The sequence below is a fragment of the Pseudomonas sp. 29 genome (assembly GCF_002754355.1).
Classification (GTDB): Bacteria; Pseudomonadota; Gammaproteobacteria; order Pseudomonadales; family Pseudomonadaceae; genus Aquipseudomonas; species Aquipseudomonas neuropathica.
This window is the reverse complement of record NZ_PEEY01000001.1, coordinates 5,442,569-6,365,314: the sequence shown is the minus strand read 5'-3', so window position 1 is coordinate 6,365,314 and position 922,746 is coordinate 5,442,569. Positions and strand designations below refer to the sequence as shown.

819 protein-coding genes, 3 tRNA genes, 16 pseudogenes and 3 riboswitches (2 of these 841 only partly in view) are annotated in these 922,746 nt (G+C 59.1%); of the genes and pseudogenes, 435 read left to right on the top strand and 403 right to left on the bottom strand.

Going from position 1 to position 922,746, the window contains the following annotated elements; translation table 11 throughout:
- Positions 1-1,434, bottom strand: the 5' portion of a protein-coding gene (locus CLU80_RS29520; RefSeq protein ID WP_099759255.1) for a type VI secretion system Vgr family protein. It extends 858 nt beyond the left edge of the window; 1,434 of the gene's 2,292 nt are visible here — the first part of the coding sequence; its start codon is at positions 1,432-1,434; its stop codon lies off the left edge, out of view.
- A 374-nt stretch (positions 1,435-1,808) separates the two neighbouring features.
- Between CLU80_RS29520 and CLU80_RS29515 the strand changes: the two genes are divergently transcribed.
- Complete coding sequence (locus CLU80_RS29515) at positions 1,809-3,110, top strand: OprD family porin (protein ID WP_099759254.1); 1,302 nt, start codon at positions 1,809-1,811, stop codon at positions 3,108-3,110.
- 143 nt (positions 3,111-3,253) lie between these two features.
- Here the strand turns inward: CLU80_RS29515 and CLU80_RS29510 are convergent, their stop codons facing one another.
- From CLU80_RS29510 to CLU80_RS29455, 11 genes are all read right to left on the bottom strand, one after another.
- Positions 3,254-3,874 carry a transglycosylase SLT domain-containing protein gene (locus CLU80_RS29510; protein WP_095120893.1) on the bottom strand — a complete coding sequence of 207 codons (621 nt, stop codon included), beginning with the start codon at positions 3,872-3,874 and terminating at the stop codon, positions 3,254-3,256.
- Positions 3,875-3,919: 45 nt separating this feature from the next.
- On the bottom strand, positions 3,920-4,858 hold the full coding sequence (locus CLU80_RS29505) for a carbohydrate kinase family protein (RefSeq protein ID WP_093431227.1): 939 nt from the start codon (positions 4,856-4,858) through the stop codon (positions 3,920-3,922).
- 13 nt (positions 4,859-4,871) lie between these two features.
- Positions 4,872-6,368: a xylulokinase gene (gene xylB, locus CLU80_RS29500; protein ID WP_099759253.1), complete on the bottom strand. Its 1,497-nt coding sequence runs from the start codon at positions 6,366-6,368 to the stop codon at positions 4,872-4,874.
- A gap of 205 nt (positions 6,369-6,573) precedes the next feature.
- On the bottom strand, positions 6,574-8,046 hold the full coding sequence (locus tag CLU80_RS29495) for a mannitol dehydrogenase family protein (RefSeq protein ID WP_099759252.1): 1,473 nt from the start codon (positions 8,044-8,046) through the stop codon (positions 6,574-6,576).
- A gap of 15 nt (positions 8,047-8,061) precedes the next feature.
- A complete protein-coding gene (locus CLU80_RS29490; RefSeq protein WP_099759251.1) occupies positions 8,062-9,165 on the bottom strand; it encodes an ABC transporter ATP-binding protein in 1,104 nt (367 codons plus the stop codon).
- Between the two features lie 165 nt (positions 9,166-9,330).
- Positions 9,331-10,161, bottom strand: coding sequence for a carbohydrate ABC transporter permease (locus tag CLU80_RS29485; RefSeq protein ID WP_034154211.1), 831 nt, complete (start codon positions 10,159-10,161; stop codon positions 9,331-9,333).
- Positions 10,162-10,169: 8 nt separating this feature from the next.
- Positions 10,170-11,096: a carbohydrate ABC transporter permease gene (locus CLU80_RS29480; RefSeq protein WP_099759433.1), complete on the bottom strand. Its 927-nt coding sequence runs from the start codon at positions 11,094-11,096 to the stop codon at positions 10,170-10,172.
- A 154-nt stretch (positions 11,097-11,250) separates the two neighbouring features.
- Positions 11,251-12,561, bottom strand: a complete 1,311-nt coding sequence (locus CLU80_RS29475; RefSeq protein WP_099759250.1) for an ABC transporter substrate-binding protein — start codon at positions 12,559-12,561, stop codon at positions 11,251-11,253.
- Between the two features lie 343 nt (positions 12,562-12,904).
- A complete protein-coding gene (locus CLU80_RS29465) occupies positions 12,905-13,810 on the bottom strand; it encodes an AraC family transcriptional regulator (RefSeq protein WP_099759249.1) in 906 nt (301 codons plus the stop codon).
- A gap of 68 nt (positions 13,811-13,878) precedes the next feature.
- Complete coding sequence (locus tag CLU80_RS29460; protein WP_095050858.1) at positions 13,879-14,763, bottom strand: phosphatidylinositol-specific phospholipase C domain-containing protein; 885 nt, start codon at positions 14,761-14,763, stop codon at positions 13,879-13,881.
- Positions 14,764-14,866: 103 nt separating this feature from the next.
- Entirely contained in the window at positions 14,867-16,192 is a 1,326-nt protein-coding gene (locus tag CLU80_RS29455) for a glycosyltransferase (protein WP_099759248.1), read from the bottom strand.
- 271 nt (positions 16,193-16,463) lie between these two features.
- Between CLU80_RS29455 and CLU80_RS29450 the strand changes: the two genes are divergently transcribed.
- Positions 16,464-18,803 carry a hypothetical protein gene (locus tag CLU80_RS29450; RefSeq protein WP_099759247.1) on the top strand — a complete coding sequence of 780 codons (2,340 nt, stop codon included), beginning with the start codon at positions 16,464-16,466 and terminating at the stop codon, positions 18,801-18,803.
- A 192-nt stretch (positions 18,804-18,995) separates the two neighbouring features.
- On the opposite strand, the gene CLU80_RS29445 is transcribed toward CLU80_RS29450, so the two are convergent.
- Positions 18,996-19,355 carry a response regulator gene (locus CLU80_RS29445; protein WP_093431251.1) on the bottom strand — a complete coding sequence of 120 codons (360 nt, stop codon included), beginning with the start codon at positions 19,353-19,355 and terminating at the stop codon, positions 18,996-18,998.
- Between the two features lie 263 nt (positions 19,356-19,618).
- Between CLU80_RS29445 and CLU80_RS29440 the strand changes: the two genes are divergently transcribed.
- The 5 genes from CLU80_RS29440 to CLU80_RS29420 are packed head-to-tail and all read left to right on the top strand — an operon-like array spanning position 19,619 to position 26,163.
- The gene (locus CLU80_RS29440; RefSeq protein ID WP_099759246.1) at positions 19,619-23,110 is read left to right on the top strand and encodes a response regulator; all 3,492 of its coding nucleotides are present in this window, start codon (positions 19,619-19,621) and stop codon (positions 23,108-23,110) included.
- Complete coding sequence (locus tag CLU80_RS29435; RefSeq protein WP_099759245.1) at positions 23,110-23,943, top strand: CheR family methyltransferase; 834 nt, start codon at positions 23,110-23,112, stop codon at positions 23,941-23,943. Before CLU80_RS29440 ends, CLU80_RS29435 begins: the two co-directional genes overlap by 1 nt.
- Complete coding sequence (locus tag CLU80_RS29430; protein ID WP_099759244.1) at positions 23,940-24,533, top strand: chemotaxis protein CheB; 594 nt, start codon at positions 23,940-23,942, stop codon at positions 24,531-24,533. The genes CLU80_RS29435 and CLU80_RS29430 overlap by 4 nt, the downstream gene beginning before the upstream one ends.
- Positions 24,527-25,741: a hybrid sensor histidine kinase/response regulator gene (locus CLU80_RS29425; protein WP_095050852.1), complete on the top strand. Its 1,215-nt coding sequence runs from the start codon at positions 24,527-24,529 to the stop codon at positions 25,739-25,741. Before CLU80_RS29430 ends, CLU80_RS29425 begins: the two co-directional genes overlap by 7 nt.
- Positions 25,742-25,785: 44 nt before the next feature.
- The gene (locus CLU80_RS29420) at positions 25,786-26,163 is read left to right on the top strand and encodes a response regulator (protein ID WP_003225116.1); all 378 of its coding nucleotides are present in this window, start codon (positions 25,786-25,788) and stop codon (positions 26,161-26,163) included.
- A gap of 115 nt (positions 26,164-26,278) precedes the next feature.
- On the opposite strand, the gene CLU80_RS29415 is transcribed toward CLU80_RS29420, so the two are convergent.
- From CLU80_RS29415 to CLU80_RS29405, 3 genes are all read right to left on the bottom strand, one after another.
- A complete protein-coding gene (locus CLU80_RS29415; protein WP_099759243.1) occupies positions 26,279-27,949 on the bottom strand; it encodes an ATP-binding protein in 1,671 nt (556 codons plus the stop codon).
- A complete protein-coding gene (locus tag CLU80_RS29410; RefSeq protein ID WP_093431272.1) occupies positions 27,946-29,448 on the bottom strand; it encodes an ATPase domain-containing protein in 1,503 nt (500 codons plus the stop codon). Before CLU80_RS29410 ends, CLU80_RS29415 begins: the two co-directional genes overlap by 4 nt.
- Before the next feature lie 131 nt (positions 29,449-29,579).
- The gene (locus CLU80_RS29405; protein WP_093431275.1) at positions 29,580-30,635 is read right to left on the bottom strand and encodes a tetratricopeptide repeat protein; all 1,056 of its coding nucleotides are present in this window, start codon (positions 30,633-30,635) and stop codon (positions 29,580-29,582) included.
- Between the two features lie 170 nt (positions 30,636-30,805).
- On the opposite strand from CLU80_RS29405, the gene CLU80_RS29400 reads away from it, so the two are divergent.
- The 3 genes from CLU80_RS29400 to CLU80_RS29390 are packed head-to-tail and all read left to right on the top strand — an operon-like array spanning position 30,806 to position 34,101.
- Positions 30,806-32,941, top strand: a complete 2,136-nt coding sequence (locus CLU80_RS29400; protein ID WP_099759242.1) for an FUSC family protein — start codon at positions 30,806-30,808, stop codon at positions 32,939-32,941.
- Entirely contained in the window at positions 32,931-33,131 is a 201-nt protein-coding gene (locus tag CLU80_RS29395) for a DUF1656 domain-containing protein (RefSeq protein ID WP_007914938.1), read from the top strand. The genes CLU80_RS29400 and CLU80_RS29395 overlap by 11 nt, the downstream gene beginning before the upstream one ends.
- A 4-nt stretch (positions 33,132-33,135) precedes the next feature.
- On the top strand, positions 33,136-34,101 hold the full coding sequence (locus tag CLU80_RS29390) for an HlyD family secretion protein (protein WP_099759241.1): 966 nt from the start codon (positions 33,136-33,138) through the stop codon (positions 34,099-34,101).
- A 195-nt stretch (positions 34,102-34,296) separates the two neighbouring features.
- Here CLU80_RS29390 and CLU80_RS29385 read toward each other — a convergent pair whose 3' ends face one another.
- From CLU80_RS29385 to CLU80_RS29350, 8 genes are all read right to left on the bottom strand, one after another.
- A complete protein-coding gene (locus tag CLU80_RS29385) occupies positions 34,297-35,718 on the bottom strand; it encodes an efflux transporter outer membrane subunit (RefSeq protein WP_099759240.1) in 1,422 nt (473 codons plus the stop codon).
- Entirely contained in the window at positions 35,715-38,894 is a 3,180-nt protein-coding gene (locus tag CLU80_RS29380; protein ID WP_099759239.1) for an efflux RND transporter permease subunit, read from the bottom strand. The genes CLU80_RS29385 and CLU80_RS29380 overlap by 4 nt, the downstream gene beginning before the upstream one ends.
- Positions 38,895-38,909: 15 nt before the next feature.
- Complete coding sequence (mexE, locus tag CLU80_RS29375) at positions 38,910-40,163, bottom strand: multidrug efflux RND transporter periplasmic adaptor subunit MexE (protein WP_093431287.1); 1,254 nt, start codon at positions 40,161-40,163, stop codon at positions 38,910-38,912.
- Between the two features lie 272 nt (positions 40,164-40,435).
- Positions 40,436-42,175: a dipeptidase gene (locus CLU80_RS29370; RefSeq protein WP_099759238.1), complete on the bottom strand. Its 1,740-nt coding sequence runs from the start codon at positions 42,173-42,175 to the stop codon at positions 40,436-40,438.
- Between the two features lie 242 nt (positions 42,176-42,417).
- Positions 42,418-42,933, bottom strand: coding sequence for a hypothetical protein (locus CLU80_RS29365; protein ID WP_093431292.1), 516 nt, complete (start codon positions 42,931-42,933; stop codon positions 42,418-42,420).
- The gene (locus tag CLU80_RS29360) at positions 42,930-43,664 is read right to left on the bottom strand and encodes an alpha/beta hydrolase family protein (RefSeq protein ID WP_099759237.1); all 735 of its coding nucleotides are present in this window, start codon (positions 43,662-43,664) and stop codon (positions 42,930-42,932) included. Before CLU80_RS29360 ends, CLU80_RS29365 begins: the two co-directional genes overlap by 4 nt.
- A gap of 4 nt (positions 43,665-43,668) precedes the next feature.
- Positions 43,669-44,166, bottom strand: coding sequence for a PAAR domain-containing protein (locus CLU80_RS29355; RefSeq protein WP_099759236.1), 498 nt, complete (start codon positions 44,164-44,166; stop codon positions 43,669-43,671).
- 338 nt (positions 44,167-44,504) lie between these two features.
- On the bottom strand, positions 44,505-45,419 hold the full coding sequence (locus CLU80_RS29350) for a LysR family transcriptional regulator (protein WP_093431295.1): 915 nt from the start codon (positions 45,417-45,419) through the stop codon (positions 44,505-44,507).
- A gap of 270 nt (positions 45,420-45,689) precedes the next feature.
- Here CLU80_RS29350 and CLU80_RS29345 point away from each other — a divergent pair, with 270 nt between their 5' ends.
- The 4 genes from CLU80_RS29345 to pgm all read left to right on the top strand — a co-directional run bounded on the left by CLU80_RS29345 (position 45,690) and on the right by pgm (position 51,925).
- The gene (locus CLU80_RS29345) at positions 45,690-46,712 is read left to right on the top strand and encodes a zinc-dependent alcohol dehydrogenase family protein (RefSeq protein ID WP_016983050.1); all 1,023 of its coding nucleotides are present in this window, start codon (positions 45,690-45,692) and stop codon (positions 46,710-46,712) included.
- Positions 46,713-47,259: 547 nt separating this feature from the next.
- Positions 47,260-48,726, top strand: coding sequence for a hypothetical protein (locus tag CLU80_RS29340; protein WP_099759235.1), 1,467 nt, complete (start codon positions 47,260-47,262; stop codon positions 48,724-48,726).
- Positions 48,727-48,775: 49 nt separating this feature from the next.
- Positions 48,776-50,176 carry an aminotransferase-like domain-containing protein gene (locus tag CLU80_RS29335; RefSeq protein WP_099759234.1) on the top strand — a complete coding sequence of 467 codons (1,401 nt, stop codon included), beginning with the start codon at positions 48,776-48,778 and terminating at the stop codon, positions 50,174-50,176.
- 105 nt (positions 50,177-50,281) lie between these two features.
- Positions 50,282-51,925 carry a phosphoglucomutase (alpha-D-glucose-1,6-bisphosphate-dependent) gene (gene pgm, locus CLU80_RS29330; RefSeq protein ID WP_099759233.1) on the top strand — a complete coding sequence of 548 codons (1,644 nt, stop codon included), beginning with the start codon at positions 50,282-50,284 and terminating at the stop codon, positions 51,923-51,925.
- A gap of 73 nt (positions 51,926-51,998) precedes the next feature.
- Here the strand turns inward: pgm and CLU80_RS29325 are convergent, their stop codons facing one another.
- Positions 51,999-52,694: a pirin family protein gene (locus CLU80_RS29325; protein ID WP_093431306.1), complete on the bottom strand. Its 696-nt coding sequence runs from the start codon at positions 52,692-52,694 to the stop codon at positions 51,999-52,001.
- Between the two features lie 277 nt (positions 52,695-52,971).
- Here CLU80_RS29325 and CLU80_RS29320 point away from each other — a divergent pair, with 277 nt between their 5' ends.
- Positions 52,972-55,446 carry a UvrD-helicase domain-containing protein gene (locus tag CLU80_RS29320; RefSeq protein ID WP_099759232.1) on the top strand — a complete coding sequence of 825 codons (2,475 nt, stop codon included), beginning with the start codon at positions 52,972-52,974 and terminating at the stop codon, positions 55,444-55,446.
- A gap of 49 nt (positions 55,447-55,495) precedes the next feature.
- Here CLU80_RS29320 and CLU80_RS29315 read toward each other — a convergent pair whose 3' ends face one another.
- The gene (locus CLU80_RS29315; protein WP_038367758.1) at positions 55,496-55,768 is read right to left on the bottom strand and encodes a DUF1652 domain-containing protein; all 273 of its coding nucleotides are present in this window, start codon (positions 55,766-55,768) and stop codon (positions 55,496-55,498) included.
- A gap of 263 nt (positions 55,769-56,031) precedes the next feature.
- On the opposite strand from CLU80_RS29315, the gene CLU80_RS29310 reads away from it, so the two are divergent.
- The 14 genes from CLU80_RS29310 to CLU80_RS29240 all read left to right on the top strand — a co-directional run bounded on the left by CLU80_RS29310 (position 56,032) and on the right by CLU80_RS29240 (position 77,860).
- The gene (locus CLU80_RS29310; RefSeq protein WP_099759231.1) at positions 56,032-56,847 is read left to right on the top strand and encodes a helix-turn-helix domain-containing protein; all 816 of its coding nucleotides are present in this window, start codon (positions 56,032-56,034) and stop codon (positions 56,845-56,847) included.
- Positions 56,848-56,899: 52 nt separating this feature from the next.
- The gene (locus tag CLU80_RS29305) at positions 56,900-58,306 is read left to right on the top strand and encodes an NAD(P)/FAD-dependent oxidoreductase (protein ID WP_099759230.1); all 1,407 of its coding nucleotides are present in this window, start codon (positions 56,900-56,902) and stop codon (positions 58,304-58,306) included.
- Between the two features lie 42 nt (positions 58,307-58,348).
- The gene (locus CLU80_RS29300; RefSeq protein WP_093431317.1) at positions 58,349-58,693 is read left to right on the top strand and encodes a cupin domain-containing protein; all 345 of its coding nucleotides are present in this window, start codon (positions 58,349-58,351) and stop codon (positions 58,691-58,693) included.
- A gap of 58 nt (positions 58,694-58,751) precedes the next feature.
- On the top strand, positions 58,752-59,837 hold the full coding sequence (locus CLU80_RS29295; RefSeq protein ID WP_077572997.1) for a polyamine ABC transporter substrate-binding protein: 1,086 nt from the start codon (positions 58,752-58,754) through the stop codon (positions 59,835-59,837).
- Between the two features lie 494 nt (positions 59,838-60,331).
- The gene (locus CLU80_RS29290) at positions 60,332-61,777 is read left to right on the top strand and encodes a serralysin family metalloprotease (protein ID WP_099759229.1); all 1,446 of its coding nucleotides are present in this window, start codon (positions 60,332-60,334) and stop codon (positions 61,775-61,777) included.
- Positions 61,778-61,870: 93 nt separating this feature from the next.
- On the top strand, positions 61,871-62,293 hold the full coding sequence (locus CLU80_RS29285; RefSeq protein WP_175559573.1) for an AprI/Inh family metalloprotease inhibitor: 423 nt from the start codon (positions 61,871-61,873) through the stop codon (positions 62,291-62,293).
- A gap of 209 nt (positions 62,294-62,502) precedes the next feature.
- Positions 62,503-64,278, top strand: coding sequence for a type I secretion system permease/ATPase (locus CLU80_RS29280; RefSeq protein ID WP_099759228.1), 1,776 nt, complete (start codon positions 62,503-62,505; stop codon positions 64,276-64,278).
- The gene (locus CLU80_RS29275) at positions 64,275-65,624 is read left to right on the top strand and encodes an HlyD family type I secretion periplasmic adaptor subunit (protein ID WP_099759227.1); all 1,350 of its coding nucleotides are present in this window, start codon (positions 64,275-64,277) and stop codon (positions 65,622-65,624) included. The genes CLU80_RS29280 and CLU80_RS29275 overlap by 4 nt, the downstream gene beginning before the upstream one ends.
- A 2-nt stretch (positions 65,625-65,626) precedes the next feature.
- Complete coding sequence (locus CLU80_RS29270; RefSeq protein ID WP_093431325.1) at positions 65,627-66,997, top strand: TolC family outer membrane protein; 1,371 nt, start codon at positions 65,627-65,629, stop codon at positions 66,995-66,997.
- Positions 66,998-67,260: 263 nt separating this feature from the next.
- Positions 67,261-70,212: an autotransporter serine peptidase EprS gene (gene eprS / locus CLU80_RS29265; protein WP_099759226.1), complete on the top strand. Its 2,952-nt coding sequence runs from the start codon at positions 67,261-67,263 to the stop codon at positions 70,210-70,212.
- A 160-nt stretch (positions 70,213-70,372) separates the two neighbouring features.
- Positions 70,373-73,450 (top strand): autotransporter serine protease, encoded by a 3,078-nt coding sequence (locus tag CLU80_RS29260; RefSeq protein WP_099759225.1) that lies wholly within the window; start codon positions 70,373-70,375, stop codon positions 73,448-73,450.
- A 55-nt stretch (positions 73,451-73,505) separates the two neighbouring features.
- Positions 73,506-75,194 (top strand): polyurethane esterase, encoded by a 1,689-nt coding sequence (locus CLU80_RS29255; protein WP_099759224.1) that lies wholly within the window; start codon positions 73,506-73,508, stop codon positions 75,192-75,194.
- 196 nt (positions 75,195-75,390) lie between these two features.
- Complete coding sequence (locus tag CLU80_RS29245) at positions 75,391-77,244, top strand: polyurethane esterase (protein ID WP_099759223.1); 1,854 nt, start codon at positions 75,391-75,393, stop codon at positions 77,242-77,244.
- Positions 77,245-77,485: 241 nt separating this feature from the next.
- Complete coding sequence (locus CLU80_RS29240) at positions 77,486-77,860, top strand: hypothetical protein (RefSeq protein ID WP_093431339.1); 375 nt, start codon at positions 77,486-77,488, stop codon at positions 77,858-77,860.
- Between the two features lie 53 nt (positions 77,861-77,913).
- Here CLU80_RS29240 and CLU80_RS29235 read toward each other — a convergent pair whose 3' ends face one another.
- Positions 77,914-78,138, bottom strand: a complete 225-nt coding sequence (locus tag CLU80_RS29235) for a YgdI/YgdR family lipoprotein (RefSeq protein WP_095049074.1) — start codon at positions 78,136-78,138, stop codon at positions 77,914-77,916.
- 194 nt (positions 78,139-78,332) lie between these two features.
- Here CLU80_RS29235 and CLU80_RS29230 point away from each other — a divergent pair, with 194 nt between their 5' ends.
- From CLU80_RS29230 to CLU80_RS29215, 4 genes are read left to right on the top strand one after another with little or no spacing between them, the layout of a single operon-like run.
- Complete coding sequence (locus CLU80_RS29230; RefSeq protein ID WP_099759222.1) at positions 78,333-79,985, top strand: VRR-NUC domain-containing protein; 1,653 nt, start codon at positions 78,333-78,335, stop codon at positions 79,983-79,985.
- Positions 79,982-82,300 carry an ATP-dependent DNA helicase gene (locus tag CLU80_RS29225; protein ID WP_099759221.1) on the top strand — a complete coding sequence of 773 codons (2,319 nt, stop codon included), beginning with the start codon at positions 79,982-79,984 and terminating at the stop codon, positions 82,298-82,300. The genes CLU80_RS29230 and CLU80_RS29225 overlap by 4 nt, the downstream gene beginning before the upstream one ends.
- A gap of 5 nt (positions 82,301-82,305) precedes the next feature.
- Positions 82,306-84,246, top strand: coding sequence for a hybrid sensor histidine kinase/response regulator (locus tag CLU80_RS29220; protein ID WP_099759220.1), 1,941 nt, complete (start codon positions 82,306-82,308; stop codon positions 84,244-84,246).
- A gap of 56 nt (positions 84,247-84,302) precedes the next feature.
- On the top strand, positions 84,303-84,839 hold the full coding sequence (locus CLU80_RS29215; RefSeq protein WP_016983364.1) for a hypothetical protein: 537 nt from the start codon (positions 84,303-84,305) through the stop codon (positions 84,837-84,839).
- Positions 84,840-85,143: 304 nt separating this feature from the next.
- On the opposite strand, the gene CLU80_RS29210 is transcribed toward CLU80_RS29215, so the two are convergent.
- The 4 genes from CLU80_RS29210 to CLU80_RS29195 form a co-directional block, all read right to left on the bottom strand.
- On the bottom strand, positions 85,144-85,440 hold the full coding sequence (locus tag CLU80_RS29210; RefSeq protein ID WP_099759219.1) for a hypothetical protein: 297 nt from the start codon (positions 85,438-85,440) through the stop codon (positions 85,144-85,146).
- Positions 85,441-85,620: 180 nt separating this feature from the next.
- Positions 85,621-86,970 (bottom strand): cation:proton antiporter, encoded by a 1,350-nt coding sequence (locus CLU80_RS29205; RefSeq protein WP_099759218.1) that lies wholly within the window; start codon positions 86,968-86,970, stop codon positions 85,621-85,623.
- Between the two features lie 90 nt (positions 86,971-87,060).
- Positions 87,061-87,918: a glucose 1-dehydrogenase gene (locus tag CLU80_RS29200; protein ID WP_099759217.1), complete on the bottom strand. Its 858-nt coding sequence runs from the start codon at positions 87,916-87,918 to the stop codon at positions 87,061-87,063.
- A gap of 214 nt (positions 87,919-88,132) precedes the next feature.
- Positions 88,133-89,287: a MalY/PatB family protein gene (locus tag CLU80_RS29195; protein ID WP_099759216.1), complete on the bottom strand. Its 1,155-nt coding sequence runs from the start codon at positions 89,285-89,287 to the stop codon at positions 88,133-88,135.
- 319 nt (positions 89,288-89,606) lie between these two features.
- Between CLU80_RS29195 and fdnG the strand changes: the two genes are divergently transcribed.
- The 7 genes from fdnG to CLU80_RS29155 all read left to right on the top strand — a co-directional run bounded on the left by fdnG (position 89,607) and on the right by CLU80_RS29155 (position 98,677).
- Complete coding sequence (gene fdnG, locus CLU80_RS29185; RefSeq protein WP_286079804.1) at positions 89,607-92,672, top strand: formate dehydrogenase-N subunit alpha; 3,066 nt, start codon at positions 89,607-89,609, stop codon at positions 92,670-92,672.
- Positions 92,673-92,686: 14 nt separating this feature from the next.
- Entirely contained in the window at positions 92,687-93,622 is a 936-nt protein-coding gene (fdxH, locus tag CLU80_RS29180) for a formate dehydrogenase subunit beta (RefSeq protein WP_093431371.1), read from the top strand.
- Complete coding sequence (locus CLU80_RS29175) at positions 93,619-94,284, top strand: formate dehydrogenase subunit gamma (protein ID WP_099759214.1); 666 nt, start codon at positions 93,619-93,621, stop codon at positions 94,282-94,284. Before fdxH ends, CLU80_RS29175 begins: the two co-directional genes overlap by 4 nt.
- A gap of 3 nt (positions 94,285-94,287) precedes the next feature.
- Positions 94,288-95,214, top strand: a complete 927-nt coding sequence (fdhE, locus tag CLU80_RS29170) for a formate dehydrogenase accessory protein FdhE (protein WP_099759213.1) — start codon at positions 94,288-94,290, stop codon at positions 95,212-95,214.
- A gap of 45 nt (positions 95,215-95,259) precedes the next feature.
- The gene (gene selA / locus CLU80_RS29165; RefSeq protein WP_286079833.1) at positions 95,260-96,663 is read left to right on the top strand and encodes an L-seryl-tRNA(Sec) selenium transferase; all 1,404 of its coding nucleotides are present in this window, start codon (positions 95,260-95,262) and stop codon (positions 96,661-96,663) included.
- Positions 96,660-98,576: a selenocysteine-specific translation elongation factor gene (selB, locus tag CLU80_RS29160; RefSeq protein ID WP_099759211.1), complete on the top strand. Its 1,917-nt coding sequence runs from the start codon at positions 96,660-96,662 to the stop codon at positions 98,574-98,576. The genes selA and selB overlap by 4 nt, the downstream gene beginning before the upstream one ends.
- A gap of 5 nt (positions 98,577-98,581) precedes the next feature.
- Positions 98,582-98,677: transfer RNA gene (locus CLU80_RS29155), tRNA-Sec, on the top strand.
- A 293-nt stretch (positions 98,678-98,970) separates the two neighbouring features.
- Here the strand turns inward: CLU80_RS29155 and CLU80_RS29150 are convergent.
- The 6 genes from CLU80_RS29150 to CLU80_RS29120 form a co-directional block, all read right to left on the bottom strand.
- On the bottom strand, positions 98,971-99,330 hold the full coding sequence (locus CLU80_RS29150) for a DUF6124 family protein (RefSeq protein WP_093431385.1): 360 nt from the start codon (positions 99,328-99,330) through the stop codon (positions 98,971-98,973).
- Between the two features lie 400 nt (positions 99,331-99,730).
- A complete protein-coding gene (locus CLU80_RS29145; protein WP_099759210.1) occupies positions 99,731-99,985 on the bottom strand; it encodes a type II toxin-antitoxin system ParD family antitoxin in 255 nt (84 codons plus the stop codon).
- Between the two features lie 121 nt (positions 99,986-100,106).
- Positions 100,107-100,466, bottom strand: coding sequence for a DUF6124 family protein (locus tag CLU80_RS29140; protein ID WP_064119605.1), 360 nt, complete (start codon positions 100,464-100,466; stop codon positions 100,107-100,109).
- Positions 100,467-101,012: 546 nt separating this feature from the next.
- Entirely contained in the window at positions 101,013-102,308 is a 1,296-nt protein-coding gene (locus CLU80_RS29135) for an OprD family porin (RefSeq protein WP_099759209.1), read from the bottom strand.
- 294 nt (positions 102,309-102,602) lie between these two features.
- Positions 102,603-104,306 carry an amidase gene (locus tag CLU80_RS29125; protein ID WP_099759208.1) on the bottom strand — a complete coding sequence of 568 codons (1,704 nt, stop codon included), beginning with the start codon at positions 104,304-104,306 and terminating at the stop codon, positions 102,603-102,605.
- Between the two features lie 307 nt (positions 104,307-104,613).
- Positions 104,614-105,996 carry an aspartate aminotransferase family protein gene (locus CLU80_RS29120; RefSeq protein WP_099759207.1) on the bottom strand — a complete coding sequence of 461 codons (1,383 nt, stop codon included), beginning with the start codon at positions 105,994-105,996 and terminating at the stop codon, positions 104,614-104,616.
- 157 nt (positions 105,997-106,153) lie between these two features.
- Here CLU80_RS29120 and CLU80_RS29115 point away from each other — a divergent pair, with 157 nt between their 5' ends.
- The 4 genes from CLU80_RS29115 to CLU80_RS29100 all read left to right on the top strand — a co-directional run bounded on the left by CLU80_RS29115 (position 106,154) and on the right by CLU80_RS29100 (position 109,468).
- Positions 106,154-106,759, top strand: a complete 606-nt coding sequence (locus CLU80_RS29115; RefSeq protein WP_099759206.1) for a TetR/AcrR family transcriptional regulator — start codon at positions 106,154-106,156, stop codon at positions 106,757-106,759.
- A 74-nt stretch (positions 106,760-106,833) separates the two neighbouring features.
- Positions 106,834-107,949: an AI-2E family transporter gene (locus CLU80_RS29110; protein ID WP_099759205.1), complete on the top strand. Its 1,116-nt coding sequence runs from the start codon at positions 106,834-106,836 to the stop codon at positions 107,947-107,949.
- 108 nt (positions 107,950-108,057) lie between these two features.
- Positions 108,058-108,846, top strand: coding sequence for a DUF2092 domain-containing protein (locus CLU80_RS29105; RefSeq protein ID WP_099759204.1), 789 nt, complete (start codon positions 108,058-108,060; stop codon positions 108,844-108,846).
- Between the two features lies 1 nt (position 108,847).
- Complete coding sequence (locus tag CLU80_RS29100; protein ID WP_099759203.1) at positions 108,848-109,468, top strand: hypothetical protein; 621 nt, start codon at positions 108,848-108,850, stop codon at positions 109,466-109,468.
- Here CLU80_RS29100 and CLU80_RS29095 read toward each other — a convergent pair whose 3' ends face one another.
- Positions 109,469-110,062, bottom strand: coding sequence for a DUF502 domain-containing protein (locus tag CLU80_RS29095; protein WP_099759202.1), 594 nt, complete (start codon positions 110,060-110,062; stop codon positions 109,469-109,471). It lies immediately after the preceding gene.
- Between the two features lie 124 nt (positions 110,063-110,186).
- Between CLU80_RS29095 and CLU80_RS29090 the strand changes: the two genes are divergently transcribed.
- The gene (locus CLU80_RS29090; RefSeq protein ID WP_099759201.1) at positions 110,187-110,804 is read left to right on the top strand and encodes a nucleotidyltransferase domain-containing protein; all 618 of its coding nucleotides are present in this window, start codon (positions 110,187-110,189) and stop codon (positions 110,802-110,804) included.
- Here CLU80_RS29090 and CLU80_RS29085 read toward each other — a convergent pair whose 3' ends face one another.
- Positions 110,805-111,467, bottom strand: a complete 663-nt coding sequence (locus CLU80_RS29085) for an NADPH-dependent F420 reductase (RefSeq protein WP_093431421.1) — start codon at positions 111,465-111,467, stop codon at positions 110,805-110,807.
- 117 nt (positions 111,468-111,584) lie between these two features.
- On the opposite strand from CLU80_RS29085, the gene CLU80_RS29080 reads away from it, so the two are divergent.
- Positions 111,585-112,454 (top strand): LysR family transcriptional regulator, encoded by an 870-nt coding sequence (locus CLU80_RS29080; protein WP_286079832.1) that lies wholly within the window; start codon positions 111,585-111,587, stop codon positions 112,452-112,454.
- A gap of 31 nt (positions 112,455-112,485) precedes the next feature.
- Here the strand turns inward: CLU80_RS29080 and proP are convergent, their stop codons facing one another.
- The 3 genes from proP to CLU80_RS29065 all read right to left on the bottom strand — a co-directional run bounded on the left by proP (position 112,486) and on the right by CLU80_RS29065 (position 115,212).
- Complete coding sequence (gene proP, locus CLU80_RS29075; RefSeq protein ID WP_099759199.1) at positions 112,486-113,988, bottom strand: glycine betaine/L-proline transporter ProP; 1,503 nt, start codon at positions 113,986-113,988, stop codon at positions 112,486-112,488.
- A gap of 247 nt (positions 113,989-114,235) precedes the next feature.
- Positions 114,236-114,895 carry a DUF3313 domain-containing protein gene (locus CLU80_RS29070; protein WP_099759198.1) on the bottom strand — a complete coding sequence of 220 codons (660 nt, stop codon included), beginning with the start codon at positions 114,893-114,895 and terminating at the stop codon, positions 114,236-114,238.
- On the bottom strand, positions 114,895-115,212 hold the full coding sequence (locus tag CLU80_RS29065) for a hypothetical protein (RefSeq protein ID WP_034154135.1): 318 nt from the start codon (positions 115,210-115,212) through the stop codon (positions 114,895-114,897). The genes CLU80_RS29070 and CLU80_RS29065 overlap by 1 nt, the downstream gene beginning before the upstream one ends.
- A 162-nt stretch (positions 115,213-115,374) precedes the next feature.
- Here CLU80_RS29065 and CLU80_RS29060 point away from each other — a divergent pair, with 162 nt between their 5' ends.
- The 6 genes from CLU80_RS29060 to CLU80_RS29035 all read left to right on the top strand — a co-directional run bounded on the left by CLU80_RS29060 (position 115,375) and on the right by CLU80_RS29035 (position 121,637).
- A complete protein-coding gene (locus CLU80_RS29060) occupies positions 115,375-116,082 on the top strand; it encodes a response regulator (protein WP_099759197.1) in 708 nt (235 codons plus the stop codon).
- Positions 116,079-117,407: an ATP-binding protein gene (locus CLU80_RS29055; RefSeq protein WP_099759196.1), complete on the top strand. Its 1,329-nt coding sequence runs from the start codon at positions 116,079-116,081 to the stop codon at positions 117,405-117,407. Before CLU80_RS29060 ends, CLU80_RS29055 begins: the two co-directional genes overlap by 4 nt.
- A 56-nt stretch (positions 117,408-117,463) precedes the next feature.
- Positions 117,464-118,753, top strand: a complete 1,290-nt coding sequence (locus CLU80_RS29050) for an NAD(P)/FAD-dependent oxidoreductase (RefSeq protein ID WP_099759195.1) — start codon at positions 117,464-117,466, stop codon at positions 118,751-118,753.
- A 13-nt stretch (positions 118,754-118,766) separates the two neighbouring features.
- A complete protein-coding gene (locus tag CLU80_RS29045) occupies positions 118,767-119,324 on the top strand; it encodes a helix-turn-helix domain-containing protein (RefSeq protein ID WP_093431445.1) in 558 nt (185 codons plus the stop codon).
- 21 nt (positions 119,325-119,345) lie between these two features.
- Entirely contained in the window at positions 119,346-120,692 is a 1,347-nt protein-coding gene (locus tag CLU80_RS29040; RefSeq protein WP_099759194.1) for a glutamine synthetase family protein, read from the top strand.
- Positions 120,693-120,848: 156 nt separating this feature from the next.
- Complete coding sequence (locus CLU80_RS29035; protein ID WP_099759193.1) at positions 120,849-121,637, top strand: hypothetical protein; 789 nt, start codon at positions 120,849-120,851, stop codon at positions 121,635-121,637.
- A gap of 76 nt (positions 121,638-121,713) precedes the next feature.
- On the opposite strand, the gene CLU80_RS29030 is transcribed toward CLU80_RS29035, so the two are convergent.
- Positions 121,714-121,995 (bottom strand): hypothetical protein, encoded by a 282-nt coding sequence (locus CLU80_RS29030; protein WP_099759192.1) that lies wholly within the window; start codon positions 121,993-121,995, stop codon positions 121,714-121,716.
- A gap of 151 nt (positions 121,996-122,146) precedes the next feature.
- On the opposite strand from CLU80_RS29030, the gene CLU80_RS29025 reads away from it, so the two are divergent.
- From CLU80_RS29025 to CLU80_RS29010, 4 genes are all read left to right on the top strand, one after another.
- Positions 122,147-122,443 carry a DUF3144 domain-containing protein gene (locus CLU80_RS29025; RefSeq protein ID WP_099759191.1) on the top strand — a complete coding sequence of 99 codons (297 nt, stop codon included), beginning with the start codon at positions 122,147-122,149 and terminating at the stop codon, positions 122,441-122,443.
- Positions 122,444-122,760: 317 nt separating this feature from the next.
- Positions 122,761-125,085, top strand: a complete 2,325-nt coding sequence (locus CLU80_RS29020) for a hypothetical protein (RefSeq protein WP_099759190.1) — start codon at positions 122,761-122,763, stop codon at positions 125,083-125,085.
- Positions 125,076-126,296, top strand: coding sequence for a hypothetical protein (locus tag CLU80_RS29015; RefSeq protein ID WP_099759189.1), 1,221 nt, complete (start codon positions 125,076-125,078; stop codon positions 126,294-126,296). The genes CLU80_RS29020 and CLU80_RS29015 overlap by 10 nt, the downstream gene beginning before the upstream one ends.
- Before the next feature lie 10 nt (positions 126,297-126,306).
- Positions 126,307-126,960 carry a DUF1266 domain-containing protein gene (locus CLU80_RS29010; RefSeq protein ID WP_099759188.1) on the top strand — a complete coding sequence of 218 codons (654 nt, stop codon included), beginning with the start codon at positions 126,307-126,309 and terminating at the stop codon, positions 126,958-126,960.
- Positions 126,961-127,030: 70 nt separating this feature from the next.
- Here the strand turns inward: CLU80_RS29010 and alaE are convergent, their stop codons facing one another.
- Positions 127,031-127,429: an L-alanine exporter AlaE gene (gene alaE / locus CLU80_RS29005; RefSeq protein WP_286079802.1), complete on the bottom strand. Its 399-nt coding sequence runs from the start codon at positions 127,427-127,429 to the stop codon at positions 127,031-127,033.
- Between the two features lie 38 nt (positions 127,430-127,467).
- On the bottom strand, positions 127,468-128,391 hold the full coding sequence (locus tag CLU80_RS29000) for a LysR family transcriptional regulator (protein ID WP_099759187.1): 924 nt from the start codon (positions 128,389-128,391) through the stop codon (positions 127,468-127,470).
- Positions 128,392-128,569: 178 nt separating this feature from the next.
- Here CLU80_RS29000 and CLU80_RS28995 point away from each other — a divergent pair, with 178 nt between their 5' ends.
- Positions 128,570-129,217: a hydrolase gene (locus CLU80_RS28995; RefSeq protein WP_099759186.1), complete on the top strand. Its 648-nt coding sequence runs from the start codon at positions 128,570-128,572 to the stop codon at positions 129,215-129,217.
- 166 nt (positions 129,218-129,383) lie between these two features.
- Entirely contained in the window at positions 129,384-129,638 is a 255-nt protein-coding gene (locus tag CLU80_RS28990; protein WP_175559574.1) for a hypothetical protein, read from the top strand.
- 63 nt (positions 129,639-129,701) lie between these two features.
- On the opposite strand, the gene CLU80_RS28985 is transcribed toward CLU80_RS28990, so the two are convergent.
- The 3 genes from CLU80_RS28985 to CLU80_RS28975 all read right to left on the bottom strand — a co-directional run bounded on the left by CLU80_RS28985 (position 129,702) and on the right by CLU80_RS28975 (position 134,642).
- Entirely contained in the window at positions 129,702-131,000 is a 1,299-nt protein-coding gene (locus CLU80_RS28985; protein ID WP_099759185.1) for a carbohydrate porin, read from the bottom strand.
- 85 nt (positions 131,001-131,085) lie between these two features.
- A complete protein-coding gene (locus CLU80_RS28980; RefSeq protein ID WP_099759184.1) occupies positions 131,086-133,491 on the bottom strand; it encodes a glucose/quinate/shikimate family membrane-bound PQQ-dependent dehydrogenase in 2,406 nt (801 codons plus the stop codon).
- 263 nt (positions 133,492-133,754) lie between these two features.
- A complete protein-coding gene (locus CLU80_RS28975) occupies positions 133,755-134,642 on the bottom strand; it encodes a LysR family transcriptional regulator (RefSeq protein ID WP_099759183.1) in 888 nt (295 codons plus the stop codon).
- 92 nt (positions 134,643-134,734) lie between these two features.
- Here CLU80_RS28975 and CLU80_RS28970 point away from each other — a divergent pair, with 92 nt between their 5' ends.
- Positions 134,735-135,703, top strand: a complete 969-nt coding sequence (locus tag CLU80_RS28970) for an NAD-dependent epimerase/dehydratase family protein (protein ID WP_099759182.1) — start codon at positions 134,735-134,737, stop codon at positions 135,701-135,703.
- Between the two features lie 26 nt (positions 135,704-135,729).
- Here CLU80_RS28970 and CLU80_RS28965 read toward each other — a convergent pair.
- The 9 genes and pseudogenes from CLU80_RS28965 to CLU80_RS28925 all read right to left on the bottom strand — a co-directional run.
- Positions 135,730-135,843, bottom strand: a pseudogene (locus CLU80_RS28965) (LysR substrate-binding domain-containing protein); the annotation flags it as partial.
- Positions 135,844-135,885: 42 nt separating this feature from the next.
- A complete protein-coding gene (locus CLU80_RS28960) occupies positions 135,886-136,191 on the bottom strand; it encodes a DUF6482 family protein (protein ID WP_093431477.1) in 306 nt (101 codons plus the stop codon).
- Positions 136,192-136,205: 14 nt separating this feature from the next.
- Positions 136,206-136,916 carry an SDR family NAD(P)-dependent oxidoreductase gene (locus CLU80_RS28955; RefSeq protein WP_099759181.1) on the bottom strand — a complete coding sequence of 237 codons (711 nt, stop codon included), beginning with the start codon at positions 136,914-136,916 and terminating at the stop codon, positions 136,206-136,208.
- On the bottom strand, positions 136,913-137,455 hold the full coding sequence (locus CLU80_RS28950) for a DUF3833 domain-containing protein (RefSeq protein WP_093431483.1): 543 nt from the start codon (positions 137,453-137,455) through the stop codon (positions 136,913-136,915). The genes CLU80_RS28955 and CLU80_RS28950 overlap by 4 nt, the downstream gene beginning before the upstream one ends.
- 81 nt (positions 137,456-137,536) lie before the next feature.
- Positions 137,537-138,094: a GTP cyclohydrolase I FolE gene (gene folE / locus CLU80_RS28945; RefSeq protein WP_034154114.1), complete on the bottom strand. Its 558-nt coding sequence runs from the start codon at positions 138,092-138,094 to the stop codon at positions 137,537-137,539.
- 316 nt (positions 138,095-138,410) lie between these two features.
- Positions 138,411-139,313 carry a bestrophin family protein gene (locus CLU80_RS28940; RefSeq protein WP_093431486.1) on the bottom strand — a complete coding sequence of 301 codons (903 nt, stop codon included), beginning with the start codon at positions 139,311-139,313 and terminating at the stop codon, positions 138,411-138,413.
- Positions 139,314-139,429: 116 nt separating this feature from the next.
- On the bottom strand, positions 139,430-140,242 hold the full coding sequence (locus CLU80_RS28935; protein WP_099759180.1) for a DUF1206 domain-containing protein: 813 nt from the start codon (positions 140,240-140,242) through the stop codon (positions 139,430-139,432).
- Between the two features lie 118 nt (positions 140,243-140,360).
- Entirely contained in the window at positions 140,361-141,359 is a 999-nt protein-coding gene (locus CLU80_RS28930; protein WP_099759432.1) for an NADP-dependent oxidoreductase, read from the bottom strand.
- Between the two features lie 107 nt (positions 141,360-141,466).
- Positions 141,467-142,255: an SDR family NAD(P)-dependent oxidoreductase gene (locus tag CLU80_RS28925; RefSeq protein ID WP_034154110.1), complete on the bottom strand. Its 789-nt coding sequence runs from the start codon at positions 142,253-142,255 to the stop codon at positions 141,467-141,469.
- A 223-nt stretch (positions 142,256-142,478) separates the two neighbouring features.
- Between CLU80_RS28925 and CLU80_RS28920 the strand changes: the two genes are divergently transcribed.
- Positions 142,479-143,066 (top strand): TetR/AcrR family transcriptional regulator, encoded by a 588-nt coding sequence (locus CLU80_RS28920; RefSeq protein ID WP_286079801.1) that lies wholly within the window; start codon positions 142,479-142,481, stop codon positions 143,064-143,066.
- Positions 143,067-143,075: 9 nt separating this feature from the next.
- Here CLU80_RS28920 and CLU80_RS28915 read toward each other — a convergent pair whose 3' ends face one another.
- From CLU80_RS28915 to CLU80_RS28895, 5 genes are all read right to left on the bottom strand, one after another.
- Complete coding sequence (locus CLU80_RS28915; RefSeq protein WP_099759178.1) at positions 143,076-144,080, bottom strand: XdhC family protein; 1,005 nt, start codon at positions 144,078-144,080, stop codon at positions 143,076-143,078.
- Positions 144,081-144,092: 12 nt separating this feature from the next.
- Complete coding sequence (locus CLU80_RS28910) at positions 144,093-145,445, bottom strand: c-type cytochrome (protein ID WP_099759177.1); 1,353 nt, start codon at positions 145,443-145,445, stop codon at positions 144,093-144,095.
- A gap of 17 nt (positions 145,446-145,462) precedes the next feature.
- Positions 145,463-147,715: a xanthine dehydrogenase family protein molybdopterin-binding subunit gene (locus tag CLU80_RS28905; RefSeq protein ID WP_099759176.1), complete on the bottom strand. Its 2,253-nt coding sequence runs from the start codon at positions 147,713-147,715 to the stop codon at positions 145,463-145,465.
- On the bottom strand, positions 147,715-148,170 hold the full coding sequence (locus CLU80_RS28900) for a (2Fe-2S)-binding protein (RefSeq protein WP_064118102.1): 456 nt from the start codon (positions 148,168-148,170) through the stop codon (positions 147,715-147,717). Before CLU80_RS28900 ends, CLU80_RS28905 begins: the two co-directional genes overlap by 1 nt.
- 77 nt (positions 148,171-148,247) lie before the next feature.
- Positions 148,248-149,180 (bottom strand): AraC family transcriptional regulator, encoded by a 933-nt coding sequence (locus tag CLU80_RS28895; RefSeq protein WP_093431503.1) that lies wholly within the window; start codon positions 149,178-149,180, stop codon positions 148,248-148,250.
- A 229-nt stretch (positions 149,181-149,409) separates the two neighbouring features.
- On the opposite strand from CLU80_RS28895, the gene CLU80_RS28890 reads away from it, so the two are divergent.
- Positions 149,410-150,654 carry an MFS transporter gene (locus CLU80_RS28890; protein WP_099759431.1) on the top strand — a complete coding sequence of 415 codons (1,245 nt, stop codon included), beginning with the start codon at positions 149,410-149,412 and terminating at the stop codon, positions 150,652-150,654.
- A gap of 16 nt (positions 150,655-150,670) precedes the next feature.
- Here the strand turns inward: CLU80_RS28890 and CLU80_RS28885 are convergent, their stop codons facing one another.
- Both CLU80_RS28885 and CLU80_RS28880 read right to left on the bottom strand, forming a co-directional pair.
- A complete protein-coding gene (locus CLU80_RS28885) occupies positions 150,671-151,132 on the bottom strand; it encodes a hypothetical protein (protein WP_099759175.1) in 462 nt (153 codons plus the stop codon).
- 170 nt (positions 151,133-151,302) lie between these two features.
- A pseudogene (locus CLU80_RS28880) lies at positions 151,303-151,614 on the bottom strand (LysR substrate-binding domain-containing protein); the annotation flags it as partial.
- Here CLU80_RS28880 and CLU80_RS28875 point away from each other — a divergent pair.
- A pseudogene (locus CLU80_RS28875) lies at positions 151,609-151,734 on the top strand (zinc-binding dehydrogenase); the annotation flags it as partial. The pseudogenes CLU80_RS28880 and CLU80_RS28875 sit on opposite strands and share 6 nt — an antisense overlap.
- 123 nt (positions 151,735-151,857) lie before the next feature.
- Here CLU80_RS28875 and CLU80_RS28870 read toward each other — a convergent pair.
- Together CLU80_RS28870 and namA are read right to left on the bottom strand one after the other, a co-directional pair.
- Entirely contained in the window at positions 151,858-152,241 is a 384-nt protein-coding gene (locus CLU80_RS28870) for a nuclear transport factor 2 family protein (RefSeq protein WP_093431509.1), read from the bottom strand.
- Positions 152,242-152,281: 40 nt separating this feature from the next.
- Entirely contained in the window at positions 152,282-153,322 is a 1,041-nt protein-coding gene (gene namA, locus CLU80_RS28865) for an NADPH dehydrogenase NamA (protein ID WP_099759174.1), read from the bottom strand.
- 113 nt (positions 153,323-153,435) lie between these two features.
- On the opposite strand from namA, the gene CLU80_RS28860 reads away from it, so the two are divergent.
- Complete coding sequence (locus tag CLU80_RS28860; RefSeq protein WP_093431515.1) at positions 153,436-153,825, top strand: winged helix-turn-helix transcriptional regulator; 390 nt, start codon at positions 153,436-153,438, stop codon at positions 153,823-153,825.
- A 153-nt stretch (positions 153,826-153,978) separates the two neighbouring features.
- Here the strand turns inward: CLU80_RS28860 and CLU80_RS28855 are convergent, their stop codons facing one another.
- Entirely contained in the window at positions 153,979-154,941 is a 963-nt protein-coding gene (locus tag CLU80_RS28855; RefSeq protein WP_095049007.1) for an AraC family transcriptional regulator ligand-binding domain-containing protein, read from the bottom strand.
- Between the two features lie 67 nt (positions 154,942-155,008).
- Here CLU80_RS28855 and CLU80_RS28850 point away from each other — a divergent pair, with 67 nt between their 5' ends.
- Both CLU80_RS28850 and CLU80_RS28845 read left to right on the top strand, forming a co-directional pair.
- On the top strand, positions 155,009-155,866 hold the full coding sequence (locus CLU80_RS28850; RefSeq protein WP_099759173.1) for a sterol desaturase family protein: 858 nt from the start codon (positions 155,009-155,011) through the stop codon (positions 155,864-155,866).
- Positions 155,863-156,456, top strand: coding sequence for an NADPH-dependent FMN reductase (locus tag CLU80_RS28845; protein ID WP_095126002.1), 594 nt, complete (start codon positions 155,863-155,865; stop codon positions 156,454-156,456). The genes CLU80_RS28850 and CLU80_RS28845 overlap by 4 nt, the downstream gene beginning before the upstream one ends.
- Positions 156,457-156,549: 93 nt before the next feature.
- On the opposite strand, the gene CLU80_RS28840 is transcribed toward CLU80_RS28845, so the two are convergent.
- Positions 156,550-157,452 carry a LysR family transcriptional regulator gene (locus tag CLU80_RS28840; RefSeq protein WP_175559576.1) on the bottom strand — a complete coding sequence of 301 codons (903 nt, stop codon included), beginning with the start codon at positions 157,450-157,452 and terminating at the stop codon, positions 156,550-156,552.
- A gap of 123 nt (positions 157,453-157,575) precedes the next feature.
- On the opposite strand from CLU80_RS28840, the gene CLU80_RS28835 reads away from it, so the two are divergent.
- From CLU80_RS28835 to CLU80_RS28825, 3 genes and pseudogenes are all read left to right on the top strand, one after another.
- The gene (locus CLU80_RS28835) at positions 157,576-159,006 is read left to right on the top strand and encodes an aldehyde dehydrogenase family protein (RefSeq protein WP_099759172.1); all 1,431 of its coding nucleotides are present in this window, start codon (positions 157,576-157,578) and stop codon (positions 159,004-159,006) included.
- A 141-nt stretch (positions 159,007-159,147) separates the two neighbouring features.
- A pseudogene (locus tag CLU80_RS28830) lies at positions 159,148-159,392 on the top strand (hypothetical protein).
- A gap of 44 nt (positions 159,393-159,436) precedes the next feature.
- Positions 159,437-159,766 (top strand): hypothetical protein, encoded by a 330-nt coding sequence (locus tag CLU80_RS28825; protein ID WP_099759171.1) that lies wholly within the window; start codon positions 159,437-159,439, stop codon positions 159,764-159,766.
- Positions 159,767-159,827: 61 nt separating this feature from the next.
- Here CLU80_RS28825 and CLU80_RS28820 read toward each other — a convergent pair whose 3' ends face one another.
- On the bottom strand, positions 159,828-160,733 hold the full coding sequence (locus tag CLU80_RS28820) for a LysR substrate-binding domain-containing protein (protein WP_099759170.1): 906 nt from the start codon (positions 160,731-160,733) through the stop codon (positions 159,828-159,830).
- 94 nt (positions 160,734-160,827) lie between these two features.
- Between CLU80_RS28820 and CLU80_RS28815 the strand changes: the two genes are divergently transcribed.
- The 4 genes from CLU80_RS28815 to CLU80_RS28800 all read left to right on the top strand — a co-directional run bounded on the left by CLU80_RS28815 (position 160,828) and on the right by CLU80_RS28800 (position 167,202).
- Entirely contained in the window at positions 160,828-161,994 is a 1,167-nt protein-coding gene (locus CLU80_RS28815) for an MFS transporter (protein ID WP_099759169.1), read from the top strand.
- A gap of 58 nt (positions 161,995-162,052) precedes the next feature.
- On the top strand, positions 162,053-162,679 hold the full coding sequence (locus CLU80_RS28810; protein WP_099759168.1) for a TetR/AcrR family transcriptional regulator: 627 nt from the start codon (positions 162,053-162,055) through the stop codon (positions 162,677-162,679).
- Between the two features lie 327 nt (positions 162,680-163,006).
- Entirely contained in the window at positions 163,007-164,116 is a 1,110-nt protein-coding gene (locus CLU80_RS28805; RefSeq protein ID WP_099759167.1) for an efflux RND transporter periplasmic adaptor subunit, read from the top strand.
- A complete protein-coding gene (locus CLU80_RS28800) occupies positions 164,113-167,202 on the top strand; it encodes an efflux RND transporter permease subunit (protein ID WP_099759166.1) in 3,090 nt (1,029 codons plus the stop codon). The genes CLU80_RS28805 and CLU80_RS28800 overlap by 4 nt, the downstream gene beginning before the upstream one ends.
- A 51-nt stretch (positions 167,203-167,253) precedes the next feature.
- Here CLU80_RS28800 and CLU80_RS28795 read toward each other — a convergent pair whose 3' ends face one another.
- Complete coding sequence (locus tag CLU80_RS28795; protein WP_099759165.1) at positions 167,254-168,168, bottom strand: LysR family transcriptional regulator; 915 nt, start codon at positions 168,166-168,168, stop codon at positions 167,254-167,256.
- Between the two features lie 214 nt (positions 168,169-168,382).
- Here CLU80_RS28795 and CLU80_RS28790 point away from each other — a divergent pair, with 214 nt between their 5' ends.
- On the top strand, positions 168,383-169,714 hold the full coding sequence (locus CLU80_RS28790) for a nucleobase:cation symporter-2 family protein (protein ID WP_099759164.1): 1,332 nt from the start codon (positions 168,383-168,385) through the stop codon (positions 169,712-169,714).
- Positions 169,715-169,745: 31 nt separating this feature from the next.
- Positions 169,746-170,255, top strand: a complete 510-nt coding sequence (locus tag CLU80_RS28785) for a nucleoside deaminase (RefSeq protein ID WP_008077533.1) — start codon at positions 169,746-169,748, stop codon at positions 170,253-170,255.
- Positions 170,256-170,328: 73 nt separating this feature from the next.
- On the opposite strand, the gene CLU80_RS28780 is transcribed toward CLU80_RS28785, so the two are convergent.
- From CLU80_RS28780 to CLU80_RS28770, 3 genes are all read right to left on the bottom strand, one after another.
- Entirely contained in the window at positions 170,329-172,797 is a 2,469-nt protein-coding gene (locus tag CLU80_RS28780) for a fimbria/pilus outer membrane usher protein (protein WP_502694643.1), read from the bottom strand.
- A gap of 197 nt (positions 172,798-172,994) precedes the next feature.
- Entirely contained in the window at positions 172,995-173,744 is a 750-nt protein-coding gene (locus CLU80_RS28775; protein ID WP_099759162.1) for a fimbrial biogenesis chaperone, read from the bottom strand.
- A gap of 68 nt (positions 173,745-173,812) precedes the next feature.
- Positions 173,813-174,415 (bottom strand): fimbrial protein, encoded by a 603-nt coding sequence (locus CLU80_RS28770; protein ID WP_016986831.1) that lies wholly within the window; start codon positions 174,413-174,415, stop codon positions 173,813-173,815.
- A gap of 324 nt (positions 174,416-174,739) precedes the next feature.
- Here CLU80_RS28770 and CLU80_RS28765 point away from each other — a divergent pair, with 324 nt between their 5' ends.
- From CLU80_RS28765 to CLU80_RS28740, 6 genes are all read left to right on the top strand, one after another.
- Positions 174,740-175,960, top strand: a complete 1,221-nt coding sequence (locus CLU80_RS28765) for an EAL domain-containing response regulator (protein ID WP_099759161.1) — start codon at positions 174,740-174,742, stop codon at positions 175,958-175,960.
- Between the two features lie 174 nt (positions 175,961-176,134).
- On the top strand, positions 176,135-176,842 hold the full coding sequence (locus tag CLU80_RS28760; protein ID WP_099759160.1) for a response regulator transcription factor: 708 nt from the start codon (positions 176,135-176,137) through the stop codon (positions 176,840-176,842).
- A 7-nt stretch (positions 176,843-176,849) separates the two neighbouring features.
- Positions 176,850-180,482, top strand: a complete 3,633-nt coding sequence (locus CLU80_RS28755; protein WP_099759159.1) for a transporter substrate-binding domain-containing protein — start codon at positions 176,850-176,852, stop codon at positions 180,480-180,482.
- Between the two features lie 104 nt (positions 180,483-180,586).
- Positions 180,587-180,970 (top strand): hypothetical protein, encoded by a 384-nt coding sequence (locus CLU80_RS28750; RefSeq protein ID WP_093431571.1) that lies wholly within the window; start codon positions 180,587-180,589, stop codon positions 180,968-180,970.
- A gap of 310 nt (positions 180,971-181,280) precedes the next feature.
- On the top strand, positions 181,281-181,742 hold the full coding sequence (locus tag CLU80_RS28745; RefSeq protein WP_093431574.1) for a hypothetical protein: 462 nt from the start codon (positions 181,281-181,283) through the stop codon (positions 181,740-181,742).
- 115 nt (positions 181,743-181,857) lie between these two features.
- Entirely contained in the window at positions 181,858-183,486 is a 1,629-nt protein-coding gene (locus tag CLU80_RS28740; RefSeq protein ID WP_099759157.1) for a methyl-accepting chemotaxis protein, read from the top strand.
- Between the two features lie 38 nt (positions 183,487-183,524).
- Here the strand turns inward: CLU80_RS28740 and CLU80_RS28735 are convergent, their stop codons facing one another.
- Positions 183,525-184,106, bottom strand: coding sequence for a hypothetical protein (locus CLU80_RS28735; RefSeq protein ID WP_099759156.1), 582 nt, complete (start codon positions 184,104-184,106; stop codon positions 183,525-183,527).
- A 303-nt stretch (positions 184,107-184,409) separates the two neighbouring features.
- Here CLU80_RS28735 and CLU80_RS28730 point away from each other — a divergent pair, with 303 nt between their 5' ends.
- Complete coding sequence (locus tag CLU80_RS28730) at positions 184,410-185,366, top strand: fimbrial protein (protein WP_099759155.1); 957 nt, start codon at positions 184,410-184,412, stop codon at positions 185,364-185,366.
- On the opposite strand, the gene CLU80_RS28725 is transcribed toward CLU80_RS28730, so the two are convergent.
- Positions 185,361-185,723: a response regulator gene (locus tag CLU80_RS28725; RefSeq protein ID WP_093431585.1), complete on the bottom strand. Its 363-nt coding sequence runs from the start codon at positions 185,721-185,723 to the stop codon at positions 185,361-185,363. The two genes, CLU80_RS28730 and CLU80_RS28725, sit on opposite strands and share 6 nt — an antisense overlap.
- Before the next feature lie 23 nt (positions 185,724-185,746).
- A complete protein-coding gene (locus tag CLU80_RS28720) occupies positions 185,747-187,186 on the bottom strand; it encodes an ATPase domain-containing protein (RefSeq protein ID WP_095125984.1) in 1,440 nt (479 codons plus the stop codon).
- A 531-nt stretch (positions 187,187-187,717) separates the two neighbouring features.
- Between CLU80_RS28720 and pstS the strand changes: the two genes are divergently transcribed.
- The 6 genes from pstS to CLU80_RS28690 all read left to right on the top strand — a co-directional run bounded on the left by pstS (position 187,718) and on the right by CLU80_RS28690 (position 192,947).
- Positions 187,718-188,749 carry a phosphate ABC transporter substrate-binding protein PstS gene (pstS, locus tag CLU80_RS28715; protein WP_093431591.1) on the top strand — a complete coding sequence of 344 codons (1,032 nt, stop codon included), beginning with the start codon at positions 187,718-187,720 and terminating at the stop codon, positions 188,747-188,749.
- A 71-nt stretch (positions 188,750-188,820) separates the two neighbouring features.
- A complete protein-coding gene (pstC, locus tag CLU80_RS28710; RefSeq protein WP_093431594.1) occupies positions 188,821-189,786 on the top strand; it encodes a phosphate ABC transporter permease subunit PstC in 966 nt (321 codons plus the stop codon).
- Complete coding sequence (pstA, locus tag CLU80_RS28705) at positions 189,786-190,679, top strand: phosphate ABC transporter permease PstA (RefSeq protein ID WP_093431597.1); 894 nt, start codon at positions 189,786-189,788, stop codon at positions 190,677-190,679. The genes pstC and pstA overlap by 1 nt, the downstream gene beginning before the upstream one ends.
- Before the next feature lie 75 nt (positions 190,680-190,754).
- Positions 190,755-191,516 (top strand): phosphate ABC transporter ATP-binding protein PstB, encoded by a 762-nt coding sequence (gene pstB / locus CLU80_RS28700; protein WP_217827632.1) that lies wholly within the window; start codon positions 190,755-190,757, stop codon positions 191,514-191,516.
- A gap of 100 nt (positions 191,517-191,616) precedes the next feature.
- Entirely contained in the window at positions 191,617-192,315 is a 699-nt protein-coding gene (locus CLU80_RS28695) for a hypothetical protein (protein ID WP_095048981.1), read from the top strand.
- Positions 192,315-192,947: a hypothetical protein gene (locus CLU80_RS28690; protein ID WP_502694637.1), complete on the top strand. Its 633-nt coding sequence runs from the start codon at positions 192,315-192,317 to the stop codon at positions 192,945-192,947. Before CLU80_RS28695 ends, CLU80_RS28690 begins: the two co-directional genes overlap by 1 nt.
- 81 nt (positions 192,948-193,028) lie before the next feature.
- Here the strand turns inward: CLU80_RS28690 and CLU80_RS28685 are convergent, their stop codons facing one another.
- Together CLU80_RS28685 and CLU80_RS28680 are read right to left on the bottom strand one after the other, a co-directional pair.
- Positions 193,029-194,273, bottom strand: a complete 1,245-nt coding sequence (locus CLU80_RS28685; protein WP_099759154.1) for a saccharopine dehydrogenase family protein — start codon at positions 194,271-194,273, stop codon at positions 193,029-193,031.
- 29 nt (positions 194,274-194,302) lie between these two features.
- Entirely contained in the window at positions 194,303-195,400 is a 1,098-nt protein-coding gene (locus tag CLU80_RS28680) for a carboxynorspermidine decarboxylase (RefSeq protein WP_099759153.1), read from the bottom strand.
- 242 nt (positions 195,401-195,642) lie between these two features.
- On the opposite strand from CLU80_RS28680, the gene ppk2 (CLU80_RS28675) reads away from it, so the two are divergent.
- A complete protein-coding gene (gene ppk2 / locus CLU80_RS28675) occupies positions 195,643-196,560 on the top strand; it encodes a polyphosphate kinase 2 (RefSeq protein ID WP_099759152.1) in 918 nt (305 codons plus the stop codon).
- Positions 196,561-196,600: 40 nt separating this feature from the next.
- On the opposite strand, the gene CLU80_RS28670 is transcribed toward ppk2 (CLU80_RS28675), so the two are convergent.
- Positions 196,601-197,728 carry a pyridoxal-phosphate-dependent aminotransferase family protein gene (locus CLU80_RS28670; protein WP_099759151.1) on the bottom strand — a complete coding sequence of 376 codons (1,128 nt, stop codon included), beginning with the start codon at positions 197,726-197,728 and terminating at the stop codon, positions 196,601-196,603.
- Between the two features lie 171 nt (positions 197,729-197,899).
- Between CLU80_RS28670 and CLU80_RS28665 the strand changes: the two genes are divergently transcribed.
- Complete coding sequence (locus CLU80_RS28665; protein ID WP_099759150.1) at positions 197,900-199,015, top strand: aromatic ring-hydroxylating dioxygenase subunit alpha; 1,116 nt, start codon at positions 197,900-197,902, stop codon at positions 199,013-199,015.
- Between the two features lie 42 nt (positions 199,016-199,057).
- Here the strand turns inward: CLU80_RS28665 and CLU80_RS28660 are convergent, their stop codons facing one another.
- The 6 genes from CLU80_RS28660 to CLU80_RS28635 form a co-directional block, all read right to left on the bottom strand.
- Entirely contained in the window at positions 199,058-200,356 is a 1,299-nt protein-coding gene (locus CLU80_RS28660; protein ID WP_099759149.1) for an MFS transporter, read from the bottom strand.
- Between the two features lie 233 nt (positions 200,357-200,589).
- The gene (locus CLU80_RS28655; protein ID WP_099759148.1) at positions 200,590-201,549 is read right to left on the bottom strand and encodes an EamA family transporter; all 960 of its coding nucleotides are present in this window, start codon (positions 201,547-201,549) and stop codon (positions 200,590-200,592) included.
- A gap of 255 nt (positions 201,550-201,804) precedes the next feature.
- Positions 201,805-202,917 (bottom strand): alkene reductase, encoded by a 1,113-nt coding sequence (locus CLU80_RS28650; protein WP_099759147.1) that lies wholly within the window; start codon positions 202,915-202,917, stop codon positions 201,805-201,807.
- 170 nt (positions 202,918-203,087) lie between these two features.
- A complete protein-coding gene (locus CLU80_RS28645) occupies positions 203,088-205,322 on the bottom strand; it encodes a xanthine dehydrogenase family protein molybdopterin-binding subunit (protein WP_099759146.1) in 2,235 nt (744 codons plus the stop codon).
- Entirely contained in the window at positions 205,319-205,792 is a 474-nt protein-coding gene (locus CLU80_RS28640; protein ID WP_093431633.1) for a (2Fe-2S)-binding protein, read from the bottom strand. The genes CLU80_RS28645 and CLU80_RS28640 overlap by 4 nt, the downstream gene beginning before the upstream one ends.
- Complete coding sequence (locus CLU80_RS28635; protein ID WP_353617010.1) at positions 205,789-207,057, bottom strand: c-type cytochrome; 1,269 nt, start codon at positions 207,055-207,057, stop codon at positions 205,789-205,791. Before CLU80_RS28635 ends, CLU80_RS28640 begins: the two co-directional genes overlap by 4 nt.
- Positions 207,058-207,364: 307 nt before the next feature.
- Between CLU80_RS28635 and CLU80_RS28630 the strand changes: the two genes are divergently transcribed.
- On the top strand, positions 207,365-208,564 hold the full coding sequence (locus CLU80_RS28630; RefSeq protein WP_099759144.1) for an MFS transporter: 1,200 nt from the start codon (positions 207,365-207,367) through the stop codon (positions 208,562-208,564).
- A gap of 94 nt (positions 208,565-208,658) precedes the next feature.
- Complete coding sequence (locus tag CLU80_RS28625; RefSeq protein WP_093431642.1) at positions 208,659-209,582, top strand: LysR family transcriptional regulator; 924 nt, start codon at positions 208,659-208,661, stop codon at positions 209,580-209,582.
- Positions 209,583-209,592: 10 nt separating this feature from the next.
- Here the strand turns inward: CLU80_RS28625 and CLU80_RS28620 are convergent, their stop codons facing one another.
- From CLU80_RS28620 to xylA, 4 genes are all read right to left on the bottom strand, one after another.
- Positions 209,593-210,729 carry a sugar ABC transporter permease gene (locus tag CLU80_RS28620; protein ID WP_099759143.1) on the bottom strand — a complete coding sequence of 379 codons (1,137 nt, stop codon included), beginning with the start codon at positions 210,727-210,729 and terminating at the stop codon, positions 209,593-209,595.
- The gene (gene xylG / locus CLU80_RS28615; RefSeq protein ID WP_099759142.1) at positions 210,730-212,286 is read right to left on the bottom strand and encodes a D-xylose ABC transporter ATP-binding protein; all 1,557 of its coding nucleotides are present in this window, start codon (positions 212,284-212,286) and stop codon (positions 210,730-210,732) included.
- 164 nt (positions 212,287-212,450) lie between these two features.
- Positions 212,451-213,452, bottom strand: coding sequence for a D-xylose ABC transporter substrate-binding protein (gene xylF, locus CLU80_RS28610; protein WP_016986083.1), 1,002 nt, complete (start codon positions 213,450-213,452; stop codon positions 212,451-212,453).
- 148 nt (positions 213,453-213,600) lie between these two features.
- Positions 213,601-214,917: a xylose isomerase gene (gene xylA, locus CLU80_RS28605; RefSeq protein WP_099759141.1), complete on the bottom strand. Its 1,317-nt coding sequence runs from the start codon at positions 214,915-214,917 to the stop codon at positions 213,601-213,603.
- 175 nt (positions 214,918-215,092) lie between these two features.
- On the opposite strand from xylA, the gene CLU80_RS28600 reads away from it, so the two are divergent.
- Complete coding sequence (locus tag CLU80_RS28600) at positions 215,093-216,274, top strand: XylR family transcriptional regulator (RefSeq protein ID WP_099759140.1); 1,182 nt, start codon at positions 215,093-215,095, stop codon at positions 216,272-216,274.
- Between the two features lie 57 nt (positions 216,275-216,331).
- Positions 216,332-216,988 (top strand): dTMP kinase, encoded by a 657-nt coding sequence (locus CLU80_RS28595; protein WP_099759139.1) that lies wholly within the window; start codon positions 216,332-216,334, stop codon positions 216,986-216,988.
- A gap of 49 nt (positions 216,989-217,037) precedes the next feature.
- Here CLU80_RS28595 and CLU80_RS28590 read toward each other — a convergent pair.
- Positions 217,038-217,386: pseudogene (locus CLU80_RS28590) on the bottom strand (alpha/beta hydrolase fold domain-containing protein); the annotation flags it as partial.
- 84 nt (positions 217,387-217,470) lie between these two features.
- Here CLU80_RS28590 and CLU80_RS28585 point away from each other — a divergent pair.
- Positions 217,471-218,247 (top strand): SDR family NAD(P)-dependent oxidoreductase, encoded by a 777-nt coding sequence (locus CLU80_RS28585; RefSeq protein ID WP_099759428.1) that lies wholly within the window; start codon positions 217,471-217,473, stop codon positions 218,245-218,247.
- 55 nt (positions 218,248-218,302) lie between these two features.
- On the opposite strand, the pseudogene CLU80_RS28580 reads toward CLU80_RS28585, so the two are convergent.
- The 6 genes and pseudogenes from CLU80_RS28580 to CLU80_RS28555 form a co-directional block, all read right to left on the bottom strand.
- Positions 218,303-219,363 (bottom strand): annotated as a pseudogene (locus tag CLU80_RS28580) (ArsO family NAD(P)H-dependent flavin-containing monooxygenase).
- Positions 219,364-219,591: 228 nt separating this feature from the next.
- Complete coding sequence (locus tag CLU80_RS28575) at positions 219,592-220,107, bottom strand: cupin domain-containing protein (RefSeq protein WP_093432626.1); 516 nt, start codon at positions 220,105-220,107, stop codon at positions 219,592-219,594.
- A gap of 122 nt (positions 220,108-220,229) precedes the next feature.
- Positions 220,230-220,538, bottom strand: a complete 309-nt coding sequence (locus tag CLU80_RS28570) for a MarR family winged helix-turn-helix transcriptional regulator (RefSeq protein WP_502694636.1) — start codon at positions 220,536-220,538, stop codon at positions 220,230-220,232.
- A 184-nt stretch (positions 220,539-220,722) separates the two neighbouring features.
- Positions 220,723-221,631, bottom strand: coding sequence for a LysR family transcriptional regulator (locus CLU80_RS28565; RefSeq protein WP_099759137.1), 909 nt, complete (start codon positions 221,629-221,631; stop codon positions 220,723-220,725).
- 6 nt (positions 221,632-221,637) lie between these two features.
- Positions 221,638-222,840 carry a low temperature requirement protein A gene (locus tag CLU80_RS28560; protein WP_099759136.1) on the bottom strand — a complete coding sequence of 401 codons (1,203 nt, stop codon included), beginning with the start codon at positions 222,838-222,840 and terminating at the stop codon, positions 221,638-221,640.
- A gap of 74 nt (positions 222,841-222,914) precedes the next feature.
- Positions 222,915-223,688, bottom strand: coding sequence for an SDR family oxidoreductase (locus CLU80_RS28555; protein WP_090401062.1), 774 nt, complete (start codon positions 223,686-223,688; stop codon positions 222,915-222,917).
- 769 nt (positions 223,689-224,457) lie between these two features.
- On the opposite strand from CLU80_RS28555, the pseudogene CLU80_RS28545 reads away from it, so the two are divergent.
- The 3 genes and pseudogenes from CLU80_RS28545 (at position 224,458) to CLU80_RS30755 (ending at position 226,818) form a co-directional block, all read left to right on the top strand.
- A pseudogene (locus CLU80_RS28545) lies at positions 224,458-225,887 on the top strand (IS1182 family transposase).
- Positions 225,888-226,151: 264 nt separating this feature from the next.
- Positions 226,152-226,463 (top strand): hypothetical protein, encoded by a 312-nt coding sequence (locus CLU80_RS28540; RefSeq protein ID WP_099759134.1) that lies wholly within the window; start codon positions 226,152-226,154, stop codon positions 226,461-226,463.
- A gap of 103 nt (positions 226,464-226,566) precedes the next feature.
- Positions 226,567-226,818: a hypothetical protein gene (locus CLU80_RS30755; protein ID WP_024012637.1), complete on the top strand. Its 252-nt coding sequence runs from the start codon at positions 226,567-226,569 to the stop codon at positions 226,816-226,818.
- 98 nt (positions 226,819-226,916) lie between these two features.
- On the opposite strand, the gene CLU80_RS28530 is transcribed toward CLU80_RS30755, so the two are convergent.
- The 4 genes from CLU80_RS28530 to CLU80_RS28510 all read right to left on the bottom strand — a co-directional run bounded on the left by CLU80_RS28530 (position 226,917) and on the right by CLU80_RS28510 (position 230,468).
- Positions 226,917-227,285: a hypothetical protein gene (locus CLU80_RS28530; RefSeq protein WP_095135724.1), complete on the bottom strand. Its 369-nt coding sequence runs from the start codon at positions 227,283-227,285 to the stop codon at positions 226,917-226,919.
- A gap of 241 nt (positions 227,286-227,526) precedes the next feature.
- Positions 227,527-227,931, bottom strand: coding sequence for an acyl-CoA thioesterase (locus tag CLU80_RS28525; RefSeq protein WP_099759427.1), 405 nt, complete (start codon positions 227,929-227,931; stop codon positions 227,527-227,529).
- A 128-nt stretch (positions 227,932-228,059) separates the two neighbouring features.
- Positions 228,060-228,809, bottom strand: coding sequence for a hydroxypyruvate isomerase family protein (locus CLU80_RS28520; RefSeq protein ID WP_099759133.1), 750 nt, complete (start codon positions 228,807-228,809; stop codon positions 228,060-228,062).
- 93 nt (positions 228,810-228,902) lie between these two features.
- Positions 228,903-230,468 (bottom strand): carbohydrate porin, encoded by a 1,566-nt coding sequence (locus tag CLU80_RS28510; RefSeq protein ID WP_099759132.1) that lies wholly within the window; start codon positions 230,466-230,468, stop codon positions 228,903-228,905.
- A gap of 168 nt (positions 230,469-230,636) precedes the next feature.
- Between CLU80_RS28510 and CLU80_RS28505 the strand changes: the two genes are divergently transcribed.
- The 6 genes from CLU80_RS28505 (at position 230,637) to CLU80_RS28480 (ending at position 237,474) form a co-directional block, all read left to right on the top strand.
- Entirely contained in the window at positions 230,637-231,911 is a 1,275-nt protein-coding gene (locus CLU80_RS28505; RefSeq protein WP_099759131.1) for an ABC transporter substrate-binding protein, read from the top strand.
- Between the two features lie 21 nt (positions 231,912-231,932).
- The gene (locus CLU80_RS28500) at positions 231,933-232,895 is read left to right on the top strand and encodes a carbohydrate ABC transporter permease (protein WP_093432644.1); all 963 of its coding nucleotides are present in this window, start codon (positions 231,933-231,935) and stop codon (positions 232,893-232,895) included.
- Positions 232,892-233,734 (top strand): carbohydrate ABC transporter permease, encoded by an 843-nt coding sequence (locus CLU80_RS28495; protein ID WP_007910217.1) that lies wholly within the window; start codon positions 232,892-232,894, stop codon positions 233,732-233,734. The genes CLU80_RS28500 and CLU80_RS28495 overlap by 4 nt, the downstream gene beginning before the upstream one ends.
- Before the next feature lie 27 nt (positions 233,735-233,761).
- Positions 233,762-234,907, top strand: a complete 1,146-nt coding sequence (locus CLU80_RS28490) for an ABC transporter ATP-binding protein (protein ID WP_286079800.1) — start codon at positions 233,762-233,764, stop codon at positions 234,905-234,907.
- A gap of 29 nt (positions 234,908-234,936) precedes the next feature.
- Positions 234,937-236,406, top strand: a complete 1,470-nt coding sequence (locus CLU80_RS28485) for a glycoside hydrolase family 32 protein (RefSeq protein WP_099759129.1) — start codon at positions 234,937-234,939, stop codon at positions 236,404-236,406.
- A 75-nt stretch (positions 236,407-236,481) separates the two neighbouring features.
- Positions 236,482-237,474, top strand: coding sequence for a LacI family DNA-binding transcriptional regulator (locus tag CLU80_RS28480; RefSeq protein ID WP_099759128.1), 993 nt, complete (start codon positions 236,482-236,484; stop codon positions 237,472-237,474).
- A gap of 47 nt (positions 237,475-237,521) precedes the next feature.
- Here the strand turns inward: CLU80_RS28480 and CLU80_RS28475 are convergent, their stop codons facing one another.
- From CLU80_RS28475 to CLU80_RS28460, 4 genes are all read right to left on the bottom strand, one after another.
- Positions 237,522-239,921, bottom strand: a complete 2,400-nt coding sequence (locus CLU80_RS28475; RefSeq protein WP_099759127.1) for a TonB-dependent receptor — start codon at positions 239,919-239,921, stop codon at positions 237,522-237,524.
- A 66-nt stretch (positions 239,922-239,987) separates the two neighbouring features.
- Positions 239,988-240,935: a FecR domain-containing protein gene (locus CLU80_RS28470; RefSeq protein WP_099759126.1), complete on the bottom strand. Its 948-nt coding sequence runs from the start codon at positions 240,933-240,935 to the stop codon at positions 239,988-239,990.
- Entirely contained in the window at positions 240,935-241,444 is a 510-nt protein-coding gene (locus tag CLU80_RS28465) for a sigma-70 family RNA polymerase sigma factor (RefSeq protein WP_093432660.1), read from the bottom strand. The genes CLU80_RS28470 and CLU80_RS28465 overlap by 1 nt, the downstream gene beginning before the upstream one ends.
- A gap of 90 nt (positions 241,445-241,534) precedes the next feature.
- The gene (locus CLU80_RS28460) at positions 241,535-242,434 is read right to left on the bottom strand and encodes a helix-turn-helix domain-containing protein (protein WP_099759125.1); all 900 of its coding nucleotides are present in this window, start codon (positions 242,432-242,434) and stop codon (positions 241,535-241,537) included.
- Positions 242,435-242,596: 162 nt separating this feature from the next.
- On the opposite strand from CLU80_RS28460, the gene CLU80_RS28455 reads away from it, so the two are divergent.
- The 5 genes from CLU80_RS28455 to CLU80_RS28435 all read left to right on the top strand — a co-directional run bounded on the left by CLU80_RS28455 (position 242,597) and on the right by CLU80_RS28435 (position 248,892).
- On the top strand, positions 242,597-243,955 hold the full coding sequence (locus CLU80_RS28455) for a glutamine synthetase family protein (protein WP_099759124.1): 1,359 nt from the start codon (positions 242,597-242,599) through the stop codon (positions 243,953-243,955).
- Between the two features lie 157 nt (positions 243,956-244,112).
- Positions 244,113-245,201 (top strand): polyamine ABC transporter substrate-binding protein, encoded by a 1,089-nt coding sequence (locus CLU80_RS28450; protein ID WP_099759123.1) that lies wholly within the window; start codon positions 244,113-244,115, stop codon positions 245,199-245,201.
- The gene (locus tag CLU80_RS28445) at positions 245,198-246,499 is read left to right on the top strand and encodes an NAD(P)/FAD-dependent oxidoreductase (protein ID WP_099759122.1); all 1,302 of its coding nucleotides are present in this window, start codon (positions 245,198-245,200) and stop codon (positions 246,497-246,499) included. The genes CLU80_RS28450 and CLU80_RS28445 overlap by 4 nt, the downstream gene beginning before the upstream one ends.
- 168 nt (positions 246,500-246,667) lie before the next feature.
- The gene (locus CLU80_RS28440) at positions 246,668-248,323 is read left to right on the top strand and encodes a PqiB family protein (protein WP_099759121.1); all 1,656 of its coding nucleotides are present in this window, start codon (positions 246,668-246,670) and stop codon (positions 248,321-248,323) included.
- A 17-nt stretch (positions 248,324-248,340) separates the two neighbouring features.
- Positions 248,341-248,892, top strand: a complete 552-nt coding sequence (locus tag CLU80_RS28435) for a PqiC family protein (RefSeq protein ID WP_099759120.1) — start codon at positions 248,341-248,343, stop codon at positions 248,890-248,892.
- On the opposite strand, the gene CLU80_RS28430 is transcribed toward CLU80_RS28435, so the two are convergent.
- Positions 248,850-250,154 (bottom strand): sensor histidine kinase, encoded by a 1,305-nt coding sequence (locus CLU80_RS28430; RefSeq protein ID WP_099759119.1) that lies wholly within the window; start codon positions 250,152-250,154, stop codon positions 248,850-248,852. The two genes, CLU80_RS28435 and CLU80_RS28430, sit on opposite strands and share 43 nt — an antisense overlap.
- 393 nt (positions 250,155-250,547) lie before the next feature.
- Here CLU80_RS28430 and pmrG point away from each other — a divergent pair, with 393 nt between their 5' ends.
- The 6 genes from pmrG (at position 250,548) to CLU80_RS28400 (ending at position 258,318) form a co-directional block, all read left to right on the top strand.
- Complete coding sequence (gene pmrG / locus CLU80_RS28425) at positions 250,548-251,147, top strand: lipopolysaccharide core heptose(II)-phosphate phosphatase PmrG (RefSeq protein WP_016985302.1); 600 nt, start codon at positions 250,548-250,550, stop codon at positions 251,145-251,147.
- A gap of 63 nt (positions 251,148-251,210) precedes the next feature.
- A complete protein-coding gene (arnT, locus tag CLU80_RS28420) occupies positions 251,211-252,926 on the top strand; it encodes a lipid IV(A) 4-amino-4-deoxy-L-arabinosyltransferase (RefSeq protein WP_099759118.1) in 1,716 nt (571 codons plus the stop codon).
- The gene (locus CLU80_RS28415; protein WP_099759117.1) at positions 252,923-254,440 is read left to right on the top strand and encodes an ArnT family glycosyltransferase; all 1,518 of its coding nucleotides are present in this window, start codon (positions 252,923-252,925) and stop codon (positions 254,438-254,440) included. Before arnT (CLU80_RS28420) ends, CLU80_RS28415 begins: the two co-directional genes overlap by 4 nt.
- A gap of 210 nt (positions 254,441-254,650) precedes the next feature.
- Positions 254,651-255,664: an iron ABC transporter substrate-binding protein gene (locus CLU80_RS28410; protein ID WP_099759116.1), complete on the top strand. Its 1,014-nt coding sequence runs from the start codon at positions 254,651-254,653 to the stop codon at positions 255,662-255,664.
- Entirely contained in the window at positions 255,665-257,263 is a 1,599-nt protein-coding gene (locus CLU80_RS28405) for an ABC transporter permease (protein WP_099759115.1), read from the top strand. It abuts the gene before it with no gap.
- The gene (locus CLU80_RS28400) at positions 257,260-258,318 is read left to right on the top strand and encodes an ABC transporter ATP-binding protein (RefSeq protein WP_099759114.1); all 1,059 of its coding nucleotides are present in this window, start codon (positions 257,260-257,262) and stop codon (positions 258,316-258,318) included. The genes CLU80_RS28405 and CLU80_RS28400 overlap by 4 nt, the downstream gene beginning before the upstream one ends.
- Here CLU80_RS28400 and CLU80_RS28395 read toward each other — a convergent pair whose 3' ends face one another.
- Entirely contained in the window at positions 258,319-259,209 is an 891-nt protein-coding gene (locus tag CLU80_RS28395) for a site-specific integrase (RefSeq protein WP_099759426.1), read from the bottom strand. It abuts the gene before it with no gap.
- Between the two features lie 433 nt (positions 259,210-259,642).
- Here CLU80_RS28395 and arnB point away from each other — a divergent pair, with 433 nt between their 5' ends.
- The 14 genes from arnB to CLU80_RS28325 all read left to right on the top strand — a co-directional run bounded on the left by arnB (position 259,643) and on the right by CLU80_RS28325 (position 275,264).
- Positions 259,643-260,791 (top strand): UDP-4-amino-4-deoxy-L-arabinose aminotransferase, encoded by a 1,149-nt coding sequence (arnB, locus tag CLU80_RS28390; RefSeq protein WP_099759113.1) that lies wholly within the window; start codon positions 259,643-259,645, stop codon positions 260,789-260,791.
- Positions 260,788-261,813, top strand: a complete 1,026-nt coding sequence (gene arnC / locus CLU80_RS28385) for an undecaprenyl-phosphate 4-deoxy-4-formamido-L-arabinose transferase (RefSeq protein WP_099759112.1) — start codon at positions 260,788-260,790, stop codon at positions 261,811-261,813. Before arnB ends, arnC begins: the two co-directional genes overlap by 4 nt.
- Complete coding sequence (arnA, locus tag CLU80_RS28380; RefSeq protein WP_099759111.1) at positions 261,810-263,801, top strand: bifunctional UDP-4-amino-4-deoxy-L-arabinose formyltransferase/UDP-glucuronic acid oxidase ArnA; 1,992 nt, start codon at positions 261,810-261,812, stop codon at positions 263,799-263,801. The genes arnC and arnA overlap by 4 nt, the downstream gene beginning before the upstream one ends.
- Positions 263,801-264,685: a 4-deoxy-4-formamido-L-arabinose-phosphoundecaprenol deformylase gene (gene arnD, locus CLU80_RS28375; RefSeq protein ID WP_099759110.1), complete on the top strand. Its 885-nt coding sequence runs from the start codon at positions 263,801-263,803 to the stop codon at positions 264,683-264,685. The genes arnA and arnD overlap by 1 nt, the downstream gene beginning before the upstream one ends.
- A complete protein-coding gene (gene arnT, locus CLU80_RS28370; RefSeq protein ID WP_099759109.1) occupies positions 264,682-266,334 on the top strand; it encodes a lipid IV(A) 4-amino-4-deoxy-L-arabinosyltransferase in 1,653 nt (550 codons plus the stop codon). The genes arnD and arnT (CLU80_RS28370) overlap by 4 nt, the downstream gene beginning before the upstream one ends.
- Positions 266,331-266,675 (top strand): 4-amino-4-deoxy-L-arabinose-phosphoundecaprenol flippase subunit ArnE, encoded by a 345-nt coding sequence (gene arnE / locus CLU80_RS28365; protein ID WP_099759108.1) that lies wholly within the window; start codon positions 266,331-266,333, stop codon positions 266,673-266,675. The genes arnT (CLU80_RS28370) and arnE overlap by 4 nt, the downstream gene beginning before the upstream one ends.
- Positions 266,672-267,076, top strand: a complete 405-nt coding sequence (gene arnF / locus CLU80_RS28360; RefSeq protein ID WP_016986767.1) for a 4-amino-4-deoxy-L-arabinose-phosphoundecaprenol flippase subunit ArnF — start codon at positions 266,672-266,674, stop codon at positions 267,074-267,076. The genes arnE and arnF overlap by 4 nt, the downstream gene beginning before the upstream one ends.
- Entirely contained in the window at positions 267,073-268,452 is a 1,380-nt protein-coding gene (locus tag CLU80_RS28355) for a UDP-glucose dehydrogenase family protein (protein ID WP_034153972.1), read from the top strand. The genes arnF and CLU80_RS28355 overlap by 4 nt, the downstream gene beginning before the upstream one ends.
- On the top strand, positions 268,449-270,044 hold the full coding sequence (locus CLU80_RS28350; RefSeq protein ID WP_099759107.1) for an ArnT family glycosyltransferase: 1,596 nt from the start codon (positions 268,449-268,451) through the stop codon (positions 270,042-270,044). Before CLU80_RS28355 ends, CLU80_RS28350 begins: the two co-directional genes overlap by 4 nt.
- Before the next feature lie 36 nt (positions 270,045-270,080).
- The gene (locus CLU80_RS28345; RefSeq protein ID WP_099759106.1) at positions 270,081-270,599 is read left to right on the top strand and encodes a GNAT family N-acetyltransferase; all 519 of its coding nucleotides are present in this window, start codon (positions 270,081-270,083) and stop codon (positions 270,597-270,599) included.
- Between the two features lie 200 nt (positions 270,600-270,799).
- A complete protein-coding gene (locus CLU80_RS28340; RefSeq protein ID WP_093432712.1) occupies positions 270,800-271,978 on the top strand; it encodes an MFS transporter in 1,179 nt (392 codons plus the stop codon).
- 157 nt (positions 271,979-272,135) lie between these two features.
- Positions 272,136-272,822: an HPP family protein gene (locus CLU80_RS28335; RefSeq protein ID WP_099759105.1), complete on the top strand. Its 687-nt coding sequence runs from the start codon at positions 272,136-272,138 to the stop codon at positions 272,820-272,822.
- A 180-nt stretch (positions 272,823-273,002) separates the two neighbouring features.
- Entirely contained in the window at positions 273,003-274,109 is a 1,107-nt protein-coding gene (locus tag CLU80_RS28330) for an enoyl-CoA hydratase/isomerase family protein (RefSeq protein WP_099759104.1), read from the top strand.
- A gap of 3 nt (positions 274,110-274,112) precedes the next feature.
- A complete protein-coding gene (locus tag CLU80_RS28325) occupies positions 274,113-275,264 on the top strand; it encodes an acyl-CoA dehydrogenase family protein (protein ID WP_093432721.1) in 1,152 nt (383 codons plus the stop codon).
- Positions 275,265-275,645: 381 nt separating this feature from the next.
- Here CLU80_RS28325 and CLU80_RS28320 read toward each other — a convergent pair whose 3' ends face one another.
- From CLU80_RS28320 to CLU80_RS28295, 6 genes are all read right to left on the bottom strand, one after another.
- Complete coding sequence (locus tag CLU80_RS28320; protein ID WP_093432724.1) at positions 275,646-276,419, bottom strand: enoyl-CoA hydratase; 774 nt, start codon at positions 276,417-276,419, stop codon at positions 275,646-275,648.
- Between the two features lie 16 nt (positions 276,420-276,435).
- Positions 276,436-277,563: an acyl-CoA dehydrogenase gene (locus CLU80_RS28315; RefSeq protein WP_095180012.1), complete on the bottom strand. Its 1,128-nt coding sequence runs from the start codon at positions 277,561-277,563 to the stop codon at positions 276,436-276,438.
- Between the two features lie 142 nt (positions 277,564-277,705).
- Entirely contained in the window at positions 277,706-278,899 is a 1,194-nt protein-coding gene (locus CLU80_RS28310; protein ID WP_099759103.1) for an acetyl-CoA C-acyltransferase, read from the bottom strand.
- Positions 278,900-278,911: 12 nt separating this feature from the next.
- Positions 278,912-279,673 (bottom strand): SDR family NAD(P)-dependent oxidoreductase, encoded by a 762-nt coding sequence (locus CLU80_RS28305; RefSeq protein ID WP_095126290.1) that lies wholly within the window; start codon positions 279,671-279,673, stop codon positions 278,912-278,914.
- Positions 279,674-279,689: 16 nt separating this feature from the next.
- Complete coding sequence (locus tag CLU80_RS28300; protein WP_099759102.1) at positions 279,690-281,354, bottom strand: AMP-binding protein; 1,665 nt, start codon at positions 281,352-281,354, stop codon at positions 279,690-279,692.
- A gap of 266 nt (positions 281,355-281,620) precedes the next feature.
- Positions 281,621-282,637, bottom strand: a complete 1,017-nt coding sequence (locus CLU80_RS28295; protein WP_099759101.1) for an AraC family transcriptional regulator — start codon at positions 282,635-282,637, stop codon at positions 281,621-281,623.
- Between the two features lie 291 nt (positions 282,638-282,928).
- Here CLU80_RS28295 and efeU point away from each other — a divergent pair, with 291 nt between their 5' ends.
- Genes efeU through efeO (CLU80_RS28275) form a run of 4 tightly spaced genes read left to right on the top strand, consistent with a single transcriptional unit; the run spans position 282,929 to position 287,152 of the window.
- On the top strand, positions 282,929-283,774 hold the full coding sequence (gene efeU / locus CLU80_RS28290; RefSeq protein ID WP_099759100.1) for an iron uptake transporter permease EfeU: 846 nt from the start codon (positions 282,929-282,931) through the stop codon (positions 283,772-283,774).
- 8 nt (positions 283,775-283,782) lie between these two features.
- Positions 283,783-284,982 carry an iron uptake system protein EfeO gene (gene efeO, locus CLU80_RS28285; RefSeq protein ID WP_099759099.1) on the top strand — a complete coding sequence of 400 codons (1,200 nt, stop codon included), beginning with the start codon at positions 283,783-283,785 and terminating at the stop codon, positions 284,980-284,982.
- Positions 284,983-285,000: 18 nt separating this feature from the next.
- A complete protein-coding gene (efeB, locus tag CLU80_RS28280; RefSeq protein ID WP_093432742.1) occupies positions 285,001-286,299 on the top strand; it encodes an iron uptake transporter deferrochelatase/peroxidase subunit in 1,299 nt (432 codons plus the stop codon).
- Positions 286,300-286,327: 28 nt separating this feature from the next.
- The gene (gene efeO / locus CLU80_RS28275) at positions 286,328-287,152 is read left to right on the top strand and encodes an iron uptake system protein EfeO (protein WP_099759098.1); all 825 of its coding nucleotides are present in this window, start codon (positions 286,328-286,330) and stop codon (positions 287,150-287,152) included.
- 123 nt (positions 287,153-287,275) lie between these two features.
- Here the strand turns inward: efeO (CLU80_RS28275) and pssA are convergent, their stop codons facing one another.
- On the bottom strand, positions 287,276-288,619 hold the full coding sequence (pssA, locus tag CLU80_RS28270) for a CDP-diacylglycerol--serine O-phosphatidyltransferase (protein ID WP_093432748.1): 1,344 nt from the start codon (positions 288,617-288,619) through the stop codon (positions 287,276-287,278).
- Positions 288,620-288,835: 216 nt separating this feature from the next.
- On the opposite strand from pssA, the gene CLU80_RS28265 reads away from it, so the two are divergent.
- Complete coding sequence (locus CLU80_RS28265; protein WP_007914737.1) at positions 288,836-289,399, top strand: TetR/AcrR family transcriptional regulator; 564 nt, start codon at positions 288,836-288,838, stop codon at positions 289,397-289,399.
- A gap of 54 nt (positions 289,400-289,453) precedes the next feature.
- Positions 289,454-289,933, top strand: coding sequence for a nuclear transport factor 2 family protein (locus tag CLU80_RS28260; RefSeq protein WP_099759097.1), 480 nt, complete (start codon positions 289,454-289,456; stop codon positions 289,931-289,933).
- Between the two features lie 120 nt (positions 289,934-290,053).
- Here the strand turns inward: CLU80_RS28260 and sfnG are convergent, their stop codons facing one another.
- On the bottom strand, positions 290,054-291,136 hold the full coding sequence (gene sfnG, locus CLU80_RS28255) for a dimethylsulfone monooxygenase SfnG (protein ID WP_093432753.1): 1,083 nt from the start codon (positions 291,134-291,136) through the stop codon (positions 290,054-290,056).
- A gap of 356 nt (positions 291,137-291,492) precedes the next feature.
- Between sfnG and CLU80_RS28250 the strand changes: the two genes are divergently transcribed.
- The gene (locus CLU80_RS28250; protein ID WP_099759096.1) at positions 291,493-292,272 is read left to right on the top strand and encodes a TSUP family transporter; all 780 of its coding nucleotides are present in this window, start codon (positions 291,493-291,495) and stop codon (positions 292,270-292,272) included.
- Here the strand turns inward: CLU80_RS28250 and nudC are convergent.
- From nudC to CLU80_RS28230, 4 genes are all read right to left on the bottom strand, one after another.
- Positions 292,240-293,070 carry an NAD(+) diphosphatase gene (nudC, locus tag CLU80_RS28245; protein WP_099759095.1) on the bottom strand — a complete coding sequence of 277 codons (831 nt, stop codon included), beginning with the start codon at positions 293,068-293,070 and terminating at the stop codon, positions 292,240-292,242. The two genes, CLU80_RS28250 and nudC, sit on opposite strands and share 33 nt — an antisense overlap.
- Before the next feature lie 6 nt (positions 293,071-293,076).
- Complete coding sequence (locus CLU80_RS28240) at positions 293,077-293,889, bottom strand: crotonase/enoyl-CoA hydratase family protein (RefSeq protein WP_095048882.1); 813 nt, start codon at positions 293,887-293,889, stop codon at positions 293,077-293,079.
- A gap of 205 nt (positions 293,890-294,094) precedes the next feature.
- Positions 294,095-295,018, bottom strand: coding sequence for a magnesium transporter CorA family protein (locus tag CLU80_RS28235; RefSeq protein ID WP_099759094.1), 924 nt, complete (start codon positions 295,016-295,018; stop codon positions 294,095-294,097).
- A 7-nt stretch (positions 295,019-295,025) separates the two neighbouring features.
- Entirely contained in the window at positions 295,026-296,600 is a 1,575-nt protein-coding gene (locus CLU80_RS28230; protein ID WP_099759093.1) for a RimK family ATP-grasp domain-containing protein, read from the bottom strand.
- 92 nt (positions 296,601-296,692) lie between these two features.
- Here CLU80_RS28230 and CLU80_RS28225 point away from each other — a divergent pair, with 92 nt between their 5' ends.
- Positions 296,693-297,793 carry a peptidase C39 family protein gene (locus CLU80_RS28225; protein WP_099759092.1) on the top strand — a complete coding sequence of 367 codons (1,101 nt, stop codon included), beginning with the start codon at positions 296,693-296,695 and terminating at the stop codon, positions 297,791-297,793.
- Between the two features lie 105 nt (positions 297,794-297,898).
- Here the strand turns inward: CLU80_RS28225 and CLU80_RS28220 are convergent, their stop codons facing one another.
- Both CLU80_RS28220 and CLU80_RS28215 read right to left on the bottom strand, forming a co-directional pair.
- Entirely contained in the window at positions 297,899-299,053 is a 1,155-nt protein-coding gene (locus tag CLU80_RS28220) for a PQQ-dependent sugar dehydrogenase (protein ID WP_099759091.1), read from the bottom strand.
- Positions 299,054-299,105: 52 nt separating this feature from the next.
- Positions 299,106-299,426, bottom strand: a complete 321-nt coding sequence (locus tag CLU80_RS28215; RefSeq protein ID WP_099759090.1) for a hypothetical protein — start codon at positions 299,424-299,426, stop codon at positions 299,106-299,108.
- Positions 299,427-299,615: 189 nt separating this feature from the next.
- Here CLU80_RS28215 and ku point away from each other — a divergent pair, with 189 nt between their 5' ends.
- Complete coding sequence (ku, locus tag CLU80_RS28210; RefSeq protein WP_095048876.1) at positions 299,616-300,482, top strand: non-homologous end joining protein Ku; 867 nt, start codon at positions 299,616-299,618, stop codon at positions 300,480-300,482.
- 116 nt (positions 300,483-300,598) lie between these two features.
- Here ku and lpxO read toward each other — a convergent pair whose 3' ends face one another.
- Entirely contained in the window at positions 300,599-301,498 is a 900-nt protein-coding gene (lpxO, locus tag CLU80_RS28205; RefSeq protein WP_099759425.1) for a lipid A hydroxylase LpxO, read from the bottom strand.
- A 378-nt stretch (positions 301,499-301,876) separates the two neighbouring features.
- Between lpxO and CLU80_RS28200 the strand changes: the two genes are divergently transcribed.
- Together CLU80_RS28200 and CLU80_RS28195 are read left to right on the top strand one after the other, a co-directional pair.
- Positions 301,877-303,463, top strand: coding sequence for an ABC-F family ATPase (locus tag CLU80_RS28200; protein WP_007914779.1), 1,587 nt, complete (start codon positions 301,877-301,879; stop codon positions 303,461-303,463).
- 261 nt (positions 303,464-303,724) lie between these two features.
- Positions 303,725-304,912 (top strand): MFS transporter, encoded by a 1,188-nt coding sequence (locus tag CLU80_RS28195; protein WP_099759089.1) that lies wholly within the window; start codon positions 303,725-303,727, stop codon positions 304,910-304,912.
- A gap of 123 nt (positions 304,913-305,035) precedes the next feature.
- On the opposite strand, the gene CLU80_RS28190 is transcribed toward CLU80_RS28195, so the two are convergent.
- Positions 305,036-306,073, bottom strand: coding sequence for an alpha/beta hydrolase family protein (locus tag CLU80_RS28190; RefSeq protein WP_099759088.1), 1,038 nt, complete (start codon positions 306,071-306,073; stop codon positions 305,036-305,038).
- Between the two features lie 236 nt (positions 306,074-306,309).
- Positions 306,310-306,921: an FMN-dependent NADH-azoreductase gene (locus CLU80_RS28185; protein WP_095048870.1), complete on the bottom strand. Its 612-nt coding sequence runs from the start codon at positions 306,919-306,921 to the stop codon at positions 306,310-306,312.
- A 128-nt stretch (positions 306,922-307,049) separates the two neighbouring features.
- Between CLU80_RS28185 and CLU80_RS28180 the strand changes: the two genes are divergently transcribed.
- Positions 307,050-307,958, top strand: coding sequence for a LysR substrate-binding domain-containing protein (locus CLU80_RS28180; protein ID WP_099759424.1), 909 nt, complete (start codon positions 307,050-307,052; stop codon positions 307,956-307,958).
- Positions 307,955-308,314 carry an MmcQ/YjbR family DNA-binding protein gene (locus CLU80_RS28175; protein ID WP_099759087.1) on the top strand — a complete coding sequence of 120 codons (360 nt, stop codon included), beginning with the start codon at positions 307,955-307,957 and terminating at the stop codon, positions 308,312-308,314. Before CLU80_RS28180 ends, CLU80_RS28175 begins: the two co-directional genes overlap by 4 nt.
- 117 nt (positions 308,315-308,431) lie before the next feature.
- Here CLU80_RS28175 and CLU80_RS28170 read toward each other — a convergent pair whose 3' ends face one another.
- Positions 308,432-308,863 carry a DUF1294 domain-containing protein gene (locus CLU80_RS28170; RefSeq protein ID WP_099759086.1) on the bottom strand — a complete coding sequence of 144 codons (432 nt, stop codon included), beginning with the start codon at positions 308,861-308,863 and terminating at the stop codon, positions 308,432-308,434.
- Positions 308,860-309,690 (bottom strand): undecaprenyl-diphosphate phosphatase, encoded by an 831-nt coding sequence (locus tag CLU80_RS28165; RefSeq protein ID WP_099759085.1) that lies wholly within the window; start codon positions 309,688-309,690, stop codon positions 308,860-308,862. Before CLU80_RS28165 ends, CLU80_RS28170 begins: the two co-directional genes overlap by 4 nt.
- A gap of 304 nt (positions 309,691-309,994) precedes the next feature.
- Between CLU80_RS28165 and CLU80_RS28160 the strand changes: the two genes are divergently transcribed.
- The 10 genes from CLU80_RS28160 (at position 309,995) to fapF (ending at position 318,234) form a co-directional block, all read left to right on the top strand.
- Complete coding sequence (locus tag CLU80_RS28160) at positions 309,995-311,629, top strand: methyl-accepting chemotaxis protein (RefSeq protein ID WP_093432798.1); 1,635 nt, start codon at positions 309,995-309,997, stop codon at positions 311,627-311,629.
- Positions 311,630-311,796: 167 nt separating this feature from the next.
- Positions 311,797-312,360: a nicotinamide riboside transporter PnuC gene (pnuC, locus tag CLU80_RS28155; RefSeq protein ID WP_099759084.1), complete on the top strand. Its 564-nt coding sequence runs from the start codon at positions 311,797-311,799 to the stop codon at positions 312,358-312,360.
- Positions 312,357-312,881, top strand: a complete 525-nt coding sequence (locus tag CLU80_RS28150; RefSeq protein ID WP_099759083.1) for an AAA family ATPase — start codon at positions 312,357-312,359, stop codon at positions 312,879-312,881. Before pnuC ends, CLU80_RS28150 begins: the two co-directional genes overlap by 4 nt.
- A gap of 145 nt (positions 312,882-313,026) precedes the next feature.
- Complete coding sequence (locus CLU80_RS30455; RefSeq protein ID WP_286079797.1) at positions 313,027-313,263, top strand: hypothetical protein; 237 nt, start codon at positions 313,027-313,029, stop codon at positions 313,261-313,263.
- A complete protein-coding gene (gene fapA / locus CLU80_RS28145; protein ID WP_093432807.1) occupies positions 313,239-313,688 on the top strand; it encodes a functional amyloid chaperone FapA in 450 nt (149 codons plus the stop codon). Before CLU80_RS30455 ends, fapA begins: the two co-directional genes overlap by 25 nt.
- Before the next feature lies 1 nt (position 313,689).
- Positions 313,690-314,265 (top strand): fibril amyloid subunit FapB, encoded by a 576-nt coding sequence (gene fapB / locus CLU80_RS28140; protein ID WP_099759082.1) that lies wholly within the window; start codon positions 313,690-313,692, stop codon positions 314,263-314,265.
- A 73-nt stretch (positions 314,266-314,338) separates the two neighbouring features.
- Entirely contained in the window at positions 314,339-315,346 is a 1,008-nt protein-coding gene (gene fapC, locus CLU80_RS28135) for an amyloid-like fimbrin subunit FapC (protein ID WP_093432813.1), read from the top strand.
- Positions 315,347-315,409: 63 nt separating this feature from the next.
- Entirely contained in the window at positions 315,410-316,090 is a 681-nt protein-coding gene (gene fapD / locus CLU80_RS28130; protein ID WP_093432815.1) for a fibril amyloid maturation endopeptidase FapD, read from the top strand.
- 44 nt (positions 316,091-316,134) lie between these two features.
- Positions 316,135-316,881, top strand: coding sequence for a fibril amyloid subunit FapE (gene fapE, locus CLU80_RS28125; RefSeq protein ID WP_099759081.1), 747 nt, complete (start codon positions 316,135-316,137; stop codon positions 316,879-316,881).
- A gap of 45 nt (positions 316,882-316,926) precedes the next feature.
- Entirely contained in the window at positions 316,927-318,234 is a 1,308-nt protein-coding gene (gene fapF / locus CLU80_RS28120) for a fibril amyloid transporter FapF (RefSeq protein ID WP_093432820.1), read from the top strand.
- Between the two features lie 99 nt (positions 318,235-318,333).
- On the opposite strand, the gene CLU80_RS28115 is transcribed toward fapF, so the two are convergent.
- Positions 318,334-319,659 carry a sigma-54 dependent transcriptional regulator gene (locus tag CLU80_RS28115; protein ID WP_016983762.1) on the bottom strand — a complete coding sequence of 442 codons (1,326 nt, stop codon included), beginning with the start codon at positions 319,657-319,659 and terminating at the stop codon, positions 318,334-318,336.
- A gap of 354 nt (positions 319,660-320,013) precedes the next feature.
- Between CLU80_RS28115 and CLU80_RS28110 the strand changes: the two genes are divergently transcribed.
- The 3 genes from CLU80_RS28110 (at position 320,014) to nhaB (ending at position 323,438) form a co-directional block, all read left to right on the top strand.
- Positions 320,014-320,280: a hypothetical protein gene (locus CLU80_RS28110; protein ID WP_095048857.1), complete on the top strand. Its 267-nt coding sequence runs from the start codon at positions 320,014-320,016 to the stop codon at positions 320,278-320,280.
- A gap of 280 nt (positions 320,281-320,560) precedes the next feature.
- Positions 320,561-321,862, top strand: coding sequence for an NHL repeat-containing protein (locus CLU80_RS28105; RefSeq protein WP_095126281.1), 1,302 nt, complete (start codon positions 320,561-320,563; stop codon positions 321,860-321,862).
- A 73-nt stretch (positions 321,863-321,935) separates the two neighbouring features.
- Positions 321,936-323,438, top strand: a complete 1,503-nt coding sequence (gene nhaB / locus CLU80_RS28100) for a sodium/proton antiporter NhaB (RefSeq protein ID WP_093432826.1) — start codon at positions 321,936-321,938, stop codon at positions 323,436-323,438.
- A gap of 124 nt (positions 323,439-323,562) precedes the next feature.
- On the opposite strand, the gene CLU80_RS28090 is transcribed toward nhaB, so the two are convergent.
- Genes CLU80_RS28090 through gnd form a run of 3 tightly spaced genes read right to left on the bottom strand, consistent with a single transcriptional unit; the run spans position 323,563 to position 326,881 of the window.
- Positions 323,563-324,384 (bottom strand): HAD family hydrolase, encoded by an 822-nt coding sequence (locus CLU80_RS28090; protein WP_099759080.1) that lies wholly within the window; start codon positions 324,382-324,384, stop codon positions 323,563-323,565.
- Positions 324,381-325,904, bottom strand: coding sequence for a glucose-6-phosphate dehydrogenase (zwf, locus tag CLU80_RS28085; RefSeq protein ID WP_099759079.1), 1,524 nt, complete (start codon positions 325,902-325,904; stop codon positions 324,381-324,383). Before zwf ends, CLU80_RS28090 begins: the two co-directional genes overlap by 4 nt.
- Positions 325,901-326,881 (bottom strand): phosphogluconate dehydrogenase (NAD(+)-dependent, decarboxylating), encoded by a 981-nt coding sequence (gene gnd, locus CLU80_RS28080; protein ID WP_095048853.1) that lies wholly within the window; start codon positions 326,879-326,881, stop codon positions 325,901-325,903. The genes zwf and gnd overlap by 4 nt, the downstream gene beginning before the upstream one ends.
- 273 nt (positions 326,882-327,154) lie before the next feature.
- Between gnd and CLU80_RS28075 the strand changes: the two genes are divergently transcribed.
- From CLU80_RS28075 to CLU80_RS28050, 6 genes are all read left to right on the top strand, one after another.
- Positions 327,155-327,337 (top strand): DUF6026 family protein, encoded by a 183-nt coding sequence (locus CLU80_RS28075; protein ID WP_007914840.1) that lies wholly within the window; start codon positions 327,155-327,157, stop codon positions 327,335-327,337.
- A 209-nt stretch (positions 327,338-327,546) separates the two neighbouring features.
- Positions 327,547-329,295: a phosphoethanolamine transferase CptA gene (locus CLU80_RS28070; protein ID WP_099759078.1), complete on the top strand. Its 1,749-nt coding sequence runs from the start codon at positions 327,547-327,549 to the stop codon at positions 329,293-329,295.
- 194 nt (positions 329,296-329,489) lie between these two features.
- Positions 329,490-331,919, top strand: coding sequence for an immunoglobulin-like domain-containing protein (locus tag CLU80_RS28065; protein ID WP_099759077.1), 2,430 nt, complete (start codon positions 329,490-329,492; stop codon positions 331,917-331,919).
- Between the two features lie 690 nt (positions 331,920-332,609).
- Entirely contained in the window at positions 332,610-332,894 is a 285-nt protein-coding gene (locus CLU80_RS28060) for a DUF3077 domain-containing protein (RefSeq protein ID WP_099759076.1), read from the top strand.
- Positions 332,891-333,157 (top strand): short-chain dehydrogenase, encoded by a 267-nt coding sequence (locus tag CLU80_RS28055; RefSeq protein WP_099759075.1) that lies wholly within the window; start codon positions 332,891-332,893, stop codon positions 333,155-333,157. Before CLU80_RS28060 ends, CLU80_RS28055 begins: the two co-directional genes overlap by 4 nt.
- Positions 333,158-333,363: 206 nt before the next feature.
- Positions 333,364-333,573: a hypothetical protein gene (locus CLU80_RS28050; protein WP_038363062.1), complete on the top strand. Its 210-nt coding sequence runs from the start codon at positions 333,364-333,366 to the stop codon at positions 333,571-333,573.
- 347 nt (positions 333,574-333,920) lie between these two features.
- On the opposite strand, the gene CLU80_RS28045 is transcribed toward CLU80_RS28050, so the two are convergent.
- The 7 genes from CLU80_RS28045 to CLU80_RS28010 form a co-directional block, all read right to left on the bottom strand.
- Complete coding sequence (locus CLU80_RS28045) at positions 333,921-334,418, bottom strand: GNAT family N-acetyltransferase (protein WP_093432839.1); 498 nt, start codon at positions 334,416-334,418, stop codon at positions 333,921-333,923.
- Positions 334,419-334,539: 121 nt separating this feature from the next.
- Entirely contained in the window at positions 334,540-335,121 is a 582-nt protein-coding gene (locus CLU80_RS28040) for a DinB family protein (protein WP_099759423.1), read from the bottom strand.
- 18 nt (positions 335,122-335,139) lie between these two features.
- Positions 335,140-336,255: a cell division protein ZapE gene (zapE, locus tag CLU80_RS28035; protein WP_099759074.1), complete on the bottom strand. Its 1,116-nt coding sequence runs from the start codon at positions 336,253-336,255 to the stop codon at positions 335,140-335,142.
- A gap of 22 nt (positions 336,256-336,277) precedes the next feature.
- A complete protein-coding gene (locus CLU80_RS28030) occupies positions 336,278-336,619 on the bottom strand; it encodes a nuclear transport factor 2 family protein (RefSeq protein WP_099759073.1) in 342 nt (113 codons plus the stop codon).
- 52 nt (positions 336,620-336,671) lie between these two features.
- A complete protein-coding gene (locus CLU80_RS28025; RefSeq protein ID WP_099759072.1) occupies positions 336,672-337,388 on the bottom strand; it encodes a helix-turn-helix transcriptional regulator in 717 nt (238 codons plus the stop codon).
- A gap of 189 nt (positions 337,389-337,577) precedes the next feature.
- Positions 337,578-338,537, bottom strand: a complete 960-nt coding sequence (gene speB / locus CLU80_RS28015) for an agmatinase (RefSeq protein ID WP_099759071.1) — start codon at positions 338,535-338,537, stop codon at positions 337,578-337,580.
- Between the two features lie 16 nt (positions 338,538-338,553).
- Positions 338,554-339,645 (bottom strand): polyamine ABC transporter substrate-binding protein, encoded by a 1,092-nt coding sequence (locus CLU80_RS28010; RefSeq protein ID WP_099759070.1) that lies wholly within the window; start codon positions 339,643-339,645, stop codon positions 338,554-338,556.
- A 99-nt stretch (positions 339,646-339,744) separates the two neighbouring features.
- Here CLU80_RS28010 and CLU80_RS28005 point away from each other — a divergent pair, with 99 nt between their 5' ends.
- From CLU80_RS28005 to CLU80_RS27990, 4 genes are all read left to right on the top strand, one after another.
- Positions 339,745-340,644, top strand: coding sequence for a LysR family transcriptional regulator (locus CLU80_RS28005; protein ID WP_093432854.1), 900 nt, complete (start codon positions 339,745-339,747; stop codon positions 340,642-340,644).
- Between the two features lie 215 nt (positions 340,645-340,859).
- Positions 340,860-342,326, top strand: coding sequence for a nucleobase:cation symporter-2 family protein (locus tag CLU80_RS28000; protein ID WP_034156004.1), 1,467 nt, complete (start codon positions 340,860-340,862; stop codon positions 342,324-342,326).
- Between the two features lie 67 nt (positions 342,327-342,393).
- Positions 342,394-342,867 carry an LEA/WHy family protein gene (locus tag CLU80_RS27995; RefSeq protein ID WP_093432857.1) on the top strand — a complete coding sequence of 158 codons (474 nt, stop codon included), beginning with the start codon at positions 342,394-342,396 and terminating at the stop codon, positions 342,865-342,867.
- A gap of 53 nt (positions 342,868-342,920) precedes the next feature.
- Positions 342,921-343,472 carry a GNAT family N-acetyltransferase gene (locus CLU80_RS27990; protein ID WP_099759069.1) on the top strand — a complete coding sequence of 184 codons (552 nt, stop codon included), beginning with the start codon at positions 342,921-342,923 and terminating at the stop codon, positions 343,470-343,472.
- A gap of 126 nt (positions 343,473-343,598) precedes the next feature.
- On the opposite strand, the gene CLU80_RS27985 is transcribed toward CLU80_RS27990, so the two are convergent.
- Complete coding sequence (locus CLU80_RS27985) at positions 343,599-344,522, bottom strand: carbon-nitrogen hydrolase family protein (protein ID WP_093432863.1); 924 nt, start codon at positions 344,520-344,522, stop codon at positions 343,599-343,601.
- Positions 344,523-344,606: 84 nt separating this feature from the next.
- Between CLU80_RS27985 and CLU80_RS27980 the strand changes: the two genes are divergently transcribed.
- Positions 344,607-345,515 (top strand): LysR family transcriptional regulator, encoded by a 909-nt coding sequence (locus CLU80_RS27980; protein ID WP_099759068.1) that lies wholly within the window; start codon positions 344,607-344,609, stop codon positions 345,513-345,515.
- Between the two features lie 4 nt (positions 345,516-345,519).
- On the opposite strand, the gene CLU80_RS27975 is transcribed toward CLU80_RS27980, so the two are convergent.
- On the bottom strand, positions 345,520-345,774 hold the full coding sequence (locus CLU80_RS27975) for a hypothetical protein (protein ID WP_007917411.1): 255 nt from the start codon (positions 345,772-345,774) through the stop codon (positions 345,520-345,522).
- 154 nt (positions 345,775-345,928) lie between these two features.
- On the opposite strand from CLU80_RS27975, the gene CLU80_RS27970 reads away from it, so the two are divergent.
- Positions 345,929-346,246, top strand: coding sequence for an ElaB/YgaM/YqjD family protein (locus CLU80_RS27970; RefSeq protein ID WP_007917413.1), 318 nt, complete (start codon positions 345,929-345,931; stop codon positions 346,244-346,246).
- Positions 346,247-346,445: 199 nt separating this feature from the next.
- Here CLU80_RS27970 and CLU80_RS27965 read toward each other — a convergent pair whose 3' ends face one another.
- Entirely contained in the window at positions 346,446-347,486 is a 1,041-nt protein-coding gene (locus CLU80_RS27965; protein WP_099759067.1) for an Ldh family oxidoreductase, read from the bottom strand.
- Positions 347,487-347,714: 228 nt separating this feature from the next.
- Between CLU80_RS27965 and CLU80_RS27960 the strand changes: the two genes are divergently transcribed.
- Entirely contained in the window at positions 347,715-352,580 is a 4,866-nt protein-coding gene (locus CLU80_RS27960; RefSeq protein WP_099759422.1) for a dermonecrotic toxin domain-containing protein, read from the top strand.
- 73 nt (positions 352,581-352,653) lie between these two features.
- Here the strand turns inward: CLU80_RS27960 and CLU80_RS27955 are convergent, their stop codons facing one another.
- On the bottom strand, positions 352,654-352,923 hold the full coding sequence (locus CLU80_RS27955; RefSeq protein ID WP_099759066.1) for a PepSY domain-containing protein: 270 nt from the start codon (positions 352,921-352,923) through the stop codon (positions 352,654-352,656).
- Positions 352,924-353,075: 152 nt separating this feature from the next.
- Here CLU80_RS27955 and CLU80_RS27950 point away from each other — a divergent pair, with 152 nt between their 5' ends.
- Positions 353,076-354,077 (top strand): FecR family protein, encoded by a 1,002-nt coding sequence (locus CLU80_RS27950; RefSeq protein ID WP_099759065.1) that lies wholly within the window; start codon positions 353,076-353,078, stop codon positions 354,075-354,077.
- 56 nt (positions 354,078-354,133) lie between these two features.
- Here the strand turns inward: CLU80_RS27950 and pvdQ are convergent, their stop codons facing one another.
- The gene (gene pvdQ, locus CLU80_RS27945) at positions 354,134-356,479 is read right to left on the bottom strand and encodes a bifunctional acylase PvdQ (RefSeq protein WP_099759064.1); all 2,346 of its coding nucleotides are present in this window, start codon (positions 356,477-356,479) and stop codon (positions 354,134-354,136) included.
- Between the two features lie 1,344 nt (positions 356,480-357,823).
- Here pvdQ and CLU80_RS27940 point away from each other — a divergent pair.
- On the top strand, positions 357,824-358,201 hold the full coding sequence (locus tag CLU80_RS27940) for a fe2+ zn2+ uptake regulation protein (RefSeq protein WP_093432884.1): 378 nt from the start codon (positions 357,824-357,826) through the stop codon (positions 358,199-358,201).
- 18 nt (positions 358,202-358,219) lie between these two features.
- Here the strand turns inward: CLU80_RS27940 and CLU80_RS27935 are convergent, their stop codons facing one another.
- The gene (locus tag CLU80_RS27935; protein WP_038363103.1) at positions 358,220-358,408 is read right to left on the bottom strand and encodes a hypothetical protein; all 189 of its coding nucleotides are present in this window, start codon (positions 358,406-358,408) and stop codon (positions 358,220-358,222) included.
- 158 nt (positions 358,409-358,566) lie between these two features.
- Here CLU80_RS27935 and CLU80_RS30450 point away from each other — a divergent pair, with 158 nt between their 5' ends.
- The 6 genes from CLU80_RS30450 (at position 358,567) to CLU80_RS27910 (ending at position 366,015) form a co-directional block, all read left to right on the top strand.
- On the top strand, positions 358,567-358,707 hold the full coding sequence (locus tag CLU80_RS30450) for a hypothetical protein (RefSeq protein WP_007918111.1): 141 nt from the start codon (positions 358,567-358,569) through the stop codon (positions 358,705-358,707).
- Positions 358,708-358,981: 274 nt separating this feature from the next.
- Entirely contained in the window at positions 358,982-360,229 is a 1,248-nt protein-coding gene (locus CLU80_RS27930; protein WP_099759063.1) for an MdfA family multidrug efflux MFS transporter, read from the top strand.
- Positions 360,230-360,240: 11 nt separating this feature from the next.
- On the top strand, positions 360,241-361,371 hold the full coding sequence (locus tag CLU80_RS27925) for a LuxE/PaaK family acyltransferase (protein WP_099759062.1): 1,131 nt from the start codon (positions 360,241-360,243) through the stop codon (positions 361,369-361,371).
- A gap of 1 nt (position 361,372) precedes the next feature.
- Complete coding sequence (locus tag CLU80_RS27920) at positions 361,373-363,769, top strand: acyl-CoA reductase (RefSeq protein WP_099759061.1); 2,397 nt, start codon at positions 361,373-361,375, stop codon at positions 363,767-363,769.
- A 42-nt stretch (positions 363,770-363,811) separates the two neighbouring features.
- Positions 363,812-365,113 carry a phenylacetate--CoA ligase family protein gene (locus CLU80_RS27915; protein ID WP_099759060.1) on the top strand — a complete coding sequence of 434 codons (1,302 nt, stop codon included), beginning with the start codon at positions 363,812-363,814 and terminating at the stop codon, positions 365,111-365,113.
- Entirely contained in the window at positions 365,101-366,015 is a 915-nt protein-coding gene (locus CLU80_RS27910; protein ID WP_099759059.1) for a GNAT family N-acetyltransferase, read from the top strand. Before CLU80_RS27915 ends, CLU80_RS27910 begins: the two co-directional genes overlap by 13 nt.
- Positions 366,016-366,085: 70 nt before the next feature.
- On the opposite strand, the gene CLU80_RS27905 is transcribed toward CLU80_RS27910, so the two are convergent.
- The gene (locus CLU80_RS27905) at positions 366,086-366,613 is read right to left on the bottom strand and encodes a hypothetical protein (RefSeq protein ID WP_093432901.1); all 528 of its coding nucleotides are present in this window, start codon (positions 366,611-366,613) and stop codon (positions 366,086-366,088) included.
- 381 nt (positions 366,614-366,994) lie between these two features.
- Between CLU80_RS27905 and CLU80_RS30750 the strand changes: the two are divergent.
- The 16 genes and pseudogenes from CLU80_RS30750 to CLU80_RS27825 all read left to right on the top strand — a co-directional run.
- Positions 366,995-368,125, top strand: a pseudogene (locus tag CLU80_RS30750) (HAMP domain-containing protein); the annotation flags it as partial.
- A gap of 333 nt (positions 368,126-368,458) precedes the next feature.
- Positions 368,459-368,986: pseudogene (locus tag CLU80_RS30745) on the top strand (methyl-accepting chemotaxis protein); the annotation flags it as partial.
- Between the two features lie 237 nt (positions 368,987-369,223).
- Positions 369,224-369,670, top strand: coding sequence for a DUF411 domain-containing protein (locus tag CLU80_RS27895; RefSeq protein ID WP_099759057.1), 447 nt, complete (start codon positions 369,224-369,226; stop codon positions 369,668-369,670).
- Positions 369,670-370,104, top strand: coding sequence for a YqaA family protein (locus CLU80_RS27890; protein WP_177413082.1), 435 nt, complete (start codon positions 369,670-369,672; stop codon positions 370,102-370,104). Before CLU80_RS27895 ends, CLU80_RS27890 begins: the two co-directional genes overlap by 1 nt.
- 87 nt (positions 370,105-370,191) lie before the next feature.
- Entirely contained in the window at positions 370,192-371,241 is a 1,050-nt protein-coding gene (locus CLU80_RS27885) for an alpha/beta fold hydrolase (RefSeq protein ID WP_093432913.1), read from the top strand.
- A gap of 13 nt (positions 371,242-371,254) precedes the next feature.
- A complete protein-coding gene (locus CLU80_RS27880) occupies positions 371,255-372,208 on the top strand; it encodes a D-2-hydroxyacid dehydrogenase family protein (protein ID WP_099759055.1) in 954 nt (317 codons plus the stop codon).
- A gap of 620 nt (positions 372,209-372,828) precedes the next feature.
- Positions 372,829-374,415, top strand: coding sequence for a glycogen synthase GlgA (glgA, locus tag CLU80_RS27875; protein WP_099759054.1), 1,587 nt, complete (start codon positions 372,829-372,831; stop codon positions 374,413-374,415).
- An 18-nt stretch (positions 374,416-374,433) separates the two neighbouring features.
- A complete protein-coding gene (gene treZ, locus CLU80_RS27870) occupies positions 374,434-376,236 on the top strand; it encodes a malto-oligosyltrehalose trehalohydrolase (RefSeq protein ID WP_099759053.1) in 1,803 nt (600 codons plus the stop codon).
- The gene (gene malQ, locus CLU80_RS27865; protein ID WP_099759052.1) at positions 376,233-378,311 is read left to right on the top strand and encodes a 4-alpha-glucanotransferase; all 2,079 of its coding nucleotides are present in this window, start codon (positions 376,233-376,235) and stop codon (positions 378,309-378,311) included. The genes treZ and malQ overlap by 4 nt, the downstream gene beginning before the upstream one ends.
- Complete coding sequence (locus CLU80_RS27860) at positions 378,308-381,076, top strand: malto-oligosyltrehalose synthase (protein WP_099759051.1); 2,769 nt, start codon at positions 378,308-378,310, stop codon at positions 381,074-381,076. Before malQ ends, CLU80_RS27860 begins: the two co-directional genes overlap by 4 nt.
- Before the next feature lie 27 nt (positions 381,077-381,103).
- Positions 381,104-381,418, top strand: coding sequence for a DUF2934 domain-containing protein (locus tag CLU80_RS27855; RefSeq protein WP_093432930.1), 315 nt, complete (start codon positions 381,104-381,106; stop codon positions 381,416-381,418).
- Positions 381,419-381,643: 225 nt separating this feature from the next.
- A complete protein-coding gene (gene glgX / locus CLU80_RS27845; RefSeq protein WP_095126261.1) occupies positions 381,644-383,803 on the top strand; it encodes a glycogen debranching protein GlgX in 2,160 nt (719 codons plus the stop codon).
- A gap of 1 nt (position 383,804) precedes the next feature.
- Positions 383,805-384,803 carry an acyl-CoA dehydrogenase family protein gene (locus tag CLU80_RS27840; protein WP_099759050.1) on the top strand — a complete coding sequence of 333 codons (999 nt, stop codon included), beginning with the start codon at positions 383,805-383,807 and terminating at the stop codon, positions 384,801-384,803.
- A complete protein-coding gene (locus tag CLU80_RS27835; RefSeq protein ID WP_099759049.1) occupies positions 384,800-385,558 on the top strand; it encodes a PIG-L deacetylase family protein in 759 nt (252 codons plus the stop codon). Before CLU80_RS27840 ends, CLU80_RS27835 begins: the two co-directional genes overlap by 4 nt.
- Positions 385,555-386,154, top strand: a complete 600-nt coding sequence (locus tag CLU80_RS27830; protein WP_099759048.1) for an SAM-dependent methyltransferase — start codon at positions 385,555-385,557, stop codon at positions 386,152-386,154. The genes CLU80_RS27835 and CLU80_RS27830 overlap by 4 nt, the downstream gene beginning before the upstream one ends.
- Complete coding sequence (locus tag CLU80_RS27825; protein WP_099759047.1) at positions 386,151-386,837, top strand: glycosyltransferase family 2 protein; 687 nt, start codon at positions 386,151-386,153, stop codon at positions 386,835-386,837. The genes CLU80_RS27830 and CLU80_RS27825 overlap by 4 nt, the downstream gene beginning before the upstream one ends.
- A 9-nt stretch (positions 386,838-386,846) precedes the next feature.
- On the opposite strand, the gene CLU80_RS30445 is transcribed toward CLU80_RS27825, so the two are convergent.
- The gene (locus tag CLU80_RS30445; RefSeq protein ID WP_286079796.1) at positions 386,847-386,990 is read right to left on the bottom strand and encodes a hypothetical protein; all 144 of its coding nucleotides are present in this window, start codon (positions 386,988-386,990) and stop codon (positions 386,847-386,849) included.
- A 3-nt stretch (positions 386,991-386,993) separates the two neighbouring features.
- Here CLU80_RS30445 and CLU80_RS27820 point away from each other — a divergent pair, with 3 nt between their 5' ends.
- The 3 genes from CLU80_RS27820 to CLU80_RS27810 all read left to right on the top strand — a co-directional run bounded on the left by CLU80_RS27820 (position 386,994) and on the right by CLU80_RS27810 (position 390,186).
- On the top strand, positions 386,994-387,752 hold the full coding sequence (locus CLU80_RS27820; protein WP_093433571.1) for a PIG-L deacetylase family protein: 759 nt from the start codon (positions 386,994-386,996) through the stop codon (positions 387,750-387,752).
- A gap of 195 nt (positions 387,753-387,947) precedes the next feature.
- A complete protein-coding gene (locus CLU80_RS27815) occupies positions 387,948-388,730 on the top strand; it encodes an endonuclease/exonuclease/phosphatase family protein (protein WP_093432948.1) in 783 nt (260 codons plus the stop codon).
- Between the two features lie 388 nt (positions 388,731-389,118).
- A complete protein-coding gene (locus tag CLU80_RS27810; protein ID WP_099759046.1) occupies positions 389,119-390,186 on the top strand; it encodes an autotransporter domain-containing protein in 1,068 nt (355 codons plus the stop codon).
- A 129-nt stretch (positions 390,187-390,315) separates the two neighbouring features.
- On the opposite strand, the gene glgB is transcribed toward CLU80_RS27810, so the two are convergent.
- The 3 genes from glgB to CLU80_RS27795 all read right to left on the bottom strand — a co-directional run bounded on the left by glgB (position 390,316) and on the right by CLU80_RS27795 (position 398,055).
- A complete protein-coding gene (gene glgB, locus CLU80_RS27805) occupies positions 390,316-392,547 on the bottom strand; it encodes a 1,4-alpha-glucan branching protein GlgB (RefSeq protein WP_093432954.1) in 2,232 nt (743 codons plus the stop codon).
- Positions 392,548-392,549: 2 nt separating this feature from the next.
- Positions 392,550-395,891 (bottom strand): maltose alpha-D-glucosyltransferase, encoded by a 3,342-nt coding sequence (treS, locus tag CLU80_RS27800; protein ID WP_099759045.1) that lies wholly within the window; start codon positions 395,889-395,891, stop codon positions 392,550-392,552.
- 169 nt (positions 395,892-396,060) lie between these two features.
- Positions 396,061-398,055: an alpha-1,4-glucan--maltose-1-phosphate maltosyltransferase gene (locus CLU80_RS27795; RefSeq protein ID WP_099759044.1), complete on the bottom strand. Its 1,995-nt coding sequence runs from the start codon at positions 398,053-398,055 to the stop codon at positions 396,061-396,063.
- Between the two features lie 217 nt (positions 398,056-398,272).
- On the opposite strand from CLU80_RS27795, the gene CLU80_RS30440 reads away from it, so the two are divergent.
- The gene (locus CLU80_RS30440; RefSeq protein WP_286079795.1) at positions 398,273-398,431 is read left to right on the top strand and encodes a hypothetical protein; all 159 of its coding nucleotides are present in this window, start codon (positions 398,273-398,275) and stop codon (positions 398,429-398,431) included.
- Between the two features lie 30 nt (positions 398,432-398,461).
- On the opposite strand, the gene CLU80_RS27790 is transcribed toward CLU80_RS30440, so the two are convergent.
- On the bottom strand, positions 398,462-398,974 hold the full coding sequence (locus CLU80_RS27790) for an MgtC/SapB family protein (RefSeq protein WP_099759043.1): 513 nt from the start codon (positions 398,972-398,974) through the stop codon (positions 398,462-398,464).
- 124 nt (positions 398,975-399,098) lie between these two features.
- Between CLU80_RS27790 and CLU80_RS27785 the strand changes: the two genes are divergently transcribed.
- From CLU80_RS27785 to mapR, 3 genes are all read left to right on the top strand, one after another.
- A complete protein-coding gene (locus CLU80_RS27785) occupies positions 399,099-399,347 on the top strand; it encodes a DUF3203 family protein (RefSeq protein ID WP_093432963.1) in 249 nt (82 codons plus the stop codon).
- A gap of 195 nt (positions 399,348-399,542) precedes the next feature.
- Positions 399,543-400,973: a cytochrome c oxidase accessory protein CcoG gene (gene ccoG, locus CLU80_RS27780; protein WP_099759042.1), complete on the top strand. Its 1,431-nt coding sequence runs from the start codon at positions 399,543-399,545 to the stop codon at positions 400,971-400,973.
- A gap of 273 nt (positions 400,974-401,246) precedes the next feature.
- A complete protein-coding gene (gene mapR, locus CLU80_RS27775) occupies positions 401,247-402,656 on the top strand; it encodes a GntR family transcriptional regulator MpaR (protein WP_099759041.1) in 1,410 nt (469 codons plus the stop codon).
- A gap of 134 nt (positions 402,657-402,790) precedes the next feature.
- Here the strand turns inward: mapR and CLU80_RS27770 are convergent, their stop codons facing one another.
- The 7 genes from CLU80_RS27770 to tpx all read right to left on the bottom strand — a co-directional run bounded on the left by CLU80_RS27770 (position 402,791) and on the right by tpx (position 415,945).
- The gene (locus CLU80_RS27770) at positions 402,791-403,537 is read right to left on the bottom strand and encodes an SDR family oxidoreductase (RefSeq protein ID WP_093432969.1); all 747 of its coding nucleotides are present in this window, start codon (positions 403,535-403,537) and stop codon (positions 402,791-402,793) included.
- A 180-nt stretch (positions 403,538-403,717) separates the two neighbouring features.
- A complete protein-coding gene (locus CLU80_RS27765) occupies positions 403,718-405,799 on the bottom strand; it encodes a putative bifunctional diguanylate cyclase/phosphodiesterase (protein ID WP_099759040.1) in 2,082 nt (693 codons plus the stop codon).
- Positions 405,800-406,141: 342 nt separating this feature from the next.
- Positions 406,142-407,614 carry an efflux transporter outer membrane subunit gene (locus tag CLU80_RS27760; protein ID WP_099759039.1) on the bottom strand — a complete coding sequence of 491 codons (1,473 nt, stop codon included), beginning with the start codon at positions 407,612-407,614 and terminating at the stop codon, positions 406,142-406,144.
- The gene (locus tag CLU80_RS27755; RefSeq protein WP_099759038.1) at positions 407,611-410,718 is read right to left on the bottom strand and encodes an efflux RND transporter permease subunit; all 3,108 of its coding nucleotides are present in this window, start codon (positions 410,716-410,718) and stop codon (positions 407,611-407,613) included. Before CLU80_RS27755 ends, CLU80_RS27760 begins: the two co-directional genes overlap by 4 nt.
- 145 nt (positions 410,719-410,863) lie before the next feature.
- The gene (locus CLU80_RS27750; RefSeq protein WP_099759037.1) at positions 410,864-413,965 is read right to left on the bottom strand and encodes an MdtB/MuxB family multidrug efflux RND transporter permease subunit; all 3,102 of its coding nucleotides are present in this window, start codon (positions 413,963-413,965) and stop codon (positions 410,864-410,866) included.
- Positions 413,962-415,269, bottom strand: a complete 1,308-nt coding sequence (locus CLU80_RS27745; RefSeq protein WP_099759036.1) for an MdtA/MuxA family multidrug efflux RND transporter periplasmic adaptor subunit — start codon at positions 415,267-415,269, stop codon at positions 413,962-413,964. The genes CLU80_RS27750 and CLU80_RS27745 overlap by 4 nt, the downstream gene beginning before the upstream one ends.
- Before the next feature lie 175 nt (positions 415,270-415,444).
- The gene (gene tpx / locus CLU80_RS27740) at positions 415,445-415,945 is read right to left on the bottom strand and encodes a thiol peroxidase (RefSeq protein ID WP_007914372.1); all 501 of its coding nucleotides are present in this window, start codon (positions 415,943-415,945) and stop codon (positions 415,445-415,447) included.
- Positions 415,946-416,288: 343 nt separating this feature from the next.
- Here tpx and CLU80_RS27735 point away from each other — a divergent pair, with 343 nt between their 5' ends.
- Positions 416,289-416,714, top strand: a complete 426-nt coding sequence (locus CLU80_RS27735) for a YciI family protein (RefSeq protein ID WP_099759035.1) — start codon at positions 416,289-416,291, stop codon at positions 416,712-416,714.
- A gap of 441 nt (positions 416,715-417,155) precedes the next feature.
- Here CLU80_RS27735 and CLU80_RS27730 read toward each other — a convergent pair whose 3' ends face one another.
- Complete coding sequence (locus tag CLU80_RS27730) at positions 417,156-417,524, bottom strand: DUF6124 family protein (RefSeq protein ID WP_099759421.1); 369 nt, start codon at positions 417,522-417,524, stop codon at positions 417,156-417,158.
- 646 nt (positions 417,525-418,170) lie between these two features.
- Here CLU80_RS27730 and CLU80_RS27725 point away from each other — a divergent pair.
- Positions 418,171-419,799 carry a J domain-containing protein gene (locus CLU80_RS27725; RefSeq protein WP_099759034.1) on the top strand — a complete coding sequence of 543 codons (1,629 nt, stop codon included), beginning with the start codon at positions 418,171-418,173 and terminating at the stop codon, positions 419,797-419,799.
- A complete protein-coding gene (locus CLU80_RS27720) occupies positions 419,796-420,791 on the top strand; it encodes a DUF3829 domain-containing protein (RefSeq protein WP_099759033.1) in 996 nt (331 codons plus the stop codon). Before CLU80_RS27725 ends, CLU80_RS27720 begins: the two co-directional genes overlap by 4 nt.
- 49 nt (positions 420,792-420,840) lie before the next feature.
- Here the strand turns inward: CLU80_RS27720 and CLU80_RS27715 are convergent, their stop codons facing one another.
- From CLU80_RS27715 to nirA, 4 genes are all read right to left on the bottom strand, one after another.
- Positions 420,841-421,515, bottom strand: a complete 675-nt coding sequence (locus tag CLU80_RS27715; protein ID WP_093433003.1) for a DUF3313 domain-containing protein — start codon at positions 421,513-421,515, stop codon at positions 420,841-420,843.
- Positions 421,516-422,150: 635 nt separating this feature from the next.
- A complete protein-coding gene (locus tag CLU80_RS27710) occupies positions 422,151-423,125 on the bottom strand; it encodes a hypothetical protein (RefSeq protein ID WP_099759032.1) in 975 nt (324 codons plus the stop codon).
- 233 nt (positions 423,126-423,358) lie between these two features.
- Positions 423,359-423,838, bottom strand: coding sequence for a DUF934 domain-containing protein (locus CLU80_RS27705; RefSeq protein WP_099759031.1), 480 nt, complete (start codon positions 423,836-423,838; stop codon positions 423,359-423,361).
- Positions 423,835-425,508 (bottom strand): nitrite reductase NirA, encoded by a 1,674-nt coding sequence (gene nirA, locus CLU80_RS27700; RefSeq protein ID WP_099759030.1) that lies wholly within the window; start codon positions 425,506-425,508, stop codon positions 423,835-423,837. The genes CLU80_RS27705 and nirA overlap by 4 nt, the downstream gene beginning before the upstream one ends.
- A gap of 277 nt (positions 425,509-425,785) precedes the next feature.
- On the opposite strand from nirA, the gene ccoN reads away from it, so the two are divergent.
- The 3 genes from ccoN to CLU80_RS27680 all read left to right on the top strand — a co-directional run bounded on the left by ccoN (position 425,786) and on the right by CLU80_RS27680 (position 428,625).
- Positions 425,786-427,213, top strand: coding sequence for a cytochrome-c oxidase, cbb3-type subunit I (ccoN, locus tag CLU80_RS27690; protein WP_099759420.1), 1,428 nt, complete (start codon positions 425,786-425,788; stop codon positions 427,211-427,213).
- 18 nt (positions 427,214-427,231) lie between these two features.
- Positions 427,232-427,450: a CcoQ/FixQ family Cbb3-type cytochrome c oxidase assembly chaperone gene (locus tag CLU80_RS27685; RefSeq protein WP_093433014.1), complete on the top strand. Its 219-nt coding sequence runs from the start codon at positions 427,232-427,234 to the stop codon at positions 427,448-427,450.
- A gap of 239 nt (positions 427,451-427,689) precedes the next feature.
- Complete coding sequence (locus CLU80_RS27680) at positions 427,690-428,625, top strand: halovibrin HvnC (RefSeq protein WP_093433017.1); 936 nt, start codon at positions 427,690-427,692, stop codon at positions 428,623-428,625.
- A gap of 108 nt (positions 428,626-428,733) precedes the next feature.
- Here CLU80_RS27680 and CLU80_RS27675 read toward each other — a convergent pair whose 3' ends face one another.
- Positions 428,734-429,225, bottom strand: a complete 492-nt coding sequence (locus tag CLU80_RS27675) for a hypothetical protein (protein ID WP_093433020.1) — start codon at positions 429,223-429,225, stop codon at positions 428,734-428,736.
- Positions 429,226-429,435: 210 nt separating this feature from the next.
- Between CLU80_RS27675 and CLU80_RS27670 the strand changes: the two genes are divergently transcribed.
- The 5 genes from CLU80_RS27670 (at position 429,436) to CLU80_RS27650 (ending at position 434,081) form a co-directional block, all read left to right on the top strand.
- Positions 429,436-430,827, top strand: a complete 1,392-nt coding sequence (locus CLU80_RS27670) for a hypothetical protein (RefSeq protein ID WP_286079794.1) — start codon at positions 429,436-429,438, stop codon at positions 430,825-430,827.
- 73 nt (positions 430,828-430,900) lie between these two features.
- Positions 430,901-431,848 (top strand): halovibrin HvnC, encoded by a 948-nt coding sequence (locus tag CLU80_RS27665; protein ID WP_093433023.1) that lies wholly within the window; start codon positions 430,901-430,903, stop codon positions 431,846-431,848.
- A 38-nt stretch (positions 431,849-431,886) separates the two neighbouring features.
- Complete coding sequence (locus CLU80_RS27660; RefSeq protein ID WP_099759029.1) at positions 431,887-432,822, top strand: halovibrin HvnC; 936 nt, start codon at positions 431,887-431,889, stop codon at positions 432,820-432,822.
- Positions 432,819-433,271 (top strand): DUF2599 domain-containing protein, encoded by a 453-nt coding sequence (locus CLU80_RS27655; protein ID WP_099759028.1) that lies wholly within the window; start codon positions 432,819-432,821, stop codon positions 433,269-433,271. The genes CLU80_RS27660 and CLU80_RS27655 overlap by 4 nt, the downstream gene beginning before the upstream one ends.
- A 117-nt stretch (positions 433,272-433,388) precedes the next feature.
- A complete protein-coding gene (locus CLU80_RS27650; protein ID WP_099759027.1) occupies positions 433,389-434,081 on the top strand; it encodes an aspartate/glutamate racemase family protein in 693 nt (230 codons plus the stop codon).
- A 1-nt stretch (position 434,082) separates the two neighbouring features.
- On the opposite strand, the gene CLU80_RS27645 is transcribed toward CLU80_RS27650, so the two are convergent.
- The 15 genes from CLU80_RS27645 to CLU80_RS27570 form a co-directional block, all read right to left on the bottom strand.
- Positions 434,083-434,601 (bottom strand): GNAT family N-acetyltransferase, encoded by a 519-nt coding sequence (locus CLU80_RS27645; protein ID WP_093433034.1) that lies wholly within the window; start codon positions 434,599-434,601, stop codon positions 434,083-434,085.
- Positions 434,602-434,775: 174 nt separating this feature from the next.
- A complete protein-coding gene (locus tag CLU80_RS27640; protein WP_099759026.1) occupies positions 434,776-435,756 on the bottom strand; it encodes a LysR family transcriptional regulator in 981 nt (326 codons plus the stop codon).
- A gap of 157 nt (positions 435,757-435,913) precedes the next feature.
- Positions 435,914-436,861 (bottom strand): peptidylprolyl isomerase, encoded by a 948-nt coding sequence (locus tag CLU80_RS27630; protein ID WP_099759025.1) that lies wholly within the window; start codon positions 436,859-436,861, stop codon positions 435,914-435,916.
- Positions 436,858-437,328 (bottom strand): YbjN domain-containing protein, encoded by a 471-nt coding sequence (locus CLU80_RS27625; RefSeq protein WP_095050701.1) that lies wholly within the window; start codon positions 437,326-437,328, stop codon positions 436,858-436,860. The genes CLU80_RS27630 and CLU80_RS27625 overlap by 4 nt, the downstream gene beginning before the upstream one ends.
- A gap of 17 nt (positions 437,329-437,345) precedes the next feature.
- Positions 437,346-437,975 carry a DNA repair protein gene (locus CLU80_RS27620; protein ID WP_095126576.1) on the bottom strand — a complete coding sequence of 210 codons (630 nt, stop codon included), beginning with the start codon at positions 437,973-437,975 and terminating at the stop codon, positions 437,346-437,348.
- Positions 437,976-437,992: 17 nt separating this feature from the next.
- A complete protein-coding gene (locus tag CLU80_RS27615) occupies positions 437,993-439,690 on the bottom strand; it encodes a putative porin (RefSeq protein WP_099759024.1) in 1,698 nt (565 codons plus the stop codon).
- Between the two features lie 39 nt (positions 439,691-439,729).
- Positions 439,730-440,434, bottom strand: coding sequence for an energy transducer TonB family protein (locus tag CLU80_RS27610; protein ID WP_007915486.1), 705 nt, complete (start codon positions 440,432-440,434; stop codon positions 439,730-439,732).
- A 3-nt stretch (positions 440,435-440,437) separates the two neighbouring features.
- Positions 440,438-440,863, bottom strand: a complete 426-nt coding sequence (locus tag CLU80_RS27605; RefSeq protein ID WP_003201710.1) for an ExbD/TolR family protein — start codon at positions 440,861-440,863, stop codon at positions 440,438-440,440.
- A gap of 11 nt (positions 440,864-440,874) precedes the next feature.
- Complete coding sequence (locus CLU80_RS27600; RefSeq protein WP_099759023.1) at positions 440,875-442,671, bottom strand: DUF2341 domain-containing protein; 1,797 nt, start codon at positions 442,669-442,671, stop codon at positions 440,875-440,877.
- Between the two features lie 14 nt (positions 442,672-442,685).
- Positions 442,686-444,284 carry a ShlB/FhaC/HecB family hemolysin secretion/activation protein gene (locus CLU80_RS27595; RefSeq protein WP_099759022.1) on the bottom strand — a complete coding sequence of 533 codons (1,599 nt, stop codon included), beginning with the start codon at positions 444,282-444,284 and terminating at the stop codon, positions 442,686-442,688.
- 56 nt (positions 444,285-444,340) lie between these two features.
- Complete coding sequence (locus CLU80_RS30740) at positions 444,341-444,952, bottom strand: transposase (protein WP_093433056.1); 612 nt, start codon at positions 444,950-444,952, stop codon at positions 444,341-444,343.
- 389 nt (positions 444,953-445,341) lie between these two features.
- On the bottom strand, positions 445,342-445,773 hold the full coding sequence (locus tag CLU80_RS27585) for a hypothetical protein (protein WP_093433058.1): 432 nt from the start codon (positions 445,771-445,773) through the stop codon (positions 445,342-445,344).
- Positions 445,774-445,932: 159 nt separating this feature from the next.
- A complete protein-coding gene (locus CLU80_RS27580) occupies positions 445,933-447,141 on the bottom strand; it encodes a DSD1 family PLP-dependent enzyme (protein WP_286079831.1) in 1,209 nt (402 codons plus the stop codon).
- Positions 447,142-447,215: 74 nt separating this feature from the next.
- On the bottom strand, positions 447,216-448,544 hold the full coding sequence (locus tag CLU80_RS27575; protein ID WP_286079830.1) for a D-arabinono-1,4-lactone oxidase: 1,329 nt from the start codon (positions 448,542-448,544) through the stop codon (positions 447,216-447,218).
- A gap of 76 nt (positions 448,545-448,620) precedes the next feature.
- A complete protein-coding gene (locus CLU80_RS27570; RefSeq protein ID WP_099759019.1) occupies positions 448,621-448,977 on the bottom strand; it encodes a c-type cytochrome in 357 nt (118 codons plus the stop codon).
- A 241-nt stretch (positions 448,978-449,218) separates the two neighbouring features.
- Here CLU80_RS27570 and CLU80_RS27565 point away from each other — a divergent pair, with 241 nt between their 5' ends.
- From CLU80_RS27565 to CLU80_RS27550, 4 genes are all read left to right on the top strand, one after another.
- The gene (locus tag CLU80_RS27565) at positions 449,219-450,844 is read left to right on the top strand and encodes an NADP-dependent glyceraldehyde-3-phosphate dehydrogenase (protein WP_099759018.1); all 1,626 of its coding nucleotides are present in this window, start codon (positions 449,219-449,221) and stop codon (positions 450,842-450,844) included.
- Positions 450,845-450,974: 130 nt separating this feature from the next.
- Complete coding sequence (locus CLU80_RS27560; RefSeq protein WP_093433068.1) at positions 450,975-451,325, top strand: DUF3302 domain-containing protein; 351 nt, start codon at positions 450,975-450,977, stop codon at positions 451,323-451,325.
- A gap of 5 nt (positions 451,326-451,330) precedes the next feature.
- A complete protein-coding gene (locus CLU80_RS27555) occupies positions 451,331-452,290 on the top strand; it encodes an HlyD family secretion protein (protein WP_093433070.1) in 960 nt (319 codons plus the stop codon).
- A gap of 61 nt (positions 452,291-452,351) precedes the next feature.
- A complete protein-coding gene (locus tag CLU80_RS27550; RefSeq protein ID WP_286079793.1) occupies positions 452,352-453,392 on the top strand; it encodes an FUSC family protein in 1,041 nt (346 codons plus the stop codon).
- 3 nt (positions 453,393-453,395) lie between these two features.
- Here CLU80_RS27550 and CLU80_RS27545 read toward each other — a convergent pair whose 3' ends face one another.
- Positions 453,396-454,289: a DMT family transporter gene (locus tag CLU80_RS27545; protein ID WP_093433072.1), complete on the bottom strand. Its 894-nt coding sequence runs from the start codon at positions 454,287-454,289 to the stop codon at positions 453,396-453,398.
- A 136-nt stretch (positions 454,290-454,425) separates the two neighbouring features.
- Between CLU80_RS27545 and CLU80_RS27540 the strand changes: the two genes are divergently transcribed.
- Positions 454,426-454,863: an Lrp/AsnC family transcriptional regulator gene (locus CLU80_RS27540; RefSeq protein WP_099759017.1), complete on the top strand. Its 438-nt coding sequence runs from the start codon at positions 454,426-454,428 to the stop codon at positions 454,861-454,863.
- Between the two features lie 57 nt (positions 454,864-454,920).
- Positions 454,921-455,238 carry a YceK/YidQ family lipoprotein gene (locus tag CLU80_RS27535; protein WP_093433076.1) on the top strand — a complete coding sequence of 106 codons (318 nt, stop codon included), beginning with the start codon at positions 454,921-454,923 and terminating at the stop codon, positions 455,236-455,238.
- A 43-nt stretch (positions 455,239-455,281) separates the two neighbouring features.
- Here CLU80_RS27535 and CLU80_RS27530 read toward each other — a convergent pair whose 3' ends face one another.
- Together CLU80_RS27530 and CLU80_RS27525 are read right to left on the bottom strand one after the other, a co-directional pair.
- Entirely contained in the window at positions 455,282-456,637 is a 1,356-nt protein-coding gene (locus CLU80_RS27530) for a hypothetical protein (protein WP_099759016.1), read from the bottom strand.
- A 404-nt stretch (positions 456,638-457,041) separates the two neighbouring features.
- Positions 457,042-457,713 (bottom strand): Bax inhibitor-1/YccA family protein, encoded by a 672-nt coding sequence (locus CLU80_RS27525; RefSeq protein ID WP_008081508.1) that lies wholly within the window; start codon positions 457,711-457,713, stop codon positions 457,042-457,044.
- Between the two features lie 122 nt (positions 457,714-457,835).
- Between CLU80_RS27525 and CLU80_RS27520 the strand changes: the two genes are divergently transcribed.
- Positions 457,836-457,923 (top strand) — tRNA-Ser (locus tag CLU80_RS27520).
- A gap of 155 nt (positions 457,924-458,078) precedes the next feature.
- Here the strand turns inward: CLU80_RS27520 and CLU80_RS27515 are convergent.
- Positions 458,079-458,459 (bottom strand): hypothetical protein, encoded by a 381-nt coding sequence (locus CLU80_RS27515; RefSeq protein ID WP_099759015.1) that lies wholly within the window; start codon positions 458,457-458,459, stop codon positions 458,079-458,081.
- A gap of 128 nt (positions 458,460-458,587) precedes the next feature.
- Here CLU80_RS27515 and CLU80_RS27510 point away from each other — a divergent pair.
- From CLU80_RS27510 to CLU80_RS30430, 4 genes and pseudogenes are all read left to right on the top strand, one after another.
- Positions 458,588-458,716 (top strand): annotated as a pseudogene (locus CLU80_RS27510) (ectoine synthase); the annotation flags it as partial.
- Positions 458,717-458,764: 48 nt separating this feature from the next.
- Positions 458,765-459,976, top strand: coding sequence for an MFS transporter (locus tag CLU80_RS27505; RefSeq protein ID WP_099759014.1), 1,212 nt, complete (start codon positions 458,765-458,767; stop codon positions 459,974-459,976).
- Positions 459,951-460,160, top strand: coding sequence for a hypothetical protein (locus CLU80_RS27500; RefSeq protein WP_093433094.1), 210 nt, complete (start codon positions 459,951-459,953; stop codon positions 460,158-460,160). The genes CLU80_RS27505 and CLU80_RS27500 overlap by 26 nt, the downstream gene beginning before the upstream one ends.
- Positions 460,161-460,228: 68 nt before the next feature.
- Positions 460,229-460,399: a hypothetical protein gene (locus tag CLU80_RS30430; protein ID WP_175559594.1), complete on the top strand. Its 171-nt coding sequence runs from the start codon at positions 460,229-460,231 to the stop codon at positions 460,397-460,399.
- Positions 460,400-460,401: 2 nt separating this feature from the next.
- Here the strand turns inward: CLU80_RS30430 and CLU80_RS27495 are convergent, their stop codons facing one another.
- Both CLU80_RS27495 and CLU80_RS27490 read right to left on the bottom strand, forming a co-directional pair.
- A complete protein-coding gene (locus tag CLU80_RS27495) occupies positions 460,402-460,815 on the bottom strand; it encodes a cupin domain-containing protein (RefSeq protein WP_093433097.1) in 414 nt (137 codons plus the stop codon).
- Positions 460,816-460,938: 123 nt separating this feature from the next.
- A complete protein-coding gene (locus tag CLU80_RS27490; RefSeq protein WP_099759013.1) occupies positions 460,939-461,838 on the bottom strand; it encodes a transcriptional regulator GcvA in 900 nt (299 codons plus the stop codon).
- A gap of 107 nt (positions 461,839-461,945) precedes the next feature.
- On the opposite strand from CLU80_RS27490, the gene gstA reads away from it, so the two are divergent.
- The 3 genes from gstA (at position 461,946) to CLU80_RS27475 (ending at position 465,225) form a co-directional block, all read left to right on the top strand.
- Positions 461,946-462,557 (top strand): glutathione transferase GstA, encoded by a 612-nt coding sequence (gene gstA, locus CLU80_RS27485; RefSeq protein WP_099759012.1) that lies wholly within the window; start codon positions 461,946-461,948, stop codon positions 462,555-462,557.
- Positions 462,558-462,643: 86 nt separating this feature from the next.
- Entirely contained in the window at positions 462,644-463,024 is a 381-nt protein-coding gene (locus CLU80_RS27480) for a RidA family protein (RefSeq protein ID WP_099759011.1), read from the top strand.
- Between the two features lie 212 nt (positions 463,025-463,236).
- Entirely contained in the window at positions 463,237-465,225 is a 1,989-nt protein-coding gene (locus CLU80_RS27475) for a peptidase U32 family protein (RefSeq protein ID WP_099759010.1), read from the top strand.
- Between the two features lie 114 nt (positions 465,226-465,339).
- Here the strand turns inward: CLU80_RS27475 and CLU80_RS27470 are convergent.
- Positions 465,340-465,414: transfer RNA gene (locus tag CLU80_RS27470), tRNA-Gln, on the bottom strand.
- A 319-nt stretch (positions 465,415-465,733) separates the two neighbouring features.
- On the opposite strand from CLU80_RS27470, the pseudogene CLU80_RS27465 reads away from it, so the two are divergent.
- Positions 465,734-466,762, top strand: a pseudogene (locus CLU80_RS27465) (alpha/beta fold hydrolase).
- Between the two features lie 204 nt (positions 466,763-466,966).
- Here CLU80_RS27465 and CLU80_RS27460 read toward each other — a convergent pair.
- From CLU80_RS27460 to CLU80_RS27430, 7 genes are all read right to left on the bottom strand, one after another.
- Positions 466,967-467,323 carry a DUF6124 family protein gene (locus CLU80_RS27460; protein ID WP_099759009.1) on the bottom strand — a complete coding sequence of 119 codons (357 nt, stop codon included), beginning with the start codon at positions 467,321-467,323 and terminating at the stop codon, positions 466,967-466,969.
- Positions 467,324-467,442: 119 nt separating this feature from the next.
- Positions 467,443-467,808 carry a DUF6124 family protein gene (locus tag CLU80_RS27455; protein WP_099759008.1) on the bottom strand — a complete coding sequence of 122 codons (366 nt, stop codon included), beginning with the start codon at positions 467,806-467,808 and terminating at the stop codon, positions 467,443-467,445.
- A gap of 599 nt (positions 467,809-468,407) precedes the next feature.
- Positions 468,408-469,433 carry a transcriptional regulator SouR gene (souR, locus tag CLU80_RS27450; protein ID WP_099759007.1) on the bottom strand — a complete coding sequence of 342 codons (1,026 nt, stop codon included), beginning with the start codon at positions 469,431-469,433 and terminating at the stop codon, positions 468,408-468,410.
- A 50-nt stretch (positions 469,434-469,483) separates the two neighbouring features.
- Positions 469,484-470,605 (bottom strand): agmatine deiminase family protein, encoded by a 1,122-nt coding sequence (locus CLU80_RS27445; RefSeq protein WP_099759006.1) that lies wholly within the window; start codon positions 470,603-470,605, stop codon positions 469,484-469,486.
- 48 nt (positions 470,606-470,653) lie between these two features.
- Positions 470,654-471,757: an extracellular solute-binding protein gene (locus tag CLU80_RS27440; RefSeq protein WP_099759005.1), complete on the bottom strand. Its 1,104-nt coding sequence runs from the start codon at positions 471,755-471,757 to the stop codon at positions 470,654-470,656.
- Position 471,758: 1 nt separating this feature from the next.
- Positions 471,759-472,667, bottom strand: a complete 909-nt coding sequence (gene aguB / locus CLU80_RS27435; RefSeq protein WP_099759004.1) for an N-carbamoylputrescine amidase — start codon at positions 472,665-472,667, stop codon at positions 471,759-471,761.
- 4 nt (positions 472,668-472,671) lie between these two features.
- Positions 472,672-473,724, bottom strand: a complete 1,053-nt coding sequence (locus CLU80_RS27430; protein WP_099759003.1) for an agmatine deiminase family protein — start codon at positions 473,722-473,724, stop codon at positions 472,672-472,674.
- A 111-nt stretch (positions 473,725-473,835) separates the two neighbouring features.
- Between CLU80_RS27430 and CLU80_RS27425 the strand changes: the two genes are divergently transcribed.
- The gene (locus CLU80_RS27425) at positions 473,836-474,723 is read left to right on the top strand and encodes a LysR substrate-binding domain-containing protein (RefSeq protein ID WP_099759002.1); all 888 of its coding nucleotides are present in this window, start codon (positions 473,836-473,838) and stop codon (positions 474,721-474,723) included.
- Here CLU80_RS27425 and CLU80_RS27420 read toward each other — a convergent pair.
- Together CLU80_RS27420 and CLU80_RS27415 are read right to left on the bottom strand one after the other, a co-directional pair.
- A complete protein-coding gene (locus tag CLU80_RS27420; RefSeq protein ID WP_286079792.1) occupies positions 474,694-475,848 on the bottom strand; it encodes a radical SAM/SPASM domain-containing protein in 1,155 nt (384 codons plus the stop codon). The two genes, CLU80_RS27425 and CLU80_RS27420, sit on opposite strands and share 30 nt — an antisense overlap.
- A gap of 130 nt (positions 475,849-475,978) precedes the next feature.
- On the bottom strand, positions 475,979-476,872 hold the full coding sequence (locus CLU80_RS27415) for a LysR family transcriptional regulator (protein WP_099759000.1): 894 nt from the start codon (positions 476,870-476,872) through the stop codon (positions 475,979-475,981).
- Positions 476,873-476,987: 115 nt separating this feature from the next.
- Between CLU80_RS27415 and CLU80_RS27410 the strand changes: the two genes are divergently transcribed.
- The 7 genes from CLU80_RS27410 to CLU80_RS27380 all read left to right on the top strand — a co-directional run bounded on the left by CLU80_RS27410 (position 476,988) and on the right by CLU80_RS27380 (position 483,426).
- Positions 476,988-477,380: a RidA family protein gene (locus tag CLU80_RS27410; RefSeq protein ID WP_099758999.1), complete on the top strand. Its 393-nt coding sequence runs from the start codon at positions 476,988-476,990 to the stop codon at positions 477,378-477,380.
- 89 nt (positions 477,381-477,469) lie between these two features.
- Positions 477,470-478,189 (top strand): SDR family NAD(P)-dependent oxidoreductase, encoded by a 720-nt coding sequence (locus CLU80_RS27405; RefSeq protein ID WP_099758998.1) that lies wholly within the window; start codon positions 477,470-477,472, stop codon positions 478,187-478,189.
- Positions 478,190-478,318: 129 nt separating this feature from the next.
- Entirely contained in the window at positions 478,319-479,182 is an 864-nt protein-coding gene (locus tag CLU80_RS27400; RefSeq protein WP_099758997.1) for a putative selenate ABC transporter substrate-binding protein, read from the top strand.
- Positions 479,179-479,976 (top strand): phosphonate ABC transporter ATP-binding protein, encoded by a 798-nt coding sequence (locus tag CLU80_RS27395; protein WP_099758996.1) that lies wholly within the window; start codon positions 479,179-479,181, stop codon positions 479,974-479,976. Before CLU80_RS27400 ends, CLU80_RS27395 begins: the two co-directional genes overlap by 4 nt.
- Complete coding sequence (locus CLU80_RS27390) at positions 479,970-480,794, top strand: PhnE/PtxC family ABC transporter permease (protein ID WP_093433144.1); 825 nt, start codon at positions 479,970-479,972, stop codon at positions 480,792-480,794. Before CLU80_RS27395 ends, CLU80_RS27390 begins: the two co-directional genes overlap by 7 nt.
- Positions 480,791-481,558 (top strand): phosphonate ABC transporter, permease protein PhnE, encoded by a 768-nt coding sequence (gene phnE / locus CLU80_RS27385; RefSeq protein ID WP_099758995.1) that lies wholly within the window; start codon positions 480,791-480,793, stop codon positions 481,556-481,558. The genes CLU80_RS27390 and phnE (CLU80_RS27385) overlap by 4 nt, the downstream gene beginning before the upstream one ends.
- A 188-nt stretch (positions 481,559-481,746) precedes the next feature.
- Complete coding sequence (locus tag CLU80_RS27380; protein ID WP_093433152.1) at positions 481,747-483,426, top strand: MFS transporter; 1,680 nt, start codon at positions 481,747-481,749, stop codon at positions 483,424-483,426.
- A gap of 111 nt (positions 483,427-483,537) precedes the next feature.
- On the opposite strand, the gene CLU80_RS27375 is transcribed toward CLU80_RS27380, so the two are convergent.
- Positions 483,538-483,858: a lysozyme inhibitor LprI family protein gene (locus tag CLU80_RS27375; RefSeq protein ID WP_286079791.1), complete on the bottom strand. Its 321-nt coding sequence runs from the start codon at positions 483,856-483,858 to the stop codon at positions 483,538-483,540.
- A gap of 190 nt (positions 483,859-484,048) precedes the next feature.
- Between CLU80_RS27375 and CLU80_RS27370 the strand changes: the two genes are divergently transcribed.
- Entirely contained in the window at positions 484,049-484,267 is a 219-nt protein-coding gene (locus CLU80_RS27370) for a hypothetical protein (protein ID WP_099758993.1), read from the top strand.
- A 294-nt stretch (positions 484,268-484,561) separates the two neighbouring features.
- Here the strand turns inward: CLU80_RS27370 and CLU80_RS27365 are convergent.
- The 6 genes and pseudogenes from CLU80_RS27365 to CLU80_RS27340 all read right to left on the bottom strand — a co-directional run.
- Positions 484,562-484,769, bottom strand: a pseudogene (locus tag CLU80_RS27365) (DUF1801 domain-containing protein); the annotation flags it as partial.
- Positions 484,770-484,776: 7 nt separating this feature from the next.
- A complete protein-coding gene (locus tag CLU80_RS27360) occupies positions 484,777-486,804 on the bottom strand; it encodes an LTA synthase family protein (RefSeq protein WP_099758992.1) in 2,028 nt (675 codons plus the stop codon).
- Positions 486,805-486,825: 21 nt separating this feature from the next.
- Positions 486,826-487,437 carry a hypothetical protein gene (locus CLU80_RS27355; RefSeq protein ID WP_093433159.1) on the bottom strand — a complete coding sequence of 204 codons (612 nt, stop codon included), beginning with the start codon at positions 487,435-487,437 and terminating at the stop codon, positions 486,826-486,828.
- Positions 487,437-488,732: a sialidase family protein gene (locus CLU80_RS27350; protein ID WP_099758991.1), complete on the bottom strand. Its 1,296-nt coding sequence runs from the start codon at positions 488,730-488,732 to the stop codon at positions 487,437-487,439. The genes CLU80_RS27355 and CLU80_RS27350 overlap by 1 nt, the downstream gene beginning before the upstream one ends.
- 50 nt (positions 488,733-488,782) lie before the next feature.
- Complete coding sequence (locus tag CLU80_RS27345) at positions 488,783-489,328, bottom strand: cytochrome b/b6 domain-containing protein (RefSeq protein ID WP_099758990.1); 546 nt, start codon at positions 489,326-489,328, stop codon at positions 488,783-488,785.
- Entirely contained in the window at positions 489,328-489,594 is a 267-nt protein-coding gene (locus tag CLU80_RS27340; protein ID WP_099758989.1) for a PepSY domain-containing protein, read from the bottom strand. Before CLU80_RS27340 ends, CLU80_RS27345 begins: the two co-directional genes overlap by 1 nt.
- A gap of 170 nt (positions 489,595-489,764) precedes the next feature.
- Between CLU80_RS27340 and CLU80_RS27335 the strand changes: the two genes are divergently transcribed.
- The 3 genes from CLU80_RS27335 (at position 489,765) to mntP (ending at position 492,604) form a co-directional block, all read left to right on the top strand.
- Entirely contained in the window at positions 489,765-490,427 is a 663-nt protein-coding gene (locus tag CLU80_RS27335; protein WP_099758988.1) for a response regulator, read from the top strand.
- A complete protein-coding gene (locus CLU80_RS27330; RefSeq protein ID WP_093433170.1) occupies positions 490,424-491,797 on the top strand; it encodes an ATP-binding protein in 1,374 nt (457 codons plus the stop codon). Before CLU80_RS27335 ends, CLU80_RS27330 begins: the two co-directional genes overlap by 4 nt.
- Positions 491,798-491,860: 63 nt before the next feature.
- Positions 491,861-492,032: riboswitch (yybP-ykoY riboswitch) on the top strand.
- Between the two features lie 8 nt (positions 492,033-492,040).
- The gene (gene mntP / locus CLU80_RS27325) at positions 492,041-492,604 is read left to right on the top strand and encodes a manganese efflux pump MntP (RefSeq protein ID WP_093433172.1); all 564 of its coding nucleotides are present in this window, start codon (positions 492,041-492,043) and stop codon (positions 492,602-492,604) included.
- Between the two features lies 1 nt (position 492,605).
- Here mntP and CLU80_RS27320 read toward each other — a convergent pair whose 3' ends face one another.
- The 3 genes from CLU80_RS27320 to CLU80_RS27310 all read right to left on the bottom strand — a co-directional run bounded on the left by CLU80_RS27320 (position 492,606) and on the right by CLU80_RS27310 (position 495,805).
- Entirely contained in the window at positions 492,606-493,322 is a 717-nt protein-coding gene (locus CLU80_RS27320; protein WP_099758987.1) for a DUF72 domain-containing protein, read from the bottom strand.
- Between the two features lie 148 nt (positions 493,323-493,470).
- Complete coding sequence (locus CLU80_RS27315) at positions 493,471-495,258, bottom strand: thiamine pyrophosphate-requiring protein (RefSeq protein ID WP_099758986.1); 1,788 nt, start codon at positions 495,256-495,258, stop codon at positions 493,471-493,473.
- Positions 495,259-495,529: 271 nt separating this feature from the next.
- Complete coding sequence (locus CLU80_RS27310; RefSeq protein ID WP_099758985.1) at positions 495,530-495,805, bottom strand: DUF2798 domain-containing protein; 276 nt, start codon at positions 495,803-495,805, stop codon at positions 495,530-495,532.
- A gap of 124 nt (positions 495,806-495,929) precedes the next feature.
- Between CLU80_RS27310 and CLU80_RS27305 the strand changes: the two genes are divergently transcribed.
- The 7 genes from CLU80_RS27305 (at position 495,930) to CLU80_RS27275 (ending at position 503,562) form a co-directional block, all read left to right on the top strand.
- A complete protein-coding gene (locus tag CLU80_RS27305) occupies positions 495,930-496,841 on the top strand; it encodes a LysR family transcriptional regulator (RefSeq protein WP_093433180.1) in 912 nt (303 codons plus the stop codon).
- 88 nt (positions 496,842-496,929) lie between these two features.
- Positions 496,930-498,006: an alpha/beta hydrolase family protein gene (locus CLU80_RS27300; protein ID WP_099758984.1), complete on the top strand. Its 1,077-nt coding sequence runs from the start codon at positions 496,930-496,932 to the stop codon at positions 498,004-498,006.
- A gap of 2 nt (positions 498,007-498,008) precedes the next feature.
- Positions 498,009-498,419 carry a GFA family protein gene (locus CLU80_RS27295; RefSeq protein ID WP_099758983.1) on the top strand — a complete coding sequence of 137 codons (411 nt, stop codon included), beginning with the start codon at positions 498,009-498,011 and terminating at the stop codon, positions 498,417-498,419.
- Positions 498,420-498,467: 48 nt separating this feature from the next.
- Complete coding sequence (locus CLU80_RS27290) at positions 498,468-498,851, top strand: hypothetical protein (protein WP_093433186.1); 384 nt, start codon at positions 498,468-498,470, stop codon at positions 498,849-498,851.
- Between the two features lie 106 nt (positions 498,852-498,957).
- Entirely contained in the window at positions 498,958-499,797 is an 840-nt protein-coding gene (gene yghU, locus CLU80_RS27285) for a glutathione-dependent disulfide-bond oxidoreductase (protein ID WP_099758982.1), read from the top strand.
- 256 nt (positions 499,798-500,053) lie between these two features.
- Positions 500,054-502,231, top strand: coding sequence for a TonB-dependent siderophore receptor (locus CLU80_RS27280; RefSeq protein ID WP_099758981.1), 2,178 nt, complete (start codon positions 500,054-500,056; stop codon positions 502,229-502,231).
- 137 nt (positions 502,232-502,368) lie between these two features.
- The gene (locus CLU80_RS27275) at positions 502,369-503,562 is read left to right on the top strand and encodes a GAF domain-containing sensor histidine kinase (RefSeq protein ID WP_099758980.1); all 1,194 of its coding nucleotides are present in this window, start codon (positions 502,369-502,371) and stop codon (positions 503,560-503,562) included.
- Here the strand turns inward: CLU80_RS27275 and CLU80_RS27270 are convergent.
- On the bottom strand, positions 503,559-504,200 hold the full coding sequence (locus tag CLU80_RS27270) for a LysE family translocator (protein WP_093433198.1): 642 nt from the start codon (positions 504,198-504,200) through the stop codon (positions 503,559-503,561). The two genes, CLU80_RS27275 and CLU80_RS27270, sit on opposite strands and share 4 nt — an antisense overlap.
- A gap of 456 nt (positions 504,201-504,656) precedes the next feature.
- Between CLU80_RS27270 and CLU80_RS27265 the strand changes: the two genes are divergently transcribed.
- Positions 504,657-505,840 (top strand): IS3 family transposase gene (locus tag CLU80_RS27265; protein ID WP_286079706.1). Its coding sequence is split into 2 segments (ribosomal slippage): positions 504,657-504,921 and positions 504,921-505,840, totalling 1,185 coding nucleotides; the frame shifts between segments, so codons are not numbered across the junction.
- Between the two features lie 731 nt (positions 505,841-506,571).
- Here CLU80_RS27265 and CLU80_RS27260 read toward each other — a convergent pair.
- Both CLU80_RS27260 and CLU80_RS27255 read right to left on the bottom strand, forming a co-directional pair.
- Positions 506,572-506,913: a hypothetical protein gene (locus CLU80_RS27260; RefSeq protein WP_095126388.1), complete on the bottom strand. Its 342-nt coding sequence runs from the start codon at positions 506,911-506,913 to the stop codon at positions 506,572-506,574.
- 86 nt (positions 506,914-506,999) lie between these two features.
- A complete protein-coding gene (locus tag CLU80_RS27255; protein ID WP_093433203.1) occupies positions 507,000-507,644 on the bottom strand; it encodes an ATPase in 645 nt (214 codons plus the stop codon).
- A 171-nt stretch (positions 507,645-507,815) separates the two neighbouring features.
- On the opposite strand from CLU80_RS27255, the gene CLU80_RS27250 reads away from it, so the two are divergent.
- The 3 genes from CLU80_RS27250 to CLU80_RS27240 all read left to right on the top strand — a co-directional run bounded on the left by CLU80_RS27250 (position 507,816) and on the right by CLU80_RS27240 (position 509,872).
- The gene (locus tag CLU80_RS27250) at positions 507,816-508,064 is read left to right on the top strand and encodes a hypothetical protein (RefSeq protein WP_093433206.1); all 249 of its coding nucleotides are present in this window, start codon (positions 507,816-507,818) and stop codon (positions 508,062-508,064) included.
- Between the two features lie 147 nt (positions 508,065-508,211).
- Positions 508,212-509,369 (top strand): GGDEF domain-containing protein, encoded by a 1,158-nt coding sequence (locus tag CLU80_RS27245; protein WP_099758979.1) that lies wholly within the window; start codon positions 508,212-508,214, stop codon positions 509,367-509,369.
- An 8-nt stretch (positions 509,370-509,377) separates the two neighbouring features.
- Positions 509,378-509,872, top strand: coding sequence for a PaaI family thioesterase (locus tag CLU80_RS27240; protein WP_099758978.1), 495 nt, complete (start codon positions 509,378-509,380; stop codon positions 509,870-509,872).
- Positions 509,873-509,927: 55 nt separating this feature from the next.
- Here the strand turns inward: CLU80_RS27240 and CLU80_RS27235 are convergent, their stop codons facing one another.
- The 6 genes from CLU80_RS27235 to CLU80_RS27210 all read right to left on the bottom strand — a co-directional run bounded on the left by CLU80_RS27235 (position 509,928) and on the right by CLU80_RS27210 (position 521,605).
- Positions 509,928-510,191: a PAAR domain-containing protein gene (locus tag CLU80_RS27235; protein WP_093433215.1), complete on the bottom strand. Its 264-nt coding sequence runs from the start codon at positions 510,189-510,191 to the stop codon at positions 509,928-509,930.
- A 52-nt stretch (positions 510,192-510,243) separates the two neighbouring features.
- The gene (locus CLU80_RS27230) at positions 510,244-510,651 is read right to left on the bottom strand and encodes an Imm1 family immunity protein (protein ID WP_093433218.1); all 408 of its coding nucleotides are present in this window, start codon (positions 510,649-510,651) and stop codon (positions 510,244-510,246) included.
- A gap of 5 nt (positions 510,652-510,656) precedes the next feature.
- Positions 510,657-515,384 (bottom strand): RHS repeat-associated core domain-containing protein, encoded by a 4,728-nt coding sequence (locus CLU80_RS27225; protein WP_099758977.1) that lies wholly within the window; start codon positions 515,382-515,384, stop codon positions 510,657-510,659.
- Positions 515,381-518,305, bottom strand: a complete 2,925-nt coding sequence (locus tag CLU80_RS27220; protein ID WP_099758976.1) for a type VI secretion system Vgr family protein — start codon at positions 518,303-518,305, stop codon at positions 515,381-515,383. Before CLU80_RS27220 ends, CLU80_RS27225 begins: the two co-directional genes overlap by 4 nt.
- Before the next feature lie 126 nt (positions 518,306-518,431).
- On the bottom strand, positions 518,432-518,947 hold the full coding sequence (locus tag CLU80_RS27215; protein ID WP_008084998.1) for an Hcp family type VI secretion system effector: 516 nt from the start codon (positions 518,945-518,947) through the stop codon (positions 518,432-518,434).
- A gap of 453 nt (positions 518,948-519,400) precedes the next feature.
- Positions 519,401-521,605, bottom strand: a complete 2,205-nt coding sequence (locus CLU80_RS27210; RefSeq protein WP_099758975.1) for an OsmC domain/YcaO domain-containing protein — start codon at positions 521,603-521,605, stop codon at positions 519,401-519,403.
- Positions 521,606-521,826: 221 nt separating this feature from the next.
- On the opposite strand from CLU80_RS27210, the gene CLU80_RS27205 reads away from it, so the two are divergent.
- Complete coding sequence (locus CLU80_RS27205; protein WP_099758974.1) at positions 521,827-524,439, top strand: bifunctional diguanylate cyclase/phosphodiesterase; 2,613 nt, start codon at positions 521,827-521,829, stop codon at positions 524,437-524,439.
- Between the two features lie 44 nt (positions 524,440-524,483).
- On the opposite strand, the gene CLU80_RS27200 is transcribed toward CLU80_RS27205, so the two are convergent.
- Both CLU80_RS27200 and ppk2 (CLU80_RS27195) read right to left on the bottom strand, forming a co-directional pair.
- Positions 524,484-524,699 (bottom strand): hypothetical protein, encoded by a 216-nt coding sequence (locus CLU80_RS27200; RefSeq protein ID WP_093433233.1) that lies wholly within the window; start codon positions 524,697-524,699, stop codon positions 524,484-524,486.
- Positions 524,700-524,907: 208 nt separating this feature from the next.
- Positions 524,908-525,723 (bottom strand): polyphosphate kinase 2, encoded by an 816-nt coding sequence (gene ppk2, locus CLU80_RS27195; RefSeq protein WP_095126394.1) that lies wholly within the window; start codon positions 525,721-525,723, stop codon positions 524,908-524,910.
- A gap of 189 nt (positions 525,724-525,912) precedes the next feature.
- Here ppk2 (CLU80_RS27195) and CLU80_RS27190 point away from each other — a divergent pair, with 189 nt between their 5' ends.
- The 3 genes from CLU80_RS27190 to CLU80_RS27180 all read left to right on the top strand — a co-directional run bounded on the left by CLU80_RS27190 (position 525,913) and on the right by CLU80_RS27180 (position 529,456).
- The gene (locus CLU80_RS27190; RefSeq protein ID WP_099758973.1) at positions 525,913-528,039 is read left to right on the top strand and encodes a TonB-dependent receptor family protein; all 2,127 of its coding nucleotides are present in this window, start codon (positions 525,913-525,915) and stop codon (positions 528,037-528,039) included.
- Between the two features lie 59 nt (positions 528,040-528,098).
- On the top strand, positions 528,099-528,890 hold the full coding sequence (gene sseB / locus CLU80_RS27185; RefSeq protein ID WP_099758972.1) for an enhanced serine sensitivity protein SseB: 792 nt from the start codon (positions 528,099-528,101) through the stop codon (positions 528,888-528,890).
- A gap of 104 nt (positions 528,891-528,994) precedes the next feature.
- Positions 528,995-529,456, top strand: coding sequence for a hypothetical protein (locus tag CLU80_RS27180; protein ID WP_093433250.1), 462 nt, complete (start codon positions 528,995-528,997; stop codon positions 529,454-529,456).
- A gap of 93 nt (positions 529,457-529,549) precedes the next feature.
- On the opposite strand, the gene CLU80_RS27175 is transcribed toward CLU80_RS27180, so the two are convergent.
- Positions 529,550-529,813: a hypothetical protein gene (locus tag CLU80_RS27175; RefSeq protein WP_099758971.1), complete on the bottom strand. Its 264-nt coding sequence runs from the start codon at positions 529,811-529,813 to the stop codon at positions 529,550-529,552.
- Positions 529,814-529,847: 34 nt separating this feature from the next.
- Positions 529,848-530,354, bottom strand: coding sequence for a peptide-methionine (S)-S-oxide reductase MsrA (gene msrA / locus CLU80_RS27170; protein WP_099758970.1), 507 nt, complete (start codon positions 530,352-530,354; stop codon positions 529,848-529,850).
- A gap of 93 nt (positions 530,355-530,447) precedes the next feature.
- On the opposite strand from msrA, the gene CLU80_RS27165 reads away from it, so the two are divergent.
- Positions 530,448-530,825 carry a hypothetical protein gene (locus tag CLU80_RS27165; RefSeq protein WP_095049943.1) on the top strand — a complete coding sequence of 126 codons (378 nt, stop codon included), beginning with the start codon at positions 530,448-530,450 and terminating at the stop codon, positions 530,823-530,825.
- A 144-nt stretch (positions 530,826-530,969) separates the two neighbouring features.
- The gene (locus CLU80_RS27160; protein WP_099758969.1) at positions 530,970-531,437 is read left to right on the top strand and encodes a hypothetical protein; all 468 of its coding nucleotides are present in this window, start codon (positions 530,970-530,972) and stop codon (positions 531,435-531,437) included.
- A gap of 53 nt (positions 531,438-531,490) precedes the next feature.
- On the opposite strand, the gene CLU80_RS27155 is transcribed toward CLU80_RS27160, so the two are convergent.
- Positions 531,491-532,708, bottom strand: a complete 1,218-nt coding sequence (locus CLU80_RS27155; protein ID WP_099758968.1) for an MFS transporter — start codon at positions 532,706-532,708, stop codon at positions 531,491-531,493.
- Positions 532,709-532,839: 131 nt separating this feature from the next.
- Here CLU80_RS27155 and CLU80_RS27150 point away from each other — a divergent pair, with 131 nt between their 5' ends.
- Positions 532,840-533,454, top strand: a complete 615-nt coding sequence (locus CLU80_RS27150) for a TetR/AcrR family transcriptional regulator (RefSeq protein WP_099758967.1) — start codon at positions 532,840-532,842, stop codon at positions 533,452-533,454.
- 174 nt (positions 533,455-533,628) lie between these two features.
- Here CLU80_RS27150 and CLU80_RS27145 read toward each other — a convergent pair.
- Positions 533,629-533,938, bottom strand: a pseudogene (locus tag CLU80_RS27145) (avidin-fold protein).
- 230 nt (positions 533,939-534,168) lie between these two features.
- Here CLU80_RS27145 and CLU80_RS27140 point away from each other — a divergent pair.
- The 5 genes from CLU80_RS27140 (at position 534,169) to CLU80_RS27120 (ending at position 540,255) form a co-directional block, all read left to right on the top strand.
- Positions 534,169-535,230 (top strand): fimbrial protein, encoded by a 1,062-nt coding sequence (locus tag CLU80_RS27140; RefSeq protein ID WP_099758966.1) that lies wholly within the window; start codon positions 534,169-534,171, stop codon positions 535,228-535,230.
- A 282-nt stretch (positions 535,231-535,512) separates the two neighbouring features.
- Complete coding sequence (locus CLU80_RS27135; protein ID WP_093433268.1) at positions 535,513-536,061, top strand: fimbrial protein; 549 nt, start codon at positions 535,513-535,515, stop codon at positions 536,059-536,061.
- Between the two features lie 91 nt (positions 536,062-536,152).
- On the top strand, positions 536,153-536,893 hold the full coding sequence (locus CLU80_RS27130; protein WP_099758965.1) for a fimbrial biogenesis chaperone: 741 nt from the start codon (positions 536,153-536,155) through the stop codon (positions 536,891-536,893).
- A gap of 75 nt (positions 536,894-536,968) precedes the next feature.
- On the top strand, positions 536,969-539,473 hold the full coding sequence (locus CLU80_RS27125) for a fimbria/pilus outer membrane usher protein (protein WP_099758964.1): 2,505 nt from the start codon (positions 536,969-536,971) through the stop codon (positions 539,471-539,473).
- Positions 539,474-539,892: 419 nt separating this feature from the next.
- Positions 539,893-540,255 carry a DUF6124 family protein gene (locus CLU80_RS27120; protein ID WP_099758963.1) on the top strand — a complete coding sequence of 121 codons (363 nt, stop codon included), beginning with the start codon at positions 539,893-539,895 and terminating at the stop codon, positions 540,253-540,255.
- A 1,162-nt stretch (positions 540,256-541,417) separates the two neighbouring features.
- On the opposite strand, the gene CLU80_RS27110 is transcribed toward CLU80_RS27120, so the two are convergent.
- Complete coding sequence (locus tag CLU80_RS27110; protein WP_099758962.1) at positions 541,418-542,221, bottom strand: 2OG-Fe(II) oxygenase; 804 nt, start codon at positions 542,219-542,221, stop codon at positions 541,418-541,420.
- A gap of 266 nt (positions 542,222-542,487) precedes the next feature.
- On the opposite strand from CLU80_RS27110, the gene CLU80_RS27105 reads away from it, so the two are divergent.
- Complete coding sequence (locus tag CLU80_RS27105; RefSeq protein ID WP_099758961.1) at positions 542,488-543,459, top strand: AraC family transcriptional regulator; 972 nt, start codon at positions 542,488-542,490, stop codon at positions 543,457-543,459.
- A 353-nt stretch (positions 543,460-543,812) separates the two neighbouring features.
- Here CLU80_RS27105 and CLU80_RS27090 read toward each other — a convergent pair whose 3' ends face one another.
- On the bottom strand, positions 543,813-545,732 hold the full coding sequence (locus CLU80_RS27090; protein WP_099758960.1) for a tyrosine-protein phosphatase: 1,920 nt from the start codon (positions 545,730-545,732) through the stop codon (positions 543,813-543,815).
- Positions 545,733-546,420: 688 nt separating this feature from the next.
- Here CLU80_RS27090 and CLU80_RS27085 point away from each other — a divergent pair.
- On the top strand, positions 546,421-547,929 hold the full coding sequence (locus tag CLU80_RS27085; RefSeq protein WP_286079790.1) for an EAL domain-containing protein: 1,509 nt from the start codon (positions 546,421-546,423) through the stop codon (positions 547,927-547,929).
- Here the strand turns inward: CLU80_RS27085 and CLU80_RS27080 are convergent, their stop codons facing one another.
- Together CLU80_RS27080 and CLU80_RS27075 are read right to left on the bottom strand one after the other, a co-directional pair.
- On the bottom strand, positions 547,930-548,328 hold the full coding sequence (locus CLU80_RS27080; RefSeq protein ID WP_099758958.1) for a hypothetical protein: 399 nt from the start codon (positions 548,326-548,328) through the stop codon (positions 547,930-547,932).
- An 80-nt stretch (positions 548,329-548,408) separates the two neighbouring features.
- Positions 548,409-548,675 carry a DUF6555 family protein gene (locus CLU80_RS27075; protein ID WP_099758957.1) on the bottom strand — a complete coding sequence of 89 codons (267 nt, stop codon included), beginning with the start codon at positions 548,673-548,675 and terminating at the stop codon, positions 548,409-548,411.
- A 142-nt stretch (positions 548,676-548,817) separates the two neighbouring features.
- Between CLU80_RS27075 and tspO the strand changes: the two genes are divergently transcribed.
- Both tspO and CLU80_RS27065 read left to right on the top strand, forming a co-directional pair.
- On the top strand, positions 548,818-549,258 hold the full coding sequence (gene tspO, locus CLU80_RS27070; RefSeq protein ID WP_099758956.1) for a tryptophan-rich sensory protein TspO: 441 nt from the start codon (positions 548,818-548,820) through the stop codon (positions 549,256-549,258).
- Positions 549,258-550,235 carry an alpha/beta hydrolase gene (locus tag CLU80_RS27065; protein WP_099758955.1) on the top strand — a complete coding sequence of 326 codons (978 nt, stop codon included), beginning with the start codon at positions 549,258-549,260 and terminating at the stop codon, positions 550,233-550,235. The genes tspO and CLU80_RS27065 overlap by 1 nt, the downstream gene beginning before the upstream one ends.
- On the opposite strand, the gene mug is transcribed toward CLU80_RS27065, so the two are convergent.
- The gene (gene mug / locus CLU80_RS27060; RefSeq protein ID WP_099758954.1) at positions 550,223-550,738 is read right to left on the bottom strand and encodes a G/U mismatch-specific DNA glycosylase; all 516 of its coding nucleotides are present in this window, start codon (positions 550,736-550,738) and stop codon (positions 550,223-550,225) included. The two genes, CLU80_RS27065 and mug, sit on opposite strands and share 13 nt — an antisense overlap.
- A gap of 8 nt (positions 550,739-550,746) precedes the next feature.
- On the bottom strand, positions 550,747-551,370 hold the full coding sequence (locus CLU80_RS27055; RefSeq protein ID WP_099758953.1) for a TetR/AcrR family transcriptional regulator: 624 nt from the start codon (positions 551,368-551,370) through the stop codon (positions 550,747-550,749).
- A 269-nt stretch (positions 551,371-551,639) separates the two neighbouring features.
- Here CLU80_RS27055 and CLU80_RS27050 point away from each other — a divergent pair, with 269 nt between their 5' ends.
- From CLU80_RS27050 to CLU80_RS27030, 5 genes are all read left to right on the top strand, one after another.
- Positions 551,640-552,770 carry an HlyD family secretion protein gene (locus CLU80_RS27050; protein WP_099758952.1) on the top strand — a complete coding sequence of 377 codons (1,131 nt, stop codon included), beginning with the start codon at positions 551,640-551,642 and terminating at the stop codon, positions 552,768-552,770.
- 6 nt (positions 552,771-552,776) lie between these two features.
- Positions 552,777-554,255 (top strand): DHA2 family efflux MFS transporter permease subunit, encoded by a 1,479-nt coding sequence (locus CLU80_RS27045; protein ID WP_099758951.1) that lies wholly within the window; start codon positions 552,777-552,779, stop codon positions 554,253-554,255.
- A gap of 19 nt (positions 554,256-554,274) precedes the next feature.
- Complete coding sequence (locus tag CLU80_RS27040) at positions 554,275-555,741, top strand: efflux transporter outer membrane subunit (RefSeq protein WP_099758950.1); 1,467 nt, start codon at positions 554,275-554,277, stop codon at positions 555,739-555,741.
- 22 nt (positions 555,742-555,763) lie between these two features.
- Positions 555,764-556,717 carry an aldo/keto reductase gene (locus CLU80_RS27035; RefSeq protein ID WP_099758949.1) on the top strand — a complete coding sequence of 318 codons (954 nt, stop codon included), beginning with the start codon at positions 555,764-555,766 and terminating at the stop codon, positions 556,715-556,717.
- Between the two features lie 373 nt (positions 556,718-557,090).
- Positions 557,091-558,026: a LysR family transcriptional regulator gene (locus tag CLU80_RS27030; RefSeq protein WP_099758948.1), complete on the top strand. Its 936-nt coding sequence runs from the start codon at positions 557,091-557,093 to the stop codon at positions 558,024-558,026.
- Between the two features lie 44 nt (positions 558,027-558,070).
- Here the strand turns inward: CLU80_RS27030 and CLU80_RS27025 are convergent, their stop codons facing one another.
- The gene (locus CLU80_RS27025; protein WP_099758947.1) at positions 558,071-558,328 is read right to left on the bottom strand and encodes a DUF2790 domain-containing protein; all 258 of its coding nucleotides are present in this window, start codon (positions 558,326-558,328) and stop codon (positions 558,071-558,073) included.
- Positions 558,329-558,592: 264 nt separating this feature from the next.
- On the opposite strand from CLU80_RS27025, the gene CLU80_RS27020 reads away from it, so the two are divergent.
- Together CLU80_RS27020 and CLU80_RS27015 are read left to right on the top strand one after the other, a co-directional pair.
- Positions 558,593-559,219, top strand: coding sequence for a DUF3885 domain-containing protein (locus CLU80_RS27020; RefSeq protein WP_099758946.1), 627 nt, complete (start codon positions 558,593-558,595; stop codon positions 559,217-559,219).
- A 77-nt stretch (positions 559,220-559,296) separates the two neighbouring features.
- Positions 559,297-559,707 carry a hypothetical protein gene (locus tag CLU80_RS27015; RefSeq protein WP_093433299.1) on the top strand — a complete coding sequence of 137 codons (411 nt, stop codon included), beginning with the start codon at positions 559,297-559,299 and terminating at the stop codon, positions 559,705-559,707.
- 55 nt (positions 559,708-559,762) lie between these two features.
- Here CLU80_RS27015 and CLU80_RS27010 read toward each other — a convergent pair whose 3' ends face one another.
- A complete protein-coding gene (locus tag CLU80_RS27010; RefSeq protein WP_093433302.1) occupies positions 559,763-559,957 on the bottom strand; it encodes a hypothetical protein in 195 nt (64 codons plus the stop codon).
- A gap of 235 nt (positions 559,958-560,192) precedes the next feature.
- On the opposite strand from CLU80_RS27010, the gene CLU80_RS27005 reads away from it, so the two are divergent.
- The 4 genes from CLU80_RS27005 to CLU80_RS26990 all read left to right on the top strand — a co-directional run bounded on the left by CLU80_RS27005 (position 560,193) and on the right by CLU80_RS26990 (position 563,912).
- The gene (locus CLU80_RS27005) at positions 560,193-562,052 is read left to right on the top strand and encodes an ABC transporter ATP-binding protein (protein WP_099759417.1); all 1,860 of its coding nucleotides are present in this window, start codon (positions 560,193-560,195) and stop codon (positions 562,050-562,052) included.
- 101 nt (positions 562,053-562,153) lie between these two features.
- A complete protein-coding gene (locus CLU80_RS27000; RefSeq protein ID WP_099758945.1) occupies positions 562,154-562,825 on the top strand; it encodes a hypothetical protein in 672 nt (223 codons plus the stop codon).
- Positions 562,826-562,839: 14 nt separating this feature from the next.
- A complete protein-coding gene (locus CLU80_RS26995; protein WP_242207448.1) occupies positions 562,840-563,526 on the top strand; it encodes a tetratricopeptide repeat protein in 687 nt (228 codons plus the stop codon).
- 179 nt (positions 563,527-563,705) lie between these two features.
- On the top strand, positions 563,706-563,912 hold the full coding sequence (locus CLU80_RS26990; protein ID WP_242207447.1) for a hypothetical protein: 207 nt from the start codon (positions 563,706-563,708) through the stop codon (positions 563,910-563,912).
- A gap of 94 nt (positions 563,913-564,006) precedes the next feature.
- On the opposite strand, the gene CLU80_RS26985 is transcribed toward CLU80_RS26990, so the two are convergent.
- The 5 genes from CLU80_RS26985 to CLU80_RS26965 all read right to left on the bottom strand — a co-directional run bounded on the left by CLU80_RS26985 (position 564,007) and on the right by CLU80_RS26965 (position 573,621).
- Positions 564,007-564,420, bottom strand: a complete 414-nt coding sequence (locus CLU80_RS26985) for a PaaI family thioesterase (RefSeq protein ID WP_099758943.1) — start codon at positions 564,418-564,420, stop codon at positions 564,007-564,009.
- Positions 564,421-564,543: 123 nt separating this feature from the next.
- Complete coding sequence (gene gbdR, locus CLU80_RS26980) at positions 564,544-565,644, bottom strand: choline metabolism transcriptional regulator GbdR (RefSeq protein WP_099758942.1); 1,101 nt, start codon at positions 565,642-565,644, stop codon at positions 564,544-564,546.
- 88 nt (positions 565,645-565,732) lie between these two features.
- Positions 565,733-567,133, bottom strand: a complete 1,401-nt coding sequence (gabP, locus tag CLU80_RS26975; protein WP_099758941.1) for a GABA permease — start codon at positions 567,131-567,133, stop codon at positions 565,733-565,735.
- A 299-nt stretch (positions 567,134-567,432) separates the two neighbouring features.
- Positions 567,433-572,901 (bottom strand): trifunctional serine/threonine-protein kinase/ATP-binding protein/sensor histidine kinase, encoded by a 5,469-nt coding sequence (locus CLU80_RS26970; RefSeq protein WP_099758940.1) that lies wholly within the window; start codon positions 572,899-572,901, stop codon positions 567,433-567,435.
- Positions 572,902-572,949: 48 nt separating this feature from the next.
- Entirely contained in the window at positions 572,950-573,621 is a 672-nt protein-coding gene (locus CLU80_RS26965) for a response regulator transcription factor (protein ID WP_099758939.1), read from the bottom strand.
- A gap of 202 nt (positions 573,622-573,823) precedes the next feature.
- Here CLU80_RS26965 and CLU80_RS26960 point away from each other — a divergent pair, with 202 nt between their 5' ends.
- The 5 genes from CLU80_RS26960 to CLU80_RS26940 all read left to right on the top strand — a co-directional run bounded on the left by CLU80_RS26960 (position 573,824) and on the right by CLU80_RS26940 (position 578,364).
- The gene (locus CLU80_RS26960; RefSeq protein WP_093433323.1) at positions 573,824-574,831 is read left to right on the top strand and encodes a GlxA family transcriptional regulator; all 1,008 of its coding nucleotides are present in this window, start codon (positions 573,824-573,826) and stop codon (positions 574,829-574,831) included.
- Between the two features lie 130 nt (positions 574,832-574,961).
- Positions 574,962-575,327: a response regulator transcription factor gene (locus tag CLU80_RS26955; RefSeq protein ID WP_093433326.1), complete on the top strand. Its 366-nt coding sequence runs from the start codon at positions 574,962-574,964 to the stop codon at positions 575,325-575,327.
- Positions 575,328-575,544: 217 nt separating this feature from the next.
- A complete protein-coding gene (locus CLU80_RS26950; RefSeq protein WP_093433598.1) occupies positions 575,545-576,747 on the top strand; it encodes an NAD(P)/FAD-dependent oxidoreductase in 1,203 nt (400 codons plus the stop codon).
- A gap of 54 nt (positions 576,748-576,801) precedes the next feature.
- Positions 576,802-577,731 carry an MBL fold metallo-hydrolase gene (locus CLU80_RS26945; protein ID WP_099758938.1) on the top strand — a complete coding sequence of 310 codons (930 nt, stop codon included), beginning with the start codon at positions 576,802-576,804 and terminating at the stop codon, positions 577,729-577,731.
- Between the two features lie 159 nt (positions 577,732-577,890).
- On the top strand, positions 577,891-578,364 hold the full coding sequence (locus tag CLU80_RS26940) for a short chain dehydrogenase (protein ID WP_099758937.1): 474 nt from the start codon (positions 577,891-577,893) through the stop codon (positions 578,362-578,364).
- A gap of 44 nt (positions 578,365-578,408) precedes the next feature.
- On the opposite strand, the gene CLU80_RS26935 is transcribed toward CLU80_RS26940, so the two are convergent.
- Positions 578,409-578,843 carry an HhH-GDP family DNA glycosylase gene (locus CLU80_RS26935; protein WP_099758936.1) on the bottom strand — a complete coding sequence of 145 codons (435 nt, stop codon included), beginning with the start codon at positions 578,841-578,843 and terminating at the stop codon, positions 578,409-578,411.
- Between the two features lie 195 nt (positions 578,844-579,038).
- Here CLU80_RS26935 and CLU80_RS26930 point away from each other — a divergent pair, with 195 nt between their 5' ends.
- Positions 579,039-579,287: a DUF6555 family protein gene (locus CLU80_RS26930; protein WP_077572547.1), complete on the top strand. Its 249-nt coding sequence runs from the start codon at positions 579,039-579,041 to the stop codon at positions 579,285-579,287.
- A 140-nt stretch (positions 579,288-579,427) separates the two neighbouring features.
- On the opposite strand, the gene CLU80_RS26925 is transcribed toward CLU80_RS26930, so the two are convergent.
- Together CLU80_RS26925 and CLU80_RS26920 are read right to left on the bottom strand one after the other, a co-directional pair.
- Positions 579,428-579,745, bottom strand: a complete 318-nt coding sequence (locus tag CLU80_RS26925) for a DUF7677 family protein (protein ID WP_099758935.1) — start codon at positions 579,743-579,745, stop codon at positions 579,428-579,430.
- Positions 579,746-580,248: 503 nt separating this feature from the next.
- The gene (locus CLU80_RS26920) at positions 580,249-581,256 is read right to left on the bottom strand and encodes a Rossmann-fold NAD(P)-binding domain-containing protein (RefSeq protein WP_099758934.1); all 1,008 of its coding nucleotides are present in this window, start codon (positions 581,254-581,256) and stop codon (positions 580,249-580,251) included.
- Positions 581,257-581,747: 491 nt separating this feature from the next.
- On the opposite strand from CLU80_RS26920, the gene CLU80_RS26915 reads away from it, so the two are divergent.
- Positions 581,748-582,110 (top strand): DUF6124 family protein, encoded by a 363-nt coding sequence (locus CLU80_RS26915; RefSeq protein WP_093433341.1) that lies wholly within the window; start codon positions 581,748-581,750, stop codon positions 582,108-582,110.
- A gap of 132 nt (positions 582,111-582,242) precedes the next feature.
- Here CLU80_RS26915 and CLU80_RS26910 read toward each other — a convergent pair whose 3' ends face one another.
- Both CLU80_RS26910 and CLU80_RS26905 read right to left on the bottom strand, forming a co-directional pair.
- Positions 582,243-586,616 (bottom strand): response regulator, encoded by a 4,374-nt coding sequence (locus CLU80_RS26910; RefSeq protein WP_099758933.1) that lies wholly within the window; start codon positions 586,614-586,616, stop codon positions 582,243-582,245.
- A gap of 43 nt (positions 586,617-586,659) precedes the next feature.
- Entirely contained in the window at positions 586,660-587,817 is a 1,158-nt protein-coding gene (locus CLU80_RS26905; protein WP_099758932.1) for an HD-GYP domain-containing protein, read from the bottom strand.
- 217 nt (positions 587,818-588,034) lie between these two features.
- Here CLU80_RS26905 and CLU80_RS26900 point away from each other — a divergent pair, with 217 nt between their 5' ends.
- The 3 genes from CLU80_RS26900 to CLU80_RS26890 all read left to right on the top strand — a co-directional run bounded on the left by CLU80_RS26900 (position 588,035) and on the right by CLU80_RS26890 (position 590,341).
- Positions 588,035-588,595 (top strand): nucleotidyltransferase family protein, encoded by a 561-nt coding sequence (locus CLU80_RS26900; protein WP_099758931.1) that lies wholly within the window; start codon positions 588,035-588,037, stop codon positions 588,593-588,595.
- 140 nt (positions 588,596-588,735) lie between these two features.
- Positions 588,736-589,737 (top strand): acyltransferase family protein, encoded by a 1,002-nt coding sequence (locus CLU80_RS26895; protein WP_099758930.1) that lies wholly within the window; start codon positions 588,736-588,738, stop codon positions 589,735-589,737.
- A gap of 142 nt (positions 589,738-589,879) precedes the next feature.
- Positions 589,880-590,341: a thiol-disulfide oxidoreductase DCC family protein gene (locus CLU80_RS26890; RefSeq protein ID WP_093433359.1), complete on the top strand. Its 462-nt coding sequence runs from the start codon at positions 589,880-589,882 to the stop codon at positions 590,339-590,341.
- Here the strand turns inward: CLU80_RS26890 and CLU80_RS26885 are convergent.
- The 7 genes from CLU80_RS26885 to CLU80_RS26855 all read right to left on the bottom strand — a co-directional run bounded on the left by CLU80_RS26885 (position 590,325) and on the right by CLU80_RS26855 (position 598,093).
- Entirely contained in the window at positions 590,325-590,816 is a 492-nt protein-coding gene (locus tag CLU80_RS26885) for a DUF2269 family protein (protein WP_099758929.1), read from the bottom strand. The genes CLU80_RS26890 and CLU80_RS26885 overlap by 17 nt on opposite strands.
- A 1-nt stretch (position 590,817) precedes the next feature.
- Positions 590,818-591,945: a saccharopine dehydrogenase family protein gene (locus CLU80_RS26880; RefSeq protein ID WP_099758928.1), complete on the bottom strand. Its 1,128-nt coding sequence runs from the start codon at positions 591,943-591,945 to the stop codon at positions 590,818-590,820.
- Positions 591,946-592,120: 175 nt separating this feature from the next.
- A complete protein-coding gene (gene mdeB, locus CLU80_RS26875; RefSeq protein ID WP_099758927.1) occupies positions 592,121-594,784 on the bottom strand; it encodes an alpha-ketoglutarate dehydrogenase in 2,664 nt (887 codons plus the stop codon).
- 36 nt (positions 594,785-594,820) lie between these two features.
- Entirely contained in the window at positions 594,821-595,129 is a 309-nt protein-coding gene (locus CLU80_RS26870; RefSeq protein ID WP_093433368.1) for a putative quinol monooxygenase, read from the bottom strand.
- 27 nt (positions 595,130-595,156) lie between these two features.
- Positions 595,157-595,810, bottom strand: a complete 654-nt coding sequence (nfsB, locus tag CLU80_RS26865; protein ID WP_099758926.1) for an oxygen-insensitive NAD(P)H nitroreductase — start codon at positions 595,808-595,810, stop codon at positions 595,157-595,159.
- A gap of 54 nt (positions 595,811-595,864) precedes the next feature.
- Positions 595,865-597,037: an L-dopachrome tautomerase-related protein gene (locus CLU80_RS26860; protein ID WP_099758925.1), complete on the bottom strand. Its 1,173-nt coding sequence runs from the start codon at positions 597,035-597,037 to the stop codon at positions 595,865-595,867.
- 48 nt (positions 597,038-597,085) lie between these two features.
- Entirely contained in the window at positions 597,086-598,093 is a 1,008-nt protein-coding gene (locus tag CLU80_RS26855; RefSeq protein WP_099758924.1) for a zinc-binding alcohol dehydrogenase family protein, read from the bottom strand.
- A gap of 110 nt (positions 598,094-598,203) precedes the next feature.
- On the opposite strand from CLU80_RS26855, the gene CLU80_RS26850 reads away from it, so the two are divergent.
- From CLU80_RS26850 to CLU80_RS26810, 9 genes are all read left to right on the top strand, one after another.
- Positions 598,204-599,097: a LysR family transcriptional regulator gene (locus CLU80_RS26850; protein WP_093433378.1), complete on the top strand. Its 894-nt coding sequence runs from the start codon at positions 598,204-598,206 to the stop codon at positions 599,095-599,097.
- A gap of 47 nt (positions 599,098-599,144) precedes the next feature.
- Positions 599,145-599,350: riboswitch (cobalamin riboswitch) on the top strand.
- A 92-nt stretch (positions 599,351-599,442) separates the two neighbouring features.
- On the top strand, positions 599,443-601,380 hold the full coding sequence (locus CLU80_RS26845) for a TonB-dependent receptor plug domain-containing protein (RefSeq protein ID WP_099758923.1): 1,938 nt from the start codon (positions 599,443-599,445) through the stop codon (positions 601,378-601,380).
- Positions 601,380-601,739 (top strand): (2Fe-2S) ferredoxin domain-containing protein, encoded by a 360-nt coding sequence (locus CLU80_RS26840; RefSeq protein WP_099758922.1) that lies wholly within the window; start codon positions 601,380-601,382, stop codon positions 601,737-601,739. Before CLU80_RS26845 ends, CLU80_RS26840 begins: the two co-directional genes overlap by 1 nt.
- Positions 601,736-602,656, top strand: a complete 921-nt coding sequence (locus tag CLU80_RS26835; protein ID WP_099758921.1) for an ABC transporter substrate-binding protein — start codon at positions 601,736-601,738, stop codon at positions 602,654-602,656. Before CLU80_RS26840 ends, CLU80_RS26835 begins: the two co-directional genes overlap by 4 nt.
- Positions 602,657-602,706: 50 nt before the next feature.
- On the top strand, positions 602,707-602,910 hold the full coding sequence (locus tag CLU80_RS26830; protein WP_007916127.1) for a PLD nuclease N-terminal domain-containing protein: 204 nt from the start codon (positions 602,707-602,709) through the stop codon (positions 602,908-602,910).
- Between the two features lie 183 nt (positions 602,911-603,093).
- Positions 603,094-604,155: an NAD(P)/FAD-dependent oxidoreductase gene (locus CLU80_RS26825; RefSeq protein WP_099758920.1), complete on the top strand. Its 1,062-nt coding sequence runs from the start codon at positions 603,094-603,096 to the stop codon at positions 604,153-604,155.
- Positions 604,156-604,219: 64 nt separating this feature from the next.
- The gene (locus CLU80_RS26820; RefSeq protein ID WP_286079789.1) at positions 604,220-604,702 is read left to right on the top strand and encodes a GNAT family N-acetyltransferase; all 483 of its coding nucleotides are present in this window, start codon (positions 604,220-604,222) and stop codon (positions 604,700-604,702) included.
- Between the two features lie 19 nt (positions 604,703-604,721).
- Positions 604,722-605,432 (top strand): phytanoyl-CoA dioxygenase family protein, encoded by a 711-nt coding sequence (locus tag CLU80_RS26815; RefSeq protein WP_099758919.1) that lies wholly within the window; start codon positions 604,722-604,724, stop codon positions 605,430-605,432.
- 36 nt (positions 605,433-605,468) lie between these two features.
- Positions 605,469-607,010 (top strand): methyltransferase regulatory domain-containing protein, encoded by a 1,542-nt coding sequence (locus tag CLU80_RS26810; RefSeq protein WP_093433392.1) that lies wholly within the window; start codon positions 605,469-605,471, stop codon positions 607,008-607,010.
- A 34-nt stretch (positions 607,011-607,044) separates the two neighbouring features.
- On the opposite strand, the gene CLU80_RS26805 is transcribed toward CLU80_RS26810, so the two are convergent.
- Positions 607,045-607,506 (bottom strand): anti-virulence regulator CigR family protein, encoded by a 462-nt coding sequence (locus tag CLU80_RS26805; protein WP_186624220.1) that lies wholly within the window; start codon positions 607,504-607,506, stop codon positions 607,045-607,047.
- A 158-nt stretch (positions 607,507-607,664) separates the two neighbouring features.
- Here CLU80_RS26805 and CLU80_RS26800 point away from each other — a divergent pair, with 158 nt between their 5' ends.
- Both CLU80_RS26800 and CLU80_RS26795 read left to right on the top strand, forming a co-directional pair.
- Positions 607,665-608,573 carry an alpha/beta fold hydrolase gene (locus tag CLU80_RS26800; protein WP_093433401.1) on the top strand — a complete coding sequence of 303 codons (909 nt, stop codon included), beginning with the start codon at positions 607,665-607,667 and terminating at the stop codon, positions 608,571-608,573.
- Between the two features lie 78 nt (positions 608,574-608,651).
- Entirely contained in the window at positions 608,652-608,810 is a 159-nt protein-coding gene (locus tag CLU80_RS26795) for a DUF2986 domain-containing protein (protein WP_093433404.1), read from the top strand.
- A gap of 713 nt (positions 608,811-609,523) precedes the next feature.
- Here the strand turns inward: CLU80_RS26795 and CLU80_RS26780 are convergent.
- The 7 genes from CLU80_RS26780 to CLU80_RS26750 form a co-directional block, all read right to left on the bottom strand.
- On the bottom strand, positions 609,524-610,240 hold the full coding sequence (locus CLU80_RS26780) for a class I SAM-dependent methyltransferase (protein ID WP_093433407.1): 717 nt from the start codon (positions 610,238-610,240) through the stop codon (positions 609,524-609,526).
- A gap of 117 nt (positions 610,241-610,357) precedes the next feature.
- Complete coding sequence (locus CLU80_RS26775) at positions 610,358-610,792, bottom strand: SRPBCC family protein (protein WP_099758917.1); 435 nt, start codon at positions 610,790-610,792, stop codon at positions 610,358-610,360.
- 65 nt (positions 610,793-610,857) lie between these two features.
- Complete coding sequence (locus tag CLU80_RS26770) at positions 610,858-611,244, bottom strand: nuclear transport factor 2 family protein (protein ID WP_095049886.1); 387 nt, start codon at positions 611,242-611,244, stop codon at positions 610,858-610,860.
- An 81-nt stretch (positions 611,245-611,325) separates the two neighbouring features.
- Positions 611,326-612,069, bottom strand: a complete 744-nt coding sequence (locus CLU80_RS26765; protein ID WP_099758916.1) for an SDR family oxidoreductase — start codon at positions 612,067-612,069, stop codon at positions 611,326-611,328.
- 57 nt (positions 612,070-612,126) lie between these two features.
- Positions 612,127-613,230: an alkene reductase gene (locus CLU80_RS26760; RefSeq protein ID WP_099758915.1), complete on the bottom strand. Its 1,104-nt coding sequence runs from the start codon at positions 613,228-613,230 to the stop codon at positions 612,127-612,129.
- 122 nt (positions 613,231-613,352) lie between these two features.
- Complete coding sequence (locus CLU80_RS26755) at positions 613,353-614,609, bottom strand: cation:dicarboxylate symporter family transporter (RefSeq protein WP_099758914.1); 1,257 nt, start codon at positions 614,607-614,609, stop codon at positions 613,353-613,355.
- A 112-nt stretch (positions 614,610-614,721) separates the two neighbouring features.
- Positions 614,722-615,147: a VOC family protein gene (locus CLU80_RS26750; protein ID WP_026000724.1), complete on the bottom strand. Its 426-nt coding sequence runs from the start codon at positions 615,145-615,147 to the stop codon at positions 614,722-614,724.
- Positions 615,148-615,304: 157 nt separating this feature from the next.
- Between CLU80_RS26750 and CLU80_RS26745 the strand changes: the two genes are divergently transcribed.
- The 4 genes from CLU80_RS26745 (at position 615,305) to CLU80_RS26730 (ending at position 619,804) form a co-directional block, all read left to right on the top strand.
- A complete protein-coding gene (locus CLU80_RS26745) occupies positions 615,305-616,183 on the top strand; it encodes a LysR family transcriptional regulator (protein WP_099758913.1) in 879 nt (292 codons plus the stop codon).
- Between the two features lie 136 nt (positions 616,184-616,319).
- Positions 616,320-616,592: a hypothetical protein gene (locus tag CLU80_RS26740; protein ID WP_099758912.1), complete on the top strand. Its 273-nt coding sequence runs from the start codon at positions 616,320-616,322 to the stop codon at positions 616,590-616,592.
- A 168-nt stretch (positions 616,593-616,760) separates the two neighbouring features.
- Positions 616,761-619,145, top strand: coding sequence for a DUF3772 domain-containing protein (locus CLU80_RS26735; protein WP_099758911.1), 2,385 nt, complete (start codon positions 616,761-616,763; stop codon positions 619,143-619,145).
- 197 nt (positions 619,146-619,342) lie between these two features.
- Positions 619,343-619,804 carry a DUF3574 domain-containing protein gene (locus tag CLU80_RS26730; protein WP_093433431.1) on the top strand — a complete coding sequence of 154 codons (462 nt, stop codon included), beginning with the start codon at positions 619,343-619,345 and terminating at the stop codon, positions 619,802-619,804.
- A gap of 227 nt (positions 619,805-620,031) precedes the next feature.
- Here CLU80_RS26730 and CLU80_RS26725 read toward each other — a convergent pair whose 3' ends face one another.
- The 20 genes from CLU80_RS26725 to CLU80_RS26630 form a co-directional block, all read right to left on the bottom strand.
- Positions 620,032-621,432, bottom strand: coding sequence for an APC family permease (locus tag CLU80_RS26725; RefSeq protein ID WP_093433434.1), 1,401 nt, complete (start codon positions 621,430-621,432; stop codon positions 620,032-620,034).
- The gene (locus CLU80_RS26720; RefSeq protein WP_099758910.1) at positions 621,422-623,809 is read right to left on the bottom strand and encodes a TonB-dependent receptor plug domain-containing protein; all 2,388 of its coding nucleotides are present in this window, start codon (positions 623,807-623,809) and stop codon (positions 621,422-621,424) included. The genes CLU80_RS26725 and CLU80_RS26720 overlap by 11 nt, the downstream gene beginning before the upstream one ends.
- 431 nt (positions 623,810-624,240) lie before the next feature.
- The gene (locus tag CLU80_RS26715; protein ID WP_099758909.1) at positions 624,241-624,906 is read right to left on the bottom strand and encodes a sulfite oxidase-like oxidoreductase; all 666 of its coding nucleotides are present in this window, start codon (positions 624,904-624,906) and stop codon (positions 624,241-624,243) included.
- Positions 624,907-625,054: 148 nt separating this feature from the next.
- Positions 625,055-626,110 carry a substrate-binding domain-containing protein gene (locus tag CLU80_RS26710; RefSeq protein ID WP_099758908.1) on the bottom strand — a complete coding sequence of 352 codons (1,056 nt, stop codon included), beginning with the start codon at positions 626,108-626,110 and terminating at the stop codon, positions 625,055-625,057.
- Positions 626,111-626,133: 23 nt separating this feature from the next.
- Positions 626,134-627,159 carry an ABC transporter permease gene (locus CLU80_RS26705; protein WP_093433446.1) on the bottom strand — a complete coding sequence of 342 codons (1,026 nt, stop codon included), beginning with the start codon at positions 627,157-627,159 and terminating at the stop codon, positions 626,134-626,136.
- Complete coding sequence (locus tag CLU80_RS26700) at positions 627,152-628,708, bottom strand: sugar ABC transporter ATP-binding protein (protein ID WP_093433449.1); 1,557 nt, start codon at positions 628,706-628,708, stop codon at positions 627,152-627,154. The genes CLU80_RS26705 and CLU80_RS26700 overlap by 8 nt, the downstream gene beginning before the upstream one ends.
- Positions 628,709-628,716: 8 nt before the next feature.
- Positions 628,717-629,388: a methionine ABC transporter permease gene (locus CLU80_RS26695; RefSeq protein WP_093433452.1), complete on the bottom strand. Its 672-nt coding sequence runs from the start codon at positions 629,386-629,388 to the stop codon at positions 628,717-628,719.
- Entirely contained in the window at positions 629,385-630,185 is an 801-nt protein-coding gene (locus CLU80_RS26690; protein WP_093433455.1) for a methionine ABC transporter ATP-binding protein, read from the bottom strand. Before CLU80_RS26690 ends, CLU80_RS26695 begins: the two co-directional genes overlap by 4 nt.
- On the bottom strand, positions 630,182-630,991 hold the full coding sequence (locus tag CLU80_RS26685; RefSeq protein WP_099758907.1) for a MetQ/NlpA family ABC transporter substrate-binding protein: 810 nt from the start codon (positions 630,989-630,991) through the stop codon (positions 630,182-630,184). The genes CLU80_RS26690 and CLU80_RS26685 overlap by 4 nt, the downstream gene beginning before the upstream one ends.
- 27 nt (positions 630,992-631,018) lie before the next feature.
- Positions 631,019-632,065: an isopenicillin N synthase family dioxygenase gene (locus tag CLU80_RS26680; RefSeq protein ID WP_099758906.1), complete on the bottom strand. Its 1,047-nt coding sequence runs from the start codon at positions 632,063-632,065 to the stop codon at positions 631,019-631,021.
- Positions 632,066-632,569: 504 nt separating this feature from the next.
- Positions 632,570-633,487 (bottom strand): catechol 1,2-dioxygenase, encoded by a 918-nt coding sequence (gene catA, locus CLU80_RS26675; protein WP_099758905.1) that lies wholly within the window; start codon positions 633,485-633,487, stop codon positions 632,570-632,572.
- 172 nt (positions 633,488-633,659) lie between these two features.
- Entirely contained in the window at positions 633,660-633,950 is a 291-nt protein-coding gene (catC, locus tag CLU80_RS26670) for a muconolactone Delta-isomerase (RefSeq protein WP_093433466.1), read from the bottom strand.
- A gap of 15 nt (positions 633,951-633,965) precedes the next feature.
- Positions 633,966-635,087, bottom strand: coding sequence for a muconate cycloisomerase family protein (locus tag CLU80_RS26665; protein ID WP_099758904.1), 1,122 nt, complete (start codon positions 635,085-635,087; stop codon positions 633,966-633,968).
- Between the two features lie 22 nt (positions 635,088-635,109).
- Complete coding sequence (locus CLU80_RS26660) at positions 635,110-635,871, bottom strand: 1,6-dihydroxycyclohexa-2,4-diene-1-carboxylate dehydrogenase (RefSeq protein WP_099758903.1); 762 nt, start codon at positions 635,869-635,871, stop codon at positions 635,110-635,112.
- Between the two features lie 21 nt (positions 635,872-635,892).
- A complete protein-coding gene (gene benC / locus CLU80_RS26655) occupies positions 635,893-636,906 on the bottom strand; it encodes a benzoate 1,2-dioxygenase electron transfer component BenC (RefSeq protein ID WP_099758902.1) in 1,014 nt (337 codons plus the stop codon).
- Positions 636,907-636,926: 20 nt separating this feature from the next.
- Positions 636,927-637,415, bottom strand: coding sequence for a benzoate 1,2-dioxygenase small subunit (benB, locus tag CLU80_RS26650; RefSeq protein ID WP_093433479.1), 489 nt, complete (start codon positions 637,413-637,415; stop codon positions 636,927-636,929).
- Positions 637,415-638,770 carry a benzoate 1,2-dioxygenase large subunit gene (gene benA, locus CLU80_RS26645; RefSeq protein WP_099758901.1) on the bottom strand — a complete coding sequence of 452 codons (1,356 nt, stop codon included), beginning with the start codon at positions 638,768-638,770 and terminating at the stop codon, positions 637,415-637,417. The genes benB and benA overlap by 1 nt, the downstream gene beginning before the upstream one ends.
- A gap of 142 nt (positions 638,771-638,912) precedes the next feature.
- Entirely contained in the window at positions 638,913-639,869 is a 957-nt protein-coding gene (locus CLU80_RS26640) for an AraC family transcriptional regulator (protein ID WP_099758900.1), read from the bottom strand.
- A gap of 882 nt (positions 639,870-640,751) precedes the next feature.
- Positions 640,752-641,675 (bottom strand): bifunctional helix-turn-helix transcriptional regulator/GNAT family N-acetyltransferase, encoded by a 924-nt coding sequence (locus tag CLU80_RS26635; RefSeq protein WP_099758899.1) that lies wholly within the window; start codon positions 641,673-641,675, stop codon positions 640,752-640,754.
- Between the two features lie 67 nt (positions 641,676-641,742).
- Positions 641,743-642,018 carry a hypothetical protein gene (locus tag CLU80_RS26630; protein ID WP_099758898.1) on the bottom strand — a complete coding sequence of 92 codons (276 nt, stop codon included), beginning with the start codon at positions 642,016-642,018 and terminating at the stop codon, positions 641,743-641,745.
- 138 nt (positions 642,019-642,156) lie between these two features.
- Here CLU80_RS26630 and CLU80_RS26625 point away from each other — a divergent pair, with 138 nt between their 5' ends.
- Both CLU80_RS26625 and CLU80_RS26620 read left to right on the top strand, forming a co-directional pair.
- Positions 642,157-642,993, top strand: coding sequence for an AraC family transcriptional regulator (locus CLU80_RS26625; protein ID WP_099758897.1), 837 nt, complete (start codon positions 642,157-642,159; stop codon positions 642,991-642,993).
- 55 nt (positions 642,994-643,048) lie between these two features.
- The gene (locus tag CLU80_RS26620; protein WP_099758896.1) at positions 643,049-643,645 is read left to right on the top strand and encodes a LysE family translocator; all 597 of its coding nucleotides are present in this window, start codon (positions 643,049-643,051) and stop codon (positions 643,643-643,645) included.
- A 48-nt stretch (positions 643,646-643,693) separates the two neighbouring features.
- Here CLU80_RS26620 and CLU80_RS26615 read toward each other — a convergent pair whose 3' ends face one another.
- Positions 643,694-644,611, bottom strand: coding sequence for a LysR family transcriptional regulator (locus tag CLU80_RS26615; protein WP_093433501.1), 918 nt, complete (start codon positions 644,609-644,611; stop codon positions 643,694-643,696).
- Between the two features lie 103 nt (positions 644,612-644,714).
- On the opposite strand from CLU80_RS26615, the gene CLU80_RS26610 reads away from it, so the two are divergent.
- From CLU80_RS26610 to CLU80_RS26590, 3 genes are all read left to right on the top strand, one after another.
- The gene (locus CLU80_RS26610) at positions 644,715-646,457 is read left to right on the top strand and encodes an amidohydrolase (protein WP_099758895.1); all 1,743 of its coding nucleotides are present in this window, start codon (positions 644,715-644,717) and stop codon (positions 646,455-646,457) included.
- A gap of 189 nt (positions 646,458-646,646) precedes the next feature.
- Positions 646,647-647,384, top strand: a complete 738-nt coding sequence (locus CLU80_RS26600) for a TorF family putative porin (RefSeq protein WP_093433507.1) — start codon at positions 646,647-646,649, stop codon at positions 647,382-647,384.
- 222 nt (positions 647,385-647,606) lie between these two features.
- Positions 647,607-649,265, top strand: coding sequence for a phosphoethanolamine transferase (locus tag CLU80_RS26590; RefSeq protein ID WP_099758894.1), 1,659 nt, complete (start codon positions 647,607-647,609; stop codon positions 649,263-649,265).
- Between the two features lie 127 nt (positions 649,266-649,392).
- Here CLU80_RS26590 and CLU80_RS26580 read toward each other — a convergent pair whose 3' ends face one another.
- The 11 genes from CLU80_RS26580 to CLU80_RS26525 form a co-directional block, all read right to left on the bottom strand.
- Complete coding sequence (locus CLU80_RS26580) at positions 649,393-649,671, bottom strand: DUF971 domain-containing protein (protein WP_099758893.1); 279 nt, start codon at positions 649,669-649,671, stop codon at positions 649,393-649,395.
- Complete coding sequence (locus CLU80_RS26575) at positions 649,668-650,630, bottom strand: HEAT repeat domain-containing protein (RefSeq protein ID WP_099758892.1); 963 nt, start codon at positions 650,628-650,630, stop codon at positions 649,668-649,670. The genes CLU80_RS26580 and CLU80_RS26575 overlap by 4 nt, the downstream gene beginning before the upstream one ends.
- Positions 650,627-651,475: an ABC transporter ATP-binding protein gene (locus CLU80_RS26570; protein ID WP_099758891.1), complete on the bottom strand. Its 849-nt coding sequence runs from the start codon at positions 651,473-651,475 to the stop codon at positions 650,627-650,629. The genes CLU80_RS26575 and CLU80_RS26570 overlap by 4 nt, the downstream gene beginning before the upstream one ends.
- On the bottom strand, positions 651,475-652,257 hold the full coding sequence (locus tag CLU80_RS26565) for an ABC transporter permease (RefSeq protein WP_099758890.1): 783 nt from the start codon (positions 652,255-652,257) through the stop codon (positions 651,475-651,477). The genes CLU80_RS26570 and CLU80_RS26565 overlap by 1 nt, the downstream gene beginning before the upstream one ends.
- A gap of 220 nt (positions 652,258-652,477) precedes the next feature.
- Positions 652,478-653,902 carry an ABC transporter substrate-binding protein gene (locus CLU80_RS26560; RefSeq protein WP_286079788.1) on the bottom strand — a complete coding sequence of 475 codons (1,425 nt, stop codon included), beginning with the start codon at positions 653,900-653,902 and terminating at the stop codon, positions 652,478-652,480.
- Positions 653,903-654,178: 276 nt separating this feature from the next.
- Positions 654,179-654,424 (bottom strand): 4Fe-4S dicluster domain-containing protein, encoded by a 246-nt coding sequence (locus tag CLU80_RS26550; RefSeq protein WP_003225615.1) that lies wholly within the window; start codon positions 654,422-654,424, stop codon positions 654,179-654,181.
- A 26-nt stretch (positions 654,425-654,450) separates the two neighbouring features.
- A complete protein-coding gene (locus tag CLU80_RS26545) occupies positions 654,451-656,181 on the bottom strand; it encodes a fumarate reductase/succinate dehydrogenase flavoprotein subunit (RefSeq protein ID WP_099758887.1) in 1,731 nt (576 codons plus the stop codon).
- Positions 656,178-656,930: a GntR family transcriptional regulator gene (locus CLU80_RS26540; protein WP_099758886.1), complete on the bottom strand. Its 753-nt coding sequence runs from the start codon at positions 656,928-656,930 to the stop codon at positions 656,178-656,180. The genes CLU80_RS26545 and CLU80_RS26540 overlap by 4 nt, the downstream gene beginning before the upstream one ends.
- 221 nt (positions 656,931-657,151) lie before the next feature.
- Positions 657,152-658,120, bottom strand: a complete 969-nt coding sequence (locus tag CLU80_RS26535) for a Gfo/Idh/MocA family protein (RefSeq protein WP_099758885.1) — start codon at positions 658,118-658,120, stop codon at positions 657,152-657,154.
- Between the two features lie 10 nt (positions 658,121-658,130).
- Positions 658,131-659,018, bottom strand: a complete 888-nt coding sequence (locus tag CLU80_RS26530; protein ID WP_099758884.1) for a Dyp-type peroxidase — start codon at positions 659,016-659,018, stop codon at positions 658,131-658,133.
- 361 nt (positions 659,019-659,379) lie between these two features.
- Positions 659,380-660,447: an AraC family transcriptional regulator gene (locus CLU80_RS26525; protein ID WP_099758883.1), complete on the bottom strand. Its 1,068-nt coding sequence runs from the start codon at positions 660,445-660,447 to the stop codon at positions 659,380-659,382.
- A 209-nt stretch (positions 660,448-660,656) separates the two neighbouring features.
- Here CLU80_RS26525 and CLU80_RS26520 point away from each other — a divergent pair, with 209 nt between their 5' ends.
- On the top strand, positions 660,657-661,604 hold the full coding sequence (locus CLU80_RS26520; protein WP_099758882.1) for a SphA family protein: 948 nt from the start codon (positions 660,657-660,659) through the stop codon (positions 661,602-661,604).
- A 125-nt stretch (positions 661,605-661,729) separates the two neighbouring features.
- On the opposite strand, the gene CLU80_RS26515 is transcribed toward CLU80_RS26520, so the two are convergent.
- From CLU80_RS26515 to CLU80_RS26460, 11 genes are all read right to left on the bottom strand, one after another.
- Entirely contained in the window at positions 661,730-674,224 is a 12,495-nt protein-coding gene (locus tag CLU80_RS26515) for a filamentous hemagglutinin family protein (RefSeq protein ID WP_099758881.1), read from the bottom strand.
- A gap of 218 nt (positions 674,225-674,442) precedes the next feature.
- Positions 674,443-675,552 (bottom strand): substrate-binding domain-containing protein, encoded by a 1,110-nt coding sequence (locus CLU80_RS26510; protein ID WP_099758880.1) that lies wholly within the window; start codon positions 675,550-675,552, stop codon positions 674,443-674,445.
- A 96-nt stretch (positions 675,553-675,648) separates the two neighbouring features.
- Complete coding sequence (locus tag CLU80_RS26505; protein WP_099758879.1) at positions 675,649-676,758, bottom strand: substrate-binding domain-containing protein; 1,110 nt, start codon at positions 676,756-676,758, stop codon at positions 675,649-675,651.
- A 472-nt stretch (positions 676,759-677,230) separates the two neighbouring features.
- The gene (gene gspF, locus CLU80_RS26495; protein ID WP_099758878.1) at positions 677,231-678,442 is read right to left on the bottom strand and encodes a type II secretion system inner membrane protein GspF; all 1,212 of its coding nucleotides are present in this window, start codon (positions 678,440-678,442) and stop codon (positions 677,231-677,233) included.
- Positions 678,442-679,848 carry a type II secretion system ATPase GspE gene (gene gspE, locus CLU80_RS26490; protein WP_099758877.1) on the bottom strand — a complete coding sequence of 469 codons (1,407 nt, stop codon included), beginning with the start codon at positions 679,846-679,848 and terminating at the stop codon, positions 678,442-678,444. Before gspE ends, gspF begins: the two co-directional genes overlap by 1 nt.
- On the bottom strand, positions 679,845-682,229 hold the full coding sequence (gene gspD, locus CLU80_RS26485) for a type II secretion system secretin GspD (protein ID WP_099758876.1): 2,385 nt from the start codon (positions 682,227-682,229) through the stop codon (positions 679,845-679,847). Before gspD ends, gspE begins: the two co-directional genes overlap by 4 nt.
- A complete protein-coding gene (gene gspM / locus CLU80_RS26480; RefSeq protein WP_099758875.1) occupies positions 682,226-682,771 on the bottom strand; it encodes a type II secretion system protein GspM in 546 nt (181 codons plus the stop codon). Before gspM ends, gspD begins: the two co-directional genes overlap by 4 nt.
- Positions 682,764-683,942 (bottom strand): type II secretion system protein GspL, encoded by a 1,179-nt coding sequence (gene gspL, locus CLU80_RS26475; RefSeq protein ID WP_099758874.1) that lies wholly within the window; start codon positions 683,940-683,942, stop codon positions 682,764-682,766. Before gspL ends, gspM begins: the two co-directional genes overlap by 8 nt.
- A complete protein-coding gene (gene gspK / locus CLU80_RS26470; protein WP_099758873.1) occupies positions 683,939-684,898 on the bottom strand; it encodes a type II secretion system minor pseudopilin GspK in 960 nt (319 codons plus the stop codon). Before gspK ends, gspL begins: the two co-directional genes overlap by 4 nt.
- Positions 684,899-684,906: 8 nt before the next feature.
- Positions 684,907-685,365: a type II secretion system major pseudopilin GspG gene (gene gspG / locus CLU80_RS26465; protein ID WP_016985716.1), complete on the bottom strand. Its 459-nt coding sequence runs from the start codon at positions 685,363-685,365 to the stop codon at positions 684,907-684,909.
- A 142-nt stretch (positions 685,366-685,507) separates the two neighbouring features.
- Positions 685,508-686,425: a hypothetical protein gene (locus CLU80_RS26460; protein WP_147307392.1), complete on the bottom strand. Its 918-nt coding sequence runs from the start codon at positions 686,423-686,425 to the stop codon at positions 685,508-685,510.
- Positions 686,426-686,678: 253 nt separating this feature from the next.
- On the opposite strand from CLU80_RS26460, the gene gspI reads away from it, so the two are divergent.
- Positions 686,679-687,065 carry a type II secretion system minor pseudopilin GspI gene (gene gspI / locus CLU80_RS26455; RefSeq protein WP_099758871.1) on the top strand — a complete coding sequence of 129 codons (387 nt, stop codon included), beginning with the start codon at positions 686,679-686,681 and terminating at the stop codon, positions 687,063-687,065.
- Between the two features lie 318 nt (positions 687,066-687,383).
- Here gspI and CLU80_RS26450 read toward each other — a convergent pair whose 3' ends face one another.
- The gene (locus CLU80_RS26450) at positions 687,384-687,842 is read right to left on the bottom strand and encodes a winged helix-turn-helix transcriptional regulator (protein ID WP_099758870.1); all 459 of its coding nucleotides are present in this window, start codon (positions 687,840-687,842) and stop codon (positions 687,384-687,386) included.
- 96 nt (positions 687,843-687,938) lie between these two features.
- Between CLU80_RS26450 and CLU80_RS26445 the strand changes: the two genes are divergently transcribed.
- Entirely contained in the window at positions 687,939-688,880 is a 942-nt protein-coding gene (locus tag CLU80_RS26445; protein ID WP_099758869.1) for an aromatic alcohol reductase, read from the top strand.
- Between the two features lie 176 nt (positions 688,881-689,056).
- Here the strand turns inward: CLU80_RS26445 and CLU80_RS26440 are convergent, their stop codons facing one another.
- A complete protein-coding gene (locus tag CLU80_RS26440) occupies positions 689,057-689,416 on the bottom strand; it encodes a DUF6124 family protein (protein ID WP_099758868.1) in 360 nt (119 codons plus the stop codon).
- Positions 689,417-690,070: 654 nt separating this feature from the next.
- On the opposite strand from CLU80_RS26440, the gene CLU80_RS26435 reads away from it, so the two are divergent.
- A complete protein-coding gene (locus CLU80_RS26435) occupies positions 690,071-691,801 on the top strand; it encodes a DUF6119 family protein (RefSeq protein ID WP_099758867.1) in 1,731 nt (576 codons plus the stop codon).
- A gap of 51 nt (positions 691,802-691,852) precedes the next feature.
- A complete protein-coding gene (locus tag CLU80_RS26430) occupies positions 691,853-692,974 on the top strand; it encodes a hypothetical protein (protein ID WP_099758866.1) in 1,122 nt (373 codons plus the stop codon).
- 211 nt (positions 692,975-693,185) lie between these two features.
- Here the strand turns inward: CLU80_RS26430 and CLU80_RS26425 are convergent, their stop codons facing one another.
- Positions 693,186-693,617 carry a type II secretion system protein N gene (locus CLU80_RS26425; protein WP_099758865.1) on the bottom strand — a complete coding sequence of 144 codons (432 nt, stop codon included), beginning with the start codon at positions 693,615-693,617 and terminating at the stop codon, positions 693,186-693,188.
- A gap of 120 nt (positions 693,618-693,737) precedes the next feature.
- On the opposite strand from CLU80_RS26425, the gene gspH reads away from it, so the two are divergent.
- Both gspH and CLU80_RS26415 read left to right on the top strand, forming a co-directional pair.
- Positions 693,738-694,184 (top strand): type II secretion system minor pseudopilin GspH, encoded by a 447-nt coding sequence (gene gspH, locus CLU80_RS26420; RefSeq protein WP_038369315.1) that lies wholly within the window; start codon positions 693,738-693,740, stop codon positions 694,182-694,184.
- On the top strand, positions 694,181-694,789 hold the full coding sequence (locus CLU80_RS26415; RefSeq protein ID WP_099758864.1) for a type II secretion system protein GspJ: 609 nt from the start codon (positions 694,181-694,183) through the stop codon (positions 694,787-694,789). Before gspH ends, CLU80_RS26415 begins: the two co-directional genes overlap by 4 nt.
- An 841-nt stretch (positions 694,790-695,630) precedes the next feature.
- Here the strand turns inward: CLU80_RS26415 and CLU80_RS26410 are convergent.
- Genes CLU80_RS26410 through CLU80_RS26400 form a run of 3 tightly spaced genes read right to left on the bottom strand, consistent with a single transcriptional unit; the run spans position 695,631 to position 697,814 of the window.
- Positions 695,631-696,569: a FecR family protein gene (locus CLU80_RS26410; RefSeq protein ID WP_099758863.1), complete on the bottom strand. Its 939-nt coding sequence runs from the start codon at positions 696,567-696,569 to the stop codon at positions 695,631-695,633.
- A gap of 31 nt (positions 696,570-696,600) precedes the next feature.
- Positions 696,601-697,152, bottom strand: coding sequence for an RNA polymerase sigma factor (locus CLU80_RS26405; protein WP_007913935.1), 552 nt, complete (start codon positions 697,150-697,152; stop codon positions 696,601-696,603).
- Positions 697,149-697,814: a secretin and TonB N-terminal domain-containing protein gene (locus CLU80_RS26400; protein WP_099758862.1), complete on the bottom strand. Its 666-nt coding sequence runs from the start codon at positions 697,812-697,814 to the stop codon at positions 697,149-697,151. The genes CLU80_RS26405 and CLU80_RS26400 overlap by 4 nt, the downstream gene beginning before the upstream one ends.
- A 207-nt stretch (positions 697,815-698,021) precedes the next feature.
- Between CLU80_RS26400 and CLU80_RS26395 the strand changes: the two genes are divergently transcribed.
- Positions 698,022-698,336 carry a hypothetical protein gene (locus tag CLU80_RS26395; RefSeq protein WP_099758861.1) on the top strand — a complete coding sequence of 105 codons (315 nt, stop codon included), beginning with the start codon at positions 698,022-698,024 and terminating at the stop codon, positions 698,334-698,336.
- Between the two features lie 19 nt (positions 698,337-698,355).
- Here CLU80_RS26395 and CLU80_RS26390 read toward each other — a convergent pair whose 3' ends face one another.
- On the bottom strand, positions 698,356-698,796 hold the full coding sequence (locus CLU80_RS26390) for a carboxymuconolactone decarboxylase family protein (protein ID WP_099758860.1): 441 nt from the start codon (positions 698,794-698,796) through the stop codon (positions 698,356-698,358).
- 311 nt (positions 698,797-699,107) lie between these two features.
- Between CLU80_RS26390 and pdxR the strand changes: the two genes are divergently transcribed.
- The 4 genes from pdxR (at position 699,108) to CLU80_RS26370 (ending at position 702,532) form a co-directional block, all read left to right on the top strand.
- On the top strand, positions 699,108-700,541 hold the full coding sequence (gene pdxR / locus CLU80_RS26385; RefSeq protein ID WP_099758859.1) for a MocR-like pyridoxine biosynthesis transcription factor PdxR: 1,434 nt from the start codon (positions 699,108-699,110) through the stop codon (positions 700,539-700,541).
- 123 nt (positions 700,542-700,664) lie between these two features.
- On the top strand, positions 700,665-700,958 hold the full coding sequence (locus CLU80_RS26380) for a putative quinol monooxygenase (protein WP_008087993.1): 294 nt from the start codon (positions 700,665-700,667) through the stop codon (positions 700,956-700,958).
- Positions 700,959-701,197: 239 nt separating this feature from the next.
- Positions 701,198-701,602 (top strand): cupin domain-containing protein, encoded by a 405-nt coding sequence (locus tag CLU80_RS26375; protein ID WP_093437923.1) that lies wholly within the window; start codon positions 701,198-701,200, stop codon positions 701,600-701,602.
- 216 nt (positions 701,603-701,818) lie between these two features.
- The gene (locus CLU80_RS26370; protein ID WP_099758858.1) at positions 701,819-702,532 is read left to right on the top strand and encodes an ATPase; all 714 of its coding nucleotides are present in this window, start codon (positions 701,819-701,821) and stop codon (positions 702,530-702,532) included.
- Between the two features lie 166 nt (positions 702,533-702,698).
- Here CLU80_RS26370 and CLU80_RS26365 read toward each other — a convergent pair whose 3' ends face one another.
- Positions 702,699-707,594 (bottom strand): NAD-glutamate dehydrogenase, encoded by a 4,896-nt coding sequence (locus CLU80_RS26365; protein WP_093437914.1) that lies wholly within the window; start codon positions 707,592-707,594, stop codon positions 702,699-702,701.
- A 504-nt stretch (positions 707,595-708,098) separates the two neighbouring features.
- On the opposite strand from CLU80_RS26365, the gene CLU80_RS26360 reads away from it, so the two are divergent.
- The 7 genes from CLU80_RS26360 to CLU80_RS26330 all read left to right on the top strand — a co-directional run bounded on the left by CLU80_RS26360 (position 708,099) and on the right by CLU80_RS26330 (position 715,570).
- Positions 708,099-708,452 (top strand): hypothetical protein, encoded by a 354-nt coding sequence (locus CLU80_RS26360; protein WP_099758857.1) that lies wholly within the window; start codon positions 708,099-708,101, stop codon positions 708,450-708,452.
- A gap of 272 nt (positions 708,453-708,724) precedes the next feature.
- Positions 708,725-709,684, top strand: a complete 960-nt coding sequence (locus tag CLU80_RS26355; protein WP_007913915.1) for an AAA family ATPase — start codon at positions 708,725-708,727, stop codon at positions 709,682-709,684.
- 5 nt (positions 709,685-709,689) lie between these two features.
- The gene (locus CLU80_RS26350; RefSeq protein ID WP_093437905.1) at positions 709,690-710,634 is read left to right on the top strand and encodes a DUF58 domain-containing protein; all 945 of its coding nucleotides are present in this window, start codon (positions 709,690-709,692) and stop codon (positions 710,632-710,634) included.
- Positions 710,631-711,128, top strand: coding sequence for a DUF4381 domain-containing protein (locus CLU80_RS26345; protein WP_038369283.1), 498 nt, complete (start codon positions 710,631-710,633; stop codon positions 711,126-711,128). Before CLU80_RS26350 ends, CLU80_RS26345 begins: the two co-directional genes overlap by 4 nt.
- On the top strand, positions 711,121-712,200 hold the full coding sequence (locus CLU80_RS26340; RefSeq protein WP_093437901.1) for a vWA domain-containing protein: 1,080 nt from the start codon (positions 711,121-711,123) through the stop codon (positions 712,198-712,200). Before CLU80_RS26345 ends, CLU80_RS26340 begins: the two co-directional genes overlap by 8 nt.
- Positions 712,197-713,936 (top strand): tetratricopeptide repeat protein, encoded by a 1,740-nt coding sequence (locus CLU80_RS26335; RefSeq protein ID WP_099758856.1) that lies wholly within the window; start codon positions 712,197-712,199, stop codon positions 713,934-713,936. Before CLU80_RS26340 ends, CLU80_RS26335 begins: the two co-directional genes overlap by 4 nt.
- Complete coding sequence (locus tag CLU80_RS26330; RefSeq protein ID WP_099758855.1) at positions 713,933-715,570, top strand: BatD family protein; 1,638 nt, start codon at positions 713,933-713,935, stop codon at positions 715,568-715,570. Before CLU80_RS26335 ends, CLU80_RS26330 begins: the two co-directional genes overlap by 4 nt.
- A 112-nt stretch (positions 715,571-715,682) precedes the next feature.
- Here the strand turns inward: CLU80_RS26330 and CLU80_RS26325 are convergent, their stop codons facing one another.
- From CLU80_RS26325 to CLU80_RS26305, 5 genes are all read right to left on the bottom strand, one after another.
- Positions 715,683-715,985: a hypothetical protein gene (locus tag CLU80_RS26325; protein WP_099758854.1), complete on the bottom strand. Its 303-nt coding sequence runs from the start codon at positions 715,983-715,985 to the stop codon at positions 715,683-715,685.
- Positions 715,986-716,088: 103 nt separating this feature from the next.
- On the bottom strand, positions 716,089-716,529 hold the full coding sequence (locus CLU80_RS26320) for a hypothetical protein (RefSeq protein ID WP_099758853.1): 441 nt from the start codon (positions 716,527-716,529) through the stop codon (positions 716,089-716,091).
- Positions 716,530-716,650: 121 nt separating this feature from the next.
- Complete coding sequence (locus CLU80_RS26315) at positions 716,651-717,043, bottom strand: hypothetical protein (RefSeq protein WP_093437884.1); 393 nt, start codon at positions 717,041-717,043, stop codon at positions 716,651-716,653.
- Positions 717,044-717,200: 157 nt separating this feature from the next.
- On the bottom strand, positions 717,201-717,665 hold the full coding sequence (locus CLU80_RS26310) for a PM0498 family protein (protein ID WP_099758852.1): 465 nt from the start codon (positions 717,663-717,665) through the stop codon (positions 717,201-717,203).
- Positions 717,666-717,809: 144 nt separating this feature from the next.
- A complete protein-coding gene (locus tag CLU80_RS26305; RefSeq protein WP_099758851.1) occupies positions 717,810-718,307 on the bottom strand; it encodes a hypothetical protein in 498 nt (165 codons plus the stop codon).
- Between the two features lie 270 nt (positions 718,308-718,577).
- Here CLU80_RS26305 and CLU80_RS26300 point away from each other — a divergent pair, with 270 nt between their 5' ends.
- From CLU80_RS26300 to CLU80_RS26290, 3 genes are read left to right on the top strand one after another with little or no spacing between them, the layout of a single operon-like run.
- A complete protein-coding gene (locus tag CLU80_RS26300) occupies positions 718,578-719,822 on the top strand; it encodes an exonuclease SbcCD subunit D C-terminal domain-containing protein (protein ID WP_099758850.1) in 1,245 nt (414 codons plus the stop codon).
- Positions 719,819-723,460 carry an AAA family ATPase gene (locus CLU80_RS26295; protein ID WP_099758849.1) on the top strand — a complete coding sequence of 1,214 codons (3,642 nt, stop codon included), beginning with the start codon at positions 719,819-719,821 and terminating at the stop codon, positions 723,458-723,460. Before CLU80_RS26300 ends, CLU80_RS26295 begins: the two co-directional genes overlap by 4 nt.
- Positions 723,457-724,041: a glutathione S-transferase gene (locus CLU80_RS26290; RefSeq protein WP_099758848.1), complete on the top strand. Its 585-nt coding sequence runs from the start codon at positions 723,457-723,459 to the stop codon at positions 724,039-724,041. The genes CLU80_RS26295 and CLU80_RS26290 overlap by 4 nt, the downstream gene beginning before the upstream one ends.
- Before the next feature lie 137 nt (positions 724,042-724,178).
- On the opposite strand, the gene CLU80_RS26285 is transcribed toward CLU80_RS26290, so the two are convergent.
- From CLU80_RS26285 to CLU80_RS26250, 8 genes are all read right to left on the bottom strand, one after another.
- Positions 724,179-724,436 carry a hypothetical protein gene (locus CLU80_RS26285; protein ID WP_093437845.1) on the bottom strand — a complete coding sequence of 86 codons (258 nt, stop codon included), beginning with the start codon at positions 724,434-724,436 and terminating at the stop codon, positions 724,179-724,181.
- The gene (locus CLU80_RS26280) at positions 724,433-724,645 is read right to left on the bottom strand and encodes a hypothetical protein (protein ID WP_093437841.1); all 213 of its coding nucleotides are present in this window, start codon (positions 724,643-724,645) and stop codon (positions 724,433-724,435) included. The genes CLU80_RS26285 and CLU80_RS26280 overlap by 4 nt, the downstream gene beginning before the upstream one ends.
- A 360-nt stretch (positions 724,646-725,005) precedes the next feature.
- Positions 725,006-725,185 carry a hypothetical protein gene (locus tag CLU80_RS26275; protein WP_007917967.1) on the bottom strand — a complete coding sequence of 60 codons (180 nt, stop codon included), beginning with the start codon at positions 725,183-725,185 and terminating at the stop codon, positions 725,006-725,008.
- Positions 725,186-725,341: 156 nt separating this feature from the next.
- Complete coding sequence (locus tag CLU80_RS26270; RefSeq protein ID WP_099758847.1) at positions 725,342-726,517, bottom strand: lactonase family protein; 1,176 nt, start codon at positions 726,515-726,517, stop codon at positions 725,342-725,344.
- Positions 726,514-726,816 (bottom strand): DUF5629 family protein, encoded by a 303-nt coding sequence (locus CLU80_RS26265; protein ID WP_095050106.1) that lies wholly within the window; start codon positions 726,814-726,816, stop codon positions 726,514-726,516. The genes CLU80_RS26270 and CLU80_RS26265 overlap by 4 nt, the downstream gene beginning before the upstream one ends.
- A gap of 178 nt (positions 726,817-726,994) precedes the next feature.
- On the bottom strand, positions 726,995-728,575 hold the full coding sequence (locus CLU80_RS26260; protein ID WP_099758846.1) for an aldehyde dehydrogenase (NADP(+)): 1,581 nt from the start codon (positions 728,573-728,575) through the stop codon (positions 726,995-726,997).
- A 9-nt stretch (positions 728,576-728,584) separates the two neighbouring features.
- A complete protein-coding gene (araD1, locus tag CLU80_RS26255) occupies positions 728,585-729,577 on the bottom strand; it encodes an AraD1 family protein (RefSeq protein WP_099758845.1) in 993 nt (330 codons plus the stop codon).
- A 144-nt stretch (positions 729,578-729,721) separates the two neighbouring features.
- On the bottom strand, positions 729,722-731,044 hold the full coding sequence (locus tag CLU80_RS26250) for an MFS transporter (protein WP_038368111.1): 1,323 nt from the start codon (positions 731,042-731,044) through the stop codon (positions 729,722-729,724).
- A gap of 193 nt (positions 731,045-731,237) precedes the next feature.
- On the opposite strand from CLU80_RS26250, the gene CLU80_RS26245 reads away from it, so the two are divergent.
- Positions 731,238-732,974, top strand: a complete 1,737-nt coding sequence (locus CLU80_RS26245; protein ID WP_093437804.1) for an IlvD/Edd family dehydratase — start codon at positions 731,238-731,240, stop codon at positions 732,972-732,974.
- Positions 732,975-733,159: 185 nt separating this feature from the next.
- Positions 733,160-733,879, top strand: a complete 720-nt coding sequence (locus CLU80_RS26240; protein WP_007917986.1) for a FadR/GntR family transcriptional regulator — start codon at positions 733,160-733,162, stop codon at positions 733,877-733,879.
- A 294-nt stretch (positions 733,880-734,173) separates the two neighbouring features.
- Here the strand turns inward: CLU80_RS26240 and CLU80_RS26235 are convergent, their stop codons facing one another.
- The 8 genes from CLU80_RS26235 to CLU80_RS26205 are packed head-to-tail and all read right to left on the bottom strand — an operon-like array spanning position 734,174 to position 739,556.
- Positions 734,174-734,536: a Mor transcription activator family protein gene (locus CLU80_RS26235; protein ID WP_016987191.1), complete on the bottom strand. Its 363-nt coding sequence runs from the start codon at positions 734,534-734,536 to the stop codon at positions 734,174-734,176.
- 31 nt (positions 734,537-734,567) lie between these two features.
- A complete protein-coding gene (locus CLU80_RS26230) occupies positions 734,568-734,885 on the bottom strand; it encodes a hypothetical protein (RefSeq protein WP_286079787.1) in 318 nt (105 codons plus the stop codon).
- Position 734,886: 1 nt separating this feature from the next.
- Positions 734,887-736,068 (bottom strand): ExeA family protein, encoded by a 1,182-nt coding sequence (locus tag CLU80_RS26225; RefSeq protein WP_099758843.1) that lies wholly within the window; start codon positions 736,066-736,068, stop codon positions 734,887-734,889.
- Positions 736,068-737,831 carry a DDE-type integrase/transposase/recombinase gene (locus CLU80_RS26220; RefSeq protein WP_099758842.1) on the bottom strand — a complete coding sequence of 588 codons (1,764 nt, stop codon included), beginning with the start codon at positions 737,829-737,831 and terminating at the stop codon, positions 736,068-736,070. Before CLU80_RS26220 ends, CLU80_RS26225 begins: the two co-directional genes overlap by 1 nt.
- The gene (locus CLU80_RS26215) at positions 737,828-738,727 is read right to left on the bottom strand and encodes a hypothetical protein (protein WP_286079786.1); all 900 of its coding nucleotides are present in this window, start codon (positions 738,725-738,727) and stop codon (positions 737,828-737,830) included. The genes CLU80_RS26220 and CLU80_RS26215 overlap by 4 nt, the downstream gene beginning before the upstream one ends.
- A 45-nt stretch (positions 738,728-738,772) precedes the next feature.
- On the bottom strand, positions 738,773-739,075 hold the full coding sequence (locus CLU80_RS26210) for a helix-turn-helix domain-containing protein (protein ID WP_099758840.1): 303 nt from the start codon (positions 739,073-739,075) through the stop codon (positions 738,773-738,775).
- A complete protein-coding gene (locus tag CLU80_RS30420) occupies positions 739,072-739,311 on the bottom strand; it encodes a hypothetical protein (RefSeq protein ID WP_286079785.1) in 240 nt (79 codons plus the stop codon). The genes CLU80_RS26210 and CLU80_RS30420 overlap by 4 nt, the downstream gene beginning before the upstream one ends.
- An 8-nt stretch (positions 739,312-739,319) precedes the next feature.
- Positions 739,320-739,556 (bottom strand): DNA-binding protein, encoded by a 237-nt coding sequence (locus tag CLU80_RS26205; RefSeq protein WP_038361110.1) that lies wholly within the window; start codon positions 739,554-739,556, stop codon positions 739,320-739,322.
- Positions 739,557-739,775: 219 nt separating this feature from the next.
- On the opposite strand from CLU80_RS26205, the gene CLU80_RS26200 reads away from it, so the two are divergent.
- From CLU80_RS26200 to CLU80_RS26075, 25 genes are all read left to right on the top strand, one after another.
- Positions 739,776-740,105 carry a hypothetical protein gene (locus CLU80_RS26200; RefSeq protein WP_286079784.1) on the top strand — a complete coding sequence of 110 codons (330 nt, stop codon included), beginning with the start codon at positions 739,776-739,778 and terminating at the stop codon, positions 740,103-740,105.
- A 17-nt stretch (positions 740,106-740,122) separates the two neighbouring features.
- Positions 740,123-740,536 (top strand): hypothetical protein, encoded by a 414-nt coding sequence (locus CLU80_RS26195; RefSeq protein WP_286079783.1) that lies wholly within the window; start codon positions 740,123-740,125, stop codon positions 740,534-740,536.
- Between the two features lie 78 nt (positions 740,537-740,614).
- Complete coding sequence (locus CLU80_RS26190) at positions 740,615-741,166, top strand: hypothetical protein (protein WP_099758837.1); 552 nt, start codon at positions 740,615-740,617, stop codon at positions 741,164-741,166.
- A gap of 250 nt (positions 741,167-741,416) precedes the next feature.
- A complete protein-coding gene (locus tag CLU80_RS26185) occupies positions 741,417-741,980 on the top strand; it encodes a hypothetical protein (RefSeq protein WP_099758836.1) in 564 nt (187 codons plus the stop codon).
- Positions 741,981-742,130: 150 nt separating this feature from the next.
- Complete coding sequence (locus CLU80_RS26180; protein WP_099758835.1) at positions 742,131-742,436, top strand: DUF2730 family protein; 306 nt, start codon at positions 742,131-742,133, stop codon at positions 742,434-742,436.
- Positions 742,433-742,726 (top strand): VpaChn25_0724 family phage protein, encoded by a 294-nt coding sequence (locus CLU80_RS26175; RefSeq protein ID WP_038369258.1) that lies wholly within the window; start codon positions 742,433-742,435, stop codon positions 742,724-742,726. Before CLU80_RS26180 ends, CLU80_RS26175 begins: the two co-directional genes overlap by 4 nt.
- Positions 742,727-742,728: 2 nt before the next feature.
- Entirely contained in the window at positions 742,729-743,280 is a 552-nt protein-coding gene (locus CLU80_RS26170) for a phage protein Gp27 family protein (RefSeq protein ID WP_099758834.1), read from the top strand.
- Complete coding sequence (locus CLU80_RS26165; protein ID WP_099758833.1) at positions 743,277-744,884, top strand: hypothetical protein; 1,608 nt, start codon at positions 743,277-743,279, stop codon at positions 744,882-744,884. The genes CLU80_RS26170 and CLU80_RS26165 overlap by 4 nt, the downstream gene beginning before the upstream one ends.
- Positions 744,881-746,374, top strand: a complete 1,494-nt coding sequence (locus CLU80_RS26160) for a DUF935 domain-containing protein (RefSeq protein WP_099758832.1) — start codon at positions 744,881-744,883, stop codon at positions 746,372-746,374. The genes CLU80_RS26165 and CLU80_RS26160 overlap by 4 nt, the downstream gene beginning before the upstream one ends.
- Before the next feature lies 1 nt (position 746,375).
- Positions 746,376-747,203, top strand: a complete 828-nt coding sequence (locus CLU80_RS26155; protein ID WP_099758831.1) for a phage head morphogenesis protein — start codon at positions 746,376-746,378, stop codon at positions 747,201-747,203.
- 168 nt (positions 747,204-747,371) lie between these two features.
- Positions 747,372-747,848: a phage virion morphogenesis protein gene (locus tag CLU80_RS26150; protein ID WP_099758830.1), complete on the top strand. Its 477-nt coding sequence runs from the start codon at positions 747,372-747,374 to the stop codon at positions 747,846-747,848.
- 120 nt (positions 747,849-747,968) lie between these two features.
- Positions 747,969-748,727, top strand: a complete 759-nt coding sequence (locus tag CLU80_RS26145) for a hypothetical protein (RefSeq protein WP_099758829.1) — start codon at positions 747,969-747,971, stop codon at positions 748,725-748,727.
- Between the two features lie 367 nt (positions 748,728-749,094).
- On the top strand, positions 749,095-750,666 hold the full coding sequence (locus CLU80_RS30415; RefSeq protein ID WP_286079782.1) for an HNH endonuclease signature motif containing protein: 1,572 nt from the start codon (positions 749,095-749,097) through the stop codon (positions 750,664-750,666).
- A gap of 442 nt (positions 750,667-751,108) precedes the next feature.
- Positions 751,109-752,305: an S-type pyocin domain-containing protein gene (locus CLU80_RS26130; protein WP_099758826.1), complete on the top strand. Its 1,197-nt coding sequence runs from the start codon at positions 751,109-751,111 to the stop codon at positions 752,303-752,305.
- A gap of 18 nt (positions 752,306-752,323) precedes the next feature.
- Positions 752,324-752,662, top strand: a complete 339-nt coding sequence (locus CLU80_RS26125; RefSeq protein WP_099758825.1) for a DUF6572 domain-containing protein — start codon at positions 752,324-752,326, stop codon at positions 752,660-752,662.
- Between the two features lie 85 nt (positions 752,663-752,747).
- Positions 752,748-753,677, top strand: a complete 930-nt coding sequence (locus CLU80_RS26120) for a hypothetical protein (protein ID WP_099758824.1) — start codon at positions 752,748-752,750, stop codon at positions 753,675-753,677.
- A 287-nt stretch (positions 753,678-753,964) separates the two neighbouring features.
- On the top strand, positions 753,965-754,963 hold the full coding sequence (locus tag CLU80_RS26115) for a hypothetical protein (RefSeq protein ID WP_099758823.1): 999 nt from the start codon (positions 753,965-753,967) through the stop codon (positions 754,961-754,963).
- Positions 754,964-755,159: 196 nt separating this feature from the next.
- Positions 755,160-756,041, top strand: coding sequence for a phage protease (locus CLU80_RS26110; RefSeq protein WP_099758822.1), 882 nt, complete (start codon positions 755,160-755,162; stop codon positions 756,039-756,041).
- Between the two features lie 2 nt (positions 756,042-756,043).
- On the top strand, positions 756,044-756,412 hold the full coding sequence (locus CLU80_RS26105) for a head decoration protein (RefSeq protein ID WP_099758821.1): 369 nt from the start codon (positions 756,044-756,046) through the stop codon (positions 756,410-756,412).
- 12 nt (positions 756,413-756,424) lie between these two features.
- The gene (locus CLU80_RS26100) at positions 756,425-757,405 is read left to right on the top strand and encodes a major capsid protein (protein WP_099758820.1); all 981 of its coding nucleotides are present in this window, start codon (positions 756,425-756,427) and stop codon (positions 757,403-757,405) included.
- A gap of 3 nt (positions 757,406-757,408) precedes the next feature.
- Positions 757,409-757,843 carry a gp436 family protein gene (locus tag CLU80_RS26095; protein WP_099758819.1) on the top strand — a complete coding sequence of 145 codons (435 nt, stop codon included), beginning with the start codon at positions 757,409-757,411 and terminating at the stop codon, positions 757,841-757,843.
- Positions 757,840-758,325, top strand: coding sequence for a Gp37 family protein (locus CLU80_RS26090; protein ID WP_099758818.1), 486 nt, complete (start codon positions 757,840-757,842; stop codon positions 758,323-758,325). The genes CLU80_RS26095 and CLU80_RS26090 overlap by 4 nt, the downstream gene beginning before the upstream one ends.
- Positions 758,322-758,555 carry a hypothetical protein gene (locus CLU80_RS26085; RefSeq protein WP_099758817.1) on the top strand — a complete coding sequence of 78 codons (234 nt, stop codon included), beginning with the start codon at positions 758,322-758,324 and terminating at the stop codon, positions 758,553-758,555. The genes CLU80_RS26090 and CLU80_RS26085 overlap by 4 nt, the downstream gene beginning before the upstream one ends.
- Before the next feature lie 3 nt (positions 758,556-758,558).
- On the top strand, positions 758,559-759,980 hold the full coding sequence (locus CLU80_RS26080) for a phage tail sheath subtilisin-like domain-containing protein (protein ID WP_099758816.1): 1,422 nt from the start codon (positions 758,559-758,561) through the stop codon (positions 759,978-759,980).
- The gene (locus CLU80_RS26075; protein WP_099758815.1) at positions 759,981-760,508 is read left to right on the top strand and encodes a phage major tail tube protein; all 528 of its coding nucleotides are present in this window, start codon (positions 759,981-759,983) and stop codon (positions 760,506-760,508) included.
- A gap of 69 nt (positions 760,509-760,577) precedes the next feature.
- On the opposite strand, the gene CLU80_RS26070 is transcribed toward CLU80_RS26075, so the two are convergent.
- Both CLU80_RS26070 and CLU80_RS26065 read right to left on the bottom strand, forming a co-directional pair.
- On the bottom strand, positions 760,578-761,279 hold the full coding sequence (locus CLU80_RS26070; RefSeq protein WP_099758814.1) for a hypothetical protein: 702 nt from the start codon (positions 761,277-761,279) through the stop codon (positions 760,578-760,580).
- Between the two features lie 120 nt (positions 761,280-761,399).
- Complete coding sequence (locus tag CLU80_RS26065; protein WP_099758813.1) at positions 761,400-762,056, bottom strand: hypothetical protein; 657 nt, start codon at positions 762,054-762,056, stop codon at positions 761,400-761,402.
- A gap of 274 nt (positions 762,057-762,330) precedes the next feature.
- Here CLU80_RS26065 and CLU80_RS26060 point away from each other — a divergent pair, with 274 nt between their 5' ends.
- Entirely contained in the window at positions 762,331-762,633 is a 303-nt protein-coding gene (locus CLU80_RS26060; protein ID WP_099758812.1) for a DUF3892 domain-containing protein, read from the top strand.
- Positions 762,634-762,785: 152 nt separating this feature from the next.
- On the opposite strand, the gene CLU80_RS26055 is transcribed toward CLU80_RS26060, so the two are convergent.
- The 3 genes from CLU80_RS26055 to CLU80_RS26045 form a co-directional block, all read right to left on the bottom strand.
- On the bottom strand, positions 762,786-763,697 hold the full coding sequence (locus tag CLU80_RS26055) for a hypothetical protein (RefSeq protein WP_099758811.1): 912 nt from the start codon (positions 763,695-763,697) through the stop codon (positions 762,786-762,788).
- 141 nt (positions 763,698-763,838) lie between these two features.
- Positions 763,839-764,294, bottom strand: coding sequence for a hypothetical protein (locus CLU80_RS26050; protein ID WP_099758810.1), 456 nt, complete (start codon positions 764,292-764,294; stop codon positions 763,839-763,841).
- Positions 764,295-764,306: 12 nt separating this feature from the next.
- Entirely contained in the window at positions 764,307-764,501 is a 195-nt protein-coding gene (locus tag CLU80_RS26045; RefSeq protein WP_099758809.1) for a hypothetical protein, read from the bottom strand.
- Between the two features lie 1,328 nt (positions 764,502-765,829).
- On the opposite strand from CLU80_RS26045, the gene CLU80_RS26040 reads away from it, so the two are divergent.
- Both CLU80_RS26040 and CLU80_RS26035 read left to right on the top strand, forming a co-directional pair.
- Positions 765,830-766,201, top strand: coding sequence for a DUF6124 family protein (locus tag CLU80_RS26040; protein WP_016987152.1), 372 nt, complete (start codon positions 765,830-765,832; stop codon positions 766,199-766,201).
- 121 nt (positions 766,202-766,322) lie between these two features.
- Positions 766,323-766,682, top strand: a complete 360-nt coding sequence (locus tag CLU80_RS26035) for a DUF6124 family protein (RefSeq protein WP_099758808.1) — start codon at positions 766,323-766,325, stop codon at positions 766,680-766,682.
- Between the two features lie 76 nt (positions 766,683-766,758).
- Here the strand turns inward: CLU80_RS26035 and CLU80_RS26030 are convergent, their stop codons facing one another.
- Complete coding sequence (locus CLU80_RS26030) at positions 766,759-767,070, bottom strand: hypothetical protein (protein WP_099758807.1); 312 nt, start codon at positions 767,068-767,070, stop codon at positions 766,759-766,761.
- 162 nt (positions 767,071-767,232) lie between these two features.
- Between CLU80_RS26030 and CLU80_RS26025 the strand changes: the two genes are divergently transcribed.
- Positions 767,233-767,547: a phage tail assembly protein gene (locus CLU80_RS26025; protein ID WP_099758806.1), complete on the top strand. Its 315-nt coding sequence runs from the start codon at positions 767,233-767,235 to the stop codon at positions 767,545-767,547.
- 59 nt (positions 767,548-767,606) lie between these two features.
- Here the strand turns inward: CLU80_RS26025 and CLU80_RS26020 are convergent, their stop codons facing one another.
- A complete protein-coding gene (locus CLU80_RS26020; RefSeq protein ID WP_099758805.1) occupies positions 767,607-767,867 on the bottom strand; it encodes a hypothetical protein in 261 nt (86 codons plus the stop codon).
- An 18-nt stretch (positions 767,868-767,885) separates the two neighbouring features.
- On the opposite strand from CLU80_RS26020, the gene CLU80_RS26015 reads away from it, so the two are divergent.
- From CLU80_RS26015 to CLU80_RS25995, 5 genes are all read left to right on the top strand, one after another.
- The gene (locus CLU80_RS26015; RefSeq protein ID WP_099758804.1) at positions 767,886-770,459 is read left to right on the top strand and encodes a phage tail tape measure protein; all 2,574 of its coding nucleotides are present in this window, start codon (positions 767,886-767,888) and stop codon (positions 770,457-770,459) included.
- Entirely contained in the window at positions 770,459-771,337 is an 879-nt protein-coding gene (locus tag CLU80_RS26010; RefSeq protein WP_099758803.1) for a phage tail protein, read from the top strand. Before CLU80_RS26015 ends, CLU80_RS26010 begins: the two co-directional genes overlap by 1 nt.
- The gene (locus CLU80_RS26005) at positions 771,337-771,543 is read left to right on the top strand and encodes a tail protein X (protein WP_016987145.1); all 207 of its coding nucleotides are present in this window, start codon (positions 771,337-771,339) and stop codon (positions 771,541-771,543) included. Before CLU80_RS26010 ends, CLU80_RS26005 begins: the two co-directional genes overlap by 1 nt.
- A complete protein-coding gene (locus CLU80_RS26000; RefSeq protein ID WP_099758802.1) occupies positions 771,531-772,568 on the top strand; it encodes a phage late control D family protein in 1,038 nt (345 codons plus the stop codon). The genes CLU80_RS26005 and CLU80_RS26000 overlap by 13 nt, the downstream gene beginning before the upstream one ends.
- A gap of 86 nt (positions 772,569-772,654) precedes the next feature.
- Entirely contained in the window at positions 772,655-773,188 is a 534-nt protein-coding gene (locus CLU80_RS25995; protein WP_016987142.1) for a phage baseplate assembly protein V, read from the top strand.
- On the opposite strand, the gene CLU80_RS25990 is transcribed toward CLU80_RS25995, so the two are convergent.
- Positions 773,136-773,924, bottom strand: a complete 789-nt coding sequence (locus CLU80_RS25990; RefSeq protein ID WP_099758801.1) for a hypothetical protein — start codon at positions 773,922-773,924, stop codon at positions 773,136-773,138. The genes CLU80_RS25995 and CLU80_RS25990 overlap by 53 nt on opposite strands.
- A gap of 108 nt (positions 773,925-774,032) precedes the next feature.
- Here CLU80_RS25990 and CLU80_RS25985 point away from each other — a divergent pair, with 108 nt between their 5' ends.
- The 6 genes from CLU80_RS25985 to CLU80_RS25960 all read left to right on the top strand — a co-directional run bounded on the left by CLU80_RS25985 (position 774,033) and on the right by CLU80_RS25960 (position 778,032).
- Positions 774,033-774,410 (top strand): GPW/gp25 family protein, encoded by a 378-nt coding sequence (locus tag CLU80_RS25985; protein ID WP_099758800.1) that lies wholly within the window; start codon positions 774,033-774,035, stop codon positions 774,408-774,410.
- Positions 774,394-775,515 carry a baseplate assembly protein gene (locus CLU80_RS25980; RefSeq protein WP_099758799.1) on the top strand — a complete coding sequence of 374 codons (1,122 nt, stop codon included), beginning with the start codon at positions 774,394-774,396 and terminating at the stop codon, positions 775,513-775,515. The genes CLU80_RS25985 and CLU80_RS25980 overlap by 17 nt, the downstream gene beginning before the upstream one ends.
- A complete protein-coding gene (locus CLU80_RS25975) occupies positions 775,508-776,062 on the top strand; it encodes a phage tail protein I (RefSeq protein ID WP_286079781.1) in 555 nt (184 codons plus the stop codon). Before CLU80_RS25980 ends, CLU80_RS25975 begins: the two co-directional genes overlap by 8 nt.
- Positions 776,062-776,916: a glycine-rich domain-containing protein gene (locus tag CLU80_RS25970; RefSeq protein WP_099758797.1), complete on the top strand. Its 855-nt coding sequence runs from the start codon at positions 776,062-776,064 to the stop codon at positions 776,914-776,916. The genes CLU80_RS25975 and CLU80_RS25970 overlap by 1 nt, the downstream gene beginning before the upstream one ends.
- Before the next feature lie 103 nt (positions 776,917-777,019).
- The gene (locus CLU80_RS25965) at positions 777,020-777,220 is read left to right on the top strand and encodes a Com family DNA-binding transcriptional regulator (protein WP_080587526.1); all 201 of its coding nucleotides are present in this window, start codon (positions 777,020-777,022) and stop codon (positions 777,218-777,220) included.
- Positions 777,181-778,032, top strand: coding sequence for a DNA cytosine methyltransferase (locus CLU80_RS25960; RefSeq protein WP_099758796.1), 852 nt, complete (start codon positions 777,181-777,183; stop codon positions 778,030-778,032). The genes CLU80_RS25965 and CLU80_RS25960 overlap by 40 nt, the downstream gene beginning before the upstream one ends.
- Positions 778,033-778,291: 259 nt before the next feature.
- Here CLU80_RS25960 and CLU80_RS25955 read toward each other — a convergent pair whose 3' ends face one another.
- Together CLU80_RS25955 and CLU80_RS25950 are read right to left on the bottom strand one after the other, a co-directional pair.
- Positions 778,292-780,676, bottom strand: a complete 2,385-nt coding sequence (locus CLU80_RS25955; RefSeq protein ID WP_095050102.1) for an efflux RND transporter permease subunit — start codon at positions 780,674-780,676, stop codon at positions 778,292-778,294.
- On the bottom strand, positions 780,673-781,716 hold the full coding sequence (locus tag CLU80_RS25950; protein WP_093437789.1) for a WD40/YVTN/BNR-like repeat-containing protein: 1,044 nt from the start codon (positions 781,714-781,716) through the stop codon (positions 780,673-780,675). Before CLU80_RS25950 ends, CLU80_RS25955 begins: the two co-directional genes overlap by 4 nt.
- A 449-nt stretch (positions 781,717-782,165) precedes the next feature.
- On the opposite strand from CLU80_RS25950, the gene CLU80_RS25940 reads away from it, so the two are divergent.
- From CLU80_RS25940 to CLU80_RS25905, 7 genes are all read left to right on the top strand, one after another.
- Positions 782,166-782,756: an amino acid synthesis family protein gene (locus tag CLU80_RS25940; RefSeq protein ID WP_007917992.1), complete on the top strand. Its 591-nt coding sequence runs from the start codon at positions 782,166-782,168 to the stop codon at positions 782,754-782,756.
- Between the two features lie 31 nt (positions 782,757-782,787).
- Positions 782,788-783,621 carry an alpha/beta fold hydrolase gene (locus CLU80_RS25935; protein WP_099758795.1) on the top strand — a complete coding sequence of 278 codons (834 nt, stop codon included), beginning with the start codon at positions 782,788-782,790 and terminating at the stop codon, positions 783,619-783,621.
- A complete protein-coding gene (locus CLU80_RS25930) occupies positions 783,618-785,099 on the top strand; it encodes an aldehyde dehydrogenase (protein ID WP_099758794.1) in 1,482 nt (493 codons plus the stop codon). The genes CLU80_RS25935 and CLU80_RS25930 overlap by 4 nt, the downstream gene beginning before the upstream one ends.
- 12 nt (positions 785,100-785,111) lie before the next feature.
- Positions 785,112-785,597 (top strand): flavin reductase family protein, encoded by a 486-nt coding sequence (locus CLU80_RS25925; RefSeq protein ID WP_099758793.1) that lies wholly within the window; start codon positions 785,112-785,114, stop codon positions 785,595-785,597.
- A 133-nt stretch (positions 785,598-785,730) separates the two neighbouring features.
- Positions 785,731-786,120 (top strand): carboxymuconolactone decarboxylase family protein, encoded by a 390-nt coding sequence (locus CLU80_RS25915; protein ID WP_099758792.1) that lies wholly within the window; start codon positions 785,731-785,733, stop codon positions 786,118-786,120.
- Between the two features lie 58 nt (positions 786,121-786,178).
- Positions 786,179-786,931, top strand: coding sequence for a GntR family transcriptional regulator (locus tag CLU80_RS25910; protein ID WP_099758791.1), 753 nt, complete (start codon positions 786,179-786,181; stop codon positions 786,929-786,931).
- Between the two features lies 1 nt (position 786,932).
- Positions 786,933-787,496, top strand: a complete 564-nt coding sequence (locus CLU80_RS25905) for an NUDIX hydrolase (protein WP_099758790.1) — start codon at positions 786,933-786,935, stop codon at positions 787,494-787,496.
- A 123-nt stretch (positions 787,497-787,619) separates the two neighbouring features.
- Here CLU80_RS25905 and CLU80_RS25900 read toward each other — a convergent pair whose 3' ends face one another.
- On the bottom strand, positions 787,620-787,916 hold the full coding sequence (locus tag CLU80_RS25900; RefSeq protein WP_099758789.1) for a DUF1330 domain-containing protein: 297 nt from the start codon (positions 787,914-787,916) through the stop codon (positions 787,620-787,622).
- 68 nt (positions 787,917-787,984) lie between these two features.
- On the opposite strand from CLU80_RS25900, the gene ribBA reads away from it, so the two are divergent.
- From ribBA to CLU80_RS25875, 5 genes are all read left to right on the top strand, one after another.
- Entirely contained in the window at positions 787,985-789,094 is a 1,110-nt protein-coding gene (ribBA, locus tag CLU80_RS25895; protein ID WP_099758788.1) for a bifunctional 3,4-dihydroxy-2-butanone-4-phosphate synthase/GTP cyclohydrolase II, read from the top strand.
- A gap of 467 nt (positions 789,095-789,561) precedes the next feature.
- A complete protein-coding gene (locus tag CLU80_RS25890) occupies positions 789,562-790,587 on the top strand; it encodes an ABC transporter substrate-binding protein (RefSeq protein ID WP_095050093.1) in 1,026 nt (341 codons plus the stop codon).
- Entirely contained in the window at positions 790,584-791,531 is a 948-nt protein-coding gene (locus CLU80_RS25885) for an ABC transporter permease (RefSeq protein WP_166674938.1), read from the top strand. Before CLU80_RS25890 ends, CLU80_RS25885 begins: the two co-directional genes overlap by 4 nt.
- A 6-nt stretch (positions 791,532-791,537) precedes the next feature.
- A complete protein-coding gene (locus CLU80_RS25880; RefSeq protein WP_007918021.1) occupies positions 791,538-792,347 on the top strand; it encodes an ABC transporter permease in 810 nt (269 codons plus the stop codon).
- A 17-nt stretch (positions 792,348-792,364) separates the two neighbouring features.
- A complete protein-coding gene (locus tag CLU80_RS25875) occupies positions 792,365-793,519 on the top strand; it encodes an ABC transporter ATP-binding protein (protein ID WP_099758787.1) in 1,155 nt (384 codons plus the stop codon).
- A gap of 226 nt (positions 793,520-793,745) precedes the next feature.
- Here CLU80_RS25875 and CLU80_RS25870 read toward each other — a convergent pair.
- From CLU80_RS25870 to CLU80_RS25855, 4 genes are all read right to left on the bottom strand, one after another.
- Positions 793,746-794,929, bottom strand: a protein-coding gene (locus CLU80_RS25870) for an IS3 family transposase (protein WP_286079780.1) whose coding sequence is annotated in 2 segments (ribosomal slippage) — positions 793,746-794,665 and positions 794,665-794,929 — 1,185 coding nt in all. Because the reading frame shifts where the segments join, the coding sequence is not laid out codon by codon here.
- Positions 794,930-794,980: 51 nt separating this feature from the next.
- On the bottom strand, positions 794,981-795,772 hold the full coding sequence (gene map / locus CLU80_RS25865; protein ID WP_099758786.1) for a type I methionyl aminopeptidase: 792 nt from the start codon (positions 795,770-795,772) through the stop codon (positions 794,981-794,983).
- Entirely contained in the window at positions 795,769-795,996 is a 228-nt protein-coding gene (locus CLU80_RS25860; RefSeq protein ID WP_007918027.1) for a ParD-like family protein, read from the bottom strand. Before CLU80_RS25860 ends, map begins: the two co-directional genes overlap by 4 nt.
- Positions 795,997-796,060: 64 nt before the next feature.
- A complete protein-coding gene (locus tag CLU80_RS25855) occupies positions 796,061-796,918 on the bottom strand; it encodes a LysR substrate-binding domain-containing protein (protein ID WP_099758785.1) in 858 nt (285 codons plus the stop codon).
- A 109-nt stretch (positions 796,919-797,027) separates the two neighbouring features.
- Here CLU80_RS25855 and phnD point away from each other — a divergent pair, with 109 nt between their 5' ends.
- The 11 genes from phnD (at position 797,028) to CLU80_RS25800 (ending at position 808,363) form a co-directional block, all read left to right on the top strand.
- Complete coding sequence (gene phnD, locus CLU80_RS25850; protein ID WP_099758784.1) at positions 797,028-797,894, top strand: phosphonate ABC transporter substrate-binding protein; 867 nt, start codon at positions 797,028-797,030, stop codon at positions 797,892-797,894.
- The gene (phnC, locus tag CLU80_RS25845; RefSeq protein ID WP_099758783.1) at positions 797,891-798,682 is read left to right on the top strand and encodes a phosphonate ABC transporter ATP-binding protein; all 792 of its coding nucleotides are present in this window, start codon (positions 797,891-797,893) and stop codon (positions 798,680-798,682) included. Before phnD ends, phnC begins: the two co-directional genes overlap by 4 nt.
- A 2-nt stretch (positions 798,683-798,684) precedes the next feature.
- Positions 798,685-799,503 carry a phosphonate ABC transporter, permease protein PhnE gene (gene phnE / locus CLU80_RS25840; RefSeq protein ID WP_099758782.1) on the top strand — a complete coding sequence of 273 codons (819 nt, stop codon included), beginning with the start codon at positions 798,685-798,687 and terminating at the stop codon, positions 799,501-799,503.
- A 110-nt stretch (positions 799,504-799,613) separates the two neighbouring features.
- Positions 799,614-800,705, top strand: coding sequence for an iron-containing alcohol dehydrogenase PsrA (gene psrA / locus CLU80_RS25835; RefSeq protein WP_099758781.1), 1,092 nt, complete (start codon positions 799,614-799,616; stop codon positions 800,703-800,705).
- A gap of 129 nt (positions 800,706-800,834) precedes the next feature.
- Positions 800,835-802,130 carry an MFS transporter gene (locus tag CLU80_RS25830; protein ID WP_093437737.1) on the top strand — a complete coding sequence of 432 codons (1,296 nt, stop codon included), beginning with the start codon at positions 800,835-800,837 and terminating at the stop codon, positions 802,128-802,130.
- Between the two features lie 10 nt (positions 802,131-802,140).
- Positions 802,141-803,010, top strand: coding sequence for a LysR substrate-binding domain-containing protein (locus tag CLU80_RS25825; protein ID WP_099758780.1), 870 nt, complete (start codon positions 802,141-802,143; stop codon positions 803,008-803,010).
- A 74-nt stretch (positions 803,011-803,084) separates the two neighbouring features.
- Entirely contained in the window at positions 803,085-803,912 is an 828-nt protein-coding gene (gene phnX / locus CLU80_RS25820) for a phosphonoacetaldehyde hydrolase (protein ID WP_099758779.1), read from the top strand.
- 347 nt (positions 803,913-804,259) lie between these two features.
- Positions 804,260-805,195, top strand: a complete 936-nt coding sequence (locus tag CLU80_RS25815; protein WP_093437728.1) for a Ppx/GppA family phosphatase — start codon at positions 804,260-804,262, stop codon at positions 805,193-805,195.
- A gap of 42 nt (positions 805,196-805,237) precedes the next feature.
- Positions 805,238-805,431, top strand: a riboswitch (cobalamin riboswitch).
- Between the two features lie 144 nt (positions 805,432-805,575).
- On the top strand, positions 805,576-806,589 hold the full coding sequence (locus CLU80_RS25810; protein ID WP_099758778.1) for an ABC transporter substrate-binding protein: 1,014 nt from the start codon (positions 805,576-805,578) through the stop codon (positions 806,587-806,589).
- A gap of 8 nt (positions 806,590-806,597) precedes the next feature.
- A complete protein-coding gene (locus CLU80_RS25805) occupies positions 806,598-807,602 on the top strand; it encodes a FecCD family ABC transporter permease (RefSeq protein ID WP_175559651.1) in 1,005 nt (334 codons plus the stop codon).
- A complete protein-coding gene (locus tag CLU80_RS25800) occupies positions 807,599-808,363 on the top strand; it encodes an ABC transporter ATP-binding protein (protein ID WP_099758777.1) in 765 nt (254 codons plus the stop codon). Before CLU80_RS25805 ends, CLU80_RS25800 begins: the two co-directional genes overlap by 4 nt.
- On the opposite strand, the gene CLU80_RS25795 is transcribed toward CLU80_RS25800, so the two are convergent.
- The gene (locus CLU80_RS25795; protein ID WP_093437717.1) at positions 808,347-808,853 is read right to left on the bottom strand and encodes a GNAT family N-acetyltransferase; all 507 of its coding nucleotides are present in this window, start codon (positions 808,851-808,853) and stop codon (positions 808,347-808,349) included. The two genes, CLU80_RS25800 and CLU80_RS25795, sit on opposite strands and share 17 nt — an antisense overlap.
- Positions 808,854-809,060: 207 nt before the next feature.
- Positions 809,061-811,349 (bottom strand): 5-methyltetrahydropteroyltriglutamate--homocysteine S-methyltransferase, encoded by a 2,289-nt coding sequence (metE, locus tag CLU80_RS25790; protein WP_099758776.1) that lies wholly within the window; start codon positions 811,347-811,349, stop codon positions 809,061-809,063.
- A 424-nt stretch (positions 811,350-811,773) separates the two neighbouring features.
- Here metE and CLU80_RS25785 point away from each other — a divergent pair, with 424 nt between their 5' ends.
- Positions 811,774-813,150, top strand: coding sequence for a pyridoxal-phosphate dependent enzyme (locus CLU80_RS25785; RefSeq protein WP_093437711.1), 1,377 nt, complete (start codon positions 811,774-811,776; stop codon positions 813,148-813,150).
- Positions 813,147-814,319, top strand: coding sequence for a cystathionine gamma-synthase (locus tag CLU80_RS25780; protein WP_099758775.1), 1,173 nt, complete (start codon positions 813,147-813,149; stop codon positions 814,317-814,319). Before CLU80_RS25785 ends, CLU80_RS25780 begins: the two co-directional genes overlap by 4 nt.
- Positions 814,320-814,888: 569 nt before the next feature.
- Here CLU80_RS25780 and CLU80_RS30410 read toward each other — a convergent pair.
- The gene (locus CLU80_RS30410) at positions 814,889-815,554 is read right to left on the bottom strand and encodes a hypothetical protein (protein ID WP_286079779.1); all 666 of its coding nucleotides are present in this window, start codon (positions 815,552-815,554) and stop codon (positions 814,889-814,891) included.
- 196 nt (positions 815,555-815,750) lie between these two features.
- Here CLU80_RS30410 and CLU80_RS25770 point away from each other — a divergent pair, with 196 nt between their 5' ends.
- Both CLU80_RS25770 and yecR read left to right on the top strand, forming a co-directional pair.
- Positions 815,751-816,065, top strand: coding sequence for a hypothetical protein (locus tag CLU80_RS25770; protein ID WP_099758774.1), 315 nt, complete (start codon positions 815,751-815,753; stop codon positions 816,063-816,065).
- 32 nt (positions 816,066-816,097) lie between these two features.
- A complete protein-coding gene (gene yecR / locus CLU80_RS25765; RefSeq protein WP_007918065.1) occupies positions 816,098-816,406 on the top strand; it encodes a YecR family lipoprotein in 309 nt (102 codons plus the stop codon).
- Positions 816,407-816,491: 85 nt separating this feature from the next.
- On the opposite strand, the gene CLU80_RS25760 is transcribed toward yecR, so the two are convergent.
- A complete protein-coding gene (locus CLU80_RS25760; protein ID WP_099758773.1) occupies positions 816,492-818,120 on the bottom strand; it encodes an ATP-binding response regulator in 1,629 nt (542 codons plus the stop codon).
- Positions 818,121-818,234: 114 nt separating this feature from the next.
- On the opposite strand from CLU80_RS25760, the gene CLU80_RS25755 reads away from it, so the two are divergent.
- Positions 818,235-818,840 carry a LuxR C-terminal-related transcriptional regulator gene (locus tag CLU80_RS25755; protein WP_099758772.1) on the top strand — a complete coding sequence of 202 codons (606 nt, stop codon included), beginning with the start codon at positions 818,235-818,237 and terminating at the stop codon, positions 818,838-818,840.
- A 19-nt stretch (positions 818,841-818,859) separates the two neighbouring features.
- On the opposite strand, the gene CLU80_RS25750 is transcribed toward CLU80_RS25755, so the two are convergent.
- Positions 818,860-819,858 carry a bile acid:sodium symporter family protein gene (locus CLU80_RS25750; protein ID WP_099758771.1) on the bottom strand — a complete coding sequence of 333 codons (999 nt, stop codon included), beginning with the start codon at positions 819,856-819,858 and terminating at the stop codon, positions 818,860-818,862.
- Between the two features lie 84 nt (positions 819,859-819,942).
- Between CLU80_RS25750 and CLU80_RS25745 the strand changes: the two genes are divergently transcribed.
- Positions 819,943-820,731, top strand: coding sequence for an AraC family transcriptional regulator (locus CLU80_RS25745; protein ID WP_099758770.1), 789 nt, complete (start codon positions 819,943-819,945; stop codon positions 820,729-820,731).
- On the opposite strand, the gene CLU80_RS25740 is transcribed toward CLU80_RS25745, so the two are convergent.
- Positions 820,732-821,676 (bottom strand): Dyp-type peroxidase, encoded by a 945-nt coding sequence (locus tag CLU80_RS25740; protein WP_099758769.1) that lies wholly within the window; start codon positions 821,674-821,676, stop codon positions 820,732-820,734. It abuts the gene before it with no gap.
- A gap of 164 nt (positions 821,677-821,840) precedes the next feature.
- On the opposite strand from CLU80_RS25740, the gene CLU80_RS25735 reads away from it, so the two are divergent.
- Positions 821,841-822,815 carry a TerC family protein gene (locus CLU80_RS25735; RefSeq protein WP_099758768.1) on the top strand — a complete coding sequence of 325 codons (975 nt, stop codon included), beginning with the start codon at positions 821,841-821,843 and terminating at the stop codon, positions 822,813-822,815.
- Positions 822,816-822,941: 126 nt separating this feature from the next.
- On the opposite strand, the gene CLU80_RS25725 is transcribed toward CLU80_RS25735, so the two are convergent.
- A complete protein-coding gene (locus CLU80_RS25725; protein ID WP_099758767.1) occupies positions 822,942-824,042 on the bottom strand; it encodes a polyamine ABC transporter substrate-binding protein in 1,101 nt (366 codons plus the stop codon).
- A gap of 249 nt (positions 824,043-824,291) precedes the next feature.
- Positions 824,292-825,698, bottom strand: coding sequence for a purine-cytosine permease family protein (locus tag CLU80_RS25720; RefSeq protein WP_099758766.1), 1,407 nt, complete (start codon positions 825,696-825,698; stop codon positions 824,292-824,294).
- 324 nt (positions 825,699-826,022) lie between these two features.
- Between CLU80_RS25720 and CLU80_RS25715 the strand changes: the two genes are divergently transcribed.
- The gene (locus CLU80_RS25715) at positions 826,023-826,508 is read left to right on the top strand and encodes a flavin reductase family protein (RefSeq protein ID WP_016987069.1); all 486 of its coding nucleotides are present in this window, start codon (positions 826,023-826,025) and stop codon (positions 826,506-826,508) included.
- Positions 826,509-826,660: 152 nt separating this feature from the next.
- Positions 826,661-827,704, top strand: a complete 1,044-nt coding sequence (locus CLU80_RS25710; RefSeq protein ID WP_093437590.1) for an LLM class flavin-dependent oxidoreductase — start codon at positions 826,661-826,663, stop codon at positions 827,702-827,704.
- A gap of 755 nt (positions 827,705-828,459) precedes the next feature.
- On the opposite strand, the gene CLU80_RS25705 is transcribed toward CLU80_RS25710, so the two are convergent.
- The 5 genes from CLU80_RS25705 to CLU80_RS25685 form a co-directional block, all read right to left on the bottom strand.
- Positions 828,460-828,891 carry a hypothetical protein gene (locus tag CLU80_RS25705; protein WP_099758765.1) on the bottom strand — a complete coding sequence of 144 codons (432 nt, stop codon included), beginning with the start codon at positions 828,889-828,891 and terminating at the stop codon, positions 828,460-828,462.
- Positions 828,892-828,983: 92 nt separating this feature from the next.
- Positions 828,984-829,220 carry a hypothetical protein gene (locus tag CLU80_RS25700; protein WP_099759414.1) on the bottom strand — a complete coding sequence of 79 codons (237 nt, stop codon included), beginning with the start codon at positions 829,218-829,220 and terminating at the stop codon, positions 828,984-828,986.
- A 131-nt stretch (positions 829,221-829,351) separates the two neighbouring features.
- Positions 829,352-830,044: a transposase gene (locus CLU80_RS25695; protein ID WP_099758764.1), complete on the bottom strand. Its 693-nt coding sequence runs from the start codon at positions 830,042-830,044 to the stop codon at positions 829,352-829,354.
- A gap of 283 nt (positions 830,045-830,327) precedes the next feature.
- Entirely contained in the window at positions 830,328-830,852 is a 525-nt protein-coding gene (locus CLU80_RS25690) for a hypothetical protein (RefSeq protein ID WP_099758763.1), read from the bottom strand.
- 270 nt (positions 830,853-831,122) lie between these two features.
- Positions 831,123-831,398 (bottom strand): hypothetical protein, encoded by a 276-nt coding sequence (locus tag CLU80_RS25685; RefSeq protein ID WP_099758762.1) that lies wholly within the window; start codon positions 831,396-831,398, stop codon positions 831,123-831,125.
- Positions 831,399-831,557: 159 nt separating this feature from the next.
- Here CLU80_RS25685 and CLU80_RS25680 point away from each other — a divergent pair.
- Positions 831,558-831,692 (top strand): annotated as a pseudogene (locus tag CLU80_RS25680) (LLM class flavin-dependent oxidoreductase); the annotation flags it as partial.
- 56 nt (positions 831,693-831,748) lie between these two features.
- On the opposite strand, the gene CLU80_RS25675 reads toward CLU80_RS25680, so the two are convergent.
- The 5 genes from CLU80_RS25675 to CLU80_RS25655 form a co-directional block, all read right to left on the bottom strand.
- A complete protein-coding gene (locus CLU80_RS25675; protein ID WP_099758761.1) occupies positions 831,749-832,117 on the bottom strand; it encodes a hypothetical protein in 369 nt (122 codons plus the stop codon).
- A gap of 100 nt (positions 832,118-832,217) precedes the next feature.
- Positions 832,218-832,589, bottom strand: a complete 372-nt coding sequence (locus CLU80_RS25670; RefSeq protein ID WP_099758760.1) for a hypothetical protein — start codon at positions 832,587-832,589, stop codon at positions 832,218-832,220.
- Between the two features lie 152 nt (positions 832,590-832,741).
- Entirely contained in the window at positions 832,742-833,182 is a 441-nt protein-coding gene (locus CLU80_RS25665) for a hypothetical protein (RefSeq protein ID WP_099758759.1), read from the bottom strand.
- Positions 833,183-833,361: 179 nt separating this feature from the next.
- Positions 833,362-833,565 (bottom strand): hypothetical protein, encoded by a 204-nt coding sequence (locus CLU80_RS25660; protein WP_099758758.1) that lies wholly within the window; start codon positions 833,563-833,565, stop codon positions 833,362-833,364.
- A 4-nt stretch (positions 833,566-833,569) separates the two neighbouring features.
- On the bottom strand, positions 833,570-833,923 hold the full coding sequence (locus CLU80_RS25655) for a hypothetical protein (protein WP_286079834.1): 354 nt from the start codon (positions 833,921-833,923) through the stop codon (positions 833,570-833,572).
- Here CLU80_RS25655 and CLU80_RS25650 point away from each other — a divergent pair.
- Positions 833,907-834,662 (top strand): annotated as a pseudogene (locus tag CLU80_RS25650) (LLM class flavin-dependent oxidoreductase); the annotation flags it as partial. The gene CLU80_RS25655 and the pseudogene CLU80_RS25650 overlap by 17 nt on opposite strands.
- 56 nt (positions 834,663-834,718) lie before the next feature.
- Here the strand turns inward: CLU80_RS25650 and CLU80_RS25645 are convergent.
- From CLU80_RS25645 to CLU80_RS25565, 18 genes and pseudogenes are all read right to left on the bottom strand, one after another.
- Complete coding sequence (locus tag CLU80_RS25645) at positions 834,719-835,087, bottom strand: hypothetical protein (protein ID WP_099758757.1); 369 nt, start codon at positions 835,085-835,087, stop codon at positions 834,719-834,721.
- Between the two features lie 97 nt (positions 835,088-835,184).
- Positions 835,185-835,598, bottom strand: a complete 414-nt coding sequence (locus CLU80_RS25640) for a hypothetical protein (protein ID WP_099758756.1) — start codon at positions 835,596-835,598, stop codon at positions 835,185-835,187.
- Between the two features lie 159 nt (positions 835,599-835,757).
- The gene (locus CLU80_RS25635) at positions 835,758-835,955 is read right to left on the bottom strand and encodes a hypothetical protein (protein ID WP_099758755.1); all 198 of its coding nucleotides are present in this window, start codon (positions 835,953-835,955) and stop codon (positions 835,758-835,760) included.
- Between the two features lie 11 nt (positions 835,956-835,966).
- Positions 835,967-836,286 (bottom strand): annotated as a pseudogene (locus CLU80_RS30405) (tRNase toxin domain-containing protein).
- Positions 836,287-836,565: 279 nt separating this feature from the next.
- On the bottom strand, positions 836,566-836,967 hold the full coding sequence (locus CLU80_RS25630) for a hypothetical protein (RefSeq protein ID WP_099759413.1): 402 nt from the start codon (positions 836,965-836,967) through the stop codon (positions 836,566-836,568).
- Between the two features lie 194 nt (positions 836,968-837,161).
- Positions 837,162-837,695 carry a hypothetical protein gene (locus CLU80_RS30400; protein ID WP_286079777.1) on the bottom strand — a complete coding sequence of 178 codons (534 nt, stop codon included), beginning with the start codon at positions 837,693-837,695 and terminating at the stop codon, positions 837,162-837,164.
- A gap of 288 nt (positions 837,696-837,983) precedes the next feature.
- Positions 837,984-838,991: a glycosyltransferase family 2 protein gene (locus CLU80_RS25625; protein ID WP_286079776.1), complete on the bottom strand. Its 1,008-nt coding sequence runs from the start codon at positions 838,989-838,991 to the stop codon at positions 837,984-837,986.
- A gap of 491 nt (positions 838,992-839,482) precedes the next feature.
- Entirely contained in the window at positions 839,483-839,944 is a 462-nt protein-coding gene (locus CLU80_RS25615) for an SMI1/KNR4 family protein (RefSeq protein WP_099758753.1), read from the bottom strand.
- A 339-nt stretch (positions 839,945-840,283) separates the two neighbouring features.
- Positions 840,284-840,553: a hypothetical protein gene (locus CLU80_RS25610; RefSeq protein ID WP_099758752.1), complete on the bottom strand. Its 270-nt coding sequence runs from the start codon at positions 840,551-840,553 to the stop codon at positions 840,284-840,286.
- The gene (locus tag CLU80_RS25605) at positions 840,534-840,866 is read right to left on the bottom strand and encodes a hypothetical protein (RefSeq protein ID WP_286079775.1); all 333 of its coding nucleotides are present in this window, start codon (positions 840,864-840,866) and stop codon (positions 840,534-840,536) included. The genes CLU80_RS25610 and CLU80_RS25605 overlap by 20 nt, the downstream gene beginning before the upstream one ends.
- Before the next feature lie 393 nt (positions 840,867-841,259).
- Positions 841,260-841,868, bottom strand: a complete 609-nt coding sequence (locus CLU80_RS25600) for a hypothetical protein (protein WP_099758751.1) — start codon at positions 841,866-841,868, stop codon at positions 841,260-841,262.
- Positions 841,869-842,136: 268 nt separating this feature from the next.
- A complete protein-coding gene (locus CLU80_RS30540) occupies positions 842,137-842,322 on the bottom strand; it encodes a hypothetical protein (protein ID WP_353617013.1) in 186 nt (61 codons plus the stop codon).
- A 458-nt stretch (positions 842,323-842,780) separates the two neighbouring features.
- On the bottom strand, positions 842,781-843,278 hold the full coding sequence (locus CLU80_RS25590) for a contact-dependent growth inhibition system immunity protein (protein ID WP_099758749.1): 498 nt from the start codon (positions 843,276-843,278) through the stop codon (positions 842,781-842,783).
- A complete protein-coding gene (locus CLU80_RS25585; protein ID WP_099758748.1) occupies positions 843,279-854,750 on the bottom strand; it encodes a two-partner secretion domain-containing protein in 11,472 nt (3,823 codons plus the stop codon).
- Positions 854,751-854,774: 24 nt separating this feature from the next.
- Positions 854,775-856,481: a ShlB/FhaC/HecB family hemolysin secretion/activation protein gene (locus tag CLU80_RS25580; RefSeq protein ID WP_099758747.1), complete on the bottom strand. Its 1,707-nt coding sequence runs from the start codon at positions 856,479-856,481 to the stop codon at positions 854,775-854,777.
- A gap of 155 nt (positions 856,482-856,636) precedes the next feature.
- Complete coding sequence (locus CLU80_RS25575) at positions 856,637-857,047, bottom strand: lipocalin-like domain-containing protein (protein WP_095050056.1); 411 nt, start codon at positions 857,045-857,047, stop codon at positions 856,637-856,639.
- A gap of 48 nt (positions 857,048-857,095) precedes the next feature.
- Positions 857,096-857,644, bottom strand: coding sequence for a hypothetical protein (locus CLU80_RS25570; protein ID WP_095050131.1), 549 nt, complete (start codon positions 857,642-857,644; stop codon positions 857,096-857,098).
- Between the two features lie 97 nt (positions 857,645-857,741).
- Positions 857,742-858,191, bottom strand: coding sequence for a winged helix-turn-helix transcriptional regulator (locus CLU80_RS25565; RefSeq protein ID WP_099759412.1), 450 nt, complete (start codon positions 858,189-858,191; stop codon positions 857,742-857,744).
- A 186-nt stretch (positions 858,192-858,377) separates the two neighbouring features.
- Here CLU80_RS25565 and CLU80_RS25560 point away from each other — a divergent pair, with 186 nt between their 5' ends.
- From CLU80_RS25560 to argE, 6 genes are all read left to right on the top strand, one after another.
- The gene (locus tag CLU80_RS25560; RefSeq protein ID WP_099758746.1) at positions 858,378-859,196 is read left to right on the top strand and encodes an alpha/beta fold hydrolase; all 819 of its coding nucleotides are present in this window, start codon (positions 858,378-858,380) and stop codon (positions 859,194-859,196) included.
- A 62-nt stretch (positions 859,197-859,258) separates the two neighbouring features.
- On the top strand, positions 859,259-859,525 hold the full coding sequence (locus CLU80_RS25555) for a FecR/PupR family sigma factor regulator (protein ID WP_099758745.1): 267 nt from the start codon (positions 859,259-859,261) through the stop codon (positions 859,523-859,525).
- 207 nt (positions 859,526-859,732) lie between these two features.
- The gene (locus CLU80_RS25550) at positions 859,733-861,052 is read left to right on the top strand and encodes a flavin-containing monooxygenase (protein WP_099758744.1); all 1,320 of its coding nucleotides are present in this window, start codon (positions 859,733-859,735) and stop codon (positions 861,050-861,052) included.
- A 58-nt stretch (positions 861,053-861,110) separates the two neighbouring features.
- Entirely contained in the window at positions 861,111-861,527 is a 417-nt protein-coding gene (locus tag CLU80_RS25545; protein ID WP_099758743.1) for a RidA family protein, read from the top strand.
- Between the two features lie 120 nt (positions 861,528-861,647).
- A complete protein-coding gene (locus tag CLU80_RS25535) occupies positions 861,648-862,325 on the top strand; it encodes a DUF1028 domain-containing protein (RefSeq protein ID WP_099758741.1) in 678 nt (225 codons plus the stop codon).
- Positions 862,322-863,470, top strand: a complete 1,149-nt coding sequence (gene argE, locus CLU80_RS25530) for an acetylornithine deacetylase (protein ID WP_099758740.1) — start codon at positions 862,322-862,324, stop codon at positions 863,468-863,470. The genes CLU80_RS25535 and argE overlap by 4 nt, the downstream gene beginning before the upstream one ends.
- 18 nt (positions 863,471-863,488) lie before the next feature.
- On the opposite strand, the gene CLU80_RS25525 is transcribed toward argE, so the two are convergent.
- Entirely contained in the window at positions 863,489-864,400 is a 912-nt protein-coding gene (locus CLU80_RS25525) for a LysR family transcriptional regulator (protein WP_099758739.1), read from the bottom strand.
- A gap of 235 nt (positions 864,401-864,635) precedes the next feature.
- Between CLU80_RS25525 and CLU80_RS25520 the strand changes: the two genes are divergently transcribed.
- Positions 864,636-866,051 (top strand): purine-cytosine permease family protein, encoded by a 1,416-nt coding sequence (locus tag CLU80_RS25520; RefSeq protein WP_099758738.1) that lies wholly within the window; start codon positions 864,636-864,638, stop codon positions 866,049-866,051.
- Between the two features lie 100 nt (positions 866,052-866,151).
- Positions 866,152-866,775 (top strand): glutathione S-transferase family protein, encoded by a 624-nt coding sequence (locus tag CLU80_RS25515; RefSeq protein ID WP_099758737.1) that lies wholly within the window; start codon positions 866,152-866,154, stop codon positions 866,773-866,775.
- A 6-nt stretch (positions 866,776-866,781) separates the two neighbouring features.
- Here the strand turns inward: CLU80_RS25515 and CLU80_RS25510 are convergent, their stop codons facing one another.
- The gene (locus CLU80_RS25510) at positions 866,782-867,279 is read right to left on the bottom strand and encodes a winged helix-turn-helix transcriptional regulator (RefSeq protein ID WP_099758736.1); all 498 of its coding nucleotides are present in this window, start codon (positions 867,277-867,279) and stop codon (positions 866,782-866,784) included.
- Positions 867,280-867,377: 98 nt separating this feature from the next.
- On the opposite strand from CLU80_RS25510, the gene CLU80_RS25505 reads away from it, so the two are divergent.
- Together CLU80_RS25505 and CLU80_RS25500 are read left to right on the top strand one after the other, a co-directional pair.
- On the top strand, positions 867,378-868,016 hold the full coding sequence (locus CLU80_RS25505) for a cysteine hydrolase family protein (RefSeq protein WP_099758735.1): 639 nt from the start codon (positions 867,378-867,380) through the stop codon (positions 868,014-868,016).
- Positions 868,013-869,578, top strand: a complete 1,566-nt coding sequence (locus CLU80_RS25500) for an aldehyde dehydrogenase (NADP(+)) (RefSeq protein WP_099758734.1) — start codon at positions 868,013-868,015, stop codon at positions 869,576-869,578. The genes CLU80_RS25505 and CLU80_RS25500 overlap by 4 nt, the downstream gene beginning before the upstream one ends.
- Positions 869,579-869,605: 27 nt before the next feature.
- Here the strand turns inward: CLU80_RS25500 and ptrR are convergent, their stop codons facing one another.
- On the bottom strand, positions 869,606-870,484 hold the full coding sequence (gene ptrR, locus CLU80_RS25495) for a putrescine utilization regulator PtrR (RefSeq protein ID WP_093437993.1): 879 nt from the start codon (positions 870,482-870,484) through the stop codon (positions 869,606-869,608).
- Positions 870,485-870,587: 103 nt separating this feature from the next.
- Between ptrR and CLU80_RS25490 the strand changes: the two genes are divergently transcribed.
- Positions 870,588-871,979: an aldehyde dehydrogenase family protein gene (locus CLU80_RS25490; RefSeq protein WP_099758733.1), complete on the top strand. Its 1,392-nt coding sequence runs from the start codon at positions 870,588-870,590 to the stop codon at positions 871,977-871,979.
- Between the two features lie 248 nt (positions 871,980-872,227).
- Here the strand turns inward: CLU80_RS25490 and CLU80_RS25485 are convergent, their stop codons facing one another.
- Positions 872,228-873,772: an MFS transporter gene (locus CLU80_RS25485; RefSeq protein ID WP_099758732.1), complete on the bottom strand. Its 1,545-nt coding sequence runs from the start codon at positions 873,770-873,772 to the stop codon at positions 872,228-872,230.
- 203 nt (positions 873,773-873,975) lie between these two features.
- On the opposite strand from CLU80_RS25485, the gene CLU80_RS25480 reads away from it, so the two are divergent.
- Positions 873,976-874,866, top strand: coding sequence for a LysR family transcriptional regulator (locus tag CLU80_RS25480; protein WP_099758731.1), 891 nt, complete (start codon positions 873,976-873,978; stop codon positions 874,864-874,866).
- A 4-nt stretch (positions 874,867-874,870) separates the two neighbouring features.
- Here the strand turns inward: CLU80_RS25480 and CLU80_RS25475 are convergent, their stop codons facing one another.
- Positions 874,871-876,037: an acetyltransferase domain-containing protein gene (locus CLU80_RS25475; RefSeq protein WP_099758730.1), complete on the bottom strand. Its 1,167-nt coding sequence runs from the start codon at positions 876,035-876,037 to the stop codon at positions 874,871-874,873.
- A gap of 218 nt (positions 876,038-876,255) precedes the next feature.
- Between CLU80_RS25475 and CLU80_RS25470 the strand changes: the two genes are divergently transcribed.
- On the top strand, positions 876,256-876,852 hold the full coding sequence (locus tag CLU80_RS25470) for a paraquat-inducible protein A (RefSeq protein WP_099758729.1): 597 nt from the start codon (positions 876,256-876,258) through the stop codon (positions 876,850-876,852).
- Positions 876,849-877,538 (top strand): paraquat-inducible protein A, encoded by a 690-nt coding sequence (locus CLU80_RS25465; protein ID WP_095125707.1) that lies wholly within the window; start codon positions 876,849-876,851, stop codon positions 877,536-877,538. Before CLU80_RS25470 ends, CLU80_RS25465 begins: the two co-directional genes overlap by 4 nt.
- Here CLU80_RS25465 and ydiJ read toward each other — a convergent pair.
- Positions 877,471-880,497, bottom strand: coding sequence for a D-2-hydroxyglutarate dehydrogenase YdiJ (ydiJ, locus tag CLU80_RS25460; protein ID WP_099758728.1), 3,027 nt, complete (start codon positions 880,495-880,497; stop codon positions 877,471-877,473). The two genes, CLU80_RS25465 and ydiJ, sit on opposite strands and share 68 nt — an antisense overlap.
- Before the next feature lie 157 nt (positions 880,498-880,654).
- Between ydiJ and CLU80_RS25455 the strand changes: the two genes are divergently transcribed.
- Positions 880,655-881,539 carry a LysR substrate-binding domain-containing protein gene (locus CLU80_RS25455; protein ID WP_099758727.1) on the top strand — a complete coding sequence of 295 codons (885 nt, stop codon included), beginning with the start codon at positions 880,655-880,657 and terminating at the stop codon, positions 881,537-881,539.
- A gap of 111 nt (positions 881,540-881,650) precedes the next feature.
- Here the strand turns inward: CLU80_RS25455 and CLU80_RS25450 are convergent, their stop codons facing one another.
- Positions 881,651-882,925, bottom strand: coding sequence for a glucarate dehydratase family protein (locus CLU80_RS25450; RefSeq protein ID WP_099758726.1), 1,275 nt, complete (start codon positions 882,923-882,925; stop codon positions 881,651-881,653).
- A 30-nt stretch (positions 882,926-882,955) separates the two neighbouring features.
- Positions 882,956-884,323, bottom strand: coding sequence for an MFS transporter (locus CLU80_RS25445; protein WP_093437454.1), 1,368 nt, complete (start codon positions 884,321-884,323; stop codon positions 882,956-882,958).
- Positions 884,324-884,442: 119 nt separating this feature from the next.
- On the opposite strand from CLU80_RS25445, the gene CLU80_RS25440 reads away from it, so the two are divergent.
- Positions 884,443-885,363, top strand: coding sequence for a LysR family transcriptional regulator (locus CLU80_RS25440; RefSeq protein ID WP_099758725.1), 921 nt, complete (start codon positions 884,443-884,445; stop codon positions 885,361-885,363).
- A gap of 118 nt (positions 885,364-885,481) precedes the next feature.
- Here CLU80_RS25440 and CLU80_RS25435 read toward each other — a convergent pair whose 3' ends face one another.
- The 6 genes from CLU80_RS25435 to CLU80_RS25410 all read right to left on the bottom strand — a co-directional run bounded on the left by CLU80_RS25435 (position 885,482) and on the right by CLU80_RS25410 (position 893,179).
- Positions 885,482-886,087 carry a DUF6338 family protein gene (locus tag CLU80_RS25435; protein WP_099758724.1) on the bottom strand — a complete coding sequence of 202 codons (606 nt, stop codon included), beginning with the start codon at positions 886,085-886,087 and terminating at the stop codon, positions 885,482-885,484.
- Positions 886,088-886,189: 102 nt separating this feature from the next.
- Entirely contained in the window at positions 886,190-887,803 is a 1,614-nt protein-coding gene (locus CLU80_RS25430; RefSeq protein WP_099758723.1) for a GMC family oxidoreductase, read from the bottom strand.
- Positions 887,804-887,966: 163 nt separating this feature from the next.
- Positions 887,967-889,184: a mandelate racemase/muconate lactonizing enzyme family protein gene (locus tag CLU80_RS25425; RefSeq protein ID WP_093437436.1), complete on the bottom strand. Its 1,218-nt coding sequence runs from the start codon at positions 889,182-889,184 to the stop codon at positions 887,967-887,969.
- Between the two features lies 1 nt (position 889,185).
- Entirely contained in the window at positions 889,186-890,505 is a 1,320-nt protein-coding gene (locus CLU80_RS25420) for an MFS transporter (protein ID WP_099758722.1), read from the bottom strand.
- Positions 890,506-890,587: 82 nt separating this feature from the next.
- Positions 890,588-892,012 (bottom strand): aldehyde dehydrogenase, encoded by a 1,425-nt coding sequence (aldA, locus tag CLU80_RS25415; protein ID WP_099759411.1) that lies wholly within the window; start codon positions 892,010-892,012, stop codon positions 890,588-890,590.
- Positions 892,013-892,246: 234 nt separating this feature from the next.
- Positions 892,247-893,179 carry a LysR substrate-binding domain-containing protein gene (locus CLU80_RS25410; protein ID WP_099758721.1) on the bottom strand — a complete coding sequence of 311 codons (933 nt, stop codon included), beginning with the start codon at positions 893,177-893,179 and terminating at the stop codon, positions 892,247-892,249.
- A 186-nt stretch (positions 893,180-893,365) separates the two neighbouring features.
- Here CLU80_RS25410 and CLU80_RS25405 point away from each other — a divergent pair, with 186 nt between their 5' ends.
- Entirely contained in the window at positions 893,366-894,544 is a 1,179-nt protein-coding gene (locus CLU80_RS25405; protein ID WP_099758720.1) for a hypothetical protein, read from the top strand.
- Positions 894,545-894,752: 208 nt separating this feature from the next.
- Positions 894,753-895,628 carry a LysR substrate-binding domain-containing protein gene (locus CLU80_RS25400; RefSeq protein ID WP_093437416.1) on the top strand — a complete coding sequence of 292 codons (876 nt, stop codon included), beginning with the start codon at positions 894,753-894,755 and terminating at the stop codon, positions 895,626-895,628.
- 198 nt (positions 895,629-895,826) lie between these two features.
- Here CLU80_RS25400 and CLU80_RS25395 read toward each other — a convergent pair whose 3' ends face one another.
- The 5 genes from CLU80_RS25395 to CLU80_RS25375 form a co-directional block, all read right to left on the bottom strand.
- Positions 895,827-897,191: an MFS transporter gene (locus CLU80_RS25395; RefSeq protein ID WP_099758719.1), complete on the bottom strand. Its 1,365-nt coding sequence runs from the start codon at positions 897,189-897,191 to the stop codon at positions 895,827-895,829.
- A gap of 169 nt (positions 897,192-897,360) precedes the next feature.
- Positions 897,361-898,794: an NAD-dependent succinate-semialdehyde dehydrogenase gene (locus CLU80_RS25390; RefSeq protein WP_099758718.1), complete on the bottom strand. Its 1,434-nt coding sequence runs from the start codon at positions 898,792-898,794 to the stop codon at positions 897,361-897,363.
- The gene (locus tag CLU80_RS25385; protein ID WP_099758717.1) at positions 898,791-899,825 is read right to left on the bottom strand and encodes an aldo/keto reductase; all 1,035 of its coding nucleotides are present in this window, start codon (positions 899,823-899,825) and stop codon (positions 898,791-898,793) included. Before CLU80_RS25385 ends, CLU80_RS25390 begins: the two co-directional genes overlap by 4 nt.
- Positions 899,826-899,835: 10 nt before the next feature.
- Positions 899,836-900,348 carry a formaldehyde-activating enzyme gene (gene fae, locus CLU80_RS25380; protein WP_093437400.1) on the bottom strand — a complete coding sequence of 171 codons (513 nt, stop codon included), beginning with the start codon at positions 900,346-900,348 and terminating at the stop codon, positions 899,836-899,838.
- A 333-nt stretch (positions 900,349-900,681) separates the two neighbouring features.
- Positions 900,682-901,017 carry a hypothetical protein gene (locus CLU80_RS25375; protein ID WP_099758716.1) on the bottom strand — a complete coding sequence of 112 codons (336 nt, stop codon included), beginning with the start codon at positions 901,015-901,017 and terminating at the stop codon, positions 900,682-900,684.
- A 184-nt stretch (positions 901,018-901,201) separates the two neighbouring features.
- Here CLU80_RS25375 and CLU80_RS25370 point away from each other — a divergent pair, with 184 nt between their 5' ends.
- Complete coding sequence (locus CLU80_RS25370) at positions 901,202-901,441, top strand: hypothetical protein (protein ID WP_016983018.1); 240 nt, start codon at positions 901,202-901,204, stop codon at positions 901,439-901,441.
- Between the two features lie 60 nt (positions 901,442-901,501).
- Here the strand turns inward: CLU80_RS25370 and CLU80_RS25365 are convergent, their stop codons facing one another.
- Positions 901,502-901,699 carry a DUF2188 domain-containing protein gene (locus CLU80_RS25365; RefSeq protein WP_099758715.1) on the bottom strand — a complete coding sequence of 66 codons (198 nt, stop codon included), beginning with the start codon at positions 901,697-901,699 and terminating at the stop codon, positions 901,502-901,504.
- A gap of 224 nt (positions 901,700-901,923) precedes the next feature.
- Between CLU80_RS25365 and CLU80_RS25360 the strand changes: the two genes are divergently transcribed.
- A complete protein-coding gene (locus CLU80_RS25360) occupies positions 901,924-902,286 on the top strand; it encodes an NUDIX hydrolase (RefSeq protein ID WP_093437386.1) in 363 nt (120 codons plus the stop codon).
- A 4-nt stretch (positions 902,287-902,290) separates the two neighbouring features.
- Here the strand turns inward: CLU80_RS25360 and CLU80_RS25355 are convergent, their stop codons facing one another.
- The 3 genes from CLU80_RS25355 to CLU80_RS25345 form a co-directional block, all read right to left on the bottom strand.
- A complete protein-coding gene (locus tag CLU80_RS25355) occupies positions 902,291-902,533 on the bottom strand; it encodes a DUF1652 domain-containing protein (protein WP_093437383.1) in 243 nt (80 codons plus the stop codon).
- Positions 902,534-902,642: 109 nt separating this feature from the next.
- Entirely contained in the window at positions 902,643-903,542 is a 900-nt protein-coding gene (locus tag CLU80_RS25350; protein WP_093437378.1) for a polysaccharide deacetylase family protein, read from the bottom strand.
- Positions 903,543-903,673: 131 nt separating this feature from the next.
- On the bottom strand, positions 903,674-904,621 hold the full coding sequence (locus CLU80_RS25345) for an ABC transporter substrate-binding protein (protein ID WP_099758714.1): 948 nt from the start codon (positions 904,619-904,621) through the stop codon (positions 903,674-903,676).
- A 294-nt stretch (positions 904,622-904,915) separates the two neighbouring features.
- Here CLU80_RS25345 and CLU80_RS25340 point away from each other — a divergent pair, with 294 nt between their 5' ends.
- The 4 genes from CLU80_RS25340 (at position 904,916) to CLU80_RS25325 (ending at position 908,116) form a co-directional block, all read left to right on the top strand.
- The gene (locus CLU80_RS25340) at positions 904,916-905,896 is read left to right on the top strand and encodes an aliphatic sulfonate ABC transporter substrate-binding protein (RefSeq protein WP_099758713.1); all 981 of its coding nucleotides are present in this window, start codon (positions 904,916-904,918) and stop codon (positions 905,894-905,896) included.
- 62 nt (positions 905,897-905,958) lie between these two features.
- On the top strand, positions 905,959-906,801 hold the full coding sequence (locus CLU80_RS25335; RefSeq protein WP_099758712.1) for an ABC transporter permease: 843 nt from the start codon (positions 905,959-905,961) through the stop codon (positions 906,799-906,801).
- 29 nt (positions 906,802-906,830) lie between these two features.
- Positions 906,831-907,511, top strand: a complete 681-nt coding sequence (locus tag CLU80_RS25330) for an SOS response-associated peptidase (RefSeq protein ID WP_099758711.1) — start codon at positions 906,831-906,833, stop codon at positions 907,509-907,511.
- A 332-nt stretch (positions 907,512-907,843) separates the two neighbouring features.
- Positions 907,844-908,116: a hypothetical protein gene (locus CLU80_RS25325; RefSeq protein WP_093437355.1), complete on the top strand. Its 273-nt coding sequence runs from the start codon at positions 907,844-907,846 to the stop codon at positions 908,114-908,116.
- A 244-nt stretch (positions 908,117-908,360) separates the two neighbouring features.
- On the opposite strand, the gene CLU80_RS25320 is transcribed toward CLU80_RS25325, so the two are convergent.
- Positions 908,361-908,672, bottom strand: a complete 312-nt coding sequence (locus CLU80_RS25320; RefSeq protein WP_174244501.1) for an AzlD domain-containing protein — start codon at positions 908,670-908,672, stop codon at positions 908,361-908,363.
- Positions 908,672-909,370, bottom strand: a complete 699-nt coding sequence (locus tag CLU80_RS25315) for an AzlC family ABC transporter permease (protein WP_099759410.1) — start codon at positions 909,368-909,370, stop codon at positions 908,672-908,674. Before CLU80_RS25315 ends, CLU80_RS25320 begins: the two co-directional genes overlap by 1 nt.
- A gap of 153 nt (positions 909,371-909,523) precedes the next feature.
- On the opposite strand from CLU80_RS25315, the gene CLU80_RS25310 reads away from it, so the two are divergent.
- Complete coding sequence (locus tag CLU80_RS25310; RefSeq protein WP_093437340.1) at positions 909,524-909,898, top strand: DUF2784 domain-containing protein; 375 nt, start codon at positions 909,524-909,526, stop codon at positions 909,896-909,898.
- On the opposite strand, the gene CLU80_RS25305 is transcribed toward CLU80_RS25310, so the two are convergent.
- Complete coding sequence (locus CLU80_RS25305; protein WP_099758710.1) at positions 909,899-910,423, bottom strand: DUF3087 domain-containing protein; 525 nt, start codon at positions 910,421-910,423, stop codon at positions 909,899-909,901.
- Positions 910,424-910,645: 222 nt separating this feature from the next.
- On the opposite strand from CLU80_RS25305, the gene ppnN reads away from it, so the two are divergent.
- The gene (gene ppnN, locus CLU80_RS25300; protein WP_007910770.1) at positions 910,646-912,019 is read left to right on the top strand and encodes a nucleotide 5'-monophosphate nucleosidase PpnN; all 1,374 of its coding nucleotides are present in this window, start codon (positions 910,646-910,648) and stop codon (positions 912,017-912,019) included.
- A gap of 200 nt (positions 912,020-912,219) precedes the next feature.
- Here ppnN and CLU80_RS25295 read toward each other — a convergent pair whose 3' ends face one another.
- The 3 genes from CLU80_RS25295 to CLU80_RS25285 all read right to left on the bottom strand — a co-directional run bounded on the left by CLU80_RS25295 (position 912,220) and on the right by CLU80_RS25285 (position 914,902).
- Positions 912,220-913,647 carry an FAD/NAD(P)-binding protein gene (locus CLU80_RS25295; protein ID WP_286079774.1) on the bottom strand — a complete coding sequence of 476 codons (1,428 nt, stop codon included), beginning with the start codon at positions 913,645-913,647 and terminating at the stop codon, positions 912,220-912,222.
- Positions 913,648-913,830: 183 nt separating this feature from the next.
- Positions 913,831-914,172 (bottom strand): hypothetical protein, encoded by a 342-nt coding sequence (locus tag CLU80_RS25290; RefSeq protein WP_099758709.1) that lies wholly within the window; start codon positions 914,170-914,172, stop codon positions 913,831-913,833.
- A 166-nt stretch (positions 914,173-914,338) separates the two neighbouring features.
- Positions 914,339-914,902, bottom strand: a complete 564-nt coding sequence (locus CLU80_RS25285; protein ID WP_099758708.1) for a helix-turn-helix domain-containing protein — start codon at positions 914,900-914,902, stop codon at positions 914,339-914,341.
- Between the two features lie 85 nt (positions 914,903-914,987).
- Between CLU80_RS25285 and CLU80_RS25280 the strand changes: the two genes are divergently transcribed.
- The 7 genes from CLU80_RS25280 (at position 914,988) to CLU80_RS25250 (ending at position 922,229) form a co-directional block, all read left to right on the top strand.
- Entirely contained in the window at positions 914,988-915,923 is a 936-nt protein-coding gene (locus tag CLU80_RS25280; protein ID WP_099758707.1) for a DMT family transporter, read from the top strand.
- Positions 915,924-916,171: 248 nt separating this feature from the next.
- The gene (locus tag CLU80_RS25275) at positions 916,172-919,090 is read left to right on the top strand and encodes a monovalent cation/H+ antiporter subunit A (RefSeq protein ID WP_099758706.1); all 2,919 of its coding nucleotides are present in this window, start codon (positions 916,172-916,174) and stop codon (positions 919,088-919,090) included.
- The gene (locus CLU80_RS25270; RefSeq protein ID WP_007910763.1) at positions 919,090-919,434 is read left to right on the top strand and encodes a Na+/H+ antiporter subunit C; all 345 of its coding nucleotides are present in this window, start codon (positions 919,090-919,092) and stop codon (positions 919,432-919,434) included. Before CLU80_RS25275 ends, CLU80_RS25270 begins: the two co-directional genes overlap by 1 nt.
- Positions 919,431-921,110, top strand: coding sequence for a monovalent cation/H+ antiporter subunit D (locus CLU80_RS25265; RefSeq protein WP_099758705.1), 1,680 nt, complete (start codon positions 919,431-919,433; stop codon positions 921,108-921,110). Before CLU80_RS25270 ends, CLU80_RS25265 begins: the two co-directional genes overlap by 4 nt.
- A complete protein-coding gene (locus tag CLU80_RS25260; RefSeq protein WP_099758704.1) occupies positions 921,107-921,595 on the top strand; it encodes a Na+/H+ antiporter subunit E in 489 nt (162 codons plus the stop codon). The genes CLU80_RS25265 and CLU80_RS25260 overlap by 4 nt, the downstream gene beginning before the upstream one ends.
- A complete protein-coding gene (locus CLU80_RS25255) occupies positions 921,592-921,870 on the top strand; it encodes a K+/H+ antiporter subunit F (RefSeq protein ID WP_099758703.1) in 279 nt (92 codons plus the stop codon). The genes CLU80_RS25260 and CLU80_RS25255 overlap by 4 nt, the downstream gene beginning before the upstream one ends.
- Positions 921,867-922,229 carry a Na+/H+ antiporter subunit G gene (locus CLU80_RS25250; RefSeq protein WP_093437301.1) on the top strand — a complete coding sequence of 121 codons (363 nt, stop codon included), beginning with the start codon at positions 921,867-921,869 and terminating at the stop codon, positions 922,227-922,229. Before CLU80_RS25255 ends, CLU80_RS25250 begins: the two co-directional genes overlap by 4 nt.
- 109 nt (positions 922,230-922,338) lie before the next feature.
- Here CLU80_RS25250 and CLU80_RS25245 read toward each other — a convergent pair whose 3' ends face one another.
- Positions 922,339-922,746: the 3' portion of a DUF3995 domain-containing protein gene (locus CLU80_RS25245; RefSeq protein WP_093437296.1), read on the bottom strand. The gene runs 33 nt beyond the window's last position; only the last 408 of its 441 coding nucleotides appear in the window; its start codon lies off the right edge, out of view; the stop codon is at positions 922,339-922,341.

Below are 922,746 nucleotides of genomic sequence, written 5' to 3'. Positions count from 1 at the left end.
GCTCAGGGTTTTGAAGGTGCTGCGGGTTTTGTTTGCCGGCAGGTCGTAGGGGACGACGTTTTCCTTGTGGTACAGGCAACCGGTGACCAATGGCTGGTCGGGATCGCCTTCGAGGAAGGTAACGAGGACTTCCATGCCGATGCGCGGGATGGCGATGCCGCCGTACGCGGCGCCGGCCCAGCCGCTGGCGACGCGCATCCAGCAGGTGGTTTTGTCGTTGGACTGACCGTCGCGATCCCAGTGGAATTGCACTTTGATGCGGCCGTATTGGTCGCAGTGGATTTCTTCGCCTGCGGGGCCGGTGACGACGGCGGTCTGGCTGCCGAGGACTTTTGGTTTCGGGTGTTCAAGGGCAGGGCGGTAGTGCGCGTCCCAAGGGGTGGCGAGGAAGCTGTTGCGGTAGCCCTGGTGGAAATCGCTTTTGTTGTCGGTGACGTCGCTGGTGACGTTTTCGCCGAGGACTTGCGGTTGTTTGCCTTCGTGGAAGACTTCCAGCAGCAGCCACAGGTCATTCCATTCGGCGCGCGGGTGTTCAGCGAGCGTGAGGAAATGGCCGCTGGTGAGGGTCGGTTCGTCACCTTTGCCTTCGGCGAGTTTGTAGTCGCTGCGATGGCGTTCCAGCGCGCGGGTGGAAAGGAACTTGCCGCGCTCGCGGGTGGTGAAACGGCCGGGGTAGTCGTAGTCTTCGAGGTCCGGGGCAAAGGTGCTTTTCGCCGTGCCTTCGGGGAGGATCTGCGGTTTTTCGAAGTCGTAATCGCGGCGGCTGACGCGGGTGGTGCGGGTTTCCAGGCGCAGGTTGAAGCGTTTGATCACCGGTTTGTCGGCGGCCATGCCGGAGTCTTGCTGGTAGCTCACGGCTTTGAGTTTGCGGAACACGGTCTGGTCGTCGCCGAATACCAGTTTGTGGCCGCTGCTGCTGTGCTGGAAGTGAAAGTGGATACCTTCTTCCTCGCACAGGCGCTGGATGAAATGCAGGTCGGATTCGTCGTACTGCACGCAGTACTCACGCTCCGGGTATTCGGCGTTGAGCTGGAAGCTGTAGGCGTCGGCAAGAATGCCGCGATCTTCCAGGACCTGAGCGATGATCTTCGGCACGGTCAATTGCTGGAAAATCTGCTGATCGTGGTTGTGCCGCAGGTAGGCCAGTTGTGGCACCAGGCTGAGGCTGTAACGGGTCAGGGTCTTGCCGGAGTCGCCTTGCTCGATGCGATAGACCAGACCGTGGATCTTGCCTTCGCCGGTCGGGCCGAAGGTCAGGACGCCGGGTTTGTGCAACAGCTCTTCGAGTTTGAGGTCGGGGCGGGCGCTGACGAGTTCGAGGTCGAAACGGAACGGTTCGTTGAGGGCTTCGCGACCGGTGAAGCTGAGGACTTGCAGGTCGGCGTTGGCGCCTTCAAGCGTGAGGGTAATGTGGGTTGCGTTGGCGTCCAGCATGCCTTGAATTCCGTCCATTGAATAAGCAGGTGACGGATGATGGAGGATTCAGCCGCCTCGTTCAAGGCACAAAAGCCGTAGGTCTGGCAGGTTTGCGGTATAGGGAAAACCCTTAGATGAGGTGTTTGGCCCAATGAAACCGGGCATTTGCTGCGAATTGGCGTTCATTGCCGGCAACTTTTCCCACGACCCGGCGTTGAAGAATCCTCAGTCAGATTCAGACTAAAGTCGCCTGTAGAACGTCAAAGCCATCTGCCATCATTGCCGTTCACCCCTGCGTGTTCACTTTCTCCTGGTTCAATCTGACCCGGGACGGGAGCTATTTTTCTGGCTTGTTGCGCGCTTGCGCAAACGCTGCATTGTTGGAGTTTTTCATGCGTCCCCCATTTCCCCTCATCACCCCGCGCCAGTCGTTTGGCTTCGGAGCCTTTGTGCTGTGCGCAGGTTTTACCGCACAGGTTCAGGCCAGCGGATTTCTTGAAGACACCACGGCGAAAATCGAATCGCGCACGGTGTACTTCAACCGCGATTTCCGTGATGGGCACACCACGAACGATCAGGGCGCGTCCAAGCGTGAAGAGTCGGCACAGGGCTTTATTCTCAACCTGCAATCGGGCTACACCGAAGGCACCGTGGGTTTTGGTCTCGATACGCTGGGCATGCTTGGTTTTCAACTCGATTCCAGCCCGGACCGCAGCAACAGCGGCTTGCTGCCTTCCAGCGGCAACGACCCACGCGGCTCGAAAGGCCAGTACGCGAAAATGGGCCTGACCGCCAAGGTCAAGGTTTCGGACACGGTGCTGAAGTACGGCGCACTGCTGCCGGATCTGCCGTTGCTGAAATACAACGACGGTCGTTTGCTGCCGACCATGTTCAACGGCGCCATGCTGACCTCTAAAGAGGTGAAAGACCTGACCTTCATGGCCGCGCGCCTGAACAAGTACACCGCGCGTGATTCCACCGATTCGCAAGACATCCGCGTGCACTGTAAAAACAAGCGCTATGCGTGCAACACCACCGCCGACCATTTCGACATGTACGGCTTCGATTACAAGATCAACGATCGCTTGACCGCGCAGTATCACTACGCCGAACTGGAAGACATTTATCGTCAGCACTTTGTCGGGCTGTTGAGTAATCAACCGTTAGCTGGCGGTGTACTTAAAGCGGATCTGCGCGTGCTTAAAAGTGCCGACAGTGGTGATGCCAAGGCCGGTTCCATCGATAACCGCGCGTTGAGCGGCATGCTGTCGTATGCGCATAGCGGTCACACGTTCAGCGCCGGTTGGCAGCGCATGAACGGCGACAACTCGATGCCGTACCTCGATGGCAGCAACCCGTATCTGGTCAACTACGTGCAGGTCAACGACTTCGCCGCCGCGCAGGAACGTTCGTGGCAACTGCGTTATGACTATGACTTCAAAGCCATTGGCATTAATGGTTTGAGCTTCCTGACGCGCTATGTGAGCGGTGATCACATCAAGGTGTTGGGCAGTGATCAGGAAGGGAAAGAGTGGGAACGCGACAGCGAGTTGAAGTATGTGATTCAGACGGGCACGTTCAAGGATGTGAGTTTGCGTTTGAGGAATGCGACTTACCGTACCAACTATGAGAAGTTTGCTCGGGATGTGGATGAGACACGGTTGATTGTGAGTTATAGCTTTTCGGTGTTGTAGGTCTTGGATGTGTAGTGCTTGATCGGGCGCTATCGCGAGCAGGCTCACTCCTACAATGGATTAATGTTGATCGCAATATCCGCGTCCGCTGAAGATCCCCTGTAGGAGTGAGCCTGCTCGCGATGAGGCCCTTGAAATTGCTGCTACAACCAATGCCAGAACCGGCTCCAGAACCCCCGATTCAAATCCTCTTTGCAGCCGGCATATTGCCGCGCATATACATCCGAACGATTCTGCACTTTGCGCGCCGTTGGCATCAGCCAGGCTTTGCTCGCGTAAGTCTTGTTGCGGAAGCCGCCCCAGCCTTCGTGGTAGTTGAGGTATTGGTTGTAGGCGTCGTACTTGTAGACGCCATTGATCGAATAGGTCTTGTCCATGTACCAGCCGACGAAGTCGATGGCGTCGTCGAAGTCTTCGCGGTCGGCCCAGTTGCGGCCGGTGCTTTTCTGGTAATCGGCCCAGACTTCATCTTTGGCTTGCGCATAACCCGAGGCGGTCGAGACGCGGCCCCACGGGATTACCCAGAGCAAGTATTTGCGCGGAGTCTTGGCGTCGTAGCGGTAGCCGGATTCCTGATACATGATCGCGAAGGGCACCTGAATCGGTACGCCCCAGCGTTTTTGCGTGACTTGCGCAGCGTCGTACCAGTCGCTTTTCTCGCGGAAGATTTCGCAGATGTCTTCCGGCGAGCGGGGCGGCGAGGTGCCGCACCCGCTCAGTAGCGTTGCCAGTGTCAGTAGTCCAAGCGTCTGCCTGTAATTCAAAAGCCGTTATCCCGTCGTGCGCAAAAAGGCCGACAGTCTACGCGCTCAGCTCAATTGGTGACGATAGGGCAAATCCGGACCGGTCTTGCTGCAAGTCAGCGCGGCGGCTTGCACAGCGAACCTGAGCATGGCGTCGATCTGTTCGCGAGCGAGTTGCTGCACGCCTTCAACCGAATCCAGACCGTGCTCGGTCAGCCAGGTGATCAGCGCGGCCTGGAAGGTATCGCCCGCGCCAACGGTATCGGCGATCTTTACCGAGGCTGCCGGCACCGACCAGTTGCCATGCTGGCGGCTGAACACACTGGCGCCGTCGCCACCCCGGGTCAGGAAAACGATCTGGCAGCGATGTTCGAGCCAGCCTTCGATCACCCGTTGTGGGTCCTGTTCGGGGTAGAGCAGGCTCAGATCTTCGTCGCTGACCTTGATCAGATCGGCCAGTGGCACCAGCGTCGCGATGCGCTCGCGCCACAGGTCGATGTTCGGCTGGGGATTGAGGCGTACGTTCGGGTCGAGGGTGATCAGGCGTTTGCCGCTTTCACGCTGTACCAAGGTCAGCAAGGTGTCGCCGATCGGCTGCACCACTAGCGAGAACGAGCCAATGTGCAAGCCGCGCACCTCAGCGCCCAGCTCTGGCAGATGCGCCAGACTCAACTGCCGGTCCGCGCAGCCTTCACCGCGAAAGCTGTAGTGCGGCGAGCCATTGGCACCGACGGCGACCATGGCCAGCGTGGTCGGTGCGGCGAAGTCCACCAGATAGTCCGGGCTTACGCCTTCGTCCTGCAGCACTCGCTGCAAGCGCCGGCCGAGGTAGTCGGTGGACAGTCCGCCGAACAAGGCCGAGTCCACGCCCAGACGGCGCAAACCGACGGCGACGTTGAACGGCGAGCCGCCAGCAATCGCCTTGAAATTCACTTTCGAGGCCAGACCGCTGGCGTCGTCTTCACTGAAAAAATCAAACAGGGCTTCGCCACACACCAAATACATAATTGTTTGCTCTTTATAGGGTTGCGACATGCTGTTGATAGCGTTCATAGGCCTGCTGGAACGCCGCGACGTTGGCGGCAATCGGCAGGGTTTCACTGCTTGAATCGAGTTTCACGCAGCGCTGGCACAGGTCGGCGAGGCTGTCTTCGTGGCCGTTCGACCAGGATTTGCACCACGCCGCTTGAATCGCTGCGCCGAGGGCGGCGGCTTCGCTTTGTTCGGTGCAGATCACCGGGGTGTTCATGATGTCGGCGACGATCTGCCGCCACACCGCGCTTTTCGAACCGCCGCCGATCAGGCAAATGCTGCGGCTTTGTAAACCATTCTGGCGGAGCAAATCCAGCCCGTAGCGCAAACCGAAGGTGGTGCCTTCGACGGCGGCGCGGCACAGATTGGCCTGGGTCAGGTTGTCCAGCGTCAGACCGTGCAGGCTGCCGGTGGCGTGGGGCAGGGCGGGCACCCGTTCGCCGTTGAGGAACGGCAGCATGCTCACGCCGTCAGCGCCGATGGGGGCTTGAGCGACGAGGTCGTTGAACTGCTGCAGATCGAGGTCGAACAGCTCGCGGATCGCGCCGGTGGCGTTGGTCAGGTTCATGGTGCAGATCAGCGGCAACCAGCCACCGCTGGAGGAACAGAACGTCGCGACCGAGGCATCCGGGCTGACTTTCGGCACTTCGGAATAGGCGTACACCGTGCCGGAAGAACCGAGGCTCATGGTGATCGCGCCGGGCTGAATATTGCCGGTGCCGATGGCGCCCATCATGTTGTCGCCGCCGCCGCTGGAGACCACCGCGTCGGGGTTGATGCCGAGGTGTTCGGCAATCGCCGGCAAAATGGTGCCGACAGATTGATGTGCATCGATCAGCTCTGGCAGCGCCGCTTGCAGGCGTCCGCTGGCGTCGATGTCGCGCAGCAGTTGCAAGTCCCATTGGCGGGTGCGCACGTTGAAATAGCCGGTGCCGGAAGCGTCGCCGTATTCACTGCAGGCGCGGCCGGTGAGCCAGAAGTTCAGGTAGTCGTGGGGCAGCAGGATGCGCGCGATGCGCGCGAACACCACGGGGTGTTGTTCTTTGGTCCAGAGCAGTTTCGACACCGTGTAGCCCGGCGCGATGACCACGCCGAGGCGTTCCAGCGAACCTTTTTCACCGCCCAGATGAGTGAGCAGACGGTCGTTTTCGGCGCTGGTTTCGGTGTCGCACCAGAGCTTGGCCGGGCGCAGCACTTCACCTTGATCATCGAGCAGGACCAGGCCGTGTTGCTGACCGGAGACGCCGATGCCGAGGATCGACTGGCCATCGACATTTGCCGCCAGTAATGCCTGGCGGGTAGCGATGGCGAAGGCGTCCAGCCATTGCTGGGTGTCTTGTTCGCGGCGGCCGTTGGCGCCGCTGATCATTGTGTGCGCGGCGGCGCCTTGGCCGAGGACCTGGCCGGTGGCGGCGTCGAGGATGATGGCTTTGCTGCCTTGGGTGCCGCAGTCGATGCCTAGGAACAGTTGTTGTGTTGTCATGTGTGAACCACTCGGGTGTGGTGAAGATCAAGAGCTTACCCCCTCACCCCAACCCTCTCCCCCAAGGGGGCGAGGGGGGAAGGGAGCCGATTGGGGGGCTGTTCAAATCCTGAGTTCGACTCCGGACGTTCAGGTCGATGTAACTTGCACAAACCACTCGGTCAGTTCCCTCTCCCTCCGGGAGAGGGCTAGGGTGAGGGGCTTTTCAATCCAGAATCCGCTGGAGAGTCCGCGTCACACCATCCTCGCGCAAGCTGTTACAGCACCACTCGAACGCCGCCACAAACTCCGCCGAACGCGGAATCGCCGTGCCAAAAATCTCCTCAACCGCCAACAACCGCTGCGTGATTAAAGCATCGTCCGCCACCAACGCCTGACAAAACGCCGCGCGCGGATCAGGAATCGAATAGGTGTCACCATTCTCATCCACCCCCTTCAAATACAACGCCCACGCCGCCACCACCAACGCCGCACGTTTAGTCTCCTGCCCATCAGCAATCAAGCGGTTGATGGTAGGAATAGTGAACTTGGGAAACTTCGACGAGCCGTCCGAACACACTCGCTCCAACTGATCGGCAATCGCCTGATTGGAAAACCGCGCCACCAGCGTGTTTTTGTAATCCGTCAGATCAATGCCGGGCACCGGCGCCAATTGCGGGGTCACGTCCAGATCCATGTAAGCGCGCATATAACGCACGAACAGCGGGTCATTCATGGTCTCGTGAACAAACCGGTAACCCTTCAAAAAGCCCAGATAGGTCAGCGCCAGGTGGCTGCCGTTGAGCAGTTTGATTTTCATCTCTTCGTAGGGCGAAACATCGTCGGTGAACTGCACACCGACCTTTTCCCACGCCGGGCGGCCATTGACGAATTTATCCTCCAGCACCCATTGCACAAACGGCTCGCAGACCACCGGCCAAGCATCGTCGACGCCGTGTTTATCGGCCAGTTGCAGGCGATGCGCGGTGCTGGTCATCGGCGTGATGCGGTCGACCATGGCGTTGGGGAAACTGACGTTGGCGTCGATCCAGCTGCACAGATTGCTGTTACGCAGCGTGGCAAAGGCCAGCAGCGCCTTGCGGGTCACGGCGCCGTTGTGCGGCAGGTTATCGCAGGACATCACGGTAAATGCCGGAATGCCCGCCGCGCGGCGTTTTTCCAGGGCTGCACACAAGAAGCCGAACACGGTTTTCGGGTCCTCTGGGTGGGCCAGGTCGTGTTGAATCTGTGGCAAGTGCGCCATGAACTCGCCGTTGCTGTCGTCGATGCAATAACCGCCCTCGGTGATGGTCAGCGAGACGATGCGGATTTGCGGATCGGCGAGTTTGTCGATCAATGCCTGAGCGCCGTCCTCGGCCAGCAGCATGTCGCGAATCGCGCCGATCACGCGGACTTCGGTGTCGTCGCTGTCGCCGAGTTCGAACAGCGTGAACAGGTAATCCTGCTCCTTGAGATCGTCGCGGGCGCGGCGGTCTTCGGCGCGCAGGCCGACGCCGCAAATCGCCCAGTCGAGCGCTTCGCCGGTGTTCATCAGGGCATCGGTGTAATACGCCTGATGTGCGCGATGGAAGCCGCCGACGCCGATGTGGGCGATGCCCTGGCGAGTGTCGCTGAGGCTGTAGGCCGGTAGTTGTACTTCGGCGGCCAGACGATGGAGATTCTGTTGGTTGAGTTTCATCGGGAATTCTCGAAGTCAGGCCGCAGCGCGCAGCGGACGGGTCAATGCGACACCTTCGGCATCGAATAAATGGCACTGGGCCGCGTCGAGGTGCAGGCTCAGTTGTTCGCCGTAACGGCTGGCCAGATCCCCGCGCACGCGCATGGTCAGGGCTTCGCCAGCGTTGGTGGTGACGTGGCAGAAGGTGTCGCTGCCCAAGCGTTCGCTAACGTCGGCGGTGACTTGCAGGCTGCAATCGCCGGGTTGCGCCAGCTCCAGATGCTCCGGGCGAATACCGAGGGTCACGGCGCTGCCGACACTCAGATTGCCGGCATTATAGGGCAGGGTGATGCGCGTACCGGCGTCCAGCGAGACTTCGCAGCTCTGGCCATCGACGCGGGCGATTTTACCTTTGAGGAAACCCATTTTCGGCGTGCCGAGGAACCCCGCGACGAACAGGTTCGCCGGGTTGTGATACAGGTCCAGTGGCGAGCCGACCTGTTCGATCTTGCCGCCATTGAGTACCACAACCTTGTCGGCCATGGTCATCGCTTCGACCTGATCGTGGGTCACGTAGATCATCGTCGCTTGCAGGTCTTTGTGCAGGCGCAGCAGTTCCAGACGCATCTGCACACGTAGCGCGGCGTCGAGGTTGGACAGCGGTTCGTCAAAGAGGAAGATTTTCGGATTACGCACGATGGCGCGACCGATCGCAACGCGCTGACGCTGGCCACCGGAGAGCTGCTTCGGCTTGCGTTCAAGCATCGGCCCGAGTTCGAGAATCCGCGCCGCTTCGCCGACTTTCTTCTCGACTTCGGCTTTCGGCACGCCGGCCAGATCGAGGGCGAACGACATGTTCTTTTTCACGGTCATGTGCGGGTACAGCGCGTAGGTCTGGAACACCATCGCCAGATCGCGCTTGGCCGGGCTGACTTCGGTGATGTCACGGCCATCGAGTTCGATGGTGCCGTCGCTGACTTCTTCGAGGCCGGCGATCAGCCGCAGCAAGGTGGATTTGCCGCAGCCCGACGGGCCGACGAAGACCACGAATTCCTTGTCGTTCACTTCAAGGTCGATGCCCTTGATGATGGAGAAACCTTCGAAGCCTTTTTGCAGATTCTTGATTTTCAGGTTGGCCATGATGATGGGCCTCCGCAATTTATTATTCAGATGAACCGGATCGGCTTTTCTGTGGGAGCGAGCTTGCTCGCGAAGGGGGCGTGTCAGTCACCATCAGTGTTTGATGACACTCCGCTTTCGCGAGCAAGCTCGCTCCCACAGGGGATAGGGTTGGGTTCGGGATGTTCATTTCACGGCGCCGAACGAGAGGCCGCGTACCAGTTGTTTCTGGCTGATCCAGCCGAAGATCAGGATCGGCGCACACGCCAGGGTCGACACCGCCGACAACTTGGCCCAGAACAAGCCTTCAGGACTCGAGTAAGAAGCGATCAAAGCAGTCAACGGCGCGGCCTTCGACGAGGTCAGGTTCAGCGACCAGAACGCCTCGTTCCAGCACAGAATCAGCGACAGCAGCACGGTCGAAGCGAGGCCACCCTTGGCGATCGGCAGCAGCACGCGAACCATTTCCTGCCACAGCGTGGCGCCGTCGAGGCGGGCGGCTTCGAGGATGTCTTTGGGGATGTCCTTGAAGTAGGTGTAAACCATCCAGACCACAATCGGCAGGTTGATCAGCGTATAGATCACGATCAGCGCGATGCGCGTGTCGAGTAGGCCGAAACTCTTCGCCAGCAGGTAGATCGGCATCAGCACGCCCACCGGCGGCAGCATCTTGGTCGAGAGCATCCACAGCAACGTGCCTTTGGTGCGCTGGGTTTCGTAGAACGCCATCGAGTACGCGGCCGGCACCGCGATCAGCAGACAAAGGGCCGTGGCGCTGAAGGAAATCACCACTGAATTCCAGGCGAAACTGAAGTAATCGCTGCGCTCATTGATGTGCAGGTAGTTCTCCAGCGTCGGCGTGAAGATGAACTGCGGCGGTGTGGCGAACGCGTCGATTTCGGTTTTGAAACTGGTCATCACCATCCAGAAGATCGGGAAGAAAATCACGATCGCGATGGCCCAGGCCAGGGTGCCGAGCAGCAGGCTTTGCAGCCGGCGGGATTGTTGAAGAGTCATGGCAGGCCTCAGGCTTTGTCAGTCAGGTTTTTGCCGATCATCCGCACCAGAATGATCGCGGCGATGTTGGCGATGACCACGGCAATCAAACCGCCCGCCGAGGCCATGCCGACGTCGAACTGCACCAGCGCCTGGTTGTAGATCAGGTAGGCGAGGTTGGTCGAGGCGTAGCCGGGGCCGCCGTTGGTGGTGGTGAAAATCTCGGCGAACACCGACAGCAGGAAGATCGTTTCGATCATCACCACCACCGCAATCGGCCGCGCCAGATGCGGCAGGGTCAGGTGCCAGAAGATCGCGACCGGCCCGGCGCCGTCAAGGCGTGCGGCTTCCTTCTGTTCCTGGTCGAGGGACTGCATGGCCGTCATCAGAATCAGGATCGCGAAGGGCAGCCATTGCCACGAGACAATGATGATGATCGACAGCAGCGGGTAGTGAGCGAGCCAATCCACCGGTTGCGCGCCGAAGAGTTTCCAGATGTAGGCGAGGATCCCCGAGACCGGATGGAAAATCAGGTTCTTCCAGATCAGCGCACCGACCGTGGGCATGATGAAGAACGGCGAAATCAGCATGACCCGGACGATGCCGCGCCCGAGGAATTCACTGGCCTCCAGCAATGCACTGATCAGCACGCCGAAGACCACGCTGATCAGCAACACGCTACCGACCAGCAACAGCGTGTTGGTAGCGCCGGGCATGAAGCCCGAGTCGGTCAGAAAGTAGCTGAAATTCTCCAGCCCGACGAACTGGTTTTCACCGGGGTAGAGCAGGTTGTAGCGGATCATCGAGAAGTAGATGGTCATGCCCAGCGGCACGATCATCCACAGCAGCAACAGGGCCACCGAAGGGCTGACCAGAAACCAGCCGGGATTGCGTACGCGGGCTTTGCGCGCAGGCTGCGACAGGTCGATGTGGGCTTTGGCAGTTGAAGTATTCATGGTGATCACAACCGAGTCATACAGACCTATGAAGATCTAATGCAGGAGTGAGCCTGCTCGCGATGGCGGTGTGTCAGTCACCGTCTGTTTCAGATTGAAAACCGCCATCGCGAGCAGGCTCACTCCTACAAAAGGCAGGAGCGAGCTGTTGCGGTTACTTGGGATAACCGGCGCGCTTCATCTCGCGTTCAGTGGTTTGCTGCGCGGCGGTCAAGGCTTGATCCACCGTGGTCTGGCCGATCAGCGCCGCCGAGAACAGCTTGCCGACCTGGGTGCCCACCGCCTGGAACTCAGGAATGGTCACCAGTTGAATGCCGATGTACGGCACCGGTTTCAGCGTTGGCTTGCTCGGATCAGCCGCTTTCAGCGATTCCAGCGTGACCTTGGCAAACGGCGCGGCGCTCATGTAGGCATCGCTGTAGGTCGAGGCGCGGGTGCCTGGCGGTACGTTGGCGATGCCGTCAGTTTTGGCCACCAACTCGCCGTACTCTTTGGAGGTCGCCCAGGCGCTGAACTCTTTCGCGGCGTCTTTGGCTTTGGAACTGGTCGGAATCGCCAGCGCCCACGAGTACAGCCAGGCCGAGCCTTTGTCAGTCACTTGATGCGGGGCGAAGGTGAAGCCGACATGATCGGCAACCTTGCTCTGGGTCTTGTCGGTGACGAACGAGCCGGCGACGCTGGCATCGACCCAGATCGCGCATTTGCCGCTGTTGAACAGTGCGAGGTTTTCGTTGAAACCGTTGCTGGAAGCGCCCGGCGGGCCGGATTTCTTCATGGTGTCGACGTAGAAATTCAGCGCGTTTTTCCATTCCGGCCCGGTAAATTCAGGCTGCCATTTCTCATCGAACCAGCGCGCGCCATAGGCGTTGGCGACGGTGGTGATCAGCGCCATGTTCTCGCCCCAGCCGGCCTTGCCGCGCAGGCAGATGCCGTACTGTTCCTTGTCCTTTTTCGTGAGCTTTTCGGCGAAACCGGCAATCTCTTCCCAGGTCGGACGCTCGGGCATGGTCAGGCCGGCATCCTTGAACAGGTCGGTGCGGTAATAGGTGATCGAGCTTTCCGCGTAGAACGGCAGGGCGTACAGCGAACCCTTGACCGACAGGCCTTCACGCACCGACGGGAACACATCGTCGAGGGCGTAACTGGCCGGCAGATCCTTCATCGGCTCGAGCCAGCCTTTGGCGCCCCACAGTGCCGCTTCGTACATGCCAATGGTCAACACGTCGAACTGGCCACCCTGGGTGGCGATGTCGGTGGTCAGGCGTTGACGCAGGACGTTTTCTTCGAGCACCACCCAGTTGAGCTTGATGTCCGGATGCTCGGTCTCGAAGGTTTTCGAGAGCTTTTGCATGCGGATCATGTCGCTGTTGTTGACGGTGGCGATGGTCAGGGTCTGGGCGCCAAGGCTGACGCTGCTGAGGGTCATGCAGGTGAGGGCAAGCAGAGTTTTTGCAGTCGGTTGCATCGTGCACTCCTTTTCTGCACCCGGAGGGTTACAGAAGGACAGTTATTGTTTTTGTGTCTTCCTGTGCAGGAAGAATGTGCGCTGATTACAGCCTTCAATCGCAGGACTGACAAATCATCCCTAGCACTTTTATCGATACTTTTTTGCACTGGGTGTTGGCCGGGTGAACGCAGGGAAGGGGGTTACAGCGGGGAGCAGTTAATGAATACGTACAGGTTTCAGAGCATTGCGAGGTCCATTGTGGGAGCGAGCTTGCTCGCGAATGCGTTGTATCAGTTTGCAAATTTGTTGCCTGACACGTCGCTTTCGCGAGCAAGCTCGCTCCCACAGGGGAACTGCATTGTCAGTGATGGTTTTGTTCAGTCAGGCGCTGCACGGCGAGCCGTCGGTAATGCGAGGGCGTCATGCCCTTGAGCTGCTGAAAGCGCCGATTGAAATTGGAAATGTTGTTGAATCCGGACTCGAAACACACGTCTGTCACCGGTTTGTCGCCATCAGCCAGCAATTCGCAAGACTTGCTGATACGCAGCCGATTGACGAACTCGATGAAATTGCGCCCGGTGGCCTGTTTGAATACGCGACTGAAATAGGTCGGCGTCATGCCCAAATGCTCGGCGACTTCTTCCAGCGAAATGTCGCGGGCGTAGTGGCTGAAGATGTAATCGACCGCGCGGTTAGTGCGGTCGATATTGTGTTCATCGGCCAGTTGCGGCGTGGTCGCACCGGACAGCAATTGGAAATCATCGCTCGCCGCGAGCAACTCCATCAGGATGAAGAAGTGCCCGAGGCGGGTGATGCCCTTGCTGTCGGCGATACGCTGCATCAGCGTCATGGCCTGGCGAATGGTGCGCTTGCAGCGAAATTCGATGCCGTACTGCGCGCGCTCCAGCAAGGGCGCCAGGGTTTTCAGTTCGGCGAACACCTGGTGGCCACTCTCGAACAACTCGTCAGTGAAGTTCACCAGCATGTCACGCTTCTCCACGACCTCTTCTTCGGCCACCTGACTGATCCAGTTATGCGGCAGGTTGGGACCGGTGAGAAACAGGGTTTCGGGGTAAAAGTTGCCGATGTAGTCGCCGATGAACACCTTGCCTGAGCTGGCCACGATCAAGTGCAGTTCGTATTCCTTGTGGAAATGCCAGCGCACCAGTGGGCACGGAAAACCGTGCTGGCGGTAGATGATGGACAACCCGTTATGGTCATCCATCAACTCGTACGAGGGGTCGGTCACGCGGGCGGTTCGGGTCATGGCCTAAGTACTTTTTCATGATCGCCAGGCGATCATGCCTCGTTTGCCGTGTGGTGCGCCAGCCTCGTTCAAGCCGGCTGTTGGTGGAGGGGCATTCTGGACTTCTCGATGGCTTTCTCCACATTGGCCTGTTGGCAAAAAAACACCACTTTCGAGTTTTTAATGAAGTCGAAGTTAATGATATTGCACTTTTTTGCCCAGTCTGATTTTACGGGATCAAACCAGTTGTCCAGATTATTGAGAATGCGCAAAGGGCCGCTGGCGATATAACAAGTTGCGCTCAGAGACCAAGGACGCAAGTGGCTGATGGAAGTGCCCATGACTTCTTTTATATAGCCGTGCAACTGGTGGGTGGTCACCAAGGTCTGGTTGATCCATTTATGATTGATTTGTGCCTGGAACCGGCTGTCTCGGGTTTCCCATGTCATCGGCGCGGCAACCAGGACTCGCTGTAGTCGGCTGACTTTTTTAAGTTGGCCTAGTGTCAGGTGGCGGTTTTCGGCAGGAATCATGTGTTGGCCAAAATGCTCGAGCATCAACTGTTTGAATTCAGCGTGGTTGAATTGCGCGTTGCCATTTGTCAATTCGTGGAAGTCAAGAATGATGAACTCATCGAAGCTGCGCTCAAGAAATGCCTTGACGTCGCGGATCAGATCGCCGAGATGGCGCGAAGATGTAAAGCCGTTGTGCTGGAAGCGAAATCTCTCAAGCCCTTGTGCCTGAGCGTCGTACAGCAGGCGTACATCAAGTGCCCGGGAGCCGCGATTGAGTTGCGCATAAAAGGGGATGTCCTGGCATGCCAGCCAGAGGCTCCCGGGAAGCTGAGCGTAGGAGGCTTCCAGGTCGCAGCCTGCATTGTGTGTGCCCGGTAAGGTCAACTCATTGAGAGACAAGTTATCAATCTGTGGTGTGTTGACCATCCATTGATGGGGTTGGAAATCATGAAAGTTCATGGTGTATATCCTGCGTGGATAGTGATTTAAAGTTATATGAGTGCGCGCGCAGGATGTTTATAGAGTCAAGTTCGTATTTGGCCAATCGCTGTTTGAATGCAAGTTATGTAGAGGCCTGGTTTAAGTCTTGGTTTGCTGTGGTGTTGCGGTTTTTTGCTTCAATCCATTGCGCCATATATTGAGTGCTTTTGTGCGCGTGATGGCGCAGCATGCTGCCGGTGAAGTTGTTGTTTCTGAGTGTTTGCAAGTGCTGTTGGCAGTGACGAAGTTTCTCAATAAGTGCCGGTCCGTGTATCGCTTGTTGGTAGCGCTCGGTGAGTAGCTGGGTTCCCGCCAGACAAGCTTCTTGCCAACGCGCCTCGTCCTTGTAAAGCGCCACGGCAGTGTTGGCGAGCTCGATTGCGCTGTTTGAAATGGAACCGGGCCAAGTGTGATCACCCTGCATTGCCTCAGCACCAACCGGCGTCGTGACGCTGGGTGTACCGCACAGCATGGCGTCGACCAGTTTGCCCTTGATCCCGGCACCAAAGCGCAAAGGCGCCAGGCACACCCGCGCAGCAGACATCACCTGCAACGCATCTTCGGCCCAGTTCATGATGTGGAAGCCTTCGCTGGCGTTATGCAGCGCCGTGGCTTTGGGCGGCGTGTAGGCGCCGTAGATATGCAATTGGGCCTGGGGCAACTGTTGGCGAATCAGCGGCCAGATGGTGCTCTTCATCCACAGCACGGCATCCCAGTTGGGCGCATGGCGGAAGTTGCCGATGCTCAAGAAGTTCGCCCGTTCTGCAAATGCTACCGGCTCAGCCGTCGGCGGGTCGATCATCAGCGGGCACCAGTGCAGCAATTGCCGAGGCAAGCCGAACTGCTCGATCAGCAGTTCGATTTCCACTTCGGAGATCATCAGGTTCAGATCGCAACGATACAACGCGGCAATTTCGCGTCTGGCCAGATCGCTCTCGGCCATCAGTTCGAACTCGTCGCGCAGGGCCGGGGCAAATACATCACTGAAATCATTCTGGTCCGGATTGACCTTGAGGCGAGACTTGAGCCGTTGGTGGCGCGCATGCCGCAGACTTTGCAGGTCGGAAGTTTCCAGCACGCGCAGTGCCTGAGGGCATTGTTTTTCAACCCGCCAGCCGAACTGTTCTTCCATCATGAACTGGTCAAACAACACAATGTCCGGCGCCAGTTCACTGATGAAGTGGTCAAAGCTGCTGTTGTTGAGTTCGATGGCCACTTCGCAGATGCCGAGTGCAGCAAGATCTGCTTTGTGCTCGCCGGGGCCGGCCGGGCTGCTGAAGGTAATGTCCCAGCCTTGTTGCAGGAAGGTTTCGAGGATCTGCATGACGTGCCCGCTCGCCGCTGAGGAGCGCGGTTCTGGCCAGACGTATCCGATGACCAGGACTTTGGTGGCGGGAGGCTGAATCATGCGAGTTTTTCCTGTGCAGCAAACGAGGGATGCGATGAAGGCGCAATTAAACCATGGCAGGGGCGGTATTTAACACTGTTATCAATATGCTTGGGCTTTACGGTAAAAATGCAGGTGAGAGGGTTGTTCTGCTATTGATTAATGTAATTGTTGTGCAAGATTTGCTAATGGTTATTAGCTTTATAAGTGTGCGGCAGTATTGATAGTTTCGCTTGCGTCACAGTCGTTGAAAGATGCGGTCCGCGTTTTAGTACTGTGCGCAGGAGACTATATGAACAATCAACTATCCGGGTTTTATGCCGGCTCCGAAGAATCGTTACTGTGGCTGCTGGACCCTTTGGCAGATGCCGATGAGACGCCAGTATTGTCGAGGGCGAGAAACGCCAGTTCGGTCTTGTCGTCAGGGGATGTCGTGGAAGGCGTCAATGTAAAAGAGCTGGCTCAGGAGATACTGCAAGGGTGTGCCGCAGTTATGGATGAGGTGAGTTTTGATCCTGCTCATTTCATTCGCGAGCGTATTGATGAAACTGTATTGGAAATTGTCATTGAAGACGATGTTCGCAAGCGTATTCAGCATGATTCCGCTGTCAGCGTTAAGTATTACGAGTTGGAAGCGCCTAAGCGCAGCGACTCGCTCCAAGGAGAGAAAAAAGCGGTTGTCTGGAAAGAAAAAGCATTCACTCTCGCAGAAATCTGCACTGACTATCACGTGCGTGTTCTCAAAGGACTCTATGGAGTGACCATACAGTGGCCTTCCTATTATCCGCAGAAACTCAGGGAGGTGTTCAATGATGCGGATTATCAAGAGGACTTTAAACAGTATGTAAAAGATAACTTGCGATCGCCTGCGGTTAGCGCATTTGGCCGCTTATTGAAAAAAACAGAGCTGAACAAGTTGGTCGTGGAATTCATCAAGAGTGGTGATCGCTCCCTGGATGATCAAGTCATCGCTTTCGAGTATCTCAAAGGCATGATTCCACCACGCTTGCTTAACTTGCACAGCGATCCTGATTTGAATGTAGATAACGCTGTTTTTATCGGACGAAGCAATCTGGACCGTGGCCTGGTGTTTTTCCTGGGGGAAGACAGTGCGGCCTTCGAGTTTCCCGCCGGACATGATGCCCGTGGGCGTTTTGTTGAAAATAACCAAGACTTCCAGAAGCGCCTGCTCAAGCGCGTGCCGTTACGCGATCAACAGAAACCGTATGTTCGTGATTTCAAATATCGCGGCGCAGAATTTCCCGTGTTCGTCACCCGTGCCAACTATCGGGAATTGGTATTTCGATCCAGTTCGGATATCGGTCAGGATTTGTTCGATCGTCAAATCGCGCGGGCACTTGCCGACATCGATACGCTCGTTTCAACGGAAGCCGAACGCTGGACCGATTTTGCATTGGAGGCGGCCGGTTATCTCCTGCAATGTGTTGCGTTTGCCGCCTCGTTGCCTTACGGCGGAACGGCGGCATTCGCGTCTGCTCCGATTCGCATGCTGATTCCTTTTCTCCTGGGACTCGGGGCTTCCGCGACCGATTTGATTCGTGCAGAGATATCGGATGATCCTTCCGAGACCGAGCGGTTGCGGATCAACGCCGCGATCGGTTTGCTGGCCGAACTTGCAGGCCCGATAGCCGAAAGGCTGATCGGCAAGACATTGTCGCTTGCGCTCAAGAGAGACGTGGGGCGCCGGGTGCTCCAGGCGCTCAAAAACAGCAATCGGCCTTCGGTCTTTCGCCGCTCGGCGACACGGCTGCGTCAACAGTTGGCGAGCACGACAGGAAAAGAGATTCCAGACGCAGCCAAAGGCTTGCTAGTTGCCGGTTATCTCGCCGAGTTGTCAGGCGGCCCGAACGTAGCGCAAAAGCTGGCAACGGAGACGCGGGTCATCCGCTTGTCCGGTCCCGAAAAGGGCTTTGTTTATCAGGGGTTCGTCTTTCGGGGAGACATGCGAGACCCTTCACTCATCTTTCAGAAGGGGTTTACCCAGCGCGCACCGATCAAGCACCTCGATCAGATCAACGGTTTGAAGGGGGGATATGGCGGCGCTCATGACGCACTCAGTCCTGATGGCGCGGGTATTTCCACCTCGGCATTCTATAAAAAGGACGGGGCGGGAGCCTTTGTCTATGGGGGACAGAAAGGTGGATTTACCTATTTCATCGACGCACGGCAAGTGGAAGGCTTTCATTTATACGCCAACACCGAACTGGCTTTTCGCCCCAACTCAGGCTTGAAAACCCTGCCACCGCTGGAGATCAATTATGGCGTTGACCTACCACCGGGTCTGATTCTGGGCGCCTATGACCCGGCCGGCAACTTCATCGCCAATCCCAAAGCGATCAATCGGGCCATTGCGGCGAGTGAAATCAACCCGCTGGCGGGAGCGGGCCGGGATGTGGGCAACAAATTACGTCAGCCATTTGCTGACGGAGAGTTGTTGTCACCCGTCGATTTCGGCAACGAAGCGCTGAACGCGCAGGAAGCGCTTGTGATGGCGGCTCAGTCTGCGTCGGAGGGCATGCGACCTGCGACAGGGAAGGTTGATAGCAGTGATATCAGTGCCTTCCGGGAGCGGCAGAACGCTAAACGAGATCGCTTGAACGCGAGAAACTGACACCTCAGGAAACCTCTGCCAGTTCGCGGTAAAGCATTTTGCCGATGAAAAAATGGCAATCGTGCGCCGGACTGGCATCCATGGGCTCGACAAAAACGAGTGTTGCGGGGGCACTGGCAACGGCTGAGGTAAGCAAATATCAATATGCAGAAGTCGCACAAAGCTATTCCGTGAGCGATACGCTTGATGTACCTATTGAAGAATGCTTTTGACTTTGTCGCGTAATTGATCGATGGAAAATGGCTTGCCGATAACATGCATGTCAGCAGGGGCGTCAATGTTTTCGGCATAACCACTGGCAAACAGAATCGGCAGGGCGGGGCGCAGTTTCCGTGCTTCGTCTGCCAGTTCGCGGCCATCCATGCCAGGCAAACCGACATCGGTCATCATCAGGTCAACCTCTTTGGTGGCGTCCTGGAGAACCTCCAGAGCCTGTTCGCTCCCATCTGCTTCGAGCACCTTGAACTCCAACTCCTCCAGCACATCGACGATCAGCATGCGCACGATGTTGTCGTCTTCTACGACAAGGATGGTGGGGGCGGGGTTAGACATATTAAGGCTCTCGAAAGTCAGTTCAGGGTCGCCGGTCGATCAAAAGTGCCGGGCTCTTTCATCAGTAAGTGGCGCAGTGCCACAAGTTCCCTGCCCGAGACAAAAAAAGCATAGCCGCAGACGGGGCCGCAAGGATAACTGTTCAAGGCTGTAAAGGTGCTGGTGCATGTAGGAATTTGCGGCGAAACGTGTGAGAAAAATGGATCCACGCCGTCGTTTTGGGGCAAACTGCCGGTTTTTCAACAGTTCGACAAGGCTGCCCCATGTCCTCTCCGTCTACGGTTGATGAGCAACGGTTTCGCAAACTCCTGAGTCGCAACATCAGTCTGCCTTTGGGCGTCGGTGTGCTCAGTGCCGTGTTCTTCGTGTCGCTGATCACTTATCTGCTGTCGGTAATCCAGTGGGTGGAGCACACCGACCGGGTGATCAATAACGCCAACGAAGCGGTGAAGCTGACCGTGGACCTTGAAACCGGCATGCGTGGTTTCCTGCTCAGCGGCGACGAGCATTTCCTCGACCCGTACGAAACGGCCAAGCCGCGCATCGCGGTGGCCCTCAATACCTTGCTCGAATTGACTGCCGACAACCCGGTGCAAACCGATCGTCTGCGCCGTCTGCAAGCTTTGCAGGTTGAGTGGTCCGATTACGCCCAGTCGATGATCGATCTGCAGCGCTCCAGTGGCGATTACCGGGGCGCGGTCAAGGCCGGACGCGGCAAACGCCTGACGGACGAGATCCGCAAGCAATTCGAAGACGTTATCGAGACCGAACAGGTCCTGCGCACCACGCGTAATGAAGACGTGCGCCGCACCACGATCTGGAGCATCAGCCTCTATCTGGTGTTCATTGCCGGTATCAGTGGCTTGCTGGCCTATATCGGCCGGCGTGATCTGGTCAACCTGTCGACCAACTACAGCGCCAACCTTGCCGCCCAACAAGCCAGTGCCGAACGTCTGGAGCAGCAGGCGTGGTTGCGCAATGGTCAGACCGAACTGGCCGAGCAGGTGCTGGGGCAACTGACACTGAATTTGCTGGGGCGCAATATTCTGCAATTCTGCGCGCAATACCTCGGCACCGCCGTGGCCGCACTGTATGTGCGTGAAGAACACGGCGGCCTCAAGCGTGTGGCCACTTACGGTTTCTCCCGCGAGCAGGAAGAACAAGATCAGTCGATCTACAGCGGCGAAGGCATTGTTGGCCAAGTGGCGCAGCAGGCGCGGTTGATCCGTCTGGATTCGGTACCGTCGGACTACTTCAAAGTCAGCTCCGGGTTGGGCGAGGGCTTGCCGCACAGTGTGCTGGTGGTGCCGACCAGTGATGACGACCGCGTCAATGGCGTGATCGAACTGGGTTTCCTGCGTCCGCTCTCGGATCGCGATATCGAACTGCTGGAACTGATTGCCGGCAATATCGGCACCTCCATCGAAGCCGCGCGCTACCGTCAGCGTTTGCAGGAAGTGCTGGCGGAAACCCAGCAACTCAACGAAGAGTTGCAGGTGCAGCAGGAAGAGTTGAAAACCGCCAACGAAGAACTGGAAGAGCAGTCGCGGATTCTCAAGGAGTCCCAGGCGCATCTGGAAACCCAGCAAGTCGAACTGGAACAGACCAACGAGCAACTTGCCGAACAAGCGCAGACGCTGGCCGAACAACGCGACGCCATGGATCTGAAAAACACCGAACTCAATCAGGCTCAGGTACAACTCGAAGAGCGCGCCGAAGAGCTTCAACGCTCGAGCAAGTACAAGTCCGAATTCCTTGCCAACATGTCCCACGAACTGCGCACGCCGCTGAACAGTTCGTTGATTCTGGCCAAGTTGCTCGCGGAGAACCCACAGGACAATCTCAGCGCCGAACAGGTCAAGTTTGCCGAGTCGATCTACTCCGCCGGCAACGATCTGCTCAACCTGATCAACGACATTCTGGACATCTCCAAGGTCGAGGCGGGCAAGCTCGAAGTGATTCCGGAGAACACTAGCGTGGCGCGTCTGGCCGATGGCCTGCGCAGCGTGTTCGAACCTTTGGCGGCGGACAAACAGCTGACCTTCAGCGTCGATGTGCAACCTGGAGCACCGGGCATGCTCTACACCGACCGTCAGCGGCTGGAGCAGGTGATCAAGAACCTGCTGTCCAACGCCGTGAAGTTCACCGAGAAGGGCGCGGTCAGCCTGACCGTCGCTGGCCAGCCGGATGATCGGGTCGCGTTCATCGTGCGCGATTCGGGTATCGGCATCGCCGCCGACCAGCAGGAAAGCATTTTCGAAGCCTTCCGCCAGGCCGACGGCACCACCAACCGCAAGTACGGTGGCACCGGTCTGGGCCTGTCGATTTCGCGGGATCTGGCGACCTTGCTTGGCGGTTCGATCAGCGTCAGCAGCACACCGGGGCAGGGCAGTGTGTTCACATTGCTGTTGCCGCAGCAGTTCAACGAGTCCAATGAAGTTGCGTTCACACCGTTGACCTTTACCCCGCCAGCGGCGGTGGCCAGCGCGCCACTGGCGCCGGTTGTTTCGCCGTTGGCGCCGGTGCATATTCCGCGCTTCGCCGATGACCGCAACAAGGCTCCATTCGCCACGCGCTGCATTCTGGTGGTGGAAGACGAGCCGAACTTTGCGCACATCCTCTACGATCTGGCGCATGAACTGGGCTATCAGTGCCTGGTGGCCCATGGCGCGGACGAAGGTTACGACCTCGCCAAAGAGTTCGTGCCGGACGCGATCCTGCTCGACATGCGCCTGCCGGATCACTCCGGCCTCACCGTGCTGCAACGCCTGAAGGAACACGCTGGAACCCGGCACATCCCGGTGCATGTGATTTCCGTCGAGGACCGTGTCGAAGCGGCAATGCACATGGGCGCGATCGGCTATGCGGTCAAACCGACCACCCGCGAAGAGCTCAAGGACGTGTTCGCCCGTCTCGAAGCCAAGCTGACCCAAAAGGTCAAACGCGTGCTGTTGGTCGAGGACGACGATTTGCAGCGCGAAAGCATTGCCCGTCTGATCGGTGACGAAGACATCGAAATCACCGCCGTCGGCCTCGCGCAGGATGCTCTGGAGCTGCTGCGCACGACGATCTACGACTGCATGGTCATCGACCTGAAGTTGCCGGACATGCTCGGCAATGACCTGCTCAAGCGCATGTCCACCGAGGACATCTGCTCGTTCCCGCCGGTTATCGTCTACACCGGGCGCAACCTGACTCGCGATGAAGAGGCCGAACTGCGCAAGTACTCGCGCTCGATCATCATCAAGGGCGCACGTTCGCCAGAGCGCTTGCTGGACGAGGTCACACTCTTTCTGCACAAAGTCGAATCGCAGTTGTCCCATGAACGGCAGAAGATGCTCAAGACCGCGCGCAGCCGCGACAAGGTCTTCGAGGGTCGCAAAGTGCTGTTGGTGGACGACGATGTGCGCAACATTTTCGCCCTCACCAGTGCTCTGGAGACCAAAGGCGCAGTCGTGGTCATCGGCCGTAACGGGCGTGAGGCGATTGAAAGACTCAATGAAGTCGAGGACATCGATCTGGTGTTGATGGACGTGATGATGCCGGAAATGGACGGTTTCGAAGCCACCATTGAAATCCGCAAGGATCCGCGCTGGCGCAAACTGCCGATCATCGCGGTGACGGCCAAGGCCATGAAGGACGATCAGGAGCGCTGCCTGCAGGCAGGCGCCAATGATTACCTGGCCAAGCCCATTGACCTGGATCGCCTGTTCTCGTTGATTCGCGTGTGGTTACCGAAGATGGAACGCATTTAGTGGAACGCAGTACGTCAGCCGAACGAAACAGTGAAATCGAACTGCGCTTGTTGATTGAGGCGATCTACCTCAAGTACAGCTACGATTTTCGCGATTACTCCGGCGCTTCGATCAAGCGCCGGGTGCAGCACGCGCTGAGCCAGTTCGAGTGCGCGACCATTTCGGCATTGCAGGAAAAGGTTCTGCATGACCCGACGGCGTTCATGCAGTTGCTGCAACTGCTGACGATTCCGGTCAGCGAGATGTTTCGTGACCCGTCGCACTTCCTCGCGATCCGCCGGGAAGTGGTGCCGCTGCTGCGCACTTATCCGTCGATCAAGATCTGGATCGCCGGATGCAGCACCGGCGAGGAGGTCTATTCGATGGCGATTCTGTTGCGCGAAGAAGGCCTGCTCGATCGCACGATCATCTATGCCACCGATATCAACCCGCGCTCGCTGGACAAGGCCAAGCAGGGGATTTTCTCAATGGAGAATGTTCGTGCGTACACGGCCAACTATCAGCAGGCTGGTGGCCAGCGCTCGTTTGCCGACTACTACACTGCAGCTTACGGTTACGCGATTTTCGACAAGAGCCTGTGTGAGAACGTGACCTTCGCCGACCACAGTCTGGCGACGGACAGCGTGTTCTCCGAAACTCAATTGATTTCCTGTCGCAACGTACTGATTTACTTCAACAAGAAACTTCAGGACCGCGCCTTTGGTCTGTTTCATGAATCGCTGTGCCACCGCGGCTTTCTAGTGCTGGGCAGCAAGGAAACGCTGGATTTCTCCGGTTACGCGAATCAGTTCGAAGCGCTGGTCAAACAAGAACGGATCTACCGTAAAACATGAATGAGGCTGTGGATTTACCTCGCGTCGAGGCAATAGTGGTCGGAGCTTCCGCCGGTGGCGTCGAGGCGCTGCTGAGCCTGCTCGGACCGCTGCGCCGAGGCTACAGGTTGCCGATCATTGTGGTCCTGCACCTGCCCGAAGAGCGCCGCAGCCAATTGGCCGAGGTCTTCTCCCGGCGTGTGGAGATGCCAGTGCACGAGGCTGCCGACAAACAGGACATCGTTGCCGGCAACGTGTATTTCGCCACGCCCGGTTATCACCTGTCGGTGGAGCAGGATCGCAGCCTCTCGTTGAGCCTGGAGGAGCGCGTGCATTATTCACGGCCATCGATCGACTATCTGTTTGAGTCGGCCGCCGACGCCTACGGTTCTTCCTTGGCCGCTGTACTGCTGACCGGCGCCAATCACGATGGCGCGCGCGGGTTGGCCGAGGTCAAGCGCTGCGGCGGTTTGACCATCGTCCAAGACCCCGAAGACGCGCAAGTCGCCACCATGCCCTTGGCTGCACTGAAGATTCAGCAGCCGGATCATGTCCTACCCATTCACGGCATCGGCCGTCTGCTTGTCGAGCTGGAACGAATCGCATGCTGAGTAATATCCAAGCCAAACTGCTGATCGTCGATGATCTGCCGGAGAACCTGCTGGCGCTCGAAGCGCTGATCAAGCGCGAAGACCGTACCGTCTATAAAGCTCTATCGGCGGATGAAGCGCTGTCGTTGTTGCTGCAACATGAGTTCGCCATGGCCATCCTCGACGTGCAGATGCCGGGCATGAATGGCTTCGAACTCGCCGAGTTGATGCGTGGTACCGAGAAAACCAAGAATATCCCGATCATTTTCGTCAGCGCCGCCGGCCGTGAACTGAATTATGCGTTCAAGGGTTACGAGAGCGGGGCGGTGGACTTTCTGCACAAACCGCTGGATATCCATGCGGTCAAAAGCAAGGTCAATGTCTTCGTCGATCTGTACCGCCAGAGCAAAGCGCTCAAGCAACAGCTCGAAGCCCTGGAGCAGGCCCGTCGCGAGCAGGAAGCGCTGCTGCAACAACTGCAGAACACCCAGCTGGAGCTGGAGCAGGCCGTGCGCATGCGTGATGACTTCATGTCGATCGTTGCCCACGAAGTGCGGACGCCGCTCAACGGCCTGATCCTCGAAACCCAGTTGCGCAAGATGCACTTGGCTCGGGACAACGCTGCGGCGTTTACCCTCGACAAGATGCACGCCATGGTCGACCGCGATGAACGGCAGATCAAAAGCCTGATCCGCCTGATCGAAGACATGCTCGACGTGTCGCGCATTCGCACCGGCAAATTGTCGATCCGACCGAGTCGTTTCGATCTGGTGCAACTGGTCAGCAACCTGCTGCAAAATTTTGCGCAACAGATCGAAGCCGCTGAAACCGAAGTGTCGTTTACCGCGCCAGTACCGGTGGAAGGCCATTGGGACGAGTTCCGCATCGAGCAGGTAGTCACCAATCTGCTGACTAACGCTCTGCGTTACGGCGGTCGCAGTCCGATCCAGGTGCGGGTTTACTGTGAAGGTGATGAAGCGCGGATCGAGGTGCAGGACCGTGGCATCGGCATCAGCCAGGACAACCAGAAGCGTATTTTTCAACAGTTCGAACGGGTTTCCGCCAAGACGGTAGTGGCCGGGCTCGGGCTGGGTCTGTTCATTTCCGAGCAGATCGTCGCCGCCCATGGCGGCTCCATCGTCGTCGAGAGTGAAATCAACGAAGGCGCCCTGTTTCGCGTTTGTCTGCCAATCCAGGAAAACGGCAAATCCGACGCAACCTCTGAGTGACCACACGGTCGTATCAGCAGCTATTGACCGAACAAAGGCTTCCCATGAGCGTAGATGCACAAGATGTAGTACTCGTCGTCGAGGACGAACCGGTTATCTTGATGGTCCTGACGGATTACCTGTCAGGGCAGGGGTATCGCGTGTTGCAGGCCGAAAACGGCGAGCAGGCGTTCGAAATTCTTGCGAGCAAGCCACATCTGGACATGTTGATCACCGATTTCCGCTTGCCCGGCGGGATCTCCGGTGTGCAGATCGCCGAGCCGGCCGTTAAGCTGCGCCCGGACCTTAAAGTGATTTTCATCAGCGGTTATCCGCAGGAAATCCGCGAAACCGGCAGCCCGATCACGCGCAAGGCGCCGATCCTGGAAAAGCCGTTTGACCTGGATGTGTTGCAGGAAAAGATTCAGGAATTGCTCGCCTGATATCTGTGTAGGAGCTGCCGCAGGCTCGGGCCGCGATCGGACGATCTTTTGATCTTTTTTAACGATCAACATCAAAAGATCGTAGCCTGCGGCAGCTCCTGCAGTTTCAGTATTATCAGCTTTTGATCATCTCCCGCACTTTGGCGGTCAGCAGGTCAAACGTGAACGGTTTGGTGATCATCTGCATCCCCGAATCGAGGAACCCGCCACGCACCGCCGCGTGCTCGGCGTATCCGGTGATGAACAGGACCTTCAGACCTGGCCGATATTGTCGACCAACCTCCGCCAGTTGCCGACCGTTCATGCCCGGCAGACCGACATCACTGATCAGCAGATCGATGCGCTGCGTCGAGTTCAGAATCGGCACCGCGCTGTCAGCATCCCAGGCCTCGACAAAGGCATAACCCAACTCACCGAGTACCGCGCAAACCAGCACGCGCACGGCCGGGTCGTCTTCGACGATCAGCACGGTTTCGCCGTCAAGCGCATCCGGCAATTGCGGAATATCGGCGACGGGGCTGGCCAGTTCTTCGCCGCGAAAGCGCGGCAAGTACAGTCTCACTGTGGTGCCTTCATCGATCTCGCTGTCGATCGAGACATGGCCGCGTGACTGCTTGCTGAAACCGTAGATCATCGACAGGCCCAGTCCCGTGCCCTGGCCGATCGGTTTGGTGGTGAAAAACGGATCGAACGCACGGTTGACGACACTTTGAGGCATGCCACTGCCGTTGTCGGTGACACTGAGCATCACGTAATCACCGGGTTCGAGGTTGTTGTAGGCCTCGGTGAATTCGCGCTTGAGCACCTGGTTGCTAGTCTCGACCACCAGTTTGCCGCCGTCGGGCATCGCGTCGCGGGCATTGATCACCAGGTTGAGCAGGGCGCTTTCCAGTTGATTGGGATCCGCCTCCGCAACCCACAGATTGTCGTTGAGGCGCATGTCCAGCTGAATGCTTTCGTTGAGGCTGCGTTGCAGCAACTCGCCCATGGACTGCACCAGGGTGTTCATCTGCACGGCTTTTGAATCGAGCGACTGCCGACGGGAAAATGCCAACAGGCGATGGGTCAGGCCGGCGGCACGGTTGGCCGAAGTCACGCCCAGATCAATCAGGCTGTCGAGGTCATCGGTGCGACCACGGGCCAAACGTCGACGCAACAACTCAAGACTGCCGATGATGCCAGTGAGCATGTTGTTGAAGTCGTGGGCGATACCACCGGTGAGTTGGCCGACCGCTTCCATTTTCTGTGATTGGCGCAGCGCTTCTTCGTTGTGGCGCAGTTGTGCGGTGCGCTCTTCGACCTGTTGCTCAAGGGTTTCCAGAGTCGACTGCAGGCGCCGTTCGCTCTCACTCAGATCGATCAGCCGGTCGCGGGCTTCGTATTGTCGTCGGCGGCCGCGCAATGCGGCGGAAACCATACTGACCAGCGTCGCCGGATGAAACGGTCGCTCAAGGAACGTCACGTTGCCCAGCAGATCGCTGAGGCGTGAGGAGGGGCCCTGTTCCTGACCGCCGTGATGGGTCAACAGCACAATCGGCAGATCCGACCAGGCAGGTTGCTCTTCCAGATACAGGAACAGCGCTTCCAGTTCCGGCCCGCGCAAGGCTTCGGCGGCGACCAGCACCAGGCCGGCACCGATTTCGATTTCCTTGCACAGCGCACCCAGACTTGGCGTGACGACTCCGCCGTAACCCGCCTCGTTGAGGATCATCAGCGCAATCTGGCTGTCGCGACCCACGGGCGCCAGAATCAGCGCCCGTTCGGCCAGCGGCACTTGAACCGTCACAAGCGCTCTTCCTGCAGTAACGGATTACTCGCGCCGAGGTATGTCGGGACACCGCGCAGTACGCCCTGAAAGGCTTCCAGCGGTTCGCCGATGGTCATGCCTTGCGTGGAAATGCGGTATTCACGAATGGTCGATTCGTGGCTGCCGGTGCGTTTCTTGATGATCGAGATCGCGCGGCGGACTTTGCCTAGTGCTTCGAAGTAGCGCAACAGAATCACCGTGTCAGCCAGATAAGTAATGTCGACCGGCGCTTGCATGTCGCCGACCAGACCATGCTGGGCAACCGTCATGAACGTCGCCGCGCCTTTGCGGTTCAGGTACAGCAACAGTTCGTGCATGTGCAGTACCAGCGCGTTTTCTTCCGGCATTGCTGCCTGATAGCCGTTGATGCTGTCGATAACCACGGTTTTGATTTGACCTTCATCGACACAGCGGCGCACGCGGTGGGAGAACTCGCCCGGTGACAGTTCGGCGGCGTCGACCTGTTCGATCAACAGATTGCCGGTCGCCTGCAGGGCCTTGAGGTCGATGCCGATGTTTTTCATGCGCTCGAACAGCAGGCCCAGTTCTTCATCAAAGATAAACAGTGCGGCTTTCTCGCCACGGAGCACGGCAGCGGCGGCGAAGATCATCGAGATCAGCGATTTACCGGTACCGGCAGGGCCGAGAATCAGCGTGCTGGAGCCGGTCTCGATGCCGCCGCCGAGCAGGGCGTCCATTTCCGGGATGCCACTGGACAGTTGCAAACGCGCATAGTCGCCACGATGTTCAGCCGCCACCAGGCGCGGGAACACGTGCACGCCGTCGCCCATGATGGTGAAGTCGTGGAAACCGCCGCGATATTTCTGGCCTCGGTACTTGACCACTCGCACGCGTCGCCGCTCGGCGCCGTAGTTAGGCGTCAGCTCTTCGAGGCGGATCACCCCGTGGGCCACACTGTGCACGGTTTTGTCGAGGGATTCGGTGGTCAGGTCGTCAAGCAGCAGTACCGTGGCGTTGTAGCGCACAAAGTAATGCTTGATGGCCAGAATCTGGCGGCGATAACGCAACGAACTCTGCGCCAGCAAGCGGATCTCCGACAGGCTGTCGAGCACCACACGCGTGGGCTTGAAGCGTTCGACCGCTTCGAAAATCTGCTTGGTGGCTTCGCCCAGTTCCAGGTCGGAGGAATACAGCAGGCTCTGTTGGTGCTCAGCATTGAGCAGGCTTTCCGGGGGCGTCAGCTCGAAGATCTTGATGTTGTCATCCAGCGTCCAGCCGTGGGACGACGCCCCTTGCCTCAGTTCGCGCTCGGTTTCCGAGAGCGTGATGTACAACGAGCGTTCGCCGGCTTTCGCGCCGGCCAAGAGGAAATGCAACGCGACCGTGGTTTTGCCGGTTCCGGGCTCACCCTCCAGCAAAAAAACATGACCGCGAGACAAACCACCGGCCAGGATGTCATCCAGACCCACAATGCCGGTAGCGGCTTTCGCACTGATCAACTCGTTAGAAGTAGACAAAAAATGCCCTCTCATGACTAAGGGAAGCGAGGCCGCCAACTAATTGAGCGGCCTGATTAACTTGACCCTATGGCGTGATGGCAGTTCCGAAATTCCTTGCCGGATGTGTCCAACGAGCGGTCAAAAGTACTTCAGAGGCCTTGCTGTAACTCAGGATCATCCGGGTTCAGCTGCTCCAGTTGCGCCAGCAGGATCTGCACATTCTGCAGTTGTCCGCTTTCCTTCCAGTAATTGATCAGCAAGACCCGCGCCTTGCGGTCGGCGGGGTGGCGCTGGACGATTTCCTGCAATTGCTTCTGCGCCGCTTCCAGTTCTTCGGCGCTGTGCAGGGTGGTGGCGAGGTCGTAGCGATAATCCTTGTTGTCCGGCTCAAGCTCCACGGCTTTGGACAAACCGAGCAGGGCGTATTCGCGCTGATCGTGGTGCAACAGCCAAAGGCCCAAGGCATGTTGCAGATAAGCCGAGTCAGGTTGTGCCTTGAGTTGTTGGCCCAGCAATTGGCGGGCGGCATCGGTTTGGCCCTGGCGATCGAGGACATCGATCTGCATCACCAGCGCCTGCAGATTGCCGGGTTCCATGCGCAGGGTATTCTCAAGCGCGACCTGTGCCTCTTTGAGTTCGGCGTTGTGTAGATGCAGTCGGGCCAGTTGCGCGTAGTTGGCAGCGCTTTCCGGCAGTGCCTTGAGCGTTTGCTCCCAACCGTCGATCGCTTGTTGCAGCGGCGCGAAATACAGCCCCAGCTCATCCGGGGTCAAGCCGAGCAGGGCGTTGATCGCGGCGAAGCGAACAGTTTGATCCTCATCCTCGAGCATTGGCCCGAGCAACAGGCTTCGTTGCCCGCCCGGCACCAGTCCGACCACGCTTTTGATCGCCGCCAGCCGCACGGCGGGGGATTCGTTTTGCAGGTCTGTGTCGGCCAGCTTCAACGCCTGTGGACTCGGGTAGTTAGGCAGCTCGCCATGCAGCCACACGCGGCGCTTGACCGAAATGTCCGGACGGCCCAGTTGCTGATACAACTGACGCGCCGCGCCCGGTTGACCCTTGCGCGCGGCATCCAACGCCTCGCTATAGCCGTGTTTGATCGCATCGGGTATGACCGGCACGGTACTGCGCACGGACAACCACGCGACAATGACGACAAGCACAAGGCCCAGGCTGATAAGCAAGTAGCGGCGAGACTGAGGCATGCAGGTTTCCGAAACAGGCGTTCTTGAGCAGAGCGGCAAGCTTCGGTCAGCTTCGGCCATGAGTCAAACTCTTGCATGCGAATCGCCCTACAAACTGCGTCGACTCAGTTACCCGTCAGTCTTTCGTTGCAGTGTCTACGCTTGCAGAAGTCGCTTCGATGAGTGTGCCCATGCAAGCCCTGTTCAATTACTTCAAGGCCGTTATTCACCCTGGTCAGGCCGTCCTGTTGTTTGCCCTGCGAACCATTGCGGCGGGGTTGCTGACGCTGTATCTGGCGTTTCTGTTCGATCTCGATCAGCCCAAGTGGTCGATCATGGCGGTGGTCATTGTCAGCCAGCCGTTGGCCGGGATGGCGCTGGCACGCAGTTTCGGCCAGGTGATCGGCACGACGCTTGGGGCAGCGGTGGCAGTAGTGATCATGGCGATCTTTCCCCAGGCCCCGCTGCCATTCATTACCACCCTGGCCCTGTGGCTGGCGCTGTGCACGGCCGGCGGCACGTTGCTGCGCTACACCAGCTCGCAAGCGTTTGTGCTCAGTGGTTACACCGCTGTGGTCGTGGCGCTATTGGCAATTCCCGACCAGGACGGCACGTTTCTGTTGGCGGTAACCCGCGTCACGGAAACCTTGCTGGCCGTGGCGTGTGTATGTGTGGTCAGTCTGCTGACGGCGCGGCCGCAAGCGGTGGCCAAGGGGTATTTCGCCAAAGTCGATCAGGTGATCAAACTGGCCGCCAGCCATGCTGCGGCAGTGCTTCGCACGGAGGAAAGCGAAGCGGAGTTCCAGCGCCGGCAAATGCAACTGCTCGGCGAGATCAGCGCCCTTGAAGGCCTGCGGCGGCACTTGTATTTCGATGCGCCGCGCTTGCGCAGCGCCAGCCATCTGGTGCTGCTGTTGGGCAACCAACTGATGCTGCTGACCTCTCGGTTGACCGCATTACGTCATCAGCGCGAACTGCTTACCGAACGCTGGGAAGGCGATCTGCCGCTGGACATCCAGCGCTTGCGCGCCGAAGAGCTGGCGCTGCTTGATCAGTTGGCGGAGCAGGGGCGAGCGCTGCCCGAAGCCGCACGCCAGCACTTCGTCAAGTTGCAACAACAGTTCGAGGCGTTGGCGTATCAGGCCGAGCAGTTGACTGAAAACATGAGCGCCACCTTGCGCTCGCTGGCCTGGGCGCTGCGCTGGGAGCAGGCGCGGCTGCTGCAGCAACTGGAGCAAATCCTTGAACTGAGCGATGCGATTCAGGAAGGGCGTGAGGCCAGTTGTCTTTATCGCGGTCAGGTCAGCCCTCTGCATCTGGATTTCACCCTGGCGTCGATGAATGCGATCCGTGCGTTTACCGCGCTGCTGGTCGCCGGATTGATCTGGATCGAAACCGCGTGGGACGGCGCGCGGGGCGGGATGATTCTGGTCGGAATCCTCTGCTCGCTGATGGCAACGTTCCCGCGCCCGCTGATGGCCGCGCAGAGTTACGCCCGTGGCCTGGGGCTGGCGCTGGTGGTCTCGGCGTTCTATCAATTCATGCTGGTGCCGGCGATCAGTGATTTCGAGCTGCTGGCAATGCTGCTGGCGCCGCTGCTGTATGTGATCGCGATCGGTCTGGCCAGCCCGGCGACGGCAGGCATCGGCATGGGGCTGGGGTTGTCGAGTTTCCTGATGCTCGGTCCGCAGAATGTTGGTACCGGGCAGAACACCGCGATTCAATGGTTCGAATTTGCCGGCGCCTATGTCAGTGCGGCCATGCTTGCCCTGATCGTTTATGCGTGGATTTTCCCGTTTCGCCCGGCGTGGCGCCTTCGCCGTTTGTATAACGAAGCGCGCGAGCAGGTGTATGCGCTGACCAAAGCCCCCGCGACCGATGAGCAACAGTTTGCCTTTGAAAGCCGCATGGTCGATCGCCTGACCAGCATGCTCGGCCTGCTGCCGGCGGTGAACAGCCGGCCCATGCAGCAACTGTATGAAATCAGTCTGGCTTGCGTAGCTCTGGGTGTAGCGATGCATCAATTGAGGCAGCAGGCACACAACAATGCATTGCTGACGGACGCTTTCAATCAGCGTCTGGCTTCGGCCGTGCGCAAGACCGGGCGCTTTGTCGCCGGGCGGCAGGACGTTCAACTGGCGCCATTGTTGGCCACGCTACACACATTGGGCGACGAGCTGGATGAACTGCACGTCGCCAGCCATGAGCATGTGTGGTCGCTGTTTCGTATGCGCGTGGCCCTGCTGATCGTGGTGTCATTCCTGCAGCGCCACGGTGACGCCATCCAGCATTCTGTTCCGGAAGGAGAAGCAGCCCTTGCCCATTGATTTCGAGATTGGCGGTGTCTATCTGCCGCCCATTGCTCAGGCGCTATTGTTGGCCATCCCGATATTCATGCTGCTGGACTGGGGATTGCGGCGTTTGGGCGTGTTGCGTCTGGTCTGGCATGAGGCGCTGTTCGAGGGCGCCTTGTATGCCTGTGTGTGTGCCACGCTGATTTTGCTGATGGGAGCCTGATGCCTTGAAAGTGCTATTCACGCGATTGATCACATTGGCGGTGGTGCTGCTGGCGATCGTCCTCGGCTGGTTCGCCTGGGAACATTACACGCGCGCGCCATGGACTCGCGATGCCCGGGTCAGGGCAGACGTGGTGACGCTGTCGGCGGATGTGTCGGGGCGTATTGTCAGTCTGGCGGTGCAGGACAACCAGCATGTGCAGAAGGGGCAGCTGTTGATGGAGATCGACCCGGCGCGCTACCGCCTGGCGGTAGAGCACTCGCGACGTTCGGTGGAAGTGGCGAAGGCAACGCTGGGGCAGTCGCAAGCGGCCATTGTTGCCAGTGAAGCCTTGCTCAAGCAGCGGCAAAGCGAAGAGCGTCGGCGGCGTACGCTCAAGCAGGGTTTTGCGATTTCCGGGGAGGAGTGGGAGAAGTCCAGTACCGATGTGGCGGTGGCCCAGGCGGATCTGCTGCGCAATCAAGCCAATCTCGGCCTCGCAGAGGCGAACGTGCAGTTGGCGATTGCCGCAATGACCCAGGCCGAACTGGATTTGCAGCGCACCCGCGTCGAGTCCCCAGTCAGCGGTTACGTGACCAACCTCCTGACCCGTGAGGGTGACTATGCGGTGAGCGGCGGTGCTTTGTTGGCGCTGGTCGACAGTGACTCGTTCTACGTCAGTGGTTATTTCGAAGAAACCAAGCTGCCACGAATCGGCGAGGGCGATCGGGTACGCGTGCAATTGATGAGCGGGGAGACGTTCGGCGGCACGGTGCAAAGCATTGCCTTCGCCATTGCCGACCGCGAAAACGCACCGGGCAGCCGGCTGCTGGCCAACATCAACCCGAGTTACACCTGGGTGAAACTGGCGCAACGGGTGCCCGTACGGATCGAGATCGATGGCGACTACACCGGCAAAAATCGCTTGCGTGCGGGTACCACAGCGACCGTCACCGTGCTGGAAAACACCCAATCTGAAGAACACCGTTAACCCTGTGGGAGCGAGCCTGCTCGCGAAAGCAATGGAACAGCCCCGATGGTGTCGCCTGACACACCGCATTCGCGAGCAGGCTCGCTGCCACAAGATTTCATTGATCAAAAATAAAAAAAGCCCCGCGACCGAATGATACGCGGGGCAAAAAAATTGGTTGGTTGCGGCCAACCAAAGGAGCTCTTTAACAATCGATTACTTGCTGGCGACAGTCTCCGGTTGCCAGCCGCCGCCAAGGGCCTTGTAGATCGCGACGATGCCGCGATACAGGTCGACTTCGGCCTGGGCCTGACTGTCTTCGGCGTTCAGACGTTCACGCTGAGCGTCGAGCAGTACGAGGAAGTCCGTGGTGCCTTCGCGATAGCGGATTTCAGCCAGGTCAGCAGCCTTGCGGCTTGATTCACTCTGACGGATCAACGAGATCAGGCGTTGCTGACGCTTGCCGTAATCGCTGAAGGCGTTTTCCGATTCTTCCAGTGCCAGCAGCACTTGTTGCTCGTAAGTCGCCAATGCGCCTTCGGCATCAGCATCGGCGCCACGCAAACGCGCGCGCACGCTGCCAAGGTCGAACGCTGCCCACGTAATGCTCGGGCCGAGTGCCCAGGCGTTGGCCGCCGAGGAACCGATCTGCGAACCACGCCCGGCCGTCCAGCCGAGGAAGCCGCTGAGGCTGACCCGTGGGAACAGATCGGCTTTCGCCACGCCGATACGCGCCGTGGCCGAAGCCAGTTTGCGTTCGGCGCTGAGAATGTCCGGACGACGCTGCAGCAGTTCGCCCGGATCACCAATCGGCAAGGCCTTGGCAATCGCCGGCAAGTCTTTTGGACTCAGATCAACGGTCAGCTTGTCCGGACGCTCACCGAGCAGGGTGGCGATTCGGTTTTTCTGCCGAACCTGTTCAGCCTGCAATTGCGGCACAGTGGCTTCAACGTTGGCCAGACGCGCATCCGCGCGCTCGACATCGAGCTGATCACCGACACCGGCGTCTCGCAGGCTGATGGTGATCTTGCGCGACTCTTCCTGGTTTTTCAGGTTGGCCACGGCGATCTTTTCGCGCAGTTGCGCACCACGCAGTTGACCGTAGGCGTCCACCAGTTCGGCAATCATGGTGACTTGCAGTTGGTACAGATCGGCTTCGGCCGCTTGCTGGTCGGCGTCGCTGGCTTCCAGATTGCGCTGGATGCGACCAAACAGGTCCAGCTCCCAGGCCATGTCCAGACCGAGGTCATAGCGTTCGCTATTGACTCGGTCGGTGGTCTGGCCAGGGATTTGCCCCTTGGCCAGATCACTGCTGGCGCGGCTGGTGATGGTCGGCATCGCATCGTTGCTGGCGTCGTCGCGGATCGCCCGGGCGGCTTTCCAGCGGGCGAACGCCACGCGCAGTTCACGGTTGCCTTGCAGTGATTGGGTCACCAACTGGTTGAGGGTCGGATCGTCGAATTGCTGCCACCAGATGCCTTCGAATTTAGAACGGTCGAAGTTCTTTTGCCCGGCGGCGCCGTCGGTGGCGGCCGTGATATTGGCTGCCTCCGTGGCTGGGGTCTTGTAGTCGGGGCCGACGGCGCAGGCGCTGAGGGCCAGCGCCAGCAGACTCGGCAGGAAGACTTTCAGACTCATTGTTGCGCCTCCAGTTTCAGAGCTTTGGCCGCTTTGCGGGCTTCGCCGCGTTCGACAAAGTTACGGATCAGTACGTAAAACACAGGGGTCAGCAACAGACCGAAGAAGGTCACCCCGAGCATGCCGGAGAACACCGCCACACCCATGGCGTGACGCATCTCGGCACCGGCACCGCTGGAGAACACCAGTGGCACCACACCCATGATGAACGCGAAGGAGGTCATCAGGATCGGCCGCAGACGCAGACGGCAGGCTTCGAGTACCGCCGCGAGCGGATCGAGGCCTTCTTCCTGTTTGTCCTTGGCGAACTCGACGATCAGAATCGCGTTCTTACAGGCAAGTCCCACCAGTACGATCAAGCCGATCTGGGTGAATATGTTGTTGTCACCGCCCGAGATGATCACGCCGGTGATGGCCGACAGCAGGGTCATCGGCACGATCAGGATCACTGCCAGTGGCAGGCTCCAGCTTTCGTATTGAGCGGCGAGCACCAGGAACGCCAGCAGTACGCAGAGCGGGAACACGAACAGCGCGGTGTTGCCGGACAGGATCTGCTGGTAAGTCAGGTCGGTCCACTCGTAGGTCATGCCGTTTGGCAGTTCATCCTTCAGCAGTTTCTCGATGGCTTTCTCGGCCTGGCCGGAGCTGTAGCCCGGGGCAGCCGCGCCGTTGATTTCTGCAGTGATGAAGCCGTTGTAGTGCATCACGCGATCCGGACCCGAGGTGTCGCTGACCTTGATGAAGGTCGCCAGCGGGATCATTTCGCCTTTGTTGTTGCGTACTTTCAGCTGACCGATCTGATCGGATTCGAGGCGGAACTGTTGTTCGGCCTGAACGTTGACCTGATAGGTGCGCCCGAAGCGGTTGAAGTCGTTGGCATACAGCGAACCCAGGTAGATCTGCAGGGTGTCGAAGATGTCGCTGACAGCCACGCCGTGAGTCTTGGCTTTTTCACGGTCGATGGCGGCATCGACCTGAGGCACGTTCACGGTGTAGCTGGTGAACAGCCCGGCCAGTTCCGGCACGCTGTGGCTTTTGTTGATGATGTTCATGGTCTCTTTGTACAGCTCGTCGTAGCCCAGGTTGCCCCGGTCTTCGATTTGCAGGCGGAAACCACCAATGGTGCCCAGACCTTGTACCGGCGGTGGCGGGAAGATCGCCATGTACGCCTCTTGAATGTTCGCGTACTGGCCGTTCAAGGCCCCGGCAATCGCACCGGCGGACATGCTCGGATCTTTACGTTCGTCGAACGGTTTCAGGGTCACGAAGACGATGCCGGCGTTCGGGCTGTTGGTGAAGCCGTTGATCGACAAGCCCGGGAACGCTACGGCGCTTTCCACGCCAGGCTGTTTCAGCGCCAGGTCGGACATGCGCTTGATCACGTCTTCGGTGCGATCCAGGCTAGAAGCGTCCGGCAACTGCGCGAAAGCCACCAGGTATTGCTTGTCCTGGCCGGGTACGAAACCGGTCGGGGTGCTGGAGAAACCGAAGAAGGTCAGCACCATCAAGCCTGCGTACAGCAGCAGGGCGATGCCGCTGCCACGGATAACCCGGCGCACGGTGCCGACATAACCATGGCTGGCACGGTCGAAGAAACGGTTGAACGGACGGAACAACCAGCCACCGAAGATCTTGTCGAGCACTTTGGAGAAGCGGTCTTTCGGTGCGTCATGGCTTTTCAGCAACACAGCGGCCAGTGCTGGCGACAGGGTCAGCGAGTTGAACGCCGAGATCACGGTCGAGATTGCAATGGTCAGTGCGAACTGCTTGTAGAACTGCCCGGTGAGGCCGGAGATAAACGCCGCCGGAATGAACACCGCACACAGCACCAGAGCCGTGGCAACGATCGGGCCGGTCACTTCACGCATGGCGCGCTTGGTGGCTTCGACCGGATTCAATCCGAGCTCGATATTGCGCTCGACGTTCTCCACCACCACGATGGCGTCGTCCACCACGATACCGATCGCCAGTACCAGACCGAACAGCGACAAAGCGTTGAGCGAGAAGCCGAACAGGTGCATCACCGCAAACGTACCGATCAACGACACCGGCACTGCAACCAACGGAATGATCGAGGCACGCCAGGTTTGCAGGAACAGGATCACCACCAGCACCACGAGAATCAGTGCTTCGAAGAGGGTGTGAACCACCGCCTCGATCGAGCCTCGCACGAAGATCGTCGGGTCATAGACGATGCTGTAATCCATGCCTTGCGGGAAGTTTTTCTTCAGCTCGTCCATCTTGCCGCGAACTTCGTTCGAGATGTCGATGGCATTGGAGCCTGGGCGCTGGAAGATCGGAATGGCCACTGCCGGCTGGTTGTCCAGCAACGAACGCAGCGCGTATTGGCTGGAGCCCAGCTCGACGCGAGCGATGTCTTTGAGTCGAGTGATTTCACCGTTGTCGCCTGCGCGAATAATGATGTTCTCGAACTCTTCCTCGCTGACCAGTCGGCCCTGAGTGTTGACCGACAGCTGGAAGCTCTGGGCATTCGGGGCAGGAGGCGCACCGAGTTGACCGGCCGCGACTTGACGGTTCTGTTCACGAATTGCGGTGACCACATCAGTCGCCGTCAGATTGCGCGAAGCGGTCTTGTTCGGGTCAAGCCAGACACGCAGCGAGTAGTCGCCCATACCAAACAACTGCACATCACCAACACCGTTCAGACGAGCCAGCTCATCCTTGATGTTGAGGATTGCGTAGTTGGACAGGTAGAGCATGTCGTAGCGCTTGTCCGGGGAGGTCAAGTGCACAACCATGGTCAGGTCGGGCGACGCTTTGTCGACGGTGATACCGATGCGCGTCACTTCTTCGGGAAGTTTCGGCTCGGTACGGGTCACCCGGTTTTGCACCTGCACCTGCGCATTGTCCAGGTCAGTGCCCAGGGCGAAGGTAATGGTCAGGGTGATCTTGCCGTCGGCGGTCGACTGCGAGGACATGTACAGCATGTTCTCGACGCCGGTGATGGCCTGCTCCAGCGGAGCGGCCACGGTTTCACCGATGACTTTAGGGTTGGCGCCCGGGAAGTTGGCACGTACCACCACGGTAGGAGGCACGACTTCCGGGTATTCGCTGATCGGTAGCTGGAACAGCGAGATTGCACCGGCGATCAGGATCAACAGCGACAGCACCGCTGCGAAGATCGGCCGTGAAATGAAGAATTGGGAAAAATTCATCGGAGTTGTCGTCCCTTAACCGCGTGGGGTCGTAGCGGCCAGCTTCACAACCGAACCAGACGCGCCTTTGGCAGGAGCGACTTTGGGCAGGTTGCTGGCTTCCAGCGCTTGACGTTGTTGAGCGAGTGCCGCGATGGTCTGTTCGCTGGCCATCGGCACCACTTCAGGGGTAACCGGGGAGCCAGGACGAACCCGTTGCAGACCCTTGACGATGATCGTGTCGTCCTTGTTCAGGCCGGTACGGACGATGCGCAGGCCTTCGATCTTCGGACCCAGTTCAACGGCGCGGTACGCGGTTTTGTTGTCCGCATCCATCACCAATACGAACTTCTTGCCCAGGTCAGTGCCGACCGCTTCATCGTTGATCAGCATGGCGTTGTAGGTGCCGCTGCCGACCAGTTTCAGGCGTGCGTACAGGCCCGGGGTGTAGGTGCCATCGCTGTTGTCGAACACCGCGCGACCACGGATGGTGCCGGTTTTCGGGTTGACCTGGTTATCGACGAAGTTCATCTGACCGAGGTGCGGGTTGCCGTCTTCGTTGGACAGGCCCATGTACACCGGGGTGGTCGCGCCGCGCTGACCGTTACGGGCGAGTTGGGTGTATTTGAGGAACACACGCTCGTCGGCGTCGAAGTAGGCATAAACACGGTCGGTGGAAACCACACTGGTCAGCGGCGTGGTGTCGGCGGTCACCAGGTTACCGGCGGTGATCTCGGCACGGCTGACGCGGCCACTGATCGGCGCGGTGACGCGGGTGAAGCTGAGGTTCAGTTTGGCCAGATCCAGTTGCGCTTGCAGGGCACCGACGGCGGCGCGGGCTTCTTGAGCGGCGCTGGTGCGCGAGTCAGCCAGTTCGGCGGAAATGGCGTTGCTGGCACGCAGGCGTTCACCACGACCGGCTTCGTTTTCACTGCGGGTGGCGTTGGCGCGGGATTGGGCGACCAGGGCTTCGAGGCGGCGTACCTCAGCCTGGAATGGACGCGGATCGATCTGGAACAGCAGGTCGCCTTTCTTGACCAGTGCGCCTTCAGTGAAAGCGACGTCATCAATCTGGCCGGAGACCCGTGGACGGATTTCAACGGTTTCCGGCGCTTCGAGGCGCCCGGTGAATTCGTCCCACTCGTTGACCGGTTGCTCGAGCACCTTGGCCACGCTGACTTTCGCAGCGGGCATAGTGGCGGCAGTCTCCGGAGTCTTGCCGCAGGCGCTCATCACCAGTACGGCCAACATGGCCAACGGGAAGCGCAAATGTTTGAGTGACTGTTCCATGGATGCATCCGCCAATGTATTGAAGATGGGCGGATGATGCTCGGCGGGGTGTGATGGCACGAATCGAATGAAGCAAAGGTAACTATCATTCGGAATGATATAAGACCCGAACGAGCCCTCTAGCATGCACCTTTCGTTAGGTGGCTATCAATCTACTTGGTGGCAATTCTCTGTTGCCTGACCTGCAAAAGTCAGGAGCGAGGCTGCGCGGCGGGGATTACGCGGGGATTAAAAATGCCGAACCCGCCATGGCGGCGGGTTCGACAATGCGGTCAGAGTTTCGGCAACTGGCCGATGCGTCCGATCATTTCCGTCACGATCTGCAGATCCAGCTGGAATTGCTCCACAGTCTTGAACTCGCCATCGGTGTGACCGGTGTATTTCACGTTCGGCATGGCCAGACCAAACTGCACACCGTTCGGCAATTCATGCACCGAGGTGGCGCCAGCGGAAGTGCCGAACTCGTGCTTCATACCGAGGTTTTCAGTCGATACCGCCAGCAGCGCCTTGACCCACTCACCTTCAGGGTTGCGGTACATCGGCTCGGCGATCGAGTAATCGAAGGCAACGGCTACATGGCTCTTCTTGCTCCATGCCGCCAGTTTCTCAGCGATTTCAGCTTTGAGCTTCTCCGGCGACTTACCTTTCGGAACGCGCAGGTTGACCGCGAGTTTGAAAGCTTTTTCGTCCATGCCGACGTAGGTCAGCGAGGTCGTCAGCGGTCCCATGAAGGCATCGGAGAAACCGACATTCAACGTGTTGCCCAGGTAATCCAGACCCCAATTGTCGGCAGCGTAACGCGCGGCATCGGTGATGTGGTTGTGCTTGAACGCGACTTTGCCATCAAGGCTATTGATAAAGACCAGCATCCGCGCGACCGGGTTGACCCCGGATTCGGGCTCGGAGGAGTGCGCAGATACGCCAGTCACGGTGAGTTTGACGTCTTTGCCGTCGACCTTGGCGCTCACCTGGAAATCGCCGCCATTGCGCTTGGCAAACTCGTCACCGGCCTTTTGCAGACTGGTGGCCAGTTCCGCAGGCTTGTCGGTTACCAGGGTGGCGACCGACGCCGACGGAATCTGGTTGGTTGCCAGGCCACCGGTCATCGAGATGATTTCCGCGCCTTTGCCTTCACCTTTGCGCTTGGCAAAGTTGGCCATGACGGTGCCGTAGCCTTTCTCGGCAATCACCACCGGGTAGCCGCCGTCCAGCGCCAGGTTGTAGTTTGGCGTCGGGTTGCGTTCGAAGTAGTAAGGGATCGCGTCGCCCGTGGTTTCTTCGGTGGTGTCGACCAGCAACTTGAAGTTGCGCACCAGCGGCAGTTTTTCTTCCTTGATGACTTTCATGGCATACAGCGTGACGACGATACCGTTCTTGTCATCCTCGGTGCCGCGACCGTACATGCGATCGCCGATCAGGGTGATCTTGAACGGGTCGAGGCGAGTGCCATCCTTGAGCACCCAGTTTTCCGGCGTCACCGGCACCACGTCGGCGTGCGCGTGAATACCAACCACTTCATCACCGCTGCCATCGAGGGAAATCTCGTAGACGCGGTTGTCGATGTTGCGGAATTTCAGATTGAACGACTCGGCGAGACTTTTGATCTTCGCGGCGATCTTGATGAATTCCGGGTTGTCGTGCTGCTCAACGCCGTCCTTGCGAAAGGTCGGGATTTCCACCAGTTCGCGCAGGGTTTCAGTGGCGGCAGCGCTGTATTTCGCTCGCGTGTAGAGACCCAGCAGACGATAGATTTCGTTCTGCTGATCGGCGTTTAAAGTCTTGTTATCGAGATAGGCGCCAATCGCCGGACCAATGTTTGCGGTTTTCGCCAGATCGCTCTTGCTCAGGCTGCCGAGGAACTGACGGAAGTCTGTGGCTTTGTCTGCACTGTAAGTCTTGAGAATTTCAGCGCTCTGCTGCGGGGTGATATTGGCTTGCGCGGGCGCCGTGAACACGGCAAGACCGGCCAGCATCAACGTGGTGGCAGCCAGTTTTTTGAAAGGGACATTCATTACGAAGGGCATTCCTTTGCAGGGCAGTGAGTTAGGCGTGTCTCAAGGTTGAGACACATACGCTTACAACCTAACACCGTGTCAGAGCCTTGCGGGAGTCCTGAAAGGGGATGTGTCGCACAAAAATGCAAAAGAGGCGCACAAATGAAAAAGCCCGGGGAAGGTTTCCGGGCTTTTTTATGGGGGCTCACCTGACGACCAGCGCTTCTCCAAATCCTTGCGCCAGGTTCAGCAAAGCGCGGCTATCTGAAGATCTGTTCAATCATGATCCTGGAGGGGATGAATAACGTGTTCGTGTAATAGGCCTCATACCCATAGGCGGTTATGCGAACTTTGCACGGGATCGAAGTTTGCGACGTCAGCAACGGTTTGATGGCGTCGTAGTCATTCAAGTCGCGTTGCGTACCATCCGGATTGGTGTAGTAGAAGATCAGGTCGGAGGAAAACTTGTAATTGGGCCTGGCTTGACCGCTTGCGTTCACTCGCCCTTCGGCTTTTACCGCGATTGAATGCTCGGATGAGAACTCCATGTCGCGATTGAGAGAGCAGATCAGGGTAGGGTTGAGCTGGTTGGAGTTTTCGTAATCATTGAAAGCGTTCTGCAAATCCACAGTGGAGTTGAAGTGGGCCGTGAACAGATTGGCGGGGCCGAGTTCAAACGACGATAGCGTGAGGTCGGCGGGCGGAATGCTGGCCGTTTTTACGCAGCCGGTGCAGAGTAGAACGCCCAGGTAAATGACCGCGCGGAAGCTGTTCATTGGCCGAAAATACCGTTGATTGAGTCAAAAATCAGATCGCAGGCGGACTTCGTCCCTTGCACAGGTTCTATAAACATCCAGTCAGCAGATGCATGGTGCCTATCAATGGTCTTGTTGATGGTCGGACCAGACTCGATCATCCAACGCTCCCCGAATTCTGCGACACCGTCAGATTGGTCAGGTGTACTGGCGTTGGCCCGGATGTTGATCCATGTTTCAGCGACAGGCGTTGGCTCCGAAAAATAGATGTCGGAACCCAGCCATACCAGGAATCCTTCACCCACTGGATCGAGTGTCACCAGATATTTGATGGTGTAACCGGCTTCGGAAAGGATCTGTGACAGATGTGCGCCGGTCCATCCGCCGAGGCTGTGGCCGACGATGTAAACCGGACAGGATTTGCTGGGAATGTTGTCGATGAAGTGAGTCTGGATATCGCCGGAACCCCTTGCATCCTTATAACTTTTAGGGAACCCCGTGTATTTCGCCGGCAGCTTGGCGCTGCCCGCAATTTTGCCGTCGAGCTGTTTTTTTGCGTCGTCGATATTGTGGAACGCGCCTTGAAAATAGTATTTCTCTTGGTCGGCAGCCCCACCAATGAAAAAAACGATCGCCTTCTTTACGGGAACGGGAGCCGTCTTTACCGACTGATCCTTCACGAGTGTTAACGTCGGCGTGACGGCCAGACTCGCGGTATTTCCATTGGGAAGCTGGATTTGCTCTGCCGGCATGTTTTCAATCTTCCAGAAATAGTTTGAAGGTTTCTGCCACGTGTGAACTCACGACGTGAGTGAACCCCAGCGAATCACTGGTGCCGTACTCGAAACTGCCGTCCGCGCGCTGAATCGCGTAGGCATGATTAGGCATGGGCTCACCGGTGCTTTCGTCGATCAATTTGATCTTGTCGCTGAAGTGCACCGGCATCGGCAGCAGACCGCTGAAAGGTGCCGAGACGAAGGTGTCGCCGATGATGACTGTTCCGGAACCGCCCACAACGATGTTGCCGTGTCCGCCCGTGCTGTCGATCGTCGCAGCATTCAAACCATTGATGAAAACGGTCGAGCTGACGCCTCCCGTGATCGGACTGCCACAAGCGGATTTGTCGGTCATCCGGGCGGCAGCAAGCCCGTCAAAGTTCACATTGGGCGAGCCACTGGCAATGGGATTCGTGCCATGTCCCGGAAGAGGGCAGCTAGTGGGGTCCGTGAGGCGTGCAGCAGGTTTTCCTCTCATGCGAAGTTCCGTTTCAAGAGGTCAGATCGGGCAGCCGTGATGAATAGCCGTATCGTAGAACAGCCAGGGCTGTTCGCTGGATCGACAGCCTTGGTGGTCGTAGTAATCGGGAATGGTGAGGATGTGGTGTCAGCTCTGCGAGACATTGACCCCATGTGCATCCGGACGGATGCGAGTGTTCGCCTTCAATCACACCGGTGGTGTTTGAAGAGGCGAGGGGCACAAGCGCTTGCATACGTGAAGTACGCATCAAATTTTACCGTCCCTGGAAATTTCGTTGCGAAGAATGCCGCAAGCTACGCTTGCGTTCAATAATATTCAGAACTGCCAGCGCGGATTCACAGGCTATCTGGATCGCCAAAAAACATCTGAATCCGCGACCGCAACCACCGCTCACCCGGATCATTATCCTGCGATCCACGCCACGCCATATGCAGTTCAAACGTGCGCGTCGGCAACGGCGGATCTTCCGCCCGAACCCCACCAGCCGCCGTCAACGCGTCCGCCGTGTAATCCGGTACGGTCGCCACGATGTCGGTGCCCGCGAGCAACGTACTCAAACCATTGAACTGCGGCACCGCTAGCACCACATGCCGCTTGCGCCCCAGTTTCTCCAGCTCTTCATCAATAAAGCCACTGAGATCGCCAGCAAATGACACCAGCGCATGCGGACGCGCGCAATAGTCGTCCAGGCTCAACGGCCCCGGCACGGTATCGGCGCGCAGCAATTTTGGCGCGCTGCGGCGCAGGACCTTGCGCTTGGCGTTGGCCGGCAGGTCTGTGGTGTAGCTGACGCCAATGGATATCTCGCCGGAGGCCAGCAGGCCCGGCATCAATATGTAATTGACGCGACGGATCACCAGCACGATTCCCGGTGCTTCCGCGCGCAGGCGTTTGAGCAGCATTGGCAGCAGGGCGAATTCGACGTCGTCGGACAGGCCAATGCGAAATACCGAGGTGCTGGTCGCCGGGTCGAATTCGGCCGCACGGCTGACGGCGGTCGAAATCGAATCGAGGGCCGGCGAGAGCAGGGCGAAGATTTCCACCGCTCGGGCGGACGGTTCCATGCTGCGCCCGGTGCGCACAAATAGCGGGTCATCGAACAGGCTGCGCAGGCGCGAAAGGGCCGCACTGATTGCCGGCTGACCGAGAAAGAGCTTTTCTGCCGCCCGGGTCACACTGCGTTCGTGCATCAATGTTTCGAATACGATCAACAGGTTCAGGTCGACACGACGCAGGTCATTACGATTCATCTGGAGTCCTGGCAGAGTCATCAAGCTTGACGAGAGCAGCCATATGAGAACAATGGCCGGCATGAATCTTACGGGGAAAGGCTGGTACTCTGCACCGGAAAATTCAGCTTGAGTGAGACGTTGGCAGCAGTTTTTTCATGGATTTTGCCAATGCCGCCCCTGGTGCGGAATCAATGACAGGCATGTCGACTATTAATAGCCACTGATAGTCTTGGGTCAAAAGCCCAGATAGAGTTCAGGGCATTAGAGGTTACTTTGACGAGGTTTGCGATGTCCCGCACGATCCGTTTTCACAAGTTTGGTCCGGCCGAGGTGCTCAAATGCGAAGAGCATGCGGCCGCTCAGCCAGGTCCTGGCGAAGTGCAGGTGCGTGTCGAGGCGATCGGCATCAGCTGGTATGACACCCTTTGGCGTCAGAATCTGGCCTCATCTCAGGCGCGACTGCCTGCGGGTCTTGGTCACGAGATGGCCGGTGTGATCACCGCTGTCGGCGACGGTGTCGATGATCTGGCAGTGGGTGACAAGGTCGCCAGCTTTCCGGCTGAGAGTGCGAACGACTACCCGGTCTACGGCGAATCGATCGTGCTGCCGCGTACTGCGCTGACCCGTTATCCGGATGTACTCAGCCCGATCGAGGCCAGCGTGCACTACACGCCGCTGCTGATCGCCTACTTTGCCTACGCCGATCTGGCGCGGGTCAAGCCGGGGCAGTTCGCGCTGGTCACTGACGCCAGCCATTGCGCCGGTCCTTCGTTTGTCCAGTTGGGCAAGGCGATGGGCGTACGGGTGATTGCCGCGACCAAGGAGGCCGAGGAGCGCGAGTATTTGCTGTCGCTGGGCGCTGAGAAGGTCATCGTCACCGAAGAGGAAGATCTGTTGATGCGAATCAACAAGATCACCGACAACCGTGGTGTCGACGTGGTGTTCGACGGTCTCGGCGGCCCGCAGATGTCGCTGTTGGGCGATGTGCTGGCGCCACGTGGCAGCCTGGTGTTGTACGGTTTGCAAGGCGGCAACCAGACGCCATTCCCGGCCTGCGCAGCGTTCCAGAAGAACATCCAGTTCTTTGTGCACTGCATCGGCAACTTCACCGGCAAGCCGGAATTGGGCATCACTCAGGATCACGTCGCCTTGCAACGTGCCTTGCGTGACATCAACCAGCTGACCGCTGACCGCGTGCTGCTGCCGCTCAAGACGCGTGTATTTCCGTTCAACGAGTTCGTCGAAGCGCATCGTTACATGGACGAATGCCCATGCCGCGAACGGGTCGCTCTGCAGGTCGAACCGGCGTAAGCCCCTTTAATCAGAGTCCGTGGCCCCACGGACTCTTGTGCGTTTATCCTCCCCTGAAAACCGAGCTCCCTGGCGCTATGCCCGGGTCCGTTCAGCAACTGAACTGGTTTTTGCTCTCTATCTGTATCTTCTAATCACAATATAAGCCCTGATAATTGAATGATTACTTTCATCTCAAGGAATGAGCCATGTCTGTGCATTCAATTTGTCCTGTTCGATATAACGCGTCGAAAACCGTTGATCGCGGCAACTTTTGTTTAATTGTTGTAGGGCTATTCGGAAACTGCTTCTCTTTTTCTTGTGCTCACTTGGCGTGGGACCCTGTGGGAAATTTCCTAGGACTGCGCTCCGAAAAAAATATCCCAGTAATTACAGAGGTTTGAGGCCGTTTTTGAGCGGCGGAAGGCGCTTTGTCAGTTCAAGTGTTTCAAATAACTTCAAACTTGTAAGTGTTAGCATCTGAGCGTCTATTACTTATTGATCAATTGTCGCTGGGCTGATGTGTCAGTCTGCGCGGCATGAAACTTTTTATACCGGGTAAATACCGATGAGCACGATCCATGATCAGGCAATGAACTATGTCTACCAGCAAGTATTGCAACGTTTGCTGAGTTTCTTCTCGCGCGCAGAACGCACGGCGCTGCAACTGCTGATCCAGCGACTGGCAGTGGCCGCCGGCGGCATGGAGAACATCGGTCATTTCAAGGTGCTGGTGAACCAGTCAGGGTCGCGCGACAGTTGTTACACGCTGGCGTTACTGCGGGCGGCGCAGTTGACCATCGCTGGCCGTTCACCCGCGACCTTTCAGTTGCGGGTGGCCAACCTGCGCTGGAACGGCAGCAGCCAGGTGTCCCTGCAAAACATGCATCGCAGCTACAGCGCACTGTTCCTGTATGACGATCCCCGGGTAGAACTGGTGATGGTCGACCACCGCGAGGTATTGCCGTTTGATCACCAGCTACCCATAAGCGAAGCCGGGCGCGAGGCCAACCGTATCAACCTGCTGCTGATCGGGCATCGTCGAACCTGGAACGAACCGCTTGAGCTATGGGATGACGCTTATCTGGCAACTGCCGAGTTCTATGGTCAGGTGGCCCGCTGGAACAATGGCGTCGATGCCATGGTCGGCAGTGAGTCCCCGCGTCGGCAGAGCCACTTCCTCGAAGGGCTGGGGCGTGCCGCGCAGAAGGCTGAGATTGCCGCGCCACCGGTGAGTTCTTGCAGTTTTGAAATGCTGTTTACGCTGCTCGACGGGCTGGGCGGTGATTATTACCGTGAGTTTTATCCCGAAGAGGAGCGGGTGGCGTGGCGTCCGGAGGGTCAATTCGAGGCCTGTCGGCGTACCAGCTTTATCAGTATCAACGACATGATTGTCGGCAAACTCGAAGAGCGCTGGCCTTTGTTGAGTGATTTTCTGGGGTTTCAGGTTGACGATCTGACGCTTTATCAAGGTGATGACGAACACGTAGAGCCTAAGGTGGCTGCACATTTACGAGGTTTGCAGGCGCAACTCATCGAGGAGCGGAACTATGAGGACGGCGTCGGTGATTACCTCAAACGCAGCCTGATAACGATGCGGCAAAAACAGGTCCCTGAACCGGTATGCGAACAGTTGCTGGCCAGCTTCGACAATTTGCAGGAGCCCGGGAATCTGCGCGCCCAGGCGGAAAGCTCTCTGCTGGCCAGTTTTGAACTGAATGAAATCCAGCTGACGTGCCTGTTGTTTTCACCGTTCATTAATGCGGGGGCCGGACTTGAGCGATTTTTGCGTAATTGTCACCCCGGCATGTTGGTGGCATTGCCGGATCTGCACCGGGCGATGCAGGGCCTGCATGCGCCGGAACAGGTGATGAAATGGATGACGGATGTCAGTGGGCTGCCGGTCAGGTTGATTGTGCGTTTGTATGCAATGGGGCCGGTTCGTATGTCTGCGCCGGGAGATTCGGCCGCGCAGAGCCTCGGTGCGGTTGACGCGGCGGCCGAGCCGACCGCTGATCGATCGGCGGAAGGTTGATCGTGAGCCGCTTGCCTGGAGATGAACCCATGCCCACGGATACGGGGTTGTGAAGGGGTCGAGGGAGAATGACTTCGTTTATCAGGCGGTTTATCGATACCTGACGCTGCTGATAGATGAGGCGGGGAACGGTGGGGCGGTGCGCCTGCCCTCACTCCGGCAATTGTCTGACCGGCTCAATGTGTCGATCTCGACCGTCCAGTACGCCTACTCGCTGCTGGAAAAGGAAGGTCGAGTCTATTCAATTGCCAAGTCCGGGTACTACGCGCAAGCGCTGCACATGATGGATTCGCCGGATAGCGGCAGTGATTTGCTGGAAACCGTTTACGTCAATGCCAGGCGCCCGGGCATGTGCGTGCTGAGCGCCGATGAGCCGGCCTCGCTACAGCCGCTGGATAGCCCGTTATTGATGTTGGAGCGGGAATTGCTGCGTCAGTACCCGCGTCAGCCACATGCGTTGGTGCAACCTTGTGGAGAGCTGGAGTTGCGCACGGTGCTGGCCGCCCGCTACACCTCATCCACGGCCAATTACTGGCGTGCGGATGACGTCTATATCGGCGCCGACCTGCGCGGTGTATTGGAAATTCTGATTTCCGTGCTTGAGTTGCGTCGGGCCACCGTGGTCGTCGAATCGCCCTGTGACTGGGTGATCCTGCGTCTGCTGGAGGCCGCCGAAGTACGGGTCATCGAGTTGCCGCTGCTTCCCGGGGGCATGATTGATCTTCAGCGGCTGGAGTCGGTGCTCAAGAGCGAGACGGTGCGTTTGATGCTTTTGTCGTCAGTGTTGAGCATGCCCCGGGGCAGTCTTCTACCGCTGAGCAATCAGCAGGCAGTCGCGCATTTGCTTGGCCGTCATGGTACCTGGGTGCTGGAAAACGATTGTTACAGCGAACTCCATGAAGGCAATGACGCGCAACGGATGCGCGACTGGCTGGACCCCGATCGTTTAGTGGTGTTTTCCACGTTCGAAAAGTTCGTCGGGGCCGAGGCGCCTTTCGGTTATGTGCTGTCGCGTCATTGGCGCAGTGAGTTGCAGCGGCATTTCCTGTTGCGCGCGTTTCGGTTGTCGCCGATTCGCCAGAAAGCCATTGCCAGGTTGTTGGGGGGAGGCCGACTGGATCAGCATTTATTGGTATTGCGGCGAATGCTCAAGGAGCGTCGTACGCAATTGATCGAATTGTTGCGCGAACGTCTTGGCGATGCGATGCAGGTTGTCGAGCCCGAGGGTGGCGCGACCGTGTGGGTACATTCTCTGCGACCAGTGAACATGGCGCAGGTCTTCCAGCGATTGCTCAGGCAGCAGATCGTTATTGCACCTGGCGAGCTATTCAGCCTGCAAAGCCTGCATGCGCACCATCTGCGGTTGAGCCCGCTGAGCCATGGTGACCATGACCTGGCCAGTGTGGTCGGGCTAATCGGTGACGCCTTGCGCCTTGCACCTGCTGACTAACGTTAAAAAACATCGGGAGAGTCCCGGATAGATCCCATCGCACTGCGGTCAAACTGCCAGTAAACTGCGCTCTATTCCTGAACCACTCTATTTCAGAGGTTTTGCATGACACTCAGTCCTTTTGCGGGCAAACCGGCACCGGCAGAATTGTTGGTCGATATCCCGCGACTGGTAACGGCTTACTACGCTGGGCAGCCCGACGCCTCGATTTCCACTCAGCGTGTGGCGTTCGGTACGTCCGGGCACCGGGGCAGCTCGTTCGACTTGAGTTTCAACGAGTGGCACGTTCTGGCCATCAGCCAGGCGATCTGTCTGTACCGCGAAGCCCAAGGGATCACCGGGCCGCTGTTTGTCGGCATCGACACCCACGCACTGTCGACTCCGGCCGGCGCCAGCGCGCTGGAAGTCCTGGCCGCCAACGGTGTGACCGTGATGATTGCCGAAGGTGATGAGTACACGCCGACACCCGCCATTTCCCACGCCATTCTGTGCTACAACCGTGGCCGTACTTCGGGCCTGGCTGACGGCATCGTCATCACGCCGTCGCACAACCCGCCACAAAGCGGTGGCTACAAGTACAACCCAACCAACGGCGGGCCGGCCGATACTCACATCACCAAGTGGATCGAAGCCAAAGCCAATGAATTGCTGGCCAACAAGCTGGCTGGTGTGAAGCGCATCAGCTACGAACAAGCGCTCAAGGCCAGCACCACGCATCGCCACGATTACCTGAACACCTACGTCGCCGACCTGATCAACGTGATCGACTTCGACGCCATCCGTGACGCCAAGCTGCGCCTGGGCGTTGATCCGCTGGGTGGAGCAGGGGTGCGCTACTGGTCGGCGATTGCCGAGCATTACCGCCTCGATCTGCAAGTGGTGAACAAGGAAGTCGACGCGACGTTCCGTTTCATGACCGTCGACTGGGATGGTCAGATTCGCATGGACCCGTCGTCCAGCCACGCGATGCAAGGCCTGATCGGTCTCAAAGAACGTTTCGACGTGGCCTTCGCTTGCGACCCGGATCACGACCGCCACGGTATCGTCACGCCGTCCGGTGGACTGCTTGCGCCGAACAACTATCTGGCCGTATCGATCGATTACCTGTTCCAGAACCGCCCGCAGTGGCGTGCGGATGCCGGCGTGGGTAAAACCGTGGTCAGCAGCGGTCTGATCGATCGCGTGGCCAAGCGCTTGGGGCGTCGTCTGTACGAAGTTCCGGTCGGTTTCAAATGGTTCGCCGACGGCCTGTTCGATGGCTCGCTCGGCTTCGGTGGCGAAGAGAGCGCGGGCGCATCGTTCCTGCGCAAGGACGGTGGCGTGTGGAGCACCGACAAGGACGGTCTGATCCCTGCGTTGCTCGCCGCTGAAATGACCGCACGCACCGGTCGCGATCCGAGCCAGGCCTACAAGGCTTTGACCGATGAGCTGGGCGAGCCGTTCTCGGTACGTGTCGACGCCAAGGCCAATCCGGAGCAGAAAGCGTTGCTGAGCAAGTTGTCGCCTGCACAGGTCACCTCGACCGAACTGGCTGGCGAGAAGATCCAGAGCATTCTCAGCCATGCACCGGGCAACGATCAGGCGATTGGCGGTCTGAAAGTGATGACGGTAAACGGCTGGTTCGCCGCGCGTCCGTCGGGTACTGAAGACATCTACAAGATCTACGCCGAAAGCTTCATCGGTGACGACCACCTCAAGCAACTGGTCGTCGAAGCGCAGGCGCTGGTGGATGGCGCAATCGCCGGCTGATGATGTTGGCGAGCGCATGAAAAAAGGGGCAACCGTGATGGTTGCCCCCTTTTTTTGTCTGCCATTCAAGCCATCAGGCCAGATCCACCAGGACGATTTCGCTGTCCTCAAGGGCCGTAACGCTCAGTACTCGCTCCTGCGCTACCGCCACGCCGTCTCGAGCTTGTGCGCGCAGGCCGTTGACTTCAATCAGGCCAGTGGCCGGCACCAGATAGGCGCGACGGCCTTCATCCAGATGATATTCGGCAGTTTCGCCCGCCTTGAGGTTGGCTGCGACCAATCGCGCATCAGCGCGAATCCGCAGGCTCTGGTCATCGCCGTCCTTGCCGCTGGCCAAGGTGACAAAGCCTTCACGCTGGCCTTTCGGGAACGGTTTGGCCCCCCAGGAGGGCGGTGCGCCGGTTTCCGTTGGCAGGATCCAGATCTGGAAGATCTTGGTGTCCTTGGCTTCCAGGTTGTATTCGCTGTGAGCGATGCCGGTACCCGCGCTCATTACCTGCACGTCGCCAGCTTCGGTGCGGCCCTTGTTGCCCAGGTTGTCCTGGTGAGTGATAGCACCTTCACGAACATACGTGATGATTTCCATGTCGCGATGCGGATGCTGGGGAAAGCCAGTGCCGGCTGCGATCACGTCATCGTTCCACACCCGCAGGTTGCCCCAGCTCATGCGCTGCGGGTCGTAGTACTCGGCGAACGAAAAGTGGTGATGGGCATCCAGCCAGCCGTGATGGGCGCCGCCCAGCGAGCTGAAGGGTCTGAGTTCAAGCATGATCGTCTCCTCAAAAGGTTCGACGCGAGGTGTGAAGGGCGCACCCGACGCGGGACCGGTGGTTTATGACGGCCATCATCTATCAGTCAATAATCGATAAAAAGCGTAAAAAGTGCGGCGTTATAATCGAAATACTCGATAAGAAAATAGTTGTGAAGCATCTCATCCCACCTTCAGTTCATCGCCTAAACCAATGACCTGAAAGCATTTCGCTAGAACTGAGCGGCAAATACAGACACCATAGCCGCAACAGCCTCACACACTGGAGCCCGTCAGCGTGGCGCAACACACCCCCGATCTTCCTCCCGAACTTCGCCCCTTGGCCGAGATGCCATGGTTCAAACGCCTGGCTGCACGCTTCTTCGGCCACGGTTTGACCCGACTGCGCGCGCAGCACCGTGCGTCGTGGTTGCACGGTCAGGCCGATGGTTTCCGCAGTGGCCATACCGCTGGCGTCGAATATGGCTTTAAGGAAGGCAAGCTTGAGGGGCTGGAAGAGGGCCGGCAGGTGCTGCTGATCCGTGACAGTCGCAACACCGAGCATCGCCCGCCCAGCGTCGACAATCATCTGTTCGATGATTGGCGCCTGCCGTTGACGGCCGAGCTGAAAAAACGCATGAAGGCCGATGTTGCCCGTTTGTTGCCTGAGCATGCTCAGCCAAGTACCGCGCAATGGAAGATGATTTTCAGCGAAACCCCGTCAACCTCAGTGGTTGCCGGCGCGGGCGCGGGTAAGTCCACCACGTTGGTTCTGCGTATTCTGTTGCTCAACCACTATCTGGGTTTTGAGCTGGATTCGATGACCGTAGTGACCTTCACCCGCGAGTCGCGCAAGGATTTCATCAACAAACTGATCGAGCTGTTCGCGCTCTGGGGGCACGCGCTGAACCTGCGCCAGGCACGCGAACTGGTGCGTACCTTCCACTCGCGCATTCTGCCGATGGTGCGCAGCTTGCCGGGTTTCGAGCGCTTGCAGGCCTTTGAAAACCTCAGTCATCGAGTTCAGGGTGCTGAGGAGGAGGTCGACAGTAATCCGTTCGACCTGCGCATCAACGATGCGCAACGTCAGCAACTCAACGCCTGCTATCACCGCTTGTTCAACGAGGACGAGCGTTTTCGACATCTGATTCAGCCACTGTCGCGCGCGGGTTTGCAGCTCAAGGAGCTGGAGCGTGATCACCCGGATGTGCAGAAGCGCGTCGCGGTAACGGAGCTGGCATCCCGGCGCGACGAAGAGCTGTGCGACGCCATCGAAGATCTGTGGTTCCGCGCGGGTGCTTGGCCGATCAAGGGCATTGAGCCGAATCGGCAGAGTTTCGATATCAACGGCGCGAAATTTCATTGTCATGGTTACATTCCGAGCCTGGATGCGTGGGTGGTGCTCGGTTTCGATCCGCGGGAAAACCCGCAGGTCAGTCGGCCAAACGCCAAGCTCAGCGTGCGCGCAGAGTGGGCAGTCAAGCGCACCCTGTTTCAAGCTTTCTGTCGTAAGCCTTTGATTTGGCTTGATAGTTATGAGTCATCAAAACGTGTTCTGGCTACTTTGGCAGGCGATGCCAGTGCCGGGCCGGGCTTCGATTACAAGGTCAAGGGTGAGCTGGCTTCCGCGCCATTGCTCGACTGTTTTGTGGCGGCGGCAGGCTTCATCGAGAACCTCGGCCTGGATGTGCCTGACGCGGTCGGTCGCATGAGTTTCGCCAAGGACGACCCGGATCGTTTCTTCTTTGAAGCCTTGAGTCTGTTCTGGCGCGCCTTTGAAGATCATTTGCTCGATCAGAAACCGCCGATCATGACCTACAACCGCATGTTCGCGCTGTTCAGCGAACATTCACCGGAGAACCTCAAGCTGTTGAGCGACGAGTTACTCAGGCCGTTGTCGCACTTGATGATCGACGAATTTCAGGACGTTTCACCACAGATCGTCTCGTGGATTCGCGCAAGTCTGACGGAAATCCGCAGTCGTGGCCCGGCCATGCACGTCGGGCGGGGCGCGCAGCGTTCGTCGTTGCTGTGCGTCGGTGATGACTGGCAGTCGATTTACGGTTGGCGCGGCAGTTCGCCGAGTTATTTCATGGCGTTCGACAAGGAGTTCCCGTCGCCGAGCACTACGCGGGTAATGCTCAGTGATAACTACCGCAGTCACCAGCACATCATTGATGCCGCTGAACATATCGTTCGCGCGGCACCGGCGATCCCGGGCAAAAAAGCCAAGGCCAGCGGCGCACCCAAGCCGTTGCAACCGGTCAATGTGCTGGAGCGCGACGATCAGGGCTTGGGCCAGCGCCTTGCCGAACATTATCGTCAAGGTCACTCAATCTTGATGCTTTATCGAAAAAGCAGCGATAAGTTATTGATAGAAGAGCATATTCAGTCTGTAGTTAATGTTGATTCGAGCTTGCCGTACGAAGCGCGACGCCTGAAGCAGCTGACCTACCACAGCGCCAAAGGCTTGCAGGCTGACGCGGTGTTTCTGCTCGGCGATTGCCAGCATCTGACCAGTTCGCCCTACAAGAATCAGGTCTATCGCATGGCGGGCCTAGGCAAGTCGGGCGACAGCGAGCCCTACGACACGGCGCAAAAAGACGAAATCCTGCGCTTGGCGTATGTCGGCATCACGCGGGCGGTCAGCCATTGCTACTGGTATGTCGAACCGCAGGAAGCGCAAGCGGTGAACATGCCCCGGGCGTCTGACCGGGTGGCCAAGGGCAAGCCGTTCTTCATTGATCACCGCACCGCGAAGCAAACCGCGTGAGCACAAAAAAGCCCGCATCGCTGCGGGCTTTTCGTTTTAAATCATAAGCTTACGCGTAACTCCTGAGAGACTCAGGAGGAACGAACGCTTCCAGTTCGTCCTCCACAGCCTCGATGATTCGCTCGACATCCGCTGCATTCATCACCGTCGCGCACGGGATCCCGGCGATAGCGATCATGGTTTCGCCGCTGGCACGATCGAACAGTCGGGCGATCATACTGCCCGGTGCGTCCATCGTTGCCTCGAAACCCATCGGATGGAAATGCCAGCGCATCAACTGGCATGCGTTGGGAAACGTGACTTTGCTTGACCCTTTATTCATATGTTGCCCGCCTTCTTCATCGAGCGCTTCCGTTTGCTCATGTTAGGTGGGAAGAGCCTTCATTGGCTCAACCGGTGACTGACATTAAAAGTAGCATCCGCATGTGAAATTCCTGTGAGATTCTTCAGTTCATTTTGCGATTGCTTCGCATTTTTTGATGTAAGTCACGGCCTACGCAATCATCGACAAAACGCCACTATGGATTAGTCATTGAAGCCTGTGGCGAACTTGGGCAAGCTCGGTTTTTTTGCGCCGAGCCTTTTATGCACGCCGACGACGACGGCCCTGAACAGACCCAAGCCACGGCTGCAACGGTCATGCGCTATCACCTGAGCTGGAAACACCGCGACCTCGACAGCGTCATGGCGCTGTATCATCCGGACATTCAGTACAACGATTTCTTCCAGAACCGCGTGCTCGGCCTCAACGAGTTACGCGAGTACGTGCGCGTCAGCATGCCGCGAGAATCCGACGAACTGCTTGAGCATTGCGACCGTATTCGCGTCGACGGCAACACCGCTTTCATTCAATACGAAGTGACCTTGCGCGGCGGCGACGGCCTGGTGTCGTTTCGCTCCAGCGAGGCGCTCACGGTCAGGGACGGGCTGATCTGGCGCGTCAACGAATACGCTTCGCTTGTGCGCACGCAAACTGCTGGCAAGGCCTCGTCAAGTCAGCGCCCGGCAGTCAGTCGCCTGGGCTTGTCGCCGCGTCAGTTGAGTTTTATGGCCGAAGACCTGCAGCAGTATTTCGAAAAGCAACAGCCGTATCTTGATCCCGAACTCGATTTGCAGCGGGTGGCGAAGGAGTGCGGGTACAGCCGCAATCAGATTTCCTATCTGCTCAACCAGGTGCTTGGGCAAAGCTTCTATCGCTACGTCAATCAGGCGCGCCTGCAACATCTGCTGCGCTCGCTCGATAGCGCCGCGCCGCCGGTGCGCATCGATGAACTGGCTTTCGCTGCGGGTTTCAATTCGTTATCGGCGTTCTACAGCTGTTTCCGTCAGCACACCGGCCAGTCGCCGAAGGCTTACGCCAAACAAATTTCTTTGCGGGCACGCGCGCAAGACATCCACTGAGTACAGCCACTAGGATCGACGCCATCGAAGAATTTCAGTGGCGGAGTCTTGCATGCCGGCGTGGCGCACTATCAGTTTGTGGATGGACCAACTCGATGAGCCGCTGACCGCGCGGCCCGAGCTTGAGCGAGATCTGGACGTCGACGTGGCGATCATCGGCGCCGGTTACACGGGCCTGTGGACCGCGTACTACCTGAAGAAACTCGCGCCGGGACTCGACATCGCGATTGTCGAAGCACAGACCGCCGGTTTCGGCGCTTCCGGTCGCAATGGCGGCTGGTTGATGGGCAACCTGCTCGGCGAAGATCGGTTATTGGCCGGCCTCTCGCCAGAGCAGCGTCGCGCGTCCTTCGATCTGCTGCACAGCATTCCCGATGAAGTGGAAGTCGTCCTCGAACGCGAAGGCATCGATTGCGATTACCGCAAGGGCGGCGTGCTGTACTGCGCCGCGCGTTATCCGGAACAAGAAGCCTCTCTGCGCGAGTACTTGGGCAAACTGCACGCCCAAGGCCTGACCGATGACGATTATCGTTGGCTCAGCCCCGAGCAACTGGCCCAGCAGATCCGCGTCGCCAAGCCTTATGGCGGGATTTACGCGCCGCACGTGGCGACCATCCACCCGGCGAAACTGGTGCGCGGCCTGGCGCGCACCGTGCAGAACATGGGCGTGAAGATCTACGAAAACAGTCCGGTCACTCACTGGCAGTCTGGCAGCTTGCGCACCGCCAAGGCCAGTGTGCGCAGCCGCTGGATCGTGCCGGCCGTCGAAGGGTATTCAGTGACCTTGCCACCACTGGGCCGCTATCAATTGCCGGTGCAGAGCCTGATTGTCGCCACCGAGCCGTTGTCTGCCGCGACCTGGGATGAAATCGGCCTCAGCCGTGGTCAGGCGTTCAGCGAATTCAGTCGTCAGGTCACTTATGGCCAGCGCAGCGCCGACAATCGGCTGATCTTCGGCGCCCGTGGCGGTTACCAGTTCGCTGGCAAGCTGCGCCATAGCTTTGATCTGACTCGTGATGAAGTCGAGTTGCGCCGTTATCTGTTCGGCGAACTGTTCCCGCAACTGAAAAACGTGCAGATCACCCACGCCTGGGGCGGCAACCTCGGGATGTCCCGGCACTTCAAACCGCACATGCTTTGCGATCGTGCCAACGGCATCGCGTTGTCCGGCGGATATGGCGGGGAGGGCGTCGGCGCGAGCAATCTCGGCGGGCGCACCCTGGCGGACTTGATTCTTGAGCGCGACACCGAACTGACTCAGCAACCGTGGGTGCTTCCGGATGGTGGCATTCATGCGCTGCGCGCGTGGGAGCCGGAGCCATGCCGCTGGTTGGGCTACAACGCGATCATCAAAAGTTTCGTCCACGAAGACCAGACCCTGGCCAACCCGGCGACCGCGCCATGGCGGCGCAAGCTCGCCAGCCAGGTGGCGGGTTTCATGGAAGGCTTCATGCATTGAACGTCGATTTACTTTAAGAAAGCCCAAAAGACAGGTCAGACCATGAGCATTACCCAGTTTAAAAACACCGCAACCCTGCAACTGGATGAGTCCAATCCGGTGGCCGTGCCCCTCGGCGAACCGGTGGCGATTGCTTCGACCACCAGCGTCGAGCGCGATGACGGCGTCGAAACCGGCGTCTGGGAATGCACGCCCGGGCGCTGGCGTCGGCAGATCACCGCGCAGGAGTTCTGCCATTTCATTTCCGGGCGCTGCACGTTCACCCCCGACGGTGGCGGCGAAACCCTGCACATACAAGGTGGCGACGCACTGATGTTGCCAGCCAACACGCTCGGTATCTGGGATATCCAGGAAACCGTGCGCAAGAGCTACGTGCTGATTTTCTGATTGTTTGATCCTTTGATTGCCTGCCAACAAAAAAGAAAACCCACACAGGAATCGATCCATGATCCGCAAGACCCTCGCTCTGGCACCGCTGATGCTCGCCGTTTCCCTTGCTCAGGCAGCGGAAACGGTCAAGGTTTACAACTGGTCCGACTACATCGCGCCGGACACCACCAAGAACTTCGAGAAAGAGACGGGCGTTGGGGTCACCTATGACGTCTACGACAGCAACGAAACCCTCGACGGCAAGTTGATGACCGGCAAATCCGGTTACGACGTGGTGTTTCCGTCCAACCACTTCATGGCCCGGCAGATTCAGGGCGGGGCGCTGAAGAAACTCGACAAGAGTCAGTTGCCGAACTGGAAAAACCTCAATCCGGTGCTGCTCAAAGCGCTGCAGACCAACGACCCGAACAACGAACACGGCTTCCCTTATCTGTGGGGCAGCACTGGCATCGGCTACAACATCGCCAAGGTTAAAGCGGTGCTGGGTGACGATGCGCCCGTGGATTCCTGGGACCTGATCTTCAAGCCCGAGTACATGGAAAAACTGCAGAAGTGCGGTGTGGCGATCCTCGACAACGGCCCGGAATTACTGCCGGCGGCGCTCAACTACCTGGGCCTGCCGCACCACAGCAAAAATCCCGAAGACTATAAAAAAGCTGAAGCACTGCTGATGAAAGTGCGGCCGTACGTCAGCTACTTCCATTCCTCGAAATACACCAGCGACCTGGCCAATGGCGATATCTGCGTGGCGGTCGGTTTCTCTGGCGACATCCTGCAGGCCGAGAACCGCGCCAAGGAAGCCAAGAATGGTGTCGACATCGGCTACAACATTCCCAAGGAAGGCGCAGCCATCTGGTTCGACATGGTCGCCATGCCGGCCGATGCGCCGGACGAGAAGGCCGGTTACGCCTTCATGAACTACCTGCTGCGCCCGGATGTGATGGCCGGCATCAGCAACTACGTGCACTACGCCAATGGTAACGAGCAGGCCGACAGCCTGATCGACCCGGCGATCAAGAACGACACCAAGGTTTACCCGAGCCCGGAGATGATGGGCAAACTGTTCGCGCTGGAGGCGATGCCGTTGAACATTGACCGGATCCGCACGCGGGTGTGGAACAAGATCCGGACTGGTAGCTAATCACCCAGGCATACATAAATCCCTGTGGGAGCGAGCCTGCTCCGGGCGGCGTTCCGACGAAGGCGATCTGTCATTCAACATCAATGTTGTCTGACTCGACGCCTTCGTCGGAACGCCGCCCGGAACAGGCTCGCTCCCACAATGTCTTTCAGCGTTTAAAGGGTTGATATCAATACAATGTCATTGCACTAATAAAGTGCAGCAAAGTGAGACACGGCTAACAAAAAACAACTTACCCATATTTAATATTTAAATAGAAAATCGTCAGACAATTAGGCAAAAGCTCCGCAACTAAAACATTCTTTCGACCTCGCACGCTTTGTTTACGGCAGTTTCCGGAAACAGCTCGATTTGATCTCAAAAAAATCCTTTACGGCAGATTTCAAATTGTGTCAGGTTTCTTACGCCTTCATTGGGCGAGTGATAGGACGATCTCGCCAGAGAGAGTCCTATCGGACAAAAACTGTTCCATTGCTAAACAAGGAAGTGTGTTTATGTCGAAAGTTAAAACGAATGCTATTGATACCGCCGAACAGGCTTTCCAGCTGTCAGCCTTCAGCTCGGCGTACAACCAGATCAATAGCTTCAGCCATCAGTACGACCGCGGTGGCAACCTCACGGTCAATGGCAAACCCTCCTTTTCCGTCGACCAGGCCGCAACCCAGTTGCTGCGCGACGGCGCTGCCTACCAGGACAAGGATGGCAGCGGCAAGATCGAACTCACCTATACGTTCCTGACCTCGGCATCGTCCAGCACGATGAACAAGCACGGGATCACTGGGTTCAGTCAGTTCAGTGCACAACAACAGGCCCAGGCCAAGCTCGCCATGCAATCCTGGGCTGACGTGGCCAACGTGACCTTCACCGAGAAAGCCTCGGGCGGTGACGGCCACATGACCTTCGGTAACTACAGCGGTGGTCAGGATGGCGCTGCAGCGTTCGCCTATCTGCCAGGCACCGGCGCCGGTTATGACGGCACCTCGTGGTACCTGATCAACAGTGGCTACACGCAGAACAAGAATCCGGATCTGAATAACTACGGTCGTCAGACCCTGACTCACGAAATCGGCCACAGCCTGGGCCTCGCTCACCCTGGCGACTACAACGCCGGGAATGGCAACCCGACCTACAACGACGCGTCCTACGGCCAAGACACTCGCGGCTATAGCGTCATGAGCTACTGGAGCGAAAGTAACACCAGTCAGAACTTCAGCAAGGGCGGTGTCGAAGCGTATTCGTCCGGCCCGCTGATGGACGATATCGCTGCTATCCAGAAGCTGTACGGTGCCAACACCACCACCCGTACCGGTGACACCACCTACGGCTTCAACTCCAACACTGGCCGTGATTTCCTCAGCGCTTCGTCGTCGAGTGACAAAGTGGTGTTCTCAGTGTGGGACGCGGGCGGCAAGGATACTCTGGACTTCTCGGGCTTCACCCAGAACCAGAAGATCAACCTCAATGACGCCTCGTTCTCCGACGTTGGCGGCATGGTGGGCAACGTATCCATCGCCAAAGGCGCGATCATCGAGAACGCTATCGGCGGTTCCGGCAACGATCTGCTGATCGGCAACAGTGTGGCCAACGAACTCAAGGGCGGTGCCGGCAACGACATCCTCTGGGGTGGCGGTGGTGCCGACAAGCTGTGGGGCGGCGCCGGTTCCGACACCTTTGTGTTCGCGGCCAGTTCGGACTCCAAGCCAGGTGCAATCGATCAGATCCTCGATTTCGTCAGCGGTCTGGACAAAATCGATCTGACCGGTATCACCAACGGTGCCGGCCTGCACTTCGTCAGTAGCTTCACCGGTTCTGCCGGTGACGCCATCCTGATTTCGTCGGGCGGCAACAGCCTGCTGTCGGTGGACTTCTCCGGGCACGGCGTGGCGGACTTCCAGGTCAGCACCGTTGGCCAGGCAGTCACCAGCGACATCGTGGCGTGATGTAGAAGTGGAAAGCGGCGTGTGATACGCCGCTTTCTCCACTTGCATCGTGTTGCTCGGTAAGCAAGGCTACACGCCGGAGCGAATATTCCTATGATCTGTAAAGCTTTTACCTACAAGGCAATGGCGTGGCTCTCGGCGGCGCTGATCATGATTTCAGGAGAAACCAGCATGGCAAGCAGCCTCAGACTTGAAGAACCTTCAGTATTTGCCGGGCAGTGGCAAGCGACGTTGTCCACCCGAGGTGAGGACCCACAAGCGCAAAAGCAGCAGGACAAACCTTCCAATACCTGCGCCCTGGTATTGAATGTAAACAAGACCTTGGGAGAGGGCGCCGATTGCCTCGGTGCATGGCTTGAGCAAACATCGATCGGCTGGTTTCCCGACCCTGACGGCCTGTCCATCACCGGCAAGGAAGGTTCAAGAATCCAGTTCTTCAGCCGACAACGTGACGGGCTTTATCTGACCACTTTGAAGTCGGGCCTGGTGATTACACTTGAGCGCGCAGCGCAATAGTAATGATGATCCAGTTTTCGACAAGGTTTTAATATAAAGCGCCACAAGCTGGTTATAAGAAACGCCGAACGACAACTGCACCGCTGTTATTTGCGCAAGTTGTTATGAAAGTGTAAGCGGGTACTTGCAAGTCATCTTTCGCAGGTAAGCGGAACATTAATTGAAGCCTCGCCCAAGTGCGGCGGGACCCATCATTTCAGGAAGAATCGATGAAGATGGCGAAGGCCCCAGCCACCGCTCCCTTATTCAAGGCATTGGCTGACTATAAAAGTATTCTGATCAGCGTCGGCTGCTTTACCGCACTGATTAACGTGCTGATGCTGGTGCCCTCCATCTACATGCTCCAGGTCTATGACCGGGTGCTGTCGTCGCAGAACGAAACGACCCTGGCGATGCTGTCGCTGATGGTGGTCGGTTTCTTCGCCTTTATCGGCCTGCTGGAAGTGGTGCGCAGCTTTATCGTGATTCGCATCGGCAGCCAGTTGGAGCGCCGCTTCAACCTGCGCGTCTACCAGGCGGCGTTCGAGCGCAACCTGTTCAAGGGCGAGGGCAACGCTGGGCAATCACTGGGCGATCTGACGCACATTCGTCAATTCGTTACCGGGCCGGCGCTGTTCGCGTTTTTCGATGCGCCATGGTTCCCGGTCTACCTGTTTGTGATTTACCTGTTCAACGTCTGGCTCGGTGTGCTCGCCACAGCAGGCGCACTGCTGCTGATCGGCTTGGCCTGTCTCAACGAATACATGACCAAAAAGCCGCTGGGCGAAGCGGCCGGTTATTCGCAGAAGTCCAGCCAGTTGGCCACCAGCCATTTGCACAATGCCGAAACCATTCAGGCGATGGGCATGCTGGGTTCGCTGCGCAAGCGCTGGTTCCAGGTGCATTCGCGTTTCCTCGGCCTGCAAAACCAGGCCAGTGACACCGGTGCGGTGATCAGCTCGTTGAGCAAAACCCTGCGCCTGTGCCTGCAATCGTTGGTGCTGGGCTTGGGTGCTTTGCTGGTGATCAAGGGTGATATGACCGCCGGGATGATGATCGCCGGTTCGATCCTGATGGGCCGCGTGCTCAGCCCGATCGACCAATTGATCGCGGTGTGGAAGCAGTGGAGCGGGGCGAAGCTGGCTTACCGCCGTCTCGATGCCTTGCTGCAAGCGTTCCCGCCCAGCGACGACGCCATGGCGTTGCCGCCGCCGAAAGGCCAGATCACCTTCGAACAGGTCAGTGCCGGCCCACCGGGGCAACGTGCGGCGACTTTGCAGATGGTCAATTTCAACTTGGGCGCCGGTGAAGTGTTGGGTGTGCTGGGTGCTTCCGGTTCCGGCAAGTCGACGCTGGCCCGTGTGCTGGTCGGGGTCTGGCCTACCCTCGGCGGCACCGTGCGTCTCGATGGCGCGGATATCCATCGCTGGAACCGCGATGACCTTGGCCCGTACATCGGCTACCTGCCGCAAGACATCGAACTGTTCAGTGGCAGCATCGCCGAGAACATCGCCCGTTTCAGCGAGGCCGATCCGCAGAAAGTCGTGGCGGCGGCGCAACAGGCCGGCGTGCACGAAATGATCCTGCGCCTGCCGCAAGGCTACGACACGCAACTGGGCGAGGACGGCAGTGGTTTGTCCGGCGGACAGAAGCAGCGTGTGGCACTGGCGCGTTCGATGTACGGCACGCCGAGTCTAGTGGTGCTGGATGAACCGAACTCCAACCTCGACACCGTCGGCGAAGCCGCATTGGCCAGCGCCATCGCCGCGCTTAAAGCGCAAGGCACCACGGTGGTGCTGGTGACGCACCGTTCTTCGGTACTGGCCCAGGCCGACAAATTGCTGGTCCTCAATGACGGGCGTCTGCAAGCTTTCGGCCCGAGTCAGGACGTGCTCAAGGCGCTCTCCGGCCAGCAAGAACAACAACGGGAAAAACCTGCACAGGCACCGGGCGGGCTCAGCATGAGCCGACAGTATCAGCCCTCGACAAGGAATTCGGGTGTATGAGCAGCGCAAGCATGAACACTGAAAACGAAGCGAGCATGGAACACGCCTACATCACCGAACGCCCGGAGCGCGATGCGAAGTTTTTCGCGCGCATGGGCTGGATTCTGGCGATCGTTGGCGCCGGCAGTTTCTTCACCTGGGCGGCCCTGGCGCCGCTGGATCAAGGTATTCCGGTGCAAGGCACGGTCGTTGTGTCGGGCAAGCGCAAAGCCGTGCAGTCGATGAGCAGCGGCGTGGTCAGCCGGATCCTGGTGCGCGAAGGCGAAATCGTCAAGCAGGGCCAGCCGCTGTTCCGCCTCGATCAAACGCAAGTCGCCGCTGACGTGCAGTCGCTGCAAGCGCAATACCGCATGGCCTGGGCCAGTCTCGCGCGCTGGCAGGCTGAGCGTGACAACCTCAAGCAAGTGACCTTTCCGGCTGAGCTGAGCAATGATCCGGACCCGCGTCTGGCACTGGTACTGGAAGGTCAGCGGCAATTGTTCAGCAGCCGTCGCGAGGCCTACTACCGCGAGCAGGCCGGACTGCGCGCAAGCATCGAAGGCGCCACCGCGCAACTGGCCGGCATGCGCCGCGCCCGCACTGATCTCAATGCTCAGGCCGACTCGCTGCAACAACAGTTGAGCAATCTGCAGCCGCTCGCCGACAACGGCTACATCCCGCGCAACCGCTTGATGGAATACCAGCGGCAACTGTCGCAAGTGCAGCAGCAACTGGCGGAAAACACCGGTGAAAGCGGTCGCGTCGAGCAGGGCATCCTCGAGTCGCGGCTGAAACTGCAACAGCACGCCGAGGAGTATCAGAAGGAGGTCCGTACGCAACTGGCCGACGCGCAGCTGAAAAGCGTGACTCTGTCGGAGCAACTGACTTCGGCCGGTTTCGACCTGCAACACAGCGAAATCATCGCCACTGCCGATGGCGTCGCGGTCAACCTCGGCGTGCACACCGAAGGTGCCGTAGTGCGTCAGGGCGAAACATTGCTGGAGATCGTCCCGCAAGGCACCACGCTGGAAGTGGAAGGGCACTTGCCGATCAACTTGATCGACAAGGTCGGCGCGCATTTGCCGGTGGACATCCTGTTTACCGCGTTCAACCAGAGCAAAACCCCGCGTGTACCGGGCGAAGTCAGCCTGATTTCCGCCGACCAGATGGTCGATGAGAAAACCGGCGTGCCGTACTACGTGTTGCGCAGCAGTGTCAGCGACCACGCCATGGAAAAACTCAACGGTCTGGTGATCAAGCCCGGCATGCCGGCAGAAATGTTCGTGCGTACGGGTGAGCGTTCACTGCTCAACTATCTGTTCAAACCGCTGCTTGACCGGGCCGGCTCTGCGCTGACCGAAGAATAAGGATGTGCGGCTGTATGAATAAGCTTTCCACGCTCGCAGCAGCATTCTTGCTGCTCGCGAGTCACTCGGCAGTGGCGGCCATGGGGCCGTTCGAGATCTACGAACAGGCGTTGCGCAATGACCCGGTGTTCCTCGGCGCGATAAAGGAACGCGATGCCGGCCTGGAAAACCGCGCCATCGGCCGCGCCGGCCTGTTGCCGCGCATCGGTTACACCTACAACAAGGGGCGCAACTCGTCGAAAGCTACGTCTCTCGATGAGCGCGCGCGTAACCGTACCGACGATCGTAACTACAGCAGTTACGGCTCGGCGCTGACCCTGCAACAACCGCTACTCGACTACGAGGCTTATGCCGCGTATCGCAAAGGTGTCGCGCAATCGTTGTTTGCCGACGAGAACTTTCGCGGCAAGAGCCAGGAGTTGCTGGTTCGCGTGCTGGATAACTACACCAAGGCACTGTTCGCGCAGGATCAGATCGACATCGCGCAGGCGAAGAAGAAGGCGTACGAGCAGCAGTTCCAGCAGAACGAACACATGTTCAAGCAGGGCGAGGGCACGCGTACCGACATTCTTGAAGCCGAATCGCGCTATGAGCTGGCGACTGCCGAAGAGATCGAAGCGCGCAACGAGCAGGATGCCGCACTACGGGAACTGGGTGCACTGGTCGGCACGCCGGCGGTGGACATCGGGGATCTGGCGCCGCTCGATCAGAACTTCCAGACCTTCGCGCTGATGCCGGCCAATTACGATACCTGGCATGAAATGGCGGTGAGCAATAACCCGAATCTGGCCTCGCAGCGTCAGGCCGTGGAAGTCGCGCGGTATGAAGTGGAGCGCAATCGTGCCGGGCATTTGCCGAAAGTCAGCGCCTATGCCTCGATGCGCCAGAACGAATCGGAAAGCGGCAACACCTACAACCAGCGCTACGAAACCAACACCATCGGTTTTGAAGTCAGTGTGCCGCTGTATGCCGGTGGCGGGGTGTCGGCGTCGACGCGTCAGGCCAGCCGCACTATGGAGCAGGCGGAGTACGAGCTGGACGGCAAGACGCGTGAGACGTTGATTGAACTGCGGCGTCAGTTCAGCGCTTGTTTGTCCGGGGTGAGCAAATTGCGCGCTTATCAGAAGGCATTGAGCTCGGCGGAAGCGCTGGTGGTGTCGACCAAGCAGAGCATCCTCGGTGGTGAGCGGACCAACCTCGACGCGTTGAACGCCGAGCAGCAGTTGTTCACCACGCGCCGTGATCTGGCGCAGGCGCGGTACGACTATTTGATGGCCTGGACCAAGTTGCATTACTACGCCGGGACCTTGAACGAGCAGGATCTGGCGCGGGTGGATGAGGCATTTGTGGTCGCTCAACAGCCCTCACCCTAACCCTCTCCCAGAGGGAGAGGGGACTGATCCGGGGATATTGCAGAAGTACACCGACCTGAACGAACGGCACCGAATCCAACATCGAGCCGGTTTTTCAGGCTGGTGCGAGACCAGCTGAATCCACAAACGACGCGGTTTTTCAGCTCGATGCATGACACAAGACACCGCCATCAGCTCCCTCTCCTGGGGGAGAGGGCTGGGGTGAGGGGAACAGGCAACACCGCAAAAGAACCTGCATAAAACAATAAAAGTGAGTGGTGAACATGGACGTACGCATCAAGCCAATTTCGGTCGGTACCCTGCTGCTTGTGATTTCCGCAACCCAGGCTCAGGCGCAATATCTCGAAACCGGCCAACCCGGCGATCCCGGCAGTTGGCGCAGCGCCGAATTCCTCCGCGACTGGGGCCTGAGCCGGATGCAGGCCGAGCAAGCCTACGCCGCCGGCATCACCGGTAAAGGCGTGAAAATCGGCGCCCTCGACTCCGGTTTCGATGCCGCCCACCCGGAATTTGCCAGCGACCGCTATCACCCGGTAATGGCCAGCGGCAGCTACATTGACGGTTCACTGTTCAACGTCAATGGCATCCTCAACCCCAACAACGACTCCCACGGCACGCATGTCGTTGGCACCATGGGCGCCTCACGCGACGGTACCGGCATGCACGGCGTGGCGTACAACGCGCAGATCTACGTCGGCAACACCAACAAAAACGACAGCTTCCTCTTCGGCCCCAACCCCGATCCGCGCTATTTCAAGGCGGTATACGACGCCCTCGCCGATGCCGGAGTGCGTGCGATCAACAACAGTTGGGGCAGCCAGCCGCCGGATGTCAGCTACCGGACACTGGCCGATCTGCACGCCGCGTACGCTCAGCACTGGAATAAAGGCACCTGGCTCGACGCGGCAGCGGATGTTTCCCGGCGCGGCGTGATCAACGTATTCAGCGCCGGCAACAGCGGCTATCCGAACGCCAGCGTGCGTTCCGCGCTGCCGTACTTTCAGCCGGATCTGGAAGGCCACTGGCTGGCCGTGTCGGGCCTCGATCAAAGCAATCAGCAAAAGTACAACCAGTGCGGCCTCGCCAAATACTGGTGCATCACCACGCCGGGGGCGAAGATCGACAGCACCATTCCCGGGGGTGATTACGCGATCAAGTCCGGCACCTCGATGTCGGCGCCGCATGCGACCGGGGCACTGGCGCTGGTGATGGAACGCTACCCGTACATGACCAATCAGCAGGCGCTCGAAGTGCTGCTGACTACCGCGACGCAACTGGATGGCTCGGTCACCGCTGCGCCGACCGAGCGGGTCGGCTGGGGCGTGGTCAACCTGAACCGGGCGATGCGCGGGCCAGGGCAATTGCTCGGTGCGTTTGATGCCAACTTGGGGGCAGGGCAGCGCGATGTCTGGAGCAATGACATCTCCGACAAGGCGCTGATTCAGCGGCAGGCGGAAGACCTCGCCGAGCACAGCGCCTGGCAGCAAACCCTGCAAGACAAGGGCTGGCAGAACGGCGTTGCTGCCGGTGCCAGTCAGCAGGATCAGACCGATTACGCGGTCGGCACTGCCCGTGATACGGCAGCGGCGAGCCGGGTGTATCAAGGCAGCCTGATCAAGTCCGGCGGCGGCCAGTTGATCCTCACCGGCGACAACACCTATCGCGGTGCAACCACGGTCAATGGCGGCTTGCTCACGGTCAACGGCTCGCTGACGTCTGTCGTGACGGTGAATGACAGCGGCAGCCTCGGCGGTTCCGGTCGCATCGCCGCGTTGACCGCCAACAGCGGCGGCCGCGTGGCGCCGGGCAACTCCATCGGCACCTTGAATGTCGCTGGCGATGTGAACTTCGCGCCGGGCTCGACCTACGCCGTTGAACTGTCGCCAACCAGCAGCGACCGCGTCGTTGCTGGCGGCACCGCCAACATCAGCGGCGCCACGGTCAGCCTGTCGCTGGAAAACAGCCCGACGCTGCTCAGCACCACCGAGGCGCAAAGCCTGCTCGGTCGCCAGTACGACATCCTGCAAGCGGCCGGCGGCATTCAGGGCCAGTTCGGTGCCGTGCTGCCGAACTACCTGTTTATCGGCGGCAGCCTCGACTACGCCGCCAATGGCATTCAACTCGATATCGAACGTAACGCGACCACCTTCGCCAGTGTCGGGCAAACGCCGAATCAGCGCTCAGTAGCGGCTGCCGTCGAAGGCTTGGGCGCGGGTAACTCGGTGTACGAAAGCCTGTTGCGTTCACCCGATGCGAGTTCCGCACAACAGGCCTTCCAGCAGTTGAGCGGCGAGATCTACCCGGCGTTGAGTTCGATGCTGATCAACGACAGCCGCCAGTTGCGTGACGCAGTAGGCGAGCGTCTGCACGACACAACTGCTGCGCAAAGCAATGGCTGGGTCAAGGCGCTCGGCGCCTGGGGCACGACGGATTCGAGCCAAGACACGGCGGGCTACAACACCTCGATTGGCGGGCTGCTGGCCGGTGTCGACGGCGCGTTGGACGAGCAAACGCGCATCGGTCTGGTCAGCGGTTACAGCGACAGTTCACTGAGCATGGGTTCGGGCACGCATTCCTCGGCCAAGGTCGACAGCTATCACCTTGGCGCGTACGGCGGTCGTGAAATCGGCGCGTGGCGCTTGAGCACCGGCGCGGCCTACAGCTGGCATCGCGCCGATGTGAAGCGTGATCTGCAATACGGCAACGTCAGTGCCAAACAGAAAGCCAAAGTCGATGCGGCGACCACGCAAGTGTTCGGCGAGGCGGCTTATCGCTTGCACCTGCAACCACTGGCGCTGGAGCCATTCGCCAACCTGGCTTACGTGCATCTGGACACTGAAGGTTTGACCGAGAAGGGCGACGCTGCGGCGTTGAAAAGCTCCGGCGATCAACGTGACGCGGTGCTGAGCACCCTCGGTGTGCGAGCGATCAAGACCTTCAATCTTTCGCCCGCGCAATCACTCGACGTGAGTGGCCATCTCGGCTGGCAGCACAGCCTCAGCGACATCGATTCCGAGCAGCATCTGCGCTTCGCCAGCGGTGGCACGCCGTACGCGGTGGAGAGTTCCGCGTTGGTGCGCGATGCCGCACTGGTCGGCGTGCAGGCCAGCCTCGCGCTGAGCCGCGATGTACGGGTGAACCTTGATTACAACGGACAACTGGCCAGTCGCGAAAAGCTGCATGGCGTTGGCTTGAGCCTGAACTGGCAGTTCTAACCCACGCTGATCGTTCCCACGCTCTGCGTGGGAATGCAGCCCGTGACGCTCCGCGTCACTGGACGCAGAGCTTCCCTAGAGGCATTTCCACGCGGAGCGTGGGAACGATCAACAGCTGAAGAGACGGATTTTTCGCAACATCACTAAGGAAGGTCGCTGGATGAATAACAACAATACCCCCGCGCAAACGGGAGGCCGCTTTGCCCTGAAAACCCTCACGCTCGCCGTGCTCTGTGCCATCGGCACCGCCCACGCCGCACCCTACGTGGAGAGCGGTCGTACGGGCGATCCGTCGAGTTGGCGCAGTGCCGAGTTCCAGGCCGATTGGGGCCTGGGCGCGATCGGTGCCGATCACGCCTACGCCGCCGGCTATACCGGCAAAGGCGTGAAACTGGGGATCTTTGATCAGCCGGTGTATGCCGCGCACCCGGAGTTTTCCGGCAGCAATAAAGTCGTCACCCTGGTCACCAGCGGGATTCGCGAATACACCGACCCGTACATCCCGGTCAAAGCCGGCGATGCGTTCCGTTATGACGGTTCGCCCTCGGTCGGTTCCGACGGCAAACTCGGCGCCCACGGCACCCACGTCGGCGGTATCGCCGCCGGCAGTCGCGACGGCGGGCCTATGCACGGCGTGGCGTTCGGTGCACAGATCATCAGCGCCGACAACGGTGATCCGGGCCCGGAAGATGGCATCGTTCGTGGCAACGACGGCGCGGTGTACAAGGCCGGTTGGGACGCACTGATCGCCAGCGGCGCGCGGATCATCAACAACAGCTGGGGCATCGGCATCACTGACCGTTTCGACCTCGGCGGCCGCGATCCGGCGTACCCGCACTTCACCGTCAATGACGCGCAAGTGCAGTTCAACGAGATCCGCACGCTGCTCGGCAGCAAGCCCGGCGGCGCCTACGACGGTGCGATTGCCGCCGCACGCAGCGGCATCGTGACGATCTTCGCGGCCGGCAACGACTACAACCTCAACAACCCGGACGCCATCGCCGGTCTCGGCTATTTCGTTCCGGACATCGCGCCGAACTGGATCACCGTCGCTGCGCTGCAGAAGAACCCGGATCTGGCCAGCGCCAACCCGTACATCATGAGTACGTTCTCTTCGCGTTGCGGCTATACCGCGAGTTTCTGCGTCTCGGCGCCGGGCACAAAGATTTTCAGCTCGATCATCGAAGGCACCAACGCCGACAACCTGACCACCGGCTACAAAAACTACAACGGCACCTCGATGGCCGCGCCGCATGTCGCCGGTTCCATGGCGGTGCTGATGGAGCGCTTCCCGTACATGAGCGGTGATCAGGTCGCCACGGTCTTGCGCACTACGGCCACCGACCTCGGCGCACCGGGCATCGACGCCTTGTACGGCTGGGGCATGATCAACCTGCGCAAAGGCATTGACGGCCCGTCGATGTTCGTCACGGAGCAGGACATTCCAGCGGAATTCCGTATCGACGGCGCTTACGGCTCCGGCCAGTTCGTTGCGAATCTGCCGGGTATCGGCGCGATCATTGATCAAGGCAAACCGACCGAGCGCGTGTGCACTGACATCACCTGCGGCCTCGACACCTGGCGCAACGACATTTCCGGTCACGGCGGGCTGACCAAGCAAGGTATCGGCACGCTGGTGCTGACCGGCAACAACACTTACAGCGGCCCGACCCTGGTCAATCAGGGGCGCCTGGCCATCAACGGTTCGCTGCAATCGGCGGTGACGGTGAATGACGGCGGTATCCTCGGCGGCAATGGCCACATCGGCGCGCTGTCGGTGAACAGCGGCGGTACGGTGGCGCCGGGTAATTCCATCGGCACAATGAATGTGGCCGGTGACGTGACCTTTGCACCGGGTTCGACCTACGCCGTAGAGCTGTCGCCGACCAGCAGCGATCAGATCATCGCCACTGGCAAAGCGGTCATCGAAGGCGCGACGGTGAGCCTGTCGCTGGAAAACAGCCCGACGCTGCTGACCACCAATGAAGTGCAAAGCCTGCTCGGCACGCGCTACAACATCCTGCAAGCGGCCGGCGGTATTGAAGGCCGCTTCGGTCAGGTGTTGCCGGATTACGCCTTTCTCGGCGGCACGCTGGCGTACTCGGCCGATGGCATTCAGTTGGCAGTCGGGCGTAACGACGCTTCGTTCGCCAGCGTCGGTTTGACGCCGAACCAACGTGCGGTCGGTGCGGCGGCTGAGCGTCTGGGCGCTGGTAACGCGCTGTTTGAAACCCTGTTGCTGTCGCCGAATGCGGCGTCGGCGCAGCAAGCCTTCCAGCAGTTGTCCGGCGAAATCCATCCGGCCATTGGCACGATGCTGATCAACGACAGCCGTTACCTGCGTGAAGCCGTTGGCGAACGTCTGCGCGAGCGTGATCTGTTCAACGCTGGCGCACCGACTGACGATCGCAGCAACGCCTGGGTCAAGGTCTTGGGTTCGTGGGGCAAGAGCGATGGCGGGCATGACAATGCCGACTCCAACAGCTCCATTGGCGGCCTGCTGGCCGGTGTTGACGGCTTGATCGCTGAAGATACCCGTCTGGGTTTCGTTACCGGTTATAGCGACAGCTCATTGAGCATGGGCAGCGGCACGCATTCGTCGGCGTCAGTCGACAGCTACCACTTGGGTGCGTACCTGGGCCATCAGATCGATGCGCTGCGTCTGACCGTCGGCGGCGCCTACAGCTGGCACCGTGTCGACGTCAAACGTGACCTGCAGTTCGGGGACGTCAGCGGAAAACAAAAGACCAAGCACGATGCCGCAACCACGCAAGTGTTCACCGAGGCCGCCTATGATCTGGGCCTGCAACCGATGAACCTGGAGCCGTTCGCCAATCTGTCCTATGTGCACCTGAACACCGAAAGCTTCACCGAAAAAGGTGACGCCGCCGCGCTGAAGGGCGGTGAGGACAACCGCGATGTGGTGCTGTCGACCCTCGGCGTGCGCGCCAAGCGCAGCTTCGCCTTGTCGGATCAGCATCAACTTGAGCTGGGTGCGAGCCTCGGCTGGCAGCACAACCTGAGCAGTGTCGACGCTGACAGCCATCTGGCCTTCGCCAACGGCAACAGCGCGTTCACCGTGCAGAGCGTGTCGATGGATCGCGACGCCGCAGTGGTCGGTGTGCGCGCAGGTCTGGCGCTCAATCGCGATGTGCGGGTGAACCTGGATTACAACGGCCTGATCGGTAACAACGAGAAAGACCACGGCGTGGGTCTGACCCTCGACTGGCAGTTCTAAGGCGTTCCGGCAGTTCTGCGGAGCTGCCGGTTTTTGAAGGAAGAGAGAGCACAACATGGGACTGTTCGATTATAAAAATGCCGATGGCAAAGCGTTGTACAGCGACGCCATCGCACTGACGCTGTATGCCTACACGCCGACAGGCAAGCCGTTGCCGGCCACTGCTTGGGCGCCGCTCACGGCAACCGCGCTGGGTTATCAGGGCAAGGTCGGGCCGCAAGGTACGTTCTTCGGCGAGAAGGACGGCTTCACCAGTGCCGAGGCCGAAGTGCTCGGCAAGTATGATGCTGCCGGCAAATTGATTGGCATCGGCGTGGCCTTTCGCGGCACCGGTGGGCTGGGTTACAGCGATACTTTCGGCGACCTGAAAAACAACCTGCTGGCCGCTATCGGGCCGTCGGATTACGCGAGCAATTACGCTAAAAACGCCTTCGATAATCTGCTCAAGGCGGTCGCCGCATTCGCCATTGCCAACGGCATCGCCGCCAAGGATGTGCTGCTCAGCGGTCACAGCCTCGGCGGGCTCGGCGTCAACAGCGTGGCAGAGTTGAGCGCGAGCAACTGGGGCGGCTTCTTCAAGGACGCCAACTACATCACCTTCGCCTCGCCAACTCAGAGCAGCACCGGCAACAATGTGCTGAACATCGGCTTTGAGAACGATCCGGTGTTCCGCGTGCTCGACGGCACCACGTTCAGTAGCGCGTCGATGGGCAAGCACGACAAGCCGCACGATTCGACCACTGACAACATCGTCAACTTCAACGACAACTACGCGTCCACCGCGCAGAACCTGGTGCCGTTCAGCATCGTCAATCCGCTGAACTGGTCGGCCCACAGCTCGCTGGGCTATGCCGATGGCTTGAATCGGGTCATCGACTCGAAGTTCTACAACCTGACGCATAAAGACTCGACGATCATCGTCTCCAATCTGGAAGAAGCTTCTCGCGGCAAGACCTGGGTCGAAGATCTCGGCCGCAGTGGCGAGCCGCACACCGGCAGCACGTTCATCATCGGCACCCAGAGCAGCGACTGGCTCAAGGGCGGCGCGGGCAACGACTTCCTCGAAGGCCTGGGCGGTGATGACCGGTTCCGTGATGACGGCGGCTACAACATCCTGCTCGGTGGCCAGGGCCACAACACCTTCGAACTGCAGAAACCGTTGCAGAACTTCAGCTTCGCCAACGATGGGGACGGCACGCTGTACGTGCGCGACGCCTACGGCGGCATCAGCATGACCCGCGACATCGGCGCGCTGGTGAGCAAGGAGTCGGGTTCGTGGTGGGGCAGCAAGGAAATCACCTGGGGCGTTACGGCCAAAGGTTTGACCAATGGCAACGAACTGACCCAGTACAACAACTCGCTCAGCGGCGATGGCTACGGCAATGCGCTGCACGCCTCGGCTGACGGTGACTGGCTGTTCGGCCTCGGTGGCGACGACAAACTGATCAGCGACAAAGGCCATGTGACCTTCGTCGGTGGCGCCGGTAATGACGTGATGAGCGCAGTGGGTGGCAACAACACCTTCCTGTTCAGCGGTGCGTTCGGTTTTGATGCCATCAACGGTTATCAGGGCAGCGACAAACTGGTGTTCATGGGCGTCGAAGGCGCGGGGCAGGGCTACGACTACAAGCAGCACGCGTCGCAGGCCGGCAACGACACCGTGCTGAAGATTGGCGACTATGCCGTGACCCTGGTCGGGGTGGGAGTGGCTAACCTGTCGGACTCGGCGTTCGTTTTCGCCTAAAAACCTGTAGGAGTGAGCCTGCTCGCGATAGCGGTGTGTCAGATGAAGAAATGCAAACTGACACACTGCTATCGCGAGCAGGCTCACTCCTACATTAAAAGCAACGCGTAGTTTCTGAAATGCTCCGGGGCGTCCCCGTGGGGCGCCCTGGCTGTGAGCTATCTCTAACAATTCCAACAAGAGAGAGGCAATAGCAATGGGTGTGTATGACTACAAGAACTTCGGCACAGCCGATTCCAAGGCGTTGTTCAACGATGCCATGGCGATCACGCTGTATTCCTACCACAACCTCGATAACGGCTTTGCCGCCGGTTATCAGCACAACGGCTTCGGCCTCGGCCTGCCCGCCACGCTGGTCACGGCGTTGCTCGGCGGCACCGATTCGCAAGGGGTGATTCCCGGCATTCCGTGGAACCCCGACTCGGAAAAACTCGCCCTCGACGCGGTGAAAAAGGCCGGCTGGACGCCCATCACCGCCTCGCAACTGGGCTACGACGGCAAAACCGATGCGCGGGGTACCTTCTTCGGCGAGAAGGCCGGTTACACCACCGCCCAAGTGGAAATCCTCGGCAAGTACGACGCCCAGGGCCATCTCACCGAACTCGGCGTTGCCTTTCGCGGCACCAGCGGCCCGCGTGAGAACCTGATCCTCGACTCCATCGGCGACGTGATCAACGACCTGCTCGCCGCCTTCGGTCCCAAGGATTACGCGAAGAATTACGTCGGCGAAGCCTTCGGCAATCTGCTCAATGACGTGGTGGCGTTTGCCAAGGCCAACGGCCTCAGCGGCAAGGACGTTCTCGTCAGTGGCCACAGCCTCGGTGGCCTGGCGGTCAACAGCATGGCCGACCTGAGCGGGGGCAAGTGGGGCGGTTTCTTTGCCGATTCCAACTACATCGCCTACGCCTCGCCAACGCAAAGCAGCACCGACAAGGTGCTCAACGTCGGCTACGAAAACGACCCGGTGTTCCGCGCCCTCGACGGCTCGACCTTCACCGGTGCTTCGATCGGCGTGCACGATGCGCCCAAAGTCTCGGCCACCGACAACATCGTCAGCTTCAACGATCACTACGCCTCGACCGCGTGGAATCTGCTGCCGTACTCGATCCTCAACATTCCCACCTGGATCTCGCACTTGCCGACCGCGTATGGCGACGGCATGAACCGGGTGATCGACTCAAAATTCTACGATCTGACCAGCCGCGACTCGACGATCATCGTCGCCAACCTCTCGGACCCGGCGCGGGCCAACACCTGGGTACAGGACCTCAACCGCAACGCCGAAACCCACAAGGGCAGCACGTTCATCATTGGCAGTGACGCCAACGATCTGATCCAGGGCGGTAGCGGCAACGATTACCTGGAAGGCCGCGCCGGTAATGACACCTTCCGCGACAGCGGTGGCTACAACGTCATCCTCGGCGGGCAGGGCAACAACACCCTCGATCTGCAAAGTGCGGTGAAAAACTTCGACTTCGCCAATGACGGTGCCGGCAATTTGTACGTGCGCGACGCCAACGGCGGGATCAGCATCACCCGCGATATCGGCAGCATTGTCACCAAGGAACCGGGCTTTCTCTGGGGCCTGTTCAAGGACGACGTGATCCACAGCGTCACGGCCAGCGGCTTGAAGGTCGGCAACAACGTCACCGCGTACGAATCCAGCGTCAAAGGCACCAGCGGCGCCGATACGTTGAAGGCGCATGCCGGTGGCGACTGGTTGTTCGGGCTGGACGGCAACGATCACCTGATGGGGGGCCTCGGCAATGACGTGTTTGTCGGCGGCGCGGGTAATGACCTGATGGAATCGGGGGGCGGGGCGGATACGTTCCTGTTCAACGGTGCGTTCGGGCAGGACCGGGTAGTTGGTTTTACCTCCAACGACAAACTGGTGTTTCTCGGTGTGCAGGGTGTGTTGCCGGCGGAGGATTTCCGGGCTCATGCCGCGACTGTCGGGCAGGACACGGTGCTGACGTTTGGCAACGATTCGGTGACGTTGGTCGGGGTGTCGCTGAATAGCCTGAGTGCTGACGGTATTGTGATTGCCTGATGTTGATGGGGCGCCTTTAAGGCCCCCTTCGCGAGCAAGCTCGCTCCCACACTGGATCTGTGTCGTTTACAAATCCCCTGTGGGAGCTAGCCTGCTAGCGATTGGAGTCAACTCGGTTTCAAAAGTGACTCGATGGCCACGGCCTGACTCAAACCCCTGCGAAAACAGGAAATGCGGCCTAAAGCCAGCACGTGCACACACGTTCTATAGCTAGCCGCCATTGGGTACAGGAGATTCAAACGTGAAAGGTTTCAAGGGGTATGTCGGGTTCGTCGCACTGGCGCTGTGTTCGGCCAATGCCTGCGCCGATCTGCCTCAAAGTTCGATTCTGAGCCGTTACGGCGTCACCACCGAGCAACTGCCGAGCCCGCCGAAAACCGAGGCAGTCGAACCGGTCGAAGAGAAGAGCCGCTTTCAGATTCAGCCCGAACAACCGTTCGTGACCCTGCGCCTGGGTGACGGCAAGCAGCCACAAACCACCGGCAATCTGAGCATCGATCGCATGACGCAGCAGGATCTGGATCGTTGTCGGCGTTTGCAGGGCGAAGTGGTCAAGCGGGGTGGCACGTACATGCCGTGCGACGGCAGCCTGCCGGGTATGCCGACTTTCGAATAACACGCGATGATTGTTCCCACGCAGAGCATGGGAACGATCGACGCGAGCGAAACCTAGTCTTCTTCGCGCACAGTGGCCACTTCATCGGCACGGACCTTCACCTTGGCCCCGGAAATATCCTCGAACTCATAGAAGCCGTCCTTGGTTTTGGTCTTCGGCATGTCCTTGGTCAGGTACTGGGTGCCGTTCTGCAGGGTGACCACCGTCGGCGTCGAGCAACCGGCCAGTGCCAGCGCGGCGGCGATGGCGAAAGGGATGCCCAGTGCTTTGATTTTCATACCCACCTCTAAATCCTCATTCGATGTGATGCCGAGCATTGTCGGCCCTCTAACGCGGTTGGTGCCATCCCCGGAGGAAAAGTTCGATAGCCCGGCGAAAAAATGCCATTGATCATTTTCCGTTTGCGCCGGGCGGGGCACAGCTGGTATCTGTACGCATAACCAGTACTCGCTTGCCATGGCCCAGAATCCCCGTGACTGCCAATCCCCTCGACGATCCGTTCTATTACCTTAACAACTTCCGGCAAGTGCTTGATTGGCTTGAGCTTCGTTATGCCGATGTAATGAGCGAACCGGAACACGCGTTCATCCGCGACTTCAAGGCCTTGCCGCGCGCGTCGCAGGGTTTGCTGGTGCGGATGGTGATGCGCAAGGGTGTGCATTTTCGTGCCGGCAAACTCAATTACATTGAAATCGGTGACATCGCCGAGGCCGCGCAGCCCTTGCTGGAGTACGGCTGGATCGACGAACACGCGCCGCTGGTCCTCGCCGAGTTGTTCGATGTGTTGCTCAAGGCCGAGATCCTGCAAGCGTTCGCAGCCTTTATCGAGCAACCCAAGGGCCGCAAGGACGATTGGCTGCCGCTCCTCGCCGAGCAGTTTGCAGAAGCTCGCAGCCTGCGCGACTGGGCGCCGCTGCTCGATGATCGCTTGTTCAGCCTGACCATCATGGACCTGTGCGACCGCTTGCGGCTGATGTTCTTCGGCAACCTGTATCAGGACTGGTCGGAATTCGTCCTCGCCGACCTTGGCATCTTCACTTATGAAAAAGTCGAATTCTGCGCCGACTCGCGGGGCCTGCGCAGTCGCGAAGACGTCGATGCGTGCCTGTTTCTGCACAACTGTCAATTGCGTTTCGAGGCCGGTGAGCCACTGGGCATCATTGTTGCGCAGGTCAGCGCCTTGCACTTCGACAACCCGTGGCTGCAGCGCCGGCGTGGCAAGGTGCTGTTCCAGATCGGCCAGTATTGCGAGCGCATCAGCGAGTTTGCCCTGGCCCTGAGCATTTACCGCGACTGCGCCTATCCCGGCGCCCGTTTACGCATGATCCGCGTGCTGGAGCGCAGCGGCGAATACTCGTTGGCGCTGGAGCTCGCCACGCTGGCGGAGCAGGCGCCGGAAAGCGCTGCCGAGCAGCAAGGCCTGCAACGGATATTGCCAAGGGTGCGGCGCAAACTCGGTGGCCCGCCGCTCAAACGCGTAGCGGCCAGACCGGTCGAGCGGCTGGATCTGCAATTGCCACGCACCGACCCAGCCTTGTCCGTGGAGTTTTACGTGCAGGCGCATCTGCACGATGACGATGGCCCGGTGCATTACGTGGAAAACAGCCTGATCAACTCGCTGTTCGGCTTGTTGTGCTGGCCGGCGATCTTCGCGCCATTGCCCGGGGCATTCTTTCACCCGTTCCAGCGCGGCCCGGTGGACCTGCTCAACGAAGATTTCCAGCAACGCCGCGCCGAGCTGTTCCAGGCGTGCCTGAGCGAACTCGACGACGGCCGCTATGCCGCGACCATTCGCCAGCGCTTTGTCGACAAATGGGGCGTCCAGTCGCCATTCGTATTCTGGGGCGCGGTGAATGAACAATTGCTTGAGCAGGCGTTGGCCTGTCTACCCGCTGAGCACCTTAAACATTGGTTTAACCGTTTGCTGCTCGACATCAAGGCCAACCGCGCCGGCATGCCCGACCTGATCCAGTTCTGGCCGCAGCACAAAACTTACCGAATGATTGAAGTGAAAGGCCCCGGCGATCGCCTGCAGGACAACCAGCTGCGCTGGCTTGAGTTCTGTCACCAACACCAGATGCCGGTGGCCGTGTGTTATGTGCAATGGGCGGAGCAGAGCGCTTGAGTTACAGCATTGCCGTGCGCGCACTCTGTGAGTTCACCGCCAAGGCCGGCGACCTCGACCTGCGCTTCACCCCATCACCCACGGCGCTGGAAGGCATCGCCGGTCACCGCACTGTGGCCTCGCGGTGCAGCGAAAAGTATCAAAGCGAAGTGGCGCTCGAAGGCGAGTTTCTGCAGTTGAAGGTCAAGGGCAGGGCGGACGGCTACGACCCGGCGCAAACCTGCCTGGAAGAAGTTAAAACCTACCGTGGCGACCTGAGTAAGCAACCGGCCAATCACCGCCAGTTGCACTGGGCGCAGGCGAAGATCTACGGCTGGTTGATGTGCCGCAAACTCGAACTTGAGCAGATCAATCTAGCGCTGGTGTATTTCGATATCGTCAGCGAGAAGGAAACCTGCCTGGTCGAGGCCTTCAGCGCCGAAACCCTCAAGGCCTTTTTCGAACAGCAATGCACGCTGTTCCTGCAATGGGCCGAACAGGAAATGGCCCATCGAGAAGCGCGCAATCTGGCCGCGCAGCAACTGGCGTTTCCCCATGCCGATTTTCGTCCCGGTCAACGGCATCTCGCCGAATCGGTGTTCAAGGCCGTCAGCACCGGCCGTTGCCTGATGGCCCAGGCACCGACCGGCATCGGCAAAACCCTCGGCACGCTGTTCCCGATGCTCAAGGCCCTGGCGCCGCAGCAACTGGACAAGGTGTTCTTCCTGACCGCGAAGACACCGGGGCGCAAACTGGCGCTGGATGCCAGTCAGGTGTTGTTCGATCGGTCACCAGCCTTGCCCCTGCGGGTGCTGGAAATGGTCGCCCGCGACAAGGCCTGCGAACATCCGGACAAAGCCTGTCACGGCGAATCCTGCCCGTTGGCCCAGGGCTTTTATGATCGCCTGCCGGCCGCGCGGGAAGCGGCCAGCCGAATCCGCCTGCTCGACCAAGCCGCCATGCGCGAGATCGCCGCGCAACACGCGGTGTGCCCGTATTACCTGAGTCAGGAGATGGCCCGTTGGGTAGACGTGGTGATCGCCGACTACAACTATTACTTCGACTTCAGTGCCATGCTGTTCGGTCTGGCCCAGCTCAATCAATGGAAAGTCGCGGTGCTGGCGGACGAGGCGCACAACCTGGTCGAACGCGGCCGGCAAATGTACAGCGCCAGTCTTGATCAGTTCACCCTCGGCAGCGTGCGCAAAACCGCGCCGGCACCGCTTAAAAGCTCCCTGCAACGGATCAACCGTGAATGGAACGCGCTGCATGCGCCGCAACTGGCGGCGTATCAGGCTTACGACAAGGCCCCGGAAAAACTCCTGCAAGCGATCTCGTTGTGTTGCGCGGCCATTGGCGATTACCTCAATGACCATCCGCAGGGCCTCGACAGCGCCTTGCAGAACTTCTATTTCGACCTGCTGCAATTCGCCCGGGTGGCGGAGCTGTACGACGAGCATTACCTGTTCGACATCAGCAAGCGCGACCTCGACCGCAAAAAGCCGCTGTCGCAGTTATGCCTGCGCAACGTGGTGCCGGCCGCGTTCATTGGCCCGCGCCTGAAAGCGGCGCGCAGCAGCGTGCTGTTTTCCGCGACCCTCAGCCCGCGTCACTATTACGCCGATTTGCTTGGCACGCCCGCCGACACCGTGTGGATCGACGTCGAATCGCCGTTTTGCGCCGAGCAGTTGCAGGTGCAGATCGTCAGTCGCATCTCGACACGTTTCAACCATCGTCAGGCCTCGCTGGAGCCGATCGTCGAATTGATCGCGCGGCAGTTCAGCGAGCGTCCGGGCAACTATCTGGCGTTTTTCAGCAGCTTCGATTATCTGCAACAAGTGGCGTCGTTACTCGCTGAGCGTTACCCGCACATCACCCTGTGGCAGCAATCGCGGGGCATGCTCGAAGGGGCGCGGCAGGCCTTTCTCGATCAGTTCACCGCGCACAGCCAGGGCGTCGGCTTTGCCGTGTTGGGCGGTGCGTTCGGCGAAGGCATCGATTTACCCGGTGCGCGGCTGATCGGCGCGTTCATTGCCACGTTGGGGCTGGCGCAATTCAATCCGGTCAACGAACAACTCAAACACCGCATGGCCGCCATCTTCGGTGCCGGTTACGACTACACCTACCTGTACCCGGGCGTGCAGAAAGTGGTGCAGGCCGCCGGGCGAGTCATCCGCACCCGTGAGGATAGCGGCGTGGTCATGCTGATTGACGATCGCTTTGCCGAGAGCCGGATCAAACAGCTGCTGCCGCGCTGGTGGGCAATCAATCATGAGACGGACGCTTCCCAATTTGCCGGATTACCGCATACTTCTGCTCATGACAATGGCTGGTGAGTGTGATGAGCGAGAAAAACAAGACCGCGGCGATCGAAGAGATGCGTTTTCGTCTGTTGATCGATGCGGTGGTCGACTATGCGATCTACATGATCGATCCCGACGGCATCATCACCAGTTGGAACTCCGGCGCCAAACGCTTCAAGGGCTACGAAGAAGCGGAAATCCTCGGCGAACATTTCTCCCGCTTCTATACCGCTGAGGATCGCGCCGCCGGTCTGCCGCAACGTGCGCTCGATACGGCGATCCGTGAGGGACGTTTCGAAGGCGAGGGCTGGCGGGTGCGCAAGGACGGCACCAATTTCTGGTCGCATGTGGTCATCGATCCGATCATTGATCCCGACGGCAAATTGCTCGGTTTCGCCAAGATCACCCGCGACCTGACCGACCGGAAAATGGCTGAAGAAACCCTCAAGCAAAGCGAGCAGCAGTTCCGCTTGCTGGTGCAGGGCGTCACCGACTACGCGATCTACATGCTCAGCCCCGAAGGCCGGGTCAGCAACTGGAACCAGGGCGCACAGCGGATCAAAGGCTATCTGCCGGAAGAAATTATCGGTCAGCATTTTTCGCTGTTCTATACCCCCGAGGACCGCGAACTCGGCGAGCCGCAACGGGCGCTGGAAATCGCCACCCGCGAGGGCCGTTTCGAGAACAAGAGCTGGCGCATGCGCAAGGACGGCACGCGGTTTCTCGCTCATGTGGTGGTCGATGCGATTCGTGGTGACACCGGCACATTGCTCGGTTTTGCCAAGATCACCCGCGACATCACCGAAGCCCACCAGGCGCAACAGGCGCTGGAGAAAACCCGTGAAGCGCTGTTCCAGGCGCAGAAGATGCAGGCCATCGGTCAGCTCAGCGGTGGCATCGCCCATGACTTCAATAATCTGCTGACGGTGATTCTCGGTAACCTCGAGATTGTGCAAAAGCGCGTGGGCGACGATGCGAAAATCAGCCGCCTGCTGGAAAACGCCACCCAAGGCGCCTTGCGTGGCGTCTCGCTGACCCAGCGCATGCTGGCATTTGCCCGCCGTCAGGAATTGAAGACCGAGTCGGTCGATATCGCGCAATTGGTTCAGGGCATCAGCGGTTTGCTGCGTAGCTCCCTCGGGCCGGGTATCCTTGTCGACACGCGGTTTCCCGACGATCTCGAGCTGGTGCTGGCGGACACCAATCAGTTGGAATTGGCCTTGCTCAATCTGGCGACCAACGCCCGCGACGCCATGCCCGATGGAGGTACGGTGAGCATCAGCGCTGAACCGCAAGTGGTGCTTGAACTGGGGCATTCGGATCTGCCTGCGGGGCGTTACGTCTGCCTCAGCGTAATCGACACCGGGGAGGGCATGGATGAGCACACGCTGGCGTCGGCCAGAGATCCGTTCTTCACCACCAAAGGCTTGGGCAAGGGCACCGGGCTGGGCTTGTCGATGGTCCACGGCTTCATGGAACAACTCGGTGGCCGTTTCATCCTCAAGAGTGCCAAGGCCCAGGGCACCACGGCAGAACTGTGGATTCCGGTGGCCGGCGAGGGTACCGTCAGCAAGTCGCTGCAGCCACACGCCGAGCCCGTGGTGGTACCAAGACTCAGCGTGCTGGTGGTGGATGACGATTCGCTGGTGTTGACCAGCACCAGTCTGCTGCTCGAAGACCTCGGCCATCGGGTGGTCAGTGCGACGTCCGGTGCGCAAGCGCTGGCGTTGTTCGATCAGGGCGAGGTCATCGACCTGATGATCACCGACATGGCCATGCCGAAGATGAGCGGCGCGCAACTGGCCCATGCCGTGCGCGTGCTCAAACCGGATCTGCCGATCATCCTGGCCACCGGCTACGCCGAACGTCTGGAAGGCTTTGCCGCGCAACTGCCACGATTGCCCAAGCCGTTTACGCAGATGAATCTGGTGGCAATCATTGCCCAATCGATGAAACAAGGCGTCGGTCAATCCGTCTGAACTTGCGCGCCAACGGGGACTTCTAAACGTTTTCCCCGCCCCGGAGCGTGCATCTTTTGTCTCGCATACTGACTGAGCCCACCGCTGAAGAAACCCTGACCGAACATGACGCCAAGATGTTTGGCTCACCCAAGGAACGGCTGGATTTCTATCGGCGGGAGATCCAGTACGAAACCAGCATCCTCGCCAACCGTACCGACGCTTATCTGGCGGCGCAGTCGTTTCTGGTGATTGCCTTTGCCTCGTGCATGGCCAACCTCAACCCGGAATGGGGCAAGTTGTTCACGCTGGTGGTGCCACCGTTTCTTGCGCTGCTCGGGCTGCTCAGCTCACTGAACGCCTGGCCGGGGATTCGCGCGGCGTACGACATCATCGACCACTGGCATTTCAAGCAGAGCCACTTGCTGCACAGCGAACCGCTGATGGGCCTGGCGTATGACGAATCGCCGCTGTTCAGCGAGATGGAATCGAGCCACAAGGGCTACCGCAAATCCCTGCTGTTTTCGGTGCGTACGCCGTGGATCTTTGCAACGTTCTGGGTGTTGCTGGGGAGTTATGCGGTGTTTATTCAGGTGACCAATCCGGGCGGGTGATGGGCAAAAATAGAAAAGCCCGGCTTATGTGGCCGGGCTTTTTCATTCGCTTGGATTTTGTGTTGCCATTCAGATCGATCCCCCTCACCCCAACCCTCCCGAAACGTCGGACCGCCCCCAATGGGGGCGAGGGGGAAGGGAGCAGATCTTCGTTGTACTCAAAATCTGCGTTCGACTCGGTATCTCAATGTCGTGGTCAGAATCTGCGTTCGACTCGGTATCTCAGGTCGGCGTACCTCGACCATTCACCTCGGTCAGTTCCCTCTCCCTCTGGGAGAGGGCTAGGGTGAGGGGCTTTTCTGCCTCACTCCACGGTCTCAAGCTCTCGACGCAGCGCCACCGAGTTTTGCGACGACATCGGGATCGGCGGAAAATCCTCGTTCAACACGCACAAATGATCGATCGCATCTTCAAACATCAAATCGGCTTTCTTGCGCAGCGCTCGGTAATGTTCAAATTGCTCGATATCCAGGTGTTCAACGTCGAGCAGCGCATTGGCCGCGCGGTTGAGGGTGTGGGCGTTATCGAACAATTGACGATTGCGTTCCAGAGCCAGTGCTCTGCAAGCCTTGATTTGCGCAGGAGTCGAGCATTCTTTCATGACCGTGACCTTAATCTTCAATGATTCCGTTTCATAGGCGTAGCGCCGCAGGGGAACCGAACCTGCCGGGCCCCGCCGGTCACATCCGGCGAGGGGTTATGCTTGTGACTGCCGGCCATTCATCAGGGATCCATTTTTTTATAGAAAAAAATTCGATCAATTCCCGGTTAAATCCGCAAATCAAAAATCAGTTTTTTGTTTTTTGCGCTGTTCGTAACGGGCGAGGATCGGTTGCGTGCTGATGCCGTGGAGCAAGATGCTCAGCGCCACCACCGACAAGGTCAGATCGGTACACAGGCTGGCCACCGAATCGGTCAGCCCGTGGTTCAAGGCATAAAACAAATAGAACAGGCTGCCGATACCGCGAATGCCAAACCAGCCGATCAACAGCCGTTGCCTTACTTTGAGCAGTGCGCCCCAAGGCATCAGCGCGACGCAGGCCGGGCGGATCAGGCAGAACAGCACGCCGCCCACCAGCAACGCCCGCCAGTCCCAGTGCGCCACCAGCACCACGCCGAGCAGGGTCACTAGAAATACTTCCATGGCGCGCTCGACCAGACTGCCGAACGACAGCATGTCGCCCATCATGATCCCGGCGGCGACCTGGCTGCTTTCCAGCCGTTCGGTGTCGCCGTGCACCGCGTGCTGCGGTTCGACGTTCTGATGGCCGACCACCGGCTGCACCAAGTGCTCGGCGGGCGGTTGCCCGGCGCCGGTGGATTTGACTTCGACCTGACGCAGGCCCAACCCGGCAGCGAACACCGACAGAAAACCATAGCCGCCAATCGCTTCGGCAACGACATACGCCAGGGCAATCAACGACAACGCTAGATAGTCGTTCGGGCTGAGCGTGCTGTCGTCATTGTGAATACGCAGCGACAGGGTCACGCGGCCGATACCTCGGCCCATCCAGTAACCGGTGAGCAGACCTGCGGGCACCGCCCACAACAAACTGCGCAAGACCCAGCCCTGCCACTCGGCGGCAGAGCCATCACCGTGAATCAACAACAAGCCGAGAATCACAAACGGAAAGGCTACCCCGTCATTCAACCCGGCCTCACCCGACAGGCCGAAACGCACGCTGTCGACATCCCGCGCATCATTGACCTGCACCAACGCCGCCAGCACCGGGTCGGTGGGCGCCAGCATCGCGCCGATCAACAACGACGGCCCCCACGGCAAGCGCAAAGCAAAATGCAGCAGCAGGCACACCCCGGCGATGGTCAGCACCATTACGGGGCCGGCGAGGCCGAAGGCGATTCGCCAACGCTTGTCGCGCAGCGGCAGGCGCAATTTCAGGCCGCAGACGAACAGAGAAAACAGCACCGCGACTTCTGTCAGGTGCTCCATCCACAGCGAGGCGTCTTCCAGGGATAGTTTCAGCAGATCAAGGCCACTGGGGCCAATGCCAATTCCCAACAGCAAACAAACCGCCGAGGTGGTCACCGGCATCCAGCGCAGGTATGACGACGTCAGTGCCAGGGTCAGCAGCACGGCGCCGAGTACGGCGACCCACACGATAAAACTCATGATCTGCCGCCCTCAAATGTTTGATGTGACGGCAATCGCACCGTGTTCAATGGGCCTTCAGTTTTACTGTAGGCGTTGGCGAAGGCGTCATCACAGCATCGGTTTGCCACCGGTCACGCCATAGCGCTGGCCGGTGATGTAACTGGCTTCGTCCGAGGCCAGCAACACGTAGATCGGCGCCACTTCCACCGGTTGGCCGGGGCGGCCGAGCGGGGTGTTGCCGCCGAAGTTCTGCACTTCTTCATCGGGCATGGTCGAGACGATCAGCGGCGTCCAGATTGGCCCCGGTGCCACGCAGTTCACGCGGATTTCCTTTGGCCCGAGCATCTGCGCCAGACCGCCGGTGAAATTGGCGATCGCGCCTTTGGTGGTGGCGTAGGCGAGCAGGGTGGGTTTGGGCATGTCCGAGTTGATCGAGCTGGTGTTGATGATCGACGAACCGGCGCGCATGTGTTTTATCGCGGCCTGACACAAGCGGAAGATCGCAGTGATGTTGACGTCGAAGGTCATCACCCATTCCTCGTCGGGGATTTCTTCGAAGTTTTCGTGAGTCATCTGGAACGCGGCGTTGTTGACCAGCACATCGATTCGGCCGAAGCGTTCCACGGTCTTGTCGACCAAGGCCTGGCAATGGGCCTTTTGCGCGATATCGCCCGGCAACAGCAGGCACTGGCGCCCGGCCTGCTCGATCCAGCGCGCGGTTTCCTGGGCGTCTTCGTGTTCATTCAGATAGGCGACCGCAACGTCGGCGCCTTCACGGGCGAAAGCAATGGCCACGGCGCGACCGATACCGCTGTCAGCGCCAGTAATCAGAGCGATCTTGCCGGCCAGTCGTCCGGAGCCGACATAGCTCTGTTCGCCGCAATCGGGATAGGGCTGCATCTTGCCCTGGGCGCCGGGCACGGTTTGGGCTTGTGCGGGGAAGGGTGGTTTTGGATAGTCGGTCATCGCGGGTCTCCGAGGTCTCAAGGCAGGTATGGGTGGTTGACCCGGGGTGTTTGCCGTGAGTTCGATCGGATTTACGCTGCATTTCTGACTTGGAAATGCAAAACGAATGTGGGAGCGAGCTTGCTCGCGAAAGCGGTGGTTCAGTCAACATTGATGTCGGCTGATACTTCGCCTTCGCGAGCAAGCTCGCTCCCACAGGGGATCATCTGAGGTTTCAGGTATTGCGTGTAGTCAGGGCACGCTCCATGCGGGCGATGCCTTCTTCGAGCAGCGAACGCGGGCAGCCGAAGTTCAGACGCACGAACTGCTGGTGTTGATCGCCGAAGTCCAGACCGGCGCTGAGGCCAACCTTGCCCTGCTCAAGGAAGAACTGCTGCGGGTTGTCCAGGTCCAGCGCCGAGCAATCCAGCCACGCCAGATACGTGCCCTGCGGCACATTCATGGTCACGCCCGGCAAGCGGTTGCGCACTGCTTCTACCAGCCAGTCGCGATTGGCTTGCAGGTAGGTTTTCAGCTCGGCCAGCCACGGCCCGCCTTCGCTGTACGCCACGCGAGTGGCTTCCATGCCCAGCGGGTTGACGCTGTCGACCATGCCGCAACGGGCGTGATTGACGCGTTCGCGCAGGGCGGCGTTCTGGATGATCATGAACGAGGTCTTGAGGCCGGCGATGTTGTAGGCCTTGCTCGCCGACATCAGCGTGATGGTGCGCTCGGCGATCTCCGCGCTCAGCGACGCCGTCGGAATGTGTACGCGACCGTCGAAGCACAGCTCAGCGTGGATTTCGTCGGAGATGATCCAGGCGTCCTGCGCCGCGCAGATATCGGCCACGGCTTGCAGCTCGTCACGGCCAAACACCTTGCCGATCGGGTTGTGCGGGTTGCTCAGCAACAGCGCGCCACCGCCGTTCAGCGATTCACGCAACACGTCCAGCGGCGTCAGGTAAGTGCCGTCAGCCTGGGCGACGAACTCCAGTTCAACCTTGTTCAAGCCCCAATGCCCCGGCGCGTGGCGCAGTGGCGGGTAGTTGGGCACTTGCACCACGACGTTCTGCTGTGGCTGCACCAGCGCTTTCAAAGCCATGTTGAAGCCCGACTCGACGCCCGGCAGGAAAATCAGCTCCTGCGGTTTGACCTTCCAGGAAAACTTGTTCCAGAGGTCGGCGACGATGGCTTCGCGCAAGTTGTCCTGCGCAACGCTGTAGCCCACCAGCGGATGCAGCAAGCGTTGTTGCAGCGCCTCGATCACCACCGGCGGCGCGGCGAAATCCATATCAGCGACCCACATCGGCAACACGTCGGCCGAATAACGGCTCCACTTGGTGCTGCCGGTGTTGTGGCGGTCGAATACCTGATCAAAATCGAAAGTCATGCGCGGTCTCGTGAAGGCGGGAATTGTCCTGGGCGCCATTCTAAGCCTTACGCGATCCCTGTGGGAGCGAGCTTGCTCGCGAATGCGTTGGATCAGCCAGCATCGATGTCGAATGACACACCGCTTTCGCGAGTAAGCTCGCTCCCACAGGGTTTGGTGGTCTTCAGTTAAAGAACCGACAAACGGCCGACGGTCGGTTTTCACACAGATCGTGTGGTCATTGTCTACAGTGAAAAAGTCGGCAGACGTTTGCCGCAACCGTGATTGTCCAGATAAAACCCGGCACGAGTACCGGGTTCCACCTGATCAGGAGTGCACGATGGATCTCAGCCGTCGTCAGTTCTTCAAGGTCGCCGGTATCGGCCTTGCAGGCTCTAGCCTGGGCGCGTTGGGCATGGCCCCGACGCCAGCCTTCGCCGAGCAGGTGCGCCACTTCAAGCTTGCCCACACCCATGAAACCCGCAACACCTGCCCGTATTGCTCGGTCGGTTGCGGGTTGATCATGTACAGCCAGGGCGATGCTGCGAAGAACGTCGCGCAAAGCATCATTCACATTGAGGGCGACGCCGACCACCCGGTCAACCGCGGCACCCTCTGCCCGAAAGGCGCAGGCCTTCTCGATTTCATTCACAGCCCCGGCCGTTTGCTCTACCCGCAAACACGCAAGCCCGGCAGCAGCGAATGGACACGAATCAGTTGGGACGAAGCGCTCGACCGCATCGTCGACCTGATGAAAGCCGACCGCGATGCCAATTTCATCGAGAAAAATGCCAACGGGCAAACGGTGAATCGTTGGTTGAGCACCGGTTTTCTCGCGGCGTCGGCGGCGTCCAACGAAGCCGGCTACATCACCCAAAAGGTGATTCGCAGTCTCGGCATGCTGGGGTTCGATAACCAGGCGCGTGTCTGACACGGCCCGACGGTGGCAAGTCTTGCCCCGACGTACGGCCGTGGTGCCATGACCAATACCTGGACCGATATCGCCAACGCGAATCTGATCCTGGTGATGGGCGGCAACGCAGCAGAAGCGCATCCGTGCGGCTTCAAATGGGTAACCGAGGCCAAAGCGCACAACGCTGCGCGGCTGATCGTGGTCGATCCGCGTTTTACCCGGACCGCGTCCGTGGCCGACTATTACGCGCCGATCCGCACCGGCACCGACATCGCCTTCATGGGCGGTTTGATCAATTACCTGCTGACCGAGGACAAGATCCAGCACGAATACGTGCGCAACTACACCGACATGTCGTTCATCGTCAGAGCAGGCTACGGCTTTGAAGACGGGATCTTCAGCGGCTACGACGCGGAGAAACGCAGCTACACCGACAAATCCGGCTGGGGTTACGAGATGGGCGACGACGGTTTCGTCAGAGTCGACCCGACCCTGCAAGACCCGCGCTGCGTCTATCAACTGATGAAGCAGCATTACAGCCGCTACACCATCGACCTCGCCAGCCAGATCTGCGGCATGCCGGTCGATGCCATGCAGAAAATCTGGGAAGAGATCGCCACCTGCTCGACGCCGGGCAAGACCATGACGATTCTCTACGCCCTCGGCTGGACGCAGCACTCGATCGGCGCGCAGATCATTCGCAGCGCGGCGATGGTGCAATTGCTGCTAGGCAATGTCGGCATGCCCGGCGGTGGGGTGAACGCCTTGCGCGGTCACTCGAATATTCAGGGCCTGACCGACCTTGGCTTGCTCTCCAATGCGCTGCCGGGCTACCTGACACTGGGCAGCGACACCGAGCAGGATTACGCCCAGTTCATCCACAAACGCACGCAAGTCCCGCTGCGGCCGGGGCAATTGTCCTATTGGCAGAACTACAGCAAATTCCACGTCAGTCTGATGAAGTCGTGGTACGGCGCCAACGCCACTGCCGAGAACAATTGGTGCTACGACCATTTGCCGAAGCTCGACATCCCCAACTACGACGTGCTGAAAATGTTCGACCTGATGAGTCAGGGCAAGGTCAACGGCTACTTCTGTCAGGGCTTCAACCCGATCGCCGCGTTGCCGGACAAGAACCGCGTGATGGGCGCCTTGGCCAAGCTGAAATGGCTGGTGGTGATGGACCCGCTCGCTACCGAAACCTCGGAGTTCTGGCACAACGTCGGGTCGTACAACGACGTGAAAAGCGCGGAGATCCAGACCGAAGTCATTCGCCTGCCCACCACCTGTTTTGCCGAAGAGGACGGCTCACTGGTCAACAGCAGTCGCTGGCTGCAATGGCACTGGAAAGGCGCCGATGGCCCGGGCGAAGCGCAGACCGACATTCGCATCATGAGCGAACTGTTCCTGCGCCTGCGCAAGCGCTATCAGGCCGAGGGCGGCAAATTCCCTGATCCGCTGCTGAAACTGACGTGGCCGTACAAGATCCCCGACGAGCCTTCGCCGGAAGAGTTGGCCAAGGAAATCAACGGCAGCGCCGTGGCGGATTTCACCGATGCCACGGGGGTGGCGGTCAAAGCCGGCTCGCAACTGGCAGGTTTCGGCTTGCTCAAGGATGACGGCAGCACCGCGTCCGGTTGCTGGATCTTCGCCGGCAGCTGGACCGAGGCCGGCAACCAGATGGCCCGCCGCGACAACGCCGATCCGTACGGCATGCATCAGCATCTCGGCTGGGCGTGGGCCTGGCCGGCCAACCGGCGGATTCTCTACAACCGCGCTTCGGCGGACGTCGCCGGCAAACCGTGGGACCCGAAAAAACGTCTGGTCTGGTGGAACGGCAAGGCCTGGGGCGGCACCGACGTGCCGGACTACAAGGCTGATGTGCCGCCGGAAGCCGGGATGAACCCGTTCATCATGAACCCCGAAGGCGTGGCGCGGTTCTTCGCCGTCGACAAGATGAACGAAGGGCCATTTCCCGAGCACTACGAGCCGTTCGAAACACCGATCGGCATCAACCCGTTGCACCCGCAAAACAAGAAAGCCACCAGCAATCCGGCGGCGCGAATCTTCGATTCGGTCTGGGAAACCCTCGGCGAGGCCAAGGACTTCCCGTACGCCGGCACCAGTTACCGGCTCACCGAGCATTTCCACTTCTGGAGCAAGCATTGCAAGTTGAACGCGATTGCCCAGCCTGAGCAGTTCGTCGAAATCGGCGAAGTGCTGGCGAAAGAGAAGGGCATTGCCGCCGGTGATCGCGTACGGGTCAGTTGCAAGCGCGGCTTTATCGAAGCGGTGGCGGTGGTGACGAAAAGGATCCGGCCGCTGCAGGTCAACGGCCAGATCGTGCATCAGATCGGCATCCCGCTGCATTGGGGGTTCACCGGCCTGACGCGTCACGGTTACCTGACCAACACCCTGGTGCCGTTCCTCGGCGATGGCAATACCCAGACCCCGGAATCCAAGTCATTCCTGGTCAACGTGGAGAAGCTCTGATGGAGAATCTTTAAATGGCCAGCCAAGACATTATTGCCCGCTCGGCCACCACAACCGTGCCGCCGTCGGTGAGGAATCAGGAAGCGGTAGCGAAGCTGATCGACACCACCAAATGCATCGGCTGCAAAGCCTGCCAGGTCGCCTGCTCGGAATGGAACGAACTGCGCGACGAGGTCGGCCACAACCACGGCACCTACGACAACCCGCAAGACCTGAGCGCGGAAACCTGGACGTTGATGCGCTTTACCGAGCACGAAACCGACGCCGGCAACCTCGAATGGCTGATCCGCAAGGACGGCTGCATGCACTGCGCCGAGCCGGGTTGTCTGGCGGCGTGCCCGAGTCCCGGTGCGATCATCAAGCACGCCAACGGCATCGTCGATTTCGATCAGGATCACTGCATCGGTTGTGGCTATTGCATCACCGGTTGCCCGTTCAACATTCCGCGCATTTCGCAGAAGGATCACAAGGCCTACAAGTGCACCTTGTGTTCGGATCGCGTGGCGGTAGGGCTGGAACCGGCCTGTGTGAAAACCTGCCCGACCGGCGCCATCGTCTTCGGCACCAAGGAAGACATGAAGGAACACGCCGCCGAGCGCATCGTCGACCTGAAAAGCCGTGGCTTTGAAAACGCCGGTCTGTATGACCCGGCAGGTGTTGGCGGCACGCACGTGATGTACGTGCTGCACCACGCCGACACGCCGAAAATCTATGCTGGTTTACCGCAAGATCCGGCAATCAGTCCGTTGGTGGGCCTGTGGAAAGGCATCAGTAAACCGCTGGGCCTGCTGGCCATGGGTGCGGCGGTGCTGGCCGGGTTCTTCCATTACGTGCGCATCGGCCCGAATCGCGTCGAAGAAGATGAACATCCGACGCCGCCCGACACCTCGGTGCATGTCGTCGATCCGGCGGTGCACACCTTCGATCCACGCGGGGAGGACCGGCCATGAGCAACAAGACGATCCTGCGTTACACCGCCAACCAGCGCACTAATCACTGGCTGGTGGCGATCCTGTTTTTCATGGCCGGGCTGTCGGGTCTGGCGTTGTTTCATCCGTCGTTGTTCTGGCTGAGCAACCTGTTTGGCGGCGGGCCGTGGACGCGGATTCTGCATCCGTACATGGGCATCGCGATGTTTGTGTTGTTCCTCGGTCTGGTGTTCCGTTTCTGGCGTTCGAATTTCTTTATCGACAACGACTGGAAGTGGATGCGCCGCATTGACCGAGTGTTGGTCAACGATGAAGTAAGCGTGCCACCGGTAGGCAAATACAACGCCGGGCAGAAGTTGCTGTTCTGGACTTTACTCCTGTGCATGCTGGGTTTGCTGTTCACCGGACTGGTGATCTGGCGCGCCTGGTTCAGTGCGTATTTCGGCATTACCGTGATTCGCTGGGCAATGCTCCTGCATGCGCTGGCCGGGTTCATTCTGGTGCTGAGCATCATCATTCACATCTACGCCGGGCTGTGGATCAAGGGTTCGGTGGACGCGATGATGCATGGCTGGGTCAGCCGCGCCTGGGCGAAGAAACACCATGAACTCTGGTATCGCGAGATCACCCGCGATGAGCGCCAACCGGACGTGCCGGAGCGACCGATCACCAAAAAGGGCTGACTTTTGCCAACCATTCTTGAACCTGGGGAAATCGAAGCGGCGGCGAGTTCGCCGCCGTTTCTGCATCTGCCGCCTTCGAACCTGTTTGCTCTGCGGGCTGATCGACTGGAACAACTGGCCGAGGGGCATGCGCTGGCAGAGTACCTGCGACTGATTGCCGGGTTGTGCCGGGTTCAGCAGCAGGTGTTTGATGATCCGCCGCTGACGGCGCCGTTCGATCAGCAACGGATTGAGGCCTGTCAGCAGCATGGTTTGCCGCCGTTTGCGGCGGACACGTTGGTGCGTGAAGAGGGTTGGCAGGCTTATCTCGATGCTTTGTTGCAGCGTTATGCGCCGGTTGAACAGCCTGCTGTCGTCGACGCGGTGGACACTTTGCGCGCCGCCAGTCCCGGCCAATTGCGCGCGTGGGCTGTGGCGTTGGTCAGTGGCCAATATTCGCTGGTGCCGGCGCAACTGGTGCCGTTTCTCGGCGCAGCGCTGCAAGTGGCCTGGAGTCATTGGCTGCTTAGTGCGGCGAATCTGCAACTGAAACCCGGCGACAGCCTCAGCCAATGCCCGGCCTGTGGTTCACCGGCCATGGCCGGGGTAATCCGTCATCGCGGCAAGCACAACGGTTTGCGTTATCTGGTCTGCTCGCTGTGTGCCTGCGAATGGCATGTGGTGCGGGTCAAGTGCGTGTATTGCGAGTCGAGCAAGGGGCTGGATTATCTGAGCCTTGAGGACGATCGCCATGCCGCGAATCAGGCGCCGCTTAGGGCGGAGGTCTGTCCGGGTTGTAACAGTTATCTGAAACTGGTTTATCTGGAAAACGATGCCGATGCGGAGGGGTTGTCGGCGGATCTCGGCAGTTTGCTGCTCGATATGCGTCTGGCGCAGGACGGCTATCAACGTCTGGCGCCTAATCTATTACTGGCCCCCGGAGACGAATGACAGCAGGGTCTACACTCTGGCCGAACGATCTGTCTCCAGGAGTGGCTGATGTCCCTGCGGTTACCTTCCATTGATGGTGTGTTGCGGCACCCGGCGTGTGTGCCTTTGCTTGAGCGTCACGGGCGTGAGTCGCTGCTGGCAAGTTTGCGTCAGTTGCTCGATGAGCTGCGTTCCAGCGTGTTGAACGGGCAATTGTCAGCCGTCGAAATCAGCCCAGAGGTGTTGGCGGGACGCGTCGGTGAACGCCTGGCCCAGCAACAACGCAGCCATGTGCGCCGGGTGTTCAACCTCACCGGCACGGTGCTGCACACCAACCTCGGCCGCGCCTTGTTGCCGGACGAAGCCATCGATGCCGTGCAGATGGCCGCGCGTTATCCGCTCAATCTGGAGTTCGATCTGGCCAGCGGCAAACGCGGTGATCGCGATGACTTGATCGAAGGCCTGATCCGCGAACTGACCGGCGCCGAAGCCGTCACCGTGGTCAACAATAATGCCGCCGCCGTGCTGCTGACGCTCAACAGTCTGGGCGCGCGCAAGGAGGGCATCATTTCCCGTGGCGAGCTGATCGAAATCGGCGGCGCCTTCCGCATCCCCGACATCATGGCCCGCGCCGGCGTGCGCCTGCATGAGGTCGGCACGACCAATCGTACCCACGCCCGCGACTACGAAGCAGCGATCAGCCCTCGTAGTGGTTTGATCATGCGTGTGCATGCGAGCAACTACAGCATCGAAGGTTTTACCGCGCGGGTGCCGACTGCGGAATTGGCCGAGTTGGCCCATCGGCATGGCTTGCCGTTGCTGGAAGATCTGGGCAGCGGCAGCCTGTTGGATCTGACCCGCTGGGGTTTGCCGGCCGAACCCACGGTGCGGCAGGCGCTGCTGGACGGCGCGGACATCGTCACCTTCAGCGGCGACAAACTACTCGGCGGCCCGCAGGCCGGGTTGATCGTCGGGCGCAAAGAACTGATCGCGAAGATCAAGACGAATCCGTTGAAACGCGCGTTGCGGGTGGACAAGTTGACCTTGGCGGCACTGGAGGCGGTGCTCGGGTTGTATCGCGATCCTGATCGCCTCGCTGAGCGTCTGCCGAGCTTGCGTCTGCTCACCCGGCCGCAGGCAGATATCTTTGTTCAGGCCTCGCGCTTGCAGCCCTTGCTGGCTGAAATCTTGGGGTCGGTTTGGCAGGTTAGCGCAGTCGAGGCCTTGGGCATGATCGGCAGCGGCAGCCAACCGGTGGCGCGTTTGCCGAGTGCGGCATTGTGTATGCGCCCGCAAGTCTCCAAGCGTTTGCGCGGGCGTTGCTTGCTGAATCTGGAAGCGGCGTTGCGCGCGTTGCCGATCCCCGTGCTTGGGCGGATTGACGACGATGCCCTGTGGCTGGATCTGCGTCAGCTCGATGATGAGCCAGCGTGGCTCGCGCAATTGTCGCACCTGCAGGTCGACCCGTGATTGTCGGCACGGCAGGGCACATCGACCACGGCAAGACGTCGCTGCTACAAGCGCTGACCGGGCAAACCGGTGACCGCCGCCCGCAGGAGCGCGAGCGTGGCATGACCATCGACCTGGGTTATCTCTACGCCGAACTTGAACCGGGCGCGGGGCTGACCGGGTTTATCGACGTGCCCGGCCACGAGAAATTCACCCACAACATGCTCGCTGGCGCGCAGGGTATCGATCTGGTGTTGCTGGTGATTGCCGCAGACGACGGCGTGATGCCGCAGACCCGCGAGCATCTGGCGATTGTCGAATTGCTCGGCATCCCGCGCGCCGTGGTGGCGATCAGCAAATGCGACCGGGTCGAAGCGGGCAGGTTGGAGGAGGTTCAGCGGCAGGTGCTGGATTTGCTTGAGCCGGGACCGTTTGCCCCCGCGCCGATCTTCACCGTGTCGAGCGTGAGCGGGAAGGGTGTCGATGAGTTGCGCCATGCCTTGCTGCTAACGCAGCGAGAAGTGCAGGAGCACAGTCGCGAAGGTGGTTTTCGTCTGGCCATCGACCGCGCGTTCAGCGTCGCCGGCGCGGGGATTGTGGTTACCGGGACGGCATTGTCGGGGGCGGTGGCCGTCGGCGACAAACTCATCCTCGGGCCTTCGGGCAAATCGGTACGAGTGCGCGGCCTAAATGCGCAGAACCAACCCGCCGAACAGGCCTTCGCCGGGCAACGGGTGGCGTTGAACCTGACCGGCGAACGCCTCGAACTGGCGCAGATCCATCGCGGCCAGTGGCTGCTGAGCGAGTGGCTGAACGCGCCGACGCAACGGGTCGACATCGACTTTCAACTGCTGCCCGGCGAACGCACTTTCGAACACTTTCACCCGGTGCACGTGCACCTCGGCACGCAAGATGTCATCGCGCGGGTGGCCTTGCTCGAAGGTCCGCGCTTGATTCCTGGCGAACGCATGTTCGCGCAACTGCTGATCAATGCGCCGGTGCACGCGGTGAAGGGCGATCGCCTGATCCTGCGCGACCAGAGCGCGCAACGCACCCTCGGTGGCGGCCAGGTGCTCGATCCGTTCGCCCCGGCACGGCAACGCCGCAGCCCGGAACGTCTGGCCCAACTTCGCGCCCTGAACTCTGGCGACAAACTCGAACACGTCTTGCCCGTGCTGCTCAACTACAGCGCCGGTGGCCTCGATCCGCTAAGGCTTGAACGTCAGTTCAATCGCCCGCGCTCAACCTGGGCGTTAGCGGAAAACGTGCGCCTGATCGACACCCGCCAAGGCCCGCTGCTGTTCAACGTGCAGCGCTGGGCGCAACTGAAGTTCACACTGCTGGACCAACTCGCACAGTTCCACGAACTGGAACCCGACCAGATGGGCCCCGATCGCGATCGCTTGCGGCGCTTCAGTGGTCTGGCGCTGGAGCGTTCGACGTTTGTCAGTTTGCTGGATGAATTGCTCGCGGCCGGATCGATACAGGCAAGTGGGCCGTGGCTGCACCTGCCGGATCATCAGGTGCGCCTGAATGCCGAGGATGAAAGTCTCTGGCAGGCATTACAACCGCTGTTCGAAAACGCCGGATTCGACCCGCCGTGGGTACGTGATGTGGCCAACGTCCTGGGGCTGGACGACGCCGTCGTGCGCTTGTTGCTGCGTAAACTGGCGCGTTTGGGTTTGATGCATCAAGTCGTGCGCGACCTGTTCTTGAGTGACGTGCAACTGCGCCAGATGGCGAACGTGCTGCTCAAACTCGCCAGCGAAAATCCGCAGATCCAGGTGACAACCTTCCGCGATGCGCTAGGCTTGGGACGCAAACGCTGTATTCAGTACCTCGAATATTTCGACCGCGTCGGCCTGACCCGACGCCTCGGCGAATCCCGCCAGATCCGCCCCGACAACGCGCTGGCTCAAGCCGACGCACAATGAATTAAGGAAGGCAATCGCGCCCGGTGGCGCGGCCGGGCTTCAAACCCGGTTGGGGACGGCATCCGTTCCCGGGCAGGTTCGACTCCGGCTGCCTTCCGCCAGTTTGCCAAAAGCAAAAGATCGCAGCCTTCGGCAGCCTCTACATAGATCGGTGTAGGAGCTGCCGAAGGCTGCGATCTTTTGCTTCGGAATGCTGGATAAACCTGATCTGGCCTCGTTTAGTCACTTGGGGGTATGTGTTGGCTGTGAGATCGCCCTCGTGAGCAAGCTCGCTCCTACGGGGTCTGCGTGTAAACAAGGTTTGTGATCGAAGTCGATACCCTGTGGGAGCGAGCTTGCTCGCGAAGACGTCAGCAGCCACAAAACCTCACTCAGGGCTTGTCACAGATCCCGGCTACCGTGGTAGTTCCAGATTATCCATCACCCGATTCACCGCCAGCTCGCCGAGCATGATCAGTTGCGCGATCCCCAAAAGCGTCCTGCGCTGCGACGCAGGTACGAGATGGGCGAAGTCATGGGCGATGGTTCTGGCGGAGGCGAGTGTTTCGCTGGCATCAGCCAGTAGTTCCTCGTTTTTGAAGTCTGCGGTGACGGCGTACATCCGGCGGGTTTTACGTGGCGGCGGTGTGGAGCCGGGTGGGCAGAGGTAATGATCGAGGGCGCGTTCGGCGGCGTCGTTGAGTTTTTTGGAATCGAGGGATTCGTAGGGGGACGCGAGGTCTGTTTCGGGTGGGTTGGGTGTTGGTTTTATCATAGTGAAGCTCCTTGATTGCTGGAGCCGCCACATTTCGCTGCGAAACGAAGAGAGGTGGCAGCTGTACGCAGGTTCGCAGACCGGGAATCAAGGAACCCGGCATACCCGAAGGTATCCCGCGCACAGCCGCCATGAAGCATCATTGCCATTAATCTTGATGGCAATGCACTGGAGCGCTGTGCGCCTTGATTGATCCGGGCTGCGAAACCCGACCGCTGATTCGTCAGCGACCGCACCACAATAGAACCCGCCCCCAAGGCGCACAAGCCGGCGGATTCTGGCGTAGCTGTAGGTAATGGCGCAAGGATGTGTAGCCTCTAAGGCGTGTCTGGAGGTGTCTTCTAAACACTCAAGTTTAAAAGGCAAAAAGTCGGGCGAAGTTCTGAACGGAAAACGTGATCTATCCCTGATAACGATGCACTTTCGACATTCTCTTTTTGAATGCCTCGGGATCGAAGGGGCGTGGTGTTCCACTGGACTCACCTTTACGAAGAGCAGCTAGGATGGTTTCCAGCTCGACGCTTCGCTCCTGTTCACGGCGGATCAGTTCGCGAATGTGTTCGCTGCCGTTGGTGTAATGACCGGCTTCGATCTGAGCTTTGGTCCAGTGGTCTCGCTGATCAGTCACAGTGATGTTTTTTCGTACGGTTGCCATGGGCGGGCCTCCGGAGGATGGTCGAATGTGCGCAAAAGCAAAAAGCGGAGAACGTTGTCTGGCCCTGTTTAGCCCTGTGGCGAGAGCGATCGCCCTCGCCACAGGATTGCCGGGGTACTGATCAGCCCGGCAACTCCAGATTATCCATCACCCGATTCACCGCCAGCTCGCCGAGCATGATCAGTTGCGCGATCCCCAACAGCGTCCTGCGCTGCGACGCCGGTATGAGGTGGGCGAAGTCATGGGCGATGGTTCTGGCTGAGGCGAGGGTTTCGCTGGCATCAGCCAGTAGTTCCTCGTTTTTGAAGTCTGCGGTGACGGCGTACATCCGGCGGGTTTTACGGGGCGGCGGGGTGGAGCCGGGTGGGCAGAGGTAATGATCGAGCGCGCGTTCGGCGGCGTCGTTGAGTTTTTTTGAATCGAGGGATTCGTAGGGGGAAGCGAGGTCGGTTTCGGGCGGGTTTGGTGTTGGTTTGATCATGGGTAAAGCCTCTAGAGTATTGAAGCTGCCACTGTTCGCTGCTAACGAAGGAGGTGGCGGCTGTACGCGGGTTAGCAGACCAGGACTCTAGAACCCGGCGCACCGAAGTGCCCCACGCAAAGCCGCCATGACGGCAACGGACTTTGTGCGTCTAGAGATAACCCGGGCTGCTAAACCCGATCACTGATAATCAGCGACGGCACCACAATAGAACCCGCTCCCAAGGCGCACAAGCCGGCGGATTCTGGCGTAGCCGTAGGCAAAGGCGCAAGAATTTGTAGCCTTGAAGGCGTGTCTGGAGGTGTCTTTTAAACGCCTGAGTTTAAAAGGCGATTTGCGCTGACTTCACTGGCCCCTTCGCGAGCAGGCTCGCTCCCACAGGTTCGGCGGTGTAAACACAGCCTGGTGATTGACGCAGAAACCTGTAGGAATGAGCCTGCTCGCGATAACGGTGTATCAGTCAGCATGAATGTTGCTGAAAAGACGCTATTGCGAGCAGGCTCACTCCTACAGGGGAAAGTGTTTCAATTCGGGATGGGCGGTGGGTTAGAAACCCAGTGGGTACTGGATCACCACGTAGATACGGTCAATGTCATCACCGGCCTGCGCCTCGTTGGCCCGGTGTGAAACATGTGACACCTGCACCGACAGATCCTTCGCCGCGCCCGATTGCACGACGTACTTCAAATCGATATCGCGCTCCCAGTGCTTGCCACCATCGCCTTGCTGCGGTTGATAACTGCCGCTGTCAGGATCGAACGGGTTGTAGGCGCCACCCTTGGGCGCGTGGGTGCCGTCGATGTGGCTACCGCTGACGTAGCGGGTCATGAACTTCAGGCCGGGGATGCCGAAGGCGCCGAGGTCGAGGTCGTAGCGCGCTTGCCAGGAGCGTTCGTTGGCGCCGTTGAAATCGGCGTATTTGATCGAGTTGGCGAGGTAGATCGAGTCGCCGCCGACGAAATCGAACGGTGTGTCGCCATTGATCTTTTGCCAGCCGAGCATCACCGCGTGCGGGCCGAAGGCGTATTTGCCGGAGAGGCTGAACGCGGTGTTGTCGATGGCGCCGGCCAGCGCTCGGCCGGTGTCGCGGGTGTGGTAGAGGTTGGCGTCGAGCAGCACGCCGGACTGCTTGAAGTGCAGATTGCCGTAGTACTGATGCCAGGTGTCGCTCAGGTCGGAGGCATACAGCGCGCCGCCCACTGGGCTGTCGGTGAACAGATCGGCGCCGAGAAAACTGATCGCGCCGGCCTCGGTATTGGCGCCGTAGCCGTAGAAATCGCCTTTGCCGGAGGAGCTGTCCTGGTTCTTGAAAGCGGTGAAATGCCCGGCGACCAGATTGATGTGGTCGAACTCGGCGCTGTTGAGCAGAAAACCGGTGGCGTACTCCGGTTGCAGGCGTTTGTCGGAGGTGTCGAACACCGGGGTTTCCACGGTCATTTCACCGAAGGCGAGGGTGGTGCGCGAGGCTTTCAGCTTGAGCGCACCGCCTGCGCTGGAGTAATCGTTTTCGCTGCGGCCATCGCTGTCGACCGGCAGCAGACCGGTCCCGGAATGGCCTCTGCCACCGTCGAGTTTCAGCCCGGCGAAGGCGTGGGCATCGATGCCGAAACCGACCGTTCCGGCGGTGAAACCAGATGAGAAAGTGCCGATAAAGCCTTGAGCCCATTCTTGTTTATAGTTTTTGCCGGAGGGTGAGGGCGAGCGGTAGTCGTTGCTCAGGTAGAAGTTGCGGCTGAGGATTTCGCTTTTGGCATCGTCGAAGAAACCGCTGGCGTGGGCGCTGGTGGTCAGACCGCAGAGCAGCGCGAGGAGGGTGAGGCGTGAAGAGGCGCGGTCGATCATGGTCGGTGGCCAGCGGCAATTAAGATGGCTGGGATGATCGCGGGAATGTAGGGCAGGGGATTGAGCGGATGTGCTGAATTTGCGGGGCTACACAAAACCTGTGGGAGCGAGCTTGCTCGCGAAAGCGGTACATCAGTCAACATTTTTGCCGGCTGATAAACCGCTTTCGCGAGCAAGCTCGCTCCCACAGGGTTCTGGGCTGAATGAGGGTTTTGTGGCGGGAGCAAAAATCTGCGTCAGCGATGGCGGTGTGTCGGGCAACATTTTTGTTGCCTGACACACCTTTTGATCGCGTTACGACAATGGCGGCGTGCGCGGCGGGACCTGGCGTTTGCTGCCGGTTGATTCAAACGCGGCGGCGAAACGCAGCAGGTTCGAGTCGTCGTAGGCGCGGCCAGCGAAGGTCAGGCCGACTGGCATGCCGATGTCGGCCATCACGCCCATCGGCACGGTGACGGTTGGCACGCCGAGGTGGCGGATCGCGAGGTTGCCGTTGGCCACCCAGATGCCGTTGCTCCAGGCGATGTCGGCCGACTCCGGGTTGACGTCCGCGTCTGCCGGGCCGACGTCGGCAACAGTCGGGAACAGCACGGCATCGAGGCCCAGCGTGTCCATCCAGTCTTCGAGGTCGATGCGTCGGGTTTGCTCCAGGCCGCGCAGGCCGTCAGGCACTGTGCTGATTTCATTCCACGGGGTGATGCCGCGCTCGGCCATGCGCACGTACTCATCCATGCCGGCAGCCAGATCGCCTTCACGGTTGGGCAGGGTGCCAGGGTCGTGCGGGAAGATTTTCGGCCCGTCGACGTCGACCAGACGATTGAGTTTCGGATCGCCGTTGGCTTGCAGGAAGTCGTCGAACGCCCATGCGGTCAGGTCCCATAGCTCATGGTGAAGAAACTCTTTCGAGACCAGACCACGGGTGAACACGGTTGGCGCGCCGGGGCGATCGCCTTCGCAGTTGGAGACCAGCGGAAAGTCGGTTTCGATGACTTCGGCACCGGCCGCTTCCAGAGCCTGACGCGCCTGCTTCCACAAGTCGATCACAGAGGCGCGGGTGTTGATGCGCTGGCCGGTCGGGCCACCGATGCCCGGGGCTTCGCTGGTGCCAGCCTCGGGGTCGGCATTGATGAACATGCGCGGCACGGCGAAACGCTTGCCGGCCAGCGCTTTGGCGTCGGCAGCCAGATCGGCGTAGGCGGCGGGGCGCACCTCGTTGATGCTCGGGATCGGCACCCACGGTTGCAGACGCCAGAGGTCGCCACGGGTGTCCGGGTCTTCGGCAACGACGATGTCGAGGACTTCGAGCAGATCGGCCATGGTCCGCGCATAAGGCACGACGACGTCCATGGTCGGCGTCAACGGCCAGTTGCCGCGCACCGAGATCACCCCGCGTGACGGCGTGTAGGCGCACAAACCATTGTTCGACGCCGGGCCACGCCCGCTCGACCAGGTTTCTTCAGCCAGCCCAAACGCGGCAAAACTCGCGGCAGTGGCGGTGCCGGCACCGTTCGACGAACCGGAGGCAAACGGCGCGGTGAGGTAATCAGCGTTGTAAGGGCTTTCGGCGCGACCGTAGACGCCACGTTGCATGCCGCCATTGGCCATCGGCGGCATGTTGGTCTTGCCCAGGCAAATCGCCCCGGCCGCGCGCAGACGTTCAATGGTGAAGGCGTCGCGATAAGCCACCAGATCGGCGAAGGCCGGGCTGCCGGACGCTGCCGTGAGGCCTTTGACCAGATAGCTGTCCTTGGCGGTGTAAGGAATGCCGTCGAGCGGGCCGAGGGTTTTGCCTTCGGCACGACGGGCATCGGACGCCCGGGCTTCGTTCAACGCTTCAGGGTTGCGCACGACCACGGCATTCAGCGCCGTTGGGGTGTCGGCGCCATCGTAGGCATCGATGCGTGCGAGATATGCCTGCACCAGTTCGACTGCGGTGGTCTGGCCGGACTCGAGCGCGGCGCGCAGTTGGGCAATGGAAACTTCGGTGACCTCGATCATGCGCTCACCGCTGTTTGAATTTGGGTGTTTTTCCTGGAATGGGTGTTCATATCGGTTCTCGTTGCACAGCTATAAGCGACAAGGTTAAGACTGGCGCCTATTTAACACCAAGCGGCGTGCGGAGTAATCGACGGGATTGTTGTTTGTTCGACAATGAATCTTCGGCGAGCCCTTCGCGAGCAAGCTCGCTCCCACAGGGATCGCATTTCAAACAGGCATCCAGGCTGCCAAAGTGAAATGCGTTCCAAATGTGGGAGCGAGCTTGCTCGCGAAGGCGTCAGCCCGGCCAACCTATCACTTCAGCCGATCACAGCACCCCGTACTCCCGCGCCGTCCGATCCACCGCAATCCGCGTCTTGTCGACCAGCTCATCCAGCTCCGCGCGCGTGGCCACCAGCGCCGGGGCCATGATCATCCGCCCCAGTGTCGAGCGAATGATCAAGCCTTCCTCAAAGCCAATCGTGCGGCAACGCCAGGCGATATCGTTTTCATTGGCAAAACGCTTGCGCGTCGCTTTGTCCTCAGCAAACTGCAACGCAGCCACCAAACCAACCCCCTGAATCTCACCCACCAACGGATGACTGCCGAACACCTCGCGCAGGCAATTCTGCAGATACGGCCCGGTGTCGGTTTTCACCTGATTCACTACGCCCTCATCGCGCAAGGCCTTGAGGTTGGCAATCGCCACGGCGGCCGCCACCGGGTGGCCGGAATAGGTCAGGCCATGGGCAAACACGCCACCTTTCTCGACCAATGCTTCAGCCATGCGCCGCGACAGAATCAAGCCGCCCATGGGGATGTAACCGGAGGTCAGGCCTTTGGCGATCGACAGCGTGTCCGGCTCAAAACCGAACGTCTGATGGGCGAACCATTCACCGGTGCGGCCAAAACCGCCAATCACTTCATCCGCACACAACAACACATCGTATTGACGGCAGATACGCTGGATTTCCGGCCAGTACGTCGCCGGCGGAATGATCATCCCTCCCGCACCCTGAAACGGTTCTGCGACGAACGCGGCGACCTTGTCGGCGCCTAGCTCAAGAATCTTGTCTTCCAGTTGCCGCGCCGCTTGCAGGCCAAACTCTTCCGGGCTGAGGTTGCCTTCATGGGCGAACCAGTACGGCTCATCAATGTGCGCGACATCGGGAATGGTCCCGCCCATCTCATGCATGAATTTCATCCCGCCCAACGCCGTCGCGGCCAGGGTCGAGCCGTGGTAGCCGTTCCAGCGGCCGATCATGATTTTCTTCTCGGGCTTGCCCATGACCTGCCAGAACTTGCGCACGGTACGGATCAGCACTTCGTTGGCTTCGGAGCCGGAGTTGGTGTAGATCGCGTGGCTGTAGTGCTTGGGCAACAGACTGAAGAGCAGTTCGGACAGCTCGATCACCGCCGGGTGAGTGGTGTGGAAGAACATGTTGTAGTAGGGCAGTTGTTCCAGCTGCGCGGTCGCAGCAGCGGCGAGATCCTTGCGCCCGTAGCCGAGGTTGGTGCACCACAGGCCGGACATGCCATCCAGATAGCGATTGCCGTCGTTATCCCACAACGCCAGGCGATCGCCGCTGACCATCACCCGTGGACCTTCCTCGTTGAGCGCCTTCTGATCAACGAACGCGTGGATGTGGTGAGCGGCGTCAGAGGCTTGGTAATCGCGGGTACTGCGGGTCGAATCGAATTCGGCGGACATGGCGGATCTCCAGAGCAAAGGGTAAGTGGGTGCGTTCGTCACAGCGCTGCACGGGGAAAGTTTTGTCATCTAAAAATATTTTTGTAAAGAAAATATTTGTGGGTAAAAAAAGATAACCGTAGGCTGACCGCCATTGGCAACGATCAACAGAGGCAACATGAGCGGACTCAGAGAACGGCAGAAGGAACAGCGCCGGCAGGTGATTGCCGAGGCGGCGCTCGAGTTGTTCAAGCGCAACGGTTTTGCGGCTACCACGCTGGACCAGATCGCCGTGCAGGCGGGCGTTTCCGCGCCAACGGTGGTGAATTATTTCGGCGGCAAGCAGGAGATTCTGCTGGCCTTGCTCAAGCAACCCGACGAGCAAGCCATGCGCGAGGCGCGGGCCAATCTGGACGAGGACAGTGATCCGCTGGAGGCGCTGTGCGAGTTCGAAGGGCTGATGACTGATTACCAGCTACAAGCGATGCCGGCTTCGTTGTGGCGGGAACTGGCGCCGTTTCTGCTGACCGGTGAGTTGGCTGAGGCGATGAGCCCGTGGAATGCCGCCGTGATCGAAGAGACCAAAGCGCTGCTTCTGCATTTTCAGCAGGCCGGCAAAGTGCGCGAATCGATCGATCTCGACGTGGTGGCGACGCTGTTCAACCAATACGCGAACATGGCGTTCATTCGCCTCGCCACGCAGGAAGTCCCGGATCGGGCCGCGCACGCCTTGCACATGCGCGGGGTTCTGAATCTGTTGTGTCACGGCATGCTGGAGCGCTAAGGCTAAAAGACGATGTGCCGGAAGTGGACTAGGCTCACAGCGGTTCAACGCTGGCCCAATCCAGGAGCGCCGACATGGAAGACCAACCGCTGATCACGTTTCAGAGTTCCAGAGCACTGCTCGACGTGCTCATTCGAGCGGGCCTGATCACCGTTCTGGTGCTGTTCTGCTACGACATTTTCCATCCGTTTCTCAATGTCATGCTGTGGGCGCTGATCCTGGCCGTCACGCTGTATCCGCTGAATCAGGCTCTGGGCGCGAAACTCGGTAATCGCTACGGCTGGGCGGCAATCATTCTGGTGCTGCTGGGCCTGGTGATTCTGATGCTGCCGTTGAGCCTGCTGGGTGCTTCGATCGCCGATTCGATCAAGGGCAGCATGCACACGTTCGAAGCGGGGCAGTTCGAGATACCGCCGCCACCGGCCAGTGTTGAAGGCTGGCCGTTGATTGGCGCGCCGCTGTACGGCATCTGGATGCACGCTTCGCAGGACCTGAGCTGGGCGTTTCAGGAGCTGGCGCCGCACCTCAAGGACTGGAGCAAAGTGGTGTTGCATCAAGCCGCCGGCGTCGGCGCAGGCATCGTGGTGTTTGTGATTGCCTTGATCGTTGCCGGGTTGATCATGCACCACGGCGAGCGCGGCCACCGCACAGCGGTTGCAGTCACCACACGCATTTCCGGGCCGGTGCGCGGCCCGCAGATCGCCGAACTGTGTACGGCAACCATCCGCGCCGTGGCGCAGGGCGTGGTTGGTATCGCCTTTATTCAGATGCTGCTGGTTGGCGTGGCACTGGTGGTCATGGGCGTACCGGCGGCCGGCATTCTTGCCTTGATGGTGTTGCTGCTGGGCATCACCCAATTGCCGGTGTTGCTGATCACGCTGCCCATCGTGATTTATGTCTTCGCCGTGGACGGGGTCAGCGCCAGCACGATTATCTTTGCGGTGTGGATGGCGGTTGCCGGACTTGCCGACAACGTGCTCAAGCCGATGTTGCTGGGACGCGGTGTCGCGGTGCCAATGCCGGTGGTGCTGATTGGCGCACTCGGCGGCATGGTCACCAGCGGCATTATTGGTTTGTTCACCGGGCCGGTGATTCTGGCGGTCGGCTATGAATTGTTCATCGGCTGGGTCTATCAACCGGCCGATATCACGGAGCTTCTGGAGAGCCAGCGCAAAGAAAATCTACCGTGACACTTATCCCTCTCGCTGACGCATTGGCGTACACCTCAGCGGACGTCTAGGCTGGTCAGTCAGTCGCCCTTCGGGCGCAACGCCCACGCAGGGACAGGAGCGGAACCGATGAAAGCCCCAGCCAGTATTGTCTGCCTGATGTTCACACTGGTTCTCGCGCCGGGAGTCCGCGCCGAAGACCCGCCGGCGACGCCCCCTCACGCGGCCACCGATGATGCGCCGTTGATCAACCCGCAAGTGGTCGACAAGCTCATCGATATGGGCGATTACCTGCGCAGCCTGCCGAAATTCCAGGTCGACGCCCAAGTCTCGCGCGACACGGTTCTGGAATCCGGGCAGAAGATCAAGACCGAGTCCGCCAACACCCTGAAAGTGGTCGGCCATGATCGCCTGTATGCGAAAAGCGAAGGCGATGTGCGCACCCGCGAGTTTTTCTATAACGGCAAAAAACTCACCCAGTATTCGCCATACCTGAAGTACTACACCACCGTCGACGCCCCGGCCACGGTGGCGGAAACCCTGCACAAGGTCGAAAACTTCTACGGTGTGCAGGTACCGATGGAGGACCTGTTTCTGTTCGGCAGTGATCAGGCGCAGATCGATGCCTTGAAAGCCGCGTTGTACGTGGGCCCGTCGGTCATCAAGGGCCAGCTCTGCGACCATTTGGCGTTTCGCCAGGAGGGCATCGACTGGCAATTGTGGCTGACCCGCTCCGACAAACCCTTGCCGTGCAAGCTGGTGATCACCACCACCGACGATAAGAGCTTCCCCGAGTACAGCGCGGTGTATCAGTGGAACCTCAAGCCGACCATTCCGGACACGCAGTTCACCTTCAAACCGGGCAAAGGCGATGTGGCGATTGCGTTTAAACAGGCCAGCGATCAGGGAGGGCAGTGATATGAACAAGTCGATGACGTGGAGTTTGTTGTTGTCGCTGGCCACCGCCACGCTGCTGACCGCCGGTTATGTCGCCGAAGCCGATGCCCGGGGGCAACGCGCCCAGGGCCATGCCCGCGCCAACGTCAATCGCGCGCCAGCACCGAACGCGCAACGGGCGCAGCGGATCAATGCGCCGCAGCGCACCAACAATGTCAGTGCCGGTAACCGGGTCAATTCGGGCAATCGGGTCAATTCGGGCAATCGGGTCAATTCGGGTAACCGGGTCAATTCGGGTAACCGGGTCAATGCCGGCAACAACGTTGGTAACCGTACGAACGTCAACAACGGCAACCGAAACGTCAACATCGACAACAGCCGCGATGTCGATATTGATGTCGACGGCCATGGCCGTTATGGCTACGACGATCACTACCATCCGGTGGCGGCCGCAGTGGCGGTAACGGCAACCGTCGCGGCCACTGCGGCGGTGGTAGGGGCGATCTTTACCCCGGCGCAAATGCCCAGCAGTTGTGTGCAGGTGATTCAGTACAACGTCGCCTACATGCAATGCGGCTCGACCTGGTACCAGCCGCAGTATCAGGGCAGTGATGTGACGTATGTGGTGGTCAATGCGCCTTGATCAGGCTTTCGGCACCCACGCTTGCATCTGCGCCAGCATGCCACGGCCGCCACGGCGTAACCCGGTGGCCAGGGTCAGCCACGACAGTTCGGTAACGATCACGTGTGCGGCGGGCACCAACCGCACTTCACCGGCGGTGCCGCCGGCCGGCCCACCGTCCGGCATGAAAATCGTCAGCCAGTCATCCACGCTCTCAACGATCAGGCACAGGCGAAAGCCTTCGCCCTCGGCAATCAGGCCGACCTTGGAACCGTCCTCGTTTTCCAGCCCGGCAAACCGCGCCGTGGTGTCCTTGAACAACTGGTAACCGGGCAGGTTGCTGAGCAGCTTGTTTTCCGTGGCCTCCAGCGCCCGCGCCGCCGCAGACGTGCGTGCCAGCAGCCCGGCGAGAAAACACAGGACGATCAGGCCCAGCAACGCCGCCAGACTCACCAGCGTCACGCCCGCCACGTCATAGCCCTTGAACATCGGCAATAACTTTTCTACCGGCCCGCGCAGCAGGTGGATGGCTTTTTCGATCAGCACGACGATCAACACCAACGGCAGAATGAACAGCAGACCGCCGACCACGGTGGTCTTGATGAACTTGAACATGACGGCTCCTTGAATGACGTGCGATCGGATTCAAGGCTAGCTGATAAAAATCTTGAGCCGGGTGGTGAAAGCGGTTCGAATGGCGCACTCCCGTTATCCATCAATAGAACAACGAGCCTGAGACATGACAACAGCCCGGCCGTTGGTGCCCGATCAAGAGCAATGGCAACCCTGGACACCTGACGAATTGGCCCGACGTCTGAGCGCGGTAAACCGCCCGTGGTGTGTGGTCGGCGGCTGGGCGCTGGACTTGTGGCACGGGCGGCAAACCCGGACTCACAGTGATCTGGAGTTCACGGTGTTGCGGGCGGATTTTGCGTGTTTTCGTCAGGCGCTGAGCGATCTCGACTTCTACGCGGTGAAGGACGGTACGTTCCAGGTTTTGTCAGCGATTTGCTTGCCCGCTGCAGATATTTTTCAGGTCTGGGGATACGACCGCGCCGCGCAGGCTTGGCGCGTGGATGTGATGATCGAACCGGGCACGCCGGACACCTGGGTTTATAAACGCGATCCGTCGATCGTCTGTTCACGCGCCGACATGGTGATGCGCAGCACGGCCGGCATTCCGTATCTGCGACCTGCTGCCGTTCTCTTGTTCAAAGCCAAGCACACGCGCGCCAAAGACCGCAGCGATTTCGCCATGGCTTTACCGCGGATGTCGGTGCAGGAGCGCGTGTGGCTGGTTCGACATTTGACGCTGTTGCACCCGAAGCACGACTGGCTGGACGCTGTTCAGGCTTGATCAGCGCCGCCAACTGCCCAAGGGTAACTCGACCTCGCGCTCGGCAGCAGCCAGCGCTTTCTCCAGCCCGGACTTGTCCAGCGGCGCGCAGTAAGCCGGTTTCGCCCGCTCGAATCGCCAGCTCTCATCGAGGCCTCCGGCGTCGACCGCATCGAAGCCGAGTTCGTCCAGCAAACCCACGACCAATGCCTTGGCGTCAGCGTCATCTGCGGCGACGGGCAGGGCGCGCCGCTCGCTGGAATCATGCGGGCGGCCATCCGTAAGCAAGTCCGCGGCGAGGATGGCATTGAACACCTTGACCACCGTGGCACCGCGCAAATGCTCTGCGAGCAAGCGGCTGGTGGTGCTCTGGAACGTGTCGAGTACGGCGATGTGGCCGTCGCGATCAGGGTAATAGTTGTTGGCGTCGAGCACGGTTTTCCCTTCGAACCAGGCTGGCGGCAGGCTCGGGATGTGTTCGTAGGGAATGGCCAGCAACACCACGTCGGCAAACTGTGTGGCCTGTTCGGCCGTGCCGATCTGGCAGCCGGTGATGCCGGCGAGCACGCTGCTCATGGTCTTCGGGCCGCGTGAGTTACTGAGCATTACTTCGTGCCCGGCGGCGAGGACGATTTGCGCGACGGCGCGCCCGATGAATCCGGCTCCAACGATTCCAATGCGCATGGTGTGTTCCTCTGTCAGGTGGGGAGCCACTATGATGATTCCTGCCCAGATGCAGATAAATTGCACTCTGTTACTTACTTTCGCTAACAGGAGTTTCGAGTGGATCGGCTGACCAGCATGGCGGCTTTCGTGATGGCGGCTGAAGCGGGCTCGTACGCCAGCGCTGCGCAACGCCTCGACATGTCGGCGCAAATGGTCGCCAAACACGTGGCCGCCCTTGAACAGCGGCTGGGTGCGCGGTTGCTCAATCGCACCACGCGCCGGCAGAGCCTGACCGAACTGGGCCAGGCCTACTACGAGCGCTGCAAGCACATCGTCACTGAGGCAGAGGCCGCTGATTCGCTGGCGCAGATCATGAATGACACGCCGCGCGGCAAGCTCAGGATCAGCGCGCCGGTAACCTTCGGTTCGTACAGCCTGATGCCGTTCATGACCGCGTTCTTGCGCGAATTCCCTGAAGTGGAAATTGATCTGCACCTGACCGACCGTGCGGTGGATCTGGTGGAGGAGGGGTTTGAGGTGGCTTTCCGGATCGGCCCGTTGGCCACGGCTAGCCTCACCGCCAGGCCCTTGGCCGCGTATCGCTTGATTGTCTGCGCGGCGCCACGCTATCTGGCGGAACACGGCACACCGCAAGTGCCCACCGATCTGCAACAACATGAGTGCCTGGGTTATGCCTATTGGTCACGGCCTGCCGATCACGAGTGGTCGTTTTTCAACGGTGCGCAGGTCGAGCGCGTGCCGGTGAGCAGTCGCTTGCACGTCAACGAGAGCAAGGCGTTGTTGTCAGCGGCGGTGGATGGTTTCGGGATTGTGCTGGGGCCTGCCGACTTTCTTGAACCGGCATTGCGCAGAGGCGAGTTGGTGAGGTTGTTGGAGGGGTTTGAGGCGCCGAGCAGAGCGATGCATCTGCTGTACACGGCGCATCGGCAGAAGACCGCGAAAGTGCGCCAGTTCATCGATGCCGCGGTCAGCCGATTTGGCTGACCGGGCGATTTGGATGAGTGAATAAAGCGACTCAGTTAATTCGCGGATGCTGCTGCACCAGTTCCTTGCGCTTGGCTTCCAGCGCAGCGATTTCGGCGTCGATGTCTTCGATCTTCTGCTCGATGTTGTCGTGGTGCTCTTGCAGCAGTTCCTTGGCTTCTTCGAGGTCCGAGGCTGCCGGCGCGGCACCGCGCAATGGCTTGTTCGCGGTTTCCTTCATGGTCACCCCGGTGGCCAGACCGATCACGGCGATGACCATCAGGTAATACGCCGGCATGTACAGATTATTGGTGCTCTCGACCAGCCACGCGACCACGGTCGGAGTCAGGCCGGCGATCAATACCGAAACGTTGAACGCCGCCGCCAGCGCGCTGTAGCGAATGTGCGTGGGAAACATCGCCGGCAGGGTAGAGGCCATGACGCCGATAAAGAAGTTCAGCAGCACGGCCAGCATCAGCAGACCGGCGAAGATCAAACCGATCTTGCCGCTGTTGATCAGCATGAACGCCGGGATCGCCAGAATGAACAAGCCGATGCTGCCGACGACGATGAAAGGCTTGCGGCCGATCTTGTCGCTGATGAAGCCAATCGCCGGTTGTACGAAGAGCATGCCGACCATGATCGCGATGATGATCAACACGCCACGGTTTTCGCTGTAGTGCAGATTGTGCGAGAGGTAACTCGGCATATAGGTGAGCAGCATGTAGTAGGTGACGTTGGTCACCGCCACCACGCCAATGCAGGTCATCAGGCTGCGCCAGTGTTTGGTCGCGACCTCTTTGAACGAGACTTTCGGGCCACCGGCGAGGCCTTCACGATCGCCTTTCTCAAGCTTTTCGACGTGCTGCTGGAACGCCGGGGTTTCTTCCAGGGCGTGACGCAAATAGAGGCCGATCATGCCCAGCGGCAAGGCGAGGAAGAACGGCAGACGCCAGCCCCATTCTTCGAACTTGGCTTCGCCCAGCGTGGTGGAGATCAACACCACCACACCGGCACCGAGAACGAAGCCGGCAATCGAGCCGAAATCCAGCCAACTGCCGAGGAAGCCACGCTTGCGGTCCGGCGCGTATTCGGCGACGAAGATCGACGCTCCGGTGTATTCACCGCCCACCGAGAAGCCTTGGGCCATTTTCGCCAGCAACAGCAGGATCGGCGCCCAGATGCCAATCGAGGCATAGGACGGAATCAGGCCAATAGCGAAGGTGCTCAGCGACATGATCACGATGGTCGCGGCGAGGACTTTCTGTCGCCCGTACTTGTCGCCCAAGGCGCCGAAGAACAAGCCGCCCAGCGGCCGAATCAGGAAGGGCACCGAGAACGTCGCCAGCGCGGCGATCATCTGGGTGCCGGGGTCGGCGCCGGGGAAGAACACTTTGCCGAGCACATAGGCGACAAAGCCGTAAACACCAAAGTCGAACCATTCCATGGCATTGCCCAGGGCGGCAGCGGTAATCGCTTTGCGCATCTTGGCGTCGTCGACAATGGTGATGTCGTTCAGGCCGATCGGCTTGACGGTTTTCTTGCGTGATTTCATCCGGGTCTTCTCTTTGCTGATCCATCGTGCCGCGTAGATGCCATCTTTTTGATGGCGCGTACTCTTTGGCTCAGATACATGAGGACACGAAATAATTCACTGCTCGGCGCTTTTTTTCCTGGCACACCGGTGTAGGAGCTGCCGAAGGCTGCGATTGATCGTTCCCACGATCTGCGTGGGAATGCAGCCGGGGACGCTCCGCGTCCCAACAAGATCGCAGCCTTCGGCAGCTCCAGGGGATATGTGTTTACCGGCGGATGGCCGTATACGATTGCCGCAGGTCGCTGGCCCAGCCGTCCAGCACCACTTTGACGTCATCGGCGGTCAACACCTGCTTGTCGTTCTCCAATGGCACGCCGGTGCCTTTGCGCACCACTTCGGCAATCACTTCGCCGGTCGAACCGTCCTCGAACGAAACCTCGGTGGCGACCTGACTGTCCTGATCGCGGATGCCGGTCGCCGTGCTCACACCGGCAGCGACGAGGGTGACGGGCAGCCACTCATAAAAGCGCAAACCCTGAGTGCTGGTCGCCACTTGGGTGATGGCGGGGCGCACCACCAACGTGTTGGGCCCCGGTTGGTTGACCAGATGCATCACCTTGCCCAATTCCAGTCGCAGCGCCGCATCGTAGTAGTCAGTAACCCCGGACAGCGTGCTCAGCGGAATCCGCGACGTCGGCTCGGCACTTGGGTAAAACTGGCTTGGCGCCAGGTAAACCTGGGTATATCGGCCCCGGGCGAGTGCCGGGCTGATCCACGCCAGCACCGGCTGACCGGACGGCGACTGACGTTCAGTCAACACGCTGTAGTCATGCAGAAAGCCGCTGTGCTCGACCTTGTTACTGCTGCAGGCCGACAGGCTCAGGGTGGTGGCGAGGGCCAGCGACAGCGAATGCGTGCGGGTCATTAACGGGTTTCCTTGTGAGGTTGCGTGGCGATGCTGTCCGAGCATTCGATGTGCAACTGGCCGTGGCTCATGATCCATTGGATCAGGTCGGCGGCAGCGATGCTGTGGACGTATTCGACCCAGTGCGCATTGGTCGGGCTGAACTGCTCGAAGTAGCGGCGCAGGACGATGCGGCTCTGATCGCTGGAAACGCTCAGGCACGACTCTTGAAACACGATCGGTGTGTCGGGGCCGAGCGCGGCGGTGCGCTGGCTGAGGATCAAGGGACGATTGCTGTTGTGCCCCTCGGCGCATTGGTTGTCGTTCAATAGCTTCATGCGAACCCCCTGGATTGGAATGGCCGCAGAATGCCCGCGCGGTTTTGCCAGAGAATGTCCGCTTGATGTCTGGCGCGTAGAAATGTTGCTCGATTGAAATAAATGACCCGGGCGGCGAAATGGCTTTAGATTGGCGTTTTTTCGCCGCATGGATCTGTAACTGTGAGCAGACTGCTGTTCGTCGACGACGACGTGGAAATTCTCGCGCTGCTGAAGAAATTCTTCGTGCAGCACGCCTATGAAGTCGACGTCGCGCCGCATGGCGAGGCCATGTGGGCGGCGATCGCGCAGAACCGTCCGGACACGATCATTCTTGATCTGATGATGCCCGGCGAAAGCGGTTTGAGCCTGTGCCAGAAGGTGCATACGCAACTGGGCATTCCGATCATCATGCTCACTGCCATGGCCGAACTGAGTGATCGCATTGTCGGGCTGGAACTGGGCGCGGACGATTACCTGACCAAGCCGTTCGCCCCACAAGAACTGCTCGCTCGCGTACGTGCCTTGCAGCGTCGCGCCGCTGAACAGCGCAACCCGGTCGAGCCTTCGCGCCCGGTGATCGGCTTCGCCGGTTGGCATCTGGACATCACCTGTCGCGAACTGCGCTCGCCGGAAAACGTGATGATTCCGTTATCCGGCGGCGAGTTCGATTTGCTCGTGGTGTTCCTCGATCATCCGCAACGCATTCTGACCCGCGAACAGTTGATCGACCTGACCCACGGCCACGGCCACGACGCTTTCGACCGCAGCATCGATGTGCAAGTCAGTCGCCTGCGGCGCAAGATCGAGCCGGACAGCAAGCGCCCGGACCTGATCCGTACCGTGCGCAACGGCGGTTATCTGTTCACCGCCAAGGTCAGCCGCTCGTGATTCGCCGACTGTGGCGTGGCGACACCCTGCGCCGGCGCATCGCCCTGACCATCATTGCGGCGATGGTCGCGTCGCTGGCGTTGAATGCGCTGTTCGTGCAAGTCGCCGGGATCTGGGCGCGGCCACCGATTGAACGCACCGGTCTGCTCGAGCAGATTGCGGCGACCTCGCGGGTGATCGAAGCCGCCCCGGCCAACCTGCGCCCGCAACTGGCCGCAGCGGCGAGCAGCGCCATGCTGCAAGTGTCGTGGAAAGCACAGCGCGCCGACTTCGATCTGCCCAATGACGGCCTTCGCCTGCCAGCGAGCAGGGTGCCGGTGCTGCAGCAACTGCTGGGCAAAGATCGAAAAATCGAGGTGTTCAGCCCGGGCGACTGGCCGAAAGGCAGTGCCCAGGCGCATTACGCCGCCGTCGTGCAATTGGTCGATGGCAGCTGGTTATCCTTTATCCCGCCGGAGCGCAGTTGGGGTCTGGAATTTGGCGTGCGTATCGTGATCGTCATCGCGTTGGGACTGATTGCCACATTGCTCGTCGCCTGGGTCGCCACCCGGCAACTGGCCAATCCGTTGCAGCGCTTCACGCGTGCCGCGAGAAGATTTGGCACCGACCTGCGCGCACCGCCGATCAAGCTCGAAGGCCCCGACGAAATTCGTCAGGCGATCATTGCCTTCAACACCATGCAGGCGCAGATCCAGCATTTCATTGCCGAGCGTACGCACATGCTCGCGTCGATCTCCCATGACTTACGTGCGCCGCTGACGCGCATGCGCTTGCGCAGCGAATTTATGGAAGACCTCGATCATCAGGGCAAACTGATTCGTGACGTCGATGAGATGCAGTCGATGATCAACGCCGCGCTGGCGTTCTTCCGCGAAGACACCCACCGCGAGCAGACCACAGCATTCGATTTGTCGGAGCTGCTGCAAACCATCGTCGACGATTACCGTGATCAGCAGATCAATGTCGACTTCGGCGGCCCGGCGCATCTGGTGTACGAAGGTCGCCCGCTGGGGATCAAGCGGGTGATCGTCAATCTGCTGGAGAATGCGCTGAAGTATGCGCAGCGTCCGGTCATTGCGTTGAAGCGTGACGAGTATTCGATTCGCATCGAGGTCAGTGACGAAGGCCCCGGCATTCCCGAGGTGGCGTTGGAGCAGGTCTTCGATCCGTTCTTTCGGCTGGAGACTTCGCGCAATCGTGACACCGGCGGTGTGGGTCTGGGTCTTTCCGCCGCGCGAGCCATCGTCCGTGAGCAGGGCGGTGAATTGACGCTGAGCAATCGCAAGAGCGGAGGGCTGATCGCGAAGGTCGAGTTGCCTGTGTGAAATTTCTTCTGTAGATTTTCATGAAATTACAAGAAACAAATTTCATGGGGTCGTGAATGTTTCAGCAATCCAGCCAGCACGTCGACAGCTATTACGCCCACAGTTGCGCCGATATTCTGCGTGATCGAGTGGTGCTGGAAGGCGAACATGACGCCGACGTGGTGGTCATCGGCGCCGGTTTCAGTGGCCTGCACACCGCGTTGCGTCTGGCCTTGGCGGGTAAACGCGTGATCGTGCTGGAGGCCAGTCGCGTGGCGTGGGCGGCCTCGGGGCGTAATGGCGGGCAGGCGATTCTCGGTTGGTCGTGCGATATGCCGCCGCTGGAAGCCGCGCTCGGTTATGAGCGGGCCAGACGGCTTTGGGATGGCATGCGCTGGGCTGCCGACGAATTGCGCGAATTGCCCGGCCGCCATGGTTTCGATTGCGACTATCGCCCCGGGCATTTGTGGACATCGGTGATGCCACGGCGGGTCAGCCTGCTCAGCGAATGGCAACATGAGGCCAGCCATAAGTGGGGCCATGATGGGTTGCAGTTCATTCCTCGTGAACAATTGCCGGAATGGGTGGCCACCGATCGCTATCAGGCCGGGCTTTACGATCCTGAGGGCGCACACCTCAATCCTCTGAAACTGGCCTTGGGCCTGGCGGCCGCCATCGAGCGGGCCGGCGGGCGTATTCATGAACAAAGCAAGGCGCTGAGTTATCAGGAGCAGGGCGACGGCTTTCGGGTCAACACCGAGCGCGGTTTGGTGCGCGCCGATGTGCTGGTGTTGGCCTGCAATGCCTACCTCGATGAACTCGACCCGCAACTGTCCAGTTGCATTCTGCCGGTGGGCACTTATCAGGTCGCCACCGCACCGCTCACCCCTGAGCAGGCCAGCGCGCTGTTGCCGCGCAACGTTTGCGTGACCGACAACCAGTTCGTCCTCGATTACTTCCGCCGCACACCGGACAACCGCTTGTTGTTCGGCGGCGGCTGCACTTACCTGGGCGGTATGCCCAAGGACATCGCGGCGGCAACGCGGCCATTTCTTGAGCGAGTGTTCCCACAGCTCCAGGGTGTCGGCATCGAGTTTGCCTGGGGCGGGCATATCGACCTGACGATCAACCGCACGCCGGACGTTGGCGGCGAGGGTAACCGTTATTGGCTGCAAGGCTACTCGGGGCACGGCGTCCTGCCGACATTGGCTGCCGCACGTGCGGTGTCCCATGCGATCCTCGGCGATAGTGATGAATTGGCGTTGTACCAGGGCCTGAGCAATGGCCGTTTTCCCGGTGGCAAACATTTCGCGGCACCGCTGGAAGCCATCGGCAAGGCCTGGTATCGACTGCGCGACAGCATTTGATGAGACTTTGACCATGAACAAGCAAGAAGAAATCGCCGCGCTGGCGATCCTCATCCACGACCTGCGCAAGCACAAGAAATGGACCCTGAAGGAACTGGCCGACAAGATCGGCCGTTCGGTCGGCTTCCTGTCGCAGGTCGAGCGCGGTTTGTCGCGGCCTACCGTGGCGGACCTGACTGCGATCAGCGAAACCTTCGGCGTGCCGACCACGTATTTCTACAGCCTGCCCAAGCCCAAGGAATTGCCGTGGGTGACGCGCCCGGACGAGCGTCGCACGCTGTATTACGCCAATGGCATCACCGACATTCTGGTATCGCCGCAGATGCGCGCCTCGTTCTCCATGCTCGAAAGTCATCTCGAAGCCGGCGCCAGCAGCGGCGATCGCCATCTGACCGACAGCTCGGAGCAGGGCGGTTACGTCCTCGAAGGCGAACTGACGTTGTGGCTGGGCGACGATGAAGAGCCGGCTACGTTGAAGGCCGGCGACAGCTTTCAGTTCGACAGTCATACCCGCTGCCGCTACGGCAACCTCACCGAGCAGCTCACCCGCGTGCTCTGGGTCTACACCTGATAACCATAAAGGATGAACACGATGGATGCTGTCTGCGCTGACCTGCTCGCCGAAGTACGGGCGTTTCGCCAACGCTACCCCGAGGTGCGTTATGTCGACCTGATTTGCCTGGACATCCCGGGGCATTTTTACGGCAAGCGTTATCCGATAGACATGCTCGAAAAAGTCGCCGCCGGCAGCGTACTGAAGCTGCCGCAGAATTGCGTACTGTTGGGCGTGCAGGGTGGCTTGTTCCCGATTGGCGATTACTGCTTCAACGACGGCGACCCGGATGCCGTGCGCCGTCTGGTGCCGGGCACACTGAAACCGGTGACATGGGAAGCGCAGCTGCTGGGGCAGATGCTGATCACTTCCGACGGCACTGAAAAGCCGATCGAATTCGAACCCCGTGAAGTGCTCGCACAGGTGCTTAAGCGCCTGGCGCGCAAAGGCATTCACCCGGTGGTGGCCTTTGAGCTGGAGTTCTACCTGTTCGATAAAAAGCTGCGCGACGGTCTGCCGCAATTCCCCCGCGACGACCTGACTGACGACGCCGATGATCAACCGAACCTGCACATCGAGCGGCTTTCACGCTTCGCGCCGGTGCTGGATGAAATGGTCGAAGCGACGCGGGCGCAGGGCATCGACGCCACGGTGATTACCGCTGAACTCGGCCCCGGACAGTTTGAAATCAACTTCGGCCATCTCGACGACGGTTTGCGTGCGGCGGATTGGGCGGCGTTGTTCTGCCGCAGCACGCGCGGTGTGGCGCTCAAGCATGGTTATCGCGCCAGTTTCATGGCCAAGCCGTACTTGCAGCATCCGGGCAGCGGTATGCATGTGCATGTCAGTTTGTACGACGCAGCCGGCAATAATCTGTTGGCGGCCAATGAGCAGCAGCCGCTACGCCATGCAGTCGCGGGGTGCCTGGAATTGCTGCCGCACAGCATGCCGATCTTCGCGCCGAACCAGAACTCGATGCGCCGATTGGGCGGCACGGTGAACACCGCGACCAAGGCCAGTTGGGGTTTTGAGGATCGTGATGCGTGTCTGCGGATTCCCGAGTCGGACGCGAAGAATTTGCGGGTTGAATATCGCTTGGCGGGCGCGGACGCCAATCCGTATCTGGTGCTGGCGGCGATACTGGTGGGGCTGGAGCACGGGCTGGAATCGGCTAAAGAACCGATCGCACCGCTGAATGAAGACCGCAGCAGCGGGATTGATTTCCCCAAGGAGATGTTCGAGGCAGTGCGTGCGATGCAGCATCAGCCGCAGTTGCGGGAAGGGTTGGGCGCGGAGTTTGTCGATGTGTATTGCGAGAATAAACGCCAGGATCATTTGGCGTTTATGCAGGAGATCAGTGCGCGGGAGTATCGGTGGTATTTGTGAGTGACGGGATCGTCAACCATTGGCGACGTTGCACTATCAGTCGATCGTTCGTGGACCCATTGCAATCAGTTCTGTATCTTCCAGCGAACCTCAACCTTGCCTCGATAACACCTTTTGGAAGGGATTTCCGGCGTCATTTGCGATAGGAGTCGCGCTATGTTTTCAAAAAACAAACTGATCGGCATTACCGTGATGGTTTTTATCATCACGGTCTGGGCGTTGGTATGGCCGATATCGAAAGCACTTCCTAACGGTGTTTTTAGCGAGCCCGTAGGATCGATCTATAACGGGCTCAATGTTCTGTTTACTGCGCTTGCTTTCGGCGGAGTTATTATCACGTTGCTCTTCCAGGCTGAAGAAGCCAAACATTCAAGGCGTGAGGAAATAGAGCGCTCTATCTTCGATTTATTTCAAACGTTCACCACTCCCGAGTTTCAAAAGGTCAAGAACGGTGCATTTCGTGCGCTGCTCGCCGGCGTCAAAGATGAGTCGTATGCGCGCTTTCTGGCGAGTCGGCTATTCGCCGTTGACCAGTTGGCGTTCCCAGCCTCCGTCATTCCGGTATTGCGCGTGCTCGATGAGTCGAAGCAGAACCTCAATGATACCCAGATAGAGCAAGCGGACCGCGCTGATCGACTGATGCTTGACGACGTACTTAACTTCTTTGCCTTATTGGCACAGCGTAAATCGTCGTCGATGGTCATCAAACACTGTGATTTTGCCTACGATTGGTGGCGGCCGACCTTATGGCTGGTGGCTTTACTGCAGCAGGAACACTTCGAAAAGTCTAAAGAAATACCGGTGTATTGCAGAAATCGCAAGATTTCAGAGACGCTTGTCGTACTCGACGAAATCTATGGGCACACCGCGCTAAATACGCCGAATGAAATACGTCAGTATGTTGATACGCATCCAAAGATCGTGATGTTTCGCAAAGATCTTTAAGGCCTAGGCAGAGAGTGTCTGCTGTTGACCGATTACGTTCCTCTGTGAGGGTCGGAATCGAGCCGAAGTGTACACCTCAAAACTGCAGCTCATTACACATTCGTTGCAAGAATTCGTCGCCGGCTGCGCTTTCAGAAAGCAAATGATGCCCTGACCAGATATCCCAAGCTGCAGCGAGCGTCAGATCCGGGCGCTCGAAGTCTGGATAGATTGTCTGGTCCAGGCCGGCCACGACTGCGCCGACGCGCCGAAAGCCCCAGACATTCACCAATTTGCGCTCCAGCGCCTCCCAGTCGGCATCAGACAAGTCGCCTAATTCAATCATCAGATGGCCATTTGCGGCTTGGAAGGTATTCATGGATTGGCGCCCGGGCGTGGAATATTGCATGGGGAGCACGCAGTGATACAGGCTACTGACGTGCTTGTCAGCACTGTTGGGGCGTAGCGAGCCAAAGCGGGAAGTGTTCCAATTACGCAATTTCCCGACACTGACAGACAGGTAATCAGCAATGACCGATACGACCGATGATGCATTCTACGATCGCGCCGATGCGCATATAAACCTGTCGAACGAGCAGCTGAAAGTGTTCGAAAACCTTGGCAAAGTCAGCGCGTCGATGATGTTCGGCACCACTCGATTCAACGCCTGGGTGAGCGCGCGCGGTTTCAAGTCGGGCGAAGAAATGGCACAGGCTCGCGAAGCGATGCTGAAGTATTTCTGTGAGCAGTACCGGATGATGCTCGAGGATAACCTTGACGACCACATCAACAATTTCAGCCAGTACATGACCGCGAAAAACGTTTGACGGGTAGGGCGGGTCTTCAATCGATGAGGCACAGTCTGATCTCAATGATCCTGATCGAAGGAGCGTTTGCAGTGAGCTGTCAAACCAGTGATATCGTGCCCGTACACTGTTTGCACTCCAATCACTGATTGCGCCCCACCCGCACGCTTGGTTTTTCAAACGCCAACTGGTAGCGTGCGCCACCTCGCTGTATTACCCGATCCTTGTCGTCATTTTGCCGGTCACTGGCAGACGTAGACGAGTCCCCGCTGCCCACTCGAGGGCGCCGACGCAGGATGCATCGGGCGATGCACAGTCATTCGCAAATGGAGTTCACAATGACGCAAAACAGTACCGTGCTGTCCGGCATCCAGCTGGATCAATTGATGGATCGTCTTGAGGTCGAGCATGAGGAGCACGGTGCCGACTATCTGCTGGACCAGTTGCGCGCCCAGCCGCTCAGGGCGGCCTCGCTGGAGTCGATTGGTCGTCTGCACGGGCTGTGGGTCAACGCCGGTGACGTTGACAGGGCCAAAGCGGTATTGGCCGACGACGGACAGGCACTGATCGAGACTACGCCTGACGACGCGCGCAACGAGCTCAAGGTCAATTTGCTGATTTACCAGCTGCGACTGGGCAACTACCTCAAAGACGAGCAGGGCCTGTTGCTGACGCTCGACACCCTCCAGCAATTGACCCATGAGCCCCTGCCGTTCGATATCGAGCAGTACCGGCGTTACCGCATTTTCGATGATCTGCAGCACGCCACCGTCGACGTCGCCCTCAAGGCTATCGAGGTGCGTCACACCTTGGCCCAGGTCAACCCGGCCCGTCACGCCCTGCGGGCCTGGGACGATGCTGATCAGTACCGGCGCCGGGCGCGGGTGCTGGCCAACCATGAACGTGAGGAAGAGGCGCGCGAAGCCGCGCTGGCGGCAATTGCCGCATTGCGCACCGCTGGCGAAGAGCAGGACGTCGACGCTAACGACTGGCTGTGGCTGGGCAATGCGCTGATCGAAATCGTGCCATTGCGTCTGGCGATGTTCGAGCAACCGGTGGTGCGCTTGATCGCCGAATTGTCGCTGCCCCAGCGCCGGGAATGGGAAGTGCGTCTGGCGCGTCTGGCCGCGCGCTCCCTGCAGGCTCAGGGCAATCTGGCCGGCGCATTGGCAATCTGTGAAGTGGCAACCCTGAGCCTGGAATCCAGCGGCGGTGACAACTTCGTTGATTTCCATCTGCCCTGGCTGCTGGAAAGCGGCCAGATCGAAGAGGCCGGGCAACGTGCGTTCATGGAAATCTATGAAATGCGCGGCGAACTGTGGCCGGGCACGGCCTATTGGGTCCACGATCGCCTGCTCGATGCCGAGGATCAGTCCGCGTGGTGGCCGTTGTGCGTGATGCGTGCCTGTGACGATCAAACGGTGCTGGAGCAGTTCCTTTCCGGCCTGCCGTGGCGTGACGAGTCGACACCGTCGCTGGGCCCGTTGCTCGATGCTCTGCATGCTGCGCGCAATGACCTTGAACAAATCGACAACGTCTTCGACCAAGCGCTGGCAGAGGCCGAACGCCGCGCGCCGAACCACCCATGGATTACCCGCCTGATGGCGGTGCGCGAACATCAGGCCGGGCGCATCGACGCCAACACTCAACTGACGATGCTGCGCGAGGCCGTCTCGGCCGGCGCTATGCAGGACAACCGCAGCGTCTTCAGCCTGTTCAGTGCCCACGCCGATGTGCACGGCATTGCCGATGCCCTGCGCCAGCCTTTGCCGCCCATGGCCGCTGGCATGTACTACTACCAGTTCGCGAATGCCCTTGAGGACCTGGTCGAAACGCATGTCGAGGATCTCACGAGCGAGGAGGCCGAGCCGACCTGGTGGCGGCTGCGCGAAGTCCAAAAGCTTGCTTATGAACTCGGCCAGGCCCGTATGGAACAATGCTTCGCCAGCGGCCGCGGACATCGCTTCGATGCCTGCGCGCACCTGTACTCGATGCTGTGCAACAACCTCGCGATCAATTACCGCTGCTACAACGAACAACTCGTTGAGCAGGCTCTTGAGTTGCATACCCGCGGCATCGCCGCCAGCTCGTTCGCCGAACATTATCAGGGCATCCTCCGCAACCGCATCGAGCTGAAGGATAACGAGGGCATCGCCGACGCCGCCGAACAGCTTTGGCACTACGCGGCCGACTACGGCTATAGCCGTCACGATCCAGAAGAATACATACAGGACGTCACCCGTGCCCTGTACTGGCTGGACCGCGAACGCGAGATTCCGGTCTGGCTGGAGCGCATTCTCAAATGGCAGGAAGAGCGCGAAATCAGCGACAAAGAGCTGGAGTATTCGCCGCTGTTCGCACGGATGAAAATTGCCTTTTACCTGTCGTACTGCCTGCCGGAGGCGGCCACCAGCCTGTGGTTGCGTTACGCGCCGCTCATCAACGAAGGCGACGAACCAACCCTGCTGGGCTGTGCCGGTGATGTGCTCAAGGGGCTCGGGCGCAAGGAAGAGGCCGTGGCCTATTACCAGCGCGCGATCCTGCGCAGTGATCCGAACAGCCAGGTGGATCAGGGCAACAATGAAAAGTTTCGCCAGTTCATCGCCGAACTGCAGGCGCCGGAAAAATCGGCCGGCAAGGCCTGGTGGCAGATATGGAAGTGACACCTGCGCAGCGCCAGTCCGGTTACGCCCCGCGCAACGCACTCAATGCCGATCAACTCAAGCGCGGCATTGCCGAGCGCAGTGAGGCTCGCGGAGATGCACCAGAGGTGAGCAAATGGTTGCTCAACCATTTCTATCGTCATCTGGTCGGTAACTTCGAACCTGCGCGGTGCATCCTGACGTTGGAGCAGGCTGTCGAGGCATTGGGCGCCGAGCCGCCGTCCTGGGTGGCCAAACATTTAAGCGACGCCGGCAAAGCTTCGCAGCAGGCGTTCGCGCCGCTGGTCTGGGTCGATCCGCAGCAAGCGCCGCTGCTGGCCGAGGAGACCTTGCTGGTGGAGTTCCTGACCTCGCGTCAGGGCACCGCGCTGGCCGGCAAGCTTGACCGGATCAACTGCCCGCAGGCACTGGCGCTGTGGCAAAAGGAGCATGCGCAGATGGCTGCGCGGGTCGAGCAGGGCTGGTGTCAGAGCCAGCCTGAAGCGTTGCTCACGCGAGTGACCACCGCTGAGCACGTATTGCAGGAGCTGCGGCCCGAGAGTGCTTCGCTGCGTGCGGAAATGGCCTTTGAAAGTTACGTGATGCGCCATTGCCTGGGCCAGTTCGCCGATCGCCGCGCCTTGACCGGCGGCTACGGTGAACGCTACGCCGAAGCGATGGAAGAGCAGCGCATGCGCGTGTTCAGTCTGCGCGACGGCCAAGGCCAGCCGCACATTACTATCAGCCTGATCGTCCAGGACGACGGTACGTTGACTGTCGAGCAGGTCAAGGGCAAGCAGAACCGGCCGCCGGTCGAGCGTTATTACCCGGACCTGCTGCAGTGTCTGAATGCCCTGGACACCGACGAACAGACGCCCGCCGACTGCATCGCCATCGGCATTGTGCGTACCGACGCGGGCTGGCTGCGCATCGAAGAGGTCAACGACCCGACCGCCCAGACTCGGTTGGTGGCCCGCTATCCGCAATTGTACGAGCGCCTCGATGCGCCTTCGGCCATGGTCGAATGGCTGGTGGCCGGGCGTCAGCCGCAGCAGTTCTTGCAGGTGGCCCCGCAAGCGGTATCGGTCAGGTACGCGACCCGGCATATTTTCAGCAAGCGCATTGAGCCTGAGCCGAATGACCCGCAGTACCTGACCGAAGGTGTGCCGTGGCCGGACATGTCCTCGCCGCTGGTGGAGGAAATCCAGGCCTGGCAGGCGCGGGTAAGGTAAGGAAACCGACATGTTTTTGCTTATCACAGTGGTTGTTTCAGGCTGGTTGTTGTGGCGAGCGTTCAGACCTCGCGGCGCCTCATTGTTCAGCCAGCGCAAACACTGGTCGCTGCTGCTGGCCCGGCCCATGGTCGATGCGATGGCCGTCGAGGGTTTCTACTCCCCGGCGTGCGATCACTTCACCGAGCAATCGCAGACGATCCTGCGGGCAGCGTTGCTGCACCAGGCCGGGATCCGCAGCAACAGCAATGACGAGGCGGTGCGGGCGCACTTCAGTGCGACGCTCGATCAGCAGTGGTTTGGCCTCGATTTGCAGGCGCTGACAGCCACCGATGACCCGCGTGCGGCCATGGCTTTTGCCTGCGTGCGGGTGGCGTTTCTGGTCCGGTGTGCGCTGCTGATGCGTTGGCTCGAGCCTGACCTCGCCTGGCGCGTGCTGCTGCTCAATGCGCAGCGGGCGCAGGACTGTTTCGACAGTTGGGAAGATTTCGGCAAGGCCTATCAGTCGGGGCGCAAGCAATGGGTCGCGACGTTTCGCGTCGACTCGCTGGGCGAAGCGTTTGACGAGCCGCAACTGCGTCAGTTGCTGGCGCCCGGTGGTGGGGCTTGGGCTGACGTAACCTGGCGAACGCCAGCAGCGTTGAACCCGGTTCTGGTGAGGTAGCCCCGACTACTCCTTCAATGACATCGGTCTGTCCCCACCCGGCGGCAAACCAAACAGCTTCCGCACGCCGTTAAGAAACGCCCCATAAGGTCGCCCCAGCACGAGCATCATCACCGCCGCGCCAAGCGTGCCACGCAGCAGGCCGGCATCCTGATGCACCACTGAAGCCAATGATCGCGGCATAGATCGGCACCTGAAAACTGACCAGCGCGATGCTGTCCCATAACAACCTCGACACCCGACCCTGACTGGCACGCGTCATCACCCAATCGCGCCAGATACCGTAAGGTCGCGCGACCGGAATCATCAGCACCGCGCCCAGCAGGCGCGCGTGCAGAACCTGATCCCACGTCATGCCGGCAATGAAACGTTCATTGAGGATGCCGGTGATGGTGAAAAACAGGATCAGCGCTGTGGTGTCTGCGATAAATGCAGTCCGACGCGTTGACTGTTGCAGGCGTTGCGGCACCTCACTTCTCCTTTCATGGCTTCGGGACTGATCTTTCCTCAGCTGGACGCCGACACTTCATCGTGCTGTGACAGTGGCTGCACGGCGAGGTGCGGAGATTCGCCGAAGTACTCGATCAGCAGATCCGTGAGCACGCGTATCTTGCGCGCGGGATGCGGGCCCGGCGCGCGGAGGAGGTAGGCGCCGGCCGGGGGCGGTGGATGGTTGGTCATGATCTGCACGAGTGCACCCGAGGCAATGTGTTCGTGGGTGAGACAATCGGGCAGGTAGGCGACGCCGAGGCCGGCAGCCGCGGCTGCAGCGAGGGCCGTGCCGTTGTCAGCCTTGAAGCGTCCTTGCGGGCGAACCGTGATGACCTTGTCAGCCGCCATGAATTGCCAGGCTTCGGTGCCTTGCATGAGCGCCTGATGGGCGTGCAGTTCGTCCGGGGTATCGGGCGCGCCGTGCGCTTTGATGTAGTCGGGGCTTGCGACGAGCTTGGTGTAGACCGGGCCGATACGCCTCGCGATCAAGTTGGAGTCCTGCAGGTAACCCACGCGAATGGCGCAATCATAGCCCTCGGTAATCAGGTCAACGAAGCGATCGCTGTAGCAGGTCTGCATGTGCAATTGAGGATGACGGCGAGCCATTTCCGCCAGCACGGGGGCGAAGTGTGTCGGCCCGAACGACAACGGCACCGCCACGCGCAAGCGACCGCGCAGGGCGCCGGCGGGCAGGATGGTTTCCTTGGCGATGTCGATTTCGCTGCAGACTCGGGCGGCGTAATCGCGAAATGTCGCGCCGGCTTCGGTGAGTGAAGCCCCGCGCGTGGAGCGTGCCAGCAATTGCACGCCGAGTTCCGCTTCAAGCCGCGCCAGCCGGCGGCTGACGATTGATTTCGAAACCCCGAGCCGCAGCGCTGCCTGTGAAATGCCCCCGGCATCGGCCACTTCGACGAAGGTTTGCAGTTCTTCGATATCCATTCTCGCGTTCCCCTTGGCGCGACACAGTTCGCCTCGGGATGCTACTACTGCTGCGAATAGGGGAACAGCACAATGGGTTTTCCAGGCACGGCGTCACTCGCGTGCATTCTGGAACCATTAGCCGCACGGGCTCCGGCCGTTTTACCGACGTGCGTTACCCAGACAAAAGGACCTGCAAATGGCAAGCGAACCCATCCGTAACCCGCACACCGATCAACTCCTGACGCCCGAAAATTCAGCGTTGATCATCATCGACTATCAACCGGTTCAGGTGTCTTCGATCCGCTCGATGCCACGGGATGAACTGGTCTTCAATATCACCAGCGTTGCGAAGGCGGCGCTCAACTACAACCTGCCGATCATCCACTCGACCGTCAATGTCGCGACCGGTCGCAACAAACCGCCGATTCAAGCGTTGCAAGCGGTACTCGGCCATCTGCCCACCTATGACCGCACGTCGATCAACAGTTGGGAGGACACCGGGTTCAAGCAGGCAGTCAAAGCGCTCGGGCGCAAGAAACTGATCATGACCGCGCTGTGGACCGAAGCCTGCCTGACCTTCCCGGTGCTCGACGCCATTCAGGAAGGCTATGAAGTTTACGTGCCGGTCGATGCGGTGGGCGGCACGTCGCTCGCCGCACACGAGGCAGCGTTGCGCCGAATGGAGCAGGCGGGGGCGAAGCTTATCAGCCGGGTACAGATGTACTGCGAACTGCAGCGCGACTGGGCGCGCGAGGTGACCGTGCCAGGCTTTATGGGCGTGTTCGAAAACTTCGACGGTTTCAATGCTGAAAAGGCGCTGGAAGCAGCGGGCAACAAGGCCTGATTCACGAGGTGTTGCTGAAGGTGGCGTGGGCGATAGCCGGCGCTGCCTTCATTTGGCCTGTTTCAACGCTTGAAAATAATCTGAACCGCTGTCGGAGCCGCTCGCCTAATGATTAGCTTGTGGTCAATCGCACAGGCGATGTGTCAATAACGGCACACTCCGAGAGGTGGTCAACGTGGCTAAAGACGAAAAGAAAAGCAAAGACAAAGGTGACGCTTCGAAAGCCAGCAAGGATCTGAAAGACAAAAAGTCATCACCAGAAAAGAAATCAGCGGCAGCTTCGACGCTTTCAAAGTCTTCCGACAAGAAAGACAAGAAGAAAGACGCCGAGCCCAAGAAGTCGGCGAAAAAAGCCGACAGCAAGCCTGAGAAGGCCAAGGATTCGAAGAAGGCTGATAAGCCGGCCAAAAAGAAAAAGTGATCTTGAAGGCAAGAAAAAACCCGGCAATTCGAGCCGGGTTTTTTATTGTCTGCTATTTGGAGATCAGAGCGCCGCTTTGACCTGCAAACCAATCACCAGCGCATTGTCGATGTCCTGCCCGGAAAACGCGCCCGGCTCGATGATGTACTGCATATTTGGACGCAGCGTCAGCCAGGGCGTGGCCTGATAGCCGTAGCCGAGTTCGATCAGTTGCTCGGCGCTGTCCAGGTTCGGGAACGCCGTGCCGTTGTTCAATGCGGCGTCCTGCTGCACATCGCGGCTGCGCGGGTTCGGCACGGCGCGGCCGTAACCGAGAGCAACGGTGTCACGCGGGCGACCTTCGAACGGTTTGTACAGCACCACGCCGGTGCCGTACCACTTGCTGAACGGTGACGCCGCTTCGCTGGCCGCCGAGTATTGGCCGAACGCGTGCAAGCTGCGGCCTTCGGACGTCGACGAACTCCAGACGGCCTGGTCGATCAGCAGATAATGACCGCCGCGACCGGACACTTCTTTGTCGCTGCCGATGCGTTTTACGTCGGAGCTGTCGTAGTAGTAGCCGAGCTTGTATTCGCCGGGCAGGGCGCCCGCGTGTTTGTACACCAGCTCGATCGGCACCACGGTGCCGGTGGTGTGTTTCGGATCAAGGTGCCAGGCGCGGCTGGAGTTGCCGTTGCTCTCGGGGTCGACGTTGAACGCGGCCACGCGCAGTTGCCACGACGACGACAGGTCGTATTTCACCCGCACACCGAGGCGCGCATTGGGGTAGTTGGTCCAGCCGCTGCCGCCGGACATGTTCAGCGGATGGCCGCAGAAACCAGCGTTCATGAAGTTGCACAGAATGCCGCTGTCGAGGCCGCCGAGGTCGTTGCCCATGGCCATGTAGCCGAGTTTCACATTGAGCGCTGGAGTGAACAGCGTGCGCTCGTAACTCAGTTCGGTCAGGCGCGTGTACAGGCCACCGTAGTTTTCTTGAATCGGCAAGCGGTTGCCGACGAGGTCTTCCGAGGCGCTGTTACCGCGTCGGTCGTTGATGGTCAGTTGGACTTTGCCGGCATTGTCGACGCCGTACAACTTGCTCAGATCGAACTGCACGCCGAGCTTGATGTTCTGCGAGTAACGCGCCGAGCGATGCAGGCCGCCGTCGGCGTTGTAGGCGGTTTCACCGCTGTAGTCGCCGGTGAACTTGATGCCTTGCTCATCCATCTGGTGACGCAAGCCACCCCAGTCACCGCTGAGGGTGCTGCGGGTCAATAGATCGGAATCGATGTCGGCCAGCGCGGGGAGAGCGGTGGTGCACGTCAGGCCCAGCAACAGGCCTTTGAACAGGTCGGAACGGGAAAAACCAACAGCCGATAGCATGTAAATCTTCCTGCAAAAAACTTGAGCAATAGGGGGAAAGCAGCGCGGCACCCGAAGGTGCCGCGCTTTACGTGAACACCTTGGTTTACGGCAGGGCGTAAGCCATCACGTAGTCGCCGCGATCGGTCGACTGGCGGGCACCACCGGCGGTGATGACGATGTATTGCTTGCCGGTTTTCGGCGAAACATACGTCATCGGACCACCTTGGCTGCCGACTGGCAGACGTGCTTTCCAGACTTCTTCACCGTTGCCGCTGTTGAACGCGCGCAGGTAGAAGTCCTGGGTGCCGGCGATGAAGATCAAACCACCTTGGCTCGACAGGGTGCCGCCGAGGGTTGGCAGACCAATCTTGATCGGCAGGTGCATGCGGATGCCCAGTGGACCGGTGTCTTCAACGGTACCGACCGGAACCTGCCAGGCGACTTTCTGGGTTTTCATGTCGATCGCGGTCAGTGTGCCGAACGGTGGTGCTTGGCACGGAATGCCGGCTACCGACAGGAAGCGGTTTTTGTTCACCGCGTACGGCGTACCTTTTAACGGCACGGCGCCCATGCCGGTGTTCAGCGCTTCGCCACCGCCAGCGGCCTTGCCCTGGTTCTGCGACGGGATCATCTGAATCCACAGGCCCAGACGCATGTCGTTGACGAAGATGAAACCGTGTACCGGGTCAGTAGAGATACTGCCCCAGTTCATGCCGCCTAGCGAACCCGGGAAACTCAGCGATTTATCGGTGCCCGGCGCGGTGTACAAGCCGTCGTAACGCATGCCTTTGAAGTCGATGCGGCAGAGCAACTGGTCGTAAGGGGTCGCGCCCCACATGTCCGATTCGGTCAGGTGCTGTGCGCCGATTTGCGGCATGCCCAGCGATTTTGGCTGAGTAGGCGAGTACGGTTCGTTCGGGATGTTCGCCGCTTTGACCGGGACTTCTTTAACCTCGGTCAGCGGTTTGCCGGTGGCGCGGTCGAGCACGTAGATCTGCCCGGCCTTGGTGCCGATGACCACGGCCGGTACGGTTTTACCGTCCTTGGTGAAGTCGATCAGGCTCGGCTGCATCGGCAGGTCGAAGTCCCACAGATCGTTGTGCACGGTCTGGAACACCCAGCGTTCTTCACCACTGGTGGCGTCCAGCGCGAGGATCGAAGCGCCGTAGGTGTGATCGAGTTTGCTGCGCTCGACACCATAAATGTCGGTAGACGAGCTGCCCATCGGCAGGAACACGGTGTTGGTCGCCGGGTCGTAGGACATCGGTGCCCAGCTGTTCGGCGTGCTGCGCACATAGGTGCTGCCGTCTGCCGGCGCCTTTTTATCCTGCGGATTGCCCGGGTCGAAGGCCCAGCGCATGGCACCAGTCATCACGTCAAAACCACGGATCACGCCGCCGGGCATGTCGGTCTGCACGTTGTCAGCCACGCGACCGCCAACCACCACGGTGGTTCCGGCCATCAACGGAGCGGACGACAACTGATAGTAGCTGTCCGGGACATCACCCAGACCGGCCTTCAGATCGACCTGGCCATTGTTGCCGAAACCCTGGCAGAACTCGCCAGTGTCAGCATCAACCGCGATCAAACGGGCATCGATGGTGTTGGTCAGCAGACGGCGCTGGCAATTGGCGGCCGGCGCTGGTTTGGCTTCGATGATTTTCGAATTGGCTGGCTGAGCAATGGCAGCGCTGGCGTCGAAGTAGGCCATGCCACGGCAACGCTGCCAAACTTTCGACTGGGCGTTGATCGCGTTCTTCCACAGCTCTTTACCGGTGTCGGCATCCAGCGCGATCAGGTTGTTGTGCGGGGTGCAGATGAACACCTTGTTGCCAACCTGCAGCGGGGTGAGCTGATCTTCAGCGCCGTTGCCATCGCTCTCGGCGACGTCGCCGGTGTGGTAGGTCCACGCGACTTTCAGCTTGTCGACGTTGTTGCGGTTGATCTGGTCCAGCGCGGCGAAGCGGCTGCCACCTTCGGTATTACCGTAGTGCGCCCAGTCCTTCTGCGCCTTGTCCGGCTCGACCGGGGTCAGGCCCGGGCCAGTGCCGGTGGCGGCAACGGTCGGGTGCGCGACGAACATGTTGCCAGCCGCCACAACCACGCCGACCGCCAGCACCGCAGCCACAGCGTAAGCGCCGCGACCTGCAACACTGCCGTTGGCACGCTTGAGCAGAGGATAAACCAGCGCCACGACCAGGCCGATCACGCTGAACATGAACAGGCGCGAGAACACCGGCCAGAACACCAGCCCGGCATCGCTCACTGCCCAAATCGCTGTTCCGACCAGGAACGCGGCAAACAACCAGGCACCGGCTGGCTTGTAGCGCGCGATCAGCAGACCGGAAACGGCCATGACCAAGCCACCCACCAGGAAGTACCACGAGCCTCCCAGGCTGACCAACTTCACGCCGCCCGCAGCCAGCGCCAAGCCGAGCAGGGCGATGACGACGCCCAGCCCGACCAGAATGAATTTTGATATGCCCGAGAGGCGTTGACTCTGCTTCACGTTGAATGTCCCGTTGAAATGAGGAGGGCATTATATAGTTAGGTAACTACCTAGTTAAATCACTAATTCAGTAATAAAGCGTTGTTGGTTCTTCGATAACGCGCCTGAGCCGAAACTGGCAGTCTCATGGGGTTCAGCTGAGCTTTTGAATGTCTGCAAAAAACGCATTTGTGTCAGAAAAAAAGCCGGTTATGACAGCTCTTTCGTTGTGCCGTGTTCAACCTGGCCTTAAAGATCAGCCGACCCACGGCATTAAAACCAGCTTAGCCCACATATAGCTCAAGTCCTGCGAGCAGGGCTTCGAAGGTCACTCTGCAGCGCGGGCTGCTGCGTAAATCTTCGTGCATGGTCAGCCAGGTGGTCAGTCGGGGTTTGAAGGCTTGGGCGAGTACGCGCACCAGTTCGGGGTCACGTTGCGCCACTCGCACCTGGCACACGCCGATGCCCACACCAGCGCGGATCATCGCGAGTTGGGCCAGATCACTGTCAGTGCGCAAGGTGAAGTGTTCGCGCCGCCATTGTGGCAACCAGTGTCTGGCGCTGCGCAGAAAGGGCGTTTCCTGGTCGAACCCGATCAGTGCGTGATCGGTGAGTGCTTCCAGTGTCTGCGGAGTGCCGCGCGCATCGAGGTAGCGACGGTGGGCATGCAGGCCCAGTTCGATGTCGCCGATCCGTCGGGCAATGAGCGAGCCCTGTTCGGGGGCGACCATGCGCACGGCGATATCGGCCTCACGATGCAACAGGTCTTGCACGCGATTGGTCAGCACCAGCTCCACCTTCAGTTCCGGGTAGCGGCTTTGCAGTCCGGCAATCACCGGGGGCAGCACTTCTGCGCCGACCACCTCGCTGGTGCTGATGCGCACCGTTCCTCTGACTGCGCTCCCTTGTGCCTCGGCGGCGCGCAACAGTGCAGCGGCATTGGCGCGCATGGCTTCGGCGAAAGGCTTGAGTGCCAGCGCAGCTTCTGTCGCCAACAGGCCTTGTTGTGACCGAGTAAACAGGCTTACGCCCAGTTGCTGCTCGAGCGTATCGATGTGGCGCCCGACCGTGGGCTGGGCAACACCCAGTGCCCGCGCGGCGGCCGACAATGATCCTTCCTGCAACACGCTCAGGTAGGAGCGGTACAGTTCCCAGCTAATGTTATTGTCCATGCATAAATGTATAGCGGGTCGCCGAAATTAGGCAATTTCATAGAGTGATGAGCGCCTTCAGACTTCTCTCATTCCATCGAGAGGGCGGTAACATGATCACAAGTCGGCGCGTTTTGGTTTTGGGGGCAACCGGTGGCATTGGCGGTGAGGTGGCGCGCAAGTTGCGCGAATCCGGTTGGGAAGTGTGTGCATTGCGTCGCGGTGGCCGTCCGCGAAACCAAGGGTTGGAAGGCATTACTTGGTTCGACGGTGACGCGATGAATCGTCAGCAGGTCATGGCCGCTGCGCAGGGATGCTCGGCCATCGTCCATGCGGTCAATCCGCCGGGGTATCGTGGCTGGGACCAGCAGGTGTTGCCCATGCTCGACAACACCATCGCCGCCGCCATTGCCCAAGGCGCGACGATTGTCCTGCCGGGCACCGTTTACAACTACGGGCCGGATGCCTTTCCACTGCTGCACGAGGATTCGCCCCAACAACCTTTGACCCGCAAAGGCGCCTTGCGAGTGGAACTTGAGCGACGACTGCGCGCCGCCAGCACTCAAGGCTGCCGCGTGATCATTGTGCGCGCCGGCAATTTTTTCGGGCCGGTACCGGGCAATAACTGGTTTTCCCAAGGCTTGATCAAACCGGGCAGGACGGTGGCCCGCGTGCTCCTGCCGAGTGCCAAGGGCATCGGCAACCAGTGGGCCTATTTGCCCGATGTCGCCAACACCATGGTGCAACTGCTGGAGCGTCGCCAGACCCTTGATCCTTTTGCAACCTTTCATATGGCGGGTCATTGGGATGCGGACGGTCGGCAAATGGCCGAAGCCATCCGCCGCGTTGTCGCAAAACGCAGCGGCAAGGCGCCGAAGATCAAAGCCTTCCCGTGGTGGTTGATCAGCGTGCTGTCACCCGTTGTCGAAACCTTTCGCGAAATGCAGGAGATGCGCTACCTGTGGAACGAGCCGGTGCGTTTGAGCGGCGCGCGCTTGCTGGCGACATTGGGTCGTGAGCCGCACACGCCGCTGGATGAGGCTGTCGAAGCAACGCTGGCAGTTCTGGGTTGCCTGGATTGAATGAAGCCGCGCCTGGCGGGAAATGCGCCACGCGCCTGACGGCTCCAGATCAGCTCATACGCCCGGCGTACCAACGGCTTCACGGTATTGGGGCGTATCCACAGATGACAGGTCACGTCAGGCCAGCGTGGGAATCCGTCTGGCCGCCAGCGCTGATTGCGAGTTGAACGACAGTGTCCGACTCATGCCGGCGTGGTGAGCGAAAACGGAATGCGCAGCTCTTCGACAGGCCCTGAATCGCGCCCGCACATTTCGTCGTGCACGCATTGCTGCACCAGTACGCAGGGAAAGGCCGGCACGGTCTGTAGCAAGTCCCGCAGGTGAGTGATCGAGCGCAGGTGCATCGGCTTGGCCGCGTCATCCAGCAAGGTGAACTGGCCGTGATCCAGGCGGATCCGCGCCAGATAAAAACCACCTTCGAGTGACAGCAGCTCCAGTTCGCGTATTTCACTGTTGGCCGCACGTTCGGTGAGGGCTTGCAGGTTCATGCTTCACTCCTTGCCTACCAGGGTAGGCGTTCTCCATCGTAGGCAAAGAAATGGCCGCTGTCGGCCGGCGTCAACTGGTCAATCAAGGTCAGTAACTGTTCAGCGGCAACGTCTGCCGGACGCGCGCTGGAGGCGCCGCGAAAAGGTTGCGACAACCCCGACACCACCGTGCCCGGGTGCAGACTGAGCAAGCGACTCTGCGGGCGCGTGCGTGCCAGTTCGATGGCGGCGGTCTTGATCAGCATGTTCAGCGCAGCCTTGGAAGCGCGGTAGGCGTACCAGCCGCCCAATCGGTTGTCGCCAATGCTTCCGACCTTGGCCGAAAGCATCGCCATCGCTCCCCGAGGATCGAGCAGTGGCAGGAAATGACGCAACACCAATGCCGGTCCCAGCGTGTTCACTTGAAACACGGTTTGCAGCGCCTCCGGCTCGATCGCGCTGAAGCTTTTTTCCGGCTTGATCCCGTCACGATGGAGCAGACCGGCCGCGTGAATGATCAGTTGATACGGCGCTTCGCCTGCCAGTTCGGCGGCGGCGCTGGCAATCGTTTCAGGTCGTTCAAGGTCGAGCGCGGGGAGGGTACGGCGCCCCAGCGCGCGAACGCCGGCACAGCGCGAATCCTGTTTCAGCCGTTGGCAAAAGGCTGTACCGAGGGCGCCACTGGCGCCGATCACCAGCGCGCGATAACCATCGCCAAACGAGGCCAGGGTCAATGCGCGGTTCACTCGCTGACTCCCGCGCCTTGGCGACGGAAGAACAGTGTCACTTGGCCGACCTCTACACCGAACTTGGACATGCTGGTGCGGTTGATCAACGTGTCCTCGTCCATCAAGTACATCCAGTCGTCCATGCTCATTTCGTAAGTCGAGTCGTCGACCGGCAGGTTCAGGCGATAACGCCAGTGCAGCGTATTGCCCGCGACCTGGCCCTCGGCGACACCCACTACGTCAGCCGCGCGACCGCTCCAACGCCCCTGGCCTTCGGGCGTGAGGGTCCAGACGCGACGTTGGCGGGTGCCGTCGCTGTACAGGAAGCGCTCGTCGAGAATCAGGTTGTTACCCTCACGCCGGCTGACGATGTTGACCTCAAAACGTTTGGCCACCTCACCGCTGCGCTTCTGAAACATTCCCCAGGCTTTGACGGGCTGGCTGAAAAAACGCTGCAGGTCCAAGGCCGGTTGTTGCTCGGCATAACGGGCAACATCCACGCTGCCGCAGCTTGCGACGCTGAGTGCCAGTGTCAGTAACAGCAGAAATCGGGTCATTGCCTAACTCCCTGAAACGCACGAGTGAAGAGGGTGAGATTCGAACTGGCGGCTTGTACAGTGACTGTCTCCTGTATAGCTTTATCGCCGCCCGATCAGTTGCAGGAATTCCTGCCGTGTCGTCGAACTGTCCCGAAAAGCACCCAGCATCACGGAGGAGGTCATGACCGAATTCTGCTTCTCAACGCCGCGCATCATCATGCACATGTGCCGGGCTTCAATGACCACCGCGACACCGGCGGCATCGGTGATTTGCTGAATGGCATCGGCAATCTGTCGCGTGAGGTTTTCCTGGATCTGCAGGCGCCGCGCGAACATGTCTACCACCCGCGCGACCTTCGACAGCCCCAGCACCCGGCCGGTGGGGATGTACGCGACATGTGCCTTGCCGATAAAGGGCAGCATGTGGTGCTCGCACAAGGAATACAGCTCGATGTCGCTGACGATCACCATTTCATCGCTCTGCGACTCGAACAGGGCACCGTTGGTGACGTCTTCCAGGCTCATCGTGTAGCCATTGCACAGATACTGCATCGCTTTGGCGGCGCGTTGGGGTGTGTCCAACAGACCTTCGCGCTCGGGGTTTTCACCGACGCCGACGAGAATTTCACGGTAATGGCTGGCTAATAGTGGGTTCATTCAAGGTGCTCGCGGCAGTGCTGTGCGTGGGGCCAATCCATAGCGAAAGAGTTGTACGCGATGAAGTGCTTTGTATAGGTTTTATTGAAGATAGGCTGAAAAAAATCACCTGACAATGAATCGGCAATCTTTTTTATGCAGATGCGAAAACCTCACATCGGAAAATGTGAGACCGCGAGGAGCGGGAAGCAGAGGGGGAATGACGATGAGCGCTCGGGGAAATGTGTGAGCGCGGTGCGATAACAAGCGATGTTGTGCGGCGTTCTGATTGATTCGGGAACCGTCAGACATCCTGACGGTTCCCGATTACTGCACCTCAAACGTTCTCTGCAAGCCTGCGCACGTCACCCAGGGAGTCACGCTGCATCGACTGCAGATTCTTCTCGATGGTTTCGCACAGCGCTTCCATCTGAATCTGATGCTCGCTGTGGCGAAACGGACTTTGCAGGTCGGTGCCGATGCGCTCGATGGCCAGCAGCATAAAGCCCACCACGGTCGACGCCAGCGGCGTGAACCAGCCCAGCGACTCCACCAGACCGACCGGGACGATCAGGCAAAACAGCGAGATAAACAGCCGTGGGAAATACACATAAGGGTAGGGCAGCGGCGTATTGGCAATTCGCTCCATGCCACCCTGGCTGTTGGACAGGTCCACCAGCGTCGATTCCAACCGCGCCAGGCGAATGCTGTCGAGGCGCCCGGCCTTGTATTCCCGCGCGAGCAAAGTCGCCGAGCCGGTGAGGATATCGTTGGCAAAGTTATTGGTGGTGCCGCTGCGGGCGAACTCCTCGGCGGGAATGAACGCGCGGACTTCCTCAGGGCAAGGCTGGCCTTGCAGATGCGCTGCGAGGCAATTCACATAGGCGACGTGGCGGCGTAATAGAGTCGACTTGACCGGATTGACCTCGTTGTCAGCGTCATCCAGCAACGTCAGCACCTGCCGGGCGAAACTGCGCGAGTTGTTGATCATCGCCCCCCACAGCGTCCTTGCTTCCCACCAGCGGTTGTAGGCGCTGCTGTTGCGGAAACTGATCAACACAATCAACGCCGAACCCAATAAAGTCAGGGGCATGAGGGGTAAATTCAGCTTGGTGTTGAGAAACAACATGAAGTCGACAGTGACAGCGATGTCCCAGAGCAAAAGCCAGAACAAGGCCCAGCCGACGTAGCCCAGCGTTTTGATGATCAATCGGTATTTTCTGACGATGGCAGCTTTCAAACGGAAACCTCGTGGCGAGCGGTAAGCGTTAACGCTTTAGCTCGGACGCTGTTTTCGGGACAAAGGTTCGCTCATCGATGCAGCGCCCGGGTGATCATCGGCAAAGACGTTACACGCTATGTGCTCGATACGCCTGGCACATCCATATTGATCTTGCGCCAGCAAGCTTCCGACAGACTGTAGACCGAGAACGCCATCAGCCCCAAGGCTATTACCATCAAGATCAGCCAGCCAGCGGGTAGATTCTGCAGTGCATCGAGCGCTTCTTTCATACCCGGGGGATCCATGGCTTGATAGGTAGAGCCGCTGATTGCCAGCAGCAATGCGATCTCGATAAACACGACGCCGCGCGCGATCAGACCAAACCGCGAGACCGGGCGGACGTAGCGCATGACCTCTTCGTCGGCCTCGAAATACTTCTCGAACGACGCTTTCCAGCCCTTGATGATGTGAGCAATGCCTACACCGAGCGGCACGAGGGCGATCAGGTACACCAGCCAGTTCGAGTGTTCCCAGGACAGAAGATGCGCCAGCCAGTCTTTGGTTTGTCCTGCGGAATTGCCCGAGCTTTTAATCCCGCTGATGAGCAGGCCCAATGCAAAGAACGCCAGAGCACCGTTCACCAGACCTCCCACAAACAGCCCTGTGCGAATCACCAGACCTTTGAGTTTTGTGCCGTGATGATCGACATCACGCGTTGCCTGCAGAACACGCCAGGCGGCAAATGCGAGCAGTCCCGCCACGACAAGTCCAACCAGAAAATAGCCGAATGGCTGAGCCAGCAAGGCTTCCAGACTCTTGTGGCTGTCCTTCGGTTTAGTCGAATCCTGGGCTGCCAGCAACGCAAAGATACCGATGATCAGATAAAGCATTCCTCGAGCGGCATAGCCTCCCCGAGCGAGGAGGACAAGGTTGCGTTGCGCGGACATGGGGGGATTCCTGAGAGGTTATAAGAGAGCAGACCCTTCTTGCCGGGAGGGGTTCTATGACCTGTCGAAGAACGCAGTGAGCTGGTTTCTACGGATAATTCAGCAATAGCCGGAATCTTCACTTGATCAAAACAACGATCTTGCCCTTCGCGCGGCCCTGCTCGACGTAACTCAACGCCTCGGCCGTTGATTCAAAGGGGAACGTTCGATCAATCACCGGTTTGATGATGCCGGCCGCAACCAGCGAGCTGATTTGTTGCAGTTGGGCGCCGTTGGCGCGCATGAACACGAACGCGTAATTGACGTCACGCTTGCGTGCCTTGCGCCGAATAGCGAAGCTCAGCAAGCGCATGACCTGCTGCAAGGGCCAGGACAAACCTTGCTCCTGTGCGAATTGCGCGGTGGGTGGCCCAGAGATGGAAATCAGCTGGCCACCGGGCTTGAGCACCTTGAGTGATTTCTCCAGGACATCGGCGCCGAGGCTGTTCAACACCACGTCGTAGTCGTGCAAGACACTTTCGAAGTTCTGCTGTTTGTAGTCGATCACCACGTCAGCCCCTAGCGCCTTGACCCATTCGACATTCGCGGTGCTGGTGGTTGTGGCGACAAAGGCACCGAGGTGTTTGGCAAGCTGAATGGCGACGGTGCCGACGCCACCGGAGCCGGCGTGAATCAGTACTTTCTGGCCTTTTTTCAGCTGGGCGGTGTCGACCAGCACTTGCCAGGCAGTCAGTGCCACCAAGGGCAGGGAAGCAGCCTGTGCCATGTCGATATTGGCCGGTTTCAGGGCAATCGCATTTTCGTTCACGGCGATCAACTCGGCGAAGGTACCGATTCGTGCTTCCGGCGGGCGGGCGTACACCTCGTCTCCCGGTTTGAAGCGTGTCACTTGCGTGCCGACTTCAGTCACCACGCCTGCCAGATCGTTGCCCAGAATCAATGGAAACGCGTAGGGCAGGATCAACTTGAATTCGCCGGTGCTGATCTTCGAGTCCAGCACGTTGACGCTGCTGGCATGGACCTCGATCAAGACGTCGTGGGGACCCACTGCGGGGGCAGGCGTTTCGCCCATGCGCCCGGGGTGCTTGCCATAGCGATCAATCAAAAAAGCTTTCATCGAGGTGCGGCTCTTGTCGGTGTACGGATGGTAGTCGCTGCGTTGCGGATTCGATGCAGCGCCTTGTGACTGCATCGAATGCGCCGAGCATGCTCGCTAGCTGAAGATCACTCTGGCGTCTGGTAGCGCTGGGCAACCTCAGATTGGCGGATTTGCCCGATCAGGCCCAGCCGTGCGCCCTGCAGGGCATCCCAGCGCTCTGCTTCGTGCAGCGGCGGAATGGTCACTGGTTCGCGACGATCAAAGCCGACGAGCGCAGCATCCACCAGATCACCCACCTCCATGATTTCGCTCAAAGTGTTGATGTCGACGCCGGAGCGATCCCAGATCTCCGTGCGCGTGGCGGCGGGCAGGACGGCTTGCACGTAGACGCCCTGAGGCGACAGTTCCAGGCTCAGACCTTGCGACAGGAACAGCACAAAAGCCTTGGTCGCGCCGTAGACCGTCATGCCGAACTCCGGTGCGAGGCCCACCACCGAACCGATGTTGATGATCGCACCGTCACCGGCCTTGGCCAGGCGTGGAGCGATGGCGCTGGCAAGCCGCACCAGTGCGGTGGTGTTGAGGGCGACCAGTTGCGCCACTTTATCGGTGCTTTGCTCGACGAAATGGCCGGACAGCGCCGCGCCGGCGTTATTGACGAGGACGCCGATACGGGCATCGTCGCGCAGGCGGTTTTCAACGGTGGTCAGATCGCCCGGTTGGGTCAGGTCCGCCGGGATCACATCGACGGCGACGTCGTGTTCGCTGCGCAAGCGCGCAGCCAGTGCATCCAGGCGCGCCTGATCGCGGGCGACCAGTACCAGGTCGTGGCCGCGTTGCGCAAAGCGTTCGGCGTAGACCGCGCCGATGCCGGTGGAGGCGCCAGTGATCAGAACAGTAGGGCGAGTGCTCATGGTTTATCTCTCTTTGAGGGTGTGAGAAACAGAACGCGCTTAGCTTGCGCTGATGCTTGATTCAGTCAGCGACGATTGATGTTGTTCCGTGCCCGTTGATGAAGATCGTTGTTGCGAGCAATTAGGATGATGATCTAAATCTAAACTGTCAACGGTTTTGATTATGGCCAACATCTATGTATCATCGGACGCAGGATTTCCCCGGAAACACGAGGTATTGCACGTGAGAGTGACCAAGGCCCAGGCGCAGGCCAATCGAGAGCACATCGTTGAAACCGCCTCAGAGCTGTTCCGCGAGCGCGGTTTTGACGGCGTCGGCGTGGCGGACCTCATGGCGGCCGCCGGTTTCACCCATGGTGGTTTCTATAAACACTTCGGGTCGAAAGCCGACCTGATGGCCGAAGCTTCGGCGTGCAGTCTGGCCAAATCGCTGACTGGCGCCCAAGCGCTGGATGTTCCGGGCTTTATCAACGTCTATGTGAACAGAGAACATCGCGACGGACGCAGCGACGGTTGCACCATGGCCGCGTTGGGCGGCGACGCGGCGCGTCAGTCGGATGAGGTGAAAGCGACGTTTGCCGAGGGCATTGAGCACACCCTGCAAACCCTGGGCGAGAAATACCCGACAGCGCCGGATGCCGAGGTGGGTGAGGGGCGCAAGAAGATGATTGACCTGCTGTCGCGGGCCGTCGGCGCGATTATCCTGTCGCGTGCCTGCCCGGATGATTCCGCGCTGGCAGACGAGATTCTTGAGGTATGCCGCGCAGAAATGCTCGCTTCGTTGCCGACCGAAAACGCCGTCGCAGAGTAGCAGCGCGGCTCATTCGGCGAGCGCTTTGGCCCTGGCGATGGAAAATGCTTGCGGCAGCTGGGCGCCATTCTTCGCCGCAAGAATCTCGGCCATCACGCTGACGGCGATTTCCGCAGGCGTCTTGCTGCCAATGTACAGACCGATCGGCCCGTGCAGCCGCTCAAGCGACGTCTCGGTTTCACCAAAATGTTCAATCAGGCGTTCTCGGCGCAGTTGGCTGTTGCGCCGCGAGCCGATGGCGCCGATATAGAACGCCGGGCCGTGGAGCGCTTCGAGCAAGGCCAGATCGTCGAGTTTGGGGTCATGACTCAAGGCGACGATGCAGGTGCGCAGATCGACCGCGAAGTCGCGGACCACGTCGTCCGGCATGCCGACAATGCGCTCCACACCGTCTACCGCCCAAGTCTCGATGTACTCGGGACGCGGATCGCACACTGCCACCTTGAAACCGTTGAACAAAGCCATGGTCGCCAGATACTCGGCCAGCGCGCCGGCACCGATCATCAGCATTCGATAGCCCGGCCCCAAGGTGTTGAGCATCTGCGCGCCATCGAAGCTGAACTGTTCCGGCGTTGCGGTAGATTCAACTGTGACCTGACCGGACTCCAGCGTCAGGCGACGGCGAACCAGTTGCCCGGCGTCCAGTTGCGTCAGCAGCTGATCAAGAGACTGCCACGCCGGGTTGAACTCAAGGATCAGTTCAAGCGTGCCGCCACAGGGCAAGCCGAAGCGATGCGCCTCATCGGCACTGACGCCATAACGCACCACTTCTGGCGTGCTGCCACTGAAAGCGCTGCCGCCATGGGCCGTGGTGTAGCGATGGATCAGATCGTCCTCGATGCAGCCGCCAGACACGCTGCCCACCACGCGACCATCGTCACGCAACGCCATCATCGACCCCGTCGGCCGTGGTGAAGAACCCCAGGTGCGCGCCACCGTGGCGAGCAACACACGCTCGCCAGCGGCAAGCCAGTCCCGCGCTGTGCGCAGGACCAGCAAGTCGATGCTTTCCATCAGTGTCTCCTCTTAGCGCATCTGCAGAATGATCGGGCTGCTGCTGGCCGGATCGGTGTGTTCACGCAGTTTGCCCACCGTCTGCGCATCAACCGCAGTGCTTTGGTTGCCCCAGGTGCTGCGCATGAAGGTCAGCACTTCGGCGATCTGCTGATCCGACAACTGCTCGCGGAAGGCCGGCATGCGGTAGGCATCCGGCACGCCGGCCGCCACCACGCGTTGCGAACCATTCAGAGTGATGTTGATCGCCGAGGCGCTTTCCTTGGCCAGTGCAGAAGTCGCGCCGGCCAGCGGCGGCATCCATTCGGACTGGCCCTTGCCGTCCAGACCATGGCAGGAAGCACAGCGCGTCACGTAGGTGTGAGCACCGGGCGAGTCGAGACGTTGCGCCGCCGAAACCGCTTGATACTGCCAAGGCTCGCCATCGCGCTGGCGGTCGCCAGGCAAGGACTTCAGGTAGTGGGCAATCGCGGTCAGATCCTCATCGTTCATGAACTGCGTGGAGTTGTTGAATGCTTCGGTCATCGAGCCGTAGACCACCGCATGTTGGTTGCGACCGGTTTTGAGGAACTGGACGATCTCCGGTTCGCTCCAGCGGCCCAGCCCGGTGTTGTGATCATCACGCAGGCTCGGTGCGTACCAGCCATCGAGCAACGCACCAGCGAGATACGGCTTGCCGGCCTCATCCAGTGCCTTCTCGTTGAACGCCAGGCCGCGCGGCGTATGGCAACTGCCGCAATGTCCGGCGCCTTGAACGAGGTAAGCGCCACGGTTCCACTGTTCATCCTGCGACGGTTTGGCTACGTAGGGCTCGGCGTCGACAAACACGCCATTCCACAGCGCAATCGGCCAGCGCAGGTTCAGCGGAAACGGAATCGCGCTGGGGATGTTCGCCTGTTTCACCGGCGCCACGCCTTTCATGAAGAACGCATACAGCGCACGCACATCATCGTCACTGAGCTTGGCGTAGGACGGATAGGGCATCGCCGGGTACAGACGGCGACGGTCGGGTGCTACGCCGTGGCGCACCGCCCGGTCGAAGTCCGCCAGGCTGTAGTGGCCGATGCCGGTTTCCGTGTCCGGGGTGATATTGGTCGCATGGATTGAGCCCAGCGGCGTGGCCATTTCCAGACCGCCAGCGAACGGCGCGCCGCCCGGCACGCTGTGGCAGGCCACGCAATCGCTGAGCCGGGCGACGTATTCGCCACGCGCGACCAGCGCCGGGTCGATGTCGGCCACGGCGATCTGATGGTTTTCCAGGCGCGAGACGGGCTCGCGGGTGACATACCAGGCCAGCAGGCCTGCCGCGACCAGGCACGGCACTGCCAGCCAGCCAGCGGTTCTTGCGAATCGGCTGTTATTCATGGACGCTCCGGCGCTGATCAAGTGAAGGTGTGTCGGCTCATGGGCAGGCTGCGCACCCGCTGACCGGTTAGCCTTGCCACCGCGTTAGCGACGGCGGGCGCGACCGCAGGGAGCGGCGGTTCACCGATGCCACCCATTTTTTCCCCGCTCTGGACCACACGCACATGGACCCGCGCCATCCGCGCAGGCGGCAGAATCGGATACAAGTCGTAGTTGCGCGCCCGGGGTTTGCCATCCACCCACACGGCTTCTTCCACCAGGGTTTGCGACAGCCCTAGCGCCACGGCGCCATTGACCTGCGCCTCGACAATCGCCGGGTTGACGATGCTGCCCGGGTCAATCGCCTGCCAGATGTCGTGCACCTTGACCTGGCCGTTCTCGATGGACACCTCGGCGATCACCGCCGTCTCGGTACCGAACGGCGAAGCCATGGCCACGCCGCGCGCACGTTTGCTGCCATCCTCGGCGGTAAACGGCCCGCGCTTCCAGCCTCCGGACAGTTCACCCACCGCTTGCAGCAGAGTGGTCAGGCGTTTGTTGTCGCGTAACAGATGCAGGCGCAAATCGAACGGGTCTTTGCCGCCCTTGTCGGCCAGCTCATCGAGGAACGATTCATAGAAGAAGTCGTTCAGCGAGTTGCCCACCGAACGCCAGTAACCGAGCATCGCCGGGCCTTTGACATAGATCTGCGCGATGCGCTTGTTGGCGATTGCGTAGGACTTGCCGGACAAACCTTCAAGCGCCGTCGGATCGAGCTTTTCACCTTGCTTGCCAGCGAGCGCTTCGGTTGGCCCTTCGGTGGCACTGATCGCTTCGATTGCCAGCGGCCAGCCGTCGCTGTCCAGTGCGGCACGGAAATTCACCGCAGCAACGGGACGGAGCACGTCACGCAGGAACTCTTCCTCGCGACTCCAGATCAGTTTGACCGGACGGCCAACCGCTTTCGCCAGCGCGATCGCCTGCGGATAGGGACTGGCCGAATCGTAGAGAAAATGCCGACCGAAGAAGCCACCCAGCAGCGGCGAATGCAAGGTGATGCGTGACGGATCCAGCCCTGTGCGTTTGGCAATGTCGGCGCGGAACATGTCCGGCGCCTGATTCGGCAACCAGACTTCCAGCGAACCGTCCGGGTTGAATCGGGCCAGTGCCGAAGGCGGCTCCAACTGGCCGTGGTTCAGGTATTGGTTGTGGTAAGTGGCGTCAATCCGGGTCTTGGTCTCCTTGAGAATCGCCGCCACGTCGCCTTCGTTTTCATCATCTTTGGCCGGGCTTTTATCTTCAGCGAGGCGCTTGAACCAGGCATCGCTGGAAAAGTCAGCAGGCATCGGCCGCACTTTGCTGTCGGCCGTTGGCTCTTGCCAGTCAACCTGAATCGCCTCGACGGCACGTTTGGCGTGCCACCAGCGCTCGGCGACCACCGCCACGGCACCCGGCAGACGATGCACGGAATGCACGCCTTTCATCGCCTTGACCTGCTCTTCGTTGCGCAGGTTACCCACGGTCATGCCCAGGCGCGGGGCATGTTGCACGGCGGCATGGAGCATGTCGTCGACCTTCAGATCGATGCTGTACAGCGCCTTGCCGGTGGACTTGTCGTAAGCATCGAGGCGCTTCACCGGTTTGCCGATCCAGCGGAACTGGCTCGGATCACGCAGCTTCACGGAGGCCGGATCGGGAACCGGCAGATCCATCGCGCGCTCGGCCAGTTCACCGTAAGCCAGCGAGCGGCCCGACTTGGCGTGCACGACTTTGCCTGGCTCGGTGGTCAATTCACTTACCGGCACGCCAAGTTGCTGCGCGCCCGCCTGCAATAACATGGCGCGGGCGAGGGCGCCGAGGCGGCGCATCACCGGGTAACTCATGCGCACCGACATGCTGCCGCCAGTGATGCGCATGCCGTTTTCCAACACCACATAGGCTTCGCCGGGCGGCGCCGCTTCGACCAGGAAGGTCGCCGGGTCGGCATCCAGTTCTTCACCGACAATCTGCGCCATTGCGGTGAACGTACCTTGCCCGCCTTCCATGAACGGGCAGAGCAGACGCACGCGGTTGTCCGGACGAATCTCGAGAAACGCCGGCACCTGCGTGCCGCGCTCAGCCGTCGCCGTTGCCACGGCAGCTTGCACGCGCGTCGCACCCAGCGGCAGGCCGAAGCCGAGGACCAGTGCGCCGACGGCGGTACCGGTGAGAAAACGTCTACGCGAAACATTGATCGGTTCGTGCAGATCCAGTGCTGAGGCTTGCAGTGAAGGGTCGATTCGAACGTTCATCACGCGTCTCCCTTGCCGGCCAGCTCATGCACGGCGGCATGAATGGCGTTGTACGTTCCGCAGCGGCACAGATTGACCATCGCTGCCTCGATCTGCGCGTCACTCGGTTTAGGGTTTTGTTTGAGCAGCGCAGTGGCGGCCATCACCTGCCCGGACTGACAGTAGCCGCACTGCGCGACCTGCAGATCGACCCAGGTCGAGACCACTCGTTTGCCCACCTCATCGCTTTCGATGGCCTCAATCGTGGTGACCTCGCGGCCGACCACACCGGCCACCGGCGTGACGCACGAGCGCACGACGTTGCCATCCACCAGCACCGAGCAGGCGCCACATTGCGCCAGTCCGCAGCCGTACTTGGTCCCGGTCATGCCCAGATCATCGCGGATCACCCACAGCAAGGGCGTATCGGCGTCGGCATCGACCTGATAGGTCTTCTGGTTGATTCGTAGTTCCATGATTCACCCGCTGATCATCGGTTGACGTGCATTGTTATGAGCGGAGACGCGCGGCGAGGCGCATCACCGGTGTTCGTTCAATTCGCGACGGTGCCGAGCGCTTCTGCCTCGAATGGCTGCCCGCGCAAAAGGGCGATGTCACGACTCGGCGCGGTGCCGAACAGCCGGGCATATTCGCGGCTGAACTGCGACGGACTTTCATAGCCGACCGCAAACGCCGCTCGCGAAACGTCGAGGCGTTCTACCAGCATCAGACGGCGGGCCTCGTTGAGCCGCAGCCATTTCTGGTACTGCAGCGGACTCATGCCGGTGAGCTGGCGGAAATGATGGTGAAAGGTCGGCGCGCTCATCTGCACTCGCGCGGCCAGATCGTCGATGCGCAGGGCATCGGTGTAGTTGACCTTGAGCCAGTCGATGGCCTTGGCGATGCGGTAACCCTGGCCATCGACGGCCGTGATCTGCCGCAGCCGCGCACCTTGGTCGGTGTGCAGCAAGCGATAGTGGATTTCGCGCAGAATCAGCGGCGCCAGCACCGGGATCGCCTCGGGTTCATCGAGCAATGCCAGCAGGCGATCAAGTGCGCCCTCCAGCGCGGACGACAGGCTGCCAATCGCGGCGCCCGTGCCCGTTGCTGGCTGACGCTTGGCCGGCAAGCCACTCTTGGTGATGACTTCGGCGAGCATGCTCACATCCAGTTTCAGCACGAGGCCGACACAAGGCTGTTGGGGACTGGCGAGCATCACTTCGGAGTTGGCGGGCAGGTCCAGCGACGTCACCAGAAACCGTGAAGGGTCATAACTGTAGCCCTCACCACCGACCCACAAGCGCTTTTCGCCGCGACCGACGAGAATCAGGCTGGGTTCGATCATGCACACCACGGGCGGCGCTGGCTGGTCGCGACGAAACAGCGACAGCCCGGGTATGGCTGTGGCGAAGTCACCCGGCGCGCTCACACGCGGGTCGATGTTCAACGCCAAAGGCGATTCCTGGGGCAGAGGGGTAGGGATCATGTCGGGTCACTCCTGTTGACCGAACTCTAATCCGCGCGCGAGACGTTTCCTATCCATCACCCTGCATCCCCAGAGGATCAGGCAAGCATTCAAGAGGAATGCGCTAGGGAAGGGCCGGATTGACCGGGAGAATGTGTCTATCTGTTACAGGGGCAGTGCCCGGATGGGCATCAAACTGCTTGCCCCTGCGCATCACATCCACAAGTTTTTCGCACCACAGGTAGTTCCCATGACGTTTCCTTCTACAGATCCTTCTAAAAGAACAGGCGGCTGGAGCGCCGTGCTGGCCATGTCGCTCGCCGCATTCGCCCTGGTCGCTTCAGAGTTCATGCCGGTCAGCCTGCTGACGCCGATTGCGGCCGACCTGCACATCACCGAAGGCCAGGCCGGGCAGGGGATTTCCGTGTCCGGAGCCTTTGCCTTGATCACCAGCCTGCTGATTGCCTCGGTCGCCGCGCGCGTCGAACGCAAGAGGCTGCTGCTGGGCCTGACCTTGCTGATGATCGTCTCCGGCACGGTCGTCGCGGTCGCGCCGGGCTATCCGTCATTCATGTTCGGACGTGCGCTGATCGGGATCGCGATTGGTGGTTTCTGGTCATTGTCGGCGGCGACCGCAATGCGTCTGGTGAAGCCTGAACAGGTTTCGCGAGCGCTGGCCATCGTCAATGGCGGTAACGCCTTGGCCACGGTGATAGCCGCTCCGGCGGGGAGCTTTCTTGGCTCGCTGATCGGCTGGCGCGGCGCATTCTTCTGTGTGGTTCCGGTCGCAGTGCTGGCCGCCGTGTGGCTGCTGATCAGCCTTCCGTCGTTCAAGGCCGAGCGCCAGGCCGGTAGCGGCAACGTCCTGCGGCTGATGAAGCAATTGCCAGTGGCCTTGGGCATGGTCGCCGTCAGCGTCTTTTTCATGGGCCAGTTCATGCTGTTCACCTATCTGCGGCCCTTTCTTGAAGGCGTGACGGGCGTCAGCGTTTCTACGTTGTCCTTGATGTTGCTGGGGCTGGGACTGGCCGGTTTTATCGGCACCTTTCTGATTGAAAGGTTTATGGGTCGCGGCCTCTACCGCACGTTGACCATCATCCCGCTGATCATGGCGGCCATCGCGCTGGCGTTGGTCAGCTTCGGCAAATCACCGGTACTCACCGCGATGTTGCTCGGACTCTGGGGACTGGTTGCGACGGCCGCGCCGGTTGGCTGGTGGACATGGTTGGCGCAGACGCTTCCGGATGATGCGGAAGCCGGAGGCGGCTTGCTCGTGGCGATTGTTCAACTGGCGATCGCAGGAGGCGCAATCATTGGAGGTCTGGCCTTCGATCTGAGTGGTTACAAAGCCACATTCGAGCTTAGCGCCGCTGTCTTGGTTGTCGCCTCAGTGCTGGCCTGGCTGGCGGGGCGCAATGCCACGGAAGTGCATCTTGTCGAACCGACAGCTCATTCGAGCGCTGTTTCCGGCGCTCCTGAGTCCCGATTTGTCTGATCACGCAGGAAGCTGCTCAGTGCACCAATGACGGTTGGGTCGCGACCGAGACAGTGAAGACCACGACAAACAGCACGACGAGCCCCCAGAACAACACCATGACTGTCAGCATGACGACCTTAAGGCCTTGATAAAGCCTGCGCAGCCAATGGCCTTCGGGTTTTGCGTCTGCGCGGGCTCTGAGTAGGCCTTTCAAATAAAAACCAAGCAGCGCAAGCAGTGCGCCATCTATCGCCAGCGCAGGCAGGCCGGCTAGGGGGAAAATGCTTTCCCAGCGATAGAAAGAAGACCGGCTCAGAAAGACCACATAACAAGTCAGACTGCCGTAGGGCAGTGCTCTCCACCATTTGCCGGCCAGCGCCCCGACCATCAGGCACATGATCACCATGAACGGGCTGAGGAGAATATGGAGCATCCAGTCCAGTACGTTGGGGAAGTAGTCCGGGGAATGGATGCTGCGCCAGAGGTGTTCCAACATTGATCGGGTTCCTGCCGTCCATGAAGTAAGTGCTGCTGCGGTGCTTCCTTGCTGCAGCACGGTATCGGCGTGTTTTCGGGTTACATAAGGGTGTTATGTGAATTGGGTAAGAACCGACGTTCGCGAAGGACCGGTTCCGCCCCTTAACCACCGTTTACACAGCTCGATCGCTAGAGTTCCAGCCAGTCAGAATGAAGCTGCGGAAATCGCTCTTGCAGCCACTCGATAAAGGCTTGAACCTGGGGCGCCAGATGAGTCCGGCTCGGGTATAGCAACGACACCGGGCGAGGGGCTGGCCGATAAGGCTTTAGAATTTCCACCAAACCGCGACTTTCCAAATGCTTGGCCACGGCGATCCCGGGTGCCTGAATTATTCCGAAGCCCGACACGCCACACTGAACGTACGCATTCGACTCGGTGACGGTGATGCCAGCGTCAGGCACAAAGGATCGATCCTGACCTTTCACCGAAAAATGCCAGGGCTCAACGAGCACAAGATCCGTCCCGTGATCGATCAGGTTTATCCATTCGAGACAGCACGAGAAGCTTACGAGCATCTCGCGAGGGGAGCATTTGGAAAGGTTATGATCAAAGTCGCTTAATAACGTAAAGGCGCCAATTTGGCGCCTTTTTTCTCGCTCATCGCAGCAGATTTGCCCGCAGATTCTAATGTCAACGCGTGAGCAGGGAGAGTCGAACACTAAACCGCCGGACGGCACTAGTCATCAAGCTGCTCCATGCGTTTGAAAAATCTTGCTGATCACAGTCCACTTGCCATCAACTTTCAGCAGATGAAAAAAGTCGGTGAAAGAGATGCCTGACATGTCGTTGGCGTCGATGCGAGCACTAGCCGCCGTACCGACGACTTCGACGCGGACGATAGCTGCTGGTGCGTCAGGAGAAGGGCGGAAACCCTTGTCGATCCCGTTGAACAGGATTGAAATTGCGCCGCCCGCCAGCTTACCGTCGCCATCGACGCTGAACATGGTCGCTTGCTCACTGAAAGCCGGCTTCATGATGCTGCTTTTGGCCTGCTTGCAGCCCTCAATGTACTGGTTAAGCACCTCGGTGATGGCTTGGTATTCTTCAACGTAAGTCGGTTTGCTCATGTGCTTGCTCCTGCTTCATAGGATTAGTGCAACAAAGGCATCAGGCTTTGGTATCAAGCCAGACAGATCCATAACGTGTGTAGGCGGTAGGAATCTCGATGATTTCCTTAAGATCATCTGCAGCGGTGCGAACCCAGAATGGGTCTCGGAGCATTTGCCGCCCGACAAACACCAGATCAGCTCGGCCGTTCTGCAAGATTTCTTCAGCCTGACGCCCACTCTGGATCACCCCCACAGCGCCTGTCGCAATATGCAATTCCTTACGCAGTAATTCAGCGGCCGGCACCTGGTAACCCGGGTAGGTCTCGACCTTGACCATCTTGACCCCGCCGGAACTGCAGTCGATCAAGTCAACGCCCTGAGCTTTCATCCAGCGACCATATTCGAGGAACGACTCGGGCGTGTTTCCGCCTTCGGCGTAATCAGAGCTGGAGATGCGAACAAATAGAGGGCGATCCCCCCAATGAGTTTTAACCTCTTCCAGTACCTCGCGCAGGAAGCGATAACGACGCTTGGCATCACCGCCATATTCGTCGTCGCGAGTGTTAGCCAGCGGCGAGAGAAACTCACTTAACAAGTAGCCGTGCGCGGCATGGATCTCAAGCACATCGAAGCCCGCTTCGCTGGCGCGACGTGCGGCATCGCCGTAAAGCTTTACCAGAGCCGGAATCTCATCAGCCGCGAGTTCGCGAGGAACGGGGCTGGTTTGCGTAAATGGAATCGCCGATGGCGCGATGTGAATCAGACCGGGCAGGTCAGCATTGCGCCCCGCATGGCCGATTTGAGCGCCGGCTTTTGCACCAAAGCCGTGAAGCAATTCTGTTAGCGCCTTCAAACCGGCAACGTGCTCATCGCTCCAGATGCCAAGGTCACCGGCTCCAATACGACCGTCAGCCTGAATCGCCAGCGTTTCGGGAAAAATCAGTGCTGCCTGACCCAGGGCACGAGCTCCGTAATGAACGCGGTGCCAGTCAGTCACGAAGCCATCATCCGCCGCCATGTGCATGCACATAGGGGACATGACGACCCGGTTTTTCAGGGTGAGGCCCTTAATTTCATAGGGTGATAACAACAAACTCATCTGTCCGATTCCATAGTGGTGAATATGGAATCCATGCTAACTTTTGCAGCACATTGACGTAAGTACGCACAATTTTGTGCGGTAGGCACACTTTTTATACCAAGGTAATAACAGTGAAAAAATGTAACCCTCAGGATGAAATCGAGGCTTTCGCTTGTCCCGTCGCATTCACTGTCGATGTCATTGGTGGAAAATGGAAATCGCTCATACTTTTTCACCTGATGTCAGGCACGAAGCGCTTCAACGAGCTGCGTCGGCTAATTCCAGATATCACGCAGAGGATGCTGACACTCCAGCTGAGAGAGCTGGAGACTGACGGGGTGATTCATCGCGAAATCTATCGCGAGGTGCCCCCCAAAGTGGAGTATTCGCTTACAGCGTTAGGTGACTCACTCGCGCCATTGGTGAGTGCGATGCGAGAGTGGGGAGCAGTGCATGAACGCACGATCCTGGAACTCAGGCGCTCTGCCGTCTGTGACGACAAGTTGGAATCTCTGGCTTGAATCACGCCGATGTTGAGAGGTGGAGGGGGTGAACAATGCGAAGTTTGATGCCCGCTTGGCGCAGGGTTGAAACTGCACGAGAGAAATCACTCGCGCGTGATGAGGCGAATTTTTGAGGTCGCACTGCCGTTACGAAAAATTCTGGCCGCCACCTTATTTCATGTCACGCCATCGGCTTCGGGCGTGTAGATACGCCGTCAAATCGCTGTAACCTAGTTGAGCTGCAATCTCCGTTAATGACTCTCCCTGCAATTCAAGATGCATTTCCAATTCTGCGCGAATCTGATCGAGCAATTGTCTGAAGGTTGTACCTTGCTCCTCCAGCCGTCTGCGCAAGGTCCTTGGCGTCTGGTGCAGTGACTTCGCCAGATTGTCCAGATTGGGAGTTTCACGTCTCGCTAGAGATCGTCGCGCTCCTTCAGCAACCTTGGCTGACCAACCGCTGAAATTCCGATGCGCGGCGATCCGTCGATCCAGCTCCTGCGTTAATAATTCCAACATGCCGTGATGACGGGTTTGCATTGGCAGGCTCAAGCTTCGAGCATGAAAATAGAAGCAGTTGATCGAGCAATCAAACTCAACACGATCACCAAACCATTCGGTGTATTGCTTGTAATACGACGGACGCGAATGAGTGAACTTTGCCAAAATCGGCTGCACATTGTGTCCTGTACCTCGTCGTAACTGCGCTATGGACATCACCCCGTAGTGTTCGACGACATACCGCGCCAACTCTCCTGGCGCATCAACGTTCAATTCGACTCCGACGCCGTTTTCGTCATTAACCAACCTGACATTGTCTGTGTCCGAGGCAAGAGGTGCGTACCGGGCCCAAAGGTGCATGGCTGACAAAATATCTGGACTGTACAGGCAAAGATAAGCCAAGACATGCCAGTCCTGGGGGGTGAATAGCGCGAACAATTTTAATCCGATCGCCGGATCGATACGTGCCGCTTCGCGCCACAGTTGATCCAGTTCGATCAGGTTGTAATCCGTACTTTTCCGGGCAACCTGGCTATCAAGGAAGCGCTCCAATACCTGGCCCAGCCTGCCGCGATGAAAGCGTTGGGGGGGGCGGTTGGCCGGTTCTAGCTCAATTTTGTCCATTTCGCGCATTGGGAGGACTTGCTCGCAGGTTTCTAATGAAAGGGCATTGCCCGGAAGGGCCTAAATCGAGAGTGCCATGAATACAACAATGCTCGTCAATAACCCCGCTGTGATAGTAGCCGGGATTTTCCTCTCCTTCATTTTACTGGAACTTGCCTGTTCCTCGCTTCGTCAGTCGTCAGGTAGTAAACGTGACGTGCTCATTGAAGTCGTCGGCTCCGGTATATTAGTGATGGTCACATTCCCTTTAGTCATGTGGCTAAGTGGTCTGATATTAAATCACGCCATCCCGGAAATGAAGGGCGCACTGTCCTCTATTCCATGGATCGCAGGATTTGCGTTGTTTCTATTGCTGGATGACATGACCCAATATTGGTGGCATCGCCTGACGCATCGTATTCCTGCTCTTTATGCATTGCATCGCGCACATCATTCCGCGCCCTATATGAGCATTCGCATCGTCTACCGCAACAATAGTTTCTACTATCTCTTGATGCCGGGTATCTGGCTATCAGGTGTGTTGATTTATCTGGGGCTCGCACCCGTTTATTATGTTTATTTGATTATAAAAATGACTGTGATCTTCGCCGCACACAGCAATGTTGCGTGGGACGACAAACTTTATCGCATTCGCGCTTTACGGCCGATCATCTGGGTTCTTGAGCGAACCATTTCCACTCCATCCACTCATTCTGCGCATCACGGTTTGACTGCAGAGGATGGCGTGACTCACTACAAAGGTAATTTCGGTAACCTGTTATTTTTATGGGATGTGTTGTTCGGGACAGCCAAAATTACCCGTAGGCGTCCGCCAGCATACGGTATCGAACACTTGTCACCGATAACCTGGAAAGAAGAATTGTTCTGGCCAATCGTTCGCTCCCATCGCACGGCACCCAAGGTAAGTGAAGCTAAACAGAAGGTCGCACAATGAGTCGTCATATCGTTCTGCTGTCTGGATCGAATAGATCCAACAGTCAATCAATCAAAGTTGCGCATTATCTGCGCGAGCGGTTAGAAGCACTTGAGCTTTGTGACTCAAGCGAACTAATAGATCTGGCGTCGAGTCCGCTACCGCTGTGGCCAGAAGAAGACACTCAGAAAGCCTGGAGTGCCCAGCAATCCACCCTCAAAAAAGCAACAGCATTGATCGTGATTAGCCCAGAGTGGAATGGCATGGCTTGCCCGGCCCTGAAGAACTTCTTTTTGTACGCAGGATTCAGCGAACTAGGACATAAACCCGCGCTTCTAGTTGGCGTTTCGGCTGGACTTGGGGGAGCCTACCCAATTACAGAGTTACGTGCTTCAAGCTATAAAAATAGCCGGATCCTGTATTTGCCTGAGCAACTGATTATTAGAAACGTTGAATCAATGTTTAACAGTGAGTGCCCTTCAGATGAAAATGATATGCGCATCCGCGCACGTACCGATTGGGTTTTGCATGTTCTTTGCCAATACGATGACGCCTTGCGTACGATACGAACTGCAATCAAATATCCTCCTGAGTTCTCGACGGGGATGTGAGATTGTCGCACCTCAATAAGTTTAAAGTGCAACTGTTAAAGCTAAACATTAGTGGCTGCCGGTAAAGGTCAACTATTTCCAACTCAGCCCAGATCAAACCACAGTGGGCCGTAACTCCTGCGCCAGTTCAATCAGTGCGCGCAATCGCGCCGGCACGAAGCGATGGCCCGAGTAGTAGAGCCTCAACCCGCCAAACGACGGGCACCACGGCAGCAACACCGGCACCAGGGCGCCGCTCGCCAGTTCTTCCTGGATGAACCACTCGGAAATGAACCCAATGCCGAGGCCCGACACTACGGCCTGTTTGATGGCCAGCAACTCGTTGGACGCGAAGCACACCGGCAGATCCATCTGCAGTTTTTGGCCATCGCACTCCAATTCCCACTGGTAGAGGCCACCATGGGCCATGCGCATGCCGATGCTCCGGTGGGTGAGCAGATCTCGCGGATGCTCGGGCACGCCTTGGCGTTCGAGGTACTCGGGCGTGGCCACCACAAGCATGCGGATGTCACCTGAGAGTGCCACGGCAATCATGTCTTGCGGCACAGACTCTGCCAGACGAATCCCGGCGTCGAAGCCACCGGCGATGATGTCGACCATGCTTGATTCGCTGACGATGTCGATGCGCACATCGGGATAGCGCTGAGCGTACTGCTTCAATAGCGGATCCAACAGCAGGTAGGCCGCGCCATGCGGTGCATTGATGCGCAATGTGCCGCTGGGTTCATCGGGGCCGGCGCTGGCTTCCTCGCCGGCACTTTTGATCTGTGCCAACGCAGGTGCGATGCGTGCCACATAGCGTTGGCCGATGTCGGTGAGGGCAACGCTGCGCGTGGAGCGATTGAACAGGCGCACTTTCAGGCGAGCTTCCAGGCCGGCCACCGCGCTGCTCACGGCGGTGGTGGACATGCCCAACTCCTGTGCTGCGCCGCGAAAACTGCTGCGGCGCGCCACGGCCAGTACCACTTCCAGCTCGGTCATTGCTGTTCTGTGCATGGATTGTCCTGAATATAAGGATGCTTCATCAGCCAAAGGATGGCTTATCGGAATAATGAACCCTTCTTAGACTCCTTCACAGAGGCTCGATTCAGGCGAGCCGTTTTTGAGCGAGGAGTCGCCATGCAACGCATTGAACATATCTACATCAACGGCGAGTTCGTCCTTCCACACGGTCAGGAATGGTTTGATCTTCATAACCCGAGTACCGAGGAAGTCATCGGCCAGGTTCGGCTGGGCGACGCACTGGACGCACAGCGTGCGATCGCAGCCGCCAAGGTTGCGTTCCCGGCGTGGGCCCGTACCAGCCGGGAGGAGCGCATTGCGGCACTGCACCGCATGCACCGGGCCATGGCGGCAAGGGAGGAGGAGCTGCTGGAAGCCATCCTCGTGGAGTACGGCGCACCTGCGGTTCGCGGGCGCTGGATGGCGACTTATCCGGCCGAGGTGATCGCGCAGGCAATCGATGCACTGGAGGCATTCGATTTCGAGGAACAGGTCGGCATGGCCAGGGTCATTCTGACGCCGGTGGGCGTGACCGGTCTGATCACGCCCTGGAACAGCAATGCAGGCTTCATCTGCAACAAGCTGGCCACCGCGCTGGCAGCAGGCTGCACCGCCGTCATCAAGCCTAGCGAGATGAGCGCATTGCAGACGCAGGTCGTGGTCAGGGCGTTGCACGAAGCGGGGCTGCCACCGGGTGTATTCAACATCGTCAACGGGCGAGGCGATGTGGTCGGTGAGGAAATCGCGCGACATCCCGATGTCGCCAAGATCTCGTTCACGGGCTCGTCCGCTATCGGGCGACACCTGGTAAAAACCGGTGCTGACACCATGAAGCGCGTGACGCTTGAACTCGGCGGCAAGTCGCCCACCGTCGTACTTGACGATGCGGATTTCCAGGCAGTCATGCCGCTGGTGCTGCAAGCCGGATTTCTCAACAGCGGCCAGGCTTGCATCGCAGGCACTCGCATCCTCGTGCCGCGCCGCCGGCTGGCAGAGTTCGAGCGCATTGCGAAGGAGGGCGTCTCACAGATCCGATCGGGCGATCCGCGTAACACCGACACCGACATCGGTCCGATGGTGAGCAAGAAACAATGGGAACGGGTGCAGCGCTACATCCGTACCGGCCAGGAAGAAGGCGCGAGGTTGCTGGCGGGTGGCGAAGGTCGCCCGCAAGGCTTGCATGCCGGATGGTTCGTGAAGCCCACGATCTTCACTGATGCCAACAACCGGATGCGCATCGCGCGTGAGGAAATCTTCGGCCCCGTGCTGACAATCATTCCCTACGAGGATGATGCCGATGCAATCAGCATTGCCAACGATACGGACTATGGGCTGAGCGCCCTGGTGCTGGGAAAAAGCTCGGAACGTTGTATGAACGTCGCTCGTCAGATCGATGCGGGGCGCGTGCTCATCAACACCCTGGCCCACGAACCACGTGCGCCCTTCGGTGGATTCAAGCATTCAGGCCTTGGGCGCGAAATGGGCAGGTGGGGGATGAGCGCGTATTTGGAGCCGAAGGCGTTGATCAGCTCTGCCCCATTGAAATGACTGGGTCAGGTTCCTGTCTGGGGGCACTGGGGGGGAATGGCAATTTAGCGTTCACTGGGCGACTGAAAACGGCCCGAAGCTGCCCTTGATGTCTGTTTGTTGTCGTCATATGTTACGGGCATTCATGGAGGATCCTGGCTGATGGCTCGCGTGGGTTTGATACTGAAACCCGGTTTTGCGGACTGAGAATATGCTTTCCCCGTTTTACGGGATCGACGTCAGGTTTTTTGCTCCTGCTATGGGGCAGTTTCGTTCGCAGGGTGGATTGGCTGTACTGCTCCAGGCACCGCCCCGTCAGCTTCACCTGCGCAGTGTTTGAAGGTGCCGGGCTATCTTCAGAGAGCATTGCTCAGTTCAGGTCAATGTTGGCAGCGGAACATGGATGATCGCGTCGTCCCGGCATGTCGGGCACATTCTCAGGAGATAATTGATGAGCGCTGGCGATGTACCTGTGGGGCAAGTGGTACAAGGCTACGTAACGTTTGTGGGGAGTGAGGGGGCTTGGATTGGAGCGCAGTTCATGAGCTTCAGTTATAGCGCCAATGGGAAGCGGTTTCACAAGTCTCTCAACGAAACCATTGACGCTTGGTCAACTGCAACTCTGCGTAAAGCCTCATACGGGCTGAAGGTAGGCGATCCGGTGTCGGTTTGGTGCTCTCTCAGCGACCCGGGTGTGTGTTGCATCGGCGAAAAACCAGCCGACAAGCCGGCATTGGTGCGTTTGATTGAGTCTCTGGGAGCGATAGGGTATTTAAGTTGATCCACGCTCTCCAGGCCGACATATGTTGAATTCAACATCACGAATATCCGCAAATATCAGCTTACGTCTCGGCTGACATCCGATGATGTTCCACCAAGAAGTCGACGAACAACCGCACCCGCGCCGGCATTGCCGCGCCACCGACGAATACCGCATGAATCGGTTCCTGGTCCCCCGGGTTCCACGCTTCCAGCAGCGCAATCAGTTTGCCGCGCTGCAGATCCTCACTCACGCTGAACTCCCCGATACGGGCAATGCCGGCGCCCATTCGCGCGAATTGCGCCAGCGCTTCACCACTGCTGCATTCGATGTTGCCGCTGACCTTCAGGGCAAACGCTTTGCCATCGCGGATAAATGGCCAGTTGGGTTCGGCACGCTTGAAATTGAAGCGCAGGCAGTTGTGTTGGAGCAGGTCTTCCGGTTCCTGAGGGATGCCGTGGCGTTGCAGATACTTCGGCGATGCCACCACGACCTGGCCGGTGGTGCCGATCCTGCGTGCGGTCAGCGGGCTGTCGGGCAGATGGCCGAAGCGCACCGCGACGTCGGCTTGCCCGCCAAGAATGTCGACCACTTCGTCGCCGAGGTTGAGGTCAACGACGATGTTCGGGTAACGGGCGCTGAAGGCTGCGATCAAGGGAACGATGGCCAGCCGTCCATGGCCAAGGGCGGCACTGACCCGCAGTCGCCCCTTGGGCACGCCTTGATCGGCGATGGCTTCTTCGACTTCATCCATGTCGGCGAGGATTCGTCGGGCGCCGCGCAGGAACGCTTCGCCCTCGGCGGTGAAGGTGATCGCTCGGGTGGTGCGCAACAGCAGGCGGGTGCCAAGCCGTTGCTCGGTGCGCGCGATGATCCGACTGACTGCCGAGGGTGTCAGGCCCAGTGCACGCGCGGCGGCCGACAGGCTGCCTTCCTGCGCAACGGTGGTGAATACGCTCATTTCACCTGATCTGCCGTTGAAATCCACTTGTGCCTCCTACGCAAAGGTGATTGCCAAAAATGCTATCTACCGCCTGAAAAGACGGGATCGTAGCATTGGCGGCATAGATAAGGAGCTTTCCATGCGTATCAATCCACCACTTGTTGCACTCGCCATCGGTGCCTTCGGCATCGGCGTCACAGAATTCGCCCCCATGGGCATGTTGCCGGGTATCGCTGCGGATCTGGGCGTTTCCATTCCCGCTGCCGGTTTGCTGGTCAGTGCTTATGCGCTGGGCGTATTGCTCGGCGCACCGCTGATGACCCTGACCACCGGCAGGATTCCCCGGCGCTATCTACTGATCGGGCTCATGGCAATTTTCACCCTCGGTAATCTGATGTCAGCCCTGGCCACCGATTACTACAGCCTCATGGTCGCCAGGGTGGTCACCTCACTGAACCACGGTGCCTTTTTTGGCGTTGGCTCCGTCGTCGCCGCCACCCTGGTCGCCCCGGAAAAACGAGCCGGGGCGGTTGCGGCGATGTTCATGGGCCTGACCCTGGCGACCATCGGCGGTGTGCCGCTGGCTGCCTGGTTTGGCGAAATGTTTGGTTGGCGGACGGCTTTCTGGGGCATTACCGGCCTCGGCGTGCTGACCATGGCTGCGTTGTGGTTCGCTTTGCCCAACGTGCGGGCGCCGCAAAGCGTCGGTGTCATGGCGGAAATTCGGGTATTGGGGCGCGGCCCGGTGCTCGCCGCGCTGGCCCTGACCGTCGTCGGCTCGAGCGCGATGTTTACCGTCTTCACCTACATCGCACCGATCCTCAGCAGCGAGACCCATGCGTCCACTGCTTACATCACCGCCATGCTGATGCTTTACGGTGTCGGGTTGACGCTGGGCAACATGTGGGGCGGCAAGGCTGCTGACCGCTCGATCGATCGCACCCTGATCGTCTCGCTGAGCGTGCTGATTCTGGTGTTGTTGGCGTTCACCGTACTGATGCGTTGGCCGCTGCCAGCCGCCGTGGCCATCCTGATCTGGGGTATCGCCAGCTTCGCTCTGGTGCCACCGCTACAGATGCGTGTAATGGAAGCGGCCAAGGACGCACCCAATCTGGCCTCGGCGGTGAACATCGGCGCCTTCAACTTCGGCAACGCGATTGGCGCGGCGCTGGGCGGCGCGGTGATCAGCAGCGGGCTGGGTTATCCGGCGATCTCCCTGGCCGGCGCGGCGATGGCGGGCCTGGGGCTGCTGATGGTGTTGGGATTTGCGTGGCGTTCCAGAACGGTTGAAGTCGCCGTGGTGTAACACGTTCAACAATGCTCGGCGAGTTGTCAGTCATTCATAGGGTGAGTAAGCTGCCCCCATGAATCAGCCATCCCTATCTGCCTCCTCGCCGAGCACTCGTGGCCCCGCCGAACACGACATTCGTGACCAGATTGTCGCCGCGGCCAACGAGCATTTCAGCCAATATGGCTACGGTAAAACCACGGTTTCCGACCTGGCCAAGGCCATCGGTTTTTCCAAGGCGTACATCTATAAATTCTTTGATTCCAAGCAGGCGATTGGCGAGGCCATTTGCGGCAACTGCCTGGGCCAAATCGCTGCAGCCGTCGAACAAGCGGTTAACGCAGAAGCGCTTTCAGCCACCGAGCGTTTGCGCAGGCTGGTCAAAACCGTGATCGCCACGGGTGTGGATCTGTTCTTCAACGATCGCAAGCTCTACGACATCGCGGCGTTTTCTGCATCGGAACGCTGGAACAGTGCCCAGGTGTACGAAGCGCAAATCAAGGGCTTTATCTTCGACATTGTGCGTCACGGGCGAGAAGCGGGGGAGTTCGAGCGTAAGACCCCGCTGGATGAGACTGTCGAGGCGATCAATCTGGCGCTGCGACCTTTCGTCAACCCACTGCTGTTGCAACACAATCTGGATCTGATCGAGCAAGCGCCCACGCTGACCACCAATCTCATCCTGCGCAGCCTCATGCCTTGACCCACCGCTGAGCAAAGTTTTCAGGCGATTCGAGTCAAGGCGACATCCCCCCCTTATCAAGTTTCCTGTTCCCTGCACATGAGTGGCGGGCGAGCTATACATTTAACTGGAAGTGACCATTATCAGAATTGGTCATATAAATGAATGGCTATATGCAAGTCTAGATGCCAGGTAACCATAACAATAGCGAGTCGGGCCAGTCAGTCGATGGACAGTCCTATATTGCTGCTGGTCAGGATGCAGTCGTTTCCTGAGATGTGACCATTGACGATTTTGGTCACAGGCCGGAGAATATGATGATCATCCTATTCCTCAGTAAGGGAACCTATGCGCCGGCTCCGACCTTTCCCCATTGCCGCATGCTTGTTGCCTCTTGCCCTGAGCGCCTGTGGCGAGTCTTCCAGCGGTGCAGATCCCCGCACACAGGCGCCGCTGGTCAGATCCGCTGCTGTTCAGGCGTCACCCGATGTCGCTCGTTCTTTCACCGGAGTGGTCGCGGCGCGCGTTCAGGGCGACCTGGGTTTTCGCGTATCGGGCAAGGTGCTCGAACGCTTGGTTGATACAGGACAGGCCGTGAAGCAAGGGCAGCCGCTGATGCGTCTCGACCCGGTCGACCTCGGGCTGCAAGCGCGGGCGCAGCAGGCGGAGGTGATAGCGGCTCGCGCCCGCGCCAAACAGACAGCTGACGACGAGGCTCGTTATCGCAAACTGGTCGGCGTTGGCGCTATTTCGGCATCAGCCTACGATCAGTTCAGAGCCGCCGCAGAGACTGCAAAAGCGCAGCTCAACGCCGCGCAAGCGCAGGCCGACGTGGCCCGCAATGCTTCGGGTTATGCGCTGCTGGTCGCTGATGCGGACGGCGTGGTGGTGGAAACACTCGCCGAACCCGGACAAGTCGTCAGCCCGGGACAACCGGTGGTGCGATTGGCCCGCGCAGGGCAACGCGAAGCCATCGTGCATCTGCCCGAAACCCTGCGCCCGGTTGTCGGCTCCACCGCGCAAGCCAGCCTCTACGGCATGAATTCAGCGGCTGTCACGGCAAAACTGCGGCTGCTTTCGGACTCGGCAGACCGCACAACGCGCACGTTCGAAGCGCGCTATGTGCTCGAAGGGCCACTGGCCAACGCACCGATCGGTGCGACCGTGACCCTCAGCATTGCCGAGGGCGCCACCCAGACACAGGCGTTACAAGTCCCCATCGCCGCCGTTTACGACCCAGGCAAAGGACCCGGTGTGTGGGTGATCGCCGGAACGCCGGCAAAGGTGACCTGGCGAGCGGTTCAGGTGCTGGGGGTGAGCGATGATTCGGCGCGCATCGCCGGCGACCTCACTGCCGGTGAGCAGGTTGTAGCGTTGGGCGCCCATCTACTGCGCGATGGCGAAGAAGTACGATTGCCGCAGCAGAGTGAAGTCAGCGTTGCCGGGAGTCGTCCATGAGCCAGGGGCGATTCAACCTTTCGGCCATCGCCGTGCGCGAGCGGGCGATCACGGTGTTTCTGATTTTCCTGATTGCTGTTGCTGGGACTCTGTCGTTCTTTCAGCTCGGGCGTGCGGAAGATCCACCGTTCACGGTCAAGCAGTTGACCGTGATTACCGCGTGGCCCGGTGCGACGGCGCAAGAGATGCAGGATCAGGTCGCCGAACCCCTTGAAAAGCGCCTGCAAGAACTCAAGTGGTATGACCGCTCGGAAACCTACACCCGCCCTGGACTGGCGTTCACGATGGTGTCGTTGCTCGATAGCACGCCGCCCTCGCAAGTGCAGGAAGAGTTTTATCAAGCACGCAAGAAACTCGACGATGAAGCCATCAGGTTGCCGGCCGGTGTGATCGGGCCGATGGTCAACGATGAATTTTCCGATGTGACCTTTGCGCTGTTCGCCTTGAAAGCCAAAGGCGAGCCACAGCGCTTGCTGGTGCGTGATGCGGAAGCCATGCGCCAGCGTCTGCTGCACGTGCCGGGGGTGAAGAAGGTCAACATCATCGGTGAGCAAGCCGAGCGCATCTACGTTTCGTTTTCCCATGACCGGTTGGCGACCCTCGGCTTGTCGCCGCAGGACATCTTCGCCGCGCTGAACAGTCAGAACGTGCTGACGCCCGCCGGCTCCATCGAAACCAATGGGCCGCAGGTTTTTCTGCGTCTCGACGGCGCCTTCGACAAGGTGCAGAAAATTCGCGACACACCGGTCTTCGTGCAGGGGCGCACACTCAAGCTCTCTGATGTGGCGACGGTTGAACGCGGTTACGAAGATCCGGCCACCTTTGTTGTGCGCAATAACGGTGAAGACGCGCTGCTGCTGGGCGTGGTGATGCGCGAGGGCTGGAACGGTCTGGATCTGGGCAAGGCGCTGGATGCGGAGACCGCGCGGATCAATGCGGAAATGCCATTGGGCATGACCCTCGCCAAAGTCACCGACCAGGCGGTCAATATCGACTCGGCGGTCGGCGAGTTCATGGTCAAGTTTTTTGTCGCGCTGCTGGTGGTCATGCTCGTGTGCTTTCTCAGCATGGGCTGGCGGGTAGGGGTGGTGGTCGCCGCGGCTGTGCCGTTGACCCTGGCGATTGTGTTCGTGGTGATGGCCGCCACTGGCAAGAACTTCGATCGCATTACCCTCGGCTCATTGATCCTTGCGCTCGGGCTGTTGGTCGATGACGCGATCATCGCCATTGAAATGATGGTGGTGAAAATGGAGGAGGGCTACGACCGCATCAAGGCGTCTGCCTATGCCTGGAGCCATACGGCGGCGCCGATGCTGTCCGGTACGCTGGTGACGGCAATCGGCTTTTTGCCCAACGGTTTTGCCCAGTCCACTGCCGGCGAATACACCAGCAACATGTTCTGGATCGTCGGCATCGCATTGATCGCTTCCTGGGTCGTCGCGGTGGCGTTCACCCCGTATCTGGGCGTGAAGTTGTTGCCGGACATCAAGAAGGTCGAAGGTGGCCACGCGGCGATCTACAACACGCCGAATTACAACCGTTTCCGTCGGCTGCTGACCGCGGTGATCGCCCGCAAATGGTTAGTAGCAGGCGCGGTGGTCACGCTGTTTTTCGTCGCCGTGCCAGGCATGGGGCTGGTGAAGAAACAGTTCTTCCCGACCTCTGACCGCCCCGAGGTGATGATCGAGGTGCAAATGCCCTACGGCACCTCGATCGAGCAGACCAGCGCCACGGCCGCCAAGGTCGAAGCCTGGTTGCAAAAGCAGGATGAGGCCAAAATCGTCACGGCCTATATCGGCCAGGGTGCGCCGCGTTTCTTCCTGGCGATGGCGCCAGAATTACCCGACCCTTCGTTTGCGAAAATCGTGGTGCTGACGGACAGTCAGCAAGCACGCGAAACCCTCAAATTCCGGCTGCGCGAAGCAGTTGCCGAAGGACTCGCGCCGGAAGCCCGTGTCAGGGCCACGCAAATTGTGTTCGGTCCTTATTCTCCGTTTCCGGTTGCCTACCGGGTGATGGGCCCTGATCCGGTGAAGCTGCGCGATATCGCCGAGCAGGTCCGGAGCGTGCTGCAAGACAGCCCGATGATGAGAACGGTGAACACTGATTGGGGGCCGCTGACCCCGACCTTGCATTTCAGTCTCGATCAGGACCGTCTGCAGGCAGTGGGGCTGACCTCCAATGCGGTCGCCCAGCAACTGCAGTTTCTGCTGAGCGGAGTGCCGATCACGGCGGTTCGCGAGGATATTCGTTCTGTGCAGGTCGTCGGGCGTGCGGCGGGCAATATCAGGCTCGACCCGGCGCAAATCAAGGGTTTCACTTTGGTCGGCGCGTCGGGACAACGCATCCCGTTATCGCAGATTGGCGAGGTCGATGTGCGCATGGAGGACCCGATTCTGCGCCGCCGTGATCGCACACCCACGATCACTGTGCGTGGCGACATTGCCGAAGGTTTGCAGCCACCGGATGTTTCGAGTGCGATCCTCAAGCAACTGCAGCCGATCATCGAGACACTGCCTTCCGGTTACCGCATCGAGCAGGCGGGGGCTATCGAAGAGTCCGGCAAGGCGGGCAAGGCGATCTTGCCCTTGCTGCCGATCATGATCGCCATGACGTTGCTGATCATCATCGTGCAGGTGCGTTCGATCGCGGCGATGATCATGGTTTTTCTCACATCACCGCTAGGCTTGATTGGCGTGGTGCCGACGCTGCTGATCTTCAATCAGCCGTTTGGCATCAATGCGCTGGTCGGTCTGATTGCGCTGTCGGGGATCCTGATGCGCAATACGCTGATTCTGATCGGGCAGATCCATCACAACACGCTGGAAGGGCTGGACCCGTTCCACGCCGTGGTCGAAGCCACGGTGCAACGTGCACGGCCGGTACTGCTGACGGCAATGGCGGCCATCCTGGCCTTTATCCCCCTGACACACTCGGTGTTCTGGGGGACGCTGGCCTACACCCTGATCGGTGGCACATTCGTCGGCACCATCATGACGCTGGTGTTCCTGCCGGCGATGTATTCCATCTGGTTCAAGATCCGCCCTGAGCAAAAGGCTCAGACTGGAACAGTCAAACTGGCGTAGTAACAACGCCTGCAATCGAGGCCCGCTTTCGCGGGCCTCTTTGTCCCCCCATCAAAGTGTGGTGATCTGTCCGTTGCGGTCCAGTTCATACACCTTGTTGCCCTGCAATTTCTCCTTCAGCCACCGCTCGGCCTTGCCCAGCGGTCGCTGCCGCGCCCACAACAAATCCACACCGATCTGCCAGTCCGTATGCGGATACGCCGAGAGTTGCAGTTCCACCAGCTCACCCTTGGCCAGTTCACGCTGAACAAGCTGGCGGGGCAGGGTGGCCCAACCGAGCCCGGCGCGGACCATTTCCAATAACGCCAGATAGCTCTCCGCTTGCCACAACTGGGTCGAGCGCAGGTATTCGCTGCTTGGCAGTTTGCTTGCGTGGGCGCTGAAGGCCAGGCGGCGATGGACGTGCAGGTCGTCGAAGGTGACGTTGTCGAGTTGCGCCAGTGGATGATCGGGATGGCAGACGTGCAGCATGATCAGTTTGCCCAGTTGCTGGAACGCCAGTTCCTTGGGGTAGCCGGGCTGCGAAAACGCCACGCCGAGTACCGCTTCGCCGCTGCTGACCAGTTCGCTGACGTCGCCATACACCGGATGACGGATGATCAGATCGACAAAGGGGAACGCGGCCTCGAAGGCTTTGAGCACCGGCATGATCGGGCCGTACGGCGTTTCAATTGCCAGTGTCAGGCTGGTTTCGACGTTGTCCGAAAGGCAATCGGCATGGGCTTCGAAGGTCATGCAGCGTTCGAGCACGGCTTCGGCCTGCACCAGCAATTTGTGGCCGCTGGCGGTGAGGGCAGGGCTGCGATTGCTGCGGTCGAACAGGTCGACGCCAAGGTCGGTTTCGAGGTTGGCAATCGCCGCGCTGATGGTCGATTGGGTCTTGCCCAGTTGGCGCCCGGCGGCGGAAAACGATCCGCTTTTGACTACTTGGACGAACATCAACAGTTGATCGAGTGAGAAGCGCAAGCGGTGAACTCCCGGGTCGAAAATAAAGGTTTGGAGCGGCTAACGAATGCCTGATTGTGCCATCGAAAAAAACGATGGTTGCTAATTTGTTTCATCGTAATAAACGTTCAACTATGGCCTCGCGTCAAACGATCTCCGGGGCGGATCTGACCTTCAAGCGCCCCTGAGCATGCCCGCGATCTCAACAGATGCCGCACCTTCAGGAGCGTGTGAAATGACTACACAACGCATTCATCCGGTGGACGAGGTTTTGCCACTGCGACAGTTGTTCACGTTTGGCTTGCAGCATGTGCTGGTGATGTACGCGGGAGCGGTGGCAGTGCCGCTGATTCTCGGCAGTGCGATGGGGCTGACCTCGGCGCAGATCGTTTTACTGATAAACGCCAACCTGTTGACCTCGGGTGTGGCGACGTTGATTCAAACCCTTGGCTTCTGGAAGTTCGGCGCGCGGCTGCCGCTGATTCAGGGCTGCTCGTTCATAGCCCTGGCGCCGATGATCATGATCGGCAAGGAATTCGGCCTCAGTCAGATTTTCGGTGCGGTGATCGCGGCAGGCTTTATCACCATTGCTCTGGCACCGGTGTTCAGCCGCTTGCTGCGGTTTTTTCCGCCGGTGGTGATTGGCAGTCTGATCACCATTATCGGCATCTCGCTGATGCCGGCAGCGGCGATCTGGCTGGGCGGTGGCAATCCCGACTCGGCGGACTTCGGCAATCCCGCGAACTTGTTGCTGGGCCTGGCCACGGTCAGCGTGACGTTGCTGATCTACGCCAAATTCAAGGGTTTCATTGGCAACCTCAGCGTGCTGATTGGCCTGTTCGTCGGCAGCCTGATCGCAGCGGCTTGCGGCATGACTCACTTCGGTCGGGTCAGCGAAGCGGCGTGGTTTGAGCTGAGTGCGCCGATGGCGTTCGGCGCGCCGGAATTCGCGCCGGTGCCGATTCTGATCATGACCCTGGCGATGCTGGTGATCATGGCCGAGACCACCGGCAACTGCCTGGCGATCGGCAAACTGACCGGCAAAGCCACCACGCAACAGACCCTCGGCAACGCGTTTCGCGCCGACGGTTTGTCGACCATGCTGGGTGGCTTGTTCAACAGTTTTCCCTACAACGCTTTCACTCAAAACACCGGTTTGATCGCGCTTTCGAACGTGAAAAGCCGCTTCGTCGTGGCCGCGGCCGGGGCAATCATGGTGCTGATGGGCTTGTTCCCGAAACTCGGCGCGTTGATCGCCGCAGTGCCGACGCCAGTGCTCGGTGGCTGCGCGATCGTGATGTTCGGCATGACCACGGTGGCGGGGATTCAGGAACTGTCACGGGTGCAATTCGAGGGCACTCGCAACGGCATCATCGTCGCCGTATCGGTGAGCGTCGGCGTGCTGCCAATGTCCTTTCCGGCGCTGTTCGAGCACGTCGGCCCGACCCTGAAACTGGTGCTCGACAGCGGGATTTTCCTCGGTGCGATCACCGCCATCGTCCTCAACATCCTGCTCAACAACGATAAAAAATCCACTGAAACCATCGGCGCTGAACTGGCCGACTGACAGTTTGTTTTCCACTGCCCAGGAGTTACCCATGAATCAATTCACTCAGCTCATCCCGGCCGGCGTCAGCGAGCTTGATCTGACGTTGCTGCGCCAGACCATCGCCTTGTCCGAGGCATCGAAGCAACGCGGTCGCCATCCGTTCGCGGCATTGGTCGCCGATCGCAACGGCAAGGTGATTGTCGAAGCGGGGAATAACTCGATGCCGCCCGAAGGCGATCCGACGCAGCACGCCGAGTTGGTGGCGGCCGCCGCAGCGGCAAAACTGCTGTCACCGCAAGAGCTGGAACTGTGCACGCTGTACACCAGCGCCGAACCTTGCTGCATGTGTGCCGGCGCTGTGTATTGGACGGGCATCGGGCGGGTGGTTTACGCCTTGTCGGAGCATGCGTTGCTGGGATTGACCGGTGACCATCCGGAGAACCCGACGTTCTCGCTGCCATGCCGCGAGGTGTTCGCCAAGGGGCAGCGCAAGGTCAGTGTGTTGGGTCCGATGCTGGAGGGCGAGGCGGCTGAGCCGCACAAGGGTTTTTGGTCGTAACAGGGAGCTCCAGAAACGACAAGGCTCTGAATAAATCAGAGCCTTGTCGTTTAAGACTGACGAATTGAACGTGTTATTTCGATGTGTCTACGCTGGTTGAGCAAGAAAGCCTGTAATGCTCATAGTTCAAATCCTTTAGCCTTTCTGGCAGCTTGTAAGGGGCGGGGCAACTCTTGCCCTGCCACTTGATTGTGATGATGCCTTGATCTTTGGTAACAAGCGCTAACGCCTTGCCGGTGGGGTCGGAAAGCGCCAGTTGTTTACCATCGGCGTCCATCAGTACGGCTCCGAATGGGAGGGGTTTGCCCTCGGCATCGTAGAGTTCGAACTGGATCCGTCGACCTTTGCTGCCCTCGAAGCGCGCGAGCACGACTGAACCTCGTCTCGGTACGAGTTGTTGAGTGGCGTTGTCCAACTCGATTTCACCGCCGAGATTGCGTGTATCCAACGTCACCCAGTTCACGCGATAGGGCTGTGCATTTGGAACGACGGCATAGCCGTTGAGGCCGGTTTTTACGCCGGAGTAGCTGCTGACTTCTACCCCTGACATGCCAGGCACTGCCACCAGGGCGAATGTTTCGCCGACGGTCTGGCCCATGTTGATTCCCCCCGCGTGGGCCACGATCGATCCGGCCGCGCTCAGGTTCTGTGATTCATAACCGCTGCCCCGGCTGTAGCCCAATCCCAGATCACCCATCGCTGTGCGGGTACTCAGGCTGAGCGAGCCAGAGCGATCACCTTGCACACTGCGCCCGGTCTGTACGGAATAGTAGGTGTCACTGTCTTCAGTCAGATAACCATTGATCCCGGCTTGCGTACTGGTGCCGGTATTCTGATGATTGCTGGAAATATAGGCGCGAGGTGCGCGAGGTGTCGATCCGAGCGGGAATGAAATCGAAACGCTCAATTGGGTGTCGTGAGTGGTGTCGCCGCGTGTGCCGAATTCCTCGGTTTTACTCAAGCTGATGTTGTAGTTCAGGTCGCGCCAATTGTTGTTGTAACCGGCGGAGAAGCTGCGCGAGCCGCCGCGATCCCAATAGCGCTGATCACTGGCATTCAAGTACAGCGAGCCGTACTGGCGCGCTTCACCCAGGGTCTGGTTGATCGTGAGGTCGGTACGGGTTTTGGCGTTACCTGCGCGCCGCGTAGCGCCGGTGCTGGTGTCCTGAACGTGGTCGGTCAGCGTGCGGTAACCCTCGGTCGAATAACGATAGGCGGCGAGGGTGAAGCTGGTATCGGTGCCCGTGAAGGTCTTTGCATAGAGCGCGCGTACGCTGCTGCCCTGGGTCGTCTTACCGAATGCCTTGCTGGACGATTGTGTGAGGTCCAGCGACATCGCGCCAATCGAAGTGTTCTTCGCCGCACCGACGGAAAGCGCCTTGAAACCATTGCTGGCCTGAATGCCGGCAATGCCTGTCAGGTTGCTGGTCAAACCGTAGGCGAAAGTACCGCCCAGGAAGGCCGGCTTGTCGTAGCCCTCGCTGTTGTTGTTGAATTTGCCGCTCGACAGGCTGTACTTCAATTGACCCTCACGCACCATCGTCGGCAGGGCGGAGAACGCCTGCCGGGTGACCTTGCGCCGACCATCCGCCTCGACAATGGTGATCTCCAGATCGCCATTGGAACCCGATGGATAGATATCACTGATCTCGAACGGCCCCGGCGGCACGTTGGTGGTGTAAAGAATGTAGTTATCCTGGCGGACCTCGATCTTCGCATTGGTTTCAGCCACGCCACGAATGATCGGCGCATAGCCGCGCTCGCTGTCTGCGCGCATGCCCTCATCAGAGGCCACCTTGACGCCTTGATAGCGCACGCTGTCGAACAGGTCTGAGTCGGAAAAGATTTCACCCGCGCTCAGTTGCCCCTTGATCGCCGTGAGGTCGCGCTGGATGAACGTGCGGTTGCTGACAAACCGGTTGGGCCGGCCGGTGGCACTGCTCAGATTGGACTCGTTGCGCAAACGCCAGGCACCGAAGTTGATGCCGTTGCGCAGACCCAGGTTATTTGAGATTTGCGTCGAGTAATCGGTTTTGCTGCGGGAGCTGCTCAACTGATAGTTGATGAACCCGGCGGCCACGCCATCGTCCCAAAGTTCTGGGTCAACATAGCCGCGCATGCCGCGCGCCATCGCGACCTGCGGCACGCTGATATTGAGGCGCAGGCGGTTGGCGTCAAAACTGATACTGGCTTGCTCGATCATCGACGCAAGATCGTAGTGATCGGCCGGCCGTTGCTCGTCAACCAGGCCTTGCTCACGCAGTTTGCGCATGTCTACGCCCAACTGCTGTAACAATTCCAGGGTGATACGTGGCTCGACTTTGCCGTTGAGCGGGTTGGCAGCGAAATCAACGTCGCGACGACCGACCAGCGTGCCGTTGCTGAACACGTCAACGCGATATCGGCCCGGCAGAACGCTGTTGGCATTCAACAAGGGTTGCAGATCGACCGCCGATGAACCTTCAAGAAACAAGGTATTGAAAGCTTCACCCGCTACCGCGGCGGGGGCTTCGGCACCCATGGCGAATCCACAAATGGCCATATTGATGGCAAAGCACAATGGATGCAGGCAGCCCAACGCCGTTTTGTTTTTATGGCGCGCAACGTGATGCTTTACACAACTTGCAGATGTGTGGTGTTGGGAGGAAAACATGCAATTTGCCTTATCAGTCCGTGTTGCTTCAACCGGAGTCCGGAACTCGTAAATAGCTTGTGAATTGGCGGGGTGGGGCGGGGAAGTTACTGGGCGGATGCATCTTTCACGCGCTCGGCATGACTTTCGGTAGCGCTGAGTGGTGCATCGAATCGTTGTTGTGCGCCGTAATCGTTAATGGCTGAAAACGTCAGACGCGGAGAGCCAGGTGGCAACTCTTTCAAGTTGAAGGAACGAACTTCGCCCGGAACGATCATTGTCGAATCAATCACCAACTCTGCTTTTTTTCCTGCAGCGACTTTCAGGTCGGCCAGCGACACATGGTAATTACTCTGGTTTTTTACTTTCAGTACCGACTTGCCAGCTTGCGTGACCAATTGCCATACAAGTTGCACCGGCGCTTGCGCGGCGTCACCGGCCAGTCCGTTCGGGCGAAAAAAAACCTTGATGCGCTGACGCACCGCCAGTTGCAGGGTGTTGACATCGGCAGCACTGGCCTGAGGGATTTCCTGCACGTTCAGCCACACCACCGACTCTTTGTCTGCAGGCATGCCCCGGCCCTCATAGAGAATCCTCAACAGTTGCTGTTGATTGGGTTCGAGTCGGGCCAGCGGTGGAGTCACCGCAAATGGCGGCGCGCTGCCAGCGGTGTCGCCGGCATCCAGCCACGATTGCGCCAGGATGGTTTGCCCGCCGTTGCGCACGGTGACGTTTGCCTCTTTGTGCGCGCCATCGAAAATGATCCGGGTGGAACTCAAGGATATGCTGGCGAATGCCGAGTGCGTCATCAACAACCCGGCAAGCCCCAGACACAGCGGAAAATAGCGACTTAACATAGTTTTCACCGATTGATCTGGTCGGGAAGGACGAGGCACAGCGGCCCCGTCCAGGTATTACGCGCTGCTTATTCGTATTCGAGAACGAACGGCAGAGTGGCGTTACCGGTACCTGCAGTAGCGGTGGTCTTGTCGCCGGTGGTGACGTAAGCGGCTGCGAAGGACAGGGTGCCGTCGCCGCCAGTGGTGCCGTCGCCAGTCAGGCTGGTCTGTACTTTGGCAGTGGCTTCGGAGCTCAGGTCGATCAACTGGCCGTTGCTGTCCAGCAACGCGATACCTACGCCTTTGGCCGCATCAGTACCCTGCAGCTTGAGAACTTTCTTGCCATCAACCAGGCCCGAACCGCCGTTGACGGTTGGTTTGAACAGCATCGACACCTTGGTGCCGGCGTTGCAGTTCACTTTCAGGTTGAAATCGTTGGCAGCCACGCGACCAGCACCCGGGGCAGAATCGGTGCCCATGTCTTTGATCGATACGCTGCCCATGTCCACGGCGATCATCTTGTCGTTACCCGAAGCGCCATCTACCGAGCACGCATCGTTGTTGATGACGCCGGTGAAGCTGATCTGACCGCTGCCGCCCTTGACGGCTTTAGCGGCTTCTTCAGCCAGTGCACCAGTGGAGGCAGCCAGTACGGAAAGAGTGAGTACTGCGAAAGCGAACTTTTTCATGTTTATATCCGAAGTTATTGTGAAATGCTGCATTTGAAATGCCTGGTCATCTTAGGTCGGTGATAGCGATGGGTCTTTGAGATTTGTCTTAAAGCGTGGCAAGTGCGAGTTATTCAGCAATATCGGAAGTGCATGCTTATAATTTCATTCAATTGTATGGCGGACTAAATGAGACAATTCTCAAAGTCGCACGGGCTCTGTCTGGTTAGTATGCGCGGATGCAGAAATTCTCAGTCAATGCAAAGTTTGTGAACGGTCTTTCTGCTTGAAAGATAATCCAGACGTTTTTGCTATTAATGGCTGATAGAAAGAGGTTCCCGGTTTGTGAACACGCTTCGTATATTGGTATTGGAAGATCACGCCTTCCAGCGCACGGCTGCGGTCAGCGCGCTTAATAGTCTGGGTTACAAAAATATCTTTCAGGCGGCTGACGGCAAGGATGCGCTGGCTGTGATCTCCCAGGCAGGGGGCGTGGACGTTGCGTTGTGTGACTTGAGCATGGCCGGGATGGATGGTTTGACCTTTTTGCGCCTGGCGAGAGAGGCCGGATTGATTCGCGCAGTGATCATCTGCAGTTCATTGCCTGAAGACTTGTTGCGCACGGTCGATCGAATTGTCACGTTGCAGGGCCTGGAATTACTCGGCAGTGTCGCCAAGCCCTTGATGGTCGATGTACTGGCGCCATTGCTGGCTCGCTATCGGCCGCACAGCCAGGTCGATGCCAAACTGGCGGAAAGTCATCTCGATCAGCCTACGGAGAACGAAGTGCTCGAAGCGATACGCCGGCAGGAATTTCGCGCGTACTTCCAGCCCAAGTTTCATCTGCGCAGTGGTGAGGTGGATGGCGCCGAGGTGCTGGTGCGCTGGCAAAGCCCCAGTCGCGGGTTACTTTCACCGGGTATGTTCCTGCCCACGATCGAGCGTTGCGGGCTGCTCGACGAAATGTTTTTCAGCCTGCTCACGCAAGGACTGAGTCTGCAGCGTTTTGTGCAGTCCCACGGCAAGCCGTTCAAGCTCGCCTTCAATCTCGACGTCACGCAGATGGCCAACCCGAACCTTGTCGATCGAATCAAGGCACTGTTGCGCATTCACGGCGCCTCGCCAGCCGGGCTCATATTCGAGCTGACGGAAACCGGCCTGCTGCAGATGCCCGAGATCAGCATGGAAAACATGGTGCGTCTGCGCATGCTCGGCTTCAGCCTGGCGATCGATGATTTCGGTGTCGGCTATTCTTCGCTGGAGCGACTGTGTCAGATGCCGTTCAACGAAATCAAACTCGACGCCGGCTTCGTGCAGAATTTCCAGCAGGCTCGCTACAGTGCGGTCATCCACGGTGCCTTGGCCCTGGCGCGCGAGCTGGACATGCGTGTGGTCGCAGAAGGTATTGAAACCGCAGACCAGGTTCATCACCTGGCTCGACTCGGTTGCCAGTGGGGGCAGGGCTTCTTCTATGCTCGACCCATGAATTGGGCGCACCTGGTCGATTGGCGCTTCGAGGGTCAAAAGTCGTCCTGGCGCCGCGCAATAGGTACGTCCGACCTTTGATGCGCGCTCGCGGTCTGACTTTTGGGACAAAGCCCTATTTCGTCGTGTCTTTAAAACAATCATCATGTGCCGAGAAATCAATCAGATGCACCTGAAAGCTTCGGTGATGCCCGGGATCGGCTGCGGTTGCCAAGTGCTGATGATCCTTCAACCCTCCTCATCATGGAGCTGCTCATGCATTGGTCAGTCGTGAATCCGTTACGCGTTGCCATCCTTGATGATCACTCGCTCATACGTCTGGCGATGAAGTCGCGGTTGACGCGCGAAGCCGAGTTCAGTGTCGTGGGTGTGTACGGGAGCAGCGCGCAGTTGCTCGCTGGATTGCGCGAGGTCGACATCGACCTGCTGATACTCGACTACAAGCTGCACGATGGCGAGCTGGACGGGCTTAATCTGATTCGCCTGCTGCGCAAGCAATATCCAGACATGCGCATCCTCGTCTCATCCTCTGAAGAGCGCCCGGCGGTGGTGAACATGGCGATCGGAGCGGGCGTCAGTGGATTCTTCGGCAAGTCCCAGCCAGTCGATGACCTGATCACGGGCATCCGCTGCGCAGCGTCCGGCCAGTTGTACCTGTCGCCGGCAATGGCCTTCGAGCTTGATGTGCTGCCTGCGTCGGTCGATGAGCCTGCTGGTGCCAATGATGACGGCGCGGTGCACAGCGACGATTTTCTGAGCAATCCTTTGCTGTCGCCGAAGGAGAAAGAAGTCTTGCGCTGCTGTCTCGAGGGCATGGGGGTGACGCAGATCGCTTTGAAGTTCTCGCGCAGTCGCAAAACCATCAGTGGGCAAAAACAGGCCGCTTTCAAAAAGCTTGGCATTCGTGGTGATGCAGAGCTGTTCAAGTTGCAGCACAGCCTGACAGCCGACAACCAGGGATAACTCGCTTATGTTTCATCTGTTGCGCGGTGTTTTGCTCGTCAGTGTGCTTTTCGTATTCGGTAGCGGGTCGTTGTGGGCAGCAGAGCCGCGCACTCTGCAGGTGTTCGGTCGATCAGACTGCAAGGAGGTGCAGGTCGATCTGAGCAATGAAGACTGGAGTTGGCTCCGGCAGAAACGCAGCCTCGTATTGGGATCGGCGCTTCCGGATTTCCCGCCCTATGTCATGACCGCCAGCGGTACGCGTTATGAGGGGATTGCCGCCGACATCGCCTGCATTATCGGTCAGGCCCTGCATGTCGAAGTTACCGTCAAGGCATATCCCGACCGTCGCGATGCCATGGCGGCGCTTGAACGTGGCGACATCGACATGTTGGGCAGCTCCAACAGTTTCGAGTTGATCGACGGCCTCGTTACGCTCAGCAAGCCTTATGTCGAAGACGTGCCGGCAATGTTCATGCGCGGCGATGATCGGCGACCGATGCCGGCCAATCTGGCCGGTTTGCGTATTGCGGTTGCCGACGATTACCTGCCATCCAGTCAGCTGCATGGCTTGTATCCCAACGCCGAGTTCGTACTTTTCCCATCGAACGAGTTGGCACTGGCTGCGCTGGCCTTTGGCAAAGTCGATCTGTTTCTGGGCGACACGGTGTCCAGCAACTATCTGATCAACCTCAACTACTTCAACTATGTGCGCCTGCACTCTTTCGTCAAAACGCAAACCAACGGTTTCAGCTTTGCCCTGCGCCGAGGTAATGATCAATTGCTGCGTCTGATCGACTCGGTCATCGAGTCGATGGGAGAGGGCAAGATAGCCGAAATCACCAAACGCTGGTCCGGTGGCGGCGGGGCACTGACCTCCAAACGTATTGATCTGACACCCGGCGAAGCACGCTGGCTTGAGCTGCACCCGGTCGCGCGGTTCGTGATCAATGACGATCAGGCGCCATTTGCGTTCTTTGATGGCGATGGCAACTTTGGCGGAATCGGCGCCGATCTGCTGGAACTGATTCAGCGGCGCACTGGTTTGCAGATCGATGTGAAGCGCACCGACAGCTTTTCCAGCTTGAGCACACGCCTGCTGGATGGCAGCGCCGATATCTCGTTGCTGACGCCAACCGTCTCCCGTGAAGTCGGTATGCGTTTCACCCACCCGTTCCTCGCCAGTCCTTTTGTGATCGTCACCGCCAAGGACGCTGGCGCGCCTTCAAGCCTGCAGGAGCTACGCGGCAAGCGCGTCGCCGTCCCCGAGAGCTCGGCGGAGCGTGAGCTGCTCAAGGATTATCCCGACATTGAAATTGTCGACAACGAGACAGTGCTCGGCGCTCTGGCTGACGTGAAGGATGGGCGAGCAGACGCGATGATTACCACGCTGCACAGTGCGCGCTATTACATCGCTCACATCTACAGCGACAGTTTGCGCATCTCCAACATCGTCGGCATGAACAAAGGTTTCCTCGCCTTCGCCGCCCGACGCGCCGATACCGAACTGGTCAGCATTCTGAACAAGGCTCTGCTGAGCATTCCACCCGACGAGCTGGACGTGATCCTCAACCGTTGGCGTCCCATTGCCGCGTTCTCGGGACTGTCGTGGCGCGATTACAAGGTGTTGATCTATCAAATCAGCGCTGGTGCCTTCTTGATTATCCTCGGATCGCTGGCGTGGAATTTCTATATTCGCCGGCAGATCCGCGAGCGCAGTCGGGCAGAGCGCTTGCTCGGCGATCAGCTGAAGTTCATGGGGGCGCTGATCAACGGCACGCCGCATCCCATTTACGTACGCGATCGGGAAGGTCGGCTTGTCACCTGCAATAACAATTATCTGCAGACGTTTGGCCTTTTGGAAAAAGACGTGATCGGCAAGACCGTGCTCGAAAGCGGCAAGCGCAATCGCCAGGAAGCGTTGCAATTTCACGATGACTATTTGCGCGTCATCGAGCGGGACGAACCTTACGAGGTGGATCGCACACTGCATGTCGGTGATACGCGGCTGATCATTTATCACTGGATCCAGCCTTATCACGACACGACGGGGGAAGTCAGAGGCGTGATCTGCGGCTGGATCGACATCAGCGAACGCCGCGAACTGATCGAGGAGTTGCGTTCGGCGAAAGAGCTGGCCGATGAGTCAAGCCGCGCCAAAACCACGTTCCTCGCGACCATGAGCCACGAGATCCGTACGCCGATGAGCGCCGTGATCGGCATGCTCGAACTCACCCTCAAGCGTGCCGAGCAGGGCCACTTTGATCGACCGGCGATTGAAGTCGCCTACGACTCGGCGAAAGGCCTGCTGGAGCTGATCGGCGATATCCTCGATGTGGTTCGCATCGAGTCTGGGCATGTCAGTCTTTCGCCCAAACGTGCCAACCTGCGCGAACTTGTAGAGTCCGTGGCGCGGGTGTTCGACGGCTTGGCCAGGCAGAAGAGTCTGGTATTGAAGCTCGATATCGACGCCACTGTCGGCTGTGACGTACTGGTTGATCCGATGCGATTCCAGCAGGTGCTCTCGAATCTGGTCGGCAATGCCATCAAGTTTACCGATACCGGGCATGTCAGCGTCTCGATTCGCGGCCAACGCCTTGCTGACGAACGTTTGCAGGTCGATCTCAAAGTCGAGGATACCGGCATCGGCATTTCCAGCGCTGATCTGCAGAACCTGTTCCAGCCGTTTTCGCAAGCCAATCACGGCCCCTCGAACCGGGGCGGCACCGGTCTGGGATTGGCGATTTCACGTTCGTTGTGCGAGTTGATGGGCGGGCGACTGAACATCACCAGTACGCTGGGCAAAGGCACCTGCCTGGAAGTGTCGCTGTTCTTCAATATCCTCAGTCCGCTCGGCGGCAAGGTGCTGCCTGTTTCGGTTGTCCAGGACAAGCCAGTGCCGACGCTGCGGATTCTGGTAGTGGATGACCAGAGCGCCAACCGTCTGCTGCTGACGCAGCAGCTCAGCTTTCTTGGCCAGGCGGTGCGTGATGCTGCCGATGGAGCGCAGGCATTGGCATTGTGGCGTTCGGAGCCGTTCGACATTGTGATCACGGACTGCAACATGCCGGTCATGAACGGCTACGAACTGGCCCGCACTATTCGCCTGGACGAACGCGACAGTGGTGGAGCGCCGTGTATCGTGCTGGGCTTCACAGCCAACGCGCAGCCGGAAGAAAAAGTGAAATGCCGAGAGGCGGGGATGGACGACTGTCTGTTCAAACCGATCAGCCTCAGCACCTTGTCGACCCTGCTTGCCGGCTGGGAAAAGGACGTCGAAACCGAGCCAGTTGAAAGCCCGCCTGCGGTGGGTATCAAGGAGTTGGGGTCGATTCGCGAGCGTCTGACCGAGCTCACCGGAGGCGATCTCGACATGATGAAAGAACTGCTGCGCGAGGCGCTGTCGAGTTGTGAGAAGGATCTGGAGGAGCTGCATTCGCTGATACCCGAAAGCGATCCCGGGTTGTTGGCTGACCTGGCACATCGGATCAAGGGCGCGGCGCGCATTGTCGCCGAGCATCAGGTCATCGAGGCGTGTAACGACCTTGAGGCCGAGTGCGAAGCGCCGGTCATCGATCCACTGGATATCAATCGCAGCGCGTTGAAGCTGGAGCATGCACAGGCTGATCTGATCAAGAAAATCAAACGGGTCGAGCTGTAACCGTATTGGCGCAGGGCTCTGCTGACTGGCCTTGCATTGAAGGGGGACGTTAAAGATCATTTTGCAACGGGCGATACCTTGGTTAATAACCATGGAGTTTCGCGATGATCATTCGACGTCCTTTATTGATTGCCTGTCTCTGCCTGCTGAGTTTTGACACCGTCAGCGCGGCCCAGTCTGCGCCTGTCAGCGGAGTGATTCGCTTCAGCGGACAGATCGTCGAGACAAGTTGCATGGCGAGTGGCGCCAGCCGTGCTTCTGCTTCTGTCGAGCTGCTTGATTGTCCGCAGGCGAGCACTGGTCAGATGTTCTCGGTGACCAACGTCAGTGCGGCAGGGCGGGGTGAGCCGCGCCAGCAAGTGTTCGTGAAGATGATTGCCGATACCCACGAGCAGGAAAAATATTACGACCAGCGTTTGCTGCTCACGGACAACAAGGGCCATCAGATAACGACTGGCAATTACGTCGTGACGCTGACGCTGCCTTGATGGGCTGAGAAAGAATGAGTTTGCGCCCCTTGTTTCAAGGTTACTGACAAAAAGGGGCGTTAATAATGAGAATTGTCTGGTTCGTATACGACCGTCCCGCGCTTCTGGCATTGCGCCGCTCGCCACCGTTGCAAAATCCCTCCCTCCAAAGACTTTGAACCAGGCCGGGCCTCGCTAGCGCGGGCTTGTCATCAAGGTGTGGTTTTCGCTCAGCGATCCCTGCGGTCATTTTGAGACAAGTCTCATATCGGCCAGGTTGGCCCTTTGGTTATTTTCTTGAAAGGAAGAATGGAGCTGCCAAAGGTGTCCGATGTTTCTTGAAAATAACCGAAGTCGATCCTTGCGGATCCTGATCGCCGATAACGACGTGCGTAGAGGTCTGTCGATTGAACAACAGTTCAACAAGCTGGGCTGTCTCAGCGTAGTGAACGTCTGTACTTATCGTGACCTGAGAGTACTGACGTATTACTGCCCCCAACGGCTCAGCCTGGTCGTCGTCAATGCTGAGTTGCTCAACGAGATGGCGATGGATCCGCTCGATTTTTTTGGGGAAAACCCGTTGATTCGTCACCTGCTGATTTTCAACCCCAGTGATGATCATCAGTGGTCGAAGACCGTCTTCAATCCGCATCCGCAACGCTGGATGCGTCTGGTCTCGAAAATCGATCTGCCGCGATTGGCGGATTTTCTGATGCTGGCCGACCCGACGCTCAAGGAGCTGGCGGAGCCGGCCTCATCCGACTCCACGCTTTCTTCGGGCGCAAACCGCTAGCTGTTGCGCCTTCGCGCGGTCATCCGCTTGTGCTTTGAGGTGCTATTGCTCAGCGCCTGCTTTGCTGCCCGCTCGTTTGCCCCATTGTCTTGAATACACTCTAAGGTAAGGCATCATGCTGCTTCGTAAACTCAATCTCGCGCCGCGTTCGGCGCTGTGTTTTGGCTTGTTCTGTCTCATGATTATCGCGATCGGATTGATCGCCTTGCAGCAAGTCGACTTGCTCAATAAGGCGGAGACCTATGTCGAGACGACCATCGTGCCGAGTATCAAGCTACTCGGACAACTGGATCGTGAACTCATCGAAATCAAGGGCAATAACGCCCGCCTGCGCAACCCTATCGAAACACCTGAGCGTAAGGCTCAGGCCTTGATGGACATTCAACAGTCGCGTCAGCTCATCAAAAAACATCAGCGCGCACTCATTGATCTGCTGGCAACTGACGCCGGGCGTGAGGCCTTCGAGGCGTTCGCCAAAGCACAACAAGTCAATGATCAGGCGCAGGACCAATACCTTGAAACCGTGGCAAAAGGGCAGCTTGAAGCGGCTATTGCGCTGTCAAAGAATCAGATGCGTGCCGCCTCGGACGGCGTGCAGGTCGCGCTCAAGAAGCTGATTGCTCTCAACGAAATTGAAGCTTATGAAGCGGGCAAGCAGGCCGACAATGTTTACGAACACACGCTGTTGATCGTCAGTGTGTTCATTGTCATTGCCATCGGTGCTTCCTTGGCCTTGGCAGTGTTGTACACCCGCAGCCTGACGGTGCCGATTGCAGGCTCGCTAAGGGTTGCGGAATGCATCGCCGCCAACGATTTGAGCGAAACCATCGCGCTGGATGGTTCCGATGAGGCGGCGCAGATGCTGTCGTCACTGGCGGCGATGCAAACCAGTTTGCGTGATGCCCTGATCATGATCCGTGACTCGTCCACGCAGTTGGCCGAAACCTCGGAAGTCATGCACGGCGTCACCGAAGATATCTCGCGTATCACTCAGCGTCAGAGCCATGAAATCGAAATGGCCGCCACGGCCGTGACGCAAATGAGTGCAGCGGTGGAACAGGTTGCGGACAACGCCGCATCGACCTCGCAACTGACGTCGGAATCAAGCGCCGCAGCCATCGCCGGTAAAACCCGGGTCAGCGAAACGGTTGCGGCAATCAATCTGATGGTTTCCAGCGTGCATAGCACTTCGGCAGAAGTGCAGGCGCTTTCTACGATGGCGAGCGATATCAGCAGCGTGCTGGACGTGATCCGCGAAGTCGCCGAACAAACCAATCTGCTCGCTTTGAACGCGGCCATCGAAGCAGCGCGGGCGGGGGAGGCGGGCCGTGGCTTTGCCGTGGTTGCTGATGAGGTGAGAGGGCTGGCCCAGCGTACGCAGAAATCGACCGAGGACATCGAGTCCATGGTCAGCTCCATTCAGTCGGGCACCAGTCGGGCGGTTTCTTCCATGAGCCACACCCGCTCTCAGGCCGAAAGAACACTCAAGATGGCCAATATCGCCGGCGAAGTGCTGACCGACATCACTGGCTCTCTGAATCTTATCAATGAACGAAACCTGCTGATGGCGACCGCTGCCGAAGAGCAGGCTCAGGTTGCGCGCGAAGTGGATCGAAGCCTGATCAGCATTCGCGACCTGTCTTGCGAAACCGCAGAAGGCTCTAAACAGACGGCAGTTGCATCGGCGGAGCTCTCGCAGTTAGCGGCGTCGCTGAACAAATTGACCAAGGAATTCAAGCTCTGACTGTGAGCGTAAAGCCCTGGTTGCCAGGGCTTTTTTTATCAGTGCTTGAACGGTGAAGTGAAGTCTTGCACATCGGGTGCAGAATTCTGAGCTGGCGATGCGGTTTGTGCCGTCAGTTGTTCAATGCAGGTGGCGAGTTGTTTTTCATAGCTCTCAAGCACCGCTTCGGCTTCAGCTTCGCGCTCATCACGCAAGCGAAAGAAGTCGTCGCGACTGAGCTGATCCGCTACGAGGCGGATATTTTGCTCGATGATCGCGCACAGAGAATCTTCATCCTCTAGCGCGGTGCTGGTTTGCGTCGCGCGTTGAGTGTTTTCCAGTTCGGTCTTTGCCGTCTCGGCAGCCTTCACTTGTTCCTTCGCGTTAAGCAGATCGGTTTCCAGGGCTTGCTTCTGTTCTGCCAGGCGCTTGAGTTCTGCGCTCATTGACTGGATAGCATCGGCGCGATGGGTGAGTTGGACCTCCTGTTGTTGCACCACAGCCTTCAGTGGAAACAGTTCATTGAGCTGGTAACCGGCGACCACAGTCATGGCGATCAGCGCCAGTGCCAGAATCGTCAGGCAGTAGATGGCGGCGTTGCTCTGGGGTTTTGGACTATTGAGGGTATCGAGGGCTCTCACGGAATCGTTTCTCCTATCAAGAGCGGCCAGTGTAATGGCCGAGTTTCGTTGTGCCTTTAAGACGAGTCTTAAAATCGATGCCCACACGGCGCGCCATACCGAATTATTAAATAGAGCTTCTTATTCAATCGTTCATATAAAGCCATGAGAATTGTCTTGTTCTTGAATAATTAAAGGTTTTGCGTTAGAGCATATTTTTTATTATCGTCCTGCTCCGATTGCGGTAGTTTTCTGTCGAAAATATTCGCGCACTCGTCCCACTATTCAGTTGTTTGCTAGCAAGGCAGCTACAGAGAGAGTGTTATGAAGTTTCTCCATATTTTAATTGTTGGATTCTTGTATTTGCTGCCCTTAAATGCAATGGCGGCAGTTTGCGAGTTTTATCCCAACCATACCATGGGCAATCTCTATATTACCCTTCCGGCCACGATCTCGGTGCCGCGGGATACACCCATTGGCTCGGTTATCTATGAAAGCCCGATCGTGACCATGGGAAGTATCCCCAGTTCGTTCAAGTGCTCTGCGGTACACAATGAAGGTGTGCGCAATTCCAGGGGCGTCACCAATGCAGGCGCGCAGACTTTTCCTCTTGGAAATACCGGGATCGGCTGGCAATGGATTCGACCGCCATCGGGCAAAGTATGGAAAGGCTTTCCTGGGGATAGTGACGTCGCTGGCAATTGGGGATGGAACGGCAGCCAGCACATGTTGCGGCTTATAAAGACGGCAAATCTAACCGGTGGTACGACGATAAACTCAGGCCAACTGGGGAAGTTTGTCGCTGGTGAGATCGAGCCTTTGGCAATGAATGTAACCGGCACGCGGATCGTCTCACAGTCTTGCGAAACCCCCGATGTAAAAGTGGATATGGGTAGCTATACCCTGAGCGATTTTTTCCAGAACGGTGCCTATGGCAAGGATCATCTCTTCTACCTTGGTTTGAAAAACTGTCCTCCTGGAATCAATAACTTCAGGTTCGCCTTTTCGCCCACTGCGGGCAGCCCTGTGTGGGACGCCAATACGGGCGTGGTAAAACTGAACAGTAATTCCACTGCAAAAGGGTTGGCATTGCAGTTGCGCTTCGGTGACAGAACGCAGCTCAAGCTGAATCAGAAGTACATAAGGAAAGCGCCCACAGAGCAAGGCGGGAATGAATTTATAAACTTGCAAGCGCGCTTCGTGCGCATTGAACCTTCCAATGCGCAAATGAAGCCGGGCGATGCAAATGCCGAAATTGCCTTTGTCGTTGAGTATCTATGAGGAGGCCAACAGCTTCTTCACCTCAGCCACAATCACTTCAATGTCGAAAGGCTTGGGCAGCACCACGTCAAACAGATCCGAGCGCTGCATGCCAATGTGCGCCTGCGCGCCACTCATGAGAATGATCGGCAGGTGTTTGACGCAAGGCTGGGCACGCACGGCTTCGGCGAATTCGAGGCCGTCCATGACCGGCATCATGAAGTCCGTGATGATCAGTGCTGGCCGTTCTCTCTCGAGCACTTCGAGCGCTTTCTTGCCATTGCTGGCCGTCACCGTCATGAAGCCTTCATCCTCCAGCGCAAAGCCAAGAATGTCAGCAATCAGATACTCGTCGTCGACTACCAGGATGGTGGTCATGTTATTTCAACCCGCTCGAAGACTTACGATATTGAACCAGGCAATGACTCGGATGAGACGGAAGGTTCATTTCTCAAAGCCTTTTCCAGGAACACATCTTGATCACGGATGACTACCTCGAACCGCGAAGGGTTGTAGGAGCTATCACGTATCTTGAGAATGGAAAGCGTCCTGCGAAGTTCAGCGTGATTTTCAAAGAAACGCATGAGAATCAGGTTGTCGGCAATACTGGACAGGTCGGAATTCGGTGCGCTGACCTCGGAGCCAAACAGATCGCGCATTTCCCAGGAGGCAAAGACCGTGACGCCTCGGGATCGCAGCTCGTTCATCAGAGCACTGAAAAAATCGGTGATGCGTTCCGGTGTGGTTGAAACCCGAGTCATGCCGCTGAGGCTGTCGATGAACAGGCGCTTGATACCTTTTGCATCGACCAGGCTCAGCAGGCGCGCACCGAGGGCGTCGAGCAAGCCCTCGGTGGTCGGCTGCCAGGCAATGCTCAGTGCACCGCTGTGTTCCATTTCTTCAATATTGATGCCCAGCGAACGGCCTTTGAGTCGCAGCCGTTGCGGGCTCTCATAGAAGCCGAAATGCAGGCCCGGCGCTTCGGCCGTCGACTGCGCGAGAAACTTCAGCCCCAGCGTGGTTTTGCCGATCCCGGAAGGTCCCATGACGAGCGTGACGCTGGAGCTGTGCAAGCCGCCACCGAGAATGTCATCCAGCGAAGCGATGCCGCTGGGAATGCGTGTCATGTCTGCGCTGTCGGGGGCGGAAGGGCGTTTGTACAGACTTTCCAGGCGCGGATAGACCACCAAGCCTTTTTCGGTGATTTCACACTCGTGAACACCGGTCAAAGCGCCGCTGCCGCGGGTCTTGCGCAGGTGAATGCGGCGCACCGATCGCGTGCCGAACAGCTCTTCGCCCATTTCGATGACGCCGTCGACCATCGTGTGTTCCGGGCTGCCGTCGTCCAGGCGCGAGCTGGTGAGAAACAGCACGGTGCAACCGGCGAATGCCGCATGGCCTTGCAGTTCGGAGATGAATTTTTTCGTGTCGATCGGTGAGTCGGCCTTGGAGCGGGCGTTGAGCAAACCGTCGACGACCATGACCGTCGCTTTCTGCCGGCTGATTTCGCGCCGCAGCAGTTTCACCACTTCATCGAGGCCTTCGTTTTCCAGCGTATCGAAAGCGCTGACAAACTGTATTTCAGCGCCCACTCGGGATGCGTCGAAAAAACTCATGGTCGACAGAAACTGAAACAGTCGGTCGTGGGACTCGGCCAGCAACGTGGCGACCAGAACGCGACCGCCATTGCGGGCATGATTGAAGCCGAGCTGATTGGCGAGGATGGTCTTGCCGGAACCGGGGCGGCCCTGAACGATGTACGAAGCACCCGCGACCAGGCCACCCTGAAGCAGCGCGTCGAGCCCTTCGATTCCGCTTTGAAGGCGTTTTAGCTTTTCCACTATGCGACCCTGATCTGAAAAAACAGGCTTGTTAAGCCGGATGGTTGAAATGCTAACGCCATTTCCATTTTGGAGCCATGGCGGTGGAGGCAAAGTAGCGTTGGAAAGTGGCGCTTGGCGAATGGCGGCACGCAATCCGGGAATAAGGACAACCCGCGCGCAAGAAGATTCGATTGCCAAATCCCGCGAACGACAAAGGCGGAACAGGCAGGGCTTTGCCTGACTGAGATAACGCAGGCGATGGGATTCGGACTCATGGCGACGGCCAGCGAATTCTCACGCGCCTGCCGCCGCAGCGGGCGAGTAAAAATTCAGATCCACTGTCGCCTGGATGGACACCCATTGCCTTGAGAGTCCTGGAAAGTCATGTGCGTCGGTACTACTGCGCAATAGGTATGTGCGAGGAGGGGGTACGATGAGTAAGGGTAGCAAGGGGTCAAAACGATTGAGGCGGGGTCCTGCCATCCAACGTTCATAAAAACTTAACGAGATTGCTGCAGAGTTAAGGAGCCCCTATAAGGAGTTTCCTTGATGAAACGATTGATCAAGTCTGCTGCGTTCGTTGTGACTGCATCTCTGTTGGCTACCTCAATGTCCTTCGCGGCGGAAAACGTCCGGTTGACAGGCTCCGGAGCCAGTTTTCCGGCACCGATCTACCTCACCTGGTTCAAGGATTTCAGCAAAAAGTCGGCGGGTGTCACTGTGGATTACCAATCCAAGGGCAGCGGTGCGGGTGTACAGGACTTTTTGAATAAAACCGTTGATTTCGCCGCCAGTGACTCTGCGATGAAAGACGAAGACATTGCCAAGGTGGGCGAGGGCGTGCAGTTGCTGCCAATGACGGCGGGTGAAATCGTGCTGGCTTATAACCTGCCGGGCAATCCTAAAGGGCTCAAATTGCCACGCGACGTCTACTCCAACATCTTCCTGGGCAAGATCACGCGCTGGAACGACCCGCAGATCGCCGCAGCCAACCCCGAGTTGAAACTGGCCGATACACCGATCACGGTTGTTGTGCGAGCGGACTCCAGCGGTACCACTGCGGTGTTCACCAAGCACCTGGCGGCCATCAATCCGGAATTCAAGCAGGCGCTGGGTGAGGGCAACACCGTCAACTGGCCGGCCAGCGACAAATTCATCAAATCGCCCAAGAATGACGGTGTGACAGCCACCGTACGCCAGACGCCGGGTGCCATCGGTTACATCGAATACGGCTTTGCCAAACTTGCCAAGGTTGACTTCGCGCAGTTGCAGAACAAGGCCGGTCAGTACGTGGTACCGAACGCGGAAAGCGGCGCCGAGGCACTCGCTGCGGTAAAAATGCCCGAGAGCCTGGTGGCCTGGCTGCCAGATCCGGACGGCGCCAAGTCTTACCCGATCACTTCCTACACCTGGATGATCTTTCGCAAGGACAACGGTAACCCGGCCAAGGCCAAAGCCATGCGCGAGATGGTCGAGTACAGCTTGACCGAAGGGCAGAAAATCGCCGACTCGATGGGTTATATACCTTTGCCACAGTCGGTCGTCGATCAGGTTCGCAAAGCGTCTGCCAACATCCAGTAAGCGCTCGTGAGGCCTCTCTCGGCGCCTGCTTTCAGCGCCGGGAGAGTTTCCCTTCATTCCGGAATTAGCCAATGAACACACCTTTTGTCGTACCGGTTAATCCGGCTTCTGCGTGCCAACCACCGTCCGCAAAGGACTTTCTGGTCGACCGCGTCTTCCGTGCGCTAGCGCAAATAGGCGTGGTGCTGATTCTGGCGCTGGTCTTTGCGCTGATATTCGAAGTAGGGCGCAAGGCCATACCCGGCATTGAGAAGCACGGCCTGGATGTGCTTTTGGGGTCCGTCTGGGATGTCAATCAGGGCAAATACGGCATTCTGCCGGCCATTTGGGGGACGCTCTACAGTGCTTTCATTGCGCTGCTGATCGCCGGTTTTTTCGGTGTCAGCATGGCGATTTTTCTGACCCAGGATTTCCTGCCCGCCAAGCTCGCTGCCGTCTTCCGTACCATCGTCGAGTTGCTGGCAGCCATCCCCAGCGTCGTTTATGGTCTCTGGGGGATCTACGTGGTGATTCCGGCAATTCGGCCGCTGGCGGAGTGGCTGAACAGCGAACTCAGCTGGATACCTTTTTTTGGCACGTCGTTGAGCGGACCTGGACTGCTGCCGGCGGCGCTGGTGCTGGCAATCATGATTCTGCCGACCATTGCTGCCGTGTCGCAGGACGCCCTCACCGGCGTACCGATGAAAACCAAGCAGGCGGCCTACGGCATGGGCACCACCCATTGGGAGGCCATTCTCAAGGTGATGGTGCCATCTGCCGCCACCGGCATCTTTGGTTCCCTCGTCTTGGGGCTGGGCCGCGCGTTAGGTGAAACCATGGCGCTGGCCATGCTGGTAGGCAACGCAAACAACATCTCCCTTTCTCTCTTTGCCCCGGCCAATACGCTGGCGGCCTTGCTGGCGTTGAATTTCCCCGAGGCAGGGCCGAATGAGATTGAAGTGTTGATGTACGCCGCATTGGTCCTGATGTTCATCACGCTACTGGTGAACATCATCGGTTCCATGATCATGGTCTATGCCCAACGTGGTACTAAATAATGACTGACATCACGTCCTCTGAGGCTGCATTTCCTAGCCTGCAGCGCAAGTTTGAAGGTCGCGCGCTGCGCAGCCTGGTGTTGACCATGCTGGTCTGGGGTGGTGCGCTATTGGCCAGCGTGCCATTGATCTCCGTGCTCTACATGCTGATCACTCGCGGCGGCGCACGTCTGAATCTGGAGGTCTTCACCGAACTTCCGCCCACCGGTTTCGAGACGGGTGGTGGCTTCGGCAACGCGATGGCCGGCACTTTCGTCATGGTCGGTATCGCAGCGGCGATCGCGGTGCCGGTCGGCATCATGGCGGCCATCTTTCTGGCGGAACTGGGCCCTGACAGCAAGCTGGCAAACGCCGCGCGCTTTGCCGCCAAGATGCTCACGGGGCTGCCCTCCATTCTGGCCGGGGTGTTCGCCTACGCGCTGGTCGTGATGACCACTGGTACTTACTCGGCGCCGGCCGGTGGCGTGGCACTGGCCGTGCTGATGTTGCCGATCGTCGTGCTGACGGCTGAAGAGTCGATGCGGATGGTGCCCAAGATCATGAAAGATGCCGCCTACGGCATGGGCTGCACCCGTTCACAGGTCATCTGGAAAATCGTCTTGCCGACCGGCATGCCGGCGATCCTCACCGGGGTCATGCTGGCCGTGGCCCGCGCTGCGGGCGAAACCGCCCCTTTGTTGTTCACGGCGTTGTTCAGCAACTACTGGATCTACCACGATGGCAGCCTGGCGGTCATGAATCCGACGGCCTCGCTCGCCGTGCTGATTTACAACTTTTCCGGCATGCCCTTCGACAACCAACTCGAACTGGCATGGGCGGCCTCGCTGGTGCTGGTGATGATCGTACTGGTCGTCAATATTGTCAGCCGTATTTTCGGCAAGCCCAAGTACTGAGAACGGAGCATCTGAACCTTGAACGCATCAAATCTGCAAGTCGCGGCTCCGTTTGTCACTCAGGCGCCAGTGGTCATGGACTGCAAGCTGGACAAGATTTTCTACGGTAACTTCCTGGCCGTGCGTGACAGCCATGTTCCGATCGAAAAAAACAAGATCACCGGTTTCATCGGTCCATCGGGTTGCGGCAAGAGCACCGTGCTGCGCAGCCTCAACCGGATGAACGATCTGGTGAAGGGATTTCGCTTCGAAGGGCACGTGCATTTCCTCGGACAAGACGTTTATGGAAAGGGCGTTGATCCAGTGGTCGTGCGTCGTTATATCGGCATGGTGTTTCAGCAGCCGAATCCGTTCTCGATGAGCATTTTCGACAACGTTGCATTCGGCCTGCGCCTCAATCGCTACAAGGGCGATCTGGGCGACCGCGTGAAGCATGCCTTGCAGGGTGCCGCGCTGTGGGATGAGGTCAAGGACAAGCTCAAGGTCAGCGGCCTGTCCCTCTCCGGTGGTCAGCAGCAACGGCTTTGCATCGCCCGTGCCATTGCGACCGAACCGGAAGTGCTGTTGCTGGACGAGCCGTGCTCGGCACTTGACCCGATCGCGACCCGGCGGGTTGAGGAGTTGATGATCGAGTTGAAGAAGGATTACACCATCGCCCTGGTGACTCACAATATGCAGCAGGCCATCCGCGTCGCTGACACGACCGCTTTTTTCTCGGTTGATATTTCCCAGGGGACGCGCACCGGCTATCTGGTCGAGATGGGGCCGACAACCCAGATATTCGATAAGCCGCGTGAACAAATGACCGAAGACTACATCAGCGGCAAGTTCAGCTAAGCAGCAATTATCCAGTCAAGACGGCAAGCGGCCATGGACAAGGGTGCGGTACTGGCATCCGGCCGTTTGACCCTTTTATCTACCGTTCTCAGGATTGCCAATGTCTGCAACGCGTCGTCTTGATTTGCCCGCGATTGAACGGGTATTGCGAGAGGTTCAGGGCCGTTTCTCCGAACTCAGCAGGCACTTTACCGAGCCTCGCGATCCCTTCACTGACGAAGTGCTGCACAATGTGCTTGAAGGCTATGCGCTGATTGACGACTATGTCGCTCGCGGTGTCGACCTGTTCGACCTTCAGCAACTGAACCTGATGCTGGAGATCAACGCTACCGTCCTCTGTGGCCGGGACCCGGTTCGCCGGCTGGAGTACGCTCAACACCTGGCGGCGACCGAAGAGCACTTCTTCAACAACGTTGAGGGGGGGATAAAGGACCTGTTCAACTGGTATTGCGCGTATCGCAGCGAGTCAGTCTGGAAGCGAGCGGCTGGCGTTTATGTTCGAATCCTCAGCAAACCGCAGTTGTTTATCGAGGGTAATAACCGCAGTGGCTCACTCATCGTCAGCTATTTGCTCATGCGCGCGGGATTACCTCCATTCGTGCTGACGCTGGAAAATGCCGGGGGGTACTTCAATCCGTCCTCGGTCATCCGCAACTCCGCCAAACATGGGGTAAAGGCGTTGTATGAATTGCCCAAAATCAAGAAAAAGTATGCGGCCTTCCTCGAAGGTCAGGCGCCTGAGTCGATGAATTTTTTACTCAAAGACAAGACCTCGCCCGTCTTGCAAGGGGGAGATTGATGAGCGGGCAACCCATTTCCGCCAGGTACCAGGCTTCCGTCAGCCGCGTTTGGCAAGCCATGCTCGGTGCTATCCCCATCAGCGTATTCGCTCGCCAGCGCATACGGGTTTCGTTCGATATCGATGACACGCTGGCCTGCCAGCTGCATCACTGTGCCGTCGAGCAGAGCTGGTTGCCGGCCTGCTTGCATCGTTGGTTCGGTGAGCCACTGCGATGCGGTACGCGCTCATTGACCCGCGAGTTGCGGCGTCAGGGCTGCAGTATCTGGGTTTACACGTCGTCCGGTCGGACCCCGGCCTATATCAGGCGCTGGCTGTTGTTGTATGGCATCCGCGTCGACGGGGTGGTCAACAGTGTGGTGCATAACCAGGCATTGGTGACAAACGGGTTGGCAAACGGTCCGTCGAAATTCCCCCCGGCCTTCGATATCGACTTGCATGTCGATGACTCCGAAGGTGTGCGCTCGGAAGGCCATGATCACGGTTTTCGCGTTGTGGTCGTGCACCCGGAGGATGAACATTGGGCGCAGCGGGTTCTGGATGCCGTCGCTGACGTACAGGCACTGCTCGCCCGGCAACAACAGGGCAGGAGCAGGAATCCGCCGCAACAATGTCCAGAAGCCGTGTCCTGATTTTCAGTGCAGACAAAAACGCCGCTCAATGAGCGGCGTTTTTTGTAGCGGGCAGTGACGCGTCGCAGGTTATTGCGAGCCTCAGGCTACGCTGTTCCAGGGACGATCTCCGTGTTCATCCTTGATGCGGGTCGGCAGGCCCATGACGTCCAGCGCCTTGAGGAACGGCTCAGCCGGCAGTTCCTCGACGTTGGCCATGCGCTGCACATCCCACTCGCCACGGGCGACCAGCAGGGCAGCGGCAACAGGTGGTACGCCGGCGGTATAGGAAATGCCCTGGCTGTCGGTTTCGGCAAAGGCTTCCTCGTGGTCGGCCACGTTGTAGATGAACACTTCGCGCGACTGGCCATCCTTGGTGCCCTTGACCAGGTCACCGATGCAGGTCTTGCCGGTGTAGCCGGGCGCCAGCGAACTCGGATCAGGCAGCACGGCCTTGACCACTTTCAGCGGCACGACTTCCAGGCCTTCGGCGGTCTTGACCGGTTGTTCGGACAGCAGGCCGAGGTTCCTGAGGACCGTGAACACGTTGATGTAGTGCTCGCCGAAACTCATCCAGAAACGTACGTTGGGTACGCCCAGATTCTTCGACAGCGAGTGCACTTCATCGTGACCGGTCAGGTACAGGTTCTGCGAGCCCACGACCGGCAGGTCGTCGGTGCGTTTGACTTCGAACATGGTGTTGCTGGTCCACTGGCTGTTCTGCCAGCTCCACACCTGCCCGGTGAATTCACGGAAATTGATTTCCGGATCGAAATTGGTGGCGAAATATTTGCCGTGGGAACCGGCATTGACGTCAAGAATGTCGATCGAATCAATGCGGTCGAAATACTGTTGTTGTGCCAGAGCTGCATAGGCGTTGACCACACCCGGGTCGAAGCCCACGCCGAGAATGGCGGTGATGTTCTTCTCTTGGCACTCGGCGAGGTGCTTCCACTCATAGTTGCCATACCAGGGCGGGGTTTCGCAGATCTTGCCCGGCTCTTCGTGAATGGCGGTGTCGAGATAAGCGACGCCGGTATCGATGCAGGCACGCAACACCGACATGTTGAGGAACGCGGAGCCGACGTTGATGACGATCTGGGATCCGGTTTCACGGATCAGCGCCTTGGTCGCCTCGACATCCAGGGCATTGAGCGAGAAGGCTTTGATATCGGCGGGTTGTTTGAGGCTACCCTTGGCCTTGACGCTGTCGATGATGGCCTGGCATTTGGAGATGTTGCGCGACGCGATAGCGATACGACCGAGTTCATCGTTATGCTGCGCGCACTTGTGGGCCACCACCTTAGCGACACCTCCTGCACCAATGATAAGAACGTTCTTTTTCAATTGCTTTTTCTCTCCTTTGTCTGTCCGTTTCAAGAAAGGCTGGACAGGTAGTCTTCGTAACCGAATTGGCGAACCACTTCGACGGTACCATCGAGTTGTTTCACCACGATGGATGGCATTTTCAGGCCGTTGAACCAGTTCTTCTTGACCATGGTGTAGCCGGCGGTATCGATGAATGACAGTCGATCGCCAATGGCCAGCGGACGGTCAAACTGGAACTCGCCGAAGATGTCTCCGGCCAGGCACGATTTGCCGCACACCATGTAGGTGTGTTCACCCTCGCTCGGCGCCAGCTTGGCGTTCAGGCGATAGATCAACAGGTCGAGCAAGTGGGCTTCAATGGAGCTGTCCACGACGGCCAGGTGCTTGCCGTTGTAGAGGGTGTCGAGCACGGTGACTTCCAGCGAAGCGCTGTTAGTGATCGCCGCTTCGCCAGGCTCCAGATAGACCTGCACGCCGTACTTTTGCGAGAACGCCTTGAGACGAGCGCAGAACGCATCCAGCGCATAGCCTTCACCGGTGAAGTGAATGCCGCCGCCGAGGCTGACCCAGCTGACTTTGTGCAGCAGCTCACCGAAGCGTTCTTCGATGGTGCAGAGCATTTGGTCGAACAGGCCAAAGTCGCCGTTCTCACAGTTATTGTGGAACATGAAGCCGGAGATCTGGCTGATAACGCCTTCGATCTTCACCGGGTCCCATTCGCCTAGACGGCTGAACGGACGCGCCGGGTCGGCCAGCAGATAATCGGAGCTGCTGACTTGCGGGTTAACGCGCAGGCCACGGACTTTGCCCTCAGAGCGCTCGGCAAAGCGTTGCAGCTGGCTGATGGAGTTGAAGATGATCTTGTCGCAATTGTCGAGCATCTCCTCGATCTCATCGTCGGCCCAGGCCACGCTGTAGGCGTGGGTTTCGCCTTCGAATTTCTGGCGGCCGAGCTTGAGTTCGTACAGCGACGACGACGTGGTGCCGTCCATGTATTGCTGCATCAAGTCGAACACCGACCAGGTCGCGAAGCACTTGAGCGCGAGCAGGGCTTTGGCCCCGGACTGTTCGCGCACATAGGCGATCTTCTGCATGTTGGTCAGCAGTTTCTGTTTGTCGATGAGGTAGTACGGTGTCTTGATCATTTCGAGGCCTCCGGCAAGGCCAGCCAAAAAAGGATGCGCATTGTGCCCGGACTGACCACATATCGAAAGAGCAGAGCGTACGACTGGTTCAGCAAATACCCGCGAAAGGTTGAACGCACGGGACGTCCGGCCGGGATACAACGTCTGCTTCAAGCAATCAGCAATCCCGAGAACCCCGGTAACTGCTCAGTCATAAATCGCCGTCAGTATGGCAGTACCATCCCGTCCCCGAGGTCTTCACCATGCCCTCAGCTCAAGATCAGTTGATACACCGCATTCAGCGCGAGCTGCTCGACCACAGTGACGAGGAGCTGGAGTTGGAGTTGTCCGAAGACGGGCATGACCTGAACACACTGTTCGATGACCACGTTCCGGATGGTATCGAGAAGCACGACCGACGGCTTTATTTCAGCGAGTTGTTTCGCCTGCAGGGTGAACTGGTGAAGTTGCAAAGCTGGGTGGTCAAGACCGGACACAAGGTAGTGATCTTGTTCGAAGGGCGCGATGCCGCTGGCAAGGGAGGGGTAATCAAGCGCATAACCCAGCGGCTCAACCCCCGGGTATGCCGAGTCGCTGCCTTGCCCGCGCCCAACGACCGCGAACGAACCCAATGGTACTTCCAGCGATATGTCTCGCACCTGCCGGCAGCAGGTGAGATCGTGCTATTTGACCGCAGTTGGTACAACCGCGCCGGCGTTGAAAAGGTCATGGGATTTTGCAACGAGTATCAGTACGAAGAGTTTTTCCGGACCGTGCCAGAGTTTGAACGGATGCTCGCCCGTTCCGGCATTCAGTTGATCAAATACTGGTTTTCCATTTCCGACCAAGAACAACACCTGCGCTTCCTTAGTCGCATTCATGACCCCCTCAAGCAGTGGAAACTCAGCCCGATGGACCTGGAGTCACGTCGGCGTTGGGAGGCCTATACCAAGGCCAAGGAAATCATGCTCGAACGCACCCACATTGCCGAAGCACCCTGGTGGGTGGTGCAAGCCGACGACAAGAAAAAAGCCCGACTTAACTGCATCAATCATCTACTCGGCCAAATGCCTTACGAAGAAGTCGAGTTACCGCAGATCGAACTGCCGCAGCGCGTGCGCGAAGAGGACTACTCTCGCAGTCCTACGCCACCGGAACTCATGGTGCCTCAAGTCTATTAAACGGCCGAACCGGGCGGCCCGACGACGGGTTGCCGGGTATCTAAATGACCTCATCCAGCGCCTGCTCAAGCAGGCTGACCGTACGCTCGATATTCTGCAGCTTCTCGAGTCCGAACAGGCCGAGGCGGAAGGTCTGGAAGTCGGCCGGCTCATCGCATTGCAGCGGCACGCCGGCAGCGATCTGCAGGCCGTGCTGGGCAAATTTCTTGCCGTTCTTGATATCGGCATCATCGGTGTAGCTCACCACGACGCCGGGGGCCTGAAAGCCTTCTGCGGCGACGCTTTTGATGCCTTTGCCGGTCAACAGCGCACGCACTCGATCACCCAGCGCCTGTTGTTCATCGCGAACCTTGTCGAACCCATACGCTTGCGTCTCTTTCATCACGTCATTGAACCGCGCGAGGGAATCGCTGGGCATCGTCGCGTGATAGGCATGTCCGCCCTGTTCGTAGGCCTGCATGATCTGCAGCCACTTTTTCAGGTCGCAGGCGAAGCTGCTGCTTTGTGTCTGTTCGATGCGCTCAAGCGCCAAAGCACTGAACATCACCAGAGCGCAGCACGGGGAGGCGCTCCAGCCTTTCTGCGGAGCGCTGATCAGCAGGTCGACTGAGCATTTGTGCATATCCACCCAAATCGTGCCGGAGGCGATGCAGTCCAGCACGAACAGGCCACCCACTGCATGCACGGCGTCGCCGACCGCTCGCAGGTAGTCGTCGGGCAGGAGGATTCCGGATGAGGTTTCAACGTGGGGTGCGAAGACCACCTGCGGTTTCTGCGCCGCGATGGCGGCCAGTACTTCGTCCAGCGGCGGCGGGGCGTAGGCTGCCTGGCGACCCGGCTCTACCGGCCGTGCCTTGAGCACCGTGGTCGCCGCCGGGATATTGCCCATCTCAAGGATCTGGCTCCAGCGATAACTGAACCAGCCATTGCGGATCACCAGGCACTGCTGGCCGGTGGCGAACTGCCGCGCCACCGCTTCCATGCCGAATGTGCCGCTGCCCGGAACCACTGCAACCGCCTCGGCGTGGTAGACCTGTTTTAGGGTCTTGGAAATGTTCTTCATCACGCCTTGGAAGGACTGCGACATGTGGTTGAGCGAGCGGTCAGTGTAGACAACCGAGTACTCGACCAGCCCCTCAGGATCGATACTGGGATAGAGCTTTGACATGGGCGTGCTCCTTCGGCAGAGAGGTAAACATCATTGGCAAGCAAGTGTAGGCAAAGGGCAGGGCAAGGGCACTGGCAAATCACGTTGGCCAAGTGGAGCGCTCTGGTTTAGTTTTGCATTCCAGGGTTTTTCTGACTTGAACTCACCGTACTGACGGATCGCACGCCCCCCATGCTTACAAACCTGTGGTATGTCGTTCTCCCATCGTCACAGTTGACTGATGGACTGATGCCGGTTCGATTGCTCGGACAACCTTTTGTGGCGTTCCGCGATGACGCAGGCGTCGCTCATGTGCTTTCGGATATTTGCGTGCATCGCGGCGGCTCGCTGTCCGCTGGCAGCAAGGTTGGCAACAGCGTGCAGTGTCCCTATCACGGCTGGCGGTTTGGCGCTGATGGTGTGTGCACGCAGATACCGGCGCAGCCCGACCTGCGGATTCCCGCCAAGGCCCGCGTCGATGCGTACCCGACGCTGGAGCGATACGGTTGGATCTGGGCGTTTTTAGGTGATCTGCCAGAATCTGAGCGTCCACCGTTGCCCACGCTCGACTGGATCGACGATCCCGCCATCCGTGTGGTCGCGGGTCACTTTGACTGGCAGGCCAGTTGGGACCGGATTATCGAAAACGGTTTGGACTTCGCGCACGCACCGTTTGTCCATGGTTCAACCTTCGGTGATCCGGATCATCCCGAGATTGAATCGTTCGAGGTCGACAGCGATGCGTGGAGTGGCAGCGCCCAAATGCTCATGCGCAGGCCGGCACGCAAAGGGCTGCTGCGGCGCAAATCCTCCACCGAGTTTGTCAGTGTGGCCACCGTGCCGGGTTTTCATTTGTCCGGTCCTTGCACAACGCTTGAGCTTGAGTTGCCCAACGGCTGGCGGATCTACATCGTCTCGGCGCATGTGCCGATTGACGCCAATCGCACGCGCACCTGGTGGATGATGGGCAGAACGTTCCTGCGCACCCGACTGCTGGATCGCAGGTTCATTGCGAGCAATATCCGTATCTTCGAACAGGATCATGCCGTGCTGAAAAACGTCCGACCAGAGCGTGTGCCGGACTCTTTTCAGCAGGAGGTTTCGTTGAAATCCGATGCGCTGCAGATCGCCTTTCGCAAAGACGTGCAGGCACTGGAGCAGCGCAGCTGGCGCATCGATGAAGAGCGTCTTGCGCGAACGTTCACCGGACGCAAGGCTTGCGCGATACCCAGCCCTGAACGTCGTCAGATTCGCGCTTGGGCGATTGAACCGATTCCGCTCATGGACATCACCCATGAATCTGAATAGAGGTGCGAGCCAGCCTGCGCTTGGTACAGACTGGCGCAACCCTCAGCGCGTCTCACACTGCGGCGAAGGTTCGCCGCTCAACGCATCAACCATTGGCGGATGTTCTTGCACTGCCTGACGCAGATCTTCGGTCACCCGCAACTCCGCACCTGTCGGCGAGAATGTGGCTGCCGCTGCAAACGGCGCGGGATTGGCGGGAACCGGGCGTTTGCCACGGCGCCACAGGAAGAAACTGACCATGCACAGATTGACCAACGCAAAGACCCAGAACAAACCATTGGCACCGAACGAGTTCATCACCGGCGAGATCATCATCGGACTGATCGCCGAGCCCAGTGAGTTGATCAGCAGCAAGCCCTGAATCATCGGCACCAAGGCTTCGGCCGGGGCGCGGTCGGCCGCGTGGCTGACGGCCACCGGGTACAGCGCAAACACGCCGCCACCGAGCAGAAACAACATCACCGCGAGCATCGTCGAGGACAACGGCACCAGGACGATCACCAGCGACAACACCGTGCACGCCACCGTCAGAATCGTCAGCACCTGCAAACGATCCTTGCGATCGGACCAACGCCCGACCGGGTATTGCAGGAGCATCGCGCCGAGGATCGTCCAGGCCATCATGCTGCCGACTTCACCGACATTCAGACCGCTGCGCTGCAAGTACAGCGGCAACAAGGTGTAAATCGCCGCAATAGTCACACCCGAGCCGAAACAGCCGACCAGCCCGGTCGGCGTCACGCCCAGCAGTTGCCGAGGTTTGAGCGGCTCGACCTGATCGAGCAATGGCGACACGCGCGGCAGGATCACGATCGGCAGCACCGACAATGAAGCGAGCATGCCGGCGACCATGAACGGTGCGCTGTCGCTCAACCCGGTGATTTTGCCCAACGTTGCCTGACCAAGCACACCGGCGCCGTACAAGACGATCATGTACAACGCGAGCAAACGCCCGCGAATCTTCGCGTCGCCCGCCAGCAGCAGCCAGCTTTCGATCACCAGAAACACACCGACCGTGGCCCAGCCGTTGATCAGGCGCAGGGCGAACCAGCCCCAGGTGTCATAGAACAAGCCCTGCAGCAGGATGGTCACGGCGATCAGCGAGGCGAAACTGCCGTAGGCGCGGATATGGCCGATGCGCAGAATCAAGCGGTCATTGAATACGGCGCCCAGGGTCAGACCGATGAAGTAGGCCGAGGAAACGATGCCGATCATCGTGGTCGACGCACCGGCAGCGTCCAGTCGAAGGGTGGTCAGCGACGACATGAAACCGTTGCCCAGCGCAACAATGAATAGCCCGAGCAGGGGCGCCAGCGCCATGGCCAGCAAACGCGGAGACATAAAAACCTCTAGAGGACGAACAGCGCAACGTGCGCCGCTGCACATGCGATTGCCAAGCCGAAGTGTGTTGTGGTGCAGGCAGACACCGAAGGGGCTGCAAGAGAACGCGGGATTCTAAGGCTTGTGCAGGATTTGCCAATAGCTGTTTGCTGCGACGTTGGGACGCAGGTGTTGCCACCTATGTTTGTCCTGAGTGGCCGGAGAAAAAACAGCTTTTTGCCATCATCCAAGTGCTAAATTGCTGCTTTAACCTCAGCCTTGACCACTGATTTACGATAAGTCAGCAAAACGATGCCCGTGACCACAATCACTCCGCCGAGAATCTGTCCGTTGCTGAGCATTTGGTCCAGCACAATCCAGCCCATCAGCAGCGTTGCCAATGGCTCGATGTTCATCACCGGCGCATTGCGCGGCATGTCGAGTCGAGGCACGGAAATGAACAAGACGATAAAACCTGTGCCGTACAGCACTACCAAAGTGGCGAGGGCCAGCCATCCGGTCGAGGTGGCGGGCAGGTTCAATCCGCCGGGAAGGGCGCCCGTCAGCCCTGCCAGGTTGACGCTGCTGAACACGATGAAAATCGTCAGCAGACTGCGCACAGAGCCACGTACCTGAGACAGTTTGTGGTCGGTGATCCACAGCGCGCAGGCGAACACGCTGGCGGCGCAGAACGCGAGCGCGACGCCGGTCAGCCATTGCGGATTGACGTCTGTCGTGGTCGAGAGACGCCCGGGGACATCCAGCACAAACACCAGACCCAACAGAATCAAACCCATCAACGTCGCGGTGCGTGCGCTCGGTCGCGGGCCACCCAGTGCCCAGGTGAGCAATGCCAGCAGAATAGGGAATACGTTTGCCACCAACAGGGCCAGCGCCACCGGCACCCGTGCGACAGCGGAATACAGACACAGACTCTGCGCAGTGATCAGCAACCCCAGCAGCAGTTGCCAGCGCCATGCGCCCGCCGGCAAACGCGGGCTTTGTCTTTGCCACAGCACCAGCATGGCGAGCACCAGCAAGGTCCCGCCGGAACGCATCAAAATCGCCAGCAACACACCCGCACCGTCATCAAATGCGACTCGCGCCGCCACATGATTGCCGGCAAACGCACAGCCCATGCACAACAGAATGATCACCGCCAGATAGCGGGGGAAGGGCGGCGGTACGATTTGCGCAGCGGTAGGGCGAGGCATGGCAGATCTCAGGATTATTAGCCGTTCGAACGACTTGGTTTTTATTTAGTTGTCGTACAACTAGCTCGTTTTATCGCATTCGGCGATGTCGGGCAATAGACCTGAAAGCGCACAGCTACGCATATGTTCGGCGTTAACGTGGATTTTTATGTATTTGATTAAGCGCAGAGATCGTATGACCTGGTAGAGCAGGGGCCATCGGCCCCTGCTTCCAGGGATTTACACATTCATGAGAGGCGGGTGGTCTGCTTCTGCTCAGGCATGAAATGGATAATCGATATAGCCACGCTGATCCCCGCCGAAAAAGCTGCCAGGGTCTGGCACGTTGAGTGTCAGGCCATCGTGCAGCCGACGCGGCAAGTCCGGGTTGGCCAGGAACGGACGGCCAAACGCGATGATGTCGGCACGGTCGGCAATCAGCGCCTGTTCGGCAGATTGCGCATCGTAGCCGCCGGCCAGGATCAGCACGCCGTTCCAGGTCTTGCGCAACTGGGCAATGATCGCGTCCCAGCGTGGGTCGAAATTTTCATCTTTGACTGTGCCGACCATCGCTGGCTCGACCAGGTGCAGGTAGGCCAGATTCCATTGGTTGAGCGCTTCGACGAGGTGGCCGAAGGTGGCCTCCGGGGTGTCATCGCCCATGCCCATGAAGCGCCCCATCGGCGTCAGGCGTACGCCGACCCGTTCGGCACCGACTTCTTCAGCGACGGCCGCGACCACTTCCAGCAGAAACCGCGCGCGATTCTCCACGCTGCCGCCATAGGCATCGTCACGCTGGTTGCTGTTGCTGTTAAGAAACTGGTCGAGCAGGTAACCGTTGCCGGCATGAATCTCTACACCGTCCATGCCCGCTTGCAATGCGTTGCGCGCGGCCACGCGGTAGTCCTCGACGATGCCGGCGATTTCCGCGGTTTCCAGCGCGCGTGGCACCGGCACATCACCCCAGACGCCGTTACCGTTTTCGTCGACGATAAACGTCTTGCCAGGCACCGGCAGCGCGCTGGGCGCAACCGGCAGGCCAGCATCGGGTTGAAAGCTGGGGTGGGACACCCGGCCGACGTGCCACAGTTGCATGAAGATCAGCCCGCCGGCCTCATGCACCGCCGCGCTGACGTCACGCCACGCGCGGACCTGCTCGGAGCTGTAGATGCCCGGCGTCCAGGCGTAACCCTGAGCCTGCCGGGAAATTTGCGTGGCCTCGGTGATGATCAGTGCGGCACTGGCCCGTTGGCGGTAGTACTCGGCGTTCATCGGCGTCGGTACATCGCCCGGCTGGCCGGCGCGTGAGCGCGTTAACGGGGCCATCGCCACGCGATGGGCGAGGGTGTAAGGACCGAGTGCGAGGGGTTGGAACAGACGACGGGTCATGGGTAGCTCCAGATTTCAATAAAAGGAATTCAAGCGCGGCAGTGGGGCCGCGAACCAGTGCCGCTAACTTAACCGGGTGTCGTGAGGGTGATAATCGGTGACCGGCGCTACGCTGTTTTGCGCACGGCGCAATGGCGCCCGTGCTCATCAGCGATGAACACGGACGTGGCTCAGGCGGATTGGTTTGAGCGCGTCAGCGGTAGGTTCAGCCAGCGCCGGCCAGTGGCGTTGGCGACGGCGTTGCCAAGGGCGGCGGCCATCGGCCCCTGGACGATTTCAGCGGCGCCAAGGAAGGGTTCTCCCGGCTGGTCGAGCAAATGCACATCGACTTTTTTCGGCAGTTGCGTGAAACGCAGAATCGGATAGCCGCTCCAGTCGTAGCTGCGAATGCCGCCCGCGTCGTAGGCGACTTTTTCGTACAGGGTCCAGCTCGCGGACTGCACGATGCCGCCCTCGACCTGATTGCGCAGGCCATCGGGGCTGACGATCTGGCCAACGTCCACCGCCGTCACCACGTGATCGATGCGGATCTCGCCAGTCTGCGGATGCACTCGAAGTTTCACCGCGATGGCGCAGTAACCCATGATGTTTTTGTAGCGGGCAAAGGCGAAACCGATACCAGCGCCGGGCTCGCTGCTTTTTTGCGGCCAGCCGATCTCGTCACGCACACGTTCCACCACCGCGCGAGCACGTGGGTCGCTGAGATGGGCCAGACGCAAGGCGACCGCGTCGATGCCGGCCCGGATCGCCAGCTCGTCGATACTCGCCTCGATGGCAAAGATGTTGATGTGCGCACCGAGCGAACGCATGGCCGAGGTGCGAAAGGGCATCTCGGTGACGAAGGTCATGTTGATGCGCGTCGAGTTCAACGCGTACAACGGCACCGCGTTGCGATCACCATCGCCCTCAGGCTGAGCGATTGGCACGGATGGCGCCGAGGCAAAAGACCGCGCGAGCAAGCGTGCCGGCAACAGCCGCCCGGCGTTGACGATGCGTTCGTTGTGCGGAGTGGTCCAGAGTTCGTAGGCCCAGTCCTGCAGTCGACCGTGGCTGAGGCCGGCGTCGACTTCGGAGACCATCGCCGAGCTATACGGCTCCCAAAGATTTTCCTGCTCGCGCATCCATTGCACGCGCACCGGCGTCCCGGGCACGCGCAGGGCAATCAATGCTGCATCGGCGGCGGCATCATCGGCGCCGTTGTGGCCGTAACACCCTGAGCCTTCGGTATGAATACAGCGCACCCGTTCAGGCGGCAGACCAAGCATTTCGGCAATCCCGGCGCGCAGCGGGTAAACACCTTGCGTGTGGGTCCAGACGGTAAGCGTGCCGTCCTTGAACCAGGCGACTGCGCAAGACGGGCCGATTGAGCCGTGCATCAGATATTGCTTGGTGACCCGCGCCTGAAAACGCGTGTCGGCCGCGCCGCTTGGCGTGCCGCTGTTGCTGATCGGATAGCGCCGTGAGGGCAGACGTTTGAGCAGACCATGAATCTCAGTCGCCTCGGGAATCGCCTCGCCGCCGCTCCATTGCGTCACCTCGCTGGCACGGCGCATGGCTTTGATCGCTTGCCACTCATCACCGGCGACCACCGCCAGATAGTTGCCATCGCGGATCACCTTGACCACGCCAGCCAGCGCTTCGATGGACGCCGCGTCGAATGCTTGCAACGTGCAGCCCGGACGGGGCGGGCGGATCACCCGCGCATGCAGCATGCCCGGCAGGCGCATGTCCTGGACGAAGGCTGCACCACCGCTGACCTTCGCCGGAATGTCGAGGCGCGGCAACGAATGGCCGATCAGTTTGAAATCAGCGGCGGCCATCGCCGGTGACTGAGCCTTGGCGTATTGGTGCACATCGACATGCTTGACCGCGTCGGCATAACTCATCTGCTGGCCGGCCGGGCCTACGATCACAGCGTCGCGGGTGCTCAGCAGTGCTGCATCAACCTGCCAACTGCGCGCGGCGGCATCGACGAGCATTTCGCGCACCTGCGCGGCGGCGTTATACAACGCGGTACCGCTGTCGAAAATACTGTGGCTGCCGGCGGTGTAGCCTTCGTTGGGCGTCAGCGCGGTGTCGGCGGTGAGCAGGTTGATGGCGGTCGCCGGCACCTGCAAACGCTCGGCGGCGATTTGCAGCAGCGCGGTTTTGACCCCGGTGCCCAATTCAACCTTGCCGGTGTAGACGGTGATGCCGTCGGCGCCGATGCGGATCCAGGCGTCGAGAAACGGGTTGGTGCGCAGGCTTCCGGGCAGGTCGGGCGCGAGGACCACGGTGCCGAGCGTATCGACTTCCGTATCCGCCAACACACGCCGCGCCACCGGCATCAGGGTGAACGCCATCAGCAGAGCACCACCACGCAGGAAGGCGCGTCGGCTCGGGTTCAATTCATTCGACTCACTCATGTCAGGCTCCCGTTGTGCCCGGCCACCTGCTTGATCGCCTCGATGATCCGCAAATGCGTACCGCAGCGGCACAGGTTGCCGGCCATGTGCTCGCGAATGGTCGCCTCATCCGGGTGGCGATTACGCTCAAGCAACGCCTGCGCGCGCATCAGCATGCCGGCAATGCAGTAGCCGCATTGCGCGGCCTGTTTCTCGATGAACGCCGCTTGCAGAGGGCCAGGTTTTACCGCACTGCCGAGGCTTTCCACGGTGCGGATTTTTTTGCCTTCGAGACCGGCGCAGGGCGTCAGGCAGGCGAACACCGGTTGATCATCGACGATCACCGTGCAGGCGCCGCACTGACCGAGACCGCAACCGTATTTGGCGCCGTTGAGGTTCAAGTGATTGCGCAGCGCATACAGCAGCGGCATGTCCGGCTCCAGCTCAAGCGCTTGCGCTGCTCCGTTGACGTTGAGAGTGATCTGGCTCATTTCGTCTCCTGACGTAACGCTTCAATAGTGGAAGAGAGGTCGGCCCACGGTTGATCGGGGCGGGCTTGCTCACGCAGATACGCGGCCAGTGCGCCGAGTTGCGCGTTGTCCAGGCTGGCGGCGAATGCAGGCATCAGCGGACCGGGCGATCCGGCTGTGGCGGGCAAGCCTTCAAGCACGGTTTTGAGGAAGTTGCGCGAGCTGGCCGCTTGCAGCGCCGAGGTGTTTTGCAGGCCCGGGCGACCATCGATGGTGCGCATCGGCGCCGCCGGGCCATGGCAACCGGCGCAGGCGCTGCTGAAGAGCAGGGCGCCGGTCGAGTGGTCTGCCGCTTCGCTGGCAGGCGTCTTTGGCGGCGGTTGCGTCAGTGGGTGCGGGTTTTCCAGGCTGAGCAAATACTCGGCAATCGCCTCGGCTTCACTGGCGGGCAAGCGGGCCAGACTCAAGCTGACCGGACGCATCGGCCCGGCGGGTGTGCCGTGGCCATCAACGATCTCGGCGCGCAGATAGCCGACCAGTTGCGCGCGACTCCACGGGTTGCTGCGTTGCCCCATGCCGACTATCGCCGGCGCGTACCAGCCGTCAACGCTGCCGCCCTGTAGGTATTCCGAGGACTTCTCCGCGCCGATCAGGTTCAGCGGCGAATGGCAGCCGGCGCAATGGCCCGGGCCGTCGACCAGATAACGTCCGCGATTCCACGCCTCGCTACGCCCCGCCAGCGGCGTCAGTGGCTCACCGTGCAGGAACAGCAGGTTCCAGAACGCCACCAACGGACGAATATTCATCGGGAAATTCATCTGGTTGTGCTCGGCCGGCGCGTGCACGGCGGGGCCGCTCATCAAGTAGGCATAGGCGTCGGCGATGTCTGCTGCGCTCATGCGCCGGTAGTGCACGTAGGGGAACGCCGGATAGAGGAAGTGACCATCGCGAGCAATGCCTTGACGCATCGCCCGCTCGAAGGCCGGCAGCGACCATTGGCCGATACCGGTCTCAGCGTCCGGGGTGATGTTGGTGCTGTACAGCGTGCCGAACGGCGTTACCAGCGGCAGCCCGCCGGCCAGATATTCACCGCCGGGGCGGGTATGGCAGACCGCACAATCGCCGGCCTCGACCACCCGCGCGCCGCGTTGCAACTGCGCAGTATCGAACATCGTCGGGCGCTTGATCGGCGCAATTGCCGGGCGCCACATCAGCCAAACGGCGCCGATCAGGCCGAGCACCGCGACGACGGCCACGCTGATCCATAACGTTCTGGACTTCAGCAAGTGGCGGTTCATGAGACGGAGAAAAACGCGGCAGGCAATGGCAGAACGGATGGGATACGGGTCATGACAACGCTCCTTGTAACAGCCGGGGAAGGGCGCCCCTGGGAACGACGGCGCCAAGGGCCAAAGCGTAGAGAAACCGTCATCACGGGAGAATCACCCGCGCGCGCAACAGCGCGTTGCGCGAGAAGCAACGCTTGCGCCGTTGCACCGGACGCATCACTGCGTTGCTCGCCGCGTGGATTCTGCGCGTCGCCACAGGGCCGTAGCCTTGGCAGCACTTTCCTGAACTCAATGAGGTGTCATCATGCTCACGGGTAACCCGGCCGTTGCGGCGAATGCCGAACAGACAACTTCACTGTCCGGCCTGATGGTCGCGTTCCTGGCATTTTGCTGTGGCGCGGTCGTGGCCAATCTTTACTACGCGCAGCCGATCGTCGAACTGATTGCACCGCAGATCGGTCTGTCCAGCGCTAATGCCAGCCTGATCGTTTCGCTGACGCAATTTGGCTACGCGCTGGGCCTGTTACTGCTGGTGCCGCTGGCCGACCTGATGGAAAACCGTCGGCTGGTGGTCGGCTTCACCCTGGCGGCGAGCGTCACATTGCTGTGCGCCGGGCTGACCCATTCACCGTCGATGTTCCTGCTGTTGTCTTTGCTGATCGGTCTGACCTCGGTGGCCGTGCAGATCCTTGTGCCGTTGGCGGCGCACCTGGCGCCCGAGGCCAGTCGTGGCCGCGTCGTCGGCAATATCATGAGCGGTCTGCTGTTGGGGATTCTGTTGTCGCGGCCACTGTCGAGCCTGTTGGTTGAAGTGTTCGGCTGGCGCGGGGTGTTTTACAGCGCGGCGGCCCTGATGGCGGTCATCGCGCTGGTCACTGCGGTGGCGCTGCCGCGTCGGCTGCCGACGCATAAAGCTTCGTATGCTGCATTGATCGGTTCGGTGTTTGCCTTGGCCCGGCGCTATCCGCTGTTGCGTCAGCGCTCGTTGTATCAAGGGCTGCTATTTGCCAGTTTCAGCCTGTTCTGGACCCTCGCGCCGATTGAACTGATGCGTCACCACGGCTTCACTCAGGCACAAGTCGCGATCTTCGCGCTGGTTGGTGCGGTGGGTGCCATTGCGGCGCCGATTGCCGGACGTCTGGCCGATGCCGGGCATGGTCGTCGCGGCACGCTGGTCGCATTGCTGCTGGCGCCGGTTTCGCTGCTGATCGCCGCGCTCCCGGGCAGCGGCTATGTTTGGCTGGTGGTGTGCGCGGTGCTGCTGGATTTCGCCGTGCAATTGAACATGGTGCTCGGCCAGCGTGAGGTGTACGCCCTCGATCCGCACAGCCGTGCGCGCCTGAACGCGGTGTACATGACCAGTATTTTCGTCGGCGGTGCGCTGGGGTCGCTGGTTGCGAGCCCGTTGTACGAGCATTTCGGCTGGAACCTGTCCGCCGTCGCGGTGGCGCTGTTGCCAGCGCTGGCGCTCGGCTTGTTCCTGAGTCGCCAGGCCGATGTCTGAACAACCGGCGAGTGCGGGCAAGCACGGCGGTACAAGACGAGGGGGGAACAGTGATGCACAATCATCCGCGTTCCCTTTCGACCGGACCCCGCTTATGGACAAGTTGCTGGCACTGAAGATGTTTGTGGAAACCGTGCGCTGCGGGGGCTATTCCTCGGCAGCGCGCAAACTCGGGATATCAACGTCGTCAGTGACACGGCAAGTCGCAGGGCTGGAACACGAGTTGGGCGCGAGCCTGCTCAATCGCACCACGCGCAACACCAGCGTGACCGTTGCCGGCCAGACCTATTTCGAAAAAGCCGTGGCGATTCTCGACGCGATTGACGAGGCCGATGCCGTCGTTGCCGATCGTGGCGCCGAAGCGCAGGGCCGTCTGCGTATCAGCGTGCCGGTGGAGTTCGGTCGGCGCCTGATTGCGCCGCACCTGAGCCGCTTGCTTGAGCGGCATCCGGGACTTGAGATCAGTCTGTCGCTGAGCGATCAGGTCAGCGACCTGCTCAGCGAGCAGATTGATGTTTCGGTGCGGCTGGGATCGTCGGTGGTCAGTGAAGACATCGTCAGCAAACGCGTGGGGCAGTTCGAACGCTGGGTGGTGGCCAGTCCGGCGTATCTGGCGCGTAGCGCAGCGCTCTGTCACCCACGGGATTTGCTGGAGCATCAATGCCTGCGTTTCGATTACGGCGCCACCCACCAGCACTGGACTTTTCAGAATGAAGACGCGCCCATCCAGCTCAACGTCCACGGGCGCCTGCAAAGCAATAATGCCGACATCCTGCGCGAAGCCGCCATCGGCGGCGGCGGGGTGACGCTGCTGGCCGACTGGCTGGTACGCGACGACGTGGCAGCCGGCCGGCTGACCCGCTTGCTTGAGCAGTACGAGGTCAATCCCGGCAGCGCCAGCACGTGCATCAACGCGTTGTATTTACCCAATCACCGAGGGTCCAGCCGGATCAATGTGTTTATCGATTTCCTCATGGAAATTCTCAGCCCGGTGGCCGCAACCACGCCCGCAGCGTGACCCCTGCGGCTCAACGGCGCCCGGTCCGCGTACTCACATCCACCCAAACTGCCAGCACCAAAATGCTGCCCTTGACGATCATCTGCCAATAGCTGTCGACGTCAAGCATCGACATGCCGTTGTCCAGACTGGTAATGACCAGCGCGCCGAGGAGGGCGCCGTACACCGTGCCGGAACCGCCGCGCATGGAGGTGCCGCCGATAAAACACGCGGCGATGGCGTCAAGTTCGCCCATGCTCCCGGCCGAGGGCGAACCGGCGGCGAGGCGCGCGGTATTGACCACGCCGGCGAGGGCGCACATCACGCCCATGATTCCGAAGATCCACAGCTTCACCGCCTGCACATTGATCCCGGACAGGCGCGTCGCTTCCATATTGCTGCCCACGGCATAGACGCGCCGCCCGAACACGGTCTGACTGGTGACGTAGCTGAACACGCCCAGCAGAATCAGCAACAGCAGGACCGGCACGGGAATGCCGTCATAGCTGTTCAGCGTCTGCACGAAAGCGGCGAGCACGGCGCCGATCACCAACACGCGGACGACATCACGCACCAACGAATGCGCCGCGAGGCCGTGCAGGGCGCGATTGCGCCGCTGTTTCCAGGTCAGGAACACCGTCAGCGCGAACAGAAAAATGCCCAGGCCAGTGCCGATTGCGTGGGGCAGGTAACCCTGGCCGATGTAGACCAGTTCCGGTGATACCGGTGCGATGGTCGTGCCGCCGGTAATCCCCAGCAGAATCCCGCGAAACGCCAGCATGCCGCCCAGACCGACGATGAACGAGGGGATGCGCAGATAAGCCGCCATGTAACCGTTGGCGAGGCCAATCATCAGCCCGCAGAGGGCAACCAGACTCAGGTTCGCCAGCAGCGGAATGTGATAGACCACATCGAGAATCGCCGCGAGACCCCCGAGCAGACCGAGCAACGAGCCGACCGACAAATCGATCTCGCCGCTGATGATCACCAGCACCATGCCGCAGGCGAGAATGCCGGTGATCGACATTTGCCGCAGCAGATTGGAAAGATTGCGCGGGGTCAGGAATCCGCCCTCGGTCTGCCAGCTGAAGAACAGCCAGATCAGCACCACGGCAAACACCAGCGCGAGCATTTTGTAGCGGGTGAACAGTTGTTTGACCTGATTCATTTACGCGGATTTCCGATCATTATTGTTATGGCTGCCAGGCTGGCTGAGGGCGGCGGCAAGCACCTGTTCCTGGGTGAGTTCATGGTTGATGAAGTCACCACGCAACTGGCCTTCGCCGATCACCAGCACGCGGTCGGAAACACCCAGCACTTCGGCCAGTTCCGACGAGACCATGATGATCGACACGCCGGCAGCGGCCAGCGCGCCCATCAACTTGTAGATTTCGTATTTGGCGCCGACGTCCACACCTCGGGTCGGCTCATCGAGAATCAGCACCCGGGGTTTGGCCAGCAGCATCTTCGCCAGCACGGCTTTTTGCTGATTGCCCCCCGAGAGGCTGGTGATCGGCAGGAACGGGCTGGCGGTCTTGAGGTGCAGGCGCGAGATTTCCCGATCAATGCAGCCCAGTTCGGCTTCGGCATCGATGCGGGTCAGTTTTGAGTAGTTGTCCAGCACGGCGAGGGTGATGTTCTGGCCAACGCCTAGGTCAGGAATAATGCCTTGGCGCTTGCGGTCCTCCGGCACCAGGCACAGGCCGGCACGGATGGACTTGAGCGGCGTGCGCGTGTCGATGGCTTGCCCGTCCAGCCAGACTTCGCCCTCGTGGCGCCCGGGGTAAGCGCCGAACAGCGCGGTCACCAGTTCGGTGCGGCCTGCGCCGACCAGCCCGGCGATACCAAGGATCTCGCCGCGTTTGAGCACGAAGGAAACATCGTCGACCCGTTTGCGCTTGGGGTTGTCGACGTCGTAGCAGGTAATGTGCCGGGCCTCGAAAATCACCTCGCCAATGTCGTGTGGCTCGCTGGGATAGAGGTTGCTCATTTCCCGCCCGACCATCTGGGTGATGATCTGCGCAATGTCCATGTCGGCCATGGCAGTGGTGCCGATGTGTTTGCCGTCGCGGATCACCGAAATGGTGTCGCACACGGCGGCGACTTCATCGAGCTTGTGCGAGATGTAGACGCAGGCCACGCCTTTGGCTTTGAGGTCGCGAATGATGTCCAGCAACACCTCGATTTCCGAACGGCTCAAGGCTGATGAAGGCTCGTCGAGGATCAGCAGGCGGGCCTTCTTGTTCAGGGCCTTGGCGATTTCCACCAGTTGCTGATAGCCGCCGCCGTACTGCGAAACCGGCAGCGATACGTTCATGTCGGGGACTTTCAATTCGCGCATCAGGGCTTCGGCGCGGTGAATCATCGCCGGGTAATTCATGCGTCCGCCGGGCAGTGTCAGCTCGTGGCCCATGAAAATGTTTTCGGCCACCGACAGGTCGGGCACCAGCGTCAGTTCCTGGTGAATGATGACGATGCCGGCAGCTTCCGTTTCACTGATCGATTGCGCTCTGAGTGGTTGCCCGTCCCAGAGGATTTCACCGTCCCAGGTGCCGTGCGGGTAGACCGCCGAAAGGATCTTCATCAGCGTCGACTTGCCGGCGCCATTCTCGCCGCACAGGCCAACGCACTCGCCGGGCCTGACCTTGATGTCGATGCCGTTCAGCGCTTTGACACCGCCGAAGGTTTTGACGATGCCGTTCATTTGCAGCAGATAGTCGGACATGGAGAGGGCTCGTATATCAAAGACTCACACACCACGAAACCTGTGGGAGCGAGCTTGCTCGCGAAAGCGTCAGTTCAGACAATGCTTCGTTGACTGACACAACGCCTTCGCGAGCAGGCTCGCTCCCACAAGGGTTTTCGTATAACCGGGGATTTGTGATGTGATCACTTCCCGGCAATCTGCGCCTTGGTGTAGAAGCCGTCCTGTTCGAGCAGGTCGATGTTGTCCTTGGTCAGCGGGGTTGGCGTGAGCAGGATGGTGTCGACTTTTTTGCTGCCGTTGTCGTACTGCGAGCTGAAGGCGGGTTTTTCGTTGCGCGCCAGTTGTACCGAGAGCTTGGCGGCTTCGCTGGCGATCAGTTTCAATGGTTTGTACACGGTCATGGTTTGCGTGCCGGCGATCACGCGCTTGACTGCGGCAAGGTCGGCGTCCTGCCCGGAAATCGGCACCTTGCCGGCCAGTTGCTGCGCCGCCAGTGCCTGAATGGCGCCGCCGGCCGTGGCGTCGTTGGAGGCGACGATGCCGTCGATTTTGTTGTCGTTGCGGGTCAGGGCGTTTTCAACAATGCTCAACGCTTCGGTCGGGTTCCATTCCTTCACCCACTGCTGGCCGACGATCTTGATATCACCCTTGTCGATGGCCGGTTGCAGCACTTTCATCTGGCCTTCACGGAGGATCTTGGCGTTGTTATCGGTGGGCGCACCACCGAGCAAAAAGTAATTGCCCTTGGGCGCCGCTTTCAGCACGCCGCTGGCCTGCATCTCACCGACCTTTTCGTTATCGAAGGAAATATAGGCGTCGACATCGGCGTTGAGGATCAGGCGATCATAGGACACGACCTTGATCCCGGCCTTCTTCGCTTCGGCCACCGCATTGGTCAGCACCGTGGCGTTGAACGGCACGATGACGATGACATCGACGCCCCGGGAAATCAGGTTTTCGATCTGGGAAATCTGCTTCTGCTCGTTGGCATCCGCCGACTGCACGAAGACCTTGGCGTCCATTTTTTCGGCCGCCGCAACGAAGTAATCACGGTCACGCGACCAGCGTTCTAGGCGCAGATCATCAATGGAGAAACCGATTTTCGGGTGGGCTGCGTCAGCCAGCACCGGCAGCGACAGCAAGGCCAGAGCAGTGGCCAATAACGTGCGTTTTACGTTCTTCATGTGGGGCGTCCTTTTATTGTTGTTGGAAAGACACGGCCTGATGATGAGTATCGGGCTGGTAAAACTGTAGAGAATCCGCAGACGCCGCAGGCACAGAATTGTCGTGCAATTGTCACAGCGTCGAAGCGCCGGCAGATTCTCGTAGCGATCAGCGATAGAGGTAGCGGTTGACGATGTTCTCGAGCATTTCCTGGCGGCCGCTGACGGCTTGCGGGTTCAACTCGTTGGTGAACGCGAGCTCGGCCAACGACTCAAGGTTGAAATCGCCCGCCATCAGCGCCTGCCCGAACGGCTGCTGCCAACCGGCGTAGCGTTGGTCCTTGAGCCGTTGCAGTTCGTCGTTCTGCACCATGGCCGCTGCGCGTTCTAGCGACAGGGCGAGAACGTCCATGGCGCCGACGTGGCCATGGAACAGATCGATCTGATCGAGGCTCTGGCGGCGAACCTTGGAGTCGAAGTTGAAACCGCCATTCTTGAAGCCGCCGGCCTTGAGAATTTCATAGGTGGCCAGGGTCATCTCTTCGACGCTGTTAGGGAATTGGTCGGTGTCCCAGCCGTTTTGCGGATCGCCACGGTTGGCGTCGATGCTGCCGAAAATCCCCAAGGAAACGGCCGTCGCAATTTCGTGATGAAAGCTATGCCCGGCCAGGGTCGCGTGGTTGGCTTCGATGTTGACCTTGATTTCGTGTTCCAGCCCGAACTGCTGAAGAAAGCCGAACACGGTGGCGCTGTCGTAATCGTATTGGTGCTTGGTCGGCTCCTGCGGCTTAGGTTCGATCAGCAGGTCGCCGGTGAAACCGATTTTGTGCTTATGCTCGACCACCATGCGCATAAAGCGGCCCAGTTGTTCGCGCTCCCGTTTCAAGTCCGTGTTGAGCAGGGTTTCGTAGCCTTCGCGGCCGCCCCACAACACGTAGTTGGCGCCTTTCAGGCGATGGGTCGCGTTCATGGCGCTGAACACTTGGGCAGCGGCGCAGGCGAACACTTCCGGATCGGGGTTGCTCGCGGCGCCGGCAGCGAAACGCGGGTTGCTGAAGCAATTGGCGGTGCCCCACAACAGCTTGATCCCGCTTTGTTCCTGATGTCGCTCGAGGTGATCAACCATCTGTGCGAAATGGTTGCGGTACTCCTTCAGTGACTGGCCTTCCGGAGCGACGTCCGTGTCATGGAAGCAGTAATAGTCGATACCCAGTTTGGAGAAGAATTCGAAGGCCGCGGCTGCTTTGCCGATCGCCAATTCCATGGGATCGCCGGCGTGTTGCCAAGGGCGCTTGAACGTCCCCGCACCGAACACATCGGAACCCGGCCAGACGAACGTGTGCCAGTAACAGGCGGCCATGCGCAGGTGTTCGCGCATGGGTTTGCCGAGGATGAGTTTGTCGGCGTCGTAGTGACGGAAGGAGAGGGGGGAATCGCTGTTTGGGCCTTCGTAGCGAATCGGCTCGACATCAGGGAAATACTGCATGGACCTTGTCCTTGTTGTTCTTGGCGGTGTCTCGATACTAGCAACGGCCCCGACCCCGCTGATTATGAAAAGCATCAACACGGGGTGCGATTTTGCGTATTGAGCTTCTTCGGCCAGGCGCCTAGTCTGTGTCAATCGCCTCTGTGACAAGGGGCTCGGGACAAGCATAAAAACAATGAAAACCGTACCGCCTGTTCACCGCATCGCTCTGTTGTTCAACGGCAGCAAGATCTACGACCGTGGCATCATCAGCGGCATCGGCAACTACCTGAGCAGCACTCGGGCCTCCTGGGACCTGTTTCTGGAAGAGGATTTTCTCTGTCGTTTGAAAGGCATCGAGCGCTGGCAGGGTGACGGGATCATCGCCGACTTCGACGATCCGCTGATTGGCGAGGCGTTGGCCGACATTCAGTTGCCGGTGGTGGCAGTAGGGGGCTCGTACGAAGATAAGCGCGCCTATCCGAAAGCGATTCCCTACGTCGCCACCGATAACAACGCACTGATAACGCTGGCCTACACGCACTTGATCGAGGCGGGACTGCAGCGTTTCGCCTGTTTCAGCCTGCCTGAAGCGCAGGCCAATCGCTGGGCGCAAGAGCGCGAAAAAGCCTTCCGCAAATTGATGAAGCGCGATGGTCTGCACGGCGAAATCTATCGCGGCATGGGCACCAGCGCACCGCTGTGGGACAGCGCCGTCGAACAACTGATCGCCTGGCTGCAAAGCCTGCCCAAACCCATCGGCATCATCGCCGTCAGCGACGCCCGCGCGCGCCAGTTGCTGCAAGCCTGTCTGACCGCAGGCATTGCCGTGCCGGAGCAAGTGGCCTTGATTGGCATCGACAACGACCCGCTGACCCGCAGCCTGACCCGCGTGCCGCTGAGTTCAGTCATCCAGGGCACCGAAACCATGGGCCGTACCGCCGCGCAATTACTCCACCAGATGCTGCACGGGATGCCGTCCACCGGTACGCAGATCCTGATCCCGCCGGATGCTGTGAACGTGCAGGTGTCGAGCTTGCACCAACCGTTGGGCAATCCGTACGTGATGCGGGCGCTGCTGTTTATCCGACAATACGCTTGCCAGGGCATCAAAACGGCGCAGGTGGCGGCGTATGTCGGTGTGTCGCGTTCATCACTCGAAGCGCATTTCCGCGCCGAGCGAGGCTGCAGCGTGCATGACGAGATCCTGCGTTTCAAACTGGCAGCCGCCACCAGCGGATTGAAAAATACTGACTCGGTGATCGCCGACGTGGCGCGCAGTTGCGGGTTTAAATCTGCGCAGTATCTGCACACGGTGTTTCGCCGGGAGTTTGGCTGTACCCCGCGGGAGTATCAGCAAGGGGCAGGGATGCGCTGATGGAATACCGGAAATGAGGTTAGAGTGGGCATCAATGTCTTGATTGTTGCGTGAACAATGAATCGTCCGCTGTTCGTTTCTCTGGATGGGCCCAAAGGCACCGGCAAAACCACACTGTTGGAGGCCGTTACGCAAGTACTGAGGGCGGGCAACCAGAAAGTCATCCGGCTTTGCGAGAGAAAAAGCGATCCGTTCAGGGGTGAAACCATGGCCTTGGTCAACACGCTGGCGAGAAATCCTTGCCGGGATCTGGAGTGGGCTGTGTGTCAGCGCCTTGCGGATAGCCGTCGCTGGATCTCCCAGAACGTTCTGACGAAGCAGCCGCTGGACAGCATCATCTTGATCGATCGCTGGTATCCCTCGGATGCCGCGTTTCGCCAAACCATCCCGTTTGCCGAGATTCTTCAATTGAATATGGAGCGAGACGTGCGGGTGCCAGATCTGCATGTCGGCGTCGTCACCGATCCGGATATTTCGTGGGCGAGGGCGGCGACGCGCTCGCGGGGACTGGGCGGCACTGTGATCCAGAAGCACGCCGCACATGTGGCGTGTACGGAAATGTTCGAGCAAGCGGTCAAGGATCACGGCTGGATGTTGTGCCGTAATGAAGGAACGGTTGAGCAGGCGACGATGCTGGTGGTTTCTCGGATCTATGAGGTGCTTGGGTTGAACGTCGAAGTGGATGCCAGGCTTGGCGCTCAGGGTATCGCGTAGACCTTGAAGTTCAGTGGACACGGCCCTGCCAACGCGGTTGCTCTGCGTTTTAGCGCTTAGCGTCGGCCAAGCCAGCCTCGATGAAGCGAACGGAACTCTCCATAGCCTGCTGACCTTCTGGCAGCATGGTGGCGTAGAAGTGCCAGGCGTGGAACATCGCAGGCCATACTTCCAGGTTCACGCGAACTCGGTTATCAGCCAGGTGAGCTGCAAGGCGCATTGCATCTCAACATCAGCTCGTTCTCGCCGATCTGCACCAAGATTGGTGGAAGACCGGTGACGTCCGTGAACACAGGTGAGGCCAGAGGATGATTGGCCAATGTGTCGCCCAGGAATGCTCTGGCGAGGATTTCCAGGACAGGCTTGGAGTTCAGAGGATCCAGACCTTCAAAGCCCGAATCATGCCTTGATGCATAAACATTTCGTCGCGCGGCAGTCGCAAGCCTCGTGTGCTTCGCAAACCTTCAACAGAGGCAACGATGATGAATTCAACCTGGGCAGATCAAGTGGCACTTGTGAGTGGAGCGGGCAGTGAGCTTGGAATCGGTATGGCCATTGCCCATCGCCTTGGCGCTCAAGGGGCCAAGTTGATCGTCACGGCAAGCAGCGCACGCATCAATGAGCGGGTTGCGGAGTTACGTGCCGCCGGCTTCGAAGCAGTGGGTCGACCGGTCGACTTGACTCAGGAAAATCAGGTGAGTGAATTCGTCGCTTGGGCTGAGGCCGTCTGGGGCCGCATCGATATTCTTGTAAATAATGCCGGTATGGCGATGCAAGGGAGTCCAGAACAGTTCTCCGAGTTCACGAGTACGAGCCTCGAAAGCTGGAATCTATCCATCGCTAGAAATCTGACAACTGCGTTTCTGTTAACCCAAGGGGTGTTGCCTGGGATGCGAGCGAGAGGCTATGGCCGCATAGTGAACATCAGCTCAACTACCGGCACGCGGGCCAGTAATCCAGGGGAGGCTGCTTACAGTGCTGCAAAGGCGGGAATGGTAGGAATGAACATGAGTCTAGCCCTTGAGGTGGCTCATCAAGGTATCACGGTGAATTCAGTTGCCCCTGGCTGGATAGCTACAGGGTCGAGCACGCCTGATGAAGTCAAAGCCGCATGTTCTACGCCTCTCGGGAGAGCGGGGCGACCAGACGAAGTGGCCGCAGCCGTTGTATTCCTGGCTTCACCTGAAGCGAGTTACATCACAGGGGAATTGCTCGTGGTGGATGGAGGCAATTGCCTGGTTGAGAACAAAGCGGGTTAAGACATTTTAATTCCTGAGAGGGACCTCAACGTTGCCTGAACTGCGCTGCGCCGACTCACTGCTCCAGCAAAAACCGCTCAATTTCCTCAACGGTACACTGCGCGCCGTTCGGGTCACGCCGATCAGTGTCGCGGAAGCGGCACCAGTCCAGTCGCCATAACCCACCAACCACAAACGCGGTTCCTGAATCGAATGCGTACCTTTGACGGCCACGCGCCCGTCGGCGGAACACACGCCCAGTGATTCCAGATAGCCGAGGGCAGGGCGGAAGCCGGTGCACCAGATCACCGCGTCGACCGGCGTTTGCGAGCCATCAGCCCAAGTCACGCCGGTCTCGGTGAAGCGCAGGAACGGCCGAACCGCGTGCAACACGCCGCGCTCCCGTGCCTCAACGACTGGCGGCACCATCACGATATCGCCCAGGCCGCCAACGGGCTGTTCAATGACGATGCCGGCCAGTTGCGCTTTCCAGCGCTCGGTGGCTCGCTCGAAGAGCACGCGTCCATCAACGTCATCGGCAAGAAACTCTGGCGGCTGCGGAGTAACCCAAGTGGCATCGGCCACTTGCGAGACTTCAGCGAGGATCTGCGCACCGGAGTTGCCACCGCCCACCACCAGGACTTTTTTCCCCGCAAACGGCTTGGCGTTAACGTAATGGGCCGAATGCAATTGCTGACCCGTAAAGGTTTCGCTGCCTGGGTAATGCGGCAGGTAGGGATGACGCCAAGTGCCGGTCGCACTGACCACGGTACGGGCCAGCCAATTGCGACCCTGGGCTTTTACGTTGAGGTGATTGCCCCGACGTTCAATAGCGTTGACCCAGTAGGGCCGTGCGACAGGAAATTGGTAGCGTTGCTCATACTGGCGCAGGTAATCGACTACGTTGTCGCGACTGGGGTAACCGTCAGTGACCGGAGGCATCATCCAACCGGCGATGGAACTCCAGGTCGACGGTGAAAACAGTCGCAGGGAATCCCAGCCATGCCGCCAGGCGCCACCCGGTGCTGCTTCGGCATCGATAATGACAAAGGAACGCCCGGTTCGGCGCAGGAAGTAAGCGACGGCGAGTGCAGACTGGCCACCGCCAATAATCGCAACATCCACTTCGGCAGGCATGGGGAATCCTTGGGTCAGCGAAAGTCAGGTCAAGTTAATCCATTTGAAGCGGACGTTTGTTGATGTTGCTCAATCGGCGGCGTTGTAATGGATATGATTTAACATAATATACATTACACGTAACAAGATGTTTCGAGATTAGCCACGTTGCCCGCGAGATTTCATTCTCCTGCAATGCCCCAAACCGGCTTTCCCTCCAACCTGATTAATCCTCTGAATCTGCATCGCTCAATCCTCATCCCGCGTCAGCTTTTCAATCAATGCTCGATGCTGTGGAAACGCTGTAGTGAGCTTCTGGCGATTCCCCATCTCCATGTCGGCAAAATCAAATCCTGGCGAAACCGCTTCACTGATCAATCCAAATCCGTTTGTCCCGTCCAGCAATCGTGATGCTTTCCAGATGCCGCCCGGTACGTGCAATTGCAAGCGCTGTCCTGCGAGAACATCGTTGCCCATGATGACTGTCTGCAATGAACCGTCCGCATGGATCAGGCTGTATTCGAGTGCGTCGCCCAAGTGGAAATAATGCAGGATGTCAGACTGATTGAAATGAAACTGGCCCACCGGTGATTGCTCGGTCAGCAGATAGTAGATCGACGTCATCAGGTAACGTGGGCCGCCAGCGGTTTCGAGCCAATCGCGATGGTCTGACTGATAGGTTCTACGAAAATAGCCGCCTTCGAGATGAGGCTCGAGATTCAGCGCATTGATCACGTCTTGTGTGCTTGCTTTACGTTGAATCATCGCCCGCCCCCTTGATTTTATGGTGGTTTTTTATAGCTCAACTAAACGACCATTTAGTGTAGTTAAGCGCATATCGAAGACGAATGACGAACTTTCCAGACAAATTTCGATCTTCCGCTGATTCACTCCTCACTCGGGTCATAACTGTTCACATTGGGCACTTGCAGATGCAGGCGGCCAAGCAAGTCGACCAACGTATCGACCTCAGCCGGGGTCAATCCGCTGAGCAGACGCGACTCTCGCTCAAGTGCAACTTTGAGCACGCGGTCATGCAGTTCTTTACCGCTGGCCGTCAATCGCACGGTGTAACGCCGTGCATCCTTGGGATCCAACTGACAAGTGATCCGCCCCGCTGCTTCCAGCGTCTGCAATGAACGACTGACAGCGCTCTTGTCGAGACCGATCGCCTGGCAGATTCGATAATCGGTCAATAGCGGACGTTTACAGGGGGGGAATCTGCCTCTATGCCTTTGAAAACATGCGTCCCGGGCGGCCAAACTTGGCGATAGTGCTCCCGACGGTTACAAGACCTACCCAGTCAAGATCCGCCTCACGCAAATATAAGCCTAGGGCGCTGGATGCGGCGTCCAGGCTTTACCGCCAATCGAAACGGCGTTACTTACTCTGCAGATACGGCGCCATCAAGCCGGCAAACCACTCGATAAATGCACCGAGGCGCCGGGAGCGTTGGCGACGATCCGGATACAGCAAAGACACGGTCATCGACGGCGGCCGGTAAGCGGCCAGCACCTCCACCAGCTCGCCGCTATCCAGTAAATGCTGCACATCGAACAACGGCACCTGAATCAAACCGAGCCCTGTGCAGCACGCGGCGATGTAGCTTTCCGCATTATTGACCACGAGTTGACTGGGCAGTGGAAACGACTGGCGGACGCCGTCGAGACAATATTCCCACTGAGCCTCTTGCCCGCCCGACCCCGCCACATAGCCGACGCATACGTGCCGCTCCTGCAACTGGGCAAGCTCGGTGGGCACGCCAAATTCGGCCAGGTAGGCGGGGCTGGCGCAGTTGATCAGCAACACCTGCCCCAACGGTTTCACTACTAGGCTGCTGCTCTGCGGCGTGCCGAAACGAATCACACAATCGACGCCCTCCTGCACCAGGTCTATCGCCCGGTCGGTGGAACCCAGGCCCAGTTGCAGGCGCGGATAACGCTGGAAAAACTCGGGAAGCGCGGGAATGAGTAGGCGCCGGGCGATACGGCTGGGCACATCGACTTCCAGGCGCCCCATCACCTGCTCTTGATGGGTGTGGAACAGTTGGTCGATCTCATCGATCTCGACCAACACTTGGCGCGCTCGCTGCAGTAACTGGGTGCCGTCGGTGGTCAATGACACCTTGCGCGTGGTGCGGTGCAACAAGCGCGTTCCGGCATTGGCTTCCAATTGTTGAATGGCCGCCGATACTGTGGCACGCGGCAGTTTAAGCAGTCGTGCGGCCTGGATGAAACTGCCGAGCTCAGCCACCTGAACGAAAACGCGGTACTGCTCGATGCGGTCCATGGGTTATCAGTGCTCGACGACGGCGTTAGCCTGTTTCGCTCGAAACCGGCGCACCACCCGCCATTCCACGAAACTGACGATCAACAACACCATGGTGGTCAACGTGCCCACCATCAGCAGGTCGGTCAAAACCGCAATCGGCGCCAGCGCCAGCAATAGCACGATGCCGGCCAGGTGCGATTTGGCGACCACCTGATACACCTCGCGTTTGTACAACAGGCTGGCGAATAGAAAGATCATGGGCCCCAGCAGCAGGGTCACGACGTAGGCCGTGTTCATGTGCTTGTCGGGGTGGGCCATGACCAGATCATTGCCGACGGCCGTGGCAATGATGCCGGCCACCAGCACTGCGTGAATGTAATGAAAGTAAGCGCCGGTGCGCCCAGGGTCCTTGGAGTGGGTAACGCAATGAATGGCGTCTTTGCTCGCCGTGCCGAAGTACAACCACCACATAGCCAGAGTGCCCAGTAAGGTCACCAATAACCCCACCAACACGGGAATATCCCAGTGCTCGGTTTCGGCGAGCACCGCGCCGCTGGCCAGCAGCGTTTCGCCCAGTGCGACAATCACAAACAGCTGGCAACGCTCGGCTAGATGCGCGCCCTCGATGGTCCAGTCACTGGTGCGCGAGCGTCCCAGCCCCGGCAGCGCAAAGCCGAACATGGGCGACACGTACTCACACAGCACCGCGATTAGCCATAGGCCGATACGCCACGGCCCTTCCATAAACGCGCCCGCCAACCAGAACGCCGCGGCAATCACTACCCAGCCGAGCATGCGCTTGAAGTTCGGTGCCAGCGCGTGTTCACCGGGCAAATGCAGCACGATAAAGGCGGTACGGCCTACCTGAATCGCCACATAGGCCAGCGCAAACACTAAGCCCCGCTCGCCAAAGGCTTCAGGAATGCTCGCCGCCATCAGCAAGGCGGGAAACATCAGGGCGAAGATCAGGCCGCGCACCCTCGGGGTTTCCGGGTTAAACCAGTTGGTGACCCAGCAGGTGTATTGCCAGCCAAGCCATACCGCGAACCACAGAATAAGGGTCTCCATCACGCCGACCAGGGTCAGGTGATGGAGCAGGCCGTGGCTGAGTTGGGTCACGGCGAAGACATAGACGAGATCGAACAACAGCTCTTCGAACGTCACCCGCGCATGGTGACCATCACGGTGGCGAAGTAACGGGTGATGTGCAGACTGATCGGCGCTCATAGCAACCCCATGGCCTGGTTTGTCGGGAAAAGTGTTAACGCGACATTGCGGGGTTGCAATCGTTTTTTCGCCCGTTACTTGGTGGTGTAACCGCCGTTGATCAAAATCGTCTGGCCCGTCACCCACCAGCCATCACTCACCAGGTTGCGAATAAACGGCACCACATCCTCGATATCAGTCAGGCCCGTGCGCGAGAACGGCGAAAGCGCGGCGGCGGTCTTATGATAGTTCACCGCATCCTGACCTTCGGCCGGATAGAAAAACGGAGTATCCATCGGGCCAGGGCCCACTGCCGTCACTGAAATACCACGCGCGCCAAGTTCTTTCGCAGCCGCTCTGGTGAACTGCTCCACCGGCGCTTTGCTGCCGGCATACGCCGCGTAGAACGGCGTGAACGCGCCGAGCAACGAGGTGACGATGGTGCAGATCTTGCCGTTGTCGTTGAGGTGCTTACCGGCTTCCTTGAGAAAGAAAAACGCGGTTTTGGAGTTAACCGCCATCATCTCGTCGTACTCAGCTTCGGTGATCTCGGCCATAGGCTTTTTCAACACCTTGCCCACGGTGTTGATCGCAATATCCGGGCGCCCGACTGCGGCCACGGCATCGCTGAACAGCTTTTCCACTGCACCGGCAGTGGTCAGGTCTGCCTGCAACGCCACTGCCTTGGCTCCCAACGCTTCGAGAGCCGCCACGGTGGCGTTGGCATCGCCCTGGCTGGAGGCGCTGTTGTAATGCACCACCACAGCCTTAGCGCCGTGCTGGGCGAGATCGCGAGCGAGCAAGCCGCCGAGATTTTTCACACCGCCGGCGATCAGTACGACCTTGCCGTTGATTGAATGTTTGGACATGACAACGCTCCTGGGCTGGGAAAGGTACGACCCAGTCTAGAGCGGCCGCGGGCAAAGATAAGCACACTGATGCTGGATGCACTGTTCAGTTTTTTCAGCCAATCAGCGTAAAGTTACTTTCCCGACTCTAAACGTCCGCTGTTATCGAGTCAGGTGAATGACCGCATATGGCCCAGAGTGTGTAAAAACGCCAAGGGGTTCACTTTTAGGTTCTTCACCTGCCGGAAATCTATAAGCCTCGTGTCCCCGCACTCATACCGTATTGACGTTAGCAGCTGCGCCGATAGTGCCTCCGGAAACACATACGATGAAGTCGGCCGCTCTTTGGCAGAGGGTGGCGTGCGATGATCGGATTACGAGGGTAAGAGGCATGAGCGAGAGCGGGTCAATGTCGATACGTTCTCCTGATGTGCCGCGAAGCGACAATGTCAGTTCCGTCCATTGGCGATCATCTGAACCTGCGCAGTCACCGTCAGAGTCAACATCACATCCGGTTCCCCATAGATGTTCAGCAATGCAATAAAAGGCCGGCAATGGTCTTTCTGGCGTGATTTGAATGGAATAGCAAGTAGACATGATTTGTTGGCCGCGCCTATCTGTCAGGAGGAGAAAGGGTATCTCGGAGCCTGAGGCTGAGCAATCAGAGTCGCTGCCCCCAGACCTTCTATATATAGGCATCCATTGGTGTCTGCGATTGCCCCGGCGTATGTAGAAACGACTCCGTGATCCCTTGCTATGATTGCTGAGGATTTTATCGCGGGGTTTGCCTATGAAGCGCTTTATCCAAGGTGAACACCGAGGCCAAGGCACCTTACTTCCCGAAAGCCTCGACGACTACGTCAGCGATACCAATCCGGTACGAGTAGTTGACGTTTTCGTCGACGAACTCAACTTGGTCAATCTAGGTTTTGAAGGTGCCATTCCAGCCGATACTGGACGGCCGGCTTACCACCCCGCGATCCTGCTAAAGATCTACATCTACGGCTATCTCAACCGCATTCAGTCGAGCCGGCGGCTGGAGCGAGAGCTCAACGCAACGTCGAGCTGATGTGGTTGACCGGGCGTTTGATGCCGGATTTCAAGACCATCGCCAACTTCCGAAAAGACAACAGCAAGGCTATCCGAGGCGTCTGTCGCCAGTTCGTAGTGCTATGTCAGCAGTTGGGATTATTCGGTGAAAATCTGGTTGCCATTGATGGCAGCAAGTTTAAAGCAGTCAACAACCGCGACCGAAATTTCACCAGCGCCAAACTGAAGCGGCGCATGGAGGAAATCGAATCGAGCATCAACCGTTACCTAACGGCACTTGATACTGCGGATCGGCAAGAGCCCACATCCTCGGGAGCCAAGACGGTGCGGCTGGAAGAGAAAATCGCCAAGCTCAAAGTTCAAATGAAGGAGCTTCAGGCGATTGAAATACGGCTCAACGACTCACCGGATAAACAGGTGTCACTGACCGATCCATATGCGCGTTCAATGATGACGCGAGGTACAGGAATCGTTGGCTACAACGTGCAAACAGCAGTCGATGCTCAGCACCATTTGATCGTTGCTCATGAGGTGACCAATGTCGGTTCCGACCGTGATCAGCTCAGTTCAATGGCCAAGCAGGCGCGCGAGGCCATGGCATCAGATTCGCTTTCGGTGGTGGCCGACCGAGGCTATTTCAAAGGTGAGGAAATCCTGGCTTGTCACAACGCTGATATCACCGCGTATGTGCCCAAGCCAATGACCTCTGGAGCCAAAGCTGATGGGCGTTTTAACAACGATGCCTTTATCTATGACGCGGCGAACAATCACTATGTATGTCCAGCTGGAGAAACGCTGATATGGCGTTTCTCCAGCGTCGAGAAAGGCATGAAGCTGCATCGTTATTGGAGTTCAAAGTGTCAAGGCTGCGCCTTGAAAACACAGTGCACACCGAGCAAGCAACGCCGTATTCGGCGCTGGGAGCATGAGGCGATATTGGAAGAGATGCAGGTCCGGCTGAGCAACGCGCCGGACATGATGCGAGTCCGAAAGCGCACAGTTGAGCATCCCTTCGGGACGCTCAAACAGTGGATGGGTGCCACGCATTTTTTGACGCGAAGGCTGGAAGGCGTCAGTGCAGAAATGAGCTTGAACGTGCTCGCCTACAACATGAAGCGAGTTATGAAAATCCTTGGCACCAGCAGCTTAATGAAGGCGTTGTCAGCCTGAAATGGTTGTCTTTGTTGCCCACCTGGCATCGTAGGGGCTTTATTGAAGCCTCCAAGACCCGAGTGACGACCCGCAGGGCTTACCGCGAGCGACTACATAGCAAAAACCGTCGGTGCTACGTGCCGACATTGCACTGGCCCGTTTTTACACACTCTGGGCCAGAAGCGGACGCCCAAGGCCAACTTTTTTTCAACCCAAAGCAGTCATCATCGTGTTCAAGTATTATTGCGCCGATGCTCGGATTTTTCACAGGTAGGTTGATGTATGGCCAGAAGCGTTAGGCTTCAACAGAAACTTCATTCAAAGTATCTCGTTGAGGTAGCGGGAGAGGTGGTGCTTGATGACTGCCTTGTTGAAAAGCTATGGGCGCTCAACAGAGGTGACAGGTTTGAGTTGAATTCACGCTCCTCCAGTTTTGGACCTGTTCAAAAATACCGCTTGGAATACGTGATAACGAGAGGACCGATTTCTGGACATTGGCTCTACAAAGAATTTGACCCAAAGGAACTGACATTATTTTTTACGGCAAAAGACTTTGCTAGCATTTGCCATGGCTGGACCTTGTTTGACGAGTGACCACTCAGCGTTAGCTTCCTGGGAGGCAGCTCCTGGCCAATAACCGTGATTAAGCAACGAGCGTAATCTTTCGGCCTTCTCGCACAATTGAGGCAAGCAACAGATGACGGAACAGCTTTGCGTTGTATTCATTCCGGCGCTTTCGGTGGCTTTGCAAAGCGCCGAAACGAACAAAGGCTCCCCACTTACAGAGTCCGAGGCACTCAAAATCCGTGATCACGCGACGTGTGTTGCAGTTCCATTCGACGTCGCCCTGGATATGGAGAACGAACGTGGTTTCCGGGACTTAGTTGCCGAAGACTGCTGGAATGAATGGCAGCGACTACGGCTCTCAATGAAGAAATGCCCCCTCTGAATTGAACCAATACTCAGTCATAAGATGCAGTCTTCACCTGCCCATTGCTGCTGAAATGAGAGGCAGCTATTGGCCGATTGACGCCTGTCAGAAGCTTCCTAAAGTTGATCTGTCTCAAGCGCCAGTACCCAGCGGTTGAACGGCGCTGAGCCCGCCAAACCCAGCACGTCAAAGAACACCCATTTCCGAGTCTTTACCGAAAAAGACTGAACGGCTTGTCCGGGGGTAACCCTCTGTGCATTGCTGGTCGATATGACCTCACCAGACGCGCTTCCAATGTAAGGCGAGTTTCTGGGGTCAAGCATACCGACTTGCAACGTCCCGCAAGCGTCCGGAAGGTTCAAAGATAATGTTTCACCCGTTTCCAGGCGGCCCACGAACGTTCCATCAAACAAAATTGCCAGCGGGATAGCGTGGCCATAGGCGCTGTCAAACATTCCTTTCTTGCGCTGAATGGTGATGTCCATGTGTTGTCCTTAAGGTGCTCACTACACAGAGTGTAGTCGCACGCTTACGACGCACTGCGAGCGCGCGCACCGAGGTCTAACGCGCTCTAATTTGGCAGGCAGGTGGAATGACCGCTATTGGCCGATTGCTGCCGGTCACCAAGGCCGCAATCGCCCATAGCTGCCGGTGAGGAACGGTAGATTTTGACCACAACCGGACACTCGACAGCCCCCCGAACGTTTGTTGAGTCCGTCTGATCGTCTATGAAAGAAGCGCTCGCAACGGAGCTGGAATGGGTACAACTTCTTTACTGTCCGGTGAGACACATACGTGTGTGACATTCGCGGTAAATGCCAGCACGTCTTCGCCTATAAACCCCTCAACCAAAAAAGTAAAAGAGTGCTCGCCCAACCTGGCCACGCCAACTTTAATAGTCATTTCGTCATCCCACGTCACCGGAGCCAGCAACTCGATCGACATCGCACGCACCGGCGGCAATATATTAAAACTCATCACCGCTCTAAGCCCCGGCCCCCCTACCCATCTGTCGAGTGCTACACCAATGGCCTCTACAGCAAAATATGAGAATCGCGGGGTGTAAACCACCCCTGCCGGATCACAATCTCCGAACAAAATAGTTCGACTTACAAAAACCGCATCAGGCATTAAATCCCCCCTACCCGCCAGCGTCAGGCCGATGTCGATGAGTTCTTCTCGCTCGGCCATCAAGGGCTTCTGCCTTTGATGGCGGCGATTTTGTCCACATCAGCGACTCAAAGATGTTTGTCTAGCACCTAAGCACTCAGCTGCTTGATCCAGTCAAGACTCGCAACGGTAGAGCCAGAAGGACGGTACTCACAGCCAATCCATCCGGCGTAGCCGCGCTGCTCCAGCGCCGCGAACAAGGCAGCAAAGTCGATATTCCCCGTTCCCGGCTCGTGACGCCCCGGGCAATCGGCAATTTGCACATGCACGGTTCTGTCATAAAACCGCGCCAGCACATCCGCTGCGTCTCCAGTCAAAAGCTGGGCATGGTAAAGATCAAGAATCAGTCCGACACTCGGGAACGTCTCGAGTACCTGCTGCGCCTTGTTGAAGTCGGACATGTAATAGCCGGGCATCGCCTCTGCGCTGATCACTTCGATAAGCGGCCGCAGCCCCTGATCTTCCAAGTACTTCACCGCATATTCCAGGTTGCCCGCGTAGGTTCGCTCAGCGTCATTCTGCGTGGTAACGCCCGACATGATGTGGACATCCGTACACGCCAAGGTCTTTGCGTAGCGGGCGGCCTGGAGCAACCCGTCACGAAACTCCTCTCCCCTGCCCTGTAACGCGGCGATGCCTTTGGTCACGCCAGCCGGGGCGGCGAACTGAATCAACGGCAAACTGAATTGGGCTAGATGGTCGGCAAGCAGACTGGCGTCGAATTCATACGGTGACGGGAACTCAACAGCCCGGAAACCGGCGGCTGCGGCGGCTTCGATGCGTTGCAGAAAAGGCAATTCATTGAATTGGAAACCGAGATGAGCATTGAACTTGAGCATTGGGTAATCATCCATCCTGGGAAGAAACGACATCATTAGCCTGGAGCATCCTTTGCCGCTCCAGCACTGCACTATCGCAAGTGCGTTCAACGATTAAAACCAGGTTTCCATCTGGATACCGTATTGCCACACCCCTCCCGCCTGGAAGTCGGACATGCCAAAGGAGTCATTAGTACTGAACCGGTCCAGATCCGAAGACCAGTTCATGTAGCTGGCGAACACTCGCAACTCCGGACGCGTGAGTAGATCGCCGACGTCGAGTTTGAATGTCGGGGCGACAGTGAATTTCCAGAAGTTACCATCGACCGCATTGCGTTGTAGATAGCCCTTGGGGTCGAGGTTCATGGTTTGCCAGCTCATTTCGTAGGCCATTTCGAAGTTGCTGTTGATTTTGTTGGCCAATCGCACGTTGAGGGTCAGCCAGCGGTAGTCGTCACCTTTAACGTATCTATCCTTGCTCTGTTCGGCCAGCAAGCTGGGCCCGATGCGCCAGTCAGAGGTCAGCGGGGTCTCACCGTAAAGCGCCAGACGCAGCGCGCGGGCGTCGTCGATCAGTTCACCGTCTGAGCCAACGTTCTTGACCTCTGCCCCCAGGCCTTGTCCATAGAGCAGCGCCGTTTTGAAGAACCCTTCTCTGCCGAAAAAGGTTTTCTGGTGATTGGCCAGCATGCTGTGCAAACCGCTATCCGCAGGCGTCAAACCGGCCTTGTTGGTGTGGGTGCCGAAATCGTTTTTCTTGGCGCCGATGGCGTTGTACATCCACTGCCACTGGCCATCCTCGAAGAACTGGTTGGAGGTCAGGATGTAGCTTTCCACATCGGCATTGATACCGCCCTGACTGAAATCCCCGTAGCTACGCCCAATCAACGAGTAATTCGAGCGCCAATGCTTGTTCATCTGCACATCGTAAATTCCACCGCCGGTGCCGGCGAGGTAAACGACGTCGGAGTCCAGCCAGTGGATATCGAAATTATCTCTATCGAAGCGCTTGCCTGCCCACAGCGTAGCGTTCTCGAAGACTGAATTGCCTTTGAATGCAGCGACATGGTCGAGCGTGGCGAACACTTGGCGCACGTTCAGTTTGCTTTCGTCGGCCGTCCAGTCATTGGAGCTTTCCACACCGTCGGCGATGGAGACGGTGAATTTGGAACGGGTACCGTTTTGCGCATAGACCTCTTTCGACAGGTCGATACGCATGTAGGTGTCGTCCTCGTTACCGAGTCGCCCGACTGCCCCGCCCACCGAACCGGCCGGCGTTGTATAAGGGCCGCCACGCCCGCCACCCAGCCCCTCGTCAACCAGCAATCCGGAGCGCGCATAGCCGTTGAAGCTGAACCCATCGGTGAGGTTCGCGGTACTGCCCTCCTTCTCCAGGCTTTGCTGACGGGCTTCGAGTTTTGCCAGTCGGGTGTCCAGAGCAGGTGCCGAAATGGCTGTTGCGTTAGAGGCGACGGGTTGCAAGGGCGGCGGCGCGCGTTTGACCTGCTGCAATTCCCGGGCAAGTGCCTGGGTCTGCTGTTCGGCCGTGGCTGCACGCTTTTCCGCTGCGCTGGCACGCGCCTCAAGTGCTGCCATGCGCTCTTCCAGTGTCGCGGCCTGAGCGGTCGCTGCGGATGTGCCGAGCACACCTGCCAGTAGCCAGCCTGTTGCTTTGTGCATATGAAATCCCTGTTTTGTTTTTATTGTTGGTTGACGCAAACGGCCGTTTTTTACGTGCGTTGCGAGTTGTCGCAATCGACGAAAAAAAGGATGCCTCATCGCAAATACGCTGCTACATTTGGCGATGTTAACGTTAACTTTTCTAAAAACAAAAATAAAGGACGCTCGATGAAACAGCTGAAATCGCTCCTGCCCGTTGCATTGATCACCCTGTCTGCCGCACTGCCATCCGTGTCGAACGCAACCGATCTGACGATCTCTTGCGGTGCCGTGGGTGCGGAGTTGCAACTGTGCAAAGAGGCCGTCGAGACATGGTCGAAACAGACCGGCAACAACGTCGAGGTGGTCTCCACGCCTAACTCGGCAACCGAGAGGTTGTCGTTCTACCAGCAGATCCTCAGTGCGCAGTCCACCGACATCGACATTATTCAAATCGACATGGTGTGGCCGGGGATGCTGGCAAAACACCTGCTGGATCTGCGGGAGGTGCTTCCCGCGAACGCGACCCAAGGCTACTTCCAGGCCCAGGTCGATAACGCCACGGTCAACGACCGGCTGGTGACGATGCCGTGGTTCACCGACTCAGGGCTGCTGTATTACCGCAAGGACTTGCTTGAGAAATACAACAAACAGGTTCCTCAAACGTGGGAGGAAATGACCGCTACCGCCAGGGATGTGCAACAGGCTGAACGCAACGCCGGGAACGCCAATGCCTGGGGTTACATCTTTCAGGGACGTGCCTACGAGGGGCTGACGTGCAATGCGCTGGAGTGGATCAGCAGCCAGCCGCAAGGCGGCCTGATCAATCAACGCGGCGACATCGTGGTCAACAGTCAGGCCTCAAGAGCGGCGTTAACGCTGGCGAAAAGTTGGGTCGGCGACATCTCCCCGCGTGGCGTGCTCAATTACACCGAGGAAGAAGGACGTGGCGTATTCCAGTCGGGCAATGCGCTATTCATGCGTAACTGGCCTTATGTCTGGGCCCTGGTGCAAAGCCAGGACAGTGCCGTAAAGGACAAGGTCGGCGTCGCTCCCCTGCCCCGCGGCGGCGAGACCGGCGAGCATGCCTCCACCCTTGGTGGCTGGGGCCTGGCGGTATCGCGTTACAGCGCTCATCCCAAACTTGCCGCAGAACTGGTGAGCTACCTGACGAGTGCCCAAGAGCAAAAACATCGCGCTCTGACAGGCGGCTATAACCCGGTGATCGAGTCGCTGTATCAAGATCCCGAGTTGCTCGCGGCCATGCCTTATTACGCTCAGCTACACAGCATTCTCAACGCTGGGGTCATGCGCCCCGCCGCCATCACCGCCGATCGTTATCCACGGGTTTCCAATGCCTTCTTCGATCGGGTGCATGGCGTGCTGGCGGGCGAGTTGCCCGTGGATCAGGCACTGGCCGAACTGGAAAGTGAACTCACGCGTATCAAACGCCGGAACTGGTAAGCCACAAGGAAGGAAATCACCATGTCTGTCTCTACGACCCATGCCCCCTTTGACGAGCTTCTGCTCACGAGGGAAACGCCTGTACAACGGCGCCGGGTGCGCGCTGCCTGGCTGTTTCTGACGCCAATGCTGGTCTGCCTGGCCCTGGTGGCCGCGTGGCCGCTGCTGCGCACATTCTGGTTCAGCCTGACCGACGCCAGCCTGGCAGACACCGGTGGCGCAACCTTCATAGGCTTGAGCAATTATCTGTTGTTCAGCGATTCCGGCTGGTCGGGCATCCTCGTCGATCCACAGTGGTGGAATGCGGTGCGCAACACGTTGTATTTCACGGTGGTCTCGGTGGGACTGGAGGTCGTGCTGGGGTTGTTGGTGGCGTTGCTGCTGAACATCAAGTTCACCGGCCGTTCTCTGGTGCGGGCGTTGATTCTGATTCCGTGGGCGATTCCGACGATTGTCTCGGCGAAGATCTGGTCATGGATGCTTAACGACCAGTTCGGCATCATCAATCATCTGATGCTCAGCCTCGGCCTGATTGATGCTCCCCTGGCCTGGACGGCAGATGCCGACCTGTCGATGTGGGCGGTGATCATCGTTGATGTCTGGAAGACCGTGCCTTTCGTCACGCTGCTAATGCTGGCGGCCTTGCAGATGTTGCCGAGCGATTGCTACGAAGCGGCCAGGGTCGATGGCATTCATCCGCTGAAAGTGTTCTGGCGCGTCACCCTGCCACTGTTGATGCCTGCACTGCTGGTGGCGGCGATCTTCCGCATCCTCGACTCCCTGCGGGTATTCGACGTCATCTATGTGCTGACCTCGAATTCGTCGAGCACCATGAGCATGTCGGTGTATGCCCGTCAGCACCTGGTGGAGTTCCAGGACGTCGGTTACGGCAGCGCGGCGTCGACGCTGTTGTTTCTCGTGGTCGCGGTGATCGCCATGCTTTATCTCTACCTCGGACGCCGTCAACTGGAGGTCCGCGCATGAGCCCGCGCCTACTGAAAAAAGCGCTGTTGCGCCTCGGATTCTGGTGCCTGATCGGGGTGTTGCTGCTGTATGCGGTTTTCCCGTTCTACTACGCCATCGTGACATCGCTGAAGCCCTCCAGCGCCTTGTTCGAGGTGAGCTACTGGATCGAAAATCCTGACTTTTCCAATTACGCGGCGGTCCTCCACCAGGCCTCATTCCTGCGAGCAATCGGTAATTCGCTGGTGGTTGCGCTGTGCGTGGTCACATTGGCGCTGTTCCTCAGCCTGACCGCTGCCTATGCCTTGGGCCGGGTCAAATTCCGTGGGCGTGGCACGGTGTTGATGATGGTCCTTGGCGTGTCGATGTTTCCCCAGGTCGCGGTGCTGTCGGGACTGTTCGAAGTGATCCGCGCCCTGGGCCTGTACAACACGTCGTGGGCGTTGATCCTCAGCTACACGATTTTCACCCTGCCCTTCACCGTCTGGGTACTGACCACCTTTATGGGCCAACTGCCCCATGAACTGGAGGAAGCGGCAATCATGGATGGTGCGTCGCCCTGGGTGACGCTGACCCGCGTGCTGTTGCCGCTGCTCTGGCCAGCCCTGGTCACCACTGGCTTGTTGGCCTTCATCGCCGCGTGGAACGAGTTTCTGTTTGCCCTGACGTTCACCCTCACCGACAGCCAACGCACGGTGCCGGTGGCCATTGCCTTGATTTCCGGCGGCAGCCCCCATGAGTTGCCTTGGGGCTTGTTGATGGCCGCGTCGGTGTTGGTCACCGTCCCACTGGTGATTCTGGTGCTGATCTTCCAGCGCCGAATCGTTTCCGGCCTCACTGCCGGCGCGTTAAAGGGTTGATGCCCAATAAAGACAAGGAACCGTATCGTGATGAAATTGAAACTGGACAACGTCAACAAACAATTGGGCGGCGCGCGGATTCTTCGCGACATCAACCTGGAGATCGCTGCGGGTGAATTCGTGGTGTTCGTCGGCCCTTCGGGCTGCGGAAAGTCGACGCTGCTGCGGCTGATCGCCGGACTGGATTCGATCTGCGCCGGTGACCTGCTGATCGACGGGCGCCGGGTCAACGACCTCGAACCGCGCGAACGTGGCGTCGGCATGGTGTTTCAGTCCTATGCGCTGTACCCACACATGAGCGTCTACGACAACATCAGTTTTGGTCTCAAACTGGCCAAAACTGAAAAGAGCAGCTTGCGCGAGCGGGTACTGAAAACTGCGCAAATCCTGCAATTGGACAAACTGCTGCAACGCAAGCCAAAAGAGTTGTCTGGAGGGCAGCGTCAGCGTGTAGCCATGGGCAGAGCCATGGCGCGGGAACCGGACATTTTGTTGTTCGATGAGCCGCTGTCCAACCTGGATGCGTCCTTGCGGGTGCAGATGCGCAACGAAATCGCCCGGCTGCATGCGCGTCTGCGCTCAACCATGATCTACGTCACCCACGATCAGGTTGAAGCGATGACCCTGGCCGACAAAATTGTTGTGCTCAATGGCGGCCACGTCGAGCAGGTCGGCTCACCGCGCGAACTCTACGAGCGCCCTGCCAGCCGCTTTGTCGCCGGTTTTCTCGGTTCGCCGAGAATGAATTTCCTGCCGGCCCGCCTGCATGCGCCGGGCGAAACCAGCCTGGTTGATACTCCGGTTTTGGGGATGACCACCCTGCCCTTCGACAGCTCGAACCTGGCAGCAGATGCCTCGCTGAGCCTGGGCGTTCGCCCGGAACACCTGTCAATCAAAGCGGCGCAGGGCACGGCTGGCATCGTCGTGACCGGGGTCGAATACCTGGGCAGTGAAACCTATGTGCACCTGGATACCGGGCAGGACGAGCCATTGATCTGTCGTTGTGAAGTCAACGCCGGATGGCAGGCAGGCGATCGGGTCGAACTGCAGCCGGACATCGACAAGATCCACCTGTTTGACACCGACGGCTTGGCATTGAAGCGCCACCCGAAAGTCATTGAATCCATGGCGGATGACCTCTCTCTACGCTCAATCCGAGCACACGCCCTATGACCTTGTCTTTGAATACCCCGAGCGACCCCATGTCTTCGACCCTTGACCTTGCGCAGCGCGCACTGGCTGACAGCCAGTCTCGCGTCATTGAGGATTATCGACCCGGTTACCATATTGCCCCGCCGGCAGGCTGGATGAACGACCCGAACGGGGTTGTGTACTTCCGTGGCGAGTATCACGTGTTCTATCAGCATCATCCCTTCGACGCGAAATGGGGGCCGATGTATTGGGGCCATGCCAAGAGTGCCGATCTGGTGCACTGGCAGCACCTGCCCATTGCGCTGGCACCCGGCGATGAGTGCGACCGCGACGGCTGTTTTTCCGGTAGCGCCGTGGTCTGTGGCGATACTCTGGCCCTGATCTATACCGGGCACACCTGGCTGGGCGAAGTGGGTGACGAACGCTTGATCCGTCAAGTGCAGTGCCTGGCAACCAGTACCGATGGCATCCGCTTCGTCAAGCATGGCGCGGTGATCAACAGCGCGCCGCAAGACGCCATCATGCATTTCCGCGACCCCAAGGTCTGGCAGGAAGATGGCTATTGGTACCTGATTGCCGGCGCACGTCTGGGCGACAGACCGCTACTGCCGCTGTACCGGTCCACGGATCTGCGCGTCTGGGAATTCCTCGACTATGTGTCCGGCGGCAGCGAGGGCGATGGCTATATGTGGGAATGCCCGGACCTGTTTCGCCTGAATGGACGCGATGTGCTGCTGTACTCTCCGCAAGGCATGCAAGCCGACGGTTATGACCGGCTCAACAAATACCAGACCGGTTATCGAGTGGGCCAGCTCGACAACCAGTGGCACTTCACCGGCGGGCCTTTTATCGAGCTGGATAACGGCCACGATTTCTATGCAGCGCAAACGCTGTTGGCCGCCGATGGTCGGCGCCTCGTATGGGCATGGCTGGACATGTGGGAAAGCCCGATGCCGAGCCAGGCCCATCACTGGTGCGGCATGCTCGGATTGCCCCGCGAACTTGAACTGCGCGCCGATCGCCTTCGCGTGTATCCGGCACGCGAGCTCAGCGCGCTGCGAATGGCGCCATTGCCGGGTACGCCTTGGTGGGGAGATTCGGGAACTCGCTGGGTACCGCAAGTAAACGGCGACATGCTCGAAATCCATGTGCATCTGGATCTGCTCGGCTGCACTGACGGCCACCTGGGAGTCGCTTTGCGTTGCAGCGACGATGGCCGTGAAGAAACCCTGCTCTATTACGATGCATCACTGCAGCGTCTGGTGCTTGATCGCAGCCGCTCGGATGCGCAAGTCACAGGCCAGCGCAGCGTGGCGATAGACCCGACACAAGAGCGCCTGGAACTGCGCGTGTTTCTTGATCGCTCATCCATCGAGGTATTCGACGAAAACGGCCGCTTCAGCCTCAGCAGTCGCCTCTATCCGCGTTCCGACAGTCTGGGCGTGAAGCTGGTGGCCAGCGGGAGTGGCGGGCGCGTCTCGATTGCCAAGGCATGGCCTCTGGGTTCGGGATGGTCATGAGCGGCGTCATTCGGGTCGCGAGAAGCCCGGGCCCTGTGTCATGATTCTGCGTCAACCTGACCGGCCGCACTTCGCATGACTTCAGTGAAAGACGTTGCACAGCTGGCCGGCGTGTCCCTGATGACGGTGTCTCGAGCGCTCAATAGTCCGGAAAAACTGAGCCCCGAAACCCTTCTACGGGTGCGTCGAGCCATTGATGAACTGCAATTCGTACCCAGCCTGTCAGCGCGCAAGATGCGCGGTGACAACCTCCAGTCGCGAACCATCGGTGTGTTCGCGCTGGACACTGCGACCACGCCCTTCGCGGTCGAGCTGCTGCTGTCCATTGAGCAGACCGCGCAACAGGCCGGTTGGAATGTCTTTATCCTCAACCTGCTAAGCAACCCGCCCACCGACCAGAACATCGATCTGATGCTGTCGCACCGTCCGGACGGCTTGATCGTCAGCGCCATGGGGTTTCGCCAGGTCAGCATTCCCGAGCGCTTGAAGAGCAAGCCTCTGGTGCTCGCCAATTGTCTGGCAGATGACAGCGACCTGGTCAGCTATGTGCCCGACGACGAAATGGGCCAGTATCGCGCCGTACACCACGCGTTGAGCCTCGGTTACAAGCGTCCGCTGTGTATCAATCTGCCGAAACAGAGTCTGGCATGGGGGCTGCGGCAGAAAGGCCTGCAGCGTGCCTGTCAGGCATTCGGACTGGCGCCTGACACGCTCCTGCAATACGACCTTTCCGATCATGATGCCTATGGTGAAACAGCCGCTATCCTCGACCGGCATGTCATTGATGGTCGTCCCAAATTCGATATTTTGATCTGTGGCAACGACCGCATTGCCTTTTGTGCCTATCAGTTGTTGTTGGGGCGTGGCCTGAAAATTCCCGACGATGTCGCCGTCCTCGGCTACGACAACATGATCGGCATTGCCGAGTTGTTCATCCCGCCGCTGACCACCGTGCAACTGCCGTACTACGACATTGGGCGCCAGGCTGCACGGCATCTGATCGAGAACCTGGAGCTTTCGGGAACCCAGCGAGTTGACTGTCCATTGGTGGTCAGGACATCACTGTAAGAGTGGGTCAGCTCGCTGAGAGCACGCTTTTGATTTACCGAGTGGAATCAGAAATCCACCGTCGCTGAAAGCAGATAAGTTCTCGGTGTCGACAACGTCAACCCCGGTTCACTGTCATCCGAAGCGCCTGCCGAACTCCAGTAGCGTTTATCCAGCACGTTCTCGACGTTGGCGCGCAGGGTGATGGTTTTCTCATCGACCTTGAAGGCGTACCGCGTACCCACGTCAAAGCGCTCCCAGGAGTCGATTTCCTTGTTGTTCGACTGATCCAGATACTGCGAGCTGGAATAAATGCCGCGCCCGCTCAACGTCAGGCCCTGCACCGTCGGCACGTCCCACTCGGCGCCGAGATTGACGTTGTATTTCGGCGTGGCCGGCGCGCGATTGCCGTCGAACGTGCCGTTGGTGGTGTGGGTCAGCTCGCTGTCGATGTACATCACGCCGCCGAGCAACCGAAGGCCTTTGAGCGGTTCGCCAAACATGCTCAGCTCCACGCCGTTGTTCTGTCGTTTGCCGTTCGGGCCGAAGACCCGGGTCGTGGCGTTGGTTTCATAGGCGGGTTGCTTGATCCTGAATACTGCTGCCGTTAAAGCATACGAACCGGCGTCGTACTTGGCACCGATCTCGACCTGACGGCTGATAAACGGCGGGAAGATTTCGTCTTCGTTCACTGACGTTGACGGCGCGATCTTGCCCTGGCTCAGGCCTTCCATGTAGTTGGCGTAGAGCGACAGCTTGTCAGTCGCCTTGAACAGAATGCCGCCCGAGGGCGAAACCTTTTCCTCGTCGTAAGCCGTGTCGCCTTTGACGTCATCGCTCCAGTCATCGACTTTCACTCGTTGCCAGCGGGCGCCGAGGGTCAGCAGCAATCGATCATCGAAAAAGCCCAAGGTGTCGGATAACGCCACGCCGCTGAAGCGGTTTTCCGTGTAGACCTTGGCGTCATAGCGCGTCGGCGTGCCGGGTTTCGCGGTTTGCACCGGGTCGTACAGGTTGCTGCGACCGGCCGCGTAACGCGCGCCGCCGTTCTCGAAATCCATATAAAAGTAGCTGGCCGCCAGATTGACTTCATGGCTCACCGGCCCGGTATGGAACCAGTTGCGCACGCCGGCGGTGGCGGTACGGACATTCTCGTCGCGGGTGAAGTCGCGCGGCAGTACGCTGAAATCGCCGGCATCGTTGGTGACGGAAACGGCGTGGCGCAAGAAGTCATGATTACTTTTGCGCGCGCCGACGCCGCCGTACAGCATCACCGAATCATTGACGTCGAACTCGGCGTTGAACGTGCCGAAGGTGTCCTCGGTTTTCGCCTGAGTCCACGGTTGCGCGTAGTTGCGATGCACCTTGTTCGCGCTCGGAACCTTGGCATTGGCCGCGACCTGCACGCGCTCCTGCGGCGCGTCGGTATCGCGTTCGGTGTGGCCGATATCGGTCGAAAGTCGCAAGCGCTCACCGCGAAAATCCAGGCCGAGCACGGCCATGTCGCGGTCGACACTTTGATGATCCCACTCGGTATCACCGGACTGCTTGACGCCGTTGAAACGCAAGCCGAACTGATTGTCCTCACCGAACCGCCGGCCGACATCCACCGCGCCGCCAACCTGATTGTTCGACGCATAGTTGGCCGTCAGCGAGGTGATCGGTTTGTCGGTGGCACGCTTGGGCACCACGTTGATGCCCCCGCCCACGCTACCCCGTGGCGAGATGCCGTTTATGAGTTGGCTCGGGCCTTTGAGAATGTCGACGCGATCGGCCATTTCCATGTCGATCGTGTAAGTCGGCAAAACACCGTAGAGGCCGTTATAGGCCACGTCGCTGTTGAACAGACTGAAACCACGGATGGTGAATTGCTCGTAACGGCCACCGGCCGGGTTGGTCGCGCGCACCGACGGGTCGCTGGCGATCAGATCGCCCAGCGTACGGGCCTGTTGGTTTTTCACCGTCTCGCTGGTGTAGGTGGTCATGCTGAACGGGGTTTCCATGAAGTCTTTCGACCCCAGCAAACCCTGCGAGCCGCGCCGCGCAACCTGGCCTCCGGCAAAGACATCAGCGCCTGTCGAATAGCTCGCACCGAGGATCGAAGTCGGCGCCAGTTGCAGGCTGCCGGCCTCCGCTGCGGGCACCAGGGTGTAAGCGTGCTCACCCAGCGGTTGCAGTTGCAAACCAGAGCCGAGCAACAACCGGGTGAACCCCTCCTCCACGCCAAATTCGCCGGACAAACCATTACTGTTGCGCCCGCTGACCAGCGCCGGATCCACCGACAGATTGACTCCGGCCAACCCGGCAAACCGCGTCAACGCCGCACTCAGGCTGCCGGCCGGTACCTGATAACTGCGCCGGGCGTCTTCGGCCCAACTGGTCTGGATCAACACGGGGCTGGCACTCAGGCTCAGCAAAAGGCTCAACTGCAACAACGGACGCAAACGACTTGGGAATACTGCGGGCATTGGAAGACGCTCTCGATTTGTTCACTTGCCTGGAATGACCAGCGAGGCGAAAAAAAGGGACAGGCTTCAGACGAATTTTTTTCGCGGCGTCAGCGTTACCCAGAAACGCGTGCGCGAATGCACCTCCAACGGCAGGCTCGCCGCCAGCAGGGCCAGCACTTTATCGGTGTCGTCGAGGCGGAAACTGCCGGTGACACGTAGACGCTCAAGTGCCGGCTCCCAGCGCAGAAGCCCCGAGCGATAACGGCTCAACTCGCGAAGAAAGTCCCCCAGCGGCTGGTTTTGCGCCATCAACACACCGTCACGCCAGCCCGGCATTTTTGCGTCGAACAGCGCGACCGGCCCGGCGCCGGAAGCGTGCAGATTGACCTGTTGCCCGGCGCTCAACCAAAGTGCCGGCCCGCGCAACGGCTGCAATTGCACCGAGCCGCTGACCACCGACACGTTGCAGTCACGCTGGTTGAGGCGCACGCAGATTTCGCTGCGGCTGACAACGATCCGACCGTACGGCGCGTTGACCGTCAACGCCTTGCTACCCGGAACGTTGAGCGCCATTTCGCCGCGCACCAACGTCAATTGACGGCTGGCCAGATCGACGTTCACCGCACTGGCGGTGTTCAGTTGCAAGGTGCTGCCGTCGGCCAGCCGTGTTCGCGTGTGCTCTCCGGTGGAAGTCTGCAAATCCGCGCGCCAGACGTCGAGCGGCAACTGGCGACTGATCAGCCACGCCGCAGGCACCAAAGCCGCCAGCCCCAGCACCCTTTTCAATGCTGCCCGCCGCGCCAGATCCGGGCGATCGAGTGTGGCCATGGCCAATTCTGCTGGCAGACTGGAAAAGCGCTGACGCAACGATTGAAGCTTCTGCCAGGCGTTTTCATGGCGGTTATCGCTGTCGCGCCAGTGCTTCAGTCGCACGTGATCGGCTTCACTGGCCTCGCCGGATTCGAGCAATGCCAACCACTGTGCGGCGGCACGGGCTACTTCACGCGCTTCGGTGCTGGGCGCGACACGCATCATAGATCCAACATCAAACAATGCTCGTAAGCCTGCGCCATATAACGTTTTATTGTGCGTTCTGAGACCTGCAAGCGCTCGGCGATTTCGCGGTAACCCAGACCTTCAAGCTGACTCCACAGAAACGCCCGGCGCACAGCTCGGGGCAAACCATCGAGCAGTTCATCCAGCGCTTGCAGGGTTTCCAGCAGCAGCCAACGTTGTTCGGGCGACGGCACGCATTCTTCGGGCAATTGCGCGAGGGCTTCGAGGTAGGCTTTTTCCAGGCTACGGCGGGTGTAGAAGTTGCTCAGCAGGCGTTTGCCCACGGTCAGCAAATACGCGCGCGGTTCACGCATGTCGGCAATCGGCTGAGCGCTGCACAGCACGCGCAAGAACGTGTCCTGGCTCAGGTCCGCCGCATCCCAGGCATTGCCCATGCGCCGGCGCAGCCAGGTTTCCAGCCAGCCTCGGTGATCGCGATACAGTTCGTGCAGGTGCTGCGGCGATGGCGTCGCTGCTTCAGTCATCTCAAGAGTCCTGCGCGAAGTCAGTTTCAAATGAGAGTGATTCTATTTAACTTCGGCGCCGAGACAAAGCCTTTTTAACCGCGACGGCATTCATGAGCGCTTCAAGGTCTCGCTCGGCAACTCCTTGAACAACGCCCGGTAACTGCTGGAAAACCTTCCCAAATGCCAGAACGACCAGTGCATCGCCACCTCGGCCACGGTGGTCTCCGTTGGCCGGCGCTTGAGCAATTCGCGGTGTGCACTGTTCAACCGGCGCAGGCGCAGCCAGTGACTCGGGGTCATCCCGGTGTAGGCCTTGAATGCCTGCTGCAATTGGCGCAACGGCACGCCTGCCACGTGTGACAGCTCAAGCAGATTGACGGTGTCTTCCGGCGAATCCGCCGCCCACTCCCCCACCCGTTTCATGATCATCCGCTCTTCGCTACGCCGCTGTAATCCGCCGCGATCGAGGCTGGTGTGAGCGTTGTCGAGGATGAACAGGCAGTCTTCAAGTAGCTGCTGCGTCAGCGACTCTTTATCAAGCAGATCAATAGTTTGCGACAACTTCGTGAGAGTTGAGCTTAACCAGCGACTGAACAAAGCGTTCTGTCCGCAATTGAGTTGCGTCATGAACAACCCTTCGAGTTTCGCCACATTCAGACCGTGCTGACGGACAAACTCCGGACCGAACACCACGGCGATTTCCTGGTAGTTCTCCGGGGTGATCCAGATGTTGCGGCTCTCTTCATTGAGCAGATACAGCGCGTTGTCGCTGCGATCGAAACAGAACGCCAAAGCACCCGATGGCGCGCTGAAGTTCTGCTCGACGCGGGTGTTCATCTGCTCTTCGTAGACCTCGACACCCTGCAGATCCAGATAGCGGATCTGCCCGGCGAAATGGCCCGGCGACATCTGTTGGTAATGCTGGACCCAGCCCGGTGTGGCGCGGACTTGCTCGGCCACATCGGCGGTGTTGAACGCTTGAACCTGGAGCGAATTGCACGTTGTCATGGGGTGACCTTGCGCACTCTTTTGGTGCGCTTTGGTGCTGCTTAAAGTGGATAGATGGAACTGCAAGGCTCGCCCAAGATAGTCGTCAACGCGCCACAGGGGAAGGGGCGGAAGATGAAACCCGCCCTCCCCGGCGTCTATAAAACCAATAACGAGGTCTTTATGAATGCCCCTTTCGATCAGCTGTTCACGTGGCTGAAAGATCACAAGATTACCGAAGTCGAATGTGTGGTCAGCGACCTGACCGGCATTGCCCGCGGCAAGATCGCACCGACCAACAAGTTCCTGCATGAGCGAGGCATGCGCCTGCCGGAAAGTGTGCTGCTGCAAACGGTAACCGGGGATTTTGTCGACGACGACATCTACTACGACCTGCTCGATCCTGCCGATATCGACATGGTCTGCAAGCCAGTGGCTGACGCGGTCTACGTGATTCCATGGGCGATCGAGCCGACCGCCATCGTCATCCACGACACCTTCGACAAGTTCGGCAACCCGATCGAACTGTCGCCGCGCAACGTGTTGAAGAAAGTCTTGCAGCTGTACACCGACAAAGGCTGGAAGCCGATTGTGGCGCCGGAAATGGAGTTCTACCTGACCCAACGCTGCGAAGACCCGGACTTGCCACTGAAGGCACCGCTCGGCCGCTCGGGCCGTGCTGAAAGCGGTCGTCAGTCGTTCTCCATCGACGCCGCCAACGAATTCGATCCGTTATTCGAAGACGTCTACGACTGGTGCGAACTGCAAGGCCTGGACCTCGACACGCTGATCCACGAAGACGGCCCGGCGCAGATGGAAATCAACTTCCGTCATGGCGACGCACTGGATCTGGCCGACCAGATCACCGTGTTCAAGCGCACCATGCGTGAGGCCGCACTCAAGCACAACGTTGCGGCGACCTTCATGGCCAAGCCGATCGGCGACGAGCCGGGCAGCGCCATGCACATTCACCAGAGCGTGGTAGACATTGCCACGGGCAAACCGATCTTTGCTAACGCTGACGGGCAGATGAGCGAACTGTTTCTGCACTACATCGGCGGTTTGCAGAAATACATCCCGAAAGTGCTGCCGATGTTCGCGCCGAACGTCAACTCGTTCCGCCGCTTCCTGCCGGACACCTCGGCGCCGGTCAACGTCGAATGGGGCGAAGAAAACCGCACCGTCGGCCTGCGTGTGCCAACCTCCAGCCCGGAAGCCATGCGCGTAGAAAACCGTCTGCCGGGCGCCGATGCCAACCCGTACCTGGCAATCGCCGCGAGCCTGCTCTGCGGTTACATCGGCATGGTTGAAGGCATCGAACCGAGCGCTGCGGTCCATGGCCGTGCTTACGAGCGCCGCAACCTGCGCCTGCCGATCACCATCGAGGAAGCGCTGACGCAAATGGAAGAGTGCGAGACCGTTGCGCAGTACCTGGGCGACAAGTTTGTCCGTGGCTACGTCGCGGTGAAACGTGCCGAGCATGAAAACTTCAAGCGCGTGATCAGTTCGTGGGAGCGTGAGTTCCTGATGCTCAGCGTCTGAGCAAAGCCAAAAGATCCCCTGTGTCGATCGTTCCCACGCTCTGCTTGGGAATGCAGCCCGGGACGCTCCGCGTCCCATCCAAAGCCGAACGCGGAGCGTCCGTTGAGGCATTCCCACGCAGAGCGTGGGAACGATCATTATAAGAAGAGGTGTCGAAATGCGTCTGTTGAAATCCGTACTCCCGGTTGCCCTGAGCGTGCTGTTTAGCGCTGTAGCTCACGCCCAGCCGACGGTCAGCGTCTACAACTGGACCGATTACATCGGCGAAACCACCCTCGCCGACTTCCAGAGCAAATCCGGGATCAAGGTGATCTACGACGTTTTCGACTCCAACGAAACCCTCGAAGGCAAACTCCTCGCCGGTCGCACCGGATATGACGTGGTAGTGCCGTCCAACCATTTCCTTGCGCGTCAGGTGAAGGCTGGCGCGTTCCTCAAACTCGACCGTGCGCAACTGCCGAACTTCAAGAACCTCGACCCGAAACTGCTCGAGCTGTTGGAGAAAAACGACCCGGGCAACCAGCATTCGGTGCCGTACCTGTGGGGCACCAATGGCATCGGCTACAACGTCGACAAGGTCAAGCAAGTGCTGGGCATCGACCACATCGATTCCTGGGCCGTGCTGTTCGAACCCGAGAACCTGAAAAAACTCACCCAGTGCGGCGTGTCGATGATGGACTCCGCCGACGAAGTCTTCCCGGCGATGCTCAATTACATGGGCCTGGACCCGCGCAGCGAAAACCCGGAAGACTATAAAAAGGCTGAAGCGAAACTGCTCAGCATCCGTCCGTACATCACCTATTTCCATTCCTCGAAATACGTGTCGGATCTGGCCAACGGTGACATCTGCGTGGCCTTCGGTTACTCCGGCGACGTATTCCAGGCCGCCAACCGCGCCAAGGAAGCCAAGAACGGCGTGAACATCGCTTACGCCATTCCGAAGGAAGGCGCCAACCTCTGGTTTGATCTGTTGGCCATCCCCGCCGATGCGAGCAACACCAAAGAAGCCCACGCCTTCATCAATTACCTGCTCGATCCGCAAGTGATCGCCAAAGTCAGCGCTTCGGTGGGTTACGCCAACCCGAACCCGGCCGCCAAGCAATATATGGATCAGGCGCTGGTCAACAATCCTGAGGTGTATCCGCCTCAAGAAGTCCTCGACAAGCTCTACATCTCTACCACCCCGCCTCAAGCGATCATGCGTCTGATGACTCGGTCCTGGAGCAAAGTGAAGTCGAACAAATGAATCAGTACACCCAGGAACACGCTCGCTCCTACTACGCTGCTTCGGCGCGGGCGACCACACTTTATCCGGTATTGGACGCTGACCTGACCGCCGATGTCTGCGTGATCGGCGGCGGGTTCACCGGGGTCAACACCGCCATCGAGCTGGCTCAGCGCGGATTGTCGGTGGTGTTGATCGAAGCCCGGCGCATCGGCTGGGGCGCCAGCGGGCGCAACGGCGGTCAGTTGATTCGCGGGATCGGTCATGAAGTTGAAGGCTTCGCCAAATATGTCGGCCAGGAAGGCGTGCGTTATTTGCAGCGCGCCGGCATTGATTCGGTGGAACTGGTGCGTCAGCGCATCGGCGACAACGGCATCGAATGTGATCTGCGCTGGGGCTTCTGCGATCTGGCCAATACCCCGGCGCAGTTCGCTGCCTTCAAGGATGAGCTGGTCGACCTCGCCGAACTCGGTTATGCCCACGAAACCCGTCTGATCGGCCCGGAGCAGATCCGCCAGCAAGTGGTGAATTCCGACATCTATGCCGGCGGACTGGTCGACATGGGTTCCGGGCACCTGCACCCGCTGGATCTGGTGCAGGGCGAAGCGCGACTGGCGGCGTCACTCGGCGTGCGAATTTTCGAGCAGAGTGAAGTGCTGGAAATCATCCACGGCCCGACCGTTCAGGTGCGTTGCGCCAAGGGCTCAGTGCGTGCCGGCAGTCTGGTGCTCGGCTGCAACGCGCATCTGGACGACCTCGAACAACAACTCAGTGGCAAAGTCCTGCCCGCCGGCAGTTACATCATCGCCACTGAACCGTTGTCCGAAGAACGCGCCGCGCAACTGATCCCGCACAATCTGGCGGTGTGCGACCAGAAAGTCGGCCTCGATTACTACCGGATCTCGGCGGACCGGCGCCTGCTGTTCGGCGGTGCCTGCCACTATTCCGGGCGTGATCCGGCGGACATCGCCGCTTACATGCGCCCGAAGATGCTCAAGGTCTTCCCGCAACTGGCCGACGTGCGCATCGATTACCAGTGGGGCGGGAAGATTGGCATCACCGCCAACCGCTTTCCGCAGGTCGGCCGGCTCAAACAGCACCCGAACGTGTTCTACGCGCAGGGTTATTCCGGCCATGGCCTGAACGTCACGCACTGGTGCGCGAAACTGCTCGGCGAGGCGATTCATGCCGGTCACAGCCAAGGCATGGACGTGTTCAGCGGCGTGCCGCACATGACCTTCCCCGGAGGCCCGGCCTTGCGTTCGCCACTGCTGGCACTGGGGATGTTCTGGTATCGCCTGCGGGAAATGCTCGGCTGACAGCACAAACCGCGCTGACACGATCTGAGCGTTCCCACGCTCTGCGTGGGAACGATCATCAAGCGCAGGTGAGCTATACACATTTGCTCTATCGCCAAGCACTTCTATATTGATGAGGTGCTTTGGCGTTCCTGACGCTCAGTGCCCAATCAATCGAGGAGGACATGGATGAAGTCGTCAGCCACCGACGAGCCGCGAGCACCAGGCCAAGCCCCAGTCAAAACCCGCCGTTTCAGCATTTCACTCGTCTGGATCGTGCCGATTGTGGCGGTGCTCGTGGGCATCTCGCTGGTGGTGCACAACGTGATGCAGGAAGGGCCGACGATCATCGTCAACTTCAAGACCGGCAGCGGCCTGACGGCCAACAAGACCGAGGTCAAATACCGCAACGTGGTCATCGGTCAGGTGACAGACGTCGAGTTGAGTAACGACCAGAAAAGTGTCGACGCCACCATCAAACTGTCCAAACAGGCGGAAACCTTCACGCGCGAAGACTCACAGTTCTGGGTGGTTCGCCCGCGCATTGGCGCCGGTGGCGTTTCGGGTATCGACACCCTGCTTTCCGGTGACTACATCGGTGCCGACATCGGTCAGGCCGACAACCGCGCCAAACACTTCAAAGGCCTGGAAAATCCGCCGCCGATCACCTACGGCGAACCCGGCAAGCGCTTCATGCTGCATGCGCCGGACCTCGGTTCACTGGACATCGGTTCTCCGGTTTATTACCGCAAGATTCCGGTCGGTCAGGTCGTCACCTACGCCCTCAATCCCGAAGGCAAAGGGGTGGACATCGAGGTGTTCATTCACGCGCCGAACGACGCGTTCGTCACTGAAAATACCCGCTTCTGGAATGCCAGCGGCATCGACATCAATGTCGGTGCCAACGGCTTTGCCGTGAAGACCGAATCGCTGTCGACGATGCTGGTGGGCGGTATTGCGTTCCGCGCTCCGGATTACAGTCCCAACGATGTGGCCGCCGCTGACGACAAGGATTTCGAACTGTTCGCCGACCAGCAGAGTGCCCTCGCGCCGCCGAACGGCAAGGCGCAATACATGGTGCTGCGATTCGACCAGTCGCTGCGCGGACTCAAGGTCGATGCGCCGGTCGAGTTCCTCGGTATGGAAATCGGCCGGGTCGTGGGCATCAACCTGGATTTCGATGCGAAAAAACGCACTTTCCCGCTTAATGTCGGCATCGTCATTTACCCGCAGCGCCTCGGTCAGGCCTACAAAAAGATGCTCACCGAATTCAGGCACGACCCCAACGACGAAGCCGCCGGCATCCGCTTGCTGGGCACCTTCGTCGATAATGGCCTGCGTGCCCAGGCCCGCAGTGGCAACCTGCTGACCGGCCAGTTGTACGTGGCACTGGACTTCTTTCCGAAAGCGGAGAAAGTCGCGTTCGATCCAAGCGCTCGCCCGGTCGTTCTACCGACCGTTCCGGGCAGCCTCGAACAGTTGCAGGAAAAACTCGAAGCGATGGTCGACAAGCTCAACAAACTGCCGGTTGAACGGATTGCCGGTAACCTCGACAGCAATCTGGTCGAGCTGCGCAAAGGCCTGAGCCAGTTCAACGCCAAGACCCTGCCGGGTGTGCAGAGCACTCTCGCCGACGTTAGCAAGACCTTGCAGTCCGCCAGTTCGACCCTGGCCGAAGATTCGCCACAACGCGAGAAACTCACGGAAACCCTCGACGAACTCGGGCGCATGTCGCGCTCGCTGCGTGAGCTGTCGGATTACCTGGGCCGACATCCGGAATCGCTGATTCGCGGTCGTCCCGATAACGCCGCGCCGCTGGATCTGAAAGGGCCACCACGCAATTGAGCACAGGAGCTACCGCAATGGCTTTACCGCTGAAGATCACCGTGCTCGCTGCCGTGTTGCTGTTGGGCGCCTGCCGCAGCGACCCGATCAGCTTTCACACGCTGACCCCGGTGCAACTGAGTAACAAGGGCGGCGGTGCGCAGATTCCGATCGAAGCCCTCAGCGTTCCGCCACAGGTCGACCGCGCGCAAATCGTTATCCGCCAAGGCAACAGCGGCCTGGCGATTCTGGAAACCGATTGGTGGGGCGCGACACTTGCCGATGAGCTGCGCGGCGCACTGAGCGATCAATTGAGCAATACCGGCAGCCAGGGCGCTACCTCGGTACGCATCGAAGTGCAGCGCTTCGATTCGATCCCGGGGCAGTACGCCTTGATCGACGCCAAATGGCGTCTGCGTCCATCAGGGGCGACCGACAGTGGACTGCTGACCTGCCGCTCGACCTTGCAAACACCTTCAGGCCCGAGCATCGATGAGCTGGTGACGGCCCAGCAGAACAACGTCAAACGCCTGGCTGCGGCGATCAGTCAGGCTGCCGGCAATCCGCGCGGCTGCCCGCCCGCGTCCTGAATCAGCGTCACAGTAAAGCGACAGCCATTCGGCTCACGGGTGGTGAGTTTCACCTGCCATTGTTGCTGGCTGCAGATCCGCTGCACCAGTGAAAGCCCCAAGCCGAGCCCTTCGCCGCGCTGTTCGTCACCGCGCACGAAGGGCTGGAACATCGCATGGCGCTGTTCTTCCGGGATACCGATGCCGCTGTCTTCGACCACGAAGCTGTTTTCCTGCAAGGTCAGTCGCACAAAACCGTGGTCGGTGTAATGCCAGGCGTTGCGCAACAGGTTGCCCATCACTGATTGCAGAAAGGTCAAGTTGAAGCGTCCGGCGCCGGCGTGCTGCGGATCGTAGACAAACTCCAGGCCTTTTTCGCGGATCAAGCGGCCCCACACCTCTGTCTGCGCATCGGCAATCTCCTTCAGTGTGCAGGTGGACTGCACGCGGACTTCTTCGGGTTTGCGCGCCAGCATCAGAAAGGTTTCGACCAATTGGCGCATCTCGTGGCTGGCCCGGGCAATCCGGCTGACTTGCGCCGTCGAGCGGGCATCAAGCGACGGATTTGCCAGCAGCAACTCACAGGACGTGCTCAGCACCATCAACGGCGTGCGCAGTTCATGGCTGACATCGCTGGTGAACAGTTTTTCCCGGCTCAAGGTGGCGCGCAGACGTCCCAACGTCTGATCGAACGACAGCGCCAGCTCGCCGACCTCATCAGCGGCGTAATCGGGATGCAACGGCGGCGCCACCTCGATGAGCTGATCGCGGTGGCGAACCTGGCGGGCCAGACGAATCACCGGCGCCATGACCCGTCGCGCCAGCAAGCGGCCCAGAATAATCGCCAGAATCACGCTGAGGATGAACCCGACAATCACCACAATAAACAGCAGATGCTCACGTTGTTCGAGGCTTTCCTGATCGCGCAGCAACACGTATTTGCGCCCGCCAACGGCTTCGACCATGGCGTAGAAAGCGTCACCGTGAAAAGTGATTTCCTGAAAGCCCAAGGGTAGCGCCGCCAGTTGCCGGGTCAGTGCCAACGGCCCCTGGCCGCCCTCGAAAAAAAACAATTCGCCCTTTTCCGGGGCGTGGCTCCAGTGACTGATGTCATCCATTGCCAATAAACGGCGTAGACCTCCGCTTAGCGTGGTGGTGGTCAACTTGCGCTCGACCACGTGCACGGTGGCGACGATCCCCAACGCAAACACACCGGCCACAAGAGCACTCATCAGGGCGAACACGATCACGATCCGTTTTGTCAGGCTTTGCTTGAGATCCATGCGTTCGAACGACTCCTGAGTGTTTATCCGGCTAGCCCGGCGCTATGCCGTTGCGTGACAGCCTGAGCTTCACCGCAACGATGGAGACTTGTTAAGGCCCCTCGACAAACAAAAACAACAATTGAGTTTGTTTATCAAATAGGCGCTTTAGTTTGCCCGCAGTAACTTCTGGCAATTTTTTCACATGTTCTTCACCGCGCCCCGACGACCTTGAACGTAGTGTTCAGCCAGCATTCAAGTAAACAGTCGTAAAGTTGCTCGCTGCCCAAGCCTTGCGTTGCACTGAATGAACTATCCGGCGTTTAAAGAGGCAACATTGTGGCGCAATTATTTCAGTTGAAACATTTATTTCGGTACCGGCGTACGCCGCGCTTTCGGCTATGGGTTGCACTCGTGTGTGTCATCGCACTGGCCATTCTGGTCAGTGGTTTTGTCTGGTGGCCGCGCTCACCGACCGACCTCGATCATGCCGGGCGCAGCACCACCGCTCAATGGGTAAAAGCCTGGCGGGCCGGTGAAGTCGTTGCGCTGGTGCGACACACCGAACGCTGCGATCGTTCGAGCAATACCTGCCTGGGCCCGGCGGATGGCATCACCGAAGTGGGCAGCCGCGCGGCGCAAGCGGTCGGTCAAGGCTTCGTCAGACTGGGCATGCAGCAGGCCGTGGTGTTGAGCAGCCCGCTGACCCGCACGGCGCAAACCGCGCATTACATGTTCGGCCACGACGCCAGCGCCGAAGACTGGCTGGCCACCTGCGGCCCGACACTTCGCGATGACATCGTCGCGCGCAAAGTGGCGCAGCAGAATCTTGTACTGGTCACGCACAGCGGCTGTATCAGTGATTTTGAAAAACAGACCGGTTTTCCTCACGCGATTGCCGCCGAGTATGGCAGTACCTTACTTGTACGAATTGATGACCGGAAACAACTTACAGTGCTGGGCATTATCAATACACCGTTCTGGCAGATATTAGACGTTACACATAAACAATGAAAAAACCGCCACGGCTTCTAGTGTTTTAAGCCAGATACTATTTATTCGCCCCAAGGCTCAGTCATGACGTCCGATACCCCTCCGTTGCGCCACGCTGCCCGTCATTTGATGCAACCTCCCTCGCCGATCGAACGCTGGGCGATCCCTGGGTTGATCCTGGCGTTTGTGCTGTTTTATCTGTTGCCGCTGATGAGCCACGGTTTGTGGATTCCCGACGAAACCCGTTACGGCCAGATCAGCCAGGAAATGCTGCTGAGCGGCAACTGGGTCGCGCCGCATTTCATGGGCATTCGCTATTTCGAGAAACCGATTGCCGGATACTGGATGATCGCCATCGGCCAGGCGATTTTCGGCGACAACCTGTTCGGTGTGCGCATCGCTTCGGCGGTGAGTACGGGCGTCAGCGTCTGGCTCGCCTATCTGTTGGCACGCAGGCTCTGGAACAACCCGCGGATCAGCGCGGCATGTGCCTTGCTGTACATGAGTTTTGGCCTGATCGCCGGTCAGGCAGGCTACGCCAACCTTGATCCGCAGTTCACCTTGTGGGTCAACCTCAGTCTGGTAGCAGTGTGGTTTGCCATCGACAGCACCACCCCCAAGGCCCGTCTCGGCAGTTGGGCATTGCTCGGCGCCGCTTGTGGAATGGGCCTGATGACCAAAGGCTTTCTGGCCCTGCTGCTGCCGGTGCTGATCGCCCTGCCCTACATGATCTGGCAACGCCGTTTCAGCGAACTGCTGCGCTACGGCCCGGTGGCGATACTGGTGGCCGCATTGGTCAGCGTGCCGTGGGCACTGGCGGTACACGTGCGCGAGCCGGACTTCTGGCGGTTTTTCTTCTGGCATGAACACATCCGCCGTTTCGCCGCTGGCGATGATGCCCAGCATGCACGGCCGTGGTGGTTCTATCTGCCGTTGCTGTTTGCTTCGACGTTGCCATGGGCGCTGTTGTTGCCGACGACGCTGATTCGTACCTGGCGTGAAAAACGCGAGGCAAAAACCGCGTTTCTGGCGCTGTGGTTTGTGCTGCCGCTGATCTTTTTCAGTCTGAGCAGCGGCAAGCTGCCGACCTACATCATGCCGTGCCTGTTTCCTCTGGCCCTGCTGATGGGCTACACCGTGGTCAACTGGCTGGAGCAGCGCAACACGCAGGTTCTGCGCCTGAACGGCGTGATCAATACCGTAATGGGCAGCGTTGCCCTGATTGCGCTGATCTACCTGCAAGCGAGCAAGGAACTCTACGAAAACACCGAGATGTTCAGCCTGTCGCTGGTGTATATCGTGCTGATCGGCTGGATCATCGCCAATGCCCTGCAAGTCATGCGGCCGCTGACGATGTGGGCCATGCCGGCGCTCGGCATCGGTCTGCTGATCGCCTTGCTGCCCGCCGCGATGCCGGCGCAAATCGTCGACAGCAAGATGCCCGACCAGTTTATTGCCGAGCATCAACAGGCCTTGAGCGAAGCGTCCTCGCTGTTGAGTAATGACCTTGGCGCCGCGTCGGCCTTGGCCTGGCGTCTGAAGCGGCCGCAAGTCGATCTGTTCAATACCGTCGGTGAACTGAAATACGGCCTCGACGATCCGGCCATGGCTGCCCGCAAGGTCGGTCTGGATGATGTCGGCCAATGGATGACCGAAGCGCGCAAAAAAGGCTCGGTGGCGGTGGTGATGCGCGTCAACAGCACCCAGGAAGCGCAGGAAATCGAGCTGTTGCCAGCTGACGGCAAGCATTACCAGCGCGGCAATCTGCAGATCTACATTTTCGCCAAGCGCCAGCCATGACCGCAACGGCCAAAGAACGCAGGGCGTTATGGATTCTTCTCGCAGCGACTGCGCTGATGTTGCTGCTTGGGCTGGGCAGCCGCGAACTCTGGGGCGCGGAAACCCGCTGGGCCAATATCGCGTTGCAGATGCTGCAAAGCGGTGATTACTTCGACCCGTATCTCAAGGGCGATCCGTACTACGACAAACCATTGCTGTCGTACTGGCTGATCACCGCGACGTCCTGGCTGACCGGAGGCCTGGGGCCGTGGTCATTGCGCTTGTCGTCGGTTATTTCGGCGTGGATCAGCGTATGGCTGGTGTACCTCTTGGGCGAGCAATTGTTTCGCAAAGGCACCGGGCTGATTGCCGGATGGATGTTGGCGACCACATTCTATTTCGTCTTCTGGGCGCGGGTCGCGACGGCCGACATCCTCACCGTTTGCGGTGTTCTCGCGGCGGTGTGGTGGTATTGGCGTGGGCCGGATGACACCCGGCTCTGGCGCTATGGGGTGTTTTTTTGCCTGTTGGCGCTGACATCACTGTTCAAGGGCCTGATCGGTTTCATCCTGCCGGGGCTACTGCTGTTGCCGCATCTGCTGCAAGACGGACGCTGGAAACGCCATCTCAATCGGCGCCTGTGCGCCGCGCTGCTGATCGCCGGGGCGTTCTATGGGGTGCCGTTCCTGCTCTCGCATGTCTACGGATCCCCCGACTACCGGCAAAGCGGTCTGGAACTGGTGTTGCGCGAAAACGTCGTGCGGTTTTTCCAGCCGTTCGACAACATCGGCCCGATCTACACCTATTTGTTGTACTTGCCGGTCTACACCCTGCCGTGGGCGCCGTGCTGGATCATCGCCCTGTGGGGGGCGCTGCGAAACTGGCGAAACATTGAGCCGGACACCCGCTGGCTGATTCAGGGCCTCGGCCTGTTGCTGCTGTTTTTCACCGCCAGCGGCAGCCGACGCAGCTATTACGTGTTGCCTCTGGTGCCGTTCGCGCAACTGCTCGGTGCGTGGTGGATTACCCGCCGGATGGCCGCGCGCAACCTTCAAGGGCGTGGCTTGCACGTCGGCTTTGCGATCGCCACGGCGGTCATGGTCGGCGTGCTCGGTGTGTTGTATCCGTGGACCAACAGCGGAGGCGGCGTGATCCGCTTCGGTGAAACGGTACGCGAACAGGCCAGCCAGCAGGCACCGTTGAGTCAGTGGCGTATGGTCATGATCGAGGTCGACAACAAAGTCCCGATGTACCTGCAAACCGGCGGTGCGCCCTTCTACTACGTGCCGGAAACTGCGGACTTTCCGCGTACCGGCAACAGCGCGGCGTTATTGGCCTGGCTGGAACGCAGCAGCGGTCAGCACTGGGACGCGCAACGCACCATCATTGTTGCCCAGTACCGCATTGGTGATCCGCTGCCACTCGACTACCTGAGCGCCGATCACCGGGTCATCAGCACCACGCCAACCCGCGGCGAACAAGTGTTCCATGGCCGCACCGACCAGAGCGTCGCCTACATCCCCAATCCCTCCTGAATAGCTGACGCGGAATGACGCACGGCAACCGTGCGTCACCGAGTCGCTGCTAATCTGAATGGCAATGACATGTATTAACGGTTTGTTTGACGTTTTTTTCTCATTTGCCTCTCTACATTGCCTGCGGCTGAATATCTGCAAATCATTCGCATTGAAGTCTGCCCGCGAATGCCTGCCCATAACGTCTAAAAAATCAGGAGCGTTACCGTTATGAATCCAAAGGTCCCGTCCTTTCTGAAACGCGCATTGCTGGTCAGCGCCCTGCTCAGTGCCGGTCAGGCGTTTGCCGCTGACAGCGTTGGCCTGCTGGTCTACAACGCCCAGCATGAAAGCCTGACCAAAGCCTGGGTGGCCGGTTTTACTGAAGAGACCGGGATTCCGGTGACGATTCGCAATGGCGATGACACCGAAATGGGCAACCAGATCGTGCAGGAAGGCGCGGCCTCGCCGGCAGACGTGTTCCTCACCGAAAACTCACCGGCGATGGTATTGGTCGACAACGCCAAACTGCTCGCCCCGATTGCACCCGCCACGCAGCAACAAGTGGACGCGGCGTACCGCCCGGCTCATGGCCAATGGATCGGCATCGCCGCGCGTTCGACGGTGTTCGTCTACAACCCGGCGAAACTCGCGGAAAAAGACCTGCCGAAATCCCTGCTCGACCTGGCTAAACCGGAGTGGAAAGGCCGCTGGGCTGCTTCACCCGCTGGTGCGGACTTCCAGGCCATCGTCGCGGCCGTGCTGGAACAGAAAGGCGAAACGGCTACCCTCGACTGGCTCAAAGGCATGAAAGCCAACGCCAGCGTGTACCGCGGCAACAGCGCCGTGCTCAAAGCGGTGAACGCCGGGCAGATCGACAGCGGCGTGATCTACCACTATTACAGCTTCGTCGATCAGTCCAAGACCGGCGAAAACAGCCAGAACACCAAGCTCTACTACTTCAAGCACCAGGATCCGGGCGCGTTTGTCAGCACTTCCGGCGCGGGCGTACTGGCCTCCAGCAAACATCAGGAAGAGGCGCAGAAGTTCGTCAAATACATCACCGGCAAAGAAGGCCAGGAGATTCTCCACAGCGGCACCTCGTTTGAGTACGCGGTCGGCAAAGACGCGCCGTCCAACCCGAAACTGACGCCGTTGAAGGATCTCGACGCGCCTACAGTCGACGCGTCGAAACTCGACAGCAAGAAAGCCGTCGAGCTGATGACCCAGGCGGGAATCCTGTAAGTGCTCCCCGAAACCCTACCCGCGCAGGTAGCAGTGACCGCCTCCGCGAGCCTTAGACTTAAACCCCGCGCCCTCACCGGTCGCGGGGGCTCGTGGGTGGTTGCGCTGGCGATCGGTGTTTCATTACTGTCGCTGCTGCCGATCGCGTTTGTCCTCGGCGTGTCGTGGGCCACCGGTTGGGCAACCATCGAAGCCTTGGTGTTTCGTCCACGGGTGGCGGAACTGCTGATCAACACCGTGTTGCTGGTGTTGATCACCTTGCCGCTGTGCATTCTGCTCGGCACCGCACTGGCATGGCTGACCGAACGCACCGATCTGCCCGGTCGACGCCTATGGTCATTGCTGGCCGTGGCGCCACTGGCGATACCGGCGTTCGTGCATAGCTATGCGTGGGTCAGCCTGATTCCATCGATTCACGGTTTATCGGCCGGCGTGCTGGTGTCGGTAATCGCCTATTTTCCGTTTCTCTACTTGCCGATTGCCGCAACCTTGCGCCGACTTGATCCGGCGATCGAAGACGTCGCCGAATCCCTCGGTCTCAAGCCTTGGGCGGTGTTTTTCCGGGTGGTGTTGCCGCAGTTGCGCCTGGCGATCTGTGGCGGTGCGTTGCTGGTCGGGCTGCATTTGCTGGCCGAATATGGCCTGTACGCGATGATTCGTTTCGACACGTTCACCACGGCGATTTTCGATCAGTTCAAATCGACCTTCAACGGCCCGGCAGCGAACATGCTGGCGGGCGTTCTGGCGTTATGCTGCCTGGCGATGCTCACCGTTGAATCCGCCGCCCGGGGCAAGGCGCGCTATGCGCGCGTGGGTTCCGGCAGTGCCCGCGAACAACGCACGGTTCGGCTCGGTCGTGGCAGCGTGATCCTCGGGCTCGGTCTGCAAGTGCTGACCTGCCTGCTCGCCCTTGGCGTACCGCTGCTGACATTGAGTCGCTGGTTGATCGCCGGTGGCTGGGACGTGTGGGGCGGCGACGAACTGTTGCCTGCGCTGCTGCAAACCCTGTCGTTTGGCGTCGCCGGTGCGCTGTTGACCAGTCTGGCGGCGATTCCGATTGCCTGGCTGTCGATCCGCGCGCCGGGCAAATTGCAGCGTCTGCTCGAAGGCTGCAATTACATCACCAGTTCCCTGCCAGGGATTGTCGTGGCGCTGGCACTGGTCACCGTGACCATCCATTTCGCCCGGCCGATCTACCAGACCACCATCACCGTGCTGCTCGCCTATCTGCTGATGTTCCTGCCACGTGCACTGGTCAGCCTGCGTGCCGGTTTTGCCCAGGCGCCAGTAGAACTGGAGAACATTGCGCAAAGCCTCGGCCGATCACCCCTGCGCGCCTTGTGGCTGATCACCTTGCGCCTCGCGGCACCGGGCGCTGCCGCCGGCGCCGCGCTGGTGTTTCTGGCGATTACCAATGAACTGACCGCGACCTTGCTGCTCGCCCCCAACGGCACCCGTACGCTGGCCACCGGCTTCTGGGCGATGACCAGCGAAATCGATTACGCCGCCGCCGCGCCTTACGCACTGTTGATGGTGCTGCTTTCGCTGCCGCTGACGGCCCTCCTCTATCACCAATCCAGGCGCACCGCTGGCCGATGAACGCACTCGAACTGATCTCCCTGAACAAGTCCTTTGGCGCGCAGAAAGCGCTGGATGACATCTGCCTGTCAGTACCGACCGGCAGCCGCACGGTGATTGTCGGCCCGTCCGGCTCCGGCAAAACCACGCTGTTGCGGATAATTGCCGGGTTTGAATTCCCCGACGCCGGCAGCCTGACCCTCAACGGTCAGGTGCTGGTCGACAGCACCCATGCGGTGCCCGCCTACCAACGGCAGATCGGCTATGTTCCGCAGGACGGCGCGTTGTTTCCGCACATGACCGTCGCCGCCAATATCGGGTTCGGTCTGGCACTGACCGGCGCGGCCAGACACGAGCGGATCAAGGAGCTGATGGACCGCGTCGCGCTGGACGCCAACATGGCCGAGCGTTGGCCCCATGAACTGTCGGGCGGCCAGCAGCAACGGGTGTCCCTCGCTCGGGCCCTCGCGCAGCAGCCACGGCTGATGCTGCTGGATGAACCGTTCTCCGCCCTCGACACCGGCCTGCGCAGCGCCATGCGCAAAATGGTCGCGCGCTTGCTTGAGGACGCCGGCGTCACCACGATTCTGGTGACCCACGATCAGGGCGAAGCGCTGTCCTTTGCCGATCAGTTGGCAGTGATGCGCGGCGGGCGGCTGGTGCAGTCCGGGCATCCGATGGACCTTTACCGCTTTCCCCGCGACGAGCAGACCGCACATTTTCTCGGCGAAGCCGTAGTGATGCCGGCACGGATCGAATCCGGTCTGGCCCACTGCGATCTCGGTCAGGTGCCGGTGAACAGCAACGGTTTCATTGGCGACGCGCAGATCATGCTCAGGCCCGAGCAGTTGCAGTTGTCCGGCGCCGTAGTCGGCACACAAGGCTGCCCCGCCGTGGTCACTGAGCGCGATTTTGCCGGCAACACCTGCACCCTCACCGTCGAACTGCGCTCGCCGATCACTCAGGATCCCGGGCGGTCGCTGCTGGTGCGCAGCTCCGGCATGCACGCGCCGCCTGCTGGCAGCGACGTGCAGTTATCGGTGCTCGGTGCGGCGCATCTGTTCGCCGCGTCCTGATTACAGATCGAAGCGATCCACCGCACGCCGCCGCTCGTTGTCATCACGCACATCGTAGTTGGCGGTGGTCTGGATGTTGCTGTGGTGCGCGAGTTTCTGCGCGATCGACAGATCATGTTCCTCGATGACCCGCGTGATAAACGAGCGACGGAAGTCGTGCGGCATGATCTTCACCCCGACCTGCGTGCCACGCTGACGGGCAATGTAGTAAATCGCGTGTTTGGTGATGCGCTCGCGGGTGATGTGGCTGCCGCGACGGATGCGGTTGAACAGAAAGGCATCGTCGCGCTCGCCTTCCTTGAGCTGCGAGCGCCGCAGTTCCAGCCACGCATCAAGTTTGGCGAATGCCCAGGCCGGCGCGTACTTGATCAGTTGTTTGTTGCCTTTGCCGGTGACGGTCAGGCTGCGCTCAGTGAAGTCGACCTGATTCAAGTCCAGGTCCACCGACTCCGATTTGCGCATGCCGGTGCCGTACAACAACGCAATCACCGCTGCGTCGCGCAGCCCTTGCGGACGCGGATCGGCGGCGCAGACTTCCATCAATTCGTGGATCAAGGTGCGCTTCAAGTTGCGCCCCTGGGACAAGCGCGTGCCGGCAATGGCTTTGACCGAACGCATTTTCAACAAATGATCCTGAGAGATCAGGCTCATGCGCCAGGCTTCATTCATCACACCGCGCACGGCATTCACATAAAGCGAAGAAGTGTTGGGCGCATAGTTGTCTTCGCGCAAAGCGGCGACCAGCGCAACAACATCTTCAGGTTGTAATGCGTGCCAGGGAATATCGTCGACATTCATGTCTTCAAAGCCGAGGCGGTCGGCCGCATCCTGCAAAACATAGCGCATGGTCAGCTGGCTGGAGGGGGCCAGGCGCGCCAGATACAGGGTCATCGGATTGGTTTGGCGGGTTTGCAGCGGTACAACGGACAAGTCAGTCAAACGTAAAGGCCTTGAGTAAAAACAATTCAACACACCAACTAATAACTGCAACATTCCCAGTGTAAGGGGAACACTTCTGTAGGACTTTTCTACTAAAAATGACGATAAGCGGCAGAAGTCTGAACAGTGGCTGTATGGGGTTCAGATAAACGATTCGCCGACCGGTTTTTCATGTTCCTTTCACAAAAACGGGCATAACCTTAATTCCAACAGATCCCGTGTCGGCGCCGTTCAAACTGCCGCGCGAAGCCACAAAAGTCAACCGAACCCCGACGGTAAGTCTTTTCAGCAACTTATTGATGCAAAGGTAATTTTTGCGTCTACGCTGAGATTGGATCCTACCCGGTGAATTGGTTTTCTTCTGATTGTTTGTGATGAGGTGTTCATGAGTCAGGCGTTTCTCCCCTTCTCTCGCCCGAGTATCGGCGATGAAGAAATTGCAGCCGTTGAACAAGTATTGCGTTCCGGCTGGATCACCACCGGACCGAAAAATCAGGCACTCGAAGAACAATTCGCGCAATACGTTGGCTGTCGCCACGCGGTGGCACTTTCGTCCGCCACCGGCGGCATGCACATTACCTTGCTGGCGCTTGGCATTGGCCCGGGTGACGAAGTCATCACCCCGTCGCAGACCTGGGTCTCGACCGCCAACATGATTTCCCTGCTCGGCGCCACGCCGGTGTTCGTCGACGTTGATCGCGACACCTTGATGACCGATGCCGCGCGCATCGAAGCCGCCATCACCCCACGTACCAAAGCAATCATTCCGGTGCATTACGCCGGTGCTGCGTTTGATCTTGATCCGCTGTATGCGCTGGCCGACAAACACGGCATCGCGGTCATCGAAGACGCCGCCCACGCTGCCGGCACCCGTTACAAGGGCCGCCACGTCGGCGCGCAAGGCACGGCGATTTTCTCCTTCCACGCGATCAAGAACATGACCTGTGCCGAAGGCGCGATGTTCGTCACCGACAACGAAGCCCTGGCCAGCCGTGTGCGCATGCTCAAGTTCCATGGTCTGGGTGTCGACGCCTACGATCGCCTGACCGGTGGCCGCAAGCCGCAGGCGCAAGTGATGGAGCCGGGTTTCAAATACAACCTCGCCGACATCAATGCGGCGATTGCCCTGGTGCAACTGGAGCGTCTCGACGCGATCAACGCGCGCCGCACCGAACTGGCCGCCGCCTACCGGCAAAAACTCGAAGGCCTGCCGGTGCAACCACTGGCTTTGCCCGCCTACGCACAAACCCACGCCTGGCACCTGTTCATCCTGCGCATCGACAGCGAGCGCTGCGGCATGGACCGCGAAGCCTTCATGAAAGGGCTGCAGGACCAGGGCATCGGTACCGGTATCCATTTCATCGCCACTCACCTGCACACCTGGTATCGCCAGCGTGACCCCGATCTGTATCTGCCCAACACCGAATGGAACTCGGCGCGGCTGTGCTCGATTCCGTTGTTCCCCGACATGAGCGATCAAGACCTTGATCGCGTGGTCGGTGCCATCGCCACTCTTATGGACAAACGCCCGTGAAACCTTATCCGATCCGCTGTGTGTCGATCGTTATCCCGGTCTACAACGAACAGGACAGCCTGCCGGAACTGCTGCGCCGTACTGAAGCCGCCTGCCAGATGCTGCGTCACGACTTTGAAATCGTCCTCGTCGACGACGGCAGCCGTGACGAGTCCGCCAACCTTCTGGAAGAAGCCGCGACCCGTGAAGACAGCCCGTTCGTGGCGGTCATCCTCAACCGTAACTACGGCCAGCACGCAGCAATCATGGCCGGTTTCGAACAATGCAAAGGTGATGTCGTGATCACCCTCGACGCCGACCTGCAGAACCCGCCGGAAGAAATCCCGCGCTTGGTCGCCGAAGCGGAAAAGGGTTACGACGTGGTCGGCACCGTGCGCGGCAACCGCCAGGATTCGGCCCTGCGCCGCTATCCGTCGAAGCTGATCAACCTCGCCGTGCAACGCTCCACCGGCGTCGCCATGAGCGACTACGGCTGCATGCTCCGCGCTTACCGCCGGACGATCATCGACGCAATGCTCGCCTGCCGTGAACGCAGCACTTTCATCCCGATTCTGGCCAACAGCTTCGCCCGCCACACCACCGAAATCGTCGTGGCCCACGCCGAACGTGAGCACGGCGATTCGAAGTACAGCCCGATGCGCCTGATCAACCTGATGTTCGACCTGGTCACCTGCATGACCACCACGCCGTTGCGCCTGCTGAGCATCGTCGGTTTCACCATGGCCGGGCTTGGATTGCTGTTTGCTTTTGCGTTGATCGTCATGCGTCTGGCCTTCGGTTCCGGCTGGGCCGGTGACGGCATGTTCGTGCTGTTCGCCGTGCTCTTCGTGTTCACCGGTGGCCAGTTCATCGGCATGGGCCTGCTCGGCGAATACCTGGGACGCATGTACAGCGACGTGCGCGCCCGCCCGCGTTTCTTCATTGAAAAAGTCTTGCGCAGCCACGCCGCCGAGCCGGCGCCTGCAGTCACCGTTGATGGTCTCTCCACTACTACTTCTACTACCGGTCAGGTTCTCTCATGAGTGCAAAAACTGTTGTCTTCGCTTATCACGATATTGGTTGCGCCGGCATTCAAGCCTTGCTCGACAGCGGCTACGACATCGCGGCGGTGTTCACTCACGCCGATGACCCGAAAGAGAACGCGTTCTACGGATCGGTTGCGCAACTGTGCGCCAACAAAGGCATCCCGGTGCACGCGCCGGAAGACGTCAACCACCCGTTGTGGATCGAGCGGATTGCCAAGCTCGCCCCTGAGTACATTTTCTCGTTCTACTACCGCAACCTGCTGAGCGAGTCGTTGCTGGCCGTGGCCAAAAAAGGTGCGTTCAACCTGCACGGTTCGCTGCTGCCAAGCTACCGTGGCCGCGCCCCAGCCAACTGGGTACTGGTCAACGGCGAAACCGAAACCGGCGTCACTTTGCACCGCATGGTCAAGCGTGCCGATGCCGGCGCCATCGTTGCTCAGCAACGTGTCGCCATCGAACGCAGCGACACCGCGTTGAGCCTGCACGGCAAATTGCGCGCTGCGGCCAGCGATCTGTTGCGTGACACCCTGCCAGCCATGCTGCAAGGCAAGATCAGCGAAACCCCGCAGGACGAATCGAAAGCCAGCGTATTCGGGCGTCGCACCGCTGCGGACGGCAAACTGGTCTGGGCGAAACCGGCCGAGCAACTGTTCAACCTGGTGCGTGCGGTGACCCAACCGTATCCGGGCGCGTTCTGCGCGGTCGGCGAACACAAACTCATCGTCTGGAGCGCTGAAGTCGTCAAAGGCAACGACGGTCAGGCGCCGGGCCGGGTGATCAGTGTCGACCCGCTGCGCATTGCCTGTGGCGAAGACTCGCTGGTGATCCTCTCCGGCCAGCGCAACGACAACGGCCTGTTCCTCAGTGGCCCACAACTGGCCAACGAACTCGGCCTGGTCGACGGCTCGCTGTTGCGCGGTGCCGAATCCGGCCGTGCGCCACGTCGCACGCGCGTGCTGATCCTCGGCGTCAACGGTTTTATCGGCAATCACTTGTCCGAGCGCCTGCTGCGCGATGACCGCTATGAAGTCTATGGTCTGGATATCGGTTCCGACGCCATCGACCGTCTGCGCAGCCATCCGCACTTCCACTACGTCGAAGGCGACATCAGCATTCACTCCGAGTGGATCGAGTACCACATCAAGAAGTGCGACGTGGTCCTGCCGCTGGTGGCCATCGCCACGCCGATCGAATACACCCGCAACCCGCTGCGTGTGTTCGAACTCGACTTCGAAGAAAACCTGAAACTGGTGCGCTACTGCGTCAAATACAACAAGCGCGTGATCTTCCCGTCGACCTCGGAAGTCTATGGCATGTGCCAGGACAAACACTTCGATGAAGACACTTCCAACCTGGTGGTCGGCCCGATCAACAAGCAGCGCTGGATCTACTCCGTGTCCAAGCAACTGCTGGACCGGGTGATTTGGGCCTACGGCGCCAAGGGCTTGAATTTCACCCTGTTCCGCCCGTTCAACTGGATGGGCCCGCGCCTTGACCGTCTGGATTCGGCCCGCATCGGCAGCTCCCGCGCCATCACCCAGTTGATCCTCAACCTGGTCGAAGGCACACCGATTCGCCTGTTCGACGGTGGCGAGCAAAAACGCTGCTTCACCGACATCGCCGATGGCGTCGAGGCGCTGGCACGGATCATCGATAACGACAACGACGTCTGCAACGGCCAGATCATCAACATCGGCAACCCGGATAACGAAGCCAGCATCCGTCAGTTAGGCGAAGAGCTACTGCGTCAGTTCGAAGCGCACCCGCTGCGTGACAACTTCCCGCCGTTCGCCGGTTTCCGCGACGTGGAAAGCAAGGCGTTCTACGGTGCCGGTTACCAGGATGTTGAGCACCGTAAACCCAGCATTGCCAACGCCAAGCGTCTGCTCGACTGGACGCCGACCGTGGAAATGCGCGAGACCATCGGCAATACGCTCGATTTCTTCTTGCGCGAGGCCATGCTCGAAATCGCGGACAAGAAGTAATGCAGGCAGGACTTCGTATCGACGTCGACACCTACCGCGGCACCCGTGAAGGTGTGCCGCGGCTGCTGGAAATGCTCGATGAGGCGCAGATCAAGGCAACGTTCTTCTTCAGTGTCGGCCCGGACAACATGGGCCGGCATCTGTGGCGCCTGATCCGCCCGCAGTTTCTCTGGAAAATGCTCCGCTCCAATGCTGCCGGCCTGTACGGCTGGGACATTCTGCTCGCCGGCACCGCGTGGCCGGGCAAGCCGATCGGCCGCGATCTCGGGCACCTGATGCGTCAGGCCCGCGACGCCGGTCACGAGGTGGGCCTGCATGCGTGGGATCACCATGGCTGGCAGGCCAATGCCGGGCGCTGGAGCAATGCGCAACTGATCGAGCAGATCCGTCAGGGCGTCGACACTTTGAGCGACATTCTCGGCGAGAAAGTCGAGTGCTCGGCCGCCGCCGGTTGGCGTGCGGACGAACGCGTGATCGAGGCCAAGCAAGCCTTCGGCTTTCGCTACAACAGCGATTGTCGTGGGCAACACCTGTTTCGCCCTTTGCTGGCCGACGGTACGCCGGGCACCCCACAGATTCCGGTGGACCTGCCGACCTTCGACGAAGTCGTCGGCCCCATCGTCGCGGCGCGGGATTTCAACGGTTTCATCCTTGATCACTTTCGCCCGCAACAACTCAACGTCTACACCATTCACGCCGAAGTAGAAGGGATTCTGATGGCTGAGGATTTTCGTCAATTGTTGGCCGATGCGCGCCAACGCAACATCGACTTCAAACCACTGGGCGACTTGCTGCCCGAGTTCTTCAACACCTTGCCCGTGGGTCGCGTGCAACGCGGCGCCCTCGACGGCCGTGAAGGCTGGCTGGGAGTGCAAGGCGCATGATTAAACGCTGGACGCTGCCACTGCTGTTGCTGGGTATTTGCTTGCTGGCCTATCTGCTGCCGCTAGGCACGCACGGTTTGTGGATTCCTGATGAGACCCGTTACGCACAGATCAGCCAGGACATGCTGCTCAGTGGCAACTGGGTGTCGCCGCACTTCATGAGCCTGCGTTATTTCGAGAAGCCGATTGCCGGTTACTGGATGATCGCGCTGGGCCAGGAATTGTTCGGGCAGAACCTGTTCGGCGTGCGCTTTGCGTCGGCGCTGAGCACTGGATTGAGCGTGCTGCTGTGCTATCTGGTCGCTCGGCGCTTGTGGAACGAGCCGCGCAAAAGCTTCGTCTGCGCCCTGCTCTACATGAGTTTCACTATCGTCGCCGGTCAGGCTGGTTACGCCAACCTCGATCCGCAGTTCACCTTTTGGGTCAATCTGAGTCTGGTGGCGCTGTGGTTTGCCGTCGACAGCCACACCAACGGCAAGCGCATGGCGGCCTGGGCTGTGCTGGGCCTGGCCTGTGGCATGGGTTTCATGACCAAAGGCTTTCTCGCCTGGCTGCTGCCGGTGCTGATCGCCCTGCCGTGGATGCTCTGGCAAAAACGCTGGCGTGAGCTGCTGATGTTCGGCCCGGTGGCGATTGCCGTGGCGATCCTCGTCAGCCTGCCGTGGGTGCTCGCAGTGCATGCGCAGGAGCCGGACTACTGGCGGTTCTTCTTCTGGCACGAGCACATCCGCCGCTTTGCCGGTGACGATGCGCAACACGATGCGCCATGGTGGTTCTACCTGCCACTGCTGGTGGCGTTCAGTCTGCCGTGGGTGGGGCTGCTGCCGACCGCGTTCAAACAAGCCTGGCAAAGCCGTGCTCAGCCGAAAGTGGTCTTTGTGCTGCTCTGGCTGGCGATGCCGCTGGGGTTTTTCAGCCTGGCCAACGGCAAACTGCCGACCTACATCCTGCCGTGCCTGCTGCCAGTAGCGTTGTTGCTGGGCAATGCGCTCGCCGACCGTTTGCGCCTGGAGCAAGGACGCGCGCTGAGCATCAATGGCCTGCTCAATCTGGCGCTGGGCATCGTGTTGCTGATCGCGCTGGTTTATCTGCAACTGACCAAACCGGTTTACGACCACGAACTGCACAGCATGGTGCTGGTGTTTATCGCACTGATCGGCTGGATCATCGCCAACCTGCTGCAAGCCTTTCTGCCGCTGCAATGCTGGGCAGCACCGGCACTGGGCAGCCTGTTGCTGATTGCGGTGTTGCCGGCGGCGCTGCCGAAATCGGTGGTCGCCAACAAGATGCCGGATCAGTTCATCAAGCATCACGTCACGGAACTGGCGCAGACCACCCATTTGCTGAGCAACGATCTGGGGGCTGCTTCGGCGCTGGCCTGGCGCCTGAAAACGCCGCAAGTGGCGTTGTACAACACGATAGGCGAACTGAAATATGGCCTTGCCTATCCTGACGGCGTTCAACAGCGGGTTGACACCAAAGACGTGCAACGGTGGATGCGTGAGGCGCGCCGCAGCGGTTCGGTCGGCGTGGTGATGCGCGTCAAGGGGCAGGACGAACTGGACGAAATCGACAAGTTGCCCAAGGACGGCCTCCGTTACGAACAGGGCAACCTGGTGATCATGATCCTGCCCAAGGAGGCGTCATGAGCCTGTTGCTGCTGTTGGTCGCGTGCCTGCTGACCTGCCTCGGCCAGGTGGCGCAGAAGTACGCCGTGGAGAGCTGGCGCGGCGTCGAGTCGGGCTGGGCCGAAAAGCTGCGTACGCCGTGGTTGTGGTTGGCCCTGCTCGCCCTCGGCTCAGGTCTGTTGGTCTGGTTGCTGGTGTTGCAGCGTCTGGAAGTCGGCATCGCCTACCCGATGCTCAGCCTCAACTTCGTGCTGATCACCCTGATTGCGCGCTTCGTCTTCCGTGAACCCATCGACCGCCAGCATTGGTTTGGCGTGGCATTGGTGATCGGTGGCGTGGTTTTGCTGGGGCAACAGTCATGAATCAACGTCGCGGCATCACGTTCGCGCTGGGCAGCGTGTTCCTCGTCAGCGCTGCGCAACTGGGCATGCGCTGGAGCATGACCCGCCTGCCCGTGCCGGAACAATGGCTGCACATCGACAGCCTCGATTGGCGGGCGCTGGCCGTGGTCATTGCGGCGGTTTTTGCCTACGCCCTGTCGATGCTTTGCTGGCTCGCCGCCCTGCGCGATCTGCCGCTGGGCCGGGCTTACTCACTGCTGAGCATCAGCTATGCGCTGGTGTATCTGCTGGCGGCCAGTCTGCCGCTGTTCAACGAATCCTTCAGTTTCACTAAATCACTGGGCGTGGCGCTGGTCATGCTCGGGGTCATCACCATCAACACTCGTCCGGCTCGTGCGCCCGAATTCAGGAGTGCTCCATGAAAATCACAGTATTTGGCAGCGGTTACGTCGGTCTGGTGCAAGCGGCTGTGTTGGCCGAGGTCGGCCATGATGTCGTGTGCATGGACGTCGACCAGAAGAAGGTCGACCTGTTGCGCCAGGGTCATGTCAGCATTTTTGAGCCTGGGCTGGCCAGCCTGGTGCGCGAAGGTCTCGACTCGAAACGCCTGCAATTCACCACTGATGAGCAACTTGCCGTGCAGCACGGTCGAGTCGCGTTTATCGCCGTGGGTACGCCGTCGCGTGAGGATGGCTCGGCGGATCTGCGCTACGTGCTGTCGGTGGGTGACGCGATTGCCCGCCATCGTGAGCAGCCGCTGATTCTGGTGGAAAAATCCACGGTACCGGTGGGCACCGGCGACACCTTGCGCAAGCACATCGAAAAAGCCTTGATCAAAACCGGCCGCCTGCTGCAATTCGATATCGTTTCCAACCCGGAATTCCTCAAGGAAGGCTCGGCCGTTGCTGACTGCCGCCGCCCGGACCGTATCGTCATCGGCTGCGAAGGCGATGAAGTGCGCGACGTAATGCGCGATCTGTACTCGCCTTTCAACCGCAACCATGACCGCATCATGTTCATGGACCTGCGCAGCGCCGAGCTGACCAAGTACGCCGCCAACTGCATGCTGGCGACCAAGATCAGTTTCATCAACCAGATCGCCGAACTCGCCGAACACCTGGGCGCCGACATCGAATCGGTGCGCCAGGGCATCGGCGCCGACACGCGCATCGGTTACCACTTTATCTATCCGGGCTGCGGTTATGGCGGCTCGTGCTTCCCCAAAGACATGCGCGCGTTGATCCACAGCGCCGAAGAAGCGCACTGCTCCAGCGATTTGCTGCAAGCGGTCGAGGCGATCAACCAGCGGCAGAAACACAAGTTGTTCGAGCGCATCAACGCGTTCTACAAGGGTGACCTGCGCGGCAAGACTTTCGCCCTGTGGGGCCTGGCGTTCAAACCCAACACCGATGACATGCGCGATGCGCCAAGCCGTGTCCTGCTCGAAGAACTGTGGGCCGCCGGTGCCAGCGTGCGCGCCTTCGACCCGGAAGCCATGCAGGAAACCCAGAATCTTTATCCGGACGAGTCGAAGCTGATGCTAATGGGCACGCCAGAATCGGTACTGCCCGGCGCCGACGCATTGATCATCTGCACCGAATGGCAGCAGTTCAAGGCGCCGGATTTCGATCTGATCAAACAGCGCCTCAACAGTCCGGTGATCTTCGACGGCCGTAACCTCTACGACGCCGAGCGTCTGGCACGTAACGGTTTCCATTACTTCCCGATGGGCCGTGGCGAATCGCGCAAATTGCCGATCCCGTTGCAACAGTGGCCACACGCGTCCGACGTCGCTTGATCAGCTTATCGCCTGAGATTCGCCGGCAGTCCCTGATCGCAGGGCTGCTGGCGTTTTTAGTGTTCATGGCCGGGGTCTACGGGCAGGCCCCGATCGGTTTCGATTCGCGGTTCGTGTTGTTCGCGCAAGAAATGCTGCGCCATGGGCCGACGGTGTTTCCGACCACCTATGGTCAGCCGTATGCGGATTATTCAGCGGTTTCGACGCTGTTCATCTGGCTGCTGTCGCTGCCGTTCGGCGCGGTGAACGCGTTTACGGCGTGGGCGCCAAGTGCCGTCGCCGGTGCGCTGATCGTGACGCTGATTTATCGACTGCTGGCGCCGTACTCGCGGCGTTGGGCGTTGATCAGTATTGCGTTGCTGATGCTCACCAGCGGTTTCGTCACTGAAGTGCGCGCGGTGTCGCAGGACTTGATGCTCGCGGCGGTGGCCTTCGCGGTGTTCTATCTGGGTTATGCCCATGAGCATTTTGCCGGCAGGCGTCACTGGCCGTTGATCTTCGCGTTGCTGCTGCTCGGCTTCGGCATTCGCGGGCCGATTGGTCTGGTGGTGCCGACCGGCATGCTGTGCAGCTATTACCTGCTCAACCGTGAGTGGTCGCGACTGCTGGTGTTCGGCGTACTGGCTTCGCTGCTGCTCGCGGCCTGCGTCGGCCTGCTGTTGTGGCTGGCGAAACTCAGCGGTGGCCCGGTCTTCTTGCAGGACGTGATCCGCATGCAGTTCATGGGGCGCATGGACGGCAGCGAAGGCGTCAGCGGTTCGCTGTATTACTTCACCAGTTCGTTCGGCAACTACGCGCTGGCCTATCCGCTGGCATTGCTGGTACTGGTGGCGGCCTGGCTGAGCAAACCGCAGCAACGTGGCCCGGCGCTGCGTCTGGTGCAGTACTGCGCGGCGGCGGGACTGATTGTGATGGTCGGCCTGTCGATTCCCCAGGCGAAAAAGGCCCGGTATCTGCTGCCGATGCTGCCGATGGCGGCGATCATTGCGGCGTATCCGTTTCAGGTTGCGCATGGGCGGGTGTTCCGCTATTTGCGCGGCTTGATCATGGGCTTGTGGCTGGTCACGCCGGGCTTGCTGCTGGTGGTTTTGCTGGTCGCTCAACGGCGCTTTCCCGAGCAATTGAGTGACGTGTCCTGGGTGTTGATCGCGCTGGGCCTGCTGCAACTCTTGGCGTTGTCGCGATTGTTGCTCCCACGTTGGCGTGTCGAGGTATTGGCGTTGTCTGCGGTGTTGGCGTTGTGGACGGTGTACGCGGCAGTGTTCGAGCCGGTGGAGCGGCGTTTGTACGACACCCAGGCATTCAGTCACGCGGTGTTTGCCCAGGTTCAACAAAACCCGGCGCCGCTGGTGCTGCACGGCATGGGCAAGGATGCGAAAGCGATCAAGTTCATGGTCAATATCGAGCAGGATCTGCAACCGCAGTTCAGCGACTCGATCCAGCAACTGGAGGCGCTCAAAGGTCCGGCGTGGCTGATGATGGATCGCAGTGATCTGCCATCTCTCAAGGGCACGCCGCTGGAAAGCGCGCAGCCGGTGTTGAGCGGGCGTTTTGATAAAAACGACTATGTATTGCTGTGGCTGAAACCGTAACCTGTCGAGCTTTTGACCGACAGGATTCGCCTCAATATGACCTTCGACGTACGCCGCGCCAGCCCTGCTGACGCGGTTGCCCTCCCCGCGATCGAGCGTTCGGCCGCGCAATTGTTTCGTCTTGAACCGCCGTTGGCGTGGCTGGCTAATGCCGAGGTGCCCGATGCTGGCCAACATCTGCTGGCCATCGAACAGGCGTATGTGTGGGTTGCTGAAAATAGCGATGGGCAACTGACTGGATTTGTTCGTGCTGTAGACATTGATCAGCACATGCACATTGAGGAGCTATCCGTCAGTCAGGCTTTTCAAGGACAAGGCATGGGGCGCGCACTGGTTGCGGCAGTCATTGAACAAGCGCGCGTGATGCAGTTGAACTCAGTGACGCTGACCACCTTCCGCGATCTGCCGTGGAATGCACCGTTTTATCAACGGATGGGATTTGTCGAGTTGACGCCTGCACACACCGACCGCCATTTGCGCGATGCGCTGCAAGCCGAAGTTCTATTCGGCTTTCCCGCAGAGCGCCGCTGCGCGATGCGCCTGCCCCTTTCCTGAAGACCACACAAATCCCCTGTAGGCCTTCGCCTGCTCGCGATTGAGTTGGGTCAGAGAAATCAATGTTGCCTGACACTCCGCTATCGCGAGCAGGCTCACTCCTACAAAGGAAATGCGTTATGGCAGCTTGACCTGTGGTGACTGGCCGGTAAGGATGGCGTACGCCCGCCAGGCATTTGAAATAAGGATATTGACCCTTCGTGGCTACCTACTCGCGCCTCATCCGCCGGTTGATGATCAGTTCGCTGACCGTCGTCATCAGCCGCGCGCTGATCAGCCCGCTACTGACGCTGTTCCTCAGCAACAAGCTCGACCTCAACCCGCAAGACGTCGGCCTGCTGCTGGGGATCGCGGTGTTCAGCGCCACGTTGTTGTCGCTCTATGGCGGCTACATCATTGATCGGCTGGACAAGCGCCAGTTGCTGATCCTGACCATGCTTTCCAGCGGTATCGGTCTGATCCTGCTGACCTTCGCGCAGAATCTGTACCTGGTCACCCTGGTGCTGATCATCAGCGAAACCGCGTCGGCGCTGTTCCTGATCTGCTCCAAAGCCATCCTCAGTGAAAACCTGCCAGTGGGCCAGCGAGTCAAGGCGTTTTCCCTGAACTACACGCTGACCAACATCGGTTACGCCGTCGGCCCGATGATCGGCGTGGTGATTGCCGGCGTTCAGCCGTCAGCGCCGTTTATCGTCGCGGGCGCGATTGCCATCGGGAGCATCTTTCTGCTGCTCGGTGCCACGCGTGAAGTGAACCCGGTCTCGGCAATCGCTGCGCCCCCCAGCTTTCTGAAAACCCTGATCATCCTGAAGAACGACCGCACGATGATCCTGTTTACCTTGGGCTGTCTGCTCAGCACGCTGGTGCACGGGCGTTTCACCCTGTACCTGTCGCAATACCTGCTGGTCACCCACACCCAGCAACAGACGCTGGATACCATGGCCGCCCTCCTTGCCTGCAACGCGATCACAGTGATTGTGTTGCAGTACCAGATCGGCCGATTACTCACCCGCGAGCATCTGCGCCACTGGATTGCCGGCGGCACCGCGTTGTTCATCGTCGGGCTGATCGGCTTCAGTCTGGCTGACAGCCTGGTCGGCTGGTGCGTGGCGATGTTCATCTTCACCTTGGGCGAGATGATCATTTACCCGGCCGACTTTCTGTTTGTCGACACCCTCGCCCCGGAAGAATTGCGCGGTAGCTATTACGGCGCGCAGAACCTGGCCGCGCTTGGCGGTGCGTTCAGTCCGGTCATGTGCGGGTTTCTGCTGATGCACACACCGGCACCGAGCATGTTCTATGCCTTGAGCGCACTGGCGGCTGTGGGCGGCTATTTGTGTTTCGTCAGTGGCCGTCGCGCCGCTTCAATTCAAAATTAATGCACTAAATCTGCATTAATATGAATTTGTCAGCATCGAGTTTGCCCGGCACACTGTGCGCGTTCCTCCCCCAATGTTGGAACACTTCGAGGGCTTTCCGGATATGCCGGACAAGTCCTTTTTTTTGCCTCGAATTTGCTGCAAGGATCGGATTCACATGCTCGCTCGCTGGTTGCCCGCCGCCATCAACACCCGTCCCACCGAATGGAGCCGCGCCGCCATCGGCATGGCGTTGGGCACGTTGTTCAGTGTGTGGTTGTGCGCGCAGGTATTCGGCCATGAGGTCGCCTATCACCTGATCGGCCCGCTGGGCGCATCGGCGGTGTTGCTGTTCGCCGTGTCCTCCGGCGCCCTCGCCCAGCCGTGGTCGATTGTCGGTGGCTATTTATGTGCTGGCGTGGTCGCGTTGCTGGTGGCGCATGTGCTTGGCCGAACCCTTGGCAGCGCCTGTCTGGCGGCGGGTGTGGCGCTGATCCTGATGTGCTGGCTGCGTTGCCTGCATCCGCCCGCTGGCGCGTTGGCCCTGACGCTGGTGCTGGCGGATCCGGCGACCATCGCCATGGACTGGAAAGCCATGGAACCGGTGATGCTCGGCGCGGTGTGCATGCTGCTCAGCGCGCTTGCCTACAACAACCTGACACGGATCCGTTACCCGAAACGCCCGGCAGAACCGGCTCCGGTGCATGGGCCGGTCGACAGTCAGGCGATCACCGCCGAAGACCTGAAACTTGCCTTGGCCGAGATGGAAGCGTTTATCGACGTCACCCCCGAAGACCTCGAACAACTGATCCACGCCAGCGAACTGCACGCCAAACGGCGCAGCATTACCGAAGCATTCCGCTGACCCCGGGTAGGCGCTGCCGCAGGCTGCTCCTACACAGGAACGCGGCGATTCGGGTGATGTAAAAACGCAAACTCCCCCTGCGAATATCCCGGTTGTACAGGGCAAATTTGCACTGTTACGATCGGCTAACGCTCGCGCGCGAGCTTCTCGAATAAAGACAATAAAAGCAGGGAGTTACTGATGACAGCTCAGGCTTCATCCCCGCGGACCCCGTCCATGGATGCCACGCAAAACGAAGTGCTGGCCGAGGTTCGCAATCATATCGGTCACCTGACCCTGAACCGCCCCGCCGGTCTCAATGCCATTACCCTCGACATGGTGCGCTTGCTGCAACGGCAGCTCGACGCCTGGGCGACTGACACCGATGTTCACGCCGTGGTCCTGCGCGGTGCCGGTGAAAAAGCCTTCTGTGCCGGTGGCGACATTCGGTCCCTGTACGACAGTTTCAAAAGCGGCGACACGCTGCACGAAGATTTCTTCGTCGAGGAATACGCCCTCGACCTGACGATTCATCACTACCGCAAACCGGTATTGGCGCTGATGGACGGTTTCGTTCTCGGCGGCGGCATGGGCCTGGTGCAAGGCGCCGATCTGCGTGTGGTCACCGAGAAGAGCCGTCTGGCCATGCCAGAAGTGGCCATCGGTTATTTCCCCGATGTCGGTGGCAGTTATTTCCTGCCGCGCATTCCCGGTGAGCTGGGGATTTATCTGGGGGTCAGCGGTGTGCAGATCCGTGCCGCCGACGCGCTGTATTGCGGCTTGGCCGACTGGTATCTGGACAGCAGCAAACTGGCGCTGCTCGACGAAAGACTCGATCAGATGGAATGGCAGGACACGCCGCTCAAGGCCCTGCAAAACCTGCTGGCCAAACACGCAGTGCAAACCTTGCCCGATGCGCCACTTGAGGCTTTGCGCCCGGCCATCGACCATTTCTTCGCCCTGCCGGACGTACCGAGCATGGTCGAGCAGTTACGCGCAGTGACGGTTGCCAACAGCCACGAATGGGCGACCACCACGGCTGACCTGCTGGAAACCCGCTCGCCGTTGGCCATGGCGGTGACCCTGGAGATGCTGCGTCGCGGCCGCCACTTGAGCCTGGAACAGTGCTTCGCGCTGGAACTGCATCTGGATCGCCAGTGGTTCGCCCGTGGCGACCTGATCGAAGGCGTCCGCGCCCTGCTGATCGATAAAGACAAGACACCTCGCTGGAACCCGCCGACCCTCGCTGCGCTGGACGCAGAGCATGTCGCGAGTTTCTTCCACGGGTTTGCTGAGAGCGGGAGCTGAGCCATGCACGATCTCGAACTGACTGAAGAACAAGTAATGATCCGCGACATGGCCCGGGACTTTGCCCGTGGCGAAATCGCGCCGCACGCGCAGGCGTGGGAAAAGGCTGGCTGGATCGATGACGCGCTCGTCGCGAAGATGGGTGAACTCGGTTTGCTCGGCATGGTGGTACCCGAGGAATGGGGCGGCACCTACGTCGATTACGTCGCCTATGCCTTGGCCGTGGAAGAGATCTCTGCCGGTGATGGCGCAACCGGCGCCTTCATGAGTATCCATAACTCGGTGGGCTGCGGTCCGGTGCTCAATTACGGCAGCGAAGCGCAAAAACAGACCTGGCTGGCAGATCTGGCCAGTGGGCAAACCATCGGCTGCTTCTGCCTGACCGAACCGCAGGCCGGTTCCGAGGCGCACAACCTGCGCACCCGCGCCGAGTTGCGTGACGGCCAGTGGGTGATCAACGGCGCCAAGCAATTTGTCAGTAACGGCAAACGGGCGAAACTGGCAATCGTCTTTGCCGTGACCGATCCGGATCTGGGCAAGAAAGGTATTTCGGCGTTTCTGGTGCCGACCGATACAGCGGGGTTTATCGTTGATCGCACCGAGCACAAAATGGGCATTCGCGCCTCCGACACCTGCGCGGTGACGTTGAACAACTGCAGCATTCCCGAGGCCAATCTGCTCGGTGAACGCGGTAAAGGTCTGGCGATCGCCCTGTCCAACCTTGAAGGTGGTCGCATCGGCATCGCTGCGCAAGCATTGGGCATCGCCCGTGCTGCGTTTGAAGCGGCGCTGGTGTATTCGCGCGATCGCATCCAGTTCGGCAAACCGATCAACGAGCACCAGAGCATCGCCAATCTGTTGGCCGACATGCACATGCAAATCAACGCGGCACGCCTGATGATCCTGCATGCGGCGCGACTGCGCACGGCGGGCAAACCGTGTTTGTCGCAGGCGTCACAGGCCAAACTGTTTGCGTCGGAAATGGCCGAGAAGGTTTGCTCGTCGGCGATTCAGATTCATGGCGGGTATGGGTATCTGGAGGATTATCCGGTCGAGAAGTATTACCGCGATGCGCGGATTACCCAGATCTATGAAGGGTCGAGCGAGATTCAGCGGATGGTGATTGCGCGGGAGCTGAAGAACTATCAGTTGTAACGGTGTTGGCCCCTTTCCCTCACCCCAGCCCTCCCGAAACGTCGGACCGCCCAGAGGGAGAGGGAGCCGACCGAGCTGTCTGGCGCTATGCATCGACCTGAAATACCGAGTCGATTATCGATTGGATAAACCAGGTCGATCAGGGATTCAGTAAGTTCTTTCAGGTCGGCGTACCTCCCAAACATCCCCCAATCAGTCTCCTCTCCCAGAGGCAGAGAGAGCTGACCGAGGTGTCTGGCGTCATGCATCGACCTGGAAGATTGAGTCGATTAAGGATTCGCTAAAGCTCTTCCAGGTCGGCGTAAATCTGAAATATCCCCCAATCAGTCCCCTCTCCCTCCGGGAGAGGGTTAGGGTGAGGGGCTTTTCGCTTTAGACGCATTACTTGCCTTTGAACTCAGCCTCACGCTTGGCAATAAACGCCGCCATCCCTTCCTTCTGATCCTGCGTCGCGAACGCGGCATGGAACACCCGGCGCTCAAAGCGCACGCCCTCAGTCAGATTGACCTCAAAGGCTCGGTTGACACTTTCCTTGACCATCATCGCAATCGGCAACGACTTGCTGGCAATCACCGCAGCAACCTTCAACGCTTCATCCAACAACTCATCGCTCGGCACGATCCGCGCAACGATGCCGCAACGCTCGGCCTCCACCGCATCGATCATGCGTCCGCTCAGGCACATCTCCATGGCTTTCGCCTTGCCGACGGCGCGGGTCAGGCGCTGGGTGCCACCCATGCCGGGCAACACGCCGAGGTTGATTTCCGGCTGACCGAATCTGGCGTTGTCACCGGCCAGAATGAAGTCGCACATCAACGCCAGTTCACAACCACCGCCAAGGGCGAAGCCGTTGACGGCGGCAATGATCGGCTTGCGCCGGTTGGCCACACGATCGCTGTCGCTGAACAGATCGTCCATGTAGATCTGCGGGTAGGTCAGCTCGGCCATTTCCTTGATGTCGGCACCGGCGGCAAAGGCCTTTTTCGAACCTGTGAGGACGATGCAACCGATGTTCGCATCCGCTTCCAGCGCATCCAAGGCCTGGTTCACTTCGCTGACCAGTTGCGCATTCAGGGCATTCAACGCCTGCGGACGGTTAAGGGTGATGAGGCCAACGCGGCCATGGGTTTCCAGCAGAATGGTTTCGTACGTCATGAATCAAAATTCCTTCTTAAAGATTGCGCGAAATAACCATGCGCTGAATATCGCTGGTGCCTTCGTAGATCTGGCACACGCGCACGTCGCGGTAGATGCGCTCCAGCGGGAAGTCGTTGAGGTAACCGTAACCGCCGAGTGTTTGCAACGCCATTGAGCAGACCTTCTCGGCCATCTCCGAGGCGAACAGTTTGGCCATCGACGCCTCGACCAGTGCCGGTTGCCCACTGTCACGCAGGGCCGCCGCGTAATGCACCATCTGCCGGGCGACGGCGATCTGCGTGGCCATGTCGGCGAGGCGGAAAGCTACGGCCTGATGTTCGATGATCGGCTTGCCGAAGGTGTCGCGTTCACGGGCGTAATCACGCGCCGCTTCAAACGCCGCGCGGGCCATGCCCACCGCTTGCGAAGCGATGCCGACGCGACCGCCTTCAAGGTTGGCCAGAGCAATCTTGTAGCCCTCGCCCTCTTCACCCAGGCGGTTGGCCACCGGCACTTTGACGTCTTCAAAGAGGATCTGGCAGGTGTCGGAGGCGTGTTGGCCGAGCTTGTCTTCGACGCGAGCGACTTTATAGCCCGGTGAATCGGTCGGCACGATAAACGCGCTGATACCGCGTTTGCCGGCACTCGGATCGGTCACCGCAAACACAATCACGATCCCGGCGTTTTGCCCGGAGGTGATGAACTGTTTGCAACCGTTCAGCACGTAGTGATCGCCGTCCAGCCGTGCACGGGTTTTCAGGCTGCTGGCGTCGGAACCGGCCTGTGGTTCGGTCAATGCAAAGGCACCGAGCATAGCGCCGCTGGCCAACGGTTTGAGGAAGCGTTCACGCTGATCGTCATTGCCGAACTTGAGGATCGGCACGCAGCCGACCGAGTTGTGCACGCTCATGATCGTCGAACAGGCGCCGTCGCCGGCGGCGATTTCTTCCAGAGCCATGGCGTACGCCAGGTAACCGGTGTCGCAACCGCCCCACTGCTCCGGCACGAGCATGCCGAAGAAGCCCAGTTCGGCCATTTCAGCGATGGCTTCCTTGGGGAAACGGTGCTCGCGATCCCACTCGGCGGCGAACGGCTTCAAGCGTTCCTCGGCAAATTGCCGGGCCATATCACGAATCTGGGTTTGGTCTTCGTTGGGAATCATGGTGAATCCTTAAATGTAAGTCGCACCGCTTTCCCTGTAGGAGTGAGCCTGCTCGCGATAGCGGTGGGTCATATAAATCAGTGGTGACTGACACGACGTCATCGCGAGCAGGCTCACTCCTACAAGGGGATTGGTGTTGGGCTCAGTAGAGGCATTCCACAGCCATGGCCGTGGCTTCGCCGCCGCCGATGCAGATCGCCGCAATACCGCGCTTCTGCTTTCTCTGGCGCAGGGCCGACAGTAGCGTCACCAGAATCCGCGCACCCGACGCACCGATCGGATGACCCAGCGCACAGGCACCCCCATGCACATTCAGCTTGTCATGGGGGATTTCCAGGTGCGTCATCGCCGCCATGCCAACCACGGCAAACGCTTCGTTGACTTCGAACAGATCGACATCACCCAGCGACCAACCGGTTTTCTTGATCAGCTTCTTGATCGCCCCAATCGGCGCCACCGGGAACAGCCCCGGGGTGTCGGCGAACGCAGCGTGGCCATGGATCACCGCCAGCGGTTTCAGCCCGAGTTTCTGTGCCTGCGACTGACGCATCAGCACCAGAGCCGCCGCGCCGTCAGAGATCGAGCTGGAGTTCGCCGCCGTCACCGTGCCGCCTTCGCGGAACGCCGGTTTCAGGGAGGCAATCTTGTCCAGTTTGGCTTTCGGTGGCTGCTCGTCTTGGCTGATCAGCACCTGCTCTTTGCCGACGGTCACGGTCAGCGGAACGATTTCATCCTTGAAGCTGCCATCCTTGATTGCCTGCTGCGCGCGGGTGGTCGAGGCGATGGCAAACGCGTCCTGCGCTTCGCGGCTGAAGTGGTTGGTCTCGGCGCAGTCTTCGGCGAAGGTGCCCATCAAGCGGCCCTTGTCGTAGGCGTCTTCGAGGCCGTCGAGGAACATCGAGTCGAGCACGCGGCCATGACCCATGCGATAACCGGCGCGGGCACGATCCAGCAGATACGGCGAGTTGGACATGCTTTCCATGCCACCGGCGATCACCACATCAGCACTGCCAGCCACCAGCATGTCGTGAGCGAGAATGGTGGTTTCCATGCCCGAGCCGCACATCTTGTTGACCGTGGTGCAGCGGGTCGATTTATCCAGCCCGGCGCCCAGCGCCGCTTGACGTGCAGGCGCCTGACCGAGGCCCGCAGGCAGTACGCAACCGAACAGCACTTCATCGACCGCGTCGCTGGCAACACCGGCACGTTCAACCGCAGCCTTGATCGCAGCAGCACCGAGTTGCGGCGCGGTGAGGCTTTTCAGTTCGCCCTGAAAGCCGCCCATCGGCGTGCGCACGGCGCTGACGATGACAATCGGATCGTTGGAAATAGTCATGACAAATCCTCCTTACTTGGCGGCCATGCGCAAGGCACCGTCGAGACGGATCACCTCGCCGTTGAGCATGCTGTTTTCGATGATATGCCGAACCAGCGCGGCGTACTCGGCAGGCTTGCCCAGACGCGGCGGGAACGGTACGCCGGCGGCCAGCGAATCGCGGACTTCCGGGGTCATGCCGGCCATCATCGGCGTTTCGAAAATGCCCGGGGCGATGGTCATCACGCGGATGCCAAAGCGCGCCAGCTCACGGGCGGCCGGCAGGGTCAGGCTGGCGATCGCGCCTTTCGAAGCGGAATACGCCGCTTGGCCGATCTGGCCGTCGAACGCTGCGACCGAGGCGGTGTTGATGATCACGCCGCGTTCGCCGTCGGCATTGGCCTCGGCTTCGGCGATGGCCGCAGCGGCCAGGCGCAACATATTGAAGCTGCCGATCAGGTTGACGTTGATCACTTGGGCGAAACTGCTCAGTGCATGCGGGCCGTTCTTGCCGAGGATCTTCTCGCCACGGACGATACCGGCGCAGTTGACCAGACCGTTGAGGCTGCCAAAGGCTTTAACGGTGGCCTGCACGGCAGCTTCAGCGGCGGCTTCGTTGCTGATATCGGCAACGACGCTTTGCGCGCCCAGACGCTGCGCCTGTGCGGCGACAGCTTCGGCATTCATGTCCACCAGCATCACTTTGGCGCCGGCACTGACCAGCAATTCAGCGGTGGCGGCACCCAGGCCGGACGCGCCGCCGGTGACGATAAAAACCTTGTTTTCGATCTGCATGACTGTACTTCCTGATTCAAGCTGAAACGTTATGTGCCGCGGCCTCTTGAGCCTTGGCGATTTCCTGGTTGCGCAAGATAAAGCGCTGCAATTTGCCACTTGGGGTCTTGGGCAATTCGCTGACAAATTCGATTTCACGCGGGTATGAGTGTGCGGCCAGACGTTTGCGTACGTGTTGGCGCAATTCTTCGGCCAGCTCCGGCGCGGCGCGGTATTGCGCACTCAGCACGACGAAGGCTTTGACCAGTTCGGTGCGCTCCGGGTCCGGCTTGCCGACGACGGCCGCTTCGACCACTGCCGGGTGCTCAATCAGCGCACTTTCGACATCGAACGGGCCTACGCGGTAGCCCGATGTGGTGATCACGTCATCGCTGCGGCCGACAAAACTGATGCTGCCGTCCGGGTTCCATTCCACGGTGTCACCGCTCAGGTAGTAATCGCCGACGAAAGCCTTGGTCGGCGCGCCTTCGTAACCGCCGAACCAGCACATCGGCGATTGCGGACGGTCGATGGCGAGAATGCCCGGCTGGCCGACACCAAGTTCGTTGTACTGATCGTCGAGCACCACAATGCGATGGCCCGGCGAGGCGAAACCGGCGGCTCCAACGTGCACCGCGTGATCAAGGCCGTGGTGGTTGCACAGGACCATGCCCAGTTCGGTCTGGCCGTAATGGTCGTGGATGACCACGCCGAGGTTGTCGGCGAACCAGCGGATGACTTCCGGGTTCAGCGGTTCGCCGGCGCTGCTGACGATGCGCAACTTGCCCTTGATCGACTTGGCGAATTCGTCGCCACCGGCGATCAGCAAGCGATAAGCGGTGGGCGAACCGGTGAGGTTGGTGATGCCGTACTTGTTGATCACCCGGCAAGTGCTTTCGAGGGTGAACGGCCCATCGTAGAAAGTGATCGGATGGCCCATCGACAATGGCCCGGTGACGCCGAAATAGATGCCGTAGGCCCAACCCGGATCGGCGACGTTCCAGAAGGCGTCTTCGGGACGCAGGTCTACCGCATCGCGGGTGTAACTCTGGAACGCGACGATGGCTTTGAGCGGTACCGACAGCGCTTTCGAAGGGCCGGTGGTGCCGGAGGTGAACATCAGCAGGAACGGGTCTTCGCCGGTCAACAGGACCGGTTCGCAGACATTGGAGTAATTGGCCAGCTCGGCCCAGAAGCTGAAGTCGCCACGGACGATGCCCTGGCCTTTGGCGCCGCCAACGGTCACGAGGGTCGGGCAGTCAGCGACTTCGGCGAGTTTCGGCCGGTTGACCGCATCGGTGACCACGACTTTGGCGCCGGAGCTGTTCAGGCGATGTTCGAGGGCTTTGGGGCCGAAGGCGGTGAACAGCGGTTGATACACGGCGCCGATGCGCCAGGTGGCGAGCACGGTGATGAGCAATTCGATGTTGCGCGGCAGCAGGCCGGCGACCTTGTCGCCCTTCTGCACGCCCTGAGCGAGGAGGAAGTTGGCGAAACGCGCGGCTTTGTCCTGCAGGTCGCTGAAGGTGTACGTCGCACTGGCGCCGTCGCGGCCTTCCCAGAACAGCGCAATGCGCCCGGGCAAGGCATGACGGTCGCAACATTCGACGCAGGCGTTGAGTGCCGCAAGCGTACCGCTGAGCGCGGCATCCACGGTGTGCTGATAGTTGAACTGTGCGGTGGCAGACAAGTAATCGCGCATTGCCAGAATCCCTCTGTTTTTTATTAGGCTGGGAACCGTAAACAACAGGGGGATAGTCGCGCTGTGCGGGGGCTGGGGCAATGGTCAAAGCCATCAATGTGGCTGACTGGTTTGGCCAAGACCGCTACCACACTGATCGTTCCCACGCTCTGCGTGGGAATGCAGCCTCGGACGCTCTGCGTCCGCTCCAGAGCTGGAACGCGGCGCGTCCCTTGAGGCATTCCCACGCGGAGCGTGGGAACGATCAAGCGGCGGAATGTGTTGGGTCAGACAACCTCATTCAGGATCAGTTGGCGATAGTGGCCCGGATTCGACCCCGACCATTTGCGAAACGCCTTGTAGAACGAACTCGCATCGGCAAATCCCAAGCGGCTGGCAATCTCGACAAAACTGATCGAAGGCTCCGCCAGCCAGATAATCGCCAGTTCTTTGCGCACGCTGTCCTTGAGCCCTTGGTAGGTCTGCCCTTCTTCCGCCAAGCGCCGGCGCAACGTCGAAGCCGACATGCACAACTGTTGGGCCAGGGCCTCGGTTTCCGGCCACTGCTCGGCCGGCAACTCCCGCAGATCGTGCTTGATCCGACTGGCAAGGCTTTCCGGGTCGCGGTACTTGACCAGAATGTTGGCCGGGGCGTGGGCGAGAAAGCGTTTCAGTTCTTCGGCGGTGCGCTTGATCGGTAGATCGAGGCAATCGGCAGAGAAGATCATCCGCGTGCGTGGACGCTCGAAACGCAGGTTTTCCGAGAACATCACTCGATAGTCATCGGTGAACGCCGGCGCCGCACAGCGCAGTTCGATCGCCAGAATCGGAATCCGCCGCCCCGCCAGCCAGCAGGCCACACCGTGGACGATCATCCAGTAGGTGAAATAGGTGAAGGCGCGACGCGGTTCGTGGCCATCCTCCAGCAGGACGATCTCCGCCAGACTTTGCTGATGCACCAATTGCGCTGGCATGCGCTCCAGCATCAGCGACAGAAAGCTCAGCCCCGTGTTCAAACCCGCTGCCAGCGTCGGTTGCGCCATCGCGCTGCGACAGAGGAATTCGAGGCTGCCAGACTTGAGCTTGCGCGGGTCCATGCCAAAGAACTCGTCATCCCCGCGTCGGGCCAACAAGCGCCAGAGTTTCGCGTACTGCGAGGCCGGCACCCGGCCGTGTTCGGATTGCAGCAGCAGCGGAGCAATCCCGACCTTGTTCAACACCTCTTCGGTGGCTGCGCCCGGGGCACAACTTTGCAGCAGCGCTTCACGCACCAGTTGCACGGCGATGGTGTCTTTTTCCGACATGGAGCGCGGTAAACCTTGTTGTTTTTGAGTGGTGGGCATCTTACCGCAGGACACGAATTCAACACGAATCCCCTGTAGGAGTGAGCCCGCTCGCGATAGCGTCGTGTCAGTCAACATTGATTTTTCTGAGCCACCGCTTTCGCGAGCAGGCTCACTCCTACAGGGATCTGTGTGAGGCGAAAATTTAGGTTGTTCAGCTTGTGTTCAGGTTTATGCCAATCATTGTCATGTGAGAATGCTTGTCATTATGTTACAACTTGTAACCTCTTCGAATGACTTACTGGACACCGAATGCTCGTTCCCTTCCTGATCATGCTGCGCGAAGGCATTGAAGCCGCGCTGATCGTTGGCATTATCGCCAGCTACCTGCAACAGACTGGCCGTGGGCAATGGATGCCTGCCGTGTGGATCGGCGTATTTCTCGCCGCTGCCCTCGCCCTGCTGGTGGGCGGTGGTCTTGAATTGGTCAGCGCTGAATTCCCGCAAAGGCAGCAGGAGCTGTTCGAAGGCGTGGTCGGGCTGGTGGCCGTAGGCATTCTCAGCTCCATGGTGTTCTGGATGCGCAAGGTCGCGCGCTCGATCAAGCATTCGCTGCAAGCCTCGCTGGATCACGCGCTGACTTCCTCTAAACATCAGGTCATTGCACTGATCGCCATGGTGTTCTTCGCGGTCGCTCGCGAAGGCCTGGAAACGGTGTTCTTCCTGCTCGCCGTGTTCCAGCAGAGCGAAGGCCCCGGCGCGCCGATCGGTGCCCTGCTCGGGCTGATTCTGGCGATCATCGTCGGTTTCCTGATCTACAGCGGCAGCATGCGCCTCAATCTTTCGGCGTTCTTCAAGTGGACCGGCCTGTTCATTCTGGTGGTGGCCGCCGGGATTCTCGCCAACTCGGTGCAGGCGTTGCATGAAGCCGGGTTGTGGAATCACCTGCAAACCGTGCTGTTCGACTTCAGCGCGACGCTGCCGATGGATGGCCCGTTGGGCTCGGTGCTCGCCGGCATGTTCGGTTATCAGGATGCGCCGACTGTCAGCACCCTCGGTGCGTATCTGCTTTATCTGCTGGTGGCGCTGGTGATGTTCTTTTACCCGGCTCCCGCGCCGAAGCCCTCCGCACAATCGTCTTCCGTTTCCAGCCAATAAGGGCATTCATGTCAAAGCCTAATACTCCTCAGGCCTCCCCTCCTCGCGCCTTGCGTTGGGCGGTGGCCGGCTCGGTGGTGGTGATGATCGCCGCCGGTGGTCTGTTTTATTACGCCTCGAAAATGGCTGCGGCCAAGCGTCAGCACAACCACGATGAAGTGGTGGTGAACATTCATCCGGGCAATTGCGAACCCAACGCGCTGACGGTGCCGGCCGGTCGCGCCAGTTTCCGCATCGTCAACCGCTCCGACCGCGCCGTGGAATGGGAAATCCTCGACGGTGTGCTCGTTGTCGAGGAGCGGGAAAACATTGCGCCGGGCCTGAGCCAAGTGATCAACGCCAACCTGCAACCGGGCGATTACGCGATCACCTGCGGCCTGCTGAGCAACCCGCGCGGCACCCTGCACGTGACGCCAACTGCAGCCTCTGATGCTGCGGCCAAAGCCAAGCCGTCGATGGTCGCCTTCGTCGGGCCGCTGTCGGAATTTCGCGTGTACCTGGCCAGCCAGAGCAACGCATTGATCAAAGCCGTGACCGCGCTCGATCAAGCGATTGAAAGCGGCGACCTCAGTCAGGCTCAAGCGCTGTACTTACCGGCCCGCGCGGCTTATCAGCGTCTGGCCCCTGCCGCGCAACGCCTGGCGGAACTGGACAACAGCATCAACGCCCGCGCCGACTACTTCGAAAAGCGCGAACAGGATCCGGCCTTCGTCGGTTTCCACCGCATCGAATACGCACTGTTCCAGCAACGCAATCTCGACCAACTGACGCCCGTTGCCCAGCGCCTGCTCAGCGATGTCACCACGCTCAAACAGCAATTGCTCGCGCAGAGCCTGCCACCGGAGCAACTGGTCAGCATCATCGTGCGCAACCTCAACACCTTGGCCGACGTCCGTGCTGCCAGCGGTGAAGAAGAACGCTACAGCCACAGCGACCTCAACGGTTTCGCTGCCAACGCGCAAACCGCACACAAAGTCGTCGATCTGTTGCGGCCAATGCTGACCAAGTCGGCGGTCGAGCTGTTGCCGAACATCGACCAGGCACTGGCGGACTTCGACAGCGAACTCGATACCTACAAGATCAAGGACGGCTACGCCAGTTACGACGCCATCAGCGGCGAACAACGCAAGCAGATTGCCGACAAAGCCCAGGCCCTGGCCGACGCTCTGGATGGCATCGATCCCGCCCTCGGCCTCTCCGGCCTGTAAGCAGAAGACGATTTGACGATGAAAGATAGCGAACCACTCAACCTGCAACGTCGCCGTGTCCTGATGGGCATGGGCGCCGCCGGTGTCGCCCTCGCCGGGTCGGCCCTGAGCTGTCCGGCCATGGCCGCCGCGCCGGCACAAGTCACCGAAGCACCGAGCAGTGACAAGACCGAAGACCGTCACGATTTCCACGGCATCCACCAGACCGGCATCGTCACCCCGCGCCCGGCGTCGGGCATGCTCGTATCGTTCGACGTGTTGGCCAGTGATCGTGAAGATCTGGAGCGGCTGTTCCGCACCCTCAACGAGCGCATCGCGTTCCTGATGAAGGGCGGCCCGGTGGCGCAGATCGATCCGAAACTGCCGCCGCCGGACTCCGGCATCCTTGGCCCGAATGTAACCCCGGACAACCTGACCATCACTGTTTCGGTCGGCGAGTCGCTGTTCGACGAGCGCTTCGGTCTGGCCGACGCCAAGCCCAAGCGTCTGATGCGCATGGTCGGGTTTCCCAACGATGCGCTGGACGCCGATTGCTGCCACGGTGACCTGAGCCTGCAGTTCTGCTCGAACACCGCCGACACCAACATTCACGCCCTGCGCGATATCGTCAAAAACCTTCCCGACCTGCTGCTGGTGCGCTGGAAGCAGGAAGGCAGCGTACCGCCGCAAGCCCCGGCAAAAGCCGGCGTGCCGGCGCAATCGGCACGTAACTTCCTCGGCTTCCGCGATGGCTCGGCCAACCCCGATTCCAACGACGCTAAAGCCATGGATCGCCTGGTCTGGGTGCAACCGGGCAGTGACGAACCGGCCTGGGCCGCTCACGGCAGCTATCAAGCGGTGCGGATCATCCGCAACTTTGTCGAGCGCTGGGACCGTACGCCATTGCAGGAACAGGAAAGCATCATCGGCCGGGTCAAAACCACTGGCGCGCCGATGGGTGCACAGCATGAGACTGAAGTCCCGGATTACAGCAAAGACCCGGCCGGCAAGCTGACCAAGCTCGACGCGCACATTCGCCTGGCCAACCCGCGCACCGCCGCGAGCCAGGCCAATCTGATCCTGCGCCGGCCGTTCAACTATTCGAATGGCGTGAACAAGAACGGCCAGCTCGACATGGGCCTGCTGTTCATCTGCTACCAGGCCGATCTGGAAAAAGGCTTTATCACCGTGCAGACCCGTCTCAACGGCGAGCCGCTGGAGGAATACCTCAAACCGGTCGGCGGCGGCTATTTCTTTACCCTGCCGGGTGTCACGGGCGACAAGGACTTTATCGGTCGCTCGCTGCTCAACGCCACACAACCGAAAACAGCCGCATAAAACAATCTCGACACTGGAGCCGCCCCCGATGAAAAAGACCCCACTCGCGTTACTGCTGACCCTTGGTTTGCTCAACACCCCGCTGTCGGCATTCGCTGCCACCGCACCGCTGGATCTGGTGGGGCCGGTTTCGGACTACAAGATTTACGTTACCGAGCAATTGGATGAGCTGGGCAGCCACACCCAACAATTCACCGATGCGGTGAAGAAAGGCGACCTGGCTACTGCGCAAAAGCTCTACGCGCCAACCCGCGTTTACTACGAGTCGATCGAGCCGATTGCCGAGCTGTTCAGTGACCTCGATGCGTCCATCGACTCCCGTGTCGACGACCACGAGAAAGGCGTAAAGGCTGACGACTTCACCGGCTTCCACCGCATCGAGTATTCGCTGTTCTCGGAAAAAAGCACCCAGGGCCTTAACGAGTTGGCGGACAAGCTCAACAGCGACGTAAAAGATCTGCAAACCCGCGTCGCCGGCCTGACTTTCCCGCCGGAGAAAGTCGTCGGCGGTGCCGCCGCGCTGCTGGAAGAAGTCGCCGCGACCAAGATCTCCGGCGAAGAAGATCGCTACAGCCACACTGACCTGTATGACTTCCAGGGCAACATCGACGGCGCGAAGAAAATCGTTGATCTGTTCCGTCCGCAGATCGAGCAGCAGGACAAGGCTTTTGCTGCGAAGGTGGACAAGAACTTTGCCACGGTCGACAAGATTCTGGCCAAGTACAAGACCCAGGACGGTGGTTTCGAGACGTATGACAAGGTGAAGGATAACGACCGTAAAGCGCTGGTCGGGCCGGTGAATACACTGGCGGAAGATCTGTCCACGTTGCGTGGCAAGTTGGGGCTGAACTAAGTTTTTTAGCGTCTGTTAAGGCCCTATCGCGAGCAGGCTCACTCCTACAAGGGGAACGCGTTCCAAATGTAGGAGTGAGCCTGCTCGCGATAGCGGTTGTATGACCGCTACAAATTTAAAGCCTTACAAAATCCGGTAGAGCAACCGCTCAATCCGCACCCGACTCACGCGCTTGAGAAACTTGGCCACCCCGGCCGGGTATTCGGGCAGCGTCTCCAGGCTCTGAAAGCTGTCGATCCGTGTGGTATGGCGGAAAATCTCTTCAAGCTCTTTCGCCCGCGGCTCCAGCCATTCCCCTTTCGGGTCATCGATCAACAAGGCGTTTTCCAGATCCAGGCGGAACGCCCGTGGATTGAGGTTGTTGCCGGTCAGCAGCGTATAGCGCTGATCAATCCACATGCCCTTGAGGTGATAGGTGTTGTCGCCGTCACGCCACAGGTGCAGGTTCAACTGCCCGCTGTCGATGTTGCGCTGATGGCGCTTGGCAAAGCGGCGCAGGCTGATTTCGTACAGATACGGCAACGCCGCGATCACCTTGAACGGCTCGCTCGGCGGGATATAAAAGTCGTTGGCGGTCTTGTCGCCGACCACGATATCGATCTTCACGCCACGGGCCAGCGCTCGGTTGATCTCGCGAATCACACCCAACGGCAGGTTGAAGTACGGGGTGCAGATGGTCAGCTGTTTTTGCGCGCTGGCGATCAGTTCGAGAATCGCCCGGTTCAACGGGTTGTTCTTGCCGACGCCGAGCAGCGGGCTGACCGACAGGCCGTCTCTGGCGGTGCTGCCATTGGCGGTGTCGTACGTCGCGTATTTGAGACGGCTGCGCAGATCGCCGATGTCGTTGCGCAGGCTGCGTGTGGTCGGCAGGTTCGGCAGATCGAGGCGATGCACGGCTTTGGATTCGATCAGGCCATGTTTGACCAGGTGATGCATCGAGTCGGCCAGCTCAGCGCTGTGCAGCACGTGATAACGGTCGAAACGGTACTTGTCGAACTTGTGCAGATAAACGTTATTCAGGCTCGCACCGCTGTAGACCACGCAGTCGTCGATCACAAAGCCCTTCAAATGCAGCACACCGAACAACTCGCGGGTCTGCACCGGCACGCCGTACACCGGCACTTCGCTCTGGTGCGTGCGGGTCATTTCCTGATACCACGCCGAATTGCCCGGCTGCTTGCCGGCACCGATCAGCCCGCGCTGGGCGCGCAACCAATCGACGACCACGGCGATCTCCAGCTCGGGGCGCTTGAGCTTGGCGGCGTGCAAGGCATCGAGGATTTCCTGACCGGCTTCGTCTTGCTGCAGATACAGCGCAACGATGTAGATGCGCTGGGTCGCCGTGGCGATTTTCTCCAGCAGGCAACGACGAAACTCGGCGGCGCCGGACAGAATGGTCACGGCCTCGGCGGTCAGCGGAAAGCTGCGCAATTTGGGCAGCAAGGAACGTTTGAAAAGCAACGGCATAGGGCTCGCAATGGGTCGAATCCGAAGAACCCGAGAGCTTACACCATCACATCCTTCGGGTCTTGTTAGTGTCTGTAATGGCCTCTTCGCGAGCAGGCTCGCTCCCACCTTTGAAACGCATTCCCCTGTGGGAGCGCGCCTGCTCGCGAAGACGATTTCACAGTCGACAAAAATACCCGCTTGACCAAGGAGAACAATCGTTCTACTGTTCGCCACATGAACGAAATCACTAGCAATGACACACGCGACATCATTCTGGATGTCACCGAAAAGTTGATCTACAAAAGTGGCATCGCTGCCACCAGCATGGATCTTCTGGTGAAAACCGCCGGCGTCTCCAGAAAAAGCATCTACCGTTACTTTGCCGACAAGGACGCGCTGACCGTCGCCGCCCTGCAACGTCGCGACGTGCGCTGGATGCATTGGTACAGAAGCGCTGTCGATCAGGCCGAAACCCCGGCCGATCGCCTGCTCAACCTGTTTACCGTGCTCAAGAGCTGGTTTGCCTCCGAAGGCTTTCGCGGCTGCGCGTTCATCAACACCAGCGGCGAGACCGGTGACCCGCAAGACCCGGTGCGGCTGGTGGCGAAAGAACACAAACAGAAGCTGCTCGACTACGTGTGCGAGCTGTGTACCGAACATGGCGCCGAGGATCCGCAACTGCTGGCCAAACAGCTGCTGATCCTGATTGATGGCGCCATTACCGTAGCGCTTGTGATGGGTGATCACAGTGCCGCCGATAATGCGCAATGCATGGCGCGAAAGTTATTGGACCTGTAACGCCTTAATAAGCCGGACTTGTTGTTCAATTATTAATTAGATCGGGAGACTGATATGTCTACTGCAGCCCAGGTACGTCCGCCATTGCCGCCCTTCAACCGTGAATCAGCCATCGAGAAAGTTCGCCTGGCCGAGGATGGCTGGAACTCCCGCGACCCGGAACGGGTATCGCTGGCCTACACCCTCGACACCAAATGGCGCAACCGCGCCGAATTCGCCAACAACCGCGAAGAAGCCAAGGCCTTCCTGACCCGTAAATGGGCGAAGGAACTGGATTACCGTTTGATCAAGGAACTCTGGGCTTACTCGGATACCCGCATCGCCGTGCGTTACGCCTATGAATGGCACGATGATTCAGGTAACTGGTTCCGCTCTTACGGCAACGAGAACTGGGAGTTCGATGAGCAGGGCCTGATGTTCCAGCGCTATGCATGCATCAACGACATGCCGATCAAGGAAAGCGAACGCAAGTTCCACTGGCCGCTGGGCAGGCGCCCGGATGGTCATCCGAGCCTGTCTGACCTCGGTCTGTAGATTCACAAAGATCCAATGTGGGAGCGAGCTTGCTCGCGAATGCGGTTTATCAGTAATCACAGTATTTACTGAAAGGACGCCTTCGCGAGCAAGCTCGCTCCCACAGGTTTTGCATAGGGTTCAGGCAACAGCGGCAGTCTTTTCTGCCTCCAGTTCGCGCACCAGCGGCAACACCCGTCGCCCGAAGTATTCGACCTCCTCCTGAAAGTGCAGAAACCCCGCCAGCACCAGATCCACACCCACCGCTTTCAGCGCGACAATCCGCTCGGCAATTTGCAACGGCGTACCAATCAGATTGGTCTTGAAACCATCGTTGTACTGCACCAGATCCTCAAACGTCGATTTCGCCCAGTTGCCCTCACCCTCCGGCGATGCACGGCCTGCCTGTTTCGCCGCATCGCCAAAAGCGTTTACCGCTTCCGGATCGGCCTGATCGATGATCTGCGCAAGTACCGCCCGCGCCTCTTCTTCGGTTTCACGGGCGATGACAAAGGCATTCACGCCGATCTTCACTGAATGATTGTTCGCCGCTGCCTTGGCACGAATATCGTCGACCTGCGCCTTGATCCCCTCAACGCTGTTGCCGTTGGTGAAATACCAGTCCGAAACCCGTGCGGCCATGTCCCGCGCGGCACGGGAACTGCCGCCCTGGAAAATTTCCGGACGACCCAGCGGTTTTGGCTTCAGGCTGTAATTATCGAAGCGGTAGAAATCGCCGCGAAAGGTGAAGTTGTCCTGACTCCACACGCCTCGCAGTGAGCGAATGAACTCCTCGGAACGGCGATAACGCTCGTCGTGCTCCAGCCAATGCTCGCCGATGGCCTGGAATTCACCCTTGAACCAGCCACTGACGATGTTCACCGCGATGCGGCCGTTGGTGAGTTGGTCGATCGTCGCCAGTTGCTTGGCTGCCAACGCCGGTTGCCACGGGCCGGGCAGGATCGCGGCGATCACTTTGAGTTTGCTGGTGGCCGCGAGCAATGCGTGGCTGAACGCCACGGATTCATGCTGGAACTCCGCACCATACCCGGCGGTGAAACGGATCTGCGTCAACGCGTATTCGAACCCGGCGGCCTCGGCGAGCTGCGCCAGTTTGCGGTTGTAGTCGATGCCCCAATCGGTGCGCTGTTCGATCTTGCTGACCACCAGCCCACCGCTGACGTTCGGCACCCAGTAGGCAAATTTTACGGCTTGCTGACTCATTGGCGTGTCCTCGGGACATTTGCGGAGATGGGAGTGGTAGAGCAGCAAGCGTGCCAGGGCTGGAATGCCCGGTTTTGTTGGGCTTCCCGGTTATTCAGATGTTTTTTATAGGGGATTTTGTTGGCTGGGTGTTGAGTGTGCAACAGTAGGTTATGCAGTGGCTGGGAAGCCGCCTTCGCGAGCAAGCTCGCTCCCACAGTGGTTTGTAGTGAATATTGATTTTGTGGACACCGCAAAAACTGTGGGAGCGAGCTTGCTCGCGAAGGCGTCAGACGGGTCGCCGCAACAGTTGGATGCAGGTAACATGACCGCCCTCCCCGCAGCCAGATCTGCGCCCTGCCGAATAAGCCGATTCCATGCCTTTCGAACTCAGCGTTGACCTCACCACCCTCGCCATTCTGGCCTTTGTCGCTTTCATTGCCGGTTTCATCGATGCCATCGCCGGCGGTGGCGGCCTGCTGACCACGCCCGCCCTGCTGACCGCTGGCCTGCCGCCGCATCTGGTGCTCGGCACCAACAAACTCAGTTCGACGTTCGGCTCGGCCACTGCCAGTTTCACCTTCTACAAACGCAAGCTGTTCCACCCGCGTCAGTGGACCCACGCCATCGTCGGCACACTGGTCGGCGCCCTGGCCGGCGCCATCGTCGCGCATTACCTGCCGGCGGAATGGCTGAACAAGATGCTCCCGGTGATTGTGTTTGCCTGCGGCCTGTACCTGTTGTTCGGCGGCACACCGAAAGCGCCGCTGGACAGCGACGCGCCGATCAAAAAGAAATGGCAATTGAGCCAAGGCTTCAGCCTCGGTTTCTATGACGGCGTGGCCGGCCCCGGTACGGGCGCGTTCTGGACAGTGAGCAGCCTGCTGCTCTACCCGATCGATCTGGTCAAGGCTAGCGGCGTGGCGCGCAGCATGAACTTCGTCAGCAACATTGCGGCGCTGTCGGTGTTCGTGTTTTCCGGGCAGGTGGACTGGATCATCGGCCTGAGCATGGGCTTGTCGGTGATGGTCGGCGCGTTCTTTGGCGCGCGCACCGCGATCAGCGGCGGCGCCAAGTTCATTCGCCCGGTGTTCATCACCGTGGTGCTGGGTTTGACCGTGCGCCTAGCCTGGCAGCACTGGTTCAGCGTGGCCTAAGCGTCGCGCCACGTAGACGTCGATCAGGTAACGGGCAATCGACTTTGACGCCGGCAACGGCGGCAAGTCGTGCACGTTGAACCACTGGGCGTCTTCGATCTCGTCTTCCTGACAGACAATCTCGCCACCGGCGTATTCGGCATGGAAGCCGAGCATCATCGAATGCGGGAACGGCCAGCACTGGCTGCCCATGTACTGAATGTTCTGCACCTCGATCTGCACTTCTTCGCGCACTTCACGAATCAGGCAATCCTCGGCCGACTCGCCGGGTTCAGCGAATCCGGCCAGCGTGCTGTAGACCCCGGTGACGAATCGCGGTGAGCGCGCCAACAGAATCTCGTCGCCACGGGTAATCAGTACGATCATGCTCGGTGAAATCCGCGGGTAACTGCGCAGATCGCACGGCTGGCAATACATCGCCCGCTCGCGCGGTACCTGCGTCATCGCCTGGCCGCAATTACCGCAGAAACGATGCTCGCGCGCCCACGTACCGATCTGTGCGGCGTAACCGAGGACTTTGTAGATCGTGTGCTCGCCATCGAGCATGAACGCCCGCAGGCCTTTCCAGTTACAACCCGGCACCTCACTGGCACTGTGCAGTTCCAGCAAGTACACCGGCTCACCGTCGAGATGGCCAATGCCGTGCTCGGCGAGGACCGACAAGTCCTGACGCTTGAGCCATTCCCGGGGGAACAGTGCGCCGTTGTCATCGAACAGAAAGCCTTCCGGGCTGCGCGCCACGGCCCAGCCGCCGGGTTGATCGGTGTCCAGTACTGCTGTGGTCCAGCGAGATGTCATGGTTTCTCAATCCAGAAATTCGGGTTTCTGTTTGCTCATATGGGCGGCCATGGCCACGCGCAAGTCGGTGGATTGCAACATGGCGGCGTTCCAGGTGGCAACGTATTCGAGACCGTCGTCGATACGATGGTCGCGCATGTAGCTGATCATTTCCTTGGTGCCGGTAACCGCGATCGGCGATTTCGAAGCGATCTCGCGAGCGATGTCCAACACGCCTTCGAGCAGCGCGTCCTTGTCGCTGTAGACGCGGTTGACCAGGCCAATGCTGCGCGCCTCGTCAGCGCCGAAAGTGCGACCGGTGTAAGCCAGTTCACGCAGCATGCCGTCACCGATGATCCGTGGCAACCGTTGCAAAGTGCCAACATCGGCGGCCATGCCGATATCGATTTCCTTGATCGAGAATTGTGCGTCTTCAGCGGCGTAACGCATGTCGCAGGCCGCGATCAGGTCAATCGCGCCACCGAGGCAATACCCCTGAATAGCGGCAAGCACCGGTTTGCGGCAGTTGTCGACGGCGTTGAACGAGGCTTGCAGGGTGAGGATCTTGCGGCGCAGCAGGCGCGCGTTGCGGCCGACGTCCTTGCCCAGTTCATTGGCGACGCCGGCGAGCATCATCAGATCAATGCCCGAGGAAAAGTGTTTACCGTTGCCGCTGAGGACCACCACGCGCACTTCGTCGGTGTCGTCGATCCACTGGAATATCTCGACGATCTCGCTCCAGAACGCCGCGTTCATCGCGTTGATCTTTTCCGGGCGATTGATCTGCACATGGGCGATGTTGTCGGCCAGTTCGACACTGAAGGCGGAGTATTGAGTCATGGCAGTGATCCTTTACCGGGCTGAAAATGAGGCCCGAACTATAACAAGGCATCACAGTGGCGGTTCGGCCAAATGCGGGACTGTCCTGAGTTTTACTTTGCCTGTGCCGGCTTCTTCGCGAGCAGGCTCGCTCCCACCCTGTTGAAATGCATTCCCACTGTGGGAGCGAGCCTGCTCGCGAAGACGTCCGATCAGTCACTACAAATCATCTGGCCAAACGCCGCAACCCAAACAACATCCCCCCCGCCCCCATCAGCATCACCGCCAGAAATGCCGGATAGGAAATCCACCACGGCGTCCCTGCCGTCATCATGCTGAACTCCGACATGCCGCCAATACTCGCAATCAGGTTCAACGGCAGAAACACCACGTTGATCAATGTCAGTTTGCGCAGCAGGTTGTTCATGCTGTTGTTCATCAGGTTGCCACGCGCATCGATCAGCCCGGAAAACACCGTCGAGTAGATTTCCGCCTGCTTGTAGCACTGGTTGTTCTCGATGATCAGGTCGTCGATCAGACCAAGCGCTTCACTGGCGAAATGCTGCTTCTCGGCATGGTTGCGCAGGCGCGTGAGGACCGCGCCGTTGCTGTGCAACGCGTTGATGTAATAGATCAGGCTTTCGCTGAGGTTGAACATCTGCACCAGATGCTGGTTTTGCATCGAGGCGTTGAATTTCTGCTGCAGTTCGCGGGCGACCAGTTTGATCACCTTCAAGTGCCCGAGGTAGTGATGGATGTTGTTGAACAGCAAGTCGAGCAACACATCCAGCGGCGTGTTCAACGGCTGGCGGGTACCGAGGCCGTGCAGCGGCGTGTCGTCGGTAGCGATCACCAGCAGTTGCCCGGGCGCGAACAGTAGCCCGCAGGACGACACTTCAAACGCCAGACTGCCACCGCCGGAATAGTTTTCCGGGCGTTTCCATATCAGAAACAAATGGTCGGGATGGAACTCGATGCGCGACACCTCGTCCGGGTCCAGCGCTGACGCCAGTGCATGCTCATCGACCTTGAAATGACTGTGCAGCAAGTCGCGTTCGGCAGCATCGGGGTTGCTGAACAGCATCACCTCGGCATCCAGTCGTTCGACCCGCTGCAGGGCGCCGTGGCTCAGTGCGAAGCTGTTGATCATCGGCGCCTCACCACGCCTGACCGCGACGCTTCAGCTCCAGGCGGCGCACGAACTCCTCCAGCACCAGTGCGTACAGATCGTCGTGCAAATAGGCGTCTTCGATGCCGGCGTCGAGGTTGGGGTTGTCGTTGACTTCGATCACCACCACCTTGTCGCCGGCTTGTTTCAGATCGACGCCGTAGAGGCCGTCGCCGATGAGGTTTGCGGTTTTTACCGCCAGCTCCACCACCGCGCGCGGCGCCTCGTGGATCGCCATGGTCCGGCATTCGCCGTTGACGTCCTGACCCTTGGCTTTGTGATTGTAGATTTGCCAGTGGCCCTTGGACATAAAGTACTGGCAGGCGAAGATCGGTTTGCGATTGAGCACGCCAATGCGCCAATCGTATTCGGTGTAGAAAAACTCCTGCGCCAGCAGCAACACCGAGTGTTCGAACAGTTCGGCGGTCGCCTCCAGCAAAGCCTGCTGGCTTTCGACCTTGATCACGCCACGGGAAAAACAGCCGTCAGGGATCTTCAATACCAGCGGAAAGCCAAGGCGCTCGCCCACACGCTCGAAGTCTTCGGGTCGCTCTTTGTAGAGGATTTCGGTGGCGGGCATGCCCAGTTGATGGCTATTGAGCAAATCAGTCAGGTAGACCTTGTTGGTGCAACGCAGAATCGACGTCGGGTCATCCATCACCACCAATCCTTCACTTTCGGCCTTCTTGGCGAAGCGATAAGTGTGGTTGTCGACGCTGGTGGTTTCACGGATCAGCAAACCGTCGTACTCGGCCAGACGTGCGTAATCCTTGCGTTCAATCAGTTCGACGTCGATGCCCATGCCTTTGCCGACCCGGACGAAATTCGCCAGTGCCTTGGCATTGGACGGCGGCAACGCCTCCTGCGGATCGTGCAATATCGCCAGATCATAGCGTGCCACTTGCGGCGAGCGCGGCACCCGCCAGACTTTACGGCTGAACCCGTCCAGCGCGTTGGCGAACTGATCTTCCTGATCATCGCGCAACTTGTGCAGAGCGCCGGACTTTATACCTTCGATGTGCCAACCATTAGTTCGACGGAACTCAACTAACAATATCGGGCAGGGAAACACTTCAAACAATTGCCGCGCCAGATCCTGTAATGGCTCGATATGTGTCCGACCGAAATACAGGGTCAGGGTAAACCCTTCGGTATCACTGTAGAGATGATGACTGAGGGCATTCTCGAGCGTTTTATCGAGGTCATCCAGCGCCAGGCCATACAGTGATTTTTTCGTCAGTTCACTGATGGTGCGCACGGAGGGAATCACCTTGTGCCCCCGCGCTTCGGCCAGCAACGAGCAGTAGTAGCCATGACCGAGATACTTGTAGCTGCGGCACAGATTGATCACCTGCACACGCTTGCCCGGCTCGCTGTCACAGCTGTGCTCGAGGTATTCCTGCGCCGTCAGGATGTCTTCACTGGGGAAGTATGAAGCCCAGTCTTCCTTGCGCTCGACAATAATCAACACTTGGCTGGATGCCTTAATCGCCGAACTTAAATAAGTTGCCGCCGGCAAACTTTGCTCGGATACTTCGCGCCAATGACCCTGTACCGCTGACATAGAGATTGATCCGTTGGAGAACAAGACCTTTTCTATTAAGCACGAAGTTTTTTGAAAGTCTCGTTTCGTTACGCAACTTTTACGGTGGTCATATGAAGGCTGTTTTTCGTTTGGCGGTAGTTGAAGACTTGCCGGCGCTGCTGGCACTGGAAATGCAATGTTTCACCACAGACCGGCTCACCAGTCGCAGCTTTCAGTGGATGATCACCCGTGCTCACGGGCAGTTGCTGGTGGCGGAGTGCGACGGTCAATTGTTGGGTTATGCGTTGGTGTTGTTTCATCGCGGCACTTCGCTCGCGCGGCTGTATTCCATTGCACTGGCCGTTGAAGCGCGAGGAACCGGTCTGAGCAAGCAACTGCTGCAACGCATCGAAGCGATGGCGCTGGAGCATGATTGTGCCTATCTGCGGCTGGAGGTGCGCATCGACAACCCTGCGGCCATTGCCCTGTATGAACGCAATGGCTACCGGCGCTTTGCACTGATTCACGATTACTACGAAGACCACGCCGACGCGCTGCGCTTGGAGAAACGCATTCTCCAGCACCGCGACTCGCGCAGCATCAAGGTCCCTTACTACCCGCAAACCACCGATTTCACCTGTGGCCCGGCGTGCCTGTTGATGGCCATGGGCGCATTGCAATCGGAACGTTTATTGGAGCGGCGCGAAGAATTGCAGATCTGGCGGGAAGCGACCACGGTGTTCATGACCTCCGGCCACGGCGGGTGCAGTCCGCAGGGATTGGCGTTGGCGGCGTGGCGTCGGGGCTTTCGCGTGCGTATGGCGTTGAGCATGAGCGGGCCGTTATTCCTCGATGGAGTGCGGGATGCGCATAAAAAAGACGTCATGCGCCTGGTACACGAAGAGTTCACGGCGCAATTGCAGGAGACCGATGTCGAGTGTGTGATCGGTGCGTCGCTGGATCTGCCGCGCTTGCTGGATGCCGGCGGGCAGCCGATGGTGTTGATCAGCAGCTATCGACTGACCCGCTCGAAGTCGCCGCATTGGGTGATCGTCACCGATTGCGACGAGGATTTCGTTTACCTGCATGACCCGGATGTCGATCACAGCCAGCATCGCCAAGCCATGGACTGCCAGCATGTGCCGGTGAGTCATGGCGAGTTCGAGAAGATGTGCCGGTTTGGCCGGGGTAAATTGCGTGCGGCGGTGGTGTTGTATTCCCGCGAAACGTAAGCCTCCACATGTAGGAGATGCCGAAGGCTGCGATCTTTTGATTTTGTTGTGAAGATCAAGATCAAAAAATCGCAGCCTGCGGCAGCTCATACAGGGGCCTACCCGTCAAGGTGTCGGCTTCAGGCCAACTTTGTATAGCGAGCCGTTCTCTTCATCCGTCAGCACATACAAATAACCATCCGGCCCTTGCCGCACATCACGAATCCGCTGCTTGAGTTCGCCGAGCAAACGCTCCTCATGCACGACCTTGTCGCCATCGAACTGCAAGCGGATCAGTTCTTGACTCACCAGTGCCCCGATAAACGCATTGTGTTGCCACGGTTTAAAGCGATCGGCATCGTAAAACGTCATGCCGGTAACGCCCGGCGATTTCTCCCACACATGATGCGGCGCGACGGTGCCTTCGGCCGTTTTGCCCTGGGCTTCCGGAATCGGCTGCATCGAGTAATTGATGCCGTGAGTCGCCAGTGGCCAGCCATAGTTCTTGCCGCGTTCGATGATGTTCACTTCGTCGCCACCGCGCGGGCCGTGCTCGTTCTCCCATACCGTGCCAGTCCATGGATTGAGCGCCGCGCCCTGCGGATTGCGCACGCCGTAGGCCCAGATTTCCGGGCGAACGCCGGACTGGCCGACAAAGGGGTTGTCGTCCGGCACCTTGCCGTCGGGGTAGATGCGCACGACCTTGCCTTGCAGCTTGTCGAGATCCTGCGCAGTCGGCCGGTCGTTGTTCTCGCCCAAGGTAATGAACAGATAACCGTCGCGATCAAACACCAGCCGCGAGCCAAAGTGATTGCCGACCGAAAGCTTCGGCTCCTGGCGAAAGATCACTTTGAAATCCTTCAACGTCTTCAGGTCATCCGCAAGCCGCCCGCGCCCTACGGCGGTGCCAGCCTTGTCGCCGGCTCCGCCGCCTTCGGCATAGGACAGATAGACCAGACGATCCTGTTTGAAGTCCGGCGACAGCGCGACATCCAGTAACCCGCCCTGCCCCTTGGCCCAGACCTGCGGTACACCGGAGATCGGCGCCGACAGCGTGCCGTCTGCCGCCACCACGCGCAGATTGCCGGGACGCTCAGTGACCAGCATGCCTTGGCGATCCGGCAGAAACGCCAGCGCCCATGGATGCTCAAGGTCTGCGGTGATGGTCGTGACTTCGAGGGTGCCCTGTTCGCTTTGCAGCTCTTTGGGCGCGGCGGCAAAGGCCGGAGCACTGATCAGCGCACCGGCCCACAGTGTGGCTAGAAGGGTTTTACGCAACATGCACGATTCCTTTTGTTCGTTTCAAGGGCCGACAGAACTTCAGTCCTGCCGCTCAACGATTGCTGTCTCCGCCGCGCGAAGGTGGGTTGGGAATGAACGTGGGGGGTGTGCTCGGCACCGAACGGATCGGCTGGCCGTTGCCAATGCCCCGGTTCTCGACCGTAGGCTGACGCGGCGTTGGTACGGTGTTCGGCCCCCGAATGGGGGGAGCGCTGGGCTGAGTGCCCTGCATGCTGTTCGGATTGGCCCGGCGGATCGGGCTGTTGTAGGGGTTATTGCTGTTACCGGTGGGGGTTTGCGCCAACAGCATGTCGGCATGAACCAGCCCGCCACTGAGGGCAAGGACGACGATGCCAAGCAGAATTCGGTTCATGACGCTGCCTCTCGATGGGCGTGGGATAGAGCCTTCGAGTCCACGCTACGCCGAGGGTTCGGATTTGTTAACCCGTCAGGCTTAAACAACATGTAACACGGCTTGACCAAGTGGCTGGCAACCCGCGCATCCCGGGGAAACTTTCAGCCGTGGCCGCTGGTCATCCGATCATCACTCGGAGAACTCACCATGGCTCGGGCAATCTGGAAAGGCGCAATCAGTTTTGGACTGGTGCACATCCCTGTCGCACTGGTCTCGGCGACCTCGTCGCAGGGCGTGGATTTCGATTGGCTCGACAGCCGCAGCATGGATCCCGTTGGCTATAAACGGGTAAACAAGGTCACCGGCAAAGAAGTTACCAAGGAACACATTGTCAAAGGTGTGGCCTACGAAAAAGGCCGATATGTGGTGCTCAGCGAAGAAGAGATCCGCTCGGCACACCCTGTTTCAACGCAGACCATCGACATATTCTCGTTTGTCGACGCCGATCAGATTCCCCTGCAAAACATCGACACGCCCTACTATCTGGCGCCGGACAAACGCGGTGGCAAGGTCTACGCGTTACTGCGTGAAACCCTGAGCAAAACCAACAAGGTCGCCCTCGCCCGCGTGGTCTTGCATACGCGCCAATACCTCGCGGCGTTAATGCCGCTGGAATCTGCGCTGGTACTGGTGAAACTGCGCTGGCCGCAGGAGGTACGCGGTCTCGATGAGTTGGAACTGGGCAGCGAAGTGACCAAGCCGCAGTTGGCCAAGGGTGAACTGGACATGGCCAAACGGCTGGTGCAGGACATGAGCGCCGACTGGAAGCCCGAAGACTACAAGGATGAATTTGAAGACAAGATCATGGCCCTGGTCGAGAAAAAGGCCCATGAAGGCAAGATCGAGGATGTTGAGACGGTGGGCGGCGAAGAAGAGCGTAAGACGGCCGATGTTATCGACCTGACCGAACTGCTTAAACGCAGCCTGGGCGGGAAAGCGGTGGCGAAGCCGAAAGCGAAAGCAGAGAAAACGGCGAAATCTGCGCCGGCGAAGAAGACCAAGAAGGCTTCCTGATAGTGATTGGTTGCCCTTGAGATCGTCATCGCGAGCAGGCTCACTCCTACAGGGAACGCATTTCAAATGTAGGAGTGAGCCTGCTCGCGATGGCGTCAGCAGCGTTTGTCTTGAATTTAGATCAGAATGAATACCGCGAGCAAACCACCGAAGATCGCCCACTTTTCCATGTAGTAACGCTTGCGATTGCGCTTTTTCAGCTCTTTGCCACGCAGACGAATCTTGTAGATTCGGGTAAACAAGCGGTTGATCCCGCCCGTGCGGTCGCTGGCATCGTTCGGTGCGCCCGCCGCCGACATCACCGTGCGGCTGAACCAGGCGTTGAACGCGGCGGCCCAGCGGTATTTCATCGGCCGTTCAATATCGCAGAACAGGATGATGCGGTTCTTGTCGGTGGTGTTTTCGGCGTAATGAATAAACGTCTCGTCGAACATCACCGCTTCACCATCGCGCCAATGGTAGTTCTCACCGTCGACGTTGATGTAGCAGCCGGCATCGTTCGGCGTGTCCAGGCCCAGGTGATAGCGATAGGAACCAGCATACGGATCGCGGTGACGGACCAGTTTCGAACCCGGGGGCAACTCGGCAAACATCGCGGCCTTGATCGAACCAATGCTCTGCACCAATTCGGTGGTGCGCGGGCACAGCTTCATGGCCGACGGATGGCTCTCGCCGTACCACTTCAGATAAAACCGCTTCCAGCCGCTTTTGAAGAACGAGTTGAAACCGACATCGTCGTACTGGTTGGAGCGCTTGATCTCGCCGGCACGCAGCAGGTTCTGCCCCTCCTCACGGATTTCTTCCCAGTGCGCCTGCAACGGGCTCAAGTCAGGAAACTCGCTAGGGTCCAGGTACGGCTTGTTCGGTTTTTTCGAAAACAGATAAAGGAAGCAGTTGATCGGCGCAAGAAACGTCGAATGGTCGCTCAGTTGTCGACCGAGTTTGTGTCGCACACGCCCACGCAGATGAACGTATGCAATGGAAATGACATAAATAGCAGCAATGATGAGTTTCACGGAAATCGTCACACGTCAGAAGTGAACAAACTGCGCGCCTGGCGGCCTGAGGCCCAGCGTCTCATGCAGTGGTCTGAATACACATGGCTCGTCCTTGGCCCGCGCCGTAACCGGACGCTCGGTGAAAGGTGGCATTTTAGCCACAGTTTGTCGCCAAAGGTGAGCGTTCATCTGTGAAAAACTGTCCCGCGCAGGTGCCAATCGGCGATCGTGGCGTGATCGCCCTATCGTTTAAAGAGCCAGACCAGTACAATCGCCGCCAAACTTTACGCGCCCCCCTTGGTTGATGACGGGACTTCCCCGCTTCAGCGCACTTTGACTCGGGCCAAGCGCTCCAGCCGCACCCTCGCTACTCAGAATGCTTCGCAGGAAAAACTCTTGATCTCTACAGCTAACATCACGATGCAGTTCGGCGCCAAGCCGCTCTTCGAAAACGTTTCGGTCAAATTCGGCGCGGGCAACCGCTACGGTCTGATCGGCGCCAACGGTTGCGGCAAGTCGACCTTCATGAAAATCCTCGGCGGCGACCTCGACCCGTCCGGCGGTCAGGTCATGCTCGAGCCGAACGTACGTCTGGGTAAATTGCGCCAGGACCAGTTCGCCTACGAAGAATTCACCGTGATCGACACCGTGATCATGGGTCACGAAGAGCTGTGGAAGGTCAAGGCCGAGCGCGACCGCATCTACTCGCTGCCGGAAATGAGCGAAGAAGACGGCATGGCCGTGGCCGAGCTGGAAACCGAATTCGCCGAGATGGACGGCTACACTGCCGAATCCCGTGCCGGCGAACTGTTGCTGGGCCTGGGCATCGGCATCGAGCAGCACTTCGGCCCGATGAGCGAAGTCTCGCCAGGCTGGAAACTGCGCGTATTGCTGGCGCAGGCGCTGTTCTCCGATCCGGAAGTGCTGTTGCTCGACGAACCGACCAACCACTTGGACATCAACACCATTCGCTGGCTGGAAAACGTGCTGACCCAGCGCAACAGCCTGATGATCATCATCTCTCACGACCGTCACTTCCTGAACAGCGTGTGCACGCACATGGCTGACCTGGATTACGGCGAGCTGCGTCTGTTCCCGGGCAACTACGACGAGTACATGACCGTGGCGACCCAGTCCCGCGAGCAACTGCTGTCGGACAACGCCAAGAAGAAAGCGCAGATTTCCGAGCTGCAATCGTTCGTCAGCCGCTTCTCGGCCAACGCCTCGAAAGCCAAGCAGGCTACTTCCCGCGCCAAGGCGATCGACAAGATCCAGCTGGCCGAGGTCAAGCCTTCGAGCCGCGTGAGCCCGTTCATCCGCTTCGATCAGAACAAGAAGCTGCACCGCCAGGCGGTCATCGTCGAAAAAATGGCCAAAGGCTTCGACGGCAAACCACTGTTCAAAGACTTCAGCTTCCAGGTTGAAGCCGGCGAGCGCGTGGCGATCATCGGCCCGAACGGTATCGGAAAAACCACCCTGCTGCGCACCCTGGTCAACGAACTGACCCCGGACGCCGGCAGCATCAAGTGGACCGACGCGGCCGAACTGGGCTACTACGCCCAGGATCACGCGCACGACTTCGAAGACGACGTCACGCTGTTCGACTGGATGGGTCAGTGGACTCAGGGCGAACAGATGATTCGCGGCACTTTGGGGCGCATGCTGTTCTCCAACGACGAAATCCTCAAGTCGGTCAAAGTGATTTCCGGTGGTGAGCAAGGTCGCATGCTGTTCGGCAAGCTGATCCTGCAAAAGCCGAACGTGCTGATCATGGACGAACCGACCAACCACTTGGACATGGAATCGATCGAGGCGCTGAACCTGGCGCTGGAAAACTACCCGGGCACGCTGATCTTCGTCAGCCACGACCGTGAGTTCGTATCGTCCCTGGCCACACGCATCATCGAGCTGAGCCCGGATGGCGTGACTGACTTCAGCGGCACCTACGATGACTACCTGCGTAGTCAGGGTGTTGTGTTCTAAAACGCTGCTGCAACCTGAAAAGCCCTGTCCATGTGACGGGGCTTTTTGCATTTCAGGGTGAGGAATTTGCTGGTGCGGCGACCTTCGCGAGCAAGCTCGCTCCCACATTTGAAATACATTCCCCTGTGGGAGCGAGCTTGCTCGCGAAGACGCCAGTAGCTGCGACATCAATCTTTTGGGAAAGTAGTTAGCCTGCTTTCTTTTATCTGACACCCAAGCCATGATGCGAACTCTCCCACCGCCGCCCGCGAACGAGTCCTCATGTCTGCGCAGCAACTGCCACCGCAAAGCTCCATGGCGATCACCCTGCAGATCGTTTCTATCGTGTTCTACACCTTTATTGCGTTCCTCTGCATCGGCCTGCCGATCGCGGTGTTGCCCGGTTATGTGCATGAGCAGCTGGGTTTCAGCGCGGTCATCGCCGGGCTGGTGATTGGCTCGCAATACCTGGCCACCCTGCTCAGCCGGCCAATGGCCGGGCGCATGTCGGACACGGTCGGCACGAAACGGGCGATCATTTATGGCTTGTGGGGGATTGTCCTCAGTGGCTTGCTGACGCTGCTCTCCACCCTGTTGCAGACTTGGCCGCTGACAAGCCTGGTCATTCTGATCATCGGCCGCTTGCTGCTCGGCATCGCGCAGGGCTTGATCGGTGTCGGTACGATCAGTTGGTGCATGGGCCAGGTCGGCGTTGAACACACGGCAAAATCCATCGGCTGGAACGGCATTGCCTCCTATGGGGCGATTGCCATTGGTGCGCCCTTAGGCGTGGTGATGGTCGCTGATTACGGTTTCACCAGCCTCGGCATCGCGCTGGCCGTACTGGCGGCCGGTGCACTGCTGCTGATCCGCAACAAACCGTCGGTGCCGGTGATCCGTGGCGAACGCCTGCCGTTTTGGGCGGTGTTCGGGCGAATCGCCCCGTATGGCGCCAGTCTGACCCTGGCCTCGATCGGTTACGGCACCCTGACCACTTTCATCACGCTGTATTACCTCAACCGTGGCTGGTCCGGCGCGGCGTACTGTCTGACGGTGTTTGGCGTGTGCTTCATCCTGTCACGGCTGATGTTTATTTCAGCGATCAGTCGTTTCGGCGGCTTCAGCTCAGCCATTGCCTGCATGAGCATCGAAACTGTGGGGCTGGTGCTGTTGTGGGTGGCACCGTCCACCGCGTTTGCCCTGATCGGCGCAGGACTCGCGGGGTTTGGCCTGTCGCTGGTGTACCCGGCGCTGGGTGTCGAGGCGATCAAACAGGTGCCCAGCTCGAGTCGTGGTTCCGGGTTGGGGGCTTATGCAGTGTTCTTCGATCTGGCACTGGCGATTGCCGGGCCGTTGATGGGCGCGGTGGCTTTGAATCTGGGGTATTCGTGGATTTTCTTCAGTGCGGCGCTGTTGTCGGTGGTTGGGTTGGGGCTGACCCTACTGCTGCAGCGCCGGGCGATGTCCTGAAGTTCGCCGCGATCCCCTGTAGGTGTGAGCCTGCTCGCGATAGCGGTGTGTCAGTCACCTAATATGTTGAATGGTATGACGCTTTCGCGAGCAGGCTCGCTCCCACAAGGGTTCTGCACCTGACTATTGATCCGCGGTCTGCATGCCGGCCCGGGTCGGTTTACCCAAGGTGTGCGAGAAGAATCGCCCGGCCTCCGAGATCAGGTTGCGATGGATATCTTCGCGATCCACACCATCAGCATCGGTGCACAGCGCCGGCATCGCGCGAATCTGCTCTTCGTTACACGGCGCCATAAATACGAAGTGCCCAGCCCCTGCGAGTAATTTGAAATCCGGTGCCGTCGGCAGTTTGCGCGCCAGCGCGGCCGCATTCTTGTCGAAGGCCACCAGTTTGTCACCATCACCGCTGTAGAGCAGCACCGGCACATGCACATCGGCCAGGGTGTGACGGCCAAACTTCAGGCTCAGCGGCGCCATCAGCAACAGCGCATGAACGCGCGGATCGGCCACCGGTTGCAGATCATCCCGATCAACGATCAACTCACCTTGCGTATTACAGGCATCACGATCGTCCGGGCGCTCTTGGCAATACCGACGCAGGCGATCGAGATCCGGTTGCGCCCCGGACAGGATCAACGCGGTCTCGCCGCCTGCGGAATAACCGATCACCCCGACTTGATCGGCGTTGACGTACGGCGCAAGCATGCGATCGCCCAAGGTCGCGGTGATGGCTTCGGAAATCTGGATCGGCCGCCCGTAGAGGTTGCTCAGGGTGCCGAGTCGGCTGTGGTCTTTGGAATTGTCGCCGGGGTGAATCACCGCCACCACAACAAAGCCTTTGCGCGCCAGCGAGGTCGCCAGGTCGTGCAACGCCAGCGGCGTGCCGGTGTTGCCGTGGGACAGCATCAGCATCGGAAAGCGGCCGATGGCGACTTTGGTGTCTTCGCCAGCTTCGACCGAATAGCCCTCAAGCAGACTCAGGTGTTCACGATCGCTGGAGGGATAAAAGGCGATGGCGCGCATCGGTTGCAGGTCGAGCGGATCGAGGAAGGTCATCTCGTGATAACCGACGCTCCAGATCGGGTGTCGCCCAGGCGCGGCATGCACTGTGTTAAGGCTGCCGAGCAGGCAAATCAGTAACGTTGCACAAAGACGCATCATGGGATGCCCCACCCTGTTGTTACTCAATCGAAAGTTCCGTTGCGTTGCGGGCCTGAAACCCCGGGGATTCGGTGTTCCGGTACGACAATGCACTCAGACGCTGATTGTGTGACTGCATAACCCGGGCCAGATTATGTAACAGTCAGAAACAAAAAACTCCGTATTCGCCCCTTGCGGAACCAGAATACAGAGTTTTTTGGGTGTTACCTGAACATCAGCTGTTCTTTACGCAAGCCTTACGCGGCGGCGAACAGTTGCTCGCTGATCTTCGCTTGTGCAGCGGTCATGGCGTTGTTACGCACTTCGTCGCCATACGCCAGGCCTTCGGCGCGGACGATTTCGATGTCGGTGATGCCGAGGAAGCCCAGTACCAGCTTCAGATATTCTTCGTGAGCGATGCCGCTGGCCTGACCGGCATGAATGCCGCCGGAAGTCGATACGATCACCACTTTCTTGCCACCGCACAGACCTTCAGGGCCGGCTTCGGTGTAACGGAAGGTTTGACCGGCGACTGCAACGCGGTCGATCCACGCCTTGAGTTGGGTCGGCACGGTGAAGTTGTACATCGGAGCCGCGATCACAACCGCGTCGGCGGCGATGAACTCGGCCAGGGTCGAAGCACTCAGTTCGGCTTCGTGCTGTTGTGCGGCGTTACGCAGCTCAGCGGTGGTGCCAGCGGCGACCAGGGTGGTCGACGAGAAGTGGCTGATGGCGTCGGCGGCCAGGTCGCGGTAGGTCACCACGGCGCTTGGCTCGGCAACTTGCCAGGCTTTGACAACTTCGCTGCTCAACTGACGGGAAGCCGAGTTGTCGCCCAGAATGCTCGAATCGATATGCAGCAGTTTCATGTGGAATCTCCTGGAAGGAATCGCCGGTGGCGACGGAATGGAGACAATCCTACGCAAGAAACCAATGGATGATTAGCCGCCTGAAATGCGATAGTTTGTCCCACTGATAGAACAGTCGGATGTCCCTGATGCAAGACCTCAACGATCTCTACTATTTCGCCAAAGTCGTCGAGGCCGGCGGTTTTGCTGCGGCCGGGCGCTTGCTCGGGATTCCCAAATCACGGTTATCGCGGCGCATTGCCGAACTGGAAGAACGCCTTGGCGCACGTTTGCTGCAACGCACCACCCGACAACTCAATCTCACCGCGGTTGGCGAACGTTACTTGCGCCACTGTCAGGCGATGCTTCTCGAAGCAGAAATGGCCGATGAGGCGGTGGCGAGCATGTCCAGCGAACCGCGCGGGCGACTGCGCGTTTCCTGCCCTACAGGTCTGGCCCGGGAAATGTTGCCGTGGGTGATCAGCGATTTCCTCGGCAAATTCCCCCAGGTGCAACTGGAAGTCGTACTGCTCAATCGCCGGGTCGATCTGGTCGGTGAAGGCTTTGATGTCGCGTTGCGCGTGCGTGAGCATGGTGACGAGGATCCGCTGCTGGTGACCCGACGCCTGCGTCAGGCGCAGATGGTCGTGGTGGCCAGCCCGGCGTTTTTACAGGGCAAGTCGATCAACCATCCGCAAGACCTGAAGCATCTGCCCGTACTGGGTGCGCTGGAGGCCGATCGTATGGTGCATGTGCGCCTGCTCGATCAGCAGGGCCACAGTTTCGAACTGAACATGGAGGCTCGCCTGGGCATCGATGATTTTGTCGTACGCAAGGCCTGCGTCCTCGCCGGTCAGGGGTTTACCCTGTTGCCGATGATGTATTGCGAGGCGGAGCTGGAAAACGGCACGCTGGTGCAGATGTTGCCGGAGTGGTCACTGCCCGGCGGCTGGCTGCAAGCGGTGTATCCGCATCGACGCGGGGTGATGCCGGCGGTGCGCGCGTGGATCGATCATCTGGTCGAGTCGTTCAATGCCTGTGGGGAGCGGTTGTTATGAGCAAGGGAAAGATGAACGAAGCCGACGTTGCGGCGTTCTGCCTGGCATTGCCGGGCGCTCGGGAAGATTACAAATGGGGCGGCGTGCGAGTGTTTTCGATTGCCGGCAACAAGATGTTTGCCTTGCAGGGGCTGCGTGGGGATTCGCTGGCGTTCAAGGTCGACAAGGATTTGTTTCTTGGCCATTGCGACCGTCCCGGCATTCATCCGGCGCCCTATCTGGCCCGGGCGCAGTGGATCATCATGCACCCGCCCTACCCGTTGGGCGCCGAGGAGTTGCGCGGGTTGTTGCAACGTTCGCATCAACTGGTGGTGGGCAAGTTGCCGAAAAAGACCCAAATCGGTTTGTTGCTGTAAACCCGATCCCTGTAGGAGTGAGCCTGCTCGCGATAGCGGAGTGTCAGTTGGAATTTCTTTGGCTGACACTCCGCTATCGCGAGCAGGCTCACTCCTACATAGGGAGTTGCGGTGTATTCAGAACAGCGTCAGCAGATTCGAGCCAAGAAACAGCTGGTCGATCCAGAACACCTGGTGCAGCAACACAATCACCCAGAACAGAATCTGAAACGACACCTTGCGCGTCTTGTGCCGGAACACCTGCTGGGCGATTAATGCACCCGGCCAGCCGCCCGCCAGTTCCACGGCATGAAGAATGTTCTCCGGAGTGCGCCAGGCATCGGCGCGCGCCTTGCGCTTGTCGGCCCAGTACATGAAGAACGCCAACACGCTCACAACACCGTAAGCCGTCAGCGGCACCAACGAAATCCCGCGCAACCACATCGACACCGAGCCGAACAGCGGCAGCGCGCAGACGATCAGCAGAACCAGCAGTTTCAGCTTCAGATGCTGGATGTTGTTGCCGCCCGAAGGTCGCCCTTCGGGCCGGCGTGCGCGGGAATCACTCATGGCTTGACCGCCGCCCAATCGATCCAGCCAAACTGCCACGTCGCCAGAATGACCAGACCAAAAACGATCCGATACCAGGCAAATGCCGCATAGCTATGGCTGGCAATGAACTTGAGCAAGCCGCGCACGGCGATCATGGCGAAGATGAACGCGGTGACAAAGCCGATGGCAAACACCGGGAAGTCCGCCGGGACAAACAGATGGCGGTACTTGTAGCCCGAGTAGACCGCCGCACCGACCATGGTCGGCATCGCGAGGAAGAAGGAAAACTCGGTGGCAGTCTTGCGCGACAGACCGAAGAGCAACCCGCCAATGATCGTCGAGCCGGAACGCGAAGTGCCGGGAATCATCGCCAGACACTGAGCGAAACCAACCTTCAAAGCATCTTTCCAAGTGATCTCGTCGACTGTTTCGGCGTGCACTGCATGCTGACGCTTTTCCGCCCACAACATGATGATGCCGCCCACCACCAACGCGGTCGCAACGGTAATCGGATTGAACAGGTATTCGTGGATCAGGTCGGCAAAGATCACGCCCAGCACCACGGCGGGCAGAAACGCGATCAGCAGGTTAGCGGTGAAACGACGGGCACTGGGCTGCGTCGGCAAACCGATGATCACATCGAGAATCTTGCGGCGAAACTCCCAGACCACCGCGAGGATCGCGCCGAGCTGGATGATGATATTGAATGCCATGGCCCGTTCGCCGCCGAAGTTCAGCAAGTCGGCAACGATGATCTGGTGTCCGGTACTGGAAATGGGCAAAAACTCCGTGAGCCCTTCTACAACTCCTAGTATCAGTGCCTGCAAGGCCGTCCAAAGATCCATCAATCCCCCAAAGAGCGATGCGCGTCGGCATGCCCCGATAGTATTTTTTTACGTTCACTGCGATCAGCGTAGCTGGTTATGGCTGTACCGATTCCGCACGCACAGGATCCACACGAAACGGTCAAAATTCCGTGAAATTTCAATTTGGATTCAGGTTTTCACGCGCGGGGCCGAAATCCTAACAGACAAGCCTTATTAGCGCTGCCGCGTTATACGACTTGGGTCGCGTATGCCCGCTCACGAAATCGTGGTTGGATGCTGGCGGTCGTTTATTACAAGAAAAAGAATCCGGAGTGACAGCGTTATGAACAGCTTGCGCAGTGTGTCGATCAGCCGACGCTTGTGGCTCATCTTGATTGTGGCGGTGGTCATGTTGCTGACCTTGGGCGTGTTGATGCTCAAGCAGATCCACGACGATCTCTACCACGCCAAGGCCCAGAAAACCCAGCACGTAGTACAGACCGCCAGCGGCCTGCTGACCTACTACCACGACCTCGAAACCGCCGGCACCCTGAGCAAAGAGGCGGCGCAGAAACAGGCGCTGACGGCGATTCGTGGCCTGCGCTACGACCAGAGCGATTATTTCTGGATCAACGACCTCACGCCCGTGATGGTCATGCACCCGACCAACCCGAAACTCGAAGGCCAGAACCTCTCGGCGATCCGCGATCCGGACGGTTTTGCGGTGTTCAACGAAATGGTCGCCATCGCCAGGTCCAAAGGCGCCGGCATGGTCGACTACCGTTGGCCGAAACCCGGCGCCAGTGAGCCGGTGGCCAAGACCTCCTACGTCAAACTGTTCGAACCGTGGGGCTGGGTGCTCGGCTCCGGGGTTTACGTCGACGACGTGCAGGCGGAATTCCAGGGCCAAGTGATCAAGGCTACGGTCATCGGCCTGGCGATTGCCGTGATCATGGCGCTGCTGGTGATCCTCATCGCGCGCAGCATCGTCCGTCCGCTGCAGGAAACCGTGAACGCCATGGCCAACATCGCCAGCGGTGAAAGCGACCTGACCCGCAGCCTCGATACCCATGGCAAAGATGAAGTCACTGAACTGGCGCATCACTTCAACGCCTTCACCGCCAAGCTGCGCCGGGTGATCGGTGATTTGCAGGTGTCGGCCAGTGCACTGGGTCAGTCGTCCAGCGAACTGGGCAACGACGCCACGCAGGCCCAGCAGCGCAGCCAGCAGCAATCGCAGCAGATGGAACTGGTGGCCACCGCGATCAACGAGGTGACCTATGGCGTGCAGGACGTGGCGAAGAACGCCGAGCACGCCGCCGCCGAAATGCGCGATGCCGAAGCGCAGGCGCAACAGGGCCAGATCAACATCGATGGCAGCTTGCAGCAGATCGACAAACTGTCCGGCACTATCGATCAAGCGGTGGAAGTGATCCGCACCCTCGCCGCCGAAAGTACGCAGATCGGCAGCGTGCTGGAAGTGATTCGCTCGATTGCCGAACAGACCAACCTGCTCGCGCTTAATGCCGCGATTGAAGCGGCGCGGGCCGGTGAGCAAGGTCGCGGATTTGCCGTGGTGGCGGATGAAGTACGCTTGTTGGCGCAACGTACGCAGAAGTCGACGGCGGAAATCCAGTCGATGATCGAGCGTCTGCAGAACCATTCCGAAGCCGCTGTGAAAGTGATCGGCGACAGCAGCAAGGCGTCGCAACTGACCATCGAACAAGCCGGGTTGGCCGGTGCGAGTCTGAATGCGATTGGCCAGGCACTGCGTAATCTCAATGGCCTGAACGCTTCGATTGCCAGCGCCACGTTGCAGCAGGCGCATGTGGTCGAGGACATTAATCAGAACGTCACTCAGGCGGCCGGCCTCTCGCACAGCACGGCGATCGCTGCCGAACAATCGAGTGCGGCCAGCCTGAAACTTGGCCAGTTGAGCGAACAACTCAACACCCTCCTGCGCCAGTTCCGCGTCTGACCCAAAACCTGTGGGAGCGAGCTTGCTCGCGAAAGCGTCAGGTCAGTCAAAGAAGATTTCGACTGCACAGGCCCCTTCGCGAGCAAGCTCGCTCCCACAGGGTTCTTCAGTGTCTGGGCGAATGCAGTACAATCCGCCCCCTCCTCAATTTCCCCCAAGGAACCCCCATGTCCGGGCTTGAACTGTTTGCCGCCGCCCTCGGGGTGATCGCCGTGTGGCTGACGGTCAAACAGAATCCGTGGTGCTGGCCGATCGGTCTGGTCATGGTGCTGCTCTATAGCTGGATCTTCTTTGAAGTGAAGCTGTATTCGGACATGTTGCTACAAGTGATCTACGCCGCGCTGCAAGTCTATGGCTGGTGGCAATGGACCCGCGCCGGGACGATGCATGACGGTCGTGAGGTCACGCGCCTCGATCAACGCTCGGTCCTGATCGGCTTGGGCGTTGGCGCGGTCGGCAGCCTGTTGCTCGGTGCGGCCATGGCTCACTGGACCGACGCCGCGCAACCGTGGCTCGATGCCGCGCTGACCGGTTTCAGCCTGGTCGCGCAACTGTGGATGGCGCAGAAACGCCTGCAATGCTGGGCACTGTGGTTTGTGCTGGATGTGATCTTTGTCGGCTTGTTCATCTATAAGGGGCTGTACCTGACCGCTGCGCTGTACGGGCTGTTCACTCTGCTGGCGATCCAGGGCTTTCGCGAATGGCGTGCTGACCCGGCGTTGCGCACATGAAGGTTGTGGTCCTGACCGGCCCCGAATCCACCGGCAAGAGCTGGCTGGCGGCGGGCCTGCAACAACGCTTTGGCGGCTTGCGGGTGGATGAATACGTGCGTCGGTTTATCGAACTCAATCCCCGCGATACATGCCTGGCCGACATCCCTGATATCGCTCGGGGCCAGTTGCAATGGGAGGATGAGGCTCGGGCGCAACAGCCGTCACTGCTGATTCTCGACACCCATCTGCTGAGCAACATGCTGTGGAGCCAGACGCTGTTTGCTGACTGTCCGGACTGGCTGGAAACCGAGCTGTTGGCACGGCATTACGACCTGCACCTTCTTTTGTCCCCGGAACAGATCGACTGGACCGATGACGGTCAGCGCTGCCAACCGGATCTGGACGAGCGTCTGGCGTTTTACCAAGCCACGCAGAACTGGCTGGAAAACCACCATCAACGCTTTCAGGTCATCGAGGGCAATTGGGCCGAGCGCCAGTCGCAGGCATTTGCCGCCGTCGAGCAACTGCTGGCTGAGTGACCCGGTCAAAGGGTCCCTTTCCCACGCGATTTCCCCTGTTTTGGGGACAAAGTGTCCAATCCTGAAACACTCGCCCGCGTGCAAAGTGCCCGTTTCAGCACGGTTCACAGCTTTGTCATGCCGGTTGTTACGCGGGTGAAACACCTTGGCGCAAACCCTTGTGCCAGAGCTTTATTCAGCCAATAGACAGGTCAACGCCACCCTGCGTGTATCAGCCATGAAACAGGCGGTGTATCAGGCCGGCGCATCTATTTCCCAAGCAATTGAAATTGAAAGATATTTCAAAAGCGGCACAGCTTTCGCTCTCTCCTTCACAACGCTGACTAGGGCCAGCCCACTGAAGAAGGAATTGCAGCCGTGGGGAATATCAAAAAAGGTTTGACCTGCCTTCTGCTGATCGGATCAGCAGCCAGTACGTTCATCAGCTTCAACGTGCAGGCAGAAGGCAATGGCGTGATTGTCCTCAACCGCGATGTTCAGCCTATTCCTATCGGTCGCAGCGGCGGTAAAGACCCCTATCCAACCACAGTCAATGCTAACCCTTCAGCCCGCATCAATCAGGCGATGAGCAGCACTGAGCTCAATGACGGTGAGTTTGCCAGCGTAGCCAGTGGCTCCTCGATCCGCGGCAACATCAGCACACCGACGGCGAATCTGCCTGGCATGAACACCCTGACCAATACCAACGGCCTGCCCGGTATGAGCAGCGGCCACGGCGGCGGCGCCGGCGGTTCCATCTCCAACACCGTCAACCGCGCAATGGGCGCAGGCCTGGCTCCGCTGACCCGCATGGCTGGAGGCCAATAAGATGAATCGCACCCTGCTCCTGCTCGCCCTCTTCGGTTGCGCCAACGCCATGGCCGCCGACCCCAGCTCAGTGAACAACGCGAACATTCAGGACACCGGCATCCAGTACCGCGGCAACTACAACGTCAACCAGGCCGCCGGCGACCAGATGCAACAGACCAACACCAAGGCGATCGCCATTGGCACCTCGGCCAGCGCCACCAGCAATGTTCGCCAAACGATCGACACACCCGCCAATCCTTCGACGAATGCCAGCGCGACCATTGGCGGCAACTCTTTCAGTAATGGCAACGGGATCCTCGGTGTGAACCAGGGCGCCGGTGCCAACAACCAGATGGCCAACGTCACGCGCGTCAGCATCAGTGCTGGCCCGCAGAGCGTTGACGACAGTGCCCTTTCGCAACAGAACGTGGCGCTTTTACCGAGCTCAGGAGCAACTGGTACCTCACCCGGCAGTCGCCAGGTCACGACAAGTGATCAGGCCTTCACCGGCAGCCGCGGGGTAATCCAGGTGAACCAGAGTGCTGGGGTGGGGAACCGTATGGCTAACACCCTGAGCATCCGGGTCGCTGACTGACCCAAACAACAAAAGCAGTGCAATTAGAAAGTACCAACACTTAACCAACTAATAAGCACGATGGAGAAACACCATGAAACCTACAATGGCTCTCAAACCACTGGTTTTCGCACTTGCAGCAGTGATGGCAATCGCAGCACAGGCAGGCGGTCGTGATGACGATCATGGTAACGGGCACGGCAATGGTCATGGCAACCATGAACCAAAAGGGCCTACCCTGGAACAACTTCTGCAAATCGGCGCCGGCGCTGGTGCTGCCGTACTCGACACGCAGAACAGCGATGGCAACCTGGTGGGCAACCAAGGCACCAAAAATGATGCCTCCGTTCGCGACTCCGCCAATGGCACCAACGGCAACGTCGGCATGAACAACACCGCCGGGGATGGCAACCAACAAGACAACGCCGCTGCACTGGCAACTGCCGACGAAAGCTTCATCTTCGGCAGTGCCGTGTCCGTTTCCAGCGCGACTCAGGTCAACAACAACAACGCGGTTGCCAACTACTCGACAACCAACAACGCCAACCTCAACAACGTGGGTAACGGCGGTTCCGGCAACATTGGTGTGAACAACAGTGCCGGCAACTTCAACCAACAGAAAAACAACCTGGCCATTGCTGTATCCGGTGGTCGTGTAGCTAACGCCGCTGCCGCTGCCAACCAAAGCTCCACTGGGTTGACTGTGTCCAACAACGGCACTCAAACCTACAAAACCGATACTCTGAGAGGCACCTTCACCGCTGCCGGCGCATTCGTGGCAGCTGGCAAAGCGACCATCGAAGGCGACAAAGGCCATGGTGGTGGCGGTTATGGCGACAACGACCGTGGTCATGGCGGCAACGGCGGCAGCAAAGATCAGAAAGCGACCTTTGAAGCTGTCGGCATCTTCGGTCTCGCCGGTGTAACCACGCAACAAGTGCTGACCCCTGATGGCTGGAAAAACCCTGTGACCAACAACGCAAGCATCTCCAACGTTGGCAACAACTTCTCCGGCAACGCTGGTTACAACAACGCCGCTGGTGTTGGTAACCAACAAAGCAACTCGCTGTCCATCGCTGCAGGTTGCAAAGCCTGCCTGTAATCGCGATCGAAACGAAAGCCCCGGAAACGGGGCTTTTCCTCAGTCCGCAAAGGCGTATCGATCATGCGTAAGACTGCCCTTTTCGCTCTGCTTTGCCTGTCCGGCCTGACCCAGGCTGCCCAGATGCCAGTCGCTGCCCTCCCAGGCGGCGTACTCGTCTACAAGAATGTGCAAAGCATTCGTGAGCGCAAGTTTTCCGACATTGTCGAACAGAAAACCGATTTCAGCTGCGGCGCTGCTGCACTGGCTACGGTGTTACGCCAGGCCTATTGGCTCGACGTCGATGAGGAGCACATCATCAAAGGCATGCTGGTCAACGCTGACCAGGACCTTGTTCGTACTCAAGGGTTTTCCATGCTGGACATGAAGCGCTACATAGAAAGCATCGGCATGCGCGCCAGGGGTTACAAGATTCCGCCGGAAAAACTCGATGCTGTAACCATCCCGGTGGTGGTACTGATGGAAATTCGCGGCTACAAGCATTTCGTGGTTCTGCAGCGTTCGGACAAGGATTGGGTTTACATCGGAGACCCGGTTCTCGGCCATAAACGCTACAAACATGATGACTTTGTCAAAGGTTGGAACGGCATTGTCTTCGCCATCGTCGGCCCCGGTTATGACAAAACCAATGCATTGCGCAGCCCGCCGACACCGCTGACGGCGAAGAACAAGCTGGATAACTTCAACCCTGTCAGAGATGCTGAATTGATGGACTTCGGGTTCATACAGAGCGACTTCTTTTAATCGCCGATTATAAAGAATGGGGCTGGATGTCCCGGGAGCAGCAAATGAAAACCTCATACTGGCTGGCCGCCGCCTGCCTGGCAGCGAGTGCGTCAGGCTATGCCAATGCAGGATTCAAACCTATAGAAATACAAGACAAGGAGTTGTCCGAACTACGTGGTCGTTATGTCATGCCGGGGCGGATTATCAGCTTCGGCATTGTCATGAGCAGTACCTGGCGCAACGCCAGTGGCGATTTGATCGGGGCTTCGACCTCGATGCAACTTCAGGCTGCAACGGTAAAACCTGAATTCTATGTTCAAACCATCAAGGAACACGGCAACGGCAGCGCCCTTTCTACGGGTACCGGCACAATCACCGGTGGCGCCGGCCTCGACAGCAGCCAGGGCGTAACACAGAGCGTACGCGCTGCGGGTGACAGCAATACCGCCTATAACAACGTTGCCATCAACGTTAAAGAAGCCAGTCAGGCGCCAGCACTGGTGCCCACCCAAGGGCAGGCGCTGATGGCCGGGCAAACCATCGGCGGCAGCAATGCGGCAGGCAGCGTGGCGGTTTCGGCCAACGGTGGCGGCGTACAAATGGCCATTCAGGCCTCCGGCAATCAAGGTACGGCCCTGCAACAGGTCGCTCAAGGCGGCTTGCTGCAGAACACCCGTTTGCTCGGCAGTGCCAACGTGGTCAATAACATGACTCAACTCAACGTCGTCCTGAACAATAACGGCATGAGTGCCGGTGCACTGGATTGCAACCTGACTCAGCTCAGGGCACTACGCAATATTGGATATTGAACTACGCTGAGTCTCGATCATTGGGCTTAAAGGGACGGCTTATTCATGTATCGATCAGTATCACTGCGTGCCGCTGTTTGCTTGAGCACTCTTCTACCTGCAGCGATGCTGCAAGCGGCACCGGACGCCGACGTAGAAGTCCTGAAACAAGAGCTTCTGGAGCTGAAACAACGTTACGAAGTACAACAAAAGGCCCTGGCGGTACTCGAACAACGGGTTCGCCAGGTCGAAGATCAACCGGCGGCGCCACCACCCAAAAGGTTGGCCAAGTCGCCGTCGGATATGAAAGGCAATCCAAAAGTGGCCACCGGGACCGGGGCCGCAGCAGCGTCGGGGGGCGCAGCCGGAGGCAGCGGGGCTTCTTACGGGCAATCGCTGGCAGATGATTCACAACCGGCACAGAGTGTGTCCAACCTGTATGACGAGGCCAGTGGCTTCTTCGGCGGTGGCAAATTCAGCTTCGAAACCGGTATCACCTACTCGCGCTATGACACCCGTCAGTTGATCCTCAACGGCTTTCTGGCCCTCGACTCGATCTTTCTCGGCAACATCAACCTCGACCGGATCAAGGCCGACACCTGGACCCTTGACCTCACGGGCCGCTACAACTTCGACAATCGCTGGCAGTTCGACCTGAACGTGCCGGTGGTCTACCGCGATTCGACTTATCAATCCGGCGGCGGCAACGGCGGAGCGTCCAACGTCACGACCGAGCAGGACGTGACACGCGATCCAACCATTGGCGACGTCAACTTCGGCATCGCCTACAAGTTCCTCGATGAGTCAGCCAACACGCCGGATGCGGTCGTCACCTTGCGCGTCAAGGCGCCAACCGGCAAGGATCCGTTCGGGATCAAGCTGCGCCAGACCGACGCCAACTCCAACCTGTTCGTGCCTGACACCCTGCCCACCGGCAACGGCGTCTGGTCGGTCACGCCGGGGATCTCGCTGGTCAAGACGTTCGACCCGGCGGTGCTGTTCGGCAGCTTGTCCTACACCCACAACCTGGAGGAGTCGTTTGACGACATCAGCTCGACGGTCAACCAGAAAAACCCGGGCAAGGTCAAGATCGGCGACAGCTTCCAGATCGGCGCCGGTATTGCGTTTGCGCTGAACGAGAAGATGAGTATGTCGTTCTCGATGTCTGACCTGGTGCAGCGTAAAAGCAAGCTGAAGCAGGATGGCGGCGATTGGCAATCGGTGGTATCCAGTGACGCCAACGCCGGTTATTTCAACGTCGGCATGACCATTGCGGCCACCGACAACCTGACCATTGTTCCGAACTTGTCGATCGGTTTGACCGACGATGCACCGGACTTTTCCTTCAGCCTGAAATTCCCTTACTACTTCTAGGAAAAAGCAAAAGATCGCAGCCTGCGGCAGCTCCTACAGGGATTACACAAACCCAATGTAGGAACTGCCGCAGGCTGCGATCTTTTGATCTTCAGGTATCTAGCGAATCTGGTGTTTATGCAGCAGGCGATAAAACGTCGGCCGAGACACCCCGAGCACTTTGGCCGCCACACTGAGATTATCGCTGTGCCGGTTCAACACATCACACAACGCCTGGCGTTCGGCGCGGGTCTTGTAATCTTCCAGCGTGCCCATCGGTGTGGCGATCGAGTGCTGACTGATCAAGCCCAGATCCCGGGCCTCGATCTGCCGCCCTTCAGCCAACACCAAACCTCGTCGCACACGGTTGGCCAGTTCACGGACGTTACCCGGCCAGTCATGTTTGCCCATGGCAATCAGCGCGTCTTCGCTGAAGCTACGCGGGCGGCGACCGGTTTCATGGCTGTAGAAGTGGGAAAAGTGGTTGGCCAGCATCGAGAGATCACCATGGCGTTCACGCAACGGCGCGGTGACCACTTGCAGCACGTTGAGCCGGTAATACAGGTCTTCGCGAAAACGTTTCTTCTCGATGGCCGCCTCAAGGTCGACGTGAGTCGCCGCCAGCACACGCACATCCACCGGGATCGGCTGGCTGCCGCCGACGCGTTCGATGTGTTTTTCCTGCAAAAAGCGCAGCAGATTGGCCTGCAGTTCCAGTGGCAGATCACCGATCTCATCGAGAAACAGCGTACCGCCATTGGCTGCCTCAATGCGCCCGACCTTGCGCTGATGCGCACCGGTAAACGCGCCTTTCTCGTGGCCGAACAGCTCGGACTGAATCAAATGTTCGGGAATCGCCCCGCAATTGATCGCCACAAATGGTTTGCTGTGACGTTGGGATTGCCGATGCAGCGTGCGCGCGACCAGTTCTTTGCCGGTACCGCTTTCACCGCGGATCAGCACCGGCGATTCGGTCGGTGCCAGTTTGCTGAGTAACTTGCGCAATTCGCGGATCGGCTTGCTGTCACCGAGCAGTTCATGTTCGGGCTGATCGACGTGAATCGTGCCCTGCCCGCGCAAGCGCGCCATGCCGAATGCCCGGCCAAGGGTGACCTGCACCCGCGACACGTCGAACGGCAAGGTGTGGAAATCGAAAAACCATTCACAGACGAAGTCACCGACGTTCTGTAAACGCAGGACTTCCTGATTGAGCACGGCGATCCATTCAGTGCCGCTGCGACTGATCAGCTCCTTGACCGCCTCGGGGCGTTCAAGATGAAACGGCTGTAATCGCAACAAGCCGACATCACAACTGCGGTCGGCGGCATTTTCCAGGGTGCAACTGTCAACATCCCAACCTACGGCGCGTAATCCGGGCAATAAGCGGTGGCAGTCGTCGCACGGATCGACTACCAATAAACGTCGTAACGCTGGCGCTTCGCTCATGACTGTTCCTTGGCGCCAAATTATTAGAAATGATTGTAAAAACAGTCATTTGGCAGACCCGACTGTAACATTAGCAAGATTTTGACAGCGCCTTGTATCGATTGCTTATAGGTGTACAAGCAAACGCGTTATAAGAAACCAGGTTGTTAGTTAGCTATCGACTAAATTGCTGTTTCAACCTTTCAGTGAGCTTTCAAAAGCTGCCCACAAAGCAACCCCCTGAAAGAAAGTTGAAATTTCTTTGTTTCATGTGTGACCTGCCTACCGGTTCGGTGCATCAGTACAAGTACCAGCCGAACGGTAAGCCCAACCGACGGCACATCATTTGATTGGGCACGACAGAGAGAAAACCCCATGACCGCCCCGCTCCGTATCAACGAAGCTCTTTTGATTGCCAACCACGCGTTCAAACCTTTCCAGTGCGTGGCCTGGGCGCCACAAGACGGCAATGGCGAGCTCAGCCTGACCGTGATCGACCGGACCAACTCGCACATCGGTCGCAAACAGATCCCGAGCAGCGCCTACTCTGATCCGGCGCAACTCGAGCAACTGTTGGAGCAGGCTCGCGCTGAACTCAGCGAAGAAGGTTACAGCCTGCAATCCTGGTCGATGCCACACTAACAGCCGGGCGATGCGGATGACGCTCAGGTCATCCGCCCTACTCTGTTAGTTCCAGTCTTTTTAACTCTCCGTACTTTTACACAACTATTTGCAACTTATTCAGGCGTAACTGCTTGGCCGGCTTGCTATTGGTTCAAAAAGACACTGTTCTGGCACAGTGCGACCGTCCACCTGTTAGTTCTTACAGTTGTACTTCTCCCGGTTCAGGGATTGAATGTTTCGCTCATGCAGTTACCCGCCCGGTTCCCGGTACCAGGTCAACTCGCAAGGAGATGCGTGCATGTCCACTCTGAACACTTTTGCGCTGCCGGCGCTATCGACTTCGTTATTGAGTCGAGCCGGTCAACTCGACAGAACATTTGCCGCTACCGGCGTCGCTCAAGTGTATTTCGCGGGCAGTGTGTCCAGCCTGACCGAGGACATCGCCCTCGATTCGCACGGGCGGGTGCTGGTCGCAGCTAAGGTCGGCGTCGCCACCGGTAGCCGATTCGGCCTGGCACGGATGCTTGCCGATGGCTCGGCCGATCTGACCTTTGGCGATCAAGGCAGCGTGATCGAAACCTTTGCCCCGGGCTTTGAAGCCACGGCCGGTAAAGTCCGGGTACTCCCCGACGGACGCATCCTGCTCGCCGGCCTGCATTATGAAAACGCTCATCGCACCTTGCCGGCTCTGGCCATGTTTGACGCACAGGGCAAGCCGGATCTGCGCTTCGGTGACAACGGTCGTCAGGTAGTGCGCCTGCCCGGCGACTTGTCCATGGGCAGCCGTGATGCCTGGCTACCGCCGGGCGTCCCGGGTGCTGAAGCCTGCGACTTTGTAGTCCAGGACGACGGCCATATTCTGCTGATCGCCAATCACCATTTCGAACTCGCCGACCATGCCGGCATGCTGATTCGCCTCAAGCCCGACGGCAGCCTCGATGAAACCTTCAACGGCCGCGGCTTCGTGATGATTCGCCACTTGCTGCTCAACACCTGGCTCAGCAGCCTGCTGTTGCAAGAGGATGGGCGAATTGTAGTGGCCGGCTCCATCGACTTTCCACAGGAGGGTCTGTTGGCGCGCTACCTGCCCGATGGTCGCCTCGACGAGCGTTTTGCCGTGGACGGATTCATGGCGTTCAAGGCTCACGGGCAAAGCGCTCAGGTCAGTCAGGTCCTGGAATCGGCCGATGCACTGCATTGTTTCGGCAGCAGTCGCGACCCGATCCGTTGCATGGCGTACAGCCTGCACACCAACGGTCGACCGAACCTGCACCATCACGGCGTGCAACCACAGTTGCTGGAAATCGGCCCGAGCGGCTGCCAATGGAGCGCCGCCCAGCGCATGGCGGACGGCCGCATCATCGCGGTCGGTGCAACCATTGGCGGATTCGAAGCAGATTTTATTGTTGCTCGTTACCAGAGGGACGGCGGCCTGGATCACAGCTTCGGTGACGGCAAAGGCTGGCTGCGCACACGTCTGGGGCGCAGTCTAGACACGGCCAACTCGCTGGCGGTGCAAGCGGACAATGCCATCCTCGTCGGCGGTTATTCATTGGATGGCAACTACCGAGCCATGGTGGCGCGTTACCTGAACCATTGAAAAACACGCACTGTACTTGATCTTCCGCAACGCATCCGGCAACTTGCGCGCTTCTAAAGACAAGGAGCAGCCGATGTCCGGTTCAATGGCCCAGGCGTTCGCGCAAAATTTTCTCGGGCACTCGCCACGCTGGTACAAGGCGACCATCGTCGGTTTCCTCATCCTCAACGCCGTCGTGCTGTTCAGCGTCGGCCCGGTCGCGGCCGGCTGGTTGCTGGTGATCGAATTCATCTTCACCCTGGCGATGGCGCTCAAGTGCTATCCGCTGATGCCCGGCGGTTTGTTGTTGATCGAAGCGCTGCTGCTGAAGATGACCACCCCGCAAGCGCTTTACGATGAACTGGTGCACAACTTCCCGGTGATCCTGCTGCTGATGTTCATGGTGGCCGGTATCTACTTCATGAAAGATCTGTTGCTGTTTCTGTTCTCGCGCCTGCTGTTGGGCGTGCGTTCAAAAGCGATACTGGCCTTGCTGTTCTGCTTTCTTTCCGCGTTTCTGTCGGCGTTTCTCGATGCCTTGACGGTGACCGCAGTGATCATCAGTGCGGCGGTCGGTTTCTATTCCGTTTATCACCGTGTCGCGTCGGGCAACGATCCGCGCCAGGACAGTGAGTTTGCTGACGACAGGAACCTGCCGAAACTTCACCATGACGATCTGGAACAATTCCGTGCGTTCCTGCGCAGTCTGTTGATGCACGGCGCGGTCGGTACGGCGCTGGGCGGTGTCTGCACACTGGTGGGCGAACCACAAAACCTGCTGATCGGCCACGAAATGGGTTGGCACTTCGCCGAGTTCTTCCTGAAAGTCGCGCCGGTGTCGATACCGGTGCTGGCAGCGGGTCTGGTCACCTGCGTGTTGCTGGAGAAGCTGCGCTGGTTCGGCTACGGCACACTGCTGCCGGACAATGTTCGCGCCGTGCTGGCCAACTACGCCGCCGAAGACAATGCCGAGCGCACAGCGCGCCAACGCGCAGCCCTGCTGGTGCAAGGCGCGGCGGCACTGATCCTGATCGGCTGCCTGGCCTTTCACATCGCCGAAGTCGGTTTGATCGGCTTGATGGTGATTGTGTTGATCACCGCGTTTACCGGCATCACCGACGAACATCGTCTGGGCAGCGCATTCAAGGACGCCATGCCGTTCACGGCGTTGCTGGTGGTGTTTTTTGCGGTGGTCGCGGTGATTCACGATCAACAGCTGTTTGCGCCGTTGATCGAGTGGGTGCTGGCCCTGCCGGTCGAGCAACAACCGGGCATGCTGTTCATTGCCAACGGCCTGCTCTCGGCGATCAGTGACAACGTGTTTGTCGCCACGATCTACATCACCGAAGTGAAACAGGCGTTCCTCGCCGGCCACATGAGCCGCGAGCATTTCGAGACGCTGGCGATCGCGATCAATACCGGTACCAATCTGCCGAGCGTGGCGACGCCGAATGGTCAGGCTGCATTCCTGTTTCTGCTGACCTCGGCGATTGCACCGCTGGTACGCCTGTCGTACGGGCGGATGGTGTGGATGGCGTTGCCTTACACCTTTGTGATGGGGCTGCTGGGCTGGTACGCGGTGAGCTATTGGCTCTAACCAACACCGCGTAAAAACTGTAGGAGTGAGCCTGCTCGCGATAGCGGTGTGTCAGCCCAGGAAATGGTGACTGATACATTGCTATCGCGAGCAGGCTCACTCCTACATTTGGTTTTGCGTGCTTTCAGCGAGGGAGGATGTATTTCTCGATCGCTTGCGCCACGCCGTCTTCAGTGTTCGGCGCGGTGACCACGTCGGCTTGGCGCTTTACGGCGTCCTCCGCCTGGGCCATGGCTATCGAAAAGCCTGCACAATGGAACATCGCCGGGTCGTTGCCGCCATCGCCGATGGCCGCTGTCTGCGCCAATGGAATACCGAGATGTTCGGCCAGCGTCGCCAGCGCGGTGCCTTTGTTGGCTTCCAGCGCCGTGACGTCGAGATACACCGGTTGCGAACGCGACACTTGCGCCATGCCATTGACCTTGGGCAACAGGCGCGCCTCCAATTCGATCAACAGCTCAGTGTTGTTACTGGTCGCGACGATCTTGTCGATGCGCTCAAGATACGGCTCGAAACTCTCCACCACCACCGGCGGATAACCGAGGCCATGCTGCTCGCGCGGCACCATTGGCCCGTGCGGATCCTTGAGCAGCCAGTCGCCGCCGCTGAACACCCAGATCTCGACTTCCGGCTGATCAGCAAACGTGGCCAGCGCAATCAGCGCGGTGCTGGCCGGCAGGTAATGCGCGACCAAAAGACTGCCGTCAGGATTGACGATAGTGCCGCCGTTGAACGCCGCCGTCGGCAAATCGACACCCAAGGCTTCGATCTGCTGCAACATGGCTTTCGGCGGTCGACCGGTGGCGAGACTGAACAACACGCCGGCCTCACGCAACGAACGCACTGCTTCGATGGTGCGCTGGCTCAGCGTGTGGTCGGGCAGCAGCAGCGTGCCGTCCATGTCACTGAGCAGAAAACGGATAGGTTGTTGCGGAAAGTCACTCATCCGAGGCCATGCCAGACGCGGCCATCGCGAGTCAGCAGGTCTTCAGCAGCCTGCGGGCCGTCCTCACCAGCGGCATAAGTCTGCACGCTCGCATCCTGCTGCCAGGCGTCGAGGAACGGCTGCACGGCACGCCAGCCGTTTTCAATGTTGTCGGCGCGCTGGAATAAAGTCTGATCGCCGGTCAGGCAGTCATAGATCAGGGTTTCGTACCCGGTCGACGGCTGCATCTCGAAAAAGTCTTTGTAGGCAAAACCCAGCTCGATGTTGGCCATGTTCAACGCCGGCCCCGGCCGTTTGGCCAGCAGGTCGAACCACATGCCTTCGTTGGGCTGGATCTGGATGCGCAGGTAAGTCGGCTGTAATTCGTCGACTTCGGTGTCACGGAACTGCGCGTACGGCGCCGGTTTGAAGCAGATGACGATCTCGGTGTCGCGCACGCTCATGCGTTTGCCGGTGCGCAGGTAGAACGGCACGCCGACCCAGCGCCAGTTGTCGATCATCACCTTCAGCGCCACGTAGGTTTCGGTGTTGCTGTCAGGCGAGACGTTGGGCTCCTGGCGATAACCGCTCAGCGGCTTGCCGTCGACCTCACCGGCGCTGTACTGACCGCGCACCGAGTTGGCCCGCGCCTCTTCAGTGGTCCACGGACGAATTGCCCCCACAACCTTGGCTTTCTCGCCGCGCACCGCGTCGGCGCCAAACGCGGCCGGCGGTTCCATGGCGACCATGGCCAGCAACTGGAACAGGTGATTGGGCACCATGTCACGCAGGGCGCCGGTGTGTTCGTAAAAACTGCCACGGGTTTCGACGCCGACGGTTTCAGCGGCGGTGATCTGCACGTGGTCGATGTAGTGATTGTTCCAGAAGGCTTCGAACAGGCTGTTGGAGAACCGGCTGACCAGAATGTTCTGCACGGTTTCCTTGCCCAGATAATGGTCGATCCGATAGATCTGCTTCTCGGACATCACCTTGAGCAAACAGGCGTTCAACGCTTCGGCGGTTTGCAGATCGCAGCCGAACGGCTTCTCGATCACCACCCTTCTGAACGCTTCGGGAGTTTCTTCGAGCAATTTGGCCGCGCCGAGACGGCGCACCACTTCACTGAAGAAACGCGGCGCGGTGGCCAGGTAGAACACCGCATTGCCAGTGCCGCTGTCGGCGATTTTCGCCGCCAGCGCGGAATAAGTGCTGTCGTCCAGGAAGTCGCCCTGGACGTAGCTGATACCTTTGGCGAGCTTGGCCCACAAAGCCGGATCAAGCATCTGATCGCCCTTGCCGACCTTCGCCGCCACTTCGGTGCGGATGAAATCTTCGAGCTTCTGCGCGAAGGCCTCATCGGTAATGGCGTTGTGGTCAACGCCGACGATCCGCAGATTGTCGTCAAGCAAGCCGTCGCGACTGAGGTTGTACAGCGCCGGCATCAGCAAGCGCTTGACCAGGTCACCGTGGGCACCGAACAAAAACAGCGTGGTCGGTGGTGCGGGTTCTGCCTTGGATTTTCTGCGGATCGTATGGGTCATTTCTTCGGTGTCTCCACGTGGCCGCCGAAGCCGAAGCGCTGGGCCGAAAGAATCTTGTCGCCAAAGGTGCCCTGACCGCGCGAGCGGTAGCGCGAGAACAGCGAGTTCGACAGCACCGGTACCGGCACCGCTTGTTCCATGGCCGCTTCGATGGTCCATTGACCTTCACCGCTGTCGGCAACCGAACCGGAGAAGCCGTCGAGCTTCGGATCGCTGGCCAGTGCATCGGCGGTCAGGTCGAGCAACCACGACGACACCACGCTGCCACGGCGCCACACTTCAGCGATGTCGGCCACATTGAGGTCGAAACGCTGATCTTCCGGCAGGCGCTCACTGGACTTGGTCTTGAGGATGTCGAAGCCCTCGGCGAACGCGGCCATCATGCCGTACTCGATACCGTTGTGAATCATCTTCACGAAGTGCCCGGCACCGGCGGGACCGGCGTGGATGTAGCCGTGTTCGGCGCGGTGGTCGTCGGACTTGCGATCCTTGGTGCGCGGGATATCACCCATGCCCGGCGCCAGAGCAGCGAACAGCGGGTCGAGGCGCTGCACGGTTTCGGCGTCACCGCCGATCATCATGCAATAGCCACGCTCCAGGCCCCAGACGCCGCCGGAGGTACCGACGTCGATGTAGTGCAGGCCTTTCTCGGCCAGAGTTTTGGCCCGGCGAATATCATCCTTATAGTTGGTGTTGCCGCCGTCGATGATGGTATCGCCGGCTTCGAGCAAAGTGCTCAGGGTGTTGATGGTGTCTTCGGTCGGCGCGCCGGCCGGCAACATGACCCAGACCGCACGCGGTTTGGCCAGGCCGGCAACCATTGCCGGCAAGTCGGCGACGCCGGTGGAGCCCTCGGCGACCAGGTTCTCGATGAAAGCGGTATTGCGGTCGTAAACAACGGTGGTGTGACCGTTGAGCATCAGACGTCGCGCAATATTGCCGCCCATGCGGCCCAGTCCAATAATCCCGAGTTGCATGTGCTGATGCTCCTTACTACAAATAAATGTGTGTCATTGGTTATAGCCCAACGCGACTGATGGAGGTTAGTCCAGAGCGTTGCGATGAAGTTTCCGGGCATTGTGCCCGATCCAGACTGATAACGCCCCGAATCCTGCCGAAGACACACCGACCATGAAAAATAAAAAAGTTCCATTCACAGGCAAAAGAAATCAAAATCGGCGCCGATAGTAAGTCAGTACCCCAAAGCGGGGACGACCTACAGTTGATGCACGCCATTTGCGAGGTGAGCAATGGGCACAGTACACACAGCAATGCCGCCACAAACCCTGTACGTGACAATCCGTCGCGATGAATTGCGCCAGTTGAAAGACGAACGCGACCAGTTGAAACAGGAGCTGGCGCAGCTGCGCCTGTTGACCCAAGGTGTGCAGCCGCAACCTTTGCCGGTCGTTCAGCGTCACCCCCACGCCTGATCCCCGCCTGTTTCGGGAACGGCCACCGCTGTTCCCGACATGATCCATCGCTGCCCGCCTCTCTATAGAGCAAAGCGGCAACTCACAAACTTTTCACATTCTCTTCGTAATACTCCGCCCCATTCTGGCCGTACCTGCGCGTACGGCCTCCGTTCGTCGGCTTCATGGATGTTCCGGCGGTGGTTGTAACGAGTGAGCTGGAGCGCCGAATGGCATTGTTCAAACGCAGCAAAACGACTGCGACAGGTTTCGACTGGGCCGGTTTTATCTGGCTGTTTGTATTCTTCTGGTACTTCTCGGGTATCACCCAACTGCTGATCCAGCTGACCGGCACCTCCGGCTTCAGCGGATTCCGTCAGGCGTTCTTTATGAGCGCGCTGTGGCTGGCGCCCATGCTGCTCTTCCCCAAACGCACCAAACTGCTCGCTGCCGTGATCGGCGTGGTGTTGTGGGCCTGCTCGATGGCCAGTCTTGGCTATTTCTTCATTTATCAGCAGGAATTCTCGCAAAGCGTCATCTTCATCATGTTCGAGTCGAACATCTCTGAAGCCGGCGAGTACATGACCCAGTACTTTGCCTGGTGGATGGTGGTGGCATTCCTTGCCCATACCGCGTTCGCGTATTTCCTGTGGACCCGCCTGCGCCCGGTGTACATGCCCCGTGGCCGTGCGCTGGTAGCGGCGACGGCGATCGTGATCGCGGTGGTCGGCTACCCACTGGTCAAGCAAACCCTGCGCATGGGCACCTTCGCCCAAGGCTTCGAGAAATTCGAAACCCGTATCGAACCGGCGGTGCCATGGCAGATGGCCGTGGCCTACCACCGTTATCTGGATACCCTTGCCGACATGCAGGGCATGTTGCATAACGTGAGCAAGATCCCGCCGCTGAAAAACCTCAAGGATGCCTCGGCCGACCAGCCGAAGACCCTGGTGCTGGTGATCGGTGAATCGACCAACCGTCAACGCATGAGCCTTTATGGCTATCAGCGCAACACCACGCCGGAACTGGACAAGCTCAAGGATCAACTGGCGATCTTCGATAACGTCGTCACCCCGCGTCCGTATACCATCGAAGCGTTGCAGCAAGTGCTGACCTTCGCTGACGAAGAGCATCCGGATCTGTACCTGTCGACGCCGTCGCTGGTCAGCATGATGAAACAGGCCGGCTACAAGACCTTCTGGATCACCAATCAGCAGACCATGACCAAGCGCAACACCATGCTCACCACGTTCTCCGAACAGGCCGACGAGCAGGTGTACCTGAACAACAACCGCAATCAGAACGCCGCGCAGTACGATGGTGATGTGATCGAGCCGTTCAACAAGGCGTTGGCTGACGCCGCGCCACGCAAGCTGATCGTTGTGCATTTGCTCGGCACGCACATGAGCTATCAGTACCGCTATCCGCCGACGTTCGACAAGTTCCAGGACCGCACCGGCGTGCCAGCCGGCGTGCGTGACGACCAGGTCCCGACCTACAACAGCTACGACAATGCCGTGCTGTACAACGACTTCGTGGTGTCGAGCCTGATCAAGGATTACGCCAAATCCGATCCGAACGGCTTCCTGCTGTACCTCTCGGACCACGGTGAAGACGTGTTCGACTCAGTGGGCCACAAGACTCTGGGCCGCAACGAAAACAAACCGACCGCGCCGATGTACACCATCCCGTTCATGGCCTGGGCGTCGCCGAAGTGGAAAGCCAACCACGACTGGAACTTCGCCGCCGACCTCGATCGCCCGTATAGCAGCTCGCATCTGATCCACACCTGGGCTGACCTGGCCGGTTTGAGCTTCGATGAACTCGATCACAGCAAGAGCCTGGTCAGCGACAGCTTCAAGGCTCGCCCTCTGCTGATCGGCGATCCGTACCAGACCGAGCAGCGTGCGCTGATCGACTTCAGTTTGATGAAGCCGAAGAAACCCGGTACCACCGTCGCGGACGCGGTGGAGCAGTAATACCGAAGGGGCCTGGAAAGGCCCTTTTTTCATGGGCGCAGATACGTATAACCCCAGTTTTTTTTAACCTCCGCTACACCCTACCGTTCGTCGCCACCTGTCAGAGTTGACAGTAGCCAGCCTTCCCCGCCCCGGTGTTTGATCAACCGATCCCGGCCAGAACTCCTTCTGGCCAGCCACTAGGAAGGTGTCCCATGGCAATCACTCGGTCAAGCAACGAGACGCAAGCGCTCTACCCTGCCACAATCGCTTTGGCCACCGACGGTGTCATCAGCGATCAAACGCCACCCGCCGGTGTGCCGGTGCAGGGGGTGCCGCTGGGGATATTCAAGGAGGTGCGTCGCGACAACGGCACGTTCGCTGCGGCGGTCCAGGTGTTGATCGATCCACCGCTGGATCCCGATCAATACGAAGAAATCACCCTCTGGCTCAATAGCGTGCAGATCGGCCTTCCTCAGGAAGTCGGCAATGAAATCATCGCCTTCAATATGTTCCAGTCCGACTTGCGTGACGGGGTTACCAACGTCATCCAGTACAAACTGAAAAGGCATTCCGGCAATCAAGACGAATCCACCGAGTTATGGGCGCTCTATAGCGCGACATTGCCCGGTGGCAATGATGTACCGGGCAGTGGCGAGCACCCGGGTTTGGGCATCAGCCTGCCGGCCGAATGGGGTGATCCGGCGAACATCGACAAGGACAAGATCGACAACAAAGTCCCTCTCACCCTCGCTTATTCGCACATGAAGGCCCACGACGAAGTCACGGTGCAAATCGGCAACGAGCGCTTCAACTTCACGGTAAAACCTGGCGAGGTGGGTGCATCGTTTGTAGCGCTGATCGATCGTGAGCAGTTCGAACTGGTGGGCAGCCAGGACAACTGCCCGTTCTCTTACACCGTGGTTGATCAACTGCTCAACGCTGCGCATAAACGGCGTTGGTCGAAGATTATCCGGGCGAACGTTGATGTTGACGGGGTGACGCTGGGCAAGCCGATTTTGCGGGAGATACTCGACGACTCAGAGGATGTGGCGACAGAAATCGACCTGGGGAAACTGGCCACCAATGATTTGCTGGTGGTTGTCTCAACCCGAAGTGACGCTTTCAATCTGGGCGACAAGATCAAGGCTGAATACATCGCCAGGATAGAAGGACAAACCGTCGCTGACGCGCAGGTGGAAGGCACCGTAGAAACAGATGAAATCGGAGAGAAAAAGCACTGTGTTTTGAACGTGGCCAATGCCAAGGTCATTGCCGGCAGTAGCGTGACGGTGACTTACGCATTGTCCACGGCTAACGGAGATCCGGTGGGCAAGTCCGAAACTGCCACGGCGACAGTTGTTGGCACGCGAGCTGTGCTTAAACCGCCGAAAATCAAAGAAGCCCCCAACGACATTCTTGATCCGATTGCTGCAAAAGACACGCTGACGGCCATCGTGACAGCCTATGACAACATGATCGGAACCCAGGTTCGCGTGACCTGGCATGGCACGCCCGGTCAGGGCAGCGCAACAACGGACCCCGTCGATATCACCGAGCAGGCGGACAAGGATGTTACATTGTCCAGGTCAGTGGTTCCGTTCAATTTGGGCAAACAGGTGAGCGTGACTTACACCGTGATCCGCAATTCAGTACCGCAGGGCTCGGATGAATTGCTTCTTGGCGTGCTTCCGATCACCGATGGCGATCCAAGACTAGGTATGCCATTGATCATCGAAGCTGCAGATAGCGGTAACGGCCCTACGCTCGATATCAGCGCGCTGACCACTAACGCAACGATGCGAGTAAACAGCTACCCTTTCATTGCTCTGGAGCAATATGTCTGGCTGCGTGTGACAGGCACCCTCAACGATACGAACGGCAGCGAGTATGCAAAAACTTTCTGGCAGCCACCGGGTTCGAAAACCAACAGTACGTGGATCAGCCAAGGCTTTCATACCCACACATTCCCGCTCGCCGATTTGAAAAGTTTGAAGAACGGCAGCGACTTAAAAATGGTATTCAAAACAGGGCTGGGAGGTAGTGTGGACGAACGGGAGGCGACGACAATCAAAGAGCGTGTTTATAACGTCAGGACCGCACCCCCTCTCGTCTGGGATGATAGTCCGGTGACACTAACAGTCCATACCGCTTCATTTGAAGGGGCCCGTCCAGACTGGGATATTATCGCAGATACTTATTCACGTCCCTTATACCGGGGAGCCAAAGAAGGAGTTCCTCCTTACACATACAAATCAGCAAATGAAAGCGTCGCCACAGTTGATCGGGTTGGCAATATCAAGGCTGTGGGCAAAGGAAAAACCATTATTACGTTGCAAGACGACGCAGGCGAAACTAAAACTCTTGAAGCCACAGTAATACAAGAACACTACACTCTGTTATATTCCCCTCACCCTGGCACTCAAGAGGACTTTGTTGTGTGGGCAGGGAAAGTTGGCGGGAAATTGCCCCCTCCTTATTTTCTTGATCTTGCTCTCCCCCGCTTGTATCGCCCAAAAAATACCAGTTGGTATCACGTGTCATATCGACGAAATCCCACTACTGAAGAGATGATGAATCCGTATCTTAATATCCAGTTCGTACCTTTTCCAAACATCGCACCATTTCTAGTCGTCAAAGAATAACTGATTACCAAACGGAGCCAGACTATGTCGTCTGTATTTTCATAGAAACTTCCCAGCCCATGGTAAATCCCACACTAACAGTGTGTGAGATTTACCATAGGTTTCGATCTTTTTTGTCGGAGAACTCAAAGGGGCCAGACTAGAATGGCACTTACTTAACAGCTAACCACTTGAGCTGAAAGCAAAAATTGAAGAAGGGCTGGTCTTGGTCTACGGCAATTAAACGAATTAAACGGGGCCAGACCACGTTATCTGCATTTCTGATCGAAGATCGTAGCCTTCAGTAACTCCTAAGCGATTCAGTGTAGGAACTGCTGCAGGCTGCGATCTCTTTTGTCAGAAGGAACCTGACAGATTGTCAAAGCCAGTAGCCTTGCCCCTACAAAGAATTCCTTCAAACTCCGGCAGATTGCAGCGGTTGACTGCCCTGCCCTCACTCCCTATCCTCGCGCCTGTCACGACTCATTCGTGATCGGGTTTGACGGCCTGGACATCCTTACTACGCGCATAGCCTTTCTCTGCTCGTGCACTTGTGTGCCCGCTCATTGCTTATGGTGACTGTGTGTGGGGCATCTTCGGATGCGCCGGGTTTGTGAGGACCGGTCCGTCAACCTGCGCACAGTTGCCACCCATTCGTTTGACGGCGATTCCGTGGCAGCTCTCTTCAATCCTGAAAGAGATACCTCACTTATGACGCAAGCAACCACGATATCCACCCCCTTCGCCCCCTGCGACCACGTCGCCCACCACCTCTTCACCGTCCAACCCGACATCCCCCTCCTCGACGCCCTCGAACACGCCTCCGTCTACCTCAACTGCGCCGAAGCCCTCGCCCATCAAGCCCCGACCGCCACCCGCCCGGAACACAGCGGCTCCCTGCACTGGGCCAGTCAGCAAATGCTAGCCACCGCCCGCGCACTGGTGCTGGCCTCCGTGGCCGGCTTGCACGCCGCGCAGGCCGGAGGTGAGGCATGAGTGCGCACATTTCGATGACCCACAACGAGGACAGCATTCCGGTTTTACTGATCTCCACCGAAGCACCGCTGGATGTCTTGCACAGCAGCGCGGCCAGTCGCTTTCTGGCGGTGACGCAGATGATGGAAAGTCTGGCCAGCCTGGATATCTCGTCGGCCAAGGGTGCCGATGTGCAGCAACTGGCCCATGCGGCGGCGATGTTGTTGCGTGACGGCTGTGACGTGATGGATGTGCTGGGGCGGCAGATTCGCTTGCGGGTCTGAGTCTTGACTGGAAGCTCTGATCCCCGTTCTTCGGGCGCGGCGCACCTTCGTTTGATGTGCGCCGCATCTCTCAGATATCGCCTCGCAACATGCTGCAAAACCTGCGCTGATCGGGCGTTAACTCCGCGTTAATTCAGGCCTCCCAGACTCTCTTCCGAGATCTGCTTCATGGACGAACGGCTCCCACTTGTTCAGTAGGAGGCACCATGAAAATCACTACCGCAATCCTTGCCGGGCTGTTTGCCCTGGGTTCTGCCAGCGTTTTTGCCGAGGGCGGCGCTGAACGTATGCGTTATTACTACGACAATTTCCCGGTTCACCACGCCCAGAGCGAGCAAAAGAGCGACGCCAACGCGAAGGAAATTCGCGTTCCCGCCGATCAGACGGCGCAAGTGACCGAGTCGTATCGCGACTGAGATTGACCGAGCAACCGATGGACCTTCCGTGGCTCCGCTCTGGCCTGGAAGAAGACAGTTTGGCGCCCTGGTTGGGGCGCCTTTTTTATGGGCAATGAGCGGGGTGTTCGACCTTATGCTGTCGCGAGTTCGCAGATGGGGTTGGGTCAGCAAGATCCAACCCCTCACCCCAGCCCTCTCCCCAAAGGGGCGAGGGGGAAAGGGAGCCGATTTTCATGCTTTTCAAAACCTGAGTTCGGCTCGATGTCTCAGGTCGGCGTATCTTGCCCAAACACCTCGGTCAGTCCCCTCTCCCTCTGGGCGGTCCGACGTTTCGGGAGGGTTAGGGTGAGGGGCTTTTCAGGCTTTCAGGCTTGCAGATTCTTGATCCAGAACAGCATACGCCCGTGATCCGGGTCGAACATGCCCGGCGCAAAGCCGAACTTGCTGTAGGCATTCTGCGCCACGGCGTTGCCTTCCAGCACTTCGAGGGTGATTTTGCAGCAACCGCGCTGGCGAGAAATTTCCTCGACTTTCTGCAGCATCTTCTGGCTCAGGCCGAGACCGCGAAACCGGCCCACCACCGCCACGTCATGGACGTTGACCAGCGGCTTGCAGGCAAACGTGGAAAACCCTTCAAAGCAGTTCACCAGTCCCGCCGGTTCACCACCGACGAAGGCCAGCACGCTGAACGCATGCGGGCGCCGGGCCAGTTCTTCGGGCAGCCGACGCAGCAGCTCAGGGTCGAGCGAATGACCGCCGCCCATTGGGTCTTCTGCATAGTGGTTGAGCACGATACCGATGGCCTCGGCGTGCGTTGGATTGCTGTAGCTGGCCTGAAGTACAAGAATTTCTGCGGAATCCATTTCCATCCCCGAACACAAAAGCCCCGGCGCGCAAAGTGCGTACTGAAAGGCTGCCTGACATTAGCGCGGGGGTGATCGGGCGGGCAACCGACAAATGCAAAAGACTTTTGCTGTTTACCCGTCAGTGCCCCCAGATCAACTCTTCGGTCCAGCCCAGTTCGGCAAAGTCCTCGGCGCGTAGACTGCTCTCGCCGACGCAGAAAAACTCATCCAGTTGCGGCGGTTTCACCACGGTATCGCTGAGCATCGCATGCACCTGCCCACGGTGATGAATCTGATGTTCGAACAGGTGCGAAAGCATGCGCAAGCGGCTGTCGTGCTGCGGCTTATCACGGGCAATGGTGACGATGCGCGTCAGATCGGCATCGCGCAGTTGCTCGCAATAGGCGATCAGACGTCGATCAACGTGGGCCTGCTCTTCGCGCAGTTGCGGGCCGTCGGCAAACGGCTCGTCCACGTTGAAAAACACGTAGCAATCGGGGTGCGGTTCAGCTCCGCGCAGCTCGCGCTCCAGTGCATCGACGTAGAACCAGTCGCAGGTGAGGATGTGATTGAGGGTCAGACGAATGCTCGGAAAAAAACTCACCCGAGGCGCCGCCAGATCCGTCGCAGTCAGCTGCGTCCAGGCCTTGGCCAGGCGATGATTGGCCCAGGCATTCTGGTAGGCCATGGTCAGCAAATGATGGGATAACGCTTGGCTCATGTCGGCGCCCTCTTCCATTCAAGCTTCGGCAAAACGCTGTAGCTGCATCTCCTGCAAGCGACTGAGGGTGCGGCGGAACGGAAATTCCAGATAACCCTCGGTGTACAGCGCATCCATGGGTACTTGCGCTTCGATGTACAGCGGCACCTTGCGGTCGTAGCACTCGTCGACCAGCGCAATGAAACGCCGCACGCCGTCGTCGTGAACCGACAATTGCGGCAACTCACGGTCGCCCGCAACTACCCGCTGCGCGCCATCTTCAGTGCCGCGCGCAATGCGCCCTTCGCGTTTCTGTGCGCTGAGATTGGGTACTTCGCTCAACAGAATAGCCGTGTAGCGGTCGCACAGCGCGATGAAATCCATGGCGGCGAACGGCTGCTCGCAGAGATCGGCGTAGCGGCACCACAACACCGTTTCACTGGCCTGCACCACGTTCAACTGGCGATGCCCGACCGCCACCGGTTCGGCGCTGGCTGCTTGGCCGGCGGTCAATGCCTGAAAGACTTCCTCTAGCGCACTCACCGCAGACGTGGCGACAAAGTAGCGTTGCAGACCTGCCCCCGGATGCAAGCGATGATCCTCGGCGCCATTCACCGCAACCACCTGCATATGCGCCTTGATCGCGGCAATCGCCGGCACAAACCGGTCGCGATTGAAGCCATCGGCGTAAAGATCATCCGGCGGCAGATTGGACGTACAGACGATCACCACGCCTTCGTCGAACATCACCTGAAACAACCGACCAAGAATGATCGCGTCACCGATGTCGTTGACGAATAACTCATCGAAACACAGCACCCGCACCTCGACCGCCAGCTCCCTGGCCAGCGCACGCAACGGATCGGCAATCCCGGTCAACTGGAATGAACGCTGATGGACCCAGCCCATGAAGTGATGAAAGTGTTGGCGTCGCGCCGGCACCCGCAGGCTCTGATAGAACTGATCCATCAGCCAGGTCTTGCCGCGCCCGACCGGCCCCCACAAATAAACGCCGCTGACCGAAGCGGCCCCGGCGTGCAGCGCTTCATGGCATTTTTGCAACGCCCAGACCGCGTGTTCCTGGGCTTCATCCTGGATGAAACCCTTGTGTTGAACGGCGTGTTGCCAGGCGCTGAGAGGAGAGTCGAAAGTCATGCGCGGCAGTATGCCACGACGGTTACAGGGAAATATCCAGTCGGGCGATTTTCCCCTGCTCGTTCAAGCGAAACGTGTAGCGCAGTTGCGCCGGGCTGCCGGGGAAAGTTCCGGAAATCAGCCCGTTTACCAGCACTTTGCCGGTGCGCTGCTGCACGTCCAGCACTTCGACCCGTGGCTGATAGCGCTGCCCGGTGTCGTGCATCCATTGCGCGATGGCTTGCGGGCCGACCTGATGTTGGCCCTCGTCGAACACGTTGGCATCCTCGGCAAAAAAACTGGCGACCCTGGAAGTATCGCGTGCGTTGGCCGCATCGATATACGCAGCAATCGCCGGGGCCAGTGCAGAGACGGGATGAGACATGGTTGCAGCTCCTTTTTGTTTGGTTCTGCGCCCATCCTAAAACAGCGTTGCGTCAGTTTTTGTCAGGAGTGAAACGTCCGCTTTCATCCAGTTGCATCTGCTCGCGCCATGTGCGCAACAGATCGCTGCGCCGTCCCGGATAACCCTCGCCCTGGCGGCTGGCTGCGCTGATGCGGTCGGTGCGAAACGTACGATAGGCGCTGCGCAATTCGCACCACGCAACGATGATTCGCACCTCATTGAGGAAGCCCAGCGCCAAGGGCCAGATCAACCGCTGGCTGGCCACCTGTTGCGCGTCGGCGTAATCGATGTGCAGTTTGGCCTGGTCGCGGATGGCATGGCGAAACACGTTCAACGGCACGGCGTTTTGCGGAAAACCATAACCCGGCGGGCCCGCCATCACCGTGGGATTGCGCAGCGCTTCCTGGGCCTGCGGATCGAGCACGGCAGCAATTTTCGCCAGCGCATCCGCTGCGGCTTTGCCGAGGACTTCGTCACCGCGCTGATCGACGTAACGCAAACCGAGGACGATGGCTTCGGTTTCGTCGGCATTGAGCATCAGCGGCGGCAGAAACAAGCCGCTGCGCAACACATAACCGATCCCCGCTTCGCCATGGATCGGCGCGCCGAGGGCGGTCAGTTCCGCGATATCGCGATAAAGCGTGCGCTCGGACACTTCCAGCTCGGCAGCCAGGGTCGCCGCCGTCACCGGGCGCTTCTTGCCACGCAGCACTTGCAGCAAAGTCAAAAGACGAGTGGTACGCGACACGATCGGCGGACTCTGGAGGGAAAAGGTTCCGGAGCTTAGCAGAGGCTGGTGTCAGAAAATGGCAGGAGCCTTGGCTGAAAATGTGGGAGCGAGCTTGCTCGCGAAAGCGGCGGGTCAGTCGCCAACGATGTTGGCTGATCTGACGCCTTCGCGAGCAAGCTCGCTCCCACAGGGGGACGCAGTGTTGCGTCAAATATCGACTTTGTGGCGGGCGGCGTAGAGGCAGAGCATTTCCATCGCCAGTGTGGCAGCGGCCAGTGAGGTGACGTCGGCGTGATCGTAAGCCGGGGCGACTTCCACTACGTCCATCCCGACCAGATTGATGCCGCGTAAACCGCCAAGAATCTCCAGCGCTTGCGCGGTGCTCAAGCCGCCGCACACCGGCGTGCCGGTGCCCGGTGCAAACGCCGGATCGAGGCAATCAATATCGAACGTCAGGTACACCGGGTTATCGCCAACCCGCGCGCGGATGGCTTCGACAATGGCGTCGCAACCACGTCGATGCACCTGCCGCGCATCGAGTACCTGAAACCCCATGTGATCGTCATTGGTCGTGCGCAAGCCGATCTGCACCGAGCTTGCCGGATCCACCAGCCCTTCCCGAGCGGCGTGCCAGAACATGGTGCCATGATCGACCCGTTTGCCCTCTTCGTCCGGCCAGGTGTCGCTGTGCGCATCGAAGTGAATCAGCGACAACGTCCCATGTTTGCGCGCATGGGCCTTGAGCAGCGGGTAGCTGATGAAGTGGTCTCCTCCAAACGTCAGCATCGCGCTGCCAGCGTTGAGAATGCGCTCGGCGTGAGCTTCGATGGTTTGCGGAATGCTGTTTGGCGCGCCGAAATCGAAATCGCAGTCGCCATAATCGATGACCGCCAGATGATCGAACGGGTCAAACGTCCACGGCCAGTGGCGTTCCCAGGCAATCCCGGTGGAAGCGGCGCGAATCCCGCGTGGTCCGAAGCGGGCGCCGGGACGGTTGCTGGTGGCGGTGTCGAACGGCACGCCGCTGACCGCGACATCGACGCCGCGCAAGTCACGGCTGTAGCGCCGACGCATGAAACTGGTAATGCCGGCGTAAGTACTTTCGGCGGCGGTGCCATAGAGGCTGTCGCGGGTCATGGCCTGATCGTTTTGCATGGGCACATCCATCGTGGGGCTCCTGTGGTTATTGATGACTACGGAAAGTGGTCCACAAGCGCGTGCGCTGGCGCATGTCTTTGAGGCTCATGCTGCGATCGGCATACAGCCGCGCGCGAACTTCGCTCGGCGGATAGATGTCGGGATCGTTACGCACGGCCTCATCCACCAACGGCGTGGCGGCCTGGTTGGCGGTGGCAAAAAACAGTGTGTTGGTCAGTTCGGCCACGGAATCGGGGCGCAGCATGAACTCGATGAACGCCCGCGCGGCTTCGGGGTGCGGCGCGTCTTTGGGAATGGCCAGATTGTCCTGCCACACCAGCGTGCCTTCCTTGGGAATGCGGTAGGCCACTTCGTACGGTTTATTGGCCTTGTGCGCCTGATCAGCGGCCATGCTCGCGTCGCCGTTGTAAGTCAGCGCGAGGCACACGTTGCCGCTGGCCAGGTCATTGATCTGCCGGCCGCTGGCGACATAGAGCACCGACGGCTGGAGTTTCTGCAACAACGCCTCGGCGGCGGCCAGGTCGTTTTTGTCGGTGCTGTAGGGATCCTTGCCCAAGTAATGCAGGGCCAGACCGATGACCTCCTGCGGCGAATCGAGGATCGCGATGCCGCAGTCCTTGAGCTTGCTGGCGTTCTCCGGTTTGAACAGCAGATCGAGGCTGTTCAGCGGCACATCAGGCAGCCGCTGCTTCACGGCCTCGACGTTCATGCCCAGACCCAGCGTGCCCCAGGTGTACGGCACGCCATAGCGATTGCCGGGGTCGACAGCGGCCATTTTCTCCAGCAAATCCGGATCAAGATTGGCGTAGCCCTTGAGGCCCTCATGAGGGATTTCCTTCAACGCGCCGGCCGCGAGTCCCCGCGCCAGAACGCTGGACGACGGCACCACCACGTCGTAACCACTGCCGCCGGTGAGCAACTTGGTTTCCAGCACCTCGGAAGTATCGAAGGTGTCGTAACGCACATGAATACCGGTTTCCTGCTCAAACCGTTGCAGGGTTTGCGGTGGCACGTAATCGGCCCAGCTGTAGAGATTGAGTGTCTTGTCCTCGGCCTGAGCCTGAACAGCCACCGACAACAAAAGCGCGGGGAAACACAGCTTGAACACGGGAGCCATGACGAACACCTGACTAGAGGAAGTGGTTGCAGGATGCGCCGTCGGATACATTAGAAAAATTGTCGAATAATTATCCTGACTTTATCCAGGAGTAATGTGATGTTGGGTCAACTCCACGACGTGGATTTGCAACTGTTGCGCCTGTTTGTGCGGGTGGTCGAGTGCGGGGGTTTCAGTGCAGCCCAGGGTGATCTGGGCCTGAGCCAGTCGAGCATCAGCCAGCAAATGGCTAAACTCGAAACTCGCCTCGGCTATCGTCTGTGCAGCCGTGGCAAGGGCGGTTTCAGTGTCACGCCCAAGGGCGAGCAGTTGCTGATCGCGGTGCGCACGCTGTTTGAATCGATTGAAACGTTCCGTCATCAATCCAACGGCGTCGCCGGGCGCTTGATCGGCGAAGTGCGCCTAGGGATTTCCGAGTCGGTCGATCAGTCGGTGCTGCAACGGGTGGCGGCGGCGATCCGGCGTTTTCGCGAGCGTGATGAGTCGGTGCGCATCGAACTGATCAGCGCCATGCCCGGCGAGATGGAGCGGCTGCTGTTGCAACAGCGGTTGGACTTGGCGATCGGCTATTTTTCGCAGGTGCAAAGTGCCTTCGACTATCGCCAGTTGTTCAGCGAAACCCAGCATTTGTACTGCGCTGCCGGCCATCCCTTGTTCACTGATGACGCACCCAGCGATGCCGCGTTGCAGGCCTGCGACCGAGTCGATCACCCCTATCGATTTTTTCGCAGTGACGAGCCGTTTCAGGGCAAGGTCTGCTCGGCGCGCTCGGAACAGGTGGAAGGCACGCTGACCTTCATTTTGTCGGGTAAACACGTGGGGTATCTGCCGGATCACTATGCGCGGAGCTGGCAAGCGAAGGGCCTACTGAAGCCGATCCGTGAGGGCGAGTTGAGTTTCGAAGTCGCCTTTCATCTGGCCCGGCATCGGGCGCAGGTGCCGGGGGATGCGCAAAAAGCTTTTGAAGAGGATTTACTGGGCGCATTCAATCTCGTGTAGGAGCTGCCGCAGGCTCGGGCCGCGATCGGACGATCCTTTGATCTTAAAAGATCGCAGCCTCGTTTCACTCGACAGCTCCTACACGGGCGTTTGCCGTAGCGACCCATAAAACCTGACCTTTCAGGCAGTTATTGCTCGTTGCCCTTACCGCCCTCTTCCGGCATTCTGCGCCTCCATTTTCTGACCCGGCCCCGCCTCGCGGCGCGCAAAACACCATGACCGCCTCTGAAAAAGCCCCGCGCAACAACGACCTGATTTACGGCCTCAACGATCGTCCGCACCTGACCGCCACAGTGTTTGCCGCGCTGCAACACGTGCTGGCCAGCTTCGTCGGCATCATCACCCCGACCCTGATCATGGGCGGCGCCCTCGGTCTGCAAAGTGAAATTCCCTACCTGATCAGCATGGCGCTGTTCGTTTCCGGGCTTGGCACCTTTGTGCAAGCCAAGCGTTTCGGCCCGGTCGGTTCGGGGTTGTTGTGTCTGCAAGGCACCAGTTTTTCCTTTATCAGCGTGATTCTCAGCGCCGGGTTCATGGTCAAGGCGCGCGGTGGCGGCACCGATGAAATCCTCTCGACGATCTTCGGCGTGTGCTTTTTTGCCGCGTTCATTGAGGTGGTGCTGAGCCAGTTCATCGGCAAACTGCGCATGCTGATTACCCCGGTGGTCACCGGCACCATCATCACGCTGATGGGGCTGTCGTTGATCAAAGTGGCGATGACCGACATCGCCGGCGGTTTCGGCGCGCCGGATCTGGGCGCAGCCAGCCATGTGTTTCTGGCGGCGCTGGTGATCGGCACCATCGTTGTGTTGAACCGCGTTGATGTGCCGTTTCTGCGCCTGGGCGCGATTGTCATCGGCCTGACCCTCGGCTACGTAGTCGCATGGCTGATGGGCACCGTGGATTTCGCCTCGATGCCAGAGGTGCCGCTGGTCAGCGTGCCAGTGCCGTTCAAGTACGGTTTCAACTTCGACTGGGTGGCGTTCGTGCCAGTGGCGGTGATTTTCCTTGTGTCGCCGCTGGAGGCTGCGGGTGACCTGACCGCCAACTCGATGATTTCCCGGCAACCGGTCAAAGGCCCGCTGTACATCCGGCGGATCAAGTCCGGCCTGCTCGCCGACGGCCTCAACTCGGCCATGGCCGCCGTGTTCAACAGCATGCCAATGGTGACCTTCGCGCAGAACAACGGCGTGATTCAGCTCACCGGCGTGGCCAGCCGTTACGTGGCCTTCTTCATTGCCGGTCTGCTGGTGCTGCTGGGGCTGTTCCCGATGATCGGCGCGGTGTTGCAACTGATGCCGAAACCGGTACTCGGCGGCGCCGAACTGGTGATGTTCGGCACTGTGGCGGTGGCCGGGATCAAGATCCTCGCCGAAGCCGGCCTGCACCGGCGCAACATGCTGATCGTGGCGATTTCGCTGGGCATGGGCCTGGGTATCGCGGCGGTGCCGGAAGTGTTGCGCGAACTGCCGCAAGCGCTGCGCAACATCTTCGAATCACCGATCACTGTCGGCGCGTTGTGCGCTATCGTGCTGAACATCTTCCTGCCGGAAGAATTCATTGAGCTGGAAGAAGACGATTTCGACCCGGAAGCTTCTATTCTTCAGGTCATGGAAAACCCGGACATGCCGGCCAAAGGTGAACCTGCCCCAGCGGCGGCTGTCGCACAGTTGAACCGCTAACGTCTGGCCTTCAATAGAAAGGGCTGAGCCGGCGACGGTTCAGCCCTTTTTTGTTGAGAGACCGTTTATGCGCCGTTTTCAAGCCGTCATTCTGTCACTGCTTCTGCTGTCCCTCAGCGCCTGTGCGCTATTCCCCAACCGTGATCCGGTGAACATCAACGTAGTCGGCCTCGAACCGTTGCCAAGCCAGGATCTGGAAGTGCGCTTCGCCATCAAGATTCGCGTACAGAACCCCAATGAGACGGCCATCGACTACAACGGCATCGCGCTGGATCTGGAGGTCAACGGTCATTCACTGGCCTCGGGTGTCAGCGATCAGAGCGGTTCGATCCCACGCTTCTCCGAAACCATTGTCAGCGTGCCGGTCAGCATCTCGGCGTTCTCGGTACTGCGCCAGACCTTGGGCCTGAGCCAGACGCAAACCCTCGACAACCTGCCCTATGTGCTGCGCGGCAAGCTCGCCGGCGGCCTGTTTGGCACCATGCGTTTTGTCGACAGCGGCAAGCTCAGCCTGCCCAAGGCCACTGCCGCGACCTGGTAAAAATGCGTTAGCCTGCTTCTTTCCCCAAAGACATTCAGGGAGGCTGCAGGTTTATGGAAGACACACCGACGCTGTACACCGAACGACTGATCCTGCACCCGTTGCAACTGGCCGATGCCGACGCCGTGCAGCAACTGTTTCCCCACTGGGATGTGGTGCGTTATCTGAACGCGGCGGTGCCATGGCCGTATCCCGAAGACGGCGCCCTCACCTATTTGCGCGATGTTGCCTTGCCGGCCGTGGCGGCGGGCAACGAATGGCACTGGTCGATTCGCCGCAAGTCCGCGCCCGAACAGTTGATCGGCAACATCAGCCTGATGGATCAAACTGACAACCACCGTGGATTCTGGCTGACACCGGCGTGGCAAGGTCAGGGCTTTATGACCGAAGCGAGCGCAGCGGTGACCGATTACTGGTTCAACGTACTTCAACGCCCGCTGATGCGCGTGCCGAAAGCGGCGCCGAATGCCGGCTCGCGCAAACTCTCGGAGCGCGCCGGGATGCGCTTGATCCGGACCGATGAAGATGATTTCGTCGGTGGGCGTTTTCCACGAGAAATCTGGGAAATTTCCCGGGAAGAATGGCTGCAACAACACAAAACTTAAGCTTGTAACTAACTCCTGTGGGAGCGAGCTTGCTCGCGAAAGCGGAATATCCGTCAACCAAAATGTTGAATGTGATGACGCATTCGCGAGCAAGCTCGCTCCCACAGGTTCTCAATAAGACTGGGGTTATGTGTTGAATCGCACACCCGGTTTGGCGCGCTCATCCACACTCAACTCAAACACATCCGGCCGCGCGTAGTGCCCGACCACATCGTAGTCATACCGCGCCCGCACCAGTTCATCGGTGTCAATTTGCGCCGTGAGCAACCCCGCCTCGCCCCGCAACGGCCCGGCCAGCACATCGCCCATCGGCCCGACAATCACGCTCCCCCCCGCAATCAACGGGCGATCTGCCGGCCAGTTGGCAATCTCCACGCCCAGTTCATTCGGTGACGCCTGCACCTGACAGGCGCTGACCACAAAGCAACGGCCTTCATGAGCGATGTGGCGCATGCTGACCTGCCACATCTCGCGTTCGTCGACGGTCGGCGCGCACCAGACTTCGATGCCTTTGGCGTACATCGCCGTGCGCAGCAGAGGCATCATGTTTTCCCAGCACACCACCGCGCCGAGCTTGCCAACCTGACTGTCGAACACGGGCAAGGTCGAGCCGTCGCCCTTGCCCCAGATCAGCCGTTCGGTGCCGGTGGGCATCAGTTTGCGGTGTTTGCCGACAAGTCCGGCCTGCGGGTCGAAATACAGCGCCGTGCAATACAACGTGCTGCCAGCCCGTTCAATCACGCCGATCACCAGGTTGGCCCCGGTGCGCGCCGACAGACCGGCCAGCGCTTGCGTTTCGGCACCCGGCACATCGATCGCATTGGCAAAATATCGGGCATAGGCTTCGCGCCCCTCGGGCAGGCGATAACCCAATTGCGTGCCGAAGCCCTCGCCTTTCGGATAACCACCCAACAGCGCTTCCGGCATCACCACCAATGCCGCGCCAGCCTCGATGATCGCGCCCTCCCAACTCAGAATCTGCTCCAGGGTCGCGCTTTTGCCTTCGGGCAAAGCGCCGATTTGCAGCGCAGCAACAATTGATTTGGCCATCGCGATAACTCCATCAGGTTCAGTGGTTGCCGATTCTGCGGCGCCACGCGATCATGAATAAAGCCCCACTCACTGCTGAATGATATGAGCCAAATGAATATCGCCACGGTCGACCTCAACCTGCTGAAAGTCTTGGAAGCCCTGCATGAAGAGTCGAGCGCCAGCCGCGCAGCATTGCGACTGGGGGTGACACAATCGGCGGTCAGTGCGGCGCTGCGCCGCTTGCGCGAGGTCTACGGCGATCAATTGTTCGTGCGTACCGGGCGCGGCCTGGCGCCAACGCTCAAGGCCAATCAATTGAAACCGGTGGTCAGCGAAGCGCTGAACAAGTGCCGGCAAAGCCTGGCGATGGTCGACCCGGCGGCCAACCAGTACGACGGCCGCTCGGTCACCGTAGGACTGTCGGATGATTTCGAAATTGCCTACGGTCGCCGCCTGATCGAGGAAATTGCCCGCAGTGCTCCGAAGTTGCGCCTGATCTTTCGTCAGACCCATAGCCAGATCGTCGCCCGCGCGCTGATGGAGCGCAGCATCGATCTGGCGATTACCGCCGGAGGCTTTGCCGAGCGCTTGCTCAGCCGTCAGGTGTTGGGCGAAGGCGGTTATGCATGTCTGGTCGATCCGGCGAGCCTTGCGCCCGGTCAGCAGCAGATCGATCTTGAGGAGTTTGTCGACCGCGAGCACATCCTGGTGTCGTCCGGCGGCTTTATCGGGATCACCGATGAGGGCTTGGCGACGCTGGGCCTGACTCGACGGGTGTGCGCGTCGACCACGCATTTCGCCGCGCTGCCGTATTTGCTCAAGGGCAGTCGGGCGGTGGCGACGATTCCGACGCATGCCGCCGAAAGTATTGCTGAGCTTAGCGGCCTGGCGCTGCTGCCCTGCCCGCTGAAACTGCCGCGTTATCCGATCGAACTGGGCTGGCGTACCACCACGCAGATCGATCCGGTGGTAGTCAAAGTCCGCGAAGCGATTGCCGCGACGTTCACCTGAAGCGTTACTTGTTCGCGGCCATCAAGCGATTGACTTCACTGCGCACCATGTTGGCGAACTCCGGCGGCGACATGCCGTCCAGTTCTGCGCGGACCCACTCGGCCCATTTGCCTTTGCGCTTGCCGCGCTCGCCGAACAAACGCGCGGCTTCGCCTTTGGCTTTGCCCAGATTGTTCTGCCAGAGTTCGAACAGACGGGATTTCTCGTCTTCCAGCGCAGCGCGCTCTGCGAGTGATTTGTCGGCCAGATTGAAACTCATGGGGAATTATCCTGCTGCGTAAAATGGCGACATCTTACACGCTCGACGGAAATCTCCCGCGCAGGTTTTTATTTCTGACCTAAATTCAGTGCAACTTTTCAGCAAGCGCCACACTCCATTGATCACTGTCCATTCAACTGCAAGGAGTCACCCAATGGCCCGCAAATCCGCCGTGCAAGCCGCCGAAGATCAAATCAAGGATCAGGCCTTCAGCGAACTTCAGGCTCTGATCCAAGAGTCCGACAAACTGCTCAAGAGCAGCGCCTCACTGGTCGGCGAGGAAGCGGAAACGCTGCGCGGACAAATCGCCTTGAAACTGCAACAGGCGCTGGATTCGGTGTCGAGCGTACGTGATCGCACCAAACCGGCGGTTGATGCCACCGAAAGCTACATCGGCGGTCATCCGTGGCAGACCGTGGCGATCTCCGCCGGTTTCGGTCTGGTGGTTGGCTTGCTGCTCGGCCGTCGCTGAGTCAAGGCACACAAAAAAGGCGAACCCACTGGGTTCGCCTTTTTTATGCCTGCGTGTTTTTACCGGCTTTGAACCAGTTCCGGGCTTTCAGAACCTGAGCTCAACTCGATCTTTCACGTCAGCGCACCTCCCCCATTCACCACGGTCAGTCCCCTCTCCCTCGGGGAGAGGGCTAGGGTGAGGGGCTTTTGATCTTTGATCACGCCCCCGCCAGCTCACGCAACTGCGCCAGCGTCTGTGCATCCAGCACGATGCCCTCAGCCAGCGACTTGCTGCGCTGCCAATGCCTGCGATCGCCCGGCAACCGCTTGAGGCCGACACTGTGCATCTGCCGCACCAGCTCACCACTGCGTTCGGCAAAACTCTGCCCGGCGGCTTTGCTCGGGTCGATGACGATCAACAATTGCCCGGTCCACGGCGTTTTCGCCCCGGGATGATTGGCCCAATCGAACTCGAAAGAAAAATTCCCTCCCGTTAATGCAGCCGCCAGCAGCTCAACCATCATCGACAGCGCCGAACCTTTATGCCCACCGAACGGCAGCAACGCCCCGCCCTCGAGAATCGCCTTGGGATCCTGAGTCGGCTGACCAAGGCTGTCCACGCCCATTCCGGCGGGCAACCGCTCGCCTTTGCGCGCAGCGATCTGCACGTCGCCATGGGCGATTGCGCTGGTGGCCAGGTCGAAGACAATCGGCGCGGCGCCGACCCGTGGCGCGGCGAACGCAATCGGATTGGTGCCGAACAGCGGCCGGTCGGCGCCGTGCGGCACCACGCAGGTCATGCTGTTGACCACGCTCAGCGCCACCAGCCCTTCGTCGGCAAATGGCTCGACGTCCGGCCACAACGCGGCGAAATGATGCGAGTTGCGAATCGCCAACACGGCAATCCCGGCGCTACGCGCCTTCTCCACCAGCAACGCCCGGGCGGCGGCCAGTGCCGGTTGGGCGAAACCGTTGCCGGCATCGACACGCACAAAACCGGAAGCGACATCTTCGACTTGCGGCACCGCGTGGCCGTTGACCCAGCCGCTGTTCAGGGTCGAGACATACCCGGGTATGCGGAACACGCCATGGCTGTGGGCACCATCGCGCTCGGCGCCGGCGCAGTTGGCGGCCAGCACTCGGGCGACTTCGGCGGAAGTGCCGTGGCGCAGAAAAATCGTTTCAAGCAGTTGCGTCAGCGCTTCAAGAGACAACGAGGACGAGACAGCAGAGGACACATGATCGTGTGGCGCAGACATCTGAAGCTCCAGAATGATTATTGGAGGGAACAACAGCGTACGGACGACTTGCCCGCCGATTAACCATGCCACAGCTGTCGGCTGTCAACCCTTGTATTGGCGATGACGGGCATTGGCTCATGGCACATTTCAACTCGACGTGTGCGGTAACTATGTACCGCCTGCACAGCGACTTGCGTACCTACTCTTGAACTCCCCGCCCAAGGCGCCCCGTTCAGAGTTCCAATGATGTCCAGCCTCCTGCTATTCCCCGAGATACTCAAATCCCCGGGCCGGCATGCCAGCCTGGGTCCGACCCACGGCCTCAACAGCAAAGATTTCAGCTGGCTCGCGCATGTGCAACTGGCGACCCACGCCCTGCGCAGCGAACAAACCCCACCCATGCTGGCCGAACGCATTCTGCTAAACGCCGACAAGCAACTCGCCATCCCCCTGCCCGGCAGTTTTATTCTCGGCACCGGGCCGGATGACCATGGCGTGTTTTTGTACACACCTTACGACGGTCTGAAAAAATACAGCGATTACCAGACGCTGATGGACGCGCTGCAAACACGCCTCGATAACGCTGGAGAAACCGATGATCTGTTGGCCTTTCTCAGTGTCTTGCTGCGCAAGGAACTGGTAGAGAAACGCGGCATCACCCTCACCCGCGAAACCATCGAAGGTGATGTGTTTGACGATCAAAAAGCGGCGATCAGCCAGTCTCAGGACACCTGCGCCCGCGATGTGCTGGATGAGCTGAAACGTCTGCCGTCGCTCGCCACCTTGCTGGAGAACATTCTCGACGAACTGCTCGAACCGCATTTTGCCGATTTACCGCAGTCGCGCACCCGCGTCGGTTTTTACCTCGACAGCGCCCCGTTGCACGCGGAGATGAGGCAATGGGTCAGTTCGCTGTCATTGAGTGAAGCGCTGCTGCTGCACTTTCGCCGTCAGGGCTGGCCGCGCGGCCACACCGTGGAATTCTCCCACCCGGCCCGCGCAAGCCAGGCGGCTGACCAGACCGCCTGGGCCGATGCGATCAAGTCCGCATCGGAACGACTGACCATGCTGCTGTTTCGACAGCTGGAGGCCTACTGGAATGCCGCTGCATTCGAGGGCTCGCCCAGGCGCACGTACTTCAGCCAGGCGTTAAAGGATCAAATGCGTGCAGATCTGATGCTCAAGCGCGAAGCGGAAATCCTGTCTGCCACTGAATTCGACGCCATGCACAGCGTGATCCGCGAACCGAATGTGGCGTCCCGGCGGCCCAACTTCGAAACCGTGTGCTTGCGCGAGGACACCGCCTACATCGAACTGGCCGGGTCGCTGATGATCAACCATGACAAGGCTTATCTCTACACCCCTACCCAAGGCTTGCAAGTCCTCACCAACTACGCCGATCTCAAACAGACGCTGACCGCCAAACTCAATGCCGCCGGCCATGAAGACGAGCTGTACGGACTGATGAACCTGGAGGAGCGCAATCGCTATCTGGGATTTGCCCACGCGCAAGTGTCCGGGGAAAACATCGGCGGCGACATCATCAGCACGCTGTTTGAAGCAATCCTCACCAAACAACGGCAAAACATTGAATTCGTCTTGCAGCTCTTCCGCCAGAGTGAACGCACCACCGACATCCATGCGCTTTTCGACAAAGCGCTGGATATCCGTTCGATGATTCATGAGCGTCTGCTCAAGCTCGACGTCAACGAGCGCTGGAGTACCCGACCGTTGTTTTCCAGTGCACCGCTGTCGTCACGGGTGCAGACCGACAAGGCCAGGCAACTGGCGATACAGCTTGAACGCGCCGAGGAGAATCTTGGCAGTCACTTCAAGGATCAGCCGACCACCAGCAACGCCGAACAACGCGTGTTTCTCGAAGGTATTCGATGGAAACTGGCACAGGCCTTTGAGGATGGCGTGCGCGCTGAGGCACACATAAGGAATCTCAGCGGTTCCTGGCTGACGGCCGAACGAAAGATTGTCGACGCGGTGTTCGATGCAAAACACGCCAAACGCAGGGATCGTCAGTCGCTCAATGGCTTCCGGCCGGATGCCTGGTCGCTCAGCGTTACCTGCGCAGGCAAAGCCGATGCACTGTCGCTTGCGCATTGCGTACTGTTGACCGAGCGCGGAGGCATGGACGTCGAGCATTCCGGGCGTGCGATCCTGTGGACGCCGGCCATGGGTCTGGAATCGTTCGACGACATCGCCATCGCGCAGAAGCAACTGCAACAGCGCCTGGACGACAATAACCAGTCTCAGACACTGCTGGAAAATCTGTCAACGGCGCACTATCAGCTGGATCAACAATACACACTGGGCCCGTTCCAGTTGATTGAAGGCAACGTGTTGAACGATCGCGTGCAATCGGCCATTGAACACTTCCTGGCCCATTGTGGGGCGTTACGCGTTTGCATCACGGACAAGGATGTACTCGCCAGTTTCCTTACTCGAATAACAAACACCGCCATCGATACCAACTTGCGCCGGGCCATCGACCTGGCCCGGGCTTTCGTCCGCCAGCAGGATTTCCCTGACTGGTTACGCATGGCGCCGGTCACGGAACAACGCACACAACTGGCACTGCTGGATGAAGTGCGGCGCAGCGTTATCGATGGCAAGGATTTTCTCCACGACGTCCCCGCGTTAGCCAGCCATGTGGAGCAGACGCTGAAAACACTGCTCGACGCCCGATTCCCTGGCACCGATCTCAAACCACAGCAGATCCAGATCACCCCGAATCTCACGCTGGCAGGCCCGCCCTGCAACCTGCTCGATTTTGCCTTGCATCACTACAACATCGTGCAGAACACCGGGTTCAAGGTCGCCTCGACCATCGCCAGCGCTTTGCCAGCAACGCTCAATCAGTCTGCGGTTCAGCAACTGCTGCAATCCCTCGACATCACCACCGCCTACACCCGGAAAGTCACCGCGGCGCTCTCATCCGACACTGAGCCGGCACGCACCAGCAAAGCACGTTTCCTTCGTCAGTTGCCCTGGCAGTTGATGCAGCACGCGCACGCCTTGAAGTTGCAACAACAGTTGTCGCAAAGCGGTTTCGACTACGTTTGCCAGGTTCTGGACATGCCCGACGGGGTAGCGCGCGCCACCGTAGAGGGTGCTCACGCCAGTGCTTTCCCGCTGTCATTGATCAAGACCCCCGGTAGCGATTTCGTCGACGCCCTCGGACTTTATGTCATTGGCCCCGGGGCGGGACATACAGGGCCACGCGTGCTCTACGCACCCTACTCGCGGTTCGTATTTCGTGAATTCGAGGACGAAGCGCAATTGATCGAGGCCTTGAATACACCGGGGCATTTTCAGGATCTGATCATCCGGCGCCTGCCTTCCGGGCAACAAGCCGTCTTCAAGAATCTGCTGAACACGACGATTGGCAAGACCAGTGAAATCAAACTTCACCGCACGCCCATCACCGGCAATCTGCTGGAGCATTTGCACAAGGACACGCTCAGCCTTCTACCGCAACTGCTCGCGTGCCAGCCGCAGATCAACGCACAAGCCGATTGGGAAACCGCGAAGTCTCTGTTCAGTCACGGTGTGCGCCTGGTTCCCCATCTCTTGTCGGGGAAAATCGCCTCGTTGTTTTTTCTCTGGAAAAGCTACAACGAGTTCAAGGAGTCCGCCGAAGATCTTCAGGATCATCATTGGGCCAACGCTCTGAAAGGCTTTATCGCCGGGGCGTTATCTCTGTTTAGTCTGGGTCGGCTGTCCTGGGAAACAGAGGCAGAGGCGCAAACAGCTGAATTTGCCTCCGAGACGCAGGCCACTGGAGCAAAGGTTGCCGAAACCGGCGCGAACACCACGGAAAAAACCGCCGCTCGCTGGTCAAAAGTCCCACCGGTTAGCACCTCGCGCGCGAACTTGCAGTCTTATGAAACGACCACCGCACTCGACAGCCTCACACTTGATAGCAATAAACTGGTTTACGGGGATTCATCCAGCACGCACAAATACGCAGCGATTGCCGGCAAGGTTTATCCGGTGATCCAGGCTGAAAAAGCCTGGTACTTGCGCAGAAAAGACGGGGGCCGAGGGCCGGCGCTTGAACAGAAAAACTCACGACTGGTGCTTGCCCACGCCAGTCAGGCCGTGCATCGCTGTCGATCGAGGAGGCCCCTGGCTCTGCAAACCAAAGTGGAGCAGCACTGTTCAATTCTGATGCTGATCCAGGCGCGAGGGATGGCAGAGATCAACCGCCGATACCCCGCCAGAGCCTTCGTGATTCAGCAAGCGGTTACCCGGGCAAGAAACTACGCGTTGTATTGCCTGTATAACTTCGTCGAACATCGCGACAACCTGGGGGGCACTCGTGTGGAAACGGTCCTCAGAGATTTTTTCGACGTGCGACAGATCACGCCGATGCTGCTGAAGAAAATCGAGAAGGTGATCCTGCCGATTTGCCGCGAACTGACGGATCCAAAGGATGACTTGCTCTACACAGAGCGCTTTTTCGCTGGCCTCAATGCGCGCTACGACGATGACACGGTTGCCTTTGTCTTCAAGGAAGACCGGCGAAAAGTCGTGCACTTCACCGAGCATTTTTTCAATCCGAAACTGGATGTCTACACCGCTTTTTTGCCGCCCAGGTTCAATGTTGATTCCCATGCTCGCGCGATCACGCTGCTGCACGAACTGTCGCACCTGATCACCGATAGCGAAGATTTCGTCTCCGTAGAGGCGATGAGTCCATACCCCGACCTTATCGATACCACCACCGCGGACGGGCAACAGCTCAAAACGGGTCTGGACCGTTATCGTAAATCCTTGTCACGCTCCGCTGCGCCCGAACACTTATTCGCGACCAGGAATGAGCAAGGGCTGTGGGTAGATCTGGATAAGTTGCCGGAGCAGGCCGATGTCTACAAAAAAGTCCTCAGTCTGACCAAAACCAGAAACCTTGCAGAGGCACGTAAAGCCTTTCGCAATCCGCTCGCTGATGAAGCGCGCATCGAAGTGCTGATGGCCAACGCCGACTCGATCGCCTTACTCATCAGCGAAATGGGCAGACAACTGGATCCGCCAACGGCGCCGATACCGTTGCCGGCGCCGACTTCAAGCCAGGCGGATTCCGTGCAAGCGTCACCGTGACCACGGGAGAAAAAAATGCGCCGGTCTGAGGCCGGCGCATTTTTTAGGAACACACTGAGTATTTACCGCGTGATCAATCCTTCTGGTCGCGCAAAATAGTGCCCGATGCGCCGTCGATGCGGAACTCGTAAACCACGCCGTCAGCCTTGCGTCCTTCACCTTTCCAGTAGCCGTCGTTGTCGGCTTCGATCTCATAGACTTCGACGTAACCGGCCTTGGTCTTGACGATCTCGATGGCTTTTTCGATGGTGACCCAGCCAGCGCCGGGGCGATCGGCCAACGCTGCGCCAGCACTGAGCAAACCGGCCGTGGCGATCAACGCTGCGAATGTCTTCTTGATCATTTGTTTTCTCCATTTGTGGATAGTGGTCTTGGTCGTCCTGCTTTTTGGGTGTCTGAGGGAAAAATAAGTTCCACTTTGATGGGTAAATGCCATGACGGTTGTTCTCGGTCACTTCCCGACAAGGTTAGAATGGGCGAAATCAGGACGAGTCAATGACCCAAGACACTCTCTCGGAAGCCGAATACGATGCGATCACCGATGCCGCCGCGCATTGGTGCATGCGGGTGCACGCCGATGACTGCACGGACGAAGAACGTCGCGCATTCAAGCAATGGCACGACGCTCATCCCCTGCATGCATTCGAGTACGAGGCCATGCTGGAAGTCTGGGAGGTGGCCGAACATTTGCCACGCCCGCAATCCGTTCCGGTCATGCCGGCCCGTCAGGCACCGCGCTCGTGGCGTCAACTCGTCGTAGCGGCCGGCGTCTGTGCGCTCGCCCTGCCGCTGGCGGCGTACACCGGCTGGAATCTGGGCTGGCTGCCCAACAGCTATCAGCATTTCGCCGCTACCGATACTGTCCGCCAGGTCACGCTGAGTGACGGCAGCCAACTCGAACTGAACCTGAACACTGATCTGACCTTCAGCAATTACAAGGACGAACGCCGCGTCACCCTGAAAAAAGGTGAAGCGTTCTTTACGGTCAGCCACGACATGGCCCACCCGTTTGTCGTCCGCGCAGGCGAAGGCAGGATTCGCGTCACCGGGACGCGTTTCAATGTCTGGATGTATCAGGACCAAGTGCGTGTGAACCTGATCGAAGGTTCGGTGCTGGTCACCAGCAATCGTTCGTTGCCGGGCGATGGTTTGCGCCTCGGCCCGTCGATGCAGGCGCGCTACAAACAGGGCGATTACATGCCCCAGATCAGCCAGACTTACCCTGGTGACACCTCGCTGGCCTGGCGCAATGGCAAACTGGTGCTGGATAACCTCGCGTTGAGCGAAGCGCTGCCACTGATCAACCGCTATCTGAGCAATCCATTGGAGCTGGCGGACAACAGCACCGGTACGATTCGCGTGGGTGGCATCTACAACATCAAAGAGCTGAACAATCTCGCGAACAGCCTGCCCAAGGCGCTGCCGGTCTACCTCACCCGTAACAAGGAAGGTAACCCGGTGATCAACTCGATACCGCAACAACCGCCGAAAAGCTGAAGGCCGCACCCCTTGCAGGATGCGGCCCTCTGGCTCAACGCAATTGACGCTCGGGATTACTGAGCGGCGACCTTCCCCGCTTTGTCCAGAGTCTGGCGCACAGTCTGCACCTGATACTGCGGGTCAGCCTGAATCTGCTGTTCGGTAAACGGCAGGACACTCCACTGTTTCTTCGAGAACGCCTCGGTCTGATCCCGCGAATACTTCGACGCCGGATCGCTCGACAGCGAGAACGCCAGCAGCCCTTGGGCGTGCGGGCCCTTTTCGTCGAAGGTCACGACTTGCAGGTAGCTGGTGCCGCTGACCACTTCGAGTTTGCCGTCTTCACGCGGCACGCTCTGGATAGCGTTGTAGATGCCCAACGTGCCCGGCCCACCGTGAATTGGCGTCTGTTGCCCGCCGCTGCTGACGACCTGGATATCCCCCCAGCGGGTCTGCGGCTTGAGGCCCATTTTTGTGCTCGACTCGACCGATGCCAACATGGCCTCACGCAGTGCCTTGGCCACGGTTGGCTGCTCGATCGCCAGACCGCGCGGCGTGTGTTGCGCATCTTTGGGATCGAACGCGACACGCCAGACATCCGGCGAAGCCTGCAAGGCCTGCATGATGTTGTGGAAATGCATCAGGCCCATACCCGAATCAAGATTGGCGCGGCCATCCCATGCCTTGAGGCTGGTGCAAACCGGCTTCAGCGCTGGCGCATCGACACCGAGGTCAGAAGCACAGAACTTCAACAGATCCGGCACCACCTGAGTCGCCAGGTACACCTGATCGTCCATCACCATTTTCTGCAGATCCTTCACTGCCAGCGGGCCTTTTTTACTCAGCGTGCTCAAGCGATCCAGAGCAAACCGGGAGCGCAAGCCCAGTGGTTGGCCGTCCTGACTGATCAGCGGCGAGAAACCGGTCAGCGGTTGCGCCGGGTTGGCCAGCCACGCCGAGTCGTTGGAGTGCTGAACGAAGTCCTTGCGCAGCAATTGCGGCAATTGGCTGGAAGCATAAATACCCTGCTGCGCCGCTTGCGGATCAATGTCCCATGCGCACGCGCTGTTGGAGCCATCCAGCACGATCATCTGCGTGCCGATACGCGGATCACTGCACTTGGCCAGTTTCTCGGCATTGACGTTCGGCACCACTGACAGGTTCATGTACAGCGTCTGGCCTTTGTCATCCACGGCCAGGGTGTTGACCCACGGAATGCCCTGAATCTTGTGTACCGAATTCTGCAGTTCCTGAAGCGTGGACGCCTGATTCATCGCGTACCACTGGTTCAGCACGCGATCATTGTCGATATTGGCATCGCGCAGGCTGTAGGCGAACTGATTATCCCAGTCGAGCTTGCCCGGCCACTGCACGATCGGGCCAAACTGCGAGCTGTAGACATCACGCGAAACCGGCACCACCTGGCCGTCGGCCTGTTTGACCTGCACGGTCACGGTCTGCTTGTTCAGCGGCAAGGATTGGCCATCGAGCATATAGCGTGTGGAATCCTTTGGATCGAGTTGCAGACGATACAAGGTGAAGTGTTTCGACGAATCGACCGTGTGCGTCCACGCCAGATGCTGATTGAAGCCGATATTGATCATCGGCAAGCCTGGCAAGGCAGCGCCCATGACGTCGAGCTTGCCGGGGATGGTCAGATGCATTTGATAGAAGCGCATGCCACCGACCCACGGGAAATGCGGGTTGGCGAGCAGCATCCCACGCCCGTTGAACGAGCGCTCGCTACCCACCGCGACAGCGTTACTGCCACGGTCTAGAGCGAAGCGTTGCTGACGCGCATCGGCCAACTGATAGGCCTGCACATCGTGTTCGATCACCGCATTCGCCTGCGGCGGCGTAGCCCCGGCCAGCGCCTCGGCGAACTGCCCGACACCACCCTCGACCAGCAGACGGCGGGTCAGCTTCACCAGATCTTGCGGTGCAATTTCACGCACCCACTCGCCCTGACACTGTGGCGGCAAGCCTTGCTGACGGCGCTCGCCCAGATAGCGGTTGTAGCCCGCGGCATAGCCTTCGACCAGATCACGCACCTGCGCAGGTTGCGCCTGCCAGAACGCCTTGACCGCTTCCGGCGTGTTGAGCCAGGTAAAGAACACATCGCTGACACGGTTTTCACGCTGCTCGACGGTGAACTGGTCCGGGCCGAAGTAGCGTGAACGTTGACCATTGACCGTCACGATCTCATTGGCCAGCAGACAGAGGTTGTCCTGCGCATAGGCATACCCGATGCCGAAACCAAGCCCGCGCTCGTCCTGCGCACGAATATGCGGCACACCAAAAGCGGTACGGCGAATATCGGCGCTGACATCCGTGGTCGGACTGAACGCATAGGCCGAACAACTCAGCCCGAAAGCCACGCCGGCCAAGGTCAGTCCCGTTAACTGTCTGGAAATTATCACGCTCGCTCCTGATCGACATGCCAAAGAGCGAACCCGGCGCTGGCACGGATCCGCTCTGGAAACACCCACGCGTCCACGCGCAATGAGCCTGTCCAAGAAACGAAGTCAGAGGAAAAAATTTAGGCTCTCCACGCAATCCCCGAAGCAGAATCAAAAGCCCCTCACCCTAGCCCTCTCCCGGAGGGAGAGGGAACTGACCGAGGTGATTGCCAGAGCTATGACGACGTGAAATACCGAGCCGAACTCAAATCCAGAAGCAGATCAAAAGCCCCTCACCCTGGCCCTCTCCCGGAGGGAGAGGGAACTGATCGAGGTGATTGCCAGAGTTACGCCGACGTGAAATACCGAGCCGAACTCAAATCCAGAAGCAGATCAAAAGCCCCTCACCCTGGCCCTCTCCCGGAGGGAGAGGGAACTGATCGAGGTGATTGCGAGAGCTACGCCGACGTGTAATACCGAGCCGAACGCAAATTCAGAAGCAGATCAAAAGCCCCTCACCCTAGCCCTCTCCCGGAGAAGGAACTGATCGAGGTGACTGCCAGAGCTACGCCGACGTGAAATACCGAGCCGAACGCAAATCCAGAAGCAGATCAAAAGCCCCTCACCCTGGCCCTCTCCCGGAGGGAGAGGGAACTGACCGAGGTGATTGCGGGAAATACACCGACATGAAATACCGAGCCGAACTCAAATCCAGAAGCAGATCAAAAGCCCCTCACCCTGGCCCTCTCCCGGAGGGAGAGGGAACTGACCGAGGTGATTGCGAGAGCTACGCCGACGTGAAATACCGAGCTGCACTCAAATTCGGAAGCAAATCAAAAGCCGCACCCACCCCGCTCTCTTCACCACTCCACAGGATGAGCGTTAGCTCGGCTGCAGCTCTTGATCTTGCCGTGCCGGCCCCTTCGGCAGGCTGAGTGGAGGGATTGATCCGGGGGTGGGAGCGCAGCGACCGTTTGGCGAAGCCAAACACAGCGAGAGGAGGTGCAGCGAAGCAAACCGTAGGCGCTGCCCCCGGATCGATCCCGGAGCGAAGGAACCCCGAGCCCCAGCGAGCGGGCCGAACGCCGGGGCCCAGCCTTTTGCTTACTTTTCGGCGTCTGGAAAAGTGAGTCGCTGTAAGAGCGAAACCGCCAGCCGCAACCCCCAAAAAAACGGATATACACCCAAAACCCAAAGAACCTGGTCGGCCCAAAGGCCGCCAAGGCCAACCCCCAATCACAAGGAAAAGACAAATCCCCGACAAAATTTCTACATTTTTTCTTTCATGATTTGTCGTGCTGATACGTCTTGTTCTAGAGAGCGCAAAAAAACCACCCCGATCAGACTCTGAAAAGGAGTAATCGCATGTACAACTCGCAACTACCAACGGACGGTAGCCAGGCACCCAAAGGAGTTTCCATGAGCCCTCACGCGAGCGATTTCGGGCAACGCGTCGAGCGTCACGGTAACGAACGCATCCGCTTGCTGCTGAAAAGTTTCGGGCTGCGCACCAGCCTGATTCGTCTGAAAGTCATCGACGCCTTACTGGTCGCCGCACAAAGCGAACGGCGCCTGGGCGTTCGCGGTGTCCACAGCCAATTGCTCGACCTCGATATTCCGCTGTCCTTCCTCAGTGTGCGTGAGGTGCTCAAGCGCCTGTGCGCCGAAGGTGTGATCACCTTCAATGACGACAAGAGCTACAGCCTGCATCCACAGGCTGCAGCTGTCCTCAACCACGATTGAAGCGTGCAGCCATCGCCGTCAAGGCTTGACCTTACGGCGCATCACACCGTTGATCACCACCACGATCACCGCCACACCGATGGCGACGAACTGAAACGTCTTCTCCGAAATCATGCCGGCATTTTGCAGCCAGGACAGGCCGAGCATGATGGCCAGGACCGACACGGCGATCAGAATCGAATAAATCAAGCGTTGCTTGTGGGTCATTGCGGCTTCCTGAAACTTTGAAATGTATCCGGTTTGTATCCGTTTGCATGCCATGCACTTACCGTTCTACGGGGATGCGCCGCTGCAATCGGGGTCTCATGTTACAGCCGATGAAGAGTTTTGGCTTCATGACGGCGTAACCATGAGGAATTTTCAAAATGCTGCGTCGAATCACCTGGCTGATTCCCGTTCTTGCCCTGCTGACCCTGAGTGGCTGCATCATCTTCCCCCACGGCGGCTGGCATGACGATCACCACCGTTACTACCAGGGTGGCCCTGGTTATTACCAACATCGCTAGAACAGGATTGTTCGCCCTGCCCGCTTGCCAATGAACAGACCGTGGCAGGAAATCAACAAGTCCGATCAACTTCAAACAAAGCCCGCCCCGTTGCGGGCTTTTCTGTTTTTGCCAAATGCTTCTATAAATCGCTCTAACTCGTGCGCTGCGCAAAACCCGATCACTAAATAAGTTGCAAGCATTTGAAATCTAATGTCGCAGCAAAACAATAGGCCGGGCGCACCTCTGCAACTAGTCTCTGGCAACTTCCTTTCACTCACTAACAGGAACGTTTATGCAGAGAACTCTTATACAGATCCAGCCGCGAAAAGCGCTCGGATTTTGTTTGGTGATCAGCGCGTTTGAACTTCTGACGTATATGGCCAGCGACTTGATCATGCCTGCGATGTTAAGCGTTACCACCGAACTTGATGCCGATGTGCGGCATGTACCGAACGCTTTCAATCTCTATCTGCTTGGCGGTGTCTGCCTGCAATGGCTGATTGGCCCGCTGTCCGATCAATGGGGTCGAAGGCGGGTATTGTTGATCGGCTGCGCGTTATTTGCGGTCGCCTGCGCGGGGGCCTACAGCACCGAAAGCATTGAAGCCTTCAATCTATTGCGACTGCTGCAGGGCATGGGCCTGGGTTTTGTTGTGGCGGTCAGTTATCCGGCCCTCCAGGAAGTGTTCTGTGAAGCGGATGCGGTGCGTTTGATGGCTCTGCTCGGCAATATCGCCCTGCTTTCACCCTTGATGGGGCCGCTGCTGGGCATTCTGCTGTTGCAATGGCTGTCGTGGCGCGAAGTGTTTCTGGGCCTGGGCCTTGCCGCGTCTATGGTCTGGCTGGGGCTATTCGCATGGATGCCGGAAACGGTTGGCGTCGCCCGTCGAGACGGACAGATGCAACCTGCCGTGCGCTTTTCCTGGGAGCAAACCTGCCGACGTTACCGCGCCCTGTTGGGTAATTGCCGATTCCTCGCCGCCAGTTTGGCGCTGGGGCTGATGAGCCTGCCGCTGATCGCCTGGATCGGCCTGGCGCCATTGCTGCTGATCGAGTTGCTCGGGCTGACGCCGCTTGAATATGGCGTCTGGCAAATCCCGATTTTCTCTGCGGTGATTGTCGGCAATCTGATCCTTGACCGGTTGCTGATCACTCACGCCTTGCCGCAACTGATCCGCTTGGCGCTCTGGCCTTTTTGCCTGGGGCTTCTGGCCCTGATCGTCTGCGCACTGGCTGGCGCCGGACTCGGTCCGGTGGTCGCCAGTCTGGCGTTGTACGCAGTCGGATTGGGTATGAGCAATGCCGCGCTGTATCGGTTGGCGCTGTTTGCCAGTGATGACAGCAAAGGTCTGGTATCGGCACTGGTCGGGATGATTTCGATTGCCGTGATGGGCCTCGGCGGCTTGCTGATTGCTGCCATCGGCGGTGGCGCAAGGCTCGAGCTTTTCGCGCTTTGCGCCGCTTTCAGCGGCTTGATGTGTCTCCCTCTGTTGCAGGGTTTGTTGCAACGCACCCCTCCCGACTCCGCCTCTGCTCAGTAAAGGAATATTGAATGCATCACTTCCCCGCCAGCGATGCGCTTTGCGCGTTGCCACACCCCTATTGCCCGGATTCCGTGCCGGTGGGCCTGTTCGATCAGGCCATGACCGAGATCAGTCGGTTTCATTGCCGGCACACCCCCGGCTACGCCCATTGGCTGAACGCCAACGGCCTCGACGAACAGGACCTGGACAGTCTTGATGACTGGGCCCGTCTGCCGCCGATTCTGGCGAACTTCTTCAAACAGCAATTGCTGCTCAGTCCGACCGGAGCGCGCGCCCTGGAACTGACATCGTCCGGCACCAGCGGCCAGAAAAGCCGTATGCGCTATGACCCGCGCAGCCTCGCGGGCGCTCAGTTCATGGTCGAGCGGATCTTCAGCCATTACGGCTGGTACTCACCAGATACGCCTTGCAATTACCTGCTGCTGAGCTACGAACCGCAAGGTGCGATCACCTTGGGAACGTCGTATACCGATCAGTTCCTGTGCCGCTTTGCTCCCGTCAACCGCGTCGCCTACGCGTTACGCAGTAACGGCGACGGCCATCAATTCGATGTGTTCGGCGTCATCACGGCCCTGCAATCGTTCGCCGAAGAAGGCCTGCCCGTGCGCATTTTCGGTTTCCCGGCGTTCCTTTGGCAGACCCTGCAACACATGCAGGCCACAGGCGTGCCCGAGCTGAAACTGCCGGCAGGTTCGCTGGCATTTTTTGGCGGTGGCTGGAAAACCCGGGCCAGCGAGGAAATCCCCAAACAGCAATTGTATGGACGCATCGCCCGGCAACTGGGCATCGAAACCGCACGTTGCCGCGACGGTTACGGTGCGGTCGAGCACGCCGTGCCCTACATCGAATGTGCCCGGCATCATTTTCATGTGCCGGTTTACGCCAAGGCGTACGTGCGCAATCCGCAGGATTTTTCCATCCAGCCCTACGGCCAGCAAGGCTTGCTGGGATTCGTCTCGCCCTACATTTCGTCCAGCCCGGCGCATGCGGTGGTGATGAGCGATCTGGCGACGCTGCACCCTGGCTCAAGTTGCGGCTGCGGCCTCGCCAGCGACTGGTTCGAACTGCATGGCCGTGCGGGCACCACCGCCGGCAGGAGCTGCGCGATGGCCGCCTCCGAATTATTGGGGAGGCACTGACATGTACCTGCTCAACGGAGAGCTTTGCGCCGAAATCGACCTCGACAACGCACTGGCGCAACTGCATCAGACCTTGCCGCACCACCTCAGCACACCGCTGGATAGTGCCGTTGTTCTGACCGCCGCGGGCAACTTTGCGCAGCATCTGCACAGCGCCGAACTGCCGCTGGATGACGAACAACGCCTGGCGCTGATTGACTTCTGTCAGCCTCACGCCCTGCAAACCAAACTTGAACGCGAACTGGGTGATCAGGCCGATTCACTGCGGCGCGTTGATTATCAGCAGTCGCGCTTTGAACGCTGGAGTCCCTTGGGCCTGGTGGTTCACGTCACCCCGGCCAACGCGCCGCTGTTGGCCTGCTGCGCCATGCTCGAAAGCCTGCTGGCCGGCAACCTCAACTGGCTACGCCCCAGCCGCAGCGACCAAGGCCTGACCGCACGCCTGCTGCACGCATTGGTGCAATGCGACCCCAGCGGTCAACTCCGCTATTACGTCGCGGTGTTACCCGTAGCGACGGAGCAGATCGGCCGCTTGTGCAAAATGGCCAATGGCGTATCGGCGTGGGGAGGCGAAACCGCGCTGCAAGCCATCCGCCAACAGTTGCCACCCGGATGCCGCTGGATCGACTGGGGGCACCGCATCAGTTTCGCCTACCTGACGCCAGACGCGGCCTCGCCGCCAGCACTGGACGCGATTGTCGATGAAATCTGCCGACTGGACCAACAAGCTTGCTCCAGCCCGCAATGGTTGCTGGTCGACAGCGACGATCCCGCCGTTGTGCAAGGCATCGGCAGCGCACTGGCCGAGGCATTCGAGCGTCGCGTCGGGCAATGGCCGGCGCTGACTCCGACGGTTCAGGAAGCCAGCGAGATCACCAGCCACACCCTGATGGCGCGTCTGGGCCAGAGCTTTTCCGGTAACACCGGGCAGGTCTGGCGCGCGCCGGGCTGGCGGGTGATCTGGAGCCATGATCAGTCGCTGGCGCCTTCGCCGCTGTTTCGCACGTTGCTGCTCAAACCACTGCCACGGGCGCGACTGACGCAAACACTGCTGCCTTGGCGCAACGTGTTACAGAGTTGCGCGCTGGTCTGCGGTGAAGCGCAGATCAATGAGCTCGCACGCACATTGATTGCAGCGGGCGTCAGCCGAATTACGCCGATCAACGCGATCCACGACGGCTACGACGGCGAGCCCCACGACGGCGTTTACGCACTGCAACGCCTGAGCCGCCGCGTGTCGGTCAGCCTCGCGCCAACGCAGTTGCCCACCCACATGAACCTCGACCAGCCACCTTGCGCACTGACACTGACAGGTCTGCCGATCACCGACAAAGCAGCGTTTATCACGCGACCGACGACAGCGGCGGCGCAGCTGTTTTTCCGCTCCGGCGGCAGCGGCGGCACACCGGCGCTGTCGGGCTTCAGTTACCGCGATTTTCAACGGCAAATGCGCGCGACGGCCGATGGGTTGTTCGCGGCGGGCCTTGATCCGCGCCGCGACAAGGTGATGAACCTGTTCTTCAGTGGCGGCTTGTACGGCGGTTTCTTCAGTTTTGCCAAAGTCCTGGAATTGCTCGGTGCGACGCACCTGCCCATGGGCGCGCCGGCCGACGATGATTACCGTGATATTGCGCAAGTGATCATTGAGCAGCGCGTGACCGTGCTGATCGGCATGCCCAGCACCCTGCATCGACTGTTCCTCAACGAGGGGCCGCGCCTGAGTCGTTATGGGGTGATTGAAAAGGTTTTCCTCGGCGGAGAGCACATCAGCGATCAGTGCCGCGAATTACTGCATCGCTGCGGCGTCGCCAGTATCCGCTCAGCGGTGTACGGCAGTGTCGATGCGGGGCCATTCGGGCATGCCTGCGCCGCCACTGGCGACGGTGTGTTCCATTTGATGGACGCTATCCAGCAGCTGGAAATCGTCGCACTGGAGCAGGACAAGCCGGTCGTTGGCGCTGAAGTCGGCCGTTTGCTGTTCACCTCCAAAGCACGTGAAGGCCAACAGGTGCAGCGCTATGAAGTCGGCGACACCGGCCGCTGGCTGCCCGGCGACTGCCCGTGCGGGCTGAGTTCGCCACGTTTCGAATTGCTGCAACGACACGGCCGACTGCTGCGCATCGGCAGCGACTTCATTTGTCTGAACGAACTCGCCCGGCACCTGCTGGCGCCGTTTCAGTTACACCTCGATCACGCACCCGATGGCCTTGAGCGCCTGCTGATTCACAGCCCTGGCGAACCCGCAGACATTCTCTGCCGACTCGAGGGATACGCGACGCTGGCGACACTCGTGCGCACCGGGCTTCTCACCGTGCAGGCGCAAACCTGCGAGCCGCAACATTTCGACAGAAACAAACACAGCGGAAAGATTCCGCCCGTAATCGACTCGCGCCGTTAACAGCGATCGTCAGCCATGGCCAAAACAATTAACGAGAACACCATGAATACAACAACAGAACTTGGCAAGTTGTTCGCTTTTGCCCGCGAACATTCGGCGTATTACGCCAGACACTTGCAAAACGTCGCGCCGCAGACAAATACCCTGGATGAACTTCCGGTAATCGATCCACAACAATACTGGGCAAGTAGCGAGCACCTGGAACAATGGCCGGTACTGACCTCAACGGTCGAACGCGCCCTGGTATTCAAGACCGGTGGAACAACCAGCGCCGGTAAACTTTCAGTATTTACCCGCGAAGAATGGCAGACACTTGTGCGGGACTTCGGCAGCCATCTCGCCGGTCAACTCAATCCCGGCGACCGGGTGGCGAACCTGTTTTTCGTCGGCGACCTGTATGCCAGTTTCATTTTTATCCACGACGCCCTGGCGCACGAACCGGCGGGTGTTACCGAATACCCGTTTACCGGCGACGTCGACCCTGCGGTGCTGGCCGACTCGATCCGCCAACACCGGATCAATGTGCTGGCCGGCGTGCCCGCGCAATTGCTGGCGTTCGCCGCCGTGCTGGAGCGCCAGGCGCGAACCCTGGCCGAAGTGGAAACAATCCTTTACGGCGGCGAAAGCCTGTTCACCGGACAATTGCAGGCGTTGCACCGGGTGTTTCCCAACGCGCGGATTGCCTCGATCGGTTACGCCAGTGTCGATGCCGGTTTCATCGGCGCCGCAAGTCGCGATTGCGCACTCGGCGAGCACCGGATGCTGGCCAGCCACAGCGTGCTGGAAATCGTCGATGAACACACCGGTGAAGTGATCGAAGAATGCGACCGAACCGGACGACTGCTGATCACCAACCTCACCCGCCGACTGATGCCGCTGATCCGCTACCCCGTGGGTGATCTCGCTTGCTGGCGAGAGCCGGCTACTGCGTCGATGCGCAAGTTCGCCTTGATGGGCCGCAGCACCAGCAGTCAGCGGGTGCGCGTGAGCAGCCTGACTCTGTTGATCGAAGACATTGCCGCAATCGTCGCACGCATCACCGCCAGCGACGACTGGCAACTGGTCATCAGCCAATCGGCCAACGTCGATATCGTGTGCCTGAAATGGCTACCCAACGCGCTGACGGCCGAGACCGCTGACGCCAACACGACCTTGCAGCGTGCACTGATCGAGCAATACCCGCTGATCATGCAACTCTGCGCTGAGCGCTTGATCGAGTTGCAGATTACCCATTGCACACCCGATGAACTCGCTCGCCATCCGCGTTCCGGCAAGCGCCAACGCGTCGTCGATCTGCGTGTCTACGCCACGCCCGGACCGGAGCAACGTCCATGGACAACTTGACGCTGCGCAGTTATCGCCGATCCGACGCCAGGGCGATCAGCCATCTGTTTCGGGAAATCTATGGTGACCACTACGTGCAGCCGCACGTGTATTTGCCGTTGATGATCAATCAGAACCATGGCGAGGGTCGCTGGCATTCGCTGGTGGCGGAATCCGGGAAAAAAATCCTCGGCCACGCCACGTTGTGCAGAAACGCGGGATCGCCTACGGCGGAACTGGCGTTGAGCGTGGTCCATCCGTCAACACGCGGGCAGAACATCGCGACGCAGTTGGGCATGCGGCTGTTGATCCATGCCCAGGCACTCGGTTGTCACGGCGTGACCATCAAACAGGTGACACAGCATCTCTACACCCAACGCATGGCTGACCGACTCGGTTTTTGCAGCACCGGGTTGTTGCTCGACTACGTCCCCTCACCGTTTGGCGAGCCACTGCCGGAGTCCATCGTCATCGGCTACACCCCTGTCGAAGGCTATCGCCGCCCGCTCCCGGCATTGTTCTGGCCGCAAAGCTGTCACGATTTCATGGCGCATTTGTGCGGCGTATACGGAACACAAGACAAAGAAGCGCGTTGGGTGGGAGAACCGATGCAGGTTGAACAATGCTCAGGGCGTTATGACGTGGTGCTGAAAAAACTCGACGCCGGCTTGCTTCAACAGCTACGACGACTGCCCGAACACTGGATGATCTCGATCAGGCTAAGACTGGCAACAGGCTTCGCCAATGCCGTGGATAGCCTGTCGGCAATGGGCTTCGTCTTCACCGGGATTGCCCCGAATGAACGGGGCGCTGGATGGTTGGCTTTGTTTCATCGGGGCTATCGCGCGCGATCGCTGGAGCTGCGCTGCCCACACCTGCAACGACTGCATGATCAGGCTCAACAACGCGTCGCGGCACGCTGAAGCGAGGCGTTGCCGGGTTCTTGCACATCAACCAGCCCGTTCAAGCGTTGAGCGGGCTAAACGGTCAGCCTCAAGCTTTGGCTTTGACACCTTCATCGACCGGCTTCGCGGCGTTGCCTTCACCGTATGTCTTGAGGTTCTGCAGGACATAGATCGCTTTCTTGAACTCGGGAATCAGACTCTGGCCGTAAGCGTTGCCATTGAGGCCATTGTTCTGAATGGCGTCGAGCTGGGTCGCGAAATACTCCAGGGCGTTGAATTTGGCATCGATATCTTTGGTCACGCCAAAACGGTCGAACTTGTCACCGGCGTTCTTCAAGGTAAACGACGTGATCTCGGAGATCAGGCCGCGGCTGCGCAGCATCTCGCTCAGATTTCCCAATTGTTTTACTGAAACATTCGCAGGATCAAAGCCCTTGATGGCCTTGCGCAGGCCCTGCTTGTCCATTTCAGCGGTATTCAGCGCGGTGGGATTGGTACCGACCTTGGTCAGCATCTGCTGCACTTTGATGCTCTGGGCCACTTGTTTTTTCGCGCCGGTGTTACGAACCATAACTCCTGCTTTGCTCTCCCAGCCGCCGACAATACCGATCGTCATGAGAAGACTCCCTGTGAAATGAACAAAAAAATATCCGTGTTGAACGGCAATAATGGCCGCGAGTATCGGCGGGCGAATTGATGGCACCAACCTATTTCTGCACTTTTTTACAATTCTTGTACATTCTCGATACAAAAGCCCAATGGCCCGCGTTCACTGATCCAAAGTTGTCATGACAAGGTAACGAAAATCACTTTTTTGCTTATCGACGCGCGCTGATCAACACCTGTGTATCGATCTCGATACCGGCCGGTCATCGGTATTGCTGCTTTTTAGGACGCGAGTACCTAAAGCTTCCGGGCACCACGACGATACGCTGGAGATACCCGCACTGTTTTATCCCTGCCCCTAATAAGAAACGCTGCTCAAGGACCGGACTCCATGCCCGCATTCCGCACTATTCAGGCTCGCTACACGCTGTTTCTGGTTCTGTTCATCCTGCTGTTGTCGGTGTTGACCGTGGTTGGCATCAGCCAACTGGTCGCCCCGAAACTGCGCCATACCGAAGAACAGGTGGTACTCAACCGCATCGCCGAAGTCGCCGAGCAGATTCAGGGCGAGTTGAACAAAGTGCAGGCGCAACAGCGCAGCATCACCCAGACCATCCCGCTGCTCGACAGCGCCGCCATCGACGCAGTGCTGCCAGGTCTGGTCGATCAGTACGGCGAGCTGAAAGTATTCGGCGGCGGGATCTGGCCTCTGCCGGGGCAACGTGAAGCCGGGCGCAACAAATACAGTACGTTCTGGCACCGCGACGCCTCGGGCAAACTCGCCGTCAACACCTTCTGGAACAGCGACGCGGCGCCCAACTACTACGACCAGAGCTGGTACAAGGGCGGCATGGCCACTCCGCGCGGTCAATGCGCCTGGGCGGCGGCCTATAAAGATGACGCCAGCGCCGAGCCGCGCACCAACTGCGCCATGGCCATCCAGAAAAACGGCAATGCGTGGGGCGTGTCGACCATTGACGTCACCCTTGGCTTCTTTAACGACCTGGTGGCGCGCAAGGAAAAAGACCTTAACGCTGAGATGCTGATTGTTGAAGCCGACGGCAAGGTCATCAGTAACAGCTCGCGCATCAGTGGCCCGATCGTGCTGAAGAACATCAGCGAACTGGCCGGCACGTCGACCTTCGCCAGCCAGGTCAAAGCCGGGTTGCAGAACCGCGATCAGGCGCAGCGCATCGAATTCGATAACAACGGTGAAGCCAGCACTTTCTTCATGCGTCCTATCGAAGGCACGCCGTGGTTCCTCGCCACGGCGCTGCCGACGAAAATGCTCACCGCCCAGCGTGATGACGTCCTCAGCACCTTGAGCCTGTTGCAGATTCCGCTGGTGATCCTGCTGGTGCTGTTGCAGGTCTACGCGATTCGTCAGTTGGTGCAACGCATGAAAGCCTTGAAAGCCAACATCGATTTGCTGTCCAGCGGCGATGCCGACCTGACCCGGCGCATCACCATTCGCGCCGAAGATGAACTCGGCGCCATCGGTCACTCGGTGAACACCTTTATTGCCTACTTGCAAAACATGATCGGCGAAGTCACCCAGGCCACCGGCGCCATGGCCTCCAGCCTGGATAACCTGCAACGCACCTCGGCGCAGACCAGCCAGATTCTGTTGCGTCATGCTTCGGAAACCGATCAGACCGTTACCGCCATCACCGAAATGAGTTCGACGGCAGAAAGCGTTGCGCAGAACGCCGCCGAAACCGCCGCGTTTACCCAGCGCGCCAATGAAAATGCCGACCGTTCGCGGGTGGTGGTGGGCGAAGCGACCAACAGCGTGGTCGCGTTGATCGATGAAGTGGCCAGCGCTACACACAAAGTTGAAAACATGCAGCAGGACGCCCAGCGCATCACCGAAATTCTCGGGGTGATCGGCGCGATTGCCGGGCAGACCAACCTGTTGGCGCTCAACGCGGCCATCGAAGCAGCACGCGCCGGTGAACAGGGCCGTGGTTTTGCCGTGGTTGCCGATGAAGTGCGTGCCCTCGCCGCGCGCACCCAGGCCAGCACCTCGGAAATCAACGAGATGTTGACGCGTCTGACTCAGGGCGTGAGCTCGTCGGTCAGCGCCATGGAAAACACCCAGGCCAGTTGCCAGTCCGCCGCCGACGCGACCGCACGGGTCAACTCCGGTCTGGACGAAATGGCCGGCTCGGTCAGCCACATCAACAGCCTCAGCACCCAGATCGCCACCGCCGCCGAGCAGCAAAGCGCCGTGACCGAAGAGATCAACCGCAGCATGGTGCAGATCCGCCACATGGTCGATGAGCTGGTGCAGAGTGGCAAAGCCAGCGAACTCAACACTCACCAGTTGCTCGAAGCCAACAGCCGGGTGAGCGCGATCATGGGCCGTTTCAAAGTGCGCTGATCCCTCGTACCACAAGGGTTTTCTGCCCAACAGATAACCCTTGTGGGAGCGAGCCTGCTCGCGAAAGCGATCTTTCAGTCCCCGCTTCAGTGTTTGAACTACCGCATTCGCGAGCAGGCTCGCTCCCACAGGTTGGTGCTGCGTTTTGCAACAACTGGAAACATTGCGTTGATGCCCAGCGGCAAAAACCGGTCAAAATGCGTGCTTTCCGATTGTCACCCGAGCCGAGAATCCGTTATGCGAACCCACCTGCGTCTGCTCGCCCTGAGCGCCCTGTTCATCTCCGCAATGGCCCAGGCTGCCGACCTGATTCCGATCGAAGTCCATCGCGATGCCAATTGCGGCTGCTGCAAGAAATGGATCAGCCACCTTGAAGCCAATGGCTTCAAAGTCGAAGATCACGTCGAAAGCGACATGAGCAGCTTCAAGCAGCAACATGGCGTACCGCCGCGTCTGGCCTCGTGCCACACCGCGATCATCAACGGCAAATTCGTCGAAGGCCATGTGCCCGCGGAACAGGTTCTGGCCCTGAGCAAGCGTGACGATCTGCTCGGCGTCGCCGCACCGGGCATGCCAATGGGCTCGCCGGGCATGGAAATGGACGGCATGAGTGATGCTTATCAGGTTATCGGCCTGAAGAAAGACGGGGCTGAAGTGGTCGTGGCGGATTACCCGGCCCATTGATCATCACGGCGTACGGCGGCCTGTTTCTCGCCGCTTTCGGCGCGGCGACCTTGTTGCCGCTGCAATCCGAGGCGTTACTGGTCGGCCTGATCGTCAGCGAGCGTTATTGGCTGTGGGGGCTGCTGGCGGTGGCGACGCTGGGCAACGTACTCGGCTCGCTGGTCAACTGGTGGCTGGGGCGCGGGATCGAGCGCTTTCAGGATCGGCGCTGGTTTCCGGTCAGCGCCGCGCACATGGCGAGGGCGCGCAAACACTATGAGCGCTACGGTCACTGGTCGTTGCTGCTGAGCTGGTTGCCGATCATTGGCGACCCCCTGACGCTGATTGCCGGCGTGATGCGCGAACCGCTAGGGCGCTTTCTGTTGATCGTCACCCTGGCCAAAGGTGCACGTTACGGCGTGCTGGCCCTGCTGACGCTGGGGTGGCTGGGTTGAACGTTCAGGCGCGGGCATTGCCTGTGTTTAACGTCGGCGTAATCCGCTCGTTCCAGCATCGGCCGATTTCAAACGGAGTTTGACCTTATGTCTGTCATGTTTTCCCGTTGGCTGCCTGGCCTGTTTCTTTGCGCCGCCCTGCCCCTGTCGGCGCAGGCTGCGACGTCAAGCGAAGCGACGCCGGAAGGCCCGGCCTATGGCCCGGAACTGCAAGGCTTCGATTATCCCTACACCCTTAAACACTTTGCCTTTCAGTCCCAGGGCAAATCCCTGCAGATGGGTTACATGGACGTCGCCGCTCACGGCAAGGCCAACGGCCGCACTGTGGTGCTGATGCACGGCAAGAATTTTTGCGCAGCCACCTGGGACAGTTCGATCAAGGCCTTGAGCGAATCCGGTTACCGGGTGATCGCACCGGACCAGATCGGCTTCTGCACCTCCAGTAAACCCGACAACTATCAATACAGCTTTCAGCAACTGGCGACCAACACTCAGCAGTTGCTCAAAGCGCTGGGCATTCAAAAAGCCACGCTGCTCGGTCATTCCACCGGCGGCATGCTCGCCACGCGTTATGCCTTGCTGTTCCCCGAGCAGGTCGAGCAACTGGCGCTGGTCAACCCGATCGGCCTGGAAGACTGGAAAGCCCTCGGCGTGCCGTATCGCACCGTGGATCAGTGGTATCAGCGTGAGCTGAAAGTCAGCGCCCAAGGCATCCGTGATTACGAACGCACCACTTACTACGACGGCCGCTGGAAACCGGAATTCGACCGTTGGGTGGACATGCTCGCCGGGCTGAGCAAAGGCCCGGGCAAGACTCAGGTCGCATGGAACTCAGCGCTGATCTACGACATGATTTTCACCCAGCCGGTGTATTACGAGTTCAAAGACCTGAAGATGCCGACCCTGCTGCTGATCGGCACCTCCGACACTACGGCCATCGGCAAGGACCTCGCGCCGCCTGAGGTGAAAGCGAAAATCGGCCATTACGACGTGCTCGGCAAACAAGTGGCCAAGCTGATCCCGCAGTCGACGCTGGTGGAGTTTCCCGGCATGGGCCACGCGCCACAAATGGAAGAGCCGGCACAGTTCCACAAGGCCTTGCTCGGCTGGCTGAATACAACCAATCCCGTTCGTTGATGAGGTAAGGCTGATGGCGGTGCAGATTGCAGTAATCGATGACTGGCAGGACGTGGCCCGCGACGTGGTCGACTGGTCGGTGCTCGATGGCCTCGGTGAGGTGACGTTCGAACACGATTACCCGGCGGACAATGCCACACTGGCCGAGCGACTGGGCCGCTATCAGGTGATCTGCGTGATGCGCGAGCGCACGCGCTTCGATGAGGATTTGCTCAAGCGTTTGCCTCATCTGAAATTGCTGGTCACCGGCGGCATGCGCAACGCAGCACTGGATATGCAAGCGGCCGCCAGGCTGGGGATCAAGGTTTGCGGCACCGACAGTTACAAGCATGCCGCGCCGGAACTGACCTGGGCGCTGATCATGGCGGCGACACGCAATCTGGTGAACGAAGCCAATGCCCTGCGCGCCGGCCATTGGCAGCAAGGGCTGGGCGGCGATCTGCATGGCAAGACCCTCGGGATTTTGGGTCTTGGCAGCATCGGCCAGCGCGTCGCGCAGTTTGGCCAAGTGTTCGGCATGCGGGTGATTGCCTGGAGCGAAAACCTCACCGCCGAACGCGCTGAACAGGCTGGCGTGACGTATGTGAGCAAGCAGGAACTGTTCGAACAGTCCGATGTGTTGTCGGTGCATCTGGTGCTCAGCGAGCGCAGTCGCGGGCTGGTCGATGCGCAGGCACTGGGCTGGATGAAGCCGACGGCCCTGCTGGTCAACACCGCCCGCGGGCCGATTGTCGATGAGGCGGCGCTGATCAAGGCGTTGCAGAAACAGCAGATCGCCGGGGCGGCGCTGGACGTGTTCGAACAGGAACCGCTGCCCGCGATGCACCCGTTTCGAACGCTGGACAATGTACTGGCGACGCCGCATGTCGGGTATGTCAGCCGGCAGAACTATGAGCAGTTCTTTTCGCAGATGATCGAGGATATTCAGGCTTGGGCGGCTGGGGAGCCGGTTCGCCTGTTGAACTGAGAATTCCCATCATTACGCTGGTGTAGCGACCACCGCCTTCGCGAGCAAGCTCGCTCCCACATTGGATCTGTGCCAGGAACACATTTTCTGTCCACTGAAGATCTCCTGTGGGAGCGAGCCTGCTCGCGAAGGGGCACTCACTGTCACCCCATCAACAAACTGCCCGCACCACAACAGTGCAACCGCACTTCCCGCTAGCACAGAATCGTGACCGATCAGTCACCGTTTTCGCCCTCCCTCGCAGAAAAACCTGCACTTCGTCGGTGCGTTTCCCCCTCAAAAGCACGGTCGGCGTGGCTTGCCAACCGATTGTCGAACAATTTACCCATTTGCTCCGCCCCGCTCTAGGATCTGGCCTAGACTGACTTTCGCGGGGTAAAACCGACCGGTCACATCGCGGAAAAAAAGTCGAAACTTTTGCGCGCGGCGGCTGGTCATCTGAAAGACAGGGCCATAGCGACTGGTGCAATCCTTGCAACGGCCCGTTCACCCATTCTGCTTGCGCGTGTTGGGTAGCGTTTGCTCACCGATGCGTGGCGCGTTTGCGCCCGGCCACAGGACTTGGCCATGGACATCGCTTGTTCAAGACAAGAATCAGATCAACGAGACGGGAGATTCATATGATCAGTGCGGCATTGGAAATTCAGGGAGAGCGTGCTCAGCAGGCGGTTGGTGAATCGAGCACCATCAGTGTTCCTGGCAGCCGACAGATCAACATTCCCGGCACCAAAACGCTGACTCCGGTAGCGAGTCAGAACCCCAACAAGAAAAAAGTCTTGTTCGTTACCTCGGAAATCGCCGATCTGGTCAAGACCGGTGGTCTGGGTGACGTCTCCGCTGCCCTGCCCCGGGCCATGGCCCATCTGCACGACGTGCGCGTGTTGATCCCCGGTTACCCGCAGGTGATGCACAGCGAAAACCCGATCCACATCATCGGCGAACTGGGCGGCCACGCAGCGCTGCCGCCGTGCAAGATCGGGCGCATGGACATGCCGGACGGTCTGGTCATCTACGTGCTGATCTGCCCCGAACTCTATGAGCGCGAAGGTTCGCCCTACGGCGCCAATAACGGCCGCGACTGGCCGGATAACCACATTCGCTTCGCCCGCCTCGGTCTGGCCGCCGCCGACATCGCCGCTAACCTCGCGCAAATTCACTGGTGCCCGGATCTGGTGCACGCCCATGACTGGCCGGCCGGTCTCGCGCCTGCCTATATGCACTGGCGCGGGCAGCGTACGCCCACCCTGTTCACCATTCACAACCTCGCCTATCAAGGCGTGACCAGCCTCGGCTCCTGCCCGGAGCTGGGGATTCCAGCCCATGCCCTGCAACAGGAAGGCATGGAGTTCTACGGCAAGATGTCGTTCCTCAAGGCCGGCATGGCGTATTCGAGCCATATCACCACGGTCAGCGCCACTTATGCGCAGGAAATCACCACCCCGGATTTCGGCTGTGGCCTCGACGGCTTTCTCGCCGCCAAGACTCAGCAAGGTTTGCTCAGTGGTATCCCCAACGGCATCGATGAAAGCTGGGATGCGGCCACCGATCCGCACCTGTTTGCACCGTTTGCAATTGGCGACTGGGAAGGCAAAGCGATCAACGCCGCGCACGTGCGTGAGCTGTTCGGCCTCAACGATTCCAGCGGACCGTTGTTCGCTGTGGTGTCGCGACTGGTCTACCAGAAAGGTCTGGACCTGACGATAGCGGTATCCGAATACATCGTGCAGAACGGTGGCCAGATCGCAATCATCGGTCGCGGCGAACCGGAAGAAGAACAAGCCATGCGCGAACTCGCGCTGCGCTTTCCTGGGCAGATCGGTGTGCGCATCGGCTTCAATGAAACCGACGCCCGACGCATGTTCGCCGGCAGCGATTTCCTGCTGATGCCTTCGCGTTACGAGCCTTGCGGTTTGAGTCAGATGTACGCCCAGCGTTTCGGCTCGCTGCCGGTGGCGCGCAATACCGGTGGTCTGGCCGACACCATTGAAAACGGCGTCACCGGTTTCCTCTTCGATGAGTCCACCGCTGAAAGCTATCAAGAGGCCCTGAGCCGCGCGTTCAAGGTATTCGCCTTCCCCGAACTGCTCAACGCCATGCGTTGCCGCGCAATGGCTGCGCCGTTCAACTGGTGCAAAGCGGTTGAACCGTACGCCGAACTCTACGAACAACTGGTCGCCAAGGCGCTGGGTAAAGCTCACCACAAATAACCAGGGAGGTTCACCACGATGCCGTTACGGTCTACTGAAACCTGGCCCCACGGCGCGATCATGCTGGACGCCGAACACACGCAATTTGCGCTATGGGCGCCGGATGCGTTTTACGTGAGTGTCGAACTCGAAAACGGCCAGTCGCTGCCGATGCTGCCTCAGGCAGACGGCTGGTTTGTGATCAAGGCCCGCTGTCCGGCGGGCACCCGCTACCGCTACAACATCGACGGCGAACTGGAGGTGCCCGATCCGGCCTCCCGAGCCCAGGATGGCGACCTCAACCGCCACAGCGTGGTGGTCGATCCTCTGGCTTATCAATGGCGACACACGGCCTGGCACGGTCGGCCATGGAGCGAAGCGGTGATCTACGAGTTGCACGTCGGTGCGCTCGGTGGTTTCGCGGAAGTCGAACAACATCTGGCGCGCCTTGCAGGCCTGGGCATCACCGCCATCGAACTGATGCCGCTGGCGCAGTTCCCTGGCGAACGCAATTGGGGCTACGACGGTGTTTTGCCCTATGCTCCGCAAGCCTCCTACGGCACGCCGGAACAACTCAAACACCTGATCGACAGCGCCCACAGCCACGGTCTGGCGGTAATTCTCGACGTGGTCTACAACCACTTCGGCCCGGACGGCAATTACCTGCACCGTTACGCCAAAGGCTTCTTTCGCGAAGACAAGCACACGCCGTGGGGCGCGGCGATCGATTTTCGTCGCAGCGAAGTGCGCGAGTTCTTCATCGAAAACGCGCTGATGTGGCTGCTCGAATACCGTTTCGACGGCCTGCGCCTCGACGCCGTGCATGCCATTGAGGATCCGGATTTTCTCAGCGAAATGGCCCGACGCATCCGCGCGCAGATCGACCCCAGCCGGCATGTCTGGCTGACCGTGGAAAACGAACTCAACCAGTCGAGCCTGCTGGAATACGACTACGACGCGCAGTGGAACGACGACGGCCATAACGCCCTGCACGTCCTGCTCACTGGCGAAACCGATGCGTATTACGCCGACTACGCCGCACAACCCACCGAACAATTGGCGCGCTGCCTCAGTCAGGGTTTTGTTTTCCAGGGCCACATCACCCGCCATGGCGAACCACGCGGCGAACCCAGCGAACACCTGCCCTCCACGGCGTTCGTGCTGTTCCTGCAAAACCACGATCAGATCGGCAACCGTGCGTTCGGCGAGCGCCTGCATCACCTGGCCGATCCGCGTGCCGTGCAGGCAGCGACCGTGTTGTTACTGCTGTCGCCGATGATTCCGCTGATGTTCATGGGCGATGAGTTCGCCGCCGAGCAGCCGTTCCTGTTTTTCACCAGTCACCACGGTGAACTGGCCAAGTTGGTGCGTGAGGGCCGCCGCAATGAATTCGCCGCGTTCAGTGCCTTCACCGATCCGCACAAACGCGAGCAGATTCCCGACCCTAACGCCGAAAAAACCTTCCACGCCTCACAGCCGAGGTTGATCGGCAATGGCAGCGCGAAACAGCAGGAAACCCTCGCGCTGTACCAGAAGCTGCTGCAATTTCGCCATCAATACATCATCCCCCATCTGTCCGGCACGCAAGCGCTCGGCGCGCATATGCTCGGTTATGGCGCGGTCAGTGCGCGCTGGCGTCTGGGCAATGGCAGCGAGCTGCGAATTGACCTGAACCTCAGCGACACGCCAGTGGTCAACCCTCCACAGACCGAGGCCGTGTGGTTGTTTCAACAGCCATCCAGCGTCGATCTATCGGAATCGGGCGAACTGCCCGCGTATTGCGCGCTTGTCAGCCTCACGGCCGCAACCCCTTTGCAACCTCTGGATGGAGAGCGCCTATGAGCGATGCGCAACTGGAAATACTTGCAAGCCGCGCCGGCCTTGCCGTCGACTGGATCGACGCCAACGGCCGCCCGCAAAAAGTCGCCCCGGCGGTGCTGCGCAATGTTCTGATCGGACTCGGCCACCCCGCCAGCACCGCGCAGGAAATCGACGCCAGCCTGCTGGAACTGCAAGCTGCCCAACAAGACCGCCACTTGCCGCCGCTACTCACTAGCGATGTCGGCGTCGGCCTCGATCTGGGTCGGTATTTCGCCCCGCAAACCCCGTGCGAAATCCACCTTGAAGACGGCTCGCGGCTGAACCTGAAACTCGATTCTGAAGCAGTACTGCCGGGACTGATTCCGGTCGGCTATCAACAGGTGCACATCGGCGATCAATATTTCACCTTGGCCGTGGCCCCGGAGCGCTGCTTCAGTGTCGGCGATGCGGTGGATAATCCGATTCCCCGTGTTTGGGGTCTGAGTGCGCAACTGTATTCGCTGCGCCGCCCCGGCGATGGCGGTTTCGGTGACACCCAAGCGTTGGAGGATCTGGTCCGCGTGGCGGGTGAACGCGGCGCCGATGCGCTGGCAATCAGCCCATTGCACGCGATGTTCAGCGCCGATACCGGGCGCTACAGCCCTTATTCGCCGTCCAGTCGTCTGTTCCTCAATCCCCTGTACGCCGCGCCCGGCGCGATTCTTGGTGAGCGCGCTTTGCGCGATGCGATCGACGCGACCGGCCTCGCCGAGCAGTTTGCGCAACTGGAAGACCTGACCCTGATCGACTGGCCAAGCGCCGCCGACGCCAAGCAAAAACTCCTGCAAGCCTTGTATGAAGGTTTCGTCGCCGGTGACCACCCGCTGAACCCGGACTTCGCCAGTTTCCGCCATGCCGGTGGTGAAGCACTGGAAAACCATTGCCGCTTCGAAGCCATTCAGGAAATGCGCGCCGCCCGTGGTGAAAACCTCGACTGGCGGCAATGGCCGGAACACTGGCACGACCCACGCGGCGCGGCGCTCGAAGCGTTTGCCGAGGAATATGCCGAACGCATCGGCTACTTCGCTTTTTGCCAATGGCTGATCCACCGTTGCCTGGAACGCGCGCAAACCGCTGCACGCGGCGCCGGCATGGGCATTGGCCTGATCGCCGATCTGGCGGTGGGTGCCGATGGCGCCGGTAGCCAGGCCTGGAGTTTCCAGGATGAATTGCTCGCCTCGCTGACCGTGGGTGCGCCGCCGGATATTCTCAATCGCTCGGGCCAAGGCTGGGGCATTTCCGCATTCTCGCCGGAAGGCCTGATTCGCAATGGTTTCCGTGCCTTCATCGACATGCTGCGTGCCAACTTCGCCCACGCCGGTGGTTTGCGCATCGACCATGTCATGGGCCTGCAACGCTTGTGGGTGATCCCCAACGGCGCGGCGCCGGCCGATGGCGCGTACCTGTATTACCCGGTCGATGACTTGCTGCGATTGCTGACCCTCGAATCCCATCGTCACCAGGCCATCGTCCTCGGTGAAGACCTCGGCACGGTGCCCGATGGCCTGCGTGAAAAGCTCATCGCCCGCTCCATGCTCGGCATGCGCGTGCTGCTGTTCGAGCAGGACAACACCTTTTTCAAACCGATTCTCGACTGGCCGGACAACGCCTTGGCGACCACCAGCACCCACGACCTGCCAACGCTCAACGGCTGGTGGCATGGTCGTGATATCGACTGGAACGCGCGCTTGGGCTTTGTCGATGCCAACGGTGAAATCGAATGGCGGCATCACCGCCAGCGTGAGCGCGAAGGCCTGCGCAACGCGTTGAGCCAGGACCCGCAAAACTTTCGCGAGGAATCCCACGAGGCCGATCAAGTGGTCGATGCCGCCGTACGCTTCCTTGGCCACACCCGCGCGCCGTTGGTGCTGTTGCCGCTGGAAGATGCGCTGGGCATCAATGAACAGGCGAATCTGCCCGGCACCATCGACACCCATCCGAACTGGTCACGGCGCTTGCCCGGCACCAGTGAGGCGCTGCTCGATGGCGCGGATGCGGCGCGACGTCTGGAATTACTCGCCTGCGCAAGGCTTCAGGCTGGCGAGCGTGACCAATGAACCAAGCGCTCATCCAGCCCCTGCGCGCGACCTTGCGCCTGCAATTTCATAAAGGTTTCACCCTCGAACACGCGGTGCCATTGGTGCCGTACTTCGCCCGGCTCGGCATCAGCCATATTTATGCCTCGCCGCTGCTCGCAGCGCGGGCCGGTTCGATGCACGGCTACGACGTGGTCGACCCGACCCAGGTCAACCCGGAACTTGGCGGCGAGCCGGCGTTACGGCGCTTGGTTAACACCCTGCGCGAACACAACATGGGCCTGATCCTCGACATCGTTTCCAACCACATGGCGGTCGGTGGCAGCGACAACCCGTGGTGGCTTGATCTGCTGGAATGGGGGCGGCTGAGTCCTTATGGCGAGTTCTTCGACATTCAATGGCATTCGCCGGACCCACTGATGGAAGGCCAGTTGCTGCTGCCGTTCCTCGGCAGCGATTACGGCGTGGCCCTGCAGGAAGGCACGCTGAAACTGCACTTCAATGCGCAGACCGGCAGTTTCCATGTCGAGCACTACGACCATCACTTCCCGGTGTGCCCGAATGATTACCCTGAGCTGCTGAAATCCTCGGATGCGCTGAAGCCGTTGGCCGATCGCTTCGGCGCCCTCAGCTATCAGACCGATGCCCATTCACTGGCGATTCCGCTCAAAGAAGAATTGCGCCAATTGGCGAGTGATCCGTCAATTGCCGAGGCCATCGAAAACAACCTGAAGCATTACGATTCGACCAGCGAAGAAGGCTTCCACAAACTGCATGAGTTGCTCGAACGTCAGAGCTATCGCCTGGCGAGTTGGCGCACGGCGGCTGACGACATCAACTGGCGGCGCTTTTTCGACATCAACGAACTCGGCGGGCTGCGTGTCGAGCGCCCGGCAGTGTTCGAAGCCACCCACGGCAAGATCTTCCAGTTGATTGCCGAAGGGCTGGTCGATGGTTTGCGCATCGACCACATCGACGGTCTCGCCGACCCGCGCGGTTACTGCCGCAAACTGCGCCGCCGGGTTGATCTGCTGGCACCGGGCAGACATTTGCCGATCTACGTCGAGAAAATCCTCGGCGCCGGCGAAACCCTGCACCGCGACTGGGCGGTGGACGGCACCACCGGTTATGAATTCATGAATCAGCTGTCGCTGTTGCAACACGACCCGGACGGCGAATTTGTGCTCGGTGACCTCTGGCAACGGCGCACCGAGCGCCCCGCCGCGTTCATCGAAGAAGCACAACTGGCGCGTCAGCAGATCCTCAACGGCTCGCTCGCCAGCGATTGCGAAAGCGTCGCCCAGGCGCTGCTGCAAGTCGCCCGCGATGACCTGATGACCCGCGACCTGACCCTCGGGGCGATCCGCCGAGTGCTGCAAGCGTTGATCGTGCACTTCCCGGTGTATCGCACGTACATCAGCGCCATGGGCCGCTCCGCGCAGGATGAAAAGTTCTTCCAGCAGGCCATGGACGGCGCGCGACAGAGCCTCGGTGAAGGCGATTGGCCGGTGCTCGACTGCGTTGCCGCATGGCTTGGCGGTACGCCGTGGCGGCGTAAACCGCGCGGGCGTTCGCGCAAGATTCTCAAGCATGCCTGCGTACGCTTTCAGCAACTGACCTCACCGGCAGCGGCCAAAGCCGTGGAAGACACCGCGCTGTATCGCTCCGCTGTGCTGCTGTCGCGCAATGACGTCGGCTACAACACCGAACAGTTCAGCGCTCCGCTCAGCGACTTTCATGCGGTCAATCAACAACGGCTGAGTGAATTTCCCGACAACTTGCTGGCCACCGCGACCCACGATCACAAACGTGGTGAAGACACCCGCGCACGTCTGGCCGTACTCAGTGAGCGCAGCCATTGGTACGCCGAGCAGATCGAGCTGTGGCGCGCCCTCGCCCGCCCGGTGCGGGTGGATGATCAGATGCCATCGAGCGGCGATGAGCTGATTCTCTATCAAGCGTTGCTGGGCAGTTGGCCGCTGCAACTGCGTGACGACGACCAGGCGGGTTTCGCCGACTACGCCAAGCGCATCTGGCAATGGCAGCAGAAAGCCCTGCGTGAAGCCAAGCTGCAAAGCAGTTGGAGCGCACCGAGCGAAAGCTACGAAAACGCCGCGCAAGCGTTCACCGAAAAACTCCTCACCGGTGAGGAAGGCGAACTGCTGCGCGCCGCGCTGAGCAAGACCGTCAACAGCATCGCCGCTGCCGGCGCGCTCAATGGTTTGGCGCAAACCTTGCTGCGCATGACCGTGCCGGGGGTGCCGGACCTGTATCAGGGCAATGAGTTCTGGGACTTCAGCCTGGTCGATCCGGACAACCGCCGGCCGGTGGATTACGCCGCTCGCGAACACGCTTTGCACGAGCCACTGCCAGCTGTGGAGTTGCTGGCGAATTGGCGTGACGGGCGCATCAAGCAAGCCTTGATCGCCCAAGTGCTAAAGCTGCGCGTCGAACATGCCGAGCTGTTTCGCCGGGGCAGCTACCAGGCTCTGGAAGTGCTCGGCAGTCAGGCGCACAACGTGCTCGCGTTTGCCCGTGAGCACGCGGGGAAGCAGGCCATCGTGATCGTGCCGGTCCGTTGCGCGACCCTGCTGGAAAACGGTGCTGTACCTCAGGTCGATGCGCTGCGCTGGGGCGATACGCGGGTGGTTTTACCGTTCGCCGCCTCTGCGACAAACCTGAAGGGACTTTTTTCAAGCAGCGCAGTCACAAAAAACAGGGAGCTGAATATCAGCGACGCGCTGGGGGATGTCCCGGTCAATCTCTTTATCCAACACTTAACGTAAGCATGAGTTCAGTTCAGGAGCATTGCGATGAGTACCGACGATAAACGCATCCGCGAATTCGCCTATCAAATCTGGGAATCGGAAGGTAAGCCCGAGGGGCATGAAGAACGCCACTGGGAAATGGCGCGCAAGCTCGCCGAAGCGGAAGCGCTGGCACCGAAGAAACCGCCGAAAGCCGCCGGCAGCAAACCGGCGGGCAAGACAGCTGAGGCCAAGGCCCCGGCCGCCAAGCCGAAACCACCGGCCAAAGCCAAGCCGGCCAGCGCCGCTAAAGTGGTTCCCCCAGGCGAAAAGCCTGCCGAGAAAAAGCCTCGGGCGCCGAAGAAGCCTTCGGCGATCTGACGCTCACCGGAAATATGAATTGAATGACCGTGTGGCGGGTTCGCTCGCCACCGAGGGCTCACTCGCCCTGAAGAAATACACAAATCCCTTGTGGGAGCGAGCTTGCTCGCGAATGCGATCTGCCATTCAACATTGAAGTCGACTGACATTGCGCTTTCGCGAGCAAGCTCGCTCCCACAGGGGATTGGTGTTAACCGAACCATCCCGATTTTTGCAGGAGCAATCATGACCCGTCCAAAGAATGCCGAGCCCACCGCGCACGCCGAGCCGTCGAGAATCCGTGAAGGCCTGCCCTTCCCGCTCGGTGCGACCTGGGATGGTCTGGGGGTGAACTTTGCTCTGTTTTCCGCCAACGCCACCAAGGTCGAACTGTGCATCTTCGACGATGCCGGCGAAGTCGAACTCGAACGTATCGAACTGCCGGAATACACCGATGAGATCTACCACGGCTACCTGCCCGATGCGCACCCGGGGCTGATCTACGGCTACCGCGTCTACGGACCGTACGACCCGGCCAACGGCCACCGCTTCAACCACAACAAATTGCTCATCGACCCGTACGCCAAGCAGTTGGTCGGCCAACTCAAATGGTCGGAAGCGCTGTTCGGCTACACCATCGGCCACCCCGACGCCGACCTCAGTTTCGATGAACGCGACAGCGCGCCATTTGTACCCAAGTGCAAAGTCATCGACCCGGCGCACACCTGGGGCAATGACCATCGCGTCAGCGTGCCGTGGGACAAGACCATCATTTATGAAACCCACGTGCGCGGCATCAGCATGCGTCACCCTTCGGTACCGGAGAACGTACGCGGCACCTTTGCCGGGCTGATGGTCGACGACGTGCTCGAACACATTCGCAAGCTCGGCGTGTCCACCGTCGAATTGCTGCCGATTCATGCCTTCGTCAATGACCAGCATCTGCTGCACAAAGGCATGACCAATTACTGGGGTTACAACAGCATCGCGTTTTTCGCCCCGGACCCGCGCTACCTGGCCAGCGGCAAGATCGCCGAATTCAAGGAGATGGTCGCGCACCTGCACGAAGCCAACCTCGAAGTGATCCTCGACGTGGTCTATAACCACACCGCCGAGGGCAACGAACAAGGCCCGACCCTGTCGATGCGCGGCATCGACAACGCCTCGTATTACCGCTTGATGCCCGACGACAAGCGCTACTACATCAACGATTCCGGCACCGGCAACACCCTCGACCTGAGCCACCCGTGCGTGCTGCAAATGGTCACCGACTCGCTGCGTTACTGGGCCAGCGAGATGCACGTCGACGGTTTCCGCTTCGACCTGGCGACGATTCTCGGCCGCTATCACGATGGTTTCGACGAGCGTCACAGTTTCCTTGTCGCCTGCCGCCAGGACCCGGTGCTGCGTCAGGTGAAGATGATCGCAGAACCGTGGGACTGCGGCCCCGGCGGCTATCAAGTGGGCAACTTCCCGCCGGGTTGGGTCGAGTGGAATGACAAATTCCGCGACACCGTGCGCGCGTTCTGGAAAGGCGACGACGGCCAGGTTGCCGACTTTGCCAGCCGCATGACCGCTTCCGGCGAGATGTTCAACCAGCGCGGGCGGCGTCCGTACTCCTCGGTGAACTTTATCACCGCCCACGACGGTTTCACCCTCAACGATCTGGTCTCGTACAACGACAAGCACAACGAAGCCAACGACGAAAACAACCAGGACGGCAGCAACAACAACCTGTCGTGGAACCACGGCGTCGAAGGCCCGACCGACGATCCTGAAATCAATGCCCTGCGCCATCGGCAGATGCGCAATTTCTTCGCCACCCTGCTGCTCGCCCAAGGCACGCCGATGATCGTCGCCGGTGATGAGTTCGCCCGCACTCAGGACGGCAACAACAACGCCTATTGCCAGGACAGCGAGATCGGTTGGGTCAACTGGGACCTGAGCGAGGACGGCAAGGCATTGCTGAAATTCGTCAAGCGCCTGATCAAGCTGCGCCTGGCCTATCCGATCCTGCGTCGCGGCCGCTTCCTGGTTGGCGAATACAACGAGGACATCGGCGTCAAGGACATCACCTGGCTGGCGCCGGATGCCACTGAGATGACCACCGAGCATTGGCACGATGCGCACAACCGCTGCCTGGGCATGTTGCTCGACGGCCGCGCGCAGGAAACCGGGATTCGCCGCAAAGGTGCGGATGCGACCTTGCTGCTGGTGGTCAACGCCCATCATGACATCGTCAATTTCACCTTGCCGGAGGTACCGGAAGGCAGTTTCTGGACCTGCATGATCGACACCAATCAGCCGTCGATCCGTGGTCAGGAACGCTTCGATTTCGGCCACGAATACTCGGTCACCGGGCGCTCGCTGCTGCTGTTCGAACTGCAACGTGACGAAGAAGACTGATATGGATCTGCACCGTTATCTGAGCCGACGACCAACGGATTATCCGCACACCGCAGCCCTCGGCGGGTGCCTGCGGGCGCTGGTCGAGGCCGGGCTGGATCGTCTGCCGTTACCGGGCAGTGGCCGCACGCTGGAGCGCTTTCAGCAGTTGGCGGAAGTCGGCGGGCATGACCTGGGTCTGTGCAAACTGTTCGAAGGTCACACCGACGCGCTGGCGATCATTGAACAACTCGGCGGCTCACCTACGCCGGGCAGCACTTGGGGCATGTGGGCAGCGGAGCCACCGCAAGCACGAGTCAAAGCCAGCCCGGCCGGGCACATGGTCGCGCTGCATGGACGCAAGGCATGGTGCTCCGGCGCCGCCGTCCTCAGCCACGCCTTGCTCACCGCCTGGGATGGCGACGATCAGCAGCAACTGGTCGCCGTCGCCCTCGACCAACCGGGCGTCACCGTCACCGAGCAAGGCTGGCAAGCGGTGGGCATGGCGGCTACTGGCAGCGTCGAGGTGCTGTTCGACGGTGCCGAAGCGCAGGCCATTGGCAATCCCGGCGACTATCTGCAACGCCCCGGTTTCTGGCAGGGCGGGATCGGTATTGCCGCGTGCTGGTACGGCGCCGCACGGCAAATCGCCGACGCGTTGCGCAGCCAGTGTGAGCAACGTCCGGAACCGCATGCGTTGGCGCATCTCGGCGCGGTCGACAGCGCTTTACAGGCCGCTGCCGATGTACTGCGTTTCAGCGCCTTGCACATCGATGCGCATCCCGAGGACAACGCCGAACTGCTGGCCCGGCGTGCTCGCGCGGTGGTCGAGCAGTCGGCTGAACAGGTCATGCGTGAAGTCGGCCGCGCCCTCGGTGCCGGGCCGTTTTGCAAAGATCGCCACTTTGCCCGGCTCAGCGCCGATTTGCCGGTGTTTCTGCGCCAGAGCCATGCCGAACGGGGTCTGGCCGCGCTCGGGCAATTGGTGGCCGGGCAATCCGTGGAGGCATGGGCCTTATGAAAACCAATCCGATTGTCGGCCAAGGCACGAGCCTGCACCAATGGCAGGCTTCGCGGCATCTGGCGGAACTGGATAGCATCGACATCCTCAGTCTGGTGCCACCGGGCGCGCGGGCGGTGATTGTCGCGCCGCACCCGGACGACGAAGTGCTCGGTTGCGGCGGTTTGCTGCAATTGCTTGCCGAGGCCGGTCGGCCTTTGCAACTGATGTCCGTCACCGACGGCAGCGCCAGTCATCCCGGTTCCAGTCGCTGGCCGGTGGAACGTCTGAGCGTGGTGCGCCCACAGGAATCCGCCGAAGCGCTGCGCCGACTCGGTCTGCCGATGCATCGCGTGAAGTGGCTGCGCGGCGGCTTCACTGACACTCAGGTCGCGGCGCAGGAAGCGCAGTTGGTCGAGTTCATCGAGCGTCATCTGCGCTCCGACGACGTGCTCTTTACCACGTGGAGCGAGGACGGACATTGCGACCACGAGGCCGTCGGCCGCGCCAGTGCCGAGGCTGCCCGTCGCGTCGGTGCGACTTGCCATGAACTGCCGGTGTGGACCTGGCACTGGGCAACTCCGGAAGACGCCTTCGTACCGTGGCAACGCGCACGCAAGATTCTCCTGACGCCGGCGCAAGTCGCGCGCAAACGCCACGCGGTGCACGCTTTCGCCAGTCAACTGGAAGGCGATCCTGACGCCGGACTCGGTCCGGTACTGGCTCCCTATGTGCTCGATCGCCTGCTGCAACCTTTCGAAGTGGTGTTTCTATGAGTGTCGAAGATCGCTATTTCGACGGATTGTTTGCCGGCAACGATGACCCATGGGCGTTCCGTGAGCGCTGGTATGAGCAGCGCAAACGCGCGATCACCCTCGCCGCCCTGCCGCGTCCGCACTACCGGGCAATCTTCGAACCGGGTTGCGCCAACGGCGAGTTGAGCGCCGAACTGGCCGCGCGTTGCGATCGATTGTTGTGCTGTGACACGGCCAGTGCGGCAGTGACTCTGGCGCGCACGCGGTTGAGCGTGTTCGACCACGCCGAAGTGCGGCAAAAGCGTCTTCCCGGCGACTGGCCGGAGGAAAAATTCGACCTGATCGTATTTAGCGAGATCGGCTACTACCTGGATAGTCAGGATCTGACAGAAGTGATCCGTCGGGCCAGTGATTGCCTGACTGCCGACGGCCAGTTCCTCGCCTGTCACTGGCGTCCGCCCATTGAAGGCTGCCCGCTGAATGCGCGGCAGGTTCACGACCTGATTCACGAAAAACTGCATCTGCCCCGTCTGGTCTTGCATCAGGAAGCGGACTTCATCCTTGAGGTGTGGAGCCGCGAACCGCGCTCGGTGGCGGCACTGGAGGGCTTGCGATGATCGGCATTCTGATCCCGGCGCACAATGAGGAAGACCTGCTCGACGACTGCCTGAGCGCCGCAGTGCGCGCCAGCCGCCACGGTTTGCTGGCCGGTGAAAAGGTTGAGGTGTTGGTGGTGCTCGACAGTTGCACCGACCGCTCGGCGCAGATCGTCAGTCGCTATCCGGTGCTGAGCCTGCACATCGATGCGCGCAACGTCGGTCAGGCCCGGGCGGCCGGCGCGCAGCTATTGCTGGAGCGCGGCGCGCGCTGGATCTCTTGCTCGGACGCCGACAGCCGCGTGGCCGACGACTGGCTGGTGGCGCAACTGGGGTTGGGCGCGGACGCGGTATGCGGTACCGTCACGGTCGAACGCTGGCACGAGTCGTTCGATGAAGCGGCGCAAATCCGCTATCACCGGGATTACCGGGCCTGCGATGGTCATCGGCACATTCACGGCGCTAATCTGGGCATCAGCGCCGACGCCTATCGTTGGGCCGGAGGCTTTAAACCGTTGGCCTGCGACGAAGATGTGCAGTTGGTGCGGGAGCTGGAACGGGACGGTGCCAACATCGCCTGGAGTCATCGCCCGCAAGTGCTGACCAGCGCGCGCTTCGACAGCCGTGCGCGCGGTGGCTTTGGTGACTATCTGCGACAGCTGGCACAGATGGAGCAAAAAAAAGCGGATCAGATTGATCTGTGACGCGACGAACTACGCTTCATGAGCAATACTCTGCTGCGCGGCAATCCAGGGTTCGGAGCGTCGCTGGGCAATCAACCAGCCTTCACGGGTCGGCGGCGTCTGGCAATCACCGCCAAACGCACGACTGAGGGCGAAACAAAACAAGGACGTCACACCATGAAACCGTTAACCCTCAGCGACAGCAGTTCGTCGGCGCAAATCTGGAACAGCGCCCCGCAACTGGACAACATCCCGGTCATCAATACTTTAAGTCTGGTACCCGCCGGCGCCCGCGCCGTGGTCATCGCGCCGCATCCGGGCGATGAAGTGGTCACCTGTGGCGGTTTGCTGCAATTACTCTCCAGCCTCGGTCATCCGTTGCAATTGCTCTCGATCACCGATGGCAGCGCCAGCCACCCGGGTTCGCGGCAATGGTCGGAAAAACGCCTGAGCGTGTTCCGCCCGCAGGAAAGCGTCGAGGCCCTGCGCCGTCTCGGCTTGCCAATGCACAGTCTGAAATGGGTGCGCGGCGGTTTCACTGACAACGCTCTGTGCGAACAGCAAGCGCAAGTGACCGAATTCATCAGCCGCTACCTGCGCCCAGGCGATGTGGTGTTCAGCACCTGGCGCGGCGATGGCAACGACGACCATGAAGCGGTGGGTCGGGCCAGCGCACAGGCAGCGGAACAAGCCGGGGCGACCTTCCACGACGTACCGGTCTGGGCCTGGCACTGGCCCGAGCGCGACCAGCAACTGATCCCTTGGGAACGCGCGCGCAAACTGCGCCTCGACACCTGGACCGTAGCGCGCAAGAGCCACGCCACCCATGCTTACGCCAGTCAGCTCAAGGGTGAGCCGGCGATTGGTATTGCGCCGATGCTGCCGCCGGTGATTCTCGAAAGAATGCGCCTGCCCTACGAAATCGTCTTCGTCTGATATCTGATTCCCTGTGGGAGCGAGCTTGCTCGCGAAGAGGCCGTCACATTCAATACTCGTATCGACTGGACCGACGCCTTCGCGAGCAAGCTCGCTCCCACAGGGTTTGATGTGCAATCGAAATTATCCAGAAGGAACTGCCGCCCCTCGCCATCAGTCGCATGAATAAGCGGCCCGCAATCCAGAGGAGTGAACGTGTCCAGCGATCCCAAGCGTCATGTTATCGACGCGCCCGTCATTCATCGCCTCAGGGTGCTGACGGTCAACACCCACAAGGGTTTTACCGCGCTCAATCGGCGATTCATCCTGCCGGAACTGCGCGAAGCGGTGCGCAGCACCTCGGCCGATCTGGTGTTTCTGCAAGAAGTGGTGGGTGAACACGAACGGCATTCGAACCGTTACAACGAATGGCCGCAAACCTCGCAGTACGAATTTCTCGCCGACAGCATGTGGAGCGATTTCGCCTACGGGCGCAACGCCGTTTACCCTGACGGCCATCACGGTAATGCGCTGCTGTCGAAATACCCGATCCGTGAATACCGCAATCTCGATGTGTCGATCACCGGCCCCGAACGCCGAGGCCTTTTGCACTGTGTGCTCGATGTGCCGGGTCACACCGAAGTCCACGCAATCTGCGTGCACCTGAGTCTGCTCGAAAGCCATCGGCAATTGCAGCTGCAACTGCTCTGTCAGTTGCTTGAATCGCTGCCCGAGGATGCCCCGGTGATCATCGCCGGCGACTTCAACGACTGGCAGTTACAGGGCAACGCCGCCCTCGCCCGTCGCGATTACTTGCACGAAGCCTTCGAGCGCCATCACGGGCGCCCAGCCAAGACGTATCCGGCGCGGTTTCCATTGCTGCGACTGGACCGGATCTACCTGCGCAATGCCAGTAGTCATGACCCGCAGATCCTCGGCAACAAGCCGTGGACGCATCTGTCGGATCATTTGCCATTGGCGGTTGAAGTGCATCTGTAACCGCATTAATGACAGCAATACCCTATGTGGCAGATTGACAACCCTTGTGCCCTTTCAGTGCCGGCAGACCTTCTGTCGGTAACTGAAGCGCTCTGAGCCGGGGCTTTTGTCGGGTTGTTCCATACAAACAACCACTTAGTTATGCGCAGAAAAACAAACGCTTGCAAAGCCTATTTTGCCACTACCGCTCATCGTTCAATTTCTTGACGGCGGCGCGCGACTCTTCTTATCTCTACCTTACTACCCCCGGAATAACTACCGGGGCGAGCCTTAGGACACTCGCGAAATCGAGCGGCCACGGTTCGCCCCGCTCCATTCGGTCGCCCCTCGTTCGGGGTAGGAGAGACGCCACATCGAGATGCCGCATGCGCCTGCAAGGTAGACCTCCATGAGAACTTCAATCACCCCACACGAGATCAAAATCACGTTCTGCACAGTGTCGAGTTCTATCTTGCTGTGCTCATCCATGGAGGCGCAGGCCGGTCCTGCGGCGGATGAAACCACCCTGTGGTACCGCGCGGATGTGCCCGTGATGACGTTGCCCACCACCGTCATCACCCCCGGCCCGCAACGCTTCAGCCCACGGCCCGATCTGCGGGGCACGCGCTTGATTACCGAAGACCTCGCACCGTCGGCCTGGGACGAGTTGTACGGTCGAAACGCCCGCCAGGCGCAAACCGATGTGCTGTCGTCAGGCTTCGCAACACCCGGCAGCGGCGACTTCAAAGGCCCGGCGGTGCTCACCGTGCAAAGCGGCAACCACACCCAGACCCTCGGCCTGATCGGCGGCTTCAACCAGATCCAGGCCAATGGCAATGGCTTGCTCACCAGCCGCGCCTTGGCCGACCCGAACAGCGACACTCTCAACCTGCAAGGCCAAAGCGTCGGCGCTTATTACAGCCTGATCGGCGCCCAGGGCTGGCACGTGGATTTATCGGCCAGCGGTGGCCGGGTCAGCGGTTTCAGTCGCAATGAACAAGGTGCACGCCAGGCTACCGAAGGCAGTGCACTGACCTTGTCGGTAGAAGGCGGTTATCCAATTGGCTTGAGCGACAACTGGGTGGTCGAACCGCAGGCGCAATTGATCAATCAACGCATCACCCTCGACACGCCCTACGCCGGCTCGGGCAATGCGTCCTCCACCGATCTGACGGCCTGGAGCGGCCGCGTCGGTGCCCGTTTGAAAGGCAGTTACGATTTGAATGGTCTGCCAGTCGAACCCTACGTGCGCACCAACCTGTGGCACACCGTTTATACCGGCAGCACGGTGACACTGGATCAGGTCGACAAGATCAGCAGCAGCCGCAAGTCATCGACCGTTGAATTGGGCCTGGGGCTGGTGGCGCGGGTGACGCCTGTGGTGAGTCTGTATGTCAGTGCCGATTACAGCAGTGATGTCGATGACAATGATTTGAACGGGATCATTGGCAGCCTTGGGGTGCGGATGCGTTGGTGATCTTCAGGCTACCGAAGGCCCCTGTGGGAGCGAGCTTGCTCGCGAAAGCGGTGTAACGTTCAACATCATTGTTGATTGACATATCGCCTTCGCGAGCAAGCTCGCTCCCACAGGTTTTGCGGTACCGGATCAGCCCTCTGGCTTAAGGATCAACACCGCCAACGGCGGCAGATTCAGCTCCAGCGACAACGACTGGCCATGACTCGGCACTTCCTCGGTAAACGCCCCGCCACCATTGCCATAGTTGGACCCAGCATAGGTGTCGGCATCGCTGTTGAGCAATTCAGTCCAGCGCCCGGCAAACGGCACACCCACGCGATAGGCCTGACGCGGCACCGGCGTGAAGTTGGCCACCACCAGCACCGGTTTACCCTCCTTGCTCCAGCGCAACCAGGCATAAACGCTGTTGATCGCATCGTCGCCGATCAACCACTGGAAACCCTGCGGCGCGTCGTCCTGATCGTGCAGCGCCGGCTCTTCGCGATACAGCCGATTGAGATCGCCGACCAGTTTCTGCACGCCCTTGTGCTCCGAGTACTGCAGCAGATACCAATCCAGTTGCTGATCGTGATTCCACTCGCGCCACTGGCCAAACTCGCAACCCATGAACAACAGCTTCTTGCCCGGATGGGTCCACATGAAACTCAGATACGCGCGCAGGTTGGCGAATTTTTGCCAGCGATCGCCGGGCATCTTGTCGATCAACGAATGCTTGCCATGCACCACTTCATCGTGGGAGATCGGCAGGATGAAACGCTCGGACCAGGCGTAGACCAGACCAAAACTCAACTCGTTGTGATGATGCGCGCGGTACACCGGATCCTGCTGAATGTAATGCAGCGAATCGTGCATCCAGCCCATATTCCATTTGTAGGCAAAACCGAGACCGCCCTGCTGCGTACTTTGGCTGACACCCGGCCACGCGGTGGATTCTTCGGCGATCACCAGCGCACCCGGTGCTTCCAGTTCGACCACATCATTCAAATGCCGCAAGAAGTCGATGGCCTCCAGATTTTCCCGGCCGCCATGGCGGTTCGGCACCCATTCGCCAGCCTTGCGCGAATAGTCGCGATAGAGCATCGAAGCCACCGCATCGACGCGCAGGCCGTCGACATGGAAATGCTTCAACCAGTGCAACCCCGAAGCGAGCATGTAGCCATGTACTTCGGTGCGGCCGAGGTTGTAGATCAGCGTGTCCCAATCCTGATGAAACCCTTCCAGCGGGTTGCCGTATTCGTACAGCGCGGTGCCGTCGAACTGGGCGAGACCGTGAGTATCGGTAGGGAAATGCGCCGGCACCCAGTCGAGGATCACACCGATCTCGGCCCGGTGGCAGGCGTCGACGAATTCAGCGAACTGCGCCGGCGAGCCGTACCGCGCACTCGGGGCGAATTGCGAGAGCAATTGATAACCCCAGGAGCCACCAAACGGGTGCTCCATGATCGGCATCAGTTCGATGTGGGTGAAACCCAGTTCTTTGACGTAGGGAATCAAGCGTTCGGCGAGTTCCGGCCAGGTGTACTGGCGGGCGACTTCACCGAGATCATCCAGTTCGCACTGCCACGAACCGGCGTGCAGTTCGTAAATCGACAGCGGCGCGGAATGCTTCTGGCGGTCACGGCGGCTGCTCATCCACTCCTGATCCTGCCAATCGATCTGCAGTGGCTCAGCGACTTTCGAGGCGGTGTCTGGCGGCAGACTGGTGGCCAGCGCCATCGGGTCAGCCTTGAGCGGCAGAATGCCGTGGGCGCCAAGAATCTCGTATTTGTACAACTCGCCCGCTTGCAGGCGCGGGATGAACAATTCCCAGACCCCGGACGGATGCCGCAAGCGCATCGGATGGCGGCGGCCGTCCCAGACGTTGAAATCCCCCACTACGGATACGCGCCGGGCATTCGGCGCCCACACGGCAAAACGCACACCGTCGACGCCATCAACGGTTTTCAATTGCGCACCGAGACAGGCGCTGAGGTCACGGTGATTGCCTTCGGCGAACAGATACAAATCCATTTCACCGAGTAACTGGCCAAAGCTATAAGGATCCTCGGCAACCTGTTCGCCGCCGGCCCAGCGCGTGCGCAACTGATACGGCCGCGCCTGATCGAAATGGCCGACAAACAGCCCCGGCGTTTCGGTCTGCTCCAGCGGACCGCGTTCTTCACCGCTGTCCTTGTCCAGCACCACGACACTCAGCGCTCCGGGCAGATAAGCACGAATGAACTGCCCGCCAGCGCCATCGCCGTGCGGGCCGAGAATGGAAAAAGGGTCGTGATGTTCAGCGCGGACCAAGGCATCAATATCTTTCGCCGAGGGCAGCAATGTTTCTTTAAGCGCACCCTGTTCCTTGTTCGAGAAACTCATGACTACTCTCCACCAAGATCGGAAAAGGGTTTAAGCCCCGTCAATAACCCATACAAACCGTGCAACGGCACGGGCAGCCACGTGGGGCGATTTTCGGCTTCATAGGCCACTTCATAGGCCGCCTTCTCCAGGCCGAACAACGCCAGCGCGGCGTCGGCACCTTCAGGATCTTGCCAGGCATGATCAAGACTAGCTGCCGCGCGGCGATATGCCTGAACAAATGCGTCGCGGGCCTCACGCAGATAGCGCTCGGCGACCAGGCGCCGCGCGGTTTCAGACTCGGTGCTGTGGTCAACGTTGTGCACGTTGATGGTCATTGCGGCCGCATAATCGAAGGAGCGCAGCACGCCGCTGACATCCTTGTACGGACTGTGTTTGCCACGCCGCTCGCCCAATGGCCGCGCCGGTTCACCCTCGAAGTCGATCAGGTAGGCATCGCCCTTGATCACCAGCACCTGGCCCAAATGCAGATCGCCGTGGACGCGAATGCGCAAACCGCCGACGGCCTTTTTCGCCAGATCCTGCACGTGCGTGAGGATGGTTTTCTTCTCGTCAATCAGGCGTTTGACCAGTTTCTGATCCGCCGCATTGAGTTCGCCCTGATGCTGCTTGAGCAGTTTCAGCGCGTGTTCGACCTGCGCCACAACATCCTTGCCGGTGGCCTGCATGTCCTTGGCCGTCGACACCTGCGGGGCGAAGTCGGCATTGTCGGTGGGCGCGGCGAGCACCTTGTGCATCTCGCCCAGACGCTGACCGAGCATGCCGGCAAAATCCTTCAGCTCACCGAGGGCGTTGTAATGCTGTTCCTGTTCGGACATGGCATCGGCCAGCTCATCGCGCAGCGCCCGCTCGAGGTTGTTCTGCGTCCATTCCCAGGCGTCGCCCTGATTGCTCAGATAGCCTTGGGCGATCATCAGCAGATTGTCTTCGCCCTTGGCATCGCGGCGAATCACCGAGCCGAGCAGCGGAGAGATATTGGCAAATCCGGCCTCGGTCAGGTAAGCGCTCATCTCCAGTTCCGGGTGTACGCCAGAAGCGACTTTGCGTATCAGCTTAAGCACCAGACTATTGCCGATCACCACCGAACTGTTCGATTGCTCGGCAGACAGATAACGCACTTCCGACTCGGTACCGAGGCCGAGCGTTTCCAGATGCGGCGTCGGTGCGAAGCGGATTTCGCCTTCGCTCGACTCCAGCACGGTGTTGTTCTGCATGCCTTGCAGCACCGCACGAATAAACGTTTCAAGGCTGAACGCGTCAGTAATCAAGCCGACCTGTCGCACTCGGCGTACACGGGACAAGGCCAATTGCTGCGGCAACGCCGGGCCGACCTGATCTTCGGAAATAAAGCCGAACGGCAGTTGATAACGACTGGTCTGCCCGCCGCTGGTGACTTCGATTTCGCTGAGCAGCACCGGATGCTGCGCATCGCCGAAACGCACACCGTACGCCAGATGCACCTTGTCGATGGCCGCGTCCTTGCCGGCGAACCAGCGGCGATTCTGCAGCCAGCTCGGCAGAATGTTTTGCTCCAGCGATGTGCGCGACGGCGCTTCGAGCAATTCTTCCATGCGTTTTTTCAATACCAGCGTGGTGAAGTCCGGCAGGCTTTGCGCCGGTTCCACGTGCCAGCTCGGCATCTGGTTTTCCGCCGCCAGTGCAAACCAGTAGAAACCGTAAGGCGCCAGGGTCAGGAGGAAATTCAACTGGCCAATCGGCGGGAAGGCATTACCGCCGAGCATCTCCACCGGCACCATGCCGACGTAGGCCGACAGGTCCAGCTCCACCGCTTGCGCACTGCGCGAGACGTTGGCCACGCAGAGAATGATTTCGTGTTTGCCATCGGCATCGGTGAATTCGCGCGTGTAAGCCAACACGCGACGGTTGTTCGGCGAGAGCATTTTCAACGTGCCACGGCCGAACGCCTTGGACTGTTTGCGCACAGCGAGCAAGCGTCGGGTCCAGTTGAGCAGCGAATGCGGATCGCCGGACTGGGTTTCGACGTTGACCGACAGATAGCCGTATTGCGGGTCCATGATCGGCGGTAGCACCAGGCTGGCCGGATCGGCACGGGAGAAGCCACCGTTGCGATCGATCGACCACTGCATCGGCGTACGCACACCATCGCGGTCGCCAAGGTAGATGTTGTCGCCCATGCCGATCTCGTCGCCGTAGTACAGGGTCGGCGTGCCCGGCATCGACAGCAGCAGACTGTTGAGCAATTCGATGCGGCGGCGATCGCGTTCCATCAACGGCGCCAGACGACGGCGGATGCCGAGGTTGATCCGCGCCCGACGGTCAGCCGCGTAGTAGTTCCATAGATAGTCACGTTCTTTGTCGGTGACCATCTCCAGCGTCAGCTCATCGTGGTTGCGCAGGAAAATCGCCCATTGGCAGTTGGCGGGAATTTCCGGGGTCTGGCGCAGAATGTCGGTGATCGGGAAACGATCTTCCTGAGCCAGGGCCATGTACATGCGCGGCATCAGCGGGAAGTGAAACGCCATGTGGCATTCATCACCGTTAAGGCCTGCCGCATCGGTGTCACCGAAGTACAGCTGAGTGTCTTCGGGCCATTGGTTGGCCTCAGCGAGCAGCATGCGATCGGGGTAATTGGCGTCGATCTCGGCGCGGATCTGCTTGAGGACGTCGTGGGTTTCCGGCAGGTTTTCGTTATTGGTGCCATCACGCTCGATCAGGTACGGAATCGCGTCGAGGCGCAGGCCGTCGATGCCCATGTCCAGCCAGTAGCGCATCACCGAGAGCACGGCTTTCATCACTTGCGGGTTGTCGAAATTCAGGTCCGGTTGGTGCGAATAGAAACGGTGCCAGAAGTACTGGCCGGCGACCGGGTCCCAGGTCCAGTTGGATTTTTCCGTGTCGAGGAAAATGATTCGCGTGCCGTCGTATTTTTGATCGTCATCCGACCACACGTAAAAGTCCCGCGCCGCCGAGCCGGGCTTGGCCTTGCGCGCACGCTGGAACCACGGGTGCTGGTCGGAGGTGTGGTTGATGACCAGTTCGGTGATCACCCGCAAGCCGCGCTTGTGCGCCTCGGCGATAAAGCGCTTGGCGTCGGCCATGGTCCCGTAATCGCTGTGCACGCCACGGTATTCGGCAATGTCATAGCCATCGTCACGACGTGGCGAGGGATAGAAAGGCAACAACCAGATGGTGTTTACGCCGAGGTCGGCGATGTAATCGAGTTTGGCGATCAGGCCGGGAAAGTCGCCGATCCCGTCGTTGTTGGAGTCGAAAAACGATTTGACGTGAACTTGATAGATCACCGCGTCCTTGTACCAGAGCGGGTCTTTGATAAAGGTGGCTGCCTTGGGTTTCTTCGCCATGTGAAACTCCTGTTCAATTCTTGAAAAGCCGCGAGCCGATCACCTGACTCCAACTCAATGAGCAACCTGTGGGAGCGAGCCTGCTCGCGAATGCGGATTAACATTCAGCAAAAATGTCGCCTGCAAAATTGCTTTCGCGAGCAGGCTCGCTCCCACAGGGGATCTGCGTTCAGGCAGTGATTCGCCAGATGCCGAATGGCTGGTACGCCGGGTCAATGCGCATGAACTGATACTTGCCGTGCCAGTCCCAGCGATGCCCGTTCATCAAGTCTTCGCCATGGGTCGTCGCATCATCGGGCAGGCCCATTTCCCACAGCGGCAGTTCGAAATTCGCTTCCTGCACGTTGTGCGGATCAAGGCTGACCGCGACCAGAATGAAGTTGCTGCCGTCGACACTGCGCTTGCCGAAATACAGAATGTTGTCGTTCCAGGCGTTGTAGACCTTCAGGCCCAGATGCGTGTGCAGCGCCGGGTTCTGCCGGCGGATGCGGTTGAGCTGGGCGATCTCGGCAATGATGTTGCCCGGCGCGGTGAAGTCGCGGACGCGGATCTCGTACTTCTCCGAGTCGAGGTATTCCTCTTTGCCCGGCACCGGCGCCGACTCGCACAGCTCGAACCCCGAATACATGCCCCATAAGCCTGAACCCATGGTCGCCAGCGCCGCACGAATCAGAAATCCTGGACGCCCGGATTCGTGCAGGAATGCCGGGTTGATGTCCGGCGTATTAACGAAGAAATTCGGCCGGTAGCATTCGCGCCACGGCGATTCATTCAGTTCAGTGAAATACGTCGCCAGCTCAGCCTTGCTGTTGCGCCAGGTGAAATAGGTGTAGCTCTGCGTGTAACCGACCTTACCCAGCCGCGCCATCATTGCCGGCGTGGTGAAGGCTTCGGCGAGGAAGATCACTTCCGGGTATAGCGCGCGAACATCGGCGATCAGCCATTGCCAGAACGGCAGTGGTTTGGTGTGCGGATTGTCGACGCGAAAGATCTTCACGCCCTCTTCGACCCAGCCAATAACGATGTCGCGCAACTCGACCCACAGGCTCGGAATCGCGTCCGGCGCATAGAAGTCGACGTTGACGATGTCCTGATATTTCTTCGGCGGATTCTCCGCGTATTTGATCGTGCCGTCCGGGCGCCAGTTGAACCAGCCCGGATGCTGTTTGAGCCACGGGTGATCCTGGGAACACTGAATGGCGAAGTCGAGGGCGATTTCCAGACCGTGATCGGCGGCGGCAGCGACCAGTCGACGGAAGTCCTCGCGAGTGCCGAGTTGCGAGTGAATGGCTTCGTGGCCGCCCTCCTCGCTACCGATGGCATAAGGGCTGCCGGGATCATCGGGGCCGGCGGTCAGGGAATTGTTGCGCCCCTTGCGATGGGCGCGGCCAATCGGGTGGATCGGCGTGAAATAGAGCACGTCGAAGCCCATGTCCTGAATCATCGGCAAACGCGCATGCACGTCATTAAAGGTGCCGTGACGGTGGGGATCGTCGGTGATCGAGCGCGGAAACAGTTCGTACCAACTGGCAAATTCGGCCAGTTCGCGTTCGACATCTACCGGATATTCCGGACTGACGCTCAGGTAGGCGCGGTGATCGGCCTCAGCCATCAACTGCGCACTGCGCGAGTGCAGGAACAGCGCGACCTGCTCGGTTTCGAGCAGCCCGGACAATTCGTGGTGCAACGCGGCGAGGTGTTCGCTGAGCTGACCTTCGCTGCGCTCGGCGGCCTGTTGCACCATGCTCCGGCCTTCCTGCAACTCCAGCGAAACCGGTACGGCGGCGCTGTGTTTTTTCTCCAGTTCATACTGGAAACTGGCGAAGTGATCGATCCACGCCTCGATGCAATAGAGGAAGCGCCCTTGGTGCTCAGGGCGGAACTGGCCTTGCCAGCCATTGTTGCCCTGATCGGCCATGACCTCGCTTTGCCAGGTCTCCTCGCCTTCCTCGCGCCAGCGGATGCGCACCGCGAGTTTGTCGTGACCGTCGGCAAACACCTTGCTGGTGACCGCCACCTCACGGCCGGCAATCGACTTCACGGCGAACTGCCCGCCCTCGAGGGTCGGCATGGTGTTTTCGATGGCAATGCGCGGCAGCAGCAACGCCTGCGACAGCGGCATGTGCGGGTTGTAGCTCAGTTCAGAAGGTCTTTCAGCAGTCATTGAGCATCTCTCCTTAACGCCCCAAGGACGCTCTTGTGCCGGATCAGTGTTCACAACGAAGCACCTGCCCCGAAATGAACTCACTTAGGTTCCGAGCGACCGGCGCCGGGAAAAGTTCAGATGAAATTGCCGTGTCAGAAAAGCGGATCGAATTGCGTGCAGGGTGGTCAATCCACTTAAGCACTTCTCAAGCCATGTGCCACACGGAGGTCATCAGATGAATATCCCGATCCCGGCCGAAACGCCCGATCCGAACATCGACAAACCCACGCTGCCCGAGACCGAGCCGCAACCGATTCCCGAGCAGGAGCCACCCGGCACCACGCCACCGCCTAAAGAAGAACCACCAACGACGATGCCTCCTGTGATCGGCTGAATCCGCTCCTACAGGGATAGTTCGGCGTGGTTACAGGTGATCGTTGTTCTGCTCATCTTTTTCGAACAGACGTACGATCCGTGGCATCACGCTGAAAATCCCCAGCGCCAGAAAAGTACTGAGTAGCGCCGTTGCTTCCCTGCCCAATCCCGCCGCGACCCCAATGGCCGCCGTCATCCACAGCCCGGCAGCCGTGGTCAGGCCTTTGACATGGCCCTCATCACCTTCCTTGTTTTTCAGGATAGTCCCGGCACCGAGAAAGCCGATCCCGGCAATCACCCCTTGCACTACGCGGCTCATCGCATCGGATTCCGCCCCTGATGTCTGCGGCACCAGTACAAACAGCGCAGCCCCCAGCGCCACCAACATATGCGTGCGCACCCCGGCAGCCTTGCCCTTGTGTTCGCGCTCGAATCCGAGAATGCCGCCCAGAATGGCGGCCATCAGCAGGCGCACGGTGATGCGCGTCAATTGCGACGCATCCGCGACGTCGGCGAATTCCGCCTGCAGGGTTTGCCACACTTCATGCCACCACGCGTCCATCGTGCAGTCCTTGTTATTGGCTGGATAGACGATGGACAGCGGCGACCATTAATCAGTTGCGCAGAACCATCGGTGAAGCGTGCGCCCTAACCTTTCAGACTTCCCTGAAAAAAGGACCGCCCTCATGCCCGTTCGAGTCGATGAATCCAACCCCGAACAAAAAGTGTGTTTTTTCACCGTCGAGAATGGCGAAGAAATCCGCATTTGCGACACCTTGGAAGTGCGTACGGACAGCGACAAGGCCATGTCGTTTGTGGAAATAGATGGCCGGCGCGTTTACATCACCGAGGCAGAAGCCGACGAATTGACCGTCGCAGGCGCCAAGGATGGTCGCAAGCACTTGAAGGCTGACGAGAGTGGTTCGGTGATTTGACTGACCTTGATCAACACCCCGCGCAAACGCCTGATATAGGCCTTTGCGCCTTTGTCTGCGGGCTGCTTCAAGTTGTCGCAGGCGTTGCGCAGAATCGCATCTGATCCGCTTTTTATTGAAATAGCTGAGTCTGTTATGCAAACAGATCGACGCTCATAGTGCTCTGGCCTGATGGAGGCTGATGAGCGAATAACCATGAGCGAACAAATCCCCGTCCGAACCGTAGAAGCATCTCCAACTATCAAAAGTGTGCCCGCACGCCCAATGAAGGCGACGGCCAAATCCAGCGACAACCAGATCCACACCCGCAGCTTCACCGGCCTGTTCCGCACCCTGCGCATGAGTGGCGCGGGATTTCTGTTCGTGTTGTTTTTCGGCACCGTGTGGCTGAACTGGGGCGGACGTCAGGCGGTGCTCTGGGATCTTTCCGAAAGCAAATTCCACATCTTTGGCGCGACGTTCTGGCCGCAGGATTTCATTCTGCTGTCGGCGCTGCTGATCATCGCTGCGTTCGGTCTGTTCGCCATCACCGTGTTCGCCGGCCGGGTCTGGTGCGGTTACACCTGCCCGCAAAGTTCGTGGACGTGGATCTTCATGTGGTGCGAGAAGATCACTGAAGGCGAACGCAACCAACGCATCAAACTGCAAGCCGCGCCGTGGAGCCCGAACAAACTGGCGCGACGCGCGGCCAAGCACACCCTGTGGCTGGCGATCAGCGTGCTGACCGGCCTGACCTTCGTCGGTTACTTCACGCCGATCCGGCCACTGGCCGAAGAACTGCTGACCCTGCAAATTGGCGGCGTCAGCCTGTTCTGGGTGCTATTTTTCACCGCCGCCACCTACATCAACGCCGGTTGGCTGCGTGAGGCGGTGTGCATGCACATGTGCCCGTATGCGCGGTTCCAGAGCGTGATGTTCGACAAGGACACCCTGGCGATTTCCTACGACGTGGCCCGTGGCGAAAACCGTGGCCCGCGCAAACGCGACGTGAAACCGCTTGAGGCTGGCCTGGGTGATTGCATCGACTGCCAGTTGTGCGTGCAGGTCTGCCCGACCGGCATCGACATCCGCGACGGCTTGCAGATGGAGTGCATCGGCTGCGCTGCGTGCATCGACGCCTGTGACTCGATCATGGACAAGATGAACTACCCGCGCGGCCTGATCCGCTACAGTTCCGAGCGCGAACTGCAGGGTGGCAAAACCCACCTGCTGCGCCCACGCCTGATCGGTTACACCGTGGTGCTGGTGGCGATGATCGGCGCATTAGCATTAGCGCTGGTCGAGCGGCCGATGGTCTCGCTGGACGTGACCAAGGATCGCGGGTTGTTCCGCGAGAATGGTCAGGGCCAGATTGAAAACATCTATAGCCTCAAAGTCATCAACAAGACCCAACAGCGCCAGGACTACAACCTGAGCCTGGTGGATGGCGACGGCTTCCAGTTGCAGGGCAAGACTGGACTGAGCCTGGCGCCGGGTGAGATTGTCGATGTGCCGGTGTCGGTGGCGATGACCACGGAACGCCCGGCCAGCAGTTCGCAGACCTTGAGTTTCAAGATTGTCGACAGCGATGAGCCTGAGGTTTACAGCGTGGCGAAGAGCAGGTTTGTTGCGCCGATGAATCGCTGAGCCGTTAGAATCTTTTTCCCTCACCCCAGCCCTCTCCCGGAGGGAGAGGGCTGGGGTGTCTGTCGCTATACATCGACCTGACAGACCGAGTCGATTATAGATTCAGCAAAGCACTTTTCAGTGCTGAGTCGATTGTGGATTCAGCAAAGCACTTTCAGGTCGGTGTAGTTCGCAAGCATCCCCCAATCAGTCCCCTCTCCCTCTGGGAGAGGGCTAGGGTGAGGGGCAGTTCTCCTGACACACCTCATCATCAACCAGCACCAAGGCTCCTCGATGAAACGCTACGAAAAATTCGCCGACGACATCGCTGAACTGATCCGCTCCGGCGTCCTTGGCCCCGGCCAGCGCGTGCCCTCGGTGCGTTACGCCAGCCAGACCTACGGGGTCAGCCCGTCCACGGTGTTCCAGGCCTATTACCTGCTCGAACGCCGTGGCCTGATCCGCGCCCGGCCGCGCTCCGGCTATTTCGTCAATACCCACGCGCCGAGCCCGTTCTCGGAGCCGGTGATCAGCAGCCACGTCAACGACTCCACCGAAGTCGACGTCAGCGAACTGGTGTTCTCGGTCCTCGATTCGATCAAGGACCCGAGTACCGTGCCGTTCGGTTCGGCGTTCCCCAGCCCGACCCTGTTCCCGTTGCAGCGCCTGTCGCGATCGCTGGCCAGCGCGGCCCGCGAGATGGACCCGCGCATGGTCGTCACCGACATGTCGCCGGGCAATCCGCAACTGCGCCGGCAGATAGCCCTGCGCTACATGGTCGGCGGCCTGATGCTGCCGATGGAAGAGCTGCTGATCACCAACGGCGCGCTCGAAGCGCTGAACCTGTGCCTGCAAGCCGTCACCGAACCGGGCGATCTGGTGGCCATCGAAGCCCCGGCGTTCTACGCCAGCCTGCAAGTGCTCGAACGGCTGAAACTCAAAGCCGTGGAAATTCCCGTGCACCCGCGCGATGGCATTGACCTCGGCGTACTTGCGCAAACCCTCGAACGCCATCCGGTCAAAGCCTGCTGGTGCATGACCAGTTTCCAGAACCCGATGGGCGCAACCATGCCCGAGGCGAAGAAACAGGAACTGGTCGAACTGCTGCGCCGCCATCAGGTGCCGCTGATCGAAGACGACGTTTACGCCGAACTCTATTACGGCCAACAAGCACCGAAACCGGCCAAGGCGTTCGACAAGGAAGGTCTGGTGATGCACTGCGGTTCATTCGCCAAAAGCCTAGCCCCCGGCTACCGCATCGGCTGGGTTGCCGCCGGACGCTACGCGCAGAAGATCGAAAGACTGAAACTGATGACCTCTCTGTGTGCTTCGATGCCAGCGCAAGCGGCGATTGCTGACTACCTGCAACACGGCGGTTATGACCGGCACCTGCGCAAACTGCGTTACGCACTGGAAGAACAGCAGAGCGCGATGCTCGCGGCGATTGCCCGGTACTTCCCGGCGCAGACGCGGGTCAGCCAACCGGCCGGCGGCTACTTCTTGTGGCTGGAACTGCCACCGCAAATGGATTCGCTGAAGTTGTTTCAGATGGCACTGGCGCAAGGCATCAGCATCGCGCCGGGGCCGATTTTTTCGCCGACGCAGCGGTTCAGGAATTGTATTCGGTTGAACTATGGCAGCCCTTGGACTGAGGATTCGGAAAAGGCCATGGAGACATTGGGGCGGATTGTGCGGTCGTTCTGACAGATTGATGGTGTTTGCCTTGGCCTCTTCGCGAGCAAGCTCGCTCCCACATGGGTTCTGTGTCATTCACACATCCAATGTGGGAGCGAGCTTGCTCGCGAAGGGGGCGGTGCTATCGAAGCAAATCCAAGCGATCAGCGCCCACCACCCAAATCAACAAACGTCCCGGTCGCATAAGAAGCCTTATCCGACAACAACCAGACAATCGCCTCCGCCACTTCATCCGGGCGCCCGCCACGGGCCATAGGAATCGCCGACTCAAGCTTGCTGACCCGATCCGGATCGCCGCTCAAGGCGTGGAAATCGGTATAGATGTAACCCGGGCGCACCGCGTTGACGCGAATCCCCTCGCCCGCCACTTCTTTGGACAAGCCAATGGTGAAGGTGTCGAGCGCACCTTTGGACGCGGCGTAATCGACGTATTCGTTGGGCGAACCGAGACGCGCGGCCACCGACGACACGTTGACGATGCTGCCACCCTGCCCGCCGTGCTTGGGCGACATGCGCAGGATCGCGTGTTTGGCGCAGAGAATCGGCGCCAGGACATTGGTTTTCATGATTTTGAGGATGCGGAATTCGGACATTTCGTCGACCCGCGATTTGTGTCCGACAGTGCCGGCGTTGTTCACCAGCGCGGTGACCCGGCCCAACTCGGTGTCGACCCGATGGAACAATGCGATCACTTCGTCTTCGATGCTGACGTCGGCACGCACGGCGATGGCCTGGGCGCCTAATCCGCGAACTTGCTCCAGTACGCTTTGCGCGGCTTGCTCATCCGACTGATAGTTGATGCAGATCCGATAACCTTGCTCGGCAGCCAACAACGCCGTAGCGGCGCCAATCCCGCGCCCGCCACCGGTGATCACAATGACTTTATCCATGCTGGCCTTTCCCCCAAATGCACACGTAACAGTCGGGGGGAAGAATAACCGCCATTGGCGGGTTTTGCATGAGGTCTGTTGTGTCGGGCCGGACGCCTTCGCGAGCAGGCTCGCTCCCACAGGGGTATGCATTCCAAATGTGGGAGCGAGCTTGCTCGCGAAGAACGATAACGCGGTCGATCAGACCACCGCTGACTGCTCACCCCGCGCAATATCCTGCATGAATTTTTCCGCCGGCATCGGATGCCCGAGCAGATAACCCTGCAACGAATCACAGCCCAGTTCAGTCAGAAACGCCTGCTGCACACCGGTCTCGACACCTTCAGCGACAATGCGCAAACCCAGTGCCTGCCCCAACGCGACAATTGCCGAGACAATCGCCGCATCGTCGCTGTCATGCTCCAGATCGCGCACAAAACCGCGATCAATCTTCAGCTCGTTGGCCGGCAACCGCTTGAGGTACATCAGGCTGGAATAACCGGTGCCGAAATCATCGATCGACAGGTCGACGCCCATGTCCGACAGTTCTTGCAACACCATCATGCTCGCATCGGCATCGCTCATGGCCGTGGTTTCGGTGATTTCCAGAGTCAGGCTGTTGGCCGGCAAGTGGTGCGTGGCCAGCGCCTTGGCCACGCTGCGCACCAGTCCCGTGTGGCAGAACTGCAACGCCGACAGGTTCACCGCGATACGCCAATCGGTGTAACCGAGCACATACCATTCGCGCATCTGGCGACAGGCTTCGTTGAGCACCCAGTCGCCGATCGGGATGATCAGCCCGGATTTCTCGGCCAGGTCAATGAACTTGTCCGGCATCAGCATGCCGTGGATCGGGTGCTCCCAGCGCAACAGCGCTTCAGCCCCGACCGGACGGCCGTTGGCGGCGTCGAACTTGGGTTGGTAATGCAAGCTGAACTGACTGTGTTCCAGCGCCGCGCGCAGGTCCTGCAACAACTGCAACTGCTTGCGCGCGTTGTTGTTCATCGACGCATCGAAAAAGCTGTAACCGTTTTTGCCGCCGCCCTTGGCGTGGTACATCGCCGCGTCGGCGTTCATCAGCAGTTCCTGCGCGGTCTGGCCATTACCCGGGTACAGGGCGATGCCGACGCTGGCGGAGATCTGCAAGTCATGCTCGGCAACGCGGAATGATTGTGCGATCAGACCGACCTGACGCGCCGCCAGTCCCAGCGCATCATTGGGTTCGCTGAGGCGCACCAGTAACACGAATTCATCGCCACCGATCCGCGCCAGCGTGTCGAGGCTGCGCAAGTCTTCACGCAGACGCACGCCGACTTCGCGCAACAACTGATCACCCATGTGATGACCGAACGCATCATTAACCGGTTTGAAGCCGTCCAGATCGATGAACATCAAGGCAAAGCAACCGCCCTGCTCGTTGACCTTTTTCATCGCCTGATTGATCCGGTCGTCGAGCAACATGCGATTCGGCAGGCCGGTCAGGGTGTCGTGCAGGGCCAGTTGCGTGAGTTCACGGTTGGCGACGGTCAACGAATGCGCCAGATCGGCAGTGCGCGCTTCAAGCCGTGCGTCGAGGATCGAGGTGAGCAAGGCAATCGACAGCACCGCCAGCGTGGTGATCAGCACCAGGCTGTCGAGGCCGCTGCCCTTCAAACCGTTGACGGTGGCACCGCAGAAACTGCCGTCTGGAAATTGCGCAGCGGCCATGCCGGTGTAATGCATGCCGACAATGGCGACGCCCATGATGACCGCTGCGCCGCCGCGAATCAGGCGCACATACGGCGAGTGCTGACGCAGGCGAAAGGCAATCCACAGCGCCGCTGCCGATGCGCCGACCGCAATCAGTAATGAAGCGCCGAACAGCGTCGGGTCGTAGTCGATCCCCGGCGTCATGCGCATCGCCGCCATGCCGGTGTAATGCATGGCACTGATCCCGGCACCCATGATCAGCGCACCGAAGGCCAGTTGCAGAACCGGCAGTTTCGGCTGGCTGACCAGCCACAAGGCGAACCCGCAGGACAACACGGCAATCAACAGTGAAAGCGCGGTCAGGGTGATGTCGTAGCCAAGGTCGATCGGCAGTTTGAAGGCGAGCATGCCAATGAAATGCATCGACCAGACGCCGATACCCATGGCAAACGCACCGCCGGCGTTCCAGAAATGCACCGCACGGCCCTTGGCCGTGGCAATGCGACCGGTGAGGTCGAGCGCAGTGTAGGAAGCGAGAATCGCCACGCACAACGAAATAAAAACCAGGGTGGAGGAATAACTACCGATGAGCATGGGATTTCTCGTGGCCACCCAACGCGGACTGCGTCCATTCTCGGTCGGGCAAATGCGGCGATTGTACTGATTACGCAGAAGAACGCACTGACAAAGTAATCAATTGGCCATCAAGCCGATGAAACGTTTGTTTGATCGCTCGACGAGGCTCTGGAATGGGCCTTTCTGCAACTGGCGCGCTTACTGTGGGAGCGAGCTTGCTCGCGAATAGGCGCGTTGATCGTTCCCATGCTCCGCGTGGGAATGCAGCCCGGGACGCTCCGCGTCCCTTCAAAGCCGAACGCGGAGCGTCCGTTGAGGCATTCCCACGCAGAGCGTGGGAACGATCAGTGAAGCCAACCTTCAGCGGGTGTTATCGCTGACATCCAGTTGTCCGTCCCAACCGCCGCCCAGCGCTGCGATGAGTTGCACGCTGGCAATCAAGCGGCTTTGCAGAATATTCAGCACATTGCGCTCATTGCTCAACGCCGTCGCTTGCACCACCACCACATCGATGTAGGCAATCAACCCGGCCTTGTACTGATTTTCCGTCAGGCGCAGGGAGTCGCGGGCCGCATCGAGCGCTTCCTGGCGCACCGCCGCTTCGTCTTCGTACACCTTCAACTGCACCAGATAGTTTTCCACTTCGCGGAAACCGTCGAGCACAGTCTGGCGGTACTTGGCCACGGTCTGGTCGTAGACCGCTTCAGTGCGGTCGACTTCTGCCGAACGAATGCCGCCATCGAAAATCGGCAACGACAGTTTCGGCCCGACCGACCAGAAACGGTTCGGCAGGCTGACCAGGTTCTGCGAGGTACTGCTGCTGTAACCGCCGCTCAGGCTCAGGCTCAGGTCCGGGTAATACGCCGCTTTGGCCACGCCGATATTGGCGTTGGCGGCAATCACCGAACGCTCCGCCGAAGCGATGTCCGGACGCCGCTCAAGCAACTGCGAGGGCAGGCTCAACGGCACCTGCGGCAGCTTTGGAATGGTCTGCACTTCGGCAATGTTGAAATCCGCCGGCGCTTGCCCGGTCAGCACGGCAATCGCATTTTCGAACTGCGCGCGCTGCCAGATCAGGTCGACCAGATCAGCCTGGGTGCTTTTCAGTTGCGTCTGCGCCTGTGCTACCGCATCGCGCCCGGAAACGCCCGCGCGGTACTGGTTCTGGGTCATTTTCAGCGAGCGTTCGTAAGCGGCAACCGTGGCTTCGAGCAGGCGTTTTTGCTGATCGATCACCCGCAGTTGCAGGTAGTTCTGCACCAGCTCCGATTGCTGACTCAGGCGCATGGCCGCCAGATCGGCAAAACTGGCCTGGGCACTGGCCTCATCGGCTTCCAGTCCACGGCGCAATTTGCCCCAGACATCGGCTTCCCAACTGACGCCCAGCTCGGCGTTATAGGTGTCGCGAATGCCACTGGAGGAACTGCTCAGACTCGAACTGCTGCTGCCGGTGCCTTGGCTGGAGCGGGTCTTGCCCAAGCTCAAGTCAACGCTGGGATAGAACGCTCCGCGAGCACTGCGCACCAAGGCCTGAGCCTGGCGGTACTGGGCTTCCGACTGCGCGACGGTCTGGTTGGAATTGTTGAGCTTTTCTATCAACCCGTTGAGTTGCTGATCGCCGTACAACTCCCACCAGGCGCCACGGGCCAGCGAATCGCTCGGGTTGGCCTGGGTCCAGCCCGCGGCTTCCTTGTACTGGGTGATTTCAGCGGTTTGCGGACGTTGATAGTCCGGGCCGACGGCGCAGGCACTGAGCATCGCCACGCACAGTGACAGGCTCAGCAAGCGCGAGCCCCGAACAGTGGCCAGATTGATAAGCGAACGGTCAGTCATAGCGGAGTTTCCAGAGCGGCGTCAGTACGCACGCCACGCCATTTGTTGAAACGATGGCGCAGCTTGTCGAGATAGAGGTAAACCACAGGCGTGGTGTAAAGCGTCAGCACCTGACTGAAGATCAGCCCGCCGATGATGGTGAGGCCCAGCGGCTGGCGCATTTCCGCGCCCTCGGCCCGGCCGAGCAGCAGTGGCAAGGCACCGAGAATCGCCGCCAGCGTAGTCATCAAAATCGGCCGTAGCCGTTGCAGACAGGCGCTGCGGATCGATTCCAGCGGCGACAGGCCCTGATGCCGTTCCAGTTGCAGCGCAAGGTCGATCATCAGAATGGCGTTTTTCTTCACCACGCCAATCAGCAGGAACAGCCCGAGCAGCGAGATCAGGCTGAACTCGCCGCCCAGCGCATAGATCGACAGCAACGCACCGACACCGGCCGACGGCAGGGTCGACAGAATCGTCAGCGGATGGATGTAGCTTTCATACAGCACGCCCAGCACCAGATACACCGCCAGCAACGCGCCGAGAATCATGAACGGCTGGCTCTTCTGCGTCGCGGCGAAGGCATCGGCAGTGCCGGCCATTTTCGCGATGACATCTTCCGGCAGGCCGAGCTTGGCAATCGCCCGCTCGATCGCGGCACTGCCCTGCTCCACCGTCACGCCTTCGGCCATGTCGAAGGAAATGTCTTCAGAGGCAAACTGGCCTTCGTGGCTGACGCGGTCGTCTTCCAGGCTGTTTTCGTAATGAGCGAACGTCGACAGCGGCACCCGCGCACCGTCAGCGGTGATCACCTGCACTTGCTTGAGCGTCACCGGATCCTGGGCGTATTTCGGATTGACCTCCATCACCACCTGATACTGGTTGAGGCTGTCGTAGATCGTCGAGATCTGCCGCTGGCTGTAGGCGTTGTTCAGCACCGCCGTGACCATGTTCATGTCGACACCGAGGCGTTTGGCCTGGTCGCGGTCGACAATCAGCGTCACTTGTTGCGCCCCGGCGCCTTCTCGGGCATCAATGGCGGTCAGTTCGGGCAGGGCTCGCAATGCCGCGACCACTTTCGGAAACCATTTACGCAACTCGCCGAGGTCGGCGCTTTGCAGGATGTAGCTGTATTGCGAACTGGTCTGCTCGCGACCGCCGCCAAATTGCAGATCCTGATCGGCCATCAGCATCAACTGCGCGCCGGGCACTTTAGGCATTTCCTTACGCAGACGCTCGATGACTTTCTGTGCCGACAGCTGCCGCTCCTTGATCGGTTTTAGACGCACAATCATGAACGCGTTGTTGGTGCCGTTGCTGCCGCCGATGAACCCGGCGACGCTTTCCACTGCTTCGTCCTTGAGCACTGCGCGGCGGAAGATTTCCATTTTCGGCTGCATCACGCTGAACGACAGGCCGTCGTCGCCGCGCACAAAACCGATCAACTGGCCGGTGTCCTGCTGCGGCATGAAGGTTTTCGGCACCACCACGTACAGCGCGACGTTGACGCCGACGGTGATCAGCAGGCTGAGCAAGGTCAGGCGCCGGTGACGCAACACCCAATCGAGGCTGGTGGCGTACTTGCCGACCATCCAGTCGTTGGTGCGACGGCTCCAGCGTTGCAGGCGATTTTCCTGCCCCGGCGTGTGCGGCTTGAGCCAACGGGCGCAAAGCATCGGCGTCAACGTCAGCGAAACCACCAGCGATACGACGATGGCCGCCGCCAGGGTGATGGAAAACTCGCGGAACAGGCTTTCGACAATCCCGCCCATGAACAGGATGGACAGGAACACCGCCACCAGCGAGACGTTCATCGACAGCAAGGTGAAACCGACTTCCTTGGCCCCGAGGTACGCGGCCTGCATCGGTTTGACGCCTTCGTCGATGTGCCGGGAGATGTTCTCCAGCACCACAATCGCGTCGTCCACCACCAGACCGGTGGCGAGAATCAGCGCCATCAGCGAGAGGTTGTTCAGCGAGAAACCGTAGAGGTACATCACCGCAAAGGTGCCGACCAGCGACACCGGCACGGCCAGTGTCGGAATCAGCGAGGCGCGGAAGTTACCGAGGAACAGGAATACCACCAGAATCACCAGCGCCACGGCAATCAGCAAGGTCATCTCGGCTTCATGCAGCGTCGCCTTGATCACCGGCGAGCGGTCCATGGCCAGATTCAGTTTTACGCTGGCAGGCAACACCGCTTGCAAGGCCGGCAGTTGCGCCTTGATCTCGTTGACCGTCTCGATGATGTTGGCGCCAGCCTGGCGGTTGATCACCAGCAGCACCGCCGCGTCATCGTTGAAGAAGCCGCTGTTGTAGCGGTCTTCGACGCCGTCACTGACCTTGGCCACGTCCTTGAGGCGCAGCGCGGCGCCGTCGGCGTAGTGGATGATCAGTGACTCGTAATCCTTGGCTTTCTCCAACTGGTCATTGGCCTGGATCTGCCACAAACGCTGGCCGTCCTCGACCGAACCCTTCGGCCGGCGCACGTTGGCATCGGCGATGGTCTTGCGCACATCGTCGAGCGCCACGCCGTACTGGTTCAGCGCCTGTGGTTCGAGCTCGATGCGCACCGCCGGCAGCGAACTGCCGCCGATCTGCACTTCACCGACACCCTGCACTTGCGACAGGCTCTGCGAAAGAATCGTCGAGGCCAGATCGTAAAGCTGGCCTTTTTCCAGCACATCGGAGGTCAGCGACAGCACCATGATTGGCGCCTGCGACGGGTTGACCTTCTTGTAGGTCGGCATACTGCGCATGCCGCTCGGCAGCAGATTGCGCGAAGCGTTGATCGCCGCCTGCACTTCCCGCGCGGCACCGTTGATGTCGCGGTCGAGATCAAATTGCAGAATGACCCGGGTCGAACCCTGACTGGAGCGGCTGCTCATGGTGTTGACGCCGGCAATCGCGCCGAACGAGCGCTCCAGCGGTGTGGCCACGGTGGACGCCATGACCTCCGGGCTCGCGCCGGGCAGACTGGCCTGCACGACGATCACCGGGAAATCCATTTGCGGCAGTGGCGAAACCGGCAGCAGGCCGAAGCTGACACCGCCGAGCAGCATGATCGCCAGGCTCAGCAGCATTGTGGCGACCGGGCGCTTGATGAAAGGGCCGGAGAGGTTCATTGACCACCGTTCCCTGCATCACCACACAATCCTGTGGGAGCGAGCTTGCTCGCGAATTCATTTTGACATTCAACGTAGACGTCGACTGATTGGCCGCTTTCGCGAGCAAGCTCGCTCCCACAAGGGATGTGTGATGCTCGCGAAGTCATACCGACACCTCTTCAGTGTCAGCATTGGTCTTGCCAAAGCGCCGACCGAGGCGGTCGAAATACAGGTAGATCACTGGCGTGGTGAACAGCGTCAGCACCTGACTCACCAGCAGACCACCGACCATCACCAGACCCAGCGGCTGACGCAATTCAGCGCCGGAACCGGTCGCGAGCATCAACGGCACCGCACCAAACAGCGCCGCCAGCGTGGTCATCAGAATCGGCCGGAAGCGCAGCAGCGCGGCCTGATAGATCGCCTGTTCCGGCGCCATGCCTTGCGTGCGTTCAGCATCGAGGGCGAAGTCGATCATCATGATCGCGTTTTTCTTGACGATACCGATCAGCAAGATGATGCCGATGATCGCGATCATGCCCAGATCATTGCCGCTGAGCAGCAACGCCAGCAAGGCACCGACGGCCGCCGACGGCAAGGTCGAGAGAATGGTGATCGGGTGAATGTAGCTCTCGTACAGCACGCCCAGCACGATGTACATGGTCACCACCGCCGCCAGAATCAGCAGCAAGGTGCTCGACAGCGAAGCCTGGAACGCTTCGGCCGCGCCCTGGAACTGGGTCTGCACGCCGACCGGCATGCCGATGTCCTTCTGCACCTGTTCAATGATGTCGACCGCATGCCCCAGCGCCACACCGGGCGCGAGGTTGAACGACATCATTACCGCCGGGAACTGGCCAATATGGGTGATCGCCAGTTGCGCCTGACGCTCCTCGATATGAGCCAGACTCGACAGGCGTACCTGCGCGTCATCGGTGGTCTTGACGTGAATCTGGTCCAGCGCCTGCGGGCCGATCTTCTCTCCGGCCTGGGCTTGCAGCACCACGCGGTACTGGCTGGCCTGGGTGTAAATGGTCGAGATCTGCCGCTGGCCAAAAGCGTCATAGAGCGCATCGGTGATGTTCGCCACCGAAACGCCAAGGCGTGAGGCGGCATCGCGATCGATCACCAGATAGACCTGTAAACCCTTGTCCTGCAAATCACTGGCAACGTCGGTCAATTCCGGCCGTTGGGCCAGCGCTTCGACCAGTCGCCCGCTCCACTGGCTGAGCAGTTCGGAATCCGGCGAGGACATGCTGAACTGATACTGGGTCCGGCTGACACGGTCTTCGATGGTCAGGTCCTGCACCGGCTGCATGAACAGGCGGATGCCGACCAGTTTGTCCAGTTGCGGTTGCAGGCGCGCAATCACTTCAGTGGCGCTTAGATCGCGATCGCCATGGGGCTTGAGGTTGATCAGCAAGCGGCCGCTGTTGAGCGTGGCGTTATCGCCGTCGACACCGATGTAGGACGACAGGCTCTGCACCGCCGGATCTTGCAGAATGATTTTCGCCAGTTGCTGCTGACGCTCGCCCATCGCGGCGAAGGAGATCGACTGCGGCGCTTCGGAAATGCCCTGAATCACCCCGGTGTCCTGCACCGGGAAGAAGCCTTTCGGCACGACCATGTAAAGGAATACGGTCAACGCCAGTGTGCCGATAGCCACCAGCAAGGTCAGCGGCTGATGCTTGAGCACCCAGCGCAGCATCCGACCGTACTCGGCGATCATCCAGTCGATGACAGCGCCGCTGGCACGGTAGAAACGGCCTTGCTCGTGTTCTTCAGGTTCACGCTTGAGCAGACGCGCGCACATCATCGGCGTCAGGGTCAGCGAGACCACCAGCGAAATCAGGATCGCCACGGCCAGGGTGATGGCGAACTCGCGGAACAGCCGCCCGACCACGTCGGCCATGAACAACAGCGGAATCAATACTGCGATCAGCGATAGGGTCAGGGAAATCAGGGTGAAACCAATTTGCTTGGCACCTTTGAGCGCGGCCTGCATCGGGCTGTCGCCCTCTTCGATGAAACGCGCAATGTTCTCGAGCATGACGATGGCGTCGTCGACCACAAAACCGGTGGCAATGGTCAGCGCCATCAAGGTCAGGTTGTTGACCGAGAAGCCGGCCAGATACATCACGCCGAAAGTGCCGATCAGCGACAGAGGCACGGCCACCGACGGAATGATCGTGGCACTGGCGCGCCGCAGGAACAGAAACGTCACCATCACCACCAGGGCGATGGCGATCAGCAATTCGTGTTGCACGTCAGTGACCGAGGCGCGGATGGTCTGCGTGCGATCCGTCAGCACCGTCACTTCGAGGCCGGCAGGCAGGTTGTCGGTGATGCTCGGCAGCAGCGCCTTGATGCGGTCGACCACTTCAATGACGTTGGCACCCGGCTGACGCTGGATGTTCAGCAATACCGCCTGATTCTGGTTGGCCCACGCAGCGAGACGTTCGTTCTCGGCGCCATCGACAATTTCCGCCACGTCCTTGAGCCGCAACGGCGCGCCGTTCTTGTAGGCGAGGATCAGGTTGGCGTAATCCTTGGGCGAGGTCAGTTGGTCGTTGGCGTCGAGCATCGACACCCGCGTCGGGCCGTCAAAGTTGCCCTTCGGCTGGTTGACGTTGGAAGCACTGATCAAGGTGCGCACGTCCGCCAGGTTCAAGCTGTTGGCCGCCAACGCTTCCGGGTTGACCTTGATGCGCACGGCCTGACGCTGGCCGCCGGCAATGCTGACCATGCCGACGCCGCTGATCTGGGCGATTTTCTGCGCCATACGCGTATCGACCAGGTCATTGAGTTTGGGCAGCAGCATGGTTTTCGAGGTAATCGCCAGGGTCAGCACCGGGGTGTCTGCCGGGTTGACCTTGTTGTACACCGGCGGCGCCGGCAAATCGGTGGGCAGCAGATTGGTCGCGGCGTTGATCGCGGCCTGCACCTGCTGCTCGGCGACGTCCATGTTGATGTCGAGGCTGAAGCGCAGGGTCAGCACCGACGCACCGCCGGAACTGGTCGAGGCCATTTGCGTCAGGCCCGGCATCTGCCCGAACTGGCGCTCGAGCGGCGCAGTTACGGCACTGGTCATCACATCCGGGCTGGCGCCGGGATACAAGGTCATGACGCGGATGGTCGGGTAGTCGACCTGGGGCAGCGCCGAAACCGGCAGCAGGCGGTAAGCGATCAAGCCGGCCAGAACAATGGCCAGCATGCTCAGGGTGGTGGCTACCGGTCGGAGGATGAACAGCCGCGAAATGTTCATGCGCCCTTCTTGGCCTTGTCGGTGACAGCAGCGTCAGTCGGGGTGGCAGCAGATTTGCCTTGCAGGTGTTCAGTTGGAGTGGTCGGCACTTGATTGCTGTCGTTGACCACTTCCACTTCGCTGCCTTCCTTGAGGCGGTCGGTGCCTTCCAGCACCACGCGGTCGCCGGCGGCCAGGCCTTCGGTGACCACGGTGTTTTCGCCATCACTGGCGCCGATCTTCAATTGGCGAATGGTGACTTTCCTGTCGCCATCCAGTGCATAGACGAAGGTGCCGTTGGTGCCGAACTGGATGGCCGCCGACGGTGCCAGCACCACGCCTTTCAGCGTGTCAGCGAGCAAGTGAACGTTGACGAACTGGTTGGGGAACAGCGCCTGATCACGGTTATCGTAGCGGGCCTTGAACTTCAAGGTGCCGGTGGCAACGTCGATCTGGTTGTCGAGGCTTTGCAGAACGCCGGTGGCTTGCAGTTTGCTGTCGCCGCGGTCCCACGCCTCGGCCGGAAGTTTGGCGCCGCTGCGATAACGCGCGAGCACGGTTTCGAGGCTGTTTTCCGGCAAGGTGAAAGCGACGCTGATCGGTTGCGTCTGGGTGATCACCGCGAGGGACGTGGTGTCATTGGCGGTGACGAGGTTGCCGACGTCGACCTGGCGCAGGCCGACACGACCGGCAATCGGCGCGCGGATCTTGGTGAATTCGAGATTGAGCTTGGCATCGTTGACCGCGGCCTGATTGGTCTTGACCGTGCCCAGATACTGACCGACCAGCGCTTCGGCGGTGTCCAGCGTCTGTTTGGCAATGCTGTCCTCTTTGTACAAACCGCGATAACGCTCGACGTCGACCTGAGCGTTTTTCAGTTGCGCCTGATTCTGCAGCAACGTGCCTTCGGCTTGTAGCAAGGCGTTCTGATACGGGCGTGGGTCGATCTCGGCCAACAGGTCACCGGCCTTGACCATCTGCCCTTCTTCGAAATTGATCTTGACCAGCTCGCCGCCCACCCGGCTGCGCACATTGATGGTGTTGAGCGCGGTCACCGTGCCCAGCGCCTTGTAGTACAGCGGGAAGTCGCCAGTAACCGCCGGCGCCACGCGCACCGGAATCGGCCCGGTGCCGCCACCGAAGCCCGGCCGCATCATCCCCGAACGCCCGGTGTGCCCGGCCGCAGCTTTGTCGGCGCCCTCTTTGTGGGCTGAACCGGCGGGCCAGAATTTCCAGCACAGGACGGCGATCACCAACAAGACCAGCAGGCTGATCAGCCAGCGACGGGAGTTACGAGGGGACGATTGCATGGAGTCATTAACCATTGGGCGCGTGGGCTTCTTTTACGGGAGGCTGAACGATAAGCACTGGTGGGGAAATAGCAAAGCAGCTTTACCGGCAATTTACCTTCAACTTACGTTTCAAGGTGTGAGGCAAAACACTGATACACAAATGAAAACGGCCTGGACAGGGCCAGGCCGTTAACAATTGTAAAAGCGCTTACTTGAGAACGGACAGCGCCGCTTCGTAGTTAGGCTCTTCAGCGATTTCCTTGACCAGTTCGCTGTGCAGGACGTTGTCGTTTTCGTCCAGCACCACAACGGCGCGAGCGGTCAGGCCTTTCAGCGGGCCGTCAGCGATGGCCACGCCGTAGTTCTCGATGAACTCGGCACCGCGCAGGGTCGACAGGTTTTGTACGTTTTCCAGACCTTCGGCGCCGCAGAAACGCGCTTGCGCGAACGGTAGGTCAGCCGAGATGCACAGCACCACGGTGTTGGCGATGTCGTTGGCCTGAGCGTTGAACTTGCGCACGGAAGTGGCGCAGGTCGGGGTGTCGACGCTTGGGAAGATGTTCAGCACTTTGCGCTTGCCGGCGAAGTCTTTCAGGGTGACGTCGGACAGATTGCCGGCAACCAGAGAAAAGGCTGGCGCCTTGGAACCGGCTTGTGGCAACTGGCCGTTGACTTGAACCGGATTGCCTTTAAGGGTGACTTGAGCCATGACTTGAGTCCTTCTGATGTTTTGATTGGAAAGCATGCAAGAGGCCGAAGTTAACCACGAAATGGTCCGACGACCTATGCCCTGTTTGGAAATTGTTGGGTGCCTGCGCGAAAAATTGTATACAAAACCACAACCATCCCCCTGTAGGAGTGAGCCTGCTCGCGATAGCGGTGTGTCATATACGCAAATGTTGAATGACACATCGCTATCGCGAGCAGGCTCACTCCTACAATTAGATCTGCGGTGTGAAAAATTCTCCGCACTTTTACCAGAGACCCTGTCGATTCAAGTGTGGCCCGTTCGACTAAGCAATGAATCCCACCAAACTCACGGAGTAACCGCCATGCGCTTCATGATCCTTGTCAAAGCCAGCGCCGATTCGGAAGCCGGCATCATGCCCAGCGAAGAGCTGATCACCGCGATGGGCAACTTCAACGAAGAACTGGTCAAGGCCGGCATCCTGATCGATTGCGATGGCCTGCACCCGAGTAGCAAAGGTGCTCGCGTGCATTTCTCCGGTGACAAACGCACGGTCATCGACGGGCCGTTCATCGAAACCAAAGAACTGGTGGCCGGCTACTGGATCTGGGAAGTGAAATCAAAAGAAGAAGCCATCGAATGGGTCAAGCGCTGCCCTAATCCGATGCCGGGCGAGTCTGACATTGAAATCCGTCAGATATTTTCTGCCGAAGACTTCGGCGCTGAGTTCACTCCTGAAGCGCGGGAACAGGAAGAGCGTGTCCGCGAACAGGCCAAGAAAAACGGCTAAACCGGAGATCCTATGTAGGAGCTGCCGAAGGCTGCGATCTTTTGATCTCAAAAAGCAAAGTCAAAAGATCACAGCCTCATTTCATTCGACAGCTACAGAATCGATCACTCGGGCATAGAGCGGATCTTGATCGTTCCCACGCTCTGCGTGGGAATGCCTCAAGGGACGCTCTGCGTTCCAGCTTGCGAATTTGACGCAGAGCGTCAAGGGCTGCATTCCCACGCAGAGCGTGGGAACGATCATTCAACAGAGATCAGTTATTGAGCTCGACGTGATCCTGGGCTTGATTCACCGCGAGTTCACCCAGCATGACGACCTGTGCGATACCCAGTGCAGTGGGAATGCCTCAAGGGACGCTCTGCGTTCCAGCTTGCGAATTTGACGCAGAGCGTCAAGGGCTGCATTCCTTTGCTGCGCGTGGGAACGATCATTCAAGGGAGATCAGTTCTTGAGTTCGACGTGATCCAAGGCTTGATTCACCGCGAGTTCCCCCAACATGACGACCTGTGCGATCCCCAATGCAGTCTTGCGCTGCGAGGTTTCCAGCGAGGCGGCGAAGTTCATCAGCATTTCACTGGCCGAGCCTAGGGTTTCGCTGGCGTTGGCGAGCAGGGATTCAGTGTTGTACCTGGGATTGGCGAGGTACATGGGTTCCGGCTCGTTGGCACTGGACATGATATGGGCGCTGGGGTTGAGGTAGAAATCGAGGGCGCGGTCGGCGGCTTCGTGGAGTTTTTTACTGTCGACTGAGGCGTAGGGGGATGTGGTGTCGGTGTCTGATTCTGGGGGATTGGGTGTTGGCTTTTTCATAGTGTTTTCTCTATCCGAACGGTGGAGCTGGTCCATTCGGCTTCCGGTCGAATGGGTGGCAGCTGTACGCAGGCTGGAAACCCGGGGGACAGAGAAACCCGGACGACCCGAAGGTCCCCCACGCACAGCCGCCATAACTAAGTACGCACCAAAAAAAGGTGCGCAAGCATACGTCATGAACGGTGCTGTTGCGTTCAGTTTTCCCCCGGGGTTTCCAGTCCCGGTCGCTGATTTGGCAGCGACGAACACAGGCTAGAGACCCGACGTCCGACGGACAACCTGAAAACCTTGTGGGAACGTTCCGCAAATTCCAAACAACGTTTAAACATCCCGAATTGAAATACGCATATGTAGTAGCGTCCGAAGGCTCGAGCCGCGATCGGACGAACTTTTGATTTTGCATTTAAAAAACACAATCGAAAGATCCTAACCTCGTGTCACTCGCCAGCTCCTGTCGCCAGTGCGCCGTCCGCTTGCAGGGTCAGTTGGCGGGTGATGCCCGGCATCGACGGCAACCCATACTGCCGCTGGTTTGTCGGCCAATAAGCAACAGCTGAGGACTTTTTCACGCGAAACAGGTAGGGTGCGCAAAATCAAAGTGCCATCACTGGACCGCGTCGCAGGTTTTCATGGAGTTGTACACGCAATGAGTTGCTGGACCGTCCTTGGCCTCACGGCCGACGCCGATACGCGCAGTATCAAACGCCAATACGCCGCCCTGCTCAAACAGACCCGTCCGGACGAAGACGCCGAGGGCTTCCAGCGCCTGCGTGACGCCTACGAGCAAGCCCTGAATTACAAGGAATGGGCGCAGGCCAGCGAGGACCACGGGGCTGATGAAGACGCCTGGGACTTGACCGGTCTGACCGTAGTCGAAGTCGATGCCTTGCAGCAGGCGACCCGCTCGCTGGCCGACACCAGCCTTGCACAATTGCAACAGCGCCATGCCCTCGCCGTTGAAGAGGGTTGCGCGCATATCCTCGAAGAGACCCTGCTGCAGCATTGCATCGAGCACCCGGATACATCGGCGCCGATGGTCGATTGGGCGGTGCAGACGTATCACTGGTTCAGTGCCTGGCAGCGGCTGGAACTGGACGAGGAATCCATCGAACATTTGCTCGATCACCAGCGGGAACGCATGACTAGACCGCTGCGTGATGCCCTCGAACGTGAGGACAGTGCGGCCTTTTTGCAGGCCTACGCACAGTGTGCGCAATACCTCTGGCTCGACGCTGAAGTGCACCGGCAGTGGTTCAACCTGTTCCTCAGTCGATTGCTGCTGGACAGCGAATACTGGTCTTCCGCTATTTTCGAACAGGTCTGCGCGGGCCAGGGCTGGCATTCCGGTCCGGCCAACCGTTGCCCGAAAGATGAATGGAAACGTCTGGTCGCGCGCCATGAAGCTCCGATTTTTATCGCGCAACAGCGTCAACTCGCCGAAGAGCCGCCCGCCACCGCCGAACACCGCGCCGCCCGCCTGCTGCTCGGCACTGGCCCGTTCAACCAGCGTCGCGCATTGGCCCGACGCCTGCGTGAGAAAGATTGGGAGCATTGCCGACATTTGAGTTCGGCGCTGTATGCCAATCATCCGAAGGTCTGCGCAGAGTTGCCGGGGGGCACCGCGTTTTTCTGGCGCGACTGGGAACTGAAACGCGGCGAATGGCCGACCTACGTTGGCGTGGTGCTGGCCTGTCTGATCGGTGCGTTTACTCATTTCATTCCGCTGGGGCTGCGCGTCACCGGGCTGATCAATATCGTCATGACCTCAACAATCGTGTTTGGCGTGATCGCTGCGGGCATCAACTGGCTGACGCACGAACTGGCGCACACCCATTGGCTGCTGGATGACCGCCTCAGCGCACGGTTTTGGCCGGGTTTTGCCAAGGACGCTGCGCCGTTCGGCGTACTGCGCGATCTGATTCCCTGCGCATTGATGGTGGCCGGACTCTGCTGGTTTTTCGGCCCCATCGCCGGCGTCGTCTATGCCGCCACACTGGCCTGCGTGGGTTTGATTCGTCGCCGTCAGGTCAAGCCACACACGTCCTGGGAAAAGACTAACCTGCCGGTGAAAATCGGCCTGACGCTACTCGGCGTTGTCGCCCTGGTGCTGGTGCTGGGTGTGTTCAAAGTGGCCGCCAGCCAAGGCACGGTCAACCGCAATCAGGGTCTGCAACCCTGGGCGGAGCGTTTGTGTAGCCGGTTGCCGGCGAGTTCTTTCGATTGCGGCGCCCCGGCCACCCGCGAGCAGTGGTATCCCGCGGAGGCACGGCCATGACGTCGAGATTCATGTTTGTCAGCGGCGTAGTGGTCGTTCTGGTGGTGATGGGGCTGTCGAGCGCGACCCGACCGTTCCTGAAGCTCGACCTGTGGCTTGATCAGCGCGACTCAGTGGTGACCGCACAGGCCAATGCGTTGAGTCCGATCATTGCATGCGTCAACCGTGTCGATGTGCACTGGCGCAACGCCTACGACAAATTCGAGCGTCCGCGACCAGCAGGTAATGCATTCGATAGTTATCTTGCTGAGGCTCGGGATTTCGACAACACGGATGCGTACACCGTGCAGAACATCCAAAAGGATCTCTGCCTCAGTCATATCAACGAAAAACTCGAACTCTTGGCCTATCAGCCAGTGCTTTCGCAAAAAGTCCGTGACTACGCGCAAGCACTGCAGGGCGCGGCGGTGATCTTTACGCCGGAGCGACTCGACAGAAGTGCGAACTTTTATGCCACGCCGCTCGCCCGGTTGTCACAGGGCTCGGGGCAAATCCAGGCCGCCAGCAATGCCTACATCAACGCATCGACAGCCTTGCGAGAGGAACTGCTGCCACTTGATGTGGCACAGCGCTCCGAGCAGCTCAAGCTGCTGGAAGCGCGGGTGGGCAGGGAGATTCATTGGTCTCTGCTGGCGTACATGATGCAAGCCCGGGAGACATTGGAGCTGCTCGAAGACGGGATGAAACACCGCACCCTGACCCCGCAAGCCGTGGCCGATACCACCGCCGATCTGCAACAGGCGTGGAATCGTCGCGCGCCCTTCATCGCTCTTCGCGAGGGTGGATTTCGAAACAAGGACGATGACGCGCGGGAGCTGTGGCGGCACATCAGTGCGCCAGCGCAAAGCTATCTCGACGCGCTGAACACCCTGCATAAGGACTGGCAGAACCACGCCGAACCGCAACGCTTGAGCGACGATTACTACGCCGTCACCCATGGCTACGACGCCCTACTCAGCCAATACAACCGCCAGGCACGCGCCAATTTCTGAGGGTGTGCACAGGCCGGACGGTCCTCGCGGACAATCCGGCCTCGTGCGCTTACTTGGCTTTCTTGAGCTTCAGATACGACTGACGCAGGTCTGAGGCCCAGCCATCGATGACGGGTTTGACGTCATTGGTGCTCATTGCCTGCGAATCATTTTCCAGTGGCTTGCCGGTGCCTTTGCGCACCACTTGCGCGACGACCTTGTTATTCGCGCCATCGAGGAACACCGCTTCGGTGGCCAGGGTGGTTTCCTGATCGCGAATACCGCTGGCGGTGCTGACCGCAGCGGCGACCAACGCAATCGGAATTACCTCGTAAGCATGCAGGCCTTCGGTGGAGCTGCTCACGGCGGTGATTGCCGCACGCACCACAATCACGCCCGGGCCAGGACCGGTGGCCAACGGCAAGTCTTTGCCGATCTCACGTTTGAGCGCCTGATCGTAGTAGGAAGTGATGCCATTGAGGGTTTGCTGGGAGATTTTCGCGGTCGGTTGCGGTTTCGGGTAGAGCTGAGTCGGCTCGATGTACACACTGGTGAATTTCCTGACGTCGACCTTCGGATCGATCCAGCGCATCACCTCGGCACCGGACGGGGATTTGGCCTCCTTGAGCTGGCTGTAGTCTTTGAGGAATCCTGAGTACTCTTTCGGGTCGACGGTTTTGCTGGAACAACCCACCATTGCGACGGTGGCAATGCACAGAGTGCCCATCATCACTGCTAGCTTCATGCTGTAACTCCTGTCAGAAGGCCGAAAAACTTTGCCCGGGGGAATTACAGGTATAGCTAAAACTTCAGTAATTGCGATTGCACAGCACAATATTCACGCAAGGCTGCGCGGCGGATCACAAGCGTCATTTGAAAGACGTCTAGCATCCGGCAACGCTGCATCGAGCTCTTGGCCATTGGTGAGTTTCAAGAATCCGCTGCATTGGAACAAGCTGAGCCAGAACGCCCGCAAGTGCTGTTGCAGGGGTGGAAGAAGATGAACATGGGGGATCCGGCGCTTAAGTGACCGGCTGGAAATTGTCTTCCCTCACCCTAGCCCTCTCCCAGAGGGAGAGGGGACCGATTGGGGGATATTCAAGAGTTCCGCCGACTTGAGCGATTGCCTTTGAATCCATAATCGACTCGGTCTTTCACGTCAGTGTCGCTCGCCAGACACCTCGGTCAGTCCCCTCTCTCAGAGGTAGATAGAGGGGACCGATTGGGGGAGATTCGAGAGATGCACCGACGTGATCGATTGGCTTGGAATCCATAATCAACTCGGTCTGTCACGTCGGTGTCGCTCGCCAGACACCTCGGTCAGTCCCCTCTCCCTCCGGGAGAGGGTTAGGGTGAGGGGCTTTTCAGGGGTTCACCCCGTTACCAGGACGAAGTCTCACCACTGCGCAAGGCCATCTCCCGCCGATTGTTGATGTGCATCGCCTTGATCAAGGACACCGTGCCCACCAGCAAAATCGCCGCCCCCAACAGGAAGTCGATGTTGTACAGCTGGAAGTCCTGCACCGGCCCGATCAGCAGCACCCGCACGATCGCGGCGCCCAACAGCGTGGCAAGGAAGTCGATCCCCGGTTCATTGCGGTAAAACACCAGCAGTAACGGCAGGCACAACACCAACAGCAGCAACAACACCACCACCTTGAACGAACCTTTGCGCTCGACGCTGAAGGCACATTCGTGCGGCCCGTACGCCTTGTAATCCTCGTCGCGGATCATCGAGGTTTTCTCGTTGATGTAGTCGACGCGGTTGTACTTCTGGATCGGCGTGAAGGTGTTGGACATCTCCATCAACGTGGTGATGTTCTTGAAGCGCAGGTCGATGCGCTCGCTGCCCTTGAGGTAATAGAGCACCGGCTTATAGCCGTAGCGGTAGGTGTCGAACGGGAACTCGGTGACCTGACCCTGTACGCCAATCGGGCGCGGTTCAAGTTCGGCGTAGGCGCTTTTGTTGGTGGCCGACAGGTTGCGGCTCAGCGGCTGCACCTTGACCTGCTCAAGGAAGATCGGCGTGACGCCGTAGGACCATTGCAACGGCTCCAGACGCAGGCGCAGTTCATTGCGAGCGAGGTCGTAGCGGTTGAAGGTGCGTTCGGAAACCACCAGGGAACCACTGAGCATGAACTCGCCGCGCAGGTTATTGGTGACGCGCAAGGTCAACTGGTCCTTGCCCAGCAGCGCTGCTTCCGTAGTCGGTGGTGTGCCACACCACGCGGTGCTTTCGCCGACGCCGCCGAGCTGGCCGTCGCGGTTTTCCTTGAATACATAAAAGTAACTGGCCCACAGCGTCACCATTAACAGCAACGCTGTGAGGCCGAGGATTTTTTTGCCCGGACTCACTGATCAGACTCCCTTCTTCGGTTCCATCGTCCAGCCGAAAACCCGCTGGCGACGGCGACTCTACCAAAAGGCCACCACTCACCCAAGGGAAAATGCCCGAGTCAGGAGGTTTCTAGGGGTTTCCCCGGTGTACTTCGAAGATCAAAAGATCGTCCGAACGCGGCCCGAACCTGCGGCAGCTCCTACCCTTGACCTCATGTAGGAGCTGCCGAAGGCTGCGATCTTTTCAAGCGTCAGCGCCGCCGGAACAACGGACGTGGTTCGATGACTGAGCGCCCATACAACACGCTCATTCCGGCCAATCCTTTCAGCGCATCCTCAGCCGATTTGTCCTCACGCACCGCAAAACTGTCGAACCCGCACTGGCGCATATGGCTGAGCTGATCACGCAACACGTCGCCAATCGCGCGCAACTCCCCTGCCCAGCCGAACCGGCTGCGCAGCAGATAAGCCTGGCTGTAAGCACGCCCGTCGCGAAAGCTCGGAAAATCCAGTGCGATCAGCGGTAAAGAGGCCAGCCACGGCACCAGACTTTCAACCTCATCGTCGGGGCCGAGCCACACCGCATGAGTCGACGGTGATTCCAGCCAATGCATCAGCGGCAATATCAGCAAACCCTCCGGCCTTAGCGTCGATGGTTCGCGCATCAACGTCCACGGATCGTCTGTCACTATCCGCGCCACGCCCTGCTCCAGCCGCAACAGATTGTTCATACCGCCGCCTCCAGCGTCTTCGGATAGACCCGTTCCTTGAACGGCTCCAGGCCGATCCGCGCGATGGTGTCGACGAACAATTCCTCGTGCTCGCGATAGCGCACAAACGTGCGGATGATCCGCTCGATCACCTGTGGCACCTCGGCGGCGCTGAACGACGGGCCGATGACTTTGCCCAGCGCGCTGTTTTTGCCCTGGGCGCCGCCGAGGGTGATCTGATACCACTCGCTGCCGTTCTTATCGACGCCGAGGATGCCGATATTGCCGATGTGGTGGTGGCCGCAGGCGTTCATGCACCCAGAAATATTCAGGCTGATATCACCCAGATCATGCAGGTAATCAAGATTATCGAAACGCGCCTGAATCGCCTGGGCGATCGGGATCGATTTGGCGTTGGCCAGTGCACAGAAATCGCCACCGGGGCAGGCAATGATGTCGGTCAGCAGGCCGACGTTGGCGCTGCCCAGGTCGTGTTTGCACGCCAGTTGCCACAGCGCATAGAGGTCGGTTTTCGGAACATCGGGCAAGACGATGTTCTGCTCATGGGCGATGCGGATCTCGCCAAAACCGAAACGCTGCGACCAGTCGGCGACTACGAGCATCTGCGCGCCGGTGACATCCCCCGGCGGCGCCGCCATGCCCGGTTTGGTCGACAGTACCACGCTGGTGTAGCCCGGCACCTTGTGCGGCTGCACGTTGCGCGCGACCCAACGGGCAAACGCCGGGCTTTCGGCCAAGCGCGTGCCGAAGTCCAGATCGGTGTCGGCCAGGGTGTGATAAACCGGCGGCACGAAGGCGCTGGCGACCCGCTGATATTCGGCTTCGGTCAACTGCGCCGGGCCGTCCTTGAGGTGCCGCCATTCCTCTTCGACTTCCTTGGCAAACGCCTCAATGCCCAGTGCCTTGACCAGAATCTTGATCCGCGCCTTGTACTTGTTGTCACGTCGACCATGGCGGTTGTACACCCGCAGCACGGCCTCGACGTAGGACAGCAAATGCTGCCACGGCAAGCCTTCGCGGATCTGTAAACCGAGAATCGGCGTGCGCCCCAGACCACCGCCGACGATCACTCGCAGAAGCATCTGCCCATCGCGGCCGGGGTAAAGGTAGAGGCCGATGTCGTGCATCATGATTGCCGCGCGATCCTGCTTCGCCGAGCAAATGGCGATCTTGAATTTGCGTGGCAGAAACAGGAATTCCGGGTTGATCGTCGACCACTGCCGCAGAATCTCGGCCAATGGGCGCGGGTCGATCAACTCGTCCGCCGCGACCCCGGCGAACGCCTCGGTGGTGATGTTGCGCACGCAGTTGCCGGAGGTCTGGATCGCATGCATGTTGACCTGCGCCAGACGTTCGAGGATATCCGGCACGTCGCTCAGTTCGATCCAGTTGAACTGCATGTTCTGCCGCGTAGTGAAGTGACCGTAACCACGATCGTAATCGCTGGCGATGCTGGCCAGCGTGCGCATCTGTTCGGCGCTCAAGGTGCCGTAGGGAATCGCCACGCGCAGCATGTAGGCGTGCTTCTGCATGTACAGGCCGTTTTGCAGGCGCAGCGGCAAAAACTCCTCTTCGCTCAACTCCCCGGCCATGAAGCGCTCGACCTGATCGCGAAACTGCGCAACACGCTCGAACACCAGCGCCCGGTCGTAATCATCGTATTGATACATGCCTGCCACCTCATCAGTTATTCCTGTGGGAGCGAGCCTGCTCGCTCCCACAGTTTTCTTCAGAGCACTATGACGAAGCAGCGCAGCACGTTACAGATTCACCTGAACTCATAAAAACCATATCAGGGCGCGGCAGAACGCCGCAGTCAGCCCTTCAATCTGATCCGCACAAATCAAAGATTCCTGAGCCTGTTTTGTTTCTGGTGGGGTTTCTACAGTGCAGCTCATGCCAGACCGGGTGGCCTGGCAAGACTTTGCAACCGTGGATGAACTGACCATGAGCACAGCAACAATCGGACAGGCTTACAACTACAAGGTCGTCCGCCAATTCGTTATCGCGACGGTTTTCTGGGGTGTGGTGGGCATGGCGATGGGCGTGTTCATCGCCTCGCAACTGGTGTGGCCAGAGATGAATCTGGACCTGCCGTGGACCACCTTCGGCCGACTGCGACCGCTGCACACCAGCCTGGTGATTTTCGGTTTCGCCGGCAGCGCGCAATTCGCCGCCAGCTACTACGCAGTGCAGCGCACCTGCCAGGTGCGGCTGTATTCAGACAAACTCGCCGCGTTCACCTTCTGGGGCTGGCAATCGGTGATCGTGATCATGCTGGTCACTCTTCCGCTGGGCTACACCACCACCAAGGAATACGCCGAAATCGAATTCTCCGGCGCGGTGTGGATGGCCGTGGTCTGGGTCGCTTACGCCATCGTGTTTTTCACCACCGTGGTGCAGCGCAAGACCAAACATATCTACGTCGGCAACTGGTTTTTTGGTGCGTTCATCCTGGTGATCGCCATGTTGCACGTGGTCAATCACCTGTCGATTCCGGTGGACTGGTTCAAGTCGTATCCAGTCTATTCCGGCGCCACTGATGCGATGGTGCAGTGGTGGTACGGGCACAACGCAGTGGGTTTCTTCCTGACCACCGGGTTCCTCGGCATGATGTATTACTTCGTGCCGAAACAGGTCAATCGGCCGGTGTATTCGTACCGGTTGTCGATTGTGCATTTCTGGGCGCTGATCACCCTGTACATCTGGGCCGGGCCGCACCATTTGCATTACACCGCGCTGCCGGACTGGGCGCAGTCGCTGGGCATGGCCATGTCACTGATCCTGCTGGCGCCGAGCTGGGGCGGGATGATCAACGGCATGATGACCTTGTCCGGCGCCTGGCATAAGTTGCGCACCGACCCGATCCTGCGATTCCTCGTGCTGTCGCTGGCGTTCTACGGCATGTCGACCTTCGAAGGGCCGATGATGGCGATCAAAACCGTCAACGCCCTCTCCCACTACACCGACTGGACCATCGGCCACGTCCACGCCGGCGCGTTGGGCTGGGTAGCGATGATTACTTTTGGCGCGACCTATCACATGGTGCCCAAAGTGTTTGGCCGCGAGCAGATGTACAGCACGCCGCTGATCAATCTGCACTTCTGGCTGGCGACCATCGGCACGGTGCTCTACATCGCTTCGATGTGGGTCAACGGCATCACCCAGGGCCTGATGTGGCGGGCGATCAACGAGGACGGCACGCTGACCTATTCGTTCGTCGAAGCGCTACAGGCCAGTCATCCGGGGTTTATCGTGCGCTTTGCCGGCGGGGTGTTCTTCCTCACCGGGATGTTGTTGATGGCTTACAACGTGTGGCGCACGGTGCGGGTGGCCGACATTTCACTGGCGCGCAGTGAAGCGCAGATCGCCTGAGGCAGGGAGTCGCGCGTGATGGAGATTTTCTTTGATGTGTTGGGCGTGATGTTTCTTTGGCTGGCGGTGGAGTACTGCTTGCGGCGGGAGACGGCGGACAGTCTGGATGAAGCGAGCATGGTGCCGTTTGCCGATGACCCCGAGGTGGCGCGGCGGGTTGAACTGGCTACCGGGAAAACCGTGAAAGCGGTGGCGCCGGAAGACGCCAAACCAGGCTGGATCAATCTTGAAATGTGAGAGGAATCAGTAGCGGAGGGGCCTCCCCTCCGCTGCCTGCACATTTTGCTCTGACAGTCCGCCTCCGACAAACGGTAGATTTTTCGTATTTTCCCTGTCAGATCTGACAGTAGGCAGGTGGCAGGTTTGTCTTTATGTTGCTAACGAGACGGCACTCATAGCGCATCGTTTTCCAACGTGCTGCCAAACACTGCCACATGACCATCGGTATTGACCAGTCAGAACCAGGGAGCACCAAGATGAGAAACGCCCTCCTTTCATTGCTCCTTGCAACACTATTAGGCTGCTCACCCATCGCCACCCAGTCACCGGTCGAGCAAGGTGTCAGCAATAGTCCAAACGTAGCAATGACAGGTCCGCAAGTGGTCGAGCTATTGAACCAGCTCTACAACTCCAAATTCGTGAACTGCCATGAGTCAGCCAATCAACCGGCTTTTCTCTGTTCCGGGATCATTCTTCGAGTCACGGACAAGCAGCCTGGCGAAACGCATCACGTATGGAACCCAAGCCCAACCTCAGTCAAGAACGGCGGAGTATCGTTTTCCTTCCTCAGGGCAGACTCGAAATTCGGCCGTCTGGCCTGGGGCAAAGGCAATGGATTAATGTTGTACCCCATCTTCGGTGCGCCGCAAGACAAGGTCGATCTGGACGTTTTGTGCTCCTTTCCCATCGATGGCTGGACCTGGAACCGCACCACCCCCTGTGGTCCACACGCCTCTTTTCCAGCGACAAGCCAGCGTTGCCGAAGTGCGGGTGTGACCACCGCCGAGCAATGGAAAAGCGTTTGGGATAACTCGCCCAACAGTCATCACATTCGACAATGTGGCTTCGACGTTTCCGAGGCAACCGGAAGGCCGGCTGCAGCGGCTTTTTACCAATCGGTACGAGCCCGCACAATGTTGAGCCAAGTGTCTGCACATTTCTCCGAACAGAATGAAATCGTGATCAAGACCTGGCCACAGAACCTGCAAAACACCTTGCCTCTGATGGCCTTCTTTTATATCGCCGGGGGGGACAATGCCGGGTTATCTCAAGCCCGAGACAATCAGAAGGATTTCTATGATTCCACGACTTCCAGAATCTGGGTGCCGGTGATCCGTCTGTATCCCCCATCCACATCAGCCCACGATGCAACATTCCAGTACGTTGACACGGATCAGTTGATCAAACCCTGATTCAGCCCGTGCTGCTCACCGTGCCTGCACTGCAAACGCAGCCAGTAGCGTCACCGCCGGATTGGCCTCGTCACGTGTGCAGGACTGGACCAAGCGAGGCCGATGGTGCTAGCCGCGTTCCCGCGGTATCAGACTCTGCAATTGCAGCGCCAGAAAATTTGCATCAAATACAAACGTGTCGGGATCCTTCAACCCATTGGTCTTGCGCCACTGCCACTCACCGTCTGCCAATCCCACCAGGGAAATACTGCCGTAACGTGCCGCCGTAAGGCCCATCACCGCCAAGGAAATCTGCCCCGCGCTGCCCATCACATCCGGCACGAACTCTACCGGTTTGCCGGCAATCACGATGCTCAGCTTTTCCGTCTTGAAGGTCGAGGTTTCCACCGGCGTGCTCGGCCCGAACGCGACATACGTCTCACGGCTGACTTCCAGCAGATCGGGCATTTGTACCGGCGCAAGCCATTGCTCAATGTTGCCGAACAACTCGATGATCCGGGCGGCCCACGCCGCCGACTGGGTCTCGAACAGTTGGGCCTTGTGCGCTTCGCTCTCGGCATAGCGGCGAAGCATATCGCCCAGTTGTTGTACGTCGTCCATTGTTGCACTCCTCGGCTCAAAGCCTGCGAACTCCGATAGTGGCAGATCAACGTGCTGGCGTACGGTTAACCACCGATTCAAGCTCCGCATACGCTTAATCCAGACGAACGGTAGGATTTGCCCCCTCCACCTGTCAGATCTGACAGTAGGCAGCCAGCGACAGAGGGTTTTAGATAAACCCTCGAGTTGCTTGAGTTCCGGAGAAGCCGCATGACCGTCGATAACGGTAAAACACAACCCCAAGACATCGCCCCTGTGATAATTCCAGGCTGGGTTACAGCCATACAACATCCGGAAAAGCCACATGGCGGAGTTCCCCTGTCGTTGCACAGCAATGGCTTTCTCCAACTGCTAATCGATCCATGGCTCAACCATAGCGCCTATGACGACGCAGCCATATTGCTCGGAACCTCGGATGTCGCGGTGATCAACAAGGTTACCCAGCCGGGCGAGGAGAATCAGCGGTTCAACATGGATCTACCTGCCGCACTATTGAAAAACGATATCAACCTGGTACGCCTGCAAGTGACCCGAGTCGGTCAGGATCCCGAAACTTCGGAGGCGCTGAAAGTGCTCTATTACACCCCGCGCCCCGGTGACCAGATTTCGGGGGGTGGAGACAATCCCAATCTGATCATGAGCCTTCCGGCCGATGTCATCACCGACGGCATCGATGCCGGCCGCGCAGAAAAGGGCGTGGATGTGACTCTGCGTTACATCCATATGCGCGAGCGGGACATCATTACGCTTTATTGCGATAGCCTGGAAAAAGAGCATGTCGTCAGCGCGGCGCAAGCAGCGGCAGGCAGCGTGGTATTGAAACTGGTCGCCATCGACTTCTGGCAGGACAACCCCAAATTCGCCATGCGTTTCAGAGTCACCGATCAACTCGGCAACTCTTCCGGCCCCCAAGCCATCTGGTCAAAAACCACGTTGATCGATGTGCACTTACGCCGACAACCGGAGCTCGATCTGATCAGGCCCAAGGTACTGGAAGCGAAAGAGTCCGGCGGCACGCTACTGAACTTCATCAAGGATTTTTATGAAGCCAAGTTCGCCACGGTAGAGGTCAACTACACAGGCTCCGACACAGGGCAAACGGTAAGAGTCCAATGGCTCGGACGCAACTTCACCTACACCACTGAGGTGCAGACTGTAAAAACACCTGGGGAAACGTTGCATTTCCAGATTCCGCGCCTGGAGGTCATCGACACTATGGGGGGCGGTGGTCGGGCAGAAGTAACCTACACGGTCAGATTGCCCGGCACTACCGATGACAAGCCCTCTCGCGATCTGAATCTGGCATTCACCGAGCAGAAGCACCTTCTAGGGCAACCCACGATCAATACGGACAGAACCAATTTAAGGGTTTACTACCCGACACTTGAAGCTCCCTACAGAGTGCGTATGGCGTTGCATGGTGTGACCACCCGCTATAGCGACGAGGTGGACATCGTCAACGAGTCTTACACCAACTTCCCGATTCCAGCGGCGTGGATCACAGAGAACCGCGGCAAAGACGTGATGTTCAACTACACGCTCAAACGTACCGGGACCAGTGAGCCACTGATCTTTTCATGGTGCCTCAGGGTGAGGCTCTAGCGAGTTACGAGGCAGGGCAACCGCAATCAAACCGACATTTCTCATTACCCTGAACGGTGAAGAGCAAATCATCATGCGCCAAATAATCGGTTTCATATTAATCGCTGTGTTGTTCGGTTGTTCCCAAGACACCCGGCAACTGCCGGCGCCCACCATTACCAATATAGTCCAGAGCATTGATGGGCCTGCCATTGCCGCACGCCTTTCAACCCTGTACGACCGCAAGTACGCGAACTGCAACAACTCAAACTCTCAACCTGCGTTTCTCTGTTCAGGCGTCATAATCAGAGTCACCGTCAAGGATCCTGACAACAAATATAAAGTCTGGGAACCGAGCCCGACTTCGGTAAAACAGGGCATGGTGACATTTTCCTATCTGCGAGCAGACTCCAACATCACACGCTTCGCTTATGGCTATAACAACGGCTACATACTCTTTCCGATATTCGAAGCGCCCACAGACAAGCTTGATCAACAAATACTGTGCTCTTACCCGTACGACGCTTGGAGTCACACTCGTGGCAATACCCCTTGTGCAGCACACGCGAGCTATCCAGCGCAAAGCCAGCTATGCCAAAACGCGGGCGTGACCACCGCAGAACAATGGTACGAAGTCTGGAAAGTGCCCGGCGGCAGCCCCAATCAACGGCAATGCGGCTTTGACGTCAGGGATGAACGCAATGCATTGGCCGGCCCGGCGTTCTATCAATCCATACGCGCCAGAGGGCTGCCCAATCCGCGCAACGAGAATCACAACGAAATCCAGATCAAGACCTGGTGCGACCCCAGCAGCGCCAACCCTGCCACTTCATGTAAACAGTCCTTCCCTGCCAACAGGTTTCCGATCATGGCGTTCTTCTACTTAAACGGCAGCGCGGGCCTGGCGGACGCCCAGTACAACCAGCGTGATTTCTATAACTCGACCAATCCGAAAGTCATCGTACCGATCATTCGTCTGACGCTTGCCAGTAGTGGCACGATTTTTACTTACATACAGGCCGATCAGGTGATCCTCCAGTAAGTCCATTCCAACTTTAGTTGAAGGAAAAGGAAATCATCATGTACAAAATAGTCGCATTCTTGCTGATCGGTTTGTTGACGGCATGCTCACAGCCTGCATCGCAATCACTTGATGTAATCGACGCGAGCGCAGTGCAGAGCCAGAGAATGGATGGCCCGGCTACCGCCACTTATCTCACGACGCTCTACGCCCGCAAGTTCCCCAATTGCAACAAAGTGGATTCGCAACCTGCCTTTCTATGTTCAGGGGTGATGATCAGGGTTACGGAAAAAGACCCGAACAATACTTATAAAGTCTGGGATCCGAGTCCCACCTCCATAAGAAATGGTGGTATCAATTTTTCTTACCTTCGTGTTGACAGCAACTTTGGCAGGTTGGCCTGGGACAATGCCAATGGCTATATCCTGTATCCCGTACTGGAAAGACCTGCCACCACAGATCAACTGCAAACGCTGTGCATTTATCCCATGGACTCCCACGGCTGGCACCGCAGTTCAACTGCGGTCTGCGTGGCTCACGCCGCTTTCCCCGAAGGTGGCCACTGTCAAGATGCAAATATTTTTAAGGGTGAGCAATTCAAAGCGGCCTGGGATAAGGCACCCGATAACAAAAACAAACGCCAATGCGATTTTGACGTCAGAGATGAACGAAACCGACTCGCCGGCCCAGCGTTTATTGAAGCCTTAAGAGCGAAAATCATACTGGGCGATTTAGGTTTCCGTGAGTGGAACGACGTACTCGTAAAAACCTGGCCCGCCGGTCAGCCCAACAAACTTCCCATCCTCGCGTTCTTCTACCTCGGCTCAAGTAAGGACCCGACGCAACTCGCCGATGCGAAATACAACCAGCGTGATTTCTATAACTCGACCAACCCGAAAATCATCGTACCGATCATTCGCGTCGAACTTGCCGCGAGTCCGACCGGTACGGCCACTTTTACATATGCTGCAGCAGATCAAGAGATCACTCAATGAACAGGCTCTGCAAACCCGGCAATTTTTTCGTATCGGCATTGACGGGCCTGGTACTTGCCACGTCCAGCGTCCACGCGACTGATACACCCACGGCTATTGCGGGTGAAAGCACGATCGTTATCGTCGAGCGCTGTAACAAGTACATAGAAAGCGCGCACTGGTTCTATCGGGACTATCAATGGTCACTCTCCATTACGCCGACGACGTGCGCGCGCAGAACTCAGGATTTGGGCACGCCGTTCATCTGGAATGAACTAACCCGCGACTACTCCAACAGTCGATATTGGAAAAACACCCACGGCATGCGCCATCAGTTGATTTGCCATATGGAGATTGCGCGGGACAAACCGCAGTGGAACCTCGAACCCTGGCGCCCGGATGTCGGCTATTCCAAGACATTGGAGGCCGGCTGCAATCACGTCATCCCGCTGCCTGAAAAAGCACCATGACACTTGCGCGAAAGATGAGCGATACAGTTCATCTGGCGCTGGCATCTGGCGTTGAAGCGCAGGACACTTCGGGCCTGTCAGGATCTGTTGATCCACACCCTTGACCGAGGAACTTCAATGCGCACCATCGGCCTGATCGGCGGCATGAGCTGGGAATCCAGCGCCGAATACTATCGACTGATCAATCAGCAAGTCCGCGATCGTCTCGGCCCGTTGCGCTCGGCGCAAATGCTGATGTACAGCGTCGACTTCGGCCCTGTCGAACAGGCCCAGCACGCCGGGCGCTGGGACGATGCGGCGGCGATTCTGGTCGATGCTGCGCGCAGGCTTGAAGCGGGCGGCGCGGAATGCGTGGTGCTGTGTACCAACACCATGCACAAGGTCGCCGAACAGATTCAGGCGGCGATCAGCATTCCGTTTCTGCACATTGCCGAACCGGCCGCACAGGCGGCTCTGAACATAGATGCACGCACGGTCGGATTGCTCGGCACCGCGTTCACTATGGAGCAGGACTTTCTCAAACAACGTTTGATTGCCCGAGGCTTGACGGTATTGGTGCCGCACGAAGCCGAGCGCAAGGACGTGCACCGGATCATCTACGACGAACTCTGCGTCGGCGTGATCAGCGATCAGTCGCGACAAATCTATCAGCGGGTCATTGAATCCCTGACCGCACGCGGCGCGCAGGCGATCATCCTCGGCTGTACGGAAATTGGCATGTTGATCAAACCCGAACACAGCGCCCTGCCCCTGCTCGACACCACCGAACTGCATGCACAGTCGGCGGTGGCGTTCGCCCTGGGCGACTGATTCAGGTTTTCGGACGAGTGCGCAGGCGAGCCATGCTCAGGGTGTCGACCCATTGCCCATCCCGCACGGCGTAGTCGCGGAACAGGCCTTCGTCCTCGAAACCGAACTTGCGGTAGAGGCCGATGGCCGCTTCGTTATCGGCATACACGGTGAGTTCGACGCGGTGCAGATTCATCCAGTTGTCGGCAACCTCCAGCGCCGCCGCCAACAGCGTCGAGCCCACGCCTTTGCCCTGCCACGCCACCGCAACGCCCATACCGAAACTGCCGGCATGCGCCCGGCGCATCCGTGAATGAGCCTCCAGCCCCAGATTGCCGATCACCACACCCTGATGCAGCGCAACCAGCTTCACCGCCCGTTCGTTGTCCGCCAGCAGGCGCTGGCGCCAGACCTCAACGGACTGAAACGGCATCTGCAGCACCTGACGCGCCACAGCTGGATCGTTGTACAGCGCAGTGATGCCCTCAATGTGCGATTCGTTGAAACGCTCGAGGTGGATGGCGGGGTTGTGGTCTGGCATGGCGGATCCTTCCTGGATCGATGTGTGGCTGACCACTCTAAACCGATAAACCGCTGCCTGGCGAATATCAAAATGTGGGAGCGAGCCTGCTCGTGAAAGCGGTGTGTCAGGCAACAGAGAAGTTGAATGTCAGATTGCTTTCGCGAGCAAGCTCGCTCCCACAGGGGATTGACGTCAAGGCTGAAACCATTCTCGACGTTCGTGGAAGGTGTGGTGAATGAGGTCGGTCAGGGTTTGGACTTCGCTGATATTTTGTGAGTCCGCGTTGACCGCCAGCCATGCCTGCAACCGCATCGGTTCCTCAAACAGCCCCGGCAGTGCGATCAGGCCCCGGTCGAAGCGGCTCATATACGCCGGCAACAACCCAATGCAAGCGCTGCAACGAATCATCTCCAGCATCAACTCATAAGACTGCATCTGCACCACCCCGGCCAACCGCTGTTCAACCAACTCATTCCACGGACGAAAGCTGTCGATCTGCCGGTCGTGCTGCCATTGCACCAGCATGAAGTCGGCGAGGTCATCGGGCGTGTCCGGCCGTGCAGTGACGCGGGAGTAGCGTTTGGCGATGTGTGGCAGGTAATCGAGGCGTGCCAGCGCCTGCGGTTCGCTGGTGGCGAAGGTCGGGCCGGGGTGTGGGGTTTCGCCATGGGCGAGCCAGAGGACGACGTCGGCGCTGACCGCACGCAGCGACAGTTCGCTGTCCAGCGCGATGATTTCCAGACGCACGCTGGCGTTACGGCGCAGCAGTGCGATGAGGTCGCGGCCGAGGATGTCGTGGAGGATCGATTCGGCGACGGCGAGGCGGATCAATGGTTGCTCGATCACCGGCAGTTTGCGTTCGTTGGCCAGCGCTATGAGTTTGGCCTGTAGCTGTTGGCCTTCGCGGGTGAGGCTTAGGGCGCTGCCCTGAAAGCTGAACAGGGTGTGTTGCAGTTCTTGCTCAAGCTGGGCCAGTTGTTTGCGCAACAAGGTCGCGCGCACGTTGAGGCTGCGCGCGGCTTGCATGAAGCAACCGCAGCGGGCGCTGACGAGGAAGTATTGCGCGACTTCGCTGTCGATGGTGGCGGCGTGTGCGAGCCACGGTTCGCTGTGGTCGTGCGGCCAGTGGTAATCGTTGGTGCCCGGTCGTCCTGCGGGTTCGGTGAATGACATCGATGACTCCCTGTCGATCTTTGTATTTGTCTTAACGCAGCTCCCTGTAGGAGTGAGCCTGCTCGCGATAGCGGTGTGTCAGTCGACATTTCTTAACCTGACACACCGCTATCGCGAGCAGGCTCACTCCTACAGGGGGTTTGTGGTGAAGGTGAAATCAGTGTTTTTCCTCCAGGACTTTGTTGAGTTCAGCGCCGTCGATGCTCAGCGTCGCGGTGTTGAGCATGCCGTCCAGGTAGGCTTGGGCGATCTGTTCCTGACGCTGAGCACGCAAGGCCTGGGTCAGTTGATCGCGCAGTTCATCAAGAGTTGCGGCGCGCGCCGGTTGTTGTTCGGTGAGTTTGATCACGTGGAACCCGGCGGCGCTTTGGACGGGATCAGAGACTGCGCCAACCTTGAGCCGCGCCACTGCACCACGCACTTCCGGCACCAGTTGCTGCAAAGGTTGCAGACCGGTATCGCCACCACGTTCAGCGGTGACGCGATCCTGCGAATATTCTGTCGCCAGTGCAGCAAATTCTGCCGGCGTCGCCTGCGCTTTCTTGCTCAGGTCGGTAGCCTGCTTGCGCACAGCCTCAAGACCTTGCGGATCATTCACCCCAAGGAAAATCTGGCTGACCCGATACAACGCCGGTGTCTGCCAATTCGTCTTGCCCGCGTCATAGGCCTGCTGCAACTCAGCCGCACTCGGATAATCCGCCGGCACCTGGCTGACCGAACGCAAGTAATCACGGAACACGATCTGCTCAGTCGCTGCCCGGGTCTGCCGCGCAACCTCGGGACGCTGCGCCCAGCCCTGCGCATCGGCCTGCTCGAGCACCGCTTTCTCGGCCAGACGCGTGCGAATCCACCGTTCCAGCGCCTCACGATTGCCGCGCAATTGTTCGCGGGTTTCCGGCGGAACTGTAGCCAGCAACGCCTGAAGTTCTGCAGGGGTTACCTGCTGATTACCCAACCGCGCCACCGCCGGCCCCGTTGCAACCGCCGCTACGGACGACGATTGCTGGGCGGCGACCGGGTCACTGCCCGGCCGCACCACCAGCGCCACGGCCACCACCAACAGCGCCACTGCAGCAGCGCTGATCACCATGGCAGGCTTTTTCACAGCGCGACTTCCTCTTGCTCGGCGACAGCCACTTTCGCGGTGGATGCTTGCGCAGCTTGAGTGAAATCACGCAGATAAACGATAAATTCCTGCAACAGACGATCCCACAATTCCAGGTTGCCGCGCAGGTGATCGTTACTCACGCCCGCTGCCACGACCACATCCATTTCCATCACCAGAAACTCGCCCTGCAACGACAAACGCGCAAAACGACGGCTCGCGTTCCACTGCTCGGCCACACCCTGTGGCAACTCACCCTGCACCCGCAGCGCACAGCTGAAAGTGAAATCGACGTAACTGCCCTGCTCCACCGCCGGATTACCGAAACGCACGGCGTAACCAATGCCCTGACTGGCGCTGAGCAACTGAACAATACCGTTCTGCTCGGTTTCGTTGACGCGATAACCCGCAGCTTGCAGGACTTCGGTCAGAGATTTTGGCGATACGTGGCTGATCAATTGAGTCATTACTTCTTCCTTGTCTATCAGTGCGTGAGCGCGGCTTGCGGCGCGTCGAATTGAGTCTTGTAGAGGTCGTCGCCAAACCCCTGGGCCAGTTCATCGAACTTGACCCGGGCGCTGCCCGCGAAGGGCTGGCGGATCTTCATCACCTCGGCCACGTCGATGTTTTCGTAGGCAGTGAGGATCTGCTTGGCGACGCCGTACATCTGCTGATTCTTGACTGAACATTGCTGCACTTGTGTGTCACGTTCAGCCAATTGCGCTTGAAGCTTAGACCGTTCTGCTTCTTTGGCACGGGCCAGCACCAGCAACTCGTCATAGGCCTTTTTGAACTTGCCGGTCTGCTCGGCACTGGCCGCTACTTGTGCCTGCGCCTGGCTGTGCAGGCTCTGCTGCTGCCCGGCCAGTTGCTCGGCGACGCCTTTGGCCTTGGCCAGTTCGGCGCTCAATTGCTTGATTTGCGCCTGCGCAGCCTTGGCCTCGTTCTGCGCCGCCAGTTGCGCGGCGCTGGCCTGGGCCTGCTGACTTTGCAGGGCCTGCAACTGTTGCGTGGTGCTGCGCAATTGCGTGCGCAGGCGCTCTTCCATGCCTTCGGCATTCACCCCGGTGGCAATCAACAGCCCGAGCCCGAGCAACACAAATCGCGTTTTCATAACCCTCTCCCGGCGCCTTAGAAGCGCGTGTTGATCTCAAGCTGCAAGACGTCGATGTCGAACGGCGCGCCGTACACCGCTTCGGTACTCATCCAGCGACCGGTCGCGTAAACGTTCTTCGCCAGACCGTAGTTGCCGCCGATGAAATAACCCTTGGCGTTGGTGCCGCCGAGGTGGAACGACGAGTCGTTGAAGCCGTCCGGCAAGGCGTCCGGCTGGATGTACTTGTAGCCAGCGAACATGTTCCAGTCGCCCTGCTTTTTCAGGTCCAGCGCGCTGCCGAGGGTGAACTGCACCATCCACGCATTGGCGCCGCTTTCGATGTCGCCGTTGCTGTCGAGGTTGTTGACGATCTGCCCGGCCGAGCGCTTGCGCATGTCGCCTTCGTCGTAGGCGAGGTTGTGGATGTAGTTGCCCTGGCTGCGCAGTTTGAAATCTTCTGGCAGGTCAGCATCCCAGACCATGTTCAGATCAAGCAGGTTGAATTCCGAAGCGAGGCCAACAAACTGCGGCTGCGGCGTGGTGGTCGGGTTGAGCGGGTTCGGCGTGATGTCGCGCAGCAGGAACACGCTGTTGCCCTTCTGCATGAACGCTGCGCGGCTGCCATCGCTGTCGCAACCTGGCGCGCCGGCCCACGGTTCGCAAGGGCTGGAGCGCTGGCCTTGAATGTCGTCGAAGCGGTAGTAAGCCAGTGCGCCTTTCAAGCGGTTGTTGCTGTTGATCGCCCACTTGGCGCCGATCTGCGCGCCGTACAGCCACTTGTTGTCGCTCTCTTCCTTGTCAAAGCCGTTGCTGCTGGCGGTGTCGTTGGTGTAGTCCACCGGGAACGCACCGACGGTGCCGAACACACCCCAATCGCGGTTGAGCTTGTGGTCGAAAATCGCTGCCACACCGTCGAAGTTCAAGTCGTTGGAATAGAGCATGTCGGTGGACATGAACGGGTTGGCGAAACGCCCGCCGGTCAGGGTCAACTCATCGGTAGGCTTCCAGTTCAGGTAACCCTGATCGAGCCAGATGTCCTTTTTGGCGAAACCGCCGCCGAGGCTTTGTGTGGTCGATACCGGGTTGTTGTCCGAGCCGGTGCCGATGCGAATGCCGGCAGTCCATTGCGGCGAGATCTCGGCTTTCATGCCCAATCGCGCACGGATGCGGAATTGATTGGTGCGGTCTTCGCGGGTGTTGAGCAGTGGCGGCAGATTGGTGCTGCTGTTCGGGTTAACGTCGTACGGGCCATTGTTGTTGAGCTTGGCGAAGTCGACGATCTCGTTGCTGTTGCTGTCCGAGTAGTAGCGCGATTCGTCACGCAGGCGAATGTCGCCGTCGAAACTGATGCGCGCTGCCCATTCCGGGAAGCTGTTGGGTGCGGCCCAGTTTTCCTGTTTGGCGGTGGCCATGACTTCGGCTTTGACCTGGTCGCGGATCTGGTCGCGCACCGCTGCCGGCACGTATTGCACTCGGACGTCGCCCGGCGCAGCGACCGGCCCGGCCGCGACTGCGGTGGATGCGGCGGCCTGTTTGGCCTGGGCCGCTTCGTTCTGCGCCTGAGCGATCAGCGCGTCGGCCTTGTCCTGTTTCAGAATGCCCTGCTCGACCAGCAAGCGGATCAGATTGATCGTGGCGTTCTCCGAGGGCGCAGGCGCTGCCACGGCCTGACCGACCAGGGTCGCAATGACCATGCCGACCGCCAGGGACAATCGATTCACGTTGGAAATCATCTGCACACAACTCCTTTTGGCAAAGCGTAAATAAGTGAATTAACCCGGACGCCGCCCTTGCAGGGACAGGCGCACAGGCAAAGTGATGGAGGCCGGTGGCCGTTCGCTCAGCGCCGGGGCACCGCGCAGCGCCGCCAGCACCTGGGTATCGATTTCGGGATTGCCGCTGGACTTGATCAGCTCGACCCGGGTGATCTCGCCAACGCTGCTCAGCCAGACATCGGCCTGCAGCGAGAACGCGAGGTTGCGCAGCTCAGGGTTCTCACGGAGCAAACGCTGGAAGGTGAACGCCAGAAACTGGCTGTACGTCCCCGTGCCCAGACGCCCGCCGCCGGTCCCGGCCATGCCGCCGCCCTTGCCCGCGCCAATGTTGAAAGCGTCGTTACCGGACTGCGCATCGCCGTCCATTTGCATCGGATTGGCCAGATCGTCCGCCGGTGATGGCGGTGCTTCTTCCTCGGGCTTGACCTCTTCCGGTTCCGGCGTTGGCTCGGGCTCGACGACTTTTTCTTCGACCGGGGTTTCCGGCTCCGGCGGTTTTTCTGGCGGCGGTGGTGGCGGCGGTGGCAACGGAATGATCGTTGGCACCTTCGGCGCTTCGCGGCGGATGCCGCTCATGTCGTTGGCCCACTGCCACAGAAACCACGCAGCGAGCGCGCCGATCAGCAAGCCGGCGCCCCACTTCGCATAACGCAGCGCTGGCTTTTTCACCGGCAGCGGCTCGATCGGGAGTTGTGCGGTCATGACTCAGCCCTGACTCGGTTTGCCGGTCACAAGACCGACCTGGGACAGTTCGAGCCGGCGCAACAGATCCAGCACTTCGATGACTTTCTGGTATTGCACGGTCGCATCGCCGCGCACGATCACCGGGAAATCCGGGCTCTGCGCCTTCTCGATGCGCAGGCGTTCTTCCAGTTCAGCCAATGTCACGGGGTAGGCATCGAGGAACACCTGGCCGCCGTCGTTAACCGAGATCGCTTTGGTCTTGGCCTCGGACAGCGACACGGAGGCGCTGGCCTTGGGCAGGTTGATCTGGATCCCGGAAACCTGCGCGGTGGCGGTGAGGATGAACATCACCAGCACCACCATCAGCACGTCGACCAGGGGCGTGATGTTGATGCTGTCCACCGCGGCATCGTCATCATCGTCGTGGGAGGCATTTACAGAAGCCATGTCAGTGCTCCTCAGGCCGGTACGGAGTGGTTGGCGTGATGGCCGCGATGCGACGCTTCACTGAACTGGCTCTCGCCGTGCATCTCCGCCAGACGGGTGATGAACTCGTCGACGAACACGCGCATGTCGGCGCTGACTTCCTTGTTGCGGGTGATCAGGCGGTTGTAGCCAAACAGTGCCGGGATCGCGACGAACAGGCCCATGGCGGTGGCCAGCAACGCAGCAGCCATACCCGGCGCGATGGCGTTGATATTCACGTCGCCGGCCATCGCCGTGCCGAGGAACACCACCATGATCCCCAGCACGGTGCCGAGCAGGCCGATGTATGGGCCGCCGGCGATGGCGTTGGACAGGGTCGAGAGTTTCGAGCTCAGTTGCTGGTTTTCCCGGGTACGTACGCCGTCCATGGAGCAGCGGATCGCTTCGATGGTGGCTGCTGACACCGACGAGGTATCGGCGCCCTGCTCGCGACGGGTGCGGATCTCTTTCACCGCTACCAGATACAGACGCCACAGCGACGAATGCTGCAAACGCTGCGCGAGTTGCGCGTCGTCGGCGAACATCTCCAGACGCGTGCCGACCTTGGCGAACTGCACGCGGAAGTCTTCGTTGGCGGCACTGACGCGGCTGAGGCTGCGGTTCTTGCGCAGCATGATGATCCACGACTGGAACATCATCAGCACCAGCACGGCGATGATCACCCAGGCATCGATCGGCACGGCGTTGAGCAGGAAACCGAGGCTGCCGAAACCGAAACCGGATTGCTCTTCATCAACGCCGTAAGCGACCAGTTTCGACTCGGCGCCTTGCGAGGTGGCGTCGGCCAGCAGCAGTGCTGCCGGACGTGACACTTTCGACAGGCGCAATTCGTCGATGGCGCCCACGAACGGCTGGAACGGGCCTTCGTGCACGTCAGCGCCGATGGCCATGACCGAATTGAAGGCCGGCATCGCCTGGGCGAGCGTGGCGGCTTCGCGGCCATTGATGAACAGGGTCACTTTGGAACCTTCAGCAGTCAGCGCAACGTGCTGCCATTGGCCCGGATTCAGCGCTTGTGTGGCGACGGCGCGTTGGCCATCGATCTCCACAAACGGCACGCCTTGGTTCGCACCGATCAGCAAGCTGTTGGCGCCTTCGCGACGGGCGAGAATCAGTTGCTCGCCATTGGCCTGATCCAGACGCAGCCAGGCACTGAAGGTGAACGCACTGCCAGCGTTGTGCTGCAGCGATGGACTGGCCGGCAGCAACAGCGGCTGACCGCTGAACTGCAAGGCGCGCCCGACTACGCCGTCAATCGCCGCGCCGGTCGCGCTTTGTGCGGTATTACCGTAGGCGGTGGTGTCTTTGGCCGGGGTGCCAGTGGCGCCGTCAAAGTGATAGAGCGCGGTGTAATTAGGGTCGAAGGTCAGTTGGCCGTTGCCGGTGGCCGGCGCCTTCTGATTGCCGTAATACATCCAGATGTCCTGGCGCTGAGCGCCCTCGACATTCGGCACATCGACCCAGATCAGCGCCATGCCCATCAGCGCATCAAAACTTTCGATCTGGTGGTTGAGCACAGTCTTGTCATCGGCGGCGACAAAGCGCAGATCAGAGCCATCCTCTTTCACGCCATCGAAGGTGAAATTACCGGTGTGCAAACGCACCAGTAACGCGGTGCGGCCGAGGGCCTGATTGATCGCCGCACCTTGCGGCGTGGTGTCGACGGCGATCTGTTTGCGGTAGTGCCAGTCGTCCTGCCACCAGGCCTGAGCCGTGGCCGGGAGCACGAAGCCCAGGCAGATAAACAACGAAAGAATGAGGCGCTGCATGAACGTGCTCCTTGTCAGAAAGTGGCTTGAAGATTGAAGTGCAGGCGCGATTCCTGCTTCGAGGTGTTCGGCCCTTCGAGTAGCGGGTAGCCCCAGTCGAGACTGCCGGACAGCCATTTGCTCAGGCTGGCGCGGGTGCCGAAGCCGACGCTGGCCAAGGCGTAATTGGCGTCCTGATCCGGCAGTTCGTCGCGCAGATACAGTTGCGCGCCTTCGGCAAAGGCGTAGAAACGCCAGTCCTGCATCCATGTGCCGGCGTACTTGGCCAGCGACGGCGTGCGCACTTCCTGACTGAGCAGCAAGCCGTCATCAGCGGTGCGTTCGGCAGCCAGATAGCCGCGCACCGAAGTCGCGCCACCGGCGGAGAATTGTTCGTTGGAAACCAGTGGCCCGGACGCCAACTGGAAAGCGGCTTTGCTTGCGCTCTGCCAGTCGCTGTCGAAGGTCCAGGTGTAATTCGTGTCGCCCTTGAGCACAGCGAAACTCGGCTTGGCGCGGTAGCGTTTGTAGTCGAAGTCTTCGTCGGAACTGCCGTAGCCGAAAATGCTACGAGTGGCGGCTACCAGGCTCAGACCGAGGCCGAGCTGGCTCTTCTCGGTGTAGCGATAGCCGTTGTAGGCGAAGGTGAACGGGGCGTATTGCAGCGGGACTTTGTCGCTCTCACCGGACAGGGTCAGGCGTTCGTCGAAGTCCTTGAAGTCGATGCCGGCCGACAGCGAGTTCGACCAGTTGCCGCTCGATGGCAACGTGTAAATCGCCGAGACGCCATAGGAATGGCCCTTGCCCAACACGTTGCTGCCGCCGATGGTGGCGACGTTGCTGTCGGACTGGTAACCGGAGAACTGCACGCTCCAGCGATCCGTCAGCGGCGCGGTATACGAACCCGACCAGACCTTGGCGTTGTCAGTGTCCTGCGGCGCGGTGAAGTAAGTCAGGTTGATGCTGTGGCCGAGTTGCCAGAGGTTGTTGTAACCGACGCTGGTGACGGTGCGCAGCTTTTCGGTATCGGCGCTGTAGTCGTTGTTGAGGCCGACGCTGGCGGTCCACGGGTTTTGATCTTCGACCTGCAAATCGACGTCCATGGTGCCGGGGCGCTGACCTTCGCGCACCAGCGGCATCACTTGGCGGCCCGGCGTCTTGTTGAGCTGCGCCAGTTCGCCCTGGACCTTGGCGAAGTCCGGCACCTCGCCCTCCTTCAACGCCGGCACGTCGTCGCGGATATCGAGCGGCGAATAGTGTTTGGCGCCGACCACACGTACCCGGCCGACCTTGGTTTCGCTGACTTGCAGGTAGACGATGCCGTCGGCGACGGCTTGTTCCGGCAGCTCGACGAACACCGATTGATAACCGCGCTCCTGATAAGCCTTCTGCAATGCGTCCCGAGCACCTTCGATATCCGTGAGGGCTTTTTGCGGGCCAAGAAACGGGTACACCGCCTCTTCGATCGCCCGTGCATCGAGCACGGTGTTGCCGCGCACGAAGTATTCGTTGACGTCGACCAGACGCTGCGCCGCCGCGTTGTTGGCGGCCTCCTCGGCCAATGCCGGCTGCGCGCCCGCCGTCACCAGCAGCCAGCCCCACAGCGCCAGCCGTGACTTGAAAATCGGTTCCACACTACCCCCTGAATTCGCGATGACCTGTTGGCGTTTCGAACGCCGCGTGTATGGCGTCAATTGCTGGCTGTCGAGGCGCAGGCGTGTTTGCCCAGCCACGTGTGCAAAAGCGCGAAGTTCAACGAGAACTCGGGCATTTGCAGCAACGCGCCGCAGAACACTTCGCCGATGATTTTTTGAATGAGCAGCACCGCGCGCGGCTCGTTGAGCAACGTGGCGATGTCGCGACTGAGGGCGTTGAAGCTCCAGACTTTCTGGTTCAGGCCCAGGCCAACGAACCAGCGGAACAGCAGGTTGTAATTGAGCTGTTCATACAGTTGCTGTTCGCTGGGCACCGAATACAGCAGCTGCAGGAGCAGGATGTGCATCACCGTTTGCGCGGGAATCAACATGCCCGGCTCGGCATTGAGGTCGTGCAGGAGTTCGCGGTGGGCGTCGAACAAGTCGTCGATCTGCGGGCGCAGCAACACCAGCGAATGGCCCGGCGGAATGTAGCTGGAGACCTCTTTCAAGGCGCCCTGCCAGTCATCCTGCGAGACGATCCAGACCCACGGCGCGCCGTAGCGATACACCGAAACCGGCTTCTTGCGCGCGGCCTCGACGATCTTCGACAGGCGTTGATCGAGTTCCTGCATGCCCACTTTCGAGTAGCGTTCCATAGTCCCCATTGCCTCACTCCCGGCGTCCCGCCTCGGCTTGTGAAAAGCGCCCCATTGGGCCCCTCAAGCGCGTTACATAGGCATGACCGGACTGGCGATGTGCTACCGAACTTTTGTCATAAAAGCTTCATTACAGGATTGATAGGGATTTAACAGACAACACAAAACCCTGTGGGAGCGAGCTTGCTCGCGAAAGCGGTGTGCCAGTCAATTAGAAGGTGACTGACAGGACGCCTTCGCGAGCAAGCTCGCTCCCACAGGTTTACCGTTTTATTTGTATTTGGCTTTAAGTCGGCCCGGGATGGACTCGAGTCAGGGGCCAGCACATATCGAATAGGTGACTTAACGAAATATCGCGCAGGCGCCACACGGTAATTCAGTCCCCCATTCAAGTATGGCTAGTCGTTCTTCAAATGAAAGAATCCTTTTACTTTCAGCCTCTCCGGTCCTGGTGGAACCGGAGAGCCTTTCAACTTCATATCCATACTGAACAACCCAGTGGCTGTCTTGGGTGACTCTGTATACGAGACAGCAAATGAACCAGACTCAACACCATATTCGTAATGGTACGAATCGCTGTAGTCGATATACTTCACATCCAACAGATCCTTCGCGTCATATATTAGAAACGACTCTCTTTTGGGAAACGTTAATAGCAATTGTTTTTTTGGCTCCATATTTCCGCCCACACCCTGACGTCCAAATACGCTGAAACCGTAGGTTGTGTCGTCAAGGGTAACAATATCTGCCCGCATGCTTCCGAGCTGGTCGGTTTCCACTTCAAACAGGCCAATTGCATTGGCTACTACCACTTCAGTGTCCGTCTTCATTTTTGTCATCCTGATAGGCTATTTGTCTATTGAAAGAGCGGCACAGCCTGAACTTTCAATGCATGCTGCATAGACTGTGTCACCTACCATAAGTACATCCATCGCGGAAAAGATGTCTACTGTCAGACTTGACAGTAGACAAACTCAAAAAAATTGGGATCAGGCGTAAACTGGCCACACTTCAACGATCTTTCCACCCCGCACGGCTAACAAATCCCCAAACTGCAACAGCACTGCTTCAGTCTGCGTCGGACGCAGGAAGACTTGATCTTCCACAACCAATCCCACGGCATTCGAGCCATTGACCATTTCCTGATTCGAGCTGCGGCCGTACACCCCATTACTCTGCAAACCGGCTGGCGATTCGAACTCGGCCATCCAGTTACCGCCGTAGATGAAATAGGTCTGGCGCTGATTCTGATCCCACCACGACAACAGCTTCGACCTGTCATCCAGTGCCGGAATATTCACCGCGCCTGTGCTTTTCAAGACTGGCGTGGCGATGTAAGTCGCGGGCACATGCTCGGTCAGCGAAGGCAAATCGTAGTGCGTCGGTTTGAGCATCGCCGTGCCCACGGAAACTTCGGTACTCAGTTTCTCGTTTTCGTGAATGCGATAACTCGGACTGCCAGCAGTGTTCAGGCACAACCCGTCGAGCCACAACCCCGGGAACTGCTGCCGGGTGAAATCGACGCAGTGCTGATAAATCACCATGACCTTGGCGAACAATTCTTCCGGTGAACCGAGAATCCCCGGCACGCCCATGCCTACGAACGGGTCATAACCCATGAACCCGGCGAACTCCAGATGCTGGGGGTTAGCGCTGATCAGCGTGAGCATCTGCCCAAGGACATTCACATCACTGACCCCGCCACGATGCAGACCGACGTCCAGTTCGATGTTGATGCGCATCCGTGTGCCCAAACCCTGCGCCAGCGCAAGGTATTGCTGCAAACGCTCCGGCCCGTCGAGTAGCCATTGCAGTTGCTTTGCGGGATCGAACGGACCTTTGTGGGTTTGGTAGAACAGCTCTGCCGAACGCACCGGCAATGGCTTGCCGAGCAGGATGTCGGACTGTGGAAAAACCTGCGCATCGTGATTGAGAAACGGCTGATGAAACGACATCAGCCTCTGCGTTCCGGCACGCTGTGCGATGTAGCTCAAAAGTCCCGGTGCTGGCAGCGACTTCTCCACCAGCCGCAGGTGTTTGCCGCCGCGCTTGACCGATTGCATCACCACATCGATGTTGTGATCGAGGCGATCCAGATCGATCAGCAGCACCGGGCGCATAGGCCCCTTTTCCTTCAACTCCTTGTTCAGCGCCCGGAAGTATTCGCTGTACGGCGCGCCGCGATCGCCCGGCCGCAGCCACGCGCCAACGCCGACCAACAAAGCACCGACACCCAACGTGCCGAGCAGAAAATTGCGCCGATTGACCGCCATCAGCTCACCCCCAATATCGACGCCAGATGCGCATTGAGAAACCGTCCACTCGGATCCAGCGCCTGACGCACGTCGACAAACTCGCGCCAGCGCGGATACAGCGGTTGCAGGTTTTTCGCGTTGAGCGTGTGCAATTTGCCCCAGTGCGGCCGTCCGTTGTACTTCCAGAAGATCGGTTCGACCGCCGCGAAGAAGTTGTGATGATCCATCTGGTAATGCTGGTGTACCGAGATCGAACAACTGTCGCGGCCCTCGAACATGCTCAGCGGAATGTCGTCGGCCTTGACGTATCGGTACTCAATGGGAAACCAGGTGCGCAGATCCTTGTCCTGAATCAGCTTGAGAATCTCACGCAGGCAAGCAGGGCCATGTTCGGCCGGCACTGAATACTCCATTTCGTTGAACCGCACCGTGCGCACATTGGCGTAGATGTCGAAGGAGTCGCCGACGCGGTCATCGAAACTGGCCAGATGGCGCAGGCTGTTGAGCAGCGTGCGGCGCAGGTCGGGAAAGTCGCTGGCGTATTTGTCGATCTTCTCGATCAGGGTGACGAACTCGTTGCCGCCCTCTTCTTCCGGGCTGATCGGCGGCGTCGCCGGGTCGTCGGTTTCGTTGAGCGCGATGGACAGGGCGTAGTCGGAATGCGTGACGACGAGCATTTCCCAGTGCTGGTTTTCACGAGTGTTGTTGTCGAGGTCTTCGAGCAGCTCTTCGGTCTTGGCGATCCACTGGCGTTCGCGCAGGCGGTATGCCGGGCGGTTTTGCAGACGGATTTTAGTGGCGACACCAAGCGCACCGAGGGAGACGCGGGCGGCGTTGAATACTTCGGGGTGGCGCTGGCTGTCGCAGTCGAGTACCTCGCCATTGGCCGTAACCAATTGCAGTCCGCAGACGTGGGCCGAGTAGGACTGGAAGCTTTTGCCGGTGCCGTGGGTCGAGGTCGCAATGGCTCCGGCCAGGGTCTGGTAATCGATATCGGCCATGTTCTGCAGGGCCTGGCCGATGTCTTTCAGTGGCTGGCCCATGCGCGACATGGGGGTGCCGGCGGCGAATTCGGCTTGCAGGGTTTTCGCATCGTGATCGAGCAGTCCGCTGAAATAGCTCAGCGACAACAGCGTGCCGTCGGTGGGCACCAGCGCACTGAACGAGTGCGCCGAGCCAACCGGGCGGATCTTGCCTTGTGCCTGCTGGATCACGGCCACCAGCTCATCGAGATTCTTCGGCGCCAAGCGCGCCGCTGGCAAACAACTCTGCCCGCCCGACCAGTTGCGCCACGGAATCAAGCGTGGCGCCCGCAGCAACTGGCCCAATGCCGGGTTCGTCGCCAGCGCACTGAACGCGCCAACGATACTTGCCCGTTGCAACAACTGACGCCGTGTCAGATCCATCGTCATGCCGGGCACCTTATTGTGGGAGCGGCTGGTCGGCCATGAAGCCGATCAATTGCAGGAATTGTTCTTCCGAGCACTCGACGCACTGGCCCATCGGCGGCATGCCGTTATAGCCGTTGATGGCATGGTCGAGCAGCGTGTCGGTGCCTTGCTGGATGCGCGGCTCCCAGGCTTTGCGATCACCGGTTAGCGGCGCATTGGCGGCGGGATTGGCGTGGCAGAGCTGGCAGCTGTTGGCGTAGATCTGCGCCAGTGCCGGGTCTTTGGGCGTGGCGTTGCTATTGACGCTGGCCGGGGGTTTGGAGTCTTCGCCGCAACCAGGCAGCGCCATGGCCAACGCCAGCAGTAAGGTGAGTCGGATTGCCCGCATAACGGCCTCGCTTATTGTTGTGAACACACCTTACGGCAGCGCCTGCAACGGGTTGAGGGCATTGCGGGACAGCGAGGGGGGCAAACGGGGCCAGCTCTCCCCCCGATGTGGATGTCCGCTCTGCTGTGCGCCTTTGCGTGACATTCGGGTGACATTTGCGGGTTTAAATTCCGGCGCATTCAGGCGTATAACCTGTGAAGGCTTTTTGATCTGCATACGGACATCAACACGGGGTAGCGACATGACCACAGCAAACATCCTTGGCAACCTGTTCCCTTCTGTCAGCGACATCCCGGAAAAATATCGCCTCGACGCTCAGGTCGAACAACGCGAATACCTGGTCGACGGCCAGTTGCGCCGCTGGGACGGCCCGCTCGCCACGGTGCGCAGCCCGGTTTATCTCAAGGGCGCTAACGGCGACGAACAAGTCATCCTCGGCAGCACGCCACTGCTCGACGCCGACACCGCGCTCACTGCCCTCGACGCCGCTGTGCGTGCCTACGACCGGGGCCAGGGCCTGTGGCCGACCATGCGCGTGGCCGAACGCATCCAGCACGTCGAAGCCTTCCTCGGCCGCATGCGCCAACAGCGCGATGCCGTGGTCAAGTTGCTGATGTGGGAAATCGGCAAGAACCTCAAGGACTCGGAAAAAGAGTTCGACCGCACCTGCGACTACATCGTCGACACCATCAATGCGCTCAAGGAACTCGACCGCCGTTCCAGCCGTTTCGAGCTGGAACAGGACACCCTCGGGCAGATCCGCCGCGTACCGCTCGGCGTCGCCCTGTGCATGGGCCCTTACAACTATCCGCTGAACGAAACCTTCACCACGCTGATTCCGGCGCTGATCATGGGCAACACCGTGGTGTTCAAACCGGCCAAGCTCGGCGTGCTGCTGATCCGTCCGCTGCTCGAAGCGTTCCGCGACAGCTTTCCCACCGGCGTGATCAACGTGATTTACGGCAGTGGCCGCGAAACCGTCAGCGCGCTGATGGCCAGCGGCAAGATCGACATCTTCGCCTTCATCGGCACCAACAAAGCCGCCAGCGACCTGAAGAAACTCCACCCCAAACCTCACCGTTTGCGCGCCGCGCTGGGTCTGGATGCGAAGAACCCCGGCATCGTCTTGCCGGAAGTCGATCTCGACAACGCCGTCAGCGAAGCGGTCACCGGTTCACTGTCGTTCAACGGTCAGCGCTGCACCGCGCTGAAAATCCTCTTCGTGCACGAGGATGTGGTCGATAGCTTCATCGAAAAATTCAACGCCAAACTGGCCACGCTGAAACCGGGCATGCCATGGGACAGCGGCGTGTCGCTGACGCCGCTGCCGGAGTCGGGCAAGGTCGATTATCTGCACGGTCTGGTAGCGGATGCGCGCAGCAAGGGCGCCGAAGTGGTCAACCCCAATGGTGGCGAATCCCGCGAATCGTTCTTCTACCCGGCGGTGCTCTACCCGGTAAATCCGCAGATGCGCGTCTATCAGGAAGAGCAGTTCGGCCCGGTGGTGCCGATCGTGCCGTACCGTCACCTCGATACCGTGATCGATTACGTGCTGGAGTCGGATTTCGGTCAGCAGTTGAGCATCTTTGGCACCAACCCGGTGGCGGTCGGCCGTCTGGTTGACACCTTTGCCAACCAGGTCGGGCGGATCAACCTCAACGCGCAGTGCCAGCGCGGCCCGGACACTTACCCGTTCAATGGTCGCAAGAACTCGGCGGAAGGTACGCTCTCGGTACACGATGCATTACGGGTGTTCTCGATCCGTACGCTGGTGGCGACCAAGTTCCAGGACAGCAACAAGGACCTGATCAGCGAGATCATTCGCGGCCGTGATTCGAGCTTCCTGACCACCGATTACATCTTCTGATCAACTGTCACGCGGATCGTGAATAAGCAAAAAGGCGACGGCAACCGCTTCTGATCCAAAGTCGCCAAGCGCCCGGCAAATCAGTGGCTACACTGATGCCAGCACTGTGCTGGATGCCGGGAGCTTGACCATGCTGGATTACTTTGCGCTAGGGGTTTTGGTGTTTGCCGGGCTCGTACTGTTTTACGGGATCATCGTGTTGCACGACATCCCCTATGAGATTGCCGTTCATCGTAACCACCCGCATCAGGATGCGATCCATGCCACTGGCTGGGTCAGTCTGTTCACCCTGCATGCGCTCTGGCCCTTCCTGTGGATCTGGGCGATGGCCTATCGAGAAGATCGCGGCTGGGGCTTCGGTGACGGTAAATCCGTGCAAAACCATGTCGTTCGCCTGGAGCAACAGGTGGTCGAACTGCAAGGACGCCTCGAACGACTCGAAGCGCTGAATGCCACTGCTCCCCACAACGGGGAGGCCTGAACGCCATGGATCTGCTCCTTATCCTGACTTACGCCGCGATCTGCGTCGCAGTGTTCAAGATCTTCCGTATCCCGCTGAACAAATGGACGGTGCCCACCGCCGTACTGGGCGGCATCCTGATGATCGGCGCCTTGATTTTCACCATGAACTACAACCATCCCTACTCTGAGGTGGCGCGCACTTACTTCGTTTCTGTGCCGGTCATCCCCATCGTCAGCGGCCAGGTGATCGACGTGCCGGTGAAGGTTAACGAGCCGCTGGAAAAAGGCGACGTGCTGTTTCGCATCGACCCCACGCCGTTTGCCAACCGGGTGAAATCCCTCAAGGCGCAATTGATCGCAGCCAAAGGCGATCGCTACCGCATCACCGAATTGATCCGGCGCAATTTCGGTACCCAGCGTGAACTGGACGCCGCGATTGCCCGCACCGACGATCTGCAGGCGCAACTGGATAATGCTCAGTTCGAGCTGGACAACACCACCGTTCGCGCGCCAAGCAAAGGCTTCGTCACCCATGTTTCGCTACGGCCGGGAATGATGGCGAGCAAGTTGCCATTGCGCCCGTCGATGGTGTTCATTCCAGAAGAGGGCCAATACTTTGCCGCGTGGATGCGCCAGAACAGCCTGCTGCGCCTGACCGTCGGCGATGAAGCAGAAGTCGCGTTCGACGGCATTCCCGGCAAGGTGTTCGCCGGCCGGGTAAAAAACGTCATCGGGGTGATTGCCGAAGGTCAGGTACAACCTTCCGGCACCCTGATCGGCTACACCGGCTCGCCGCCGGCCGGGCGTGTGCCAGTGATCATCGAAATCACCGATCCGGCCTTCGCCCAGTACAGCAAGCTGATGCCGGGCGGTGCTTACGGGCAGGCCGCGTTGTACAGTCAACACTTCCATCACATTGGCACGATGCGCAAAATCCTCCTGCGTATGGCAGCATGGATGAATTACATTTTTCCTTTCCATTGACCTGAAGCCCAATCACGAGAGGCCCGCACTGAGTACTTACAGCACCCATCGACTTCCGCCCTTGCTGCGCCGTGTCCTGCGTCCGTTGCTTGATCCTTATCGACGTTACCGGCACGCGCGGCTGATCCATGCGGTGCGCGTTGCCCTCGGCTTGCTGGCGACGATCCTGCTGACCACCGGCATCAATCTGCCCCACGGTGAATGGGCCTCGGTGACCATGCTGGTGGTGATCGGCGGTTTACAGCACCACGGCAACATCGGCAAAAAAGCCGCCGAACGCGCCACCGGCACCTTGATCGGTGCTGGCGTCGGTTTGCTGCTGGTGGCGCAGCAGGCGTGGCTCGGCATGCCGTGGCTGACGTATTTTGCGATGGCGGTGGTCTGCGGTTTCTTCTCTTATCACGCGATTGGCAAAGGGGGTTATACCGCCCTGCTCTCAGCGATCACCGTGTTCATTGTCGCCGGGCATGGCGACAACCCGATCACCGACGGCTTATGGCGCGGGGTCGATATCTTGATTGGTATTGCGCTGGCGCTGGCCTTCTCTTTCGCCCTGCCGCTCTACGCGGTGTACTCGTGGCGCTACAACCTTGCCGATGCCCTGCGCGATTGCGCCACGGTGTTTGGGCGAATCATCGGCGGCCAGCCGGTCAGCGCCGATGAGCATTTGAAGCTGATGGGGCGACTCGGCGCGGTGATGGTGCAATTGCGCTCGCTGATGCCGTCGGTGTCCAAGGAAGTGAAGATTTCCATGACCGAACTTGATGCCATCCAGCGCAACCTGCGCATGTGCATCAGCACGCTGGAGATCCTTGGCAACACGCGACCGGATGCCAGCGACCCCGAGGCCATGGCGCATCTGCAATCAGCGCTGAAGGCCGAGCACCGGCAGATTCGCGTGCAACTGATCGGCATGGCCCGAGCGTTGAAAACCGGCGCTTCGCAACGCCTGGACAAGCCGCTCGAGTTGCCGGAAGCCAACCTCGATGCGCCGGTTTATAGCACGCTGGATGGCTACCGACTGTTGACCCGGCAACTGGCGGCGAATATCGGCGAGATGCGCCAGCGCCTGGCGAAAAGCGCACCGCACTGGAACATCTGAGGGTTACTGCGCAGCCAGCCGCCGGGACTTCAGGCCCCAGCCTTGTTGCATACCGGCGGCGGCCAACAGAATCGCCGCCACGCCGACCCATTGCAGGATTTCCAGACGATGGCCGAACGCGAACCAGTCGACGAAGATCGCCGCTATCGGGTAGATGAACGACAGTGCACCGGTCAATGCGGTCGGCAATTTCTGGATCGCGCCGTACAGCAGCACATACATCAGACCGGTGTGGACGATGCCCAATGTGACCAGGCTGGCCCAGGCACTCGGTGCTTGCGGCAATGCGCTGAAGTGCGCAAAAGGCGCCAGCAACAGAACCCCGGTGCAGACCTGAATCAGCGCGATCAAATGCGGTGGCGTGCCGGTCAGGCGCTTGATGATCAACGCGGCAATCGCATAGAGAAACGCCGCACCCAAGGCCAGCGCAATGCCCATCAGATAGTCATTGCCGCTTTCACTCTGGGTACCATGGGCACTGACAATCGCCAACATGCCCATGAAGGAAATCGCCAGCCAGAACAGCTTTTGCAGGGTGATTTTCTCGCCGAGAAACAGCGCCGCCAAACCGACCAGCATGAACGGCTGCACGTTGTACACCGCCGTGCCGATGGCAATCGAAGCCCTTGAATAGGAGGCAAACAACAACACCCAGTTACCGACAATCGCCATCCCGCTGAGCACTGCAAGCAGGAAGGTGGTTCGGGTCAGAATGCCCGGGCGCAGGAAGCCGAATACCGCGCAGATCAACAACAAGGTGCCGGCGCCGAACACGCAGCGCCAGAACACCACGTCCAGCACCGGTTGCCCGGAGACCAGCACAAACCAGCCGATCGTCCCGGAAATCAACATGGCGGCAGTCATTTCGAATGAGCCGCGCCGCAGGGTCTTGTCCATCATCAATCTCCTCAACAATTGAACAAAGTATGCCAAGGCGTCCCGGCGGCGCTCCAGAGCAAAAAGCAGGCTAAACTCGTAATCTGCCTTCTTTATCGTGGGTGGTTTTCATCATTCACCTAATACTGGAGTTTTTATGACTGATGACATTGATCAGATCCTCATCGGCGCATTGATGGAGGATTCGCGGCGTTCGCTCAAGGCGCTGGCGCAGATCAGCGGCTTGTCGTCGCCGAGTGTGGCCGAACGCTTGCGCCGACTGGAGGAACGCGGTGTGCTCAGGAGCTACACCGTGGAAATCGATCCGAAGTTTTTTGGCTATCAGTTGCAGGCAATCGTCCGGGTTCGGCCGCTGCCGGGACAACTGCAGGAAGTCGAGCGGCAGATTCTGGCGATTCCCGAGTTCACCGAGTGCGACAAGGTCACCGGCGAGGACTGCTTCATCGCTCGCCTGCATGTGCGCTCGTTGGAACAGCTCGACACCCTGCTCGACCGCCTCAATACCTTGGCCGAAACCAACACCGCAATCGTCAAGAAAACCCCGGTCAAGCGTCGATTGCCGCCGATGGCCTAAGAGCTTTTTCCGCATGTTCGGCGTAAATTGAGGTTTTTCCGGCGAAGGATTGGCGGTATGAAAGTTCAGGCAATGATGCTGAGTGCATTAGTGTTGAGTGGTTGCGGGACAGTGCAAACGGTCATGCGCGACGATCAGGTCGCCGTGGACGATTTGAGATCGAACAAATCCTATTGCGGAGCGGTGCCGAGAATCTACAGCGGCGTGATGTATGACTTCTGCAGTCTGCATGCGCCGATAGACCAAGGTAACAAGTACAACGCCGCCCTGCCCGGCTGGGCGATTGATGCTGTGGCGTCCGGGGTGCTCGACACGTTGTTGTTGCCTTACACCATTTACAAACAGCAGACTGATGGCAGCATCCTGATCAACTGAAAAAAGCCTGCGCACGCCGAAACGTGCGCAGGCTTTGCGCTGCTTACTCCAGCAGTTGCTGCAGGCTCGGGTCACGAATGACTTTCTGCAATGGCTTCGGCGTGGCGTTGTTGGTGGAATTGAGCATTTTCAGTTTCATGTCCGACGCTTTGCTGCACGCGTTCTTGCCGTCGGCGTAGATGCCGCTCATGTCGCATTTCCACTCGAAGTAATTCACCAGACCGCCGGACAACTGCAGGCTGTAGTCAGTGCTTTGAGTACCCGGCGTGAAAGCATGGCCGGCCGGAATGTTCTGGAACCACTTCATCCATTCAGGCGAACCCGGCTTCGGCGCATTGGCCTGGAACGTTGGATTCATGATCGCCACTTGCGGCGTTTCGGCGGTCGCATGGCAGCTCAGGCAGGAACTGTTGGGGTTGTCCACCGGACCATTGAGGCGACCGTTCCAGCCCAGATGGGTGGGTGGCAACTCTTGGGTCTTGGCGTTGATCGCGGTCTGTTGCAACGCGGGGTTGATCTTGGTCTGCGTCGGTTGCGGGTTGGTGAAGTCGTTGCCGATTTCTTCCGGATCGTTGCCCCACATGATCCCTACCGGGACGAGGTTGTCCCAGCCAGGCTTGCCGGTTTTCGCGCCGTTGTACTGAAAGGTGCCGAAGATCCAGCCGGTGGCGCTCATGCGCTTATCGCGCACGGCGATGTCCATCTGGATCAAGGCGACATCCTTGATCTTGCGATTGGCCGAGGTGAACGTCTCGGTGACGTAGCCCTTCCATAACACCGGGTTCACCAGGAACGGCACGGTGCTGCGATCAATATCGGCGAACAGGGCTTTGCAGACTACGGTGCCGTCGGGGAAGCTGTTGGGTGCCGATGTGTATTTCGGATCAGGGTTGTTCGGGTCTTTCCAGACCTCTCCGATGGTATAGGCGCCGATGTCGTTATAGATGCCCACCGCGTAAGTCTGGCCAGTAGCGGTCTGCGTGGGGGCGAGTTGCTTGACCTGGATCTGCGCCTCTTTGGTCAGGCCGTGAATCCCTTCGCGTCCCAGCGGGCCGTAGTGCTGCCACGGCATGTGATACCACTGACGTTTTTTATTGTTCTGTACGTACCAATCAGCCTCGACGTTGCCTTCGAGGCAATAGGTTTTGACTTCCTCCATGTACGCACGCCAAGTCTCAAAATTGTTATCTGGCTTGGTCGGTAGATTCTTGAAAAAACCGGGGAGTGGTACTTTCGGCGCTGTGGCCGGGTAATTCTGGCTCAACTCAAACAGTGGGCCAGTGTATTGGCTGGAAGGTGGTTGATAGCCGAAGTCAGGATAGACGCCGGCGAGGGTTGACGCGCTGAACAGCGCGGTGGTGACGGCCAGTACAGCCAGTTTTCCTTGGGGCTGGTTCATCGATGATCTCCTTGATTGGGACAACGCCTGCAATGGCAGGGCCTCCATTATTTTTTTCTGGTATCAGGGCCCCGGTCGTTCGCCGGGATACGGTCACGGTGCATGGCATTTGGCGTGGTTCACCTCCCGGTTTTCACTGGACGAACGAATACAGTCGCTCTCGACCGAAAGGCCTGGCGATCAACAGCAAGGGAAGTGAATGCGAGGGACGCAGGATTACACGAGGGGTGCTGGTTACCGACTCCTGTCGATCAGGCTACTGCTCTTCCTTGGTAATTAGGTGTAGGTGATTTCCAAAAAGACGCCACTATTTTCAGATCATTTTGTACGTAAAAGGCCACTACGCTTTTCGGCGAGCAACAAAAAACCCGCCGAAGCGGGTTTTTTGTTGAAACGACTAATGATCAGTCGTCGCGGCTCATGATGCCGAAGATCTGCAACAAGCTGATGAACAGGTTGTAGATCGATACATACAGGCTGATGGTCGCCATGATGTAGTTGCGCTCGCCGCCGTGGATGATGGCGCTGGTCTGGAACAGGATGCACACCGACGAGAACAGCACGAAACCTGCGCTGATCGCCAGTTGCAGGCCGCTGATCTGGAAGAAGAAGCTCGCCAGCGTTGCACCCAGCAACACGAAGAAACCAGCGGTGATGAAACCGCCGAGGAAGCTCATGTCCTTGCGGGTGATCAGCACGTAGGCCGACAGACCACCAAACACCAGCGCAGTCATCGCAAACGCCGAGCTGACCACTTCAGCGCCGCCCTGCATGCCCAGGTAACGGTTGAGGATCGGGCCGAGCAGGAAACCCATGAAACCGGTCAGCGCAAAAGCGGACACCAGGCCCCAAGCGGAGTCACGGAGTTTGTTGGTGAGGAAGAACAGCCCGTAGAAGCCGATCAGCACCACGAAAATGTTCGGGTAGCCAACGCGCATCTGCTGGGCAACGAAAGCCATGACGCCGCTGAATGCGAGGGTCAGAGCCAGTAGGCCGTAAGTGTTGCGCAGGACGCGGCTAACCTCTAGCTGCTCAGCCTGCACGCTGTTATTAACTGCGTAATCCTGTTCGCGCATGGCGACACTCCTGTTGGTTTGAAACGTTCAGTCGCAAAGATCATAACAGACGCTCTGTAACAAGCCATGCAGAGAGTTTGACAGTGTGTTTCATTCAGGTATTATGGCGCCCGCAACGCAACGGAGGTGTGGCCGAGTGGTTTAAGGCAACGGTCTTGAAAACCGTCGACTGTAACAGGTCCATGAGTTCGAATCCCATCGCCTCCGCCATATTTTGTAACGACAAAGCCCTGATTATTCAGGGCTTTGTCGTTTCTGGAAGTCACGAAATTTCCGTGTCCTTCTCATCGTGTTCCATGACTTTACTGGACGTAGAAGTGAAGATCACACGTTGCACCAGACGTGTTTCAGCCCAGCACCCGCTTTCACTCCGCCGAACGCCGCATCTCCTCCCGTGTAGGCATGGTCCAGTCCGAGGCGCGTCGTTCATAAATAGAGTCGGGCTTCTGCTCTTCGTAGCTGAACATCAACAAGTAGAGCCCCAGCGCCACTGCAGCCAACAGTGCCCTGCCGATCGGATTGGCATCCCTCGGCAGTCCACCGGGGCCGATTGCTACCCAGCCCCCGCGAAGGTAAGCAAACACGGCTTGGGTAAACCACGCTTGCGCTCCTACGCATGTCCAAAACTGACTCCAGCCGCCTGTAAAGCGCCAGAACGCGCTGACCAGGGAGGCGATCACCATGACCGCCAGGATCAAATAACGAAAACGCTTGAGAGCGCTCAGAATGCGGCTGTCCTGCTCCATATCTGCCCTGTTTTCACTTCAAGAAAAAAGATCCGATTATACCGTCGAGACTGCAAATATCGGCCAGCCGCCGGCAAACAGCTCGTTAAAATTGCAGTCACTCAACCGACGTTTTTTTTCTTGTACTCAACCAACACGATCGTCATTACCTGCGCGAGGGCAAGGAGCAAGACCTGATCCTCGCCAGCGTATTCAACCCGCCCAAGCGCGGGGATGAGCGGCATAATCTCAATGACAGCCTAGGATCGGCATACTGAAGCACAACTGGCCGCGCGGCCTGACCGTCGACATAAAGGAGCTTCATTTTGCGCAAGGATTACCTGGCCTTTTTCACCTCGCTGTTTCTGTCGCGACTGGCGGATCAGATCCTGCTGTTCATCGTGCCATTGGTGGTATTCCAGACCACCAACAGCGCCTCTTGGGCAGGTCTGGCGTTTTTCGTCGAATCGCTGCCACGGTTTCTCGCGTTTCCGCTGTGCGGAGCCTTGTGCGACAAGTTTTCGCCCATCCGCATCCTGCACATCAGCCAGGTTTACCGGGCACTGCTGTGCCTGATCGCGGTGGCAATGTTTGCCCTCTTCGGCGGTATCGCCTGGGTCGTCGTGCTGTCGGCGCTGTGTGGCGTGCTGACCACCCAGGGCATCATGGCCCGCGAGGTGCTGATGCCACATATTTTCCAGCACTACAGCTACACCAAGACCTTGTCCTACTCGCAGATCGCCGATCAGACCGGGCTGGTTCTCGGGCCACTGGTGGCTGCGCTTTTGTTGGAAATCTGGGCGTGGCATTTGGTGGTGCTGTGGGTCGCCGGGCTCTTCCTGCTGGCGGACCTGAGCATGCTGGTATGGCAACGCCTCAGCCGTATCACCCTGGAAGTGTTCGAGCAGCATTCGGACATCTGGCTGCAACCGCTGCGTATCGCTTTCGGGCATATACGTGAACTGGCGGAGCTGAAAAAAATCATTCTGCTGGCCGTCGGCGTCAACCTGATCGTCGGCGTCACGCTGGCCACTTCGGCGGCGATGGTGATCGGCGAGTTCGGTGCCGGCAAGGATGCCTACGCCGGTCTACAGGCAGCGGGCGCGGTCACCACCATCGTGATTCTGTTCTTCCTCGCCCAGGTTGAGATCCCGCAACGGTTACTGGGCGGGCTCGCTTACTCGATGATCGCCGCTGGCGCCCTCATCAGTGCACTGAGTCCGAATCTGGCCGGGTATGTGCTGGGGTTCCTGCTGATCGTCGGCTTCGACAAGATGTTCAACATCTACATGCGCAGCATCCGCCAGCGGGTGATTCCGGCCAAGGACTTTGGCAAGACCGTAGGCGTGATCACCTTGCTCAATAATCTCTCGCAACCTTTGGCGGGGTTGCTGGTGGCGCTGCTGGCCTCAAGCCTGGGTACGCAAGGAGTGATCCTGATTCTGGCCGTGCTGACTATGCTGTTGGGCGCCGCAGCGGTATGGTGGTTTGCCGTCAGCAGAGGAACCCTGAATGCCGAAGAAACCACCGGCCCCTGAACACAAAGCTACCGCCGCAGACATCGAGCGTTCGATCCAGGCGTTGAACAAAATGGCCGAGCGCCTCTGGGGCGAAGGTCGAGAGGCCGAGGCCAAAGCCCTGCTCGATGCGCTCGATGCGTTGAACCGGGCGCTGGACAGAATCAGGATTGGCGAGAGTCGTCGGATTGTGACGCTTCACTAAGAAGCCGTGCCTAGAACCAACGTTATGAATCAGCTGTGCCCAATTGGCAGGGCCAAGGATGAAGACAGATGCGCGCGATAAAAACTTTCTTCGGCATTTTGTTGCTGCTATTCGGTTTCGACTTCACCTACGAAAAACCCCGCCGAGTCTTCACGGCGGGGTTTGTCCGAGTTTGCATGGTGGTCGCTTTTGCAGAATTGCTGATACTCCATATGATTTATAACGGCCCGGCGCGTTAGCTCTACGGTTTGAGAATCAGCAACGGTTCACCCTTCTTGACGATGTAAGTCGCCAACTCCGACCCCTTGTCCGCACCCACGTTCTTGGCCACATGCGCCACCCCTTGCGGAATGAACAGCGAATCCCCCGCCTTCAACGTCACCGGCGCCCTGCCCTCCAGTTGATATTCGAACGTGCCGCTGATCACGTAAGCGACCTCGACACCCGGGTGCGCATGCCGGGGCGAGGTCACGCCCGGTTCGAAATCGACTCGCGCCTGAATCACTTCGCGCTCGGCAGCACCGAGGTCCTCGCGCACCAGATCGGTCCGGCTCAAACCTTGTTGCCAGCTCTTGGCTGGCGCGTCAGCCGCGTGGACGATGCCGATCATTGAAGCGAGTAGCGCAGCGCTGGCCAGTAACAGTGGACGATGCATGATGTTGCCCTCTCAAACGCAGTGGTGGTGTGACCGCTACTTTGGGAGTCGCGTGTATGGCTGATGTGTCGTAAACCCCGGGTTTATTGTTCGCGTGTGTCTGCGCGGCAACTTGATACACGCTTATACAAAAGCGTCTTTGCCCGGTGACAGTGCCAACAACCATGTCCTGAATGCCACGATCTTCTTCGATTGCGCCGTTTCATGGGGCGCTACCAGATAAAAACCCAGCTCATCTTGCAAGCGCAGATCGAACGGAGCCACCAGACGCCCGGCCCGCAGATCGTCCTCGACATAGGTTGAACGGCCAATGCACACACCCTGCCCGTCAACCGCTGCCTGTACCGCCATCATCGCCAGATCAAAGGTCAGGCGCGGGCCTTCAGCGAGTTGCGGCGGTTGACCGGCGGCACGCAGCCAGGCGCTCCAGTCACCGGCCGTCGCGCCACTGACTTGCAGCAATGCGTGATTGGCAAGGTCTGCGGGCGTTCGCAACGTCTTCGCCAATGCCGGACTGCATACCGGGAAAATATCATCGGACATCAGAAAATCGCCACGCAAACCCTTCCAGTCGCCGCGCCCATAACGGATCGCCGCATCAATCGTGTCCTTGCGAAAGTCGACCAGCTCAGTGACCGCACTGATTCGCACATCGATAGCGGGACACGCCTGCTGAAAGGACGGCAAACGCGGCAACAGCCACTTCGATGCAAACGACACCAGCGTACTGATCGTCAGCACGCTCTTATCGCGAGACGCGAGCAACTGCTCAGTCGAATGGCGCAGCTCATGAAACGCTGCACGCACACCCGGCAAATAGGCGTGCCCGTCCTCGCTCAGCACCAATCCCTCGTTGAGCCGCAAAAACAGTGGCCCGCCCAGCTCGGCTTCGAGTCGGCGGATCTGGTGACTGACAGCGGTCTGGGTGACATTGAGTTCTTCGGCAGCCTTGGTGAAGCTCATGTGCCTGGCGACCGCTTCAAAGGCGCGCAAGCCGTTCAGCGAGGGAAGTCGGACCGTCATGGTTCTGAGTGCTCATGAGATTTTGTCATACGCTAGCACCGTAAATGACCTTTGCGAAAGCCGCTTCGGCAATGGAATCTGGCGCTCTCTCTCAGCAAGGAAGTGCCATGAAACTGTATTTCGCGCCCATGACCTGTTCGCTTTCCCCGCACATTGTGCTGCGAGAACTGGGTTTGCCGTTCGAACTGGTTCGCGTCAACAACCAGAGCAAACGCACCGCCGATGGCCGCGACTTCCGCGAGATCAATCCGAAGGGCTACGTTGCAGCGCTGGTTCTGGATAACGGCGAGGTACTGACGGAAGGGCCGGCGATCCTGCAGTTTCTACTCGATCAGGTGCCCGCCAACACGCTGGCGCCACCCTTGGGTTCATGGGAGCGCACGCGTTTGCAGGAACATCTGAACTTCATCAGTACGGAAATTCACGGTGGCAGTGCACCGCTGTTCAATGCGCAGATCCCGGAATCGGTCAAAACGATTTTCCGCCACACACTGTTCAAGCGCCTCGATTACCTGAATCAGCAACTGTCGGCTCGGGACTATCTGATGGACAAATTCGGCGTCGCCGATGCTTACCTGTTCACCGTGCTGAAGTGGCTGCCGACCTTTGCCATCGACATACAGGACTGGCCGGCACTTGCCAGCTACATGCAGCGCATCGGCGCCCGCCCCTGCGTTCTTGCAGCCATCGCGGCGGAAGCCGCGACGCAGCCGGTCTGACCGGCCTCTGTTGCCACGGAGCGGGCCATGTCGACGCTGTATCTGTAAACTGCGGCCATCTTCACTCGCTCACTCAAAGGATCAGCATGGCTAACCAAGACATCACCTTCACCCCCGATCCGGACGCCGACTCGATTTCCTCGGACGTTGCCACATTCAACGGCATCATGGTTTCCACCCAGATTCCAACCCGTGCCGACGGCAGTCTGGAACTGGGCGATATCACCGCGCAAAGCGAATGCACCCTGCAAGCGCTTAGAGTTGCGCTGGAAGGTGCCGGCAGCTCGATGGATCGGGTGATGCACTTGACGATCTACCTGACCGACATGGCCGATCGCGCCGCGTTCAACGAGGTTTACAAGCGTTTCTTCGCCAAGCCTTGGCCGGTGCGTGCGGCGGTGGGTGTGGCGTCGCTGGCGGTTGAAGGGATGCGCGTGGAAGTCACCGCGATGGCGGCCAAAGCCTGACTTCGCACCACCAAACCCTGTGGGAGCGAGCCTGCTCGCGAAAGCGTCCGTTCAGTCACCATTGATGCTGAATGTGCTGGCCCCTTCGCGAGCAAGCTCGCTCCCACAGGGGGTTGTGCAGTCTCAGCTGCCATCGGGCAGCACGGACGTGCCGGGCGCGCGTTTCACGGGTAGAATGCGCGCCTAACCGTGACAGCCTGACTAAAAAAACTATGTCCTTGCCCAAGCATCACCTGGAATTGCTCAGCCCTGCCCGCGATGTCGCCATCGCCCGTGAGGCGATCCTGCACGGCGCCGACGCCGTGTACATCGGCGGCCCGAGCTTCGGCGCGCGCCACAACGCCTGCAACGAAGTCAGCGAAATCGCCGAACTGGTGGAATTCGCCCGCAAGTATCACGCGCGCATTTTCACCACCATCAACACCATCCTGCACGACAACGAACTGGAGCCGGCGCGCAAGCTGATCCATCAGTTGTACGACGCTGGTGTCGACGCGCTGATCGTTCAGGATCTGGGCGTGATGGAGCTGGACATTCCGCCGATCGAGCTGCACGCCTCGACGCAGACCGACATCCGCACCCTTGAGCGAGCGAAGTTCCTCGATCAGGCCGGTTTCTCGCAACTGGTATTGGCCCGTGAGCTGAACCTGCAGGAAATCCGCGCGATCGCCGACGAAACCGACGCCGCCATCGAGTTCTTCATTCACGGCGCGTTGTGCGTGGCCTTCTCCGGCCAGTGCAACATTTCCCACGCGCAAACCGGGCGCAGCGCCAACCGTGGCGACTGCTCGCAGGCTTGCCGCTTGCCGTACACCCTCAAAGATGAAAAGGGTGGCGTGATCGCCTACGAAAAACACCTGCTGTCGATGAAAGACAACAACCAGAGCGCCAACATCCGCGCCCTGGTTGAAGCCGGTGTGCGCTCGTTCAAGATCGAAGGTCGCTACAAGGACATGGGTTACGTGAAGAACATCACCGCCTATTACCGCCAGCGCCTCGACGACGTGCTCGAAGATCGCCCGGACCTGGCCCGCGCGTCCAGCGGCCGCACCGCGCACTTCTTCCTGCCCGACCCGGAAAAAACCTTCCACCGTGGCAGCACCGACTACTTCGTCACCGATCGCAAGATCGACATCGGCGCGTTCGACTCGCCGACCTTCACCGGCCTGCCAGTCGGCACCGTCGAGAAAGTCGGCAAACGCGACATGCAGGTCGTCACCCAGGAGCCGCTGTCCAACGGCGACGGCTTGAACGTGCTGGTCAAGCGCGAAGTGGTCGGTTTCCGTGCCAACATCGCCGAAGCCAAAGGCGAGTTCGAAGAAGACGGCGAGAAGCGCTACCGCTATCGCGTCGAGCCGAACGAGATGCCCGAAGGCTTGTACAAGCTGCGCCCGAACCACCCGTTGAATCGCAACCTCGATCACAACTGGCAACAGGCGCTGCAGAAGACCTCTTCCGAGCGTCGCGTGGCCCTGAGCTGGGTCGCTCGTCTGCGTGAAGAACAGCTGGAAGTGACTGCCACCAGTGAAGAAGGCATCAGCGCCAGCGTCACCCTCGCCGGTCCGTTCGGCGTGGCCAACAAGCCTGAGCAAGCGCTCGAACAGCTGCGCGATCTGCTCGGCCAGCTCGGCACCACGCAGTACCACGCCACCGACGTCAAGCTGGATGCGCCACAGGCGTTCTTCATCCCCAACTCGCAGCTCAAAGCCCTGCGCCGTGAAGTGATCGAGAACCTGACCGCTGCCCGTGTCGCGGCTCATCCGCGTGGCGGCCGTAAAGCCGAAACCAGTCCGCCGCCGGTGTACCCGGATTCGCACCTGACCTTCCTCGCCAACGTCTATAACCAGAAGGCGCGCGACTTCTACCACCGTCACGGCGTGAAGCTGATCGACGCTGCATACGAGGCTCACGAAGAGCCGGGCGAAGTGCCGGTGATGATCACCAAGCACTGTCTGCGCTTCTCTTTCAACCTGTGCCCGAAACAGGCGAAAGGCGTGACCGGCGTGCGCACCAAGGTTGCACCGATGCAGTTGATCCACGGCGATGAAGTGCTGACGCTGAAGTTCGATTGCAAGCCGTGCGAAATGCACATCATCGGCAAGATGAAAGGCCACATCCTCAACCTGCCGCAACCGGGCAGCGTGGTCGGCCACATCAGCCCCGAAGACCTGATGAAAACCATCCCGCGCGCACCGCACTGAGTGGATGACGTGCGCGGTGCTTCGGCGCCGCGCACGCCTGCCCTGCACCACCGGGCTAAATCGCAGGCATAAAAAAACGCCAACTTCTTGCGAAGTTGGCGTTTTTTTCGAATATGGCAGGGGCGGCTGGATTCGAACCAACGCATGGCAGGATCAAAACCTGCTGCCTTACCGCTTGGCGACGCCCCTACTGCTCTTTCCAGCTACTCCGTTAGTTTCGCTGTGAGAACGGGGCGCAATTTACCAAGGTTTTTTTGCTTTGGGAAGCGCGAAGTGAAATATTTTTTGTTTTAAAACAGCGACTTAATATTTTGGCCTGAATCAGGTCCAGGGGGAGTCGGTTTCGCCGCCGTGTATCACACTGTGTACGCCCCCCGCCGCGACACATCGACTTTCAACAAAGCCGTTCTTCGACACAGGCCAGATACGTCTCCGCGCTCAAATGCACTCAAGGTTTCAGGTGTTCATTCAGAACCCTTGGCCAAAGGCTCGCAAAGGAGACGTCACCATGAAGATGGCACTGCACACCCGCAAAACTGCATTCGGCTTGTCGATTCTGGCTGTGGCGCTGTTCGGCGCTTTTGGCAGCGCTCAGGCGCAAACCACTGAACCGGCCGCCGTCAGCTATTCCGCGCCCTCACCCTTCGGCCCGCTCAAGCATGTGAAGGCTGGCGTGCTTGACGTCGCCTATGCCGAAACCGGCCCCGCGAATGGCCCGGTGGTGATCCTGTTGCACGGCTGGCCCTACGACATTCACAGCTACGACGAAGTCGCGCCGCTGCTCGCGGCCAAGGGTTATCGGGTGTTGATGCCCTATGCGCGCGGTTATGGCGATACGCAGTTCCTCTCCAAAGACACCCTGCGCAACGGTCAACCAGCGGCGCTGGCCAGTGATGTCATCGACTTCATGGATGCGCTGAAGATCAAACAAGCGGTGCTCGGTGGTTATGACTGGGGCGCGCGTTCGGCGGACATCGTTTCGGCGCTGTGGCCGGAACGCGTGAAGGCATTGGTTTCGGTCAGCGGTTATCTGATCGGCAATCAGGCCGCCGGGCAAAACCCGCTGCCGCCCAAGGCGGAATTGCAGTGGTGGTATCAGTTCTACTTCGCCACCGACCGTGGTCGTGCCGGTTACGAGTAAAACACTCACGACTTTGCCAAGCTGATCTGGCAACTGGCCTCGCCGCAGTGGAAATTTGACGACGCCACGTTCGATCGCAGTGCCAAAGCGCTGGAGAACCCCGATCACGTCGACATCACCGTGTTCAACTACCTCTGGCGTTTAGGCCTGGTTCAGGGTGAAGCGAAATACGCCGCGCTGGAACAGAAGCTCGCTACCGCGCCGTCGATCAGCGTGCCGACCATCACCCTTGAAGGCGATGCCAACGGTGCGCCGCACCCGGCGCCGGAGGATTACGCCAAGCGCTTTACCGGCAAGTATCAGTTCCGTTTGATCAACGGCGGGATTGGCCACAACTTGCCGCAGGAAGATCCGCAGGCGTTTGCCAAAGCGGTGATTGATGCGGATCACCTGTAGAAACAAAAAGGCAGTCAGCCACTCAGGCTGACTGCTTGATTATTTGAGGGTGGAGGGATGGTCACGTTTTGCAGATGCTTTGCCTGAACGGACGCCATCGCGAGCAGGCTCACTCCTACAGGGGGAACGCATTTCAAATGTAGGAGTGAGCCTGCTCGCGATCACGCCCGACCAGACACCCTCAACCCCGACTAACGTGCGCGATCACTCGGTTGGCACAACCAGATCCAGCGCCTTGTTCACCGCCAACTCCCCCAACATGACCACTTGCGCAATACCCAGCAGGGTATGACGATTTGCGCCCTCCAGCATTCCGGCAAAATTACCGAGCATGACCGACGCGGACGCCAGGGAGCCGCAAGCATTGGTCAGCAGCGACTCCGTGTCTGCTTGCGGGTTGGCCATGAACAGAGCATTGGGCGTATAGGGTGTGGCCATGATCGCGGCAGGCAACAGGTAATGGTCGAGTGCACGCTCTGCCGCTTCGTGGAGCTTTCTTGAATTGGGCGAGGCGTACGGCGATATCAGGTCAGTGACCGGTGGTTCGGGTGGCTGGGACATCAGCTGAAACTCCAGACAAGAACCGCTTGCGGTTCTTAGATAGAAGGCGTGAAGCGCCGCGATTATGGACGCTTCTGTGCAATGAGGGAGCGAGCCCCCCTCACCCATCTGCGTCGCGACTAGTGCGGCAAGCGCTGGTTATCCAGGACTCGGCCGACCACCAGTTCACTGAGCATGATCACCTGTTGCAGGATCAGCATCTTTTTGCGCTGTGAAGGGTCAATCGAATCGGCGAGATCTCGGGCCATGTCAGTGGCGGAGGACAAGGTTTCAGTGGCTTCGACGAGCAGGGTTTCGTTATCCACTATGGGGTCGATGAGGTAGATCTTGCCGGTCTTGCGGGTGGGTACTGAGGTCTTCAGCGCGGAGGGATTGAGGTAGAAGTTGATCGCGCGGTCGGAGGCCTCTTTGATGTTTTGAGGCTCGAGTGCGGCGTCGTAGGGGATTGGATCGGTTTCTGGCGGGTTTGGCGTAATTTTGAACATAGATGACACTCGCTTAGCAAAAAATAAGGAGCCATCACTCACGCTACCAAACGAGGTGGTGACCATTGCGCAGGTTGGTAGACCGGTCTAAGCGAGTAAACCCCGGCGCTCCCGAAGGAGCCCCACGCATGGCCACCATAAAAAACCGAGCCCCGAAAAGAGACTGCATATAGCGGCGCATAACGCTTAGAAAACGGGCTACCAAACCCGATCACTGTTTTGCAGTGACAGGGAAACGATACAGCCCGCCTCAAGGCGCGTAAGCCGGCGGATTCTGGCGTACGCGTAGGCAACGGCGCAAGGTGTTGTAGCCGTTATGGCGTAACAGTGCGTGTAAGTTAAACGTGCGTGGGTGATAGCGTTTAAAAGCCCCTCACCCTAGCCCTCTCCCAGAGGGAGAGGGCTAGGGTGAGGGGTGTTTGGGAGAGCTACGCCGACGTGGGATACCGAGGTGAATTTTGGTGACGAAGCGGTTGGTGCCGCCTGCAAGTTCCCTCACCCTAGCCCTCTCCCAAAGGGAGAGGGAACTGACCGTGGTGTTTGGGGGAGGTACGCCGACGTGGGATATCGAGGTGAATTCAGGTGGGTGACGGCTTGGGTTATTTGACCAGGCGTTTTTCTTTTGATGGGCGATAGCCGAAATATGAGCTGTAGCATTTGCTGAAATGGCTTGGCGAGACGAAGCCGCACGCGACCAGCACTTCCACTTGTGAAAGCTCAGTGTGCTGCAACAACCGTCGCGCTTCGGTGATGCGCAGTTCCAGGTAATAGCGCTGCGGCGTGGTGCCCAGTTGCTCCTTGAACAAGCGCTCCAACTGCCGACGAGAACGGCCGGCATACACCGCCAGTTGCTCCAGCTCCAGCGGCTCTTCCAGATTGGCATCCATCAGCTTCACCACTTCACGCAACGGCGCACTGACGCAGATGTTCTCGTCTGGTTTGATGCGCCGGTAACGCGATTCCTCGAAGGCGAGGATGTCTTCGATCCCTTCGACCAGGGCTTTGCCGTGCAGGCTCTTGATCCAGTCCAATGCCATGTGGAAAGCGCCGGACGGACTCGATGCGGTCAGTCGGTCGCGGTCGATCACGTAAGGCTCGCTGCTGACATGGGTGGTTTTGGCGATTTCAGTCAGCGCCGGGCGATGTTCCGGGTGGATTGCGCAGCGATAGCCGTCGAGCAATCCGGCGCGGCCGAGGAACCACGAACCGTTCCACAACCCGGCGAGGCTGATGCCCCGCTCCGCTGCAACCTGAAGCACATGAATAAACTCCTCACTCGCCCGCAACTCGGTGCGATACCCGCCACACACCACCAGCAGATCCAGTTGCGCCAGCGCGGCTGAATCCAGACGTGCGTCAGGGCGGATGACCAGCCCCAGATCACTGATGACTTCGCCGTCACCCAAGCCAAACGTGCGCGACGAAAACAACCCAGGACGCAACAGGTTGGTGGTGACAACCGTGTCCAGCGCCTGGGTAAACGCCGGTAGCGAAAAGTGTTCGAGCAGCAGAAAACCGGTGCGGGTCAAGCGCGGGTCATCCGCGCTTTGCTCATTCAGATAGCGGAGGTTTTTCCCCTTCATGCCTCCGCTGAATTGGCGTCGTTCGATCAAGTTCGGGTCCATCGGTCATGTTGTTGTGCGCCGATAGTTGGCTTGATCCGCCAAAGAGTCAATCACGCCTGTGGTTGATGGCTGGTGACGCAGTGAATTCCACCGCCACCGGCGGCGATGGCATCGATGTTGAGCTGGACGATTTCGCGCTGCGGATACAACTGCGAGAGCAGATCGAAAGCCTTCTTGTCGGCCGCTTTGTCGCCGAACTCCGGGGCGATGATCGCGCCGTTGATCACGAAGTAATTGATGTAACCGGCGGCAAAGTCCGGGTTGTCCTTGTTGAACTTGCTTTTGCGCGGTTTCAGCGGCGGCGACATCGTGTGGATCTGTAATTTGCGACCGTCAGCATCAGTGGCGTTTTTGAGGATTTCCAAGTGCGCCAGGGTGACCTTGTGATCGTAGGATTCAGGGTCGGTATCGAGGTTGGCGATGACCACGCCGGGCTTGATGAAGCGCGCATAGAAATCGACGTGAGCGTCAGTGATGTCCTTGCCCTTAATGCCCGGCAGCCAGATGATTTTGCGCAGGCCCAGGCGTTCCTTCAGTTCAGCTTCGACATCGGCCTTGCTCCAGTCCGGATTGCGGTTGCTGTTGATCCAGCTGCTCTCGGTCATGATCCCGGTGCCGTGGCCGTCGACCTCGATGCCGCCGCCCTCGCCCACCAGATCGGTGCGGATGTACGTGGCTTGCGCGTCGTCGGCGACCAGTGCGGCGATCTTCGCGTCTTTGCTGTGCCGCTGTTTGCCGCCCCAACCATTGAAATTGAAATCAACCGCGCCGAGACCGCCCTTGTCGTCGATGACGAAGTTGGCGCCGATGTCGCGCATCCAGATGTCATCCAGCCCGGCAGTGACGTAAGTGATATTGCGCGTGCCGCAGAACTCTTCGGCGATGCTGCGTTCGTTCTTGCGGCAGAACACGGTGACTGGTTCAAACCGGGCGATGGCGCGGGCAATGCGGCCGAGCGCTTCCTGGACGTCTTCGGTGAAGTCTTCCCAAATCGCATCCTGCGCGCCGAAAGCGATGTAGGCGCGCTCATGTTTATCGCCCTCGTCGGGCATGAACCAGCGGCCTTGCGCGGCGGCCAGGACTTTGCCCGGCGACAGGCCAAGGCCCATAAATGCCGCGCCGACACCGGCGGCGACCGTGACTTGTTTGATGAACTCGCGACGAGTCGACATGTTGCTTTTCCTGTAAAAAAAGGGCCGGCGCAACACGCCGGCCATGGATCATTGGCCAGTGGCAGTCTTGAATTTGGTCCAGGTGCGCATACGCGCGCGCATGTCGGCCTGGGGAATGTCCTTGCCCGGAATCAATCGAGCATAGGTCGCTTCGTCGAGGTAGATGTCCGGGTTGTCGCGCATGCTTTCATCGACACTCGCCCGCGCCTTGGCGTTGGAAGTCGGATAGCCGGTGAAATTGCTGATCGCTGCCATGTTCTGCGGGCGCATGACGAAGTTGATAAACGCGTAGGCGTATTCCGGGTGTTTCGCGTCGACCGGAATGGCCATGGTGTCCATCCACACCGTGGTGCCTTCGCGCGGCACGCGATACTGAAACTTGGTGTGCTTACCGGCGCTGTCCGAAGTGCGTTGCGCCTGGGTCATGTCGCCGCTGTAGCCGAGCGACAGGCACAGGTTGCCATTGACCAGGTCAGTGACCGGTTGCGACTGGAACTTGCGGATGTACGGCCGCAACTTCATCAGCAACTCGCTGGCCGCTGCCAGATCTTCGGCTTTGCCGCTGCGCGGATCGCGACCGAGGTAATTGAGCACCACCGCCAAGGCTTCGTCCGGCGAATCGATCATCGAAATCCCGCAATCGGCGAATTTCGCCGCCAGCTCCGGTTTGAACAGCATGTCGAGGCTGTTGACCGGCGCGTCGGCCATGCGTTTTTTGATCTGTTCTTCGTTGTAGGTCAGGCCGATGGTGCCCCAGGTATAGGGCACCGTGGCTTTGCTGGAATGCTCGTAATGGCTGCGCAGTTTCTGCAAACCGGGCTCGATGTCGGCCAGTTCCGTCAGCTTCGCTTGATCCAGCGGCATCAGGCTGCCGGCACGCATCAAGCGCTCGGCGACGGTGTCACCGGGGAAGATCAGGTCGTAGCCGCTGCCGCCGGAGAGCATCTTCGCCTCCAGGGTTTCGCTGCCGTCCATGACGTCGTAGATCACCTTGATCCCGGTTTCGGCGGTGAAGCGGCTCAAGGTGTCTTCGGCAAAATAATCGGCCCAGTTGTACAGCCGCAGGGTTTTATCTTCGGCGTGCAGCGACGGTATCAAGCAGATCAACGCCAGACCGATCGCACCGCGCAAGCGTTTGTGGTGGATAGCCATATCAAACCCCTTGAGTGTTCCAGCGTGCGTGAAGTTGGCGACCATCCTGACTGAGAAGCGGCCCGTACATGTCCGGACGACGATCGCGGTATATGCCCCAGCTCAATCGCTCTTCGCGCATGGCCGCCAGATCGACGCAGTGCAGCAACACGCCAGTGCTGTCGCGATCAGCGCTGGCGAGCAATTGGCCCTTGTGATCGCTGATGAACGACGAGCCATAGAAGCTCATTTGCAGGCTCGGATCGGTAGTCGCGACCTCTCGCCCGACCCGGTTCGCCGCCACCACCGGCAGCAGATTGGCAGCGGCATGGCCGCGCATGGTCATCTGCCAATGGTCACGAGAATCCAGCGCCGTGCAGCCGGGTTCAGAGCCGATAGCCGTCGGATACAGCAGCACTTCGGCGCCCATCAACGCCAGGCAGCGGGCGGTTTCGGGGAACCACTGGTCCCAGCAGATACCGACGCCGAGGCGGCCGAACGCGGTGTCCCAGACTTTGAAACCGGTGTCGCCGGGACTGAAGTATTCCTTCTCCTGATAGCCGATGGCGTTGGGAATGTGGGTCTTGCGATACACACCCAACAGGCGCCCGTCGGCATCGGCCACGCTCAGCGAGTTGAAGTAGGCGTTGCCGGCCTTTTCGAACCAGCTCAGCGGCAATACCACGCCCAACTCGCGGGCCAGTGCGGCGAAGCGCGCGAGCACATGGCTGTCGCGATATTCCTCTGCCAAAGCCATGTGTTTATGGCTTTGTTCGATGCAGAAGTACGGCGTGGCGAACAGCTCCTGCAACAGGATCACTTGCGCGCCCTGCTGCGCTGCGTCACGGACGAGCTGCTCGGCGCGATCAAGGTTGCCGGGTAAGTCCCAGGTGCACGGCATCTGGGTGCTGGCGATGGTCAGAATGCTCATGCTTTCAACCTCTCAGCGGCCAGGCTGGCTGTTGTTGCGTGATGCAGTGCACCCCGCCGCCGCCATGGGCCAGATGATTGATGCGCACCGGCACCACTTCGCGGCCGGGGAAGGCTTGCTCCAGTACTTTGGCGGCGACGTTGTCAGCCTCGATGCCATACGCTGGCATGATGATCGCGCCGTTGGCGATGTAGAAGTTGGTGTACGAGGCGCAGAACACTTCGGCTTCAGTGTCGACAGCGTCGGTGGCTTCGAACAGTTCGATCAGCTCGAATTTGCGGCCCTGCGCATCGGTGGCCAGTTCCAGCGCACGGCGGTTTTCCCGCGCCACTTCGGCGTACACCGAGGATGTGTCGTGAGTGGCATCCACCAACAAGACGCCAGGCCGGGCAAAGGCGCAGACGCCATCGACGTGGCCGTCAGTCATGTCGCCGGTGACGTAATCCGGATCGCCCGGCAGCCAAATGGTTTTCTTGACGCCGAGCAAACGGCTGAAGATCTCTTCCATCTCCGCTTTGCCGATGCCGGGGTTGCGATTGGGGTTGAGCAGCACCGATTCAGTGGTGATCAGCGTGCCTTCGCCGTCGACATGAATCGCCCCGCCTTCATTACTCAGTGGCGTGCCGAAGCATTCCAGGCCAAGGTGATTGAGCGCACGGCGAGCCAGGCTTTCATCCAGTTCATGCGCCGACTTGCCACCCCAGGCGTTGAAGCGCCAGCTGACACCGGCCAGGCCTTGCTGCGGATGGCAAACAAAGGTCGGGCCTGAGTCGCGGCACCAGCTGTCATTCACGGCCAGCGCAATCAGCTCGATGTTCGGCCCGCACAACACCTTGGCGCTGGCGACGGCGGACGGATCGACCACCAGTTTCACCGGTTCGAAGCGGGCGATGGCGTTGGCCACGCGAGCGAAATCTTCCTGCACTTGTGCAAGGGTCACACCCCAGCCCGACTCCCACAGCGCTTTGTTGTGCGGCCAGACCATCCACGTTGCGGCGTGGGTAGCCCACTCTGCCGGCATCATCCAGACGCTGTTTTTATTATCGTTGTGCTGCATGATAAGCCTCGTTAGTTAAGCCAATGTGTTCACGCCGCCAATGCTACGGACGCGCAAACAGGCAAACAAACGATGGATTTAGCGCACAACTGATTAGAGGAACTTATCGATATGCTCAAGCACTGGCCGCCACTCAGCTCCCTGCGCGGTTTTGAAGCCGCCGCCCGGCTGGGCAGTTTTCACAAGGCTGCCGACGAGTTGAACCTCACTCAATCGGCGATCAGTCAGCAGATTCGCAGCCTTGAGGCTTACCTTGAGCAGCCGTTGTTTTTTCGCAGCGGTCGCAGCGTCGCGTTAACCGATGCCGGGCACGATTTGCTCAGCACCACGCAAGCGATGTTGCAGCAATTGGCAGTGGGGATTCGGCGCCTGGGGCAGTATCAGAAACCCAATCAACTGGTGCTCAACACGACGCCGGCGTTTGCCCGGCATTGGTTGTTGCCAAGATTGGCGGACTTTCGCGATCAGCATCCCGACGTGGATCTGTGGATCTACAGTACCGACGAGGTGCCGGATATGGCCACGCAGACCATCGACATCGCGATTCGCGACGATATCAGCGCGCAGGCTGAGTGCAGTTTCAAAGTGCTGCAAAGCGATCGACTTTATCCGGCGTGCCATCCGCGCCTGCTGAACACGCCGGCAGCGCAACGCAGCACCTTGCATGGCGAGCGGGAAATGGACTGGAGCCATTGGGCGGTCGAGGCCGGTATCGATGTCGGCCAGCAGGCTCAGGGGTTGAATTTTTCCGACCCGGGGCTGCTACTGGACGCGGCTTGCGCGGGGCTTGGGATTGCGCTGGTGAGTCAGTTGCTAAGCCGTCAGGCGCGAGCTGACGGCTTGTTGCAACCGCTGGTCGAGGCGACTATTCGCGGGCCAAACTGGGCACTGCTGACCCACCGCGACAGTGAAAATGACCCCATGGCCAGGTCTTTTATCGATTGGTTATCCGCCAACCTTAGCCTTGGCTCAAACAGCCGAGAAAACCCCGGCGCCTAAACGCCCCTCAAGACGCCCACACAGCACGTAGTGCTGATAACCGCTGGAGAACGATCCCTGGGAAATCGCGATCCTGACATCGTCATTCAATCGAAGGTACTGGGCTTCATCAAAGTTTTCTGCGCTGACTTCGCCCGCACGCCCGAGACGCTCGCTGTCCACCGTGAGACCCTGGCTGGCGAAGTGCTCGAAATCGATGATGCGATTCACCGCGTGCCGCTCCAGCACACCCTGATTGGGATGCATCGAGTAGATATGCAGGCCCTTACTGGCGCAGCGGTCGCACATGTCGACACAGTTTTTCTGCGTCGATTTACGCCGCGTCAGTTCTTCAAGCGGCATGTCGAGGTACTTGCCAACCTGATACTCGGTCTGATTGAAGATCGTGCAGCAAAGCACCGTGTTGCCATTGCAGTCGATGACCAGCCAGTCATCCTTGAGCGTGCACGCCATCTTGGGAAATTGCTGGATGACGTTGACGAGATCGTCGTACGGCGGCAATGCGAGGCGTTTCAGGGTGTCAATGTCCGTAGCCGTGACAGACGGGTCACGCTCGACAATGGCCAGTGTTTTCTCCAGCGGCATCATCACCGAATACCCGGTGGTGAAGATGAAGCCAAGACGCTCACTGAATGCGCGCATCAGTGATTCTTCTTCGATGTTATCCAGGTAGCGGTGATAGTAAACATCCACACGGGTTCTCAGACCCAGGCGCTGTTTGATCTCCTGCAGGGCGATCATGTTTTGTTTTACAACTTCGATATCGCCGCCGACATGGCCCTTTTCGTAGGTCTCCTGGTAAAAACCCGAGAGCGAAATACGGAAGTAACTCGGCTCGGCCATCAGGGCCTTTTCCATATTCTTGGCGAGATTAAGGTTGGTGCTGATACCGCTGCCCATGCCGGCAGCATTAATGATCTCGATAAATTCGCCAATTTTTGGATGAATCAGCGGCTCGGTCCAGTTATAGAGGTAGATGGTGTCGACGCCCTCTGTCTTGGCCTTATCGACAATCTGCTTGAACATGTCGAGCTGCATGGCTTTTTTGAAATTGAGATTTTCCGAGTTGCCCATTGGGCAAGACGGGCAGCTCAGATTGCACGCACCGACGATATCGATGTACATATTCATGCGGGTGAAGCTCCTAGAATTGAAAGCCATGCATCTCATCACTACGGGCTTTCAAGTCGCCTGATTGTGTTGGTATTTTGACGGCACTGGCACAGCAGCTAGCAATAACTGCACCACAATGCTTCTACGCCATTAACTCAACGACCCAATCGATGAACACGCGCAATTTCAGGCTGACATGCCGGTTCGGCGAATAAGCAATGTAGAGCGGCATCGGCGCGAGTTTCCAGTCTTCGAACAGCGGCACCAGCTCGCCACGCGCTTGATGGGCGGCAGACATGTATTTGGGCAACCACAGCACGCCCATGCCCGCCAGACCTGCCGCGAGATAAGCGTTGCCGTCATCGACTGCCAATACGTGCCGTCCCTTGATTTGCAGGTTTTCAGTGGCGTTGTGCAAGGCATATGGCACCGGTTTGCCGGTGCGTGCCCAGAGAAAACCGACGACGCGATGGTGGCTGTCTTCCAGGTCTCTCGGGTGCGCGGGAATGCCCGCGCGCGCCAGGTATTGCGGTGCGGCAAACACCCCCAACTGCAGATCGGCGACCTTGCGTGCCATCAGCGACAGGTCCATGAGTTCGCCGCCGCGCACCACGCAATCGACGTTCTCATCAATGATGTCGACAATACGGTCGCTGACGCCCATGTCGATCTGGATATCCGGATAGCGCGCGTGAAACTCGGGCAGGGCCGGCACCAGAATCAACCGTGCGAGCGGACTCGGGACGTCCACTCGCAGCCGGCCCGAAGGTGATGCCGCCGCGCCGGGCAGGCTGGTTTCGGCATCATCGAGGTCGGCGAGCAAGCGGATCACCCGTTCGTAATAAACCGCGCCATCGGCGGTGACATTGACCTTGCGCGTGGTGCGATTGAGCAACTTGACCCGCAGGCGCGCCTCCAGTTGCTGAACCTGTTGGGTCACGGTGGTCTTGCTCATGTGCAAGGTTTCCGCCGCTTTGGTGAAACTCCCCGCCTCGACCACCCGGGCGAAGGCCTGCATTGCGTCAAAACGGTCCAAGGTGTGCCCTCGATTGTTTGGATTTCACAAACAGTGAACGCCAAGCTTGCGCGTTTATCGCTGGCCTGCAAATACCTACAGTGGCTCCATCAACTCAAATGAAGGAGACACTCCCATGACTCAGCGCGATGTTGTTTTTCCATCCGCACGCCGCACGCTTTACGAACGCCACCGTTACTCGCCCGCCATTCGCTCCAACGGTTTTCTGTTTGTTTCGGGACAGGTCGGCAGCACCGAGGACGGCACGCCAGAACCAGACCTGAAAAACCAGGTGCGTCAGGCGTTCACTAACCTCAATGCAATCCTTGAAGAAGCCGGTGCCAGCTTCGATGACGTGGTGGATGTCACCGTCTTCATCGTTGATCCCCAGTCGAAATTCGAGACGATCTGGAATGTGGTGCTGACCGAGTTCTGGGGCGAGGCACCGCATCCGACGGTGACGGCGGTTGGCGTGACGTGGCTGTATGGGTTTGATTTCGAGATCAAGGTGATTGCCAGGTTGCCGTAAATATCCGGACACACCCATTCGTTTGCCATTTCAGAGGTCGTCTGTTTGCATGCTGCCCCACATCAGCATTCAGATCAGGGAGAGGATCGATGAACATTTTGGTGGTGGGTGCCAGTAAAGGCTTGGGCCGAGCTTTTATCGAAGGTTTGGGTAACGCGGGAGACACACTGATTGGTGTGTCCCGCACGCGTCCCGAAGGTTTGGTGTGCGAGGCAGAGCATCCAGTACGCTGGGTGGAAACCGATCTGATGAACCCGGCCAAAGCCGCGCACGCCATCGAGCATGCGGTCGTCGACGATGGGCTGGATACGCTGATCTACAACCTCGGCATCTGGGAAGAGTCGGCTTTCGATCCAGCCTATGACTTTCTCGACAGTCCGGACGACGAATTACAAGCCATCGTCAGTTGCAACATCAGCGCAACAATCCTGTTGATCAAACGCCTGCTTCCCCTTCTGCTGAAAAGCCTCCATCCCAGAATCATCCTCACCGGATCAACCTCGGGCCTGCCACAAAGCGGGCGTCCGGAAGTCGCCTTCGGCGCCTCCAAATTCGCCCTGCGCGGGATTGCCGATACGCTGCGCGAAGGCTACCGGCATCAGCGTCTGGCGGTGACTTGCCTGAATCTGGGGTATCTCAACACCGAGGATCGGCTGAGCACGCCGCGAGATCTGGCTGCGCAGCGTGGCGAGGGTCAGCTGATTCCAGTTCACGATGTCGTTCAGGTGGTGCGCATGATTCTGAGTCTGTCTTCGGCCAGCTACGTCAAGGAACTCACCCTGCCGGCAATCCTCGACGAACGCTTTTGACCGTTCCTGCCCTGATGGCGCTGGCCTTTACGCGTGCGAATACGTATAACCTCGCCGATTCGTCTACCCTCACGTAGCGCCCTGGTTCAGCTCTTCACACTTTTTGACGCTCACGAAACGGAGAATTCCATGCTCAAACGAACACTGGCACTGACCGCCGGCCTGGCCCTGTCCTTTTCTACTTTGGTGGTGCAAGCCGCTGACGTTTTGCGCGTCAGCGCGATTCCCGATGAAGCCCCGACCGAGTTGCTGCGCAAGTTCGAACCACTGGGTGCTTATCTGGAGCAGCAACTGGGCATGAAGGTGCAGTTCGTGCCGGTGGCCGACTACCCGGCAGTGGTTGAAGCACTCGCGACCGATCGCCTCGACATGGCCTGGCTCGGCGGTTTCACGTTCGTGCAGGCACGTTTGAAAACTGACGCAACGACGCCGGTCATTCCGTTGGTGCAGCGTGAACAGGATGCACAGTTCACCAGCAAATTCATCACCGCTGACCCCAATGTACATAGCCTCGCCGACCTGAAGGGCAAGACCTTCGCTTTCGGTTCGGTGTCTTCGACCTCTGGCAGCCTGATGCCGCGTTACTTCATGCTGAAAAACGACAACATCAAGCCTGAGGGCTATTTCAGCCGTGTCGCCTACTCCGGCGCCCACGACGCCACCGTGGCCTGGGTGCAGGCTGGCAAGGTTGACGCCGGTGTGCTGAACGCCAGTGTCTGGCAGAAACTGGTCGACGCCGGCAAGGTCGACACCAACAAGGTCAAAGTCTTCGCCACCACCCCGACCTACTTCGATTACAACTGGACTGTGCGCGGCACCCTCGACCCAGCACTGGCCGCGAAGATCAAAAAAGCCTTCCTTGATCTGGACCCGGCCAACCCTGAGCAGAAGAAGATTCTAGATCTGCAGGCCGCCAGCCGCTTCATCGAGACCAAACCCGAGAACTACAAGGGCATCGAGGAAGCCGCCCGCGCCGCCGAACTACTGAAATGACCCTACGCCTCAAACAAGGCAGCCTGCGCCACGCCAATGGAGTCGACGCCCTGCGCGGTGTCGACTTGCAGATTGGCGTTGGTGAACAGGTGGCCATCATTGGCCCGTCCGGGGCCGGTAAGTCGAGTTTGCTCTACCTGCTGGCCACCGCCCTGCGGCCCAGCAGCGGCGAGATTGAAGTGCTGGGCGAACGCGCCTGGCACTTGTCCGCCCGCCTGCGTCAGCGTCTGCGCGCGCGGATCGGCCTGGTGCATCAGGCGCCGCCACTGCCACCGCGTCAGCGCGTGGTGACGGCGGTGCTGGCCGGCAAGCTCGGCCAATGGAGTCTGGGTAAAAGTCTTTTGAACCTGTTGCATCCGCTGGATGTGGCCGGTGCACGCGCGGCGTTGGCGCGACTGGACCTGGGCGACAAATTATTCGCGCATTGCCAGCAATTATCTGGCGGCCAGTTGCAACGCGTCGGCATCGCCCGCGTGTTATATCAGGCGCCGGAAATCCTCTTGGCCGACGAACCGGTGTCAGCCATGGACCCGGTCATGGCCGGGCACACGCTGTCGATCCTCTCGCGGCATGCCCGCGAACATAACGTAACGCTGGTGGCGAGCCTGCATGCGGTGGACCTGGCGCTGTCGCACTTCCCGCGAATCATCGGTCTGCGCGACGGGCAGATTCTGTTCGACAGCGCCTCCGCTCAAGTCAGCCCCGAGATGCTCGACGCGCTGTACGCCAACGAAAAGCTGCAATCGCCGACCGCTGCGTTGGCGCCTTTGACTGTGCAGATTCCACGATGCTGAAAGCCGATTCACGCGATCCCGCTGCATGGCCACGTCTGCTGCTGACGTTGCTGGCGATTGCTTTGCTGTGGCCGGGCATTCAGCTCAGCGAGCTGAATCTGGGCGTATTGCTCCCCGACAGCCAGAATGAAATGGGCCGTTTTGTCGCGCAATTCTGGCCACCGGCGCACGACGAAGCGTTTCTGCAGTTACTGCTCAAAGCCACCCTGCAAACTCTGGCCATCGCCACCGCCGGCATGGCTCTGGCGCTGGTGTTGGCGATACCGGCGGGCCTGGTCGCCAGTCGTGCGCTGTCGCTGTCTGCCGCGTCACGCGGTGGCGTGCCGAGCAGACTGGGGCGTCTGTTGCGCTGGCCGGTGCGCGGACTGTTGATTTTCCTGCGCAGCGTGCCGGAAATCGTCTGGGCGCTGCTGTTTGTGCGCGCTGTAGGGTTGGGGCCGGCGGCCGGTGTGCTGGCCATCGCCATCACCTACAGCGGCATGCTCGGCAAAGTCTATGCGGAGATTTTTGAATCGACCGATCAGCGTCCGGCGCACGCACTGTTGCAGGCTGGCAGCGGGCGTCTGGCGGCGTTTGCTTACGGCACGTTGCCCAACGTCGGGTCCGAACTGCTCTCGTACACGGTCTATCGCTGGGAATGCGCGATCCGCGCGTCAGTAGTGATGGGGTTTGTCGGCGCCGGCGGCCTGGGTCAGCAGATCGACCTGTCGATCCGCATGTTCGCCGGCGGTGAAGTCGCCAGTATTCTGCTGTGCTTCCTGGTGCTGGTATTGGCCGCCGATCAACTCAGTCGCCTGCTGCGCTGGAGGCTGACATGAACCGGCTGATCAACTTGCTGCTGATCGCCGGTATTGCGCTGGCGGTCATCGCGTCTTTCGCTTATCTGGGACTGGATCTGGGCGAGGTGGGCAGCGCCACCAGCGTCAAGCAGATGGGCGCGTATGTGCAGCGTTTTCTCAGCCCGGACTTGAGCGCGGACTACCTGAAAGCCATCTTGCATGGTTCGATGGAAACTCTGGCGATGTCGGCCCTCGGCACCCTGCTCGCCGCTGTGTTCGGCATCATTCTCGCCCTGCCCGCCGCCGGGCGTTTCGGCTGGCCGCTGCAAAGTGCCTCGCGCTTGCTGCTCAATGCCTTGCGGGCGATACCGGAACTGGTCTGGGCGGCATTGATGGTGCTCGCCGCCGGCCTCGGCCCGAACGCCGGCACCCTCGCCCTCGCCCTGCACACCACTGGCGTGCTCGGTCGTTTGTTCGCCGAAGCGCTGGAAAATACCCCGCCACAACCGGCCGAAGCCATTCGTTTACAGGGCGGCAACCCGATTCTGGCCTTCTGCTACGGCACCCTGCCGAACCTTGCGCCGCAACTGCTCGCCTACGTTCTGTACCGCTGGGAAAACAACATCCGCATGGCCAGCGTGCTGGGTTTTGTCGGCGCTGGCGGATTGGGGCAGATGCTCTATGTGAGCCTCAGCCTGTTTCAGGAAGCGCAAGCCAGCACGGTGATTCTGGCGATGCTGGTGCTGGTGTTTGTGGTCGACTGGTTGAGTGCGTGGAGCCGGCAACGCTGGGTCAAGGCCTAGTACGCAGGCTGGCGAGTGGATATCTGGCAGAAGCTGATTATGCTTCAGGAAAGCTTGCACATTTGCGCGATGGCGGCACTGTGCAAGCTTCACGCAACAGCGCTTCCGGCATATGCCACAAGGCCAGAGTGAGACGAGCAATAACGGGGGACTCCGGCCTACAACAATAAGCACGACGGAGAACACCCATGGCCACAACCTACACAACGTCCACCGGCAGTCCACCGCGCAGCGGCGGCATCACCAAGGAAGAGCGCAAGGTCATCTTCGCTTCGTCCCTTGGCACGGTTTTCGAGTGGTACGACTTTTATCTCTACGGTTCACTGGCGGCGATCATCGCCAAGCATTTCTTTGCCGGTGTCAACGAAACCACCGCGTTTATCTTCGCCCTGCTCGCCTTCGCCGCCGGGTTTGCCGTGCGGCCGTTCGGGGCGATTGTGTTTGGCCGGCTCGGCGACATGATCGGGCGCAAACACACGTTTCTCATCACCATCGTGATCATGGGCGTGTCGACCGCGATAGTCGGTCTGTTGCCCGGCTACGCGACCATCGGCGTCGCCGCACCGGTCATTCTGATCACCCTGCGCTTGCTGCAAGGCCTGGCGCTCGGCGGCGAGTATGGCGGCGCCGCGACCTACGTGGCCGAGCACGCGCCACGCAACAGACGCGGGTTCTTCACCTCGTGGATTCAAACCACCGCGACCCTCGGCCTGTTTCTGTCGCTGCTGGTGATCCTCGCCTGCCGCACGGCGCTGGGCACTGAAGCCTTCGAAGCCTGGGGCTGGCGGATTCCGTTTCTGTTGTCGATCCTGCTGCTGATCGTTTCGGTGTACATCCGCCTGCAACTGAGCGAGTCGCCGGTGTTCCAGAAAATGAAGGCCGAAGGCAAGGCGTCGAAAGCGCCGCTGACCGAATCCTTCGCGCGCTGGGACAACCTCAAAGTGGTGATCATGTCGCTGCTTGGCGGCACGGCCGGGCAAGCGGTGGTCTGGTACACCGGGCAGTTCTACGCGTTGTTCTTCCTGCTGCAAACGCTGAAGATCGACCCGCAAACCGCCAACCTGTTGATCGCCGGTTCGCTGCTGATCGGCACGCCGTTCTTCGTGATTTTCGGCAGCCTCTCCGACCGCATCGGGCGCAAGCCGATCATCATGGTCGGGTGCATGCTGGCGGCGCTGACGTACTTCCCGATCTTCCACGCGCTGACCCAGTACGGTAACCCTGATGTGTTTATCGCCCAGGAGAAGAACCCGGTCAAAGTGATCGCCAACCCGGATCAGTGCTCGTTCCAGTTCGACCCGGTGGGGAAGGCCAAATTCACCAGTTCCTGCGACCTGGCGAAGACCCTGCTGGCAAAACGGGCGATCCCGTATGAGAACGTGATTGCCGAGCCGGGCACCGTCGCACAAGTGCGCATCGGCGATAAAGTCGTCGAGAGTTTCGAAGGCAGCGCCCTGCCGGCCGCCGACTTCAAGACCCGCAACGATGCGTTCACCGCGACTCTCGGCACCGCGCTCAAGGAAGCCGGTTATCCGGAGAAAGCCGACCCGGCGAAAACCAACTACCCAATGGTGTTGCTCCTGCTGACCGTGCTGGTGATCTACGTGACCATGGTTTACGGCCCTATTGCCGCGTGGCTGGTCGAGCTGTTCCCGACCCGCATCCGCTATACCTCGATGTCGCTGCCGTATCACATCGGTAACGGCTGGTTTGGTGGCTTCCTGCCGACGGTGGCGTTTGCCATGGTCGCCGCGACCGGGGATATCTACTACGGCTTGTGGTATCCGATCGTGATTGCGGTGATGACAGCGATACTGGGCACGTTCTTCCTGCCGGAAACCAAGGATCGCGACATTCTCAAGGACTGACGCTGATTACCGTGCAGGAGCTGCCGAAGGCTGCGATCTTTTGATCTTTTTTTGAATATCAAGATCAATAGATCGCAGCCTGCGGCAGCTCTTACAAGGGAGTCAGCGAGTTCAGAATGGCCCCTGAGTGACCACACGGGTGTCGATGATCTGCTGTAGAACCTGAATACGCTGCTGGTAGATATCCATCAGGCATTTCACATCAGCCGCGCATTGGCTACGCTTTTTCAGCCAGGTGTGCTGCTCCCCGATCAAAGCGTCACGCCCGCCCATGGGCAGAAAACGCCGGTCGAGCTTGTAGAGCAGCGCCATGCTCACGTCCATATCGTTAAGTGCGCGATGGGCACACACCGCTTTTTCGTCGGCGGCCTCGGCGCGCTCGCAGTCGAAACTGGCGGCGTGGCTGGCCCCGCCGATCATCAAAACAGACACACCGAGCACAGCTGTAAAGAGGCTTTTCGGGGACATGGCGTCAGGTATCCGGACAGTCGTGGATTGAATCGGTTTGGGCCATCGTATGGCGTATAAGTTTCTGCGCACCGCTCATCCCGGCGCCCCGCAAAAATATCGAACGCCCACCGCAACGTCACCTCCAATGTTTACATCACTGGAGGTCAGCACCATGAATAGCGATGACAGCAAAACCCCGAACGCCTCGCCCACCGACACCTCCGGCAAACCGGTGAATGTGGTCGAGCGCGATCTTGAAGACCGGGACGACGACACCGAAGCCGTGGACGAGGTGATCACGCCTTCATCCACCCGCGAGAAGGAACAGGACGCCGAGACGCTACAGCGCAAGATCGATGAGATAGAGCGCAAAGTGGCCGATGGTAATTAGTGTTTTGCAGGCGATCGCAACAGTCTGCGGGATCCACCCCCTCACCCCAGCCCTCTCCCCCAAGGGGGCGAGGGGGAAAGGGAGCCGATTTGTGTGCTTTTCACGATCTGAGTTCGACGCGCAATTGCACATCGCTAACTTGCATGAACACCTCGGTCAGTTCCCCCACCGTCCAGGAGAGGGGGAATGGGAGCCGATCTGTGTGCTTTTTGAATCTTCAGTTCCCCCCGGTATTTCCGGTCGGCGTAACTTGCATGAACACCCCGGTCAGTCCCCTCTCCCCCTGGGAGAGGGCTAGGGTGAGGGCTTCTTCGCCATATTGAGTTTCACGGCCGCCCGAATCAGCGCAATCAACGCTTTCTCATCAATCCGGTCACCCTCGTGGAAATCAATCGCCCGTCGCGTATTGCCCTCCAGACTGGCATTGAACAACCCCGCCGGATCATCAGTGACGCACCCTTGGCAAAGGTATTTCCACCGCAGCCTTGTACGTCTCGCCAGTTCAGCGCTCAACGCACATTGCGATACAGCATCAACCGCGCACTTTCATGCAACCCCCGCGTCAGTTCCACCAAGCGCTGAAACTCCTGCGGGTGTTGCTCGGCGACGTTGTCCCGCGGCGTGGCTGAGCGCAGGTCATGCAAGGTCGGCGCGCTGCCGTCGTGTTGCATTTGCAGCAGATGATGCTGGGTCACGCCGCCGATCAACGGGAACGTACCTTCGCGCAACACCAGCGGCACCACGCGCTCGCCTTCCGGCGCCGGCTGCTGAATGTCACGGCCCATCGCGCCGTTGCTGAACGGGATACCGGCCATGCCCGCCACGGTCGGCAGCAGATCCACTAGCCCCACCGCTTCATCGATCACCTTGGGTTTAAGCAAGCCCGGCGCATGAATCAGCATGGGCACATGGTTGCTTTCCAGCCCCAGTTGTTCGAAGGCCGGTGGCATGTGCGGGATCTGGCTGATGCGGGTGTTGTGGTCGCCGAAGAACACGAAAATCGTGTTGTCGTAATAGCCGCCGGCCTTGGCCAGTTCCATCAGCTTGCCAATGTTGAAGTCCAGCAGGCGCACGGCATTGTATTGCTCGACGCTGCGTGAACCGGCGGCTTGCACCTGCTCCAGCGACAGATTACTGATCTGGAAGCCGTCGTTGTCTTTGGGAATGGTGAACGGCCGATGGTTACCCGACGTTTGCACGTAGGCGAAAAACGCTCGGTCCTTGGGCAAGTCACGCAGGATGCGGTCGCTTTCCTTGAACAAGTCCAGATCGGAAATCCCCCAGACATCCACCAGCGGCGAACGCCAGTCGCTCTCCTGATACAGCTTCACGCCCTCGATACTTTGCTGGATCAGCGCATTGATATTCGCCCATCCGGCATTGCCACCGATCATGTAGAGCTTCTGATAATCGCTGAAGGCGTTGATCAGCGTGTGCTGGCGGGTGATCAGCGGATGCCGGGTGGCAGTCTCCTGACGGGTAACGTCCGGCACCCCGGTGATGCTGGCCCACACGGTTTTCGCAGTACCGGTGACAGGCACGTAGAAGTGGCGGAAAAACCAGCTCTCGGTCGCCAGTCGATCAAGATTCGGCGTCGGGTTCAGCGGGTTGCCATAGGCGCCCACCGCGCTGGTGCCCAACGATTCGAGCATGACGAACATCACGTTCGGCGTTCCGGCGACACGATAGGGTTGCACCGTTTGTTGCCGCTCGAACTTCAGCGTCTGCGCATCCGGTTGCGCCACGCCCAGATAGCGCGCAATCACCGGGTAATGCTCGCGCACCTGCGCTTCATCGAACTGCGCCTGTCCAGCCTTGAGCGTGTCGTAGAGGAACAGCACCGGGTTCAGGCCTACGGCGGCAATCTGCGCATTGCCGGAGAAAAACGCATCGCTCCAACGCAACGGCACCGGGTTTTCCAGGTTGAGATTTTCCACGCGACCGAGCAACGCCAACAGCACAGCCACCAGGCCCACGCTGCTGGCAAATATCAACGAGGTACGGCGGATGGCCCGAGGTTCACGAGCCAGCGTCGCGCGTTCCAGGCGCAGAAATCCGTAGAACCACAGCAACAGCACCGCCAGCCAACCAAGGGCGATCGACATTACCGGATAGGTTTCCCAGACCATTTGCTGCGAGATCTGCGCATCTTCCAGATAACGCAGCACCGTGGCGTTGATGCGCACGCCGAGGTAGGCGTAATGGCCGAAATCGATGATGTAAACCAGACCAACTACGCCCAGCGCCAGCAACCAATAGACCCGCGCCACACGGCGCAGCAACGGCACGCGCGTGAGGTTCCAGCGTGGCAGCCAGGCCAATATCGCCAGCGGCAACATCAGCAACACGGCAAGGCGCAGATCGAAGCGCAAGCCGATGCCGAGGGTTTCACGCAGTTGCGGGTCGTCGGCGAACGCGCTGACATCGACACCGGAAAAGCCCAGCACAAACCCCAGCCGCAGAAAGGCCAAGAGTAAAAACGTCAAACCTGCCGCCCCTACGCCGTAGCGCAGGCGCCGCGATTGCAACCACCCCATCGTTGACCTCAGTGTCGTGATTCAGTTTGAAGATGTCGGCACGGCCAAGACCGGCCGCAACAGGCGCCAGACTTCGCGGATGCAAAACGCAGCGCCGGCGACCAGGCAGTAACCGACCAGCAGCGGATCGATCAGGTAATCCCAATAGTTTTCCGAGGCTTTGAGGCGCAGCGCGAAGGCCAGCGTGCCAAGCGCCAGCATCGCTACGCCCAATCCGTTGCGCAGCCATAACAGCGCCAGTGTGATCAGCCCGATCAGCACAATCATCGGTCGCGGGTTGAAGCCCCAGCGGTAAGGATCGACATAGGTCAGGCCCATCGTCGCCGGGTACAGGATCAGTGCCATAAGACCAAACAGCACCAGCACCTGGACCCGTTTGAGCGTGGGCAACGGCTGAACCACGCCCAGGCGCAGCAGGCTGAACCAGGACAGCAACACCAGCGTGGTGATCGCCAGATCGTCGGTAAAGCTGCGCACATAGGCCGCCAGCGGCAGCTCGCTGACCGGGACAAAACTGGCCAGAGCCAACAACGGCAGCAGCCACGGCCGCCAGCGTCGGGCCAGGCCAAGCGCACTGAGCAAAACAAAACCGAGCAGGATGAAACTGAAATGGGCTTGCCAGGGAAACATCATCACAGGCGCTCCGCCAGCCACGCATCGTTGAAGCTGACATGTTTGATGAAGGTGTTATTCCACGAATACACCAGGTGATAGAGACCGTCCGAACCCCGGCTGAAATACGGGTATTCGTACTCGAAATCACAGCCGCGTGGTTTGCACACGCGGTAATCGAGATTGCTCAGAAAGCGTTGCTCCAATGGCAAGCGGCGCGCGCCACTGGAGGCCCGGAAGCCTTCACCAATGATCGCTTTGTAGGCTTCGGGGGCGAACGGCTGGCCGAGCGGATCGGGCGATTGATCCAGATCGATGACGGCGCGCCAATCGTTGAGGTTGGCATCGGTGCCGTACAGGCTGAGTTTGAAACGGCCGTCCTGCAAATCGTTGAGCGCCACCAGCAAGCCGTCGTCAGCCGTGCCCACCGCCGCCAGCGACGAGTTGGGGTTGGCCGGTTCCAACGGATACGGTTCGCTCCAGGTCTGACCGGCGTCATTGGTGCGACTGGCGAGCACGCGATGATGGGTCTCGCCGGCATAGCGCAGCATGGCCACGGCGCGGTGGCCGTCCAGCGGCACGATGGTCGGTTGCAACGAGTGCTTGCCACGGCTGATGCGGAATTTATCGATCACCGCGCCGTCCGCGCTCAGATACAGGTATTCGGCAAACTTGCCCATGAATTCGTGATACACCGGCAAACCTATCGAGCCGTCGGCATGGAACACCGGCGCGGCGCGCACCAACGTGCTGATGTTGAAAAACGGCGAGGTGACTAACTGTCGAGGCGTCGACCAGTTGCGCCCGAAGTCCTCGGACACCATCACGTTGATCGCACTGGTCGCCCAACCGCCAACGGACACCGAGACATAGAACATCCACAAACGCTGGTCCGGCGCGAGGGCGATCACCGGGTTACCGAGTTTGCGGATGTAACGGCGCGTGCCGTCGCGGGTGGATTCACGGGTCGCCAACACGTGTTCGGCGCCCCACTCCGCCGTCTTCGCGTCGAACCGCGCCGTGCGGATCTGCACGTCGGCAGCGCCTTCGCGCGAGCCGGCAAACCACACCGCCATCAGGTCGCCGCCGGGCAGCGCCGTGACCGACGACGAATGAACAAAATCGTCCAGTTGCGAGGAGACGAAACGGCTGCTGTACATCGGCTCGGAAGGTGGCTGCGCGGCATCAACTGGCGCAGCCGAGAGCGCGAATGGCGCCAGCACGTGGGTCGGATGACTGCGCCACGCCGCCAGAAAGATCAGGCACACAGCGAGGCTGCCGAGGGTAAATGTCAAGCGAAAGGACAACGCACGCATAGGAGACTCGCGGCAAGGACAAGAGGGTTAACAATGGGCAGACATCCTTGTCAGCGCGTCGAATCATCCGGCAATCGGCGACGACGTCCTGTGAGCATCGACAACGGCAAGTTGTCGCGAACCTGAAAACTTTCAAACACAGCAGCAGCGGTGTGGACGCAGACCAAAATCAGCAAACCGTCGGCAGCGCTTTCGTGTACGAGCAGCGGCCAATCGGCGCCCCACAAAGCGTCGACCTCCTCCATCGCCCAACCACTGAGGCCGATGGTCAGCAATGCCAGCAACATCAGGATCATCACCAGCGCGCCAATCGGCGAGTGGCCGAGGCGATGCTCGGGCCGCCCGGCCAGCAACGACCGCGCATGGCCGAGCAAACGCGATGGCGTTGGCCAGAAGTCCGCCCAGCGTGCACTGCGCGGCCCGACGAATCCCCACACCATCCGCACCGACAGCCAGCTCATGGCGTAATAGCCGAGCCAGACATGCCAGTCATCACCGGCCTCATTGAAGAAATAATTGGCGACGAAGACGCCCGCGATCGACAGATGAAACAGTCGTACCACGGGATCCCACAGGCGCAGGGATGCATCCGGCATCAGCCCTTGATCTCGGTCTTGACCGCTTTACCGCTGACCGGGTCGTGGTAGATCTCGACCTTGCGTTTGTCCTTGTCGAAGCCGTAGATCTCGTAGCAGTTGCCGTCGGTGACCTTGAACTTGTTGATCTCGTAGCCCTGGGCTTTCAGCTCTTCCTGAAAGGCGTTCTGGTCTTGCCATTGCGAGCGCTCGGCGGTGGTGCATTGCGGGCCGGCGACGGCCAACGGGCTGGCGATGATCAAAGACAACAGCAGCAGTTTGCGCATGGAATCACTCTCGCGGGATGAGGAAGGCCTCACTGTGCAAAAGCAACCTTAGCGAAAGCTTAGTTGGCAACGAGTCGTTACATCTTTCCCGTCGGATAGCCTGCCACGGCGCGATGTGTGGCGGCATCATGCCGCCCATCCAACACCCTATTGTTCACAGAGAACCGCCCATGCGCCTGCTTCTGGTCGAAGATGATCGTGCCCTCGGACAAGGCATTCGCGTTGCCCTGAGCAGCGAAGGCTACACCCTCGACTGGCTGCAGGACGGTGTCAGTGCCTTGCATGCGCTGCGCAGTGAAAGCTTCGATCTGCTGCTGCTCGACCTTGGCCTGCCCCGCCTCGATGGCCTGACCTTGCTCCAGCAATTGCGCGGCGAGCAGCAGGATTTGCCGGTGCTGATCCTCACCGCGCGCGATGGCACCGCCGAACGCATCGCCGGCCTCGACGCCGGTGCCGACGACTACCTGATCAAACCATTCGATGTCGATGAGTTGAAGGCGCGCATCCGCGCCTTGCTGCGGCGCAGTCAGGGCCGTGCGCAACCGGTGCTGGAACATGCCGGCGTGTGCCTTGATCCGCTCAGCCAGCAAGTCACCTGGCACGGCAACGAGGTGGTGGTGACGCCGATGGAATATCAACTGCTGCATCAACTGCTGGCCCGGCCTGGCAAAGTCGTCACCCGCGAGCGTCTTTCGGGGGCGCTGTATGGCTGGCAGGAACGGGTCGAGAGCAACACCCTCGAAGTGCTGATCCACAACCTGCGCAAAAAACTCTCGACCGAGTTGATCCGCACCGTGCGCGGCGTCGGTTACGTGGTGGCGGGCAAAGCATGATCTCGATACGTGCGCGGATTCTGGTACCGGTGCTGATCCTGGTGTTGATGGGCGATGTGCTGATCAGTTGGCTGGTATTGCGCGACAGCCATCATGAAATCGAAGAGGTCTACGACGCACAACTGGCGCAGAGCGCACGCCTGCTTCAGGGTGTGCTGGCGCAACGCGCCCCAGGCGATAACGACTGGCAGCGGCTGCATCAGGCCTTCGATGAAGCGATGAGCCGGGTCGGCGATGGCGAGGCAGCACATCCCTACGAAACCCGTCTGACCTTTCAGGTCTGGCGCAGCGACGGGCAATTGCTGATGCGCTCGGCCGAAGCACCGGAACTTACTGCGCCGCCGACCACCCTCGGTTCTCATGATCTGATGGAAAACGGCCGCGACTGGTGCGCCTTTCTGCTCAAGGACGCGCAGCAAGGGTTGTTGATCTGGGTGGGTGAACGCGATGACATTCGGCAGGATCTGATCGAGCGTATTGTTGGCCACACGTTGTGGCCGAGCGTGATCGGCGTACCAGTGCTGACGGTTCTGATCTGGCTGACGATTGGCTGGGGGCTGCAACCGTTGCGCGCCATGGCGCAGACCATTCGCGGGCGCAACACCGACAGCCTCAAGCCGCTGAACCTCAGGCCCCTGCCCCACGACCTTGAACCGATGCAAACCGCGCTCAATCGCCTGCTGCAGCAGATCGACAATCTGCTCGCCCGCGAACGCCGCTTTATCGCCGATGCCGCCCATGAATTGCGCACGCCGCTGGCGATCCTGCGCATCCATGCGCAAAACGCGCAGCTTGCCAGTACCGCGCAACAACGCGAAGAAGCGCTGGAGTTTCTGGTCAGCGCCGTAGACCGCGCGACCCGTATTGCCAGCCAGTTGCTGACCATGGCGCGCATCGAGCCGCGCCTGGCCAACCCGCAAAATAGTCCGGTGGAACTCACCGCGCTGGTGCGCGAAGAACTCGCTGAACTGGCGCCACTGGCCTGGGAAAAGGACGTCGAACTGATTCTCGACAGCGATCATCACTGCCCGGTCGAAACCGACCCTGTGGCGCTGGCCATCGCCCTGCAGAATCTGGTCACCAACGCCTTGAACTTCGCCCCGCCCGGCAGCGAAGTGCGCGTGCAGGTCCAGCCGCAGGCATCCGGCGCGGTGTACATCAGTGTCGAGGACGCTGGTCCCGGCATCGACGAAGCCGACTACGCGCGTCTGTTTGAGCGTTTCTACAGCCACGGCCACGCCAATGGCGCCGGATTGGGCCTGGCGATTGTGCAGATGATCGTCAGCAAGGTCGGCAGCACCTTGCAGCTGTACAACCTGCCGCAGGGGGGCTTGTGTGCTGAATTGCGCATCAACGAGAAACCCGCGTGACGCGCTGCACCTGACGTCCGATGCAATGGTTTTGACGAAATTTTCATATCGACCTGTTAAGATCCGCAGCCTCGTTGGGGAGTAGCCTGTTTCCGAGCCTTTCGGAAGCGTTCGTATCAACATTCTCGGCAACATGCCGTGGTGCGAACACCTTTTGGTTGGTGAGACCGACGACACATCCATGCCTAAAGTCGGGCGTGTGGTTGTGTCGTTGACTCATAGCCCGACTGGAAGTGTGCCCCCGTGAATCCTGTTTCCCTCATTTTCCTCGCTCTGGCCATGTCCACGGATGCGTTCGCCGCCGCCATCGGCAAAGGCTCCAGCCTGCACAAACCACGCCTCACCGAAGCCCTGCGCACCGGTTTGATCTTCGGCGTGATCGAAGCCATCACGCCCATCATCGGCTGGTTGATCGGTCAGGCAGCCACTCGCTGGGTGGCTGAATGGGACCACTGGATCGCCTTCACCCTGCTGCTGGTTCTCGGCCTGCACATGATCTACAACGGTCTGAAACACGAAGAAGAAGAGGAAGAAAAACCCGGTTCGCACTCCTTCCTGATTCTCGCCGTTACCGCGTTTGCCACCAGCATCGATGCCCTGGCGGTCGGCGTCGGCCTGGCGTTTGTCGACGTGAACATCTGGGTCGCGGCAGCGGCGATCGGTCTGGCGACCATGACCATGGTGACTATTGGCGTGATGCTCGGCCGAGTGCTCGGTGCTGTGGTTGGCAAGCGTGCGGAAATCGTCGGGGGCGTGGTGCTGATGATTGTCGGTGCGACGATTCTGTATGAGCACCTGTCGGCCTGATTCAAGCGGAGGTCAGCGTCGCCAGCGCCAGGGCATTACCCAGTGCTGCGCCGCTGGCGGTATTGTCGAAAATGCACCAGGTTGTGGCACCTGCAGCGGTCGCTGACAGCAAGGCGTGTGCGAGGTGTTGCAGATAAGGTGAATCGTAGGCGCTGTGGTAAATGCGCGGTGAGCCGTGCAGGCGCCAATACTGGGTTCCCGTCCAACCGGCTGGCGAAATATCACGGCGGATGCGCGAAGGATCGACTGCTGCTTGGGCGATCCGGTGAGTCATTAATATCGGCTCGGCGCTGACCCACGATTCATGCCTTGGCTCAAGCACCACCGCGCCGGAGAACCGCTCGCGCAATGTCGTGAAAAAGGTTTCGGCGATGGCGGCGTCAAACGCCAGCGAAGGTGGTAACTGCACCAGCAAGCAGCCCAAGCGTTCGCCCAGACCGCCGCATTCAGCCAGAAACCTGTCCAGCGCCGCCTCGCAACCTGCCAGGCGTAACTCATGGGTGATGTGTTTGGGCATTTTCACCGAAAACCGGAAGTTCTCCGGTACACCATCGGCCCAACGCTCATAGGTTTGCCGGCGATGCGGACGGTAGAACGAGCTGTTGATTTCCACGCCATTGAGTCGCGCGGCGTAGCGCTGCAAATGCGTGCCCTCTACCGGAAATACCGGCCAGTGCTCGCGTCCCAGACTCCAGCCTGCACAGCCGATGAAAATCAAAAGTACACCTGCGGGTTTCTCCTGCCTGATCGTTCCTACGCTCTGCGTGGGAATGCCTCAAGGGACGCTCCGTGTCCAGTGACGCGGAGCGTCACGGGCTGCATTACCACGCAGAGCGTGGGAACGATCAAACCTGTGCGTTTACCGATTATTTTTTGCCGGGCAGCACCGCGCCGAGCACCTGTTTGGCGGTTTGCACGATCACCCCGGCTTCATCCGGATCGCCCTTGAGCAACGTCGTGGCGAATTTCTTCGCCTGCTCAAGCTTGATGTGCGGCGGCAAGGGCGGCACGTTCGGGTCGGTCTTGAACTCGATCACCACCGGCACTTCCGAGGCCAATGCCTTTTCCCACGCAGCGGCGACGTCTTCTTCGCGATCGACAAAGATGCCTTTCAGGCCAATGGAAATGGCGAACAAGTGGTAAGGCACGTCCGGGATACTTTGCGACGCTTCGAACTTCGGATCGCCCTCCATCACTCGCTGCTCCCACGTGACCTGATTAAGATCCTCGTTGTTGAACACCGCGCAGATCCATTTCGGACTCGCCCATTGCCGCCAATATTTGGCGACGGTGATCAGTTCGGCCATGTTGTTCATCTGCATTGCGCCATCGCCCACCAGCGCAATCACTGAACGCTCGGGATAAGCAAACTTGGCGGCAATCGCGTAAGGCACTGCGGCGCCCATGGACGCCAGGCCACCGGACAACGAGCACTGCATGCCACGGCGGATTTTCAGGTCACGGGCGAACCAGTTGGCGCAGGAGCCAGAGTCGCTGGTGATGATGGCCTCATCGGGCAAGCGTGGCGACAGCTCATAGACCACCCGTTGCGGGTTGACCGGGTCGGCTTTGGCCATGGCGCGTCTTTCGAGGGTTTTCTCCCAACTGCTGCGCCAGCCTTCGATTTTCTTGCGCCACTTGTTGGAGGTTTTCTGTTCGAGCAGTGGCAATAACGCGGCGAGGGTTTCCGCCGAGTCGCCGACCAGATTGACCTCCATCGGATAACGCAGGCTGAGCATGTCCGGCTGCAAATCGATCTGCACACCGCGCGCTTGGCCTTCCTTGGGCAGAAATTCCGAATACGGAAAACCCGAGCCGATCATCAGCAAAGTGTCGCATTCGCTCATCAGTTTGTAGCTCGGTTCGGTGCCGAGCAGGCCGATGCTGCCGGTGACCCAAGGCAGATCGTCCGGCAACGCGGCTTTGCCCAACAGGGCCTTGGCGACACCGGCGCCGAGCTTTTCGGCCACCGCGATGACTTGATCGGTCGCCTGCAATGCCCCGGCGCCAACCAGAATGGCGACCTTCTCGCCCGCATTCAAAACCTCGGCGGCACGCTGCAGATCCTCGTCATAAGGCAGTACTTTGGGTTTCGTGTAACCCACGCCGGAATGCGCGGTGCCATGGGCGCGAGCCGGTGCTTCGTATTTCAGCTCCTGCAAATCGTTGGGCAGAATCAGCGCGGTTACCCGCCGTTCGCCCACGGCCGTGCGCACTGCGCGATCAAGCAAATGCCGCACCTGCGAAGGCGCCGACGCCTGCTGCACAAATGCCCCGGCGACATCCTTGAACATCGACACCAGATCCAGCTCTTGCTGATAGTGGCTGCCCAATGCCGTGCGTGCCTGTTGACCGACGATGGCGAGCACCGGCATGTGGTCCATGCGCGCGTCATAGAGGCCGGTGATCAGGTGCGAGGCGCCCGGGCCGGACGTGGCGATGCACACACCCAGCTCGCCGGTGAACTTGGCGTGTGCCGAGGCCATGAACGCGGCCATTTCTTCATGCCGCGCCTGAACGAATTCGATTTTGCCCTTGGCCCGACTCAGCGCGCCGAACACGCCGTTGATGCCGTCGCCCGGATAACCAAATATTCGCGTAACACCCCATTCACTGAGCCGCTCAACCAGAAAATCTCCCACTGTCATCGTCATCTCGATCCTCGTCTTTCTCCGCTGCATGGAGCTGCCCCGACAGCACATCCGCCGGGAGGTGTAAGGGTCTGGACAGCTGGGTTGTTGGCGAAGTTTCGATTGGTTTCCTCAGGCCAATCCTTGTTTGTTTTTCTGAGTTCCCCACAAGACCTGTCGATCGGTGGTGAGTCCATTCGCGAGCAGGCTCGCTCCCACTGGGAATTGAGTTGCAAATGTGGGAGCGAGCCTGCTCGCGAAGTTGGTAGAACAGCCACTGATGACGCGGAGGCTTTCAACGATGCGGATGCACCGTGAACGCCACCAGTTTGATCACGATCGGCCGCACGACCAGGATGCACAGGAACGCCACCGGCATCGCCAGCTTATAGGCGTGCAAGGCATTACTCAGGTAGTTGTTATCAATGCCCGAATTGGCAGCGGTGATCACCAACGACATCAGGAACGCCATGATCGTCGCCATGTACAGCGCAAACACATAAGGCGTAGCACGTGGCGACAGTTTGCGACGGCTGATGATCAGGGCTTCAGAGCTTGTCGGTTGATTCATATGGCTTTTCCATCCATTGACAGGGAGCCCGCACGTTAACAAAGCCTTTCTGCTGCAACTAGACGGTTAATCGCAGGTACTTTATAAAGCAGAACTTACGAATCAACCCTCAACGGGACGATGAATGAATCTGCTGACGGCGATTGCCTGTTTTATCAAAGTGGTCGAAGCCGGCTCGATTGTCGGCGCCGCCAAGACCCTGGGGGTGAGCGCGGCGGCGGTGAGCCAGACGCTCAATCGGCTGGAAGCGCACCTTGGCGTGCGTCTGTTGCAACGTACCACGCGCAGCATGGCGCTCACCGAAAACGGCGCGGTGTACTACGAGAAAGTCCGCCGGATTGCCGCGGATCTGGAATCGGCACAAAGCTCGATCAGCAGCGATGAAACCCATTTGCAGGGTCGGCTGAGTATCGCCTCGACATCGGCGTTCGGCCGCCACGTACTGGCGTCGCTGATTGCCGGTTTCGGCGCACTGCACCCGCGCCTGCTCATCGAACTCTCCACCACCAACGGCAAGATCAACCACATCCAGGACGGTATCGACCTGAGCCTGCGGATCAAACCGCAACTGGAGGACGGCATCGTCGCGCGCAAGATCGTTTCGCTGCCCTTCATCATGTGCGCCGCGCCGGCCTATCTTCAGCGTGCCGGGTGGCCGCAATCGCCGGATGATTTGCAAAACCATGCCTGCCTGGCCTTTCGTTATCCCCTGGACGGGCGTTTTCTGCGCTGGAGTTTTATCCGCGACGGGCAGCGTTTCGACGCCCCTGTCAACGCCACCGCCATCAGTGATGACATTGATGCACTGGCGCAAATGGCGGTTCACGGTGCAGGGATCACGCGACTGGCGGAGTTTGTTGCAGCGCCTTTCCTGGCGACCGGGCAACTGGTGCCGCTGTTTGAACACAGCGTCGTCCAGCCAATGGACATCTATGCCTGCGTGCAAGAACGCGCGGCGATGACGCCGAAGGTCAAAGCCTTTCTGGATTATCTGACAGCGCATCTGGCCACGCGCTGGCCGATGGAAAATGTTTAAGATTCTGGGTTCAAAGAGGCTCGCTGAAGCGCGCGAAATCGGGCAAAGTCCACCTCGCCCAATCGGCCTATCACGGAAGATAACAACAATGAAAAAAACGCTCGGTGCCCTACTACTGATCTGCTTGAGCAGCCACGCCTTCGCTGACGCCCAACCCGTTGGTTTCCAGTACGCCACGCTGGCGGATCCGCGCAATGAGCGCCCGGTAGAAATGGTCGTCTGGTACCCGAGTGCGACCACCGCTGCGACACCACAATTGTTCGGCGACAACCCGGTATTCGTCGGCGCCCCTGCGGTGCTCAACGCCCCGGCCGCCAAAGGCGAGCATCCATTGGTTGTGCTATCCCACGGCAATGGCGGGAGCTGGATCAACCAGACATGGCTGGCCAGCGCGCTGGCCCGTCAGGGTTACATCGTCGCAGCGGTCAACCACCCCGGCACCACCAGCCGTGATCGCAGCCCGCAAGCCGCGGCGCAGTTGTGGCAGCGCCCCGTTGACCTCAGCCGCGCCATTGATGCGGTGACGGCGCAACCGGAAAAATTCGGCGCAGTGACCCAGGATCGCATTGCCATAGTCGGCCATTCGCTCGGCGGCTGGACGGTCCTCGAAGCCGGCGGCGCGCGCTTTGACCCCGAGCGTTTTGCCGAAGACTGCAAGGTCCACACGCAACTCGCCAGTTGCACCGCCTACCAACAAATGAACACTGCAAACACCGCGCAAGCGAAAGCTCAATTGGCCGCCGACTGGCGTGACAAGCGCGTCACTGCCGTGGTTTCACTGGATCTGGGCCTGTCGCGCGGGATGACCGACGCGAGCCTCGCGGCCTACCCCGTGCCGATCCTGGTGATCGCTGCTGGCGTGCCGTCGAAAGAACTGCCCGCTGAACTGGAGTCCGTCGACCTCGCGAAACGTCTGCCAAAAACCTCATCGCGTTATGTCGAGATCAGCGACGCCAGTCACTTCAGTTTCATGGCAATCTGCAAACCTGGCGCCGTGGCCATGCTCGACGAGGATGTACCGGGCGACAGCATCATCTGCACTGATGGCGAGGGCGGTCGTCCACGTGCGGTCATTCAGCAACAGGTGATTTCCCTGATCAGCGGGTTTCTGTCGCAGTCACCTGCCCCCTTGAAACAAGCCATTACCTACAAGGATTCGCAATAACAATGCTCACGCCCTCCCCTCAAACCTTCCGGGGCAGTTGCTTGTGCGGCGCGGTGAAATACCAGATCCGTTCAAGGCCCAAAGCGCTTTCGCACTGCCACTGCAGCCAGTGCCGCAAAAGCCACGGCGCGGCGTTTGCCAGCTATGGCAGCGTGCAGCGCCAGAACCTGGAGTTGCTGGAAGGTGCTGACCATCTGAAGTCGTATCAATCGTCTGAATCGGTACAACGCCAGTTCTGCACGCACTGCGGCTCGTCGCTGTTCTGGGCAAGCAATCAAGGGGAATTCAACGGCTGGATCTCGGTTGCGCTGGGCACGCTCGACACGACGTTCACCACGGAAAAACAGCAACATGTGGAAGTCACGTCGAAGGCGCCGTGGTTTGAAATCAAGGATCAATGGCCGCAGCGCTGAGGCTGAAAGATTCATTTATCAGACGTTGCTTCACCCATTGGAGATCAGATGAAACGCTCAAAAATTGCGGCGTTGGCTGCGCTGGTAATGGCCGCAATAACCGTCATTTCACTGCAGATGTTTCTGTACGACGCCGAGATAACCATGGCTCAGGCATCCATGGGCAGCGTGCCTGTCCAATTGGTCGCACAAATCCTGATCACCATCGCCACTCATCTGTTCGTCGTCCTGATGGTGCCAACGCTCTTGATCGCCTACAGGAGGTACCTCGCCGGCTATGCGGTGCTTGCCCTGTCCCTCGCGGCCTACGCCCAGATGACCACAGGGCTGGGTGTGATCGGGCCGATGATCGCGGTCATCGCCGTCTCGATCCTGGGTTTTTATGGTTTCAGAAAAGCCAGCGAATGGATTCGCTACCTGCGCGCGAAATGACTGATGAGACCGATCAATCGCACTCTGGATCAGGAAGCGGGTTCTGTGGTGTGCTGTCTATTATCAGCGAGGTATTTTTTCCACTTGCCAAGATGAGGCCCCTTACATGAGCAAAGCACCGTACGTTCCGCCCCAGGTCTGGAAAAACGAAGCCCCGTCCGGTGGCCAGTTCGCCAGCATCAACCGGCCGGTTGCCGGGCCGACCCATGACAAGACCTTGCCGGTCGGCAAGCATCCGTTGCAGCTCTACTCGCTGGCCACGCCCAACGGCGTCAAAGTGACGATTATGCTGGAGGAGCTGTTAGCGCTGGGGCACAGCGCTGCCGAATACGATGCCTGGCTGATCCGCATTGGCGAGGGCGATCAGTTCTCCAGTGGTTTCGTCGAGATCAACCCGAACTCGAAAATCCCCGCGCTACTGGACCGTAGCGTTGAGCCGCCGATTCGTGTGTTCGAATCCGGTTCGATCCTGCTGTACCTGGCGGAAAAATTCGGCGCATTCCTGCCGAAGGATCCGGCGGGCCGCACCGAAACCTTGAACTGGCTGTTCTGGCAGATGGGCTCGGCGCCCTACCTGGGCGGCGGTTTCGGACACTTCTATGCCTATGCGCCGGAGAAGATGGAGTACCCGATCAACCGCTTCACCATGGAAGCCAAGCGGCAACTGGACGTGCTCGACCGGCGTCTGGCCGAAAGCGCCTATCTGGCCGGCGACAGCTACACCATCGCTGACATCGCAGTCTGGCCGTGGTACGGGCAATTGGTGCGCAACAACGTTTATTCGGCGGCCGAGTTTCTCGCCGCTCACGAGTACACCCATTTACAGCGCTGGGCCGAGGACATCGCCCAGCGGCCGGCGGTCGTTCGTGGGCAACGCGTCAATCGCACCTGGGGTGATGAAACAACCCAAGTACCCGAGCGTCACCAGGCTGAAGATTTGAACTGACAGCCCTTTCATCACGTTCAGCAGCGGGCCGATCACAAGCGTTTGTGATCGGCCCGTTTTGCTTCTATCTCGCCCCCGAAAAACCACGACTCTGCGCCAACCCGCGCCGTAGAGCGCCCGTCCGATTGTGAAAAATTCGTTAACTAACTGAGCCGTACGCCTTTCTTCACCCGGAATGATCTGACAGACTAATGCGAATAATTCCTACACGCACTCGCACTGGATTCGTTTTCGTATCATTTGGGGAAGCAGATTGATGTCGTTTTGCACCATACACCGCCGCTCAAACCGTTCACCAAACCTGTTGGCACTCGCCATTTGCATGGCCAGCATCACACCGGCGCTGGCCGACGAGGCAACACCTGCCACGTCTGAAACAGCCGCGCCGGCCACGCTGGAACTGGACGCGACAGAAATCGGCGCGACCCAGATGAGCAGCACCACCGAAGACACCCAGTCCTACACCACCGGCCCGATGCGGACGGCGACCAAGCTGTCGCTGACCATGCGCGAAACACCCCAAGCAGTAACAGTGATCACCCGTCAGCGCATGGACGACCAGAACATGACCAGCATCAACGACGTGGTGAAAGGCACGCCGGGACTGTTCCTCAGTCAGGCCAGCGGCCCGGGTCGGCAGACTTACAGCTCGCGCGGTTTCGACATCGACACCATCATGTACGACGGCCTGCCGAGCTCCTATTCGCCGTTCTCGATGGCGGTGCAACCGAATCTGGCGATGTTCGACCGCGTCGAAATTGTCCGTGGTGCGACCGGCCTGGTCACCGGCGCCGGCAACCCTTCGGCGGCGATCAACCTGGTGCGCAAACGCCCGACGGCCGATCAGCGTGTAACCCTCACCGGCGCCGCCGGCAGTTGGGATGACTACCGTGGCGAGATCGACGCCTCCAGCCCGTTGAACGAAAGCGGCACCCTGCGTGGCCGGGTGGTCAGTTCCTATCAAGGCGCCGACAGCTTCCGCGACAAGGAAGAAAACGACCACGGCCTGTTCTACGCCATCGGTGAAGCCGACCTCAGCGACAGCACTACCGCGACCCTCGGCTTCTCGCGTCAGAACGAACAGACCAACTATTTCTGGGGCGGCCTGCCGATCGGCACCAACGGCCACCACCTCGACCTGCCCCGCTCCACCTACCCGGGCACCGACTGGGAAAACCGCAAGCTGCAGATCGATACTGTGTTCGGCGAAGTCGAGCATCGTTTCGACAACGACTGGAAACTGCACGTCGCCGGCTCGTCCTCGACCCTCGACGGCGAGTTCTCCGGGACTTACCTGTCGCGTTACGCCGGCCCGCTGGAAACCACGGCCTATCAATCCCATCACACCGACAAGCAGCGCTCGCTCGACGTGTTCGCCAGTGGCCCGTTCGAAGCGTTCGGCCGCAGCCACGAACTGGTGGTCGGCGCCAGCAACCGGGTGTATGACGCGACCACCAAGGAATACGATCCGTACACCACGGCCTGGCCGATTGGCGCGCCCAAACCTGATTTCGTACGGGACGGCAAAACCCGCACCGTCACCACTCAGGACGCGGTGTACCTGACCACTCGCCTGAGCCTGGCCGATCCGCTGACGCTGATCCTCGGCGGCCGTCTCGACTGGTACGACTACGATGACCGCACGGCCGATGGCGACTACAAAGTCACGCGTAACCTGACCCGTTATGCCGGCCTGATCTACAAGCTCGACGACCATCATTCGGTGTACGCCAGCTACACCGACATCTTCACCCCGCAAACCCAGAAGGACCTCGGCGGCAAGGTGCTCGAACCGATCGTCGGCGAAAACTACGAGGTCGGCATCAAGGGCGAGTACTTCGACGGCGCCCTCAACGCCAGTCTGGCGGTGTTCCAGATGGACCAGACCGGTCGTGCCACCCAGGCCGACAATCAGTTCGGTTGCCCGGTCCTGACCTGCTACGGCTCATCGGGCAAGGTACGCAGCCAGGGCGTGGACATGGAACTGCAAGGCGCGCTGACCGACAACTGGCAGGTCGGCGCTGGCTATACCTATACGCGCGCGCACTACATCAAGGACGAAAACCCGGCCAACAACAATCAACGTTTCGAAACCGACACGCCAGAGCATCTGTTCAAGGTGTCCACCGTCTATCGCTTCCAGGGTCCGCTGCAACACTTGCGCCTGGGTGGCAACGTTTACTGGCAGAGCCGCATGTACAACGACGTCGCTCTGGCCAATAACGGCAGCTACCGCCTTGAACAGGGCGGCTATGCGGTCACCGACCTGATGGCTGGGTACGAGGTCAACAAACACCTGGATCTGCAGGTCAACGCGAACAATATCTTTGATCGCGTCTACTACTCGGCCATCGGCTCCAATGTTACGTGGGGCTCCAACGACAACTACGGCAACCCGCGCAGCTATATGCTGACGGCGAAGTACAAGTTCTGAGTCGCTGACCTTATGATCAGCAACAAGCAAGGGCGCCGGGGAAAGCTACGGCGCCCTTGTACTTTCTGGTCTCTTCATTAGTCATGAGCAGTATTAACCGTTAGTCTCTGAGCGAACTCTTCACGAAGCATCGCGCCATGACCAATCCGGCCTTTACCCCTGACATTGACGCGATCCGCAGCATTGACGCGGTGCCAGTCATCCTGAGCATGGTCAAACACCTCACCGGCATGCGTTTCGCCGCAGTCGCGCGGGTCACCGAAAGCAACTGGGTGGCATGCGCTGTCGATGACTCCATTGATTTCGGGCTCAAACCCGGTGGCGAACTGGTACTTGAATCGACCATCTGCCACGAGATCCGCCAGCATAAGCAGCCGGTGATCTTCGGGCACGCCAGTGCGCACCCGGTTTTTTCGCTGCACCACACGCCGAAAACCTATGGGCTGGAAAGCTACATCTCCATTCCCATCGTCAAAGCCAATGGCGACTTCTTCGGTACGCTGTGCGCCATCGACTCGGTCCCGGCCAATATCGACGAACCGGCCATCACCAAAACACTGACCCTGTTCGCTCAATTGATCGCCATGAACCTGGACACCCAACGCCATCTGGAAGCGACCCGAATCGAGCTGAACAACGCCAATGAACTCGGGCGCCTGCGCGAGCAATTCATCGCCGTTCTCGGCCACGACTTGCGCACACCACTGAGCGCGGTGCGCATGAGCGCTGACTTGCTGGAAAGCAAAACCGAAGACAAACGTTCACTCAACCTGATTGCGGCGATTCGCAACAGCTCGGTGCGCATGGGCGTGTTGATCGAAAACATCCTCGACTTTGCCCGAGGACGTCTGGGTGGCGGGATTCCGGTGCAGCGCAAGTTGGTGGACGACTTGCAGCACACCTTGCAATTGACCCTCGCCGAGGTACAAGCGTCCCATCCCCAAGCGGTGTTTATCCATGAACTGGATGTGCCGGCGGGCATTTATTGCGATGCGCTGCGCATCAGCCAATTGCTTTCCAATCTGCTGGGCAACGCGGCCACCCATGGCTCGAACAGCGCGCCAATCGTCCTCAAGGCGTATGCGGAAAATGACGAGATCGTGATCTCCCTGACCAACCAGGGCACACCGATTCCAGCGCAACTGCTGCCACTGCTGTTTGAACCGTTCTCCCGCGCCGAGGCCGGGCAACGTTGCGAGGGTTTAGGGCTGGGGCTGTATATCGCCTCGCAGATCGCGATGGCGCACAACGGTACATTAAGCGTGACCTCAAGCGCCGAGTCGGGAACCTGCTTCGTGGCGAGACTCCCGGCCCGGTACAAATGGCTTTAAGCCGCCTGCCGCCGCATTGTCAGAATCGCCGCGCCAAAACCGATAAAGGTCGAACCAACCACACGACTGACCCAACGGGACAACGCCGGACGGGTCAGCACGCCCTTCGCGCGCGAAGCCAGCGCGGCGTACACACTCAGTGACGACACTGACAACGCCATGAAGATCGAGGTCAGGATCAGAAACTGCGGCAGCAACGCCGCGCCCTGATCAATGAACTGCGGAAACAACGCAGTAAAAAACATCGTCGCCTTGGGATTGGTCACCGCCGTCAGGAACGCCGACTTGTACAGCTTGCCGCGAGTCGGTCGCACCCTGCCCGCCTCACCTTCAATCCCATCCGGCAGCATCGGCCCCTTTTTGAACAATTGCTTGACCCCGAGGTAGAACAGATACCCGGCCCCGATGATCTTAACCGCGTTAAACAGCACTTCAGAACTGGCCAACAACGCCCCCAACCCCAACATCGCCGCCGCCGACAAACAGAACAGCCCACTGGCATTCCCCAGCGACGACCAGATCGTACTGCGCTGCCCGTGAGCCAGACTGTTATTGATCGCCATCAACGTCGCCGGCCCCGGGCTGGCGATGGCAATTGCCGCGACCAGAGTGAAGGTCAATATCGAGTGAGAATCCATTTTCGCTGCTCGCAAGGTTGAAGATGCCGCATCTTACAACAACCGGCTGCATAGCCCAGATCAAAAGCCCCTCACCCTAACCCTCTCCCGGAGGGAGAAGGAACTGACCGAGGTGATTGCCAGAGTTACGCCGACGTGAAATACCGAGCCGAACTCAAATCCAGAAGCAGATCAAAAGCCCCCCCACCCTAACCCTCTCCCGGAGGGAGAAGGAACTGACCGAGGTGATTGCCAGAGTCATGCCGACGTGAAATACCGAGCTGAACTCAAATCCAGAAGCAGATCAAAAGCCCCCTCACCCTAACCCTCTCCCGGAGGGAGAGGGAACTGATTGAGGTGATTGCGAGAGCTACGCCGACGTGAAATACCGAGCCGAACTCAAATCCAGAAGCTGCAGTGGTCTAATTTCCCCGGACACCCCGATAGGTGGAAAATACATCTATCGAGGAGTTATTCATGACTAAAAAACGCAGGGCATTCGACGACAGCTTCAAGCTGCAAGTCGTGAAGATGATCAAGGACCAGGGACTGACCGTTACGCAGGTTTGCCAGGATCTGAACATTGGTGAGACAGCCGTTCGACGCTGGGTTCAGCAATACGAGGCAGAGCAACTGGGACAGGCCGGAATCGGCAAGCCATTGACGGCGGAACAGCAGCGCATCCGGCAGTTGGAGCAGGAAAATCGGCAGCTCAAGATGGACAACGACATCTTAAAAAAGGCTACCGCCTTCTTTGCCCGCGAGCTGAAGTAACGTATCGACTGGTTCGGCAGCTGCAACAGAAGGCTTACTCAGTGGCACATGTCTGTCGGTTGCTGAGCATCAGTCGTTCGGGCTTCTATGAGTCTCAGAAGCGTGCTGATGCACCTGTTCGGCAGAGTTGTCCTGTTGTTGTGCAACTCAAGGCGTCTTTTGCCGAGAGTGGAGGCTGCTACGGCAGCCGCCCTTTGCGCGACGCTTTGCGTGCCAAGGGCATGCTTGTCGGGCTGTATAAAATCCGTCGTTTGATGCGAGCTCATGGGCTGCGTTCGGCTTGGAAGCGCAAGTTTGTACACACGACCGATAGCAATCATGACCTGCCGATTGCAGAGAATGTACTGGGCAGAAAATTTGATCAAGTGGCGCCAAACAAGGCTTGGGTGGCTGACATCACCTATATCCGCACCCGCAGTGGCTGGCTGTATCTGGCCGTGGTATTGGACTTGTTTTCACGCAAGATAGTGGGCTGGTCGATGGCTCCGAATATGCCGGCAGAGCTGGTGTGCACCGCGATGCAACTGGCTATCGCGCAGCGTCAACCGCCGCCAGGCTTGATTGCCCACTCAGATCGGGGTAGCCAATATGCGAGTGCAACTTACAGAGAATTACTGGCAAGAAACGGCATGCAGCAGAGCATGAGCCGCAAAGGTAATTGCTGGGACAACGCAGTGATGGAGCGCTTCTTTTTGAGTTTGAAAATGGAGCGGGTATGGCGCCGTGACTACGCGAACCATGCTGAAGCAATCCGCGACATCACCGAGTACATCGTTGGGTTTTACAACAACGAACGGTTGCACTCGAAACTGGGATATCTGCCACCGACCGCTTACGAGCGGGCGATGGCGTCAAAACCACCTATCGAGGTGTCCGGAATTAGTTGACCACTGCAAGCAGATCAAAAGCCCCTCACCCTAACCCTCTCCCGGAGGGAGAGGGAACTGATCGAGGTGATTGCGAGAGCTACGCCGACGTGAAATACCGAGCTGAACTCAAATCCAGAAGCAGATCAAAAGCCCCCTCACCCTAACCCTCTCCCGGAGGGAGAGGGAACTGACCGAGGTGATTGCGGGAAATACACCGACATGAAATACCGAGCTGCACTCAAATTCGGAAGCAAATCAAAAGCCGCACCCACCCCGCTCTCTTCACCACTCAACAGGATGAGCGTTAGCTCGGCTGCAGCTCTTGATCTTGCCGTGCTGGCCCCTTCGGCAGGCTGAGTGGAGGGATTGATCCGGGGGTGGGAGCGCAGCGACCGTTTGGCGAAGCCAAACACAGCGAGAGGAGGTGCAGCGAAGCAAACCGTAGGCGCTGCGCCCGGATCGATCCCGGAGCGAAGGAACCCCGAGCCCCAGCGAGCGGGCCGAACGCCGGGGCCCAGCCTTTTGCTTACTTTTCGGCGTCTGGAAAAGTGAGTCGCTGTAAGAGCGAAACCGCCAGCGGCGACACCCGCAGAAACGGATATTCACAAAGAACACCCAGAGCATGGTCGGCCCAAAGGCCGCCAAGCCAAAACAAAAAAAAGCCCCGCAACCACACAAGGGCGCGAGGCAAAAAATTGGTTGGTTGCGGCCAACCAAAGGAGCTCAGTCAATACGTAAAAAAGCCAAAATCAGATGCAATCCTGCGCCGCCCGCTCAAAACTCGAAGGCAAAAGATTCGAAGCCAGCAAATGGCGCTCATAGATAAACACCTTGCCGCCATTACCGGCCTTATAAGCCTCCAGCACGTTGTCAGCAGAAATCTTGCTCGGCACCACAATCCGATAACTACGCTGAGTCTGCGAAACCGTCGGATTCAACGCACTGCCCTGCAACTTCGGCACAACACAATCGGCGTACTGCGCAGGCGTCTTGCTGGTCTGCAACGTCAGGCTCGGATTGTTCGGCGCCGAAGCGCAACCGGCGAGCAGCAAAGAGGCAACGGCCAGAGCGGGCACAAATAAAAGACGCATCGGTGTCATCCTGAAAATAAAGGTTCGGTTCAACCGGCAACGGTTCAGCCTCACGGAGCCGCCGTCGCCATTTATGTTTTAAGTGATCAGCTCGACGCCACCAGCGCCTTGAGCGACACATCGAATTGCTTCAACGCGTTGAGTTGCAGGTCACGCTGCTTGCCGATCTGTGCAGCGATGGCCGGTGCCGCCTGGTTATGCACCCAGACCGAAGGCAACTGCTTCTCGACGGCGCCTTCTGCCTTGCCGATGTATTGCAGGTCGGCGTCGTAGAAGCGTGCGGTAAAACGCGCTTCAACCAGACTGTTGCGCTGCGTCAGCAAGCGGTTGAAGGTGTCGAGCTTCACCACCACGTCCGGATGCGCCTGTACCAAAGCATCAAGGTTGTCGTAAACGGTCACCGACAAGAACTGCTGTTGCAGCGAACTCACCAGCCAGTCGATGGCCAGCTCCGGATCGGAACTGTCGACGAACGCTTCACGAATCCGCGAATCCAGCGCGTCTTTCGCGCCGTTGACCGCCATGTTGTGGTAACGCTCAAGGTATTGCAGGTTGTCCAGGGTGTTCTCGCTGAGCAACACACCCACGGTTTGCGAATGCTGCAACGTGGCGCTGCTGCCCGTGATGGTCTGGAAGTGACACGACCCGGCGTCGGCTGCGTAAGTCGGAGCTGTGAACAGTGCGCCGCCTGTCAGCAGGGCGACAAAAGCCAGTCGGGTCAGGGTGTTCATCGCGCAAATTCCTTGAGCTGCGTGTTCGATGGAAGCGATTTTCCGCCGAATGCCGACAAAGCAGAACTTGCGTTTCGTGATGGTCACTATTACTTCTAGCAATAGTTGCGCGACGTGCAGACTGATACACACTCAACCACAACGAGAAAAACAGCCCATGAGGAGTTCGCCTTGAGAACGTTTGACCTGATCCGTGACGCCGTTCTGCCCGATTTTCGCGAGCGTGTGGCCGAATATCTGGTTCAGTACGAAAGCGTATTGCTGGACAAAGGCATTACCGACCCGCAGCTCATCCAAGACACCGCCAACCAGTTGCGCGGTTACCTGCGCGGGCTTAACACCACCCGGGTGCTGGGCATGGCCTATTGGGAAGAGCTGGATCGCCGAGTTGTCGACACCTGGCTTGAGCCCAAGCCATGACCGATCGGCACGGCGGTCAGGGCGGCGGCGAGCGACCGCGCCCTCCCCGCTGCCAATGATCTGCGCGGCAACACGACCTCTGCGAAAAAGCCGCCCGAACGCTTACAATCGCCGGTCAAACTGCCACTCAGACAGGCTCATCAAGAAATGCCGCTCGACCCACCTACGATGCTGACCCTTTCCATCGCCCTCGCAGCCGCCGCAGCGCTGTACCTGGCGATCGAATGGCGCAGCATTCGTGAGCCTTCGCTGCTGTTCTGGAGCGCCGGTTTCGCCACCATCACGGTCGGTTCCACCCTGGCCCTGCTACGCAGCAGCGGCTTTTTGCTGATCGGCATCTGGTTCGCCAACGGCCTGCTGGTGACCGCGCATTTCCTGTTTCTGCTCGGCGTCGCGCGTTTCACGCAGATACGCTTGTCGACGGCCTGGTACCTGATCTTTGTCACCTGGCTGGTCTTGCTGCTGTTGCCGGAGGGGCCGCTGTGGTCGAAGGTCATGCTGGCGGCCAATTCGTTGCTGGTGGCGCTGTCGACCCTCAAGGCCAGCTCGCTGCTGCGCCCCCATGGCAAATCGTTGAGCGTCGGCGCGGTGCAGTTGCGCTATGTGCTGCTCGGTCACGGTATTTTCTACGTGGCCAAAGCGCTGACTGTGGTGATCCCCGGCACGCTGATCGATCTGGCGGCGTTTCGCGGCGAGATCATTCAGATTTCCCTGGTCGAGGGCGCGATGGCAATCATGTTGATCGCCCTGTCGATGACCGGCACCGAGCGTTATCGCCGCGAAAAACAGATCGCCCGCCTCGCCGAACGCGACCCGCTGACCGCTTTGTATAACCGCCGCGCCCTGGAAAAACGCGCGCCGCGCCTGTTCGAACAGGTTTCGCCGGCGCATCCCGGCGCCTTGCTGCTGATCGACATCGACAACTTCAAACTGGTCAACGACCAATACGGCCACACCGCCGGCGATCGTTTGCTGATTACCTTGAGCGAGATGATCCGCTCGGTGCTGCCGCGCAATGCGCTGACGGCGCGCCTGGGCGGTGACGAGTTTGTCATTTTGCTCAGCAGCACCTCAGGTGAGCGCGTCATGGAACTGGGCAACGCGTTGCGTCAGCAGTTTCTGAGCATGACCTCCCAGACGTTCCCGACCACCGCTGCGGTGACCCTGAGCATCGGCGCCAGCCTGTTCGACGAGCCGCCCGCGCACCTGACGGCGCTGATCGAACAAGGCGACGCCGCCCTCTACGAATCGAAACGCGGCGGACGCAATCGTCTGCGCCTGACCGGACTCACTCCTCCAGGATAATAAAAACCATGTCCAGCCTCGATACTCCCCTGCAAGACCTCGCCGCCCCCGAAGGCGTTTGCTACGGCTGCGGTGGCCGCAACCCGCACGGTCTGCACGTCAAAAGCCGCTGGCACGAAGACGGTGTTCACGTGATCGCCGAACACCTGCCGGACGCCAAGTACTGCGGCTGGCCGGACCTGGTCTACGGCGGCCTGCTCGCGATGCTGGTCGACTGCCATTCCAACTGGACGGCCATGGCCTACCACTACCGCGCCGAACACCGCGAACCCGGCAGCCTGCCGCGCATCGACTGCGTCACCGGCAACCTCGGCATCAAATTCATCAAGCCGACACCGATGGGCGTGACGCTGACTCTGCGCGCGAAAGTCGAGGGTGACGTCGGGCGCAAGACCCGGGTGATCTGCGAGGTGTTTGCCGGGGAAGTCCTGACGTCAGTGGGCGATTCGGTGTTTGTGCGTGTCGATACCGGGCAACTGGCGGATGCGGCACACGGGCGATAAACCTGGCGAGCCTACCTGGCTTGTCAAACCGTTACCGGCAGGCCCTGGCGACTGTTCAACTGACCACAGCCCCTTTGGGGCCGCTGGCAATCAGGGCGGCGCCACAAGCGGTTTTCATGCCGTCCAACGCCACAGGCGTGCCATCAACGGTGTAAGTGCTACTGCCCTCGGCGATGGGGAAAATCCCTTTGCACAGAGGGCAGCTTACCTTGTGTCCGACACCGGCAATGGGCTTGCCATTGAGATCGGTTTGAGAGAATGCCTCAAGGACCGTGCCACCATGCGTGGTGGAGTCACCCAAGCGAATCGCGTCTTTCACAGCATCACTCCTTTGCCGTTCAATCAGGCCCGACGGTCTGACCTTCGCCCCCTCATTCTTCAATCTCCCACGCCAATCCCGGGTCCGCTTTGCCGTGTTCGCAAAAATACAGCAACGCTTTCCGGGCACTTTCTTTGCCGACAACCTGGTTTTTCGGGTAACTCCCGGACTGCCCACCGACGACGACATCAACCGTCTCATCGCTTGATGCATCAGGAGTGGTCAGTGTGTACAGCTTCTCGTCGACGTTGACCGCGATAAACACAACATAGCGATGGTCGTTCCCCCCGCCCACGCTCATGTAGTTATCGTCATCGAGCAAAAACAGTGTCGAACTGCACGCCTTTCCATCCAGTCGATCCAGAGTTTCGAGTACCTTTGCGCGGTCGGGACTCAAGTGCTCTCGCTCTTTGAAAGTCTCGCCCTTTGCTTCGTCTTCTATGATTTTTTCCAGCTTCATGATCACTACTTCGTTGGTGTGTAAGTTCGGCTGCCACTGGGTGAATGCACGGTAATATTACATCCCAGATTTCGAGCCAGTGAACGAATACCCCCTGCGCCCGGCAACCCACAAGCCTTGCACGGATCGCGGTCGACCCACATTTCGGCACTTTCGGCTTTACCTGCCATGCCCGCATTCACGGCATGTTGCACCGCTTCAGCCTCCGCGTGGGTTTTGGTTTGCGCATTTACCCGATCGAGGGTAATCGCCGTCTTGGGATTCTGATCACCTGAGTTTATACCCTCGAAACTCTGACCATTGACCCTCAATAAAGACAATGTCGATGTGTCATTGGCAGAACCTGCGACGGGTAGACCCAAGGCTTTCCTGCGATCAGCCAGTTGCTGCCGTGGATCACAGGTTTCCAGGCCCAGCGGATCGATCCAGCCCGTCGGGTTTGGTGCATAGACATAAAGATTCAAGCCACCGGCATAGCTGATCGGGTCTTTGCTGATGAAACGACCGACCTGCGGATCGTAGTACCTGTAGCGGTTGTAATGCAGGCCCGTCTCATGGTCATGGTACTGCCCCTGAAAACGCAGTGGATTCGTCAGCCCTTGTTGCCTGGCCCGATCTGAACGCTGTTCCTGAACTTGGCCCCACGCCTTGTATTGCGCACTCCAGACGATTTCACCTCGCTGGTCAGTCAGTTCCTGTGGCGTGCCCAAGTGATCGCACTGATACCAGCTCAACTCATCGATCGGTTGGGCCTTGGGTGCGTGGCTCCACAACGGATCATCGTCCAGTCGATATTCGTCGCTGTAGTCGGGCTGCTCCGACAGTTTGATTGCCTGATGCCGCAGTGCCTGAGCGACAGGCACAAAGGTGCCAGGCTCGTACACGTAATGCACGGTACGACCATAGTCACCATCCACCTGTGCCAGGCTACTTTCCCAGGCTAGAACGTCACCGTCCCAACCATATAACGTGAAGCCGCAACCCGACTCGCGCTGCTTGCGTGCGTATTCGTGATGGTTCCATTGAGAGCCGGCTTCAGGGTGCTGTTTAAAGTGCGCACGGGAGTGTTTGTAAACCCTGCGGCCCAGCGCATCGTAGGCGTAATCGACCTCCAGACGGGCGTCGTCAAAATGCACCAGACGGTCGAACAGATCCCAGCGCAGCCGGCTGTAACTGCCGTTATGCCAGCGCTGGATCAGGTTGCCCCGCTCGTCATACTCATAATGAGTGCCGGCGTACTCGCGCAGCAGGTTATCCAGAAGCTTGCTGCGGGTCGGGTCCTGATCCAGCGGGCGTCGGGTTTGCCGGGCCGTATCGTCGAGCAGATTGCCAGCCGGGTCGAAGGCAAAGGTTTCCACACCCAGGCGACTGCTCGCCTGAAGCAGACGACCGACCGGGTCGTATTGATAAGCCAACGTCCCTCGGCGAGTATCGTCAATACCGCGCAACTGACCTGCCGCATCGTACTGATACTCGCGTTTGAGGACAGTGCGCTTATCGTCGGCGCGCCCCAGCAGTTGCTCCTGCAAACGTCCGGCGGGGTCCCACTGCTGGGTTTGCAACAGATGATTGCCCTGATGCCGCGCAACTTCACGATGCAGGTCGTCGCGCTCGAAACCGATAAGGTCATGTTCATCGAGGCGCATGCCCAACAGATGACCGCTGCCGTAAGTCAGCCAACTGACCCGATGACCGTCCGGACGCAGCGTGGCCACTCGCTGATTGAGCGCATCGTATTCATGTCGCCAGATCGCGACCGAGGGTTTTTCCAACCCCAGAAAATGCTGATGTTCGCGCAGCAGGTTGCCAGCCGGGTCATGGAACCACTGCAAGCGGCTCTGATCGTTACTGGCCAGCACCAGGTTGCCGTTACCATCGTAGGCGAAGGTTTCCGCTTGCGACTCGCTGCCCAGCGTCGCCAAACGGCTGATCATCCGGTTCATCGGGTCGAACTGGAATTCGGTGAGGCGCTCGCCGTCGCGAATGGAGGCCAATCGCCCGGTCTCGGTGTCATAGCGATAGTGTTTGCTGCGCCCATCGAAGCCGGTTTCATGGAGCAAGCGCCCTATCGGATCGTACTCGAACTGCACCCGCTGCTGGTTCTCGTTTTCCAGGGCGGTCAGCCGCCCCAGTCGGTCCCAGCGATAGCGCAACGTCTGCTCCGTGGCATCCACTCGCTCGGCCACCAGCCCCGCAGCCGTGTAACGCCAGGAGGTGCAGCGGTCCAGCCCGTCGACATGCGCCAGCAAACGACCTTCAGCATCGTAAGTGAAACGTTCTTCGGTTTTATCCGGATGCCTGATCAGCACCCGCTGGCCGGCACGGTATTGGTACTCGGTGCTTTGCCCGGCCGCGTCGGTGAAGCAAATCAACTGCCCAAGACTGTTGTACTCCCAGGTACTGGCCTTGCCGGAGCAGTCGGTATATTTCGTCAGTTGACCGGCATCGTTGTATTCAAGTTTCTTCTCGGCGCCGTTGGCGTCCTTGATCGCTTTGAGCAGGCCTGCCGAGGTGTAGGCGTATTCGGTCTGGTTGCCCAATGGGTCAATGGCTTTCTCCAGATTGCCGTGAGCATCATAGTCGCGCAGCCAGAGCCCGCCTTCGGCGTCGCTGATCTTGATCAACTGATCTTGATCGTCATACGCAAAATGCACGACGGTGTCGTCGGCACGAATATGCTCAAGCACATTGCCCCGTTCGTCATAGCTGAAGCGGTCGATGCTGCCGTCGGTGTGCACATGGCGCACGACGTTTTTCGCCTCATCGCGAAACAGCCATTCCGAGCGTTCATCCGGGTGTCGAATGCGATAGGTGTAGCCAAGGATGTCGTAGTAGTGCCAGGTCTCGTTGCCATGGGCATCGGTGACATACGTCAGGCGGATGTTTTCGTCCCATTCCAGCCGGGTATCGAAACTGCCGTCATCCGCCCATTCGCGGACGGCTTTGGCATCAGCGCCCTGACCTTGCCATTGCAGGTTCATCCCGCGCCCGGTGCGATCGGTGTAACGCGTGACCAGATGGTGCTGGTATTGATAATTCCAGGCCGCGCCGTTTTCATCCTGGGCCTGGATCAGATCACCGCTGGCGTCGTAGCGATAGGCACACAATTGACGCTTGGGTGCACCGTCGCGAATTTCCCAGAGACCGATCAGGTGCCCTTGCGCGTCGAGCAGGGTGCCGAGCTGCAAGTGGACGTTGCTGATATCGCCTTCGTAGGTAATCAGATCCGACAACACCGCCTCGTCGTCGTGACGGTGTTCGTAGTGAAGCATGACCCCGGCACCGCTGCGCAGGACGATACCGATCAGCACGTAACGCTGACCGCGGCGCACGTAGGTTTCCTTGCGCTCGATACCGCTGCACAGCACCAGCCGGTTTTCGTCGACCCGCACCAGCGTCAGGCTTTCAACCGGGTCGTAATGGGCCTCACCGACTTTGGGCAGTGGGTAATTGTGGCTACGTCCATCTGCCGCGTGAAACACCAGGCCGTCATCGACGCGATCGAAACGGGTGGTGAATTCGGTAATCCAGCGAGCGCCCATGTCCCCTTTGTCATAGGCCTCCAGGCGCGAGTAATACGTGCGCGTCCAGTTGATCGGGAACGGGCCCGGCAGGCTGAAATCAGTGTGACGGAAAGTCTCCGAGCCCATCGAGAAACTGATGCTGTGCGCGGTAATCGGGCACACCACGTTTTTTCTGCAATTAGGGTCGGCTTTCGCCCCGGCTTGCTTGGACTGCATCTCAAGCTGACCTTCCCCGGCCTTGCGCTTGGCCTGGGTGGTGCCGCCGGGTTTGACGTTCGTACTCTGACCATGCGCCTTGCGCTTACGCCAGGTGACCACGGCGCCACCGAGCATCTGCAACAGCCAGCCGATGGAGTGTTGAACACCCGGATCGCTGAGCTTCTTCAGCTGTGTTCGCAGCTCTACGCCCAAAGTCCGCAGCATGGACGTATTGCTGAGCACCAATGCCTTGGCTTTTTCCGGCAGCAGGTTTTTCGCTGCGCTGTTGGCTACGCCTTTGCCGGCGGCCTTGTAGGCACTGAACGCTGCACCAAAGATGTTGCCGATGGCCGCTTTGGGGTCATGCAGTAACTGGCTGCGCGCCGCCGTGATCTTTGAACCCGCAGCGTTGAGGTCGCCCTTGGCATCGAGTTTGCCATTGACGACGGTTTCCAGCCCCTTGGCAATCTCGTTCACCGCGCTCTGGCCCAGTTTGCCAGCGTCGTCGAGAATGCCAGCGAGTTTGGGCTGCGCCTGTTTTACGAAGTCATCGATCGTGCCGACAATGGTCGCGTTCAAATGCCCGATCAACACTTCGATCAGCGAATCACCCAGAAGCATCTTCGCGCTGTTACGCAGTTCCTGGCGCACCAGGCCCAATGTCGGACGCAGCGTCATGCGTGCCGATGCCATGGTTGGAGGGGCCGGCAGTACGCCAATCAGGTTGATCCCCAGGCTGACCCAGTCCAGCACTTGGCGCTGCTTGCTTTTGGCCAGGGTCACGATGTCGCCAAGGGCGTCGACCAGCGCCATGATGTTACCCACCACCGGCAAGGCGCCGGCAACGTTCTTCACACGGTCGAGCGTGACAACCCCGCCACTGATCGACTGCAGCCAGGCATCGAATTTGGCGGCGCCGCGACCGACGTCTTGAATATCGATGGTGTTGAGCGGAACGACAGCAACCTGGGGTTCACGTTTTTTATCGGGCGCAGGAGTCGGAGTAGTCATGACATGAACTCATCTGGCAGCAAGCTTGAGGCCGGACTCAGGCCGGGCGTTTGAATCGCGTTTTTGGGCAACGAAACGGCAGGCAAACTCGGCAACTTGCCGTTCTTGCTCGCGGCGCCGAGGATGCTCGACGCACTCGGCAACGCCGCACTCGCCAATTTCGGCAATCCAGCCGCGCCACCCTGCACAACACCCTTAACCTGCTGCGCTGTTTGCATCGCACCTTGCGCCGTCTGCATCGCACTCATCCCTGTTTGCGCCATGTCCTTGCCCTTCTCCAACATGTCCCAACTCTTGCTCGGCAAGACCTGCGCGACCATCGCCTGCACTTGGCTCGGCACCTCTTCAGGCCCCGGTGGATTCAACGGCCACTCAGGTTTGCCGATGTAACTGCCATCGCTCCACGTATCCGCCGGATCCTTGCCGAACAGCACTTGCGCCGGCCCCGGTGCGGCGCCGGTGACGCTGGCGAAACCTTTGCCATCGAGCTTGCCCTTGATGCTTTTGCCCAGCGCATCGATGACTTCGTAATCGCCTTCCTTGATGCCCTGACGCCCGGCGTACTGGTTGAACAATTCAAGGTTGCCCTTGCCCGGTTTCGGTGGTTCCGGGAATACCCCGGCCAAAGATTTCGCCCCGGTGTAGGCAAAGTTCGCCGCGTGCGCGGTGTATGGGCCGCTGGTGGCGTGGGTGATGCCGCCGGCGTTGTAGGTGGTGGCGCTGCCACCACCCTGAATCACCAGTTCGGTTTTCGCGGTGATGGTGATGCGGTCGGCATTGGCAGTGATGTTGAGTTTGGCCAGCAGGTTGATGCTGTCCTTCAGTGCGCGCACATCGATGTCGCCGGAGGCCGCGACCAGACGCCAGCCCATGCTCTGCACGAACAGGCGCATGCCGCGACTGGCGCTGGCCAACAGGCGTTTGCCGATCGACAGGCTGGTGTGGCCGGTGCTGCTCAATGCCAAATGTTCGCCAGTGGCGATGTGGCTGGAGCGCGGCGTGGTCAGGGCGATGCCGGCCGGGCTGGCGAGAACCAGATGCGGTTCGGTGAATTCGGGGAATTCGTTGGCGGTGAGGTTGGCTGGACCGCTGCCGAGCACGCCTTGGTGCTGGGCGTGCAGCGCTTTGGCGACGTCGTCCTGATCGCCGGCCTCTTGGGCCTGAAGCTCTTTGGCCTGAACGGCAAAACCGTCCTGCTGATCGCTGGCCGTGGCGAGGCGCTCGGCAGTTTCCGGCAGATCCTTGTGGTGCTTGGATTCGTTCGGCCGTGGCTCGGTGGTGATCAAGAGACCGGCCCCGGCACGTACTGCGCCGTGGCGGTCGGTTCTCAACTCAAAACCTTCGCCGCGCGGTTGACCACCGCTTGGGCGCGGATGGGTCAGATAACCGAGGTTGATTGCACTCGCACCGTGATCACTGCGCAACGCGATGCTGATCTCGCTGGTGGTGTCGTCGATGCGCAGTTCGTTGGCGCGACTGCCCTTGTATTCCTTGCTCTTGACCGTGGCCAGGGTCTTGAAATCCGGCAGTTTGTACGGCGGCAGGTTCGCGCCGTGGTACAGGCAACCGGTGATCAGCGGCTGATCGGGATCGCCTTCAAGGAAGGTGATCAGCACCTCCATGCCGACCCGCGGAATGTTGATCGAGCCAAAAGTCTCGGCAGCCCAGCTCGATGCGACGCGCATCCAGCAACTGGTCATGTCGTCGTGCTTGCCTTCGCGGTCCCAGAAGAACTGCACCTTGACCCGGCCATACTGGTCGCAGTAGATCTCTTCGCCTTCCGGGCCGCAGACCACGGCACTCTGGGTGCCGAGGACTTTCGGTTTCGGGTGATCGAGCGGCGGACGGTACGGCACGTCCCACGGGATCGCGCTGAAGCGGTTGCGGTAGCCCTGGTGGAAATCGTCTTTGTTGTCGGTGGTGTCGCTGGTCACCGACTCTTCCAGCACTTGCGGCTGCTTGCCTTCGTGGAAGATTTCGGTGAGCAGCCAGAGGTCGTTCCAGGTCGAGTTGGCGTGCTCGGTCAGAGCAAGGAAATGCCCGCTGACCAGAATCGGCTGATCGCTGTTGCCCTCGGCCAGACGGTAGTCGCTGCGATGACGTTCCAGTGCGCGATTGGCCAGGTGTTTGCCGCGCTCGCGATCAACGAAACGACCCGGGTAATCGTAGTCCTCGAGGTCCGGCTGGGCGCTGCTTTTGGCGTCGCTTTCCAGCTCGATCTTCGGTTTGACGAAATCGTAATCGCGGCGCGTGGTGCGGCTGGTGCGGGTGGCCAGACGCAGGCCGAAGCGCTTGACCACCGGTTTGTCGGCAACCAGTCCGGAGTCCTGCTGATAGGCCACTGGCGCGAGTTTCGGGAACACCGTCTGGTCATCGCCGAAGGTCAGTTTGTGGCCGCTGGACGTGTGCTGGAAGTGGTAGTGAATGCCCTCTTCTTCACACAGGCGCTGGATGAAATCCAGGTCCGACTCGTCGTACTGCACGCAGTAGATCCGTTCCGGATAAATCGCGCTGAGCTGGAAGTGGTAGTCGCTGGCGAGAATGCCGTGCTCTTCCAGGACCTGGCTGATGATCTGTTGCACGGTCATCTGCTGGAAGATGCGCTGGTTGACTCGATGCGCGAGGTACGCCAGTTGCGGGCGCAAGGAAATCTTGTAGCGCGTCAGGCGCTTGCCCGCCTCGCCCTGGGCAATGCTGTAGACCAGCCCGTGAATGCCAGTGCCAGTTGGCGACAGCTGAAGAAACGCCAGTTTGTGCAACACGCTTTCGAGGTTGATCGAGGCCTTTTCGCTGACCAGTTCCAGCTCGAATTCGAACGGCGTGTTAAGGGCCTCACGACCGGTGAACGACAGCACCTGAAAGTCGCTGTCGACACCATCAACGGTCAGATTGAAATGAGGCTGGTTGGCCGGTGAGAACATTCCCTTGTCCCTCGCGCAGTGCTGCAACACGCCTCAGGGTGCAAGAGCCTGAGGCGAAGAATTGCTTGATCGAACAGTGAACTCGACCAGTCAGACTGGTCGAGTCGGTATCACTATCAGCCGCGATTAAACGACTGGAGCACGCCAGTCATCGGAGCCCGAAGTACCGGAGACTTCGTGGGTCCAGGTGATTTTGCGGTAGGTGAACTGCACTTCTTCCAGGTGGGTGAAGTGCGCGTTGCCTGGATCCTGGCAGTTGTGCATTTTGTTGTTGATGGCGACGATGATCGCGTCTTCCAGTTTGGTGGTGTAGTAATGCTCTTGGGTGCCTTGCGCCGAAGTGCGGTACCACTGGATAACGATTTCGCTCATGCGCTCGCCGGAGGTCAGCGCTGCTTGCAGCAGCGGCGAAGCCTTGTCGTAGACCTTGGTGATCACAACTGGCTTGTGCACGCGCTGACCGGTTGGCTGACCGGATTGCGGGTCACGCGGGATGATCACGTCGTGGGTGAACGCCTGAACCATCACCTGGTCTTCGTGGCCTTCTTGAAAGGTGTTGCCAACGGAATCGGCAGTAAATGCGCCGGCAGTGATCAGGCCTTGTTTTTCGCCAGTGACGGACATGTACGCGGGGGTTGCCATGGAATGCTCTCCTTGCTCAAAAGACACAAGCGACAGGCACCATTGCCTGTCCGTGCGAATTTGGATATATCAACTTTCATGCCAGTCATTACATTGCCATTGTTCATCAACAACTTGTGTAAACAACTTCAACAAAAGTAGCTATTGCAGCCAGGAAGAGTCGTCGTAAGTGCGCAACTTCTTGCGCAGTACTGCGCAAGAAGTTGCGCACTTGGCTGCACGCCCTGAACGGCGTGGCCTGTAGCGATTTTCAGGAATGTTTTCTGGAAACAACTGCGCAACTTCTTGCGCAGTTGCTAAAAAGCGTTTTCATCGTCAATCGACGAAAAATCTCCAGATAGCCTTACTCTCGTTGACGTTGCATCAACGCAGTTTTGCTGAATAGGCAAAACATCGCGCGTAAAGAAAAGCCAGGCAACTGCCTGGCTTTTCTGGTCAGCGGAAATAATGTAGTCAGTGCGAAGAAGCCGTCACATTCGCCCGCGCCGTGTGCAGCTTTTTATAGCTCTCGATCAAGCGCAAATGCCGATCCAGTCCTTCCAGCTTCATGCTCGTCGGCGTCAGTCCATGGAAGCGCACGCTGCCGTTGACCGAGCCAATCGCTGCATCCATACGCTCGTCACCGAACATGCGGCGGAAGTTGGCTTCGTAGTCTTCCAGTTGCAGATCCTCGTCCAACTCCATCTCCAACACCACGTTGACCGCTTGATAGAACAAGCCGCGCTCGACGGTGTTGTCGTTGTATTGCAGGAAAGCTTCAACCAGATCCTTGGCCTGCTCGTACTTCTGCAGCGCGAGGCAGATCAGCAGGCGCAGCTCCAGAATGGTCAGCTTGCCCCACGGCGTGTTGTCGTCGAACTCGACGCCGATCAGCGTGGTGATCTCGGTGTAATCGTCCTGCTCGCTGTTTTCCAGGCCTTGGGCGAGGTTGCGCAGGCCGACCTTGCTCAGGGTGTGCAGGTTGAGGATGTCGGCACGGAATTGCAGGGCTTTGTTGGTGTTGTCCCAGATCAGGTCTTCGACCGGGTAGATCTCCGAGTAGTCTGGCACCAGGATGCGACAGGCCTTGGCGCCGATGTGCTCGTAGACCGCCATATAGACTTCTTTGCCCATGTCTTCGAGGATGCCAAACAGCGTTGCAGCCTCTTCGGCGTTGGAGTTTTCGCCTTGGCCGGAGAAGTCCCACTCGACGAATTCGAAGTCCGGTTTGGCACTGAAGAAGCGCCACGACACCACACCGCTGGAATCGATGAAGTGCTCGACAAAGTTGTTCGGTTCAGTGACAGCCTGGCCGGAGAAGGTCGGTTGCGGCAAGTCATTGAGGCCTTCGAAACTGCGGCCCTGCAACAGTTCGGTGAGGCTGCGCTCCAGCGCCACTTCCAGGCTCGGGTGCGCGCCGAACGAGGCGAACACGCCGCCGGTGCGCGGGTTCATCAGGGTCACGCACATCACCGGGAATTCGCCGCCCAGCGACGCATCCTTGACCAGCACCGGGAAGCCCTGCTCTTCCAGGCCTTTGATGCCGGCGAGGATGCTCGGGTATTTCTCCAGCACTTCTTGCGGCACGTCCGGCAGGGCCATTTCGCCTTCAAGGATTTCGCGTTTGACCGCGCGCTCGAAGATCTCCGACAGGCACTGCACTTGCGCTTCGGCCAGGGTATTGCCGGCGCTCATGCCGTTGCTGAGGTAAAGGTTTTCGATCAGGTTGGACGGGAAGTACACCACTTCGTTGTCGGACTGGCGCACGAACGGCAGCGAGCAGATGCCACGCTGGGTGTTGCCGGAGTTGGTGTCGAACAGGTTCGAGCCACGCAATTCGCCGTCACGGTTGTAAATCTTCAGGGTGTATTCGTCGAGAATTTCGCTCGGCAACTCGTCCTTTGGCCCTGGCTTGAACCACTTCTCGTCCGGGTAATGCACGAACTCGGCGTTGGCGATTTCTTCGCCCCAGAACTGATCGTTGTAGAAGAAGTTGCAGTTCAGGCGCTCGATGAACTCGCCCAGCGCCGAGGCCAGTGCGCCTTCTTTGGTCGCGCCCTTGCCGTTGGTGAAGCACATTGGCGAATGCGCATCGCGAATGTGCAGCGACCAGACATTGGGCACGATGTTGCGCCACGAGGCGATTTCAATCTTCATGCCGAGGTCGGCGAGGATGCCCGACATGTTGGCGATGGTCTGCTCCAGCGGCAGGTCCTTGCCGGCGATGAAGGTGCCTGCGTCCGAACCGGCCACCGGCATCAACAAGGCCTGGGCATCGGCGTCGAGGTTGTCTACTTCTTCGATGATGAATTCCGGCCCAGTCTGCACAACCTTCTTCACCGTGCAGCGATCGATGGAACGCAGGATGCCCAAGCGATCTTTCTCGGAGATGTCCGCCGGCAACTCCACCTGGATCTTGAAGATCTGGTTGTAGCGGTTTTCCGGGTCGACGATATTGTTCTGCGACAGGCGAATATTTTCCGTCGGGATGCTGCGCGTGTCGCAGTACAACTTCACAAAGTACGCCGCACACAACGCCGAAGACGCCAGAAAGTAGTCGAACGGCCCCGGTGCCGAACCATCGCCCTTGTAGCGGATAGGCTGATCGGCGATCACCGTGAAGTCGTCGAACTTGGCTTCAAGTCGAAGGTTGTCTAGAAAATTGACCTTGATTTCCATGCGGGATTACCAGAATACGGCTAAACGAATGGCCGCCATTATCCGGTTTTTGCGCGGGAAGTCTTGCCCTTTCGGGATTGGCCGCTGATCGGCGCGCTGCACTTGGGGAGGCAAATCACGCGGGTTTCACTACGCTTTCAATGCAGTCCCCCAGAAGAATCTGAACATTGCGCCCGCGCCGTGGTTCTAGATTCAGAAGACAGCGGATCAAGGACGAGCACATGGACCTTTCCAGCTTTGCAGCCCCGCTTCCACCGCGCCAGAGCGCCGTCACCCGCCGCCTGGCCTTCGCGGTCGGTGCGCTGTTTGTCAGTGGCGTGATTGCTGCCGCCGTGGCCTTGCTCGGCATTGCCGAACGCCTCGACAACGACGAGATCAACAAAACCCGCTTCTATTCCGCTCGCGCGCTGGAAAACCGCATCACCGCCTCGAAAAACTACATCACCAGCTACGCCTACTGGACCACGGCCTACGAGCATTTGAGCGGTCAGGTCGACACCGACTGGGCCTACACCGAGCAGAACCTCGGCAAGACCCTGTTCACCACCGACGGTTATGACGGCGTGTTCGTACTCAACCGTGAAGGCACCCGCTACGCGGTGGTGCGCGGGCAAATGGTCGCTGCCGAGTTGTCCGCGTTCGTGCAGGTGAGCGCCACGGAGTTACTCGATCAAGCGTTGGGCCAAGGTGATCTGACCAAGCCAGTCAGTCGCTATTCACTGTTCGAAGGCTGGCCGGCGCTGGTTTCGGCGGCAGCGATTATTCCCAACGATGAGCGACCACTCGGCGACCCGCAGAAAACTTCGGTGCTGGTGTTCGTCGACAAACTCACGCCGACCAAATTGCGTCTGATCGGCAGCGGTTACGGCTTGAACAACCTGACCCTGGCGCCGGACGAGACGCTCGACCCGCAGCGCCCACGAGTACCGCTGGACAACACCGGTTACAGCCTGATCGCCGATCTGGAGCGGCCCGGGCAACATTTATTGTGGTCATTGTTGCCGCCACTCGGCGCGACGATAGTGGTGCTAATGCTGCTGACCGCGTACTTCTTCCGCCACGCGTTGCGGTCATCGCAGTACGTCGATCAGAGTTTTGCTGTCATGCAAACTTCCAATCACGCTCTGGAGAACGCCAACCGCGAACTGGAAGCCAGCGAAGAACGCTTTCGCGCGGTGGCCGAAGCTGCGTCGGACTGGATCTGGGAAGTCGACCGCACCCTGGCACTGACCTACCTTTCGGCACGTTTTAGCGAGGTGACCGGTTATCCGCAAACCCTGTGGCTGGGGCAAGACATCGGTCAACTTCTGTTGTGCGACACCACGCCTCTGGAACTGTGGCTGAGGAATCTCACCGAGCAAGACAGCGCCAGTGACTTGCGTTGCACCTACCGTGACCACGCCGGCCAGCAACGCCACTGCCGGCTCTCCGCCCGGCCGATCTTCGACAAGCACGCGGTCATCGGCTATCGCGGCACCGCCAGCGACATCACCGACGAAGTCGCCGCCCATGCGCAGATCCAGCATTTGTCGATGCACGACGCCCTCACCGGCCTGCCCAATCGCAACAAACTCGCGCGTTATCTGGATGAAGCGCTGCTGCTCAAGGAGCACGCGCCGCCGCTGTCGCTGCTGATGATCGACCTCGACAACTTCAAACCGATCAACGATTCGCTCGGCCATCCGGCCGGTGATGCCGTGCTGCAGGAAGTTGCCGTACGCCTGCGTGAATGCACCCGCGAACTGGACATCGTCGCGCGTCTGGGCGGCGATGAATTCATCGTGGTGCTTAATGGCATGGACAGCCATCACGAAATCGACAAGTTCTGCACCCGCCTGATCGCCAGCCTGCATCAACCGGTGGTCTTCGAGCAGCATCCGCTGCACATCGGCGCCAGCATTGGCATCGCGCTCAGCCGGCGCCACAGTTATGTGCCCAGCGACCTGATCCGTTACGCCGACATTGCCCTGTATCAGGCCAAATCCGAGGGCAAGAACACCTGGTGCTATTTCGAAGCGCACATGAGCGATCAGATCCAGACCCGCCGACAACTTGAGGATGACCTGCGCCATGCGCTCAAGCACAACGAATTCATCCTGCACTATCAGCCGCGCTACAAGATCGATGGCAAGCACATCGTTTCGGTCGAAGCGCTGGTGCGCTGGCAACATCCGACCAAAGGCCTGCTCGGCCCTGACCTGTTCATTCCGTTGGCGGAGCAAACCGATCTGATCGTTCCGCTGGGTCGCTGGGTATTGCGCGAAGCCTGCGAAACCGCGCTCGGCTGGCCGGAAGACATCCTGCTGTCGGTCAATCTGTCGCCGGCGCAATTTGCCCTCAGCGATGTGGTCGAGGATGTTCGCGAAGTGCTGGTACAGACCCGTTTCCCGGCCAGTCGCCTGGAACTGGAGATCACCGAGAACGTGATGCTCAACGACACCGACTGCGCGCTGACCACCATGAATGCCCTGAAAGAACTCGGTGTGCGCCTGAACATGGACGACTTCGGCACCGGTTACTCATCGCTCGGTTACCTGCGCGCCTACCCGTTTGACGGGATCAAGATCGACAAGCGTTTTATCGCCTCGATCAGCAGCGGCACTAACGATCGCGCGGTGGTGCAGGCGATCATCGGCCTGGGCAAGGCCATGGGCCTGACCGTGACTGCCGAAGGGGTCGAAACTGAAGAACAGCTGGATATTCTCGGGGTCGATCAATGCAATGAGGTGCAGGGTTACTTCATGAGCCGGCCGATCGACAAAGCAGCGTTTGCGCGGTTGCTGCAGGATTCCAGAGGTGCACAGTTGAAAGCGAAGACAGGTCGTGTGACCTGAACGGCTACAGGGCGGATCCATCGCTGTAGCCGTTTGCGGCGGGTTCAACCGTTTGATCGCCCCGTATCCCCGATGAACACATTGCCCGCATCCCGCACCAGTTGCCGCCACTCGGCGCTGGTGATCAGTCCCTGCTCCTCCATTTCGTCGGCTGCCTTGAGCAGTTCGTCGTACTGTTCTTCCGGGTCCAGACGCATCTGCGATTGCGTCGCCAGCTTTCGCCATGCCGCCAGTTTTTCTTGTTTGCGCTGATCGAACATCGGGAATGATCTCGTGAGGGACTTCCCCGGTAGAAAGAAAGGTCAGCGCAGTGGTTCAGCGCAGTCGACGGATGGACTGTTTGCTTCGGATACACCACCGAACCCTGGAGTGAGCCTGCTCGCGATGGCGGATCGTCTGTGGCGGATGTGTTGGCTGACACACCGCTATCGCGAGCAGGCTCACTCCTACAGGGATTGTGGCAGTTTGTCAGAACTTCTCGGCCACGCGCCGGTATGGATAATCCGGATCCCGGTACTTGCCCGGTTTCTGCCGTTTGGGCAGCTCGATTTTCTCGCGTTTCACATCCTCATACGGAATGCGGCTGAGCACATCGGTGATGATGTTCAGCCGTGCGCGGCGCTTGTCGTTGGAGTCGGCCACCAGCCACGGCGCGTGTTCGGTGTCGGAGTGTTTAAACATTTCATCCCGCGCCCGAGAGTAGTCGTACCAGCGGCTGTAGGACTTCAAGTCCATGGGTGTCAGTTTCCAGGTCTTGCGACCATCGTTGATTCGCGCTTCGAGCCGGCGGGTCTGCTCTTCGGGGCTAACTTCCAGCCAGTACTTGAGCAGGATCACTCCGGATTGGACGATGGCGTGTTCAACCAAGGGAATCGATTTGAGAAATTTGTCAGCCTGCTCGTCGGTGCAAAAGCCCATCACCCGCTCGACACCGGCGCGGTTGTACCAGCTGCGATCGAAGATCACCACTTCGCCCGCCGCCGGTAGATAAGGCAGATAACGCTGCACATGCATCTGGCTTTTCTCGCGATCAGTCGGTGCCGGCAACGCCACCACGCGAAAGACACGCGGGCTGACGCGCTCGGTCAACGCCTTGATCGTGCCGCCCTTGCCGGCGCCATCGCGCCCTTCAAAAACGATGCAGACCTTGACGCCCTTGGCGATCACCCATTCCTGCAACTTGACCAGTTCGACGTGCAGTTTGCGCAACTGGTCGAGGTAATCCTTGTTTTTCAGCTTCAGACTTTCAGGCGCTGTGGCGGCCTTCTTTTTGCCTTTTGCCATGACCTTGGCCCTCTCCAATAAATGCAGAAACAGAGTGTTGATTGACGGGATACACCAGACACGTGAGGTTAGTTCATGCCGTGCTGTTTGCCATTGCCGGGCAAAAAGCAAAATTGCCATGTGTTTCGTTCGTTCTTTGTTGCGTCGCACTGTTCATTGCCCTGCCCTTGTCTGCCTGGAGTTTTCTCGATGCCCGCGTCCAAATCCCTGCCCGCCGCCCTGCTCGGTCTGGCTCTCGCCGGCCCGGCAATGGCCGAGACTCAAGGTCTGGAACTGGGGCAAGTGCTGATTTCGGCCGAGGATCGCAACGGCAGTGATGTCTCTGTTGAGGAAGCCAAGGCCCGCCTCGATCAGGTGCCCGGCGGCACCAGCGTGGTCGACATGCGTCAGCCGTTGCAGGGCCGCGTGGCGAGCAATCAGGATGTGCTGGCCTATCAACCAGGGGTTTATGCGCAGTCGGCGGGCAACGAAGGTGTGAAGATTTCCGTGCGTGGCTCGGGCATCAACCGTGCGCCGGGCGCCCATGCGTCGGGGCTGTACACGATGCTCGATGGCCTGCCGCTGACCGGCCCGGGCGGCACGCCGTATGAATTGCTTGAACCGCTGTGGGTCGATCACGTTGAAGTACTGCGCGGCGCCAACGGTTTTGATCGCGGTTCGCTGGCGCTGGGTGGCGCCATCGATTACGTCAGCCACACCGGCTACAACGCGCCGAAACTGCAAGTGCGCTACGCCACCGGCAGCCACGGCTATCAGCAGCGCCAGGTCAGTTCCGGACAAGTGCTAGGCGACTTCGATTACTACGTGTCGCTCACCGACTCCAACGCCGACGGCTACCAGGATCACACCGCCAGCGAAAGCAAAGGCGTGATCGCCAACTTCGGCTATCGCTTCAACCCGAACCTGGAAACCCGCTTCTATATCCGTTACCGCGAGACCGACAACGACCTCGCCGGCCGCGTGACCAAGCACTCCATCGAGCACTCGCCTCGCGCGGCCAATCCGTCCTATGTGGCACGCGATGACAGCCGCAAGCAGCCGGGCAGCACGTTCATCGGCAACAAGACCACTTATTACATCGACGACGATTCGAGCATCCAGACCGGCCTCGTCTATCACGATTACCCGATGGACCTGCGCGAAGGCCCGAACCGCTTGAAAGTCGCCTACACCGACGTCAGCGGCACCTTCGACTACAAACGCCGCGACACGATTTTCGGCATGGAAAGCCGCAGCAACGTCGGCCTGCGCGTCACCAAACACCTGCCCAACGACGGCGCCAGTGAGTTTGTGCGCATCCCCACCGGCAACACCGCCAGCTATGCGCCAGGCACTCGCATGCGCAACTTCACCTATCAGGGTTCCGACACCGCTCTGCACTTTGGCAACGATCTGGAAATCGCCGACGACCTGTGGCTGACCACCGGCCTCGCCGCCATCTACACCCGCCGCGAAAGCGCCGTGACCTATCCGCAGAGCGGCGGCAAAACCAGCATGAACGACTGGGACTACGCACCACGCCTCGGCCTGCGCTACCAGATCACCCCGGATCTGCAAGTATTCGGCAACCTCAGCCGCTCGGTTGAAGCGCCGCATCCGTGGTCGCTGATCTACAGCTCCAACGTTCGCTTCCCCGCCGGCAATGGCGCGGCGACCGGCACGCAGAAAGACCCGATCAAACTGCAGAACCAGACCGCGACCACACTGGAACTGGGCGGTCGTGGTGACAGCACAATCGGCGATTGGAGTCTGGCGTGGTATTACGCGCAAGTGCGGCATGAATTGTTGTCGGTGTTGCCGGATGCCAACGCCGTTACACCTTATGAGTTGAACGCCAGCCCGACCGTGCACCAAGGTGTCGAAGCGAGCCTCAACAGCAAACTCTGGTCGGCTGATGATGGCCGTCAGTTGAGTTTGCGTCAAGCGTATACCTTCAGCGATTTCCACTATCGCGACGATGATCGTTTTGGCGATAATCGCCTGCCCGGCTTGCCGATGCATTACTACCAGGGCGAGTTGCGCTACGACTGGCCTCAGGGCTTCTTCGCCGCGGTCAACACGCAACTGGTGTCGAAAGTTGCCGTGGATTACGCCAACAGCTACTACGCCGATCCTTACGCATTGTTTGGCGCGACGCTGGGCTACAACGCGCCGAAGGGTGACTGGCAGACGTGGCTGGACATGCGCAATCTGAGCAACAAGCACTACGCCGCCACGGTGACGCCGGGGTATGACGACAAAGGGCTGGATGCGGCGCGGTCGACGCCGGGTGAAGGGATGGGTGCGTATGTCGGGGTGTCGTGGAGTTTGCTCTGACACGAGCCGGTGGCGAAAACCCAAGTCAGCAATTTTCTAGCGAGTCACGGATGGACATTATGGATAACCCGCAAGAAAACCCACTGGAAAAATCGCTCAGGCTGGCCGCCGACGAGCCCGCGCACCGGCCTGAGTTCTTCACCACACTGCTGAACTCGCCGGTTTACATCCTCGGCACTACGGGCACGGCAGACGGCGTGGTCAATCTCGAAGCCGGCAGCAACATCAGCATCGCGCATTGGGAAAAACCGGATGGCACCTCGGTCATTCCGTTCTTTTCGTCACTGCAAACCCTGCAACAGTCGATCAACAGTGAAGAGACGTATCTGGAGTTGCCGGCCAGGTCTCTGTTCGAGATGACGCTGGGCGCGCAGCTTTTTCTGAATCCGAAATCGCCTTACGGCAAAGAGTTCTTCCCGCAGGAAGTGGCCAATCTGCTTTCCGATGAAGTCGGCCAGACCGCCACTTCACGCACCGTCGAAAAAGAAACCAAAGTCCTGCTCGGCCAGCCTTCGCAATACCCGACACAAATGATCCATTCGCTGACGCAGTTACTCGCCAAACATCGCAATGTGAAGCGTGGGTTTCTGGCGTTGATGCACGACACTTCGGTGGACGAAAAACCGCACTTGATCGTCGGGGTCGAGGCGGACGGCGATGTTCAGCGGGTCATGCGCGAAGCCGGCAATGTCGCCGGGGACACGGCGCCGGATGGCGAGCCCGTTGACCTGTTCCGCGTCTGCGAAGGTGAGTCGGGGCTGAGCGATTACTTTCTCAAGCAAACAACGCCCTTCTATGAGCGCAGCTGGGGCAGCAAGCTGCGTTCATTGTTTGGCCTGGGCAAGGCTTGAGCGCTGGCGCTCTGTTGGCAAACGCCCTCTCGCAATCAGCAGATCAATAAAGTCAGACGCCCGTCTGATCGTGAATCAACTTTGAGTAAAAACAGGTTTTATCGATGAAAAAGATTGTCCTTCCCTTGGTCATGGCGCTGTTGTGCCTGCAAGGTTGCGCAGAAATGCCGGCGTATTCCAACGTCGGCGCCACCACCGCAGCAGACGAGTCGCGCTACACCGTGGTCGAAACCGACACCTATGCCGGCAGGCCCCAGCGGCACTTTGCCGACGGCGAGGCGAACCTGAACATCATCCGGATCAACGATGAAAAAGTCGGCAACATCCCGTTCTCCACGTACTACTACAAAAACGATTCGCCGCAGCGCGCGGTGCTAAAACCGGGCACCTATACCATCCAACTGGAATACCGATTGCCGCTACATTTCATGTATGCGGATCTGAAGTTCGATGGCAAGCCGGGCCAGAAAATCATGGCGCGCTCGCAATACGTTGGCCTCAATCGTCTGCAAGTCTGGCTGGAGGACACCGCCACCGGGGAAGTCGTGAGTACGCGTGTGAATTGAACACCGTTGCCGCTCCACTCGGGCGCCATCCTGCAACAGATGGCCCCGAAAGGAGGGTTCAGCCCAGTCGCATCGACAGCTCAATGTCAGTGCTTATGTGCTGGCGCTGGATGGGCGACAGATCGCCCAGCCCAGGTCTCTGTAGGACGTCTTGTCTTGTTCGGGAAAGTCAGTCTGGTACTCGCCCCACTGCATGTGCGCATAGTACTTGGTCATCGCTTCGAAATAACTGTCAGCCTCGACCTCCCAAACAAGCTTCGCGTCCGACCCCATAAGTGCACGCGCACTATCACCTTGAGCACCGGCCAGACAAAAGGTCTGACAGCCATCGGGTTCGAGCCAAAGTTCATGATTCATATTCGAGGTTCTGTTGTTTGAGGTCGTTATGGACTCACCCGCGTTTCGGCAATTTCCAGTTCGGCCGAATGAAATGGCAGGTGTAGCCATTCGGAATACGCTCAAGGTAATCCTGATGCTCCGGCTCCGCTTCCCAGAACGGCCCCGCCGGTTCGATTTCGGTCACCACCGGGCCCGGCCACAGTTTTGAGGCGTCGACGTCGGCCGCGGTGTCTTCAGCGACATCGCGCTGTTCTTCGCTGAGGTAGTAAATCGCCGAACGATAGCTGCGCCCGAGGTCATTGCCCTGCCGGTTGGCTGTGCTCGGGTCGTGGATCTGGAAGAAGAACTCGAGGATCTGCCGATAGCTGATCACCGCAGGATCGAAAACGATTTCGATAGCTTCGGCGTGGTCACCATGGTTGCGATAAGTAGCGTTCGGCACGTCGCCGCCGCTGTAACCGACGCGAGTCTGCAACACGCCGGGATAGCGCCGCAGCAGATCCTGCATGCCCCAGAAGCAGCCGCCGGCGAGGATGGCGGTTTCGGTTTGAGTGGTCATGGGTTGTGGCTCCTCTCGGAAGTAGTACGCGAGTGTACTTTTACAGGTCAGTGATGAGTACCATAAACGCAGATTCCAGACCAAGGAAACGCTATGCCGCTGCTCACATGGGACCCTTTTGACCTTATTGCTGCGCTAGGCGTGATTCCCGATCAGGACGGGCATGGAACATCCCATCAATACTTGATCGAACAGGGTTCTATCAGCCTGAAGCTGACGATCTGGCAATACGATTCGGATGTAGAGATTCAGGTCTGGGAAAGATCATTACCCAACCCCATTATCAAATACACAATGCTGGGCTGCCCCGGTATCCGTGTGATTGACGATAAACGCGGGAAATTTGTTGAATTCGCCGCGTCGAACACCTTCACCGGGCGATATGACGGTTACTCAGTCATTCCCTTTGGCCTGAGATTGTGGGTGGATCCACAGATTTTTCTGGAGCCGTTCAGCTATCCAGCGGCCTAGGTTCAACAGCGTTTAAATACGCCTGGTGCAAGTCGGCCTTCAGTATCCCTCAAGGCTGGCGATAACCTGTTCGGTGGTTCAGTGGGGCGTGGGCATTTTCGCACTGATTCACCCGCCAATCCTCTATTGATCATGGACTCTCCAATGCTCCACCGTATCCACGCCGATTATCACCAGGCGAAATGCAACCGTAGCGCCTGCGCCTGGCTGTTTATCGACGGCATCCCCATCGAGCAATGGCTCAACGAGCATCTCGAATATCCCGACCTCGACTTGAATGGTTTGTCGTTGATGTGGTTGCTGGACGAGGAAGAAGACGCCCTCGCCCAACGCCGTTTCGCGCCTGCAGAACACGGTTCGTCCACGCTTGTACCGCTGCTGGTCTGCAGCGATGACATGAACTTCGATTGCTTTGTGCTGATGACCGAACAGGTGATCGATGGCGACACTTTGCACTGGCGTCGGTTTGGTTTGAGCGTTTCCAGCGGCCTGGAAGTCGGCATCAGCACGCGGTGGGACGCCGATAGCCGCCCGGCCAGTTTTTCCCTGGCACAGTTTCGCGGCGCGCTGGAGGATTTGTACAGGCTGATGAAAGCCGGGGGCGCCGAGTAACGGATAGGGCTTGCCAGCCTTTCCGCGTCACCACCGCCCAACACGTCCGGACATCAGTGCCCGACAACCGCCGCCGCTCCCGCCCCACGCGGCCCCGACCTGAATCCGTGCCCCCTTGCGGCGAACGCAATGGCAAACCCCACACTCACCAACACCACCATCGCCCAGGGAAACGAGGCAACGCCCCATCGATCCAGCAACACCCCGCCGACCACTCCGCTACCGGCAATCGCGCTGTTCCACGCCACCACATTCAACGACAACGCCACGTCCGCGCCATCCCCCGCCGCATCCGCCAGAGCCGTCTGCAACAGCGTCGCCGCACCGCCAAAACTCAATCCCCACACCAACACGCCCAGATAAATCACCTCCGGCACCCGTCCGTAAAAGCCGAACCCTACGCACACCAGTGCAAACGTGGCCAGACTCACCAGAACGGTCTTGCGCAACAGCGGCTCAACCAGTTTCGCCGTCAGCCAGATCCCCGCCAACGCCGCGAGACCAAACACCAACAACACCAGATCCACGCTATCCGCCAGCCCCGCCGGAGCCACAAACGGCGCGATGTAGGTGTAGAGAATGTTGTGCGCCAGCATCCAACTGATCACCACCGCCAGCACCGGCCGCACACCCGGCGTGGTCAACACGCGGCGCAACGACAGACGCTGATGCGCAGGCTGCGGCGGATAATCCGGCACCTTCACCAACACCCAAACGATCAGCATCAAGGTCAGGGCCGACATCAGCCCAAACGTCGTGCGCCACCCGACGAGGCCACCCAGCCAAGTGCCGAGCGGCACGCCCAGTGACAAGGCAATCGGCGTACCAACCATGGCCAGCGCCAACGCTTTGCCCTGTTGATCCGGCTCGACCATCCGCCGCGCATAACCAGCCAACAGACTCCACGCCAACCCTGCCGCCACCCCCGCAAAGAAACGCGCCACCAGCGTCACGCCATAATGCGACGACAGCGCCGTGATCGAGTTGAACAACAGAAAACCGACAATGGTCAGCAACAGCACATTGCGCCGACGCCAGCCGCGCGTGGCGATGGTCATCGGGATCACCGCCAGCACCGAGCCCAGCGCGTACGCGGTGACCATTTGCCCGGCCATGGAAGGCGAAATTGCCAGGCCATCGCTGATCAGCGGCAACAGCCCGGCGGGCAAGGTTTCGGTGACGATGCAGATGAAACCGGTCATGGCCAGCGCCAACAGCGCGCCAATGGGCAGGCGTTTGGGCGCCGCCGTTAGAGTCAATGAAGGTGTCACGGGAAACTCCTTGAGTTTGGAAATTCAGACTTGCGTACCGATCGATATAAAATACTGGCGGCAGCCGAGGCACGTTGTCAACGACTTATGTATCGACTAGTATCCAAATCACTTTTCGAGGAGTTTCAGCTATGGCCAGAACCGGCCGCCCCCGCGCTTTCGATCGCGACGACGCCGTCGACCAGGCCATGCAATTGTTCTGGCAGCACGGCTACGACTCGACCTCCCTCGCCCTGTTGAAGGCGCAGTTGGGCGGCGGCATCTCCGCGCCAAGCTTCTACGCCGCATTCGGCTCAAAAGAAGCCTTGTTCGATGAGTGCGTGCAGCGTTACCTCACCACCTTCGCCCAGGTCACCGAATGCCTGTGGGACGAAGCCCTGCCGCCACGCCAAGCCATCGAGACCGCGCTGCGCCAGTCGGCACGCATGCAATGCGATGACGGCCACCCCAAGGGCTGCATGGTCACCCTCGGCGTCATGAGCGCGCCCAGCCCGGAAAACGCCGGTGTCGTCGAAGCCCTCACCCACTCCCGCGCCCGCACACGCGCCGGGATTCGAGCGTGTGTCGAGCGAGGTCTGCGTGAGGGTCTGTTAGCGGAGAACACGAACGCAGCCGCCATGGCGACGGTGTTCGACAGCTTCCTACAGGGGATTTCCATCCTGGCTCGGGATGACACGCCGCTGGAGAGCATTGATGCGGCGATTACGCAGGTGATGCGGACTTGGGATGTGATGGCGAAGAGTTGACGTCTACATTGCCCCCACTTAATCTGCGCCCATCTCGCCCAAGGCAGTACGCGGTCCTAACCATTCAGGACACGCCAAACCCTTGGGCGTTTTACTATCCGGAAGAAAGCAGGACCACTGCGGGATTGAATCTCAAGATGCGTTCAATGCGGAACAAGCAACAAACCTTGAGCGCTACGCGACCACCTCAACATAACTCGACTGCCCGCCCCCTCGGCCCCCGACAACCAACCCCACACAAACCGCAACGTCGTCCGCCCCGCCTCATCCCCCCCACAACGCCCCTCGACCAATCCGCACGAATCTCGCCATCCGTGGTGATGCACTGATAAAGCAGCTCGACACTGTCAGGCCCGGTCACTCGGCCAACCTGGTTACCCATGGGAATATGCCCACCCGCGTAAGTCCCCCAAACTGCCGCGCCTTCGACGAAGTAGTGAAACACCGTGCGCGCATCGGACCACCCCTGAGCATTGCGGATTATGGGCGGTGAAGCTGTTTACCACGCCAACGCGGTGACACTCACCCTGGGCGTCGGCGCCTGTCTGGCAGGGAAATTCTCTGGGAAATTTCCTACAAGCCAGCGGGAAGCCGGCTATTCAATGCGCGCCTCGTGATCCTGATAATTCAGCCCTTCGTTGGCCGACGCCAACAACGTCCAGATGCAGTCAGCCTGCATTGAATGGCCGTTTTCTTCTCAGGAGGGCACACACCATGAAGATCGGGTTACGAATGCTGGGCGGGCTTGGCGCATCGGCGTTGATGCTGATGGCGGCGCCGGCGATGGCGGCTTGCACCTGGGCGACGGGCAACAATACGGTCAAGCAGTTGACGCTCACCGGCGGCGCGGTATTCGCGCCGCGAGACGTACCGATCGGCACCACGTTGAACACCAACGGCACCATGCGACAGCTGAATTTCGGTGACACCTTGCAGTGTTATGGCACCGCTTCCTATAACACGACACTGGTCGGTCCGGTGGCGGTGAACATTCCGGTGGACGTGCTGAATGTGCCAGCCAATGCCTTACTGCAGACCAACGTGCCCGGCATTGGCCTGGCCATCTACATGACGGGTTTCGCTGCCGCCTGGATTCCGCCGCCGGGTAACCCCAGCCGATTCATTCCCTTCAACATGAATCGTACCGCTCCAAGCCAGGCGAACATGAACCAGGCGATGATGCGTTATGCGCTGATCAAGACCGGTGACATCGCGCCCGGCACCCACACCATCAATCAACTGGTCGCCACTGGCACTTCGGACATGGGTCCAATGTTCGACCTGACCTTCACCGCCACCGTAACCCTGGCCGGTTGCTCTCTGCCGGCCGCACCCGGCAACCAGATCAACGTGCCAATGGGCACCTGGGAAAAACGCGTATTCAACGGCAAAAACTCCACCACCCAAGCCCAGCCGTTCGCCATTACCCTCAACGCCTGCATCGCCGGCAACAACTATCCGTCGAACACCAACGGCTACTTCAACGGCAACTTCGCCAACATTCAGATCGATGCCGACAAGACCTCAACCATCCTCGACGCGGCCAACGGTGTCCTGAGCCTGTCGAGCGATTCGACGGCGCAAGGCGTGGCCATTCAAGTGTTGCAGGACAACGGCACGCCGATGAATCTGGGTCAGCCCGTGCGCCTCAATCGCATCGTCAACGGCGTGACGTCAGTGCCGCTCCGAGCCCGTTATATCCAGACCGGTGATGGGCCGACGCCGCAGCCCGGCACCGCCAACGGCCATGCGAGTTTCACCGTAACTTACCGCTGAAATCCGCCAACAAAAATCCACCTGTTTTTCCCGACGCTCCCCTTTGCCATCGCCTATTTCGCGCGGTGCCAAAGGCGGGGCGTTTTTTTGGCGACGACTTATTGATCGCATAGCAGCGCTAGGAATTTTCCTACAAGCAAAGGGATTTTCCCTACATAGCGCCCGGATCCGCATCCCGATAATGAGCCTCAGACGCCACGCTCTACCCCGACGGGATGGCGACGTCGATCCGTCTCAGGGCCTTCGGGCTTCAGGACATTTACTCAATATCTGGAAGTGATCATGAAAAATTTTGCGCTCAAAGGTTTGTCCCTGGCCCTGGTTCTGGCAGCCGCTTCGCAAGCTGCAATGGCCGCCGACGGTGAAATCAACTTTGTCGGCAGCGTGACCGACAACACCTGCCCGGTCGTGGTTTCCGACCTCAACGGTTCGGCCGGTGCCGGCGACGTTGGCCTCGGCAGTGTGCCGGCGACCTCTCTGGCCACGGCCGGTGCAGTGGCGGGTGGTGGCGCGTTCACCCTGACCATCGACACCACCGCACCGGGCTGCAACGTCACCGGCAAGAAAGCCGTGGTCAAGTTCCTTTCGCTGAGCGGCAACGCCGGTTCCAGCGGCCAGTGGATCGGCCTGCTGCCGGAAGCCGGCGTGGCCACCAACGTCGCCGTGCAGATCAAAGATGCGTCCGGCAAAGACGTGCAACTGGGCCTGGAATCCTCGCCTTATCTGGACCTGACCCAGCCGCTGCGCTTCACCGCCAACTACGTCGCCACCGGCGCAGCCACTTCCGGTCCGGCCAACGCCAAAGCCGCGTTTACCGTCGACTACCAATAAGTCCGGTCAGCCTCCGGCGGCGATTGGCGCCGCCGGATGCCCTTCCCTTTGCCACGGTTTTTGTGGCCGTGCCGACAAGAGGATGAACGCAATGAACCCAGCAAAAACCTCCTTCAAAACCGCATCGGTATTGGCCGTGTTGTTGAGCGCAACGTTGCTCAGCAGTTTCAGCCAGGCCGGTGTGATGCTCGGCGGCACGCGTATCGTGTACGACGGCAACAAACGCGATGCCTCGATCACGGTCAGCAACACCACGGCCGAGCCCTACGCGGTGCAAGCCTGGATCAACACCGAGGCCGACGACAACACCACTGCGACCCCGTTCGTGGCCACCCCGCCGCTGTTTCGCCTCGATCCGCGCAAAGAGCAAATGGTGCGCATCCAGAAAGTCCCCGGCGATCTGCCGCAAGACCGCGAATCGGTCTTCTACTTCAACGCCCAGGAAATTCCGCTGGCCGGCAAGGCCGACGCCAACACCCTGAAAATCGCCATGCGCACGCGGATCAAAGTCTTCTATCGCCCGCCCACCCTCAAGGGCAGCGCGATGGAGGCACCGCCGCAACTGCGCTGGAGCCTGCAACAGGAACAAGGCAAACCGGTGCTGGTGGTCAACAACCCGACAGCGTTTCACGTGTCCTTTATCGGCGTGAAAGTCGAGGCCGGTGCGCAAGTCGTTGAAGTCAATGAACCGAAAATGGTCGCGCCGATGAGCAGCCAGCGTTATGCGCTGCCGGGTTTCAGCGGCCGCAGCGGCGCGGTGGTGTTCTCCGCGATCAACGACTACGGCGGTTACAGCGAGCCGAAAAAAGTCGAGCTGAGCAGCGCCCCGTAACACCGTCACCCCTTTCCTTGCGAACCTGCCTGCACGCTGCCGATGCCGCGTGGCGGCCGAGTGTTGAGTATTGTCATGCGAATCGAAGCCCTGAACCGTCATCGTCAGTCCGCGCCTTTTGTTCCATTGCATCTGTCGGTCGCCATCCTCGCGGCGCTGATGGGCAGCTCGGCGAGCGCAGACGAGCCGGCGAAGTTTGATGCCAGCTTCATGCAACCCTTCGGTGGCGCCAGCGCCGGGCCCAACCTCGATCTGGACGCCATCGCCAACAGCGGCAGCATCGGCCCCGGCACCTATCCGGTGGTGATCCGGCTGAACCAGAGCTTTTTCGACCGCCGCGACATGACCTTCGCCAAGGACGCCAAAAGCGCTGAAGTGCGCGCCTGTCTGTCCGAAGCGTTTCTCAAGGAACTCGGGGTCAAGGTCGATGCGTTCCTGACCCCGGGCGAAACATTCCCGGCGTGCATCGACCTTGCCGAACTGATCGAAGGCGCTTCGGTAAGCTTCGACGCCGGGCGCCTGGCCCTCGACATCAGCGTGCCGCAGATCGCTCTGCGCCGCGACGCCGCCGGTTATGTCGCCCCCGAAGAATGGGATCGCGGGATCAACGCGGCGATGCTCAACTATCAGTTCTCGGCGGCCAACACCCAGTCCGACGCCCGAGGCAACGGCACGCAGTACAACCTCTACGCCAACGGCGGATTCAACCTCGGCGACTGGCGTTTTCGCTCCAGCTCCTCGTTCCGTCAGGATGAAGACGGCCAGCAGGACTGGCAGCGCAGCAACACCTACGCGCAGCGCGATTTGACTGCGATCAAAGGCACCCTGACCTTGGGCGAAAGTTTCACCCCGGGCGACGTGTTCGACAGCATTCCGTTTCGCGGCGCCCAAGTGGCGTCCGACATGGGCATGCTGCCGGACTCGATGCAGGGTTATGCGCCAATCATTCGCGGCATCGCCGAAACCCAGGCCAAAGTCGAAGTGCGCCAGAACGGCTACTCGCTGTACACCACCTACGTGGCGCCCGGTGCGTTCGAAATCGACGACCTCAACGCCGCGTCGGGCAGCGGCGACCTCGAAGTGATCATCACCGAAGCCGACGGCCGCGAGCGGCGCTTCACCCAGCCGTACGCCACACTGGCCAACATGCTGCGGGAAAAAACCTGGCGTTACAGCGCCACCGCCGGTGAGTACAACTCCGTCGACGGCGGCCAGCGTCCGGCCTTCGCCCAGGCGTCGCTGGCTTACGGCTTGCCGTTCGATCTAACGTTATATGGTGGCCTGCTGGGCGCTGATTTCTATCGGGCGGGTGTTGTGGGCGTCGGCAAAAGCCTCGGCAGTCTGGGCGCCGTGTCGCTGGACGTGACCCAGGCCCAGACCGATGTGCCGAGCGGGTCCGGCGTCACGGCCGGTAAAGAGAAAGGCCAGAGTTTTGGCGTGCGTTACGGCAAGGCTTTCGAGACCGGCACCTCGGTACGTTTCGCCGGCTACCGCTATTCCACCGAAGGCTATCGCGACTTTGATGAAGCGGTGCGTCTGCAAGAGCCGAACGAATTCAACACCTTCTCCAAGCGCAGCAAAGTCGAAGCCAGCATCAACCAGGCGCTCGACAGCTACGGCTCGTTCTACCTGAACATGAGCAAGCAGAACTATTGGGGCACCTCGCGCGAAGACAAACAGATGCAATTGGGCTTCAACACCCAACACAAAGGCGTGACCTACGGCATCTACGCGAGCAAGACCCTGACCGACAACTTCGGCCAGAACAACCAAGTGGTGTTCACCGTGTCGATGCCCATCGGCCAGACGCGCAGCACCGGCACCTACACCGTCACGCGCAACAACGACGGCAGCCTCGACCAGCGCGCCGGCCTGAGCGGACGCGACGGCAACCTCAACTACAACGTCAACGCCAACCGCTCCGACAACGGCGGCAACAACGGCTCGGCCCTGATCGGCTACCGCGCACCGTTCGCCCAACTCGGCGCCGGCGTCAGCGTCGGCAGCGGCTACCGCCAGACCTCGGTGAGCGCCGCAGGTTCCGTGCTCGGCCACAGCGATGGCCTCGAATTCGGCCAGACCCTCGGCGAAACCGTGGCCCTGGTCGAAGTCAAAGACACCCCGGACGTCGGCGTCCTCAACGCCCCCGGCACCCTGACCAACGCCAAGGGTTACGCCCTCGTGCCGTACGTCACGCCGTACCGCAAAAACCGCGTGGCCCTCGACACCGGCGAGCTGGACAACAACATCGACATCGAAGAAGGCGTGACCAACGTCGTCCCCCGTCGCGGCGCCGTGGTCAAAGCCAGCTTCGCCGCCAGCCGCTCGGAAAAAGCCCTGCTCAACGTGCGCCTCAAGGACGGCAAACAACCGCCGTTCGGCACGCCCATCACCAACGAAAAAGGCGCCAGCGCTGGCATCGTCGGCCAGGCCGGTCAAGTGTTGCTGTCGGTGGGTGAAGGCAAGGTCTACCAAATGAAATGGGGCGAAAAAGCCGAACAGAGCTGCCGCATCGAACTGGACGTGAGCAAAGCACCGCTGGTGGACGGTTATCGCGTGGCGGACGCCGTGTGTAAGTAAAACCGAGGGTTGATGCGCGGTGATGATCGCCGCTGTTTAAGGATGCCAGGCCTCACACGCCTGGCATTTCAACGACCGGTTTAAAAACGTTCCGAGATACGTCCGACAGGCTACAACGCCTTGCGCCGTTGCCTACGACTACGCCAGAATCCGCCGGCTTGTGCGCCGGGTGGGCGGGTTCTATCGTGGGTCGGTCACTGAATAGCAGTGATCGGGTTTGGTAGCCCGTGTATACAAGGTGCGCAATTTCACTATTGGCGAAAGTCTTCGCCTGGCTTTTATGGTGGTCATGCGCAGGGCGCTTTCGAGCGCGCCGGTTTTCCTTGTGTCCCGGTCTACCAACCTGTGCATGGCCGCCACCCATCGTTTGGTAGCGAGTGGGTGATGGCTCCTTTTAAGCGACACAAGGGAGTTACATCATGTTCAAGATCACACCGAATCCACCAGAAACCGATCCAATCTCAGGCGACGAATCCCCCGACGCCAAGAAATTCAACGAAGCCGTCGACCGCGCCCTCTCTCATTACCTCGGCCCTGCCCCGGAAATCATGCTCACCCCGTACCAAACCAACAAGATGTTTATCGCCAACCCGAACACCAAGACTGAGGAACTGCTGGTGAATGCCAGTGAATCACTCGGTTCGGCTTCGGTGATGCTTGGGGATGTTATCGGGCTGGTGCAGGGACCGGCACGCAAGACACTGCAAGGCATTGCGCAGGTGGTGATGCTTGGGGAGTTGGCGGTGAATCGGGCTTTGGATAACGTGGTTCCGGTGGAGTAACGAAAATTCCTCCATGACGGCTAGGATGTCGTCATGGAGGGGACCAGACTACGTCCCAGGACTGAAAATAAATCCATCCCCTTCTTCACGGTTGCCGTCCGGCCAAGTCACCTACTCGCACCATACATCGCACTTATCGCGTGTTCTCAGGTTTAGAAGCTCTGCACTTGTACATGCACCGACCGGGCTTCCCTCTAGAAATAACACTTCGTCTCCTTCTTCCCAGCCCAGGCAATAAGTTTGTGATTCGAATTTTTCCCCGTTGATAATGAAAAGCTCATCGTTATGAGCAACCTCGATTTTATAGCTCTCACGACCTGAGCTTCTGCTTGGTGTGCTGTAGAGTTTGCGTGGAACAGGAGACGCAACTGCGCGAGGTTGTTGGGAGCCGGATTGTGTACCACGAAGAGCTGCCGATTCTCTTTGAACGCATGCCACAAATAGCGAAGGCCCCAGCGATGTAGAGCAGGAGCTGAGCAACCATTGCTTTTGCTCTTCGGTAAGAGACGAAATGTTTGGCAATCCGCCTACCAAGGCAGCTTTCTCGCGTGTGAGGCAGTTAATGGTAAGAGACGGGCCGAGGGAGTCGGAGCAGCTTCCTATGACCCAAGCCCGCATCTCCGGATTTAGACTGGAAAGGTCTGGTTTTCCATGTGAAGCAGCTGATGCTTCCCGCACAACGCAGCTAGACCAAAGAGACGGTCCGAGGCTGCGAGTACAAGAGCGATTCACCCAATCGCGCGCGTCGGGAGATAGCTTAGATAAGGCCGCGTCAGGATCCTGAGCTATCGCTGGCTGAGCGACCAAAATCGTAAGAGTGGTTAAAAGCTTAAGTTGTAGTTGCATATGCCTCCAGCATCTAGCTGCCCTTTAGCAACATCGCTATCGCATTTAAACGCGAGGGTAATGTCGTATAACGTTCCTTGATTTCCCGTACGTCTTTGCTTTCCCTAGGCTGGCTATGGACAAAGCGAGCCTTCTCAAGGAGAAACACGATACAGATAATCAGCCAAGCTGCTTAATCAGTGTAGGCATCAAATTAAACAACACTGCCAGCATGCCAGCAGTTTCATTGACCGACTTTGGCGGAAAGCAGAACTAACGCCAGCTACTCACCACTCAGCACGTAAAAAATGACCATGCCCTTATACACGTCGTCGCCTCATCCTTTCTTCTTAAACACCTTCTCCACGTAATACCTCAAACTCCACCGATCCTTCGGCCGCGGCTTATAGTGCGTTTTATTCCTCTGCCCCGGCTCAACCCCTACCCCACTCGCAGTGTAGTAATAAAGCGCAATCGACCGCCGAGTGATGTGCTCCGGCGTAGTCAACGGCTCCGGATGCCCATGGTTACTGTCCTTATCCGTATTGAAAATCACACACCGGTTATAAACCGGTAGAACCTTCTTCAGACATTTCTTCATCCCCACATCCCAAAGCTCCAGGTTGCCGCCGTACGCCTCCTGCCAATCTTCGGTCAGGTAAATGATCACGTTCAACCGCCGCTCGACATTGAGCTTCTTGTTCAGCCGAAAATCCGAGTGCACGCCGAGGAAGCCGCCGGTTTTGGTTTCGTGTAAGCCGCCGCCAGCAAAATAAGGATCAGGAATCAATCCTTGAATGCCGGTGAGTTTTTCGAGGAATTCGAGCATGGGTGCGGAGTTGAAGGTGTTGAATACGTTCTTCAGGTACGGGCTGCAGGCGTTGGGGCTGATCTGGCGTTTGAGTTGGCCTTTGTAGCCGCGCTCGTAGATTTGTTCGTTTTGGGTCGGTTCGACCGGGAAGTGTTCGCGGATGCTGGCGATGACGTCGGCTTGCAGGAAGTTGTCGATGACGATGTGCGGGAATGGCGTGGCCTGGGTGTATTCGTGGGTCAGCGATTCGCCGAAAGCGCCGGCGGCGGTTTGGTCGAAGTCGAGTTCGGGGGTCAGGGTGATGGGGAGTGTTTGTGTGTTGGCTTGCATTGCCGCTCCAATTGACTTGAATGCTTTCAGGTCTCGGTAAACAAGGCTGGGCGCTCGGCGCGATGCCTTGGTTTTTTGCTGAGTACGGATGCGAGCAGGTTGCCATGTCGGCCATGGCCTGCCGAGTGTCCGTTGCGTAAACGTGGGGCGGCGCTGTAACGGCATGTTTCTGGCTGTCACAAACGCGTCATATTGCCTCTGCTAATCTCCTCGGCGCCCTGCCCTACACCCCAGTCCTAGAGCCCCCAATCGAAGGTGCCGCCAAGGTGTTTCCGACTCCCGTTCGCCAGCAAATCATTCTGCGCTCCGACAATCTCCGTTCCGACGACTTCGGCGCGTTGTTCTCCCGATTCTTCGGCAACCGATATTCCGACTCCCCGCCGCTGCCGTCGAACATCATTATCGGCGGCGTTTACGGGCGGCACGATGGCGTCAGTTTCCGGCGCATGCATTACCACGGCGATTTCAGTGTTTCGTTTCCCGATCCGCAGGATGAGATCACGTTTGTGATCCCCACGGCGGGCAAGATTGTCTTCAACCACGCGACCGAGTCCATCGGTGTGACGCATGTGGGTCTGGCGGTTGATAAGGCCGATATTCGTTCGATGCGCTTTGTTGATGATCATGCGCATCACGGCATGTCGATCAATCGTCATCAACTCACCGAGCGGTTGTCGATGCTGTTGGATAAACCGATTCTGCAGAAGATCGTTTTTGCACCCAGCGTGGACCTGAACACCGCAGCGTTTCAGGGGATTCGGGCGTTGATTGATCTGGCGACGGGTGCGGAGTTTGATCTGTTGCTCAACAGCGGGACGTTGATGCCGTCGCGGTTGCGCGAGATGTTGATTGATGCGGTGCTGGAGGCGTGGCCGCATAATTTTTCCGAGGCATTGCAGCGGCCGACGGCGATGGTTGCGCCAAGGCATGTGAAGTTGGCGGTGGAGTTTATTCAGGCGCATCCGGAGCAGTTGGTCAGTGGCGTGGATCTGGCGCGCTTGAGCCATGTCAGTCAGCGCGCGTTGCAGGAGGGATTTCGGCGGTTTGTCGGGATGTCGATTGTGGCGTATCAGCGGCAGGTGCGGCTGGAGCGGGCTTATGCGGTGTTGAAACAGCGGGGTTCGGGGTCGGTGACGGAGGTGGCGTTGCGGTTCGGGTTTAGTAATGTGGGGCGGTTTTGTCAGTATTTTCAGGGGGCTTTTGGGGTGAGTCCGGCGGATTTGCGCGGGCGGAATTGATCGGTTCATAAGTTGGAAAGCTGACTGTGGGAGCGAGCTTGCTCGCGAAGGCGGTGGGTCAGTCGATGTTGATGTTGACTGGTCTGGCGCTTTCGCGAGCAAGCTCGCTCCCACATTGGTTTTGGGTTGTTTTCTGGATTTGGGTCGTCACTAAACTGGCAGTTGGATTGCGTGGACAGGGTTGATCGGTTCATAAGCTGGAAAGCTAACTGTGGGAGCGAGCTTGCTCGCGAATGCGGTGGGTCAGTCGATGTTGGTGTTGGCTGATCTGGCGCTTTCGCGAGCAGGCTCGCTCCCACATTGGGTTTAGGGGTGTTTGTTGGATCGGGGTCATCCTTGATCCCGTGTGTCTTTTAGAAGGCGTAGCTGGCTTTTAGACCACCATTGAAGCCGTGGCTGTCGCCGCCGCCATTGGCGCCGATTTCTGCACCCAGGCTCAGGGCGTCGAGGCTGGCCATCACATTCACACCGCCGCTGAACTGATCGCGATTATCAAAAGCCGCGCGTTGTTCGATGTCGAGGCCCAGCAGGTGGCTTTGGCTGTCGACCTGGTTGTCGCCCAGTGTGCGTTCGTAACCCACTTGCACGCCCGGCACCAGTTGCCATGCGCCCATCGTCACCGGGACAAAACCTACGTTGAGGTTGGCGACGGCGCTGCGGCGGGTGGCGCTGTTATCGTCGACGTCGAGTGCAAGTTCGCTGCCCTTCTCTTTGAAGCCGTTGAGGTCGAGGTGGCTGACGCGCAAACCGAGGCTTGGCTCGAAGGTCATGCCGTTGACCGGGGCGCGGTAGCCGAGGGCGATGGTGGCGCCGGTGAGGTTGCCATGGGTGTCGCCTTTCGCGGTGCCGAGGCCGCCGCCGAGGTCGCGTTTGCTGTCGTAGTCGATGTAGCCGGCGCTGGCGTTAGCGTCGAGAAACAGGCCTTGTTCGAGGCTGGTGAAGCCGTAGCGGGCGCCGACGTTGAGGAAGGTGAAGTCGGTGTCGGCTTCGCCACCCGCGCCGCCAATAGTGCCTTTGCTGTAGCCAAAGCCGCCGCGTGCGCTGAGTTGTTCACTGAAACGCTGGGTGATGCCGACCATCAGGCCTTGGCTGTGTTCGTTGCTGCTCTCGGCGTGGGCCGAGCCATCGGTGCCGAGGTAGCCGGCGAGCGCGGTGGTCCAGAGGCGATATTGGCCGACCTTGAGGTCAGTGCCGCTGGCAAACGGCGCAGCGGCTTGTTCGATCATCGCGTTTTGCCGCAGCAGATAGCTGGCGGCGTCGGCGTGCACCTGGCCGCCGACCTGGGATTCGACACCGCCGAGGGTGCCGGCGTCGATGGCCGATTGCAGGTAGTAGTTGTAGGCGCTGTAGGTGCCGGACAGATTGGTGTTCTGCAATTGGCGAAGCAATTCGGCGCCGGCAGCAGCGTTGCCGATCAGCCCGGCCTGACCCGGCAGGCTGTTGTATTCGACCAGTTTGCCGCGCAGCACATAGATGGTTTCTTGCGACAGACCGAGGCCTTGTTTGAGGTAGTTGTCCATGCTGCCGTATTGCGCGGTGACTTCGTCGAGGCCGGCCTGCAGGTAGCTGGCCTGCACGCCGAGCAGCGGCTCGTAAATGGCGGCCATGCTCGGCGGCAGCGCTTTGAGCGTGGCGGCGACGCGGGCGGCGGTGTAGTCGTTGGTGGCGAGGTAATTGGCCATGATGGTCGCGTTGTCGACCCCGGCGATGCTCTGCAACACGGCGGCGGTCCAGCCGGTGCGATCCTTGCCGGCGGTGCAGTGGAACAGTTGTGCGGCGTCGACGCCGGCGAGTTCATTGAACAGCTTGCCGAACTGGCCGCGCATGCCGGCGTCACTGACGAAAGCGCGGTTGGTCTGTTCCATCATGGCGATGGCGTCGGCGGCGCTTTTGAAGGAGATGTTGGTGATATTCGAACCGGAGGTGGTGCTGCCGATGATGTCGATGTTCTGCCAGGTTGCGCCGCTGATCATGGTGTCGGGGGTGGCGGCGATTTCGCTGGGGGTACGCAAGTCGTAAACGGCTTTGATGCCGAGGCTGTTGAGGGTCGCCAGATCGGATGCCGTCGGGGTCAGCGCGTTGGAGCGGTAGAACACGCCGCTGCGCATCGTGCCGTCGTGGGCCGTGGTGTACGCGGTGGTAATGCCGGCGACGTCGCGGAAGTTGTCGATGCCTTGCAGGCGCGGCGTGTCGAGCGGTACAGCCTCGGCAGCATGGGCGGCGGCGATGGACAGGCTCAGTACGGACAGCGAACACAGAAGACGTTGAAACACGGTGCAGCCTCATTTCGGTTAGCGTTGGGCTGCCTACTATCTGCACTGAATTGACACGAAATATGACAAATTCGCGTAGCGCGAAAATGCCTGCGCGAATGGGCCGTGGGGTGCGTGAATTGTCCATCGGGTCGGATGGTGGAGTTTGAGCGGCGACCCTGTGGGAGCGAGCTTGCTCGCGAATGCGGCGGGTCAGCTAAGGTGATGTTGGCTGACAGGGCCCCTTCGCGAGCAAGCTCGCTCCCACAGGGTTCTTCGGGATGCTGGATATCTCGGTTTTCACACAAAAACTGTAGGAGTTCGGGATTGCTGGATATCCTGGATTTGACACAAATTTTGTAGGAGTGAGCCTGCTCGCGATAGCGGTGGGTCATTTAGCAATGATGTGGCAGATAGACCGCGATCGCGAGCAGGCTCACTCCTACAGGGTTCTTTGGGCTACTAAAGATCTGTGGTTTGCCACAAACCTGTGGGAGCAAGCCACAGGGATTGAAGGCCGGCATTGGAATAGTTGATCTACAACAATATCCGCCGATCCCGGCGGCGGTATTCTGAATGGGCTGAAAACAGCCGTGCTGTGCGCACGTCACAGGCCTTGTGGCCAAGGTGGCGCTAAATGAACAAAAAACGCATTGTCTGGGGGAGCATTCTCCTGGGCCTTCCGTGTGTCTTGCTTCCGGTACTTTTGATGGGTTACGTCGCCTGGATGTTGAATCTGGTGGCTGCGCAGCAACGCCTGGAAACCCTCGCTTCCGTCGCCTCTAGTCGCGCCCACGGGACTTTCAGTGAAGCGGCCGGTGCACTGAAATCCATCGCTGGATCGCGTCTAGCGCCGTGCACCCCGGAAAGCATCGACGAGATGCGTCTGCTGACCATCAACACCCTCTCGGTGAAGTCGATCGGCTACGTCGAAGAAGAGATTTACGCCTGTGGTTCCTGGGGACCGGTCGGGCAGCACGCGACGCCATGGCGCGAGGATTTCACCACATCGGACGGCGTGCGCGTTTCACTCGGCGTGCAGTCGCGCATCGTTGCGGCGAAACCGATGATGGCGCTGCAGTATGCGGCGTTCAACGTGCTGGTCGATCCCCAGCAGTTCCTGCATGTAACGCTCGATGAGGATCTGCACCTGGCCGTCGGCACCGCTGCCGGGCAACTGGTCAGCGCCTCGCGCCCGGGCGCGGAACACTTTCTTGCTCGCGTACATTCCGGCCCGCACTCGGGCCTTGCCGACGGCTACCTCTACACCCTCGTGCACAGCGGCGACTGGGTCGCCATCGCCGCGCTGTCGCGCCATGAGCTGATGCAAGGCTTGATCCGCCGGGAGTTACTGCTGTTGCCCATCGGTGGTTTGCTCGCCGGGGTGCTGGTGTTGCTGATCGTGCGCCGCACCCGGCAACGTCTGTCGCCGCTGGCGGAACTGCAACTGGCGGTGCGCAATCGCGAGTTCGTTGTTCACTATCAACCGATCATCCGCCTCAGCGACGGTGCCTGCGTTGGCGCTGAGGCACTGGTGCGCTGGCAGCATCCGGATGGCTCGCGGGTGTGCCCCGATGCGTTTATTCCGCTGGCCGAGCACAGCGGTTTGATTCTGCCGATCACCGATCAAGTGATTGACCACGTGATGGACGACCTCGGTCCGCTGCTGGTCAAGGAACGCAGTCTGCACGTGGCAATCAACCTGGCGGCGAAAGACGTCAGCAGCGGCCGCTTTCTGCCGATACTCGACGCTGCGTTACGCCGCGCCGACGTGCAACAAAAGCAGATCTGGCTGGAGGCCACCGAGCGCGGCTTCGTTGAGATTGATGCTGCCCGCGCCACCGTCAATCGCGCCCGTGAGCTGGGTTATCTGGCGGCTATCGATGATTTCGGCACCGGGTTTTCTAGCCTGCAGCATTTGCAGCAACTGCCGCTGGACGTGCTGAAGATCGACAAGTCGTTTGTCGACAATATCGATCAGGATGCCGCGACCGGCACCGTGACCGGCCACATCATCGAAATGGCCAAGAGTTTACGTTTGCAGATCGTTGCTGAAGGTATCGAGACCGAAGCGCAGCGCGATTACTTGCGCGGTCAGGGCGTACAGTTTGGTCAGGGCTGGCTGTTTGGCAAAGCGATGCCCGCGGAGGAATTCTTGCGGTTCTATCAAGAGCGGGCAAACGTGCTTGTCGACCATCCAGCGCTAGAAAGCGTGTAACTATCGACGAGCCCCGGACAAGCCACCCGCCAGCCGATCAAGAATCTGCACGAGCTCAGGTCGCGTCCATTTTTCCCACGGTACGACCTCCTCGTCATCACCGGTGTGCCTATGCTCTCCGGAATCAAACGCCAGGTAGATGGAAAAAGCCGGCTCGGGCATTTCGGCATCCATGCCGAGGTTGACGATATCGCCGAACAACAGATTCATCACCTCGTCGCACGCGTGAAAGTCGCGTACACCGCTAAGGAACTGATCGGCCATGGCAATCGCGACTTGATTCAACAGGTCGCGAGGATTCATCTGCACAGCCTGACAAATAAGGCTCAAGTCGTGAATCGTGTCTTGCTCCAGAATTTGCAAAACGTAAGCAAGATCAGCGCGGCTCAGGGTCGGCAAGGCGTGTCCTCCGGGCGTACAGTGAAGTGCGCGCGCAGCATGCGATGAATCGCCGCCCTTGCCAATATTTGCCTCACGCTTCAATTGGTCTGGCTGACAACCTTGATGCGCGTAATCCCTACTCGCTCGGCATGTTCAAGAATCTGCTCGGGCGTTGAATCCGCTGTAGGCATGATCAAACCGTTTTCCGCATCGCCCAAATGCAGTTCCAGTAGATGCATCGCGGCCTCGTGCTTGGCCAACTGCTGCTCCTTGAGTTCAAGCAGAAAAGTCCGAGGCTCGCCATTGAATAGATATTTGATGTGATAGGTGTACATGATGTCATCCACGTCAGTAGGAAAAGGCACTGATCATCCTGACGCGACGGTCAGTTTTTAGTTCAAATTGAATCGCCTCTCTGGCCAATCTGGAATTCATGGCAAACTTTTTCCTTGCCGAGGCGTCCCTTTCTTAAACCCCCAACCGGCTGATTTCAGCCAAGGACTGGCGATGACCTTTTTCATTTTTCTTCTGGCCTGCGCTGCGGCGGCAGCCACCGGCGTGATGTTCAAACCAGGGCCGTGGTACGAAGGGCTGAACAAACCCGGTTTCACCCCGCCCAATTGGGCGTTCCCCGTGGCCTGGACGCTTATCTATCTGCTGCTGGCCTGGGCCGGTTACCGTTTGAGCCTGATCCCTGGCAGCCAGACTGTGCTGGCGCTGTGGGCGGCGCAGATTGCGCTGAACACGCTGTGGACGCCGGTGTTCTTCGGCGCGCATCAGGTGTTGGCGGCGATGGTGATTCTCACCGTGTTGTGGCTGGTGGTCGCGGCGATGGTGGTGCTGGCGATACAACTGGACCTGATCACTGGCTTGATCCTGTTTCCTTATCTGGCGTGGCTGTGCGTTGCCGCCGCGCTGAATTTCTCCATCCTGATCAAGAACCGCTGATGACCAATGCCAATTGGGGTACTGCAGCACCGTGGGCGCAGGGCGAGCGCGAGTTGGCGCAGGTGCGTGCCTTCAACCGCAAACTCGCCTGGCTGCCGCGGTTCAAGATCCGCAACCGCCTGACGCCGCGTTTGATTCAGGCGCTGTTGCGCGTCAGTCAGGTCGGCGGTGCGAGGAAGTTGCGCGAGCATGGTCTGACGGCTGAGCAGAAGATGCTGGGTAACGTGCCGGTGCGGATCATCCGCCCCAAAGGTCCGGCGAAAGGCGTGGTGCTGGATTTCCACGGCGGCGGCTGGGTGATCGGCAATGCGCAGATGGACGACAATTTCAACATCGCCATCGTCAACACCTGCCAGGTGACGGTGGTCTCGGTCGATTATCGATTAGCGGTTTCGACGCCGATTGAAGGTCTGCTGGAGGACTGCCTCAACGCGACTCGCGGGGTCTTGAGTGATGCCGAATTTGCCGGTCTGCCCGTCGTGGTGGTCGGTGAATCGGCGGGCGGTCATCTGGCGGCGGCGACGTTGCTGGCGCTCAAGCAATGGCCGGAATTGCTGCAACGCATCAGCGGCGCGTTGCTGTATTACGGCGTCTACGATCTGACCGGAACCCCAAGCGTACGCAGCGCGCCGGCGGATACGCTGGTGCTGGACGGCCCGGGCATGGTCGAGGCGCTGCGCTTGCTGACCCCGGAACTGACTGACGAACAACGCCGCCAGCCACCGTTATCACCGCTGTACGGCGACTTCAGCGGTTTCCCGCCTGCGCTGCTGTTTGCCGGTGAGCTCGATCCGCTGCGCGACGACACCCTCGACATCGCCAAACGCTGGGCGCAATCGGCGCCGGTCGAAATGTACCTGCTGCCCTCCTCGCCTCACGGTTTTATCCACTTCCCCACGGCCATCGCTCAGGGCGTTCTGGCCTACAGTCGGAAGTGGATTTCGGCGCGCATCGAGGCCGACACTCAAGCGCTTTGAAGCGCTGTGGCTTGGTACAACTGCCGATAGGCCATGACCAGTTGTTCTAGAGAAAATGCCAGATTGCGCCCGCTGGGATTGGGCAGGACCCAAACCGCCGCACCGCCGAAAGTTTCCGGCTGAAGGCCCCAGGCAATGGCTTTTTTCCCGGAGAGCCCTGCGTAAGCCGCTTTGCCAAGAAACGCCACATGCCGTGGTTTGTAGCGGGCCATCTTCGCTTCGAAATCAGCCGCAGCGGCGACAAACTCCTGCGCCGACACTTGATCCGCCCGCGCGGTAGGCCGGGCGACCACGGCGGTCAATCCGCACTGATATTGCAAAATCAAGCGGTCGTCTTCCGGGCGTATTTCTTCGGCAGTGAATCCGGCCAGCTGCAGCGTGCGCCAGAACCGATTGCTGCGCCCGGCGAAATGATGTCCCTGCTCCGCCGCCAGCAGACCGGGATTGATCCCGCAAAAGACCACTGACAAATCTTCCGCGAGAATGTCTTCGAGCGCGTTCATGAGCGCGCTCAGCCGCAAATCATGCTGACGGCGTTGCGCACAATCGCGGTCAGTTCTTCACGGGATTTGCCCGCCCGCGCGCGGATTGAAATGCTGTGCAGCAGCGAAGACGCGATAACCGCCAGCGCGGACAAATCGCTATCGGCTTTCAGTTCGCCAGCATCGATTGCCGTTTGCAAACGTGCTTCCAGATCAGCATCCAACTGGCTGAGGCGTGCCGATAGCACATTGCGGATTTCCGGGTCTTCGACCGCTTCGGTGGTCGCCGTACCGATGGCAAAGCAACCGCGAGGCTGGCCGTCGCCCGAGAAATAAATCGCCAATTGCCCTTCATAGAAGCTGGTCAGTGCCTGCACCAGGGTCAGGCTGTTATCGGTCAACGCGGCCTGCATGGCGGCGTGCGCGGTGTCCCAGTATTGATCCAGAGCCTTGATATAGAGCGCGTGTTTATCGCCGAACGCAGCGTACAGGCTTGGCCGGTTCATGCCGGCGGCTGTGGCGATGCTGTCCAGCGACGCGCCGGAATAACCCGTGTTCCAGAACACGCCAAGTGCCTGTTGCAGCGCCGTGTGCGGGTCATACGCACGAGGACGACCGCGGCCTTTTCCTTCTGTCGGTTTATTTTGTGCCATGTCGTACAAATTCCTTGCAAGGATAAGAAGTCGCTCATATTCTTACACCATCGCACAAAATTAAGGAACCAGAAATTCCTTGGTTAGCACCTTCGTTATGGCGCAGCTCGAATTGGCTGCTGCAACGACGAACAGCGGTTAGGAGCGATCCTCCCCCACCGCGCACGGATTTGAGTTTTCGCAGCCATTAATCACGTCGCGGCCACAGGCGATTGCCCCGGTCGGCCCGATGTCCCGTTTGCGCTTCAGCATTTTGGATAGAGCAGATCATGACCCAGCCAATTGATCTCACCGCAGCACATGCCAGCGCCCAGCCAATCGGCGATCTGACGGACACACCACCAAAAAAACCGCTCAAGCAAAGACTGCGGCCATTGCTGATGGCAGGCGTGCCCGCGCTGTTCGCGGTCATCGGCTACAGCCAATACCGGGCGAACGAGCCTTTCGTTTCCACCGACAACGCCTATGCCCGCGTGGCCAAGGCATCGATCAATGCGCGGGTGTCCGGGCAAGTGGTCGAGATTGCCGTGAACGACAACCAACCCGTGCGCAAAGGCCAGGTGCTGTTTCGCCTCGACCCGCAACCGTTGCAGATTGCAGTCGACCGCGCCGAAGCCCAGTTAGGCAATGCTCGCCTGCGCATCGACGGCCTCAAGGCCAGCTATCGCCAGCAACAAGCCGAACTGCAATCGGCCCGTGCGTCGGCGGACTACGATCAGAAAGAATTCGCCCGCAAAAAAGCGCTGGTCGCCACCGAGTTCGTCTCGCGGGCGGCCTATGAGCGCGCCGACACCGACCAGAAAGTCTCGCGCCAACGCATCGCTTCGATCGAGCAACAGATCGCCAGCACCGTAGTCGCCCTCAGTGGTGATCCCGACATCGCCATCGACCGACATCCAACCGTGCGCGAAGCCAAGGCGCAGCTCGACGAAGCGCAGCTCTATCTGTCCTACGCCACAGTGACCGCACCGGCCGACGGCATCGTGGCCAAGGTCGACGACTTACAAGTGGGCAATTACGTCAGCAACGGCAGCGCGGCGTTCGCATTGATTTCCGATCACGAGACCTGGATCGAAGCCAACTTCCGCGAAACCCAGCTCACCCATATGCGCCCCGGTCAGACGGCGACGATCACGCTCGATACCTACCCCAATCGCCCCTTTAAGGCCCACGTGATCAGCATGAGCCCCGGCGCTGGCGCGGACTTCGCCCTGCTGCCGCCGGAAAACGCGACCGGCAACTGGGTCAAAGTCGTGCAGCGGGTGCCAGTGCGCCTCGAACTTGACGACGCCGATCCGGCCATGCCGCTGTTCTCTGGCACCAGTGCCACGGTTGAAGTCGACACCGGCCACCGCACGCCGTGGTGGTATCCATTCAAGTCGTTGCTCAGCGCGGGGTAATTCGTGATGAACGCCATTACCCGCAACAACTTGGTCGATCTGCGCGCATTGCGCTTTGTGGCGCTGCTGGCGACCTATCTGCAATCGATGAATCTGCCGTTGCCCAATGCCGCACTGCGTCTGATACAAGGCAGCCTGTCGATGACCGACGATCAGGCCGGGTGGATTTTCACGGCTTATCTGGCTGCCAGCGCGATCACCTTGCCGATCGCTCAGTGGCTCGCCGCCGCCTTCGGCTTGAAGCGGGTTTATCAGATTGCCCTGGTGCTGTTTGCCCTCGGTCTGTGGCTCAGCACGTTAGCGAGTACGCCGCTGGAATTCATCTCCGCGCGCATTCTGCAAGGTCTGGCCAGTGGCGTATTGGCGCCGCTGTCGATGGCAATTGCACTGGAAACGCTGCCGGCAGAAAAGCGTCCTGCGTTCGGCGCGAAATGGACGGCGCTAGTGTTGTTCGGCATCGTCAGCGGGCCGAGCATTGGCGGCCTGATCTGCGAGTACCTCGACTGGCGGCCGATGTTTTACCTGAGCCTGCCGCTGATCGCGTACATCTTCATGACGGTGGCGTTGCTGCTCGCCGAGAAAAAAGCCGAGCAGCGTCCGCCCTATGATTTCTTCGGCTTCGGCACGTTCACCGTCGGCATGATCGGTCTGCAAATGCTCCTTGACCGTGGCGAGCGCCTGAACTGGTTCGACTCGCTGGAAATCTGCATCGAAGCGCTGGCCTGCGCGCTCGGGTTGTACCTGTTCATCGTGCATCGGTGGACGGCCAAAGTGCACTTCGTCAGCAAGGCGTTGCTGCGCGATCGCAACTTCGTGCTGTCGACGGTGATGTTCTTCGCCCTCGGTTTTGTGCTGCTGTCGACCATGGCGCTGACCTCGCCGATGCTCGACGAAATCATGGGCTACCCGCCGGACACCACCGGGTTCCTGACCATCCCGCGCGGCATCGGCCTGGTCGGCGCGTTCCTGCTGATCGGCCGTGCGCCGGGCTGGATCGACACACGGTTGTTTATCACCGCCGGTATCGCGCTGGTGGTCTACGCCAATTGGCTGATGCTCGGCTACTCGCCGCTGATGGACTGGACGCCCGTGGCGTGGAGCGGATTCCTTCAAGGCGTCGGCCTCGGCGTGCTGATGCCGGCGCTGAGCAAAGTCGCGTTCAGCACGCTCAATCCGGCATTGCGCGCGGAAGCCACCGGCCTGTTCAACCTGCTGCGCGTCTATGGCAGCACCCTCGGAGTGGCGGTGGTGCAGATTTTTTTCTTCAACAACACCCAAGCCATGCACGTCGCGCTGGTCAGCCAGTTGACGCCCTATCGAACGGCGCTGCCGACCTCGTTATCGGCGCTGGAAGGTCTGAACCACCTGGTGACCCATCAGGCTGCGTTCGTCGCGGTCATGGGCCAGTTCAAGATTTTGATGCTGGCGATGCTCGTGGTGAGCCCGCTGGTGCTGTTGCTGCGCAAACCGGCTGCAGCCAACTGATCTTTGTGGAGTCTGCAAAATGAAAACGTCTACGCGCTTCACTCGTTCTGCAATTCCCAGCGCCTTCAGCGTATTGGCCTTTACTTTGATGCTCTCGGCCTGCACCGTCGGCCCGGATTTCCAGCGCCCCGCCGCCGGCTCGTCTGAGCACTATGATGAGCAAGCCGAGCAGTCGACCGGTGCTCAGCGGTTTGACATGGGCCAACGCATTCACGGCGATTGGTGGGCGGCGCTGCGCTCGCCGAAGCTCGACCAACTGATGCGTCGCGCCATCGACGGCAACCTCGAACTGGTCGCCGCCGATGCGACCCTGCGTCAGGCCGCTGCCTCGGTTGCAGCAGCAGAAGGCGCGCTGTACCCGCAAGTGGATTTTGCGGCAGCGGGCGGTCGGCAACGCACACACAACGGGCCGAAGCCAAGCGTTGCCAACGTCTACGCCATCGGCCCACGGGTGACATTCGATCTGGATGCTTTCGGCGGCATCAAACGTGAAGTCGAAGGCCAGCAAGCATTGGCCGATTTGCACAAACATCGCTACGAAGCGGCCTACCTCACTTTGACCGGCGAAGTGGCCCGGCAGGCGCTGCTGATCGCCTCGGCCAATGCGCAGATCGCGGCGGTGCAAACGCTGCTGACCAATGACACGAAAAACCTTGATCTGGTGCAGCGTGCTCAGCAAAGCGGCAGCACCACGCGCATTGATGTGTCGCTGGCGGAAACGCGGCTGGCGCAGGATCGCACCCTGCTGCCACCCCTCGCCCAGCAGCGTGATGCGGCGCGGCATGCATTGTCGATTCTCGCCGGTAAAGGCCCGGCCGACTGGAACGCGCCGGATTTCACCCTCAGCGACTTTGCCTTGCCGACGACGCTGCCGGTCAGCCTGCCTTCGGAAACCGCCCGCAATCGCCCGGATATCTTGCAGGCCGAAGCCGAACTGCACATGGCCAGCGCGGCCGTGGGGGTGGCGACAGCCAATCTCTATCCGCGCATCGAGTTATCGGCGTCACTGGCGCAAGCCGCATCCGGCAATGGCGGCGCCGCACTATGGGGGTTCGCGGCCGGGCTGACCGCGCCGATTTTCAATGGCGGCACGCTGAAAGCCGAACGTCAGGCCGCCATCGATGGCTACAACGCCTCGCTCGCGCGCTATCAGCAGACGGTGATTGAGTCGTTCGGCCAGGTCGCGGACAGCTTGCAGGCGATCCATCACGGCGCCGAACAAAATCTGGCGCAGGACGATGCGTTGCGCGCCGCCGACAGCAGTTTGCGCCTCAACCAACAGGCTTACGCCCAAGGCGAAAACAGCGTCCTGCAAGTGCTCGAAGCCGAGCGCGCGTACGAGCAAGCCCTGCTTGGGCAGATTCAGGCGAAGACCGCGCGCTATCTCGACACCGTGCAGTTGTTCGTGGCGCTGGGCGGCAATTCCGTCGGCGTCTTCAAGCAAAAACTCGCCGCCCGTGCAGGCACTGAGCAAAACCCACTGTAACCACCGACACTGGAGAAAAACCATGACTTACGAAGCCTTTCACGATGCGCTTCGCGACACCCGCTGGCCGCTGAACAATGGTGCAGGCTCGATGCCGGCCGTTGGCTTTGGCACCTTGTTCCGCGATTTGCACACCACCACTGAAGCGGTCAAATGCGCGTTGGAGGTGGGTTTCCGCCACTTTGACTGCGCTGAGCGCTACCGCAACGAGGCGCAGATCGGCGCGGCATTCCAGCAGGTGTTCGCTGCCGGGCAGATTCGCCGCGAAGACGTGTTCATTACCACCAAACTGTGGAACACCAACCACCGTCCCGAGCGGGTCAAACCGGCCTTTGAGGCGAGTTGCCAACGCTTGCAAACCGACTACATCGATTGCTACCTGATCCACACGCCGTTCGCTTTTCAGGCGGGGGATGATCAGGATCCGCGCGATGTATTCGGCCACGTCATCTACGATGGCGAGATCACATTGCTCGACACCTGGCGGGCGCTGGAAAGTCTGGTGGATGAGGGTCGCTGCAAATCCATCGGTTTGTCGGACATTACTTTGGAAGCGCTGAAAGAAATCGTCGCGCACGCACGGATCAAACCGGCCGTGGTGCAGATCGAGTCGCACCCGTACCTGCCGGAATGGGAAATGCTCGAGTTCTGCCAACAGCACGGCATCATCCTTCTGGCGTTCGCGCCGCTGGGTCACGGGATGCAGCCGAATGTGCTGGAGGACGCCGTGCTGACCGGCATTGCCCGGCATGTACAGAAAACCCCGGCGCAAGTGGCGCTGGCGTGGGCGGTGCAGCGTGGCACGGCGTTTCTGACGACCTCGGCGACGCCAGCGCATATTCAGGAGAATTTTGATGTTGCGACATTGCCGCAGCGGGCGATGCGTGAAATCAAGGAAGACATCAGCACGCGGATCCGCTTCAATTCGGTGGTGGAAACCGGGGTGCCGGGGTTTATTCCCGGGCGTAAGTCTTGAAGTTTATGGCGTGACGCAGAGTGTAGCCCTCACCCCCCGCCCTCTCCCGGAGGGAGAGGGAGCCTGATTGGGGGATGTTCAAGTGATGTGAACATCCAGAATGCTTTGTCGAATCCATAATCGCCAAGGCCTTTCAGGTCGGCGGATAACACGAGACATCCCGATCAGTCCCCTCTCCCTCCGGGAGAGGGTTAGGGTGAGGGACGCTCATGCGCCGAATCCATAATCGCCAAGGTCTTTCAGGTCGGCGGACAGCGCAAGACACCTCGGTCAGTCCCCTCTCCCTCCGGGAGAGGGTTAGGGTGAGGGGCTGCCATTAGAAGTGAACACCGACTCACCAACTCCACACAACCCACCATAAGGCGGAACAACGATGGACGTTTTCCAGAGCATGCGTTTCTTCGTCGCCGTCGCGCAAAGCGGCAGCTTTACGGCGGCCGCCGAGCTGCTCGACACCACCACAACCAACGTGTCCAAAGCCGTATCCGCCCTTGAAGCCCGCCTGCACACGCGGCTGATCAACCGTACCACCCGCCGCCTCGCCCTGACCGAGGCGGGACTGCGTTATCTGCAACGCTGCGAGCTCATTCTCGACGATGTCCGCGAGGCCGACGAAGAGGCCGGCACCGCACAAACCCTGCCCGTGGGTCGCTTGAAAATCCACGCGATGTCGGCCATCGGCAATCACTATGTGATCGACGCCATCGCCCGCTATCGCGAGATTCACCCTACGGTGATGTTCGACCTGACCCTGACGAACCGCGTACCAGACCTGCTCGAAGAAGGCTACGACATGTCCATCGTACTGGCCCGTGAACTGCCGGATTCCGGCTTCGTCGCGCAACGGCTGGGCATCACCTACAGCATCCTCTGCGCGTCGCCGGCCTACCTGGAAAAACGCGGCATGCCCCACTCGCCCGACGCCTTGGCCGAACATGAGTGCCTACGCATCGTCAACACGGTGATGCCAGTGGAGCACTGGACGTTCGAGGGGCCGCAAGGCATGGAGACCATCACCATTCCCGTGTCGCCCTTCCATATCAACACCGCCGACGGCATGACCATCGCGATCAGAAAAGGCATGGGCATCGGCATTCAGCCGATAGCATCGGCCGTGGATGGCCTGCGGGCGGGGACATTGGTGCGGGTGCTGCCGGAGTACCGGCTGGAGGAGTTGAACCTGTTCGCGATCTATCCGTCGCGCAAGTTCGTTGATGCAAAAACCAGAACCTGGGTGGATTTTCTCAAGCAGTCGATCCCGGAATTATTGGCATCGGACGAAGATATTGCGGGAGCAAGAAAGCACTGAGCGCAGCAGACAAGGAGTGTCGACCCTCCCTTCTCTGCAGTGAATCAACTCGAGCAGCCGGTGCCCATGACCTGGTATTGCAAAACATGGCGCTCGCCATGGGAGTCTTCATAAGTCATCTGCACCGGCACCGGCGCGCACTCATTGGCCGGCTCGGTGATCGAGATCACATGCTCGATGTCGAGTTTGCTCGAGTAGCCATAGGTTTCGACCGGCAGGTTTTGCGTCGGCGCTGAATCCGCATAGGCCTGTGCGCCCAGACTGCCAAGCAGTAACGCCATTGCGATTTTCATTGTGTTCATGATGCTCACCGTCTCGTTGAGTGGGCCGACTCAGCGTGATTGCTGGCGGCTTGAGGACGATGCTAGGGAATGGTGGCGGCGGGAAAAATCGGGCGGAGGGACAAACACTGTTGCCAAATAGAGGGTGAATACCTCGATTCGATTCTCGAGGGCGCTCCGCCACAGCGAGTGGCTCACCGGCTTAGCTCAAGGGTCGGGGTTCACGTAAGATCTGTCCACAGCTCCTTGACCGAGGAGACAGGCTCATGAATACGAAGGGATAACGTGAACCTAAGAGAAGAAATCGAGAGGATTTTTGAGGGCAATGCCTTCGCCAGGCCGCTTTACTATTCCTACCCCGGAGGACTGCGCTTCGAGCTCTCCGAAACGGGTGGGATCATTGAGCAGTTCCTGACCGCCCTACGAAAATCGACAACGATCTGTGGCGATATCTTTTCTGACGCGGCAACGTTTGTCGTGTGTCTGCGAACTCACTCAGGCAGCCATGGATTTAAGCATCGGGCCGCGATTCAGGCATTTCGATCTGCAGGCGTTGATTTCCCTCCTGAACGCTCAGTCTGGAGCGAGGCGATAGATCCCGAAGAATGGTATTGCGAGGAAGAGCCGGAGTACTGGATCAACATCGCATTCGAAGCATCGATTGCAAGTCTTCCGGCATTTCTCTGGTGCGCGTTGACTAAAGATTTTGGCGCTATTGAGCCCAATCCCCACTGTGATGTGTATCTGTTCAATCTGCCGAAACAGGTCATGGTTTTTCCCTACGACGACAGAGGCATGGATGTCGTCGGCCCTAATGCACCGCTACTTTCGCAACTGTACGAGCGGCACAATCAATACCTGCTTGACTATGACCGCTCGGCCATGGACGCCACGTTCGCAGGGGCGCGTTAGTCGCTACACCGGACGCTGGCATCAGCGACGAATCCAAAAAGGGAGCTTTTGGGCGTGAGCAATACTGGGGGCGCAATATGGAAATAGATCGTCTGCTCAAGAAGCGGCAACTCAATGTGCAGGAACAGAATGCGGTGACTGCCCATCGCCTGACGGAAACCGCTCGATTCTGGCGTGATACCAATATTCCCGAGGCCTTGGCACGTTTCGGTGAGCGCCAAGGTGTTGATTGGTCAGAAACCGTCGTACTCGATCTTGAAGTCGACTTTCCCGGAATGCCACGCCTGTATGGCTTGATCCTCGAGCAAGCGGAACGGTTCATAGCGTTTCAAATTGACACCGACAGCGATCATCAACACGTTGATTTCGTAAGCCAATGGGAGGATGTCTCGGCGCATCAGAACTATTCGGCTTCCGAGCGCGGCACTGGCAAAGGCTTTGCTGTGATTGCGTTGCAGGTCAGGCGTGAAGTACTTGCACATCGATAGGCGCCGGTTTTCAGGCATAGGTTTCCTCTCCCTTGAAGGCCGACAATCGCCGCACTCAGGCGATGTAGAAGAAGTACAGCGCCAAACCCAGCAACTGCATGAGCAGCAGAATGGAAAGCAAATGATTACAGCCCTTCCAGACGTTGCTCACCGGTTTGTTTCTGGCGACTCGGTAACGCAGGTAACTGTCGAGTGAAAGCGACGCCGTGGGGATCAACACGAACAAAAACGTCAAAAAGAAATTAAACATTTCCTTTGCCCATCGACTCCCAACATGAAACCGGATTTGTTCGCTGCATCGTGCACTGCTCAAGTCGTCTGAGCAGACAGCTTAGCTGATCGGCATGTACCCGGAATCCTTGGGGTTATGCACCGCAGTGATCCCGGGCGATAACGCTTGGTGGGGACAAGTCAGTGACATGCAAACCCGCAACACCGCCATTCAATGGCAGAATCCCCTGACCCTGATGATTTCGGAGACCACAATGCTGCGCGTGTTTGAACAACGGCTCGACCCATTTCCTCCCGACGAAACACCACCCCCGCCGGTCGGCCTGATGCGGTTCCTGTGGGCCTGCACGCGCGGCGCACGCGGTTACATCCTCGCGTTGGCGCTGCTGAGTGCCGGCGTGTCGATCTATGAAGCCTGGCTGTTTTCCTTTCTTGGCCAGGTCGTCGATCTGCTCTCGACTTGGCAGGCCGGTGGCGGTGTCAATGCGCAGGAAAGTCGCGTGCTGTGGGGCATCGGCATTGTGTTGTTCATCAGCATCGGGCTGGTGGCGTTGCGCACCATGGTTCAGCACCAGGTATTGGCGATCAATTTGCCGCTGCGGCTGCGCTGGGATTTCCATCGGCTGATGCTGCGGCAAAGCCTTTCGTTCTTCTCCGATGAGTTCTCCGGACGGGTCACGACCAAGGTCATGCAGACCGCGCTGGCCGTGCGCGAAGTCTTGTTCACGCTGATCGAAATCGCACCGGGCATCGGCGTTTACTTCATCGCGATCATCGCCCTGGCTGGCGGCTTTGCGCTGAAACTGATGCTGCCGTTCATTGCCTGGCTCGCGTTGTTCGGGCTGGCCATGCTGTACTTCGTGCCGCGCCTGGGGAAGGTCGGCCAGGAACAGGCCGATGCTCGATCATCGATGACCGGGCGCATTGCCGACGCTTACACCAACATCACTACGGTGAAACTGTTCTCGCACTCCAAACGCGAAGCGCACTTCGCCCGTGCAGCGATGGAAGATTTCAAACTCACCGGTTTTCGCCAGATGCGTCTGGTCAGCCAGTTCGAGATCGTCAATCAGACGCTGGTGGTCGGGCTGATTATCGGTGCCGGCGGCTATGCCCTGTGGCTGTGGCATCTGGGTCAGGTCGGCACCGGCGCCGTCGCGGCGATCACCGCCATGGCGCTGCGCATCAACGGCATGTCGCACTGGATCATGTGGCAGATGACGTCGCTGTTCGAAAACATCGGCACCGTGCAGGACGGCATGGCCACCCTCACCCGTGGCCCCAAAGTGCAGGATGCGCCGAACGCCGGCGTGCTGGTGCCGGCTGGCGGCGCGGTGTCTTTTGACAAGGTGAATTTCAACTACAACGGCGAACGCCAGGTCCTCGACAACTTGAGCCTGCACATCCGCCCCGGCGAAAAAATCGGCCTGGTCGGCCGCTCCGGCGCGGGCAAATCGACGCTGATCAATCTGCTGCTGCGCTTTTACGATGTCGACAGCGGTGAGATCCGCATCGACGGGCAAAACATCGCGCACGTAACGCAGGACAGTCTGCGCAGCGCAATCGGCATGGTCACCCAGGACACGTCGCTGCTGCACCGCTCGATACGCGACAACATCGCCTACGGCCGCCCGGACGCCACCGACGAAGACATCCGCCGCGCCGCCGCCAATGCGCAAGCCGACGGTTTCATCAGCCAACTCAGCGACAAGCAAGGCCACAGCGGCTACGACACCCTGGTCGGCGAGCGCGGCATCAAGCTCTCCGGCGGCCAGCGCCAACGCATCGCCATTGCCCGAGTGATGCTCAAGAACGCGCCGATCCTGCTGCTCGACGAAGCCACCAGTGCGCTGGACTCGGAAGTCGAAGTGGCCATTCAGGAAAGCCTCGATGAAATGATGCAGGGCAAAACCGTGATCGCCATTGCTCATAGGCTGTCGACGATTGCGGCGATGGATCGACTGATAGTCATGGATGAGGGGCGGATTATCGAACAGGGGACGCACACTGAGTTGCTCAACAGAAACGGCATTTATGCGCGACTCTGGCAGCATCAGAGTGGTGGGTTTCTGGGTGAGGAACAGGGCGTGGCGGCGGCGATGGATCAGGCTTGAGGATGCGGGGCTGAAGGGGGAGCGACTGCTGTCGGACTGGAGCGCTAAAGTTTGCGACCCATCTGCCGAAAGCTTTCGTTCCTATCTCATGGAAGACTTCAATGTTTCGCTCAGTTTTTTTCGGCGTTGCCTTGCTCGCCGTCACGGCTACCAGCGCTGCCCAGGCCCAGACCGTCAATACGCCCGAACAACTGCTGACTGAGTTCTCTCGGTGCGATGCGCGATTTTTTGAAAGCCTGCGCGATGCACACCTGCCAGCCGGGACCTTGCGCCTGAGTGATTATGGCTCGGTCAAGGCGCCGACGATCATGAGTCCATTGCAGGAAGGTGGCACATACCAGGAGTTCGAACATCCGCTGATCGTCAACGGTGTCCGTATGATCGGCTATTACAACCAGGCCGAAACTATCAAGAGCGTCGGCAATTTCCTGTTCTGGGGTTTCGTAGCCGATGGATCTCCACAAGAAGTGGCCACAAAACTCAAGCCGCTTATCGTCGACAACGCACGCTTTGTCAGTCAGGGCAACGCCATTGCCCGTGCCGAAATCCGCCGCGTCGGTGACCCGATCGGCCAGTGGCGCACCGAGGGGCTGACCGGACCTGGAGTCGCCACGCCGTTTGGTTTCGTGGACCGCGTATTGATGGTCGACACAGGCGACAAGGCACCGCCACTCGCAGGGCACACCACTGTGTTCTGCTCGCTGCAAGGCACCGTGACCGCGCCGCTTTTGCAGGTCTATCGCCCTGACCTCAATGCTCATCTGCTCGACTGACCGGAATGCTTATCATGAATTTTCGCTGGCCTGCACTGATCGCCTGTTCCGTCATTCTCACCGGCTGTGCCGGGATGCAGAATCCGCAAAGAGCCAACCTTGCCCACTGTGGTAATCAGTTCAAGGCGTACAAAGCCCAAAGCTACCCTCTGGCACTGCAGGAAGGTGACCTGTGCCTGAAGGAAAATACACTTACTGTCTCGTTTCAAAGTTTGGTTTATGCGGTTCAGGCCGAGACCTACAGCAACCTCAAGCGCTTTCCCGAAGCCGTGGCCGCCAAGGAGAAATCCATGCAACTGGCAGGCAAGCCTGATCCGCGCGCCAACCTCGATTTGAGCGCCATGTATCGCGACGCTGGCAACCCGAAGAAAGCCCTTGAACTGGTGCAGTACAACCTTGATAACGAGTTGGGAGAAGCCGGAAAGGGTTCCGGCTTCCATATGCCGACCTACTATCATCTGGGCCTCGCACTGACAGACCTGGGTCAGTACCGAGAGGCCGCTGAAGCATTCAGCACCGGCCTTCAGCGCCAGCCGGACTATGCCTGGGGTTATTACGCGCGCGGGATTGCGTACGACCACTTGGGAGACAGGGCTGACGCCAAGGCCGATTTCACGAAGTTCTCGCAGATCGTCGACAAGAAGTATGTGATGGAAGAGCACAAGGCCAAGCTCGCGGACTACAAGATCTCCATGCCGTAATTTGAGTGCTGCGCTATTGCTGAATGCCGCACGAACGCCGTGCGGCACATCACCCGTGATCGTTGTTCGTTTTATCTGAGGTAGTACTTTTGAAAAAAATAATGTCAGCCGGATGCGTAATCTTGCTCGTGAGTGGCTGCACCTTTACGGCCGTCGATAAGCTCGGGCCGGGTGAATATATGATCACCAGCCATGGCAGCATATTCAATTCAAGAGAAGGCATGCTGGAGAACATAAACCAGAAAGCCGCAAAGGCTTGTAATAACAAGCCTTACCATCTGGTAGGTGACTCAAACGCGAATATGGTTATCGCCACGCAAACACAGATTGGAAGCACTCCAACCACCATCCTTGGACTAAAAGCGATTTGCGAGGATGGCAGTTAATAGCCGAGACTTTCACTAAGCGGAGTGCGACGGCAACCCTTGAGCAGGGTACGAACGTTGCACTCCCTCCCGACGCCTTGATGGCCGTGCACTTTCAACTCGCTGGCACCGCAAACACCGCACTGGCCCGCGCAACCGTGCGCTCGCCAACATGCAGACTGACAGCAGCAAACGCCAGTTGGCGCCCCTTTTTTGAATACTCAAGACGCACTTCCAGCCACTCATTCATTTTCACCGAGCCAAGATAATCCAGGGTCATGCTGGCCGTGATCAATGGCTGCGGAGGATCGCTGGAAAAGGCCATGGCGTAACCCATGCCGACATCGGCCAACGTCGCCAATACGCCGCCATGCAAGGTGCCCCGACCATTGGCGTGGCGTGAGTCCGTCAATAAGCCCAGTTCCAGTTGCAACCCGCTGCCCCTCGCGTAGATCGGGCCAAGCAAATCGAGCAACGGGCTGCTGCGAGTAAACGGGGTGAATCCTTCGGGAATTGCGGTGACGTCCATGATCCCTCCTCGTGCCGGTGACTCACCGGCTTCATTGACCTGAACAGGAGGATTTGGGCAATCGCCTGATGGAGCAAGAACTATACGGATGCGGAATCTGCAGTGATAACCCGTCCCGAGCGATCAGCCGGTCGACGCCAGATCCGTACTAGCCATCATTCGAACACTGGCAAACGTCGATTCATTACGTGCCTGATCAAGCGTCGTCAGCGGCTTGATCATTGACGGCTGCGTTACCGGTTTACGGCTCATTTCAGAACCAGATCGCTCGTCACTCGGTGGCACACCAAAGTGCTCGCGATAGCATTTGGAAAAATGCGGAGTGGAAACGAAACCGCAGACATATGCCAGCTCAACGATCGACAGCGATGTTTGCTTGAGCAGCTGTCGCGCCCGAATCAGCCGCAACCTCAAGTAGTAGCGCGACGGCGTGCATTGCAGGTATTTCTGAAACAGCCGCTCCAGCTGTCGCCGTGACAGATCGACGTATTCAGCGAGGTTATCGAGATCAATCGGTTCCTCAAGATTGGCCTCCATTAACGCGACCACTTCCTGCAGCTTGGGCTGATGCGTACCGACCACGTGCTTGAGCGGCACGCGCTGATGGTCCTGCTCGTTGCGGATGCGCTCGTAGACAAACATCTCGGAAATGGCAGCGGACAGTTCACGGCCATGATCGCGGGCAATCAGGTGCAGCATCATGTCCAGCGGCGCAGTCCCGCCGGAGCTGGTGAAGCGGTTGCGGTCGAGGGTGAACAGGCTGGTGCTGACGCTGACGCGCGGGAAAGCTTCCTGCATGGCCGCGAGAAATTCCCAGTGCACGCTGCATTCGTAGCCATCGAGCAGCCCGGCTTTGGCCAGCGCCCAGCTACCGGTGCACACCCCGCCCAAGCATTTCGATTGACGCGCCAGCGCTTGCAGCCAGGTTGTGTGTTCGCGGGTTATCACGCTCTGGATGCCGACGCCACCGCAGACGATGACGGTGTCCGCCACGCAGGGATTGCTCCAGGCACCATCCGGGGTGATCGGCACGCCGTCGCTGGCCCAGACCGGGGCGCCACCGGGGCTGTAGGTATGCCAGCGATACAGCGTCCGGCCCGTCAGTTGATTGGCCATGCGCAAGGGCTCGACGGCGGACGCCAGCGACATGAGGGTGAACTTGTCCAGCAGCAGAAAACCCACGCATTGGGTTGTCGCGTCGGCCACGGAGGGGGTCGATGACATCATGTCCTCGTAAGAGTCGGTCTGAGACACAGGCGCTTGTCATGCCCCTCGACATTCGCGAAGGGCGTATCAGGTTCGGCGCAAACGCCTACCCCGCTGACGTGACCCTCGCCGCTGGCGCAGGATGACGCGACGTCACCAGGCCGATAAAGGAAATCGCCAGTGCCAGTCCGATGGTTGTAGTGACCTCGGTGCGGTGTTGCGGGGTGATCATCATCACCGCCAGCGCGGCGCAGATGAACACGATCACCAGCCACGTCAGCCATGGAAACAACCACATGCGAAAGGTCAGCTCGACATTGCGCTGGCGCAAAATCCGCCGCATGCGCAACTGCGACACCGCGATTGCCAAGTACACCAGCAAGGCAATCGCGCCGGAGCTGGCCAGCAGGAATTGAAACAGCCCGGCGGGCATGAAATAGCTCCACACCGTGATCAACGCCCCCAGCACGGTGCTGGCAATAACGGCCGCGCGGGGTACGCCTGCCGAGGAAGTCGCCTTGAGGATTTTCGGCGCATCGCCACGACGGCCCAGCGAGTACAGCATGCGCGAGGCAATGTAGATCGAGGAGTTCATGCAACTGGCCACGGCGATCAGCACGACCACGTCGACCATGAACTTGGCGTGGGGAATGTTCATGATTTCCAGAGCGCGCTGATAAGAGCCGACCGAGGCCAGCAACGGATCATTCCAGGGCACCACGGAGATCACCACGAAGATCGACAGCAGGTAAAACACGCCGATACGCCAGATCACCGAACGCGTGGCCTTGGCAATGTTTCGCGACGGGTCGTTGGATTCGGCGGCGGCGATGGTCACCGCTTCGGTACCGATGAAGCTGAACATGATGGTGATGAACGCACCGACCACCGCCGACAGACCGTTGGGCGCAAACCCACCGTGCTCGGCCATCAACCCACTCAATCCGCTGACGTCGCGATCCGGCACCCAGCCCATCAACACGGCAAAACCGACGCCGATAAAACCGATGATCGCCACGACCTTGGCCATGGCGAACCAGAACTCGAATTCACCGTACTTGGACACGCTGAACAGGTTGGTCACCACCAACGCAATGATCGAGCCCAACGCGAACAGCCAGGCATCGACCTGCGGAAACCATTGGTTCAACACATGCCCGGCGGCGAGCGCTTCGATAGGAATCACCAGAACCCAGAACCACCAGTAGAGCCAACCGATGGTGAAGCCGGCCCAGCGTCCGATGGCTTGATCGGCATAGGTCGAGAACGAGCCAGTGTCGGGGTTAGCCACCGCCATCTCACCGAGCATGCGCATGACCAGCACAACGAGCAAACCGGAGAACAGATAAGCCAGCAGAACCGCCGGCCCCGCCGCCGCAATGGCATGTCCTGAACCTACGAACAATCCGGCGCCGATAATCCCGGCAATGGACAACATAGTGACGTGACGAGGCTTGAAGCCCTGCGCCAATTGGCTACTCGAATCCGTTGAGTTCGGGCTGATCATTGGTTTTTTTATTCTCTGCTGAACGACATTCTAGCGAGTTGACCAAGGCAATCGAGCACGGTCGTTGCCTGCCGAGCCCCCCGAAAGAAGCCCCTTCAACCGCCGCAGTTCTTATCAACCCCATGATCTGGATGGGATTATTTTGATGTGAAGACGCGTCACCTTACCCGGCCTGTCAGATGATTCAGTAGCCTGATTGCGTCATGGTTGTGTCTGATATCGACATATCGAAACCAATCGGTCGCAATGAATACCGATAAGTCACCCAGTATCTGACGACAGATACCCTCATCTCGCCCTCACCTCCCCGCACACCCCGGCAACGTAAACACCACACGCGCCCCACACGGCGAGTTCGCCTCCGCCCACAAGTGACCGTCATGGGCTTCGATGATCGACCGGCAGATCGACAACCCCATCCCCAACCCGGTGACTTTGGTGGTGTAGAACGCGGTGAAAACCTCCTCCACCTGATCGCAGGCAAATCCCGGTCCCGAGTCGCTTACGACAATCCGCACGTCTTTCCCGACAGACTCGCTGACAATGATTAACCGACGCTCGCCCTCCTCGATCACCGCCATGGCCTCCAGACCGTTGATGATCAGATTGAGCAGCACCTGTTGCAGCTCGACGCGGTCAACCAGCACGGCAGGCAAATCGTTGACAAGGCGCGTGGTGACCGCCGCGCCATAGCGGGCCGCTTCACCCCGGGTAAACCCGACCATCTCGCCCACTACCGCGTTGAGGTCCACCGGATGTCGTTGCGGCGGTGTTTTGCGGATCAATGCGCGGATACGTCCGAGCACGTCGGCCGCGCGGTTACCGTCGTTGATGATGCGTCTGAGGCCCTGTTCAACTTCATCGGTGTTCGGCGGTTGCGCGCCGAGCCAGCGCAACGCCGCGTTGGCATTGATCACGGTGGCGGCGATTGGCTGGTTGACTTCATGGGCAATGGACGCTGCCAACTGGCCCATGGTCGCCACGCGATTAGCGTGGGCCAGTTCCGCTTGTACCTGGCGATATCGGCGCTCGCCTTCGCGCACTTGCTCTTCGGCCTGTTTGCGTTCGCTCAGGTCAAGCACGAAGGCCACGCCCTGCTGCTGACTGGCTTCGAATGCGGCCAGACCGACGATCACCGGCAGGCGAGTGCCGTCCTTGCGGATGTATTCCTTCTCGAACGGCTGGGCGCGCCCGGTGCGGATTGCCGTCGCCAGCGCGACTTCACTTTTCATGCGCAGTGGCGGCGGTGTCATGTCGCGCCAATGCACCCTGCCTGACAGCAGATCGTCGCGCTCGTAACCGACCATGCGCAGGAACGCGTCGTTGGCCTCAATGATTTCACCGTCGACACTCCAGACGATGATGCCGATGATATTGGCGTCGACCAACCGGCGAATCCTCGCCTCGCGCTCGGCGACGTCTCGATACAGCCGCGCGTTGTCCAGCGAGATCGCCGCCTGCGAAGCCACCAATCGCAATACGGCAATGCGCGCCGGACTGAACACACCCGCAGATAGATTGTTCTCCAGGTACAGCGCCCCGGCAATCCGGCCCTGATTCATCAACGGCAGGCACAGGATCGAGCGAGCGCCGCGTTGATGAATGTACAGATCAGCGGCAAATGCCGGATCGGCGACGGCATCGTCCAGACACAGATTTTCACCGGTGCGCAGGGTCTGGTAGAGCACCGATTCGGCCAGCATCGATGAACTTACCGGCTCATGGCAAAGCAGCGCGCTGTCGTCACCGACACTGGTTTTCGCGGCGATATACGGCGCCTCGCCTTCGATCAGAATCAGCCGGCCATGCTCGGCGCCAGCCTGTTCGATAGCGGTGCGCATGACCATTTCGACAAGTCGATCCAGCACGATCTCGCCTGAAACGGCCTGGGACACCTTGAGAACCGTGGCCAGATCCAGATGCTCGACCGGGGTGGCGATGGTCGCAGTCGGACCGGGCGCCGTATCTTCATTGCGCAGATAGCGGTGCTGTAGCTCCAGTTGCCGCACCTTGCCCTCAGCCCCCCAGCGCAAGTAACCGTAGCGCGCATCTTGCAGGTACAGGCGGGCGATTTTGCTCAGACCACGGGCACTGTAGAACCGCGCTGCGAGTTCGTTGGCCAAGGCTTCGACATGCACAAAGCCGTTGTCCCTGGCCAACTGAATCGCTTGCTCGTACAGCATCTCGGCTTCGATCAACTGCCCGGTGACCCGAGCGATTTCGGCTGCGACCAGCGCCGTCTGACTGGCGAAGGTTTCCGCACACTGTTGCGCCCAGGTTTGCAGTTGATCGTGGTGCTCGCCCAAGCGTTGCAATCGGTCGGTATCGGCTTCGCCGTGGGCAGCCAACGTTAACGCTGCGTAAAAGTGAAATTCGGCCTCTTCAAAAAACGAGGAGATCACCCACAACAGTTCCCGGGCCTGCGCCGCGCAATCGGCGGCCGCTGCGTAATCCCCGGCCAGATAACGCGCCTGCAACTTGCGCACCCAGTACTTGCCCCGAGCCAAGGCCAGGTCCGGAGCAGCGAGGTTCGCCTCAAAGCGTGTCTCATCGAATTCTTCATCATTGAAACTGCCAAACACCGGGGTCTGCCCTCGCAACATGCGGATCAGTGCCCGTTGGCAACTCATGAAACTGATCACCAGACCGAAGCGGATTCTTTGCGAGTAAGCCAGACCCGTTTCAGCCTGCACCTGCACTTCCGCCAGCGGCTCGCCAATGAACAGCAAGTCGGAAATCAGGCTATTGCCAGCGTAGGCTGCATAGGGCAAATCGCCGGTGCGGTTGCCGGCGCTGAGCGCACGCCGCAGCAATTCGCGGCACTCGCGCACCGGGCGCATCCAGCGCACCACGAAGATCGAAAAGCACAGGTAGGTACGCGCTTCGTATTGCGCAAGGCCACGGCGGTCGACCAGATCGCAGCCCAAGCGGCCAAAGCGGTAACCGCTGGCATAATCGCCGAAGCGCCGCCCGGCAACCCGCACAACATTGGCGTAGAGCATGCAGGAGGCGTCGCAATTACCGTGCTCCAGGCTCAGGTTAACGGCTTTGCATATGGTCAGGCAGGCGAGGTTCGCATCGGACTGCAACGCCGGGGCCAGCAGTTTGCTCAACGCTTCCAGTGTCACCAGCGTGGCCGGATCCTCCATCAGTGGCAGGTCGATCAACTGCTCGATGCTGCGCTCACCCAGTTGCCTCCAGATCTGTTGGTATTCGGCGCGCACCTGCTGATCGTCCGGATGCGCCGTCCAGTCGATGCCGACCTGACGTAAATACGTCAGGCACACATTCACCGCGCGGTCACTGCGGTCGAGCAGCAGGCAGACATCCATCAACAAACAGGTGACTGCCGCCCGCTCTACCGTGGTCTCGACGCGCTCGGCCAGTGCAGTCAGGCGCGCATCGGCCAGTGCCAGTTGCCCAGTGAGAAATTCGCACTCGGCGCGGTTCAGCTCCAGAGCAAACCCCAGTTCATGGCGACGGTCATCACCGTGCTCGCCGAGCAACGCCGCACCCGTGCCCAAGTAGCTCAATGCTGAGGTGTAAGCGGTCGAAGCCTTGGCACGCTGACCTGCGAGCAGGTTGAATTCGGCCAGCTGTTCGCGTTCGGCCCGCGCGCTGATCAGACTGGCGCCGCGATTGAGTTGCCCGACGATTTCGAAGATCGCGTCTTCACGCCCCTCCGCTGGCGTCTGCAGGGCGAGCAAACGGCCGATGCGCAGATGAGTTTGCGCACGTTCGGTTTCCGCAGTTAGTGAGTATGCCGCCTCGTGGATACGGTCATGGACAAACGCACAAGTACCGTCGTGAAACTCCACCAGTTCCTGGCGCACCGCCGGCCACAGCGCCGCGTGCACCCGCGCCGTCGGCAGGTCAAGCACGGTGGCCAGCGTATCAATGCGCGCTACGTTGCCCAGGCAGGCCAATTGTTGCAGGGCCTGACGCGTGTCCAACGGCAGACGCGCCAGTTTGCCAACCATCAGATCGACCACGTTATCGGTGTAGCCCTTGGCGTTGATGAGTGCCAGATCCCAGCGCCAACGGTTGAATTGGTGGTCGTAGATCAGCAGCTGTTCTTCGGCCAACGCGTGAAGAAACTGGATGACGAAAAACGGATTGCCGCCGGTCTTTTCCAGCACCAGGCGCGCCAGGGCAACGATGCTCGCGGGTGGGCAGCGCAGGGATTCTGCGATCAGTTGCTCGATGTGCACGCTGGCCAGCGAGGTCAGGCAGATCTCGTCGATATGCACGCCGCCATTACGCAGCATTTTGAGTTTGCCGCTGAGCGGGTGGTCGGCATCGACCTCGTTATTGCGGTACGCGCCCACCAGCAGCAAATGCCCAAGCTCCGAGCGGGTCAGCAGATCTTCGAGCAGATCGAGGGTCGCTGCGTCGAGCCATTGCAGATCATCGAGAAACAGCGTCAACGGATGTTCCGGCCGAGCAAACACGCCGATGAAACGCTGCAACACCGCCATGAAGCGCTGCTGCGCCTGCTGCGGTTCAAGCTCCGGCACCGCTGGCGGTTCACCGATAATCAACTTGAGTTCCGGGATCAGCTCGGTCATCAACCGTGCATTCGGTGACAGTGCCTGCAACAACGCCGCGCGCCAGTCAGCGAGCACCTCGCGACGCTTGCCCAGCAGCGTTCGCACCAATCCTTGAAAGGCCTGGACCAGCGTCGCATAGGGGATGTCGCGCTTGTACTGATCGAACTTGCCAGCGGCGAACAATCCCCGCGACGGCACCAGCACTTTGTGCAGTTCACTGACCACCGAGGATTTACCAATGCCGGAGTAACCGGACACCAGCACCAGCTTCGGCGAAGGAGCCCGCACCACCTGGGCGAAAGCATCGATCAGGGTTTGCACTTCGCGTTCACGACCGTAGAGCTTTTCCGGGATCAGCAAGCGATCGATCGCGCCCTGCTCGTTCAACGTGAACACATCGATCCGCCGCGCCCGACGCCAGTCGTCCAGACAACGACGCAAGTCATGTTCGACGCCGGCGGCGGTTTGGTAGCGCGCTTCGGCGGTCTTGGCGAGCAGTTTCATGACAACCCGCGAGAGCATCAACGGCACCGTGGCCACGCGTTCGCATGCAGGCATCGGTTGCCGCGCAATGTGGCAATGCACCCACTCCATCGGGTCGTTGGCGTTGAACGGCAGCGAGCCGGTAAGCATCTGGTACAGCGTCACACCAAAGGCATACAAATCGCTGCGCGAATCGATCGAACGATTCATTCGACCGGTTTGTTCCGGCGCCATGTAGGCCAGGGTCCCGGCAATGGTTTCTGGCGGCGCGGGGGCCTGACGTTCGCGCGGCAGTCGCGAGGCTAGACCGAACCCCATCAACCGGGCTTGTCCGTCGTGGCAGTTGACAAGGATGTGCTGCGGTTTGAGATCCTTGTGCACCAGCCCACACAGGTGCAAACGGCCAAGCGCTACGGCTATGTTGATTGCGTGCAACAGACAGGTTTCAGTGTCCAGCGGCGTGATCAGCAGACGCGACAGCGGCTCGCCGCCGGGGTCGTCGAATAACAAGTGCGTGGTTCCGCCCGCGCGTTCAAGGGCTTGCGGTTGCAGCGCCCATTCATTGTGCAGAGCGTCTTTGAGGCCGTATTCATGCGCCAGCCGGTCGAGGGTTGCGGGCAAAGGCTGAGCGATTGCCGGACGCACTATCAGCACGCTGGCGCTCTCCCCCTGTCCTCGTTTGCGGGAGAACACCCGCTCGCCGTCGTCCCACAAAATCTGTTGTTTGCTGGCCATCGGAGTCGACACCGTCAAAGGGGTTTCTGTCACGCGCTGAAGCTCGGTTCAGCTTGTCCGCAGCGCCGGCTCGATGCCCAGCGATTCGGCAATACGCACCAGATCGGCGACCGAACGTGCAGCGAGTTTCCTCATGACCTGCCCGCGATGGACTTTCACCGTTACTTCGCTGAGGTGGAGTTGCGCGGCGATCTGCTTGTTCATCAGCCCGCCAATGACGAAACCGAGCACTTCGCGCTCACGTGCCGTCAATGTTTCGTAGGCTTGACGCAACGCCGCGCCGGATTGTTCGGCGAGCAGTCGCGCACTGTCGCGGGCCAAAGCACTGGCCACCGCATCGAGCATGTCCTGATCACGAAAAGGCTTGGCCAGGAAATCCACCGCGCCGGCCTTCATCGCCTTCACGCTCATGGCGATATCGCCGTGACCGGTCATGAACACGACGGGAATGCGCAGGCCGTTTTTTTCCATTTGCTCCTGAAAGGTCAGGCCACTTTCACCGCGCAAACGCACATCGAGCACCAGACAACCGGGCACGTCGCGTTTGGCCGAAGCGAGGAAGTCTCGGGACGTTTCAAAGGTCTGCACCTGCAGGCCGATCGAACGCAGCAAACCGTCGAGGGCCTGACGCATGGAGGTGTCGTCGTCGACCACATAAACCACCGGTTCCCTCAGCACGGACGGGGCTGCGCTGGGGCTGGAATGCGACCACAGGGTCATCGTGAGTCCTCGGCGAGATCGCAACGTGTGCGATGTGCAGGTGAATAAATCTAGTCCATGATGGCGAACGCAGCCAGAGGCCAGCCAAACGGTCGCGCAGCAGGCTAGCAGTCGACGCGCATTGCCGACAGGCCAGAAACCCCTGAAAATCGGCCATGCCCTTTCCCCTCCTTCTTCAGCCGTTTGAACAGGCAGGATTTCAATGTCCAGCATTCCCTTCACCGCTACGCCCGAACCGCGCGACGTGGTGTTTATTGCCTACCCGCGAATGAGCCTGCTCGACCTCAGTGGCGCGCAAACGGTGTTCTGGGCCGCGAGCAAAGCCTTGGCCGAAAGATGCCAACCCGGTTATCAGTTGCACACCGCCAGCCTTGAGGGTGGTTTGGTCAATACCGTTGAAGGTTTGGCCGTGGACACCCGAGCGCTGCGCGAATTGGACATTGCCGCGCTGCACACCCTCGTCGTACCCGGCGCACCCGATATCTGCCAGACCCTCGACGAGCACGCCGAACTTACCGCGTGGTTGCGGCGTAATGCCCCTGTCGCGAGGCGAGTGGTGTCGGTGTGCAGCGGCGCTTTCCTGCTGGCCCAGTCCGGTTTGCTCGACGGCTGCCGCACCGCCACGCACTGGGCCATGTGCGACAACCTGCGCGAGCGCTTCCCGGCGATCGACGTGGATGCCGATGCGATCTTCATCCAGCAGGGCAAGGTCTGGACCTCGGCGGGGGTCACGGCCGGTATCGATCTGGCCTTAGCGCTGGTCGAGGCCGATTACGGCCGCGAGGTGGCGTTGCAGGTTGCCCGCGAGCTAGTGGTGTACCTCAAGCGCCCCGGTGGTCAGGCGCAATACAGCACATTGCTGCAAGCGCAGGTGCAGGACAGCCCGCAGTTCGACCCGTTGCACTTGTGGCTGATCGATCACCTGGACGATCCGAAGTTGACTGTAGAGCGACTCGCCGAACAGGCGAAAATGAGCCTGCGCAATTTCACCCGCGTCTACAAACAGAGCACCGGGCGCACGCCGTCCAAAGCCATTGAACTGTTCCGCCTCGAAGCGGCCAGGCGCATGCTGGAGAACTCGGCGCACACCATCGACAAGGTTGCGCGTCTTAGCGGCTTCGGTGATGAAGAGCGGCTGCGCGCCTGCTTCCAGCGTCACCTGTCGATTTCACCGCGCGACTACCGCAGCCGCTTCAGCCGCGAAGGTTGATGCCGAAAACCGCTGACGCTCAAAAAGTCTCCACGGACTATACCTAGGTATAGTTTTGCGCCGGTGCTGAGGGCGTATGGTGCAAGAACGACAGGAGTCGCGATATGTGCCCGTCCGGCCAGGGAGCCCTATGCAGCATAAGGTTGTCATTGCGGTGGTTGACGACGACGAGGCCATTCGCGATGCACTCGCAGGTTTGCTTCGCGCCTTCGGTTATCAGGTGTTCACCTATCCGGGCGCGCAGGCATTCCTTGAGTCAAAAAGCCCGGCGCAGACACACTGCCTGATCTCCGATATCCAGATGCCTGGCATGAGCGGCCCGCAACTGCACGAAGCATTACGCGCACAAGGCTGGCGCATTCCGGTGATTTTCGTCACCGCCCATCCCGAAGAATTCCACACCCGCGCGCCCGGCGTCATCGCTTGTCTGCCCAAACCCTTCCCGCCCGACACCCTTCTCAACCACATCGACTTTGCCCTGAACCGTCCTCTGTAGCGTGTTCGATACCTTCGTATACCGCCCTTCGACCCATGCGTAATCCGCACACACCGATGGACAACTGCGCCCGCAGCGCCCACGCCATAGCATTGATTTCGACAGCGGACGATTAAACGCCATGCAGTACGGCAAGCAGTTTGCGGCGGCCAGTGATCATCACGCCAGTGTCGGAAAAAACTCGGGTTATCCATCCATCAGCATCAGGGAGCACATTATGAAACAGCAATTATTGGTGATCGGTGCGGGGTTCGGCGGGCTGTGGAGCACGTTGAGCGCCGCGCGTTTGCTGGATATGCATGACCGCCACGATGTGGAGATCACACTGCTCGCCCCGCAAGCCGAACTGCGCATCCGTCCGCGCTTCTACGAACCCGATGTCCACAGCATGTACGCGCCGCTGGATGCGCTGCTCGCTGCCGTGGGTGTGCGTTTCGTCAAAGGCACCGCCGAGAGCATTGACAGCCAGGCACGCCGTGTCGGTTATCGCGATGAGGCCGGTCGCCCGGGTGAGCTGACTTACGATCGTCTGGTGCTGGCCAGCGGCAGTCAACTGGCGCGTCCGCCGGTGCCGGGCCTGAAAGAGAATGCGTTCGACGTCGACCAGATCGAGTCGGCGGCACGCCTGGAGCGCCACCTGCACGCGCTGGCCAGCCAACCGGCCACCGCCGCGCGCAACACCGTGGTCATCGCCGGTGGTGGCTTCACCGGTATCGAAACCGCGACCGAAATGCCGAACCGTCTGCGCGCCATTCTCGGCGAGCTGCAAGACATTCGAGTGATCATCGTTGATCGCAGCAAAGACATCGCCGCGACCATGGGCGACGGCATCCGTCCGTCCATCATCGAAGCGTCAAAAGAACTGGGCATCGAGTGGATCATCGACGCCACGGTCGCCGCCGTGGATGCCAACGGCGTCACCCTCGCCGACGGTCGCCACATCGAGAGCAATACCGTGATCTGGACCGTGGGTTTCCGCGCCAGTCCACTGACCGAACAGCTCAATGCCGAACGCGATGGCCAAGGGCGTCTGCACGTCGACGGCAATCTCAAAGTGCAAGGTCTTGAGCACGTGTTCGCCGCCGGCGATGTCGCCCGTGCTGCCACCGACGACGTCGGCAATATCTCGGTGATGTCCTGCCAGCACGCGATCAGCCTTGGTCGTCATGCCGGCAACAACGCCATTGCTGATCTGCTTGGCGTGACGCCGACCACCTACCGTCAGCCGAAGTACGTGACGTGCCTCGATTTGGGTGCTTGGGGCGCGGTGTACACCGAAGGCTGGGATCGCCAACTGAAGCTGGTGAAAGCCGAAGCCAAGGAACTGAAGACGCAAATCAACAGTGTGTGGATCTACCCGCCGGCCGCTGACCGTCGCACCGCCCTCGCCGCTGCCGACCCGATGATTCCGGTGGCCTGATCTCGCCCCAATTGTCCAAGAACCGATGTCTTGCCTGATAAAAAGGAGAACACCATGACCATGCATCTGGATTCCTTCACCGCCCACAACGCCACCCTGCAAACCCCGACCGAAGAGCTGGTGCCATCGCGCTACGGGCTGCGCCTCGGCAACATCGACGTGATGGTAATCAGCGACGGCGTCCTGCCGCTGCCGACCCAAACCATGTCGACCAACGCCGATCCCGCCGAGCGCGCTGCGTGGTTCAAAGAGATGTATCTGGGTCCCGACGCGTTCGACTGGGCACTCAATGTCCTGGTGGTGCGCAGCGGCGAGCAGGTCATCCTCGTCGACGCCGGCCTCGGCGGACAATTTCCCGGTTTCCCTCGCGCCGGGCAGTTTCCCAAACGCCTCGCGGCGGCCGGGATCGACCTCGCGGACGTCACCGATATTGTCATCACGCACATGCACATGGACCACATCGGCGGCTTACTCGTCGAGACGGTAAAAAATCGTCTGCACGACGACGTGCGCATCCACGTCACCGCCACCGAAGTCGACTTCTGGACCTCGCCGGACTTCACCAGCACCGACATGCCCGCGCCTGTGCCGGACGTGCTGCGGTCCACCGCCAACGCCTTCATCCAGCAATACCAAAGCAAACTGCATATCTTCGAGGACGCGTTCGAAGTCGCCCCCGGCGTGGTCGCAAAACTCACTGGCGGCCACACCCCGGGCCACTGCGTGGTCTACGTGACCTCCGGCGCCGAACGCCTGACTTTCGCCGGCGACGCCCTGTTCCCGGTTGCCTTCGACCATCCGGACTGGCACAACGGCTTCGAGCACGATCCTGATGAAGCGGTGCGCGTACGCGTGCGCCTGCTGCAGGAAGCAGCGGCCAGTGGCGAACTGTTTGTCGCCACACATCTGCCCTTCCCGTCGGTCGGCCGCGTTGCCGTCAATGGCGAGGCGTTCCGCTGGATTCCGGCGATCTGGGATTACTGATTGAGCTAGCGCCACACCGCTTCGCCCGGCCTTGGTCGGGCGAAGTTGTTTTCGCCTGTTACAGGTCCGTTCCGGGACAACCGCTACCTTTCCTCCTTTACATGGAACGACGGTCGATCCTTGTTCTCTACCACTGAACCTACAGTGGAGGGATTGACCATGATTGCCCCTGAAACCGGTATGAAACCGGGTGAGCGTTACTGCATTGAAAGCGTCGAGCGCGCGCCGCAATTTCCTGGATTTTTCCTCGATGGCAAGTATTACCTGGGCCCCGAGTTGCAGACGGCCGTCGGCTGGCTTGAAGGACAGAATTTCCTGTATGACCAACTCGATCCCAATGGCGAGCCGGTTTATCCGGGCAGAATCGTTGGCACGATTACCGCGCGGACACTGGAACTGGCGGATGGGTTGCGTCTGAGCATCGAGGAAATGCCGTTTCCGGCAGAAGCCGTTTCACCATTGCAGACGTTTGACGAAGTGACCGTTAAAACCCGACCTCTGACGATATCGCAGCGGCATACAACAGCCGACCGCCAGCCGATGCAACCTTCTGCGCTGTTGGTTGCAGGCGCGGCATTGCTGGTAGGGCTGTGCTTGTTGGCGATCAATTGTTCTGGCCGTCGAGTCAAATAGGCTTTGCACGACGCGGGCGGTGACCGTTTTTTTACGGCCCGCGATCAAAGGCTGATTACAGCGCTGGCTTCGCGCATGAAGATTTCCACGGTCTTCGGGCCGATGCCATCGAACTCCGCCAGTCGCTTCTCGAATGCCTGGCGATCAGGGCTTGCCTCGATCATATGGCTGACCTTGCCCGCGTACTCGTCGTTAAGCTTGCGTGCCAAGGCGTGCAGCCGCACGGCAGTGGTTTCGTCGTAACGCACGTAATGCGCCTCCCCTAGCATCGCGACCAGTTCACGATGGCTGCACGCAGCCAGTTTGCGCGGCGTATCGCGCCCGTGTTTATCGGCAATCACCCGATACGCTTCGGCGGCGATTTCAGCCTGTATCCGCTTGCCCATCAAGAAGCTCGCGAGCAGCCATTTGAACAAGCCACCGTCATCGTTGTGCTTAAGCTGAATGTTCAAATCCCTGGCGCTGATGGTCTTGTTCACCGCTAACCTCCGGAGTTGAAATCGTGGGGATTTTTCGTCCTCTGCCTGCCTGGTAAGTACTTGATCGTTAGGCTGCCGCCGGTTCCAACCGTTCAAAGCAAAACACCTACCAGCGGCCTGAAACGAACCCCCGAAAATCCTTTGAATTTTTTTCGTCGGCAAAACTCATTTGCGTATGAGCGTAAGGAGGAGCGCATGAGTAACGTCGACATCTTCGTCATCGAATACAAACTTCACGGCCAGCCAAAGTCATTCGTCATCCGCGCAAAAACCATGCGCAACGCTGACGCATGGCATTGGGCGAGTTGCGACGCCGGCATTGCGCCGATTCCAAAACCCGGCAAGCCTCCGTTGAAAGTCATCTCCAAACCCCAAGCCGAGCGGTTCGGCATCACCGAGGTGAAATGGCGCGAAACGGCGACGGTGGACTGGACGGAGGCTTAGTCATGTTCAAACAGATCGGTAATACGCTGAATGATGGGATTTGGCAGTCGCCGTGAGGGTCCTAAAGCGCCACGCCGACGCTTGGCGGATACAAACCCGGGCATCCCGCGGATGTCTCGGGCTGGCACGTAAACTAGACATTAGCGCGTGATTTCGGGTGGCCCATAGAGTTCGGTTTCCCAGTCCTCAAAAGGCGGTTTTACTTCGAAAGACCGATCGCAGTATGACCGTAGGTAGTCAGTCGCCCTTTTTTGAGCGTGAGTGAAATTGAGGACATTGCCTTCGTCGTCCATCTCTATGACATTCGCAAATATCGCAAAGACCTGTTCAATCGCACTGGGCTCTGAGCCATACATATCGAGGTACTTCACGTCCTTGAGCATGTAGTGGCTTCCACTGGCCATGAAGTATGCGAACGTTCGGAGTGCTCCGCTGAAATCGTTACTTAGCTTTTTCATATCGGGTTCTTGTAGGCAACATTAAGGATTTGATTAAGAGGCGATTTTCATCCCCCGAGCGAGCAAAGCAAATGGCCCGGGGTGTATAAGCCGAGGACCTGACGCACGGTGACTGCACCTGATTACTGGCTGACTAACGGAAGACCTAGCGTAAGAGGAGCGCCATCTATTTGCTATCATCCTGATGCTTTTTTGTGGCAGACATTTGGGAGCGATGCAATAGCCTTACTGAGGCTGCATTTCACTGTAATGATCGCCTGATCTTTGATCACGCAGAATGGATGCCCATCAGGACACGAGCCACCGAGTTGCTGGTTTTAATGGAGTCGACGGAAATCCATCCATTCCTGGGTGACGTGCTATTGGACTGTAAAAAGTTGCTCTCGGAATAATTCGGTGAGTCGTTCAGGCGCACCAAAACGGTTTTACGTTTCAACCGTTGAGTGAATGCGCATCACCGTCGACCTGAATGAGCGGCAGGTCGGCGGTGCTGCGCAGAACGGTTACTGCACTCGCAGTTCCAGTAGTTCACCACCCTCTTCACTCAGACGCTGCAGATATGCACCGGCGTCAAGCAACTGATAAGGAAAGTAAAGACCTGCCGGAGTCGGCGGCTGACCATCCAGCCCAAGCAATCGCTCCAGCAGCATGGCGACGCTCAGACCCGTCAACGCTGCAGCGCCTGCCGGGTGAACGAGAGCATGCCGGGTGTGCAACGGGCGCCCTTGATGATCCTCACCCAGCAGTTCGATAAGAATCTCGGTCGACATCGGCCGACCGGCGCGCCGCGATGAACTCACTCCGCTGGCGAGATTGAACTGAACATTCGGCGCATCGGTGGCCGCCGCCAGCCCGGTGACATCGATGGACGAGAAGCCGCTGGCTTGCATCGGCGTGCCGTCCAGCGCTCGGAAGCTGACGTTCTTGTCCGCCCCTTCGCGCCAGAGGTAATCACCCTCGCGCCGAGTCAGGGCGGCGGGCAGCATCTTGTTCAGGTGTTCGAAATCCTTAGCCACGGTCGGCCCGCCGCCATCCTGCTCGTCGACCAACGCATCGATACGAATATCGCGCACCCGGGCAAAGGCCTCGGCAAGGTGCAACACCGCCACAGTCGTCGCGCCTACCATCCACTCATAACCCAACACGATGGGCGCCGCCTCAGGGCGATGGATGTAGCTCGCGATTTGCGGCGCTATCTCGAAAATGCCGGAAGAAATGCTCAGGTGCGGCACCCGTCGCCTCTGCGCGAAACGCAACCCGGCAAGGGAATGATCCATATAGAAAACCGCTACGGCGCTGACCGGGCGATCACCCAGCCCAAGGTCATCGGCAGCAGGGTCAATGACCACGCCCTGCGCCCCGCCCATTTCCTCGGCGGCTTGCTCAGCCTTGGCCAGGTCTCGGCCGCCGATCAGCAACGGGACGCCGGGATAAGCAGCACGCAACGCTTCGGCAGAACGGTGGCCAATGGCGCCGGAACCGCCCAGGAACAAAATCGGGTGAACTGACATGGGTATCCTTCCTCGTCTTTTGGGGTTGTAACCTAGTGTTGGTGCGTGCCCTGTCGTGAGGGTTCCCCGCCACTGCCTGAGCTGGAGAGTGGACCGACGAATGTCATTTTGAACAGCGTGTTGATGAGCCGTGTTTAGGCGTTTTTTATGGTTGTTTAAAAGACACGTCGCGTTACCTGCTTAAGACTACAACGTCTTGCGCCATTGCCTACGACTACGCCAGAATCCGCCGGCTTGTGCGTCTCAAGGGCCACCGGTAACTTTGTTCGCGTCACTGATTCCCAGTGATCGGGTTTAGTAGCCCGTGGTAAATGAAAGTGCACAAGCGTCCATTAGAAGGTATTCACTTACCTGTACTTGATGGCGGCTGTGCGTAGGGCGCCCTCGGGCGCGCCGGCTTTCTTCTTTTCCCCGGTCTACTAACCTGCGTACAGCTGCCACCCCCTGTTTAGTAGCTCGGAGCGGCGGCCACCCAACAGGAAAAAGATGAAATGTTCAAGATCACGCCAAACCCGCCGGAGACAGATCCGGCCTCTCCGTACGAATCACCCGACTCAAAGAAATTCCACGAAGCCGCCGAACGCGCCCTCGACCACTACCTCAAACCGGCCGACCGGATAATGGCCACGCCGTACCGACCCAGCACAATGTTCCAGGCCAACCCGAAAACTGCGACAGAAGAATTACTGGTCAATGCCAGTGAATCGCTAGGCTCTGCTTCGGTGATGTTGGGCAACGTGATCGGAATGGTGGAAGGCCCAGCGCGCAAGACCCTTCAGGGCATTGCGCAAGTGGTAATGCTGGGCGAATTGGCGGTAAATCAAGCGCTGGATAAAGTTGTGCCAGTGGATTGATGAGTAATCCCTTTGTGGCGGCGTTCTGGCTGCTGTCACAAAGGGATCAGGATTGCATTTGGCGTCGGCTCTCGGCCAAAAGCCGTCAGCTGCAATTAAAACTAAACGGCTACGTGTTTACCCAACTCAATTTTACTGAAGGAGCTTCAAGGCGCGATCAAAGTCGAACAGCTCTACCTGCGCCGCGGCAAGTGCCAGACGTTCTGCCAGCGCTCGATCGAGTGGCCTGTTGCGCAGGGCCGCCAGCACGTCCACAGCCGCCGTATCACCTTCGTCCAGAAGAACAATAAGCCGGTTCAGTTGCTCGCTGATTGCCGCGTCGTCCAGCAGGTCACCCTCCGTGGAAGCCAGTGTGTCCGCCTCAAGGTTCGCCAGACTCGCCAGGGTCGGGAGCAAGTAATGCTCGACCTGCATCGCTAGCGCTTGCACGACCTCAGCCGGCTCGTCGTCCTGACAGGCCTGTTCTAACAACGTGCTGGCCTGCGCCACGGCCTTGGCGCCGATGTTGCCGGCGGTGCCGCGCAAGCTGTGCGCCAGTCGTGCGGCAGCAGCAGAATCCGGATCGATTCGTGCGGCCTGGAATTGCTCGGAAAAATCTGTCTGAGTGTCGCGAAACTTGCAGAGCAGACGTAAGTAGAGATCCCGCCGCCCCATGCAGGTGGCGAGTCCCGCCGCCAGGTCAATGCCCTCAAGACGATCTGGCAATCCATCGACCAAACCTGCGTTCAGCGAAGCTTGAGCGGCTCGTGGCTTGATCCATTTTGCCATTGTGGCGAACATGGTTTCGACATTGAGTGGCTTGGAGATATGGTCGTTCATACCGCATTCGAGCGCGCGCTCGCGGTCACCGTCCATGGCGTTGGCGGTCATGGCGATCACTGGCAGAGTGCGGAAGCGCGGTTGCTGACGAATTTTCCGGGTGGCTGTGTAGCCATCCATCACCGGCATCTGGCAATCCATCAGCACGCCATCGAAGTCGTCATCCTCGCCGAGAATATCCAGGGCCTCTTGGCCGTGCGTGGCGAGTCGCAAGCGTATTCCGACACTCTCCAGTAGCTCGCTGGCCAGTTCCTGATTCAGATCGTTGTCTTCGACCAGAAGCAGTCGCGCTCCATTGAGGCTGGCGACGGTGTTGGCATTGTGCAGGGAGCGTTCGCCAGCCCGAGTATCGCTGTGGGTGTCTCTGCCCAGCACGACACCGATGGCTTCAAGTAACGAGGACGGCGTGACAGGTTTGGTCAGTACCACCGGCAACTGGATGCCCTGGCGCTCGGCTTCTTCGCGGGCTTCTTCGCGGCCAAAAGCGGTCACCATGATCACCGATGGCGTGCGCATCAGGCTGGCGGAATGCATTCTGCTCACAGCTTCCATGCCATCCATGCCGGGCATCCGCCAGTCCATCAAGACCAGATCGTAAGGCAGCACCTTGTGCTCGGCGTCGGCCAACATGCGCAGCGCCAGACTACCGCTCTGCGCGACATCCACTTCCAGACCAAAGCTGCGCGCCATGCCCGAAAGGATTTCACGGGCACTGGCGTTGTCATCCACGACAAGCACGCGCATGCCCAACAGCTCGGCAGCCTTGAACATACGACGCGGCGGAACATTTTGCTGTACGCCGAGTTGGACCTGGAAGTGAAACGTGGAGCCGACTCCCGGTTGGCTTTCAACCCAGATACGACCGGCCATCAGCTCCACCAGCTTCTTCGAGATGGACAATCCCAGCCCGGTGCCCCCGTACTTGCGAGTGATCGAACTGTCAGCCTGACTGAACGACTGGAACAGACGTGAACACTGCTCGACGGTCATGCCGATGCCCGTGTCGCGCACCCAGAAATGCAGTTGCACGTGTTCGTTGTGAGAAGCAACTTCTTCAACGCCGACCACGATGTCACCGTGTTCGGTGAACTTGGCCGCGTTGTTGCCGAGGTTGATCAGCACTTGCCCCAGTCGCAGGGGGTCGCCCAGCAGTGCCGTGGGCAGGTCAGGCGGAATCTGAAACAACAACTCCAGACCCTTGTCCTCGGTCTTCAAGCCGATCATGGCAGCGAAGCTGTCGAGCACATCTTCCAGACGGAACGGGATCTGTTCGAGACTCATCCTGCCGGCTTCGATCTTTGAGAAGTCGAGAATGTCGTTGATGATTCCCAGCAGGTTCTCCGCTGATCGGTGGACTTTTTCAATGTAGTTGCGCTGGCGTTTATCCAGTTCGGTACGCAGCGCCAGGTGGCTCATGCCGATGATGGCGTTCATCGGTGTTCGGATCTCATGGCTCATGTTGGCGAGAAACTCGCTCTTGGCCTGCGTGGCCTCCTCGGCCGCAGCCCTTGCCTCTGCCAGTGCGGTTACATCGATGTTGATGCCGGTTGCGCGCAATGGCTTGCCGTCAGGCGTGCGTGAGAAGCGATTCAGCGACCGGAACGTGCGCACCTGCCCATCGTTTTTACGCACAATCCGGAAGTCGAACTCGGCGCGATCATCGCCACTCTGGACGGCACTCTCGAACGTGCTGCTGACCCGCGCCAGATCGTCGGGATGCACCAGTGCCTTCCAGTGCGCCAGCGTACCGCCGAAGCCGCCTGGCTCCAGACCAAACAGGGTTTCGAGTTGGGGGGTCCAATAATTTGTGCCACTGACCAGGTCGACGTCGAACAGCCCGATGTCACCGGACTCCTGCGCCAGATTCAGACGATCACTGGCCGTGCGCAGCCTGGCTTCCATCGCCCTGCGCTCACTGACATCGCGCACCGAGGCGCACACACAGACACCACGCCCCTCCAGACGCGGTAGATGGGAAAGGCCGATTTCCACGGAGAACAAACTGCCGTCTTTGCGTACGCCGCTCAGATCGTCAAGATCGCCGCCCATCTGCCGGGTTCCGCCGCTGGCAATGAAGCCGTCGCGTAACCTGACATGGCGCTCGCGGGCAGCCTGCGGTACCAGACGCTCGATGCTGGCGCCAATCAGCTCGCCGGGGGCGTAGCCAAACAGGGTATCCATTTGCGGGTTGGTCATCAGGATGCGACCGTCGGCGCCCAGCACCAGCATGCCGTCCGGTGCTGCCTCGATGATGCCGCGGTACCAGGCTTCGGTGGCGCGCAATGCGGCCTGCTGGGCCTCCAGCTCGCTGGCCTGGTGCTCCAGTTGCAAAGCCTGCGCGCCCATTTCGTCTGCCTGACGGCGAGTTTCCAAGAGCAGCGCCTGAGCTGCCTCACTGCGTTCCATAATGGCCATGGCGCCGGCCAGCCGGGGCAGGACTTCTTGCAGCAGCAGCGCTTCGTTCTCTTCCAGTTGGCGAAAACCGGCCATTTCCATCACCCCGAGCAGGCGTTCGCCACGCATCACGGGCTGAACCAACAGGACGCTGGCCGGGGCTGCGCCCAATGGCGTGCGTACATGCCAAAACGGTTCCGGTAGATCCTGAAGCTGGCGGGGCTGGCGATCCAGTGCGCACTGGCCAAGCAACCCTTCACCGAGATCAAGTTCAGCGGGTAGCGGGTGAACACTGTCCACCGCATAACCGCCAACCAGGCGCAGGCGTGCCGCGCCTTCATAGAGAACGTAAAGCGCTCCCTGGCACATGCCCAACTGCGGCGCGATGTGGCTGAAAAAAGCCTGGGCCAACTGCTGCGGCGTCTCCGCCTGTTGCAGATCCACTTGCAGGAGCGACGTGTGGTTTTTGATCCAGCGCTGGCGCTCAAGCTGACAAGCTTCCAGCTGCAGCGTGGCGATGGCACGCGCCAGGTCGCCGGTTTCGTTGCGAAGATCGGTGTGCGGGATGTGACCGTCCAGCTTGCCGGACGCCAATTCGTCCACCGCCACGCGGACGCGATTCAACGGCACGCGAATGGAATAACTGACCAGCCAGGTCAACAGCAAGGCCAGCGTCGACCCACCCAGCAGCAAGATGGACGTAATCGCAGTACTTCGCTCTGCGTACTCCGCCAGGTTCTTCGCTGTATCGTGGATGTCGGCTTCCTTGTTTTTCTCGATCTTGTTGAGCAGCCCGTCGCCGCCCTGTTCCAGCGCAAGAAAATCCTTACTGTTGAGCAACATCAAGGCCTGCCCCAAGGAACCCTTGCCGGCCAGCTCCAGCGCCTCATCGCCGTCTTTTTGCAGACGCTTTAATACCATTTCGAATTCCAGCAGGCTGCTGATGCTGCTCTGCCTGCGCAGCGTTGGACGAACCTGCTCCAGCGCTTCGTGGAGTCGCGCCTGGGCGACATCCAGCTGGGCTCTGGCGCTGATACGGATGTCTGCGTTGTTGGTCGCGATTGCACGTTGCATGGCGAGCAACAGATGCGGCAACTGCACCCGAACCTCCTGCACATGCTGGATACCTACCAGATCCTGTTGGTACAACTGCTGCATTTCAGTTCTTAGCGAATACTGCGTGCGCAGGCTTTGCACGCCCAATATCAGGATCAATATCAGCAGCGCAGCGAAGCCGATGATCAATTTACTGCGCAGAGACAGGCGCTCGAGCATCTCGAACAGTCTGTTCATAAACGGCCTCTTTCAGCTGGATGTGCAGAGTAATGCGCGGGGTTCAGGGACGATCGGCAATCTGCTCAAGCAGTGCTAACTGCCTGGCCGTGTCCTGGTCGCTGTCGGCAAATCGCTCGGCAATTGCGCGGAACTGCTCGGCATTGGCGAGAAACGCGTCACAGATGTCCGGATCAAAATGCGAGCCCCGGCCTTCGTGGATGATTTTCACCGCCTGCTCGTGAGGCATGCCGGGTTTGTACACGCGGCGGCTGATCAGCGCATCGTAGACATCTGCCACGGCCATTAACCTGGCGCTGATCGGGATATCGTCGGCGGCCACGCCTTGCGGATAGCCACTGCCATCCCACTTTTCCTGATGGCCGTAGGCGATTTCCTTGGCCAAATGAAGGAAATCGACGTTTATGCCTAATTGATCCTCCGCGTGCTGGATGGCGTCACGCCCCAATGTGGTGTGGGTCTTCATGATCTCGAATTCTTCAGCGGTGAGCCGTCCCGGTTTGAGCAGGATGCGATCGGGAATGCCAATCTTGCCGATATCGTGCAGCGGTGCCGATTTGAAGAGCAGCTTGATGCTGTCCTCGTCGAGAAAGTGCCGGAAGCGCGGGTGGTTGCGCAACAGTTCAGCCAGGCGCTTGATGTAGTGCTGGGTACGGCGAATATGGTTGCCGGTTTCGTTGTCACGGGTTTCGGCCAGCGAAGCCATGGCGTGGATGGTGACATCCTGGATGGCGATCACCTCCTGGGTGCGGCGCTGCACTTCCCGCTCCAGAAACTCATTCTGATTGCGCAGGAAATCGGCAACGGACTTGAGCTTGATTTGGGTCTCGACCCTGGCCATGAGCACCGGGGGGATGATCGGCTTGGTGATGTAATCCGCAGCCCCGAGGCTCAAGCCGCGAATCTCGTCCTCCGTGGCGGTCATGGAGGTGAGGAAAATGATCGGTATATGGCGAATGCGAACGTCGAGCTTGAGCTGCTCGGCAACGTCATAACCGGACAGGCCCGGCATCATGATATCCAGCAGAATCAGATCGGGAAGCGGGTCGGCCTGAAGAAGGCGTAGGGCCTTTTCGCCGCTGTTGGCGGCCTTGACCCGATATTTGTCCTTCAGCAACTCGGCGATCAACATCAGGTTGTCGGGGGTATCGTCGACCACCAGAACGGTCGCTGATGGATAAACGCCCTGAGTGCTATCCATGGTTGTTGGCTCCCTTGCCAGACAATTAAGGAGTTGGCGCACTTGCACCAGTCTCATGCTGGCAAGCGTAGCTATAAAAGCTGCAATCGCTAGGTGGAGATCTGTAGGCTGGATCGTAGAGGCACCAGGTCGAATATCTGCTACTGGCCGGAAGCAGACAATAGTCAATGTCCACGCTGGCTCCCAAGCAGTGACTGGATGTAATAGGGAACACGCGATGAAGCACGTAGCACAACTAAAGGCCCTGCTTACTCACGACCCTGCAAGGATGAAAATCCTGCGAATGGCTCGCGATCTGAACTTGCCCGACTGCTGGATTGCCGCCGGCTTCGTGCGCAGTCTGGTATGGGATCACCTGCATCAACGCAAGCCTTCAGCGCTGCCAGATGATATCGATGTCATCTGGTTCGACCCGGCACGTGCCAATACAGAAACGGATTCGGCTTTAGTCAGAAAGCTGTCGAGCCGGTGTAGTGAAGTGAACTGGTCTGTAAAAAATCAGGCGCGAATGCACCTGCGCAATGCCGATCCCCCTTATCAATCGACGACCGATGCAATGACCTGCTGGCCCGAGACTGCCACGGCCGTCGCTGTCAGGCTTGACCATCACAGTGAAGTGGAAGTTTCAGCACCGCTGGGGCTGGAAGACCTGTTCTCAGGAGTGGTGCGGCCGACCGATCGATTCAAATCCGAAAAATACCCCCTGTTCCTGGACCGCATTAGATCCAAAGCGTGGCGTGAGATTTGGCCTGAGCTGATATTCGTCACGCAACGATAAGGTCAATGGCGACTGGCCTAGCCTCCCGAGGTGATCGGCCGCTGAAATCCTTTAACCCTGAACGCAGAGAAAAACCTGTTATCCACCCATAAACCATCGTAATTTACCCGCCATAACTACAAGGTCGTTTGGGGATACACGTGGGAGCCTATCGTCTGTTGTTGGCCGTGCTGGTCGCTGTTTCGCATATGGGCAAGATGTTCATGGGGTTCAACCCGGGCGTGGTGGCGGTGATTTCTTTCCTGCTCATCAGTGGTTTTGTGATGACCTCACTGATCGAGCGCAACTACCAGGCGCCCGAGAAAGTTGGCCGGTTCTACCTGGACCGCGCCCTGCGCCTTTACCCGCAATTCCTGTTCTACTTCATCCTCTCTTGTGCGGTGATCTATTTCCTCCTGCCTGGCACGCCGCAATGGGCCGAATTGACCTTCAGAAACATCGCAGCCAGCCTGGCGATCGTGCCGTTGGGTTTCTATATGTTCGGCGCGAGCGGATCGTGGATTTTGCCTCCGGCCTGGTCGCTCGGGCTTGAGATGTGCTTTTATCTGGTGATCCCGTTCCTGCTCATCTACCGAGCACGGGGCGTGGCTTTCGCCTTGTCCGTTGCGGTCTTCATCCCCGCGTGCCTGGGTTTCGTCAACACCGACTACTACGGCTACCGCTTGTTGCCCGGCGTGCTGTTTATATTCCTGTGCGGCAGTTACCTCTACAAACCGCAGGCCAAGGGATTAATAATCGCCGCAGGCACCGCTGTGGCAGCGGCATTGATCTTTGCAGCGATCATGATGGGCTGGATCGAACGTCGGCCGTCCAACGCCGAAGTGGCCGCCGGCATTGCCCTGGGCATCCCTGCCGTGTACGGGCTGACAACACTCAAATTTCACCGGATTGACGAGTTTCTCGGGAACATCAGCTATGGCGTATTCCTCAATCACTTCCTGGTGATTTACTTCCTGCACGGCCTCTGGCCGATCACCTCATTCGATTGGTCCAAGGTTGCAACGGTGTTGGTGCTGTCGTTCTTGCTCAGTGGTGTTTCGTATTACTGCGTCGAGCGGCCAGCGTTGAAGTATCGGCATAAACTTCGGGCCGGCTCCAAGGATCGAGTGGGGGCCGTTCGGGCAAGTGAGGCAACGGCTTGACGGCGACATTCAACAGGCGAGGGATCACGCTGCTGAACGTGGTCTGTCTCTCACATTCATGTGCCTAAGCGAGCGCGGTCATTCGCGAACCACTGCTGGCGGCGCTATGATCGCAACACCCGACGTCTTGAACACAAAACCCATGCCCACGCCAAAAACCCGCCCTACCCCCGCCCCGTTCCTCAACCCCGGCGAATCCGTGGTCCTGTTCGATGGCGTGTGCAAACTCTGCAACGGCTGGGCGCGTTTTTTGATTCGCCATGATCATCAACGTCGCGTGCGTCTGGCAGCGGTGCAGTCGCCGGAGGGACAAGCCTTGCTCGCGTGGGCCGGCCTGCCAGTCGATCAATTCGACACCATGGCGGTAATCCGTGACCGTCACTATTGGGAACGTTCAGACGCGTTCTTCGAAGTCATCAGCCAACTACCCGCCCGCTGGCAGCCATTGCGGCTGCTACGTGTATTCCCGCGCGGCCTGCGCGACTGGGCCTACGACCGCATCGCGCTGAACCGCTACCGACTGTTCGGCAAGTACGACACCTGCCTGCTGCCAACCCCGGATCATCAACAGCGCTTTCTGAAAATAACTACGCCAGAAAGCTAATCAACTGCACCGGCGTCATCTTCGTCACCATCATCAGCACGATGACAAACATCCCGGCAAACCCGAGCACGCCCATCCAGAACCACTTCCGGTAAACGGCTTGATACTGCTCATCAAGCCCCGTCCCCGCCTCGCTCGCACTCGACGCCATCACATACAGGCGCTTCTGCAGGAGCAACACCGGCAGCCACAGCGAGCCGACGCAGAAGAAGACGATCAGCGAGGTCAGCACCCACTCGGTGCTCATCGACAACCCCGAAAGCCGCATCAGCAGATAACCGGTGATGATCTGCACAAACCCGGCCGGCGTGGTGATCCAGGTGTCGAAGCGCACCACCATGCGCGCGACGTGCGCGATCACGTACGGATTGCCGGTGCGGCTGGCGGCGATCAGGTAGAGGTAGGAGCCCATGCCTAAACCGAACAGGAAGATCGCGGCGATGATGTGCAGGTACTTGAGGCACAGGTAGAGCATGTCAGCGCTGCCCGTCCGAGAAATGCACGGCCAGGCTCAGGTTGGCCGGGTCGTTGATCGCGGCCATGTACTCGGCGACGCTGATTTCGCCCACGCACGGTCTGGCACCGGCGGTTGGCACGTAACCCTGGGCCATTTTCGTGGCCAGGGCCACGGCGGCGCAGCTGGGGATCTCTGGGCCTTTGTCGTTCAAAGCGGTGAGTTGCGCGGTCATCGACAGCGGTTTGCCATCAACACCAAGGCCCTGCACGTCGATGTACATCGCACTTTTGCCATCGCCGAATCGCTCGAAATGCATACCCAGGCGATGCAGCCTGCCGGCCCACAAGGCATGGTCGCGCACCAGCCCGACTTTCAGCGCCTGCGCCAGCAAGCCGTTGGCGATACCGCCGAGCTTGAGACCGGCGCCGGCCTTGAAGCTCAGGGTTTGCGCACCATAACGACCGGCGAAGATGTCCATGTCCGGGACATCGACGTTGGCCAGCAATCGCGTGCCCATCTGCGGCATCTTGCGCAGGGTCAGGTCCAGCCAGCCCGACACTTCATGGACTTTGCCGTTCTTGAGTTGCTTGATCGGTTTGCCGGCGTAAGCGAGTACGCCTTCGATGGTCGACAGCCCGGGCATTTTTGCCGAGGAAGAAATGCCATGCTCGATCGAGTCAATGCGCGAAAAGCGCTGGCGCTGCTCATCAATGATCGCGGAAGACAGCGTCGGCACCGAACTGCAACCACTGAGGATCGCCACGCCCGCTTGTTTCGCCCGCGCGTCGAGCACGTCGATGCCGTTGACGAAGGTGCGGCAGTCCGCGAGGTCGCAGTAGTTCACGCCGGCATCGATGCAACGCTGCGCAATAGCATAGGCTTGCCCCTGAAACGGCCCGCCGGTATGGACGACCAACTGAATGTTCAGCGCACGCAAAGCGGCTTCGAACTCCGTCCCCATGGCATCGCCGCACCAGCCTTCGCAGACGTTTCCCGAATGCCTGTTGAGCTCATCGAGCTTGCGCTGCAACTTGCGCGGATCACGGCCCGACAGCACCAGCCCGATATCCGGCATCAGCGCCAGATGTCTGCACACGATGCTGCCGAAATTTCCGTAGCCCCCGACCACCATCACCCTGAACGGCATGCAATTCTTCCCTAAGTCATTTCATCAAACAGGCCGGAAGGATATAGGGCCGAACGTCAGCAGGCCATTCAGATCAGTTGTTCGCCAGCCGACGCGATCCATTTGCGCAGCAGACAGCCAAAGTGTGCCGTCGCGATTGTTAGTTGATGAAAGACGCAACACACGACCTGAAAGCTCAGCGGTTCCAGGGGGCTTCGGCGTCGGCGTCGATGCCGTATTTCGCCCGAGCCTCGGCATGTGCCTGCGGATCGACTGAAGCCAGCGCCGCCAAAACGATGTGATAGCGATCCACTTCAAAGAAGCTGCGCAACGCCGAACGTGTGTCGCTGCGTCCAAATCCGTCGGTGCCCAGGCAGATGCACGGCGCCTGTAAATACGGCACCACCAATTGTGCATAGGCACGCACGTAATCACTGGCCGCCACGACTGGAGCGTTACCGGGCAGACAATGCAGCAGGTGACTCTGGCACTCGACATCGCCGCCGAACACTTGCTGACGCTGCACCTCGCGGGCATCCCGGGCGAGTTCGGAGAAGCTGGTCACGCTCCACACTTCGCTGCTGACTTGCCACTCTTGATCCAGCATATGTGCGGCGGCAATCACCTCGCGCAGAATCGCTCCCGAACCCAGTAAACGAACCGCCGATACCCCCTCGCCATAGCGCGCATAGAGGCGCATGCCGCGAATCACGTCCGCGTGTTCGTCTGGTTCAAGTGAGGCCTGAACGTAGTTCTCGTTGGTTACCGTCAGGTAATAGAACTCATCCTCTTGCTGCTCCAGCATGCGCCGGGCGCCATGGTCGATGATCACCGCCGCCTCGCTGGCAAATGCCGGGTCGTAGGCGCGGCAGTTGGGCACAGTGGCTGCGATCAATTGACTGGAGCCGTCCTGATGCTGCAGTCCTTCACCGGCCAGCGTTGTGCGCCCCGATGTGGCGCCGATCAAAAAGCCTCTGGCGCGCTGGTCGGCCGCTGCCCAGATCAGGTCGCCAATGCGCTGAAAGCCGAACATCGAGTAGTAAATGTAGAACGGCAACATCGGCTCGCCATTGACGCTGTAGGACGTCGCCGCAGCGATCCAGGAAGAAATCGCGCCGGCTTCGGTGATGCCTTCTTCGAGCAGTTGCCCGTCGGTCGATTCCTTGTAATAGAGCAGCGCGCCGGCATCTTCTGGCTCGTACAACTGGCCGACGGATGAATAAATCCCGATCTGCCGGAACAGATTCGCCATGCCGAATGTACGCGCTTCATCGGCGACTATCGGCACAATGCGCGGCCCCAATTGTTTGTCCCTGATCAGATGGGTAAACAGTCGCACCACCGCCATGGTCGTCGAGTTTTCACGCTCATCGGCCTTCAGCGCAAAACGGCCATAGCTGTCGAGCGGTGGCACGGCTATTGGTGCAGCCACACCGTTGCGCTTGGGCAAGTAACCACCGAGTGCCCGTCGCTGCTGATGCAGGTATCGCAACTCGGGGCTGTCGTCAGCCGGTTTGTAGAAGCGCATTTCTGCCACGGCCTCATCATCCAGCGGCAAGGCGAAACGATCACGGAATGCCTTGAGCACCTCGATATCGAGTTTTTTCTGCTGGTGCGAGGTGTTGCGCGACTCGCCGATCTGGCCCATGCCGAAACCTTTCTTGGTTTTGGCGAGCACCACGGTCGGCCTGCCCTTGTGCTTGCGCGCGGCCTCGAACGCGGCATGCAACTTACGAAAGTCGTGACCGCCCCGGCGCAACGCGTCGATCTGCTCCGGGCTCATGTCTGCAACCAACGCCTGCAACTGCGGATCCTGGTCGAAGAAATGGCTGCGGTTATACGCACCGTCATTGGCCCCCAGATTCTGGTACTCGCCATCCACCATCCCGGCGAAGTGGCGCAACAGTGCATGGCCGTCATCGCGGGCAAACAATGGGTCCCAGTCCGAACCCCACAGCACCTTGATCACATTCCAGCCGGCGCCGCTGAACAGTGACTCCAGTTCCTGAACGATTTGCCCGTTGCCGCGTACGGGGCCGTCGAGACGCTGCAGATTGCAGTTGATCACGAAGGTGACGTTGTCGAGATTCTCCCGCGCTGCCAGCGAAAGCGCCGCGATGGACTCCGGCTCGTCCATCTCGCCATCACCAAAGACGCCCCAGACATGCCGCCCCTCCGTCGAGGCAATCCCACGGTGCTGCAAATACCGCAGGAACCGCGCCTGGTAAATCGCATTGATCGGGCCAATACCCATTGAGCCCGTGGGAAACTGCCAGAAGTCGGGCATCAGCCAGGGATGCGGATAGGAACACAATCCGCCGCCCTTCACTTCTTGCCGGTAACGCTCCAGTTGCGACGCCTGCAAACGCCCTTCAAGAAAGGCCCGCGCGTACACGCCGGGGGCAGAGTGCGCCTGGAAGTAAACCAGATCACCGCGCCCGGCTTCGCTGTCCGCACGGAAAAAGTGATTGAAGCCGACCTCGAAAATTTCCGCCGCCGAGGCGTAACTGGCGATGTGACCACCCAATTCGCCATAGGCCTTGTTCGCCTTCGCCACCATGGCCAGGGCGTTCCAGCGAATGATCGAGGTGATGCGCTCCTCCATCACCAGATCCCCGGGATAAACCGGCTGCTGTTCGAGCGCGATGGTGTTCTGGTACAGCGAATACGCACTCGCCGTCGTTTGTACGCCGAGACGGCTGGCCTGCTCGGCCAGTCGCAGCAGCAAGAACCGCACGCGCGGTCTGCCGCCGACTTTCGCGACACCTGCCAGGGCTTCCAGCCACTCGTTGGTTTCAATGGCATCGATGTCTTCGTGAACCGGCGTTCCGTGGGTCGGTCGTTGCGCGGTATCTTTCATGGCTGCACACCCTGACAGGTTGAATGGACGACTGGATCAGTTCGACACGTGCTCAAGAAATATCAGTTGCAGCGGCTCTTCCAGCAGATCATCCGCCGCGGCGGCAAAGCGCTTGAAGTAAGGCATGGCGAAATGCGCATCCAGTGCCGCCTGATCCATGAAGGCCTCGCGCATGTAGAACGTGCCGCGCTGGTCGCGCAGTTCAAACAACACATAGTCGAGATTGCCCGGCTCTGCGCGTGTCGGCTCAACCAGCGCCAGCAAGCCTTCTTTCAAGGCCTGTTCCTGGCCTGACCTGGCCTTGAGCACGGCAATCGAGATCAATGTTTCTGTGGACTGGCTCATCTTCAATACTCCTGGGACCGGCTGCATTCAGAGAAAGGTAAACAGCGACTGGGACGGCAAGCGGGACTTGGGCAGGCCTGCGTTGAAGTCTTCGCTGCTGTGATAACCCAGGCTCACCACGACCAGACTGGTGAAGCCCTGTTCGCGCAGGCCCAGTTCACTGTCGAGGACTTTGCTGTCGAAACCTTCCATCGGCGTCGCGTCGATACCCAGCGAGGCGGCACCCAGCAGCAATGTGCCCAGCGCGAGGTAGGTCTGCTTTTCCATCCAGTGCTGGAGGTCTTTCTGATCGAAGCGATGCAGATCGACAAAACCGCGCCGCCCACGCTCCTGCCCTGCTCGCGCCTCGGCATTGTGAAAGCGCCCGTCCATGGCTTCCTGAGCCAGCAACGCTTGCAGGTATTCCTCGGGCAGATGCGTGCGAGTGCAAAAGACGATGACGTGCGACGCGTTGAGTATTTTCGGCTGGTTGAAGCTGAACGGCCCCTGAGTACTGTGGGCGATTCGCGCACGGCTCTGATCACTCTCGGCAACCACGAAATGCCAAGGCTGGGAGTTGACCGACGACGGGCTGTTGCGCAGTTGTTCCAGCAGCAACTCCAGTGTGTGCCTGGGAATCTTGCGCTCGGCATCGAAAACTTTTGTGGTGAAACGGCGCTTGGCCAGAGAAACGAGATCCATGATTGAACTCCTGATCTGAAAAGTGAAAACGTAGAACTCAATGCCGCTTGGAAATCAGCGCGTCGGCGCCGGCGCTGCGTCGATCTTCAGACGCATCAGGCTGTAAGGTTTTTGCCGCTGATCCTGCCCGGAACGGAATGCCGCCTGGCGGTGCAACTGGTTGGCGATGAAATACAGATAGCCGTCGGGGCCAATCGACAATGTGTCTGGCCAGAGCACGCGCGGGTCGTGGACCAGCGTTTGCCATTGGCCGTCCGGCAGACGCTTGCGGATCGAGTTGTGCTCGTAATCGCCGGCATAGACGGCGCCGGCGGCGTCAGCCTCCAGACCATCGGACGCGCCCTTCTCCCCCAGATCCTGCACGGCGGCCGTCAGTTGCTGTTCACTGAAGTTGGCATCACGCAGCAACGCGGTGGACACCGAATACAGGTGCCGACTCGACAGCGGTGTGAAATACAGTGTCTTGCCGTCCGCCGACAGCGCGATGCCGTCCGAGGCCACGCCCAGCGGTTTGCGCTTGCCGTCCGGACCTTCAACGGTGAGTGGCAGGCCTTCAACCACCGGGACAAAGGTCGGGTCAACCGAGGTCGCCGGCACACCGCTCAAGCGGCGCATGGCACTGCCGCTGGCGATGTCCATGACGATGATCGCGCCCGGTCCGCGCAGGGACGAGTCAGTGAGATAGACCGTTCCCTCCGGGCCTGTGCGAAAGTCGAAACGCATGTCGTTGACGTAGGTGCTCGGCAACATGACGTTGTCCGGGAACACCAGGCGCTTGACGATCTTGTTGCTGACCAGATCCACCGCGATCAGCTTCGCGCCTTTGGGTTTTGGGTCTGCGAAACCCGGCGCGGCGGTATCGAGCAACCAGACACGACCCCGCCCGTCGGCCACCACGCTCTGTACGCTGATCAGACCATCACTGGGATCGTTGAGGTTTTCCTGATTGATCGCCGCGTTCGGGTAAGCCACGACTTTGCCGTCGCGGATCTCGCCCACGGTGAACGGCACGTTGTCGCCCCAACGCGGGAAGTTGACGAAGATGCGCCCGGTCTCGGTGACGGTCACGCCGGTGGGCATCGCGTCGTAGAACGCATGGACCTGTTCGAGCTTGCCGAAGGATCGGTCGGCGGGGGCATTGGCCGGCAACGGCACGGCGCTGATTGCATGGGCGAACGGCGCTGCCATGACCATGACCAATGCAGCAGAAAGCTTTTTCATACGCATGAGCTGCTCCTGACCGGCCCGCGTGCCGGCCCGTCTGAATGAGTGAAATCAGAAACCTTCGAGTACCAGTTTGCCTCGGGCCTTGCCGCTCTCGACCAAGGCATGGGCACGGCGCATGTTTGCCGCGTTGATCGCGCCAAAATGTTCACCGACGGTCGTTTTCAAAATGCCCTGGTCAATCAGATCGCTGACGCGATTGAGCAGGTGATGCTGCTCAATCATGTCCGGGGTTTCGTACAGCGAACGGGTGAACATCAGCTCCCAGTGCAGCGACAGCGACTTGCGCTTGAGCGGCATTACGTCGAGGCTTTCAGGATCGTCGATCACGCCCAGACGCCCTTGTGGTTGGAGCACTTCAATCAGCTGCGCAAAATGCTCCTCGGTATGGGTCAGGCTGGCGACATGGCTGACCTCGTCGATGCCCAGTGCCTGCAACTGTGCGAGCAGCGGCTGACTGTGATCGATGACGTGATGCGCGCCCAATTGCCGGACCCAGTCAGCCGTTTCCTGCCGTGAGGCGGTGCCGATGACGGTCAGCCGCGTCAACTGTCGGGCCAATTGCACCAGCATCGAACCGACGCCGCCCGCTGCCCCCGTGATCAACAGACACTTGCCCTGCCCTGAACCTTCGGTGACACCGAGACGGTCAAACAACAGCTCCCAGGCGGTGATCGAGGTCAACGGCAATGCCGCGGCATCCGCAGCACTTAACGAACGCGGTTTGTGCCCGACGATTCGCTCGTCCACCAGGTGAAATTCGCTATAACTGCCGGTGCGGGCAAGGGAGCCTGCGTAGAACACTTCGTCGCCAGGCTGAAACAGCGTCACTTCAGTCCCGACCTCGCGGACGATGCCGGCGGCATCCCAGCCGAGGATTTTCGGTTCTTTGGTGAAAGTGCCGGCGCGTACTTTGGTATCGACCGGATTGACCGACACCGCACGAACTTCTACGAGCAAATCCCGGGGGCCGGGAGTTGGCACCGGAAGGTCGATGTCCTGCAACGATTGCGGATCTTCAATGGGCAAAGCGTGTTGGGTGAAGGTGATGGCTTTCATGGAAACTCGCTGTCTGAAGAGCTGATGTGCTCGCTTGCCGCCATCTTCGACTTCCCAAGCACAAAGAAAAACCAGCAGAATGCGCCAACACTTTCACTGCAGGAGTGAAAATGATCCGCATCGATGATCTTGGTTTGTTCACCCGCAGCGCCGCGCTGGGCAGCTTCACAGCTGCCGCCCATGAGGCGGATTTATTGCCCGGTCAGGTTGCCGCGGCGATCAAGCGTCTGGAGCGTGAGCTGGACGTGCGCCTGTTTGCGCGCACCACCCGCAGCCTGCGATTAACCGCCGAGGGCGAGCAATACTTGCCCACTGCCCACTCGGTGCTGGAGGCGCTCAAGCAAGGCAAGGAAAACCTGCGCGGTGAAAACGCCACGTTGCGCGGCGTGTTGCAAGTGACGGCGCCGTCCGATCTGGGGCGCAACATTTTGCTGCCGTGGCTCACACTGTTTCGCCGCCAGCACCCGGAACTGACCTTGCGCTTTTCCCTGTCGGACCAGATGGCCGACTTGTTTCGTGACCCGGTAGACGTGGCGATTCGATACGGCTCGAATGAAGATGCCAACTACGTGGCGCTGCCGCTGGCACCGTGGAACCGGCGGGTGCTGGTCGCCGCACCGGAATACGTGGAGCGCCACGGATACCCGCAAACGCCGGATGATCTGCACAACCACGCTTGCCTGCTCTACCAGCAAGGCGGCCGGATCTACGACAAGTGGAGCCTGGGCAGTGAAACGATCCAGGTCTCGGGACCGATGTTCAGCGACGACGCCGACATCGTGCGCCGCTGGGCGTTGAGCGGCGAAGGCATCGCCAACAAATCCTGGCTGGACGTCAGTGCAGACGTGATCGCAGGGCGACTGGTCGTGCTACTGAAGGATTTTCCCGGCAATGCCTCACCGTTGAGTCTGGTGTGCCCGCATCGCAAGCAGATCACCCCGGCGGTGTCTCAGCTTTATGCGTGGTTGAGTGGCCAGTTTGTCGCTCTGGAACGCATCCAATAGCTCCCCCCCGTTGGTTGCCACATTGACGAGACGCTCCTCGAATGTTCAGATGCCGGCCAGTTTCAGGTGTCCCATGCCGCCGTGCATGGGGTGAAACGGGAAACCGGTACGTTCTTTTCGAACAAGTCCGGTGCTGCCCCCGCAACGGTATGCGCGTGATGTTTTCAATACACCACTGTGGCCAGACGGCCATGGGAAGGTGAAAACCTCGATACGCGCGAGCCCGGAGACCGGCCTGGAATTTCGTTTGGCAAAATCCTGCGGTGGGCGGGCATGGGCCGGTATTGGCTGTGCGCGATGCCTTCTCTTGCATGCTCTTCTGCGAAGATCCTTTTCGAGAAGACAATGATTCGACCTTTCAACACCTCGGCTCCAACGTTCTTGTTCGGCTGCCTGTTAAGCCCTGTGCTGCTGGCGGATGACACGCCACTGGAACTCCATCAGCAAATCGTTTCCGCACCGTCGGTGGAGTCCACCACCGTCGCCGACATGGCCAGATTCGGCAGCAAGGTCGAAATCGTCAGCCGCGAACAGATCGAACGCGCCGGCCCCAGCGCCGATGTCAGCCGCGTGATGCAGATGTTCATTCCAGGCTTGTATGTGGCGCCGAAAAACGGCCCTTTCGACTACGGCACCTATTCGCTGCTCGGCGGGCGCAACGACGACACGCTGATCCTGCTCGACGGCGTGCGCCTGAACAATCGCCTGTACGGCGGCCTCTATCTGGACACCCTGCCGGCCAACGCCATCGAACGCATCGAAGTGCTCAAGGGTGGGCAGAGCCTGTTGTTCGGCACCCAGGCCGTGTCCGGTGTGATCAACATCGTCACCCGCAGCCCGCAATCGCGCAAAGCCGCCGGCGAAGTGAATCTAGGCGTCGACAGCTTTGGCGGCACCACCGAAGACGCCCGCGTCGAGAATATCTTCACTAACGGCTTCGGCGACCTCGGTTTGTTGGCGTACGTCAGTCACAACGTCTCCGACGGTTACCAGCCCTATCGCAACCGCGACATGAAAAACGATTCCGGCAAGGATCGCGCTTACGAAGTCACCACGTTCGGCGGCAAGGCGATTCAGTCGTTCGACGATGATTCGCGGCTGGAGCTGTTTTACCAATACGCCGACGCCAACCTCGATTTCGCCCGCCCGGTCGACAACCACAAGACCACTAACGACCGCGTGCAGCAGATCGCCACAGCGACGTTCGAACAGGACATCAACGAGCGTCTGAGCTACTTCGTCAAAGGCCATATCAACGACTGGGACACCCGCTACACGCGTGTCAACAACGTCGCCGGCGGCGGCACCAAGGTCATCAACCACAATGACTATTGGGGCTTCACCGATTGGGGTGTGCAGGCCGAAGGCAAGGCTGAATTGCCCGGCGATCATGTACTGGTGTTTGGCACCGACAATCAATGGTTCAAGGGCCAGGATGATGTGTTGATCATCGATAACGACAAGGCCGAAGCCCACGCTTTCTACACGCAACTGCGCCCGCAGATCGACGCCCTGCCCGACTGGCACCCGAGCATCGGTGTGCGTCACGAAGCCATGAGCGGTGGCGATGGTGCCACCGTCGGCATGCTCACTTCGCTGTATGACCTCAATGACAATTGGTCGGTGCGCGGTCAGTACGGCAGCGCCTACAAACTGCCGAACGCCGAGCAGCTGTTCGTCAATGAACCGGGCGACGAGATCGGCAATCGCAACCTGAAGCCGGAAAAAAGCCGCAATGCGGAGCTGGGTGTCGACTACAAAGGCTTTCTGCTCGACCGCGAATTCAGCGCCAGCGTGACCCTGTTCAAACGCAAGATCGACGACTTGATCACCCTCGACGACATTCAATGGGTCAACGGTGAAGGCCAGGTGCGTATGCGCGGTTTCGAGGCCGACGCCAAACTCGCGCTCAACGATCAGTGGAGCCTGCAAGCGGACATGACCCGCAACCTCACCGAATCGCGCAGCGGTGTAACCCTCAACGATATCCCGAGCTTCTTCGCCCGCTCGCGGCTTGGCTATGAATCGGAAAACCGTCTGTGGGGCGCCGGCGGTGCGATCCGCTATATCCGCGACATCAAAAGCTCGAAGCAAGTCGAGTACGGTAACTATTCCGTGGTCGACGCCGACGCTTATCGCTACCTCGACAACGCTCATCAGCACCGCGTGAGCCTGCTGGTGGAAAACCTGTTCGACCGCGATTACGTCACCAGCCGTTCGAGCAACGTCGACAACCTCGGCCGGCCGTTCACCTCCGAAGTGCGCTACACGTACCGCTTCTGATGAGTGAAATCAAAACCGTCGACGGCGTCGACACGCACCCGGACTGGTCAAATGTGCCCGAGCATGCGCGCCATGTATTCCTCTGCACCGGCCCGCGTTGCACCCAGCGCGGCGCCTTGCAATTATGGAAAACCCTGCGCCGGCATTTGCTCGCGCACGATCGCATCGAGACGCCGGATGGCGTCTTGCTGACGCGTACGCACTGCCAGTTTCCGTGCAATCTGGGGCCGATTGTAACGGTGTATCCGGAGCGCTGCTGGTATGGCGTGCGCAGCCATGAAGATGTGCAGCGGCTGGTCGAGGGGCATCTGGTGGGCGGTGAAGTGGTTGCGGATTTGCTGATCAAGGCGCAGACATGAGATCGATTCTGTACGTACTTGGCGCCCTGCTCTGCTCAATGCCTGTACTCGCCGACAGTTACCGCAATTGCGGCGAAGAATGGAGCGCCGATCAATCTTCGCGCATCGTCGCGCTCAATCAGCATGCGGCCGATCTCGTCCTCGCACTGGGTGCCGGGCCAGCGCTGGTCGGCGTGGCGTATCTGGATGACACCGGTGCCGGTCAGCGCCAAGCCGAGTATTTCGGCGTACCGGTAATCGCGCGGCAGTACCCGGCCAGCGAAGTGCTTTACGCTGCGAAGCCGGATCTGGTGATCGGCGGTTTTGCCACGGCGTTCGGCGACGGGGTGACCTCGCGCTCGGGGCTTGCGCGCAATGGCGTGGGTTCGTATCTGCTGGAATCCGCCTGCAACGGGCACTCGCTGGATTATTTCGCGCATGTGCGCAATGACTTGCTGACCTTGGGCAAGCTGCTGCACCAGCAGCAAAAAGCCCAAGCATTGATCGACTCCATGGAAAAGGACATTGCCAGCGCCCGAGCCTTGGCCGGTGCAGGTAAACCGTTGTCCGTGTTCTATCTCGACAGCGAAGTCAAAGGTCTCGACAGCGAAGGTCGACGTGGCTTTGTCACCCAGCTGCTGGCCGCTGCCGGTGCACGCAATGTGTTTGCCGACATCAACCTCTATCGAGTGACCGTGAACAGCGAAACCCTGCTGGCCAGCGACCCCGACATAATCCTGCTAGCCGACGCCGACTGGTCGCCAGCCGCTCGCAAACGCTACCTGTTGACCCACGACCCGGTGCTCTCGCAACTGCGCGCGGTGCGCGAGAACCGCATCATCGAGATCCCTTTCACCCACCTGCTGCCAACCTACAACAGCGGCCGCGTCGCCTTGCATCTGGCCTGCCTGCTCAATGCCCTGAATAAAAATAAATGAACCCGTCGCACCGCACGCCACCTAACGAGCAGACCATCAGGAGGTAGCCAATGCAAATCGAAACCGTGTGGATCGTACTGGCGGCAGTTCTTCTGCTAATCGAACTCTGGGCCATCAATCGGGTGCGCAAGAGCGAGGGGAAAGCGAGCAATAAGGGTGTGTGGATTGTGCTGATCGTGTTTGTGCCGTTGTTCGGCTTGATTGCCTGGGCGCTGGCAGGGCCCAAGCATGTCAGTCAGCATTCGGCGTCGTAACCTGATCCTTGATCCATAGCGACTGAGCATCCGTCACGGACCGGCAGGCCTAATGCCCGCCGGAGATATGTTTGCTTAACCCGTTGCCAGCGTACGAGCCCGGCTTTTGGCCGGGCTTTTTTCTGGTTGCTCGCTGCGTCTCCCTGCTGCAGGATCAGCCGATCGACAACAGGGAATGTTGAAATGAACCAGGCAACACATCGACGAATTGTGGTGGTGGGTGCGGGCATCGTCGGCGCCTCGCTTGCGTATCACCTGTCTGGCAGAGGTGCGCAGGTCACGTTGATCGAGGCCGGCGAGATCGCGAGCGGCGTGACGGCAAGCTCTTTCGCCTGGATCACTGCCACGCACGCCGGCGCTGATCCGATTGCGCAGTTGCGCGGTATGGCCATAGATGCCTACCAGCGACTCGAAACCGAGCTGCCGGATTTGCAGATTCGCTGGACCGGAGCGCTGTCGTACAGCGAATCAGCAGAGTATCCGGCGTCGGCGACATTGTTATCGTCTGCCGAAGTGCTTGCCCGCGAGCCCAACCTGAAAAATCCCCCATCCTGCGCGTTATTTCTTGCTGAAGAAGGCGCACTCGACGCCGTGCAGGCCACCCACGCCTTGATTGCCGGCGCCCAGGCGCTGGGGGCGCAATTGCTCACGCAAACCCGAGTGACCGCTTTCAAAACCTGCAACGCAGATGTCACCGGCGTTGAAACCACAGCGGGCACGTTTGATGCTGACCTTGTTGTGCTTGCTGCGGGGACTGGCACCCGACAGTTAACACAGATGCTCAACGTCTCCCTGCCCATCGACGCCTCGCCCGCCATTTTCATCCGCTACCAGACCCAACCGGGCCTCGTTAAAGGCATCATTTCCAGCCCTGTCATGGAAATTCGGCAAGGCGCCGACGGCACGTTGCTGGCCGCTGAAGATTATCTGGGAGAGGCGCCGGGCAACTCGCCGACTGACATCGCCCGGCAAACCGCCGAAGCCATACAGAGTGAACTTCACGGTGTGGTTTCCATTGCGCCGCAAACCGTCGCCGTCGGGCTTCGGCCCATGCCCGCTGATGGCCTCCCCGTTGTCGGTTACTTGCCTGGGGTCGGTGGAGTTTACGTTTGCGCGATGCATCCCGGTGTGACGCTGGCGGCAATCGTCGGGCGCCTCGTCAGTGAAGAGCTGCTGGATCACCAGTCATCTGCTGCCCTTGCACCGTGCCGCCCAGAGCGTTTTTTCAGAATTGCGGCAAAGTGACAAACAACGCTGCTCTTACCCGCTGAGAACCTGCGGCAATATCTACAACAAAGAGATTTTTATCATGGAAGAAGTCATCACCTATCGCATTGCCACTGCTGACGATGCGCCGGTAATGAGCGAATTGGGCCAACTGCTCAACTCGGTACACCACGCCGTTCGCCCTGACATCTACGCCGCCGCCACCGAAGATTTTGCCCGCGATTTGCCGCACTGGGCCGGGGTATTCGAAAAGCCTGGCCAGATCGTCTTCATCGCCAGCGCCGGTGAACGGCCCGTGGCGTTCATTACGGCCATCCTGTCCGCCAGTTCCGGCCCGCTGATGCAGCCGCAGAATGTGGTGCGCATCGGCTCGGTGTGTGTCGCCGAGCCGTTCTGGGGCAAAGGCATTGGCCGCGCACTGATTCAACGGGTGAAAGACTGGGCTATCGAGCAAAATGCTCAGGACTTGCGCCTGACGGTATGGCCATTCAACGAGCGCGCGGTACGCATGTATGCCGAGTTCGGCTTCGAAACCCGTGCCCTGGAGATGGGCGTGCGTTTGTGAGGAGCGGACACGTCCGATCATGAATAACCGTGAACAGCTCCATCAACAAGGTTTCGCCCTGCTCCGTCACGCCATACCCGCCGAGTGGCTGGACGACCTGCGCCAGGCGTTCGATGCGGGTGTGCTGCCGTCAGATCGCTGGCCCGTCCCACGGGGTCAGGACTGGCGCCATTCGCTGCTGGATGAGCATGCGACCGTGCGCGCGATGTGCCGCTTGCCAACGGTGTTGGCCGTGGTCGGTGAGCTGATCGCCGAGCGCTTCTTCCTGTCCCAGGTTGAGGGTCGCGAACCGCTTGCGGGGGGCGGCCATCAGCAGCTGCATCGCGACTTGTCCGCGCAACGCCCCGGCGACTGTGCGGTGGCCCTGGCTTTTTTCGATGACTATGGTGCCGACAACGGCGCGACCCGCATCGTCCCCGGCAGCCATCGCCCGGCGCCGGGAGCGCCACCGGTAGACGTCAATGATGAGTCGGGGTCAGTCCAGCTCACGGGCCGTGCGGGCGATATTCTGGTGTTCGATGTCGACCTGCTGCATGCCGGCAGCCGAAACCTGCTGGGTGGCCGCCGGCGTTCGATACTGATCAACTATTGGGCCGAGCCGCTGTACGCGTCTCACCTTCAAACGGTGGCTCTGCGAAATATCCGCATGGACCCTATCGAATGGTTCGATCCTGCCGACAACATCCTGATGGACACCGAGGGGTTTAACGGCACAAGTTTCCCCGTATAAAAGCCACTTTCTATTACGATTCAAGAGGCTGCACCCATGAGCAACGCCTGGAACGAAGGTTATTTCACCGACGAAGGCTACACCTACAGCTATAGCCGGGAAATCAATCCGGTTTTCCAGCGTTACTGCCTGTTGTTGCGCGGCGTTGCCGGTCTGGACAATCCCGACGGTTATCACTGTGAACTCGGCTTTGGCCAGGGTGTGTCGATCAATATCCACGCCACGGCGAGCCCTGCCGGCTTCGTCGGGACCGACTTCCACCCCGGTCAGGCGGCCCATGCCATTGAGCTGGCAGAACTCAGCAACAACGGCGCAAAACTCTATGACGACAGCTTTGAGCAACTGCTGGCGCGCCATGATTTGCCGCAATTCGACAGCATCAGCCTGCACGGCATCTGGACCTGGGTCAGCCGTGACAACCAGAAACTGATTGTCGAATTCGCTCGGCGCCACCTCAAGCCGGGTGGTCATCTGTACGTCAGTTACAACGCATTCCCGGGCTGGTCGCCTGCGGCGCCGTTGCGCCAATTGTTCAGCCTGCACGACCGCTTCGCCAATCACTCGACGCGGGCGGATCAGCGCATCGACGCCGCGTTGCAGTTTTCCGAAGCGCTGCTGGCGGCCAACCCCAAGTACGCCATCGCCGCGCCAAGTCTGGGCGCCCGACTGCAGACCATCAAAGGTCAGGACCGCCAATACGTCGCCCACGAATATTTCAATCGCGACTGGAACTGCATGTATTTCGCCGACATGGTGGATGCGCTGGCCCCGGCCAAGCTCGATTACGTCACGACAGCGGTGCCGCTGGATTCGGTTGATGCACTCAATCTGAGTGCCGAAGCCCTGACCTTTCTCGACGGTATCGAGCACCCGGTGATGCGCGAGCAGGCACGTGACTACTTCGTCAATCAGTCTTTCCGTCGTGATCTGTACGTGCGGGGTGCCAACCGGCTCTGCGCCGCCGAGCGCCGGGCGCGCATGCTCAAAACACGCTTTGTCCTCATGCAACCAGCAGAAAACGTAGCGTCCAGCGTCACCGGCCCCGCTGGCGAAGCGTCTTTGCAAGCGGAAATCTACGGCCCGCTGCTCGATGCCCTCGCGGGCCAGACGTATGAAGCCAAAACGATGCAGCAGTTATTCGATGCGGTGTCGCCAATCGCCTATGACGATCTGGAACAGGCGCTCGCCATCCTGGTCGGCATGGGTGCGGTAGCCCCGTGCCAGAGCGAAGCCGCCGAGGCGCGGGTGTACGAACGCTGCGCGGCGTTCAACCTGCAACTGTGCAAGCGCGCGCTGTTCAACGCCGACATTCAGGTGTTGAGCAGCCCGGTCACCGGCGGTGGCGTCATGGTCAGCCGCTTCCAGCAACTGTTCCTGATTGCAATCCGCCAGGGCAAACAGCACCCGGCGGAGTGGGCGCAACTGGCGTGGAGCGTCATCGCCGAACAAAACGAAGTGTTGGTCAAGGACGGCAAAACGCTGACCACCGCCGAAGCCAACATCGCCGCACTGACCGAGCAAGCCCAGGCGTTTGCCGAACAATCGCTGATCGTGCTGAGCGCTTTGAAAATCGTCTGATCGGGGTAGGTGGTGCGCAGCGCGGCAGGAAATCTTAATCAAACGCCCCGTTGAGCACCTCGTAAATCAGGCCGGTGGCCAGCGCAACCAATATCAGATCCGTGCCCGCCTGCTGCCATTCGTAGCCATCGTAATGCGGCAGATGACCGGCCAAACGCCCATCGAGCTTTTTCGCGATACCGGGCGGCAATGGCTTGCCGCGTGCAAGATTCTTTTGAATGCCCGGTGGTAGCGCAGGCCCCGGACTCCAGTAGTCGCGGTAGCCACCAACAATCCCGAGCACATTGCCGCGATCGATATTTGGGCCATGACTCCAGTCACCACCCGAGTTGTTGCCCTTGTTGCCGTTACCTTTCTGGTTACCGTGGCCCTGCACATTCTGCGAATTACCTTTGCCATTGCCCTTGCCATTACCGGGATCAGCCAATGCCATCGCCGAGCTGAAAACCAGCGCAAGAGAGGAAATCGTTGCAATCAACGTGCGTGACTTGTTCATGCGGCGCGCCTTCATGGTGGGTTGCTCCTGTGTCATCGTGACAAGAGAAGGCGCTGGGGGCATTTATCGAGGCAGCATTTGCTTGCGGATGAAACTCCGCCGCCCCTGATCGATACGTCTACGCTCTCTCCATCGCCACCACGCCTGGAGACTTCGCCATGACCCGCCTGCTGCTGACTGGCTTCGCCCTGCTCGCCCTGAGTTTCCAGGTCCACGCCGACATCACCCCCTTCCCCGCCACCTTCCACACTCAGGACATCAAAGTCGAAGGCGCGACAATGCATGTGCGAGTTGGTGGCAAGGGTCCGGCCGTGGTGCTGTTGCATGGTTTCGGTGATACCGGCGACATGTGGGCGCCGCTGGCGGCGGATCTGGCCCGCGATCACACCGTGGTGGTGCCGGATCTGCGCGGCATGGGTTTGTCATCGATTCCGCAGGACGGCTACGACAAGAAGACCCAGGCCGGCGACATTCGTCAGGTGTTGAGCGCGCTGAAGATCGAGCACTCGGTGGTCATCGGGCATGACATCGGCACCATGGTCGCGTTCGCCTATGCCGCGCGCTATCCCGAGCTGACCGAGCGCCTGGTGGTGATGGATGCGCCCGTACCCGGCATCACACCGTGGAACGACATCGTTCGTTCGCCGATGCTCTGGCACTTCGACTTCGGCGGCGCGGACATGGAGCGTCTGGTTGCCGGGCGCGAACGCATCTACCTCGACCGTTTCTGGAACGAGTTCGCCGGCACCCCGGCCAAAATCGATGAAGGCACCCGCCAGCATTACGCCAAGCTCTACGCCCGCCCCGGCGCCATGCACGCCGCTTTTGCCCAGTTCCGCAGCATTCGTCAGGACGCCCTCGACAACGCCCCCGTTCTGCAGAAACACCTGGCCATGCCGGTGCTCGCCGTGGGCGGTGAAAAGTCCTTTGGCAACAACGAAGCGATCGTCATGCGCAATGCCGCGGACAACGTGACCGAAGTGGTGATTCCGGCAGCCGGACACTGGTTGATGGAAGAGGCGCCGGCACCGACCATCAAGGCAGTGCGCGACTTTATCGCAATGTGAAGAATGGGCATTGCCTTGGCCCGACGCTTACGTCAGGATTCGCCCCTTTTGCGCGCAAGAGCAGGCCGGACAGAAAACATGAATCGTCAAAAGAAACTGCAGCAGTTGTTCAAGGAAAAGGCCAAGAAGGCCAGCGCCAAACTGGCGCCGAAAAAGCCCAAGTACATCAGCAAGGCTGAGCGGGCGAAACTGGAGGCTGAGGCGGCGGTGGAATCAACCGATACCCGCGAGAGCTGATCTCTGCCCTGCAAGAACGGCGCAATATTCGCCAGCGCCCGCTCAATGTAGCGGTCTTTCTCCGCCACCGGCGCCACGCGTTTCGCTGACCGGGCCGGGTGGTCGTTTTTTTTCTGCCCGTTTTGCGCGTTTACCGACCAAATTTACGACACATTTATTTTTATGCTTGCGCCTATTTCGGAGCCAGACTCACGATGACAAATAGCTCGCCAAACTATGAAAAAAATCATATTAAACTGATGAGATTTCATATCACCCTGGCATTATTCTATTTCCTCATCTGCTCACTTTCTGCATGGCTATGCATGATTGATAAAAGCACCTCAATAGGCATACCTGTGTTTTGCGCAGCAGCCGTTTTCGTCCATTTACTGCTTGCCTATGGAAGCAGAAACCGACTTGAGTCTTCGAGAAAAGCATCAGAGTTCATAGGTGCGTTATTGATGTTTGGTTTTCCAATAGGCACGTTGTTGGGGTACTTCTTCTTGCAATGCACAATATGGCAGGATCCGGAACAAAAAAATTAATAGGCTTGTGAGAACGGACATGTGAGCGGTTCTCCTTTTCTGCGCCGATACTTTTACGACGCCGAGTTGAACCTCTCCGGTGCACCGGCCCTGTGCAAGTGCTATGGGCTGACCAGGGAACAATGGATCGAACGCCGACGGTGACGTTAATGGCATGTCTGAGCGCACCTTGCGAACCAGTCCGCATCAAGAAGGCGTTTTACACGCCAGCCAAGCCCCCCAGAACAAACTGCTGAAAAACCGCGTCGCCTCGCCAAACCCGGCCTCATGCAACAACGCCTGAACCGCCGCTTCGGAATGCGGCGGGTCAGCGCCTTGTAGAATCTTGCCCAGCTTGGCCTTCACCTCCTGCGCACTGACGCCCTGCTGCCGCCAACGCTGCCCCCACGCCTGGAGCATTAATGGCTGACTGGCATAGGCGTAATGGTTGCCGGCGACAATCAGCGGCGCGCCCGGTTTGAGCCGCGCCTGAATCGCTTGCAGGATCTGGCGCTTGGGCTCATCACCGTTCAGATGATGGAGCACGCCGATCAACGTTGCCGCATCAAATGAGGCAGCAGCCGGCAGATCTTCGACGTGGCCGAGATGCACCTGGGTTCGGTGCAGCAAGTCGTTGGCCTGCAGTTGCGCTGTCGCGGTTTCCAGCATCGGTACGGAAGGGTCGACTGCGGTGAAATGCCATTGCGGCTCCAGCGCCGCCATCGCAATGATTTCCTGCGCCGTGCCGCCAGCGCCGACCACCAGTATGTTGGCCGGACGCGAACCCAGGCTCGCCGCCAACATGCAGGCCGCCAGATCATGACAGGCGTCGTAGCCGGCCAGCGCGATGCGGCTTTGGCGGGCGTATTCGCTGGCGCGGGAGGTGTCGAATTTTTCTGCGGGGCTGGTCGAGGTTTGGCTCACGGCAATGCTCCTGGTTTTTCGAGCACGCTACGCCGAAGAGCGCGAGAGGGAAAATTCATTCGCTTCATGCCCCGCATTCCTTGCGGGAATGCGGGGCATGTGAACCTGGGTTTTGTATTACCGAGCAAGCAGCGCCTGCAGCCCACCATGGCCGTCGACGATCAGGCTGCGAATCAGTGCCTGATAGTGCTCGGCACTGGTCGGTTCTCGAAGATCGAAACTGGCCAGCCAACTGACCAGTGTTCTGTCCTGGCCTGACAAAGCAACCAGTTCCACGCTGGCCACGTAGTTGTCCAGCGGTAAGGGCGACTCTTCAAAACGGTAGGACAGCCTCAACGCCGAGTCATCAACCGACAACAAGCGCTCTCTGACAACGGCGCCATCGCTCAACGTGAGCGTGCGAATGCAGCCCACAATCTCGGGTCCTGCGCCTTCGATATGGCTGTCCACAATCGAAGGGTGCCAGTTCTTGATCTCGCCAAACTGCTTCACCACGTTCCAGACCTGTTGTGCAGCGCCTTCCACGACAGCGGAAAACTCAACCTTCGACATCTCGTATCCCCTTGTAATTGATCATCCGCCGATCCCGGCAGCGGACTACCGGGATCGACCGATACTCAGGCCTCGAACTGGTGATAAACCTTGGCGATGACCTTCCAGACGCCGCCAATTTTGATCAGGGTCAGGTAGTCGTTGTAGTCAGCACCGATCGCATCGGTTTCCATGTCCACGCGCACCACTGCGGTGGTCGGTGTGATCGCCAGCACGTCTAGACGCGTACTGATTTGCGGGGCAGCGCCGTTTTTCTCGACGAAATCAAACAGGTTCTTGATCGGGCCGCCGAGCAATTCGCCGTTGGTGAAACCGTACATCACCGCCTCTTTATGAAAGGCTTGAGCGACGCCTTGAGCATCACCGACCCGAAGACCTTCGACATATTGATTGGCGGTGGCGATGACAGCGGTGTATTCGGCGGTCGGTACAGCCTTGATGTTCTTCGACATGGTTGTTTCCTTTCGTTGGGGGTGAGTTACAAAGGCCACCGGAAGCCAAGGCTTGCACCCGGTGGCTGCAGCAGCCAACACTCACCAGTCCTGGCGCGTCGGCGAAATGATGAGGTCGTTGACGGTGACGTTTTCCGGCTGGTTGAGCGCATAGATCACCGCACGGGCAACATCGTCAGGCGCGATGGCGATGCGGTTGAGTTCCTGGGCGGCCTTGCGCCCTTGCGGATCACTGACCTTGTCCGCCCAACCGGTATTGATAACGCCGGGGCTGACCGTGTTGACGCGGATGCCATGCTGTACGCCCAGTTCCTTGCGCATGGACTCGGTCATGGCCTGCACAAAAAATTTGGTAGCGCTGTAAACACCCGCCGCCGGCCCGACCTGATGGCCGGCCACCGAGTCCATATTGAGGATCTGCCCGGACCGCTGCTCCAGCATCACAGGCAGCACTGCCGCAGTAGCGTTGAGATAACCCTTGATGTTCACGTCGATCATCTTTTCCCAATCCTCCACGGCCAGATCGACCCAATTGGAGAACAGCATCAGCCCGGCGTTATTCACCAGAATGTCGACACCGCCATAGGCGTCCTGCGCGAACCTGGCGAGTGCTCTGGTTTGCTCAAGCCGGGTCACATCAACGGTAAAAGCGACCACGTCATGGCCGGCCTCACGCAACTCGGCGACGAACGCCTGCAGGCCCTTTTCGTCCAGCGCAGCGACAACCACACGAACCCCTTGTGCCGCCAGCGCACGCGTCGTGGCCGCGCCGATACCGGAAGATGCACCGGTGACGATGGCGACTTTGTTGTGTAGATAATTCATGTTTCGTTCCTCTTTGCAGTGAATGCGATTGCGCCCGGTCGGTGTCAGGGTTGCCATTCAGGCGTTAGCGGTTGGCCAATCGATGTAGCCTTTCGCGCCACCGCCGTAGTAACTCTCACGCGGGGCAATGGTCAGTTCGAGACCCTGGCGCAGACGCTCGACCAGGTCGGGGTTGGCAATAAACAAACGCCCAAACGCCACCGCATCGATATGGCCCTGCGCCCGACGCTCAAGCGCCATCGCCAGGTCATAGTTGTTGTTGCCAATGAACGCGCCGTCGAACTGCGCACTCAGCGCGTCAAGATCCACGCCCGCAGGAACGCTGCGAGAAGTGGCCGTGGCGCCTTCGACGAAATGCAGGTAGGCCAGATTGAATCGATTGAGTTGCTGGATCAGGTAGCCGTAAGTCGCCATGACGTTGCTGTCGGGCGGCGTATTGCCGGCATCGGGCGTTACCGGAGACAGCCGGATACCGACACGGTCGCTGCCCCAGATGGACGCCACCGCTTCCGTCACTTGCAGCGTCAGCCGGGTACGGTTCTCGATGGAGCCGCCATAGAGGTCCGTGCGCTGATTGGTCGAATCACGCAGAAACTGGTCGAGCAGATAACTGTTGGCCGAATGCACTTCGACGCCATCGAAGCCGGCTCGCTTGGCATTCTCGGCGGCGAGTTTGTACTGCTCGATGATTCCGGGAATTTCCGCGATCTCAAGCGCGCGAGGCATCGATACCTCGACAAAACCTTTCTCGGTATACGTGCTGCCCTCAGCCTTGATGGCCGAGGGTGCGACCGGCGCTTCGCCATTGGGCTGCAACTCAACACTGGAAAAACGCCCCACGTGCCACAGCTGGCAGACGATTTTTCCGCCGGCCGCGTGCACCGCATCGGTGACTTTCTTCCACCCGGCGACCTGCGCTTGCGACCAGATGCCCGGCGTCATCGCATAGCCACGTCCCTGAGCGGAAATGTTCGTCGCCTCGGCGATGATCAAACCTGCACTCGCACGCTGAGCGTAGTAAGTCGCATGCATTTCATTCGGTACGCCGTCGTCGGCCATCCGGCTGCGCGTCACGGGGGCCATGACAATTCGATTGGCCAATTGCAGCGCGCCCATCTGCATGGGCGAAAAAAGGTCGGTATCAACAGCGTTATCAATCATAAGCACTCCTATTCAATAGACCGGTCGTCTAGTAAAGCAACCCAAAAAAAACGCCCCTGCGCCAGCGGGCGTGCACTCGTTATCGGTGCGGTTTTAAACGTGAGGGTCCGACGCTTGAAGGCTCACACTTCGGCAGCGGGATGAACACCTGACGGTTCAAGCGCTGCCCTTTCCCACTTGGCAATCACCAGCGGTGCGATGGCATTGCCCAATACGTTCAGCGTGGTCGTACCGCTGTCGATGATCCTGAAAATACCCGCGATCAATGCCACGCCTTCCAGGGGCAGACCGGCCGAAGCCAACGTAGCGGAGAGGATGATGATGGCAAACCCGGGCACCCCCGCCGCGCCTTTGGACGTCAGGACCATCGTCACCACTAGCAGGATCTGCTGCGACAGCGACAGGTCGATGCCATAGAGCTGCGCGACGAAGATCGTCGCGACGCCGAGGAAGATCGAAGCGCCATCCAGATTGAATGCATAACCCACCGGCACCACGAAACTGACGATCCGCCGCGGTACACCGTAGCGCTCCAAACGGCTCATCAACTGCGGCATGACGGCGGCGGATGCGGCACTTGAGAACGCCAGAATCAATTCACTGCGGAAGTAGCGAATCAATTTGAAAATGTTCTCCCCAATCAAGTAGCAAATGCCGCCGAGTATCACCAGAGCGAACACAATCAGCGCCAGATAAACCACCCCGATCAACTTGAGCAATGGCAACAGCGAGGCAAAACCAAAGGTCGCGACCGTGGCGCCAATCATGCCGAAGACACCAACCGGCGCGTAGGCCATGACAATAGAGACCACTTTGAACATCGCATCGGAAATGCTCTGAACCACCGCGATGGCTGGCGCACTTTTTTCTCTTGGCAGCGCATTCAAAGCGAGGCCGAACAGCACGGCGAAGAACAGTACCGAGAGCAATTTCGCTTCCGACATCGCCACCAGAACATTGTCCGGCACGATGTTCTGCACGATCACCAGCGCGCCTTTCGAGGGCTCCATGTTGATCGATGCCGTGCCATGCGAAAGGCCGGAAATATCGGTGCCGCTACCCGGTTCAAAGAGGTTTGCGAAACACAAGCCGATGACAATGGCCAGCGCGGTAATAGCAAAGAAATAACCCAGCGACTTGATGCCCATGCGGCCAAACGACTTGTTATCGCCACCGCCAGCGATGCCCAGAATCATGCAACAGAAGACAATCGGTACAACCACCATCTTCATCATCTTGATAAAGATGTCACCGAGGGGCTTGAGGATCTCTGTACTGACCCACGTTTGATATTGCGGATGGGTATTGAAATACCAACCGACGAGCACGCCAAGCAACAGCCCGGCAACGATTTGCCACACCAGGGGAATACGTTTCATGTCTAGCCTTTTTGTTGGAAGGAAAGGTCTGCGTCAGCGGCAGTTGCTAGAGTCATGAGCTTCCAGCTCACTAGGGACCAAATGGCACAACCGGGTTGTGCCATGACGGTTGTCACTTGGCGAAGAGCTGGCTCATATCCTTGAACGCCTTGAACTCCAGGGCGTTACCGCAAGGATCAAAGAGGAACATGGTGGCCTGCTCACCCACCTGCCCTTGAAAGCGGATGTAAGGTTCGATCACAAACTCGGTGCCAAAGGACTTCAGACGTTCGGCCAATGCTTCCCACTGTTGCCATCCCAAAATGATGCCGAAGTGCGGAACAGGGACGTCGTGACCGTCGACCGGGTTGCTGTGAACGCTTTCCTGCGACGCGGTTTTCGGGTGTTCATGAATCACCAGTTGGTGGCCATAAAAGTCGAAATCGACCCACTGAGTACTGGAGCGCCCTTCTTCAAGACCAAAGACTTCACCGTAAAAGGTGCGCGCTGCAGCCAGATCGTAAACGGGGATAGCGAGGTGAAAAGGCGAGAGGCTCATCAGAAACTCCAATCATGTTTTTGTTGGTTGGTGAACATTCCTGCCGTCATCGGCGCCTTGGGTTCAGCCGCTGCCGGGGGATGGGAAACATCCTAGGGTGGAAAACCAAACATAAAAATCAATATATATTTCTTAGAAACACAATTAATATTTGTGAATGATCAAAGAACTGAAGACACTCATCGCCGTAGCACGCGAAGGTACTTTCGCTGCAGCCGGCAACAGGATCGGACTCACGCAGGCTGCCGTCAGCGCCCAGATCCAGCGCCTGGAAGCCGAACTCGGCTTCGAGCTTTTCGACCGAAAGGGGCGCTCGGCACACCTCAACAGAATGGGCCACCAGATACTGCTGCAAGCGCAAGAACTGCTCAGGCTCTACGACAGCCTCGGCTCGACAACGGTGGGGCTGCCGCCCAGCGTGCTGGTCAACATCGGCGCCATTGCGTCGGTGCAGCGCTCTTATCTACCCGATGCACTCGCGAAGTTTCACCAGCACTGCCCGCAGTGCAGATCCCGGATCGTTCCGGGGTTGTCGATGGAACTGGTCAACCTGGTGGATGCTGGCGAGATCGACATGGCCGTGATCATCCGACCACCCTTCTCACTGCAAAGTGATCTGCGCTGGACCACGCTGGCGCTGGAGCCTTACCGGTTGATCGTGCCACGCGATGTGCCGGGCGATGACTGGACCCAATTGCTTTCCAGCCAGCCATTCATTCGATACGACCGCTCCTCTTTCGGAGGCAGGCAGGTCGACCGCTTTTTACGGCAGATGCATTTCACCCTGCACGAGGTCTGCGAGCTGGATGAACTGGAGGCAATTATCAAACTGGTCGAAAACGGTGTCGGCGTGGCGCTGGTGCCGCAGACGGCGCCCGACTTTGCCTGGCCTGCCGGCGTCCGGGTGCTCGACCTCGGTCAGCACACGTTCCACCGCGATATCGGGCTGGTGCACCGATCGCGCCAGACCTTCACCGAACCTGTACGGATGCTGGCCGAGCTGATCAGTGCGCAGGTCAAGATCGGCTATGACTGAGTGCAGGGTTGCGCCTTCACAAAGCACAGCCATTAACCGTATCAATAACAACCATTGATTCAATGAAGTTCTCTTATCAAATGCGCGGCGTAACATCGGCTCCAGACCCCACCACTACATCACGGAGCACACACTCATGAAACGCCAAGCCCTTCTCAGCGTCGCTTTCTCATTGTTCGCCCTGAATGCTGTTGCCGCTCCCGCGACTCAAACCGATCCGCTGTTCAGCGACGCAGTAGCCGCCGCCACCCAGACTGATCCGCTGTTCAGCGATGCCGTTGCCGCCGCCACCGAAACCGACCCGCTGTTCAGCGATGCCGTTGCCGCCGCCACCGAAACCGACCCGCTGTTCGGCGATGCCGTTGCCGAAGGAGATTCCGACCGTTTGCTCGAACGCCGCGCCGTCTGAATGCAGCGTTTTACTGCCGTCACCGAATAAAGGCCCGACCTCACCCGTCGGGCTTTTTGCGCCTGCAAGTTCTGCTCACCTACCCTGCTCTGCCGGAAACTTTTCCTCGCCAATCGCCTCGATCACCTAACCTCATAGACTGTGTGATCCATTCGAGCCGCCTCACCCATGCGCAACACATTGAAGTCGTTGTTTTTTGTTGCATTCATGCTGCTGGTTGGCGGCAGTCCGACGCTATTGGCCGCCGACTTGCCGCCGCCGGCAACCACCGCCGCCGCGCCGCTGCCGGTGATTTCACAAAGCGAACTGCAGGCGCTGCAACAACGCCTCGACGGCCTCAAGCAACAGATTTCCGCGGCGAACAATTACAACCAGCTCGAAGGCCCGCAGGATCGGGTGCAGGCGTTCATTCTGGATGTCGATCGGTTGTCGACGGCGTTGTTGCCGCAGCAGGCGCAACTGGCGGTGCAGTTGGGGGTGCTCGGCGCGGCGCCGGATGCTGATCTGGCGGCGGAACAGGCGGATATCGTCGTGCAACGGGCAGCGCTGGCGGAGCAGAAAAGCAAGGTCGACGGAACCCTGAAGAGCCTGGCGGCGTTGAAGCAGAGCGCGGCGGACCTGATTACGCAGATCGCCGGCATTCGTCGCACGTTGCTCGAGAGCGAGTTGACCTTGGGCACTGACAGCGTGCTGAGTCCGAGTTTCTGGTCACCGCTGGTGAATCCGACCGACGATGATCGTCAGCGTCTGCGTTTTTTCGTCGATCAAGTACGTGATACCTGGGCCACGGTTTGGGCGCCAGGCGAACGCCTCTTCACCAGTATCCTGGTGCTATTGGCGCTGATCATCTGGACCTTCGGTCGCCGGCTGGCCGAACGCGGTCTGACCTGGGTGTGCATTTACCGCATGCCCGAGGGACGTCTGCGCCGCAGTGCGCTGGCGTTCGCCTCGGCGCTGGCGACCATCGCCACCACCGCCATTGCCCTGCAATTACTGTTCTACGCCTGCACCCGTCATCAACCTTTGCCGCCAGTGCTGGAAACCTTCTCCGAAGAGTTCGAAAAGGTCGTCTATGCCTGCGTACTGCTCACCGGGTTGAGCCGCGCATTGCTGTCGACCGAACATCCCTCATGGCGCCTGCCGGCGATTGCCGATCAGGTGGCGCTGGCGCTCAGGCCCTATCCGCGCATTCTGTCCTGCACGTTATTGGTGCTGGTGACACTGGTGCAGGTGAGCAATGCCACCGGCATGAGCAGCCAGATCGTGATTGCCGGACGCGGGGTCATTTCGATCGTTGTGCTGGCGATCGTGACGGTCCTGTTGTTGCGCGTCGGCAAAGTGCGCAAGGCGCTGGTCGCGGCCAATGATGCGGCAGCAGCGAACAGTACGTTTGCCGGGGTGATTTACACCATCGCCAGCGTCTCGATGTTTGTCTCGGCGATTGCCTTGCTCGCCGGCTACGTGTCGCTGGCGCGATTCATCAGTTATGAGCTGGTGTGGGCGTACATTGTCTTATCGGGTTTCTACCTGCTGATCCAGTTGATCAAGGACGCCTGCGAGCACGTATTTTCACCCAGACATGCGAGCGGCAAGGCGCTCAAACAGTTATTGGGCATCGGTGATCGCCGCCTCGATCAGATCTCGATCCTGCTGTCCGGCTTCAGTCGGGCCGCGCTGATGCTGCTGGCGGTGATCGCTCTGTTTGTCGGTGGCATCGGCACCACGCTCGGGCAACTGGCGAGCAACATCATGGCGATCCTTGGCGGCGCCGGGTTGCGCAAGCTGAACATCGTCCCCGGCCACCTGCTCAATGCCGTGCTGGCGCTGATGATCGGCATCTGGCTGATCCGCGCCCTGAGTCGCTGGCTCGACAACGAGTTCCTGCCCAGGACCGACATGGACCCGGGCATGTGTGCCTCGTTGAGCACGCTGTTTTCCAACATCGGTTACGCCTTCGTGATTCTGCTGACGCTGTCGTCGCTGGGCGTGCAGTGGACCAATCTGGCGTGGATCGTCAGTGCGCTGTCGGTGGGTATCGGCTTCGGTTTGCAAGAGATCGTGAAGAACTTCGTCTCCGGCCTGATTCTGTTGACTGAACGACCGGTGAAGGTCGGCGACCTGATCAGCATCAGTGGCGTCGAAGGCGACATCCGCCGCATCAACGTGCGCGCCACGGAAATCCAGCTCAGCGACCGCTCGATCGTCATCGTGCCCAACTCGCAACTGATCTCGCAGAACCTGCGCAACGTCACGCTGGGCGGCAGCGCGCAAGGCGTGGCGTCACTGGAACTGGTGTTCCCGCTGGATATCGATCCCGAAGAGGTCAAGGAACTGTTGCTCAACACGTACAAGGAGAACGAAACCATCCTCGATAAGCCAGCCCCTTTTGTGCGCTTCAGCAAGTTGTCGCCGGACGGGATTACCTTGACGGTGACTGGTTATGTGGGCAGTCCGAGGATTGTCGGGGTGACCAAAAGTGATTTGTTGTTCGAGATTCTCAAGCGGCTGGGTGCGGCAGAGATTGCGTTGGCGAAACCGCCGGCGAGTGCGTAATGAATCGGTAAGGCTCTGGCATGGAATATTTTCGCTGTCTGAAAAATCGCTTTCGCGAGCAGGCTCGCTCCCACAATTTTTGCGCGGTGAAGGGTTATTCCGGAAGCGCCTAAATGCCTGCTTTTTAGGTCTTTATTGGCGGTCAGACGGCAACCTTATACTTGAGCGGTTTACTCATCGTTCAATAAGGATGTTCCATGCCTCGACGTTTTCTACTGGCGGCGCTGTTCGTCGCCGTCGCCGGTTGTGCCAGCCCTCCTCCTGCGTCCGTTCACACCCATGATCCCGTCAGTTCGACCTTGCAAGGTGATATTTCGCGGCCGGCGCAGGCGCAGTGGATTCGCACCGAGTTGTACTTCTCCGTTGGTCCGATCGATGGCAAGGACGGTGCAGTCAGCCCGGCGCGCTGGCGCGAGTTTCTTGATCAGGAGGTGACGTCGCGATTTCCTGATGGTTTCAGTGTGTTCGATGCGTATGGGCAGTGGCGGGATAAGGGCGCGAAGGAGCCTGAGCGCTTGAGCACCAAGGTGATTGTGATCTTGCATGAGAACAGCCCGAAGAATGCGGGCAACATCGAAGCGATTCGCCTGGCTTACAAGCGTATTACCGGGGATTTGTCGGTGCTGCGGTTGTCGCAGCCGGCGGAGGTGTCCTTCTAGAATCAGAAGCCCCTCACCCTAGCCCTCTCCCAAAGGGAGAGGGAACTGATTGGGGGATATTGGAGAAGTACGCCGACCTGAACGTGCTTCACTGAATCCGTAATCGATTTCGACCTGTATTTGCCTCACTGAATCCATAATCGATTTCGACCTGTATTTGCCTCACCGAATCCATAATCGACCTCGACCTGTATTTGCTTCACTGAATCCATAATCGACTCAGTCTGTCAGGTCGATGTATCACGCAAGACACCTCGGTCGGCCCCCTCTCCCTCCGGGAGAGGGCTGGGGTGAGGGTTCGCTTTTAAACGGCTCAACCCGGCCAATAGCACGGTACCAACCAGCAACACTCCAATCCCCAAAAACGCCCCAACCCCCACCACCGTCACGCTGGAATACAGCATGTACAGGCACAACCCGAAAAACAGCAGCGGCAACAGCGGATACAACGGCACCTTGACCGGCCTCGGCACCTCGGGAAAACGCCGCCGCAGAATGATCAGCGCCACACTGCTCAAACTCAGAAACAGCCAGTACACCGGGGTCAGGTACTCGACCATTGTGTTGAAACCGCTCTGGGTAAAACTGCCAAACAGCACCAGCAACAACGCCACCGCACCTTCCGCCAGCAGCGCTTTACGCGGTACGCCATGCCGATCGTCCCATTCGCCGAAACCGCGCAGTTGCGGCACATCACGCGCGGCCGCGTAAGTGGTGCGCGCGCCGACCAGCAGGGTCGAATTGATCGTAGCGATCGCGGCGATGCCGACCATCAGCAAAATCAGCATGACACCGGGCGCACCGAATGCACGGTTCAACAACTCAACCGCCGGTGCATTGCTGGCCGCCAGTCCGGCGAATCCCAGACCCTGAACGAACGCCCAATTGAGCGCCAGATAGATCGCCATCAACACGCTCAGCGCACCGAGCATGGCGATGAAAATCCCCCGCCGGCCATCACGCACTTCCGCCGACAACGTCGCCGCATCGCTCCAGCCGCCGAACGCCAGAAAGACGAAAATCATCGCCGCCGAAAACCCGGCCATACCGGTTTTTTCCGCGACGGGCGCAAGACTCGGCGCAGGCGCTTCGATGCCTTGCCAAGCCAAAAAAACGCCGGCACTGGCAATGCTCAAAAAGCCCAGTGCCAACAGTCCCACCAACAAGGTCTGGGTGATAAAACCAATGCGTTTGCCCGTCAGATTGAGCAACACCAGCGCGGCAATCACCGCCCCGGCAAACAGCCCCGAGCCGTACTGACCCAGCGGCACCACCGCGTTGACGTAATCGGCAAACATGAACGCCGACAAAGCAATCCACCCGGTGTGCATCACCGAAAACCGCGACCAGGCGAACAAGAATCCCATGCGCTCGCCATACACCGTGCGCAGAAAGTGATAATCGCCGCCCGGGTGCGGAAACGCCGTGGCCATCTCGGCAAAACACAGCGCGCCAATCATCGACGCGACACCGCCCAGCACCCACACCAGATAGAAATGCTCTGGCCCGACGTTGAGGGCCACGGTCGGCGCGGTTTTCAGAATATCGGTGGTGATCACCATGCCCAGCGTGATCAGCAACGCCTGAAACACCGGCAGGTGCCGCCCCGGCCCTGCGTCAGAAACCATAGGTGGCGCGAGCGTAGTAGTAGGCCCCGTTGGTGCCGATTGGCGAGAGCACGTCGTACGGCAGGTTGCCGCCGTAGTTGATCGCCGAACCGGAGCGTTCCGGGTAGTTGTCGGTGAGGTTGTTGCCGCCCACGGCAATGTTGAATTTCGGAGTGAATTTGTAGGCCACCTCGGCGTCCAGTTGCCACACGGCACCGTAGGTTTGCTCCGGTTGCGAGTCGCCGAAATCGAACACGCGGGTGGTCTCACCCTGGCGCGTCAACCGCCCGAGCAGGCCCCAGTGTTCACTGGCCCAGTTGGCGGAAAAGATGAAGCGATCCTTTGGCGCCGCGTCAGTCAGGGTGTTGGTTTCTTCGACGCCAACGAGGGCGTCATTGCCGATGCCCAGCGCCGTCAGTTGCGACGGCGTGCCTTTGGTGCTGGTGACTTTGGTGTGGTTGTAGGTGTACGCGGTGGTCAGACCCAGTTGCCCTTCGTAAAACGGCTGATGGTAGTTGAGCACCAGTTCGGCACCGTCGGTGCTGGTGTCGGCGGCGTTGGTGAAGAAGTTGACGTCGTGCACGCCAGCAACGCCGAAGTTGTCGTTGATGTAGTTTTCCAGCGCATCGCTGCCAATGCGTTGCGACAGGGTGATGCGGTCTTTGACGTCGATGCGGAACACGTCCAGCGAGGCGTCGAAGCGTTCGTTCAACTGGAAGGTCAGCCCGAGGCTGAAGTTCTTCGAGGTTTCCGGATCAAGCTTCTCGGCGCCCAGTGCGCGGGCGATCGGGTCGTTGACCGAGAGCACGCGGATGTCAGTCAGCGTGCCGCCATCGCCGAAGTTGCTGGTGGTGTTCTGGAAGCCGCTTTGGGCCAGCGACGGTGCGCGGAAGTTGTTCGATACCGCACCGCGCAAGGCCCATTGCTCGGTGAGCTTGTAGCGACCGCTGAGTTTGCCGGTGAGTTTGCTGCCGGCATCGTCGTAATGTTCCCAGCGGGTCGCGGCGTCGACGAAGAAGCGATCAGTGAGATCGCCGGACAACTCGGCGTAAGTGCCGAACACGTTGCGATCCAGATCCGACTCTTCGCTCGGGCGCAGGCCGTTGGCGCCGTCGGCTCCGGAGCCGATGTAGGAGGCCTCGTCACCGGCATAGGTCAGGTAGTTTTCATAGCGGTATTCGCCGCCAACCGCCAATACAAAGGAGCGCTCGCCGAGACGCAGTTCGCGGCTGAAATCGAGGTTGGTGGTGGTCTGGCGCAGCTCGTAATCGCCAGTGTCGAACTTCGTCGGCGAGTCTTCTCCAAGGCTGACGTTCAGCGTGCGCCGGGTCGATCCATCGAAGCGGTTGCGACCGTGGGTGACGCTGCTGTCGAAATCCCACTCGTCACCGATCAGGCCCTTGAAACCGGCGGTGGCGGAGATGTCCTTGTTGTCGCCGAGCGATTGCGGCAAGTAGCCGTTGGGGTAGAACTGCGGCTGTTCGTACGGATAGCGATAGAACTCGGCGCCGGTGGTGTGGCGCTGGTTGTAAGTACCGAAGCTGTAAGCCTTGCCGCCGGCCAGCGGCAGTTCGCTGTTGAACCAGAGGTTGACGTCCCGCGCGACGCCGTCGCCCATCACATAGTTGCGCTGGCCGGGGGTATCGGCAAAGCCGTCAAAACCGGCGCGGTTGGTCGGGTTGCGATCCTTGTATTCGGTGCCGCCACGGATAAACCCGCCCTCCTCACCTAAACGCGTGCCGATCTTCGCCGTGGTCACGCTGTTCTGGCCGTCGGTGGTGGTCTTGCCGATGGCGTCCTGATGGGTGTGATAAGCGCCATAACTGGTCGACACTTCGCCGCCCTCGGGCGCGTCGTCGAGGATGATGTTGATCACCCCGGCAATCGCATCTGAACCGTACTGCGCGCCGGCACCGTCACGCAGCACTTCGATACGTTTGATAGCGCTGAGCGGGATCGAGTTGAAGTCGACCGGCGCAGTACCGCGACCAATCTTCGACGAGTCGTTGACCACCGCTGAGGTGTGGCGGCGCTTGCCGTTGACCAGCACCAGCACCTGATCCGGGCTCATGCCACGCAGTTGCGCCGCGCGCACATGGTCGGCGCCGCCGGAGTTGGATTGGTGCGGTAGGCTGAAGGATGGCAATAACGTCTGCAACGCCGCGCCCAGTTCACCATCAGCGGCGCCGGCGGATTTGAGGTCTTCGGCGGTGAGCACATCGACCGGAACCGGCGAATCCAGCACGGTACGCGAAGTACCCCGGGTGCCGGTGACCAACACCGTGCCGAGTCGGGATTCGCTGTCGGCGCTGACGGAAGTTTCTTCGGCGTTGGCCGGAAGTTGCCAAATAGCGGACACGACAGCGGCCGCCAGTAATGAACGGGAACGGTAATGCATATAACAGCTCCTTGAATCGCAGTTAATACCCGGCCGTTACCGACAATAAAGTTCGGCAAGCAATGCGCGGCAATGTCTGCTGTAGTTTTGGATTTCTGGAAGGCAGTGAAGGCTTTTTTACGGTGAGTTGCAGTTTCCCCAGCGTGAGTCGTTCCCCCTTGAAAGCCGATGCTAGACGAGCGGCTGCGGGCCGTAAAAGAACCAATAACGCTTAGGTTAGATCGCTCTAAAGGATTGTTCTTAGTTCAACAAAAGTGTTGCTGAGCCAACACTTTAACCAACTAAAACTAAATCTTTTAGATTGAAATGCAGGATCCCTGTAGGAGTGAGCCTGCTCGCGATAGCGGTGTGTCAGCTGACAACTTTTTTACTGATACTCCGCTATCACGAGCGGGCTCACTCCTACAGTTTTGATCTGCGTCGGGCATTACTCAATCGAACGCTTTCTCCAGCCAGGCATCCTCGGCAATATCCAGTTCATCACCACTGAATCGCTGTTCGGCAAACGGATCGGCGTGCAGATGAAAGCCATTGCGCTCCCAGAAACCCGGCTGTTCCTGTTCAACAAATTCCAGCCCGCGCAACCATTTGGCGCTCTTCCAGAAATACCGCCCAGCCACCACCAGCCGCAGTGGCCAGCCATGTTGTGCGGTCAGCGGTTGGCCGGCGTAATGGGTGGCCAGCAGACTGCCCGGGTGCAACAGATCATCAAGTCGCAAGTTGGTCTGGTAATCGTGGTCGGCGTGGGCCATGACGAACGCCGAAGTCGGCTGGAGATCGAACGCCTGCAACAGATCCTGCAGATGCACCCCGCTCCATTCGGTGTCGAACTTCGACCAGCGTGTCACGCAATGGATGTCGCAGCGCAGTTTTCGTTGCGGCAATGCCTGCAGATCGGCGTAACGTAATTCGATTGGCTGGGCGAGCGTGCCGGATAGGCGTAGCGACCAGTTGGCGAGGTCGTATTTCGGTATTTCGCCTTCGTGCAGGATCGGAAATCGCTCCGTCAGTACCTGGCCTGGTGGTAGTCGTTTACCAAGAGCCGGATCGGCTTTCGGCGAACGGCTTTTGCGTAAGCGTGAGGCTTTGTTGTGCATGGTCACTCCATTTTCAAGGGTGCCCCCAATCTCCTGTAGGAGTGAGCCTGCTCGCGATAGCGGTGAATCAGCCGGCAACAATGTTGGATTCAAATCCGCTATCGCGAGCAGGCTCGCTCCTACAGGGGATCGTTGTCGGTAGGAGGATCTAGTTGGCCACCGGAATCCACGACGCCCGTGCGACATTCGCGGTATCACCAAAACTCGGTAGCTTCTGCGCCAGATCTCGAACGTTCTTCACATCCAGATCCAGCAACTGTTGACGAGTAATCAGTGTCGGCGGTACCAGCACCTGATGCCCCGGATTTTCCCCGGCAATCAACATCGCCAGACTGCGCACACTGATTGCCCCGGCCACTTGCGGATTGACCGCTGCCGTCGCCGCCCAGGCGCTGTCCGGCTCTTTCATGATTTGAATATCGGCAGTGGAAATATCGGCGCTGTAGATCTTGACCTTACTCGCCAGCCCCGCTTCGTCGACGGCGATTTTTGCGCCTTTGGCGAACTCATCGAACGGGGCAAAGATCACGCTGATGCCTGGATTGGCTCGAAGCACGGCGCTGGCCTGATCCGCCACGGAGTTGGCAATCGGCGGATTCAGTGTGCCAAAGCGTGCCTTCTCGACGATCCCCGGATTGGCTTTCTTGACCTGACTCCAGATCTCGTCGCGGCGCTCCATCGGCGTAAAACCGCTGATGTACACGTAGCCGGCATCAAACTTCGTGCCGTTGTCCTTGACGGCTTGATCGAGGGCCAGACGCGCCAGCGCATGGTGGTCCTGCTCGACCTGGGTCACTTGCGGGGTGTTCAGATCGACATCGAAAGCGACGACTTTGATGCCTTTAGCGATAGCGCGATCAATCGGTGCTTTAAGGGTTTCGGCCAAGCCGAGTTGGACGATGATGCCGTCGACGCCCAGATCGACTGCCTGATCGATCATCTCGCCCTGACTCGCCGCTTGCTGCCGGGCATCGAATACCCGCAGGTTGGCACCCAGTGCTTCGGTCTGTTTTTCGACGCCGCGCAAATACGCCTCGGGGAAGTCCCCGGAGAACAAATACCCCACCAGCGCGATCTGCACCTGACCTTTGTCGAACGGTGCGGGCGCGCCGGGCAAGGCTTTGGCCTGCGCGCTCAGCGCCAATGCCGAAAGCAGCGCACCGGCGAGGCAGTGACGGGCGAACTGTGTGATTGAACCGTGCATACAACTTCCTTGCATAAAGCGGCTCAACGCGCCCGATGCGCGAGGCCGAACGTGAACATCAGGGCCAGCACCAGCACCAGTCCCTTGACGAAATCCTGCGCGTAATACGGCGCGTTGAGCATGGTCAGACCGTTGAGCAACGCCGCCACCAGCAGCGCGCCGACCAGGGTGCCAAAGGCGTTGGGCTTCTTCGCGCCGAGTACGGCAAACCCGATCAGCGCCGCGCCGAGGGCATCCAGCACCAGACCGTTACCGGAACTGACGTCACCACGGCCCAAGCGCGCCGCGAGCAACAATCCACCCAGCGATGCGAGCAACGCCGAGAGCACGTAAGCCAATAACTTGAAGCGCTGCACCGGTGCACCGGCCAGTCGTGCGGCTTGCTCGTTGCCGCCGATGGCATAGAACAAACGACCAATGCGCGTGCGCTCGAGAAACAGCCACACTGCGATCGCGACCACCGCCGTGATCAACACCGGAATCGGCACCACCTCCCACAACCGCCCACGCCCCAGCGCCAGAAACGCAGCACTGAAGGTACCTTCGGTTTCCTCACCGCTGGGCAGCGTCATGCCTACCGCAATCGAGCGTCCGCCGGTGGGAATCAATTGCACGCCGATTACCAGAAACATGCTGCCCAGCGTCGCGAGAATGTCCGGCACCCGCAGTTTGACGATCAGCCAGCCGTTGAGCAGGCCGACCAGCGCCCCACCGGCCAGACTGATCAACACCGCCGGCACCGCGCCCAAGCCGAGCACGACCATCACGTAACTGGCGATCATCAGGCTCATCGCCGCCACCGCGCCAATCGACAGATCGAGGCCGCCCACGGACATGGTCAGCGTCACGCCCAACGCCAGCAGCGCGACAATCGACACCGATTGCAGGATGCTGAACAGGTTGCCGACGCGCAGGAATGCCGGCTCGGACACACTGAAAAACACCACGATCAGCGCCAGCAGCCACAGCAGGCCGTAGCGGATCAATACGTGCAGCAGACGTTCGGCGCGTGCCGACTCGGTCGATAACAGTGAACTTGAATCAGGCACTCGCTCTGCTCCTTGGCGTGGCTTGAGGGGAATGTTCGGTGGCGTCGCTGCCGGCCAGTGCAGCGACCAGATCAGCACGATTGAGGCCGGCACGCGGGTACTCGGCGACCACGGCGTGATCGCGCACCAGCAGAATGCGGTCGGCAATTTCCAGGGCTTCATCGACGTCGGCGCAAATCACTAAAGTCGCGCGCCCCTCGGCGCTGTCGCGCAGCAGTTGGCCGATGTCGCGGCGGGCGCGCACGTCAACGCCTTGAAAGGGTTCATCAAGGATCAATACCCGCCCTTCGCCGAGCAGCCAGCGGCCGAGCACGACTTTCTGCTGATTGCCGCCCGATAGCGCAGTCATCGGCACATCGATACCGACAGTCTTGATCCCCAGCGCCGCCACTTGTGCCTCGACCGCTGCTGCTTCGGCGCGGTTGCGGATAAAACCGCCGCGGGTGAAGCGCTCGAGAAACGGCAAAGTCAGGGTGCGACGCAAAGAGAAATCCGGCACCAGCGATTGACTGGCGCGATCTTCGGCCGCGAAGAACACCCCGCTTTGAATGGACTGGCGTGGCGAGTCCGCACGCCAGTCCGCGCCATCCAGTTGCAAGCGGCCCGAGGACGCTTTACGCAGACCGAACAGCACCTCGGCGATTTCGCTTTTACCGGCACCCAACAGCCCGGTGAGCACCACCACTTCATTCTCGTGCAGGCTCAGATCGAACGCCGCGGAGCGCGGCAGGATTTGCATGGCGCTGATTTTCAACACCTCGCGCCCGGCCACGCTTGGCTGATAAACATGCTCGGCCAGCGCCTGCCCGAGCATGGCGCTCACCGCTTCCGGCAATTGCCGCGCCGTGAACTCGCCCGCGAACTGGCCATCACGCAGAACGATGGCGCGATCCGCCACGCGTTGCAGGTCGGAGAGTCGATGGGAGATGTACAGAATCGCCACACCGCGAGTGCGCAAGGTGTCGATCAATCCAAACAGCCGCTGCGCCTCGGCATCGGAGAGCGCGGCGGTCGGCTCATCCAGAATCAACAGGCGCGGCTGCAACGCCAAGGCTCGAGCGAGCACCACCAATTGCCGTTCGGCCTGACCGAGATGCTCAATCGGCTGCTCCAGGGGCAAGGTCAATCCCAGCCCGGCGGCGATGCTCGCAGCGCGTTCCAGCAGGCGTTGGCGATTGAGCCAGAAGTCCGCGTCCGGCTTGCACAGTTCATCGAGCAGGAGGTTTTCCGCGACGCTCAGACCCGGTGCGATGCCCTCGTTGATCTGTTGGTGCACCGCGACAATACCGAAGCGTCGCGCCGACAGCGGCGAACTGAAATGGCGTGGCGCGCCCTCCAGCCAGATCTCGCCAGCGTCGGCAGTCTGGCTGCCCGCGAGGATCTTCACCAGAGTCGACTTACCCGCACCATTGGCGCCGAGCAGCGCCACCACTTCGGCGGGATAGATGTCCAGGCTGACCGCGTCCAGCGCCCGGCTCGCGCCAAATATTTTGCTTAGCTCACGTACACGAATCAGCGGTTCGCGGACGACGGCGACCGGCACACTCATACAATTCCTTAGCGGCGATGCGCCAGCGAACGAACCAATCGATCACCCAGGCTTTGCACGCCTTGGACGAGGATCACCAACACCACCACCGTGGCAACCATCACTTCATTATTGAACCGCTGATAGCCGTAACGGATCGCCAGATCACCGAGCCCGCCACCGCCGATCACGCCGGCCATCGAGGAAAAACCGATCAGCATCACCAGCGTCAAGGTGATCCCGGCCAACAACGCCGGCAGCGCTTCGGGTAGCAACACCTTGAAGATCACATGACAGATGTCGCCGCCCATGGCGAGGATCGCTTCGATGCGCCCCTTGTCGACTTCGTCCAGAGCGTTTTCGACGATGCGTGCGAAAAACGGAAACGCGCCGATGGTGATCGGCACCACAGCGGCGGTGCTGCCCAGCGTTGTGCCGACCACCAGCCGCGTCAGCGGGATCAGGGCGATCAGCATCACCACGAATGGCAGTGAACGGCCGAGGTTGACCACGCCACCCAGCACGGCATTCAAGCGTGGCATCGGCAGCAGTCCGTCGCGACGACTGATGAACAGCAACACGCCCAGCGGCAAACCGATCAGCAGCGTGAACAGCCCCGCGAGCAGGACCATGTACAGGGTTTCACCGGTGGCGTTGAACACCAGTTGCAGGATTTCATCCCAATTGACCGTGCGGTTCATGAGTGCGCCGCTCGTACGCCGTATTGTTTTAGAAAACTCAGGCCCGGCTCAGCGTGGCCCAGCGGCAAACCGCAGGTCGGTCGCAGCGAAGCGCCCAGTTGCGATTGCGCATCGGCCAGCAGCCGTGGCACCGGCCCGGCCTCGACCAGACGTCCATTGGCCATGAACGCGGCGTGATCGCAGATCGACTTGACCACGTCCAGTTCGTGGGTGATCAACACGATGGTCACGCCCAGTTGCCGATTGATATCGCGCAGCAATTGCAGGATCGATTCGGTGGTTTCCGGGTCGAGCGCACTGGTGGCCTCGTCCGAGAGCAAATACGCCGGCTCAGCGGCCAAAGCGCGGGCAATGCCGACGCGCTGTTTCTGCCCGCCGGACAACTGCGAGGGAAAGGCCTGCGCCTTGTCACTCAAGCCAACCAGCTCGAGCAGTTCGCGAACCCGCACATGGCGCCACGGCTTGCCGACTTTGGCGATCTCCAGCGGCACCGCGATGTTGTCGAACACCGTGCGCGAATGCAGCAGGTTGAAGCCTTGGAAGATCATGCCGATGCGCTGACGCTGCTGGCGCAGTTCGCTGACCGGCAGCGTCGTCAGGTCGATGCCATCGAGCAGAATGCGCCCACTGTCCGGTCGTTCGAGCAGATTGAGGCAGCGCAGCAACGTCGACTTACCCGCGCCGCTGCGCCCGAGAATCCCGTAGACCGCACCGTCGGGAATGCTCAGCGAGACCTGATCGAGTGCCGGTTGCGCGGCCGAAGGATAAGTCTTGCTCAACTGCTCGACGGCGATCATGGCTTGCCGCCCGCCACCGGAATCACCGAGCCGGCGAAGTTGTCGGTGATGTATTTGGCGACCTCGGGCGATGTCAGGTCCTTGGCCAGTTGCGCGATACGCGGGTCGTGTTCGAGCTTGGGTGTGGTCACCAGAATGTTGGCGTAGGGGTTGTGCTCGGCTTTCTCCAGACCCAAGGCATCCTTGGCCGGCACCAGGCCTGCGTCGAGCGCGTAGTTGCCGTTGATCACGGCCAGATCGACGTCGTCCAGCGAGCGCGGAATCTGCGGCGATTCGATCTCGAGAATCTTCAGTTGTTTCGGGTTTTCGGCGATGTCCTTGGGCGTCGCCTGATCGGTCGCCGGATCGTTGAAGCCGGGTTTGAGCTTGATCAGACCGTTGTCCTGCAACAGGTACAGCGCGCGGCTCAGGTTGGTGACGTTGTTGGGCACGGCGACGGTGCCTTTTACCGGCACGTCGGCGAAGCTTTTGTGCCGGTGCGAGTAGATGCCCAAGGGCTCGATATGCACCGTGGCGGCCACCGCGAGTTTTTCGCCGAGGGCCTTTTCCTGGGATTTCAGGTACGGCAGGTGCTGGAAGTAATTGGCGTCGACATCACCGTGTACCAACAGCTCATTGGAGTTCACCCCGCTGGGGATCTCGATGACTTTAAGATTTAGCTGCGGATCGATTTTCTGGATGTACGTCAGAATCTGCGCGTGGGGCACCGGATCGGCGGCGACGCGCAACGGCTCCAGCGCCTGCGCACCAAACGACGTCACCAGTGCGCCGAGCACGGCCAGGGTCAAACCTGCTTTCTTGATCATGTGCGGAGTCCTTGAGCGGTGGTTGAGTCATGCGGATTTACGAACGGGCGGTGGCGGCAGCAGTGCATCGGCGTAGAAGCGCTGCGCGACATCCGGATGCGAGCGCAAACGACCCTTGAGGTAGTTCCAGCCGACATCGCGAAACAGCGGATTGAGCGGATCACTCGCCGGCCCGCGCGCCTCGCGCAACAGTGCGGTGGGCAGCGGATACAGCGGCACCACGGCATCCAGTTGCGCGCCAAGGAAGAACGCGACAGACAGGCGTTCGCTACCCGCCGGTGGCGAAACCACGCGATGTACCGTGGCCCGCAGATAACCGTTGCTGGCCAGTTCGAGCAATTCGCCGATGTTCACCACCAGGGTGTTCTCGCGTGGCAACGCATCGATCCAGCGGCCCTCTTCGATTTCGACTTGCAGACCGGCCTGTTGGTCTTGCAGGAGGAAGCTGAGGAACCCGGAGTCCTTGTGTGCGCCGACACCTTGGTGGCTTGACTCGCTGGATTGACCGGGATAACGCATCAATTTGATGTGTTCGTTGGGTTTGTCGCCGTAGAGCTGATCAAACGCATCGGCGCGCAGCGAGAGTGCCTGAGCGAACGCTCGCAGCAGGCGCAACGACATCCGCGTCATCGCCTCTTGCCATTCCAGCAGCAAAGGTTTCAGTTCCGGCAGTGCCGCCGGCCATTGGTTGGGGCCTTGCAGCCGCGCCCAGAACGGGCTGCCCGCCGTCAATGGCAACACCTCGCGCTCGGCGCCCAGATCGAACTGTTCACGCAGATCGGGCTGGCCACGGGTGATCTCCGAGGCGGCACGGTTGTAACCGCGAAAGTGCGGTGAATTGATCATGCCGACGGCGTTTTTCTCGCTGTCGGGCAAAGCGAAAAACTGGCGGGCGTAGGCCTGTACCTGCTTGAGCAAAGCGCTGTCGATGCCATGCCCGGTCAGGTAGAAGAACCCGACGTCACGGGCGGCATCGCGCAGGTTTTCAAGAAATTCGTAGCGCTGTTGCGCCGTGCCTTCGAACAGCGACAGGTCCAGCGTCGGTAATGCGGTGATGTCGAGGGTATGCGGCATGATTCACTCCCGTGTGAATCAAACCTGAAGAACCTGTGATCGATTCAGCGTGTGCCGTCATGGCAATCGGGGGTCTATCGGTTTGATGCGTTTTGATTCGTCGTTGCGACAAAACTAAACGATCTTAAAAATACGTAGCCAATATCTTTTTCGCATTACCTTAGGCCTGATTTCCCCTCACCCCAGCCCTCTCCCGGAGGGAGAGGGAGCCGACCGGGTTGTCTTGCGGTATACGGCGACCTGAACAACCGGGTTGGATTCGGCGAAGATCGTTCAGGCCGGCGTAGCGTTGAAGATCACCTTGACCAGTTCCCCTCACCCCAGCCCTCTCCCGTGGGAGAGGGAGCCGACCGAGGTGTCTATCGCGATACGTCGACCTGAACGACCGAGTCGGTTATGGATTCGACACAAACTGTTCAGGTCGGCGTGATGCTTAACAACAACGCGGTCAGTCCCCTCTCCCTCTGGGAGAGGGCTAGGGTGAGGGGCACTGACGACTCGGTATCAAGCGTCTTGCAACGCACGCGGCCGTTGGCTGCGTTGTTCGGCACTGGCGTCCGGCGCCGGTTGCAGTTGGAAGTCGAACTTCAGCTCGGCATAACGCCCCGACACCGCGTCCGCACGGAACACCACCTCCCCGACCAAGCCTTCACGGGTCGCGTAGGCGAAGTCATCCCACAGGTATTGATCACCCGAAAGATTGATCTGCGTGGTCAGATGCCGATGCCCCGGCGCGCTGATAAAGAAATGCACATGGGCCGGACGCTGGCCATGGCGGCCGAGCTGGTTCAGGCATTCCTGGGTCGGCCCTTGCGGGTCGCAGCCATAACCGGACGGCACGATGCTGCGAGCGCGGTAACGGCCTTCGGCGTCGGTAATGATGCGTCGACGCAGGTTGTACTCAGACTGGCTCGGATCGAAAAACGAATAGGTGCCCTTGGTGTTGGCGTGCCACAGGTCAACGGTGGCACCGGACAACGGCTGGCCATGCAGATCGAACACCTGGCCTTCGAGGTGCATGACGGTGGCGACACCCTCCTCGCTGCCGTCATCCATTCGGCATTCACCTTCGCACAGGGGCGCGCCGGCCACGTACAGCGGGCCTTCGATGGTGCGTGGTGTGCCGCCGGTCAAACCGATCTGTGCATCCTTGGCGTCCTGCAACAGGTCGAGGAAGTGCTCGATGCCAAGGCCGGCGACCAGTAATCCCGCCTCCGAACGAGCGCCCAGACGGTTGAGATAGTCGACCGCTTTCCAGAACTCGTCCTCGCTGATATCGAGGTCTTCGATGATTTTCGCGCTGTCCTGCAAGATCCGCAGAACGATGGTTTTCAGCCGGGAGTTACCCTCGTCGTTGGCGAAACCGGCGGCTTCTTTGAAGAAGGCTTGCAACTCGGCGGTGTGGGCAATTTTCACGGTCATGGTGGTTACCTCATCTTGTTGTTTTGTTGGCGCAGTTCTCTTACTCAGCGCACTTCCCCTGTGGGAGCGAGCTTGCTCGCGAATGCGTTGTGTCATTCAGCATCTATGGTGACTGGCTCACCGCTTTCGCGAGCAAGCTCGCTCCCACAAGGGAAATGCGGCGAGCTCAGAATTAGCGGTCGTCGCTGTGGATCGACGACGGATGCCGGCACAGGCCGTCGACCTCGATGTCCATGTAGGGGAACAACGGCAAAAGCATCAGCGTGTCGTGCAGCGCCTCGACGCTCGGCACATCGAACACGCTGTAATTGGCGTAATGCCCAGCGATGCGCCACAGGTGTCGCCATATGCCTTCGCGTTGCAGCCGTTGGGCCAGTTCCTTCTCGTCAGCCTTGAGCCGGGTGGCCAATGACGGGTCCATGTCGACGGGCAATTTCACGGTCATTTTTACGTGGAACAACATGCTGGTTCTCCTGATTCAGTGGCGACGAAAACGCGCCAGACGCTCTTCGTCCAGCGTCAGACCCAGGCCTGGAGTTCGCGGGACGTGCAAGTGGAAATCGCGGTACTGCGGCGTTTCGGTGACGATGTCTTCGGTCAGCAACAACGGGCCGAACAGTTCGGTGTCCCAGGTCAGTTGCTTGAGTGTGAGGAAGGCGTGCGCCGAGGCCAGCGTGCCGATGGAGCCTTCGAGCATGGTGCCGCCGTAAAGCGCGACGCCGGCGGCCTCGGCGATCTGCGCGGTGCGCAACACAGCACGCGGACCACCGTTCTTGGCGATTTTCAGGGCGAACACACTGGCGGCGCCGTCGGCGGCGAGGCTGAAAGCATCCTCGACGCTTTCGATCGATTCGTCGGCCATGATCGGCGCCGGGCTGCGCTGATTCAGGCGAATCTGCCCGGAGCGGTTGACCCGCGAAATCGGCTGTTCAATCAGGTCGATACCGTTGTCACCGAGCACCTGACAGCCGTGAATCGCTTGGGATTCATCCCAATACTGGTTGACGTCGACCCGCACACTGGCGCGCTCGCCCAAGGCTTTTTTGATCGCCACGACGTGCTTGAGATCCTGCTCCAGCGGGTTGGCGCCGATCTTCAATTTGAAGATGCGATGGCGACGTGCTTCGAGCATCTGCTCGGCTTCGGCGATGTCGCGGGCGGTGTCGCCGCTGGCCAGGGTCCAGGCCACTTCAAGGCTGTCCCGTACGCGGCCGCCAAGCAACTCGCTGACCGGCAAACCGAGGCGCTTGCCCTGGGCATCGAGCAGTGCACTTTCGATCCCGGACTTGGCGAAAGTATTGCCCTTGGCGATCTTGTCGAGCCGCTGCATCGCCGCGTTGATGTTGTTGGCGTCCATACCCACCAGCGCCGGCGCCAGATGCGCATCGATATTGGCTTTGATGCTTTCCGGGCTTTCATAACCGTAAGCGAGACCGCCGATGGTGGTGGCTTCGCCGATGCCTTCAATACCATCGCTGCAGCGCAGTCGCAGAATCACCAGCGTCTGCTTCTGCATCGTGTGCATCGCCAGTTTGTGCGGGCGAATGGTCGGCAGGTCGACGATGATGGTCGTCAGGTTTTCAATCAGAATTCGCTGCATTTCAATGTCCCTTGAAAAGTAGTCAACCGAGGTCGCCGCCACCGACCGGCAACGTCACGCCGGTGATGTACGAGGCGTCATCGGAAGCCAGAAAGAGGATCGCGCCGACCTGTTCGTCGAGGCTGCCGTAGCGTTTCATCAGGCTGCTGTCGAGGGTTTGCGCGACGATCTCTTGATACCAGGCCTGCTCCTGCGCTGACGGTTCGGCGGCATTGCGCGGGATGCGCCGGGGCGGCGCTTCGGTGCCGCCCGGAGCCGTGGCGTTGACGCGAATGCCGCGCTCGGCGTTTTCGAAGGCCAGACACGCTGTGAGTGCGTTGATGCCGCCCTTGGCGGCGCCGTACGGCACCCGATTGACGCTGCGGGTGGCAATCGATGAAACGTTGACGATGGCGCCGCGCCCTTGCTTGAGCATGTACGGCAGCGCTGCGTGGCAGCACCACAGCGTCGGGAACAGCGAACGGCGCACTTCCGCTTCAATCTGTTCGACTTCGTAATGCTCGAACGGCTTGGCCCAGATCGTGCCGCCGACGTTGTTGATCAAAATGTCGAGACGGCCGAAGGTGTTGATGGCTTCAGCCATGACCCGCGCGCAATCGGCGTATTGCTCAAGGTCGGCGGTCAGCGCGAGAACGCCCTCGGCTTGCAGTTCGTGAACCAGTTCAGAGCGATCGACGGCGACGATTTGTGCGCCTTCGTTCAGCAGGCGTTCGCAGACGCGGCGGCCGATACCCTGCGCCGCGCCGGTGACCAGCGCGATCTTGTTGAAGAATCTGTTGTTCATGACAACCTCGAAAGAAGGGTTTCAGGCAGCCGCAGCAGCGAACTTTTCGTAGTAGAAGTTCACCGGGGTGATGCCCTGCTCGCGGATGTAGTGGCTGACCGCTTCGACCATCGGCGGCGGGCCGCAGAGGTACACGTCGACATCGCCTTCATTGAGGTGGCGCGGCTCGATGTGCTGGGTGACGTAGCCCTTGAGTGGATGCGCACTCAGCGGGTTGGCCACGCAGGCGCCGAAACTGAAGTCGGGAATGCGGGCGGCGAAGGCTTCGAGACGATCGAGTTCGACCAGATCGAAATCGTTGGTCACGCCGTAGATCAAATGCACGGGATGATCGCAGCCCTGCTCGGCGATCTTTTCCAGCATCGCGGTGAACGGTGCCAGGCCGGTGCCGCCCGCCAACAACAGCAGCGGCCGCTTGATTTCGCGCAGGTAGAAACTGCCCAACGGCCCGGCCAGGTTCATGCTGTCGCCGGCCTTGGCCAACCCGGTGAGAAAGCTGCTCATCAAGCCACCAGGCACGTTACGAATCAGAAAGCTGACCTCGCCGTTTTTCTGCAATGAGCTGAAGGAATAAGCGCGGGTCTGCTCGCTGCCGGGCACTTGCAGATTGACGTACTGGCCCGGCAGAAACGCCAGTTTGCTCAGCGCCTCGCCCTTGATCGACAGCGCGATAGTGCTCTCGGACAATTGCCGGACAGTGCTGATCGATGCCTGGAAGTTCGCTTGTTCGGTCTTGCACACCTGCGAGCCGGCCGGCACTCGCACCACACAATCGCTTTCAGCGCGCATCTGGCAGGTCAGCACATAACCTTGCGCGAGTTCATCGGCGCTCAAGGCGTCTTCGATGAAATTGTCACCCATGTCGTAACGCCCGGCCTCGGCGAAACATTTGCAGGTGCCGCAGGCGCCATCGCGGCAGTCCAGCGGGATGTTGATGCCTTGGCGATACGCCGCGTCGGCGACGGTTTCATGGCCGCCGGCCTCGATGAAACGGGTGACGCCGTCTTCGAAATTAAGCGCAATCTGGAAATTCATGGTGCACCTCGCCGTGTCGACTAGATGTGGTAGATGTCGATGACCTGACGGACGTAATCGTTTTTCAGCACGACTTTCTTGGCCTTGATCAGCGGCTGTTCGCCACGCAGATCGAGGGTGTAGAAACTGCTGCCGAAGTAGCTGTCGGTGACCTGATAGCGAAAGCTCAAGGTGTGCCAGTTGAAACGCACTTGGCATTGCCCTTCGCTGTGCTCGACGATCTCGATGTTGCTCAGGTTGTGTGAGGTGCGAGTGTCGGGAATGGTCGCGCTGGAGCGCTCGGTCTTGATCCGGAAGATGCGGTCTTCGAGGCCGCCACGGTTGCCGTACCAGATCAGCGAGATTTCGCTTTGCGGGTCTTCGGTGAGGGTGTCGTTATCGTCCCAGGCCGGCATCCAGAAGGTCGCGTCGGCGGCGTACAGCTCCAGCCATTGATCCCACTGGCCGTCATCGAGATAGCGCGCTTCGCGGTAGAGAAAATCGCGCACGCTGTCGTAGAGGTTGCTCATCACACGGCCTCCACGGGGATCAGTTGTGGTTCGGTGGCCGCGGCTTTGAGCATGGTTTCCTGCCAGTACTTGTGTTGCAGCACGAACAGGCCTTCGTCTTCGGTGCGCATGCCGGAGAGCAGTGGTTTGAGGTCGATTTCTTCGGCTGCTGCGTCGGCGCCTTCGACCCAGTGAGTCGCGCCCCGGGACATGTCGTTCCAGCCACGCCCGGCGCCGTAACCGGTCTGGCACGAGCGGAACTCTTCCAGGTCATCCGGCGTGGCCATGCCGCTGACATTGAAGAAATCTTCGTACTGACGAATGCGTTTGGCACGGGCCTCGGCGCTCTCGCCTTTGGGGGCGATGCAGTAAATGGTGATTTCAGTCTTGTCGACCGAGATTGGCCGGGCGATGCGGATCTGCGAACTGAACTGATCCATCAGATACACGTTCGGGTACAGGCACAGGTTGCGCGAGTTTTCGATCATCCAGTCGGCTCGAGCCTGACCGAAATCACGGGCGAGTTCATCGCGGCGCTCGTAGGCGGGACGGTCTTCGGGGTTGGCCCAGCGGGTCCAGAGCAGCAGATGGCCGTGGTCGAAGGAGTAAAAACCGCCGCCCTTCTTCGCCCAGCTGCCGGCGCTCATGGTCTTGATCGCTTCACCCGCTTCGCGTTGCTGGCGCTGGTTCTGGGTGGCGGCGTAGTTCCAGTGCACCGAGCTCACGTGGTAACCGTCGGCGCCATTTTCAGCGGTGAGTTTCCAATTGCCTTCGTAGATGTAGGAGCTGGAACCGCGCAGCACTTCCAGGCCTTCTGGCGACTGGTCGACGATCATGTCGATGATTTTTGCCGATTCGCCCAGATGCTCAGCGAGGGATTTCACATCGGCATTGAGGCTGCCGAACAGAAAGCCGCGATAGGACTCGAAACGCGCAACTTTGGTCAGATCATGGGAGCCTTCGCAGTTGAAGCCTGCGGGATAACCGGCTTCGCTCGGGTCTTTGACCTTGAGCAGTTTGCCACTGTTGTTGAACGTCCAGCCGTGGAACGGGCAGGTGTAGCTGGAGCGGTTGCCGGACTTGTGCCGGCACAACATGGCGCCGCGATGGCTGCAGGCATTGAGGAACGCATTGAGCACACCGTCCTTGTTGCGCGCGATGAAGATCGGCTGACGCCCCATGGTCGTGGTCAGAAAATCGTTGTTGTTGGGGAGCTGGCTTTCGTGGGCGAGGTAAATCCAGTTGCCTTCGAAGATGTGCGCCATCTCCAGTTCGAACAGCCGCGGATCGGTGAACATCTCCCGCTTGCAGCGGTAGGCGCCCTTCTCCTTGTCTTCTTCAAGCATGGCATTGAGGTAGTCGATTCCCAGGGACATGGCCGGGGCCTCCATTGTTATTGTTCAGGCCAGGTCAGATTAGGGAGGCGATGCAGGAGGCAATAGCCGAATCCTGCAGATCGCTATCCGTTTTGTGCAGGACGGTGCTGCAGGTGATTCGGGGAAGTTTCAGCGGGGAGTGTTAGTGGCGGCGTTTGAAGGTCTGCGACGGCAGTTCACCGAACTGCTGGCGATAATTTTCGGAAAAGCGGCCCAGGTGCAGGAAGCCGTAGTCGAGCGCCAGCTCGGTGAGGTTGCGCACCGGGCAGCTTGGATCACTGAGGCAGGCGTGGATGCGCGCAAGCTTGCGTTGGCGGATGTATTGCATCGGCGTAACGCCCAGTTGGCGTTCAAACAAGGTGTACAGCGAGCGCGGGCTCATGCTCGCCTGTGCGGCCAAATGTTCAGCCGGCAAATCCAGTTTCAGGTTGCGGTCGATGTAATCGACGATGCGTTCGAAGCTGATGTTCGGTGCACTCAGGCATTCACGGCTGACGTTGGTGCTCATCAGCGAAATCAGTTTGCTGCCGATGATCTGCGCGTAATGCTCCTGCACCCGCAGCAACGGATCGCTGGCCTCGGCTTCCTGACAGATCATCGCGAGCAGATTGGTGAAGCCTTCCAGCTCATCCAGCCGATAGTGATTGCGCAGGAAACGGATACCGCTTGCCGGACGCTGCCAGCGCTGCTCGTCACACACCGATTCAAGCACGCTGACCGGCACCTTGAGGATGAATTTCTCGCAATCATCCGAGTAAGTCAGATCGACCGGATCATCCGGGTTGATCAACAGCAACTCGCCCGGCACCAGATGCTGCTCGCGCTTGTGCCCGCGCCACAGGCAATTGCCTTGCAGCAGCACTTGCAGATGGTAAACGGTCTCCAGGGCCACGGAGGTCACGCGTACGCTGCCGCCATAGCTGATGCGGGCCAGATCGAGATCGGCGAGTTTGCGATGGTTGAGGCTGGCTTGCGGGTGGGTGGTTCTGGACAGACCGATGAAGTGCTGGCCGACGTGCTGATTGACGTAGTCGGAGACGGCATAAGGGTCAGCGTGACGAAACACGCTGCTGCGATCGCTCAGCAGATGGCTGTCCATGGCGTTGCTCGTTGTTGTCGTTATTTTGGTTTCACGGGGTTTCAGACATCACGAGTCACAGTACGCCGGAGTGTCGGAGTGGGCAATTGGACGAAGGTTTGGGTGCTCGATAATCGAACGCTTTTTGCGGATTACAGAGTGTTTTGAACAACGCCTACACTTGCCGAAGAAATGCCCTACACGCCAAAAAAGCAGATACAGAAAAATCCTACTTATGACAGCTTCAAAAGACAAAAAAAGCCCGTTTCAGTCGAAACTGAAACGGGCTTTTCCCACCTCAACGGCCGTTACTTCAGGTCGTCAAAATGGTCTCGCAGGAACTCGAAAAAGCGAAAGGCTTTAAACAATCTCCATACAAGGCTCAGCGTACGCAGCAAAAGCTTCATACGTTTTGGCCTCCAGGGCTGGGGGCCAAACCTCCAGCAAACTTACCGGATCATGCTTGCCTTCAGCTGGCATGTCATAGCAGCTAGTGAGGCGGCCGGTTGAAAGCCCTCCGAAGTATCATCCCGGCACGGGTGCAAAACCGTGTCAGAGGGAATGAAACCGTTGAGTTGCCAGCCAAACCTCGTCGCTGCTCAGACATGTGAGCGTCAGCATCATAACCCTCAATAGAACGATACATGACCAGGTAATTCATCGGCTTTGTAAAACGTTATTTCTGCCAGTATTGCTCTTTTCAACATTGGATAACGTATGCATCCACCTGATACAGAATATTAATGTTGCGAGGGGACGCAAAGACTCATACCATGAGCACATGTCATAGCAGCTAGTGAAGCAACAAACCTCGGTCGCAAACCAAGGTTTACAAAAAAACCGCCCCGCAAAGGCGGTTTTTTTTCGTCTGCCTTTTCACTGCACCCGCCGACGAAAAACAGATCACAACGCGCGCGCCCACGTCTGACTTACCAGGTCCTTGCCAAAGCTGTGAACCGCTTCTTCCTCCACCAACTCAAACCCGGCCTGCTGATAAATCTTGCGTGCGGCCGTCAGGTTGCTGGTCGTCCACAAGGTCATGTGCTTGTAGCCAATCTGCCGGGCAAAGCGCAGGCACTCCTCGACCAGACGACTGCCAATACCTAAGCCCCGCGCACTGGCGTCGACGTAGAGCATGCGCAGTTTGGCGGTCGTTTCATCCTGGCGAACGATGAACACCGAACCGATGACCTTGCCGTCCTTTTCGGCAATCCAGCAGCGCTCACAGGTGGGGTCGTAATCGCGCAGGTACTTGGCGACCACCTCGGCCACCAGCACCTCGAACTCCGAATTCCAGCCGTATTCGCGGGTATACAGGGCGGTTTGCTGTTGCATCACCGTCCCCATGTCGCCGGGCTGCGGATCGCGTAATACGTAGGTTGAGTCTTTGTTGTCTTGCAGCAGTGTCTGGATCAGCGTCATGGCGCCGATCAGTTGTTTCTGCTGCGGTTCAGGCAATCGCTCGAGCATGGCGACGATCTGTTCGCGGGAAGCCTTTTCCAGCGGGACCAGAATTTCGCGCCCGAGGTTGGTGAGGTGCAATTGCGCAGCGCGGCCGTCCGTAGGCGACGGCACTTTCTGGATCAAGCCGCGCTTTTCGAAACCGCTGATGATGCGGCTCATGTAGCCGGCATCGAGGCCGAGCATCTGGCGCAGTTCAGCGCTGGTCAGGTCACCGCGCGACGCCAGTTCATACAAAATGCGCAACTCGGTCAGCGAGTAGTCGCTTTGCAGCAGATGCTCCTGCAATACACCGATCTGATGGGTGTAGAAGCGGTTGAAACCGCGCACGACGTCGGCTTGCTCGAGGAGATGGCTGCTGGACATGACAAATGCTCAGTTAATTGCTTAAAGCAACTATATATTTGCCAAAAGCAACCATGTCAACAGAAAGCTATCGGCACTTGGCCAACACCACCTGACAGGTATCCGGCGTGCCCCCGGAGCGTCCGGCATAGCGAATGCAGTTGTTCATCGACTTCTGCCGGGCCATGTTCAAACTGGAACCCCAGGCCAGACCGCCCTCACCGACCGACGGCAAGGCTTTGGCGTAGCAGGCGTCCCCGACGCCGGAAGGCGGATAGTGTTTGCGGCCTGAGCAGCCTGCCGTCAGCGCCAGGCTGAAGGCGATCAAGGTGAGTAAAACCCCGCGCGAGCATCGGTTAATCATCGCATTTCACCTGTCGCCAAAGGGGTCGTAACCTGTTGAGTCTAGCCCCCTTCACCTGCACAAATCTTCTAAACCTCGATGAGCATTGCGCGGTATTTTATGGGGCCGCACCTTTCAATGGCGAACACTGGAGCTTTCGTGGATAAACGCAACTGGATCGAGCTGTCCCAGGATGCCGACACCGGGATTGAATCGATTCGTGCTCATTTTCAGGGGCATGCCTACGATCCGCACTGGCATGACAGCTTCCTCGTCGGCGTCACCGAGCAAGGTGTGCAGCAGTTCAACTGCCGCCGCGTGCGTCATCGCAGTACCCCGGGCAATGTGTTCCTGCTGGAGCCGGGGGAAATCCACGATGGCCAGGCGCCGACCGAGGAAGGTTTTACCTATTCGATGCTCTACCTCGATCCGCACTGGCTGGAGCGTGAAATGCACGCGCTGCTCGAAGACGCACCGTCCGACAGCCAGCCCGGTTTTGCCGACACGCTGAGTCAGGACCCGCGTCTGGCCACAGCGATCAATCACGCTTTCCATGCCTTGCATGACGGTGATCTGCGCATCGTCCGGCAGACCGCCATCGACGGTCTGCTGAACTCGCTCACGCGTCATCTCGACTGGCGCAAGCGCCAGGTTTTCGATCCGCGCCTGCCCTTGGTGGCGCAACTGGCGCGGGATTACCTGCACGCGCACACCTATGAAGATATCGGTCTCGATGATCTCGCGCGGGTCTGCGGGGTGGACCGTTTCCGTCTCAGCCGGGCGTTCAAGTCTGCCTTCGGTCTGGCGCCGCACGCCTACCTGATCCAGTTGCGCCTGGCCAAGGCTCGGCAGTTGCTGGCGCGCGGTGAAACGCCGGCGCAAGTCGCCAGCGTGCTCGGTTTTGCCGATCAGAGCCATCTGGGTCGCTGGTTCCGACGCGCCTATCAACTGACGCCGGCGGATTACCGCAAACGCTGCTCAAACCTTCCAGACTGACGCACGCCGTCTGGCGATCATGGAGACCTGTGTTGATTTTCAGGGAATCCCGATCATGGCGTCATTACTGCCCTTTCTGCTGTTTGCTTTTGTTGCCTCGATCACGCCGGGGCCGACCAATATTCTGGTGTTGAGCCACAGTTCGCGCCAAGGCCTGCTCGCCACGTTGCCGATCATTTTTGGCGCCTGCGCGGCGGCGGCCCTGATCGTGCTGGTGGTCGGCCTCGGTGCCGGCGAAACGTTGCTGCGCTACCCGCGAGTGCAGCAAGCCATGGCCTGGGGCGGCGTGCTCTGGTTGAGCTGGCTGGCGTGGCAGATCTTTCGCAGCACGCCGCCGTCACTGAACCCGGCGGATGCCCAGGAAGAAAGTTTCAGCGTGCTGGGCGCTGCCATGCTGCAACTGGTCAATCCCAAGGTATGGATGATGGCGGTGGCAGTGGTCAGCGTGTTTGTGGGCGGGGGTGACAAGACCCTGCGGCTGCTAGTGTTGTCACTGGCGTTTTTGCTGGTGTCGCTGCCGTGCATGACGTTCTGGGCATTGCTGGGTGTGGGCAGCGCGCGGTTGATGGGTTCGCCACGGGCGTTCAAGCGCATGAATGCGGCACTGGCGTTGTTGCTGCTGCTCTCGGCATGGCTGACCGTCCTGGCATAACGCCCCTGCAGGAGCTGCCGAAGGCTGCTTCTACGGAGGAATGGGCTGTCAGCTCAGGCCACGTTCGGTGAGGAATGCCGAGATGTAATCGATGAACGCCACCACCTTCGCCGTGGCCCGCCGATGGCTCGGGTACACCGCGAGAATATGCGGGCCAAAGGTATCCGGGTCGATGTCGTAATCAGCCATGACTCGCACCAGTCGCCCGTCGGCAATATACGGTGCGGCGCTCCACAGCGGCGTGTGCAGCAAACCGCGCCCGGCCAAAGCACTGGCCAGCAGCAAGTCGTAATTGTCGCTGCGCAACCGCGGCGCCGCCGGTTGCGCCAGACTCAAGCGCTGCCCGTCACGCTCGGCCCACCAGAATTCGCGGCTGAGCAACGGGTGCTGATAGAGCAGCCACTCATGCTGCTCAAGGGTTTGCGGAGTCACCGGCAAATCCTTGCGCGCCAGGTACTCCGGACTGCCGCACAGGGCCAGTCGATTGCTACCCACCACCCGCGCAATCAGCCCCGGCAAGTCATCGTGGCCTTCACGCAGCGCCAGGTCGTAACCACTTTCCAGCAGGTTGACGAAGGCATCGCACAGGTCCACTTGCAGACTGATCTGCGGGTATTGCTGCAGAAAGCCGTCACACACCTGATCGAGAAACGCCCGCCCATACGCCAGCGGCGCGGTGATTTTCAGGTTGCCGCGCAAGCCGTGCTGTAACTGCTCGATTTCCTCGCTGGCCTCGTCCAGCCGCTGCAACACCAGCCGTGCGGTTTCCAGGTACACCCGGCCGATTTCGGTAAGCAGGATCCGCCGTGTACTGCGCTCAAACAGGCGCGCACCCAGCTCCGATTCCAGGTGATTGACCGCTTTGGTCAGCGCCGACGGGGTCTTGCCCAACTGCTCGGCGGCGCGGCTGAAACTGCCGAGCTGCGCGGTGACCACGAACATTTTCAATGCACCCAGCTTGTCCATACTTTTTCCATTCAGGCAAAAACGTTTTTCGTGAGGGAGGCGTTCTGTCGGCCGCTGTCAGCCACTAATCTCGCCATCAGACGCAATAACAAGGAAATCTTCAATGAAAAGATTCATGCCGAGTCTGTTGGTAGCCGCTGTAAGTTTTGCCTCGATGGAAGCCATGGCCGCTCCTGATCTGATCCTGCTCAACGGCAAGATTTTCACTGCCGACCCCGCACAACCCAAGGCGCAAGCCCTCGCCGTAGAGAACGGCAAAGTGCTGAAGGTCGGCACCGACGCGCAGATCAAAGCCCTGATCGAATCCGGCACCCAAGTCATCGATCTCAAAGGCAAAGCGCTGATGCCCGGCCTGATCGACAGCCATTCCCACGCGATTTTCGGCGGACTGGAAATGGTCTCAGCGAACATGGAAGACGAAGTCGTCAGCCTCGACGAACTGCAAAAACGCCTGCGTGGCTGGCGTGCAGACGGCAAGGCCAAACACGGCGATGTGCTGAGCATTGCCGGCATGAGTTCGGTTTACTGGGCGCAGGCCGAAGCCTTGGGCAACACCTTCAACAACGGCGAATGGGCCAATGTGCCAGTGGTGTTTATCGGCAGCGACCACCACACGGCGTGGGCCAACAACGTCATGCTCAAGCGCGCCGGGATTGATGCGGCCCTGCTGAAAACCCTGCCCGACGCAGAAAAAGACACCATCGGCAAACTGGCCAACGGTGAGCCGAACGGCTTTGTGGTCGACGCCGGTTGGGACCGGGTCGCCTCGAAAATGCCAGTGCCAAGCCCTGCCGACATGTTGAACGCCGCCAAATCAGCGGTGCGCTACAACAACAGCCTGGGCATCACCGCGTGGATGGACCCTGCCGCCAACGCCGCACCGGGTGAAGCGGTGTTCGCCCTCAAACCGACCGAGAAAACCGTCGGCGTGCTGCCGGCCTATAAAGCCCTGTCGGAAAGCGGCGACATGAGCGTGCACGTCGCGGCGCTGTTGGTGGCCAACCCGAAAAGCCTACCCGCCGACCTCGATACGCTGGACAAGGTGCGCCAGCAATTCCAGGGCATTCCCAACCTGACCCTGCCCGGGATCAAGATCTTCGCCGACGGCGTGATTGAATTCCCGGCGCAGAGCGCGGCGATGATCGACCCGTACAGCAACTCGCACAAACAGGGCGAACTGCTGATCGATCCGCAGCATTTCGGCGAACTGGTCAGCGCCATCGACCAGCGCGGCTGGCTGGTGCACATCCACGCGATCGGCGACCGTGCGGTGCGGGAATCGCTGAACGGCATTGCTCAGGCGCGCAAGGATCGTCAGAGCGGCGTGACCCACTCGATCACTCACCTGCAAATGGTCAACCCGCAAGAGTTCGCCCGCTTCAAACCGCTCAATGTCATCGCCTCGATGCAACTGCTGTGGGCCAGCGCCGACGACTACACCACCGACATGATCAAGCCCTACGTCAGCGCCCTCGCCTTCCGCTACCAGTACCCGGCGCATTCGCTGCTGAAACAGGGCGCGACGATCGCCGGCGCGAGTGACTGGCCGGTGTCGACACCGAATCCGTTCAACGCCATGGCCCAGGCGATTACCCGTGTCGGACCGTTGGGTGTGCTCAATGCCGATGAGCGTCTGGACCGTGAAACCATGTTCTACGCCTACACCGTCAACGCCGCGCGGACCATTGGCCTGGAGAAGCAGATCGGCTCGCTGACGCCGGGCAAGCAGGCTGACTTTATCGTGCTCGACCGCGATGTGTTCAGCGTCGACAACAAAGCCCTGCATGACACCCAGGTTTTGCAGACCTGGTTCGGCGGCCGTCAGGTCTATACCGCCACCCAATAACAACAACCATCCCACCCTGTGGGAGCGAGCTTGCTCGCGAAGAGGCCAGTCCATTCAACATCTTCACTGACTGACCCACCGCCTTCGCGAGCAAGCTCGCTCCCACATGTTTTGTGAGAGTGGCCGATATGGCATTCCCACACACAGTTTTCGTACTGCCCAAAAATAATCACAACATCGGGACCTCACATGAAAGCCTTGCCCCTGTTCGCCCTGAGTTTCTTGAGCGTGCTGCCCTTGAGCAGTTTTGCGATCCCCTTGAACGATGACTTTGCGCTGGAGGTAGACCTGGCCCTCGCCAGCGACTACCGCACGCGTGGCATCTCGCAAACGCAAAACGACCCTGCCGTGCAAGCCGGTCTCACCCTCGCGCACAGCAGCGGTCTGTACCTCGGCGCGTGGAGTTCCAACGTCGATTTCGGTGGTGGTCTGAAAACCCGTCAGGAAGTCGATTACTACGGCGGCTGGCTGTGGCAGGCGACCGAGGAAATCAGCCTCGATCTGGGCTACATCAAGTACGCCTACCCCAAGGAAAGCCAGTTCAACCAGAGCGAGGTCTACGGGATTCTCGGGGTTTATGGGGTGAAGCTGGCGGCGTATTACTCCAGTGATGCGCCGGGGATCGATAGCAAGCAGAGTTCGCTGTACAGCTACATCGGTTATGAAACCGAGTTGCCGTTCGACTCGGGACTGAAGCTGCGTTACGGCAATATGGACTTCAAGGATCCGCATCTGTACTCGGCGTCCGGGCAGGCCGAGGACAGTTATCGCGAGTGGGAAGTCAAACTCACCCATAACCTCGCCGGCGTGGTACTGGGCCTGAGCTACATCGACACCGATCTCTCACAAACCCAATGCCTGAGCAATTGGGGCTTCAAAGATGTCTGCACGGCAACCGTCGTCGCCAGCGTCAGCAAATCTTTCTGACCCCACCGAGATCCATTGTAGGAGTGAGCCTGCTCGCGATAGCGGTGTGTCAGACAACACATCGACACCTGACACACCGCTATCGCGAGCAGGCTCACTCCTACAAGGATTTGCTTCGAATTCGTTAGTTGTTACAGGATGTTTACGAATTTTTTACTAATGTTCTTCTACAGTTACACGCGCAACCGCGTGGTTTTCTATTCAAGTAGAGGAATGTTTGACATGGCTTTGGGCAACGGACTGCGTTTACCGTCCATCACTCCTACCCGACTGGTGCTGCTGTTTTCCCTGGCGCTGGTGGCGTTGTACAACCTGGCGACCTGGAAGGCGCTGGGCACCCTGATCACTTTGCAAGGCGCGCACAAACTGGCGTTTTTCGCCTCGTTCGCGCTGTTTTTGTGGGCCGCGATCACCCTGCTGCTGACCCTGATATCGTTTCGCTGGACACTGAAACCGGCGCTCACCCTGGTCGCTCTGCTCTCGGCCTGCGCTGCCTATTTCATGAACGAATACGGCATCACCATCGACACGGTGATGATTCAGAACGTCTTCGAAACCAACCCCGCCGAAGCCACCGCGCTGTTCAGCGGCAAGCTGTTGGCTTACCTGCTGCTGCTCGGGGTGTTGCCGGCGGCGCTGATCTGGCGCTGGCCGGTGAGTTATCGACCGTTCTTTCGCGGCCTGCTCAACAAGGTGCTGGTGATCATCGCCTGTGTGCTGGTGATCGCCGCGTCGGTGGGCGCGTTCTATTCGACCTACGCGCCAATCTTCCGCGAAGAAGACAAGCTCACCCACTTCATCAACCCGACCAACTACATCTACGCGATCAGCAAGTACACCAAGCAACGCCTGGGCATCAAAAAACATTTCGTGGTGCAGGCCATCGGCGAAGACGCGGTGATGAGTGCCAACGCGGCCAGCCGCGAGAAGAAATCGCTGATGGTGTTTGTGGTCGGTGAAACCGCCCGCGCCGATCATTTCTCGCTAAATGGCTACGAGCGCGAGACCAATCCCGAACTGAGCAAACTCGACATCCTCAACTTCACTCAGGTGCATTCCTGCGGCACGTCGACGGCCGTCTCGGTGCCGTGCATGTTCTCGATGTTCCCGCGTGAGGATTACAGCGACAAGAAAGGCAAAACCTACCAAGGCCTGCTCGATATCCTCCAGCGTGCCGGCGTGCAAGTGCTATGGCTGGACAACAACAGCGACTGCAAAGGCACCTGCCTGCGCGTACCGCATCGCGACATTTCGAAGAATCAGCCGGGGCCATTCTGCAATGGCAACAACTGCCTCGACGAGGCGCTGTTGCAAGACCTGCAAAGCTACATCGACAGCCTCAAGGGCCACGCGATCATTGTCCTGCACGCCGATGGCAGTCACGGCCCGGAATACTACGAGCGTTACCCGAAAGAGATGGAGCGCTTCAAACCGATCTGCCACACCAACCAGTTGGGCAGTTGCAGCCGCGATGAACTGGTGAACGTGTACGACAACACCATCCTCTACACCGACCATTTCCTTGCCAAGGTCATCGAACTGCTCAAACACAATCAGGATTCGCTGGACACCTCGATGGTGTATGTCTCCGATCACGGTGAATCGCTGGGCGAAAACGGTTTGTATCTGCACGCGGCGCCGTATGCGCTGGCACCTGAAGCGCAGACGCACGTGCCGATGGTGATGTGGTTCGGCAATGGCACGCTCGCCAGTGAAGGGATCGATCGCGGTTGTTTGCAAGGTAAGACCGGGCAGGCCGATCTGAGCCACGACAACCTGTTCCACTCGGTGCTGGGGCTGTTTGATGTGAGGACGTCGGTGTATCAGCCGGGGCTGGATATTTTTCATGGCTGCCGGCCTTCGATGACGGCTGCCCAGTAACTCGCAGACACTGCAAAACCCTGTGGGAGCGAGCTTGCTCGCGAATACGGTAGATCAGTCAAAACAGATGTCGACTGACCCGCCGCCTTCGCGAGCAAGCTCGCTCCCACAGTTGATTTTGGTGGACCTAGGGGATGAGGTTTGCCAGATAGGCCCACGGGTAAATGCCGCGTTGATGGCCGTCGCTGAAGATCAGTTGCACGCCGTAGCCCTGGGGGTTGAGTTCGATCAGGCGCACGCGATCATCCACCTGTGGTGTCATGCCTTTGAGGCGAAACGCGCGGCATTGCGAGCACGGGCACTGGCGGCGCAGTTCGGCGTGATTGAGCTGTTGTTCGCGGCCGTCCGGCCAGCTCAAGCGCAAGGTGCCTTCGCTTTGCGAATTAGCCATCGACAGCGGGTTCATTGCAACTGACTCAAGGCGATGCGCACGGCTTTGCGCACCTCCGGGTCGCCGTCGTCCTGCGCGGCCTGCAACGCGGCCACGGCGCCGCGATCATGCAGTTCGCCCAAGGCCAGCGCGGCCTCTTTTCGCAGGTTACTGATGCGATGGCCGAGGGTGTCGATCAGGGCGTCCAGCGCCGGGGCGAAACGCAAACGGCCGAGGCTGCGAGTGGCTCGCAAGCGCACTTGCCAATAATCATCGCTCAAGGCTTCGACGAGCGCGGAACCAGCGTCAATGTGGCCGACCTTGCCCAAGGTCGTCGCGGCTTCTTCGCGTACTTGCCAGGCGTCATCCCGCAAGGCCTGGCGCAGGGCTGGCAACACTTCGGCGCTGGAGGCCAAACCCAAAGCGCCAGTCGCAGCACGGCGTACTTCGGTGTCGGGGTCAGCGCTGGCCAATCGTGCCAGAGCGGGCAAAGCGTCGAGCTGCTTTAGCCAGCCGAGCACGCCCACGGCTTCACGACGAACGCTGGCGTCGGCATCGTTCAGCGCCGAAACCGCTGCCGGCGCGGCGGCGGCGAAACGCAACTCACGCAAGGCACGGAATGCGGCGATACGCACGCTGACGTCGGCATGATCGGTCCACGGCAAAATCACCTGCCCCGCCGCTTCCGTTTTGAGCAAGCTCAGGCTCTGCGCGGCGGCCGATTGCACGGCGAGCGACGGGTCGGTCAAGGCTTCACACAAGGCCTGCACGACGTCCTCATCCTCCCAGGCCTCCAGCAAACGTGCGGCTTCAGCGCGAACGTCTTCGGCGGGATCTTGCCTCAGGCGATCAACCAGCCAGAGCAAGCCATCCGGTTCTTCCAGATCCGCCAGATCAATCAGCGCAATGCGCCGCACACCGGCGTCTTCAGCGGCGAGGCGCGGTTGCAGATCGAGAATGTCCTGGTTATCGGTCACAGCAAAAATAGAGGTCATAGGGCAAATCGCGGCAAAGGGTTTTCAGGAGGCAGACCGAGCGGGTTGAGGCGCGGCAGCGGTCGGTCGTTGTCGTGGCGCAGCAGATCGAGGCAGTGGCGTTTGAGTCGGGAGAATTCAGGGCTGGTGACCAGTTCGCTGGTGCGTGGCCGGGCGAAATCCAGGCGCAAGTCTTCGATGATTCGCCCCGGTCGCGCGTTCATCACCAGCAAGCGGTCAGCGAGAAACAGCGCCTCGTCGATGTCATGGGTGACGAACACCACCGTGGTGCGGATCCGCGTCCAGATGTCCAGCAGCAGTTCCTGCATGTTCAGCCGGGTCAGCGCATCCAGCGCGCCGAACGGTTCGTCCATCAGCAGCAAGCGCGGACGGTTGACCAACACTCGGGCGATCTCGACGCGTTGCTGCATGCCGCCGGAAAGCTGATCGGGCCAGCGTTCGGCAAAACCTTCGAGGCCGACCAGTTTGAGGATTTCATCGGCGGCGCGGTGGCGCTCAGCCTTGCCGATGCCACGCATTTTCAGGCCGAAAGCCACGTTGTCACGCACCGTGCGCCACGGAAACAACGTGTGGTGCTGGAACACCATGCCGCGCTGTGGAGACGGCCCGGACACCGCCGCGCCATCGACTTTCAGACTGCCGGCATGAGCGCTGAGGTGCCCGGCCAAGGCGCCAAGCAAAGTCGATTTGCCACAACCAGACGGACCAAGAATGCACACGAACTGGCCCGGCTCAATCTGGCAATCAAGTTCACGCACGGCTTCGAACGCTTCACGCCCTGCGCCGAGGACGATGGACAACTGGCGAATGTCGATCCGCCCTTCCGGGGTTTGCATCACGCTCATCAGGCTTTTCCTCGCGGTCGATGCCAGGGCGTGAACAGCCCGCCCAGGCGTTTGATCAGCAGGCTGCTGCCCATGCCCAACACGCCGATCAGCAGCATGCCGACGACGATGTCGGCGTAGTTCTGAATCGTGTAGGACTCCCAGGTGTAATAACCGATGCCGAACTGACCGGAGATCATTTCCGCGGTGACCAGACAGAACCATGAGGTACCCATGCCGATCGCCAGGCCCGTGATGATGCTGGGTGCGGCGCCGGGCAGGATCACTTCCAGCAGGATCGCCCGGCGCCCTGCCCCGAGGCTTTTCGCCGAGGCGATCAGGCGTGGGTCGACGCCTTCGACGCCGTGTACGGTGTTGAGCAGGATCGGGAACAGCGCGCCGGTGAAGGTGATGAAGACCATCGACAGTTCGGAGGATGGGAACATCAGGATCGCCAATGGAATCCACGCGACGGCGGGGATTGGGCGCAGGACTTCCAGCGGTGGCAGCAGCAGGTCTTCGGCCCACTTCGAACGGCCGATGGCCAGACCGAGGGTGATGCCGATGACTAGCGCCGCGAGATAGCCGGCGAAGACGCGGCTGAGGCTGGCGGTCAGGTGCTGGAGCAACTTGCCAGAATCGCCCAAACCGAGCGCCGCTTCAATCACCGCGATGGGTGTTGGCACGTTAGCGAAGGTGACCAGGCCGAGGTTCCAGTGGTGGCTGGCGGCGAGTTGCCAGAACAGCAGGCAGAGCAGCAAGGAGGCGGCTCTTGATGTCCAGCGTAGGGTGGGTGTTTTCATGGAGCGGGTTTCCAGTTGTGGATCTGTGTTGTGGCTGAGATTTACCCCCTCACCCCAGCCCTCTCCCCCAAGGGGGCGAGGGGGAAAGGGAGCCGACCTGCGTGCTTTTCAAAACCTGCGTTCGACTCGGTATTTCAAGTCGGCGTAGCGAGTCCAAACACCACGGTCAGTCCCCTCTCCCTCTGGGAGAGGGTTAGGGTGAGGGGCTCTTGATCTTCAACTAGCGGGCGACGACCGCCTGGGTCGTGGCATCCGTAAAATCGAGAACCTTGCCACCCTGCGCCGACGCATATTGCTGAGCCTGCCCCTTAAGCAAAAACGCACTCAACCGCCCCTTGCCATCACTGGCAAACCACGCCTGCTCAGCCAGCAACTTGATCCCGCTGTCACTGGCCTGTGCATACACGGCACGGATGTTTTTGCCTTCCTGCTTCAACGCCGCCAACGCAGTGAAAGCGGCCTCGGCGGAGGCATAGCGGCGCACTTTGTCCTCACCGCGCACCCAGATTTCCGCGACATGACTGAAGTCAGTAATCGCTTTCCCCGTCGTCGCATCCGTAGCCTTCAGTGGCGTCTGTGCGTAGTTGGCCAGCTGCGCCGTGTAGTCCAGACCCGACGCCTTGAACGCGGCGCGGATGTATTGATCGTCGATGAACGTATTGAGATCGAGGCCACGATCAGCCTTCTTCAACAGCTTCAACGTATCGATGGCCGTACCAACCGCCTGACGATATTCCGGCTTCCAGCTCAAGTCGCGGGTCTGCACACCGAGCGGGCCGTGGAACAGGTAATTCACTTCGGCATCGACACCGGTGACTTTGGCGATCAGTTCGCTGTACTTCTCAGGCTCGGCGGCGAGCAGTTGATTGGCCTTGATGCTGGCGCGCAGGTACGCGACGACAATCTCCGGATACTTCTTCGCGTACGCCTGATCCACCAGCGCACCGTGAAAGGTCGGCGCATTGGCCTGGGCGCCGTCGTAGATCTTGCGGGCGAAACCCCGGCTCGGGAACAGCTCGGCGAACGGCACGAAATCAGCGTGGGCGTCGATCTTGCCGGCCTGCAACGCCGAGCCGGCGACTTCTGGTGGCTGGGCAATGATGTTGACGTCCTTGAGCGGATCCCAGCCCTGCTCCGCCACCGCGCGCAACAACATGCCGTGGGCGGTGGAGGCGAACGGCACGGAAATGGTCTTGCCCTTGAGTTCGCTCAGCGATTGCACGCCGGACGCACTCGGCACGACGATGCCGTTGCCGCTGCCCTTGATGCTGCCCGACAACACGCTGATGAACAGGCTGTGCTTGCCGGCAGTTTCGAACGCAACACCGTTGAACGCACCTGGGAAATCGGCCATGGCGCCGAAGTCTAGTTTGCCGGCGACCATCTCGTTGGTCAGTGGCGCACCGCTGGTGAAGTTTTTCCACTGCACGTCGTACTTGGCGTCTTTGTAAGTGCCGTCGTGGGGCAGGTATTTGTCGAGCAGACCGAGTTCACGAATCAACAGACCGCCAGCGGCGCAATTGATGGTGGTGTCCTGGGTGCCGATGGCGATGCGGATGGTTTCGGCTGAGGCCGACAAAGTGAACGAAGCCAGTACCAGACCGGCGATTGCTGCACGCAACATGAGTGTTTCCCCTCGAATCATTTATTTGAGTTCGTCTCCGCCGCGATCAGGGCGCGGTGGGAAACGAGGGGTTTTCGGTGAATCCAGCGTCCGGGGTTGTCGGATGGCTTTGGGTTGTCTGGCGTGGCCTCTTCGCGAGCAAGCTCGCTCCCACAGGATTTCTGGCGTATTCAATTTGTGCAGTAACTCGATCCACTGTGGGAGCGAGCTTGCTCGCGAAAGCGGAGTATCAGTCGATATCATTGCGCAATGACCCACCGCTATCGCGAGCAGGCTCACTCCTACAGGGATCGGGTTTCAACGCAGGAGATAGGGGATGTCGACCTTGACGGCGCCGGTCGGGCAATCCTTCTCGCACGGCATGCAATACCAGCATTCGTCGAACGCCATATAAGCCTTCTGCGTCGCCGGGTTAATCGCCAGCAAGTCCATCGGGCAGACGTCGACACACACGGTGCAGCCCTTTTCGGCAATGCATTTGTCCTCGTCCACGGTGACGGGGGCGTTGGAGCGGAAGAAAATTTCCTGAGCTTGATAGGCCATGGTCCGGATTCTCTTTTAGGGGTGCATCAAGCGGCGAAAGCGCCAACCCGCAAGCGGTCGTACGCCTGCATTTCTTCGGCATCGAGCGGAATGATGTAAGGCTCGACGGCTTTCTTGAAACTGGTCATCCCGCCGTCCTCGTCCTTCTTCAGATGGCAGTGGCAGAACCATTCACTGTCGTTGCGCTGCGGGTGATCGACGCGATAGTGGTACAGGCCCCAGCGACTTTCGGCGCGAAACAGCGAGGCGCGTGCAGCCATTTCGGCGCAGTCGCGAATCACGCTGGTTTCCATCGCGCGCATCAGTTCATGGGCGTTGTTGGCCTTCATCTGCTCGAGATCGCGCTCGATGTCGCTGAAGCGTTGCAGGCCGATCTGCATTTTCCTGGTCACTTTCGGCGGTTGCAGGTAATCGTTAACGAAGCGCCGCAGCTTGTATTCGACCTGCGCCGGCGGCAGTCCATGTTCGCGATCCAGCGGGGCGTAGACCCGGGCCTTTTCCTTTTCGATCTGCGCGGCATCCAGCGCAGAAAACTCGCGACCGGCGACAAAATCTGCGGCGTTATGCCCGGCGAACCAGCCGTAGGTGAACGCGCCGAGCATGTAATTGTGCGGCACAGCGGCCATGTCACCCGCCGAGTACAAACCTTTCACCGAGGTCTCGGCGCGTTCGTTGACCCACACCCCGGAGGCCGAGTGACCGCTGCAAAAACCGATTTCGGAGATGTGCATTTCGACCATTTGCGTGCGGTAATCAGTGCCGCGATTGGCGTGGAACTGGCCGCGACTCGGGCGCTCGTTGCTGTGCAGGATTTCCTCGATGTTCTGGATGGTTTCCTCGGCCAGGTGATCGAGTTTGAGGAACACCGGGCCGTTGCCGCTTTCCAGTTCCTGGTGGAATTCCCACATCATCTGCCCGCTCCAGTAGTCGCACTCGATGAAGCGTTCACCCTTGTTGTTGGCGGTGTAGCCACCCAGCGGACCGGTCACGTAGGCGCAGGCCGGGCCGTTGTAATCCTTGATCAGCGGGTTGATCTGAAAGCACTCGAGGTTGGCCAGTTCGGCACCCGCGTGATAGGCCATCGCGTAACCGTCGCCAGCGTTGGTCGGGTTCTCGTAGGTGCCCATCAGGTAGCCCGACGAAGGCAGACCGAGTCGCCCGGCAGCGCCACAAGCGAGAACTACAGCCTTGGCCTTGATCACATGGAAATCGGCCGTGCGACAATCGAAGCCCATCACACCGTTGACGGTGCCCTCCTCGTCAGTCAGCAACCGCGTGCAGACGAGACGATTGGTGATGCTCACCCGCGCACGTTTCAACTGCCGATAGAGGACTTTTTTGATGTCGTGCCCCTCCGGCATCGGCAGCACGTAAGCACCCATGTGGTGGACTTTTTTCACCGCGTAATCGCCGGTCTCGTCCTTCTCGAACTTCACGCCCCAGCGATCAAGCTGTTCGATGGTTTCGAAGCTGTGGGTGGCGTAGGCGTAAACGGCGGCCTGATTGACGATGCCGTCGTTGGCGATGGTGATTTCCTTGGTGTACTGCTCGGGCGTCGAGTGGCCGGGAATGATCGCGTTGTTCAGGCCGTCCATGCCCATGCTGATCGCGCCGCTGCGTTTGACGTTGGCCTTGTCGACCAGCAGCACGCGCAAGTCGCGGTTCTTTTCCTTGGCCTTGATCGCGGCCATCGGGCCTGCGGTGCCACCGCCAATGACGACGATGTCGTATTCCTGTTCGAGCACGTTGCGGGTCATGCCTGCTCCCCTTTTTGCCGGTCGATCCGCAGGCGGTACTGGAACGCATCGCCACGGTAGTAAAGGTGTTCGAAGTCCAGCGGCTGGCCTTGCGCGTCGTGGGTCAGACGCTCGATGCGCATGATCGGCGAGCCGGCCTCGACGTTCAGCGCCTGGGTCAGATCGCTGTCAGCCAGCATTGCGTCGATGGCCAGATCCGCGTGGCCGAGGGCGATGCCGCAGTCGTTTTCGAGGATCAGGAAGATGTCGCGGGTGACCAGATCGGCCTTCTCCAGCCGCTCGCCGACGGCTTTGGGCAGGTAGGTGATTTCCAGCGAGATCGGTTCACGATTGATCAGGCGCACGCGTTTGATCTGCGTAACGATCTCGCCCTCGGCGACTTGCAAACGCTCGGCGACGCGCTTGTCGGCCGGGATGAATTTGAAGCTGCGCAGGCGGTTGATCACCTCGTAGCCACGGCCGGTCATCGACTCGGCGAGGCCTTGCAGGCTGCTGACGTTCTGAAAGGTTTTCGGTTTGGCGACGAAGGTACCTTTGCCGTGGATCTTGAAGATCAGCCCTTCTTTTTGCAGATCGCCCAGCGCCTGGCGCACGGTGATGCGGCTGACTTTGAACAGCGCACCGAGTTCGCTTTCGGAGGGCATCTGGCTGTCTTGCGGGTATTCGCCGTCGAGAATCCGCGCACGGAGGACGTCGCGCAGTTGGGTGTGCAGCGGGACACTGCTTAGGGAGAGAACGTTATCGGTCATCACGGGATCACTTGTTATAACGAGTTATGACGTGATCTTAGAGATGTTATGACAAGGTTGAGAAATATTGTTTGGGCATAACCTTAGATGCAGGACACACGCGATTCCCTGTGGGAGCGAGCTTGCTCGCGAAGGCGGTGTAACAGCAACCAAATTATTGACTGACAGGACGCTTTCGCGAGCAAGCTCGCTCCCACAGGGGACGGTGTACACATGGAGGATCAGTGGCGTTTGAGGATCTGGTCCATGACCCAGTCGGTCTTGAGCGCTTGTTCGGCGACGGCGGGGTGTTGTGAGTCGCCACGAATATGCGCATTCATTCCGAGCACGTGATGCCACTGGATGTGCTCGTGATGGGGGATTTCCAGGCTGAGGTGTTCATCGGCATGCAACTGCACGGGATGCTCATCAAACACCGAAAAACTGATCCGCCCGAGGCTGCCAATGATCTCGACCCGATCCTCACGCCGATCCGCGACAAAGCTCCAGCAGCCCATGCCCAGCGCCCCGGAGGCGAACCGCCAACTGGCGCTGACGGCATCTTCCGCTGCATACAAACCGGCCTGACGCGCGGTGAATCCAGCGACTTCAACGATGTCACCGAGCAGATACTGAAACAGGTCAAAGCCGTGGCTGGCCAGATCGGCAAAGTAACCGCCACCGGCCACTGCCGGATCGGTGCGCCAGTTGTCGCGACCGTCCAGATCCGCCGGCGAAGGCGCCTTGGTCAGCGTCCAGCTCAAGTGCCGAACCTCGCCAATCCGCCCTTCCTCCAGCCATTGCCGCACCTGCGCAAAACGCGGTAACGAACGGCGATAGTAGGCAACGAACAAGTGCAATCCGGCGTCGGCAAACGCCTGCAGCATCTCGCGACTTTGCCCGGCATTCAGCGCCATGGGCTTTTCCACGCAGCAATGTTTGCCGGCCGCAGCGACTTTCAGGCTGTAGGCGTGGTGGCTGTCGGGCGGCGTGGCGATGTACACCGCGTCCACCTCGGGATCGTTGATCAGTGCATCGACGTCGGTGTAGACCCGCTCGATACCGTGGCGCGCGGCGTAGTCAGTCACGGCCTCAAGGCGTCGGCCCATTACCGCCACCAGTGCCGAACCGGGCGCCTTGTAGAAGGCCGGCCCGCTCTTGCGCTCGGCGACGCTGCCACAACCGATCATGCCCCAACGCACCACGTCCATGTCTCTTCCTTTAGCCGATGCGCAAGGCGCGCAGATCGAGGTGACCGTCCTTGAGCGGCGGGCACCAGTAGTAGCCGCCAGTGATTGGGCGGCTGATGCGATAGAGGCCATCGGTGATGCCGTCTTCCAGGCCGCTCATACGGCGCAGTTGCGCTTCGAAGGCATCCAGCGAGAAACCGAAGGCGAGGAACATCAGACCGGCACGATCACCTTCGATCCACGGCATCGAGCGGCGCACGACGAACGCTTCCGGCGCAAAGCTTTCCTGCGCGGTGCGTTTGACGTGGGCGGAGACTGGTGCGTCGTCGATCTCTTCGTTGTCGCTGAGGCGACGGCCCATGATGTTGTCTTTGTCCTCGGACGAGAGTTTGTGGAAACCCTTGAGGTCGTGCTGCCATTGCTGGATCGCGGCGAAACTGCCACCGACCATGCCGTCAGTGCCGGCACTTTGCAGGGCGGCAGCGATGGCGGCTTCGTCGTGGGGGTTTTCGGTGCCGTCTTCATAGCCGGTGAGGTCGTGGCCGTCCTTGTGGCGGAAGGCTTCCTGCATCTCGACCAGACGCAGGGCTGGTGCGAGTGCGGCTTCGAGAGCGTTGCAGCGGTTGAGCAGTTCACCACGGTCGACGCCGTGCAGCCACACCCACAGTGCGTGCTGGGTCGACGGGTTCTCGACGCCAACACCGGTCAGCGCCGGGAAGCTGCGCAGGCCGTCAATCTGCACGTTGAGCGCCTTGACCAGGGATTCACCAAAACCGACCACCGCCGACTTGCCGTCCACCTGATTGAGCAGGCTGTCGAGCGCCTGCGGCAGGGCTTCAACCGACTCAAGGGCGAAAAACAGGTGACGCGCTTGCGCAGGAACAGGGGTGGCGAGAATGCCCGGCTGGTAGTAACTCATGTGAACTCCTTGGGAAAGTGCGCGGGAGTTTACCTGTGGCCGGAGGGTTTGTGTGGGTTTGGATAGAGTCAAAAGCCCCTCACCCTAGCCCTCTCCCGGGGGGAGAGGGAACTGATTCGGGGATATTAGAGATCTACACCGACTTGAACGTGCATCGGTGAATCCATAATCGACCAAGATCTTTCAGGTCGATGCAACTCGCAAGACACCTCGGTAGACCCCCTCTCCCTCCGGGAGAGGGCTGGGGTGAGGGGATGATCGAGGTAAGACACTGAATTGAGCGTGCACCGGTGAATCCATAATCGACAAAAATCTTTCAGGTCGATGTAACTCGCAAGACACCCCGGTCGGCCCCCTCTCCCTACGGGCGGTCCGACGTTTCGGGAGGGCTGGGGTGAGGGTTAGCGTCATTACGCCAAGCGCTAGGGCTCAGCCCCGTCCAGCGCTTGAACGCCCGGCGAAAACTGCGCACATCGCTGTAGCCCACCTCCTCGGTAATCCGCTCAATCGGCATATCGGGATTGGCCAGCAGACTCAAGGTCCGCGCCTGCCGCACCTGCTCCAGCAACGCCTCAAACGTCAACGCATGCTCAGTCAACCGCCGGCGCAACGTGCGACTGCTCATGTTCAAATCGCCGGCAATCTTTTCAATGTGACTGCCGCTACTCAAATCCCGGGCGATCGCCCGCTCCACGGCCTGAATCAGATCGAGCTTCTGATGCACCTGCGCTGCTTCCAGCTCCAGCAATGCAACGGCCTGACGCAACGCCAGCGAATGATGATTAGGCAGGTGCACGTCCAGCCACTGCGCATCGATCAGCATGCGATTGTGCAGGCAACCGAAGCGTACATCCGGCCCCAGCAGGCGGTGATATTCGGCCAGGTAATCCGGCGCGGCATGCACAAATTCCACGGCAATCGCCTTGAACTCAGCCCCCACCAGTGCGCGGCCATACACCAGCAGACTGGCGAAGAACTCCTCGACCGCAAACACCTGCACGTCGGCAAATGGCAGGCGGCACTCAGCATCGAGATACACCTGCCCGCCGACCACATCGACGCTGGAAACGACGATCCCGCCCGACGTGTGCTGGTGACGAATGCCGAGGGCAAAGGCATCGCGCAAGGTCTTGCACAGCGACAACACGTGCCCGAGCAGGCCCAGCGTACCGAGTACATTCTGCGCCCCGACCCACAGCCCCAAACCCTGATTGGGCAGCACTTTGAGTGCGCGCTGAATCATCGCTACGGCCTGGCGATAGGAAATCCGCTGCGCCGGATCCTGCAGATCCTCAAGGGTGAAACCCAGCCCACGGCACAGGCTCTGGGAATCGATTCCTCTGTTCTGCACGACTTCGGCGAGGGTTTGCAGGAGGAACGGCGAGACCAGCGCCAGTTCGAAGGTCGGGTCTTGGACTTTTACGTTCATGGGGCTGACATTCCGGATCACGCTTGATTGTTATTTTTGTAACCGGTTATGTCGAAGGAAGTTAGCACAGGGTGCGCGAACTGTCCGCAGATGCCCCCTTGGTGTCCGCCAATACCCTGCCCCAACGTACGCCAAACGCTTATTTCTAGCGTACCGGCGCTCCGAGCGACCGGTACCAGGTCCCAATCACAATAATAATGAGGACAGTCATGAGCCAGAACCGTGCAACATCCTTCTTGCCGCTCGCCCTTTTCATCGCAGGTTGCACCCTGACGTTGCCCGCCCTGGCCACCGAAGCCGGGGTCGACAACATCGGCACCGGCACCGACGGTTTCTTCATGCTGCCGCTGGAAGTCGACAGCCTTCCGGAGAACATGGTCGCGTTCAACCTCTACTACAACCATTACAAGGCGACCAGGTTCAACATCAGCTCGCTGGGTGGCAAGGTGCCGAATGTCGAAATCGAATCCACCGCGGTGATTCCGCGTCTCGATTATCTAAGCCCGGTGCGGATATTCGGCGGACGTCTGGCGGGCTACATCGCCCAGCCGTGGTTGAAGCAGGAAGTCTCGGTGTTCGGCCTGAGCGACACCCGCGAAGGCATGGGCGATACCACCTTCGCGCCGATCATTCTGTGGGACATGGGCAAAAACCTGACCCTTGGCGCCGCCGTGGAAGTCACCGTGCCCACCGGCGAATACAGCGTCGATCGACTGGCCAACACCAGCAACAATTTCTACACCTACAAACCGCTGTTCTCGTTCACCTGGTTGCCGACCGACAACACCGAAGTCTCGATGAAGACCACCTACAGCTTCAACGAAAAGAACAAGGACACCGATTACAAGTCCGGGCAGATTTTCCACTTCGATTATTCCGCCAGCTACAAGATCACCGACGACCTGATGCTCGGCGTCAACGGCTACTTCCTCAAGCAGACCACCGACGACAAACAGTTCGGCCACACCGTGCAGTTTGCCGGGCAGGACGTCGATGACGGCGTGCGCGGCAAGGTCTTCGCGATTGGCCCGGCGCTGCACTTCACCTTTCTCAAGTACGCCAGTGCGGAGATTCGCTGGGCCAAAGAGTTTGATGTGGAGAACCGGCCCGAAGGTGAAATGCTTTGGGCGAAAGTCAGTATTCCTTACTCTTTTTGAACCCCACCCCAATCCAATGTGGGAGCGAGCCTGCTCGCTCCCACAGGGATTTCAGCGCGTTGGTGAATGATTGCTAAAAAAAAGGGCGACCAACCGGCCGCCCAAACGTACTGCACGAGAGTCTTTTACAGCGTCAGTTGCCCGCGCTCCTCCTCGGTCAACTGCTGCTTCGCCTGTTCATCCAGCGCCCCTGCCCCCAACACTTGCACCGGGCTGTTCGGGTTGTAACCCGGGGCCGGTGCGCGGCTGGCGCCATCGCGGGTCGGCGCCAGTTGTTCGTTGCCGAAGCTCAGCACCTGCACGGTAAACACCGAGGCCTGATTCTGCCGCGAAGCTGCTTGCTGCTGACGCGCGACATCTTCCGCCGCTTGCGTGGCCGACGATGCCGCCGAACTGGCCGAGGTGATCGCCCCGGTATTCACCGCCGACACCACCGGCACACCCGTCGCCTTGCCTTGCACCGAAATGTTGGCGGCGTTGACCACCGTCAACGCGGCGATGTTGACGTTGCCCGACACGCGAATCCCCGCCTCGCCGGCATCGATGGTGCCCAGCGGCGCGATCAGGTCGATGTCGCCCGGTTTCACTTCGGCGATCGGGTTGAGCGTGGCGATACCGGCGCCGGTGCTCGGCACCGATGGCGACAGGGTGACGTTGCCCCAAGTGTCGTAAACCCGTTTCGGCGGGGTGTAGACCACGGTGGTTTTCGAACCGCGACCGGCGTTGATGTCGCCCTCGGCCGACCAGCCGAGGATTGAACCGCCGAAGGTGGTCATGATCCGGCTCTGGCCGAGCAGAATGCTGCCCTGCGAATAGAGCTGAATGTTGCCCGAACCCTGGGTGATGATCCCCGCCGTCGATGGCGGCGCCGCACCTTCGATGCCGAACACCTGACCGCCACCGGGGGTGAGCATCTGGATGTCGCCGCCAAACAGCGTCTTGACCCCTGCTCCGCCGTACAGCGTGATGTCGCCGTCGTAGCGGATCGGATTGCCGGCCACATCGGTACTCGGGAACAACGCCGCGATGGCGTTGCGACCGCGCAAGTAACTGCCTTTGCGCGGGCCATCGACATCGTTGTATTCCAGGCCACCAGCACGCAGTTCGGCGAAGTACACCTGACGGGCGAAGATGGCCTGTTCGGTGCCCGGCAGTGCGGCGTAGAACGCCTGTGCCTGTTCGGCGTTGCCGCTGAAGCCGTAACCCAAGGTCAGCCAGCTCTGCAATTCGTCCTGGTAACTCTTGACCACTTTGCCCGGTTGCGCGCTGAGGGCTGCGTCCGCGCTCGCCACGTTCTGCGGGTTCAGGTAGCGCGCGATAAACCGCGAATAATCCGGCCCCTGCGCGCCCACGCCGGCCTGCAAGACCACGCTGGCCCCCGGACGCTGATCACCGGCCAGCAACGAGCCAAGGCTGGTGATGCTGGCACGGTCCTCCATCAGGATATTGCGCCCGGCATTGATCTCCAGCGTGCCGGGACCGGCGACGTCGAAGCTGCTGTAAAGGATGTCGCGCCCGGCCGACACTCTCGACACATCCCTCGGGTCGTTATGCACGAACAGGTTGCCGGTGGAGTAAATCGTGTCCTTGGTGGTGCCGACGCCATCTTTCGGCGAAATCGTCGGTTGGCCCAGGTTGGTGCCAGAGGCGACGATGTCGCGACCGGCCATCATCCACACCGGCCCGGCTGCTTCGTACCAGGTTCGCTGCGAATCGCTTGCACGCAGTGACTCGCCACTGCGGATGCCGACCAGATCGCCGGTCAACGCGTAGATTCGCGCCGGCCCCATGACATCGCTGAGGCCGGAGTACGAGTTGCTACCGAAGGCGAACAATGGGAAGCGCAGATTCGGTTCTGCGGCGACACCATCGCTGCCGCTGTTGGAGATGAACGGGGTTTGCGCCGAGTTGCTGGCATAGCCGTTGAATGCCGGCGCAAACGGCGTGGCAATCGCCAGTGGACTGGCCCCGGACTGGTTGATCGCATAGCCGCCGGCATAAATCGAATCACCGGCCAACAGCTCCAGCTGACCTGAAGCCGAAGGCGCCAACAGCAGCGAGTAAGCGGTGGCGGGAGCGGTATTGCCGACGCTGTAAGCCGCCGATGAACCTGCGTAGATCGAGCCTTGACCGGCGACGGCGCGCAGAATCGACGGATAAACAAAACGACTGTCAGTCGGTGAAGTGTTCTGCCCTTTGATGGGCCCGTTGGTGTCCGTCTCGGCCAACTGGGTACTCGGCGTGAGGTTGCCACCCGCCGAGAACAGATCGATGGCCGTGTGCTCGGTCCACAGCGAGAAGCCACTCAAAATCCCGCCCTGGCTGACGTTCCCCGCCTCGTCAAACAGCGGCGTGGCGTTCTGCAAACGCACGCGGCCCGGGTCCGCCGCGCCGCCCAGGACCAGATCGCCACGGGTGTTGATGCGCATGCCCGAATCGCCGGGGATCAGCACCAGCCCGCCGGAGGCATTGCCGGTGGTCGCGGTAAACGGGTCCAGCGCGCGGGTTTCCCGAGCATCATGCAACACGCTGTTGGCGCCATATTGCAGATTGATGCCGCCGACCGCACTGCCACTCACCTGTGCCGCGCCGCGCAGGTTGATCAGCGCGCCTTGCAGATCATGCTTGGGTGGCGTGATCCCATTGTTGCCGGCGCGCGCTTGCAGGGACGGATTGAGCGAACCACCGATGCGAATGTCCATGTCGCCGCCACCGGTCAATTGCAGGCTACCGTCGCTGCCGACACGACCGGTGCTACCCACCGCCACGATCAGGCCCTGGCTGCGTGGGTTGGTCCGCGCATCCCCCATCGGCCTGAGCATGCCGGCATCTTCTCCGGCGCGCAGGCTGATGTTGCCACCGCCCAAAGTGCCAAAACCGGTGAAGCCCACCAGGTACGGCGCCGCGTCCATGTCGGCGTCGGGCAGCGGCTGCGTCGCATAGCTGCCGAAATTGATCCACCAAGCGGTCGGCACGTCATCACTGCCGGTGCCCTGACGCCATAACCAGTTGCCCACCGCCACGCCAGGCACCTGTTCACGGTAACCGCCGGTATTGGCGGTTTTTCGCCCAAGAGTGTCACCGGAGACAGAGCCGCCGGCATTGATCGTCAGGTTGCCGCCGAGCTGCGGATACCAGGCTTGATAGAGACTGTCGGTGCCACCGTTGACCCATTTTTCCACGTCGCCACCGGCACTGCCCAATACCGAATCCTTGTCCGACAAGCGTCCGCGCATCTGCTTGAAGCGCGGATCGACATCGGCCGACTGGGTGCCAGCGGTGTACACACCAAACGGCGAAGCCATGCTCAAATTGCCGGCAGCGAGCAAATCAAGATCGCCGGTACCGGTACGCAGGACACTGAACATCTGGCTGTGGATGCTGGCGCTTTTCGCCGGATTGCTCTCGACGCACACCTCGGGGTAACTGTCGCACAGCGTCAGGTATTCCTCGGGAATCGGCGCGTAATCCTGAAAGCCGAACTGGTTGCCGGGGGCCCAGGTCCAGCGCGCCATCGGGGCGCAGGCACCGGGATCGGTTTCGCAGAGAATCAGGTATTCCTCGGGCACCGGTTCGAAGGCGGGGAAACCGTACTGGTTGGTTTCCGACCACACCGCGCGTGGATTGCCTTCGGTGATCTTCGCACCGTAATGAGTGTCCGCCAGACGCAAATTGCCCTCGGTGGTGAGCGGTTTCACCGCACGACTATCGGCGGCGGAAAGATCCGCCCCCGCCACCGCGCGGATCGACCACGACGAACTGCCCGACGGCAACATGCTCGCCAGTGCCCAGTTGGCGCCCTGCTGTGTGCCATTGAATCCACGCAACTCGACAAACGCGGCGCCGTCAGCGAGCACCACATTGGTCATCGACGGAATCAACGAACCGCGCAACAGCTCCAGTGAACTGCTCAACATCAAATTCTTGCTGCTGCCGGTGTCGGCATCGAAGGCGCCCGGCAACGGCACACCTTTGGGCCAGTTCATCGCCTTCAACGCGGTGTTGCGATTCAAGCGAATCCCGGCACCCAGTCGGCTGCTGGCCGGCACGGTCAGGTCACTGTCGAGCAGTGTTCCGGCGGCATACAAAAGATTGCCCGAGGCGTCATGCACCGCCCCCGCGAGCACGGTGCCGGCACTGAAGGTGTACGGCGCGGCCAGCTCCACCTGAACCGGCAACAGCGTACCGCTGACCAACGTCGTGTCCTGAATCGGCAAATCGTAATTGAGGGTCACGCCCGACGGGAATTGCGTGCCCGGCGCCAGCGTCACCCCGCTCCCCGGTACAACCAGATCGCCGCCGAATGGCTGCACGCCTGGCAACAGTTTCCAGCCAGCGTCGTCGACGGTCTCCGGTGGCGGCGCGAAACCGTCGTTGATGCTGCCGTAAATATCAAGATTGCCGCCGGCACGGATCACCAGGCTGGCGGATTCACCGGAACCGTAGACGCCATCGACTTTGCCCGTGTGCCGATTGAGGCTGGCGTAGCGGTAGCGCGACAGATCGATATCACCCTCCACCACCAGGTCGCCGTCCGCTGTCTTGCTGGCGATCTCCACGCCGGGGCGCAGGTGGAAGGCATCGGCGTAGGTCGCGTTGTTCAGACCCGCCAGCTTGCGTTGCAACAGATCGGCGTTTGTCAGCGCGGCGTCGATGAACGTGGTGTTGTCGCCGTCGATGCGGGTCAACAGCGCCTGATCGATCACCTGATACGGCCGGCCACTGACCGCCGAATCGACACCATCACGCGCATCGGTGTAACGGCGCGTGCCATTGAGGCCGATGGAACGCGCGCCCTGAATATTGACCGTGCCGCTGGCATCGATGGCGATGTCGCCGGCGCCCAGACGCGGCGCGTTGAGCTCCAGGGTGCCGCGCAACATCTGATCATTCTGCCCGGCGAGAAAGCCCGGCACTGCATCGGTGCCATGGCGCAAGTCGATGCGCGTACCGGACGCCAGGGTCAACACCCCGGCCCCGGAATTCAGCTCGACCATGGCCCGGTTTGGCGCGTCGATGATCTTGCCGTAACTGTCGACCCGCAGTACGCGGCCGTGGGCATCGAGCACACTGTCGCCGGCCAGGGTCAGGCCGTTCTGCGCCGCCAGACGAATGCTGCCGACCCGTTCGCCACTGGCATCGATCAAGCCATTGACCGTCAGGCTGCCATTGTCCACCGAGACATTGACCTCGCCGGCCTTGAGCCCGTCACCGATCAACAGATCACCTTGCTTGAGTTGCAGACTGCGACTGCCGAACACTTTGCCTGCGTTCAAGCGTTGGTTGAGTGCCGCGAACTGGGCGCTCGCCTCACCGCCCAGTTGCTGCGCGCGAATGTCCACGCCACCGGCCTTGTACGGCACCAGCGTGCCGCCGGCATCGTAATAACCGCTGCTGGCACCGAGAATCTCGCCCTGCAGATCGACGATGCCGGCATCCGCTGCCAAGGCAACGGCGCTGAGGTTGCCGGCCTGATTGTTTTTCGCCGACAGATCGATGCGCGAGCCAGCGAGCTGGCGTATATCGCCAGCGGCGCTCAACAGCGACACATCGCCGCCCCAGCTGTACTTGCTCACGTCGTTGAACGGCAAAGTGCGTCCGGCCATGTCCAGTTGCGCGCCGCCGGCCAGGGTCAAGTCGTGCTCGGCCTTGGCCGTGAGCTTGCCGCTGGCCAACGCGATGCGGCTGTCGAGCACGATGTCGCGGGCTTGCAGATTGAGTTCTGCGCCGAGGGCATCGGCCACGCCAGCAGCACCGGCACCGCTGAGCATGAGCCTGTTGCCAGCCTTGAGCAGGTTGACCGACGCCGCTTCACCGGTGAGCAACGGTGTGCGCAGCGTGAGATTGCCGCCGCTGTAGGCATAGCCTTTGACCGGATCGAAGGCGCCCTGCTGTTGATACACCGCCAGGCTGCCCTGGTGATTGGCGGTGATGCGCTCGCTGGCGCTCAGATTGACGTTGGCAAAACCCAGCGCCAACCGGTTGTTCTGCTCGAGGCCGTTGGGTTGTGGCATCGGGCCGTAACCCAATTCGATGCGTTGTGCCTGAATATCCAGCGTGCCGCTACCAGTACCGGCGCCGCCATTGATCACACTGCCCGGATCCTGAGTGGCGCCGTTCCAGATCAGTTGGGCGGTGCGGATCGTCGCCACATCATCGGCATCGCCCGCGCCGTAGATCGCCGGGGTGGCGAGCACCAGGTTCTGCAATTTGCTCTGACCGGTCTGCGCATCGAACGTATCGAGGGTCACGCTGCCGTACAGATTGAAGGCATCGCGCGTGGTCAGGCTCAGCGTCTCCAGGGCTGGCGCACCAAACTGATTATCGCCGCGCAGCAAACGATCCAGCACATTCTGATTCAACGTCAGACCGGCCGGTACACGATTGCCTGCAGCAGACAACGCTTCGGCACTGCCTGCATTGACCGCCCCCACGGCCAGCGCGAGATGACGCGTGCCGAAACGCACGGCTTCACCGAGTTCGAACTGATTGTCCGTCGCGGCGGTGATGCTGCCGTTCGAATACAGCAGCGCCGGGCTGGCGCACACCGCCGTGGCGCAGCTGCCGATGCGGATGCTGCCGGCCCCGGTGAAACCACCGCCCGTCTCCGGCGCCAGCACATTGGTCCAGCCGTTGGAGACCACGACCACGCTGGACGCTCCTGGCTGATAGATGTACCCGGCGCTCGAGTCATACGCCACGTTGCCACGCCCCAAGGCGTTGATCCCCGCCCCGGCTTCGACGGTGATGCCGCCATTGATCGCGTTACTGCGCAACAACACTTCCGGCGCCGCCAACAGTGCACCGTCACGCAGGACGATGCTCGAGGTGTCACCGGTGAAACCGATGATATTGCCCGCCGTGTTGTAGTTGACGGTGGGCATCGCACCAATGGTCAAACGTGCGGCGTTGAGGTTGTTGAGCGTTTCGGCATACAACGAGATACCGTTGAAGCCCTCGGTCGGCGCCTGCCCGGCCCCGAGGATTTCGAAGCTGCTGCGGGCGTTGCCGCTGCGCACCACCGCCGTACCGACCAGACCACCTTCGGCAGCGCCGAACCGCGCCTGTCCGTTGAACTGCAACGCGATGTCCTGCTCGCCGCCGTCCACCAGGCGCAGGTCGAGGGTCTTGCCATCCTTGGGTGCCAGCGCGCGGGGTACACCACGGCGCGCGGCATCGCTCTGTATGAATTGGCTAAGACTGGTCTCGTTGTACTGCGAGTAACGGCGCAGCACATCCGCCGAAGTCACGATGATCTGTCGGGGCAAACTGTCGCGCTGCAGGGTATTGGCAATCGACATTTGCCCGCTGCCGGTCCACGAGCCGTTACGCAAGGGCAACGCGCCGCTGGTCGCACCCGGTGCGGCCTGACCGTTGACCTCGACCCGGAAGGCGCCGGGCAGCAAGGCAAACGTCGACGGCAACAATGTGTAAGTACCGGCGGCCAGCCCCGGCACACCGGCGCCAATGGTGATCTGCTGGCCGATCCGTGGATCGACCGCGCCCGCCTCGGCCAGCACTGGCGCGTAGGCGCTTTGATTACCCGGCACGATGGCATACACGGGATTGCTGGCCAGCCCCGGCAGGCTGAAGGTGCCGTCGGTGGCATTGCGCACTAGCGGGTTGAACCGCGCATCCGTGGAACCACCGCGCCCGGAAACAAAACCGGCGCCGCGCAAATCGCCACCGCCGGACAGATCGATGACCGCACCGCTCTGCACATCAATGAACTGGGTGCTCATCGACACACCCGATGTTTCACCGGTGATGCCATTCAACACCACCGATTTGCCGCCAAAGCGGTAGTCGATACCGTCCGTGGTGCCACCGTACGGCATGACCAGCCCGGCGCCGCTGACCGACGTCAGACTGCCCGGCAGCAACCGCACTTCGCGGGTGGTGGTCAGCAGGTCATCGCCGAGGACAATCTTGCCCAGCGGCGCACGCAACACGCCCCCCTGTTCAATGTGCGCGGCCGAGAACGTCAACTGGCCAAACGCTGAGTACGGCGCGGCCACCGACGCCGGGCCGTGACCGCCGATCCGCAGGGTATGCTCGGCCACCGCCTGCGCGCCCTGATACCCGACACGCACTTCAGCCTGCACATCAGTAGCGGGGTAAATCTGCGCCGCACTCAAGTTCAAATCGCCCGGCGTCCACAGGCGGCTTTTCTGATCGCCATCGGTTGGCGCCAGGAAGCGCAGATCACCACGGCTATCGAGGCTGACGTCAGCAAATGCGCGGCGACTGTATTCGGCGGCCGGCGCCTTGAGTTGCAGGATCGAACCTTGCGTGCCGAACGACAGGCTGTTGCCCACATCCAGCAGGTTCGCCGTCGCGCTGAAGCGAGCGTCCGACAGTTTACCGGTCGGGTTGTTGGTCGGGCGTGGGCGCACGGTGCCGACCACACTGTAATAGCTGCCGACACCGGACAAGCGCAGGTACGGCGCCTGCAAATCGACCCGTGCGGTGCCTTTGGAAGACTCGGCAAGGGACAGCGCACCGGCATACAGGCTCAGACTTTGATTCATGTGCAGATTGACGTCACCGTCGAACGACAACAAGCCGTTGCTCAACAAGCTCAGGTTGTCGAAACCGCCGGACATCAGGCTGTCGGCATGCAGCCGCGCCTGACCATAACGCAGACCGGTATCGCTCTCGCCCGGACGCAAACCGGCTGCAAGTATCTGCTCCGTCGCGCGCTGATCAATGATCAACTCTCGAGGTGCGCGAACGTTGTTGTCCGCCGATTCGAGGTACAACGGCGTCTCCAGCGCCACCTCCAGACGACCGCCCGCCGCGCCGACACCGCCCGCTGCTGCACGCAGGTCACCCTCGATAAACAGACCGTTGTAAGAGCCGATGCCAATGCGCCCGCCGTCAGTCGCCACGCGCGTCGGTCCCTGGCCAGCGATATCCAGCAGTGCCTCGGCACCGGAGGCATCCAGCCGCGCACCTTGCCGCACAATCACGTAAGCATCGGCGGCGGTGGCCGTGGCGAGTTTCGCGTCGATCTCACCGCCGAGAATGATGCTGCCGCCCTTGCCGACCTGCCCATAGGTGCGACCCAAGGCATCGACTGCCGTGTTGCCTCGCCCGGCCACGTCCAGCACCGCATGCTCGCCGACCCAGATCGAACGGTCATGCGCGTTCGGGTCGGCCAACTGATTGGAGGTGGCCGGTTTGATCGAGCCGAACTGTTGCTGGCGAATATCGATCGTGCCGCCCCAGGCGTTGAGTGCACCGTCAACGGTGATCTGTCCGGCGCCGCGCAGCTTGATGCTCTGACCCGGATCGACGCTGATACGCGAATCGCGGCCCAGGGTCAGCGTGCTGTTGGCCGCGTCGATCAGGTTGATCAGGCTGGCGCCGCCTTGCAACGTCAGGCTGGCACCGGCGCGTTGCGTCAGCACGCCTTGGGTCGGATTTTCCTGAAACAGCGTTGGCGTCCACAGCTCCAGCGCCGCTTGCGGATCGACACCGCTGGCCATGCCTGGCGCAGCGTCGGCAAAACGGTAAACCGGCATCGTCACCTCGACGGCGGTGCCTTCGGCCACGTCCAGACCATTAAGGCCAATCAGGTTGTATGCGGAGAAGCCTTTTTTGAACAGATCGGCGGACAGCTGCAGCGTGGTGTCGGCCAGCAGCTTGTCGGTCTGGCCAATGAGGATCTTGTTGGCCTGTACCGTAAGGGTGCCGCCACCGGTCACGCCGTAGCCACGCAGATCGCCATCGAGGCGCAAATGCGATTGGCCCGGCGCGGAAATCGCGCTGGACTCCAGCGTCAGATCGCCACCCTTGCCGCCCCGGGTCTTGCCGTTGGCGAGTACCGCGCCGCCGGAAGAAACGTCGAGCAGACTGCCAGCACCGATATCGATATCGCCACTGCTACGGATCGAGATCAAACCACCGTTGAGGGAGGCCAGACTCGTGCCATCATCCGGGTCGGTGCGCAGATTGCTCCACACTCCACGGGTATCCAGTTGCACGCCGGCAGCCACGAGGACTTGCGTCGCCTTGTCGGCTTTCGCCGTGAGCCGAGTGTCGCTGCTCTCGGAGCCGGTGAACTGATTGAGAACGTTGCCCAGTCGCAGACTGCCGCCACGCGCCGTCAGGTCGGCGCCGACCTGCACATCCGGGGCATACAAGGTGATATCGCCACCGGCACCGACGATGAGCGCGCCGTCAACGACAACCTGATCCCTGGCCGCCACTTTAAGCGCGCCGAGACGGAAACCGTTGAGCTGCTGGTTATCGAGATACAACGTGCCCTTGCGCGCCTGCGACACGGCGCCGGCCAGATCCTGATCATTGTTGGCCACCGGTCGTTCGCCGCCGATCTGCACCTGGTCCAGCAGCGGATTGAGCGCATACAAAACGCCACCCGAAGCCGCCACATACGCCGGGTCATAACTGCCGACAATCAACTGCGCGCGACGGGCCAGCGCGGTCTGACTCTGTTCATAACCATCAAGCACTGGTTTCGGCGCCTGGTTCTGCCGCTCGCCCTGATACACCTCGCCGAGCATCTGCCCGTCGAGTACGGCGTTGGCCGTGGCAATCACCAGTTGCCCGGCATCACGCCCCACGATGTAACCCGACTCGAAACGCGAACGCGGGGCAATCAGCGGGTTGTAGAAGTAGCTGGTCTGGCCCCAGCGCTCGCTGCTGTCCTCGTAACCTTTGTACAGCCCGGTGTAGAGCAGATCGCCCGGCGCACGGGACACTTCATACAACTTGCCGTCCGCACCGCGCAACCAGCTCTGGCGGATCTCGCCGCTCTGCACATCGAGAGTGCCGCCGGACAGATTGATCAACGAACCCTTTTCGGTGACTACGTCGTTGCCGGCAAAACTCACCGTACCACCCTGCGCCATCCATTCACCCACACTGTGCGCCTGAGTGCCGAGATAACCGCCGACTTCCAGCAAGCCGCCGGCCGTGTACCAGCGATCGGTGGCATAGCCGTTGGTGCCGGCCGGCACGTAGACCAGCTCTCGCACATCGACCCAGATGTCGTTGCTGTTGAGCGCGCCTTTGTCGCGGTTGACCGAGGCGTCGCGCTGCTCGTTGCCTTGCACGTTGATCTTGATGTTGTTGTTTTCCATCGCCACTTTGACGCCGAGGGCACCGGAAACATCGATCATTGCCCCGTCGCGCACCAGGCTGCGACGCTGCGCCGTCACCGCCACTTGCCCGCCGGTGGCGAGGGTGATCGAACCGTTCTGGAACTCGACACTGCCGCCGCTCTGCATCTCGATGCGCGACTGATCGCCACGAATGCGGTTGTTCGCAGTGACCGCGCTGAGGGCGGCCTGATGCTGACTGTCGAGCGCCGTCAGATCGCTGCTGTCGAGCATGATCGCCGTGGCACCGCCTTGCGCCAGGGTGACACTGCCGCCGCTGTCGCTCGCGGGATTGGACAAGTGAATCGTGCCGCGAGACGCCACTGAGGTGCTGGCGAGCAATACGCCGTTCTGCACGACTTCATGGCCGGTCAACGTGATGTCGCCGGTAGATGACTGGATCAAGCCGTTGTTGCTGACCTTGCCGCTGACGTTGCCGGCCTTGAAGCCCGGCGTGACTTCGTTGCCGAACGTGGTCGACAGCGCATTGCCCTCGGTGCCCGCGCCTTTGCGGATGTAGAAGCGGTCACCGGCGCCGAGCACGGTCTGGCCCTTGGCGGTGCTGATATTGCCATCGTTCTGCACTTCGCTGCCGAGCAGCAAGGCATAACCACCGGCATCGGTCGACGTCGCCGGTTTGTGCGTCGTGATGCTCGCGCCGCGCTCCACCAACACCTTGCCGGCGGCATCGGTGAAGGTCGGCTGAGTGGCGCTGCTGTCGAAATACAGGCCACGGTCGCGGAACTGGATATCGGTGATGTTGGCAGCCGCGGCCACCAGGTTGCGTACATTGACCTGACTGCTGCCACTGAAGACGATGCCGTTGCGGTTGATCAGCATCACCGTGCCGTCGCCCTTGATCTGGCCCTGAATCTGACTGGCCCGTGCGTTCGGGTCGTTGACCCGGTTGAGCACCGCCCAGTTCGCCTGCTGGGCGAACTCAACGCTGGTGTTGCGCCCGACGTTGAAGGTTTCCCAGTTGAGGATGGCCTTGTCGGCGGTCTGCTCGATCTTCACCGTGGTCTTGCCGTCGGCCTGGGTTTGCTGCGGGCCTTTGGCGTTCTGCCAACCTTGGGTGAGGCTGTTATCGACCTTCAGACCGCCCTCGCCCAGACCGTCCGGGACAAACTGCACCGAACCCAGCGCAGCGGCACGACCGGCCGCCTGAGCCGCCTGCTGCGCGGCAATCGCGGCGACCGTGTTGTTCAAGGTCTGGATCGAGCGCTGCAATTGCTGATTGGCTTTTTGCTGCTGCGCCAGGGGTGGCGTCATCCCCGGCAAGCCGCCAGTGCTCGGCCGTGCGGCAGCGGCTTGCTGCGCGGCACCCTTGGCGGCGAACCAGTTGGAGCTGAACGCCGTTGCCGCGTGCGCATTGCCCGCCACCAGACACAACGCCACCGCTTGCGCCAGCGGTTTGAGCAACCACAGCGCCGGCTCCACGGCTTCACGTTTGAACGACTGGACGTTGGTACGACGGGATGGGCGAGCGAGCATCACTACGAGATCCTTTTTGGTTGCCACACTTTGGTTGCCACACATGCCGCAGGCGTGCAAAAACCTGCTGTTACGTCATAGGCAGTTGGCGGCGGTCGCGACCGAACGGATGTCACACAAACTTCATGTTGGGGGAGTATTCGCGCCGGGCCGTTCTGCGCCTTCAAAAAAAATGGCAGCCCTATATGGGGCTGCCATCGGTTTGGCGGCAGTCACTTTTAAAGAGGACGACCGATGCCGTTGCACACGGCCGGGTTGTTGATGTCGAGGTTGTTGCCGGTGGTGTTGGTGATGAAGTTGGCAGTGACGGCGTTTTTCCAGCTCAGTGGCATCACCAGTAACTTGTGCGCCACCACCGCGGCATTGTTGCCAGGATTGCTGTAGTGGGTGGTCAGGAAGGCACGAATCTCGTTGGCCACGTTGGCATCCCTGTAGCACTGCCCGATGATCAAATTGCTGTAGGCGACCATTTTGTAGCCGTTGACAGGGTTCGCCACCACGGGCGACCAATTGGCGGGATTGGCTGCCTGAGACGCTGACGCCGGTGGCGCAACCGACGACAGTCCGAGCGCGACGTTGATCAGGGTTGGCAACACACCATTAAGACGCGCAACGACAGTGTTATCGCTCACCAGTACACCGTCCGGGCCGGAGTAACCGATTGAGCCGTCGACCTGATTGATCGTAGGCAGGACATCACTGTCGCTCGACACGCCGACCCAGTTGCTCGGCACTGTCGAACCTGACGGCTGGCGCGCCGCAGTGAACAGGGAATTGGTCGAGAACTTAACCGGGCAAACAGAGTTGAGATGGCGAGTGAGGATTTCCGAGGTGCCGCTGGCGTTGTTCCGGTAGACCACGCGAATCGGTGTGGTGTCGGCAGTCCCCAGTAGCAGCCCCCACGTTGGAGCCTCACCCGACAGCGCCCTGCACAACTGGCTGCTCGTCAGATTGAGATTGCTGATACCGCTTTTCTTATAGGACACGGCGATTGCAGTGCCAACGGATGGCAGTTGAATCAGCGGGCCATAACTGGCGTTAAAAGCGCTCTGGTATTGGCTGATTTCGCTTGCCGTCAGGATCGAATCGCTGCCAGTGAAATGCACAGTGCCTGTAGTACCGAACGGCGCAGCGTTGTTGCTCAAAAACGCCACTTTGCCTGCCCCGCTGCCAACACCGGCGTAGCTGAAACTGGCGGGCAAAATGCTGTTGGCCGAGCCCTTGTACAGCGCGGCAGGCAACGTCGCCCCGCCACCGGTCACCGCCAACGCGTGACCCGACATCAGCGCCGCCGACAGCAGCGCAACCTTTGCATTGTGTTTGTACATGTTCAATCTCCTTATCGAATGCCCCGTAAACCGGGAGGCAAAAAAAATGGCAACCCCGAGGGGCTGCCATTCGTGTTGCGGTGTGAATCGGGCGCCTTACAAAGGACGACCGATGGTGTTGCAGACGCTGGTGTTGTTGATGTTCAGGTTGTAACCGGTAGCGTTGGAAACGAAGGTCTCATACACCTTGGTTTTCCAGGCCGATGGCACAGTCACGAAACCGTGGTTCTTGACGGCCAGGTCGTTGGTGGTGGTGTTGTAGTGAGTGGTCAGGAACGCCTTCACGTCGTTGGCCACGGCTGCATCCTTGTAGCACTGACCGACGATGAGGTTGGTGTAGGCAGCCAGTTTGTAACCGATGGCCGGGTTAGCCACCACTGGCGACCAGCGAGTCGGGTCAGCGGCCAGAGCAGCGGTCGCCGGTGGAGTTACCGAAGCCAGTGCCAGGGCAACGTTGGCCGAGGTTGGCTGTACGTTGTTGATGCGCGAAACCAGGGCGTTGCTGGTGGCGTCCACGCCGTCCGGACCGACATAACCGAGCGAACCATCAACGGCTGCAACGGTAGGCGCCACGTCAGCAGTGCCAGCGACGCCGACCCAGTTCGACGGCAGGGTCGAACCGGCTGGACGGGCGTTGACGAACGTCGAGTTGGTGGTGAACTTGGTTGGGCACACAGCGTTCAGGTGACGGGTGAGGATTTCCGAAGTGCCGCTGGAAACGTTGCGATAAACGATGCGGATGGGCGTGGTGTCAGCAGTGCCCAGCAGGCCGCCCCAAGTGGTCACGGTGCCCGAGAAGGCGTCGCACAGTTGCGCGCTGGTCAGGTTCAGAGCCGTCTGACCGGATTTTTTGTAAGGGATGGCAACCGAAGTGGCCACCGACGGCAGTTGGATCAGCGGACCGTACGAAGCACCGAAAGCGCTGTTGTAGGTGCTGATGTCCGAAGCGCTGAGTACCGAGTCGCTACCGGCGAAGTGCACGGTGCCGGTGGCGCCAAAGCCAGTGGCAACGTTGGTCAGGAACGCCGTTTTACCAGCGCCGCTACCTACAGCGGCGTAGGAGAAGTTGGCTGGCAGGATGCTGTCGGCAGAGCCTTTGTACAGAGCGGCAGGCAGCGTTGCACCACCACCGGTAACGGCCATGGCTTGAGCGGAAGCCAGAGCGGCGACGGTCAGGGAAGCTGCGATCAGAGTGCGCTTGAACATGAAGAATCTCCTTTTCAACTAGGTTTGGGAACACAGGTTTTCGGGTGACTTGCATGACACTGGGAGGACTCACCGGGGCCCTCGCTAGCGTTGGCCTTGGTTAAGTCGCACTGAGAAATTCGCAGTTTCCGGTGACAGATAAAGGAAAAAACCTCGGGAGCTGAGAGCTGTTTCCGAAGGGATTTTCTCGGGTGTTTGTCGGCTGCTGCGCAGTGTCTGGATCGGGGGTTTGGCAGAATCGGGCTGGAGGCGGTAGCGGGTGGTTGCAGATGACAGAAAGGAGAACCCGAGGATGGCGGAATCGAGGGTCGGGTGATGCCAATGGTTTGGAAAAAAATCTGGATTATTTATTACCCTGACTGGCCCCTTCGCGAGCAAGCTCGCTCCCACATTTGAAATGCGTTCCCCCTGTGGGAGCGAGCTTGCTCGCGAAGGGGCCAGCCCAGCCACCACCATGACATCAGATACACGGCTACTGGACCAGTTGATTGATCTCAATGATCGGCAACAACACCGCCATCACAATCACCAGCACCACCCCGCCCATCACCACAATCATCAGCGGCTCCAGCAGCGCGGTCATGCCCATTGCCCGGCGTTCGATATCACGGGACAACGTCTGCGCAGCGCGCTCAAGCATTGGTGGCAGCGATCCGGTTTTCTCACCGCTGGCGATCAGATGAATCAGCACTGGCGGGAATACGTTCTCCACCCGTAATGCAGCGGCAAGGTTGACCCCTTCGCGCACCTTCGCCGTGGCCTCAGTGACACTCAAACTCAAGCGGTCGTTGGACAAGGTCTGCCGCGCCGCCTCCAGCGCACGCAAGAGCGGCACCCCGGCGCCGCCGAGAATCGCCAGCGTCGAGGCGAAACGTGCGGTGTTCAGGCCAAGGATAAAACGCCCGAATAACGGAAACTTGAGCACCCGATGATGCCAACTCAAACGCGCCGCCGGATTGCGTAGATACAGGCGCCAGCTCCAAAACGCGCCGGCCATGATCGCTGCGCACAGCCAGCCCCAACTGCGGATGAAATCACTGGCGTTGAGCATCGCCAAGGTCAGCCCCGGCAAGTCCTGCCGCGCTTGAGAAAACGCACTCACCACCTGCGGCACCACGTAACTGAGCAGGAAAATCACAATGCCGATCGACACCAGCCCGACCACACCGGGATAGATAAACGCGGTGAGAATCTTGCCGCGCAGGTTGTTGCGTTCTTCGATGTAGTCGGCCAGCCGCTCCATGACCTGCGCCAGATCACCGGACTCCTCACCCGCCGCAATCAACGCGCGATAGATCTCGGGAAAATCCCGTGGCCGCGCCGCCAGCGATTCCGCCAGACGCATGCCACTGCGCACATCCGCACGCACGGCGCTGAGGGTGTGGGCGATGTGCTTTTTCTCGGCCTGCTCGACCGTGGCACTCAGCGCTGCCTCCAATGGCAGACTCGCGCCCAACAGACTCGCCAGTTGCCGCGTGGCCCAGGCCAGATCGTTGTCCGAGAGTTTGGCGCTGAACAATCCACCACCGCCGTGCTGGGCAACGTTGCTTTCCTTGTGCACCGACAACGCGGTCAAACCGCGCCCGCGTAAAACGCTGAACGCCGCGCCTTGGCTGTCGGCCTCAAGGTGCCCGGACTCAATCTTGCCGGTCGCGTCGGCGGCTTCAAAACGATAGCGATTCATCAGGCGTCCCGTGTCACACGGAGGATTTCTTCAGGCGCGGTGGCGCCGCTGCGGATCCAGCGCTCACCGTCCTCACGCAGACTGAACATCCCGGCCTTGGCGGCTGATGCGCGCAAGGCCTGCTCGCCTGCCCCTTGGTGGATCAGGGTACGGATGTCGTCGTCGATGCAGAACAATTCGTGGATGCCGGTGCGGCCGCTGTAACCGGTTTGATTGCACGCTGCACAGCCGACCGGGCGCCAAGTGCCGGGTGTCGCCGGGTCTTCCTGCTTGCACTGATTGCACAGCCGCCTCACCAGTCGCTGCGCCAAAACCCCAAGCATTGAAGACGCCAGCAGAAACGGTTCGACGCCCATGTCGATCAAGCGGTTGACCGCCGACACCGCGTCGTTGGTGTGCAAGGTTGCCAGCACCAAGTGACCGGTCAACGAAGCCTGCACGGCGATTTGTGCGGTTTCGAGATCGCGGATTTCGCCGATCATGATGATGTCCGGGTCCTGGCGCAGGATCGCCCGCAGTGCCAGGGCAAAGGTCATGTCGATCTTGGCGTTGACCTGAATCTGGCTGATGCCCGGCAGGTCGTACTCCACCGGGTCTTCAACAGTAAGGATGTTGCTGGTGCTCGCATCGAGCCGGGCCAGTGCGGCGTAGAGGCTGGTGGTCTTGCCGCTGCCGGTCGGGCCGGTGACCAGCACGATGCCGTGGGGCTGGCGGATCAGGTGATCGAGTTTGGCCAGCACCTGCGCGTCCATGCCCAGCGTTTCCAGATGCAAGCGCCCGGCCTGTTTGTCGAGCAGACGCATGACCACCCTTTCGCCATGCCCGGTCGGCACCGTTGAAACGCGAATATCGATCGGCCGCCCGGCCACGCGCAAAGCAATGCGACCGTCCTGCGGCAGGCGTTTTTCGGCGATGTCGAGCTGGGCCATGATCTTGATCCGCGACACCAGTGCGCCATGTAAAGCCTTGCGCGGCGAGACCACGTCACGCAGCGTGCCGTCGACGCGATAGCGCACCACTGAATGGGTTTCGAACGGTTCGATGTGAATGTCGCTGGCCTCGTCGCGCGCCGCTTGGGTGAGCAAGGCGTTGATCATGCGAATCACCGGCGCGCCGTCCTGGGTGTCGAGCAGGTCGGTGATTTCCGGCATGTCCTGCATCAGGCGATCGAGGTCGACTTCGTTTTCCGCCGCACCGACCACAGCGGCGGCACTGCCGGTGTCGGCATAGGCAGCGGCGAGCAAGCCGTCGAGTTCGTCATCGCGCACGCGTTGTATGGTGGTCGCGCCGAATTGGCGCCGCGCTTCGCTGATCGACCAGCCCGGCGTTGACGGACACACCGTCAGCACGCCATCGCACAACAGAATCCGCTGCGCCTTGGCCCAGGCGTAAGGCAAGAGACTCACAGACGCGGGCCTCCCTCAATCGGCACGGCTTTGATGGTCGCACGGGGGCCCGAAGCCGGAACCGAACTTGGAACCCCCTGCGCCGCCGTCGGCAACTGCGGCGCCTGCATGTCTGGCATCGCCCAGCTGCGCTCCGGCTGCAAACCACCTTGTGCGCGGCGCATGAAGTCATAGCGATTGAGGGTGATGCTGCGCCCCGCTTCGCTGTCGCGGATGATGTACGGGCGCAAAAACACCATCAGGTTGGTCTTGGTGATCGCTCGGCGTTCGTTGCGAAACAGCGCGCCGATGCCCGGCAGGCTGCCCAGCCATGGCACCGCGTCGTTACTCTGGCTGTAGCCGTCCTGCAGCAACCCGCCGAGCACCATAATCTGGCCGTCATCGAGCAGAATGCTGGTATCGATCGCCCGTTTGTTGGTGACAATCCCCGCCGAATTGGCACTGGCCGAAGCCCGCTCATCAATGCTGCTGACTTCCTGATAGATATCAAGCTTGACCGTACCGCCCTCGGAAATCTGCGGGCGCACATTGAGCTTCAAACCGACCTCTTCACGGGTCACGGTCTGGAACGGGTTATTACTGGTACCGCCACCGCCAGTCACGTAACTGCCACTGACAAACGGAATGGTCTGACCCACAAAAATACTCGCCGCTTCGTTGTCGAGGGTCAGCAGGTTCGGCGTCGACAACACGTTGGTGCCGCCCTTGCTCTTCAACGCCCGGGCCAGCACTTTCAGGTCGAGAATCTTGCCGATCCCGGGAATGTCGACGGTGCCGTTGACGTAGCCCAGGTTCAAGCCTTGCGGCAGCACATCGATGCTGGTCTTGCCGTTGACGTTGATCCCCGAACCACCCAGATTGGCCCCGCCGATCACGCCGTTGCCGCCGAGATTGCCGGTCTGCCATTGCACACCAAATTCGCTGGCATCGTCCTCGCCGACTTCGACGATCAGGCTTTCGATCACCACTTGTGCGCGGCGTTGGTCGAGCAAGTCGATGACTTCACGCAGGTTGCGATACAACGGCTCCGGCGCGGAAATCAGCAAAGTGTTGGTGGTGGCGTCAGCCTGAATGGTCACGCCGCCGGCACTGAAGGCGACGTTCTGATCGCTGTTCTGCGTACCGCCGCTGCCGGTTGTGCTGCCACTGCTGCCCTGCGCGTAACTGCCGCCCGTGCTGCCGCTGCTGTTAGTCGATGTAGTGCCGCTGGTTTGCGTGCCGCTCTGGCCATTCTGCCCAGCGCTGCCGCCGGTACTTGCGCCCATGGCACTGAGCACCGAACGCGCACTGTCGCTGGTGCCGCTGTCGCTCTCGCCGGTGAGCAAACCGCGCAAGGCCTGCGCCAGTTTTGCCGCTTGCGCATTACGCAGATAAACCACATGCAAATTGCTCGGATTGCTCTGCGCGTTGTCGAGTTTGTAGATCAGGTTGCGCGCCAGCTCGGTACGCTCCGGGCTGCCGGCGCGAATGATGATGGTGTTGGAACGCGGGTCACCGATCACCGCGATTTTCTGCGTCGGATCGTTGCCCGGCGCATCGAGCAAATCCGCGACCATCGGCGCGATGTCAGCGGCGATGCCGTTCTGGATCTGCACCACATCGGTGTCGATCGCACTCGGCGAATCAATGCTCGCGATCAACTGCGCAACGCGGGTCAGGTTCTCGGCGTAATCGGTGATGACGATGGTGTTATTGCCCGGATAGGCGTTGATCGGATTGTTCGGCGAAACGATCGGCCGCAGCACCGGAATCAGGTTGACTGCGTTCTCGTATTGCAGACGAAACGTGCGCGTGAGCATGCCGTTGCCCGCCGGTTTGTCGGCACTGTAAATCGGCCCGCCAAGCAGCTTCGCATCAGCCTCCGGCACCACCTGCGCCACACCGCCAACATCGACCACACTGAAACCCTGCATGCGCAACGCCGCCAGCAACATATCGTAAGCCTGCCGCGCCGGCACTTGTCCCTCAGAGACCAAGGTCAGTGTGCCCTTCACCCGAGGGTCGACCAAAAACTGCTGACCAGTCGACCGCGACAACGCCCGCACCACCGCTTGAATATCGGCGTCGACAAAATTCAGCGTCACCGGTTGATCACCCAAAGGATTGCTCGGCAAGGCAATGCCCGACGCCGCTGCTCCGCTGCGCGCACTCTTGGTGATGTTGTGTAATTGCTTCGGCACGGGTCGCGCCTGAGCCTGCGCGCGCTCGCGATCGAGCACCGCGTCGCCGCTGCGCTGGGTTTTGGCCAGCGGCCGACCGAGCTCACTGTCGACCAGCAATGGCGGCTGGTTTTGCGTTGTGCTGGTGTTGCTGCACGCGCTCAACGCCATCAGCAACATCGGCAACGCCAGACGTGCCGGTTTGGATCCTGACCCCTTCATGAAGCTTCCTTAGCGCCCAGCGCCTGATCCATGCGAACGGTGCCTGACAAAGTGCCGGCGGTGACTTCGGTCGAGGGGTTGTCTGCGCGTTGCAAACGGGCCTCGACCACTTGCAGAGAAAGTTGTGCCGGGTTGCTCAACAGCCAGTCGAGCACGGCGTCGGCCGGCGCCGCGTCGAAGGTCAACTGCCAAGCGCCCTGTGCCTCCTGTAGTTGGTAATGCCCCGCCAAGCCACTGGCCTGCAGGGTCTGCTCCAGCGACTGCGCCACGCTTTGCCCGGTGGGACGCACGCTGACTTCGCGCAGCAATACTTCCAACGCTTCGGTCTGGGCGCGCAGCTTTGGCGTCTCGGCTTCCCAATAAGCAATTTTCTTCAGCGGTGGCTGGATCAGCGCAACCCACAACAGCAGGCCGACCAGCGCAACGGCCATGCCGGCGACCATGCGTTTTTCACGCAAGGCCAACGGCTGCCAACGGGCCTGCAACTGGGCGTTAAAGCGTTGCCACTTGGCGCGATAGAGCGCGAGCGAGGCCTTATTCATCTTCTTCTGCTCCGCCGCTGTCGTCGCTTTCACTTGAGGTGGCTTCAGTGGCCGGACGCAAGGTCCAGCCCTCGTCGTCTGCCGTCACGCTGATACCGGCCTGGGCCAAGGTGCTTTGCCACTCCTGATCATTGCCGCCGCGACGGGCTTCACTCAGCAGACTCAGTTGCAAGACGCCATCGACAAACGCCAACCGCTCGACACTGCCGGCCATCGAAGGCATGCCGCTGCCGGCCTGCAACACCAGACGATTGAAGGTCTGCGCCGGATCATCCGCCGCGCCCTTCTGCCGCGCCGCCAGTTGCTGACGGGCCTGTTGCAACGGGTTGAGGATCACCGGCAACTCGGGGAACGCCTGCTTTACCCGCAGGTTCATCTGGGTTTTCAGTTGCTGGCCCTGCCCGGCTTCGCGGGCGGCATACAGGTTCAAACCGATCACCCAAATGGCCACGGCCAACGCTGACAGGGCGATCGCCCTGCCCCAGCCGTGATGCTCGGTGTTTTGCGTTTGCACGGCGCCATGCAGACCCCAACCGGGCAACGGCCCAGTCCAACGCTGCGCATCGCTCATCGGCAATTCAGCGCCCGGCGGCGGTTGCTCACCGATCCAATGCAACGTGCTGCCCGGTTCCCACATAACACCGTCGAAACCGTCATCGAACAACGGCTGCACCCGCGCCGCTTGCACGCTATCACGCAGCAACAAATGCCCGTCCTGCACGCAAGCGACGGTGCCGGGCAACACCGGCAAACAGTACGGCGCCGGGTAGAGACCACGCAGGTTCAACCCAGCGCTTTTCAGCAACTGGCCAAAACCTAATAACTGTTGTCGAGGCGCCCAAGCGATCTGCACCTGGCCGGCCTCATCCCGCGAGCTGTGCGCGATGTGCATCTCGCTGCTATCCCCAAGCATCAAGGCCTGCGCCGCACACTGCACCGCCGCGACAATCTTGTTGGCGGGCAACGGCGGTAAATCGAGACTCGCCAACAGGCTGTCAACCGGATGCAGAAAACACAGCAGCGACGGTAGTTTCGACTGCTGACTCAACTGGCTCAGACTGAGGCGTTCTTCCCGCGTGACCTGTCCCTGACGATCCAGCCAAGCGCAGAGCAATTGACTGTGCAGATCCAGCTCCGCCAAGGGCGGCAACGCCACTTTCAACTGGCTCATACGCCCACCCGCGACCAGATCACCTGCGGCAAGCGGTCCTCGCTGCGATGCAACAACGCCTCAAGACTGACCCGCCGCTGATCGCGCCGCGCCTCACCGCGCAGGCGAAACCAGTCACTGGTGATGCCGACCTTGACGCTGGTCAGCTCCAGTTGCGGCATGCGCAGGCGATTAACGAAATCGCCACGGTTGATAAACCAGCGCCCGGCATCGCGCTCGGCGATCAGCGCATTGGCACGCTCCAGCGACAGCCCCGGCACGTAAGCGGCTAAAACCGGCGCCGTGGCAGTGTTGCCATTGAGCCAAGTGGTTGCGGGGATCACCGTCAGGTACGGCGCCAGTTTGCCGATCACCGCCTCATTCACGCCGTCGACACTGCGCAAATCATCAATGCTGCGCAGCATCGGCATTGTCGGATTCTGCGGTTTGTGTGAAGCGTTTGGCGAGGTGGCGCGGCCACTGTCGAGCCCGCTTTTCGGCGCCTCGGCAATCTGCGCATTCAGCAGTCGCGGGTACGAAGCAATCACCCGCTGACTGATGCGTTGACTCAACCCGGCACTGACCCCGATCAACTCACACAAGCGCTGAAACGCCGCCACCTGCGCCTCATCAACCCGCTCGTTGGCGACCAGGTTGCGCAAGTTGAACTTGCCCTGTTCATCCTCCAGCCTCCCTTCAAAACCTTGCGCGGAGAGACGCTGCGCCCACGGCTGATCAAGCCGGGTCAACGGATCGCGCTGACGTGCGTCCCAGAGCAATTGACGGCTGATCTCCAACCCACCCTGCACCAGCCAACGGCCCTGCACACGCTGCTGATCCGCCTCCAGCGCCCGGGTCGCCACGCTCTGACGCGTCAACATGCCCGCCGCAATCACCGCCACCACGGCCGCAATCAGCAACGCGCTGATAATCGCCATGCCCTGTTGCTTCGCCCCCTCAGGCGAGCGGCTGTTCATGGCCGGCCTTACAACTGCCAGGAACCGATATCGGCATTCACGCCATCGCCGTCCGGCTGACCGTCGGCACCGAGGGAAAAGATGTCGATCTCGCCATTCGCGCCGGGGTTGAGGTACTGATAAGGACGCCCCCACGGATCGTTCGGCAAGCGCTCCAGGTACGAGCGCCAATTGCTGTTCTTCGCATCCGCCGGCCGCTCAACCAACACCTTCAGGCCCTGGTTCATGCTCGGATAAGTGCCGTGATCGAGGCGATACAGCTTCAACGCCTGCATCAACCCACCAATATCCTGCTTCGCCGCCGTCGCCCGCGCCTGATCCGGCCGGTCGAGCACTTTAGGCACCACCATCGCCGCGAGAATCCCCAGAATGACCACGACCACCATGATCTCGATCAGGGTAAAACCCTGCTGCCCACGCGGCGCGCGCATCGGTTGCTGACGCGATTTGAAAGGTGCGATATCCATCTCGACATTCCCTGGCTTGATTCGATTCGACGCGCAGTGTTGCAAGAAGATATGTCAGTGATGTTGAAAATCCTCGGGTGAAACAGTCACGAAATAGAGATTCGAGCGGTGCCCCGGCGGGCACCGCCCAGTAGGCTGCTACTCACAGAGCCTTGGCGTAATCCGCCTTCGCAGGCTCAGTTGGCTGCCAACGTCCCACGACCTGCTCACCACTGAAAAACTGGAAGCTGGCGCTCCCTCCCTGCGTCGCCGGCATCGTCACGCGGATGATCGGGGCGACGATGCCACCGGATGCATAAAAATCCCGCTGGTTGTATTGCGCATCAGATAAGCCGCTACCCGTATAGAAAAAGGCCCACAGTGGCACGGTTCTGTGGATGTTCTGCGGCCAGATGCCGCTGACGATCTCGTTCCAGCCCTGAAACGAAGTGCCCCCCAGCAGCGCCATTGCCCGAATACCTTCGATATAGGCAGATGCCGAGTGATCACCCGAAGTGGTTTCGCGAACATTGAACCCGCATTGGGCATTGTTGGTGCGGTAGTTATTCAGCCACTGTTGGGCTGTGGTAATGCCTGACAAATGACAAGGGCGACTGGTCAGTGGCTGTGATGAAACGTTCCCGCAACCATTTTCCGTCCGCCCGTTCGTACTGGCATTCAGCGGGAAAACGCAGAAAACATCGATATCGATCTTGTCTGCCGGGCTGTCGAAAATCGGGTAGGTAAAATAGCCGTTGTTGTACAGAAACGTTCGGAATGTCGAATCGCGGCGCAACCAGGACCAGGACACGCCACCGCGGCTCACGGAGGTCGGGCTCGGATTCCAGACATGATATGCCGTCGATTTCACTGTCGCTCTACCCATGATGCCCGAACAAAGAAAGGCAGGACGTCGAGGTCCGCCACAATCGATACGGGTGTCGTTGTAAAGCGCCTGCAGTTTGGTCGCCGTGGCCGCACCGTCGATTGCGGCTTGCTGGATGTTGAATTCATCGGGCTGTTTGTATCGGGCGCTGCAGCCTGCCAACACGCACAAAAACACAACCATAAAAAGTCTCATCGGTTAAATCCTCACTACGATAGATTTCACCAGCGACCGACAGACTTCCAACTGGCAGGTATTGACCGGCCGTCCACAGCGTCACACCTCAATGGACTGGCAAGCCACATCCATCAAAACAGAGCCTCTAAACGTGTCGCTACTGTCAGATCTGACAGTAGCGACCAACGGTCCAAGGCCGCACGGGATCTTTGGTCAGCAATTGGTCACCTTGGTTGCTTACATTGCTGTTCTTTGTCTTTGAGATGACTTGATGCGTGTCAATCGCCGCGAGGCCGGTTTCACCCTGATTGAAGTGCTGGTGGCGCTGGCGATTATTGCCGTGGCGATGTCGGCGGCCGTGCGTGTGGCGGGGTTGATGACGCAGAGCAGTGGGGTTTTAAGGGATCGTTCGATTGCGCTACTGGCGGGACAAAGTCGTATGGCCGAGTTGCGGTTGGAGGGCCGATTGCCGCTGGGGATGAAGGCGATGGAATGTGATCAGGGGCGGTTGTTGTTGCGGTGTGAGCAAATGATTGGTGCGGCGCAGAATGGGCGCTTGCTCAAGGTTGGGATTCAGGTGTTTGACCGCAGTCAGCACGCGCCACCGTTGGCCCGGCTCGAGACCTTGCTGTCCCGAACGGAAAGCCCCTCACCCTAGCCCTCTCCCAAGGGAGAGGGAACCGATTCGGGGACATTCGAAAGCTACACCGACTTAAACGTCTTTCATTGAATCCAAAATGGCCAAGCTCACAAAGCCAAATCGAAGGTCTTTCATCAAAGCCATAACCGCCAAGGTCTTCCACCAAAGCCATAATCACCAAGGTCTTCCAGGTCGATGTACCCCGCAAGACACCTCGGTCGGCCCCCTCTCCCCCCGGGAGAGGGCTGGGGTGAGGGCTGCTTCTGCTCGCAAGCCCCCCAAACCCGGCAACAGACTGGCAACGTTCCAGGCAATGGCCTGAACCAAAGCAACCAATCAATCAGACCCATCCAAATCAACCAGCCCCACCACCGGAACCTGCCAAGCAGGCTTTCTCCCACTCTGACCATCAAACACCCGACGCGCCTCGCGAAAATCATCGACGTGCTCCACAACCCAAGTCCAAATCGGCGACATACGAACCAACAGCTCCATACCCAACGCCGTCAGCTCATACTCAACATGGGGCGGCACTTGATCCAACTCCCGCCGTAGCAACAGACCATCACGTTCCAGCGCCCGCAGCGTCTTGGTCAACATGCGCTGAGTCACGCCCGTCATTTGCCGTTTGATCTCGGCATGACGCATCGTGCCGTACACACCCAGGGCATGCAGGATACCCAGTGACCAGCGGCTACCGGCGTGAGCCAGGACTTCGCGCCGCACGCCATCATCGTCTCGTCTTAGCGTCTGGCAGATCGCTTCTGCCTGGCTAAGGGTTTCCTCATCGGTCATTTGTCCCCCTGGTATCACGCGTGTGCCTTCTTCTGAGCGCTGCGCAATCGTGCCAGCATCGCCAAATCATACAGACGACGGATCTCAGGAGACATCATGACCGCAGCGACCCACCCTTCCCCACAATCCATTCTCGTACTCGGCGCCGGCGAACTCGGCCTGCCGGTGCTGCGCAATCTTGCGCGGGTAGCCAAGCGCTCGCCCGGCAGTTCCATCAGCGTTCTGCTCAGAGAATCAACCATCAACACGCAAGCCCCCGAGAAAAAACTGGAAATCGATGAACTGCGCAGTCTGGGCATCGAGTTTGTCGCTGCAAATCTGGTTAACGACTCCATCGATCAACTGGCCGAAGTGTTCGCAGCATTCGACACCGTCATAGGCTGCGCCGGCATGGTCGCCGGCCGCGAAACGCCGATGAAACTGGCGACAGCCGCGCTCAGGTCCGGCGTGAAGCGCTACTTCCCCTGGCAGTTTGGCGTCGATTTCGAAGTGATTGGCCGGGGCAGCCCGCAGGATTTGTTCGATGCGCAACTCGACGTGCGCGAGTTGCTCCGCGCGCAGGATAAAACCGAGTGGGTGATCATCTCGACCGGCATGTTCACCAGCTTCCTGTTCGAGCCGGTATTTGAAGTCGTCGACTTTGAGAACGACGCCGTCAACGCTTTGGGCAGCCTGGAAACCAGCGTGACGCTCACGACACCGGAGGACATCGGCAAGCTGACAGCGGACATCGTTTTCTTCGAACCGCGCTTTCGCAATGAGATCGTCTACCTGTCTGGCGACACGGTGACGTATGGGCAGGTGGCGAGCCTGCTAGAACGTGTGCTGGGGCGGCCGTTCAAGCGTAACGTCTGGACGGTGCCGTACCTGATGCAGGAACTGGAAAAAGACCCCACTCACCACATCAAAAAATACCGCGCCGTATTTGCCCAAGGCAGAGGCGTGTCGTGGCCGAAAGCGGGGACGTTCAACGAGCGGCAGTCGATTCAGGTCACTACGGCTGAACAGTGGGCTCGGGATAACCTGGCAGTCAATTGACGCAAAGAAAGCCCCACAACCGCAGGTACAGAAACTCGTAGGTCTCTCGACATTGATCGCGGCTGAAGAACCAGCACACTCCCACCTTGGAACACACTCAAAAGTGGGAGCGAGCCTGCTCGCGAAAGCGCCAGAATGGACACCCGATCAATCACCAGGTGATCCCGACACCCGTATCACTCCGGCAACTGCAAATTATCCAACGCCCGATTCACCGCCAACTCCCCGAGCATGATCAACTGCGCAATCCCCGCCAGCGCTTGGCGCTGCGATGCCGGCAACAGGCTGGAGACGTTCTGGGCGATGGTTTTGGCCGAAGCGAGTGTTGCACTGGCATCGACCAGCAGTTCTTCGGTTTTGTTGTCCGCCGTCACGGCGTACATCCCACGGTTTTTACGTGGAGGCGGCGTGGAACCGGGTGGACAGAGGTAATGGTCGAGCGCGCGGTCGGCGGCTTCGTGGAGTTTTTTGGAATCGATGGATTCGTAGGGGGAAACCGAGGCGGTTTCGGGCGGGTTGGGTGTTGGTTTGATCATGGTGAAGCTCCAAATTTATACCTGGTGGAACCACCAACACCTGTCGCTAAACAAGTTAGGGTGGCAGCTGTGCGCGGGTTAGCGAACCGAGAGGTATAAGACCCGGCAGACCCGAAGGTCTCCCACGCACAGCCACCATATCGTCGTCGCAAAAGTCTGCGACAAACTGGAGCGTCGTTGTACTTATACCTGGTCAGGTCGCTAAACCCGGTCGCTGGGTTGCTAGCGACACGTAGACGATAAAGACCAGGTACAAAGCGCACAAGCCGGCGGATTCTGGCGTAGCTGTAGGCAAAGGCGCAAGGATATGTAGCCTGAGAGAGTGTCTGGAGATGTCTTTTTAAACATTGGCGTTTATCGAGACGTCATTCCCATCACGTATCTCTAAATCGGTCCGTCCCCTTATCTCTGCCTTACCCCTAGCAAAATGCTCAACAACCTCGCCACCCTTCTAGACACTGCTGCCAGAAGATTGCCTATCGGGTGCTCGATCTTTTCCAGCGTCTGGTATAGGCCAGAGCGCACGCTGGAACTAGGAGTCAGTTCCCTGCCAGCAGATTTTCGTTTTATCCAAAAAGCCAAGGGTGATTCATTGACATAAGCACTAATGCTGCTTAGCTATTGAATGATGCGTGACTAATCCAAGGGAAAGCCATGACCGACCAGGGAATTGAAATCGCACAAATATCATTTTTTCTCGCAAGAGAAGATAAAAAAATCGGCTCCATATTTGATCAAAAAAAAGATGTTTTAAAGAACTTATCCGCAAGTGAATTTAGATTCACAGTTAATGAGACAGATTGTCATTTTATATACTTTGAAACCACAAGCACAAAATCAAATCCGCCATGGCTAAACTTTATTAATGAAAAACTCCCTTTGAACGATGCGCCACTCTTCAGTTCAAAAAACAAGAATCCAAATGGAATCTTATTTTTAACAATCAATGGCAGAGTATTTGCGGCAACCTTTGGACGGAGTGCCGTAAGCTATCTTGATCGCGATGCCTTTGAGCCGGACTTCGGAATAAAAACAGCCATGAACATGTGTGGCAACGAAGAAATACGCCAGACAAAAAGTGAAAGCCACGCAATTACACCAACACATATTGATAGGCAGGTAAATAAACCGGCTGACTCTTTCGCTTTTGGTCTTAGCGAAGCGGAAGACCTGCGTTACATTTCAGCCCACATGAAAGACCATAAAAATATAACCCTTCAAGGTCGAAACAACTTAACAATAAAAATTATTGGAAAAGAGAAACTTAACTGGCAGATATTGATCGACTATTGCGAAGATTTTTTAGTGGCTTACGCAAGCAAGGAGTACACCAAGCTGTTTCCGAATTACAAGCATTTTGACGAGGCGACAGAGTCAGACAGTGATATTCTAAATGAGCATCTAGCCAATCAACTCCGCTTGAAAAACACGAGCAATATCAGCCTTGGAATACCAGAAGTACTAATTGACTCAGATTATGGATTCGCCTATTCAAACAACAAAAGATCCGGAGATAAAATTTATGCATATTTAGAAATTCGCCAAATATACGAACATATAAGTTCAGAAAAAATAACCACCACAAAGCTAAAATCAAAATATATTTATGCGTACTCATACGAAGAGGACCAAGTTCTTAGCTATAAGAAATGGCCACTATATAACTGCCTATCTTTTGAGCAAGCTCTAGGGGAGAAATACTTTGTATTAAGTGATGGGAAATGGCTGGAGGTAGATAGCGATTTCTACAGCGAAATAACCAACTTCACTAAAATCACGCTCCACGAAGAGGCTTGCGAGGAGATTTATAGGGGGGTCGATATCAGCGACGATGAAAAAATGCAGAATAGAGAGAGCATCTTTAACAAGACAATCTGCGAAATACGCCCCTCATGCGTTTTGTTTGACCAAGCAAAACTTCAAATCGGTTCTGGTCGCAAAGACAAAGAATTTTGTGACATTCTAGATCTCACGAATGACAATAAGATTAGGATCATTCATTGCAAACCATACAAAAATGCCTCTTCAACAAATTATTTATTCTCACAAGCCCAATTCTATTGCCATGCGTTCATTAACGATCAATCTTTCCTTGGAGAGATCAGGAATCATATAAATTTATCTACCAGCACAAAAAAAACAGAATATTTAGACTACATAAAACCCAACATAGCGGACATACATGGCAAAGACTATGTTGTTTGCCTATGGCTCCTGTGCGACCAACACGCAGCGACTCCGGTTAAAACTGAAATACCATTGATGGCTCAATATGAATTGAAACTGATGCACGAACACTTGCGAAACACATGCAAATTTCAGGATGTCATAATACGATTTATTCCCGTCATCAAGAAAAATTACATCAAGGCTATTTCCAATTGATAATTTGGAAACACTTTTCACATTACTTCACCATGATTCGAAGGGAGCGATATGGCTATTGACTTGGTAAAGATTGCTCAATCAATTTCGAAGACCGGTTTCAAGCTGGAGTATGAAATCGGAAAAACCTTGAGAAAAAACGGATGGCACCTGATTAGCAACCGTTGTTATATTGATGACCTTGAGGGAACGGTAAGGGAGATTGATCTGCTAGCCTATAAAGTTACCAACCTAAAAGACTTAAGCATTTACACCGTAATAATTATAAGCTGCAAAAAAAACGAAGCCAACTCATGGGCTCTTCTATCTCGCCCGGTGGACGAGAAAGATCCCAACTATAATTGGCGCCCTTTTAAAGGCTGGACTAACCATCCCGCGATACATCACTACATGTCAAAAATGACATGGTCTCCGTCTTATCACGAAAAACTATCAAAAGAATGCCCAGTGTTATTCTCCGCACCAAATGTAGACGTATTCGCCTTCCAAGAAATGAGCAAAGCAAATTCATCCCCTCAAAACGACAAAAATATATTTGCCTCAATTACATCACTCATGAAGGCACAGTCTTATGAGATGAGTATTTTGAAGGAACGCCAAAAAAACAAAAAACGAATTTATCAATTTAATCTAGCATCAATCATTGAGAGCGAGTTAGTGAGAGTCTTATTTCAAGATGATGGCATCTCAGCAGAATCAGTAAACGCCGAGGACTACCTTTGTCGATACATATTAAACCAAAAAGAGGAAGTAGCCAGAATTAAATTTATCACTGCGAACGCATTCCCAGACATCTTACAACAATATTCCATACTACACGCAAGCAATTGCGAATTCATTCAGGAAAGCTATGATAAATTTTATCGCGACGCATACAAGGACTGGTCAAAAACCCAAGTACTATTACCAGATTTTAACACCCTAGCTAAACCTGCCTTACGAATGGCTCTTTACCGACACACTCGTAAATTCTCCACAACTTCAGATCTTTCTTTAAGCTGGAGTGAAAAACAAGAAGCATTGTCAGTAGATATCGATGCGGACGACATTGATCTTGATATGGTTGCCAAATTAAACCAAGACAAACAGTTTAAAAAAGAGATAGCAACCGCCATGGCAAATGTTTTCCATTACGAAGGTGATTTCTCATTCGATATAGGAATTCCATTTTAAATAGTTTTGTATTTCTGCTTTAATTCATTACGAAACAGATGCCTTATATCAAGACAGCCATTCGGATGCCTATTACCCAATAATGACTTTAGTAGTCGGCATTTACAAAAATCAGGCAAGGATGCTCTTTTCCTGTTCTCTCTCTACTTCTCCTTATACTTAAACTCTTTCCCATATAAGTAGTAAAACAACCTAACTTCTACTCTACAATTCAGGGCCGAGTCAGCCTAGGCAAAACCACCCCCTCCGCCAACCTCTCCACCCCCAACCGCACCCTCTCCCCACCCCGCTCAATCACCACCCCATCCCCCTCCACCGCCACCAACTTCACCCCAGGCCCAACCTTCTCCCCCTGCAAAAAACTCCTCGGCGGCCCATCGTTCAGGCTCAGTATCGCCACCGCCCCCCGACTCCCCGCCATCACCCCGCTCACCTTGATATCCATCGGCGCCGTCTGATTGGAAAACCACTGCAACGCCGGGCTATCACTTCTTGCCGCCAGCAATTGCGGTGCCGCTGCCGGGGTGTGTGATTCGGCGGTGGTCAGCAGCAGCGACGACCACGTCGCTACGCCGACCAGCGCGGCGAGCAGTGCGAATGCCTGAACCATTTGGGGTGGGGTAAAGCGTGCGGTGAAGGTCATGGGTTGAATCTCCTTTTTATCCCTGCTGTCAGCCTACGCGGCAATTCTCTCCGTTTTATTTCACACGCCTTACATGTTGGCCGTGCACGATGGCGCAGGACGCAAAGGAGCGCGCGCGCGATGAACAGGCAAGAGGGTTTTACGCTGATCGAGTTGATGGTGGTGCTGGTGATCATCGGCATCGCCAGTGCGGCGATCAGCCTGAGTATCAAGCCCGATCCGTTGCAGTTGCTGCGCAAGGATGCCGAGCGTGTGGCGCAATTGCTGCAGGTGGCGCAGGCCGAGGCTCGCGCCGATGGTCGGCCGATTGTGTGGGTGAGTGATGCCAAGGGGTTTCGCTTTAGTCGGCGCAGTGACAGTGGCAAGGGGTTTGATCATTTCGCTCAGGATCCGCAGTTGCGGCCGCGTGCCTGGCAGAGTCCGAAAATGGAGGTGCGGGTGGAGCCGAAACAGAAGGTCGTGCTGAACGCTGAGTGGATCAATCCGCCGCTGCAATTGACGTTGTCGGATGGGTTGAATCGCTTGAGTGTGCTGCGTGATGGCAGTGGAAGGATCAGCCTGCAATGAAGCGCCAGCAAGGGTTTACGTTGATTGAGGTGATGGTCGCGATTTTGTTGATGGCGGTGGTGAGTTTGATTGCCTGGCGGGGGCTGGACAGTGTGACGCGGGCGGACAGTCATTTGCAGGCCAGCAGTGAGCAGAGTGACGGTTTGTTGCGGGCGTTGAATCAGTTGCAGCGGGATGTGGAGATGCGGGCGGGGATTGAGTTGACCGAGCCGAAGAAGGTTGGGGTGGATGATGAGCCGGTGACGGCGCCGGCCGCTCTGACTGTGCGCAGTAGCGACAGTAAGGGTTTTCGGCTGGATATTATTCGGACGGCGGCGGACCAGCCGGGGGCTTTGCAGCGGGTGCGGTGGTGGGTCAAGGGCGACACGTTGTATCGGGCGGTGGCTGAGGCGCGGAGTCGGTATCCGTTGCCGGCGCCTGGGAATGGGGTTGCTGTTTTGCAGGATGTGAGTGATGTGCAGGTGCGGGTTTGGGAGGTGGATAAGGGCTGGCGGCAGTTGAGTGGGAATCGGCGGGAGGATCCGTTGGGGTTGGAGATTCGGTTGAGTCGGGGGACGGCGCAGGGGGTGGAGAAGTATCGGCAGGTGATTGGGCCGTTGGAGTAGATCGCCGGCCAGGAATCAAATGTGGGAGGGGATTGCTCGCGGGCGTGGTGGGTCAGTCAACATGGTTGTTACTGATGGACCGCCTTCGCGAGCAGGCTCGCTCCCACAATTGGATTGGGGGTAGTCAGTTTGAGGTTGGTTGGCTGTCAGGACGTCTTCGCGAGCAAGCTCGCTCCCACAGTGGGATTGGGGGTGGGCAGTTGGGGATTGGTTGGCTGGTAGGTCGTCATCGCGAGCAGGCTCGCTCCCACAATTGGATTGGGGGTGGGCAGTTGGGGATTGGTTGGCTGGTAGGTCGTCATCGCGAGCAGGCTCAATTCTACAGTGGGATTGGGTGGAGTCAGTTGGGGATTGGTTGGATGTGAGGCCGTCTTCGCGAGCAAGCTCGCTCCCACAGTGGGATTGGGTGGAGTCAGTTGGGGATTGGTCGGCTGGCAGGCCGCCTTCGCGAGCAGGCTCGCTCCCACAGTTTTTAATCTGCGTACACCGCAGCGGCAAAGCCGCCCCACTCAACAGGATGAGCGTTAGCTCGGCTGCAGCTTTTGATCTTGATCCACGGGCGACGTCGGAAGGCTGAGTGGAGGGATTCATCCGGGGGTGGGAGCGCAGCGACCGTTTGGCGCAGCCAAATGCATCGAGAGGAGGTGCAGCGAAGCAAACCGTAGGCGATGCGCCCGGATGGATCCCGGAGCGAAGGAACCCCGAGCCCCAGCGAGCGGGCCGCACGTAGGAGCAAGCGTTTTTGGTTACTTTTGAGGCGTTTGTCAAAAGTGACCCGCCGTAAGGGCGGAACCCTAAGCAGCCATAACCGCAGCAACGGATATGTCCCCAATAAAACCCACTAACTCAAAACGACAACGCCGCCAGGCAGCTCAGTGCAGTTGACGCCATAAGCATCGCGAATCAGCAATGCAACGCCAGCAAGTTGATCAAGGCTAAAACGCGCCTGCACCCGCCGCTGCCCAAGCTCACGGTTGAGCAGCAACAACATCCCCGGCCGATACCGATTGATCTCATCAATCATCTGGCTCAGCGTAGCGCCGTTAAACACCAGCACCTGCTGACGCCAATTCATCACCGCCGCCGTGTCGACACTCTGCACACTGCCAACCTGCCGCGCGTCATAGGTCACCTGCTGCCCCGGTTCAAGACGCAGGCTACGACCCTCAACATCCACGTCAACCGCGCCATCAAGACAAGTCACACAGACTCGCTGATCAGTATTACGCAAGTTGAACCGCCCCTGACTCGCGCGCAACCACCCTCCCCCAGCCTGCATCGCCAACGGCAACCGCGCGGTCTGCACCTCAACCTCACCACTGACCAACTCAAAACCCTGCACACCCTCAGACACTGCACGCTGATTGATCCGCGTCTGAGTATTCAGCTCCAGGCTCACACCCTGCACAGGTTCAAAACGCCGCTGCTGGCCAACTTCAGTGATGTAGTCAGCGCCCAGCCCTTCAAAACCACCAGGAATCGTCCCGCGCACCAGCAAAAACGCCGCCGACGCAGCAATCGCCCCACCGAGAAAAGCACGTCGACCAAACCCGCGCGGCGCCTGCATCTGCTCCACGGCCGGTTGCAGTTGCTGCCACAAACGCTTGGCCTCTTCGAACGCGCGGGCATGCTCGGCACTCTGCGCGCACCATTCGCGCAAGGCGCGGGCATCGGCCACGGTGGCGCGGCCGGAGGTCAGCAGGACCAGCCAGTCGCGGGCTTCGCTGTGCAGATTGTCGGCCGCCGATGGCTCGGCAGGTGTCAGTCGAAAGATGTTCAAACGCGCAGATTCTCAACGAATTGATCGGGCACTATTCAGAAGACGGTTTTCCAGCCCCGCGACCGAACCGCTGAAACACTTTTCTTTCCAGTTTCGCAGCGCAGAAGCCCAACGCGGCTTTGATTTCCTTCTCGACCATGCGCGTGGAAATGCCGAAACGCTGCGAGATTTCCAGATGCGGCGCCTCTTCCAGACGCGCCGCGATAAAGATCTTCCGGCGCCGTGCGGGCAGCTCGTACAACGCACTGAGCAGTGACTGGATTTCCTTCTGCCCACCCACCACCCGCGCCGGATCGAGGGCTTCGTCGCCGATTTGCAGCAGCTCCTCGACTTCCTCGCCGGTGAGCAGGCGCGCATCGGCCTGGCGGCGGTCGGCGGCGATGTTCAGGGCCATGCGATAGAGGTAGGCATTGGGCCGCAGGACGTTCGGCGGCGTCTCCATGCGGTCGACGCGCAGGTAGGTTTCGTGCAGCACGTCGTTGGCCAGATCTTCCGAACCGAGACGCCTGCGCAGGCGCACCCGAAAGTCCTCGTAGGACGTCAGGAACAGTTGGACCATCGAACCCTGTCCGGTGTCTTTCATCCCCCGGAAACTCCTTCCCATTTGGTGCATTCCATGCGTTTTCCTGACGACTCCGGTAACAACAGCAACGTGACCGGCTGACGCAAGGCACTGGGCGTCGGCCGGTCGATTTTGAGGTTGCGAAAGCTTTCCACCAGCGCGTTGTCGCGCCGTACATCACCGGTCGAAGTGACCAACCGGTTGTGTTGCACCAAGCCGTCGCGGCCAACCCAAACCTGCAACACCGCGCGATAACTGCCCGGACGGGTCAGCGGCGAGCGGCACAGGTTGCGCTCGATCGCCGCTTGTACCGCTGTCGCGTAACTGCGGTTGACGGCGACGCTTTCCGGCGTCTGTTTTTGTGCCGGCGCCGGCACGTCTTCGACCTGCGCCACTTGCAACGTAAATGCATCGTCACGGGCATAACGCGCCATCAAACCACTGCCGCCGAGCAATCGACGCAGGGCATCGGCGGCGGTGAATTCACCGTCCACCGCCAGCGAGCGTCGACCGCGACTCAACTGACTGTCGACCAGCACCGCAACGCCGGTGGCGTGGCTGTACTGATCCAGCGCGCGGGCCAGATCCTGTGCCGGAATGTGCAGCGTCATGCGCAGATCCGCCGGCACCGCGTCGGCCATGGCGTAGCCCGCCGCACAGCCAAGCAGCCACCCCAGACACATCCGGCGCACAAGCCTCGTTGAACGCTGAAAACCGTCCGTGGAATTGCCTCGCTGCACGGCTGACGAATCCTTGGAAATCGTCATCCTGAGGGCTGTTTATGAATCTGGTGTGACGGGCGGTGCAAAAAAACCATCACGGGAATTGCGCAAGGCTTGCACTAGACTCAAGCCATAGCGCGGCCCCGTCGGGCCGGCCAGGAGGCGAGCATGAACACACTGTGGCGATTGAGCCTTGGCGGGCTGTTGTTGATGGCGCTGTCGAGCGCTTATGCCGAACAGCCGTTGGGCTGTGTCGAGGTGACGGTCGGCGGTTACAAGGCGCCGAATTACGACTGTTTGAGCCAGCAGATGGGCAACAACCCGGAAGGCGCTGCGGCGGCGCAGAAGAATCAAGAGGCGATGAATGTGCCGGTGAATAAGCGGCCGCCGAATCAGGTTGGCCTGGCGACACCGGCGGCGACCAGCACGCGGATGGGGAATACCTTTGGCACCTCGGTGAAACCGCAACGGCCGGCGAATTAGGGCTGCGATCTTTTGATCTTCAATCGCTAGGCGTTTGGCGGAAGCTCACCGCGAGGCGATTCCAGCTGTTGATGGTGGTCACGGCCATGGTCAGGTCGACCAGTTCGCCTTCGCTGAACTGCTCGCGCGCCTGCTGATACACCTCATCAGGCACGCGGCTCTCCGCCAACAACGTCACCGACTCGGCCCAGGCCAACGCCGCACGCTCGCGCGGGTTGAAGAAGTTGCTGTCGCGCCACACCGCGATCGCATACAAACGCCGATCACTCTCCCCGGCCCGTCGCGCATCCACCGAGTGCATATCGGTGCAGAACGCACAGCCGTTGAGCTGCGAGGCACGGATCCTGATCAGTTGCAGCAGCGGCTGCTCGATGCTGAGGTTGGCGGTCAGCGCCTCCATGGCAATCATCGCTTTCATCGCTTTGGGCGAAGCGTTGTAGTAATCCAGGCGCGGGGACATGGGCGGGTCTCGGTAGACGGAATAATGAGTTCACCGTAAACGCCGACAGTGGTGCGTTACAGCCCCAATTTGTCGAATTGTGGGTACACCACTGAATCGCGGATATACACGATACCTGTGGGAGCGAGCTTGCTCGCGAAAGCGCCAATCCAGATACCCTATTTGGCGACTGACACACCGCATTCGCGAGCAAGCTCGCTCCCACAGGGGATCTAGGCCAATTTCGGGTTTTTGGGGTGCGCAACTATTGCCGATCCCGCAACAGCGGTAATCTGGCAGGCACGCCAATTAGCCCCAGGAGCCTCGTCGGTATGGAACTTCACGTCGTGATCAACGGCCGCAAGGATCTTGCCGGTCAGTTGTATCAGCAACTGCGCGGGGCCATTGAATCCGGGCGTCTGGCCGCCGGCACGCAGTTGCCACCCAGCCGTCTGCTCGCCGAGCAACTGGGCATCTCGCGCAAGACCATTTCCGACACCTACGCACAGCTAACCTACGAAAACTTCCTCACCGGGGTGATCGGCAAAGGCACCTACGTCAACGCGCGTCCGGCGCAGATCCAGCGCAAACAGAGCCACACCGAACTGGCCGGCGCCGAGGTGATCGAGAGCTGGCGCAATCTGCCGGTGTTTCTGCGTCACCCGACGCTGGAAGGTTCGCTGCGCTATGACTTTATCGGCGGCGCCACCAGCAAGGGCCAGTTCCCGCAGGATGATTGGCGCCGCTGCGTGTCTCACGCGATGCGGCAGATGGCGCAGTCCAAGGGTTTCTATAGCCTGCCCGAGGGCTTGCCGGCGCTGCGCAATGCGATTGCCCGGCACATCGCGTTTTCCCGGGGCATCAACTGCCAGGATGAAGACATCGTCGTGTGCAATGGCGCGCAACAGGCGCTGGATTTGATCACCCGTGTGCTGATCAGCCCCGGCAGTCTTGTAGCCATGGAAGATCCCGGTTATCCGCCGGCACGTTTGCTGTTCGCCACCCATGGCGCCGAGGTGGTCGGGATTCCGGTGGATGCCGAGGGCATTCAGGTCGAACACATTCCCGAGGGCACGCGCCTTATCTATGTCACGCCGTCGCACCAGTTCCCTCTGGGCATGCCGATGAGTCAGGCGCGCCGTGAAGCCTTGCTGGCTCGCGCGCATGAACTGGGCGCGATCATCATCGAGGACGACTATGACAGCGAATTCCGCTACGAAGGCCGGCCGACCGATTCGCTGTTCAATCTCGATCAGCGCGGCATCGTCGCTTACGTCGGTACGTTCTCGAAAACCCTGCTGCCGGAGCTGCGTTTGGGTTATGCAATCCTGCCGCCGGCGATTCTCGAAGCGGTGATCCGTGCCAAGCAACTCACCGATCTGCACGCCTCGACCCTGCCGCAATGGGCGCTGGCCAAGTTCATCGCCGAGGGCTGCCTGCTCAAGCATATCCGCCGCTGCCATGCGATTTATGCGCAGCGCCGCGAGCGGATTCTGGCGCGCATGGCCACTGATCTGGCGCCATGGCTGGAGGCGGTGCCGGCCAGCGCCGGGTTTCATATGGCGGTGTTCTGCAAAGTGCCGATCGACCTGCCGCTGGTGATCGAACTGGCGAAAAAAGTCGAAGTCGGGTTGTACTCGATCAACGGCTTCTATTATCAGCAACCGGCGAAAAACGGCCTGTACTTCGGCTTCGGCGCCATCGAAACCCTCGACATCGATATCGCTCTGGATCGCCTGAGCGACATTCTCCAGCAGGTCGCCTGAGCGATTGGCCTAAAGATTTAACCGCCGATTGGTTATTGGTGATCCCAGGGTGCAGGCCTATTCTGCACAGGCGTTATCCCTCAATGAGCAGGATTCGTCCGGCCTGATTCAGGAGTGTGAGCAATGTCCAACGAAGTGATCAATACGGTGCAGGTGCAGGCTGCCGCCGGCCGCTCGGATGAACTGGGCAAGCAACTGCAGAAGATCGTCGAAACCCTGCGCGAAACGCCGGGCTGCGATTCCTACCTGGTCGACCGCTGCCCCGAGGACAGCCACCGCTGGACGGTCAGTGCCCGCTGGCAGTCGGAAGCGGCGATGCAGGCGCATTTCAACCGGCCCGAGGCGCAGGGGTTTATTGACCTGATCGATAGTCGGTTGGCCAATAGCGTCGACTTCAATAGCTTCCCTATCGTCTGATCTGGCCCCTTCGCGAGCAAGCTCGCTCCCACAGGGTTATTGGTTGTTCACAAGATAGGTGAACAACCGCAGAACCTGTGGGAGCGAGCTTGCTCGCGAAGACGTATTCCGCCACACCAATAACCTTTCTGACGCCCCGCAAATTGGTCACCTGATCTTCCCGAATATTGGCCGTTTGAATGCGCCACCCTGCGGACTACTGTGATCAGCAACACCCCGATCATCACAGGTAACCCCCCATGAAAGCCCTGCCCTTCTTCGCCGCTGCCCTTGCCCTGAGCCTTTGCACTTCGGCCGTTTTCGCCCACGACCCGTCGGAAAAAGTCACCGTCCTGCAAGACCAGATGCTGAAAAACGCTCCCGGCAAAAAAGCCATGATGATCGAGGTCGACTACAAACCCGGCCAATCCTCGATCGCCCACAAACACGACGGCACGGCGATGGCTTACGTGCTCGAAGGTGAAGTGATTTCCCAAGTGAAGGGCGAACAGGCGATTACCTACAAAAAGGGCCAGTTCTGGTACGAACCGGCCGGCTCCGAACATCTGGTGTCGAAAAATGCCAGCAAAACCAAATCGGCCAAGTTGCTGGTATTCATGGTGCTGGCCCCGGACGAACAAGTGTTGATCCCGCTGAAAAACTGATGGCTGTTTAACCAGCCATAAATAAACAGGCGCAAATCGCTGATTGGCGCCTTTTTATTTCCCTGCGCAATTAACCGAATCGGGTTACAGCAAATGAAACTATTCAAAGGCCGTTAGCTCAGCAAATTGTCAGGTTGGCGGGTTTAGTCTGAGTTAACGGTCGTGATTTACGACTTTTAAACTTTCCGACTGATGTTGTTTCACGGGAGAAACACCATGAAACTTGCGTTCACCAGTGTACTGGCGATATCGGTTTTAACCCTCTCTGCCTGTTCAGTGCCGACGGCCCCAAAAGCAGTTTCCTCTCTCGATACTCTGCTGCCTCATCCCACCGGCCGCAGTAGCGCCACTCAGGTAAAAAGCGGTCCCGGCGTATCGCTCGGCGTGGTCTACAGCCCAAGTACCCAGACCAACCGTGAATACCTGCGTGACTATCAAGCCAACGCCGGCACCGGTTTCGGCCAGAGCCTGCTGGTGCAGCCGATCCACGACGCCTATGTCGCCAGCTCGAAACCAGACATGGCGGTGAAATGGGTCAACGCGTCCCTGCAACGCCAATTCGGCTCGGTAACGGTGTATCCAGACATGCAAAGCCTGCGTGCAGCCAAGCCTGATGTGGTGGCGATTGTCGACACTCACAGCCAGTTGATCACTTCGCGCAGTTCCGACATCAAGGCCGACGTCAGTGCCGATTTTTATGATGCGCAGCTGAACTATATCGGTACGGCGAAAGGCTCCGAGGCAAGAGAGCTGACACCGGTGTGGGCGGACTTCAAGGGTTCAGAAGAAATTGTGGCGGATATTAACCAGCAGCAGGATGTGCAAGTTAGGGCGCTGCAGAAGTTTGACCAGTCGCTCAACAATTTGGTCGCGCGGCCTGCGGACAAAGTGTCGATGCTGGATAGTAAACAGTCATCTAAGTTGTATTGATACCAAGGGACCCTTCGCGAGCAAGCTCGCTCCCACAGGGGGAATGCATTTCAAATGTGGGAGCGAGCTTGCTCGCGAAGGGGCCGCAACAGGCACCACAAAAACCCTCAAACATAAAAAAGCCCCGGCATCTCTCGACCCCGGGGCTTTTTCATTCAGCGCTTACTTATGCCAATTCAAGCTCGGCATTCGCAGCCACCGCAGGCACTACCGCTTGCCCGCTCAACGCCAGATCCAGCAGCTCACGGTTGGCCACGGCATACATGGCGTAGTCCGTGCCGCTTGCCGCGCGGATTTCCACCAGCATGGCGCGCCAGCGCGAGATCATGCTTTCGTGCTGTTCCATCCACAGCGCCAGACGTGCTTCCACGTCTTGAGTGCCGTCGCCCTGTTGCAGGACGGAGATGGTGATCGCCCGTTGCTGCCAGTCGACGTCATCACGGAACGCTTCACGGGCCAGGGCTTGCCAGTTGTTTTCAACCGGCAGCGCGCTGATCTGTTGCAGGTACCAGGTGATGTCCAGCGCACTGCCCACGGCGAAGTAAGCCTTGGCCACTTCAGCAGGGTTCTGGCCAGTCACGTCGGACGCTTCGATGATCGGCAGCAAGGTGTACAGGTGCGAGGTGCCCGCAACCATACGCGCCAGCAGTTCCGGCACACCGGCTTCGACGTAAGCCTGATAACGCGCCTGCCAGTTTTCACGGATTTCGCCGCTCAGCAGTTCGTCGAGCTTCAAACCCAGCTCTTTCAGGTGCGGGCCGAAGTGCGCGGTATCACGGGCAGCGTTCTGCTCGTTGCGACGGGCACGCAGGAACCAGCGCGTAGCGCGGCGACCCAGACGCATCAGTTCGTCCATCAGCTCCAACTGCACGTCAGCGCTGACTTGGTAGTCCAGCGCTTCGATCTGACGGAACCAGTGCGGGAGGTGGAAGATGTCACGCACGATCACGTAAGCACCGGCCACATTCGCCGGGCTCATGCCGGTCGACTCTTTGAGTCGTTGAACGAAGGTGATGCCCATGTGGTTGACCAGGTCGTTGGCGATCTGGGTGCTGACGATCTCGCGCTTCAGACGGTGACGACGCATGGCTTCGGAGAACTTGCTGACCAGGGTCGGCGGGAACGCAGTTTCCATGTCGCGGGTCAGGTAGTCGTCGTCCGGCACCAAGGAGCCCAACAGCTGCTCTTTGAGGTCGATCTTGCTGTACGAGATCAGCACCGACAGCTCAGGACGGGTCAGACCGTGGCCTTCGGCAATGCGCTCGTTGATCTGCTCTTCGGTCGGCAGGAACTCGATGGCACGGTCCAGCTTGCCACGGCCTTCCAGATCACCCATCAGACGCTTGTACTCAGCGATGCGTTCGTAGGCACGGCGCGCCGCCAGGGACAGGGCCTGAGTCTGCTTGTAGTTGTTGCCCAGCACCAGGTTGCCGACTTCGTCGGTCATGCTCGCCAGCAACTGGTTGCGTTGCTTATCGGTCATGTCACCGGCCTGAACCACTTCGTTCAGCAGGATCTTGATGTTCACTTCGTGGTCGGAGCAGTCCACGCCACCGGCGTTGTCGATGAAGTCGGTGTTGGAACCGCCGCCATTCAGACCAAACTCCACTCGACCCAGTTGGGTCATGCCGAGGTTACCGCCCTCGCCCACGACTTTGCAGCGCAGCTCGTTGCCGTTCACGCGCAGTGCATCGTTGGCCTTGTCGCCGACATCGGCGTGGCTCTCGGTGCTCGCTTTCACATAAGTACCGATACCGCCGTTCCACAGCAGATCCACCGGTGCCTTGAGCAAGGCGTTCAGCAGTTCGGTCGGGGTCAGCTTGTCAGCCTTGATGTCGAAGCGTTCCTGCATCTGCGGGGAGATCGCGATGCTCTTCGCGCTGCGCGAGAAGATGCCGCCACCTTCGGACATGATGCTGGTGTCGTAGTCGGTCCAGGCCGAACGCGGCAGGTCGAACATGCGCTGACGCTCGACGAAGCTGGTTGCCGGGTTAGGGTTCGGATCGATGAAGATGTGCATGTGGTTGAAGGCAGCGACCAGTTGCAGCTTGTCGGACATCAACAGGCCGTTACCGAACACGTCACCGGCCATGTCGCCGACGCCGACCACAGTGATGCTGTCTTCCTGAACATTGATGCCGCGCTCGCGGAAGTGACGTTGTACGCCAACCCACGCGCCTTTGGCGGTAATGCCCATTTTCTTGTGGTCGTAACCGGCCGAACCACCGGACGCAAACGCGTCACCCAGCCAGAAGCCGTAATCGATGGCGATGCCGTTGGCGATGTCGGAGAAGGTCGCAGTGCCCTTGTCCGCTGCTACTACCAGGTACGGGTCATCGTCGTCATGACGCACGACGTTGGCCGGCGGTACCAGCGCGCCGTCTTTCAGGTTGTCGGTGATGTCCAACAGACCGGAAATGAAGATGCGGTAGCAGGCGATGCCCTCGGCCGCGATCTCGTCACGGCTGCCGCCCAGTGGCAGACGACGCGGCAGGAAGCCGCCCTTCGCGCCCACCGGCACGATGACCGAGTTCTTCACTTGCTGGGCTTTTACCAGGCCGAGGACTTCGGTACGGAAGTCTTCTTCACGGTCGGACCAGCGCAGACCACCACGCGCGACGTTACCGAAGCGCAGGTGCACGCCTTCAACGCGTGGCGAGTAGACGAAGATTTCGAACTTCGGCACTGGCTTCGGCAGTTCAGGGATCGCGTGCGGGTTGAACTTGAAGCTGAAGTACGACTTGTTCTGGCCGTTGGCGTCAGTCTGATAGAAGTTGGTCCGCAGGGTGGCTTTGATCAGGTCAAGGTAACGACGCAGGATGCGGTCTTCGTTGAGCACCTGAACGTCGTCCAGTGCGGTCAGAATCGCTTGTTCCAGACGCTGTTGCTTGTCTTCCAGATCGTCGTCGCTGAGCTTGCGCGCCAGATAGAAGCGGGTCTTGAACAACCGGGTCAGCTCGCGAGCGATGTCGGTGTGGTTGTTCAGGGTGCTGGCGATGTAACCCAGATCGAAGCCCAGACGAATCTGCTTCAGGTAACGCGCGTAAGCACGCAGCAGCGCCACGTCGCGCCACGGCAGGCCGGCGGTCAGCACCAGACGGTTGAACGCATCGTTTTCGGCGTCGCCGCGAACGATGTGGACGAAGGCGTCCTGCAGGGTGTCGTTGAGTTGCTGGATGTCGAGGTCGAGGCCTTCAGCGGCAGTGAACGCGAAGTCGTGGATCCAGAACTCGCGGCCATTGGTGTGACGCAGACGGTACGGGAATTCACCCAGTACGCGCAGACCGAGGTTTTCCAGGATCGGCAAGACGTCGGACAGCGCCAGCGGCGTGTCGGCGTGATACAGCTTGCAATGCAGCTCGCGCTGGCCGGAGACCTGACCGAGCGGCTGATAGAAGCTCATCACCAGCGGATTTTTTTCGTTGAGGCTCAGCAGGTGCTGCATGTCGACGACGGCCGAATGCGCTGCAAAACGCTCGCGGTAGCCGGCCGGGAAGCCTTTCGGGAAGTCGGCCAGCACGTTGGTGCCGTGGGCTTCGCCGAAGCTTTCGACGGTCAGTGCGGCGTAGTCGTCCTGCCAGCTGCGGCAGGCTTGTACGACTTCTTTTTCCAGCAGCACGGTGTCGATGTCGAGACGGTTTTTCGGGTCGACACGCAGGATCAACTGCACGCGCGCCAGAACCGACTCGGAGAAGAATGTCCAGAATTCACAATCGGAGGCCTTCAGGCGCTCCATCAGCACTTGCTGGATCTTCTGGCGAACTTCGGTGGAGTAGATGTCGCGTGGCACGTAGGCCAGGCAGTAGCAGAAACGACCGTACGGGTCTTTGCGCAGGAACACGCGGATCTTGTTGCGTTCCTGGATCTGCACGATCGACATCACGGTGGTGAACAGTTCGTCGACCGGGGTCTGGAACAGGTCATCACGCGGCAGTACTTCAAGCACCTGCGCCAGTTCCTTGCCCAGGTGAGCCTTGGACTGGAAGCCGGAGCGACGCTCGATTTCTTCGACCTTGCGGCGGATGAACGGGATGACCCGCACGCTCTCGCCATACACCGAGGAGGTGTACAGGCCCATGAAGCGGTGTTCCTTGATGACTTTGCCGTCAGCGTCGATCTCACGGATCGACACGTAGTCCGGGTAGGCCGGACGGTGAACACGGCTTGGGTGCGCAGCCTTGGCGAACGACAGCAGGGTCGGTTCGCGCAGGTAGCTGACGGCGTAGTCTTCGATGCGCAGGTCATCGTAGGTCAGGCCGGTGCGCAGCAATTTGGTCAGGCCGAGGAAGGAGTTCTGGTCATACTCGATGTGGCCGCCATCGGCCTGATCGGTAACCACGAATTCTTCGTAGCCGAGGAAGGTGAAGTGGTTGCCCACCAGCCATTCCAGGAAGCTTTTGATTTCGTTCTTTTCATCGGCGTCGACGGCGAAGGCGCTGTTGTCGAGCTGGGTGAGGATGTCCTGCACCTTGGCTTTCATCGGCTCGAAATCGGCGACCGCGACGCGGACTTCACCGAGAACCTGTTCCAGCTCTTTGCTCAGCACATTCAGTTCGGCCGCGTTGGCGCAGCGATCGATTTCCAGGTACATCAGCGATTCGTGCAACACGCCTTCGCCGGTGCTGCCTTTTGGCAGGATTTCCAGCAGCTCGCCCTTGCTGCCACGACGTACGCTGAGCACGGTGGTTTGCAGGGTGTGGATGCTGTAGCCGCGACGGTTCAGCTCGGTACGGACCGAGTCGACCAGGAATGGCAGGTCGTGGTGCAGGACTTCGACCGCGGTGTGGGTCGACTGCCAGCCATGACGCTCGTAATCGGGGTTGTAAACGCGCACTTGCGGTTGCGCGTGATCGAAGCGCTCAAGCAGGCGCCACGCAGAAAGAGTACAGCCAGCGAGGTCGGAGAGGCGACGTTGAGTCAGCTCGTCCAGAGAAATGATGCCGAAGAATTGTTCAGCGAACAGCGCCACTTGTGGCAGTGCCTGTTCACTGATGTGCTGCGCCAGTGCCGCTTGCAGTTGGTGCTGGAAGTCGGCTTTGCTGGCTGCGGTGAAGAACGCCATCTGTGGTACTCCGCTTAAGCTTGTTATTGATGGAAAGCGTCGCGTGCAACACCCCTTTCGGGGCTTGTGTCGCCCTGTTCCTGATTCTCGGGCAGAGGAAACAGGGGGACAGGTGGGTGAAGCTGGACGGGACACTCAGGTCACATTCACCTTCCATAGAATGAGCATCTGCAAAAGCGACTGCCAGCGGTGCCGACAATGCCTTTACGGGTGCTCATCCGTTGCGCAGCTTAAAGGGTGCGACAATGTGTCTGCTTGCGGTGCTGCGACATATTCGGTCATTGGCACGTAAACCGAGGGTCTGGCACCGGTAAACACTAGCAGTCGTGGCGAAAAATGTTGGTCTGAATGCCCGTTTTTACGGTACATGCGTGCCAGAAATGACCATTGATCCATGTCGCGTTCACGACACATCCTCTGACACTCTCACATGCAGAAATTCCCAAGGACTGGCAGAATCGCGCCCATTAGCGACCAACACGCCCCCAGAGGCAGGAATTGACCATGCAAATGACCACCGCCCTACTGATCGTCAACCCGTGCGATGACGAAGAAGACAACATGGCCATGCTCTGCTGCCACAGCGACAAGGGCGACATGTTCCTGATGAGCCGCTACCCGGACGAGGATGAGCTGGAGATCACCCTGGATGGCGAACCTTCGACGCTGGACGGGGTGAAAGTCACCCTGACCTCGAACCTGTTGAAGATCGAGATTGGTGCGGCGGATGCCGATGCGTTGAACGGGGATGATGTGCTGGAGATCAGCTTTAACCCGGACATGGTGGATATGGATGAGGTGGTCGAGACCTTGACGAATATCCTCGACGGGACGGGTACCTTCATTAACGAAGTTTGATCGCGTCTGAACCGGCCTCTTCGCGAGCAAGCTCGCTCCCACATTTGATAGGTGCACGCCGCTCAAATGTGGGAGCGAGCCTGCTCGCGAAGAGGCCCGAAAGAACACCGCCCTTCCCCGGCACTACAAAAATCCAACAAATCCCCCAGTCATTTCCCGCACTTTGCGCAAAATGCCGTTAGTCGCCACCCCCCGCGATGGATTAAAGTAACGCCCCCAGCCCCGGCGTTATCCGAACGCCTGTGGCCACCCCTTTCCAGGAACAGTCACCGATGGAACATCGTGAAGCGCTGCTGGCGCTGCGAACCTTTCTTTCAACGCAGATTCTCGGCCAGGAAAAACTCATCGAGCGTTTGCTCATCGCCCTGCTCGCCGACGGCCACATGCTGGTCGAGGGCGCTCCGGGTCTGGCCAAGACCAAAGCGATCAAAGAGCTCGCCGAGGGCATCGAAGCCCAGTTCCATCGCATTCAGTTCACCCCGGACCTGCTGCCGGCCGACATCACCGGCACCGAGATCTATCGCCCGGAAACCGGCAGTTTCGTGTTCCAGCAAGGGCCGATCTTCCACAACCTGGTGCTGGCGGACGAAATCAACCGCGCCCCGGCCAAGGTGCAATCGGCGCTGCTCGAAGCCATGGCCGAGCGTCAGGTCAGTGTCGGCCGCAGCACTTATGAGCTGTCGCCGCTGTTTCTGGTGATGGCCACGCAGAACCCGATCGAGCAGGAAGGCACCTATCCGCTGCCGGAAGCACAACTCGACCGTTTCCTGATGCACGTGAAAATCGGTTTCCCGGACGCTGCCGTCGAACGCCGCATCCTCCAGCAGGCCCGTGGCGAAGCGCTGAACGGCGAGACCAAGCCTGAACGCCGCGTCAGCCAGCAGGCGATCTTTGCCGCGCGCAAGGAAATCCTTGGCCTGTATATGGCCGACGCCGTGGAGGAATATCTGGTGCAACTGGTCATGGCCACGCGCAACCCGGCCAAGTTCGACCCGGAAATGGCCGAGTGGATTGCCTACGGCGCCAGCCCGCGCGGCTCGATCGCACTCGACCGCTGTGCCCGCGCCCACGCCTGGCTGGCCGGTCGCGACTTCGTCAGCCCGGAAGACATTCAAGCGGTGCTATTCGATGTGTTGCGTCACCGCATCATTTTGTCGTTTGAAGCCGAAGCCGCCGGCATCGATCAGGATCGGGTGGTGCAGCGGATTCTCGACGTCGTAGCCGTCGCTTGACCCCCATGAACGCCCCCCTGCCGTCCGAACCCGGTATTCGTGTCAGCCTCGCCGAGCTGATCGAGATGCGCCACCGCGTGCGTGAAGTGCAGCTGTTTTCCACGCCGAGTCAGCGCAGCCCGCTGATCGGCCTGCATCACTCGAAATTCCGTGGCCGTGGCGTCGACTTCGATCAGGTGCGGGTCTATCAGGCCGGCGACGACGTGCGCACCATCGACTGGCGCGTAACGGCGCGCACGCAAGAACCGCACACCAAGCTGTTCCATGAAGAACGCGAGCGGCCGATTTTCATCATGGTCGAGCAAAGCACACGGCTGTTTTTCGGCTCGGGGCTGATGTTCAAATCGGTACTGGCAGCGCAAGTAGCGGCGCTGATCGGCTGGGCCGCACTCGGCCATAACGACCGGGTTGGCGGGCTGGTGTTCGGCGACAACGAGCACTACGAAATCAAGCCTCGGCGCAGCAAACAAAGCCTACTGCAATTGCTCAACCGTTTGGTCAAGGTCAATCAGTCGCTGCACAGCGAGCGCGAGCCGGATCGCGATGCGTTTGGCGTGGCGCTGCGCCGTGCCCGTGAAGTATTGCGCCCGGGCAGTCTGGTGATCGTCATCTGCGACGAGCGCGCGTTGTCCGACAGCGCTGAACAACAATTGAGCCTGCTCTCGCGCCATTGTGATTTGCTGATGCTGCCGCTGTCCGATCCCCTCGATCACGCCCTGCCCGCCGCCGGTCTTCTCCGATTCGCCGAACGCGGCGCGCAACTCGAACTCGATACGCTGAATTTCGACCTGCGCCAGACCTATCGCGCCCAGGCCGAAGCACGCATCGCGCGTTGGGAATTGCTCGCGCAAAAATTGCGGGTATTGCTGATGCCGCTGAGCACGCAAAGTGAAATGGTCGAGCAGATGCGCGAATTCCTCAATCCGCAGCGTCCGGGGAAAGGTCGATGAACGGCCTCGAACAACTGCAACCGCTGATCTCGCCGCCACCGATTGCCTTCTGGCCACCGGCTCCGGGCTGGTGGCTGCTGCTGTTGTTATTGCCGCTGCTCGGTTTCGCCGTGTGGAAGCTGCGCCGTTTCATCCCGATGAAGAAACGCCCGATCGTGCGTGCCGAACAGCCGCTCGACCCGGTGCGCATCGCCGCCCTCGCTGAACTCGCACAAATGCCCAAACCCTACGACGGCGCGCCGGCCGGGGCGTGGTTGCAGCAACTCAACGGCCTGCTCAAACGCCTGTGCCGCAACCACTATCCCTACAGCCAGAGCCACACCCTCAATGGGCGTAAATGGCTGGCGTTCCTCGACAACCGTTGCCCGGCTGCCGGCCTCACCCGTTGGATGGTGCTGGTTGAAGGCGCGTACAAACCGGAATGCAAACTCGACGACAAAGCCATCGCCGGCCTGACCCAAGCGGTTGACACGTGGATTCGCAAACATGTTTGAGTTCGCCTGGCCGTGGATCTTTGTGCTGGTGCCGCTGCCGTGGCTGATGCGCCTGGTGCTGCCAGTGGCCGACAGCGGCGAACCCGCGCTGAAAGTCAGTTTCCTCGCCGATCTGGAAGGCCTCGCCCGCCGTCGCGCTCGCGCCAACCTTCCGGCGTGGCGTCAACAAGCGCCGTTCATGCTGCTGTGGCTGTTGCTGCTGACTGCCGCCGCCCGCCCGCAATGGCTCGGCGAACCGCTGCCGATTGCCGCCAGCGGGCGTGATCTGCTGGTGGCGGTGGACGTGTCCGGTTCGATGGATTTCCCGGATATGCAGTGGCAGGACGAAGAAGTCAGTCGCCTGACGCTGGTGCAACATCTGCTCGGTGATTTCCTCGAAAGTCGCGATGGCGACCGCGTCGGTTTGATCCTGTTTGGCAGTCAGGCGTATCTGCAAGCGCCGCTGACGTTTGATCGCCGCACCGTGCGCGTCTGGCTCGACGAAGCGCGGATCGGCATAGCCGGCAAGAACACTGCGATCGGCGACGCCATCGGTCTGGCGCTGAAACGCCTGCGCCTGCGTCCGGCGCAAAGTCGTGTGCTGATTCTGGTCACTGACGGCGCTAACAATGGCGGCGAAATCGATCCGCTGACGGCGGCAAAACTGGCCGCCAGCGAAGGCGTCAAAATCTATCCGATCGGTATCGGCGCCAATCCCGAGGACAGCGGTTCGACCGGTTTGCTTGGGGTCAATCCAAGTCTGGATCTCGACGAACCAGCGCTAAAAGCCATCGCCGAAGTCACCGGCGGCCAGTACTTCCGTGCCCACGACGGCAAGGAACTGCAAGCGATCAAAGACACCCTCGATCAACTCGAACCGGTCACCCAGCAACCGACTCAGGCGCGCCCGGCACAAGCCTTGTATCACTGGCCTTTGGCGCTGGCGCTGTGGCTGAGTCTGTTGCTGGTCGCGCGTGAATTGTGGCCGGACAACCCGCTGCAACGCCTGTTCACCAAGGAGCTGTATCTGCAAAGTCCGCTGCCTGACTGGCGTGAGCGCCTTAAGCGCTTGCGTCTGCGGAGGCGCCGATGATCGCGCTCTGGCCGCACTGGTTCCGTCCGTGGTGGTTGCTGTTGCTACCGCTGCTGGGCTGGCTGATCTGGCAACTCTGGCATCGGCAGAAGCGCGCCGGGCGCTGGCAGATGATTTTGCCGCCGGCGTTTCATGCCACCCTGCTCAGCGGCGGCAATGGTCGCGACAGCAAACTGCCGTGGGTTGCCCTTGGCGTGGCGTGGCTGCTGACGGTTCTTGCGCTGCTCGGACCGAGTTGGGAGCGCGTCGAACAGACCAGTCAGAAACCCGCCGATCCGTTGGTGGTGGTACTGGAACTGACCCCGGAAATGCTCGCCACCGACTCGCCGCCGACACGACTGGAACAGGCGCGGCGCAAGCTGTTCGACCTGTTGCAGGCGCGCAGCGATGCGCAGACCGCCATCGTCGTCTACGCCGGCAGCGCGCACACGCTGGTGCCGCTGTCGGATGACCTGGCGACCAGCCGCAATCTGCTCGACGCGCTCAAACCGTCGCTGATGCCGGAAAGCGGCCATCGTGCCGATCTCGCCGTGAGCAAAGCGCTGGCCTTGCTCAAACAAGGCGCGCTCGGTCAGGGGCGGATTCTGTTGATCGGCTCGTCATTGAACGAAGAGGAACGCCAGGGTATTCGGCGTGCCCTCAACGGTGAGTCGGCACAACTGCTGATGCTCGGCGTCGGCACCGCCGAAGGTGCGCCGATTGCCCAAGAGGACGGCAGTTTCCTCAAGGACGAGCAAGGCGCGATTCGCGTGCCGCAACTCGACAGTCCGGGACTGAGCGCGTTCCTCAACAGTGTTGGCGGCGAATACCACCCTGCCCGCCTCGACGAAGCGGATCTTGGCGCGCTCGGGCTACTCAACGGCCCGCGCAGCTTGCGTGACGATGGCCAGACCGTGCGCCTCGATACCTGGGCCGATCAGGGTTACTGGCTGCTGTTGCCGCTGTTGTTGCTCGCCGCTTGCGCCGGCCGCCGTGGGTGGTTGTTCTGCCTGCCGCTGCTGTTTTGCTTGCCGCAGCCCAGCTACGCTTTCGACTTCGAAGACCTGTGGCTGCGTCCCGACCAACAGGGCCTGCATTTGCTCAAGCAAAAGCGCCCGGTCGAAGCCGCCCAACATTTCGAAGATCATCAGTGGCAAGGGGTGGCGTTGTACGAGGCCGGCGACTACAGTGGCGCCGCCCAGCGCTTCGCCGAAGGCAGCGATGCCCGCGCCCACTACAATCGTGGCAACGCCTTGGCGAAAAGCGGTGAGCTGGAAGCGGCAATCGACGCCTATGAACAGGCACTGGAACTGCAACCGGATTTGCGCCCGGCGCAGACCAACAAGGCGCTGGTGGAAAACCTGCTCAAGCAGAAAAACACACCGCCGCCCGCCGAGCCGGACACCAAACCGAGCGAACAGCAAAGTCTGCCGGGCGACGAACCACCGCCAGCGGCCGCACCGCCACCGGCGGTAAAAAGTGAAACCCAGAGCGAGGCGCAACCGACCGAATCGGCCAGCGAACCGCCACCGACCACACCGCCGCAGCCTGGCCCCAACGAGGTGCCGGGCAGCGACGAAGAAGAACAAACGGACACCGTGCCGACGCTGCGCCCGAGTGAAGACAACCTCGAAGGCGAGCAACGTCAGGCACTGGAGCAATGGCTGGGCAAGATCCCGGATGATCCGGGCGAACTGCTGCGACGCAAATTCTGGTACGAACAGCAACAACATCAGGATCAGGAAAACACTCGATGACCCGCTTCACCGCTCTCTTGCTGCCCCTGCTGCTCTGCACGGCCACCGCCCAGGCGGCCGAGCTGACCGCCAGTGTGGATCGCAGTCGCCTGAACTCCGGCGAGACGGTCGAACTCACCCTCGAAACCAGCGACGTCACCCAGTTCGGCAAACCCGACCTGACCGCGCTGGAAGCGTTGTTCGAAGTGCGCGGCACGCGGCAGGTCAACCAGCTCAACACCCTCAATGGCGACAACCGCGCGACCACGCGCTGGATCATCACCCTGCTGCCGAAAGAGAACGGCAGCGTGGTGATCCCGCCGCTGCAACTGGGCGACGCGCAGAGCCAGCCGATCACCGTGCAAGTGGTCGAGAGCGACACCCGCGAGAATAAGAACAGCCTTGATCCGGTGTTCATCGAAGCCAGTCTCGATCAGTCCAGCGTCTACGTGCAGGCGCAGGCAATCCTTACGCTGCGCATCTACCATTCGGTGTCGCTGTACGACGACAGCAGCCTGACGCCGCTGCAAATCGCCGATGCGCGCATCGAACAGCTTGGCGATACGCGTACCTACGAAAAAGACCTCAACGGCGTGCGCCATGGCGTGATCGAAATGCGCTACGCGATCTACCCGCAGCACAGCGGTTTGCTGACCATTACGCCGCAGACCTTCAGCGCGACACTGGTCGATACGCAGCCGTCACAGGATGCCAATGCGCAGGGGCCAAAGCCGGGCAAACTGATGCGCGTCAGTTCCGCCGAAATTCCCCTGACCGTCAAACCCAAACCGCTGACCTACCCGGTCGACGCGCCATGGCTGCCCGCGCGCAGCCTGAGCCTCAGCGAAAGCTGGAACCCGGAACCGGAACACACGCAGGTCGGCGACTCGATGACCCGCAGCCTGACCCTGAAAGTCGAAGGCCTCGCCAGCTCGCAACTGCCAGCGCTGCCCGCCACCGAGGTCAACGGCCTGCGCCGCTACCCCGATCAACCGGTGCTGAGCAACCAAAGCACCGACCGGGGCATTGTTGGCAGCCGTGAAGAACGCGAAGCCTTGGTGCCGAGCCGCAGCGGCGCCATCGAATTGCCGACGGTGGACGTGGTCTGGTGGAACACCTTCGAAGACCACCTGGAACACAGCAGCCTGCCCGCGCGCACGCTGCAAGTAGCCAACAACCCGAGCCTGCAAGTCGACACCCCGACCGGCAACCTGCAGCCGAGCATCGTCGATAACGACGTGTTGTGGTGGTGGAAACTCAGCACCCTGATCCTCGCCTGCACCACCCTGCTCGGCTTCGGCCTGTGGTGGCGCGCACGCTGGCAACCGGCAGTGCATCGCGCCGCCCAAACCGGCCCGAGCCCGCGCACGTTGATGGATGACATCAAACGTGCGAGCCAGGCGAATGACCCGCAGGCGACGCGGCAGGCACTGGATGCGTGGGCGCGGCAGCAGCCGGAGACACTGGCGGACATGGCAGCGCGGTTTGTGCCGTTGTCGGATGCGCTGGATGGGTTGAATGGTGCGCTGTACAGCGAGACGGGGCAGCATTGGCAGGGTGAGGATTTGTGGCGGGCGATTCGGACTATTCCGGCGGCGGAACGGGTGCAGGATCCGGTGGGTGATAGTGGATTGCCGCCGCTTTATCCAAAGTAAAAGCAAAAGATCGCAGCCTTCGGCAGTTCCTACAGAGGGTATGTGTAGACGCTGCCGAAGGCTGCGATCTTTCGATTTTGCTTTAGGGAAAAAAGGCTGAAGACAATCGGAATCAATAGTCGAATTTCGTTTTCACTTGTTCGCCTTCGCGATAGGAGAGAACAAATGCCTTCCAGGGCTCACCGCGAGCGACTGCATGCTCGTGTAATTTTTCTACAAGCGCATAGATTTTCGAATGGTTGAAATCAGTTTCAGCATCCCAGATTTCTGAGCCATTTTTTTCAACAGCGAGGTCTGCCTCCATATAGTTACCCCCCCATTCAACGCGGTATCGAAAGGCGTCATAACCGTGAACAATTCCGGCCTCAACCAGCTGAAAAATGGCTGCCACAAGTTCAAAATCTTCAGCAATCACTCTCTCTCCTCCGGAAATTGATTGTTCCAATCATCCCCTCTTCTAAGTGGATCCCTCAGGGACAGACCACGTTTTTATTTAAACGAGGTCTGTCCCAGTATCCTCAGTGATCAAACACAGAACGAATATGTTCCGTGAGTCCAATTAAATCCTCGTATGCCACTGGACCAAGTAAAGGTTCATGAATGGACAAATAGGCCGCTGCCGTCATGTTTGCTTGCAAAGCACATTCACCCACGTCCCACAACCTTGACGGTGCAATCATCCAGTTAATCCCAGGTAGCCCTTCTCGTGACCGGCCAACAAGCGACCATGGTAAAGACCCCTTGTAGCCTTCCACGGCGGCCTTTAACTTGTCGATATCAACCTTGCTAATACACTCAAACCTGAAAGCGATGAAGGGTGGCAGCGCAGAATGATCCTCCCGCTGCATTTCATTCGCGACCCTTACTTTTGGAAAACGCTGTTGATACTTTTGCCACTCCAATACGCCAATTTCAGCAATAACATTCAGGAGATGGCCTTCTTCATTCACAACTGTCATAAATTAAAGACCTTTGATCCCTCGAGACAGACCACGTTTATTTAAATGTGATCTACCCCATTACCCCCTCTGAGAAAAAAACAGGTCGCAGAAGCTTTTAAAGCTCATTATAAACCGCCACTTATTCAATCATCTTCTTATACACCACAAGATCGTGATCCCTAACGGCGTATATTGATTCATATTGAAAGGACAGCAGAAAACGGTTATTCATGGCCCCTGCCAACGCCGCCATGAACTCATCCAGATCATTTGCACTTTCTGCCAATGTACTTATCGGGCAATGCACAACCAACCTTGCGCCTATTCGCCAACCCAAGGGATCTACTTGATCTGTGCCTATATCCTCCAGAGTGGCATGCTGGGTGTATACAAAAAAAGCATTTGATTCTGGAAAACTCCCGGAGAACTCAGAATCATCAGCGTCGACTGACGCTCCCAGTGCTCTCAGGACATCTATTAGTTGCTCGACACGGGGGCAACCCTCAAATTCGAACACCATCATTATGCTCATGGCTTGTGCACCTCAATTACTCTGAACTGGCCATCTTTCAACAAATAAAGTTTCTTAAGATCTTTCAATGGATACTCCGCTATATTTTTTTGAGCAGAACCGGGGACAGACCACGTTTATTTAAACGTGGTCTGTCCCATTTACCCCCGTTAGATGTTCATACTCCGTATGCCTCAAGAAACCCGTTGTCATTCGATTCAACGGTAAGCACTGCGTCCTCATACCCCTCAAGGTCATCGCTCAGCCAGGTTTCCCCTGGGCGCAGCAGATGAAACTTCACCGTCGCATCGAATTCGTCACCCGAAATGACTCCCTGCAGAACTCCCGGCATACATGACTTGTTCCACGTCTCAAAAACTAAAGACAGATAGGAGCACGCGCATGCCAAAAAATCAGCGTTTACAAAATCATCGGCATGGATCGAATTTACGAAACATTCATATCCCGTTCTATCTAGGAAACTCTTCAGGCTTACGTGCTTCTGGAAGCTCTCCAGACTCGCCAGAAAAACACAGCCATCCCGTTCCACGAAACCGGACCTTGCGATATCCGCCAACTCGCCGTCCAGAGAAGCACGTCCCGCACGAACGAGCATTTGCTCCATTTCACTGTTAAGTTTCACACACTTCCCTCAAGCATCACGCCACTCCGCCAAGCACCAGGTGCTGCACGGGTGTATAGCGCACGGATAGATGCCACTCATCCAAAGACGAGAGTTTTCTCGAAGTCCCATAAAAATCCGCCTCTTGCTCCAAGTCCTGACGTCTCATGTTCCGGCTCCCAAACTCAGTGGCCCAACCTGGTAGAAAGTAATATTCGGGCCATAGTTCTGCTCTGAGTTCGACACCTCTACACAGAAGATCTTCTCTGGAAACTTCTCTTTCAGCACCATGCGCCACGAAAAACCAATCACATTGCACAATTGAAGAAAAACATCATCCGAAACATCACGGGCACCCTGACCAAAAACGTCATAGATCCTCACAACATTCAATAACTGCTCAGTCTTTGAAAGATCACCGGAGGCAAGGGCAAAACACGTGTCGAACACTTCGTCTGAAAAATTTCGTCCTAAAAATACACCACCCTCGACTACCACAAAGTCAGGGAAGAGCATAGTGGAAAACATCAAAACATGGTCGGGCCTGCATTGATCAAAGATGTACGAATGAACATCCAGGTCTTCTTGGCTAGACCATTGTTTTTTCCAGGAACAATACGCTTGGGTGTCAGTAACAGAAGGTATCGAATTGACCCGTTTCATTGCACTTGCTCCAAACTCTATATCGCTGTGTGAGCTATCGTGGCGCGGAGGTGGAAGCCCGACGGATTGTTCGACTTCAAAATGATATCAATATAGTGGCTCAATGGTAGGTAACCGGCGTTGGGTCGTCAATGAAGGGATTCGTCGAAATGCCCGGCTACGTCCCGTCCGGACAAGCCCCCCCGCCGCAATAATCTGTAAACTCTCCCCTCTTTCGCCGCCCTTCATTTCCTCGCGGCCATCACCTCTTTAAATGTTGCGGAGTCCACCTTGCGTCTGTTCCACACCTCCGACTGGCACCTTGGGCAAAACCTGCACGGCCAGGAGCGCGATTTCGAGCATGCGTGCTTCCTCGAATGGCTGCTGCGCCAACTGCAACTGGCGCAGCCGGATGTGCTGTTGATCGCCGGGGACATCTTTGACACGGTCAATCCGCCGGTCAAAGCCCAGGAACGCCTCTACGACTTCATCGTCAGCGCCCACGAACAGCAGCCGTTGCTGACCATCGTGATGATCGCTGGCAACCACGATTCCGGTTCACGGATCGAATTGCCCGCGCCGCTGATGCGCCGTTTGCGCACGCATGCGCTGGGGCGGGTGCTATGGCTGGATGACGGGCAACTGGATGCCGAACGCTTGCTGTTGCCACTGCCAAATGCCCAAGGCGAAATTGCCGCGTGGTGCCTGGCGCTGCCGTTCCTGCGCCCGGCGGAAGTGACCGGCGCGCATCTGGGCGACAACTATCTGCGGGGTATCGGTCAGGTGCATGAATGGCTGATCGAAGCGGCCAACGCCAAGCGCAAACCCGGTCAGGCATTGATTGCTATCAGCCACGCACACATGGCTGGTGGTTCGGTGTCAGAAGACTCCGAGCGCAGCCTGATCATCGGTAACGCTGAAGCCCTGCCCGCCAGCCTGTTCGGGCCGAGCATCAGTTATGTCGCCCTCGGCCATTTGCACAAGCCGCAGAAGGTCAACGGTGAAGAGCGCATCCGCTATAGCGGTTCGCCGATTCCGTTGTCGTTCTCGGAGATCGGCTATCAGCACCAGATTCTCGACGTCACCCTCGACGGCGAAACCCTGGTCAGCGTCGAGCCGAAACTGATCCCGCGCTCGGTCAATCTGCAGCGCATCGGCCCGGCACCGCTGGCCGAAATCCTGCTGCAACTGGCGGACCTGCCGAACGTCGATCTGCTCGCCGAAACCCAACGCCAGCCGTGGCTCGAAGTGCGCGTAACCCTCGATGAACCGCAGCCGGATCTGCGCCATCAAGTGGAAAGCGCCCTGCAAGGCAAAGCTGTGCGCCTAGTGCGTATCGCCGCTGAATACGCCGGTAATCGTGGTGCTGACGGCGTCGAAGACGGCACCGCGCTGATCGAACTCGACCAGCTCACTCCGCAGGAACTGTTCAGCCGCGCTTGGCTCGACAACTATGGCAGCGAGGTCGACGAGCAAACGCTGAAGGACTTCGCCGAACTGCTGCAAGACGTACAACTGGAGGGCGAGCAGCCATGAAGATTCTCGCCATTCGTTTGAAGAACCTCGCCTCGCTGGCCGGGCCGTTCGAAATTGATTTCACTGCTGAACCGCTGGCCAGTGCCGGTTTGTTTGCGATTACCGGCCCGACCGGTGCGGGTAAAAGTACTTTGCTCGACGCCTTGTGCCTGGCGCTGTTCGGCGCCGTGCCGCGCCTGAACAACACTGGCCGTGACGCCAAGGTTCCGGATGCCGACGGTGAAATCGCCACTGGCGACCCGCGCACCTTGCTGCGTCGCGGTACCGGCGAAGGTTATGCCGAAGTGGATTTCGTCGGTGTCGATGGCCGTCGCTATCGGGCACGTTGGGAAGCTAATCGCGCCCGCGAGAAGGCCGGCGGCAAGTTGCAGGCCAGCCGGCAGAGCCTGCGCGACATCGATCAGGATCAACTGCTCGCCAGCCAGAAAGGTGAATACAAAACTCAGCTGGAAGCTGCACTCGGCCTGAACTTCGAACAGTTCACCCGCGCCGTGCTGCTGGCGCAGAGCGAGTTCAGCGCGTTCCTGAAAGCCGACGACAACGACCGCAGCGAACTGCTGGAAAAACTCACCGATACCGCGCTGTACACCCGTCTCGGCCGCCGCGCCTTCGACAAGACTAAAGAAGCCCGCGAAGCGCATAAGCTTTTGCAGGATCAGGCGACCGGCGTGACCCCGTTGGCGCCCGAAGCGCGGGCCGAGTTGGATGAGCGCTTCAACGCCGCGCAACAGCAAATGAAGTTGCAGCAGGCGCAGCTCAAACAGCTTGAGCAACAGCACGGCTGGCTCAAGGATTTGCGTGTGTTGCAGGACGCGCAGCAAGCGGCCGCCGAGCAATTGCACAGCGCGCAACAGCATTCGGAAAGTCTGGCCGGCGAGCGGGTGAAACTGACGCGACTGGAGCAGCTCGGCCCGCAGCGGCATCAGTTCGCGCGCAAAAGCGAACTCGATGCCCTGCTGACGCCACTGGCCGCGCAAATTGCCGCGCACACCCGGCAACATGCCGAACTGACTGAGCGCCAGACGCAACTGGAGCAGAATCTCGAAGCAGCGAAAGTCGCTCTGAGCGAAGCGCAACAACGGCAAAGTGAAAACGCGCCGCTATTGCGTCAGGCCTTCGAAGAGCAAAGCACCCTCGCCCGTCTGGCCAAGGATGTCGCGCAAAGTACCGAAGCCAGGCTCAATGCGCAGCAGGCTTGCACCGAGGGCCAGAATGCCATTCAAGCCTTGCTGGATAAACAGACCCAAGTCGCCGAACGCCTACAACGCATCGCCGCTGAGCTGGAGCAAAGTACCCATCTGGCACCACTGAGTGATGCGTGGAATGCCTACCGCGATCGCCTGCAACAGTTGATGTTGATCGGCAATCGCTTGAACAAGGGCCAGACCGAACTGGCGAGCCTCGAAGAAAACGCCACGCGCAGCGCCGCAGAGCTGACCACGCAAAAGCAGCAACTGGAAGTACTGTTCAAAGAGGCCGGCGCCGAACCTGATGCCGTCGCTGAGCAGATCGGCATCCTCGGCACGCTGTTGCAGGACAACCGCAAGCAACTGCGCGCCTTCGAAGATTTATCACGCCTGTGGGCCACGCAACAGGATCTGGAAAAGCGCAGCGCCGAGTTGCAACAGCGCCAGCTCAGCGCCCAGCAGGAACGCGAACGTCTGACTCAGGACGGCGTGAAAACCAAAGCCGAGCTGACCGTCGCCGAGCAAACTCTCAACGTCACTCGCGAACTGCTTGAACGCCAGCGTCTGGCGCGCAGTGCCAGTGTCGAAGAATTGCGCGCGCAGTTGCAGGACGATCAGCCGTGCCCGGTCTGCGGCAGCAACGAGCATCCCTATCATCAGCCCGAAGCGCTGCTGCAAAGCCTTGGTCGTCATGATGAAAGCGAGCAGGCCAACGCCCAGCAAGTGGTCGATCAGCTCAAGGAAAAACTCACTGAACTGCGCGCCGAAGTCGTTGGCGTCATTGCTCAGCAGAAAGAACTGCTGCAACAGCAGGAACAACTGGCCGCCCAGCAGCAAGCGTTGGCGCCGAGCCTCGACGCGCATCCGCTGTCCACGCAGTTGTTCAATCAGGACGCCGACAAACGCGATGCCTGGCTCGCCCGGCAAAACGAGCAACTGAACCAGAGCATCACTCAGGACGAACAACGCCAGAACGCCCTGCTCACCTTGCAACAGGGTGCCGCGCGGCTGACCCAGCAATTGCGTCAGGCCGAAACCGCGCACCAGCAAGCCGCGCAGCACCTGAGCAATCAGCAGCGCGAGCTGAGCAGCGACCGTCAGCGTCTCGACGAAGAACTCAGCGCGTTCGGCAGTTTGTTGCCGGCCGACACCCTGGAAGCCTTGCGCCAGGAACCAGCCGCGACGTTCATGCAGCTTGACCGGCAGATCGCCGAGCGCCTGGCGCAAGTCGAGCAGCAGAAAGAAGAACAGGCCGAGCAGCAACAGCGCCAACAGACGCTGGAGAAAGAACAGGATCGCCAGCAGACCCGCGCACAGCAGTTGCTCAGCGCCGAACAGCAATTCACGGCACTCACCGAGCAACAGCAAGCCTGCCAGCAAAAACTCGCCCAGTTGCTTGGCGAGCACAGCAGCGCCGAGCACTGGCAGCAGCAGCTCGAGCAAGCGGTCGAACAGGCGCGCAATGCCGAAACCGCTACCGCGCAGGAACTGCAAAACGTGCGCACGCAACTCGTGCAGATCGCCGCCGAACTCAAGGCGCAGCAAGAGCGTTTGCAGGCACTGGAAAACGAAGAGCAGGACCTGGCCGGCAAAATTGCCGACTGGCGCGCCCGCCACCCGGAGCTGGATGACGGTGGCCTCGAAGATCTGTTGCGAGTCGATGACGGGCAAGTCGCCGAACTGCGCCAGCGCTTGCAGCACAACGAAAAAGCCATCGAACAGGCCAAGGTGTTGTTGCAGGAGCGTGATCGCTTGTTGCTCGATCATCAGGCGCAACACAACGGCAATCTCGATGCCGAACAACTGGCCAGCGCCCTCACCGACCTGCAGAACCAGTTCAACCTCAGCGAGCAACAGTGCGCCGAACTGCGTGCCGAGCAGGTCGAAGACCAGCGCCGGCAAAACGCCAATCAGGCGCTGGCGCAGCAGATCGCCTCGGCCTATGCCGAATATCAGCGCTGGGCGCGATTAAGTGCCTTGATCGGTTCTGCGACCGGCGACACCTTCCGCAAGATCGCCCAGGCCTACAACCTCGACCTGCTGGTGCATCACGCCAACGTGCAGTTACGCCAACTGGTCAAGCGCTATCGCCTGAAACGCGGCGGCAGCATGCTCGGCCTGCTGGTGATGGACACCGAGATGGGTGATGAACTGCGCTCGGTGCATTCGTTGTCGGGTGGCGAGACGTTCCTGGTGTCGCTGGCGCTGGCGTTGGGCCTAGCATCGATGGCCTCAAGCACGCTGAAAATCGAATCGCTGTTTATCGACGAAGGCTTTGGCAGCCTCGACCCGGAGTCGCTGCAACTGGCCATGGATGCGCTGGACGGTTTGCAGGCGCAGGGCCGCAAAGTTGCGGTGATTTCCCACGTGCAGGAAATGCACGAGCGGATCCCGGTGCAGATTCAGGTGCAGCGTCAGGGCAATGGTTTGAGCACGCTGGAGGTGAAATGAACACGCTGTACTCCTTCCGCCGCTGCCCGTACGCGATGCGCGCGCGAATGGCGCTGCGTTATTCGGGTGTGCCGGTGGACATCATCGAAGTTAGCCTCAAGGCCAAGCCGGCCGAGATGCTGGCGATCTCGCCCAAAGGCACGGTGCCAGTGCTGGATGCCGGTGGGCAGGTGATTGATGAGAGTCTGGAGATCATGCGCTGGGCGTTGGCGCAGAATGATCCGGATAGCTGGCTGCTTGAGAATGATGCGCGGATTGCTGAATTGATCGACGCGAATGATCAGGGGTTCAAGATGCACTTGAATCGCTATAAATACGCCGAACGCTACCCGGAGCAGCCGATGGAAGTTTATCGGGCTGAGGGGGCGTTGTTCTTGCAGAGGCTGGAGGAGCTGCTGACCGATCGCGATTACTTGCTGGCTGATCATCCGAGCCTGGCGGATATCGCCCTGCTGCCCTTCGTTCGGCAGTTCGCCCATGTTGATCGTGAGTGGTTTGCGCAGACGCCTTATGTTCGCTTACAGACCTGGTTGCAGCGCTTCCTCGAGTCCGAGCTCTTCACTTCGATCATGAAGAAATAACCCTTACCTTCCTGCTTTGATCGTTCCCCACGCTCTGCGTGGGAATGCCTCAAGGGACGCTCTGCGTTCCAATCGGACGCGGAGCGTCCGGGGCTGCATTCCCACGCGGAGCGTGGGAACGATCAACTCCTACAGGGTCAAGCCAGCGCTTGGCACATGCCCAGTGCCATGCAATCTATCTCGAACGGCCCGAGAAAATCGGCCGAGACTTTTACCGGTGGATTGCCGGCCATCAGCCCCAGGGTATTCGCCCGTTCGATGTTGTGCGCGATGGTGTGATTGGCCTCTATGGCGCGGGCCAATGCACCTACCGAACCTTGGCCGATACCCAATAATGAAGCGCCGTTGGTGAAGAACGCTAAACCGGCGACAACCCAAAGTCTGTAGCCTTTCATGCTCCGCCAACTCCTGCGAGTTCAGCCCGGTCGACCATCACGCTTTGCGAGCGAACTTCGAACTGCACGCCGGGGTGGGCAACTTGAATCGGCGCTTCAAAACTGTGTTCCATCTGCGAGGCGATGCTGACGACCAACACCACGGCCAAGTAAAGACCGATGGCCAGATAGGCGCCGCGTTTGGCTGAATGAAGGATTGCGCTGGCCATGGTGTTCTCCCGTGGGCATGTTTCGATGCCCACAGAATCAATCAAAAAAGCCGTGGCAACCACTCAGGGTTTTCCATAGTAAACATCAGCTTCGTTGATTATTTAGCCAGTCTATTTACGTGTTGAAGAAAACCTATCAGGCCCATTTTTCGATTCGCCCACACACAAAAGCTGCCGAAGGCTGCGATCTGTTGAGTTTGCTGTACGGATCGTTACCACGCTCTGCGTGGGAATGTAGCCCGTGACGCTCCGCGTCACTGGACGCAGAGCGTCCCTAGAGGCATTCCCACGCAGAGCGTGGGAACGATCAACAAATTCAACAGATCGCAGCCTTCGGCAGCTGTGGTCGAGGCGAAGATTTCAGTGTTGGGCTTTGTGATCCAGAGCGGCGTAGAAGTTGGCGCTCTGTTGCAGGTATTTCTGGGTGTAGCTCTGGGTGTGGGATTTTTTGCTGTTGATTTCAACGTTGGCACTGGCTGGCAGTACAACGGTAGCGGAGATGGCGGAAGCGGCAATCACGGAGAAGAGATTGAAGTTCATGGCGGTAACCCTCGTGTTCGGTTGGCTTGTTTGCCCGGTTGGGCCGTGAAGCAAACTTAACGCTCGAGGGTTGATCGCTTGAAATGCTTTGTAGCATTACCCGATATCAGCGCGATTAATACAAAGAGGCAGGCCCCGTAAACCGGGGCCTGTGGCTTATTGTCGCACTAGAAACTTGAGGTCGCTCGGCGCGTCCATCGGCAGTTTCTGCACGGTTTTGCCGAGCAGACCGGTCTTGCCATCGCGCTCGACGACGACAATTTCGTTGCTCTTCTGGTTGGCGATCAGCAGGAACTTACCGCTCGGATCAAGGCTGAACTCGCGCGGGTGATCACCTTCCACCGAGCGCTTTTGCAGTTCTTTGAGCTGGGCACTCACCGGATCAATCGCAAAGACCAGCAGTTGATTGGCGGTGCCACGGTTGCTGACGTAGAGGAACTTGCCATCCGCCGAGGCGTGCAGCGCCGCCGCAGCCTTGTCCGAAGTCGGCTGGCCGGCGGCCAGATCGACCAGTTGCGTCTGGGTCAGCACGCCATCGTGGTAGTCGAACACCGCGACCTGCGCGCTCATTTCCATGGTCAGCCAAGCGTGTTTACCGTCAGCACTGAACAGCAAATGACGCGGGCCGCTGCCGGCCGGCAAGGGCACTGCAGCGGTCATCGCCGGCGTCAGCGGCAAGTCCGGGTTGGCCTTCGGATCGAACAGGTAAACGAAGACTTTGTCCGCGCCCAGATCGTTGGAGAACACGTAGCGGCCGTCAGGCGAAGAAACCGTCGAGTGCACGTGGTTGGAGGCCTGGCGCTCAAGATTGATCCGGCTCGCCGGGTGCGCGCTCATCTGCACGACGGGTTTGAGTTTGCCGTCGGCACCGACCGGCAATACCGCCAGCGTTCCACCCGGATCTTCCATCACCGAATAGTTGCTGACGAACAAGTGGCTGGCATCACCACTGAGGCTCGAATGGGTCGGCTCGTTGCCCAGGCTCTGCACTTGATTGATCAGGGTCAGCGTGTGGGTTTTCGGATCGATCGAATAGCTGCTGACACGGCCAACCGGGTCTTTCTGGCCCGGGCCGTTTTCGTTGACCACGAACAGGCGACGCTGGTCTTTGGACAGGGTCAGCCATGACGGGTTTTCGCTCTTGACCACCTGTAGCGGTTTGGCGGCGATCTGGCCGGTGGCACTGTCGAAGTTCATTCGATAGAGGCCCTGGCTGGTGTTGGCGGTGTAGGAACCGACCAGCAACTGGAAGTTCTCGGCGGATGCGCTGGAAAGCCCCATGGCACCGACGCTGCCGGCCATCAGCAGCGGCCAGAATTTACGCATTTTCATTGATTGTCATCCTCGTCATCGCTGCTGCTGACTACGTCGCCATGACAAACCAAGCGGTGTTCGCCGATCGCTTTGGTTTCATTGAAATAACCGACGATCAACCAGCTCTGCAAAGAGTCGTCGAAAGTTGCAGCGGCAACCTGAACCGGGGTGAATTCCCAATGCTTGGCCGCTCGGCCGTCGATGCATTCGATGTGCAGATTGTCGTCTTCATCGAGGAAAAATTCGAAGGCGTGCAAGCCGTCGATTTCGACCATATCGGATTGTTCGAGGACGTCGAGAAGGGTTTGGGCAGTCATGGCAAACAGTCTTTCTAGGGGGGAAAGGGCCAATGATAGCTCAATGTGATCCAGAGGCCTTATGGGAACCCTTGTGGGAGCGAGCCTGCTCGCGAATGCGGTGTGTCAGGCCATGAAAGGCTGACTGAAAGAATGCATTCGCGAGCAGGCTCGCTCCCACAGGGATATTGGCTGGCAGTTACAGCGCGTCGCGTGAGGACTTGCCGTCAACCAGGCGCTGGATGCGCAGCGGGTTGGCGTTTTTCAGCGGCTCGGGCAGCAAGCTGTCCGGGTAGTTCTGGAAGCACACCGGGCGCAGAAAGCGGTCGATGGCCAGCGTACCGACGGAGGTGCCGCGTGCGTCGGATGTCGCCGGATACGGCCCGCCGTGCACCATCGAATCACACACCTCGACACCGGTCGGATAACCGTTAAGCAGGATCCGCCCGACCTTCTGTTCCAGCAACGGCGTCAGCTCAGGGAAACGTTCAAAGTCCGCCTGCTCGCCAATGATCGTCGCGGTCAGTTGCCCATGCAGGCCGTGCAATGCGGCACTCAGTTGCGCCTTGTCCGCCACTTCGACAATCACCGTGGTCGGGCCGAACACTTCTTCCTGCAGCACTTCATCGCCATCGATCAACAGGCTCGCATCGGCCTTGAACAATTGCGGCTGAGCCTGATTACCCTGCTGCGGATTGCCGGCCAGATGCTCAATGGCGGGATGCGCCAACAGTTTCTGCAAGCCATTACCGTAGCTGCCGAGGGTGCCGGCGTTGAGCATGGTTTGCGCCGGTTGATCACCGATCAAACCCGCAACCTGCTGCACGAACGCGCTGAACTCTGGCGAGCGGATGCCGATGACCAGGCCCGGATTGGTGCAGAACTGACCGCAGCCCTGCACCACTGAAGCAGTCAAGTCGCGGGCAACCGTTTCCGAACGCTCGGCAAGTGCCTGCGGCAGGACGATCACCGGGTTGATGCTCGACATCTCGGCAAACACCGGGATCGGTTGCGGGCGCGCAGCGGCCATGTCGCACAGCGCACGTCCGCCTCTGAGCGAACCGGTGAAACCGACCGCCTGAATCGCCGGGTGCTTGACCAGCCATTCACCGACGCCACCGCCGTAGATCATGTTGAACACACCGGCAGGCATCGCGGTTTTTTCGGCTGCGCGGATCAGCGCATCGGCGACCAGTTCTGCTGTAGCCATATGACCGCTGTGGGCCTTGAACACCACCGGGCAACCGGCGGCCAGCGCCGCTGCGGTGTCGCCGCCGGCCGTGGAAAACGCCAGTGGAAAGTTGCTTGCACCGAACACCGCGACAGGACCGAGGCCGATGCGGTATTGGCGCAGATCAGGACGTGGCAATGGCTGGCGATCCGGCAACGGCAGATCAATCCGCGCACCGTAGAAATCACCCCGACGCAGAACCTTGGCGAACAGACGCATCTGCCCGCTGGTGCGTCCGCGCTCGCCCTGAATGCGTCCGGCGGGCAACGCCGTTTCGCGGCAGACCACGGCGACGAAATCATCACCGAGGGCATCCAGTTCATCGGCAATTGCGTCGAGAAACTGCGCGCGGCGTTCGGCGCTGAGGCTGCGATAGGCCGGGTACGCGGCAGCGGCAGCTTTGGCCGCTGCGTCGACTTCCTCAACCGTGGCCTGAATGAAATCGTGCGGCAACTGTTCGCCCGTCGTGGCATCGACGGAGTGCAGTTTGACGTCGCCAGCGGCGCTGCGCTGACCACCAATGTAGTTGTGACCGAGAATCTGAGTCATGGGATCTCCTTAAAGGGTGCCGATGCTGTCCGGTTCAAATGCCGCTGGAACCGGGACGATGCCGTTGACCAGCGGTGCACCGAATTCGGCCTGGCTGATTTCGAAGACGTCGCCCGGCTGCGTGCGGATGCCATCGGCGAACGACAGGGTCGCGGTGCCGAAGAAATGAATGTGCACATCCCCCGGACGCAGGAACTGGCTGTACTTGAAATGGTGGTATTCGAGGTTGGCGAGGCTGTGGCACATGTTCGCCTCGCCGCTGAGAAACTCGTTCTGCCAGAGCAATTCGCCGTCACGCAGGATGCGACTGGTGCCTGCAAGATGTTGAGGCAGTTCACCGGTGCGAAGTTCCGGGCCGTAACTGCAACTGCGCAATTTCGAGTGCGCGAGGTACAGGTAATTCTTGCGCTCCATGATGTGATCGGAGAACTCGTTGCCCACCGCAAAGCCCAGGCGATAAGGCTTGCCGTCGTTGCCAATGAGGTAGAGGCCGGCCATCTCTGGTTCTTCGCCAGCGTCTTCAGCAAACGGCGGCACCGGGAACGGCTGACCCGGGCGAACGACGATACTGCCGTCGCCCTTGTAGAACCATTCTGGTTGCACACCGGCCTGCCCCGCCGCCGGTTTGCCGCCCTCCACACCCCATTTGAAGATGCGCATGGTGTCGGTCATCGCCGCTTCGTCGCCGGCCTGCTGGTGCATTTTGTCCCGCGCCGAGGCGCTGCCCAGGTGAGTCAGGCCAGTACCGCTGACCAGCATGTGCGCCGGGTCCGGATGGTCAAGGGGCGGCAGGATGCGTAGTTGCGACAGCAACTCGGCGTAGTCGTGGCTGATGCCGAGGCCGAGGGTTTGCACTTGCTGTTCCAGGGTGTTGCCGGCTTCGATGGCGGCGAGCGCCAGCTCGCGCACGCTGCGCGCGTCTAGCACTTCGCGCACCAGATCGTTGTCGACCACGCCGACGCGGCGTTCGCGGTTGCTTAATTCGAATTGAACCAGATGCATGATTTTCTCCTGTGTTATTCGAAACACCGCCGCCCTTTGTATGAGTGAGCCTGCTCGCGATAGCGGTGTGTCAGTCGACATTTTTTTTGCTGATACACCGCTATCGCGAGCAGGCTCACTCCTACAGGGGCCGGTTTTGGTCAGTTAGGTTCGGGTAGCGCCACGGGCGCTGGCGGCGAATTGGTCGACTGGCAGGACGTGTTTGCGCTCAAGTACGCGATAGACAACGCCCGTCAGGATCAAGCCAAACACCATCACGCCCGACAGGAAATACAATCCCGAAGCCAAATTGCCGGTGTACTCCTTCAACGCCCCGATCACGAACGGCCCGATGTACCCGCCGAGATTCCCCACTGAGTTGATCAAGGCAATCCCCGCCGCCGCACTCGCGCCGGCAAAGAAGCGCCCCGGCAAGGTCCAGAACACCGCCGTGCAGGAAAACAGCGCAAACGCCACCAGACACAACGCCGCCAATTGCGCCACGGGCAGCGACAGCCACGCACTCAGGAACAGGCCAATCGCGCCCAGCACATACAGAACAGCCAGATGCCCGTAACGATCATTCAAACGATCGGAACTGCGCGGCACGATCAGCAAGCCGATGATCCCGAAGATATACGGCACCGACGACACGAAACCGGTGACCAGATCGCTGCCGCCAAACTGTTTGATCAGCGTCGGCAGCCACAGACCGAGGCCATAAATGCTCAACGTCACCGGCAGATAAAACAGCGCCAACAGCAACACACGTTTGTCTTTCAGCGCATGCAGCGGATTGCCGTGGCGGGTCTGGCCGTACTCCTGCAGATCCTTTTTCAACTCACCGGTCAGCCAGTCTTTCTCGGCTTGATCCATCCATTTCACTTGTTGCGGGCCGTCCGGCAACCAGCGCAGCACTGGCCAGGTCAGGAGGATCGCCGGGGTGCCGATGACGATGAACAGCCACTGCCAGCCATGCAGACCGAGGACGCCGTCCATGCCGAGTAAGCCGCCGGACACCGGGCCGGTGATCATCATCGCGATCGGCTGGGAGAGGATGAACAGGCCAAGGATCTTGCCGCGATGGCGCACCGGGAACCATTGGGTGATGTAGTAGAGAACGCCGGGGAAGAACCCCGCCTCGGCCGCGCCGAGCAGAAAGCGCATCACGTAGAAACTGTGCGGGCCCTGAACGAAGGCCATGCCGATGGTGATCGCGCCCCAGGTGATCATGATCCGCGCGAACCAGCGCCGTGCGCCGAAGCGTTCGAGCATCAGGTTGCTGGGGATTTCGAGAAGGAAGTAGCCAATGAAGAACAGCCCGGCGCCGAGGCCGTAGGCGGCGTCGCCGATACCGATGTCGGCACCCATGTGCAGCTTGGCGAAGCCGACGGCGGAGCGATCCACATAGGCGATCAGGTACAGCAGGATCAGGAAGGGAATCAGTTTCAGCGTAATGCGCCGGATTAGCCGCAGTTCCTGGCTCATGAGATCGGTCTCCGATTGTTGTTTTTATAGAACCTCGGGGGACGCCTCTCACGGAAAACCGCCAGGGCCATCCCTCCGTCGAAAACGACTATATAGTATTACTAATTCACCAACAACACTTCCAAACCTAGGATTTTGCGCTTAGATTAGGCCGTAGCTGGAACACTATAGTCATACAATAAGAGAATCGATCATGTCTGATAAGAAACCCACCCTGCGCTCCGCCCAATGGTTTGGCACGGCCGACAAGAACGGCTTCATGTACCGCAGCTGGATGAAGAATCAGGGCATCGCCGACCACCAGTTCCACGGCAAGCCGATCATCGGCATCTGCAACACCTGGTCGGAACTGACCCCGTGCAACGCGCACTTCCGCCAGATCGCGGAGCACGTGAAACGCGGGGTGATCGAGGCCGGTGGTTTTCCAGTGGAATTCCCGGTGTTCTCCAACGGCGAATCGAACCTGCGCCCGACCGCCATGCTCACTCGCAACCTGGCGAGCATGGACGTTGAAGAGGCCATTCGCGGCAACCCGATCGACGGCGTGGTGCTGTTGACCGGTTGCGACAAAACCACCCCGGCGCTGCTGATGGGCGCGGCCAGCTGCGATGTGCCGGCGATCGTCGTCACCGGCGGGCCGATGTTGAACGGCAAGCACAAAGGCAAGGACATCGGCTCCGGCACGGTGGTCTGGCAGCTCAGCGAGCAGGTCAAGGCCGGCACCATCACGATTGACGATTTCCTTGCGGCCGAGGGTGGCATGTCGCGTTCGGCAGGCACTTGCAACACCATGGGCACGGCGTCGACCATGGCCTGCATGGCGGAAGCACTGGGCACTTCCCTGCCGCACAACGCGGCGATCCCGGCGGTGGATGCGCGACGTTATGTGTTGGCGCACATGTCCGGTATGCGTGCAGTGGAGATGGTTCGCGAAGACTTGAAACTGTCGAAGATCCTCACCAAGGAAGCCTTCGAAAACGCTATTCGTGTGAACGCAGCTATCGGCGGTTCGACCAACGCGGTGATTCACTTGAAAGCTATCGCTGGACGCATCGGTGTCGAGCTGGATCTGGATGACTGGACGCGCATCGGGCGCGGCATGCCGACCATTGTCGATCTGCAACCGTCGGGGCGTTTCCTGATGGAAGAGTTCTATTACGCCGGTGGTTTGCCGGCAGTGCTGCGGCGTCTCGGTGAAGCCAATCTGATCCCTAACCCGAATGCACTGACGGTGAACGGCAAGTCGATCGGCGAGAACACCAAAGATGCGCCGATCTATGGCGAGGACGAGGTGATCCGCACGCTCGACAATCCGATTCGCGCCGATGGCGGGATTTGTGTGTTGCGCGGTAACTTGGCGCCGCTGGGTGCTGTGCTCAAACCGTCCGCCGCGACGCCGGAATTGATGCAGCATCGCGGCCGCGCGGTGGTGTTCGAGAACTTCGACATGTACAAGGCGCGGATCAACGATCCGGAACTGGAGGTCGATAAGGATTCGATTCTGGTGATGAAGAACTGCGGGCCGAAGGGTTATCCGGGCATGGCCGAAGTCGGCAACATGGGCTTGCCGGCCAAGTTGTTGGCCCAGGGTGTGACCGACATGGTGCGCATATCTGATGCGCGGATGAGCGGCACGGCGTATGGCACCGTGGTTTTGCACGTGGCGCCGGAAGCGGCGGCCGGCGGGCCTTTGGCGACGGTGCAGGAAGGCGACTGGATCGAGCTGGATTGCGCCACCGGGCGGCTGCACCTGGATATTCCGGATGCCGAACTGGCGGCACGCATGGCCGATCTGCAGCCGCCGCAGCAGTTGTTGGTGGGCGGCTATCGTCAGTTGTACATCGACCACGTGCTGCAGGCGGATCAGGGCTGTGACTTCGACTTCCTGGTAGGTTGCCGAGGCGCTGAAGTGCCCCGTCATTCTCACTGATCACACAAATCCCTGTGGGAGCGAGCTTGCTCGCGAAGACGGCGGTACATTCAACAGTTATGTTGTTTGACCCACCGCTTTCGCGAGCAAGCTCGCTCCCACAGTTGTTCTTTACCCGCCTCAAGATTGCGCCGTGCCTGCTATGATGCGCGGCATCTCCATCGCTCAGGATCGCGCCACTCCCCATGGATTACCGCAAACCTTCCGACCGCAAAAGCATGCATTCGCGCATCGTCCAGGAACTGGGCATGCAGATCGTCTCCGGACGCTTCTTGCCCGACGACAAACTGCCCGCCGAAGCCCTGCTCTGCGAGGAGTACGCGGTCAGCCGGCCGGTGTTGCGTGAAGCCACGCGGGTGCTGGTGGCCAAGGGGCTGGTGTATTCCAAGCCTCGGGTTGGCACGGTGGTCAAGGCCCGGCGCGAATGGCACATGCTCGACCCGGACGTGCTGCACTGGCTGATGCAAAGCAGCCCGCAGAATGAGTTTTTCAATGTGCTGACCAGTGTGCGCAGCATTATCGAACCGGCGGCTGCCGCTCTCGCCGCTCAACATGCGACCGAGGCTGATATTGCCGCGATTGGCGAGGCGTATCAGCGCATGGAAGCGGCGCCGACACCGGAAGCGTTGTTGCAGCCGGATCTGGATTTCCATAGCCGGATTGCCGATGCGACACACAACGACTTGTTGGCGAACCTGTGCAATATGTTGTCGGTGGCGATTGCCGAGGCGTTGAAGCATTCGAATCAGCGGCCGAATCTGCATGAATTGGCGTTGCCGCGGCACAAAGCAATTCTGACCGCCATCGAAAACCGCGATGCCCTGGGTGCTCGGCATGCGACGTTGGTGCAGCTGGATGATGCGCGTAGTGCACTAAGTGTCGTGCTCGGAACAGAACTGTCTTAACGCTTGAATCCTCTTGCCCTCACCCTAGCCCTCTCCCAGAGGTAGAGGGGACCGACCGGGGGATATTTAAGAACTACACCGACTTGAACAATTTGCAGTGAATCCATAATCGACTTGTTATCTCAGATCGAATGATTTGCTTTAAATCCATAATCGAATCGGTATTTCATGTTAACGCGTGACCTAAATCATACCCAAAACGCGCGATAAACCCGACCCATTCCGGTCCACCCCGACCCAAACCGGGACACCCCCTGCAATTCCATTGCACCCAGCGCAACAAAAAACGCCCCGTCAGTCATCAACCGACGGGGCGAACATATCCACCTGACGACGCGCCACCTCATCCTTGCGCACCGCCTTCACGATCTTATAAATCCACTGCAACGACACCGCATACTTCCTCGCCAGATCACTATGATTCGTCCCATTGAACTCCTCAAAAATCTGCCGATCTCGCCGACTAAGCTTCCCCGCCAGCCCCATCGGAAAATAGACATTCTGCCCACCCCAATGCGCCGCCATCCGATCGGCCACCTCTTTAGCCACATGCCGAGCCGCCTCATCCTCCATCGACACCAACTCAACCAACGAAGCCGCCACATGCTCCGTCAAATCAACCAACAACTCCGGCCCCTTACTGCGCAAGCCACTCATACCCGTACCGCCGCACGCTCGGGGCCAACAATCATTGCACTTGCCCCCTGGCCAACGTCAGCCAAACCACATCCACCCCACGAACCGTCACCGCATTACACGTGAACTGCCCCGCAGACGAATAGCGAATCCCACTCAAACAATCCCCGAACCGCACCACAAACAAATCAGCACAGTCCTCATCAATCACCACCTTATTCTCTAGTAGCACCTGCTCCTTGATCCCAATGCCGGCCCCACGCAACTCCCGCACCAGCTCATTAAAAGCCGACAGCATGATTGGAAACCCCTCAGCCAAAATGCTCAGCGGCACACACCTCAACCGGCTGGTCAGATTCAAAGTCTCCAAATCACACCCCCTTGATGACATCAGCAGACACCTTCGGCACACCCAACTGCACCGCCAAATTCATCGCCGCAATCACCAGATTCCCGATCGCCAACGGATAAAGCAGCGAAACCGTCCCATCCCGCCCACCATGCCGAGTCGGCTGAGACAACCGCGCCACAATCGCCTCAACCGCGCCAGGCTCGATGACATCCCCCAACGCCTTACCCACCCGCTCAAACCGAAACCTCAAAAACTCCCCCAGCCGCGAACCATCAACCGGCCCCAGCACCAGCCGCTCACAGCGCTGCACCACCTCCCGCACATCCGCATTCCGCTCACTCAACTTCACCCCCAACTCCGGCTGGCCGATCATGATGACGCTCACCAACTTCGTGAACCCCACCTCCAACTCCAAAATCCGCTTCAAATGCTTCAGCGTCGGCACCGGCAAACTGTGCGCCTCCTCGATCACCAGACAATGGCGATACCCCGCCGCATGCGATTCCTTCAACGCCCGATGCAACTGAGCAAAGCGCGCCTCAGGACTACTCTTCGGCCTAGCCAACGGCGCCACAGCCGCCATCATCGACTCAGCGATATGCGTACTCTTTAGCGACTTCCCCTTCGAATCGTTATCCTCAGACGCCAACACATAAGGCTCAATAATCAGCACCGGATCATTATTCTCAGCAAGCCGATTCACCAGATCCCGGCGAAGCGTACTTTTGCCGGCCCCCGATTCCCCCTCAACCGCCAAAAACCCACCGTGCCGAGCCGTCTGATACATCGCCTCCCGCACATAGCGAATATCCGGACTCACCCACATATCCTGGGCACACTGCAACTCATCAAACGGATCACGAAACAAACCAAACGCCTTACGCGTAGCGGGTTGAAGCGATTGCTTAGGCAACAACATCGAATCGTCCTCCTTGGACAGCACAACCACAGCAGCCGGAACCTCGGCCATCAAACACGGCACAACCGCCTCATCAAAAGCGCCCGCAATCGCAGCATCATTCGCCCCACAATCCGCCAGAAAAGAGCGAATACGACCCCGCAACACCTCACCATCCAACGTGCGCGGCCAAAGATTGTGATTCACCAACTGCGCCACCGCCGCACTGCTCACACACAACGACTGCGCCAGCGCCGCCTGAGGCCGGCCCATCTCCTGCAAAATCCCTTTCAACTTCAACATCACACACCCCCAACCGAACCGAACGGCCCACGCCTGACCTCAACAGGCCGCTTCAACTCAGCCTCAATCGCCTCAAGATCCTCCTCCGGAACACCCTGCGGAAAACGCTCCAACAACCAGCCGTAAGACTGCGGCGACCACAACTGACCCAACCTCGGCCGCAACCACTTCGCCGCCTCAACCACACTCAACGGCGCCACCTCAACCGTCGGCGCCTCCACATTCAGCGTCGAACCGCGACGCGGCAGATAAGCCGGCAACACCGTATCCTTCACATACTTAAGCGGATCCACACGCCCACCAAACGGCACCGCCTTCGCCTTACGCGCAGCCAGCGCTTCCGCCTCCGACTGCGTCCCCGTCGCCAACTGTTCCAACACCTTGCGCGACACCTGCGCCGGCGTCTGCGCATGCTGTTTAAACTGCTCACCAATCACCGCCGCCGACTCAGCAAAGCCAAACGCATCCACCCCAATCCGCTCGATCACGTGGAACCGCTCACGTCCGTCATCACCCACCAACACCGCAATCGCCGAATCCTTATCCCGCCAGCAATTACGCGTCACAAACAACTTCTCACCGACCATCACACCCGGCACCGAACTCACATCAAACGACGCCCCGCGAAACGACACCCGCAGCAAATTACTCACCTTGCGGTACTCCGGCGTACACACCGCCAACTCCCGGCACACCTCAACACTCGGCGCCAACCGCAACTGCTCAGGCGTAATCAACTGCCACACCCCATACCGACTACGGCGCGTGCGCGTATGAATCGAGGTTGAATTGAAAAAACGCATCCATTGCGTAGCCCACGCATTAATCTGCTCAAGCGTCTTCGCCGGCTGAAACTTCAACGCACTCTCAAACTCCCGCTCAACCAAATTGTGCGCCTGCTCAACCTGGCCCTTCGCCCGCGCATTACCGACCCGATTAATCACCAAATCAATCGACAACACCCGGCACAAATTGCGGAAAATCCCACTCGTCATTGCCGCCCCTGGGTCCGTCATCAACACCCAAGGCACCCCGTGAAAAGGATCCGCCGCACCGCGTTTCTGCATCGCATTAATCAACACACTGCACAAATTCTCGGCCGACTCCGCCCCCAACACATACTCCACATACAGCGTCCCGCTCGTATGATCCGTCACCACATACCGCCACAACCGCTGGCGCTCAATCCGCTTAAGATTCGCCGGCTTCCCCTCATAAAACTCAGCCTTATGCATCACCCGCGCACCGTCATCCGCCAAATAGAACTGCGTCGAAATCGACGCATCCACCTGCCACACATGATTAGGATGCAAACTGGCCAACGACACCGCCGGGGCGTCCTGCAACAACTGCGACGGATGCAACTTATAAGCATGCAACGCCCGGCAAATCGCACTGCGGCTCAACGGGCGAAACACACCCGTCAACTCATCCACACGACCCGCCGTAATCAACCCATTACTGCGCAAGCGCTCAACCGCCCGTACAATCGTCGACAACTGCTTGTTATTCGCCCGAATCGACTCCAACAACATCGCCGAAATCAACCGAGCCTCCTCAATCGGCAAAACACTGCTGCCCGCATCCCGACGACGCTTACGCGGCTTCGCCACACACACCGACTTCAACAGCCGTTGCAGAGTAGAAAGCGACACCCCCAGCTCCGAAACACCCGCCGCATAAATCGCCGAACGCTCGCCATACACCGCCGCATCCAGACGGCGAGCAATCTCCATCAACTGCTGAGCTTGAACAGGATTCATCCCTCAACCTCCGCAGCCGACAACCAAACCGCAGCACCATCCGCCGCACCCAGCAAATTGAACTCACTGCGAACCACGCCCAGCGTCGTCTCCAACTGCCCAATCAACCCGGCCTTAAACACCCGATGATCCTCACCGTCACACGCCAGCGCCGCCAACTTCGCAAACCCCTCCCGCAGCGGCCCCAACACACAACACTCCGCCTCGAAAGCAATCGCCGTCACCTCCGCGCGCAACGCCTTCGCCACCTCATCGGCCGGCATCGCCTGCACCTGCTGGCGGGAACACTCCAGCGCCCGGCGAGCGCCATCCAACTCACCGGACCGCTTCGCCAGCAACTCACTCTGCGCCGAATAATTCGCCGTAGCCTCCTCAAGCCGTCGACCTAACACCGCCGTCTCCCGAGCATGCTGGCCGATCAACTCCTCAGCCAACTCAACAAACGCCTCCTTATCGCCGGCCTTGGCCACCTCAACCAGCGCTGACTGCTGGTCCTGCGGCAACTGGCGAAACTGGCGCAACTCGCGATAGCCAAATCCCATCCGCGACATCGAATCCAGCGCCTCCTCACCGAAAGCCCGCACATTCGCAATATCGCGATCCACCTGATCAACCGAGCGCCCCAACAGGCCGCAAAACTCCTCCCACGTCCCACTCAACACCTGCGCACCGTGCGGACTTTTACCCCCGGCAATCGCTCGATAAAGCTTCTTCTCCTTCACAAACGCCAACTTCGAAATCCGCACCGTGCGGGAAAACGCCTCCAACGCACCCGCCATCAGCGACTGGCCCAACAACTGATTCACCACATCCCGCTCATCCCCATGCAAAGCCTGCAACGACGCCATCGCATTCTGATCAGCCGTCAACCTCGCGCCATCCAACGCCGGCAACACCAACGCCTCAGCGCAAACACCCTTGCTCCGTGCCATACCGCCTCCTTAAACCCTCGAACCCGCGGCAATCCGCAGATTGATTTCCTGCATCCGTCCCGTCAAACGCGCCATGTGCTCGGCATGCGCCTGCGCCATCTGCAACACCTTCACCGAATGAGCAAAACGCCCGTTATCCAACTTCAGCGCCAAACCTTCCTCAATCAACGTCTGCATCGCCCGCGTGATATTGCTCGGACTGTCCTGCGTCAACACCGCCAACTCCGCATTACTCAAGCCCGTCACCGTGTGCCCCTTCAACGCCAACAGCACACGCAACACCCGAGCAGACGCCGACACCGGCCGACTCATCGCAACACCCAAGCAAAAGCGGTCAAACACAACACAGCACGCACAACAAAATCAGGTAAATTGCCCCCCTCAAAACCGAAGGCCCGCACCCGCCACCTATTAAGCAGCCCACGCGTCACCGCAAAAAAAGTGGCAAATAGTGTGTTTTTTGTAGGAAAACTCTCTTTTTCATCCGCGCGCAGTCTCGGCAAACAAATAAAAGCGGTAGATTCCCCATAACCGATATGATTTTTCATCCAGAGCCTCACGCCACAAAACGCGAAGACTCAAGAGCCGACGCCGGGTCCACACAAATCTCCCCGGCCTTAAGCCCCAACTTGATCGCAATCTCATGCGTCTGACCGCGCACACACTTCTTGCGCCCACCCAACACCTCAAACACCAGGTTGGGCGAAAAGCGATTCGCGATCGCCCACTGAGTAATCGAAACACCCTTGGCCCTAAGCTCAGCTTTAGCCTCATCCGCAGTACGTAGCGTCATAAAATCCCTCCGGGGAAACAGCACCCGCCTTGGTGCCGATAAAGTTGCCGTTCGTGGTCGGACGGTGTGAACGAATGATGGAACCGAACGGTTCCCATGTAAAAGGATTTTGGTAACCGAATGGTTTCCTTTTGTGAGCGACTACGCGGCGAGCGGACACGGCTAGGCCTCAACCAAACCGACTTCGCAGCCCTGGCCGGCGTAACCAAAAAAACCCAAATGCTCTACGAAGCAGGCGACCGCGTCCCCGACGCCCACTACATGGCCGCCATCGCCCAAGCCGGCGCCGACCTCTACTTCATCATCACCGGCCAAAAAATCCTCGTCCCCAGCGCCGGCGCAGCAGCCCCCACCTGGGCGCCCATCGACGGCGAAAAACTCGGACGAATCATCGAAATGCTCGAAACCGCCGCCAAACAAGCCGGCCGGCGTTGGCCATCAAAAAAACTGGCCGAAGTGGCCGCAGAGATCTACAACGCGCTGGGCCACGAACAACAGTTCGACCAGCCCCGCGTTGAGCGCATATTGAAATTGGTAATAAATCGCTGAAATAGCAAAGGAGAACTATGCCAAGCGAGGACGGAGACCTGGTCAGCAAACTATCAGCCAGGCTTTCAGAGGAAATACAAAACCTCCCCATGGATGGAAAAGACCATCAACTCACGATCAAAATCAAAGGCAACCGCGGCCAAATCAACCTCGGCCACCACACCCTCAAACACCCACCACCCCAAACCAGCGAACGACAGTGCCTGCACTGCGACCACAACCCCCAAGACGACATTGCCGCCCATAAAAACGCCCTGACACAGCAACACAACAACCACCGGCTCATCCTCAAAACCTGCGTAGCCTGCATCGGCATCGCCGCCCTCAGCTACTCAATCAAAGACCACCTGCCCGAAGCCCTCAAAACCTACGCCCTCATCGCCACAGGCGTATTCGCAGGCCTGGCCTTCATGCTCGTCGCATCCCACTAAACACACCAACAACAGACGGTGTCACCACCGTCGCCCAAGCAGCACCCACGGACGAAACGCCCCAAAAAGGAAGCACCAATGGACCAGAATAAAAACAACGCAAAAACAGAAAAAACCATCGCTCAAAAAGTCTCGACAGCAGTGTCATGGGTCATCGTCGCCGCCAGCGTTTGGTATTGGCTCAGCCCGAACGACCCCATCCCAGTGAAACCAGCCGTCGCCCAATCGGCCGAACAACAGCAGGCGCCCACCGTCTACACCAGCGCCAGCCCCCAAGCCTTGGCCACCGCCACCCAATATTTGGCTGATCTCGACAACGCCATGACACAGGGCCTGCAGATCCTCAAAGCCAACAACCTCAAAGACCTATCGGCCCACAGTCAACGCTTCAAAGCCCTGGGTGAAACCGGTCAGGCGCAGTTCGGTCGTTCCGTATTCGAACCGCTGGGCCACTGCGCCGCAGCGGGAATTTTCGCCAATAGCTGGTGGCAGGCTAAGGTCAGCGCAATACGTCAGAACGGTGGGGAAGCCGATCCAAGCACGGCCTATGCTCATTTGGATCAGTATCAAATCAATCGAAATGAATGCTTAAACCTTTTAAATCCAGCAGAGAAGGCCGTACCGGCGTAAGGAAAAGATACATATTTCGACGGGATCAAATTAGAGTGGATCTCGCCTCAACACCAAACCAAGAAAGGAGTCATCAATTGAGCAAGGACAACAGCGGTAGCCATGACAAAAATAAAGATCAAGGTCGTGGCAGCAGCAAATCGGATAAGAGAGATCCACGTCCGATTTTCGAAGACCACAACAAACGTGGGCATTCTGACGTGGTAGACACTCTCTCTCCGCCAAAGCGACCAGGTCGGAGCAAGTGACAATGGACGCCACAACGGAAGACTTAGCCGACCGTTGGTATGCAACGCTCTTCAGCGTTCGTCGCTCAATTCGATATCACCAACGCCGTCGTTCGTTTTTTGACCGGTTAGATAAAATATCTAACATGCTGTCATTGATATTCGGCTCCGTTGCGGTTTATGGCACGCTTCAAGACAACTCAAAAGACATCGCACTCATAGCCTCCGGCCTCGTAACCGTTTTTGCTTCCATAAACTTAGTGCTCAGCAGCGCCACACGTGCCAGAGATCACACAGACTTTATGCGCAAGTACGTGGAATTAGAGAAGCTGATGCTCGGTGCTGAATCGGAACAGCTTTTGCTCGAAGTAGCAGCCAGACGACTCTCCATCGAAGCAGAAGAACCTCCCGTTTTGCATGTCCTGAATGCCATCTGCCATAACGAAACAATGCGCGCGATGGGATACGCGAAGGAAGACCTACCCAAAATCGGCCCACTCCAGAAACTCGTCGCTCAGTTATTTGATTTATGTGAGAGCGACATACAAAACCCGAAAGCCAAAGATCCTCCCCAAACCGCTCCCTAAACCCAATTAAAAGCCCTCCAACCCCACGCCGCCCACCATAGCGGCGTGAGTATTTCTGGCCCCCGCAAACCCCGGGGCGCCCTGACCGGAGGCAACCCCCATGCGCCCGCAATCCCCCCGCAACACCCCCGACACCCCGCGGGGCACCCCATGACCCACCAAGACCTCATCACCGGCCTGCAAATCGCCGAATGGCTCATCCTCGCCACCCTCAGCCTCTACACCTGGCTCGCCAAACGCCAAGCCGCCAGCGCCCACCAACTGCTCCAGCTCAACACCCGCATCGTCGCCCTCGAAGAACACGTCCGCCACCTCCCAGACCAAAGCGCCATCGCCGACCTGCTCGGCGACATGAAAGCCATCCGCGCCGAACTCACCGGCGTCAAAGACGCCCTCAGCCCACTGGCCCGCGCCCTCGACCGCATCAACGACTACCTGCTGCGAGAAAAACCATGAACACCTACACCGACTACCTGCGCCACGACATCCGCCTCGTCCTCCTGCGCCTGCTCGCCGACATGCCCGGCTACCGCGCCAACAGCTCCGTCCTCAACACCGCCCTCGACCACCACGGCCACAGCACCAGCCGCGACCAGACCAAAACCGAACTCCACTGGCTCGCCGAACAGAGCGCCATCACCCTCAACGACATCGGCCCCATCCTCGTCGCCACCCTCACCGAACGCGGCCAAGACATCGCCGCCGGCCGCGCCCGCGTCCCCGGCATCCAACGGCCGGGCGCCTGACCATGGCCGGCAAATCCACCATCAACCGCCTGCCCACCGACGTCAAAGCCTACCTGCACAAACTCCTGCGCGAAGACCGCCACACCCTCGACGCCATGCTCGCCGACCTCCAAGCCCGCTTCCCCAGCGCAACGCCGCCCAGCCGCAGTGCCCTCAGCCGGTTCAAAATCGGCTTCGACCAACTCACCGACAAAGCCCGCCAACAACGGCAAATGGCCGAAGCCTTCGTCGGCGCCTTCGGCGAAGACGCCACCGACAAAACCGGCGTTCTCCTCATCGAAGCCATCTCGACCCTGACCTACCAAGCCGCCCTCGGCGCCCACGAAAAAGACGACATCACCATCGCCGAAATCAGCGCCTTGGCCCGCGCCGCCAAAGCCACCATGGAAGCCCGCACCCTCAGCGTCAAAGAACGCCAAGCCATCGAAAACGCCACCCGCCAACGCCTCCTGCAAGAACAAGCCGCCGCCCTCGACAACGCCGTCAAAGCCAAAGGCATGACCGAAGACCAAGCCCAGTACTGGCGCCAAACCTTCCTCGGCGTCAAACCATGACCCCATCCGCCAGCACACTGCGCGTCGTCGAGTGGGACGAACTGCCGCCCAGCGTCCGCCAGATCCCCGCCGACTACCACCCACAAGCCCAAGGCCTGCTCATGGCCCACCAAGCCCAATGGCTCGCCATCCACGCGCAAATCAAACTCTGTGAAAAAGGCCGGCGCACCGGCATCACCTTCGCCGAAGCCCTCGACAGCGTCATCACCGCCGCCTCCCAAAAAGCCGCCGCCGGCATGGACTGCTACTACATCGGCGACACCAAAGAAAAAGGCCTCGAATTCATCGGCTACTGCGCCAAATTCAGCCGCGTCATGGCCCAAGCCCAAGCCGCCGGCGCCAGCCAAATCGAAGAGTTTCTATTCCAGGACCAAGACGAAACCGGCCACACCCGCCACATCAACGCCTACCGCATCCGCTACGCCTCAGGCTTCAAAATCGTCGCACTCTCCAGCAACCCCGCCAGCGTCCGCGGCCTGCAAGGCAAAGTCATCATCGACGAAGCCGCCTTCCACCGAAACGTCAGCGCCGTCCTCGACGCCGCCACCGCGCTCCTCATCTGGGGCGGGCGCATCGTCATCATCAGTACCCACAACGGCAAAGCCAACGCCTTCAACCAAATGGTCAGCGACATCCGCGACAAACGCTACGGCGACAGCGCCCAGGTCTACCGCGCCACCTTCGACGACGCCGTCGCCAACGGCCTCTACGAACGCGTCTGCTACATGGCCGGGGAGCCGCCAACAGCCGAAGGCAAACACACCTGGTACAAAAAAATCCGCAACGCCTACGGCCCGCGCAAAGCGCAAATGCGCGAAGAACTCGACGCCATCCCCCGCGACGGCAACGGCGTCTGCATCCCCGGCGTCTGGATCGACGAAGCCATGCGCCCCGGCCGCAGCGTCCTGCGCCTGGCCCTCGACGACGCCTTCACCCAACAACCCATCCACCGCCGCGAAGCCTACGTAACCGACTGGATCGACCGCCACCTCAGCCCCGTCATGCGCCAAGCACTCGCGCCAACCCTGCGCCACTTCCTCGGCATGGACTACGCCCGGCACCGCGACTTCTCCATCATCTGCCCCATGTCCGTCGACCAGACCCGGCACCGCGACATCCCCTTCGTCATCGAACTGCACAAAGTGCCCACCCGCCAACAAAAGCAAATCCTCTTCCACCTGCTGCGCGGGCTACCACGCTTCATCGGCGCCGCTCTCGACGCCACCGGCAACGGTGAAACCCTCGCCGAAGAAACCGCCGACACCTTCGGCCACAACCGCATCCACCAAATCAAAATCAGCCGCACCTGGTACGGCGCCTGGATGCCCAAATTCGTCCAACTCTTCGAAGACGCCCACCTCACGCTGCCGCGTGACGATTCCTTACACCAAGACCTGCGCGCCATCGAAACCATCGACGGCATCCCCATGATCAGCAAAGCCCGCCAACAAGACCTCAAAGACCCCGACCTTTACCGCCACGGCGACTTCGCCGGCGCCGGCGCCTTGGCCCACTTCGCCACACTCGAAGTCGCCTGTGGCCCCATCACCGTCAAATCACGGCGCCCACGCCAGGGCCCACGCATCACCCAAGGGTACGCATGAACAACCAAGGCCTATGGATCAGTCCCACCGAATTCGTCAGCTTCACCGAAGCCAAACGCAACCCCGCACTCAAGCGCCACATCGCCACCCGCAGCCGCGCCGAAACAGCCACCTTCGGCGCCCACCTGCCAAACCCCGACCCCATCCTCAAAGCCCAAGGCAAAGACATCAAGGTCTACCGCGACCTGCGCAGCAGCGCCCTCGTCGGTGGCAACATCCGCCGCCGCAAAGCCGCCGTCCTCTCACTCGAGCGCGGCCTTAAACGCGGCGACGCGAGCCCCAAAATCGAACGTTTCATCAGCGACTGGCTCGCCGACCTCGACCTCGATCGCATCCTGCGCGAACTGCTCGACGCCCCCTTATACGGCTACCAACCCCTCGAACTCATGTGGCAGCCCCTCGGTCGGCACCTCGTGCCTCAAGACCTGCTCGGCAAACCCGCCGAATGGTTCTACTACGACCAGCACAACGCACTGCGCTTTCGTGCCAAAGACGCCGGCCCCGACGGCCAACCCTGCGACCCGCAACGCATCATCGTCGCCCGCCAAGACGCCACCTACGCCAACCCCTACGGCTTCCCCGACCTCAGCATGTGCTTCTGGCCCGCCACCTTCATGCGCGGCGGCCTAAAATACTGGGTTCAATTCACCGAAAAATACGGCAGCCCCTGGGTCATCGGCAAACACCCACGCGGCGCCACCGACGACGAAACCAACCTGCTGCTCGACAGCCTCGAAGCCATGGTCCAAGACGCCGTCGCCGCCATCCCCGACGACGCCAGCGTCCAAATCATCGAAGCCGCCGGCAAAGCCGGCAGCGCCGACGTCTACCGCCAACTGCTCGAGTACTGCCGCAGCGAAATCAACGTCGCCATGCTCGGCCAAAACCAGACCACCGAAAAAGACAGCAACCGCGCCAGCGCCACCGCCGGTGCCGAAGTCACCCAAGACATCCGCGACGGCGACGCCAGCATCGTCACCGCCGCACTCAACGCCTGCATCCGCCACGTCGTCGACCTCAACTTCGGCCCCCACATCGCCGCCCCCGACTACCAACTGTGGCAACAAGAAGAAATCAACAAAAGCCTCGCCCAACGCGACAAAACCCTCACCGAATCCGGCGTCAAATTCAGCAACACCTACTGGCAACGCACCTACAACCTGCAAGACGGCGACCTTCAGCAAACCCCAGCCACCCCCAACACACCGGCCTTCGCCGAACCCGCCCAAAGGCCAGCACCCGACCAAACCGCCCTCGACCGCGCCATCAACCGCCTGCCGCCCGAAACCCTGCAACAACACACCGAGCAAGCCATCGCCCCCTTGATCCACGCCCTGCAACAAAGCCCCGACCCCACACACGCCCTCGGCCTACTCGCCGAAGCCCACCCACACATGGACAGCCAAGCCCTCCAACAACACCTCACCCAACTCAACGTCATCGCCAATACCTGGGGCCGCCTCAGCGCCATCGCCGACAGAGAAGACTGACATGGCCACCCACACCAACACCCTCAACCCCCTCGACCTCCAAGCCATCTTCGACCTGGAACCCGCCAACGCCATCGCCTACCTAAAAGCCAAGGGCTACGCCATCACCTGGCACTGGCAAGACCAACTCGACCACGCCCACCAGCAAGCCTTCACCGTCGCCAAAGCCATGCGCCTGGACCTGCTCGCCGACATCCGCGCCGCCCTCGAAACAGCCCTGCAACAAGGCCAAACCCTCAAACAATTCACCGCCCACCTAACGCCCACCCTGCAAGCCCACGGCTGGTGGGGCAAACAAATAATCGTCAACACAGAAGGCAACGCCGAACCCGTCCAACTCGGCAGCCCACGCCGCCTCAAAACCATCTACCAAACCAACCTGCAAAGCGCCTACATGGCCGGCCGCAAAACCAGCATGGAAGCCACCACCGACACCCACCCATACTGGATGCTCGTCGCCACCCTCGACGGCAAAACCCGCCCCAGCCACCGCGCACTCCACGGCCAGGTCTTCCGCCACGACGACCCCATCTGGCAATTCATCTACCCACCCAACGGCTTCAACTGCCGCTGCCGCGTCGTCGCCCTGACCGAAGCCGCCGTCAAACGCAGAGGCCTCATCGTCCAAACCAGCCAAGGCCGCACCTTCACCGAAACCATAGAAACCGGCCTCAACAAACACACCGGCGAAATCCGAACCGCCACCGTCACCGGCCTACGCCTCACCAACGCCCAGGGCCACAACATCACCTTCCGAACCGACCCCGGCTTCAACCACGCCCCCGGCACAGCCCCAAAACAAACCACCAACGACTACCCACCCAACTGACACACCCCATCCCCCTGTAGGAGTGAGCCTGCTCGCGATAGCGCACAACCAACCACCGCAACACCAAAGCCGAACCCTCACCCCTGTAGGAGCCGGCGAAGCCTGCGATCTTTTGATCCTGACTAACCAACCCACCCACAAACCCATCACCCAAAAACAAAGCCCCCCATGCTCACCATCGAACTGAAACACCAACACCTACAACAAACCCTCAGCCAAATCGAAAACGCGATCGGCAACCTCACACCCCTGATGCAATCCATCGCCGCCGAACTCGCCAGCCAAACCGAAGAAAACTTCGAACACGAAGGGCGTCCCGAATGGCCCGAGCTCTCCGATGTCACCACTGAGAAACGTGCAAAGCGCGGCCACTGGCCGGGGCAGATGCTGCAGGTCAGCGCTGCCGGTTTGGCGGCATCGATAACCACGCACGCAACCGACAGTTCGGCCATGGTTGGCAGTAACAAACCGTATGCGGCGATGATGCAATTCGGCGGGGACCGGGCGGACTTTCCGTCCCTATGGGGAGACATACCGGCTAGGCCATATTTGCCCATGGATGCTGACGGCAGTCTGGAGACTGAAGCGGATAAGTCCATTCTCTGCTTAGTGTTGGCTCACTTGAAAGAAGCAGCACGTCGCTAGAGTGTTACCCAGCGATCGCAATTCCAGGCAACGAAAGGAAAGTGCTCCGCGCCGTTGCGCTTCGATTGATCTGAGCTAATGTCAATATGACATTGCGCTCCCTTAGATTAAGGACAATCGATGAAAACGCTTATCGGGCTTATCGGGCTTAGCTGCATTCTGAACGGTTGCGCAAGTGGTACAGCTGACCAGCCGACAAGGGTCATAGTAAACCCGTCTCCTATCTGGCCTTGGGACCAAAAGGACAAGGACAACAAAGACCTTCTCAATGATTGCCGTACATCGAAATGCAGCGACAACGATATGTTCACAGCGATGCTTGCGACAGGCACGTACTGTAGGCAGGTCAGCAATTATTATGAGAACGGCGGGAACATCAACTCCGGCACTCGATTAGCGGTCAAAGTGCTCGGTGTGCTGGCGGGAAGCGTCTTTGGGATCACCGCAGGTGGATCAGCAGCAAAGGCTTGGTCAGGCTTATCGGGGGCAACCAATGGTATTCAAGCTGACTTGAGCGACAACGCATCCTCCCGATCAAATCGAGCACGCATCGTTAGCAAAATTCTTGCGGATTATAATGTGGAAGTAAAAGCGTTACTCAGTGACAAGGATGCTACGTTACAAGTGCGACGGCAGATTGTATGGGCATCTATTAACACGTCGAATCGTTGCGCAACTGAAGCGGAAATAGAACCTGAGAATGCGGCGAAAAAAGTAGAGGCGCAAGTCGCTGAGATAAAGAAAACGATTCAGGACAGCAAAGACTCCCAGGCTGCCGCTGCCGCTGCCGCTGCCGCTGCACCAGCACCAGCACCAGCACCAGCACCAGCACCAGCACAGCCTATTCAGATTCCAGAGAAGGCTCCAGCTAAAATCTGATACACCTTGGGAGCTACTGAAAGCTCGCAGCTTCAAGCGGAAGAAGACGCCCTAGATTTGGCATTGGCCCAATCGGGAAGCCACTACCACTGGGATTAGCCACTTCATCGAAGAGAATTCCCCAAATCGGAAACGTAGGGTAGGCTATGGCCACTTGCCACATCATGGACGAATGGGATTCATATGGCTCATCTTTTTTACGCTGGTAACGGCCCACAATGTGTTGCATCAAGCCATAAAGAGTTTAAAAAGTACCACCTGCCAGAAAAGTCAAAAAACCACATAGACTGCACTATTTCACATACTGCGCACTTGCCTTTTACCGCCCATATAAATTGCCGACTACAAAATAACAGTGGTTTCCAAGATGACAAAAATACTTATTAACGAGTATGAAGCAGCTCTAAAATTCGATCTGTCGCCGACACTGCTGCGCTGGCTTACTTCAAATGCAATAATTGACAAGGTCAAAATAAGCTATCAAGAGCGCAATGAAGTTTATTACTATGACCAAGATGAACTTGCCCACTTAAATAAAAAGATGGAAGGAAAGTGGCCAAAAACTGCCAAGGGACAAAGGCCCAATATTCCAGAGGGAATAAGGCGTGAAATCAGGAGTGAAGCGAGAAGCGCTTGCCCTGTCTGTAACAAGAGTCACGGCGAAATTGCGCATATTGATTGCGTCTCTGCCACCCACTGCAATCATCCTAAAAATTTAATATTCCTATGCCCTGATCATCATACGGAATATGACAACGCTCGAATTCCCGCAAACATCGACAAAGAAGAAATATTGATACTTAAGAAGGGTCTTAGGATAGTTCAACGGCAATTATGGAAGCTTAATGGTAATCTAATAGAGTCATATTTGGCAGGACTTAACGCTGCCAAGTCTCTATTGGATATTCATGACGTTGTCCGCAAAATCATACCGAACGATGAATTTCAACGAATTTTGGAGAGAATCGCGGCCTCCACAGAGTCGTATTCCGATACCGAAATCGATCATGCCAACTTTAAGAATTCTAAATTTCTGAGCTCGGAAATCGACTCATATATAGAACAAAACCAAGAGCACATATGTCCTCTCTGTGAAGGTCATGGCGCTACCCATTTTTTTGATACATGCCCCGTATGTTTAGGCGCCGGAGATATAGATCCGGAAACTAAGGATCATATTGATCTATCTGCCTATGAGCTTGTTAATTGCCATTTATGTAGTGGCTCCGGCATGCACAATGGCGAGGATTGTCCCGCATGCGGAGGTAAGGGACAGGTTTCTCAGGGTTATTACGACAACCATGATTGGTCAATGTACGATTTGGTTACGTGTAAGCTTTGTGAAGGTAGCGGTCAGTACGACGGCTATAATTGTCCTCCTTGTGGTGGTGAGGGCGAAGTTACTCAAAGCTTTTATGATTACAATGATTGGTCAAAATACGATTTAGTCGCATGCAGTCTCTGTGATGGTAGCGGCTTACATGACGGCAATAATTGTCCTGCGTGCGATGGCAAAGGCGAAGTCGCTCAGGGTTTTAACGATCATCATGATTGGTCCAAGTATGATTTAGTCACATGCAGTCTCTGTAATGGTAACGGCCTGTATGACGGTGAAGTTTGTCTTCCGTGCGACGGTCGAGGCGAAGTTACTAAGGGTTTTCACGATTGCCACGATTGGTCAATGTATGATTTAATGGCGTGTAAACTCTGTGATGGAACCGGCTTGTATGATGGTTATAACTGTCCCCCTTGCCGTGGTGATGGAAAAGTAAGCGAGAGCTTTTTCTACGATCATGATTGGTCAAGATACGATACGGTAGAGTGCCAGCTATGCAAGGGCGAAGGACGTTATCATGCAAATGAGTGCATTCCATGCAGCGGAGAGGGACGAGTCTCCCAAAGATTTAATCGAAATCATAACTGGAGACAATATAAGTAGGCTGATTTTGCGCGCAAAGATCTGGAAGCTCAGAACCCATCTTGATTATGAGCGCAAAGATACTACTTGTATTTTTAATATTGGCGGTCTTAGTAAATAATAAGCGAGGGGGGGGGGTTAACAATTCAAATTCCCCCTTTATTACTACTCCTCGAATAGAATGCGGGGCCCATGGGTAACCACTTCGCCCCCCCTTCATTACCCATTATTAAGGAGTCGCGGTTTTTTTCGACTTTTGCGGCGGAGCGCAACACTACGAACTGGCTCCACAGGACAGGCGAGCGCACGGAGTCTGGGCCTAGCAAATCACCTTGAATGTGAGGTTTATGGACCGCTTACGACCGAAGCCCGCCACATCAAATCAAAATGCCACTAATTGCCACTCAAAACACCCCCTGTCACCCTGCACCCCGTTCAAAGGATCAGGACAAGGAATCAAGGATTGAGTGGCTACGTCCCCAACCCACCCAAGGGTTACCGCAACACCGGCGTTGACCCCGTAGACATCAACGCCCAACACTGGGCGCAATACAAAGACCTCCCACCAGCGCCAGACACAAAACCCACCCCCATGGGCTGCGTCTTCGCCAAAAGCTGCAACCTGCCCGACGGCGAAATCAACCACACCAACCCCGCAGGATTCGTCCCCGTTGAAAAACTGGCGGACTACGGTCTATGGGCCGTACTCGCCACAGGCGCAGCAATCACCGCCGAAGGCGCCTCGCTCCAGTTAGTCGGCGGCTCCACAACCGGCAGCGCCATCGCCCAACGACTAGGCGGCTCCCTCGCGCTAGGTTTACTTGAGGGTGCAGGTACATTGGCAGCAGGCGCCGCCGTCGGCACCGTCGCGTTATTAATGCCCAATACCAGCCTCGCCCCCGACAGCGCCTTCTACAAAACCGACCAATACGCCACGCTCGAAACCGGCCGCACGCGCGTCCGCGTCAACGTGAAGACCCTGCCAGACGGCTCCGTCAACGCCTACGGCTTCTACACCGGCGGCAAAAAGGACTGGGAAAATGTCCCCGTCATCAAAGCGGACAAGAGCGGCGAAAAATACATCGCCAACATAGGCAACGGCATAGGCCTTACCTGGACGCCCGCAGCAAGCCCAGACGGAGTACTGGGTATCCCTGCACTCGAAGGCGCGCCCCAATTACCACCGGTATGGGTATACCCGCCGACAGCACAGTCAGACACGCTTCTGGCCAACCCGGCGCATCCACCCGAGTTCCAGGACGCAATCATCTGGTTCCCCGATGACGCGGGCCTAGAACCCATCTACATCGTGCTCAGCACACAGCTAGAGAAGAACAAAGCAGCAGGCGCCGCCTTCGAAGAAGAGGCCTACAGCGGCTTTTCCGAAGAAATGGAAGAATCCGGACAACAAGTCACCATAAAAACAGAGAGCGGCACCCGAACCCGCCTCGATATGATAGGTAGAGATGCAAACGGCGACATCGCGTGCGTCGAATGCAAAGCCTCCGAAACGGCACCACTGACCCGCAATCAAAAGCGGGCATTCCCGGAAATCGAACAGAGCGGTGGGCGCATCATGGGCAAGGGCAAACCCGGCTTCCCCGGCGGCACCCAGATCCCGCCCACCCGAGTAGAAATCCTGCGGCCGCCGCAGAAATAACGGAACCAAGGAATAGATATGTCAGTAACAGACGCCAAAATTATCGACATGTGGGGCATCCCAAAATGGGACAACAACAAGATTATCCTCGGCATCGCTGACCACCTCGAATGGGGCGATAAGACCCAACAGGGCGAGCACCTGCGGGTACTTCAAGAGAAAATTAACAACTACATCGCCTTCATCGAAAGCGGTGAAATCTACACCGAGATACCTGGTGCACTCGGCAAATCACCTGTCATCCGGGTTCAAGGCAAGTACGAGTTACCTGAGCAAGGCGAGTTATTCATTGATCGCGTTGCGGAGACACTTAAGGACGTGGGTATAGGATTCGAGTTCGTGCTTAAAGCGGATTGAGTAAGCTTAATGACTGAAAGGGACGCTACTAAACGTCCATACTCCTAAGTGAAACCAAGCATCACTCAACTCTGTAAGGACAAACATGGATCATTACCAAGGAGCAGTTCTCTACCTCGACATCTTGGGGATCAGCAATCTGACCAAGAAGAAGGTCAAGCTCACTCCAGAAGATTATGAAGCTTGGGGCATTACGAAACGATCGGAATGGAACGAGCATTTTTTTTGCGCAAAGTTGCTCGTGGCGTTTCGTTCCTGCTTAGAAGACGTAAAAGAAAGATACGGAAATATCAAGGTTACCCAGCTATCTGATTGCGCATTTATCTGGTCGAAAGACGCGGCCGCAGTGGCCAGAGCTGCTCAAGATCTAATGTGGGCCCTGATAAGGGCGGGGGTTCTTTGTCGTGGTGGTATCGCCTACGGTGAAATTATTGAGCCAGATAGGGTCTTAAAGTCTATAGGACAATTCGTCTTAGGCGAGGCAGTGACAATGGCAGTGGAATGTGAGGGCAAAGGCAAAGGCTGCCGGATATTCACAGAACCCGAATTAGCCCTTCAGCTGACCGGAACAGGACCGCGTAGCGACCGATTCCCAGTTAAATCCTTCGCAGAGCTACGAAATCCATTAAGTGGAGAAAGTGCCGACGAATTTCGCTGGTACCTTCAAAATTTGCCAGGTGGCCCTGTGGTGAACGACCAAGCAAAGCATTTAGCCCTGCTTGAGCTAATGGCCGCATTAATGTGTTCCCCTCGATTTAATTGGAACGCTACTTCTGAGGCAGGGCGATTGCAGTTGGCCTGCAGCATCGCATGCGTGTCAGAGGCCACACACACGCTTTTACCCTCTTCGGACACGGTTTTCAGCGTGAATCAGTTGATGGTCACCACGATTAAAAGGACACCAGCACTGCAGAGCAAGAGACTGCAACTCTGGGCAAGTCAGGCGGCTAGTGCATTTGATCGCAGAAAAGCTACAGCATCCAAGCTCAGCGGCGCGCTGCAACCCGACTTATAAGACTAAAGCCGTAACCGCCGCTAATTCCAAACTGTGGGAGGCGTTGCACCGGCCGCCTCTAAACGGCGCTTGTAAGCTGCGATGATTTGGCCGCAGCGGTAGGTCGCGTCAACCTGCCAATGCGCGTCATAAAGGCTTTATAAACCAGTTCTACCCAAACCCCGGACGTAGCCTCCGCAGAGACTCTGCTCCACTGTTGGAAAGAACTCTCAAGGTCAACCAAATTTCGCCGACACAGAAGGATAGACAAAAAGACCCTGATTAGGCACGACAAGGAGCGTTACCCAATGCTAGACCTGATCTACATCGTCGAAGAACCAATCACCTCCGACTCAGCGCAACGCGGCGGCAACAGCACCTCTGTAAATTTTACGATGCCAGGGCGTGACGAAAATCAAGGCGCTATCACAAGTGCGATGCTTGCGAGAATTGCAGGCACAGCATTACTTGGAAAAAGTGCGAGTCTTTTCGCTATACCATTCCTACCTACGGCTTTATTGACCTCCGCATTGCTTGAGGTTCCAAGTTTATTGCCTGGTTTCACAAAAGATCGCGGCGAACAAAACGGTGAACTGGATGAAGCGAAGCTCGAAGAGGCTCGATTACTCACCTCATACGTGCAACACCATTCGCTGTCCCGCAGCCAGGCGAAGGAAGCTGGCTACTGCTTCCAGCCTGGGCATCCAGTCGTTGGCAAGGCTTACCGCAAACACCCATTGAACGACTACCCGAACCCGGATAATGGAAACCTCTACATTCCAAGCGACAGCTACGACGCAATCCTGCTGGAGGAGCGCGAATCGGAACTGATCAAGCTGTTGGTCCACCTCGGGGCGACCAAAATAAGCATTACCAAGAAGGCTTCGGATAAAACACGCAGCACCGTCACTGCAGAAGCATCGGTGCAGGCTGGCCCTATGGGTGGTGGCAATGTCAGTTACACCGGCAAAACGGAGCACGACACCGACACGCTGGATACTCGTGAATTCTCGCTAACCGGGCGGCCGTGGAAAACAGATAGTAAAGTCGACCGTGAAAACTTCTTTTGGCTCTCCTATGAGCCATCTTGGAAAGCGGTAGTGTTCGCCCGCGAAGTGGGTGGTTGCCTGACAGCTTCTCTAGAGATCAAAGAGAACACTTCATTCTCAACAGATAAAAATTTCGAGCTGTCCGTCAAAGCGAAAATGGTTGAAGCCGGCGCACAGGCTGGCCTTTCGAATCTCGAAACCGAAGAAAAAACATACTTCGTGAGAGCGGAGTTCGCACCGGTCAATCACAGCGCCTGACCAAAAAACAGCATGGGGCTTCAGCTGCGCCCCCCAAAGGAGTGATTTCATTAGAGTCACTCCTTACTCTCTCCAAGCGCCGCTGCCTCGGCCGAAGCGATCCTCGCCGTCACATCCCACTCCCTAAATCCGATTAAAAGCCCAATCCAACCATCAAGCCCAAGCTCTGCGAATCTCCCCAACGCAGCGCTAAACCATGAACCCCCTCCACATCTTCAAACCCGGCCTCCACACCGCCTCCTGCGGCACCACCCTAAACTTCACCGCCACCGACCTAACCGCCACCGTAGCCGCCTACAACCCAACCCTCCACGAAGCCCCGCTAGTCATCGGCCACCCCCAACACAACAGCCCCGCAGCCGGCTGGGTCCAAACCCTTACCGCCACCGCCGAAGGCCTCATCGCCACCCCCCAACAAATCGACCCCAGCTTCGCCGAACAACTCGCCGCCGGCCGCTACAAAAAAATCTCCGCCTCCTTCTACCACCCAACGGCCCCCAACAACCCCGTGCCCGGCGTCTACTACCTGCGCCACGTCGGCTTCCTCGGCGCCCAGCCGCCGGCCGTCAAAGGCCTGCGCCCCATAGAACTGGCCGAAGCCGAGCCCGGCGTCATCCACTTCAGCGAAAGCGCCCCCGCAGCGCCGCCGCCACAACCCAGCCCCCAAACACCCCCAGCCAAAGTGCCCGACACCGACACCCTCCAGGCCGAAAACCAGCGCCTCAAAACCGAACTCGCCCAACGCGACCAAACCGCCCGCGCCGCCGCCCAACAAGCCATCAACACCACCAGCGTCGCCTACGCCGAACAACTCGTCGCCGCTGGCATGAAGCCGCTGCACGCGCCCGTCGTCATCGCCGCCCTCAACGCCGCCCAGTCCGGAGCAACACCGTTGCAATTTGGCGAAGGCGACCAGCGCCAACCGTTAACCGAAGGCCTCAAAACCCTCTTCAGAGACCTCACCGGCGCCATCAGCTTCACCGAAATCGCCACCCAACACCGCGCCAACAACACACCAAATTCAACCACCAACCCCTTGCTCGCCGACGCCGAAGCCCGCACCCAAAGGCAGGGCTAACCATGGCCACCTTCAACCAACCCAAAGACCTCGGCGACCTCCTACTCGTCCAAGTCAGCCCCGGCTGGACCAAAAACCGCATCACACTCCTGGGCGGTAGCGACTACGCCCTCGGCCAAGTCCTCGCCAACGTCGCCGGCAAATACCAAGCCCTCGACCCAGCAGGCGCAGACCCAGCCAACAAAGCCGTCGCCGTCCTCGCCGAACACATCGACGCCAGCGCCGGCGACACACCCGCCGTCGTCATCGCCCGCGGCGCCGTCCTCGCGCTGCCCGAACTCGTCTGGCCGCCCGGCATCACCGAGCCGCAAAAAATCGCCGCCCTCGACGACCTCAACGCCCAAGGCATCGTCGCCCGCACCACCCTCTAACGGAGCCACCCCATGAACCTGCAAGACCTCTTCACCGTCGCCAACCTCACCGCCGCCGTCAACAAACTCCCGGCCATCCCTGGCAAAGTCGGCGCCATGGGCCTGTTCGACGAAAAAGGCGTCACCAGCACCAGCGTCATCATTGACGAGCGCGAAGGCCGCCTCGTCCTTGTGCCCAACACCTCACGCAACGACGACCCGGCCCCCGTCAAAGGCAACAAACGCAAACGCCGCACCTTCGAAACCCTGCACCTGCCCATCAGCCGGCCCATCCTGCCCAGCCAGTTGCAAGGCATCGCCGCCTTCGGCCAAGAGAGCGCCACCGCGCCCATCGCCACCGTCATCAACGACCACCTGCAAGACCTCAAAAACAGTATCGAAACCACCCGCGAATTCCAGCGCATCGGCGCACTGCGCGGCCAACTGCTCGACGCCGACGGCTCGCTGCTCTTCGACCTGTTCGACGAATTCGACGTCCAACAAAAAAGCGTCACCGTCGCCCTCGGCAGCCCCGGCACCAACGTGCGCAAAGCCTGCCTCGATGCCAAGCGCCACGCCGAATCCAAACTCGGCGGCGTCATGGTCACCGGCTTCCGGTCCTTCTGCGGGCCCGACTGGTTCGACGCCTTCACCGACCACGCCAAAGTCAAAGAAGCCTTCGCCCATTACCAGGAAGCCCAAGACAGAATCGGCGGCGACCTGCGCAACGGCTTCACCTTCGGCGGCATCCAATTCATCGAATACGACGTCACCGTCAGCGGCCAACGCTTCATCCCCGCCGACGTCGCCCAGGTCTTTCCCGTCGCCCGTGGCGTCTTCCGCCTGTTCAACGCCCCGGCCAACTACAACGAAACCGTCAACACCCTTGGCCAGCCGTACTACAGCAAAGCCGAACCGCGCAAAATGGGCAAAGGCTGGGACCTCGAAGCCCAAGCCAACCCCTTGGCCCTGTGCTTATTCCCCGAAGCCCTCGTCGAACTCAAGGCCGGCTGACCCATGCGCTACTGCACCCGCGCCGACCTCGGCAACGCCATCCCGCTGATCACGCTCACCCAACTCTCCAACGACGATCCGGCCGCCCGGCAGCCCGACGAAAACGTCATCGCCAACAGCGTCCGCCAGGCCGAAGAACTCGTCGACGGCTACCTGCGCGGCCGCTACCAATTACCGCTCGATCCAGTGCCCACCGTCCTGCGCGACGCCGTGCTTTACCTCGCGCGCCACTGGCTCTACCAGCGCCGCCCCGAAGGCGCCTTGCCCGACGCCGTCATCAGCGCCCGCAAAGACACCCTCAAACTCCTCGAAAGCATCCGCGACGGCGTCATCACCCTCGGCCTGCCCAGCGGTCACGCCATGCCAGAACCCGGCGAAATTCGCGTACGCGCACGCCCGCAACAATTCACCGCACAGGTCTGGCAGGGCTACCCATGACCCCAACGCCCAACACCCAGACCGAACAACTCATGGACGCCATGCTCGAGCGGCTGCAAACCGACTTCGGCCACCAACTCATCGTCGAACGCTTCCCCGAGAACCCCCAGCAATACCGCCTCAACCACCCCCGCGGCGCTGTCCTGCTGGCCTACGGCAAATCCACCTTCGGCCACACCGAAAGCCTCGACGCCACCGTCCAGGCCCGCCAGATCGTCCTGCGCCTGACCCTCATCTTTCGCCAACTCAACGGCACCGACGGCGTCATCAGCCACCTCGACCAACTGCGCGCCAGCCTCACCGGGTGGGTGCCACCCCACACCGACCAAGCCTGCCGTCCGCTCGCCGAACACTTCATCGGCCACAGCAACGGCGTCTGGCAATACGCCCAGGACTACGCCACCCGCGCCACCCAACTGCAAGCCGCCCGCGACCAGCACGGCCCCTTACTCAAACACCCTGAATTCGAGCCAACCCCATGACCCTCACGCGCTATCGCTACAACGGCCCACCCAGCGGCGTCTCGCTGCGCCTCGATCAACACGCCGAAACGCTCGACGTACAACTGCACCCCGGCGTGCCCGTTGAACTGCCCGCCGACCACGACTACACCCGCGTCCTGCTCGCCCTCAACCACCTGCAACCGCTCCCGGTACACCCAAGGCCGGCCGCCAAAGCACCCAAACCACAGCTCCCGGCCAAGGACGAATAACCCATGCCCGCCAACTACCTGCACGGCATCGAAACCACCGAAATCGAGCGCGGCCCGCGCCCCATCCGCGTCGTCAAATCCGCCGTCATCGCCCTGGTCGGCACCGCGCCCACCGGCCCCATCAACGAACTGACCCTGTGCCTCAACGACACCCACGCCGCCCAGTTCGGCCCACACACCACCGGCCACAGCATCCCCGAAGCCCTGCAAGGCATTTATGACTTCGGCGCCGGCACCGTACTCGTCGTCAACGTCCTCGACCCGGCCATACACCACAGCAGCGTCACCGGCCGCAAACAGTTCGCCGACAACAACCCGCTGCAACTCGAACACACCGCCCTGCAACAACTGCAACTGATGCCCGCCGAAGGCACCGACGCCTACCTGCAGGGCACCGACTACACCGTCTCAATGTCCACCGGCCTCATCACCCGACTCGCCACCGGCACCATCCCCACCAACGCCCCCATCAAAATCGACTACACCTACACCGACCCCGCCAAAGTCACCGCCGCCGACATCATCGGCAGCATCAACCAAGCCGGCCGACGCACCGGCCTCAAAGCCTTTCAAGACAGCTACAACCACTTGGGCTTCTTCCCCAAACTCTTCATCGCCCCAGGCTTCAGCACCCTAAAACCCGTCACGGCAGAACTGACCGTCGCCGCCAGCCAGGTCGGCGGCGTCGCCTACATAGACGCCCCCATCGGCGCCACCGTCCAACAAGTACTCGCCGGGCGCGGCCCGGCCGGCGACATCAACTTCAACACCAGCAGCGATCGCGTGCGCCTGTGCTACCCCCACGTGCGCGTCTACGACGCCGCCAGCAACGGCGAACGCCTGCAACCACTGTCCATCCGCGCCGCCGGCCTGCGCGCCAAAATCGACAACGACCACGGCTACTGGTGGAGCAGTTCCAACCAGCCACTGCTCGGCGTGATCGGCCTCGAACGCCCATTAACCGCACGCATCGACGACCCCCACAGCGAAGTTAATTTGCTCAACGAAAACGGCATCACCACCGTCTTCAACGCCTACGGCACCGGCCTGCGCCTATGGGGCAACCGCACCGCCGCGTGGCCCAGCGTCACCCACATGCGCAACTTCGAAAACGTACGCCGCACCAAAGACGTCATCGACGAATCCATCCGCTACAGCGCCCTGCAATTCGTCGACCAGCCCATCACCACCGCGCTCATCACCAGCCTCACCGAAAGCGTCAACCTGTTCCTACGCAAACTCATCGGCGACGGCGCCCTGGTTGGCGGCGAATGCTGGTACGACCCCGCGCGCAACCCCAGCACCGAACTCGAACAGGGCCACGCACTGTTCAACTACAAACTCACCGTGCCGCTACCGTTCGAACGCGGCACCTTCGAAACCGAAATCACCGGCGACTACCTCGCCAACCTGGGGACCGTATAAATGGCAGGCTTCAGCGCACACCGCATCTCAAACGCCAACCTCTACCTCGACGGCGCCAGCTTCTTTGGCAAGTGTGAAGAGATCGACTTGGGCACCATCAAAACCGTCATGAGCGACTTTCAAGGGCTGGGCATGGTCGGGCTGATCGAACTGCCGGATGGCATCGATAAGCTGGAAGGGAAAATCACTTGGAACAGCTTGTACGTCGAGGCCGCCAGGAAGCTGGTGACGCCGTTCAAGAGTGTGCAGCTGCAATGCCGGTCCAACGTGCAGGTGTTCAACAACGGTGGGCTGGTGAACGAGGTGCCGTTGGTGACAACCATGACCATCACCGGGAAGGAGTACCAGTTGGGCACGCATAAACCGCGGGATCCGACCAAGTACGAGACGCCGTTTTCGGCGACGTATGTGCGGCAGATGATCAATGGTGAGGAGGTGGTGTTGCTGGATTATTTGGCGAATATTTTTCGGGTGGGGGGTGAGGATCAGTTGGGTAGGTATAACAGAAATCTCGGTATCTCTTCATAAATTCTGAGGTCGCCGCCTAGAAAGGCGGCTACTGAAGCCGCCATATCTCACATCAAATTTCAATTCGATTTATTGAGCAGGTGAGAGCCCAATCCGGGTCAAATTTGATTCAAGCTGTTTACAGAGCTGGCAGTATTCAAAGAAAGAATGCGAGAGAGCTGAAAGGTCTTTGTTACTCGCCCCAAACGACGCTAGCAAATCAAGCACCGAAAAGTGAGTGCAATCATCAATGGCTGTGAGATCGCTAACAATTTGCGCCTCCAAAAAAGGTAGTTGCACGAGCAGCTTTCGAGTGCTCTCGTTGCTTTTCAATTTATGATAATTAAAATATTGAAACCAGTTCGCATGTTGCATCGTCTGAACTGATATTATTAAAGGTGCTTCGGAATAGGGGTTTATTTTTGACATGGCCGAAAAGATTTCTGACTCCGTCATCGTATAAAAATTCAAATCAACCGAGGACGCTTTTTCTATGTCAGTGATTTGTGTAGTGCAAGCCCTGATCAACATTTTTGAGTGCATCTCGACGTAAGGACGTAAAAATTCACGATCTGAAAATTCTTTGGCGTGCACAACCAATAGATAAAATACGTAGCTAGCTACGACTGAAGCCAGTACCGCTTCGACGATAACGCCTAACTCATAGGCCCCAAGAAATTGAGCAGGGTAACGATTTAGAAATAGAATCTTTAATAGCAACACAGCAATCGCAACAACAACAAGCGCATTAGCCTCTCGTGAAGCAGTCAGCAGAAATTTAATAATATTCATAGCAAGTTACCCACTCCATAATTCACCAGCAATTCCCAAGCAACCCTTATTGCTTTCGACTCCCGCTGTTCGCTTTCTGCGCAGTTCGCAGTTCGCAGTTCGCAGTTAAAATCGCCGTGATCATTTTTGTTCTTGTATTTCCTTCACCATCACTTCTGACTTATTAGAAAACCAATCAATTTTCACCACTGAAAGTTTAAATTGCTTATCTCCATAAACAAACATCCAGTTATCGCCCGCCTTAATCGAGTCAAGCTCTTTTTGGTTTTGACCCGGCAAAGTGATATTTCCGTTGGCAGTAAAGTCAGGAGTGATTGTACCAATACCAATAGTGGCGTTCGTCTTCTGGTCGATATAAGCTTCGCCGAGCGATAATGTCTTAGTTGCGACATAAGGGGTGCTCTTTAGATCAGGAATGCCAAATGGATTATCTGAAGCTGATGTGTCAGCCGAAGTCAGCTCTATTTTTAGAGTCGTATTCTCTTCCGTAAGCGCCTTAAGCTTATTTTCGAGAAAGGGAATTGAACTAGGAGTCGCAAAAAGCCAGTCCAAATATTTTTTGTTTTCATCTCGAAGGCGAGATATTTCAACTTCAAGCACTTCCGTTTTTGCCTTGTATTGACCCGCTGCTGCTTTTTCATTTTCCGCTTGCGATCGATAACCGTTCACTTTGTTATCGTCAAAAAAATGAGTGAACACACCCCAGGTTACGCCTACTATAAAAACCGTATAGAGAATGAAGCTACGCGCAGATGATTTTTCGACCCAATTGCTCATTTTATTTCCCTATTTTCATTTTGATCGCGTGAACTCTGGTTTTTTGAGTGAAGTCAAGAGCACTCAATAATAGTGGCCAAACGACACTTGCCCTGAAGATCCTAGCTCATTTGACCAGGGTGTTGAAACTAGCGATGCCACGCCGTGTCGTAAAAATGATGCTTTGATCGACAAAATCGCGACCATTAGCTAGCCTGACTTGGTAGGTACGGGATCACCTACCTGTTGAATGCACGCCAAAAGGCGAGCGCCAAAAAAGCCAGGAGTTTCATCCGTGTCAAAATTTGATTACTACATTTCAGCGACCGATTACAACAGCGACGGGACTCACATAGCTAAGTTGCGTGTACATGAGGTCGGCACTGACGGCAAACTCAAAAATCCGGTCTTGTTAACTCGCCCTCAAGTCATTGAGTTGATCAAAAATAAAAAGTCCATCAGTACGATGACGAAAGGTTCAGATGGAAAATGGAAGCTGGGAGCGAAGATCGAAATTATTGCAGTAACAACTGACTATCTAAAAACTAAAAAAGATGCATCCACAAAAGACAATCTTGAAAATCTGCCTACCATTTAAACTGTGCTACCTCGAGAAACGTTCCTAAATAAATCCGGCATCAAGCGGCAACACATGCCGCTTGATGCCGGAGGTAATGCATTTGGATGAGAGCTCGGAAATTTCGTTGTGAACATCTTGTATGAACTGTCGCATAACAATCGAAACACGGCTCATTCAAATGTTTTCTTCTCCACAATGATCTGATTGTTAGGGATTTCAAGCTGCCTTTTTATTTTACCGTCCGGAAAAGAGATGACAGTGGAACTCCCAAACCCCTTGAATTCCACCGTCACTCCGGCATACGCCTTATATCCTTCCGGGGCCTTAAAATCCTTCGCTACTAGAGCATCTGGTATCAAAGAACTGTAAGGCGCCTTTAGGTAGAGGGTGGGCTTCTCAATCCGAACCTGCGCCACGCGCATGGCAGTGTCAATAAGCTGCCCTGAAACGCCACCGAACAAGATCGGCGTCAGCATCATTACAGTGAGACTCACCAAGTAGGCGCTTTTTTCATGTTCTGCGTTTCCTGTTTTTTGAAGGCAGGCTTTTTCTGGGGTGTGGATCAATGTACTCAGCAATCGCTCGTTACGTTTGCGCTTTTCATCTGCCCCCTTGGCGATGGAATAGAAGATGTAGAGAGCTACAGAGAGGAGTGTTAACTGCCAGTAGGCTGCTTTTTCTTGTTGCCCAAATACTAATATCAACACCACACCTATCACAGCAAAAGGAATTGCAGCGCCGTGAAAACGAGCCAGCTCATACTTCATCTTTTTTGGCTTGGATTTCTTACGCTGCGTCCAGGCGTGGAAAACTCTGAAGAGTGGGCGAAGCACGATGGACATACAAATTCCGAGTGACGTCAGGCTCGCTACGAATAGGACATACACGGCACCAAAGCAACAGGCGGCAAGCAAAAAGAGCAGCCCGTCCCCAAGTGTCACGCCTTGGGGGAAATGCCCAATTCTAAGGGCGTAAATGATCACGCACGCACTGCCTAAACCGATGGTGAACTTAAGCGCCGCACTACAAATCTTCAAAAGGCTGTCGGCAGTGGACTCGATCGAAGAAATCACTTTTTTCATTGTTGGGCGCCTGGGGTACGTAGTGTTTGACAAAACTGAACGGGCGATCGCTTGTCTGCTTAACATGCAATAAAGATTGCGGATTGGACGCACGCTGGCAGACCTACAGAACGGATCGCAGTGGGGTTTCGTAGTTAGTGTTTAGAGGGCCCAGTCCGTGGCTGTCTTCGTGCCAAAGGCGACCGCTTTTGTCAAAAAATCAGACGCTAGCTCTTTGACCTTTCCCGTCATACCTTCCTTCGTCGCACTCACCAACTGATCACCCAGCGACGGATCCTTATTTTCAAGATTCGAAGGCATGGCCTTCAAGAGCTCCAACGTCCTCGCGGTCATGACACACCCCATTACAGTGCCATTGCTGAGCTGGGAGCCGCTGTCCAAATAGCCATGGTTACTCAACCAAATTACCGTCGAAACAAAGAACACCGCATCACGGCGAATGTGATACTCATCACCATCCCGCTCAGGCCGATTGACAGCCATTTGCTCCTCAAAGTCCTCCAACTGCAGCTCGATGGCGACTGGGAATTCTTGATAAAGCCTGGCGAAGATCGCCCCCACCAGCACGTTAAACCGCTCGATATTTCCCGCCGCCATGCCTAACTCTCCTTATTTTTTATTCAAACTGACGAGACGCGCGTAACCCTTCAAATGCACCAACGCAGCCGACTCAATCTGCAACCCTCGTAACTCAGTTGATCGCACTTCACCGTTGGGCAAGTAGACCGTCAACGTGTCCCCAAACACGCTGTAGGTAGCAGTGTATTCAACACCTTCGTACTCAAGCGTGATTTCCTCAGCCATCTACAAAACCTCATTGTCCATGTTCATTGATTGCCGCCGGCCACCGCCTCAAGTGGACCACTCGGTCGCAGTTGGCGGCAAAGTTGCAGCCACACTAACTACCACGCTTAAGAAGGCCAACCTTAAAAAGTTGTAGGCGGTTTCGCTTGCGAACTTGCGCTACATACCGCGTCCTTCAAATGCAGCCCTACAAGGCTACCGCCCCCGGTGCAATTGCCTACAGCCAACACAGAATCCCCCGGCAGCGCATCTGTCAGCCCACCGGTATCTTGTCTCCCGTCACCGCCCACAGTGACCAGGCAGAGCAACCAGTAGCACGCAAGTGCCTCTATGGACAGGACCGGTTGCTCACTGCCTGAGCTTTGATGACGACTGTACGCCGGCCCCTTGGTCACTCCGGCATTGCAAAATCCGCGACTCAATCGCAGGCGTACAGTCGGCATCTTTTTGCAAACCGGCCACTTTTATGGTGGCTGTGCGAGGGTGTTACTGTTGCATTGATTAGAGCCTTTGTCGGTACCTCGCATAGCTGCCTCCCTTTGCCTTAATTGCAGCCGCTTTTAGGCTCTACCTTATGGTGTCCATGCGTGGGGCTTCTTCGTGAGCGCCGGGGTTTGCTGGTTTTGACCGGTCTACCAACCTGCGTATGGCCACCACCCTTTGTTAGTGACCAGGCGGGGCAACCAGTAGCACGCAAGTGCCTCTTTGGCACCTCGCACAGCTGCCTCCCTTTGCCTTAAAGGGAAGGCCCCAACCCCGACCGCATTAATTACCAACCTACCAACAGTCTGTTTTGGGTGAACGCCCAATGCTAGCGCCCGTGCAAAAAAACCGCGCCCGTCTACGTCATCCACTGCCTTCCTAGACAGGAGGGGTGTCGTGCAGCGGTATCCAACCCAGCACCATGCTCGCTTTAAACCGCCAAAAAACTACGGAAGATTCTTACGGCCCACCGTGCTTAAACACGACCAAACGATCGCGTTTAAATTACACCAACTGTTACGCCATAAAGGCTACAGCACCTTGCGCCGTTGCCTACGGGTGCTTCAGAATCCGCCGGCTTACACGGCTATGGGATGGGCTATATCGTTTCCCTGTCACTGCAAAACAGTGATCGGGTTTGGTAGCCCGTTTCTTGATAGTCGTATGGCGGCCCTAATGCAGTCTCTTTTTTGAGGCTCAGCTTTTTATGGTGGCCATGCGTGGGGCTCATTCGTGAGCGCCGGGGTTTGCTATCTTGACCGGTCTACCAACCCACGCGTGGCCGCCACCCTTCGTTTGGTAGCGATAGTGACGGCTCAATATTCCCTAAAGGTAGTGAGTCATCTATGTTCAAAGTTACGCCAAACCCACCGGAAACCGATTCCGGTCCAATCCCGTACGACCCAGCGCTTGAACCTCAGAAGATAAAAGAGGCGACTAATCGCGCCATCAACTTCTATCTCAACCCCGATGCGCTAAAGACCTCAATTCCTACACGCAAGACCGGCAGAATCTTTCTCATCGACCCCACCGTGGATGAAGAAACGCTGCTCGTCGAAGCCAGCGAAACATTAGCAGCCGCCAGCGACATGGCCCGTGACATCGGCGGCGCCGTCGACACCCCTCAGCGCCGATCGATGCTGATTCTGCAGCAGGTGATCATGCTCAGTGAGCTCATCGTCAACCGGGTATTGGATGCCCGACGCTTACCCAGCTAGTGGCCAGGCCCTTCATTCAGGGGGCGTTCCCCTGACTGCACGCACGCCATCAACGATCGAGATGAACAGGCGTCACGCCTGTTCTCAAACCTCAAGCAGCGTTTACACGGAGTTAAAGCTGATGTCCAAGACACCACCCAAGCCGCCGGTCACAGACCCGGCGTCGCCTTATGAATCATTCAATTCCAAAAAGCTAAACGAAGCGGCCGAGCGTGCGCTCGATCATTACCTCGTGCCCGCGCAAATCATGGCCACACCCTACATCCCCAACAACCTGTTCATGGCCAACCCGCAATCTGATACCGAGTCCTTGCTGGTCAATGCCTGCGAATCCCTGGCCTCGGCCACGGTCATGCTCGGGAATTTTGCGGGGACGCTGGAGGGGTCGAACCGCAATGCGCTGTTGGGCATTGCGCAGGTCGTCATGCTGGGCGAGCTGGCGGTGAACCAAGCGTTGGATAATGTGGTGCCGAAGGATTAAGGCCGACGCGTTTGTAAAAGGTCGACACTGTGAGGAAGTTGAAGGCAGTCAGCCTGTAAAAGCTGACTGCTTTTTCTCAAGCAGAGAGAGCGTTAGGAACAGAGCCGTATAGCTTCAAAGTCTGCAGCGTCGCAACGTAGTAGTCACGATGGTCTCCAGCCCTGATATAACCTTCAGCCGTTAACCATTGCAATGTATCGGTTAGGAACTTCTCTTGTGGAGTCGATTTGTAAAACCCGCCGATAAACCCACTCGGCGTTTCGAACGAGCCCTTTTCGAGCTTGAATTTCTCGGCGTTCAACTCAACCTGAGTCGGGCAAGCGTCAATCAAAATTCTAAGAATGTCACGGGTTAGTAAATTGAACTGCTCTGCGTTTTCTGCACTCATCCAGCATTTTCCTTTTGGCTATAAATAGGCGTCACTGCCAAGTGATCTTAGCCAAAATCTGCAGGCGTGGTCCCCATTAAATCTCATTAAAAGCCAACGCTTCGATCGAACTGCATCATTCCGGCACTACTGACCGACCACTGATGAACCCGGAGCAATGACATGGACGACGCCCATACCTTCACCCTCAAATTCCCCTTCACCAGCGCTAGCGGCGAACAGCTCGCAACGCTGCCCATCAAGCGCCTCAAGCGCAAAGACATCAGCGCCGCGCAAGCGGTGACCAAAGACGAAGGCGCCATGGAAGACCAACTGGTCGCCAAGCTGCTGGGCATTACGTTGGAAGACTTGGGCGAGTTCGACATCGCCGACTCAACCCTCGCCACCGAGGTGTTGCGGGAAATGGCGGCCGGCCGAAACCTTGCTCCAGTCCTGGGACGAGGCGCTGCTGTTAGTCCTGAGGTTGCCGCCGTCTGAGATCGAACGGCTCGATATGGTCGATTACTGGCGATGGGTCGAGGTGTGTCAGCGCGAAATCAATCGCCGGCTCGAACTCGCCGAGCCATCGCGTAGCTGATCAGCGTCACCGCGCCCACCGCCAGCCCCGCCAGCAAGGCACCGCCCGCCGCAACAGGGGCGGCCGCCAGGGCCAGTAACGGCAACCCCACACAGAACGCCACGATCGCCGCCCACCACGGCAAATGCATCAGGCACAGCCACGCCAGCCAGATCACACCGGCGCCGATGGCCAGTGCATAGAGTGTTTTAGCGGTGCGCAGTGCGATTTTTTCAACCATGCCGGAAGCGTAGCAACGATGGCCAACGAAGTCCTCATCGGTTTAAAAATTGGCGCCGTTGTTTCCGGCAGCCTCAACGCGGCGTTTGGCTCGGCCAAGTCCACCGTGCGCCAATTGGGCCGCGCCGTCGACGGGCTCGCGCTCAAGCAACAGCACATCGGGCATGAGCTGTCGGCGTCGTTGGCCCGGGGCGGCACGGGCATTGAGCGCTTACGTCGCCAGTACGACGCGGTCGGTCACACCCTCGACCAGCTCAACGCCAAACAATTACGCCTCACGGCCAGCATGGCGCGCGGCAAGGCCCTCCGCACCGAACGCGGTGAGTTACGCGGTCAGGTCATGGAGGTCGTCGGCACGGGTGCGGCGTTGGGTGCGCCGATCATTCAATCGATGAAAACCGCCATCAACTTTCAGGACCAGACCCGCGATCTCGCCATCGGCGCAGGCTTCAACCCGGCGCAAGAGCGGCGCCTCAGCATGGCCCTGCGCGGCGCGGCGATCACCTGGAACCAGACCCAAACCGACGTCGCCCAAGGCACCGCCGTGTTGATCGCCGGCGGCATCGACAACCTCAAGCAGTTAACGGCCTACGCCCCAATCATGGCCAAAACCGCGACCGCCACCCGCGCCAGCATGGACCACCTCGGCGCGGTGGCCATCGCCCTCAGTGACAACCTCAACATCGGCGCCGCTGGGTTTGAGCGCTCAATGAACATGCTGGCCTTTGCCGGTAAAAGCGGCCAGTTCGAGCTGGCCGACATGGCCAAATGGCTGCCGCAATTAACACCCCAGTTCGCTGCCCTCGGCATCACCGGCGAGCGTGCCGTGGCGGAAATCGGCGCGTCGCTGCAGATCGCCCGTCGCGGTGCCGGCAGCAATGACGAGGCCGCCAACAACTTCAAAAACTTCCTCTCCAAACTCACCGCGCCAGACACCCTCAAGGCGTTCGAAAAAGCCGGCATCGACCTCAAAGGCAGCCTCAAAAATCTGGTCGGCGAAGGGCTGTCGCCGGCCCAGGCCATGCTCAGCGTCCTCACCCAACACTTGGGCCACAAAGCGCCAGCCGCCGCCGCGCAATACGGCAAGGCGCTGGACATCAAGGACCAGCACGAACAGCACATCGCACTGGCTCGGCTGGACGAGGCCTACAAGCTCGGCGAGCTGTTCGCCGACCAGCAAGTGTTGTCCTTCATCCGGCCGGCGCTGGCCAACCAGAAAGACTTGGCCGGCATCCAGCAAGGCAGCCAAAACGCCGCGGATCAGGGCGTGCTCGATGACGACTGGATCAAGCGGATGGGCAGCACCAAAGAGCAATTAAAATCCCTGCGCATTAATCTGGCGGACATCGGCATTTCCGTCGGCAATGCGTTGTTGCCCGCGATCATCGAGGTCACCCGCGCCGTCGTGCCGCTGATGCGGTCGTTCTCGGTCTGGGCGGGTGAAAATCCGGCGCTGATCAAAGGCGTGGTCGGGTTGGTCGGTGGTCTGTTGCTCGGCAAATTGGCGTTCATCGGTCTGGCTTACGGCGTCAATTTGATCATGGCGCCGTTTGTGGCGATGGCCACCACCGTCACGGCGCTGTCGGCGAAATTCACTTTGCTGCGCAGTGCCTGGCAGATGGGCAAGTTCACGCCGCTGATCACCGTGTTAAAACGAGTCGGCGCGGGCCTGCTCACAGTGGCGAAATACAGCGGGCTGTTCGTGCGCGGCATGCTCTTCGCGCTGGCCAGCCCACTCAAGTTGGCCGCTAAAGGCGGGTTGTTATTGGGCAAGGTTCTGGGCGGCACGTTGTTGTTCGGGCTAAAGCTGGCAGGCCAAGCCATCCTCTGGCTGGGCAGAGCGTTGATGCTCAACCCGATCGGCCTGCTGATCACCGGCATCGCGCTGGCCGCCTATTTGATCTATCGCCATTGGCAGCCGATCAAAACCTTCTTCACCGGCCTGTGGGCTGAAGTGAAGGCCGGTTTCAGCGGTGGCCTGTCGGGCATCCTCGGGGTACTGGTCAACTTCTCTCCATTGGGTTGGCTGTACCGCGCATTCGCCGGCGTGATGAGCTACCTGGGCGTCGAACTGCCCGGTAAATTCACCGAGTTCGGCAGCTTGCTTATCAGCGGTTTGGTCAACGGCATCCGTAACAGCGCCGGCCAGCTGAAAGACAGCGTCATTGGCATTGGCTCAGCCGTCAAAGACTGGTTCACCGACACCCTCGGCATCGAGTCGCCCAGCCGTGTGTTTATTGGCTACGGCGCCAACATCAGCCAAGGCGCCGCCTTGGGCATCAGCAGCCACGCGGCGTTGGTGCGACAGGCCGCACTGGGCATGGCCGCACAAAGCCGCGTCGACCTGGCGCCCCCCAATCTGATGCAAGTCACCCAAGCCAGCAGAATGGGTGTCGGCACATCGGCATCCGGCGCCGCGCCGACCATGACCTTTCATTTCTCGCCACAGATCCACGTGCCCATCGGCGCCGGCATGGACGCCATTCATCAAGGGCTGCAGGCCAGTTACACCGAATGGATGCGCATGATGGAACGCTACCTGCACGACACCCGCCGCCGTAGCTACGGCCCCTCAGCGCAGGGCAATGTCTGATGTTCGCCATCCTGGGCAACATTGAGTTCACCGTCGCCGGCGGCATCAGTGCCCTCGAACACAGCGGCACCGCCGATTGGGCCGAGCACCCACGCATTCAGGGCAAGCCCTTGTTGGAGTGGGTCGGCGAAGGGCTCGACGAATGTCACCTCAGCATCGAATTGCACCCGCTGTTGGGCGACCCGGAACAACGCTTGCGCGCACTGCGCGTGGCCAAAAGTCAGCATCAACCACTGGCCTTTGTCATGGGCAACGGCGAATACCTCGGGCCTTACGTCATCACCCACCTGAGCAACACCGTTCGCCGTGCCACCGCCATCGGCCAACTGATGGCCGCCACCGTGCAACTCAGCCTGCGCGAATACACCGGCGCCTTCGTCCGCAAACCCCATCATCCCGGCTTGCTCGATCCCACCGTCGGCGACCCGGCAACGGCCCTGGGCTCACCGGGCGTGATCTCCCGCCAGGCGTCAACGCCCAGCACTGCCCAACGCGTCCTCAGCCACGCCCGAACCGCCGGCAACGTCTTGCGTGCGGGCAAACAACTTTACGACGCCGCGCAAAGCGGTAACCCCTCGATCATCCTCGGCCAGGTCCCGCACTTGCTCGGCGTCACGGCCCGCGCGATTGAGCCGCTGCAAGGCTTCGTCACCGTCGCCGGCCTGCTGCGTGACGGCGCCGATTTGTCCCGCTTGGGTGAGGGCGTCTTGGCCAGCGTCATCGGCGCCCGCGCCAGCCTCAACCCCGTTGATCTGGCCAACATCATCGATCGCCTCAGCGCCTCACACGCCACCCTCGACCAGGCCATCACCGTACTCGACAGCGCCAACGAGCGGCTGGCCGGGCTGGCCGCCGACGTCCTCACCCGGAGAATCTGATGTTCATTCCGCACCACACCACCGAAGGCGAGCGCTGGGACCAATTGGCCTGGCGCTACTACGGCGACGCCCATCGCTACGGCCCCATCGCCGACGCCAACCCCAACGTGCCCCTCAATGCCACGCTGCCCTCGGGGCTGACCTTGGCCATTCCGCTACTCGCCGCACGGCCCACCGCACAGGACGTTCCGCCATGGATGCGCTAACCCAGCAACACGCCCCGCAGGCCCGATTTGTGCTCACCTACCAACAGCACAACATCACCCGCGATGTCAGCCAGCACCTGCTGTCACTGACCTACACCGACCACCTGTCCGGCCAGGCCGACAGCCTCGAAGTCGAACTCGAAGACACCCAAGGCCACTGGCGCAGCACCTGGTACCCCGGCCACGGCGACACCCTGACCGTGGCCATCGGCTGGGAAGGCACCCCCATGCGCACCCTCGGCCGCCTCGAAATCGACGAAGTCGAACTCAACGGCCCACCCTCGACCATCACCATCCACGCCCTGGCCACCGGCATCAACAGCCCACTGCGCACCCTCGAACACCGCGCCTACGAACACCTCACCCTGGCCGCCATAGCCCAACAAATCGCCACTCGCCAAGGCCTCACATTAGTCGGCCACATCGAACCCATCCCACTCGACCGCCTGACCCAACAAGACACCGACCTGACCTTCCTGCGCGACCTCGCCAACACCTACGACTACGCCTTCAAAATCGCCGGCCACCAACTCGTCTTCCACGCCATCCAACACCTGGCCAACGCCCAACCCGTCGCCACCCACCACCTCACAGACCTGGCCAACATCCACCTGCGCGACCAAATCAAAACCCTGCCCAAAGCCATCCAGATCCAACACAAAGACCCCGCCAAAAAACAACTCATCACCTACACCCTCATCAACCACCAAACCGTCGCCGTCCCCAGCAGCCACAGCCAAACCACCACCAGCGCCGACACCCAAAAAAACCGTCAACGCACCACCTCCACCGCACAAACCCACGCCAAAGCCAAAGCCCAACTCGCCCAAGCCAACCGCCAACGCACCACCGGCCAATGGACCACAACAGGCCAACCCCACCTCACCAGCGGCCACACCATCACCCTCAACGCCACCGGCCCACTCAACGGCCACTACCTCATCACCTCATCCACCCACCGCATCACCCGCCAAGGCGGCTACACCACCACCCAACACGTCTCAAAAATCCAACCCAACCCCTGACACCCCACAGCCCCCTGTGGGAGCGAGCCTGCTCGCGAAGAGGCCAGCCCAGACACCCCAAACCCACCAGACCAAAACGAGCCCCCATGCCCACCCAACTCGAATACGGCGAAGTCACCGCCCTGGACCACAAAACCTGCCGCCTACGCGTACGCCTCGACGACCGCGACGGCCTCCAGACCCACTGGCTCAACATCCCCCAACGCAACACCCAAGGCACCCAACGCCGCCCACTCATGCCCGAAATCGGCGAACAGGTGGCGGTGCTGCTGGATGCGGATGGCGTGGGCGGGGTTTATCTGGGCGGGATCTATTCAACGGCAGAGCCACCACCGGTGGTGGATGAAGACACGGAGTATGTGCGTTATAGCGATGGGACCGTGGTGTCGTATGACAGGACAGTCGGGGTAATTTCGCTGGATTGCGTGGGAGCATTGACAGTGAAATGCGAAGGGAACATCACAATTGAAACGAGCAGGCTGCTAGGGGTGAAAGCACTTTCGGCAATACTGCAGATCCCGCAGATCACGCTAAATGGTGATCTGCAGGTAAACGGCAGCATATCTGCTATTGGTTATGTGGGAACGGAGAGTGGAAGCGCGGACCTTCCTGCACTTTAAGCGGAGGCTCACTCCAATCGAATTCTCCATGCTCATCACGTGGAAAATCAGTTGGGACGACCTCTTTTATGACGCTAGACACATCTCCATTTCTCCTCAGACGGTAGGCAAACTCACGCTGTTCTCCATTCCATCTCACCCTCACGTCCTGGATGATGATGCCGTTTCTAGATTCAAATGTGATAGTGAAACTCCGATTTTCATACGGCTTAATGTAGGCCCACTCAAATTGGCGTGTGGCTTCAATGGGGACATCTCCCAAGCTTATTTTCTCAGAAGACATATGAGTCACGCCTTGGAAAAAGGTTGATCTTGAGTCAAGGTCATCGATCTTGGCATTCACTTGGTACATTGGATAATTACCAGCATTTTTTACAAGCCACTGGATTGTAAAAAAGGTAGGACGAGATAGCTCTGGCTCAGCAAAGCAGTAACTATCACCTCCAGTGATGTGATTGATTGTCCGTAGCGATTTCTCTTGGAAGTCATCAATCACATTTTCCAAACGCTGTTGCAAACTTGCGACACTAGCCTCCATTCCGGCTTGTTTGCGCACTCTAAAAAATTGCCCCGTCATATAGCTGACGAAGAAAAATGATCCAGAGAAATGAGTGATGGCTTCCTTAATCGAGAACGTTTGTCCCACCCAGTTGTAAGCGACCCATCCCGTAGCGGCTATCAACGGCAGCCAAAACTCCTTGCAGAGCTGTTTAGCGGTTCTTTTCCATTTACTCATGACCGATACGCTTCCTTTCGTTTTTGATACAGACCACATCGGCTACACGACCCGGATCTTTAAATCTGATTAAAAGCAGCACAAGCTCTTACGCATCACCATGGGCCCATGACAACGCCCATCCCCCACACCAGCATCACCGCCGCCCACTGGCAACCCGCACTCGGCACCACCGGCGAGATCGTCGAGGGCCTGCGCGACATCGACCAATCCCTGCGCATCATCCTCACCACCCCAAAAGCCAGCGACCCACACCGCCCGGAATTCGGCAGCAACCTGCACCTGTACCTCGACTGGCCCACCCACCGCGTCACCCCACACCTAGTGCGCGAAGCCATCGAAGCCATCCGCCGCTGGGAACCCCGCGTCGCCGTCGATCAAGTCCACATCCACATCAACACCCAACACATCATCGTCCACGTGCAATGGCGCGTCACCGGCCAGCTACCCCAGCGCACCGAGGTCCCCTATGCGCGAACTTCCTAAACCCGAATTCATCAAAATCGACCCCGCCGCACTCGAAGCCGAACTCATCGCCCGCTACGAACAAAAATCCGGCAAAACCCTGTACCCAGCCCAGATCGAACGCCTGTACATCGACCAGATCGCCTACGCCGTCTCCCGGTTGCAGATGAGCATCCAGCACGCCGGCGAACAACTCCTGGTGCGCTTCGCCCGCGGCCCCATCCTCGACTACCTCGGCGAGTTGGTCGCCACACCGCGCCTGCTGGCAAAAGCCGCCCGGTGCACATTGCGCTTCAACCTGCCGGCAAAATCAGCCCAGCCGGTGTTGATTCCGATCGGCACACGGGTCAGTACCCAAGATGCCAAACTGACCTTCATCACCGATCGCGACGTGACCATCCCCGCTGACCAAACACACGTGACCGTCACGGCAACGTGCCTGACCGTCGGCGAGCAAGGCAATGGCTGGACCATCGGCCAGATCAACGTGCAGGGCAGCTCGCCAGTCGCCGCGTTGACGGTCAGCAACACCACAACAACCGCTGACGGTGCCGCACACGAAAATGACGAGCGCTACCGCGAACGAATCATCTTGGCCCCGGAAGCCTTCAGCAATGCAGGCAGCCGCGCGGCGTACCGCTACCACACACTGGCCGTACATCAATCCATCATCGACGTCGCCGTTCACGGCCCAGACGAAGGTCAACCGGACGGTCATGTCGCGCTGTATCCCTTGACCCTCGACGGCCTGCCAACAGACTCACTGCTTCAAGACATCACACGCCAGGTCAGCGGCGAAAAGCTGCGGCCTCTGTGCGACACCGTCAATGCACTGGCCCCTGTCGAAGTCAGCTTCCAAATCAAAGCAAACCTGACGTTCTACACAGCCGTCGACCGCAGCGCGACAATGGCTGCGGCCCAAGCGGCTGCCAACGCTTACGCGCAAGAATGCAGCGCCACACTCGGTCACGATCTGGTCCCAGAACAACTGACCGCCGCGCTACAAGTCCCCGGCGTTTACCGTGCAGACCTGACAGTGCCGCAGAAAATTCGCGAGTTAAGCGGCAACGAATGGGCCCACTGCACCTCAATCGAATTGACCGATGCCGGGGTGGCCCATGGCTGACCCAATGCTGCCCCCCGCATTGGCCGGCGATGAACGTTTCACACTGCTGTGCGAACTGCTCGACCAGTCATTGGCCAAGCTCGACATCAACACCATGCTGGTCTACCTGATCGACTGGGTGCAGCCCAAATTACTGCCGCACCTAGCCGACCAATTCTCATTGCTCGACGAAGCCGCCTGGCAACTCGCCGAGTCCGAACAAGCCAAACGCAACCTCATCAAAAACGCCATCGAACTGCACCGATTCAAGGGCACTCCTTGGGCGATTCGAGAAGTCATCCGCCTACTGGGTTTTGGTGAGGTCAGTCTTCAAGAGGGGCCTGCAACACAGCCCGATATTGAACAGAGCAAAAAGCCGATCTGGCCGCTGTACCGCGTCATCCTCAAGCGCCCGGTCACCAACGACCAAGCGGTGCTCCTGCGCCGCGTCCTCCTATCCGTCGCACCGGCACGCTGTCGCCTGGTCTCGCTCGACTATCAGTCCGTCGCCATCCGCTACAACGCAGTCGCCCGTTACGACGGCCAATACAACCACGGAAGCAGCTAATGGCCGACCTACCCGAAGCCAACCAATGGACGCCCGGCGTCTACCAGATCGAAACCTCCGACCCCGTCGTCGGCGGCCCGGAAGGCGTCACCAACCTCCCAATAAAACAACTGACCAACCGCACGCTGTGGCTCAAAGGAAAAATCGAATCACTGAAAACCATTACCGACAAAGTGATCCAGGCCACCGAGCGAGCCGCCGGCATTGCGCGCATCGCCTCACAAAACGCCGTCAAAGCCGGAACAGAGACCAATACAACCGTGACGCCCAAAACGCTCGCCAGCCTTTACCCGTTCCGTGGGCGCGCCGTTTTTTTCACCCCCGGCACCCACGTCTGGGAGGTGCCTTCGGGCGTCACTCAAGCATGGGTCGTCGTCATTGGCGGTGGCGGCGGTGGCGCTCGGTCCAAAACATTACCCGGGCCCTCAGGCGGGTCGGGCGCTGGCGTCGCTAAAAAACTCGTCGACTTACGCGGCATTGCCTCGGTAAACATCACTGTAGGCGCGGGCGGTAAGGGGGCGTCCGATATCGACACCATAGGAGGAGACGGCGGCACGACGCTTTTCGGAACGTTTGTCTACGCGACCGCTGGAAGGGGCGGAATGCTCGATGGTCACGCGCCACATGGGGGCACCGGCTACGGGGGAAATGAAAACGATTGCATCGGCGTCGCGGGTCACCCTGTCGGCAACGCTTCAAACACCGGTTTTCTAGGCGGTGCCGGCGGGGGCGGCGAGTCAGGAGCCTCTTCGGACGATACCCGCAAACCCGTTACGCCCGGACACGGAGGTGGCGGCCGCACCTCCAGCGCAGCACCGGATGGCGCTGACGGACGGGTAACCATTCAATGGTGACAGTCACGCGCGGGCGAACAACCGCTGAACGGTTTCTTATGCACCGATCAGGCGCCCCCGACACACCCTACAACGGCTGGCCCACAGCCAAAGGGACATAAACATGCAAGACATCCGCTGTGGCCAGTGCCACCGCAAACTCGCCGCCGCGCGAGGCTTCACCGACCTACAAATCAAGTGCCCGCGCTGCCGGACACTCAACCACCTGAAGGCCCCGAGCCTCCTATCCGAATGCCCTGAGCATCTGCCCACACGAGCGCAGACATGCCCCAGCCCACCATTGGAAGCCTGTTCGCAGGCATAGGAGGATTTGATGCAGGATTCGAAAACGCAGGCTACCGCACCGCCTGGCAAGTGGAACTCAACCCCACCAACCGGGCTGTCCTTGCCGACCGATTTCCGCACGCCACCCAGCACGAAGACGTACGCGACTGCGGCGCCCACAACCTCCAAACCGTCGACGTCATCACCGCAGGCTTTCCCTGCCAAGACATCAGCATCGCCGGCAGCCGCCCCGGCAACCAAACCACCCGAGGCCTACGCGGCGAACGCAGCGGCCTGTTTTGGCAAGTCATACGCATCCTCCAAGAGACACAACCTCGCTGGGTGGTGCTTGAGAATGTCGTTAACCTGCTCGCTATCAACGATAGCCAAGACTTTGAAACAGTCATCCGGGCCCTTGCGGACAGCGGGTATGTGGGATTCTGGCGAGTGCTTAATGCTCAATATTTCGGAGTCCCCCAACAACGTCGTCGAATATTCCTGGTCGCAGGTCATCAACGAATGCCCCCCATCGAGCTGCTGGCTGACGCCGCGCCAGTGGACGCAATACCTCCAGCGTCTCAATCGCAGCAATGGCCACGCCCCGCGGATACATGGGCTGCCAATACTCTATTGGCAAACAAAGCCGGCTCCCAAATCGCTATGGGCTGTACCACTTTCGTCGCTCACCCGAACGGATGGCATCAGATGGCTGAGCGGCAGCGAACGTCTGAACATGATGGGCTTTGCCTCGGACTGGATGCGTCCAACCTTGCAGAAGCTTTCGCTGCCGGAAACGCCGTCGTCCCGCAAATCGCCCAATGGATCGCCGAAAAACTAATAAAAGCCAACTAACCCCACCAGCGGGACCCCAGTTCCCGCTACCATCTGCAATTCCATTGCACCCAGTGCAAAAGAATCCACCTACAAATACCGCGCGCTAAGGCCCAAGCTTTACGCGCGCGGCATCAATTTCAGGTCGATGTATCAAGCAGCACACCTCGGTCAGTCCCCTCTCCCTCGGGGAGAGGGCTAGGGTGAGGGGCTCTTGATCTTAAAACACAAAAAAAGCCGCAACCCTAAGGTTGCGGCTTTGTCGTTTCAGCCCTTCAGATCAATGCGCAAACAGTGAATTGCCCTTCTGCCCCGCCAGCTTCTCAGGCTTGATCAGGAACTTCGCCAGTGCCGGCAACAGCCACAGCGCACCGAACATGTTCCACAGCAGCATGAAGGTCAGCATCAGGCCCATGTCGGCCTGGAACTTGATCGCCGAGAAGATCCAGGTGCACACACCGATCGCCAGGCACAGACCGGTGAACAGCACGGCTTTACCGGTGGATTTCAGCGTTTGGTAATAGGCTTCCTGCAACGGCAGCCCCGCGCGCAGGAAACTCTCCAGTCGGCTGTAGATGTAGATGCCGTAGTCGACACCAATCCCCACACCCAGCGCCACCACCGGCAAGGTCGCGACTTTCACGCCGATGCCCATGAACGCCATCAGCGCGTTGCCGAGTACCGAGGTCAGCACCAGCGGCAGGACGATGCACAGCGTCGCCGCCCACGAACGGAAGGTGATCATGCACATCACTGCCACGCAGATGTACACCAGAATCAGGATGGTCAGCTCAGCCTGCTTGATGACTTCGTTGGTGGCCGCTTCGATCCCGGCGTTACCGGCGGCGAGGATGAATTCCAGACCGTCCTTGTTGTTGTCCTTGGCGAATTCCTGCACCGCGTGCACCGCACGATCGAGGGTTTCAGCCTTGTGATCGTTGAGGAACACCAGCACTGGCGCCAGCGAGCAACTGTTGTTGTACAGACCGTCGGCGCGGGCAATCGAGTTGTTCAGCACGTCCGGGTTGCGCGACAGGGTTTCCCACTTCAGGTTGCCCTCGTTCATGCCCTTGATCATCTGCTTGGACACGGTCACCAGCGAGATCGCCGACTGCACGCCCTCGGTGTTCTGCATCTTCCACATCAGCTCATCGATCGGCGCCATGGCCTCATAACGCGAGCAACCTTCAGCCTTGGTCTTGACCATCACCACCAGCACGTCGGAACTGGTCGAGTAGTTGTTGATGATGAAGTTGTTGTCCTTGTTGTAGCGCGAGTCCGGACGCAATTCCGGCGCGCCCTGGTCGAGGTCGCCGATTTTCAGGTTCTGGCTGTACCAGAGGCCGCCGCCGAAGGCGATCAGCGCCAGCACCACCGAAATACGTGCGACTTTCGGGTTGGCGAAGTTCGACAGCAGGCGCCAGAACGGGTGTTCGCGGTTCGCGTCTTTCTTGCTCTTGGCAATCGCGCGCTTGCTGATACCGACATAGGAAATGGCGACCGGCAGCAGGATCAGGTTGGTGAACACGATCACCGCCACGCCGATCGACGCGCCGATGGCCAGTTCACGGATCACGCCGATGTCGATGATCAGCAGGGTGATGAAGCCCACCGCATCCGCAAGAATCGCGATCATCCCCGGCAGGAACAGTTGGCGGAAGGTGCGCCGCGCTGCAGTCAACGCGTTGTCGGCCTCGCTCGATTGCAGGGCGATACCGTTGATCTTCTGCACGCCGTGGGAAATACCGATGGCGAAAATCAGGAATGGCACAAGCATCGAATACGGATCAAGCCCGAAACCGAAGAAGTGCATCAAGCCGAGCTGCCAGACCACCGCCACCAGCGTCGTACTCAACACCGCAATGGTGCTGCGTACGCAGTTGGTAAACCACAACAGCAGAATCAGGGTGATGACGAAAGCGATGCCGAAGAACAGCACGACCATCACCAGACCGTCGATCAGGTCGCCGACCTTCTTGGCGAAACCGACGATGTGGATCTTGACGTTGGGATTCTGCGCTTCGAACTTGTTGCGGATCTTGTCTTCGAGTTCATGGGAGAACTTGCGGTAGTCCAGCGCGAGCAACTTGCCCTGGTCTTCCGGGTCCGGGTAGGACTCCAGCAGCGGGATGTCAACGATGCTCGACTTGAAGTCGTTGGCCACCAGACGCCCGACCTGACCTGACTTGAGTACGTTGTTGCGCAGCAGATCGAGACTGTCTTGCGAGCCGTTGTAGCTCTGCGGGATCACTTCACCGCCGGCGAAACCCTCTTCGGTCACTTCGGTCCAGCGTACGCTCGGGCTCCATAGCGACTTCAGGCCAGAACGGTCGACGCCGGAGATGTAGAACACCTCGTCGTTGATCTGGCGCAGAGTCTCCATGTACTCCTTGGAGAAGATGTCGCCGTCCTTGGCCTCCACCGAAATGCGCACGGTGTTGCCCAGGTTCGCCAGATCGTTGCGGTGCTCCATCATCTTCTCGATGAACGGATGCTTGAGCGGGATCATTTTTTCGAAACTGGTCGACGGCCGGATCAGCGTGGCCTGCCAGAACAGGAAAATACTCACCACCAGGCAGATGAGGATCACTGCCGGACGGTTGTTGAAGATCAGGCGCTCAAGAAACGTCGCCTTGTCCTGCTGAGGAGTGATCAAGGAAGTCATAGCCCCGCCTTCTTATTATTGATCTCGGCACCGTTTGGCAGCGTGGTGTGAACGCCACCCTGCCCGCTCAGAATCAGATTGCCGTCGCCGGCAGCGGTGACCGACGACAGGGAAATACGATCCGGACGGTTGAACACGCTGAAGGTCTCGCCGTTGTCGCTGCTGCTGATCACCGAACCGCCGTTGCCAACGATCACGATCGAGCCATCTTCAAGCAGGGTCGCGCCGGACAGGCCGAATTCCAGCGATCCGCGCGCAGCTTTCAGCTCGACCTGCTCCCAGGTGCTGCCGAAATCGGTGGAGCGGTAGAGGTTGCCGCGCAAGCCGTAGGCCAGCAGGGTCTGCGGTTGCGCCGTGCCGATCACGCCGAACAGCGAGCCTTCGTACGGGCCTTCGAGTTTTTCCCAGGTCTGGCCGTCGTCGGCGGAGCGGAACATGCTGCCCGACTCGCCGACGATGAACAGCCCAGCGTCCTTCACCGCCGCGATGGCGTTGAGGTGGAATTGATCTTCGTTGTCGAGGCGGTCGCTGACGTCCTCCCAGTTTTTGCCGCCGTCGGTGGTTTCCAGCAGTGCACCGTACGCGCCCACGGCGAGGCCGCTGTTGACGTCCTTGAACCAGACGTCGAGCAGCGGCGATTCGCGTTTGAGGTCTTCGAATTGCTTGGTCCAGGTCAGACCGCCGTCTGCGCTGGCGAGGATTTGCGCGTCGTGGCCGACCGCCCAGCCGTGCTTGTCGTCGACAAAGTACACAGCCGTCAGCAGTTGCCGGCTCGGCACCTTGGCCTGGGTCCAGGTCTTGCCCTGGTCATCGGAATAAAGGATGTGCCCGCGATCGCCGACCGCGACCAGGCGTGCGCCAGCGTGGACGACATCGAGAATCAGGCTTTTCGCGGCTTTGGCGGATTCGGTGGCATAGACCACATCGGCTGGCGCCTCGGCAGCAATCACAGGTGCCGATAACGTGGCCAAGCCCAGCATGGAGAGTGCTGTGGCCAGCAACGCGGTGTTGCGTAACGCCGGCGGGCGGCAACGACTCATAGACCTTCCCCTATTTATTATTGTTAGGCCATTGGCCTTCAAGGGCGCCGCAAGTGTGCTCCGCTGATGGCTGGTCAGAAGCATAGTCCTGAAACCCGCAATCCAGAGCCACTTCGGAAGCTGGCTCATCCTATCGGGCTTTCGAAACGTCTGACAATCGGCGCCACGTTATCTTTTGTTAACCGAAAGCGACCTTCTGTTACGAAGAAATTCCCCTGTGGGAGCGAGCTTGCTCGCGAAAGCGGTGGATCAGCCAATAAAGAGGGTGAACGTTACGCCGCCTTCGCGAGCAAGCTCGCTCCCACAGAGGTTGGTGGTGGTTGTGGGATTTGAATACATGACCATTCGCCGGGGTGATGCGGCAAAAGTTACCGGAGGGACTTGCACGATCGGTATTATGGTATACCATCAGACGCACAGACACTCTCAATCCCCCTACGGAGCAGCTCATGAGTTTCGAAATTCGCAAGATCGTCAGCTATGTCGAAGAAACCTTCATTGAAGGCGGCAAGGCCACTGACAAGCCAGTGACCATGGTCGGCCTCGCCGTGGTGATGAAAAACCCTTGGGTAGGCAACGGTTTCGTTGAAGACCTCAAGCCGCAGATCCGCGCCAACTGCTCCGACCTCGGTGCGCTGATGGTGGAGCGTCTGGTCGGCATCATCGGCGGTGCCGAGAAGATCGAGGCCTACGGCAAAGCCGCTGTGGTCGGCGCTGATGGCGAGATCGAACACGCCTCCGCCGTGATCCACACCCTGCGCTTCGGCAACCACTACCGCGAAGCGGTCAACGCCAAGAGCTACCTGAGCTTCACCAACAAACGCGGCGGCCCGGGCACTTCGATTCAGATCCCGATGATGCACAAGGACGACGAAGGTCAGCGTTCGCACTACATCACCCTGGAAATGCAGATCGAAGACGCACCGCGTGCCGACGAAATCGTGGTCGTGCTGGGTTGCGCTGACGGTGGCCGTCTGCACCCGCGCATCGGCAATCGCTACATCGATCTGGAAGAACTGGCCGCCGAAAAAGCCCAGTAATCACAATAAAAAGGCATTGCAGGAGCGCTCCATGATTCGGCTCACCGCTGAACTCACCCCGGCTGGCACCAGTTACCTGGCGACCGGCCAAGGCCAGCCCGTGGTTTTGATCCACGGCGTGGGCCTGAACAAAGAAATGTGGGGCGGGCAGATCGTCGGTCTGTCCAGCCAATACCGGGTGATCGCCTACGACATGCTCGGCCATGGCGCCAGCCCGCGACCGGCCAGCGGCACCAACCTGCTCGGTTACGCCGATCAGTTGCTGGAGCTGCTTGATCACCTCAATCTGCCGCAGGCAGCGGTGATCGGTTTCTCCATGGGCGGTCTGGTCGCGCGGGCCTTTGCCCTGCATTACCCGGAGCGCCTGCAAAGCCTGGTGGTGTTGAACAGTGTGTTCAACCGCAGCGAAGAACAGCGTGCCGGCGTCATCGCCCGTACCGCGCAAGCCGCCGAACATGGCCCGGACGCCAATGCCGAAGCGGCGTTGTCGCGCTGGTTCAGCCGCGAGTATCAGGCGGCCAACCCGGCGCAGATCGCCGCATTGCGCCAGACCCTCGCCAATAATGATCCTCAGGGTTACCTGACCACCTACGAATTGTTCGCCACCCAAGACATGTACCGCGCCGACGACCTGGGCAGCATTCAGGCGCCGACGCTGATCGCCACCGGTGAACTCGATCCGGGTTCGACCCCGGAAATGGCCGAGCAACTGGCCCGACGCATCCCCGGTGCGAAGGTTGCCGTGCTGTCTGAGCAACGGCATATGATGCCGGTAGAGTCGCCGCGTCTGGTCAACCAGACGCTGCTGGAATTTCTGCAATTCGCACACTCCCGACAAAACCATATAAAGGGGATCGTTGCATGACACTCGCACGCTTCCAGATGTGCATCGGCGGAGAATGGGTCGACGCCCTCTCCGGCAATACCTTCGAAAGCCTCAACCCGGCCACGGCGCAAGCCTGGGCCGAACTGCCCGACGCTGATGAGGCGGATGTCGAACGCGCCGTGCAATCGGCACAGACTGCTTTCGACAGCCCGGCATGGCGTGGCCTGACTGCCACTGCGCGCGGCAAACTGCTGCGTCGTCTCGGCGACTTGATCGCCGAAAATAAAGAACAACTGGCGCAGCTGGAAAGCCGCGACAACGGCAAGCTGATCCGCGAAACCCGTGGGCAAGTCAGTTATCTGCCGGAGTTTTTCCACTACACCGCCGGCCTGGCCGACAAGCTCGAAGGCGGCACGCTGCCGCTGGATAAGCCCGACCTGTTCGCCTACACCGTGCACGAAGCAATGGGCGTGGTCGCCGCGATCATTCCGTGGAACAGCCCGCTGTACCTGACCGCAATCAAACTCGCCCCGGCCCTCGCCGCTGGCAATACGATTGTGATCAAGCCGTCCGAGCACGCCTCGGCGACCATTCTTGAACTGGCACGTCTGGCGCTCGAAGCCGGGATTCCGCCGGGCGTGGTCAACGTCGTCACCGGTTACGGCCCAAGCACTGGCGCCGCCCTCACCCGCCATCCGCTGATCCGCAAGATTGCCTTCACCGGCGGCGCGGCGACAGCACGGCATGTGGTGCGCAGCAGCGCCGAGAACTTCGCCAAGCTGTCGCTGGAACTGGGCGGCAAATCACCGAACATCATCTTCGCCGACGCCGATCTGGACAGCGCGATCAACGGCGCGATCGCCGGGATCTACGCGGCCTCCGGGCAGAGCTGCGTGTCGGGTTCGCGACTGTTGGTGCAGGACGAGATCTACGACGAATTCGTCAGCCGACTGGTCGAACGCGCCCAGCGCATTCGCATCGGCAACCCGCAAGAAGACCACAGTGAGATGGGCCCGATGGCCACCGCGCAGCAATTGGCGGTGGTCGAAGGTCTGGTCGCCGACGCCATCGCTGAAGGCGCGCGTTTGCGCACTGGCGGCAAGCGCCCGGCGGATCTTGGCGAAGGCTGGTTCTACGAGCCGACGCTGTTCGAATGCGACCGCAATTCGATGAAGATCATGCAGGAAGAAGTCTTCGGCCCGGTGGCGTCGGTGATTCGCTTCAAGGATGAAGCCGAGGCACTGGCGATCGCCAACGACTCACAGTTCGGTCTGGCGGCTGGCATCTGGACCCGCGACCTGGGCCGAGCCCATCGCCTGGCCCGCGATGTGCGCTCGGGGATCATCTGGGTCAACACCTACCGCGCGGTGTCAGCAATGGCCCCGATCGGCGGTTTCAAGAACAGTGGCTATGGACGCGAAAGCGGCATCGATTCGGTGCTGGCCTACACCGAACTGAAAACGGTGTGGATCAACCTTTCTCAGGCACCAATGCCTGATCCGTTTGTGATGCGCTAGGAGTCCTGCGAAATGATCGAACCCGGCATTTACAAAGACGTCATGAGCTCGTTCCCGTCCGGCGTCACGGTGGTCACCACCCTTGACCCTGAGGGTGGGATCGTCGGCATCACCGCCAGCGCCTTCAGTGCGCTGTCGATTGACCCGGCGCTGGTGTTGTTCTGCCCCAACTATGCTTCCGACACGTATCCGGTGTTGCGTGACAGCAAGAAATTCGCGATCCATTTGCTGTCGGCTGACCAGACGGCTGAGGCCTATGCGTTCGCCAGTAAAGGCAAGGACAAGGCCAAGGACATCGCGTGGCATTTGAGCGAACTCGGCAACCCGATTCTGGCCAAAGCGACGGCGATCATCGAGTGCGAGTTGTGGCGTGAGTACGATGGTGGCGACCACGCGATCATTGTTGGCGCGGTGAAGAACCTGATCCTGCCCGAACAACCGGTGACGCCGATGATTTACCACAAAGGCAAGCTCGGGCCGTTGCCGACTCTGGCCTGAGGCGACAATGCGAAACCCTGTGGGAGCGAGCTTGCTCGCGAAGGCGTAGTGTCAGTCGACATCAATGTTGAATCTAGTGGCGCTTTCGCGAGCAAGCTCGCTCCCAAAGGGGATAGTGGTGTGAGGAGGAATGATGAGTAACGAAAAGTATGAGAAGGGCCTGAAGATCCGCACTCAGGTGCTCGGCGAAGCCTACGTGCAGCGTTCGATAGAGAACGCCGACGACTTCACCCGTCCGCTGCAGGAAATGGTTACCGAATACTGCTGGGGCCATGTCTGGGGGCGTGAGGGTTTGTCGCTCAAGGAGCGCAGCATGATCAACCTGGCGATGATCTCGGCGCTCAACCGTCCGCACGAACTCAAGCTGCATGTGCGTGGCGCCTTGCGTAACGGCCTGAGTCGTGAGCAAATACGCGAAATTCTGCTTCAGGTCGGCATTTATTGCGGCGTTCCGGCAGCCGTGGACAGTTTCCGGCTGGCCCATGAAGCCTTTGCCGAAGCCGACGCCGAGGCCTCCAGTTAAACCCTCGGCTGTTTAGATGCCCGTCTGGCATGGACAGCCAACTTAAAGAGCGGACCCCATGAAACGCCAGCCACTCGACGACAGCTTCAAGGTCAATCGCAACCCCGTTACCCTGCGCGAAATCGTGCTGGATAAACTGCGTAGCGCGATCATGAATTTCCAGCTCATGCCCGGTGATCGTCTGGTCGAACGCGATCTGTGCGATCGCCTGGGCGTCAGCCGCACCTCTGTGCGTGAAGCCCTGCGTCACCTCGAATCCGAAGGTCTGGTCGAGTTCGCCGATGCCAAAGGTCCGCGTGTCGCCATCATCACATTGGCCGACGCCGTCGATATCTATGAATTGCGTTGCGTGCTGGAAGGTCTGATCGTTCAGCTGTTCACCCTGCGCGCCAAGGCCAAGGACATCAAAGCCCTGGAAAAAGCCCTCGACGACAACCGCAAGGCGCTCAAGGACGGCGAGTTGCAGCAGGTGATCGACTCGGTGCAGGGTTTCTACGACGTGCTGCTCGAAGGTTCGGGCAACCATGTGGCGGCGACTCAACTGCGCCAGTTGCAGGCGCGTATCAGCTACCTGCGCGCGACCTCGGTGTCCCAGGAAAACCGTCGCGGCGCGAGTAACCACGAAATGGAAAAAATGGTCGAGGCGATCAAAAGCGGCGATCCGCTGGCGGCGCATCAGGCCTGTGTCGACCACGTTCGCGCCGCTGCTGCCGTGGCCCTCGATTACCTCAAGCGCAAGCAGGAAGAGACTGGCGCTACCCCGCCAATCACCCTGCCGATCGCCTTGAAAGAACCCCGTATAGGTCACTGATATGTTCAGCCCGAGCTATTGCCCGAAATGCGGTGGCCCTGACCTCGGTCAGCAGGTGCCGCCGGGCGATACGCACGAGCGCCTGATGTGCCGCGGCTGCGGCTACATCCACTACGTCAATCCGAAGATCATTGCCGGCTGCATCATCGAGCAGGACGGCAAATACCTCTTGTGCCAACGCGCGATCCCACCGCGCCCGGGCACCTGGACGCTGCCCGCCGGGTTCATGGAAAGCGGCGAGACCACCGAGCAAGCGGCCGTCCGTGAAGTCTGGGAAGAAAGCGGTGTGCGCGCGGAAATCGTCTCGCCGTATTCGATTTTCAGCGTGCCGAAGATCAGCGAGGTGTACATCATCTTCCGTGCGATCGCGCTGGAGATCACCGGGCAGTACGGCCCCGAAACCATGGATTACAAGTTCTTCGCGCCGGAAGAGATTCCATGGGAACAGATCTATTACCCGGCGATCCGGCAGATTCTCGAGCGCTATATCGAAGAGCGCCAGGCTGGGGTGTATGGGATCTACATGGGCAATGACGATAGCGGCAAGATTCACTTCATCCGCTGAAGATTGCCTATCCCCCTGTGGGAGCGAGCTTGCTCGCGAATGCGGTCAGACATTCAACATGTGTATCGACTGACACGACGCCTTCGCGAGCAAGCTCGCTCCCACAGTGTTTAGTGGTGTTGCTTAAATTGGGGCGATGCCTTCAACGATGACGATTTCCGCCCTCGCCCATTCTTCGCGGTAACTTTTCGCTTCCTGGTACGCCGCCGAGTGGTAGCACGCCACGGCTTTTTCGTAGCTTTCAAACTCGATCACCACGCTGCGCTGCGGCGTCTCGCGCCCTTCCATCGCCTCGCTGCGCCCGCCTCTGGCCAGAAACTTCGCGCCAAACGCAGCGAACGCTGCCGGCGCACGCTGGGTGTATTGGCTGTAATGATCGGCATCGGCTATATCCACGTGAGCAATCCAGTACGCCTTCATAGTGACCTCTTTGTTGATTTTGTATTATGGTATACCAATATATTTCCAACGAACCCTGAGAGTCCAGCATGGCCTTCAACAGCATCGAAGAAATCATCGAAGATTATCGTCTTGGCAAAATGGTCTTGCTGGTCGATGACGAAGACCGCGAAAACGAAGGCGACCTGCTGCTGGCCGCCGACCATTGCACGCCCGAGGCGATCAGCTTCATGGCCCGCGAAGCGCGCGGTCTGATTTGTCTGACCCTGACCGACGAACATTGCCAGCGTCTGGGTTTGGAGCAGATGGTGCCGGCCAATGGCAGCGTGTTCAGCACCGCGTTTACCGTATCGATTGAAGCAGCGGTAGGCGTGACCACCGGCATCTCCGCAGCAGATCGCGCTTGCACCGTGGCCGCCGCCGTCGCGCCGAATGCCCGCGCTGAAGATCTGGTACAGCCCGGCCACATCTTCCCGCTGCGCGCCAAGGAAGGTGGCGTGCTGACCCGCGCCGGCCACACCGAGGCCGGTTGCGACCTGGCACGTCTGGCCGGTTTTACCCCGGCCTCGGTGATCGTCGAGGTGATGAACGACGACGGCACCATGGCCCGTCGCCCGGATCTGGAAGTGTTCGCGCGCAAGCACGGGATCAAGATCGGCACCATCGCCGACCTGATCCACTATCGCCTGAGCACCGAACACACCATTGAACGCATCGGCGAACGGGAGCTGCCGACGGTGCATGGCACGTTCCGCTTGATCACTTTTGAGGATCGCATCGAGGGCGGCGTGCACATGGCGATGGTCATGGGCGATCTGCGCCGTGAAGAACCGACGCTGGTGCGCGTGCATGTGATCGATCCACTGCGGGATCTGGTTGGCGCGGAATATAGCGGGCCGACGAACTGGACGCTTTGGGCGGCGTTGCAACGGGTCGCTGCTGAGGGGCACGGGGTTGTGGTGGTGTTGGCCAATCACGAGTCTTCGCAGGCGCTGCTGGAGCGGGTGCCGCAATTGACTCAGCCGCCGAGGCAGTTCAGCCGTTCGCAATCGCGGATTTATTCGGAGGTGGGGACCGGGGCGCAGATTCTGCAGAACCTTGGGGTTGGCAAGTTGCGTCACCTGGGCCCTCCTCTGAAATACGCCGGGTTGACCGGGTATGACCTGGAAGTGGTCGAGAGTATTCCGTTTACCGAGTGAAGCTGCCCTCACCCCAGCCCTCTCCCCGAGGGAGAGGGAGCCGACCGAGGTGTTTAGTCGCTATACGCCGACCTGAGATACCGAGTCGAACTCAGGTTTTGGACAGCCTCCAATCGGCCCCCTCTCCCGAAGGCAGAGGGAGCTGACCGAGGTGTTTAGTCGCTATACGCCGACCTGAGATACCGAGTCGAACTCAGGTTTTGAACAGCCTCCAATCGGCCCCCTCTCCCGAAGGGAGAGGGCTGGGGTGAGGGGCTGGATCTGACATTCACAAAAAACATCCAAGCCGAACGCATCAAATAACCGCCCGGCCAGATAACCGGTAAGGCAAAGTGCTTGCACAAAGTTTGGAATACCATAATATGATATTCCATAGACCGGACATTCCAACGAAGGTCCATCTACTGCTCCCGACAGGCGGGCAACAACGCAAGCCCGCTCAAAAACACAACAATGAGGGCGTAAAAATGGTGTTGAACAAAGCTGCAACCGCGATCTTTTTTGCGGGACTGCTCAGCGTTACCGGCCAGGCTGCAATGGCTGCCGAGAGCGTGAACTTCGTCAGCTGGGGCGGAAGCACCCAGGATGCGCAGAAACAGGCCTGGGCCGATCCGTTCAGCAAGGCCAGCGGCATCACCGTCGTGCAGGATGGCCCGACTGACTACGGCAAACTCAAAGCCATGGTCGAGAGCGGCAACGTGCAGTGGGACGTGGTCGATGTCGAAGCCGACTTCGCCCTGCGTGCCGCCGCTGAAGGCCTGCTCGAACCCCTCGATTTCAAAGTCATCCAGCGCGACAAGATCGACCCGCGTTTCGTCAGCGATCACGGCGTCGGCTCGTTCTTCTTCTCCTTCGTCCTCGGCTACAACGAGGGCAAACTCGGCGCCAACAAGCCACAGGACTGGAGCGCCCTGTTCGACACCAAAACCTACCCGGGCAAACGCGCCCTGTACAAATGGCCAAGCCCTGGCGTACTCGAACTGGCGCTGCTGGCCGACGGCGTGCCTGCCGACAAGCTTTACCCGCTCGACCTCGATCGCGCCTTCAAGAAACTCGACACCATCAAGAAAGACATCGTCTGGTGGGGCGGCGGCGCGCAGTCGCAGCAACTGCTGGCCTCCGGTGAAGCGAGCATGGGCCAGTTCTGGAACGGTCGCATTCACGCCCTGCAAGAAGACGGCGCACCGGTCGGTGTGAGCTGGAAACAGAACCTGGTCATGGCCGACATTCTGGTGATTCCAAAAGGCTCGAAAAACAAGGACGCGGCGATGAAGTTTCTGGCCGCCGCCAGCAGCGCCAAGGGCCAGGCCGACTTCTCCAACCTGACCGCCTACGCCCCGGTCAACCTCGACAGTGTGGAGCGTCTGGATTCGACGCTGGCCCCCAACCTGCCGACTGCCTACGCTAAGGATCAGATCACTCTAGATTTCGCGTACTGGGCCAAAAACGGCCAGGCCATCGCGACACGGTGGAACGAATGGCTGGTCAAATGAAAATGGCGGCCACCGCGTCCCGTCCCTCCACTGCCACCGGGAGCGCGACCAGCGCTGCCGGTTCGGCCCACGGAACACAGGCGGTTGCGATGCAGCAAGCCCCATCCCTCAGACAACGCTGGCGCGGCGCCGGCAACCTCGCTCCGGCACTGTTGTTCATCGGCCTGTTCTTTCTCGCGCCGTTGATTGGCCTGCTGTTGCGCGGCGTGCTCGAACCGACCCCGGGCCTTGGCAACTATGAACAACTGTTCGCCAACTCGGCGTACGCCCGAGTGCTGCTCAACACCTTCTCGGTGGCCGGGCTGGTAACGCTGTTCAGCCTGTTGCTGGGCTTTCCGCTGGCCTGGGCGATCACCCTGGTGCCGCGTGGCTGGGGGCGCTGGATTCTCAACATCGTGCTGCTGTCGATGTGGACCAGCCTGCTCGCCCGTACGTATTCGTGGCTGGTGCTGCTGCAAGCGTCGGGCGTGATCAACAAGGCTCTGATGGCGATGGGCATCATCGATCAGCCGCTGGAAATGGTCCACAACCTCACCGGCGTGGTGATCGGCATGAGCTACATCATGATCCCGTTCATCGTCCTGCCGTTGCAGGCAACCATGCAGGCCATCGACCCGATGATTCTGCAGGCCGGTTCGATTTGCGGAGCCAGCCCGTGGACCAACTTCTTCCGGGTGTTCCTGCCGCTGTGCCGGCCGGGTCTGGCCTCCGGTGGCTTGATGGTGTTCGTCATGTCGCTCGGTTACTACGTCACCCCGGCGCTGCTCGGCGGCGCGCAGAACATGATGCTGCCGGAGTTTATCATTCAGCAGGTGCAATCGTTCCTCAACTGGGGCCTGGCCAGTGCCGGCGCCGCGTTGCTGATCGCGATCACTTTGGTGCTGTTCTACTTCTACCTGAAGCTTCAGCCGGAATCCCCGGTTGGCGCCAGTAACGCGAGGTAAGCCGACATGCTCCTGACCCCCAATGCGATGAGCCGGCGCATGCGCTTCGGTTTGTATGCAACCACCGGGCTGATCGGTCTGTTCCTGCTGTTGCCGATCGTCTTCATCGTGCTGCTATCGTTCGGCTCCTCGCAGTGGCTGGTGTTTCCGCCACCGGGCTGGACGCTGAAATGGTACGGCCAGTTCTTCTCCAACCCCGATTGGATGAACGCCGCAGCGGCCAGCCTCAAGGTCGCCGTGCTGACCACGATCTGCGCCGTGGCCCTCGGTCTGCCGACTGCGTTTGCGCTGGTTCGCGGGCGTTTTCCCGGTCGGGAAATGCTCTACGGCCTGTTCACCCTGCCGATGATCGTGCCGCTGGTGATCATCGCCGTGGCGGTGTACGCGCTGTTTCTCAAGCTCGGTTACACCGGGACGATGTTCGCGTTTGTCGTCAGCCATGTGATCGTCGCGCTGCCGTTCACGATTATCTCGATCATCAACTCACTGAAGCTGTTCGATCAGTCGATTGAAGACGCGGCGGTGATTTGCGGTGCTTCACGCCTGCAAGCGGTGTTCAAGGTGACGTTCCCGGCGATTCGTCCGGGTATGGTTGCCGGCGCCCTCTTCGCCTTCCTCGTTTCGTGGGACGAAGTGGTGCTCAGCGTGATGATGGCAAGTCCCACACTGCAAACGCTTCCCGTGAAAATGTGGACCACCTTGCGCCAGGACCTGACGCCAGTGATCGCCGTCGCTTCGACGCTGCTGATCGGCTTGTCGGTTTTGGTCATGGTCATCGCCGCCGCGCTGCGCCGGCGCAACGAAATCAGCGCCTGAGCGCCCAGGAGTACGACATGAGTGCCGTGATCAAAGACGCTTCCCAGCAGAATGACAAACCCCTGGTCAGTCTGCGCAACCTGAACAAGCATTACGGCGACTTTGCTGCCGTCGACAACATCTCGCTGGACATCAAGGACGGTGAATTCCTGACTTTCCTCGGCTCCAGCGGCTCGGGCAAGAGTACGACCCTGTCGATGCTCGCCGGATTTGAAACGCCGAGCAGTGGCGAGATCCTCGTCAACGGTCAGTCGCTGGTGAATGTGCCTCCGCACAAGCGTGACATCGGCATGGTGTTCCAGCGTTATTCGCTGTTCCCGCATCTGTCGGTGCGCGACAACATCGCCTTTCCGCTGGCGATCCGCAAACTCGCCGCCGCCGAACGTGACAAGCGTGTCGACGCGATGTTGAAACTGGTCCAGCTCGAACAGTTCGCCCATCGCCGCCCTTCGCAACTGTCTGGCGGCCAGCAGCAACGTGTCGCCATTGCCCGGGCGTTGGTTTACGAACCACGCATCCTGCTGATGGATGAACCGCTGGGGGCGCTGGATAAAAAGCTGCGTGAAGATCTGCAGGATGAACTGCGCCAACTGCATCGTCGCCTGGGCATCACCATTGTTTACGTGACCCACGACCAGGAAGAAGCCATGCGTTTGTCGCAGCGCATTGCGATTTTCAGTCACGGCAAGATTGTTGGTCTGGGCAGTGGTTATGACCTTTATCAAAATCCGCCGAATGCGTTTGTGGCGTCGTTCCTGGGCAACTCGAACTTCCTCAAGCTCAAGGCGCAGGGCAATGCGGCGGCTTCGTTTGAAGGACAGTCATTGTCGATTCGACTGACCGCTGGGCTGCATACGGATCAGGATGTGTTGCTGATGGTGCGGCCGGAAAAAGCCTTGGCGTTGAGCGTGGCGCAAGCGATCAGCGAACCGCTGCCGTCGGGGTGGAACGAGGTTTCAGCGAAGGTGGTGGAGGTGTTGTTTCTGGGTGAGAGCCAGACTTGCAGTGTGGTCACGTCGGGCGGCACATCAATGACGGTGAAAGCACTGTCAGCCGCCGGCATGCCGCTCAAGGCTGGCGACCCGGTTCAAGTACGCTGGGCCACCGCTGACGCCTGCGTCTACACCGAATGGACCGACAGCGACCTGAACAAGGCTGCGGGTTCTCACTGATAGCGTGTTGTCTGTGAGATTTACCCCCTCACCCCAGCCCTCTCCCCCAAGGGGGGCGAGGGGGAAAGGGAGCAGATCGGGGGCTTTTCAGGACCTGAGTTCGACTCAGGACTTTCAAGTCGATGTATAACGCCAAAACAACCCGGTCAGTCCCCTCTCCCTCTGGGAGAGGGCTAGGGTGAGGGAAACAGTCGACGCGGTATCAGACAATAGCGCGGTGCAGTGGTCAACTAATTCCGGACACCTCGATAGGTGGTTTTGACGCCATCGCCCGCTCGTAAGCGGTCGGTGGCAGATATCCCAGTTTCGAGTGCAACCGTTCGTTGTTGTAAAACCCAACGATGTACTCGGTGATGTCGCGGATTGCTTCAGCATGGTTCGCGTAGTCACGGCGCCATACCCGCTCCATTTTCAAACTCAAAAAGAAGCGCTCCATCACTGCGTTGTCCCAGCAATTACCTTTGCGGCTCATGCTCTGCTGCATGCCGTTTCTTGCCAGTAATTCTCTGTAAGTTGCACTCGCATATTGGCTACCCCGATCTGAGTGGGCAATCAAGCCTGGCGGCGGTTGACGCTGCGCGATAGCCAGTTGCATCGCGGTGCACACCAGCTCTGCCGGCATATTCGGAGCCATCGACCAGCCCACTATCTTGCGTGAAAACAAGTCCAATACCACGGCCAGATACAGCCAGCCACTGCGGGTGCGGATATAGGTGATGTCAGCCACCCAAGCCTTGTTTGGCGCCACTTGATCAAATTTTCTGCCCAGTACATTCTCTGCAATCGGCAGGTCATGATTGCTATCGGTCGTGTGTACAAACTTGCGCTTCCAAGCCGAACGCAGCCCATTAGCTCGCATCAAACGACGGATTTTATACAGCCCGACAAGCATGCCCTTGGCACGCAAAGCGTCGCGCAAAGGGCGGCTGCCGTAGCAGCCTCCACTCTCGGTAAAAGACGCCTTGAGTTGCACAACAACAGGACAACTCTGCCGAACAGGTGCATCAGCACGCTTCTGAGACTCATAGAAGCCCGAACGACTGATGCTCAGCAACCGACAGACATGTGCCACTGAGTAAGCCTTCTGTTGCAGCTGCCGAACCAGTCGATACGTTACTTCAGCTCGCGGGCAAAGAAGGCGGTAGCCTTTTTTAAGATGTCGTTGTCCATCTTGAGCTGCCGATTTTCCTGCTCCAACTGCCGGATGCGCTGCTGTTCCGCCGTCAATGGCTTGCCGATTCCGGCCTGTCCCAGTTGCTCTGCCTCGTATTGCTGAACCCAGCGTCGAACGGCTGTCTCACCAATGTTCAGATCCTGGCAAACCTGCGTAACGGTCAGTCCCTGATCCTTGATCATCTTCACGACTTGCAGCTTGAAGCTGTCGTCGAATGCCCTGCGTTTTTTAGTCATGAATAACTCCTCGATAGATGTATTTTCCACCTATCGGGGTGTCCGGGGAAATTAGACCACTGCACGGTAGCCTTCAATCTCATCTGGCCACGCGGTCAAGATCTCAAACCCCGTCTCCGTCACCGCCACCATATGCTCCCACTGCGCCGACAACGAGCCATCCTTGGTCAGCACCGTCCAGCCATCCGGCATGTTTTTCACATGACGCTTGCCGGCATTGAGCATCGGCTCCACGGTAAAAATCATCCCCGCCTTGAGCTTCATGCCCTGATTCGGAAAGCCGTAATGCAGGATCTGCGGCTCATCGTGATAGACCTTGCCGATCCCGTGCCCGCAGTACTCGCGCACCACGCTGAAGCCTTCTTTCTCCGCCAGGCTCTGAATCGCATGGCCGATGTCGCCCAGCGTGGCGCCCGGCTTCACCACTCGAATACCCGCGCACATCGCCTCGTAGGTGGTCTTGATCAGGTGCTGCGCTTCAGGTGTCGCCTCACCGACCACGTACATGCGGCTGGTATCACCGAACCAGCCGTCCTTGATCACCGCGATGTCGAGGTTGACGATGTCGCCATCCTTCAGCGGCGTGCCCGATGGGATGCCATGGCACACCACGTCGTTGACCGAGGCGCAGACGGTTTTCGGAAAGCCGTGATAGCCGACGTTGGCCGGCACCGCTTTCTGCACGTTGACGATGTAGTCGTTGCACAGCCGATCCAGTTCATCGGTGGTCACGCCGGCCTTGACGTGCGGCACCAGCATTGCCAGCACTTCAGCGGCGAGTTTGCCGGCAGCGCGCGATTGCGCGATGTCGGCCGGGGTGTTGATCTTGATCTGGTTTCTCATGCGCTGACGGCTTCCTGAGTCAGTTGTTGCAGGTCGAGCCCGCCATTTTGTTCGGCGCGAATCAGCAAGCGGCAGATCGCACTGTGGTCGAGGTTGGGGTGCAGTTCGGCGAGCATGCCGATGCGCATCCAGTGCTCGGCTTGCGCGTTGATCGAGCGGCTGAGGGCGTTGCTGGAGATCCGCAGATTCTCGTGCATGTCCTCTGAAATCTTTACGATGCCCATATATGAATCCGATACGATGTGTATATGGATCGTATATTAGCCAAGGCTTAAGCGAAATTGCAAATCAACCCAGCGCCGCGTCGAAAAACGATGAGATGAGCCGACTGGAACGCCGCTCCGCCAGGCAGTACAGATAAGTCTCGGTGAACAGCTCCTCGCCCTCGATTCTGATCGTGCGGATTTTCGGGTCGGCTATGAACTCTGCTTCCGACACCACGCCCAACCCCAGCCCGCGCACCACCGCCTCACGCAACGCCTCACGACTGCCAATTTCCATGGCGATCCTCGGTTTCACCTGCGCCGCATTCAGAGCCTGCTCCAGTACCAACCGCGTGGTGGAACCGGGTTCGCGTTGCAGGAGCCGCTGCCCTTCCAGTTCCTCCAGCCGCACGCTGCCACGATTGGCCAGTGTATGTTCATGGTGGGCGAACAAGATGATCGCGTGCCGCGCATAACGCACCGAACACAACGCCGGATCATCCTGACGCCCGGCCAGCACGGCGATGTCGGTCACATAGTTTTCCAGATCCGACAGCACCTGTGCCGAGTTGCCGACGCGGATCGACACATCGATATTCGGATGCTGTTGCAAATAGCTGTCGACCATTTCGATCACATGAAACGGCCCCACCGCACCAACCTTGAGCTGGCCGCTGTCGAGCCGTCCGGAGTCGCGCAGCAGGTTGTGCGCTTCCAGTTCCAGCAAGGCAATCCGTTGCGCGATCGGCAGCAACTGCCGCCCGACATCGGAAAGCTCGATCCGCCGCCCGCGCCGATGGAACAGCTCAACATTGTGCTGGCGTTCCAAGGCTTGTACTTGCGTGGTCAGGGTCGGCTGGCTCAAGCCTGACGCCCGCGCCCCGGCACTGAAACTGCCGTGACGGGCGACGGCGAGAAAGGCCCGCAGTTTGGCGCTGGACATCCATAGACTCCATCAATAGTTAGCTGTCGTTTCGCATATTGAATTGATTGAATGACTGTCACGTGACAGACCTAGCCTGTGGCAACTCCCAACCACACCGTGGAATGCCATGAAAACAATCAAACAGTTTCTGCGTGTCGCCAGCCTCACCGTCATTGCCCTCGGCGCCAGCCAGGTCTGGGCCAAGGACAAATTGACCATTGGCTTGATCCCCTCGGAAGATTCCCAGGCGATGATCGAATCGAGCAAGCAAGTGCTCGACGATCTGCAAGCCAAAATCGGCATGCCGGTGGTGCCGTTCGTGGCTACCGACTACAACGGCATCATCGAAGCGCTGCGTTCGGGCAAACTCGACGTCGCCTATCTCGGGCCGTTTTCCTACGTGCTGGCGACCTCGGTGGCGGATGTCGAGGCGTTCTCGGTGGCGGTGACCAAGAAGACCGGCCAGAGCGCGTACAAAAGCGTGATTCTGGCGCGCAAGGACAGCGGCATTCATTCGCTGGCCGACCTCAAGGGCCATACGTTTGCATTCGTCGACCCGAGTTCAGCGTCCGGGCATCTGTTTCCCAAGGCTGGCCTTGAGCAGGCCGGTTTTGCTCCGGACAGCCTGTTCAAACGGGTGATTTTCTCCGGCTCCCACGACGCCAGCATCCTTGCGGTCGAGAACAAAAAGGTCGACGCCGCCGCTGTCGCCGACCGCATCTTCGCCAGCGCCGTGGCCAAGGGCGTGGTGAAGCAGGATGACTTTGAAATCGTCTGGAGTTCCAAGCCGATTCCTGAGTCGCCGATGGTCTGGCGCAAGGCGCTCGATCCGCAACTGAAAAAGAAAGTCGCCGATGCACTGGCCGCGATCAAGGACGTGCCGTGGGGCGATCAGGGCCTGCTCAACGGCTTTCAGCCCACCACCGACGCGTCGTATGACGTGGTGCGCGAAACCGCCAAGGTGCTCGATCTCGATTTGCGGAGCATGAAATGATCAGCATCCGCCAACTGACCAAACACTACGGCAGCAACCCGGTATTGCGCGGCATCGACCTTGAAGTCGCTGCGGGCGAATTCGTCGTGGTGCTCGGTCAGTCCGGCGCTGGCAAATCGACCTTGCTGCGTTGTATCAATCGCTTGGCGCAGGCCGACAGCGGCACGCTGAACGTGGCCGGCATCGACGCCCTCGCCTGCCCTGACACCAGCGTTCTGCGCCGTGAAGTGGCGATGATTTTTCAGCACCACAACGTCGTGCCTCGCCTGAGTGTGCTGAAGAACGTGCTGACCGGTCGCCTCGGTTCCGTCGGCACCCTCGCCTCGATTTTGCAGCTGTTCCGCCGTGACGATGTGGCGTTGGCGATGCAATGCCTGGAGCGCGTCGAACTGGCGCACAAGGCTGGCGAGCGCACCGATTCGTTGTCTGGCGGACAAAAACAGCGCGTCGGCATCGCCCGCGCCTTGGCGCAACGACCGCAGGTGATTCTGGCCGATGAACCGATTGCCAGCCTTGACCCGAAGACCGCGCGCCTGGTGTTGCAGTACTTGCGCGATGCCACCCGCGAACTGGGCATCACCGTGCTGTGCAATCTGCATCAGGTCGAATACGCCCGTGAGTTCGGCGACCGCGTGGTCGGCCTCGCGCACGGCAGTCTGGTGTTCGATGGCAAAGCGTCGAGCATGACTGAAGCCGATCTGGCGCGAATCTATCCGGGGCAATCAACAGAGTCCTCCGCTGACGTCCCGACGACCACCCTGTCCTACCGCACTGCATCGAGGGCCTGAGCATGCAATCGCAAAACTACCAGTGGGTCGGCGATCGTCCCCGTGGCCCGCGCAGTTGGCTGACCACCGGCGCCGTCGTCCTGATCGTGCTGTGGACGCTGAACTGGAGCGCACAAGGCGCGCAGCTCAGCCTCGGTGAACTGGCCGCCGGGTTGCCGCAGATCGGCGACTTTCTCTCGCGCACCTTTCCGCCGGACCTGAGCATCCTGCCGCGTCTGATCGCGCCTGCGGTGGAAACCTTGCAGATCGCCATTTGGGGAACCCTGCTTGGCGTCTTACTGGCGATTCCAATGTCGTTCCTCGCCGCGCGCAATTTGAGCAGCAACCGCTGGCTGTTTCACGCCACCCGCCAGGCACTGAATTTCACCCGCAGCATCAACGAACTGATCCTCGCGCTGATCTTCGTCTCGGCGGTTGGCCTCGGCCCGTTCCCCGGCGTATTGGCGCTGGCTCTGCATGGCCTGGGCATGCTCGGCAAATTCTTCGCCGAGAGCATCGAAGAGATCGACCAAGGCCCGATTGAAGCGCTGCAAGCGACCGGAGCTCGGCCGCTACAGGTGATCGTGTTTGGTGTGCTGCCACAGGTCATCACCGCGTGGATTGCCGTGATCCTGTACCGCTTCGAGGTCAACCTGCGCTCGGCCACGGTGCTGGGCATGGTCGGTGCCGGCGGTTTGGGGTTCGAGCTGGTGAGCAGTCTCAAGCTGTTCAAATATCAGGAAACCGCGACCTGCATCATCGTCATCACCTTCATGGTGATAGTCGCCGACGCCATCTCCAGCCGCCTGCGCGCGGCGATCCAGAGCGGTTCGGCGCACTAGCGTAAAGCTGCTATCGGCTCAGCCGATTCAAACCTGCGATTTATCGATTTGTGCCGTTGTCGGTCGCCCTCGACTATGTGGCCACACGACAACAACAAGAAGGATTGACCATGACTGCCCGCTTCCAGAACCCCGTCGATACCCGTTTCGGCTGGGGCAGCCTGCAAGACCTTGCCGCCATCACCGAGCAGCAGCGCGTCGCGCTCGTAACCTTCCCTGAAGCCCGAGGGCTGGGCTTGGTGGACCGTTTGCAAAGCTTGCTCGGCGAACGCCTGATCTACGTTTTCGAAGACGTCCAGCCCAACCCCGACGTCGCCCATCTGCGCAGCACTTACGAGCACTTCTGGCAACACGCCGGTGACTGTGACGTGGTCCTCGCCGTGGGCGGCGGCAGCGCCATCGATACCGCCAAAGCATTGATCGTCGGCACCGAATCCGGCCGTTTCGATGAACTGCTGAGCCTGCTGGCGACAGGCAAACCGTTCACCCCTGCACATTGCAAACAACTGATCGCCGCGCCAACCACCGCCGGCACCGGCAGCGAAGTCACGCCGTGGGCGACGATCTGGGACAGCGCCAGCCAGAAGAAATACTCGCTGCACCTGGACTGCACCTGGCCAAGGGTGGCGATCATCGACCCGCAACTGATGCTCACCGTACCGGCCGGCGTCACCGTTTCCACCGGGCTCGACGCCCTGTCCCATGCGCTGGAAGCGATCTGGAACGTCAACGCCAACCCGGTCTCAGACACCTTTGCCATTTCCGCAATTGAAGACATTCTCGAATGCCTGCCGCGTTTGCACAAAGATCTGTCGAGCCAAGAGTTGCGCACGCGCATGGCCCTCGCCGCACTCAAGGCCGGGCTGGCGTTTTCCAACACCAAAACCGCGCTGGCGCACTCGATTTCCTATGAGATGACCTTGCGCCACGGTTTGCCCCACGGCATCGCCTGCTCCTTCACCTTGCCGCTTGTTTTGGGTTTGGCCTGGGGCCACGACGCTACTCGCGACCGTACCTTGCAACGGGTATTCGGCGCGGACCTGAGCAAAGCCCAACAGCAACTGCGCGAGTTCCTGCACAGCCTCGGGGTGAAGACCGAGTTTGCCGATTACGGCGTCTCGGCCAAGGACGCCGAAGCCATCATCCAGCTCGCGATGCAGGGTGCGCGCGGCAAGAACTTCATCGGTTCACAAGCCGCCTGACGCCTGATAACACCCAAGTCACCCAAGCACCGCCAGCGGCATGCAGCCGCGGTGATTTCCTGTCGCACCAAAAAAGAGTGCACCCGCCGACGACACCCGGCGGGAACCGACAACAATAAGGAAAAGATCATGAATCGTGCCGAAACAATGCCTGGTCTCGCCGTCCGTTCTGCCTCGTTCCGGGTCGCCCAGTGGCGCATGCTGCTGGCAGCGATGTTCTGTTACCTGTTTTTCTACACCGGTCGGCAGACCTTCGGTTTTGCCATTCCGGGGATTCAGGCCGAGTTCGGCCTGAGCAAGGAAACCCTCGGCTGGGCCTCTGCAGCGATGCTCTGGGCCTACGCGATTGGGCAGGCGATCAACGGCAACCTCGCCGATAAATTCGGTGGTCGACGGATCATGACGCTGGGTGCGGTGCTGTCCTGCGGTGCCAACTGGGTGACCAGTTTTGCCGGTGGTTTCACCAGCCTGATTCTGCCGTGGGGCGTCAACGGTTACTTTCAGGCCTTGGGCTGGGCGCCGGGCGGTCGGCTGATTGCCAATTGGTGGGCAGCGGGTGAGCGCGGCAAGGTCTATGGTTTTTACACCTTCGCAGCCGGTTGCGCGTCGATTCTGTCGTACGTCACCTCCATCGTCGTGCTCGAAGTGCTGCAACTGGAATGGCGCTGGATCTTCCGCTTGCCAGTGCTGCTGATGCTCGCCGGCGGGATCATTTTCTATCTGGTCGCCCGCGAACGCCCGCAGGATCTGGGCTTCGAACCGGTGGGTGATACCGGTGTGGCCAACGCTGACGATAAACATCAGGAAGCCGCGCAGGGCGAAGTCGAGTCCTCGGCACAACGCTATAAAGCGGTGCTGAAGAATCCCCGCCTGCTGATCGCTGCGCTGTCCCTGGGCTTTCAGAACGCGGCGCGCTACGGCTTGATCGTCTGGGTGCCGGTGCACTTTCTCGGCGCCAACTGGAAAAGCGGCGACAGCATGGTCGACCCGAAATGGATCACCGTCGCCCTCCCCGTCGGCATGGCGGTTGGCGCGTTGAGCAATGGCTGGGTGTCGGACAAGTTGTTCGGCTCCAAGCGGTATCTGGCGATCATGCTCTATATGGTGCTGGGCGCGGCGACCAGCCTGTGGATGTGGAGCCTGCCACCACACAGCGTCATCGGCCTGATCGCCCTGTTCCTGTGCGGCTTCTTCGTCTACGGCCCGGCCTCGAGTTTCTGGGCGCTGTGCCCGGATCTGGTCGGGGCCAAACGCGCCGGTACGGCGACCGGAATCATGAACTTTTCCTCATACCTGTTCGCCGGCCTGGCCGAGCCGATGATCGGTCGTTTGCTTGACACCACGGCAAACACGTCTCTCATCTTCATAGTGGTCACCAGCGCCTGCCTGTGCAGCGCGGCAGTGGCATTGTTCATTCGACGCTGACGGGGCTTGCATGTACCAGTATCACAAGTGGTTGCGTTCGTTTCATGCGGTGGCCAAGACCGGCAGTTTTACCCTTGCGGCGGAGTACCTGAGCGTCGGTCAGCCGACCGTCAGCGAACAGGTCAATGCGCTGGAAAACACCTTCTCGGTCGAGCTGTTCCATCGCCGTGGCCGCTACATCGAAATGAGCGCCGCCGGGCACAAGCTCTATGCGATCACTCAGGGCCTGTTCGGTCAGGAGGATGAAGCCGTGCAACTGTTGCAGAGCTTCAAGCAGCGCAAGACCGGAATGCTGCGCCTCGGCGCGGTGTCACCGCCGATTGCCATGAACCTGACCTATGAGCTGATGCAGCGCCATCCGGATATCGAACTGGAAACCTCGTTTTCTTCGGAAAAGGACACCCTGGCGCGGTTGTTCAACTTTGATATCGACGTGGCGATTCTGGCCTTGTCGGAATTCGATGAGCGCTTCCACACGCGGTTGTATCACCGCTATCCGATCATCGCCGTGGTGCGTGATGACCATCCGTGGGCCAGTCAGGCGCAGGTTCACATCAGTGAAATCAGTGGCGAAAAATGGGTGATGCGCGAATCCAGTGCACGCACCCGGCAACTGGTGGAAGAAAGCTGCAAGCGCCTCAATATCGATCTCAACTGCGTCATGCAACTCAACAGCCGCGAAGCCATCGTCCACGCGATCGTCAAAGGCATCGGCATCGGATTTGTCTCGGCGGTCGAGTACGCCGAAACCCCGGGCACCACGCCGATCACCTTTGTCGATCACCCGTTTTTCATCGAATACCACCTGTGCTGCCTCGGCATCCGCCGGAACCGGCCAGTGATTGCCGAACTGTTTGATGCGAACCCACCGCTGACCTGATCAGCACTGACCCTTGAACCGCCTACCTCATTGCCGAGGGACGGCCCACGCTTACCTGAAAACGGAGATTGACCATGCAGTACCAACAACCGACTCACCTGCAAGCCGCGATCCTCGACTGGGCCGGCACCGTTGTCGATTTCGGCTCGTTTGCGCCAACGCAAATCTTCGTCGAAGCCTTTGCCGAGTTCGGCGTCGCGGTATCGCTGGAAGAAGCGCGCGGGCCGATGGGCATGGGCAAGTGGGATCACATCCGCACCCTGTGCAACCTGCCGCAGATTGCCGAGCGTTACCGCGCGGCGTTTGATCGCTTGCCGAGTGACGACGATGTAACGGCAATCTACGAACGTTTCATGCCGCTGCAGATCGAAAAAATCGCCCTGCATTCGGCGATGATCCCGGGTGCGCTCGAGGCGCTTGCCGCGTTGCGCGACAAGGGTTTGAAAATCGGTTCGTGCTCGGGCTACCCGGCGGTGGTAATGGCCAAGGTCGTCGAACTGGCGCGGGAAAATGGCTACGTCGCTGACCATGTCGTCGCCACCGATGAAGTGCCGAATGGCCGTCCGTATCCGGCGCAGGCGTTGGCCAACGTGATTGCCCTGGGCATCGATGACGTGGCCGCCTGCGTCAAGGTCGACGACACCTGGCCGGGAATTCTCGAAGGCCGCGCCGCCGGCATGTGGACGGTGGCGTTGACCTGTTCCGGCAACGCACTGGGCCTGACCTATGAGCAATACAAGGCGTTGCCGTCGGATCGACTGGCGGAAGAACGCGCGCGGATCGGCAAGATGTTCGCCCCTTCACGTCCGCATTACCTGATCGACACCATCGCCGAGCTGCCCGAAGTGATCGAAGACATCAATGCGCGCCTGGCCCGGGGCGAAACTCCTCAGTCCTGCTGATTGATCGTCCGCACCTCGCGCTGATCGTTCCCACGCTCTGCGTGGGAATGCAGCCCGTGACGCTCCGCGTCACTGGACGCGGAGCGTCCCTAGAGGCGTTCCCACGCGGAGCGTGGGAACGATCAACAGCCAAATCGCGGGCAAAAAAAAGCTGCCAAAACTGGCAGCAAAAACTTTAAGAACACGCGATGTATTGACCTCAGCATAGACGCCGGATAATGACAGTGTCGTGACAGTCGCAAATTCATTCAATCGCCCCGCCCCCGTCATCAGGATGTCATCAAGATCACGGCAGAATCCTCGCAAACCGTCTTGAGCCTCGCGACGGATGCTCTGCAAGGATTCCCATGAAAGACGACGCCTCGCTGTTTGCCGCCATCGACCTGGGTTCGAACGCCTTTCGCCTGATGATCGGCCAGTCGGTGCGCAGCCGCAAAGGCTTGCAGATTCAGGAAGTGAAAACCCTGCGCGAACCGGTGCGCCTTGCCGAAGGCTTTGACGGCGGTGCGCTGGATGCACTGGCACTGGATCGCGGCTGGCAGGCGTTGGCGCGGTTCGGCAAGAAGCTGCGTGGTTTCGAGGCCGGCCGGGTTCGTGCGGTGGCCACCAGCGCGGTGCGTGAAGCGGACAACGCGCAACTGTTTCTGGCCAGTGCCGAGCGGCATCTGGGCTTTCCCATCGACGTCATTTGCGGCCATGAAGAGGCGCGGCTGGTCTACGCCGGCGTAACTCACGCCTTGCCCAGCGCCGACGACCTGCGCCTGGTGGTCGACATCGGCGGCGGCTCCACCGAGCTGATCCTCGGCCAGGGCTCACAACCCTTGTTAACCGAAAGCATCGCCATCGGCAGCGGCACCTTGAGCACGCGATTCTTTCGCGGCGGCGATGTGTCCGCCGGCGCGCTACAGGAGGCCGAACGCTTCGCCATCCTGCAGTTTGAAAAAGTTGCCCGGCGCTACCGTGCTCAGGGCTGGCAGCAAACCATCGGCTCTTCCGGCACCGCGCGCATGCTCGCCAAAGTACTCAAGACCAATCGCCTCAACGACTTCGGCCAGGACGGCATCACCTACGGCGGACTGCTGCGCCTGTCGCTGCTGTTGTTGAAGGTAAACAACGTGCAACAACTCAAGCTTGCCGGTCTGCAACCACACCGCCAGAGCATTCTGCCCGGCGGTCTGGTGTTAATGCTGGCGGCATTCAAAGTGTTCGGTATCGCACAAATGCTGCCCTCCGAACCGGGCCTGCGTCTGGGCGTGTTGCACGGTTTGATGAGCCAGCACTAATCCTCGCCGCAACAGATTCGTCTCCCCTTCGGCGGCTTGATCGACTAACATGCCGCCGCTGGTTCCCGAACGGGACTAATAGGGAATCCGGGGTGCTTGCACAGCATTGACCGGAACTGCCCCCGCAACTGTAGGTGCCGAGCCTGCTCCACGACTGCCACTGGGTGAATCCCGGGAAGGCCGGAGCCAGGCGATGACGCATCAGTCAGGAGACCTGCCGGCACAGTGATTACTAACCGGCGGGGTGTCCGGGAAGGACATCGTGCCGTGCGCGTCTTCGTTGGCTGCCCGGCCTTGCGCTGTTTTCCTGACCGCGTTCGATGGTGTGTTTCCAGACCGTACTCTCCCGCTCCCCGTACGGTTCCCCTGGAGACTGCCCCATGCTGCTGCCCCGCGTTGCCACCCTCATTACCGGCCTGAGCCTTGGCGCCCTGGCGCAGGCGGCCCCGACTGTCTATCCACTGACGGTCGAGAACTGCGGCAGCACCCTGACCTTCCAGCACGCACCGACGCGCACCGTGACCATCGGCCAGGCCGGCACGGAGATGCTCTACGCCATGGGCCTGGGCGACAAAGTCGTCGGCACCTCACTGTGGTTCAACAATGTGCTGGCCAAATACAAGGCACAAAACGACCAGATCGAGCGCCTGGCTGACAACGAGCCGAGTTTCGAGTCGGTAATCGGCAAGCGTCCGGAACTGGTCGCCGTGGAACTGGAATGGATGGTCGGCCCGCAAGGCGCGGTGGGCACGCGCGAGCAGTTTCATGAACTGAAGATTCCAACGTACCTGCTGCCTTCCGATTGCGAAGCCAAGGACAACCTCGTCGGCGCCGATGGCACGCGACTGGCGCCGTTTCGCATCGAGACGATTTACAAAAGCGTGAGCCAACTGGCGCAGATCTTCGATGTTCAGGAGCGTGGCCAGCAGCTCAATGATCAACTCAAGGCGAGTCTCGCCAAATCGATTGCCACCGCCCAAGGCAAACAGCTCAAAGACGCCAGCGCTCTGGTGTGGTTCTCCAGCGCACAAATGGACATCGAGCCGTTCGTGGCCGGGCACAAAGGCGTTCCCGATTTCATGCTCAGCACCCTCGGCGTGCGCAACGTGGTGGCGTCCGATGAGGAGTGGCCAACGGTCGGTTGGGAAACCATCGCCAAGGCCAATCCGACCTTCCTGGTCATCGCGCGCATGGATCGTCGACGCTTCCCCGCCGACGACTATGAAAAGAAACTCGCCTTCCTGCGCAGCGATCCGGTGACGCGCAACATGGACGCGGTGAAACACAACCGCATCATCATCCTCGACGCCATGGCCCTGCAGGCGAGCCTGCGCATGTTCGAGGGCATTGAGCAATTGGCCACGGCCATCAACGGCTATGACCTGTCGCAATGAGTGCCAGCCTGATCCGCACGCTCCTGGCCCTGGCGACCCTGTTGATTGCAGTGGTCGCCGGCGTGGCCATCGGTGAAACCTCGATTGCACCAGACGTGGTGCTGCAAGTGCTGGCGAACAAATTGTGGGGCGCCGGGCATGTCCTCGACCCGATCGATGAAGGCATCGTCTGGAACTACCGCCTGACCCGGGCATTGGTCGCGGCGGCATGCGGTGCAGGGTTAGCGACCTGCGGAGTGATTTTGCAGTCGCTGCTGCGCAATCCGTTGGCCGATCCCTATCTGCTGGGCATTTCTGCCGGCGCCTCGACCGGGGCGGTGATGGTCGCGCTGCTTGGCGTAGGTGCCGGGATCATCTCACTGTCAGTCGGTGCCTTCGCCGGCGCGGTCACGGCGTTCGTGCTGGTGATTGTGCTGGCGCGGGTCAGCGGCTCGGCCAGCGGTACCGGGCAGATCATTCTCGCGGGGATCGCCGGTTCGCAGCTGTTCAATGCGCTGACGGCGTTTCTGATCACTCGCTCGGCCAGCTCCGAGCAGGCGCGCGGGATCATGTTCTGGTTGCTGGGCAATCTTGGCGGCGTGCGCTGGCCATCGGTGTGGCTGGCGGTGCCAGTGGCCGTGTTGGGGTTGGTTGTGTGCCTGTGGCATCGGCGGGCGCTGGATGCGTTTACCTTTGGTGCGGATTCGGCGGCGTCGCTCGGCATTCCGGTGCGGCGTGTGCAGATTCTGCTGATCGGTTGTGCAGCGCTGGTGACGGCAGTGATGGTGTCGATTGTCGGCTCTATCGGTTTTGTCGGTCTGGTCATTCCTCATGCCGCGCGTCTGTTGCTGGGCACCGGTCATGCGCGGTTGCTGCCGGCCAGTGCGTTGGGTGGCGCGGTGTTTCTGATAGCCGCCGATGTGCTGTCGCGCACACTGATCAAGGGCCAGGTGATTCCGGTCGGGGTGATTACCGCGCTGGTCGGCGCGCCGGTGTTCGCCTTGATTCTGGTCGGCCGCAGGTCGGCACGATGAACAGTGTCTTGAGTTGTTCCGGCCTGAGCTTCAGGGTGCGCGGCGCCGAGTTGCTCAACGGTGTCAGCCTTGAGGTTCAGCGTGGCGAAACTCTGGGCATTGTCGGGCCGAATGGCGCGGGCAAATCCACTCTGTTGAAGTTGCTGGCCGGGCTGCGTGAACCGAGCGCTGGCCAGGTGCTGCTTGAAGGTCAACGCCTGGGCAAAATGGCCCGGCGCAGCATTGCGCAAAAGCTTGCGGTGGTTGAGCAACAAGCTGATACCGACGATGGCATTCGCGTGTTCGACGCAGTGGCGTTGGGGCGTACGCCGTGGTTGTCGGCGCTGCAACCGTGGTCGCAGGCCGACGACGCGATTGTTCAGCAGGCGCTGACCGACGTCGACGCGATGCACTTGCGCACGCGTCTGTGGCGCAGCCTGTCCGGCGGTGAACGGCAGCGGGTGCACATCGCCCGGGCACTGGCGCAGCGGCCGCAGATTCTGTTGCTCGACGAGCCGGCCAATCACCTCGACATTCAGCATCAACTGACCATTCTCAACGTGGTGCAGGCGTTGCCGGTGACCACGCTGATTGCGCTGCATGATCTCAATCAGGCGTTGAAATGTGATCGTCTGGCGGTGCTGGAGCGCGGGCGGCTGGTGGCATTGGGCAAGCCGCTGGAGGTGCTGACACCGCAGCGCTTACAGGAGACGTTCGGGGTCAGGGCGCATTACCTGACGGACCCGTTCGATGGGGCGCAGATTCTCAGATTTCACTCATGACGTTGTGCATGTGGGTTGTTTGCCAGACCGGGTCAGCGTCGACGTCGATAATCTTGAAGCCTTGGCGCTGCCAGAATTCGATGGCGCCCGGCAGAAATGGATGGGTGTGCAGGTAGATCACCTCGACGCCGTCGGCGAATGCCAGGTCTTTGAGTGATCGGTACAACGCCGCGGCCAACCCGGAACGCCGTTGTGAAGGCACGACGAACAGGCGCACGATTTCCACTACCTTGCGGCCGGGATAATCAAGGTTCGGGAAGCGTCGGTCGTAGGAGAGATAGCCGATCGAGGCCACAATCTGCCCCGCATGACGAGCGATCAGAAAGCGCCCTGCCCCACGCAGATAAACCTCGGCAAAACGCGCCAGATCGTCGGGTATGCCGGTCGCGCTGAGCTTGGGGAAAAGCTCGGCGCGGGCGTTTAGAACAAAATCAAGAACTTCAGGAATGTCGGCGTCGGACACGGCCTGAATGATGTATTGATGATTCACGTAGCGGCAAACACCTAGGATGCGGTTGGTCACATTAGCAATAACAGATTCCGTGAGGCCATCCAGAATTTCATGACTTGCCCAAAACCCTGTGGGAGCGAGCTTGCTCGCGAAGGCGGCAGATCATCCAACATTGATGTTGACTGAATGGACGCTTTCGCGAGCAAGCTCGCTCCCACAAGTGTTGTATTTCATGCAACCCGAGCGTTATGCCAGCTCTTTGCGCAGCTGCCGGGCGGCAGTAACCATGTGCACCAGCGCCGCCTCCGTCTCCGGCCAGCCACGGGTTTTCAAACCGCAATCCGGGTTGACCCACAGCCGCTCGGCCGGAATCCGCTTGGCAGCCTTGCGCAGCAGATTAGCCATTTCCGAAGCATCCGGAATGCGTGGCGAGTGGATGTCGTAGACGCCCGGGCCGATTTCGTTCGGGTAGGCGAAGGCTTCGAAGGCATCCAGCAACTCCATGTCGGAACGCGAGGTTTCGATGGTGATCACGTCGGCATCCATCGCCGCAATCGACTCGATCACATCGTTGAACTCGCTGTAGCACATGTGCGTGTGGATCTGCGTTTCGTCGCGCACACCGGAGGCGCACAGACGGAACACTTCCGTCGCCCAGTCCAGATAAGGCTGCCACTGCGCCTGACGCAACGGCAGCCCCTCACGGAACGCCGCTTCGTCGATCTGCACGATCTTGATACCGGCGGCTTCCAGATCAACCACTTCATCGCGGATCGCCAGCGCCAGTTGCCGGGCCTGCACTTCACGGCTGACATCCTCACGCGGGAACGACCACATCAGCATGGTTACCGGGCCGGTCAGCATGCCTTTCATGACCTTGTCGGTCAGACCTTGGGCGTAGCGAATCCATTCGACCGTCATGGCTTTCGGGCGGCTGAGGTCGCCGAAGATCACCGCCGGTTTCACGCAACGCGAACCGTAGCTCTGCACCCAGCCAAACCGGGTGAATACGTAGCCATCCAGTTGCTCGGCGAAGTACTCGACCATGTCGTTACGCTCGGCCTCACCGTGCACCAGCACATCGAGGCCCAGACGTTCCTGGATTTCCACCGCGTGGCGGATCTCGCTGTGCATGGCTTCGGTGTATTCGGCTTCGGTCAGCTTGCCCTGTTTGAACGACTGACGAGCGAGGCGGATCGACGCGGTTTGCGGGAACGAACCGATCGTCGTGGTCGGGAACATTGGTAGATCAAGACCCGCGCGCTGTTTGGCGATGCGCTGGGCAAACAGCGACTGACGCTGGCTGTCCTTGGCCGTGATCGCCGCAACCCGCGCCTGAACCGCAGGTTTGTGAATGCGCGGCGAAGCAGCGCGAGCGGCCTGCACCGAACGGCTTTCGGTCAATGCTCGCAGCACTTTCGGCGCTTCCGGCTCATTGACGGCATGCGCCAGAATTGCCACTTCTTCACACTTCTGGACGGCAAAGGCCAGCCAGCTTTTCAGTTCGGCATCGAGCTTGTCTTCACGACCCAGATCCACCGGGCTGTGCAGCAGCGAGCAGGACGGCGCGACCCACAGGCGATCACCCAGACGCTCATGGGCATGGCGCAATGTCGCCAAGGCGTTTTCCAGATCGCAGCGCCAGACATTCCGCCCGTTGATCACGCCCAGGGACAACACTTTGTAGGCCGGCAGACGATCGAGAATGGTCGGGTACTGTTCCGGCGCGCGGACCAGATCAATGTGCAAACCATCAACCGGCAGGTTCGCCGCCAGACCAAGATTTTCTTCCAGACCACCAAAGTAAGTCGCGAGCAGTTTCTTCAGTGGATCACGCTGAATCTGGTTGTAGGCACGCTCGAACGCGTTCTTCCATTCCTGCGGCAGATCAAGCACCAGAATCGGCTCGTCGATCTGTACCCATTCCACACCTTGAGCGGCGAGGCGCGCGAAGATCTGGCCGTACAGCGGCAGCAAACGATCGAGCAATTCCAGCTTGTCGAATTCCGCGCCCTTGGCCTTGCCCAGCCACAGATACGTCAGTGGGCCGATAATCACCGGTTTGACGTTGTGGCCCAGCGCACGGGCTTCTTCGACTTCTTCGAACAACTGCTCCCAGCCCAACTGGAACTGTTGATCCGCACTGAATTCCGGGACCAGATAGTGGTAGTTGGTGTCGAACCACTTGGTCATTTCCTGGGCGTGCGCACCGCCGCAGCAACTGTCGCTGACGCCACGAGCCATGCCAAACAAAGTTTGCAGATTGGCTTTGCCATCGTGCGGGCGGAAGCGCTCAGGGATCACGCCAAACATCAGCGAGTGCGTCAGGACCTGGTCGTACCAAGCGAAATCGCCGACCGGCAGCAATTCGATACCGGCGTTTTTCTGCAGGTCCCAGTGGGTCTTGCGCAGCTCGCGACCGACTGCACGCAGACCAGCCTCGTTCAGTTCTCCTTTCCAGAACGCCTCTTGCGCTTTCTTCAGTTCGCGGTCGCGACCGATGCGCGGAAATCCAAGGGAATGGGCCAGTGCCATAACAAACAACTCCAATGTCCTGTTGATGGCGGCCATTGTCGGCATCGGTCACTGGTGAGACAAACTCATTTTAATCGCGATCAACACGAGTTTTCCTCATGATCAAAAGATTGCTGCTTGTCGCTTGTAAACACTCCGTAGCCGAGAGCGCGCGTGAAGGATGAACGGTTTTTTGCGCCAGGGAATTTCTCGCCAATTCAAGCTGTTCGTCGCCATAAAGACGCCCTTTGGAAACTCAATGACGCCTCTGTGTAAACGCACTCGAACTCGCCCCGGCAGGTCTCTGATTTCAATCTATCGTTAGATCGAAATGGCAGCATTTGCGGCCGACTAAAGGTTGCGACAGCTGATGTCTGAGCCTATGTTGCACGCGAGTCTTTTCCCCGCGATTGGAACGCGATCAACACCATTAAGAGGTGAAGAAATGTCAAAGGAATCACGCCCTGCCGTACTTGGGCTGATAGGCAACACTCCGCTGGTTCAAGTCACTCGTTTCGATACTGGCCCGTGCACACTGTTTCTCAAGCTCGAATCGCAGAACCCCGGTGGTTCGATCAAGGACCGTATCGGTCTGGCCATGATCGACGCTGCCGAGCGTGATGGTCGTCTGCAACCCGGCGGCACCATCGTTGAGGCCACCGCCGGCAACACCGGCCTGGGCCTGGCACTGGTTGGCCGCGCCAAAGGTTATCGCGTGGTGCTGGTGGTGCCAGACAAAATGTCCACCGAGAAAGTCCTGCACTTGAAGGCCATGGGCGCCGAAGTGCACATCACCCGCTCCGACGTCGGCAAGGGTCATCCCGAGTATTACCAGGATGTCGCCGCACGTTTGGCGAAAGACATTCCCGGCGCATTTTTCGCCGACCAGTTCAACAACCCGGCCAACCCGCTGGCCCACGAATGCAGCACCGCGCCGGAGATATGGGCGCAGACTGAACATGATCTGGACGCGATCGTCGTCGGTGTCGGTTCGGCCGGTACGCTGACGGGCCTGAGCCGCTTCTTCAAACGCGTGCAGCCGGATCTGGAAATGGTCCTCGCCGATCCGGTCGGTTCGGTGATGGCGCAATACAGCCGCGACGGTTCTCTGCCCAAGCCCGGTTCATGGGCGGTGGAAGGCATCGGCGAGGACTTCATTCCGTCGATCACTGACCTCTCCAGCGTGCGCCACGCCTATTCGATCAGCGATGAAGAAAGCTTCGCTCACGCCCGCCAGTTGCTCAAGGCCGAAGGCATTCTCGGCGGCTCGTCGACCGGCACTCTGCTCGCTGCGGCGCTGCGTTATTGCCGCGAACAGACCGAGCCGAAACGGGTGGTCAGCTTCGTTTGCGACACCGGCACGCGCTATCTGTCGAAGGTCTACAACGACCAGTGGATGACCGATCAGGGCCTGTTGCAGCGTAAAGGTTATGGCGACCTGCGCGACTTGATCGCTCGACGTTTCGAGGACGGCCGCGTGATCAGTGTCGGCCCCGACGACACTCTGCTGACCGCATTCCAGCGCATGCGCCTGGCGGATGTCTCGCAACTGCCGGTGCTGGTGGAAGGCAAGCAACTGGTCGGGGTGATCGACGAATCAGACATCCTGCTGGCGGTGCACGAAGACGCCGCCCGCTTCAGCCAATCGGTGTCCAGCGTGATGACCGACAAACTGCAGACCCTCGCCCCTGGCGCCAGCCTCGCTGAACTGGAAGCGGTGCTCAGCCGTGGCCTCGTCGCAATCATTGCCGATGCATCGGGCTTCCATGGCCTGATCACCCGCACCGACATGCTCAACCAATTACGGAGATCCCTCGCATGAGTCAGCACGACGATAAATCCCAAGGCTTCGCGACCCGGGTGATCCACGCCGGGCAGGAACCGGACCCGACCACCGGCGCGCTGATGCCGCCGATCTACGCCAACTCCACCTATCTGCAAGACAGCCCCGGCGTGCACAAGGGTTTCGATTACGGCCGTTCGCACAACCCGACGCGTTTTGCCCTGGAGCGTTGCGTGGCGGACCTGGAAGGCGGCACCCAGGCGTTCGCGTTCGCCTCCGGGCTGGCGACGATTTCCACGGTGCTCGAACTGATCGATGCCGGTTCGCACGTGATCTCCGGCAATGACTTGTACGGCGGCACGTTCCGCCTGTTCGACAAGGTCCGTCAGCGCAGTGCCGGACACCGTTTCAGCTACGTCGATCTGACTGACCTGGCGGCGTTCGAAGCGGCGCTGCAGGACGACACACGCCTGGTGATTGTCGAGTCACCGACCAACCCGCTGCTGAGTCTGTCGGACCTCGCCGCTATCGCCCGTATCTGCCGCGCTCGCGGGATCATCAGCGTGGCCGACAACACCTTTGCCAGCCCGTATATCCAGCGGCCGCTGGAGCTGGGTTTCGACATCGTGCTGCACTCGACCACCAAGTACCTGAACGGTCACTCCGATGTAATCGGCGGCATCGCCGTGGTCGGCCAGAACCAAGAACTGGCCGAGAAGCTGGGCTTCTTGCAGAACGCGGTCGGTGCGATTGCCGGGCCGTTCGATGCATTTCTCACCCTGCGCGGGGTGAAGACTTTGGCCCTGCGCATGGAGCGTCATTGCAGCAATGCGCTGGATCTGGCGCAGTGGCTGGAGCAGCAACCGCAGGTCAAACGGGTCTACTATCCAGGGCTGCCGTCGCATCCACAGCATGAGTTGGCCAAGCGCCAGATGCGTGGTTTTGGCGGGATGATTTCTGTTGATCTGAACAGCGATCTGGACGGTGCGCGACGCTTCCTCGAGAACGTGAAAATCTTCGCCCTGGCGGAAAGTCTGGGCGGTGTTGAAAGCCTGATCGAGCACCCGGCGATCATGACTCACGCGACCATTCCGGCTGATACCCGGGCGAAACTGGGGATTGGCGATGGCCTGGTGCGTCTGTCGGTGGGCGTCGAAGACGTCGAAGACCTGCGTGCTGATCTGGCGCAGGCGCTGCAAGCGATCTGACCTGGCAGGAACGACAAAGCCCGCACGAAGCGGGCTTTGGTGTTCGAGCAGGCGGCCAGTGCTGGTCTCTGGCTTACAAGGTTTATCGGGCTTCCCACAGTACCGGGTCAAATTGAAAGTTAGTGCCTCGGCTGCTTCACACGGCATAAGGGCTGGATCTCAGCGCGGAGATCTTTCTAACCGTGTACCTTTCGGAGCGCGCCCCACGCCCCCTTGCTATCCGATTGCGCATCAGTCTGCGTCTTCGCCTACATCTTTGAGCCTAGCAAAGGCTCGCCGACGCGGGTCAGTGGTTTTAGACTGATTCGAGCTTTGCCCGAATCGGGCAGGAAGAGAAGCGCCTAACGGCCGTCGATCCCCCCGCCGTGCCGGCTCGCAATCGCGATCTATACTCAATCAGTTCGATCATGATTCTGTCGACACCCGCACGCCTGACGGTGTGCCCGTGCCTTTCGCCCACCAGACTGACCCAGGCCAATGGGTCGCAGCACCAGCGAACATATGGCAACAACGCCTTATCGCTTTGCGGCTGCCGGGTCATGGAGAAAACTATGAAACACAAGCTGTTGTCAGGCGTGCTTCTGGCGGTCGTGGCGACCGTGGTGGTGCCCAATGTCTGGGCGGCGCAGCCCCAAGCGTTGGCGTCCGATGGGTCGGATCATGTTGGCGCAGGGGGAGTCGCTTCTGATGGTGCCGATCACGTCGGTGCGGGGGCGGTCGCCTCTGATGGCGCTGATCATGTCGGTGCAGGCGCAGTCGCTTCTGATGGTGCCGATCATGTCGGTGCTGGCGCAGTCGCCTCTGATGGTGCCGATCATGTCGGTGCTGGCGCAGTCGCCTCTGATGGTGCCGATCATGTCGGTGCTGGCGCAGTCGCCTCTGATGGTGCCGATCATGTCGGTGCTGGCGCATTCGCCTCTGATGGTGCCGATCATGTCGGTGCTAGTGCCGTAGCTTCTGATGGCGCTGATCATGTCGGTGCGGGTGCGGTCGCTTCTGACGGCGCCGATCATGTTGGTGCGGGTGCCGTAGCTTCTGATGGCGCTGATCATGTCGGTGCGGGTGCCGTAGCTTCTGATGGCGCCGATCATGTCGGTGCAGGTGCGCTGGCTTCTGATGGCGCCGATCGTAACGGCATCAACCGGTTTGCCTATTCGCGTGTCGGCGTTGGCTCTGATCGAGTTGCCTCCGCGTTGATGACAGGCAGTTATTCCGACCAGTTCAACAGCCCGCAATAATTCTCCCCTGGCCCGGCAGGCGGCTCCAGCGAGCTGCCTGTCGCGCGCCGCACTAGCACATTTGTGCTAATCGACCGCCCTGTCCGCTGGCGTTATATTCCCCCGCACCCCTCAATGTTCCTCAACGTTGCCTGTTCGCAGCGTGCGGGATCGTTGTGCCTGGAAATCAGAACAACACCAAGGAAGAACCACCATGAAACTCCATACAAACCTCTGCAAGATCGCCGTGGTCGGCGCTGTGCTGCTCGGCGTGGCCGGCTGCCAGACCGTCAAACCCACTGAAGCGAGCATGAAAGAACGCGCGCAAACGGTGATCGGTAAACCGGTGTCGAAAATCGACAACATCCGCAACGACAGCACCCTCACTTACTACACCGCCTACACCCCGGCCGGTGAATACAACTGTGAATTGCCCAGCGGCGTAATCATCGCCGTGGCGAGCATGGGCATCATGTCGCCGCCGCTGTCATGCCTGCCGAAAGGCGCCTCGCCGATTCCATTGCAGTAACTTTCCCGCCCGGTAAAGGACACCGTTTACTTATGAAAACCCTGATCGCAACACTCACCCTCAGCGCGCTGTTCCTCACTGGCTGCGCCACGCCGAAACAATGGGAAGCCACTGGCGGCAGCAAAAACGATGGCGTCGTCCAGGTCTCCTATGAACTGGGCCAATTCGAAAGCGGCCAGACCAGCGCCGAACAAGGCCTGACCGTCGCCGCACAACGCTGCAAGACCTGGGGCTACAAAAACGCCGAAGTCACCGGCTCCGAGAAAAACATCTGCCGGACGATGGGCCAGTACAACTGCCTGCAGACCACCATCACCCAGGATTACCTGTGCAAGCGCTGATCTGAAAATGTGGGACCCAGCCTGCTGGCCAAATCGCTAGCAGGCTGGCTCCCACAGGGATCTTGGCTGTGTCCGCGATGATCATTCACGAAACGCTTTCAGCGGGTTCGGGTTGTCGGTCGCGCAGGGCTCTCAAGGTCGCGCGCAGCTCGGCCGGGCGCACCGGTTTGGACAGGATGGCAATGTCGCGGTCGTGCAGGGCTGCCTGGATTTTTTCGACGTCGTGCCCGCTGATGATCATCGCCGGCACTGCCCAGCCTCTCTGCTTGCGCACATCGTCGATGCATTCGATGCCGGTAGCGTGAGTCCCAAGGTCATAGTCGGCAACGATGATGTCGCAGTCTGTGATCAGATCCTCAGCCGTCAACTCGGCCTGAACCGAGCAGCCCCAGCGCTCCAGCAACGCTGAAGTCGCCAGCAACACATTACGATCATCCTCCACCAGGCACACCTTCAACCCGGTCAGCAGACCGACCTGACGCGCCTCATCACGATTGACCGTTACCTGCGGCGGCGCAGCGATTGGCAAGCCGTACAAGCTCACCGCCGTTCCCCGCCCGAGCCGCGAACGCAGAGTAACGCCGACACCAATCAACTCCCCCAGACGCTTGACGATCGACAGTCCCAGCCCGACGCCTTCGACATCTTTGTCGCGCACTTGCCGCACCCGATAGAACTCCTCGAACACCTTGCCCAGATGCTCTTCGGCAATGCCGTTGCCACGGTCATAAATCACGATGGCCAGCCCTGCCCCACGCCGGCGCACGCCGATCAACACCGGCCGCTGCGCACCGTATTTGAAGCAGTTGGACAGCACGTTCTGCACCATGGTCGCCAGCAACGCCGGGTCGGTCTGAACCCAGTAGGAACAAGGACGCAAACGCAGCTCGACCCCAGCCCAACGCGCCGCCTCGGCGTTCTGACGGATCAGCTCCGCCAGCCATTCGCCGAGATTCACGCTTTGCAGTTTGGGCAACACGCGCCCGTTGTCGAGGGTGTACAGGTCGAGAATCGAGCGGAACAGTTGAGAGACGTTGAGCAACGAACGGTCGATGTTGTCGACCAACCGCCGCTCGTCCTCACCCAAGCGCGACTCACGCAGGCACGCAGTAAACAGTCCAATCGAATGAATCGGCTGGCGCAAATCATGACTGGCCTGAGCGAGAAACCGCGACTTTTCCAGATTCGCCGCCACCGCTTCTTCGGAGGCCTTGCGCGTGCGCTCCAGCAACAAGTGCGCATAAAACGGAATCACCGTGCTGGTGAGCATCAGCATCAACACCATGAACGGTTGCGCTTGCCACACCGGCGTCAGCCGATAAACACACAGCAACGCCACTAACGCCAGCGCCGTGGCAATCGCCAGATAGCGCGAGCCATAGCGCATGCCGTTGCCGAGATTGACCCAGATAATCACCGCATACAGCGGCAACGCCGCCTCACCACCGATCACCAGCCCGAAGCAGGTGCCGGTGTAATCGTGGACCATGGCGAAAATCCGCCGTGCCGGGTAATGCCCCGGCCAGCGCGCAATCGCCTGGCGCAAGCCGATCGAGGCCAGCAAAAACACGATGATGTAGGTGATCACCGGCAAATAGGTATCGAAGCGCTGCCCCGGCAAAAAGCCGAGTATGAGCATGTAAACCACGGCAATGCTGGCGATGATAATGCGCAGATTGGCCTGATCGAGTTCAGTGTTTTTCTCGAACTTCATGGTAAACGTCCTTGTGCGGCAATCGTCAGATTCCGAATCAGCCTACAGGCAGCCCGTGCGCTCGGTGCTAATGTGCAGACCTTGAGCCACGCCTGACCCAGGGAGGGTCATGCCATGACCTGCCGAATTATCATAGCCGACGATCACCCTTTGTTTCGTGAAGCGATGCTGCGCACGGTTGAGCGTTTGCTGCCTGACGCCGTCCTTGAGGAAGCCGGTGACCTCGACGCCGTACTGGCCCTTTTGCCTTTGGATGACGAGCCGGACACGCTGATTCTCGATCTCAGATTCCCCGGCCTGACCTGCGTCAGCCAGCTCGCCGAGCTGCGTCGACGCTTGCCGCGCACGACATTGATCGTGGTGTCGATGGTCGACGATCAAGCATTGATCAATGAAGTGATGGCCGCCGGTATCGACGGCTTTATCGGCAAAAACATCGCCCCCGATGAAATCGGCCAGGCGATTCTGGCGATTCGTGAAGGTGAGGTGCTGGTGAAGTTTGCGCCGTCCGGCTTGCTGCCGCTGGAAACCGGCGCCGCCCTCACGCCTCGTCAGCAAGACGTGCTGCGCTTGATCGCCCAAGGCAAGACCAACAAGGAAATCGCCCGCGAACTGGATATCTCACCGTTCACGGTGCGTATTCATGTGTCATCGCTGTTGCGCACGCTCAACGTACCCTCTCGGGCGGCTGCCGCCGTGAAATACACGGGGACTCTGTAAGAGCTGCCGGTGGGCCGTGTTATGGATCGACTTGCGCCATGAGTTCCGGCACCGATTCCGGCCGTTTCGCATAACGCTGAGCCAGCACCGCACAGACCATCAGTTGAATCTGATGGAACAACATCAGCGGCAGAATCAACACGCCAATCGTGCTACCGGCAAACAATACCTGCGCCATTGGCACGCCGGTGGCCAGACTCTTTTTCGAGCCGCAGAACAGAATGGTGATGCGATCTTCCTGGCTGAAGCCGAACGCCTTGCCCAACAGCGTCGACGCCAACAGCACCAGCGCCAGCAGAATGCAGCAGACCACCACCAATCCCAGCAGATCGACGACGGGAATCTGATGCCAGATGCCTTCGTTGACCGCCTCGCTGAACGCGCCGTAAACCACCAACAGAATCGAACCCTGATCGACAAACTTCAGCCAGTTCTTGTTGCGTCCGACCCACGCACCAATCCAGCGACGGGCGATCTGCCCGGCAATGAATGGCAGGAGCAATTGCACGCTGATTTTCAGGATCGCATCCAGCGTCGAACCGCCATCACCGTGGACGTCGAGCAACAGCGTCACCAACAGCGGCGTGAGGAAAATCCCGAACAAACTCGACGCCGCCGCGCTGCAAATCGCCGCCGGAATGTTGCCCCGGGCCAGCGAGGTGAACGCGATCGCCGACTGCACCGTGGCCGGCAGTGCGCACAGGTAAAGCATGCCCATGTACAGCTTGTCGCCGATCAGCGGGGACAACAGCGGTTTCAGCGCCAGCCCGAGAATCGGGAAAAGGACAAACGTCAGGCCGAACACCAGCAAATGCAGGCGCCAGTGACCGGCACCGGCAATGATCGATTCGCGCGAGAGCTTGGCGCCATGCAGGAAAAACAGCAGCGCGATGGCGAGGTTGGTCAGCCAGCCGAAGCCGACGGCGACCTGGCCGCTGGCCGGCAGGAAGCTGGCCAGCAACACGACGCCGATCAGCGTCAGGGTGAAGTTGTCAGGCAAAAAGCGGGGGCGAGTCATGGTCGGTTCATCCGGGGGTTGCCAGTGCGTGCCGACGACTCTAACGTGACTGCCAATTACCGACTAACGCCGAAGGGTCACAAGATGCCGCCTAAAGGACATGAGAAAAGCGTCCGTCGCAGCATTCCCGGGCTGCCCAGCCTGCCGCGCCCGCTCTACGGCCGCACCGAATCACTGCCCAATCGCGCCCTGACCCGGCGGCATAGTCACCCGTGGGTGCAGCTGTCCTACGCGATTCAGGGCGTACTGGAAATCCAGACCAGCGCCGGCCGCTTTGTCGCTCCGCCGGAGCGCGCCGTGTGGATCCCGGCGGGCGTGCCGCATCGGGTGTTCAGCTCGCCGCACACGGAAATGCGCAGTCTCTACATCGATTGCAGCGTCGCCGGATGGGCGCTTGAGCGCTGCCATGTGCTCGGTGTCAGCGATCTGCTCAGGGAACTGATCCGCGCGTTCAGTGAGGTTCCGGTGGAATACGAGCAAAGCGGCCCGCACGGACGTCTGGCCCAGGTCATCCTCGATCAATTGGCCGAGGCGCCGCAGATCGATCTGATGCTGCCGTTGCCACAAGACGCCCGCTTGAAGCAGATCTACCAGAGCCTTGAGCAACACCCGGAACAGCAGACCACACTGAGCCACTGGAGCGAGAAGTTCGGCGTCACCGAAAAGACCCTAACCCGCCTGTTTCAACGTGACACCGGCCTGACCTTCCGCGCCTGGCGCCAGCGTTTGCGCCTGCTCGGTGCACTGACACCGCTGGAAAAAGGCGAACGCGTCACCGACGTTGCGCTGGCCTGTGGTTACGACTCGACCTCGGCGTTTATCGCCGCGTTTCGCCAACAGTTTGGCGAAACGCCGGGGGAGTTTTTTCGCTGATCAGCGATCCGCCAGTGCTTCCAGCAAGTCCGCTGACGGCACGAAATACAGGCTGCCAGTGACGGCGGTGCTGAAATCCAGCAACTTGTCGTAATTACCCGGTGGCTTGCCGACGAACATGTTTTCCAGCATCTGCTCGATCGGCTCGGGCGAGCGCGCGTAACCGATAAAGAACGTGCCGAACTCCCCTGCCCCCGGCCGGCCGAACGGCATGTTGTCACGGAGGATTTTCACTTCCTCGCCGTCAGCATTGGTAATGGTGGTCAGTGCGCTGTGCGAGTTGCTCGGTTTGACCGCGTCATCCAGTTCGATGTCGGAGAGCTTGGTGCGACCGATAACGCGCTCCTGCGCTTCAACGCTCAGGCCGTTCCACGCGGTCATGTTGTGCAGGTATTTCTGCACCAGCACGTAGCTGCCGCCGCTGAACTCGGGGTCTTCGTCACCGACGATGGTGAAGTTGACCGCTTTGCGCCCGACCGGGTTTTCCGTGCCGTCGACAAAACCGATGATGCTGCGCATGTCGAAATAGCGAAAACCTTGCACTTCGTCGACCACCGTCACTGCATCGCCGAGAACCGCCATGATCTGCGTGGCCAGTTCAAAACACAGGTCCATTTGATCGGCGCGAATGTGCAGCAGCAGATCGCCCGGGGTTGCCGGCGCGTGCCGCCCTTCCTCGCCAAACTCGCGAAAATCGTGCAGCGACGCCGGGCGCGGATTGCCAAACAGGCGATCCCAGGCGTTCGAGGAAAAGCCGCAGATGCAGGTCAGATTGCCGGTCGGTACGCGCTTGCCAACCGAACGCACCAGCCCGGCGACATCGCCGCACCAGTCTTTGACGGTTTGCGCGGTTTCAGGCCCGGCATTCAGCGTCGCGACGATGAAAATCGCACTGCTGGTGATCGGACTGCACACCGCTTGAGGTTCGAGAATGTCGGTATTCATCGCTGAAAACATTGCTCCGTAAAAAATGCCCGAGCTGATAACGAGGGCAGATAGTTCGTTTTTATCGAACTGTTGCGTAGAAATAAACGATTTTTCTTTGCCGCAAACTCGTCGCTAGCATGGCCTCGTCTGACCCCAATCCAAGAATAGACAGGGAGCGTGACATGCCAGCCACAAACATCAATATCGGCGAACCGTGGATGTGGGCCGCCTTCATCGTCTTCGTGCTTGCCATGCTGGCATTGGACCTGTTTGTCTTCGGTGGGCGCAAGGCGCACCGGGTGTCGGTTCGCGAAGCCTTGTCCTGGGTCATCGCCTGGTGCCTGCTGGCACTGAGTTTCGCGGCGCTGCTTTGGTGGTATTTGCACGGTGCGTTCGGCGCTGACATTGCCCGGCAGAAAACCCTCGAATTCCTTACCGGTTATCTGATCGAGCAATCGCTGTCGATCGACAACATGTTCGTCTTCGTGATGATCTTCAGCTACTTCGCCGTACCTCCGGAGTTACAGCGGCGGGTGCTGCTGTACGGCGTGCTCGGGGCGATCGTGATGCGCGCGGTGATGATTTTTGCCGGCGTGTGGCTGGTGTCGCAGTTCGAGTGGCTGCTGTACGCGTTCGGCGTGTTCCTGATCATCACCGGGATCAAGATGCTGGTGTTTGCCGACCACCAGCCAGACTTGGACAAGAATCCGTTGCTGCGCTGGGTGCGCGGGCATATGCGCATCACCAGCAGCTTTCATGGCGAACGTTTTTTCGTCCTGCACAACGGCGTGCGCTGGGCCACGCCGATGTTTCTGGTGCTGGTGCTGATCGAGGCCAGTGACCTGATGTTCGCGGTCGACAGCATCCCGGCAATCTTCGCCGTGACGACTGATCCGTTCATTGTCTTCACCTCGAATATCTTCGCGATCATGGGCCTGCGCGCGCTGTATTTTCTGCTGGCAGATATGGCGGACCGCTTTCACTTGCTCAAGTATGGGTTGGCGATTGTGTTGGTGTTTATCGGCGGCAAGATGGTGTTGATGCCGTGGTTGCACATGCCGGTGGAATGGTCGCTGGCGGTGGTGGGTGGGGTCATCCTGAGTTCGGTTTTGCTGAGCCTTGTCATCACCCGAAATGCTGAACGCAGCACCGAATGACACCCTACATAAACCTGTGGGAGCGAGCTTGCTCGCGAAAGCGGTGTGTCATTCAACGATGATGCTGGATGATCCGACGCCTTCGCGAGCAAGCTCGCTCCCACAGGGATTTCGTTCAGCCCATATCTATTTGTCAGACTTGATACTGGTCCAAACGCGAGTACGCACGCGCTCGAGCTTCTGCGGCAACGGCTGCACGACGTAGAGGTTTTTCAGTGCTTCCGGGGTCGGTGTAAGGTTCGGGTTACCGGTGATTTCCTTGTTGATCAGCGGCATCGAATCCTTGTTCGCATTCGGGTAGCCGAGGAAGTCGCTGATCGGTGCGATCACTTTCGGATCGAGCAGGTTGTTGAGGAATTCATGCGCTTCGGCGACGTTCTTCGCGCTCTTCGGAATCGCGAAGGTGTCGAACCAGATCGGCGCGCCTTCCTTGGGCAGACGCCAGTCGACCACTACGCCGTTTTTCGCCTCTTTGGCGCGGTTGCCGAACTGATAGAAGCTGCCGGAGTAACCGATCGCCACGCAGATGTCGCCGTTGGCGATGTCGGTCATGTATTTGGCCGAGTTGAAGTACGTCACGTATGGACGAACCTTGAGCATCAACTCCTTGGCTTTTTCATAGTCGGCGGGGTTCTGGCTGTTCGGGTCGAGGCCCAGGTAATGCAGGGCCAGCGGGAGGATTTCTGTCGGCGAATCAAGCATCGCTACACCGCAGGATTTGAGTTTTTCCATGTTCTCCGGTTTGAACACCAGATCCCAGCTGTCCACCGGCGCGTTGTCGCCCAATGCAGCCTTGACCTTGGCCGGGTTGAAGCCAATCAGCACAGTGCCGACCATGTAAGGCACGCCGTACTGGTTGCCCGGATCGTTCTTGCCCAGCAGTTTCAACAGTTCCGGATCCTGATGGCTCCAGTTCGGCAGTTTCGATTTATCCAGTTTCTGAAATACGCCAGCCTTGATCTGCGTTTCGAGGAACTGGTTCGACGGCACCACCAGGTCGTAACCGGAGTTGCCGGTCAGCAGCTTGGCTTCGAGGGATTCGTTAGTGTCGAAGGTGTCCCAGGTCACTTTGATGCCGCTTTTTGCAGCGAAATCCTTGGGCACGGACGGCAGGATGTAGTCCGCCCAGTTGTACACGCGCAGTTCGCGTTGCTCAGCCTGGACAGCGCCGGCCAGCAGCGTCAGCCCACACACAGTGGCACCCAGAATGCGTTTCATCGTGACCATGGTTGTTCCCCAAAAGGCAGCGTGAGTTCGATGGTTTTTATGTTCTGTACACGGCAGCGGCTGTAAAGGTAGCCAAGGGTAAAAAGGGTCGAGCGTCTTGTTGTGGTTTTGATTCTTGCTGACAGCGTAGCTGGAGCACAGTGGGGGATGGGCCAAAAGGGGATCGATGTGGCCAATTTGATTGACCGCCAGGATGCGGAAACAACAATGCCCGGCACTTGGCCGGGCATTGTCGAGTAACGGATCAGCTCAGTCGGTGTAACCCAATCTCGCCGCCCTGCTCTGCTGAGTCTGGCCGCGTGTGGCCAGGCAGTAATACAACGGCACGGTGACAACCAGGCCCACCAGCCAGGACAAGTCCGCGCCCTCGACCAGATTGGCGTACGGCCCGACGTATAGCGAGGTGTTGGCGAACGGCAACTGCACAATAATGCCGATGAAGTAGGCAATGATCGCGTGCAGATTAAAGCGCCCGTAAACCCCGCCATCGGCGCGGAAGATCGAGGTGATGTCGTAGCAGCCGCGCTTGATCAGGTAGAAGTCGATCAGGTTGATCGACGCCCATGGCACCAGCACCAGCAGCAGCGCCAGAATCAAACCGATGAACTCGGAAATGAAATCCGCCGAAGCACCCAGCGCGACCACGCAGCAACCCGCGAGCACTACGCTCGACAACACGACGCGCACCTTGATGCTCGGCGTCCATTGGCTGGCGAAGGTCTGGATCGAGGTGATGATCGAGAGCACCGCGCCATACAGATTCAGCGCGTTGTGGCTGATGATGTTGAGCAGAAACAACACCATCAGAATCGGCCCGAGCCACCCGGTCGATTGCTTGACCGCGACCATCGCGTCAGTGCCTTCCGGGGTCGCCAGCACCGCCACGGCGCCAAAGCTGAACGACAGAATCGTGCCCAGCGTTGCGCCCAGATAAGTCGCCCAGAATGGCTTGGCTATGCCGATATCGGCCGGCAAGTAGCGCGAATAATCGGACACGTACGGCGAAAAGCTGATCTGCCAGATAATCCCCAGCGACACCGTCGCCAGCCAACCGGACAAGTTAAAACTGCCGCGAGTGAGGAAGTCCGCCGGCAAGTCATGGGCAAAGATATAGATGAACCCGGCCAGCAACGCGCCGCCCATCACCCAGGTGCCAATGCGGTTCAGCGTGTGAATGAAGTTGTAGCCGATCACGCCAATCGCCGTGGCCGCCAGTGCGCCGATGAGAATGCTCAATGGCGCCGGCACAGACGGCGCAATGCCGACGATGGATTTACCCGCCAGGACGATGTTGGAAATAAAGAAACCGATGTAGATCAGCGCGGCGAAGAACACGATCAGCAGCGCGCCATAACGGCCGAACTGGCCGCGACTCTGGACCATCTGCGGAATGCCCATGCGCGGGCCTTGCGCCGAGGCCAGCGCGATCACCACGCCGCCGATCATGTGCCCCAGCGCAATCGCCAGCAGCCCCCAGAGCAAATCGAGATGGAACACCTGAACCACCATGGCGCCGGTGACGATGGGCAGTGGCGCAATGTTGGTGCTGAACCAAAGAGTGAATAGGTCGCGGGCCTTCCCGTGGCGTTCCGCGAGTGGGACGTAGTCGACCGTATGGTTCTCGATCAACGGATCTTGCCGGGACATCTGGGACATATGCATGAACTCGAGTTTGTCTGTTCTTATCGTTGTATGAAGCCAAACCGGGGGGACTCTCTGGCCGCCCCTCAGATGCAGACCATATTATGGTATTCCAAACAATTCACAAGACTGATCCGTAGTTTACGACGCCAGCTGATACGCCATCCTCGCTGAAACCGTGGCCTGCAGACCAGCCGAAAGCCCCGTAAATGCTGAGTTTCCGACGAACGCGGCACGTTTATCGGTTCAGCTTAAAAGGCCTTGCAAAGATCGAATACTGGTATACCATCAGACCAACAAACACATAAAAATAGCAGCACCACACCCGAGGACCGACCAATGATCGATGCCGCCATCTACAAACAAGTCATGGGCTCGTTCCCGTCCGGCGTAACCGTTATCACCACGCTGGACGATGACGGCCAGATCGTCGGCCTGACGGCCAGTGCGTTCAGCTCGCTGTCGATGGATCCGGCGCTGGTGCTGTTCTGCCCCAACTACAGCTCCGATTCCTACCCGGTACTGATCAAGAACAAGCGCTTTGCCATCCACGTTCTGTCCGGCGGCCAGCAAAGCGAAGCCTACGCCTTCGCCCGCAAAGGCAAGGACAAGGCGCAAGGCATCGAATGGACCTTGAGCGAACTGGGTAACCCGATCCTGGCCAACGCGACAGCTATCATCGAATGTGAGCTGTGGCGCGAATACGAAGGCGGCGACCACGCCATCATGGTCGGCGCGGTGAAGAACCTGATCGTTCCCGAGCAAATCGCCGGCCCGCTGGTGTACTGCCACGGCAAGATGGGCGCCCTGCCCGTCCTGGCCTGATCGTCAGCCCCGCACAAATCAACTGTAGGAGTGAGCCTGCTCGCGATAGCGATTTATCCGATGTCGATATGTTTTCTGACACACCGCCATCGCGAGCAGGCTCACTCCTACAAGTTTTGTAGCCTCAACAATAAAAGACCCGAGGAAGCGTCATGAAATTTTCCCTGTTCATCCACATGGAACGCTGGGACGAAAGCGTCAGCCACCGCCAACTGTTCGAAGACCTCACCGAACTGACCCTGATGGCCGAGGCCGGCGGTTTCAGCACCGTGTGGATCGGCGAACACCACGCGATGGAATACACCATCTCGCCGAGCCCGATGCCATTGCTCGCCTACCTCGCCGCGAAAACCACCACCATCCACCTCGGCGCCGGCACCATCATCGCGCCGTTCTGGCACCCACTGCGGGTTGCCGGTGAATGCGCGTTGCTCGACGTCATCAGCAATGGCCGCATGGAAGTCGGCCTGGCCCGTGGCGCCTATCAGGTTGAATTCGATCGCATGGCCGGCGGCATGCCAGCCTCCAGCGGTGGCCAGGCATTGCGCGAAATGGTCCCGGTGGTCCGCGCCCTGTGGCAAGGCGACTACGCCCACGACGGCGACATCTGGAAATTCCCCACCTCCACCAGCGTGCCGAAGCCAATCCAGAAGCCGAACCCACCGATGTGGATCGCCGCCCGCGACCCGGATTCGCACAACTTCGCCGTGGCCAACGGCTGCAACGTGATGGTCACGCCGCTGATGAAGGGCGACGAAGAAGTCCTCGACCTGAAGAACAAGTTCCAGACTGCGCTGGATAACAACCCGGATGTGCCGCGTCCGCAATTGATGGTGCTGCGCCACACTCACGTGCACACCGCTGATAATCCGGATGGCTGGAAAGTCGGCGCGAAAGCTATTTCACGCTTCTACCGCACTTTCGATGCGTGGTTTGGTAACAAGGAGACGCCGGTCAACGGTTTCCTCGCGCCGAGCCCGGAAGAGAAGTTTGCCGGGCGTCCGGAGTTTGAGCTGGAGAGTTTGCACAAGACGGCGATGATTGGTACGCCGGAAGAGATCATTCCACGGATCAAGTACTACCAGGAATTGGGGGTGGATGAGTTCAGTTTCTGGTGTGACAACAGCTTGCCGCATGAGGAGAAGAAGAAATCGTTGGAGCTGTTTATCAAGCATGTGGTGCCGGCATTTCGGTGAGTCACTGCTGATTGCCTGCCCCAAATAAAAAAGCCCCGAGCAGTTCGGGGCTTTTCAGTTCAGCATGCAAATATTCTTTTGGGATATTCCCACCGCAGAATCAAAACTCAAAAAATCTATCTTGTGAAATCCGCCTCTATACCTGGTCAATCATCAACTCCTGTTGTTGACTCATGGCTGCCTGCGAAAAATTGGCCTTCATCGCCAGAGTCAATTTATATCCAGCAAAAATCAGGCGCAATCTCACAAGCGACCCCAGCTGATACAAGAATATTTCTAACCCGTAGGACCGACTTCGCCTGACCGCTAAACACCAGAGTAGAGCCTTGCTGGAGCATATCTCTCGACATTAAAAAATTGTGACCTGTCACCTCGGAAACCGCCCTTATCTGTGCTTGATTCCAATAGTCGCCGCGACAGCGAACCTCATACCTGCACTCATCCAGCTGGATGCCGGGCATATTGGTGGTAACTACCGACCAGCCACACAGATCGCAGCGTGTTCCCTGAGTGCTACCCTCATTGAAGACAACTAATTCGCCTCTACACTGCTCGCATGCTGTTGGATAGGATTCATTCATTATGGGTTACCACGGTCAATAATCCGAAAGGAAAAACGGGAATGGACCACATTTTCGGAGTGCTGTCTAAATGTGGTCTGTCCCCATTCCATTCCAAATGGTTCAGACTTCGATGAGGCTACGTTGACTTCGAAACGGTGGAAAACGGGGCTAGCTGACATTTCCAAATGCTCGCTAAACGTAGTCTCCACCTATCAATTTCATACCACTATACGGATCAGCGATATTACTACCCAGCTCAGCAATTGCCTCTTTGATCTCGATAGCCACTTCTGACGAAAGCTCACTGACATTCTGGCTTGATATAAAGTCAAACAGTCCCGCCAATCCAAGGTGTGCCGCAACGACGATCGCCCCCTGAGCAAAATCAAAATCAAACCCATCCCACTCATTGATCAAGGTTTTTTCTATTTGAGTCTTTAGTGACTCGCACAACTGTTCATAGGTGTGCCACTGACGATCGCTGAGTTCTAACAGAGCCTGTAAAAAATCAAACTTTGATTTTCCAGAAAAAGGTTTCTCGATCAGCAGTTCATGAAACTCGTTTGCCACATCTTCTACAGGCATCGAGTCAGGAAGCGATTGATAATAGAAAAAATTCTTCATCACTTATGATCTACACGCAATAAACCCGGGATTTAACTCAATTAGCGCGGGGAATCCCCGAGAATCTTTCCCCATTTTCTCTCTATCCTTTCTCAAGAAGCCCACTGGGTTTTCTCAGGATACGCGCCTTTTACGAAAAGCTGAGCGAGCTTCATACCCGCTCTTTCCGACCATTTTCCGCTTCCATCCAACGGGCACTCTTTAATGACGCTTATAGTTTCCTTTATTTTATCTAGCTGTATCAGACCCACGTCACCGTCCCGGCCAAACGTATATTCCACATATGCTTCAGTCTCTACAACCTTATCCATCTCTATATAAATAGCCACGTACACCTCTTATTCATTCACCCACTCAATCTATTGAAATTCTTGACGAACATGCATCACCAGACCAGCAATATCCTCAAAAGCCACAGCACCAAACTCTGAACATAAAAAGGGGACAGACCACGTTTTCACTAAATGATCGATTTTTTTGGCCGTCCCGGGCTCCCTCGCTGCACGCGACGACCGATCATTTCCTCGACATCAACAGCAAACTTTGAACCGCCAAAAACATTATTTCCATTGGTCGCGTCACGAATCTGGTCAACCAATTCTGACTCTAAGTCATTTTTGAACAGTTCGCGGTAAGCTTCTGCCGGCTGCCTTCCCTGCCCTCCAAGCGCCAAATACTGAGCATGAGGGGTAACAATGTGTGATCGCTCTGAGTGTGCGTTAACACGGTAACTTGACCAGCGATATTCTGCCGGATGATTTACCATTTTCGCTCTGACGGGATTCATTTCGATGTATCGATAACAGCACAACAAATATCGTTCACTCTCAACAAGGCATGAACGATACCGGCCTTCCCACAAACTTCCGCTGCGACTATACGCACGATTTATGTATTGGACGTACCTCTGGCCGACACCTTTCATCAGCAGGCTTGCGCTGTTGGCATAATGAGGACTGACTAACAAGTGAACATGATTGGTCATTAGGCACCACGCATGAATATCACATTCATTTTTAGAAGCCTGTTCGTCTAAAAGCTCCAGATAAAAAAGATAGTCTTCGTCGGTAAAAAAACACACAGACCTATTGTTTCCTCGCTGAATCAAGTGCAACGGAACGCCTGGTATCAAAACTCGTGGTCTACGCGGCATCGATGAATCCTTTCAATTGGTCGAACTGAAAGCTTAGCGGGCCGCAAGGCACAAATGACGGCAAATTTTTACGTATTGTTGCAGCCAACTACATTAAAGTGGTCTGACCCCATTTATCCAGTCTGACCCCATTTATCCAGCGCGACAGTTCCAGCGAAAAACGGAAAAACGGGGACGGCCCATTTACGGATAATTCTTGAGCATCGCCTGCCTCCCAAGCGCGAACTAAACGTGGCATGTCCTGACTTTTCCTGACCTATGGCGAACTGCTGGGGGGTTACAACTACGATTGCCAGAATGTCAGACAAACCCCATATTCATCGAGAAGATCGTCAGCAACTTCAAACTGAAACACCTTCTCTGGAAAGCAGTCTGATAACGCGCGCTTCCAATATCCAGTGAGCTGCTCGGCAAACAAGTGGCAAAGACGATAGTCTTCTTCCGACAGACCAACCTTAAACACGGGTCGATCCGGCGCATCTTCCCACTTTGAAAAGAACTGATTTATTGAAAAAATATTTCTGTATCGTTCAACGTCTCTACGCAATGCACTTTGCTCCAACACACCACTGTCGGTCTCGACCAGCCCCTTCAGCGGAAACTTTTGTGGGTCGTATTGCTCAGCGTTGGGCAACCAGAAAACGTGGCCGTCAAGTTCAATAAAATCAGGAGAAAGCAAACCTAGAACAGAAATCGTTTGCTCCAGTGAAACCAGATTTCCTACATACGAAAAAAACTCCCCGGAACCAATATCCGATACAAACAGGTTCAATGACTCTTTAGAAATATTACCTTTATAAATTTTCATCACTTCAACCCTAAGCTATCCAGAACCGACTGAGGAACACTTCCCTCAAAGGCTTTTGTGTCATTTCCCTTTTTTGGGAAATAGGTTCCATTCGGTAGATAAAACGGGGACAGACCACGTTTTCAAAGTGCTTTTCAAACGTGGTCTGTCCCCATTTATTTGCCATTTATTTCCAGCCCAGCCCTTTTATACCTTCAAATGAGCTTCAGAATTTTCAGGTCATGTCGAAATGACTCTAATTCATCGGCAGGCACTCCGGTCAAAATATTATCAATTCCATTTTTTGTCTATTTGCTCCTCAAGCAATTTGCGCGTGCGGGAACACCAATCCTGATGCCATCCACCAGATAGAACCAACAAAATGACCCGCCACATGAAGTTCTCTACTGGGCGTTCAAAAACGTTTTCAAATTGATAATCGACATATCCCATTATCTGCTCATGAGGCCACCCCTTCGTCACCGCATGATCACGGCACCCCTCGTAATAGCACTCCAGCGCCCATGATTTAAGGATTTCGTACGTAACGCGCTCTTCGTGCAACATCTCAGATTCCTTTTTTCTTGGTTGGACGAATTACACCACCATTATCGAAAACATTTACAGTAATGTTTGGATATTTAGCCTTAAATAGATCAATAAAGGGGACAAGGGGACAGACCACGTTTTCAGAGCGCTTTCTAAACGTGGTCTGTCCCCATTTTTCTTCCGCGGATCAAGTACTACCAGGAATTGGGGGTGGATGAGTTCAGTTTCTGGTGTGATAACAGCTTGCCGCATGAGGAGAAGAAGAAATCGTTGGAGCTGTTTATCAAGCATGTGGTGCCGGAGTTTCGGTAAACACTTTGCTGGCTCGGCCCGGTAAATGAAAACGCCCCGATAGAGTTCGGGGCGTTTTAGTTTTTCGTGGGCTCATCGTCCCAGAAATTTCCGGCGGGTGCGTATTGTCCATCTCGGAAAACAGCGCACCAACCAAAGCTTCGGTAGAACATTTCAAGATCAATGATCTGGTAAAGGCCTTCGCTAATTTTGCTTAAGGTAATCAGACTATTGGCATAGTGGGTGTATTGACCACCCGCCCCGGCGACCGCGCGTCGCTCCAACTCGTCACGACTCCAGCCAGATACGATCCCGGATGATTCAGGAACTGTATCCGAGAAGGAAATTTCGAACTGCGTTGAAACCTTGCAAAGGCAGGGAATCCGTTGCTGTCTGAGCAAGTCATCAGAGATGAGGTTGTCAGGGAAATGAATGTGTAACTTCAAATGGCTCAGGCTCCTATGAAGCTACGCTGACCTCGAAAACGGTGAAAACCGGGGTCAGCCGGCTGATTCTAAATATTCGCTAAACATGGTCTACCCACATTTATTTCATACCACTGTACGGATCAGCGATATTATCACCCAGCTCGGTAATTGCCTCTTTGATCTCTATAGCCACTTCTGAGGAAAGCTCACTGACATTTTGGCTTGATATAAAGTCGAACAGTCCAACCAACCCAAGATGTGCCGCAACGACGATCGATCCTTCAGCAAAATCGAAATCAAACCCATCCCACTCAGCGATCAAGACTTTTTCAATTTGAGTCTTTAGTGGCTCGCATAACAGTTCATAGGTGTGCCACTGACGATCACTGAGCTCTAACAAAGCTTCTAAAAAATCATGCTTCGACTGTCCAGAGAAAGACTTTTCTGTCAGCAGCTCATGGAACTCGTTTGCCATATCTTCTGCAGGCATCAAGTCAGGAAGCGATTGATAATAAAAAAATTTTCATTATTTATCTACACGCAATAAGTAAAAAGGGGGACAGACCACGTTTTCGAAGTGCTTTCCAAACATGGCCTGTCCCTTTTTACCGTTTCAAAGCACTTTTTATGTGTCTTTCCCATTTAATTTTTAGTGAAGTCGTCGCAACGTATCCAATCGGTGAGCTCTAATGGTAGCTTGCAAATAGAAGACTGCATCAACTTCGGGAGATCCACTAACTTTAGCGCCGATTTTGGTTTAGCAATTAATTTATAACCACCCTGCTCGGAAGCGTCATGACTGAATAACCCTCTGCCGGCCATTTCAACAAAAGTTTTTAAATAGCGCACACGCTGAGCTTCATCGGCAAACTCAAGCAAATTGGCTTCTACTACCTCAACGCCCACGCCCTCTGGACTTGAATAGAAGTAATCATAAATTTCTTCATATCTGGAAATTGACTGCAGGACATCGTCGGGCACAACTCCATGTCCACCTGTAGCGAAATGAGCGATGACCCCACCTCGACATGAGGCAAACCAATCAAGATCATTGATTTCCAGAAATTCGCCGTGCATTTCCATTATTCGACTCCGGAAATATTAGTGCAGTTATCACACCTAGGAACTACCTGCCCGTCCTTGGGCGGATCTAGGGAGTGAGTTTTAGAGAAAACGGGGACAGACCACGTTTTTTGAATAAATTGCAAAGCCATGGTCCGCCCCCTTGTCTAAACGTGGTCTATCCCCATTTATCCCCAAAGTTATTTCCCCCAATCCACTTCGAAATCTTCTAGCTGCGCCTCGAGCCCTGCCTCAGCTCCGAACCAATAGTCAAATCCTAGATTATTTGCTTTTTTGATATAGAGATAATAACCACCGGTCTCACCTGCGCGATCATCATCAACGATGACACTCCAGCCACAGTACTCGCCTGCAGTGATTGTCCCCTTTCGAATTTCCGACATTTTCTTACTCCACGCATGGAACATGGTTGTTGGCTATGTATTTACCTGTCAGCGGATCTTTAACGCCAAAATGTACATGAGGGACACCGGGAGCATGACTGCCGGATAACGAACCGGGATCAATTCGGAACTCTCTCACCCCTTCCGCGCTATGGAACACTCCAGATCCAGGTTTACCAATTTCAGTGTACTGTCCTCCAAGATATTTTTGCCCAGCCAGCAATGCCTCGTCTGCGGTAAGGGTCATAGAACTCGTGAAATTCTTTTTACCAGAAAGAGATAAAACGGGGACAGACCACGTTTTCAGAGGGCATTCTAAACCTGGTCTGACCCAATTATCCGTCAGCAACGGGCGCATGGAAGTCGGTCTGGCCCGTGGCGCCTATCAGGTTGAATTCGATCGCATGGCCGGCGGCATGCCTGCCTCCAGCGGTGGCCAGGCACTGCGCGAAATGGTCCCGGTGGTCCGCGCCCTGTGGCAAGGCGACTACGCCCACGACGGTGAGATCTGGAAATTCCCCACCTCCACCAGCGTGCCGAAACCGATTCAGCAGCCAAACCCGCCAATGTGGATCGCCGCCCGCGACCCGGATTCGCACAACTTCGCTGTGGCCAACGGCTGCAACGTGATGGTCACGCCGCTGATGAAGGGCGACGAAGAAGTCCTCGACCTGAAGAACAAATTCCAGACTGCGCTGGACAACAACCCCGACATGCCACGCCCGCAATTGATGGTGCTGCGCCATACCCACGTGCACACCGCTGATGACCCGGACGGTTGGAAAGTCGGCGCGAAAGCCATCTCGCGCTTCTATCGCACCTTCGATGCCTGGTTCGGCAACAAGCAAACCCCGGTCAATGGCTTCCTCGCACCGAGCCCGGAGGAGAAGTTTGCCGGACGTCCTGAGTTTGAGCTGGAGAGTTTGCACAAAACGGCGATGATCGGTACGCCGGAAGAGATCATTCCGCGGATCAAGTACTACCAGGAACTGGGGGTGGATGAGTTCAGTTTCTGGAGTGACAACAGCTTGCCGCATGAGGAGAAGAAGAAGTCGTTGGAGCTGTTTATCAAGCATGTGGTGCCGGCGTTTCGGTAAACACTTTGCCGGCTCGGCCTGATAAATGAAAACGCCCCGATAGAGTTCGGGGCGTTTTAGTTTTGCGTTGGCTCATCGTCCCAGAAATTTCCGGCGGGTGCGTATTGTCCATCTCGAAATACAGTGCACCAACCAAAGCTTCGATAGAACATTTCAAGATCAATGATCTGGTAAAGGCCTTCGCTAATTTTACTTAAGGTAATCAGACTGTTCGCATAGTGGGTGTATTGACCACCCGCCCCGGCGATCGCCCGTCGCTCCAGCTCCTCACGATTCCAGCCCGATACGATCCCGGATGATTCGGGGACTGTATCCGAGAAGGAAATCTCGAACTGCGTTGAGACCTTGCAAAGGCAGGGAATCCGTTGCTGCCTGAGCAAGTCATCAGAGATGAGGTTGTCAGGGAAATGAATGTTCAATTTCAAATGGCTCAGACTCCGATGAGGCTACGTTGACCTCGAAACGGTGGACAACGGGTTAGCTGACGTTTTCAAATGTTCGCTAAACGTAGTCTCCACCCATCTATTTCATACCACTATACGGATCAGCGATATTACTACCCAGCTCAGCAATTGCCTCTTTGATCTCGATAGCCACTTCTGACGAAAGCTCACTGTCATTCTGGCTTGATATAAAGTCAAACAGTCCAGCCAATCCAAGGTGTGCCGCAACGACGATCGCCCCCTCAGCAAAACCGAAATCAAACCCATCCCACTCACTGATCAAGACCTTTTCAATTTGAGTCTTTAGGGGCTCGGACAACTGTTCATAGGTGTGCCACTGACGATCGCTGAGTTCTAAGAGAGCCCCTAAACAATCATGCTTCGACTTTCCAGAGAAAGACTTTTCTGTCAGCAGTTCATGGAGCTCGTTTGCCACATCTTCTACAGGCATAAAGTCAGGAAGCGATTGATAATAGCAAAAAGTCTTCATCATTTATGATCTACACGCAATAAAGGGTAACGGGACACAGCGCGTTTTCGGAATATTCCTAAAAGTGGTCTACCCCACTTATCCGCCTCCAATGCAACAATTTCCTTATGGCGTTCCCATGAGGTTTTTATATTTCTCATAAACCGTGCTTTGAGAAATCTCTCAGGGACAGACCACGTTTTCGGAGTGCTTCTGAACATGCTCTGCCCCCATTCGAAGTTCCCCATTATTCCAGACTGAAAAAACCTCGGAACACTCAGCACTAACTACTGAGGCCGCATTAGCAATAACCGTTTCTAACAACGGCAACACCACATTCTGCTTGACGTTCTCAAATACGATTTCTAATAGCCCAGCCATGGTGCCCTCCTTCAATCAACGAACCCTTTGAATGTGCCGTCCATATTCAATCTTACGCCTCGACCATCCGCCAGCCTTTTTCAAGGAAGGTATGGCCTTTATCCGTCGTGTCAGGCACAAAGTTTCCGGGGGCACGGGTAATTTCACGTAAATGCATCATTGCCTGCTCGTTCCACGTTTTCATTGAACCTGTGACTTTCCCCCATATATCCGGGTTCCTGCCAGCATGTTTGGACAGGGCATGACCCACCACAGTAGTCCCTTTGTAAGCATCCTGAGCAGATGTCAACGCAGTTTTTAGCTGAGCAAATGTAGCCAGCTCCTTGCCCATATTCTTCGAAAAAATAAATCAGTCCCACATTCCTTCTTGCTACCAATGCCTGGTCCAGCCCAACTCCTGACTTTGTTATCCACCATTTACCTCTGCATCAAGACAGATTGTGCGGGGCAAGAAAAAATACGCAGTCAACCAGCAAGTCGTCATGGCGACAGCAAAAAGCACGATCAGCCCAAGGCATAATCGGAGTAACTGGCCCCCTGATGGGAAAACGGGGACAGACCATGTTTTCAAAGTGCTTTCTAAATATGGTCTGTCCCCATTCATCTTTTCTTATTCCTTCACATGAAGCTTCGTAACAAACTCAACAATCATCTGACAATCAGATTCATTTTTAGCGAACCGCTCAAGAACAGGAACCAGATAATAACAAAGCAGTTCAATTCTTGATGATTCTGTAGGTAGATGCTCCAAAATGCAGGCAACTAAAACCTGCAGCGGCATTATAGAAGCGAAGACTTCATATCCTCTCCCCCCAGAAAATGGCAACTTACAAAAATAATATCTTGCCAACCGCTTTTGGTCAGAACGTTTCCAGGTGCGATGGGGTATGAGTAACAGTGCCTCCCCCCACTCCATAGCGTCAACTGGGTAAGTTGAAATCATCCAGTCGGTAGCCAGCTCAGAACTCATCTTCCCAAGCTGCACACACAGCGCCTTTAATCTCTTGTCCATAACGCTATTATCTAGGGTTGAAAAGTTCTTCAGGCAAACCCGCATTTCCACTCAAAAAAGCTGGGGTAAAAAGAGGACAGACCACGTTTTCGGAATGTTTTCTAAACGTGGTCTGTCCCCATTTATCCCGCTCTTTTTGAGCTCAATTGGGCAGCTGTTAAGTAAACACCGTTCAGATCCGACTTTTTATACAACTAATAGCGAATCCATTTCCCTGTAGGTATCAATTCCGGGCTATTAGGATCAACCAAATAGAGCCATTCCGGATCATGCCCTAATGTACCTACCAAAACACCTAACGCATTTGGGTTCGCTGGTGTATCCGCGTAGTGCACTATTCCAATATAGCTTCCTATACCGTAGGAACTTTGCAATTGAAAACGCAAAGAGCCATCAGCATTGTAAATCGCCGCATTATTAGGACAGTCAAAAAACCAAGGAAATCCAGGCGTACTAAATTTTGAAGGTTTCTCATTAAAAACCACCAAAAACCCTCTTCTGTCTTCAAGGATATAGGGCGTCTCACCGATTTGAAGGCGTATTTCAACGCCATTTTCAAGAACCAGATATTGTTCTAAACGTACGACTGGGTGCTCTTGCGCATATAGCATATTTTTTTTTGTGTCTTCGAAGCTGGTAGAGGTTCCGTTCCAGCTGACAAACGACTCGAAGAGCGCTCCATCATCGCACTCCCACCTCGTTCTAATTTCGCTGATCAACTGATTCACTGCAATGTCCTCACCGACTTCATATTAACTTCATAAAGCTCTTGGATTAGTTCGGGGAGTCTTATCCATAAAATTAGCCTGATGACCACATCCCGGCAACCGAATCCCATTTTTTGCGTCCCACATATCACCCACGTTCACCTCACGAAGCCCCACACCAGGTTTAATGGGAGTATTCCGGCAGAACAGCGGACCTACAATATCAAGAGGAGTCATGCGGCTCACAAAAAAGGGGCGAATTCATCGAATTGAATTCGCCCCTTTTTTGCAGTGGTCATGAGTCAAAAACTAACCCTGAACCGGGCTTTTTCGATTCCTGCGCATTTGCTTGAGATTGAAGCGCAGTTTGCGCATCCCGTGAGCAATACGCGGAAACAGCAATGTCCAGCGAGGATGCACCACCACTCCGCACTCACGGCTGTCCTGTCGAGTCATCGAAGTAATCTGCTGCGGCAACGGCACACCGTACTTGATGCACTTGGTGATCAGTGCATCAACATTGCGTTCCATGAAATTCAGCGCAACATCCCTTCCAGCATTGAATGACCCAACGTGTTTCTTCAACGCTGCCAGGGTGTCGCGGTACGCGGCATAACTGCCCATTACGTACTCGACATCTTTATGGCTCTGCGTAAGCGAACCGCTTCTGACCCGTTGAAAGTAAAAATCCGCCGAGGTGGCAAAAGTAGCGTGACTGTGCAGATAAATGTTCATGCTGAACACATGATCCTCATGAGCTCGCCCTTCCAACCGAACCGCGAAACGCTCGCACACCGAGCGCTTGAAAATGTACTGCCACGTTGCAGCGTGATACTTGCCGGACAAGATCAGATCCTCGAGCAAGTCACGTCCGGCGTCGAACCAACCATTGCGGCTGGCCGCGGTGTTACGCCGCAACAGCTGCTTCTCGCCGTTGAATTCGGTGTACGAACGCTTGGAGAAATAAAACAACTCAAGCGCGGCATTGGACTGCACCTGCTCCACCAACGTCGAAAATATCTCTGGGCTGACCACATCGTCCGGGTCGCAAAAGAACACATACTCCCCGCTCGCCAATGCCAAACCATTGCGCCGTGCAGCACCAACGCCCTGATTATCCTGGGTGACGACTTTGACTTCCGCACGATGGCCGAACCCTGACGCGATGACGTCAAGCGTGCCGTCGGTCGAGCCATCGTTGATCAAGATGATTTCGTGCAGCGGCACGGGTTGATTAATCAGCGAATCAAGGGTTTCGGCGATGTAGGATTCAACGTTGTACGTGGGGATGATGACGGAAATTTTCGGGACAGACACGTTGTTGAACACCTGTGACGACGGCGTAGGCCGATAAACGGGAATTTGTGAGGCAAGGTTGACGTGCACAGGGTGAAGGAAGGCACGTTTTCAACGCACTGAGGCAGCGATGCCAATATGATGGCACATGATAATGGCCAATGGTTAAGGCGTCAAAGGGAGACGACCGCAGTAACGAACTGACACAACTCATCAGTGATGTCAGGTGGCGAGAATGAATCGAGGGCAGTGCTTGAGCGAGCGCTCTGTTAAAAAATCGGATGACCTGCATGGGTTCGGTTTCTTGTATTTGTGTGGTGCAAACCAAGTTGCCGATTCATGCAGATCTCTTCAACATTCCAACTTCTTGATTTTCTTTAAGAGAAATTGGGGATTCCTCAGGGTCTGTCCCCATTTATCTACGACCAAAGCGAGCAGCGAGGGACGGGAGGTTTTGCAGTAAACAGATAAAACAACACCGGCGCATGACCGGTGTAGGATGAGGATATCTATCAAATATGAGCAGAAATTCGTTTATATAAAAACTCATAAAAATCTGAAGCGTAATTAACATTCTCGCCAGACGGAAGCCGAAGACTCACGGGGCACTCACCATCTTTAAACTTCGAATAGTCAAAGAAAAAGACTTCCCCCATATCAGTTTCGCTAATCACAAGCTTTTTGCCATCTACCAGATTATTTTTTATGCCCACAATATGCTGATAGACAATATCCCCCCCATTGACACCCTCAAAGTCCACACCATAGATACTGTAAATTTCTTCAGTACCAATCTCGCCACCCGCATACGTCTTTAAAAACCACCTGTACGACCCTGGCAGTTCAAGCCCTAGCCGCTGCTCGGCCTTCTCAATCCAGTCATCACCCACGCAATCGGCCTGACTACCAAAGCACACGATATCAGGATGCAGTGATACTAAATCCTCAATTTGATGCGTCGTAACTTGGCTCATTCTCAATTCCTAAAATCTGCAGATCGTTGCTGCCAGTACTGCACCTTCCACTTATCAAAAGCTGCCCTATCAATACCAGAGGAAGTAAAGGGGACAGACCATGTTTTCAGAGTGCTTTCTAAACGTGGTCTGTCCCCATTTATTCTTGGCTTGCTAATTATCATGGACGCACCGACTTCAGTTGTTCTGCATCGGTTGACGGCAAACCATTTCTTTTTAATTGATCTGCTGCCAAATAAGGTAAAAAGGGGACAAACCACGCTTTCAGAGTGCTTTCTAAACGTGGTCTGTCCCCATTTATTCTCCAGGGTAGAAAACTACAACCCTCTCTACTTTTAACTACACCATATATCCGGCCATCCTCATTTGCGCAAGTATTGCCTCATCAAGTTGTTGGCCAGAAATACCTCTAATCGATTTAGCACTCTTCCATTTCCATATTACAGGAAGGATTTTGCTATTCAAACGATCAAGCTCTTCCAAAAAAACATTTGCTAAAACATACTTATCCAACTCAGGATCAGCCTCCAACATCAAGTTCAGTACAGTGCTCGGCATTTTCCCTTCCAGCAACTGGGCTAACAAATTGTTATTTTTTAAAGGTGACATAATTGATGCCTCCAATGGTTTCAATTTTCTCAACCTTTCCGTATCCGTACTTTTGGGCTATTCGGCCTGTCCATGTATTCAAAGCAGCATTTTCTTTTGACATTCCATTGGCAATATTCTCGAGATATCGAGCAGTGTTAACGCTGTCAGTGCCCGCCTCCCAAACCCCACGGATTTGATTGACCTTAATGCCTTCATTGACGAGGCGTTGCATTGCGTTGGCGAACATATCAGTGCCTGATGCATCGTAGTAGGGATGATTCTGTGCAGCACGAATTTCAAATCCCAGCACTCCCGCTTTATCCACATTCACGACCAACCTTGCTACGCCATCAGGATCGCCATACTTGAGTAAAAAGGGGACAGACCACGTTTTCAGAGTGCTTTCTAAACGTGGTCTGTCCCCATTTATTCTCCAAATCATGAGCGACCTGAAGCATCATGCTCAATACGGCGCTTGGTGAATTCCCGCTCAGTATTTGCGCTAACAAATATCTATTTTCCGAAAGCGACATAGATAACTTCGTCTTTTTTAAGCTTTCTCGATCATCGAATAAAAAGGGAATAAAAATGGGACATATTTATTTAATCGTAGAAAAAAAGCCCTCATAGATTTAAATAAATCTACCACCTTTTCTCTGCGGCCCCGCCCATTAATCCCCTTGTTCTGTCGGCTAATTGGGTGTTCGATTTTCAAAATTAGCTTCTAATAAAAACCCTGAACAAACCTGAACTTCCAATAGTCACCACACCTAACCCAATATCGCTCTACATCTGGTATCAAGAAATTGAAATCTGAGCACTTGGAAAACCAATCAGGATATGCAAGATCTTCATGGGATCGGCCAAAGTCCATGTGCAGGTATATTTTTCTATCAAAATTCACATAAAACATCGGTAATCGAGATGCCAATCGCCCAGCAAAACTGAACTCATCTACATTCAGCTCTACTCCTGACAAATAATAATTCTCAATTCTACTCAATAGTTTTCCAGCATTACAATCACCATCCATGTCAAAGACCCCTTCAAAATCCTCTCTAACAAGTACCCCCTCACCTACGCAACTTAAATATTGAAGAAAATTTTCCGACTTCAGCTTTAAAAGCCCGCCTCTAAATTCCTTGCACGCTTGCGCATATTGTTCCTGTGTTATATGACCTTTATTCAAGTATCCAAGATAGTCCTTCTCCGCATCTAGAGAAAAATTATATTTATGGTCCAAAACCCAATAGCACTTTGCTTTATGGACAAAAAAGCAAATACTTTTTCCCCCGCTCCACAAGTCTTCAAATATTGCTTTGTTAAAAATCAATGCCCAAACTCCTTTAAAAAGGCCTCTTGAGAGTAGACACGTGCATTGCTCGAGTTTTTTTCAAGCAGTGACTCCCATATTTGGGGGAGCTCCAGAGCAGTACCTGGCTTACTTGGATCTACAATTTTTGGCGCTGTCGGATCTCGTGGTGTAAAACGGGGACAGACCACGTTTTCAAAGTGCTTTTCAAACGTGGTCTGTCCCCATTTATTCTCCGGAGTACTTTTTAAACGTGGTCTGTCCCCATTTATTCTTGCGACCTCTTCAGCTAAGAGCTGAGAGTTGAGTCTGCCTTGATTGACAGCGCTCTCAGCCCCGGAGCTACCTTTTGCACCACCCGCAAAATAGGAGGCAAATCACAAGGCCCGGTGTTGTGTACCCAAGTCTTGAGTTCGCCAACGTAGAACGTATGCCCCACATCGACCGTCAGATTGTATGTTTTGCCCTCGGGCAGGTACAGCTCAAGCGATTCGACTTCGGATGTAGGAAAAAAGAGGACAGATCACATTTTCGGAGTGTTTTCTAAATGTGGCCTGTCCCCTTTTATATCCCAGTTTCTGGTGTGACAACAGCTTGCCGCATGAGGAGGAGAAGAAATCGTTGGAGCTGTTTATCAAGCATGTGGTGCCGGCGTTTTGCTGAGAACCGCGTAATTGAACAGCAATAAAAAGGAGCGAATTCATCGATATGAATTCGCCCCTTTTTTCACTTGTCAGCAAGTGAACGCTACCCCAGAACGGCGGCTTTTCGACTCCGGCGCGATTGCTTCAGATTGAAGCGTAGCTTACGCACCCCATGAACGATACGCGGAAACACTAGCGTCCAGCGAGAGTGCACCATCACCCAGCAATCACGCCTGTCTTGCCGCGTCTCCGAGGTGATCTGCTGTGGGCATTTTTTATCCTTCCAGACTCATGTACAACGGCTAAAGGCCAAACGAAGTGCCGCGCCCACTTCATCAAATGCAATATCAGAGGACACGACGACACAATCTTTTTCAGTTATCCCCTTTCCACTCCAGGCCTCCAGCTTCTCATGATGACTGGGACGTATTGTTACAAGCCCATTAACGGCATCCACTGAACAGCTTTTCATATTCTTAAATAGTGCACGCCTGGTTTTATAGCCAAATTCCGTCATTAGATTAGCTACCCACTCATTATACTGAGTGACCACGCGACCTCTAAAATCAAAAAACTCTGGATTTCCCTTCGGATCAATCATCCGGCTAACAGCCAAAGCCGCCAGAACACTCTCTCCCAACTCGCTATTCTCAGCGGTGTGCGACAGCAAAAACCTCTTCCCTTCAGGATCCGGGAGACAATTAAAATAGCCGGAGTAGGTCTCAATAAAAATAAAATCTTCATTAAACTTAGCGTAAGCCCAAGACTTATTATTCAACTGATTCATTTACTTCACCGAACTTATGATTACTTTTACGCCTTGAGATTGACCATACTTTATCGCGCGATTTATTTGAACCCACTGCACCGAATTCGTACCGCCAGGAACAGCAACACGCAACTCACGAGCAGTAATCATACTGCTATCCAAAGGAACATTACTAAGGGTGTACGTTTCAAATCTGGCCACCGCATCGATGTTACCTTTTAATGAGCTGTACACCTGAGACGGATTCCCCACCTTGGCCGCAGTCGTCGTGTCTAACGTTTTAGCGCTGATGGCTGTACCCGTTGACGGGTCATAAAAATCGAACGTTTTGAAGTTAGGTGGTAGCCGGGAACCGGCAGGCAGTTCAGAGGCCAGATAATTCTCCCAAGGCATGCCTTGCCCTTGAATCCCCTTACCCCACTCAATTCCCGTTTTGGCACGGTCTAAAGTTCCCGCTGTGCCTTTTACACCTGTACCGAGAATCGAACTGCCCAATCCCCATACATTCAGTAAACCTTCTATACCGGAGACGACCCGCTCGGTAGTCGCAGGGGCTTCTTCCGTAACCAGGTTCACACCGCCCGCAGCGGTATAGGCTTGGCACCCTATACCAATCACACCTGACCCGCCACAACCGGCCGTGTAAAGCTCATTGGAAACGCCTAGAAGCCGAGCCTTTGCGGCAGCCTCAATCACCTCATTTTCAACTTGCCATCCTATCGCCTGCATGAAAGTAGCAGGCTGCAGAACCCACTCTTCTCCCTGATCCGTCGTAATCGTTTTGTCGGTAGCCACACAGTAGCCATTTGGTGAAGTGCCGCAGACGATCACATCTCCCGGGGTGGTAGTGACAACGGAAGCCCGGGTGAAATCGTTATCCTCCGAAAGCTGCTCCTCTTTAAGAACGCTGAAACCCTTCGCGATAAGTTTCGAAATGTCACTGGACAACCCATCGCAATAACTCGATGAAGCCCCTGAACACAACTGCGCGTACTTTCTCTGCAACTCCTTCAGGGAAAGTCTTTCTATGTCGCTCAGATGATTGTTCTCGACAGCATTTTTCGCTGTCCCGGCTCCAAGCGCGGCGTCAAAGGCGCTGCCCCCGGCAAGCGCGCCGGACATGCCGCCAGCCAGCGTTGATAGAGCCGCGACTATTTGCTTTTCCGACTCGGTCAGTTGGTCTGCAGACTTATCCGGATAGAGCAGACGCGCGACCACTTCACCGGCACTGGCTCCAGCAGCACCGGCCAACGCCGAACCACCTTGTATTTTCGCCAGAACGGCTCCGAGTACGGCATGCGCCATCAGGTTGGCTGCGTCGTCTCCTTCCGTCAGCTGTTTAACGGCTTGTGCCAGATAAGGTGCTGCACCTCCGCCAATGGCAGCAGCGATGTTTCCACTCAGGATGCCCTGGACGATCCCCGCAACCGCTTGGCTGGCTTTCTGGAAGCTGCTGCCTATACCGTAATCGCGTTGAACTTGTTGGCTGATTTCCTCAGGGGTAGGGTTGGCCACTCCGCTACTGTTCAGTTTGTCGCGCGCCGCCTTGTAGGCCTCACTATCGGGATTCTCGGCCTCCTCCATCTTCGATGCGGCAATTGCGTCGCCAATGCCTTTCACCAATTCAATCGAGCTTTTCACCAACTCGATGCGCTCTTTCATGCCATCTTCGTCAGGCTTGTCGAGTCGCTCGTTAGCATTTTCCGTATCTCGGTTCAGACCGACGAGGTCTTGAGCGCCCTCAGGGTTGCGAACAATGATCGTGCCTTCGCTGACAGCGCTACGGGTGTGGCTTTTATCCGACTCGTTGAGGGAGATGCCGTACAGTCCGCCCACCGACCCGTATGCTCCAGCACCACCGTAACCGCCCGAGTAGCTGATGCCGGCGGACTGAGCATCGATTTCACTGACGTTCTTGATGTCGCGAGTAATGAGCCGGTCGGTTATGAGGATGTTTTTATCCGGCGTGGCATCGCTGGCGATCAACCCACCTTCAAGCGTTGTGGTTTTGCCGACATCGACCATGTAACCACCCGCTCCCGCGAATAAACCGGTCTGATCGGTAACAGCCTTATAGTCACTGTTCATATTGCCTGCGGCCAAGTTACCTGAAGCCGTAACAGGTGCGCCGTAGCAGATAGGTGGAATGCAAATGCTGGCTCCGAAACCGCCACTGCCTTGATTGTTTTTCTGGGTTTCGGTGTCCTGACGGGAAATGATGTTGAGATTGCCGTCGATCAGCGCTTTGATGGTATCGGCGCGAACCTGTGCGCCTGCCAGTGTCGTATCACCGCCGCTATGAATCACTAACGAGTCGGTGTCTACCGTACTGTTGACCTGCGTGACAGAACTGCCACTCCCCATACCCTTCGCCACTTGTGCACCAAGGTCGACGGTGAAGCCGTTTTGCTGACCAATGTTGAAGCTGGCGCCGATTGCAGTTCTGTTGTTACTGTTTTGGTTGGACCAGTCGGCAGTGTTCTGCGCGCTTTCCACAATGACGTTGTTATTGGCGATCAACGAGGTAGCTGTCGCTTTGAGGCTACTGCCGATGATGTGAAGATCACCATCATTTTGTGCAGCACCACCATTGGCGATGATGGAAAGGGTACCGCCAGCGTTGACAGTGCTTTGCTTCGCAGTCTGACTGACGTAGTCACTGGTACTTTTACTATGAGTATTAGCGAGTTCGGTGCCGATCTTGATCAGAGAACCGTTGCTGCCCGTGCCACCCTGCTTGTCGGCGAATCCGGTTTTTTGATCATTCGCATCCGACGCCATACCGCCAAGGTTGTAAGCCGCCAACGCCGCCTGCGCCAATTTCACTGCCTTGAGTCGAGGATCATCTGCGCTTTTGGCAGCCTCTACTGCAGAGCGAATAGAATTGACGGTGTCGATAATTGCACCGCCAATAACACGCCCTACAGCAAGACTATTGGATTTATCGATGGTGCTTTGCTGCGACGTTTCCATACCTGCAGCGATGGTCACGTTGGAACCGCGAAGACTCATGTCCTTGGTGCTGATCAAGTCGCTGGCTACGACATTAAGGTCCCCATTCGCAATAAGGCTGACATTGCCTTTACTGGAACCAATGGTGCTGCCAGTCAGGGTCGTTTGCGACATCGTGCCGTTATGTTTCTGATTACTGATCGACAGATGCTGGTTGCCGGTGATGTCATCAATGCCAAGATTGTTCGCCGTCAACACGCCAGTCAGATCGCGATTTTTCTCCTTGTGCACTTCGGTGCGAGTGAAAGTGTTCTGCGCGGCATTAATGGTCAAATCACCACCGGCACGGACAGACAAGTCATTGGTACTGACCAGCGCAGAACCAGTGATGGTGGCGTCCCGCTTGGCATTAACGGCAATTGTGTCGCCCGAGATCAGGCTGCCCACAGCGGTAGTCTGAGTTTCAGCCAGTTGATCCTGGACTTTGCTCGACTTCAAACCGCCCCAACTACTTTTGCTTTTACTACGTTCGTGGCGCGCGCTACTGGAGTCTGTGACGGCCAGAATTTCCACGTCATTGCCGGCCTCCAAGCCGACACCTGCTTTTTCAGAGACTACATTGCTGCCCTTGATCGTCAGATCATTGCCAGCGCTCAATACGCTCTTGCCTACAGATGTGACGGAGCTGGCTACGTTGGTAACCGAACTGGTCTCATCAAGCTGGAACGTCTTCTTTGATGAAGATTTTTTGGTCTTGGAATAGAAGCTGTAATCCGAGTCCTCTGCTGATTGCAGCACAAGATTTGCGCCAGATGTGAGATAAGCTTCATTCCCGGCGCTCACCCGGCTGGCAATCAGGTCCAGGTCCTTGCCCGCTTTGAGGGTAACGTTGCCACCGGCATTGACGGTCGACGACACCTGAGTGACTTCATCATCCTGACGCGACATTCTCTTGTTGGCAGAACGCGAATGTTCTTCATCTGCTGCCGAGCTGATCAGCACGTTGCCAGTCGCTGACATTGTCACATCACGCTTCGCATCGATCTCACTAGCAATCACACTGAAGTCACGCTTGGCATCAGCCTTGAAATCACGCCCGGCATCAATATCGGCGCCCAGTTGCGTGACGCTGCTGACAGCTCCCCTCCAACCCAGCGACGCGCTGTCGTTGATCTGCACGGAGGCCACGTTGACATCACGCCCTGCGTTCAACGACATGTCCTGACCACTTTTCAGGACGCCGCCGATGACGTTGATGTCGTTGGCCGCTTTAACGGTCAGGTCGTTGGCCGCCTCAATCCGCGCTGCGTTATCGGCAAAGTCCTGATGCCGGGTGACGGTGCCGTACTTGTCGTCCATCGAGGTGATGGTCCGTTCGTTGATCACATCGCCCGTGCGCGTGGTCAGGCTGACATCGCGTCCGGCAATGATGCCGCCGGCCTTGTTAACGATGTTGTTGGTCGCCAACAGATCCAGCCGATTACCCGCCTCGACCGAACCGCTGTTGACCAGATCCTTGCCCGCCGTCGCCGACAGGTTATTTGTCGCTTTCAAGGTGCCGACGTTGTCGAGGTTTTCCCCGGCGATCAGGGTCACATCCTTACCGGCAATCAGTGCCCCGGTCGGGCCGAGGCGGCCATTCGCTTGCGCCAGATACACCACCGGCACCAGGACTTTTTCGCCATTCACTTCGTGCTCTTCGAGCCAGACGATGTCGTGGGTCAGCGCGGCGACTTGCTGCGAGGTGAGGCCGACGCCGACCGACAGGTTGAGTGCGTCCTTGCTGGCGATGGCGTTGTTCATCAGGTACTTGAACATGCCCTCGTTGGAGGTCTGGCCATCGAGGAAAGCCTGACCGGTGCGGGCGGTCACGGCTTGCTGGATCAGGCGTTGTTCATAGAGACCATCACCGAGGCGTTTGGCGCTCTGGTCGGGGTTGTAGCCGAGTTTTTCCAGCAGGTAATCCGAGCTCATGAACGACTTGAGGTCGGTGAGTACCGGGTTGGTTTCGATCAGGTATTTGTGAGGGTTGGACGGTGCCTTGGTGTCCGGCAGGCCGGTAACGCGGGTGACCGGACGGGTGTCATCGCCAGTGCTTGAGGTTCGATGGAACGTATCGACCGCACGAGTGCTGTCGGAAACCTGAGCCGGGGCGTCAACAAACAGATTGCGCGGGCCGCCACTGGTGGCGACGGCCAAATGATCCTGAGCGCTGATCGCTTCATTGCCCACCGTCCAGGTCGGCGCTGGCCCGTTGCCGGACGCTGCAGTGCTGCCCTGCCCGCTCAAACGGAACAAGCCGTTTTCACCGGTGGGCAGGGAGAAGCCTGGCAGGCTCAGCGGATTGACTTGCTGCTGGGCGAGGTCTGGCGGCAGTTGGCTGTTGATCCGCACAACGACAGTGTCACTGTTACCGACCTTGGTATCAGCGACTTTATTGGTGCCACCGGTTGAGCCGTAATCCTCGTGGATGACGGCGTTTACCACCTCCTTGGTGGCGTTGATCGAGACGTTGCCAGCGGCCTGAATGACCGCGTTGCGACCGGTCGCGGCACCGGGCAGCCCCGCACTGGTGCTTTCCGTTTCAACCGCCAGGCCTTTCTGGTATTGCGCCAGTTCGCTCGGCAATGCCAGCAGGTTATCGGGGTCGTACTGCGACGGAGTCGAGGTTTCGAAACCGGCGCTGAATCCAGACATCGCTCGGCCATATTTGCGACTGCCGACGTTTTCACCGGTTTCGTCGTCGGTGATGACAATGCCGCCGCCCACTGTCGTGGCTGTGGCTTTGCGGATCAATCCTTGCGGCGCGATCACGTAATACACAGAAGGGAAATCGGGATTGTTGCGCTGGTTATAGGGCATCACGACTTCGGCCATGAACTTTGCCGTGCTGCCAGTCCCCATTTCAAAGTTGTACTGGCGCGTAACGTCGATAACTCCGCTTTTGGCGCCAATGTTCTTCAGGGAGTCAGCAGTGACGGTGATGTTGCCACCCGCCGCCACAGTACTTTTGCTGTTGAGGAACGTGCCGCCCTGGAAAACAAAATCCTTGCCGATGTTAAGCACGGCGGAAGCGCTGGTATCACTGTCGACAAATTGATACGTCTCGCGCGTGGCGAGGAAATTGTTGAACGTGCCGCCAACACAGTCACCGCACGTAGCCGCGATAAACCCCGATATCAGCTTGCGCTCGACCGACGCCGACGGGCCTTCCGTACGGTTCTCGAACACATCAGCGTTCAGCGTGAAATCCTTCACGCTCTCCATCGAACCGGAAATGTTGTAGACCCCGGCAGCCCGCGCCGCGCCGCCATATCCACCGATCAGCACATTGCCCAGACCGTAGAAATCGCCGTGCTGGTTGGTCAGCGTGCTGACGCCGAGTGTCATGTTGTTGCCGCTGAAAATCAGCCCGCGATCGTTGAGCAATGTGGGCGTGTTGATGAACAGGTTCTGCGCCGCCCCGAGGCTGCCGTAGTTGGCAACGCTGCCGGCGTTGACGGTCAGGTCTTCGCTAGAGGAAATGCGTGCCGAGTTGATCAGTTGCCCACCGACGCTGATGGTCGACGTCGCACCAGCGGCAAAACTGCCGCCCGCACCGAGGTTCATTTGTGCAGCGGAGAGATAAGTGCCGCGCTGACTGCTCAGGCGACCGCTACCCGCATAGGTTCCGCCCAACTGCATATCGATGGAGCCATCACTGGCAATCAAGCCGTTGTTGGTCCAGTTGCCGCCACGGGCCTGCAAAGACTCCGAAGCCAGCAGTTTGCCGCTGGCGCTCTGGCTGAATTCGCGCACGTTCACGTTCAGGCGACCGGCCTGAATCGCGCTGGTGTTGTTCCAGCTATCGGCATTGAGTTCCAGCAGGCCGCCGGTGACGATGCTGCCTCCCGCGCCCAGCACATTGGCCGTGGAGATATCGAACTTGCCGCGCCCAACGTGGTTGAGTTGCCCGCCGCTGTTGAGGAAGCTGCCGACCGCCAAGGTCAAGTCCGTGTTAGCGGTTTCCAGTACGCCATTGCGGTTGTCGAGCAAACCTGCAATCTGAAATGCGGTTTTTCCGGTGGTGCCCAGCGAACGCAGGCGCCCGTTCTGGTTATCGAGCGTTCCCGCTTTGACGCTCAGTTGTGTGTCGCTTTCGATGACGCCCGCGCCATTGCTTAGCGCACCACTGAGGCTGAAATCGATGCGCTCGGCGGCAATCTGTCCGCCGCTGTTGTCGAGGCTTGCGCCGGTGACGCCCAACAGTTTTTTCGCGTAAAGCACGCCACTGCCGTTAGTCAGCGCAGCCGTGGTGATGCTGCTGTCTGCCGCTTGCGCCGAGATCCGCCCGCCGTTGTTGTTCAGCCCCGCCAATGCCGACAGCGTCAGGCTCTGCGCCTGAATGATGCCACCCTGACGGTTGTTGTTCAGGTCGAAACCGTTGCGCAGGACGCCAACCGTGCGCGCCTCCAAGGCTCCTTTGATGCTGGAAAGCGTGCCGCCACGGTTATCGATGTTGGCGGCTGTGATCAGCACATCGCCGTTCTGGGCGATGACTTTGCCGCTCTGATTATCGAAGTCGCCGCTGATCTCAAGGGTCAGACCGCTGTCGCTCTGGATCGAGCCTCTGCCGTTGAGCAGCCTGGCCGCGTGCATTTGCACATCGGCATTCTTGCTGTAGATCAGGCCATCGGCCTGGTTGCTGACGGCGCCCGTGGCGGTGATCAGCAACTGGTCATTGGCGGCGACGGTGCCCTTGTTGCTGTTGTCCAGCGAACCTGTGTGCAGGTCCAGATTTTTCTGGCTGGCGAGCTGACCGTTCTGGTTGTGCAGATCGGTCACGCCCTTGATCAGCAGCGGGCCGGCAGCCGCGAGTTTACCCGCGTTGTTGTTCAGCTCACCGCTCAGGTTGAGGGTGATCGCATCGTTGCTGGCGATCTGTCCGCCGCTGTTGTCGAGGCTTGAAGCCGTGGCATTGATGATCTGCTGCGCATTGATAGCGCCGTCGATATTGCTGAACGCGGTGCTGACGATATCCAGCGCCGCACCGCTCGCAATCAGGCCGCCCTGATTGTTATTAAGCGCACCGGCCAGCATCAGGGTCTGCCCTGCTCCACTGCTGAGGTTGCCCTTGTCGCTGTTATCGAGACTGCCGGCGTTGATGCTCAGATTGCCCTGTGCGACCACCGCGCCCGCGCCGCCGTTGAGCAGCTTGCCGCTGAGATCAACGCTGACATCGGCGTATTTGCTCGACAGCGTACCGCCGTCGCGGTTGTCGAGGCTGTTGCCGTTCACCGCCAGCGCTTGCCAGCCGGACAGCAGGCCTTTCTGGTTGATCAGATCCGTGCCGCGCACCAGCAGTTTTTCACCGCTGATGATTTTGCCGGCGCTGTTGTCTATCGCTCGGGCGATGAGGTCAAAACCGAGGTTGCTGGAGACTTCGCCGTTCTGATTGCTCAGGTCACGCAGACGTTTGAAGGTCAGCGGGCCTTTGGCGGTGAGCAGACCGTTCTGGTTGTCGAAGTCGCCATTGGCCAGATCCACCGTGACCGATTTTTCACCCAGCAGTCGTCCGCCGTTCTGCGTCAGCGAGGTCAGTGTCAGGTCAATGTCACCGTTGGCGGAAACTTCGCCCCCGTTGCTCGAGTCGAGCCCCGTCGCAGTCAGCGTCAGATTGCCCTTGCTGTTGATCAAGCCTTTGCCGTCGTTGCGCAACTGGTCGTCGACGTTCAGCTCAAGATCACCACGGCTGATCAAGCTGCCGCCGCTGTTGTTCACATTCCCCGCGCGGGCATCGATGGCTGCCGCGCCAATCATGCCTTTGACGTTGTCCAGTGCCGCCGCGATGCGCAGGGTGAGGCCTTGATTACTCAAAAGCTTGCCGCTGCCGTTATCCAGATTTTGCGCGGTCAGTGTGAACGCTTCCGCGCTGGAGATCGTGCCGCCCTGGTTGTTGACGCCGTTGAGTTGCTTGAGCAGCAGCGCGCCGGGGGTGTTGATCGAACCACCGTTGTTCAGTTGACCATGATTCAGATCCAGGCTCAGGCGCGTGTTGCTGAACAGCTTGCCGCCCTGTTGATCAAGCCCTTTGACCGACGCCGTCAGCGTGCCCTGACTGCCGATACTGCCAGCACCATTGTTGGTGACTTGCCCGGCGACGAGGTCCAGGGTGTCGGCACTGCTGAGCAAGCCCTCGCTGTTATCGAATGCGCCGGTGGTGACAGTGACCGCACCTTTACCGCTGAGCGTGCCCTGCTGACGGTTGTCGAGGCTGCCGCTATCAATGACGAGCGCACCGTCGGTGACAATCTTGCCGCCCAGGTTATCGAGGCCACCACGGCTAACGAGGTTCAAATCAGCGGCACTGGAGAAGATGCCCAGATTATTTATCAGCTGCGCGGCGTTGACTGTCAGCGTCGCTTCACTGCTGACTTTGCCCTGAGCGTTGTCGAAAGCATCGTCGACGGTCAACTGCATGGCTTGCTGGCTGCGCAATTCCCCGCCGTTGTTGGCCAGCGTGCGCCCGTGCAGCGTGAACCGCGTGGCCGCATCGATCAGCCCCTTGTTGCGGTTGAACAGTTGATCAACCGTCAGCGTCGCTGACTTGCTGGCGAAAACCTTGCCGCCGTCGCTGTTGTCGAGTTTTTTGCCGGTGAGCAGCAGGTCGCTGTTGGTGCTGATTTCGCCACCGCGATTATCCAGCTCAGCGACCGTCAGGGTCATGGCGCTGGTCGACCCGAGCAGGCCATTCTGACGGTTATCGAGTTGATCGGCGTTGAGTTTGAGCACGCCGGTGGCGATCAACTTGCCTTTCTGGTTGTTGACGTTTTGCGCCTGAACGCTGACATCCGACTTGCCGACGAGGTTGCCGCTGCGGTTGTCCAGAGACTTGGCGGTGAGCGTGAGCTGGCCGTCGGCAATCACCGTACCGAGCTGGTTATCCAGGGTCTGGTCGGCAGTCAGCTGCAACGCGCTGCGACCGCTGATCAAGCCTGCCTGGTTGAACAGTGTGCCGGCGGAAACGCTTGTTGCACCTTTGGCGGTGAGCGCACCTTTGTCGCGGTTGTCGAGCAAGCCATCGACGCGCACCGTCAGCCCGCTATCGCTGATCAATGAACCGGCATCGCGGTTATCGAGACTGGCCACTTTGAGATTGACCATCGCACCCGAACCGAGCACGCCGCCACGGTTGTCCAGCGCAGCGCTGAGATCGATGTTCAGGCCCAGATCGCCGAGCATCCGGCCGTTGCGGTTGTCCAGAGCCCCACCGCCGATGGCAATGGTTTTGGCGTTGAGCGTACCGTTCAGGTTGTTCAGGGTGGCGGCGTTGACCGTCAGATTGCGGCTGGCGAGCAAGCTCTTGCCGGCGTTGTCCAGATGCTGAGCGGTCAGGCTCAGATCGCCGCTGGCATTGCGGCTGCCGTCGGCGTTGACGCCGGCTTCGATGGTGCCGGCGTTCGTCAGTCGACCACCAGCGCTGAGGCTGATGCTGTCGCGGGCGGCGAGGGTCTGGCGGTTGGTCAGGTTGCCTTGAGTCTGCACATTGAGCGCGGTGCCTGCATAGATCGCGCTTTGGGTATCGAGGCTGGCAGCCTTGACGTTGACGGCGCCAGTGGCCGAGGTTTCTGCGAGGCTCAACTGGCCATTGGCGTCGAGCTGAATATCGCCGCCACTGGCAATCAGTTTGCCGTCGAGTTTCACCCCGACCCCAGCCTCGGTGCCGACCAGTTTGATCGCGCCGGCGTACATGCCGCCCAGCGCCGAGGAGTCGATGGCCAGTTGCGGCTTGCTGCTGCCGTCATCGGCGCGCGCGGTGGCATTCAGGGTTTGTGCGTTGACGTCGTTGCGACCGGCGACAATTGTCAGGCTCTGTGCCTGAATCTCGGCGTTGATCTTTGCGCTGCGGGTGATGATTTCGAAGCGGTCGACGTTGGTCGCGTTAAGGCCCGCGCCTTCGATGGCCACCGAGCCCTGATCGACCTGAAAACGATCCAGCCGACCGTTGTCGAGCACCGGTTTACCAGTGGTCAACGTCACACGCGGCGAGTTGATGAAACCGCAGCCATTACAGGTAATGCCATACGGGTTAGCAACGATCACCCGCGCCGACTGCCCCGCCACTTCGGTGTAACCGCGCAACTGGCTCGGGTTGCCACTGATGACTTCGTTGAGAATCGCCTGCGCCGAGCCGCTGTTCTTAAGGTTCGGGTTGTCGATGATGTGGCCGCCCAGCTGGGTCAGATTATTCTGCGTCGAGCCGTTGTTGAGGATCAGCCCCTGCGCGCCGACGTTGTAATCGTGAAACTGGTTATGCGACAGCCCGCTGGCGTTGGGCGTGGCGATATTGATGATCGGCACGCCATTGCCGGCGCGATCCAGCGAGGTATTGGGGTTAGCCACCACAATGCCGTCGGCCTGCGCCCACATCGGTTGCCAGAACATGACGTTCGCCAGCAGGAACGCCAGGCCGCGCTTGGGCATGCCGAGGAAGAGTTCGCGGTTTTTTTCGGCAGCAGCAGGCTGGCTGGCCAGAGGGGCCAGTTGACGGATGTCCATTTCAGAATCTCGGGGCGGGCGGTATTAGAGGAAGAAATCCAGGCGGAAATAGATCGGTGCTTCACGCTCGGCCAGCGCATCCGGGCGTTCCAGGGAATGAGCAAACGTCACCCCGGCGGACAGGTATTTGCCACGGGCGAACAGGTCCAGCGAGTTGCTCGACATACGCCCGTGCTGATCGCCGTTGTAGCGGCCGTTCTGGATAACACCCTGGTCGTAACCGAGGCTGGTGCCGTATTCGGAGAACACCGGTTGCAGCCATTCGATGGTCACCGGGCGCGACCAGCGCAGATCGTTGCGCCAGTAACCACCGCTGTCGCCCGACAGCGACTGATCCTTGTAACCACGAATCGACGACGAGCCACCAAGGCTGGTGCGTTGCGGGCTGAACAACACATCTTCACTGCGCTGGCCGGTCATCAGGCTGCTGAAGCTGAACGACTCGCCCCACAACTTGAACGGCTGCAGGTAGCTCAGGGTGGCGGTGTATTTGCGGTAGCGTGCATTTGGCTCACCCGGGCCCGGATCGTGACTGCCCTGCGCGTCGAAGGCGCCAATGCCTTCTTGCATACCCGCGTCAAAGTTGACGAAGGCACTGCCGATCCGACGACCGTGGTTGAAGCCGAACTGCGCTTCGCTGATGCGGTTGCTGCTCAGCTTGAGTTTGCTGTCTTCGATGAAGTTGTTGGTGCGCAGATACGACAGACCCGCGCTGAGCGAGGTCTTGCTGACGGCATCGCGGTGGATCACCCGCTCGGCGCGCAACTGATGGTTTTCGCTGTCGCCGGTCTGTTTGAAGTTGTAGAGGTTGGCGGCGATTTGCGAGCGGTATTCGCTCTGGCTGTAGGTGTAGCTGAACGTCCACCAGCCCCACGGCAAACTGTAATTGAGCATGGCGTTACGGGAGGTGTGCTGATGGTCAGTCATCGCATCGTGACCGCCACGCAGGCTCAACTGATCGGCCAGGCCAAGCGGGCTGTCCCAGTCAAACGTGGTGCCCCACTGTTGCTCGCCGGTGCTGCGCTGGCCGTCGTTGTTGCGTGACAGCCCGACTCGCCATGGCTTCTGGGGGGTGTTGTTGACCAGCACTGCACTGCCGCCGACATTCTGCCCGGGCGCCAGCTCCATTTTTGCCTGATTGGATGGCAGACGATTGAGCTGATCGACCATCTGCTCGATCTCGCGCAGATTGACCAGGTCACCGGTTTTGCCGGGGAAAGCCATGGCCAGTTCGCGCTCCGAGAGCTGGCTGTTTTCCGCGCCTTTCATGCCTTCAAGTTTGCCTTCGACCACCAGCACTTGCAGATGCCCGGTGGACAGATCCTGCTGTGGCAGGTAGGCGCGGCTGGTGACCAGGCCTTTCTCGATGTAGTGATCGGTGATGACTTTGAGCAGCTCGTTGAGCTGCGGCACACCGAGGCATTCACCGATATAGGGTTTGAGCAGACGAGTCTTGTCGCGCTCGGAAAGACTGTCGGCCCCTTTGAGTTCGATGTCTTTGATCGGGAAACAGCGGGTATCGGTGGGGGCTGCCGGTTGCGCAGGCTTGGCGTCCTTGCCGGGCAGATCCTTGAGTTCTTCGAGGCGCCGCTGCTGCTCTTCGAGCAGGCGGTTCTGGCGATCACGGATGAGGTCGGTGTCGCCGGGTGTAGGGGCGGCAACGGCAATCTGGAGTGGAGACAGGCACAGCAACGCTACGCACAACCTCGCCACGAGGGCGGGTGAGGACATGTTCGATCCCTCGATACGAAAGTGACATCAAAATAGTGGCGCGATATTAGATGGCCATCATTTTGACGTCAAACTATCGTTTAAACCTTTTGTCGGGTTTGTATCAAGAATTGAACAAACGGGGCCGTTGCAGCCCCGCGATGCTTCTGACTCGCTTACCCGCGAATACGGTGCTCATCAAAGGCATAATCTTCCTGGCAATCCGCCGAAGGACCTTTCTCCACATTGACGTAATGCACCGTGTCAGCATCAGTAAGCTTGTAGGTGTAAACATCAGGCGCAGCGACGCCATTGGTTCTCAGCACACTCTTGCCATTGGTAGCTGTCCAGGTGCCATGCTCGGTTTGCACCTTCTGTGTCTGCTTGGCGTCGCGGAAAAAGGTTATGGAGAAAGTACCGTCGGCGTTGAACTGGTTTTTCCAGGACATGAACTGGCATTTGCCGTTTTCGTCGCGCTGACCTTTCCATGAACCGACCAGCGATGGGTCAACGACCGGCTTATTAGTGGCGCAGCCAGACAATGTGGCGGCCAGAATGATAAGTGCCAGGGAGAGATTCCGTTTCACAGAGTATTTCCTTTTTTTCGATAAATTCAGTGCGCTGTGCGTGCCGACTCAACTCTTTACGAGCGTGCGCTGCCGGGGCTGAGTAACGTCATAAACATGCTGTTCGCAATGCTCACCGCTGAACTGGAACTCCACCTGGTAGACCTTGCCACGCTCGGGAGTGAAAACAGTGGTCAGCGGCCCACAGGTATAAATCCCCCCCGTAACCCGGCTGTTCGAATACCCCGAAATTTCAAAGGGCTTGTCGGCATCCGCTTGTGCCTCCACTTGTGGGAAGCGCTTGACCGTGGCGCTGTTGGCCACTTCATTGAGCTTGGCGATCCAGCCGAAAACATGGCCCCGACCTGAATCGACGACGGTGCCAAGCACCTCCATGCGACGGTCAGGGTCATCCGCACGCCGGATGGAAAACTCCACCGGATTGGTGCCACCCGTGGCCTTCATGATGACCTTGGCGTGCTGGTCATCCGTGGCAACGGTGTTCTGGCCCAACTGAACACCGTCTTTGAGCAGGCTCGGGGAGGAATCCCGAACAGTGGAATGGCAGCCTACAAGCGTGAAAATCACAGCCAGAGGCAGTAATGCGCGTTTATTCACGGACGAAGTTTCTCGATTAAGGACTGGCGCCAAGGATGACATCAGAATAGCGGCGCGATATTAGTTGGCCATCATTTTGACGTCAAACCTTTGTTCGTCAGTGCTCAACACCCAGTCGCGTCGCGACGTCATCGGGTGCAAGCAGGCGACCATCGGCCGAGGTCAACGCCAGCTTGCGAATCGGCTGACGATCCTTTGCATCAACCATCACCGACCCCGGCTCACCCGGCGCGTACATGAATTCACCGCCCCACTGCGACAGCGCGACGATCACGGTCTGCAAGGCTTTGCCGCGCTCAGTCAGCACGTATTCCTTATAAGCGCCGCCGTCGGCGGCTGGCAGCGCTTGCAAAATCCCCTGCTCCACCAGACCTTTGAGGCGCGCGCTGAGCATGTTCTTGGCGATATCCAAACTCTTTTGAAAGTCATTGAAACGCCGAATCCCGTCCAGCGCATCACGAATGATCAACAACGACCACCAGTCACCGATCAGATCCAGCGTGCGGGCAACCGGGCAGGCATTGCCCTGCAGACTTTTGCGTTTCACGTAAACGTACTCCTTCGATTCAGTGGGCGGCCGGGCGGCCTTGAGTTGCATCATACAACTCTGGCGCGGATCCACGACCGAGCCGACCTAAAACCAGCACCTGCATACAAGTAGCCGGATCGCTTTGCGTTGATAGTGAATGTCGCCATTTCGGCATCACTCGCGATCCCTGACGCAGGAGTTTCCATGAGCACCTTCACCACGCAAGACGGTACCGAGATTTACTACAAGGATTGGGGCAGCGGTAAACCTGTGCTGTTCAGCCACGGCTGGCCGCTGGATGCCGACATGTGGGAATACCAGATGGAATACCTGAGCAGCCGTGGCTATCGCACCATTGCCTTTGATCGTCGCGGTTTCGGCCGTTCCGATCAGCCGTGGACCGGATATGACTACGACACCTTCGCCGATGACATCGCGCAGCTGATCAACCATTTGGACCTGCGTGACGTGACGCTGGTGGGCTTTTCCATGGGCGGCGGCGACGTCAGCCGCTACATCGCCCGGCATGGCAGCGAGCGCGTTGCCGGTCTGGTGTTGTTGGGCGCGGTGACACCGCTGTTCGGCAAGAAAGCCGACTTCCCGCAAGGCGTCGACACCTCGGTGTTCGACGGGATCAAGGCCGGCCTGCTGAAGGATCGCGCGCAGTTCATTGCCGATTTCGCCGCGCCGTTCTATGGCACCAATCAAGGCCAGAAAGTCTCCGACGGCGTGCTCACGCAAACGTTGAATATCGCTCTGATGGCCTCGCTCAAAGGCACCGTGGATTGCGTCACAGCGTTCTCGGAAACCGACTTCCGCCCGGACATGGCCAAGATCGACGTGCCGACGCTGGTAATTCATGGTGACGGCGACCAGATCGTGCCGTTCGAAACCACCGGCAAACAAGCGGCCGCGCAAATCAAAGGCGCCGAGTTGAAGGTGTACGCCGGTGCGCCGCACGGCTTTGCGGTGACCCATGCACAGGCATTGAATGAGGATTTGCTAGCGTTTCTCAAACGCTGAAAATTCGAAATTAAAAAGTCCGTCGGCATCGGTTTGACGGACTTTTTTGTTACCCTCGTTCCATGACCCCTTCCGACCTCAACGCAATGGACGAAGACATCTCTGTGCAAGCCGCCGATTGGTGTATGCGTCTGCACGATGACAATTGTCCGCCGGCTGTACGCCAGGATTTCCAGCGCTGGATACAGCGCGACTCGCGCCACGCTTTCGAATACGCAAAAATGCTCGAAATCTGGGATCTCAGCGGCCAATTGCCGGATGAGCCCGAGACGGCGAAAAAACTCCTCACCGGTCACGGGGCGGCGACTGGAAGCAAGCGTGAAATTTAGCGACCCGGTTTGCCCCCGCCCTTGCCGCCTCCAGCGCTGAAGCCCGCATTTTTAAAGGCTTTCGCCCCTCTGCATCAGAATTTTATCTTCACATCCCAGCTTAATAATATTTTACCGATATCCCCCCTCTCCCTAGTCTGACCTCAAGCAAAACGGACAAGCCAACAGCGGCCCGAATCCCACTGCCTTGCTAGGAAGGATGTAGAGATGACCCCTGAAATAATAAAAACAGACACGCTGATCGTGGGTGCCGGCCAAGCGGGCGTGGCGATGAGCGAGCACCTGAGCAAACTCGGCGTGCCGCATCTGGTGCTGGAGCGCAATCGCATTGCCGAACGCTGGCGCACCGGGCGCTGGGACTCGCTTGTGGCCAACGGCCCGGCGTGGCACGACCGCTTCCCGGGCCTGGAATTCGATGACGTCGATCCCGACGGTTTCGCCCCGAAAGAACGTGTAGCTGACTACTTCGAAGCTTACGCAAAGAAATTCAATGCACCGATCCGTACCGGCGTTGAAGTCAAAAGCGTGGTGCGCAATGTCGGTCGCCCGGGCTTCACTGTCGAGACGTCCGAAGGTGTGATCGAAGCCAGCCGCGTCGTCGCCGCGACTGGCCCGTTCCAGAAACCGGTGATCCCGGCGATTGCCCCGCAAAACCAACGTCTGCTGCAAATCCATTCCGCTGACTACCGTAACCCGCAGCAATTGCCGGCAGGCGCGGTATTGGTGGTGGGCGCAGGTTCCTCCGGTGTGCAGATTGCCGATGAATTGCAACGTTCCGGCAAGCAGGTTTACCTGTCGGTTGGCGCCCACGACCGCCCACCGCGCGCCTATCGCAATCGTGATTTCTGCTGGTGGCTGGGCGTGCTCGGCGAGTGGGACCAAGCGGCGATGAAACCCGGTCGTGAGCACGTGACCATCGCAGTCAGCGGCGCACATGGCGGTCGCACCATCGATTTCCGTGGTCTGGCCCATCGCGGCATGACCCTGGTCGGCGTCACCGAATCGTTCAATAACGGCGTGGTGACGTTCAAGCAGGACCTGGTCGGCAACCTCACTCGCGGCGACGAGAATTATCTGGCGTTGCTGGATGCCGCCGATGCCTACATCGAGCGCAACGGCCTCGATCTGCCGGAAGAACCAGAAGCGCGCGAAACCTATCCCGACCCCGAGTGCGTGAAAAATCCGCTGGCCGATCTGGATCTGGCCAAGGCTGGCGTCACCGCGATCATCTGGGCCACCGGATTTGCCGTGGATTACTCGTGGTTGCAGGTCGCAGCGTTCGATGACAAGGGCAAGCCTGTGCATCAGCGCGGCGTGTCGAGTGAGCCGGGGGTGTATTTCCTCGGTCTGCCGTGGCAGTCGCGCCGTGGTTCGTCGTTTATCTGGGGCGTTTGGCACGACGCCAAACATGTCGCCGACCACATCGCCACCCAGCGCAAGTACCTCGACTACCGCGATGCCGAACAGCGCGAGGCCGAGTTGCACCAGAACAGCCACAGCAAAGCCGCCGACACCGTCGACGCTTGACAGCCCTTTACGCCCCGGCGCCGATTGCGCCGGGGCGCACCATCTTCAGGAGTTTCACATGAGTCAGCCCACCCACACTCGCATCCGCATGTTCAACACCAAAGACACCTACCCCAACCAGACACTGGACAACGACTTGTGCCAGGCCGTGCGTGCCGGTAACACCGTGTATGTCCGTGGTCAGGTCGGTACGGATTTCGACGGCAATCTGATCGGTCTTGGCGATCCGCGCGCTCAGGCCGAACAAGCGATGCGCAACGTCAAGCAACTGCTCGAAGAAGCCGGCAGCGACATGAGCCACATCGTCAAAACCACCACTTACCTGATCGACCCGCGTTATCGCGAAGCGGTGTATGGCGAAGTCGGCAAATGGCTCAAGGGTGTGTTCCCGATTTCAACCGGACTGGTGGTGTCGGCGCTGGGGCAGCCGCAGTGGTTGATGGAGATTGATGTGATTGCGGTGATTCCTGAGTAAGGCATCACACCGAGTCGCGGCCTTCGCGAGCAGGCTCACTCCTACATTTGAAATGCGTTCCCCTGTAGGAGTGAGCCTGCTCGCGAAGAGGCCAGTCCAGACACACAAGGAGTTCAATAGATGACCTTTTCAATCGCAGCCCGCTGCGCCGAAACCGGCCAGTTCGGTGTCGCCATCAGTTCCTCCAGCATCGCCGTCGGCGCCCGTTGCCCGTGGCTGCTGCCGGGTGTTGGCGCGGTGTCGAGCCAGAACATCACCCTGCCGTCTCTCGGCCCGGAAGTCCTCGCGCTGATGGAGCAAGGTTTGGCGCCGGACGATGCGCTGGATAAAGTCCTCACGCGCAACGGCTACAGCCAGTACCGCCAGATCACCGCGATCAACCACCTCGGCCAGACCGCACATTTCAGCGGTGCGCAAACCCTCGGTGTGCACAACGCCGTCAGCGGCGAACAGTGCGTCGCCGCCGGCAACATGCTTGCCGGGCGTTCGGTGATCGAAGCCATGGTCAGCGCCTTCGAGGACGGCGAAGGTCAACTCGCTGATCGTCTGCTCAAAGCCCTGCACGCCGCACAAGCGCTCGGTGGCGAAGCCGGCCCGGTGCACTCCGCCGCTGTTGTGGTGGTCGGCGAGCAGACCTGGCCGATCGTCAACCTGCGCGTCGACTGGGCTGATGAAGACCCGATCGGTCAGTTGCAAAAACTCTGGAACGCTTACGAGCCTCAGCTTCAGGACTACATCGACCGCGCCCTCGATCCGGCCAAGGCGCCGGGCTATGGTGTGGCCGGTGATGACCGATGAACAGCGTCGAGTTGCTCAAGGCGCTGGTGGCGTTCGATACCACCAGCCGTGAATCCAACCTGCAACTGATCGAATTCGTCCGCGATTACCTCGCAAGCTTCGACGTACCCTGCGTGCTGATCTACAACGATGAGCGCAGCAAAGCCAACCTGTTCGCCACGATCGGCCCGGTGGATCAACCGGGCATTGTGCTGTCCGGGCACACCGATGTGGTGCCGGTCGATGGCCAGCCGTGGACGCTGCCGCCGTTCGAACTGACCGAGCGCGACGGCAAAGTGTTCGGCCGTGGCACGGCGGACATGAAGGGCTACATCGCCTGTGTGCTCGCACTGGTGCCGTCACTGGTTAAAACGCCGCTGCGCATGCCGGTGCACATTGCTTTGTCCTATGACGAAGAAGCCGGCTGCCTCGGCGTGCGTTCGTTGCTCAAGGTTTTGCAGCAACGCCCAATCAAACCGTTGCTGTGCATCATCGGCGAACCGACCGAACTGAAACCGGTGCTCGGCCACAAGGGCAAACTGGCGATGCGCTGCGATGTGCAGGGCCATCCGTGCCATTCGGCCTATGCGCCGCTCGGGGTCAACGCGATTGAATACGCCGCCGAACTGATCGGCGAACTGGGTCGTCTCGGTCAGCAACTGAGAGCGCCGGAGCATCACGATGCGCGCTTCGACCCGCCCTACAGCACGGTGCAGACCGGTGTGATCAGCGGCGGCAAGGCCTTGAACATCGTGCCGGCCGATTGCCGTTTCGATTTCGAAATCCGCGCCCTGCCCTCGCAGGATCCGGCGCTCGTTGCCGAAGCGCTGCAAGCCTACGCCGAACGCGAAGTGCTGCCACGTATGCGCGCGGTCAGTGCGCAGAGTGATATTCGCTTCAGCGCCTTATCGGCGTATCCGGGGCTGGTCACCGATGCGCAAAGCCAGGCCGCCGAGTTGATCTCTGCGTTCTGCGGTTCAACGGATTTCGGCACCGTGGCCTTCGGCACTGAAGGCGGGTTGTTTGATGCGGTGGGCATTCCCACGGTGGTCTGCGGTCCAGGCAGCATGGATCAGGGTCACAAGCCCGATGAGTTTGTCAGCCTCGATCAGTTGCAGGCGTGCGATCAGATGCTTCAGCGCATGCTTGCGTTTATCAGTGATTGAACCCCGGCCCGACCGCCCTCACGGGTGCACTCGGGCCAGTTCTTCGCGGCAATGATCGACAAACAACTGCGCCGGTTTGGTCAGTTGCACCCGCCGCAGCCAGGCCGCCGACAATCCCGAACCGGTGACGTTTTCCGCCAGCGGCACGCACACGACTTGCCGGCCGTCGTAGGTGTAGTCGCTGAACGGTTTGGTCACCAGAATCGAAAAGCCGAAACCGTTGCCGACCATACCGCGCACCATCTCTATCGACGGTGAGCTGAAGACGATGTTCGGCGTCAGCCCGCGCTCTTCGAAGATGCTCACGAAATAGGTGCGGCTCGGCACCACGTCGAGCAGGATCATCGGTTCCAGCACCAGATCAGCCAGCGAGACCTTTGCCTGTTGCGCAAAGCGGTGGCTGGCCGGCAGCAACGCATAAGGCTGCTGCGGCGGCATCAGCGGCGTGGTTTCGATGGTGCTGTCCAGGTCGTGTTCAAACATCATCGCAACGTCGATGCTGCCGGCGGTGAGGGCCTGCACCAACTCTTGTTGTTCGCCATCACGAATGCGGATTTCCACCCCTGGCCAGCGCGCCTTGAACCCGGCGATCAAGCGCGGCAGGTACAGCGGCGCGACGGTTTCGAAACAACCAATATCGATCTGCCCCGCGACCACATCATTGTCAGCCAGCGCGTTCTGCTCGAACTCGTGCGCCACCCGTAGCAACTCCAGTGCCTTGCGATAGAACCGCGAGCCACTCGGCGTCAGCGAAACCCCTTGGGCATGGTGGCGGATGAACAACTGCACGCCGAAACTTTCTTCCAGATGCTTAATGGCCGTGGAGACCGACGGTTGCGCGATATAGAGCTTGCGCGAGGCCTCGGCAACGCTGCCGCAGTCGGCGGTGGTGACGAAGTATTTGAGCTGGCGCAGGTTGTAGGCAGCCATGTGAGTCTCCCGAAGAGCGCGAGTGTTCGCCCTGTTTCCCTGGCGCACGATCAAGCTTGAACATACCGGACGCCGGCGCCAGCCGAAGCATATTTTTTTTAAGGTCTGTAGCAACAAACTTACTAATTTATCTATCCCGACGCTTTGCACATGATCACTTCAACAAGAAATGCGCCGCCCGTGCCGGCGCTTGCCGAAGTACGTCCACGTACTCATCCTTGCCTTGGAGTTCGTCATGGCTACCCCAACAGCATCCTCCGCTCCGCTGATTGAAAAACACACGATAGGATACGTGCCCCCCGAAGATCGCCACGGAAAGGTCAGGGATCTGTTCACGCTCTGGTTCGGCGGCAATATCGCGCCGTTGCCCATCGTCACCGGTGCACTGGGCGTGCAGTTGTTTCACTTGAATCTGCTCTGGGGCATCGTCGCGATTCTCGTCGGCCATCTGGTCGGCGGCGTGTTGATGGCGCTGCACTCGGCGCAAGGCCCGCAGATGGGCATCCCGCAGATGATCCAGAGCCGTGCGCAGTTCGGCTCGCTCGGCGCGCTACTGGTGGTGTTGATTGCCGGCGTCATGTACATCGGCTTTTTCGCCTCCAACATCGTGCTGGCCGGCAAGTCGCTGCATGGCGTGGTCGACAGCGTTCCGGTGCCGGTCGGCATCGTCATCGGCGCAGTCGGTTCGGGGATCATCGGCATCATCGGCTACCGCTTTATCCACGTGCTCAACCGCATCGGCACGTGGGTGTTGGGGATCGGCATCGTTGTCGGTTTCGGCTACATCTTTACCCACATTCAAACCGATGATTTCCTCACTCGCGGCAGCTTCAACCTGTCCGGCTGGCTGGCCACTGTGTCGTTGGCGGCGTTGTGGCAGATCGCGTTTGCGCCCTACGTGTCCGATTATTCGCGTTACTTGCCGGCCGACGTCAAAGTCTCGTCGACGTTCTGGACCACGTATCTGGGTTCAGCGCTGGGCTCGAGTCTGGCGTTCATCTTCGGTGCCGTCGCGGTGCTGGCAACGCCCGTCGGCATGGACACCATGGACGCGGTGAAACTCGCCACCGGTTCCATTGGCCCGCTGATGCTGGTGCTGTTTCTGCTCAGCGTGATCAGCCACAACGCCCTCAACCTCTACGGCGCGGTGCTGTCGCTGATCACTCTGGTGCAAACCTTCGCCTACCGCTGGATCCCCACCGCCAAGAGCCGCGCGGTGATCTCGATCATCGTGTTGCTGGCCTGCTGCTTTGCCGCCGTCGGCGCCTCGAAGGACTTTATTGGCCACTTCGTCGACATGGTGCTGGTGTTGTTGGTGGTGCTGGTGCCGTGGACGGCGATCAACCTGATCGACTTCTACGCGATCCACAAAGGTCAGTACGACATCCAGTCGATCTTCCAGGTCGATGGCGGCATCTACGGCCACTACAACCCGCAAGCGCTGCTGGCCTACGCGATCGGCATCGCCGTGCAGATCCCGTTCATGAACACGCCGCTGTACGTCGGCCCGGTCTCGGCGCACATCAACGGTGCGGATTTGTCGTGGCTGGTGGGATTGTTGGTGACTTCGCCGTTGTATTTCTGGCTGGCGAATCGCGACACCTCCTATCGTCGGCGGATGATGGGCGGGAAACTGGCGAGCAGTCTGTGAGATTGATTTGATGACAAACCAAGGCCCGCTTAGTGCGGGCCTTCTTTATTTCGGTATGGTATTTCTTCAAGCCTGAAGACTCTGAGGAAAGGGAAATCCAATGCTGCGAATACTCGGTAAAGCCTCATCGATCAACGTGCGCAAAGTGCTGTGGACCTGCGCTGAATTGCAGATTCCCTTCACGCGGGAAGACTGGGGGTCAGGGTTCAAATCGACGAACGATGCGCAGTTTCTCGCGCTCAATCCCTGTGCCATGGTGCCGGTGATTCAGGAAGGTGATTTCACCTTATGGGAATCGAACACGATCATTCGTTATCTGGTATCGCGCTACGACGGTTCGCACCTCTACCCGACTGACGCGCAAACACGGGCGCGGATTGATCAGTGGATCGACTGGCAAGCGTCGGAGCTGAATCGCTCGTGGTCGTACGCTTTTCTGTCTCTGGTGCGACAGTCGCCTGAGCATCAGGACAGCGCCGCACTGGCGGTCGGGATTGAGCAATGGTCGAAGAACATGGCAATCCTCGACCGGCAACTGGAGAAGACCGGCGCCTACGTCAGCGGCGAACAGTTTTCCCTGGCGGACATTCCCATCGGGCTGTCGGTGAACCGCTGGTTCGAAACCCCACTGGCTCACCCGGATTTTGGCGCAGTGAAAGCCTATTACAATCGCTTGAACCTGCGCCCCGGCTACGTGCTGCACGGTCGCAACGGCACGCCGTAATCGCGGTTATTTGCTTTTGAACGCCTCACGCCGCGCCTGCCGTTCGGCGGCGTAGGCTGCTTGTGGCTGGCTGATCAAATCTTGCCGACGCAACGGTTCACCGCAGTGCTCGCACAGCGGCCCGAGGCCGGCGTCGTGGTTGCAGTTTTTGTGGGTCATGTTCACCGCCAGTCCCTCCTCCGGTGCCTTGCACCAGGTCTCTCCCCACGCCCGCAACGCGATGATCACCGGGTAGAACGCCTCACCTTTCGCGGTGAGGTGGTACTCGTAGCGTTTCGGCCGTTCGTTGTACAACCGGCGCTCAACCAGCCCCTCCGCTTCCAGGCATTTCAGACGCGCGGCAACCATCTGCGGCGTACCGCCGGTCTGCGCCTGGATCTCGTCATAGCGATGATTGGCCATGAACAACTCGCGCAAAACCAGCACGGTCCAGCGGTCGCCGACGATCGTCTCGGCCCTGGAGATCGGGCACAGCGTATCGGGAAGACTATCGTTTACTGCCATCAGGGCTTGCCTCTTTTACAGTTACTATGATTATCATATCTACACGATGCCGGGACAAGCCCTGTGCACCGATAATCCCATTGCCGGAGCAAGTAGCCATGTCGAATACCCCCTATCCGCTGGACAGAACCGCCTACCTGTTGGTCGATCCGTACAACGATTTTCTCTCGGAGGGCGGCAAGATTTTCCCTTTGATCAAACCCATGGCCGAGCAGAACGGCCTGCTCGACAACCTGCGCAAACTCGACCGCACGGTGCGCGACCTGAACATTCCGGTGGTCATCGTACCTCATCATCGCTGGGAAAAAGGCGACTACGAAACCTGGGACCACCCAACCCCAACCCAATGCAAAATCATGCACATGCACCATTTTGCCCGGGGCGAATGGGGCGGCGAATGGCACCCGGATTTCGCCCCGAAGGATGGCGATATCGTGGTTCAGGAGCATTGGGGTTCCAGTGGATTCGCCAACACCGACCTGGATTTTCGCCTGAAGCAGCAAGGCATCACCCACGTAATCATCGTCGGCCTGCTGGCCAACACCTGCATCGAAGCCACCGCGCGCTATGCCTCGGAACTGGGCTACCACGTCACCCTGGTCCGCGATGCAACAGCGGCCTTCAAAGCGGAAATGATGCACGCCGCCCACGAACTCAACGGCCCGACATTCGCTCACGTGATTGCCAGCACCGACGAACTGATTGCCAACCTCAAATCCCAAGGTGAATCGAAATGAGCCTGACCGGCCATTTGCTGATCGGCGCGGCGGATGTCGCCGCCACCGAAGGCACGATGAAAGCGCTGAACCCGGCCACCGATCAACGGATAGAACCGGACTTCGCTTTCGGCGGTGCGGCACAGGTTGATCAGGCTGCAACACTCGCCGATGCCGCGTTCGACCACTACAGCCACACCTCGCTGGCCGAGCGTGCCGCGTTTCTCGAGAGCATCGCTGACAACCTCGATGAGGTGCGCAGCGAACTGGCGGCACGCGCGGCACTCGAAACCGGGCTGCCCGAAGCTCAGCTTGAGGGCGAAGCTTTGAGAGCCGCGATCCAGTTCCGCCAGTTCGCCGATGTGGTGCGCCGGGGCCGCTTTCTACAACTGGCGATCGACCCGGCACAACCCCAGCGTCAGCCGCGTCCACGGATGGATCATCGCTTGCAAAAAATCGCCATCGGCCCGGTGGCGATTTTCGGCGCGAGCAACTTCCCGATTTCCTACTCGGTGGCGGGTGGCGATACCGCGTCAGCATTGGCGGCCGGCGCTACCGTGATTCTCAAGGCGCACAACGCCCACCCCGGCGCCTCGGAAATCCAGGCGCGAGCCATTCGTAAAGCCGTGCAGGCGCATGGCTTGCCCGAAGGGGTTTTCTCGATGGTGCGTGGCGGCGGCTATGCCATCGGCGAAGCGCTGGTCGATCATCCGTTGATCAAAACCGTGACCTTCACCGGCTCCGAACCGGGTGGCATGGCGCTCTATCGCCGTGCGCAATTGCGCCCCGAGCCGATCCCGGTGTTCACCGAAATGACCAGCGTCAACCCGACCTTCATCCTGCCCGAGGCGCTGGCGGCTCGCGGCGCCGAAATCGGCGACGGCTTTATCGAGCGCATGCTGGTCAACGTCGGGCAGGCCTGTTTGTGTCCGTCGATCCTGATCGCCATCCGCGGTGCGGGGTTTGAAGAGCTGCGCAACGCCATGCGCAATCGGGTCAGCGCGGCATCGGCGCGGACAATGCTGACGCCGGGCATTCATGGTGCCTACGTCGAGGGTTTGATTGCGATGGAAGGTGCCGGCGCGCAGGTGATCGCGGCAGGCACGCCGGCCGATGCCACATTCGCCGGACGTGCTGCGTTGCTGGAAGTCGAGGGACACCAATTGCTCAGCGAACCGGCATTGGCTCATGAGGTGTTTGGTCCATCGGCGCTCCTGGTTGCTGTCAACGATGAAGCCGAGCTGCTGGCAGTCGCCCGTTCGTTCAAGGGACAGCTCAGCGCGGCGATTCACCTTGAAGGTGGCGATCTGGGATTGGCGCGGCGCCTGCTGCCGATTCTCGAACGCCGCACTGGACGCATCGTGGTCAACGCCTTCGCCCACCCACAGGAAGTGACCTTTGCTACGGTGCACGGCGGCCCTTTTCCGGCTACATCGGACAGCCGCTTCACTTCCGTGGGCATGACCTCGATCGAGCGCTTCTTACGGCCCGTGGCTTATCAGGGGTTTCCGGATGAGTTGTTGCCAGAGGTGTTGCGCGAGAGTAATCCGCTGAATCTGCCGCGCAGCATCGACGGGCAATAACGGCAACCCAGTGCGCGGCAGACGCGATCATGCATCTGCGCGCACCACCCCGCGCTCTTCAAGCAAGCGCACAAACATGCTCAAACTGCGCGACACCGTGCCCCGTCGCCATACCAGCCATGTAGTCAGATAGCGAAAATCCGCCGCCAATGGCCAGACGCTGACGGTCGCGCTGCCGGGCATGCTCTGGAGCATTTTGCGCGGCATCAGCGCCAGACCGGCACCGGCGCTGACGCAGGCGAGCATGCCGTGATAGGACTCCATTTCGAAAATCTTGCCCGGTACGGCGGCGTCGGTGCTGAACCATTTTTCAAAGTGGTGACGGTAGGAACAGTTGGAACGGAAGGCATAAATATTCTCGCCGTTGACATCCGCCGCGCGCTTGACGGGCGCGTGGTTGAGCGGCGCGATGATGACCATTTCTTCCTCGAATGCCGGCACACCTTCCAGCGTCGGATGCAGCACCGGGCCGTCGACAAACGCTGCAGCCAGACGCCCGGACAGCACGCCGTCGATCATCGTGCCCGAGGGGCCGGTGGACAGGTCGAGATCGACCTTGGGGTGCAATTGATTGTACGCCGCGAGCAATTCGGGAATGCGCACCGCCGCCGTGCTTTCCAGTGAGCCCAGCGGAAACGCGCCTTGCGGTTCCTCCCCCGCCACCGTCGCCCGGGCCTCTTGCACCAGATCGAGAATCCGTCGCGCGTATTCAAGAAAACTCCACCCGGCCGGCGACAGGCGCAAACGGCTTTTCTCACGGATAAACAGATCAACGCCCAGATCCTGCTCAAGCTGCTTGATCCGCGTGGTCAGGTTCGACGGCACGCGATGAATCTGCGTGGCGGCGGCGCTGATGCTGCCGTGCTCGGCAACGGCTTTGAAGATTTCCAGCTGCACCAGATCCACAGTCATTCTCCAATCGTGAAAGAAACGATCTTTATTATTCAGTTTCCAGAAAACAAACACCACCCTACTCTAGGCCCATCCGACGAACATGCAGGACGATGCCATGAGCCAGATTTCCAGCCAGACCCACGCCATCTCGATCAACCCCGCCACCGGCGAGCAGATCGGTCACTACGCATTTGAATCCGCCACTGCCCTTGACGCTGCGCTGACCCGCGCCGCCTATGGCTTTGGCAAGTGGAAGCGCAAGCCGCTGCAAGATCGCTCGCGCTTGCTGACCGCCCTGGCCGGTGCGTTGCGTGAAACCAGCGAAGCCATGGCCACGATGATCACCCAGGAAATGGGCAAGCCGATTGCTCAGGCCCGTGGTGAAATCGAGAAATGCGCCAAGCTCTGCGAGTGGTACGCCGAGAATGGCCCGGCCATGCTGTACGCTGAACCTACCCAGGTTGAAGGCGGCAAGGCGCGCATCGAATACCGTCCGCTCGGCCCGATCCTCGCGGTAATGCCGTGGAACTTCCCGATCTGGCAAGTGCTGCGCGGTGCCGTGCCGGCGCTGATCGCCGGCAACACTTACGTGCTCAAACATGCGCCGAACGTGATGGGCAGCGCCTATCTGCTGCGCGACGCCTTCACCCGCGCTGGTTTCGCCGATGGCGTGTTTGAAGTGATCAACGTCACCCCGGAAGGCGTTTCCACTGCCATCGCCGACTCGCGTATCGCCGCCGTGACCCTGACCGGCAGCGTGCGTGCCGGCGTGGCCATCGGCGCTCAGGCCGGTGCCGCGCTGAAGAAATGCGTGCTGGAACTCGGCGGTTCCGATCCGTTTATCGTGCTTAACGACGCCGATCTGGATGAAGCCGTGCAAGCGGCGGTGATCGGTCGCTATCAGAACTCCGGTCAGGTCTGCGCAGCGGCCAAACGATTGATCATCGAAGCAGGCGTGGTTGAAGAGTTCACCCGCAAGTTCGTCGAGGCCACGCGCAAGTTGAAGGTCGGTGATCCGCTGTCTGCCGAGACCTACATCGGCCCGATGGCACGTTTCGACCTGCGTGATGAACTCGACCAGCAAGTGCGCGACACCCTTGAAGAAGGCGCAACGCTGTTGCTCGGCGGCGGCAAGTCTGAAGGACCGGGCAACTACTACGAGCCGACCGTGCTGGCCGATGTCACCGACCGCATGACTTCGTTCAAACAGGAACTGTTCGGCCCGGTCGCCTCGATCATCACCGCCCGCGATTGCGCGCATGCCGTGGCCTTGGCCAACGACAGCGAGTTCGGCCTGACCGCCACGATCTACACCGCCAACGTGGCACTGGCCCAGCAACTGACCAGCGAACTGGACACCGGCGGCGTGTTCATCAACGGCTACTCCGCCAGCGATCCGCGCGTGACCTTTGGCGGCGTGAAAAAGAGCGGTTTCGGACGTGAACTGTCGCACTTCGGCGTACGCGAGTTCTGTAACGCACAGACCGTGTGGCTGGATCGTAAATAATCCAGAGACCGGAAACCCCTGTAGGAGTGAGCCTGCTCGCGATGAGGGAGTATCAACCAACACATCCGTTGCTGACTCACCGCTTTCGCGAGCAAGCTCGCTCCCACAGGGATTCGCAGACAGATTGAAAATAGGTGGCTTGGCACAATCCAAAGTGGGAGCGAGCCTGCTCGCGAAGAGGCAATATCAGTCAACACATCCGTTGCTGACTCACCGCTTTCGCGAGCAGGCTCGCTCCCACATTGGGTTTATGCAGCAGCCTGTTGTGGCTCGGCGACGCTGCGATCTTTGCTCAACAACCCCAGCACCACCGCCGCCGATGCGAGGGTGATCACCGTCAGGATGTGCAGCAGATACTGAAACGCCGCCGCATAACCTTGCACCAAACGTTCATTGGCCAGACCTGGCACGGTGTTGATCGCATGCGCCATATCGCCGGTGGTCACCCGGTGCGCGGTCTCGGCGATCAGCGACGCCTCAGCGCTGCCTGTCACTGCGTGCAGGGCACTCGACAGATCGGCGTGCAGCAATGACGCCAGCACCGCCGCGACAATCGCCAATGCAATCCCCTCACCCGCCACTCGCACAGTGCTGAAAATGCCCGCCGCCATGCCTGCGCGCTCTTTCGGCACGACACTGACCGACAAACCATCCATCAGCCCCCACGGTAAACCGGCGCCCATGCCGATCAGCAGCATCGGCACCACCAAGGCGATTTTCGGCTCACCGACGTTGTACAGACTCAGCCAATGCAAGCCCACAGCGGCCATCAGAAATCCGGCACCGGACAAGATGCCGGCGGAAACGAAGCGCGCCAGCGATGCGGCCAGCATCGGCACCACCAGCATCGGCGCCGACAACGCCAGTAACAGCAGACCGGCGTCGATCTCGCTCAGCCCCTCAACGCCGATGAAGCGCAGCGGTAACATCACCACCAGCACGATGTAGCAGAAACAGGTGCCGATCGGCAGCATCTGCACGCCGATGAATCGCGGATAACGAAACAGCGTCAGATCCAGCATCGGCCGTTCGACACGCATCTCGACGATCACGAAGGCGGCCAGCAGTACCGCCGAAGCGCACAGCAAACCGAGCACAAGTGGACTGTTCCAACCACTGTCCGGCGCCTGGATCAGGCCAAACGTAAACAGCGCCAGCATTGCGCTGAACAGCAGCGTGCCCGGCCAGTCCAGCCCTTTGGCATGCGGATCGCGGGTTTCACGCATGCGCGGCACACCGAAAACCAGCGCGATGATTCCAATCAACGCAGTAAAGACAAAAATCGCCCGCCAATTGAATGCCTCGATCAACGCGCCGGCCACCAGCGGACCGAAAGCCAGACCAATGCCGAACGTAGTGCCGAGCACGCTGTACGCTCGAGTCCGGGCATGCCCTTCAAACTCTTGCGCCAGCGCCGCCGAGCCGCTGGCCAGCGCCGCCGCCCCCGCCACACCTTGTACAGCGCGCAATACATCCAGCCAGAACACCGAAGGCGCCAGACTCTGCGCAAACGACGCGGCGGTAAACAGCAACATGCCGAAGGTGAACAGGCGTTTGCGTCCATACACATCAGCCAACGCGCCGGCGGCCATCAGCAAACTGCCGAACGACAGCATGAACGCATTGGTGATCCAGGTCAGCGCCACCGGACTGCCGCCCAAGTCACGACCGATGGCCGGTGTCGCTACCGCGCCGCCAGTAAAACTTAACGGCAGGACCAGTGCCGAGAGGCACACGGCCGCGAGTATGAGCAACTTGTCGCGCGCTCCGTGCGGCTGAGTCAAAGCGTTCATCATTCCATCCTTTGAGCAATCAAAAAGCTGCATAACGCAGCGAATAAGGCGCGAAATCCGCAGAAAAATCCACCACCGTTTCCAGTCGATAAAAAAGAAAGCGAGCAGCCTCAAATCTGGTCGACGTTGATGCGACTTTAAAGCCGTGCTACTGATGCGATAATCCCAACAAATTTGCATGGCTTTGTGAAAGGCATTCACAGATGAAAACCCCTTCAGCGGCAGATCTTTCGGTATTTCTCTGCACCGCTCAGCAGTTGAATTTCAGCAAAGCGGCAATCGAGCTAGGCCTGACGCCGTCCGCGTTAAGCCATTCGGTAAAGGCACTAGAGAATCGTCTTGGCGTGCGCCTGTTCAATCGCACCACTCGCAGCGTGGCATTGACTGAGGCTGGCGAACGCCTGTATGCCCGACTGAAACCGGCATTCCGCGACATCGACGATGCTTTGGAAGACCTCAACCATTTCCGCGATAAACCCTCGGGCAACCTGCGCATCACCTGCGGGCGGCAAGCCTGCGAACTGGTGTTGCTGCCGATTGCCAGCGAGTTTTTGCTGGCCTATCCGGACATCCGCCTGGAAGTGGTGGAAAGCGATGCACTGCTGGATATCGTCGCCAACGGTTTTGATGCCGGCGTGCGCTTCGGCAATCGTCTGGAAGCCGACATGGTGTCGCTGCCGATCGGCCCGACAATGCGTTCGGTGGTGGTCGGATCGCCAGCCTTTTTTGCACGCCACGCGGCACCGCAAAAGCCTGAGGACCTGCACGGACTGCCGTGCATCCGCCACCGCTTTCCCAGCGGCTCGATGTACCGCTGGGAACTCGAACGCGGCGGCATCGCCCAGGAAATCGAAGTCAACGGCCCGTTGACCCTCGGCGATGTCAGCCTGATGGTCGGGCCCGCGCTGCAAGGGCTGGGCCTGGCCTATGTGTTCGAAGACATGGTCAGCGAACACTTGGCCAGCGGGCGTCTGCTGCAAGTGCTGGGAGACTGGTGCCCGTTCTATCCGGGCCTGCACCTGTACTACCCGAGCCGGCGTCATGTGCCGGCACCGCTCAAAGCGTTTATCGACTTCGTGCGCAACCGGCGTTAGGAGCTTACAAGTACTTCAGCCAGGCGATGTCGCGGCGCCGCGCCTTCAACGCCGAAAACCAACGCACGGCCGGGAACAGTGCAATCGCCAGAATCACCGCTGCCAGCCAGATCGCCGCCACTGACGAGAAGCCGAAATAGCTGCCCTGATTCAGCCCGAACAGGGCCACACCGATCAGGTACAACACCTTCAACGCGTACAGATGCAGCAGATAGAAAAACATCGGCGCCGAACCGAACACAGTCAGCCAGCGAATCCAGCGACGATCCTGCAAGCGCTCGAAGGCCAGCAGCAGCAACAGCCCGGCGCCCACGGTCAGCGCGATAAACAACAACGACGGCGGGTACTTGGTGATGTTGAAAAAACTCATCAGGGTTTGCACCGACGAGTCACCCACGGCCCATGGTTTTTCGCCATAGCCGTTGATCAGCCGCAACCCGACAAAACCGAGCAGTCCGGCGCTACCCGCGATCAGCAGGTGGCACTGACGCAAACCCGCTTCAACGCCGCGAGCAAACCACGGCCCCAGCGCATAACCCAGGCCGATCACACCGATCCACGGCAACAACGGATAGGAGGTGCGCAGGCGCAGATTTTCACTGACTTCGATCCAGCCACGATCATGCAAAATCGCCCACGGCACATGCAGCGCCGACTCCACCGGGAAATGCACCGCGTCGAGCAGGTTGTGTCCGGCGATGATCGTCAGGCTCAACGTCAGCAACAGCCAGCGCGGCAGCCACACCAGCAGCGACAGGGCGATCATGCTCAAGCCGATCGCCCAGATCACTTGCAGATAAATCACACTCGGTGGCAGTTGGAAGGTCCACGCGAAGTTCACCAGCGTGAACTCCAGCACCACCAGAAACAGACCGCGTTTGAACAGAAACGCACTGACATCGGCCTTGCCTGCGTACTTTTCGCCGAACAACCACGCCGACAATCCCGTCAGCAGCACGAACACTGGCGCACACAGATGCGCCAGCGTGCGACTGAAAAACAACGCCGGTTCAGTGCTGGCAATGTCCATCGGGTCGGCGACCTGGCGGTGCAGCAAAAAAGTTTCGCGCACGTGGTCCAGCAGCATGAACAGAATGACCAGGCCTCTGAGGGCGTCAATGGACAGCAGCCGGCCAGTGGGCGAGGCAGAACGGGGGAGCGCAATTGTCATGAGCGTTTCGCAATCGAAGGGTTAACAGCGGGCGCCGACAAGGACGGCCCTGAAAATTTTGCGTTACCTTATAACACTAAAAAGCAAAATCCAAAGCCCAATCGATAGCAATTCTCAGAAAACCGCAGCCGATCACACCGTCCAGGTTGCCCAATAGCCTCAGGCTTCTATAGTGATCAGGTCCCCCTGCCCTTGCGGCCTGTTGTCGAGCGTTGTCCATGGTCAACACCGAACACCTGATCATTTGCGAGCACTGCGACTGCGTGTACGAAAAAGCCGTGCTGGCCAAACACCAGAAAACCTCGTGCGTGCGTTGCGGCGGCGTGCTCCAGCGTTTCAACGGTTTGACCGTCGAACAGCGCCTGGCACTGACCTTCACGGCGGCGATGCTGTGGCTGTTTGCCAATTTCTATCCGGTGATGAGCATCAGCCTCAAAGGCCTGAAAAACAGTGCGACGCTGTGGGATTCAGTGCTGGCGCTGAGTCAGGGGCCGATCACCTTCATAGCGATGGTCGCGGCGATTTCGATCATTATTGCCCCGGCATTTCAACTGGTCCTGCTGACCTGGGTGCTTAGCTTCGCCCTGTCATCGCGACGCGCACCGGGCTTCAAGGTGTGCATGCGCTGGCTGGAAACCCTGCGGCCGTGGAGCATGCTCGAAGTGTGCCTGCTGGGGGCGATGGTCGCGGTGTTCAAACTGGCGGGATTGCTCGACGTGTTGCCCGGCATCGGCCTGTTCGCATTGGCCGTGCTGAGTTTGATGATGATCAGGATTGCCGGCCGCGATATCCGCGACCTATGGGACATTCCATGAACCGACCCGCGACTGCCAGCGAACTCAACCTGTGCCTGTGCCACAGCTGTGGCCTGGCCTGCGACATGACCGACGAGCCACATGAATGCCCCCGTTGCGACGCGCCGCTGCATCGGCGCAAGACTAATTCACTGGCGCGCACCTGGGCCTACATGCTCGCGGCGCTGGCGTTTTACGTGCCGGCCAATCTGCTGCCGGTGATGAACACCACCATGCTTGGCAGCGGCGCCGACAGCACGATCATGAGCGGCGTGCTGGAGTTCTGGCAGCATGGCGCGTGGGACATCGCACTGATCATCTTTATCGCCAGTATCGCCGTGCCGGGCGTCAAGTTCGTCGCCCTGTCGCTGTTGTTGATCACTGTGCAACGCGACAGTGGCTGGGCACGCCGGGAGCGCTCGAAAATGTTCCGCTTCGTCGAGCTCATCGGCTACTGGTCAATGCTCGATGTGCTGGTGGTCGCACTGGTCGCAGCGTTGGTGAAGTTCCAGACACTGGGCGATATCGAACCGCGACCGGGCATCCTGTTCTTCGGCATGGTCGTGGTGCTGACCATGCTCTCGGCAATGAGCTTCGACCCTCGGCTGATCTGGGACAACGCTCCGGACGATGAACCACTCAGCGACGCAGAGCCGTCAGCAACACCTGCAACGGATGGCGCAGTGCCTGATCCGACTGGCGCTTGACCTGACTGCGGCAGGAATACCCCGTGGCCAACGCTTCACCCTGCTCTGCCGGCGCCGCCACCTGACGGGCCCACGACTGCTCGTAGATCACCGCTGAGGTTTCGCGGTTGCGCGCTTCGTGGCCGTAGGTCCCGGACATGCCGCAGCAACCGGTGGCTTGCGTGGCCAGTTTTAACCCTGCGCGCTCGAACACCTGTTCCCACTGCCGAGTCGCGGCCGGGGCGTTGGTTTTCTCGGTGCAATGGGCGAGCAGTCGGAACGAGGCGGTTTTATCCTGCGGCGCCTGCTCTGGCATGACCTTGAGCAACCATTCCTGCACCAGCGCCACCTCCGGGCATTGCTCCATGCCGGGGACTTTCAGGTATTCCTGGCGATACACCAGCGTCATCGCCGGATCGAGGCCCAGCAACGGCACACCGATGTCCGCCAATTCGCGCAACTGCCGGGCATTGCGCAGCGCCGCGCGGTTGAACGCCGAGAGGAAGCCCTGCACGTGCAGCGGCTTGCCGTTGGCGCTGAACGGCGCCAGATACACCTGATAACCCAGACGCGAAATCAGCTCGACCAGATCAGCCAACAGCGGCGCTTCGAAGTAACGCGTGAAGGCATCCTGCACGATGACCACACTGCGTTCGCGTTGCGCTGGAGTCAGCGCCACCAAGGTCGACACCGTCGCCGGTTGCACCTGCCAGCGGCGCATCGCCGCGTGGAAATCGAAGCGACTGAGCAACGGCACGTCGATCATGCCGCCGACGCGTTCCAGCAGCCCGCGAACCCATGCAGCGCCCATCAACCCGTTGTACAGCGCCGGAATCCGCGCCATGTACGGGATGCTGTATTCCAGCGAGGCGATCAGGTAATCCCGCGCCGGACGCAGATAACGACTGTGATACAGCTCGAGAAAGCGCGAACGAAACTCCGGCACATTGACCTTGACCGGGCACTGCCCCGCGCAGGATTTGCACGCCAGGCAACCGGCCATGGCGTCGTAGACTTCGTGGGAAAAGTCTTCGGCCTGCGCACGACTGTTGCGCCAGCGCTGCCACAACGTGCTGAAAAACGCCGGCTTGCGAATCGCCTCGGACAACACATCGACACCCGCCTCGCCCTGCAAACGCAGCCACTCGCGGATCAACGAGGCGCGACCCTTGGGCGATTGCGCACGCTCACGGGTGGCTTTCCACGACGGGCACATGGCGTCGTCGGGGTCAAAGTTGTAGCAGGCGCCGTTGCCATTGCAGTGCATGGCCGCGCCGTAGCTCTGCCAGACTTTTTCGTCTATCTGCCGATCCAGTTCACCGCGCAAAGTGACTTCGTCGATTTTCAGCAGCGCAGCGCCAGTGTTGGCCGGGGTGGCGATCTTGCCCGGGTTGAACTGGTTGAACGGGTCGAACGCGGCTTTCAAGGCTTGCAGCGCGGGGTAGAGTTCACCGAAGAAGGCCGGCGCATATTCCGAGCGCAAGCCTTTGCCGTGCTCGCCCCACAGAAGGCCACCGTAACGCTGGGTCAGCGCGGCGACGCCATCGGACACCGGACGCACCAGCGCCGCTTGCTGCGGGTCTTTCATGTCGAGGATCGGCCGCACGTGCAGCACGCCTGCATCGACGTGACCGAACATGCCGTATTGCAAACCGTGGCTGTCGAGCAGGTCGCGTAATTCGGCGATGTACTCGGCCAGATGCTGCGGCGGCACCGCAGTGTCTTCAACGAACGGCTGCGGCCGAGCTTCACCGGCAACGTTGCCGAGCAGACCTACTGCACGTTTGCGCATGCCATAGACTTTGTTCACCGCTGCGTGTCCGACCGCCAGCGTGTGGCCCAAACGCTCGACCGTGCGGTCGCTGCTCAAGTGCTCGACGAACGCCTCGACCCGGCGTTGCAGCTCTTCGGGATCTTCGCCGCAGAACTCCACCAGGTTGATGCCAAGGGTCGGCCGCTCGGCGCTTTCCGGGAAATACTCGGCGACGCCGTGCCAGACGATGTCCTGCATCGCCAGCAGCAAGACTTTCGAGTCAACGGTTTCGATCGACAAGGGTTTGAGCGCCATCAAGGCGCGGGCGTCGCGCAGTGCGTCCATGAACCCGGCGTAGCGGATATTCACCAACATTGTGTGCTTGGGGATCGGTAAGACATTCAGCCGCGCTTCGACGACAAATCCCAGCGAGCCTTCGGCACCGCACAGCACGCTGTTGAGGTTGAAGCGATTGTCCGCCTCACGCAGGTGTGCGAGGTCATAACCGGTCAGGCAACGGTTGAGATCGGGGAAACGCTGTTTGATCAGCTCGCCCTGCTCATCAATGATCTGCCGGGCGCAGCGATAGACTTCACCGACGCGATCTTCGCGGGCGCACAGGGCTTCGAGTTCGCTTTCCTCAAGAGGCAGACCGTGCAGACGCTCACCGCCGCGCAAGATCATGTCGAGTTCGAGCACATGGTCGCGGGTCTTGCCATAGGTGCAACTGCCCTGACCACTGGCATCGGTGTTGATCATGCCGCCGACGGTGGCGCGGTTGGAGGTCGACAATTCCGGGGCGAAAAACAGCCCGGCGGATTTCAGCGCGGCGTTGAGCTGATCCTTGACCACCCCGGCCTGCACCCGCACCCAGCGTTCCTCGACGTTGATTTCGAGGATGCGGTTCATGTGCCGCGACAGGTCGACGACAATACCGTCCGTCAGCGATTGGCCGTTGGTGCCGGTGCCGCCACCGCGCGGGGTGATCACCACTTGTTGATAGGCCGGCTCGGCGATCAGCCGCGCCACCCGTGCCACGTCATCAGCGTCCAGCGGAAACACCGCCGCTTGCGGCATGCGCTGATAGATCGAATTGTCGGTCGCCAGCACCACACGGCTGGCGTAATCGGCGCTGATTTCACCGCGAAAGCCGCTGGCTTTCAGGGCTTTGAGGAACTGCTGGTAATCGCTGGTCAGGGCTTTGGCGGGGGACAGCTGGGCAATCATCGGTCAGGTTATCTCGGTCAAATCGGGCCGCGTGGCGGTGAACAGTTGTACGCAACGAATGATTGCGTCAGGCTCCGCCATCTCATGGTGCCCATGTTCATTGCTGGTGAACGCCGGGACAACCGTAAATTCGACCCGCTATTGATGACTTTTACGAATGAATCCGCGCACGCTCACGCCTTCCATGTCGTTATTGCTGGCTTTCGAGGCCGCCGCACGCCACGAAAGCTACACCCGCGCTGCTCATGAACTGTCGCTGACGCAGAGTGCGGTCAGCCGTCAGGTGCAGATTCTCGAGAAAATGCTCGGCATGCGCCTGTTCACGCGCGAAGGCCGGCAAGTGGTGCTGACCGATGTCGGACGCATGTATCAGCGCGAACTTGCTGAAGCACTCGGGCAGATTCGCAGCGCGACGTTGCAGGCCATGGCGTTTGGTTCGGGCATTCACAGCTTGCGCCTGGCGACGCTGCCGACCTTCGGTTCGAAGTGGCTATTGCCGCGACTCAAGGATTTCTACACCGCGCACCCGGGCATGACCGTGCATTTGCATTCGCGGATCGAAGCGATCGACTTCGATACCAGCGAAATCGATGCGGCAATCTGTGTCGGCGGTGGTGACTGGCCGGGGCTGACCGCCCTGCCCCTGCACACGGAAGAATTGGTGGTGATTGCCAGTGCGCAGCTGTCCGACGCCGAACGCGACGACGCCGAACAACACATCGCCGGGCAACTGCTGCTCAATGTCAGCAGCAATGCCCAGGCGTGGGCGGAGTGGTTCAGCCATCAAGGTCTGCCGCACCGCAGCATGCGTATCGGGCCGAGCTTTGAAATGACTTCGCACTTGATTCAGGCAGTGCGGGCCAATATTGGCGTGGGGTTGGTGCCGCGGATTCTGGTTGAGGATGAGTTGTTGACGGGTGAGTTGCTGCAGCTGGGTGAGGCGATTACCAGTCGCCGCAGCTATTACCTGGTGTATCCGCCACGAAATGAGAATTTGCCGTCGTTGAAAGCGTTTCGGGATTGGCTGGTGCATACACTCTGAAGGAATGAGTCGCCCCCTTCGCGAGCAAGCTCGCTCCCACAAAGGATTTGTGAACGCCACAGATCAAATGTGGGAGCGAGCTTGCTCGCGAAGAGGCCAGCGAGCACGACATCAAAATCTCGGCTTTACCGCCCTCCAGTCCGGCTTGTAGCGCTGCATCTGCCGCACATCATCGCGCTGACGAATCCCGCACGTCAGGTACTGATCATGCAGCTTGCCCAACTGATCCCGGTCCAGCTCCAGCCCAAGCCCCGGCGCGCGGGTGATCTTCACGCAACCATCGACAATCGGCAGTTTGCCACCCTTGATCACCTCCTCATCCGGCTCCTGCCACGGGTAATGGGTGTCGCAGGCGTAATCCAGATTCGGCACCGCCGCCGCGACATGCGCCATCGCCATCAGGCTGATACCCAGGTGTGAATTGGAATGCATCGACACACCGAGACCGAACACATCGCACATCTTCGCCAGCGTCTGCGTGTCGCGCAGGCCACCCCAGTAATGGTGATCGGCAAGCACGATCTGCACACTGTTCTGCGCAACGCTGCGACGGAACTCGTCGAAATCGGTGACCACCATATTGGTCGCCAGCGGCAGACCAGTACGCTTGTGCAGTTCGGCCATGCCGTCGAGGCCCGGGGTCGGGTCTTCGTAATACTGCAAATCATCGCCGAGCAACTCGGCCATGCGAATCGAGGTTTCCAGCGACCAGTTGCCGTTCGGATCGATGCGCAACGGGTAACCGGGAAAAGCCTTTTTCAACGCTTTGATGCACGCCACCTCATGCTCCGGCGGCAAGGTGCCGGCCTTGAGCTTGATGCTCTTGAAACCGTACGCCTCGATCATCCGCGCGGCTTGCGCGACGATCTGCTGCTCGCTGAGCGCCTCGCCCCAATTGTCCGGTTTGTACGGCGAATCGACATGCTGCGCATACTTGAAGAACAGGTAGGCGCTGAACGGCACTTCATCGCGAATGGCACCGCCGAGCAGATCCACCAGCGGCACATTGAGGTAATGCGCCTGCAAATCGAGGAACGCCACTTCGAACGCCGAATAGGCATTGCTCACTGCTTTACTGGCGTGGGAACCGGGCGCCAGTTCGGCACCAGCAATGCTTGCAGGTTTGTTCGCGGCAACGGTGGCCTGCACGATCGCGCGCAACTGGTTGAGGTTGAACGGGTCGAGGCCGATCAACTGCGCCTGCAACTGCTGCTGGATCGCCAGCGCCGGGGCATCGCCATAGCTTTCGCCGAGGCCGATGTAGCCGTTATCGCTTTCGATCTCGATGATCGAGCGCAGGGCAAAGGGTTCGTGGATGCCGCTGGCGTTGAGCAGCGGCGGATCACGAAAGGCAATCGGGGTCACGGTGACACGGGTGATTTTCAAGATAACGCTCCTGACAGATCAACAATCAATTCAATGGCTCGCGGCCGGTCTGGCCGTCGCGACAACGGCGGTCTCGTCATGGGGCTTTGCCGGAGTTTTACCCTTGGCACCCGGGGCCGTGCGAGCAAAGAAGATCACCACCGCAGCGACCAGTGACGTCGCCGCCAGGCCATAAAGACCGCCCTCGATGGAGCCGGTGGTTTCTTCGAGGATGCCGAACGCCGTCGGTGCAACGAAGCCGCCGAGGTTGCCGATGGAGTTGATCAACGCGATCACTGCAGCGGCAATGCGCGCATCCAGATAGCTTTGCGGAATCGGCCAGAACAACGCCGACGCAGCCTTGAAGCCGATGGCGGCGAAACAGATGGCAACGAAGGCGAAGATCGGCCCGCCAGTGGTCGACATGAACATGCCGATCGCCGCGATCACCAGTGTCAGCGCGACCCAGGCCTGCTGGAATTTCCACTTGCCGGCCATCGCCGCGAAACCATACATAGCAACAATCGAAATGATCCACGGAATCGAATTGAGCAGGCCGACCTGGAAGTCACCGAGGTTGCCCATCTTCTTGATCATGCTCGGCAGCCAGAACGTCGCGCCGTAAATGGTCAGGGCAATGGAGAAGTAGATGAAACAGAACAGCGCAATCTGCCGATCCGCCAACAGCTTGAACATCGACGGTTTGGCCACTTGCACCGCCTCACGAGCGCGCTGCTCTTCGGCAATTGCCGCCACCAGCGCTTCGCGTTCCTCTTCGCTCAGCCACTTGGCCTGACGCGGATGCGATTGCAGCCAGAACCAGACAAATGCGCAGAGCACCACCGATGCGGCACCCTCGATCAGGAACATCCACTGCCAGCCATGCAAACCCAGGCCACTGATATGCAGCAACGCACCGGACACCGGGCCGGAGATCACCGAAGCAATCGCCGAACCGCTGAGAAACACCGCCATGGTCTTGCCGCGCTCGGAGGCTGGCAGCCATTGGGTGAAGTAATAAATGATCCCCGGAAAGAACCCTGCTTCGGCCGCGCCGAGAATAAAGCGCAGCACATAGAAACTGGTTTCACCTCTAACGAACGCCATGGCCATGGCGGCCGCGCCCCAGGTGAACATGATCCGCGTCAGCCAGACCCGTGCGCCGTAACGTTGCAGCAGCATGTTGGACGGCACTTCGAACAGCGCGTAGCCAACGAAGAACAAACCGGCACCGAGGCCGTAAGCCGCCGCACCGATGCCCAGATCGGTTTCCATGTGACTGCGCACAAAACCGATGTTGACCCGATCGATGTAGTTGACGATGAACATCACCACGAACAGCGGCAGCACGTGGCGCTTGACCTTGGCGGCGGCACGGGCAAGCACCGTGACGTCCAGCGGACTCTGGAGGGTTTTCAAGGGGCGACTCCCGATCTTGTTTTTTTAGGGATGGCGTAAAGCGATGGGTCGATCATGGACGGCGATCATTGATCCCGTCTAATCTAACTTGGCATTCGATTGATACCCGGATTAGATCAATGTTCGAACTGACTCAACTGCGCTGCTTCACCACGGTCGCCACCGAACTCAACTTTCGCCGCGCCGCTGAGAGACTGAACATGACCCAGCCGCCACTGAGCCGGCAGATTCAGTTGCTTGAGCATCACCTCGGCGTCGAACTGTTTACCCGCAGCACTCGCAGCGTCGCGCTAACGGCTGCCGGTCGGGCGTTCTTCGTCGAAGCACAGAACCTGCTGGAGCGCGCACAGCAAGCAGCCGTCACTGCCCGACGGTTCGCAGAGGGCGACATCGGTACGGTGAATATCAGTTTTGTCGGCAGCGCGGTGTATGAATTTCTGCCTAAGGTGATTGCCGAGGCGCGCCTGAAACAACCGCAGGTGAAAATTGATCTGTCGGAAATGAACACTTACCAGCAACACGAAGCCCTGCGCGCGCGACGCATCGATTTGGGCATCGCCCGTGCGCCGCTATTGGAGCCTGGCTACGCGACTGAATGCCTGGTGCGCGAACCGTTTGTACTGGCGGTGCCGAGCGGACACCCATTGGCGTCGGCGGCTGAAGTGGCGGTCAGTGATCTGGATAAACAACCGTTCCTGATGTACTCCCATGCCGCGTATCCGCCATTCAACGAATTGCTCACCGGAATGCTGCGCTCGGCTCGGGTTGCGCCGGATTATGTGCAGTGGCTGGGCTCATCGTTGACGATTCTGGCACTGGTGAATGCCGGGATGGGCCTCGCGCTGGTACCGCGCTGCGCCACCAGTGTGGTGTTCAGGAATGTGGTGTTCCGCGACATTGATCTGGGTGAAGGCGTGCAGAGCGAGCTGCATCTGATCTGGCGCGAGAACAACGACAACCCGGCGTTTGCGATGTTGCTGGAAGCGATTCGCCGGGCGGTGGCTGAGGGGTGGGGCCAGGTGACTGGCGACGCTGATTAGCGCTTTGGCGGTGGAGGCGCACTGGGTCCTTTAACCAGGGGTTTTGCCAATGGCTTACCGTCTGGGCCTACAAATAGGCGCGCGATGTGAGGTGGAATTGGGGTTGGTTCTTTGGCACTCATAATAAATCCTCCTTGACGGAACTGAATTCGACCCACTGAACTTTCGAGGAATCTATCACCAATAATTCGGCGCCAAAAGGGAGCGCCAAGCCATCATCACCAAGCCAGTGGGGATTTAACACGATGAACTGTCCTTCCGATGGTCCGGTGGGCCACTCCAGCGGCCAGCCAAACAATCGCCGCTCATCACTCAGATGCAAAGTAACAAGGCGATCGTGCCCCTCAAAAGCGCTGTACCACTCGCTGGGATGGGAGTTTTTCCGCGTCAGATTTCGTTTGCGTAGCGACGCATGCAACACCCCATTTGAAGCCAAGTAACAGGAAAGGCCGCCGAGATATACTGAAACAATAAAGGCCCACAAAGCCTCGGCCCGAGCATCCCACTTCCCTACAGAAAATCCTTTCGAACCCACCCAAAGACACAGAGTGCCAATCCCCAATACCGCGCCCTGAATCACAAATGTAAAAATCAGCGCCTGGACAATCTGCCCGAACGTATCGGGTCGTCTGAAAGCCGTCAGCGAATAAAAAATCCACGCCGACAAAAAACCGGGAATCAGGTACTGCAACAGCGGAATTACTTCTTTGACCAGATCATCCATGATCCGAGGCTCCTTGAAAGACCGGCCGATCTGACTATCGACCGCCCCCCAAAAGCCTAGTGCACACGGCTGAAAACCCTCACGCGCAACTGTCACCACTCATTACGCATCCTGCAAAATCAGATCCGCGCCCTTCTCCGCCACCATCAACACCGCCGCGTGAGTATTGCCCGATGTCACGTTCGGAAAGATCGACGCATCAACAATCCGCAGCCCTTGGAAACCGTGCACCTTCAGCCGCTTGTCGACCACCGACGTCTGCTCGTCAACGCCCATCGCGCACGAACCGCAGAGGTGATAGATCGAGCCACAGTTATCGCGGAAGTACTGCAACATCTGTTCGTCTGTTTCTACCGCCGGCCCAGGCAAAACCTCGTCAACGGTAATGGCCTTTAGCGCCGGCGCATTCATGATCTTGCGCATCAGGCGACTGCCTTGTATCACCTCGTCGATATCCTTTTGCGTGCTCAGGTAATTCGGATCGATCAGCGCCGCATCCCGGGGATTTTTCGAGGCGATTTCGATATACCCACGGCTGGTCGGCCGGCACGGATTGAAGCACAGCAGAAAGCCGGAATACGGCTCAGGCTTGAGGCTGGCCTTGTTGTTTTTCGGGATCTGGTACGACAGCGGGTTGAAATACAGCTGCAGGTTCGGGTGATTCTGCTGCGCGTCGCCACGGAAGAAACCACCGGCCTGATTGACGCTCATGGCCAAGGCGCCCTTGCGCGTCAGCAGGTATTTCACGCCGAGTTTGAACTGACCGAACAGCGAACTCAGTTCATCGTTGAGCGTCGGGATATTGGCCTTGTAGTAATAGCTGGCGCACAGGTGATCCTGGAGGTTCTGCCCGACTGCCGGCAGGTGTTTGACCAAGGGAATCTGATGTTTGGCCAGAAGCTCACGATCCGCCACGCCGGACAGTTGCAGGATCTTCGGTGTGTCGACGGCACCTGCACACAAGATCACTTCCTTGCGTGCAGTAAAGGTTCGTACCACGCCATGCTGAGTAATCGAGATCCCGGTCGCCTGTTGTTGCGCGTCATCAAACAACACCCGATCCACCAGCGCGAAGTGCTCGACCGTCAGGTTCGGCCGCTTCAGTGCTGGATGCAGATGCGCGAAGCTGCTGGAGCAGCGCTGACCGTTCTTGGTGTTGACGTCGTAGAGACCCGCCCCTTCGAACTTCGCTCCGTTGAAATCTTCACTGCGCGGATAGCCAAGTTCCGAGCAGCCCTCAAGAAACACATCGCAGATCGGGTGAGTCTGGCCCTTCATCGGCGTAATACTGATCGGGCCGCTGCCACCGTGATATTCGCTGTCACCCAATGGATGATTTTCCAGTTTGCGGAAGTACGGCAACACGTCCTTGAAGCCCCAACCGTCGTTGCCATTGGCGGCCCAATCATCAAAATCATGAGCCTGGCCGCGCACGTAGATCATCGCGTTGATCGAGCCGGAGCCGCCCTGCACCTTGCCGCGCGGTGCGTAGATTTCGCGGTTGCTCAGTTGTTTCTGTGGCTGGCTGTAATACATCCAGTTGAAGGTCGGGTTGTAATACATTTTGGCGAAGCCGACTGGAATCTTGAACCACAGGGAACTGTCCTTGCCGCCCGCTTCCAGCAACAGCACGGTGTATTGGCCCGAGGCCGAGAGCCGGTTGGCCAGCACGCAGCCAGCGGCGCCGGCGCCAGCGATGATGTAGTCGTATGTCATGCACGGTTACCGCGTAAGTCGTTGTACAAAATTCGCCGCCCTTGTGGGAGCGAGCTTGCTCGCGAAGACTGCCTGTCAGCTCGCATTTTCATTGCCTGACACCCCGTCGGTTCGCGAGCGAGCTCACGCCCACAGGGGACTGGCCTGGCAATCAAAGCCTGTGTCAGCCGCGAGCTGGTGAGCTGTCTTTCACGTCCACCGGGGTCGGCGCCATCTGCAGGTGCAAACGCTCGCCGGTGTACGGCGAATGCTTGCGCACCACGTCCATGTTCAGCTCAACCCCCAGGCCCGGCTCGGTGGACGGAATGATGTAGCCGTCCTCCCACTGCAACGGTTTGGTCAGCACTTGCGCGTGGAAGCCACCCCACGTCTCGATGCTTTCCTGAATCAGGAAATTCGGCGTACAGGTCGCCAACTGGAAACTCGCCGCCGCGCCAATCGGCCCGTTGTACAAGTGCGGGGCGATTTGCGCGTAGTAGGCTTCGGCCATGCTGGCGATCTTCTTGGCTTCGAGCAGACCGCCGCAGCGTGCCACGTTCATCTGCAGAATCGACGCGCCGCCAGCCTGCAACAGCTTGAAGAATTCGTACTTGGTGGTCAGGCGCTCGCCAGTGGCGATCGGGATGCTGGTCTTCGCCGCGACCTGCGCCATGGCCTCTTCCTGTCCCGGCGGCACAGGCTCTTCGAACCACAGCGGGTCGTATTTCTCCAGACGCTTGGCCAGGCGGATTGCCGACGAGGGCACCATCTGCCCGTGGGTACCGAAGAGCAGGTCGCACTTGTCGCCGACTGCTTCGCGAATCTTGCGGCAGAAGGTTTCGCATCGCTCCAGCACTTCCAGCGAAATCTGGTGCCCGGAGTACGCGGTGTAAGGGCCGGCCGGATCAAACTTCACGGCGGTGAAGCCTTTGTTCATGTTCTCTATCGCGCACTCGGCGGCCAGATCCGGGTCGTCGTAGTCGTACTCGCCACGGCTGTTGACCGGGTACAGGTAGGTGTAGGAACGCAGACGTTCATTGACCTTGCCGCCGAGCAACTCGTAAACCGGTTTGTTCGCGGCTTTGCCGATGATGTCCCAGCAGGCCATCTCCAGACCGCTGACCACGCCCATCATGGTCAGATCGGGACGCTGGGTGAATCCGCTGGAATACGCCTGGCGAAAGAAGCGCTCGATGTGGTGCGGATCGTGATTGAGCAGGTAGCGTTCGAACACGTCCTCAATGATCGGCAACATGGCTTTCGGGCCGAAGGTCGCGGCGTAGATCTCGCCGACACCTTCAATGCCACAATCGGTCTTCAGCTTGACGAACAGCCAGTACATGCCGCCGATGTGCGGTGGCGGTACGGCAACGATATGGGTTTCAAGGGCGATGATTTTCATCTCAGGCACCTGCTTTTTTCGAAGATTGACGATTGATTCGGGCACGCAAGGTCACGGCAGCGAGGGTGCCGATCAGACCGATAGTCGCGATGTAGCCGAAGTAGAGCTTGTAGCCGAGGGCGCCGGGAAAGTGCTCGGTGAGGTAGCCGTTGATCAGCGGGATAAAGGCATCCGGCATGTAACCGACCACCGAGACGATACCGATGGCCAGACCGGTGATGCGCAGCGGAATGTTGCAGCTGTCGAGAATCGCCCAGTACAGACCACGAATCGCGTAAGTCATCAGGCCGATGAAAATCACCGTGGCAATCAACAGGCCAATGCTGTTGAGCGCGGGGAATACGATAAGCCCGACGATGGCCAGACTGGCCAGCAGCAGCGCGACGATCAGCACCGAGATATTCGAGAACCTGTCGCCCAGCCAGCCGCCACCGATGCCGCCGATCGGGCGCATCCACAACTTGATCGTGGTGATGGTGCCGGCCATGACCGCCGTCATGCCGCTGCCTTGCAAGTAATCGGAGAAACTGTAGGTCGCCCAGAAGATGTGATACCCGCAGAACACGATGGCGGTCACCAGCCACAGCTCCGGGATCTTCACCAGCGTGCCCAGATCGCTGAGCAGATTGAACTTGCCCTTCTCCACCGAGGGCGTGTCTTCCATCGACTTCGGGTCCTTGATCAGCACCAGCAAGCAGCCGATGGCGATACAGGTGAAGGCATACAGATAAACCACGTGTTTGAAGCCTTCGGCGGTCGACTCGCCCCGTGTCTCCGTGGCAAACGCGAACAGACCCAGCGCGACCGTCGCCAGCAACGCCTCAACCAGCCCGCGACCACCGTCGAGAATCCCGAAGAACCGGCCCTGTTCCGTGTGATGAGCAATCATCTTCACGCGCTTGAGCACCGAGGCCCAAAAGGTCAAACCGGTGGTCACCCCCCAGCAACCGAAGATGATCATCAGCCCGCTCATCGACGGTGCCGTCGAGTACCACAGGCCCAGAGCACCGGTAGCCACCAGCGAGAAGAAAATCAGAAAGCGCGGCGCAATGCGGTCGGCCAGCCAACCGCTAGGCAAGTAGCTGAGCAGAAAAATCGTGCCGAGCATCGAGTACAGATACCCCAGCTCGCTGTGGTTGATCTGGAACACCTCGAGCATGGTCGTTTGATAGACCTGACGAAGATAGAGAATCGGATAGATTGCGCCGGCGGCGAGCACCAGCAACATCAATTGGAAATAGCGACTTCCCTTGTCGCTCTGGCTTTTCACAACCGACGTGGAACCCTGAACAGCGGCAGCAGAGGATGCATGCTTGGACATTGAAGTGACCTCGGGCGACCCGTGCTCCGGGCGCCCCTGATAATTGTTTTTATAGGTGCAGCGTGAGGCGTGTTGCGGTGGATCAGTACTTCATGACCACGAGTCGGGTCTGGGTGAATTCGAGCATGCCGTGCTTGCCGTCATCGCCGCCCAGGCCCGAGCGTTTCCAGCCGGCGTGGTAGCCCTGATACGGGTCGGCCGGGGTGCGATTGACGTACAACTCGCCGGCCTCGATGGCGTTGGCGACTTTCTGTGCGGTGCGGTAGTTCTCGGTGTAGAGCACCGACGACAGACCGAACTGATGATCGTTGGCCATGGCCAGCGCTTCGTCGATGTCGCGGTATTTGAGTACCGGCAGCACCGGGCCGAAGATTTCTTCCTGAACGATTTCCATGTCCTGACGGCAACCGCTGAGCAGCGTCGGCGGGTAGAAATGCCCCGGGCCTTGCGGCAGCACGCCACCGCTTTCGAGGATTGCGCCGTCAGCGATGGCGCGCTCGACCAAAGCATGGATGTTCCGCTGCGAACTGGCGTTGACCAGCGGTCCCATCAGGTTGGCGTCGGTGGCGCGGTCGCCGAATTTCACTTCAGCGATTTTGGCCTTGAGCAGTGCGAGGAACCGGTCGTAGACACTTTCCTGCACATAGACACGCTCTACCGCCGTGCACAACTGACCGCAATGCGTGGTTTTCGACGCGATGATTGCTGTCGCGGCCGCTTCCAGGTCGGCATCCGCTTCGATGATCGCCGGGGTCTTGCCACCCAGTTCCAGCGAAGGTTTGGCGATGTTTGCCTTGCAATAATCGAGAACGATGCGCCCGGCGTTGACGCTGCCGGTCAGGGTAATAAGGCCCACGGCCTTATGGGTGCAAACGGCCGCTGCCGTGGCGTGATCCATGGTCAGGATGTTGATCACACCGGCCGGCATGCCCGATTGCTGCACCGCTTTGGCAATTTCAAATGCCGAGGTCGGTGTGTTGTTGCTCGGGCGCACCACCACGGTGTTACCGGCGATCAGCGCCGGGGCGATTTTGCGCAGCAACGTGTAAACCGGGTAGTTGAACGGGATCAGGCAGGCAACCACGCCGATCGGCTCACGGTGCAGAAACAGGTTTTCGTCAGGGCTGTCGCTGGGAATGATTTCGCCTTCGATACGGCGCGCCCACTCTGCGTGGTAGCGAGTGATCTGCGCGGCGTAACGGGCTTCGTTGCTGGCATCGCTAACGCTTTTGCCGGATTCGGCGGCCAGTGCGGCACCGATGGTTTCAGCGCGATCTTCAAGGGCGGTGGCCAAGGCTCGCAGATGTTCGGCGCGCTCGATACTGGTGAGTTTGCCCCAGACCTTTTGTGCCGCTGCCGCTGCATCGACCGCCGCGGTGGCTTCTTCGGCGGTGGCACCCGACACATGGCCGAGCAACGCTTCGGTGGCAGGGTTGTAGACCGCGATCAACGCCGCGCTGGCAGGCTCGATAAATTGGCCGTTAACAAAATTTCGCTCGATTCGCATGTGCATCGCCCATCGTTTGTTTTTATCAATGCCACCAGTCTTGTCATCGATGGCGGGTTGAACAAACGATTTATCGGGCGGTTAAACATTCGAAAAATGCAGGTTACCCCCGCATCGGCACAAATCCCCTGTAGGAGTGAGCCTGCTCGCGATGGCGGTGTGTCAGCCACCTATTTTTCGCTGATACACCGCCATCGCGAGCAGGCTCACTCCTACAAGGGAATCTGGGCTGATTCAGATAGCAGCGGTCGAGGGCTCTAACTGGCGCTGCGCCAGCCAGATTTCCTCTTGCAGCCATTGCGAAAAAACCTGCAACTGCGGCATCTCGGTCTGCTCCGGCCGGGTCACCAGCCAATACGACTGGTGTCCCTCCACATGCACATTGAGCACTTGCGTCAACTGCCCGCTGGCCAGTTCCGCAGCGACCATATGCCAGTCGGCTATGGTAATGCCCAGACCATCGGTCGCCGCCCGAATCGCCAGATCCAGCAGATCGAACTCGTAGCCGCCCTGGGTATCCACGCCGGTGATCCGCGCCGCATCGAGCCAATGTTTCCAGGTCAGATAACGCTGATCCTCTTTGGCCAATACGTGCAACAACGTCAGGCGATTGAGATCAATGCCCGACTCGCCACTTTCGCGGGCATACAGAGAGGGGGCGCACACGGCGATATGGCGCTCCTGAATCAACAATGAACTGTCGAGACCGTCCCACTCGCCGTCGCCAAAACGGATCGCACAATCGAGCGTACTGGTTTCCGCAAGGCTGTCCTGCAAGCGCGTGGTGATGCTCAATTCCAGCTCCGGATGCTGTTCGCGCAGACGCCCCAGACGTGGCATCAACCAGCGGCTGGTAAAGGTTGGCGGTGCGTTGACGTGCAAGCGGTTGGAGTGGGTTTTCTGCTGAATGCTGCGCACTGTCAGCTCAATCTTGTCGAATGACTGGTGCAATGCCCGCAGGAGGATCTTGCCGGCACCGGTCAGCTCCAAATGGTGATGGCGGCGCTCCAGCAAACTTTCGCCGAGCTGTTCTTCCAATTGCCGCACCTGCCGGCTGACGGCGCTTTGGGTGACATTGAGCAACTCGGCGGCGCGGGTAAAACTACCGGTGCTGCCGGCCACCTCGAACGCTTTGAGTGCGTTCAGGCCGGGCATTTTGCGTTTCATATCAAGGCACTCGAAAACCACTGACAGGGCACAAAGCATCCCACGACTGTGCCGGACTGTCCTACAGGAATTTCCGAGTAACATGCATTCGATGCAGGTTTACTCACCGTTTTTATCGTTTGTTCAACCACCAGCGGATGGCAAAACTGCGCGGCATCTCTAATAAAAACAATCGAGAGCCGCTCCATGCCCTTCTCTGCTTCCTTTCGCTTGCGCACCACGTCCATCATCCTGTTCTGCAGCATTGCCGCTCCGGCGATGGCTGTGCAGGTCACCGACAATCTTGATCTGGGCGGCGCCATTCGTGCGCGCTGGGACCTGGACCCGGATCGCGACATTCAGAAGTTCGGTCTCGACACGGTATTCCTCAGTGCCAAGTACAATTCCGACAGCTGGATCGGTGAAGCGCAGTACCGCTTTTACGGTCGTTCGTATCCCTACCAGTACACGAAAAACTACGGCGACATCCAGTTCGCCAAGTTCGCGTGGGTCGGCTACAAATTCAATCCCGATCAGCAAGTGCAGGTCGGCCTGAACACCGTGCCGTTCGGCTTGCAGCCGTACTTCGGCAGCACCTTCTACGAAACCCTTGGCAACGTTATCGGCCTCGAAGACGTGCAACAGGTCGGCGCCAAGTACATCCAGCAAAGTGGCGACTGGAACGTCCAGGCCGGTTACTACCTGCGCCCGGCGTGGCAAGGAAAAGGCACCAGCAATGGCGTGAGCTACTCCAGCATCGTCTCCGAGGCCGACAGCTATGTCGCCGATGGCAGCGACAACCAGGAACGCAACACCGTGGTGCTGCGCGTGGCCAAGGCACTCGATCTGGGTCCGTGGAAATCCGAGGTCGGCGTCTCCGGCCTGACTTCCAGCCTGCAGAACCGCGACACCCACAACGATGGCCGGCGCAACGCCGTGGCCATTCACTATCTGGGCAAGAACGGGCCTTGGGGCGTGCAACTGCAAGCGGCGCGGCAACAGATGTCGCCGCGCAATCCCGGCAGTGATGAAGTGGTCACCCTCGGCGGCTACGACGGCACCTACAACGTCGCCAGTCGCGGCAATCTGTACGTGGCCGACCTGAGCTATGACGTCGGAGGCAAATACCTCTTTGATCAGGTCAGCGGGGTCAAGCTTTACGCCAACTACAGCGCCTTCGACAAATCCGCCAGCGGCTACAAGACGTCAGAGCGGATGATCCTCGGCAGCTCGTTTTCGGTGAGCAAATTGTGGGTCGCGGCCGAGTGGTTGTTTGGCCGGAATGATCCGTACATTGGCGGCAGCAGTTACACCCAGAGTCTGGCTGCGGGTGGGCTGGATCAGTGGGAGAACCAGTTGTATGTGAACGTTGGTTACTACTTCTGATCCCGACATGATTGCGCCGATGAGATAGCTTTCGCGAGCAGGCTCGCTCCCACATTGGAATGCATTCCAGGGTAGGAGCGAGCCTGCTCGCGAAGGCGCCCGCACAAACTCCACTTGCATCAAACCCTCACCAATAGTCAGATACCCCCTACAAACAAAACCTACAAAAACAAACCGAGCCAAACGCTCGATCCGGGGTTCTGCCTCCATGCGTCAACTGCCCTCCCTCAACACCCTGCGCGTGTTCGAAGAAGTCGCGCGTCATCGCAGCTTCAGCCAGGCCGCACTCGGCCTTAACGTCACCCAGGGCGCAGTCAGTCGCCAGATCAAACAACTCGAAGACTACCTCGGCGTCGCGCTGTTCGTGCGCACCCCGCAAGGCCTCTCGCTGACCGAAGCCGGCAGCAATCTCAAACCGCATCTGGCCGAAGCCTTCGATCATATGGAGCGCGCCCTGCAAGCGGTACGCGTGCCCAATCTGCGCCAGCGCCTGCGCGTACTCGCCCCACCGACCTGGGCCACGCGCTGGCTGTCGCCACACCTGCGCGCGTTCTGCCAGCGCTACCCCGACATCAGCCTCAGCGTGACCAATCAGGCCAGTCACGACAGCCTCGCGGACATCGATTGCCACATTCGTTTTGGCCTCGCCGCGTCAACGCACTGCGCCAGTCAGCTATTGGTCATGGAACGGCATATTGCGGTGGCCAGTCCGGAGCTGTTTAACGGCGATCAAGCGCCAGACCTGCACGAGTTTCCGTTGTTGCACATTCTGCATGACGGCAAGCGTCTGAAGGTCTGGGAGAACTGGCTGGCGGCGATGGGGCGAGAGGATATCGATGCGGGACAAGGCTTGGAATTCAGCACACTCGATCAGGTGATTCACACCGCACTGGCGGGTGGCGGACTGGCGGTGATTGATCGGCAGATGATCGAGAAGGAGTTGGCCAACGGCAGCCTGGTGCCGATCACTCCGATTGAAGTGATCGGCCCGTATGGGTATTGGCTGGATGTGGCGAATGACAAGCAAGGCCTGTCGAAAGTGAAGCTGTTCACCGATTGGCTGAGCCTGGTGAGCAATCCCTGAAAGAGCCCCTCACCCTAGCCCTCTCCCGGAGGGAGAGGGCTAGGGTGAGGTGATTATTCGAACTACGCCGACCTGAGATACCGAGTCGAACGTAGATTTTGAATATTACATAGATCGCCCCCTTTCCCCCTCGCCCCTTGGGGGCGGTCCGACGTTTCGGGAGGGCTGGGGTGAGGGGAAGGTTTTAAGCCTTGCACATCAAATCGGCGTAGCGATTTTGCTCACCACAATCGAACTCCCCTCCACCGTGGTCTGCGCCTTGCACGCCTGACTCAACGTCAGCGATTTGGTCTCCGGCGCCCACGCCCACGACAGCCATGCGCCAATCGCCAGAATCGCCGCGAGAATGCCCATCGTCGGGCTCAAGCCGATCCCGGCCACACTTACCGGCAGCAGGAACGTACTCACGGCCGACCCCAAACGACTCACTGCCGTCGCCAGCCCGATACCGCTGGCGCGAACCTCGGTCGGAAAGCTCTCCGCCGGGAACACCCCGACCAGATTGCTCACCGCCGACAACACCAACGTAAACAGACCAAACACCAGCACCATCAGCCACGCCGCACTGCCCGGCAGTACCGCCAGCAGAAACAGCGCCACCGCGAGAATGATGAACGAGTTGATGAGGAATCCACGCCGGGTGAATTTGATCGTGCACCAGATACCGATCAGCGCGCCGAGGATCAGCAGCATGTTCAACATCAACTCAGTGCCGAAGCCTTCGGCCAGGCCCATCTTCTGCAAAATCGACGGCAGGAACGTGTAGATCGCAAAGTACGGCATCACGATGCACACGAAGAACAGGCAGTTGAACGCGGTGCGCTTGCGGTACTCACGGCTGAACAGCACCGCATACCCGGAACGGGTTTCCGTGGAGCGGGTTTCGTCGAGTTCGACGTTATCGCCCAAGTGTTTTTTGACGATCGCCCGCGCCTCGGCGATGCGTCCCTGATTGACCAGCCAGCGTGGCGATTCCGGCGTGCCGATGCGCGCGATCAGGATCAATGCCGCCGGAATCGCCGACGATGCCAGCATCCAGCGCCAGGCATCATCGCCAAGGCTGAGCATCGCCGTGCCGACGAAGGTTGCGGCAACGTAACCGAAGGTCCAGATCACGCTGAAAGAACCGAGCAAAACGCCGCGATGTTTCTTCGGCGAGAACTCGGCCAGCATCGCGTGGCCGACGCTGAAATCGCCGCCCAAGCCGATGCCGATCAGCACTCGGCAAAGAAACAGACTCATCGCTGTTTCGACATAAAACTGCATCACCGAGGCCACGGTGATCAGCACAAAACTGACCAGAAAGATTTTCTGGCGGCCGACCTTGTCGGAGATCCAGCCGAAAAACAGACTGCCGAGAAACAGCCCGATCAACGCCGACGCGCCGATCAAGCCTTGCCAGAACGCATCCAGCTGCATCTGCGGACTGAGCAAGGTGAACGCGATACCGATCAGGCCGAGAATGTAGCCGTCGGTGAAGTGCGCGCCGAAGGTCAGGCCGGCGATCTTGATGTGAAACCGGCCGATCGGCAGGTCATCGATTTTTATGGGTTGAGCGGACATGTTCGTCTCCAATTGTTGTTATTGACGGAGAAACCGATTGCTCTTGCTTTTGCTTTTTGTGGGAGCCGAGCTTGCTCGCGAAGGCGGCATGTCAGTCACATTACTTTCCACTGATAGACCGTCTTCGCGAGCAGGCTCAGCGCTCACAAAGATTGTTGTTTTCGGGGAATCAGAGACCACCCATCAACAGGTATTTGATCTCCAGATAGTCATCCAGACCGTACTTCGAACCTTCGCGGCCGAGGCCCGATTCCTTGATTCCGCCGAACGGTGCCACTTCCGTGGAGATGATCCCTTCGTTGATCCCGACCATGCCCGCCTCCAGGCCTTCAGCCATACGCCAGACCCGGCCGATGTCGCGGCTGTAGAAATACGCCGACAACCCGAAAGGCGTGTCATTGGCACGTTCCAGCACTTCGGCCTCGTCCTTGAAGCGGAAGCACGCTGCCACCGGACCGAAGGTTTCGTCCTGGGCAATCAACATGTCGCCGTTGACCTCAGTGAGGATGGTCGGCTCGTAGAACGTGCCGCCCAAGGCGTGACGACGACCGCCACACAACAATGTCGCGCCCTTCTCCAGGGCATCGCTGACATGGCTTTCCACCTTGGCCAGCGCCGCGCTGTTGATCAGTGGACCTTGTTCGGTATCACCGTCCAGTGCACTGCCGACGCGCATCGCTGCCACCGCTTCCGCAAGCTTGCCGGTGAAGGCTTCGTAGACGCCGTCCTGAATAAAGAAGCGATTTACGCACACGCAAGTCTGCCCGGTGTTGCGGAATTTCGAGGCCATTGCGCCTTTGACTGCGGCATCCAGATCGGCATCGTCAAAGACAATGAACGGCGCATTGCCACCCAGTTCCAGCGAGACCTTTTTCAAGGTGTCGGCGGCCTGACGCATGAGCAACTTGCCGGTGCGAGTAGAGCCGGTGAAGGACAATTTGCGCACGATGCTCGATGCCTGCAGCGCGCCACCGATGGCGACGGCATCGCCGGACACAATGTTGAAGACACCAGCCGGAATCCCCGCCTGCTCGGCCAACACGGCCAAGGCAAAGGCCGACAGCGGCGTCTCTTCCGATGGTTTGAGAATCATCGTGCAACCCGCCGCCAGCGCCGGCCCGACCTTGCGAGTGACCATCGCCAACGGGAAATTCCACGGGGTGATCGCCGCGACCACACCAATGGCTTCCTTGACCACGATGATTCGCGCATCGGCCTTGTGGCTCGGGATCACATCGCCGTAGGCCCGCTTGGCTTCCTCGCCGAACCACTCAAGAAAACTCGCCGCGTAAACCACTTCGCCCATGGCCTCGGCCAGCGGCTTGCCTTGTTCACGACTGAGCAGCGTGGCCAGATCCTTCTGGTTGGCGAGCATCAATTCGCTCCAGCGCTTGAGGCGTTGACTGCGTTCCTTCGCGGTCAATTTGCGCCACGCCGGCAGTGCGCGGTGGGCGGCGTCGATGGCCAGGCTGGTCGCTTCGGCGCCAGCCTTCTGCACCTCAGTGATCAGCTCGCCGTTGGCCGGGTTGCGCACCGGATAGGTCGCGCCGCCCTGCCCCCACTGGCCATCGATGAAGTTGCCGTGACGGATCAAATCGCTCATGCCACCGCTCCCTGCAGAGTGAAACGCTCAAGCCCCGGCCGCGCCGAGCGGAGGATGCGTTTTCCGGCGGTGTAATCGTTGATCACGTCGCACGGGGTGTAATTGCGTTCCAGCTCATGCAGTTCATCAGCGTCGAGCCTGGTTTCAAGTGCGGCCAATGCGCTGTCGAATTGCGCGGTGGTGTCGGCGCCGACCAGCATGCAATCAACGCCCGGATGGTTCGCCACCCAAGCCTGGGCGATCTGCGCATTCGACACACCGCGAGCACGGGCTACGCGCTGCACCGAGTGGGCGATTTCGAACGAGGCTTCGTCGCTGTACATCTGCTGAGTGAAAAAGTCGGTCTGGTTGCGGGTCGACTGCACGTCACCGGTCAACAGACCACGCGCCAAAGGACTGAACACCGATACGCCGATGTCCTGATCGCGACAGAACGGGATCATTTCGCGCTCTTCTTCGCGGTAAGCGCAGTTCAGTTGCAGCTGCATGTTGATCGGTTTGACCCAACCATTGCGCTCGCAGGCCATGAGGATCTTCGCCAGCTGCCCGGTGAGCATGGTCGAAACGCCGATGTAACGGGCCTTGCCGGAGCGCACGATGTCATTCAAGGCGCCCATGGTTTCTTCGACCGGGGTGTTCACATCGAAGTAATGCAGCATGAAGACGTCGACGTAATCCATGTCCAGACGCTTCAGCGAGGCATCGATGCTGTCCATGATGTGCTTGCGCGAATGGCCGCTGGCGTTGATGCCGCTGCGGGTGCCGTAACCGACTTTGGTGGTGATCACCAGATCTTCGCGACGGGCCAGACGCTTGACGATGCGACCCACCACCTCTTCGCCGACACCGGCGGAATAGAAGTCGGCGAGGTCAATGAAGTTCACGCCGTTGTCCAGTGCGTGCGCGACGATCGGCTCACTCTGCTTTTCATCGAAGATCCACGGTTTCCAGTCCGGCGTGCCCATGTTCATGGTGCCCAGGCACAGACGCGAAACCTGCAGGCCGGAGTTGCCCAAACGGATGTATTGCATGGCGTCGACCTCAGGCTTTTGGCGTGTAGAAAGGATTGCTGATGTGCGCAACGACGTCTTTCAGTTGCGCGGTTTCCGGCTTGCCGGTCAGTGCCGCGCGGATCGCGGTGCGGCAGGCGTTGTAGTTGTTCAGGTACACCGCATCGAGGTCGTCGCACGCAGGATTGACCCAATTGGCGGTGACGATTGCCCATTCGTCTTCGGCTTCCGGCGGCAGCGTGCCGTCAAGCAGCGCTTCGAGCACGGCTTTGGCGATCCCGGCCTGCGAGGCGCCCCACGTGGCGTTGCCGTGCAGGTCGCTGCTGATCGCGGCTTTATTCACGTACAAGGTCATCGGTTTGACCGGGATGTTCGGTTGCGCGATCACCATGAACGGGCAGTGGCCCTGGCTAGGCGATGCGAGGCTGTTGGCGAACGCCTGCCCCGCCGGACCATTGCGCGGGCCGATCAGAATATTGATGTGTGCGGCGTTGACGCCCGGGCCTTCGAAACCTTCACCGATGTACAGGTCGAGTTCTTTCATCAGTCATTACTCTTGTGCGATACGAGGGATGTTCGATAGCTCACGCGCACCTGATAGCGAGCGTGTTCAATAACGGGTGGAGGGAGAGACGGCGGGATAAAGGGGGCATGGCTGCAAACGCTCTCTGGTTGTTATTGATGAGCTGTGTTTGCGATTTTTTAACACCGGGACTGGAGCCGGCCGTAACCATTAAAAATCATGGGGCAATGAGTTTTAGTCATAGCCCTTCTCGCGGGCAAAAAAAACCCGCTCAGAGAGCGGGATGGTTGAAGGCGATGCGTCCGGATTGGCCATTGATGGCCGGCGCTCGATGCACACCGCCTGCAGGCGTGGTTACAGGCAGTCACGCACCGATTGGCGCAACGACCCGGACTTGGCCCACGGCGGCCCCTGATACAACGAAACCCGGCTGCCATCCTTATACTTGACGATATCGAGGATCTCGTCCGCCGTGATGATGCTTGGCGCGGTGATACGGTAGCCGTTGGAAATCGATGTCTGCGAAGTCTTGGCCACATCCTTCTGCCACAACGGTAATAAACACGCAGCATAGTCCTTGGGCGACTTGGTACTGGTCTTGCTGATATTCGGCTCACCCGGCACCAGCGAGGCCGGCAACGAGCAACCTGCCAACATGGCCAACGCCAGACTCCCGATCCATATCCGCATGGTGTATTCCTGATCTGAAAAAAGTGAATGTAGCGTGTAAGCGGCGCTACATCCATCGTGGCACCGCGCCCTTGGCGCAATCTGCACAACTTTTCACAACCGTTCAGCGTGCTGACGAACAGGCTTTGCCCATCGACGAAAAATGCGACTACTCTTTTCTACCGAGAATGTTCTGGAGGTGATCATGCGGCTCAATGAATATGAACACGAACTTCAACGCGACCTGCAAAGCGTTGCATCGGACTTGAGATGGTCGGCGGTCGACCTCAAACGTATCGCAGAACAACTGCGCAAATCCGGCAACGAGGCAGATGCGCAAAGCGTGCTGAGATCCTGTGAGGTGCTGCAAAGCGATGAAGAACGGCTGCAACTCTATGCCAAGGAAGTGAAAGCCCGCGCCATCAGCCGAACCAAGGTCCACTGAGACCACCCTCCCCTAAAACAGAAGCCCCGACTCAGGCCGGGGCTTCTTCGTTACAGCCAGTCAGTGGGTTTTGTGACTTTGCGCGCGCGTCGAGCGTTTTTTGTAGCCAGGCAACGCAGCGGCATAGGCCAGTGCTTCCTCCCTGCTGCCAAACGACGCCAGCCGATCGCCCTGAGTGCAAACCCGCCATGGGCCATTGTTCACGCTAAGCACGTCATAGCCGTTCATGTGCATCTTGATCAACATCGGCATGCTCATGGACACCTCCATTTTCGCTAACGGTCAGATCCAGCTTTAAGCTTTTACCTTACACCCTGATCCGCCCGAAATGCCGACCGGGTGTCGCAAGCCGCATCCGTCATGGCTCTGGCACTTTTCCCCGCCGCAAACGCTCCAAACTCCAATGAAACCTTTGTTGCTGGCTCCGGCTCAAATATTGCAGTTTTATTACCATTTCGTGACAAGCAATAAACAGGTAACAGATGAAAGTACGCGCAACCGTTATATGCGAACAGGATCGCCACGTTCTCCTGGTACGCAAACCCCGCTGCCGCTGGACATTGCCCGGCGGCAAGGTCGAGCCCGGGGAAACCCGAGCGCAGGCTGCCGTACGTGAACTGCAAGAAGAAACCGGCCTGGACGCCGACGATGTGTTGTATTTAATGGAATTGCAGAGCGGCAGCACACAGCATCATGTCTACGAGGTCTCCGTGCTGGACTTCGAACAGGTGCGGCCGCAGAACGAGATCATTGATTGCATCTGGCATCCGCTGGACGCAGTGCGCAATCTGCACACCAGTGAGGCGACATTGCGCATTGTTGAAGCGTTTCGACGACGTTTATGAGGCGTTAACCAGCAAAGGCCCGGCGACCGGCGCTCATTTCGGTGCGTAACTCACCGATGAAGTTGGAAATGTCACGGATCGTGACGAGGTGTTCCGGGGAAACGCCAGTGAGCAGCAATTCGACACGCCCGCTGTCCGGCTCATAAACCTTGATTTGCAGCAGTCCCTGCGCACTCGGAATGCAGTCACACTTGAACGCAGGAAAGCCGGATTCGACAATCCGGCAAATATCGTCAATGGCAAGCATGAGTGCACGCCTCGCAGGCGTTGGTCGGTCGACTCGTTGAGCATAGATGAGCCATTTGTGGCTTGCCCGATACAAAATGCCAACCCGATCACAACAATCCACCTCGCCCTCAGTGTGCGTCGTGATCCCAGATCCAGTTCCACATCCCCGGCAAATTTACCGGCTCCGAACTTTTTTCCACCGTACGGGCCAATGCGGCTTTCTCAAGTTCAGCGTGATCATCGTAGAAAGGCTTGTCAGCCAGCTTCACGCCCGTGGCGGCGGCGCTATCGAGCAGAATCTGCAGGTATTCGCGCGTGTGCCGCGCGGTATAGCGATTCAGATCATGAAACGTCACTACTACCGGAATCACCCCGTCAACGGTCGGAAATTCGCCAAGGGCAATCCGTTCACGAACTTCTGATAATTGTCGCAGCATGTTTGCCCGACGCCTCGGGCTGGCATTGAAGCCCCAGATCTTGCCATCGTTGGCACTTAAATCCGTGAGCAACACATGCAAATCATGCTGTTGATAAGCGGCAAAGGTACGTTTGTCGTAATTCCAGAACGGCGGGCGCAGCAACTTCGGCGGCGCGCCAGTGATGGCAGCGATATCAGCCGTGCCGTTGGTCAGCGACTCTTCGAGTTCTTGCGGATCGAGCAAGCGATGATTGGTGTGCCAGTGGGTGGCCGTGTGAAACGCCAGTATGTGGCCTTCCTCATACTCACGCCGCATGATGCCGCGACCAATGTCACTGTTGCCCGCTCGCGGTGCGCGCGTCTGCACGAAGAACACCGCTTTGATATTCGGCATCAGCGAATTGTCCTTGAGGCTGTCGAGCACCGTCGCCGACGGATTCCAGAAACTGGATGCGCTGGGGCCGTCATCGAACGTCAACAGGAAGCGCACCGGTGCCTGAGTTTTCAGGCGCGTTTCGGTTTGCGCGGTCATTTCTATCGGGGCGGCGATACAACCGGCCAGCCCGAGGGCGATGAGCGCTGCACAGAGAAGCTTGAATCCGGATGTCATGTTTTGCCTTGAGCACGGCGGCTGCCGTCATGTTGTCGATTGGCAAAACTCCCTCGCCCTTATCCATCCTTGCGCCCCGATCTGCGAGCGGAGGTTGGATAAGGTACACAGGGTTTGGTTCCGGCGCTCGCTCAGTGAGCCAATGCCTGTTGAAAGGACGTGTCGATAATCCCTGCGGTGACCAACGGTGCCGGCAGCGCTTTCACTTTGAACAGGAAATCAGCGGTACTTTGCAGGTCTGAAGCCGCCTGCTCGTCTACAGGTCCCAGAGTCATGTGCGCCTGACGCAACCAGTGGCGCGAAACCTGCTGATCGAGATTGGCTTTCTTCGCCCACAGATCGGCGTATTCATCCGTGTGGCTGTCGACCCAGGCCCGCGCCTGCTTCAAGCGCCCGAGAAAATCCGCAATCGCTGCACGTTTGCTGTCGATGGACGGTGTCGACGCCGCGATAGCACTGAGGCCCGGCATCAGATTCTTGGCGGTCAGAATCGGCCGCGCGCCGGAAAATACGATCTGCTGGGAAATGTACGGTTCCCATACCGGGAAAGCGTCGATGCTGCCCTGTGGAAGGGCTGCGGCGGCATCGATCGGCATCAGTTTGACGAAATCGACGTAGTTTTCCGGCAGACCGCCCTGCTCCAGGGCGCGCAAGGTCAACTGCTGACTCCAGGCGCCAGGCCAATAAGCGACTTTCTTGCCTTTCAGATCAGCGATGGTTTTTACCGGCGAGTCCTTCGGCACGAGTAACGCGATGGTGTCCGGATTCTGCCGCGATACGCCAATCAGTTTCACCGGCGCCTGCTTGGCAGCCAGAAACAGAAAACCGGAATCACCCAGAAAGCCCAGATCCAGCGAACCGGTTTGCAAGGCTTCCGCCAAGGGTGCAGCGGCCTGGAAGTGCTTCCAGTCGACGGTATAAGGCGCGTCTTTCAACACGCCGGACGCCTCCACCGAGGCACGGATGTTGTAGTAGTTCTGATCACCGACGTGCAGGACCAAGGGCTCGGCTGCGTAGGAAAGTGGCGAGGTAAATAATGCAGTGATTAACGCACTGCGGAGGAAACGAGAAAGCTTCATGGCGAGTCCTGCGAAAGTAATTGCATAGACCATAACGCTGTTGATTCAAGGTTTTGAAATTCGATAAATGCATAAGCTCCTCACGGTTGATACTTGCTGTTTGCTTGCCAACAGTAGCGAATCACACTGTTTCTCCCGCAACAGCTGAAATCCTGCACCTGGCGTTAAAACCCTTATAAACCGGCGCTCTCAAGCACATGGCACAGAGCCTGCAATATTCCATTCATGCAGGAAGCATTCGATAAAAATATCTTTTTGGACATAAGAAACCTGTGCCTTTGCCGGAGCGCCCCCATGACATCGTTCTTTCCCCGACTCAAAACCCTGCTGGCTGCCAGCGCCATGGTGCTGAGCCTGCAACCGCTCGCCCACGCGGCTGAAACCGCGCCGGCTGAAGTGCATCTCGACTACGCCTATTACTCGCCAGTCAGCCTGGTGCTCAAGCACTTCGGCTTCCTCGAAAAGGCCTTGCCGCAAACCAGAGTCAGTTGGGTATTGAGCCAGGGCAGCAACCGTTCGCTGGAATACCTGAACAGTGGCGGCGTGGATTTCGCTTCCAGCGCCAGCCTGGCGGCCGTGCTGAGTCGGGCCAATGGCAGCCCGATCAAATCCGTTTACGTCTACAGCCGCGCCGAATGGACAGCGCTGGTGGTGCGCAAGGATTCGCCATATCAGACGGTCGCCGACCTCAAGGGCAAAAAGATCGCCGCCACAAAGGGCACCGACCCGTACCTGTTCACCCTACGCAGCCTGCAACAGGCCGGACTCAAAAAAGACGATGTGGAACTGGTTCACCTGCAACATCCGGACGGCCGCACCGCGCTGGAAAAAGGCGATGTAGACGCCTGGGCCGGACTCGATCCGCACATGGCCGCCAGTCAGGTTCAGGCCGGCTCGCGCCTGCTCTACCGCAACCCCGCGTTCAACAGCTACGGCGTGGTCAGCGTCACTGAGCAATACGCCAAAGAACATCCGCAGACCATAGACACCGTGATCAAAGCCTACGAACAGGCCCGCGACTGGGCGCTGAAAAATCCTGATGAGTTCGCCGCCCTCCTCGCCAAGGAGTCCGGCTTGCCGCTGGACGTAGCCAAGCTGCAACTATCGCGCACCGACCTGAGCAGCCCGCAACTGACCCGACAGGACATCAGCGCCTCCAAGGCTGCGGCGCCGATTCTGGTCTCCGAGGAACTGGTGCGCCGTGGGGTGAATGTCGATCAAGTCATCGATCAACTGCTCGACAGCGGTGTACAGCAAGCCGTCGCCCGCCAGTAACCGATCAGCCTCATGACAAATCCGCGCCCGTCGCGGATTTGTTGTGAGCGGAGCCAAAAACCATGACCACTCACAGCAAAGACTTGCCCGCGCCACTTGCCGTTCCGCGCCAGCGTCCTGCGCGTTTAAATCCGACATGGCAGCGCCGCTGCAAGGGCCTGGCCCTGCCGCTGCTGATCATCGTTGCGCTGGAAATTATCGTACGCATCGGATGGCTGCCGTCCTACCAGATGCCGGCACCGAGCGAGATTGCTCTGACCCTCACCGACCTCGCTGAGGGTGCGCTGTGGAAACACATCGGCGCCAGCCTGATACGCGTGCTGCTGGGTTTTGCCATTGGCGCCAGTCTGGCGCTGGTGTTTGCCGCCTGGGTCGGTTTGAGCCGCGAAGCCGAGGCCTATCTGGAACCGACTTTCGCCGCGTTGCGTTCAATCCCGAGCCTGGCCTGGGTGCCACTGCTGTTGTTGTGGCTGGGCATCGACGAGACCTCGAAAATCGTCTTGATCGCCATTGGTGCGTTCTTTCCGGTGTACGTCAACGTCGTCGCGGCCATACGCAACATTGACCGCAAACTGGTGGAAGTCGGCCGCATCTATGGCTTCAGCCGCTTGCAACTGGTGCGACGAATATTGCTGCCGGCCGCCCTGCCCGGCCTGTTCACCGGGTTGCGCAGCGGCATGAGTCTGGCGTGGATGTTTCTCGTGGCAGCGGAGTTGATCGCGGCCACCAAAGGCTTGGGTTATCTGCTCAGTGACGGCCGGGAAACCTCGCGGCCAGACATCGTGCTGGCCGCGATCATCGTGCTCGCCTTGCTCGGTAAATTCAGCGATGGTTTGCTGGCCATGCTCGAACGCCGCTGGCTGAGTTGGCGTGACACATTCACCGGCCAAGGCGCCAGCGACTAAGCTGAAATCTCCAACCGGAGATTCAGCCGATGTGCGGAAGACTCTCGCAGTACCGTGGCATTCACGACTTCGTCGCGGTGCTGAGCATTCCCGACGCGTTGATCAATCACGTCGGCGATGCACCGCTCAACCGCTACAACGCCGCGCCGACTACCGCGCTGGCCGTCCTGCACCAACAAGGGCAACAGCTGCAGGCCGACAATCTGCGTTGGGGCTGGCGCCCGCACTGGGCCAAGGATCGCCCACCACCGATCAATGCCCGGGTCGAGAAAGTCGCCCATGGCCCGTTCTTCCGGACGATCTGGCGACATCGCTTGATTGTGCCCGTGGACAACTGGTTTGAATGGGTTGATAGCGAAGACAAATCCCGACAACCGTGGCTGATTCGTCGGGCGGATCATGGGGCGGTTTTCTGCGCTGCCATCGGCCAATTTCCGACAGCCGAAACAGCGACCCGGGACGACGACGGTTTCGTGATCATCACCGCCGATGCCGCCGGCGGCATGCTCGATATCCACGATCGTCGACCGGTGGTGTTCCGCGCAGAGTTGGTGCGCGAATGGCTCGACCCCGCAACCCCCGTTGAGCGCGCCGAGCAAATGCTGTTGTTCGAAGGTGAAGGCAGTGAAGTGTTCGAATGGTACAAAGTCGGCAAAGCGGTCGGTAACGCACGCAATCAGGGGACCAGTTTGATTATTGAGCAGACTTAAACATTTGCCGACTTCACGCGTCTATCCATGTAGGAGCTGCCGAAGGCTGCGGTCTTTTGACGCAGCGTTAGAAGGATAAAACTATTGCAACCTTCAGCGACTCATAAAGGCGAATCACTGCCGTTACAAACTCTGTTTCATCTTTGAAACACTGCAAATAAAACACACGTTCGAATGAACAAACCGCCTGTCTGACATTTCAACCGTCATACATACATTTAGATGCACTACGGCTAGCATGCGCGCCGCCTTTCCGATTGGTATACCAGTTGACCAAAGAGTCAACAAACCAGGAATCCCCATAACGTCTACAAGCCTTGCAGAGAAATAAGTTGCGCGACGATTTTGCAATCAAACAGGTCAGCGGCCTGGAGTGTATTTATCTGTCCATGACAGAACGCTTTGAACTCGACTGTTTTATCGGCCACTACATCAAGACCCGAAACCTGCGTGCCGTTCCCGATATCGAACGCATCCTGCGCACCACCCTCGAAGGGTATCCCGGCCACGCGCCGGTGATGGTCAACGAGCTGAACGCATGGATCGACCGAACATTGGGATATCGGGCTTCACACCCCGATTTCACGCAGCTGGACGATCTCTGAACCCCAAAAAAACCCCGCATGTGCGGGGCTTTTTCGTAAAAATCTTCAAAACTTGCGGTCTGGATCTGAAAGCTCTGTGGATTCATCGCGCTTCCAGGTCTGTTCGTTGTGTTTCTCCCGCTCTATTTCTTCTTGCGTCGGTTCGTCCGTGTCTTGGTGGCTGCTTTGGCTCAGTCGTCATGTACACCTCCCGTCATCAGTTACCCGTCATCCTTGAAGCGTAGAACAGTTTCAAACGTACAACTTACAACCACCACCGCAGCAAAAAGAAGAACGCCATGCTCAACAACATACTGAGCAAAGTACTGCGCGTGTAAATCACCAGAGCGATCGCCACCAGCGAACTAAGCAGGTACGGATTGTCCCACTGCAGATTCAGCTGTTTGTCCGGCATGAAGACAATCGGCCCGCAGATCGCGGTGAGCATCCCCGGTACTGCAAAACCGAGAAACTGCCGCGCATTGCTACTCAAGCGCACAGGCAAACGCGGTTCAAGAAACACGTAGCGATTGAGAAACACCAGAATCCCCATGCCGAAAATCACCGCCCAAACCATCATGTGCGCTCCCGATACAGCTTGTTGCAGATAAACCCTGCCGTCATCCCGGCCAGACCGGACAACACCAGCGCCGAGCCCCATTGCCAGTAACTGAACAGCACCGAACAAAACAGCGACACTGCCACGCAAACCACCGTCGGCACGTTGCGCACTACCGGTGTAATCAGGGCAATGAAGGTGGCGGCAATCGAGAAGTCCAGCCCCAGGTGCTCAAGTCCCGGAATGCTGCTGCCGAGGACAATGCCGGCGAGGGTGAACAGGTTCCAGGCGATGTAGAACGTCAGGCCGACGCCGAGCGCATACCAGCGATTGAATTGTTGACGATCATGTTGACTGGTCAGTGCAAACAACTCGTCGGTGAGCAAAAAGCCCAGACCGATGCGCCAGCGCCCCGGCAGTGGCGAAATCACCGAACGCATGCTCATGCCATACAACAAGTGCTGTGAAGTCAGCAGCAGCGTGGTCAACAGAATCGAAAAAATACCCGCCCCGCCCTTGAGCATACCGATCGCCACCAATTGCGCCGCGCCGGCAAACACGATGCTCGACAAGCCTTGGCCTTGCAGCTGCGTAAGGTTGGCTTCGATCGCCATCGAGCCGGCCAACAGTCCCCACGGCGCGGTGGCCAGAGACAACGGCATGATCGCCACAGCGCCGCGAAGGAACGCACTGCGCGGCATAAGTGAGTCAGACATATCGCTCTTCAACAGTGGAAACAGCAACAGACTCTGCCAGCAAATCCCCTTGTCCGGCTTGAACAATCTTGCGCAATTGCGCTAAATCGCGCCGACTGAGGACAGCCATCGGCGTACCATGTGAGCCATTCACAAATGCGTCAGGGAGACGACATGCTGTACCGAATCGCAGCCGACGGGCTGGTGCTGTTTCATTTGTCCTTCATTCTGTTTGTGCTGTTTGGCGGGCTGCTGGTCCTCAAATGGCCACGTTTGATGTGGCTGCATTTGCCGGCTGCGGCCTGGGGCGTGGCGGTCGAGGTGCTGCACCTGACCTGCCCGCTGACCTACTGGGAAAACCTCATGCGCCACGCGGCCGGGCAGACTGAATATGCCGGCGGCTTCATCGAGCATTACATCTGGCCAATTATCTACCCGGCAGGCCTTACCCCGCAGATTCAACTGGCGCTCGGCAGTGTGGTGCTGGCGGTCAACCTGTTGGTGTATGGCCGTTTAATCCGTTCGTGGAAACTGCGTCGAGCGGTGTAATCAACGCGAAGTCTTCAAGGCTTCCAGCCAGACCGGATCCAGGCGCGTCTGCTCGGTATCGAGTCCCAGCGCCTGCATCCGCTCCTTGTGCGTTTCAACTTCCCGCCACAGTTGCCCGTGATCACTGGAGTTGCCGTCCAGTTCGTGCATTTGCGTCAAGCCGAGATGGTAAAAGCGCAGAACCTTCATAGCCGTCGGATCATTCTGCTCCACGGCTGCAGTGACCTGATGCATGACATTGGTGATGCTCATCAGATTGCGCTTGAGTCGCCAGCTGTACACGGCTGGCGCCATCCAGCTCTGATTCCAGAAGCGCCCGCGCAGTAACGCTGCGGTCAGCAGAAACGCCACAAACACGCCGCCGACATTGAAGCGCAGGTTATCGCCGCCAGGCTCGCCGAACAGCGCCACCGCCACGCTGGAAAACAACATCGCCAGCACCAGGAACAGCACGGCGATGATGATCGTGCTGCGGCGGGTCTGCTGGCGAAAAGTGGCGGCATCCATCGGCTGAATCTCGAACATCACAAATGACTTCCTTGAGCGACAAAAGGGCTAACTGAAAAAACCGGCCGGCGCATTATCGCCTCTACCGCGGATTTAGCTATGCTGGGGCTCCTTTTCATCTTTTCAGCGTCCAACGGGACATGGCGGTACAGCGCAGATCGTGCCATCTTCATTCATGGATACACACTATTCGGATGCCATCGCCTAGTCTTGAGATGACATCGTTTTAAGGATCATTGCATGACCCAACGACACGTAATCAATGCCTCGGTCAGCCCGAAAGGCAGCCTGGAAACCCTTTCTCAACGTGAAGTTCAGCAACTGAGCGAAGCCGGATCCGGCAGTACCTACACCCTCTTCCGCCAGTGCGCCCTGGCCATCCTCAACACCGGCGCCCATGTCGACAACGCCAAGACCATCCTCGAAGCCTACAAGGACTTCGAAATCCGCATTCACCAACAGGATCGCGGCGTACGCCTGGAGCTGCTGAACGCTCCGGCCGACGCCTTCGTTGACGGCGAAATGATCGCCAGCACCCGCGAAATGCTCTTCAGTGCCCTGCGCGACATCGTCTACACCGAAAACGAACTCGACAGCCAACGCATCGACCTGAGCACCTCGCAAGGCATCAGTGATTACGTCTTCCACCTGCTGCGCAATGCGCGCACGTTGCGTCCGGGTGTCGAGCCGAAAATCGTCGTGTGCTGGGGCGGCCACTCGATCAACACCGAAGAATACAAATACACCAAGAAAGTCGGCCACGAACTGGGCCTGCGCAGCCTCGACATCTGCACCGGCTGCGGCCCCGGCGTGATGAAAGGCCCGATGAAAGGCGCGACCATTGCCCACGCCAAACAGCGTATTCATGGCGGTCGTTACCTGGGTTTGACCGAGCCGGGCATCATCGCCGCCGAAGCGCCGAACCCGATCGTCAACGAGCTGGTGATCCTGCCGGACATCGAGAAACGTCTGGAAGCCTTCGTGCGCGTTGGCCACGGCATCATCATCTTCCCAGGCGGCGCCGGTACGGCTGAAGAGTTCCTCTACCTGTTGGGCATCCTGATGCACCCGGACAACAAGGGGCTGCCGTTCCCGGTGATCCTCACCGGGCCGAAACATGCCGCGCCGTATCTGGAACAACTCGACGCCTTCGTCATCGCCACTCTCGGCGAAGCGGCCAAGCAGCACTACGAAATCATCATCGACGACCCGGCCGAAGTGGCGCGGCAGATGACTCAGGGCCTGAAAGCGGTGAAGCAATTCCGCCGCGAGCGTAACGATGCGTTCCACTTCAACTGGCTGCTGAAAATCGACGAAGGCTTCCAGCGCCCGTTCGATCCGACCCACGAAAACATGGCCAACCTCAAACTGCACCGCGACCAGCCACCGCACGAACTCGCGGCCAACCTGCGTCGGGCGTTCTCGGGCATCGTCGCCGGCAACGTCAAGGACAAGGGCATTCGCCTGATCGAAGAACACGGGCCGTACCAGATCCGTGGTGACGCGGCGATCATGCAACCGCTCGATGCGCTGCTCAAAGCCTTCGTCGCCCAGCACCGGATGAAACTGCCGGGCGGCGCGGCGTATGTGCCGTGTTATCGAGTGGTGGCGTAACCTTTAAGCCATCACACAATCCATGTGAGAGCTGGCTTGCCAGCGATAGCGGTCTTCCAGTCAACAGAGATGTTGAAGCAGATGACCCCTTCGCGAGCAAGCTCGCTCCCACAGGTTCTGTGGCGTGGCACAAATGGTATTTGCAACCTGAATCCCCTGTGGGAGCGAGCTTGCTCGCGAAGGGGCCCGATAGAACAACCTCAACCCGCCAATCGCACAGCCAGCGCCTTGGCCTGCAACGCGACATCCGTCACCGCCGTACTCTCCCACCACATCCCGCGCAATGGCGGCCCCATGGCAAATAACCGGTCAGCGGCACATCCCTCGGCATCCAGCACCGCGCCATCCACGGCCGCTGCGATTCCCAACGCCAATGGCCCCGGTTGCACCAAACCGCGCGCCAGCACCTGCTGTGGTAACGGTCGCGCCACCCGACGCCAGTCGTATTCGATGCCACTGGAATTGATCAATGCGGCACCTTGCACCACGCAGGATTCCGACTCACCGCGCCGCCGAATGCGAATACGGACGCCACCGTCCGGACTTGGCTCAAGGCCTTTGAACGAAGCTGCCTGAATGCGCAATCGCCCTTCTTTATAAAGACGCTCAACCAGCGCCGCACTCAGCGGCGGCGAACGGTGGTGATGACTTTCCCAACACGGCCGCACATGCCGTACGAATTGTCGACGCTGCTGGTCAGTCGCCTGACTCCACAGCCGGGCGATGTGCACCCGAACGGTGTCCAGTGGCGCCTGCCAATCGATACCTTGAGTAATGGCTACCTGACATTGCCGACGCAATTCACGCAACAATTGTCGTGGTGTGCGCAAGCTGTGATCGTCGCCGAGAAAATCCACCCAGGCCGGCGGTTGTCGGCGCACATGCGGGAGCAGGCCATGCCGGGAGAACACCTCGATCGGCCCGCGATGTCCGGCCTGCTCCAGCGACACCACGGCATCGACCATGGTCAGGCCGGAGCCGATGATCAGCACGGTGGACTGCGGGTCGAGTTCGCGCATCGCAGCGACATCCCAAGGATCAAGCGCGGCGGCGTTGAGGCCACTGGATTGCGTCTGCGGCGTGCGCGCGGCGGGAAACATGCCGGTGGCCAGAACTGTCTGGGAACCCTGCAATCGCTGACCATCGCTCAAGGTGAGCTGCACTGAACCGGAATCGATTTGCAGGTCGACGACCTCAGCACGGATATGTTCAACGGTCGAACCTTGCAGTGCGCCCACAGCGCGAGCCTCGGCGAGACGCTGTTGCACATAGGCACCGAACAAACCGCGCGGTGGAAACAGCTCGTTGACCGGCACATCCTGCTCAGCCGATTCCGGCCAGCCCCCAGCCGCAATGTGCGCGGTCAACCACTGCGTCAGATCATCAGGATTATCCGGGTCGACGCTCATCCGCGCCGCGTTGCCGTTTAGCGTATGCCCCAACTCGACTGCGCTGTAAGCCTCGCCCCGCCCCAGTTCAGCACGCGGCTCGATGATCAGAATCCTTCGTTGCCCAGGCAGGCGTAACAATTGCGCTGCCAGCATGGTGCCGCTGAGGCCGCCGCCGATGATCAGTACATTTGCCTGGTGCTGGTAAGTCATTGCCTGTTTGCCGAATAATCCGCCCATACCACTCGCTCTCTATAAAGATGGTCAATTCGCCAATGATAAGATCGGAAATACTTGAGGCGTAATGCGGGTCAGCGGCGACCGCGAGGCGAACTCTTTAAGGGCAGGTGAGTTTTCAACCCATAACAAAAAAATACTCGACCGATACGCGCCGGTCGAGTATTTCAATTCAACCAACACTCGTCAGTGAACGATCCTGTATTTGATCTCCTCGGAAGGAGGGTGTGGATTCGTACCATTTGCAAAAAACTGATAACTAAACGCCAACGGTTCGACATTTCCAGCAAAATCCAACATCCATTCCCGTGGAATGTTGAATTCGTACGTTCGATCATCGATCGGACCGAGAGAGAATCGAGCGCTGTTGGCTCCGACCGTAATTATGATCATGTCGCGTAAGTATTCTGAAGAGGGTTTTGGAGTGACCGCGGTCGCCCCCTCAGGAATATCCTTCATTGAGATCTCATCCCCTTTAGCTTCCTTGATAAAAAGAGGCGCAGGAGGGTTAGCTGAAGAATCGCTCATATCGAAAGTCCTTTTGCTCATTGATTAGATGCAGTACCGGCGTAATGACAGCACCGACGCCGTGAGGCGGACGATGCGCCTCAGCTCATACAAAACTGAAAGGCTCAATTCGTCTACTGTCAGAAATTACAGGTGCAACCATATAACCGACGAAAGGTAGGCGTCCTCAAATCACCACGTTACGAACAAACCGCGCCGGCACATCCCCATCATTGCGATAGGAATGCGGCTGGTTACTGGCAAACATGAAGAACTCGCCTGTGCCGATGTACTGCGGCTGATCGCCTAGCATCAGCGTCAGGCAACCTTCAAAGACGAAAATCTGTTCACTCCAGCCTTCGGCATCCGCTTGCGACGGGTAGACTTCACCCGGTTGCAGGCACCATTCCCATTGCTCGACTTCGCGGGTCGCCGTGGCTTTGGAGAGCAACACCGCTTTGCTACCCGGATGGGTCCCTGCCCATGCCACCTCGTTGATGCGGCTTGGATCGCGGGCATCCGGCGCCTGGATCAGATCGCTGAACGCCACATCAAGTGCCTCGGCGACGCGATCCAGCGTGGTCAGGCTGACATTCTTTTCGCCCGCTTCGATCGCCACCAGCATTCGCCGGCTGACACCGGACTTTTCTGCCAGCGCGGTCTGACTCAGGTCGGCGGCATGCCGCAGACGCCGGACGTTCTGGCTGACGTGTTGCAGGACGGATGCCCGTTGCATTGAATCTTTGTGCACTATATTGCTCACTCGGTGAGGTTGGGCAGTATACTGCGCAACGTTGGGCGCATTGTGCGGCCTCCTTTTTATAGTGCGCAAGGTCATGACGTCGCAGAACAACTCCCCCACTCCACTCCGTTTCTCTCGTTTCAGCAAAGCCGAGTGCGTGCTGGTGCTGATTACCATGGTCTGGGGCGGCACGTTCCTGCTGGTACAGCACGCGATGACGGTCAGCGGCCCGATGTTTTTTGTCGGCCTGCGTTTTGCGGCAGCGGCTTGTATCGTTGCGCTGTTCTCATGGCGTCATCTACGCGAACTGACCCTGTTCGAACTCAAGGCCGGCGCCTTTATTGGCGTGGCGATCATGCTTGGTTACGGTTTGCAGACGGTCGGGCTGCAAACCATTCCGAGTAGTCAGTCGGCGTTCATTACTGCGTTGTATGTGCCGTTCGTGCCGTTGCTGCAATGGCTAGTGCTCGGGCGTCGTCCGGGCTTGATGCCGAGCATCGGGATCATGCTGGCGTTTACCGGGTTGATGTTGTTGTCGGGGCCGTCCGGGGCTGCGCTGAATTTCAGTCCGGGCGAGATCGCCACATTGATCAGTGCGATCGCGATTGCCGCTGAAATCATTTTGATCAGTACCTACGCCGGCCAGGTGGATGTGCGTCGGGTCACTGTGGTGCAACTGGCCACGACTTCGGTGTTGTCGTTCCTGCTCGTGGTGCCGACTGGCGAATTGCTACCGGACTTTTCCTGGACCCTGCTGGTGACTGCGCTGGGGTTGGGCGCGGCGAGTGCGGCTATTCAGGTGGCGATGAACTGGGCGCAGAAGAGTGTTTCGCCAACCCGGGCGACGTTGATCTATGCGGGTGAGCCGGTGTGGGCCGGGATTGTCGGGCGGATTGCTGGCGAGCGCTTGCCGGCGATTGCGCTGGTGGGCGCCGGGTTGATTGTGGCGGCGGTGATTGTCAGTGAGTTGAAGACCAAGGGTAAGGTTGCAGAAGCCGAAGCTGAGCTGGAGCGGGAAACCCAAGGTTAATCTGCAATATCTTTAGTGCCTGGACTATAGCTATCGCGAGCAGGCTCACTCCTACACTTGAAATGCGTTCCCCCCTGTAGGAATGAGCCTGCTCGCGATGAGGCCATTCCAAGCAACATCGATCTACCTGAAACAATGCCAAACAGAAAATTCCAGACTACTTTGTAGGATTCTGAGACATCCTGGCGTTTGGTGATCGGGGAGCTGGCACGTATGATGCTTCACAAACTTCCGCAGATTAGAAGCCTATGTCCCTGATAGTTCTACTGCTTCTGCCATTCATTGGCAGCTGTCTGGCAGCGGTGCTGCCTCACAACGCGCGTAATACCGAATCCCTGCTGGCAGGTCTGGTCGCTCTGATCGGCACCGTCCAGGTCGCGATGCTGTACCCGCAAATTGCCCACGGCGGCGTCATTCGCGAAGAGTTCATGTGGCTGCCCAGCCTCGGTTTGAACTTCGTTCTACGCATGGACGGTTTCGCCTGGCTGTTCTCGATGTTGGTACTCGGCATCGGCACGCTGGTTTCTCTGTATGCCCGTTATTACATGTCGCCGGACGATCCGGTGCCGCGTTTTTTCGCGTTTTTTCTGGCGTTCATGGGCGCCATGCTCGGCCTGGTCATCTCCGGCAATCTGATTCAGATCGTGTTTTTCTGGGAGCTGACCAGCCTCTTCTCGTTCCTGTTGATCGGCTACTGGCACCACCGCGCCGACGCCCGTCGCGGCGCTTATATGGCGTTGATGGTCACCGGTGCCGGCGGGTTATGCCTGCTGGCGGGGGTCATGATTCTCGGCCATGTCGTCGGCAGCTATGACCTCGACAAGGTCCTGGCCGCCGGCGACATGATTCGCGCACATTCCCTCTACCCTATCCTCCTTCCCCTTATTCTCATTGGCGCCCTCAGCAAAAGTGCCCAGTTCCCTTTCCACTTCTGGCTGCCGCACGCAATGGCGGCGCCGACACCGGTTTCGGCCTATCTGCATTCGGCCACCATGGTCAAGGCCGGGGTTTTCCTGCTTGCGCGTCTGTGGCCGTCGCTGTCCGGCAGCGAAGAATGGTTCTACATCGTCAGCGGCGCTGGTGCGTGTACGCTGTTGCTCGGCGCCTATTGCGCGATGTTCCAGAACGATCTCAAAGGTCTGCTGGCTTACTCGACCATCAGCCACCTCGGCCTGATCACGCTGTTGTTGGGTCTCAATAGTCCGTTGGCCGCTGTAGCGGCGGTATTCCACATCCTCAATCACGCGACATTCAAAGCCTCGCTGTTCATGGCCGCGGGCATCATCGACCATGAAAGCGGTACTCGCGATATCCGCAAACTCAGCGGCCTGATCAAACTGATTCCCTTCACAGCGACGCTGGCCATGGTTGCCAGCGCCTCGATGGCAGGTGTGCCGCTGCTTAACGGCTTCCTGTCGAAAGAGATGTTCTTCGCCGAAACCGTGTTCATCAATGCCACGGCCTGGGTCGAAGCGGCGCTGCCGATTGTCGCGACCATCGCCGGTACATTCAGCGTTGCCTATTCCCTGCGTTTCACCGTCGATGTGTTCTTCGGCCCACCGGCCACCGACCTGCCGCACACACCGCACGAACCGCCGCGCTGGATGCGTGCGCCGGTAGAGCTTTTGGTATTCACCTGCTTGCTGGTGGGGATTTTCCCGGCGCAGATCGTCGGCCCATTGCTCGCGGCGGCGGCATTGCCAGTGGTTGGCGGCACACTGCCGCAATACAGCCTGGCGATCTGGCACGGTCTGAACGCACCGATGATCATGAGCCTGATTGCCATGTCCGGCGGCATCATCGTCTATCTGTTGCTGCGCAATCAGCTCAAGCGCGGACGTTTCAAATATCCGCCACTGGTGGGCCGCTTCAACGGCAAGCGCCTGTTCGAGCGCAGCCTCGTGGTGATGATGCGCCTGGCCCGACGCCTGGAGCGGCGCCTCGGCACCAAGCGTCTGCAGATGCAATTGTTCCTGATGGTATTGGCGGCGGTGCTCGCCGGTCTGATCCCGATGTTGCACAGCAGCCTGAGCTGGGGCGACCGGCCGAAAATTCCCGGCTCGATCGTCTTCGTGACCCTGTGGTTGCTGGCCATCGCCTGCGCCCTCGGCGCCGCGTGGCAAGCCAAGTATCACCGTCTCGCCGCCCTGACCATGGTCAGCGTCTGCGGGTTGATGACCTGCGTGACCTTCGTCTGGTTCTCCGCACCGGATCTGGCCCTGACGCAATTGGCAGTGGAAGTGGTCACCACCGTGCTGATTCTGCTCGGCCTGCGCTGGTTGCCACGACGCATCGAAGAAGTCTCGCCACTGCCGAGCAGCCTGCGCAAGGCACGCATTCGTCGTCTGCGCGACTTGCTATTGTCGATTGCCGTCGGCGGTGGCATGGCGCTACTGTCCTACGCGATGCTGACGCGGCAAACGCCGAACGACATCTCCTCGTTCTACCTGAGCCGCGCCATGCCCGAGGGCGGCGGCAGCAACGTGGTCAACGTGATGCTGGTGGATTTCCGTGGCTTCGACACCCTTGGCGAAATCACCGTGCTGGTCGCCGTGGCACTGACCGTATTCGCCCTGCTCCGGCGCTTCCGCCCACCGAAAGAAAGCCTGCAATTGCCAGCCCAGCAACGCCTGCTCGCGCCGGACGTGGTCACCGACCTGGTCAACCCGCGTTCCGCCAGCGACACCGCGCTCGGCTTCATGATGGTGCCGGCAGTGCTGGTGCGTCTGCTGCTGCCGATTGCGCTGGTGGTGTCGTTCTACCTGTTCATGCGCGGGCACAACCAGCCGGGCGGCGGTTTCGTCGCCGGTCTGGTGATGTCGGTGGCGTTCATCCTGCAATACATGGTCGCCGGCACCCAGTGGGTCGAGGCGCAAATGAGCCTGCGGCCGTTGCGCTGGATGGGCACCGGATTGCTATTCGCCACCGCTACAGGTCTGGGCGCGATGCTGGTCGGTTATCCGTTCCTGACCACGCACACCTGGCATTTCAGCTTGCCAGTGCTCGGTGACATCCATGTCGCCAGCGCGCTGTTCTTCGACATTGGCGTGTACGGCGTGGTGGTCGGTTCGACGCTGTTGATCCTCACCGCCCTCGCCCACCAATCGGTGCGGGGTCACAAGACCGCATCGCTGCCCAAGTCCGTCGCCAGTAAAGGAGCCGTCTGATGGAAGAAGTCATCGCAATCGCCATCGGCGTGCTCGCCGCCTCCGGCGTCTGGCTGATCCTGCGGCCACGGACCTTCCAGGTGGTTATGGGCCTGTGCCTGCTGTCGTATGGCGTCAACCTGTTCATCTTCAGCATGGGCAGCCTGTTCATCGGCAAGGAGCCGGTGATCAAGGACGGCGTTACCCAGGACTTGTTGCACTACACCGACCCGCTGCCACAGGCACTGGTACTCACCGCGATCGTCATCAGTTTCGCCATGACCGCGTTGTTCCTCGTCGTTCTGCTCGCCTCGCGCGGCCTGACCGGCACCGACCACGTCGACGGCCGGGAGCCTAAAGAATGATGGCGATGACTCACCTGATCGCCGCACCGATCCTGCTGCCGCTGCTGACTGCCGCGATCATGCTGATGCTCGGCGAGCGGCACCGACCGTTGAAGGCGAAAATCAACCTGTTCTCCAGCCTCGTCGGCCTGTTCATTTCGGTGATGCTGCTGCACTGGACGCAAACCACCGGCGTGCCCGGCTCCATCGGGGTTTACCTGCCGGGCAACTGGCAGGCGCCGTTCGGCATTGTGCTGGTGGTCGATCGCCTGTCGGCGCTGATGCTGGTGCTGACCGGGATCATCGGCGTCAGCGCTTTGCTGTTTGCCATGGCCCGTTGGGACGGCGCCGGGTCGAGCTTCCACGCACTGTTCCAGATTCAGTTGATGGGCTTGTATGGCGCGTTCCTGACCGCTGACCTGTTCAATCTGTTCGTGTTCTTCGAAGTGTTGCTCGCCGCGTCCTATGGCCTGTTGCTGCACGGCTCGGGTCGGGCGCGGGTTTCATCGGGGCTGCATTACATTTCGATCAACCTGCTCGCCTCATCGCTGTTCCTGATTGGCGCGGCACTGATCTACGGCGTGACAGGCACGCTGAACATGGCCGATCTGGCGCTGAAGATCCCGCTGGTGCCGGAAGCCGACCGTGGCCTGCTGCACGCCGGTGCGGGGATTCTCGCCGTCGCGTTCCTGGCCAAGGCCGGTATGTGGCCGCTGAACTTCTGGCTGGTGCCAGCCTATTCCTCGGCCAGTGCACCGGTGGCGGCGATGTTCGCGATCATGACCAAGGTCGGCGTGTACACGTTGCTACGCCTGTGGACGTTGCTGTTTTCCGGGCAGGCCGGAGCCTCGGCATTCTTTGGTGGCGACTGGCTGATCTACGGTGGCATGGCGACCATGGCCTGCGCGGCGCTGGCGATTCTGGCCGCGCAACGGCTGGAGCGCATGGCCAGCCTGAGCATTCTGGTGTCGGCGGGGATTCTGCTGTCCGCCGTCGGTTTCGCCCAGCCAAACCTGATCGGCGCGGCGCTGTTTTATCTGGTCAGCTCGACCCTGGCGCTGAGTGCACTGTTCCTGCTGGCCGAGTTGATCGAACGCTCCCGTTCGGCCAACGAGATCCCGCTGGAAGACGAAAGCGAACTGCTGCCACGTCCACAGGAATCCCTGCAACCACCCAAAGGCATCAACCTCGATGACGAGCAGAAAGCCGTGGTCGGCCAGGTTATCCCGTGGACCATGGCGTTTCTCGGCCTGAGCTTCATCGCCTGCGCGTTGCTGATTATCGGCATGCCGCCGCTGTCCGGATTTATCGGCAAACTCAGCCTGATCGGCGCCTTGCTCAACCCGCTAGGCCTGGGCACTGGCGCGCCGATATCCAACGCGGCCTGGGCGTTACTGGCGTTGCTGATCCTCACCGGGCTGACGTCGTTGATGGCGTTCTCGCGCCTCGGCATCCAGCGCTTCTGGACGCCCGAAGAGCGGCCGTCACCACTGCTGCGCAAACTCGAATGCGCGCCGATCTTCCTGTTGTTGGGGCTGAGCATCGTCCTGACTTTCAAGGCTGAACCCCTGTTGCGTTACACCCAGGCCACCGCCGAGGCACTGAACAATCCGCAGCAATACGTGATGGCGGTGCTCGGTACCCGCGCCGTACCGAGTCCGGAAGCCAAATCGGCGATGCTGGAGGTGCAGCCATGAAGCGCGTGTTTCCTGCACCGCTGTTGTCGCTGGCGCTGTGCGCCCTGTGGCTGACCCTGAACCTGTCGATCAGCCCGGGCAATCTGCTGCTCGGCGCGATACTGGGTTTTGCTGCGCCGTTGATGATGCGCAAACTGCGTCCGAAACAGGTACGCATTCGCCGTCCGGGAACGATTCTGCGTCTGTTCCTGCTCGTCGGTCGTGACGTGGTGATGTCCAACCTGATCGTCGCGTGGGGCGTGCTCAATGCCGGTCGCTGCCCTCCGCGCTCGGGATTTGTCAAAGTCCCGCTGGACCTGCGCGATGCTCACGGCCTCGCAACGCTGGCGATGATCTGCACGGTGGTGCCCGGCACGGTATGGTCAGAGCTGGCGCTGGATCGCAGCATTTTGTTGTTGCACGTCTGGGATCTGGATGACGAAGCGCAGTTCATCGAGCACTTCAAGAGCACCTACGAGCGGCCGCTGATGGAGATTTTCGAATGAGCACATTACTGTCGAACGCGATCCTGCTGACGCTGTTCCTGTTCTCGCTGGCGATGGTGCTGACCCTGGTGCGCCTGTTCAAAGGCCCTTCGGCGCAAGATCGGGTCTTGGCGCTGGACTACCTGTACATCGTCGCGATGCTGATGATGCTGACCCTGGGCATTCGGTATTCCAGTGACACTTACTTCGAAGCGGCGCTGCTGATTGCGCTGTTCGGCTTCGTCGGCTCGTTTGCCCTGGCGAAATTCCTGCTGCGTGGCGAGGTGATCGAATGAATGCTGAATTGTCGCTATGGATCGAGATTCCGGTGGCGATCCTGCTGGTGCTCAGCGGGCTTTTTGCGCTGATCGGTGCGATCGGATTATTGCGCATGAAGGATTTCTTCCAGCGCATGCATCCGCCGGCACTGGCTTCGACGCTAGGCGCATGGTGTGTGGCGCTGGCATCGATCATCTGTTTTTCGGCGCTGAAGTCCGGGCCGGTCATACATGCCTGGCTGATTCCGGTTTTGCTGGCGATTACTGTGCCGGTGACTACTTTGCTGCTGGCGCGGGCGGCGTTGTTCCGCAAGCGCATGGCTGGGGATGATGTGCCGGCAGAGGTCAGTAGCCGCCGTACCGAGAGTGGTAGCTGAAGATTTGTAGGGGCTGATATGACGCCATCGCGAGCAGGCTCACTCCTACAGGGGAACGCATTCCAAATGTAGGAGTGAGCCTGCTCGCGATAGCGATATCCGACTCACCTCAAACCCAAGCCACCGCCAACAACCCCGCCCCCAACACCGCACACAACGGCGAATACACCCAGGTGTCCAGTCGCGCAAACCGCGAATCCTTCACGTCCTTGAAGAATCCGACCAGATTCGAATCACCGATCGCCCGGGCAAACATCAACAGCGCAATCGCGCTGATCACCCATTGCAGCGCTTTGTGTGTCACCGCCGGCACTCCCCAGCCAACCCGCATACACACCAACGCCGCAATCACCAACAATGCCGCCGCCACGATCAACGTGAGCCAGCCTGACGGCTTGAACGCCGGCCGTACCGTTGCGACAAATCCGCGCACCGGCACCTGCGGCACCACCACCGCTGCCGCCCACTGCCCACCCAGCGCCCAATACACGTGCATCAAGGCGATCACCGCAAACGT

What these genes read in the sequence shown, in the direction of transcription:
- CLU80_RS29515 (WP_099759254.1), top strand. Translation starts at nt 1,809, where the DNA reads ATGCGTCCCCCATTTCCCCTCATCACCCCGCGCCAGTCGTTTGGCTTC.
- CLU80_RS29505 (WP_093431227.1), bottom strand. Translation starts at nt 4,858, where the DNA reads ATGTATTTGGTGTGTGGCGAAGCCCTGTTTGATTTTTTCAGTGAAGAC.
- xylB (WP_099759253.1), bottom strand. Translation starts at nt 6,368, where the DNA reads ATGACAACACAACAACTGTTCCTAGGCATCGACTGCGGCACCCAAGGC.
- CLU80_RS29495 (WP_099759252.1), bottom strand. Translation starts at nt 8,046, where the DNA reads ATGAAACTCAACCAACAGAATCTCCATCGTCTGGCCGCCGAAGTACAA.
- CLU80_RS29490 (WP_099759251.1), bottom strand. Translation starts at nt 9,165, where the DNA reads ATGGCCAACCTGAAAATCAAGAATCTGCAAAAAGGCTTCGAAGGTTTC.
- CLU80_RS29485 (WP_034154211.1), bottom strand. Translation starts at nt 10,161, where the DNA reads ATGACTCTTCAACAATCCCGCCGGCTGCAAAGCCTGCTGCTCGGCACC.
- CLU80_RS29480 (WP_099759433.1), bottom strand. Translation starts at nt 11,096, where the DNA reads ATGAATACTTCAACTGCCAAAGCCCACATCGACCTGTCGCAGCCTGCG.
- CLU80_RS29475 (WP_099759250.1), bottom strand. Translation starts at nt 12,561, where the DNA reads ATGCAACCGACTGCAAAAACTCTGCTTGCCCTCACCTGCATGACCCTC.
- CLU80_RS29465 (WP_099759249.1), bottom strand. Translation starts at nt 13,810, where the DNA reads ATGACCCGAACCGCCCGCGTGACCGACCCCTCGTACGAGTTGATGGAT.
- CLU80_RS29460 (WP_095050858.1), bottom strand. Translation starts at nt 14,763, where the DNA reads ATGAACTTTCATGATTTCCAACCCCATCAATGGATGGTCAACACACCA.
- CLU80_RS29455 (WP_099759248.1), bottom strand. Translation starts at nt 16,192, where the DNA reads ATGATTCAGCCTCCCGCCACCAAAGTCCTGGTCATCGGATACGTCTGG.
- CLU80_RS29450 (WP_099759247.1), top strand. Translation starts at nt 16,464, where the DNA reads ATGAACAATCAACTATCCGGGTTTTATGCCGGCTCCGAAGAATCGTTA.
- CLU80_RS29445 (WP_093431251.1), bottom strand. Translation starts at nt 19,355, where the DNA reads ATGTCTAACCCCGCCCCCACCATCCTTGTCGTAGAAGACGACAACATC.
- CLU80_RS29440 (WP_099759246.1), top strand. Translation starts at nt 19,619, where the DNA reads ATGTCCTCTCCGTCTACGGTTGATGAGCAACGGTTTCGCAAACTCCTG.
- CLU80_RS29430 (WP_099759244.1), top strand. Translation starts at nt 23,940, where the DNA reads ATGAATGAGGCTGTGGATTTACCTCGCGTCGAGGCAATAGTGGTCGGA.
- CLU80_RS29425 (WP_095050852.1), top strand. Translation starts at nt 24,527, where the DNA reads ATGCTGAGTAATATCCAAGCCAAACTGCTGATCGTCGATGATCTGCCG.
- CLU80_RS29420 (WP_003225116.1), top strand. Translation starts at nt 25,786, where the DNA reads ATGAGCGTAGATGCACAAGATGTAGTACTCGTCGTCGAGGACGAACCG.
- CLU80_RS29405 (WP_093431275.1), bottom strand. Translation starts at nt 30,635, where the DNA reads ATGCCTCAGTCTCGCCGCTACTTGCTTATCAGCCTGGGCCTTGTGCTT.
- CLU80_RS29400 (WP_099759242.1), top strand. Translation starts at nt 30,806, where the DNA reads ATGCAAGCCCTGTTCAATTACTTCAAGGCCGTTATTCACCCTGGTCAG.
- CLU80_RS29385 (WP_099759240.1), bottom strand. Translation starts at nt 35,718, where the DNA reads ATGAGTCTGAAAGTCTTCCTGCCGAGTCTGCTGGCGCTGGCCCTCAGC.
- CLU80_RS29380 (WP_099759239.1), bottom strand. Translation starts at nt 38,894, where the DNA reads ATGAATTTTTCCCAATTCTTCATTTCACGGCCGATCTTCGCAGCGGTG.
- mexE (WP_093431287.1), bottom strand. Translation starts at nt 40,163, where the DNA reads ATGGAACAGTCACTCAAACATTTGCGCTTCCCGTTGGCCATGTTGGCC.
- CLU80_RS29370 (WP_099759238.1), bottom strand. Translation starts at nt 42,175, where the DNA reads ATGAATGTCCCTTTCAAAAAACTGGCTGCCACCACGTTGATGCTGGCC.
- CLU80_RS29365 (WP_093431292.1), bottom strand. Translation starts at nt 42,933, where the DNA reads ATGAACAGCTTCCGCGCGGTCATTTACCTGGGCGTTCTACTCTGCACC.
- CLU80_RS29360 (WP_099759237.1), bottom strand. Translation starts at nt 43,664, where the DNA reads ATGCCGGCAGAGCAAATCCAGCTTCCCAATGGAAATACCGCGAGTCTG.
- CLU80_RS29355 (WP_099759236.1), bottom strand. Translation starts at nt 44,166, where the DNA reads ATGAGAGGAAAACCTGCTGCACGCCTCACGGACCCCACTAGCTGCCCT.
- CLU80_RS29350 (WP_093431295.1), bottom strand. Translation starts at nt 45,419, where the DNA reads ATGAATCGTAATGACCTGCGTCGTGTCGACCTGAACCTGTTGATCGTA.
- CLU80_RS29345 (WP_016983050.1), top strand. Translation starts at nt 45,690, where the DNA reads ATGTCCCGCACGATCCGTTTTCACAAGTTTGGTCCGGCCGAGGTGCTC.
- CLU80_RS29340 (WP_099759235.1), top strand. Translation starts at nt 47,260, where the DNA reads ATGAGCACGATCCATGATCAGGCAATGAACTATGTCTACCAGCAAGTA.
- pgm (WP_099759233.1), top strand. Translation starts at nt 50,282, where the DNA reads ATGACACTCAGTCCTTTTGCGGGCAAACCGGCACCGGCAGAATTGTTG.
- CLU80_RS29325 (WP_093431306.1), bottom strand. Translation starts at nt 52,694, where the DNA reads ATGCTTGAACTCAGACCCTTCAGCTCGCTGGGCGGCGCCCATCACGGC.
- CLU80_RS29315 (WP_038367758.1), bottom strand. Translation starts at nt 55,768, where the DNA reads ATGAATAAAGGGTCAAGCAAAGTCACGTTTCCCAACGCATGCCAGTTG.
- CLU80_RS29310 (WP_099759231.1), top strand. Translation starts at nt 56,032, where the DNA reads ATGCACGCCGACGACGACGGCCCTGAACAGACCCAAGCCACGGCTGCA.
- CLU80_RS29305 (WP_099759230.1), top strand. Translation starts at nt 56,900, where the DNA reads ATGCCGGCGTGGCGCACTATCAGTTTGTGGATGGACCAACTCGATGAG.
- CLU80_RS29300 (WP_093431317.1), top strand. Translation starts at nt 58,349, where the DNA reads ATGAGCATTACCCAGTTTAAAAACACCGCAACCCTGCAACTGGATGAG.
- CLU80_RS29295 (WP_077572997.1), top strand. Translation starts at nt 58,752, where the DNA reads ATGATCCGCAAGACCCTCGCTCTGGCACCGCTGATGCTCGCCGTTTCC.
- CLU80_RS29290 (WP_099759229.1), top strand. Translation starts at nt 60,332, where the DNA reads ATGTCGAAAGTTAAAACGAATGCTATTGATACCGCCGAACAGGCTTTC.
- CLU80_RS29285 (WP_175559573.1), top strand. Translation starts at nt 61,871, where the DNA reads ATGATCTGTAAAGCTTTTACCTACAAGGCAATGGCGTGGCTCTCGGCG.
- CLU80_RS29280 (WP_099759228.1), top strand. Translation starts at nt 62,503, where the DNA reads ATGAAGATGGCGAAGGCCCCAGCCACCGCTCCCTTATTCAAGGCATTG.
- CLU80_RS29275 (WP_099759227.1), top strand. Translation starts at nt 64,275, where the DNA reads ATGAGCAGCGCAAGCATGAACACTGAAAACGAAGCGAGCATGGAACAC.
- CLU80_RS29270 (WP_093431325.1), top strand. Translation starts at nt 65,627, where the DNA reads ATGTGCGGCTGTATGAATAAGCTTTCCACGCTCGCAGCAGCATTCTTG.
- eprS (WP_099759226.1), top strand. Translation starts at nt 67,261, where the DNA reads ATGGACGTACGCATCAAGCCAATTTCGGTCGGTACCCTGCTGCTTGTG.
- CLU80_RS29260 (WP_099759225.1), top strand. Translation starts at nt 70,373, where the DNA reads ATGAATAACAACAATACCCCCGCGCAAACGGGAGGCCGCTTTGCCCTG.
- CLU80_RS29255 (WP_099759224.1), top strand. Translation starts at nt 73,506, where the DNA reads ATGGGACTGTTCGATTATAAAAATGCCGATGGCAAAGCGTTGTACAGC.
- CLU80_RS29245 (WP_099759223.1), top strand. Translation starts at nt 75,391, where the DNA reads ATGGGTGTGTATGACTACAAGAACTTCGGCACAGCCGATTCCAAGGCG.
- CLU80_RS29235 (WP_095049074.1), bottom strand. Translation starts at nt 78,138, where the DNA reads ATGAAAATCAAAGCACTGGGCATCCCTTTCGCCATCGCCGCCGCGCTG.
- CLU80_RS29220 (WP_099759220.1), top strand. Translation starts at nt 82,306, where the DNA reads ATGAGCGAGAAAAACAAGACCGCGGCGATCGAAGAGATGCGTTTTCGT.
- CLU80_RS29210 (WP_099759219.1), bottom strand. Translation starts at nt 85,440, where the DNA reads ATGAAAGAATGCTCGACTCCTGCGCAAATCAAGGCTTGCAGAGCACTG.
- CLU80_RS29205 (WP_099759218.1), bottom strand. Translation starts at nt 86,970, where the DNA reads ATGAGTTTTATCGTGTGGGTCGCCGTACTCGGCGCCGTGCTGCTGACC.
- CLU80_RS29200 (WP_099759217.1), bottom strand. Translation starts at nt 87,918, where the DNA reads ATGACCGACTATCCAAAACCACCCTTCCCCGCACAAGCCCAAACCGTG.
- CLU80_RS29195 (WP_099759216.1), bottom strand. Translation starts at nt 89,287, where the DNA reads ATGACTTTCGATTTTGATCAGGTATTCGACCGCCACAACACCGGCAGC.
- fdxH (WP_093431371.1), top strand. Translation starts at nt 92,687, where the DNA reads ATGGCCAGCCAAGACATTATTGCCCGCTCGGCCACCACAACCGTGCCG.
- CLU80_RS29175 (WP_099759214.1), top strand. Translation starts at nt 93,619, where the DNA reads ATGAGCAACAAGACGATCCTGCGTTACACCGCCAACCAGCGCACTAAT.
- CLU80_RS29150 (WP_093431385.1), bottom strand. Translation starts at nt 99,330, where the DNA reads ATGATAAAACCAACACCCAACCCACCCGAAACAGACCTCGCGTCCCCC.
- CLU80_RS29145 (WP_099759210.1), bottom strand. Translation starts at nt 99,985, where the DNA reads ATGGCAACCGTACGAAAAAACATCACTGTGACTGATCAGCGAGACCAC.
- CLU80_RS29140 (WP_064119605.1), bottom strand. Translation starts at nt 100,466, where the DNA reads ATGATCAAACCAACACCAAACCCGCCCGAAACCGACCTCGCTTCCCCC.
- CLU80_RS29135 (WP_099759209.1), bottom strand. Translation starts at nt 102,308, where the DNA reads ATGATCGACCGCGCCTCTTCACGCCTCACCCTCCTCGCGCTGCTCTGC.
- CLU80_RS29125 (WP_099759208.1), bottom strand. Translation starts at nt 104,306, where the DNA reads ATGATCGAGGTCACCGAAGTTTCCATTGCCCAACTGCGCGCCGCGCTC.
- CLU80_RS29120 (WP_099759207.1), bottom strand. Translation starts at nt 105,996, where the DNA reads ATGTCCGCCGAATTCGATTCGACCCGCAGTACCCGCGATTACCAAGCC.
- CLU80_RS29115 (WP_099759206.1), top strand. Translation starts at nt 106,154, where the DNA reads ATGAGCGGACTCAGAGAACGGCAGAAGGAACAGCGCCGGCAGGTGATT.
- CLU80_RS29110 (WP_099759205.1), top strand. Translation starts at nt 106,834, where the DNA reads ATGGAAGACCAACCGCTGATCACGTTTCAGAGTTCCAGAGCACTGCTC.
- CLU80_RS29105 (WP_099759204.1), top strand. Translation starts at nt 108,058, where the DNA reads ATGAAAGCCCCAGCCAGTATTGTCTGCCTGATGTTCACACTGGTTCTC.
- CLU80_RS29100 (WP_099759203.1), top strand. Translation starts at nt 108,848, where the DNA reads ATGAACAAGTCGATGACGTGGAGTTTGTTGTTGTCGCTGGCCACCGCC.
- CLU80_RS29095 (WP_099759202.1), bottom strand. Translation starts at nt 110,062, where the DNA reads ATGTTCAAGTTCATCAAGACCACCGTGGTCGGCGGTCTGCTGTTCATT.
- CLU80_RS29090 (WP_099759201.1), top strand. Translation starts at nt 110,187, where the DNA reads ATGACAACAGCCCGGCCGTTGGTGCCCGATCAAGAGCAATGGCAACCC.
- CLU80_RS29085 (WP_093431421.1), bottom strand. Translation starts at nt 111,467, where the DNA reads ATGCGCATTGGAATCGTTGGAGCCGGATTCATCGGGCGCGCCGTCGCG.
- CLU80_RS29080 (WP_286079832.1), top strand. Translation starts at nt 111,585, where the DNA reads ATGGCGGCTTTCGTGATGGCGGCTGAAGCGGGCTCGTACGCCAGCGCT.
- proP (WP_099759199.1), bottom strand. Translation starts at nt 113,988, where the DNA reads ATGAAATCACGCAAGAAAACCGTCAAGCCGATCGGCCTGAACGACATC.
- CLU80_RS29070 (WP_099759198.1), bottom strand. Translation starts at nt 114,895, where the DNA reads ATGACCCGCACGCATTCGCTGTCGCTGGCCCTCGCCACCACCCTGAGC.
- CLU80_RS29065 (WP_034154135.1), bottom strand. Translation starts at nt 115,212, where the DNA reads ATGAAGCTATTGAACGACAACCAATGCGCCGAGGGGCACAACAGCAAT.
- CLU80_RS29050 (WP_099759195.1), top strand. Translation starts at nt 117,464, where the DNA reads ATGTTTCAGCAATCCAGCCAGCACGTCGACAGCTATTACGCCCACAGT.
- CLU80_RS29045 (WP_093431445.1), top strand. Translation starts at nt 118,767, where the DNA reads ATGAACAAGCAAGAAGAAATCGCCGCGCTGGCGATCCTCATCCACGAC.
- CLU80_RS29040 (WP_099759194.1), top strand. Translation starts at nt 119,346, where the DNA reads ATGGATGCTGTCTGCGCTGACCTGCTCGCCGAAGTACGGGCGTTTCGC.
- CLU80_RS29035 (WP_099759193.1), top strand. Translation starts at nt 120,849, where the DNA reads ATGTTTTCAAAAAACAAACTGATCGGCATTACCGTGATGGTTTTTATC.
- CLU80_RS29030 (WP_099759192.1), bottom strand. Translation starts at nt 121,995, where the DNA reads ATGAATACCTTCCAAGCCGCAAATGGCCATCTGATGATTGAATTAGGC.
- CLU80_RS29025 (WP_099759191.1), top strand. Translation starts at nt 122,147, where the DNA reads ATGACCGATACGACCGATGATGCATTCTACGATCGCGCCGATGCGCAT.
- CLU80_RS29020 (WP_099759190.1), top strand. Translation starts at nt 122,761, where the DNA reads ATGACGCAAAACAGTACCGTGCTGTCCGGCATCCAGCTGGATCAATTG.
- CLU80_RS29015 (WP_099759189.1), top strand. Translation starts at nt 125,076, where the DNA reads ATGGAAGTGACACCTGCGCAGCGCCAGTCCGGTTACGCCCCGCGCAAC.
- CLU80_RS29010 (WP_099759188.1), top strand. Translation starts at nt 126,307, where the DNA reads ATGTTTTTGCTTATCACAGTGGTTGTTTCAGGCTGGTTGTTGTGGCGA.
- CLU80_RS29000 (WP_099759187.1), bottom strand. Translation starts at nt 128,391, where the DNA reads ATGGATATCGAAGAACTGCAAACCTTCGTCGAAGTGGCCGATGCCGGG.
- CLU80_RS28995 (WP_099759186.1), top strand. Translation starts at nt 128,570, where the DNA reads ATGGCAAGCGAACCCATCCGTAACCCGCACACCGATCAACTCCTGACG.
- CLU80_RS28985 (WP_099759185.1), bottom strand. Translation starts at nt 131,000, where the DNA reads ATGCTATCGGCTGTTGGTTTTTCCCGTTCCGACCTGTTCAAAGGCCTG.
- CLU80_RS28975 (WP_099759183.1), bottom strand. Translation starts at nt 134,642, where the DNA reads ATGGACAATAACATTAGCTGGGAACTGTACCGCTCCTACCTGAGCGTG.
- CLU80_RS28970 (WP_099759182.1), top strand. Translation starts at nt 134,735, where the DNA reads ATGATCACAAGTCGGCGCGTTTTGGTTTTGGGGGCAACCGGTGGCATT.
- CLU80_RS28960 (WP_093431477.1), bottom strand. Translation starts at nt 136,191, where the DNA reads ATGAACCTGCAAGCCCTCACCGAACGTGCGGCCAACAGTGAAATACGC.
- CLU80_RS28950 (WP_093431483.1), bottom strand. Translation starts at nt 137,455, where the DNA reads ATGACCCGATTTCTGCTGTTACTGACACTGGCACTCAGCGTCGCAAGC.
- folE (WP_034154114.1), bottom strand. Translation starts at nt 138,094, where the DNA reads ATGAACCCACTATTAGCCAGCCATTACCGTGAAATTCTCGTCGGCGTC.
- CLU80_RS28935 (WP_099759180.1), bottom strand. Translation starts at nt 140,242, where the DNA reads ATGTCCGCGCAACGCAACCTTGTCCTCCTCGCTCGGGGAGGCTATGCC.
- CLU80_RS28930 (WP_099759432.1), bottom strand. Translation starts at nt 141,359, where the DNA reads ATGAAAGCTTTTTTGATTGATCGCTATGGCAAGCACCCCGGGCGCATG.
- CLU80_RS28925 (WP_034154110.1), bottom strand. Translation starts at nt 142,255, where the DNA reads ATGAGCACTCGCCCTACTGTTCTGATCACTGGCGCCTCCACCGGCATC.
- CLU80_RS28915 (WP_099759178.1), bottom strand. Translation starts at nt 144,080, where the DNA reads ATGGAAAGCATCGACTTGCTGGTCCTGCGCACAGCGCGGGACTGGCTT.
- CLU80_RS28910 (WP_099759177.1), bottom strand. Translation starts at nt 145,445, where the DNA reads ATGAATAACAGCCGATTCGCAAGAACCGCTGGCTGGCTGGCAGTGCCG.
- CLU80_RS28905 (WP_099759176.1), bottom strand. Translation starts at nt 147,715, where the DNA reads ATGAACGTTCGAATCGACCCTTCACTGCAAGCCTCAGCACTGGATCTG.
- CLU80_RS28900 (WP_064118102.1), bottom strand. Translation starts at nt 148,170, where the DNA reads ATGGAACTACGAATCAACCAGAAGACCTATCAGGTCGATGCCGACGCC.
- CLU80_RS28895 (WP_093431503.1), bottom strand. Translation starts at nt 149,180, where the DNA reads ATGATCCCTACCCCTCTGCCCCAGGAATCGCCTTTGGCGTTGAACATC.
- CLU80_RS28890 (WP_099759431.1), top strand. Translation starts at nt 149,410, where the DNA reads ATGACGTTTCCTTCTACAGATCCTTCTAAAAGAACAGGCGGCTGGAGC.
- CLU80_RS28885 (WP_099759175.1), bottom strand. Translation starts at nt 151,132, where the DNA reads ATGTTGGAACACCTCTGGCGCAGCATCCATTCCCCGGACTACTTCCCC.
- CLU80_RS28870 (WP_093431509.1), bottom strand. Translation starts at nt 152,241, where the DNA reads ATGAGCAAACCGACTTACGTTGAAGAATACCAAGCCATCACCGAGGTG.
- namA (WP_099759174.1), bottom strand. Translation starts at nt 153,322, where the DNA reads ATGAGTTTGTTGTTATCACCCTATGAAATTAAGGGCCTCACCCTGAAA.
- CLU80_RS28855 (WP_095049007.1), bottom strand. Translation starts at nt 154,941, where the DNA reads ATGCGCGAAATGGACAAAATTGAGCTAGAACCGGCCAACCGCCCCCCC.
- CLU80_RS28850 (WP_099759173.1), top strand. Translation starts at nt 155,009, where the DNA reads ATGAATACAACAATGCTCGTCAATAACCCCGCTGTGATAGTAGCCGGG.
- CLU80_RS28845 (WP_095126002.1), top strand. Translation starts at nt 155,863, where the DNA reads ATGAGTCGTCATATCGTTCTGCTGTCTGGATCGAATAGATCCAACAGT.
- CLU80_RS28840 (WP_175559576.1), bottom strand. Translation starts at nt 157,452, where the DNA reads ATGCACAGAACAGCAATGACCGAGCTGGAAGTGGTACTGGCCGTGGCG.
- CLU80_RS28835 (WP_099759172.1), top strand. Translation starts at nt 157,576, where the DNA reads ATGCAACGCATTGAACATATCTACATCAACGGCGAGTTCGTCCTTCCA.
- CLU80_RS28825 (WP_099759171.1), top strand. Translation starts at nt 159,437, where the DNA reads ATGAGCGCTGGCGATGTACCTGTGGGGCAAGTGGTACAAGGCTACGTA.
- CLU80_RS28815 (WP_099759169.1), top strand. Translation starts at nt 160,828, where the DNA reads ATGCGTATCAATCCACCACTTGTTGCACTCGCCATCGGTGCCTTCGGC.
- CLU80_RS28810 (WP_099759168.1), top strand. Translation starts at nt 162,053, where the DNA reads ATGAATCAGCCATCCCTATCTGCCTCCTCGCCGAGCACTCGTGGCCCC.
- CLU80_RS28805 (WP_099759167.1), top strand. Translation starts at nt 163,007, where the DNA reads ATGCGCCGGCTCCGACCTTTCCCCATTGCCGCATGCTTGTTGCCTCTT.
- CLU80_RS28800 (WP_099759166.1), top strand. Translation starts at nt 164,113, where the DNA reads ATGAGCCAGGGGCGATTCAACCTTTCGGCCATCGCCGTGCGCGAGCGG.
- CLU80_RS28790 (WP_099759164.1), top strand. Translation starts at nt 168,383, where the DNA reads ATGACTACACAACGCATTCATCCGGTGGACGAGGTTTTGCCACTGCGA.
- CLU80_RS28785 (WP_008077533.1), top strand. Translation starts at nt 169,746, where the DNA reads ATGAATCAATTCACTCAGCTCATCCCGGCCGGCGTCAGCGAGCTTGAT.
- CLU80_RS28780 (WP_502694643.1), bottom strand. Translation starts at nt 172,797, where the DNA reads ATGGCCATTTGTGGATTCGCCATGGGTGCCGAAGCCCCCGCCGCGGTA.
- CLU80_RS28775 (WP_099759162.1), bottom strand. Translation starts at nt 173,744, where the DNA reads ATGTTAAGTCGCTATTTTCCGCTGTGTCTGGGGCTTGCCGGGTTGTTG.
- CLU80_RS28770 (WP_016986831.1), bottom strand. Translation starts at nt 174,415, where the DNA reads ATGAAAAAGTTCGCTTTCGCAGTACTCACTCTTTCCGTACTGGCTGCC.
- CLU80_RS28760 (WP_099759160.1), top strand. Translation starts at nt 176,135, where the DNA reads ATGCATTGGTCAGTCGTGAATCCGTTACGCGTTGCCATCCTTGATGAT.
- CLU80_RS28755 (WP_099759159.1), top strand. Translation starts at nt 176,850, where the DNA reads ATGTTTCATCTGTTGCGCGGTGTTTTGCTCGTCAGTGTGCTTTTCGTA.
- CLU80_RS28750 (WP_093431571.1), top strand. Translation starts at nt 180,587, where the DNA reads ATGATCATTCGACGTCCTTTATTGATTGCCTGTCTCTGCCTGCTGAGT.
- CLU80_RS28745 (WP_093431574.1), top strand. Translation starts at nt 181,281, where the DNA reads ATGTTTCTTGAAAATAACCGAAGTCGATCCTTGCGGATCCTGATCGCC.
- CLU80_RS28740 (WP_099759157.1), top strand. Translation starts at nt 181,858, where the DNA reads ATGCTGCTTCGTAAACTCAATCTCGCGCCGCGTTCGGCGCTGTGTTTT.
- CLU80_RS28730 (WP_099759155.1), top strand. Translation starts at nt 184,410, where the DNA reads ATGAAGTTTCTCCATATTTTAATTGTTGGATTCTTGTATTTGCTGCCC.
- CLU80_RS28725 (WP_093431585.1), bottom strand. Translation starts at nt 185,723, where the DNA reads ATGACCACCATCCTGGTAGTCGACGACGAGTATCTGATTGCTGACATT.
- pstS (WP_093431591.1), top strand. Translation starts at nt 187,718, where the DNA reads ATGAAACGATTGATCAAGTCTGCTGCGTTCGTTGTGACTGCATCTCTG.
- pstC (WP_093431594.1), top strand. Translation starts at nt 188,821, where the DNA reads ATGAACACACCTTTTGTCGTACCGGTTAATCCGGCTTCTGCGTGCCAA.
- pstA (WP_093431597.1), top strand. Translation starts at nt 189,786, where the DNA reads ATGACTGACATCACGTCCTCTGAGGCTGCATTTCCTAGCCTGCAGCGC.
- pstB (WP_217827632.1), top strand. Translation starts at nt 190,755, where the DNA reads ATGGACTGCAAGCTGGACAAGATTTTCTACGGTAACTTCCTGGCCGTG.
- CLU80_RS28695 (WP_095048981.1), top strand. Translation starts at nt 191,617, where the DNA reads ATGTCTGCAACGCGTCGTCTTGATTTGCCCGCGATTGAACGGGTATTG.
- CLU80_RS28690 (WP_502694637.1), top strand. Translation starts at nt 192,315, where the DNA reads ATGAGCGGGCAACCCATTTCCGCCAGGTACCAGGCTTCCGTCAGCCGC.
- CLU80_RS28680 (WP_099759153.1), bottom strand. Translation starts at nt 195,400, where the DNA reads ATGATCAAGACACCGTACTACCTCATCGACAAACAGAAACTGCTGACC.
- ppk2 (WP_099759152.1), top strand. Translation starts at nt 195,643, where the DNA reads ATGCCCTCAGCTCAAGATCAGTTGATACACCGCATTCAGCGCGAGCTG.
- CLU80_RS28670 (WP_099759151.1), bottom strand. Translation starts at nt 197,728, where the DNA reads ATGTCAAAGCTCTATCCCAGTATCGATCCTGAGGGGCTGGTCGAGTAC.
- CLU80_RS28665 (WP_099759150.1), top strand. Translation starts at nt 197,900, where the DNA reads ATGCTTACAAACCTGTGGTATGTCGTTCTCCCATCGTCACAGTTGACT.
- CLU80_RS28660 (WP_099759149.1), bottom strand. Translation starts at nt 200,356, where the DNA reads ATGTCTCCGCGTTTGCTGGCCATGGCGCTGGCGCCCCTGCTCGGGCTA.
- CLU80_RS28655 (WP_099759148.1), bottom strand. Translation starts at nt 201,549, where the DNA reads ATGCCTCGCCCTACCGCTGCGCAAATCGTACCGCCGCCCTTCCCCCGC.
- CLU80_RS28650 (WP_099759147.1), bottom strand. Translation starts at nt 202,917, where the DNA reads ATGACCCGTCGTCTGTTCCAACCCCTCGCACTCGGTCCTTACACCCTC.
- CLU80_RS28645 (WP_099759146.1), bottom strand. Translation starts at nt 205,322, where the DNA reads ATGAGTGAGTCGAATGAATTGAACCCGAGCCGACGCGCCTTCCTGCGT.
- CLU80_RS28640 (WP_093431633.1), bottom strand. Translation starts at nt 205,792, where the DNA reads ATGAGCCAGATCACTCTCAACGTCAACGGAGCAGCGCAAGCGCTTGAG.
- CLU80_RS28630 (WP_099759144.1), top strand. Translation starts at nt 207,365, where the DNA reads ATGCTCACGGGTAACCCGGCCGTTGCGGCGAATGCCGAACAGACAACT.
- CLU80_RS28625 (WP_093431642.1), top strand. Translation starts at nt 208,659, where the DNA reads ATGGACAAGTTGCTGGCACTGAAGATGTTTGTGGAAACCGTGCGCTGC.
- CLU80_RS28620 (WP_099759143.1), bottom strand. Translation starts at nt 210,729, where the DNA reads ATGAATCAGGTCAAACAACTGTTCACCCGCTACAAAATGCTCGCGCTG.
- xylG (WP_099759142.1), bottom strand. Translation starts at nt 212,286, where the DNA reads ATGTCCGACTATCTGCTGCAAATGAACGGCATCGTCAAAACCTTCGGC.
- xylF (WP_016986083.1), bottom strand. Translation starts at nt 213,452, where the DNA reads ATGAAGAACGTAAAACGCACGTTATTGGCCACTGCTCTGGCCTTGCTG.
- xylA (WP_099759141.1), bottom strand. Translation starts at nt 214,917, where the DNA reads ATGCAGTATTTCCCTGATGTCGAGCCGATTCGCTACGAAGGCCCAAAC.
- CLU80_RS28600 (WP_099759140.1), top strand. Translation starts at nt 215,093, where the DNA reads ATGAAAACCGTACCGCCTGTTCACCGCATCGCTCTGTTGTTCAACGGC.
- CLU80_RS28595 (WP_099759139.1), top strand. Translation starts at nt 216,332, where the DNA reads ATGAATCGTCCGCTGTTCGTTTCTCTGGATGGGCCCAAAGGCACCGGC.
- CLU80_RS28585 (WP_099759428.1), top strand. Translation starts at nt 217,471, where the DNA reads ATGAATTCAACCTGGGCAGATCAAGTGGCACTTGTGAGTGGAGCGGGC.
- CLU80_RS28575 (WP_093432626.1), bottom strand. Translation starts at nt 220,107, where the DNA reads ATGATTCAACGTAAAGCAAGCACACAAGACGTGATCAATGCGCTGAAT.
- CLU80_RS28565 (WP_099759137.1), bottom strand. Translation starts at nt 221,631, where the DNA reads ATGGACCGCATCGAGCAGTACCGCGTTTTCGTTCAGGTGGCTGAGCTC.
- CLU80_RS28560 (WP_099759136.1), bottom strand. Translation starts at nt 222,840, where the DNA reads ATGAGCGCCGATCAGTCTGCACATCACCCGTTACTTCGCCACCGTGAT.
- CLU80_RS28555 (WP_090401062.1), bottom strand. Translation starts at nt 223,688, where the DNA reads ATGTCCAAACATTCAATCAACGGCAAGGTCGTACTGATCGCCGGCGGT.
- CLU80_RS28540 (WP_099759134.1), top strand. Translation starts at nt 226,152, where the DNA reads ATGGCCAGAAGCGTTAGGCTTCAACAGAAACTTCATTCAAAGTATCTC.
- CLU80_RS30755 (WP_024012637.1), top strand. Translation starts at nt 226,567, where the DNA reads ATGACGGAACAGCTTTGCGTTGTATTCATTCCGGCGCTTTCGGTGGCT.
- CLU80_RS28530 (WP_095135724.1), bottom strand. Translation starts at nt 227,285, where the DNA reads ATGGACATCACCATTCAGCGCAAGAAAGGAATGTTTGACAGCGCCTAT.
- CLU80_RS28525 (WP_099759427.1), bottom strand. Translation starts at nt 227,931, where the DNA reads ATGCCTGATGCGGTTTTTGTAAGTCGAACTATTTTGTTCGGAGATTGT.
- CLU80_RS28520 (WP_099759133.1), bottom strand. Translation starts at nt 228,809, where the DNA reads ATGCTCAAGTTCAATGCTCATCTCGGTTTCCAATTCAATGAATTGCCT.
- CLU80_RS28510 (WP_099759132.1), bottom strand. Translation starts at nt 230,468, where the DNA reads ATGCACAAAGCAACAGGCTGGCTACTGGCAGGTGTGCTCGGCACATCC.
- CLU80_RS28505 (WP_099759131.1), top strand. Translation starts at nt 230,637, where the DNA reads ATGAAACAGCTGAAATCGCTCCTGCCCGTTGCATTGATCACCCTGTCT.
- CLU80_RS28500 (WP_093432644.1), top strand. Translation starts at nt 231,933, where the DNA reads ATGTCTGTCTCTACGACCCATGCCCCCTTTGACGAGCTTCTGCTCACG.
- CLU80_RS28495 (WP_007910217.1), top strand. Translation starts at nt 232,892, where the DNA reads ATGAGCCCGCGCCTACTGAAAAAAGCGCTGTTGCGCCTCGGATTCTGG.
- CLU80_RS28485 (WP_099759129.1), top strand. Translation starts at nt 234,937, where the DNA reads ATGTCTTCGACCCTTGACCTTGCGCAGCGCGCACTGGCTGACAGCCAG.
- CLU80_RS28480 (WP_099759128.1), top strand. Translation starts at nt 236,482, where the DNA reads ATGACTTCAGTGAAAGACGTTGCACAGCTGGCCGGCGTGTCCCTGATG.
- CLU80_RS28475 (WP_099759127.1), bottom strand. Translation starts at nt 239,921, where the DNA reads ATGCCCGCAGTATTCCCAAGTCGTTTGCGTCCGTTGTTGCAGTTGAGC.
- CLU80_RS28470 (WP_099759126.1), bottom strand. Translation starts at nt 240,935, where the DNA reads ATGCGTGTCGCGCCCAGCACCGAAGCGCGTGAAGTAGCCCGTGCCGCC.
- CLU80_RS28465 (WP_093432660.1), bottom strand. Translation starts at nt 241,444, where the DNA reads ATGACTGAAGCAGCGACGCCATCGCCGCAGCACCTGCACGAACTGTAT.
- CLU80_RS28460 (WP_099759125.1), bottom strand. Translation starts at nt 242,434, where the DNA reads ATGACAACGTGCAATTCGCTCCAGGTTCAAGCGTTCAACACCGCCGAT.
- CLU80_RS28455 (WP_099759124.1), top strand. Translation starts at nt 242,597, where the DNA reads ATGAATGCCCCTTTCGATCAGCTGTTCACGTGGCTGAAAGATCACAAG.
- CLU80_RS28450 (WP_099759123.1), top strand. Translation starts at nt 244,113, where the DNA reads ATGCGTCTGTTGAAATCCGTACTCCCGGTTGCCCTGAGCGTGCTGTTT.
- CLU80_RS28445 (WP_099759122.1), top strand. Translation starts at nt 245,198, where the DNA reads ATGAATCAGTACACCCAGGAACACGCTCGCTCCTACTACGCTGCTTCG.
- CLU80_RS28440 (WP_099759121.1), top strand. Translation starts at nt 246,668, where the DNA reads ATGAAGTCGTCAGCCACCGACGAGCCGCGAGCACCAGGCCAAGCCCCA.
- CLU80_RS28435 (WP_099759120.1), top strand. Translation starts at nt 248,341, where the DNA reads ATGGCTTTACCGCTGAAGATCACCGTGCTCGCTGCCGTGTTGCTGTTG.
- CLU80_RS28430 (WP_099759119.1), bottom strand. Translation starts at nt 250,154, where the DNA reads ATGGATCTCAAGCAAAGCCTGACAAAACGGATCGTGATCGTGTTCGCC.
- arnT (WP_099759118.1), top strand. Translation starts at nt 251,211, where the DNA reads ATGACGTCCGATACCCCTCCGTTGCGCCACGCTGCCCGTCATTTGATG.
- CLU80_RS28415 (WP_099759117.1), top strand. Translation starts at nt 252,923, where the DNA reads ATGACCGCAACGGCCAAAGAACGCAGGGCGTTATGGATTCTTCTCGCA.
- CLU80_RS28410 (WP_099759116.1), top strand. Translation starts at nt 254,651, where the DNA reads ATGAATCCAAAGGTCCCGTCCTTTCTGAAACGCGCATTGCTGGTCAGC.
- CLU80_RS28400 (WP_099759114.1), top strand. Translation starts at nt 257,260, where the DNA reads ATGAACGCACTCGAACTGATCTCCCTGAACAAGTCCTTTGGCGCGCAG.
- CLU80_RS28395 (WP_099759426.1), bottom strand. Translation starts at nt 259,209, where the DNA reads ATGACCCTGTATCTGGCGCGCCTGGCCCCCTCCAGCCAGCTGACCATG.
- arnB (WP_099759113.1), top strand. Translation starts at nt 259,643, where the DNA reads ATGAGTCAGGCGTTTCTCCCCTTCTCTCGCCCGAGTATCGGCGATGAA.
- arnA (WP_099759111.1), top strand. Translation starts at nt 261,810, where the DNA reads ATGAGTGCAAAAACTGTTGTCTTCGCTTATCACGATATTGGTTGCGCC.
- arnD (WP_099759110.1), top strand. Translation starts at nt 263,801, where the DNA reads ATGCAGGCAGGACTTCGTATCGACGTCGACACCTACCGCGGCACCCGT.
- arnT (WP_099759109.1), top strand. Translation starts at nt 264,682, where the DNA reads ATGATTAAACGCTGGACGCTGCCACTGCTGTTGCTGGGTATTTGCTTG.
- arnE (WP_099759108.1), top strand. Translation starts at nt 266,331, where the DNA reads ATGAGCCTGTTGCTGCTGTTGGTCGCGTGCCTGCTGACCTGCCTCGGC.
- arnF (WP_016986767.1), top strand. Translation starts at nt 266,672, where the DNA reads ATGAATCAACGTCGCGGCATCACGTTCGCGCTGGGCAGCGTGTTCCTC.
- CLU80_RS28355 (WP_034153972.1), top strand. Translation starts at nt 267,073, where the DNA reads ATGAAAATCACAGTATTTGGCAGCGGTTACGTCGGTCTGGTGCAAGCG.
- CLU80_RS28345 (WP_099759106.1), top strand. Translation starts at nt 270,081, where the DNA reads ATGACCTTCGACGTACGCCGCGCCAGCCCTGCTGACGCGGTTGCCCTC.
- CLU80_RS28335 (WP_099759105.1), top strand. Translation starts at nt 272,136, where the DNA reads ATGCTCGCTCGCTGGTTGCCCGCCGCCATCAACACCCGTCCCACCGAA.
- CLU80_RS28330 (WP_099759104.1), top strand. Translation starts at nt 273,003, where the DNA reads ATGACAGCTCAGGCTTCATCCCCGCGGACCCCGTCCATGGATGCCACG.
- CLU80_RS28325 (WP_093432721.1), top strand. Translation starts at nt 274,113, where the DNA reads ATGCACGATCTCGAACTGACTGAAGAACAAGTAATGATCCGCGACATG.
- CLU80_RS28320 (WP_093432724.1), bottom strand. Translation starts at nt 276,419, where the DNA reads ATGACGTACGAAACCATTCTGCTGGAAACCCATGGCCGCGTTGGCCTC.
- CLU80_RS28315 (WP_095180012.1), bottom strand. Translation starts at nt 277,563, where the DNA reads ATGATTCCCAACGAAGACCAAACCCAGATTCGTGATATGGCCCGGCAA.
- CLU80_RS28310 (WP_099759103.1), bottom strand. Translation starts at nt 278,899, where the DNA reads ATGACTATTTCCAACGATCCGATTGTCATCGTCAGCGCCGTGCGCACG.
- CLU80_RS28305 (WP_095126290.1), bottom strand. Translation starts at nt 279,673, where the DNA reads ATGCAGATCGAAAACAAGGTTTTTATCGTCACCGGCGGCGCGTCCGGC.
- CLU80_RS28300 (WP_099759102.1), bottom strand. Translation starts at nt 281,354, where the DNA reads ATGCGCGATTACTTGTCTGCCACCGCACAGTTCAACTATCAGCACACC.
- CLU80_RS28295 (WP_099759101.1), bottom strand. Translation starts at nt 282,637, where the DNA reads ATGTCGGAAAAAGACACCATCGCCGTGCAACTGGTGCGTGAAGCGCTG.
- efeU (WP_099759100.1), top strand. Translation starts at nt 282,929, where the DNA reads ATGCTCGTTCCCTTCCTGATCATGCTGCGCGAAGGCATTGAAGCCGCG.
- efeO (WP_099759099.1), top strand. Translation starts at nt 283,783, where the DNA reads ATGTCAAAGCCTAATACTCCTCAGGCCTCCCCTCCTCGCGCCTTGCGT.
- efeB (WP_093432742.1), top strand. Translation starts at nt 285,001, where the DNA reads ATGAAAGATAGCGAACCACTCAACCTGCAACGTCGCCGTGTCCTGATG.
- efeO (WP_099759098.1), top strand. Translation starts at nt 286,328, where the DNA reads ATGAAAAAGACCCCACTCGCGTTACTGCTGACCCTTGGTTTGCTCAAC.
- pssA (WP_093432748.1), bottom strand. Translation starts at nt 288,619, where the DNA reads ATGCCGTTGCTTTTCAAACGTTCCTTGCTGCCCAAATTGCGCAGCTTT.
- CLU80_RS28265 (WP_007914737.1), top strand. Translation starts at nt 288,836, where the DNA reads ATGAACGAAATCACTAGCAATGACACACGCGACATCATTCTGGATGTC.
- CLU80_RS28260 (WP_099759097.1), top strand. Translation starts at nt 289,454, where the DNA reads ATGTCTACTGCAGCCCAGGTACGTCCGCCATTGCCGCCCTTCAACCGT.
- sfnG (WP_093432753.1), bottom strand. Translation starts at nt 291,136, where the DNA reads ATGAGTCAGCAAGCCGTAAAATTTGCCTACTGGGTGCCGAACGTCAGC.
- CLU80_RS28250 (WP_099759096.1), top strand. Translation starts at nt 291,493, where the DNA reads ATGCCTTTCGAACTCAGCGTTGACCTCACCACCCTCGCCATTCTGGCC.
- nudC (WP_099759095.1), bottom strand. Translation starts at nt 293,070, where the DNA reads ATGACATCTCGCTGGACCACAGCAGTACTGGACACCGATCAACCCGGC.
- CLU80_RS28240 (WP_095048882.1), bottom strand. Translation starts at nt 293,889, where the DNA reads ATGACTCAATACTCCGCCTTCAGTGTCGAACTGGCCGACAACATCGCC.
- CLU80_RS28235 (WP_099759094.1), bottom strand. Translation starts at nt 295,018, where the DNA reads ATGATCAACAGCTTCGCACTGAGCCACGGCGCCCTGCAGCGGGTCGAA.
- CLU80_RS28230 (WP_099759093.1), bottom strand. Translation starts at nt 296,600, where the DNA reads ATGTCAGCGGTACAGGGTCATTGGCGCGAAGTATCCGAGCAAAGTTTG.
- CLU80_RS28225 (WP_099759092.1), top strand. Translation starts at nt 296,693, where the DNA reads ATGAAGGCTGTTTTTCGTTTGGCGGTAGTTGAAGACTTGCCGGCGCTG.
- CLU80_RS28220 (WP_099759091.1), bottom strand. Translation starts at nt 299,053, where the DNA reads ATGTTGCGTAAAACCCTTCTAGCCACACTGTGGGCCGGTGCGCTGATC.
- CLU80_RS28215 (WP_099759090.1), bottom strand. Translation starts at nt 299,426, where the DNA reads ATGAACCGAATTCTGCTTGGCATCGTCGTCCTTGCCCTCAGTGGCGGG.
- ku (WP_095048876.1), top strand. Translation starts at nt 299,616, where the DNA reads ATGGCTCGGGCAATCTGGAAAGGCGCAATCAGTTTTGGACTGGTGCAC.
- CLU80_RS28195 (WP_099759089.1), top strand. Translation starts at nt 303,725, where the DNA reads ATGTCTGCGCAGCAACTGCCACCGCAAAGCTCCATGGCGATCACCCTG.
- CLU80_RS28190 (WP_099759088.1), bottom strand. Translation starts at nt 306,073, where the DNA reads ATGATGCGTCTTTGTGCAACGTTACTGATTTGCCTGCTCGGCAGCCTT.
- CLU80_RS28185 (WP_095048870.1), bottom strand. Translation starts at nt 306,921, where the DNA reads ATGAAACTGCTGCATATCGATTCGAGCATTCTGGGCGACAACTCGGCT.
- CLU80_RS28180 (WP_099759424.1), top strand. Translation starts at nt 307,050, where the DNA reads ATGCAAGACCTCAACGATCTCTACTATTTCGCCAAAGTCGTCGAGGCC.
- CLU80_RS28175 (WP_099759087.1), top strand. Translation starts at nt 307,955, where the DNA reads ATGAGCAAGGGAAAGATGAACGAAGCCGACGTTGCGGCGTTCTGCCTG.
- CLU80_RS28170 (WP_099759086.1), bottom strand. Translation starts at nt 308,863, where the DNA reads ATGAGTGATTCCCGCGCACGCCGGCCCGAAGGGCGACCTTCGGGCGGC.
- CLU80_RS28165 (WP_099759085.1), bottom strand. Translation starts at nt 309,690, where the DNA reads ATGGATCTTTGGACGGCCTTGCAGGCACTGATACTAGGAGTTGTAGAA.
- CLU80_RS28160 (WP_093432798.1), top strand. Translation starts at nt 309,995, where the DNA reads ATGAACAGCTTGCGCAGTGTGTCGATCAGCCGACGCTTGTGGCTCATC.
- pnuC (WP_099759084.1), top strand. Translation starts at nt 311,797, where the DNA reads ATGTCCGGGCTTGAACTGTTTGCCGCCGCCCTCGGGGTGATCGCCGTG.
- CLU80_RS28150 (WP_099759083.1), top strand. Translation starts at nt 312,357, where the DNA reads ATGAAGGTTGTGGTCCTGACCGGCCCCGAATCCACCGGCAAGAGCTGG.
- fapB (WP_099759082.1), top strand. Translation starts at nt 313,690, where the DNA reads ATGAATCGCACCCTGCTCCTGCTCGCCCTCTTCGGTTGCGCCAACGCC.
- fapC (WP_093432813.1), top strand. Translation starts at nt 314,339, where the DNA reads ATGAAACCTACAATGGCTCTCAAACCACTGGTTTTCGCACTTGCAGCA.
- fapD (WP_093432815.1), top strand. Translation starts at nt 315,410, where the DNA reads ATGCGTAAGACTGCCCTTTTCGCTCTGCTTTGCCTGTCCGGCCTGACC.
- fapE (WP_099759081.1), top strand. Translation starts at nt 316,135, where the DNA reads ATGAAAACCTCATACTGGCTGGCCGCCGCCTGCCTGGCAGCGAGTGCG.
- fapF (WP_093432820.1), top strand. Translation starts at nt 316,927, where the DNA reads ATGTATCGATCAGTATCACTGCGTGCCGCTGTTTGCTTGAGCACTCTT.
- CLU80_RS28115 (WP_016983762.1), bottom strand. Translation starts at nt 319,659, where the DNA reads ATGAGCGAAGCGCCAGCGTTACGACGTTTATTGGTAGTCGATCCGTGC.
- CLU80_RS28110 (WP_095048857.1), top strand. Translation starts at nt 320,014, where the DNA reads ATGACCGCCCCGCTCCGTATCAACGAAGCTCTTTTGATTGCCAACCAC.
- CLU80_RS28105 (WP_095126281.1), top strand. Translation starts at nt 320,561, where the DNA reads ATGTCCACTCTGAACACTTTTGCGCTGCCGGCGCTATCGACTTCGTTA.
- nhaB (WP_093432826.1), top strand. Translation starts at nt 321,936, where the DNA reads ATGTCCGGTTCAATGGCCCAGGCGTTCGCGCAAAATTTTCTCGGGCAC.
- CLU80_RS28090 (WP_099759080.1), bottom strand. Translation starts at nt 324,384, where the DNA reads ATGAGTGACTTTCCGCAACAACCTATCCGTTTTCTGCTCAGTGACATG.
- zwf (WP_099759079.1), bottom strand. Translation starts at nt 325,904, where the DNA reads ATGACCCATACGATCCGCAGAAAATCCAAGGCAGAACCCGCACCACCG.
- gnd (WP_095048853.1), bottom strand. Translation starts at nt 326,881, where the DNA reads ATGCAACTCGGGATTATTGGACTGGGCCGCATGGGCGGCAATATTGCG.
- CLU80_RS28075 (WP_007914840.1), top strand. Translation starts at nt 327,155, where the DNA reads ATGGGCACAGTACACACAGCAATGCCGCCACAAACCCTGTACGTGACA.
- CLU80_RS28070 (WP_099759078.1), top strand. Translation starts at nt 327,547, where the DNA reads ATGGCATTGTTCAAACGCAGCAAAACGACTGCGACAGGTTTCGACTGG.
- CLU80_RS28065 (WP_099759077.1), top strand. Translation starts at nt 329,490, where the DNA reads ATGGCAATCACTCGGTCAAGCAACGAGACGCAAGCGCTCTACCCTGCC.
- CLU80_RS28060 (WP_099759076.1), top strand. Translation starts at nt 332,610, where the DNA reads ATGACGCAAGCAACCACGATATCCACCCCCTTCGCCCCCTGCGACCAC.
- CLU80_RS28055 (WP_099759075.1), top strand. Translation starts at nt 332,891, where the DNA reads ATGAGTGCGCACATTTCGATGACCCACAACGAGGACAGCATTCCGGTT.
- CLU80_RS28050 (WP_038363062.1), top strand. Translation starts at nt 333,364, where the DNA reads ATGAAAATCACTACCGCAATCCTTGCCGGGCTGTTTGCCCTGGGTTCT.
- CLU80_RS28045 (WP_093432839.1), bottom strand. Translation starts at nt 334,418, where the DNA reads ATGGATTCCGCAGAAATTCTTGTACTTCAGGCCAGCTACAGCAATCCA.
- CLU80_RS28040 (WP_099759423.1), bottom strand. Translation starts at nt 335,121, where the DNA reads ATGAGCCAAGCGTTATCCCATCATTTGCTGACCATGGCCTACCAGAAT.
- zapE (WP_099759074.1), bottom strand. Translation starts at nt 336,255, where the DNA reads ATGACTTTCGACTCTCCTCTCAGCGCCTGGCAACACGCCGTTCAACAC.
- CLU80_RS28030 (WP_099759073.1), bottom strand. Translation starts at nt 336,619, where the DNA reads ATGTCTCATCCCGTCTCTGCACTGGCCCCGGCGATTGCTGCGTATATC.
- speB (WP_099759071.1), bottom strand. Translation starts at nt 338,537, where the DNA reads ATGGATGTGCCCATGCAAAACGATCAGGCCATGACCCGCGACAGCCTC.
- CLU80_RS28010 (WP_099759070.1), bottom strand. Translation starts at nt 339,645, where the DNA reads ATGGCTCCCGTGTTCAAGCTGTGTTTCCCCGCGCTTTTGTTGTCGGTG.
- CLU80_RS28005 (WP_093432854.1), top strand. Translation starts at nt 339,745, where the DNA reads ATGTTGGGTCAACTCCACGACGTGGATTTGCAACTGTTGCGCCTGTTT.
- CLU80_RS28000 (WP_034156004.1), top strand. Translation starts at nt 340,860, where the DNA reads ATGACCGCCTCTGAAAAAGCCCCGCGCAACAACGACCTGATTTACGGC.
- CLU80_RS27995 (WP_093432857.1), top strand. Translation starts at nt 342,394, where the DNA reads ATGCGCCGTTTTCAAGCCGTCATTCTGTCACTGCTTCTGCTGTCCCTC.
- CLU80_RS27990 (WP_099759069.1), top strand. Translation starts at nt 342,921, where the DNA reads ATGGAAGACACACCGACGCTGTACACCGAACGACTGATCCTGCACCCG.
- CLU80_RS27985 (WP_093432863.1), bottom strand. Translation starts at nt 344,522, where the DNA reads ATGGCCAAATCAATTGTTGCTGCGCTGCAAATCGGCGCTTTGCCCGAA.
- CLU80_RS27980 (WP_099759068.1), top strand. Translation starts at nt 344,607, where the DNA reads ATGAGCCAAATGAATATCGCCACGGTCGACCTCAACCTGCTGAAAGTC.
- CLU80_RS27975 (WP_007917411.1), bottom strand. Translation starts at nt 345,774, where the DNA reads ATGAGTTTCAATCTGGCCGACAAATCACTCGCAGAGCGCGCTGCGCTG.
- CLU80_RS27970 (WP_007917413.1), top strand. Translation starts at nt 345,929, where the DNA reads ATGGCCCGCAAATCCGCCGTGCAAGCCGCCGAAGATCAAATCAAGGAT.
- CLU80_RS27965 (WP_099759067.1), bottom strand. Translation starts at nt 347,486, where the DNA reads ATGTCTGCGCCACACGATCATGTGTCCTCTGCTGTCTCGTCCTCGTTG.
- CLU80_RS27960 (WP_099759422.1), top strand. Translation starts at nt 347,715, where the DNA reads ATGTCCAGCCTCCTGCTATTCCCCGAGATACTCAAATCCCCGGGCCGG.
- CLU80_RS27955 (WP_099759066.1), bottom strand. Translation starts at nt 352,923, where the DNA reads ATGATCAAGAAGACATTCGCAGCGTTGATCGCCACGGCCGGTTTGCTC.
- CLU80_RS27950 (WP_099759065.1), top strand. Translation starts at nt 353,076, where the DNA reads ATGACCCAAGACACTCTCTCGGAAGCCGAATACGATGCGATCACCGAT.
- CLU80_RS27940 (WP_093432884.1), top strand. Translation starts at nt 357,824, where the DNA reads ATGTACAACTCGCAACTACCAACGGACGGTAGCCAGGCACCCAAAGGA.
- CLU80_RS27935 (WP_038363103.1), bottom strand. Translation starts at nt 358,408, where the DNA reads ATGACCCACAAGCAACGCTTGATTTATTCGATTCTGATCGCCGTGTCG.
- CLU80_RS30450 (WP_007918111.1), top strand. Translation starts at nt 358,567, where the DNA reads ATGCTGCGTCGAATCACCTGGCTGATTCCCGTTCTTGCCCTGCTGACC.
- CLU80_RS27930 (WP_099759063.1), top strand. Translation starts at nt 358,982, where the DNA reads ATGCAGAGAACTCTTATACAGATCCAGCCGCGAAAAGCGCTCGGATTT.
- CLU80_RS27925 (WP_099759062.1), top strand. Translation starts at nt 360,241, where the DNA reads ATGCATCACTTCCCCGCCAGCGATGCGCTTTGCGCGTTGCCACACCCC.
- CLU80_RS27920 (WP_099759061.1), top strand. Translation starts at nt 361,373, where the DNA reads ATGTACCTGCTCAACGGAGAGCTTTGCGCCGAAATCGACCTCGACAAC.
- CLU80_RS27915 (WP_099759060.1), top strand. Translation starts at nt 363,812, where the DNA reads ATGAATACAACAACAGAACTTGGCAAGTTGTTCGCTTTTGCCCGCGAA.
- CLU80_RS27910 (WP_099759059.1), top strand. Translation starts at nt 365,101, where the DNA reads ATGGACAACTTGACGCTGCGCAGTTATCGCCGATCCGACGCCAGGGCG.
- CLU80_RS27905 (WP_093432901.1), bottom strand. Translation starts at nt 366,613, where the DNA reads ATGACGATCGGTATTGTCGGCGGCTGGGAGAGCAAAGCAGGAGTTATG.
- CLU80_RS27895 (WP_099759057.1), top strand. Translation starts at nt 369,224, where the DNA reads ATGCGAACCCACCTGCGTCTGCTCGCCCTGAGCGCCCTGTTCATCTCC.
- CLU80_RS27885 (WP_093432913.1), top strand. Translation starts at nt 370,192, where the DNA reads ATGTCTGTCATGTTTTCCCGTTGGCTGCCTGGCCTGTTTCTTTGCGCC.
- CLU80_RS27880 (WP_099759055.1), top strand. Translation starts at nt 371,255, where the DNA reads ATGGCGGTGCAGATTGCAGTAATCGATGACTGGCAGGACGTGGCCCGC.
- glgA (WP_099759054.1), top strand. Translation starts at nt 372,829, where the DNA reads ATGATCAGTGCGGCATTGGAAATTCAGGGAGAGCGTGCTCAGCAGGCG.
- treZ (WP_099759053.1), top strand. Translation starts at nt 374,434, where the DNA reads ATGCCGTTACGGTCTACTGAAACCTGGCCCCACGGCGCGATCATGCTG.
- malQ (WP_099759052.1), top strand. Translation starts at nt 376,233, where the DNA reads ATGAGCGATGCGCAACTGGAAATACTTGCAAGCCGCGCCGGCCTTGCC.
- CLU80_RS27860 (WP_099759051.1), top strand. Translation starts at nt 378,308, where the DNA reads ATGAACCAAGCGCTCATCCAGCCCCTGCGCGCGACCTTGCGCCTGCAA.
- CLU80_RS27855 (WP_093432930.1), top strand. Translation starts at nt 381,104, where the DNA reads ATGAGTACCGACGATAAACGCATCCGCGAATTCGCCTATCAAATCTGG.
- glgX (WP_095126261.1), top strand. Translation starts at nt 381,644, where the DNA reads ATGACCCGTCCAAAGAATGCCGAGCCCACCGCGCACGCCGAGCCGTCG.
- CLU80_RS27840 (WP_099759050.1), top strand. Translation starts at nt 383,805, where the DNA reads ATGGATCTGCACCGTTATCTGAGCCGACGACCAACGGATTATCCGCAC.
- CLU80_RS27835 (WP_099759049.1), top strand. Translation starts at nt 384,800, where the DNA reads ATGAAAACCAATCCGATTGTCGGCCAAGGCACGAGCCTGCACCAATGG.
- CLU80_RS27830 (WP_099759048.1), top strand. Translation starts at nt 385,555, where the DNA reads ATGAGTGTCGAAGATCGCTATTTCGACGGATTGTTTGCCGGCAACGAT.
- CLU80_RS27825 (WP_099759047.1), top strand. Translation starts at nt 386,151, where the DNA reads ATGATCGGCATTCTGATCCCGGCGCACAATGAGGAAGACCTGCTCGAC.
- CLU80_RS27820 (WP_093433571.1), top strand. Translation starts at nt 386,994, where the DNA reads ATGAAACCGTTAACCCTCAGCGACAGCAGTTCGTCGGCGCAAATCTGG.
- CLU80_RS27810 (WP_099759046.1), top strand. Translation starts at nt 389,119, where the DNA reads ATGAGAACTTCAATCACCCCACACGAGATCAAAATCACGTTCTGCACA.
- glgB (WP_093432954.1), bottom strand. Translation starts at nt 392,547, where the DNA reads ATGAGTTTCTCGAACAAGGAACAGGGTGCGCTTAAAGAAACATTGCTG.
- treS (WP_099759045.1), bottom strand. Translation starts at nt 395,891, where the DNA reads ATGGCGAAGAAACCCAAGGCAGCCACCTTTATCAAAGACCCGCTCTGG.
- CLU80_RS27795 (WP_099759044.1), bottom strand. Translation starts at nt 398,055, where the DNA reads ATGACTGCTGAAAGACCTTCTGAACTGAGCTACAACCCGCACATGCCG.
- CLU80_RS30440 (WP_286079795.1), top strand. Translation starts at nt 398,273, where the DNA reads ATGAATATCCCGATCCCGGCCGAAACGCCCGATCCGAACATCGACAAA.
- CLU80_RS27790 (WP_099759043.1), bottom strand. Translation starts at nt 398,974, where the DNA reads ATGGACGCGTGGTGGCATGAAGTGTGGCAAACCCTGCAGGCGGAATTC.
- CLU80_RS27785 (WP_093432963.1), top strand. Translation starts at nt 399,099, where the DNA reads ATGCCCGTTCGAGTCGATGAATCCAACCCCGAACAAAAAGTGTGTTTT.
- ccoG (WP_099759042.1), top strand. Translation starts at nt 399,543, where the DNA reads ATGAGCGAACAAATCCCCGTCCGAACCGTAGAAGCATCTCCAACTATC.
- mapR (WP_099759041.1), top strand. Translation starts at nt 401,247, where the DNA reads ATGAAACGCTACGAAAAATTCGCCGACGACATCGCTGAACTGATCCGC.
- CLU80_RS27770 (WP_093432969.1), bottom strand. Translation starts at nt 403,537, where the DNA reads ATGGATAAAGTCATTGTGATCACCGGTGGCGGGCGCGGGATTGGCGCC.
- CLU80_RS27765 (WP_099759040.1), bottom strand. Translation starts at nt 405,799, where the DNA reads ATGCTCATCGGTAGTTATTCCTCCACCCTGGTTTTTATTTCGTTGTGC.
- CLU80_RS27760 (WP_099759039.1), bottom strand. Translation starts at nt 407,614, where the DNA reads ATGACTGACCGTTCGCTTATCAATCTGGCCACTGTTCGGGGCTCGCGC.
- CLU80_RS27755 (WP_099759038.1), bottom strand. Translation starts at nt 410,718, where the DNA reads ATGAACCTCTCCGGCCCTTTCATCAAGCGCCCGGTCGCCACAATGCTG.
- CLU80_RS27750 (WP_099759037.1), bottom strand. Translation starts at nt 413,965, where the DNA reads ATGAACATTTCGCGGCTGTTCATCCTCCGACCGGTAGCCACCACCCTG.
- CLU80_RS27745 (WP_099759036.1), bottom strand. Translation starts at nt 415,269, where the DNA reads ATGGTTAATGACTCCATGCAATCGTCCCCTCGTAACTCCCGTCGCTGG.
- tpx (WP_007914372.1), bottom strand. Translation starts at nt 415,945, where the DNA reads ATGGCTCAAGTCACCCTTAAAGGCAATCCGGTTCAAGTCAACGGCCAG.
- CLU80_RS27735 (WP_099759035.1), top strand. Translation starts at nt 416,289, where the DNA reads ATGCGCTTCATGATCCTTGTCAAAGCCAGCGCCGATTCGGAAGCCGGC.
- CLU80_RS27730 (WP_099759421.1), bottom strand. Translation starts at nt 417,524, where the DNA reads ATGAAAAAGCCAACACCCAATCCCCCAGAATCAGACACCGACACCACA.
- CLU80_RS27725 (WP_099759034.1), top strand. Translation starts at nt 418,171, where the DNA reads ATGAGTTGCTGGACCGTCCTTGGCCTCACGGCCGACGCCGATACGCGC.
- CLU80_RS27720 (WP_099759033.1), top strand. Translation starts at nt 419,796, where the DNA reads ATGACGTCGAGATTCATGTTTGTCAGCGGCGTAGTGGTCGTTCTGGTG.
- CLU80_RS27715 (WP_093433003.1), bottom strand. Translation starts at nt 421,515, where the DNA reads ATGAAGCTAGCAGTGATGATGGGCACTCTGTGCATTGCCACCGTCGCA.
- CLU80_RS27705 (WP_099759031.1), bottom strand. Translation starts at nt 423,838, where the DNA reads ATGAACAATCTGTTGCGGCTGGAGCAGGGCGTGGCGCGGATAGTGACA.
- nirA (WP_099759030.1), bottom strand. Translation starts at nt 425,508, where the DNA reads ATGTATCAATACGATGATTACGACCGGGCGCTGGTGTTCGAGCGTGTT.
- ccoN (WP_099759420.1), top strand. Translation starts at nt 425,786, where the DNA reads ATGAGCACAGCAACAATCGGACAGGCTTACAACTACAAGGTCGTCCGC.
- CLU80_RS27685 (WP_093433014.1), top strand. Translation starts at nt 427,232, where the DNA reads ATGGAGATTTTCTTTGATGTGTTGGGCGTGATGTTTCTTTGGCTGGCG.
- CLU80_RS27680 (WP_093433017.1), top strand. Translation starts at nt 427,690, where the DNA reads ATGAGAAACGCCCTCCTTTCATTGCTCCTTGCAACACTATTAGGCTGC.
- CLU80_RS27675 (WP_093433020.1), bottom strand. Translation starts at nt 429,225, where the DNA reads ATGGACGACGTACAACAACTGGGCGATATGCTTCGCCGCTATGCCGAG.
- CLU80_RS27670 (WP_286079794.1), top strand. Translation starts at nt 429,436, where the DNA reads ATGACCGTCGATAACGGTAAAACACAACCCCAAGACATCGCCCCTGTG.
- CLU80_RS27665 (WP_093433023.1), top strand. Translation starts at nt 430,901, where the DNA reads ATGCGCCAAATAATCGGTTTCATATTAATCGCTGTGTTGTTCGGTTGT.
- CLU80_RS27660 (WP_099759029.1), top strand. Translation starts at nt 431,887, where the DNA reads ATGTACAAAATAGTCGCATTCTTGCTGATCGGTTTGTTGACGGCATGC.
- CLU80_RS27655 (WP_099759028.1), top strand. Translation starts at nt 432,819, where the DNA reads ATGAACAGGCTCTGCAAACCCGGCAATTTTTTCGTATCGGCATTGACG.
- CLU80_RS27650 (WP_099759027.1), top strand. Translation starts at nt 433,389, where the DNA reads ATGCGCACCATCGGCCTGATCGGCGGCATGAGCTGGGAATCCAGCGCC.
- CLU80_RS27645 (WP_093433034.1), bottom strand. Translation starts at nt 434,601, where the DNA reads ATGCCAGACCACAACCCCGCCATCCACCTCGAGCGTTTCAACGAATCG.
- CLU80_RS27640 (WP_099759026.1), bottom strand. Translation starts at nt 435,756, where the DNA reads ATGTCATTCACCGAACCCGCAGGACGACCGGGCACCAACGATTACCAC.
- CLU80_RS27625 (WP_095050701.1), bottom strand. Translation starts at nt 437,328, where the DNA reads ATGACTCAATTGATCAGCCACGTATCGCCAAAATCTCTGACCGAAGTC.
- CLU80_RS27620 (WP_095126576.1), bottom strand. Translation starts at nt 437,975, where the DNA reads ATGAAAACGCGATTTGTGTTGCTCGGGCTCGGGCTGTTGATTGCCACC.
- CLU80_RS27615 (WP_099759024.1), bottom strand. Translation starts at nt 439,690, where the DNA reads ATGATTTCCAACGTGAATCGATTGTCCCTGGCGGTCGGCATGGTCATT.
- CLU80_RS27610 (WP_007915486.1), bottom strand. Translation starts at nt 440,434, where the DNA reads ATGACCGCACAACTCCCGATCGAGCCGCTGCCGGTGAAAAAGCCAGCG.
- CLU80_RS27605 (WP_003201710.1), bottom strand. Translation starts at nt 440,863, where the DNA reads ATGGCTTCTGTAAATGCCTCCCACGACGATGATGACGATGCCGCGGTG.
- CLU80_RS27600 (WP_099759023.1), bottom strand. Translation starts at nt 442,671, where the DNA reads ATGCAGCGCCTCATTCTTTCGTTGTTTATCTGCCTGGGCTTCGTGCTC.
- CLU80_RS30740 (WP_093433056.1), bottom strand. Translation starts at nt 444,952, where the DNA reads ATGGGGACTATGGAACGCTACTCGAAAGTGGGCATGCAGGAACTCGAT.
- CLU80_RS27585 (WP_093433058.1), bottom strand. Translation starts at nt 445,773, where the DNA reads ATGAAGACGGACACTGAAGTGGTAGTAGCCAATGCAATTGGCCTGTTT.
- CLU80_RS27570 (WP_099759019.1), bottom strand. Translation starts at nt 448,977, where the DNA reads ATGCGGGCAATCCGACTCACCTTACTGCTGGCGTTGGCCATGGCGCTG.
- CLU80_RS27565 (WP_099759018.1), top strand. Translation starts at nt 449,219, where the DNA reads ATGACCACAGCAAACATCCTTGGCAACCTGTTCCCTTCTGTCAGCGAC.
- CLU80_RS27560 (WP_093433068.1), top strand. Translation starts at nt 450,975, where the DNA reads ATGCTGGATTACTTTGCGCTAGGGGTTTTGGTGTTTGCCGGGCTCGTA.
- CLU80_RS27555 (WP_093433070.1), top strand. Translation starts at nt 451,331, where the DNA reads ATGGATCTGCTCCTTATCCTGACTTACGCCGCGATCTGCGTCGCAGTG.
- CLU80_RS27545 (WP_093433072.1), bottom strand. Translation starts at nt 454,289, where the DNA reads ATGGACAAGACCCTGCGGCGCGGCTCATTCGAAATGACTGCCGCCATG.
- CLU80_RS27540 (WP_099759017.1), top strand. Translation starts at nt 454,426, where the DNA reads ATGACTGATGACATTGATCAGATCCTCATCGGCGCATTGATGGAGGAT.
- CLU80_RS27535 (WP_093433076.1), top strand. Translation starts at nt 454,921, where the DNA reads ATGAAAGTTCAGGCAATGATGCTGAGTGCATTAGTGTTGAGTGGTTGC.
- CLU80_RS27530 (WP_099759016.1), bottom strand. Translation starts at nt 456,637, where the DNA reads ATGAACCAGCCCCAAGGAAAACTGGCTGTACTGGCCGTCACCACCGCG.
- CLU80_RS27525 (WP_008081508.1), bottom strand. Translation starts at nt 457,713, where the DNA reads ATGCGCGAACAGGATTACGCAGTTAATAACAGCGTGCAGGCTGAGCAG.
- CLU80_RS27515 (WP_099759015.1), bottom strand. Translation starts at nt 458,459, where the DNA reads ATGGAGCAGGACAGCCGCATTCTGAGCGCTCTCAAGCGTTTTCGTTAT.
- CLU80_RS27500 (WP_093433094.1), top strand. Translation starts at nt 459,951, where the DNA reads ATGCCGAAGAAACCACCGGCCCCTGAACACAAAGCTACCGCCGCAGAC.
- CLU80_RS30430 (WP_175559594.1), top strand. Translation starts at nt 460,229, where the DNA reads ATGCGCGCGATAAAAACTTTCTTCGGCATTTTGTTGCTGCTATTCGGT.
- CLU80_RS27495 (WP_093433097.1), bottom strand. Translation starts at nt 460,815, where the DNA reads ATGCATCGTCCACTGTTACTGGCCAGCGCTGCGCTACTCGCTTCAATG.
- CLU80_RS27490 (WP_099759013.1), bottom strand. Translation starts at nt 461,838, where the DNA reads ATGACGGTCCGACTTCCCTCGCTGAACGGCTTGCGCGCCTTTGAAGCG.
- gstA (WP_099759012.1), top strand. Translation starts at nt 461,946, where the DNA reads ATGAAACTGTATTTCGCGCCCATGACCTGTTCGCTTTCCCCGCACATT.
- CLU80_RS27480 (WP_099759011.1), top strand. Translation starts at nt 462,644, where the DNA reads ATGGCTAACCAAGACATCACCTTCACCCCCGATCCGGACGCCGACTCG.
- CLU80_RS27475 (WP_099759010.1), top strand. Translation starts at nt 463,237, where the DNA reads ATGTCCTTGCCCAAGCATCACCTGGAATTGCTCAGCCCTGCCCGCGAT.
- CLU80_RS27460 (WP_099759009.1), bottom strand. Translation starts at nt 467,323, where the DNA reads ATGTCCCAGCCACCCGAACCACCGGTCACTGACCTGATATCGCCGTAC.
- CLU80_RS27455 (WP_099759008.1), bottom strand. Translation starts at nt 467,808, where the DNA reads ATGTTCAAAATTACGCCAAACCCGCCAGAAACCGATCCAATCCCCTAC.
- souR (WP_099759007.1), bottom strand. Translation starts at nt 469,433, where the DNA reads ATGGACCCGAACTTGATCGAACGACGCCAATTCAGCGGAGGCATGAAG.
- CLU80_RS27445 (WP_099759006.1), bottom strand. Translation starts at nt 470,605, where the DNA reads ATGTCGACTCGTCGCGAGTTCATCAAACAAGTCACGGTCGCCGCCGGT.
- CLU80_RS27440 (WP_099759005.1), bottom strand. Translation starts at nt 471,757, where the DNA reads ATGGCTATCCACCACAAACGCTTGCGCGGTGCGATCGGTCTGGCGTTG.
- aguB (WP_099759004.1), bottom strand. Translation starts at nt 472,667, where the DNA reads ATGAGCATTCTGACCATCGCCAGCACCCAGATGCCGTGCACCTGGGAC.
- CLU80_RS27430 (WP_099759003.1), bottom strand. Translation starts at nt 473,724, where the DNA reads ATGCAGCACAACGATAATAAAAACAGCGTCTGGATGATGCCGGCAGAG.
- CLU80_RS27425 (WP_099759002.1), top strand. Translation starts at nt 473,836, where the DNA reads ATGCTCAAGCACTGGCCGCCACTCAGCTCCCTGCGCGGTTTTGAAGCC.
- CLU80_RS27420 (WP_286079792.1), bottom strand. Translation starts at nt 475,848, where the DNA reads ATGTACATCGATATCGTCGGTGCGTGCAATCTGAGCTGCCCGTCTTGC.
- CLU80_RS27410 (WP_099758999.1), top strand. Translation starts at nt 476,988, where the DNA reads ATGACTCAGCGCGATGTTGTTTTTCCATCCGCACGCCGCACGCTTTAC.
- CLU80_RS27405 (WP_099758998.1), top strand. Translation starts at nt 477,470, where the DNA reads ATGAACATTTTGGTGGTGGGTGCCAGTAAAGGCTTGGGCCGAGCTTTT.
- CLU80_RS27400 (WP_099758997.1), top strand. Translation starts at nt 478,319, where the DNA reads ATGCTCAAACGAACACTGGCACTGACCGCCGGCCTGGCCCTGTCCTTT.
- CLU80_RS27395 (WP_099758996.1), top strand. Translation starts at nt 479,179, where the DNA reads ATGACCCTACGCCTCAAACAAGGCAGCCTGCGCCACGCCAATGGAGTC.
- CLU80_RS27390 (WP_093433144.1), top strand. Translation starts at nt 479,970, where the DNA reads ATGCTGAAAGCCGATTCACGCGATCCCGCTGCATGGCCACGTCTGCTG.
- phnE (WP_099758995.1), top strand. Translation starts at nt 480,791, where the DNA reads ATGAACCGGCTGATCAACTTGCTGCTGATCGCCGGTATTGCGCTGGCG.
- CLU80_RS27380 (WP_093433152.1), top strand. Translation starts at nt 481,747, where the DNA reads ATGGCCACAACCTACACAACGTCCACCGGCAGTCCACCGCGCAGCGGC.
- CLU80_RS27370 (WP_099758993.1), top strand. Translation starts at nt 484,049, where the DNA reads ATGAATAGCGATGACAGCAAAACCCCGAACGCCTCGCCCACCGACACC.
- CLU80_RS27360 (WP_099758992.1), bottom strand. Translation starts at nt 486,804, where the DNA reads ATGGGGTGGTTGCAATCGCGGCGCCTGCGCTACGGCGTAGGGGCGGCA.
- CLU80_RS27355 (WP_093433159.1), bottom strand. Translation starts at nt 487,437, where the DNA reads ATGATGTTTCCCTGGCAAGCCCATTTCAGTTTCATCCTGCTCGGTTTT.
- CLU80_RS27350 (WP_099758991.1), bottom strand. Translation starts at nt 488,732, where the DNA reads ATGCGTGCGTTGTCCTTTCGCTTGACATTTACCCTCGGCAGCCTCGCT.
- CLU80_RS27345 (WP_099758990.1), bottom strand. Translation starts at nt 489,328, where the DNA reads ATGCCGGATGCATCCCTGCGCCTGTGGGATCCCGTGGTACGACTGTTT.
- CLU80_RS27340 (WP_099758989.1), bottom strand. Translation starts at nt 489,594, where the DNA reads ATGCGCAAACTGCTGCTGTTGTCTTTGATCATCGCCAGCCCGTTGGCC.
- CLU80_RS27335 (WP_099758988.1), top strand. Translation starts at nt 489,765, where the DNA reads ATGCGCCTGCTTCTGGTCGAAGATGATCGTGCCCTCGGACAAGGCATT.
- CLU80_RS27330 (WP_093433170.1), top strand. Translation starts at nt 490,424, where the DNA reads ATGATCTCGATACGTGCGCGGATTCTGGTACCGGTGCTGATCCTGGTG.
- CLU80_RS27315 (WP_099758986.1), bottom strand. Translation starts at nt 495,258, where the DNA reads ATGACGATGACAGTGGGAGATTTTCTGGTTGAGCGGCTCAGTGAATGG.
- CLU80_RS27310 (WP_099758985.1), bottom strand. Translation starts at nt 495,805, where the DNA reads ATGAATCAACCGACAAGCTCTGAAGCCCTGATCATCAGCCGTCGCAAA.
- CLU80_RS27305 (WP_093433180.1), top strand. Translation starts at nt 495,930, where the DNA reads ATGAATCTGCTGACGGCGATTGCCTGTTTTATCAAAGTGGTCGAAGCC.
- CLU80_RS27300 (WP_099758984.1), top strand. Translation starts at nt 496,930, where the DNA reads ATGAAAAAAACGCTCGGTGCCCTACTACTGATCTGCTTGAGCAGCCAC.
- CLU80_RS27295 (WP_099758983.1), top strand. Translation starts at nt 498,009, where the DNA reads ATGCTCACGCCCTCCCCTCAAACCTTCCGGGGCAGTTGCTTGTGCGGC.
- CLU80_RS27290 (WP_093433186.1), top strand. Translation starts at nt 498,468, where the DNA reads ATGAAACGCTCAAAAATTGCGGCGTTGGCTGCGCTGGTAATGGCCGCA.
- yghU (WP_099758982.1), top strand. Translation starts at nt 498,958, where the DNA reads ATGAGCAAAGCACCGTACGTTCCGCCCCAGGTCTGGAAAAACGAAGCC.
- CLU80_RS27280 (WP_099758981.1), top strand. Translation starts at nt 500,054, where the DNA reads ATGTCGTTTTGCACCATACACCGCCGCTCAAACCGTTCACCAAACCTG.
- CLU80_RS27275 (WP_099758980.1), top strand. Translation starts at nt 502,369, where the DNA reads ATGACCAATCCGGCCTTTACCCCTGACATTGACGCGATCCGCAGCATT.
- CLU80_RS27270 (WP_093433198.1), bottom strand. Translation starts at nt 504,200, where the DNA reads ATGGATTCTCACTCGATATTGACCTTCACTCTGGTCGCGGCAATTGCC.
- CLU80_RS27260 (WP_095126388.1), bottom strand. Translation starts at nt 506,913, where the DNA reads ATGCGTCTTTTATTTGTGCCCGCTCTGGCCGTTGCCTCTTTGCTGCTC.
- CLU80_RS27255 (WP_093433203.1), bottom strand. Translation starts at nt 507,644, where the DNA reads ATGAACACCCTGACCCGACTGGCTTTTGTCGCCCTGCTGACAGGCGGC.
- CLU80_RS27245 (WP_099758979.1), top strand. Translation starts at nt 508,212, where the DNA reads ATGCCGCTCGACCCACCTACGATGCTGACCCTTTCCATCGCCCTCGCA.
- CLU80_RS27240 (WP_099758978.1), top strand. Translation starts at nt 509,378, where the DNA reads ATGTCCAGCCTCGATACTCCCCTGCAAGACCTCGCCGCCCCCGAAGGC.
- CLU80_RS27230 (WP_093433218.1), bottom strand. Translation starts at nt 510,651, where the DNA reads ATGAAGCTGGAAAAAATCATAGAAGACGAAGCAAAGGGCGAGACTTTC.
- CLU80_RS27225 (WP_099758977.1), bottom strand. Translation starts at nt 515,384, where the DNA reads ATGACTACTCCGACTCCTGCGCCCGATAAAAAACGTGAACCCCAGGTT.
- CLU80_RS27220 (WP_099758976.1), bottom strand. Translation starts at nt 518,305, where the DNA reads ATGTTCTCACCGGCCAACCAGCCTCATTTCAATCTGACCGTTGATGGT.
- CLU80_RS27215 (WP_008084998.1), bottom strand. Translation starts at nt 518,947, where the DNA reads ATGGCAACCCCCGCGTACATGTCCGTCACTGGCGAAAAACAAGGCCTG.
- CLU80_RS27210 (WP_099758975.1), bottom strand. Translation starts at nt 521,605, where the DNA reads ATGGAAATCAAGGTCAATTTTCTAGACAACCTTCGACTTGAAGCCAAG.
- CLU80_RS27205 (WP_099758974.1), top strand. Translation starts at nt 521,827, where the DNA reads ATGGACCTTTCCAGCTTTGCAGCCCCGCTTCCACCGCGCCAGAGCGCC.
- CLU80_RS27200 (WP_093433233.1), bottom strand. Translation starts at nt 524,699, where the DNA reads ATGTTCGATCAGCGCAAACAAGAAAAACTGGCGGCATGGCGAAAGCTG.
- ppk2 (WP_095126394.1), bottom strand. Translation starts at nt 525,723, where the DNA reads ATGGCAAAAGGCAAAAAGAAGGCCGCCACAGCGCCTGAAAGTCTGAAG.
- CLU80_RS27190 (WP_099758973.1), top strand. Translation starts at nt 525,913, where the DNA reads ATGCCCGCGTCCAAATCCCTGCCCGCCGCCCTGCTCGGTCTGGCTCTC.
- sseB (WP_099758972.1), top strand. Translation starts at nt 528,099, where the DNA reads ATGGATAACCCGCAAGAAAACCCACTGGAAAAATCGCTCAGGCTGGCC.
- CLU80_RS27180 (WP_093433250.1), top strand. Translation starts at nt 528,995, where the DNA reads ATGAAAAAGATTGTCCTTCCCTTGGTCATGGCGCTGTTGTGCCTGCAA.
- CLU80_RS27175 (WP_099758971.1), bottom strand. Translation starts at nt 529,813, where the DNA reads ATGAATCATGAACTTTGGCTCGAACCCGATGGCTGTCAGACCTTTTGT.
- msrA (WP_099758970.1), bottom strand. Translation starts at nt 530,354, where the DNA reads ATGACCACTCAAACCGAAACCGCCATCCTCGCCGGCGGCTGCTTCTGG.
- CLU80_RS27165 (WP_095049943.1), top strand. Translation starts at nt 530,448, where the DNA reads ATGCCGCTGCTCACATGGGACCCTTTTGACCTTATTGCTGCGCTAGGC.
- CLU80_RS27160 (WP_099758969.1), top strand. Translation starts at nt 530,970, where the DNA reads ATGCTCCACCGTATCCACGCCGATTATCACCAGGCGAAATGCAACCGT.
- CLU80_RS27150 (WP_099758967.1), top strand. Translation starts at nt 532,840, where the DNA reads ATGGCCAGAACCGGCCGCCCCCGCGCTTTCGATCGCGACGACGCCGTC.
- CLU80_RS27140 (WP_099758966.1), top strand. Translation starts at nt 534,169, where the DNA reads ATGAAGATCGGGTTACGAATGCTGGGCGGGCTTGGCGCATCGGCGTTG.
- CLU80_RS27135 (WP_093433268.1), top strand. Translation starts at nt 535,513, where the DNA reads ATGAAAAATTTTGCGCTCAAAGGTTTGTCCCTGGCCCTGGTTCTGGCA.
- CLU80_RS27130 (WP_099758965.1), top strand. Translation starts at nt 536,153, where the DNA reads ATGAACCCAGCAAAAACCTCCTTCAAAACCGCATCGGTATTGGCCGTG.
- CLU80_RS27125 (WP_099758964.1), top strand. Translation starts at nt 536,969, where the DNA reads ATGCGAATCGAAGCCCTGAACCGTCATCGTCAGTCCGCGCCTTTTGTT.
- CLU80_RS27120 (WP_099758963.1), top strand. Translation starts at nt 539,893, where the DNA reads ATGTTCAAGATCACACCGAATCCACCAGAAACCGATCCAATCTCAGGC.
- CLU80_RS27110 (WP_099758962.1), bottom strand. Translation starts at nt 542,221, where the DNA reads ATGCAAGCCAACACACAAACACTCCCCATCACCCTGACCCCCGAACTC.
- CLU80_RS27085 (WP_286079790.1), top strand. Translation starts at nt 546,421, where the DNA reads ATGGGTTACGTCGCCTGGATGTTGAATCTGGTGGCTGCGCAGCAACGC.
- tspO (WP_099758956.1), top strand. Translation starts at nt 548,818, where the DNA reads ATGACCTTTTTCATTTTTCTTCTGGCCTGCGCTGCGGCGGCAGCCACC.
- CLU80_RS27065 (WP_099758955.1), top strand. Translation starts at nt 549,258, where the DNA reads ATGACCAATGCCAATTGGGGTACTGCAGCACCGTGGGCGCAGGGCGAG.
- mug (WP_099758954.1), bottom strand. Translation starts at nt 550,738, where the DNA reads ATGAACGCGCTCGAAGACATTCTCGCGGAAGATTTGTCAGTGGTCTTT.
- CLU80_RS27055 (WP_099758953.1), bottom strand. Translation starts at nt 551,370, where the DNA reads ATGGCACAAAATAAACCGACAGAAGGAAAAGGCCGCGGTCGTCCTCGT.
- CLU80_RS27050 (WP_099758952.1), top strand. Translation starts at nt 551,640, where the DNA reads ATGACCCAGCCAATTGATCTCACCGCAGCACATGCCAGCGCCCAGCCA.
- CLU80_RS27045 (WP_099758951.1), top strand. Translation starts at nt 552,777, where the DNA reads ATGAACGCCATTACCCGCAACAACTTGGTCGATCTGCGCGCATTGCGC.
- CLU80_RS27040 (WP_099758950.1), top strand. Translation starts at nt 554,275, where the DNA reads ATGAAAACGTCTACGCGCTTCACTCGTTCTGCAATTCCCAGCGCCTTC.
- CLU80_RS27035 (WP_099758949.1), top strand. Translation starts at nt 555,764, where the DNA reads ATGACTTACGAAGCCTTTCACGATGCGCTTCGCGACACCCGCTGGCCG.
- CLU80_RS27030 (WP_099758948.1), top strand. Translation starts at nt 557,091, where the DNA reads ATGGACGTTTTCCAGAGCATGCGTTTCTTCGTCGCCGTCGCGCAAAGC.
- CLU80_RS27025 (WP_099758947.1), bottom strand. Translation starts at nt 558,328, where the DNA reads ATGAACACAATGAAAATCGCAATGGCGTTACTGCTTGGCAGTCTGGGC.
- CLU80_RS27015 (WP_093433299.1), top strand. Translation starts at nt 559,297, where the DNA reads ATGGAAATAGATCGTCTGCTCAAGAAGCGGCAACTCAATGTGCAGGAA.
- CLU80_RS27010 (WP_093433302.1), bottom strand. Translation starts at nt 559,957, where the DNA reads ATGTTTAATTTCTTTTTGACGTTTTTGTTCGTGTTGATCCCCACGGCG.
- CLU80_RS27005 (WP_099759417.1), top strand. Translation starts at nt 560,193, where the DNA reads ATGCTGCGCGTGTTTGAACAACGGCTCGACCCATTTCCTCCCGACGAA.
- CLU80_RS27000 (WP_099758945.1), top strand. Translation starts at nt 562,154, where the DNA reads ATGTTTCGCTCAGTTTTTTTCGGCGTTGCCTTGCTCGCCGTCACGGCT.
- CLU80_RS26995 (WP_242207448.1), top strand. Translation starts at nt 562,840, where the DNA reads ATGAATTTTCGCTGGCCTGCACTGATCGCCTGTTCCGTCATTCTCACC.
- CLU80_RS26990 (WP_242207447.1), top strand. Translation starts at nt 563,706, where the DNA reads ATGATCACCAGCCATGGCAGCATATTCAATTCAAGAGAAGGCATGCTG.
- CLU80_RS26985 (WP_099758943.1), bottom strand. Translation starts at nt 564,420, where the DNA reads ATGGACGTCACCGCAATTCCCGAAGGATTCACCCCGTTTACTCGCAGC.
- gbdR (WP_099758942.1), bottom strand. Translation starts at nt 565,644, where the DNA reads ATGTCATCGACCCCCTCCGTGGCCGACGCGACAACCCAATGCGTGGGT.
- gabP (WP_099758941.1), bottom strand. Translation starts at nt 567,133, where the DNA reads ATGATCAGCCCGAACTCAACGGATTCGAGTAGCCAATTGGCGCAGGGC.
- CLU80_RS26970 (WP_099758940.1), bottom strand. Translation starts at nt 572,901, where the DNA reads ATGGCCAGCAAACAACAGATTTTGTGGGACGACGGCGAGCGGGTGTTC.
- CLU80_RS26965 (WP_099758939.1), bottom strand. Translation starts at nt 573,621, where the DNA reads ATGACCCTGTGGTCGCATTCCAGCCCCAGCGCAGCCCCGTCCGTGCTG.
- CLU80_RS26960 (WP_093433323.1), top strand. Translation starts at nt 573,824, where the DNA reads ATGTCCAGCATTCCCTTCACCGCTACGCCCGAACCGCGCGACGTGGTG.
- CLU80_RS26955 (WP_093433326.1), top strand. Translation starts at nt 574,962, where the DNA reads ATGCAGCATAAGGTTGTCATTGCGGTGGTTGACGACGACGAGGCCATT.
- CLU80_RS26950 (WP_093433598.1), top strand. Translation starts at nt 575,545, where the DNA reads ATGAAACAGCAATTATTGGTGATCGGTGCGGGGTTCGGCGGGCTGTGG.
- CLU80_RS26945 (WP_099758938.1), top strand. Translation starts at nt 576,802, where the DNA reads ATGACCATGCATCTGGATTCCTTCACCGCCCACAACGCCACCCTGCAA.
- CLU80_RS26940 (WP_099758937.1), top strand. Translation starts at nt 577,891, where the DNA reads ATGATTGCCCCTGAAACCGGTATGAAACCGGGTGAGCGTTACTGCATT.
- CLU80_RS26930 (WP_077572547.1), top strand. Translation starts at nt 579,039, where the DNA reads ATGAGTAACGTCGACATCTTCGTCATCGAATACAAACTTCACGGCCAG.
- CLU80_RS26925 (WP_099758935.1), bottom strand. Translation starts at nt 579,745, where the DNA reads ATGAAAAAGCTAAGTAACGATTTCAGCGGAGCACTCCGAACGTTCGCA.
- CLU80_RS26920 (WP_099758934.1), bottom strand. Translation starts at nt 581,256, where the DNA reads ATGTCAGTTCACCCGATTTTGTTCCTGGGCGGTTCCGGCGCCATTGGC.
- CLU80_RS26915 (WP_093433341.1), top strand. Translation starts at nt 581,748, where the DNA reads ATGTTCAAGATCACGCCAAACCCGCCGGAGACAGATCCGGCCTCTCCG.
- CLU80_RS26910 (WP_099758933.1), bottom strand. Translation starts at nt 586,616, where the DNA reads ATGAACAGACTGTTCGAGATGCTCGAGCGCCTGTCTCTGCGCAGTAAA.
- CLU80_RS26905 (WP_099758932.1), bottom strand. Translation starts at nt 587,817, where the DNA reads ATGGATAGCACTCAGGGCGTTTATCCATCAGCGACCGTTCTGGTGGTC.
- CLU80_RS26900 (WP_099758931.1), top strand. Translation starts at nt 588,035, where the DNA reads ATGAAGCACGTAGCACAACTAAAGGCCCTGCTTACTCACGACCCTGCA.
- CLU80_RS26890 (WP_093433359.1), top strand. Translation starts at nt 589,880, where the DNA reads ATGCCCACGCCAAAAACCCGCCCTACCCCCGCCCCGTTCCTCAACCCC.
- CLU80_RS26885 (WP_099758929.1), bottom strand. Translation starts at nt 590,816, where the DNA reads ATGCTCTACCTGTGCCTCAAGTACCTGCACATCATCGCCGCGATCTTC.
- CLU80_RS26880 (WP_099758928.1), bottom strand. Translation starts at nt 591,945, where the DNA reads ATGCCGTTCAGGGTGATGGTGGTCGGGGGCTACGGAAATTTCGGCAGC.
- mdeB (WP_099758927.1), bottom strand. Translation starts at nt 594,784, where the DNA reads ATGAAAGATACCGCGCAACGACCGACCCACGGAACGCCGGTTCACGAA.
- CLU80_RS26870 (WP_093433368.1), bottom strand. Translation starts at nt 595,129, where the DNA reads ATGAGCCAGTCCACAGAAACATTGATCTCGATTGCCGTGCTCAAGGCC.
- nfsB (WP_099758926.1), bottom strand. Translation starts at nt 595,810, where the DNA reads ATGGATCTCGTTTCTCTGGCCAAGCGCCGTTTCACCACAAAAGTTTTC.
- CLU80_RS26860 (WP_099758925.1), bottom strand. Translation starts at nt 597,037, where the DNA reads ATGCGTATGAAAAAGCTTTCTGCTGCATTGGTCATGGTCATGGCAGCG.
- CLU80_RS26855 (WP_099758924.1), bottom strand. Translation starts at nt 598,093, where the DNA reads ATGAAAGCCATCACCTTCACCCAACACGCTTTGCCCATTGAAGATCCG.
- CLU80_RS26850 (WP_093433378.1), top strand. Translation starts at nt 598,204, where the DNA reads ATGATCCGCATCGATGATCTTGGTTTGTTCACCCGCAGCGCCGCGCTG.
- CLU80_RS26845 (WP_099758923.1), top strand. Translation starts at nt 599,443, where the DNA reads ATGATTCGACCTTTCAACACCTCGGCTCCAACGTTCTTGTTCGGCTGC.
- CLU80_RS26840 (WP_099758922.1), top strand. Translation starts at nt 601,380, where the DNA reads ATGAGTGAAATCAAAACCGTCGACGGCGTCGACACGCACCCGGACTGG.
- CLU80_RS26835 (WP_099758921.1), top strand. Translation starts at nt 601,736, where the DNA reads ATGAGATCGATTCTGTACGTACTTGGCGCCCTGCTCTGCTCAATGCCT.
- CLU80_RS26830 (WP_007916127.1), top strand. Translation starts at nt 602,707, where the DNA reads ATGCAAATCGAAACCGTGTGGATCGTACTGGCGGCAGTTCTTCTGCTA.
- CLU80_RS26825 (WP_099758920.1), top strand. Translation starts at nt 603,094, where the DNA reads ATGAACCAGGCAACACATCGACGAATTGTGGTGGTGGGTGCGGGCATC.
- CLU80_RS26820 (WP_286079789.1), top strand. Translation starts at nt 604,220, where the DNA reads ATGGAAGAAGTCATCACCTATCGCATTGCCACTGCTGACGATGCGCCG.
- CLU80_RS26815 (WP_099758919.1), top strand. Translation starts at nt 604,722, where the DNA reads ATGAATAACCGTGAACAGCTCCATCAACAAGGTTTCGCCCTGCTCCGT.
- CLU80_RS26810 (WP_093433392.1), top strand. Translation starts at nt 605,469, where the DNA reads ATGAGCAACGCCTGGAACGAAGGTTATTTCACCGACGAAGGCTACACC.
- CLU80_RS26805 (WP_186624220.1), bottom strand. Translation starts at nt 607,506, where the DNA reads ATGAACAAGTCACGCACGTTGATTGCAACGATTTCCTCTCTTGCGCTG.
- CLU80_RS26800 (WP_093433401.1), top strand. Translation starts at nt 607,665, where the DNA reads ATGACCCGCCTGCTGCTGACTGGCTTCGCCCTGCTCGCCCTGAGTTTC.
- CLU80_RS26795 (WP_093433404.1), top strand. Translation starts at nt 608,652, where the DNA reads ATGAATCGTCAAAAGAAACTGCAGCAGTTGTTCAAGGAAAAGGCCAAG.
- CLU80_RS26775 (WP_099758917.1), bottom strand. Translation starts at nt 610,792, where the DNA reads ATGTCGAAGGTTGAGTTTTCCGCTGTCGTGGAAGGCGCTGCACAACAG.
- CLU80_RS26770 (WP_095049886.1), bottom strand. Translation starts at nt 611,244, where the DNA reads ATGTCGAAGAACATCAAGGCTGTACCGACCGCCGAATACACCGCTGTC.
- CLU80_RS26765 (WP_099758916.1), bottom strand. Translation starts at nt 612,069, where the DNA reads ATGAATTATCTACACAACAAAGTCGCCATCGTCACCGGTGCATCTTCC.
- CLU80_RS26760 (WP_099758915.1), bottom strand. Translation starts at nt 613,230, where the DNA reads ATGATTGATAACGCTGTTGATACCGACCTTTTTTCGCCCATGCAGATG.
- CLU80_RS26755 (WP_099758914.1), bottom strand. Translation starts at nt 614,609, where the DNA reads ATGAAACGTATTCCCCTGGTGTGGCAAATCGTTGCCGGGCTGTTGCTT.
- CLU80_RS26750 (WP_026000724.1), bottom strand. Translation starts at nt 615,147, where the DNA reads ATGAGCCTCTCGCCTTTTCACCTCGCTATCCCCGTTTACGATCTGGCT.
- CLU80_RS26745 (WP_099758913.1), top strand. Translation starts at nt 615,305, where the DNA reads ATGATCAAAGAACTGAAGACACTCATCGCCGTAGCACGCGAAGGTACT.
- CLU80_RS26740 (WP_099758912.1), top strand. Translation starts at nt 616,320, where the DNA reads ATGAAACGCCAAGCCCTTCTCAGCGTCGCTTTCTCATTGTTCGCCCTG.
- CLU80_RS26735 (WP_099758911.1), top strand. Translation starts at nt 616,761, where the DNA reads ATGCGCAACACATTGAAGTCGTTGTTTTTTGTTGCATTCATGCTGCTG.
- CLU80_RS26730 (WP_093433431.1), top strand. Translation starts at nt 619,343, where the DNA reads ATGCCTCGACGTTTTCTACTGGCGGCGCTGTTCGTCGCCGTCGCCGGT.
- CLU80_RS26725 (WP_093433434.1), bottom strand. Translation starts at nt 621,432, where the DNA reads ATGGTTTCTGACGCAGGGCCGGGGCGGCACCTGCCGGTGTTTCAGGCG.
- CLU80_RS26720 (WP_099758910.1), bottom strand. Translation starts at nt 623,809, where the DNA reads ATGCATTACCGTTCCCGTTCATTACTGGCGGCCGCTGTCGTGTCCGCT.
- CLU80_RS26715 (WP_099758909.1), bottom strand. Translation starts at nt 624,906, where the DNA reads ATGCACAACAAAGCCTCACGCTTACGCAAAAGCCGTTCGCCGAAAGCC.
- CLU80_RS26710 (WP_099758908.1), bottom strand. Translation starts at nt 626,110, where the DNA reads ATGCACGGTTCAATCACACAGTTCGCCCGTCACTGCCTCGCCGGTGCG.
- CLU80_RS26700 (WP_093433449.1), bottom strand. Translation starts at nt 628,708, where the DNA reads ATGAGTGTGCCGGTCGCCGTCGTCCGCGAACCGCTGATTCGTGTACGT.
- CLU80_RS26695 (WP_093433452.1), bottom strand. Translation starts at nt 629,388, where the DNA reads ATGAACCGCACGGTCAATTGGGATGAAATCCTGCAACTGGTGTTCAAC.
- CLU80_RS26690 (WP_093433455.1), bottom strand. Translation starts at nt 630,185, where the DNA reads ATGATCGCCGTCGAGCAGTTGAGCAAGACTTATCCTTCGGCCGCGCAA.
- CLU80_RS26685 (WP_099758907.1), bottom strand. Translation starts at nt 630,991, where the DNA reads ATGATCAAGAAAGCAGGTTTGACCCTGGCCGTGCTCGGCGCACTGGTG.
- CLU80_RS26680 (WP_099758906.1), bottom strand. Translation starts at nt 632,065, where the DNA reads ATGCCGCATACCCTCGACATCACCGCATTACCGACGCTGGACCTGTCG.
- catA (WP_099758905.1), bottom strand. Translation starts at nt 633,487, where the DNA reads ATGACCGTGAAAATTGCCCACACCGCCGAGTTGCAAGCCTTCTTCAAA.
- catC (WP_093433466.1), bottom strand. Translation starts at nt 633,950, where the DNA reads ATGTTGTTCCACGTAAAAATGACCGTGAAATTGCCCGTCGACATGGAC.
- CLU80_RS26665 (WP_099758904.1), bottom strand. Translation starts at nt 635,087, where the DNA reads ATGCAGCGAATTCTGATTGAAAACCTGACGACCATCATCGTCGACCTG.
- CLU80_RS26660 (WP_099758903.1), bottom strand. Translation starts at nt 635,871, where the DNA reads ATGAACAACAGATTCTTCAACAAGATCGCGCTGGTCACCGGCGCGGCG.
- benC (WP_099758902.1), bottom strand. Translation starts at nt 636,906, where the DNA reads ATGAATTTCCAGATTGCGCTTAATTTCGAAGACGGCGTCACCCGTTTC.
- benB (WP_093433479.1), bottom strand. Translation starts at nt 637,415, where the DNA reads ATGAGCAACCTCTACGACAGCGTGCGCGATTTTCTCTACCGCGAAGCG.
- benA (WP_099758901.1), bottom strand. Translation starts at nt 638,770, where the DNA reads ATGTCCCTGGGAATCGACTACCTCAATGCCATGCTTGAAGAAGACAAG.
- CLU80_RS26640 (WP_099758900.1), bottom strand. Translation starts at nt 639,869, where the DNA reads ATGGACAGCCATCTGCTGAGCGATCGCAGCAGCGTGTTTCGTCACGCT.
- CLU80_RS26635 (WP_099758899.1), bottom strand. Translation starts at nt 641,675, where the DNA reads ATGTCCAGCAGCCATCTCCTCGAGCAAGCCGACGTCGTGCGCGGTTTC.
- CLU80_RS26630 (WP_099758898.1), bottom strand. Translation starts at nt 642,018, where the DNA reads ATGATTAACCGATGCTCGCGCGGGGTTTTACTCACCTTGATCGCCTTC.
- CLU80_RS26620 (WP_099758896.1), top strand. Translation starts at nt 643,049, where the DNA reads ATGGCGTCATTACTGCCCTTTCTGCTGTTTGCTTTTGTTGCCTCGATC.
- CLU80_RS26615 (WP_093433501.1), bottom strand. Translation starts at nt 644,611, where the DNA reads ATGGACAAGCTGGGTGCATTGAAAATGTTCGTGGTCACCGCGCAGCTC.
- CLU80_RS26610 (WP_099758895.1), top strand. Translation starts at nt 644,715, where the DNA reads ATGAAAAGATTCATGCCGAGTCTGTTGGTAGCCGCTGTAAGTTTTGCC.
- CLU80_RS26600 (WP_093433507.1), top strand. Translation starts at nt 646,647, where the DNA reads ATGAAAGCCTTGCCCCTGTTCGCCCTGAGTTTCTTGAGCGTGCTGCCC.
- CLU80_RS26590 (WP_099758894.1), top strand. Translation starts at nt 647,607, where the DNA reads ATGGCTTTGGGCAACGGACTGCGTTTACCGTCCATCACTCCTACCCGA.
- CLU80_RS26580 (WP_099758893.1), bottom strand. Translation starts at nt 649,671, where the DNA reads ATGAACCCGCTGTCGATGGCTAATTCGCAAAGCGAAGGCACCTTGCGC.
- CLU80_RS26575 (WP_099758892.1), bottom strand. Translation starts at nt 650,630, where the DNA reads ATGACCTCTATTTTTGCTGTGACCGATAACCAGGACATTCTCGATCTG.
- CLU80_RS26570 (WP_099758891.1), bottom strand. Translation starts at nt 651,475, where the DNA reads ATGAGCGTGATGCAAACCCCGGAAGGGCGGATCGACATTCGCCAGTTG.
- CLU80_RS26565 (WP_099758890.1), bottom strand. Translation starts at nt 652,257, where the DNA reads ATGAAAACACCCACCCTACGCTGGACATCAAGAGCCGCCTCCTTGCTG.
- CLU80_RS26560 (WP_286079788.1), bottom strand. Translation starts at nt 653,902, where the DNA reads ATGATTCGAGGGGAAACACTCATGTTGCGTGCAGCAATCGCCGGTCTG.
- CLU80_RS26550 (WP_003225615.1), bottom strand. Translation starts at nt 654,424, where the DNA reads ATGGCCTATCAAGCTCAGGAAATTTTCTTCCGCTCCAACGCCCCCGTC.
- CLU80_RS26545 (WP_099758887.1), bottom strand. Translation starts at nt 656,181, where the DNA reads ATGACCCGCAACGTGCTCGAACAGGAATACGACATCGTCGTCATTGGC.
- CLU80_RS26540 (WP_099758886.1), bottom strand. Translation starts at nt 656,930, where the DNA reads ATGACCGATAACGTTCTCTCCCTAAGCAGTGTCCCGCTGCACACCCAA.
- CLU80_RS26535 (WP_099758885.1), bottom strand. Translation starts at nt 658,120, where the DNA reads ATGGACGTGGTGCGTTGGGGCATGATCGGTTGTGGCAGCGTCGCCGAG.
- CLU80_RS26530 (WP_099758884.1), bottom strand. Translation starts at nt 659,018, where the DNA reads ATGAGTTACTACCAGCCGGGCATTCTCGCCACCCCTGTTCCTGCGCAA.
- CLU80_RS26525 (WP_099758883.1), bottom strand. Translation starts at nt 660,447, where the DNA reads ATGAACGTAAAAGTCCAAGACCCGACCTTCGAACTGGCGCTGGTCTCG.
- CLU80_RS26520 (WP_099758882.1), top strand. Translation starts at nt 660,657, where the DNA reads ATGAGCCAGAACCGTGCAACATCCTTCTTGCCGCTCGCCCTTTTCATC.
- CLU80_RS26515 (WP_099758881.1), bottom strand. Translation starts at nt 674,224, where the DNA reads ATGCTCGCTCGCCCATCCCGTCGTACCAACGTCCAGTCGTTCAAACGT.
- CLU80_RS26510 (WP_099758880.1), bottom strand. Translation starts at nt 675,552, where the DNA reads ATGTACAAACACAATGCAAAGGTTGCGCTGCTGTCGGCGGCGCTGATG.
- CLU80_RS26505 (WP_099758879.1), bottom strand. Translation starts at nt 676,758, where the DNA reads ATGTTCAAGCGCACTCTGATCGCAGCTTCCCTGACCGTCGCCGCTCTG.
- gspF (WP_099758878.1), bottom strand. Translation starts at nt 678,442, where the DNA reads ATGAATCGCTATCGTTTTGAAGCCGCCGACGCGACCGGCAAGATTGAG.
- gspD (WP_099758876.1), bottom strand. Translation starts at nt 682,229, where the DNA reads ATGAAGGGGTCAGGATCCAAACCGGCACGTCTGGCGTTGCCGATGTTG.
- gspM (WP_099758875.1), bottom strand. Translation starts at nt 682,771, where the DNA reads ATGAATAAGGCCTCGCTCGCGCTCTATCGCGCCAAGTGGCAACGCTTT.
- gspL (WP_099758874.1), bottom strand. Translation starts at nt 683,942, where the DNA reads ATGAGCCAGTTGAAAGTGGCGTTGCCGCCCTTGGCGGAGCTGGATCTG.
- gspK (WP_099758873.1), bottom strand. Translation starts at nt 684,898, where the DNA reads ATGAACAGCCGCTCGCCTGAGGGGGCGAAGCAACAGGGCATGGCGATT.
- gspG (WP_016985716.1), bottom strand. Translation starts at nt 685,365, where the DNA reads ATGGATATCGCACCTTTCAAATCGCGTCAGCAACCGATGCGCGCGCCG.
- CLU80_RS26460 (WP_147307392.1), bottom strand. Translation starts at nt 686,425, where the DNA reads ATGAGACTTTTTATGGTTGTGTTTTTGTGCGTGTTGGCAGGCTGCAGC.
- gspI (WP_099758871.1), top strand. Translation starts at nt 686,679, where the DNA reads ATGCGTGTCAATCGCCGCGAGGCCGGTTTCACCCTGATTGAAGTGCTG.
- CLU80_RS26450 (WP_099758870.1), bottom strand. Translation starts at nt 687,842, where the DNA reads ATGACCGATGAGGAAACCCTTAGCCAGGCAGAAGCGATCTGCCAGACG.
- CLU80_RS26445 (WP_099758869.1), top strand. Translation starts at nt 687,939, where the DNA reads ATGACCGCAGCGACCCACCCTTCCCCACAATCCATTCTCGTACTCGGC.
- CLU80_RS26440 (WP_099758868.1), bottom strand. Translation starts at nt 689,416, where the DNA reads ATGATCAAACCAACACCCAACCCGCCCGAAACCGCCTCGGTTTCCCCC.
- CLU80_RS26435 (WP_099758867.1), top strand. Translation starts at nt 690,071, where the DNA reads ATGACCGACCAGGGAATTGAAATCGCACAAATATCATTTTTTCTCGCA.
- CLU80_RS26430 (WP_099758866.1), top strand. Translation starts at nt 691,853, where the DNA reads ATGGCTATTGACTTGGTAAAGATTGCTCAATCAATTTCGAAGACCGGT.
- CLU80_RS26425 (WP_099758865.1), bottom strand. Translation starts at nt 693,617, where the DNA reads ATGACCTTCACCGCACGCTTTACCCCACCCCAAATGGTTCAGGCATTC.
- gspH (WP_038369315.1), top strand. Translation starts at nt 693,738, where the DNA reads ATGAACAGGCAAGAGGGTTTTACGCTGATCGAGTTGATGGTGGTGCTG.
- CLU80_RS26415 (WP_099758864.1), top strand. Translation starts at nt 694,181, where the DNA reads ATGAAGCGCCAGCAAGGGTTTACGTTGATTGAGGTGATGGTCGCGATT.
- CLU80_RS26405 (WP_007913935.1), bottom strand. Translation starts at nt 697,152, where the DNA reads ATGAAAGACACCGGACAGGGTTCGATGGTCCAACTGTTCCTGACGTCC.
- CLU80_RS26400 (WP_099758862.1), bottom strand. Translation starts at nt 697,814, where the DNA reads ATGTGTCTGGGGTGGCTGCTTGGCTGTGCGGCGGGCTACGCCATGGCC.
- CLU80_RS26395 (WP_099758861.1), top strand. Translation starts at nt 698,022, where the DNA reads ATGAACACACTGTGGCGATTGAGCCTTGGCGGGCTGTTGTTGATGGCG.
- CLU80_RS26390 (WP_099758860.1), bottom strand. Translation starts at nt 698,796, where the DNA reads ATGTCCCCGCGCCTGGATTACTACAACGCTTCGCCCAAAGCGATGAAA.
- pdxR (WP_099758859.1), top strand. Translation starts at nt 699,108, where the DNA reads ATGGAACTTCACGTCGTGATCAACGGCCGCAAGGATCTTGCCGGTCAG.
- CLU80_RS26380 (WP_008087993.1), top strand. Translation starts at nt 700,665, where the DNA reads ATGTCCAACGAAGTGATCAATACGGTGCAGGTGCAGGCTGCCGCCGGC.
- CLU80_RS26375 (WP_093437923.1), top strand. Translation starts at nt 701,198, where the DNA reads ATGAAAGCCCTGCCCTTCTTCGCCGCTGCCCTTGCCCTGAGCCTTTGC.
- CLU80_RS26370 (WP_099758858.1), top strand. Translation starts at nt 701,819, where the DNA reads ATGAAACTTGCGTTCACCAGTGTACTGGCGATATCGGTTTTAACCCTC.
- CLU80_RS26365 (WP_093437914.1), bottom strand. Translation starts at nt 707,594, where the DNA reads ATGGCGTTCTTCACCGCAGCCAGCAAAGCCGACTTCCAGCACCAACTG.
- CLU80_RS26360 (WP_099758857.1), top strand. Translation starts at nt 708,099, where the DNA reads ATGCAAATGACCACCGCCCTACTGATCGTCAACCCGTGCGATGACGAA.
- CLU80_RS26355 (WP_007913915.1), top strand. Translation starts at nt 708,725, where the DNA reads ATGGAACATCGTGAAGCGCTGCTGGCGCTGCGAACCTTTCTTTCAACG.
- CLU80_RS26350 (WP_093437905.1), top strand. Translation starts at nt 709,690, where the DNA reads ATGAACGCCCCCCTGCCGTCCGAACCCGGTATTCGTGTCAGCCTCGCC.
- CLU80_RS26345 (WP_038369283.1), top strand. Translation starts at nt 710,631, where the DNA reads ATGAACGGCCTCGAACAACTGCAACCGCTGATCTCGCCGCCACCGATT.
- CLU80_RS26340 (WP_093437901.1), top strand. Translation starts at nt 711,121, where the DNA reads ATGTTTGAGTTCGCCTGGCCGTGGATCTTTGTGCTGGTGCCGCTGCCG.
- CLU80_RS26335 (WP_099758856.1), top strand. Translation starts at nt 712,197, where the DNA reads ATGATCGCGCTCTGGCCGCACTGGTTCCGTCCGTGGTGGTTGCTGTTG.
- CLU80_RS26330 (WP_099758855.1), top strand. Translation starts at nt 713,933, where the DNA reads ATGACCCGCTTCACCGCTCTCTTGCTGCCCCTGCTGCTCTGCACGGCC.
- CLU80_RS26320 (WP_099758853.1), bottom strand. Translation starts at nt 716,529, where the DNA reads ATGACAGTTGTGAATGAAGAAGGCCATCTCCTGAATGTTATTGCTGAA.
- CLU80_RS26315 (WP_093437884.1), bottom strand. Translation starts at nt 717,043, where the DNA reads ATGAGCATAATGATGGTGTTCGAATTTGAGGGTTGCCCCCGTGTCGAG.
- CLU80_RS26305 (WP_099758851.1), bottom strand. Translation starts at nt 718,307, where the DNA reads ATGAAACGGGTCAATTCGATACCTTCTGTTACTGACACCCAAGCGTAT.
- CLU80_RS26295 (WP_099758849.1), top strand. Translation starts at nt 719,819, where the DNA reads ATGAAGATTCTCGCCATTCGTTTGAAGAACCTCGCCTCGCTGGCCGGG.
- CLU80_RS26290 (WP_099758848.1), top strand. Translation starts at nt 723,457, where the DNA reads ATGAACACGCTGTACTCCTTCCGCCGCTGCCCGTACGCGATGCGCGCG.
- CLU80_RS26285 (WP_093437845.1), bottom strand. Translation starts at nt 724,436, where the DNA reads ATGAAAGGCTACAGACTTTGGGTTGTCGCCGGTTTAGCGTTCTTCACC.
- CLU80_RS26280 (WP_093437841.1), bottom strand. Translation starts at nt 724,645, where the DNA reads ATGGCCAGCGCAATCCTTCATTCAGCCAAACGCGGCGCCTATCTGGCC.
- CLU80_RS26275 (WP_007917967.1), bottom strand. Translation starts at nt 725,185, where the DNA reads ATGAACTTCAATCTCTTCTCCGTGATTGCCGCTTCCGCCATCTCCGCT.
- CLU80_RS26270 (WP_099758847.1), bottom strand. Translation starts at nt 726,517, where the DNA reads ATGAAAATGCGTAAATTCTGGCCGCTGCTGATGGCCGGCAGCGTCGGT.
- CLU80_RS26265 (WP_095050106.1), bottom strand. Translation starts at nt 726,816, where the DNA reads ATGACTGCCCAAACCCTTCTCGACGTCCTCGAACAATCCGATATGGTC.
- CLU80_RS26260 (WP_099758846.1), bottom strand. Translation starts at nt 728,575, where the DNA reads ATGACTCAGATTCTCGGTCACAACTACATTGGTGGTCAGCGCAGCGCC.
- araD1 (WP_099758845.1), bottom strand. Translation starts at nt 729,577, where the DNA reads ATGCATCTGGTTCAATTCGAATTAAGCAACCGCGAACGCCGCGTCGGC.
- CLU80_RS26250 (WP_038368111.1), bottom strand. Translation starts at nt 731,044, where the DNA reads ATGAGCCAGGAACTGCGGCTAATCCGGCGCATTACGCTGAAACTGATT.
- CLU80_RS26245 (WP_093437804.1), top strand. Translation starts at nt 731,238, where the DNA reads ATGTCTGATAAGAAACCCACCCTGCGCTCCGCCCAATGGTTTGGCACG.
- CLU80_RS26240 (WP_007917986.1), top strand. Translation starts at nt 733,160, where the DNA reads ATGGATTACCGCAAACCTTCCGACCGCAAAAGCATGCATTCGCGCATC.
- CLU80_RS26235 (WP_016987191.1), bottom strand. Translation starts at nt 734,536, where the DNA reads ATGAGTGGCTTGCGCAGTAAGGGGCCGGAGTTGTTGGTTGATTTGACG.
- CLU80_RS26225 (WP_099758843.1), bottom strand. Translation starts at nt 736,068, where the DNA reads ATGTTGAAGTTGAAAGGGATTTTGCAGGAGATGGGCCGGCCTCAGGCG.
- CLU80_RS26220 (WP_099758842.1), bottom strand. Translation starts at nt 737,831, where the DNA reads ATGAATCCTGTTCAAGCTCAGCAGTTGATGGAGATTGCTCGCCGTCTG.
- CLU80_RS26210 (WP_099758840.1), bottom strand. Translation starts at nt 739,075, where the DNA reads ATGAGTCGGCCGGTGTCGGCGTCTGCTCGGGTGTTGCGTGTGCTGTTG.
- CLU80_RS30420 (WP_286079785.1), bottom strand. Translation starts at nt 739,311, where the DNA reads ATGAAAAATCATATCGGTTATGGGGAATCTACCGCTTTTATTTGTTTG.
- CLU80_RS26205 (WP_038361110.1), bottom strand. Translation starts at nt 739,556, where the DNA reads ATGACGCTACGTACTGCGGATGAGGCTAAAGCTGAGCTTAGGGCCAAG.
- CLU80_RS26200 (WP_286079784.1), top strand. Translation starts at nt 739,776, where the DNA reads ATGCTCTACGAAGCAGGCGACCGCGTCCCCGACGCCCACTACATGGCC.
- CLU80_RS26195 (WP_286079783.1), top strand. Translation starts at nt 740,123, where the DNA reads ATGCCAAGCGAGGACGGAGACCTGGTCAGCAAACTATCAGCCAGGCTT.
- CLU80_RS26190 (WP_099758837.1), top strand. Translation starts at nt 740,615, where the DNA reads ATGGACCAGAATAAAAACAACGCAAAAACAGAAAAAACCATCGCTCAA.
- CLU80_RS26185 (WP_099758836.1), top strand. Translation starts at nt 741,417, where the DNA reads ATGGACGCCACAACGGAAGACTTAGCCGACCGTTGGTATGCAACGCTC.
- CLU80_RS26180 (WP_099758835.1), top strand. Translation starts at nt 742,131, where the DNA reads ATGACCCACCAAGACCTCATCACCGGCCTGCAAATCGCCGAATGGCTC.
- CLU80_RS26175 (WP_038369258.1), top strand. Translation starts at nt 742,433, where the DNA reads ATGAACACCTACACCGACTACCTGCGCCACGACATCCGCCTCGTCCTC.
- CLU80_RS26170 (WP_099758834.1), top strand. Translation starts at nt 742,729, where the DNA reads ATGGCCGGCAAATCCACCATCAACCGCCTGCCCACCGACGTCAAAGCC.
- CLU80_RS26165 (WP_099758833.1), top strand. Translation starts at nt 743,277, where the DNA reads ATGACCCCATCCGCCAGCACACTGCGCGTCGTCGAGTGGGACGAACTG.
- CLU80_RS26160 (WP_099758832.1), top strand. Translation starts at nt 744,881, where the DNA reads ATGAACAACCAAGGCCTATGGATCAGTCCCACCGAATTCGTCAGCTTC.
- CLU80_RS26155 (WP_099758831.1), top strand. Translation starts at nt 746,376, where the DNA reads ATGGCCACCCACACCAACACCCTCAACCCCCTCGACCTCCAAGCCATC.
- CLU80_RS26150 (WP_099758830.1), top strand. Translation starts at nt 747,372, where the DNA reads ATGCTCACCATCGAACTGAAACACCAACACCTACAACAAACCCTCAGC.
- CLU80_RS26145 (WP_099758829.1), top strand. Translation starts at nt 747,969, where the DNA reads ATGAAAACGCTTATCGGGCTTATCGGGCTTAGCTGCATTCTGAACGGT.
- CLU80_RS30415 (WP_286079782.1), top strand. Translation starts at nt 749,095, where the DNA reads ATGACAAAAATACTTATTAACGAGTATGAAGCAGCTCTAAAATTCGAT.
- CLU80_RS26125 (WP_099758825.1), top strand. Translation starts at nt 752,324, where the DNA reads ATGTCAGTAACAGACGCCAAAATTATCGACATGTGGGGCATCCCAAAA.
- CLU80_RS26120 (WP_099758824.1), top strand. Translation starts at nt 752,748, where the DNA reads ATGGATCATTACCAAGGAGCAGTTCTCTACCTCGACATCTTGGGGATC.
- CLU80_RS26115 (WP_099758823.1), top strand. Translation starts at nt 753,965, where the DNA reads ATGCTAGACCTGATCTACATCGTCGAAGAACCAATCACCTCCGACTCA.
- CLU80_RS26110 (WP_099758822.1), top strand. Translation starts at nt 755,160, where the DNA reads ATGAACCCCCTCCACATCTTCAAACCCGGCCTCCACACCGCCTCCTGC.
- CLU80_RS26105 (WP_099758821.1), top strand. Translation starts at nt 756,044, where the DNA reads ATGGCCACCTTCAACCAACCCAAAGACCTCGGCGACCTCCTACTCGTC.
- CLU80_RS26100 (WP_099758820.1), top strand. Translation starts at nt 756,425, where the DNA reads ATGAACCTGCAAGACCTCTTCACCGTCGCCAACCTCACCGCCGCCGTC.
- CLU80_RS26095 (WP_099758819.1), top strand. Translation starts at nt 757,409, where the DNA reads ATGCGCTACTGCACCCGCGCCGACCTCGGCAACGCCATCCCGCTGATC.
- CLU80_RS26090 (WP_099758818.1), top strand. Translation starts at nt 757,840, where the DNA reads ATGACCCCAACGCCCAACACCCAGACCGAACAACTCATGGACGCCATG.
- CLU80_RS26085 (WP_099758817.1), top strand. Translation starts at nt 758,322, where the DNA reads ATGACCCTCACGCGCTATCGCTACAACGGCCCACCCAGCGGCGTCTCG.
- CLU80_RS26080 (WP_099758816.1), top strand. Translation starts at nt 758,559, where the DNA reads ATGCCCGCCAACTACCTGCACGGCATCGAAACCACCGAAATCGAGCGC.
- CLU80_RS26075 (WP_099758815.1), top strand. Translation starts at nt 759,981, where the DNA reads ATGGCAGGCTTCAGCGCACACCGCATCTCAAACGCCAACCTCTACCTC.
- CLU80_RS26070 (WP_099758814.1), bottom strand. Translation starts at nt 761,279, where the DNA reads ATGAATATTATTAAATTTCTGCTGACTGCTTCACGAGAGGCTAATGCG.
- CLU80_RS26065 (WP_099758813.1), bottom strand. Translation starts at nt 762,056, where the DNA reads ATGAGCAATTGGGTCGAAAAATCATCTGCGCGTAGCTTCATTCTCTAT.
- CLU80_RS26055 (WP_099758811.1), bottom strand. Translation starts at nt 763,697, where the DNA reads ATGAAAAAAGTGATTTCTTCGATCGAGTCCACTGCCGACAGCCTTTTG.
- CLU80_RS26050 (WP_099758810.1), bottom strand. Translation starts at nt 764,294, where the DNA reads ATGGCGGCGGGAAATATCGAGCGGTTTAACGTGCTGGTGGGGGCGATC.
- CLU80_RS26045 (WP_099758809.1), bottom strand. Translation starts at nt 764,501, where the DNA reads ATGGCTGAGGAAATCACGCTTGAGTACGAAGGTGTTGAATACACTGCT.
- CLU80_RS26040 (WP_016987152.1), top strand. Translation starts at nt 765,830, where the DNA reads ATGTTCAAAGTTACGCCAAACCCACCGGAAACCGATTCCGGTCCAATC.
- CLU80_RS26035 (WP_099758808.1), top strand. Translation starts at nt 766,323, where the DNA reads ATGTCCAAGACACCACCCAAGCCGCCGGTCACAGACCCGGCGTCGCCT.
- CLU80_RS26030 (WP_099758807.1), bottom strand. Translation starts at nt 767,070, where the DNA reads ATGAGTGCAGAAAACGCAGAGCAGTTCAATTTACTAACCCGTGACATT.
- CLU80_RS26025 (WP_099758806.1), top strand. Translation starts at nt 767,233, where the DNA reads ATGGACGACGCCCATACCTTCACCCTCAAATTCCCCTTCACCAGCGCT.
- CLU80_RS26020 (WP_099758805.1), bottom strand. Translation starts at nt 767,867, where the DNA reads ATGGTTGAAAAAATCGCACTGCGCACCGCTAAAACACTCTATGCACTG.
- CLU80_RS26015 (WP_099758804.1), top strand. Translation starts at nt 767,886, where the DNA reads ATGGCCAACGAAGTCCTCATCGGTTTAAAAATTGGCGCCGTTGTTTCC.
- CLU80_RS26010 (WP_099758803.1), top strand. Translation starts at nt 770,459, where the DNA reads ATGTTCGCCATCCTGGGCAACATTGAGTTCACCGTCGCCGGCGGCATC.
- CLU80_RS26005 (WP_016987145.1), top strand. Translation starts at nt 771,337, where the DNA reads ATGTTCATTCCGCACCACACCACCGAAGGCGAGCGCTGGGACCAATTG.
- CLU80_RS26000 (WP_099758802.1), top strand. Translation starts at nt 771,531, where the DNA reads ATGGATGCGCTAACCCAGCAACACGCCCCGCAGGCCCGATTTGTGCTC.
- CLU80_RS25995 (WP_016987142.1), top strand. Translation starts at nt 772,655, where the DNA reads ATGCCCACCCAACTCGAATACGGCGAAGTCACCGCCCTGGACCACAAA.
- CLU80_RS25990 (WP_099758801.1), bottom strand. Translation starts at nt 773,924, where the DNA reads ATGAGTAAATGGAAAAGAACCGCTAAACAGCTCTGCAAGGAGTTTTGG.
- CLU80_RS25985 (WP_099758800.1), top strand. Translation starts at nt 774,033, where the DNA reads ATGACAACGCCCATCCCCCACACCAGCATCACCGCCGCCCACTGGCAA.
- CLU80_RS25980 (WP_099758799.1), top strand. Translation starts at nt 774,394, where the DNA reads ATGCGCGAACTTCCTAAACCCGAATTCATCAAAATCGACCCCGCCGCA.
- CLU80_RS25975 (WP_286079781.1), top strand. Translation starts at nt 775,508, where the DNA reads ATGGCTGACCCAATGCTGCCCCCCGCATTGGCCGGCGATGAACGTTTC.
- CLU80_RS25970 (WP_099758797.1), top strand. Translation starts at nt 776,062, where the DNA reads ATGGCCGACCTACCCGAAGCCAACCAATGGACGCCCGGCGTCTACCAG.
- CLU80_RS25965 (WP_080587526.1), top strand. Translation starts at nt 777,020, where the DNA reads ATGCAAGACATCCGCTGTGGCCAGTGCCACCGCAAACTCGCCGCCGCG.
- CLU80_RS25960 (WP_099758796.1), top strand. Translation starts at nt 777,181, where the DNA reads ATGCCCCAGCCCACCATTGGAAGCCTGTTCGCAGGCATAGGAGGATTT.
- CLU80_RS25955 (WP_095050102.1), bottom strand. Translation starts at nt 780,676, where the DNA reads ATGACTTCCTTGATCACTCCTCAGCAGGACAAGGCGACGTTTCTTGAG.
- CLU80_RS25950 (WP_093437789.1), bottom strand. Translation starts at nt 781,716, where the DNA reads ATGAGTCGTTGCCGCCCGCCGGCGTTACGCAACACCGCGTTGCTGGCC.
- CLU80_RS25940 (WP_007917992.1), top strand. Translation starts at nt 782,166, where the DNA reads ATGAGTTTCGAAATTCGCAAGATCGTCAGCTATGTCGAAGAAACCTTC.
- CLU80_RS25935 (WP_099758795.1), top strand. Translation starts at nt 782,788, where the DNA reads ATGATTCGGCTCACCGCTGAACTCACCCCGGCTGGCACCAGTTACCTG.
- CLU80_RS25930 (WP_099758794.1), top strand. Translation starts at nt 783,618, where the DNA reads ATGACACTCGCACGCTTCCAGATGTGCATCGGCGGAGAATGGGTCGAC.
- CLU80_RS25925 (WP_099758793.1), top strand. Translation starts at nt 785,112, where the DNA reads ATGATCGAACCCGGCATTTACAAAGACGTCATGAGCTCGTTCCCGTCC.
- CLU80_RS25915 (WP_099758792.1), top strand. Translation starts at nt 785,731, where the DNA reads ATGAGTAACGAAAAGTATGAGAAGGGCCTGAAGATCCGCACTCAGGTG.
- CLU80_RS25910 (WP_099758791.1), top strand. Translation starts at nt 786,179, where the DNA reads ATGAAACGCCAGCCACTCGACGACAGCTTCAAGGTCAATCGCAACCCC.
- CLU80_RS25905 (WP_099758790.1), top strand. Translation starts at nt 786,933, where the DNA reads ATGTTCAGCCCGAGCTATTGCCCGAAATGCGGTGGCCCTGACCTCGGT.
- CLU80_RS25900 (WP_099758789.1), bottom strand. Translation starts at nt 787,916, where the DNA reads ATGAAGGCGTACTGGATTGCTCACGTGGATATAGCCGATGCCGATCAT.
- ribBA (WP_099758788.1), top strand. Translation starts at nt 787,985, where the DNA reads ATGGCCTTCAACAGCATCGAAGAAATCATCGAAGATTATCGTCTTGGC.
- CLU80_RS25890 (WP_095050093.1), top strand. Translation starts at nt 789,562, where the DNA reads ATGGTGTTGAACAAAGCTGCAACCGCGATCTTTTTTGCGGGACTGCTC.
- CLU80_RS25885 (WP_166674938.1), top strand. Translation starts at nt 790,584, where the DNA reads ATGAAAATGGCGGCCACCGCGTCCCGTCCCTCCACTGCCACCGGGAGC.
- CLU80_RS25880 (WP_007918021.1), top strand. Translation starts at nt 791,538, where the DNA reads ATGCTCCTGACCCCCAATGCGATGAGCCGGCGCATGCGCTTCGGTTTG.
- CLU80_RS25875 (WP_099758787.1), top strand. Translation starts at nt 792,365, where the DNA reads ATGAGTGCCGTGATCAAAGACGCTTCCCAGCAGAATGACAAACCCCTG.
- map (WP_099758786.1), bottom strand. Translation starts at nt 795,772, where the DNA reads ATGAGAAACCAGATCAAGATCAACACCCCGGCCGACATCGCGCAATCG.
- CLU80_RS25860 (WP_007918027.1), bottom strand. Translation starts at nt 795,996, where the DNA reads ATGGGCATCGTAAAGATTTCAGAGGACATGCACGAGAATCTGCGGATC.
- CLU80_RS25855 (WP_099758785.1), bottom strand. Translation starts at nt 796,918, where the DNA reads ATGTCCAGCGCCAAACTGCGGGCCTTTCTCGCCGTCGCCCGTCACGGC.
- phnD (WP_099758784.1), top strand. Translation starts at nt 797,028, where the DNA reads ATGAAAACAATCAAACAGTTTCTGCGTGTCGCCAGCCTCACCGTCATT.
- phnC (WP_099758783.1), top strand. Translation starts at nt 797,891, where the DNA reads ATGATCAGCATCCGCCAACTGACCAAACACTACGGCAGCAACCCGGTA.
- phnE (WP_099758782.1), top strand. Translation starts at nt 798,685, where the DNA reads ATGCAATCGCAAAACTACCAGTGGGTCGGCGATCGTCCCCGTGGCCCG.
- psrA (WP_099758781.1), top strand. Translation starts at nt 799,614, where the DNA reads ATGACTGCCCGCTTCCAGAACCCCGTCGATACCCGTTTCGGCTGGGGC.
- CLU80_RS25830 (WP_093437737.1), top strand. Translation starts at nt 800,835, where the DNA reads ATGAATCGTGCCGAAACAATGCCTGGTCTCGCCGTCCGTTCTGCCTCG.
- CLU80_RS25825 (WP_099758780.1), top strand. Translation starts at nt 802,141, where the DNA reads ATGTACCAGTATCACAAGTGGTTGCGTTCGTTTCATGCGGTGGCCAAG.
- phnX (WP_099758779.1), top strand. Translation starts at nt 803,085, where the DNA reads ATGCAGTACCAACAACCGACTCACCTGCAAGCCGCGATCCTCGACTGG.
- CLU80_RS25815 (WP_093437728.1), top strand. Translation starts at nt 804,260, where the DNA reads ATGAAAGACGACGCCTCGCTGTTTGCCGCCATCGACCTGGGTTCGAAC.
- CLU80_RS25810 (WP_099758778.1), top strand. Translation starts at nt 805,576, where the DNA reads ATGCTGCTGCCCCGCGTTGCCACCCTCATTACCGGCCTGAGCCTTGGC.
- CLU80_RS25800 (WP_099758777.1), top strand. Translation starts at nt 807,599, where the DNA reads ATGAACAGTGTCTTGAGTTGTTCCGGCCTGAGCTTCAGGGTGCGCGGC.
- metE (WP_099758776.1), bottom strand. Translation starts at nt 811,349, where the DNA reads ATGGCACTGGCCCATTCCCTTGGATTTCCGCGCATCGGTCGCGACCGC.
- CLU80_RS25785 (WP_093437711.1), top strand. Translation starts at nt 811,774, where the DNA reads ATGTCAAAGGAATCACGCCCTGCCGTACTTGGGCTGATAGGCAACACT.
- CLU80_RS25780 (WP_099758775.1), top strand. Translation starts at nt 813,147, where the DNA reads ATGAGTCAGCACGACGATAAATCCCAAGGCTTCGCGACCCGGGTGATC.
- CLU80_RS25770 (WP_099758774.1), top strand. Translation starts at nt 815,751, where the DNA reads ATGAAACTCCATACAAACCTCTGCAAGATCGCCGTGGTCGGCGCTGTG.
- yecR (WP_007918065.1), top strand. Translation starts at nt 816,098, where the DNA reads ATGAAAACCCTGATCGCAACACTCACCCTCAGCGCGCTGTTCCTCACT.
- CLU80_RS25760 (WP_099758773.1), bottom strand. Translation starts at nt 818,120, where the DNA reads ATGAAGTTCGAGAAAAACACTGAACTCGATCAGGCCAATCTGCGCATT.
- CLU80_RS25755 (WP_099758772.1), top strand. Translation starts at nt 818,235, where the DNA reads ATGACCTGCCGAATTATCATAGCCGACGATCACCCTTTGTTTCGTGAA.
- CLU80_RS25750 (WP_099758771.1), bottom strand. Translation starts at nt 819,858, where the DNA reads ATGACTCGCCCCCGCTTTTTGCCTGACAACTTCACCCTGACGCTGATC.
- CLU80_RS25745 (WP_099758770.1), top strand. Translation starts at nt 819,943, where the DNA reads ATGCCGCCTAAAGGACATGAGAAAAGCGTCCGTCGCAGCATTCCCGGG.
- CLU80_RS25740 (WP_099758769.1), bottom strand. Translation starts at nt 821,676, where the DNA reads ATGAATACCGACATTCTCGAACCTCAAGCGGTGTGCAGTCCGATCACC.
- CLU80_RS25735 (WP_099758768.1), top strand. Translation starts at nt 821,841, where the DNA reads ATGCCAGCCACAAACATCAATATCGGCGAACCGTGGATGTGGGCCGCC.
- CLU80_RS25725 (WP_099758767.1), bottom strand. Translation starts at nt 824,042, where the DNA reads ATGGTCACGATGAAACGCATTCTGGGTGCCACTGTGTGTGGGCTGACG.
- CLU80_RS25720 (WP_099758766.1), bottom strand. Translation starts at nt 825,698, where the DNA reads ATGTCCCAGATGTCCCGGCAAGATCCGTTGATCGAGAACCATACGGTC.
- CLU80_RS25715 (WP_016987069.1), top strand. Translation starts at nt 826,023, where the DNA reads ATGATCGATGCCGCCATCTACAAACAAGTCATGGGCTCGTTCCCGTCC.
- CLU80_RS25710 (WP_093437590.1), top strand. Translation starts at nt 826,661, where the DNA reads ATGAAATTTTCCCTGTTCATCCACATGGAACGCTGGGACGAAAGCGTC.
- CLU80_RS25705 (WP_099758765.1), bottom strand. Translation starts at nt 828,891, where the DNA reads ATGAAGAATTTTTTCTATTATCAATCGCTTCCTGACTCGATGCCTGTA.
- CLU80_RS25695 (WP_099758764.1), bottom strand. Translation starts at nt 830,044, where the DNA reads ATGCCGCGTAGACCACGAGTTTTGATACCAGGCGTTCCGTTGCACTTG.
- CLU80_RS25690 (WP_099758763.1), bottom strand. Translation starts at nt 830,852, where the DNA reads ATGAAAATTTATAAAGGTAATATTTCTAAAGAGTCATTGAACCTGTTT.
- CLU80_RS25685 (WP_099758762.1), bottom strand. Translation starts at nt 831,398, where the DNA reads ATGTTGCACGAAGAGCGCGTTACGTACGAAATCCTTAAATCATGGGCG.
- CLU80_RS25670 (WP_099758760.1), bottom strand. Translation starts at nt 832,589, where the DNA reads ATGCCTGCAGAAGATATGGCAAACGAGTTCCATGAGCTGCTGACAGAA.
- CLU80_RS25665 (WP_099758759.1), bottom strand. Translation starts at nt 833,182, where the DNA reads ATGGAAATGCACGGCGAATTTCTGGAAATCAATGATCTTGATTGGTTT.
- CLU80_RS25660 (WP_099758758.1), bottom strand. Translation starts at nt 833,565, where the DNA reads ATGTCGGAAATTCGAAAGGGGACAATCACTGCAGGCGAGTACTGTGGC.
- CLU80_RS25655 (WP_286079834.1), bottom strand. Translation starts at nt 833,923, where the DNA reads ATGCGCCCGTTGCTGACGGATAATTGGGTCAGACCAGGTTTAGAATGC.
- CLU80_RS25640 (WP_099758756.1), bottom strand. Translation starts at nt 835,598, where the DNA reads ATGATGAAGACTTTTTGCTATTATCAATCGCTTCCTGACTTTATGCCT.
- CLU80_RS25635 (WP_099758755.1), bottom strand. Translation starts at nt 835,955, where the DNA reads ATGGCTGGGCTATTAGAAATCGTATTTGAGAACGTCAAGCAGAATGTG.
- CLU80_RS25630 (WP_099759413.1), bottom strand. Translation starts at nt 836,967, where the DNA reads ATGGACAAGAGATTAAAGGCGCTGTGTGTGCAGCTTGGGAAGATGAGT.
- CLU80_RS25615 (WP_099758753.1), bottom strand. Translation starts at nt 839,944, where the DNA reads ATGAGCCAAGTTACGACGCATCAAATTGAGGATTTAGTATCACTGCAT.
- CLU80_RS25610 (WP_099758752.1), bottom strand. Translation starts at nt 840,553, where the DNA reads ATGTCACCTTTAAAAAATAACAATTTGTTAGCCCAGTTGCTGGAAGGG.
- CLU80_RS25590 (WP_099758749.1), bottom strand. Translation starts at nt 843,278, where the DNA reads ATGAATCAGTTGAATAATAAGTCTTGGGCTTACGCTAAGTTTAATGAA.
- CLU80_RS25585 (WP_099758748.1), bottom strand. Translation starts at nt 854,750, where the DNA reads ATGGACATCCGTCAACTGGCCCCTCTGGCCAGCCAGCCTGCTGCTGCC.
- CLU80_RS25580 (WP_099758747.1), bottom strand. Translation starts at nt 856,481, where the DNA reads ATGTCCTCACCCGCCCTCGTGGCGAGGTTGTGCGTAGCGTTGCTGTGC.
- CLU80_RS25560 (WP_099758746.1), top strand. Translation starts at nt 858,378, where the DNA reads ATGAGCACCTTCACCACGCAAGACGGTACCGAGATTTACTACAAGGAT.
- CLU80_RS25555 (WP_099758745.1), top strand. Translation starts at nt 859,259, where the DNA reads ATGACCCCTTCCGACCTCAACGCAATGGACGAAGACATCTCTGTGCAA.
- CLU80_RS25550 (WP_099758744.1), top strand. Translation starts at nt 859,733, where the DNA reads ATGACCCCTGAAATAATAAAAACAGACACGCTGATCGTGGGTGCCGGC.
- CLU80_RS25545 (WP_099758743.1), top strand. Translation starts at nt 861,111, where the DNA reads ATGAGTCAGCCCACCCACACTCGCATCCGCATGTTCAACACCAAAGAC.
- CLU80_RS25535 (WP_099758741.1), top strand. Translation starts at nt 861,648, where the DNA reads ATGACCTTTTCAATCGCAGCCCGCTGCGCCGAAACCGGCCAGTTCGGT.
- argE (WP_099758740.1), top strand. Translation starts at nt 862,322, where the DNA reads ATGAACAGCGTCGAGTTGCTCAAGGCGCTGGTGGCGTTCGATACCACC.
- CLU80_RS25525 (WP_099758739.1), bottom strand. Translation starts at nt 864,400, where the DNA reads ATGGCTGCCTACAACCTGCGCCAGCTCAAATACTTCGTCACCACCGCC.
- CLU80_RS25520 (WP_099758738.1), top strand. Translation starts at nt 864,636, where the DNA reads ATGGCTACCCCAACAGCATCCTCCGCTCCGCTGATTGAAAAACACACG.
- CLU80_RS25515 (WP_099758737.1), top strand. Translation starts at nt 866,152, where the DNA reads ATGCTGCGAATACTCGGTAAAGCCTCATCGATCAACGTGCGCAAAGTG.
- CLU80_RS25510 (WP_099758736.1), bottom strand. Translation starts at nt 867,279, where the DNA reads ATGGCAGTAAACGATAGTCTTCCCGATACGCTGTGCCCGATCTCCAGG.
- CLU80_RS25505 (WP_099758735.1), top strand. Translation starts at nt 867,378, where the DNA reads ATGTCGAATACCCCCTATCCGCTGGACAGAACCGCCTACCTGTTGGTC.
- CLU80_RS25500 (WP_099758734.1), top strand. Translation starts at nt 868,013, where the DNA reads ATGAGCCTGACCGGCCATTTGCTGATCGGCGCGGCGGATGTCGCCGCC.
- CLU80_RS25490 (WP_099758733.1), top strand. Translation starts at nt 870,588, where the DNA reads ATGAGCCAGATTTCCAGCCAGACCCACGCCATCTCGATCAACCCCGCC.
- CLU80_RS25485 (WP_099758732.1), bottom strand. Translation starts at nt 873,772, where the DNA reads ATGAACGCTTTGACTCAGCCGCACGGAGCGCGCGACAAGTTGCTCATA.
- CLU80_RS25480 (WP_099758731.1), top strand. Translation starts at nt 873,976, where the DNA reads ATGAAAACCCCTTCAGCGGCAGATCTTTCGGTATTTCTCTGCACCGCT.
- CLU80_RS25475 (WP_099758730.1), bottom strand. Translation starts at nt 876,037, where the DNA reads ATGACAATTGCGCTCCCCCGTTCTGCCTCGCCCACTGGCCGGCTGCTG.
- CLU80_RS25470 (WP_099758729.1), top strand. Translation starts at nt 876,256, where the DNA reads ATGGTCAACACCGAACACCTGATCATTTGCGAGCACTGCGACTGCGTG.
- CLU80_RS25465 (WP_095125707.1), top strand. Translation starts at nt 876,849, where the DNA reads ATGAACCGACCCGCGACTGCCAGCGAACTCAACCTGTGCCTGTGCCAC.
- ydiJ (WP_099758728.1), bottom strand. Translation starts at nt 880,497, where the DNA reads ATGATTGCCCAGCTGTCCCCCGCCAAAGCCCTGACCAGCGATTACCAG.
- CLU80_RS25455 (WP_099758727.1), top strand. Translation starts at nt 880,655, where the DNA reads ATGAATCCGCGCACGCTCACGCCTTCCATGTCGTTATTGCTGGCTTTC.
- CLU80_RS25440 (WP_099758725.1), top strand. Translation starts at nt 884,443, where the DNA reads ATGTTCGAACTGACTCAACTGCGCTGCTTCACCACGGTCGCCACCGAA.
- CLU80_RS25435 (WP_099758724.1), bottom strand. Translation starts at nt 886,087, where the DNA reads ATGGATGATCTGGTCAAAGAAGTAATTCCGCTGTTGCAGTACCTGATT.
- CLU80_RS25430 (WP_099758723.1), bottom strand. Translation starts at nt 887,803, where the DNA reads ATGACATACGACTACATCATCGCTGGCGCCGGCGCCGCTGGCTGCGTG.
- CLU80_RS25425 (WP_093437436.1), bottom strand. Translation starts at nt 889,184, where the DNA reads ATGAAAATCATCGCCCTTGAAACCCATATCGTTGCCGTACCGCCACCG.
- CLU80_RS25420 (WP_099758722.1), bottom strand. Translation starts at nt 890,505, where the DNA reads ATGTCCAAGCATGCATCCTCTGCTGCCGCTGTTCAGGGTTCCACGTCG.
- aldA (WP_099759411.1), bottom strand. Translation starts at nt 892,012, where the DNA reads ATGCGAATCGAGCGAAATTTTGTTAACGGCCAATTTATCGAGCCTGCC.
- CLU80_RS25410 (WP_099758721.1), bottom strand. Translation starts at nt 893,179, where the DNA reads ATGAAACGCAAAATGCCCGGCCTGAACGCACTCAAAGCGTTCGAGGTG.
- CLU80_RS25405 (WP_099758720.1), top strand. Translation starts at nt 893,366, where the DNA reads ATGCCCTTCTCTGCTTCCTTTCGCTTGCGCACCACGTCCATCATCCTG.
- CLU80_RS25400 (WP_093437416.1), top strand. Translation starts at nt 894,753, where the DNA reads ATGCGTCAACTGCCCTCCCTCAACACCCTGCGCGTGTTCGAAGAAGTC.
- CLU80_RS25395 (WP_099758719.1), bottom strand. Translation starts at nt 897,191, where the DNA reads ATGTCCGCTCAACCCATAAAAATCGATGACCTGCCGATCGGCCGGTTT.
- CLU80_RS25390 (WP_099758718.1), bottom strand. Translation starts at nt 898,794, where the DNA reads ATGAGCGATTTGATCCGTCACGGCAACTTCATCGATGGCCAGTGGGGG.
- CLU80_RS25385 (WP_099758717.1), bottom strand. Translation starts at nt 899,825, where the DNA reads ATGCAATACATCCGTTTGGGCAACTCCGGCCTGCAGGTTTCGCGTCTG.
- fae (WP_093437400.1), bottom strand. Translation starts at nt 900,348, where the DNA reads ATGAAAGAACTCGACCTGTACATCGGTGAAGGTTTCGAAGGCCCGGGC.
- CLU80_RS25375 (WP_099758716.1), bottom strand. Translation starts at nt 901,017, where the DNA reads ATGCGGATATGGATCGGGAGTCTGGCGTTGGCCATGTTGGCAGGTTGC.
- CLU80_RS25370 (WP_016983018.1), top strand. Translation starts at nt 901,202, where the DNA reads ATGCGGCTCAATGAATATGAACACGAACTTCAACGCGACCTGCAAAGC.
- CLU80_RS25365 (WP_099758715.1), bottom strand. Translation starts at nt 901,699, where the DNA reads ATGAGCATGCCGATGTTGATCAAGATGCACATGAACGGCTATGACGTG.
- CLU80_RS25360 (WP_093437386.1), top strand. Translation starts at nt 901,924, where the DNA reads ATGAAAGTACGCGCAACCGTTATATGCGAACAGGATCGCCACGTTCTC.
- CLU80_RS25355 (WP_093437383.1), bottom strand. Translation starts at nt 902,533, where the DNA reads ATGCTTGCCATTGACGATATTTGCCGGATTGTCGAATCCGGCTTTCCT.
- CLU80_RS25350 (WP_093437378.1), bottom strand. Translation starts at nt 903,542, where the DNA reads ATGACATCCGGATTCAAGCTTCTCTGTGCAGCGCTCATCGCCCTCGGG.
- CLU80_RS25345 (WP_099758714.1), bottom strand. Translation starts at nt 904,621, where the DNA reads ATGAAGCTTTCTCGTTTCCTCCGCAGTGCGTTAATCACTGCATTATTT.
- CLU80_RS25340 (WP_099758713.1), top strand. Translation starts at nt 904,916, where the DNA reads ATGACATCGTTCTTTCCCCGACTCAAAACCCTGCTGGCTGCCAGCGCC.
- CLU80_RS25335 (WP_099758712.1), top strand. Translation starts at nt 905,959, where the DNA reads ATGACCACTCACAGCAAAGACTTGCCCGCGCCACTTGCCGTTCCGCGC.
- CLU80_RS25330 (WP_099758711.1), top strand. Translation starts at nt 906,831, where the DNA reads ATGTGCGGAAGACTCTCGCAGTACCGTGGCATTCACGACTTCGTCGCG.
- CLU80_RS25320 (WP_174244501.1), bottom strand. Translation starts at nt 908,672, where the DNA reads ATGGTTTGGGCGGTGATTTTCGGCATGGGGATTCTGGTGTTTCTCAAT.
- CLU80_RS25315 (WP_099759410.1), bottom strand. Translation starts at nt 909,370, where the DNA reads ATGTCTGACTCACTTATGCCGCGCAGTGCGTTCCTTCGCGGCGCTGTG.
- CLU80_RS25310 (WP_093437340.1), top strand. Translation starts at nt 909,524, where the DNA reads ATGCTGTACCGAATCGCAGCCGACGGGCTGGTGCTGTTTCATTTGTCC.
- CLU80_RS25305 (WP_099758710.1), bottom strand. Translation starts at nt 910,423, where the DNA reads ATGTTCGAGATTCAGCCGATGGATGCCGCCACTTTTCGCCAGCAGACC.
- ppnN (WP_007910770.1), top strand. Translation starts at nt 910,646, where the DNA reads ATGACCCAACGACACGTAATCAATGCCTCGGTCAGCCCGAAAGGCAGC.
- CLU80_RS25295 (WP_286079774.1), bottom strand. Translation starts at nt 913,647, where the DNA reads ATGGGCGGATTATTCGGCAAACAGGCAATGACTTACCAGCACCAGGCA.
- CLU80_RS25290 (WP_099758709.1), bottom strand. Translation starts at nt 914,172, where the DNA reads ATGAGCGATTCTTCAGCTAACCCTCCTGCGCCTCTTTTTATCAAGGAA.
- CLU80_RS25280 (WP_099758707.1), top strand. Translation starts at nt 914,988, where the DNA reads ATGACGTCGCAGAACAACTCCCCCACTCCACTCCGTTTCTCTCGTTTC.
- CLU80_RS25275 (WP_099758706.1), top strand. Translation starts at nt 916,172, where the DNA reads ATGTCCCTGATAGTTCTACTGCTTCTGCCATTCATTGGCAGCTGTCTG.
- CLU80_RS25270 (WP_007910763.1), top strand. Translation starts at nt 919,090, where the DNA reads ATGGAAGAAGTCATCGCAATCGCCATCGGCGTGCTCGCCGCCTCCGGC.
- CLU80_RS25265 (WP_099758705.1), top strand. Translation starts at nt 919,431, where the DNA reads ATGATGGCGATGACTCACCTGATCGCCGCACCGATCCTGCTGCCGCTG.
- CLU80_RS25260 (WP_099758704.1), top strand. Translation starts at nt 921,107, where the DNA reads ATGAAGCGCGTGTTTCCTGCACCGCTGTTGTCGCTGGCGCTGTGCGCC.
- CLU80_RS25255 (WP_099758703.1), top strand. Translation starts at nt 921,592, where the DNA reads ATGAGCACATTACTGTCGAACGCGATCCTGCTGACGCTGTTCCTGTTC.
- CLU80_RS25250 (WP_093437301.1), top strand. Translation starts at nt 921,867, where the DNA reads ATGAATGCTGAATTGTCGCTATGGATCGAGATTCCGGTGGCGATCCTG.